This is a genomic window from Pseudomonas sp. LTGT-11-2Z, from assembly GCF_003691445.1.
Lineage (GTDB): Bacteria > Pseudomonadota > Gammaproteobacteria > Pseudomonadales > Pseudomonadaceae > Aquipseudomonas > Aquipseudomonas monteilii.
The window spans coordinates 4281230-5178952 of record NZ_CP033104.1 but is presented as its reverse complement, the minus strand read 5'-3'; the positions used below and the strand labels follow the sequence as shown (position 1 = coordinate 5178952).

The window sequence follows — 897723 nt, the reverse complement described above, 5'->3', positions numbered from 1 at the left end:
TTCTGGTGCTCGACGTCGACCTTGGCGTTGAGCTGGCGCATGGTTTCGTCATCCAGCTGCTCGGCCAGCGGCTTGAGCAGGCCGGCCAGTTGCGGGTTGGCGTCGAGCACCGCCTTGCGCACCACCGGGGCGGCGGTGTAGTCCGGGAAGTAGTGTTTGTCGTCTTTCAGCAGCTTGAGGTCGAAGGCGTTCAGGCGGCCATCGGTGGTATACACCAAGCCAGCGAACACCTGGTTGTTGCGCATGGCCGTGTAGACGAGGCCGCCGTCCATCTGGCGGATGTTGCGACGGTCCAGCGGCAGGCCGTACATCTCGCGCAGGCCGACCAGGCCGTCGGGGCGGTTGGCGAACTCGGTGTCCAGCGCCACCAGGTGGGTGCGCTGGCTTTCGTCATGCAGCACCTGGCTGAGGTCGCTGATGGTGTTCACCTGCGGGTAGGCTTCGGCCACTTGGCGGGGCAGGCCCAGTGCGTAGGTGTTGCTGAACTTCGACGGGGTCAGCCAGATCAGGTCCTTCTTGGCATCCAGTGCCTTTACCCTGGCGAAAGTGGCTTCGGCGTTGGGCATGCGCTCGTCGATGTGGTTATACGACACCAGCGACACGCCCGTGTATTCCCACATCAGGTCGAGCTGGCCGGTCTCCTGGGCCTGGCGTGCGATGTTGCTGCCAAGGCCGGTGGTGACACGCACGTCGAAGCCATTGGCACGCAGGTATTGCGCGGTGATTTCGGCGAGCACGGTCTGTTCGGTGAACACCCGCGCGCCGATGCGCACCAGCGGTTTTTCCGCTGCTTGGGCAAATCCTGCGAACAGCAGGGCCGCGCCCAGCAGCAAGGCGATTCTTTTCTTCATACGTTCCCTATCCTTATTGGGCCAGGCCACGTTCCAGCCAGCGCTTGCTGGAGAAACTCACCGCTGCGTCCAGCACCAGGGCCAGCAGCGCGGTGCACGCGGCGCCCAGCAGCAGCTGTGGCTGGTTGTTCAGGGCGATGCCGGGGAAGATCAGGCTGCCCAGGCTGTTGGCACCGATCAGGAAAGCCAGGGGCGCGGTGCCCACGTTCAACGCCAGGGCCACGCGAACACCGCCGACAATGATCGGCACGGCGTTGGGCAATTCCACTTGCCAGAGTTGCTGGCGCGGGGTCATGCCGATGCCGGTGGCGGCTTCCTTGAGCGAGGCGGGGACGTTTTTCAGGCCCTCGTAGGTGTTGCGCACGATGGGCAAGAGAGAGGCGAGGAACAGTGCGAAGATCGCAGGCCCGGCGCCGATGCCCAGAATACTCAGGGCGATGGCCAGAACGGCCAGGGGAGGGATGGTGTTGCCAACGTTGAAGAACTGCATGAAGCGCTCGGCTTTGTCGACCCGGTGCGGTCGACTGAGCGCAATGCCAGCGGGGATGCCCACGGCCAACGCCGCCGCCATCGAAGCCAGCACCAGTACCAGGTGCGCTTGCAGGTAGAACCCAAGATCGTCGCGATAACGCGTGATCGTGTCGATGCCGATCCAGTGGATCAGCAGGGCCAGGATGACGAGCACGATGGCGCATCCCAACAGCCCTTTTCCGTAGCGTTTTGCCACAGGCGGACTCCTTGTGTAGTCGGCGAGCACACTTCTTTTTTGCCGGCCAGGCCTGGCGGCGGATGGTGTGTTCGCGAGTAGCAGCTTGATACACGCCGAAGGCTGCGATCAGGCCATGAGCCGAACCCCGTCGGGCCCGAAAATGCTGATGAAACCGATCCCCAACCGAAGCGGGTTGCAGGGGAGTGGACGTCTCCGTGGGTGTAAAGGTTCCCATCTGAGGCGGCATTTGGCCAGCGTTAATCACTGGGGTTATGGAAATCTCGCGCGATAAATAAGTGCTTTTTCTACATCAAGGCGTTGAATTACCTGCCATCGCGACGTCCATCGCGTGGCTCAGGATCGGCATGGAAATTTTTTCACATAAGTGCCAGGCGATCGGTTTTCGTTGTTGTTGAGATCGAGCGCCGCCCGCGCGGCGCTCGATCTCGAAGTCGACAAACGGCTACCGAAAAGCACCTTGGATTTTCGTCCCCGCTCAACTTCAGGTATGATATCGCCCCTTTTTGAATCCCCCAGTCAGGCGATTTCCCATGACCAACCAGGCCGCCGAAGTCGCGAAGCGCCGCACTTTCGCAATCATTTCCCACCCCGACGCCGGTAAGACCACCATCACCGAGAAGCTGCTGCTGATGGGCAAGGCCATTGCTGTCGCCGGTACCGTGAAGTCGCGCAAGTCCGACCGCCACGCCACCTCCGACTGGATGGAAATGGAGAAGCAGCGCGGCATCTCCATCACCACCTCGGTGATGCAGTTCCCGTACCGGGAGCACATGATCAACTTGCTCGACACCCCCGGCCACGAAGACTTCTCGGAAGACACCTACCGCACCCTGACCGCAGTGGACTCGGCGCTGATGGTGCTCGACGGCGGTAAAGGGGTTGAGCCGCGTACCATCGCCCTGATGGACGTATGCCGCCTGCGCGATACGCCGATCGTCAGCTTCATCAACAAACTCGACCGTGACATCCGCGACCCGATCGAACTGTTGGACGAGATCGAAGCCGTACTGAAGATCAAGGCCGCGCCGATCACCTGGCCGATTGGTTGCTACCGCGACTTCAAAGGCGTGTACCACCTCACCGGCGACTACATCGTGGTGTACACCCCTGGCCACGGCCATGAGCGCACCGAAGCCAAGATCATCCAGAAGCTGGACTCGGACGAAGCCCGCGCACACCTGGGTGACCAGTACGACTCGTTTGTCGAGCAGTTGGAGCTGGTGCAGGGCGCCTGCCATGAGTTCAACCAGGAAGAGTTCATCAACGGGCAGCTGACCCCGGTGTTCTTCGGTACTGCACTGGGCAACTTCGGTGTGGATCACGTGCTCGACGCCGTGGTCGACTGGGCGCCGCGCCCGCTGGGCCGCGTTGCCCACGAGCGTACCGTCGAGCCTGTGGAAGAGAAGTTCACCGGATTCGTGTTCAAGATCCAGGCGAACATGGACCCGAAACACCGCGACCGTATCGCCTTCATGCGCATCTGCTCGGGCAAGTACGAGAAGGGCATGAAGATGCGCCACGTGCGCCTGAACAAGGACCTGCGTATCGGCGATGCGCTGACCTTCTTCTCCTCCGAGCGTGAACAGCTGGAAGAGGCCTTTGCCGGTGACATCATTGGCCTGCACAACCATGGCACCATCCAGATCGGTGACACCTTCACCGAAGGCGAAGCGCTGGGCTTCACCGGTATCCCGCACTTCGCCCCGGAGCTGTTCCGTCGCGTGCGCCTCAAGGACCCGCTGAAGTCCAAGCAGCTGCGCCAGGGCTTGCAGCAGCTGGCTGAAGAAGGTGCTACCCAGGTGTTCTTCCCGGAGCGCAGCAACGACATCATCCTCGGTGCGGTCGGTGTGCTGCAGTTCGACGTGGTCGCCAGCCGCCTGAAGGAAGAGTACAAGGTCGAGTGCGCCTACGAGCCGATCACCGTGTGGTCGGCCCGCTGGATCAGCTGCGACGACAAGAAGAAGCTTGAGGAATTCCAGACCAAGGCCATGGAAAACCTGGCCATCGACGGTGGCGGTCACCTGACCTACCTGGCGCCTACCCGGGTCAACCTGTCGCTGATGGAAGAGCGCTGGCCGGACATCAAATTCCGCGCTACCCGCGAGCATCACTGATAATTGAGCATGGGGCCGCCAAGCGGCCCCTTTTCAATTCCCGGCTTTGATACTGGTCCAGATCCGCGTGCGAATGCGGTCGATCTTCGCCGGCATCGCCTCCAGCGCATACAGCTTGCCCATCACATCCTCGCTTGGGTAAATCATCGTATTACCCTTCATCGCGGGGTCCACCAGCCCGTCCGCCTTCAGGTTGCCGTTGGCGTACTGCACATGGTTGCTGATGTTGGCCATCACGTCCGGCTGCAGCAGGTAGTTCATGTAGGCATACCCGGCTTTTTCATCCGGAGCATCTGCCGGCATGGCCACCATGTCGAACCACATGGGCGCGCCTTCCTTGGGGATCGAGTAGCCCACCTTCACCCCGTTCTTCGCTTCTTCGGCACGGTTCTTCGCCTGCAGCACATCCCCCGAGAAACCTACCACCACGCAAATGTCGCCGTTGGCCAGGTCGCCGGTGTACTTCGATGAGTGGAAGTAGCTGATGTACGGGCGTACCTGCATCAGCAGTGCCTTGGCCTTGTCGTAGTCCGCCGGGTTCTGGCTATGGTGTGGCAGGCCCAGGTAGTGCAAGGCAATTGGCAGCAGTTCAGGACCGTTGTCCAGCACGGCAACGCCACAGCTTTTCAGCTTGCTCATGTACTCGGGCTTGAAGATGAGGTCCCACGAATCAACCGGTGCATTGTCGCCGAGCACCGCCTTGACCTTGTCGATGTTGTAGCCGATGCCGGTACTGCCCCACAGGTACGGGAAGCCGTACTGGTTGCCCGGATCGTTTACCTCCAGTGCCTTGAGCAGCACCGGGTTGAGGTTTTGCCAGTTGGGCAACTGCGACTTGTCCAGGCGCTTCAGGGCCTTGCCCTGGATTTGCCGGGCCATGAAATGGTTGGAGGGGAACACCACGTCGTAGCCGGAGTTGCCGGTCATCAGCTTGCCATCGAGGGTTTCGTTGCTGTCGTACACGTCGTAGGTGGGCACGATGCCACTGGCCTGCTGGAAGTTTTTCAGCGTGTCGGGGGCGACGTAGCTGGACCAGTTGTAGATCTTTACCGTTTCGGCGGCGCCGGCCACGCTGGCGGCCAGCATCAGGGGAGCGAGAAGGAGCGTGCGCATGTCGGGGTTACCTTGCTTTGTCTGTTGTTATCGAAGGCAGGCGATCAGCGGATCAGAAGATAAGGACGTAGGTCTTGCGCACGGTATCCTGGATGTCCCAGGTGCCAGTGCTGTTGGCCGGTAGCATCAATGCGTCTCCGGCTTCTATGACCAAGGGTTCGCCACCGTCGGGGGTGAAGGTGCAGCGGCCCTTGATGAAGTGGCAGAACTCCTGTTGCACGATCTGCCGGCGCCAGCGCCCGGGGGTGCATTCCCAGATGCCGGTTTCCACGCCGTCGCTGCGCTCCACGCAGGTGACCGACGTCACGGCTACGGGTTCGCCAAGCGGTACCGCGACCGGGTTGCTGCTGTCGAGCACGGCGCTGTCAGTGTTCTTGAACTGGGTGATGCTCATGACCGGTGGATCCTGTGTATGGAAAAGGGAAGTCAGTGCATGAAGCCTTCCATGAAGTCCGCAAGCGAGCTGGCCAGGCGCCGCCTCCAGGGCGCGCTGGCGGGGTTGGCGAGGGTCCGGTCCTCGTGGACGAAGCTTTGGATGATGGCGTTGTAGCCCAGCCAGCGGCAGGGTTCGGGTGGCCAGCTGGCCAGGCTGGAAACCGGGCGGTTGTCGAGCACCCAGGGCTGCGCGGTCAGTTCGTTGTGCTGGTTGAGGATCAGCGCTGCAAGTGTGCGCCCGCCCAGGTTGGTGGCGCCGACTCCTTCGCCGCCGTAGCCGCCAGCCAGGGCGATGCCGCGCTGGCGGTCGCACAGCATGTGCGGGCGGAAGCGTCGGGCCATGCCCAGGTTGCCCCCCCAGGAGTGGGTGATGCGTACGTGTTTCAGTTGCGGGAAAAGCTCGCTGAACAGGTAACGACGCAGTTCGACTTCATGCGCGTCAAGGTTGAAGTTTTCGCGCAGTCGGCCGCCGAAGCGATAGCCTCCGCGGGCACCGAATACCAGGCGGTTGTCGGCGGTGCGCTGGCCATAGGTGACCTGGCGGCTGCTTTCGCTGAAGGCCTGGCCTTGGCTCAGGCCGATCTGCTCCCAGGTCGAGTCCGGCAGTGGTTCGGTAGCGACCAGCAGGCTCTGTACGGGCAACTGATGTTTGCCCAGTGGCGGAAGGCTGGCAGCGTAACCTTCCACGGCGGGCACTACCCACTGGCAGCGAATTCGTGCCAGCGGCGTGCGCACCTCGCCGGGCTGCCAATCGATGGCCGGCGTGTTTTCATAGATCGGCACGCCCATCGCCTCCACTGTTCGAGCCAAGCCGCGCACGAGTCTGGCCGGCTGGATGGTCGCGGTGTGCGGGCTGTAGATGGCGCCAAAGGCATTGCTGACCCGCAGTTGGGCGTCCAGTTGCTCGGGGCGCAGCCAGCGGTAGTCGTCTTCGGTCATGCCTTGGCGATACAGATCGTCCAGGTAGGCGCGCAGGCTGCGTTCCTGCTCCGGGTAGCGTGCGGCGCAGTACAGCACGCCGCCTTTGCGGTAGTCGCAGTCGATCCCTTCGCGTTGCAGCACACGCTGTACTTCATCGGGAATGCCGTGCAGCAGGTCGATGCTGGCGCGGCGCTGTTGTGGCGACAGAGTGGCCAGCAGGCGATCTTCGCCCAGCAGGTTGCCCATCAGCCAGCCGCCGTTGCGCCCGGAGGCGCCGAAACCGGCGATGTTGGCGTCGATCACCGCGACGTTGAGCTGCGGGGCCTGGCGCTTGAGGTAGTAGGCAGTCCACAGGCCGGTGTAGCCGGCACCGATGATGCACACGTCCGCAACCAGGTCTTCACGCAGGGCCGGGCGAGCGCACAGTGGCTCGTCGAGCTGGTCCATCCACAGGCTGAGCGTGCGCAGGGGTTGCATCGGCTTGGGCTCCACATCCGTCAAGGTCTGTGGGCGATCCTAGTGGGCTGTGCGAGCGGCTGTCTTACGTGCGTGCACGCAGGGAAATTTGCTTCAGGTACGCCTTGGGCGTGAGGCCGGTGTGTTCCCGGAAGCACTTGTAGAACGCTGACAGTGAGTTGAAGCCGGCGCTGAACGCCAACTCGTCAATCGTTGCCTCGACGCTGTCGTCGTCCAGGCTGGCCATCAGGTGTTGCAAGCGAGCCTGGTTGACGTAGCGGTAGAAGCTTTGCCCAAGCACCTGGTTGAGCAGGTAGGAAATCTGGTTGCGGCTGTAACCACTGGCGTCGGCGACCTGCTGCAGGTCCAGCTCCGGGTCCAGGTAGGGGTGCTGGCGCTGGAAGTAGTGTTCCAGGTCCTGGGCCATGGTCGACAGTTGCCGTGGTGACAACCCCAGGCGGCTGGTGGCAGGGCGCGGGCCGGTACTGGTGCGCCCGCTGCTGTTCTGGCGAACCAGCGTGGCGTATTCGTTGACCCGCCAGATCAGGCCGTCCTTGACGGTGATCGCCTCGCTGGACTGGAACGCCACCAGGCCATCGCCACCCTGGACCGTGACCTGGTACTGGATGAACGCGGTGCAGCCATCGACGCGGATGCGGTCACTGTGAACGATGTCTTCGCCGGCTTCATGGGGCAGGCAGGCGCGTACGTAGTCGCGCATCTCAACGTAGCCAAGCACCCGGTTCTGGAAAAAGTCGTGGTACTGGATGTCGGGGTGGTACAGCGCTATGACCCCGTCCAGGTCTCGATGCTTCCAGCACAGGTGGTAGCGCAGCACGGTGTCAGCGGTGAGCGGGGTCTGGGCGGAGTCGTCAGGGAGCGTCATTGCCAGATCATGCCTCGCCGGCGTAAAGGCCACAATATTGCAGAACACCTGATGCCGGAGCGCCACTCGCGCTTTTTGCACGATTCTTAAATCAAAGAATTCACTAACTATCTGATTTTTATATAAGTAATTTTTTGTAATGAATGGCACAGCCTCTGCAACGGTTACTGCGCGAATGGACTTCTCGCTAACAACATACATAGGCGCACATATCATGATCCCCTCTGCCGACTCCTCCGTTTTCGATACTCAAGGCCGCTCAGGTGTTTCCTGGGCGGCCATCTTCGCGGGTGCTGCTGCGGCGGCCGCTTTATCCTTGATATTGGTGGTGCTGGGTGCGGGCTTGGGCTTTGCCGCCACTTCACCTTGGGCCAACGAGGGCGCGAGCGCGAAAACGCTGGCGGTTTCCACCATCATCTGGCTGTTGCTGACGCAGATCATCGCTTCTGGCCTGGGCGGGTATATCGCCGGCAGGCTGCGTGTGAAGTGGGCCAACTTGCATGGCGATGAAGTGTACTTCCGCGACACCGCCCATGGGTTCCTGTCCTGGGCAGTCGCCACCTTGGTAGCTGCGATGCTGGTCCTGGGTACGGCGGGCAACCTGGTAGGTGCTGGAGCCAGCGCGGCGACGCAAGTGGTTGGCATGAGTGCTGCTGCCGGTGGCGCGGCGGCTGCCAATGCCGATAAGGATTCGATGGGGTATTTCGTCGACAGCCTGTTCCGTGGTGACGGCCCTGCGCCGGTGAGCGAGGACGCCGCCAATGGGGTAGCGGCGCGCATTCTGGCCAAGGGCCTGGCAGGTGACGGTGCACTTGCGCCTGAAGACCGCGCTTACTTGGCGCAGTTGGTGGCGCAACGCACCCGCCTGACCCAACCCGAAGCAGAGGCCCGCGTCGACCAGGTGATGGCCCAGGTTCAACAGCTCAAGCTGCAGGCCAAGCAAGCGGCTGAGGCTGGCGCGAAGGCTGCTGCATGGACCGCGCTGTGGACCTTTGTAGCACTGCTGTGTGGCGCCTTCTTCGCCAGCCTTGCAGCGCTTTATGGTGGTCGCCGTCGTGACCAGGTGCAGTGGCTGGAAGGCGAATACGTCGCCCATCGCACCATTCAACGTTAAGCAAGGAGAACCGACATGCGCTCGATACTGCTCTGGATGCTTGGGGTACCGATTCCGGTCATCATCCTGATCGCCCTTTTCATGCATTGACCGAAAGAGCCGCTTTGCGGCCCTCTCGCAGCATAAGGCTGCGAATGGGGCGCAAAGCGCCCCCGGTCATCTACAGAACTGCTCCGCATAATGGCAAGCCACCTGCCGCGTACTCACCTGCCGCAACGCCGGCACCTCCTTGGCACAGCGCTCGGTCGCATACGGGCACCGCTTGTGAAACGCACACCCATCCGGCGACCTGCCAGTTGAGGAGGTCATCAAAGGTATTTGATTTGATGGAGCGGACGCCATCAAGACCTTGGATACTCAGGAAAAATCGAACTGAGCCTGGCATTTCGATCCACGTCCCCGTTCTGAAGACCATGGGGACGGTGGGCGCTACGGAGCTTCCTGATAGCGGGGGAATAACACTCGAGTCTCTCTGATGCGATAACCCGGTGATATTGAACGACTGTGGTCGAAGCAGGGAGACTGCTCAGCATCCAGACAACCTAGGTTCTGCAGCAACTCGGCCATGCTATCTGGCATGACCGGCCACAACGCAAGTGCGCCATGACGCAGAGCTTCCAGGCAATCATGCAGGATATGACCCACGTGCACGAGATTCTCAGGCTGTTTAATCAACTTGTAGGGCTCGCTTAGGTTCACGTGCTGATCGATTGTCCGGAAGATAGCGAGCGCCAAGGCAATCATTTTGTCGTATTGGAATGCCTGGGCCTTGTCCCGAGAGGCTATGCTGAGTTCGTTTATTTTCTTGTAAAAATCGCTGGTAACGTCCGGCTTGTCGGGTACTACGCCATGAAAATAGCGATTGACCATTCCTATTATTCTGTTGAAGCAGTTTCCCACCGTGTTGGCTAGGTTTGCGTTGTAGCTCTCTATGAGGCGAGAATTCGAAAAATCGGAGTCGCTGGCGCCAACCGGGCCAGCGCTGGCGAGAAAAAAACGGATGCTGTCCACTCCCAGTTCGTCACAGTAACGTTGCAGGACTTTGATGTCGATGAAGTTACCCATGCTTTTCGACATTTTTTCGCCTTCGCGTATCCAGAAACCGTGAGCAAGGATGTTACGTGGCAGATCCAGCCACTGGTTACCCTCCACTTGTTTCAGGGCCAGCAACATGGCAGGCCAGATTACAGCATGGAACCAGAGGATATCTTTGCCGACCACCTGGAGCGCCGCTGGCCATAGGTGACGACGCTCCACGGTGTCAATTGCAGTAAGATAATTGAACAGAGCATCGACCCAGACGTAAACGACGTGTGAGTTATCGCCAGGAATATTGATACCCCAAGCTTCGTCGCTATGTCTTGAAATTGGAATGTCGCTCAACCCATCTTGAACCCTTGCGACGATTTCTGCAGTGCGACTAGCGGGATGGATTTTCAGTTCACCGGTATTGAATAACGCCAGCAATTGCTCCTGGTAGCGACTAAGGCGAAAAAAGTAGTTTTTCTCAGTGCGTTGAAGCAAAGGCTTTTTGTTGATGGGTGATTTGTATTCATACTGCTTGGCCTTGGCATCAGGCACATATTCTTCTTGGCCCGCATCATACCAGCCAATATATTCGCCTAGATAGACATCTCCAGTGGCCATCAGCTGTTCAATGCGTTTGTGTACATTTATCTTGTGTCGTGGTTCGCTAGTTCTGATGAAGTCATCGAAGCCGATGTTGAATACAGTGAATGTGTGGCGGAATGCATTAGCATTTTTTTGTGCCCAATCCTCCACAGGCACACCCCGGGCTTGCGCTGCGTCGATTACCTTCATCGAGTGTTCGTCCGTCCCGGTCAACAAGAATTTTTCCTGGTTTTCGAGTTGTGCCGTACGTGCGCCGATATCGGCGAGTAGCGTGGAGAATATGTGGCCAATGTGTGGTGCGTCATTGACGTAGTAGATGGGGGTCGTGAAATAGCGGGCTGATCTCATTGCCTACGTCCAAGTTAGGGGAAACACAACAAGGTAGCCGGTTAGGGAGGGGTGAGAAAATAAACGCGATGTTTAAAGTTGAGCGTAGGACTTTTCCTGCAAATAAACAGCAGATTTAATGCTTGCTCAGATGAATATAGACTGTTAACCGATCACGTGAAACGGCCTGCTAAATGAGCGGCGTTCTTGCCTTTTTATAAGGACGCGTGACTGGGCAGCGCAGCAATGTGCTGTTTTTTCGCATTGCGGGCTGCCCAATTTCTAACAGTTAAAGAAACTGCTCCGCATAATGGCAAGCCACCTGCCGCGTACTCACCTGCCGCAACGCCGGCACCTCCTTGGCACAGCGCTCGGTCGCATACGGGCACCGCTTGTGAAACGCACACCCATCCGGCGGGTTGAGCGGGTTGGGCAATTCCCCGGCAATGCGGATCTTCGGCTTCAGCGGGTCCGGGTGAATAGTGGGAGTTGCCGACAGCAACGCCTGGGTATACGGGTGCAACGGCTTCTCGTAGATATCCTCTTTCGGCCCCATTTCCGCCGGTCGCCCGAGGTACATCACCAGCACCTGATCGGCCACATGTCGCACCACCGCCAGGTTGTGCGAGATGAACACGTAGGCGGTGTTGAATTCCTTCTGCAAGTCCATGAACAGGTTCAGTACCTGCGCCTGGATCGACACGTCCAATGCCGAAGTCGGCTCGTCCGCTACCAGCACTTTTGGCTGCAGCATCATCGCCCGGGCCAGGGCGATACGCTGGCGCTGGCCACCCGAGAACATGTGCGGGTAGCGCTGGTAGTGCTCGGGGCGCAGGCCCACCTGCTCCATCATCTTCTGCACTTTGTCGCGCCGCTCGGCCTTGCTCAGTGACGTGTTGATCAGCAGGGGCTCGGCCAGCTGGTCGCCAATCTTCTGTCGGGGATTGAGCGAAGCGTAGGGGCTCTGGAACACCATCTGCACGTCGCGGCGCAGTTGCTTGCGCTCAGCCTTGCTGGCGCCTTTCACCTCGGTGCCGGCGATTTGCAGCGAGCCGGAGGAGGGCTCTTCGATCAGGGTCAGTGCGCGGGCCAGGGTCGATTTGCCACAGCCGGACTCGCCAACCACGGCCAGGGTCTTGCCGGCTTCCAGGTCGAACGACACACCATTCAGTGCACGGACCAACGCATGGCCTTTGAACAGCCCGCGGGAGACTTCGTAATGCCGGGTCAGCTCCCGGGCGGATAGAACGACGGTCATTACGCCACCTCCTGGTTCAGCGGGTAGAAGCAGCGCACCAGGCTGTACGCCTGGGGATCAAGGGGCGGCCGTTGGTGGCGGCAGTTGTCCTGCACATAGGGGCAGCGCGGCGACAACAGGCAGCCGACAGGGCGGTCGTAACGGCCGGGGACGATGCCGGGCAGGGTGGCCAAGCGTTCGGCGCCGATGCTGTGCTCGGGGATCGCTGCCAGCAAGGCTTCGCTGTAGGGGTGGGCAGGCACGTCGAACAACTCAGGCACCTGGCCTACTTCTACCGCCTGGCCGGCGTACATCACGCACACGCGCCTGGCCGTTTCGGCGACCACGGCGAGGTCGTGGGTGATCAGAATGAGCGCCATGTTGCGCTCCTTCTGCAGGTTGACCAGCAGCTCCATGATCTGCGCCTGGATGGTCACGTCCAGTGCGGTGGTCGGTTCGTCGGCGATCAGCAGCTTGGGCTCGCCGGCAATGGCCATGGCAATCGCCACACGCTGGCTCATGCCGCCGGACAGCTGGTGCGGGTAGGCATCCAGGCGGCTTTCCGCTGCCGGGATCTCGACTTTTTTCAGCAGCTCCAGGGCACGCTGGCGCGCGGCCTTGCCCTTCAGGCCCAGGTGCTGGCGCAGCACTTCCTCTATCTGGTAACCCACGGTGTAGCTGGGGTTGAGCGCGGTCATCGGGTCCTGGAAGACCATGGCGATGTCCTTGCCCACCACCTTGCGCCGCTGGCGGCCGCTGAGCTTGAGCATGTCGGTGCCATCGAAGGTGAGGGCGTCGGCGGTGATGCGCCCGGGGGCGTCGATCAGGCCCATCAAGGCCATCATGGTGACCGATTTGCCCGAGCCGGATTCGCCGACGATGGCCAGGATTTCGCCGGCTTCTACCGTCAGGTCCAGGCCGTCGACCACCGGTACCGCCGTGGCGTCGCCGAAGCGCACGTTCAGGTTGTTGATCTGCAACAGTGACATGGCGTTCTCCTCAGGCGGCGTTCTTGAGTTTCGGGTCCAGCGCATCGCGCAGGCCGTCGCCCATCAGGTTGATTGCCAGCACACTGAGCAGAATGGTCAGGCCAGGCAGGCTCACCACCCACCAGGCGCGCTCGATGTAGTCACGGGCCGAAGCCAGCATGGTGCCCCACTCCGGGGTTGGCGGCTGTACGCCGAGGCCGAGAAAACCCAGGGCAGCGGCGTCGAGGATCGCCGAGGAGAAGCTGAGGGTTGCCTGCACGATCAGCGGTGCCATGCAGTTGGGCAGCACGGTGACGAACATCAGCCGTGGTAGCCCGGCACCGGCCAGGCGTGCTGCGGTCACGTAGTCGCGGTTCAGCTCGCCCATCACGGCGGCACGGGTCAGGCGCACGTAGGAGGGCAGGGAAACGATGGCAATGGCAATGACGGTGTTGATCAGGCCTGGGCCGAGGATGGCAACGATGGCCACCGCCAGCAGCAGCGAGGGCAGGGCCAGCATCACGTCCATCAGACGCATGATCGATGGGCCGAGCAATTGCGGGAAAAAGCCGGCCAGCAGGCCCAGCAGGATGCCCGGGATCAGCGATATCACCACTGACGACAGGCCGATCAGCAGCGACAGCCGCGCGCCCTGGATCAAGCGTGAAAGCAGGTCGCGGCCCAGCTCGTCAGTGCCGAGGATGAATTGCCAGGTGCCGCCCTCCAGCCACACGGGCGGTGTCAGCAGGAAGTCGCGGTACTGTTCGCTGGGGTCATGCGGGGCGACCCACGGTGCAAACAGCGCACAGAACACCACCAGGCACATGAAGGCCAGGCCCATTACAGCGCCTTTGTTGCGCGCGAAGGCTTGCCAGAACTCTTTGTAGGGCGAGGGGTAGAGCAGGCTCTGGTCCACCGGGCTGGCCGGCGACACGGATTTGGGAATCGGGCTAGTCATGGCAAGGGCCTCAGCGCTGATGACGGATGCGTGGGTTGGCCAGGCCGTAGAGAATGTCCACGACGAAGTTGACCAGGATCACCAGGCAGGCGATCAACAGGATGCCGTTCTGGACCACGGGGTAGTCACGGGCGCCGATGGCTTCGATCAGCCATTTGCCGATGCCCGGCCAGGAAAAGATGGTTTCGGTCAGCACCGCACCGGCCAGCAATGTGCCGACCTGCAGGCCGAACACGGTCAGCACCGGGATCAAGGCATTGCGCAGGCCATGCACGAACACCACGCGTGCTGGCGACAGGCCTTTGGCGCGGGCGGTGCGGATGTAGTCTTCGCGCAGTACTTCGAGCATCGACGAGCGGGTCATGCGGGCGATGACCGCCAGCGGGATGGTGCCGAGCACGATGGCCGGCAATATCAGGTGCATCACCGCGTCCTTGAACGCGCCTTCCTCATCACTGAGCAGCGTGTCGATCAGCATGAAGCCGGTTTTGGGCTCGATGTCGTAGAGCAGGTCGATGCGCCCGGACACCGGGGTCCAGCCCAGGCTCACCGAGAAGAACATGATCAGGATCAGGCCCCACCAGAAGATCGGCATTGAGTAGCCGGCCAAGGAAATACCCATCACTCCATGGTCGAACAGCGAACCGCGCTTGAGCGCGGCGATCACCCCGGCCAGCAGGCCGACGATGCCGGCGAACAGCAGGGCGGCGAAGGCCAGTTCCAGGGTGGCCGGGAACAAGGTGAGAAACTCGCTCCACACGCTTTCGCGGGTACGCAGCGATTCACCCAGGTCACCTTGGGCGAGCTTGCCCACATAGTCCAGGTACTGGACCGGCAGTGGTTTGTTCAGGCCCAGGCGTTCCATGGCCTGGGCATGCATTTCGGGGTCGACCCTGCGCTCGCCCATCATGACTTCCACCGGGTCGCCGGGGATCAGGCGTATGAGCGCGAAGGTCAGCAAGGTGATGCCGAAAAAGGTCGGTATCAGCAGGCCCAGGCGCCGGGCAATAAAGCTCAACATTGTCGGGGTTACCTCTTCAGACCGTGCGGCCAGTAGCACGCCACGGCAGTGCCGCCGGTCCCCGTGTGGGTTGCCGGCGGTCGTAGTTGTTCTACTTCACCTTGGTGGTGGCGAAGTTATTTTTGGTCAGAGGGCTGATCACGTAGCCCTCCACGTTGTCACGCATGGCCACGAACACCTTGGGGTGGGCCATGCTGATCCAGGGTTGGTCGTCATCGTACACCTTCAATGCCTCGCTATAGAGCCTTGCACGTTCGTCGTCGTTGATCACTTCGCGGGCGCGGGTGATCAGCTCCTGGAATTTCGGGTTGCACCAGCGGGCGTAGTTTTCGCCGTTCTTCGCCGCTTCGCAGCTCAGCAGCGGGGTGAGGAAGTTGTCGGGGTCGCCGTTGTCGCCGGCCCAGCCGGTGGACACCAGGTCGGCTTCGCCATTTTTGGCGCGGCGCAGCATTTCGGCCCACTCCATCACGCGGATATCCAGCGTCAGGCCGATCTGCTTCAGGTCAGCCTGCAGCATTTCGGCGGAGAGCCGCGGGTTAGGATTGGTCATGCCGCCGCCGTTGCGGGTGAACAGCGTGATCACTGTACCCTGCGGAACGCCAGCTTCCTTGAGCAGCGCGCGCGCCTTGTCGAGGTCACGTGGCGGGTTCTGGTTGCGGGTGTTGTAACCGATCATGCTCGGTGGATAAGGGTTCACGCCGACCAGCGCATTGCCTTTGCCAAAAAGCTGGTCAACGTGGGCCTGGCGGTCGAAGGCCATGTCGATGGCTTTGCGCACGCGCACATCGCTGAGGTATTTGTGCTCGGTATTCATGGCGATGTAGCCGGTGACCAGCGCTTCGGTCTCGGCCACCTTGAGCCTGGGGGCGGCCTTGATCGCCGGTACGTCTTCCGGCTTGGGGTACAGCGCGATCTGGCACTCGTTGGCGCGCAACTTCTGCAGGCGCACGTTGCTGTCGGTCGCGATGGCGAACACCAGGGCATCGGCCGGCGGTTTGCCCCCGAAGTAGTCCGGGTTGGGCTTGAAGCGGACCTGGGCGTCCTTGTTGTAGCGCTGGAAGATGAACGGGCCGGTGCCGATCGGCTTGCTGTTCAGCTCGGCGGTTTTACCGGCCTTGAGCAATTGGTCGCCGTATTCGGCGGAATAGATCGACGTGAAGCCCATGGCCATGTCGCGCAGGAACGGTGCTTCGGCCCGGGTGAGGGTGATCACCACGGTGTGGTCGTCAGTCTTGTCCACCGACTTGAGCAGGCTCTTGAAGGCCATGCTTTCGAAATACGGGTAACCGACACTGGTCTTGTCATGCCAAGGGTGCGCAGGGTCGAGCTGACGGCGCAGGCTCCATAGCACATCGTCGGCGTTGAACGTGCGCGTGGGGGTGAAGTAGTCGGTGCTGTGGAATTTGACGCCCTGACGCAAATGGAAGGTGTAGGTCAGGCCGTCTGGGGAAATGTCCCAGCGTTCGGCCAGCGCTGGCTCGATGTCGGTGGTACCTGGCTTGAAGTCGACCAGGCGATTGAACAGCGTTTCGGCGGTGGCATCGAACGTGACGCCGGTGGTGTACTGCACAACGTCGAACCCTTCCGGGCTGGCCTCGGTACACACCACCAGCGGTTTGGCCGCTAGCTGCGTGGCGCTGCTCAGCACCAGCGCGGCCAGGGCAAGGCGTAACGGTATCGATTTGATGAAAGCGCTCTGCATGGGTCACGGACTCCCGGCTTGCATTGATTCCAGCGTAGCTGCCACGGCCCGCAGCGAAACGGGCCGTGGCGCCAGCGGTCAGAGAATGTTGAATGGAATGGTGGTCACCACCCGGAACTCGTCGAGGCTGCCGTCACCTTGTGCCTTGCTGGCGCGGTGCGCGGTATAGGTGGCGCGGATGCTGGTGTCTTTCAGCGGCCCGCTTTGCACCGCATAGCTGGTGCCGATGCCCCACTCGTAGTGGTTTTCGCCGTCCAGGCCATTCACGTCGTAGGCCGTGCCACGGTAATGGGTGCCGTCGATATCCCAGCCACGGGCGTTGTACAGGTTGAACTTCAGGCCCGGCACGCCGTACGGCGCCATGTTCAGCACGTAGGAGATCTTCAGCGATTTTTCGTTGGGGCCGTTGAAGTCCGACAGCAGCGAGTTGGCCAGGTAGATCCCGTTGGTCTCGTGCAGGTAGTCGAAGTACTCGTTGCCGTTGACCTGCTGCCAGGAGGCACCGAGGGTGTGGGCCTGGTGGGTCAGGTCGAGCGACAGGCTGTAGACGTCGTTGTCGATCTTGCCCATTTTCTGGCTGCCGGCGTCTACGGTCTTGTAGTAGTTCAGGCCGGTGCTCAGGCTGAGTACCGCGCTGTCGCCCAGCATGTGGTTGGCGCCGAAGTAGTACTGGTTCCAGAAGTCGTCGACCTTGGTGGCGTACAGGCTGGTGCTCAGGCTCTTGAACGGCTGGTAGTTGATGCCGGCGGTACTGGCGCGGTCGGTTTCTACGCCGGTGGCGCTGTATTCGCTGCGGAATTTGCTGAGGCTTTGCTCGGTACGCGGCGAGACGCGGTCGAAGGTGCCCGCGTCGAAGCTGAGGTTTTCGAACTCGGCGCTGTGCAGGAACGCACCCTGGAAACTCGACGGCAGGGCGCGGTTGCCGATGTAGGCGATCATCGGCGTGTCCACCGACTGACGGCCGAGGGTAAGGGTGGTGTTGGACACGCGCGCCTTGATATTGCCCAAGCCCAGCTTGCTCCACTGGCCGATGGGGTCGCCATCGCTGTGGGTGAGCGTGCGGTTGTTGGGGCCGGCGACGGCCTGGCGGCTCTGTTGCAGGGCGATGGCGTTATAGCCGGCGGCCTCGACGGCAAAGCCTACGGTGCCTTGGGTGAAGCCGGAGCTGTAGTTGAGGATGGTGCCCTGCAGCCAGTTTTCGCGGCTGTGGGTGGCGTGGCGGGTGCCGTCGCTTTTGTAGTAGCGCCACAGCGGGGCGCGGGCGGCGCGCTCGCGGGCGTACCAGTTGCGGGTGGTGCCGGACAGGCTCTGGCCGTCGATGAAGCCGCTGGCTTGTGCCTGCTCGCTGCTGGCTTTGAGGGTGAGTGGAATGTATTCCTGGCTTTGCGGGTCGGCCTGGGCCACGGTGGATAAGGCACTGATGGATAAAGCCAGTGCGGTCAAGGTGAATACTCTCAAGGTTGAAGCTCCCATTCTTTTCTAGTTATTGCCGGCCTTGTGGGCCGGATGGTTGTTGCGGTGTTGCCAGGGTTGCCGCGGGATCACCGGGCTAAATCGGGGGCGTTGTGTTGGCCGGTACTGGCTAACGCTTAATCAACACTCACACCGGAAAAATCATTGCGCCCAAACGGGCTGACCTTGAACTGGGAAACCTTGACGCTGAGCGGTTGGTTAACCGTGGAATGCGCAACCGGGGTAATCGGCACCTGTTGCTTCAACCGCTGCTGGGCCTGCTGGTACAGGGCGGTGCGCTGGGTGCGGTCGGTAACCTGCTTGGCTTGCTTGACCAGGCTGTCGTACTGCGGGTCGCACCACAGCGAGTAGTTGTTGCTGCCGATGGCATCGCAGCTGTAGAGGGTGCCCAGCCAGTTGTCCGGGTCGCCGTTGTCACCGGTCCAGCCGATCAGGGCGATGTCGTGCTCGCCGCTTTTCATGCGCTTGATGTACTCGCCCCATTCATAGCTGACGATGCGCACCTTGAAGCCGAGCTTGCTCCAGTCGGCCTGGAGCATTTCAGCCATCAGCTTGGCGTTAGGGTTGTACGGGCGCTGTACGGGCATGGCCCACAGGGTGACCTCGGTGCCAGGCTTGACCCCGGCCTGCTGGAGCAGCTGTTTGGCCTTTTCCGGGTCGTAGGGTGCGTCCTTGAGGCTTTCGTCATAGGACCACTGGGTGGGCGGCATGGCGTTGACCGCCTGTTGGCCGGAGTCCTGATACACCGCCTGGATGATGGCTGTCTTGTTCACCGCCATGTCCATCGCCTGGCGTACTTCCAGGCGGTCGAATGGCGGGTGCTGGGTGTTGTAGGCGATGTAGCCGAGGTTGAAGCCCGGCTGCTGCAGCACCTGCAGCTTGTTGTCGGCCTTGAGTGCCGGCAGGTCGGCCGGGCGTGGGTGCAGGGTGACCTGGCATTCGTTGCGGCGCAGCTTCTGGATACGCACAGAGGGGTCGATGTTGATCGAGAACACCAGGTTGTCGATCTTCACTTCATTCGGTGCCCAGTAATCCTTGTTGCCCTTGTAGCGGATCTGCGAATCCTTCTGGTAACGCTGGAACACGAACGGCCCGGTGCCGATGGGCTGCTGGTTGATGTCGCTGGGGCGACCGCTGGCCATCAGCTGGTTGGCGTATTCGGCAGAGAGGATGGAGGCGAAACTCATGGCCAGGTTCTGGATGAACGCGGCGTCGACTTCGTTGAGGGTGAACTTCACCGTGTGCTCGTCGAGTTTCTTCACCTTCGCGATGTTCTTGTCCAGGCCCATGCTGATGAAATAGGGAAATTCGGTGGGGTAGGCCTTGCGGAACGGATGGCCCTTGTCGAGCATGCGATTGAACGTGAACAGCACGTCGTCGGCGTTGAAGTCACGGCTCGGGGTAAAGGCCTTGTTGCTGTGGAACTTCACCCCTTCGCGCAGGTGGAAGGTGTACTGCAGGCCGTCGTCCGATACCTCCCAGTGCGTCGCCAGGGCAGGGTGTACGGCGGTGCCGCCGCGCTCGAACTCCACCAAGCGGTTGTAGATCGGTTCGGCGGCGTCGTTGTCGGTGGCGGTGGTGTACTGGGCGGTGTCGAAGCCGGCAGGGCTGCCTTCGGAGCAGAACACCAGGTTGTTGGCCAGCAGGGCCGGGGATTGGCTGAGCAGTCCGAGGGCTAGCAGGGTCGATAGGCAAGTAGCGTGGCGCATGGCGAGTCCTTTTTCATCTGTTTGCACCGCCTCGGGGTACGAATGACGGCAACAGTTCGCCTACCCCGCGGCGGGTAGCCGCAGGACGACATAAAGAGGTGATGGGGGAAGGCACCCGCTATTGCGCGGGTGCCGCAGTTACCCTATTTGTCCACGCTGACGCCATAGAAGGAGTTCAGCGCAAACGGGCTGATCTTGAAGTCCTTCACCTTGGCGCTCATGGGCTGGTACACGGTGGAGTGGGCGATCGGGGTGATCGGTACCTGCTCCTTGAGTATGTGCTGTGCTTTCTGGTACAGCTCGGTGCGCTTGGCCTGGTCGGAGGTGGCCTTGGCCTGCTTGATCAGGTCGTCGTAGGGCTTGAAGCACCATTTGGAGAAGTTGTTGCCTTCGACCGCATCGCAGCCGTAAAGGGTGCCCAGCCAGTTGTCCGGGTCGCCGTTGTCGCCGCTCCAGCCAATCAGCATCGCGCCCTGTTCGCCGCCTTTGGAGCGTTTGATGTACTCGCCCCATTCGTAGCTGACGATTTTTGCCTTGATGCCGATCTTGGACCAGTCCGATTGCAACATCTCGGCCATCAGCTTGGCATTGGGGTTGTACGGGCGTTGCACGGGCATGGCCCACAGGGTGATTTCGGTGCCTTCCTTGATGCCGGCTTCCTTGAGCAGTTGCTTGGCCTTTTCGGGGTCGTATGGCGCATCCTTGATGCTGTCGTCATACGACCACTGGGTCGGCGGCATGGCGTTGACGGCCAACTGGCCGGCGCCCTGATAGACCGATTCGATGATCTTCTTCTTGTCCACCGCCATGTCCAGCGCCTGGCGCACTTTCAGCTGGGCCATCGGGTTGGCCTCATTACTGCCCTTGATCTTGTCCATCACGTTGTAGGCGATGTAGCCGAGGTTGAAGCCGGCCTGCTGTGGCATTTGCAGGTTCTTGTCGGCCTTTAGCGGCTCGATGTCGGCCGGGCGGGGGAACAGGGTGACCTGGCACTCGTTCTTCTTCAGCTTCTGCATGCGCACCGAGGCGTCGGTGGTGATGGCGAAGATCAGGTTGTCGATCTTCACATCATCGGGCTGCCAATAGTCCTTGTTGCCCTTGAAGCGGACCTGCGCGTCTTTCTGATACTTGCTGAACACGAACGGGCCGGTACCGATCGGCTTCTGGTTGATGTCGGCCGCCTTGCCGTTTTTCAGCAACTGGTCAGCGTATTCGGCGGACTGGATGGAGGCGAAACTCATGGCCAGGTTCTGGATGAACGCGGCGTCGACTTCATTGAGGGTGAACTTCACCGTGTGCTCGTCGAGTTTCTCCACCTTGGCGATGTTCTTGTCCATGCCCATGTCGGTGAAGTACGGGAACTCGGTGGGGTAGGCCTTGCGGAACGGGTGGTCCTTGTCGAGCATGCGGTTGAAGGTGAACAGCACGTCGTCGGCGTTGAAGGGGCGGGAGGGCTTGAAGTAGTCGGTGGTGTGGAACTTGACGCCTTCACGCAGGTGGAAGGTGTAGGTCTTGCCGTCGTCGGACACTTCCCATTTGGTCGCCAGGCCCGGGATGACTGCTGTACCGCCGCGTTCGAACTGGGTCAGGCGGTTGAACACGGTCTCGGCCGAGGCGTCGAAGTCGGTCCCGGTGGTGTACTGCCCCGGGTCGAAACCGGCCGGGCTGCCTTCGGAGCAGAACACCAGGTTGGACGCGGCAAGCGCCGACGGTGCGCCGGTGAGCAAGCCTGCACCCAGCAGGAACGGAATGACTGCGTGTTTGAGCATGGTGGCCTCATTGTTGTCATTTTTCGGATGAGGTGGCCTCGTGAGCCGACCTGCGGATACTTATGCAGGGGATGTTCCCAATGCAACAGGTAGAAGGATAGTTGGCGCCAGAAAGGTGGTACGTTCGTACATGGATGTCGCATCGGTATAACTTTCGACGAAGTTAAACGTTTGCGCAGGCAAAATGATGGCATTTTGCAGGATGTTTCGAGGCGGGATTAAATGTAGGAAGCACCTTAGTGGTGCGTAGGAAATGTCTGAAATCGCAAAATTGAAGGTGGGCGCGGTCTTTGTGGGAGCGCCCCGGCAAGGCCGCTCCCACAGCGAGTTCGTAGCTTTACGGCATCTGCACTTCGATCAAGCCATCGGCATTCATGCTCACTTCACTGGTACCCGCCTCGATATCCGGCGCTGGCGCCGCCTCGTCCGCCCCCATGGCCTTCATTGCCATCGGTGCGCTACGCAGGTACGGGCGCGGGTAGCCGCTGCTGTTGAGGTTCAGGCTGACCACTTTGTAGCCCTTGCCGCCCAGCGCCTCGGTGGCCAGTTGCGCACGCGCCTTGAAGGCATCGACTGCGTCCTTGAGCAGTGCATCCTCGCTGGCCTTGCGTGTGGCCGGGGCAATGGAGAAGTCCATGCCGCCCATTTTCAGTTCTTGCAGCAGGTCGGCGGTAAGCTGGGACAGGGCCGGGAAGTTGGCGCTTTCCAGGCGCAGCTCGGCGCGCTCGCGCCAGCCGGTGATCTTCTGGCCCTTGCTGTCATAGACCGGGTAGCTGTTGCGGCTGCCCTGGCTGATCTTCACGTCCTTGACCTGGCGCGACTGCTGCACGGCCTTGTTCATGGTTTCGGTGATCTGCTTGGCGAGCTTGCCCGGGTCGGTGTTCTGCGCTTCGCTGTACAAGGTCACGACCATCAGGTCACGCGCCACTTCTTTGCTGACTTCGGCACGCAGCGATACCTGGTTGTAACGCGGTTCATCGGCAGCCAGCACCGGCAGGCTGGCGAGCAGGCCGCAAGACAGGACAAGGGCGGCGCCGCGACGAGGGATTTGCATGTGGTACTCCTTGGCAATAAAAGGCGTGGGGTCTGGTCATCCATTCCACGCATGGCCCATGTGACCGGCAACAGTGTAGTGGGTTCAAAAGTGCCATCATGAACCTGTGACAAAGTGTGGCGCTTTGCCGCATCGCTGCAGCGAGGCGCCCGGCTTCGGTATACTCCAGCCGATTTTTCTGGAGCACTCATCAGGAGAGCTCATGCTCGCCGCCGTACAACCGCTGTCTGCTACCCGCCAGAACCTCTGGCGCCTGACCGTCATTCGGGTCCTGGTCCTGGCTGCTCAAGCAGGCTCCGTGGGCGTTGCCTACTGGACCGAACTGCTGCCTTTACCTTGGCTGTCGCTGGCTGGCACCTTGGCCTTGTCCTCGCTGCTGTGCGCCTTCACGGCCCTGCGCCTGCGCCTGTCGCTGCCGGTCACCGAAATGGAATATGCCCTGCAGCTGGCCTGCGACCTGCTGATCCACAGTGCCTTGCTGTATTACTCCGGTGGCTCGACCAACCCGTTCGTGTCGTATTACCTGGTACCGCTGGCGATTGCTGCGGTGACCTTGCCGTGGCTGTATTCGCTGATTCTTTCGGGCATTGCCCTGACGGCCTACAGCCTGCTGCTGGTACAGTTCTACCCGCTCGAAGGCCTGCCGATGGCGCGGGACAAGATGCAGGTGTACGGCATGTGGCTCAGTATTGCCCTGGCCGCAGCGGTGATCACCTTCTTTGCTGCGCGCATGGCCGAAGAGCTGCGCCGCCAGGAGCAACTGCGTTCCGAGCGCAGGGAAGAAAGCCTGCGAGACGAGCAGCTACTGGCCGTGGCCACCCAGGCCGCTGGCGCCGCCCATGAACTGGGCACGCCGTTGGCGACCATGAGCGTGCTACTGAATGAAATGCGCCAAGACCACGCCGACCCGTTGCTGCAAGAAGACCTGCAGATCCTTCAGGACCAGGTAAAACTGTGTAAAGAGACTTTGCAGCAGCTGGTGCGCGCCGCCGAAGCCAACCGCCGCCTGGCGATCGTGGAGCAGGACGTGACTGCCTGGCTGGACGAGGCGCTGAACCGCTGGCACCTGATGCGCCCGGAAGCCAGTTACCGCTTCCAGCGCCTGCGCGACGGCAAAGTGCCGCGCCTGACGCCGCCACCGGACCTGACCCAGGCGTTGCTGAACCTGTTGAACAATGCCGCCGATGCCTGCCCCGATGACCTGGAAGTGCGCCTGGACTGGGATGCCCACGACATCGTCATCAGCATCCGCGACCACGGCCCGGGCGTGCCGCCGGCCATTGCCGAAGCCATCGGCAAACCCTTCATTACCACCAAGGGCAAAGGCTTCGGCCTTGGCCTGTTCTTGAGCAAGGCCAGCGTGACCCGTGCGGGCGGTTCGGTGAAACTCTATAGTCATGAACAGGGTGGCACCCTGACCGAACTGCGCCTGCCCTATGGCAAGCGAGGAGATGAATGATGAGCGAAGAAAACCAGGTCGAAAGCGAAGAGCTGCCGCACCTGCTGCTGGTGGACGACGATGCCACCTTCACCCGGGTCATGGCCCGGGCCATGAGCCGCCGCGGTTTCCGCGTGAGCACTGCCAGTTCTGCCGAGGAGGGCTTGATCCTGGCCCAGCAGGACCTGCCGGACTACGCCACGCTGGACCTGAAGATGGACGGCGACTCAGGCCTGGTGCTGCTGCCCAAGCTGCTGGAACTGGACCCGGAAATGCGCGTGGTGATCCTGACCGGGTACTCGAGCATTGCCACGGCGGTGGAGGCGGTGAAGCGGGGCGCCTGCAACTACCTGTGCAAACCGGCCGACGCCGATGACGTGCTGGCGGCGCTGCTGTCGGAGCACACCGACCTGGATACCCTGGTGCCAGAAAACCCGATGTCGGTCGACCGCCTGCAGTGGGAGCATATCCAGCGCGTATTGAATGAGCACGAGGGCAACATCTCGGCCACTGCACGGGCGCTGGGCATGCACCGGCGTACCTTGCAGCGCAAATTGCAGAAGCGGCCGGTTCGGCGCTGATTCTTGCAGGGCCTGTACCGGCCCTTTCGCGGGCAGGCCCGCTCCCACAGGTACCGCGCCGCCCATCACAGCAGCGCAGGACCTATGGGAGCGGGCGCCCGCGAAGAGGCCGGTACAGGCATTAGATAATCTAAAAGACAATTCCTTTTATCGCGCTCGATCCCCGCAAATCCCAGCCGTTGGCGTATCATTAGCCCCCTAACGGCAACCCCTCCAGGATCGCTTGCGCATGCTCGCCCTTCTTATCCAGACGCTGAACATCACGGCACCGGTTTTCGCCATGCTGTTCATGGGTGTACTGCTCAAACGCATCCATCTAATTGATGACAACTTCAACCGCGTCGCCTCGCAACTGGTGTTCAACGTCTGCATGCCGGCGCTGCTGTTCCTCGGCATCTACCACGCTGACCTGGCCTCAGCGATAAAACCGGGTGTCATCCTCTACTTCATCGTCGCCACTCTGGTCGGTTTCGCCATTGCCTGGGGCCTGGCCATCTGGCGCAGCCCGCTGGCAGAGCGAGGCATCTATACCCAGGGCGCGTTTCGCGGCAACAACGGCGTGATCGGCCTGGCCTTGGCCGCCAGCCTGTACGGTGACTATGGTATCTCCTTGGGGGCGGTGCTCGCCGGCCTGGTCATCCTCATGTACAACTCGCTGTCGGCAGTGGTACTGGCGGTGTACAGCCCGGACCTCAAGTCCGACCCGTGGAGCATCTGCAAGAGCATTTTCAGCAACCCGTTGATCATCAGCGTTTTGGTCGCCACGCCCATGGCCTACGGCCAGGTGCCGCTGCCCAACTGGCTGCTGACCTCGGGCGATTACCTGGCGCAGATGACCCTGCCGCTGGCGCTCATCTGCATTGGCGGCACACTGTCGCTGGCGGCGTTGCGCGACAGTGGCAGGCTGGCCATCGATGCCAGCCTGGTGAAGATGGTCTGGCTGCCACTGCTCGGTACCCTCGGTGCATGGTTGTGCGGTTTCCGGGGGGCGGAGCTGGGTATCCTGTTCCTGTACATCGGCAGCCCGACCGCAGCCGCCAGCTATGTGATGGCGCGAGCGGCCAATGGTAACCATGAGCTGGCAGCGTCGATCATCGTGATTACCACGCTAATGGCGGCGATCACCACCAATATTGGCATTTTCATCTTGCAGTGGGGCGGATGGATCTAGATCCTTGACTGCAAACAACACAAAAACACAGCCTCACTGAGCTAAAGGACACTTCATGCAAGACCAGAGCACGCCCGAGCGGTTACAGCGCGGGCTGAAGAATCGCCATATCCAGCTGATCGCGCTGGGCGGGGCCATCGGCACCGGTTTGTTCCTGGGCATCGCCCAGACCATCCAGCTGGCAGGCCCTTCCGTCCTGCTGGGCTATGCCATCGCCGGCCTGATGGCTTTCCTGATCATGCGCCAGTTGGGCGAAATGGTGGTGGAAGAGCCGGTCGCCGGCAGCTTCAGTCACTTCGCCCATCAGTACTGGAGCGAGTTCGCCGGCTTCGTGTCGGGCTGGAACTACTGGGTGGTGTACGTGCTGGTCGGCATGGCCGAGCTGACTGCGGTGGGCATCTACGTGCAGTACTGGTGGCCAGAGTTCCCGACCTGGGCCACGGCAGCGATCTTCTTCGTGGTGATCAACCTCATCAACCTGACCCAGGTAAAAGTCTACGGCGAGATGGAGTTCTGGTTCGCCCTGGTCAAGGTGGTCGCCATCGTCAGCATGATCGGCTTCGGCGCCTGGCTGTTGAGCAGCGGCCATGGCGGCCCGGATGCCAGCGTGGCCAACCTGTGGCAATACGGCGGCTTCTTCCCTAACGGTGTCACTGGCCTGGTGATGGCGCTGGCGGTGATCATGTTCTCGTTCGGTGGCCTGGAGCTGGTGGGTATCACCGCTGCCGAGGCTGACAACCCTCGCCAGAGCATTCCCAAGGCCACCAACCAGGTGGTTTACCGCATCCTGATCTTCTACATCGGTGCCCTGGCGGTGCTGCTGTCGCTGTACCCGTGGCAGAAGGTGGTGCAGGGCGGCAGCCCGTTCGTGATGATCTTCCATGAGCTGGACAGCGACCTGGTAGCGACCATCCTCAACATCGTGGTGCTGACGGCCGCGCTGTCGGTGTACAACAGCTGTGTGTATGCCAACAGCCGCATGCTGTTCGGCCTGGCCAGCCAGGGTGACGCGCCGCGTCAATTGCTGAAAGTGAGCCGCAGCGGTGTGCCGCTGACTGCATTGGGTGTTTCGGCCTTTGCGACCGGCCTGTGCGTGGTGATCAACTACCTGATGCCGGGTGAGGCCTTTGGCTTGCTGATGGCCTTGGCGGTGTCGGCATTGGTCATCAACTGGGCGAGCATCAGTATTACCCACCTGAAATTCCGCAAGGCCAAGCTGGCCGCTGGTATTACCCCGTTCTACAAGAGCTGGGGGCACCCGTTGACCAACTACCTGTGCCTGGCGTTCATCGTGCTGATTCTGGTGGTGATGTACCTGACGCCGCCGATCCGCATCTCGGTGATGCTGATCCCGGGGTGGATCATGGTGCTGTGGGTGGCCTTCAAGATGAAGAAGGCTCGCCAAGCCAAGTAATACAGTGCCGGCCTCTTGGCGGGTTCGCCCGCGAAGAGGCCGGTACAGGCAACTACTGATAGCTGTCGATCACTTCCTGTGCCGCCCTGAAGGCATCAATCGCCGCCGGCACTCCCGCATACACTGCGCAATGCAGCAACGCCTCGCGAATCTCTTCCACCGTACAGCCATTGTTCAATGCCCCGCGCACATGCCCCTTGAGCTCTTGCGGGCACTTGAGTGCCGTCAGCGTGGCCAGGGTAATCAGGCTGCGGGTCTTCAGTGGTAGCCCCTCGCGGGCCCATACGCTGCCCCAGGCATGTTCATTGACAAAGTCCTGTAGCGGCTGGGTAAAGTCGGTGGCATTGCCCAGTGCGCGGTCGACGAATGCATCGCCCATTACCTGGCGGCGAATCTGTTCGCCGGTCTTGTTGCTATCAGCCATGTTGTTTTCCTTAGTGTTGGCGGCGCCAGGCGCGCACGGTGGTGAACAGCAACACCATGGCGAGCACCGGCAGTACATAGAACAGCATCAAATGCTCAAGGCGACCAGCCAGCGGCATCCCCATGGTAAAGGCCGCTACGTGCAGGCCGTAAGCCAGGTACAGGCAAAGGAACACCAGGCCTTCGGCACGGGTGACGCGATAGCCGGAATAAAACACCGGCAGGCTCAGTGCCGCAACGCCAAGCATCACCGGCAGGTCGAAAGACAGCGCGTTGGGTGAGATCGACAGCGGCTCGGGCGTGACGAGTGCGGTCAGACCCAATACAGCCAGCAGGTTGAACAGGTTGCTGCCGATCACCGTACCCACGGCGATCTCCCGTTCGCCGCGCAGGGCGGCAATCAGCGCGGCGGCCAGTTCAGGCAGGGAGGTGCAGATGGCGACAACGGTAAGGCCAATGATGCGCTCGGACAGGCCCAGGTCGGTGGCAACCTCCACAGCGGCCTCCAGCAGCAGGTGGCCCGCCAGGCTCAGCAAGCCAAGGCCGGCCAGCACCTGCAGCAGCGTGCCGGACCAGAAGCGCCCTGCACCGGTTTTTGCGCTATCCGGGGCAGGGTAGGTACGGGCATAGTGGCGTGACTGGTGCCAGAGCATCGCCAGGTAACCGCCCAGACCCAGCAGCAACAGCCCTCCTTCAATCCGGCCCAGGTGGCCGTTGGCAGACAGCGCATAGACCAGGCCGCTGGCGATGATCATCAGCGGAATGTCCAGGCGCACCAGTTGGCGCGACACGCGCAGGGGAATGATCAGCGCGGCCAGGCCAAGAATGACCAGTACGTTGAAGATATTACTGCCGATTACGCTGCCCACCGCCACGTCCGGCGCGCCCTGGTAGGCAGCCTGCAGGCTTACGGTAAGTTGTGGCGCGGTACTGCCGAAGGCCACCAGGCTCAGGCCGATGATCAGCGGGCGTACATGCAGGCGCTGGGCCAGGCGCAGCGCGGCGCGCACCAGCAACTCGGCGCCGCCGACCAGCAACACCAGGGCGATGCCCAGTTGCAGGAGGCTGAAGGTGGGAAGGGTGGCCAGGTCGAAAATGGTCGGACTCCTGTCGCGTCAGTCGCTAAGCCCTTGTACTCGCACGCGCGCTGTTCCGCTACGGAGCATGCCGATTTTTTCTGCGGCGGCGCGTGACAGGTCGATCAGCCGGCCGCGGGTATGTGGACCACGGTCGTTGATGCGTACCACCACACTGCGCTGGTTGGCCATGTTGGTCACCAGCACGCGGGTGCCGAAAGACAGGCTGCGGTGGGCGGCGGTAAGGCCATGCTGGTTGAAGGGTTCGCCGCTGGCGGTGCGTTTGCCGTGGTGGCGTGAACCGTAATAGGAGGCGGTTCCGGTTTTGTCATAACCGCGTGGGTTGATGTCGTGGCTGGCGCAGCCGGCCAAGAAGGAGAAGAGGGCCAGGGTGCCGAGGGATTTTTTTAGCAAATCAAGTGCTCTCCTAGTGCGGCTATTCGCGGACAAGCCCTCTCCCACAGGTATGTCACCGCCTATGACAGCGGCGCTGTAACTGTGGGAGCGGGCTCGCCCGCGAACGAGGGCGAAGCCCTCGCCGATAATCAGGTCAGCCTTCGAGCTTGGCCTTGAGCAATTGGTTCACTTGCCCAGGGTTAGCCTTGCCCTTCGATGCCTTCATCGCCTGGCCGACAAAGAAGCCGAACATCTTGCCTCGCTTGGCTTCATCGGCCGCGCGGTACTGTTCAACCTGCTCGGCATTGGCTGCCAGCATCTCGTCGAGCATCTTGTCGATCGCACCGGTGTCGGTGACCTGCTTCAGGCCTTTGCTCTCGATGATGCTGTCGGCATCGCCTTCACCGGCGGCCATGGCCTCGAACACGGTCTTGGCAATTTTGCCGCTGATGGTGTTGTCGCGGATGCGCAGCAGCATGCCACCCAGTTGTGCAGCGCTGACGGGCGCCTGGTCGATTTCGACACCCAGCTTGTTCAGCAGGCTGCCCAGTTCGACCATGACCCAGTTGGCGGCCAGCTTGGCATCGCCACCGATCTTGACCACTTCTTCGAAGTAGTCAGCCTGTTCGCGGCTGGACGCCAGCACGTTGGCGTCGTAGGCCGACAGGCCGTACTGGCTCTGGAAGCGCTCGACCTTCTGCGGTGGCAGTTCCGGCAGGCCGGCGCGGACGGTTTCGAGGAAGCTGTCCTCGATGACCACCGGCAGCAGGTCCGGGTCGGGGAAGTAACGGTAGTCGTTGGCTTCCTCCTTGCTGCGCATGGAGCGGGTTTCGTCCTTGTTCGGGTCGTACAGGCGGGTTTCCTGCACCACCTTACCGCCGTCTTCGATCAGGTCGATCTGGCGCTGGATTTCGCTGTTGATCGCGCGCTCGATGAAGCGGAACGAGTTGACGTTCTTGATCTCGCAGCGGGTGCCGAATTCGGCCTGGCCTTTCGGGCGGATCGACACGTTGCAGTCGCAACGCAGCGAGCCTTCGGCCATGTTGCCGTCGCAGATGCCCAGGTAGCGCACCAGTGCGTGGATAGCCTTGACGTAGGCCACGGCTTCCTTGGCGCTGCGCATGTCCGGCTCGGAGACGATTTCCAGCAGCGGTGTGCCGGCGCGGTTCAGGTCAATGCCGGTGGAGCCGCTGAAGTCTTCGTGCAGGCTCTTGCCGGCGTCTTCTTCAAGGTGCGCGCGGGTGACCCCGATGCGCTTGATAGTGCCGTCCTCCAGGGCGATGTCCAGGTGGCCCTTGCCGACGATCGGCAGGTCCATCTGGCTGATCTGGTAACCCTTGGGCAGGTCTGGGTAAAAGTAGTTCTTGCGCGCGAACACGTTGCGCTTGCCGATTTCGGCATCGATGGCCAGGCCGAACATGCACGCCATGCGCACGGCTTCCTGGTTCAGCACCGGCAGTACGCCAGGCATCCCTAAGTCAACCAGGCTGGCCTGGGTGTTCGGCTCGGAGCCGAAGGTGGTGGCGCTGCCGGAGAAGATCTTCGACTGGGTGGCGAGCTGAGTGTGGATTTCCAGCCCGATCACAACTTCCCATTGCATGTGTGAATTCCTCAGAAGCCTTTGGGGGCGCGGGTGTGCCAGTCGGTCACTTGCTGGTAGCGGTGCGCGACGTTGAGCAGGCGACCTTCCTGGAAGTACGGCGCCAGCAACTGCACGCCGACCGGCAGGCCGTCGACGAAGCCGGCCGGCATCGACAGGCCCGGCAGGCCCGCCAGGTTGGCGGTGATGGTGTAGACGTCTTCCAGGTAGGCGGCGACCGGGTCGCTGCTCTTGGCGCCAAGCTTCCAGGCCGGGTTTGGCGTGGTCGGGCCGAGGATCAGGTCGACGTCGTTGAAGGCGGCCATGAAGTCGTTCTTGATCAGGCGGCGGATTTGCTGCGCCTTCACGTAGTAGGCGTCGTAGTAGCCGGCCGACAGGGCGTAGGTACCAACCATGATACGGCGCTGTACTTCAACGCCGAAGCCTTCGCCACGGGAGCGCTTGTACAGGTCGGTGAGGTCCTTCGGTGCTTCGCAGCGGTAGCCGAAGCGCACGCCGTCGAAGCGCGACAGGTTAGAGGAGGCTTCAGCCGGAGCGATCACGTAGTAGGCCGGGATGGCGTGCTGCATGTTCGGCAGGCTGATTTCCTTGACCACGGCGCCGAGCTTTTCCAGCTCCTTGACGCTGGCCTGGACCAGGTCGGCGATGCGTGGGTCGAGGCCGGCGCCGAAGTATTCCTTCGGCAGGCCGATGCGCAGGCCCTGCAGCGAGGCGTTGAGGTTGGCGCTGTAGTCCGGCACCGGCTCTTCGATGCTGGTGGAGTCCTTGGCGTCGAAACCGGCCATGCCTTGCAGCAGCAGGGCGCAGTCCTCGGCAGTGCGGGCCAGCGGGCCACCCTGGTCGAGGCTGGAGGCGTAGGCGATCATGCCCCAGCGCGAAACGCGACCGTACGTCGGCTTGAGACCGGTGAGGTTGGTCAGTGCTGCCGGCTGGCGGATCGAGCCGCCGGTGTCGGTGCCGGTGGTGGCCGGCAGCAGGCGTGCAGCCACGGCAGCGGCCGAACCACCCGACGAGCCGCCCGGAACGTGTTCGAGGTTCCACGGGTTCTTCACCGCGCCGTAGTGGCTGGATTCGTTGGCCGACCCCATGGCGAATTCGTCCATGTTGGTCTTGCCCAGGGTGACCATGCCGGCTTCGGCCAGCTTGGCGACCACGGTGGCGTCATACGGCGCCTTGAAGTTGTCGAGCATCTTCGAGCCGCAGCTGGTGCGCACGCCGTTGGTGCAGAACAGGTCCTTGTGGGCGATGGGGGCACCCAGCAGCGCGCCGGTTTCGCCAGCGGCGCGACGGGCGTCGGCGGCACGCGCCTGGCCCAGGGCCAGGTCTTCGGTGACGCTGATGAAGCTGTTGATCTGAGGGTCGAGCTGCTTGATGCGCGCCAGTAGGGCGCCGGTCAGCTCTTCGGAAGAAAACGACTTGTCGGCGAGTCCGCGGGCGATCTCGGCCAGGGTCAATTGATGCATGGCAGGCTCTATCCCTTACTCGATGACTTTGGGAACCAGGTACAGACCGCTTTCGGTCGATGGCGCGATTGCTTGGTAGGCATCACGCTGGTTGCTTTCGGTGACCTGGTCGGGGCGCAGGCGCTGGCTGGCCTCCAGGGGGTGGGCCAGGGGTTCGATGCCAGTGGTATCGACCGCTTGCATCTGGTCGACCAGCCCGAGAATGCTGTTCAGGGCGTCAGTAATGCGTGGCAGTTCGCCATCATTCAGGCCCAGGCGGGCCAGATGGGCGATCTTTTCCACGTCGCAGCGTTCAAGCGCCATGGGGATCTCCAGGGGAAACAAAGAACGGAATTTGGGTCCGCAGTGAGGAACATGTCAGCTTTCTGACGGTCTAACGGCCGCGAATTTCTGCTGGCGTGCTCGGAAAAACAGCCAATTTAACATATTGGCTCCTTGCCCAAAATCCCTGCCATTGTTAGAGTTTGCCGCACTTTTTTACCCACGCTTTCCCCAGGGTCACTTTCCCATGTTCAAGAAACTGCGTGGCATGTTTTCCAGCGATCTTTCCATCGACCTGGGTACTGCCAACACCCTTATTTACGTGCGTGAGCGCGGTATCGTCCTGAATGAGCCCTCGGTTGTTGCCATCCGTACCCATGGCAACCAGAAAAGCGTTGTCGCCGTCGGTACCGAAGCCAAACGCATGCTGGGCCGTACGCCTGGCAACATTGCTGCCATTCGTCCGATGAAGGACGGCGTCATCGCCGACTTCAGCGTGTGCGAAAAAATGTTGCAATATTTTATCAACAAGGTTCACGAGAACAGCTTCCTGCAGCCAAGCCCGCGTGTGCTGATCTGCGTGCCGTGCAAGTCGACCCAGGTAGAGCGCCGCGCCATTCGCGAGTCGGCCCTGGGTGCCGGTGCCCGTGAAGTGTTCCTGATCGAAGAACCCATGGCTGCCGCAATCGGTGCCGGCCTGCCAGTTGAAGAAGCCCGCGGCTCGATGGTCGTCGATATCGGTGGTGGTACCACTGAAATCGCCCTCATCTCGCTGAACGGCGTGGTTTATGCCGAATCCGTCCGCGTTGGCGGCGACCGCTTCGACGAAGCCATCGTCACCTACGTGCGCCGCAACTACGGCAGCCTGATCGGTGAGTCCACCGCCGAGCGCATCAAGCAGGAAATCGGTACCGCCTACCCGGGCGGCGAAGTGCGCGAAGTCGACGTGCGCGGCCGTAATCTGGCCGAGGGCGTACCGCGTGCCTTCACCCTGAACTCCAACGAAGTGCTCGAAGCGCTGCAGGAATCGCTGGCGACCATCGTCCAGGCGGTCAAGAGCGCCCTGGAGCAGTCGCCGCCCGAGCTGGCTTCGGATATCGCCGAACGTGGCCTGGTGCTGACCGGTGGTGGCGCGCTGCTGCGTGACCTCGACAAGCTGCTGGCCCAGGAAACCGGCCTGCCGGTGATCGTCGCCGAAGACCCGCTGACCTGTGTCGCCCGTGGTGGCGGTCGCGCTCTGGAGATGATGGACAAGCACGCGATGGACCTGCTCTCCAGCGAGTGATCCCACTTGCTGTTCGCGAGCGCCCGGTTTACAGGTAGTACGCACAGTGCTACCTGTATGTGCTGGGCTGGCGCCCATTCAGGGCGCCGTATCCGTCAACCCGCAACCAGGCTGGTGCGTTGTCCCATGTCCAATGACCTCCTGAGTCGTCCACGAGGAACGGCCCATTAAACCGCTTTTCTCCAAGGGCCCTTCGCTGGGCGTTCGCCTGCTCGTTCTGGTGGTGATGTCGGTCGCGTTGATGGTTGTCGACGCGCGCTTTGACGTGCTCAAACCCGTGCGCAGCCAGATGGGCGTGGTACTGATGGAGTCGTACTGGATCACCGACCTGCCGCAGCGTGCGTGGCAAGGTGTGGCCGGCCAGTTCGGCAGCCGCAACGAACTGATCGCCGAAAACGAAAAGCTCAAGACCGAGGCCCTGCTGCTGCAGGGGCGCCTGCAAAAGCTGGCGGCCCTGACCGAGCAGAACGTGCGCCTGCGCGAGTTGCTGAACTCTTCGGCGCTGGTCAACGAAAAGGTCGAAGTGGCCGAGCTGATCGGTGTCGACCCCAACCCGTTCACCCACCGCATCCTGATCAACAAGGGCGAGCGTGACGGCGTGTTCCTTGGCCAGCCGGTGCTTGATGCCCGGGGCCTGATGGGCCAGGTGGTCGAACTGATGCCCTACACCTCGCGGGTGCTGCTGCTGACCGACACTACCCACAGCATTCCGGTGCAGGTCAACCGCAACGGCCTGCGCGCCATTGCCAGCGGCACGGGCAACCCAGAGCGCCTGGAACTGCGCCATGTGGCCGATACCGCCGACATCAAGGAAGGCGACCTGCTGGTCAGCTCCGGCATGGGTCAGCGCTTCCCGGCAGGTTATCCGGTGGCCACGGTCAACGAAGTGATTCACGATTCCGGCCAGCCGTTCGCCATCGTGCGCGCCATCCCCACCGCCGCGCTCAATCGCAGCCGCTACATGCTGCTGGTGTTCAGTGACCGGCGTACCCCTGAACAGCGTGCTACCGATGCAGCTATCGCCCAGGAAGAAGCTGACCGCAAGGGCGCCTCGGCCCCTGGCCAGCCGGTAAGCCCGGGCGAGCAGGGCGTGCCAACCAGCACTGCGCCCGTTGTACCGGCCACGACGGCCGCCCCCGCCGCGCCGGCCGCTCAGCCAGCAGCTCCGGCGGCTGCCCCTGCCACGCCGGCTGCCGCGCCTGCCGCACCCGCTCACACCCGGAGGCAATGATGCCTGCATCGCGCCGCAACAACGGCTGGGTCATCTGGCTGACTTTTGCTATTGGCCTGCTGCTCAGCGTCTCGCCCATGCCGCAGTTCATGGAAGTGTTCCGGCCCATGTGGCTGGCCTTGCTGGTGTCGTTCTGGACCCTGGCCGTGCCGAACAAGGTCGGCATGACCACCGCGTTCGTGCTGGGCCTGGCCGAGGACGTGCTGTATGGAACCCTGCTGGGGCAGAACGCACTTATCCTGACCCTCATCACCTTCCTGGTGCTGTCGCTGCAACAGCGCTTGCGCATGTTCCCCATGTGGCAGCAGAGCCTGGTCATCCTGGTGATCTTCGGCATCGCCCAATTGATCCAGCTGTGGCTCAGCGCACTGACCGGCAATCGCCTGCCTACCTTGGCGCTGGTCTGGTCGGCGGTCATCAGTGCCTTGCTCTGGCCGTGGATCAGCTTTGCCCTGCGCGACCTGCGCCGACGCTTGCATATCAACTGACGGCGACGTCGACACTGACAGGGAGATGTCTGCATGAACCCGCTATACCTGGCCTCCGGCTCGCCCCGTCGTCGTGAACTGCTGACCCAGATCGGCGTGCCGTTCAGCGTTGTCAGTGCTCCCATCGATGAAACCCCGCTGCCCGACGAAAGCGCCCAGGCCTACGTCGAACGCCTGGCCCGGGCCAAGGCTGCCGCCGGCCTGGCCAGTGTCGAGGGCCCGGCTGTCGTGCTGGGCGCAGACACCGCCGTGGTGCTCGATGGTCGTATTCTCGGCAAGCCGGAAAGCCGCGAAGATGCCTTGGCCATGCTGGCCGACCTGTCAGGCCGCGAGCATCAGGTACTGACCGCCGTCGCCCTCACCGATGGCCAGCGTGTTCAAAGCTTGAGCGTCACCAGCCATGTGCGCTTCCGTGCGATCAGCGACGATGAAGCGCAGCGCTACTGGGCCAGCGGCGAACCAGCGGACAAGGCGGGTGGCTACGCCATCCAGGGCCTGGGCGCGGTGTTCGTCACTGGCCTGTCCGGCAGCTACTCGGCGGTGGTCGGCCTGCCCCTCAGCGAAACGGCCGATTTGCTTGGCCAGTTCGGCGTTGCCTGCTGGCAATCGCCGGCGCATACGCCAGAGGTAACAAACCTGCAGTAGCCAGCAATGCATACGCCATCCATCATTACAAAAGACCTTTGACGAGAGCCGGCCATGAGTGAAGAGATCCTGATCAACATCACCCCGATGGAGTCACGTGTGGCGGTGGTGGAAAACGGGGTACTGCAGGAGGTGCACGTCGAGCGCACCCAGCGCCGTGGCATTGTTGGCAATATCTACAAGGGCAAGGTGGTGCGCGTGCTGCCAGGCATGCAGGCGGCCTTCGTCGACATTGGCCTGGAGCGCGCAGCGTTCATCCATGCCTCGGAAATTTCCCAGCGCGAAGGCTCGGCGGTAGAGAACATCACCGCCCTGGTCCATGAAGGCCAGGCCTTGGTGGTGCAGGTGACCAAGGACCCGATCGGCACCAAGGGCGCGCGCCTGACCACCCAGTTGTCGATCCCTTCGCGCTACCTGGTGTACATGCCCCGCAGCAGCCATGTTGGCATATCGCTGAAGATTGAAGACGAAGCCGAGCGTGATCGCCTCAAGCAGGTGGTCAGCGGCTGCATGGAAAGTGAAAACATCAAGGATGCCGGTGGCTTTATCCTGCGCACCGCCGCCGAAGGCGCACGTGCTGAAGAAATCCTGCAGGATATCCGCTACCTGCGTCGCCTGTGGGAGCAGATTGGCACCCAGATCAAGACCTGCGGCGCGCCCACGGTCATCTACGAAGACCTGGGCCTGGCCCTGCGCACGCTGCGCGACCTGGTCAACCCGAAGATCGAGAAGATCCGTATCGACTCGCGGGAAACCTTCCAGAAAACCACGCAGTTCGTTGGCGAACTGATGCCGGAAATCGCCGACCGCCTCGAGCACTACCCGGGCGAGCGACCGATCTTCGACCTATACGGCGTTGAAGACGAGATCCAGCGTGCGCTGGAGCGCAAGGTGCCGCTCAAGTCGGGTGGCTATCTGGTGGTCGACCCGGCCGAAGCGATGACCACCATCGATGTGAACACCGGCGCGTTCGTCGGCCATCGCAACCTGGAAGAGACCATCTTCAAGACCAACCTGGAAGCCGCCACCGCCATCGCCCGGCAACTGCGTCTGCGCAATATCGGCGGCATCATCATCATCGACTTCATCGACATGGAAGATGAAGAGCACCAGCGCCAGGTGCTGCGCACCCTGGAAAAACAGCTGGAGCGCGATCACGCCAAGACCAACATCATCGGTATTACCGAGCTGGGCCTGGTGCAGATGACCCGCAAGCGCACCCGTGAAAGCCTGGAGCAGGTGCTGTGTGAGCCCTGCCTGGCCTGCCAGGGGCGCGGCAAACTGAAAACCCCCGAGACCATTTGTTACGAGATCTTCCGTGAGATCCTGCGTGAGGCCCGGGCCTATCAGGCTGAGGGCTACCGTGTACTGGCCAACCAGAAGGTGGTCGACCGCCTGCTGGATGAAGAGTCTGGCAACGTCGCTGAGCTGGAGGCTTTCATCGGTCGAACCATTCGCTTCCAGGTCGAGTCGATGTATTCGCAGGAACAATACGACGTGGTGCTGCTCTGAGGCTTTCCAGAACACGCCGCAGGATGGTCGGGCTGGCAAAACTGCCGCTACCAGCCATCATGGATAAACGACTTGGAGGGCCATGGCCATGGGACGTCTGACCCGCGTTCTTGTCGCCTTGACCCGCTGGGGGCTGGGCTTATGCGCCCTGTTGGCGGTGTTGGTGGCGCTGTATGTCAGCCTCGGTCGCGAACTGGTGCCGCTGGTGGCCGAGTACCGCGCCGATGTGGAAAGCAAGGCCGAGCAGGCGCTGGGCCTGCCGGTGCATGTCGGTGCCCTTGAGGGCCGGTGGAGCGGGCTGGCTCCGGTGCTGCGGGTGCGCGACCTGCAACTGGGCGAAGGCGCTACGGCGTTGCGCCTGGATGACGTGAAGGTGGTGCCTGATGTCTGGGCCAGCCTTACCGCCCGTGAAGTGCGCCTGGCGCGCATTCAGCTGGGCGGCCTGCAACTGATCTTGCGCGAGAACGAGCAGGGCGCCTGGAACCTCGAAGGCCTGCCGAAAAAAGACGACGCACCACTCGACCCCGCCGACCTGCTGCAGCGCCTGCGTCAATTGGGCCGCGTCGATGTGTTCGACAGCCTGGTCACCTTGCACCCCTGGCAGCGTGACCCGCTCACCCTCACCTATGTCAGCGCCGGCCTGCAGGCGGGTGCTTCACGGCAAGTGCTGGAGTTGCGCGCCACCTTGCCGGATGGCCAGCCTCTGTCGCTGAACCTGCAAAGCCGTGTGTCAGCCAAGGCCTGGCGTGATGGCCAGGTGGAGGCCTACCTGAGCCTACCGCAAAGTGACTGGGCGCGCTGGTTGCCACCACGCCTGCTCGGTGAGTGGCAAGCTGAAGCGTTGCGAGCGGGTGGCGAGTTCTGGGTCGATTGGCGCAAAGGGCAGTTGCAGCAGGCTGTGGTGCGGCTTAACGCGCCTGAACTGCGGGGTGCCTATACCGGCCGCAAGGCTGCCACGCTGAGCAACCTGGCCCTGGGCGCCTGGTTCCAGCGCCGGGATCAAGGCTTCGATGTGGTGGTCGACTCCCTGGCCATGGACATCGGCAAGGCCCGCTGGGAGTCGCACTTGCAGTTGCAGCAGCGCCCGGGCGAGAACGCAGCCGATGAAAACTGGCGGGTGCAGGCCGACCGGCTCGATCTCACGCCCTTGACCCCGTTGATCGATGCTTTGGCGCCGTTGCCTGAGAAGGTCATGGCCGTGGTCGATGGCCTGAAAGTAACCGGCGCGCTGCGCAATGTGCGGTTGGAGGCCCGGCCGAAAGCCGAGGGCGACAAACGCCTGCAGTTCGAGGCCAACCTGGAAAAGGTCGGTTTCGATGCCTATCACAATGCCCCGGCTGCCGGTAACGTCAGCGGCAGCATCAGCGGTGACCTGGGCCATGGTGAGCTGCGGTTGGATACGGAGGCGTTCATGCTGCATCTGTACCCGATCTTCGCCAAGCCCTGGCACTACCAGAAGGCCAATGCACGCCTGACCTGGGCCTTGGACAAAGACGGTTTCACCCTGATTGCGCCGTACCTCAAGGTGCTGGGCGAAGAGGGCAAGGTCGCCGGTGATTTCCTGATTCGCCTGTTGTTCGAGGAAGGCCGCGAGGACTACATGGACCTGCGCGTCGGCCTGACCGAAGGCGATGGCCGCTATACCGCCAAGTACTTGCCCGAGGTGCTCAGCCCGGCCCTCGACGAGTGGTTGCGCAGCGCGATCGTCAAGGGCACGGTGGATGAAGGCTACTTCCAGTACCAGGGCTCGCTGAATCATGGCGCGGCTCCCGAAGCACGCAGTATCAGCCTGTTCTTCAAGGTGCGCGATGCCGCCCTGGACTTCCAGCCTGGCTGGCCGCAGGTGCAGCACGTGGATGGCGATGTGTTCATCGAGGACAGCGGTGTGCGCATCAAGGCCCAACGCGGCGTGTTGCTCGACACCAAGGTCAGCGATGTGACGGTCGATATCCCGCATGTCGACGGTGATCAGCACAGCCACCTGTACCTGGATGGAGACTTCGACGGCACCCTGGGCGATGGGCTGAAAATTCTCAAGGAAGCGCCAATCGGTACCGGTGAGATTTTCGCCGGCTGGGAGGGTGAAGGGCCGCTGAAGGGCAAGGTCAAGCTCGATATCCCCTTGGCCCATGGGCCGCGACCGAAAGTACAGGTGGACTTCGCCACCAACGATGCGCGGCTGAAAGTCGCCCCGCCGAGCCTGGAGTTGAACCGCCTGAAGGGTGATTTCAGCTTTGATTTCGACAAAGGCCTGAGCGGCAAGGGCATCAGCCTGCAAGCCTTCGGCAAGCCGGTAACGGCGCAAATCACTGCTGAAGGCCAGGCCGGCCAGATGCAGACCCGCATTAATGCCAATGGCCAGGTGTCGCTCAAGGCGTTGACCGAATGGCTGCAGTTCAAGCAGGCCCTACCGGCCTCCGGCGACTTGCCTTACCAGCTACAGGTCAACCTGGGTAGCCGGGAAAACAGCCTGAGCGTCACTTCCAACCTCAAGGGCCTGGCAATCGACCTGCCGGCACCGTTCGGCAAAGCGGTGGCGGATACCCGCGACAGCCGTTTCAGCATGAACCTGCAGGGGGCGGAGCGTCGCTTCGATGCCGCCTACACCGACCTTGCCCGCTTTGCTTATGCCGCGCCGGCCGACGCACTGGCCCAGGGGCGCGGTGAGTTGTTGCTGGGCGCCGGTAACGCTCAAGTGCCGGCCGGTCAAGGCCTGCGGATACGTGGCCGCCTGGAGGCTTTGGACCTGGCACCTTGGCAAGAGCAGGCAGCGCGCCTGGCGGGCGACGACCCCGGTGGCAGCGCGCGGCAAAACCTGCAAAGCGTAGACCTGAGCATTGGCCAGTTGAAAGCCTTTGGCATGGACCTGAATCAGGCAGTGGTGAGGCTGGCACGAGGCGGTCAGGCTTGGGACCTGCGCCTTGACAGCAAGGAAGTGATAGGTAACGCACGCGTGCCGGATGCCAAAGGATCGCCCATGGTGGTGCGCATGCAAACCTTGCGTTTGCCGGCGGCCGACCCTGCCCAGGCGCAAGCTGAGGATGGCCCCGATCCGCTGGCCTCGTTCGACCCGCGCAAGGTCCCGGCGCTGGACCTGAGCATCGACAAGCTGTACCGCGGCGACGACTTGTTCGGCAGTGCCTCGATCAAGTTGCGACCCACCGCGCGTGGTGTTAGCGCCCGTGATATCGACCTCGACTTCAAAGGCCTGCGTATCGACGGCGGCGGTGGCTGGGAAGGCGAAACGGGTAAGACCAGCAGCTGGTACAAAGGGCGCCTGGACGGTAAGAACCTGGCCGATGTACTCAAGGCCTGGGGCTTTGCCCCGACCGTGACCAGCCGCGATTTCCGCCTGGATGTGGATGGCCGCTGGCCGGGTTCGCCGGCTGCGGTCGGGCTGGAGCGCTTCTCGGGCAGCATGGACGCGGCACTGCGTACCGGCCAGTTCGTCGAGGTTGAAGGCAGCGCCCAGGCGTTGCGGGTATTCGGCCTGCTCAACTTCAACTCCATTGGCCGACGCCTGCGTCTGGACTTCTCCGACCTGTTCGAGAAAGGCCTGGCCTATGACCGGGTCAAGGGCCTGCTGGTGGCCAGTGACGGGGTGTATGTGACCCGCGAGCCCATCAGCGTGACCGGCCCGTCGAGCAATTTCGAGCTGGATGGGACCCTGGACATGGTGCGCGACCGGATTGATGCCAATCTGCAGGTCAGCCTGCCGGTTACCAACAACCTGCCGCTGGCGGCACTGATTGTCGGCGCGCCGGCTGTAGGTGGCGCCTTGTTCCTGGTCGATCGGTTGATCGGTGACCGTGTTTCGCGCTTTGCCAGTGTGCACTACCGTGTCGAAGGACCGGTTAAAGAGCCTAGAATCACCTTTGTGAAACCTTTCGAGAAATCCCGCTAGGAGTGCCCATGAAGGCAGCGGTAATCCAGATGGTCAGCCAGGACGATGTGCTGGACAACCTGCAACGTGCCGGTGCCCTGTTGGAGCAGGCCGCGATGGGCGGCGCACGGCTGGCCGTGCTGCCAGAAAATTTCGCTGCCATGGGCCGTAAGGATGCCGCTGCCATCGGCCGTGCCGAAGCGTTGGGTGAAGGGCCGATCCTGCCATGGTTGAAACGCACCGCCCGTGACCTCAAGTTATGGATTGTTGCCGGTACCTTGCCCTTGCCACCGGTCGGCCAGCCCGAGGCCAAGGCCCATGCCTGCTCGCTGTTGATCGATGAACACGGCGAGGTCGCGGCACGTTATGACAAGCTGCACCTGTTTGACGTGGATGTTGCCGACAACCGTGGCCGTTACCGTGAGTCGGACGACTACGCCCATGGTGCTCAGGTGGTGGTGGCTGATACGCCGGTCGGGCGGCTGGGGTTGAGCGTGTGCTACGACTTGCGCTTCCCCGAGCTGTACAGCGCACTGCGTGCTGCCGGCGCGGAGCTGATCACTGCGCCGGCTGCCTTTACGGCAGTGACAGGCGCGGCCCATTGGGAGGTACTGGTACGCGCCCGAGCCATCGAGACCCAGTGCTACCTGCTGGCTGCGGCGCAGGGAGGCACCCACCCAGGCCCACGGGAAACCCATGGGCATGCGGCGATTGTCGACCCTTGGGGGCGCATCGTTGCAGAACAGGCGCAAGGCGAAGCGGTACTGCTTGCCGAGCGCGACATTGAAGAACAAGCGTCCATTCGGGCGCGCATGCCGGTGGTATCGCACCGGCGCTTTTTCTCGCAGGGCGCGTTGCGGCCTGCGCACACCGCGGAGTGACTATGAGCCAGATGTTATCCACCGTCAGTGAGCAGCTCCTGGCCCCAGGCGGCTTGACCCTGGACAGCCTGCAGAGCGTGCTGGGTGAGTTGGCTGGCCCCGGCATCGACGCCGCCGACCTGTATTTCCAGGGCCAGATCTCGGAAACCTGGGCGCTGGAAGATGGCATCGTCAAAGAGGGCAGTTTCAACCTCGACCAGGGCGTGGGCGTGCGTGCCCAGTCCGGTGAAAAGACCGGGTTCGCCTACAGCAATGCAATCAACCTCGAGGCGCTGACCTCGGCGGCGCGCGCCGCCCGTTCCATTTCCCGTGCCGGTCAAAACGGAACGGTGCAGGCCTTCCGCAGCCAGGACGTCACAGCCCTGTATGCGGCAGACAACCCGCTGGATGTACTGAGCCGTGCGGAAAAGGTCGAACTGCTCAAGCGTGTCGACGCCGCCACCCGTGCCCTGGACCCGCGAATTCAGCAGGTCAGTGTGAGCATGGCCGGGGTTTGGGAGCGTATCCTGATTGCGGCGGCCGATGGCAGCCTGGCTGCCGACGTGCGTCCGCTGGTGCGCTTCAACGTCAGCGTCATCGTCGAGCAGAACGGCCGGCGCGAACGCGGCGGGCAGGGTGGTGGTGGGCGTACCGACTACCGCTTCTTCACTGAAGAGCGCGTGATGGGCTATGCCCGTGAAGCGCTGCGTCAGGCCCTGGTGAACCTGGAAGCGATTCCGGCTCCGGCCGGTACCTTGCCGGTGGTGTTGGGTTCGGGGTGGTCGGGTGTGCTGTTGCACGAGGCTGTCGGCCATGGCCTGGAAGGTGACTTCAACCGCAAGGGCAGTTCGGCTTTCAGCGGCCGTATCGGCGAGAAAGTGGCATCGAGCCTGTGCACCATCGTTGACGATGGCACGCTTGAGGGCCGCCGTGGTTCGCTGAGCGTCGATGACGAAGGTACCCCGACCGAGTGCACCACGTTGATCGAGAACGGGGTGCTCAAGGGCTACATGCAGGACAAGCTGAACGCACGCCTGATGGGCATGGCGGTGACCGGTAACGGGCGCCGCGAATCCTACGCACACCTGCCGATGCCACGCATGACCAATACCTACATGCGGGCTGGCGAAAGCGATCCGCAAGAAATCATTGCATCGGTGAAAAAAGGGATCTACTGCGCCAATCTGGGCGGCGGCCAGGTGGACATCACCAGCGGCAAGTTCGTGTTCTCGACCAGTGAGGCCTACCTGATCGAAGACGGCAAGATTACTGCACCTGTGAAAGGCGCAACCCTGATCGGCAATGGTCCTGAGGCGATGAGCCGGGTGTCGATGGTCGGTAACGACCTGGCGCTGGACAGCGGAGTGGGCACATGCGGCAAGGACGGGCAGTCGGTGCCGGTGGGGGTAGGGCAGCCTACCTTGAAGCTGGATGCGATTACCGTGGGCGGTACCGGGGCGTGATGGCTTTTGGGGGCCGCAAAGCGGCCCCCAAGGGGTCAGCGCAACCCGCGCTGCAACTCGTCGAGGTCGCGGATGTACTTGAACACCTTGCGCGCAGCGGCAGGTGGCTTGTTCCGGGCCTTTTCGTGTTGAGCATGGCGCACCAGCGAACGCATTTGCTGGCGATCGGTTTCGGGGTACTCGTTGACGAAACGCTCGAGGTCTTCGTCGTTACCGTCGATCAGCCGGTCACGCCAGCGCTCCAGGTTGTGGAATCGCTCGTTGTACTGGCGAGTCGAGCTGTCCATCTGTTCGAGCAAGGCGTGGATGGCATCCAGGTCCTGTACGCGCATCAGCTTGCCGACGAACGACATGTGGCGCTTACGGGCGCCATGAGCGGTGTGCTTGCTGGCTTCAGCCAGTGCTTTGCGCAGCTCGTCGGTCAACGGCAGGCGTGCCAGGGTATCGGCCTTGAGCGTGGTCAGGCGCTCGCCAAGTTCGACCAGCGCATGCAGTTCGCGCTTGATCTGGGTTTTGCTTTTTTCGCCGTCGAAGGCGTCGTCGTTTGAATCAACCATGGTGGCAGTCCGCTAGAAATCGCCGCCATGATAACCAGTCGGGGGCCGCTTGTCCGGCCCGGTCGTAGAATGACCCTCGCCGAACGCAGAATTTGAGTGGAGAGAACCATGAGTGCAGTCCAGAGCGTAGGTCCGAAAGACCTGCCAGCATTGCAGGAGCAGGTCGAGGCAATCATCGCCGAGGCTCGCCGCCAAGGGGCCAGTGCCTGCGAAGTGGCCGTGTCGCTGGAGCAGGGCCTGTCCACCACGGTACGCCAGCGTGAGGTCGAGACCGTTGAGTTCAATCGCGACCAGGGCTTTGGCATTACCCTCTACGTTGGCCAGCGCAAAGGTTCGGCCAGCACTTCGGCCAGTGGCCCGGACGCGATCCGCGAAACCGTCGCTGCGGCGTTGGCCATTGCCAAGCATACTTCCGAGGACGAATGCTCGGGCCTTGCGGACGCCGCGTTGATGGCCCGGGACATCCCGGACCTGGACCTTTATCACGACTGGGACATTGAGCCCGAGAAGGCCATCGAGATGGCCCTGGCCTGCGAGGCTGCGGCGTTCGATGCCGACCCGCGCATCCTCAATGCCGATGGCACCACCCTCAATACCCACCAGGGCTGCCGCGTGTATGGCAACAGCCATGGCTTCATCGGGGGCTACGCTTCGACCCGGCACAGCCTGAGCTGCGTCATGATCGCCGAAGGCGACGGCCAGATGCAGCGCGACTATTGGTATGACGTAAACCGCCAAGGCAACCTGCTCGCCGATCCGCGCAGTATCGGTGTACGCGCTGCCCAGCGTGCCGCCAGCCGCCTGGGCGCGCGCCCGGTGCCCACTTGCGAGGTGCCGGTGCTGTTTTCCGCCGAGCTGGCCGGCGGCCTGTTCGGCAGCTTCCTCTCGGCCATTTCCGGCGGCAATCTTTACCGCAAATCGTCATTCCTTGAAGGGACCATTGGCCAGCGCCTGTTCCCCTCCTGGCTAACCCTCGACGAGCGCCCGCACATTCCGCGAGCGCTGGGCAGCGCCGCATTCGATGGTGACGGCCTGGCCACCTATGCCAAGCCGTTCGTCGACAAAGGCGAGCTGGTGTCGTACCTGCTGGGCACGTATTCCGGGCGCAAGCTGGGCTTGCCAAGTACTGCCAACGCCGGTGGCGTGCATAACCTGTACGTCAGCCATGGTGTCGAAGACCAGGCAGCACTGATCCGCCGCATGGGCCGTGGCCTGCTGGTCACCGAGCTGATGGGGCATGGCCTGAACATGGTGACCGGGGATTATTCCCGTGGTGCGGCAGGCTTCTGGGTTGAGAACGGCGAGATCCAGCACGCGGTGCAGGAAGTGACCATTGCCGGCAATATGAAGGACATGTTCCAGCAAATTGTCGCGATCGGGAGTGATCTCGAAACCCGTAGCAACATTCACACGGGTTCTGTACTGATTGAGCGAATGACTGTAGCGGGTAGCTGATTCGTTCCAGATACCTTGGCAATTCAGAAGACCCGGCCCTGCGCCGGGTTTTTTGTTTCATCACCTTTTTCTTGAAGTGATTCTGTTTATCACTTAATAATGAATATCATTATCCAGTAACCCGGCGATGATGTTCATGAAACCCGTCCTCCGCGAACTGCCCTACCTGGAAAACTGGCGCTGGCTCAGCCGGCGCATCCGCTGTGCGCTCGAACCCGACGAGCCACGCCTGATCGAGCATTACCTGGCCGAGGGCCGCTATCTGGTGTGCTGCACCGAAACCTCGCCATGGACGGTGGCACTGACCTCCTTGCGCCTGTTACTGGATACCGCCCGCGACCGCATGCTGCCCTGGCATTGGCGCTGCCTGTGCCTGGACCAGGCCTGGCGCCCCTTGCTGGACCTGCGCAATCTCGATCGCCAGGAACAGAACCAGCGCTGGCAGCCCTACGCCCTGCAGTTGGCCAATTGCCGCCTGCTGCCGTCGATTTCCCCCGATGAACTGATGCAAGGATTTGATGATGAGTGATACCCGTATCGAGCGTGACAGCATGGGCGAACTGCAGGTGCCGGCCAAGGCCCTGTACGGTGCCCAGACCCAGCGCGCGGTCGACAACTTCCCGGTCAGCGGCCAGCGCATGCCGGCCCAGTTCATTCGCGCGCTGTTGCTGGCCAAGGCGGCTGCCGCCAAGGCCAACGTCGAGCTGGAGCAATTGTCTGCCGCGCAGGGCAATGCCATCGTCAAGGCGGTCGAGCAACTGCTGGCCGAGGACTTCATCCAGCATTTCCCGGTAGATGTGTTCCAGACCGGCTCCGGCACCAGCTCGAACATGAACGCCAACGAGGTGATCGCCACCCTGGCCAGCCGTGTACTGGGTGATGCGGTGAACGCCAACGACCACGTCAACTGTGGCCAGAGCAGCAACGACATCATCCCGACCACCATTCACGTCAGTGCTGCACTGGCCCTGAACGAACAACTGCTTCCGGCCCTGAGCCACCTGGTGCAGGTGATCGAGACCAAGTCGGTGCAGGTGCATCAGTACGTGAAAACCGGCCGTACCCACTTGATGGACGCCATGCCGGTGCGCATGAGCCAGGTGCTGGATGGCTGGGCCGCGCAGATCAACGCTGCCAAGGCGCACATCGAAGCGACCCTGCCGAGCTTGCAGGCGCTGGCCCAAGGTGGCACTGCCGTGGGTACCGGCATCAACGCCCACCCACAGTTCGCGGCCGGTTTCGCCCGCCAGCTCAGCGGCCTGACCCAGGTCGAGTTCACCCCGGGCCAGAACCTGTTCGCCCTGATCGGCTCGCAAGACACTGCCGTGGCGCTGTCTGGCCAGCTCAAGACCACTGCCGTGGCGCTGATGAAGATCGCCAACGACCTGCGCTGGATGAACTCCGGCCCGCTCGCCGGCCTGGGCGAAATCGAGCTGCAAGGCCTGCAACCGGGCTCTTCGATCATGCCTGGCAAGGTCAACCCGGTGATTCCTGAGGCCACCGCCATGGTTGCTGCCCAGGTGATCGGCAACGACGCCACCATCGCTGTCGCTGGCCAGTCCGGCAACTTCGAGCTGAACGTGATGCTGCCGGTGATCGCCCGCAACCTGCTGGAAAGCATCGAGCTGATGGCCAACGTCAGCCGTCTGCTGGCCGACAAGGCCATCGCCACGTTCAAGGTCAACGAGGGCAAGCTCAAGGAAGCTCTGGCGCGCAACCCGATTCTGGTCACTGCGCTGAACCCGATTATCGGCTACCTCAAGGCCGCCGAAATCGCCAAGACCGCCTACAAGCAGGGGCGCCCGATCATCGACGTGGCGCTGGAACACACCGACCTGTCGCGCGACCAGCTGGAAGCACTGCTGGACCCGGAAAAACTCACCGCTGGCGGTATCTGACACTGCGTCACCGCTCAGGAGACAACCATGCAGCACTGGAAACGCACTACGGAAACCGCCAACCGCCTGTTCGAACAAGGCGAGTTGGTCGACGCCCGGGAACACTACCTGCAAGCCCTGGCGCTGGCGCAGGTGCTGTTCGAGCGCTGGCATGACGTCGACGAAGCGGTGGCTGCATTCGTCATCGCCCATCACAACCTGGCCGACCTGCACCTGCGCCTCAACCAGCCGCACGAGAGCGCCGACTACCTGTGTGCCGCTCACCAGCGGCTGTTGCAGGCCAGCCAGGAGGCGCGTTTACCCCAAGGGCTGCGTGACGCAGCCCTGGGTCACAGTGGACGCACCTACACCGAGCTGCTGAGTTTTATCGCCGAATACGGCCAGTACCCACGTACCGAGCGTCTGCTCAATCGCCACGGCCCCGGGGCCAGCGAGCTCGCTGCCCAGCCAGACGTGGCGCCCAGAACCCATGCCTACGGAATTCACTGACATGCCGCATACCTTGCCTGCTTTGCCCTACGCCTACGATGCGCTGGAGCCGCACATCGACGCGCAGACCATGGAAATTCACCACACCAAACACCATCAGACCTACGTCAACGGCCTTAATGCCGCCATCGAAGGCACCGAATGGGCCGAATGGCCCGTGGAGAAGCTGGTTGGTGCAGTCAAGCAGCTACCGGAAAGCCTGCGTGGCGCTGTGACCAACCATGGCGGGGGGCACGCCAACCATAGCCTGTTCTGGACGGTGATGTCGCCGCAAGGTGGTGGTGAGCCACACGGCCAGCTGGCGCAGGCCATCACTTCGCAACTGGGTGGTTTCGATGCCTTCAAGGAGGCGTTCACCAAGGCTGCGCTGACCCGCTTTGGCAGCGGCTGGGCCTGGCTCAGCGTAACGCCGCAGAAAACCCTCGTTGTCGAGAGCAGTGGCAACCAGGACAGCCCGCTGATGCTCGGCAACACGCCAATCCTCGGCCTGGACGTGTGGGAACATGCCTACTACCTGAAGTATCAGAACCGTCGTCCGGAATACATCGGTGCCTTCTACAACGTGATTGACTGGGCCGAAGTGGAACGCCGTTACCTCGAAGCCCTGAAGTGAGTCGGACCGGTATGCGCTCTGAGGTGATGTCTGTCAGCAGTGTGCGCCTGTTTCGGCTGGCGCTTGGGACTTTGCTTTTGCTGGCTGGCGCCGCGCTGCTGGTGGCGCGTGGCCTTGCCTGGCTGGACCTGGAACCGCGCATGTTGCGTGCGCTGGAAGGCGGCGCATTATGCGCCCTGGGGACGGCGCTGGGCGCGGTACCGGTACTGGTCATTCGCAACATGCCGATGGCACTGGCCGATACGCTGCTGGGCTTCGGCGCTGGCGTAATGCTGGCGGCCACCGCATTTTCCCTGATCATTCCAGGGTTGGACGCCGCTCAATCCATCGGTTTCAGCCCTTGGGGCGCGGGTGGCCTGATCAGCTTTGGCCTGATGTTCGGTGCGCTGTGCCTTTTTCTGGTTGACCTCAAGGTATCAGGTACCTCGCCGGAAGCACTGGTCGGCACCGGCAATCAGCCAGTGATTGCTGCGCGCATCTGGCTGTTTGTCATCGCGATCATCGCGCACAACATCCCCGAAGGCATGGCGATTGGCGTATCGGCCGGTGGTGGCATGGCCGACGCCGACAGCCTGGCCATGGGCATCGCCTTGCAGGATGTGCCTGAAGGGCTGGTCATTGCGCTGGTGCTGGCAGGGGCGGGCATGCCGCGCTTCAAAGCCTTCCTGATCGGTGCTGCTTCAGGGTTGGTCGAGCCGGTAGCTGCAGTGATCTGTGCCTGGTTGGTGAACATTGCCGAACTGCTGCTGCCGCTGGGCCTGGCCTGTGCAGCGGGGGCGATGCTACTGGTGGTTACCCAGGAAATCATCCCGGAATCACGCAGCAACGGTCATCATCGCTTGGCCAGCCTGGGGTTGTGCATCGGGTTCTGCCTGATGATGGTGATGGACACGGCGATGTCCTGATTCACGATCAGGCCTGCGCGGTCCCTGTAGGACCGCGCAGGTTTTTATTCGCCTTCGTCGAAGAAGTTGTTGATCAGCTCGACCAGCGCATCCATGGCGTCGTTGTCCTGCTCACCCTCGGTAAGCAGGTGAACCTGTGTGCCTTTGCCGGCCGCCAGCATCATCACCGCCATGATGCTCTTGCCATCCACCAGCTTGTCCGGTGCGCGGCCAACCCTTACCTGGCAGGGGAAGCGGCCGGCAACGCCGACGAACTTGGCTGCCGCCCGGGCATGCAGGCCCAGCTTGTTGATGATGGTGATTTCGCGGGCGGGCATCGTGGGGCGGATCCTTGGGCTTAGAGGTCGCGGTGGCGGACCTGGACGTTTTTCAGGGATTGCTGCAGCAACTGGCCAAGGCGTTCGGTGATGTAGACCGAGCGGTGGTGGCCGCCGGTGCAGCCGATAGCAATGGTGACGTAGGCGCGGTTGCTGGCGGCGAAGCGGGGTAGCCACTTGAGCAAGTAACTGGAAATGTCATTGAACATGTCCTCAACGTCTGGCTGTGCAGCCAGGTAGTCGGCGACCGGTTGATCAAGCCCTGAGTGCTCACGCAGTTCGGGCTTCCAGTAGGGATTGGGCAGGCAGCGTACATCGAACACCAGGTCGGCATCGACTGGCATGCCGCGCTTGAAACCGAACGACTCGACCAAAAAGGCTGTGCCGGGCTCGGGCTGGTTGAGCAAGCGCAGCTTGATCGAATCCCGTAGTTGGTACAGGTTGAGGCTGGTGGTGTCGATCTTCAGGTCTGCCAGGTCGGCAATTGGCCCCAGCAGCTCGCTCTCCACGCGGATCGCTTCTGCCAGCGAACGGTTGGCATTGGTCAGTGGATGGCGACGACGGGTTTCCGAGAAGCGCTTGAGCAGCATGTCTTCGTCGGCATCCAGGAACACCACGTCACACTGGATGTTCCGCGCACGGGCTTCTTCGAGTAGCTCGGGGAAGCGCGTGAGGTGGCTGGGCAGGTTGCGTGCATCGATCGACACGGCAACCTTGGGTTGCAGTAATTCCGTGTTGATCAGTGCATCCTCCGCCAGCTGCGGCAGCAGCCCGGCGGGCAGGTTGTCAATGCAGTAGAAACCGTTGTCTTCCAGGACATCGAGGGCGGTGCTCTTGCCGGAGCCGGACCGGCCGCTGACGATGATCAGGCGCATGTTCAGTGCTCGTTCTGTACGTCCAGGACAACCTGGAACAGGGCCTCACTGCTGGTGGCCGCACGCAGGCGATCACGGACCTCCTTGCGATCGAGCATGCTGGCGATCTGACGCAGCAGTTCCAGATGCGCATCGGTGGCGGCTTCGGGTACCAGCAGTACAAACAGCAGGTCCACGGGCGCGCCATCGATAGCGTCGTAATCAATAGGTGCTTCCAGGTGCAGCAGGGCGCTAACCGGCGCTGAGCAGCCTTCAAGGCGGCAGTGCGGAATGGCGATGCCATTGCCGAAACCGGTCGATCCGAGTTTTTCGCGGGCGACCAGCTTTTCGAAGACGTCTTGCATCTCCAGTTCTGGCACTTGGTCGGCGATAACGGTGGCGACCTTTTCCAGGGCGCGCTTCTTGCTGCCGCCCGGCACGTTCACGAGTGAACGGCCGGGGGTCAGGATGGTTTCAAGTCGGATCATGGATGAGGGGGATCAGCGGGCAGCTGCACCTTGCAGCAGGCTTTGCTGTTTTTCCTTGTGTTTTTTCAGTTGGCGGTCGAGCTTGTCGGCCAAGGCGTCGATCGCTGCATACATGTCTTCGTGTTCGGCGTTGGCTACCACTTCGCCGCCGGGAATCTGCAGGGTCGCCTCGACCTTCTGCTGCAGCTTCTCGACTTTCATGATGACCTGCACGTTGGTGATCTTGTCGAAGTGACTTTCCACGCGGGCGAGCTTTTCAAGCACGTAATCGCGCAGTGGCTGGGTGACTTCTACATGCTGTCCACTGATATTGACTTGCATACAGCTTCTCCTTTGTTGCCCGTGCATAAAGAGGCAGGTCTTGCACCTGCCCCACAAACGCTGTGGCACATCTCAGGGGCTACATCAGTCGCTTGCGTTCACTCGACGGTGCAATGCCGAGGGACTCGCGGTACTTGGCGACGGTGCGACGGGCTACCTGGATGCCTTGTGCCTCCAGTAAACCAGCGATCTTGCTGTCACTCAATGGCTTTTTCTGATTTTCCGCCGCAACCAGTTTTTTGATGATCGCGCGGATCGCCGTGGACGAGCATTCTCCGCCTTCGGAGGTGCTGACGTGGCTGGAGAAAAAGTATTTCAGTTCGTAGATGCCACGCGGTGTATGCATGTATTTCTGCGTGGTAACCCGCGAAATGGTCGACTCGTGCATGCCCACCGCTTCTGCAATGTCATGCAACACCAGCGGCTTCATGGCTTCGTCACCATGGTCGAGGAAACCGCGCTGGTGCTCGACGATCTGTGTGGCAACCTTCATCAGGGTTTCGTTGCGGCTTTGCAGGCTCTTGATGAACCAGCGCGCTTCCTGCAACTGGTTGCGCATGAAGGTGTTGTCGGCGCTGGTATCGGCACGGCGCACGAAACCGGCGTATTGCGGGTTGACGCGCAGGCGCGGGATAGCCTCCTGGTTCAGCTCCACCAGCCAGCGGTCGCTGTCTTTGCGCACGATGACGTCAGGCACCACGTACTCGGGCTCGCTGGACTCGATCTGCGAACCGGGGCGCGGGTTGAGGCTCTGTACCAGTTCGATCACCTGGCGCAGCTCGTCTTCCTTGATTTTCATGCGCCGCATGAGCTGGCTGTAATCGCGGCTGCCGAGCAGGTCGATGAAATCGGTGACCAGGCGCTTGGCTTCGGTCATCCAGGGAGTACTGGCGGGCAACTGGCGCAGTTGCAGCAGCAGGCATTCGCCCAGGTTGCGCGCGCCGACGCCGGCTGGCTCGAACTGCTGGATGCGGTGCAGCACCGCTTCGACCTCGTCCAGCTCGATATCCAGCTCCGGGTCGAAACCGGCGCAGATTTCCTCGAGGGTGTCTTCCAGGTAGCCCTGGCCATTGATGCTGTCGATCAGCGTGACGGCGATCAGGCGGTCGGTGTCGGACATCGGCGCCAGGTTCAGTTGCCACAGCAGGTGGCTCTGCAAGCTCTCGCCGGCTGAGGTGCGGGTGGTGAAGTCCCACTCGTCGTCATCGTTGCTTGGCAGGCTGCTGGCGCTGGTCTGGTAAATGTCTTCCCAGGCGGTATCGACCGGAAGCTCGTTGGGGATGCGCTCGCTCCACTCACCGTCTTCCAGGTTGTCGGCACTGACGGTGCTTTCCTGGAAACTGTTGTCCTGGACTTCGGCGGCCGGCTTGTTCTCGGCGTTGTCCGCCATCGGGTCGCTGTTGTCGAAGTCGTCGCCGTCTTCCTGACGTTCGAGCATCGGGTTCGACTCCAGCGCTTCCTGGATTTCCTGTTGGAGGTCCAGGGTGGAAAGCTGGAGCAGGCGGATGGCCTGTTGCAACTGCGGTGTCATCGTCAGTTGCTGGCCCATTTTTAGGACGAGCGATGGTTTCATGGCTGGGGCTTAATACCTTGTTCGCCGGCGCGCATGCGCCATCCACTACACGAGGGCGCCGGGGCGCCAGATCAAGCAAGTTTTATGCCTTAAATTGTAGCGTTTGCCTAGAGCACTGTAACAACTTTCACCCCGCTTTCAGGGCGATTTGCCAGTACTCCAGGCATGTGCCGGGGTCAGAGCCGGAACTCGTGACCCAGGTAAACCTCTTTGACCAGCTCGTTGGCCAGGATGGTCTCGGCATCGCCTTCGGCGATCAGGCGGCCATCGTTGACGATATAGGCGGTTTCGCAGATATCCAGGGTTTCGCGCACGTTGTGGTCGGTGATCAGTACACCAATGCCCTTGGCCTTGAGGTGGTGGATGATCTGCTTGATGTCGCCGACCGAAATCGGGTCGACGCCAGCGAACGGTTCGTCCAGCAGGATGAACTTGGGTGCGGTGGCCAGGGCGCGGGCAATCTCGACCCGGCGGCGTTCACCGCCGGACAGGCTCATGCCGAGGTTGTCGCGGATGTGGCTGATGTGGAACTCCTGTAGCAGGCTTTCCAGTTCTTTGCGACGCCCGTCGCGGTCGAGGTCCTTGCGGGTCTCGAGGATGGCCATGATGTTGTCGGCCACCGACAGCTTGCGGAAGATCGAGGCCTCCTGCGGCAGGTAGCCGATGCCGGCGCGGGCGCGGCCGTGCATGGGCTGGTGGCTGACATCGAGGTTATCGATAAGCACACGCCCCTGCTCGGCCTGGACTAGCCCGACAATCATGTAGAAGCAAGTGGTCTTGCCGGCGCCGTTGGGGCCAAGCAGGCCTACGATCTGGCCGCTGTCGATCGACAGGCTGACGTCACGTACCACCTGCCGCCCCTTGTAGCTCTTGGCCAGGTGCTGGGCTTTGAGGGTTGCCATTTACTCGGCCTTCTTCTTGGGCTGGATCACCATGTCGATACGCTGACGCGGTGTGGTCACGTTGCCACCGCGACCCGCAGTCGCCACCTGGGTCTGGGTGTTGTAGACGATTTTCTCGCCTTCGGTGGTGTTGCCCTCGTTCTCGACCTTGGCACGGTCGGTGAGGATCACCAGGTCCTTCTGCGACTGGTACTGGATGGTGACGCCCCAGCCTTTCATCTTGTCCGGCTTGGCCGCGCTCTGCTGCTGCTCGAAGTAGGCCAGGTTGCCCACCGAGGTCACCACGTCGATGTCGCCAGAGGCGGAACGGGTGATGGTCACGGTGTTGCCTTTGATCATCATCGAACCCTGGGTGATGATCACGTCGCCGGTGTAGGTGGCCACGCCTTGCTTGTCGTCCAGGTGGGCGTTGTCGGCCTGGATACGGATCGGCTGGTCACGGTCGTTCGGCAGGGCGAGGGCGCTCGCGCTTCCCAGTGCTGCGCTCAGGCTGAGCAAAAGGGGGAGGGTTTTAACGAGCCTCATACTGTCCTCTTACGTTAGAGAGCAAGTCCATCTTGCCTTCTTTCAAATACGCTTTCATTCCTTTGCCCGTAGTAGTGCCACCGGCGCCGTCGATTCTAACGGCTTGCTCGGTCTGCGCATATTGCTTCTGCGGGAACACGGTCATGCGTGAGCTGGTAATGATGGTTTCGCGCTGCTTTTCGTCGGTGCGGGCAACCCGTACCTTGTCGATCAGCTCGACCTCGGTACCGTCCGGGTTGACCTCGGCACGGGCGCTCTGCACATGCCACGGGTATTCGGTGCCGCGGTACATGTGCAGGTCCGGCGTGGTCAGCAGGGTGATTTCACTGGCCTTGAGGTGTTCGACCTTGTCGGCGGTCATCTCGTACTGCAGTTTGCCGTCGGGCAGAAACTGCACGCTGTGGGCGTTGATCGCATAGTAGTCGATAGCGCTTTCGTCGACCTGGGCCACCGGCTTGTCGAGGAAGCTTTCCGGGCTGACATTCCAGTAGCCGATCGCCACCAGCAGGGCAGCGATCACTGCGAGCAGCGCAGCATTGCGGGCTTTCTTGCTGAACATGGGCAGCCTTACAGGTAGTTGGCGTTGGCAGCGTCCAGGGTACCCTGGGCCTGCATGATCAGTTCGCAGAATTCACGGGCCGCTCCCTCGCCGCCGCGTGCCTGGGTCACGCCGTGGGCGTGCTGGCGAACGAACGGCGCGGCGTTGGCCACGGCCATGCCCAATGCTACCCGGCGAATGACCGGTAGGTCCGGCAGGTCGTCGCCCAGGTAGGCTACTTGATCATAGCTTAGGCCCAGTTCGGCGAGCAGGCCGTCAAGCACGACCAATTTGTCCTCGCGGCCCTGGTACAGGTGCGGGATGCCGAGGTTTCTGGCGCGGCGCTCGACCACCGGAGTCTTGCGGCCGCTGATGATCGCGGTGGTCACGCCCGCGTTCATGAGCATCTTGATGCCCTGGCCGTCGAGGGTGTTGAAGGTCTTGAATTCGCTGCCGTCTTCGAGAAAGTACAGGCGCCCGTCGGTGAGCACGCCGTCCACGTCGAACACTGCCAGCTTGATGTGCTTGCCGCGTTGCATGAGGTCCTGGTTCATTCCATCGCTCCTTACATTACGCCGGCGCGCAGCAGATCGTGCATGTTCAGGGCGCCGGTCGGGCGGTCTTCGCGATCCACCACCACCAGGGCGCCGATCTTGTGGTCTTCCATGATCTTCAGGGCTTCGGCGGCAAGCATTTCTGCACGTGCCGTCTTGCCATGCACGGTCATGACCTGATCGATCAGGGTGGTGTGCACGTCGATGTTGCGGTCCAGGCTGCGGCGCAGGTCGCCGTCGGTGAAGATCCCGGCCAGCTTGCCGTCAGCTTCGACAATCACGGTCATGCCCAAACCTTTGCGGGACATTTCAAGGAGCGCGTCCTTGAGCAGGGTGCCACGCGGCACCTGAGGCAGTTCGTCGCCGGCATGCATCACGTTCTCGACCTTGAGCAGCAGGCGTCGGCCCAGTGCGCCACCCGGGTGCGAGAAGGCAAAGTCCTCGGCGGTGAAGCCTCGGGCTTCGAGCAGGGCGATGGCCAGGCAGTCCCCCAGCACCAGCGACGCCGTGGTAGAGGAGGTGGGCGCCAGGTTCAGCGGGCAGGCCTCTTGCTCGACGCGGGCATCAAGGTTGACCTCGGCGGCCTGGGCCAGGGGCGAATCCGGGTTGCCGGTGAGGCTGATCAGCTTGATGCCCAGGCGCTTGATCAGGGGCAGCAAGGTGACGATCTCTGCGGTGCTGCCGGAATTCGACAGGGCAAGGATGACATCCTCGCGGGTGATCATGCCCATGTCGCCATGGCTGGCTTCGGCCGGGTGCACGAAAAATGCCGGGGTGCCGGTGCTGGCCAGGGTGGCGGCGATCTTGTTGCCGATGTGCCCGGACTTGCCCATGCCGACCACGACAACCCGGCCCTTGCAGGCCTGGATCAGTTCGCAGGCCTTGACGAAATTGTCGTCGATGCGCGCCAGCAGGGCCTCTACGGCCTCGAGTTCCAGGCGCAGGGTGCGTTGGGCGGATTGGATCAGCTCGCTGGATTGGCTCATGTCGAAAAAGCAATGCCTGATGAAAAGGCCGCGATTATACGCGCAATGACAAAAACCCTCACCCTTTCGATTGCTGTAGCGAATGTCATCAAAGCCTGTCTCAGGGCTGAACGACTCGTTGCCCGGCCTTGGGGCGGCGCTGTCAGCGGTGCTATAGTTCGCCGCTATTCGGCCTGCCAGGGGTGCGTGTGCCTTCCTGATGGAGGCCGGCGTCCATTAGGACGAGGCTGCACTAGCAAGGAGTCTAGATGAGTGTGGATAGCGCCTACGCGGTCGAGTTGAAGGGGCTTACCTTCAAACGCGGTTCGCGCAGCATTTTCAGCAACGTCGACATTCGCATCCCGCGCGGCAAGGTCACCGGCATCATGGGGCCATCGGGTTGCGGCAAGACCACGTTGCTCCGCCTGATGGGCGCGCAGCTGCGCCCCTCCAGCGGTGAGGTATGGGTTGCCGGGCAAAACCTGCCGACGCTGTCGCGCAGCGACCTGTTCGACGCCCGCAAGCAGATGGGTGTGCTGTTCCAGAGCGGCGCGCTGTTCACCGACCTCGATGTGTTCGAGAACGTCGCGTTCCCGCTGCGCGTGCACACCCAGCTGTCGGACGAGATGATCCGTGACATCGTGTTGATGAAGCTGCAGGCCGTGGGCCTGCGCGGTGCCATCGACCTGATGCCCGACGAACTGTCTGGCGGCATGAAGCGCCGTGTGGCGCTGGCCCGGGCCATTGCCCTGGACCCGCAGATCCTCATGTACGACGAGCCGTTCGTCGGCCAGGACCCGATCGCCATGGGCGTACTGGTGCGCCTGATCCGCCTGCTCAACGATGCGTTAGGCATCACCAGCATCGTCGTGTCCCACGACCTGGCAGAAACCGCCAGCATTGCCGACTACATCTATGTGGTGGGGGACGGCCAGGTGTTGGGCCAGGGCACGCCTGATGAGCTGATGGGGTCGGACAACCCACGGATTCGCCAGTTCATGAAGGGCGACCCGGACGGCCCGGTTCCCTTCCACTTTCCTGCGCCTGATTACCGCGCCGACCTGCTGGGGGCGCGTTGATGCGCAGAAGATCCTTACTCGAACGTGTCCGCCTGCTGGGTCGCTCGGCGATCGACGTGCTGGCGGTACTGGGGCGTTCCTGCCTGTTCCTGTTCCATGCATTGATCGGCCGCGGCGGCATCGGCGGCGGTTTCCAGTTGCTGACCAAGCAGCTGTACTCGGTAGGCGTGCTGTCGCTGGCGATCATCGTCGTGTCCGGGGTGTTCATCGGCATGGTGCTGGCGCTGCAGGGCTACAGCATCCTGACCAAATACGGTTCGGAGCAGGCGGTGGGGCAGATGGTCGCCCTGACCCTGCTGCGCGAGCTTGGTCCGGTGGTGACAGCGTTACTGTTCGCCGGCCGCGCAGGCTCCGCACTGACCGCTGAAATTGGCAACATGAAATCCACTGAGCAGCTGTCGAGCCTGGAAATGATCGGCGTTGACCCGCTCAAGTACATCGTCGCGCCACGCCTTTGGGCCGGTTTCATCTCGCTGCCGCTGCTGGCGCTGATCTTCAGCGTGGTCGGCATCTGGGGTGGCTCGTGGGTGGCTGTGGACTGGCTGGGCGTATACGAGGGCTCGTTCTGGGCCAACATGCAGAACAGTGTTTCCTTTACCGACGACGTGCTCAACGGGTTGATCAAGAGCCTGGTGTTCGCCTTCGTCACGACCTGGATCGCCGTATTCCAGGGGTACGACTGTGAGCCCACCTCAGAAGGGATCAGCCGTGCCACCACCAAGACCGTGGTCTATGCCTCGTTGGCAGTGCTGGGTCTGGACTTTATTCTGACCGCCTTGATGTTTGGAGATTTCTGATGCAAAACCGCACCCTGGAAATCGGTGTCGGCCTGTTCCTCCTGGCCGGGATCCTGGCGCTGCTGCTGCTGGCCCTGCGTGTCAGCGGGCTGTCAGCCAGCCCGAGCAGCGATACCTATAAAGTTTATGCCTACTTCGACAATATCGCCGGTTTGACGGTCAGAGCTAAAGTGACCATGGCCGGTGTGACGATCGGCAAGGTTACCGCCATCGATCTGGACCGTGATTCCTACACCGGTCGGGTGACGCTGCAGCTGGACAAGTCGGTGGACAACCTGCCGACCGACTCCACGGCCTCGATCCTGACCGCCGGCTTGCTTGGCGAGAAGTACATCGGCATCAGCGTGGGCGGCGAAGACCAGGTGCTCAAGGACGGCGCGACCATCCACGACACCCAGTCGGCACTGGTGCTGGAAGATCTGATTGGCAAGTTCCTGCTCAACTCCGTTGGCAAGGAACCGAAAGAAGCGCAACCGGCTAATTAAGGAGTTTCCATGATTTCGATCCTGCGACGTGGCCTGCTGGTCCTGCTGGCGGCCTTCCCTCTGATGGCCCTGGCCGCGCAGTCGCCGCACGACGTGGTGCAGAGCACCACCACCGAGCTGCTGAGTGAGCTCAAGGCCAACAAGGAGCAGTACAAGTCCAACCCGCAAGCTTTCTACGACACCCTTGACCGGATCCTCGCGCCGGTGGTCGATGCCGACGGTATTTCCAAAAGCATCATGACCGTCAAGTACTCGCGCAAAGCCACGCCCGAGCAGATGCAGCGCTTCCAGGAAAACTTCAAGCGCAGCCTGTTCCAGTTCTACGGTAACGCGCTACTGGAGTACAACAACCAGGGTATCGTCGTAGACCCGGCCAAAGCCGATGACGGCAAGCGCGCTTCCGTAGGTATGAAGGTCACCGGCAACAATGGCGCCGTATACCCGGTGCAGTACACCCTGGAAAACCTGGGTGGCGAATGGAAAGTGCGTAACGTCATCGTCAACGGCATCAACATCGGCAAGCTGTTCCGCGACCAGTTCGCCGATGCCATGCAGCGCAACGGCAACGACCTGGACAAGACCATCGATGGCTGGGCCGGTGAAGTGGCAAAGGCCAAGCAGGCTGCCGACAGCTCGCCAGAGAAGACCGTCAAATGAGTGAGGCCGCTGTAAGCATGGCCGAGCCGGGCGTACTGCGCCTGGCTGGCGTGCTGGATTACCGTAGCGGCCCGGTCCTGCGCAAGCAGGGCAAGGCACTGATCGCGGCTTGCCGCGAGGCGCAGCTGGTGCTGGATTGCTCGGCGGTGCAGCACTCCACCAGCGTAGGTCTGTCGCTGTTGCTGGCATTCATGCGCGATGCCCAAGCGGGTGGCAAGGGCTGCCAGGTGCGTAACATGCCCGACGACATGCGGGAAATTGCCGAGGTTTATGATCTCGATGAAGTGCTGGCAACCTGATGGCCCAGCGCGGATGATGGCCCCTCGGTCAGCGAAACCCTCGTTGGGCTTCGCAGGCGAGGGGCTTTTTTGTATGATGGCCGACCCGTGCGCATCGGGCGCCGATTGAGGTTGAGCATGCAGGCCGTAGAAGTTAAAAGCTTCCTTGAAGAGAAATTGCCGGGTTCCCGGGTCGAAGTTGAAGGCGAAGGCTGCAACTTCCAGTTGAACGTGATCAGCGACGAGTTGGCTGGCCTGAGCCCGGTCAAACGCCAGCAGGCGATCTATGCTCACCTGAATCCGTGGATTGCCAATGGCAGCATCCATGCGGTAACCATGAAATTTTTCAGCAGCGCAGCCTGGGCTGAGCGCACCTGAGCCAACTTGGCGGCGAGATTCCAATGGACAAACTGATTATTACTGGCGGCGCTCGCCTTGACGGCGAGATCCGCATTTCGGGCGCGAAGAACGCAGCCCTGCCAATTCTGGCGGCTACCCTGCTGGCTGACGGCCCGGTCACCGTGGGCAACCTGCCGCACCTGCACGACATCACCACCATGATCGAGCTGTTCGGCCGCATGGGCATTGAGCCTGTGATCGACGAGAAGCTGGCGGTGGAGATCGACCCACGCACCATCAAGACCCTGGTCGCGCCCTACGAACTGGTCAAGACCATGCGCGCCTCGATCTTGGTGCTGGGCCCGATGGTCGCCCGTTTCGGCGAAGCCGAAGTGGCCCTGCCTGGCGGTTGCGCCATTGGCTCACGCCCGGTCGACCTGCACATCCGTGGCCTCGAAGCCATGGGCGCGAAAATCGAAGTGGAAGGCGGCTACATCAAGGCCAAGGCGCCTGAGGGTGGCCTGCGCGGTGCGCACTTCTTCTTCGACACCGTCAGCGTGACCGGTACCGAAAACATCATGATGGCCGCTGCCCTGGCCAAAGGCCGCAGCGTGCTGCAGAACGCCGCGCGTGAGCCGGAAGTGGTCGACCTGGCCAACTTCATCAATGCCATGGGTGGCAACGTCCAGGGCGCTGGCACCGACACCATCACCATCGATGGCGTCGAGCGCCTGCACTCGGCCAACTACCGCGTGATGCCGGACCGCATCGAGACCGGTACCTACCTGGTCGCTGCTGCCGTGACTGGCGGCCGTGTCAAGGTCAAGGACACCGACCCGACCATCCTTGAAGCCGTACTGGAAAAACTCAAGGAAGCCGGCGCCGACATCAACACCGGCGAAGACTGGATCGAGCTGGACATGCACGGCAAGCGGCCGAAAGCCGTCAACCTGCGTACCGCTCCGTACCCGGCGTTCCCGACCGACATGCAGGCGCAGTTCATCTCGCTGAACGCCATTGCCGAAGGCACGGGCGCAGTGATCGAGACCATCTTCGAAAACCGTTTCATGCATGTTTACGAAATGCACCGCATGGGCGCTCAGATCCAGGTCGAAGGCAACACTGCCATCGTCACTGGCGTAAAAGCGCTGAAGGGTGCCCCGGTCATGGCCACCGACCTGCGTGCGTCCGCCAGCCTGGTGCTGTCGGCGCTGGTTGCCGAAGGCGATACCCTGATCGATCGCATCTACCACATCGACCGTGGTTACGAGTGCATCGAAGAGAAACTGCAGATGCTCGGCGCGAAAATCCGCCGCGTACCGGGCTAGTAGCCCGAAGGTGCATGGACGCACCCTTTGAATTGAATGCGGCCAGGTCGATGACCTGGCCGGCAGCAGCCGCTTAAGGACCGACGTTCCAATGTTGACCATCGCGCTTTCCAAAGGCCGTATTCTCGACGATACCCTGCCGTTGCTGGCCGAGGCCGGTATCGTGCCGACCGAGAACCCGGACAAGAGCCGCAAACTGATCATCCCCACCACGCAGGACGACGTGCGCCTGCTGATCGTGCGTGCTACCGACGTGCCGACCTATGTCGAGCATGGTGCCGCCGACCTGGGTGTGGCCGGCAAGGACGTGCTGATGGAGTACGGCGGCCAGGGCCTGTATGAGCCTCTGGACCTGCAGATTGCCCAGTGCAAGCTGATGACGGCTGGCGCGGTTGGCGCTCCTGAGCCCAAGGGCCGCCTGCGCGTGGCCACCAAGTTTGTCAACGTAGCCAAGCGTTACTACGCCGAACAGGGGCGTCAGGTCGACATCATCAAGCTGTACGGCTCGATGGAGCTGGCACCGCTGATCAACCTCGCCGACAAGATCATCGACGTGGTCGACACCGGCAACACCCTGCGTGCCAACGGCCTGGAACCCCAGGAACTGATCGCCACGATCAGCTCGCGCCTGGTGGTCAACAAGGCCTCCATGAAAATGCAGCACGCCCGTATCCAGAGCCTGATCGACACGCTTCGTCAAGCGGTCGAATCGCGACACCGCGGCTGACTCCTGCGCGCGGCCTTCGCTGTCGCGCCCGTCTATCCGCGTCATAGCCATTTTTCTCGGGTGCCCGCGCGGATGGACTGGTAGCCTAGGGCGCCTGAGCATTCGCTAATAATCGAGGCCCTCGCCATGACCGTGTCCACTGCAATTGCCCGTCTCAACGCCGCTGATCCGGATTTCGCCCGACATCTGGATCATCTGCTGAGCTGGGAAAGTGTGTCCGATGACGCGGTCAACCAGCGCGTGCTCGACATCATCAAGGCCGTGCGTGAGCGCGGTGATGCGGCGCTGGTGGAATTCACCCAGCGTTTCGATGGCGTAGATGCCAAGTCGATTGACGACCTGATCCTCAATCGTGAACGCCTGGAGCTGGCGCTGACCCGCATTACCCCGGCCCAGCGCGAAGCCCTGGAAACAGCCGCCAATCGCGTGCGCATGTACCACGAGCGGCAGAAGCAGGATTCCTGGCAGTACACCGAGGCCGACGGCACCGTGCTCGGTCAGAAAGTCACCCCACTGGACCGTGCTGGCCTGTATGTGCCAGGCGGCAAGGCGTCGTACCCGTCGTCGGTGCTGATGAACGCTATCCCGGCCAAGGTTGCCGGCGTGGCCGAAGTGGTCATGGTGGTACCGACCCCGCGTGGTGAGGTCAACGAGTTGGTGCTGGCGGCCGCTTGCATTGCCGGTGTCGACCGCGTGTTCACCGTCGGTGGAGCCCAGGCTGTTGCCGCGCTGGCCTACGGTACCGAAAGCGTGCCGCAGGTGGACAAGATCGTCGGCCCAGGCAACATCTACGTTGCCACTGCCAAGCGCCATGTGTTCGGCCAGGTGGGCATCGACATGATCGCCGGCCCGTCGGAAATCCTCGTGGTGTGCGACGGCCAGACCGATCCGGACTGGATTGCCATGGACCTGTTCTCCCAGGCCGAGCACGACGAAGACGCCCAGGCCATTCTGGTCAGCCCGGATGCCGCCTTCCTTGACCGCGTTGCCGCCAGCATCGACAAGCTGATGCCGACCATGGAGCGTGCCGAAATCATCGAGAAGTCGATCAACGGCCGTGGTGCGCTGATTCAGGTGCGTGACATGCAACAGGCAATGGACGTGGCCAACCGCATTGCGCCGGAACACCTGGAGCTGTCGGTGGCCGACCCGCAAGCCTGGTTGCCGCACATTCGCCACGCTGGCGCGATCTTCATGGGCCGCCACACCAGCGAAGCGCTGGGCGATTACTGTGCCGGTCCCAACCACGTTTTGCCGACCTCCGGTACCGCACGTTTCTCGTCGCCGCTGGGGGTGTATGACTTCCAGAAGCGTTCGTCGATCATTTTCTGCTCCGAGCAGGGTGCGTCCGAGCTGGGCCACACCGCGTCGATCCTGGCCCGTGGCGAGTCGCTGACCGCCCACGCCCGCAGCGCTGAATACCGTATCCTGACCCAAGAGAAGGGGAACTAACATGAGTCGATTCTGGAGCCCCTTCGTCAAGGACCTGGTGCCTTACGTGCCGGGCGAGCAGCCCAAGCTGGCCCGTCTGGTCAAGCTCAACACCAACGAAAACCCCTATGGCCCATCGCCCAAGGCGCTGGAGGCCATGCGCGGTGAGTTGAACGATAACCTGCGCCTTTACCCGGACCCGAACGGTGACCGCCTCAAGCAAGCGGTGGCCGACTACTACGGCGTCACCCCGGCGCAAGTGTTTGTCGGCAACGGCTCGGATGAGGTGTTGGCGCACATCTTCCACGGCCTGTTCCAGCACGATGCACCGCTGTTGTTCCCGGACATCAGCTACAGCTTCTACCCGGTCTACTGTGGCCTCTACGGTATTGCCTTCGAGCAGGTGGCGCTGGACGAGCAGTTCCAGATCCGCATCGAGGACTACAACAAACCCAACGCCGGCATCATCTTCCCCAACCCCAACGCGCCGACAGGTTGCCTGATGCCGCTGCAGGCGGTGGAGCAGTTGCTGCAGGCCAACCGTGACTCGGTGGTGGTGGTGGATGAGGCTTACATCGATTTCGGCGGCGAGACGGCCATCAGCCTGGTGGACCGCTACGACAACCTGCTGGTCACCCAGACGCTGTCGAAGTCGCGCTCGCTGGCTGGCCTGCGGGTTGGCCTGGCGGTGGGGCATCCGGACCTGATCGAGGCACTGGAGCGGATCAAGAACAGCTTCAACTCCTACCCGCTGGACCGAGCGGCGATCGTGGGCGCAGCGGTGGCGTTCGAAGACCGTGAGTACTTCGAAGAAACCTGCCGTAAAGTGATCGACAGCCGCGAAGCGTTGGTCGGGCAGTTGCAAGCCAAGGGCTTTGAAGTGCTGCCTTCGGCCGCCAACTTCATCTTCGCCCGCCACCCGCAACAGGATGCCGCCGAACTGGCTGCCCGACTGCGGGAGCAGGGCGTGATCGTGCGTCACTTCAAGCAGGCACGCATTGCCCAGTTCCTGCGCATTACCATTGGTACGCCAGAGATGAACCAGGCGTTGCTTGATGCGTTGAACTAAAGCATTGTCGGGCGCGCCTTTGTTAAGAGCGCGCCCGGCTTAATAACTGCTCTCTTCTATGACAAATGCTTTGCCAGCCGGACGGTTACGCACCGCCGCTGGTGTGCCATCGAGCACTAGCACATAGTCGTTCTCCTGCCCCATGCCTTCGGGGTCGGTCCATTGCCCGTCCTTGGCCGGTACTTGCGCAACCACATGCCCGTTCTTGAGTATTGTCAGGTAGCCGGGAGCATTGCTGTTCCAGCGTACCCGCCCTTTGGTTTCGTCGACCCGTACCTTGCGCACGCCGGTATCACCCAGCAAGGGTGTGCCATCCAGTAGCCATTCCGGCAGCAGTTTCAGGCCCATGTGACGTAACACGGTGGGGGCGACCGAGGTTTGCGCAGGCAGGCTGTACAGGTGGTTCGGCCCAGGGTTTTCCGCTGGAATGCTGGGTTGCGAAAGCTCCTGGTTCAACGGCTTGTTGCTGGCAATGAAGATGGTTTTTTCCTGCTCCGAAATACCGCCATGCGCTTTGCCCCAGTAATCCCGCCCATGGTCCGTGCTGACGATCACCAGCCAGTCTTCCTGCGGGTTCAGGCGCTGGCGCTCATCGACCTTGTCCAGCAAATGGCCGATCTGGCTGTCGAGCGTGCGCAACGACTGTTGATAGCGTTCGCCAAAGCCGCTGTCGTGGCCAGCCTGGTCTGCTTCATCCAGTTGAATGAAGGTAAAGTCGGCGGGTGTATTGTCCAGGATCTGCAGCGTTCGCTCGATGACGCGTGCATCTGATAAACCACTCTCTCGCACATCGGCGCCGTGGGCGTCTTCCAGCAGGTAGGCCGTGTTCAGCGGTGACCAGCCGACCACGCTGGACAGGTAGGCATTCGGCATGGCCAGTCGCAGCCGTTTGAACAGGCTGGGAAACGACGGGTCTACCCGCAATGACTCGGCATTGTTGCTGACGCCGTGCTTGTTGCTCCAGACACCCGTCAGCAACGTGACCCATCCCGGGCCGCTCAAGGTCGGTTGCTCGCTGGCCTTGCCGTTGATGCCACCCGTATAGGCCTTGCCGTAATACAGCCGCTGACTCAGGTTGGTGGCATCGCCCAGTTGCAGGTAGTGCTCTAGCTGTACACCGTCGAGGCCGATTAACAAGGCCTTGGGGCGGCTTGGGTGTCGGGTCGGTTCGCAACCCGGGAGTATGGCCAGAAGCAGCAATAGCAGCAGGCTAGTGAGTCGCATGTCAGGACGCCCTTGAAAGTACACCGCGAGCGTTGCAACAACGGGGTTTGTTCACAACTGGCAGAAATGTCAGGTGGTTTGCGGCGTAGGCCGGCCTCCAGTAAGCTTGTGCAAATTCATCGGATGATTGGTTGAGTGCAATGAATACAGAGCTGACCAAACGTTCCCTGGTTGAGCTTGCTGTGGATCGCATGCGTGAGCGCATCGTGCTTGGCGACTGGCAGGTCGGCCAGCGACTGCCTACCGAGCCGGAGTTGGCCCTGCAACTGGGCATCAGCCGCAATACCGTGCGCGAAGCCATGCGTGTACTGGCGTTCAGTGGCCTGGTGGAAATTCGCCAAGGTGACGGTAGTTACCTGCGCACAGCCCAGGACCCGCTGCTTGCGGTGCAGGCGATGTCTCGCTGCAGCGCGGAGCAGGCCCGGGAAACCCGTCACATCCTCGAAGCCGAAGCCATCGGCTTGGCGGCGCTGCGCCGTACCGATGCCGATCTGCAGGCGCTACGCGATGCGCTGGCCAGCAGCGCCGGGCACTTTCACGGGGATGTCGATGCTTATGTGGCCTGCGACCTGGTGTTCCACCAGCGGTTGGTCGATGCCGCCCACAACCCGGCGTTAAGCGAACTGTATCGCTACTTTTCCGGGGTGGTGGCTGCCGCGCTGCAACGCAACATGGCGACTGTTCCGCGCTGCCAGGCCACGTTCGACCTGCACGGCCAGATCCTCGAAGCCATCGAACAACGCGACGCGGAGCGGGCCAAGCGCCTGAGCCGCACCCTCATCGAATCCTGACACCGAGAAGGCCATGGCTGAATCCATCACCCGCAATACCCTGCCGAACGAGCGGGACCTCGATGAGCTGCTGATCGATGCCGAGGCTGACGACGAGCAGGTGCAGCAGCCTGTAGTGTTACGGCGGCCCTGGCTGTTGCTGCTGGGCCTGGTGCTGGTGGCCTTGAACCTGCGCCCGGCGTTGTCGAGCATGGCGCCGGTGCTGGGGCTGGTGTCTGAAGGGCTGGGGCTGAGTGCCTCGCAGGCCGGCTTGCTGACTACCTTGCCGGTGCTGTGCCTGGGGCTGTTCGCCCCGCTGGCACCCCTGCTGGCGCGGCGTTTTGGCAGTGAGCGGGTGATCCTCGGCATTCTTGTCACGTTGGCGCTCGGTATCGGGGTGCGAAGCGCATTCGGCCCCGTTGGCGTGTTCCTCGGCAGCCTGATGGCTGGGGCGAGCATTGGCATTATCGGCGTGCTGCTGCCGGGTATCGTCAAGCGCGACTTCCCGCAGCACGCTGGCACGCTGACCGGTGTGTACACCATGGCGTTGTGCCTGGGCGCCGCCATGGCGGCGGGGGCTACCGTACCGTTGGCCCAGCATTTCGGCGGTAGTTGGGCACTTGGGCTGGGCTTCTGGGTATTGCCGGCCTTGCTGGCGATGCTGGTGTGGCTGCCACAGGCCCGCCAGGGGCATGGCCTGCACAAGGTGGCTTATCGTGTACGGGGCCTGTGGCGCGATCCGCTGGCCTGGCAGGTGACCTTGTACATGGGCTTGCAGTCATCGCTGGCTTACATCGTGTTCGGTTGGTTGCCATCGATCCTGATAGGCCGTGGCCTGAGCCCGACCGAGGCTGGACTGGTGCTGTCGGGGTCGGTGATCGTGCAGCTGGTCAGCTCGCTGAGTGCGCCCTGGCTAGCCACCCGTGGCAAGGACCAACGCCTGGCGATCGTGCTGGTCATGTTGATTACCCTGGCGGGTCTGTTCGGTTGCCTGTATGCCCCGGTTTCGGGGCTGTGGGGATGGGCCGTGGTGCTGGGCCTGGGGCAGGGCGGTACTTTTGCATTGGCGCTGACCTTGATCGTGCTGCGTTCGAAAGACGCCCATGTGGCGGCGAACCTGTCGAGCATGGCGCAGGGCGTGGGTTACACCTTGGCGTCGATGGGGCCGTTTGCGGTGGGGCTGGTGCATGACCTTACCGGGGGCTGGGCCGCGCTGGGGTGGATTTTTGCGGTATTGGGTATTGGTGCCATCGTGTTCGGGCTGGGTGCCGGGCGGGCGTTGCATGTGCAGGTGACCAGCGAAAAAGTCTGAGACGGGTGATGGCAGTGCCGGCCTCTTCGCGGGTACTGGCATAAGCCATCGGGGCAGATTATCGTGCTGGTTTCGAGCCCAGGACGGACCTGCCCCATGAGCGACGCCAACCGCGACCTGATCACCCGCTTCTACCAGGCCTTCCAGCGTCTGGACGCCGAGGCCATGGTGGCCTGCTACAGCGACGATATTGTTTTCAGCGACCCGGTTTTCGGCACCCTGCGCGGCAAGGATGCAGGTGATATGTGGCGTATGCTCACCCGCCGCGCCAAGAACTTTACCCTGACGTTCGACAGCGTCCGCGCCGATGAGCGCAGTGGCGGCGCGCACTGGGTGGCCACCTACCTTTTCACCCAGACCGACCGGGTTGTGGTCAACGACATCCAGGCGCGTTTTGTCATTCGTGATGGGCTGATCTGCCAGCATGACGACACTTTCGACCTGTGGCGCTGGTCGCGGCAGGCCTTGGGTATGCCTGGCGTATTGCTGGGCTGGTCGCCGCTGGTGCAGAACAAGGTTCGCCTGCAGGCATTCAAGGGATTGCGCGCATTCCAGCAGGCCCAAGGTGAGTGAAACCGTCGAATCCGTTGTTGGCAAACCCTGGTATGTCTATCTGGTAAGGGCCGCCAACGGCTCGCTGTACTGCGGCATCAGCGATGACCCTCAGCGGCGTTTTGCGGCGCACCAGAAGGGGCAGGGCGCCCGCTACTTCAAGACCAGTCCGGCCCAGGCGCTGGTGTATGTGGAGCAATGGCCGGATAAAGGCGAGGCTTTGCGTCAGGAGCGGCTGGTAAAGCGGCTGCGCAAATCGGCAAAGGAGGCGCTGGTGGCCTCCTTTACCGGCTTTGAGGGGATTAGTCCTTGCGCCGCTTCAACTGATCCACCAGCGTTGTCGGCAGCCCCTTGATAATCAGGGTGCCTGCCGCCTCGTCATACTCCACTTTGTCGCCTAGCAAGTGTGCCTCGAAGCTGATCGACAGCCCCTCGGCACGCCCGGTGAAGCGGCGGAACTGGTTGAGGGTGCGCTTGTCCGCCGGGATTTCTGGCGACAGGCCATAGTCCTTGTTGCGGATGTGGTCGTAGAACGCTTTGGGCCGGTCTTCGTCGATCAGGCTGGACAGCTCTTCCAGCGTTACCGGCTCGCCCAGTTTGGTCTGGGTGGTGGCGTACTCGACCAGGGTCTGGGTCTTTTCGCGGGCGGACTCTTCCGGCATGTCTTCGCTCTCGACGAAGTCACTGAAGGCTTTGAGCAGGGTACGGGTTTCGCCTGGGCCATCTACACCTTCCTGGCAGCCGATGAAGTCGCGGAAGTAATCCGAAACTTTCTTGCCGTTCTTGCCCTTGATGAACGAGATGTACTGCTTGGAGTTCTGGTTGTTCTTCCACTCCGACAGGTTGATGCGTGCCGCCAGGTGCAACTGGCCAAGGTCGAGGTGGCGCGAAGGCATCACGTCGAGTTCGGCGTTCACCGCTACCCCTTCGCTGTGGTGCAGCAGGGCAATGGCCAGATATTCGGTCATGCCTTGCTGGTAATGGGCGAACAGGATATGGCCGCCAGTGGACAGGTTGGACTCTTCCATCAGCTTTTGCAGGTGTTCCACGGCAATGCGGCTGAAGGCGGTAAAGTCTTTTTCTTCGTCCAGGTACTGCTTCAGCCAGCCGCTCAACGGGTAGGCGCCCGACTCACCGTGGAAAAAGCCCCAGGCCTTGCCTTGTTTGGCGTTATAGCTGTCATTGAGGTCGGCCAGCAGGTTCTCGATGGCATCAGAGGCGGCCAGTTCGGAGTCGCGAGCATGCAGCACCGCGGGGCTGCCATCAGGCTTTTTGTCGATCAGGTGAACGATGCAATGACGGATTGGCATGGGATTCTCGGCGAGCTGCAAAAGTTGCCAAGTTTACCCTAGACACAAGGTGATGCAGTGGCCGTATGTTGGCAGATATGTCGGTTGTTCGTTTTTTGTTCAAATTTGTGCGTTTTAAGCTAAAACCCCCGAAAAACCTGCATTAAATCGAAGTGCGCAGCGGATATTTATCTGCTCCTGTGGTAGTTTTGCGCGGTCTTGTGCCCCTTGTGTGGCGCATTGCTGGCAGCGTGCTGTCGTCGTGTCGAACCAAACGCCGATTTACGTATCTACATACGCGATTGGCGCGGCCCTCCACTTTCAGGGGCTGGCCCGATAACGTCGTAGTTCGCTGCATAACCATCGAATTTGATAGGGAAGGAACACCACCATGGCATTGACCAAAGACCAACTGATTGCCGACATCGCCGAATCGATCGCCGCGCCAAAAGCCACCGCCAAGAACGCTCTGGAGCAACTGGGCCAGATCGTTGCCGACCAACTGGAAAACGGCGCTGAAATCACCCTGCCAGGCATCGGCAAGCTGAAAGTCTCCGAGCGTCCTGCCCGTACCGGCCGCAACCCTTCGACTGGCGCTGCCATCGAAATCGCTGCCAAGAAAGTCGTCAAGTTCGTTCCAGCCAAAGTGCTGACCGACGCCATCAACAAGTAATTGTTGAACTGTTGACGAAACCGCGCCCGGCTTGCCCGGGCGCGGTTTTTTCATGCCTGTGATTTACGCTGGGCGTGCCAGGCCTGGCGCGCGGCATCGTCAAGGAAGCTCCAGGCGACCATGCGGCTCTGTTTCTGCCCCTGGCCCATTTCGATGATGTGTACGGCCTTGGCGCCTGCCTTCTTCAGTGCGGTCTCGATGCCCGGCAAGTTACTGGCCTTGGACACCAGGCTGGTGAACCACAGCACCCGCTCGGCGTATTGCACGCTCTCGCTTACCAGTTGGGTAACAAAGCGGATTTCGCCGCCCTCGCACCACAGTTCATTGTTCTGGCCGCCGAAGTTGAGCACAGGCAGCTTGCGCTTGGGGTCTTGCTTGCCCAGGTTCTTCCACTTGCGCTGGCTGCCACGGGTGGCTTCTTCGCGCGAGGCATGGAAGGGCGGGTTGCACAGGGTCAGGTCGAAGCGTTCGTCATCCTGCAGCAGGCCGCTGAGGATGTGCGTGCGATTGGCCTGTTGGCGCAGGGTGATGGCTTTGCCCAGCCCATTGGCCTGTACGATGGCCTTGGCCGATGCCAGGGCCACGGGGTCGATGTCCGAGCCGAGGAAGCGCCAGCGGTAGTCGCTGTGGCCCAGCAACGGGTAGATGCAGTTGGCACCCACGCCGATGTCCAGCGCACGTACCTGGGCGCCCTTGGGGATCTCGCCGGCATTGTCGTCGGCCAGCAGATCGGCGGTCACGTGAATGTAGTCGGCGCGGCCGGGGATGGGCGGGCACAGGTAGTCGGCGGGGATATCCCAGTGCTGGATGCCGTACTGGGCCTTGAGCAGGGCACGGTTGAACACGCGCACGGCTTCAGGGTTGGCGAAGTCGATGCTCGGTTTGCCGTGGGGATTGGTGATGGTGAAGCGGGCAAGGTCCGGGTGGGCCTTGATCAGGCTAGGGAAGTCGTAGCGACCCTGATGGCGGTTGCGCGGGTGCAGGGTGGGTTTCTGGATCATGGTAGGGTCCTGAAAAGCATCGCGGGCAAGCCCGCTCCTACGTTGACCTGTAGGAGCGGGCTTGCCCGCGATGAATTTACCGAGGTTTACAGCGCAGCGATGCGCGCATGCTGCTCGGTGAAGTTGGCCAGGGCCTGTTCAGACTCGGCCAGCTTGGCACGTTCCTTTTCGATCACCGCAGGCGGAGCCTTGTCGACGAAGGCGGCGTTGGACAGCTTGCCACCCACGCGTGCCACTTCGCCTTGCAGGCGCTGGATTTCCTTGTTCAGGCGCGCCAGCTCGGCATCCTTGTCGATCAGGCCGGCCATTGGCACCAGCACTTGCAGGTCACCGACCAGGGCGGTGGCCGACAGCGGCGCTTCGTCGGCATCGCCCAGCACGGTGAACGACTCCACCTTGGCCAGCTTCTTCAGCAGCGCTTCGTTTTCCAGCAGGCGGCGTTGGTCGTCGGCGTTGGCGTTCTTCAGGAACAGCGGCAGCGGCTTGCCTGGGCCGATGTTCATTTCGGCGCGGATGTTGCGCAGGCCGACCATCAATTCCTTGAGCCACTCGATGTCACCTTCAGCGGCGGCGTCGATGCGTGCCTCATTGGCCACCGGCCACGGCTGCAGCATGATGGTCTTGCCTTCGATACCGGCCAGCGGCGCGATGCGCTGCCAGATTTCTTCGGTAATGAACGGCATGAACGGGTGCGCCAGGCGCAGCGCCACTTCCAGCACGCGCACCAGGGTGCGGCGGGTACCACGAGCGCGCTCGACCGGGGCGTTTTCATCCCACAGTACTGGCTTGGACAGCTCCAGGTACCAGTCGCAGTACTGGTTCCAGATGAACTCGTACAGCGCCTGGCTGGCCAGGTCGAAGCGGAACTGCTCCAGCTGGCGGGTCACTTCGGCTTCGGTGCGCTGCAACTGCGAGATGATCCAGCGGTCAGCCAGCGACAATTCGTAAGCTTCGCCGTTCTGGCCACAGTCCTCGCCCTTGTCCAGCACGTAGCGGGCGGCGTTCCAGATCTTGTTGCAGAAGTTGCGGTAGCCTTCGACGCGGCCCATGTCGAACTTGATGTCGCGGCCTGTGGAGGCCAGCGAGCAGAAGGTGAAGCGCAGGGCGTCGGTGCCGTAGCTGGCGATACCTTCAGGGAACTCGGCCTTGGTCTGCTTGGCGATTTTCTCGGCCAGCTTGGGCTGCATCATGCCGCTGGTGCGTTTTTCCAGCAGGGCGTCGAGGGTGATGCCGTCGACGATGTCCAGCGGGTCGAGCACGTTGCCCTTGGACTTGGACATCTTCTGGCCTTGGCCGTCACGTACCAGACCGTGTACGTAAACGGTCTTGAACGGTACCTGCGGGGTGCCGTCCTCGTTCTTGATCAGGTGCATGGTCAGCATGATCATGCGCGCAACCCAGAAGAAGATGATGTCGAAGCCGGTTACCAGCACATCGGTGGAGTGGAACTTCTTGAGGAACTCGGTCTGTTCCGGCCAGCCCAGGGTGGAGAAGGTCCACAAGCCGGAGCTGAACCAGGTGTCGAGCACGTCGTCGTCCTGGCGCAGGACCACGTCGGCGCCCAGGTTGTGCTTGGCGCGCACTTCTTCCTCGTTGCGGCCAACGTAGACCTGGCCGGCCTCGTCGTACCACGCCGGGATGCGGTGGCCCCACCACAGCTGGCGGCTGATGCACCAGTCCTGGATGTCACGCATCCAGGAGAAGTACATGTTCTCGTACTGCTTGGGCACGAACTGGATACGGCCATCTTCCACGGCGGCGATGGCAGGTTCTGCCAGCGGCTTGGTGGAGACGTACCACTGGTCGGTCAGCCACGGCTCGATCACGGTGCCCGAACGGTCGCCTTTCGGCACCTTCAGGGCGTGGTCGTCGATGCTCACCAGAAGGCCCTGGGCATCCAAGTCGGCAACGATCTGCTTGCGCGCGACGAAGCGGTCGAGGTTGGCGTATTGGGCCGGCAGTTGGGTATCAACCTGCTCGTTGACGCTGCCGTCGAGGTTGAAGGCCTGGGCGCTGGCAAGCACGAAGGCGTTCTTGTCGAAGATGTTCAGCAGCGGCAGGTTGTGGCGCTTGCCGACTTCGTAGTCGTTGAAGTCGTGAGCCGGGGTGATCTTCACGCAGCCGGTACCGAACGCGGGGTCGCAGTAGTCGTCGGCGATGATCGGGATGCGGCGACCAACCAGCGGCAGTTCGACGAACTTGCCGATCAGTGCCTGGTAGCGTTCGTCATTCGGGTTGACCGCAACGGCCGCGTCACCCAGCAGGGTTTCCGGACGGGTGGTGGCAACCACCAGGTAGTCGTTGCCTTCGGCGGTCTTGGCGCCGTCGGCCAGCGGGTAGCGCAGGTTCCACAGGTGGCCTTTCTCGTCGTGGTTTTCCACTTCGAGGTCAGAGATAGCCGTGTGCAGCTTGGTATCCCAGTTGACCAGGCGCTTGCCACGGTAGATAAGGCCGTCTTCATGCAGGCGCACGAACGCTTCTTTAACGGCTTCGGAGAGGCCGTCGTCCATGGTGAAGCGCTCGCGGCTCCAGTCTACCGAAGAGCCCAGGCGGCGGATCTGGCGGCTGATGTTGCCACCGGACTGGTCCTTCCATTCCCAGACCTTTTCCAGGAACTTCTCGCGGCCCAGGTCATGACGGTTCTGGCCTTTGGCTTCGAGCTGGCGCTCGACCAGCATCTGCGTGGCGATACCGGCGTGGTCGGTGCCTGGCTGCCACAGGGTGTCGCGGCCTTGCATGCGGCGGAAACGGATCAGGGCGTCCATGATCGCGTTGTTGAACCCATGGCCCATGTGCAGGCTGCCGGTCACGTTCGGCGGCGGGATCATGATGGTGTAGGACTCGCCTGCACCTTGTGGGGCGAAATAGTTCTCGGACTCCCAGGTGTTGTACCAGGAAGTTTCGATGGCGTGCGGCTGGTAGGTCTTATCCATGCGCGGCGGGACCCTGTGCATTTATTCGGGAAAGCCGGGAAGTATAACCAAGGTGGGGGCCGCAGGCGACAAGCTGCTGCTATCTGGCAGTGCGGCGGCGCCTGCTTCGCGGGCACCGCCGAAATTCAGGCTTACTCCGAACGCTTGATCAACCGCTCGATCCGCGCATCCAGCCGGCGCTTGATCTCGTTCTCGATGTGCGGGGTGAAGTCGTTGATCACGTCCTGCATGATCATCTGCGCCGCCGCACGCAGTTCGCTCTCCAGGTGCAGCAGGGTGTCCTGGCGGCGGGTTTGCGGGTCGTCCTCGGGTTCGGCAGCCACCGGTTCGGCAACCGGTGCAGGGTTGCCGGCAGGTTCGTCCAGCAGCAATGGAATCTGCTCCACCGTTTCGGTCAGCAGCGGCGGTTGCAGGTCGGCGTCGCCAAGCAGCTGGCGGATTGACTCGAGGTCATCGAGCAGATGGGCGGAGTCGGGCAAAGGGGAGGGCTTGTCCATCGTCGTCAAAGTCGCTGTAAGCGGTGGTCTTGCAGAGCATAGCCCTGTTCGCGGTAGAAACGGAATCGCTCTCGGGCCGATTGGCGGATGCCAGTCTCCTCGACCACGATTTCGGCCACCCGCTCGAACTGGCCGACAAAGCCCGGCACGCTGGCGCCCAGGTTGATCAGCAAGTCGCGGTGCTCGCCCGCGCTGTCTGCCAAGCCCAACGCCACGCCGGCATCGGCATGCACCTCGGCCAGGTCGTGGGGCACGAACGCCTCGCCCTTGAAGCGCCACAAGCGTTGGTCCAGCTCGCTGCGCTGTTCCGCGTCCTGGCAGTGCAGGTAGACCCGGTGGCCGAGGCGCCAGGCCTTTTCGCACAGCTTGCAGGCGAAATCCAGCCGCGCCGACAGCGAGTCGGTGGGCAAGATGTAGAAGTCGACTTTGCTCATGATGAGAATCGCCGGCCAGTGGCGCACAAGGCGCCACCGGCCTCACGGCGTCACGCGCCAGCGCGGTCCAGCAGGTACTGGGTCAGCAGGGGCACTGGGCGGCCGGTGGCGCCTTTGTCCTTGCCGCCACTGACCCAGGCGGTACCGGCGATGTCCATGTGCGCCCAGTTGTAGGCCTTGGCGAAGCGCGACAGGAAGCAACCCGCGGTGATGGTGCCGGCCTTCGGCCCGCCGATGTTGCCCATGTCGGCGAACGGGCTGTCCAGCTGCTCCTGGTATTCGTCGAACAGCGGCAGCTGCCAGGCACGGTCGTCGGCGCGCTTGCCGGCGTCGAGCAACTGGCCCACCAGGTCGTCGTTGTTGCCCATCAGGCCGGAGGTGTGGCTGCCCAGGGCGACGATGCAGGCGCCGGTCAGGGTGGCGATGTCGATCACCGCCTGCGGCTTGAAGCGCTCGGCGTAGGTCAGGGTGTCGCACAGCACCAGGCGGCCTTCGGCGTCGGTGTTGAGAATTTCCACGGTCTGGCCGCTCATGGTGGTGACGATGTCACCCGGGCGGGTGGCACCGCCGCTCGGCATGTTTTCGGCGCAGGCCAGCAGGCACACGAGGTTGATTGGCAGCTGCAGTTCCAGCACGGCACGCAGGGTTCCGAACACACTGGCGGCGCCGCACATGTCGTATTTCATTTCGTCCATGCCGGCGCCTGGCTTGAGGCTGATGCCGCCGGTGTCGAAGGTGATGCCTTTACCGACCAGCACGAATGGCTTGTCGGCCTTTTTGCCGCCCTGGTAATTCAGCACGATCAGGCGTGGAGGCTGGTCGCTGCCCTGGCCCACGGCATAGAACGCACCCATGCCCAGGTCCTTGATCTTCTTCTCGTCCAGCACCTCGACCTTCAGCGCCTTGTGCGCCTTGCCCAGGTCCTTGGCCTGCTCGGCCAGGAAGCTTGGGTGGCAGAGGTTAGGCGGCAGGTTGCCCAGGTCGCGGGTGAAAGCCATCCCGGTGGCGATGGCGCTGGCGTGTTTGACCGCACGCTCGACTTCCGCCTGGCCGGCCTTGTCGGCCAACAGGGTGACCTTTTTCAGGGCACGCGGCTCGGCCTTCTGGCTCTTGAAACGGTCGAAGACGTATTCGCCGTCGAGCAGGGTTTCGGCCAGCAGGCGGTATTTACCGTAATGGGCGTCGCGGTTGCTGACCGCCACATCGTCCAGGGCCAGCACTGCATCGGTGCCGTTCAGGCCCTTGAGTACGCCGGCCACGCTGGCAACCAGTTTGCGCCAGGCACGGTCGCCCAGGGCTTCATCCTTGCCACTGCCTACCAGCAGCACGCGCTCGGCCTTCAGGCCCGCAAGGTTCTGCAGCAGCAGGGTCTGGCCCGGCTTGCCGGCCAGGTCGCCGCGCTTGAGCACGGCGCTGATGGCACCCTCGCTGGCCAGGTCGACAGCCTTGGCCACAGCACCGAGCTTGCGGTTTTCACCTACCGGAATGACCAGTGTGGCGGTTTTTACGGATGCAGCAGCTACGCTTTTTACAACCAGTTCCATGTCAGGATCCCCGAATGATCGATACGAATGGCGCTGTGTGTGCCAGCGCTCTGGACGGGCCTGGCCGCTTAGTGGCGCGCCAGCGGAAAAGCTGCCAGTTTGAGCCTGCGGCAAGTGTGCTGACAACCCCGTTATGCGCGTTCATGCGCGGCCAAGTGACAGGGGCGGTCAATCACAGGATAATGCGCGCACTTTACATGGAGGTTCGCCTTTGGCGAACCGGCATTGGTCTTGGATGTACTAAGTCATTGTTTGGCGCCATTGCATGGCAGTCCGCCCTGACAACCCAGGAGTGTCTGGTTTGATCGTCTTTCGTTATCTGTCCCGCGAGGTCCTGGTGACCTTGAGCGCCGTCAGCGCTGTGCTGCTGGTGATCATCATGAGCGGGCGCTTCATCAAGTACCTGGCCCAGGCTGCCCAGGGCGTGCTCGACCCGGGCGTGCTGTTCCTGATCATGGGCTTCCGGTTGCCGGGTTTCCTGCAGTTGATCCTGCCGCTGGGGCTGTTCCTCGGTATTCTCCTGGCTTACGGGCGCCTGTACCTGGAAAGCGAGATGACCGTGTTGTCGGCCACCGGCATGAGCCAGCAGCGCCTGTTGGGCCTGACCATGGTGCCGGCCGCCCTGGTCGCCCTGCTGGTGGCCTGGCTAAGCCTGAGCCTTGCACCGCTGGGCGTGGCCCAGGTGCAGCAGATCATCGCCCAGCAAGACGCGCTGACCGAGTTCGACACCCTGGTGCCTGGCCGCTTCCAGACGTTGCGTGACGGCTCGCGGGTAACCTATACCGAGCAGCTGTCGGATGACCGCATCAACCTGGCCGGGGTGTTCATTTCCGAGAAGCGCTTCAACCAGGACAAAACCAAAGACCGCGCCCCGTCGGTGCTGGTCGCGGAAAAGGGCCACCAGGAAATCCAGGCCGACGGCAACCGCTATCTGGTGCTGGAAAACGGTTACCGCTACGACGGTAACCCGGGCCAGGCCGACTACCGCGCCATCAAGTACGACACCTATGGCGTGCTGCTGCCCAAGCCGGAAGTCAGCGAGGAAGTCACCGAACGTGAAGCCATCCCCACCTCCGAGTTGATCGGCAAGAAGGGCCTGCGTGAGCGTGCCGAGTTGCAATGGCGGTTGTCGCTGCCGATCCTGGTGTTCGTCGTCACCCTGCTGGCGGTGCCACTGTCCCGGGTCAACCCGCGTCAGGGCCGCTTCCTCAAGCTGCTGCCGGCAATTCTTCTGTACATGGCCTACCTGACAATGCTGATTTCCGTACGCGGTGCCCTCGAGAAGGGCAAACTTCCGATCGGCCTGGGCATGTGGTGGGTCCACGGTCTGTTCCTGCTGATCGGCCTGGGGCTGATGTACTGGGAGCCGCTGCGCCTCAAGCGCGCTGCCCGTCGTGCGGAGGTGGCCCATGGCTAAGCTCGACCGCTATATCGGCCAGAGCGTGCTGCTGGCCATCCTGGCTGTGCTGGGGATCATCCTCGGCCTGGCTTCGCTGTTCGCCTTCATTGATGAGATGAGCGACCTGAGTGATACCTATACGGTGATGGAGGCTGGCAACTTCGTCCTGCTCACCGCACCGCGGCGGCTGTACGAAATGCTGCCGATGGCGGCACTGATCGGCTGCCTGATCGGCCTGGGCAGCCTGGCCAGCAGCAGCGAGCTGACCATCATGCGTGCGGCCGGCGTTTCCATCGGCCGTATCGTCTGGGCGGTGATGAAGCCGATGCTGGTACTGATGCTGGTCGGCCTGCTGATCGGTGAATACGTGGCACCGGTGACCGAGAACAAGGCCCAGGCCGACCGCTCCCTGGCCCAGGGCGGTGGTGAGGCGCAAAGCTCCAAGCGCGGTATGTGGCACCGTCAGGGTGAAGAGTACGTGCACATCAACGCCGTGCAGCCTAACGGCCTGCTGCTGGGGGTGACCCGTTACCGCTTCGACAACGAGCGCAAGATCGTCACGTCGAGCTTCGCCCGCCGTGCCCAGTACCAGAACGACCACTGGCTGCTGGCCGACGTGCGCACCACCTATTTCCGTGGTGACCACACCGAAGTCGTCAGCGCGCCGCAAGAGCGCTGGGACGTTTCGCTCACGCCAGAACTGCTCAACACCGTGATCCTGGCGCCGGAATCGCTGTCGATTACCGGGCTGTGGGACTACATCCACTACCTGTCTGACCAGGGTTTGAACAATGCCCGCTACTGGCTGGCGTTCTGGACCAAGGTACTGCAGCCGATGGTGACTGCGGCACTGGTGCTGATGGCAATTTCCTTCATCTTCGGCCCGCTGCGCTCGGTAACCCTCGGGCAGCGCGTGTTCACCGGTGTGCTGGTGGGCTTCGTGTTCCGCATCGGCCAGGACCTGCTGGGGCCATCTAGCCAGGTGTTTGGCTTCCCGCCGCTGCTGGCGGTGGTGATTCCGGCGGGCATTTGTGCCTTGGCCGGTGTGTGGTTGTTGCGCCGGGCGGGTTGATGGCCTGAGCTGCACAAGAAAGCCGACCTTAAGGTCGGCTTTTTCATGGGTGTTAACTTGTGCTCATTTCTTCTGCTTCGGCACCCGCACCAGCTGGCTCTCTGAATAGATGTCATGCCAGCCCCGCTTGCGCTTGTCGATCAACACCCAGAAGAAACCCAACCCCAGGCACAGCCACGAGGCTATCGAGACCACAAAGCGCAACAGCGCCTGCCACAGGCTAATGGCCGAACCATCGGCGTTCTGCACTCGCACGCCCCATACCTGCATGCCCAGGGTCTGCCCGCCATGGGTCCAGAACTTGGCAAAGAAGCCGAAGAGGGCGAACAGCAGCACCGTCGACAGCAGCGGGTCGCCATCCAGTGCCCCAGCCTCGGTCAGCTCGCGCATGCGTGCTTCGCCGATGATCGCCATCTGAATCATCTTGTAAGCGCCAGCGGTCACGATCAGCAGGGCCGTGCACAGTAAAAAGTCATAGAACATCGCCGCCAGGCGCCGGCCCAGGCCGACCGGTGGAAAATCTCCCTGAGGGGTGAGCAGAGGCTTGGACATGCGGGACGGCTCCAGAAGACGAATCCGCTATTCTACGGGCAAAAAAAAGCCCCTGCACTTGGCAGGGGCTTTTCTCGAAGTCGGGTTCGGCTTAGCCGGCGACCTGAACTTTGTCAGCCTGCATGCCTTTCTGGCCCTGGACTGCTTCGAAGGTAACCTTCTGGCCTTCTTTCAGGCTCTTGAAGCCGTTGCCTTCGATAGCGCGGAAATGCACGAACAGATCCGGACCGCTTTCTGGGGTGATGAAGCCGTAACCTTTTTCGTCATTGAACCACTTGACGGTACCGTTCTGACGCTGGGACATTGTCTTAATTCCTATGAAACTTAAATTTTTATGACAGTTACTTTCGCACTTGTTTGTAAGCGAAAGATTACTGGGCTGGGTTGCAGGAAAGTAAGAGACGTCGAACGGGTTGTAGCAAATCTCGGCTACTGGCCCAGGTCACGAACTGTTGCGACCCATGCAAACACAGTGCAGTGACTCTACGCCAACTCCCGAGCGAAAAACAAGCCCTTGGTCGTATGGAAAATCAGCCGTTTGCCGATAACCGACCGATCTGACGGAAACGGCATGGCGCCTGGCCTGGCGCCATGTTCAAAAGTTATTGGGCAGGTTCGAAAACGAATATGTCGAACCTGCCCGTAACCTTCACAAAGCCGTTTCAACCACGGTAGTAACGTTGTGCTACGAAAGGCATTTTGCTGACTTTCAAGGCAACCTTCTTGCCCCGCACCACGGCAAACAGCGGGGTGTCGACTGCAGCATGTTCACTATCGATATAACCCATTGCTACTGGTGCACCGAGTGTCGGGCCAAAGCCGCCGCTGCAGACTTTGCCGACCGGTTTATCGTTTGCATTCACAATATCCGCACCCTCACGAACGGGCGTACGTTCTTGTGGTAGCAGCCCGACGCGCTTGCGTGCCACGCCATCGCGCTGCTGGGCATAGATGGCCTCGGCACCCGGGAACCCGGCGGCACGTGCGCCGTCGGCACGGCGCACCTTGGAAATCGCCCACAGCAGGCTGGCCTCGACCGGGGTGGTCTCGGTATTCATGTCGTGGCCATAGAGGCACAGGCCGGCTTCCAGGCGGAGCGAGTCGCGGGCGCCCAGGCCAATCGGCTGTACTTCCGGCTCGGCCAGCAGACGACGGGCCAGGGCTTCGGCGGCATGTGCCGGCACCGAGATTTCGTAGCCATCTTCGCCGGTGTAGCCCGAGCGGCTGACGAAGCAGTCTTCACCCAGCAGTTTCACCGGGCGGAACTGCATGAAGGTCATGCCGGCCACTTCCGGTGCCAGGCGCTCCAGCACCTTGACCGCAGCCGGGCCTTGCAGGGCCAGCAGGGCACGTTGCTCGAACAGCGGCTGCACATCGCAACGGTTGCCGATGTGTTTTTGCAGGTGGGCCAGGTCCTGGTCTTTGCAGGCGGCGTTGACCACCAGGAACAGCGTGTCGTCCCCCAGGTTGGCCACCATCAGGTCGTCGAGGATGCCGCCCTGCTCGTTGGTGAACATGGCATAGCGCTGCATGCCTGCCGGGAGGTCGATGATGTCCACGGGTACCAGGCTTTCCAGGGCCTTGGCGGCATCAGCGCCGCGCAGGATGATCTGGCCCATGTGCGAAACGTCGAACAGGCCGGCCTGCTCGCGGGTGTGCAAGTGTTCCTTGAGCACGCCCAGCGGGTACTGCACCGGCATGTCGTAGCCGGCGAACGGCACCATGCGGGCACCCAGTTCCAGGTGCAGGGCGTGCAGTGGGGTCTTGAGCAGTGTTTCGGACATCGGTGACTCCTTGGTGTTGTTGTCAGGTCAACATTCGATGATGTTGACGGCCAGGCCGCCACGGGCGGTCTCTTTGTATTTGCTTTTCATGTCGGCGCCGGTCTGGCGCATGGTGCGGATGACCTTGTCGAGCGACACGTAATGTTGCCCGTCGCCGCGTAAGGCCATGCGCGCCGCGTTGATTGCCTTCACCGAGCCCATGGCATTGCGCTCGATGCACGGCACCTGGACCAGCCCGCCGATCGGGTCGCAGGTCAGGCCCAGGTTATGTTCCATACCGATTTCTGCAGCGTTCTCCACCTGCTGCACGCTGCCACCCATCACCTCGCATAACGCGCCGGCAGCCATCGAGCAGGCCACGCCGACTTCGCCCTGGCAGCCCACTTCCGCGCCAGAGATGGAGGCGTTTTCCTTGTACAGGATGCCGATGGCCGCAGCGGTGAGCAGAAAACGCACCACCCCGTCCTCGCTGGCGCCCGGCACGAAGCGCATGTAGTAGTGCAACACTGCCGGGACGATACCTGCCGCCCCATTGGTGGGTGCGGTGACCACGCGCCCGCCGTAGGCGTTTTCTTCGTTCACGGCCAAGGCGTAGAGGTTGACCCAGTCGAGCACCGACAGGGCATCGCGCAGGCTGGCTTCGGGGTGGCGGCTCAGTTGGCGGTACAATGCGGGCGCCCGCCGCTTGACCTTGAGCCCGCCCGGCAATATGCCTTCATGCTGGCAGCCCGCTTCGACGCAATCCTGCATCACCTGCCAGATGCGCAGCAGCCCGGCGCGGGTTTCTGCCTCTGGGCGCCAGGCGGCCTCGTTGGCCAGCATCACTTGGCTTATCGACAGGTTTTGCGTGGTGCAATGGCCGAGCAGTTCCTTGGCGGTCTTGAACGGGTAGGGCAGCACGGTGCTGTCCTCGACGATGCGGTCGTGGCCGGCGGCGTCCTCGTCGACCACGAAACCGCCGCCCACCGAGTAATACTCGCGGCTGCGGATTTGCAGGCCGGCGTCGTCGAACGCGCGAAAGATCATGCCGTTGGGATGGTAGTCCAGCGGCTTGCGGATCATTGCCACATGCTGTTTTTCAATGAACGCAATGCTGTGCTCGCCCAGCAGGTTGATGTGGCCACTGTCGCGGATGGCCTGCAGGCGGGCGGGGATGCTTTCGGTGTCGATAATGTCCGGCTGTTCGCCTTCAAGGCCCAGCAGCACCGCCTTGTCACTGCCGTGGCCCTTGCCGGTGGCGCCCAGTGAGCCATACAACTCGGCTTTGACGCTGGCCGTGCGGGCGAGCAAGCCGTCACGGCGCAGCCCTTCGGCGAACCGCGCGGCGGCGCGCATCGGGCCGACCGTGTGCGAACTGGAGGGGCCGATGCCGATCTTGAACAGGTCGAAGACGCTCAAAGACATGGTGACCTCCTGCCAGGGTTTCAGGACGGACGGTGAACCCGCTCCCACAGAGGCCCACACCTCAACTCAGGGAGCGGGCCCGAAAGCTATCAGGCGTCCTGATAGCTCTCGATCGACGGGCAGGCGCACACCAGGTTGCGGTCGCCGAACACGTTGTCGACCCGGCCCACTGGCGGCCAGTACTTGGCTTCCACCAGGCTTGGCAGTGGGTAAACCGCCTGCTCGCGGCTGTAGCCGTGGGCCCATTCGCCAACCAGCTCGGCCGCGGTGTGCGGGGCGTTTTTCAGCGGGTTGTCGTCCTTGTCCAGGCTACCGTTTTCGACCGCACGGATTTCTTCGCGGATCTGGATCATCGCGTTGCAGAAGCGGTCCAGTTCTTCCTTGGACTCGCTTTCGGTCGGCTCGATCATCAGCGTGCCCGCCACCGGGAAGGACATGGTCGGGGCGTGGAAGCCAAAGTCGATCAGGCGCTTGGCCACGTCGTCGACGCTGATGCCGCTGGTGTCCTTCAGCGGGCGCAGGTCGAGGATGCACTCGTGGGCCACCAGTCCATTACCGCCGGTATACAGAACAGGATAGTGCTCTTCCAGGCGGCGGGCGATGTAGTTGGCGTTAAGGATTGCCATCTGCGAGGCACGCTTGAGGCCGGCACCGCCCATCATGCGGATGTACATCCAGGTGATCGGCAGGATGCTGGCGCTGCCGAACGGCGCGGCGCACACCGCGCCTTCGGTGTTTTCCAGCTGCGCGTGGCCAGGCAGGAACGGCGCCAGGTGCGACTTGACGCCAATCGGGCCAACGCCCGGGCCGCCACCGCCGTGCGGAATGCAGAAGGTCTTGTGCAGGTTCAGGTGGGACACGTCGCCGCCGAACTTGCCCGGGGCGCACAGGCCGACCATGGCGTTCATGTTGGCGCCGTCGATGTACACCTGGCCACCGTTTTCGTGGATGATCGCGCAGATTTCGCCGATCGCTTCCTCGAACACGCCGTGGGTCGACGGGTAGGTGATCATGATCGCGGCCAGGCGCTCGCGGTGCTCGATGGCTTTGGCGCGCAGGTCCTCTACGTCGACGTTGCCGCGGGCGTCACAAGCGGTAACCACCACGCGCATGCCGGCCATGTGGGCGGTCGCAGGGTTGGTGCCGTGGGCCGACGACGGGATCAGGCAGATGTCGCGGTGGCTTTCGCCACGGCTGCGGTGGTAGGCGCGGATGGCCAGCAGGCCTGCGTACTCGCCCTGGGAGCCTGCGTTGGGCTGCAGCGATACGGCGTCATAGCCAGTAGCGGCGCACAGCATGGCTTCCAGCTCGGTGGTCATCTGCAGGTAGCCCTGGCTCTGCTCGGCCGGGGCGAACGGGTGCAGGTTGCCGAACTCGGCCCACGTCACCGGGATCATCTCGCTGGCGGCGTTCAGTTTCATGGTGCACGAGCCCAGCGGAATCATGCTGCGGTCCAACGCCAGGTCCTTGTCGGCCAGGCGGCGCAGGTAGCGCATCAGCTCGGTTTCGCTGTGGTAGCGGTTGAACACCGGGTGTTCGAGGATCGCCGACTGGCGCAACAGGGCGGTAGGCAGCAGCGAACCGGTGCTGGCGGCCAGCGCGGCGAAGTCTGGTTGAGACTGGTCGCCAGCGAACAATTGCCACAGCGACTCGACGTCCGCCTGGCTGCTGGTTTCGTCCAGCGACAGGCCCAGGTGGGTGGCGTCGACCTGGCGCAGGTTGATGCCTTGGGCGCGGGCCTTGTCATGCAGGCTGGCGGTTGCAGTGCCGGTGGCCAGAGTCAGGGTGTCGAAGGCGCTGGCGCCCACTACCTGCACGCCCAACGCCTTCAGGCCGGCGGCCAGGATCGCGGTCAGGGCGTGGGTGCGCTCGGCAATGCGCTTGAGGCCGGCCGGGCCGTGGTACACGGCGAACATGCTGGCAATGTTGGCCAGCAGCACCTGGGCGGTGCAGATGTTGCTGGTGGCCTTTTCGCGGCGGATATGCTGCTCGCGTGTTTGCATGGCCAGGCGCAGGGCGGTCTTGCCGAAGCGGTCGATCGATACGCCGACCAAGCGGCCCGGCATGTCGCGCTTGAAGGCGTCACGGGTGGCGAAGTAAGCCGCGTGCGGGCCACCAAAGCCCAGTGGCACGCCGAAGCGCTGAGCGCTGCCGATGGCCACGTCGGCATCGAACTCGCCCGGCGGGGTCAGCAGGGTCAGGGCCAGCAGGTCGGCGGCCACGGCAACCAAGGCGTTGGCTGCGTGGAAGCGCTGTACCACGTCACGGTAGTCGAACACGTCACCGTTGCTGGCCGGGTATTGCAGCAGGGCGCCAAAGAAGGCGCTGACATCGCCCAGCTCGCGCTCATCGCCGATCACGACTTCGATACCCAACGGCTCGGCACGGGTGCGCAGCACGTCGAGGGTTTGCGGGTGGCAGTGTACGGAGGCGAAGAAGGCGTGGCTGGCCTTGTTCTTCGACAGGCGTTTGCAGAACGTCATGGCCTCGGCCGCCGCAGTGGCTTCGTCGAGCAGGGAGGCGTTGGCGATCGGCAGGCCGGTGAGGTCGCTGATCAGGGTCTGGAAGTTCAGCAGCGCTTCCAGGCGGCCTTGGGAAATTTCTGGCTGGTATGGGGTGTAAGCGGTGTACCAGGCCGGGTTTTCCAGCAGGTTGCGCAGGATCGGTGCCGGGGTGTGGGTGTTGTAGTAGCCCTGGCCGATGTAGCTCTTGAACAGTTGGTTCTTGCCGGCGATGGCCTTGAGCGCGGCCAGTGCATCGGCTTCGCTCTGGCCGTCGTGCGAACCGAGCACGCTGGTGCCCTTGATGCTGTCAGGGATGACCGCAGCGGTCATGGCTTCCAGCGAGTCGAAGCCTAGGGCGGCGAGCATGGCCTGCTCGTCAGCGGCGCGCGGGCCGATGTGGCGGGCGATGAATTCGTTGGCGGTGCCGAGGTTGATGGTCATGGCGGGGTTCCTCAGGCGTCGTCGTTGGCTTTGAGCAGGCGGTCGTAGGCGTCCTGGTCGAGCAGGGCGGTTACGGCGCTGGCGTCGGCAGGGATGAAGCGGAAGAACCAGCCTTCGCCCATCGGGTCTTCGTTGACCAGTTCCGGGCTGTCTTCGAGCTGGCCGTTGACCTCGACCACTTCACCGGTCAGGGGCATATAGACGCCGCTGGCGGCTTTTACCGACTCGACGGTGGACGCTTCGCTGCCTTTCTCGTACGGCTGCAACTCTGGCAGTTGCACGAAAACCACATCGCCAAGGGCGTTCTGGGCGTAGGCGGTGATGCCTACGGTGACGCTGCCATCGGCTTCGACGCGCAGCCATTCGTGATCTTCAGTGAAACGCAACTCGCTCATGGGGAATCCTCGGGAAGCAGGGCGTTGGGCGCGGTGGCTCCGCGCTCTTGGGGTTGCTTTCCCTTAGCAATAATGCGGCCAATCGAAAAAAATTCTTTAAAAACAATGCGTTATTGATTTTTGTTGGGTGGCTGCTTGTTTGTTTGGAACGAAAACGCTACAGAAGGTTGTGCATGAAAAAGGGTTTGGGGATCAAACCCTTGCGCAATAGCACTTGAACGGGTTTGTAATGATTTCATTACGGTGTGTCGAAATCGATACAATACCTTGATGCAGTTCAGTTGTTGGCAAGCCGGAATGGATCAAGCAAGTTCGATACTTGCAAAACTTTGCGCACTTTCTTCTTGCACCTATACCGTGTCGCCATATCAACTATTTGTGTCACCTGCGTGATAGTTTTCAAATGGCTGAACTAAGTATTTGCCCCCAACGATTTTCCCGCCTATAGCGCGTCACCAGAATGGCCACCTTTCATGTGAGCCGTCAGCCTGAAGCAATAACCATAAGTTGGTAATTCGGCTGTCGGCCAAGCATGTGCCTTGCTGCCTGGGCTCATGCAACTAGCACCGAATATCAGGAAGGGAAAGTGTCATGGGAATGACGAGGCGTAAATTTTTGGTTGGCGGCGGCGTCGTGGCTATCGCAGGCGGAGCAGGGGTTCTGACCCCTTTGTTGACCCGGGAGGGCCGCTTGATTCCCGGCAAACCGCGGTTTGGTTATGTCGCAGGCACCGAAGGGGCGCTTCCCAAGCAGGCAGACGTAGTGGTTGTTGGCGCTGGTATTCTGGGGCTCATGACCGCAATCAACCTTGTCGAGCGCGGCCTCTCGGTCGTTGTCGTTGAAAAAGGTGAAATTGCCGGCGAACAGTCTTGCAGGTTCTATGGCCAGGTCATGACCTACAAGATGCCAGATGCGACATTCCAGTTGCACCATCTTGCCAAGCAACGTTGGCGAGAGATGAATGCCAAAGTGGGGGCGGACACAAGTTACCGCACACAAGGCCGGGTCGAAGTACCTTTCGATGAAGAAGACCTGGAAGGCGTCAGAAAGTGGATCGATGTCAAAACGCGGGAAGTCGGCGCGGACATTCCTTTCAAGACGCGAATCATTCAAGGCAGTGAACTTGAACAGCGCCTGCGCGGTGCATCCTCGCGCTGGACGGTCGCAGGCTTCGAGGAAGACTCCGGTAGCCTGGATGCCGAGCGTGCATCGTTCGTCATGGCCGAGTATGCCAAGAAAGTGGGGGTTCGGATCTACACCCACTGCGCCGCCAGGGGCCTGGAAACCCATGCAGGTGCCATCTCCGACGTGGTCACGGAAAAGGGCGCCATCAGGGCGTCTCGCGTGATCGTGGCGGGCGGCGCATGGTCCCGGCTGTTCATGCAAAACCTGGGCGTCGATGTGCCTACCTTGCCCGCCTACCAGTCCCAGCAAATCATCAGCGCGGCGCCCCGTGCACCCGGGGGCAACGTTGCATTGCCGGGTAATATCTACTTCCGTGAGCAGGCTGACGGCACATACGCCACCTCGCCACGTGTCGTCGTTGCCCCGGTGGTCAAAGAGTCGTTCATGTATGGCTATAAGTACCTGCCACTGCTGGCCATCCCCGACTTCCCGGTGCACATCTCACTCAACAAGCAACTGATCGATTCGTTCATTCAGCCAACGCACTGGAAGCTGGACGAGGTTTCGCCTTTCGAGAAAAACCGGCTGATGACCGCAGCGCCGGACCTGCCGGAACTGAATGCTTCACTGGAAAAACTCAAGGTCGAGTTCCCTGCGTTCAGCGATGCGAAGCTGATCGATCAGTGGAGCGGTGCGATGGCCATCGCTCCCGACGAAAACCCCATCATTTCCCAGGTCAATGAGTACCCGGGGCTGGTCCTCAACACCGCAACCGGTTGGGGGATGACCGAAAGCCCGGTGTCGTCCGAACTGTCGGCGGACTTGCTGCTTGGAAAGGCGCCGGTGCTGGACCCCAAACCCTTCAGCCTGTATCGGTTCTAAGCACACCAGGCGCAATGGAATGACCCGTGCGCGCATCGTCGATGCGTGCACATTTTTGGCAATCATCAGGAGAACAGTATGAAAGTGGCTTTAACGACCGCAGCAATGGCCGTGGCACTCGCGGGTGCCGGGAGCGTTCATGCACAAGAAATCGTGCGCCATGGCGCAGGTAGTTTCCCTATCTCGTCGGCTGTAGAGGTGCCTGCCGGGAAGACGGTTGTCTACCTGAGTGGTTCTGTCCCGTCGGTTATTCACCCTGAAGCACCCAAGGGGTCGCTGGAAGCCTACGGTGATACCAAGGCACAAACCATCAATGTGCTTGGAAACATCCAGCAGCAGCTGAAAGCACTGGGCCTTGGTCTTGCCGATGTGGTGAAGATGCAGGTGTTCCTGGTGGGCGGCCCGGAGAACGGCGGGAAAATGGACTTCGACGGTTTCATGGCCGGCTATACCCAATTCTTCGGGCCAGCCGCCAAGCAGCCAGTCCTTCCTGCACGCTCGGCGTTCCAGATTGCCGGCCTGGCCGACCCTGCCTGGCGTGTCGAGATCGAAGTGACAGCGGTTCGTCCCTGAACCCAGGCATGCGCCAGTCCCGGGCTAGCCATGCCCGGGACTGGCCGGTGGGTTTAGCCAGTGATAAATGGCAATGCCAGGTACAGTTTGATCACGATCACGTTGATGATGTCGATGAAGAACGCACCCACCATCGGCACCACCAGGAAGGCGATGTGCGAGGCGCCGTAACGTTGGGTCACCGCTTGCATGTTGGCAATCGCCGTGGGAGTTGCACCCAGGCCGAAGCCACAGTGCCCCGCCGCCAACACGGCTGCATCATAGTTACGGCCCATTACCCGGAATGTCACGAAGATCGCAAACAGTGCCATAACCAATGTCTGCGCCGCCAGCAGTATGAAGAACGGCAAGGCCAGTGCTGCCAGGTCCCACAGTTTGAGTGACATCAAGGCAATCGCCAGGAACAGCGACAGACTGACGTTGCCCAGTACCGAGACTTCCCGTTCGAAGACATGATAAAAACCGAACGCCGAAAGGCCGTTGCGCAGCAATACGCCCACGAAGAGTACGCAAACGAATGTCGGTAGTTCGAATGCCGTACCTTTCAACAGGCTGTTAAGTAATGTGCCGGTCAGTAAGCTGACGGCAATAAGAGCCAAGGTTTCGATAAATGAAAACGATGTAATCAACCGCTCTTTGTTCGGCTGCTCAAAGCCCTTGGGTAACTGCGGCACTTCTTCTTCCACACCCGGTGTTTTGACACGCTTGATCAGCAACCGGGCAACCGGGCCACCAATCAAACCGCCCAACACCAGGCCGAACGTGGCAGAGGCCAGTGCAAGTTCCGAGGCCGAAGCCAACCCAAACTTTTCAGTGAAGGTGGCGCCCCAGGCAGCGCCAGTGCCGTGGCCACCAGACAAGGTGATCGAACCGGCCAGCAGGCCCATCAGTGGGTCGAGCCCCAATGCCGTTGCCAGCCCGATACCCATGGCGTTCTGAACCAGCAGCAAGCCCGTCACCACCAGCAGGAACACGGCAACCACGCGTCCGCCCTTCTTCAGGCTGGCAAAGTCTGCACTCAAACCGATGGTGGCGAAGAACGCCAGCATCAACGGTGCTTGCAACGAGGTATCAAACTGGACCTGTACATCGAAACTGCGCAATGCCAAGAGTGCCAGCGCAACGACCAAACCACCTGCCACGGGCTCCGGAATATTGTAAGCGCGCAGAAAGCCAATACGTGCGACCAGACCGCGCCCCAGTAGCAGTACCAAGGAGGCGGCTACAAGTGTCCCGTAAAAATCGAGTTCAAACATCAGGGTACTCTTCGCTCAGGGTGACATGCAAAATTACAATGTCACCATTCTACGGCGAGTACTCCAGTCAATTGCGGCTGAGCGGCTAGGAAAAATCTGAATCAACGGTAAGTTTTGACGACAAGTATCAGGCTTTTCCGGGTATTCCATATTTACGCAGTCGCTGGGCAATAGCGGTATGCGAAGTTTGCAAACGCCCGGCTAACTGCCGCGTCGACGGGTAGCTGGCATACAAGCGCTGCAACAGCTCACGCTCGAAGTCACCCACGGCCTGCTCCAGGCTGGCTACGTCGCCATCCAGCCCACGTGCCACCGAAGTACCGGCGATGTCCAGGTCGCCGATGTCCACCAGGTTGCCCTCACAGATAGCCGCTGCGCGGAAAATCACGTTCTGCAGTTGGCGTACATTGCCCGGCCAAGGGTTGGCCAGCAGTGCCGAATGGGTGGCTGGCGTCAATCGGCAGGGCGGGCGCTGAATTTGCGTGCAGGCTTGCTGCATGAAGAAGTGCGCCAGCATCAGGATATCCTGACCCCGGTCGCGCAGTGGCGGTACCTGCAGGTTGAGCACGTTCAAGCGGTAGAACAGGTCTTCGCGGAAGCTGCCGTCGGCAACCATGCGTTCCAGGTCGCGGTGGGTGGCGCTGATGATGCGCACATCCACCTTCACTTCGCGGTCACCGCCCACCCGGCGGAAGCTGCCGTCACTGAGAAAGCGCAGCAGTTTGGCCTGCAGGTATGGCGACATTTCGCCAATTTCATCGAGGAATACCGTGCCCTGGTTGGCCAGCTCCATCAGCCCGGGCTTGCCGCCCCGTTGCGCGCCGGTGAAGGCGCCAGGGGCGTAACCGAACAGCTCGCTCTCGGCCAGGCTCTCGGGCAGCGCGGCACAGTTCAGGGCCAGGAACGGCGCTGCGTGGCGGCTGCTGATGGCATGGCAGGCGCGGGCTACCAGTTCTTTGCCAGTGCCGGTTTCGCCATGCACCAGCAATGGCGCGTCAAGCGCCGCCACTCGCAGGGCGCGGGCCTTGAGGGTGCGGATGGCCGGTGACTCGCCGAGCAGGGCATCGAAACCTTCGGCATGGTCGTGGTGCAAGGCTGACAGGCGTTCGCCCATGCGTGAAGGTGGGTACAGCGTTAGCAGGCCGCCGGCATTGGTGATCGGCATCGCGTCCAGCAGCAGGCTTTGGCCGTTCAGCTGCATCTCGCGCATGGGCAGGTGGAAGTTGTTGTCCAGCAGGGCTTGCAGCAGCGCCGGGTCGCCAAACAGTTCGCCCACCGAGCGCCCGGCGGATTCGCGGCCACACAGTTCGATCAGCGCCGGGTTGGCCAGCAGCACCAGCCCTGCGCTGTCCACCGCCAGCACCGGGTCGCTCATGGCGGCCAGCAGGGCATCCAGTTGCAGGTGGCGGCGTTGGCCAGGGAGGATGTCCACCACGTCCACCGATTGCACGCCATGCACCTCGAAGAGCGCATCGTGCAGTTCTTCGAGCACGGCGGGGCTTAGGGTGGGGGCGTCGATGTAAACGTTCGGCGGGACCATCTCCACGGCGTCCAGGTTGAGGTTGCGGGCACCGAGCAGGGCAAGGACTTCCTGGGTGATGCCGACGCGGTCGATGAAGCTGACGTGGATGCGCATGAGGGAGGGTGAGGTGGTGGCCGGGGAGGGCAGTAGTATGCCTTAACATCGCCGGGGCCGCTGTGCGGCCCCGGTTCTTGACATCACTCCAGATGTTCAGGCTTGATCGGATCGCCCGATTTCACATCGAGCTTTTCGCGAATGTCGGCGAACATGTAGTCATAGAGCTTGTGCGGCGAACTCAGGGTCTCGAATTTCTTCGGCGGCGCCAGATACGACTGTGCTTTGCGGGTCAGTTGCATGAGAAAGCTGGGCAACACCTGATCCTTGGCGAGGAAGAACTTTTCTTCCACCGTTTTGCCTTCGATGCTGCCATGCATGTGGAACTGAATGCCTCTGCCTTCCTTGGGGTCAGACACTGCCTCGTACTCGATGTTCAGGTCGTAGCTGTGGTCTGCCGCGTTCAGCGCAGTGCGCTCGATGTGTACATGACCGGGGTGGTACTGGGCCATGGCTAACTCCTCTGGAAGGTTGAAAATGGCGGGCGCCGGGCGCCCGCCCACTGCAATCAACGGTAGCTGATCCCTGGCTTCGCGGTGGAGACCCGAGTGCCGGCAGTGCCTTTGACGATGTCCTCGATGTTCTCGAGCGAACTGATCACCGCCACTTTGCCGGTATTGCGGGCGAAGTCACTGGCAGCTTGCACCTTTGGCCCCATGGAGCCGGCAGCGAAGCCAAGCCGTTCGAGTTCGTCAGGGTGTGCCTGGGCGATGGCTTTTTGCGTAGGCTTGCCCCAGTCAATGTACGCCGCATCCACGTCAGTGGCGATTATCAATAGGTCGGCATCCAGTTGCTCGGCCAGCAAAGCCGAGCACAGGTCCTTGTCGATCACCGCCTCGATGCCCTTGAGCTTGCGGTTTTCATCGTACATGGTGGGGATGCCACCACCGCCTGCGCAAATCACGATGCTGCTCTTTTCCAGCAGCCACTTGATCGGGCGGATTTCGAAGATGCGCTTGGGTTTGGGGCTGGCCACCACGCGGCGGTACTTGTCGCCGTCGGCCTTCACCACCCAGCCCTTTTCCTTGGCCAGCCGTTCGGCTTCGTCCTTGCTGTAGACCGGGCCGATGAACTTGGTGGGGTCTTTGAAGGCGGGGTCATTGGCGTCCACTTCCACCTGGGTCAGCAGGGTGGCGAATGGCACTTCGAAGGCCAGCAGGTTGCCCAGTTCCTGCTCGATCATGTAGCCGATCATGCCCTCGGTTTCAGCGCCCAGCACGTCCAGCGGGTAGGCCTCGTCGGGTTTGTAGGACAGTGCCTGAAGTGATAGCAGGCCAACCTGCGGGCCGTTGCCGTGGGCAATGACCAGCTCGTTGCCAGGGTGGATCTTGGCGATCTGTTCGGTGGCGGTGCGGATATTGGCGCGCTGGTTCTCAGCGGTCATGGGCTCGCCGCGACGCAGCAGGGCGTTGCCGCCCAATGCAACAACGATACGCATGGGGAATGTCCTTTGCGGATGAGGTAGCGCCTCGATCCTGCAGGCGCTGGCAAGCCAGCCCCCACAGGAACGAGGTGGTTGTCAGAGGTCAGCCAGGGTCGACACCAGGATCGCCTTGATCGTGTGCATGCGGTTTTCCGCCTGCTCGAAGGCGATGCAGGCCGGCGACTCGAACACGTCGTCGGTCACTTCGATGCCGTTGGCCAGGTCCGGGTACTGTTCGGCGATCTGCTTGCCTACCTTGGTTTCGGAGTTGTGGAACGCCGGCAGGCAGTGCATGAACTTGGTCCGCGGGTTGCCAGTGGACTTCATCAGCTGCGCATTCACCTGATAAGGCTTGAGCTGCTTGATGCGCTCGCCCCACGCCTCGATCGGCTCGCCCATCGACACCCACACGTCGGTGTGCACGAAGTCCACACCCTTGACCGCAGCAACCGGGTCTTCGGTGAGGGTGATGCGGGCGCCACTTTCTTCAGCGTACTTCTTGCAACGCTCGACCAGGTCATCATGCGGCCACAGCGCCTTGGGTGCGGCGATGCGTACATCCATGCCAAGCTTGGCACCGATCAGCAGCAGTGAGTTGCCCATGTTGTTGCGGGCATCGCCCAGGTAGGCGTAGCTGATGTCATGCAGCGGCTTGTCGCTGTGCTCACGCATGGTCAGCACGTCGGCGATCATTTGCGTTGGGTGATATTCGTCAGTCAGGCCGTTGAACACCGGCACGCCGGCAAACTTGGCCAGCTCTTCGACGATTTCCTGCTTGAAGCCACGGTACTCGATGGCATCGTACATGCGCCCGAGCACGCGGGCGGTGTCTTTCATGCTCTCTTTGTGGCCAATCTGCGAGGAATTGGGGTCGATGTAGGTAACGTTGGCGCCCTGGTCATAAGCTGCCACTTCGAACGCGCAGCGGGTACGGGTGGAGGTTTTTTCGAAGATCAGGGCGATGTTGTTGCCCTTCAGGTGCTGCTGCTCGGTGCCGGTGTACTTGGCGCGCTTCAGGTCGCGGGACAGGTCCAGCAGGTAGCGCAACTCGCGCGTGGTGTGGTGTTCCAGGCTGAGTAGGTTGCGGTTGTGAATGTTGAACGCCATGACTTTTCTCCTTGGGTTTGGTGAACGCACCGGCCGCCGCTTTGTGAGGGCGGCCGGGGGTAATGGGCGTTAGTAATCGATAGGGTCGCGCACAATTGGGCAGGTCATGCAGTGGCCGCCGCCACGGCCCCGGCCCAGTTCGCCGGCGCTGATGGTGATGACCTCGATACCCGCCTTGCGCAGCAGGGTATTGGTGTAGGTGTTGCGGTCGTAGCCGATGACCACACCCGGCTCGATGGCCACCACGTTGTTGCCGTCATCCCACTGTTCGCGCTCGGCGGCGAAGCTGTTGCCGCCGGTCTCGACCACGCGCAGCTTGACCCCCAGTTGCTCGCCCACCACTTCGATGAACGACTTGTTGATGCGGCGAACGTCCATGCCGTACGGCTTGCCTTCGTCCGGGCGGATGATGAACGGCACGATCTCTTTCACCACTTCCGGGAAGACCGTGACCAGGTCGCGGTCGCAGAAGCTGAACACGGTGTCCAGGTGCATGGCGGCGCGGGACTTCGGCAGGCCGGCGACGATCACTTCCTTGACGGCGCCCTTGGCAAACAGGTTCTGTGCCAGCTGGCCGATGGCCTGGCGCGAGGTGCGCTCGCCCATGCCGATGAGCACGATACCTTTGCCGATCGGCATCACGTCACCGCCTTCGAGGGTGGCATTGCCGTGGTCTTTGTCAGGGTCGCCGTACCACACCTGGAAGTCGGCGCCGGTGAACTCCTTGTGGAACTTGTAGATGGCTGTGGTCAGCAGGGTTTCCTGACGTCGCGCCGGCCAGTACATCGGGTTCAGCGTCACGCCACCGTAGATCCAGCAGGTGGTGTCGCGGGTGAACTGGGTGTTGGGCAGTGGCGGCAGGATGAAGCTGGAATGGCCCAGGTAGTCGTTGTACATCTTGACCACGTCGGCGCCTTCACTCTGCGGCAGGTCCTGGCCGGCCACGCCGCCGATCAGGAATTCGGCCAGGTGGCGCGGTTCGAGACTTTCCAGCCAGCTGCGTACTTCGTTGGTCAGGCCCACACCGACGGTGTCGGGGGTGATCTTGCGGTCGAGGATCCACTTCAGCGCTTCTGGTTGTTGGACGATTTCGGTCAGCAGGTTGTGCATCTCCAGCACATCCACACCACGCTCACGCATCTTGGTGACGAAGTCGAAATGGTCACGCTTGGCCTGGTCGACCCAGATCACGTCGTCGAACAGCAGCTCGTCACAGTTGCTCGGCGTCAGGCGCTTGTGCGCCAGGCCCGGCGAGCAAACCATCACTTTGCGCAGTTTGCCGGCTTCGGAGTGGACACCGTACTTCTGTTTTTCAGCGGACATGGTTTCATTCCTCCAATTGAACGAAGACGTGGGTCAAAGGGTCAGGAAGCCGTCGTACAGGCCGAAGGCTGCCACCAGGGCGCCGATGACCACGGCTGCGAAGATCAGTTTTTCCACGTTGGTGAAGACAGGTTGGCCTACCTCACGCTTGGCCTTGGCGAACAGGATGGCGCCAGGTGCGTAGAGCAGGGCCGAGAGCAGCAGGTATTTCACGCCGCCGGCGTACAGCAGCCAGATGGCGTACAGCAGGGCGATACCGCCGATGATCAGGTCTTTCTTGCGTTCGGCCAGAGCTTGTTCGTAGGTTTCGCTGCGCAGTGCCAGCAAGAAGGCGTAGGCCGCCGACCACAGGTAAGGCACCAGGATCATCGAGGTGGCGAGGTAGATCAGCGACAGGTAGGTGCTGTTGGAGAACAGCGTGATCACCAGGAAGATCTGCACCATGGCGTTGGTCAGCCACAGGGCGTTGGCCGGCACCTGGTTGGCGTTTTCGCGGCGCAGGAACTCCGGCATGGTGTGGTCCTTGGCGGCGGCGAACATGATCTCGGCGCACAGCAGCACCCACGACAGCAGGGCCCCCAGCAGCGAGATGATCAGGCCGACGCTGATCAGCACCGCACCCCAGTGGCCGACCACATGTTCCAGCACGGCCGCCATCGACGGGTTCTGCAGCTTGGCCAGCTCTGGTTGGGTCATGATGCCCAGCGACAGCACGTTGACCAGCACCAGGAACAGCAACACGGTGACGAAGCCGATGACCGTGGCCTTGCCCACGTCAGAGCGTTTTTCCGCCCGGGACGAGAAGATGCTCGCACCCTCGATGCCGATGAACACCCACACGGTGACCAGCATCATGTTGCGCACTTGGTTCATCACGCTGCCAAGCTCTGGTGTGCCTACGGCCCAGATGTCGGCGCTGAAGATGTCGAGCCTGAAGGCGAACAGGCAGATCAGTGCGAACAGCACCAGCGGCACCACTTTGGCCACGGTGGTGACCAGGTTGATGAACGCTGCTTCCTTGATGCCGCGCAGCACCAGGAAGTGCACCGCCCACAACAGGATCGATGCGCCAATGATGGCGGCCGGCGTGTTGCCTTCACCGAAGATCGGGAAGAAGTACCCCAAGGTACTGAACAGCAACACGAAGTAGCCGACGTTGCCCAGCCAGGCGCTGATCCAGTAGCCCCAGGCGGAGGAAAAGCCCATGTAGTCGCCGAAACCGGCCTTGGCGTAGGCATACACCCCGCCATCCAGGTCAGGCTTGCGGTTGGCCAGGGTCTGGAACACGAAGGCCAGTGTCAGCATGCCGACGGCGGTGATGCCCCAGCCAATCAACACCGCACCAACGCCTGCGCTGGCGGCCATGTTTTGCGGCAGCGAGAAGATCCCGCCGCCAATCATCGAACCGACAACAAGTGCAACTAGCGCGCCGAGCTTTAGTTTTCCGGATGAATCAGACATTTAACAACTCCTGCCAGGAGAAAGTTGACATCAGCATAAATCTGACGCCTTTGCCGTACGCTGACTTGTGTCAGCTTATGGCTACGTGAAGGTGACTTCACGGGTGCTCCTGGAGAGTGCCGACAGCTTAAGCTGCAGGCATTGCGCGCTGGCACCTCCATGTCGTTCTAGAGCAAACGCTCTGTTCAGCCTGCGATGCTTGAAGCTAGCCGCTTTTGCTGCTTTCGCAAATTTTTCACAAGAATTTCGAGTTTTATCAGTTTCTTTTCTAGTCGCCGCGCAGCTGCTAATTTTTACAGGGTAGGTGCATAGACAAAGCAGTTATTAGTGCTATAGCTTCAATGCCAAGCTTCATTATAAGTAACAGCACTTATATGGCCCGCAACGCTGTTTCAAATGCGTGACAGTGCAGGAAAAAGGGAGGCTCATGAGCGAACCGGGACAGAAGCTGCGCCTGGGCGCGCTGATCGCGCTGGTGGTCGGCTCGATGATTGGTGGCGGGATCTTCTCGCTGCCGCAGAACATGGCGGCGCGTGCCGATGTAGGGGCGGTGTTGATTGGCTGGGGCATCACGGCTGTCGGTATGCTGGCGCTGGCCTTCGTGTTCCAGACCCTGGCCAACCGCAAACCGGAGCTCGATTCGGGGGTGTACGCCTACGCCAAGGCGGGCTTCGGTGAATACATGGGCTTCTCCTCGGCCTGGGGTTACTGGATCAGCGCCTGGCTGGGTAACGTCGGTTACTTCGTACTGCTGTTCAGCACCCTGGGCTTTTACTTTCCGGTGTTTGGCGAAGGCAACACGCCAATCGCCATCGGCTGTGCCTCGCTGCTGCTGTGGGCGGTGCATTTCCTGGTGCTGCGCGGCATCAAGGAGGCAGCGTTCATCAACCAGGTGACCACCGTGGCCAAGGTGGTGCCATTGCTGATGTTCGTGGTGATTGCTGCGTTTGCCTTCCGCGCCGATATCTTCACCCGGGATATCTGGGGCATGAGCAACCCGCAGTTCGGCAGCGTGCTGGAGCAGGTGCGCAACATGATGCTGGTGACCGTGTTCGTGTTCATCGGTATCGAGGGGGCCAGCGTGTATTCCGGGCGCGCCGAGCGCCGTTCGGACGTGGGTAAGGCTACGGTCATCGGTTTTCTCGGTGTGCTGGCGTTGCTGGTGCTGGTCAACGTGTTGTCGCTGGGGGTGATGACCCAGCCAGAACTGGCCGGGCTGCAGAACCCCTCACTGGCCTCGGTGCTGGAGCACATTGTTGGCCCTTGGGGCGCGTTGCTGATCAGCCTCGGGCTGGCGGTGTCATTGCTCGGTGCCTTGCTGTCCTGGGCGCTGCTGTGCGCCGAGATTCTGTACGCCACGGCGCGGGACAAGACCATGCCGCGCTTTCTGGCCAAGGAAAACGCCAACCATGTGCCGGCCAACGCCCTGTGGCTGACCAACTGCATGATCCAGGGCTTCCTGTTGATCACGCTGTTCTCGGCCGGTACGTACACCAGCCTGATCTATCTGGCTTCTTCGATGATACTGGTGCCCTACCTGTGGTCGGCGGCTTATGCCGTGCTGCTGGCGGGGCGTGGGGAAACCTACGCCGGGCAACCGGGCCTGCGCCGCAAGGACCTGCTGGTGGCGCTGGTTGCCCTGCTGTATGCCGTTTGGCTGCTGTACGCGGGGGGGCTGAAGTACCTGCTACTTTCTGCGCTGTTGTACGCACCCGGTGTGATCCTGTTCGCCAGGGCCAAGCATGAGCAGGGGCAGACCTTGTTCACCACCTGGGAAAAGCTGATTTTTGCTGCCGTGCTTGTGGGTGCTGCGCTGGCGGCCTACGCCTTGTATTCAGGGCTGCTGAGCTTGTGACGGGGCAGGGCAGGCATGCTCCGGGCGCGACCAGATCCACAGGTTGCCCAGGGTCATGCCGGCGATGGCCAGGAACACCGGCCAGCGGTGTTCGAGAAAGGTCAGCATCAGGCCAGCACACAGCAGCATGCTGACGGTCGCGCTTACCTTGGCCCGGCGCTGGATCACCTTGCCATTGCGCCAGTTGTAAAGGATTGGCCCGAACAACCGATGGTTTTCCAGCCAGGCTGAAAGGCGCGGAGAGCTGCGCGTGGCAGCCCAGGCGGCCAGCAGGATGAACTCGGTGGTCGGCAAGCCGGGAATCACGATGGCGACCAGGCCCACGCCCAGGCTCACGTAAGCCAGTATTCCATACAGCAGGCGGGCGAGTTTGGTGCGGGCGGGTCGGGTCATGGTCTCACTGCATAAAACGGTGCGGCCACCGGAAGGGTGGCCGGTTACGGCGTATCAAACCAGCGCGGCATCTGCAGCATAGGCGTGCTTGAGCAGCTCGGTGAAGCGTTCGAAGGCGGCAACTGCGCCGCGTTCGGCAGCGGCTTCCTCTTCGGCCGACAATGCCAGGCCATCGAGGATGCGGGTGAACTGCTTCCAGCCTTCGGCACGGCCACCGGCCGGTTCGCCCAGGTGGCGGGCACCGAAGCTGTCGGACAGTTCCAGGGCCACGGCACGCTTGATCAGAAACGCAGCGCCCAGTTTGGAGCCTTCGGAGACGAAGATCCAGCCCATTGCCTCACCCAGGCTCGGTTTGCCCAGGGCGCCTGGCACGGCTGCCGGTACTTCGGTGTCGAGGTCGGCGAGGTCCAGGCGGGCCTGATCGGCGCGGCAGCGCTCGGCCAGGTCGGGGACGATGGCGATCAGTTGCGGGTCGTTGTACAGGGCCTGCAATTCAGACTGGAACAGGTACTGGGCAACGACGAAGCGGGCAAAGCTTTCGCGGCTGTCGAAGGGCGCATGGGATTTGACCAGGGCATCCAGTTCGGCGTGCGGGGCGTTGGTGATCTGGTTCAGGCGCTGGGAGCGCAGGGCTGGGCGTTCGGTCATGGGGGCAGTCCTTGGAAAAAGGGGCGTCTAGATACAAGACGAAACAGCGGGGGCGGGACAGTAAAAAAACTGGGTTTTACTTGAGAGTTGCAGCGCCTGTGAGATTGAGCGCCGCGCGGGCGGCGCTCGATCTCACAGGCGCTGCAAAACTAAAGGCCTCAGATATCCCAAACCACATTGATACCGAAGTTGCGCCCCGGCATGGTCAGGCGGTCGATGTTGGCTGGCTGGGTCACAGCCGCTTCACCCTGGCCGTCGTAGCTGCGCACTGAATCCCACAGCCAGTATTTCTTGTCGGTCAGGTTGTACAGGCCGGCATTGATGGTGACGTCGTCGGTCACCTTGTAGTAGCCGGTCAGGTCCAGCACGCCGTAGCCCGGTGTACGGAACTTCGAGGTCGAGCCGTCAGGCGAATAGAAGGTGCTGTCGTCGACGCGGGTCTTGCGCTTGACCAGTGTCCAGCTCAGCAGGCCACCGTAGTTTTGCTGCTCGTAACCCAGGCCAAACACGCCTTTCAGTGGGTTTACGCTGTTCAGCGGTTCTCCGGTGTCATCGTTGCGGCCGTAGGTGTAGGCAATCGAGCCCTGGGTATACAGGCCTTGCGGCGCACCGAAGTGGTCGAGGTTCAGGCGGCCCTTGACCTCGGCACCCTTGATGGTGGCGTGCTTGATGTTGTTGGCCTGGAAGGTTTGTTCCAGGTTGGCGCTTTGCACGGCGTCTTCGTCGATGAAGTCGCGGTACTTGTTGTAGAACACCGCCACGTCGAAGTTGCCGGCGTCGAAGTTGCCGCGCAGGCCGGTTTCGTAGCTTTTGCTCTTCTCTGGTTCGAGGTCAGGGTTGCCTTCTACACGGTAGCCTTGCTCGATGTTTTCGAAGCGGCCGTACATGGCCTTGGCGGTCGGCGTGCGGAAGCCCTCGGCGTACTGGCCGTACCAGGTGTAGTTGTCGTTAAAGGCGTAGGTCAGGCCGAACTTGGGCGAGACGCGGTGCCATTTCTTGTCCGAGTCGTCCTGGGATGTTGGGGCTGTGCCGGTCGATGCCAGGCCACGCAGGAATTCTTCGGTGAACTTGGGCGCCATGCGCGTGTAGTCGTAGCGCGCGCCTGGCATGAAGGTCCAGTTGTTCCAGCGGATTTCGTCCTGCACGAACAGGCTGTAGGTGTTCACGGTCGGGTCCGGGAAGTCGCTGACCAGCGCCTGGCCGTCTGCCGGGCGGTCGGCGCCGATGGCGGTGCAACCGGATCCAATGGTCAGGCAGGTGCCGGTGCCACTGCGCGATCCGGTGACCTTCTCATGCTTGAGTGTAGTGCCGTAGGTCAGCAGGTGATCGGTGGCGCCGATGCTGAAGGCCTTGTCGAGCTGGGCATCGAACACCCACTGACGGTCCTTGTAGGTGGTGTCGCGGGTACGCAGAACCTGGCGGCCAGGCGGTGCGTAGACTTCCTCTGTGTGCTGGTCGGTCTTAGCGATCTGGTAGTTCAGGCTCCACTTCACTTGGTCGGCGACCACCGAGTCCAGGCCGAATTCGTGATTGATGCCGAAGCGCTCGCGGGTGATGGTGTCGTTGCCATTACGCGCCTTGTAGTAGCCCATGCCGCCAAAACCGGGAATGAACGGCCCGCCCACTGCGCTGAGGATGTTCTGGTCGCGGTCATCCTTGTAGCGCTCGTAGGTCACGCCCAGGCGTGCGTCGTCGGCGTAGTTCCAGCCCAGTTTGGCCAGCACGTTGGTGGTGCGTACATCCATCGGGTTGGCTTCGGTGCGCGACAGGCCGTCACCGCTTTGGCTGCCGTGGGTTTCGGTCTCGTGGCCGTTGCGCTGGCTCAGGTGCAGCAGGCCATCGAAGTCGCCCTCGCGGCCGGCGACGGTGGCAGAGGTCAGCCAGCTTTCGTCGGCCGAGCTGTAGCCGGTCTTCAGGCGGGCGCCTACGTCCTTGCCAGGCTTGACGATGTCGTCCGGGTCGAGGGTGAAGTAGCTTACCGCGCCGCCGATGGCGTTGCTGCCGTACAGCACCGAGGCCGGGTCACGCAGGATTTCCACGCGCTTGACGATTTCCGGGTCGACGTAGTTGCGCTGGGTCTGGGCGTAGGGGCCGTAGAAGAAGCTGTCGGGGATCGACACGCCGTCGACCTGGGTGAGGATGCGCTCGCCGTCGATACCGCGGATGTTGTAGCCGTTCAGGCCGCTGCGCTGGCCGGTACCGGCCACCGATACGCCCGGCTCGTAGCGCACCAGGTCCTGGATGTTGTTGACGTTCTGGCGGTCCAGTTGCTCGCGGGTCTGCACGCTGACGGTGCTCGGCACCTGGCTGACATCCTGGGCGCTACGGGTGGCGCTGACGGTCACTTGCTGCAGCGCGATCACATTGCCGCTCGCCTGGCGTTCGAGCACCACGTTGCCGTTGCTGATCTTGCGAAAGCTCAGGCCGGTACCCTGCAGCAGGCGCTTGAGAGCGGCCTCTGGCGGCAGCGAGCCCTGCACGCCCGGCGAAGCCACGCCGTCGGCCAGTTCGGCGCTGAAGCCGACCTGCCAGCCGGTGACCTGGCTGAAGGCGTTGATTGCCGACACCAGCGGCTGCTGGCCGATGCTGAAGCGATAGTCGCCCATGCGCGGGCTGCTGGCCTGGGCCGGTTCGGCGGCCAGCGCTGGCAGGCTGCAGGCACCGCTGGCGAGCAGAGCCAAGGTCAACAGGGACAGTTGCCCCGTACGACGGGGAAGGGTGGACGAGCGGGTAGGACCAGTGGACATCGGAAGCGCTCCCAGACGCGCGGGCTGTTATAGGTGATGGCTGTTCTCGTTTTCAAACAAGAATCAGTTGCATTGGCTATAACGAGACGGGTGGGGTAGCGCGATTGCGTAAAAATAATTTTCGGGTCAGTTCAGAATGACCAACGCCGGGTACTCATGCAGCTGTGCCGAGGTGATGTGGGCCAGCGCGCGCAGGGTTTCCAGCGGCTGGTCGAGGCGGTAGTTGCCGGTGACGGCCACGTCTTCCAGGTGAGCATTGCGGTTGATGATCCAGCCGGGGTAGTAGCGCCGTACTTCGGCCAGCACCTGGCTCAAGGGGCAGTTCTCGAACACCAGGCGGCCATCGACCCAGGCCAGGTCTTTTTGCATGTCGGCGCGTTGGCGCTGGCCAAAGCCCTGCGGGCCGACGCTGATGCTGTCGCCAGCACTCAGGCGGATGCGCTGGTCGCGTGCCCCCTGCAGGTCAACATCGCCGCGTTGCACCCGCACTTGAGCCTCGCCGTCCAGGTAGCGCACGGCAAAGTCGGTGTCGCGTACTTGGGCACGCAACGGCCCGGCTTCTACCTCCAGCGGCAGCAGCGCATCCTCGGGTACCTGGAAGTAGGCCTCGCCTTGCAGCAGGCGGGCGACCTGGCGGCCGTCGCGGCGGTCGCTGGCAAAGGCCGAATTGGTGTTGAGCAGTACTTTTGCGCCGTCTTCCAGCTGCAGGCGCTGGCGCTCGCCCACCACGGTCAGGTGGTCAGCCTGCAGGCGCATGGGCAGGTTACCGACGGTGAACAGCCCGACCAGCAGCACAGCCGCAGTGGCCAGGGGTTTCCAGTGGCTGCGCAGGCGCCCGCGCCATGAGCGGCGCTGCTGCTGGTGCATCTGCGCGGCTGCGTGGTGCAGTGGGGCACCGTTCCACAGCGCTTCTGCCTCGACATAGGCCTCGGCGTTTTCGGGAGCCGCGCTCAGCCAGGCTTCGAAAGCCTGGGTATCTGCGGCATCGGCACATTGCAGGCGCACCAGCCAGTCCAGCGCCTCGTCCATGGCACGAGCACGGGCGCTGGGCCCGGCGGGTGACGGGCGAGGGGCGGGGCTGTCGGTCACGGGAAATCCTTGAATGGTTTTTCGCGAATGATCAAGGCTAAGGTGGGGTGTGGCAAGGGCTTTGCGTAACCGCCGGGCAGCGGTCGGCTCACTTGAGGCGGTCGGCGACACCCATGCAGATCGCCATGATCAGTTTCAGCTCCTTCTGCACCGTGCTGGGCGACACATTCAGCTGTTCGGCGATTTCCAGGTAGGTGGCGCCATGCAGCCGGCTGAGGATGAAGATGCGCTGCTGGCGCTCGCTCAGCTGGTTGAGGCTGATGCTGAGTTGCTTGAGCAGTTGCTCGGCATGGGCGGCGTCCTCGCTGCTGGTGGCGGGGGCAGCCACACTGTGCAGGACCTCGTCGGGCACGTCGTCGACCAGCATCCGTGCCTGCACCCGGCGTGCGCGCAGATGGTCCAGTGCCAGGTTGCGCGCGGTCTGGAACACGAACGGCTCGATATGCTCGATGGGCCGCTCGCCCAAGGCGCGGGACACCCGCAGGTAGGTTTCCTGCAGCAGGTCTTCGGCCGTGCTGGGGTTAGCGACCATGCGTTGCAGGGTGCGCAGCAGGGTAAGGCGCTGGACGAGGAAGACGGAGTTGAACCGGGACTGACTCACGGGGGGACCTGGTCGACGAAAGGATAATGATAATGCTTATCATCTATGCCGAAGGTCAAGTGTGGAAGTGTTAGGAAAAGGTAAAGATTGTGAGTGGGTGGGCGTATGGCGGAGGATTTTCTGTGTCTTTGAGATCGAGCGCCGCGCGGGCGGCGCTCGATCTCGTAGGCGCCGAAGATGCCGTGTCCGGCTCAACGGGCCCGGCACAACGCCAGGCAGTTATCCAGCATCCGGTTGCTGAAGCCCCACTCATTGTCATACCAGGCCAGCACCTTGAGCATACGCCCGTTGGCCCGGGTATGGTTGGCATCGAAAATGGACGACAGCGGGTTGTGGTTGAAATCGCAGGAAACCAACGGCAAGGCGTTGTAGCCCAATACCCTGGAATGCTTGCTGGCTTCAAGGAACAGCTGATTGACCTGCTCGGCCGTGGCCTCGCGCTTGAGGTTGACGGTGAGGTCCACCAGCGACACGTTGATCACCGGTACCCGCACCGCCATGCCGGTCAGCTTGCCGGCCAGCTCCGGCAGTACCAGGCCCACGGCTTCGGCGGCGCCGGTCTTGCTCGGGATCATCGACTGGGTGGCCGAGCGCGCGCGGTACGGGTCGCTGTGGTACACGTCGGTCAGCACCTGGTCGTTGGTGTAGGCGTGAATCGTGGTCATCAGGCCTTGCTCGATGCCGAACTCGCGGTGCAGCACCTGGGCAATCGGCGCCAGGCAGTTGGTGGTGCAGGAGGCGTTGGAAATGACCTGGTGCGAAGCACGCAGGATGTCATGGTTGACCCCGTACACCACGGTGGCATCGGCACCCTTGGCCGGCGCCGAAACAATCACCTTGCCAGCCCCTGCGGCCAGGTGTGCAGCGGCCTTGGCACGGTCGGTGAACAGCCCGGTGCATTCGAACACCACGTCGATCGCCTCGGCCTTCCAGGGCAGTTCGGCCGGGTTGCGGATGGCACTGACCGCGATACGGTCACCATTGACCGTCAGGCTCTCGTGGTCGGCCTCGACGGTGGCGTCGAAGGTGCCGTGCACGCTGTCGTACTTGAGCAGGTGGGCATTCATGGCGCTGTCGCCCAGGTCGTTGATGGCGACGACCTGCAGGTCCTGGCGGTAGCCTTGGGTATACAGTGCGCGCAGGACGTTGCGCCCGATGCGGCCGAATCCATTGATGGCGATGCGTAGGGTCATGGCAGTACCTCTGGCAGTCCGAGTGAAACCTGTGGCAAAAAGGAGCTTCACTGAAACGGTTTTGTTGTTGGAATTACAAGATTATTCACTGGCAGATAGAAAACAAGCCTTTTTAGTGGCAGTATTTTGTTTAAACATACAACGAGTGGTCGGGCGATGGGCCTCCACCGATGCAGCGGGCTCCTTACCTTGAGCCTAGGCCGCAATCGTTTGGAGGGGAAATGCCTGGTAAACCGCCCTTACAATTAGCCTGGAGTCCAGTACATGCATCCGCGCATCCTTGAGGTCACCCAACGGCTGGTCGAACGCAGCCGTGCCACCCGCGAACGCTACCTGCAGCTGATTCGCGGTGCGGCCAGTGAAGGCCCCATGCGCGCCAGCCTGCAGTGCGCCAACTTCGCCCACGGCGTGGCCGGTTGCGGCAGCGAGGACAAACAGACCCTGCGCCTGATGAACGCGGCCAACGTGGCCATCGTCTCGGCCTACAACGACATGTTGTCTGCCCACCAGCCGTACCTGCACTTCCCCGAGCAAATCAAGCAGGCCCTGCGCGAGGTTGGCTCGGTCGGCCAGTTTGCCGGTGGCGTGCCGGCCATGTGCGACGGTGTGACCCAGGGCGAACCAGGCATGGAACTGGCCATCGCCAGCCGCGAAGTCATCGCCATGTCCACTGCGGTAGCGCTGTCGCACAACATGTTCGACGCGGCGCTCATGCTGGGCATCTGCGACAAGATCGTCCCCGGCCTGATGATGGGGGCGCTGCGCTTCGGCCATCTGCCGACCATCTTCGTCCCCGGCGGGCCGATGGTGTCCGGCATCTCCAACAAGCAGAAGGCCGACGTGCGTCAGCGCTATGCGGAAGGCAAGGCCAGCCGCGAAGAGCTGCTGGAGTCGGAGATGAACTCGTACCACAGCCCTGGCACCTGCACCTTCTACGGCACTGCCAACACCAACCAGTTGGTGATGGAAGTGATGGGCCTGCACCTGCCGGGTGCTTCGTTCGTCAACCCGTACACGCCGCTGCGCGATGCCCTTACCGCCGAGGCCGCGCAGCAGGTAACGCGCATGACCAAGGCCAGCGGCAGCTTCATGCCGCTGGGCGAAATCGTCGACGAGAAGGCGCTGGTCAACTCCATCGTCGCCCTGCACGCCACGGGCGGCTCGACCAACCACACCTTGCACATCCCGGCGATTGCCCAGGCGGCAGGTATCCAGCTGACCTGGCAGGACATGGCCGACCTCTCCGAAGTGGTGCCGACCCTGTCCCACGTCTACCCCAACGGCAAGGCCGACATCAACCACTTCCAGGCCGCCGGTGGCATGGCCTTCCTGATCCGCGAGCTGCTCGATGCAGGGCTGCTGCACGAGGACGTCAACACCGTGGCCGGCCATGGCCTGCGCCGCTACACCCAGGAACCGTTCCTCGACAACGGCAAGCTGGTTTGGCGCGAAGGGCCACAGCAGAGCCTGGACGAAACCATCCTGCGCCCGGTGGCGCGACCGTTTTCGGCCGAAGGCGGCTTGCGGGTGATGGAGGGCAACCTGGGCCGTGGCGTGATGAAGGTGTCTGCCGTGGCCCCCGAGCATCAGGTGGTCGAGGCCCCGGCACGAGTGTTCCACGATCAGCAGTCGTTGGCCGATGCGTTCAAGGCCGGCGAACTGGAGCGTGATTTTGTCGCTGTGGTGCGTTTCCAGGGGCCGCGTTGCAACGGCATGCCCGAGTTGCACAAGCTCACGCCATTCCTGGGAGTGTTGCAGGACCGTGGCTTCAAGGTGGCGCTGGTCACCGACGGGCGCATGTCCGGTGCCTCGGGCAAGATCCCGGCGGCGATTCACGTATGCCCCGAAGCCTATGATGGCGGCCCGCTGGCGCGGGTGCGCGATGGTGATATCGTGCGGGTCGACGGTGTCGAAGGCACGTTGCGGGTGATGGTATCGGCCGAAGAACTGGCCAGCCGCGACCTGCCGCCAGCGCCTCAGGGCAACGACCTGGGTTGCGGGCGTGAGCTGTTCGGCTTCATGCGCATGGCGTTCAGCCCGGCAGAGCAGGGCGCAAGCGCCTTCACCTCGGCCCTGGAGAACCTCAAATGAAGGAGCTGCTGGTTGGCGACATCGGCGGCACCAATGCCCGTTTTGCGTTGTGGCGTGACAACCAGCTGCATGAAGTGAAGGTATATGCCACGGCGGACTACACCAGCCCGGAGCAGGCCATCGAGGCTTACCTGCAAGGCCAAGGCATCGCCCGCGGCGGCCTGGCAGCGGTGTGCCTGGCAGTGGCCGGGCCGGTCGAAGGCGACGAATTTCGCTTCACCAACAACCATTGGCGCCTGAGCCGCGTGGCCTTCTGCAAGACCTTGCAGGTCGAGCGGCTGTTGCTGATCAACGATTTCACGGCCATGGCGCTGGGCATGACCCGCCTGCGCGAGGGCGAGTTCCGCGAAGTGTGCCCAGGCCAGGCTGACCCGTCGCGGCCGGCGCTGGTGATCGGGCCGGGCACAGGCTTGGGCGTGGGGTCGCTGCTGCGCCTTGGCGAACAGCACTGGCAGGCCTTGCCGGGGGAGGGTGGGCATGTCGACTTGCCGGTTGGCAATGCCCGTGAAGCGGCGATCCATCAGCAAATCCATGGCCAGATTGGCCATGTCAGCGCCGAAACTGTGCTCAGTGGTGGCGGCTTGGTGCGCCTGTATCAGGCAATTTGCGCGCTGGACGGCGAAACATCCCGGCACAAAACCCCCGCGCAGGTTACCGATGCCGCGCTGGGCGGTGAACCGCAGGCGCTGGCGGTGGTCGAGCAATTTTGCCGGTTCCTTGGGCGTGTGGCGGGTAACAATGTGCTGACGCTGGGCGCGCGGGGTGGGGTTTATATTGTTGGCGGTGTAATCCCGCGCTTTGCCGAGTTGTTTTTGCGTAGCGGGTTTGCGGCGAGTTTTGCTGACAAAGGCTGTATGAGCGGCTACTTCGCTGGCGTGCCGGTGTGGCTGGTGACGGCGGAGTTTTCCGGGTTGCTGGGGGCCGGGGTGGCCCTGCAGCAAGCGTTGGATCACAACTAGGTGAAATGGGGCCGCGCAGCAGCCCCAGAAGGCAACACCCGACAGCAGGCAAAAAGACCTGTAACCAACAAGAGGAAGGACCACCTTGAGCACTGCCGGCAAATCGATCCTGATGGTCGACGACGACCAGGAAATCCGCGAACTGCTGCAAACCTACCTGAGCCGCTCCGGTTTCCAGGTGCATGCCGAAGCCGACGGCGCAGGCTTTCGCCGGGCCCTGGAAAGCACTCCCTTCGACCTGGTCATCCTCGATGTCATGCTGCCCGACGAGGACGGCTTCAGCCTGTGTCGCTGGGTACGCCAGCACCCGCGCCAGGCGCGGGTACCGATCATCATGCTGACGGCCAGCTCCGATGAAACCGACCGGGTCATCGGCCTGGAGCTGGGTGCCGACGACTACTTGGGCAAACCCTTCAGCCCTCGCGAACTGCAAGCGCGAATCAAGGCCCTGCTGCGCCGCGCCGAATTCGGCACGGCGGCACCCGGCAATGCCGTGCTGGCCTTCGATGACTGGCGCCTGGACACGGTCAGCCACCGGCTGTTCCATCGCGACGGTGAAGAGGTGATTCTGTCGGGCGCCGACTTTGCCCTGCTCAAGCTGTTCCTCGACCACCCGCAGCAGATTCTCGACCGCGACACCATCGGTAATGCCACCCGTGGCCGCGAGCCCATGCCGCTGGACCGCATTGTCGACATGGCGGTCAGCCGCCTGCGTCAGCGCCTGCGCGATACTGAAAAACCACCCCGGCTGATCCGCACGGTGCGCGGCAGCGGCTACCTGCTGGCGACGCATGTCTGCAATGCGCCCTGAGCGGCGCTGGCGCTTGCTGCCGCGTTCGCTGCTGGGGCGCATGCTGCTGCTGACCCTGTTGGTGGTGCTGCTGGCCCAGGGCCTGTCGAGCATCATCTGGGTGGCCCAGCTGCGTGCCAGCCAGTTGCAGGGCCTGCGTGCCAGCGCCAGCAGCCTGGCCCACTCGATGAGCGCCAGTGTCAGTTACTTCCGCTCGCTGCCGGTGGCCTACCGGCCCATGGTGCTCGACCAGTTGCGCAGCATGGGGGGAACGCGCTTTTTCGTGTCACTCAATGCCAAACCACTGGATATGCCGGTGCTGCCCGTCACCCCGCGCAAGCAGGCGGTGATCGATGTGTTCCAGCAGGTGCTGCATGAGCGCCTGGGTACGCAGATGGACATTTCCGTGGAATTCGTTGGGCCCGATGACCTGCGCATCTTCAACAGCGGCCTGAAGCTCGACGAGCTGCCACGTTCCTGGGCGCATTACTCGTTGACCCTGGAACCGCTCAACCCGCCGGTGCTGGTAACGCAGATCCGCCTGGGCGAGGGCGAGTGGCTGTACATCGCCTCGCTGCTGCCCGAACCCTACACCAGCCTTGAGGCCGAACGCCTGCCTCGCCAGCAGATCGGCTTCATCGTGCTCACCACGGCCTTGCTGTTGCTGTTCATCGGCTTGCTGGTGCACTGGCAAAGCTGGCCGCTCAAGCGCCTGGCGCGGGCCGCGCGGGAGATGTCGCTGGGCGCCGATGTGGCGCCGGTGGCTGAAGGCGGTGGCAGCGAGGTGGTCGAGGTGGGCCGGGCGTTCAATAGCATGCGCGAGCGCATCAGCCGCTATCTGACAGAGCGCAGCCAGCTGTTCAGCGCCATTTCCCATGACCTGCGCACCCCGATTACGCGCCTGCGCCTGCGTGTCGAACTGCTGGAGGACGAACACTTGCAGGCCAAGTTCAGCCAGGACTTGGATGAACTGGAACTGCTGGTGAAAGGCGCCTTGCAGTGTGTGAAAGACACCGACATCCACGAAAACATCGAGCCGGTGGACCTCAACCAGGTGCTGGAAATCCTGGCCGAGCCCTACCTGCGCGATGGCCGTATCACGGTTGAAGGCCGCGCGCTGGAGCCTTACCCCGGCAAGCCGCTGGCGCTGCGCCGCTGCATCGGCAACCTGATCGACAATGCCATCAAGTACGGCGAGCGGGCACAGCTGCGCATCATCGACAGTGCCGAGGGGTTTGTGCTGCAGGTGGACGATCAGGGGCCGGGTGTGCCGCAGCAGCAGCTGGAGCAGGTGTTCGAGCCGCATTTCCGTCTGGCCGCGCAGCAGCAGGGTTATGGGTTGGGGCTGGGGATTGCCCGCAACATCGCCCACAGCCATGGGGGCGAGGTGAGCCTGCTGAACCTGAGGGAAGGTGGTTTGCGGGTGACCTTGTATCTGCCGCGTGGCATGGAGTGAGTCTGTGTGTGGCGTGTGCCGGCAATGTAACCAAACGATGACATTCACGCATCGCTTCGTTACCTGGCGAGGTGGGCATGCTGTTTAGACTTCAAGCAACGCAAGCGCTCGACTTGCACGGCATAACAACAAGAAAGGTGCTCCGATGAATTCCACGCTCCGGCTCGCTGCCGCAATCTCCCTGGCTTCTCTACTCCCGCTCAGTGCCCAGGCTGCCGAACCCAAAGGCAGCGTCGAAGTCGTGCATTGGTGGACTTCGGGTGGTGAAAAAGCTGCTGCCGATGTGCTCAAGGCCCAGGTCGAAAAAGACGGCTTTACGTGGAAAGATGGCGCCGTCGCAGGTGGTGGCGGTGCCACAGCCATGACCGTGCTCAAGAGCCGCGCCGTGGCCGGCAACCCACCAGGCGTGGCGCAGATCAAAGGGCCTGACATCCAGGACTGGGCGGCCACCGGCTTGCTCGATGGCGATGTACTCAAGGATGTGGCCAAGGCCGAACAGTGGGACACACTGCTCGACAAGAAAGTCGCCGACACCGTGAAGTACGACGGTGACTACGTCGCCGTACCGGTAAACATCCACCGAACCAACTGGCTGTGGATCAACCCGGAAGTCTTCAAGAAAGCCGGTATCGACAAGGCCCCCACCACACTCGACGAATTTTACGCCGCCGCCGACAAACTCAAGGCTGCCGGCTTCATCCCGCTCGCCCATGGCGGCCAGCCGTGGCAGGACAGCACCGTGTTCGAAAGCGTGGTGCTGTCGGTAATGGGCACCGAAGGCTACAAGAAGGCCATGGTCGATCTCGACAGCGTCGCGCTGACCGGGCCGCAAATGGTCAAGGCGCTGACCGAGCTGAAAAAGGTCGCCACCTACATGGACCCGGACGGTAAAGGCCAAGACTGGAACCTGGAAGCGGCCAAGGTCATCAACGGCAAGGCCGGCATGCAGATCATGGGCGACTGGGCCAAGAGTGAGTGGACCCTGGCGAAGAAAACCGCTGGCAAGGATTACCAGTGCGTGCCATTCCCCGGCACCGAAAAAGCCTTCCTCTACAACATCGACTCGCTGGTGGTGTTCAAGCAGAACAACCCTGGCACGGCTGCCGGCCAGCAGGACATTGCCCGCAAAGTGCTGGGTGAAGACTTCCAGAAGGTCTTCAGCACCAACAAAGGGTCGATCCCGGTGCGCAACGACATGCTGGCCGACATGGGCAAGTATGGCTTTGATGCCTGCGCGCAGGCGTCTGCCAAGGACTTCCTGGCGGATGCCAAAACCGGTGGCCTGCAGCCAAGCATGGCGCACAACATGGCCACCACGCTGGCCGTGCAGGGCGCGTTCTTCGATGTGGTGACCAACTACATCAACGACCCCAAGGCCGACCCGGCCGATGCGGCGAAGAAACTGGCGGCGGCGATCAAGGCAGCCCAGTAACCGCTATTCGCGGGCAAGCCCGCGAAGCGATGCAGAGCATCGCCATTACCTCGGGATCCGATCTATGACCACAACGACCGCCCAACTGCGGGCCTCACCCCTGGACGCGCTTCAGCGCTGGCTGCCCAAACTGGTGCTGGCGCCGAGCATGTTCATCGTCCTGGTGGGCTTCTACGGCTACATCCTCTGGACCTTCGTGCTGTCCTTCACCACTTCGACCTTCCTGCCCACCTACAAATGGGCCGGGCTGGCGCAATACGCCCGGCTGTTCGACAACGACCGCTGGTGGGTAGCCAGCAAGAACCTGCTGCTGTTCGGTGGCCTGTTCATCGCCATCAGCCTGGCCCTCGGTGTGTTGCTGGCAGTGCTGCTGGACCAGCGCATCCGCCGCGAAGGCTTCATCCGCACCATTTACCTCTACCCCATGGCGCTGTCGATGATCGTTACCGGCACCGCCTGGAAGTGGCTGCTCAACCCCGGCATGGGCCTGGACAAGCTGCTGCGCGACTGGGGCTGGGAGGGCTTTCGGCTGGACTGGCTGATCGACCCCGACCGGGTCGTGTACTGCCTGGTGATCGCGGCCGTGTGGCAGGCCTCGGGCTTCATCATGGCGATGTTCCTGGCCGGCCTGCGCGGTGTTGACCCTTCGATCATCCGCGCGGCGCAAATGGATGGCGCCAGCATGCCGCGCATCTACTGGACCGTGGTGCTGCCCAGCCTGCGCCCGGTGTTTTTCAGTGCGCTGATGATCCTTTCGCACATCGCCATCAAAAGCTTCGACCTGGTGGCGGCAATGACCGCTGGCGGCCCGGGTTACTCATCCGACCTGCCTGCGATGTTCATGTACGCGTTCACCTTCAGCCGCGGTCAGATGGGCATGGGCTCGGCCAGTGCCATTCTCATGCTCGGGGCGATCCTGGCGATCCTCGTGCCTTACCTGTACTCGGAGCTGCGGAGCAAACGCCATGCATAGCCCTGTCGAAAAGCCCGTGCTCAGCATGAGCCGTATCGCCATCCATGCGGTGCTGCTGCTGGCCGTGGCGCTGTACCTGGTGCCGCTGGTGGTGATGCTGCTGACCAGCTTCAAGACCCCGGAAGACATCAGCACCGGCAACTTGCTGAGTTGGCCGCAGGTGATGACCGGCATTGGCTGGGTCAAGGCCTGGGGCACGGTCAGCGGTTACTTCTGGAACTCGATCATGATCACTGTGCCCGCCGTGCTGATTTCCACGGCCATCGGCGCGCTGAACGGCTATGTGCTGTCGATGTGGCGCTTTCGCGGCTCGCAGCTGTTCTTCGGCCTGCTGCTGTTCGGCTGCTTCCTGCCGTTCCAGACCGTGCTGCTGCCCGCTTCGTTCACCCTCGGCAAGCTCGGCCTGGCCAGCACTACCGGCGGCCTGGTACTGGTACATGTGGTCTATGGCCTGGCCTTCACCACGCTGTTCTTCCGCAACTTCTACGTGAGCATTCCCGATGCGCTGGTCAAGGCAGCACGCCTGGACGGTGCCGGCTTCTTCACCATTTTCCGCCGCATCATCCTGCCGATGTCCACGCCCATCATCATGGTCTGCCTGATCTGGCAGTTCACCCAGATCTGGAATGACTTCCTGTTCGGTGTGGTGTTCTCCAGTGGCGACTCGCAACCGATCACCGTGGCCCTGAACAACCTGGTCAACACCAGCACCGGGGCCAAGGAATACAACGTCGACATGGCGGCGGCGATGATTGCCGGCCTGCCAACCCTGCTGGTCTATGTGGTGGCAGGCAAATATTTCGTGCGCGGGCTGACGGCCGGCGCGGTCAAGGGGTAAGCCATGGCAACGCTCGAACTTCGCAATGTGAACAAGACCTACGGCAGTGGCCTGCCGGATACCCTCAAGGACATCCAGCTGTCGATCAGGGATGGCGAGTTCCTGATCCTGGTCGGCCCCTCGGGCTGCGGCAAGTCAACCTTGATGAACTGCATTGCCGGCCTGGAGCAGATCACTGCCGGTGCGATTCTCATCGACGAGCAGGACGTCAGCGGCATGAGCCCCAAGGACCGCGACATCGCCATGGTGTTCCAGTCCTACGCGTTGTACCCGACCATGAGTGTGCGCGAGAACATCGAGTTTGGCCTGAAGATCCGCAAGCTGCCACAGACCGCCATCGACGAAGAGGTGGCGCGGGTGGCCAAGCTGCTGCAGATCGAGCACCTGCTGGCGCGCAAGCCGGCGCAGCTGTCCGGTGGCCAGCAGCAACGGGTAGCCATGGGGCGGGCGCTGGCGCGGCGGCCGAAGATTTACCTGTTCGACGAACCGCTGTCCAACCTCGATGCCAAGCTGCGGGTCGAGATGCGCACCGAAATGAAGCTGATGCACCAGCGTCTGAAAACCACCACCGTGTACGTCACCCATGACCAGATCGAGGCCATGACCCTGGGCGACAAGGTGGCGGTGATGAAGGATGGCATCATCCAGCAGTTCGGCACCCCCCAGCAGATCTACAACGACCCGGCCAACCAGTTTGTCGCCAGTTTCATCGGTTCGCCGCCGATGAACTTCATCCCGGTGCGCCTCACGCAGCAGGAGGGGCGCTTGTTGGCCGTGCTCGACAGCGGCCAGGCACGCTGCGAGCTGCTCTTGGGCGTCGCCGGTGACGAACTGGACGGCCGCGAGATCATCCTCGGCATCCGCCCCGAGCAGATTGCCTTGGGCACCGTCGAGGGCAACGGCCTGCCGGGCATTCGTGCCGAGGTGCAGGTAACCGAGCCCACCGGGCCGGACCTGCTCGTATTCGTCACCCTCAACCAGACCAAGGTGTGCTGCCGCCTGGCGCCCGATGTGGTGTGCCGGGTGGGGGACACCCTCAACCTGCAATTCGACCCGGCCAGGGTGCTGCTGTTCGATGCCGGCACGGGCGCGCGCCTGCACCCGGCCAGCCCAGGCGCAGCGGTAAAGGACAACGTGGCTCACTTCAAAGGCCGTTGACTCGTCTACACCATCAATAAGAAAAAAGAGGACGTAAAGGGATGGAACAGCGCAAACGCATCAGGACATTAGGCTCGCTGGCTTTGCTCGCCGCTGTCGGCAGCAGCGGCGCGCAGGCTGCCGAGGCCTTTTCCAGCGAATCGAAATGGATGACCGGCGACTGGGGCGGCACCCGCACCGAATTGCTGGAGAAGGGCTACGACTTCACCCTCGACTACGTCGGCGAGGTGGCTGGCAACCTGCACGGCGGCTACAACGACGACAAGACGGCCCGCTACAGCGACCAGTTTGCCCTTGGCGCACACCTGGACTTGCAAAAGATTCTTGGCTGGCACGATGCCGAGTTCAAGTTGGCGATCACCGAGCGCAGTGGTCGTAACCTGTCCAACGACCGCATCAGCGACCCGCGCGCTGGGCAGTTCAGTTCGGTGCAAGAGGTGTGGGGCCGTGGCCAGACCTGGCGCCTGACCCAGATGTGGATCAAGCAGAAGTACTTCGATGGCGCGCTGGATGTGAAATTCGGCCGCTTCGGCGAGGGCGAGGACTTCAACAGCTTCCCCTGCGACTTCCAGAACCTGGCGTTCTGCGGCTCGCAGGTGGGCAACTGGGTGGGCGGCATCTGGTACAACTGGCCGGTCAGCCAGTGGGCGCTGCGGGTGAAATACAACATCACCCCGGAATTTTTCGTGCAGGTCGGCGCCTTCGAGCAGAACCCCTCCAACCTGGAAACCGGCAACGGCTTCAAGCTCAGCGGCAGCGGAACCAAGGGCGCGATCCTCCCGGTAGAGGCGGTGTGGTCACCCAAGGTCAACGGTCTGCCGGGCGAGTACCGCCTGGGCTACTACTACAGCACGGCCAAGGCCGACGATGTGTTCGACGACGTCAACGGCAACCCGCAGGCGTTGAGCGGCGAGGCCTTCAAGTCGCATTCCAGCAAGCATGGCTGGTGGGTGGTGGCACAGCAGCAGGTCACTGCACAGGCGGGTGACGTCAACCGTGGCCTTAGCCTGTTCGCCAACTTCACCGTGCACGACAAGGCCACCAACGTGGTCGACAATTACCAGCAGGTGGGGCTGGTCTACAAGGGCGCCTTCGATGCCCGGCCCAAGGATGACATCGGCTTCGGCGTGGCGCGTATTCATGTGAATGACGACGTGAAGAAGCGTGCCGAACTGCTCAATGCCCAGAGCGGTATCAGCGATTACGACAACCCAGGCTTCGTGCCGCTGCAGCGCACCGAGTACAACGCCGAGCTCTATTACGGCTTTCACGTCACCAACTGGCTGACCGTGCGGCCCAACCTGCAGTACATCAAGAGCCCTGGCGGGGTGGACGAGGTGGACAATGCGCTGGTCGCAGGTTTGAAGATTCAGTCGTCATTCTGAGGGCAATTGTTGTAAATTTACGCCAATCCCTTTTCGGTTCCCGGCACCCACTGGCCTGCAGTGGGTGCCAGGGATAGGCCGAGACAGCGCTATCTCAAACAACAAGAGCTCTGAACCATGCCCGAACATCCGCTCCATCGCTTCTTTTCCTCGCAGCGGCCCAGGCCGACATTCGAGTGGGAGCGTTACCAGCAGCGCGATGTGCTGATCATCGATCACCCCCGTTGCCAGGCGGTATTCAGTCGCCAGGGCGCGCAACTGCTGCACTTTCAGCCAGCGGGTGAACGCCCTTGGCTGTGGTGCGCCGAGCAGTGGCCGCAGGTAGGGGCGATCCGTGGTGGCGTGCCGGTGTGCTGGCCGTGGTATGGCCGCCACCCCAGCGAAGACTTGTGGCCTGCCCATGGCTGGGCACGGCTGCTGGACTGGAAGCTGGTGGACAGCCGTGAGGACGAGGAGGGCGTAACCCTGAAGTGGCGGCTGGACCTGTGTGACTGGCAGGTAGACCTGCATGCCCGGCTGGGTAGCCGCATGGAACTGAGCCTGAGCACCGAGCATCAGGACAGCGAACCCTGCCAGTTGAGCCATGCGCTGCTGGCCTACTGGCGCATCAGTGACGTGTCCGAGATAGCGCTATCCGGGCTTGAGGACATCGAAGGTTACGACCGCTTGAACCGCCAGGCCTGCCGAGAAGATGGCGCGCTGAAGCTCAAGGGGGGCTGCCAGAAGGTCTACCCCGGCACACCGCGTGTGCAACTGCAGGACCCGGCCTGGCAGCGTGAGCTGTGCATCGATACGGGGGACAGCGACGACACCGTGGTCTGGCACCCGGGCAACCGCCCGTTGATGGGCGTGACCGGGCGTGAATGCCAGCGCTTCGTCTGTGTCGAGGCTGCCAGCGGCAGTGGCGAGGGCCTGAGCCTGGCGCCGGGGCAGCGTGCCCACCTGCGCCTGCAGGCACACCGGCTCAGTTGAGCTCGTCGTCCTCGATCGGGTAGCGGCTGGCGTTCAGGCTTTCCTTGATCTTGCGCAGGTGCGGCTGGAAGTCCACGCCGCGGCGCAAGGTCATGCCGGTGGCCAGCACATCGAGCACCGTCAGCTGAATGATCCGCGAAGTCATCGGCATGTAGATGTCGGTGTCTTCCGGCAGCGGAATGTGCAGGCTCAGGCTGCAGGCGTTGGCCAGTGGCGAGCCGGCGGCGGTCAGGCCCAGTACCGAGGCTCCGTTTTCACGGGCCAGGCGGGCCACTTCGACCAGTTCACGGGTGCGCCCGGTGTAGGAAATGATCACGAACAGGTCGCCGGTGTGCGCCACCGAGGCCAGCATGCGCTGCATCAGCACGTCAGCATGGGCCGACACGGCCAGGTTGAAGCGGAAGAACTTGTGCTGCGCATCCAGGGCTACCGGCGCCGAGGCGCCCAGGCCGAAGAAGTGGATCTGCCGGGCCTGGATCATCATGTCCACGGCGCGGCTGACCTGTTGCGGGTCCAGTTGCTGGCAGGCGCTGTCGAGCGAGGCGATGGCGCTGGCGAAGATCTTCTGGGTATAGGCGGCCGGGTCATCGTCGGCCTCTACTGCGCGGCTGACGTAGGCGGCGCCGCTGGCCAGGCTCTGTGCCAGCTGCAGCTTCAGTTCGGGGTAGCCGCTGACGCCGAACGAGCGGCAAAAGCGGTTGACGGTCGGTTCGCTGACCTTGGCTGCCTGGGCCAGCGCAGCAATGCTGAAACGGGTGGCTTGTTGCGGGTTGAGCAGGATGACTTCGGCGACTTTGCGTTCGGCCTTGTTCAGCTCGTCGAGGCGTCCCTGGATCTGCTCCAGGAGGTTTCGCACGCGGTCCATGGGTGTGTCCTTGGGTCGGGAAGACAGCCGGCTGTGGAAGCAGCAGGCTTTTTGCACGGTCGTCTATCGTACTGTCGGCGCGGTTGGCGTACCACTTGTCTGTAACACTTGCGTGTAATGTTGTGGTTTTTACTACATTATCCCTTGAAAACCGCATGTGAAAGCGGTATTCCTAGACCAACTTTAGGAAAGAACCAACATCATGGCTGCGATCAGTGTCGAACCTTGCACCTTTGCCCTGTTTGGCGCCCTCGGCGACCTGGCATTGCGCAAGCTGTTTCCTGCGCTTTACCAGCTTGACCGGGCCAACCTGTTGCACCCGGACACCCGCTTGTTGGCGTTGGCCCGCGAAGCCGGCAGCGCGCAGGAGCACCTGAACAGCATCGAGGCGCACCTGCGCCGGCATGTGCCCGAGGCGGATATCGAGCCAGCAGCGCTGGGGCGCTTTCTCGCCAGGCTGAATTACCAGCATCTGGATTTTCTTCAGCCCGAGGGCTACCAGGCCCTGGCCGAGCAATTGCCAGGCGAGCTGCCGCTGATCGCTTACTTCGCCACGGCGGCAGCGGTGTATGGGGCAATCTGTGAAAACCTCGACAAGGCCGGGCTGGCCCCGCGCACCCGTGTGGTGCTGGAAAAGCCTATCGGCCACGACCTGGAGTCGTCACGCCGGGTCAACGATGCCGTAGCACGGTTCTTCCCCGAAAGCCGGGTTTACCGTATCGATCACTACCTGGGCAAAGAGACGGTGCAAAACCTCATTGCCCTGCGCTTCGCCAACAGCCTGTTCGAAACCCAGTGGAACCAGAACTCCATCTCCCATGTGGAGATCACCGTTGCCGAAAAAGTCGGTATCGAAGGCCGCTGGGGCTATTTCGACAAGGCTGGCCAACTGCGTGACATGATCCAGAACCACCTGCTGCAGCTGCTGTGCCTAATCGCCATGGACCCGCCCAGCGAACTGTCGGCCGATGCCATTCGCGACGAAAAGGTAAAAGTGCTCAAGGCCCTGGCACCGATCACCGGCGACGGGCTAAGCACCCGTGTGGTGCGTGGCCAGTACATTGCCGGCTACAGCGAAGGCAAACCGGTGCCGGGCTACCTGGAGGAAGACAACGCCAATGCCCAGAGTGACACCGAAACGTTCGTCGCACTGCGTGCCGACATTCGCAACTGGCGCTGGTCGGGCGTGCCGTTTTACCTGCGTACCGGCAAGCGCATGCCGCAGAAACTGTCGCAGATCGTTATCCACTTCAAGGAAACGCCGCACTACATCTTCGCCCCGGAACAGCGTTTGCAGATCGGTAACAAGCTGATCATCCGCCTGCAACCGGACGAAGGCATTTCTTTACGGGTAATGACCAAGGAGCAGGGCCTGGACAAGGGCATGCAGCTGCGCAGCGGCCCGTTGCAGCTGAATTTTTCCGACACCTGGCGCAGCACGCGGATTCCGGATGCCTACGAGCGCTTGCTGCTGGAAGTGATGCGTGGCAACCAGAACCTGTTCGTGCGCAAGGACGAAATCGAATATGCCTGGAAATGGTGCGACCAGTTGATCGCCGGCTGGCGTAATGCGGGCGATGCGCCCAAGCCTTACGCGGCGGGCTCCTGGGGGCCGATGAGCTCGATTGCACTGATCACACGCGATGGGAGGGCGTGGTATGGGGATATCTGAACTGAAACTGCCAGCGGCTGTGAAGGTACACGCGCTGGCAGATGCCAAGGCGCTGGCCGCCACTCAAGCCCACGACGTGGCCGAGCGCCTGCGTGCGGCAATTGCTGCCAAGGGCCAGGCCTGCCTGGTGCTGTCCGGCGGCCGCAGCCCGGTGCCGTTTCTGGAGAAGCTGGCCAGCGAAAACCTGGACTGGTCCAAGGTCACCGTCAGCCTGGCCGATGAGCGCTGGGTGCCCGTGGAGCACGCCGACAGCAATGCTGGCCTGCTGGCCCGCCACCTGCTCAAGGGTGCAGCGGCCAAGGCCCGCTTTGTTGGCCTGTACCAGCAGGCGGAGAACCTCGAAGCCGCCGCGCTCAAGGCCGACCAGGCCTTGGCCGGGCTGCCACTTATCGATGTGTTGGTGCTGGGCATGGGCGACGATGGCCATACCGCCTCGCTGTTCCCGGCCAGCCCCAACCTGGAAGCAGGCCTGGACCTGTCCAGCCCGCGCCGCTGCCTGCCGTTGCTGGCACCGAGCGTGCCGCACCAGCGCCTGTCGATGACCCGCTCGCTGCTGGCCAGTGCCGCCTTTACTGCGCTGTCCGTGCAAGGCCAGGGCAAACTCGCTACCCTGCGCGCCGCGCTGGCTGGCAACGACCTCACTGAAATGCCGATTCGCGCTTTTCTTCACGACCCCCTGGACATCTACTGGTGCCCATGAGCCAAGGATCCATAGTCATGACCACCCTTGAACGCCCACAGCCCAAGCTCTCGATGGCCGATAAAGCCGCGCGGATCGATGCCATCTGCGAAAAGGCGCGCATCCTGCCGGTGATCACCATCGCCCGTGAGGAAGACATCCTGCCACTGGCTGATGCCCTGGCCGCTGGCGGCATCCGTACCCTGGAAGTGACCTTGCGTTCGCAGCATGGCCTGAAGGCCATCCAGGTGCTGCGCGAGCAGCGCGCGGAACTGTGCGTCGGCGCCGGTACAGTGCTTGATCGCAACATGTTCGCTGCTGTCGAAGCGGCGGGTGCGCAGTTCGTCGTTACCCCCGGCATAACCCAGGACATTCTGGAAGCCGGTGTGGACAGTGAAATTCCGTTGCTGCCAGGCATCAGCACACCGTCCGAAATCATGATGGGCTACGCCCTGGGTTACCGCCGCTTCAAGCTGTTCCCGGCGGAAATCAGCGGCGGTGTGGCAGCGATCAAGGCCTTTGGCGGGCCGTTCGGTGATATCCGCTTCTGCCCAACCGGTGGCGTCAACCCGGCCAACGTGCGCAACTACATGGCCTTGCCCAATGTGATGTGCGTGGGCGGGACCTGGATGCTCGACAGCAGCTGGATCAAGAACGGCGACTGGGCGCGGATCGAGGCGTGCAGTGCCGAGGCGATGGCGTTGCTGGACGCCAACTGAATTTGTTGTGTGCTTTACGGCTTATGGGGCGCTTGGTCGGCGCCCCTTTTTTTGCCTGTCATTCTTGTAGGGCCAGAACAGGCAACAAAAAAGCCCGCATCAAACGATGCGGGCTTCTTCATTCATCGCACCAGGGCTCAGGCCGCCTTGGCTTCCTGCTGGCTCAGCGAGCGGTTCAGCGCGCTGAACAGCGCCTTGAAGCTGGCGGTGGTGATGTTTTCATCGATACCCACACCATGCACCGGACGGCCACCGGCCACGCGCAATTCAATGTAGGCAGCAGCCTTGGCATTGGTGCCTGCGCCAATGGCATGCTCGTTGTAGTCCATGATCTCCACCGAGATCGGCAGGCCGGCTACCAGGGCTTCCAGGGCGCCGTTGCCCTTGCCGCGCCAGTGCAGGGTGGTTTCGCCTTCGCCGGCGACTTCCACTTCCACGGCGCTGTGGCCGTTTTCTTCCTGCAGGCGGTGGCTGACCAGCGCGTACGGCGCGTTGGCCTGGAGGTATTCCTTGTGCAGCAGGCTGTAGATCTGCTGGGCGGTCATTTCCAGGCCCAGGCGGTCGGTTTCACCCTGGACGACCTGGCTGAATTCGATCTGCATGCGGCGTGGCAGGCTGATGCCGTATTCCTGCTCGAGCAGGTAGGTGATGCCGCCTTTGCCCGACTGGCTGTTGACGCGGATGACCGCCTCGTAGCTGCGGCCGATGTCGGCCGGGTCGATCGGCAAGTAAGGCACTTCCCACAGCTCGCCTTCCTGCTGCTTGGCGAAACCTTTGCGGATGGCGTCCTGGTGCGAGCCGGAGAACGCGGTGTGGACCAGATCGCCCACATACGGGTGGCGTGGGTGCACCGGCAACTGGTTGCACTCTTCGACCACTTTGCGCACGCCGTCGATGTCGGAGAAGTCCAGCAACGGGTCGATGCCCTGGGTGTAGAGGTTCAGTGCCAAGGTCACCAGGTCGACGTTACCGGTACGCTCGCCGTTGCCGAACAGGCAGCCTTCGGCGCGGTCGGCACCCGCCATCAGACCCAGTTCGGTGGCGGCAATGCCGGTGCCGCGGTCGTTGTGGCAGTGCAGGCTGATGATCACGCTGTCGCGACGGCTGACGTTGCGGCAGAACCACTCGATCTGGTCGGCGTAGATGTTCGGGGTGGACACTTCCACGGTGGCCGGCAGGTTGAGGATGATCTTGTGCTCAGGCGTCGGGTTCCACACTTCGATGACTGCGTCACAGACTTCCTTGGCGAACTCCATTTCGGTGGCGCTGAAGGTTTCTGGCGAGTACTGGAAGGTCCACTGGGTTTCCGGCTGCTGGGCAGCGTACTTGACGAACAGCTTGGCCGCGTTCACCGCGATGTCCTTCACGCCTTGCTTGTCCTGGTTGAAGACGATGCGGCGGAACGACGGGCTGGTGGCGTTGTACAGGTGGACGATGGCTTTCTTGGCACCGCGCAGCGACTCGAAGGTACGGGCGATCAGGTCTTCACGGGCCTGGGTGAGCACCTGAATGGTGGTGTCGTCGGGGATGTGGCCTTCTTCGATCAGCATGCGCACGAAGTCGAAGTCGGTCTGCGAGGCGGACGGGAACGAGGCTTCGATTTCCTTCACACCCACCTGTACCAGGGTCTTCCAGAAGCGCAGTTTCTTCTCCGAATCCATCGGCTCGATCAGCGACTGGTTGCCATCACGCAGGTCGGAGCTGCACCAGATCGGCGCGGCAGTGATGGTCTTCGACGGCCAGGTGCGGTCAGGCAGGTCGATGGTCGGGAAAGCGCGGTACTTCTTCGAAGGGTCTTTGAGCATGGTCATGGAAGCAATCCTTTTGTGTGCGGCCGAGATCGGGCCTGCCGAGCGATAACGAGATGAAGAGGCGAGGCGACGCGATTCAACCTGGTAGTCGGGCGCTGACCAGGCAGAGGCTGCGATGTTGTCGGAGCAGGATGAGGGTGCTGAAGGTTTTCATGCCCTCAAACTTAACCAGTGGGGTGGGGGATGGCAAGCGTTCGAGGAAAATTGAGAGGAATGCTTAAAAAAAGATCTTGTGCGAGATTTTATAGCTGGAATTTGCTGGGTGATTATTGAATGTTGCGCGGTATTTTTCGATGGCGCAACACAGTGGAATTGATGTCGGCAGTGCTGGGCTCTTCGCGGTTTCAGGGCTGGAACGCCCCAATGAAAATCGCCGGATCCACCCGTGCATCATTCAGGCTGACGTTCCAGTGCATATGCGGCCCGGTCGCCCGCCCGGTGGAGCCCACCCGCCCGACCACCTCGCCACGGCGCAGTTGCTGCCCCACCTGCACATCGATCTTCGACATGTGGCAGAACATGCTGATGAAGCCCTGCCCATGGTCGACGAACACTGTGCGGCCATTGAAGAAGTAGTCCCCCACCAGAATCACCTTGCCATTGGCGGGGGTCTTGATTGGCGTGCCTGCCGGCACCGCGAAGTCCAGCCCGGCATGTGGGTTGCGTTCTTCGCCATTGAAGAAGCGGCGCACGCCAAACTTGCTCGACAGCGGGCCGTTGACCGGCTTGTCGAGGATCAGGTTGCTCGGCAGGCTCGGGCTGAAGCTGCGGTAGGCCTTGATCTGCTCGGCCAGTTCGCGGTCGATGCGCTTGAGGTCGGCGGGGTTCGGGTTGACCTGGCGGGTGTTCTTCAGGGTGATGCGCTGCTCGGGGTATTTTTTGCTCCCCACGCTGAAGGGCAGCGTGCGACCGCCCTGGTTCAGCGTGGCGGTGCCGGGCTTCTGGGTCAGCGGAATGCCGACGATGGCCAGCCAGGTATCCTGCTCTTTCACCACCAGCACCGGCTTGCCGTTGAAGCGGGCACTGGGCGCGCTGGCGGCGGGGCCCAGGTCGACCACTGCAACGCCGCCGGGCACCGGCTTGTTCAGCGTGCGGGTGATGTAGCTGGCCTGAGCGCCGCCGGCCAGCAGCAACAGGGAAAGGGCAAGCAAAGGCGCAAGCAGGCGGGGCATGTGTCAGTCCAGTAGTGAGAGGGTGACCGGGGTCAGGTGGTTGTCTTCGACCCGCACCAGCAGCTCGCCTTCGTTCAGGCGAGCGGTCAGGCGCTGGCCGTTGCGGGTCTGTTCGGCGCTGCGGATGGCCTGGCCTTGTTCATCCAGCAAAATGCTGTAGCCGCGGGCAAGGGTGGCCAGCGGGCTGACCACCTGCAGGGTTTGCAACTGAGCCTGGAAGCGTTGGCGGCGATCTTTGAGCACGTCGCGCATGGCCCGTGGCAGGCGCTCGGCCAGGCTGTCCAGGCGCTGGCTCAGCAGTTTCAGGTTACGCCCCGGATGCTGTGCGGCCAAGCGCGTATCCAGGCGTGCCAGGCGCTCGCGGCGCTGGTTGAGGCTGAGCATGAAGGCGCGGCGCAAGCGCATGTCCAGGTCGTCCAGGCGCTGGGCTTGCTGGCGCAAACGCTCGCCCGGGTGGCGCAGGCGCCGGGTCAGGGACTCCAGGCGCAGGCGGTCGTGGGTCAGGCGGTTCTGCATGCGCAGCAGCAGGCGCCGTTGCAGGCCATCCAGGCGTTGCTGCAGGCCACTGTTGTCGGGGGCCAGCAGTTCCGCGGCAGCAGACGGTGTGGGGGCGCGCACGTCAGCGACGAAGTCGCTGATCGACACATCGGTTTCATGGCCCACGGCGCTGACAATCGGCGTTACGCAGGCGGCGACCGCACGCGCCACGGCTTCTTCGTTGAAGCACCACAAGTCTTCCAGCGAGCCGCCCCCACGGGCCAGGATCAGCGCATCGAAACCGAGGCTGTCGGCGAGACGGATGGCACGCACGATCTGCGCGATGGCTTCGCGGCCCTGTACCGCTGTCGGGATCAGGTTCAGCTCTACCTGTGGAGCTCGGCGGCCGAACACGCTGATGATGTCGCGGATCACTGCACCGGTGGGTGATGTGATGATGCCGATGCGTTGGGGGTGGGCCGGTAGCGGCTTCTTGCGTTCGGCGCTGAACAGCCCCTCGGCACCGAGCTTCTCCTTCAGGGCTTCGAACGCCAGGCGCAGTGCGCCATCGCCGGCCGGCTCGACGGTGTCGAGAATCAGCTGGTAGTCGCCACGCCCCTCGAACAGCGAAACCTTGCCGCGCACACGAACGGCAAGGCCGTCTCGCAGTGCCTGGCGTACGCGGGTGGCATTCTGCCGGAACAACGCACAGCGCACCTGGGCGCCGCTGTCCTTGAGGGTGAAGTACATGTGGCCGGACGCCGGGCGGGCGAGGTTGGAAATCTCGCCTTCTACCCACACGCTGCGGAACACGTCTTCCAGCAGCACGCGGGCGCGGCCGTTGAGTTGGCTGACGGTAAGGACCTCACGGTCCAGGCCGAGTCGTTCGAAGGGGTCTTTGATCATGGCGGGCATCATCGCAGTTGAAAGCAGAGAGCTTCAAGCAATATGAGCCTCCATTTGCCAGATTGGCGCCACCTCAGCTCAGACCTGACATATTGTAGATTGGCTCAAATTGAGGCTCGGCGACGACTGAGTGAACTGGTTCGCAACTCATGTGCCTGCATTCCGATATCTGTTACATCCGTCGAGTTCGGAGTTGTAGTTTGCACCGATTGTTGCGTCGCAGACGGGATATCGGTGAGCGAGTTGTTTCCACTGCTTTGCAGGCTCTCCATTGACGCGTAAGGGGTCGCTTCAGCGCTATTGATAGGCTCCTGCGGGCGGGGTTGTATACGCTGGGTCAGTTCCCGTTGCAGGGTGTTAGCTCGCTCAGCTTGTGCAATTTGAAGTGCGGCTCCAGTCGTTTCTTGCTGCTGCGCAAGGCTCTCGAATACTGAAGTCAGGCTGGGTCGCCTGGAAGGGGTTGCTCGGCGTGTTTGGGTAATACGTTTCAAAGGCGCTAAATGTCCAGAAGGGTCGGTAAAGTTCACCGGGTCACCCGCACAGTAGGCATAGCTATTGATTCCACCTTTGCCGAAGGGGCTCAAGCTATCAGCCGAATGGAAACGCAGCAGGCGTGGGTTGTAGGTGCGATATCCACTGCCCAGTATGTAGCACCCAGATTGTTGGTCTTGGGGTTCTCCGTTGAATCCCAGCGAGCTTGTGAGGTGGCCTTCCGATTTGCGGTGCCCGTAAGGGCAGTACGGCTTTGCGCGTTGAAGTGCGCAGCACTTGATGCTTTGGTGTGGTTTGAACCCTTCCACGGTGAACGCCCTTCTTCGCTTCCAGATGTTATTCAAACCATCTAGCGGGGCAAACTCAACTGGCAGTTTTGACAGGTATGGTGGTGGCTTGGTTCAACGCTGCATTGCTGCCACGAACTGGCGCACCATCTGCCCTGCATCACGTCGGCAAGCCAGCGCTACGGTGCTCTCGCAGCCCCCCTCCAGCGCCACGAAACTGACCGAAGCCGGCGCAATTTCACGCATGCACGCTGGCAGTAACGCCACCCCGAAGCCCGCCTGAATCAGCTGCAATTGCGTAGTTTTGCGCGACAGCACCTGCGCCGCGCGCGGAAAGAAACCGGCCTCCATGCACAACGAAGCCGACAGGTAACTCAGCCCGCCACGGTCCCGGTGCGGGATGGAAATAAAACGTTCTTCCCTCAATTGCTCAAGTTGAACGTACTGCGCATTGGCCAACGGGTGCCCAGCCGCGACCGCCAGCAACAGCGGTTCGCTGAACAGTTCATGCAGCACCACGCCTTCGTGCTGGCGCAGCACTGGCAAGCGCAGCAGGCCAATGTCCAGCCGCCCGGCCGCAATATCTTCCAGCTGGGCCTCCGACGACTGCTGCGCGATCTCCAGCGAAACCCCCGGGTTTTCCCGCAGATAGTCCCCCAGGCGAGCCAGCAAGGGGCCGATCAGCGGCACGGTACTGGAGTGGTTCAGGCGCAGGCTGCCCTGCAACCCCTCGCCAATGTCGCGCGTTACGCGCTCTGCTTGCGCCAGGTCGGCCAGCAAGCGGCGTGCCCGTTCGAGAAAGGCCTGCCCGGCCAGCGTAAGGCGTGGCAGGCGTGCCGTGCGTTCGAACAGTGGCGTGCCCAGTTGCTGCTCCAGCTCCTTGATCTGCCGGCTCAGTGCCGACTGGGCGATGTACAGCCGTTCGGCGGCACCGCTGAAGCTGCCACACTCGGCAATTTCCACGAAGTAACGCAACTGGCGGATCGACGTCATGTCATGCCTTTTCAAGATAGCTATGGCGATAAAGGCATATTAGTCGGCATGGCTCATGGCTGGCTAACCTTGGCCTGACTTTTCAGGAACTGCTGCCATGCTTGCCCAACTGTCGTTTTCCGGCCTTGACTGGCTGCCCATCCTGTTCGGTGTCGGTGCCGCCTATATCGTTTTTGGCATCGCCGGTTTCGGCACGGCGCTGGTGGCCGGCCCTGTGCTGATCCACTTCATGCCGTTGTCACGCATCATCCCGCTGTTGGTGCTGCTGGACTTCGTTGCCGCGTTCGGCAACCTGCTGCCATCGCGCCGGGACGTGGTGCGCAGCGAGTTGTTGCGGCTGCTGCCGTTCATGGCGCTGGGCTGCACGCTGGGCGTGGTATTTCTTCTGCAACTGAAATCCGACCTTTTGCTGCTGCTGATGGGCTTGTTCGTCACGGCCTACGCGCTGTACGGGTTGGCGGTGAAGGTGCGGCCGGCCCGATTGTCCGGCGTGTGGGCGGTGCCGATGGGTACGGCAGGTGGTTTGTTCGGCGCGCTATTTGGCAGCGGCGGTTTCTTGTACGCCCTATATCTGAGCGCACGCCTGGAGGTAAAAGAGCAGGTACGTGCCACCCAGAGCGCGCTGATCAGTTGCAGCACGGTGGTGCGCCTGACGCTGTTCCTGCTCGCCGGTGTCTATGCCGACCAAAGCTTGCTGCTGCTTGCCGCCTGCTTGCTGCCGGTCATGTTCGTCGGCCTTTGGCTGGGGCGCAGGCTGACCCACCGGCTGTCCCGTGAGGCATTTGTACGCCTGGTCACCTGGTTGGTGCTGGCCAGCGGGCTGGCGTTGATCGGTCGCTACCTGAGCGGCTGAGCGGTAGAATTGCGTCATTACCGCAGTTTTTCAGGCTTTTCCCGTTCATGAACACCCAGAGCATCATCGTTCCCAAGCTGTCCACCGTCCCGGTGCATGAAGCCCGCGCCCGCGCCATCCTGCGCTGGCTGGTGCGCGAAAAGGTCGTCGAGGAGCAACTGACCACCTGTGGCCGTACCGGCAACCGCATGGGGCATGCCTTGGCTGCAGGCGCGCGCAAAGTGGCCCTGCACCCCGAAAAACTGCCCTTCGGCCAGCAGGTCAACGGCCTGGAAGTGATGCTCAAGCGCTGCATCTATACCCCGACCGATGGCTTCCTTGAAGAAGCCGGTTGCCCGGAATGCCGGCGCGAGGTGGGCGAGCCGCTGTTCGAAAGCCTGGAAGAGTGGATGCCGGGGGTAAGTGACAACTTCACCTGCCCGCTGTGCGGCTTCGAAGATGACATCAATGGCTTCATTTACCTGCAGCCATGTGCCTTTTCAAACCTGGGGTTCATCTTCAACAACTGGGGCGAGGCCGGGTTTACCCAGGCCTTTCTCGACAGCTTCGCCGACTGGCTCGACCAGCCGGTGGCCGTGGTGCAGGTAAAACTGCCACAAGGCTGACCGAAGGCCCTTATTTTGCATTGAGCGGCGCGCCGTGCATGAGTATAATGGCGCGCTTCCATTTTTCCCGCCCGGGAGCCCCCGCGATGCTGCGTATCAGCCAAGAAGCCCTGACCTTCGACGATATCCTCCTTGTACCTGGTTATTCCGAGGTACTGCCCAATGAAGTCAGTCTCAAGACCCGTTTGACCCGTGGCATCGAGCTGAACATTCCGCTGGTTTCCGCCGCCATGGATACCGTGACCGAAGCGCGCCTGGCCATTGCCATGGCCCAGGAAGGCGGTATCGGCATCATCCACAAGAACATGACCATCGAACAGCAGGCCGGCGAAGTACGCAAGGTCAAGAAGTTCGAGGCTGGCGTGGTCAAGGACCCGATCACCATCGACGCCGACGCCACCGTGCGCGACCTGTTCGACCTGACCCGCCTGAACAACATCTCCGGCGTACCGGTGCTGGCGAACGGTGACCTGGTTGGCATCGTCACTTCCCGTGACGTGCGCTTCGAAACCCGCCTGGACGCCAAGGTCCGCGACGTGATGACGCCAAAAGAGCGTCTGGTCACCGTCCGCGAAGGCGCCGACAAGAACGAAGTGCGCGAGCTGCTGCACAAGCACCGCCTGGAAAAGGTCCTGATCGTTGACGACAAGTTCAACCTCAAGGGCATGATGACCGTCAAGGACATCGAAAAAGCCAAGGCCTACCCGCTGGCCAGCAAGGACGACCAAGGTCGTCTGCGTGTTGGCGCTGCGGTCGGCACCGGCAAGGACACCGGCGAGCGCGTTGCCGCCTTGGTTGCCGCTGGCGTTGACGTGGTGGTTGTCGACACCGCCCACGGCCACTCCAAAGGCGTGATTGACCGCGTTCGCTGGGTGAAAGAAACCTACCCGCAAGTGCAGGTCATCGGCGGCAACATCGCCACCGGCGCTGCTGCCAAGGCCCTGGCCGAAGCGGGCGCTGACGCCGTCAAGGTCGGTATCGGCCCAGGCTCCATCTGCACCACCCGTATCGTTGCCGGTGTCGGCGTGCCGCAAATCAGCGCCATCGCCAACGTTGCCGCCGCACTGGAAGGCACTGGCGTGCCACTGATCGCCGACGGCGGTATCCGCTTCTCCGGTGACCTGTCCAAGGCCATCGTTGCCGGTGCTTCCTGCGTGATGATGGGTTCGATGTTCGCCGGTACCGAAGAGGCTCCGGGTGAAGTCGAGCTGTTCCAGGGCCGTTCTTACAAGGCCTACCGTGGCATGGGCTCGCTGGGTGCCATGGCACAGGCGCAAGGCTCGTCCGACCGTTACTTCCAGGACTCCTCGGCCGGCGCCGAGAAGCTGGTACCGGAAGGCATCGAAGGCCGCGTACCTTACAAAGGCGCCCTGGCCGCGATCATCCACCAGCTGATGGGCGGCCTGCGTTCGTCCATGGGCTACACCGGCAGCGCAACCATCGAAGAGATGCGCACCAAGCCGGAATTCGTGCGTATCACCGGTGCCGGCATGGCCGAGTCCCACGTGCATGACGTGCAGATCACCAAAGAAGCCCCTAACTACCGTGTAGGCTGAGGCTTCCAGCAATATAAGCATGCGGGGCTGTCACGACAGCCCCGCGTCGTTTCCGATTTCCACTGACGAGATTGAGTCATGGCCCTCGACATTCACGCTCACCGCATCCTGATCCTCGATTTCGGTTCCCAGTACACCCAGCTGATCGCCCGCCGCGTGCGCGAAATCGGCGTGTACTGCGAACTGCACCCGTTCGACATGGACGATGAAGCGATCCGCGAATTCAACCCGCGCGGCATCATCCTCGCCGGCGGCCCCGAATCGGTCCACGAAGCCAACAGCCCACGCGCTCCGCAGGCCGTGTTCGACCTGAACGTACCGGTGCTGGGCATCTGCTACGGCATGCAGACCATGGCCGAGCAGATGGGCGGCAAGGTAGAAGGTTCCGACCTGCGTGAATTCGGTTATGCCCGCGTAGACGTGGTCGGCAAGAGCCGCCTGCTCGACGGCATCGAAGACCACGTTGACGGCGACGGCGTACTGGGCCTGGACGTGTGGATGAGCCACGGCGACAAGGTTACCCAGATGCCGGGCAACTTCCACGTGCTGGCCAGCACCCCAAGCTGCCCGATCGCCGGCATGTTCGACGATTCCCGTGGCTATTACGGCGTGCAGTTCCACCCGGAAGTGACCCACACCAAGCAAGGCGGTCGCATCCTGTCCCGCTTCGTGCAGGACATCTGCGGCTGTGAAGCCCTGTGGACGCCTTCCAACATTGTTGAAGACGCCATCGCCCAGGTGCGTGAGCAAGTCGGTTCGGCCAACGTCCTGCTGGGCCTGTCCGGCGGCGTCGACAGCTCGGTGGTTGCCGCGCTGCTGCACCGGGCCATCGGCGACCAGCTGACCTGCGTATTCGTCGACAACGGCCTGCTGCGCCTGCACGAAGGCGACCAGGTGATGGCCATGTTCAAAGAGAACATGGGCGTCAAAGTGATCCGCGCCGATGCTGAAAAGCAGTTCCTCGATAACCTGGAAGGCGAAGCCGACCCGGAGAAGAAGCGCAAGATCATCGGCCGTACCTTCATCGACATCTTCGATGCCGAAGCCAGCAAGCTGGAAAACATCCAGTTCCTCGCTCAGGGCACCATCTACCCGGACGTGATCGAGTCGGCTGGCGCCAAGAGCGGCAAGGCCCACGTGATCAAGTCGCACCACAACGTGGGCGGCCTGCCGGAGGAAATGAACCTCAAGCTGGTCGAGCCGCTGCGTGAGCTGTTCAAGGACGAAGTGCGCAAGATCGGCCTGGAACTGGGCCTGCCGTACGACATGGTCTACCGCCACCCGTTCCCGGGCCCGGGCCTGGGCGTGCGCATTTTGGGTGAAGTGAAGAAGGAATACGCCGACATCCTGCGTCGCGCCGACCACATCTTCATCGAAGAGCTGCGCAAGGCCGACTGGTACCACAAGACCAGCCAGGCGTTCGTGGTGTTCCAGCCGGTCAAGTCGGTTGGCGTCGTTGGCGACGGCCGTCGCTACGCCTGGGTCGTGGCCCTGCGTGCCGTCGAGACCGTGGACTTCATGACCGCGCGCTGGGCACACCTGCCGTACGAACTGCTGGAAACCGTCAGCGGCCGTATCATCAACGAAATCGACGGTATCTCCCGCGTTACCTACGACGTGTCGAGCAAGCCGCCGGCGACTATCGAGTGGGAATGATCCCCGCGTGGTATGAAAGAACCGGCTTTTGCCGGTTTTTTCATGCCCGAACGAATGGTTTATTCTCTCGATTGAAAGAGCGCATTGTGTTGGTGCCAGCTCTCTGTCGGTAGCTGGGTATCGTCAAGCACGGAAGGCTAGAATGAAAGTCCTCACAGATGATGAGATTAGCGTTGCGTATGCTCACGTAGAAGCCGTAGACGAAGGGCGCGTAGGACCAGATAGAGCAAATTATCTTGCGTTAACGGACGCTGATTTTGAGCTTCTGTTGTACAGCCTCTATCGAGGACATACATCTGATTTGTCGTGGTACAGCAATGCTCGCTTGATGGTCACGGGCGCTGATCAAGGGCGGGATGTTTGGCTCACGAAGGATGAGAGGGCAGTTGGGCTTATTCAGTGCAAAAAGGTTAAGTCCGGTTTTACCCGGCCGGACACGCTCCGTGAGGTAATCAAGTTTCTTCTAAATGCTATACTTGAGCCCGCACTTATGCCGGAATCGGCCGGCTTTCGATTTATTCTTGCCCTTGCTTCAGATCCTGCCAGCACTCAATCGATTTTTTCGATGCGCCACAGACTTGGCTAACTGCCAATGAAACAAAGCTTTTAGGTCTGACTGCCGACGTCATTAAAAAGTATGAAGCATTCTCGATGCTGAAGATCGAGGCTGTCATGCCAGGCATCAGGGCTGCCCTGAAGAACCTGAAATATGAGCTTCTTAGACCAGTCGACCTCGATGCGTTACTGGAGTGTATCCCTGCTGTCCGTCAACGGTTTTTCAAAGTTCAACTTGTCGTGGCTGTGGAGGATGCCGAAGCCATGATTAAGGCTCGGTTCGCTGCAGTTGGCTTGGTCTCAAAGACCACACAAAAATTTACCAGAGCTGATGTTGAGGAAGACATAACACGGGGGTCGCGCGGTCTGGCCGACTGGCCTCAACTGATTTGGGGGCAGCATATAGAGCGACCAGAGTTTGACGATCTGATCCACCGGATCAATCGGCATCCTGCAGGCTCTACGCTAGTCGTCGGAGGAGCAGGGACTGGGAAGTCAGCACTTCTCGCTGAGCTGTATTGTGCCCTCAAGGCCCGCGGCGAGATTGTGCTAGCGATAAAGGCCGACATGCTTAGCCCTAATATTGTGAATTTCGCCGACCTCGCTCGCGATCTTGGTATGTCAGGTGATATCGAGCAGGAGCTTCTCTCGCTTGCGGTTGAAGCCCCGGTTGTGCTCATCATTGATCAGCTTGACGCTGTCAGTGAAGTGATGGACCAGAGTTCACAGCGCATGCAGGTCTTACTTCGTCTTGCGTCTCGGCTACAGGAGGTACAGAGTCAAGAGGGCAATAAACTTCCAATTCATGTTATCGTTTCTTCGCGACCATTTGAGGCGAAGTTCGACGCTCGATTTAAGTTGCTTGATGCGGATGAGTTACTACTTACTCTGCCTCCGTTCGAGCGGGTATCCACACTGCTAGGTGAGCTCGGTATCGACTCCACTGTCGTGCCGGATAGTCTCAAAGAGGCGCTGCGTACACCTTTTGCTCTCGGTATATACGTTGATCTTGCAAAATCTGGTTTGAATCCTGCGGATTTTACAGCAGCAAACTTACTTGATCGATGGCTCGACAAAAAACTACCTGTAGGGGCCGCGCGTGCTTCATGTCTGGCGTTCTTGCGCCAACTCGCAGCTGACATGACGCAGTATGAGAGCCTCTGGCGGCCGGCCGCTTACTATGACCCTGACTCCAGCGAGATGCTGCGTTGGGCCGAGTCGATTGGCATCGTCATCCGTGAAGACGCCAGTATCGGATTCAGTCATCAGTCATGGCTCGATGATTTCCAGGCTAAGACACTCCGAACCGCACAAGAGTTGGCTGATTACGCATGGAGTCGCCAAGAAGGGTTATTTGCGCGGGGAACAGTCTTGCGCGGCCTTGAGCACATGCGAAGGGTTGATATGACTTCCTATGAGGTGTCTATTCGCTTGTTGCTACCAAACCCCAAGACACGCAGACATTTGCGCCATCTTGTGGCCGATTTTTTGGCGAGTGCTGATGATCCGAGCGCAAGTGATATTGCTTGGGTCGATTGGATGGCGCGTAACGATCATGCACTTGCGAATCGGGCATTCAGGCAGCTAGCGATAAGATGGCCGTGCTGGAGGTCAGGTGTGCTGCCGCTTCTTCCTTTTCTTCTACAGGACGAAAAGCATCGCTGGAATGCGACCATGCTGCTCGTCCAAGAAGTTGCTGAAGACTCGAGCCAAGTTATGGATCTGGTCGACCGCTACTGGTCGGATGCTTCACATGACGGAGACGTGTTTAGTCTCTTTGAGCGTTCTGGTATTGCGACCGACCGTGCAATCGCCCATGTCCGTACGATACTCAATCGAACGACGTTGGCAGATTGGGCGATATCCCATTACGCCAAGACTTTGCATGAGAACGGCAATACCAGCGTTGCTTTGGATCTCATCTCATTTTGGGCTGAGTTGCAGTCTGCGGATCGGCACATTGGCATCAGGGTTTATGGTGTTGAAAAGATTGCGGCAGCCGCACCGCTCTATTGTGCCGAACGGCTCCTGCCTTGGTTTGTCGGGGTGGCATCGCGAGAAGTTAGTGGTGGACGGCCCGGGCATCGGTATCCGCAATCGATATCTGTTCCATACAATTGGAAATATGACTCTGGCGAGGGGCATTTGACGCAGCTTCTGCGAAGTGTGCTCGAAGAGTCAGCGGTTTCTGACCCGCAAGGTGCGCGCACCTTGCTTGCTACTGCTGTTGCTGTGGAAATTGACGAGGTCCAATCGCTAGGGAAGGTCTGAAGTAAGCAGCCGTTTTTAACGGCCTCGCTGTCTGAGGTTCAAAAAACACCGACTTAATCGAAAATCAGACCTTTCCTCCTGTCAGTTCACTGTTTTTTGCGGAATAGCACCTTTTCAGGGCTCATTGTCCACATCACAGGCGCACCTCGCCTGCATTCAACAGTCGTTTTCGCATCATCCACAGGTTCGATAAGGCAAACAGTGTGGTCTGCTGCGCGGTGTTTTTCACCAAGCCTCGGAAGCGGACTTTCGTATAACCAAACTGGCGCTTGATCACCCTGAATGGATGCTCAACCTTGGCCCGGACTTGAGCTTTCGCGTATTCGATTTTGCGGCGCATGCGACCGATCAGGCTCTTTTTTGCATGCTTCTTATAGCTGCTGGGGCGCGCTGCGATCGACCAGATCATCTGGCGATGTTGATGCTCCGCACGCTTCTCCACGCCGGTGTAACCGGCATCGCCAGAGACGTAAGTTTCCTCGCCATGCAGCAACTGATCGACCTGAGTCACGTCCGCCACATTCGCCGCCGTGCCCACCACGCTATGTACCAGACCGGATTCAACATCGACACCGATGTGCGATTTCATCCCGAAATAGTACTGATTTCCTTTCTTTGTCTGGTGCATTTCGGGGTCGCGTTTACCGTCCTTGTTCTTGGTCGAACTGGGCGCATGAATGATCGTCGCATCGACCACAGTTCCCTGACGCAGCAGCAAACCTCGGTCGCCCAAATAGCCGTTGATGACCTGCAAAATCCCACCGGCCAGCTCATGTTTTTCCAACAGCCGGCGGAAGTTGAGGATCGTGGTTTCATCCGGAATCCGATCCAAATGCAGCCCGGCAAACTGGCGCAGAATCGTGGTTTCGTAGAGGGACTCTTCCATCGCCGGATCGCTGTAGCCGAACCAGTTTTGCATCAGATGAACCCGCAGCATGGCCATCAACGGATACGCCGGACGACCGCCTTCACCCTTCGGATAATGCGGCTCGATCAACGCAATCAGGCCTTTCCAGGGCACGACCTGATCCATCTCAATCAGGAAACGCTCACGGCGGGTCTGCTTACGTTTGCCTGCGTACTCGGCATCAGCGAAAGACATTTGCTTCATCGGGGCTCAACCGTTCAGTTCGTGGGACAGCCGTATCTCACCAGATTTGGAAGTCTTTTTCAGAGTTTCCCTAGTGGCCGATACCCTGGCGGCGAACTCGGCTGTATTTGCTGAGTATGCGTTCTCGTTTCTCCTGGCCGATGAGCGGCGTCTTCATCTAGGTAGCGACACGTTCGACGATGAAAGTAGTGTCGGCCATGTGATCTGCGGATGGTCGTCAAGCACACTGATTGCCCAGATCACTCCCTACCTCTCTCTCGCTGATATTGAGCGGATGCGCGATTACATCGAGTCTTGGGAGCCTTGGGGGGGAGAATTACAGGAAGAGCGAGATCCTACCCAGCGAAGGCAATTGCTCCGTTGGTCTGATGAGCGGAGGTTGCGTTTACTTGCCGAACTACCTGTGCAAGTGCTGACGCCCCGTCGTCGTAGGCAAGTTGAGGAGTGGCAGGTTGAACAGCCCACGCTAAAAGCAAAGCGTGGCGGTCGGAGGATGGCGCAATTAGTTGGATCCCCCATGAGCCACGATCAGATGGCGAAAGCCAGTGACGATGCGATTATCAAAATGTTCGATGCAGTAAATGACCATACTGGCCGCCATGAGCACCCGAAACACTGGCTGAAGGGCGGCGTTACTGAGTTGTCTCGGGCTTTTGCCGCGTTTGCGAAGTCGTTTCCAGATCGTGTTCTTCGAATCATTCCGCGTTTACAACCGGGTCTACACGAGCAGGTTACGGGCGCCGCGATTAGGGAGTTGTCGGCGGTTGAGGCTGTTGACGCTCAGACACAAAAAGCTTTGATTTGGGATGCCCAATCCCGTGGCTTTTCGTCGACTAGCTTTCGCCACGATGTTGCCAGCGCCATGGAGGTACTCGCTAAACGCCTGAAAGGTCTTGAGGGTCGTGACATCGAGTTGCTCAAGGGCTGGCTGCAGCGCGACCCCAATGTGCTGGCAGCAGAAACAGTACGTAATGCCGAGTTAAACAGATCCAATCGTGAGCGGAATGAGAAACCAGATCAACGCCCTGAGGCCATGCTATTTGGCCGGGGCGGTGGGATGCATTTTCTCCCTCAGCGCAATTTCACGCTGCTGTCAGCGATCGCAGCGGGATATCTCCATCGTGACGGCGTGGATTGTGATGGTTGGCTCGAGGAGTTGGAACTACACGTTACTCATCCTGAAGATCCCGAGGTTTGGAGTGCGATCCTAATGTTCAGGTCGCATGAACTTTGGTGGGCAGACGCGGCAAGAGTGGGCGAACTGATTGAGGCGATCTGGCGGAGGTTTCCAGCGGCGTTTGAAGATGCAGCTGTAGTCCAGTCGTTGTGGCGCCTGCGCGTTCGCATGCATACGAGCCTAAAGCAGGAGATTGTCAACTTCTGGCTCAGTCATAGCGATCATAAGCTTAGGCAGATTGGTGGTGAGTTCTCTGCTGCTAGCGTAATTGTCGATAGCGCTGCTTCTTGTGGGATGGGCGAGATAGTCGAAGCGGTGATGGCCGGGGATGATATTTCTGCCAGGTCTGGCGTGCTATTTGCGGCTGCAGCGGGGTGGAGTGAACTTGATCTCGATATTCGGAGCCGCTCGCATGCCTACCTCATTTCTGTCGCTAGCATTGTCAGTGGGTTCGAGGCTCATGCTCTATCTACAGCTGTAGATCGTGGCGAGCGATTACCTCCCGATGAGATGACGCGAGCCCTGTTGGCTTCTGTTGCAGTAAATATTGATCTGCTTAGAGAATCGATGGGGCTGCTGTTTGTACGCTCGCTTCAGCACCTGTTGCTTTATCCAGGCTTTGAAATGCTGGTGCTTGAAATCGCAGAGGCTGCAACTGAGCTTGCACGTACATCGCCAGATAGGACCGTTGGAGGGTTGTACGACGGCGAATTTATAGGGCTTGTGATTGCACTTCAGCGTTCACCAATAGAGATCAAAACTCGTGCGATGACGGTCTACGAGCGCCTGCTTGACGCCGAGGTTCACGGCGCTGAGGACGCTGCAGCATTTGCGCTGCGCCGTTAAGGCCCAAGCCGTATCCGCTCAACCTGTCCGCTTCCTGGCCTCTCATAGCTTGGATGAGACGATATCCCTATCGGTCGCCCGATTCGATTATGGGCTGATGTTCTCCGGATTCCAGTGTTGATGCGGCAGTTTTTACTGGCGTTGCCCTAGGAAGGTGTTCCTAGCGATATCACCCTCAAGAGGAGTTTCCAGTATGGTATTTTTCATGGTTTCGAAATAGAATTTTCTTTGAATAGTGCGGTTCCAATGGTTCTTATGTGCCTATTGATAATAGAGTTGGAATGATCCCGCACCAATAGCCGGAAACACCCAAAAGCCCGCTTGAATGCGGGCTTTTGCATTTTTTAGCGCTACATCGAACCGAGCTGCAGGATCTCGTCTCCCGCTTCATCCTGCTCACCTGTCGGTTTCCAGCCCAGATGACGATAGAAGCCATATGAGCGTACGTTCGGGTCGCTGGAGCAAGCCAGGAAGGGGTGTTCGAACCCCAGTTCCCGCAGCTGATCGACAACCATCTGAAGCAAACGCTTGCCGGTTCCCTGGCCCTCGTATGCGGGTAGCAGGGCAAGTACGGTGACCTCGCCGCTGTCCTTGTCGGCGAAGCAGTAGCCGACTATCTCATCAGCATTGCAAGCCACGAACCCAGGGGAGCCCCCGTCGCGAATGCCGCTGCTCCAGGTGTCGACGGTGATGCCCAGGGCGCGCAGGTCCTCTTCCGTGAACGCGTTCTCCCTGGTCTGGGCCCGGATGGCTATACAGGTTGCGGCGTCTTCGGGTACTGCAGGGCGAAAGGTAATGGCTGCCATGATGTCGGCCTTGCTGAATAAAAAAACCATTGTGCGTGTACAGCGGTTTGCGAATCTGTAAACAAGCGTAAACACCAGGGACAGGGTGGCTTAGGCCATTGAAACAACACTTCACTTAATCTTTCCTATTTGCAGGTGTATCGTATTCGCCCTTCATCGCCAGCCGCTGCTGGCAGCTTGATTGCGCAGAACACGAGGTACCCGCACCGATGTCCTTCACCCGTCGACAAATGCTCAAGGGCCTGACTGGCCTGGTTGTGGTTGGCCTGGGCGCCGGTGGCGCGGCGCGTTACTGGCTGGGCAAGGTCGAAGACGAAAACGCCGGCCACGATTATGAGTTGATTGCAGCGCCGCTGGACGTCGAGCTGGTGCCGGGCTTCAAGACCGAGGCCTGGGCGTTCGGCCCGTCGGCGCCGGGTACCGAGCTTCGCGTGCGCCAGGGTACCTGGCTGCGGGTACGCTTCATCAACCACCTGCCGGTGGAAACCACCATTCACTGGCACGGCATTCGCCTGCCGCTGGAAATGGACGGTGTGCCCTACGTCTCGCAACTGCCGGTCAAGCCGGGCGAGTATTTTGACTACAAGTTCCGCGTGCCGGATGCCGGCAGCTACTGGTATCACCCGCATGTCAGCAGCTCCGAAGAGCTGGGGCGCGGTCTGGTCGGCCCGCTAATCGTCGAGGAGCGCGAGCCGACCGGTTTCCAGCATGAGCGCACCCTTAGCCTGAAGAACTGGCACGTGGACGAGCAGGGCGCCTGGCTACCTTTCAGCATCCCGCGCGAGGCCGCGCGCAACGGCACCGCCGGGCGCTTGATCACCATCAATGGTCAGCCCGACTCGGTGACCGAGCTGCCGGCCGGCCACGTGGTGCGGGTGCGCCTGCTGAACCTGGACAACACCTGGACCTACCGCCTCAACCTCAAGGGCAACTGCGAGGCAAAAATCTATGCCCTCGACGGCAACCCGGTGACCCCGCGCCCATTGGAAGACGAGTACTGGCTCGGCCCCGGCATGCGTATCTGCCTGGCCATCCGTATTCCCGAGGCGGGTGAGGAGATTTCCCTGCGAGACGGTTTCGTGCGCTTGGGCACCCTGCGTTCGGTGGCCAGTAACGACGTGCCGAGTGACTGGCCGCCAGCGCTGCCGCCCAACCCGATCGCCGAGCCGGACCTGGAGAATGCCGAAAAGCTCAACTTCAATTTCGAATGGGCGGCCAACGTCACTGTCACCCCTGACCCGGACAAACCCTCGAGCATGTGGCAGATCAACGGCCAGGCCTGGGACATCACCGACAAGACCTGCGCGGACCGCCCCATCGCCACGTTGCAGAAGGGCAAGAGCTACATCTTCGAGCTGAAGAACATGACCCAGTACCAGCACCCGATCCACTTGCACGGCATGAGCTTCAAGGTGATCGCCTCCAACCGCCACGACATCAAGGAGCCGTGGTTCACCGATACCTACCTGCTGGGCAAGAACGAGCGCGCCCAGGTGGCCCTGGTGGCGGATAACCCGGGCACCTGGATGTTCCACTGCCACGTCATCGACCACATGGAAACCGGCCTGATGGCCGCGATTGCGGTGGTTTGATGCGCCCGCAGATCATCGATCGCAGCCGCGATCAGGAATTCATGCGCCTGGCACTGACATTGGCTGCGCAAGGCGCAAGCATGGGGGAAGTGCCGGTGGGGGCAGTGCTGGTGCAGCATGGCCAGGTGATCGGCCAGGGCTTCAACCGGCCGATCATCGACAGCGACCCCAGTGCGCATGCCGAGATGGTGGCCATCCGCGCAGCGGCGAAGTCTGCCAGTAATTACCGGCTGCCCGGCAGCACCCTTTACGTGACCCTGGAACCGTGCAGCATGTGTGCGGGGCTGATCGTGCATTCGCGGGTGATGCGCGTGGTGTTTGGCGCCCTGGAGCCCAAGGCGGGGATCGTGCAGAGCCAAGGGCAGTTTTTCGGGCAGGGGTTCCTGAACCATCGGGTGATGGTGGAAGGCGGGGTGCTGGCGGAGGAGTGCGGGCAGATCCTCAGTGATTTCTTCAAGGCTCGCCGGGCCAAGGCTTAACCTGTACAGGCTTACATGGGCGGCGACTGATCTGCCGGCTTGTCCTTGTTCACCCCAGGCACATGCAGGTTGCCCTCGGCCACCTGGCCTTCGAGCTGCGGCTGGGTCACCCAGGTGAGAATGTCGTAGTAACGGCGGATGTTGGCCACGAAGTGCACCGGCTCGCCGCCACGGGCGTAGCCGTACTTGGTCTGGCGATACCACTGCTTCTGCGACAGGCGCGGCAGCATCTTCTTCACGTCCAGCCACTTGTTCGGGTTGAGCTTCTCGCGCTTGGCCAGGGTACGGGCGTCTTCCAGGTGGCCGCTGCCGACGTTGTAGGCAGCCAGTGCGAACCAGGTGCGGTCCGGCTCCTGAATGCTGTCGTCCAGCTCTTCCTTGATCTTCATGAAGTATTTGGCGCCACCCTGAATGCTCTGTTTCGGGTCCAGGCGGTTGGATACGCCCATGGCCTGGGCGGTGCGCTGGGTCAGCATCATCAAGCCGCGCACGCCGGTCTTGGAGGTGACCTCCGGCTGCCACATCGATTCCTGATAGCCGATAGCGGCCAGCAGGCGCCAGTCCACCTGCTCGACCTTGGCGTAGCTCTTGAAGTGCTTCTCGTACTTGGGCAGGCGTTGCTGCAGGTGCTGGGCGAAGGTGTAGGCGCCCACATAGCCCAACACGTCGACATGGCCGTAATAACGGTCTTTCAGGCGCTGCAGGGTGCCGTTCTTCTGCGCCTTGTCGAGAAATTCGTTGATCTCGTTGAGCAGGCTGTTGTCTTCGCCCGCGGCCACTGCCCAGCGCTGGTCGCGGGTGTCGCCCACATCGAAGGCCACGCGCACGTTGGGGAAATACACCTGGTTCATCGCCAGCTCGTTGGAGTCGACCAGGGTCAGGTCGATCTGGCCTTCGTCGACCATGCGCAACAGGTCGACCACCTCCACGGCATCTGACTCTTCATATTCCAGGCCAGGGTTCTGCTTTTTCAGCTCGGCCAGCAGGTCGGCATGGCTGCTGCCTTTGAGCACCATTATTTTATTGCCGACCAAGCCCTTGGCGTTGGTCGGGCGTGGGCGGCCGTTACGGTAGATGACCTGCGGGGTCACTTCCAGGTAAGGGTGCGAGAATTTTGCCTGGGCCGCGCGCCGCGTGCTACTGACCAGGCCGGCGGCTGCCAGGACCGGGCCGGAGGGTTTACCGAGGTCGTCAAACAGCTCATCGAGGTTGTCGGCTGTCTCGATCTCCAGCTTCACACCGAGATCGTCGGCGAAATGCTTGACCAGCTCGTACTCGAAGCCGGTTTCGCCGTTGCGGTCCTGGAAGTAGGTGGCCGGGCTGTTGCGGGTGATGACGCGCAGCACGCCATCCTCCTTCACGCGCTCGAGGGTGCTGGGTTTTTCAACGCAGGCACCGAGCAGCAGAAAGAGTCCGGTTGCGAGAAGCCATTTGGCGCAACGCTGGCGCAAAGCAGTGTGGGCGAACATAGGTTGCAGTATACGCAAAGGACCGGTTCAACCATATCTCGACAACGGTTAGCTTGTCTGGTAGCGGTTTATGTGATGTGGGGGCGTGGCGGTGGATTGTGTTTGGGCCACCAAGTGCCTGCCGTGAGAGGTGTGGCGCCTGGGAGATCGAGCGCCGCCCGCGCGGCGCTCGATCTCACAGGCCATAAACCTCTGGAGGCGAGCACCCGAAATATTGACCCGAAAGTCCGGTTCCACCGCCCGGCAGCCGTGGCGTAGAGCGGGTGCCGAAAGCCATCGAATTAGGCTAGAATGCACGGCCTCTAAGCACACCCCTTCCTGAGGCTGTCCCGACGATGTTGATCCTGCGCGGCGCTCCTGCCCTTTCTGCCTTTCGCCACGGTAAATTACTCGAGCAACTGAGCCAGAAAGTCCCCGCTGTTACTGGTTTGTATGCCGAATTTGCCCACTTCGCCGATGTTGATGGCGAACTGACCGCCGACCAGCAGCAGGTGCTGGGCCGTCTGCTCAAGTACGGCCCGAGTGTGCCGGTACAGGAGCCGACCGGTCGCCTGTTCCTGGTCGTGCCGCGCCTGGGCACCATTTCGCCGTGGGCCAGCAAGGCCAGCGACATCGCCCACAACTGCGGCCTGCAGTCGATCCAGCGCCTTGAGCGCGGCATCGCTTACTACGTGGCCGGCACCCTGAGCGATGCTGACGCTGCATTGATCGCCGCCGAGCTGCACGACCGCATGACCCAGCGCGTGCTGGGCCAGCTTGAGCAGGCGGCCGACATGTTCAGCCACGCCCAGCCCAAGCCGATGACCTCGGTCGACATCCTGGCCGGTGGCCGCGACGCCCTGGCCAAGGCCAACATCGACCTGGGCCTGGCCCTGGCCGAAGACGAGATCGACTACCTGGTCAACGCTTTCCAGGGCCTGAAGCGCAACCCGAACGACATCGAACTGATGATGTTCGCCCAGGCCAACTCCGAGCACTGCCGCCACAAGATCTTCAACGCCAGTTGGGACATCGACGGCCAGGCTCAGGAAAAAAGCCTGTTCGGCATGATCAAGAACACCTACCAGATGCACAACGAAGGCGTGCTGTCCGCCTACAAGGACAACGCTTCGGTCATCGTCGGTAACGTGGCCGGCCGCTTCTTCCCGAACCCTGAAACCCGCCAGTACGGTGCGGTGCAGGAGCCGGTGCACATCCTGATGAAGGTGGAAACCCACAACCACCCGACCGCCATCGCCCCGTTCTCTGGTGCCTCCACCGGCTCCGGTGGTGAAATCCGCGACGAAGGTGCTACCGGCCGTGGCGCCAAGCCCAAGGCTGGCCTCACCGGCTTCACCGTGTCCAACCTGCGCATCCCGGGCTTCGAGCAGCCATGGGAGCAGCCTTACGGTAAGCCTGAGCGCATCGTCGACGCCCTCGACATCATGATCGAAGGCCCTCTGGGTGGCGCGGCGTTCAACAACGAATTCGGTCGCCCGGCCCTGACCGGTTACTTCCGTACCTTCGAGCAGGCCATCAACACCCCGCACGGCGAAGAAGTGCGCGGTTACCACAAGCCGATCATGCTCGCCGGTGGTATGGGCAACATCCGTGAAGACCACGTGCAGAAGGGTGAGATCACCGTCGGCGCCAAGCTGATCGTGCTCGGCGGCCCGGCCATGCTGATCGGCCTGGGCGGCGGCGCCGCTTCGTCGGTGGCGACCGGTGCCAGCTCGGCAGACCTGGACTTCGCCTCGGTACAGCGCGAAAACCCTGAAATGGAGCGCCGTTGCCAGGAAGTCATCGACCGCTGCTGGCAGCTGGGCGACGCCAACCCGATCGCCTTCATCCACGACGTTGGCGCCGGCGGTATCTCCAACGCCTTCCCTGAGCTGGTCAACGACGGTGGCCGTGGTGGCCGCTTCGAACTGCGTAACGTGCCCAACGACGAGCCGGGCATGGCCCCGCACGAAATCTGGAGCAACGAATCGCAAGAGCGTTACGTGCTGGCCGTCAGCGCCGTCGATTTCGAGCGCTTCAAGGCCATCTGCGAGCGCGAGCGCTGCCCGTTCGCCGTAGTGGGTGAAGCGACTGAAGAGCAACACCTGACCGTCAGCGACAGCCACTTCGGCAACACCCCGGTGGACATGCCGCTGGACGTGCTGCTGGGCAAGCCCCCACGCATGCACCGTTCGGTTACCCGTGAAGCCGAGCTGGGCGATGACTTCGACCCGAGCAAGCTGGACCTCGACAACGCCGTCCAGCGTGTTCTTAGCCACCCGGCCGTGGCCAGCAAGAGCTTCCTGATCACCATCGGCGACCGCACCATCACCGGCCTGGTTGCCCGCGACCAGATGGTCGGCCCGTGGCAGGTACCGGTGGCCGACTGCGCCGTTACCGCCACCAGCTTCGACGTCTACACCGGTGAAGCCATGGCCATGGGCGAGCGTACTCCGCTGGCGCTGCTGGATGCCCCGGCGTCCGGCCGCATGGCCATCGGCGAAACCCTGACCAACCTGGCCGCTTCGCGCATCGAGAAGCTGTCCGACATCAAACTGTCGGCCAACTGGATGTCCGCCGCCGGCCACCCGGGTGAAGACGCCCGCCTGTACGACACCGTCAAGGCTGTCGGCATGGAGCTGTGCCCGGAGCTGGGTATCACCATTCCGGTCGGCAAAGACTCGATGTCGATGAAGACCAAATGGAGCGATGAGGGCGGCGAGAAGAGCGTTACTTCGCCAATGTCGCTGATCATCACCGGCTTCGCCCCGGTCACCGACATCCGTAAAACCCTGACCCCGCAACTGCGCATGGACAAGGGTGAGACCGACCTGATCCTGATCGACCTGGGCCGTGGCAAGAACCGTATGGGCGCCTCGATCCTGGCCCAGACCTACGGCAAGATCGCTGCCCAGGCACCGGACGTCGACGATGCTGAAGACCTCAAGGCCTTCTTCGCCGTGATCCAGGGCCTGAACGCCGACGGCCACCTGCTGGCCTACCACGACCGTTCCGACGGCGGCCTTGTCACCACCGTGCTGGAAATGGCCTTCGCCGGCCACTGCGGCCTCGACCTGCACCTCGACCCGCTGACCGACAGCAAGGGCGACGTGCCAGCCATCCTCTTCAACGAAGAGCTGGGCGCAGTCATCCAGGTTCGCCAGGATGCCACCCCGGACGTACTCGCACAGTTCAGCGCTGCTGGCCTGGGCGAAGGTTGCGTCGCGGTGATCGGCAAACCGGTCAACAACGGCGAAGTGTCCATCAGCCTGAACGGCGAAGTGCTGTTCGACGATGACCGCCGCATGCTGCAGCGCCAGTGGGCCGAAACCAGCTATCAGATCCAGCGGCTGCGCGACAACGCCGACTGCGCGGACCAGGAATTCGACCTGTTGCTCGAGGAAGATAACCCGGGCCTGTCGGTGAAGCTGGGCTTCGACGTCAACGACGACATCGCCGCACCGTACATCAAGAAGGGCGTGCGCCCGCAAGTGGCCATCCTGCGCGAGCAGGGTGTCAACGGCCAGGTCGAAATGGCTGCTGCCTTCGACCGTGCCGGCTTCGCCGCCATCGACGTGCACATGAGCGACATCCTCGCTGGCCGTGTCGACTTCGAAGCCTTCAAGGGCCTGGTCGCCTGCGGTGGCTTCTCGTACGGTGACGTACTGGGTGCCGGCGAAGGCTGGGCCAAGTCGGCGCTGTTCAACGCCCGTGCCCGTGACGCCTTCCAGGCCTTCTTCGAGCGTACCGACAGCTTCGCCCTGGGCGTGTGCAACGGTTGCCAGATGATGTCCAACCTGCACGAGCTGATCCCGGGCACCGAGTACTGGCCGCACTTCGTGCGTAACCGCTCGGAGCAGTTCGAAGCGCGTGTGGCCATGGTCGAAGTGCAGAAGTCCAACTCGATCTTCCTGCAGGGCATGGCCGGTTCGCGCATGCCGATCGCCATCGCCCACGGCGAAGGCCACGCCGAGTTCGCCAACGAAGCGGCACTGCTGGAAGCGGACGTTTCCGGTTGCGTGGCCCTGCGCTACGTCGACAACCACGGCAAGGTCACCGAAGCCTATCCAGCCAACCCGAACGGCTCGCCGCGTGGTATCACCGGCCTCACCAGCCGCGACGGCCGCGTGACCATCATGATGCCGCACCCGGAGCGTATGTTCCGCGCCGTGCAGAACTCGTGGCGCCCGGACGAGTGGCAGGAAGATGCCGCGCTGATGCGTATGTTCCGCAACGCACGGGTGTGGGTGAACTAAGGCGTGTACAAGCTCGCCTTCTTCGTCCCCGACAGCCATGTCGAAGTGGTCAAGGCCGCCGTGTTCGCCGCCGGTGGCGGGCGCATCGGTGACTATGACCACTGCGCCTGGCAAACCCTGGGCCAGGGCCAGTTTCGCCCGCTGGACGGCAGCCAGCCGTTCCTCGGGCAAGCCGGCCAGGTCGAGGTGGTGGAAGAGTGGAAGGTGGAGCTGGTGGTGGCTGACGACCTGATATCTCAGGTCGTCGCTGCGCTCAAGCAGAGCCACCCGTACGAGACGCCAGCCTATGAAGCTTGGCGGCTCGCCGAGTTCTAGACCGCATCAAGGCCATTCGCGGGCACGCCCGCGAATAGGCCCTACACGCCAGCCACAATGTCCTTGCCAGGCACCGGCCGCTTCAACCAGCCACAAGCCAGCAACCCCACCTCGAACAATACCCACATCGGCACCGCCAGCATCGTCTGCGAAAACACATCCGGCGGCGTCAATATCATCCCCACCACAAAGCACCCGACAATCACGTAGGGCCTGCTGCGCCGCAACGTGGCCACATCGGCCAACCCCACCCAGACCACGATGAACGTCGCCACCGGGATCTCGAACGCCAGCCCGAACGCCAGGAACAGCGCCAGGATAAAGTCCAGGTACTGGCTGATGTCGGTCATCATCGCCACGCCGTCCGGCGTCACGCTGGCAAAAAAGCCGAACATCATCGGGAACACCAGGAAGAACGCGAAGGCCATGCCGGCATAGAACAGCAGGATGCTCGACACCAGCAACGGCAGGGCAATGCGCCGTTCACGGCGGTACAGCCCCGGCGCCAGAAAGCCCCAAGCCTGGTGCAGCAGCAGCGGCATGGCCACGAACAGCGCACACATCGCGGTCAGTTTGAACGGTGTCAGAAACGGCGAGGTGACGCTGGTAGCGATCATGCTCGCGCCTTCTGGCAAAAAGCGCCGCAGTGGTTCGGAAATGAGCGTGTACAGCGTTTGCGCAAAGGGGAACAGGCCGGCGAACACCAGCGCCACCAACGCAAGGCAACGCACCAGGCGTTTGCGCAGGTCGCGCAGGTGTTCGGTCAACGGCATGCTGGCCGCCGGGTCCATGGCGATACTCATGAGGCGTTTTCCTTGGGCAGGGCGACCGTGGCTGCATCATTGGCCGGCTCCACGTTCAGGCTTATGCCTTGGCGGATTTCCTGCTCCAGGCGCTGTAATGGGGCGCTGTCGAGGTTCGGCATGTCGATTTCGCGTTCTACCTGCGTGCGCAAGGCGTGCATGGCCCGGCGCGCCTGACCCAGTCCGCGCCCCAGGGTACGCGCCGCCACCGGCAGGCGTTCCGGGCCCAGCACCAGCAACGCGACGATGCCGACCAACAGCAACTCGCTGAAGCCTACCTCGAACATCAGGCCTGACGATCCGCTTGAGGCTGCTGTGTGGCCTGGCCGTTCAGCGGCGCCTGCTGCTGTACCTGAGCCTGGCCAGTGGCATTGACATCGTTGTCACCGCCCATGGACTTGCGAAAACCCTGGATCGCCTCACCCACATCGCTGCCCAGGCCCTTGAGGCGCTTGGTGCCAAACAGCAGGAATACGATCAGCAGTACGATCACCAGTTGCCAGATTCCAATGCCACCCATTGCGACCACTCCTGTAAGGTCATGAAAAGGAAGGCTAATCCTGCCTCGTGTAGATGACGTACACATGACGGACGGGCATTGCCATCTACCTGCAACACACCGCGTGTTGACTGGCGTCTTTATTCTGCGAGCGAGGCACGCACGGATGGGTGGCAGGCAACAGCGGGGGGCGGCCCTGTTGATGGTGATGGTGGTGCTGGCAATGTTGGCGGCGGGTATGGCCTGGCTGGTGGAAGACGGCCGGCGTCAGGTGGATGAAGTGCGCCTGTTGCACCAGCGGGTGCAAGCGCGGGCCATGGAGCAGGCCGGCCTGGCGTACGCCGAGCAAGCCCTGCGCGACCCCGCCTGGCGGCTTAGCCCATTGTTCTGGCAGGCCCTGCGTGGGCAGCCGTTGAACTATGACTTTGGCGCTGGCCAGGCGCAGTTGCGGGTGCGCGACCAGCACACCTGCTTCAACGTCAATGCGCTGCTAGGTGCTGATGGCGAGCGAGCCGAGCGTCAGTTGCGCTATTTGCTAGGCGACGACATGGCGGCTGAGCGGCTGGTCGATGCGCTGGCCGACTGGCTCGACGCCGATAGCGATACCCGCCTGCAAGGCGCCGAAAGCGCCCAGTACCTGCGTCAGCAGCCACCACGCCTGGCGGCCAACCAGCCGATGCTCGACACCAGCGAGCTGAACCTGCTGCTGGAGCCGGACGCCAGTCGGCAGGGCCGCTATCCGATGTTGTGTGCCTTGCCGCAGGTTACCGGTTGGCGCCTGAACGCCAATGCGCTTGGGCTGGAGCATTTGCCGCTGCTGGAGGCGTTGTACGAAGGGCGCTATTCGCGCTCGTTGCTCAGCCGCATCATCAGCGGGCGGCCGGCGTCGGGGTATGTGGATGCAGGTGCCTTGCGTCAGGCGTTGGGGGCGGTGGATGACGAAACGTTCGAACGGCTGAGCGAAGGGTTGCTGCTCAACAGCGGGTATTTCCTGTTGCAGTTGTCGTTCGAGGAAGAGGGGCGGGCGATACGCAGCGAATTCCAGGTGGAGGCGTTGGGGGTGGTGCAATGGCATGCCCGGGTGCCGGCGCAGCAGGTGCGGGTGCGCAGCCGCGAGCCGATGGCTTGGTAGTGCTTGAGATTGCCGGGGCTGCTGTGCCGCGAAAGGGCCGCAAAGCGGCCCCCGTGCACAGGTCGATCAGGCAGTCCCGATCTCCCCGCCATCAATACGCTGAATCACCACCGTCGAAGCCCGCGGCCGTACCGTAGTCCCAGCCGGCGTAGCGTCGGTCGCCTTGTCGGTATATGGCCAGTTCCCCGGGTGCTGAATGTTCACGAACAGCGTCTTGTTGTCCGGCGTAAAGGTAATCCCGGTCACCTCACATTCATTCGGCCCAACGAAGAAGCGGCGCAGGTCCACCTGGTTCTGCGCGTTCACCGGCACCTGCTTGCCGCTGGCGTCTACCAGGTCGGTGGGGATCACTGCCAGCAGCTGGTCGTTGGTGTAATCAGTGAGGGTGCTTTCACCGTTGTCAGTCTCGAACCACAGCACGCCACGGCTATCGAAGCTCATGCCGTCGGGGCTGGCGAACTGGTTCAGTTCGGTCAGGCCGGAACGGTTGATATCGGCAGTACCGGCCGCGTTGGCGCCGAACACGAAGATGTCCCAGGTGAAGCTCAGCTGGTCGTCGCTGTCGTGCCAGCGAATGATGTGGCCATGGCGGTTCGGGCCGCGCGGGTTGGCTGCATCGACCTTTTCCGGGGTGCGCGCGCTGTTGTTGGTCAGGGTCAGGTAAACATCGCCGTTCAGCGGGTTGACCGTGGTCCATTCCGGGCGGTCCATCGGCGTTGCGCCCACGGCATCGCCGGCGCCACGGGTGTTGAGGATGATGCCTGGCAAGTCACCATACAGCGCACCCAGGGTGCTGCCGTTAGTGGTAGCGGTGTTCACATCCAGCAGCAGCCATACGCCGGTGCCGTCGGCATTGAAGCGGGCCACGTAGAGCTTGCCCTGGTCAAGGTACTTGGCACCGGTGGCCAGACGGTCGGCCGGGTTGGCGTCGGCGGCGTCCCACACGGCGGTGGACACCCACTTGTACAGGTACTCGTTGTTCGAGTCGTCACCCATGTACCACACCAGCGGCTTGCCGGCGACCGGCAGGCCTGGGGCGCAGCCCTCGTGGCGGAAGCGGCCCAGTGCGGTGCGCTTGGTGGCCAGGGTGCTGCTGTTGTACGGGTCGATTTCGACGATGTAGCCGTAGGTGCTGGCTTCGTTGCGGTAGTCGTCGGTGGCGCTGGCGCCTTTGACGGTGACGTCGAAACGGGCGAACTCGTCGGCCACCTCGGTGCTGTCACCGGCAGCGGTTTCCCACTTGTACTGGCCGCTGGAGGTGCCCACGCCAATGCGGCGCTGGTCTTCGGGGCGGGTACCCTTGTTGACGAAGATACCTGGCCAGTTCTCTTCACAGGTCAGGTAGGTGCCCCACGGGGTGTAGCCGTTGCCGCAGTTGTTGTTGGTGCCACGGCAATGGGTGCCGGCGGTGGAGTACTTGGTCTTGACGTGGTCGGTGCCACGCAGCGGGCCGGTGATTTCCATGCGCGAGGCGGTGGTGAAGCGGCGGTTCAGCGGGTCGTTGTCGACCACCTGCCAGCGTCCGCTGACTTTCTGCAGGCGCACCACGCCAGCCCCGTGGGCGTTGATTTCCTTGCGCACTTCTTCGACCGGGCGCTTGCCGTTCACGTCGGTGGTGGGGCCGGCCGGGTGCAGGGCGGCGGTGTCGATGTATTCGAAGTTGATCGCCAGCAAGCCGTCTTCCGAGCTGCCGTTGATGGGGAAGAAGTGCATGCCGTCATGGTGCATGCCCATGGCATTGGCCTGATCGGTCGAGGTGTTGCTGCCGTCGGACTTCCACGGGTTGCCATTGCTGTTAATTGGCGTACCCCAAGGCGCCAGCACATAGGCGCTGTAGCCGGCGGCCACCACGCAGGCGTCGGTGCGCGAGCCCGGGATGGACTGGAAGCCCAGCGCCAGTTTCGGGACCTCTGGTTCGGTAACAGGCGGCTCGGTCACCGGTGGCTCGGTGACCGGATCATCGTGATCGGAACCACCACCGTCGAAACAGCCTGTCAGGCCGGTACCGGCGATCATGGCGATGGCGGCGCCCAGGCTGCCGCGCATCACGCTGCGGCGGCTGAGGTAGGCGTCCATGACGTTGGCCATCGGCAGGTTGCCGCTTTGGTTCCGGTCCAGGTTGTCGCCGGTATCTCGACTCATCAGGGTGTCCTTATGTTGGCTGAGTTAGAGGAAACCGCGACTTTAGTGCGCAAATATGATGATTCATTGGCAGAAATGTTAACGGCGTTTTAAAACGGCCCGCTCTTAGAACATTCGCTGACAGATCAATTTGGAATGACTGTCGGAATTCTGCCATCAAACTGTAATGCCAACGCCGCAACATCCGGAGCCCTGAATGAACATGGATAAGGATGGCGGGTTCGATGGCAAGCAGCATGCACAGGCGCGAAGTGATCAGCTGGATGGGTGTCGGGGCCATGGCCCCGCTGCTCGGCGCCTGTTCTGCTTTCCCGGCACAACAGGGCGGTAACGCCCACCTCGACCTGCTGTACGTGGCCGATACCCTCGATGCCCGCCAACCCGGCCAGGCGGTGGTGCCGGCGACTCGCCTGGGGCCGGTCAGCCATCTGGGCCGCGCGCCTTGGATGACCGGCAGCAGCGCCAGCCTGGCCTACCCGCAACTGGCGCCGTTGCTCGATGCCAGCCAGGCGAGTGCAGCCCAGCTGGGCGGTTTTGCCGTGCTGGCGGCGCTGCTGGAACAGCTGCGGGGGGAGGCCGGTGCAGGTAACAGCCTGACCCTGGAAAACGGCCAGGGCTGGAATGGCAGTGGCCTGGCCTACCTGACTCAAGGCGAGAGCGGCGTTCAAGGCAGCCAGTTGCTGGGCAGTGAGGTGCGTGTCAGCAGCGATGAACGCGTGCTGTGGCCGCAGCGTAGCCATGGGCTGTATCGCCAGGCTAGCGCCATTACCTTGGGCGCCGGGCTGGCGGACGCGCAACGTCAGGCACTGGGGCTGGAGGCCTTGCACGTCTTCGAGCGCGGCGGTGCTCGCATTGCCGTGGTCGGCGTGACCGACCCTTACGCCCAGGACCAGAAAGCCTCCCTGAAACTGTGGTACCAATCATTACAACCCGTGTTCGAGCAAGCCCGGCGCGAAGCCGACCTGGTGGTGGCCATGGCCGACGTCGGCACAGGCCCTGGCTTGTGGCTGGCCGAGCGGGTGCCGCAAATCGACGTGTTGTTGTGCGCCCGTGGCCAGGACCTGTGGCCGGCGCCGGTCGAGGTCACCCAGGCCAGTGGCCGGCGCGTGCCGGTGTTGTTCGCCGGCTGTCGGGGCAGCGGCGCCTTCCGCCTGCGTTGTCAGCGAATGGCTGGCGCATGGCAATTCGATGGGCGTTTCTTCCCGGCGTTCGAACAGCAACTGTCACCCGCCGCGCAACTGCGGGTGGGGCAGCTGCAGGCTACCTTGCGCCAGCAACGCGCCGGCCATGCGGCCTGGCTAGACCAACCGCTGGCCCGTGCGCCACAGGCTTTGTGGCGCCGCGACACCCGTGGCGGCAGTTGGGACCGCTTGCTGCATCAAGCGTTGGCCGATGACAGCAGCATGCCCGTGCTGCTGCCGGGCCTGCGCTATGACTACCCGCTGCCCGCGGGTGCCCCCATTACCCGCGAACACCTGATCAGCCTGACCGGTGGCTACCCGGCCCCGGTGGTCGAAGCGCCGGCCCGGCAGGTGGAGCAAGTACTGGAGAACGCCGCAGAGCAACTGTTCGGCGACCCGCTACTGCTGGACAACAGCCAAGACCTGCCACGCTGGCAGAGCCAGGCCTGGGGGGTCAGCTACAGCCCGCAAGGCAAGCGCATCACCGGGCTGGAGTCGGTGCAGGGCCTGTGCCGCACTTTTGGCCTGCAGTTTCAAAGCCAGGCGGGCGAGCCCCTGTGGCAGCGGGTTGAAGCCTGGCTCGCCCGTCAGGCACCCGGCTGGCAACTAGTGCCGTTGCAATGGCCAGACGTGCGCTATGTGCAGGGGCACCCGGGCTGGCACCCACGGCAGTTGGCTTCGTGACGTTCGCTTCGCGCCTGCTCTCGGGCGCAGGCCTGACCTTGGCAGGCTGGCTGGCCGCCCAGTGCGTGCTGCAACTGAGCCGCCAGCCACAACCGGCGACAGCACCTGCGGTGGCTGTCGGTCCGTTGCCTGGGCTGATGGTCGGTCACTGGCAGGCGCCCATCGACGACGGTGCAATCGCCATTACCCGCCTGCCACTGCAATACCTCGGGGGCCTGAAGGCTGAGCCATTGGCCTCCAGCGTGGTGGTGCTGCGCTACGGCGAGCAAGTACGCACGCTGGCGCGTGGCCAACGCCTGGCGCCGGGGATCGTGCTGCAGGACATCGACAGTGATGGCCTGATTTTCAACAACCAGGGGCGGCGCGAACGCCTGCCCTGGCCGCCACGCCCCGCCGTGACCGGCTTCAAGCGGCAAGGATGAACGATGCCTGTTAGATACTGCGTGGCTGCTGCGTTGAGCCTGGTGCTGTCCTTGGCCTGCGCCGAAGAGCCGGTGTTCGATGACAACGGTACGCCAATGTACGAGGTGAACTTCGTCGACACCGAACTGGGCGAGTTCATCGACAGCGTGTCGCGTATCACCGGCACGACGTTCATCGTCGACCCCCGGGTAAAGGGTAAGGTCACTGTGCGCACCGTCGACCTGCACGACGCCGATGCCATCTACGACATCTTCCTCGCGCAGTTGCGCGCCCAAGGCTATGCCACTGTCGACCTGCCCAACGGCAGCGTGAAGATCGTCCCCGACCAGGCCGCGCGCCTGGAGCCGGTGCCGGTGGAGGCGGGCGGGCAGCAGGGTGAAGGCAGCGACAGCGTGGCCACCCGTGTATTCAATGTGCGCAACGCCGCCAACGAACAGGTGCTGGGTATCCTCAAACCCCTGATCGACCCGCGCGTTGGGGTGATCACCCCGTACCCGGCAGCGCACCAGTTGGTGGTCACCGACTGGCGCAGTAACCTCGACCGCATCGCCAGCCTGCTGCGCCAGCTCGACCGCCCGCAAGAGGCGCCTGGCAATGGCAGCACCCAGGTGATCTACCTGCGCCATGCCAATGCCGGTGAAGTGGTCAAGGTGTTACGCGGACTCAGCCAGGAAGGTGTGGTGCCGGCTGAAGAGGCGGGTGAAGGTGAGGGTAAGGACAGGCCCGCGGTGGCTACCAGTGGTGGCCCGGGCATTCGCCTTGAATACGAAGAAGGCACCAACGCTGTGGTCATGGTCGGCCCAGACAGCGAGCTGGCCGCCTACCGCGCCATCGTCGAGCAGCTGGACATTCGCCGTGCCCAAGTGGTGGTGGAAGCGATCATTGCCGAGGTGTCCGATAGCAGCGCCCAGGAGCTGGGCGTGCAATGGCTGTTTGCCGACGAAAAGTTCGGCGCCGGCATCGTCAACTTCGGCAGCAACGGGGTGAACATCGCCAACATCGCCGGGGCGGCTGCCAGTGGCGACAACGAGGCGCTTGGCGACCTGCTGTCCGCCACTACCGGCGCCACGGCGGGCATCGGCCATTTCGGCGGCGGGTTCAACTTCGCCATGTTGGTCAATGCGCTAAAGGGCAAGAGTGGTTTCAACCTGCTGTCCACACCTACTTTGCTGACCCTGGACAACGCCGAGGCCTCCATCCTGGTCGGCCAGGAGGTGCCCTTTGTCACCGGTTCGGTCACACAGAACAACGCCAATCCGTACCAGACCATCGAACGTAAAGAGGTCGGGGTGAAGCTGCGTATCAAGCCGCAGATCAACGTCGACAATAGCGTGCGCCTGGACATTGTCCAGGAGGTGTCATCGATCGCCGAGTCCAGCGCGGCCAGCGATGTGATCACCAACAAGCGCGAGATCAAGACCAAGGTCATGGTCGAGGACAACGGCCTGGTGATCCTCGGCGGCCTGATCAGCGACGAACTGAGCACCAGCAACCAGCGCGTGCCGCTGCTCGGTGACATCCCTTACCTGGGCCGGCTGTTCCGTTCCGACGCCACCAAGAACACCAAGCAGAACCTGATGGTGTTCATCCGCCCGCGCATCTTGCGGGACGGGCCAAGCCTGGCCGGGCTTAGCGAAGACAAGTACCGCACCTTGCAGCAGACCACGCCGCTGCAACTGCCGGACCTGGCCGAGGGCACCCCTTTGTTGCAGGTATTCCCCGCCAGCCGCGCGCGCCTGGAAGGCGGTGACTGGTGATGCTGCCTTACCGCCAGGCACGGCAAAGCGGGGTGGCCATGGCCCCGGCGGCCGAGGGCTGGCAGCTGTGGCTCCGGCGCGATGCCGACAGCGCCCAGTTGCAGGAGCTGCTGCGTGTACATGGCCAGCCCAGTGCGCTGGAATATCTGGAACCGGCCGTGTTCGACGAGCGCCTGGGCCAGTTGTATGAGGTGGGTGATGCCGCCACTGAAGCGCTGATCGAAGGCATTGGTGACCAGGTCGACCTGGACAGCCTGATGAGCGAGATGCCGCGTATCGAAGACCTGCTGGAAAGCGATGACGAAGCCCCGGTCATCCGTCTTATCAATGGCCTGTTTGGCCAGGCGCTGCGCCTGCGCGCCTCGGACATCCATATCGAAACCTTCGAGCAGAGCCTGGTGGTGCGCCTGCGGGTCGATGGGCACCTGCGTGAAGTGTTGCGCCCACCGCGAGCGCTGTCGGCCATGCTGGTGTCGCGGATCAAGGTCATGGCGCGCCTGGACATCGCCGAAAAGCGCCAGCCCCAGGACGGCCGTATCACCTTGCGTGCAGCAGGCCGTGAAGTGGATGTACGGGTTTCGACCTTGCCCGGCATTCATGGCGAGCGGGTGGTCATGCGCGTGCTCGACAAGCAGGCCAGCCTGCTGGCGCTGGATAACCTGGGCATGCCGCCCGCCGTGTTACAGGGCCTGCGCAGTTGCCTGGCGCGTCCCAACGGCATCGTGCTGTCCACTGGCCCGACCGGCTCGGGCAAGACCACCACCCTGTACGCCAGCCTCAATAGCCTCAACGATGGCAGCCGCAATATCCTCACGGTCGAGGACCCCGTCGAATACGCCATTGCCGGCATTGGCCAGACAGCCATCAACCCGCGTGCCGGGCTGACGTTTGCCAGTGGCCTGCGCGCCATCCTGCGCCAGGACCCGGACGTGATCATGCTCGGTGAAATCCGCGACCAGGAAACCGCGCAGATCGCGGTTCAGGCCAGCCTCACCGGCCATCTGGTGCTGTCCACCCTGCACACCAACAGCGCCGTGGGGGCGGTAACCCGTCTGCGCGACATGGGCATCGAGCCGTTCCTGATCGCCTCGTGCCTGCGTGGTGTGCTGGCCCAGCGCCTGGTACGGCGCTTGTGCCGTTGCGCCGTGTCGTACCCGCTGCAACCTGCCGAGCGTGAGCTGTGGCCAGAACTGGCGGCACTGGGCAGCAGCTACCACGCGGTGGGCTGCGAACAGTGCCAGGGCAGCGGTTATGTCGGGCGCCTGGGCCTGTACGAATTCATCGAGCTGGATGCCGGGTTGATTGGTCTGCTCTACGACGGCGCCAGTGAACTGGCCATGCAGGATTACCTGGCTGAGCGTCGCCAGAGCCTGGTGGCGATGGCCAGTGATTGCCTGGCCCGTGGCGAGACCAGCCTGGCCGAAGTGCTGCGTGTGGTGCAGGGTTAAGGCATGCCGACGTATCGCTACCAGGCCGTCGACCTCGCCGGCAAAGCGCACAAAGCCAGCCTGCAAGCCGACAGCGAGCGCCATGCACGCCAGTTGTTGCGCGAGCAGGGCCTGTTCGCCCGACAGTTGCAGCGCCAGGAAGCCGGAGCCCGGCAAGCCAGGCGCCAGCGTTTAAGCCGCGCCCAGCTCTGTGAACTGACCCGCCAGCTGGCGACCCTTATCGGGGCTGGCATCCCCTTGGTCGATGCGCTGGGTACCCTTGAACGCCAACTGCGCCAGCCCGCCCTGCACAGTGTGCTGGTGGCCCTGCGTGGATCGCTCGCCGAAGGCCTGGGCCTGGCCCGCAGCCTGGCGCGCCAGGGGGCGCCGTTCACGGGTTTGTATTGCGCACTGGTCGAGGCCGGCGAGCGTTCCGGGCGCCTGGCACAGGTGCTTACACGTTTGGCCGACCACCTGGAGCAGGTACAGCGCCAGCAGCACAAAGCCCGTACTGCGCTGATCTACCCCACCGTATTGATGGGTGTGTCACTTGCCGTGGTCGTCGGCCTGATGACCTTCGTCGTGCCCAAACTCACCGAACAATTCGCCCACGCGGGGCAAAGCCTGCCGCTGATCACCTCGCTGCTGATCGGCCTGAGCCAGGGGCTGGTACACGCCGGGCCGTGGTTGTTGGGGGTAGCGTTGATGCTTGGCGTGCTCGGCGGCTGGTTGCTGCGCAAGCCGCATTGGTGCCTGCGCCGCGACCAGTTGCTGCTGCGCCTGCCGCGCATCGGCAGCCTGCTGCAGGTGCTGGAAAGCGCCCGCCTGGCGCGCAGCCTGGCGATTCTCAGTGGCAGTGGCGTGGCCCTGCTCGAAGCCTTGCAAGTAGCCACCGAAACCGTCGGCAACCGGCGCATCCGGCTGGCTATGGAGCAGGTGCGCCAGCAAGTGCAGGGCGGCACCAGCCTGCACCGAGCGCTGGATGCCAGCCAGCAATTCCCGCCGCTACTGGTGAACATGGTCGGCAGCGGCGAGGCCAGCGGCACCCTGGCCGACATGCTCGAACGCGTGGCCGACGACCAGGAGCGCGGCTTTGCCCGCCAGGTGGATACCGCCATGGCGCTGTTCGAACCCCTGATGATCCTGGTGATGGGCGCCGTGGTGCTGTTCATCGTGCTGGCGGTGCTGCTGCCGATCATGCAACTCAACCAGGGCCTGCAACTGTGACGACAAGGAGTTTTGCCATGCTGCATCGACGCAACCGCCAGCGCGGTTTCACCCTCATGGAAATCATGGTGGTGATCTTCATCATCGGCCTGCTGATCGCTGTGGTCGCGCCCAGTGTGCTGGGCAACCAGGACAAGGCCATGAAACAGAAAGTGATGGCCGACCTGGCCACCCTGGAGCAGGCGCTGGACATGTACCGGTTGGATAACCTGCGTTTCCCCAGCAGCGAGCAGGGCCTGGCCGCTCTGGTGAAAAAGCCGAGCCAGGAACCACTGCCACGGGCCTGGCGCAGCGACGGTTATGTGCGCCGCCTGCCGGAAGACCCGTGGGGCACTCCGTACCAGTACCGCATGCCCGGTGAACATGGTCGGGTGGATGTTTACTCGCTGGGCGCGGACGGCCTGCCCGGGGGGGAAGGCCAGGATGCCGACCTGGGTAACTGGGAACTGTAAAGGTGCGCCGTCAGCGGGGCTTCAGCCTGATCGAATTGCTGGTGGTGCTGGCAATCGCCGGCCTGATGACGGGCCTGGCGGTGGCGGGGCTTGGCAGCGGTCAAGCCAATGTCGACCAGGCGTTGCAGCGCCTGGCGGCCGAAACCCGAGCGCAGGCCGCGTTGGCCCGACATACCGGGCAACTGCGCGGGCTGCGCTGGAATGGCCCGCGTCCGGAGTTTGTGCGGCGCGAGGGCAATGCCTGGGTCGTCGAAGCCGTTGCGGTGGGCGACTGGCCCAAGGGCCTGCACCCGGACTGGCCCGCCAGCCCGCAGCCGCGCCTGGTGTTCACGCCGCATGGCTGGGCACAGCCAGGCAGCGTGATCTGGCGCTGGGCCGATGGCAGCCAGCAATGGGCCTGGGGCCGCGATGGTCGCTTGCAGGTGGCGCCATGAAGCAACGTCAGCGTGGCTTCACCTTGCTGGAGGTGACCGTAGCCTTGGCGATCGCTGCTGTGCTGGCGGTGATCACCAGCCAGGTCCTGCGTCAGCGCCTGGCCGTGCAGGACAACCTTCAGCAGCATCGCCTTGGCCTGCTGTGCGCGCGTGAGCTGCAAACCCGCTTCGCTGTCGAGCAGTTCTGGCCTGCCGCCAATCAGGCTAACGGCGAGCTGAGCCAGGGCGGCCAGCCGTGCCATTGGCAATTGCAACTGCGCCGCACCGGCGTGCGCGACCTGCGCCGGGGCGAGCTGCAACTGTTCGCCGACCGTGACCAGCGCCTGCCGCTGGGCCAGTACACCGTGTTTCTGGAGCGCCCATGAAGCGCCGCCAGGCTGGCTTGACCCTGATCGAGCTGATGGTCGCCCTGGCCCTGACAGCCTTGCTCGGCATCATGCTCGCCGCTTTGGTCAACGGCTGGCTCAAGGTCCGCGAACGCCTTCAGGTCACCAGCCAGCAAACCTCGGTGCTGGACTTTTGCCTGGCCTTGGAGCGTCGCTTCGACAGCCCGGTGCTGCGCCGGGTCTATGACCAGCGCCTGCCCTTGGCCAGCCGCTGGCTGGACTGGCAACCGGCAAGCCACCAATTGCAATGGGTCGCCGCCACCGGCCTGCCAGAGGCCGAGGGCGGCTCGCGCCTGCAGCGCCAACGCTTGCGCTTTGAGGCCCGCGATCAACGCCTGCTGCTGGAAAGCTCGGCCGACTTGTACGCGGCCGCTGCCCCGCGCTGGATACAACGCGAGCACCTCGACCGGGTCAGCGTGATGAATGTCCTTTATTACCAGGGCGGCCGCTGGCTGACCTGGCCTTCTGACCAGCCCGCGCATCCCGGCCGTGGTGTGCGCCTGGAATTGCAGCGTGATGGAGCACCCTATGTCTGCACTTTCGCCCTCCCGTGGGGGCGCTCATGAAATTTGAATGGCGGCGACGAACGTCGGCTCAGCCGTGGTTGTTGCTGCGCCCCGGCGTTGTCTGGCACTGGGCACTGATCGACGGCGGCGTCGTGCAGCGCCAAGGGCAGGGTGAGCCACCGGCGAACCTGCAAGCCCGGGTTGCACTGATTCTGCCTGCCGAGGCGTGCAGCTGCTTCCGCGTACCGGCTCCACCGGGGCTCAAGCGTGAAGAGTGGTCGTTGCTGCTTGAGGACTGCTTGCTGCAACCGCCGGACGAAGTGGCCTGTGCCTGCCTGGCCCGAGAACCCGGGTACCTTCGTCTGCTGGTTGTGGCACGCCAGAAACTGGAGGGCTGGCGTGGGCAGTGTGCCGCATGGGGCCTGCAAGTGGAGCGTTGCTGGGCAGAGCTGCAGTTGCTACCTGCGGTAGAAGCAGGCACTGCCTGGCACTGGCAGCGCCCACCCGGCATGTCCTTGTACAAAGGGTTGGGCGAAGACGAACAGGAACACTGGCTGGCGTGGCCGGATGCACTGGAAGAAATGCCGCAGCAACCTTGGGCACACCTGCAAAAGGTGCCACTGAGTGGCGACTGGCCAAGTGCGCTGGCGCCCCTCGCTTCGCTGCCTGGCTTGTTCGAGCGTGGCCGCAAGGCACCTTCATTGCCTGCCGTTTCGCGTCCGCAGCAACGGCTGTTGGCTGCTTGCCTGGTACTGGCGGCTGTATGGAGCAGCCTGTGGTTGAGCCAGCAATGGCGCCAGGCGCAACTCTGGCGCGCCCAGGTCATTGCCGTGACAGGCGAACAGGCCAGCCCACAGCATGCCGCTCAGGCCCTCAAACGCCTGCGTGAAAGTGGGTTGCAACAGCAAGTGCGCACACGCCAGCTCGAAGACTTGCAGGCAACGTTGCAGGCGTGGCTGCGGGATCACCCCGGCTGGCGCCTGCAAGCCGTGCGCTTCGATGGCCAGCGCTGGCGCGTGCGGTTGGCGGGCGAGGGGGCCGCGCCACCTTGGCAAGACATGGCCAGCGCAGCGGGCGCCGCCGTGCAGGTGCTGAGTGGCGAAGTGATCTTCGACTTGGGAGCAGCCGTATGAGCCGCGACTGGATGCAACGTCATCGGTTGAAGTTCGCCTGGTTGTTGATTGCCGTGTTGCTGGCCTTCCTGGCCCTGCGCGGTGGCTTGGCGCAATGGCGCGAACTCAGTCAGTGGCAAGGGTTGGCTGAACAAGCCGCCAGTTTGCAGGGTGGCCCTGACTTGAGCATGGAGCGTTTGAAGCAGTCGGCCAAGGCGCGGCGGGTGGCGCTGGCCGAGGTTGATGAACAAGGCAAAACCTGGCACCTGCGCGGGCAGGTGGCCGATGAGCGGGCGCTGCAAGACTGGTTGCAGGCCCTGCGCACCGAAGGCGTACAGCCGCTGCAATGGGGGCTGGAGCAGGATGGCAAGGTGTTGCGCTTCGATCTGGTGGTGCAGCCATGAGCCGTAAAGCTGCGGCGTGGGTGCTGCTCGTGTTCGCCGTGACACTGCTGGTGGAGCCACCTGCTAGCTGGGTGGCGCGCGGGCTCGGCCTGCCAATGCAGGATGCCCGTGGCAGCCTGTGGCAAGGTCACGCACAACAGTTGGGGCCAGTCGGGCCATTGCGTTGGTCGGTGGCGCCTTGGCGCATGCAGGCCACTGCGCAGCTGGGGTTCCAAGGGCAAGCCTGGCAGCTGCGTGCCGAAGGCTGGCCTTGGCGTTGGCGGCTGGAAGCAGCGGCCATGGGGCCTCAGGCTACGGTGGCGGCTGATTACCGCCTGGCCGGGCAGTGGCAGGGCGCAGTGCAGCTGAGCGGGGTAGGGCGCCGGTGCCTGACCAGCGAAGGCCGCGTAACAGTGAGTGATCTGGCACTGAGCGAACCCTGGTCGCTGGGCCTGGGGCAGGGCTGGCTGGAAATGGACTGCCGCAGTGGCTGGCGCCTGCGTGGCAAACTGGCGCAGCAGGGGCAGCATCAGTTGGCCGTGGATGCTGACCTGCCAGGTCGTCGGGCGCAGCTGGTATTCGAGTTGCAACCGGAGGCTGCTTTGACGCCCTTGTTGCGGGGGGCGCAGTGGCTGGGGCCGCAGGCGTTGGCAGGTCAACGCGACTTGCGCTGGTAAACCTGTCGAAGCGGGTACTTGCTTGTAGGACTAAGGCCGAATCTCGATCAACGTCCCATCCCGCACCAGGTCCCACACTTCCTGCATGTCACGGTTACGCATGGCAATGCAGCCATCGGTCCAGTCCAGGGTATGGAAGTACCATTCCGGGTATTCGTCGTTGATCGGCGTGCCGTGGATCATGATCATGCTGCCGGCACTCACCCCTTCGCGGGTGGCACGGGCGGCGTCGCTGACGTTCGGGTAATTGATGTGCATGGCCAGGTTGAAGCGGTCGCTTTGCTTGCGCCAGTCCAGCCAGTACAGGCCTTCGGGGGTTTTTTTGTCGCCTTCTCGCTCTTTGGCGCCCTTGGGCTGCTTGCCCAGGGAAATGCGGTAGGTTTTCAGCGGCTCGCCACGGCTGATCAGCTGCAGGCGGCGCTCGGACTTGATCACCAGCACCTTGTCGATCAGCGGTTGCATGGCCTGCTGCGAAGGCGAAGGCGTTTGCGCTGCCGGTACGGGCTTGCGGATGATGGTCTCGGTGAAGGCCGCCTGGGACACCGAGGTAACGCAAAGGCAGAAAAGGGCAAGCAACCAACGCATGTAACGGTATCCCTGAAGGCTTTTCTATTTAGAGGTCGTGGTCGAGACGTTCATCGGCGGCAGGTACTCATGGCCAATGGGGTAGTGATGCCCGATGCGGTCGCGATAGTAGCATTCTAGTGTGCGTGTGACGGTGCGGAAAGCCAGCTCGCCCCACGGTACCTCATGTTCTTCGAACAAGCGCACCTCCAGGCTTTCGACACCCACATCAAAGGCAAGGTCCGCCAGCTCGGCGCGGAAGAACACGTGCACCTGGTTGATGTGCGGCAAATCGAACAGTTGGTACAGGCTCATCGACCCGACCCGGGCGCAGGCTTCCTCGACCGTTTCGCGACGGGCGGCCTGGTCGAGGGTTTCGCCGTTCTCCATGAAGCCGGCGGGCAAGGTCCAATAGCCCCGGCGGGGCTCGATGGCGCGCCGGCACAGCAGCACCTGGCTGCCCCAGGTTGGCAACACGCCAGCAACGATGTTGGGGTTCTGGTAGTGGATGGTCTGGCAAGACTCGCAGACATACCGCAGGCGGCTGTCGCCTTCGGGGATCTGCTGTATGACCGGCTGGCCGCACGCGCTGCAGAATTTCATGTGTAGGTCCTTTTGCTTGGGGCTATCTTGGCGCGCCGGCAAGGCCGCCGCAAGCGCAGGGGCTTGGGTGCTTCGCGGCTTTGGTGCATCATGCAAGGCAGGCCTTGGATACGAGTGTGCGCAATGCTGGACGAGCTACTTCGCCGAATGAGCAACCACCAACCCGCATCATTGGAAACCGACCGGCGGTTCCCTGAAGCGGCGGTTCTTTTGCCCATTACCCGCAGCGAAGCGCCCGAACTGGTCCTTACCTTGCGCGCCAAGGGCCTGTCCACACATGGTGGCGAAGTGGCCTTTCCCGGTGGCCGTCGCGACCCGGAAGACCCGGACCTGGTGTTCACCGCGCTCCGTGAAGCCGAAGAAGAAATCGGCCTGCCGCCGGGGCTGGTGGAAGTGATCGGCCCGCTCAGCCCGCTGATTTCGCTGCATGGCCTTAAAGTGACGCCATTCGTCGGGGTTATTCCCGACTTCGTCGAATACCGCGCCAACGACGCCGAAATCGCGGCAGTATTCACCGTGCCGCTGGAATTCTTCCGCCAGGACCCGCGCGACCATACCCACCGTATCGATTACCAGGGGCGCAGCTGGTATGTGCCCAGCTACCGTTATGGCGAATACAAGATCTGGGGGTTGTCGGCGATCATGATCGTGGAACTGGTCAACGTGTTGTTCGATGCCGGCATCAGCCTGCACCACCCCCCTGAGCGTTACATCGAAAACTGAGCGGGGCCAACCCCGCCGTCTGCGTTCCAGCCTGAGGAGCAAGCATGAAATACCGCCTGGGCGACCTGCGGGTCGAGAGCCACCCCACCAGTTGGGCCGCACCCAACGCCACACTGATTGGCAACGTGCGCCTGCAGGCCGATGCCAGCGTATGGTTTGGCGCGGTACTGCGCGGGGATAACGAGCTGATCGACATTGGCGAGGGCAGCAACGTGCAGGATGGCACGGTGATGCACACCGACATGGGCTCGCCGCTGACCTTGGGCAAGGGCGTGACCGTTGGCCACAACGCCATGCTGCATGGCTGCACGGTGGGCGACTACAGCCTGGTCGGTATCAATGCGGTGATTCTCAACGGCGCGCGCATCGGCAAGCACTGCATCATCGGCGCCAATGCATTGATCGCCGAGGGCAAGGAAATCCCTGATGGGTCGCTGGTAATGGGCTCGCCGGGCAAGGTGGTACGTGAATTGACCGAGCAGCAGAAGCGCATGCTCGAAGCCAGCGCCGCGCACTATGTGCATAATGCCCGGCGTTATGCGCAGGAACTGGTGGTTGATGATGAGTGATGTTGCAGAGCGGCCGGTAGCCTCGCCGTGCGTGAGCATTTGTGCGCTGGACGAGCAGGATATCTGCACCGGGTGTCAGCGTACCGTGGCGGAGATTGGCCGCTGGGGGCGGATGGACAATGACGAGCGGCGGGCGGTGTTGAAGCTCTGCCATGAACGGGCAGTAGCCGCCGGCCTCATCCTGTAGGTTGACGCATAACCTGTGGGCATGCCCGCTCCCACAGGTTATGTGGTGCGGTGCCTGCGGGTTTACCCGCGAAGAAGCCAGCGGTAATCTGTAGGGCTTGCCCACAGACGACTCGCCATGTTCTATCTGATTGCCTACATCAGCAGCGTAGTGCTGATCAACTACGCCTTCTCTAGCGCCCCGCACCTGGACATCATCTGGTCCGCCTGGGGCGGCCTGGTGTTCATCCTGCGTGACATGGTGCAGACCCGCTTCGGCCACGGCGCCTTGGTGGCCATGCTGGTGGCCCTGGTGCTGTCCTACGTCACCTCGGAGCCGGCCATCGCCTTGGCCAGCGCCACCGCGTTCTTCATTTCCGAGCTGATCGACTGGCTGGTGTTCAGCATCACCCGCCGGCCGCTGCGCGACCGCCTGTGGCTGAGCTCGGCCCTGAGCATTCCGGTGGATACCTTCATCTTCTTCGGCATGATCGGCGCCCTGACGCCGGTGATAGTCGGCACCGCCATGGCCTCGAAGTTTGCCGGTGTCACCGCCGTGTGGCTGGCCATGGCATTTCGCGCCCGACGGGCCGCCGTTGCGGGCTGATGGTGTAGAATAACGGTCCTTTTTCAGCGGGCCGTACCAAGCCTGGTGCGGCCCCGGATGCCTTCGAGGACCTGAAATGACCCGTATCGGAACCCCCTTGTCGCCCACCGCGACCCGTGTACTGCTGTGCGGCTGTGGCGAGCTGGGCAAGGAAGTGGTGATCGAACTGCAGCGCCTGGGCGTCGAGGTGATCGCCGTCGACCGCTACGCCAATGCCCCGGCCATGCAGGTGGCGCACCGCAGCCACGTGGTCAACATGCTCGATGGCGTGGCCCTGCGTGCTGTGATCGAAGCCGAAAAACCGCACTACATCGTTCCGGAAATCGAAGCCATCGCCACCGCCACCCTGGTCGAGCTGGAGAACGAAGGCTTCAACGTGGTGCCGACTGCCCGTGCCACCCAGCTCACCATGAACCGCGAAGGCATTCGTCGCCTCGCCGCCGAAGAGCTGGAGCTGCCAACGTCGCCCTACCACTTCGCCGACACCTATGAAGACTTCACCAAGGGCGTGGCCGATGTCGGCTACCCGTGCGTGGTCAAGCCAGTAATGAGTTCGTCGGGCAAGGGCCAGAGCCTGCTGCGCAGCGATGCCGACTTGCAGAAGGCGTGGGATTACGCCCAGGAAGGCGGCCGCGCTGGCAAGGGCCGGGTGATCGTCGAGGGCTTTATCGACTTCGAATACGAAATCACCCTGCTGACCGTGCGCCATGTGGGGGGTACCACCTTCCTGGAGCCGGTTGGTCATCGCCAGGAGAAGGGCGATTATCAGGAATCGTGGCAGCCGCAGGCCATGAGCCCGAAAGCGCTGGCCGAATCGCAACGCGTGGCCAAGGCGGTCACCGATGCCCTGGGCGGTCGTGGTCTGTTTGGCGTTGAGCTGTTCGTGAAGGGCGACCAGGTGTGGTTCAGCGAAGTCTCGCCACGCCCGCATGACACGGGTCTGGTCACCCTGATTTCCCAGGACCTGTCGCAGTTTGCGTTGCATGCCCGCGCCATTCTCGGCTTGCCGATTCCGGTGGTGCGCCAGTTTGGTCCGTCGGCCTCGGCGGTGATCCTGCCGGAAGGGCAGTCGCAGCAGACCAGCTTCGCCAACCTGGGCGCAGCGCTGAGCGAGCCGGATACCGCCATTCGCTTGTTCGGCAAGCCGGAAATCAACGGCACCCGCCGCATGGGCGTGTGCCTGGCGCGTGATGAGTCGGTAGAGCAGGCGCGGGCCAAGGCGACCCGTGCGTCGCAAGCGGTCAAGGTTGAGTTCTGATCCGATTGGGGCCGCAACGCGGCCCCATTTGTTTACAGTTCGGTATTGCGGGTCTCTTTCAGGCACAACACGGCAATCAGGCTGATCACCGCCGCCGCCGACACATACCCTCCCACCCAGCTCAACCCACCCATGCTCACCAGCTTCTGGGCAAAGAACGGTGCCGCCGAGGCCCCGACAATCCCGCCCAGGTTATACGCCGCCGAAGCGCCGGTATACCGCACGTGGGTCGGGAACAGTTCAGGCAGCAGTGCCCCCATTGGCGCAAAGGTCACGCCCATCAGGAACAGTTCGATGGCCAGGAACAGCGCTACGCCCGTGGTCGAACCCGAGGTCAGCAGCGGCTCCATGGTAAAGCCCGACGCTACCGCCAGCAGGCCACCGACGATCAGCACCGGTTTACGCCCGTAACGGTCACTGAGCCAGGCCGACAGCGGCGTGGCCAAGGCCATGAACACCACCGCGAAGCACAGCAGGCCAAGGAACGTCTCGCGGCTGTAGCCCAGTGTGGTCACGCCATAGCTCAGCGAGAACACTGTAGAGATGTAGAACAGCGCGTAGCACACCACCATGGCCGCAGCGCCCAGCAGGGTTGGCACCCAGTACTTGGAGAACAGGTCGACCACCGGCATTTTCACCCGCTCGTGACGGGCAACAGCCTTGGCGAAGACCGGGCTTTCTTCAAGCTTCAGGCGCACATAGAGCCCCACCAGCACCAGCGCGGCGCTGAGCAGGAACGGAATACGCCAGCCCCACTCACGGAACTGCTCGTCGCTGAGCAGCAGGGCCAGGGTCAGGAACAGGCCGTTGGCAGCCAAAAAGCCGATCGACGGCCCAAGTTGCGGGAACATGCCGAACCAGGCGCGCTTGCCTTCCGGGGCGTTCTCGGTGGCCAGCAGCGCTGCGCCACCCCATTCGCCGCCCAGGCCCAGGCCTTGGCCAAAGCGCAGCAGGCAGAGGATGATCGGTGCCCACACGCCAATGCTGTCATAGCCTGGCAGCACGCCAATGGCGGTGGTGGACACACCCATCAGCAGCAGCGAGGCGACCAAGGTTGATTTACGGCCGATGCGGTCGCCGAAATGGCCGAACAGCGCCGAGCCCAATGGGCGGGCAAGGAAGGCAATACCAAAGGTGAGGAACGCCGCCAGCATCTGCGCAGTGCCCGACCCCGACGGGAAGAATACCGGGCCGATCACCAGGGCAGCGGCGGTGGCGTAAACGTAAAAGTCGTAGAACTCGATGGCGGTGCCGATAAAGCTGGCTGTGGCCACCCGTGCCGGCGAGTTGACCGGCGCGGCAGGCGCTTCGGCATAGGTGCTGCTGGTTGTCATTAAGTAGGTCCCTAACAGTCTGGTCCGGCTCCATGGGCTTTGCCCGCGACGGTGTGCAATGCAAAAGGGCAGGCACAGATGCGCGGACGCCGGAGCGTTTTGTTGTTGTGTGCGCCCGACTGACGATAGCCCAAGGGGGATAGGGGCGGGGCGGGCTCTGTTCGGGGTGTTGAAGCAGGGCCGCAGGGCGTGTCAGTGGAGCGGACTGGCCGTGTAGCGCCGGGTGCGGGTAGCAGGCGGGACGGCGGGGCTGGGTAAGCGTGACCCGAGTATAGCTATCGGGTCACGGTCCACACCAGTACCTTGCTGGCACAATTGTCCTCTGTTTCGAGGATTTCCAGGCGATAGCGGCCGATCTTCAGGCAAACGGCGCTTTCCGGGATGCTCTCCAGCGCCTCGGTCACCAGCCCGTTGAGGGTTTTCGGCCCGCCGTCGCAAGGCAGGTGCCAGCCCAGGGTGCGGTTGATTTCGCGTAGCGAAGCGGTGCCATCGATGACGAACGTGCCATCGGGCTGCGGGTGTACATGGGGGTTGTCCAGGCTTTGCTCGTCCTCGAACTCGCCGACGATCTCTTCGAGGATGTCTTCCAGGGTGACAATGCCCAGCACCTCGCCGTACTCGTCCACCACCACGCCCAGCCGGCGCTGTTGCTTGTGAAAGTTCAGCAGCTGCATTTGCAGCGGCGTGCTTTCCGGCACGAAATAGGGTTCGTAGCAGGCGCTGTGCAGCGCCTCCAGGGTCAGCTCGGCCTTGGGCAGCAGGTGGCTGATCAGCTTGGTGTTTAGGATCGCTTCAACCTGGTTGATGTCATTGTGGTAAACCGGCAGGCGGGTATGGCGGCTGACGATCAGCTGCTCGATGATGCGCTCGATCGGCTCGTCGAGGTTGATGCCGTCCACTTCATTGCGCGGTACCAGGATGTCGTTGACGGTGATCTTGTCCAGCGATTGCAGGCCGTCGAGCAGCCCGTGGCGGGGTGTTTCGTGTTCTTCGTCTTCGTCGAAGTCATCGACTTCCTGCGGGTGCAGGGCCACTGCGGTTGGTTGCACGCGGAACGGGCGCAGCAGCAGTTTGGCGAAGCCGTCCAGCAGGCAGGCCAGCGGCTGCAGCAGGGCGAGGGGCGCTTTCAGCAGGCTGGCACCAAGGCTGATGAACGCCTGCGGGTTGCGCCGGGCCAGGCGCCGTGGCAGGTACTCGGCAAATACCAGCAAGGTGAAGGTAGCGGCCAACCCCGCCAGCCAGAAGCCGTGCTCGCCGCTATGACGCTGACCCAGCAGGCAGGCCAGGCCTAGTACCAGCAGCTTGCCAAGGCTGGCACACAGCACCAGGGCCTGGGCCGGCAGGGCGGGCGTGCCGTCTTCGTGGCTGCGCAACGAGCCATTGAGCTGCAGGCGGGCGGCATCCACGGCAGTGAACAGTGCTGACCACAACAGGGCCAGTGCGAGGGTGCCGAATAGCGGTGCGTACGGCAGGGTGTCCATGGGCGGCCGTCAGATATGCAGGATGAATTCGCGAACCAGCTTGCTGCCGAAGTAGGCCAGCATTAGCAGGCAGAAACCGGCCAGCGTCCAGCGGATAGCCTTGTGGCCGCGCCAGCCGAGGCGGGTGCGGCCCCACAGCAGTACGCTGAACACCACCCAGGCGACACAGGCCAGCAAGGTCTTGTGCACCAGGTGCTGGGCGAACAGGTTGTCGAGGAACAGCCAGCCAGAGATCAGCGACAGCGACAACAGGCACCAGCCGGCCCAGAGGAAGCCGAACAGCAGGCTTTCCATGGTTTGCAGGGGCGGGAAGTTGCGGATCAGCCCGGACGGGTGCTTGTTCTTCAGCTGGTGGTCCTGCAGCAGCAACAGCAGTGACTGGAATACTGCAATGGTGAACAACCCGTAGGCCAGGATCGACAGGAGGATGTGCGCGAGAATGCCGGGTTCTTCGTTGATCAGCGGCACCGTGCCGGGTGGCGCGAACTGCGCCAGCAGCGCGGTTATCGCACCCAGCGGGAACAGTAGCACCAACAGGTTTTCCACCGGTATGCGCAGGCAGGCCAGCAGGGTCAGGGCAATGACGGCTACGGCGATCAGGCTGGCGGCACTGAAGAAGTCCAGGCTCAGGCCCAGCGGGGTGATCAGCTGGAAGAACAGTGCACCGGCCTGGGCCAGCACCGCGAAGGCACCCAGCAGGCCAAGCAGGCGCTTGTCGGCCTTGCGGCCCTGGGCGAGGTGTGTGCCCTGGTAGATGGCCGCTGCTATATAGAGGCCGGCGGCGATCAGGTTGGGGATGAGGCTGGGTGAGGAGACCATAAGTCCTGGTTGGCGAGCCTTAAAGAGACGGAGTGTGGCATAGATTCCGCTGCTCTAGGAAGACTGGTAGGCCGTGTGGGAGCGGGCTTGCCCGCGAACAGGCCCTGGCAGCCACCGAATATCTCCCAGGCCTCCACCAAGGTGTGCGCCGCCGCCGCACTTCGCTATAATCGCCGCCTTGCTGTGCCCGGCGGGTGTGTATTTCCCCCAGGGCGCCTGACAAACCTCGGCTTTTACTGGGCCTGAAAGGATCACCATGTTCGAAAACCTGACCGACCGCCTGTCACAGACGCTGCGCCATGTCACCGGCAAGGCCAAGCTGACCGAAGACAACATCAAGGACACGCTGCGCGAAGTGCGCATGGCCCTGCTCGAGGCCGACGTTGCCCTGCCGGTGGTCAAGGATTTCGTCAACAGCGTCAAGGAACGTGCGGTCGGCACCGAAGTGTCGCGCAGCCTCACCCCGGGCCAGGCGTTCGTGAAAATCGTCCAGGCCGAGCTGGAAAGCCTGATGGGCGCGGCCAACGAAGACCTCGCGCTGAACGCCGCCCCGCCAGCCGTCGTGCTGATGGCCGGCCTGCAGGGCGCCGGTAAGACCACCACTGCCGGCAAGCTGGCGCGCTTCCTTAAAGAGCGCAAGAAAAAGAGCGTGATGGTGGTTTCTGCCGACGTTTACCGCCCGGCGGCGATCAAGCAGCTGGAAACCCTGGCCAACGACATCGGTGTCCCCTTCTTCCCGTCCGACATCAGCCAGAAGCCGGTGGCCATTGCCGAAGCGGCCATCCGCGAAGCCAAGCTGAAGTTCATCGACGTGGTCATCGTCGACACCGCCGGCCGTCTGCACATCGACGCCGACATGATGGACGAGATCAAGGCGCTGCACGCTGCGGTCAAGCCGATCGAGACCCTGTTCGTGGTCGATGCCATGACCGGCCAGGACGCCGCCAACACCGCCAAGGCGTTTGGCGAGGCGCTGCCACTGACCGGCGTGGTGCTGACCAAGGTCGACGGTGATGCCCGTGGCGGTGCTGCGCTGTCGGTGCGTGCCATTACCGGCAAGCCGATCAAGTTCATCGGTATGGGCGAGAAGACCGAGGCCCTCGAGCCGTTCCACCCCGACCGTGTTGCTTCGCGCATCCTCGGCATGGGCGACGTTCTCAGCCTGATCGAGCAGGCCGAGCAGACCATCGACAAGGCCAAGGCCGACAAGCTGGCCAAGAAGCTGAAGAAAGGCAAAGGCTTCGACCTCGAAGACTTCCGTGACCAGCTGCAACAAATGAAGAACATGGGCGGCCTGGGCGGCCTGATGGACAAGCTGCCGAGCATCGGTGGGGTCAACCTGTCGCAGATGGGCAACGCACAAGGCGCGGCCGAGAAGCAGTTCAAGCAGATGGAAGCGATCATCAACTCCATGACCCCGGCCGAGCGCCGCGACCCTGACCTGATCAGCGGTTCGCGCAAGCGCCGTATCGCCCTCGGTTCCGGTACCCAGGTGCAGGACATCGGCCGGCTGATCAAGCAGCACAAGCAGATGCAGAAGATGATGAAGAAATTCTCTGCCAAAGGCGGCATGGCCAAGATGATGCGCGGCCTGGGCGGCATGCTGCCTGGCGGCGGTATGCCGAAGCTGTAAACCTCTATTCCGGGCGCTTGCCTTTTGTCGGGCAGGCGCCCAGAACCCCCGCCTTGGCGGGGCAACGGCCGCGGATTTCGCGGCGCAACCGGCAAATCTGGACGGTGGGGCAGGGCCTTGCCGAAAAAGTCATTTGCAAATGTCCGTGTATTCCCCGAGAATATGCGGCCTTTTGGGCACCCGTGTGCCTATTTGGCATTCAGATTTGCAGTACAAACTGCAACACCGACTATAGGAACGATGTTCACATGGTAACCATTCGTCTGGCCCGTGGCGGCTCGAAAAAGCGCCCATTCTACCACCTGACCGTGACCAACTCGCGTAACGCCCGTGACGGCCGTTTCGTTGAGCGCGTTGGCTTCTTCAACCCGATCGCATCGGGCGCCGAAGTCAAGCTGTCGGTCAACCAAGAGCGCGTCACCTACTGGCTGAGCCAGGGCGCACAGCCGTCTGAGCGCGTTGCTCAGCTGCTGAAGGACGCTGCCAAGGCCGCTGCCTGAACAGTATGAACGCGACGCCAGAAAAGGCTGATGACCTCATCGTCGTCGGCAAGATTTTTTCGGTTCACGGCGTTCGCGGCGAGGTGAAGGTGTATTCCTTTACCGATCCGATTGAAAACCTGTTGGATTATCCACGCTGGACGCTTCGGCACGAAGGCAAGGTAAAGCAGGTCGAGCTGGTCAGCGGTCGTGGCTCCCAAAAGGGCCTGGTCGTGAAGCTTAAAGGCCTCGAGGATCGTGATGAAGCCCGTCTTCTGAGCGGTTATGAAATCTGCATTTCGCGGAGCCTTTTGCCCAACCTGGCTGCCGACGAGTACTACTGGTACCAGTTGGAAGGCCTGAAGGTCATCAACCAGGACGAACAACTGTTCGGCAAGGTCGATCACCTGTTGGAGACCGGTGCGAACGATGTAATGGTGGTCAAGCCCTGCGCAGGCAGCCTGGATGATCGCGAGCGTCTGTTGCCCTATACGGCGCAATGCGTGCTCAACATCGACCTGGAAGCAGGCGTGATGCGGGTTGAATGGGACGCGGACTTCTAAACGATGGGTAACCTTCGCGTAGACGTCATCACGTTGTTCCCCGAGATGTTCTCGGCCATCACGGAGTACGGCATTACCAGCCGCGCGGTGAAACAGGGGTTGCTTCAGGTGACTTGCTGGAACCCGCGGGACTACACCACAGATCGTCACCACACGGTAGATGATCGGCCGTTTGGCGGTGGTCCGGGCATGGTGATGAAAATCAAGCCTCTGGAAGACGCCCTGGTTAGCGCCAGGCAAGCGACCGGAGCAGCGGCGAAGGTGATCTACCTTTCGCCACAAGGCCGCAAGCTGACTCAGCAGGCGGTCAAAGGCCTGGCCGAACAGGAATCGTTGATCCTGATCGCCGGTCGTTATGAAGGCATCGACGAGCGCTTTATCGAGGCTCATGTCGATGAGGAGTGGTCGATTGGCGACTATGTGCTTTCCGGTGGCGAGCTGCCGGCCATGGTACTGATCGATGCGGTTACACGGCTGCTGCCCGGAGCTTTAGGGCATGTGGACTCGGCGGAAGAAGATTCCTTCACCGACGGTCTGCTGGATTGCCCGCACTACACCCGACCTGAGGTGTATGCGGATCAGCGTGTTCCCGACGTGTTGCTAAGTGGCAACCATGCACATATCCGGCGTTGGAGGATGAAGCAGTCCCTTGGTAGGACCTTCGAACGACGCGCCGATCTTCTGGAAAGTCGCTCGCTTTCTGGAGAAGAGAAGAAGCTGCTCGAGGAATACCTCCGCGAGCGGGACGATAGTTAAACGTATCGATGGTGGATCGCGTATCCATCTTAGGAGCACAGCATGACCAACAAGATCATCCAGCAGCTCGAAGCCGAGCAGATGAGCAAGGAAATCCCGACCTTCGCACCAGGCGACACCGTTGTCGTTCAGGTTAAAGTGAAGGAAGGTGAGCGTTCCCGTCTGCAGGCGTTCGAAGGCGTTGTTATCGCCAAGCGTAACCGCGGTCTGAACAGCGCCTTCACCGTGCGCAAGATCTCCAGCGGCGTTGGCGTAGAGCGTACCTTCCAGACCTACAGCCCGCAAATCGACAGCCTGGCCGTGAAACGTCGTGGTGACGTGCGTAAAGCCAAGCTGTACTACCTGCGCGACCTGTCCGGCAAAGCCGCTCGCATCAAGGAAAAACTGTCCTGAGGACAGTTTGCCCGGTGGCCGAGGCCGCCTAGCGAGAAAAAAGCAGCCTTCGGGCTGCTTTTTTGCGTTTTGAACCTTTCAAAGATGTGAATGCCATGACTACCCGAGACCAGGAAATCCAGCGCCGTACCGAGCTGTCGGTGACTCGCGTGACCAAGGCGGTGTTCCCAAACACCACCAACCACCACAACACCCTGTTCGGCGGCACCGCCCTGGCCTGGATGGACGAAGTGTCGTTCATCGCCGCCACGCGCTTCTGCCGCCTGCCGCTGGTGACCGTGTCCACCGATCGCATCGACTTCAAGCACCCGATTCCGGCGGGCTCGATCGTCGAACTGGTAGGCACGGTAATCAAGGTCGGCAATACCAGCTTGCAGGTGCAGGTGGACGTGTTTGTCGAGAACATGTACCTGGACGGCCGCGAACGGGCCATTCACGGTGTGTTCAGCTTTGTCGCCATTGACGAGGACAAGCGCCCGGTGCCGGTGCTCCCGGGCGCCTGAGTGTCAGGGCTCCGGGGCTGGCTCGATCAACGCCACCAGGGTCCATCCCGGTTGCGGCTGTAGCGGGTTGTCGGGGCTGGCTACATGTACCCAGCCATGCCCGTCGCGGGCGAACAGCAAGTGCGCACGCTTGCCATGCAGTGCCTGGTAGGCATCCCAGCCAAAGCCTTCGGTCAGGTTGGTGCTGTACAGTTCGGCGCCCTGATGCAGCCGGTTGGCCAGTTGCAGATAGGTCATTGGGCTGGCTCCCAGTAGATGCCCCCGATGCTCTTCGGCAGCTCGGTGCTTGTCGCTGCGTTGCTTCTCCAGGCCGCTGGCCAGCACGAACAGCCGGCCGTTACCGAAGTCATGGCGGAACCTTGCGCAGGCCAGGGCGTTGATTTCGCCAGCGGGAGACAGCCCCAGCAAGTGCCCGAGGCCGACCAGGTCCAGGTGTGCGTCGGCATGTTGCGAGGCGGGGTTGCCAAAGTAGGTCGGTAGCCCGTCCATGCGCGCGGCGCGAATGTTTTCCCAGCTGGAGTCTGTCAGCAAAACCCGACAGCCCAATTGCTGCAGGGCTTTGGCGATGGCCCGGGCCGGCTCGTTGGCACCGACCACCAGAAAACCACTGGGCGCCGGTTCGGCGACCTTGAGCAGGCGTGCCAGCGGCCTGGCCGTGGCGCTTTGCAGTACCACCGTGCCGATGATCACGGCGAAGGTCAGCGGCACCAGCAGCAAGGCGTCCGGGTGTCCGGCCTGATGCAGGCGGATGGCGAAAATCGCTGAAACGGCGGCGGCAACGATGCCGCGTGGCGCAATCCAGGCCAGCAGTGCCCGTTCCCGCCAACTGAGCGGTGAGCCCAGTGTGGCCAGCCACACGTTCAGTGGGCGTGCCAGCAGCTGGATCACCAGCAACAACGCCAGTACCGCCGGGCCGAGGCCCAGCAGGGCATGCAGGTCAAGGCGCGCAGCCAGCAGGATGAACAGGCCGGAAATCAGCAGTACGCTGAGGTTCTCCTTGAAGTGCAGGATCTGCCGCACATCCACCCCGCGCATGTTGGCCAGCCACATGCCCATCACGGTCACTGCCAATAGCCCGGACTCATGCACGATCTGGTTGGCGGCGATGAAAATACCCAGCACCGCCGCCAGTGATGCGAGGTTGTGCAGGTATTCCGGCAGCCATTGTTCGCGCATGATCTGCCCCAGCAGCCAACCCCCGGCCGCACCCAGGGCGCTACCGCAGAAAATGACCCCCGCGAAGGTAGTGAGGCTCTGGAACAGGCCATTGCCGTCTGCACTGGCGATGATGAAGCTGTACACCACCACGGCCAGCAGCGCACCGATCGGGTCGATCATGATCCCTTCCCAGCGCAGGATGTTGGCGATGGTCGACTTTGGCCGCACCACGCGCAGCATCGGCACGATCACAGTGGGGCCTGTCACAAGGGTCAAGGTGCCGAACAGAATCGCCAACGGCCAGTCGAACCCCAGCAGCCAGTGGGTCGCCAGGGCGATGACCAGCCAGGTGACCAGTGCGCCCACGGTGACCAGGCGATGCACCACGCTGCCGATTTCGCGCCACTGCGACAGGTGCAGGGTGAGGCTACCTTCGAACAGGATCAGCGCCACTGCCAGCGACACCAGCGGCATCAGTAGCGGGCCGAACAACGCCTCGGGGTCGAGCCAGCCCAGTGCCGGGCCGGCAATGATCCCGGTCAGCAGCAGAAACAGAATCGCCGGTAGCTTCAGGCGCCAGGCCAGCCACTGGCAGGCCAGTGCAGCGGCGCCGATGCCGCCGACGCTAAGTAGTATCTGCTCTTCGCTCATGTGGGCTCCCTATGCCTGCGCTGTTATGAAAGACTAAGCATCAATCCGCCGTTTGCCACCGAGTTTTCATGTCCGCCCTCGACCATCCCCTGATCGACCAGTTTCTTGATGCCCTGTGGCTCGAAAAAGGCCTGTCCGACAACACCCGCGTGTCCTACCGCAGCGACCTGGCCCTGTTCAACGGCTGGCTACAGGAACATTCGGTTTCCCTGCCGGATGCCGGCCGTGACCTGATCCTCGACCACTTGGCCTGGCGCCTCGACCAAGGCTACAAGCCACGCTCCACGGCGCGCTTCCTTTCCGGCCTGCGCGGCTTCTTCCGCTACCTGCTGCGGGAAAAACTGGTGGCCATCGACCCGACCCTGCAGGTCGAAATGCCGCAGCTGGGCAAGCCGCTGCCCAAGTCGCTCTCCGAAGCCGACGTCGAGGCCTTGCTGCAAGCCCCGGACCTGGGCGAAGCCATCGGTCAGCGCGACCGCGCCATGCTCGAAGTGCTGTATGCCTGCGGCCTGCGCGTCACCGAACTGGTCAGCCTGACCCTCGATCAGGTCAATCTGCGCCAAGGTGTACTGCGTGTGATGGGCAAGGGCAGCAAGGAGCGCCTGGTGCCGATGGGGGAAGAGGCGGTCGTGTGGCTGGAGCGCTATCAACGTGACGGTCGCGCTGAACTGCTCAATGGCCGCCCCAGCGACGTGCTGTTCCCCAGCCTGCGTGGCGAGCAGATGACCCGGCAGACCTTCTGGCACCGCATCAAGCACCATGCCCGGGTTGCCGGCATCGACAAGCCGCTGTCGCCGCATACCCTGCGCCACGCCTTCGCCACCCACCTGCTCAACCATGGCGCCGACCTGCGCGTGGTGCAGATGCTGCTTGGCCACAGCGACCTGTCCACCACGCAGATCTACACCCACGTCGCCAAGGCCCGTCTGCAGCAGTTGCACGCCCAGCACCACCCGCGTGGATGAATGTTTTTCATGTTCCGCCGACTGGTCCTTGCAAGGCCCTTCACCGGCGGTGTGATGTGGTAGGCTTGGGCGGTTTGCACCAAGGGCCGCACGGCCACCGCGTATTTTCCGCAGGTGGCGCCCTCCGGCCCCTGTCCGCCTTCAGGAGTTCCCATGCGCGTGACCCAGTTTTTCGCCGCCGCCGCGTTGGCGCTGGCCAGTACGTTTGCCGTAGCTGCGGCAACCGATAACAATGCCGGTGCCGAGCAGGCCATCCGTAAATCGTTGCAAAACCTTGAGCTGGAAGTGCCCGTGGAAAGCGTGGCCAGCAGCCCGCTCAACGGCCTCTATGAAGTGAAGCTGCAGGGCGGCCGTGTGCTGTACGCCAGCGCCGACGGCCAGTTCGTGATGCAGGGCTACCTGTTCCAGATCCAGGACGGCAAGCCGGTCAACCTCACCGAAAAAACCGAGCGCCAAGGCATCGCCAAGCTCATCAACGGCATTCCAGCCGCCGAGATGGTGGTTTATCCTGCCAAGGGTGAGACCAAGTCGCACATTACCGTATTCACCGACACCACCTGCCCGTACTGCCACAAGCTGCACGCCGAAGTGCCCGAGCTGAACCGCCGCGGTATCGAAGTGCGCTACGTCGCCTTCCCGCGTCAGGGCCTCGGCTCGCCGGGTGACCAGCAGTTGCAGGCGGTGTGGTGCTCCAGCGACCGCCGTGGGGCGATGGACAAGATGGTCGAAGGCGAAGAAATCAAGGCTGCCAAGTGCACCAACCCGGTCAGCAAGCAGTTCCAGCTGGGCCAGTCGATCGGCGTCAACGGCACGCCGGCCATCGTGCTTGAAAGCGGCCAGGTCATTCCGGGCTACCAGCCGGCACCGCAGGTCGCCAAGCTGGCACTGGCCAAGTAATCCAATTCAGTACGCCGTCGTCATGGGGTGACGGCATGTTTCACGGTCGGCAAACGTGCCGGCCGTTCAATGGGGAGTTCACAGTGAAACCGGTCAAAGTAGGCATCTGTGGGTTGGGGACCGTCGGTGGCGGAACCTTCAATGTACTTCAGCGCAACGCCGAGGAGATTGCCCGCCGTGCCGGGCGCGGTATTGAAGTGGCACAGATCGCCATGCGCTCGCAGAACCCGAACTGCCAGATTACCGGTACCCCCATTACCGCTGACGTGTTCGAAGTTGCGAGCAACCCGGAGATCGACATTGTCATCGAGCTGATCGGTGGCTACACCATCGCCCGCGACCTGGTACTCAAGGCCATTGAAAACGGCAAGCACGTGGTCACCGCCAACAAGGCGCTGATTGCCGTGCACGGCAACGAAATCTTCGCCAAGGCCCGCGAGAAGGGCGTCATCGTCGCCTTCGAGGCGGCCGTGGCTGGCGGCATCCCGGTGATCAAGGCCATCCGCGAGGGCCTGTCGGCCAACCGCATCAACTGGCTGGCCGGTATCATCAACGGCACCGGCAACTTCATCCTCACCGAAATGCGCGAGAAGGGCCGTGCCTTCCCGGACGTGCTGGCCGAAGCCCAGGCGCTGGGTTACGCCGAAGCCGACCCGACCTTCGACGTCGAGGGCATCGACGCTGCGCACAAACTGACCATCCTGGCGTCCATCGCCTTCGGCATCCCGCTGCAGTTCGACAAGGCCTACACCGAAGGCATCACCCAGCTGACCACTGCTGACGTGAACTATGCCGAGGCCCTGGGCTACCGCATCAAGCACCTGGGTGTGGCGCGTCGTACTGCCGAAGGCATCGAGCTGCGCGTACACCCCACGCTGATCCCGGCTGACCGCCTGATCGCCAACGTCAACGGCGTGATGAACGCCGTGATGGTCAACGGTGACGCCGCCGGTTCCACCCTGTACTACGGCGCGGGCGCCGGCATGGAGCCTACCGCTTCGTCGGTGGTCGGTGACCTGGTGGATGTGGTGCGTGCCATGACCTCCGACCCGGAAAACCGCGTGCCGCACCTGGCCTTCCAGCCAGACGCGCTGTCGGCCCACCCGATCCTGCCGATCGAAGCCTGTGAGAGCGCCTACTACCTGCGCATCCAGGCCAAGGATCACCCGGGCGTACTGGCCCAGGTGGCCAGCATCCTGTCGGAGCGTGGCATCAACATCGAGTCGATCATGCAGAAGGAAGCCGAGGAGCAGGACGGCCTGGTACCGATGATCCTGTTGACCCACGGCGTGGTCGAGCAGCGTATCAACGATGCCATCGTCGCACTGGAAGCCCTGCAGGACGTGGTCGGCAAGGTCGTGCGCATCCGCGTCGAACAGCTCAATTAATTTTGTTCTCGGGCCGCCGGCGCGGCCCGGGCCTTAGCATCGAAGGTTTGCACCCATGCGCTATATCAGTACCCGCGGCCAGGCACCGGCCCTGAATTTCGAAGACGTGTTGCTGGCTGGCCTGGCCAGTGACGGCGGCCTGTACGTACCCGAGAACCTGCCACGCTTCACCCAGGAAGAAATCGCCTCGTGGGCCGGCCTGCCGTATCACGAACTGGCCTTCCGTGTGATGCGTCCGTTCGTCGAAGGCAGCATCGCCGACGCCGATTTCAAGAAAATCCTTGAAGAAACCTACGGCGAGTTCGCCCACGCCGCAGTCGCCCCGCTGCGTCAGCTGAACAGCAACGAGTGGGTGCTGGAGCTGTTCCACGGCCCGACCCTGGCGTTCAAGGACTTCGCCCTACAACTGCTCGGCCGCCTGCTCGACCACGTACTGGCCAAGCGCAACGAGCGCGTGGTGATCATCGGCGCCACCAGCGGTGACACCGGTTCCGCCGCCATCGAAGGCTGCCGTCGTTGCGACAACGTCGACATCTTCATCCTGCACCCGCACCAGCGCGTGTCGGAAGTGCAGCGCCGCCAGATGACCACCATCTTCGGCGACAACATCCACAACATCGCCATCGAAGGCAACTTCGACGACTGCCAGGAAATGGTCAAGGCCAGCTTCGCTGACCAGTCGTTCCTCAAGGGCACCCGCCTGGTAGCGGTCAACTCGATCAACTGGGCGCGCATCATGGCCCAGATCGTCTACTACTTCCATGCAGCCCTGCAGTTGGGTGGCCCGGCGCGTTCGGTCGCGTTCTCGGTACCTACCGGCAACTTTGGCGACATCTTCGCCGGTTACCTGGCCCGCAACATGGGCCTGCCGGTCAGCCAGCTGATCGTCGCCACCAACCGCAACGACATCCTGCACCGCTTCATGAGCGGCAACCAGTATGTGAAGGAAACCCTGCACGCGACCCTGTCGCCGTCGATGGACATCATGGTTTCATCCAACTTCGAACGCCTGCTGTTCGACCTGCACGGCCGCAACGGTGGCGCCATCGCCGAACTGATGGCCAACTTCAAGCAGGGCGGTGGTTTCAGCGTCGAGCAAGACCGCTGGACCGAAGCGCGCAAGCTGTTCGACTCGCTGGCCGTCAGCGACGAGCAAACCTGCGAGACCATTGCCGACGTGTTCGCCGCCACGGGTGAAGTGCTCGACCCGCATACCGCAATCGGCGTCAAAGCCGCTCGCGAGTGCCGTCGCAGCCTGGACACGCCAATGGTGGTGCTGGGTACCGCACACCCGGTCAAGTTCCCGGACGCGGTGGAGAAGGCAGGTGTTGGCAAGGCGCTGGAGCTGCCAGCACACCTCAGCGACCTGTTCAGCCGTGAAGAGCGTTGCACGGTACTGGCCAATGACCTGAAGGCCGTTCAGGCGTTTGTCAGCCAGCACGGTAATCGCGGCAAACCGCTGTAATCGTGTTTCTTTCTGGGGCTGCAGCGCGGCCCCAGAAGCTCGGAACTTTCCGTCGATCGCTTCAGAAATCCCCTATTCAGGCACGCTAAGGCATAGCCTAGATTGGCCGGTCCTCTCACCAGGAGCGGCTCATGCACCACACCTACGTGTTGATTCACCAGGCTCGCCCGTCCCACCAGATCCTTTTGCATCAGGCCCTCAATGCCCAGGGCGTTTTCGACGTGCGCATCAGCGCAAACACCACTCACCTCAACGCCTGCCTCGGCGCTGAGCGTCGCCCTGATTTATTGATCCTTGACCACGCCATGCCAACCCAGGCTGGCCTCGCCTTGCTCGCCCAGCAGCACCGGGCGCGTGCGCTGTTGTTCGTTGGTCAGCCCATCCCCAGGCGCCATAACCTTGCCCAGGCAGCCAGAAGCCGAGGGCTGTGGGTGCTCGCCGAGCTGCCCTGGCCGCTGTCGATGCCGCGCCTGCAGCATGCCCTGCAAACACTGCAGGCCCGCCCGAGGCAGCGTATTCAAACTGTCATCTCAGCCCCGCATGCTCACTGAAGCGGGCGCGGTTTGACGAACTTTCTGCAGCGCCTGCTGGTCAGTTCCTTTAGATCCCACCACGCAGCGAGTGATCCGGATGGAAAGAATCTGCAGCCTGCTCAACGACGCCCTGACCCCCTATCAGACCCACCTCGGCATCACCGATGCCAATGGCAATCGTCAGCTGACCGTTCATGACCGCCTCGCCGGCATCATCCTGCGACGCACGGTCAGCGAGCGCCAGTTGCAGGAGCAACGCCTGTTGATCGATCTGGTGGATGGCCTGCACCGTGACCTGCAGATTGCCGAAGGGCGCTTACAGCCCTGTGTGATCGCGGCATTGCAGCAGCGTCAACAACCGCAGGGAACCTTTGCCTGAGTGGTTTATCAGATATTGTAGGGGCAGCCAGCCAGTGCTTTGCTCCGGCGCTGGCAAGGCTGTCACGGGAAGTCCCCAAGGACTTTCGCTTGGCCCCGGGCGTCTTCCCCAGCGTCCGGGGTTTCTTTTTTCAGGTGATCAAGGGGCTTCGAAGAAGCGCTTGCTGTCTTCCAGGTAGTCTTCCTGCAACGACGGGTCCAGCCAGTGCGCATACAAGCCAGGCAGCACGTCACGGCGCAAAGCAGGCAATAGCTGGTTGATATGCGCTACCACTTTGCGGCCTGACGGATTGTCAGAGCAGGCGACATGGAGAAACTGATAGCGCTCCACCCCCTGGACAGGATGAAACTGATAGTCGGCCAGTGAGCCGCCTTGCTGCTGAAGCAAGTAACGAACTTCATGCCAGTAGCCGAGCACCAAGCGTAGGCGCCCCAGTTTTTGCATTTGCAGCAGGTTAGCTGTGGCGTCGTTGCCATAGTGCCGGCTAAGCGCAGTATCAGGTAGCTGCTGCAGAATGGCGTCGATCTGCGTTCCATAGCTACGTTCGGCAACAATGCCCAGTTTCACCGGCGCATTGCTCAGCAGGCCATGCAGGTCCACTTCCTGGTTGTCGAGGTAGGGCGCTACCAGTGCCTGGTTTTCCTTGCGCAGCACCAGGCCACCACTGAGCACACCCAGCGTTGGCATGGAAAAAAGCGCATATTTGGCCCGTTCCGGGGTCCACAGCAGGGTCGGGTCGCAGGTGAATGTGTTTCGGTCTTGCAGCATCTGGATGCCGCGCGCACGGTTGACCCGCACGATGGTGTGGTCGTACTCGGGCATCTGCCTGGTCAGCAGCGGCAATAGCTGGTCGATCACCCCTTGGCCTTTTTCCGGGCCTTCGAAAATGGTGAAGGGTGGCAGGTCGCGCACCAGCCAGAAGATGCGCTCCTTGGCGCTGGCAGGTTGCATGAGCAATGCGGGCAGTAGCCCGCATAGCAGGATCAGGTGGCGTAGCCAGTAGGCAGCGCGCATCGGCAAGGGCAGCGGCAGGCGTCAGACCGCGCCGGCCTGGCGCAGTCCGGCAATGGCCGCTGCGTCATAGCCCAGGCGGGTGAGCAGTGCCTCGGTGTGTTCGCCCAGCGCCGGGCCGACCCACTCGGTGGAGCCAGGTGTATCCGACAGCTTGGGCACGATGCCCGGCATGCGGAACGGCTTGCCATCCGGCAACTTGGCCTGCAGGAACATCTCTCGCGCCAGGTATTGCGGGTCGTTGAACATGTCCTCGGCCGAGTAGATGCGGCTGGCAGGTACCTCTGCCGTGGTCAGCACCTGCATCAGTTGGTCCAGCGGCAGGCTGTTGGCCCAGCGGTCAATCACCCCGTAGAGCTCGTCACGGCGCAGGTCGCGCCCATCATTGGTGGCCAGGGTAGGGTCATCCGCCAGGTCGGTGCGGCCAATCGCCAGCATGAAACGTTTGAAGATGGCATCGCCGTTGGCGCCAATCTGCACATGCTTGCCGTCGGCGCTGGTATGGATGGAGGAGGGTGTGATGCCCGGCATGATGTTGCCGGTGCGCTCGCGGATAAACCCGAACACATCGAATTCCGGCACCATGCTTTCCATCATGGCGAAGATCGCTTCATACAGCGCCACGTCCACAACCTGGCCCAGGCCGCCATTGACCTCACGGTGGCGCAGCGCCATTAACGCGCCAATCACCCCCCACAGGGCAGCAATCGAGTCACCGATGGAAATGCCCGTGCGCACCGGCGGGCGGTCGTCGAAGCCGGTAATGTAGCGCAGGCCACCCATCGACTCGCCCACCGCGCCGAAGCCGGGCTGGTCTTTCATCGGCCCGGTCTGGCCAAAGCCCGACAGGCGTACCATGACCAGGCGCGGGTTAAGGGCATGCAGCATATCCCAGCCCAGGCCGAGCTTTTCGAGCACGCCCGGGCGGAAGTTTTCGATCAGAATGTCGGCTTCGGCCAGCAGCTTTTTCAGCACCTCGCGGCCTTCGGGGTGCTTGAGGTTAAGCGTGAGCGACTGCTTGTTGCGCGCCTGCACGAACCACCACAGCGAAGTGCCCTCATACAGCTTTCGCCACTTGCGCAGCGGGTCGCCCCCATCCGGAGACTCAACCTTGATCACTTCGGCACCGAATTCGGCGCAGATGCGCGAGGCGAACGGCCCGGCAATCAGCGTGCCGAGTTCCACAACTTTAAGGCCGGCGAGGGGTTTGCTGGGCGTCGACATGGGGCATCCGTGGCAGCTGGGCAGAGCCGTGGTTTTATCACACGTCGGTTTCGCCGGGTACTGCTGCGGCGCATGGACGGTGCGGATGGGTTAGACTGTGCCACTTTTCTTTTGCACGAAGCCCCACGACCATGGCCCAGCCGTCCACCACCTACAAGTTCGAATTGAATCTCACCGACCTTGATCGCAACGTCTACGAAAGCGTCAAGCAGACCATCGCTCGTCACCCGTCGGAAACCGAAGAGCGCATGGCAGTTCGTTTGTTGGCGTACGCGCTTTGGTACAACGAGAACTTGTCGTTTGGCCGTGGCCTGTCGGATGTCGATGAGCCGGCGCTTTGGGAAAAGAGCCTGGACGACCGCGTACTGCACTGGATCGAAGTCGGCCAACCCGATGCCGACCGCCTGACCTGGTGCTCGCGCCGTACCGAGCGCACCAGCCTGCTGGCCTACGGCAGCCTGCGCGTGTGGGAAGGTAAAGTGGTGAGCGCGGTCAAGAACCTGAAGAACCTGAGCATTGCCGCCGTGCCACAGGAAGTGCTGGAAACCCTGGCCACCGACATGCCGCGCAGCATCAAGTGGGACGTGATGATCAGCGAAGGCACGGTGTTCGTGACTGACGACCGTGGCCAGCATGAAGTGCAACTGCAGTGGCTGCTCGGTGAGCGTGGCTGAAGCAACCCATGCGTATCGAACCTCGCCCCCTGCCCCCGACCCTGCCATTCCTCGGTAACCTGCCTCCCTTGCTGACCCGCCTGTACGCCGCGCGTGGCGTGCAAAGCGAGGCCGAGCTGGACAAAAGCCTGGCGCGTCTGCTGCCGTATCAGCAGCTCAAGGGCATCGAGGCCGGTGTTGACCTGCTGGTCGAGGCCCTCGACCAGCGCCAGCGTATCCTGATTGTGGGTGACTTCGATGCCGATGGTGCCACCGCCAGCACTGTCGGGGTGCTGGGCTTGCGCCTGCTGGGCGCGGCCCATGTCGATTACCTGGTGCCCAACCGGTTCGAGTACGGCTACGGCCTGACCCCGGAAATCGTCGAGGTGGCGCTGCAGCGTCAGCCGCAATTGCTGATTACCGTGGACAACGGCATTTCCAGCGTCGAGGGTGTGGCCGCTGCCAAGGCTGCCGGGCTCAAGGTACTGGTAACCGACCACCACCTGCCGGGTCAGCAACTGCCTGACGCCGATGCCATCATCAACCCCAACCAGCCGGGCTGTACGTTCCCGAGCAAGGCGCTGGCCGGGGTCGGGGTGATCTTCTATGTGCTGATGGCCCTGCGCGCCCGCTTGCGCAGCCTGGGGCGCTACGAGACGCAACCGCAGCCGAACATCGGCGAACTGCTCGACCTGGTCGCGCTGGGCAGCGTCGCCGATGTGGTACCGCTGGATGCCAACAACCGCATCCTGGTGCATCAGGGCCTCGAGCGTATTCGTGCTGGCCGTGCCCGGCCAGGGCTGAAAGCCATTCTGGAAGTGGCCCGCCGTGACCACCGGCGCATCACCTCGACCGACCTGGGTTTCATCCTTGGCCCTCGGTTGAACGCTGCCGGTCGCCTGGACGACATGAGCCTGGGCATCGAGTGCCTGCTGTGCGAAGACGCGGCCCTGGCTCAGGACATGGCTCAGCAGCTGGACGACCTGAACCAGGACCGCAAGTCCATCGAGCAGGGCATGCAGCGCGAAGCCCTGGCCCAGCTCAAGGACCTGCCGGTCGAGTCCATGCCTTATGGCCTGTGCTTGTTCGATGCAGATTGGCACCAAGGCGTGATCGGTATTCTGGCTTCGCGCCTGAAAGAACGTTATCACCGGCCGACTATCGCGTTTGCCGATGCCGGCGAGGGCATGCTCAAAGGTTCGGCGCGCTCGGTGCCGGGGTTCCACATCCGCGACGCGCTGGATGCCGTAGCGGCCCGCCACCCCGAGCTGATCAGCAAGTTCGGTGGCCACGCCATGGCTGCGGGGCTGTCGTTGCCCGAGGGTAATTTCCCCGCATTTGCCGAAGCATTCGACGAAGAAGTGCGGCGCCAGTTGCGTGAGGAAGACCTCACCGGCCGGTTGCTGTCCGATGGCAGCCTGGCCGTGGAAGAGTTCCACCTCGACCTGGCCAAGGCCCTGCGCCATGCCGGGCCTTGGGGGCAGCACTTCCCCGAGCCGCTGTTCCATGGCGTGTTCCAGCTGGTGGAGCAGCGTGTGGTGGGCGAACGGCACCTGAAGGTGGTGCTCAAGAGCGAGTGCGGTTCGGTGCGGCTGGACGGTATTGCCTTCGGCATCGACCGCGAAGTGTGGCCGAACCCGACCGTGCGCTGGGTCGAGCTGGCCTACAAGCTGGATGTGAACGAGTTTCGTGGCAACGAAAGTGTGCAGTTGATGATTGCCCACATGGAGCCGCGCTGAGCGCACCGACAAATCCGAGGGAACCTACCCCCCACCCATTCTGGTCTAGTCTGAAGTTATGACCGGACCTGGGCCAGGGATGCGCAATTGAGTGTCCGGGCCGGATCACCATTGGAGTCCTTGGGAGGTGCCCTCATGAGCCTGCTGCTCGAGCCTTACACCCTGCGTCAGCTGACCCTGCCCAACCGCATCGCTGTGTCACCGATGTGCCAGTATTCCGCCGTCGATGGCCTGGCCAACGACTGGCACCTTGTTCATTTGGGCAGCCGCGCCGTAGGTGGTGCGGGCCTAGTTATCACTGAAGCCGTTGCGGTAACCGCCGATGGCCGCATCACCGCTGAAGACCTTGGCCTGTGGGACGACGCACAGATCGCCCCGCTGCAACGTATTACCCGCTTCATTACCGCACAGGGTGCCGTGCCTGGTATCCAGCTGGCCCACGCCGGGCGCAAGGCCAGTACCTATCGTCCATGGCTGGGCAAGCAGGGCAGCGTTAAGCTCGAAGACGGTGGCTGGCAGCCAGTAGGGCCATCGAAGATCGCGTTCGACCCACAACACACGCCGCCACATGAATTGAACCACGAAGAGATCCAGAATGTGATCGCTGCCTTCGTCGCCTCGACCGAGCGCGCCTTGAAGGCCGGTTTCAAGGTGGTCGAAATCCACGCCGCCCATGGCTACCTGTTGCATCAGTTCCTGTCCCCGTTGAGTAACCAGCGCCGCGACGAGTACGGCAGCTGCTTCGAGAACCGCATCCGCCTGACCCTGCAGGTGGTCGAGGCCGTGCGCAAGATCTGGCCGGCCGAATTGCCGCTGTTGGTGCGGGTATCGGCAACCGATTGGGTCGAAGACGGCTGGAACCCCGATGAAACCGTCGAACTGGCCCGCCGACTGCGCGGGTTGGGGGTTGACCTGATCGACGTATCTTCCGGCGGCACCTCGGTAAACGCCGAGATCCCCACCGGCCCCGGCTACCAGACCCGCTTCGCCGAACGCGTGCGCAAGGAATCGGAAATCGCCACCGGCACTGTGGGCATGATCACCGAACCGGCCCAGGCCGAGCACATTTTGCGCACCGGCCAGGCCGACATTATCTTCCTCGCCCGCGAACTGCTGCGCGACCCGTACTGGCCGCTGCATGCCGATGATGATCTGGGCGGTAACAAAGCTACCTGGCCCGCGCAGTACCAACGTGCGACCAGCCGGGCCAACCCGATTCACGAGTCGGACTTGCGCGACTGACTCAAGCTTTGCGCGGTCCCTGTAGGAGCGGCCTTGTGTCGCGAAAGGGCTGCGAAGCGGCCCCAGGTTTTCAGCTTCGCCGCTGAAATTGCCGGGGCCGCTTCGCGGCCCTTTCGCGACACAAGGCCGCTCCTACAACGATCGGGTATGCTCAGTGGGCTAGTGCTTGATCATCACATGCCGCACGCAGGTGTAATCCTCCAGCCCATACATCGACATATCCTTCCCATACCCCGAATGCTTCTGCCCGCCATGGGGCATTTCGCTCACCAGCATGAAGTGGGTGTTCACCCAGGTGCAGCCATACTGCAAGCGCGCCGCCAGGCGATGGGCGCGGCCGGTGTCGCGGGTCCATACCGATGAGGCCAGGCCGTAGTTGGAGTCGTTGGCCCATGCCAGCGCCTGCGCTTCGTCGGTGAAGCGCGTGACCGACACCACCGGGCCGAACACTTCGTTGCGCACGATCTCGTCATCCTGCTGGGCATCGGCCAGTACGGTCGGCTCGAAGAAGAAGCCCTCGCCATCGATCGCCTTGCCCCCCGTCACCAGGCGAATGTGCGGCTGGGCGATGGCGCGCTGTACCAGGCCGGCTACCTTGTCGCGGTGCTGGGCACTGATCAGTGGCCCCAGTTCGGTGTCCTCGGCATCTTGCAGGCCAGGTTTGAGGCTCGCGACGGCTTCACCCAGGCGCTCGACAAAGCGCTCGTAGATCCCGTCCTGCACATACAGGCGGCAGGCGGCGGTGCAGTCCTGGCCGGCGTTGTAGAAGCCGAAGGTGCGGATGCCATCGACGGCAGCATCGATGTCGGCATCGTCGAACACCAGCACCGGGGCCTTGCCGCCCAGTTCCATGTGCATCCGTTTCACGCTGTCGGCGGTGGCGCTGATGATGTGCGCGCCGGTAGGGATCGAGCCGGTCAGCGACACCATGCGCACCTTGGGGTGATTAACCAGCGGGTTGCCCACCGTCTGGCCGCGGCCGAACAGGATGTTCAGTACGCCCGGTGGCAGCAGGTCCTGAGACAGTTCACCCAAGCGCAGGGCGGTCAGTGGGGTCAATTCGGAAGGCTTGATCACCACGGTGTTGCCAGCGGCCAGAGCGGGGGCGATCTTCCAGGCCAGCATCATCAACGGGTAGTTCCACGGGGCAATCGAAGCCACCACGCCCAGCGGGTCGCGGCGGATCATCGAGGTGTGGCCTGGTAGGTACTCGCCGGCCGCCAAACCGCCCAGGCAGCGCGCGGCACCGGCAAAATAGCGGAACACGTCGGCAATGGCCGGGATTTCGTCATTCAACGCGGCACTCAGCGGCTTGCCGCAGTTCTGCGATTCCAGCCGGGCCAGTTCATCGCCATGGGCTTCGATGGCATCCGCCAGCGCCAGCAAGGCTTGCGAGCGGTCCTTGGGGCTGGTTTGCGACCAGCTGTCGAAGGCCTGGTCGGCGGCGCGCACGGCGCTGTCCACCTGGGCTTCGGTGGCTTCGTTGATCTGCGCCAGCGCAGTGCCCAGCGCTGGGTTCAGTACGGTCCAGGCCGGGCCTTCGCCAGCGACCAGCCGGCCATTGATCAGCATCTGCGTTTGCATCGGGAACTCCTCCAGGGTCATTTGCCACTGCCCGCGACGCTTTCGCCGCCACGGGTCAGGTAATAGGCGCCAAGGATCGGCAGCATGGTCACCAGCATCACCAGCATGGCGACCATGTTGGTCACCGGCACGTCGCGTGGGCGGCTGAGCTGGTTGAGCAACCAGATCGGCAGCGTGCGCTCGTGGCCGGCGGTGAAGGTGGTGACGATGATTTCATCGAACGACAGGGCAAAGGCCAGCATGCCACCGGCCAGCAGCGCCGAGCCGAGGTTGGGCAGGATGATGTAGCGGAAGGTTTGCCAGCCATCGGCGCCCAGGTCCATCGAGGCTTCGATCAGGCTTTGCGAGGTGCGCCGCAGGCGGGCGATCACGTTGTTGTAGACGATGACCACGCAGAACGTGGCGTGGCCGACCACAATGGTGAATACACCGGGCTCTATGCCCAGCGTCTTGAACGCCGAGAGCAGGGCGATACCGGTGATGATGCCGGGCAGGGCGATGGGCAGGATGAGCATCAGCGAAATGCTTTCCTTGCCGAAAAAGTTGCGCCGGTACAACGCCGCCGAGGCCAAGGTGCCGAGCACCAGGGCGATCAGCGTGGCCAGGCAGGCCACCTGCAGCGACAGCTTGATCGCCTCCAGCACATCGGGCCGGGCGAAGGCCACGGCGAACCACTTCAGGGTAAAGCCCTTGGGCGGGAAGCTGAATGCCGCGTCTTCGGTGTTGAACGCATACAGGAAGATGATCAGGATCGGAAAATGCAAAAACAGCAACCCGCCCCAGGCCGCCAGGCGCAACCCCGTTGACGCTTTTTCAGAGTGCATCGAAGGCCCCCAGGCGCTTGACGATGGACAGATACACCGCAATCAGCACGATCGGCACCAGGGTGAACGCGGCGGCCATCGGCATGTTGCCGATCGCCCCTTGCTGGGCATAGACCATGCTGCCGATGAAATAGCCGGGCGGGCCGACCAGTTGCGGCACGATGAAGTCGCCCAGGGTGAGCGAGAACGTGAAGATCGAGCCGGCCGCAATGCCCGGAATCGACAGCGGCAAGATCACCTGGACGAAGGTTTGCCCAGGCCGTGCGCCGAGGTCTGCCGAGGCTTGCAGCAGTGAAGGTGGCAGGCGCTCCAGCGAGGCCTGGATCGGCAGAATCATGAATGGCAGCCAGATGTACACGAACACCATGAAGCGCCCCAGGTGCGACGTCGACAGCGTGCTGCCACCCACACCCGGCACGGCCAGCACCGCTTGCAGCAGCCCGTCCAGGTGCAGCTGCTGGACAAACCACTGCGCCACGCCGCCCTTGGCCAGCAGTAGGGTCCAGGCATAGGTCTTGACGATGTAGCTGGCCCACATCGGCATCATCACCGCGATGTAGAAAAACGCCTTGGTCTTGCCGCTGGTGTAGCGCGCCATGTAGTAGGCGATGGGGAAGGCCAGCACCGCGCTGGCCAACGACACGGCCACGGCCATGCCCAGGGTGCGCAGGATGATGTCGAAGTTCGACGGGTTGAACAGCGCGGCGAAGTTGCCCAGGGTGAGGTCCGGGGTCACCGCCATGGTGAAGTCGTCAAAGGTATAGAAGCCCTGCCACAGCAGGTTCAGCAATGAGCCCAGGTAGATCGCGCCAAACCAGGTCAGCGGCGGTACCAACAGCAGCGCCAGGTACAGGTTGGGGCGCCGGTACAGCAGGTTGGACAGGCTACGCAGTGCACTCATGTCAGCGGGCCTCGGTTTCCTGCAGCACCGTCATGGCCTCGCGGGGCCAGTGCGCCAGTACCTGTTGCCCGGGCTGCCAGGCCTGGCCCTGTGCTTGCCAGCGGTCGTTGGCCTGGCTGACTGCCAGCAGCTGGCCGTTGTCCAGTTGCAACTCATAGCGAGTGGCGCTGCCTTGGTACTGGACATCGCGCAGTACGCCGTTGACCTGCACCTCATGGCTGGTCACCACAGGGTCGCCCAGGCGGATGTGCTCGGGGCGGATGGAGAAGGGTGCCGAGCTGCCGTTAAGCGCCATGGCCAGCTCGCCACGCACCACGTTGGAGGTGCCGACGAACTCGGCAACGAACGTGGTGGCAGGCTTCATGTACAGGTTGCGCGGTGTGTCGACCTGTTCGATGCGGCCGCGGTTGAACACTGCAACCCGGTCGGACATCGACAGCGCTTCGGTCTGGTCGTGGGTGACGAAGATGAAGGTGATGCCCAATTGGCGCTGCAGCTTTTTCAGCTCGCCCTGCATCTGCTCGCGCAACTTCAGGTCCAGCGCGCCCAGCGGCTCGTCCAGTAGCAGCACCCGCGGCCGGTTGACCAGTGCCCGAGCCAAAGCCACGCGCTGGCGCTGGCCGCCGGACAGCTGCGCCGGCTTGCGTGCGCCGTAACCGGCCAGGGCCACCATGGCCAGGGCCTCTTCGGCGCGGTTGTGGCGTTCGGCCTTGGCTACGCCTTTTACCTTCAGGCCATAGGCGATGTTGTCCAGCACGTTCATGTGCGGGAACAGGGCGTAGTCCTGGAACACGGTGTTGACGTCACGCTGGTAGGGCGGCACGCCAGCGGCCTCGACACCGTGGATACGGATCGAGCCGCTGGTGGGTTGTTCAAAGCCGGCGATCAGGCGCAGGCAGGTGGTCTTGCCCGAGCCGGAAGGGCCGAGCATGGAGAAGAACTCCCCATCAATGATGTCGATACTGACGTGGTCGACGGCCTTGACCTCGCCGAAGGTGCGGGAAACCTGGGTGAACTGGACGGCTAGGGGCATGCGTGGGCTCCGGACATCAATGTTTCTCCTGTACTGGCCTCTTCGCGGGCTTGCCCGCGAAGAGGCCAGTACAGGCATTCAGGCAACCTCAGCGACCACCCATGATCGCAATGTAATCCTGGGTCCAGCGGCTATAAGGCACGAACTTGCCCCCCTGGGCCTGCGGGGTTTTCCAGAAGGCGATCTTGTCGAAGTTGTCGAACCCGTTGGTCTTGCACCCCTCGGCGCCCAGCAGCTCGCTACCGGTACACGCTGCCGGTACCGCCGGCAACGAGCCGAACCAGGCCGCCACGTCACCCTGCACCTTCGGCTGCAGCGACCAGTCCATCCATTTGTAGGCGCAGTTGGGGTGCTTGGCCTCGCTGTGCAGCATGGTGGTGTCGGCCCAGCCGGTCGCACCTTCCTTGGGAATGGTCGAGGCCACTGGCTGGTTCTCGGCCTTCAGGCCATTGACCATGTAGCCCCAGGAGCTGGAGGCGACCACGCCTTCGTTCTTCACATCGCTCATCTGTACCGTGGCGTCATGCCAGTAACGGTGGATCAGCGGTTGCTGCTGGCGCAGCAGCTCCAGCACGGCCTTGTACTGTGCCTCGTTCAGCTCGTACGGGTCCTTGATGCCCAGCTCCGGCTTGGCCGATTTCAGGTACAGCGCCGCGTCGGCGATGTAGATCGGCCCGTCGTAGGCCTGCACGCGGCCTTTGTTCGGCTTGCCGTCGGGCAGGTTCTGCGGCTCGAACACCACGCCCCAGCTGGTGGGGGGCTGCTTGAAGGTATTGGTGTTGTACAGGAGCACGTTCGGCCCCCACTGGTACGGGGTGCCATAAACCTGCTTGTCGACCACGTACCAGCCACCGTTCTGCAAGCGAGGGTCGAGGTTTTTCCAGTTGGGGATCAGTGCGGTGTTGATCGGTTGCACGCGTTTGCCCACGATCAGCCGCAGCGAAGCATCGCCCGAGGCAGTGACCAGGTCGTAGCCGCCCTTGGTCATCAGGCTGACCATTTCGTCCGAGGTGGCGGCCGTTTTCACGCTGACCTTGCAGCCGGTTTCCTTCTCGAAACCGGTCACCCAGTCGTAGGCTTTGTCGCTTTCACCGCGCTCGATGTAGCCGGGCCAGGCGACGATATCCAGGCGCCCCTCGCCAGGCCCCAGGGCCTTGGGCGGTTCGGCAGCCTGCAGGCTGGCGCTGGCCAGCACGGCGCCCGTCATGGCGCCGAGCAATGCGGTCTTGTGCACTGACATGGTGTTCCCTCTTCTTGGAGATCTTGGTCGGGGCAGTCATCAAGCAAGCCGTGAAGCAATTGTTATAAGCGTAGTGCGGTTGCGCGAGGTATTGGCGATATCGAGTCTAGTTGGCTTTTTGCCAGCCAATGCAACATCCCGAAGCAAATCCACGATGGCGTGTACTGCGCCAAGCCTTACTCTGGCGATTGAATTTCCTTACGTGGAGACACGCGAATGAACACCCGGGGCTTGCTTGATCAACTCCTCAAATCCGGCCAGCAACTGCTCGAAAAGCAAGGGGGCGCCAGCAAGGCTGGCGGCGCTGCCGGTGGGCTTGGCGGGCTGTTGTCCGGAGCCGGTGGCGGCCTGTTGGGTGGCGGGGCACTGGGCCTGTTGCTGGGTAGCAAGAAGGCCCGCAAGTACGGCGGCAAAGCCCTGACCTACGGTGGCCTGGCCGCGCTGGGGGTGCTGGCCTATAAAGCCTACGGCAACTGGCAGGCCAACCAGCGGGTGGCCACAGCCGAACCGCAAACCGTCGACCGCCTGCCGCCCGCTCAGGCCGAGCAGCACAGCCAGGCCGTGTTGCGGGCGCTGGTGGCGGCCGCCAAGTCCGATGGCCACATCGACGAGCGCGAGCGGGCGCTGATCGAAGGTGAATTCACCCGCCTGGACAGCGACCGCGAACTGCAGCACTGGCTGCATGCCGAACTGAACAAACCGCTGGACCCGGCCGAAGTGGCCCGCGCTGCGCAAACGCCAGAGATGGCGGCCGAGATGTACCTGGCCAGCGTGTTGATGGTCGATCAGGAAAACTTCATGGAGCGTGCCTACCTGGATGAACTGGCCCGCCAACTGCGCCTGGACCCGGCGCTGCGCCAGGAGCTGGAGAGCCAGGCACGGATAGCCGCAGGCCAGTGATTGAGCGCACTGGGGCTGCAAAGCAGCCCCAGTGGCATGTCCATCAGTAGGGATGCCTGTTTACCCCTCATTTCACCCGCAAATCTGTAAGGCCTCTGGGCTATACTTCGGCGATTTTCCCGCTCGTTGTGAATTCCTGAGGGCTGAATGTGAAGAACTGGACCTTGCGCCAACGGATCCTGGCAAGTTTCGCCGTGATCATCGCCATCATGCTGCTGATGATCGTGGCCGCCTACTCGCGGTTGGTCGCCATCGAAACCGCCGAAGAGGCCGTGGGGACCGACAGCATTCCCGGGGTCTACTACAGCTCGATGATCCGCAGTGCCTGGGTCGACAGCTATGTCACCAGCCAGCAACTGGTGGGGCTGTCCAACCACCGCGAAATCACTTCGGCCGACATGGAGCTGTTCAAAAGCTTTGAAGACAGGCTCAAGCAACACATGGCCAGCTACCAGGCCACCATTCAAGAAAAAGACGACCAGACCCGCTTCGACGCCTTCGTTCAGCTCGAAGAGACCTACATGAAGCTGATAGGCCAGGTACTGGATGCTTATCGCCAGCACAATTACGACGAAGCCCAGCGACTGATTACCGATGTACTCACCCCTGCCTGGGTGGACGGGCGCAAGCACCTGAATGAAGTGATCGAGAACAACCGGGCTTCTGCCGACGCGGCCACCAACGAAATCGTCAGCGCCGTGAGCACGGCCAAAGGCAGCATGGTGGTTTCGCTGCTGCTGGCAATCGTCGCCGCTGGCATTTGCGGCCTGCTGCTGATGCGTGCCATCACCGCCCCCATGCAGCGCATCGTCCATGCCCTCGACAAGCTGCGCTCCGGCGACCTGAGCATGCGCCTGAGCCTGGACCGCAAAGACGAGTTCGGCGCCATCGAAAGCGGTTTCAACGAAATGGCCGAGGCACTGGCCAACCTGGTGGCCCAGGCCCAGCGCTCGTCGGTGCAGGTAACCACTTCGGTCACTGAAATCGCCGCTACATCCAAACAACAGCAGGCCACCGCTACCGAGACGGCCGCCACCACCACGGAAATTGGCGCTACCTCGCGGGAGATTGCCGCCACCTCGCGTGACCTGGTGCGCACCATGACCGAAGTCACCTCGGCTGCCGACCAGGCTTCCAGCCTTGCAGGCTCCGGCCAGCAGGGCCTGGCGCGCATGGAGGAGACCATGCACCAGGTGATGGGCGCTGCCGATCTGGTCAATGCCAAGCTCGGCATCCTCAATGAAAAGGCCAGCAACATCACCCAGATGGTGGTGACCATCGTCAAGGTCGCCGACCAGACCAACCTGCTGTCGCTCAACGCTGCCATCGAAGCGGAAAAAGCCGGCGAGTACGGCCGTGGCTTTGCCGTGGTGGCCACTGAAGTGCGCCGCCTGGCCGACCAGACCGCCGTGGCCACCTACGACATCGAGCAGATGGTGCGCGAGATCCAGTCGGCGGTATCGGCCGGGGTCATGGGCATGGACAAGTTCTCCGAAGAGGTGCGCCGCGGCATGTTCGAGGTGCAACAGGTGGGCGAGCAGCTCAGCCAGATCATTCACCAGGTGCAGGCTTTGGCGCCGCGTGTGCTGATGGTCAACGAAGGCATGCAGGCCCAGGCGACCGGTGCCGAGCAGATCAACCAGGCGCTGGCCCAGCTCAGCGATGCCAGCACCCAGACTGTCGAGTCGCTGCGCCAGGCCAGTTTTGCCATCGATGAGCTGAGCCAGGTGGCCGCCGGCCTGCGTGGCGGCGTGTCGCGCTTCAAAGTCTGACCGCGATGAACCACTTGCAACCGCACGCCGCACGGGCGGACAACGCCAAAGGGGCGCTGTACCTGCAGTTTCGTATCGGGGAACAGCGTTTTGCCCTGAGCGTGCACGAGGTCATCGAGGTGTTGCCGCGCCAGCCGCTCAAACCGATAGCCCAGGCGCCAGGCTGGGTCGCGGGCATCCTTTCCCATCGTGGGCAACTGGTACCGGTGATCGACCTTGCTGCGCTGAGTTTTGGCCAGCCAGCGGCACACCGCACCAGTACCCGTCTGGTGTTGGTGCATTATCGGGGTGGCCTGCAACTGGGGCTGATCCTGGAGCAGGCCACCGAGACGTTGCGCTGCCACCCCGACGAGTTCCAGCCCTATGGTGTGGACAGCGGCGAAGCCCCTTACCTGGGGCCTGTACGCCAGGATGACCAAGGCCTGCTGCAACGCATCGAGGTCAACGATCTGTTGCCAGATGCCGTGCACCAACTGCTGTACACGGTTGAGCCGACAGGGATGCCGACATGAACGAACGTTTCTTCCGTTTCTTGCGCGAGCGCATTGGCCTGGATGTCGAATCGGTGGGTGCGCCCATGGTCGAGCGCGCGCTGCGCCAGCGTTGCGTGGCCATGAACGCCATCGACCTGGATGATTACTGGCTGCGCCTGCAGCAGTCGGCCGATGAACAACAGGCGTTGATCGAAGCGGTGATCGTCCCGGAAACCTGGTTCTTCCGCTACCCGGAATCCTTCACAGCCCTGGCCAGCCTGGCACACAAACGCCTGGCCGAATTGGCCGGGGCACGGCCACTGCGCCTGCTCAGCCTGCCATGCTCGACAGGCGAGGAGCCCTATTCCCTGGCCATGGCCCTGCTCGACGCCGGCATCGCGCCGGGGGCGTTCCTGATCGACGGCATGGACATCAGCCCCAATTCGGTGGCCAAGGCCGGGCAGGCCGTATACGGGCGCAACGCCTTCCGGGGCAGCGACCTGGGCTTTCGCGAGCGCTACTTCGATGCCCTCGACGAAGGCCATCGCCTGCATGAGCGGGTGCAGCAGCAAGTGAGCCTGCAAGTGGGCAATGTGCTCGACCCCGCGTTGGCCACCCGCGATGGCCTGTACGACTTCGTGTTCTGTCGCAACCTGTTGATCTACTTTGACGTGGCGACCCAGCAGCGTGTATTCGAAGTGCTCAAGCGTCTGCTGCATCCCCAGGGCGTGTTGTTCATCGGCCCGGCCGAAGGCAGCTTGCTGGCGCGGATGGGGATGCGCCCGCTGGGCATTGCCCAATCGTTCGCCTACGTGCGCCAAGAAGGCAGTAGCACCCCACAGGCCGCGGTCCCGGCACAACCTGCACGGCGTACCGTGCTACCGCAGGCCCCGGTGGGTTATCCACCCCCCGTCGCGCCATTGCCGCGTCCCTTACGGGCAGTACCGGTGGTCGCAAGACCCGCGCCGGCACGCGAACCCAAACGCGAGGACGCAAACGAACTGCTGGCCAGTATCGCCCGGCTTGCCAATGCTGGCGCCAGCGAACAGGCGCGTGCCGAATGCCAGCGCTACCTGGGCCAGTACGCGCCGTCGGCACAGGTTTACTACTGGCTGGGGTTGCTCAGTGATACCGACGGCGATGCGCAACAGGCACTGACCCATTACCGCAAGGCGCTGTACCTTGAGCCGCAACACCCCGAGGCGCTGGTGCACCTGGCGGCCTTGCTGGCGGCCCAGGGCGACCAGGCCGGTGCCCGACGCCTGCAGGAGCGTGCAGCGCGGGTTGGCCGGGAGCCTGAACGATGAAAGGTGACACTGCGATGCAGCTACTCGCCGAAGACGACGCGCACATCGACGATTGCTGGAACCGTATTGGTGTGCACGGCGACAAGCAATGCCCACTGTTGGAGCGTCATGTTCACTGTCGCAATTGCGACGTGTATGCGGCAGCGGCCACACGCCTGCTTGACCGCTACGCACTGATGCAGGACCACCAGGTTGCGGCGGCGCAGCCGGTCGAGGAAAACACCGGCCGTTCCATGCTGTTGTTCCGCCTGGGCGAAGAGTGGTTGGCACTGGCCACCGCCAGCCTGGCCGAAATCGCCCCGTTGCAGGCTGTGCATTCGCTGCCGCACCAGCGCTCGCGGGTGTTGCAGGGGGTTGCCAATGTTCGCGGTGCCTTGGTGCCGTGCCTGTCACTGGCCGATTTGCTGGGCGTACAAGCCGGCACCGCCGAGCAACGTAGCGGCAGGGCGATGCCACGCATGCTGATTCTGGCTGCCGAAGGTGGCCCTGTGGTAATGGCCGTAGAGGAAATCGACGGTATTCACCGGCTCGACCCGCTGCTGCTGGGCAGTGGCCAGGATGCCACGCGCTTCACTGCCGCAGTGCTGCAGTGGCGCGGCCGTAGCGTGCGAGTGCTGGACGATCAACACTTACTGTCTGCCGTGCAGCGGAGCCTGTCATGACCCCAGAGCAAATGCGCGATGCATCGTTGCTCGAACTGTTCAGCCTGGAGGCCGAAGCGCAAACCCAGGTGCTCAGCGCCGGCCTGATGGCGCTGGAGCGCAACCCCACCCAGGCCGACCAGCTTGAGGCCTGCATGCGCGCCGCCCATTCGTTGAAGGGGGCTGCGCGTATCGTCGGGGTGGATGCCGGCGTGAGTGTCGCCCACGTCATGGAAGATTGCCTGGTGGCCGCCCAGGAGGGCCGCTTGCGGTTGAGCGCCGAGCACATCGACGCGCTGTTGCAGGGCACCGACTTGCTGATGCGCATCGCCACACCAGGCGATGCCGTGGCGCAGGCGACCTTGCCGGTATTTCTTGCGCAAATGGCCAGCTTGCTCGACCCAGGCGCTGCAACCGTGCCTGCGGTGCCGCTGGCGGCTCCCCTGCAAGCGGAACCGCAGGTGGCAACCTTGCCGTCTGAACCGCTGGTAGTGCCAGTGGACCTGGCTGAACCCGAGCCGGAGCCCGAGCCTGCCCTGCGGCGCAAACCCGGCAAGCGCGTTGGCGAAGGTGCCGAGCGGGTACTGCGGGTCACCGCCGACCGGCTTAACAGCCTGCTCGACCTGTCCAGCAAGTCGCTCGTGGAAACCCAGCGGCTCAAGCCGTACCTGGCCACCTTGCAGCGCCTCAAACGCATGCACGGTCAGGGCATGCAGGCGCTCGACGGCCTGCGCATGCAACTGGAGGACAGTGGCCAAAGCAACGAGGTGCTTGAAGCCCTGGCGCAAACCCAGCGGCTGCTGGTGGAAACCCAGCAAATCCTGCAGCAGCAGGCGGCTGACCTGGACGAGTTCGGTTGGCAGGCCAGCCAGCGTGCGCAGTTGCTCTACGACACCGCCCTGGCCTGCCGGATGCGCCCGTTCGCCGACGTGTTGACCGGGCAAAGCCGTATGGTGCGTGACCTTGGGCGCTCGCTGGGTAAACCGGTGCGACTGGTGGTGGACGGCGAGAAGACCCAGGTCGACCGCGATGTGCTGGAAAAGCTCGAAGCGCCCTTGACCCACCTGTTACGCAATGCCGTCGACCACGGTATCGAACTGCCAGAAAGGCGGCTGCTGGCGGGCAAGCCAAGCGAGGGTGTGATCCGCCTGCGTGCTTCGCACCAGGCCGGCATGCTCAGCCTGGAGTTGATCGACGATGGTGCCGGCATCGACCTGGAGCGCCTGCGCAGCAGCATCGTCGAGCGCGCCTTGTCACCTGCCGACACGGTGGCGCGAATGAGCGATGCGGAGCTGCTGACGTTCCTGTTCCTGCCCGGTTTCAGCTTGCGTGACAAGGTCACCGAAGTGTCCGGGCGCGGCGTGGGGCTGGATGCGGTGCAGCACATGGTTCGCGAACTGCGCGGCTCGATCGAGCTGACGCAGGTGGCGGGGCAGGGCTGTCGCTTCCATTTGCAGGTGCCGCTGACCCTGTCGGTGGTGCGTAGCCTGGTGGTCGAGGTGGGCGGTGAAGCCTACGCCTTCCCGATGGCCCATATCGAACGCACGCTGGAGGTGACCGCTGAACAGATCGTTCAGATCGAAGGCCGTCAGCACTTCTGGCACGAAGGCCGGCACATTGGCCTGGTGGCGGCCAGCCAGTTGCTCAACCGTCCAGCCGGGCAAAGTGACGAAGCCAGCCTGCGGGTGGTGGTAATCCGTGAGCGCGAGCAACTGTACGGCGTGGCCGTGGAGCGGCTGGTGGGCGAGCGTGTGTTGGTGGTGATGCCTCTCGATCCACGGTTGGGCAAGGTGCAGGACATTTCCTCCGGCGCCTTGCTGGATGATGGCTCGGTGGTACTGATCGTCGATGTCGAAGACTTGCTGCGCTCGGTGGAAAAACTGCTCAGCACCGGCAGCCTGGAGCGCATCGAGCGCGGCAGCAGTGGCGTTCGTGGTGTGACACGCAAGCGGGTGCTGGTAGTCGATGACTCGCTGACCGTGCGTGAACTGCAGCGCAAGCTGCTGGGCAACCGTGGCTATGACGTGGCGGTGGCGGTGGATGGCATGGACGGCTGGAACGCCCTGCGCGGCGAGGACTTCGACTTGCTGATCACCGACATCGACATGCCGCGCATGGACGGTATCGAACTGGTGACCCTGGTGCGCCGCGATCAGCGCCTGCAATCGCTGCCCGTGATGGTGGTGTCCTACAAAGACCGTGAGGAAGACCGACGGCGTGGCCTGGATGCCGGCGCTGACTACTATTTGGCAAAGGCCAGTTTCCACGACGATGCGTTGCTGGATGCTGTGGTGGAGCTGATCGGAGGTGCTCAGGGATGAAGATCGCCATCGTCAACGACATGCCCATGGCTGTCGAGGCGCTGCGTCGCGCGGTCGCCTTCGAGCCCGCGCACCAGGTGGTGTGGGTAGCCAGTAATGGCGCCGAAGCGGTGCAACGCTGCGCCGAGCAACTGCCGGACCTGATCCTCATGGACCTCATCATGCCGGTGATGGACGGCGTAGAGGCCACCCGGCGGATCATGGCCGAAACCCCGTGCGCCATCGTCATCGTTACGGTCGACCGCAAACAGAACGTGCATCGGGTGTTCGAGGCCATGGGCCATGGCGCCCTCGACGTGGTCGATACGCCGGCGCTGGGGGCTGGTGATGCCCGTGAAGCGGCCGCACCACTGCTGCGCAAAATTCTCAATATCGGCTGGCTGGTCGGCCAGCAGCGAGCCCCGGCAGCAAGGCCGGTGGCTACACCGCTGCGCGAGGCTTCCCAACGTCGCGGGCTGGTGGCGATCGGCTCGTCGGCGGGCGGCCCGGCGGCGCTTGAAGTATTGCTCAAGGGCTTGCCGGCTGCGTTTCCGGCGGCCATCGTGCTGGTCCAGCATGTGGACCAGGTGTTTGCCGCCGGCATGGCCGAATGGCTCAGCAGCGCAGCAGGCCTGCCGGTGCGCCTGGCCCGTGAAGGCGAACCGCCGCAGCCCGGGCAGGTGTTGCTGGCCGGTACCAACCACCACATTCGGCTGCTACAGAACGGCCAACTGGCCTACACTGCCGAACCTGTCAATGAAATCTACCGGCCCTCGATCGATGTGTTCTTCGAGAGCGTGGCGCGTTACTGGAATGGCGATGCGGTGGGTGTGCTGCTTACCGGCATGGGGCGCGACGGCGCCCAAGGCCTGAAACTGATGCGTCAGCAGGGTTTTCTGACCATTGCCCAGGACCAGGCCAGCAGTGCGGTGTACGGCATGCCCAAGGCCGCTGCGGCCATCGATGCCGCCGTGGAAATCCGCCCGCTGGAACGCATCGCCGGGCGCTTGATGGAATTTTTCGCAAAATGACGAAATGTATTGAATCACGCCGCCAGACCGGTCGTGATCGGGTGAACAGGTATGAATGATTTACCGATCGAAGGTTTCGCGACCGCCAACGAAAACTCGGCGATGGTGCTGCTGGTCGATGACCAGGCCATGATCGGCGAAGCGGTGCGGCGTGGCCTGGCCAATGAAGACAACATCGACTTCCACTTCTGCGCCGACCCGCACCAGGCGGTGGCCCAGGCCATGCGCATCAAGCCCACGGTCATCCTTCAGGACCTGATCATGCCTGGCCTGGACGGCTTGACCCTGGTGCGCGAATACCGTAACAACCCGGCGACCCAGGACATCCCAATCATCGTTCTGTCGACCAAGGAAGACCCGCTGGTCAAGAGTGCGGCCTTCGCCGCCGGTGCCAACGATTACCTGGTCAAGTTGCCCGACACCATTGAGCTGGTGGCGCGTATCCGCTACCACTCGCGCTCGTACCTCACCCTGCTGCAACGCGACGAGGCCTACCGCGCCCTGCGCGTCAGCCAGCAGCAGTTGCTCGATTCCAACCTGATGCTGCAGCGTCTGATGAACTCCGATGGCCTGACCGGGCTGTCCAACCGCCGCCACTTCGACGAGTACCTGGAGCTGGAATGGCGCCGGGCGATGCGTGAGCAGCAGCAGTTGTCGTTGCTGATGATCGACGTCGACTACTTCAAGGCCTATAACGACAACTTCGGTCACCTGGCCGGCGACGAGGCGTTACGCCAGGTCGCCGAAGCCATTCGGGCTTCGTGTTCGCGGCCCACCGACCTGCCGGCACGTTATGGCGGCGAGGAGTTTGCCCTGGTGCTGCCCAACACCTCGCATGGCGGGGCGCGCCTGGTGGCCGAGAAGCTGCGCCAGACCGTATTGGGGCTGGGCATCCCGCATACGGCGCCAGTGGCCGACTCGTACCTGACCGTGAGCATTGGCCTGGCCACCCAGACCCCGACCGTTGGCAGCCATAGCCGGCAGTTGATTTCTGCGGCGGACAAAGGCCTGTACTTGGCCAAGAATGGCGGCCGTAACCAGGTCGGCATCGCCTGACATGGGTTTTTTGTTGGTTTTTTCGCGGCTGTTGACTGCCCGGCGGGTCTGCCGCCGTGCGGCGGACTCGGTTATACTCGCGGGCTTTTCACCGAATTCGCACGAGTAGCCAGCCCATGGAAATCCAACCGATCCTGAACACCATCAAGGACCTCACCGAGCGTTCCCAGTCAATTCGGGGGTATCTTTGACTACGATCACAAGCATGACCGCCTGATCGAAGTCAACCGCGAGCTGGAAGACCCCAACGTCTGGAACAAGCCCGAGTACGCCCAGGCCCTGGGCCGTGAGCGTGCCATGCTGGCCCAGGTCGTCGAGACCCTGGACAAACTGTCCAACGGCCTGGGCGACTGCCAGGACCTGCTCGACATGGCCGTCGAGGAAAATGACGAAGGCGCCGTCAGCGACGTCGTGACCGAGCTGGAAGGCCTGGAAGAAAACCTGGCCCAGCTTGAGTTCCGTCGCATGTTCAGCGGCGAGATGGACATGAACAACGCCTACCTGGACATCCAGGCCGGGTCCGGTGGTACCGAAGCGCAGGACTGGGCCAACATCCTGCTGCGCATGTACCTGCGCTGGGCCGACAAGCGTGGTTTCGACGCCACCATCATCGAGCTGTCCGAAGGCGAAGTCGCCGGTATCAAAGGCGCGACCGTGCACATCAAGGGTGAATACGCCTTCGGCTGGCTGCGGACTGAAATCGGCGTACACCGTCTGGTGCGCAAGAGCCCGTTCGACTCCGGTGCCCGTCGTCACACCTCGTTCTCGGCAGTGTTCGTGTCGCCCGAAATCGATGACAAGGTCGAGATCGAGATCAATCCGTCCGACCTGCGCATCGACACCTACCGCTCCTCCGGTGCCGGTGGTCAGCACGTGAATACCACAGACTCGGCCGTACGTATCACCCACGTGCCGACCAACACCGTGGTGGCCTGCCAGAACGAACGTTCCCAGCACGCCAACAAGGACACCGCCATGAAAATGCTGCGGGCCAAGTTGTACGAGCTGGAAATGCAGAAGCGCAACGCCGCCTCGCAGGCGCTGGAAGACAGCAAGTCGGACATCGGCTGGGGCCACCAGATCCGCTCGTACGTGCTGGATGACTCGCGCATCAAGGACTTGCGTACCGGCGTCGAGCGCAGCGATTGCCAGAAGGTGCTGGACGGCGACCTCGACCAGTACCTGGAAGCGAGCCTCAAGCAAGGGCTGTAAGCCGCACACCACTGCCGCGATACCTGGCTACCCGCCGGTATCGCGTGCCCTGCCCGAAAAGGGCAACGAATACCTGATGGAAACAATGACGACATGAGCGACCTCAAGACCGAATCGCAAGACCTGCAACAGGAAGAAAACGCCCTGATCGCCCTGCGCAAGGAAAAACTTGCCGCCGAGCGTGCCAAGGGCAACGCCTTCCCCAACGACTTCCGTCGCGACAGCTACTGCAACGACCTGCAGAAGCAGTACGCGGACAAGACCAAGGAAGAGCTGGAAGCAGCCGCGATCCCGGTCAAGGTAGCCGGCCGTATCATGCTCAACCGTGGCTCGTTCATGGTGATCCAGGACATGACCGGTCGTATCCAGGTCTACGTCAACCGCAAGACCCTGCCAGAAGAAACCCTGGCCGCCGTCAAAACCTGGGACCTGGGCGACATCATCAGCGCCGAAGGCACCCTGGCCCGCTCCGGCAAGGGCGACCTGTACGTCGAAATGACCAACGTGCGCCTGCTGACCAAGTCGCTGCGCCCGCTGCCCGACAAGCACCACGGCCTCACCGACACCGAACAGCGCTACCGCCAGCGTTACGTCGACCTGATGGTCAACGAAGAAACCCGCCACACCTTCCGTGTGCGTTCGCAGGTGATTTCGCACATCCGCAAGTTCCTCATCGAGCGTGACTTCCTCGAAGTGGAAACCCCGATGCTGCAGACCATCCCGGGTGGTGCCGCCGCCAAGCCATTCGAAACCCACCACAACGCCCTGGACATGGCCATGTTCCTGCGTATCGCGCCGGAGCTGTACCTCAAGCGCCTGGTCGTGGGTGGCTTCGAGAAGGTGTTCGAGATCAACCGCAACTTCCGTAACGAAGGCGTTTCGACCCGTCACAACCCAGAATTCACCATGCTTGAGTTCTACCAGGCCTATGCCGACTACCGCGACAACATGGACCTCACCGAGGAACTGTTCCGTGAGCTGGCGCTGCTGGTGCTGGGCAGCACCGACGTGCCGTACGGCGACAAGGTGTTCCACTTCGGCGAACCGTTCGCCCGCCTGTCGGTGTTCGACTCGATCCTCAAGTACAACCCGGAGCTGACCGCTGCCGACCTGCAGGACGTCGACCGCGCCCGCGACATCGCCAAGAAGGCCGGTGCCAAGGTGCTGGGCCACGAAGGCCTGGGCAAGCTGCAGGTGATGATTTTCGAAGAGCTGGTCGAGCACAAGCTGGAGCAGCCGCACTTCATTACCGAGTACCCGTTCGAAGTGTCGCCGCTGGCCCGCCGTAACGACGACAACCCGGCGGTTACCGACCGCTTCGAGCTGTTCATCGGTGGCCGCGAAATCGCCAACGCCTACTCCGAGCTCAACGATGCCGAAGACCAGGCCGAGCGCTTCCTGGCCCAGGTGGCCGAGAAGGACGCCGGTGACGACGAAGCCATGCACTACGACGCCGACTTCGTGCGTGCCCTGGAGTACGGCATGCCGCCGACCGCCGGTGAAGGCATTGGCATCGACCGCCTGGTGATGCTGCTGACCAACTCGCCGTCGATCCGCGACGTGATCCTGTTCCCGCACATGCGTCCGCAGGCCTGAGTGATGTGAACGAGCCGCCTTTCGAGGCGGCTTTTTCTTGCCTGAAGCTTTATGTTGTCTGTACTGGCCCATGAGGTAACCCCTGTGACACCCGCCATGCCTGACCAGGGCGCCGCCGGCATCGCCACCGCCGTCGCCGAAAGCGTGCAATACCAAGGCCGCAAGACTGCCCGCCAAGGCAGCGAACAGCGCCGCCAGCTGATCCTCGACGCCGCCATGCGCATAGTCGTGCGCGATGGCGTGCGCGGTGTGCGCCACCGTGCCGTGGCCGCCGAGGCCGGTGTGCCGCTGTCGGCCACCACCTACTACTTCAAGGACATCGAAGACCTACTCACCGACACCTTTGCCCAGTACGTCGAGCGCAGCGCGGCCTACATGGCCAAGCTGTGGGCCAACACCGAGGTCGTGTTGCGCCAGTTGCTGGCCCAGGGCGACGGCAGCCCGCAGGCACGGGCGCGGCTGGCTGACGATGTGGCCCGCATGACGGCCGACTACGTACAGCGGCAACTGTTGACCCGGCGCGACTTCCTGATGGCCGAACAGGCCTTCCGCCAGGAGGCATTGCTGTGCCCACGCCTGGCCGAGCTGGTGCGCGCCCATGAGCAGATCCTGTTGCACGGGACCCGGCAATTGCTGCAAGTGGTGGGCTCGCGGCAACCGGAACAGGACGCCCAAATGTTGACGGCGATTATCGAGCAGATGGAATATCAGGGCCTGCTCAAGGATGCGAATGCGCAAGCCGATGGGCAGATGCTCGCTATGCTTACCCGATACCTGCAGCTGGTGCTGGCATCGGCCTGAGCCGAGACCGACTTTTCAAGGAGAACCTGATGAAAGCCTGGCGTGTGGTGCTGTTGACTTTGTCATTCCTGCTGCTGGGCGGTTGTCTGGTGACCTTCCATGAGCCGTTGCCGAGTAACCAGGCGGCGCCCAAGGCCCTGTTGGGCAAGTGGAGCAGCAAGGACGCCTGGGGCGAGCCGTTGAAGCTGACCATCAGCCGCAGCGGTGCAGATGCCTATAAGGCCGTTGCCACGGCCAAGGGCAAGAAGCCTGAGGAATATGTGTTTACCGTCTCCCGCCACGGCAACCGCTGGTACCTGTCGGCCGGCGTGCCCAAGCGCCTGGGTGGCAACTTCCTGATTGGCGGTTTCGATATCGTCGATGGCAAGGAACTGGTGGTGTACAACCTGGACGTCGAGCAGGTGCAGCAGGCGGTGGACAAGAAGGAACTGACCGGGCGTGGTACCGAGGTGCCGGAAGACAACGGCGACGGCGTGCTGATCGACAGCCCGGCTGCGCGGGTGCTGGCCTATCTGGATGACCCGGCCAACTCCGACCTGTTCGTTGAAGTGGCGCGGTTCCAGCGTTCCGGCAAGTAGTTAACTTTACCGGCCCTTTGTTTCAGTAAGGAGTCCCCGGTGGACGAATACCAGCAAACCATCCGCGCCTTGTCCGACCGCATCGTCGCAGCCCAGACCCCGATCCGGGTACTGGACGCGGTGAAGTGGGACGACAACATTCGCCAAGGCTTCCTCAAGGCCAAGGGCAAGGAGCCGCCGGCCGTCGACCGCGCTTATTACCAGTCGCGCCCGCTGGCGTTCGACTCCGGCGCGGTCAAGGCCGAGTTCCAGGCCATCGAGCGCGACATCATTCGCCAGCTTGGCCAGTTCAACCCGGTCGGGCAGATCATGAAGCGCATGTGCCGCGAATACCGCATGGTGGTGCGCATGCTCGAAGCGCGTGGCACCGAGGACTTCGGCCTCATCTCTCAGGAACTGTACGGCGCCGCCTCCGATGCCTTCCACGCCGGTGACCCGACCTTGGCCGACCTCGGCCTCATGCTCTCGGATTACCTGAACAACATCGATGTCCGTGGCGATCTCAAGGACGAACCGAAAAACCTCACCGCCAAGGAGGCCGTAGATATCCTCCAGCGCCGGCTGAACAAGGTGTTCGGTGAAGCCGAGGAGACCATTCGGGTATTCGAATCTGACGGGATCGTTGCCGATGCCGCCGCTGGCGCCGACTACATCAAGGTGCGCGCCGATGCCATGTTCAACAGCCGCGATGTGCGTGCCCTGGAAGTGCACGAAGGGCTGGTCCATGTGGGTACCACGCTCAACGGCCTGAACCAGCCGATCTGCACCTTCCTGGCCAAGGGCCCGCCCTCGTCGACGGTAACCCAGGAAGGCCTGGCGATACTCATGGAGGTCATCGCCTTTGCTTCCTACCCCAGCCGCCTGCGCAAGCTCACCAACCGCACCCGCGCCATCCACATGGTCGAGGAGGGCGCCGATTTCCTCCAGGTATTCAATTTCTTCCGCGAGCAAGGCTTCGAGATGGCGCAGAGCTACAGCAACGCCAGCCGGGTGTTCCGCGGCTCGGTGCCCAATGGCCTGCCATTCACCAAGGACTTGTCCTACCTCAAGGGCTTCATCATGGTTTACAACTACATTCAGTTGGCCGTGAAGAAGGGCAAGCTCGAACAGATCCAGTTGCTGTTCTGTGGCAAGACCACGCTGGAAGACATGCGTACCTTGCGCCAGTTGGTGGAGGAGGGGCTGGTCGAGCCGCCCAAGTACCTGCCCGAACAGTTCCGCGACCTTAACGCACTGTCGGCGTGGATGTGCTTCTCCAACTTCCTCAACCACCTGAGCCTGGACCGTATTGAAGCCGACTACGCGAACATTCTCTGAGTGCTGCCGCCTGCTGGCGCTTGGCCTGGTCCTGCTGGGCCTTGGCGGCTGCAGCAGCCTGCTGTTCTATCCCGAGCGTGGCCAGGCATTCACCCCCGAACGGGCCAGACTCGACTACCGCGATGTCACCCTTGTCACGTCGGACGGCCTGCGCCTGCACGGCTGGTGGTTGCCGGCCAAGGCGGGTGTCGAGGTGAAGGGCACGGTACTGCATTTGCACGGCAACGGCGGCAACCTGCCTGGGCACCTGGGGGGTAGCTATTGGCTGCCGGAGCAGGGCTACCAGGTGCTGATGATCGATTACCGTGGCTATGGCCTGTCGCAGGGCACGCCGACCCTGCCTGAGGTGTATGAAGACATCGCGGCGGCCATGGCCTGGCTGGACCAGGCACCCGAGGTCAAGGGCAAGCCTTTGGTGCTGCTGGGGCAAAGCCTTGGCGGCGCCATGGCAATCCACTACCTGGCGGCCCACCCCGACCAGCGCCAGCGCTTCAGCGCCCTGGTGTTCGATGGCGTACCGGCCAGTTACCGTGGGGTAGGGCGCTATGCCCTCAGCACGTCATGGATGACCTGGCCGTTGCAGGTGCCGCTGTCGTGGCTGGTGCCGGACGGCGACAGTGCAATTCGTTCGATCGAGCAGTTGAGCAGCCCGCCCAAGCTGTTCTTCCACAGTATCGACGACAACCTGGTGCCGATGGACAACGGCATCCGCCTGTACCAGCACGCACCGCCACCACGGGTACTGCAGCTGACCCGAGGCGGCCATGTGCAGACCTTCGCCGACCCTACCTGGCGCCAGGTGATGCTGCGTTTCCTTGACGACCCCAGCCATTTCAACGGCCTTCGGCGCCTGGCCGAAGTGCCCAATTACCCTGACGAGAAGAACAAGCAATGAGTGAAGAGCGCAACGCCATCCCGCTGATCCTGACCGGCGTCGGCAGCATCATCGTGACGGTGGGGGCCTTGTGGTACTACGGTTACCTGCATTTCGCCAAACCCGAGGATGCCCTGTTGTTGCAGGACTTCACCATGCTCAAGACCATCCCGGGCGAGGACTACAAGGTTTCGCTGGACCCGGCGCCGCAAGTGGCCCAGTGCGTCGATGGCGTGCTGGTGCTGTTCGACACCCAGCAGAAAGGCCTGACCGGCGTGCTGGTGGACAACCGCAAGCGTGCCGTGCGCTGCATGGGCGAGGAAACACCGCAGCAGGTGCAGTGAGGGAGCGAAGTGATTTCTGTGGCGCCTGGGAAATCGAGCGCCGCCCGCGATGTGCCGCGCGGGCGGCGCTCGGTCTCCCAATCACCACATCTCTAAAGGCACGAGACCAAACGCCCAAATAAAAACCCCGCCAGGAAGGCGGGGTCTTGGGTTAAGCCAACCGGTCTTACTGGCTGACCTGGCTCACCGAACGTGGCGCCACCGGCTGGTTGTCGTTGGAGATGGTCACCTCCACCCGACGGTTTTGCGCCCGGCCCGAATTGCTGCCGTTGTCCGCTACCGGGTACTCCTTGCCGTAACCCTGGGCGACGATGCGGGCAGGGTCTACGCCGGCACGCACCAGCGCCATGCGCACGGAACCCGCGCGGCGTTCGGACAGGCTCTGGTTGTAGTTGGCCGAACCGACGCTGTCGGTGTAGCCCTCGACAATCACCTTGCGCTCAGGGTTTTCCTGAAGGAACTGGGCCAGCTTGGTGATGTTCGGGTAGGCGTTGCTCTTGAGCTCGGCCTTGTTGAAGTCGAACAGCACGTCCCCGAAGGTGACCAGCGTACCGCGATCGGTCTGCTTGGCGTTGAGGCTGTCCTGCAGCTTGGCGATCTGTGCGTCGCGGGCGTCCAGCTTGGCCTGGGCGCGTTGCGCAGCGGCGTTTTTCAGCTCGCCTTCGGCGGTACGCAGGGCGATGGTCTGCTTGGCCACCTCGACACGCTGGTTGGTCAGGTAGGCGAGTTGGTCGACCTTCTTCTGGTCTTCCCGGTCCATGTAGGCCTTGTCGGCCTTGTTAAGCCAGTCCTGGGCGTCCTTGGTCTCCAGCGCCGCCACCTTGCTCGATTGCGGGTCGCTCTGCAACGAGGAGAAGTTGGTGCGGGCCGCCTCCAGGTTGGCGTTAGGGTCGTGCGAGCAGGCAGCAAGGCCGACGCTCAGGGCCAGCAGGGCGGGAATCATGACGTAATTGCGCATAGTGTTCATCCTTTGATCGTGTGCGAAGGCTAAGGTTGGCGGGGCAGGGCTCATTGAGCGCTGCGCAGGCCTTCCTCACGTACGTCCTGGACACCCTGGCGGGCGTCCTGCACGGCCTTCTGGGCCTTGGCCGCCTGGGCCTTGCGTTCGGCGAGGCGTGCGTCCCACTCGGCTTGCTGGGCCAGCAGTTTGGCTTCGTCATACTTTTTGTCGTGCATGGCGATTTCGGCCTGCTTGAACTTGTCCTGGGCCGCTTTCATCTCCACGGCGGCGAACTCGGTTCCGCCAGCGCTGACGGCGGCGTTCACGGCGGACTGGGTAACGGCATACTGCTCGGTAGGCGGGTTGCCAGCACAGCCGGCCAGGACCAGGCTACTGCCCAGGGCCAGCGCGGCCAGCTTGAACCCGCGCACGTGAGTGGATGACAGTTTGCTAGTGCGGGTTTTCATGGTGGTCAGCTCCATTGGATCACTCCTGATTACGACGATGTCCGTAGCAGTCCATCGCTCATTCCCTGACAACTCCGTGCGCTTCAGCTGAACGGTGCACAAGGGCAGGTGTGCAGGGTTTTAGCGTGATGGCTATTGGCTCCGACTCGATCGTTTTTCGAATGGTTCAGAAAAAAATGATCCGCACGAGCAATTATTTCTGACTGATTGGTCAGCGAGGATTTTCTTGAACTTTCGCGGGTGGGAGCGGTATTCCGGGCCTCAAGCAGGCCCGGAACGGTGGCGCGTGGGTTATTTGTCGCTGTCGGCAGCGGTGTTGCTTAGGCTGTGCAGGTGCTGGCGCGAGAGCGACAGAAAGCGTGGGGTAGGCCCTATATCTTCGTACAGCGGGTCGCCTTCTTCATCGGTGGCGATGACCTGACGGCCCTGCACATAGGGGAAGCTGGCCTCCACCTCTTCAAGGGCGGCGGCTACCAGTTCGCCGAGCAATTCCTCGGCGGTACGTTTGGGGTACATGTCGATCAGCGCGGCCAGACGCGCCTCTGACTCCAGGTCAAGGTGCAGGACATGGCCCGTGCGGCTGAGGGTGCCGGCGGCATTCTGTTCCCAGTGCTGGGCGAGTTCACGGATTTTCATGATGACCTCTGGTTACGCCTGCTAAGGCTGCATGGCATGGGAGTGTTATGCCTTCACTTTAGTTTGCTTTAGCCGATCACGGCTTGCCATTGCCTCCAGCCTGGGGGCACTCTTCGGGAGAGCTGTGTACAGGAGTGCGCCAGAGCCGCGCCAAAGAGAGGGCCAATGACCGATATCGATGTGCGTTTGCGTGAAGATGTCCATGTGTTGGGTGAGCTGCTCGGCGAAACCATTCGCCAGCAGCATGGCGATGCGTTCCTGCAGAAGATCGAGGACATCCGCTACAGTGCCAAGGCCGACCGGCGCGGCCCCGGCGAGCAACTGAGCTCGACCCTGGCAGACCTGGCCGAAGAAGACCTGCTGCCCGTGGCCAGGGCCTTCAACCAGTTCCTCAACCTGGCCAACATGGCCGAGCAGTACCAGTTGATCCGCCGTCGCGACGCCGACCAGCCCGAACCCTTCGAGGCCCGTGTGCTGCCCGAGTTGCTGGCGCGCCTGAAGCAGGCCGGGCTTGGTAACGATGCCCTGGCTCGGCAACTGGCCAAGCTCGACATCCAGCTGGTACTTACCGCACACCCCACCGAAGTGGCCCGCCGCACCCTGATTCAGAAGTACGACGCCATCGCCGGCCAGCTGGCTGCCCAGGACCACCGCGACCTGACCCCGGCCGAACGCCAGCAGGTACGCGAACGCCTGCGCCGGCTGATTGCCGAGGCCTGGCACACCGAAGAAATCCGCCGCACCCGCCCGACGCCGGTAGACGAAGCCAAGTGGGGCTTTGCAGTGATTGAGCATTCGCTCTGGCACGCCATCCCCAGCCACCTGCGCAAGGTCGACAAGGCGCTGCTGGAGGCCACCGGCCTGCGTCTGCCGCTTGAAGCCGCGCCAATCCGCTTTGCCTCGTGGATGGGCGGTGACCGTGACGGCAACCCCAACGTGACTGCCGCCGTCACCCGCGAAGTGTTGCTGCTGGCCCGCTGGATGGCCGCCGACCTGTTCCTGCGTGACATCGATGCACTGGCTGCGGAGCTGTCCATGCAGCAGGCCAATGAGGCCCTGCGCGAACGGGTTGGCGACACTGTCGAGCCCTACCGGGCCGTGCTCAAGCAGTTGCGCGACCGGCTACGGGCGACGCGTGCCTGGGCGCATTCGGCATTGACCAGCAGCCAAGCGGCCAGCGCCGACGTGCTGGTGGATAACCGCGACCTGATCGCACCGCTGGAGCTGTGCTACCAGTCGCTGCACGAATGCGGCATGGGCGTGATCGCCGAAGGCCCGCTGCTGGACTGCCTGCGCCGCGCCGTCACCTTTGGCCTGTTCCTGGGCCGCCTGGATGTGCGCCAGGACGCTGCCCGCCACCGCGACGCACTGACCGAGATTACCGACTACCTGGGCCTGGGGCGCTATGCCGACTGGGATGAAGAGCAGCGCATCGAATTCCTCCAGGCCGAGCTGAAGAACCGTCGGCCCCTGCTACCTGCGCATTTCAAGCCGCAAGCGGATACCGCCGAAGTGCTGGCCACCTGTCGCGAAGTGGCCGCCGCGCCGGCTGCCTCCCTGGGCTCCTACGTCATTTCCATGGCCGGTGCCGCTTCCGATGTGCTGGCGGTGCAACTGCTGCTCAAGGAAGCCGGCCTTACCCGCCCCATGCGCGTGGTACCGCTGTTCGAAACCCTGGCCGACTTGGACAACGCTGGCCCCGTGATGCAGCGACTGCTCGGCCTGCCAGGCTACCGCGCCGGGCTGCGAGGCCCGCAGGAAGTGATGATTGGCTACTCCGACTCAGCCAAGGATGCTGGCACTACGGCGGCGGCCTGGGCGCAGTACCGGGCCCAGGAAAACCTGGTGCGCATTTGTGCCGAACATCAGGTCGAACTGCTGCTGTTCCACGGCCGTGGCGGCACGGTAGGGCGCGGCGGTGGCCCCGCCCACGCGGCGATCCTGTCGCAACCGCCGGGATCGGTGGCGGGACGTTTCCGCACAACCGAACAGGGCGAGATGATCCGCTTCAAGTTCGGTTTGCCGGGCATTGCCGAGCAAAACCTCAACCTGTACCTGGCTGCCGTGCTCGAAGCCACGCTGTTGCCACCACCGCCCCCGCAGCTGGCCTGGCGTGAGGTGATGGACCAGCTGGCTGCCGATGGCGTCAAGGCCTACCGCAGCGTGGTGCGGGACAACCCCGATTTTGTCGAATACTTCCGTCAGTCGACACCGGAACAGGAGTTGGGGCGCCTGCCACTGGGCAGCCGCCCGGCCAAGCGCCGCGCTGGAGGCATCGAAAGCCTGCGGGCCATCCCGTGGATTTTCGGCTGGACCCAGACGCGCCTGATGCTGCCGGCCTGGCTGGGCTGGGAAACGGCCCTGAGCAACGCATTGGCCCGTGGCCAGGGCGAGCTGCTGGCGCAGATGCGCGAACAGTGGCCGTTCTTCCGCACCCGTATCGACATGCTGGAGATGGTGCTGGCCAAGGCCGATGCGCAAATTGCCGAGGCCTACGACGAACGTCTAGTGCAACCGCACTTGCTTCCTTTAGGTGCACACCTGCGCGACCTATTGTCGCAGTCTTGCCAGGTGGTACTGGGCCTGACCGGGCAGCCGGTGCTACTGGCGCACAGCCCCGAAACGCTGGAATTCATCAGCCTGCGCAACACCTACCTAGACCCGCTGCACCGCCTGCAGGCCGAGTTGCTGGCCCGCTCGCGCAGCCGCGAAGCCGCTCTGGACAGCCCGTTGGAGCAGGCCTTGCTGGTGACCGTGGCGGGTATTGCCGCCGGGCTGCGCAACACCGGCTGAGGGCGCGTGCAGGCTGCCCTGAATGTGTGCCGTGCAGACCCTGCATGGGTAAGGGGAGGGTGGTTGCGCCGGGCGCAACCACCTGCCAGGTCAGCCGCAAGTGGCGCATTCCTGCAACTTTGGGACGCTTGTCTGGCTGCCGGGCGCTGTGTATCTTGAGCAGCCTTCTGACCGATTTTGGGTCATACCCGATTTTCCGGACTTGGCCCTGGTTGCCGAATCCATTGAATTTCATAAAAAAATTTGAGGAGCACAAGATGCGCGTAATTCTGCTGGGAGCTCCCGGGGCCGGTAAAGGTACTCAGGCAAAGTTCATCACCGAAAAGTTCGGTATTCCACAGATCTCCACCGGCGACATGCTGCGTGCTGCTGTCAAGGCCGGCACCCCGCTGGGCCTGGAGCTGAAGAAAGTCATGGATGCCGGCCAGCTGGTCTCCGACGAGCTGATCATCAGCCTGGTCAAGGAGCGCATCGCTCAGCCTGATTGCGCCAACGGCTGCCTGTTCGACGGCTTCCCACGCACCATCCCGCAAGCCGAAGCCATGGTCGCTGCCGGTGTCGACATCGACGCCGTGGTCGAAATTGCCGTGGATGACGAAGAAATCGTAGGCCGTATGGCGGGCCGCCGCGTACACCTGGCCTCGGGCCGCACCTACCACATTCAGTACAACCCGCCGAAAGTGGAAGGCAAGGACGACGAGACTGGCGAAGACCTGATCCAGCGCGACGACGACAAGGAAGAAACCGTTCGCCATCGCCTGTCGGTCTACCACAGCCAGACCAAGCCGCTGGTGGACTTCTACCAGAAGCTGTCGGCCGCCAACGCCGGCAAGCCGAAGTATAGCCACATCGAAGGCGTCGGCTCGGTTGAAGCCATCACCGCCAAGGTCCTGGCAGCCCTGAGCTGATCCAGCGCCTGACGCCCATCGACAACGGCCCGCTAGCGGGCCGTTGTCGTTTATACTGCCGCTCTTTTCCCTGCTCCTGGATACCTGTTCGATGACCACCCTGCTGGCCCTGGATACCGCCACCGAAGCCTGTTCCGTTGCGCTGCTGCATGACGGCAAGGTAACCAGCCATTACGAGGTGATCCCACGTCAGCACGCGCAGAAGCTGCTGCCGATGATCAAGCAGCTGCTGGCCGAGTCGGGCGTTGCGCTGAATCAACTGGATGCCATCGCCTTTGGCCGCGGCCCGGGCGCCTTCACCGGCGTGCGCATTGCCATTGGTGTGGTCCAGGGCCTGGCCTTCGCGCTGGAGCGCCCAGTGCTGCCGGTGTCCAACCTGGCTGCGCTGGCCCAGGGTGCATTGCGCGAGCAGGGCGTGCAACAGGTGGCGGCTGCCATCGATGCGCGCATGGATGAAGTGTACTGGGGCTGCTATCAGGCCACGGCGGGCGAAATGCGCCTGGTTGGCCGCGAAGCGGTGTTGCCGCCCGAGCAGGTAGCGCTGCCGGCAGACAGCGAAGGCGAGTGGTTCGGGGCCGGCACCGGTTGGGGCTATGCCGAGCGCCTGGCGGTGCAGGTGGCTGCCAGCAATGCCAGTGCCTTGCCTAACGCTCTGGACGTGCTCAGCCTGGCCAGCTTCGCCTGGGCCCGTGGCGAAGCGATCGGCGCCGAGCAGGCGCAACCGGTTTACCTGCGCGATAATGTCGCTACGCCAAAGAAGCACTGAATGCTGTTCGTCGGTTATCGACGGTAACCCCCAAACCTTCTGCGCGATCTGTGGTCCAGTTATCACTTAAGCATTAGCGACGGGACACTGATGCTGCTAAATTGCCATCATTGGTCCTGAGTATTCATGCCATGCGTATCGACGGTTTCTCATCGCAGTCCTACCCGATCAAGCGCGCGCCGCGCAAGGCAGCGGTGCGTGACGAGGCCATCGATGACGCCGAGGTGATCGAAGAGAACACCGCGGCGCCTCAGGAAACCACCGCCCGTCGCCGCAGCGGTGGCTTGCCTGCCCGCCCGCAGGACATGATCTTCCCCCGCGCCCGTGACCGACGCACAGCCACCGCATTGGCCAGTTACCTGAATACTGCCGGTTTCACCGATTGGGACATGGAAGTACTGGGGCTCGACCTGTACATTTGATGGATGAGTCCATCACCACTGCCTTATTTTCTCGGTTGCCCGTCGTGGAGTGAAAACGCCTGGCGTGACTACCTGTACCCCGCCGACGCCAACAGCAATGAGATGCTTGGCCTCTACAGCCAGGTGTTCAACGCTGTCGAGGGCAACACCACCTTCTACGCACGCCCCGCCCCCGGCACCCTTGCCCGCTGGGCGCAGGTGATGCCTGAGCACTTTCGTTTCACTGCCAAGTTTCCCCGTGACATCAGCCACGAGGGTGACCTGCGTGATCAGCTTGAGCCTGCTTTCGATTTCACACGCCTGATGGCCCCGCTGGGGCAGCGCGTGTCGCCGTACTGGTTGCAGTTGCCGGCGCTGTTCGGCCCGGCACGGCTGGGCGAGCTTTGCCACTTCCTTGATGAAATCGGCGTGCCGGTGGCGGTGGAGGTGCGCAACCAGGCCTTTTTTGCCAAGGGTGACGAAGAGCGCCTGCTCAACCGCCTGCTGCACGAGCGCGGGGTGGAGCGCATCTGCCTCGACCCGCGTGCGTTGTTCAGTTGCACTTCACGCGATGCTGCCGTGCTGCACGCGCAGTCCAAGAAGCCCAAGGTGCCACCACGCCCTGCAGCCTTCAGCCAGCACCCGCAGGTGCGCTTCATTGGCCACCCGGAGCTGGAGGCTAATGAGGCCTTCCTTACCCCCTGGGTAGAAAAGGTCGCCGCCTGGATCGAAGAGGGCCGCAGCCCCTACATCTTCCTGCACACCTCGGACAATCGTCTGGCCGCAGCCCTGGCCCAGCGGTTCCATCAACGCCTGATGGCACGCCTGCCGGGCCTTGCTTCTTTGCCTGAATTGCCGCGCGCTCCCGAGGTCGAACAACTGGGGCTACTCTGACCTTTCCCTCACTGCCGGAGGTTGATTCATGGATGTGCAAACCCTGCGAGCCGAAGCCTTCAAGGCACTGCATGAACGTAATGGCGCGTTCGTCATCCCCAACCCGTGGGATGCCGGCTCCGCCAAGTTGTTGGCCAGCCTGGGCTTCGAGGCGCTGGCCACGACCAGTGCCGGCCTGGCCTTCAGCCTGGGCCGTCCGGATGCCGAAGGTGCCTTGAACCTGGAGGACACCCTGGACAATGCCGGGGAGATTGTCGATGCGACCCCCTTGCCAGTGGCTGCCGACCTGGAAAACGGCTTTGGCGACCTGCCCGAGGATTGCGCCAATACCATCTTGCGTGCCGCTGAAGCGGGCTTGGTGGGCGGCTCCATCGAGGATGCCAGTGGCCGCAGCGAATTGCCCATCTATGACGTGGGGCTTGCGGTGGAGCGCGTTCGCGCCGCCGTGCAGGCTGCCCGTAGCCTGCCGTTCCCGTTCACCCTGTGCGCCCGGGCAGAAAACCTGCTGCACGGGCGCATGGACCTGGACGACACCATCAAGCGCTTGCAGGCTTACGCCGAAGCCGGCGCCGATGTGCTTTACGCCCCGGGCCTGCGTACCGTCGAGGAAATTCGTGCTGTGGTGCAGGCTGTGGCGCCGCGCCCGGTGAACGTGTTGATGGGCATGGCGGGTGTGTCACTGAGCGTGAATCAGTTGCAGGACCTGGGTGTGCGCCGCATCAGTGTCGGCTCGTCGCTGGCTCGCGCCGCCTTGGGGGCGTTTCACCGGGCTGCGCTGGAAATTCGCGATGAGGGTACATTCGGCTATGGGGAGCAGGCACTGCCGTTCGCTCAGCTGAACGACCTGTTCCGACGCTGATGAAGCCTGTGCTGGCGCTGCTGGCCGGCCTGCTGTTGTTGGCTGGCCTGGCCTGGCATTACGGCTGGCGCCTGCCTGGCGCATGGAACCCCTGGGCGCCGCTGGATGTGCGTCAGCCGCCCAACCTGCTGACCCCTTACAAGCTGGCACGCCTGCGCGATGACCCGGCGCTGTGCCGCCAGGCGCTGGGAACCAGCCAGTTGCGTTACCGGGCGCAAGCCGACAGCCCGACTTCGGCCAACTGCCCGTTGCAGAATGCCTGGCGAATCGAAGGCGGCCAGGCGCGGCTCAGCAGCAGCTTCCTGGCCAGTTGCCCGCTGGCAGTGGCCTACGCGCTGTTCGAAGCACATGGCTTGCAGCCGGTGGCGCAGCGGGTGCTGGGGCAACCGGTGACGCAGGTCGACCACCTGGGCAGTTTCGCCTGCCGCAATGTCTACCACCGTAAACAGGGCCGCCTGAGCCAGCACGCAACGGCCAATGCACTGGATATCAGCGGTTTTCGCCTTCAGGACGGCCAGCGCATCGTGTTGGCGCGTGACTGGCAGGCAGGTGGGCAGAAGGCGGAATTCTTGCGCCAAGTGCAGCAGGCGGCCTGCGAGAGCTTCAGCACGGTACTGGGGCCGGGCTACAACGCCGCGCACCATAACCACTTTCATCTGGACATGGGGCGCTGGCAGGTCTGCCGTTAGCCTCAGGCGTGAACGCGCACGTTGTTCAGCACCACTGGACGCGCCCAGTGGATGTCGAACTCCAGGTCGTTCTGCTGCTTGGCCAAGGTTGCGTCATCAAACGGTTCGGGCGCCGGGTCCAGCAGGTCGGTTTCGAATTCGGCGATGGGCAGGAACAATGAGCGCGGGGTAGGGCCTGGGCCGGGTTCAGCAATCGGCTGGCCCTGGCTCATCACCACCGGGCGCATCCAGCTGTTGCTGATATCGAGCTGACGCTGCTGCTCGATCAGTTCCAGGGCACTGAATGGCTCGGGGGCAGGGGGCAGCAGCTTGGCTTCAAGCTCTGCCTTGGGCAGGAACAGCGGCTCGGGTGGTGCTACCTCGATGTCTTGCACCGGGCACGCGCGCTGGGCGTCGATCAGCGCCAGTGCGCGGGCGCCGCCGATGGGTTCGCCGCTGTCCTGGTCATACTGCACGAACGACTGGCTGACGCTGTCTACGGGCTCTTCCTGCTGCTCGGCCATGGCCCGGGCAAAGAAATCCTGCCACAGGTGGCTGACGCCCCCGAGTGCCTGGGTGTTGTGCTGACTGTAGTTGCCGACAGGCGACAAGTAGGTCAAGCCGATGGGAAGAGTATCTGACATGGCAGTCGCGCGCGTTGTGCTCTGGCAGAATAGCGGGATATTGCCTGTATCGGCCGTGGCTGCCGATTCATTAAGGCTTGGTTTGACTTTTTAGGTGTGGACGATGGAAGAGCAAGGCACGGGTATCAGGGTCGAGGCGATGTCGGCTGAGTATGCGGAGCAGGCCACGGTATGGGCCGAGCGCCTGGGTTTGCCGCTGCAGGACGATGCCGCTGGCTTCTCCGTGCAGGTCGGTGCCGAGGGTTTGCAGATTCAGCAACTGGGCCCGCAGGCACCGGGGCCGGTGCGGGTGGACTTTGTCGAAGGCCAGGCGGCGCACCGGCGCCAGTTTGGCGGTGGCAACGGGCAGATGATCGCCAAGGCCGTGGGCATTGCCCAAGGCGTGCGGCCGCAGGTGCTAGATGCCACGGCAGGCTTGGGCAAAGACGCGTTCGTGCTGGCCAGCCTGGGCTGCCAGATGACCCTGATCGAACGCCAGCCGCTGATTGCCGCGTTGCTGGAGGATGGCCTGGCGCGGGCGCGCTCGGATGACGAGGTGGGCCCGATTGTCGGGCGCATGCGCCTTTTGACCGGCAACGCCATCGAGCGCATGCGCAGTTGGGAAGGGGAGGCGCCGCAGGTGATCTACCTCGACCCGATGTTCCCGCACCGCGACAAGAGCGCCCTGGTGAAAAAGGAAATGCGCGTTTTCCGGCCCTTGGTGGGGGATGACCTGGACGCGCCGGCCCTGCTCGAAGCTGCCTTGGCGCTGGCCAGCCACCGGGTGGTGGTGAAGCGACCGCGCAAGGCGCCGATCATTGATGGGCCGAAGCCCAGCCATAGCCTGGAGGGCAAGTCGAGCCGGTACGACATTTATCCGAAGAAGGCTTTGAAACCGTGATTGAGTTAGTCCAAGTCAAAGTCCAAACCTAAATTTAAGGCCGTAGTAGCTGAATCATCCCGTAATAACATGAATCTGGCCAGTAGGCTGTCGAGTTCTTCCTCTATCAGTCTGGACTCTAGCGAGGCACGCCGACTCTGGGTCTGTGTGTCGGGGGCTTGGTTTGAGGAAGGGATAATAATTCCTCGTGAGCTTTGTATTTCTCTAAGATTTTCTTCCGTGTAGGTGTAACGGTCAGTAAGGGGGTTTTTTGTTAGCTGTAGATATTCTGTATACTCATCGTTGAATTTTCTACGGTTTTCTAAGACACCTCTTCCCCATGCGGATAAATTGGACACTTTGGTTTCAGCCAGCTTTCCTACACGTTTGTTTCGTTTTATAAGCGACTTGCCCAGCGCCTTATATTCGTTGGCTGAAAATGATGGGTCTGCAAGTTTCAATCGCGGAGCCAGCGCATCATATGAATATTGGCGCGTTATCCATTTTTTGAACGATCTGCCGCTTGGGTCGGTACGGTTAATGGGGTCATTACCGCAATAGGCATAGGCATTGAGCCCCCCTTTGCCAAACGGCGACAAACGGTCCGCACTGTGAAAACGCATCAATCCCGCATTGTACAGGCGATGGCCATTACCCAGCAGGTAACCGACGGCTGAAGGTAGCCGGGTTTGCCCGGTAAAGCGGGACAGTATCGGGTGAGCGGCGGGTAAGTTGTCATTGCCATAAGGACTGTAGGCAATGGTCCTTTGGCTTTCTGCATGGGTGGTCACTGTTGACGCTTGGGCATCGCTGGCCAAAAGCTGTGCTTGCGTGGTTTGGCTGGTCGTTTCGCACAGGTTCTGTTGTTTGGCGCTGACGACTGTGAAATGAGCACTGCCTGAGTGCACTGTCGAGAGTGTTCTGCCCTTGTAAAAGAGCTGGAGTGTTTGCGTGGACATGGTGGTGCGCTCATGTGGGTGGGGTACATGAGAGCCTGTCAGGAAAGTGCCTGGTCGGATACTGGTAAAAATGTCAGGTAGTACGCCGGTGGGGATGCGGTTACTGGCAGACGCGCTCCTGGAAAGTGACCGCGTATGCCAGAAGATGCTTTCAGGGTTGGTACGCTCGCAAGAACACCCCCACTACCTCGCGCACATGCGCTTCGGCCTCTTCCCCCTCCAACGGCCCCGCACAGCCCAGCAGCAAGCGATAATCCGGCGCGCCTTTCACCAGGCAGAAGAAGTGCTCTGCCGCTCGCAGCGGGTCGTCAATGCGCAGCAGCCCGCGTTCATCCGCCCCGCGCAGCAGCGCTTCCATCCCTGCTAGCAAACGCTTGGGCCCGGCCTCGTAGAAATACTCGCCAAAACTCGGGTCCAGGCTGCCCTGAGCCATGATCAGGCGGCTGAGCTTGACCGCTTCGTCACTGCTGATCAGCGCCTGGAAACCACGGGCAATGGTCAGCAGTACCTCTTCTACCGGTACACCTTCGGGGTACTCGAACAACAGGTCAGGCAGCTGGATCTGGCAGGTGGCCATGACCGCCGAGCAGAACAAGGTCTGCTTGTCGGTGAAGTGGCTGTACACGGTGAGCTTTGAAACACCTGCCGCCGCAGCGACCGCATCCATGCTGGTGTTGGCATAGCCAAGGCTAAGGAACAGCGCCTTGGCCGCTTGGAGAATCGCTTCGCGCTTGGCCAGGTCCTTTGGCCGACCTGGGCCGATGGGTGCGTCGTTGGGCATTGTGGTCTGCATCTGGTTGAAGTGTCGTTCATCTTAACGGGTCAGACGCCATCCGGCTAAAACCAACCCGCAAAACCTGCTGTTCGCCAGTAGACACTTGATCGACACTGGTGTCGTCACGCAGCCAACGGACATGTTGATTTTTTATAAAGTACTGATTTATAACGATTAATTTGTTGGCATGAATCGTGTTGATAGAGCCGGAAGGGCACCTTGCAAGGGTGCCGAGCCTATCGAACAGGAGTGCCATTTTGCCGCCGGCCATGCCGAATGCGTGTTCGTCGCCGCGCCGCCGAGGCCGGGCGCGAGCCGCGCAAGGTGCTGATCTTCAATATGCAGACGGCGATCGTCGACGAAACCGACGCCAGGGCCCAGTCCAAATGGCAAAGCTACGCCAGCTACGAAGGTGCCCTGGCGCTGATTTCCGGCTGGACCGGCATCGACTTCAGGGCCCACGAATCCTTCCGCGACGTGGTCGGACTGCTGGTTCCCGAGCTGCAGCAACGCGGCGCCTACAAGACCGAATAGCGCCCCGGCTTTCTGCGCGAGAAGCTGTTCGGCGACGGCCCACGGCTACCGGCCAGCCACCCGGCAGCCGGATATAGCCGTCTCTTAGCGTTGCTTGGCCCCCCCACCAATCTGCCACACATACGGCGGTTCAGTACCGTTCACATGCCAGTCGCCGACGATCCGCTCCTTGTAGATCACCGGGTTGTGCGACGCCGCGGTGCGGGCGTTGCGCCAGTGGCGGTCGAGCTGGCGGCTGGTGCTGGTGGTGGAGGCACCCAAGGCATTGAACAGGTCGCTGGTGGCGCGCAGTACCAGGTCGATGGCTGCCACCTGGGCCTGGGCCGACTCCAGTTCGGCAAGCACATTGGCCTGCTGTTCTGCGGCCGGGTCATGGGCAAAACGTGCCAGGTAAGCCTGTTGGCTGGCCTCGGCGGCGCGCAGGGTCGCGGCCTCGGCGGCATACACCTGGCCCGAGGCCTTGCCGATCACTTGCAATACCTGTGGGTCCTCACTGACTGCCGCGCCGTTGCCGTGGCTGAACACCCGGGTGCGCTTGCGGGTCTCGTGGCTGAAATCCCGCACGGCGGCACGCCCGGAACCGGTGATCACCGCCAGCAGCACCAGCTGGTAGAACGCGGTCTGGTATTTGAAGCGGGTGGCGAAGTCGATGATGTTCTCTTCCTCGACCACGGCATTTTCGAACACCGAGGTACCGCTGCCGGTGGTGCGCTGGCCGAAGCCATCCCAATCGTCGCTCTGGCGGATGCCGGGTTGGTGGGTGCGGATGGCTGCGATCACGTCGGCCCCGGTGTCGTCGCGGCGGGCGAACAGGTCGATCCAGTCGGAGAACAGGCTGCCGGTGCTGTAGTACTTGGTGCCGTTGACCACCCACTGTTCACCCTGACGTGAGACGCGGGTGATGACATCGCCAATTTTCACCGCGCCGATCTCGGTCCAGGCGCAGCCCACCAGGTCACCTGCAACGAAGCGCTTGAACCACACATTTTGTGGCGCGCTGGCATGGGCGTTGAGGCGGTCTTCGACGAAGGCGAAATGGCCGCGCAGGGCCTGAGGCACGTTGGAGTCGGCTTCGGCCAGTTCGATCAACAACTGGAACAGCTGCGGCAACGAAGCGCCGCCACCGCCGTGCTCGACCGGTACGCGCACGGCACCAAAGCCGGCCTCCTTCAGCCAGCGGATCGGTTCGTGGGGCAGGGCGCGGTTGCGTTCGCGTTCCACGCTGCTTTCGGCAATGCGCGTGAAGATGGGCCTGAAGCGGGCGGCCAGCGTGGCGTAGTCGGCGCCGTTGGCGGGGACGGTCAGGTGTTGTTCGAGGGCAGTCATCGGAATACTCCAGGTACATGAAAGAGGGGGTGTACCGTTGATTGCACAGGTCGTGCCGGTTGGTGGAACGCCCGTGATACGGGGTTTGCGGCGTATATGAGGGATTTCTGGCTGTGGCGGGGTGGGGCAACTTGTTGATTGGCTGTGGGCTGTGCAACAGCTGACGGGTGTTGAAAAACCGTCTGGATTTCTTTGTAACGCCAGCTTCCCGGCACCGATTGCCTGATTTAATATACTTGCCAGTATAAATATTCGATGTGCACCTCTGCGAAAGGATTCATCATGTTGCGCCATGCCTTGTCCATCGCTCTGCCCGCCGCTGCCGTGCTGTTACTGGCGGCGTGCGGTCAGGAAGCCACACCACCTGCAGCGCCGCGCCCGGCGCTGGTGGTGCAGCCGCAGCCGGCTGAAGCCGCTGCCGACAGTTACCCCGGTGAAGTGCGTGCGCGCTTCGAGCCGGAGCTGGCTTTCCGCATTGGCGGCAAGGTCAGCAAACGCCTGGTCGAGGAGGGGCAGCGGGTCAAGGCCGACCAGCCGCTGGCTGAACTGGACCCACAGGACGTGCGCCTGCAACTGGAAGCCAACCGCGCCCAACTGGCAGCCGCCGAGGCCAACCTGGCACTGGTGCGCGCCGAGCGCGACCGTTACCGGAAACTGCTGGACCGGCAGATGGTCAGCCATTCCCAGTTCGATAACGCTGAAAACCTCTACCGTGCCGGCCTCGCCCGCTTGAAGCAGGCCAAGGCCGAATTCGATGTGGCCGGCAACCAGGCCGAATATGCCGTGCTGCGTGCTCCACAGGCCGGGGTGATCGCCAAGCGCCAGGTTGAAGTGGGCCAGGTGGTCGCCGCCGGGCAGACCGTGTTCACCCTGGCCGCCGATGGTGAACGGGAAGTGGCTATCGGCTTGCCAGAGCAGCAGTTCGCCCGCTTCGCCGTGGGCGAGCCGGTGAGCGTGGAGCTGTGGTCGTACCCACGGGAGCGCTTCCAGGGCCGTATCCGCGAGTTGTCGCCGGCCGCCGACCCGCGTTCGCGCACCTTCGCGGCGCGCATCGCCTTTACTTCGGCCGCCGCACCGGCCGAGCTGGGTCAGAGCGCCCGGGTGTTCATTGCCCATGAGGGGCTGATCCCGCTGTCGGTACCGCTGTCGGCGGTTACCGCAGAAAACGGTCAGGCGTATGTATGGCGGGTCAACAAGGACAGCCATCTGGAGCGAGCAGTGGTGCGTCTGGGGGCGTATGGCAGCGACAGTGTGCCAGTGCTCGAAGGCCTTGCCCCGGGCGACTGGGTGGTCGCCGCTGGCGGTCATGTGCTGCGCGAGGGCCAGGAGGTTCGCCCTGTGGACCGCAGCAACCGTGTAGTGAACCTGACGGCCAAGGAGTAAGTCCCGATGGGTTTCAACCTTTCTGCCTGGGCGCTGCGCAATCGCCAGATCGTCCTGTTCCTGATGATCCTGCTGGCGGCCATTGGCGCCATGTCCTACACCAAGCTGGGCCAGAGCGAAGACCCGCCGTTCACCTTCAAGGCCATGGTCATCCGTACCTTGTGGCCCGGTGCCAGCGCCGAGGAAGTGTCGCGCCAGGTTACCGAGCGCATCGAGAAGAAGCTGATGGAAACCGGCGAGTACGAGAGGATCGTCTCGTTCTCACGCCCCGGCGAATCGCAGGTCACCTTCATGGCCCGCGACTCGCTGCATTCCAAGGACATCCCCGAGCTGTGGTACCAGATCCGCAAGAAGGTCGCGGACATCCGTCACACCTTGCCACCGGAAATCCAGGGCCCGTTCTTCAACGACGAGTTCGGCACCACCTTCGGTAATATCTATGCGCTGACCGGTGAGGGCTTCGACTACGCGTTGCTCAAGGATTACGCCGATCGCATCCAGATCCAGCTGCAGCGGGTCAAGGATGTGGGCAAGGTCGAGCTGGTCGGCCTGCAGGACGAGAAAATCTGGATCGAGCTCTCCAACCTCAAGCTGGCCACCCTTGGCGTGCCACTGCAGGCGGTGCAACAGGCCCTGCAGGAGCAGAACGCGGTGAGCACCGCCGGCTTCTTCGAAACACCCAGCGAGCGCCTGCAACTGCGGGTGAGCGGGCGCTTCGACAGCGTCGAACAGATTCGCCAGTTCCCCATCCGCGTGGGTGACCGTACCTTCCGCATCGGCGATGTCGCCGAGGTGCACCGTGGCTTCAACGACCCGCCCGCGCCGCGCATGCGCTTCATGGGTGAGGATGCCATTGGCCTGGCCGTGTCGATGAAGGACGGTGGCGACATTCTGGTGCTGGGCAAGGCCTTGGAAGGCGAATTCGAGCGCTTGGCGCGCAGCCTGCCGGCCGGCATGGAGCTGCGCAAGGTGTCGGACCAGCCAGCAGCGGTCAAGGCCGGCGTGGGTGAGTTCGTGCAGGTGCTGGTCGAGGCCCTGGTCATCGTGCTGCTGGTGAGCTTCTTCTCGCTGGGCCTGCGCACCGGCCTGGTGGTAGCGCTGGCCATCCCGCTGGTGCTGGCCATGACCTTCGCCGCCATGCATTACTTCGGCATCGGCCTGCACAAGATCTCCCTCGGCGCTTTGGTGCTGGCGCTGGGCTTGCTGGTGGACGACGCGATCATTGCGGTAGAGATGATGGCGATCAAGATGGAGCAGGGCTACGACCGCCTCAAGGCGGCCAGCTATGCCTGGAGCAGTACTGCCTTCCCGATGCTCACCGGCACCTTGATTACCGCAGCGGGCTTCTTGCCCATCGCCACGGCAGCCTCCAGCACCGGCGAATATACCCGCTCGATCTTCCAGGTGGTGACCATTGCGTTGCTGACTTCATGGGTGGCGGCGGTGGTGTTCGTGCCTTACCTGGGCGAGCGCCTGCTGCCAGATCTGGCCAAGTTGCATGCCGCACGCCACGGCAAGGACGGCCACGCGCCAGACCCTTACGCCACGCCGTTCTACCAGCGTGTACGGCGAGTGGTGGAGTGGTGTGTGCGGCGGCGCAAGACCGTGATTCTGCTGACCATCGCCGCTTTTGTCGGCAGCATCCTGCTGTTCCGTTTCGTGCCCCAGCAGTTCTTCCCGGCCTCCGGGCGCCCGGAGCTGATGGTTGACCTGAAGCTGGCTGAAGGTGCTTCGCTGGCCAATACCGCCGAGCGGGTCAAACAGTTGGAGGCGCTGCTCAAGCAGCAGGACGGTATCGACAACTACGTGGCCTATGTGGGCACTGGCTCGCCACGCTTCTACCTGCCGCTGGACCAGCAGCTGCCGGCCGCCAGCTTTGCCCAGTTCGTGGTGCTGGCCAAGTCGATGGAAGACCGCGAGCGCCTGCGTAGCTGGCTGATCAGCATCGTGGACCAGCAATTCCCCGACCTGCGCGCCCGCGTTACGCGCCTGGAAAACGGCCCGCCTGTGGGCTACCCGGTGCAGTTCCGGGTGACCGGCGAACACATCGAGAAGGCCCGCGCGCTGGCGCGTGAAGTGGCTGACAAGGTGCGGGAGAACCCGCATGTGGTCAACGTGCACCTGGACTGGGAAGAACCGAGCAAGGCGGTGTTCCTGGAAATTGACCAGGACCGCGCGCGTGCCCTGGGCGTGAGCACCTCGCACTTGTCCAGCTTCCTGCAAAGCTCGCTAACCGGTACTACGGTCAGCCAGTACCGCGAAGACAACGAGCTGATCGAGATTCTGCTGCGCGGCACCCAACAGGAACGCGGTGAACTGGGCAACCTCGGCAGCCTGGCATTGCCCACCGATAACGGCCAGAGCGTAGCGCTGTCGCAGGTAGCCACCCTGGAATACGGCTTCGAGGAGGGCATTATCTGGCACCGTAACCGCTTGCCGACCGTGACCGTGCGTGCCGATATCTACGACAAGGAGCAACCGGCCACGCTGGTGAAGCAGATCGAGCCTACCCTGCGTGACATCCGCGCCAAGCTGCCGGATGGCTACCTGCTGGAGGTCGGCGGCACGGTCGAGGACTCCGAGCGTGGTCAGAAGTCGGTCAACGCTGGCATGCCGCTGTTCGTGGTGGTGGTGCTGAGTTTGCTGATGATCCAGCTGCGCAGCTTCTCGCGCACGGTGATGGTGTTCCTCACCGCGCCGCTTGGGCTGATTGGCGTCACCCTGTTCCTGCTGGTGTTCCGCCAGCCGTTCGGCTTTGTCGCCATGCTCGGCACCATTGCCCTGGCGGGGATGATCATGCGCAACTCGGTGATTCTGGTGGACCAGATCGAGCAGGACATCGCGGCGGGCATGGAGCGCTGGCAGGCAATCATCGAAGCCACGGTGCGGCGCTTCCGCCCGATTGTGCTGACCGCGCTGGCGGCGGTGCTGGCGATGATTCCGTTGTCACGTAGCGTGTTCTACGGGCCGATGGCGGTGGCGATCATGGGCGGGTTGATCGTGGCTACGGTGTTGACCCTGTTGTTCCTGCCGGCGTTGTATGCGGCGTGGTTCAGGGTCAGGAAGGACTGAAGACCGCAGGGGGCTGCAAAGCAGCCCCCTAGGGGCATCAGAGGGCGCCGAAGACTTTTTTGGCCAGGCTGGTAGCCGCTTCAGCCGGGTTCTGGCGAATGCTTTGCTCCTGCTTGCCGATCATTTCGAACAGACCGTCCAGCGCCTTTTCGGTCACGTAGTTCTCGATGCTGGCGCTCTTGGCATCCACCACACCGAGCGCCACGGCCTGCCCGGCAAAGTTGTTGTACTGCTGGGCCAGGCCAACCTTGTCGGTAGCCTGCTTAACGATCGGCAGGAACTTGGCGCGGATCTGCTCACGGCTGCTCTTGTTCAGGTACTGGGTGGCCGAGTCGTCACCGCCGCTGAGGATGCCTTTGGCATCGGTCACGCTCATGTTCTTCACGGCATCCACCAGAATTGCCTGGGCCTGCGGCACGGCAGCTTCGGCAGCCTTGTTCATGCTGGTTTCCAGCGCTTCGACCTGTTCACCTTTGCCGAACATTTTCATTGCCTTGGCGGCTTTGCCCAGGTTGCCCGGCAATTCGATGCGCACTTCCGGGTTGTTGCTGAAGCCGCCTGGGGTGCTCAGTTGCTTGACGGCCAGCTGCGCGCCTTGGGTCAGGGCATCTTTCAGGCCGCCGGTGGCGTCTTTCTGGGTCAGGTCACCCAGCGACAGGGCCAGCGCACTGGCCGACAGCAGCAGGCCGGCGCACAGGGTGGTGAAACGCAGGGAGGTGCGGATCATGAAGCTTTCCTTCTGGAGAGGTAGTGTTGCGGATTTTCCCGGCTGGTGAGGGGTTGTCAATCGTTGGCTGCAGGTGTTCGCCGTTGGTCTTGCAGCGCCTGTGAGATCAAGCGCCGCCCGCGCGGCGCTCGATCTCACAGGCGCAACAACTGTCACGCCGGTCACATCAGGGGGGCGAAGTTTCCAGGCCATCGTCACGGTGCAGGGCCACTTGGCGGATCGACAGGCGTAGCTCCGCAGACAACACACGCTTGGCCACGCCCTCGGCCAGTTCGCCGAGTTTGTCGTGGTAACCCAGCTTGCCTTGAGCGTCGGCATGCAGCACGCCTTGCTCAAGCAGGGTCTGGATGAAGTGGCGGAACAGCGTTTTGTCGAAGAACTCCGGGGCATTCAGGCCATGCAGGATCGACAGGCGTTGGGCCATCATCACGCACAGGTCTTCCAGCGCCTCGGCGCTGAGGCTGTTCTGCCCGTTGTTGAGCAGCAGCGAAGTGGCCATGTAGAAGCGCTGCAGGGTCTGGGTGATGGTGCGGGCGAGCAGGGTCAGCAACACGAACTGCCGCGAGCTGGGCGCCGGGCGCACATACACCTCGCCGTCCATGCGCAGCAGGCCTTGCTCCACCAGCGCGGCCAGCCACTGGTCGATCACTTCCTCCAGTTGCTCTGGCGTCCAGCGCAAGAACAGTTCGGCCTGCAGGTACGGGTACAGCGCCTGTACATACTGGCCCAGCAATTCGCGGCTCATGCGCGAGCTGCTGAGGAAGAAGCTGGCCAGCAGCGCCGGCAGGGCGAAGATGTGCAGCACGTTGTTGCGGTAGTAGGTCATCAGGACCGCATTGCCTTCATCCAGGTACAGGATGCGGCCCAGGGCGTCCTTCTGTTCGGCCACCAGGTTCATGCTGCGTACATGTTCGATCAGCGCCTGGCCGTCGCCGTCGGGCAGGGTGGTATGGGGCGAGTAGGGCACTTGGCGCAGCAGCGCCAGGTACAGGTCCAGCACGCGGGTCAGGGCGCGTTCGTCCAGGGCCAGGCGGCTGGTGGACAGCAGCGCCAGGGCCACCAGGTTGACCGGGTTGATGGCAGCCGCCTCGTTCAGGTGACGGGCCACGGTTTCACCCAGGCGGGTGGTGGTAGCGTTGAGCCATTCCGGGCGGTACTGCGGGCCATGGTCTTGCTCACGCCAGCCGGGCTGTTGTTCGTCGAGGAAGCCGGCCAGGCGGATCGGCTCGCCGAAGTTGACGTAGACCTGGCCAAAGCGCTGCTTGAGCGCGCCAAACACCTTAAAGATGTCGAACACCGACTCCTTCTTCTTGCTGGCACCGCGCAGTTCGCCCAGGTAGGTACGGCCTTCGAGTACGCGCTCGTAGCCGATGTACACCGGCACGAACACGATCGGCGTGCGTGACGAGCGCAGGAAACTGCGCAGGGTGATGGCCAGCATCCCGGTACGTGGTTGCAGCATGCGCCCGGTACGCGAGCGGCCGCCTTCAACGAAGTACTCGACCGGGAAGCCCTTGGTGTACAGGGTGTGCAGGTACTCGTTGAACACGGCGGTGTACAACGGGTTGCCCTTGAACGTGCGGCGCATGAAGAACGCACCGCCACGGCGCAGCAGGTTGCCCACTACCGGCATGTTGAGGTTGATGCCCGCAGCCACGTGCGGCGGGGTGAGGCCGTTGCGGAACAGCAGGTACGAAAGCAGCAGGTAGTCGATGTGGCTGCGGTGGCACGGCACGTAGATCACTTCGTGGCCGGGGGCGATGCCCTGCACGTGCTCGATGTGGTTGACCTTGATGCCGTCGTAAATCTTGTTCCAGAACCAGCTCAGCACCACTTCAAGGAAGCGGATGGCGGTGTAGGTGTAGTCCGAGGCAATCTCGTTGCCATAGCGCAGTGCCTGGGCTTCGGCTTTGGCCAGCGGCAGGTTCTCGCGCTGTGCCTCGTCGACGATGGCCTGGCGCACTTGCGGGGCGTGCACCAGGCCTTTGACCAGGTTGCGCCGGTGCGAGATGTCCGGGCCGATGACCGCTGTCTTGAGGTTGCGAAAATGCACGCGCATCAGGCGTTGGGCCATGCGCACGGTGCGCTCGTGCCCTTTGTTGTGCTGCACCAGTTCGCGCAGGTGGATAGGCGCGGAGAACTGCACCCGGGTCTTGCGCCCCAGAATCAACACGGTCAGCAGCCGGCGCAGGCGCCCGGTAACCGCCCAGCTGTCGGCGAACAGCAGCTTCCACGGGCTGGATTCACTGGCCGGGGTCTGGCCCCAGAACACGCTGACGGGAATGATCTGCGCATCTTCCTCGGCATGCTGGGTGACGGCAGCGACCAGGCGCTCAAGCGTTGGTGGCGCGCCGCTTTTGTCCTGCCGGCCCAGCCAGTCCGGGTCGGGGGTCAGGTAGAAGAACCCGGCCGGCTCCTGCAGTGGGCCCACGGCTACCGGCAATACCGGGCGCGGCAGCCCCGCTTTGGTGCATTCGTGGTCGAGCACGGCCAGGTCGGTGAGCGCGGGCGACGGCAGTGCGTAGAACACCGGCCTGCTGCGGTCGAGGTTGAGGGACATGGACGACTGGTTGATGGTCTCGGAGCGCACCCACAGGTACAACAGGCGACGCAGGCCGCCGAAGATCAGGCGGTGCAGGGGGGAACGGGTCATGGGGTGTGTGCCCTGGGTGTGATGTTCAGGTGAGTATCCAGCTAATTAGTCTGCCGTATCGGCGTAAGTTCAGCAAAAATCGGCCAACTGCGGGGGCCGTCATCAATTTTTTTTGTTCTGTGTCATATACTCGGCCTGCCACTTGCAGGATATTTCGGCAAGCGGCGTTGGCACGGGGCAGGTGACCCTATGCCTGCACGGCGATCTTCACAATAAAAATCCGGAGTAGTTCAGATGTCGTCTCGTGAGACTGGGAACGTAAAGTGGTTCAACGATGCCAAGGGTTATGGCTTCATTCAGCGCGAAGGTGGTGCGGATGTATTCGTCCACTATCGGGCGATCCGCGGTGAGGGGCATCGTACCCTGGTCGAAGGGCAGCGCGTGGAATACGCCTGCGTGCAGGGCCAGAAAGGCCTGCAAGCCGAAGACGTAGTGGGCCTCTGAGCCTTTTGCGGTAGGCCTCAAGCTGCAAGTTGACCGTGTAACTTGCAGCCTGAAGCAACCTGTTTCAGCTGGTGCGCCAGGTGATTTCCTCTTCACCGTCGGCGCTGATGCGGACCCAGCGGTCGGCATCTTCTTCCCCGTCTTCCTCTACCCAGCCACCCGGCGCGCAGCGCACTTCCACACCCAGTGCGGCGAAGGCGGCGCGGGCGCAGGCGACATCATCAGCCCATGGCGTCTGGTCGCTTTCCAGGTACAGGCTGTTCCATTTCCCTACAGCCTTGGGTAACCAGGTGACCGGAATGTTACCGGCCTGGCATTTGAAGGTGTGGCCTTTCTGCTTCCATTCGCTGCACGGGCCGATTGCCTGGGCGAGCCACTCGGCAATCTGCTTGTGGTCGACGTCGGCGTCCTTCAGGTAGATCTCGATATCAGGTTGGCGCATAAGGGCTCCGGGTGTGCTCAGTCTTGGCGCACGAAATAGTCATAACGCATGGAAACCGTCACCTCGAACGGCTCGGCCTGGTCGATGACCAGCGCGCGTTTTTCGGCGCTGGCGCGCCAGCCGTGCGGGGTCATGGCCAGCAGGTCGGCGCGGGCCTTGGGTTCGGCCAGGCTCAGGCGGAACTCAAGGGTTTCGCTGTGGGCATGGGCCATGCCTTCGGGGACCAGGGCCAGGTGTTTGTCGTCGGCGTAAGGGCGTACTTCATCGTAGAGCACTTCGCGCAGCTCCATCAGGTGGCCGCTGGTAGGGCCGACCCGCATCAGGCCGCCGCCGGGGCTGAGCAGGCGCTTGGCCTCGGCCCAGTCCAGCGGGCTGAATACGCTGGCGATGAACTGGCAACTGGCGTCGGCCAAAGGCACGCGGGCCATGCTGGCAACCATCCAGGTGACTTCCGGTGCGCGACGGCAGGCACGCTTTACCGCCTCGCGGGAAATGTCCAGCGCGTAACCGTCGGCGGCCGGCAGGGCCTGGGCGATCTGTGCGGTGTAGTAACCCTCGCCGCAGCCGATGTCGAGCCAGGCGCCGGGCTGGCGCTCGGCGGCAAGCTCGGCCAGGCGGCTGGCCACCGGGGCATAGTGCCCGGCATCGAGGAAATCGCGACGGGCTTCGACCATGGCCTGGTTGTCACCCGGATCGCGGCTGTTCTTGTGCTGTACCGGCAGCAGGTTCAGGTATCCTTGGCGGGCGCGGTCGAAGCGGTGGCCGGCCGGGCACACCACACCGTTGTCGAGCCGGCTCAGCGGCGCCTGGCAAAGGGGGCAGGCGAGCATCAGGCGAGCAACCGTACCAGGGTCTGGTAGTAGATTTCGGTCAGCAGGTCGAGGTCGCTGGCCAGAATCCGCTCGTCCACCTGGTGGATGGTGGCGTTGACCGGGCCCAGCTCGACCACCTGCGTACCCATGGTGGCGATGAAGCGGCCATCGGAGGTGCCGCCGCTGGTGGACGGCTGGGTATCGCGGCCGGTGACGCCCTTGATGCTGGCCGCCACAGCGTCCAGCAGTTCGCCCGGTTCGGTGAGGAATGGCAGGCCAGACAGCGCCCAGTCGATCGACCAGTCCAGTTCATGCTTGTCGAGAATCGCCGAGACGCGCGCCTGCAGGCCTTCGACGGTGGACTCGGTAGAGAAGCGGAAGTTGAACAGTGCAGTCAGCTCGCCCGGGACCACGTTGGTGGCGCCGGTGCCGGAATTGAGGTTCGAGATCTGGAAGCTGGTCGGCGGGAAGAACGCGTTGCCTTCGTCCCAGTGCTCGGCTGCCAGTTCCGCCAGGGCCGGGGCGGCCAGGTGGATCGGATTGCGCGCCAGGTGCGGGTAGGCCACGTGGCCTTGCTTGCCGCGCACGGTCAGTTTGGCACCCAGCGAACCGCGACGACCGTTCTTGACCACGTCACCCAGCAGGGTGGTGCTTGAGGGTTCGCCGACGATGCACCAGTCCAGGCGTTCGTTGCGCGCTTTCAGGCGTTCGACCACCGCCTTGGTGCCGTGGTGAGCCGGGCCTTCCTCGTCGCTGGTGATCAGGAAGGCGACCTTGCCACGGTGGTTAGGGTAGTCGTGCACGAACCGCTCGCTGGCGATCACCATGGAGGCCAGGCTGCCCTTCATGTCGGCAGCGCCACGGCCGCAGAGCATGCCGTCGGCGTCGATCAGCGCTTCGAACGGTTCATGCTGCCATTGCTGCACCGGGCCGGTGGGCACCACGTCGGTGTGGCCGGCAAAGCACAGCACCGGGCCCTCCTGGGTGCCGTGGGTGGCCCAGAAATTGTCGACGTCTTCAATGCGCATCGGCTCCAGCTGGAAGCCCACGGCGCCCAGGCGGTTCATCATCTGCGCCTGGCAATCGGCGTCGACGGGGGTGACCGAGGGGCGACGGATCAGGTCGCAGGCCAGTTGAAGGGTAGGCGAGAGCTCGGCAGGGGCCGTCATGGGGGACTCCGGGGCAAGGCAAGGCGGGGAAATCTGAGGGGCGTTATCTTATATCAAACTGAGGGGGCGGTGGGGCCGCGTTGCGGCCCCACAAGTCTCAAGCCTGTTGCGGTTCTGCAGCCTTTTCTACCGGCTTGGGCAGCGAAGACAGCAAGGCCATCACCAACGCCGCTACATATGGCAACGACTGCACCAGCAACATCGCCACCCAGAAGCGCATGTCCGAACTCGGCAGCCCTTGCACCAGGTAGATGCCGAGCGCCGCGCCCCACAGCAGCAACATGATGAACAGCTCTTCGCGTGCTTCGGAAAGTGCCACCAGCAACCCATGGCTGTCGGCATTCTTCGGTGTGCGGAAGAACGGCATGCTGCTGGTGAAGAACCCGTACAGCACCGCCTTGGCGATGGTGTGCGACAGCGCCAGGCCGGCCAGCGCTGCGGCGAAGGCGTCTTTCAAGTTCACGCCTACTGCACGGCGATACAGGAAGATGATCTTGCCCACCTTGAAGAAGAACAGCGCCAGCGGCGGGATGGCGAAGATCATCAGCGGCGGGTCCACGCGGTGCGGGACGATGATCATCGCCGCCGACCACAGCAGCGCGCCGATGGTGAAGAAGATGTTCATGCCATCGGCGATCCATGGTAACCAGCCGGCCAGGAAGTGATAACGCTGGCCGCGGGTCAGCTCGCTGCCCTTGCCGCGCAGCAGGGCGCTGGCGTGGTGCTTGATGATCTGGATGGCGCCATAGGCCCAGCGGAAGCGCTGCTTCTTGAAGTCGATGAAGGTGTCGGGCATCAGGCCCTTGCCGTAGCTGTTGTGGGCGTAGGCCGCCGACAGGCCTTTTTCGAACACGCGCAGGCCCAGTTCGGCGTCTTCGCAAATGCACCATTCGGCCCAGCCCAGCTCTTCCAGCACCGTGCGCCGGGTCATGGTCATGGTGCCGTGCTGGATGATCGCGTCACGGTCGTTGCGGGTGACCATGCCAATGTGGAAAAAGCCCTTGTACTCGCTGTAGCACAGCTTCTTGAACGCGCTTTCGTGCTGGTCGCGGTAGTCTTGCGGCGACTGCACCACGGCAATTTTCGGGTCGGCGAAGTGCGGCACCATGTGCTTGAGCCAGTTGCGGTCGACGCAGTAGTCCGAGTCGATCACCGCGATCACTTCGGCGTCCTTGGCGGTGTGCGGGATCAGGTAGTTCAGCGCGCCACCCTTGAAACCGGCCAGGGGCGCGACGTGGAAGAACTTGAAACGCTCGCCGAGCTTCTCGCAGTGGGCCTTTAGCGGCTCCCACACGGCCGGGTCCTTGGTGTTGTTGTCGATCACCAGCACTTCGTAGTCGGGGTAGTCCAGTGCGGCCAGGGCGTCGAGGGTCTGCTTCACCATCTCGGGCGGCTCGTTGTAGCACGGCACATGCACCGACACCTTGGGCCGGTAAGCGCTGTCGGCCTCCACCGGCAGGAACTCGCGGCGGCGCTTGTGTATCCATACCGCCTCGGCCAGTTCGTGGGCTTCGGTCAGTAGCACGATGAACACGCCCAGCGCGCCAAGGGCCAGCAGCACGCCCACGGTCAGGCTGAACCAGGTGCTGTATTGCTGGCTGTAGTCGTAGGCGATCCACACCAGCACCGACCCGCACAGGAAGGTGATGAAGGTAAGGAAGGTGCGGCCGCGCTGGCGCAGGGCCGAGCCGTCGATGAACAGCACCATCAAGGCGATCATGGCCAGCACGACCGACGCCACGGCCAACGCACGCCACTGCGGGATCGCCACCACCGGGCCGTCGAAGTTAAACTTTTGCTGGCGCTCGGCGTTGTACACGCCCCAGTAGGCGCCTACCGAGCCTTCATCGCTGGCCTTCCACGGCTGGTCATAGGCTTCGATGACGAAGTAGTTGTAGCCACGGCGGTTGAGGGTGTTGACCAGCGTTCGCAGATAGATGGCCTGGTCGGCCTGGGTGGCATCGGCACCCCCGCGCATGCGGCCGTTGCTCGGCCAGCCGACCTCTGACAGCAGCAGGGGTTTACGCGGGAACTGGTGCCGCAGTTCACGGGCACGGTCGAGCACGAACTCGACCGAATCCTTCATTGGCACGAACTCCCAGTAGGGCAGGATGTGCGCAGCAATCAGGTCGACGTGCTTGGCAATTTCCGGGTTTTCCTTCCAGATGTGCCATTGCTCACTGGTGGTCACGGGCACCTTCACAGCTGCACGCACGCGGTCCAGGTACTTGATCAGGTTTTCCGGGGTAACCTCTTCACGGAATAGCGCCTCGTTGCCGACCACGACCCGCACGACACTGCGCGAGGTGTTAGCCAACTGGATGGCGGTGGCGATTTCGCGCTCGTTGCGCTCCAGGTCCGGGCTGATCCAGATGCCCAGCGTTACCCGCAGGCCGAATTCCTCGGCCAGGCGCGGGATGTCGGCCTGGGTGCCCTCCACGGTGTAGATGCGGATGCTGTCGGTCAGTTTGCTCAACTGCTCCAGGTCCTGGCGCATCTCGTCGTCACTGGGGTACTGGCCTTTTTGCGGGCTTTCACCCAGGCGGAACGGCGAATACGAAAAGCCAGAGATCTGCTCTGGCCAGGCGGGGGCGGAAACCGGGCGGTTGATCAGGGCCCAGAACCCGGTGAACAACGCGGCGATGGCCAGGACCACGACCAGGTTCAGGCCGAATTTACGTGAAGACATTGTCGTCCATTTGTGTCGAAGTGATAGGACATTAAAGCAGGGTTGGCAGTGTCTTTCCTAACGATGCAGGCCATGGGCCGGCTGGCATATAATGCGCGCCGGTTTTTTGGGGTATGAAGATGAGCACAGAAGATCCACGCTTCGCCGGCGTTGCCCGGTTATACGGCGACCAAGGGCTGCAGCGCCTGGGCCAGGCCCATGTGGCTGTGGTCGGGATTGGCGGGGTAGGCTCGTGGGTGGCTGAAGCGCTGGCCCGGAGCGGCGTAGGGGAAATCACCCTGTTCGACCTGGACGATGTGTGCGTCAGCAACACCAACCGCCAGGCCCATGCCCTGGAAGGCCAGGTAGGTCGGCCCAAGGTCGAGGTCATGGCCGAGCGCCTGCGGGCGATCAACCCGGCGTGCACGGTGCATGCGGTGGCTGACTTCGTTACCCGCGAGACCATGGTTGAGTACATTACCGAAAACCTCGACTGCGTGATCGACTGCATCGACAGCGTCATGGCCAAGGCGGCGCTGATTGCCTGGTGCCGTCGGCGCAAGATCGCCATCGTCACCACCGGTGGTGCCGGTGGGCAGATCGACCCCACGCAAATCCAGATTGCCGACCTGAACAAGACCTTCAACGACCCGCTGGCTTCGCGGGTGCGTTCCACCTTGCGTCGCGATTACAATTTCTCGCGCAATGTCAGCCGCAACTATGGCGTGCCATGCGTGTTCTCCAGCGAGCAGCTGCGCTACCCCAAGGGCGATGGCAGCGTTTGTCTGCAGAAGAGTTTCGTGGGTGAGGGGGTGCGGCTGGACTGCTCGGGTGGCTTTGGCGCGGTGATGATGGTGACCGCGACCTTTGGCATGGTGGCGGCGAGCAAGGCTATCGAAAAGTTGGTGGCAGGTGCGCGGCGGCCCTCGGAACGGGTCAAACCTGATTAAATTGCGTGGGCCTCTTCGCGGGTAAACCCGCGATGAAGCCCACGCCGATTTAGCGGTTGGACGCCAGCTCCGCCATCCGCTGCAACACCGCATGCAGCCCATTACTGCGCGATGGCGACAGCTGACGCTCCAGCCCCAGCTGTGTAAACCACTCACGCAGGTCCAGACCGGCCAATTCTTCACTGGCCAAGCCTTGAACCCTTACCAGCAACAAGGCCAGCAGCCCACGCAACAAGCGTGCATCGCTGGTGGCCTTGAACCGCCAAAGCCCTTCAACGTGCTCGGCCACCAGCCAAACCAGGCTTTCGCAGCCATGCACCCGGTTGGCGTCGGTCTTCTCGGTATCATCCAGCGGTTCCAGCCGCTCTCCCCACTGCATCAGCAGCCGCGCCCGCTGTTCCCAACCCTTGCCCTGTTCAAAAGCCTCCAGCGCCTGACGTGCTTGCTCCGGCATGCTCATCGCAGCAGCTCCAGGCCCTGATCCAGCGCAGTGAAGAAGCGCTGAAGGTCATCGCTGTCGTTGTACAAGCCCAACGAAACTCGAATTGCGCCTTCAAGGCCCAAGCCTTTCAGCAGTGGCATGGCGCAATGGTGCCCGGCTCGTACGGCAATGCCTTGCTCGGTGAGCAGGTGGGCGATATCGGCATTGTGCACCCCCTCGATGACGAAGCTGGCCAAGGCCGCCTGTGGCGCACCGAGCACCCGCACGCCTTCGCGGTCGGCCAGCCCACGGAGCAGGTGCTGGTGCAGGCTGGTTTCATGGGCTTCGAGCGCCTGGGCGTCGAGGCTGGCCAGGTAGTCCAGGGTTGCGCCCAGACCAATCACCCCGGCGATTGGCGGCGTACCCGCCTCGAACCCCAGCGGTGCCGGACGGAAGCTGGCGCTCTGGTACTCGGCCAGTTGCACCATCTCGCCCCCGAACTGCCAGTGGCGCAACAGTTCCAGCGCCTGAGGGCGGCCATACAGTACGCCAACTCCGTCCGGGCCATACAGCTTGTGGCTGGAGAACACATAGAAGTCGCAACCCAGGTGCTGCACATCATGGCGACCATGCACCACGCCCTGGGCGCCGTCGACCACGGTCAATGTGCCCTGGGCGCGGGCATGGGCCAGTAGCGCCGGCAGCGGCTGCCAGGTGCCCAGCACGTTGGACAGCTGGCTGACCGCCAGCACCCGGGTGCGGGGGCCGATCAGTTGCAGCGCCTGGTCCAGGTCGATGCGGCCGTGGGCATCCAGCGGCAGGACCACCAGGCGCAGGTTGCGCCGACGCGCCAGCTGTTGCCAGGGCAGCAGGTTGGCATGGTGCTCCAGCGCGCTGACGGCGATTTCGTCACCGGCTTCGAAGCGGTGTTCCAGGCCATAGGCCAGAAGGTTCAGCGCCGAGGTTGCGCCGTGGGTGAACACGATCTGCCGGGAGTCTGCGGCATTCAGCCAGGCGGCGACCTTGTCGCGGCTGGTCTCGAACGCCTGGGTTGCCATTGCGCCGGGCAAGTGCTGGGCACGGTGCACGTTGGCCGCGCCATGGCCGTAATAATGGCTCAGGGCGTCAAGCAGGGCTTGCGGCTTCTGGGTGGTGGCGGCACTGTCCAGGTAGGTCTGGTGCTGCCGTTGCAGGGCGGCGATGGCGGGGAAGTCGGCACGCCAGGGGGAGGGCTGGAACATGTTCACGGGGCCTGGAATGAAAATCGGGTCTGGCGCGGTGGCGCCAGACCCGATCTTAACACCTCAAACCCGGGAAGGTTCTCAGTTGTGGGCGTGCAGCGCTTCGTTCAGCTCGATGGCCGACTTGTGGGTCTTGCACTCCACGGCGCCGTTCAGCGAGTTGCGGCGGAACAGCAGGTCGGTCTGGCCAGCCAGGTCGCGGGCCTTGACCACTTTGACCAGCTCGTTGTTCTCGTCCAGCAGGTTCACCTTGGTGCCCGCAGTGATGTACAGGCCGGCTTCGACGGTGTTGCGGTCGCCCAGCGGAATGCCGATACCGGCGTTGGCGCCGATCAGGCAGCCTTCACCCACCTTGATGACGATGTTGCCGCCACCGGACAGGGTACCCATGGTCGAGCAGCCGCCGCCCAGGTCCGAGCCCTTGCCAACGAATACGCCAGCGGACACGCGGCCTTCGATCATGCCTGGGCCTTCGGTGCCAGCGTTAAAGTTGACGAAGCCTTCGTGCATGATGGTGGTGCCTTCGCCGATGTAGGCACCCAGGCGCACACGGGCGGTGTCGGCGATACGCACGCCGGCAGGGACCACGTAGTCGGTCATTTTCGGGAACTTGTCCACCGAGAACACTTCCAGCAGCTCGCCCTTCAGGCGCGCTTCCAGTTGCAGCTCGGCCAGTTCGGCCAGATCGACCGCGCCCTGGTTGGTCCAGGCCACGTTCGGCAGCAGCGGGAAGATACCGGCCAGGCTAACACCGTGCGGCTTGACCAGGCGGTGCGACAGCAGGTGCAGCTTCAGGTAGGCCTCTGGGGTGGAAGTCAGGGCAACGTCTTCGGCCAGCAAGGTGGCGACCAGCGGCTTGTGGCTCTCGGCCAGGCGGGTCAGCAGGGCGGCCTGGGCCGCGTCAACGCCTTTCAGGGCTTCGGCCAGTTGCGCGGCCTGGGCGTTGCTGAAAGCGATGGCCTGGTTGCCACTTTCATAGCCCAGCACTGGGGCTACAGCAGCGACCAGTTCGGCGCTCGGGTTGAGCAGGGGTTGTGCGTAGAACACTTCAAGCCAGGCGCCCTGGCGGTTCTGGGAGCCGACACCGAAGGCCAGGCTGAACAGGGTATTGGACATGTGATTACCTCGTGCGAAATAGGGTAGGGGCTCAGGCCAGGGCTGCGGCGTACAGGTCGGGCTTGAAACCGACCAGGGTGCGCGCGCCAAGGTCCAGCACCGGGCGTTTGATCATCGACGGCTGGGCCAGCATCAGCTCGACGGCCTTGGCCTGGTCGAGGTCGGCCTTGCTGGTGTCGTCCAGCTTGCGGAAGGTGGTGCCAGCACGGTTGAGGATGACTTCCCAGCCGTGTTCGTCGCACCAGCGGTTCAGGCTGTCACGGTCGATGCCTTGGGTCTTGTAGTCGTGGAATTCGTAGGCGATGGCCTTGTCTTCGAGCCAGGTACGCGCCTTTTTCATGGTGTCACAAGCTTTGATGCCGTAGAGCGTGTAGGTCATTGTGTGCATTGGGGTCACAGGTTGCCCCAATCTCTCCGTTTTCCGAATGTCAGTCGCGGGATTATGCGGGAACGATCCTGTGAGCGCCACGGGTGTGCTTGTCTTGAGCCGTGCAGTGTGTCGGAGATCGAGCGAGGTATCATCATGTTACATATTCCCCGGCCACCTGCGACTATCGTGCAGCGGCCCCAAATCGCCGCTCGCCGCTAACATATTGTTTCAATGGCGATGTTTCGCCCTGCTATCGTTTCTGGTTCACAAAGGAAGCTTTCCCGGATGCAGTCCGCCTACACCGTCCTGATCCTGCTGACGCTGGTCAGCCTGTCGAAGCTGGTTGGCCGCATGGTGCCGCTGCCCTTGCCGTTGGTGCAGATTGCCGCCGGTGCCTTGCTGGCCTGGCCGACATTGGGCTTGCATGTGGCCCTGGACCCCGAATTGTTCCTGTTCCTGTTCTTGCCGCCGCTGCTGTTCGCCGACGGCTGGCGCATTCCCAAGCGTGAGTTGTGGCGAATCCGTGGGCCGGTGGTGGCATTGGCCGTAGGGTTGGTGCTGTTCACCGTGGTCGGAGCCGGTTACTTCATTCACTGGTTGTTGCCGAGCATCCCGCTGCCGGTGGCCTTTGCCCTGGCGGCGGTACTGTCACCCACCGATGCTGTGGCAGTGTCGGCCATCACCCAGGACCGCCTGCCCACTCCGCTGATGCACATGTTGCAAGGCGAGGCGCTGATGAACGATGCGTCTGGCCTGGTGACCTTCAAGTTTGCTCTGGTGGCGGCAATCACCGGGGTGTTTTCGCTGGCTGATGCGAGCTTCACCTTTGTTCTGGTGGCGTTGGGCGGCCTGGCGGTGGGTGTCGCCTTGAGCTGGCTGATCGGCCGCCTGCGTGCATGGATGATCGCCCGCGGCTGGGATGACCCGGCCACCCACGTCGTGTTCATGTTGCTGCTGCCGTTCGCCGCCTATGTATTGGCAGAGCGCCTGGGTGTATCGGGCATCCTTTCGGCTGTGGCGGCCGGCATGATGCAAAGCTGGCTCGACCTGTTGCCACGGCAGACCAGCACGCGGCTGCTCAACCGCAGTGTGTGGTCACTGCTGGAGTTTGCTTTCAATGGGCTGATCTTCCTGCTGCTGGGCCTGCAATTGCCGGACATCATCAAGGCCGTGGTCAGCCACGAACCCACTGTTTGGCCAACCCTGGCCTACCGTTGCCTGGATGTAGTGGCGATCTTTGCTGCGCTGATCTTGCTGCGGTTTATCTGGGTACAGAGCATCTGGCGGTCGATCGGCGTGGTCCGCCGCTGGCGCGGCAAGCCCGCGCTGGTGCTGATGCCCACGGCGCGCTCCTGCTGGTTGCTGACGCTGGGTGGCGTTCGCGGTGCCGTTACCTTGGCCGGTGTGATGTCTATTCCGTTGTTGATTGGGGCAGGCAAGGCTTTCCCGGAACGTGATTTGCTGATCTTCATTGCCGCAGGGGTGATCCTTTTGTCGCTGATAAGCGCCTGTATCGCGCTGCCGTTCTTGTTGCGCGGGGTAACCAAAAGCGCGGACGAGCGCTTGCACCAAGAGGTGCAGGAGGCCTGGCGGCGTACGGCCGAGGCGGCGATCCACGCCCTGGAGGCTGAGGAGGTCATTGACAGCAATGCCCCGCAGGACGCCGCGCAGGCGACCCTGGCGACCGAGCTGAAGGCGCGGTTGATGGCGGAATACCGGGATGAGCTGGACAGCTATAACGACAGTGCCGAGGCCAAGGCACTGGCCGAACAGATGGACTTGCTGGAGCGGCGTTTGCGCTTGCGTGCGCTGCGGGCGCAGCGGCTGGAGCTGTATAACCTGCATCGCCAGCACGAGGTAGGGGATGAAGTGGTGCGGCAGGTGCTGGGGGAGCTGGATATGAGCGAGGCGAACCTGGGGCCGGTCAAGTAGGCCCTATCAAGGCCATTCGCGGGCACGCCCGCTCCCACAGGTCATGCGCTGCAGTTGAAATCAGTGCAGCATCTGTGGGAGCGGGCATGCCCGCGAATGGGGCTGTCAGCGATTCTGCAGGAAAGCGCGAATCCGTTCCGCCGCCTCGATGCATTCAGCCAGCGGTGCAACCAGCGCCATGCGCACGCGCCCGGCACCCGGATTCACGCTGTCTACTTCACGCGACAGGTACGACCCCGGCACCACCGTCACATGTTGGGCTTCGAACAGGTCACGGGTGAATTCGGCATCGTCACCCGGCACCTTGGCCCACAGGTAGAAGCTGCCGTCCGGGCGTTGCACGTCCAGCACCGGCTGCAGAATGTCCAGCACGGCATCGTACTTGGCGCGGTACTGGTCGCGGTTCTCGCGCACATGCGCCTCGTCCTGCCAGGCGGCAATGCTGGCCAGCTGGGTTTGCACCGGCATGGCGCAACCGTGGTAGGTGCGGTACAGCAGGAACGGCTTGATGATCTCGGCGTCGCCCGCCACGAAGCCCGAACGCAGGCCCGGCAGGTTGGAACGCTTGGACAGGCTGTGGAACACCACGCAACGTTTGAAATCATTGCGGCCCAGTTCGGCGCAGGCTGTCAGCAGGCCTGGAGGCGGCGCGTCTTCGTCGAAGTACAGCTCGCTGTAGCATTCGTCGGCAGCGATCACGAAGTCGTGCTCGTCAGCCAGGGCGATCAGCTTCTTCAGGGTATCCATCGGCACCAGCGCGCCAGTGGGGTTGCCTGGCGAGCACAGGAACAGGATCTGGCAACGTTGCCACACTTCGGCCGGCACCGCGTCGAAGTCGGGGTTGAAACCATTGCTTTCCAGGCACGGCAGGTAGTGCGGGGTGGCCCCGGCCAACAGCGCTGCGCCTTCGTAGATCTGGTAGAACGGGTTGGGGCTGACCACCAAGCCATCATCGGCGCGGTTGACCACAGCCTGGGTGAAGGCGAACAGCGCTTCGCGGGTACCGTTGACCGGCAGGATGTGGCGGTCGGCGTCCAGCCAGCCGGCGGGCACGCCAAAGCGCCGTTCGCACCATTGGCCAATCGCCTGACGCAGGGCCGGCAGGCCGATGGTGCTGGGGTATACCGCCAGCTTGTCAAGGTTGTCGGCCATGGCCTGGGCGACGAACGCCGGCGATTCGTGCTTCGGCTCACCGATCGACAGGGCGATGGCGCGTTTGTCCGCCGCAGGCTTCACGCTGCCCAGCAGGGCGCGGAGCTTTTCGAAGGGGTAGGGCTGAAGCTGGGTCAAGGCATGGTTCATCGGCGCAAAGTCTCGTCAATCGTCTAATCGTTAAAAGGTCACGCGGGTCGGGCTGGCGTCGCCTTGGCCGGCCTGCAGTTGCTGCACGATGGCTTCCTGCAGGCGGCTGCACAGCTGCGGGTCGGACAGCGGCTGGTTGTCGGCATCGGTGATGAAGAACACGTCTTCCACCCGTTCGCCGAGGGTGGCGATCTTGGCGTTTTGCAGCGACAGGTCGAACTCCAGGAAGATCCGCCCAAGCCGGGCCAGCAGCCCCGGGCGATCGGGCGCAGTGATTTCGAGGATGGTCACCGGGCGCTGGGCATCGTTGAGGATGGTCACCTGTGGCGGGAAGTCGAAGTGCTTGAGCTGGCGCGGTACCCGGCGCTGGATGATGGTCGGGTAGTCCTCGGGGTTGCGCAGCGCTTCGGTCAGGCCGTCGCGAATCTGTTTGACCCGCTGCGGGTTGTCGCCGATCGAGCCGCCGTCGTTATCCAGCACGATGTAGGTGTCGAGGGTGAACTGGCTGCTCGACGTGATGATCCGCGCGTCATGAATGTTCAGGTTCAGCTGCGACATGGCGGCCACCGTCACGGCGAAGAAATCGTGCTGGTCGGGGGCATAGATGAAGATCTGCGTGCCGCCTTCGAATTCGCGCTGGGTGGTTTCCTTGATCAGCACCAGCGGCCCGCCATCGGCGGGTTGCTGCAGAATCGCGTCACTGTGCCAGGCCACGTCGGCGGCGTTGTGCTTGAGGAAGTAGTCATCGCCCAGTTGCGACCACAGTTGCTCGACGTCGTCCGGGTCGGTGCCTTCGCGCACCAGGATGTCCAGCGCTGCGGATTGTGTCTGGCGAATTTGCTCTTCGCGGTCCAGCGGGTTTTCCAGGCCCCGGCGCAGGGCATGCTTGGTCTCGGTATACAGCTGACGCAGCAGACTGGCCCGCCAGGAGTTCCACAGGCTGGGGTTGGTGGCGTTGATGTCGGCCACGGTCAGCACATAGAGGTAGTCCAGGCGTGTCTCATCACCCACGTGCAGGGCAAAGTCGTTGATCACCTGTGGGTCGGACAGGTCCTTGCGCTGGGCGGTGGTCGACATCACCAGGTGGTTCTGCACCAGCCAGACGATCAGGCGGCTGTCCCAGGCCGGCAACTGGTGGCGCTCGCAGAACTTCTTCGCATCCACTGCGCCGAGGTCGGAGTGGTCGCCCTGGCGGCCTTTGCCGATGTCGTGGTACAGGCCAGCCAGGTAGATCAGCTCGGGTTTGGGCAGGCGGCCCATGAGCTTGCTGGCCAGCGGGAATTTCTCGGACACCGGCGTATATTGCAGCTTGCGCAGGTGCTTGATGAGGTTGAGGGTGTGCGCATCGACCGTATAGATATGGAACAGGTCATGCTGCATCTGCCCGACAATCAGCCCGAACTCCGGCAGGTAGCGGCCAAGGATGCCGTAGCGGTTCATCCGCCGCAGGTTGCGGTGGATGCCGATTTCGCACTTGAACAGCTCGATGAACAGGCTGGTGTTGCGGATGTCGGTGCGGAACGTGTCATCGATCAGGTGCCGGTGCTCGCGCAGCAGGCGCACGGTATCGGCACGCACGCCTTTGATTTCCGGGTGCTGGGCCATCAGCACGAAGATTTCCAGCATGGCGAACGGCGTGCGCTTGAACACGTTCGCGTTGGTGGCCTCGATATAGCCATCATGCAGGCGGAAACGCGCATTCAGCGGCTGGGTGGTGCCGCTGTCCTCGTCGGCGAGGATCACTTCCTCGAAATGCTGGATGATCAGGTCGCACAGCTGGCTGATGCTCATCACCACCCGGTAGTACTGCTGCATGAACTGCTCGATTGCCCGCTTGGGGTTTTCGTCGCTGTATCCCAGCAGTGCGGCCAGGCTGCGCTGATGATCGAACAGCAGCCGGTCCTCGGCGCGCCCGGCCAGCATGTGCAGGGCGTAGCGCACCTTCCACAGAAAGTCCTGGGAGGAGGCCAGCAGCTCGTTCTCGCTTTCCAGCAAAAAGCCTTCGCCAGCCAGTGCATGCAGGTTCAGGGTGCCGTACTGGCGGCGCGCCACCCACAGTACCGTCTGGATATCGCGCAGGCCGCCTGGTGAGCCCTTGACGTTGGGTTCGAGGTTGTACTCGGTGTCGTTGTACTTGTGGTGGCGGGCCTTGAGTTCGGCGCGCTTGGCCAGGAAAAATTCCTTGCTCGGCCACATGTGCGTGGTGCTGGTTACCTCCAGCATGCGTTGGCGCAGGGCCTCGGGGCCGGCAATGGTGCGGCTTTCCATCAGGTTGGTGATGACCGTCAGGTCGGCGCGGGCCTGCTCGGCACACTCGTCGACGGTGCGCACGCTCTGGCCCACTTCCAGGCCGATGTCCCACAGCAAGGTGAGAAAACGTTCGATGGCATCGCGGTACTGCTCGTGCTCGGCGGCGCCCAGCAAGATCAGCAGGTCGATGTCCGAATGCGGGTGCAGTTCACCGCGCCCGTAGCCGCCCACCGCAACCAGGGCGATGCCGCTGTGGTCGCCCCAGTCGAACTGGTTCCACGCCTGTTGCAGGATATTGTCCACGAGCCAGGCGCGGGCTTCGATCAGTGGGCGGATTTCGCCGCCCGCGCGAAAACGCTTGTCGAGCACCTCGCCGGCCAGGCGGATGGCTTTCTTGAAGGCGGCGATAGGGCTCGCCTTGAGGGCCAGTTCCGCCTGGAACTGACCGCGGTCGAACAGCTCGGGATCCACCTGGGGCATCGCGTCACGTTCCTGTCGTGGGGTGGCCTGTCGGAGTACGGTCAGGCCGAGGTGCGCGGGATGGTGTCGTCCTTGCGCAGGGTGAAGATCTCGTAGCCGGTCGCGGTCACCACCAGTGTGTGTTCCCATTGGGCCGAGAGCTTGCGGTCCTTGGTGATGGCGGTCCAGCCATCGCCCAGTACCTTGGTGTCGGCCTTGCCCTGGTTGATCATCGGCTCGATGGTGAAGGTCATGCCTTCTTTCAATTCCATACCGGTGCCCGCACGGCCGTAGTGCAGGATCTGCGGCTCTTCGTGGAACACCTTGCCGATGCCGTGGCCGCAAAACTCGCGCACCACCGAGAAGCCGTTCTTTTCCGCGTGCTTCTGGATCACTTCACCGATGTCGCCCAGGCGGCAGCCTGGCTTGACCAGCTCGATGGCCTTGTACATGCACTCCTGGGTCACCTTGGACAGGCGTTCGGCCCATACCGGTACGGTACCGACGTGGAACATGCGGCTGGTGTCGCCGTGGTAGCCGTCCTTGATCACGGTGACGTCGATGTTGAGCGTGTCACCGTCCTTGAGCGGCTTGTCGTTGGGGATGCCATGACAGACCACATGGTTGATCGAGGTGCAGATCGACTTCGGGTAGCCCTTGTAGTTGAGCGGTGCCGGGATGGCCTGCTGGACGTTGACGATATAGTCGTGGCACAGGCGGTCGAGCGCTTCGGTGGTGACACCGGGCTTGACGTGTTCTTCGATCATTTCCAGCACCTCGGCGGCCAGGCGGCCAGCGATGCGCATCTTTTCGATGTCTTCTGCGGTCTTGATGGTGACGGTCATTACAGGCTCTCTACGGCGCCGTATACGGCGCGAACAAACGGGAAAGGCCGGATTCTAGCAGAGCAAGGCGCCGATCGGTCGGGATAAAGGCGGCCAGGCTGCTGTCTATAGCTGGCATTCTGGCGCGAAAGCGCAGGTGCTGCAAAAGCCGCTGACGGACGCAACAGTATCCGGGTTCCGTTCGGCCGCGGTGTGTGGTATAAAATGCGCCGCTTTCGGGGACGACCCCGTCAGTACTTAAACCCACACACGTGTCGACACGATGACCTGGGTGCCCCGAGTTGCGAAATTCGCGGGTTGGTCATTGGGATACGTGGAGGCCCAACCCGACTTATCAAGGAACTATCATGTCCCAAGTCAACATGCGCGATATGCTGAAGGCCGGTGTGCACTTCGGCCACCAGACCCGTTACTGGAACCCGAAAATGGGCAAGTACATTTTCGGCGCGCGCAACAAGATCCACATCGTCAACCTGGAAAAAACCCTGCCAATGTTCAACGACGCTCTGTCGTTCGTTGAGCGCCTGGCCCAGGGCAAGAACAAGATCCTGTTCGTCGGCACCAAGCGTTCCGCCGGCAAGATCGTCGCCGAGCAAGCTGCTCGTTGCGGTTCGCCATACGTTGACCACCGTTGGTTGGGCGGCATGCTGACCAACTACAAGACCATCCGCGCTTCGATCAAGCGTCTGCGCGACCTGGAAACTCAGGCCGAAGACGGCACTTTCGCCAAGCTGACCAAGAAAGAAGCCCTGATGCGCTCCCGCGACCTGGAAAAACTGGATCGCAGCCTGGGCGGCATCAAGGATATGGGCGGTCTGCCAGACGCTCTGTTCGTTATCGACGTTGATCATGAGCGCATCGCGATCACCGAAGCCAACAAGCTGGGCATCCCGGTTATCGGCGTTGTCGATACCAACAGCAGCCCTGAAGGTGTTGACTACATCATCCCGGGTAACGATGACGCCATCCGCGCTATCGAGCTGTACATGACTTCGATGGCTGACGCAGTCATCCGCGGCCGCAACAACGTTGCCGGCGGCACCGAAGTTTACGCTGAAGAAGCGGCTGCACCTGCTGCTGAGTAATAGGCGCTAGCGTCTACTTGGCACGCAAAAAGGGGGCTCTGCCCCCTTTTTGCCACCTTGAAATCCTGCTGTCAGCATCGGCCCCGCATCATGGGCTCGCTGAAATGAAAACAGCGGATTAGCAGAATTGAACGCCCGTGACGAACGGGTGGAATGGTTGAAAAACTTTCCAAGAGGATTTTGAAATGGCAGCAATTACTGCAGCGCTGGTAAAAGAACTGCGCGAGCGTACCGGCGAAGGCATGATGGATTGCAAAAAGGCCCTGGAAAAGGCCGGCGGCGACATCGAGAAAGCCATTGACGACATGCGTGCCTCGGGCGCCATCAAGGCCGCCAAAAAGGCTGGCAACGTCGCTGCTGAAGGCGCTATCGCCGTCAAGACCGACGGTAAATCCGCCGTCCTGCTGGAAGTGAACTCGCAGACCGACTTCCTGGCCCTGCAAGACGACTTCAAGAACTTCGTAGCCGAAAGCCTCGAGCAAGCCTTCGCCGAGAAGCTGACCGACGCTGCTCCGCTGATCGCTTCGCGTGAAGCGGCTCGTGAAGCCCTGGTTGCCAAGTGCGGCGAGAACGTCAACATCCGTCGCCTGGTGCGCGTTGAGGGTGACGTTGTCGGTGCCTACCTGCACGGCAACAAGATCGGCGCTGCCGTTGTCCTGAAAGGTGGTGACGTCGAGCTGGCCAAGAACATCGCCATGCACGTTGCAGCTTCGAACCCAGAGTTCCTGGATTCGTCGGAAATCTCCGCCGAGGCCATCGAGCGCGAGAAGGGTGTCTTCCTGCAGCTGAACGCCGACAAGATCGCCGGCAAGCCGGAAAACATCGTTGAGAACATGATCAACGGCCGTATCACCAAGTTCAAAGCCGAAGCCTCGCTGAAAGAGCAAGCTTTCGTTATGAACCCGGAAGTCAAAGTTGGCGAACTGGCCAAGAAAGCCGGCGCTGAAATCGTTTCCTTCACCTACTTCAAAGTAGGCGAAGGCATCGAGAAGCCAGTCGACGACTTCGCTGCTGAAGTTGCCGCTCAGGTAGCTGCTGCCAAGCAGTAAGACAGCCCCGTCTGTCGCCCAAAAGAGGCTGCCCGCTCACGCGCGCAGCCTCTTTGTCAAAACGGCGAAGGGTTTATAAAACTCGCCGCCGCTGGCACCAAAACGGTGCCACGCTACAGTTAGCAGGCTGCAAACAGCCCGCACGAATTTTCTAAAAGTACGCCGCAGGAGAGACTCGCAATGGCTCAGCAGGTGAGTGGTCGCCAACCTCGCTATAAACGCATTTTGCTCAAACTTAGCGGCGAGGCCCTGATGGGCTCGGAAGACTTCGGGATCGACCCGAAAGTGCTGGATCGCATGGCCCTTGAAGTTGGCCAGCTGGTAGGGATCGGTGTCCAGGTCGGTCTGGTGATCGGTGGTGGCAACCTGTTCCGCGGCGCCGCGCTCAGCGCAGCCGGCATGGACCGCGTCACCGGTGACCACATGGGCATGCTGGCCACCGTGATGAACGGCCTGGCCATGCGCGATGCGCTGGAGCGCTCGAACATCCCGGCCCTGGTCATGTCGGCCATTTCCATGGTCGGTGTCACCGATCATTACGATCGTCGCAAAGCTATTCGCCACCTCAACTCCGGGGATGTGGTAATTTTCTCCGCCGGTACCGGCAACCCGTTCTTCACCACCGACTCCGCGGCCTGCCTGCGCGCCATCGAAATCGATGCCGACGTGGTGCTGAAGGCGACCAAGGTCGATGGTGTGTACACTGCCGATCCATTCAAGGACCCACACGCCGAGAAGTTCGATCACCTGACCTACGATGAGGTCCTGGATCGCAAGCTGGGTGTGATGGACTTGACCGCAATCTGCCTGTGCCGTGACCACAAGATGCCATTGCGGGTATTCAACATGAACAAGCCTGGCGCCCTGCTGAACATCGTGGTGGGTGGCGCTGAAGGTACTCTGATCGAGGAAGGCCAAGCATGATCAACGACATCAAGAAAGACGCGCAGGAGCGCATGGGCAAGTCCATCGAAGCCCTGGCTCGCAACCTCGCGGCAATCCGCACCGGTCGCGCGCACCCAAGCATCCTGGACAGCGTCAAGGTCACAGCCTGGGGTAGCGAGATGCCGCTGAACCAGGTGGCCGCGATCACCGTCGAAGACGCTCGCACCCTGAAGATTGTCGCGCACGACAAAAACCTCAGTGCTGCCATCGAAAAGGCCATCCTCACCTCCGACCTGGGCCTGAACCCGTCCAGCGCCGGTACCACCATTCGCGTGCCGATGCCGGCCCTGACCGAGGAAACCCGCAAGGGTTACACCAAGCAGGCCAGCGGTGTGGCCGAGGATGCCAAGGTCGCTGTGCGCAATGTGCGCCGCGATGCCCTGGGCGACCTGAAGAAGCTGACCAAGGACAAGGAAATCAGCGAAGACGAAGAACGTCGCGCGGCGGACGAGATCCAGAAGCTGACCGACAAGTTCATTGCTGAAGTCGATGCTGCGTACAAAGCCAAGGAAAAGGACCTGATGGCCGTCTAAGGTCGGGGTTTTTTAATGGAAAAGTCCAAGTTGGCGGCACCGTCCTCGGTGCCGCGTCATGTCGCGATCATCATGGATGGCAACAACCGCTGGGCGAAAAAGCGCCTGCTGCCCGGCGTTGCCGGGCACAAGGCGGGTGTCGACGCCGTTCGCGCGGTCATCGAAGTCTGTGCCAAGTCCGGGGTCGAGGTACTGACCCTGTTCGCCTTCTCCAGTGAAAACTGGCAGCGCCCGGCCGAAGAGGTTGGCGCGTTGATGGAACTGTTCTTCTCGGCCCTGCGCCGCGAGGCCAAGCGCCTCAACGAGAACAACATCAGCCTGCGCATCATCGGTGACCGTTCGCGTTTCCACCCTGAATTGCAGGCCGCCATGCGCGAAGCCGAGGCGCTGACCGCCGGCAACAATCGCTTCATCCTGCAGATCGCAGCCAACTATGGTGGCCAGTGGGATATCGCCCAGGCCGCCCAGCGGCTGGCGCGGGAAGTGCAAGCCGGTCACCTGCGCCCGGAAGATATCACCCCGGGTCTGCTGCAGACGTGCCTGGCAACCGGCGAGCTGCCGCTGCCGGACCTGTGCATCCGCACCGGTGGCGAGCACCGCATCAGCAATTTCCTGTTGTGGCAACTGGCCTACGCCGAGTTGTACTTCTCCGACCTGTACTGGCCGGACTTCAAACACGAGGCCATGCGCAATGCCCTGGCCGATTTCGCTTCGCGCCAGCGCCGCTTCGGTAAGACCAGCGAGCAGGTCGAGGCTGGAGCTCGTGCTTAATGCTTAAACAACGCATCATTACCGCGCTGATCCTGCTGCCGATCGCGCTGGGCGGTTTCTTCCTGCTCAACGGTGGGGACTTTGCCCTGTTCATCGGCTTCGTGGTGACCCTTGGCGCCTGGGAGTGGGCGCGCCTGGCCGGGCTCATGGCCCAGCCGCTGCGCATTGCCTATGCCTTGGTGGTCGCCGGGGCGCTGATGCTGCTGTACATCCTCCCGGAGCTGGCACCCTGGGTGTTGGGCGCTGCGGTGATATGGTGGGGCCTGGCCACCTGGCTGGTGCTTACCTATCCGCGCAGCAGCGAGCTGTGGGCCAGTGCCGCCTGTCGGTTGCTGATTGGCCTGCTGGTGTTGCTGCCAGCCTGGCAGGGGTTGGTACTGCTCAAACACTGGCCGCTGGGCAACTGGCTGATCCTCTCGGTCATGGTGCTGGTCTGGGCTGCCGACATCGGCGCGTACTTCTCTGGTCGGGCGTTTGGCAAGCGCAAGCTCGCCCCGCAGGTCAGCCCTGGCAAGAGCTGGGAAGGTGTATATGGCGGCCTGGCCGTCAGCCTGTTGATTACCCTGGGTGTCGGCATCAGCCGCGACTGGGGCTTTGGCCAGCTCTTGCTGGGCCTGCTGGGCGCCGCGTTGCTGGTGATGTCCTCGGTGGTCGGTGACCTGACCGAGAGCATGTTCAAGCGCCGCTCCGGCATCAAGGACAGCAGCAACCTGCTGCCTGGCCATGGTGGTGTGCTGGACCGCATCGACAGCCTGACCGCAGCGATCCCGATCTTCGCCGTGCTGCTATGGGCTGCCGAATGGGGTGTGATGTGAGTCGCCCGCAGCGTATTACCGTGCTTGGGGCCACTGGCTCCATCGGCCTGAGCACGCTGGATGTGGTTGCGCGGCACCCCGACCGCTACCAGGTGTTTGCCCTCAGCGGCTATTCGCGTATCGATGAATTGCTGGCCCTGTGCGTGCGCCATCGTCCGGCGTTTGCCGTGGTGCCAAGCGCCGAGGCGGCCCAGCGGCTGCGCGAAAGCCTGGCTGCGGTCGGTTGCGCTACCGAAGTGCTGGAGGGTGAGGCCGGGCTTTGTCAGGTGGCCTCGGCAGCGGAAGTGGACGCCGTAATGGCAGCCATTGTCGGTGCGGCCGGCCTGCGTCCTACCTTGGCGGCCGTCGAGGCGGGCAAGAAGGTGTTGCTGGCCAACAAGGAAGCCCTGGTGATGTCTGGCGCGCTGTTCATGGAGGCGGTACGGCGCAGTGGTGCCGTGCTGTTGCCAATCGACAGCGAGCACAACGCGATTTTCCAGTGCATGCCCGGCGATTATGCGCGCGGCCTGAGCGCGGTCGGCGTACGCCGGATCCTGCTCACGGCTTCCGGCGGCCCGTTCCGTGAAACGCCGGTCGAGGCACTGCTGGACGTGACCCCTGAGCAAGCCTGCGCGCACCCTAACTGGTCGATGGGGCGCAAGATTTCCGTCGACTCGGCCAGCATGATGAACAAGGGGCTTGAGCTGATCGAAGCCTGCTGGCTGTTCGATGCCGCGCCGGCCAAGGTCGAGGTGGTGGTTCACCCGCAGAGCGTGATCCACTCTCTGGTCGACTATGTGGATGGTTCGGTGCTGGCACAGCTGGGTAATCCGGACATGCGCACGCCGATCGCCAATGCCTTGGCGTGGCCCGAGCGGATCGACTCCGGGGTGGCACCGCTGGACCTGTTCGCCATCGCCCGTCTGGATTTTCAGGCGCCCGACGAACAGCGCTTCCCTTGCCTGCGCCTGGCGCGGCAGGCTGCCGAGGCCGGCAACAGTGCACCCGCTGTGCTCAACGCAGCCAACGAGGTGGCGGTCGAGGCATTTCTTGGGCGGCGTATCCGCTTCCCGGAGATCGCGGGTATGATCGAACAGGTGCTCGACCAAGAGCCCGTCGTGCCGCTGCCATCGCTGGATGCGGTGTTTGCCGCCGACCAGCGTGCCCGGGAGCTTTCCCGTGAGTGGCTGAGGCGTCACGGTCGCTGAAGCCGGCCTGCTGAACATCATTCGGAGATGGACATGACAGCGCTCTACATGATTATCGGCACCCTCGTGGCCTTGGGTGTGCTGGTCACCTTCCACGAATTCGGCCATTTCTGGGTGGCGCGTCGCTGCGGTGTCAAGGTGCTGCGCTTCTCGGTGGGCTTCGGCACGCCGCTGCTGCGCTGGCATGACCGCCACGGTACCGAGTTCGTGGTCGCGGCGATTCCGCTGGGTGGCTACGTCAAGATGCTCGACGAGCGCGAGGGCGATGTGCCGCCTGCGCTGGCCGGGCAGTCGTTCAACCGCAAGTCGGTTCGCCAGCGTATCGCGATCGTCGCGGCAGGCCCGATTGCCAACTTCCTGCTGGCCATCCTGTTCTTCTGGGTGCTGGCAATGCTGGGTACCCAGCAGGTCCGTCCGGTGATCGGTGCGGTCGACAGTGGCAGCCTGGCTGCGTCGGCTGGCCTGACCGCAGGTCAGGAAATCGTCTCCATTGACGGCAAGCCGACCAACGGTTGGTCAGCGGTCAATCTACAGCTGGTTCGCCGCCTGGGCGAGAGCGGCACTTTGCAGGTTGGCGTGCTCGACGAAGGCGCCACTGCCGAGCGCCAATTGCAGGTCAAACTGGACAGCTGGCTCAAGGGCGCCGACGAGCCGGACCCGATCCAGTCGCTTGGTCTGCGCCCTTGGCGCCCGGCGATCGTGCCCGTACTGGCCGAGATCGATCCGAAGGGGCCGGCTGCCGCTGCTGGCCTGAAAACCGGTGACAAACTGCTGGCAGTCGATGGCGTGGCCGTGACCGAATGGCAACAGGTTGTCGACAGCGTGCGTGCGCGCCCGGATGCAAAGGTCGTCGTGCGCGTTGAGCGTGATGGCGCGGCCCTGGACGTTCCGGTGACCCTGGCCCGCAAAGGCGAGGGCCAAGCAGTCGGTGGCTATCTGGGTGCCGGGGTAAAAGGTGGCGAATGGCCTGCCAGCATGCTCCGCGAAGTCAGCTACGGCCCGCTGGACGCGGTGGGTGAGGGCTTGTCGCGCACCTGGAACATGAGCGTCCTGACCCTTGAGTCGCTGAAGAAAATGCTGTTCGGAGAGCTCTCGGTAAAAAACTTGAGTGGACCGATAACCATTGCTAAAGTGGCGGGCGCTTCGGCCCAGTCCGGCGTGGGGGATTTCCTGAATTTCCTGGCCTACCTGAGCATAAGCCTGGGGGTTCTTAACCTGCTGCCCATCCCGGTACTGGATGGGGGGCATTTGCTGTTTTACCTGGTCGAGTGGGCGCGCGGTCGTCCGCTGTCGGATCGGGTGCAAGGTTGGGGGGTCCAGATCGGTATCAGTTTGGTCATAGGGGTGATGTTGCTCGCCCTGATCAACGATCTGGGTCGACTATAAAGCTTCGCTCAATTGCGAACCTGCCGTGTTGTCGCGGCGGGTTGTTTATTGCCAGTTGGAATAAAAGGACTTCATGAAACGTCTGCTGCTAACTGCGGTCATGTCCGCACTGATGATCGCTGAAGTTCACGCCGAGTCCTTCACCATCTCCGATATTCGCGTCAACGGCCTGCAGCGGGTTTCCGCCGGCAGTGTGTTCGGTGCCCTGCCGCTGAACGTCGGCGACCAGGCGGATGACCGCCGCCTGGTAGACTCGACCCGTTCCCTGTTCAAGACTGGGTTCTTCCAGGACATTCAGCTGAACCGCGATGGCAATGTGCTTATCATCAACGTGGTCGAGCGCCCGTCGGTGTCGAGCATCGAGATCGAAGGCAACAAGGCGATCAGCACCGAAGACCTGATGAAGGGCCTGAAGCAATCGGGCCTGGCCGAAGGCGAAATCTTCCAGCGTGCCACCCTCGAAGGCGTGCGTAACGAACTGCAGCGCCAGTACGTGGCCCAGGGCCGCTACTCGGCCGAGGTCGATGCCGAAGTGGTGCCGCAACCGCGCAACCGCGTCGCGCTGAAGATCAAGATCAACGAAGGCACCGTCGCTGCCATCCAGCACATCAACATCGTTGGCAACAACGTGTTCGACGATGAGACCCTGGGGCAGCTGTTCGAGCTGAAAACCACCAACTGGCTGTCGTTCTTCAAGAACGACGACAAGTACGCCCGCGAAAAACTGTCCGGCGACCTGGAGCGTCTGCGCTCCTACTACCTGGACCGCGGCTACATCAACATGGACATCGCCTCTACCCAGGTGTCCATCACGCCAGACAAGAAGCACGTCTACATCACCGTCAACATCAACGAAGGCGAGAAGTACACCGTTCGCGACGTGAAGCTGTCCGGTGACCTGAAAGTGCCGGAGGACCAGGTCAAGTCGCTGCTGCTGGTGCAGCCGGGCCAGGTGTTCTCGCGCAAGGTGATGACCACCACATCCGATCTGATCACCCGCCGCCTGGGTAACGAAGGCTATACCTTCGCCAACGTCAACGGCGTGCCACAGCCGAACGATCAGGACCACACGGTCGACATCATGTTCGTGGTCGACCCGGGCAAGCGTGCCTACGTCAACCGCATCAACTACCGCGGCAACACCAAGACCGAAGACGAAGTGCTGCGTCGCGAAATGCGCCAGATGGAAGGCGGCTGGGCCTCGACCTACCTGATCGACCAGTCCAAGACCCGTCTGGAACGCCTGGGCTTCTTCAAGGAAGTCAACGTAGAAACCCCGCCGGTGCCAGGCACCGACGACCAGGTCGACGTCAACTACAGCGTCGAAGAGCAGGCCTCCGGTTCGATCACCGCCAGCGTAGGTTTCGCCCAGAGCGCCGGCCTGATCCTCGGTGGTTCGATCAGCCAGAGCAACTTCCTCGGTACCGGTAACAAGGTGTCGATCGGCCTGACCCGTTCGGAATACCAGACCCGCTACAACTTCGGCTTCGTGGACCCCTACTTCACGGCCGACGGCGTCAGCCTGGGCTACAACGCCTTCTACCGCAGCACCGACTACGACGACCTCGATGTCGACGTGGCCAGCTATGCGGTTGACAGCTACGGTGCCGGCGTGAGCCTGGGTTATCCGATCAGCGAAACCTCGCGCCTGACCTATGGCCTGAGCGTGCAGCAGGACAAGATCAAGACCGGTAAGTACACCGTTGACGAGATCTTCGATTTCCTTGAGCAGGAAGGCGACAACTTCCTGAACTTCAAGGCTTCGATCGGCTGGTCCGAGTCGACCTTGAACAAAGGTGTGCTTGCTACCCGTGGTCACTCGCAAAGCCTTACCCTGGAATCCACGATTCCAGGCAGTGACCTGTCGTTCTTCAAGCTCGACTACCGTGGTCAGCTGTTCAAGCCGATCACCAATGACTACACCCTGCGCCTGCACACCGAGCTGGGCTATGGTGACGGTTACGGCAGCACCTCTGGCCTGCCGTTCTATGAGAACTACTTCGCGGGTGGCTTCAACTCCGTCCGTGGCTTCAAGGACAGCAGCCTTGGCCCACGCAGTACGCCTAGCCGCGGCGAGGCGGAAGGTGGCAAGCCGGGTACCATCCGCGATCCGGATCAGGATCCGTTGCCGTTCGGTGGTAACGTGCTGGTGCAAGGTGGTGTCGAGTTGCTGTTCCCGCTGCCGTTCGTCAAGGACCAGCGTTCGCTGCGCACTTCCGTGTTCTGGGACGTCGGTAACGTGTTCGATACCAATTGCGGCAACAAGCCTGATTGCGAGAAAGTCGGTTTCTCGGGCATGGCCAGCTCGGTTGGTCTTGGTGTGACCTGGATTACCGCACTGGGCCCGCTGAGCTTCAGCTTGGCAATGCCGGTGAAGAAGCCGGACGATGCCGATACCCAGGTGTTCCAATTCTCTCTGGGCCAGACCTTCTAAGGTCGGCCCTTGCTTAATGACAACGGTTTATCCAGGAGTGCATCGTGCGTAAATTGGCTCAACTGGCCGTAGTGGCCGCGGCGCTGGTCGCCACCCCGGCATTCGCCGAAATGAAGGTTGCTGTGCTGAACTATCAGATGGCCCTGCTGGAATCGGATGCTGCCAAGAAGTACGCAGTTGATGCCGAGAAGAAGTTCGGCCCGCAACTGACCAAGCTGAAAAGCCTGGAAAGCAGCGCCAAGGGCATCCAGGACCGCCTGATCAAGGGCGGCGACAAGATGCAGCAGCAGGAGCGTGAGCGCCTGGAGCTCGAGTTCAAGCAAAAGGCCCGTGACTTCCAGTTCCAGTCCAAGGAGCTGAACGAAGCCAAAGCCGTTGCTGACCGCGACATGCTCAAGCAACTGAAACCGAAGCTGGATGGTGCTGTCGAGGAAGTGATCAAGAAGGGCGGCTACGACCTGGTCCTCGAGCGTGGTGCGGTCATCGATGTCAAGCCTCAGTACGACATCACCCGCCAAGTCATCGAGCGCATGAACCAAGCCCGTTGATATGAGTGTGACCATGACGCTAGGCCAGCTGGCCGAGGCCCTCGGTGCCACCCTCAAGGGCCCCGAGGCGCTGCAGATTACCGGTCTGGCCACCTTGCAGGAGGCTGGCCCCGGTCAATTGAGCTTCCTCGCCAACCCGCAGTACCGCAAGTACCTGGATAACTGCCAGGCGGGTGCGGTATTGCTCAAGGCTGCGGATGCCGAAAATTTCGCCGGCAATGCCCTGATCGTGGCCGACCCGTACCAGGCGTATGCGCGTATTTCCCACTTGTTCGACCCCAAACCCAAGGCTGTGGCGGGAATCCATCCCAGCGCCGTGGTGGCTGAGGACGCACAGGTGGACGCCAGTGCCAGCATCGGGGCGTTCGCGGTTATCGAAAGCGGTGCGCGTATCGGGGCTGATGTCAGCATCGGCGCACATTGCTTCATCGGTGCGCGTTGCGTTGTAGGTGAAGGCGGCTGGCTGGCGCCGCGGGTGACGTTGTATCACGACGTCACCATCGGCAAGCGAGTGGTCATCCAGTCGGGTGCCGTGATCGGCGGCGAAGGCTTCGGCTTTGCCAATGAGAAAGGCATCTGGCGCAAGATTGCCCAGATCGGCGGCGTCACCATTGGTGATGACGTGGAAATCGGCGTCAATACCGCTGTCGACCGTGGTGCGCTGTCCGACACGCGGATCGGTGACGGGGTAAAGCTCGACAACCAGATCCAGATCGCCCACAACGTGCAGATCGGTGACCACACGGCCATGGCGGCTTGCGTGGGCATTTCCGGCAGTACGCGCATCGGCAAGCATTGCATGCTGGCCGGCGGCGTAGGCCTGGTAGGGCACATTGATATTTGCGATAACGTATTTGTTTCCGGGATGACAATGGTAACCCGTTCGATCACTGAACCCGGTTCCTATTCATCCGGCACAGCCATGCAGCCTTTGGCTGACTGGCGCAAAAGCGCTGCGCGTATCCGTCAGCTCGATGACATGGCCAAGCGTCTTCAGCAGCTGGAAAAACGCGTCGATACCGTGACCTCAGGTGGCCAGCCGACATCAGAAGGCTGATACCATTCCCTGAGCAAGAGTGAACAGTCGCTAGCTGGCTCCTCTTTGGATTGCAAAAGGAGCGTGTGGTCAGCACCTGCGCTCCCTATTCTTATTACAGGCTTCCCCCCCGAAATGATGGACATCAACGAGATTCGCGAATACCTGCCTCACCGTTACCCGTTCCTCTTGGTGGACCGAGTGACGGATCTGGACTTCGAGGCCCAGAGCATTCGTGCCTACAAGAATGTCAGCATCAACGAGCCGTTTTTCAATGGCCACTTCCCGGCGCACCCGATCATGCCGGGTGTCCTGATCATCGAAGCCATGGCCCAGGCGGCCGGCATCCTTGGCTTCAAGATGCTCGATGCCAAGCCGGCCGACGGCACCCTGTACTACTTCGTCGGCTCCGACAAGCTGCGTTTCCGCCAGCCGGTACTGCCGGGTGACCAGTTGGTGCTGGAAGCCAAGTTCCTCAGCCGCAAGAGCATGATCTGGAAATTCGAGTGCCGTGCCCTGGTCGACGGCAAGCCGGTTTGCTCGGCAGAGATCACCTGCGCGGAACGCTCCCTATGAATTCGATTGATCCTCGGGCCATTATCGACCCGTCGGCCAAACTGGCCGATGGCGTCGAGGTCGGCCCTTGGTCGATCGTTGGCCCCGATGTGGAAATCGGGGAGGGCACCGTTATCGGCCCGCATGTTGTGCTCAAAGGCCCGACCCGCATCGGCAAGCACAACCGTATCTTTCAGTTTTCCTCGATCGGTGAAGACACCCCGGACCTCAAGTACAAGGGTGAACCGACGCGCCTGGTAATTGGTGACCATAATGTGATCCGTGAAGGGGTGACCATTCACCGTGGTACCGTTCAGGACCGTGCTGAAACCACCGTGGGTGACCACAACCTGATCATGGCCTATGCCCACATTGGCCACGACAGCGTCATTGGCAATCACTGCATCCTGGTCAACAACACGGCCTTGGCCGGCCATGTGCATGTGGGTGACTGGGCGATCCTGTCCGGCTACACCCTGGTGCACCAGTACTGCCATATCGGTGCCCACGCGTTTTCCGGCATGGGGACGGCGATTGGCAAGGACGTTCCGGCCTTTGTTACCGTGTTTGGCAGCCCGGCCGAAGCCCGCAGCATGAACTTCGAGGGCATGCGCCGTCGCGGTTTCAGCGACGAGGTGATCCATGTGCTGCGCCGTTGCTACAAGATTGTCTACCGCCAGGGCCTGACCGTCGAAGACGCGCTCAAGGAGTTGGCGGAAATGGCCGCGCAACACCCTGAGGTCGAACTGTTCCGCCAGTCGATCGTGAACTCCGCCCGCGGCATCACCCGCTGACATGGCCCCGCTTTGCGTAGCCTTGGTCGCAGGTGAGGCCAGCGGCGACATTCTGGGTTCCGGCCTGATGCGTGCCCTGAAGGCGCGCCACCCGGATGTGCGTTTCATTGGCGTTGGCGGCCCGTTGATGGAAGCCGAAGGCCTGCAATCGTACTTCCCCATGGAGCGCCTGGCTGTCATGGGCCTGGTCGAGGTACTGGGGCGCCTGCGCGAGTTGCTCAAGCGCCGCAAGTTGCTGATCCAGACGCTGATCGACGAAAAGCCGGATGTATTCATCGGCATCGACGCCCCTGACTTCACCCTCAATATCGAGCTGAAACTGCGTCAGGCCGGGATCAAGACCGTGCATTACGTCAGCCCGTCGGTCTGGGCGTGGCGGCAGAAGCGCGTGCTGAAGATTCGCGAAGGCTGCGACCTGATGCTGACGCTGTTGCCGTTCGAGGCGCGGTTCTATGAAGAACAGGGCGTGCCGGTGCGTTTTGTCGGCCACCCGTTGGCCGATACCATACCGCTTGAAGCCGACCGCCCGGCCGCGCGCGCTGCGCTGGGCTTGGGCGAGGGGCCGGTAGTGGCACTGATGCCGGGTAGCCGGGGTGGGGAAGTTGGGCGACTGGGGGCATTGTTCCTTGATGCCGCAGAGCGCTTGTGCCAACAGGTGCCGGGCGTGCGCTTCGTGCTGCCCTGCGCAAATGCCGCGCGGCGTGCCCAGGTTGAGCAGATGCTCGAAGGGCGGCAACTGCCGCTGACGCTGCTTGATGGCCAGTCGCATCAGGCACTGGCGGCCTGTGACGCGGTACTGATCGCCTCCGGTACCGCCACCCTGGAAGCGTTGCTGTACAAGCGGCCTATGGTGGTGGCCTATCGCCTTGCGCCCTTGACCTACTGGATTCTCAAGCGCCTGGTGAAAAGCCCCTACGTTTCCTTGCCTAACCTGCTTGCCCAGCGCGAACTGGTGCCCGAGCTGCTGCAAGACGCTGCGACCAGCGAAGCCCTGGCCAATACCCTTGCGCCGCTGGTGCGTGATGGCAGCCGGCAGATAGAACGTTTCGACGAAATTCACCGCATCCTGCGCCGTGACGCCTCCAATCAGGCGGCCGAGGCGGTACTGGCCCTGCTCAAGGACCGCTGACATGCAAATTGGACTGGACTTCAACCTGGTCGAGGACCTGGTCGCCGGCGTTGACGAAGTGGGCCGTGGTCCACTGTGTGGCGCGGTGGTAACGGCGGCGGTGATCCTCGACCCTGCGCGCCCGATCCTTGGCCTGAACGATTCGAAGAAGCTCACTGAAGCCAAGCGCGAGGCGTTGTTCGACGAAATCCGGGAAAAAGCGCTGAGCTTCTGTATCGCCCGTGCCGAAGTCGAGGAAATCGACCGCCTGAACATCCTGCAGGCCACCATGCTGGCGATGCAGCGCGCCGTGGAAGGCCTGCACATTACACCGAAGCTGGCCCTGATCGATGGCAACCGCTGCCCGAAGCTGGCCGTACCGGCTTCGCCAGTGGTCAAGGGCGATAGCCAGGTGCCGGCTATCGCGGCGGCTTCGATCCTGGCCAAGGTGACCCGAGACCGGGAGATGAGTGCCTTCGAGCTGATTTACCCAGGGTACGGCATGGGTGGGCACAAGGGTTACCCCACGCCGGTGCACCTTGAGGCCCTGGCACGGTTGGGGCCTACGCCCATTCATCGGCGTTCCTTTGCCCCTGTGCGGGCGGCCTGGGAAGCACGCGAAGGCGTTACCGATTCCCTGATCTGACCTCTGGGGCCGCTTTGCGGCCCTTCGCGGGCAAGCCCGCGAAGGGCTGCGACGCAGCCCCAAATCCCATCCCCAATTAAGCTACAATCCCGCCCTTGTCGTTCAGCACTGCTACAGGATCTTCCATGTCGGTTCCCTTCGTTCACCTGCGCGTCCACTCCGAATTCTCGCTGGTCGACGGCCTGGTGCGGGTCAAACCGCTGGCCAAGGCGCTGGCGGGGATGAACATGCCGGCGGTGGCGATCACCGACCAGAGCAACATGTGCTCGCTGGTGAAGTTCTACAAGACCGCCATGGGCGCCGGCATCAAGCCGATCTGCGGCGCCGACCTGTGGCTGGCCGGTGCCGACCCGGAAGCGCCGCCGTCGCGCATCTGCTTCCTGGCCATGGACCCCAAGGGCTACCGCAACCTCACCGAGTTGATCTCGCGTGGCTGGACCGACGGCCAGCGCAATGGCCTGGTCATCCTGCAGCGCGAATGGATCGCCCCTGCCAGTGAAGGCCTGATTGCCCTGTCTGCGGGCAAGGAAGGCGACATCGGCATGGCCTTGCTGGCCGGCCGGGACGATGAAGCCCAGGCCCTGCTGCAAGACTGGATGGCCATGTTCCCCGATCGCTTCTACGTTGAAGTGCAGCGCACCAACCGCGCCCGTGACGAAGAGTACGTGCACGCTGCCGTAGCGCTCGCAGACAAGCTCGGCGCCCCGCTGGTGGCTACCAACGACGTGCGCTTCCTCAAGCAAGCCGACTTCGACGCCCACGAAACCCGTGTGTGCATTGGCGAAGGCTGGACCCTCGACGACCCGCGCCGTCCGCGTGGCTATAGCGATCAGCAGTACCTGAAGTCGGCCGAGGAAATGGCCGAGCTGTTCAGCGACCTGCCTGATGCCATCGCCAACACGGTCGAAATCGCCAAGCGCTGCAATATTCAGGTACAGCTGGGCAAGTACTTCCTGCCCGATTTCCCCACGCCCAATGGCATGGGTATCGACGATTACTTGCGGCATGTGGCCCACGAAGGCCTGGAAGAGCGCCTGGCGGTGCTGTGGCCGAAAGAGACCACGCCCAATTACGAAGAAAAGCGCCAAGTGTACCTGGACCGCCTGAAGTTCGAGCTGGACATCATCATCCAGATGGGCTTCCCCGGTTACTTCCTGATCGTTATGGACTTCATCAAGTGGGCCAAGAACAACGACGTGCCGGTAGGCCCGGGCCGTGGTTCGGGTGCTGGCTCGCTGGTGGCCTACGTACTCAAGATCACTGACCTCGACCCGCTGGCCTACGACCTGCTGTTCGAGCGCTTCCTCAACCCTGAACGTATTTCCATGCCCGACTTCGACGTCGACTTCTGCATGGACGGCCGTGACCGGGTGATCGACTACGTGGCCGAGGCTTACGGTCGCAACGCGGTGAGCCAGATCATCACCTTCGGTACCATGGCCGCCAAGGCGGTGGTGCGTGACGTGGCGCGGGTGCAGGGCAAGTCCTACGGCCTGGCCGACCGCCTGTCGAAGATGATCCCGTTCGAAGTGGGGATGACCCTGGAGAAGGCCTACGAGCAGGAAGAGATCCTGCGCGACTTCCTCAAAGGCGACGAAGACGCCCGCGAAATCTGGGACATGGCCCTGAAGCTGGAAGGTGTGACCCGGGGTACCGGCAAGCACGCCGGTGGTGTGGTTATCGCGCCGACCAAGCTCACCGATTTTTCGCCGATTGCCTGTGATGAAGAAGGCGGTGGCCTGGTAACCCAGTTCGACAAGGATGATGTCGAGGCTGCGGGCCTGGTGAAGTTCGACTTCCTCGGCCTGCGTACGCTCACCATCATCAAGTGGGCGATGGAGATCATCAACCGCGAGCAGGCCAAGAAGAACCTGCCGGATCTCAACATCGACTTCATCCCGCTGGACGACCGCAAGACGTACGAGCTGCTGCAAAAGGCCGAGACCACGGCGGTGTTCCAGCTCGAATCGCGCGGCATGAAGGAGCTGATCAAGAAGCTCAAGCCCGACTGCCTGGAAGACCTGATTGCACTGGTGGCACTGTTCCGTCCAGGCCCGCTGCAATCGGGCATGGTGGACGACTTCATCAACCGCAAGCACGGCCGCGCCGAGCTGGCTTACCCGCACTCCGACTACCAGTATGAAGGCCTCAAGCCGGTACTGGCACCGACCTACGGCATCATCCTGTATCAGGAACAGGTGATGCAGATTGCTCAGGTGATGGCAGGCTATACCCTGGGCGGCGCCGACATGCTGCGCCGGGCGATGGGTAAGAAAAAACCCGAGGAAATGGCCAAGCAGCGCGGTGGTTTCATCGAAGGCTGTGTGGCCAACAATATCGATGCGGACCTTGCCGGTAACATCTTTGACCTGGTAGAAAAGTTCGCAGGTTACGGGTTCAACAAATCCCACTCCGCGGCTTATGGCCTGGTGTCGTACCAGACCGCCTGGCTGAAAACCCACTACCCGGCGCCGTTCATGGCCGCGGTACTGTCGGCGGACATGCACAACACCGACAAGGTTGTGGTGCTGGTCGAGGAGGTGCGCAGCATGAAGCTGCGCCTCGACGCGCCGGATGTGAACTTCTCCGACTTCAAGTTCACCGTCAACAACGACGGCCGCATCGTCTATGGCCTGGGTGCCATCAAGGGCGTGGGTGAAGGCCCGGTCGAAGCAATTGTAGAAGCCCGTGCCCAAGGCGGCCCGTTCAAGGACCTGTTCGACTTCTGTGAACGTATCGACCTCAAGCGGGTCAACAAGCGTACCCTCGATGCGTTGATCCGAAGTGGCGCGCTGGACCGCCTGGGGCCGCATTTCCATGACGAGATCAAGGCCTATCACGCCAACATCGACATCAACCGTGCAACCTTGATCTCCGCGTTGGGTGAGGCCATCAAAGCTGCCGAGCAGGCAGCCCATACCGCTGACAGCGGCCATGTCGACCTGTTCGGCAGCATGTTCGGCGAGGCGGATGTCGATGTTTATGCCAACCACCGCAAGGTGCGTGAGCTCACCCTCAAGGAGCGCCTGAAGGGCGAGAAGGACACACTTGGCCTGTACCTCACCGGCCACCCGATTGATGAGTACGAGGCCGAAATCCGCCGCTTTGCTCGCCAGCGCATCGTCGACCTGAAGCCGTCGCGTGAAACCCAGACTATTGCCGGCATGATCATTGCCCTGCGGGTGATGAAGAACAAGAAGGGCGACAAGATGGGCTTTGTCACGCTGGATGACCGCTCTGGGCGCATCGAGGCATCGTTGTTCGCCGATGCGTTCATGGCGGCACAGTCCTTGCTGCAGAACGATGCCATGGTGGTGGTGGAGGGCGAGGTCAGCAACGACGACTTCTCCGGTGGCCTGCGCCTGCGGGTCAAGCAGGTGATGACCATGGAAGATGCGCGCACCAAGCTGGCCGAAAGCCTGCGGCTTAAGGTGGCGCACGACGCATTGAAGGGCGACCGCCTGAAGTGGCTGGGCGAGCTGATTACCCGCCATCGCGGTGCCTGCCCGATTACCCTGGAATACACCGGCAGCGATGCCAAGGCCATGCTGCAGTTCGGCGACCAGTGGGCAATCGACCCGGCCGACGGGCTGATTCAGGCGCTGCGTGACCAGTTCGGGCGTGAGAACGTCTTCCTGCAATATCGTTGAACCGAAAAAAAATTTAATCTCGACCTGAATGCGCCTGATCCCTTAAGGTAAGGCGCCAAACGGATCAACCGGCCGGCCGCCTGGCCGTAGACCCAAGACGGATGACTATGAACCCGAATTTTCTCGATTTCGAACAGCCGATTGCCGACCTGCAAGCCAAGATCGAAGGCCTGCGCCTGGTAGGCAACGACAACTCGCTGAACATCAGCGATGAAATTGCCCGTCTGCAAGACAAGAGCAGCACCCTGACCGAAAGCATCTTCGGCAACCTGACCAGCTGGCAGATCGCCCGTCTGGCCCGTCATCCGCGTCGTCCTTACACCCTGGACTACCTGGAACACATCTTCACCGAGTTCGAAGAGCTGCACGGTGACCGCCACTTCTCCGACGACGCCGCCATTGTGGGTGGTACCGCACGCCTGGACGGCAAGCCTGTCATGGTCATCGGCCACCAGAAGGGCCGCGAGGTGCGCGAGAAGGTGCGCCGCAACTTCGGCATGCCGCGCCCGGAAGGCTACCGCAAGGCTTGCCGCCTGATGGAAATGGCCGAGCGCTTCAAGATGCCGATCCTGACCTTCATCGACACTCCGGGTGCCTACCCGGGCATCGACGCCGAAGAGCGCAACCAGAGCGAGGCAATCGCCTGGAACCTGCGTGTGATGGCTCGCCTGAAAACCCCAATCATCGCGACCGTGATTGGCGAGGGTGGTTCTGGCGGTGCACTGGCCATCGGTGTGTGTGACCAGCTGAACATGCTGCAATATTCCACCTACTCGGTGATCTCGCCGGAAGGTTGTGCTTCGATCCTGTGGAAGACTGCCGACAAGGCGGCTGATGCAGCAGAGGCCATGGGCATCACTGCCGAGCGCCTGAAGAGCCTGAACATCGTCGACAAGGTGATCCAGGAACCGTTGGGCGGCGCCCACCGCGACCCGGCCAAAATGTCGGAAAGCATTCGCGCCGACCTGGTGCAGCAGCTGGACATGCTCAGCAAGTTCGACAACGACGCGCTGCTGGCCCGCCGTTACGAGCGCCTGATGAGCTACGGTCTCTGATAGCGAGATGAATGGCACCGGCTTCGCCGGTGTTCGCGGGCAAGCCCGCTCCCACAGGGACAGCGCTCTTCTGCACCGAGCGCGCAACTTGTGGGAGCGGGCTTGCCCGCGAATGCATTCTTGAATTGAGTGCCGGTTCGATGATCAACCTCACCCCTTGGCTCAACGCCTCAGCCTGGTACATCGCCTTTTCAGGCGGCCTCGATTCCACCGTCCTCCTGCACCTGCTGGCCGACTACGCTCGCAATCACACCTCACCCCCGCTGCGTGCGATCCACGTCCATCACGGTCTGCAGTCCGCCGCCGATGCCTGGCCGGCTCACTGCCAAGCCATCTGCAATCAGCTGGGCATTGAACTCCAGGTCATCTACGTGCAGGTCGCCCCCGGCGCCAGCCTCGAACAGGCCGCCCGCGACGCTCGCTATGCCGCGTTCAAGCAAGCCCTGAGCCCCGGCGACATCCTGTTCTCCGGCCAGCACCGTGACGACCAGGCCGAAACCCTGCTGTTTCGTCTGTTGCGCGGCGCCGGCCTGCGTGGCCTTGCTGCAATGCCGGTGCAGCGGGCGCTAGGGCAGGGCAGTCTGGTCAGGCCTTTGCTGGCGTGTTCTCGGCAGCAACTGCAGGCCTATGCCCGAATGAAAGGGCTGGCCTGGATCGAAGACCCGTCAAACGCCGACACACATTTCGCCCGCAACTTCCTGCGTGGCGAGGTGCTCCCGCATTTGCAGCAACGTTGGCCGCAAACCACCCAGAACCTCGCCCGCGCCGCAGAGCACCTGGGCGAAGCCCTGGGGCTGCTGGACGAGCTCGCCCAAGGTGACCTTGCGTGCGCAGAAAGGGGGGCGCCGAAGGCCTGGGCCGGGTTGGACTCGCTCGACCTGGCATCCCTGGTCGCGTTGTCGCCCGCCCGTCAGCGCAATGCCCTGCAGTATTGGCTGAGCCTTCGCACCCGTTTGCCAGACACCCGGCACTGGGCTGGCTGGGCGGACCTGCGTGAGGCTGCCGGGGATGCCCAGCCCGTCTGGCGGCTCGCCGACGGGCAACTGCTGCGCAGCCATGGGCGCATCTGGTGGCTGAGTGGTGACTGGCTACAGCTGCCCGTCGGCGAGCTGGCCTGGGTGAACCCCACCGGGCCGCTGGTGCTGCCAGGTAACGGCAGCGTGCGTCTTGCGGTCGCACAGCCGCTCGCAGACCTGCGCATCGCCTATCGCCAGGGCGGCGAAATGCTGGACGTCCCCGGCCGTGGGCGGCGCGACCTCAAGCGCCTGCTCAACGAGTTGCAGGTGCCGCATTTCCTGCGCCCACGCCTGCCGCTGCTGTATCAGGGCGAGTGTTTGCTGGCGGTGGCCAACCTGCCGGGGTTGGTGCAGGCGGATTGCCAGCTGCACTGGCAGTTACCGACGAACGCGCAAGGTTTGAGCTGAAGGGTACATTCGGGTAGACTACCCTCCCTTCTTGATACAGCTTCTGTGGGTTCCGCGAAAACACAGGAGTTGCCGATTACCAAGCAGTTTTTTGCTGGGCTGATTCTGGAAATGACGAGCGAGCTCCATGCCGGGGATACCCCTGGTCTGTACAGACGCGGCAGTTTTTCGAGATGCACTGTGATTGACGCAGGTGATCGGGGGCTTCGGCCTTCCTTCGCTTTCTCCGGCGGCGCTGGCCGCCTTAACGCAGACTTCTAGGGTTTTTCATGACGCGCTACATATTCGTCACGGGCGGTGTTGTTTCTTCATTGGGGAAAGGCATTGCCTCGGCTTCCCTGGCGGCCATCCTGGAAGCGCGGGGCCTGAAGGTCACCATGCTCAAGCTGGATCCGTACATCAACGTCGATCCGGGCACCATGAGCCCGTTCCAGCACGGTGAAGTGTTCGTCACCCACGATGGCGCCGAGACCGACCTCGACCTGGGCCACTACGAGCGGTTCATCCGCACCACCATGACCCAGAACAACAACTTCACCACCGGCCGCATCTACGAGCACGTGCTGCGTAAAGAGCGTCGTGGTGATTACCTGGGCGCGACCATCCAGGTCATCCCGCACATCACCGACGAGATCAAGCGTCGCATCATCAAGGGTGCCGGCGATGCCGACGTGGCCCTGGTGGAAATCGGCGGTACCGTGGGTGACATCGAGTCGCAGCCGTTCCTCGAGGCCATCCGCCAGCTGCGCGTCGAAGTGGGCTCCAAGCGCGCCATGCTGATGCACCTCACCCTGGTCCCGTACATCGCCACCGCGGGCGAAACCAAGACCAAGCCGACCCAGCACTCGGTCAAGGAGCTGCGCTCCATCGGCCTGCAGCCTGACGTGCTGATCTGCCGCTCCGACCACCCGGTCGATGCCTCGTCGCGTCGCAAGATCGCGCTGTTCACCAACGTTGAAGAGCGTGCGGTGATTTCGCTGGAAGACGTCGACACCATCTACAAGATCCCGGGCGTACTGCACGCACAGGGCCTGGACGACTTCGTCGTCGAGCGTTTCGGCCTGCAGTGCAGCGGCGCCGACCTGTCCGAGTGGGACAAGGTGGTCGATGCCAAGCTCAACCCTGAGCAAGAAGTGACCATCGCCATGGTCGGCAAGTACATGGAGCTGCTGGACGCGTATAAGTCGCTGATCGAAGCGATGAGCCACGCCGGCATCACCAACCGTACCAAGGTCAACCTGCGCTACATCGATTCGGAAGACATCGAGAACCAGGGCACCAGCCTGCTCGAAGGCGCCGATGCCATTCTGGTGCCGGGCGGTTTCGGCCTGCGCGGCGTGGAAGGCAAGATCACTGCGGTGCAATACGCCCGTGAAAACAAAGTGCCGTACCTGGGTATCTGCCTGGGGATGCAGGTGGCCGTGATCGAATTCGCCCGTAACGTCATGGGCTGGAAAGACGCCAACTCCACCGAGTTCGACCGCAACAGCGGCCACCCTGTGGTCGGCCTGATCACCGAGTGGGCCGATGCCACCGGTGCCGTCGAAACCCGCAACGAGGCTTCCGACCTGGGCGGCACCATGCGCCTCGGCGCACAGGACTGCCAGCTGGCTGCCGGTTCCAAGGTACACGACTGCTACGGCAAGGACGTGATCACCGAGCGTCACCGCCACCGCTACGAAGTGAACAACAACCTGCTGCCGCAACTGGTCGACGCTGGCCTGGTGGTTTCTGGCCGTTCCGAAGACGGCGCGCTGGTGGAAGTGGTCGAGTCCAAGGACCATCCATGGTTCGTCGCCTGCCAGTTCCACCCGGAGTTCACCTCCACCCCGCGTGACGGCCACCCGCTGTTCAGTGGTTTCGTCAAGGCAGCCCTGGCTCAGAAGAACAAGGCCTGATCAATGACCCAGAAGATCATCCGCGTCGGTAACATCGAGATCGCCAACGACAAGCCGTTCGTCCTGTTCGGCGGCATGAACGTCCTGGAGTCCCGTGACCTGGCAATGAAGGTCTGCGAGGAGTACGTGCGGGTTACCGAGAAGCTCGGTATCCCCTACGTGTTCAAGGCCAGCTTCGACAAGGCCAACCGTTCGTCGGTGACGTCGTACCGTGGCCCGGGCATGGAAGACGGGCTGAAGATCTTCGAAGAGATCAAGCGCACCTTCAATGTGCCGGTGATCACCGACGTGCACGAGCCTTACCAGGCCGAGCCGGTTGCCAAGGTATGCGACATCATCCAGCTGCCGGCCTTCCTGTCGCGGCAGACCGACCTGGTGGTGGCCATGGCCAAGACTGGCGCGGTGATCAACATCAAGAAGGCCCAGTTCCTCGCACCCCAGGAAATGAAACACATCCTGGCCAAGTGCGAAGAGGCGGGTAACGACCAGTTGATCCTCTGCGAGCGTGGGTCGAGCTTCGGCTACAACAACCTGGTGGTGGACATGCTCGGCTTCGGCATCATGAAGCAGTTCGAGTACCCGGTGTTCTTCGACGTGACCCACGCCCTGCAGATGCCGGGTGGCCGCGCCGACTCCGCTGGTGGCCGCCGCGCCCAGGTTACCGACCTGGCCAAGGCGGGCATGAGCCAGGGCCTGGCGGGCCTGTTCCTCGAAGCCCACCCGGACCCGGACAACGCCAAATGCGATGGTCCATGCGCCCTGCGCCTGGACAAACTGGAGCCATTCCTGGCCCAGCTCAAGCAACTGGACGACCTGGTGAAAAGTTTTCCGACGGTAGAAACCGCGTAAAGCTCATTTCTCGGGTAAAGTACCGCCCGATCCACCCCTGACCAATCGGTCAGGGGCTCCCTTCACCCGGCCTGCCCACTGCAAATCCGCCTGGTGAACGGCAAGAATTTCTTAAGCTAAGTTGTTTTCGTCAATTCTGGAGTGCTTACAACAATGGCAAAAATCGTCGACATCAAAGGTCGTGAAGTTCTCGATTCGCGTGGCAACCCCACCGTGGAAGCCGATGTACTGCTCGACAACGGCATCATCGGCAGCGCTTGCGCGCCGTCCGGTGCTTCCACCGGCTCGCGCGAAGCGCTGGAGCTGCGTGATGGCGACAAGAGCCGTTACCTGGGCAAGGGCGTGCTGAAGGCCGTCGCCAACATCAATGGCCCGATCCGTGACCTGCTGCTGGGCAAGGACCCGGCAGACCAGAAAGCCCTGGACCGCGCCATGATCGAACTGGACGGTACCGAGAACAAGGCCAAGCTGGGCGCCAACGCCATCCTGGCTGTTTCCCTGGCGGCCGCCAAGGCTGCTGCCCAGGACCAGGACCTGCCGCTGTACGCACACATCGCCAACCTGAACGGCACCCCGGGCCAGTACTCGATGCCGGTTCCGATGATGAACATCATCAACGGTGGCGAGCACGCCGACAACAACGTTGACATCCAGGAGTTCATGGTTCAGCCGGTAGGCGCCAAGACCTTCTCCGACGGCCTGCGCATGGGCACCGAAATCTTCCACCACCTCAAAGCCGTGCTGAAGGCCCGTGGCCTGAACACCGCCGTGGGTGACGAAGGTGGCTTCGCTCCTAACCTGGCTTCCAACGAAGACGCCCTGGGCGCCATCGCCGAAGCGGTCGAAAAAGCGGGTTACAAGCTGGGCACCGACGTGACCCTGGCCCTGGACTGCGCGGCTTCCGAATTCTACGAAGACGGCAAGTACAACCTGTCCGGCGAAGGCAAGTCGTTCGACGCTGAAGGCTTCGCCGAATACCTGAAAGGCCTGACCGAGCGCTTCCCGATCATCTCGATCGAAGACGGCCTGGACGAGTCCGACTGGGCTGGCTGGAAGATCCTCACCGACAAGATCGGTGAAAAGGTACAGCTGGTTGGCGACGACCTGTTCGTGACCAACACCAAGATCCTGAAGGAAGGCATCGAGAAGGGCATCGGTAACTCGATCCTGATCAAGTTCAACCAGATCGGCTCGCTGACCGAAACCCTGGAAGCCATCCAGATGGCCAAGGCTGCCGGCTACACCGCAGTGATCTCGCACCGCTCCGGTGAAACCGAAGACTCGACCATTGCCGACCTGGCCGTGGGTACCGCTGCTGGCCAGATCAAGACTGGTTCGCTGTGCCGTTCCGACCGCGTTTCCAAGTACAACCAGCTGCTGCGCATCGAAGAGCAACTGGGTGCCAAAGCGGTTTACCGTGGTCGTGCCGAGTTTCGCGGCTAAGCAAGAGATGGTAAAAAGACAGCAGCCGGAGTTGTAGGAACGTTCGTACTGATCTTTCCTTCATCCCAACGGGTTTCTGTCAACGAAGCCTGGCCTCGGCCAGGCTTCGTGCTATTCGAGGCCCCGAAGTAACAAGTACGCGGCAGCCTTTTTAACCTGGATAACGTGATGCGCAGTCCCTATTGGGTGTTCCTCGTTCTGCTCCTGCTGCTGGGTGGCCTGCAGTACCGCCTGTGGGTGGGTAATGGCAGCCTGGCGCAAGTGACCGAACTGAAGCAGCAGATTGACGAGCAGCATGCCGAGAACGAGCGCTTGCTTGAGCGCAACCGTGTGCTCGATGCCGAAGTGCTGGAGCTGAAAAAAGGCATGGAGACCGTTGAAGAACGGGCTCGCCACGAATTGGGAATGGTCAAAGAGGGCGAAACCCTCTTCCAGTTGCCACAGAAATGATCGATACCTTACCGGCCTTCTGGGCCGTGATTCCTGCTGCGGGCGTAGGTGCCCGCATGGCTGCCGACCGACCCAAGCAATACCTGGAGCTGGCTGGGCAGACCATTCTCGAGCACAGCCTCGACTGTTTTCTTGGCCACCCGGCGCTCAAAGGCGTGGTGGTCAGCATTGCTGAAGATGACCCGTACTGGCCGGCCCTGCGTTGCGCCAGCGACCCGCGCATCCAGCGCGCAGCGGGTGGGCGCGAGCGTGCCGATTCGGTGCTCAATGCCTTGCTGTTGCTGCATGCGCAAGACGCCTCGGACAGCGACTGGGTGCTGGTGCATGATGCTGCGCGGCCGAATTTGGCGCGCAGCGACCTGGACAAGCTGTTGTCGGAGCTGGCGGACGACCCGGTGGGTGGCCTGCTGGCGGTACCGGCGCGCGATACCCTCAAGCGTGCCGATGGCAGCGGCCGGGTAAGTGCTACCGTGGACCGTAGTACCATCTGGCAGGCCTACACACCCCAGATGTTCCGCCTTGGGGCACTGCACCGGGCGTTGGCCGAGTGCCTGGTGTCGGATGTGGTCGTGACGGATGAAGCCTCGGCCATCGAGTGGTCCGGCCAGGCGCCGCGGCTGGTGGAAGGGCGCAGTGACAACATCAAGGTCACTCGGCCGGAAGACTTGGAGTGGTTGCGCCAGCGTTGGGCAGGGCGTCGCTGAGTTTCATATTCCTGTACCGGCCTCTTCGCGGGTAAACCCGCGAAGAGGCCGGTACAGCCAGCACACCCGTTCAGCCTTGCCGATATTCCGGCAACCCCGCCAACCCTTCTTTCAGGTAATCCACCAACCGTCGCACCTTCGGTGACAGGTGCCGCTGTTGCGGATACAACGCCCACACTGCCGTATTCGGTGGCTGGTGCGCTTCCAGCAACGACACCAGAGCCCCCGTATTCAGGTGCTCCAGCACGTAGTAATCCGGCAACTGGCACAACCCGATCCCTTGCAACGCCGCATCCAGCACCGCCTGCCCACTGTTGCAGCGCCAGTTCCCTTGTACCCGCTGGCTGATCTCGCGCCCATCCTGCTGCAACGCCCACAAGTCCGAACTGCCTACCAGGCAATTGTGCCGCGCCAACTCTGACAGGCTGTGTGGTCGACCGTAACGTTCCAGATAAGCCGGCGAGGCACACAGGTACATGCGCCGGGGGGCGAGGCGGGCGGCCACCAACCGAGAATCGGCCAGCCGCCCCAAGCGGATGGCCAGGTCCATGCCTTCTTGCAGCAGGTCGAGGGTGTGGTTGCTCAACTCCACCTCCACGCGCAACTGCGGGTAAAGCGCCATGAATCGTGTCACGAGCGGCACGATGAAGCGCTCGCCGTACGCTACCGCGCACGTCATGCGCAGCAACCCCTTTGGCTCGCTGGCCAAGTCGCCCATGGCGCGCAGGGCTTCCTCGCGGCCATCCTGAAGGCGTTGGCAATGCTGCAGAAAGGTTTGCCCGGCCTCGCTCAAGGTCACCCGACGGGTACTGCGGTAGAGCAGGCGCGTTTGCAGTCGCTCCTCCAGCCGGGCGATCTGGCGACTGATGTGCGACGAGGAAACCCCCAGGCGTTCGGCAGCCGCTGTGAACTGGCCAGATTCGGCCACGGCGACGAATTCGTCGATACCTTCCCAGCGGCTGCTCATTGATTATCCCTGCATGGCAATAATGTTTTGTCTTTGCCTGGATTATTCATCAAAAGTCGGTGAATTACACTGCAAGCCTGAATCGACACTCTGTCTGGAGCCCTTTGATGATCAAGTCCCGTGCCGCCGTAGCCTTCGAAGCCAAGAAACCCCTGGAAATCGTCGAAGTCGACGTGGCCATGCCCAAGGCCGGTGAAGTGCTGCTGCGCGTGGTCGCCAGCGGTGTTTGCCACACCGACGCCTACACCCTGTCCGGTGCCGACCCGGAAGGCATCTTCCCGTCGATCCTCGGTCACGAAGGTGGCGCGATCGTTGAAGCGGTAGGCGAGGGCGTGACCTCGGTGGCCGTTGGCGATCATGTGATCCCGCTCTACACCCCGGAATGCGGCAAGTGCAAGTTCTGCCTCTCGGGCAAGACCAACCTGTGCCAGGCCATCCGTGCTACCCAAGGCAAGGGCCTGATGCCCGACGGCACCACGCGCTTTTCCTACAAAGGCCAGCAGCTGTTCCACTACATGGGGACCTCGACCTTCTCCGAGTACACCGTGCTGCCGGAAATTTCCGTGGCCAAGATCCAGAAAGAAGCACCACTGGAAAAGGTGTGCCTGCTGGGCTGCGGCGTCACCACCGGTATCGGCGCGGTGCTCAACACCGCCAAGGTTAAGCCGGGTGATACCGTGGCCATCTTTGGCCTGGGCGGCATCGGCCTTTCGGCGGTGATCGGTGCGGTCAAGGCCAAGGCCTCGCGCATCATCGCCATCGACATCAACCCGGCCAAGTTCGAGATCGCCCGCCAGCTGGGCGCCACCGACTGCATCAACCCAAAAGACTACGACCGCCCGATCCAGGAAGTGATCGTCGACCTCACCGACGGTGGTGTGGACTTCTCCTTCGAGTGCATCGGCAACGTGCAACTGATGCGTGCGGCGCTGGAGTGCTGCCACAAGGGCTGGGGCGAGTCGGTGATCATCGGCGTGGCCGGTGCCGGCCAGGAAATCGCCACCCGTCCGTTCCAGTTGGTGACCGGCCGGGTATGGCGCGGTTCGGCGTTCGGTGGCGTGCGTGGCCGCAGCGAGCTGCCAAGCTACGTGGAAATGTCCGAGAAGGGCGAGATCCCGCTGGATACCTTCATCACCCACACCATGGGCCTGGAGGATATCAACAAAGCCTTCGACCTGATGCATGAAGGCAAGAGCATCCGCAGCGTGATCCACTTCTGAGGTACGCCATGAGCCTGGATAACATCTCCTGCCAGAAAAGCTTCGGCGGTTGGCACAAACGTTACCGGCATCACTCCAAGGTGCTGGGCTGCGACATGGTATTTGCCGTGTACTTGCCGCCGCAGGCCGAACAGGGTGAGAAGCTGCCGGTGCTGTACTGGCTCAGCGGCCTCACCTGCACCGACGAAAACTTCATGCAGAAGGCCGGCGCCCAGCGCCTGGCCGCCGAGCTTGGGCTGATCATCGTCGCCCCCGATACCAGCCCGCGCGGCGAGCAGGTGCCGGGCGACCCGGACGGCGCCTGGGACTTCGGCCTGGGGGCGGGCTTCTACCTCAATGCCACCCAGCAGCCCTGGGCCAAGCACTACCACATGCACGACTATGTGGTGGAGGAGTTGCCCGCGCTGATCGAGGCGCACTTCCCGGCATCGGGAGAGCGCAGTATCAGTGGTCACTCCATGGGCGGGCATGGCGCGCTGGTTTGCGCCTTGCGCAACCGGGGGCGTTACCGTTCGGTGTCGGCATTCTCGCCGATCAGCAACCCGATGGATTGCCCGTGGGGCGAAAAGGCCTTCAGCCGTTACCTGGGTGATGACCGTGCGCGCTGGCGTGAGTGGGATGCCAGTGTGCTGTTGGCCGAAACGCCGGCCGGCGAGTGCCCGCCGTTGCTGGTGGATCAGGGCGACCGTGACGATTTTCTCGAAAAGCAGCTCAAGCCTGAAGCGCTGGAGCAGGCGGCACGCAAAGGGGGGCATGAACTGACCCTGCGCCTGCAGCCGGGTTATGACCACAGCTATTACTTCATTGCCAGCTTCATAGAGGAACACCTGCGCCATCATGCGGTGGCACTGGGGCGGGTGTAACAGCCCGGTCCAAAAGCCGCCAAACCCGCTGCAAAGCAGGTAGAATCACGCCCTGACTCATTCAGGGCGTTTTCTTATGCGTATTGGCCACGGCTACGATGTGCACCGTTTCTGCGACGGTGATTTCATTACCCTGGGCGGGGTGCGTATCCCCCACAAGTACGGCCTGCTGGCCCACTCCGACGGCGATGTGCTGCTGCACGCCCTGAGCGATGCCTTGCTGGGTGCTGCGGCACTGGGCGATATCGGCAAGCACTTCCCCGACACCGACCCACAGTTCAAGGGTGCCGACAGCCGCGTGCTGCTTTGCCATGTGGTCGACATCGTCAAGAGCAAGGGCTGGAAGGTCGGCAACGTCGACGCCACCATTGTGGCTCAGGCGCCGAAGATGGCCCCGCATATCGAGACCATGCGCCAGCTGATCGCCGAGGACCTGCAGGTCGAGCTCGACCAGGTCAACGTCAAGGCCACCACTACCGAAAAGCTGGGCTTCACCGGCCGCGAGGAGGGTATTGCCGTGCATTCGGTCGCCCTGCTGCTGCCAGCATGACCGAACTGGAACTGCTGGGCCCGCGCGCATCGGGCGAACCACTGGGCACCGCCGTCCTCAAGGCGGTTGCCGAAGACTTCCAGGTCGACGAAGTGCTCGATATCCCGCTCTCGGGCCAGGGCGAGCACCTGTGGCTGTGGGTCGAGAAGCGTGACCTGAACACCGAAGAGGCCGCTCGCCGCCTGGCGCGCGCCGCCGGTGTGCCGGTGCGCACCATCAGCTATGCCGGGCTCAAGGACCGTCAGGCCCTGACCCGTCAGTGGTTCAGCCTGCACCTGCCAGGCAAGGCCGACCCGGACCTGTCACGTGCCGAGGATGCCAGCCTGCGCGTGCTCAAGCAGGTGCGTCACCAGCGCAAGCTGCAGCGTGGCGCGCATTCGGCCAACGGCTTCACCCTGCGCCTGACGGCCCTGGCGGCGGATCACCAGGCGCTGGATGCGCGCCTGGAACAGCTGAAGCAGCACGGTGTACCCAACTATTTCGGTACCCAGCGCTTCGGTCACGGCGGTGGCAACGTCCATGACGCCCTCGACTGGGCTGCGCGCAAAGCCTTGCCCGAGCAGCGCAATGTGCGTTCGCGGCTGCTTTCGGCCGGGCGCAGCTACCTGTTCAATCAGGTGCTGGCTGCGCGTGTCGCTGAAGGTAGCTGGGCGCGGGCGCAGGTCGGCGACCTGCTGGCATTCACTGACAGCCGCAGCTTTTTCCCGGCGGGAGAGGCGGAATGTGCCGACCCGCGCCTGGCGATTCTCGATCTGCACCCGACCGGCCCGATGTGGGGTGAGGGCGCTTCGCCTGCTGACGGAGCCACTGCCCGCTTGGAAAACGCCGTCGGTGCAGACCAACCGGCACTTTGCCAGTGGTTGGCCCAGGCGGGCATGGATCACGAACGGCGCATTTTGCGGCTCCCTATTGGCGGCCTGACATGGCATTATCCCGAGCCTGATATCCTGCAACTGGAATTCGTCCTGCCGGCCGGATGCTTCGCCACCGTGGTGGTGCGTGAAGTCGTGGATCTGGTGTCGGCAGGGCAGACGGACAGCCCATGCGTATTCTGATTTCGAACGACGACGGTGTTACCGCGCCCGGCATCGCCGCGCTGCACGCTGCGCTGGCGGATTACGCCGAGTGCTCGGTGATCGCCCCGGAGCAAGACAAGAGCGGCGCCAGCAGTTCGCTGACGCTGGACCGGCCACTGCACCCGCAAACCCTGGCCAACGGTTTCATCAGCCTCAACGGCACGCCGACCGACTGTGTGCACCTGGGGCTCAATGGGCTGTTGCCGCACACGCCGGACATGGTCGTGTCGGGGATCAACCTCGGTGCCAACCTGGGCGATGACGTGCTGTATTCGGGCACGGTCGCCGCAGCGTTGGAAGGCCGCTTCCTGGGTGGCACGTCGCTGGCGTTTTCGCTGTTGTCGCGCCAGCCGGACAACCTGCCAACCGCGGCCCATATCGCCCGCCGCCTGGTCGAGGCCCAGTCGCGCCTGGCGCTGCCACCACGCACCGTGCTCAACGTAAACATTCCCAACCTGCCGCTGGAGCACATTCGTGGCATCCGGCTCACCCGCCTCGGTCACCGGGCGCGGGCGGCGGCACCGACCAAGGTGGTCAACCCGCGCGGTAAGGAAGGTTACTGGATCGCCGTGGCCGGCGATGCCGAGGACGGTGGCCCGGGTACCGATTTCCACGCGGTGATGCAGGGCTATGTATCGATCACCCCGTTGCAGCTCGACCGCACCTTCAATGATGCCTTCGAGCAGCTCGACGGTTGGCTGGAGGGCCTGCTCTGATGCGCGAGGACGATATGCTGCGCCGCGGCATCGGCATGACCTCCCAGCGTACCCGGGAGCGGCTGATCCAGCGTCTGTGCGAAGAGGGCGTTTCGAACACCAAGGTGCTCGACGTGATTCGTCGCACCCCGCGCCACCTGTTCGTCGACGAGGCACTGGCGCATCGTGCCTACGAAGACACCGCATTGCCCATCGGTCACAACCAGACCATCTCGCAACCGTTCATGGTTGCCCACATGAGTGAGCTGCTGCTCGAGGCCGGGCCGCTGGACAAGGTGCTGGAGATTGGTACCGGCTCAGGCTACCAGACGGCGATCCTGGCCCAGCTGGTGGAACGGGTGTTTTCGGTGGAGCGTATCAAGGTGCTGCAGGACCGGGCCAAAGAGCGCCTGGTGGAGCTGAACCTGCGCAACGTGGTATTCCGCTGGGGCGATGGCTGCGAAGGCTGGCCGGCGCTGGCACCGTACAACGGCATCATCGTCACGGCGGTGGCGCCAGAAGTGCCGCAGGCATTGCTTGATCAGCTTGCTCCCGGGGGGCGCATGGTGATCCCGGTTGGGGCGGCCGGCGAAGCGCAGCAACTGATGCTGATCGTGCGCGAGGAGCATGGATTCTCCCGGCGCGTGCTGGGGGCCGTGCGCTTCGTCCCGCTGCTCAATGGTCCGCTGGCCTGAGGCTTGCGGGTATGAGTCGCGCGGTATTTTTGCGCCAGCGGCGAATTCTTGCCGCTTCGTCCTGTCTATCTGGCGGTACGAAGCACTAGCTTGCACCGGGGTATTGCAACAGCCTTTTGCACCTGCCTGCCAATACTGGCCGGCTTGGTTATAATTGCAACAATATTGCATTTCTTGTCTTCATATCGTTTTTCGGCACCATGAGGGGAGCGCGGGTGGGTCACACAGTCATTCGGCAGCGCAAGGACGGGTCGGGTTTCAAGCTTCTGGTGATTGTACTGGCCATGGGCACGCTACTGGTGGGTTGTTCGAGCACCAGCAGCAACAGCAGCGCGCGGGTAGTCGACCGCAATAACACCGTGCCCAAGCGCCCGGCGGTGACGTCTGGGCAGTACGTCGTCAAGCCGGGTGACACGCTGTTCTCCATTGCCTTCCGCTATGGCTGGGACTACAAGGAGCTGGCCGCACGCAACGGCATCGCGGCGCCTTATACCATTCGCCCGGGGCAAGCGATTCGTTTCAGCAGCGGTTCCAGCAGCAGTACCACGGTGGTGTCCAGCCCCTCTTCATCGAGCCGCACCACGGTCACCCGCAGGCCCGTGGGCACTACTGCCGTGACACCTGGCAACACCAGCAAACCGGCAACGCCGGCAACCTCCACCAGTACGCCGGTTGCCACCACCGTGCCTGCGGCAGAGCGCGCGGTAGGCGGCTGGACTTGGCCTGCCAACGGCGTGCTGATTGGAAAATTCGCTTCAAACGGTAGTTTGAATAAAGGCATTGATATCGCCGGTGATTTGGGACAGCCTGTTTTTGCTGCGTCTGATGGTGCGGTGGTTTACGCCGGGAGTGGTTTAAGGGGCTACGGCGAGCTGATCATCATCAAGCACAGTGATACCTACGTCAGTGCCTACGGCCATAACCGCAGGCTGTTGGTTCGGGAGGGGCAGCAGGTCAAGGCAGGGCAGTCGATTGCTGAAATGGGGTCTACGGGCACAGATCGGGTGAAGCTGCATTTCGAGATTCGCCGCCAGGGCAAACCCGTCGATCCACTCCAGTTCCTGCCACGCCGTTGATCGTTGTACCCGGCCTGTTCCTGTGATGTAGAGGGGACAGGCTCAAGCGCTGCCAGGGATAAAGGTGCCGCTCGAGTCTGAGTTCGAACTCAGCAAAGGACTATAACAATGGCTCTCAGTAAAGAAGTGCCGGAGTTTGACATCGACGATGACGTCCTCCTGATGGAGACGGGTATCGTTTTGGAAACGGATGTGGTGTCAGACGAACCTGCTGTATCTTCGGTTCGGACGAGGGCCAAGTCGGGCTCTTCGCTTAAGCAACACAAGTACATCGATTACAGCCGGGCGCTCGATGCCACCCAGCTGTATCTCAACGAAATCGGCTTCTCGCCGCTGCTTTCGCCGGAAGAGGAAGTGCATTTTGCGCGTTTGTCGCAAAAGGGTGACCCTGCTGGCCGCAAGCGCATGATCGAAAGCAACCTACGCCTGGTTGTTAAAATTGCCCGTCGTTACGTGAACCGTGGCCTGTCGCTGCTCGACCTGATCGAGGAGGGCAACCTTGGGCTGATCCGTGCGGTCGAGAAGTTCGACCCGGAGCGTGGTTTCCGTTTCTCGACCTATGCGACCTGGTGGATTCGCCAGACCATCGAGCGGGCGATCATGAACCAGACCCGCACCATTCGTTTGCCGATCCACGTGGTCAAAGAGCTGAACGTATACCTGCGCGCGGCGCGCGAGCTGACCCAAAAGCTGGACCACGAACCCTCCCCGGAAGAAATCGCCACGTTGCTGGAGAAGCCCGTCGCCGAGGTCAAGCGCATGCTCGGCCTGAACGAACGGGTGTCTTCGGTGGATGTGTCGCTTGGCCCGGATTCGGACAAGACCCTGCTCGACACCCTGACCGACGACCGCCCGACAGACCCGTGCGAGCTGCTACAGGATGACGACCTGTCGCAGAGCATCGACCAGTGGCTGGGGGAGTTGACCGACAAGCAGCGGGAAGTGGTGGTACGTCGCTTTGGTCTGCGCGGGCATGAAAGCAGCACCCTGGAGGATGTTGGCCTGGAGATTGGCCTGACCCGGGAAAGGGTGCGGCAGATCCAGGTAGAAGGGCTCAAGCGCCTGCGTGAGATCCTGGAGAAGAACGGCCTGTCCAGCGAGTCGTTGTTCCAGTAGCGAAAGCCTGTAAATCAAAAGCGCCCCGATGACCTCGGGGCGTTTTTGTGTGTGGCGAAAACGGGTGTTCCATTTGAGTTTGATGGGCTGCAAAGCAGCCCCAAAATCTGCCAGCCACAGCAGATGTCGAATATGTACTGCGCTACCCCAGTAACATTGCATGTAAGCCTTTTCTTACTTGTTTTGTAAGCTATCTATGCAAGTCTCAGTACATCATTGTCGTTTTCAGCCCCGGTATTTTCCCAACTCATTGAAAATCATGCGTTATTTGGCTGTGTGGAAATGTGTCCCGTGTAATACCTTGTGAGGTTTCGCGCTTGCCCGCTCAGCTGAAGCCGCTAGTATTCGAACTGTGCACACGGACATGCACAGGCTTCCAGGGAGGAGGCCAAGGACATCGCAAGACGCGATTTCATCAGGATGATGTTTGGGACAAGCAGGGACTACGGAAAAAATGTGGGCGGGTCAAACCGCCCCTTTTTTTGCCTGCAGAAAAACAAAAAAGGCCCCGAGGGGCCTTTTTCGTGTCCGGGCGCTATCAGCGCTCCAGTTCTGCAATCTTGCCAGTCTTGCCGTCCCACTCTTCAGCGTCTGGGAGGGCGTCCTTACGCTCGGTGATGTTCGGCCAGACTTCCGCCAGTTCGGCGTTCAGCTCGATGAAGTTCTCCATCCCCGCAGGGATTTCGTCTTCCGAGAAGATGGCTTGTGCTGGGCACTCCGGTTCGCACAGGGCGCAGTCAATGCACTCGTCCGGGTGGATGACCAGGAAGTTCGGGCCTTCGTAGAAGCAGTCCACCGGACAGACTTCCACGCAGTCGGTGTATTTGCATTTGATGCAGTTGTCGGTGACGACGAAGGTCATTTCTAGTTCTCTCCTCAGGCGACGGCGGCGGCCCTTCCTCTCAGGGCCGCGCGGTTTACAGGTATGTGGCTGCAGGCCAGGCTAATAACCTGCAGCACCAGCAAACCGCGGCGGATTCTACCAGCTTGTAGTGGCTGCCGTTATAACAGGTTCTTTAGTTGATATAGCATTTCGATAGCTTGACGCGGGGTCATGTCGTCCAGCTGCAGCTTGCCCAGCTTCTCGATGGCCGGGTGTGGCAGGCTGGCGAACAGGTCGCTCTGGTGCGGCACTTGTGGCGTGTCCTTGGCTTTTGAGGCCGGGGCCGGCTCATGCGGCAGGCTGGTGGTCTCCAGGCGCCCCAGGTGTTCGCGGGCGCGCTGGATGACCGCCGTCGGCACGCCGGCCAGTTGCGCCACGGCCAGGCCGTAGCTTTGGCTGGCAGGGCCAGGCAGGACGTGGTGCAGGAACACGATACGCTCGTTGTGCTCGGTGGCATTGAGGTGCACGTTGGCCACCAGCGGCTCGCTCTCCGGCAGCACGGTGAGCTCGAAGTAGTGAGTGGCGAACAAGGTGTAGGCACGCAATTGCGCCAGGCGCTCGGCGGCGGCCCAGGCAAGCGACAGGCCGTCGAAGGTGCTGGTGCCACGGCCTACTTCATCCATCAGCACCAGGCTGCGGTCGGTGGCGTTGTGCAGAATGTTGGCGGTTTCGCTCATCTCTACCATGAAGGTCGAGCGCCCGCCAGCCAGGTCGTCACTGGAGCCGATGCGGGTGAAGATGCGGTCGACCAGTGACAGTTCGCAGCTGGCTGCCGGTACGAAGCTGCCGATGTGCGCCAGCAGCACGATCAGGGCCGTCTGGCGCATGTAGGTGGACTTACCGCCCATGTTCGGGCCGGTGATGATCAGCATGCGCGTGCTGTTGTCCAGGCCCAGGTCGTTGGCCACGAATGGCGTGGTCAGCACCTGTTCCACCACCGGGTGGCGGCCCTGCTCGATGCGCAGGCACGGCTCGTCGACGAAGCGCGGGCAGTTAAGGTCGAGGTTCAGCGCACGTTCGGCCAGGTTGCTGAGTACATCCAGTTCGGCCAGGGCGGCGGCGCTGTCCTGCAGCGGCGCCAGGTGGCTGATCAGGGTTTCCAGCAGGGCGTCGTAGAGCATTTTCTCGCGGGCAAGGGCGCGGCTTTTGGCCGACAGTGCCTTGTCCTCGAACGCTTTCAGCTCAGGGGTGATGAAGCGCTCGGCACCCTTGAGCGTCTGGCGGCGGATGTAGTCGCCCGGTGCCTGTTCGGCCTGCTTGGTCGGCAGCTCGATGAAGTAGCCATGCACGCGGTTGTAGCCGACCTTGAGGTTGGCCAGCCCGGTACGGGCCTTTTCCCGGGCTTCCAGGTCGATCAGGAACTGGCCGGCGTTTTCGCTGATGGCCAGCAGCTCGTCCAGCTCGCTGTCATAGCCGGCCTTGAGCACGCCGCCGTCGCGGATTACCGCCGGCGGGTTGTCGATGATTGCACGCTCCAGCAGGCTGGCCAGCTCCGGGTAGGTGCCGGTAATGGCTGCCAGGCGCGCCAGGTGCGGCGCCTCAAGCTCGGTCATGGCGTTTTGCAGCTCGGGCAACGCGCCCAAGGCATCGCGCAGGCGCGCCAGGTCACGAGGGCGGGCATTGCGCAGGCCGATACGGGCAAGGATGCGCTCGATATCGCCAATTTCCTTCAGCTGTGGCTGCAGCTTCTCGAAGCGGTAGTTGTCGAGCAGGCAACGGATCGAGTCCTGACGTGCTTGCAGTACTTTGAGGTCGCGCAACGGCCGGTTCAGCCAACGGCTCAGCAGGCGGCTGGCCATGGCGGTCTGGCAACGATCGACCACCGATTGCAGGGTGTTGTCACGCCCACCCGCCAGGTTGACGTCCAGCTCCAGGTTGCGCCGGCTGGCGCCATCGAGGATGACCGTGTCGTCCAGGCGCTCGTGGCGCAAGCTGCGCAGGTGCGGCAGGGCAGTGCGCTGGGTTTCCTTGGCGTAGGTCAGCAGGCAACCGGCGGCGCCAATGGCCAGGGTCAGCTTGTCGCAGCCGAAGCCTTTGAGGTCCTTGGTTGCGAACTGCTGGCACAGCGCCTTGCGCGCCGAATCACGGTCGAAGTCCCACGGGGCGCGGCGGCGGGCGCCCGGGCGCTTCTCGGCAGGCAGGTCGCGTGGCCAGTCGTCGGGGATCAATAGCTCGACCGGGTTCAGGCGCTCGAGTTCGGCCAGCAGGTTTTCCCAGCCCTTGATCTCCTGCACGCTGAAGTTGCCGCTGGTGATGTCCAGTACGGCCAGGCCGAACAGGCGTTCGTCACCGAGCAGCGCGGCAATCAGGTTGTCGCGGCGTTCGTCGAGCAGGGCTTCGTCGCTGACCGTGCCGGGAGTGATGATGCGCACCACCTGGCGTTCGACCGGGCCCTTGCTGGTGGCCGGGTCGCCGATCTGTTCGCAGATCACCACCGATTCGCCCAGCTTAACCAGCTTGGCCAGGTAGCCTTCCAGCGAATGGAACGGAATCCCGCACATGGGGATGGACTGGCCAGCCGACTGACCGCGCGCGGTCAGGGTGATGTCCAGCAGTTTCGCAGCCTTCTTGGCATCTTCGTAGAAGATCTCGTAGAAGTCGCCCATGCGGTAGAACATCAGCTGATCCGGGTGCTGGTTTTTCAGCTTCCAGTACTGCTGCATCATCGGGGTGTGTGCGGAAAGATCGGAGAGTGCTTTATTCATCAAAGACTTAGAGTGTAGGTCTCAACATTGTGGGGCAAATTGAGGCGTTCCGTGTTGCATGCGCGGCGCCGAGACCCACCTGAATTTTCAAGCCGCATAGGTTACCACGGCTGCCGCACCGGCAGAACCTGCAACGCCGGCCAGCGCAGACGTGGGGGTATGGCTTGTTGACATCATGGGGCTCCCATGGAAGATTGCGCCCTTTTGGCCGTGCCAAGTTAACCGTTATTGCAATCAGGTTGGTTAGTGCAGTGAGTGGAATTCGTTTTGATGTCGATGCGGTTTTTTGTATTTCCCTCGACACGCGGGATGACCGGCGCAAGCTGTTCAGTGAAACCATCGGGCGGCAGCTGGACAATGAAGTGGTCTTTCATGTCGTGGCGAAAAACAGTGACCCCAAGCGGGGTTGCTACGAATCGCACCAGCAGTTGGCACGCCACGCACTGGACAACGGGCTGGATCGAATCCTGATCTTCGAAGACGATGCCAAGGCTTATGATTTCAAGGCTTCGCGGGTGCGCTGGGTGAACCGCTTCATGCAGTCACGCTCTTTCCAGGCCCTGCATCTGGGCTATTCCATGGGGCGAACCTGGCTGACGTGGTTCCCGTTCATTGCCAGGGGGCGCGTGGTTGCACTGCACGCTTATGTACTGTCGCGCGAAGGCTGCCGGATCCTGGCAGAGACGCCCTACGATGGCACGCCCGTGGATGTGGTGGTCAAGCACAAGATTCGTCAGCACTGCGTGTTTCCGATGTTGTATCGCCAACATGCGGCAGCTGTGGCAGGTAGCGATCTGGAGCAGGTAGTGCGCAACGAGGATGAGTGGTGGGAGCGCAACTGGGCCAAGCACCGGCGTTCACCGATCAAGAACTTCTGGCGTACCGTACTGCGGCTGAACTTCTGACATGCCCCATTGGCTGAGGCGCATGATTTGCGGGCTGTACAGGCACAAACCGGTCGAGGTCGAACGCCTGTTCATTGGCGATATCGTCATTTCGCGGCAGGTCTGTCGCCGTTGTGGCTGCCCGCTTCGCGACCTGGCCGAATATCAGTGAAAGCCACTAACTGATAGGGTAGAGGGCAGCCTTCAAGGAGCCCTGTATGGACCTGATCACCACGCTTGCCACGCGTCTGGGTAAGCATCTGCGCCGCCTCAGCGCGCAGGTGACCACCGCCGAATCCTGCACCGGCGGCGGCATTGCCGAAGCCATCACCCGTGTACCCGGTAGCTCGGCCTGGTTCGAGGCCGGTTATGTCACTTATTCCAATGCCCAGAAAACTCGCCAGCTGGGGGTGCCAGAGGTGCTGTTCGGCCAGGTGGGCGCGGTTAGCCAGGAAGTGGTCGAAGCCATGGTCAGAGGTGCCCAGGCCGCCAGTGGCGCGCGCTTTGCCGTGGCGGTAAGCGGAGTGGCCGGGCCGGACGGTGGCTCGCCCGCCAAGCCGGTGGGAACCGTGTGGCTGGCCTGGGGCGATGGCAGCCGTGTCTTCAGCGAGCGCCGGCAGTTCGACGGTGACCGCGAGGCGGTGCGCCGACAGACGGTGATCGCCGCGTTAGACGGCTTGTTACAGCTTGGTGCCGAGTAAATCGACGACAGGGGTTTGCGTGAGCGCCGGCCTGTGGAATAATACTGGCTACTTATACAGGTATTCCGGCCGTCAGGGCCACGTCGAACACGTGAGGATTTCAATGGACGACAACAAGAAGCGCGCCTTGGCTGCGGCCCTGGGTCAGATCGAACGCCAATTCGGTAAAGGCGCAGTCATGCGCATGGGCGACCACGAGCGCCAGGCGATCCCGGCCATTTCCACCGGTTCGCTGGGCCTGGACATCGCACTGGGCATTGGCGGCCTGCCAAAAGGCCGTATCGTCGAGATCTACGGCCCGGAATCGTCGGGTAAAACCACGCTGACCCTGTCGGTCATCGCCGAAGCCCAGAAAAACGGCGCCACCTGCGCCTTCGTCGACGCCGAGCACGCCCTCGACCCTGAATACGCGGGCAAGCTGGGCGTCAACGTCGACGACCTGCTGGTTTCGCAGCCGGACACCGGCGAACAGGCCCTGGAAATCACCGACATGTTGGTGCGTTCCAACGCTGTTGACGTGATCATCGTTGACTCCGTGGCCGCCCTGGTGCCGAAGGCCGAGATCGAAGGCGAAATGGGTGACATGCACGTGGGCCTGCAGGCTCGCCTGATGTCCCAGGCGCTGCGCAAAATCACCGGTAACATCAAGAACGCCAACTGCCTGGTAATCTTCATCAACCAGATCCGTATGAAGATCGGCGTAATGTTCGGCAGCCCGGAAACCACCACCGGTGGTAACGCCCTGAAATTCTACGCCTCGGTGCGCCTGGACATCCGTCGTACGGGTGCGGTCAAGGAAGGCGACGAGGTGGTTGGCAGCGAAACCCGCGTCAAGATCGTCAAGAACAAGGTTTCGCCACCGTTCCGTCAGGCCGAGTTCCAGATCCTCTACGGCAAGGGTATCTACCGCAACGGCGAAATCATCGACCTGGGTGTTTCCCAAGGTCTGGTCGAGAAGTCCGGTGCCTGGTATGCCTACCAAGGCAACAAGATTGGTCAAGGTAAAGCCAACGCCGCCAAGTACCTGGCTGAGAACCCGGCGATTGGTGCCGAGATCGAGAAGCAGATTCGCGACAAGTTGCTGACTTCTGGCGCTGTCGCTGCTGCTGGCAAAGCTGCGGCTGTCGAAGCAGATGCCGATGACATGGCCGACGCTGACGCCGGTTATTGATTGCGCGGTAGATAGCTGAACATGTCCGCCGTACTCGACACCCCCGTCGCCATTCGGCGGACAGCCATGGACCTGCTCGCGCGACGTGAGCACGGTCGCGTCGAGCTGACGCGCAAGCTGCGTCAGCGCGGCGCTTCGGATGAGCTGATCGAGCCTGAGCTTGATCGGCTCGCCGAAGAAGGGCTGCTGAGTGAAGCCCGCTACCTTGAAAGCTTTATCCGCTACCGTTCCGGTTCTGGCTATGGCCCTGCGCGTATTCGCGAAGAGCTTGGGCAGCGTGGTTTGGCGCGTGCTGATATCGAGCAGGCGCTACGCGAGAGCGAGGTGGACTGGGCAGAGCGCATGCGTGATGTGTGGCAGCGCAAGTTCGCCGGGCAGCGCCCGCAAGACCCGCGCAGCCGTGCCCAGCAGACCCGGTTTCTCGCTTACCGGGGCTTCCCCATGGATTTGATCGGTCGCCTGCTCAGTGGGCGGGATCTGGATGATTACTGATCATTGCTGAAATGCCGGGGCCGCTCTGCGGCCCCAAAGCAGACGACACTTATGAACTGACCCTCAACGCCTCCCTAGCCCGTTGCGTGGTATGCATCGGCTGCGGCTTGGCCCAGTTTTCCGGCAGGTTGATGAAGTCTACCAGCTCGCGCAACCGGCCCTGATCCCGGCCATTGAAGGCGAACGACAAGCGGGTCAGGTGGCTGAAATTACCCACCTCATGCTCGGCGCCACTGTCTGGCTGCTGGTGATACTTGCCACTCAGGCGCAAGTCGGCATAACCCTCCTGGATGTCATACAGCGCTGCTTCGCTGAGCGGGTGGTGCATGCGGATTACGAACTGGCTCTTCAGCCAGCGGCTGGAATGGTAGTTGCTGTAGAACTGGTTGATTTCCTCCACCGCCTCGTCGGCACTGTGTACCAGGCGTACCAGCTTCAGATCGCTGGGCAGGATGTAGCGGTTTTCTTCCAGCTGGCTGCTGATGAAGTTCAGGCAGTCTCGCCAGAAGCTACCGCCAGGCGAGTCCAGCAGCACCACCGGTACCAATGGGCTTTTGCCGGTCTGGATCAGGGTCAGAACCTCCAGCGCTTCATCCAGGGTGCCGAAACCGCCAGGGCACAGCACCAGGGCATCAGCCTCTTTGACAAAAAACAGCTTGCGGATGAAGAAAAAGTGGAACGGTAACAGCTTGTCGGTACCGCCTACCGTGGGGTTGGCATGTTGTTCGAAGGGCAGGGTGATGTTGAAACCCAGGCTGTGCTCGCTGCCAGCGCCTTCGTGGGCTGCCGCCATGATGCCGCCACCCGCTCCGGTAATGACCATCAGATCGGAGCGTGCCAGGGAGGCGCCCAGCTCGCGGGCTAAGGCATACATCGGGTGCTCTAGCGGGGTACGTGCCGAACCGAACACGGTCACCTTGCGCCGACCTTTGTAGCGCTGCAGGGTGCGGAACGACTGGTCCAGTTCGCGCAGGGCTTGCAAGGTGATCTTGGCGCTCCAGCGGTCGCTGTCGTCATGGGCCATGCGCAGGATGGTCAGCATCATGTCGCGGTACAGCGGCAAGTTGGGGCTGTCGGGTGCTACCAGTTGCAGTTGTGCGTCGATGTTGCTCAGGTCGATGTTGTTGTCGCGGAAGTGGCTGAACAGCAGTTCATTCGATTGGTAAGGCATGCAACGTCTCCTTCTGCACCAATGCCTATGACCTCAATCTAGACCGTCGCGCCCGATCGTGCCGGGTTGTTTGGCAGCGCCGCCTGTCGGCATGCACCCAATGGCGGCACGGGTTTGGTTAACTGGTAAAGCGAAACGTGTCGATGCAGGAGGTGGCGGTATGCATCGCTTGATCATCGAAGTGGACGGGCAGCTCTACCGGCTGCTGGAGAGCGCGGCCCAGATGCATCACCTGAGCCTCGAGGTCGAGTGCCGCCGCAGGTTGGAGGGGCTGGAGTGCCAGTCGCGCTACCTGCAGGCGTTGTTGGCCGAAATGCGCGCCGATGCCGCTGAAGGGCGCTGGTGCGCCCGCGAGAAGGAGCAGGTGTAGCGTGATACGCGCCTGTTACTTCTTCTTGTTGCCGGCCACGCAGCTGGCACTGTCGAAGGCCTGATCCATGATGGGCTGGTTGGTCTTGTAGACAGTGAAACGGTAGACCATGACCGCACCCTTGGACATCAGGTTACGGAACCCGCTATTGCGGCAAACGCTGTCGCCCAGCTGGCTGCGTACCTGCTCGGGGTTGGCCTGCATGCGCTCGGCGTGGCTCTGGCGTACGCTCAGGTGGTTGACCAGCGCCTTGCCCTCTACGGTGTAACCCTGGTCGAGGATGTCCTCGTTGATGGCGCGCGGGGTACCGACGCTGCTTTCTTTGGCAACCTTCTGCAGCATCTTGTTAAGGTCGTAGTCCTGCTTGGATGCCGCCTGTGCTGCCAAAGGCAGGGCGAGCAACAGGCTCAGGGCGGGGGCGATAAGGCGCAGCATGAATCTCTCCTGGTTCGATGACTGGCGCTTTGACATGCGCGGGTCGACGGTGTTCCGTGAAATCGCGCAAGGCAAGATCCGGGCACGGTAAAGGCCCGATTATAAAGACCGCCTTGCAGCCTGCACAGCAATTGCCCCCTGTTCTGGTAAACTGGCGCCCTTGTGTTCTCCGAGTCATCCTTGTGCCCATTTCCAAATCGACCAGAGGCCTGCCGGCATGAGCCATGCGGTAGCGCGCCTGCGCGCCGAACGCCTGGCCCGCAGCAACAAGCCATTCATCGCCCGTGGTTCGCGTGCAGAGCGTTGCCCGGATTGCCGGGTGATTGCCACCCACTGCCTGTGTGCCTGGAAACCCCGTGTACAGGCTGACTCCGGCGTGTGCCTGCTGATGCACGACACCGAGCCGTTGAAGCCTACCAACACCGGCTGGCTGATTGCCGACCTGATCGAAGACACCTCCGCTTTTGGCTGGCTGCGCACCTCGGTCGACGAGCGTTTACTGGCCTTGCTCGACGACCCGCGCTGGCAGCCCTATATCGTCTTTCCGGGCGAGTTCGTGGCTGAGCAGCGGGTGGTCAGCGAGGTGGTGCGCGAGCCGGGCAAGCGCCCGTTGTTCATCCTGCTGGATGCCACCTGGACCGAGGCGCGCAAGATGTTCCGCAAAAGCCCGTACCTGGACCGCTTCCCGGTGTTGAGCCTGCAGGCCGAGCAGATGTCGCGTTACCGCCTGCGGCGTTCCAAGCGTGACGATCACTTCTGCACGGCAGAAGTGGCCGCCATGTGCCTGGACCTGGCCGGTGACAGCCAGGCCTCGCAGGCATTGGATGCCTACCTGGATGTGTTCAGCCTGCATTACCTGAGCGGCAAGCGGCGCCTGCCGCTGGACGAGCAGGACGACACCCATCAGCGTTTGCATACCTTCCTATAGTCCAAGGGGCACAACCCCTGCTTTGGTTCATAATGACGGAGCTGGCAGCCAGGGTTGGCGAGACGGCAGGGCGATCGGCTTGACCACCCTTGACCGTGCTCGGCATCCTTGGCGCCGATTCCCCGCCGGACGCTTCCCTTACCCTCGAGCGCCTGGCACAGAACAGGATCCTTAGATCGATGGCCACTTACGAAATCCTGATTGCCGATGACCACCCACTGTTCCGTGGCGCCCTGCGCCAGGCCGTTACCCTCGGCCTGGGCCCGGATGTACGCCTGGTCGAAGTCGCGAGCATTGCCGAACTGGAAACCCGTCTGAGCGAAAAAGCCGACTGGGACCTGGTGCTGCTGGACTTGAACATGCCGGGTGCTTACGGTTTTTCCGGGCTGGTGCTGTTGCGCGGGCAATACCCGCAGATTCCCGTGGTGATGGTATCGGCGCAGGAAGAGGCTGCCGTGGTGGTCAAGTCCCGCGAGTTTGGCGCCAGTGGCTTCATTCCCAAGTCCAGCACCCTGGAAGTCATCCAGGATGCCGTGCGCAAGGTGCTCGATGGCGAGGTCTGGTGGCCGCCGCAGGCGTTCGAAAAGGTGGATGTGTCGGCTGAGGCCAAAGCCGCCAGCGAAGGCCTGGCCAGCCTTACGCCGCAGCAATTCCGCGTACTGACCATGGTCTGTGAAGGCTTGTTGAACAAGCAGATCGCCTATGAGCTGAACGTGTCGGAAGCAACCATCAAGGCCCACGTGACCGCGATCTTCCGCAAGCTGGGCGTGCGCACCCGCACCCAGGCTGCGCTGCTGCTGCAACAACTTGAATCGGTTGCCAGCAACTGACTGCGCGTGGCTTCACGCTTTTTTGACCCGTGCCGGTCTAGTCTGCTGGCCTTTCTGTTGTGAAGTGACTCACATGACATCGCCATTCAAGGGCCAGACCGGCCTCAAACGCATCTTCAACGCCGCCGGCTACTCGCTGGACGGCCTGCGCGCCGCCTTCAAAGGGGAGGCCGCGTTCCGCCAACTGGTACTGCTCAACGTGCTGCTGATCCCGATCGCCTTCTGGTTGCCGGTCAGCCGTGCGGAACGGGCGATCATGATCGCGGTGTGCTTGTTGGGCTTGATCGTCGAGCTGTTCAACTCGGCAGTGGAAGCGGCCATCGACCGCATCTCGCTGGAGCGTCACCCCCTGTCGAAAAACGCCAAGGACATGGGCAGCGCCGCACAGCTGGTGGCGCTGACCATGGTCGCGCTGGTGTGGGGCGTTATCCTGCTTTAAGCGATTGGCGGCAGCACGATCTCATCACTGCGGGTAAAGCCCGCAGTGAAGCTGCGGCAAAGTTCCAGAAACTCACGCATGGCCGAGGTCTGGTACTTTTGTTTGTGCCAGATGAAGTAGAACTGGCGCATCAGGTCCAGCTCGGGGGTTTCTACCGCTACCAGGCTGCCTCGGCGGAAGGCATCCCGCAGCGCCAGGCGTGAAATGCAACCAATGCCCAGGCCCGACTCGACGGCGCGCTTGATGGCTTCGGTGTGTTCCAGCTCCAGGCGTATATTGAGGTTGGCGCGGTGATGGCGCATGGCCTGGTCGAAGGTCAGGCGCGTGCCTGAGCCTTGCTCGCGCAGTATCCACGCTTCTTGCGACAAGCTTTCGATATCGGCGCGGCCCAGCGTGGCCAGCGGATGCTGCGGCGCGCAGAACACCACCAGTTCGTCCTCTACCCAGGGCTGCACTTCCAGGTCCGGGTGGTTGCAGTCACCTTCGATTAGACCCAGATCAATTTCGTAGTGCGCCACCTGCTGCACGATATGCGCAGTGTTCTGTACATGCAGCTTCACCTGGCTTTCCGGGTGGGTCTGCATGAAGCTGCCGATCAGCAGGGTGGCCAGGTAGTTGCCGATGGTCAGCGTGGCGCCAACCGCCAGCGAACCGAAACCGGACTTGCCATTGAGCAGGTCTTCGATTTCCTTGGCCTGGTCGAGCAGGGCCACCGCCTGCGGTAGCAGCTGATGGCCCAAGGCGTTGAGGGCCAGTCGCTTGCCGGCACGGTCGAACAACTGGCAGCTCGATTGCCGCTCCAGTTCGGTAATTGAAGTGCTGGCGGCCGACTGCGACAACGCCAGCAGGCTAGCGGCCCGAGAGACGCTTTGATGCTGGGCGACGGCGACGAAGACCTGCAGTTGACGAAGTGTGAATCGCATATCGATATAACCGATAACACATATCTTGATAATCCAGTTAACAGATATTGTCGCTGCCCCTAAACTATCGCGCAACTGCGCGTTTTGCGCGCCGCGTTTTTCTTCAGGAGCCCCATCGATGAGCAACATGAACCACGAACGTGTCCTCAGTGTGCACCACTGGAACGACACCCTGTTCAGCTTCAAGTGCACCCGCGACCCGGGCCTGCGCTTCGAGAACGGTCAGTTCGTGATGATCGGCCTGCAGCAGGAAAGCGGCCGTCCGCTCATGCGTGCCTATTCCATCGCTTCGCCGAACTGGGAAGAGCACCTGGAGTTCTTCAGCATCAAGGTGCCGGACGGCCCGCTGACCTCGCAGCTGCAGCACCTGAAGGAAGGCGATGAGATCATCATCAGCAAGAAGCCTACCGGTACTCTGGTACTTGACGACCTGAACCCGGGCAAGCACCTGTACCTGCTGAGCACCGGCACTGGCCTGGCGCCGTTCATGAGCGTCATCCAGGACCCGGAAACCTACGAGCGCTTCGAAAAAGTGATCCTGGTGCATGGCGTGCGTTACGTGAACGAAGTGGCCTATCGCGAGTTCATCACCGAGCACCTGCCGCAGAACGAGTTCTTCGGTGAGTCGGTTCGCGACAAGCTGATCTACTACCCGACCGTGACCCGCGAGCCGTTCGAGAACCAGGGCCGTCTGACCGACCTGATGCGCAGCGGCAAGCTGTTCAGCGACATCGGCCTGCCACCGATCAACCCGCAGGATGACCGTGCGATGATCTGCGGCAGCCCAAGCATGCTCGACGAGACCAGCGAAGTGCTGGACAGCTTCGGCCTGAAGATCTCCCCGCGCATGCGCGAGCCGGGTGACTACCTGATCGAGCGTGCCTTCGTCGAGAAGTAAGGCGCAGGCTGGTACAAGAAGGCGACCCTTGGGTCGCCTTTCTTATGCCTGAACACCATCTATTCGACGCGCGTCTCGCCGCTGTACACCAGAATCTCCCTGCACCGCTTGCACAGGTACCGCCGCCCCTGGCGCACCAATTTGTGCCGCTGCGCCGTAAACGGGAAGTCACCCTGCGGGCACGGGCAACGGTAAATGTAGCGGGTGACCGCGCGCCGTTGCACTGCGTAGTTGTGGCACCGGTTGGGCGGCAGCTCGTACACCCCGCGCATGATCAGCTGCCACTCCTCGCCATGGGCCTGGATGCGGTCGCCGAACAGCTGGTGGGCCACCAGGTGTGCCACTTCATGGGCCACGGTCTGGCGCAGGAAGTCTTCCTGGTTTTCGCGGTAGAGCTGCAGGTTGAAACGCAGCAGGTTCTCGTGCAGGTGGGCAACCCCGGCTTTTTGCCCGCGCAGCTTGAAGCTGACTTCCGGGCGCGGGAAGGGGCGTTTGAAGAAGGTTTCGGCTTGCTGGTAACAGGTTTCGACGCGTTGTCTGAGCAGCTCGGGCATGGCGGGGTGGTTCTCCTGACCGGGCATTATGCCGCAACTGCAGCGGGGGTGCCGAGCCACCGGTCAGCGCACAGCCAGAGGCCGCCTTGCGGCGGCCCCTGGTTGATGCCCCTGTGTTGGTTGAATCTGTTCTAGTTGGTGTAGACGGGCCCCACGCCCAGTCCCCAGATAATCACCGTGGCGGCCATGATCGCCACCAGTACCACAAGGCCCACCGCCAGCACGGAGCTTGAGAACAGGAAGCCTTCGTCGGACGGTATGTTCATGAACGTCGGTAAGCCGACATACAGCAGGTACACCGTGTAGCAGATGGCGGCCGTGCCGATCAGCATGCCCAGCCACAAGTGCGGGTAAAGCGCTGCCAGGCCGCCGATGAACAAAGGGGTGGCGGTGTAGGTGGCAAAGGCGATGCACTGCGCCATCGACGGGTTGGCATCGTAGGTGCGGGCCATCCAGTGGATGAATGCGCCCATTACCGCCACCCCGGCGAGCATAGCCAGGTACGACATGATGCTCATCCAGATAGCACTTTCCATGGTCAGCATCACTGCTGGCCGGTCGCCAATCACCCAGCCGACCTGGGTGGTGCCGATGAACGCCGAAACGGCGGGAATCGCCGCCAGGATAAGGGTATGCGTCAGGTACATGTGGCTGATGGTTTCTTCTTCGCCACGGATTTCCCGCCATTCTTGGTCGGGATGGGTAAACAGCCCCACAACGTGATGAATCATGCCGGTCACTCCTCTTAATGTTGCCAAACGCCCCCCAGCTGGAGCGCAAGCGGCCCGAGGCCCGAACACCGAAGCAAGCGGTAATGTGGCCTTATGTCGCAGTATAGGAAGCTGTTGCCGGCATAAACCGTGCTTTTTAGAGCAAATTGCGCTGTCAGGCGTACTGTTGATTACATTGAAGTCTTTGTCGGAATGCCTACAGCGGCGCTGCGTTTGTGCGTAAAATAGCCGCCTTTTGTCACACCTCGCGGATTCAAGCGCTATGGGCACCCTCTCGGTCAACCAGAACAAACTGCAAAAACGCCTGCGTCGTCTCGCCGGCGAAGCCATCACCGACTACAACATGATCGAGGATGGTGACAAGGTCATGGTCTGCCTGTCTGGCGGCAAGGACAGCTACACCATGCTCGACGTTCTGTTGCACCTGCAGAAGGTGGCACCGATCAAGTTCGAGATCGTTGCGGTGAACATGGACCAGAAGCAGCCGGGCTTCCCCGAGCACGTGCTGCCGGCCTACCTCAAGGAGCTGGGCGTCGAGTACCACATCGTCGAGAAAGACACCTACTCGGTGGTCAAGGAACTGGTACCCGAGGGCAAGACCACGTGCTCGCTGTGCTCGCGCTTGCGCCGTGGCACCTTGTACACCTTCGCCGATGAAATCGGCGCGACCAAGATGGCCTTGGGGCACCACCGCGACGATATCGTCGAAACCTTCTTCCTCAACATGTTCTTCAACGGTGCGCTCAAGGGCATGCCGCCGAAGCTGCGCGCCGATGATGGCCGCAACGTGGTGATCCGTCCGCTGGCCTATTGCAGCGAGAAAGACATCCAGGCCTACTCGGACATGAAGGAATTCCCGATCATCCCGTGCAACCTGTGCGGCTCGCAGGAAAACCTGCAGCGCCAGGTGGTCAAGGACATGCTGGTGGAGTGGGAGCGCAAGCACCCGGGCCGTACCGAGAGCATTTTCCGCGCCCTGCAGAACGTGGCACCGTCGCAACTGGCCGACCGCAACCTGTTCGACTTCACCAGCCTGAAGATCGACGAAAACGCTACCCCGCGCTTCCTCGACGTGGTGAACATCTGAGCCTATGCGCGATTACCAGTGGCTGCATGAGTACTGCCTGAACCGCTTTGGCTCGGCCCAGGCGCTGGAGGCATTCCTGCCGCAGCCGCGCACGCCGGCGCAGCTGCGGGGCATCAGTGATGACCGCTACCTGTCGACCCTGGCCTTGCGTGTGTTCCGCGCCGGGCTCAAGCACAGCCTGGTGGATGCCAAATGGCCGGCGTTCGAGCAGGTGTTCTTCGGTTTCGTCCCGGAGAAGGTGGTGCTGATGGGCGCCGAGCACCTGGAGCGGCTGATGCAGGATGAGCGCATCATCCGTCACATGGGCAAGCTCAAGAGCGTGCCGCGCAATGCGCAGATGGTGCTCGACGTGGCGAAGGACAAGGGCAGTTTCGGCGCATTCATCGCCGATTGGCCGGTGACCGACATCGTGGGCTTGTGGAAGTACCTGGCCAAGCATGGCAACCAGTTGGGCGGGTTGTCGGCGCCACGCTTTTTGCGCATGGTTGGCAAGGATACGTTCATTCCCACCGATGACATGGCGGCGGCGCTGATTGCGCAGAAGGTGATCGACAAGCAACCGACCAGTCAACGCGACCTGGCGTTGGTACAGCAGGCGTTCAACCAGTGGCACGAAGAGAGCGGGCGGCCGCTGTGCCAGTTGTCGGTGATGCTGGCGCATACCGTCAACCATTGAGATTTTGGGGCCGCAGAGCGGCCCCAGATGTTAATTACCTTCGCCCGCCAGGCGCCGCTCATGCTGGAACTTCCAGCGCACATACAGCAGCCCTGCAATGAACAACCCCAGGCTCACCAGCACTTCAACCCAGCCGAACACCGCCCGCGCCGGGTCGAACGCCGCCAGCACGCCCTTGATGAAATAGATGTTCACCACGAAGCAGGTCCAGGCATGTGCCCGTGCGCTGCCTGTCAGCATGCCCGGCAGCAGCAACAGCAGCGGCACCAGTTCGATCGCCAGGATCACCTCGACCCGTGCCCCGTGCAGGTTGGCAAACCACAGGTTGTTGACCACCAGCAAAGCGATCAGGCCGAAGAAAAACGCCAGGCTCAACGCTCGGGTCAGGCGCAGGCGCGGTGCCAACCATTCCAGTGGTGGCAACACCTTGGGCTTTTTAGCCACGCGCGGCCTCCAGGGCCTTGGCGGTGGTCGCCAGGCGTTGGCCAAGGGCGCGGCACAGGGCGATCTCGTGTTGGTCGAGCTCGCGCTTGCCATCGGCACCGGCATGGTGGCTGGCGCCGTAAGGGGTGCCGCCGCCGCGGGTTTCCAGCAAGGCCGATTCACTGTAGGGCAGGCCCATCACCAGCATGCCGTGGTGCATCAACGGCAGCATCATCGACAGCAGGGTGGTTTCCTGGCCGCCGTGCAGGCTGGCGGTGGAGGTGAACACGCCGGCAGGCTTGCCCACCAGTTCGCCACCCAGCCACAGGCTGCTGGTGCCGTCCAGGAAGTACTTCAGCGGCGCTGCCATGTTGCCGAAACGGGTCGGGCTGCCCAGCACTAGGCCGGCGCAGTGGCGCAGGTCGTCCAGGGTGGCGTACAGCGCGCCACTGGCCGGAATATCCGGCGCGACGGCTTCGCATTCGGTGGAGATCGCAGGCACCGTGCGCAGGCGCGCCTCCATGCCGGCCAGTTCGATGCCGCGAGCGATATGCCGGGCCATTTCGCTGGTCGAACCATGGCGGCTGTAATACAGCACCAGAATGTACGGGGCGCTCACGGCAGGATCTCCAGCACTTTTTCCGGTGGGCGACCGACCACGGCCTTGTCACCGGCGACCAGGATCGGGCGTTCGATCAGCTTGGGGTGCTGGGTCATGGCGTCGATCAGTTGTGCATCGGTCAATGCCGGGTCAGCCAGGTTCAGGTCCTTGTACGCGTCTTCACCTGTTCGCAGCAGTTGGCGTGGTGTGACGCCCAGCTTGGCGAGCAGGGCCTTGAGGGTGGCGGCGTCGGGTGGGGTTTCCAGGTAGCGCACGATGGTTGGCGCCAGGCCGCGGGCTTCGAGCAGTTCCAGCGCGCCGCGGGATTTCGAGCAGCGCGGGTTATGATAGAGCGTGAGGTCGGTCATGTCGGGTCGCATCCAGCAGGGTGTGGCGGCTATTCTAACCGCAGCGACTGACCAATTTGCTTTAAAACTCGAGAAGGATTGACCCATGGCAAGGCGTCTGGCAGCAGTACTGGCCATCACCGCGAGCCTGTTGCTCGGTGGTTGCGGTGCCGATTATGGCGTGGACCAACACGGTAATACGGTTAAGGCCGAACAGATCGACGGGCACTGGCTGGTGCTCAACTACTGGGCTGAATGGTGCGGGCCGTGCCGTACCGAAATCCCGGAACTGAACGCGGCGGCCAAGCAGTGGGCGGCCGATGGCATCAAGGTGGTGGGGGTGAATTTCGATGGCTTGCAGGGCCAGGACCTGAAACAGGCCGCTGAAACCCTGGGCATCGGTTTTACCGTGCTGGCCCAGGACCCGGCCGAGCGCTACGACCTGCCACGCAGCGAGGCGCTGCCAGTGACCTACATCATCGATGACAAGGGCAAGGTGCGTGAGCAGCTGTTGGGCGAGCAGACCCTGGAAGGGTTGCAGGCCAAGATCAAGGCCCTGAAAGGCGCTTGATGCATTTGGGGCTGCTTTGCAGCCCCAGATGACTCTCAGCCTTCTTCAGGCCAGAACCGCAGCGGTTTACCCTGGGCTGGCCAGAAGCGCATCTGCTCCACCGGCGACACATCCCAGCGCTGCACCGTTTCCAGTGCCTGCAAGAAGCGCTTTTCCTGCTCCATCAACGCTGGCGCGCACAGCTTGCGGGTCTTGCCGACCTTGCCGAAGCTCAGGTGCTCACCGTCCAGCGTGTACGGCGCAAACCAGTGGTTGCAACCGCCATTGCCATAGGCGCGGCCGTCGCTGGCCAGGGTCAGGGTCAGGTGGCTGTAGTCGATCAGCGGGCGTTCGCCAATCCACTCCAGCACATAGCTGCGTTCCTGCTGCAGCTTCGAAGGTTCTGCGGCGCAGCCGAGCAGGCCGGTGGCAATCAGCACGCCGGTCAGCAGATTTTTCACTCGGCGTTCTCCTGGCAACGCGGGCACAGGTGTTTGTCGCCATGGCTGGCCCAGCCCAGTTCGGCAATGCGCGCGCTGGCAGCGGGCTGGCGGCCTTGTTTGCCCAGCTTGGCGTCCACGGCAAACTCGAAGTCCAGCACGGTATCGCAATTGTCGCACTCGACCTGCCAGGTGAGGATTTCCAGCTCGTTGAACACCGGGCCGCTGGCCACGGCAACCCACTGGCCGCGCGGGTTGATCAGGTGGCGCACGCTTTCCACGGTCAGGCGCATGGACAGGTCCTTGCTGCCTTTGAGGGTGACCAGCAGGGTGTCGCCTTTGTGCATCGAGCCGCCGTTGCCAGTGACCTGGTAGCGGCCCGGCACCAGTGCGCGGCACTCGATCAGGGTGTGTTGCGGGTTGAAAAGGGTGTAACGGAAATCGTGCTCGACCATGGGTCCTCCAGAAATGCCGCGTATCCTAGCATTAACCCATCACCAGATTCTGTGGATTGCCCGCCGCCCAGCGGTTGATGTTGTCCAGCGTGGTCGCTGCGATGGCATCCAGCGCCTCGCGGGTGAGGAAGGCCTGGTGAGCCGTGATGATCACGTTGGGGAAGGTCAGCAGGCGCGCCAGCACATCGTCCTGCAGGGGCAGGTCGGAGCGGTCCTCGAAGAACAGCTGGGCTTCTTCTTCGTAGACATCCAGGCCCAGGTAGCCGAGTTGGCCGCTTTTCAGCGCATCGATCAGTGCCGGGGTGTCGACCAGCGCGCCACGGCCCGTGTTTATGAGCATGGCACCGGGCTGCAGTTGGGCCAGGCTCTGTGCGTTGATCAAGTGGCGGGTGTGCTCGGTCAGCGGGCAGTGCAAGCTGATGATGCGGGCTTCGCGTAGCAACTCGGGCATGGTCAGGTAACGCGCACCGAGGGCCAGCAGTTCCGGGTTGGGGTAGGGGTCGTAGGCCAGCAGTTGGCAGCCGAAACCGGCCATGATGCGGGCAAAGGCCGCGCCGATCTGGCCAGTGCCGACCACACCGACGGTTTTGCCGTGCAGGTCGAAGCCGGTGAGCCCGTGCAGGGTGAAATCACCTTCGCGGGTACGGTTGTAGGCACGGTGCAGGCGCCGGTTGAGGGCCAGAATCAACGCCACTGCGTGCTCGGCCACGGCGTGTGGCGAGTAGGCCGGCACGCGAACCACCTCAAGGCCCAGCCGCTGGGCTTCGGCCAGGTCGACGTGGTTGTAGCCGGCCGAACGCAGGGCGATCAGGCGTGTGCCACCGGCGGCCAGGCGCTGCAGCACCGGGGCGTCGAGTTCGTCATTGATGAAGGCGCAGACGACTTCGTAGCCGCTGGCCAGGGCGGCGGTGTCTAGCGTCAGACGGGCAGGCTGGAAGTGCAGCTCCAGGGGGCTGCCACTGGCGGCCCGGGTGAAGCTCTCCTGATCGTAGTGCTGGCTGCTGAACAACAGGGCGCGCATGGTGGGGCTCCTCATTCAAAACTCGACCGTTTGTTCAAACGCTCAATTTGGCCTGGGCCGCCAGCCGGCTGATCGCACCGTCCAGCTCATCCAGCGCCTGCTGTGCCTGCGGATTTTCCTGTTTGAGCAATGTCTCGCTGCGCTGGCAGGCCGCGCGCAACTGCGGCACACCACAATAGCGCGAGGCGCCGTTCAGGCGGTGTACCTGCTCGATCAGGCCATTGCGGTCGTCTGCATCGCGGGCCGCACGAATGGCTTCGCGGTCTGCTTCCAGCGAGGCCAGCAGCATGCTCAGCATGTCGGCTGCCAGGTCCGCCTTGCCAGCCGCCAGGCGCAAGCCTTCTTCGGGGTCGAGTACCTTGAGCTCATCGCTGTTGGCCAACAGATCGGTTTGCGTCTGCCGCGGTGTGCCCAGGCTCAGCCCCGTCCATTTCATCACCACCTGGGCCAGTTGCCGTTCGCTGATAGGCTTGGTCAGGTAATCGTCCATGCCGCCGTGCAGCAATGCGCGTTTTTCATTGGCCATGGCGTGGGCGGTAAGGGCAACGATCGGCAACGGGTTGCCACTTTGGGTATTTTCCCAAAGCCGAATCTGCTCTGTGCAGGCGCGGCCATCCATGCCGGGCATCTGCACGTCCATCAGTATCAGGTCGAAGGGCTCGTCCTGTACGGCCTTTACCGCGGCATAACCGTTGTCTACGGCCAGCACTTCGGCGCCCAGGTCTTCAAGCAGGGTCTGCACCAATAGCAAGTTGGCGGCATTGTCGTCGACGCACAGGATTTTCGGCTGCCGCTGGCCGTTGATGCTGTTCGCTTCGCCCAGCGGGCGGCGTGGTTGCATCAGCTCCAGCAGCAGGCGGCGCAGTTTGCGGGTGCAGGTCGGCTTGGACAGCAACTGGCCATGACCATTGGGCAGGAACGGGTGGTAAAGGGCTTGCTCGGTGGTCGGGCACAGCACCACGCATTGGCAGTGGTAGCGCTCAAGCTGCTGGTGGTAGTGGCCCAGTTGCTCGGGCGACAGGGTGCCCAGGTTGGCCCCGAGCACGGCGAACTCGAACGGCTGGCCGGCCTGGCTGGCAGCTTGCACCGCTTGCAGCAGCTGGTCGTAGGAGGTGAACAGGCTGACACTGAGGCCGCAGTCTTCCAGTTGGTGTTCCAGCGCCTGACGGGCCAGCTCGTGGCCGTCGACGATGGCGGCGCGGCGGCCCAGCAGCGGCTGTAGCGCAAACGCCTCGACATCGTCGTGGGTTTTGGGCAGGTTGAGGCTGATCCAGAACTGCGACCCTTCGCCCGGGGTGCTGTCGACGCCGATTTCGCCGCCCATCTGCTCGATCAGGCGTTTGGAAATCACCAGCCCCAGGCCGCTGCCGCCAGGTTGGCGTGCCAGCGAGTTGTCGGCCTGGCTGAAGGCCTGGAACAGTGTACGTACATCCTGCGGCGACAGGCCGATACCGGTGTCCTGCACACTGATGCGCAGCTGTGCGCTGTCTTCGTGCTCGTCTTCGAGCATGGCACGTACGACGATGGTGCCTTCGCGGGTGAACTTGATGGCGTTGCTGACCAGGTTGGTCAGGATCTGCTTAAGCCGCAGCGGGTCGCCGATCAACGAAGCGGGCGTGTCGCGATAGATCAGGCTGAGCAATTCCAGCTGCTTGGCGTGGGCGGCCGGCGCCAGGATGGTCAGCGTGTCCTGAACCAGGTCACGCAGGTTGAACGGGATGCTGTCGAGCACCAGTTTGCCGGCCTCGATCTTGGAGAAATCGAGGATCTCGTTGATGATCCCGAGCAAATTGTCGGCGGATTTCTCGATGGTGCTCAGGTAGTCCAGCTGGCGCGGCGTCATTTCGCTTTTTTGCAGCAGGTGGGTAAACCCCAGAATGCCATTGAGCGGGGTGCGGATCTCGTGGCTCATGTTGGCCAAGAACTCCGACTTGATGCGGCTGGCCTCAAGCGCCTCCTTGCGCGCCATGTCCAGCTCGATGTTCTGGATCTCGATGGTTTCGAGGTTCTGGCGCACGTCTTCGGTGGCCTGGTCGATGCTGTGCTGCAGTTCTTCATGGGCATTTTGCAGGGTTTCGGCCATGCGGTTGATCCCGTGTGCCAGCTCGTCCAGCTCATGGCTGCCCATGGTTGGCAGGCGTTCTTCCAGGTGGCCGTCCTTGAGCTGGTTGACCGCGTGCTTGATGCGCTCGATGGGGCCGTTGATGGTGCGGCTCATGCGCAGCGCCAGCAGGCCGCTGAGGGCCAGGCAAGCGAGGATCAGCAACAGGCTGGTGAACAGGTTGCGATAACCGCGCAGCAGTGTGCCGTCGTGCGACAGCTCGATCTCGACCCATCCCAGCAGGCGCTCGGCCTCGGCCGGTACGGCATCGGTGGCCAGGTCACGGTGGTGGCCGAACACTGGCATCAGGTAGCGGGTGGCGTCGTTGCCGCTGCGTTGCAGCAGCTGGGTGCCCGTGCCGCCGCTGGGGGGCTGGTTGAGCATGCTCGGGCCGGCGTGGGCCAGGCGTGTGCGGTCCGGTGCCAGGAAGGCAACGGCCCGTACATCGGACTGCTCCAGGGTCTGCGCGGCGATACGCTCCAGTTGTGCTGGCGCGAGCCGGGCCATGGCGGGAGCGGCCAGTGGCGCCAGTTGTTCGGCAATCATCTTGCCACGCTGCAACAGCTGGGTGCGCAGGTCGTTCTGTTGCAGCCAGGTGAAGTAACTGCCCAGCACCAGGGCCATCAGGCCGGCCGGCAGCAGTGCCAGCAGCAGGACCCGGCTGCGGATTCCCAAGCGATCGAGCACACTCGCCTCCTGTGATGTGCCTGGATGCCATCAAGTGGTGACGGCCAAGCCGCGAAGTTACTCCGCCTGCGGCACCATTGCACCTCTTTAGTACGTACTTTGCGCCATTGCCGGTGCATTGGTCGCAGGGCGGTTGCCTGGCAGGCGGTGGATGCTCAATAATCTCGTAATTGAGAATGCATGGCAGTTGCCAATGAATCCTGTATCTATTCACAACTCCAATATCCTCGCCATCGAGGATGATCCGGTGCTCGGTGCCTACCTGCACGAAGAACTGCAACGCGGCGGCTTTCAGGTGACCTGGTGCCGCAATGGCCTGGAGGGCCTGGAGACGGCAGGGCGTCAGGTGTTCGATGTGGTGCTGATGGACATCCTGTTGCCCGGGCTCAATGGCCTTGACGCGTTGGCACAGTTGCGCAAGCGCAGCGCCACGCCAGTGATCCTGATGTCGGCGCTGGGCGCCGAGGCCGACCGTATCAGTGGTTTCCAGCGTGGGGCCGATGACTACCTGCCCAAACCGTTCAGCATGGCCGAGCTGCAGGTGCGCATCGAGGCCATCCTGCGTCGGGTGGCCCTTGAGCGGCGTCATCAGGCGCCGCATGAGCAGGCCGGCGGCGGTGAGCTGCAGTTCGACGAGGGGCTGTGCGATGTGCGGCTGGATGGCCGCCTGGCAGGCCTTACGCCCAGCGAGTTCCGCCTGCTCGACATCCTCAACCGTAACCTCGATGACGTTCTGAGCAAGCCATTCCTTTACCAGCAGGTATTGCAACGCGGCTATTCGCGGCATGACCGCAGCCTGGACATGCATGTCAGCCAGATCCGTCGCAAGCTCAAGGGCATCGGTTATGACGAGCGGCAGATCCGCACCGTGTGGGGCAAGGGCTACGTGCTCAGCGCCACCGAGGCGGAGTGAGCCATGCTCGACCGCCATTCGTTGTTCTGGAAGCTGGCCATCTTGCTGGTGGGCTTCTGCCTGCTGATGATTGGCCTCAGTTATACCTGGGGCCGGCACATGGAAATCCAGAACGCTTTCCTCTCTGAGCCGGCGCGGCAAACGCTGCGTGGCTATGCCACCGAGGCCGAGCAAGCCTGGCGTAGCGGTGGGCGGGCGGGGCTGGACCAGTGGGTGGCGGCGATGCACCAGCGTGAACGGGGCTGGGTGGGTGTGCTGGATATCAACCTGCGGCCCCTCGACAGTGCCACCCTCAACCCGCAGATCATGCAGCGGCTGACGCGCCTGCGCGGGGTCGATTGGCCTATGAGCCGTCGCAGCGTCGACCAGCCTTGGGTGCGTGTACCGTTCCCGTCGGCGCCGGAGCAGGGCATGCTGGTGATCGAACTGCCGCAGCGGTTCAATCCGGACCAGTACCGCTTGCTGTGGCGCATCGTCACCAACGGCATCATCCCCGGCCTGTTCACCTTGCTGCTGTGCGTGGGCCTGTACCGCATGTTGATCGTGCCCCTGAACCAGCTGCGCGAACAGGCCAATGCCTGGCGCGCCGACCAGCTGTCGGCACGCCTGGACTCGCGCACCATCGCCCGGCATGACGAGCTGGGCGAGCTGGCCCGCGCCTTCGACCAGATGGCCGAGCGGCTGCAGGGCACGGTGGCCATGCAGCAGCAGTTGTTGCGCGACTTGTCGCATGAAATGCGCACACCGTTGAGCCGGCTGCGGGTAGCTTGTGACGGTGAAACCGACTTGCAACGCCTGCGCGAGCGCCTGACCCGTGAAGTGGACGGCATGCAGCAACTGGTAGAAGACACCCTGCAATTGGCCTGGCAGGACGCCGAACGTGCGCCGATGAACCTGGAGCCGATCGAAGTCCACGCGTTGTGGGAGCTGCTGGCCGAAAATGCCAGCTACGAGAGCGGCTGGTCGCTTGAGCGCTTGCGCTGTGAAGTGCCGGCCGACTGCTGGGTACAGGGCAACCTCAACCACTTGGCCCAGGCACTGGAAAACATGTTGCGCAATGCCATTCGTCACTCGCCGGCCGAGGGTGTGGTGCGCCTGGGTGGGCAGCGCGAAGGCAGTAACTGGTGGTTGTGGCTGGAAGATGAAGGCGGCGGTGTAGCCGAAGAGGACCTGGAACGGATCTTCGCGCCGTTCTCGCGGCTGGACGGTTCGCGGCCGGGGGATGGTGGTTTTGGCTTGGGGCTGAGCATCGCCCGCAGTGCCATCCAGCGTCAGGGCGGCACTTTGTGGGCGCAGAATGGCAAGCGTGGGCTGCAACTGTGGATGCGCTTGCCGTTACATGCGGCGGTTTCGGCGCGGGCGCAGGCCGCCTTATAGCTTGTAGCTATATGCTCTACAGATTGCGTGATATGGCCGCGAAGGGTTTGCCGGTATGATAGGCGCCCCTGCCGTCCGGATTGTGAAATACACCATGACCTTGCAGTACCCAACCATCGCCGATTGCGTCGGCAATACGCCACTGGTTCGCCTGCAGCGCATTGCTGGCGAAACCAGCAACACCCTCCTGCTCAAGCTCGAAGGTAACAATCCTGCCGGCTCGGTGAAGGACCGCCCTGCGCTGTCGATGATCACCCGCGCCGAACTGCGTGGCCAGATCAAGCCCGGCGACACCTTGATCGAAGCCACCTCCGGCAACACCGGCATCGCCCTGGCGATGGCGGCGGCAATCAAGGGTTACAAGATGATCCTGATCATGCCCGACAATTCCACCGCCGAGCGTAAGGCCGCGATGACCGCCTACGGCGCCGAGCTGATTCTGGTGACCAAGGAAGAGGGCATGGAAGGTGCCCGCGACCTGGCCGAGAAGCTGCAGGCCGAAGGCCGCGGCCTGGTGCTCGACCAGTTCGCCAACGGCGACAACCCGATCGCCCACTACAACAGCACTGGCCCGGAAATCTGGCAGCAGACCCAAGGCACCATTACCCATTTCGTCAGTTCCATGGGCACCACCGGCACCATCATGGGCTGCTCGCAGTACCTCAAGGAGCTGAATCCGGCGGTGCAGATCATCGGCCTGCAGCCCATGGAAGGCTCGGCCATTCCAGGCATTCGCCGCTGGCCCGAGGAATACCTGCCGAAAATTTTCGACGCCACCCGCGTAGACCGCGTGGTCGACATGTCGCAGCAGGAAGCCGAAGACACCACCCGCCGCCTTGCCCGTGAAGAGGGCATTTTCTGCGGCGTGTCTTCCGGTGGTGCGGTCGCAGCCATGCTGCGCCTGTCCCGCGAGGTGGAAAATGCCGTGATGGTCGCGATCATCTGCGACCGCGGCGACCGTTACCTGTCCACCGGCCTGTTCGACCCAAGCTAAATGTCCAAGAAAAAAAGCAACAGCGGCCTGCGCTTCCAGCCGGCCGGCGGCAACCGTAGCCCCCAGGTGCCCGTGGGCAAGAAGCAGCGCCTGGATATCGAGCGCCTGGCCGGTGACGGCCGTGGCATTGCCTTCCTTGACGGGCGCACCTGGTTCGTCAGTGGCGCCCTGGCCGGTGAGGCCGTGGAGGCGCGCGTGCTCAATGCCCGTGGCAAAGTGGTCGAGGCCCGCCTGGAGCGCCTGCTACAGGCCAGCCCCGAGCGCCGCGAGGCGCCGTGCCGCTATTACGACCGCTGCGGAGGCTGCAACCTGCAGCACCTGCCGCACGAAGCGCAACTGGCGCTCAAGCAGCGCACGCTGGCCGAACAGCTGCAGCGAGTGGCTGGCGTGCAGCCCGAGGAATGGGCCGCACCGCTGAGCGGGCCGGAATTTGGCTACCGACGCCGTGCCCGCGTGGCCGTTCGCTGGGACGTCAAGGCGCGTCAGCTGGAGGTCGGCTTCCGTGCCGAAGCCAGCCAGGCCATCATCGCCATCGACGATTGCGCGGTACTGGTACAGCCTTTGCAGTCGATTCTGCGCCACTTGCCGACGGTGCTGCGTGCGTTGAGCAAACCCCAGGCGCTGGGCCACGTGGAGCTGTTCAGTGGTACCGCCGAGGCGGTGCTGGTGCGGCATGTTGCGCCGCTGCCGGCAGAAGACCTGGCGAAACTGCAGGCGTTTTGCGAGCAGGCCGATGCCCAGCTGTGGTTGCAGGGTGAAGGTGAGCCCGCGCCGGTGGACGCTACCGCACAACTGGGCTTTGCCTTGGCACCGTGGCAGCTGGAACTGGCCTGGCGCCCGGGCGACTTCGTCCAGGTGAATGCCCAGGTCAACACGGCGATGATCGAGCAAGCCCTGGCCTGGCTCGCACCGCAGGCCGACGAACGTGTGCTGGACTTGTTTTGCGGCTTGGGCAACTTCGCCCTGCCGCTGGCCCGCCAGGCGCGCGAAGTGGTGGCTGTGGAAGGTGTACAGGCCATGGTCGATCGGGCTGCGGCCAATGCCCGAAACAACAATGTGCATAACGCACGGTTTTTTCAGGCCGATTTATCGCAGCCTTTGGCAGGCACCGGATGGGCCGCCGAGGGCTTTTCTGCGGTACTCTTGGATCCACCGCGCGACGGTGCTTTCGAGGTGGTGCAAGGCATCGCACGCCTCCAGGCCAAACGGCTGGTCTACGTATCGTGCAACCCGGCCACGCTGGCGCGAGACGCCCAGGTGCTGGTCGGCCAGGGGTACCGGTTAAAAAGGGCCGGGATTCTCGACATGTTTCCTCAAACGGCGCATGTCGAGGCCATGGCGTTATTCGAAGCGGGCTAGCAGACTGGCCCCTTGGTGCGGCTTCCATGGAATGGCAGCCGCACGGTGATCGCCAGCGCATCCACGTGGTGCGCTGTATGGAAAGGTAAAACAAAGATGGTACAGGTGAGAGTGCACCAGCCGGTCAACACCGACGGCAGTATCAATCTCGAAGCATGGTTGGACCATGTGGTAAGCGTCGATTCGGCACTGGATCGCGCAGCGCTGAAAGAGGCCTGCGAGTTTGCCCATGAGGTCGAGAAAAAGGGCAACCCGGCCAAGCATTCCTGGGCGGACGGTACGTCCAGCTTTCAGGCGGGGCTGGAGATCGCCGAAATTCTCGCCGACCTCAAGCTCGACCAGGACTCCCTGGTGGCAGCGGTCATCTACCGCTCGGTGCGCGAAGGCAAGGTCACCCTGGCTGAAGTCAGCCAACGTTTTGGCCCGGTGGTGTCGAAGCTGATCGATGGCGTGCTGCGCATGGCCGCCATCAGTGCCAGCCTCAGCCCACGGCAGTCGCTGGTGCTGGGCTCGCAGGCGCAGGTCGAGAACCTGCGCAAGATGCTCGTGGCCATGGTCGACGACGTGCGTGTGGCCCTGATCAAGCTGGCCGAGCGCACCTGCGCGATCCGTGCGGTCAAGGCTGCTGACGACGAGAAACGCCTGCGTGTCGCGCGCGAGGTGTTCGACATCTATGCGCCGCTGGCGCACCGCCTGGGTATCGGCCACATCAAGTGGGAGCTGGAAGACCTGTCTTTCCGCTACCTCGAACCCGACCAGTACAAGCAGATCGCCAAACTGCTGCACGAGCGCCGACTGGACCGCGAGCGCTTCATCAGCGACGTGATGAACCAGTTGCAGAACGAGTTGCTGGCCACAGGCGTGAAGGCCGATATCAGCGGTCGGGCGAAACACATTTATTCGATCTGGCGCAAGATGCAGCGCAAAGGCCTGGAATTCAGCCAGATCTACGACGTGCGTGCGGTGCGCGTGCTGGTGCCGGAAATCCGCGACTGCTACACCGCGTTGGGCATTGTGCACACGCTGTGGCGGCACATTCCCAAAGAGTTCGACGACTACATCGCCAACCCCAAGGAGAACGGCTATCGCTCGCTGCACACGGCGGTGATCGGCCCCGAGGGCAAGGTGCTGGAAGTGCAGATCCGTACCCACGGCATGCACGAAGAAGCCGAGCTCGGCGTATGCGCCCACTGGCGCTACAAGGGCACCGACGTCAAGCCGAGCTCCAACCACTACGAAGAGAAGATCTCCTGGCTGCGCCAGGTGCTGGAGTGGCACGAAGAGCTGGGCGACATCGGTGGCCTGGCCGAGCAGCTGCGCGTCGACATCGAGCCGGACCGGGTTTACGTATTCACCCCGGACGGCCATGCCATCGACCTGCCCAAGGGTGCCACGCCGCTGGACTTCGCCTACCGCGTGCACACCGAGATTGGCCATAACTGCCGTGGCGCCAAGATCAACGGCCGTATCGTACCGCTGAACTACAGCCTGCAGACCGGCGAGCAGGTCGAGATCATCACCAGCAAGCACGGTAACCCCAGCCGCGACTGGTTGAACTCCAACCTGGGCTATGTCACCACCTCGCGGGCGCGGGCCAAGATCGTGCACTGGTTCAAGCTGCAGGCGCGCGACCAGAACGTCGCCGCTGGCAAGACTTTGCTCGAACGTGAACTCAGCCGCCTGGGCCTGCCGCAGGTCGACTTCGAGCGCCTGGCTGAGAAAACCAACGTCAAGACCGCCGAGGACATGTTCGCCTCGCTGGGGGCGGGCGACCTGCGCCTGGCCCATCTGGTCAATGCTGCCCAGCAGTTGCTGGAACCCGAGCGTATCGAGCAGATCGAGCTGGTGCCGCGCAAGCCTACCGGCCCGCGTACTGGCAAGCGTGGCGATATCCAGATCCAGGGGGTCGGCAACCTGCTGACGCAGATGGCCGGTTGCTGCCAGCCGCTGCCGGGCGATGCCATTGTCGGCTACATCACCCAGGGCCGTGGCGTGAGCATCCACCGCCAGGACTGCGCCTCGGTGCTGCAGCTGGCGGGCAAGGAGCCGGAGCGCATGATCCAGGTGAGCTGGGGGCCGATCCCGGTGCAGACCTACCCGGTTGACATCGTTATTCGTGCCTACGACCGCCCGGGCCTGCTGCGCGACGTTTCGCAGGTGCTGCTGAACGAGAAAATCAACGTGCTGGCGGTGAACACCCGCTCGAACAAGGAAGACAACACCGCGCTGATGTCGCTGACCATCGAGATTCCGGGCCTGGACGCGCTGGGGCGCCTGCTGGGGCGGATCTCGCAGTTGCCGAACATCATCGAGACGCGGCGTAATCGTACCCCTTGAGACTGCGGCGCCTGCTTCGAGGGTAAACCCGCTCCTACCCCTGTAGGAGTGGGCTTGGCCGCGAAGAGGGCGCCACCGAAGGACCTGCCTACATGACCTACACCCTCGAAGACCTGCTGCACCTCATGGCCCGCCTGCGCGACCCGCAGTACGGTTGCCCATGGGACCTCAAGCAGAACTACGCGAGCATCGTCCCGCACACGATTGAAGAAGCCTACGAGGTCGCCGACACCATCGAGCGCGGTGATTTCGAGCACCTGCAAGGTGAGCTGGGCGACTTGCTGTTCCAGGTGGTCTACTACAGCCAGCTGGCCCGGGAGGAGGGGCGTTTCGAGTTCGATGGCGTGGTCGACAGCATCACCCGCAAGCTGATTCGTCGCCATCCGCATGTATTCCCTACCGGCGAGCTTTATGCGCCGCTGGATACCCCCAGCCTGAGCGAGGCCCAGGTCAAGTCCCGTTGGGAGGAGATCAAGGCCGAGGAGCGGGCCGAGAAAAGCACGCCCGAGCAACTGTCGCTGCTCGATGACGTGCCGTCAGCCTTGCCGGCCCTGTCACGGGCAGCCAAACTGCAAAAGCGCGCCGCCACGGTCGGTTTCGACTGGCCGGCGGCATTGCCGGTGCTGGACAAGGTGCGCGAAGAACTGGACGAAGTGTTGCAGGCCATGGCCGACGGCGATGCCGATGCCCTCGAAGATGAAGTGGGCGACCTGCTGTTCGCCACCGTCAACCTGGCCCGCCACCTCAAGCATGACCCGGAAAACGCCCTGCGCCGCGCCAACCGCAAGTTCGAACGACGTTTCCGTTTTATCGAACAGGCATTGCGCGACAGTGGTCGTCCCATTGAAGATTGTAACCTTGATGAACTGGATGCCCTTTGGGGGGAAGCCAAGCGTCAGGAAAAGAACCTGCCCAGCTGCGGCTGAGCTGTTGCATAAGTGAGTGAACATTCATGAGCCTTTCCCTTCGCGACCAATTGCTCAAAGCCGGTCTGGTCAACCAGAAACAGGTCTCGCAGACCAACAAAGCTGAAAAGAAACAGAAGCGCATGGAGCACAAAGGCCAGGTCGAAGTCGACGACAGCCAGCAGCGCATGGCCAAGGAAGCCATGGCCGAAAAGGTCAAGCGTGACCAGGAGCTGAATCGCCAGCAGCAGGAAAAGGCCGAGCAGAAGGCCCGTGCTGCACAGATCAAGCAACTGATCGAAGCTACTCGCCTGCCCAAGCTGAGCACCGAGGATTACTACAACTTCGTCGATGACAAGAAGGTCAAGCGCATTGCCGTCAATGCCTTGATGCGTACCAAGCTGAGTAACGGCGCGTTGGCCGTGGTTTCTCATGCCGGTGGCTACGAGGTTATCCCTCGCGAAGCGGCGGTGAAGATCCAGGAGCGCGACCCTGGCCGTATCCTGCTGCTCAATACCCATGTCGAGGAAGCGGACGAAGATGACCCGTACGCCGCCTACAAGATCCCTGATGATCTGATGTGGTAAACACGAAAAACCCCGCCTTGGCGGGGTTTTTTATTTGAAGGCTGGGTCATTGCGTGGTGCGCTGGTTTTCCAGGTCTTCCAGCTCTACGCGGTATTGGTGCGCTTCGTGTTCGTTGTGGAACATCCCCACCAGTTGACCTTGTTGGTGCACATCCCAGATCCGCATGCCGGCGGCCAGGCTTTCGTGGGACATTTTCGATTCGTCGCGTTCGGTTACTTGGACAGTCATCGGTAAACTCCACTTCTTCAGTTGGCTGCGACAGTGTGTCGCACACCCTCTTTATAGAGTTTGTTAGCAGGCTAAGTAAATAAAACGGGCATGAAACAAGTTTCATGAAGGCCAGTGCCTTTGCACAAGAGCATAAAAAAGCCCCGCACTGGGCGGGGCTTGGGATGTTGCAGACAGTGCTGGATCAGTTGCCTTTCACCGGCTTGCCATCGACCGTGCCATCCTGCAGCACGATCACGTACTCCTTGCCATCGGTCTCTACCTGGCGCAGTTGCACCAGCAGGTAGTCCCAGTTCTTGGCGAACCACAGCTCGGTGATGCGCTTGCTCTGGCTTGGGTCGCGCACGCGCTCGACCTTTACCGCATCGACCTGGCCGGTCTTGGTGGTGACTTTTTCGGTGCCCAGCACGCGGAAGTCGTAGGTGTCGATCTCGTCACCATCAACCACCTGGTAGGTCATGCTTTTCTTGCCGGCGGCCACGTCATGCTGCAGGGCCAACTGGTAGGACGACTTGTCCAGCACGCCACGGTTCAGCGGTAGGCTGACGGCATCGCCACGGTCGCTGCCGGTGACTTTCTTGCCAGTCCAGTCGAAGTTCAGGTCGACCTTCTTGGCCTTGCCCAGGCCGCCGCGCTCGAAGTGGTACTTCTGCGGCAGCAGGGTGTCGTTTTCCATGCGCAGGGTGCTTTGCTCGGTCAGGCTGGCGATCATCATGGAGGCCTTGAAGTTAAGGTCCCAGGTACCATTGGCATTCTTGACCAGGCTGCGCTCGGCGGTGCCGCTCATGGGCAGCTGCTTCCAGTCGGCGGTGTAGCTGGCCGAGAAAGGCTTCAGATCAGCTGCCTGGAGGGGCAGGGCGAGCACGGCGAGAGCCAAAAGCAGGGCGCGACGCATAAATTCTCCTAGGATCGAATCAAGTGACCGCTGGCCGCCAGGGGCTGGCCATCCAGTAATGCGCCCTGTTCGCCAAGGCGCAAGCGCCCTTCAGCGAACCAGCGCACCGCCAGCGGGTAGATCAGGTGTTCCTGACGGTGTACCCGTTGGGCCAGGCTTTCGACGGTGTCGTCAGACGCCACCGGTACCACAGCCTGTACGACCAGTGGGCCGCCATCGAGTTCCTCAGTCACGAAGTGTACGCTGCAGCCGTGCTCGGCGTCGCCTGCCTCCAGTGCCCGCCGGTGGGTATGCAGGCCCTTGTACTTGGGCAGCAGCGACGGGTGGATGTTGAGCAGGCGGCCCTGGTAGTGGCGCACGAAGTCGCCACTGAGGATGCGCATGAAGCCGGCCAGCACCACCAGGTCCGGCGCAAAACCGTCGATGCGCGCAACCAGCGCGGCATCGAAGGCTTCACGGCCGTCGAACTGGGTGTGGTCGAGCACCACGCTGTCGATACCGGCCGCCGCGGCACGTTGCAGGCCGTAGGCATCGGCGCGGTTGGAAACCACCGCACGGATGCGCACCGGGCTGTCCTGGCCTTGGCAGCTGTCGATCAGGGCTTGCAGGTTGCTGCCGGAGCCCGACAGCAGTACCACTACATTGCAGGTCTTGCTCGGCATCAGTGTGCCTTGAGGTTCTGCAGCTCGACCTGGGCGGCGCCTTCGGCGGCTTCGGCGATGTGGCCGATGACCCACGGCTGCTCACCGGCGGCGCGCAGTTCGTTCAGGGCAGCTTCAACCTGGTCCTGGGCTACGCAGATGACCATGCCCACGCCGCAGTTCAGTACGCGGTGCATTTCGTGCTCGTCGACGTTGCCTTTTTCCTGCAGGAAGTCGAACACCGCCGGACGCTGCCAGCTGGCCACGTCAACCACGGCCTGGGCGTTTTTCGGCAGTACGCGCGGGATGTTATCCAGCAGGCCGCCACCGGTGATGTGGGCCATGGCCTTGACGGCGCCGGTGTTCTTGATCAGTTGCAGCAGCGGCTTGACGTAGATGCGGGTCGGCGCCATCAGCAGGTCGGTCAGCGGCTTGCCGTCCAGCTGGGTGTTTTCGATGTCGGTAGCGGACACTTCGAGGATTTTGCGGATCAGCGAGTAGCCGTTGGAATGCGGGCCCGAGGACGGCAGGGCGATCAGCGCGTCGCCAGTGGCAACCTTGGACCCGTCGATGATTTCGGCTTTTTCCACCACGCCGACGCAGAAGCCAGCCAGGTCGTAGTCTTCACCTTCGTACATGCCAGGCATTTCGGCGGTTTCACCACCGACCAGCGAGCAGCCGGCCAGTTCGCAACCGGCGCCAATGCCGGTGACCACGGTGGCGGCCACGTCAACGTTCAGCTTGCCGGTGGCGTAGTAGTCGAGGAAGAACAGCGGCTCGGCGCCGCATACCACCAGGTCGTTCACGCACATGGCGACCAGGTCCTGGCCGATGCTGTCGTGCTTGTTCAGGTTCAGCGCCAGGCGCAGCTTGGTGCCGACGCCGTCGGTGCCGGAGACCAGCACCGGCTGCTTGTAGCCGGCCGGGATCTCGCAGAGGGCGCCGAAGCCGCCCAGGCCACCCATGACTTCAGGGCGTGCGGTGCGTTTTGCCACGCCCTTGATGCGTTCGACCAGTGCTTCGCCGGCGTCGATGTCTACACCGGCGTCCTTGTAGCTCAGGGAGGGTTGCTTGCTCATTGATCCAGGCCTTTAGGAGGGAGGGATTCTTAAAAACGACCAAGACGGCCAAGGCCGGCGGGTAGGCGGCGGCTGCCTGAAACGTCAGTGGTCTGTGAAGGCGCGCGATTTTATCAGGGTTGCCGGGCAGCGGCCATCCTCAGGCCGACGGGCAGGGCGGTAAATTGTTGAAAAAGGGCTGAGGGTGGTTGATGCGGTTGCATGTGTATAAGCTGCAAGTAGCGAGCTTCATGCTCGACTGGACAGGAATCCTTCATGCGTTTGTTCAATATTCTGGCGGTCGGCGGCCTGGCCCTGATATCGGTTGCAGCCCAGGCTGAAAATGTCGCCGGCCTGTATCAGGTGCGCGAGCCTATGGCCGGGCAGGGCGCCGAAGCCCGTACTAGCGCCACTGCCAAAGCCCTCGACACCTTGGTGCTGCGCCTGACCGGCGACCCCAAGGCAGTGCAAAGCCCGGCACTTGCCGAGTTGCGCAAAGACCCGCAGCAAATCATCAACCAGGTTGGCAGCGAGGCCGGCCCACCCGAGTCGGTGGTGGTCGAGTTCGACCCCGGTAGCACCGAGCGGGCCTTGCGCAAGGCCGGCCTGGCGCTGTGGGGCAGCAATCGGCCTTCGATTCTCGGCTGGTGGCTGAATGACAGTGCCGAAGGCAGCAGTCTCGTCGGTGACGGCCAGGCCAGCGCCCAGCCCCTGCGCCGTGCCGCCCAACACCGTGGCCTGCCGTTGCGCTTGCCGCTGGCCGACTTGCAGGAGCAACTGGTAGCCAATGCCAAGCAGATCGAAGCCAGCGACCCGGCACCTTTGCGTGAGGCCGCCGAGCGTTATGGCGCCGATGCCTTGTTGGCGGTGCATGCACAGGAAGCAGACGGCAAATGGCAGGGCAAGTGGCAGCTGTGGCTGGGCGACCAGCGTGAACAAGGCACGGCCGAAGGGGGCGACCCGGCTGCCCTGGCTGACGCGGTCATGTTGGCGGTCAGCAGTCGCCTGGCGCCGCGTTATGTCACCCGTCCGGGTGCCAGCAGCCAGATGCAGGTACAGGTGCAGGGGGTGAACCTGCAGCGCTATGCCGAGCTTGCCCGTGTGCTCGAACCCTATGGCCCACGCCTGCAAATGGCTGAAGGCACCACTCTGACCTATGGTGTGACCGGCAACCGCGAACAGCTGCGCGCCCAACTCGGCCTGGCCAAGTTGCAGGAGTTGCCCGCAGAGCAGATGCCGGTAGCGCCCGCCACGCCAGCACCGGCAGCCGGTGAGCAACCTGCGCCGGCCCAACCTGCACCCAAGCCGTTCGACGGCCTGCGTTTTCGCTGGTAAGGGGAGCATACCGTGACCGACGTTCGTCGCTGGATCTGGCTGGGCGCTGCCCTGCTGGTCACTGTGCTGCTTTATAGCTTGCACAACATTCTTACCCCGTTTCTGGTCGGCATCCTGCTAGCCTACCTGGCCGACCCGTTGGTCGACCGCCTGGAGCGTCTGGGGCTGTCGCGTACCTGGGGCGTTGTGGTGGTGTTCACCCTGCTGTTGCTAGCCCTGCTGCTGGTGCTGGTGCCGATGCTTGCCAAGCAGCTGGTGCGCTTGTACGAGCTGGCGCCACAGATGCTCGACTGGCTTGAGCATGTTGCGTTGCCTTGGGTGCAGAGCCGCTTGGGCCTGGCTGACGGCTTCTGGAAATTCGACAAGATCAAAGCTGCCATCGCTGGCCACATGGGCCAGACCACCGACATCGTCGGCATGCTGCTGTCGCATGCCACGGCTTCGAGCCTGGCGCTGATGGCCTGGCTGGCCAACATGGTACTGATTCCGGTGGTGGGCTTTTACCTGCTGCGTGACTGGGACCTGATGATGGCCAAGCTGCGCAGCCTGCTGCCACGCCAGCGTGAGCCGCAGGTGGTCGGGTTGGCGGGCGAATGCCACGAAGTACTCGGGGCGTTCGTGCGTGGGCAACTGATGGTAATGCTGGCCTTGGGCGTCATTTATTCGGCCGGGTTGATGCTGGTCGGGCTGGAACTGGGCCTGCTCATCGGTATGCTCGCAGGGTTGGCCGCCATCGTGCCCTACATGGGCTTCATCATAGGTATCGGTGCGGCCTTGGTGGCAGGGTTGTTCCAGTTTGGGGGCGACCTGTATCCGATGCTGGGCATCGTCGCAGTGTTTATGGTCGGGCAGGCACTCGAAGGCATGGTGTTGACGCCGCTATTGGTAGGGGACCGGATTGGCCTGCACCCTGTGGCGGTGATCTTTGCCATCCTGGCCGGTGGCGAACTGTTCGGCTTTACCGGGGTGCTGCTGGCGCTGCCGGTGGCGGCCGTGATCATGGTGCTGCTGCGGCATGTGCATGACATGTACAAGGAATCGGACATGTATGCCGGGGATATCGACCCTCAGTTGTGATGTTGGGGCTGCGATGCAGCCCCAACTTAGCGCAACTTGTTGATTTTGCTTGTGCTATCTGTTGCCGTGATTGTGCGGCCCGACTTGCGGGTATAGACTTTGCAACATTGTTCACCAAAGGCCCCCTGCGGTCCTGCTGACCGCCCGCGAGCATGAAACCACCGATCCAGTTGCCCCTGGGTGTGCGCCTGCGCGATGACGCCACCTTCATCAACTACTATCCGGGCGCCAATGCTGCGGCATTGGGCTACGTCGAGCGGCTATGCGAAGCCGACGCCGGCTGGACCGAGAGCCTTATCTACCTGTGGGGCAAGCAGGGTGTTGGCCGTAGCCACCTGCTGCAGGCTGCCACCCACCGCTTCCAGCAACGCGGCGAACCTGCTGTCTATCTGCCATTGGCGCAACTGCTCGATCGCGGTGTAGAACTGCTTGACTACTTGGCCCAGTACGAACTGGTGTGCATCGACGACTTGCACGTGATTGCCGGCAAGGCGGACTGGGAAGAGGCCATGTTCCACTTGTTCAACCGCCTGCGTGACAGTGGCCGGCGCTTGCTGCTGGCCGCCTCGGCATCCCCGCGCGAATTGCCCATCAAGTTGCCGGACCTGAAGTCGCGGCTGACCCTGGCCTTGGTCTTCCAGATGCGTGGTTTGTCTGACGAAGACAAGCTGCGAGCCCTGCAACTGCGTGCTTCGCGCCGCGGCCTGCACCTCACCGACGAAGTCGGTCACTTCATCCTCACCCGCGGTGCGCGCAGCATGAGCGCGCTGTTCGACCTGCTGGAGCGCCTCGACCAGGCCTCGCTGCAGGCACAACGCAAGCTCACCATTCCGTTCCTCAAGGAAACCCTCGGCTGGTAACCCCCTGAAAACGCTGGGCCAGAGCGGCAAAACAAAAAAGTCACATCTTTTTCGATAAAATTTGCAAATGGCCATGATAGAGGGCATAGTTTCACCCTTCTAAAGGATTACAGACACGGTCGTGCCCATGCTAAAGCGCTTCGCACCCCTCGTGCCACTCGCACTCGTGACCCTGCTTTTTGGCTGCGCGGCCCAAGGCCCGGTTTCTCAGCCTCAGGATCACACCCCGGTCGCTGCACAATCGGTGATCAAGGCTAAAGCTTCGTCCTCGTCGGTGTTCGGCGAGCCGGAGGAGCTGGCCACTGAAGATGACCTGGAGGCCTTCTCCAGCAACAGCAAGCCATACCAGCTGCCCGTGCTGGCGGACAGTATTCTCGAGCGCGGCATGTCGTTGATCGGCACTCGCTACCGCTTCGGTGGTACCTCTGAAAAGTCCGGTTTCGACTGCAGCGGTTTCATCGGCTATCTGTTCCGCGAAGAGGCGGGCATGACCCTGCCACGCTCGACGCGCGAAATGATCAACGTCGATGCCCCGAAAGTGGCCCGCAACAAGCTCAAACCGGGTGATCTGCTGTTCTTCAGCACCAACGGTCGCGGCCGCGTCAGCCATGCCGGCATCTACCTGGGTGACAACCAGTTCATCCATTCCAGCAGCCGCCGCAGCGGTGGCGTACGCATCGACAGCCTCGGTGACCGCTACTGGAGCAAGACCTTCATCGAAGCCAAGCGTGCCTTGGCCATGGCGCCGACCAACATCGCGCGCAACTGATGGCAAAATGCTGTATTCTGCCACGGCGGCGATGCTTTGAGAAAAGCTCGCCGCCGTGCGTATTTACAGAAAGCGTCTAATCTAAATTCTCAACTCTTTTTGGCTGCGGCGCAGCAATCTCAGACAGGATGTTCTGGCCATGGTAAAGATGGCGCGCTTCGCATTTCTCTCCCTGGCAGCCTTGCTGGCTGCCTGCTCCAGCCGCGCTCCGGCGCCGGCCCCTGTGGTTCAGCCGCAGGTTTCCTACAGCCAGCCAAGCCCTTCGCCGATTGCCGATGACGTATTGATCCGTGCCATTGGCCTTGTGGGTACGCCTTACCGTTGGGGGGGCAATACGCCGGACTCCGGCTTCGACTGCAGTGGCCTGATCAAGTACGTCTACCGTGATGCTGCCGGCATCAGCCTGCCGCGTTCGACGCGGGAAATGATCGTCATGCGCGCACCCACGGTGGATGCCCAGTCGCTGCAGTCCGGTGACCTGGTGTTCTTTGCTACCAGTGGTGGCTCGCAGGTCAGCCATGCCGGTATCTATGTTGGCGAAGGGCGCTTTGTGCATGCGCCCTCGACAGGCGGAACGGTGCGCCTGGACTACCTTTCCAACAGCTATTGGGCCAAGGCGTACTTGCAGGCCAAGCGGGTGATTCCGCAAGGGCACCTGGCGCAAAACCCCTGAATACCAGGGTCGTTGCCATTGCTTCTGCTTTTAAGCGCGCGATACTTCAGGCGCCGCCGATTGCGACTTCAGGAGGCCTCACTCCGGCCTCCTGAAGTCGCGAAGATCAAGACCAAGATGTCCGCTGCGCCGGCGTTGGTTCAAGCCTGCTTGAGCAGCAACGCCACCCCCGGAAAATACTGCCCCAGCTCGTTGTGCAATTTGCGATAGGGGTACGGGAAGTACCAGGCAATCGCACAGGCGGTATGTTTCTGTAAATCGTCGACTAGGTCCTGCAGTTCCTCGGGGCTGGCGTGCTGGCCAGCCTTCCACGGGCTGATGAACAGCGCGCCGGCTCTCAACTGACTGGGGTAGGCCACCTGGCGCGCGACGGCAGCGGTCTGCTGCAACGCTTCGGCCATGTCCAGTCGGGCAATTTTTGGCCAGCGCTGGCTGACACTGAGGTACAGCGCTTCATCGGCACTGCTGATCGACAGGTCGCAGCGCCCTTCGTGTTCGCCTTCGTCGCGCTGCTTCTTGCCGGCAAACTGCTGCAGCGCCGTCAGTTCGGCCTGCCACGCGGCTGCGGCAAGCAGCCCGGTATTCGCGGCTGCGCCATGCCAATAAGGTGCTTCGGCATCGCCAGCAAATTGATTGAAGCGGTCGATGCAGTCGCCCCAGCGCTCCAGCACCGGGGCGAGAAACTCCAGGCGCGGGTTGTTGATGATCTGGCCTCGCATGCTGCGCTCTCCTGTTATCGTTGTAATCGCGTCCAGCTGAAAATGATGGCTATGTGATATCGCTGCGTTCAGTGTGGCACAACCCGGTGAATTGGCCATTACCCAGGCGGTGCCTGTTCGGCTGCAAAGCGGCCCGCTTCGATTGACGCTCCGGGTACAACCCTCTAACCTTCGCGCGTGTTTCAGGTGCCCTGCCAGCCCCGACTGGGCAGGGTGAAACTGGGAAGCCGGTGGGCGCCAGCATGGCGCGATTCCGGCGCTGCCCCCGCAACGGTAGGTGAGTCGCGGCCGCGCAGGGCCACTGGGTACAGGTACCCGGGAAGGCGCGCAGGCCCGGGCCAAAGCCCGCTCACAAGCCCGGAGACCGGCCTGTTACTGCCAACGGCATCACGGAGGGTGATGCGCGGTGCACCGTGGCGCCCTGCCATGGCCCCTGCGCGTACTCCGTTTGCCTGCCTATTACCTGTCAGCGTGCGTTGCCACGGTGCCAGCCAGCGGAGAACCCTGATGAGCGAATCCACCGAACGTGACGAACGCCACCTGGCGCGCATGCAGCGCAAGAAGGCGGTCATCGACGAACGTATCGCCAATTCCCCCAACGAATGCGGCCTGTTGCTGGTGCTGACCGGCAATGGCAAGGGCAAGAGCAGCTCGGCCTTCGGCATGCTCGCGCGCGCGCTGGGCCATGGCATGCAGTGCGGTGTTGTGCAGTTCATCAAGGGCCGCAACAGCACAGGGGAAGAGCTGTTCTTCCGCCGCTTTCCTGAGCAGGTGCGCTATCACGTGATGGGCGAGGGCTTCACCTGGGAAACCCAGGACCGCCAGCGTGACATCGCCGCCGCCGAAGCCGCCTGGGCGGTGTCGCGCCAGCTGCTGCAAGACCCAGATGTGCAGTTTGTGGTGCTGGATGAGCTGAACATCGCCCTCAAGCACGGCTACCTCGACCTGGACCAGGTGCTTTCAGACATCCAGGCCCGCCCGCCGATGCAGCATGTGATTGTCACGGGTCGTGCGGCCAAGCCTGAAATGATCGAACTGGCCGATACCGTGACCGAGATGGGTATGCTCAAGCACGCCTTCCAGGCGGGCATTCGCGCACAGAAGGGCGTTGAACTGTGAGTCAATCGCGCCATTGTCCCGCCGTGTTGATCGCGGCACCAGCCTCTGGCCAGGGCAAGACTACCGTCACCGCCGCGCTGGCCCGCTTGCACCGTAACCTCGGGCGCAAGGTGCGCGTGTTCAAGTGTGGCCCGGATTTCCTTGACCCGATGATCCTGGAGCGCGCCAGTGGCGCGCCGGTGTACCAACTGGACCTGTGGATGATCGGTGCCGAAGAAAGCCGTCGCCTGCTGTGGGACGCTGCGGGCGAGGCCGACCTGATCCTGATCGAAGGGGTGATGGGGCTGTTTGATGGCACCCCGTCCAGCGCCGACTTGGCGCGCCACTTCGGCGTGCCGGTGCTGGCGGTGATCGACGGCACGGCCATGGCCCAGACGTTCGGCGCATTGGCCCTGGGCCTGGCGCGCTACCAGGCCGACTTGCCGTTTGCCGGGGTGTTGGCCAACCGGGTGGGCAGCCTGCGCCACGCGCAACTGCTGGAAGGTAGCCTGACCCAGGGCTTGCGCTGGTATGGCGGCTTATCGCGCGAGCGCGGCATCGAATTGCCCAGCCGCCATCTCGGGCTGGTTCAGGCCAGCGAGCTGAACGACCTGGATGCCCGCCTGGATGCCGCCGCCGAGGCGCTTGGCGCCAGCTGCAACGCAGCCTTGCCACCGCCGGTGAGCTTTGCCGAGCCCGAAACGCAACCGTGTGCTGCTTCGCTGGCAGGGGTGCGCATTGGCGTGGCACGCGACGAAGCGTTTGCCTTTACCTACGGGGCCAACCTCGACCTGCTGCGCAACCTCGGGGCGCAGCTGGAATTCTTCTCGCCGCTGCACGACCGCGAACTACCGGCGGTGGATAGCCTGTACCTGCCGGGCGGCTACCCCGAGCTGCATCACCATGCCCTGGCCGCCAATGCGCCGATGTGCGAGGCAATCCGCGCCCATCATGCTCAGGGCAAACCCTTGCTGGCCGAGTGCGGCGGCATGCTGTACCTGCTCGATGCCTTGACCGACGTGGCAGGCGAGCGTGCCGAACTGCTGGGCCTGCTGCGGGGCGAGGCGACCATGCAGAAGCGCCTGGCGGCCCTGGCGCTGCAGGCGGTAGAGCTGCCGGAGGGCACCTTGCGTGGCCATACCTACCATCACTCGCTGACCAGCACCGAGCTGGAACCGATCGCCCGTGGCCTTAGCCCTAATGGCGGGCGTGGCAACGAAGCGGTGTATCGCTTGGGCCGGTTGACGGCCTCATACGTGCATTTCTACTTCCCCTCCAACCCGGATGCGGCGGCGGCGCTGTTGCGGCCATGAGCGAACATGCCTTCAGCGACGTCGAGCGCGCCGCGATCTACCGGGCCATTGGTGAGCGTCGCGACATGCGCCATTTTGCCGGTGGCCAGGTGGCGCCAGAGCTGCTTGCCCGTTTGCTGGCCGCCGCGCATCAGGCGCCCAGTGTCGGGCTGATGCAGCCGTGGCGCTTTATCCGCATTACCCGGCGTGATCTGCGTGGCCGCATCCAGGCCTTGGTGGAGGCGGAGCGGGTGCGCACCGCTGAGGCATTGGGCGAGCGTTCCGATGCCTTCATGAAGCTGAAGGTTGAAGGCATCAACGACTGCGCCGAGCTGCTGGTGGCGGCCTTGATGGATAACCGGGAACCGCACATCTTCGGCCGCCGCACGCTGCCGGAAATGGACCTGGCCTCGCTGGCCTGTGCCATCCAGAACCTGTGGCTGGCTGCGCGTGGCGAAGGGCTGGGCATGGGCTGGGTGTCGCTGTTCGAGCCGCAGGCTTTGGCCGCTTTGCTGGGCATGCCTGCAGGTGCCAAGCCGGTGGCGGTGCTGTGCCTGGGGCCGGTCACCGAGTTCTACCCGGTGCCGATGCTGGTGCAGGAAAACTGGGCCGAAGAGCGGCCCTTGAGCGAAATGCTTTACGAGAACCAATGGGGAGAGCGTCAATGAGCGTGGCCTTGCTGACCGTGGCCGGGGTAGCCCTGGACGCTTTGCTGGGCGAGCCGCAGCGGCGCCACCCGTTGGTGGCTTTTGGCAATATGGCCAGTAACCTTGAGCGCCGCCTGAATGCCGGCGGGCGCGGCTGGCGCAGCCATGGGGTGAGTGCGTGGTTTCTGGCGGTGGTGCCGCTGACCCTGGTGGCGCTGGTCCTGTCGTGGCTGCCTTACATCGGCTGGCTGGTGGATGTGCTGGCGCTTTACTGCGCCGTGGGGCTGCGTAGCCTGGGCGAGCATGTGCTGCCGGTGGCCAACGCGTTGCGCCAAGGCAACCTGGAAGAGGCGCGTCGGCGCGTCGGCTACCTGGTCAGCCGCGAAACCCGCGAACTGGACGAGCCGGCAGTGGCCCGGGCGGCCACCGAGTCGGTGCTGGAGAACGGCAGCGATGCGGTGTTCGCCGCGCTGTTCTGGTTTGTGGTAGCAGGCGCGCCGGGTGTGGTGCTGTATCGCCTGAGCAACACGCTGGATGCCATGTGGGGCTACCGTAATGAGCGCTTCGAACGTTTCGGCTGGTGCGCGGCGCGTATCGACGACGTGCTCAACTACCTTCCCGCAAGGCTGGTGGCGCTGACTTATGCGCTGCTGGGCAAGACCCGCCTGGCCCTGGCCTGCTGGCGCAAGCAGGGCCCCCTGTGGGACAGCCCTAACGCCGGCCCGGTGATGGCTGCAGGGGCCGGTGCACTGGGCGTGGAGCTCGGTGGCCCGGCGGTGTACCACGGCGAGCTTCATGAGCGGCCGCGCCTGGGCGAGGGGCCAGTGGCCGATGCCGATGCCATCGAGCGTGGTTGGGCCCTGGTGCAGCGGGGTGTGTGGTTGTGGCTGTTGTTGATCTGCCTGGGGGCTTACATCAATGCTTGAACACGGTGGCCGCCTGCTGCGCGCAGTGCAGCAGTACGGCATTCCTCGCGAGCAGTGGCTCGACCTGTCCAGCGGCATCGCGCCCTGGCCATTCCCGATCCCACCGATTCCTATGGATGCGTGGGCGCGTCTACCGGAGGTCGAGGACGGCCTGGAAGACGCTGCACGCGCGTACTACGGTGCCAGCCAGCTGCTGCCGGTAGCGGGCTCTCAGGCCGCAATCCAGGCTTTGCCGCTGCTGCGCGCCGCAGGCCGGACAGGGGTGCTGACGCCATGTTATGCCGAACACCCGTACGCCTGGCAGCGGGCGGGACATCAGTTGGTTGAGCTGGACGAGGCACAGGTTGACGCAGCGCTCGATAGCCTCGACGTGCTGGTGCTGGTCAACCCCAACAACCCGACCGGGCGGCGGGTCCCGCGTGAGAAGCTGTTGGCTTGGCATGCGCGCCTGGCTGCGCGCGGTGGCTGGCTGCTGGTCGATGAAGCGTTCATGGACAACACCCCGGCAGACAGCGTGGTGGACTGCGCGGGTCGCGAGGGCCTGATCGTGCTGCGTTCATTCGGTAAATTCTTCGGTTTGGCCGGAGTGCGGCTGGGCTTCGTCGCCGCTGAGCGCAGCCTGCTGTTGCGTCTGGCCGAGTTGCTTGGCCCTTGGACCGTCAACGGCCCGACCCGGGTGCTGGCCCAGGCCAGCTTGGCCGACGAAGCTGCGCAGCGTTTGCAGACTGAACGTTGCGCTGCTGCCAGCCAGCGCCTTGCCACCTTGTTGGCTGGCACAGGCCTGGCGCCAAGCGGCGGTTGTGACCTGTTCCAGTACGTGCGCAGCGAGCGTGCCGCGCCGTTGCATGACTTTCTCGCCCGTCGCGGCATTCTGGTGCGCCTGTTCGAACACCCTCCGGCCGTGCGCCTGGGGTTGCCCGAGAGTGCGGCCGATGAACAGCGCCTGGCCCAGGCGCTGACCGACTATCAAAAGGAATCGGCATGACCACCCTCATGGTGCAAGGCACCACCTCCGATGCCGGCAAGAGCACGCTGGTGACCGCATTGTGCCGCTGGTTGTTGCGCCAGGGCGTCGCTGTGGTGCCGTTCAAACCGCAGAACATGGCGCTGAACAGCGCGGTAACCGCCGACGGCGGCGAAATTGGCCGCGCCCAGGCGGTGCAGGCCCAGGCGTGCCGGCTGGCGCCGCATACCGACATGAACCCGGTACTGCTCAAGCCCAACAGCGACACCGGTGCCCAGGTGATCATTCATGGCCGTGCGGTCACCAGCATGAATGCGGTGGCCTACCACGACTACAAGGCCATCGCCATGCAGGCGGTGCTGGCTTCGCACCAGCGCCTGAGTGCCGCCTGGCCGGTGGTCATGGTCGAAGGCGCCGGGTCACCGGCAGAGATCAACCTGCGGGCCGGCGACATCGCCAACATGGGCTTTGCCGAAGCCGTCGATTGCCCGGTGATCCTGGTCGCCGACATCAACCGTGGTGGCGTGTTCGCGCACCTTGTCGGCACGCTGGAGCTGCTTTCGCCCAGTGAGCAGGCGCGGGTCAAGGGCTTTGTCATCAACCGCTTCCGTGGCGACATCGCCCTGTTGCAGCCGGGGCTGGACTGGCTGGAGCAACGCACCGGCAAGCCGGTGCTGGGCGTGTTGCCCTACGTCACCGATTTGCACCTGGAAGCCGAAGACGGCATCGATGTGCGCCAAGGCGCCAAAAGCGAGCGTGTGCTCAAGGTGATCGTGCCGGTACTGCCGCGCATCAGTAACCACACCGACTTCGACCCGCTGCGCCTGCACCCGCAGGTGGACCTGCAGTTCATTGGCCCGGGCCAGCCGATTCCGGCTGCCGACCTGATCATTCTGCCGGGCTCCAAGAGCGTGCGTGGCGACCTGGCGCAACTGCGCGAGCGCGGTTGGGACAAAGCCATCGAGCGGCACCTGCGCTACGGCGGCAAGCTGATCGGCATTTGTGGGGGCCTGCAGATGCTGGGCCGTGAAGTGCATGACCCGCTAGGCCTCGAGGGCCCTGCCGGGTCGAGCCCGGGGCTTGGTCTGCTGGATTACACCACGGTGCTTGAGGCCGAGAAGCAGTTGCGCAACGTTGCCGGGGTACTGAACCTTGAAGCGGCGCCGGTTGCCGGTTATGAGATTCACGCAGGCGTCACCACCGGCCCTGGTTTGGAACAGCCTGCCGTGCAACTGGCTGATGGTCGTTGTGATGGCGCGGTGAGCGATGATGGGCAGATCCTTGCCACCTACCTGCACGGCCTGTTCGAGGGCTGCCACTCGTGCGCCGCGCTGCTGCGCTGGGCCGGCCTGGAAGATGCCCAGACCATCGATTACGAAGCCCTGCGCGAGCGCGACATCGAGCGTCTGGCCGACCTGGTGGAAAAATACCTGGACACCACGCGCTTGCGCCAACTCTGTGGGGTGGCCTGACATGCGCAGCCTGATCCTCGGTGGCGCCCGCTCCGGCAAGAGCCGCCTCGCCGAACAGTTGGCCAGTGCCAGTGGCCTGCCGGTGACCTACATTGCCACCAGCCAGCCGCTGGACGGTGAAATGAACGAACGTGTGTTGCTGCACCGCCAACGCCGTCCGGACGACTGGGGGCTGATCGAAGAACCGCTGGCCCTGGCCGCTGTGCTGCGCGCCGAAGCGGCCGAAGGCCGTTGCCTGCTGGTGGACTGCCTGACCCTGTGGTTGACCAACCTGCTGATGCTTGAAGATGACCAGCGCCTGGCCGAGGAACGAGATGCCCTGCTGGTCTGCCTTGAGCAGTTGCCTGGCACCCTGATCCTGGTCAGTAACGAAACCGGCCTGGGCGTCGTGCCCATGGGCGAGCTGACCCGGCGTTATGTCGACCTGGCCGGCTGGCTTCACCAGGCCGTGGCCGAACGTTGTCAGCGCGTTGTGCTGACCGTGGCCGGCCTGCCCTTAATGCTTAAAGGACCTGCACTATGACACAAGCCTGGTGGCGTGATGCCTGCCAACCCCTCGATAACGCCGCCATGGACCAGGCCCGCGCCCGTCAGCAGCAACTGACCAAGCCTGCCGGTTCGCTTGGCCAGCTTGAAGGCCTGGCCATTCAGCTTGCCGGCCTGCAGGGGCGTGAAAGGCCGGTGCTGGATCAGGCCGCCATCACTGTTTTTGCCGGTGACCACGGTGTGGTCGAGGAGGGTATCTCAGCTTACCCGCAGGCGGTGACCGGGCAGATGCTGCGCAACTTCCTAGGGGGTGGTGCAGCGATCAGCGTGCTGGCGCGCGAGCTGCAGGCCAGCCTCGAAGTGGTCGACCTGGGCACCATCGACTCTGATCTGGCCTTGCCGGGCGTGCACCACTTGCGCCTTGGGGCCGGTACGGCCAACTTCGCTCGCCAGCCGGCAATGACCGAAGGCCAACTGCAAGCTGCTTTGCAGGCGGGCCGCGACAGCGCGCTGCGTGCTGCCGAACGGGGTGCGCAGCTGTTCATTGGTGGCGAGATGGGGATAGGCAACACCACAGCCGCCGCCGCCTTGGCCAGCGTCCTGCTGGGCTGCCCGCCTGCTGAACTGAGCGGCCCGGGCACGGGCCTGGACAGCGCGGGTGTGCGGCACAAGGCCGAAGTCATTGAGCACGCCCTTCGCTTGCACAAGTTGCAGGCTGCGGACCCGCTGCAAGCCTTGGGTTGCGTCGGTGGCTTTGAGATCGCTGCGTTGGCGGGCGCCTACATCGCTTGTGCGCAGGCGGGTATCGCCGTACTGGTCGACGGCTTCATCTGTAGCGTTGCCGCGCTGGCGGCGGTGCGCCTTAATCCGCAGTGCCGGGCGTGGTTGCTGTTCGCTCACCAAGGGGCGGAACCCGGGCACAAAGCATTGCTCGAGGCCTTGCAGGCCGAACCGCTACTGGCGCTGGGCCTTCGTTTGGGTGAGGGCAGTGGTGCTGCGCTCGCCGTGCCGCTGCTGCGCCTCGCCTGCGCGCTGCACGGGCAGATGGCGACGTTCGCCGAAGCTGCGGTGGCGGACCGCCCGGCATGATCCTCGACTTGTTGCGCCATGGCGAAACCGAACAGGGCGGCCTGCGCGGCAGCCTTGACGATGCGTTGACTGACAAGGGCTGGGCGCAGATGCGTGGTGCCGTGGCCGAGGCGGGGCCCTGGGAGGTGCTGGTCAGCTCGCCGCTGCAGCGCTGCGCCCGCTTTGCCGATGAACTGGGGGCGCAGTTGAATTTGCCGGTGCAACGAGAACCCGGCCTTCAGGAGCTGCATTTTGGCGACTGGGAGGGCCGAAGCGCTGCGCAGATCATGGAAGACCAGGCGGATGCTCTGGGTCAGTTCTGGGAGAACCCTTACGCATTTACGCCACCCAATGGCGAGCCAGTCGAGGCGTTTGCCGAACGTGTGCTGGCTGCTGTCGAGCGGCTAGGCCGTCAACATGCTGGCAAGCGCGTGCTGCTGGTAACCCATGGCGGTGTGATGCGGCTATTGCTGGCCCGAGCCCGTGGCGTGCCGAGGGCGCAGCTGCTGCAGGTTGAGGTGGGGCATGGTGCGCTGGTGCGGCTGGTACCGGGTGTCGATGGCCAGTGGGTCGAGGCGTGCTGAAATGTTGCCATTCTGGATTGCCTTGCAGTTTCTCAGCAGCCTGCCTGTAAGCCTGCCAGGCATGCCGGCACCACGTGAAATGGGGCGTTCGCTGCTGTTCTACCCGCTGGTCGGGTTGCTGTTCGGCTTACTGCTGTGGCTGGCCAGCCATCTGCTGCAAGGTACGCCAGCACCGCTGCATGCCGCTTTGCTTCTGACATTGTGGGTGTTGCTCAGTGGTGCCTTGCACCTGGATGGCCTGGCTGACAGTGCTGACGCCTGGCTGGGTGGTTTCGGCGACCGTGAACGCACCTTGCAGATCATGAAAGACCCGCGCAGCGGGCCGATTGCCGTGGTCACCCTGGTATTGGTGCTGTTGCTGAAGTTCTGCGCCTTGTGGGTGCTGGTGGAGCAGGGCATCGGAGCGCAATTGCTGCTGGCGCCCTTGATTGGTCGGGCGGCAATGTTGGGCCTGTTCCTGGGTACCCCCTACGTGCGCTCGGGTGGCTTGGGCCAAGCCCTGGCCGATCATCTGCCGCGCCGTGAAGCCTCTTGGGCTTTGCTGGGCAGTACGGTCATGTGCCTGGTCGCAGGTGGCTGGGGCGCGTGCTGGATACTGTTGCTGGCAGTCGCTGTGTTTGCAGGGTTGCGGCAACTGATGTGCCGGCGCCTTGGCGGGACCACCGGGGATACCGCTGGCGCGATGGTGGAGTTGCTTGAGCTTGCTGTGGTGCTGGGTTTGGCCATGGGGCTCTGAGCGATCGGTTGCTGTCACCTCGAAGGCGAAATTTCTTGCAACACCTATGACGCGGGTATATACACGTATCCATGCTGCCCAGTGAATGCATCTGTACCCATCTACGTCGCGCTGCCCGTGGGGTGAGCCGACATTACGACGAAGCGCTTGCCGGCTTTGGGGTCAATGTCGCCCAGTTTTCCCTTTTACGCCATCTGCAGCGGCTTGATCGCCCTAGCATCACGACCCTGGCCGAAGCGATGGGCCTGGAGCGCAGCACCTTGGGCCGCAACCTGCGGGTGCTTGAGGCCGAGGGGCTGTTGGCCCTGGTGGATGGCGATGACCAACGCAATCGCGTGGTGCTGCTGACCGAAGCGGGTAAGCAGCTATTGTGTGACGCTCATCCCGCCTGGGAGCAGGCTCAAACGGAGCTGGTGGAGCGACTGGGGGCAGGGCAGCGGGATGAGCTGGTGCGTTTGCTGGGCCAACTGGCCTGAATCGATACGACTATAAGCGGGTATATACCCGCAAAAACCTTGCGATGTGCTGGAGATAACGACAATGACTTCGGTGTGGCGAACCAGCGGTTGGGTATTGGTGGGGGCGGCGTTGATCCTGGCGCTTTCCTTGGGTGTGCGACATGGCTTTGGCCTGTTCCTGGCGCCGATGAGCGCCGATTTTGGCTGGGGGCGTGAGGTGTTCGCCTTTGCCATCGCCTTGCAGAACCTGATCTGGGGGCTGGCCCAACCCTTCGCCGGAGCCTTGGCCGACCGCCTGGGTGCCGCGCGGGTGGTGATCATCGGTGGCATTCTCTATGCCGTCGGTTTGATCCTGATGGGCATGGCCGATTCGGCCTTGTCGTTGTCGCTCAGTGCCGGCTTGCTGATCGGCATCGGCCTGTCCGGCACGTCGTTCTCGGTCATCCTTGGCGTGGTCGGGCGTGCTGTGCCTGCCGAGAAGCGCAGTATGGCGATGGGGATTGCCAGCGCTGCCGGTTCGTTTGGCCAGTTCGCCATGCTGCCCGGTACCTTGGGTCTGATCCAGTGGTTGGGGTGGTCGGCGGCGTTGCTGGTGTTGGGCCTGATGGTGGCGTTTATCGTGCCCTTCGTCGGCCTGCTGCGCGACCGCCCGCTGCCCAGCCATGGCGCCGAACAGACCCTGAGCCAGGCACTGCGCGAGGCGTGCTCGCATTCCGGCTTCTGGTTGCTGGCGCTGGGCTTTTTCGTCTGCGGCTTCCAGGTGGTGTTCATTGGTGTGCACCTGCCGGCCTATCTGGTAGACCAGCACCTGGCTGCAACCACCGGTACCACGGTGCTGGCGTTGGTCGGCCTGTTCAATATCGTAGGTACTTTCACTGCTGGCTGGCTGGGTGGTCGGATGTCCAAGCCGCGTCTGCTGACCGGGCTTTACTTGCTACGTGCGGTGGTAATCCTGCTGTTCCTGTGGGCGCCGGTGAGCGAGTTCAGTGCTTACCTGTTCGGTATCGCCATGGGCCTGCTGTGGCTGTCCACAGTGCCGTTGACCAATGGCACCGTGGCGACGGTGTTCGGGGTGCGCAACCTGTCCATGCTCGGCGGTATCGTCTTCCTGTTCCACCAGCTTGGGGCCTTCCTCGGTGGCTGGTTGGGTGGGGTGGTGTATGACCGCACTGGCAGCTACGACCTGGTCTGGCAGATTTCCATCCTGCTCAGCCTGCTGGCTGCCGCCCTTAATTGGCCGGTGCGCGAGCGTCCGGTTGCCCGCTTGCAGGCCCAGGCCGCATGAACCGCTACCTGGCCCGTGGGCTGCTGGCCCTTGCTGCTTTGGCGCTGTTGGCGCTGGTGTGGTGGGGCTGGCATCAGGGGGGGATGGCATTGATGCAACTGGGCATGGGTGTTTGTTAGGCGCTACCCTGCAAGCTCAAGGATCGTCATGCGGGAGAAACGAATCATGCGTGCACATTGGTTGATGGTGCCGGTGCTGGCCCTGCTAGCCAGCACATCGAGCTGGGCTGCCGATTGCCCGGCCGTGTTGCAGGGTAGCCTGCCGGAATTGCGTGGGAAGGGTCAGGTCGACCTGTGCCAGCGCTTCGCCGGTAAACCGCTGGTGGTGGTCAATACCGCCAGCTATTGCGGTTTTGCGCCGCAGTTCGAGGGGCTTGAGGCGACGTACAAGGAGTATCACGAGCAAGGCCTGGAAATGCTGGGTGTGCCGTCCAATGACTTCAAGCAGGAAGATGCCGACAGTGAGAAGACCGCCAAGGTTTGCTATGCCAACTACGGTGTCACCTTTACCATGACCAAGACGCAGCCGGTACGGGGTAAGGATGCGATACCACTGTTCGCTGAATTGGCCAGCCAGAGCAGTGCGCCGAAGTGGAATTTCTACAAATACGTGGTGGACCGTAAGGGTAAGGTGATTGGGAATTTCTCAAGCCTGACCAAACCGGATGACCCGGCGTTCAGGGCTGCTATCGAAAAGGCCATCGCTTCGCAGCAGTGAGGCGGTTTTCTGACTGTGTTTGATGCTGAGGACTGATAGCGAAAAGCGAAAAGCGAAAAGCGAAAAGCGAAAAGCAAAAAAGTGCTGGTTCTTATGTTGCGCAAAGTCCATTTGCTTTGGTGACGCTGAATCACCTTTTCGCCCTTACGGCGAGTCACTTTTTGTCAAACGCGACAAAAAGTAACCAAAAAACGCTGCGCTCCCATCATCCGGCCCCTACGCTGCGCTCCGGGGTTCCCTCACTCCGGCCTCGCTCCCGGGAGGCCTGCGTTCGGCCTCCTGAAGTCGCGAAGATCAAGAGCAAGAGCAAGAGCAAGAGCGGAAGATGCGTCCGCTGTTGTTACTTCACTTAGCATGCACCGTAATCGCCACCAGCCGCACCACCACCGGCCTCACCATCAACACACAGACAAACGCCACCGGCATTGCCAATTGATAGGCCTTCAGCACGTTGCTCAGGTACTCCGGGTTAACCCCGGCATTGGCCGCTGTGATCACGAAGCACATCAGCAGTGCCATGATCGACGACATGTAAAAGGCGAAAACGTAAGGCGTGGCGCTCGGGTGTAACTTGCGTCGGCTGCGCGACTGGGACAGGTTGCTCATGCGAACTCCTGAAAGGTGAGTGGAGGCGCAGGTTAGCAACGCATCCTCCTGCACCTGTAGACCCGCAGGATTGAGTTCTTTATAAAGAGATTCTTACGAATCCAAGGGCTCAAATGGACCTGCTCAACGCCATCCGCAGTTTCATCAAGGTTGTCGAAGCCGGCAGCATTGCCGCTGGCGCCCGCAATCTGGGCCTCAGCCCGGCAGCGGTCAGCCAGAACCTGGCTCGGCTAGAGGGCCACTTGCAGGTGCGACTGCTCAGCCGTACCACACGCAGCATGGCTGTGACCCCCGCTGGCGCCCAGTATTACGAGCGTGTGAAGCATATCGAGCGTGACCTTGCGCTGGCCGAACAGGCGGTCACCACCCCCGACAGCGAGCCCCAGGGGCGGTTATGTATTGCCTCGACTTCAGCGTTCGGTCGTCACGTGCTGGCGCCGCTGATACCTGCCTTCAGTGCCCGCTACCCATTGCTTTCGATAGAGTTGATAACGACTGATCGCCGGGTGAACCATGCCCGTGAAGACGTCGACGTGAGCCTGCGTATTGCCCCTCAGCTGGAAGACCAGCTAATGGCCCGGCACATTGCCCGTATCCCGTTCATCTGCTGCGCCTCACCCGGTTACCTGCAAAGCGCCGGCGTACCCGCCACGCCTGAGGCCCTGCGCGACCACCGCTGCCTGGTGTTTCGCTATCCGGTGGACGGGCGCTTTCTGCGTTGGGGCTTCATGCGCGACCGCCTGCGCTTCGAGGCGGAATTTGGCAGCGTATTGATCAGCGATGACATCGATACCCTGACCCAGATGGCCCTGCACGATGGTGGCATCACCCGCCTGGCCGAGTTCATCGTGCGGCCACACCTGGCTTCCGGCGCGCTGGTGCCCTTGTTCGAGTACAGCGACAGCGGGCAAGCCTACGCCCAGACCGAGCCGATGGATATCTACCTGTGCCTGGCCGACCGTTTTGCCATGACCACCAAGGTACGCGTGTTCATGGATTATCTGCGCGAGTGCCTGGGTGACAGTTGGCAGGTGCAGGCATGAAAAAACCGCCACGGGGGCGGTTTTTTGTGCGGCGGGTACGAATCAGAAGCGGTAGGTGAGCGAAGCACCGATACCGTGGGCGCTGTTCTCGTACTTGGCCTGGTAGCTGCCTTTGGTTGCGCTTACCTGATTGACCTTGGTGTCTTCTTCCCACAGGTAGGAATAGGCCACGTCGATGGTCATGTCGTCGTTCGGGCTCCAGCCGGCACCCAGGCTGAACACTTTGCGGTCGCCGGTCGGGATGCGTGGCGAGCGGTCGTGGTTGTTGGTCGGCGACTGGTCGACGGTGAAGCCGGTACGCAGTACCCACTCCTTGTTGACCTTGTACGACGCACCAATCGCGTGGGCCCAGGTGTCATGCCAGTTCTGTTCTTCGGTGATGGTCTGGAACGCCGAACCTGCCAGTGGGGCCGGCACATCGTTCTGCACGGTGATGTCTTTCAGGCGGCTCCAGCGGGTCCAGGTGCTACCTGCGTACAGGGTCCACTGGTCGTCCAGCTCATGGGTAACCGAAAGGTCGACAGACTCGGGCGTCTTGATCTTCAGGCTGGCGTCGAACTTGTTGCCGTTGAATGGCCCGATCAGCGGCGTGCTGACGCGGGTCTTGCCTTCGAGCTTGTAGTCGACCATCGAGTGGTAGGTAAGGCCGACGCGGGTGCGGTCGGTGGCTTGTACCAGGATACCGATGTTGTAGCCAACGGCGGTATCGTCGCCCTTGATCTTCACTTCGCCATCGTTACGGCCAGGCGTGAACGGGTTGATCAGGCTTGAGCCCAGCTCACCCTTGATGCGGTTGATGGTAGGGCCGAAGCCGATCGAGACCTTGTCGTTGAAGGCATAGCTAACAGTCGGCTGGAAGGTGACAACCTCGACGTGGCTCTTCTTGCCCCAGTAGCGTGCCGCGTCATCGCTGCCGTAGTCGGTTACCAGGCCGAACGGTACGTAGACGCCGAAACCGACGCTCCAGTGGTCGTCGATCGGCTTGACGTAGTAACCCATCGGTACGCCAACGAAAGGCACCATGTCACCATCGGTTTCCCCCCCGAGGTTGCTGCCCCGGCCCGAGATGTCGGACTTGGCGATGACGGCAGCGCCGCCCACGGTGAATTGTTCGCGTTTGAGGCGAGACATGCCTGCCGGGTTGCCAAACACGGTGCTGGCATCTTCGGCAGAAGAAGAACGTCCCGCGAAACCTGTCCCCATGCTGCTGATGCTCTGTTCGTTGAGCGCGAAGCCGCTGGCGAGCAGTTGGCTGGAAGCAAGAGCAACGGCTACGCCGAGGGAGGTTTTGAGCATTACTTTTTTCATTATTAGAAAACTCCTTGGGATCTCCGGGGCGAAAAGCTACCAACAAATCACGCGCTGCGCTATAGCCTCAATCGCAGGAGTTAGAGCGGTTTTGTAGGACAATCCGACCAAAATTCCATTTTTTCCGGTATTTTTGTAGGACGCGTCTCAAGATGCCTGTGGCAATCTCCGATCTATGCAGGTATGCCAGGCGTGAGTGAAGTCGCGCAGGCGACCTTGGGGGTTGAAAATCTGTCGCCAGATGCGCGCCAGTGCTAGTAAATCGTCGGCAGCTGGCAGCGGCGTGGCCTGTTCTTCGACGAGCATCCAGGCAATGGCGGTGGAGTAGCGCAGGTTGACGGTGAGCTCCAGGTGCGGCCCGCCAAGGAAGGCGTGCTGGCTGGCCAAGCCGCGGACCAGGCTGGCCAGGTCGGGATCACGGGCCAGGTAGTCGTCCCAGAGTGCCTGATGGCGGTGTTCGCCAATGCGGTAAAGGCCGTGCCCACGTCGGTCGTGCAACGCTGACCCGAGTGCCGATTGGCTGGCGGCGATGCCCAGCAACAAGGCCTCGGCGCTGGCGCAGTGACGGTCCAGATAGACCAGGGTGGGTCGGATCACATACTGACACAATTCATTCGCCGCGATACCCATGATGCCCTCGAGCAGATAAGGGCCGGACGGGCGCTGGAGCTTGGCAGCTGGTGAATGATCAGGCCCGCCGGAAGCGGTAAGGACCGCTCGAGTTGAAGTGTAGTGTGATAATCGTGGTGTAAAGAGCTGTTTTTAAATCGTTTGCTGCCTGACGTACCGGGCTATATGCCCTAAGGCAATTACGCCGGGAACGTTCAGGCAGACTGGCGATGGGGTGATTCAGCGCTTGAATACCGCAGTATTCGCGGCTCACGCGGTAAGCGATTGGCGAGTACGGGCGATGACTGCCTGCAGCGGCTCGCTACGGCTGTACTGTTCAGGGTACAGGCGCTCGGTGTGGCAGGCGACGCCGTGTTCGTCTACCAGGGTGAAGCTGAAGCTGCCCTTGCGTGGGGCAACGATAAGGCACTTCAACGGCGAGAAGGCCTGGGAGAGGGTGCCAATGGCAGCCTGAATTTGATGATGAGTATGCATATTGTTGGAGGTTCCTGCTTTAAACACGGGGGTTATGATCCGTGCATGATAGAAACGTTCCAGTGACGCCTTTATTAAGGGACGAACGAACCTGACTGGAACAGGGCAGCCAGAGAGAGCGCAATCAAAGGTGGGCGCTTGGGCTGACTGGTAGGTACTTCGGAAGGCAGGCAGCACGCCGGGGCCAAGGTTCTAGGCCGTCGGGGTGGAATCCTGATCAATCTGTCACGTGATTCGTGCTTGAGCAGCCTGAGGCTGGCGAGGGAATCATCGATTAGGCCGGTCCTGCTTTCAGCAGCGCCACTCTTGGGAGGAGGGGTTGCAAGGACGCTTGCGGCCAGAATTGACTTTCAGCTTGGTACTAACGAGGCGCACCTTACTGGAAATGCAGGTGTTTGGCAAGCACTACGTTCGTTCGGGTTAGCCGCGCAGTATGGCGCGTATTTGTATTGCTGTGAAGAGGGGGCAATTGGCCCGTATCCAGGTTGATGTGCCCATTTCGTGCACTCGAATGGCGGTTTATGGTGCACTTGTTCACATTCGGGGCAACGCTTGTAACAGCCCGGCAACACGCATCGATAGCTCCGCCAATGCCTTGACTGCGCGGTTAAGTCAATGAAAAAAAACACTATTTTTAGCTGGTGAAAAAATCGTCAGTTTGACACAAAGCCCCAATTTACGGGGCTTTGCGGGGTGTACTAGGGGGTTGTCCACCGAGTTATCCACAGGAACTGTGGATTGTCCCGAGCGCTTGCTCTAGGACGGGCGTGCTAGCAAAGGCGTGAACTGTCCGACAATCGACATGCCTCGACAGACCGCTTGGTCATCCCCTCGAAAACGTCAAGAAAAGATCATTTAAATTTTTTTCAATTCTCCGGAAATCGACAGGCTGCGGCGGAAAAAAAAGAGTAGAGTGGCGCGCCTTTCGAGTTGCCAAACCTGTTACTCATGAAGTTTCGTAGCAAACACCTCGCCAGCCCTGCGGCATCGACGCCTCCCCCCAAACGCTTTTCACTGAAAGTTGCCTTGTGGTTGCTCGACAGCCCGCGCCTGGGTGACAAGGCCCAGGTCAAGCACTTGGCTGGGCGCCTGTTGAAACAGCCGGCGCGCCAGGGCGTTGTGGTCGCACAAAGCCGCCTGGGGCAGATGCTGTGCCGTGATTGCGGCAATGCCCGTGACCGGCGGATTGGCCATGAACTGCTGCGTCAGGCCGCCCGCGCCGGTGATCGGCGGGCGCAACTGGAATATGCACGGTTGTGCCAGCACACCGAGCCTGAGCAGGCACGGTACTGGCTGGAGCTGGCGGCGGGGCAGGGGTCGCAGGAAGCGCGGCGGTTGCTGCGCCAGTGGTTCTCGGGCTGAGCACTCGGGCTGCAACAGGCAACACGCCCGCCGGGCTGATAAGCTGCGCATCAATCATCCAGGATCGTTCGGGGTAAGCATGACAGTGGATCTGGCCAGCATTCTGCTGGGCTTGGTGGCAGGCGCGTTACCCTGCCTGGGGTGGGTCATGCAGGTGCAGCGCCGCCAGGGCGCGCGACAAGGTGAGCAGGCGTTGCTTGAAGAACGCCTCAATGCCGCCCAGCTGGCCCAGGCTGGCCTGCAAGCGCAGTTGGAGGCCAGCCGCGATGAAGTCAGCGACCTCAGCGAAGCCAACACCGTCAAACAGACTCAGTTGGCCGCCCAGGGCCGTGAGCTGGAACTGCTGCAAGTCGACCGCGACAATGCCCGCGATGCCGCCCACGCCTGGAGCCTGGAGCGCGCCAGCCGGGAGGCTGAACTGCGCCGCCTGGAGGCCCAGACCGCACGCCTGGAGGCCGAGCTGCGCGAGCAGCAGGAAAGCCATCAGCAACGCCTCGAAGACCTGCAGGAAGCTCGCGATACCCTGCGCGCCCAGTTCGCCGACATGGCCACCAAGATCTTCGACGAGCGCGAGCAGCGCTTCGCCCAGACCAGCCAGCAGCATCTGGGCCAGTTGCTCGACCCGCTCAAGGAGCGTATTCATGCCTTCGAAAAGCGCGTGGAAGAAAGCTACCAGCAAGAGGCCCGCGAACGCTTTTCGCTAGGCAAGGAGCTGGAGCGCCTGCAGCAGCTCAACCTGCGCTTGTCGGACGAGGCCACCAACCTCACTCAGGCCTTGAAGGGCCAGAAAACCCAAGGCAACTGGGGTGAGCTGATTCTTGAGCGGGTGCTGGAGCATGCGGGCCTGGAAAAGGGCCGCGAGTACCAGACCCAGGTCAGCCTGAAAAGTGCCGACGGCGAGCGTTTCCAGCCCGATGTGCTGATCATGCTGCCCGGCGACAAGCAGGTGGTGGTGGACGCCAAAGTCAGCCTCACGGCGTACCAGCAGTTCGTCGCCGGCAACGACGAGGCCGCGCTCAAGCAGCACGTGCAGTCATTGCGCAGCCACGTCAAAGGCCTGTCGAGCAAGGATTACAATCGCCTCGAAGGCCTGCACAGCCTGGATTTCGTGCTGCTGTTCGTGCCTATCGAGGCGGCCTTCTCGGCAGCCTTGCAGGCTGAGCCCAACCTGTTCCAGGAAGCCTTCGACCGGCAGATCGTGATTGTCAGTCCCACCACCTTGCTGGCGACCCTGCGGGTGATCGACAGCCTGTGGAAACAGGAGCGTCAAGGCCAGAACGCCCGCGAAATTGCCGAGCGCGCCGGTTGGCTGTACGACAAGTTCGTGCTGTTCATCCAGGACCTGGACGAGCTGGGCAGCCGCCTGCAGCAGGTGGACAAGGCCTATGCCGCAGCCCGCAACAAATTGTGCGAAGGGCGCGGCAACCTGGTCAGCCGCAGCGAACAGCTGAAACTGCTGGGCGCCCGTGCCAGCAAGAGCCTGCCGGCAGACTTGCTGGAACGGGCGCTGTCCGACGAGGTGCCGGATGCAGCGGTTACTGAACCAGGCTCAGATGGCGGTTGAGCATGGCGCGCAGAGCCGCCGGCTTGACCGGCTTGGCCAGGTAGTCCAGGCCAGATGCATGCACCATGGCGATGGTTTCCTTGCTGCCGTCGGCACTGATCACCACCCCTGGCACCGGTTCACCCAGGCGCGCGCGTAGCCAGCCCATCAGCCCGATGCCGGTCTCGCCGTCATCCAGGTGGTAGTCCACCAATGCCAGGTGCGGGCGCATGCCCTTGGCCAGCAGGGCCTCACATTCGGCCTGGTTACGCGCGGTCCATACCTGGCAACCCCATCGGCTGAGCAGGCTGTTCATGCCGATCAGGATGCTGTCTTCGTTGTCCACGCACAGCACCTGCAGCCCGGCCAGCGGTTGGCCACCCTGTTCCACCGGGGCGCTCGGCGCCGGTGCGGGCTGGCGAGCAATCGGCACGCAGACCCGGAACACCGTGCCTTTGCCCGGCCATGAGCGTACTTCCAGCGGGTGCCCCAGCACCCGGCACAGGCCGTCGGCAATTGCCAGGCCCAGGCCCAGGCCTTTTTCGGCGCGGGTCTGGTGGCTGTCCAGGCGTTTGAACTCCTGGAAGATCACCTGCAGCTTGTCGTCGGCAATGCCCGGCCCCCGGTCCCACACTTCCAGCCACAGGCGTTCGCCCTGGCGGCGAGCACCCAGCAGGATCGGGCTCTTGCCATAACGCAGGGCATTGGTGAGGAAGTTCTGCAGTACCCGCCGCAGCAGCTTCATGTCGCTGTCCACCCGCAGGCGGCTGCCACGCAAGCGGAACTCCAGGCCTTTCTCGGCCGCCAGTACCTTGAATTCTGCCCCCAGGGTGTCGAACAGTTCGTTGAGGGCAAAGGGCTTGGCGTCTGGGGTGATCTTGCCGTTTTCCAGGCGCGAGATGTCCAGCAGGTCGCTGATCAGCTCTTCGGCCGAGCGCAGCGAGCTGTCCATGTGCTGCACCAGCTGCTGGGCCTCTTCGTTCATGCCCTCGGCTTGCTGTGACAAGGCGGCGGAGAACAGCCGGGCGGCGTTCAGCGGCTGCATCAAGTCATGGCTGACCGCAGCCAGGAAGCGGGTCTTGGACTGGCTCACTGCTTCGGCATGGCTCTTGGCTTCCGACAGTGCCTGATTGAGCTGCGACAGCTCTTGGGTGCGCTCTGCCACCCGTTGTTCCAGGCCTTCGTTGGCGTCGCGCAGGGCCTGCTCGGCCTCGCGGAACGGGGTGATGTCGGTGAAGCTCATGACGAAGCCGCCGCCTGGCATCGGGTTGCCGATCAGCTCGATCACCCGGCCATTGGGGAACAGCCGTTCGGAGGAGTGCGCACGGCCCTGGCGCATCCAGTGCAGGCGCCGCGCCACATGCACCTGCGCTTCGCCCGGGCCGCACAGACCGCGCTCGGCGTTGTAGCGGATGATGTCGGCAATGGGCCGGCCCACGCTGATCAGGCCGTCGGGGTAGTTGAACAGCTCCAGGTAGCGCCGGTTCCAGGCCACCAGGTGCAGGTTCTGGTCGACCACGCTGATGCCCTGGTTGATGTTCTCGATGGCGCCTTGCAGCAGGGCGCGGTTGAACTGCAGCACTTCGCTGGCTTCGTCGGCGATGCGCACCACATCTTCCAGCTGCATGTCGCGGCCTTCGATGGCGGCCTTGACCACGGCGCGGGTCGACGAGGTGCCCAGTACCCCGGCCAGTAGGCGTTCAGTGTGCTCGATCCAGTCGCCGTCGGCGTTCTGGTTGGGGTTGAAGCCCTTGCCCTGGCGGTAGGCGAAGCGGATGAAACTCTGACGTGCACGCTCTTCACCCACAAAGCGCGAGGCGAGGGTCAGCAGGTCGTCGATCTGTACCGCCAGCAGCGGCTTGCTGCTGGGCCGCGCGGTTTGCTGGCCAATGAAGCGGCCGGCCTGCCAGTGCTCGGACACCCGCGTGCGCGAAAGCACCGAGACCCAGGCAAACAGGGTGAAGTTGCCCGCCAGTGACAACACCACGCCCTGGGTCAGCGGGCTGATAGGCAGGCCCAGCGGGTTGCCGTGCAGCCACGCCAGCCCCGGGAACAGTTGCAGTGACCAGCCAAGGCTGTGCGCGGTGATCGGCAGCACCAGGGTGTAGAACCACAGGAAGATACCCGCGGCAAGGCCGGCGAACACGCCGCGCCGGTTGGCCTGCTTCCAGTACAGCGCGCCAAGCATGGCCGGGGTGAGCTGGGTCACGGCGGCGAAGGCGATCTGGCCGATGGTCGCAAGGCTCGCGGTGGACCCCAGCAAGCGGTAGCTGACGTAGGCCAGCAACAGGATCACCACGATGGTTACCCGGCGCACCGAGAGCATCCAGTGGCGGAACGCCTCGAACGGCCGCTCGGTGTTGTTGCGGCGCAGCAGCCAGGGCAGCAGCATGTCGTTGGACACCATGGTCGACAGTGCCACGGCTTCGACGATGACCATGCCGGTGGCCGCCGAAGCACCGCCAATGAACGCCAGCAGGGCCAGGCTCGGGTGCGCCTCGGCCAGCGGCAGGCTGATCACGAACGAGTCGGAAATCACCGTGCCTGGCAGCAACATCTGCCCGGCCAAGGCAATCGGCACCACGAACAGCGCGGCCAGTGCCAGGTACATCGGGAACACCCAGCGCGCCAGGCGCATGTCCTGGGGTTCGATGTTCTCTACCACGGTGACATGGAACTGCCGAGGTAGGCAGATGATCGCCATCATCGCCACGGCGGTTTGCACCACCATTGATGGCCAGTTGATGGTCTCCTGCCAATAGTCCTGCAAGTGGATCGACTGGCGAGCCTGGCTGAACAGGTCGTCGAAGCCGTCATACAGGTTGAAGACGATGAAGATGCCCACCGCGAGGAAGGCCAGCAGCTTAATGAGCGATTCGAAGGCAATTGCCAGCACCATGCCGCGGTGGTGTTCGGTCACATCCAGGCTGCGTGTACCGAACACAATGGCGAACAGTGCCAGCACCAGCGACACCACCAATGCGGTGTCCTGCACGCGGGTGCCGGTGGCATCGGCGTTGGCGCCGATCAGCAGGTTCACGCCCAGCACGATGCCTTTGAGCTGCAAGGCGATGTACGGCAGCACACCGACCAGGCAGATCAGCGCCACCACGACCGCGAGCGTCTGTGACTTGCCGTAGCGGGCGGCGATGAAGTCGGCGATCGAGGTGATGTTCTGCTGCTTGCTGATCAGCACCATCTTTTGCAGCACCCAGGGCGCGAAGATCAGCAGCAGCACCGGGCCGAGGTAGATCGGCAGGAACGCCCAGAGCTGTTCGGCGGCCTGGCCGACTGCACCGAAGAAGGTCCAGCTGGTGCAATACACGGCCAGCGACAGGCTGTACACCCAGGCACGCAGTTTCGGCGGCAACGGCGTGCTGCGGCGGTCGCCATAGAAGGCGATGGCGAACATGACGGCCATATAGGCCAGGGCGACCACGGCGATCAGCCCGCTGGACAACGACATGAAGACTCCGAAGCAAAAAAGATAACGCGGTCCCGATCAATCAGTCTGGCACGCAGGTGCCGCTTCGTCAGCGCAGACGATGGTTGTAGGCGTGAGCTTGCTCGCGATTGACCTGAAACAACACATCAATTTTTTCGGGTACCCAACCCGTAAAACACCCCCGCCAGTATCACCGACAATACCAACAGGTAGAAGATCGCCCCCGGCCACAGGTGGACCAGGGCAAACCCCACCATCACCGGCCCCAGTGCCGCCCCCAGGTTGGACAGGTTCTGTGCGCCGTAATACACCCCGCGCAAGTGCTCCGGCGCAATCAGGTCGATGAACATGTACTCGGCGGGGATCACGATGATTTCGCCCAGGGTGAACACCAGCATTGCCAGGCACCAGGCCAGCACCGAACCTGCCGATGCAAAGCCCAGCAGCCCGGCGATGAACAGGGCCATGCCGGCCAGCAACCAGGGCATCAGGCGCTGGCGGCTGATACGCCGGCCAATCAGGTACTGCAAGGCAATCACCGTTACGGCGTTGGTGGTCACCAGATAGCCCACCAGGCGCGCCGCTTCGGTCGGGCTGCTGGTGACGACCAGGTACTGCGACAGGTAGGCCGTGAACTGGCCAAACACCACCGCACTCAACACCCCGCCCAACGTGAAACACACCAGCCGGCGGTCACGCGCCAGCCCCAGCGCCACTTGGCCGAAACCGGCCGCAGGCTTGTCTGCACTTGCCTGCAGGCTGCGGTCGCCCAGGCGCCAGTAGGCCAGGCACATGGCCAGGCCAAGCAGGGCAGAGGCGATGAATGGCATGTGGTCGTTCAGTTCCAGCATGGCCACACCCAGTAAAGGGCCGGCGGCGTAACCAACGTTGCTCAGGGTGTACTTGATGGCGAACACTTCGGCCCGTTCCTCTACCGGCAGCAGGGCGCAGAAGCCGGCCTTGGCGGCGATGTCGACCACCGCAAGGGCCAGGTTGATCAGAACCAGGCACAGGAAAAACAACAACGCTGAACGGCTGGCGACCGCGCCGACAAAGGCCAGGGCGAACAACAGGGTGCTCGCGCTGACCAGGGTGTGGTTGCGCAAGGTGTCGACCAAGTGGCCGCCATACAGGCTCAGCAACGAGGCGATGATCAGCGCACCACCGATCAGCAAGCCGATCTGGCTGATCGGCAGCTGGAAGTTGTCGGCCAGGTACACCACCAGGTAGGGCAGGGTGAGGGCACGGGCGACGGTGAGGGTGAAGGTGGTCAACAGCAACAGGCGCACGGTGTGCGGGTAGCGTTTGATGGCGGCGAGCATTGCCACGTCCTTGTTGTTCTGGTTTTCCCGGCCACAAGCATAAGCCAGGCACAGTGTCTGGCGACAGGCGGAGGATTGACAGCCCGCCACCCGCGGGGGAATACTCTCGCAAAATTCATATATATGTTTAGATAACAAGACGAGAGCGAGACCCATGCACCCATTGACCGGTGATGCTCGACTACCCCGCTACCAACAATTGCGCGACCACATGGTCGAGCAAATTGCCAATAACCGCTGGCGCCCGGGCGAGGCGATCCCGACCGAAGCGGCCCTGGCCACCGAATTCGACATGTCGGTCGGCACCGTGCGCAAGGCCGTCGATGTGCTGGTCGCCGAAGGCGTGCTGGAACGCCAGCAGGGTCGCGGCACCTTCATCCGCCGCCCGCAGTTCCAGTCTTCGCTGTTCCGCTTCTTCCGTTTCGAGGCTGCCAATGGCGAGCGTGTGGTGCCAGAAAGCCGCATCCTTTCCATCGAGCCGCTCGCAGCGCCATCGGCGGTGGCCGAGGCCTTGGGCCTGGCGGTGGGGGCCGAAGTGATCCGTATCATTCGTACCCGTTTGCTGGGTGCTCAGCCCGTCTTGGCCGAAGAAATCTGGCTGCCGCGCCAGACCTTCCAGCCATTGCTGGACGTGGAGTTGAACAGCAAGGGGCCGCTGCTGTACCCGATCTATGAAGCACTGTGCGGCCAGGTGGTCGCCTACGCCGAAGAGACCCTGACCGCCGAAGCGGTCGACGCAGTGCATGGCCGCTTGCTGCAACTGCCGGCCGACAGCCCGGTGGTGGTGATCGAGCGTCTGGCCCGTGACTACGCCGGCAAGCCCCTGGAATGGCGCCGCTCGCGCGGCCATGCGCAGCACTTCCGCTACCGCATCGATATCCGCTAAGCCGGCCGCTTCACCCGTTTTACCTGTCTGCGCCGTGCTGCCACGGCGCAGTGGCTTCGCCTGCCCGTAACACACACGACCAAGAAGGATAACAATCATGTTCAGCTGGTATCGCCAGATCACCTCACGGGAACGCAAGACGTTCTGGGCCTGCTTCGGCGGTTGGTCGCTCGATGCGCTGGAAGTGCAGATGTTCGGCCTGGCCATCCCCGCGCTGATCGCTGCCTTCTCCCTGACCAAGGGCGATGCCGGCCTGATCAGCGGCCTGACCCTGGTGACCTCGGCGATCGGCGGCTGGCTGGGTGGCACCTTGTCCGACCGCTACGGCCGCGTGCGTACCTTGCAATGGATGATTCTCTGGTTCTCCTTCTTCACCTTCCTTTCGGCGTTCGTCACCGGCTTCTACCCGCTGCTGTTCGTCAAGGCCATGCAAGGCTTCGGCATTGGCGGTGAATGGGCGGCTGGCGCGGTGCTGATGGCCGAAACCATCAACCCGAAATACCGTGGCAAGGTCATGGGCACGGTGCAAAGCGCCTGGGCCGTGGGTTGGGGCCTGGCGGTGGCGCTGTTCACGCTGATCTACTCGCTGGTGCCGCAGGAATTCGCCTGGCGGGTGATGTTCTTCGTCGGCCTTTTGCCAGCGCTGCTGATCATCTGGGTACGCCGCAACGTGCCAGAGCCGGACAGCTTCCAGCGCCTGCAAAAAGAAAAGGCCATCCCCGCCAGCTTCCTGCAATCGATGGCTGGCATCTTCCGCCCGGAACTGCTGCGCGTGACCCTGCTCGGCGGTTTGCTCGGCCTGGGTGCCCACGGTGGCTACCACGCAGTCATGACCTGGCTGCCGACCTTCCTCAAGACCGAACGCAACCTCTCGGTGCTGAACTCGGGCGGCTATCTGGCGGTGATCATCCTGGCGTTCTGGTGCGGTTGCGTGGTCAGCGGCCTGTTGATCGACCGCATCGGTCGGCGCAAGAACATTTTGCTGTTCGCCCTGTGCTGTGTGCTGACCGTACAGGCTTATGTGTTCTTCCCGCTGACCAACACGCAAATGCTGTTCCTCGGCTTCCCCTTGGGCTTTTTCGCCGCCGGCATCCCGGCCAGCCTGGGCGCGTTCTTCAACGAACTGTACCCGGCCGATGTGCGCGGTGCCGGGGTGGGCTTCTGCTACAACTTCGGCCGTGTGTTATCAGCGGTGTTTCCGTTCCTGGTCGGCCACATGAGTGAGTCGATGTCGCTGGGCAGTGCCATCGGCATCGACGCCGGCATTGCCTATGGCGTGGCGGTGATCGCCGCCCTCTGCCTGCCGGAAACCCGTGGTCGCAACCTTGAATCTGCACCTGCGCCGGAAATGGCTGGCGCTGCCACCAAGTAACTTCACCTTGTTTGTATGAGAACCATGCCCGACGCTCCTGCTTTACACCTGACCGCCATCGACACCCACGCCCACGTATTCAGCCGCGGGCTGAACCTGGCCAGCGAGCGGCGTTACGCGCCCAGCTACGATGCGCCGCTGGGCGACTACCTAGGCCAACTGCTGGCCCATGGTTTCAGCCATGGCGTGCTGGTTCAGCCCAGTTTCCTGGGCACCGAAAACCGCTACCTGCTCAGCGCCCTGCAAACGGTGCCGGGGCAGTTGCGCGGGGTGGTGATGCTGGAGCAGGACGTCGAACGTGAGACGCTGGACGAGATGGCCCGGCTAGGCGTGAGGGGCGTGCGCCTGAACCTCATGGGCCAGGCGTTGCCCGACCTCACCGGTGCCCAGTGGCGGCCCTTGCTTGAACGCATTGGCGAGCAGGGCTGGCACCTGGAGCTGCATCGCCACGTGGCGGACATTCCGGCACTGGTGCGGGCGCTTGAGCCTTATGGGCTGGACATCGTGGTCGATCATTTCGGCCGGCCTGATGCCCGCCGTGGCCTGGGCCAACCGGGTTTTGCCGAGTTACTGACCCTGGGTGGGCGGGGCAAGGTATGGGTGAAGGTATCGGGTATTTATCGGTTGGAAGGCTCGCCGGAACAGAACCTCGCCTTCGCCCGGCAGGCGCTGTGTGCGCTGGAAGCGCATTACGGCGCCGAGCGGCTGATGTGGGGCAGTGACTGGCCACATACCCAGCATGAGTCGGCGGTGGGTTTCAGTACGGCTTTGGAACAGTTTGAGGCCTTGGGGTGTTCGGCGGAGTTGCGTCGGGCGCTGTTGGTGGATACAGCGCGAGCGTTGTTCGGCTTCGAATGATGGGCTGTTTCTGAGGCGACCTGGTCATTGTGGGCGTGAAGGTGCTTGCCAGTGCACGCAATTCCCATGCAGATTTGTGGCCTGACGCGCCCGGCGCGCCTCCAATTGAAAAGCCCTCAGGACCAAGGACGATGAGTCACTCCTCGCAATTCACCTTGCTCGGCAAGCGGCGCTTCCTGCCGTTTTTCATCACTCAGTCACTGGGTGCATTCAACGACAACCTGTTCAAGCAGTCGCTGATCCTGGCGATCCTGTTCAAGCTCAGCCTGGGCGACGGTGACCGTTCGATCTGGGTCAACCTGTGCGCCTTGCTGTTCATCCTGCCGTTCTTCCTGTTCTCGGCACTGGGTGGGCAGTTTGGTGAGAAATTCGCCAAGGACGCGTTGATCCGTGCGATCAAGCTGGCCGAGATCGTGATCATGGCGATCGGTGCGCTGGGCTTTATCACCAACCACCTGACGCTGATGCTGGTGGCCCTGTTTGGCATGGGCACTCACTCGGCGCTGTTCGGCCCGGTGAAGTACTCGATCCTGCCGCAGGCCCTGCGCGAAGAAGAGTTGGTCGGCGGCAACGGGCTGGTGGAAACCGGCACCTTTCTGGCCATTCTCGCCGGCACTATCGGCGCCGGGGTGATGATGTCGGCCGACAGCTACGCCACGGTGGTGGCGGGTGGCGTGGTCGGCACCGCAGTGCTCGGTTACCTGGCCAGCCGCTGGATCCCGCGGGCCGCTGCCGCTTCGCCGAGCATGCCGCTGGACTGGAACATCTTCAAGCAGTCGTGGGCGATCCTGCGCATGGGCCTGGGCCAGCCGCCGGCCGTGTCGCGCTCGATCGTCGGCAACTCGTGGTTCTGGTTCGTCGGGGCCATCTACCTTACGCAGATTCCGGCCTACGCCAAGGACTGGCTGCACGGTGACGGCACGGTGGTCACCCTGGTGCTGACACTGTTCTCGGTGGGCATTGCCCTGGGCTCGCTGCTGTGTGAGCGGCTGAGCGGGCGCAAAGTGGAAATCGGCCTGGTGCCGTTCGGCTCGTTCGGCCTGACCCTGTTCGGCCTGCTGTGGTGGTGGCATTCCGGCGATGTGCCGGCTGCAGCGGTCCCGCACGACTGGCTGACGCTGCTGGGCATGGGGCAGGCCTGGTGGATCCTGCTGTCGATCGTTGGCCTGGGCGTGTTCGGCGGCTTCTATATCGTGCCGCTGTATGCCTTGATCCAGGCCCGCACGGCCGAGGACCAGCGCGCGCGGGTGATCGCGGCCAACAACATCCTCAATGCATTGTTCATGGTGGTGTCGGCGGTGCTCACCATCATCCTGCTGGGCCTGGCGGGCTTCACTATCCCGCAGCTGTTCCTGGTGGTGTCGCTGCTCAACATCGCGGTCAACGCCTATATCTTCAGGATCGTGCCCGAGTTCACCATGCGTTTCCTGATCTGGCTGCTCAGCCATTCGATGTACCGCGTGCAGCATCGCGACCTGGAGCGCATTCCCGATGAGGGTGCGGCGTTGCTGGTGTGCAACCACGTGTCGTTCGTCGATGCGCTGCTGTTGGGCGGGGCGATCCGCCGGCCGATCCGCTTTGTCATGTACTACAAGATCTACAACCTGCCGGTGCTCAACTTCGTGTTCCGCACCGCTGGTGCCATCCCGATTGCCGGGCGTAACGAAGACCTGGCCACCTATGAACGGGCCTTCGCGCGCATTGCCGAGTACCTGGCCGACGGCGAGCTGGTGTGCATCTTCCCGGAAGGCAAGCTGACCGGCGATGGTGAGATCGATGTGTTCAAGGGCGGCGTCAACCGCATCCTGGAAGAAACGCCGGTGCCAGTGATTCCGCTGGCCTTGCAGGGGCTGTGGGGTAGCTTCTTCAGCCGCGACCCGGCCAAGGGCTTTTTCAAGCGCCTCTGGTCGCGGGTGACCATCGTGGCCGGCGCCGCCATCCCGGTGGAGGCAGCGCAGCCAGAAACCTTGCGCGAGCAGGTCAGCCGCTTGCGCGGCAACCTGCGTTAGCGGAGGAGGGTTAGCTGGCGCTGACTTTGAGGCCGACCAGGCCGCAGACGATCAGCGCCACGCTGACCAGCCGTACCAGGGCCATGGATTCGCCGAACAGGATGATGCCGGCGATCACCGTGCCGACGGCACCCACGCCGGTCCAGATGGCATAGGCGGTGCCAAGCGGCAGCTCTTTCATGGCCAGGCCCAGCAGGCCCAGGCTAATGACCATGGCGCCAACAGTAAGCACGGTGGGAATCGGCTTGCTGAAGCCGTCGGTGTATTTCAGGCCAACGGCCCAGCCGACCTCGAACAGGCCGGCGAAGAACAGGATGATCCAGGACATAGGTGTGTCTCCATCGTTTGAATGATGGGGCCGTCCCCGGAATGGTCACGCGGTGCGTCGTGAGGTCGTCCTCACAGTGGACGCCATGGTGCCCAACCGTTCCCCGCGAGGCAAGTTCCCGTTAAGCGTAAGTGCTAGCCGATCAGAATCGGTACACGCCCACTTTATGGATATGCACAACAAAGTTGCTACCGGCACCTTTGGCGGCCTTGCACTGGCTGTTGTTTGCTGTCCACACCCGACCACCCTTGGTTGACACTGTTATAGCCGCTTCAGGTGTAGAGCGCGGTACCAGAACTTCCCCGTCTTGCCTAAGGATTCGCCAAGGGCGGCTCGATCCGGAGTAAAGTCCCAACCGGCCATCATCGTTCAGACTCAGGACACGATCAGACTTGCTCCCGCCGTTGGTAAACTCTTTGATGATATAGATGTCGCCATCATCCTCTTGATAGCAACCGAACCATAATGTCACCGGCAGCACCTGCGCATCCATGATGCGTAACCAGCCACTGTCGTCGATGCGTATGGGGCGTCTTTTCCCATCCTCTTCCAGGTAAATATCGCCAGTGAAAGTTTTCGAGGTGTCTAACCTGGAATCATCCATTGCAATCTCCATGATTCAGTGCGGTTTATGCGGCAGGCAAGGGCGCCCGCCACTGCACACCGAACGTATCTGCACGGCAGAACGATACGCAGACAGAAGTTTTTCCTGGAATGCTCAAGTTGTCGGAAGGTCAGGTAACCTCCGTATGCCGAAAGGCCGGTGCGGGCAGAAACATGCCATTCAGGCCAGCACCGGCATTTCAAGACACATCAGACCCCTTGCGGAATTTCCTCCCCACCCAGCGCCTCGAACAGCACCGGCAGGAACTCGGCAAAGGTCATCATCATCAGCTGGAAGCTGGCATCGAACTGCTGCGCCGCCTCATCACCACCATCCTGCTCGGCCTGCTCCTGCAGCAGCTCTTCGAACTTCAGGCGCTTGATCACCATCTTGTCGTCCAGGATGAACGACAGCTTGTCCTGCCAGGCCAGGGCCAGCTGGGTCACCACTTTGCCGGTGCTCAGGTGCAGCTGGATCTCCTCGCCGGTCAGGTCCTGGCGTTTGCAGCGCACGATACCGCCGTCTTCGGCGGTGTCGCGCAGTTCGCACTCGTCCAGCACATAGAAGCCTTCGGCGGCCTGCTGCGACTTGACCCAGTCGGTCATGGTGGCAACCGGTGCAATTTTTACCGTTGCCGGGCGTACCGGCAGTGAGCCCATTACTTCACGCAGGGTCGACAGCAGGTCTTCGGCACGCTTGGCGCTGGCCGAGTTCACCAGGATGACGCCCTGGCGCGGGGCAATGGCAGCGAAGATCATCGAACGGCGGATGAACGCGCGCGGCAGGAAGGCCTGGATGATCTCGTCCTTGATCTGGTCGCGCTCCTTTTTATAGACCTTGCGCATCTGCTCGGTCTCGATCTCTTCGACCTTTTCCTTGACCGCGTCGTTGACCACGCTGCTCGGCAGGATGCGTTCTTCCTTGCGCGCGGCAATCAGCAGGTACTCGCCGCTGACATGCACCAGGGGAGCGTCTTCGCCTTTGCCGAACGGCGCGACGAAACCATAGGTGGTCAGCTCCTGGCTGGCGCAGGGGCGGGCCGGCTTGCTGGCCAGGGCGGCTTCCAGCGCTTCAGGCTCGAACGGGACTTCCTGGGTCAGGCGGTAGGTCAGCAGGTTCTTGAACCACATGAGGGGCAACTCTCCTTAATGCATAAGGCGGGCATTATTCTCCGTGTGGTGATCTGAGACCAGCCCTGTCATAGGGCCAGCAGCGGCTTCTGCCTCAAAGAAACACCCGGCAACGCTAGGTCTTTGAAAGGCATGAAGTTTTTTTTGGGAAAAGTTTAAAAAGTGCTTGCCAGGGTGCAGGGCCATCCGTAGAATGCGCGCCACACCGAGACGAAGGGTGATTAGCTCAGCCGGGAGAGCATCTGCCTTACAAGCAGAGGGTCGGCGGTTCGATCCCGTCATCACCCACCACTCGATGTATAGCGCAGCGGTAGTTCAGTCGGTTAGAATACCGGCCTGTCACGCCGGGGGTCGCGGGTTCGAGTCCCGTCCGCTGCGCCATTTTTCAGTAACAGATGGGTGCTTGGCACCGGTCTGAAGCCACAAGGCAAAAACCTTGGGCTGATCCCAGTTTCAATCGGGCGCGAGCCTGAACGATACGCAGCGGTAGTTCAGTCGGTTAGAATACCGGCCTGTCACGCCGGGGGTCGCGGGTTCGAGTCCCGTCCGCTGCGCCATTTTTCAGTAACAGATGGGTGCTTGGCACCGGTCTGAAGCCACAAGGCAAAAACCTTGGGCTGATCCCAGTTTCAATCGGGCGCGAGCCTGAACGATACGCAGCGGTAGTTCAGTCGGTTAGAATACCGGCCTGTCACGCCGGGGGTCGCGGGTTCGAGTCCCGTCCGCTGCGCCATATTCCACTTCCAGGGCCCACTGAACACCCGGAAGTAACAAAAAAAGCGACCTTAGGGTCGCTTTTTTTGTGCCTGAATTTCAGGTGTCAGTGTTCTTCTTCCCGCAACGTCAGCACCTCAAACCCTTCTTCAGTCACCGCTACCGTATGCTCCCACTGCGCCGAGAGGGTGTGATCACGCGTAATTACCGTCCAGCCATCCTTCAGCGCTCGGGTGCCACGCCCACCCTGATTGATCATCGGCTCGATGGTAAACACCATTCCCGGCTTTAGCTTCATGCCCATGCCACGCTGGCCGATGTGTAGCACTTCCGGCGCTTCATGCATCTGCTGGCCAATACCGTGCCCGCAATATTCGCGCACCACGCTGTAGCCCGCTGCTTCGGCATGGGCCTGGATGGCATGGCCGATATCGCCCAGCGTGGCCCCGGGGCGCACCTGTTCGATGCCTTTCCACAGCGCATCGTAGGTAGTGTCGACCAGGCGCCGGGCTTCATCGCTGATTTTCCCGATGCAGTACATCTTCGACGAGTCGGCGATGTAGCCGCCTTGCTCCAGGGTGATGTCGACGTTGACGATCGAGCCTTCCTTCAACACTTCATCGACCTTGGGTACGCCGTGGCACACCACATGGTCCACCGAGGTATTCAGCGAATAGGGGAAACCGTACTGGCCCTTGCTCGCCGGCCGGGCCTTGAGTGTGTCGACGATGAACGCCTCGGCGCGGTCGTTGATTTGCATCGTCGTGATGCCGGGGCGGATGAAGCTGTCGAGTTCGGCGAACACTTGGGCCAGCAGTTGGCCGGCGCGGCGCATCAGGTCGAGTTGGGCGGGGGTCTTGAGGATCACTTGGGACATGGGGGGAGGACGGTTGCTCATGCTGGAATGTGCCCCAGCATAGCGCCACGGGGTGTGAGGTTGCCACCGCATGGTGCGTAGCCTGTGACGGCCTCATCGCGGGCAAACCTGCTCCCACAGGGATGTAAATAGGCCTGAGGGCAGTGATATCCCTGTGGGAGCGGGCGTGCCCGCGAAAGGGCCGGTACAGCTGGCCTGTTAATTGCTGGCGTACTCCTCATCCAGGGCCATCAACGTCGACAGCCCACAAAACCTCACGACAAAGGCGCCGTGTTGCCCCTCGCTTGCATCAGCAAGCCGGGGGCAGCCGGCGCCTTTTTGCGTTTCCCACAGGAGCCCGCCCATGGCCAACAGCGCAGTACGCAGCGTTTGCCCCTATTGTGGCGTCGGCTGCGGCATCGTCATGAGCGTTGCCGACGGCAAGGTCAGCAAGGTCAGCGGCGACAAGCAACACCCCAGCAACTTCGGCCGCCTGTGCACCAAGGGCCTCACTGCGCACCTGCCGCTGACCGCCGCCGGGCGCATGGAAGACGCCTATGTACGGCAGCAGCGAAACCAGCAGCCGGCGCGCACCGGTATCGATCAGGCCATCGCCGAAACAGCCGCACGCCTGCGTGGCATCCTCGACCAGCACGGCCCCGATGCCGTCGCGCTGTATGTGTCCGGGCAGATGTCGCTGGAAGCCCAGTACCTGGCCAACAAACTGGCCAAGGGCTTTATCCGCACCCGCCACATCGAGTCCAACTCGCGCTTGTGCATGGCCAGCGCCGGCAGTGGCTACAAGCTGTCGCTTGGTGCCGATGGCCCACCCGGCAGCTACCAGGATTTCGAGCACGCCGACGTATTCCTGGTGATTGGCGCCAACATGGCCGACTGCCACCCGATCCTGTTCCTGCGTTTGCTCGACCGGATCAAGGCCGGTGCGAAGCTGATTGTGGTCGACCCACGGCGCAGCGCCACCGCCGACAAGGCCGACCTGTTCCTGCAGGTACGCCCCGGCAGTGACATGGCCTTGCTCAACGGCCTGCTGCATCTGCTACACCGTAACGGCCACACCAACCCTGGCTTCATCGCCCGCTTCACCGAAGGTTGGGACGAACTGCCAGCCTTCCTCGATGACTACAGCCCTGAGCGGGTGGCCGCCATCACCGGGTTGGCCGAGGCCGACATCATCAAGGCCGCCGAATGGATCGGCGGTGCCAGCAACTGGATGAGCTGCTGGACCATGGGCCTGAACCAGAGCATCCACGGCACCTGGCACACCAATGCGATCTGCAACCTGCACCTGGCCACTGGCGCCATCTGCCGCCCCGGCAGCGGGCCGTTCTCGCTGACCGGTCAGCCCAACGCCATGGGCGGCCGTGAGATGGGCTACATGGGGCCCGGCTTGCCAGGCCAGCGCTCGGCGCTGGTGGAAGCCGACCGTGCCTTTGTCGAACAGCAATGGCACCTGGCACCTGGCAGCCTGCGCTGCGAAGGCGGCGAGGGCACGGTGGCGCTGTTCGAACAGATGAAAGCCGGTGAAGTGAAGGCTTGCTGGATTATCTGCAGCAACCCGGTGGCCAGTGTCGCCAACCGCCAGCAAGTGATCGACGGCCTGCATCAGGCCGAGCTGGTGATTACTCAGGACGCTTTCCTCGACACCGAAACCAATCGCTACGCCGACATTCTGCTACCGGCCGCGCTGTGGGCCGAAGGCGAGGGCGTGATGATCAACAGCGAGCGCAACCTTACCCTGATGCCGCGCGCCGTCGAGCCGCCAGGGCAGAGCCTGCCGGACTGGCAGATCATTGCCCGCGTGGCTTGCGCCATGGGTTATGCCGACGCCTTCGATTACGCCGATGCCGAAGCGGTGTACGAGGAAATCCGTCGCTTCCATAACCCTGCCACCGGGTACGATCTGCGCGGCATCGGTTATGCCGAACTGCGTGGGCAACCGCGCCAGTGGCCTTGCGCGCCTGGCCGTGACAGCGACCGCAGCCCGTTGCGCTACCTGAATGACGGCAGCAGCCAGGTGCTGCTGCACGATGCCCAGGGCCAGCGCCCGGCGTTGGCATTCCCTACCGCCAGTGGCAAAGCCCGTTTCTTCGCCCGGCCTTGGTTGCCGGCACCGGAGTTGCCGAATGACGACTACCCCATGGTGCTGAATACCGGCCGTGTGCAGCACCAGTGGCACACCCTGACCAAGACCGGCAAGGTGCCGGCATTGAACAAGCTGGAGCCCGGCCCTTTCGTCGAAATTCACCCCGAAGATGCCGCCAGGCTGGGCGTTACCGAGAAAGACCAGGTGGCCATTCGTTCGCGCCGTGGCCAGGCCGTGCTACCCGCACGCATCAGCGACCGGGTCATGCCAGGCAACTGCTTCGCACCATTCCACTGGAACGATGTGGCCGGCGAGCAACTGGCAATCAATGCCGTCACCTGCGATGCGGTTGACCCGCTGTCGCTGCAACCCGCGTTCAAACACTGCGCCGTGGCCCTGGAGCGGGTCGCAGGCGAACGCATCGATACCCTTGAACTGAACACTGCCATTGCGGAGTCAGCCCGAATGCCAACTGCCACCCTGTCTCGTCTGCTTGGCCTGGACACCCTGCCAGCCCCGGTGTTGGCAGAAGAAGAGCGCCATTACCTGCAAGGCTTTCTGCTGGGCCTGGACCAAAGCCGTGCCGAAGGCGTACCCAGCCTGCCGGCCAATGCACCGCTGGCCGCCAGCCGTCGGCTGTTCGTCGACGGCTTGCTGGCCGGTCTGTTTGCCCAGCCTGCGGCATTGCCCGCTGCGGCGTTGCCGGCGCCACGGCATCAAGTGCTGTGGGCCTCGCAGACCGGTAACGGCGAACTGTTGGCCGAGCGCTGTGCCCAACGCTTGCGCGGTGCCGGTCTGGAGGTGCAGCTCAGTTGCATGGAGGCCGTCAGCCCGCGCCAGCTACAAGGCGCCGCCAGCGTGCTGCTGATTGCCAGCACCTTTGGCGATGGCGACGCGCCAGACAGCGCCGGGGCATTCTGGCAGGCATTGCAGGGCGAAGAGGGCACCCTCTGCGCCGAGCTCCCCTATGCCGTGCTGGCCTTGGGTGACTCAAGTTACGAGCAGTTCTGCGGTTTTGGCCGCAAACTCGACCAGCGCCTGGCTGAGCTGGGTGGGCGGCGCTTGTTGCAGCGGGTGGACTGCGAGCCCGACTTTGACGAAGCGTTCTGCGGCTGGCTCGAAGCGCTGCTGCCCTTGCTGGGCACTGCTGCCACACCACAACCGGTCAATGAGCCTGCGCCGGTCACGATCTATGGCAAGCAGCAACCCTGGGCCGCCGCCTTGGTGGAAAACCGCCTGCTCAATGGGCCCGGTGCAAGCAAGGAAACCCGGCAACTGGTGTTCGACCTGAGCGGCAGCGGCTTCAGCTATGCACCTGGTGATGCCCTGGGCGTATGGCCGCGCAATTGCCCGACGCTGGTCGATGAATTGCTGGCGCTGACGCAGCTCGATGGCCAGGCCATGGTCGAGTTGAAAGGCCAGCCTGCCATGCCACTGGCCGAAGCCCTGCAAGCGCATCTGGAGATTGCCAAGGTGACCCCGCAACAACTGCAGGCCTTTGCCGGCAGTGCCCCGGACCTGCAGCGCCTGTTACAGCCCGAGTGCAAAGCCGAGCTGCAGGACTGGCTGTGGGGCCGACAGCTGGTCGATGTGCTGCGTGCTTTCCCTCAAAAACTGCCGCTGGCCAGTTGGCTCGACCTGCTCAAACCGTTGCAGCCACGGCTTTACTCGATCAGCTCCAGCCCATTGGCGCATCCGGATCAGGTGCATCTGACCGTTTCCACCGTGCGCTATGGCGAGCGTAAAGGCGTGTGCTCCAGCTTTCTGGCCGACCGTGCCCAGGCGCTGAAAGTGGCCATCTTCCCACAGGTGTCGAAGCACTTCCGGCTGCCCGAGGATGACAGCGTGCCGGTGATCATGGTTGGCCCTGGGACTGGCATTGCACCGTTTCGTGCGTTTCTGGAAGAGCGAGAAGTGCGGGGCGCGAAAGGGGGCAACTGGCTGTTCTTTGGTGAGCAGTATGCGGCGACCGATTTCTATTATCAGGACCAGTTGCAGGCTTGGCAGGCAAGCGGCCATCTGCGGCTGGATACCGCGTTTTCCCGTGACCAGGCCGAGAAAATCTATGTGCAGCAGCGCATGCTCGAACAGGGCGCGCAGCTGTGGCAATGGTTGGAGGCGGGGGCGTACTTCTACGTGTGTGGTGATGCCCAGCGCATGGCCAAGGATGTAGATGCGGCGTTGCGTGAAATCATTGCCGAGCATGGTGGCGTGGATGCGGATACCTACATGGAGGCCTTGAGCAAGGCCAAGCGGTATCGGCGGGATGTTTACTGAAGTGCTCCAGGATGGGGAGCGTTGCACCTTGAATGTGCATTGCCTGTGGCGGCCGCTTCGCGAGTAAACCCACCCCACAGGTAAGGTGCAAGTCTGCAGACCTGTGGAGATCCCTGTGGCAGCAGGCTTGCCCGCGAAGAGGCCGGTACAGGTAACGCAATTGGCACACTCCCTGCTTTACCCAAGCTACAACAAAGCCCACTGATCAACGGCGATCAACCCGGGCCACCTACCGTGATGAATACAGGCAAAGGCGCCTGGAGCTTCGGCTCCAGGCGCTTTTTTTTTGATCGAGGATCGGCTTATGAAGGCAACAGCGAGCAGCGGGCAACGAGAGCGACTGGTCATCGTCGGCAATGGCATGGTCGGCCACCATTGCGTCGAGCAACTGGTCAGCCGCGGCGCCCACGAGCGCTTCGAACTGCATGTGTTCGGCGAAGAGCGCCAACGCGCCTACGACCGCGTACACCTGTCCGAATACTTCGGCGGCAGCTGTGCCGAAACCCTGGCCCTGTGCGAGCCCGATTTCTACACCGCCAACGGCGTGCACCTGCACCTTGGCGAATGCGTGCTGGAAATCGACCGCGAGCGCTGCGAAGTGGTTACCGCCGAAGGCCGGTACAGCTACGACCAACTGGTGCTGGCCACCGGTTCGTACCCCTTTGTACCGCCGATCGAAGGCTCCAGCGGCAACGCCCGCCTGGTCTACCGCACCCTCGACGACCTCGATGGCATCCGGGCCGCCGCCGCCAGTGCCCGTCGTGGCGTGGTGGTTGGTGGTGGCCTGCTTGGGCTGGAAGCCGCCAACGCGCTCAAATCGTTGGGCCTGGAAGCCCACGTGGTTGAGTTCGCCCCACGCTTGATGCCGGTGCAACTGGACGGCGAGGGCGGTGCCGCGCTCAAGGCACAGATCGAAGCGCTGGGCGTGGGCGTACACCTGTCCCGCGCCACCCAGTCGATCAGCGACGGTGAAGCCTATCGCTACCGCATGAACTTCGAGGGCGGTGAGCACCTGGAAACCGACCTGATCGTGTTCTCTGCCGGTATTCGTCCGCAGGATGCCCTGGGCCGTGCCAGTGGGCTGGACATCGCCGCGCGTGGCGGGGTAGTGATCGACAACCACTGCCGCAGCAGTGACCCACGTATCTTTGCCATCGGCGAGTGCGCATCGTGGAACGGCAGCGTGTTCGGCCTGGTCGCCCCGGGCTACAGCATGGCGCGCAACCTGGCCGCGTTGCTGATGGGCGAAGCGGCGGTCGCGTTCACCGGTGCCGACATGTCGACCAAGCTCAAACTGCTGGGCGTGGATGTCGGCTCGATCGGCGATGCCCACGGCGCCACGCCAGGGGCACGCAGCTACCGCTTCATCGACGAAGCCAACAGTGCCTACCGCCGGCTGGTGGTGGATGCCACCGGCAAGCACGTGCTGGGCGCGGTGTTGGTGGGTGACAACAGCTACTACGACACCCTGCTGCAATACGCCCAGAACGGCATCGCCCTGCCGGCCGACCCGGCCGCGCTGATTCTGCCGCAAGGCGGTGGCGCGCCGGCCTTGGGCGCCGATGCACTGCCGGACAGCGCGACCATTTGCTCCTGCCACAACGTCAGCAAGGGGGCGGTGTGCGCCGCCATCGACAGCGGTTGCAGCGACCTTGCCGCAGTCAAGGGGTGCACCAAGGCTGCCACGGGCTGCGGGGGGTGTGCAGCCTTGCTCAAACAGGTGTTCGAGCATGAACTGACGGCCCGTGGCGTCGCGGTGGACAAGAGCCTGTGCGAGCACTTTGCCTACACCCGGCAGGAGCTGTACGGGCTGGTGCGGGTGGAGGGCATCCGCACCTTCAGCGAACTGCTCGAACGCCATGGCAAGGGCCATGTGGGTTGCGACATCTGCAAGCCGGCAGTGGGCAACATCCTCGCTTCGTGCTGGAACCAGCCGATCATGGACCCGGCGCTGGTGCCACTGCAGGACACCAACGACACCTTCATGGCCAACATGCAGAAGAACGGCACCTACTCGGTAGTGCCACGTATCCCTGGCGGTGAAATCACCCCTGACAAGCTCATCGTCATCGGCCAGGTGGCCAAGAAGTACGACCTGTACACCAAGATCACCGGCGGCCAGCGCATCGACCTGTTCGGCGCCCAGCTGCACGAACTGCCGCTGATCTGGGGGGAGCTGATCGAGGCCGGCTTCGAAACCGGCCACGCCTATGGCAAGTCGACCCGCACGGTGAAGTCGTGCGTCGGCAGCACCTGGTGCCGCTACGGTGTGCAGGACAGTGTCGGCATGGCCCTGCGCCTGGAAGACCGCTACAAGGGGTTGCGCAGCCCGCACAAGCTCAAGTTCGCGGTATCGGGCTGCACCCGCGAATGCGCCGAGGCACAAAGCAAGGACATCGGCGTGATCGCCACCGACAAAGGCTGGAACCTGTACGTGTGCGGCAACGGCGGCATGCGCCCACGGCATGCCGAGCTGTTCGCCACCGACCTGGACGACGAAACCCTCGTACGGCTGATCGACCGCGTGCTGATGTTCTACATCCGCACGGCCGACAAGCTGCAGCGCACTTCGGTGTGGCGCGAGAACCTGGAGGGCGGGCTGGATTACCTGAAACAGGTGATCATCGATGACAGCCTGGGCCTGGCCGGCGAGCTTGAAGCGCAGATGCAGCATGTGGTGGACCAGTACGAATGCGAATGGGCCAACGCCCTCAACGACCCGGAAAAGCTCAAGCGCTTCCGCACCTTTGTCAACGACCAGCGCGCCGACCCGGACGTGCACTTCGTACGCGAACGCGAACAACGCCGGCCGGCTGCGCCGCTGCACCTGATCCCTACTGTCGAGGAGGCTGTCTGATGAACCTGTCCAATGTTGCTGTAAAAAACTGCGAGCACTGGCAGGCGGTGTGCCAGGCGCAAGACCTGGTGGCCGATTCCGGGGTAGTGGTATGGCTGGACGGGGCGCAGGTGGCGCTGTTCTACCTGCCGGGGCAGGCCCAGCCGCTATATGCGGTAGACAACCGCGACCCGCGTTCTGGCGCCAACATCATTGGCCGCGGGCTGGTGGGCAGTGTGCAGGGCGAACTGGTGGTGGCGGCGCCGTTGTACAAGCAGCATTTCAGCTTGCAGAGCGGGGTGTGCCTGGAGGATGCCGGGCAGCAGCTGCGGGTGTGGCCGGTGCGGTTGAAGGATGGGGCTGTGGAGTTGGCTGTAGCCTGATAATCATCTGCTGCCTGTTCGGGCCCTTTCGCGGGCGTGCCCGCGAAGAGGCCGGAACAGGCGGCTCAGATAACCAACCCCTGCGGCGTGCGCCCGGCAAACACATCCACCAGGCTGGCCACCACCATCTCGCCCATGCGCGTGCGCGTCTGCACCGTGGCGCTGGCCCGATGTGGCTGCAGCACCACATCTTCACGGCCGAACAACGCCTCGGGCGCGCGGGGCTCATCGGCAAACACATCCAGCGCCGCGCCAGCGATTTCACCGGCCTCCAGCGCTGCGATCAACGCGGGCTCATCCACCAGCTTGCCGCGCGCGATGTTGATCAGATACCCCTCGGCGCCCAACGCCTGCAGCACTTCACGATTGATTAGCGCCTCGCCCTTGTCGGCCGCCGCCGCGAGAATCAGTGCATCGCTGTCCCTGGCCAACTGCAGCAAATCTGCCTCGAACCCGTAAGGCACATCCAGCGCCTGCAGGTCGGTGTAGCGAATCGGGCAACCAAACGCCGCCGCCCGCTGCGCCACTGCGCGACCGACCCTGCCCATACCGACGATGCCCACACGCATGCCCGACACCTGCCGGGCCAGTGGCAACGGTGCCAGCGGCGTGGCACTGGTGGCCCAATGGCCGGCGCGTACGAAACGGTCACCGGTGCAGATACCCCGGCACAAGCCGATCAGCAGGCCGATGGCGAGGTCGGCGACGTCCTCGGTGAGGGCGCCGATGGTCGCCGTTACCTGGATGCCGCGATCTCGGGCATAGGCCAGGTCTATCGCGTCGGTGCCGACGCCATTGACCGCGATCACTTCGACGTTGGGCAAGCGCGCCATCAGTGCCTGGCTGATACCGGTGTGGCCACCGGTGATCACGCCGCGAATGTTGTTGGCATGCTGGCTGACATAGGCATCCTTGTCGGCCTGTTCGTAGTAACGGTGTACGGTGAACAGCTGTTCCAGGCGCTCACGGATTTGCGGGATGAGGATCGGGCTAAGTTGCAGGACTTCGGGTTTCATCGGTCACTCCATCAGGAACAAGGATCAGCCACGGCCAACGAACGGCATGTTGCTGGCCATCACGGTCATGTTCAGTACGTTGGCGTCCAGCGGTAGCGCGGCGATGTAGCGCACCGCGTCGGCTACATGGCGCACATCGAGCATCGGTTCGGCGGCGATTTCGCCATTGGCCTGGCGCACGCCACGGGTCATGCGCTCGGACAGCTCGGTCAGGGCATTGCCGATGTCCACCTGGCTGCACACGATGTTGTAAGGCCGGCCATCCAGCGCGAGGGCTTTGGTCAGGCCCAGCACCGCATGCTTGCTGGCCGTGTAGGGCGCGGTGAACGGGCGCGGGGTGTGTGCCGAGATCGAGCCGTTGTTGATGATCCGCCCGCCTTGCGGCTGCTGGCGGCGCATCAGGCCGAACGCTGCGCGGGCACAGAGAAACACGCCATCCACGTTGGTGGCGATGACGTTGCGCCAGTTCTCCAGCGGCAGCTCGTCGACCGGCACGGCGGGGGCGTTGATGCCGGCGTTGTTGAAGATGACGTCGAGGCGGCCATGCACCTCCTCGATGGTGGCGAACAGTTGCGCGACGCTCTGTTCGTCACGCACGTCAGTGGCTACGGCCAGGGCTTCACCGCCCGCTGCCTGTATTTGTTCGACCACCGCTTGCAGTGGCTCTATACGGCGCCCGGCAAGGACCAGGCTGAAGCCATCTTCCAGCAGGGCGAGGGCGACGGCGCGGCCGATGCCGCTGCCTGCGCCAGTGACCAGTGCAATTTTCTTATGTTGGCTCATGTGAATACTCCTGGGGTTTCAGGCCGCGTCAGCGGCTTGCCCGGCAGGGCGGGGGCCTACGCGCATGTGCAGTTCGCCGATGCCATCAATGCCGGCATGCAGGGTGTCACCCGGGTTTAAAGGGGCTACGCCGGGCGGGCTACCGGTCATGATCAGGTCACCTGGGCGCAACGGCAGCTGGCGGGACAGTCGGCTGATGACCTCGGCCACCGGCCAGGTCTGCTGGCTAAGGTGTGCGCGTTGGCGTTCCTGGCCGTTCACCTGTAGCCACAGCGAGGCTGGCAGGGGCCAAGGGAGTTCGCTGGCAGGCGCGATAGCGGTCATGGGGGCCGAGGCCTCGAAAACCTTGGCGCTTTCCCACGGCAGGCCTTCGGCCTTGGCCTTGCGCTGATGATCACGGCGGGTCAGGTCAAGCCCGGCAGCAAACCCGAATACATGTTCCATCGCCTCCTGCGGGGCGATATCCGCCCCCCCTTTGGCAATGGCCACCACGAGCTCGATCTCGTGGCAGAACTCCTCGGTCTGTGGGGGGAACGGCAGCTCACCTTGTGCCTCGACCACGTTGCTCGCCGGCTTCATGAAGAACACAGGCTCCTGCGGTGCTGGCCCGTAGGACTCCGGCCAGGGATAGTTGCGGCCCAGGCAGAACACGCGGCCAACCGGGAAACGCGTATCGCTGCCGCGAATGGACAGGCTGATGATGGCCGGCGGGTTGAACAGGTAACTCATGGGGTGAATCCTCCGTGCTGGAGTGGCCAGCGTAGCCAGTGCCTGGCTGGCAAAGTTGGACGAAAGCGGGGAAGGATTGGACTTTTCCGTGCTCATGCCGCTGTCTTCAGCTCGATGCGATACAGCTTGCCGAGCAGCAGCGAATACGACAGGGTGCCCATCAGGGCCACGCCACCGATGAACCAGAAGGCCATGGCAAACGAGCCACTGGCATGCACGACCGCACCAATCACGATCGGTGTGACGATGCCGCCGATGTTCGCTGCCAGGCTGGTGATGCCGCCGGTCAGGCCGATCAGTTGCTTGGGTGCCACTTCTGAAACCGCAGCCCACGATGACGAGGCGATACCCTGGGCAAAGAACGCCAAGGTGAGAATGGCGATGCACAACACGTTGGAGTCGGTGAAGTTCACCAGCACGATCGACATGCCCAGCATCGAGCCCACCACCAGCGGTAGCTTGCGTGCGAACGACAGCGAGTAACCCTTGCGGATAAGCAAGTCAGAGACGATGCCTGCCAGCAGGATGCCGACGGTGGCGCCAATGAACGGCATCACGGCAAAGATACCGACCTTGATCAAGGTGAGCTGGCGCTCTTCGATCAGGTAGGTGGGGAACCAGGTGAGGAAGAAGTACAGCGCCGAGGTACTAGCGAACTTGCCCAGGCAGATGGCCCATACCTGGCGGTAGCGGAACAGCTCGGCCACCTGGCGCCAGTCGAAGCGGGTACGCTCTTGGCTGCTTTTGACCAGGCCGCCGCCGCCCTCGATGTAGGCCAGTTCTTCTTTGCTGACCTTCTTGCAGTTCAACGGGTCACGGTAAAGGAACAGCCACACCACGCCGAACACGATGCCGACCAGGCCGGTGCTGTAGAACACGTGGCGCCAGTCGTAGGTGGTTGCCAGCCAGAGCAGGGCACCGGTGAACAGCGCAGTGCCGAGGTACTGGCCGCACACGTAGATGCTGCTGGCCATGCCGCGTTCGCGGGCAGGGAACCACACCGTCACCGCGCGGCTGTTGGCGGGAAAAGCCGGGGCTTCCATGGCCCCGACCGCAAGGCGCAGGCCGAACAGCGAGGAGAAGCCGCTGGCCAAGCCTTGGGCGACGGTAACCGCCGACCAACTGATCAGCGACACACCATAGGTCAGGCGCGAGCCAAAGCGGTCGGCGATGAAGCCGGCGGGCACCAGGGCCAGGGCGTAGGTCCAGGCGAAAGCGGAGAAAATCAGTCCCATCTCCACCTTGTCCAAGCCTAGGTCCTTGGCCATGAACGGGGCTGCGATCGAGATATTTACCCGGTCGACATAGTTGATGATGGTCGCCACCAGCAGCAGCGACAGCATGAACCAGCGGCGGCGGGTGGGCAGGCGCTGGGCGGGGGCCGCGTCCAGCGTGTACGACGACGCTGCGCGGGGGGTAGGCGTGCTCGACATGAGTCGACCTCGTTTGTTGTTGTTGGTTGAGGTTGGGCTGCAGTCCCTTTTCTAAAGTGGTCGTACAACGCTTTGAATGCAACGGCAGGGTTAGACCGTTTTTGCCATGGAAGGAGGGGGAAGCGTGCGGTGTCCAAAAGAATCCGGGCACAGGGTTTTGAGCTGGTTAATTGCTGTGTGTCGCGTTTTAAGCGGGTTGTGACGAAATGCGGTTGCGTCGTTTTTTGTAGTCACGTTTAAATGTGGACGTCGTACAACTGGTTGTTTGCTTAACGGAGTTTGCCCATGCCACCAAAGCGCGAGGTCCCCACCTACGTCATGCAGCAGCGCAGCGAGCTGATGGATTTCCACATTCGCGATCGACGTGGGCGCCCGGCCGAAACCGCGCCGCACCGTCATGAATATTTCCAGGTCCAGATCAACCTGGGGGGAGATACGGTGCAGCACATCGGCAGCGTGCAACGCCCGTTCAAGCGCAACACACTGGCCTTCATCCTGCCGCACCGGGTGCATGTGATCCCGCATCCTGCGGACAGTGATTTCGTGGTGATCAATTTTTCCCAGACCTTCCTGTTGCCACACCTGGATTGCGACCCGATGGATCTGGAAGAAGTCTCGATCCTGCAAGCCCCGGAGCTGTCACCGTTTCGCTTCCAGGAGCACCTGGATTTTTGCCTGGAAGACGCCGATTTCGCCGAGGTGTTGCAGCTGCTTGAGCGCATGCGTGCGCTGGATGCCAACCGCCGCTTTGGCAGCCGTGAGGTGCTCAAGGGCCTGCTGTTGCAACTGATTGGCCAGGTGTGCGGGCTGTATGCTGAACCCTTGCGTATTCTGGCGGATAGCAACGCAGCGCAACTGAGCCGTCGGGCCGCGTTGAATCGCATGAGCGAGTACCTGCGCCGCCACATTGACGACCCGGACCTGAACCTGCAGAAAGTGGCCGCTGCCACGTACCTGTCCCCGACTTACCTGACCCACTGGCTGCGCAAGGAAATTGGCAAGACGTTCAGCGAGTTGGTATTGGAGCGGCGCATGCACACCGCACGTAACTACCTGCTCAATGGCAGTCGGCCGGTGGGTGAAGTGGCGCGCTTGTGCGGGTTTGCCGATGAAGCTTATTTCTCTCGGCGCTTCCGCCAGATTCACGGTTTGCCGCCAGGGCAGTTCCGCCGCCAACAGCGCGACCCGGATACGCCGCAGGTGGCGATGCGTTAAGCTTGCGGCATGAACCTCGACACCCGCATCAAATACCGCCACCTGCTGTGCTTTCTGGAGATTGCCCGGCAGGGCAGCCTGGCCAGGGCTGCCGACGTGCTCGCCATCAGCCAGCCGGCCATTTCCAAAACCCTCAAGGAACTTGAAGACCTGCTGGAAACGCGCCTGTTTGCGCGCAGCCGACAGGGTGTCGAACTGACCCCCGCCGGCACGCGCTTCATGCGTTATGCCGGGCCCAGTGTGCAGGCCCTGCGCGATGGCGTCAGCAGCCTGCGTGGTGAGGCGCGGGCGCCGTCGCAGGTGCGCATTGGCGTGCTGTCGACGGTCGAGGGCCTGCTTATGCCCGAAGTGCTGTGCCGCCTGCACCAGCGCCATGAAGCGCTGGTGATCAGTGTGGTCACCGGGGTCAGCGCGCAGCTGCTTGGCCAACTGCGGCTGGGCGAGCTGGAACTGGTGGTCGGGCGCATGACCGACAGCCCGCAGATCCAGGGCCTGTCGTTCGAGCACCTGTACAGCGAGTCGATGAGCCTGGTGGTACGCCCGGGCCATCCGCTGCTGGCCGGCACACCCGTCGAGCGGGCCCAGGTGGGGCGTTATCCGCTGGTGTTGCCGCCAGCGGGGACCACCATCCGCCAGCATGCCGACAGCCTGTTCGTGCAATGCGGCATCCAGATGCCGGCACAGCGCCTGGAAACCCTATCGCTGGCGTTGAGCCGGCGCTACCTGCTGGGCAGCGATGGGCTGTGGGTCGCGCCACGCGATGCGGTGTTGCTCGACCTGCGCCGTGGCGAGCTGGTCGAGCTAGACCTGGGCGTGCGCGAACCGGGTGGCTCGGTGGGCATTTGTCGCAATGCCGCCTTGCCGCAGAGCCTGCCGGGGCAGTGGGTGTGCGAGGTGCTGCGTGAGGTGGCGGGGCAGTACCGCGACGGTAACTACCCCTGAGTGTCTTTTAACCCAATGCCAAGGCGAGCACTGCAGCAGCCACCTGATTTTGCGCTGTGATATTTACCTCGCCACAAACCAGCAGGCGTTTACTGGCGGGAACGAAGGCGATCGATGAATCGCCATCCATGTAAAAGCCAGGGTTCGGTGCGATAGCGCCAAACGAACCATGCCCCCAAGGCGAAACGAACGTGGTGTCGAGTGTGCCATCGGCCTGGTAGCGGACCGCCCGGTTATGGTTATAGAAGCTGCCTACCCCGACCAGGCGCCCTTCGTGCTCAATCATGTGGTGCCACATCCCGGCGTTGGCGTCGAAGCGTACAGGTGCCCCCTTGTTGAATGCTTGGTCGGGCGCTCCGTTGCTGGTCAACCGGATAATCTCTGGCTGCATGCTTTCATCCGCGAGCATATGCCCTCCGCATAGGGTGACAAGTGACGACACATTGCTGCAAGACAGGCCCCGATAGAGGGTGGCGTTTTCTGATTTGAAATGGCCACCTTCGCCAAAGGAAGTGTCCAGTTGGCCTCTACTGTCTATGGCGCTCAAGATCGAAAACAGGTCGTCGCCTTCGCCTCTCAAACTCAGCAATAGAATGCGATCGCTTCCATCAGCATGCTTTGTAGTGATAAGGCTGATTATGCCGGCACCGTACCCAGGTAATTGCGATTCAAGGTCTAGCACCCCCCCATTACCGAAACTCGGCTTCAGGGCGCCGTCAGCTGACAGGCAGACGAGGACGTTCTTGAATTCGGGCGTGTGGCAAGCAATGACGTAGCCATCAGAGAGTGTGGCGGCGAAGCGAAAATGCAGCCGCTCGGTGGTCAGTTGGTCGCTATCGACAAATCCAGTGCTGGCGAAATTCTTGTCTAGCTCTCCTGTGTTCTTGAATTTCCAGAGCCGTTCGGCGGCGTCGGACACTTCACCCAAGCAAAGCAGGTTGCCCTCGTGATCTTCCATAAGGCTGTAGGGAGTGAACGATTTGTCCTTGTCCACGAGCGATCCAAAGTCGACAGTGAAGCTGTCATCTCGCTTGCCGTCGCTATCCATCAGCCAGACGGCGCTGTTGAACACCTGGGTTTCTTTATTTGATTGAAGTGCGCACGCATAGTAGCGATCTTGTCGAACGTGGCTTTTCAGGATGTCAGTGCACACGCCAGTTGATTTAGTCTCCTGTTCCAGCAGGTAGGCGTAGCCGTCTTTACCGAAGCTCTGGTCTACAGGGGCACCACTAAGTGCTTTCAACGAGTTGCGCTCAGGCGTGGATTGTTGAAGAAGAGATGAAATGGTTGGTCGTGTCATTGGGGTTAACCTCTGGCTGGTCACGATCTGTGACTACCCGCACTATTGAAAGCGCAGGCCCTCATCCGATCTACTGGCATAAATGACAGGTCTCTTGCCCCCGGGAATGGAGGGCAGTGCGACAAAAAATTGCGACAAACCCCAGGCGGTTTCTGCGTCAAGCGTCAATACTGGCCAGTGGCTGCAGTGTCTTGCATGAATAACCCTTTAACTACTGAACTTCCTTACCAAAACCCGCTCCTATGCCGGTAGCCATTGGTCATGGCCGCCTGCTAAGCTCGCGGCTTTACCCTGATTGCCCTTATGGCGCATGAACAAGGAAATAGCATGAAACAGCATCGTTTGGCGGCTGCGGTTGCCCTGGTAGGCTTGGTACTGGCTGGCTGCGACCAACAAGCTAGCAGCCCCGAGCTGAAGACTCCGGCAGAGAAAGCCTCCTACGGTATCGGCCTGAACATGGGCAAGAGCCTGGCTCAGGAAGGCATGGAAGACCTTGATTCGAAAGCAGTTGCACTCGGTATCGAAGACGCCGTTGGCAAGAAAGAACAGCGCATCAAGGATGAAGAGCTGGTAGAAGCCTTCACCGCGCTGCAGAAGCGCGCCGAAGAGCGCCTGGCCAAGGCCAGCGAAGAAGCGGCCTCTGCTGGCAAGAAATTCCTCGAAGAAAACGCCAAGAAACCAGGCGTGGTCACTACCGCCTCGGGCCTGCAGTACGAAGTGGTCAAGAAGGCCGATGGCCCGCAGCCCAAGCCTACTGACGTGGTTACCGTCCACTACGAAGGCAAGCTGATCGATGGCAAGGTGTTCGACAGCTCCGTCGAGCGCGGCAGCCCGATCGACCTGCCAGTCAGCGGCGTGATCCCGGGTTGGGTCGAAGGCCTGCAACTGATGCACGTTGGCGAGAAGTACAAGCTGTTCATCCCGGCTGAACTGGCCTACGGTGCACAAAGCCCAAGCCCGCTGATCCCGGCCAACTCGGTACTGGTGTTCGATCTGGAACTGATCGCCATCAAGGACCCGGCCCAGCTGCAAGGCGCCGAGCCGGAAGCCGAGGCCCCGGCCGAAGCCCCTGCAGAAGCGCCCGCCAAGTAACACTGGCAGGTTCTTGCAAAACGCCCCGTCCTGACGGGGCGTTTTCGTTTACGACGATTGGACGAACCTGTAACTGCTGATACTGTCCGAGGAAATGCAGCTTGTTGCTGTAGGATGTTTCTGGCGCAAATCGTTTGCGGCCAGCTACCCACGTATTGAAACGGCTGTGTAAAAAACGCCCGATCTGACCGGGGCCCTTGCCTGGCAGGCACCCGGGGTCAGAAACGTGGCCCTGTTCACAAGGTTATCCACAATAAATGTGGATAACCTGCTCTGCGTGGAGGCTCCATGAGCGCACCTTGGAATTTCGCCCGTTTCCTGCCCTTGGCCGAGCGCTTGCTCAGCCGTGGCCGGTTGCCGGCCCTGCTGTTCGCCGTGGCTCGCAAAGGCCCGCGCATCGGCCAATTGCGTGAGGACGTGAAACTGCTTCAGTCGCTGTGCCTGGCATGGTGGCGCGGCGAATACCGTGCCATCAGCCCCAAGGCCCTGGTCACCATCGTGGCCGGCCTGCTGTATTTCGTCAGCCCTATCGATGCCATCCCCGACTGGCTGCTGGGCGTGGGCTTGCTCGATGACATTGCAGTGCTGGGCTGGGTACTGAAGACCGTGGCTGATGAACTGGCGCGCTTCCGGGCCTGGCGCGACAGCCAGGCACCCGAGCGGCTGCGTGTGGTCGAGCGCCTGCCCGCAAGCCCCGAAGCGCTGCGCCTGGAGCGCAATACGCAGTGAAAACCGCCTGAACTGCACCTCAACCGGACAGACCCCGGAGTTGGTAATATAATTGGCATAAGGGTTATGCCTACGGATTACATGCTGTAATCCTTTTTAAAGGGGTTTGTAATGGGTATTCAGGTCATCAGCCGGGACGGTCAGCCCGAGTACGCCGTGGTTCCCTGGGAGCAGTACCAGGCGCTGCTCAAGGCTGCAGGGCAGGCACCTGCCGAGGCAGTTGTCAGCGAACAGGCCGCCGCCGTTGCGCCGTTGCCGGCGTTCAGTGAAGTTGCACAGATTCGCCAGGCCAAGGGCATCGCCCCTGAGCAGCTGGCGCGCAATGTCGGGGTAAGCCCGGCCTACCTGGCCATGATCGAATCGGGCGAACGCCAGCCGGATGCAGCCATCCGCCGCGCCTTGGCCTGGCATCTGGGGGTCGCTGGCTGGAGCGAGCCGTCATGAGCCAGGTCAGGATCAGCCGTCAGCACTGGGACAACCTGCTGGGCGAGCTTGACCTGGCCCGCCGTCAACGTCACTTGCTGACCTACCGAGCGCTGATCGAGCGCTTGCAACTGCCCAGCCCGGCCATGCAGACGCTGACCGCCGCGCTGGAATACCTGGCGGTGCTGGATGCCCGTGCCGAGCAGCCGCTGCGCAGTTCGCTGGTGATCAGCCAAGGCGCCAGCCGCTTGCCGCGTACCGGTTTTTTTGAATGTGTCGAACGGCTAGGGCGGTTTGCCGGGCCGGTGGATGGCATGGAGGCGGCGTCGTGGCATGCTTCCGAGGTGGTTCGGGTGTTCGAGTACAGCTACCCCGAAACCGCCTGATTGATTGCCGGCGATAGGGCCAGAACAGGCAAAGAATGTCTGTGGATCAAACCACAAGGCCTGTCATCGGCATCAACCACCTCCAATACATCCAGGTGCTGATGCCGCCCAAACAGCGCCAGCAACTGCCCGATGGTGGCATTCAACCGCACTGTCGGCTGCTCGGCCTGCGGCATACTCGTCAGCACCGGTAGCTCGCGCACCCCCAAGTCCTGCGGCCGCCCCAGCAGGTACCCCTGCACCAGGTCCACCCCCATCTCCCTAAGCACCACCAGTTCCTCTGCCAGCTCGATCCCTTCGGCAATCACCTGCGCCTTCGAGGCCCGGGCAATCTGCAGGATCGAGCCAACGAACTCGCGCTTGAGCGGGTCGCGGTGGATGCCGTCGATGAAGTGCCGGTCGATCTTCACGTACTCAGGGCGCAGCTCCGACCACAGCCGCAGGCTGGAATAGCCCGCCCCCAGGTCGTCGATGGCAATCGAAAAGCCCATGTCGCGGTAGTGGTGCAGGGCATTGGACAAGAGCTGGAAGTCGTCGGTGGGGGTGTGCTCGGTCAGCTCGATCACTACCCTGCTGGGCGGCAGGCCGACCTGCTCCAGCAGTTTCAGGGTCAGGCCGGACGGGTAGTGTGGCTCCAGCAGCGATTCTGGCGAGATGTTGAGAAACAACTTGCCCTGCAATTGCTGCTCGCTGAAGCGACGGCAGGCGCTTTCCCGGCAGACGGCTTCCAGTTCGGTCAGGCGGCCAGCCTGGCGGGCGATGGTAAACAGGTTCAACGGCGCGTGCAGCGGGCTGTTGGACGGACCACGGCTCAGTGCTTCATGGCCGAACACCCGCTGTTCGCTCAGGCACATGATCGGCTGCAACAGGCTGTGAATACTGCGTTGAGCCAGGATGGCACTCAAGGCACTGAGCTGTTCGGCAACGGTCATGACGTATTCCTGAAAATGAAAGGGCCGGGCATCTGCATGCCCGGCCCCCATATTTCACGACAGTGCGATGACTGTTTGATGACAGGTCACATTATTCTGCCATCATCGTTGCAGCGCCTTACTTCTTGGCCACCTTGGTGCTTGCACTGAGGTAGTCGATCAGGATGCGACCGGTTTCCGACAGGTAGGCGTCGTCTTCCGGCTTGGTGTTTTCATCCTCGGTCGGCAGCGCGTCCTCGTCTTCTTTCTTCAGCTCTTTGAGCGGCTCTTCACCCTTGGCCTTGCGGCGGATGTTTTCCAGGGCCAGCTGTTTGGCCTCGATGTCATCGTGGCGCGCACGGCGCTCCTGCTCGTTGAGGCTGACGGTTTTTTCATTCATCAGCTTCTGGGTCAGGGCCAGGCGGTCGCGGATGTAGGTGAACTCGGCATCCTGGTCGCTACGCGCTTCATGCTGCGCCTTGAGCTGGGCCAGGAACGGCTTGAACGGGTCGGCAGCAGGCTTGACCACCGGGCGGATGGTGTCCCATGGCATAGCCTCGGGCAGGGCGCTCTCGCCGATTTCCTTGGTGTCGATGATCGACGGGTAGTCGATGTCCGGCAGCACGCCCTGGTGCTGGGTGCTCTGCCCGGAAACCCGGTAGAACTTGGCCAGGGTCAGCTTCAGCTCGCCATGGTTGAGCGGCTGGATGGTCTGCACGGTGCCTTTGCCGAAGGTCTGGCCGCCGATGATCAGCGCGCGGTGGTAGTCCTGCATGGCACCGGCGAAAATCTCCGAAGCCGAGGCCGACAGGCGGTTCACCAGCAACGCCAGCGGGCCTTTGTAGAAGGCGCCCGGGTTTTCGTCTTCCAGCACGTCGACGCGGCCGTCGCTGTTGCGCACCAGCACAGTCGGGCCTTTTTCGATGAACAGGCTGGTCAGCTCGGTGGCTTCCTGCAGCGAGCCGCCACCGTTGTTGCGCAGGTCGATGACCACGCCGTCGACTTTCTCTTTCTGCAGTTCGGTGAGCAGCTTTTTCACGTCACGCGTGGTGCTCTTGTACTCAGGGTCACCGGCGCGGTAGGCCTTGAAGTCCAGGTAGAAGGCCGGGATCTCGATGATGCCCAGCTTGTAGTCACGCCCGTCCTGCTTCAGCTTGAGCACCGACTTCTTGGCTGCCTGCTCTTCAAGCTTCACCGCTTCACGGGTGATCGACACGATCTTGCTGGTCTGGTCGCTAGGTGCATTGCTGGCTGGGATGATCTCCAGGCGCACCACCGAGCCTTTCGGGCCGCGGATCAGCTTGACCACTTCGTCCAGGCGCCAGCCGACCACGTCGACCATTTCCTTGTTGCCCTGGGCCACGCCGATGATCTTGTCGGCCGGGGCCACCTGCTTGGTCTTGGCTGCCGGGCCTGCCGGTACCAGGCGCACGATCTTGACCTGGTCGTTGTCGCTTTGCAGCACCGCACCGATGCCTTCGAGCGACAGGCTCATGTTGATGTCGAAGTTTTCGGCGTTGTCCGGCGACAGGTAGTTGGTGTGCGGGTCGTAGGACTGGGCGAAGGTGTTGATGTAGGCCTGGAAGATATCCTCGGCACGGGTCTGGTCCAGGCGCGCCAGCTGGTTCTTGTAGCGCTTGGTCAGGGTTTCCTGGATCTGCTTGGGTTCCTTGCCGGCGATCTTCTGGCGCAGCACTTCGTCTTTCACACGTTTGCGCCACAGGTCGTCGAGCTCGGCCTGGTCCTTCATCCACGGTGCGTCCTTGCGGTCGATCAGCAAGGTTTCCTTGGTGGTGAAGTCGATCTTGTCCACGCCTTTATTCAGCTCGGCCAGGGCGAAGTCCAGGCGTTGCTTGACGCGGTCGAGGTAGCGTTTGTAGATCGTGAAGCCCGGGTCCAGGTTACCGCTCTTGAGGAAATCGTCGAATTGCGTTTTCCACTTGTCGAACTCGGCAATGTCGGCGGCGGTGAAGTAGCTGCGCGCCGGGTCCAGCAGCTTGATGTAGCTGTCGTAGATGATGACCGAACGGGCATCGTCCAGCGGTGGCTTGCTGTAGTGGTGGCGCTTGAGCAATTCCACCACGTTGAGGCTGGCGACGATCTCGTCGCGGTCCGGCTGCAGGCTGTCCCATTTGTTGGCGGCCGCCGCATTGCCGCCGAGCGTGAGGCTGCCAAGGCCGATCATGACGGCGAGGGCGGTGCTTGGTAGGAAATGCTTCATGCTGATTCGACGTGGAGGCAATTGATCACGCATAGTAGGCCGTCTTTTCTGTTGCCGGTTCCATGGAGCCGGGCAAATACTGCAAAAAGCCTGAGGTAAGCAACCCCAGGCCCAGTCATGATTCAACTATGGAGGCACTGTGAAGGCATTGCAAGGCGTTGACGGACATGTGGAGTGGGTCGAGGCCGAACGCCCGGCCTGTGACGCGGGCCAAGTGCGCATTCGCGTGGCTGCTGCGGGCCTGAACCGCGCCGATCTGCTGCAGATGAAAGGTTTGTACCCGCCACCGCCAGGTGCCAGCCCGTACATGGGCCTGGAGTGTGCCGGGGTGGTTGAGGAAGTGGGCGCCGGTGCCGACTGGCGCGTGGGCGACCGTGTGTGCGCGCTGTTGGCCAGTGGCGCCATGGCCGAGGAAGTGGTGGTCGATGCGCGTCACGTGCTGCCCGTGCCCGAGGGCCTGAGCCTGCATGAAGCCGCGGCGTTGCCAGAGGTGTATGCCACCGCCTGGTTGAACATCTTCCAGCTCGGTGCCGTGAAGGCTGGCGAGAAAGTGCTGGTGCATGCCGGCGCCAGTGGCGTTGGCTCTGCCGCCATCCAGCTGTGCAAGGCGTTTGGCAGCCCGGTGTGGGTCAGTGTCGGTTCGCAGGACCGCCTGGCTTATTGCGAAGCGCTGGGCGCGACAGGGGGCGTGGTACGTAACGAAAACCTGGATGCACTGGAAGGCTTTGGCCCGTTCGACGTGATTCTCGACCCGGTGGGCGCGAGCTACGGTGAGCTCAACCTCAAGCTGCTGGCCCGCGACGGGCGCTGGGTGATCATCGGGCTGATGGGGGGGCGCAAGTTCGAGCTGGACCTGGCGCTGGTGCTGGGCAAGCGCCTGGAGATTACCGGCTCCACGCTGCGCAACCGCGATGACGGCTTCAAGGCCGAGTTGCTGCGCGAACTGCAACAGCAGGTGTGGCCGCTGTTTGCCGAAGGGCGCCTGTCGCCGCAACTGGTTGATACCTACCCGGTGGAGTTTGCCCAGGCGGCGTATGCGGAGCTTGAGAGCAACCAGGTCTCGGGCAAGTTGGTGATGGTCATAGATCCGAGCATGGCTTGATATTGCCGGGGCTGCAAAGCAGCCCCCATGGCCCTCAAGTCCAGCTCAGAATCGGCCAGAGATTGGTCTGGGCATGCTCCCGCAACACCGCATCCGGGTTCACCACATGCGGATGGTCCACCTTCAGCAGCAATGGCAAATCATTGCGTGAATCGGAATAGAAACTCGCCCCCTCGAGGTTCTCCTGTTCCTGATCCAGCCACTCCAGCAGCCGCGTAATCTTGCCTTCGCGATACGTCAGCACCCCATGGGTCTTGCCGGTATACACCCCGTTCACCGCCTCCAGCTCGATCGCCAGGTATTCGTCCACCCCCAGGCGAGCCGCAATCGGCCCGACCAGGTGCGTACCCGAAGCGGAAATGATCAGGATGCGGTCCCCGCGCTTGCGGTGTTCGGCAATGCAGCGGCAGGCGTCGCCATAGATGATCGGCTCGATCACCTCTTCAACCCACGGCTCAACCAGGTGCTCGACTTCTTCCAGGGTACGCCCGGCCATCGGCTCCAGGCTGAAGGCCATGTAGTCCTCCATCTGCAGGTGGCCCTTGCCGTAGGCTTCCATCAGTTCACGGTCGCGGCGCAGGAAGTCCTTGCCGTCGACCCAGCCCAGCCGGGCCATCTGCTCGCTCCACAGCGATGCGCAGTCGCCGTGGATCAGGGTTTCGTCCAGATCGAAAATTGCCAGTGCCATTGTGTTGAATCTCCTTAGGCCACTTCCCGCAGCGCCGTGGGGTCGATCGACAAGCTTACCCGTTTTCCATCTGCGTGCAGGTCGGCCGGCGAGCGGTTGAGCACGTCGACCACCAGCTCCACGTCGCGCACTTGCACGCGGTAGCGGATCACATTGCCCAGCAAGCTGTGGCTGCGTACCTGGGCGTCCAGTTCGCCGTGTATGCCCAGTGTGATTGACTCCGGGCGGATCGCCAGGCGGCTGGCCACCGGGCGTTGCAGCAGGCGGCTGGCGCTGTCGGCATCGAGCAGGTTGTAGTTGCCGATAAAACCGGCGGCAAACAGGTCCACCGGCGCGGTATAGAGGGTTTCGGCATCACCGCTCTGGACGATGCGCCCCTGGTTCATCAGGAAGATGCGGTCGGACATCGTCAGCGCTTCTTCCTGGTCGTGAGTGACGAAGATGGTGGTCAGCCCCAGCTCGCGCTGGATGGCCCGGATCTGCTCACGCAGGTGCTTGCGAATACGTGCATCCAGTGCCGACAGCGGCTCGTCGAGCAGCAGCAGGCGAGGGCGCGTGACCAACGAACGGGCTAGGGCCACGCGCTGGCATTGGCCGCCAGACAACTGGTGCGGGTAACGCCCGGCAAAGCTGCCCAGCTCCACCAGGTCCAGCGCCTCGCGCACCCGTACCTGGCTTTCGTCGGCCTTGACCTTTTGCATGCGCAGGCCAAAGGCCACGTTCTGCTCCACGGTCATGTTGGGGAACAGCGCATAGCTCTGGAACACCATGCCGATGCCGCGCTTTTGCGGGCTCACGGGCACGATGTCGTGGCCGTCGAGCAGGATCTGCCCGCTGTCCACCGGGGTCAGCCCGGCGATGCAGCGCAGCAAGGTGGACTTGCCGCAACCGGATGGGCCCAGCAGGGTGACGAACTCGCCGCGTTCGATGTGGCAGTCGATGTTCTCGAACACCGGGCTGCCGGCGTAGCTTTTTTGCAGTTTCTGTACGCTGACGAAGCTCATGTCAGGTCTTGTCCTTGTTCAGGCGGTTGGCGACCCAGGTCAGTACCAGCACAAAGGCGAAGTAGGAGATCACCAGCGCGCTGTTGAAATGGCCGCTGCTGTTGCGCATGTTGTTCAGGTACACCTGCAGGGTCTCGTAACGGGTGCCGACCAGCAGGTTGGCGAACACGAACTCGCCAAACAGGAACGAAAACGACAGCAGCAACGCCACCATCAGGCCCTTGCGCAGGTTCGGCAGCACCACCAGCAGCGCGGCCTGCCAGGTGCTGGCGCCCAGCAGTTGGGCAGCGTCCATCAGGTCGCGCAGGTTGATGGCTTGCAGGTTGTTGGTGATGGCCCGGTACATGAACGGCAGGGCGATGGTGAAGTAGCAGCCGATCAGGATCCACGGCGTGCCGACCATGGTCATCGGCCCGCTGCCGTACAGCTGCAGCAGCCCCACCGACGACACTACCGGTGGCACCGCGAAGGGCAGCAGGATGAGAATGTTCATCAGCGCGTCCAGCCTGGGAAAGTGGTAATGCACCACGAACAGCAGCGGCAGAATCAGCACCACCGACAGCAGCAGTGCGCCCACGCACACCAGCAACGACTGGCCGAAAGCGGCCAGGAAGCGTGGCTCGCTCCACAGCGCCGCATACCATTTCAGGGTCAGGCCGCTGGGCAGCAGGCTGGCAGACCAGCTGGTGGCCAGCGAGTAGAGCAGGGTGCCGGCCAGTGGCAGTAGCAGGATCAGGAACAGCAGGTAGACCACGGCGCGGTGGTACCAGCCGCCGGAACGGGCGTCAGCGCGCATGGTAGCTCCTCTTCAACAGCCATTGGTGTACCACCGTGACCAGCGTCATCAGCCCCACCAGCACCATGGCCAGGGCGCTGGCCAGGTTGGGGTCGAGGCTGATGTCACCGGCCACCAGGCCGGCGATACGGATCGGCAGTACGTTGAAATTGCCGGTGGTCAACGCGTACACGGTGGCATAGGCCCCCAGGGCGTTGGCCAGCAGGATGACGAAGGTGCCCAGCAGTGCCGGGGTGAGTACTGGCAGGCCGATGTGCCGCCAGTATTGCCAGTGGCTGGCGCCCAGCAGCGCGGCCGACTCGCGCCAGTCTTCACGCAGGGCGTCGAAGGCGGGGTACAGCAGCAACACACCCAGCGGGATCTGGAAGTAGGTGTACACCAGGATCAGCCCGCTTTTGGAATAGATGCTGAAGTCTTCCAGCAGGCCGACCTGCTTCAGCAGCAGGGTCAGTGCGCCATTGAAACCGAGCAGGATGATGAAGGCGAACGCCAGCGGCACCCCGGCAAAGTTGCTGGTCATGTTGGCGAAGGCGCTGACGAAGTCGCGCAGTTTCGAGTCCACCTGGCGCAGCGAGTAGGCGCCGAGGGTGGCGATGACGATGCCGAACAGGCTCGACCAGAAGCTGATCTCCAGGCTGCGTTGCAGGGCTTGCAGGTAGAACTTCGAGCTGAAGACCTTGCTGAAGTTTTCGACGCCCCAGCCGGCTTCCGATTGCACGCTGTTGATCGCCACCCAGACCAGCGGGGCGACCTGGAAGATGACGAAGAACACGGCGAACGGCAGCAGGCAGAGCAGGGCCAGATAGCGGCCACGGTTCACTTGAGCAACTCCCGGCACACCGTTTTGTCGTGCGCGGCACCCAGCAGTTCACAGATGGTCCCGCACAGCTCGGTCTGCAGCGGCTTGGCCGCCGAGTCCAGGCTGAAGGCGTCGCCAAAGACGAACAGCGGCACTTCGCGCTCTTCGGTCAGCAGCCCATTGTGCGAGCGGTCATTGTTCATGCCGTGGTCGGCGGTGACCAGCACCTGGTAACCCTCTTCCAGCCAGCCTGGCAGGTAGTCGGCCAGCAGGATGTCGGCACTGCGTGCGGCGTTGCGGTACTGGCTGCTGTCCAGGCCGTGGCGGTGGCCGACGTCGTCGATGCTCATCGGGTGCATCAACAGGAAGTTGGGGGCGTGGCGGCGGCGCAGGTACTCACCGTCGGCCAGCAGGTGCGAATCGGGGTAGCGGTCGTCCCAGTAGAACAACCCATGCTGGATCGGCAGTTTCGGCGCGTGGGTGTGGCGGTCGCGCTGCGGGTCGAAGGGTGAGCGGTTATACAGCTCGCTCATCCAGTGATAGGCCGCTGCTGCGGTGCCCAGGTTGGCCTCGCGGGCGTAGTGGAACACACTGCGCTGGTTGGACAGGCGGTTGACGTTGTTGTGCACGATGCCGCTTTCGATGGGGGGCACGCCGGTGAGGATGCACTCGTACAGCGGCCGCGACAGCGACGGCAGTTCGCATTCCACGCGGTACAGCGCGGCGCGGTCGGCCTCGACGTAGGCGTGCAAGTGGCCCATGGCATGGTGGGCGACCTGGTAGTTGAGACCGTCCAGCAGGACCAGGATGACGTTGTGTTGCATGGTGGCTCCAGTCATAAACCGCGTTGGCTTCTTCGCGGATTTACCCGCGAAGAAGCCGGATCAGGCACTACAAAAGCTGGCCTTTTACTCCATCTCGATGATCACTTGCTCCTGCCACATCTGCGGCAGTTTCTTCGAGGTGGCTTCCCAGGCTTCGGCATTCTTGATCGGCTGAGCCGCCTTGTACTGCTCGTTCGGCAGCAACTTGGCCTGCACATCCGCCGGCAGCGTCAGGTGCTCGGCACGGATCGGCCGGGCATGCCCCTTGGCCAGGTTGATCTGCCCGGCATCGCTGAAGATGTATTCACGCGTCAGCTTGGCTGCATTGGGGTGCTTGGCGTACTTGTTGATGATGGTGGTATAGCCGGAGATCACCGTACCGTCCGACGGGATCAGCACTTCGAAACGCTTGGGGTCGATCTGCTCGCGGTAGCTCAGGCCGTTGAAGTCCCACACCACGCCGACCTCGACCTCGCCTTTCTCGATGGTCTGGATGGTCGGGTTGGCCAGCGACAGGCGCTTCTGCTGGGCCAGTTTGGTGAACAGCTGCAGGCCCGGGGCCACGTTGGTTTCGTCGCCCTTGTAAGCAATGGCCGCAGCCAGTACACCGTTGGCGGCTTGTGCGGCGGTGCCGACGTCACCGATGGCCACCTTGTACTTGCCTTTTTCCAGGTCATGCCAGGAGGTTGGGCGTTCGCCTTCCTTCACCAGGTCCTTGTTGATGATGAACGCAATGGTGCCGGTATAGGCCAGCGCCCAGTGGCCGTCCTTGTCTTTGGCCCATTCCGGTACCTGGTCCCAGGTGCTGGGCTTGTACGGCTGGCTGACGCCCTTGGTCACGGCGATGGGGCCGAAGGCGGCACCCACGTCGCCGATGTCGGCGCTGGCGTTGTCCTTCTCGGCTTCGAACTTGGCGATTTCCTGCGCCGAGCTCATGTCGGTGTCGCTGTGCTTGAGGCCGTACTTGCTGGCCAGGTCTTCCCAGGTGCCTTTCCAGTTGGCCCAGGCATCGGGCATGCCCACGCTGTTGACGGTGCCTTCCTTGCGGGCGGCGTCTTCCAGGGCCTTGAGGTCCGCGGCCATGGCCGAGGTGCAGAACGCGATGGCCGAACCGAGCAGTGACGCCATGAACAACTTTTTCATCCGTAGCTCCTTGGGTGGGTGCCTTTTTACGATCGTTGTTATGAGTGAAGCCGTTGCCTGGAACCTTTGGTCTAGGTCAGCAAACCTTGAGCCAAGGTAGGCCGCTTGCGTGACAGTTTGATGTAGGGAAGGGCGCGCTCAGCGTGTCAAAGGCCCTTGGCTCTACAGCGTAGACCATGGTGACCCCCCGGTTTTGCTGGGCTGGCCCGATTCTGGCAACAGCACGGTTGCAGCGTTGTCACGGGATGTTCATCAGCCCTGCCTAGGCTTGCACTATTCTCCAAGTGCCCTGTTCTGGGGCTGGACTAGTCCAGATAGGTAACCTTTGATGCAGTCGATGCCACCGCGTGCGGTAACAGCCATCTGCCATGCCCTGCAGGAGCAGATTGAGCACGGCCTGCTGGCCCCGGGGGGCAAGCTGCCGGCCGAGCGCAAACTCAGTGAGGTGTTCGACACGACGCGGATCACCCTGCGTGAGGCACTGGCGCAGCTGGAGGCCCAAGGCCTGATCTACCGTGAAGAACGCCGCGGCTGGTTCGTTGCGCCCGAGCGGCTGACCTACGACCTGATCGAACGCAGTCACTTCCATGCCATGGTGCGCGACCAGGGGCGGGTGGCCAGTACCGAGCTGCTGTCGGCGCGCTTGCAGCCAGCCTCGGCGGCCATCTGTGCCCGCTTGCAGCTTCCGGCCTTGTCCAGTGTGGTGCGTATCTGCCGGTTACGGCGGATCGATGGGCGGGCGGTGCTGTATGCCGAGCATTACCTCAACCCCCGTTACTTTCCGGGGATTCTCGAACAGGACCTGGCGCAATCGCTTACCGAGATATATGGGCGAGTGTATGGCATCCGGTACGGGCAGGTGTGCTTCGAGATCCTGCCGACGGCGTTGCCGGTAGAGGCGGCGGGGGCGTTGAAGGTGTCGACGGGCAGCCCGGGGCTGCACATCACCCGCGTCAACAGCGACCAGCATGGGCATCTGATCGACTGTGACCTGGAGTATTGGCGGCATGATGCCATCCGCATTCGTGCCGTGGTGGGGTAGGCCCTAGCTGGAGGCGCCGGATTGCGCCATTCCACCACCACCCGCAGTCACCACCTGCACCGACAACCGTGGTGTCGCCAAGTCCAGCCCTGCCTCATCCAGCTGCCGCTTCAGCGCCAGGTTGAAGGCCCGCGACACTTCCCACTGCTTGATCGGCGCCGTCTTGAACCGCGCCCGCAAGATCGCCGACCCCGACTCGAAACTCTCCACCCCTTGCAGTTCCAGTGGCGACCAGATGTTGCGGCGCATCAGCGGGTCATTGCGCAGTTTTTGCCCCACTTCCCGAATCAGCGTGATCGCCTGGTCGATGTTCATGCTGTGCGGAATCGCCACGCGGAAAATCGCATAGCCAAACTCCCGCGAGTAGTTCTTGATGCTCTTGATCTCGCTGAACGGGATGGTATGCACGATGCCGTCAATGTCCCGCAGGCGCACGGTACGAATGGTCAGCCCCTCCACCGTGCCCAGGTGCCCGCCCACGTCCACGTAGTCGTCGATGGCCAGCGAGTCCTCGATGATGATGAACAGCCCGGTGATCAGGTCCGCCACCAGCGACTGTGCGCCAAAACCGATGGCCAGGCCGATCACACCGGCACCGGCCAGGAGCGGGGTGACGTTCATGCCCATGTTGGCCAGGGCGACGATCACCGCGATGATGAAGATGACCACGAACATCACGTTGCGGATCAACGGCATCATGGTTTGCGCACGGGCGTTGGCCAGGCCCCGGCGCGAGCGCACCAGGGCATGGTGCACGGCGGTGTCTGCAAGGATCCACACCAGCCAGGCGACGATCAGTGTGCCGGCAAGGCCCAGCAGGCGCAGGCTGATGTCGTGGCCGTCGCCCTCTGCGAAGCTGATCATCGACAGGCCCCACACGCGCAGGCCCAGCTCGATGAATACCAGCCAGATGAACAGGTGTACCAGCAGGTAGCCAAAGTTGCGCAGGCGCTCGGCATACACGGCCTGGCGCTTGTTGGCACGTTTGGGGTTGGCCGCATGGCGGCGTACCAGGCCGTTCAGCACCATGCACACCACCACCAGCACCGTGCACATCAGTGACTGGCGCAGGGCGGTGCTGGTGTCGCCCGCCGAGACGAAGGTGGCAAACAGCGAAATGGCCACCAGAATCAGTGCCGGAATGAACCAGAAGCTGCCGAGAATCTCGATGGTGTCGCTCAGGGTGCGCCGGGTCAGGCGCCGCGACAGCGGCTGGTTGCGGATCAGGTGGGCGATGGGGCGGCGAAAGCGCAGGATGAACAGCCCGGTGCACAGCGCAGCGATGACGTTGGCCAAGGTGGCCAAGGCATGGGCCAGGTGGGTACCCAGTGCAACCAGCATGCGCGGGTCGCTCATGGCCTCGCCAAACGCAGCGAAGCTGCCGATCAGCCACAACGGGCGGAACGCCTGGCGCCGCAGGATGTGCAGGGCGCGGTGGCGGTGCGGGCCGTCCAGCAGCGAGAAGGCGATGACGCAGATGGCCGAGAAGCAAGTGCCCACGACCAGCGCGTAGGCCAGCACCATGGCCAGCGATTTGCCCAGCGACGGCGGCAGCACGAAGCTCAGGTAAACGGTGAATACCAGCGCCACCAGCCATGGGCCAAGCTTGCGCAAGGCAAAGCGCACCAGGTCCCAGGTGCGAGGGTGCTGCGGCAGTTCTTCGCTCAGGCCAAAGCGCAGGCGTATCCGGTGGCCGACCCAGTTGAAGGCATAGGCCAGCACACTCCACACGGCAATGACGGCGGCAAAGCCGAACAGGATGGCTGGCCACTGGTGCACCGGCACCATCAGTTCGGTCAGTTCCGCCTGGGCCTGTTCGATTTCCGCCGCCCAGCGGTGGAACGGGCTGGCGTCGCCGCTGAACTGTTTTTCGAAGTCATGCAGGGCGCCGCCGATCAGCCCGAGTACGCCCTGTTCGACGCTGGGTTGCGACTGTCTGGTCGCGTCGCGCAGCTTTTTCAGGTCGGCCAGCAGCTTGGCCCGCTGTTGGTCGTTTTCGAGGTTCTTGATCACCTCGTCCAGCGACTTGCCCAGCGGCTCGGTGGCCTCCGGTTGCGCAGGCGCACTGCCACCCAGCAGGCCAGGCAGGCCCGCCGCCTGTACCGGGGTGATGAACAGCAACAGCAGCAGGAACAGGTAACGCAGGAGGGCAGGCACTGGCAAATCTACCTCAGGTCAAACGATTGACCGAGTGTAGAGGTTTATGACGGCAGTTTCTCAAGGATCTTCCAGCAGGTGAGGCCGAAGATACCCAAGGTGCCGATCCACATCATCAGTACACCGATATTGCGTTCGCGCATGCTGAAGCCGATGGTCAGCAGCATCAGGAACAGGAACACCGGCACGAACAGGGACAGAAACGGGGACATGGACAGCAATCCTTTTGCAGTGGGGCCATGTATCAAGCATAGCGCTTGGCAAGCGAGGCGGGATTGACCTTGAGCAGGTCCGGCCCTTTCGCGGATAAACCCGCGAAGAGGCCGGACCTGTCTAGATCAAGGCAACTCGCGGCTACGGTAGAAGGCAGTCAGCACCTTCACCAGGTGCGCCAGGTCATGGCTGCCGCACAGTTCACGAATCGAATGCATGGCAAAGGTCGGCAGCCCGATGTCCACCGTGCGCACACCCAGGTGGCTGGCGGTAATCGGCCCGATGGTCGAACCACAGCCCATGTCGCTGCGCACCACAAAGCTCTGCACTGGCACTTCCTCGGCCATGCACAGGTGGCGGAAGAACCCGGCGGTTTCGCTGTTGGTGGCGTAGCGCTGGTTGTTGTTCACCTTGATCACAGGCCCAGCGTTCAGCTTGGGCCCGTGGTTGCCGTCGTGCTTGTCGGCGTAGTTGGGGTGCACGCCGTGGGCGTTGTCCGCCGACACCATCAGCGAGCGCTGAATGGTGCGCACGTAGGCGTCGCCATCCGGCAGCAGGCGCTGCAGGGTCTGCTCCAGCATCGGGCCATCGGCGCCGCAGGCCGAGCAGCTGCCGACTTCTTCGTGGTCGTTGCACACCAGCACGCAGGTTTCATCACTGTCGGCGGCCAGCAAGGCTTGCAGGCCGGCGTAGCACGACAGCAGGTTGTCCAGGCGGGCGCCGGCGATGAAGTCGCCGTTCAGGCCGACCAGTGCAGCATCCTGGGTGTCGTAGAAGCTCAGCTCGTAATCCAGCACCACGTCGGCGATCAGCTCGTGCTCGCGGGCCAGTTGCTCGGTGAGCAGGGCGCGGAAGTCGATGCGCTCGTCTCCGGCCACCTGGGCGAGGATGGGCGGTAGCTCGTTCTGCGGGTTGATGGCCCAGCCTTCATTGGCGGTGCGGTTCAGGTGAATGGCCAGGTTGGGGATGATCGCGATCGGCAGCTTGAAGTCGATCAGCTGGCTTTCAACCTTGCCGTCACGGCGGTAGGTGACGCGCCCGGCCAGCGACAGGTCGCGGTCGAACCACGGCGCCAGCAGGGCACCGCCATACACCTCGACACCCAGTTGCAGGAAGCCCTGGCGCTGCAGCTCGGGCTGCGGTTTGACCCGCAGGCACGGGCTGTCGGTGTGGGCGCCGACCATGCGGATGCCGTTCAGCAGGGGGGCTTGCTTGCCCAGCTTGATGGCGATGATCGAGGAGTCGTTACGGGTGACGTAATAGCGGCCGCCAGGCACGGTGGCCCAGCTGTCACGCTCGTCCAGGCGCTGGTAGCCGGCCGCTTCCAGGCGCTGGGCCAGGCTGGCGGTGGCGTGGAAGGGCGTGGGGGAGGCCTTGAGGAAGTCGATAAGGCCAGAATTCAGTGCGTCGCGCATAGCTCACTCCAGACAGCAGTGGCGCGAGTTTAGCGTATTAAGTCGACAATTTGTGTCTGCCTCTTCGCGGCCAACCCCTAGTCAGAAGGGGGCAGGGCACTCGAACTTCAACCGCTCCCCGGACACTGGGTGGGTAAAGCTCAGCATGGATGCATGCAGGCACAGCCGCTCATGTGCCGCCAGTGCTTCGGGGTTGGCATACAGCCGGTCACCCAGCAGCGGATGCCCGATCGACAGCATGTGCACGCGCAACTGGTGCGAACGCCCGGTAATCGGCGTCAATTCCACCCGGCAGTAATCACCACAGCGCTCGACGATGCGCCAGAAAGTCAGCGCATGCTTGCCCTGCTCGTGGTCCACCACATGCCGTGGCTTGGTTGGCGGGTCGTAGCGCAGTGGCAGGTCGATGCTGCCGCTGTCCAGCGCCGGTTGGCCCCAGCACAACGCGGTGTAGGCCTTTTCGGTTTCGCGGTCGTGAAACTGGCGGGACAGCTCGCGGTGGCTGTCGGCATCGCGGGCCAGCAGGATGATGCCGGAGGTTTCCCAGTCCAGGCGGTGCACGATCAGTGCATCGGGGTAGCCGTTTTCCTGCAGGCGGGTGATCAGGCAGTCCTTGTTGTCTTCGGCGCGGCCGGGCACCGACAGCAGCAGGGTCGGTTTGTTGATGACCAGGATGGCGGCGTCTTCGTGCAGGATCTGGATGTTGGACAGCGGCATTGCTTGGTCTCTATTAAATCGGGAGAAAAAAGCGGGGCCGCTTTGCGGCCCATTCGCGGCACAAGGCCGCTCCTACAGGGGAACGCGATCCCTTGTAGGAGCGGCCTTGTGCCGCGAATGGGCTGCGAAGCAGCCCCGGCTTTCAGCCAGATCAGCGATCCGGCAGGGTGATGTTCAGCTCCAGAATCGAGCAGCTGCCCTGGTTTTCCAGCTCGATATGCACGTCATCGTTGCCGATGTTCACATACTTGCGGATGACTTCCAGCAGTTCTTTCTGCAGCGCCGGCAGGTAGTCCGGTTCGCTGCGTTGGCCGCGCTCATGCGCCACGATGATCTGTAGACGCTCTTTCGCTACCGACGCGCTGGTCTGTTTCTGTCTGCCACGAAAGAAGTCAAAAAGGTTCATGGTTTACTTGCCTCCAAACAGGCGCGCGAAGAATCCTTGCTTCGGCACTTCGATGAACCGCAGGGGCTTCTCTTTGCCCAGCAGACGGTCGACGGTGTCGCTGTAGGCCTGGCCGGCATCGCTCTGGTCGTCGAGGATGACCGGGATACCCTGGTTGGAAGCCTTCAGCACAGCCTGGGACTCGGGGATCACGCCCTTGAGCTTGATCGCCAGGATTTCTTCGACGTCGGCGATGCTCAGCATTTCGCCCTTTTCCACGCGCTCGGGGTGGTAGCGGGTGATCAGCAGGTGTTCCTTGATCGGCTCTTCGCCGTTTTCGGAGCGGCGCGACTTGCTCGACAGGATGCCCAGCATGCGGTCGGAGTCACGTACCGAGGACACTTCCGGGTTGGTGACCACGATGGCTTCGTCGGCGAAGTACATGGCCAGGTGCGCGCCTTTCTCGATACCAGCTGGCGAGTCGCAGATGACGAAGTCGAAGTCTTTCTTCAGCTCCATCAGCACCTTTTCAACGCCTTCCTGGGTCAGCGCGTCCTTGTCACGGGTCTGGCTGGCGGCCAGCACGTACAGGTTCTCGAGGCGCTTGTCCTTGATCAGGGCCTGTTGCAGGTTGGCTTCGCCGTTGACCACGTTGACGAAGTCGTACACCACGCGGCGCTCGCAGCCCATGATCAGGTCGAGGTTACGCAGGCCCACGTCGAAGTCGACGATGACGGTCTTGTGGCCACGCAGTGCGAGGCCGGTACCAATGGCGGCGCTGGTGGTGGTCTTGCCCACACCCCCCTTGCCGGAAGTAACCACGAGAATCTTGGCCAAGGTGTTTCACCCCTAAAATAGTCGGGACACGGGTCCCTGCAAATAACTGAAATAGCTTAAATAACGGCAACGGTAAAAAAGTTGCTCTAAAAATGCTGGCAAGTATCCGTTAAAGACGGGTGATGTTCAACACGTCACCAGACAGGCTGACTTGCACGCCTGTGCCCCACAGAGGGTCGCGGCGCAGGTCTTCGCAGACCTTGTACTGGCCGGCGATGGAGACCATTTCGGCGGTCATCTGCTGGCAGAAGATACGCGCCTTGGTGTTACCTTTGATGCCGGCCAGGGCGCGGCCGCGCATGGCGCCGTACACATGGATGTTGCCATCGGCCAGAAGTTCCGCACCCGGGCTGACCGAAGCGGTAACGATCAGATCGCCACCTTGGGCGTAGATCTGCTGGCCGCCGCGTACCGGCGAGGTAATGATGCGGGTCGGGCGCACTTCGGGTTCCGGTGCCGGTGGTGGTGCCGGCTCGGGCTTCCTGACAACCTCGGGCTCTGGCTCCAGTGGCCGCTCGCGGGCGCCGGAAGGCGGCAGTACCGGCAGGTCGATGGCGATGGCGGCGGCGATGTCCTCGATGCGGTTGGCGCGGATGGCCAGGGTACGCAAGCCGTGGTGGCGGCAGATCCGCATCAAGCCGGGCAGGTCGATTGCCCCTTCGTCGGCTGGCAGTTTGTCCAGCGCCAGCACCAGCGGCGTGTTGCTGAAGAAATTCGGTGCCTGGGCGACTTTGGCCGCCAGCTGGCGGTCGAGGGCTTCAAGGTCATTGCGCGCCAGTTCCAGTACGGTAATGGCGAGCATGCTGCCCTTGAGCTGGAACACGGAGGTGGTGTCGGGTGTGTGGTTTGGGCTCATGGTCTGCATAGACGGCTTGTTGCGAAAAAAGTGCCCTGACTTATAACGAGAACACCGGTTGCCCGCAACATGCACTGATCCGTTGTAGAATGCGCGGCCCTTGTCTTTCCGGATGCTTCAATGGAACGCCCGCGTTTTCGTCCCTATTACCTTCACCCTAAGTTCTGGGGCCTGTGGCTGGGCCTGGGCCTGCTGTGGCTGGTGGTCCAGTTGCCGTACCGGGTGCTGTTGAAAATCGGTGCCGGGTTGGGTGCCGTGATGTATCACTTTGCCGGTGAGCGTCGGCGCATTGCCGCACGCAACCTGGAGCTGTGTTTCCCGGAGCTGTCGGTCGACGAACGGCAGCGTTTGCTCAAGGCCAATTTTGCGTCCACCGGTATTGCCTTCTTCGAAATGGCCATGAGCTGGTGGTGGCCCAAGGCCAGGCTGGCGCGCCTGGCCCATGTCGAAGGGCTGGAGCATCTGCAGGCCGCCCAGCAGGCGGGGCAGGGCGCGATCCTGATGGCGGTGCACTTCACCACGCTGGAAATCGGCGCGGCGCTGCTGGGCCAGCAGCACACCATCGACGGTATGTACCGCGAACATGGCAATGCGCTGTTCGACTTCATCCAGCGCAGTGGGCGTGAGCGGCATAACCTCGACTCGCTGGCGGTGGAGCGCGAGGACGTGCGCGGCATGCTCAAGCTGCTGCGTTCGGGCCGCGCGATCTGGTACGCACCGGATCAGGACTACGGCGCCAAGCAAAGCATTTTCGTGCCGCTGTTCGGTATCCCGGCAGCGACGGTAACCGCCACTACCAAGTTTGCCCGGCTGGGCAAGGCACAGGTGATTCCGTTCACCCAGAAGCGCTTGGAGGATGGCAGCGGCTATCGGCTGGTGATCCACCCGCCGTTGGAAGACTTCCCTGGCGAGAGTGAAGAGGCTGATTGCCTGCGCATCAACCAGTGGGTTGAAAGTGTGTTGCGCGAGTGCCCTGAGCAATACTTGTGGGCGCACCGCCGGTTCAAGTCGCGGCCTGAGGGTGCGCCGCGGTTGTATGACAAGAAAAAGCGCTGAAAACAGCTGAACCAGGAAGGATGCCATGGCCCCACCTCCGGTAACCGGTCTTATCCTTTCTGGCGGTGGCGCCCGCGCTGCCTATCAGGTTGGCGTACTGGCCGGCATCGCCGAGTTGCTGCCTGCCGGTGCGCACAACCCCTTTCCGGTCATCGTCGGCACGTCTGCCGGGGCCATCAACGCGGTTACCCTGGCCAGCGGTGCCACTCACTTCAACGATGCGGTGCAACGGCTTACCACCTTCTGGCAGAACTTTCGCAGCCACCAGGTCATTCGCAGCGACTGGCCCGGCGTGGTGCGCCAGGCCAGTCGCTTCGTTAGCCACAACCTGCTAGGTATTGGTGGCCCGGCACCCGTGGCGCTGCTGGACAGCAGTCCATTGCGAGGCTTGCTGGAAGCACACCTGAACCTGGACGGCATTGGCCATTCCCTGGCCGCCGAGCAGTTGCGCGCCGTGGCAATCACTGCCTTTGGCTACGAGTCTGGTCAGGCGGTCACCTTCTACCAGGGCCGTGGCAGCATCGAGGCCTGGCTGCGCCATCGCCGCATCGGCCTACCCACGCAGCTGACCATCGACCACCTGCTGGCCAGCGCGGCAATTCCGCTGCTGTTTGCTCCGGTGCAACTGGGCGACGAGTTTTACGGCGACGGCGCAGTACGCCAGTCGGCGCCCATCAGCCCGGCCTTGCACCTGGGCGCCAGCCGGGTGCTGGTGGTCGGGGTCAGCGGCAACCCGCAGCGGCCGGCACCACCGTTGCCGACCCAGCGGGTGTTCAGCGGGCAGCAGCCGAGCCTGGCACAGATTGGCGGGCACATGCTCAACAGCACGTTCATTGACAGCCTGGAAGACGATATCGAACTGCTGCAGCGGCTCAACCACCTGAGCCGGCTGTTGCCGGCGCACCTGGACGCCCGTCGCCTGGGGCTGGCGCCGATCGACGTACTGGTGGTGGCGCCCAGCCAGCCGCTGGACGAGATTGCCGCGCGGCACCGGCGTGAGCTGCCGGCGGCGTTGCGCTTGTTCCTGCGTGGGCCGGGGGCGACGCGGACCAGCGGGGCGGGGGTGTTGAGCTATTTGCTGTTCGAGGCGAGCTATTGCAGTGAGCTGATCGAGCTGGGGCGGCGGGATGCTCTGGCCAAGAAGCGGGAGTTGTGTCAGTTCTTGGGGGTTTGATGTTGCCTGCACTGGCCCTTTCGCGGGTGAACCCGCGAAAGGGCCGGCACAGGTTTACTCGGCTATCTGCAACTTGCGCGCCTGGGTATACACATACCGCACCTTTTCATACTCGAACGGCGAGTTCAGCTGCCCATAGCGGAATTTGGTGGTATAGCGCTTGTCCACCACCTGCAAGGCAAAGATTTCCGGGTGGTCGGTGCTGGCTTCGGCCACATTCAGGTAGTTGATGGCCTGCTCGCCCGCATAGTCGACCACCAGCCCGGTGGTATCGCGCAGGTTCGATGGCCCCAGCACCGGCAGCATCAGGTACGGCCCGTCTGGCACACCATAGAACCCCAGGGTCTGGCCGAAGTCTTCGCTCTGGCGCGGCAGGCCCATGCTGGTCGCCGGGTCCCATAGCCCACCCACACCAATGATGGTGTTGAACATCAGCCGCGCCGTGATCTCCGCCGAACGCTTGGCTTTCAGCTGCAGTACGCTGTTGAACAGGTTCGGCACATCACCGATGTTGTTGAAGAAGTTGCTCACCCCGGTACGCACGAAGCGCGGGGTGACGTACTGGTAGCCACTCACCAGCGGCAGCAGCACCCATTGGTCCAGGCGGTAGTTGAAGTGGTAGATGCGCCGGTTGATCGACTCCAGCGGGTCGTACACGTTCAGCGCCTCCAGGGTAGAGCGCTCGAACTCGCGCTGGTCCAGCCCGGGGTTGAATTTCAACTCGCGCAGCGGGTCCAGAAAGCCGTCTGCTTCGGGCGCCAGCGGTGCGGCAGTCACCTGAGGGTCGGCTTCGACCACGCTGGCCCGTGGGGCGGTTTCGGCGGCCAGCGCGTGGCCGGCGGCAAGCAGGGCAGTGGCGAAGAGGAGTTTGTTAACCACGGAAGAACTCCAGCATGGCGTCACTGTTGACGCGGTAATTGAGGTTGCCGCAATGGCCGCCATGGGGATAAAGGGTCAGCCGGTCACCAAACACCTTGCGCAGGAAGCCGATATCGCCGGGGCCAAGGATGACGTCGTCAGCGTTGTGCATCACCGCAATCTTGTCGCTGCTGCGCAGGTAGTCTTCCAGGGCATACAGGCTCACCTGGTTGACCAGTTGCAGGATGCTGTTGCCGTCGGTGCGGGCGCGCCACATGGGGATCACCTGCTCGGTCATGTAGCAGTCGAAGTCGCACTGCAGGGCACGTTTGAAGAACGGCGTGAGGCTACTGCCCTCGGTGATCGGGAACTTCGGCGGAATGATCAGGCCACGGCGGTTGATCAGGTCGGAGGTAAAGGCAATGTCGGCCGCCGAGAAGCGGAACGAGGTGCCGATCAGCATGGCCATCTGTTCATTGGACAAGTGCTGGCGCGACTGCTGGAAGTCGTACAGCAGGGCGTCATTGAGGTCGATGTAGCCCTTGTCCTGGAAGTAGCGCGTGAGCTTTTGCAACATCAGCTCGTAGAAGGTGGTGCTGCGGTCGATGCCCTTGACCTGGGTTTGCACCAGCTTGTCCAGGTTGTTGATCGAGGTGTACAGGTTGACCGGCGGGTTCAACAGCAGCACGCGCTTGAAGTTGAAGCTGCGGCGGGTTTCGTCCAGGTGGCTGACGAAGGCCGCATCCAGCGCACCCAGGCTATAGCCGGTGAGGTAGAAGTCACTGACTGGCAGGCGTGGGTGTTGCGCGCGCACGGCTTGCATCACCCGGTACATGTCTTCGGCGTCGTCCTTGCTGACACCGGGGGTGGCAAAGCGCGAAGCGGCGCTCATGAAGTCGTAGCTGGTGGGCGACGACAATTGCACTACGTGGAAACCGGCCTGGTAGAACAGCTTTTTCAGGTATTCGTTGATGCTGCTGGTGTACGGTGCGCCGGTGCCCGCGATGATGAAGATCAGCGGCGCCTCGCGGTCCTGGCGGGCCAGGCGGTACTTGAGTTTTTTCACTGCCCAGAAGTTGTCGGGCAGGGTGAACTCGCGCTCCGGGCGCAGGTTGAGGCTGTAGTCGGACTGGTTGATTTCGTCGTCGCTGGGCAGGGTAGGGCGCTGGTCCGGCGGCGTGGTGGCGATGGTTGCCTCGAACGGGTTGGTCAAAGGGAAGCCGTAGCTGGCGGCGTCGATATCCCGCGCTGAAGCGGCCGCAGCCATGAGCAGGCTGCCGAGCAGGGCAGCGAGGCGCAAAGATCGAAGCATGTAGTCCCCCAAAAGAACGCAAGGTCGAGCGGTGTGCAGGCTAGGACCACATCAACGCGGGCAAAGTTGCCTGGCGCGGCGGCCTTTGGTGTGCCTGTTATCTGCAACATAGCTGCAGGATTGTGATTTTGCCTTACATCGGGGCATAAGCGATCATGGATGCTTTCGATTACCGCTATTGGAGAACGGGATGTCTCGTACGCTGCCGGCTGCGCTGCTTGTGCTGTTTCTGGGGCTGTGGCTTGCGGCCAGTTATGGCGTGCGTTACGGCTTGATGGAGGACGGGCAGTGGGTGGGGTTGTGCACGACACCCGCGGCGTACTGGCAGTGTGAGGTCCGGTCGTTGTTGGGGTTGGGCATTCACCATCAGGTGATGGCCTGGTCTGGGCTGGGCCTTGCGCTGTTGGCGCAGGTGGTGACCGGCCGCACCGGCGGGTGGCTGGCGGTGCTGGCCCTGGTCTTTGCGGTACCAGCGCTGGTGTTGTATACCGCCAGCATTGCGGTGTTTGCGCTGGTGCTGGCGGGGTTGCGGTTGGTTCGGTAATTGCGGTGGGGCTCAAAGGTGCATGCCTTGGGTACTGCGGTGGGGCGGAAATCGAGCGCCGCGTGGGCGGCGCTCGATCTGCGCGCCACCTCAACAATCAAGCCGGACGCAGCCGCAAGCTGCGCCACAAAGCCGCGGTCATTAGCACGCTCACCACCGCCCAACCCCAAGCCTGCTGGTTTTCCCAGCCTTCCACAAACAACTGTGGCGCCACGCCGGCCCCGACAATGAACGCCAGCAACGCCACCTCGGCACGCCGTGCCCGTACCGGCCACAGCACATAGACCAGCGCTGGCAACGCCAGCGCCGCACTGGGGAAGCTGCGGTAGCGCGGGTCGAACACCATCGCCAGCATGCTCACCGCTGCGGCGAAGCCCGCCGCCAGCAACAGCCAGCCTGCCCGTGCCTGTAGCCAGGCGAACAACCGCTCGCGCCAGCCGGCCCGCTGGGCCAAGGCCAACAGCGCGTGGGCCAGCACCAGCAGGTTCAGCCCGGCCAGCGCCACCGCCCATACCCACTCCCAGGCAAAGCGCGCATGGGTGCGCATCAGCTCACCCCACAATCCCAGGCATCCGGCGCCAAACGCCGCCAGCAATGGCAGCAGCAAGGCTGCCTGAACCGTTGCGGGGCGCCCGGCAAGTAACAGCATGGCCAGCATCAACAATGCACTGGCCAGCAACCACTGCGGCCAGTAATGCAGGTTGCTCACCGGCCCCTCCAGCACGCCCTTGTCCTGCCGGTCTGCATCGTAAAGCCCCCAGTAACCGCCGACGGCCCCCTCGTTGGCGCGCTTCCAGGGTTGGTCGAATGCTTCGATCAGGTTGTAGCGCCAGCCGTTGCTCTCAGCCATGGCCACAAAGCCGCGAATGAAACGCGCCTCGTTGACCCGGCTGGGCACTGCGGTCTCCCGCTGGCGCCCTTCGCTGGGCCAGCCGGTTTCGCCAATCAGGATGTCTTTGGGGGCGAAGCGCGTGCCGAACACCCTGCGCACATCGGCCACATGGGCCAAGGCTTCGTCGATACCGCGAGGGTCGTCTTCCCAGTAGGGCAAGAGGTGGATAGTCAAGAAGTCCACCTGCGGCGCTACCTGCGGGTGCTGCAGCCAGAATTCCCATACATCCGCGTAGGTCACCGGCACCTTCACCTGGCTCTTCACACGGGCGATCAGCGTGGCCAGGTGTGCGCCGGTCACCTCTTTGCGCAGCAAGGTTTCGTTGCCGACGATCACCGCGCTGACCACATCCGGGTTGGCGTTGGCGGTGGCAATCAGCAGGTCGATTTCCCTGTCGGTATCGGCCGGGTGGGCGTTAACCCAGGCACCCAGCATCACTTTCAGGCCATGCTTGCGCGCCAGCGCGGGGATTGCCTCAAGACCGGTCATGGAATAGGTACGGATGCACTGGAATCGCTCAGCCAGCAACGCAAGGTCGGCGTCCATCCGCGCCGGGCGCAGGCGAAACGGCTGGTCATAGGGCGACTGGTCCTTGTCGAACGGCGTGTAGGACGCGCACTGCAACTTGTGCGTCGGGCTGGCCGCATCCGGCAGGTGCGCCGGCTTGCCAAGCCCGTACCAGAGCCCTGCAAGCCCCAGCAGGGCCAACAGGCAGGCAAGCAGGTACAACGGCAACAGCAGGCGGGCAGAGCTGGGCATCGGGCGGTCCATCGTCAGGGGCAAAAGGGTAGATAGTAGCCCGGCGCCAAAGCTTTGGCATGCAAGGATCGCGCAGGCCGGCGTAAGCCGATGGCGCTAATGGCACAGTGCTGTCGCATATGAGGCGGCTACAGGTCGCAGCTGGATCAGGTCGCCCTGTGTTGCAGGCAGATGATGCAATCTCCTAGACCTGACGAGGGGATGCTTTGATGGCTGCTATGAAAAGAATGCGACGTTTCCTGGGTGTGGGCACCGCCCTGGTAATGGCCATGAGCGCTGCACAGGCAATGGCTAAAGAAGTAAGCATCGGTTACGTGGATGGGTGGGCCGACAGCGTGGCCACCACCAACGTGGCTGCAGAAGTGATCAAGCAGAAGCTCGGCTACGACGTGAAGTTGCAGGCCGTGGCCACGGGCATCATGTGGCAGGGTGTGGCAACCGGCAAGCTCGATGCCATGTTGTCGGCCTGGTTGCCCGTCACCCATGGCGAGTACTGGACCAAAAACAAGGACAACGTGGTCGACTACGGCCCCAACTTCAAGGATGCCAAGATCGGCCTGATCGTGCCCGAGTACGTCAAGGCGGTGAGCATTGCCGACCTCAAGACCGACAGCAGCTTCAAGCAGAAGATTGTCGGCATCGACGCCGGCTCCGGCGTAATGCTCAAGACCGACCAGGCCATTAAGGACTACGACCTGACTGGCTACAAGCTGCAGGCAAGCTCCGGTGCGGCCATGACCGCAGAGCTGGGCCGTGCCTATGCCAAGCAGCAGTCGATTGCGGTCACTGGCTGGGTACCGCACTGGATGTTCGCCAAGTGGAAGCTGAAGTTCCTCGAAGACCCGAAAGGCGTGTATGGCGCGGCGGAAACCGTGAACAGCATCGGCAGCAAGGAACTGGCGACCAAGGCGCCGGAAGTTGCGGAGTTCCTGAAGAAGTTCAACTGGCAGTCCAAAGACGAGATTGGCGAGGTGATGCTGGCGATTCAGGAAGGGGCCAAGCCTGAAGCAGCGGCCAAGGATTGGGTGGCCAAGCACCCTGATCGCGTGAAGGAGTGGACTGGCAAGTAAATGCGCTTGGCGTTGTACTTTCAGCGCCTGTGAGATCGAGCGCCGCCCGCGCGGCGCTCGATCTTGCAGGCGCTGAAAGAGCAACGGCAAGCACCTTTCAGCCCTCACCCATTCAGCTCTTTGTTTCAAATCCGGTAAAACACCGTTGCATCTAAGACTAAGGTCGTCTGGTTGCCGTCCAACAGCCGCATAAAGTAAGGGCGTGGGTTTCATCCCCTACCTGTGCTGCTAGGACAAAAACAATGAACGACAGCATTTACCTCTCGATACAAAACAGCCCCCGTTTCAAGGAGCTGGTCACCAAACGCGAACGGTTCGCCTGGATTCTCTCGGCGATCATGCTCGGCCTGTACTGCGCCTTCATCCTCCTGATTGCCTACGGTCCTCAAGTACTGGGCGCCAAGCTCAGCCCTGAGTCGTCGATTACCTGGGGCATTCCTCTGGGCGTCGGCCTGATCGTTTCGGCATTCGTCCTGACCGCCATCTACGTACGCCGCGCCAACGGCGAATTCGATGAGCTGAACAAGGCCATCCTGAAGGAGGCGCAACAATGATTCGCCACGCCAAAACCCTGGCCGTACTGGCCTGCGGAGCCTTCGCACCCGCCGTGTGGGCTGCCGATGCCCTGACCGGCGAGGTGCAGAAACAACCGCTGAACGTTTCCGCCATCGCCATGTTCGTGGCCTTCGTCGCCTTCACCCTCGGCATCACCTACTGGGCCTCTAAGCGCAACAAGTCAGCGTCGGACTACTACGCTGCCGGCGGCAAGATCACTGGCTTCCAGAACGGCCTGGCAATTGCCGGCGACTACATGTCGGCCGCCTCGTTCCTGGGTATTTCCGCGCTGGTGTTCACCTCTGGCTACGATGGCCTGATCTACTCCATCGGCTTCCTGGTCGGCTGGCCGATCATCCTCTTCCTGATTGCCGAACGCCTGCGCAACCTGGGCAAGTACACCTTCGCCGACGTGGCCTCGTACCGCCTCGGGCAGAAGGAAATCCGCACCCTGTCGGCGTCCGGTTCGCTGGTGGTGGTGGCGTTCTACCTGATCGCCCAGATGGTCGGTGCCGGCAAGCTGATCGAGCTGCTGTTCGGTCTGGACTACCATGTGGCGGTGATCCTGGTGGGTATCCTGATGTGCCTGTACGTGCTGTTCGGCGGCATGCTGGCCACCACCTGGGTACAGATCATCAAGGCCGTGTTGCTGCTGTCCGGTGCCAGCTTCATGGCGCTGATGGTAATGAAGCACGTGGGCTTCGACTTCAACACCCTGTTCTCCGAAGCCATTAAGGTACACGCCAAGGGCGAAGCGATCATGAGCCCGGGTGGCCTGGTCAAAGACCCGATCTCGGCGTTCTCGCTGGGCCTGGCGCTGATGTTCGGTACCGCAGGCCTGCCGCACATCCTGATGCGCTTCTTCACCGTCAGTGACGCCAAGGAAGCGCGCAAGAGCGTGCTGTACGCCACTGGCTTCATCGGCTACTTCTACATCCTCACCTTCATCATCGGCTTTGGCGCCATCCTGCTGGTCAGCACCAACCCGGACTTCAAGGACGCCGCTGGCGCCCTGCTGGGTGGTAACAACATGGCGGCGGTGCACCTGGCCAATGCCGTGGGTGGCAGCGTGTTCCTGGGCTTCATTTCGGCGGTCGCCTTCGCCACCATCCTTGCGGTGGTTGCCGGCCTGACCCTGGCCGGTGCCTCGGCGGTGTCCCACGACCTGTACGCCAGCGTATGGCGCAAGGGCAAGGCCAACGACAAGGACGAGATCCGCGTATCGAAGATCACCACCGTCGCCCTGGGCGTGCTGGCGATCGGCCTGGGTATCCTGTTCGAGAAGCAGAACATCGCCTTCATGGTGGGCCTGGCGTTCTCCATCGCGGCCAGCTGCAACTTCCCGGTGCTGCTGCTTTCGATGTACTGGAAAAAGCTGACCACCCGCGGCGCGATGATTGGTGGCTGGCTGGGCCTGGTAAGTGCGGTGACGCTGATGATCCTCGGCCCGACCATCTGGGTGCAGATCCTCGGCCACGAGAAAGCCATCTACCCGTACGAGTACCCGGCGCTGTTCTCGATGGCCATTGCCTTCGTCAGTATCTGGTTCTTCTCGGTTACTGACAAGTCCAAGGCTGCTGACGATGAGCGTGCGCTGTTCTACCCGCAGTTCGTGCGTTCGCAAACGGGCCTGGGTGCCAGTGGGGCGGTGTCTCACTAACGCTTGAACGCTGATACACAACGCCCCGCCAGTCGGGGCGTTGTCGTTTCTGGCTGATCGTCTTTCAAGCCGTTGGGAAATTTCCGAGGCCCGTTCGGAACTGTCCTAGTTAGCGGCGAGCTGCAAAGTTGAACAATCTCCTTGCTCACCGGAAAGGTCCGGTAGGCATTACTTTGCCAAGGAGATAACCCCCCGTGAAACGTTCGCTGCTTGCCCTGCCCCTGACCCTGCTGTTTGCCGGTGCTGCCTTTGCCGTTGACCCTATCGAGAAGCAAGTGCAAATCGTCGCGCAGGTGCCGACCGATGCCTTCTTCGTCGAGCCAGTCGGCGGCAACTGGATGAACGATCCGCAAGAAATGGCCTGGAACTCCTATCAGCAAAAACTCGACCCGATCCGTAAGGAACTGCAGGTCAAGAGCACCGTCGGCCCGATCACTGCCTACCTGGTATCGCCGGCAGTGATCGCCAGCGGTACCCACAACATCGGCCTGGACGTGACAGTGGGCGATACCGTCCTGAAGACAACGCCAGCTGAGGTCGTCAGCGCTGCGCAAGCGGCCTCGGGCGCCACCGTCGGTTTCAACGTCGCGGCCCAGGCGGCCCCCTCGACCGGGTATGAGCCAGGCAACTACCAGGGCTTGGTGAGCATGATCTTCGAAACCGCTGCGCCTTGATTCCACCCCCAGCGTTCATCACCGTTTCCTGCACCGGTCTTCGCTTCTAGCGAGGGGCGGGCAGGTCTTGCCTGCAAGCGATGCCCATGACCGATCACTCTTTCATCGCTGCCACACGCTGCCGGCTGACGCTGGCTGCCATCCTTGCTCTATGGTCCGTAACAGGACCAGCAGTGAGTGCTACCTTGGGTGCGGCCGAAGGATTGCCGAAGGAATTCGAGGCGCATTTCTTCGACGTGCCATTGGCCGTTCGGGTCGACTTGGATGGCCGCTACTTGGGCGACGCTATGGTAGTCCTCGACCGCGATCAGCGTGTGCAGCTACTTGAATTCACCGACACCCTCGAAAGCCGCGAGCCCGAAAGCCTGCGCCGCCGCTGGCGGGAGCGGCTGGCCAATCCTCGATACCTGGGGGATTGCCGGGGAGACTGCCCTGACGGCTTGCGTGCCGTGCATTACAGCCTGGTCAATTCGCAGTTGTCTTTGCTGACCGACCAGGCCGAAGTGTCCGGCACCGCTGAGCGCTATCACCGCCTGCCAGAGCAGGGCAGCCATGGCCTGCTGTTGCGCAACCAGCTCAACCTGCTCAATGACGGCCAGGCCACCAGTGGCCGCTATGCCTTGCAAGGGCAGGGCAGTGTCGGGCAATGGACCGCCTTGGCCGAAGGCCAACTCGACCGTGGCAGTGACAACCGGCAGGGCACCCGCTACCGGGTCGACCAGCTGTATGGTGAGCGCCTGGTAGAGGACCATTTTTACCGCTTGGGGTATTTCACCCCTGGCGCTCAAGGGTTGACCCGCCAGCCCAGGCTGATGGGAGCCAGCCCCGACACCACCGTGGGGGTGATGTTCGGCAGCAGCGACAGCTTGCTGATTGACGGCGCCGCGCCCAGTGCCACGCCGATCTATGTCACCCCCAACCGCCCGGCAATCGCCGAAATCTATCGAAACGGCGTGCTGATCAACAGCCAGCCCGTGCAGCCCGGTTTGCAGACACTCGACACCAAGGTGCTGCCGGGCGGCATTTACGAAGTCGAGGTCCGCCTGGTTGAAGATGGCCAGGAAAGCTCGCGCAGCCAGGCGTTCATCTACAAGCCAGGCAACTGGCGCAGCACCGATGCCCCTTGGCGCTATAACCTGTACCTCGGCCAGCAGACCAGCCAGTTCAGCAACTGGCAGCATGACAAAGACGACACCCTGGCCGCCGGTGTGCTGGCCAATTACCTGCTGCACCCACGCGCAGTCGTTGGGTTGTCTGCCCAGCGTATCGACGATGCCATGCAGTACGGAACTTCGCTGGACTGGGACGTGCGCGACCGCTTCAAAGTGTATGGCAATCTGTTCCAGGCCCAAGGCCATGGCAACGGCTACGACCTGCAACTGATCCACGCCTATGCGAGTGGTTCGCTGGTCGCCAGCCATAGCCGCAGCTGGCTGGTCCGGCCCGAGTGGGACCGACGCGACGGTCAGCCCACACAGCCGTTTCAGACGCGCCAGACGCAATCGTCCTTGTCACTTAGCCACCGGCTGGACCCACGTAACACCGCCAGCGTGCGCCTGTCCCACAGCAGTGGCGGTGACGCCGGTACCGGTGTCGACCTGGGCTGGTCCTACTTCGGCCATCTGCTCGGCTCCGACGCCAACTGGCGCCTTTCACTGTTCGACCGCCCCGGCAACAGCGCCACCGGCGATGCCCGCAGCCGTGGCGTCAACCTGAGTTTGAGCATGAGCCTGGGTGGCAGTGGGCGGCGTGTCTCGGCCAGTGTAGGCAGCCGCACATCACGCGATGGCGGCCGTGATCTCAACACGTCGCTTGGCTATCAGCAGGACGTCGAACTTGGGCCTCTGCGCAGCGTTGGCGCCACCCTCAGCGCCGATCGCTATGGCGCCGGGCTGGGGGGCGATACGCAGTTCGAGAGCCAAGTGCTGCATGGCGATGCCTATGTGCAGCGTTCCTCGTACAACGGTGACTTCAGCGGTGGCCTTAACCTGGAGAGCCTGGTGGCCATCGGTGCCGGCAAAGCTGCCGTCAGTGGCCAGTACCTGCCTCACCAGGCAGCACTGATCGTTGATGTAGACAGCGACATTGACGGCCTGAAGTTGCGTGCCGACGATGCACTGGGCGCCAAATTGCACCCTGGGCGCAACATCATCCCGGTGACGCCTTACAAGGCCGGGCATGTGCAATTCGATCTCGACGATGGCGATACCACGGCGGCGGTGATCCAGCCGTCGAGCATGGATTATCACCTTAACCGTGGGGGCATCGAATACCGCCAGCTGCGTGTGTTGCGCACGGTGACCGTACTGGGGCGTTTGCTCGATGCCCAAGGGCAGCCCCTGCGTGGCGCGCAGGTGGTCAACCACGCCAGCCGCAGTGTCAGCGAGGCCGATGGCTTTTTCGCCGTGGAAATGAGCCACACCACACCCACTCTGGATGTTCGCCTGCGCGGCCAGGCGCTGTGCCTGCTGCGCCTGGACCTGGCCACTTTGCCTCGTGAAGGCGACGTGCTGTTGGCCGGCGATCAGCGTTGCTTGCCTGAGTACGCGACGTCGGTGGGCATGGCGGGGGAGCCAGCCCAATGAATACCGGCAGCCGCTTTTCCGAAGGCGTTTTCAGAAACGTCCTACTGCTTTCGTCGTGGCCGCTAGCTGCGCTGAGCAATAACCTAACCCAATGGACCCAGGGAGCTTTGCAATGAGAGTGCCCCAGATACTGGCCATCGCACTGTTGGCCATGCCGCTGGCTGCAGCGGCCGCCCCCGAGCTGAATATAGGTGGCTTGTACGACTACCTTGACGGCAACAAAAGTACCCTGCTCAAGAAGGTGCGCAATGGCGGCGACAGCACGGCGTTCGTCAAGGTCAGTGTCGTCGAGCTGGTGTATGACGAAGCTGGTGTAGCGCGGGAGATCGACACCGAAGGCCTGCCGCTGGAGCAACGCGGCCTGGTCGCTAGCCCCGCCCGGCTGATCGTGCCGGCCAAGGGCATGCATGCGGTGCGCCTGCTGTATCGCGGCTCGCGGGCCGAGGAGCGCTATTTCCGCCTGCGCTTCATGCCCGTGCTGCCTGAGCTGGGTGACGGGTTTGCTGTGGACGAGCAGCAGGCACAACAGTACCGCGACAGCCTCAGGGCGGGGGTGAATTTGCTGGCCGGTTTTGGTTCGCTGCTGTTCGTCAGGCCTGCGCAGGCGCACTACCACACGCCGGTCCGGCGGGAGGGCGGGTTGTTGACCGTGGCCAACGAGGGCAATGCCACCGTGGTGCTTGACCATTTCCGTCAGTGCCGCGCGCCGCAGGAGGCGTGCGAGCCGGCCACCAAGCATCACTTGCTGCCGGGCCGTAGCCGCCAGTTCGAGGGGGATGTCGCGCGTATCCACCAGTTCGAGCTGCACGAAGGTGACCAGCGCACGGCCATGGTAATGGAGCGATGAAGGTGTTGATGAACCGACTGGCGCGTACCTGGCTGGGGGGCGCACTGTGGTTTGTCACGCCTGTCGTCATGGCACTCGACGTGACGATCACGGCGCAGTATCTGGGCGGGGGTACGGGGCGCTTCGACAACACCACCCCGCCAGGCGGGCTGTGCAGCAGTTGGGGCAATGCCTGCAGAAACCGTACTACGGTGACATTACCCATCACCTATGACAAGAAGACCACCAAGGGCGCTGTTGATCCACGCGATCATTTCTATGTCAGTTTGCCGGCCAGGCGCGAGGTTGATGTCTATCACGACATCACGGGAGAGTCGCGTCGCCTTACGTTCGAGTGGACTGCGCTTAGTCAACACGTGCAGACCAGCGGCTCTATTTATGATCACCCGCTTTATAATCGGATACTCAGTGGGGGGTGTCGTGAGCGTGGGTACGTTTCCCAAATGCGGCCTGCCAAAGTCAGCTATCTTTGGGACGTCGAGCAGCCGACTGCGCCTTCGCCTTGCTGGAGTTATAGTCGCACAGCCCCGGAAGGACGAGTGGAAGTCGCCTCGGTGCTGGAGACCAGCGTCGCCTATGAAATGACCACCACACCCCCTTTTCGCATGCCCAGTGGCACTTATCGCGGCAGCCTGACCTACAGCATCGGCCCAAGGGGGGACTTTGACTTTGGCAACGATGTCACTGCCCTGAGTGGCAGCAGCCTGACCGTAAATTTTGTGCTCGACGTGCAGCACGCCTTCCTCTTCGAGTTCCCGCCTGGCTCCGAGCGCGCGGTGCTTGAACCGCCAGGGGGCTGGCAAGCTTGGTTGGCCGGCGGCAAGCCACCGCAGCGGCTCAATCGCGACCTGCCATTCAGGGCCTGGTCGACAGGCCCGTTCAAGGTTTACAAGCTCTGCCAGTACGATGTGGGTCCCGAGTGCGGGATTCGCAACGAGCACAACGACCAGGTGCCGGTACTGGTCGCACTCACGCTCCCAGGGGGTATCCAGCACGCGGGGGGGCAGGTTGAACGCCTTGCCCTGCCAAGCGGCGCTCAGGCGGCGCTGCAGTTCGACGCTGTGACACCGACCCTCAACCGTCGCGGCCAGTTGCATTTCGACGTTGAACGTAGCCAGGTGCAAAACATGCTGAGGCATCCCGGCAGTACCTACACCGGACAGGTAACCGTCGTATTCGATGCTGAACTGTAGGCATCACCAACGAGAGAGGCACCATGCACACAGCCCTGGTGGTCGATGACCACCCCTTCATCCGTGCCACCGTCTGCATGCTGCTGCGCCAGCAGCGTGTGCAGGTGGTCGGCCAGGCAGACAACGGCATAGACGCCGTGCGCCTGGTGCGCGAGCTGGTGCCGGACCTGGTGATCCTCGACATCGCGATGCCAGGCCTGGACGGGTTGGAAGTGATCGCCCGTATCAAGGCCTGCGGCCTTTCGTGCAAGGTCGTGGTGCTGACCTCGCAACTGGCCGAGGCGTACTCGCTGCGTTGCCTGCAGGCCGGTGCCGCAGGTTATGTGGCCAAGACCGATGACCTGGACGAACTGGGCAAGGCCGTCGCTGCCGTGTTGTCGGGCTTCACTTATTACCCCGAAGTGGCCATGAGCTCCGTGTGCAGGCAGGACCTGCGCGCCAGTGAGGCCCAGTGCATCGCCAGCCTCACCGACCGCGAATTGACGGTGCTGCTGTACCTGGCCCGTGGCTATGGCAACAAGGCTATCGGTGAAGCCATGCTGTTGAGCAACAAGACCATCAGCACCTACAAAACGCGCCTGCTGGAAAAGCTCAGGCTCACTTCGGTCATTGACCTGGCGGATTTCGCACGCCGTAACCAACTGATCTGAACGTGCATTTGCGTGACCCTGAAGCCATGTCGTTGGCGTTGATCCATGTCGTTGCGTGTACTGGTGGTAGATGATGCGTTGATCAACCGCTTGTTGCTGTCACAACAGCTCGATCATATCGGGCATCAGGTTCAACTGGCCGAGGACGGCGCACAGGCGCTACGCCTGTGGCTCGGTGGTCATTTTGATGGGGTGATCACCGACTGCGGCATGCCTCGGCTTGACGGGTATGCCCTGGCGCGCGCCATCCGTGAGCACGAGCGGCGAAGTGGCCGGCCACAGTGCCGGGTTATCGGCATGACGGCTACGGTTACACCCGCAGTTCGGGCGCGTTGCCGCGCAGCCGGGATGGATGACTGCCTGCTGAAGCCGCTGAGCCTGAAGCGCCTGGTGCAAACGTTGGCCCCGATCAGCCCTGCAGTGCTCGACATTGAACATGTGCAGCGCCTTGTGGGTTACGACAAGGCAGCACTGCACGCGTTACTGGAAGCGTTGCGCACCAGCAACGTTCAAGACTTTCAGCAACTGAGCAAGTTACAGGAGAACGTTGAGGCCTTGGGCCAACTCGCCCATCGCATCAAAGGGGCTGCGCGCATCGCCCGCGCCAGGGAAGTGGTTTACCAATGCGAGCGCCTGGAACGCCAATGTAGCGACAAGACGCTCGCACCCGTCGACCTGAAAAGGGACGTGGAGGCACTTCGCCAAGCGATGCTGTACCTCGATCGCCAACTGGCCTCACACGCCCTGCGGTCAAATCATGCCGAGTAACAGGAGCACCAGCAGAATCACCAGTATCACGCCCACGATGCCCGAAGGGCCGTAGCCCCAGCTGCGCGAGTGTGGGAAGACCGGTAAGCCACCAATCAGCAGAAGGATCAGGATGATGATGAGAATCGTGGTCATGACGGAATCCTTGCATGGTTGAGGGTCAAGGGCCTCTGACGGCTGGCCTCTTGTAAGTAAAGACCGGCGCCGCGAGGGAAAGATTCCATTTGTGTGCAGCCAGGCAGGTGTAACTGACCATGCAGTCATGCCCACCCATTCACTACCCTGATGAACCCTGCCTGTCCGCCTGGTCTTGATTAGACTCGCTGCACAACCACTTGGAACAAGGCCAGCCACCATGCAAAAACGCATCATGATCACCGGCGCCGGGTCCGGCCTCGGCCGCGAGATCGCCCTGCGCTGGGCGCGTGAGGGCTGGCGCCTGGCGCTGGCCGATGTCAATGAGGCCAGCCTGCGCGAAACACTTGCGCTGGTCCGCGCCGCTGGCGGCGATGGCTTCGTTCAGCGCTGTGACGTGCGTGACTATAGCCAGCTGACAGCCCTGGCCCAGGCCTGCACCGAGCAGTTCGGCGGTATCGACGTGATCGTCAACAATGCCGGTGTTGCCTCGGGCGGGTTCTTTGCCGAACTGTCGCTGGAAGACTGGGACTGGCAGATCGCGGTCAACCTGATGGGCGTGGTCAAGGGCTGCAAGGCCTTTTTGCCGCTGCTGGAGCGCAGCAAGGGCCGCATCATCAACGTCGCCTCCATGGCTGCGTTGATGCAGGGCCCAGGCATGAGCAACTACAACGTGGCCAAGGCCGGCGTGCTGGCCCTGTCTGAAAGCCTGCTGGTGGAACTGCGCCAGCTGGAGGTGGCGGTGCATGTGGTGTGCCCCTCGTTCTTCCAGACCAATCTGCTGGACTCGTTCCGTGGCCCGAACCCGGCGATGAAAGCGCAGGTTGGCAAGTTGCTGGAAAGCTCGCCGATCAGCGCGGCGGACATTGCCGAGTACATCTACCAGCAAGTCGCTGCTGGCGACTTCCTCATCCTGCCTCACGAGGCAGGGCGACAGGCCTGGCAATTGAAGCGTCAGGCCCCGGAGCGGCTGTATGACGAGATGGCCGAAATGGCCGTAAAAATGCGGGTAAAAGCGCTGCCTCGATGAATCTACTGTAGGAGAAGTTACCCCGAGATGTAGGGTTCTTCTGAATAGCGGTGGAGCTATTGAGTAGCCGAATACTTACGCGTCAGGCTCCGTTTTTCCCTTTCGCTGGAGGAACGGAACATGCTGGTAATTGGGCGCGAAGTCGGCGAGATCATCGTGATCGGCGATGACATTCGGATAATGGTGGTAGATACCCGGGATGGGGTCGTGCGCTTTGGCGTCGATGCCCCGCGTGAGGTGCCGGTGCATCGGGCCGAGGTGTACAAGCGCATCAAAGCGGCGAAGCAGGGCAAGGCCTGACCCGCTATTCCAGTAGCTCACGGGGCACGTCATGCTTGGCCAGCAACTGGCACTGTTGGCTCTCAAGGTCGAACAGGATGAACGCCTGCCCCTTGGCCAATGCCTGGCGTACCCGCAGCACACGGGTTTCCAGTGGGGTATCGTCGCCATTGTCGGTGCCGTCGCGGGTGACGAAGTCTTCGATCAGGCGGGTCAGGGTTTCGGCTTGCAGTTGGTCGTAGGGGATCAGCATGGTAGGTGTTGTCTGAAGTAGGTGTGGGCATGCTACGCGAAACATTCGTTATTTTGGGGCCGCTTTGCGGCCCCAGGCCCCTCAGCCTTTATTGCCAACCAGGCTGTCCACCGCCGGCACCCGCGTGTCGCTCTCCATTTGCGCATCATGCTCCAACTGGTGGCTGAAGCGCTCGAGCGAAGCATTGGCTGGCTGCGAATCGCTGGCGAACACCGGTGGGCTCAACAGGTAAGCCGACAACAACCGGCTGAGTGCCGCCAGGCTGTCGATATGGGTACGCTCATAGCCATGGGTGGCATCACAACCGAATGCCACCAGCGCCGTACGAATATCGTGCCCCGCGGTCACCGCCGAATGTGCGTCGCTGAAGTAATAGCGGAAGAGGTCGCGCCGCACCGGCAGGTCATGGTCGCCGGCCAGTTTCAGCAGGTGCCGGGACAAGTGGTAGTCGTAAGGCCCCGACGAATCCTGCATGGCCACGCTCACCGCATGTTCGCTGGACGCTTGGCCGGGCGCTACCGGGGCAATGTCGATGCCGACGAACTCGCTGACATCCCAGGGCAGGGCGCCCGCCGCTCCCGAGCCGGTTTCTTCGGTGATGGTGAACAGTGGGTGGCAGTCGATCAGTGGTTGCTGACCGCTTTCAACCACGGCCTTCAGTGCCGCCAGCAGCGCGGCTACGCCGGCCTTGTCGTCCAGGTGGCGGGCGCTGATGTGACCGCTCTCGGTGAACTCGGGCAAGGGGTCGAAGGCCACGAAGTCACCAATGCTCACGCCCAGCGCCTCGCAATCGGCACGGGTGGCGCAATAGGCATCTAGGCGCACTTCCACATGGTCCCAGCTGACCGGCATCTGGTCGATGGCGGTGTTGAAGGCATGCCCGCTGGCCATCAGCGGCAGCACGCTGCCACGGTATACGCCAGTATCGGTGAATACGCTGACGCGGCTGCCTTCGGCGAAGCGGCTGGACCAGCAACCCACCGGTGCCAGGGCCAGGCGGCCATTGTCCTGCAGCTGGCGCACGCTGGCACCGATGGTGTCCAGGTGGGCGGATACGGCACGGTCGGGGGAGGTTTGCCGGCCTTTGAGGGTGGCGCGGATGGTACCGCGCCGGGTCAGCTCGAAGGGGATGCCCAGCTCGTCCAGGCGTTCGGCCACGTAGCGAACGATGGTGTCGGTGAAGCCGGTGGGGCTGGGGATGGCGAGCATCTCCAGCAGCACGCGTTTGAGGTAGTCGAGATCGGGTTCGGGATGTCGGTCGGACATGGTCGGGGACTCCTTTAATCCTGTGCTGGCCTCTTCGCGGGCTTGCCTGCGAAGAGGCCATCAGCAGTTACGCCAAAGGCCGGCTATGCGGAAACAGCAAGTCGATGAATCGCTCGGCCGTGGGCTGCGGTTCATGGTTGGCCAACCCGGCACGCTCGTTGGCCTCGATGATCACGTACTCCGGCTGCCCGGCATCGCGCACCATGAAGTCCAGCCCCACCACCGGTATCTCCAGTGCCCGCGCAGCGCGCACGGCAGCGTCGGCCAGTACCGGGTGCAGGCGTTCGGTCACGTCTTCCAGGGTGCCGCCGGTGTGCAGGTTGGCGGTGCGCCGCACAGCCAGGCGCTGGTCGGCGGGCAATACGTCGTCATAGCCAAGGCCTGCCGCCCGTAACGTGCGCTCGGTTTCATCGTCCAGCGGAATGCGGCTTTCACCAAAGGTCGCCGCCTGGCGACGGCGGCTCTGGGCATCGATCAACTGGCGGATGCTATGCCTGCCATCGCCCAGTACCTGAGCCGGGTGGCGGATGGCAGCGGCCACCACTTCGTAGCCGATCACCACGATGCGCAGGTCGAACCCGGCATGAAAGCTCTCCAGCAGCACGCGGCTGTCAAATTGACGGGCGTGCGCCACGGCGCGGGTGATGTCGTCGATGCAGGTCAGGTTTACCGCCACGCCCTGGCCTTGCTCACCATCCACCGGCTTGACCACCACTGCGCCATGCTCGTCGAGAAACGCCAGGTTGTCGTCGGCATTGCCCGCCAGCTGCTGCGCCGGCACCTGCAGCCCGGCGTTGTGCAGTGCGTGCCGGGTCAGGCGTTTGTCCTGGCACAGGGTCATGGTCACGGCGCTGGTCAGGTCACTGAGCGATTCGCGGCAGCGAATGCGCCGCCCGCCCAGGCTCAGGGTGAACAGGCCGCCAGCGGCGTCGTCTACCTGCACGTCGATACCCCGGCGCAGGGCCTCGTCAACGATGATGCGGGCGTAGGGGTTCAGCTCGGCTTCAGGGCCCGGGCCCAAAAACAGCTGCTGATTGATGCCGTTCTTGCGCTTGACCGCGAAGGTGGGCAGGTTGCGAAACCCCAGTTTCTGGTACAGGCGCTTGGCCTGGCGGTTGTCGTGCAGCACTGACAGGTCGAGGTAGGCCAAGCCCCGGCTCATGAAGTGCTCGATCAGGTGGCGCACCAGCACTTCACCCACGCCGGGGCGGGTGCATTGCGGGTCCACTGCCAGGCACCACAGGCTGCTGCCGTGCTCCGGGTCGTCGAAGGCCTTGGCGTGGTTCAGGCCCATGACGCTACCGATCACCGCGCCGTTGTCTTCGTCTTCGGCTAGCCAGAACACCGGGCCGCCCAGGTGCCGGGGGGTGAGCAGCGCGGCGTCCACCGGCAACATGCCGCGTGCTTGATACAGGGTGTTGATGGCCTGCCAGTCGGCCGGGTTCTGTGCCCTGCGTACGCGAAAGCCGCGGAACACCCGCTGCGCCGGACGGTAGTCGGTGAACCACAGGCGTAAGGTGTCGGACGGGTCGAGAAACAGCTGCTGCGGCGCCTGGGCCAGCAACTGCTGTGGCGCGGCCACGTACAGGGCGATATCGCGTTCGCCGGGGCGTTCGTCCAGCAGGTCATTCGCCAGGCTGACCGGGTTGGGGTAGGTGTGGCCGATCAGCAGTCGGCCCCAGCCACAATGCACGGCACGTGGCTGGTCGTGGGGCTGGCTGCCGTCGCCAGCCAGGCGTGCCTGCAGGCGCTCGTAGGACGGCGCCTGGCCGCGCAGCAGGCGCTGACCGTAAGCGATTTCATGGGCTTTCATCGGTCAGATTCCTTGTTCGCTCAGCCACAGGTTAAGCGCCGCCAGTTGCCACAGTTTGGAGCCGCGCAGCGGGGTAAGCTGGCCATGCGGGTTGCTGAGCAGGCGGTCGAGCATGGCCGGGTTGAACAGCCCTCGGTCCTGGCTGGGGTCGGTCAGCAGCTCGCGCACCCAACCCAGGGTGGCGCCTTCCAGGTGCTTCAGGCCCGGTACCGGGAAGTAGCCCTTCTTGCGGTCGATCACCTCATGCGGGATCACCCGTCGCGCTGCCTGCTTGAGCACCTGCTTGCCGCCGTCGGGCAATTTGAAGCGCGCCGGAATGCGCGCCGACAGTTCCACCAGGCGGTAGTCGAGGAACGGTGTGCGTGCCTCCAGGCCCCAGGCCATGGTCATGTTGTCCACGCGCTTGACCGGGTCGTCCACCAGCATCACCGTGCTGTCCAGGCGCAGCGCCTTGTCCACTGCATCCCGGGCACCGGGGCGGGCGAAGTGTTCGCGTACGAAGTCGCCGGCAGCGTCGGTTTCCAGTAGCCAGGGCGCCTGCACGGTGTCGCGGTACTCGGCGTGGCTGCGGTCGAAGAACGCGTCGCGATAGGCGGCATAGGCATCCTCGGCGCCGTCCACCTGCGGGTACCAGTGGTAGCCGGCGAACAGCTCGTCCGCGCCCTGGCCGCTTTGCACGCCCTTGCAATGCTTGGCCACTTCCCGTGACAGCAGGTAGAAGGCGATGCAGTCGTGGCTGACCATCGGCTCGCTCATGGCACGGAACGCGGCCGGCAGTTGGTCGATGATCTCGTGTTCGGCAATGCGCAGCTGGTGGTGGCGTGTGCCGTAGTGTTTGGCGATCAGGTCGGAATACTGGAACTCATCGCCACGTTCGCCGCCAGCGTCTTCAAAGCCGATGGAGAACGTCGACAGGTCGTCCACGCCCACTTCGCGTAGCAGGCCGACCAGCAGGCTGGAGTCGACCCCGCCGGACAGCAGTACACCCACGTCCACTGCAGCACGCTGACGGATGGCCACAGCGTCGCGTGTGGCGTCGAGCACGCGGGTGGTCCAGCCTTCCAGGTCCAGCTCGCGCTCGTCCGGGTTGGCGCCGTATTTCAGCTGCCACCAGGTCTGTCGTTCCACTTCGCCATGGCAGTCGATACGCATCCAAGTGCCGGGCTCCAGCTTCTGCACATTGGCCAGCAAAGTGCGCGGTGCCGGTACCACGGCGTGGAAGTTCAGGTAATGGTTGAGCGCCACCGGGTCGAGCACCGGGTCGATGTCGCCTCCCTTGAGCAGGGCCGGAAGGGTCGAGGCGAAACGCAGGCGCTCGCCGTTGCGTGACAGGTACAGAGGTTTGACGCCCAGGCGGTCGCGGGCCAGGAACAGGCGCTGGTTGTCGCGCTCCCAGATGGCCAGCGCGAACATGCCGTTAAGCTTGGGCAGCAACGCCGCGCCCCAGGCGTGGTAACCCTTCAGCAGCACCTCGGTATCGCCGTCGGACCAGAAGGTATAGCCCAGGTCCTGTAGCTCCTGGCGCAGTTCAGGGAAGTTGTAGATGGCACCGTTGAAGGCCAGTGACAGGCCCAGGGGGTTGTCGACCATCGGCTGCGCCGAACCGTCGGACAAGTCCATGATTTTCAGGCGCCGGTGGCCCAGGGCGATCGGGCCCTGGCTATGGAAGCCCCAGGCATCCGGGCCTCGTGGGGCCAGGTGATGGGTAATGCGCTCTACCGCAGCCAGGTCGGCTGGGCGAGGGGCTTGGTCGAGGGGGGTGAAACGTAACTCTCCTGCTAATCCGCACATGTAACGTAAACCCTTTGAGTTTCGGCACTCTTGGCGTTACTGGCTTTTAGCTCGTACCATTTTTGTACCACTTTCCAGCGATTTCAGCTTATCAAGCTCAGCCCAGTCATTCGGCGAGTTGATCCACTTCGCGTATGTCGAAAGCAGCACCTGTACGCTATGCCCGAGTTGCGCGGCGATGAATGCCGGGTTCATGCCGGCCATCAGGCACATGGTCGCGTATGTGTGGCGCGTGTCGTACATCCTGCGGCGCCTGATACCAAGCTTCCGCAGAGCTGCCAGCCAGTAACGTTTTTGACTCGTCTCGGAGCGTATGTACATCTCCGAGCGGTCACCCGTCCCACTGGGTGCGAACACGTAATCTGAACGCGCCTCGGTGAGCGGCCTGGCTTTTTCGAGCGCATGCAGGGCGCGATCGTTCAATAAAACTTTCCGTCCGCGCTTCGTTTTGGTGCGATCCTGGATCACTCCACGGATCTGAATGCGGCACACGTTGGCAGTCTTTCCACGCCTGTCGATCTCGCTCCAGCGCAGAGCCATCACCTCGCCAGGCCGCATACCGGTGTAGAAACAGAATTCGAAATACGCCGCGTAAATCGCCGTCAAACCGCTCGTCGTTTCGTACAGATGGGCAATGATCGAATCCGCTTCCTCTTTGGTGAAAGGGTCGACCTCACGCTTCGGCACTTTGGCGCCCGGGATAGACAGGGCCGGGTTTCGAACGATCAACTCGTCTGTCACTGCCTGCTGGAAGATCGACACCAGCAGGCCGACCACGCCCTTGCGGCGTACCGGGGAAGTCCACTTGATGTCGTTCATTATCTTGCGCAGGAGCACTGACGTGATGGTATCGATCGGCTTCTCGGCCAGGTACGGAACCCAATACACCTGCAGGGCAGAGCGATAGTTCTTCCGAGTACCCTCCACGATTTGCAAGCTGTTGAGCCAGTCCTGCGCGTAATCAAAGAAGATCGGGGTAGTTTGCTCCTGCACCACCACGCTGCGCGTATTGGGAAACAGCTCGGCGTACTTCTCTGCCGTCAGAGCGCCGAGCCTGTCCAGGCCCTTTACTTGAGCACGTAGAGCCGCTGCTGCTGCGATCCCTTTCGCGGTTTGAGGGAAGGGGAGCGTCTCGCAGCACCGCTTCTTGTTCCAGGTGAAGCGAATTCGGATTGAGCGCCCGACAAGCTCGACTCCGGCCGGCAGGTCCATAGGCTTTCGATCCATTCGTCATATCTCCTTTTGCTGTACATGATCCTGCCGTTGATCTTCATCCACACCCAGTTGGGGATGATGCCTTTCTCGCGCTTGCGTTGAAGCGCCTTCGCTGTACACCCCACCAACTCGCCCATCCGTTTTTCGGTGACCTTGTCGTGCACATGGTCTTCGGGCAGATTCTCTGCTGCTGCCATCGCTATTCCTCCTGGCGCGTCAGGTTGTGGTTGTCACGCTGATCTGTCACGGCAGCGATAAGTGCATCGCAGCGTTTCACGATTTCGTCCAGCGTCTGCTGGCGCTGGGGGCGATAATTGGCCATGTACTGGCGGTGCTGCTCGGCTTCCTCTGCCGCGCTGTCCCGCAGGTCTTCGAACAGGTTCAAGTCGCAGATCACCTTGCCGGCTAGCTCATCGCGGTAGGCGATTAAGTCGACTGGTCGGCGCAGATCTCGCCGCGCATTCACCGCCCGCAACACCGTGTTAACTGCTGAGCTGATCCGCGCCTTCTGAACCTCGGTGAGCTGCTCCGCTGGGGTGTCGGCATAGTTGCTATCCAGATGCAGCGCATCGCATGCCGCCTGGAAGTCAGACGTGTATAGGTGGCCCTCGGCGCTCTTGGCCCGCTGGCGCCAGTAGGCAGCCCGGTCATGCAGCGCTTCAAACTCGGCCAGCAGGGCGAGGACATTGGCCGGATTGGCGCCAGCGATGAAAGCCGCATTGGCGCGGCACTCTTCATCCGTTTTAACCCGGCAGTTGGCGAAGGCCTCCGCGATCATCCCGCTGTTCTCATGCGCCACGTAGGCGTACAGGAGGTGGCCGTGCTCATTGATGTATTCGCCTTCCGTGACCCACTGGCCAGGTGTGGCGCGTTGGGCTAGCGCCTTCAGCTTTGCTTTATCGATGGTCATGCCCGCTCTCCCATAGCCTGCTTCATCAGCGCGTACGTTTTCGGTGCGCGGCTACCCTTGCACCAGTCCAGGCCGACCTCATCAAGGAAGCACTGGCTGATTTCCTCCCAGTGGCTGGCCAGTCCTGCCCAATCCTTCCCGTGGCAGACCATCTCACCCATACGGGGCTTCCACTCAGGGATCAATTCAAGGAGCTTGATGCAGCGATTCAGGTCGTCTGGATCGAGCGGATAGTCGAAGTAGCCGTTCTTCGGCGTCAGTCCCAGCATGTGGTCGTGAATAGCTCGCGACGACATGCCTACCTCGCCGTCACGCTCCCACGCAGCGGCACGCTGCTCGACGGTCTTGTCAGCGCCCGGCATGGTGGTGTCGTAGCCAAGTGGACAGCCGGCCCTTTCCAAGGCGTCGACGCAAGCCTGCTCGAAAGTCCTCTGGCTGACCCGGCCTTGGATCAGGTCGTTCATTGTCGGCGTGATGGCGTCCAGCTGGCGCTGGTTCAGTTTGTGTTCGCGCAGCACAATGCTCATGCCCGACCTCCTGCCAATTCTGCCAGCTCAGCCACCAGCGCCTCAGTGCGCCCGTAGAACTTCCCGGTGTCCTCGTTCACGAACCGCTCGAGCACGGTGGCCACCGCTTGCTGGTTGGCCAGGCCGCGCAAATCGGCGTCGGGTATGGTCGCGTCGGTGGACGGCGCGTGCACGAAAGCCTCCTGACTGATCAGCAGGGTGCGCACCGGGCGAATGCCCTTGCACTTGCTCACCCAGTTCGTATCGGGCACGCACCAGGGCAGCATGTGAAGGCACCAGGCAGTTGCTGCGTTCGACTTCTGACTGCTGGTCCAGTACTCGCTAAGGCCAAACGCCTGGGCCGCGCCCCTGACTGTGTACGATCCGTCGTGACCCCATTCTGGAAGCTGTAAGAGATTGCAGCGCAGCACCTGCAGCTCCTCGATCGACGGGATGTGCCAGCCCCAGGTGCCCCGGATGTTCATGCCCAGCACCTTGCGGGCGATGGCGCTGCCCTCGGCTGCCATGGCCTGGGTGTTGGCCATCCCGTCGAAGCGCGATGTGGCGCCACGTATACGCGGGCGCGGGCCTTCTTCCTGCCACCAGTGGGCGGCTACTTCGAACTCCCGGCCTGCATCGATCACCGCGTGCTCGGCGCCGCCGAAGAAGATCCGGCCGGCGAAGAAGCCGCCAGCCAAGGGCTGCCCAACGGCAGGGAGGGCGGCGTGGTTGATTGTTCGACGCTTTTTCATGGCAGCCTCCGGAAGTGGTCGGCCAGCACCCGGCGCCCGTCCAGGCCGCACGCGGCAGACAGGTCAGCGATTTGGCCAAAGGTTGTTTCGCGCTGCTGCAGGGCATCCCACAGCAGCAAGAGCAGGCCGGCCTGGCTCATGACTGCTGCTCCAGCAACACCTGTTGTTGCAAGGCTTCCAGGCGCAGGGCGGTGTCGATCTCCTGATCCAGCTCTCCAGCAGAGAGCCAGCTGTCGCCGCGCACCACCAGCAGGTCTTCGTCGGGATCTTCGATACGCTCGCGGTCACGCAGCCACCGGTACCGGCGGGCATCAGCCACCAGCTTGACGTGCTCGTCGATGCTGAACGCTGGCGCTTCCTCGACGGCACCTTCAGCCACGCGGCGGGCGTGGATCTCTTCGCGGTCAACGATCACCCCGCGCGGGGCCTCAATCCCCAGGCGAACCTGGCAGCCGTTAACCTGGGCCACGCTGACCCGGATGTTGCCGCCGATGATGACGGCTTTGCCGATGTTTCGACTTAACATGAGCATCGGTGAATCTCCTTATTTAAGACGAGCGAGTACCCGCCGAATAACTTGGCTTTCGAGTGAAGTTGTGGTGTTACTTGGCGGAAGCTATGCCTTGAAAAGGCTGAACACTTCGCGCTTACTTTTTCCGACCATTCCGGCGATTGCTGAAACTTTCACTTGTGCGTCGGTGTGCCGCTTAATCTGATCAGCATCAAGCTCACCGAGGCGAGTATGTTTCATGACCTTCTCGCATTTGCTGAACTCACGGCGAACCCCCTGCATCGCATTATCCACCGCAATGAATGCTTGATCGCTTGGCGGAACAATCCGATAACCCTTGCCGCGCACGCTGACGATGTAGATTTGATGCTGAGTCAGCAGTGCCTCTTTGAACTGCTCGACACGATCCAGAATTACAAATTGGCAATTGACCATCTCTTTCGCGGTGCTGGGCTTCGGCAAGTTCAACGCCCACTCCAGCCAGGCGTGACTGATGAGCTGCCCGTCCTCGAATTTGTCAGCAAGGAATTGCTCGATGGCCTTGTCCAGGCTCCAGCTATTCGGCTTGAGCGGCACGACAGCCATCACAGCACCTCCACGGCGAACCGGCCGAACTTCGGGCGGTAGTCACCGACGCCACAGTACTGGCCGGCGTCTTCCAGGCACTTCAGCACCTGGTCACGGTCGATGGATTCCTGATCGTAGGCAATCTCACAGACCACGGCCCAGGAGCGGAAGAGGGGGCGATATCGCGTGATCCGAGCGGTGCCGACCTTCACGCTTCTCGCATCGTAAAACTGCTCGTCCCACAGGCCTTCGACAGTTCGCGGGCCTTCGTAGATGATCGGGCAGCGGGTGTCCATGATTTCGACAGAGCGCTTGAGCTGGGTACCCATCTTCGAGAGTTTACCGCCAGCGACAAGTGCGGATTCGATGTTGATGCCGGGCAAGAAGGGGCCGATGGATTCATCAAAGTAAAGTCCACCACGCCACTCGCTGCGGGCGATAAGTTCATGATCTTCATCAGACTTTTTGCGCTTAGAAGTCAGTTGCTTATGCGCTTTGGTCAATTTGTTCAATGGGTCAGCGAAAACGTCGGCGTGAACGAGAAGCGGACGGGTGCCTACGATTTTAACTTTCAGAGTTTGCATGTATATCTCCAATAGATAGCTGCGTGTGCCTTTTCGCCAGATGCGATGCACGGTGCTTTGCGTGTTGGAACTTTAAAACAACCTCGGTGAAGTTGCTTTGAAGTTGTCACTGGATTAAGCGCCAGTGACTTCGCTGCGGATTACCGCCCTAGCCATGCCCGGCCGTGGCTCGCCATGCCTTACCCGACCTCACCCCAAGTGCTTTCGCACCGCAATGGCCACTCAATGAATGACCATTACGCTGACCAGCAGCCCCTGCCGCGCTCTGCCCGACCGCGCCAAGCCTCGCCTCGCACTGCCTCGTGGTACTCGGTACCGGAAAGCACCCTCAATGAAGGTGCAGACCGCTACGTTGCAGCCCTTGCCCTGGCAAGCCATGCCGGACCGAACCTCGCCGTGCCTAACCTGGCCGAACCGGGCCATGCCCGTGGTAGCTATCGCCACCGGCCTACGCTCCCGAAGAAGCGCAGGCCGCTGATTACAGCCCTTGCCACGCCATGCCCAGCCGAACCGCACCATGGCTAGCCATGCCCTACCGCGTGATGCTATTTGCACTGATCTGAACTTCCGCAGAAGGGCAGACCGCTGTAAACAGCCCTTGCCGAACCCGGCCTGACCAACGCCATGCCTAGCCGAACGCTGCCGCGCCAAGCCTCATGATGCCTTCGCACCGGACAGCGCCCTCACGAAGGCGCTCGCCGCTGCTACGCCAGCGCAACCTGTTGTTCGATCCGACGCCCTGCGAGCCTGGTTTCGATCCTCTTCTCGCCGCCACTACGACGAACCCGAAGCATCTGGTCGTCGCCAATCACTGCATGGGTGGTCAGCAGGGCGATCATGGCCATGACAGAAGGGGCGATGATCTGGCGCCTGAACGCTTCGATCACCAGGCCACGCATGGTCCTGGCGCCGAGCTTGAGGCGGGCGTCTTCAATGCGCTTCTCAACTGTCTTAGGGCTTATGCCCATCAGGCGTGCAATTTCTTTTTGGGTCAGATCGCTTGCTGCATGCAGAGTCGCCTCAAGCTCGCGCGGCGCAAGCCCCATGCCGAGAAAACCGGTCCAGCCGCTGGCGGTGATGGTTTGAGTGGTCATACAGGTTGCTCCATGCGATGAGTCGATGGAGAAAAAAATACCAAAGGCAATTTATTGTGTAAATGCTTTTGGTAATATTTTTTTGGCGATGCGCAAAAAAACCGCTCGAGAGCGGTTTCGGTCTGGCCCTATTGACCTAGTCATCTGGAGCTTCCTCCACGCCAGGCTATCTGGCCTACGACAGGAAGCCCATCGGCAGCCTCACTGCTAAGCGTCTCATCTGGATACCTCTGCTTATCCAGATTGTCACACCTCAGCGCCCAGCCGCCGGAAATCATTTGGAAGACTCTGCGGATGCTGGTCTTACCATCGGGGCGCCTGATCAAAAAAATCTTTCCATCCTCAAGTATCTTCTTGGATGTGTCGATCATGACCACGTCTTCGCGAGCGATATGTGGAGCCATGCTGTCGTCTATAACGTACAAGATCCTGAGGTAGGGGTAATGCAGGCCCATGTCCCTCAGCCAGCCGCGGCGGAACAACATCCCCTCAGTAAGCCCCACATGCTCATCATTTACCCCAGGGACAAAGGAGTTATCGTCCAAAAGCTGAGGGATGAGCACGTACTGCTCGTGAGGAACAGCATCCAAAACCTTGGCGCTGCGAGACCAGGTTTCCTTAAAGGAGTCCGCAAAGGACTCAATCACGTCCGCAAGGCGAGGGCTGAAATCCCTCACGGATACCCCAAGAATCTTGGCGAAGGCTGCGGCGACTGAGGCGTTTAGTGGGTTCACGCCGTTCAGATAATGGCTAACAGAGCTTTGGTTAATACCCAAGCGGTGCGCAAGCTTCTCTTGAGTGAGCTTCAGCTCTTTTTTTTTGCCGTCGAAGATCGCCTTGAGTCTCCGGCATTCTTCCGCGCGATCTGAAGGTAAGGGCTTTTTCATAGTCCCATAATATTCCCGTTAGTAATGCCTATCAAATGCCAAAGGTATTGCAGGAAATAAATGCCAAAGGTACTATCCATGCAAAGTACTTTGTGGAGGTAGGCCACGACCATGGTTCCCCTGAAAGATTTCGCTAAGGGTCACGGGCAGCCGCATGCAGCATCCCTACTGGGAATGACGCAAGGTGCCCTGAGTAAGGCTATCCGCATTGGACGTACGGTCTACGTCACGCAGCAAGATGACGGTTCTTTTGCTGCCGTCGAATTTCGTTTGTTCCCTGCCCGGAATGATCGGAAGGCTGACTCCGGCCCGACCTTGGATGAAACGATACGCCATCTAGCCTTGGCCGTTCAGACGGGCAAACCCTCTGTAAATCCATCCAGTATTCAGCATGGGCAGAATTTTGGCCCTCCTGAGGCCCTCGTTTAATGGGTATCGTCCGAACACACACATTTGAGGTGCAAAAGGAAGGCCCCGAACAGCGCCTTTTCAGAGACTTCCAATGGTTGGCTTTTGCCTGCCCAATAAAAAGGAACACAGCATGAGCCAGCACGCCCCATCCCAGTTTTTGTTGTCCGGCTGATTTTTCGCCGGGCAACAAAAAACCCGCCGTAGGAAGCGGGTTTCTCACGCCACTCTGTAGGAGGAGTGGTTACTTCGTAACGTCTTTGAATAGGAGACGGCGCTATGGCGCACCCAGAAAATACCACCACGCCATCACCGGAGCAACTACCACTTTTGCGTCCGATGGATTTTGGCTCGCATGAGCTTGAGGGAGATGCGGTCTTCTCGATCAAAGCCCATGTTGGCTTGATGGAAGGCATCGGCCTAGCTGTAGGGCTCACCGAAGGCATTCACCAGCTCGCCCATCGCCTCGAACTGGCCGCAAACATGGGCGAAACGATTCGAACCAATGAACTCAGGGCCCTGGCCTTCCTGGCCGATGCCGCAAATACCCTGAACCGCAGTGCGCAGGTTGCACTGGAAAAGTGGGAGGTGCAGCCATGACTGCTTCCCCCCAAACGCTCGCCCACGAATTCCATACCCAGGATTTGCACGCAGTATTCGAGGCGGTTGGCGGTATTCCCGTGCATGAATCACTCGACGCCGCCACTGACCGACTAGAGGCGGTCGTGGACGGTCTGCGCGAGTTGATGCAAGAGCCATCGGTCACCCATCTCGCAACTCTGGTGTTCTATGCAGCTGAATCAGCGCTGGCGCTGGTTTACGCCGCGCATGCCGGAGTGGCGCCCGACCAGGACGCCGCGCCACAAAACACTGCATCTCCAGTTCGTGGCGCAGAGGTGCCCTCATGAGCCATCCCATGACCAAATTTTCCTCCCCCGCCAAGCTCGTAGAGGAGGGGCTTGAGCTGCTGGCGATCCTCGCCGAGGTGCTTGAGCACAACGGCGGCTTCAAGGACAGCGACCCAGGCGAACACTCAGCAATGATCGGCGAACGCGGCGAGGACGGCATCATCCGTTCCATGCGAGTAATCGCCTGGGCGGCTCACCGAGAGTTTTGTCAGATGGCTACGGACTTGGAGATCCCCCAATGAACCATATTGTCCCCGCGTGGAATCCAGATGGTTTGCATGGTGAGATCGTCCAGGACGTAACCCTCACCGCCGCCGAAATCGCACGCTTCAACGAAGCCCGCGAGTCATTCAAGTTGATCAAAGCCTTGTACTGGGCGCATGTCGTGCCCTCGCTTGGCGGATTCGGCAATCCTGTAACCGGGGAGCTTGAACGTCTGTTTGAGCGGGTCGTTTTCGACACCAGGAATTTCCTGTACCCGCACCGCAACGCTGCGGCCTTCCATGATGCAAAGGATGTGGGAGGTGATGCATGAATCTGGTCACCATCCACAACACTCAACTGCCCGTCGTTGAGTACCGCGGCCAGCGCGTCGTCACCCTGGCGATGATCGACCAGGTGCATGAGCGGCCAGAGGGTACTGCCCGCCGAAACTTCAACGAGCATCGGGACAAACTGATCGAGGGCGAGGATTACTTCGTACGAAATTCGTCCGAAGCTCGGCAGATGGGGTTTGTTGCCCCGAACGGCCTTTCGCTGCTCACCGAGCAGGGCTACCTGATGCTAGTCAAGTCGCTGACCGATGACCTGGCCTGGACCGTCCAGCGCCAGCTGGTCAGCAACTACTTCAAGCCGCAGGCATTCCCCGTGCCTCGCACCCGCGCAGAAGCAATGCGGTTGGCTGCTGACCTTGAGGAGCAAAACGAACTGCTGGCGCTGGAGAACCAGCAGCAAGCCAAGAAGATCGAGGCCTTGGAAAACTTGTTCATGCCCGGCGAGACGGTCCCGCAATTCGCTAAGCGGCTCAACGGCGTGAATTCCCAGCTGGTGCTGGCATTCCTGGCCGAATTGAAGTGGATCTACGACACCGAAACAAACCCCGACCACTCGCCGAAGTATCGCGTGTATGCCATGGCGCGAGACAAGCATCTGCTCACTGAGAAGCCCTACAAGGTCAGCGGCGAGGGCATGGCGGGATTCATCCGCTATGCCCCAGTGATGCTGGAGAAGGGCGCCCAGCGCCTTCACGACCTGTACATGGAAGGCCGCTTGCCCATGAAAAAGACCTGGGACGGCAAGTTCTTTTACACCAAGTTCAACCCGGAGAATTCCCTGTGAGCAAGAAACCGACCTACGAACAACTCATGGGGCAGATCGCCGAGGCCGCTGTTGGTTATCAGCGCGCCGAGACCAAGCGCAACGCCCTGCGCCGCGAACTGAACGGCCTGTACAAGACCTACTTCGCCGCCTACGGCCACCCATACCCGGGCGAGCCGCGCAAGCGCATTGACCCAGACGACGAGCGCTTCATGGGCGTCCTGAGCTTCACCGAAGCGGCCTTCCAGCGCTGGCTCGATTCGCGAGAGCTGACCACCAAGCTGAAACGCAAGCTGCGCGGTCTCGTTGAGCGCCTGGAGCGTGCCCAATGAGCAAGGTAATCAACAAGGCCTATTTCGAGAGCTTCTCCAATGCGGCTCTGGTGCTGCTGTCCTTCGAGGCTGTCATGGACGCAATCGAGGTGGTCAGCGATGGCGCCAAGATCCGCGAATACGACGAAACCTATGTCGGTCTGGTCGGTGCGAGCCTGGCACTGAGCGTGCTGTTCGAGCGCCAGACCGGCAATGACGCATCGGTAGTGTCAGGCGAGCACCTCGAGCAGGAGCGTAGGCATTTGCTGGAGGGTGGTGAGCCGCCAACCTTCAGCATTCCGATCGTCAACACTCTGCGCGAGCCACTGCGGCCCGAGGTTTTCGACCATCTGACCACTCTGCAGCTCGCCAGCGCGTCGTTCAACTATGCCGACAAGGTGTTCGAGACGATCAGCAACCACTCGCCCCAGGCGCTTGAGATGGCCGAGGCGCGCGTTTCTTCCCTGGATGCGGTGACAGCGCTGCGCTCGCTCGTTCTGCGCCTTTCCGGTGGTTCGCTGACCGACCTTGCGCAGCACGTCGCCAAGATCACCGGCGCTGGATCGGAGACTCTCCAATGACTACGCCCCCAAACCATTCCCAGGCGCTCCGGAATCGCGCTGGCGCAACGATCATCCCCATGGGCTGGCCTACCTACAGGGCAATGCAGGCGCAGCCCGAATCGGTCCGCTGGCAGTTCTACGAGTTCGCCAAGCAGCTGCGCGCCGAGTTGCAGGGCCACGGCTGCTTGTTCGCCGAGCCCTACGACGCCTTCGTGCGCCGCATCACAGAGGAGCTTGACCTGTGAGCACCATCCTGATGACCGCCTGCTGGCCGCTCGAAATGAGTGCCGCTCAGAAGTCAGTCCTGATCTCCTTGGCAGATAACGCCAATGACGATGGCGTTTGCTGGCCGTCCATCGCCAGGATCTGCGAGCGCACTTGCCTGAAGGAGCGGGCTGTGCGCAACGCGATCCGGTGGCTGGAAAGTGTCAGTTTGTTGGTGGCTAAAGAGCGGGCAGGGCGGTCGACCTACTACGTCGTAACCCCGGCATCTTATGCCCCCGGCATTAAATGCCCCCCTGCACCAGATGCCGGGGACCCCGGCACGACGTGCCCCTCACCACGGCACCAGATGCCGGACACCCCGGCACCAGATGCCCCCAGAACCGTAATAGAACCCAAAGGTGAACCATCAAGGAACCGTAAGAGGGGAAATGACGGTTTTACGGTCGAGCAAATGCTTGAGCTGGCACCGCCTGATCTGACCGAGCAAACCGCCCGTGACTACTTCCAGTTTCGGAAGAAGAAAGGCCCGCTCAATACGACGATCTGGAACACCGTGCTGAAGGAGCTGGAGTCGTGCCGCCAAGCTGGGATCAGCTCAGATAAGGCACTGGCTGAAGCCATGACCGCAGGCTGGCAGGGGTTCAAGACTGAATGGCTTGTGAATCGACTCAAACAGGACGCTTGGAGCGCTCCAGCTACCGGATCGCGCAGCGCAGTACTTGCCGTCCCCGCCCATCACCAGGAGATGTACCCTGATGACTACATCTAAATTCAGGCCGGCGCCAGCCGAGCGCGCTGCAGGCATTGCCAAATGCGAAGCGCCTGGTCACGGCCAGTACGAAGCGAAGCAGGTCGAGCAGTTTGATGGCGGGTGGAGGGAGACTGATTGCCCGCGCTGCCGTTGGGAGGCTCTGAACCTTCAATGCGAGGCCAGCGTGCGGGACGCAGCTTACGCCAGCAAGGAAGCGGACGAGCTCAACCGCGATCTGTTCGCCACCGGCATAACACCGCGCTTCCGCGGCTGCACGTTTGACAGCTTCATCACCAACGCCGAATCGGCCAAGGTCCGCGCCCAGTCTATTTGCCGACGCTACGCCGAGGAATTCGAAGGCCACTATCGGGCTGGGCGCGCACTGATGCTGCTGGGCGAGGTTGGGAACGGTAAAACGCATCTGGCCTGTGCCATCTTGCAGCACGTTGTTCGGGAGTATGGCGCCAAGGGCCTGATTGTCACTGCCGAGGCAATCATGCAGGCCGTGACGGACAGCTTCCGTAGCAACGCGGGGCCGTCGAAGTCCGACCTGCTGGCTGAGTTGGCTTATGTCGACCTGCTGGTGATCGACGAGGTAGGCATGCACACGCCCCGCCCGGGTAAGGACTTCATGCCCAGCCTTCTGCACGAAGTGATCGACCGGCGCTACCAGCTTGTGCGTCCGACGATCCTGATCAGCAACCAGGACCGTGAGCAGTTGCCGACCTACATCGGGCCACGGGCCATGGACCGCCTGCGCGAGAACGGCGGCCTGCTGGCGCCCTTCACCTGGTCGTCAGCGCGTGTAGGAGGGGCGGCATGATCAGCCAAGATTACGCGGCTTGCACAAAGGATGTGTCACGGTTGCACAGCCCTGAGTCAGAACATGCCCTGATCGGCGCAATGATCCACCAGCCAGCGCTCATTGACGACGTGAAGCTCGAGGTCAGTGATTTCTACCAGCCCGACTGTGCCGAGCTGTTCGAGCTACTGCTGGCGCTCAAGGCGAAGGGGCGGCAGATCGACGTGGTGACCCTGTCAGATGCCAGGCCGACCTTGGCAGACGGCCGTGGCACGCTGGCAGTGGCTGCTCACATCGCTCACAACACGCCGAGCGCGGCAAACTTCGCAGAGTACGCCCGGATCGTGAAGCAGCGGTCGGTGGCCCGCCGGGTGATCGCTGCTGCACACATCATGTCGGAGCGCCTGAGAGATGGCGACTCGCTGGACGAAGTGCTGGCGCAGGGGCAGCAGGCCTGGATTGCCCTTGAGGCGGAAGGGCTGGATGCCCGCAAGCGGTACCGCTTCGTGAGAGAGATCCTGCCCGAGGCAATCGACGGGATTGATCGCCGTTTCAATCGTGAGGTGGTGCTGGGCTTCGACACCGGCCTGCCATCGCTCGACAAGTTCATTCCCGGCATCTGCGCCGGGCACATGGTGGTTATTGCCGGCGCCCCAGGCAGCGGCAAAACCACCTTGGGCCTGGGCATCGCTGAGCGAGTGGCGCTGGTGGCCAAGTCCACGTCGCTGGTGTTCAGCCTTGAGATGACAGATGTGGAGCTGACAAACCGGTCGCTGGCCTCAGTGGGTAGCGTGCAGCTGAAGCACATCACCGAAGGTCATTCGATGGCTGACAACGATTGGCCAGGCCTGACGGCGGCTGTGAGCAAGCTCGATGGCGCGCCTCTGATCTTCTGCGATGACGCCTCATTGACGATGCGCGATATCCGGCAGATCTGCCGTACGGTCAAGCGCGAGCACGGCCTTGGCTCCGTCACGTTGGACTACATCGGCCTGGTCAACGGCGAGAGCAAGTCGGCCAGCCGGTATGAGCAGGTCACCGACATCAGCAAATCGATCAAGCGGCTGGCCAAGGAGCTGGGAGTGCCCGTGATGGTGCTGGCGCAGTTGAACCGGGGCCCAAGCAACCGCGCCAACAAGCGCCCCACGAAGAGCGACCTTCGCGACTCAGGCCAGATCGAAGCCGACGCCGACGTGGTGGTGCTGGTCCACCGAGACAGCGAGTCCGAAGAGGGGCAATCGGGCGTCACCGAGCTGATCGTGGACAAAAACCGCCACGGCGAGACCGGATTCTGCCGAGTACAGCATCAGGGCGCCTATCACAGGTTTGCCGAGCTGGTCGGGTATCAGCCGAGCAACGAAGAAGTCGAAATGGGCAGGACATTTGCCGGCCGCCACCGCACCAAAGGAGCTAAGCATGAATCTTTCTAACTTCTGGCCACGCGCTGGCGCTGGCAAACCCGCAACCCCGGTCGTGTCGGTGAGCGTGACCAAGCGTACTGACGCTGAGAAGCCCACCACTGCTGGAGGTCAGGAATCACGGACTTCTGCGCCTACTTCCACGTGGAAAAACGAGCAATTGCCCACCACCACTGTGGCACCAAGCAATGCCCCGCGCGGCCCTATTGAGCTGCCTGCCTCCCTGGCTGAATGCGAAGTGCTGGAAGAGGCCCTGGCCCGCGACGCCATCCGCCTGGAGTGCCAGATCGGCGTGGCCGAAGGCACGGCAAAGGCCGAGAAGCGGTATGCCGATCCAACCTGGCACCACCGCGCCAAGGCCGCGCTCAAGCATATCAACCGCGACCGCCAGCGGCTCACGCAGCACATGAAGGCCTTGCGCGTAGAGGCAAGGCGCAATTGCCCCGCCTGGCAGGCCCGCGACAAGGCCATCCTCCGCGAGCTGAACGCCCGGGTACCGAAAGAGGTGTTCGACGAGTGCGTTCGTGTGGTGGATGAAGAACTGGAGATGATTCGATGAGCAACTTTACTGCGGCATTGCCGCGCAAAAGCCTGACCGCCGTGGAGTGCAAGTTCCTCAAGGTGGGCAACCGCATGCTGCTGGAGCAGAACAACGGCCGCATCGCATCAGCGGCCCTGATGGACATCGTGGCTGACTGGCACGCCGCGCGCGCCAATGTGGGATTCGAGCAGTTCGCCAAAGGCTGGATCACCGAAGGCAACGCCAGGAACAAACACGCTGACAAGCTGCTGCGCGAGCTGTTCGGCCTGGACACCGACCCAACGCCCCGGAGGGCTGCATGAAGAAACGAACCTATGTGGACAAGGCGCTGGGCGATACCGAGTACATGCTGGAGCAGTGGGGCTGGTGGCGAATGTGCGAGATGGGCGTGCCCCGCTACGTGTCGCCGCTCTACGCGCTCATTCGCGACAACGTGCCCAGCGAGGGTGGTGCTCGGCAGCATGTCATCACTGACGACCTGGCGCTGATCATCGACGGCGCAGTGGCCAGGCTGACGAAGCGCAACCAGCAGATGGGTGATTTCGTGTGGGCCTACTACGGATCGAAGCATCCGGCCATGCGGGTTGGAAGGGAGGCGGGCATGTCCGAGCGCAAGGCGCGGGAGATTATCAAGGCAGGCGTTGCATGGATTGACTGCGCGCTCGAAGCAATTCGAGAGGCGGCGTAAAAATCGCTATGCGGGCGGATAAACACCTGCTTTCATAGCAGCGTGTCCAGCTTGCAACGTCACGCGACACAGATGAACCCCGGCCATTGTGTCGGGGTTTTTGCTTTTCAGTTCAGCCTGACCCATTCTCACTATCCACAATGGAGGTGTGAAATGGATCAATCTACTAAAGACGCAATCGAGAGCATTTCTAACCAGGTTATCAGCGCTACTCGCGACAGGCGGGTTACCCACTCCACGGTGGAGCTCGGCAAGAGCAATCATGAGGAAATCAAGCAGGGCGTGGCTCGAGTACTGAGCGAGGCTTTCCCTGATTCACAGATAAGCGTGAGTGTATTTGGCGCGGGAACCCTAAGGGTCTCTATTACGCACCCCCAATAGCCGATCTGTCGGTTTGTTTTATGCAAGGGCTCGCCATTTCGGCGGGCCTTTTTCGTTCCAGGAGCACACTGTGAAATACACCGGCCTTCAAACCGCCGACAACGTCCCGGGTATTTCCGGTATGCGTCTTGACTTCAAGACTGGCGCTATTGAAATCACCAGTGGCCGGCTTCCAGATGAGTCGCAGATGGTCACCGTCACCGCAGGCGAATGGGTTGAGAGTGACATACCGGCCAATGCCATCGAGCGCTATCGGTTCATCGGTGACCAGGTGATGGCTATCCCCGCCGAGCATCGTGATAGTGCCGAGTTCACGACCGAAGACATGTCGTTCGACCGCGACGGTTCGGACATCCGCACCACGCTGACCTACCAACGTCTTGAGACTGATCAGGAAGCCGCGGAGCGGGTTTCCCGCCAGGTCGGGTCTGGTGTGGTCATTAATGATGCCGGCATGACGATCACTCGCAACGGCAAGGTCATCGCCAGACTGGGCTGCCGAATGGACGGCGAGCAGCCATTTGCTTTCAAGGGTGATCAGTTGTTCATCAACGAGGCAAGCATGGACTCAGCAGCCATTACTACCGAGGTGACTGCTCGGGCCTCTGCTGATGAAGCGTTGCGCACCCACATCGGCGGCCTCCCTATAGCTCCCAGCGACGGCCAGGTGGCTGACTTGATACGCCAAGTAATCCGCAAAGAGCTTCAGCTTGGCGGCATGCTGCACCGCCGCTGAATTCATTCACAAGCTCCCCGCAACGGGAGGAATCGAGATGGCCCATATGCCGCCAGAGAAAGACCCATCCTTCTGGGTGCTGGTACTGACAGCCCTGAGAGAAAACGGCCTTGCGATGGGCCTGACGTTTGCCTTGACCTGGCTGCGTATTCAGTACGACGGCAAGGAAACCCGCCCAGTCCGGCAGCTCATTGAGGCAACGCTTGGCGCGTTGATCGTGATGGTGGTTGGCCTGACCGTGAAAGAGTTCGGCCTCAGCATTGCCTGGTCGTTCGCCACCGCTGGCTTCATTGGCGTGCTTGGCGTTGAGCAGGCCCGTCAGCTTGGCAAGCGCTGGGCCGAACGAGAGGCGGACAAGCTGTAGTCCGCTCCACAAATTCAATGTGCGCCGTTTCGTGGCGCGAGGTACGCCAATGATCACCCTGACCGGTGTCAACCGTAACGCCATTCACTTGGCTCCCGCCGCCATCGCCTCGGTAACAGAGGCGGGTGCCAGCAGCCAATGGCACGGGATCTGCGCCATCGTTCGCACGTTCGACGGCCAGGTGCTGGAGGTGCGTGAGCGCGCCGCCGATATCGCGCAGCAATGCAGCATGCGCAGGGCTGAATGATGCTTTGCGAGTTCCAGTGTTCCAGGTGTCGATGGGTGAAGACTGAGCCTGAGCCACTCCAAGTCAGCGACAACCGCTTCCTGTGCCAGGCCTGCGTCAAGAGTGAGCAGGCGCCGCCTCCTGCACCGCCTTCGATGCGTGATATTGCGATGCCGAGTGCTCATGGTGTTGGCGTGATGCTGGTGGCGCTGGTGTTCCTGATGGGCGTGGTGGTTGGAACGAAGATGGCAGGAGGTTGGTGATGGCTAGCGTTACCGCAACAATCGTTTGCCGCCAACGCTGGTGGCTGAAGTACTACCTGGCCGGCGTCCTGGTCATGACCCATATCACAGGCCGCGAGCCGGACCCTGGCCGTGTATTCCGATGGATAGAGCGCGGCATCAAGGTCGAGGTGCGCTGATGGCCAGGCTCAAGACACTGGGACCGCGCATCAAGGAAAGCGCAGGCTCGCGGGTCAAGGTGGTGAGCCCTGGCAGCTGGCGGAGTGGAATGACCAGCTCCCAGCGTGGCTACGACTACAAGTGGCAGAAGGCCCGAGAACAGTACCTGCGTGACAACCCGCTGTGCGCTTACTGCGCCCGGCAGGGGCGAACGGCAGCGGCCAGCGTCGTTGACCACATCGTGGCGCATCGAGGCGACAAGGATCTCTTCTGGAATCAGGCCAATTGGCAGCCGCTGTGCAAGCCCTGCCACGACTCGGTCAAGCAAGCCGAGGAGGCTGCTGGCCTGATGGGCTGACCGTCAGCGGAATGGCGCGCGGTCGCCCGAGGCACCTTCGAAGCACGTCAGTGGCGTGCTTCGAGGGTGGGGGGAGGTCAAAATATAGCGATTCTCACCTAGCTAGACCGCCACCGACCCCACGTACAGATTTTTTTCCCCCACAGGATTTTTGTTAAATGGCTTTAACATCCCGCAAGCGCGCTTTCATCGCAGCGCTGAGGGAAGGTGCGTCCAATCGAGACGCAGCTGTAGCTGCGGGTTATTCCGAGAAGACCGCGTCTGCGGCTGGGTCTCGGCTGGTGAAGGACAAGGATGTGGCGGCCGAGTTGGCCAAGCTCCGTGCCCTAGGTCTGATGCTGTCAGATGTTAAAGCAGATGTTAAAGCGCATGTTAAAGCCAAGCATGCAGCGGAGCCATCGACGCAGGCTGAGTCAGTGACCGAACCCGCCGGCGCGAAGGACGAGTGCGCCGAGCCGGAGCCTGCCGGCTTCGACCTCATGCAGGCGTTGCTGCACCGCGACCCGAAGGACTTCCTGCTGTCAGTGATGAACGACCTGGAGTCTGAGCCGAAGCTGCGTGTTGATGCAGCCAAGGCACTGATGCCCTTCGTGCATCCTCGTAAAGGGGAGAGCGGCAAGAAGGATCAGGCCCAGGCGAAAGCTGAACAGGCATCGACTGGCAAGTTTGGCGCCCGGCGCGGGCCGCTGAGGTCGGTGAAATGAAGGAATGGACAACTGCATGCCCGGACTGGGAGCGGCGCATCGTTGCGCGAAAAAGTCTGATTCCCTTCAAGCCGCTGTTTCCGACCGAGGCCGAGGAAGCCCTTGATGTGTTTGGTGCGCTCCGCATGGTGGATGCCACCGGCAGCCCGCTGATGTCGGAGACAGTGCGCGATTGGGTCAACCAGTTCGTGGCCGCCATCTTCGGGGCCTATGACCCGGATGAGGGCCGGCGCCTGATCAGCGAATTCATGCTGCTGATCAGCAAGAAAAACGGCAAGTCCACGATCGCCGCAGGCATCATGCTGACCGCGTTGATCTTGAACTGGCGCCCGTCGGGTGAGTTCATCATCCTGGCGCCGACCAAGGAGATCGCTGACAACTCCTACATCCCGATCCGCGACATGGTGCGGGCGGATGAGGAGCTGGACGCCTTGCTCAAGGTGCAGGATCACCTGCGCACCGTCACCCACCGGCAGACGAACGCCACGCTCAAGGTGGTAGCCGCTGACAGCGAGACGGTGTCAGGCAAGAAGGCCATCGGTGTGTTCGTCGATGAACTGTGGGTCTTCGGCAAGCGCGCCAACGCCGAGGCGATGCTTCGGGAAGCAACCGGTGGCCTGGCCTCTCGGCCTGAGGGATTCATCATCTGGGCAACGACCCAGTCCGATGCGCCGCCTGCCGGCGTGTTCCGGCAGAAACTGCTGTACGCCCGCAAGGTGCGCGACGGCGAGATCGTCGACAAGTCGTTCCTGCCGGTGCTGTACGAGTTCCCAAAAGCGATGCTCGACGCCGGAGCGCATCGGGATTTCTCCAACGCCTACATCACCAACCCCAACTTGGGGCTGTCTGTAGATGAGCCGTTCATTGAGCGGGGCTATGCCCAAGCCCAGATGGACGGGGAAGAGTCATTTCGCGGCTTCCTGGCCAAGCACCTCAACGTCGAGATCGGCCTGGCCCTGCTGTCTGATCGCTGGGCTGGCACTGATTACTGGGAGCAACAAGCCTCCGAGCTGTGCAAGACCCTGGATGATCTGATCGAGCGCTGTGAGGTGATCGACATCGGCATCGACGGTGGCGGGCTGGACGACCTGCTGGGGCTGGCTGCCATCGGGCGTGAAATAGGCACTCGGCGCTGGCTGACTTGGACTCACGCCTGGGCGCACCCCTCGGTGCTGGAGCGCCGAAAGTCAGAAGCACCGCGCATTCGGGACTTCGCCAAGGATGGGCACCTGACTCTGGTCAACCGGATCGGCGACGACATTGATGATGTGGCGCAGTTGGTCGCGAAGGTTGAGCAGGCAGGGCTATTGGACAAGGTAGGCCTCGACCCGGCCGGTGTCGGCGCCATTCTCGACGCCCTGGAGGCGGCCGGGATACCTCGCGACAAGATCGACGGCATATCGCAAGGCTGGCGCTTGGGCGGATCGATCAAGACTGCGGAGCGCAAGCTGGCAGAGGGCGCTCTGCTGCACGGCGGTCAGCCAATGATGGCGTGGTGCTGCGGCAATGCTCGTGTTGAGCCGCGAGGTAACTCGATCCTGATCACGAAGCAGGCCAGCGGCTCGGCGAAGATCGACCCGCTCATGGCGCTGTTCAACGCCGTGACGCTGATGGCGCTCAATCCAGAAGCGAAAAGCGGTATGGACAATTACCTCAATCACGGCTTCTTCGACCTCATAGGCTGACCATGGCATTCAAATGGTACAACCCCGCGACCTGGGGATTTTTCGGTTACACCGATCCGGCCACCGGAAACTACGTCGAGGCCGATCTGGAGGTTGGCGGCAGGCGGACGAAGGCGGGCGTGCGGATCACGACGAGGACTGCGTTGTCCATCAGCATGGTCTGGTCCTGCGTCAAGGTGCTTTCCGAGTCGCTGAGTGGCCTGCCGCTGAAACTGTACGAGGACAAGCAGGGCGGCCGGCAGATGATCAGCGGCAACGACCGCATGCTCAAGCTGCTGCGCAAGCCCAACCCGTACATGACGATGCTGAACTTTCTCAAGTTCGTGGTTGTGAACATGGCGCTGCGTGGCAACGCCTTCGCGCTGATCGAGCGCAATGGGCAGGGTGATGTGATCGGTCTGGTCCCGCTGGACGGCCGAACGGTCAAGATCGATACCGAAGACGATTTGCTTTACACGGTGACGCCCGCAGAGGGTGACCCGTTTCCGGTGTCGCCCGAGAACATGCTGCATTTCAAGCTATTTAGCCTGGATGGGATTGTTGGCCTTTCCCCGCTTGAGTACCAGGCTGAGACCATGGGATTGGCCAAAGCGGGCCAGCAGTGGTCGGCCCGGTTCATGCGCAAAGGCGGCTTTACCGGCGGCTATGTCATCTACGACGGCTTTCTGACCGAACAGCAGCAAGAACAGATCCTCAAGCGATTCCCGGATGTCCGTAAGGCTGACACTGACGACATCGGCAAGATGGCGATCCTGCAGGGCGGACCGAAGATTCACCCCGCCGGAATCTCTCAGAAGGATGCGCAGTTCATTGAATCCCAGCAGTTCCAGGAAGAAGCGCTGGCGGGCATCTACGGCGTGCCGCTCTGGCTAGCCAACCGCGCCGGCAAGACCTCAATCATGGGCTCCAACTTGGAGCAGCAATTGATCGGCTTCATCACCTTTGGCCTAAAGCCCTACATCGACACCATCGAGGACGAGCTCAACAGCAAGTTGTTTGGTGCGTCCGGGCGCTTCCTCGAGTTCGTCGTCGAGGGGCTAATGCGTGCCGATAGTGCTGGTCGATCCACCTACTACGGCGGTGCTCTCGGCGGCTCAGGCGGTTCCGGCTGGATGAGCATCAACGAGGTCCGCTTGAAGGAAAACCTGCCTCCCCTGGAAGGCGACGAATACAACCGGGTCACCCGATGGGAGATGCAAACCAATGGCGAACCTTGAAGTCCCGTTCGAACTCAAGGCCGTAGACGAAGCCGGCAACTTCGAAGGCTACGCCGCGGTGTTCAACAACGTCGACCTGGGCGACGACGTAATCATGCCCGGAGCCTTCACCCGGGTGAAGGCCACCCGAAACGGCAAATTGAAGCTGGCCCTGTACCACGACCTGACCCGTCTGGTGGGGGCCGCCGACTACACCCAGGACGACCACGGCCTGCTGCTGAAGGGCCAGGTGAACCTCAATGTCAGCTACGCCCGCGACGCCTATGAGCTCATGAAGGCCGACATCCTGGACAGCATGTCGATCGGCTTCAACACCATCAAGGCAGATTTCGAGGATCGCGCCGGTCGGCGCGTGCGCCTCATCAAGGAGGCCGAACTCTGGGAGGCGTCCTTCGTACCGTTCGGCATGAACCCGGAGGCCCAGGTTCTAAGCGTCAAGTCGGACATCAGGCTTTTCGAGAAGGCCCTGCGCGAACGCATGGGCCTCTCGCAGAAGGAAGCGGCGGCAGTCGCTTCGCTCGGCTACACCGCGCTACGCCGTGATGGCGGGAGCGAGGCCACGGCGATCGTGGATGAGCTGAAAGAAATTCCCAACTTGTTCACCCAATATTTCGGAGTGTCGCCATGAGCGAAGTGAAAGAACTGAAGGATTCCCTGGAGCTGCAACTGAAGGCCGGCTTCGATGGCTTGCAGAAAAAGTACGATGCAGCCATGGATGAAGTCCAGAAGGGCAACCAGGTCACCACTGATCTGAAAAAGCAGATCGAAGACCAGAAGGGCGAGCTGCAGAAAGTCATCGACCAGGTCGTGGACCTGGAGCAGAAGGGTGTCAAACTGCGAGGCCAGCCCGGCGAGGGTAAGAGCTTCATCGACCTCATCAAGGGCGACGAGAGTTACAAGTCGCTGAATCAGAAGAACGCCGCGCTGGCTCAACTCGAAGTCACCAAGTCTGACATGGCCAGCATGAAAGAAATGAAGGTGACCAGCGCCGGCATCGTTGCGCCAGTTTACGATCCAGTGATTCAACCCGGGATCCGCCAGGAGCTGCGCATCCGTGACCTGCTGACATCGATCCCGGTAACCGGCCAGCAGTACACCTACTTCCGCGAGAAACTGCACACCCGGGGCGCCGCACCGGTGGCCGAGGGCGGCCTGAAGCCGACCAGCAACGTCACCTTCGAGCCGGTCACCGATCGCGTGAAGAAACTTGCGGTGTGGATGCCAGTGACCGACGAGGCGCTGGATGACGTACCGCAGATGTTCGCTTACCTTCAGCAACTGCTCCGCTACGACCTCAAGTTGGAAGAGGAGGCGCAGATCCTCAAGGGTGACGGTACCGGTGAGAATCTGCCGGGTCTGATGACCCAGGCGACCACCTACGACACCGCCCTGAGCAAAGCCGGCGATACCGCTATCGACCTGGTTCGTCGCGCCATTTACCAGGTGCGCAAGCAGTCGCAAATGTCCGCCGACGGTACGGTGATGACCGAGCTGGACTGGATGAACATCGAGCTGCAAAAGGACGGCGAGAACCGCTACCTGTTCGCGAACCTGCAAGGCCTGGTCACCCCAATCCTCTGGGGGCGTCCGGTGATCACCTCCGACAGCATGGACGAGGGCGATGGCACCAACGGTGGTGAGTTCCTGGTGGCGAACTTCGCTCGCTCCACCACGCTGTTCGACCGCATGTCGTTCGTGTTCAAAATGGGCCTGATCAACGATCAGTTCATCAAGAACGAGCGGGCGCTGCTGGTCGAGGAGCGCCTGGGGCTCGGCGTTCGCCGTAAGGAAGCTCTAGTGAAAGGGCGCTTCCCGACCGCCTAACCCCACTGAAGGCCGGCATATTGCCGGCCTCTTCATTTCTGGAGGCAGCATGAAAATCAAGATTCTGTGGGGCTTCGTCGGCAACGGGGCGCTGTTGGGCGGAACTTCGAACAAGGTCAAGGCCGGTGAAACCTTCGATGAGGCTGATGACGAATACGCTCACGCCTTGATCGGCAAGGGGTTAGCCGAAGAAGTCGATAGCGACGGTAAGGCGAAGGCGGTGAGAACCAAGGAAACCAAGCCTACCGCGCCGAAAGAGAGCAAGTGATGATCGACCTGGCCACCGTGAAGATGCACCTGCGGGTCGACGGCGACGAGGAAGACGCTTTGATCAGCGGCTACATCGCAGCGGCCAAGGCCCATGTCGAGCAGCACTGCGACCGCAAGCTGGTAGGGACTGACCCAGTTGAGCCCGAGGAGATGGGATTGACCGGCGATGTCGAGCAGGCGGTCCTACTGCTGGTCGGCCACTGGTACGCCAACCGCGAGGCTGTTGCCGTGGGCACCATCGCCACCGCCATGCCTCTGGCAGTCGAAAGGTTGCTCTGGTACAGGAAGCGATTCTGATGAGAGCAGGACCCATGCGGCATCGCTTGAAGCTGGCCAAGCCCCACAGAGCGCAGAACGACACCGGCGGCTTTGATGATGGCTGGCTCGCTATGGGTGAGATCTGGGCTGAGGTGGCCATGCCAACTGGCCGCGTCTCTCCAGTTGCCGAGCAGTTGCAGGCAGTGATCAGTGCCGAGATCCGCACCCGGCCAAGGTCAGACATCGCCGCTGGCTGGCGGTTAACCGATAAGCGATCGGGCGTGACCTACAAGGTTGAGGCGCCGCTACTCAATAACGAACGGGACATGCTGCGGCTGCTGTGCTCCAGCGTTCCTAACCCGTGAGGTGAACCATGAAAATTCAAGCATTGGGGCCGCTGACCGGCGCCTCTGGCGAGCGTGAAAAGGGCGAGATCTTCGATCTGAAGAAAGAAGACGCTGAGGCCCTGATTGCCCGCGGCTATGCGGTAGAGATCAAGGAAACTTCCACTGCCACCGAAAAGCCGGCCAAGGCCGCACCGGCCAAGGAGTGATCCATGGCCAGGCGCTCCAGCCTTCGCGGCGACATCCGTCTACGTCGGACGCTGCGCAATATCCACAGGATGATGGATAACGAGCTGCAGCCGGCGATGGTCGAAGCGGCGAACCGCATTCTTGAAACGCAGCGGCAGTTGATCCCCAAGGACACCGGAGAGGCGGCTGCGGCGCTCAGGATTTACGTTTCGCCCAGCGGCCTGGATGCTCAGATCGGTATCCGCGGTAAGCGGGACAATCGGCGGTTCTACTACCTGCGCTTCATCGAGTACGGGACCAAGGGCTATCTCGGTGGCAAGCGCGCCGGGAACCGGAACCGTAAGGCCACCAACAAAAGCGACGGCACGCACTTCTTCGGCAAGTACCCAGCGATTCCGGCCAGGCCGGCTCACCCTTGGCTACGTCCGTCGATGCAAGTCAATCGGGAGTACGTGATGGCTGACATTGAGACCGCTGTCCGCCGCACGCTGCGCAAGGCAAGTCAGGGGGTGGGCAATGCCTGATCCATCGCTTGCTCTGCAGAAGGCGATCTTCGCCAGGCTCCAGGCCGAGGTCAGCTGTCCGATCTACGACGGTGCGCCGATGATTGCGGATATGCCGTATGTGTCCATCGATCGGGAGGTCTCGGCCAACAACAGCCCTATCTCGGGACGAAAGCGTCAGACGCGCCTTCTGTACCTGTCGGTATGGTCCGACGCTTCCGGCCAGGCCGAGGTCAAGCGCATCAATGGCGAGGTCATCGCCGCCCTAGACGAGCGCCGCCTGCCGCTGGAAGTTGGCCGGGCCGTCTCCGTCCGGGTTGAGCAGTCGGACGCCCAGCGCGACGCCGACGGCATCACTTACCAGGGCTCGATCACCGTCCGCGTGATCACCACTCACTGAATCACCCACTGGCCGCGCCGCGGCTTTTATCCAATGTGGCTTTGGAGGAATACCCATGCCTGCAGCAGAGAATTTGAACACAGCCGCCGGCTGCCGACTCTTCATCGGCGGGAAAACCGGCGCGGACACCGAGACCGACTACAAGGCCGACACCTACGTCGAAGTGGGCGAGATCGAGGACCTTGGCGAATTCGGCGACACCTTCAGCAGCGTGAACTTCACCTCGCTGAAAGACGGTCGCGTGCGAAAGTACAAGGGCACCGCTGACGCAGGAGACCTGACCGTCACTGTCGGCCTGGACAGTGGTGATGCTGGTCAGCGAGCAGTCAAGACCGCGCACAAGGACCGCAGCAAGGGCGACTACAACGTCAAGATCACCCTGAATGACGGTGACCCGACCGCAACCCCAGTTATCAACCCGACCACCTTCTACATGCGCGTCAAGGTGATGAACAACACCGTTGCACCAGGTGCCGCTGACAACGTGGTGCGCCGCAACATCACCATGGGCATCAACTCCGACGTGCTGGAAATTCCAGCCGCCGCCGCTGCCTGATAGGGGGCTCCTGTGAGCAAAACTCTACACGGGACCGTGACCGTCAAACTGGGCGACGAAGAGTTCACTCTCCTGCCCACCCTAAAGGCAGTTCGTGCTATCGAAGGCCGCTTCGGCGGCCTGCGCGGCGCATCCGCAGCCCTGCATGCAGTCGGCGTAGATGTGGTGGCTTTCATCATCGCCGCTGGCGCTGGTCTGGATGGGAAGGCTGCCGAAATGCTGCCCGAAAAGGTCTGGCAGGAAGGTGTGGCTGGGCTGACACCGCCAGTCACCAAGTATCTCGGCGCGCTCTACAATCCGCGAGGTAGTGACCCGGGAAACGACCAAGCCGGGACGGCGTAAGCGCTGTCGAGGACGGCACCTACGTCGACCGGCTATATGGGATCGCCACCGGGTGGCTGGGATGGGCGCCGGATGTGGCCTGGTCCACGCCGCTGCCCGAGCTGTTCCTGGCTATGGATGCCAGGATTGAGTGGGTTCAGATGACCAACCCCTTTGGCACAGGGAAGAAGCAGGGAGCGAAGGAGAAGCCAAGCGCTTCGAGCGTGGCCGACAAATTGCGGATGGCGCTGACTGGGAGAAGGGCGTGAGCAGGGTGTAGACTTGCTGTTTTGGAGTATGGAATTTCAACATGACCGTGCTTATGGTCCTTGCCTCAGTTGTGATTATATTTTTTGCTAGTGCGTTCTATTCGGCCTATTCGAAAGAATCAAGGACGTCAACTATCGCAAGAAAGGAGCTTCGTCTAGTAGTCGTCTCCGCTGTAGTGATATTGGTAGTCGGCTGGAGCTGGTTCCTTTTTTGGAGCAATAGTCCACAGCGCGAGATAGATGCTCAACGTAAGGATTGTGGCAATACGACGCTGGCTTTTGTTATGTCTCAGAATTTTGTTAAGCAGAGACTTAAGTCTCCGGCGACTGCGAAGTTTCCATACGTAAATGATCAAGGTATTGAGGTCGTCCCTGATGGTATGTGCGGGTTCTTAGTATCGGCATATGTTGATTCGCAGAATGGGTTTGGCGCCACGGTTCGAAGCCATTACAAGGCCTCCATTTCTTACGACAGAAAAACAGAGCTTTGGAGGATTGGCGACTTAACCATCCAATAGAATACCCACACTTCACAACCCGCTTCGGCGGGTTTTCTTTTTTCTGGAGATCAAAATGGCCGATCAGCAAGTCCAAGGCATGCTGGTTCAGATTGAAGCGACAACTGCCCAATTGCGACGTGAGTTGGCGAATGCCGATCAGTTGGTTTCCAGGACCAGCCAGGCAATTGATCGCAACCTGGCGACTGTTGACTCCGCGTTTGACCGAGTTGGCGCAGCAGCCCAGGGCGCCGGGACGCTTATGCGCGGAGCCTTCGCGGCTGTGGCTGGTGCCGGTCTGATCGGGGGCATCATCAAGCAGGTTGATGCCTATGGTCAGATGTCCGACCGGATGAAGGCGGCTACTGGAAGCGCTGCCGAATACCAGATGGTGCAAGAGCACCTGATGCAGACTGCGCAAGAAACCTACCGGCCTCTGGCTGAGGCGCAAGAACTGTATATCCGCACGGCGGATGTGATGCGCAGTTTGGGCTTCAACACCCAGCAGACCCTCGATATCACTGACAGCTTCAGTTTCCTGCTTGTAACCAACGCCGCGTCAGCGGACAAAGCAAGCTCGGCGCTGGACGCCTACTCAAAAGCATTGGCTACAGGGAAGGTAGATGCGGATGGGTGGATTTCTATCCAAACTGCGATGCCAACAATCGTGGACGCGATTGCCCGCGCGACCGGAAAGAGCACCGACGAGGTGCGCAAGCTGGGCAGCGAGGGCAAGCTCGCACTGGATGACATTAACATCGGTCTGCTGAAAGCCGTTGAGGTAAACCGCAAAGCAGCGGCGGACATGTCTACCAGTGTTCAAGATGCCTTGAACAACATCAGCAACGCCACCGGCACCTTCCTGGGTAAGCTGGAGGAGCAAACCGGCGCTGTCGCAGGGTTATCTAAGTTCTTGGTACTGCTGGCGGATAACGTTGACTTGGTGGCGGTAGCGATGGGAGGCGCAGGAGCAGCGGCTCTCACCACCTATGCTGCGAAAGCCTACGTCGCTGTGAAAGCGCAGTTGGTTCAGCGAGCCGCCACGGTTAGAAGTGCAGAGGCTGCAGTAGTCGCTGCTGACGCTCAAAGGCTTTTCGCTCAAGCGCAACTGCAGCAAGCTGAGGCTTCTGTGGCTGCCGCTACGGGCCTGCAGCGTTTGACCTTGGTCCAGACGCAGCTACTCCCAAGGCAGGCGGCGCTCACCGCCTCAACTGAGGCACTGGCCATTGCTCAGGCTAGTTTGGCTCAGACAACTATTCGCGGCGGTCTCCTTGCTGCACTGGGTGGCCCAGCAGGCCTTGCCGTGCTAGCGGGTACAGCCGCCGCCAGTTTCCTGCTCTTGCGGGATAACTCGGACTCCCTCGAAAAGAAGCTCGGCGACCTGAGTGATCCTCTCGATAAGCTGGTTGAACGCTTCAACAAGCTGAACAGCGCGACCCAGGCGGTAGCTCTGAGGGAACTGCAAGGCAAGATCGACGACCTGCAGAGCCAGCTGGGGCAGACGTCGGGCGCAATTGCCGACAAATTCGAGAACGACCTACGCGGTTTGGGTGCCGCTGGCGTTGATGGGTTCATTGCCGGGCTGGCGCCAATGCCCGAGGAGGCACGGAAAGCACTCGAGATAGTGCGAACAGCCGCTAATGACTTCTCGAAGGGCGCAGTGGTGGACTGGAAGGCCGTGGCCGATCAGGTGCGCGGAATTCCCGGCGTCACTGAGGCGATGGCCCAGGCCATCGAGACAGGCCAGGTCAAGGCATCTGAGCTCAGCGCCGCGCTTGCCAACCTGCGATCCAAATTTTCGGAACTGACCGGAGAGACTGACCGGAACACCGTTTCCACTCAGGAAAACAATGCCGCCAAGGCCGGCATGAGCACGGCCGGTCAGACCTACCTCGAAACGCTGCAAAAGCAGCTGGCCGGCCTGCAAGACAATGGCGATGCCACCAAGATCGTTAATCGCTATCTTGCTGAACACACCGACCTTACCGAAACCGACCGGCAGGCAATCTTATCGGCGGCGAGCGCGATCGAAGCGCAGAAGAAAGCCAACCAGGGCGCGAAGCAGGAAACCAAGGATGCTACATCGGCGCAGACCAAGCTCACCCAGCAGCTGAAAGAGGCGGAAACTGCCTACCAGCAGTTGAAGAAGGCTTTTGACCCAGTCGGCGCAGCATCCGATGAGTTTCAGAAGCAAACCAAGAATCTCGACCTGCTGCTGGCGCAGAAGAAGATCACGACCGGGGAGTACGGTAAGGCCCTCGGTGCGCTTGCCGAGCAATTCAATAATGCCGTGCAGGCCTCGACCGGCCTATCGCGGGCCATGAAGTACCAGGCCGATCTTGAGCGCCAGTTGGCGATTGCCCAGCAGCAGGGCGATGCCGCAGCGGCAGCGGTAGGCATGGGCGACAAGCGGGCTGGCCGCGCTCAGTCGCGCCTGGCCCTCGAGCAGGAAAACAACAGCAAGATTCTGGCGCTGCGAGACGAGCTGGCTACAGCCAGCACTGAGAAACAGCGCCAGGAGCTGGAGAAGCAGATTGCCTTGAGGCAAGAGTACGGGGCCAAGCTGGTACAGGTCCAAGAAGACACCTTCGTCAAGATCGACGCGGCTCAGTCTGACTGGACAAATGGCGCGTCAGCTGCCTTGGAAAACTACCTCGACAGTGCCGCCGATGTAGCCGGCCAGACGCAGGAGTTGTTCTCCAATGCCTTTGGCAACCTGGAGGATGGCATCACTCAGTTCGTGAAAACCGGCAAATTCCAGTTCAAGGACTTCGCCGACTCAGTGATTGAGGATCTGATTCGCATCCAGGTGCGCCAAGCGGCTGCTGGCTTCCTCAGCTCGGCGTTTGGTTTCCTTGGTGGCGGTACCCAGGCACTTGGGCAAGGCACAATGACCGGCTTCAGTGAAGTCATCCCGAATGCGAAAGGTGGTGTCTACGATTCGCCCAGCCTGTCGGCATACTCAGGTGGCGTCTATGACAGCCCGCAGATGTTCGCTTTTGCCAAGGGCGCTGGTGTCTTCGCTGAGGCCGGGCCAGAAGCGATTTTGCCCTTGCACCGCGGTCCTGATGGTTCACTCGGCGTAATGGCCGCTGGTGCAGGAGGTGGTGGTAGTGAATCCTCCTTCTCTTTCGGCGGCATCACGCAGAATTTCCACTTCCATGGTGGGGCCGGCGCATCCAAGGAAGACCTAGAGAAGGCGGCGTTCAAAGGGGCCAATGGCGGATACGAATTGATGCTGCGAGACTTCAAGACCAACGGCGCCGGGCGGCAGATGCTGCAGCGGCGGTAACTATGCTCGGCCCGCTTCGGCGGGCTTTCTATTTGGAGTGACCCAATGGCGGAGGAATGGCCGGAATCCCTGGAGCCCACCGAGGTTACCTGGGGGATCGTCTACAACAACCGGGCGTTCACCTCGTCGCTGTCGAATTCCCAGCAGATCGTGGCGCAGCCAGGCTCGTACTGGATGTGCACGCTGAACTTCGGCGTGCTCTACGAAGAGGATGAGCGTGAGCTGACATCGCTGCTGGGCCGCCTGCACGGCATGTTCGGCGCCGTGAATATTCCATCGATCACCCGCACCCGTGCCGATGACATCGGCGCCCCGGTCGTGGCCTCGGCCAATGCCCAGTCGACGTTCCTTCAGCTGCAGGGCATGACGGCGAGTCGACAGGTGTTCAGCCGCGGCGACCACATCACCATCAACGGTGAAATGTTCGAGGTGGTGGAGCGTGCCTCAACCGATGCCGCCGGGAAGGCTGTGGTTTATGTGAACAAACGTGTTCGCAGAACCATCGCCGCCGGCACCCCGGTTGAATACAAGAACCCCTACTGCGAGATGCGGCGCATGGATGACACCAATCAGTGGAGCATCCAGCCGGTTGTGTCGAGCGGTAGCTTCCAGTTTCGGGAGGCCTTCTGATGGCCGCAGGCGTTTTCCCCTTCAGCCAGACGGTTGTCGACATCATCGCGAAAGGCAACTTCATGGCGGTGTATGCCTGCCAGCTGGACTTCCCGGACGGCATGGTCTTTGCGCACACCGGTACCGGCGACCTGGTCATCGATGGCATCTCCTACCAGGGCGTTGGAAGCTTCGGTGAGGTCGGTCAGTCGCAGGAGAGCAGCAACTCAGGTTCGCCGATGTCGGTGGACCTGACCCTCAACGGCCTGGATACCCAGATCATTACCGAAACCTCGCTGAAGGGCTGCCGAGGGCGCGCTGGAAAACTCATGTTCGTGGTGTTCGCCGAGGACGGCACCTACGCTGCCGACATCCTGTTTAGCGGGCGCATGGACGCCGCCAAGTTCTCCTACGCCGGCAATGGTGAGGAGGGCAACAGCATCACGGTCCCGCTTATTGACCGGATGGCCGAATGGAACCGAACCGGCACTGAGCGATGGACAGATGAGAACCATCGTGCCCGCCGCCAGGATGACCGCTTCTTCTTCGCCATCGCACAGATTGCCGACTGGCCGATTTACTGGGGCGCCTCCAAGGATGCTCCGAAGTTCACATACGAGAAGTGACCATGCGAAAGCGCGATTGGACGACACAGCTTGCCCACACGATCAGGGCCGCCATAGAGCGGCCTTTTTCATGGGGCGAATTTGACTGCTGCTTGTTTGCCGCCGACTGCGCCGTGGCGGTGTGCGAGGTGGATCCTGCTGAAGCATACCGGGGCAACTACTCATCCGAGGCAGGCGCAAAGCGGTTGCTGAAGAAACTGCACGGATCCTTGGAGGCGGCATGGGATGCCTGCTTTGCCCGGGTTCAGCCTGGGTTGATCCAGCGCGGCGACATTGCGCTGTACGACGGCCCCAATGGCCGGGGCGTGGCGGTGTTCTGGGCGGATGAGTTCTGGTCGGTATCCCCCGACGGGGTGGGCCGCATCGAGTGTGAGCCGTTGACGGTGTGGAGAGTTGAATGAGTTCAGCAGTCAAGAAGGTTGCCCAGGTTGCCGTCGGCGCCGCGATCGGCTTCGTCCAGGGCGGGCCGTGGGGCGCCTTGGCGGGTGCTGCGCTGGCGTTCTACGTCTCGTCGCAGCAGGACAAGCTCGATACCGGCTCGCTGCGCACCAGTGAGCCTTCCAGCCAGACCCTGCGCTCGTCCAAGGCGGCTGCTCGGTACGTGCTGGGCCGGGTGAGCACTGGTGGCGTTCTAGCTTGGGGGCAGGAGCAGGCCGGCGACCAGACTGACGGCGAATGGTTGCACATGGTCTACGTGCTGTCGGAGGGGGAGATAGATGGCTTGGAAGACATCTTCCTGGGGGAGGAAGTCGTTCAGGCTTACGGCGAGCACGCCTCCTATGAACTGATCACCAACCCGACGCAGGTGAATGCCTTCCTTAAAGCCAACAGCCCGGACTGGCGCGACACCCAGATCGGTCGGGGCCTGTCTTTCGTCCGGCTGTCGTTCAAGTACAGCGCCGAAAAGTATCCCTCCGGCATTCCGGATGTGCGCTTCGTGCTTCGCGGGCGCCGGGATATCTACGATCCTCGGACCGGGACAGCTGGTTACAGCGAAAACACCGCACTTCACATCCTCTGGTTCCTGCGCAACCGGTGCGGCGTGCCGGACGATGAGATCGTGTTCGCGAGTTTTGCCAACAGTGCCAGCGTGTGCGATGAGATGCTGGCCAACGCAGACGGCAGCACCTCGGCGCGGTATCGTTCGGGCTGCGTCATCGGCGCCGACGAGTCGCGCACCCAGGTGATGCAGAAGCTCGAAGCCGCGTGTGGCGGCAAGCTGATCCGTGTTGGCGGCCGCTGGATGCTGCAGGTTGGCGCCTACTACGGCCCATACGACTTCGAGATCACTGAGGACATGGTTATCGGTACCGTCACCGGTAGCACCGAGCCGACCAACGACTCAGCGATCAACACCGTGCGCGGCACCTTCGTGGACCCGTCGCAGGCCTGGGCCGAGACCGACTACCCCGAGGTTTCGGTCAGCCAGTGGGTGGTGGACGACGGTGGCGAGGCGGCAGAAACCTTGTCGTTCTCCTACGTCAGCAATCCGTACCAGGCCCAGCGCCTGGCCAACATCGAACTGCGCCGGCGGCGCGCAGGCGGGACCTTGTCGATCCCCATGAACTTCATGGGCTACAACTGCCGCCCAGGCCGCTCGGTGAAGGTCAACCTGCCGTCGCTGAACATTGTCGGCGAGTTCATCGTCACCGACTGGTCGATGAGCCCCGACAGCGGCTGCAACGTTTCGGTTTCGCAGAATGAGCCGGCCATCTTCGACGACGCCGTGGGCCAGCCGTACAACCCGATTGGCTTCATCAGCATGCCAACCGGTGGCCTGGGCAGTCCGACCGGGCTCACCTGGTCGACCGAAGACAATGCTGAAGTGGTCCAGGGCACTCTGGCGTGGGTGGCACCGTACGGTGTAGTCACCGGTTATGCCGTTACCGTTCGGCAGGGCACTACAGCCGTGCTGGCGCAGCAGGTTCCTTCGACAGCGCTCAAGCTTCCTCTGTCGGGTCTTCCATCAGGCAGCTACACCATGAGCGTGGCCGCCTTGGGTCCGCTGACTCGTTCCGGCGAGGCCAGCATCAGCGTGAGCATCGATGGGCCGCCAATCCCAGAGTCGTGCGTGGTCCAGGCGACTATCGACACCATCACGCTGATCCCGGGCAATACACTGCACGGCCTGAATGGCGGCACCTATGAGTTTTTCTTCTCGACCAACCCACAGGCCACGCAGGGCGACTACCTGGGCCAAGGCCTTAGCTTCACCCATACCGGGCTGGCCTTTGCCACCAACTACGCCTACTTCGTGCGCTCGAAGAATGCCTACGGCGTCAGTGCCTTCCTAAAGGTGGTGGCTTCCACGTCGTCCGACATGAGCAACATGCTTGGCGCTCTTAAGGACAAGATCGAATCCGGGCAGCTCGCGCCTGTGCTGCGCCAGGAGATTTCGTTGATCTCCGGCCCGCCAACTCAGGCCGGATCGGTTGCCCAGCGCGTAGCTGCTGAGGCGACTGCCCGTGCCCAAGCCATCGCCGCCGAAACGCAAGCGCGAACCAAGGCCATAAGCGACGAGGCTGCGGCCCGTGCACAGGGCTTGCTGTCCGAAGCCCAGGCTCGCGGGGCGGCGATCACCAGTGAGGCGCAGGCCCGCCAGTCGGCGGACGATTCGCTAAGCCAGAAGATCGACACCGTCACGGCTTCGGCCGGTAACAATGCGGCGGCGATCCAAGCAGAGGCGACCGCCCGGGCCAATGCTGACTCGGCACTGGGCCAGCGCATTGATACTGTGGCGACCAGCACGGCCGCGAACACCGCAGCGATCGGCAACGAGGCTACGGCGCGGACCAACGCAGACACTGCACTGGCCGCACAGATTGCTACGCTGCGTGCCGAGTCTGGCGGGTTCGATTCCGCGCTCAACTATGGCTTTGCCTCGACTGTTGAGGGATGGACCGGTACGCGCTGTACGCTGGCCGTCGAGAACGGCCGGCTCATCGTTACCAATGACGGGACCGGTGCGGCGTATCTGGGCTCTCCGGTGGTGTCACTCAAAGGGCGTGATCATGACCGAATCCGTTGCCGTATCACACGGCGTGCGGGTTCGGGGTGGAATGGCCAGGTCACCTACGTTACCGCCAACCATGCTTCATCGACGTCCTACCGCAAAGTGATCCCGGATCCCGGCTTGGCGGTTGGCCAGACCGTGGTGCTTGAATGGGACATGTCGCAGCTCACCAATGGCGGCAGCGACTGGACGGATAGCACGGTCACCAGGTTCTACCTGTGGATCAGCTCCGGCACGACCGATGTGTTCGAGATCGACTGGATTGCCGTCGGCCAGATCGCACCGTCGGCGTCGGTTGCGTCAGTGGTGGACGAGCGCACTGCCCGGATCAGTGGTGATGAGGCGAACGCAGCGGCTGCTACCGCACTGCAGAGCAGCTTGACTACCACCAATCAGAACGTCACCGCTGCCCAGCAAGCCGCCCAGGACGCAGCCACGCTGGCGGGCGGTAAAGGCAAGGTGCTGGTGCAGGCGACTGCGCCGGCCGTGGCTGACCGCTTGGCGCAGAACCTCTGGATCGACACCACGAGCGATGCCAACACCCCAAAACGGTGGAATGGTACTGCCTGGGTGGCGGTGACAGACAAGGTGGCCACCGATGCTGCTGCCGCTGCGCAGTCGGCACTCTCGCAGTTGGCTGGCAAGGCGGACGCTTCGGCATTGCAGGCGCTCAGCACGACCGTCAGTAACCATGGCAACACGCTGTCGAGTCAAGGCAGCAGCATCACCGAGCTCAACAACAACCTGCAGACCACCAACGGCAACGTCGCCACGGCTCAACAGGCAGCCCAGGCTGCGGCCAGTCTGGCCGGGAGCAAGGGCAAAGTGCTGTATCAGTCGGCGGCGCCGGCGGTGGCCGATCGCCAGGCCGAGAACCTGTGGTTCGATACCACCGGCGCGGCGAATACGCCCAAGCGCTGGAACGGCAGCGCCTGGGTGGCCGTCACCGACAAGGTCGCGACCGATGCTGCGGCTGCAGCTGCTAGTGCCTTGGCACAGGTGGCGAACAAAGCGGATGCCTCGGCGCTGCAGGCCTTGGATTCCGAGGTTAAAAGCCAAGGCACCCTGCTAACCAGTCAGAGCACAGCGCTCACACAGCTCAAAGCTTCGATTGGGCAGCAGCCGGACAACCTGATCCTCCGAGGCAGTTTCGAGGATGGTCTGACTGATCCGTGGACGGCCAACCCGGTGATCACCAACATCTCCGCGCACCCGTCCGCAGGTAAGGGGATTTCGTTCTACGGCAATAGCTTCTGCGGTGTGGACTACAACATCGTTACCAAGGGAGGTGAGCAGTTCGACCTGGCGGCCGATATTTGGCCGAACTACATGACGGCAGGGCAGACAACTCGCTTACAAATGCAGTTCCGGGACAAGGCTGGGACGAGCCTTGGATACTTCACGGCGTTCTCGGTGCCGGCGGGGACCACAGGCTTCCAGACTTTCACTGGTCGTATCACAGCGCCGGCCGGGTCAGTCTCGGCCCGGTTCGTCACCCGCACCGAGCCAGCGGATAGCACCGGTCGTTCGCTGTGGTGCAACATCGTTGCTCGTCGAGTGACTGCTGCTGATTCCGCCAACGCGGATGCCGTAAGCACGCTGAGCAGCACGGTTACCCAGCAGGGCACGACGCTGACCAGCCAAGGGCAATCGCTGCTCAGCCTGACCAACCGCATGACCGATGCCGAGGGCGTGAATAGCGCCCAGGCAACGGCCATCAGCCAGATGGACACCACGGTCAAGCAGCAAGGCACCGCGATCACCGCGCAAGCCACCCGCCTGGACGGGCTGTATGTCCAGGTGAACCCGGAAATGGAGGGCGATAGCACCGGCTTGGCCGGCGCAACGGGTGGACTGGTTGGCGTATGGACTGAACAATCGGCGCGGATCGAGGATGGGATTGCCGTAGGGCGGCAGGTCGAAACAGTTCAGGCGCAGATGGGGCAGACCAATGCCTCGGTGCAGCAAGTCAGCGAGGTCGTGGCCGGCGTCGATGGTCGAGTGTCTGCTCTTTCGTCTTGGAAGACCGAGACGAACGCCAATGGCAAGAAGGTGGCCACCGGCATCGTCCAAGGAAGTGATGGATCGGTTGGTGAAATTCTGCTGTCGGCCGACCGCGTAGCGATCATAAATGGATTGAACGGGCCTGAGGCAAACCTGTTTGTCTTCCAAAATGGCCAACTTTTCCTGAACTCGGCGCTGATCAACCAAGCGTTCATCCAGAGCCTGGTCGTGGGCATGACGCTCCGGTCCCAAGCGGTTAACGCTCAGGGCCTGCCGCTGATCGAGATCAATTTGGCCTCTGGGTCATTTACGGTGCGCGGGCAGGATGCCAGTGGATCGACATTACTCAACAACGGCGGTTTGTACGTTTACGACGCCAATGGCATCGAGCGTGCGGCAGTGGGGAGGCTTACCTAATGGCTGATCTGCGCGGGCTCCGGACGAAGGATGTGGCCGGGGCTGTGACTTTCGATACAACCATCACCCCAGTCAGATCACTGAAAATGATGCAGGTCACAGGGAATACCGCCTTCGACCAATACATCTCGATCCCAGAGATACACGCCGCCTCGTTCGTGGTGGTTGATGCATTGTTTGATGCAGGGGAGAACACCTATAGCCCGCAGGCGTGGTACTCGCAAGGCCAGCTGCAACTCAGGCAGGCAGAAAACCGTGCATGGCAGGTAATGATCCTCTCGCAAGGAGGTGAGCCATTTGCCGCGCCGGGCAGCTACGGGATACGGGCGCTCAACAACAACGTCCGTACTCAGATCGACGCAATCAACCGAGTGCTTACGATCCGCTACAACGGAAATTTCAACATAGGGTTTCAAGGTCCAGGCAGCGGTTCGCAGATCCAGTGGGGTGATGTGAACTTCGCCGCACCCATAACCACAAACGAGCGGCCGCTAATTTTCCTCAATGCTGCCAACTACATGATGGTGGGCAACTTCTATGTCAAAGGCAGCCCAGGCAACTGGACGGGCTTTCGCATTAAGGCATGGAACAACAACCAGGCGCATGGTGATGTCGCGCTGTATCCAATGCAGATCAAGTGGTTCTGCGCGAGCTACCTAACACCCAATACACCCGCTGGGGACTACGGCGCCTCGGTCAAGGATGCCACCGGTGCCCGTACGTTCGTCACAACCGCCAACCTTTCACTACTGAACGGCCAGCCTGCCAGTAACAGCTTCGTCCAAACGGGTGACCCGATTTCAGGTGGCGCCTATTACCACCCTAGTCAGCAGATGCCGTGGACAGGCAGCTATGACGACTACGTGCTGGCGAACGCTTTGTTCTCCTGCACCAACATTCAGCAGACCGCCCAGCCTATCCGGACCAACTACGGAGGCTTCTTGCCGGGAAATCGGTCGATTCTGCAGATGTACTGCGACAACGCCTCTGGCATCAACCCGCTCACCGCGAATGGGCGAACACTATTTGCGTCCAGGCCCATGAAGCCTCTTTAAGGAACAGACATGGCAAAGCAAGTAATCAACCTCGGGTCTTCGCCAACAGGTGCCGGCGGGGACGATCGCCGTTCGGCTTGGGTGAAGGCCAAGGCCAACTTCACCGAGCTCTACAATTGGCTATCGAACTTGTCGCAAGGCGACGATGTAGCGACTGCGCTGCCTGCTTCTTTGCCGGTGGCCAAGGGTGGCACTGGCGGCACCACTCAGGCAGCTGCACGCACAGGCCTGGGTCTTGGCAGTTCGGCAACCCTAAACACCGGCGCCGCCCAGGGAAACGTGGCTGTTGTCGGGTTTCGCGGACTTGGCATCCAAGGACTTGCTAAAGCCTCATCCGTAAACGTTGTGCTCAGCGGATTCGATGCGTACGACAACACGGTTACCGCGTACTCGCCGTCGACCTACGGCAGCATGCTGACGATGGGCTATCCGTTCGGCGATTGGGCGGGGCAATTGTTCATCAGTTGCACGCCGCAGAGCAAAGCCTGGATTCGTGGCGGCTCACAAGCCAACGCCCCTTTTTACGAGATCTACACCACCGGCAACACCACCCGTGCCGCTGACGGCACATTGAAGGCGATCTGAACATGGCAAGAGCAGCAATCAACATCCTGGGTGACGGTTCGATCATGGACATTACTTCGCTCGGCAGAGGAGACATCTCTGTAGCGCATCCCAGCCCTGGTCAGTACCTGGTGACTGGCACGCTAGGAATGTGCCCTCCGCCAGAGGGCTGGGGGTATGTGATCAACCAAGCGGACTCAGGAGCATCTGTCGCTATCTCGTTCACAGATGGCGTCCTGTTGGTCAGCGTGGCCAAGGAAGGAGAGCCGGCCGACCTGGTTCACAGCATCACCTTGCACGTATCTGTGGAAGATCTGCCAGCCCCTCAGGTTCCCGATAGCCCTGCTCCAGAACCGGTAGACCCACTGGCGCTGGCTCAGGTGGAGGCAGCTCGGCTGCGAGCAATTGCCGACGCTGCCATTGCGCCGCTGCAGGATGCTGTCGATCTGGATGACGCCACGGTGGATGAAATGCGCCGCCTCACGGCTTGGAAGCGGTACCGCGTTGCCTTGAGCCGATTACCTGAGCAGGCCGGCTGGCCAACTGAGATCGATTGGCCTGCGCAACCGGCCTGACTTGCAGAACCACCCAAACCCAACCGCCGCCTGGCGGTATTTTTTTGCCTGGAGAAAACCCATGCCTTTCATCGTCATCGACCGTACCAACGCCTTGGGCCCGTTGCGCACCGTGGAGTACGCCACCGAAGCTGAGGCTGATGCAGCTGCACGCGAGCTTCTGAACGCCCAGCCTGGAAACGAAGTTCTCACCGCCCAGCTGGTCAAGCGCTACTCCGCTCAGGTGAGCGTGACCGTTCAGGAGGCCGAAGCACTGCCAGTAGAGGAGCCGGCCCAATGAGCACTCCCCGCGGCGTACGCAATTGCAACCCTGGGAACATCGACTTCAATCCGCGCAACGCTTGGCAGGGCCAGCTGGGGCTGGAGGAGGGCGTGGCTAAGCCGCGCTTCGCTCGATTCGACCAGGCCGAGAACGGTATCCGCGCCCTGGGCAAGCTGCTGCTGAACTACCGAGGCAAGGACGGCATGCCTGGTGTCGGCCGTCCCGGCATCGACACCCCGCTGGAGTTCATCAGCCGCTGGGCGCCCTCCAGCGAGAACAACACCCTGGCTTACGCGCAGGCCATTGCCAAGCGCCTCGGCGTTGGCGTGCGCGACTCTATCGACATCTCCAAGCCGCAGGTGCTGCGCGAAGCCGTGCTCGGCATCATCGTCCACGAGAACGGCGGCAACCCGTACAAGCCCGAGGTGATCGACGAAGGTGTGCAGAGGGCCCTGGCATGATGCCGTTACCGGTTGAGGGCGGTCGTCTGGCCGCCGCACTGCTGGGCTCAGTGTTGCTGTTAGGTGTGGGTGGTGCCGGCGGTGCGTGGCTGTCAGCCACCCATTACCGACCGCAGTTGGATCAGGCCAACAAGGAGGCGACGACTTGTGTAGCTGCCCGGGACAACTTGAGTGGGCTGGCGGCAGAGCAGGGCAAGGCACTGGGCGACCTGGCTCTTGCTGCAAATGAGCGCCAGGCTGGCGCTGAGAAGGCTGTGGGTGAGGCAAAGGCCAGCGCGGATGTTGACTACGCCGCAGCGAACCGACTGCAACAGGAGCGCACCGGTGGCGATCAGTGTTCGGCTGCGGTTTCCATCATCGATCAGGAGCTGGGCTTATGAGGTGGCGATTGCTGCTGGGCTGCCTGCTGTTGGCAGGGTGTGCTGGCAAGGTCGAGCCGCAGGTTCAGTACGTGCGCGTCGAGGTGCCGGTGCAGGTGCCGTGTCGCGCGCCAGAGGTCGCTGCGCCGCCATGGGCCGCTGCCGGCCTGCGCAAGAGTGATAGCTTGGAAGTGAAGGTCCGGGCGCTCCTAGCTGAGCGGAGGCAGAGGATCGGGTACGAGAAAGAACTGGGGGCGGCCGTAGCCGCTTGTCGATGAGGGGGCTTCCGCCCCCTCTGATCAAGGCCTGCTGACGGCCTTGACGGCGCTGCTCAGCTTCTGGCTCTCAAAAAGCTTTGCATACCCCGACTGCAAGCAGTCGTACTGGTACATTGTGCGAAGAAGCCATATTTTTTGGGCTATTCGGAATATCGTGTGTAAAGCATGAGGGTCAGCTATAATCTAAATCCGGATTATCGTGTGGATTGGAGATATGAATGAGCTGGCTCTTTTCGCAGGCGCTGGTGGAGGATTGCTTGCCAGCCACCTCCTTGGATTCAGAACGGTCTGTGCCGTCGAGCACAACGCACATGCACAGCGGGTACTCGTGCAGCGACAGAATGACAAGCTGCTCAACCCCTTCCCGATCTGGGATGACGTTCGAACCTTTGACGGGCGACCGTGGAAAGGAGTTGTTGACCTCGTATCTGGAGGATTTCCCTGTCAGGCCTTCAGCACAGCGGCTGCTGGACGCAACAACGCTGAAAACCTTTGGCCGGAGATGCGGAGAATCGTGGCAGATGTCGCTCCCCGGCTTGTCTTCGCCGAAAACGTCGCGGCAGAAGCAATCGAGATGGCGGCTCAAGACCTCCGAGCTATGGGTTACAAGGTCAAGGCAGTTCCCTTATCAGCGGCAGACGTGGGTGCTGACCACATTCGGGAGCGATACTGGCTACTTGCATACGCCGACGACAAAAGCGAACTATTGCGCCAGTTCAATGCAAAAATGGCCAGCTGCCCGAGAGTTCACTCGCGTGTTTGGTCGGCCAACCCCGGAAGCCCACGAATGGCTGATGGGATGGCCAATCGGATGGACAGATACCAGGCCTCTGGAAACGGACAAGTGGCTATCGTGGCTGCGCTCGCATTCATTCTGCTTGCAGAGCAGTTCGTCTAAGGAAGCTGCGTGACCGATATTCTTGATCTTCCGGACTGGAAAGTCCTGACCTCCCGCCTCGATGGCGGCACTTACACCATCGAGGCGGAGTACACCCAACCCCTCCAGGCCTGCACCAAATGCGGCGTAGTGGGGAAGCTGTATCGTCACGGCCCAAAGCTGGTTACCTACCGCGATAGCCCCATCAGGGGCGCTCATGTCCAGCTTGAAGCGAAGGTGCAGCGCTACAAGTGCCGCGAGTGCGGTGGAACGTCTCTCCAGCCACTGGAGGGCGTCGAGGTTGATCGGCGCATGACGAAGCGGTGCGTCGAGTACATCAAGACTCAGTGCCTGCGTGACACGTTCACCAGGCTGGCCGAGCACATCGGTTGCGACGAGAAGACGATCCGCAACATTGCGAACGACTACGTTCACTACATGAACACCCAGTTCAAGCCGTACCTGCCCAACTGGTTGGGCATCGACGAAACCAAGATCGCCGGGGATATGCGCTGCGTGCTGACAGACGTTGGCCGGAACGTGCCTATCGACATTCTTCCCCATCGAGACCAGGACACCCTGGCTCGCTGGCTCCACGGTTTCTCAGACCGCTCAACGCTATTGGGCGTGGCCACTGACATGTGGCGCCCATACCTGAACGTGGTGAACATGATGGCTCCTGGCGTGCCAGTGGTCATCGACAAGTTCCACGTTGTGCGGATGGCCAACTATGCCGTGGACAAGACCCGCATCCGGCGCGGTAAGGCCCAGGGCGTGAAGGTCAACAAGGAGTGGAAGCGCAGCAAGGTACTGCTCAACAAGAGCGGAGCCAACCTCACCGACAAACAAGCCTTCAACCTGGATATGTGGGTGGAAAACGACGCCGAGATTGGTCAGTCGTACCAGTTCAAGGAGGACTTCTACGCCCTGTACAACCTCCCCAAGGCCGAGGCAGTCCCAGCTATTGAGGCATGGGTCGCGCAGGTGAAGGCAAGCGATGTCGCGGCGGATTACAAAGACCTTCTGTCGGCCCTGAAGAATTGGCGGCAGCAGATCATCAACTACTTCGACAACCCTATCACCAACGGTTACACCGAGGCCCTGAACGGCATGACGAAGGTCATCAACCGAAACGGGCGTGGCTATACGTTCGAAATCATCCGGGCTCGCGTCCTGTTCTCCCGCAGCGCCCGAGCAGGGCAGACACCTGAATGGTTCTGCGCAAGCTGCGGAGGTCTTTTCTACGAAGATGAGCGAGCCGTTTGGATGCCAACCGAGGCTGGTGATGATCGAAAACACTGCCTCTGTGAAGAGTGCAATGAGCGATCAATTACACAGTCGATGGAGTGGGAAGACACCATCGACTGGGCTGAGGTTTACACACAGTTATCCGAATAGCCATTTTTTGCCATAGAGCATCATCCATAGCATGCTGGGTCACGTTGAGATTCAGGAGGGCAGCCTCCCTCATATCAATCACCGAGCCATGGGAGTGGTAGTGCCCTCGTGTAGCCATCTTCGAGATTGTCTCGTCAATAGCCCCCGGTATATGAGACATCATGCCTTTAGAAAGCAACTCACGCGCCAGCTTTTCGGTCTGCCCCCGCGTGGTCAAGGCTAGCTGATACTCAATGGGGTTGAACGACCCTGCTGGTGCATTAAGGATGAACTCCACCGGGACACCATTGTAAGACGGATCGATAGGGCCTAGCTCAGACTCTACCCCCATCATTATGGTGGATCCTGACAGAGCTATCACGGTGCCGTTACTTTTGGCGCGGCGTGGGATAATGACTCGCAGATCAGGAGCGGCCTGCTGGAGCAGGGAGCAAATTTTCTCTGTTGGGTCGGTGTAACCGCCGTTTGTCTCAAGCAGCAGGTCAATAGGCTTGCCCAAGGCACCGCGCAAAAGCTCCGCGAACAGGACATCATCACCCATGTCAATCTGGGCGCCCGACTGTTCACATTCGGTGAAGTAAACGATCAGCTCTCGGCCGGTATCCTCTTGAATGTCAGAGATCAACTGCTGACGAAGATACCGGTCCTTGTGCGTGACCCAGAAAAGCGGGGATTGAGACGGCAGCGTCTTAGAGCGGGGAAAGCAATCCGGCATGATGGCGAGCGTCCTGTTCGTCATGGGTTTTTTGGCTTTCACCAAGGGCAAATACCGTTAGGCCTGCGTTCATGCGCTCGCTTGCCTGACGAATGGCCTCATATGGATCGCGGCTTGCAGGGGCGGTTACCTCGTCTTTGACGATAACCTGGTCGGTCCGAGTACCGAAAAGATTTCGGGCTTGAGCCATCGCGCTTGACTCTTGGAAATATACGCTGCTCATGAGCTGCTCCATTGAAAGATCAGCGGTGTTCTTCGCTAATAGACTTATCCACAGGATTTGCACACCGTATGGACAAGGTGGCTCGCGATTATCGCTACGTCAAGCTCCAAGTCAAATCATATTTTGACTGGAAGGCGCCTGTGCCAGTGAAACCGATGAGCCCCCTCTAAAGAAGTCGACGAGCGGGGCAAAGAACCCTCGGCCCCCCTTATTCTGCTTTGCCGCTGACGGCGCGATCTGTCCGCGCTTGGCTGTAATTCTCGTACCACTTTTTGTACCAAAAGAGGTTTTTTATGGGGGAATCAGGGGGATTTATGGCCCCTGAAAGCCTTTAAAACCCCCTTTTCCAATACTCCTGCTAATCCGCACATAGGTCCTTACCGGTTTTTCCGTTGGGGAGGGGGTGCCCCGGATTAGGGCACCTTAAGGAACTGACCTATGTGCTTTTTGAGAGTTTTAGAACGATTTGTTATATGAGGTTCAGAGGGTAGGTGCTTGCCGTGAGCTTTGTGGTGTTGCGCAAATCGAGCGCCGCCCGCGCGGCGCTCGATCTCACAGGCGCAAAGAGTGTCAAGGCGAACACCCGCGAATCCGTTTATAGCCTTAAAGGGTCACAACCATGCGGCGTCCCAGTGGGGATAATCACCGATCTTCTTGGCCAGACCCGCCCTTAATGGATTACAAATCACATATCTTGCAATCTTGCGGACATCTTCTTCCTGGCGAAGGGCATGATCCTGATAGCCTGCCTGCCATACTTTTTCCCGTTTCATTCCTTGCTGATACAGCGCATGGCTGCTGCGTGATTTAAATCGTCGCATCAAACTACTCAGCGTCGAATCGTTGAGCTGAATTAGCCAATGAACATGGTCTGGCATCACCACCCAGGCTAGTGACTTACACGCCAACTCACGCTCTGCTTGACGGAGTTGCTGCACTACCGCTCTGGCTAGCCAAAAATTGCTGAATAGTTGTTTTCGATTATTCGTTACGGTGGTTAGCAGATACATGCTCCCGGGTGATGAAAAGCGACCTCGGCGCAAAATATGAGATCGAGCACGTTCCATGTGGTTTCCTCTTCCAACAGTAAGGGAAACATAGGTGGGTACGAGGAGCAGGGCTAGGCTGAAATCGTTACTGGGTGTGGGGTTAGCCGTGCGGCGCTTCGCGGCTGTTCGCTTTGACACTTTCTGCGCCTATGAGATCGAGCGCCGCCCGCGCGGCGCTTCGCGGGGCAAGCCCGCTCCCACATTTGTTGCAACGTGCCGAACCTGAAAGGCCATGGTTGTCAGCCTTGGTGGGCTGGCAGGATTTCTGAGCTGGCATTGCTACCGCCCCACTTGTCTCAAGCCATGCACCAAGGCTGACAACGCCTCCTCCACAGGCATGGCCACGTTGCAACAAATGTGGGAGCGGGCTTGCCCCGCGAAGCGCCGCGCGGGCGGCGCTCGATCTCACAGGCGCAGCAAATCCGTCGGCAAGCCCCCGATGCAATCACTTACCCCGAATCAGCTTACGCAACGCAAACCGGTTCGGATGACAAGCCTCCGCCACTGCCCGCGGCAACGGCAACGGTTCCCCGCATACCCAAGCCGCCACCAGCTCGCCACTTAGCGGCGCCGTGATCAACCCGCGCGACCCGTGCCCGCTGTTCACATACAACCCCTCCAGCCAAGGGCAGGCCAAATCCGGCACCTGACGCGCATCCCGGCTCAGCACCGCATAGGCCTGGGCAAACGCCTGCACATCAGCTACCGGCCCCACGATCGGCAGGTAATCCGGGCTGGTGCAACGGAAGGCTGCGCGCCCCTGCAACTGCTCAGGGGCCAACTCGGCTGTGCCCAAGCGCTGCGCCAGGTCGACGGAAATCTCGTCCAGCAGCGCCAGGTTGCCCTGGTGTTCGGCAACCGTTGGCGCCAGGTCTTCGCTGTGGAAGTCGAAGCTTGCGCCCAAGGTATGCTCGTTCCCGCGGGGTGGCGCTACATAGCCCTCTGCGCATACCACCGTGCTGAGCATGCGGCTGCTGGCAGTGGCCGGCAGCCGGGTAATCTGCCCGCGAATACGTTTGAGCGGCAACTGTGCGCAAGGCTCGAAACGCCGAACGTCGGCGGCACCGGCCAGGATAACCACAGGCGCACTGGCCAGCAGGCGTTCACCCGCCCAGGCTTGCCACTGGTCATCCACCTTGCGCAGCTCAAGCACTTCCTGATGTGTCATCAGCTGAATCCCCGGGTGCTGCAACTGCTGCTGGCACAGGGCAGGCGGGTGTACCCAACCGCCTTCGGGGTAGAACAGGCCGCCGGCAGGCAGGGCCACACCGGCAATGGCTTCGGCCTCGGTGCGCGCCAGGGTGTGTAGCAAGGCGTGGTCGAAAGCGGCAGCCAGTTTGCCCTGGCGTTCGGCCTCTTTGCTGTCGAAGGCCAGTTGCAGCACCCCGCAGGCATCCCAGTCCCGACCACGCTGCAAGCGCTCGAGTTGGCGACGGGTGTAGCCGAAGCCGGACAGGATCATTTGCGACAGCGCGGTGCCATGCGCAGACAGCTTGAGGTACAGCACCCCCTGCGGGTTGCCCGAGGCTTCCCGGGCCGGTGCATCGTGGCGTTCCAGCACGGTCACCTGCCAGCCACGCCGGGCCAGGCTGGCAGCGGTTGTGCTGCCAGCGAGCCCGGCTCCGATCACGAGCGCTTCACGCGGCCCAGAAATGCCCGGCGGGCGTGCATACCAAGGCGCATTGGGGCCGGGCCGGGGGCCGACGTAAGCGCCGCTCATCACTTCCCACTTCTTGCCGATGCCCGGCACCTTCTTCATGGCGAAGCCGGCTTCGACCAGGCTGCGGCGTACCCAACCCGTGGTGGTGAAGGTGCCCAGTACGGTGCCTGCGTGCGACAGCCGCGCCAGTTGCGCAAACAGCTCCGGGGTCCACATGTCAGGGTTCTTCGCCGGGGCGAAACCATCGAGGAACCACACATCGATCTGCGCATCGAGCTGCGGCAGCTGTTCCAGTACATCACCGACCAGCAGCGTGAGGGTGACCCTACCCTCGGCGAAGGTGAATTGCTGGAAGCCCTGGTGAACCGCCACGTATTGCGCCAGCAGCGGCTCGGTGTAGGCGGCAAGCTCCGGCCACAGGTGTACTGCGCGGGCCATGTCGGCCAGGCTGAGTGGGTATTTTTCGACGCTGACGAAGTGCAGGCGCGCGTTGCTGTGCGCGTGTTCATCAAACAGCTGCCAAGCGCAGAAAAAGTTCATGCCAGTGCCAAAGCCGGTTTCGCCGATCACCAGGCTGGCGTGCGGGGCCTGGTTGGCAAAACGCTCGGCCAGGCGGGTCTGGCCGAGGAACACATGCTTGGTTTCTTCGATGCCTTCGTTGACCGCGAAGTAGACGTCATCGTATTGCCGCGAGTGGGGACGGCCCTGGTCGTCCCAGTCGATCTGGGCGTGCTGGAGGAGGGTGGACATGGTTGGCTCGGTTGCAGCAGATGGGCGGGATTTTATGCCATCTGGTGATTTTGCGCAGGCACAGGCGGCCCACAAATCCGCTAGTCTTGCTTATCCATTGAAGGAGCCAGTGCATGTTTGAATCCGCCGAAATCGGCCACAGCATCGACAAGGAGGCTTACGACGCCGAGGTACCCGCTTTACGCGAGGCCCTGCTCGAAGCCCAGTACGAACTCAAGCAGCAGGCGCGTTTCCCGGTGATCGTGCTGATCAACGGCATCGAAGGTGCCGGCAAGGGTGAGACGGTAAAACTGCTCAACGAGTGGATGGACCCGCGCATGATCGATGTGCTCACCTTCGACCAGCAGACCGACGAAGAGCTGGCTCGCCCGCCAGCCTGGCGTTATTGGCGGGCCTTGCCCCCCAAAGGGCGGATGGGCGTGTTTTTCGGCAACTGGTACAGCCAGATGCTGCAGGGGCGGGTGCACGGGGTATTCAAGGATGCCGTGCTCGACCAGGCCATCATGGGCGCCGAGCGTCTGGAGCAGATGCTGTGCGATGAAGGTGCGCTGATCATCAAATTCTGGTTCCACCTGTCCAAGAAGCAGATGAAGGCGCGGTTGAAATCGCTCAAGGACGACCCGCTGCACAGCTGGAAGATCAGCCCGCTGGACTGGCAGCAGTCCGAAACCTACGACCGTTTTGTGCGCTTTGGCGAGCGCGTGCTGCGCCGCACCAGCCGCGACTATGCGCCGTGGCATATCATCGAGGGCGTCGACCCGAACTACCGTAGCCTGGCGGTAGGGCGCATCCTGCTGGAAAGCCTGCAAGCCGCGCTGGCCCACAACCCCAAGGGCAAGCACCAGGGCAACGTGGCCCCGCTGGGCCGTAGCATCGACGGCCGCAGCCTGTTAGGTGCCCTGGACATGACCCAGCGGCTGGACAAATCCGACTACCAGGAACAGCTCGTCACCGAACAGGCCCGCCTGGCCGGCCTGCTGCGCGACAAGCACATGCGCAGGCACGCGTTGGTGGCGGTGTTCGAAGGCAACGACGCTGCCGGCAAGGGCGGCGCCATCCGCCGGGTGGCGGCGGCGCTGGACCCGCGTCAGTACCGTATCGTGCCGATTGCCGCACCCACCGAAGAAGAACGCGCGCAGCCTTACCTGTGGCGATTCTGGCGGCATATCCCGGCACGCGGCAAGTTCACCATTTTCGACCGATCCTGGTATGGCCGGGTGCTGGTCGAGCGGGTGGAGGGCTTCTGCAGCCCGGCCGACTGGATGCGCGCCTACAGCGAGATCAACGACTTTGAAGAGCAGTTGGTGAATGCCGGCGTGGTGTTGGTCAAGTTCTGGCTGGCGATTGATCAGCAGACCCAGCTGGAACGGTTCGAGGAGCGTGAGCAGATTCCGTTCAAGCGTTACAAGATCACCGAGGACGACTGGCGCAACCGCGACAAGTGGGACGACTACGTCCAGGCCGTAGGCGACATGGTCGACCGCACCAGCAGCGAGATCGCGCCGTGGACGTTGGTAGAGGCCAACGACAAGCGCTGGGCGCGGGTTAAGGTGTTGCGCACCATCAACCAGGCGCTTGAGGCGGCGTTTGCCAAGGACAAAAAATAGCTGAAGTGCTCGGCTGCCTGTACCGGCCTCTTAGCGGGCAAGCCCGCGAAGAGGCCGGTACAGGTTATAGGTGGTTCAGCCTTTACCACCCGGTGCCAGCATGTTCTCCGGCCTTACCCACTGGTCGAACTGCTCATTGGTCAGGTACTTCAGCTCCAGCGCCGCCTCGCGCAAGGTCTTGCCCTCGCTATAAGCCTTCTTGGCAATCTCCGCCGACTTGTCATAGCCAATATGCGGGTTAAGCGCCGTCACCAGCATCAATCCGCGCTCCAGGTGCGCGGCCATCTGCCCGGCATCCGGCTCGATACCCGCCACGCAGTGCTCCTGGAAGTTGCGACAGCCATCCGCCAGCAACTCGATCGACTGTAACAGGTTATGGATGATCACCGGCTTGAACACGTTCAGCTGCAAGTGCCCTTGGCTGGCGGCAAAGCCGATGGCCGCGTCGTTGCCCAGCACCTGGCAGGCCAGCATCGACAACGCCTCGCACTGGGTAGGGTTGACTTTGCCCGGCATGATCGAGCTGCCGGGTTCGTTGGCTGGCAGGCGCACTTCGGCCAGCCCGGCGCGCGGGCCGGAGCCGAGCAGGCGCAGGTCGTTGGCAATTTTCATCAGGGCCACGGCCAGGGTTTTCAGGGCGCCCGCCAGGCTGGTCAGCGGTTCGTGGCCGGCGAGGGCGGCGAATTTGTTCGGCGCAGTGACGAACGGCAGGCCGGACTCCGCCGCCAGCTCGGCAGCGATGGCTTCGGCAAAACCATGCGGTGCATTAAGGCCGGTACCCACGGCGGTGCCGCCCTGGGCCAGCTCGCAGACTGCCGGCAGGGTGGCGCGGATGGCTCGCTGGGCGTAATCGAGCTGGGCAACGAAGGCCGAGACTTCCTGGCCGAAGGTGATTGGCGTGGCATCCATCATGTGCGTGCGGCCGGTCTTCACCAGCTTTTGGTGGCGCGCTGACAACTCTGCCAGGCCCGACGACAGGTCGGCGATGGCCGGCAGCAGTTTTTCATGCACTGCCTGGGCGGCAGCAATGTGCATGGCGGTGGGGAAGCAGTCGTTGGAGCTTTGCGAGCGGTTGACGTGGTCGTTGGGGTGTACCGGCGCCTTGCCGCCACGGCCCTTGCCGGCCAGTTCGTTGGCGCGCCCGGCAATCACTTCGTTGACGTTCATGTTGCTCTGGGTGCCGCTGCCGGTTTGCCAGACGACCAACGGAAACTGGTCGTCATGCTGGCCATCCAGCACTTCGTCGGCGGCCTGCTCGATCAGCCGGGCGATGTCGGCCGGCAGGTCGCCATTGCGGTCGTTGACGCGTGCAGCGGCCTTCTTGATCAGCGCCAGGGCGTGCAGCACCGCGAGGGGCATGCGTTCCTTGCCAATGGCGAAGTTGATCAGCGAACGCTGGGTTTGCGCACCCCAGTAGGCGTCCTCCGGAACTTCGACCGGGCCCAGGCTGTCTGTCTCGATACGGCTCATTCTGTACTCACTCCTGTGTAGTTCGAATTCGCAGTTTAGGCCCTGAATCGACAGAGCGGTTCCGTCGCTCGTCGTGCCACTTGAGCACATCGCCACCACGGCGCAGAATGCTCTACTCTGAGGTTCCCGCCTCCCTCTCTTTGAAGGAAATGCAATGACCCGTCTCCGTGTCCTTTGTGCCGCCGTTGCCCTGGTTTGCGCCAGCGGCCAGGTGCTCGCTGCCACCGCCAGCCATAACGCTGCTGCCGAGAAGTTCCTGACCCTGGCCAACGCCGACAAGCTGGGCACCCCGGTGTACATGCAAGTGCAGCAGATGTTCGCCCAGCGCTTCGCCCAGACCAAGGCCCCGGCCGCCAAGCAGCCGGTGCTGGAAAGCTACCAGGCCAAGGCCAACGCCGCACTGGACAACGCCATCGGCTGGAACAAGCTGAAGCCGAAGATGGTCGACCTGTACACCCAGACGTTCACCGAGCAGGAACTGAAAGACCTGGTCAAGTTCTACGAATCGCCGCTGGGCAAGAAAGTGCTGCGTGAAATGCCCAAGGTCACCCAGCAATCGGCCCAGCTGACCCAGCAAAGCCTGGAGCCAGCAGTACCGGTGGTGAACAAGCTGCTGGAAGACATGACCAAAGAGCTGGACCCGAACGCTGGCAAGGCCGCCGCGCCGGCGAAGAAGTGAGTACGCCGCAATGACCATGCAGCAGCGCATTGAACAGCAACTGGCGGCCCTGGCGCCGGAACACCTGCAAGTGCTCAACGAAAGCCACATGCACAGTCGTGGTCAGGAGACCCACTACAAGGCAGTGATCGTCAGCGAGCAGTTTGCCGGGTTGAACAGCGTCAAGCGCCACCAGAAGGTGTACGCCACCATGGGTGAGCTGATGGGCGAAATTCACGCCCTGGCCATCCACACCTACACCGCCGAAGAGTGGGCCAAGGTCGGCGTTGCACCGGCCTCGCCTGTGTGTGCGGGCGGCGGGCACTGAAACCTTTCTGTCGTTCTGGTAGAATTCGCAACGCGCCGCTTGTCGGCGCGTTTTTATTTGTCAACCCGGTCCGCCCCTTACGAGGGCAACCACCTGGAGAACCTGCTTCATGTCTCAAGCCATCGTCGTCGCGGCGCTGTACAAGTTCGTCACCCTGGAAGACTACGTCGAGCTGCGTGAGCCGCTGCTCAAGGCCATGCTCGACAACAACGTCAAAGGCACCCTGCTGCTGGCCCACGAGGGCATCAACGGCACCGTGTCGGCCACCCGCGAAGGCATCGATGGCCTGCTGGCCTGGCTGCGCAACGACCCGCGCCTGGTCGATGTCGACCACAAAGAGTCGTACTGCGACGAACAGCCGTTCTACCGCACCAAGGTCAAGCTCAAGAAAGAAATCGTCACCCTCGGCGTGCCAGGCGTAGACCCCAACCAGGCGGTCGGCACCTATGTCGAGCCCAAGGACTGGAACGCCCTGATCAGCGATCCGGAAGTGCTGCTGATCGACACCCGCAACGACTACGAAGTGGCCATTGGTACCTTCAAAGGTGCCATCGACCCCAAGACCGAGACCTTCCGCGAGTTCCCGGAGTACATCAAGGCCAACTTCGACCCGAGCAAGCACAAGAAGGTGGCCATGTTCTGCACCGGCGGCATCCGTTGCGAAAAAGCCTCCAGCTACATGCTCGGTGAAGGCTTCGAGGCGGTCTATCATCTTAAGGGCGGTATCCTAAAATACTTCGAGGAAGTGCCTCAGGAAGAAAGCCTGTGGGACGGCGACTGCTTCGTCTTCGACAACCGCGTCACGGTGCGCCATGACCTGAGCGAAGGCGAGTACGACCAGTGCCACGCCTGCCGCCACCCGATCAATGCAGAGGAGCGCGCGTCCGAGCACTATTCGCCAGGGGTCAGCTGCCCGCATTGCTGGGACACCTTGAGCGAAAAGACCCGGCGCAGTGCCATCGACCGGCAGAAGCAGATCGAGCTGGCCAAGGCTCGCAACCTGCCGCACCCGATCGGTTACAACTACAAAGCCGAGGCTTGATGCATGTCTGCACGCCTGATCTATGTGATGGACCCGATGTGCTCCTGGTGCTGGGGTTTCGCGCCAGTGGCGGCGGCCCTGATCGCCCAGGCGCGTGAGGCCGGTATCGCCACCCGTCTGGTGGTGGGCGGGCTGCGCACGGGTGGCAGTGCGCTGGACAGCTCTACCCGCAAGTACATCCTCGAACACTGGCAGGCGGTGGCCGACGCCACCGGCCAGCCGTTCCGCTTCGAGGGGGCCATGCCCGACGGCTTCGTCTACGACACCGAACCGGCCTGCCGCGCCCTGGTCACGGCCCGCGAGCTGGACGCCGAGCGCGTCTGGCCGCTGCTGGCGCTGATTCAGCGTTCGTTCTACGAGCAGGGCGTGGATGTGACCACCGCGCCGCAGTTGGTCGAGCTGGCCGAACAGGCGGGCTTCGACCGTGCCGTGTTCGCCGAAACCTTCGCCCGTGCCGATACCCGTGCGGCCACTGCGGCCGACTTCAGCTGGGCACAGGACCTGGGTATCGCCGGTTTCCCAACCTTGCTGGCCGAGCGCAACGGCCAACTGGCCCTGCTGACCAACGGCTACCAGCCGCTGGAGCGCCTGCAACCCTTGCTCGGCCGTTGGCTGCAGCAGGCCGCCTGTGCTTGATGTGCCTGGGTCACCCGACCCGGTACCGGGCAAGCCATACACTGCGGCCGATCGACTGAGTTGGGCGGAAATCCGCCGCCTTGCCCTGCACCACAAGCAAAACCTCTGGTCCGCCAACCTCATCGCTGTGCTGGCGGCGTGTTGCAGCGTGCCCATTCCGCTGCTGCTGCCGCTGCTGGTAGATGAAGTGCTGCTGGGCCATGGCGATGCCGCGCTGAAGTGGATGAACCACCTGCTGCCGTCCAGCTGGCAGGTGGCCGCTGGCTACATCGGCCTGATGCTGGCGCTCACCCTGTGCCTGCGCCTGGCGGCGCTGGCGTTCAACGTGATCCAGGCCAAGCTGTTTGCCGGCTTGGCCAAGGACATCGTCTACCGCCTGCGAATTCGCCTTATAGAGCGGCTCAAGCGCATTTCGCTGAAGGAATACGAAAGCCTGGGCAGCGGCACGGTAACCACTCACCTAGTCACCGACCTGGACACCCTCGACAAGTTCGTGGGCGAAACCCTCAGCCGTTTCCTGGTGGCCATGCTGACGTTGACCGGCACGGCGGCAATCCTGATCTGGATGCACTGGCAGCTGGCGTTGCTGATCTTGCTGTTCAACCCGCTGGTGATCTACTTCACCGTGCAGCTGGGCAAGCGCGTCAAACATCTGAAAAAGCTCGAAAACGACAGCACCGCGCGTTTTACCCAGGCGCTGGCGGAAACGCTCGATGCCATCCAGGAAATCCGTGCCGGCAACCGCCAGGGCTACTTCCTGGGCCGCCTTGGCCTGCGTGCCCGCGAAGTGCGCGACTACGCCGTTGATTCACAGTGGAAAAGCGATGCCAGTGGCCGTGCCAGCGGCCTGCTGTTCCAGTTCGGCATCGACATTTTCCGTGCAGCAGCCATGCTCACCGTGCTCTTCTCCGACCTGTCGATCGGCCAGATGCTGGCGGTGTTCAGCTACCTGTGGTTCATGATCGGCCCGGTGGAACAGCTGCTCAACCTGCAATACGCCTACTACGCCGCTGGCGGTGCGCTGAGCCGCCTCAACGAGCTGCTGGCACGTGCTGACGAGCCGCAGTACCCGGCCGCCTGCGACCCGTTCACCGGGCGCGACACGGTGGGCATCGAGGTGCGCGACTTGCGTTTTGCCTATGCCGACGAGCCAGTGCTGGATAACCTGGACCTGTCCATCGCCCCGGGTGAAAAGGTGGCGATTGTCGGTGCCAGTGGTGGCGGCAAAAGCACCTTGGTGCAACTGTTGCTGGGCCTCTATAGCGCCCAGGCCGGTACCATCCGCTTTGGCGGTGCCAGCCTGCAGGAAATCGGCCTGGAAACCCTGCGTGAAAACGTGGCGGTGGTGTTGCAGCACCCGTCACTGTTCAACGACACCGTGCGCGCCAACCTGAACATGGGCCGCGACTGCAGCGACGACGCCTGCTGGCAAGCGCTGCGCATCGCTCAGCTGGATGCCACCATTGCGGCCTTGCCGCAGGGCCTGGACAGTGTGGTGGGGCGTTCCGGCGTGCGCTTGTCCGGCGGCCAGCGTCAGCGCCTGGCCATCGCCCGCATGGTGTTGGCCGAGCCCAAGGTGGTGATTCTCGACGAGGCCACCTCGGCGCTGGACGCTGCCACCGAGTACAACCTGCATCAGGCATTGGCGCGCTTCCTCAGCGGCCGTACCACGCTGATCATCGCCCACCGCCTGTCGGCCGTGAAACAGGCCGACCGGGTGCTGGTATTCGATGGTGGGCATGTGGCCGAAGAGGGTGGCCACCAGCAGCTGATTGCCGAGGGTGGGTTATACGCCAAGCTTTATGGGCACCTGCAGCAAAGCTGACGTTCAAACTGTACAAATCCCCCGATTCCCTGTCATAAAAATCCCCTCCACAACGATGGCAGATGGCCTACGCTGTGCTTGTCTGGGTTGATTTGCGCCTTATCTGCTCTGTGACAGGGAATCCATGAAGGGACATCGCACTCTAGAAGCGCCAAAGTTGCTCGGCATCACCTGGCCCTTCATCGCCGTTGTGGTCTTCCAGGTAGCGTTGGGCAGCCTCAGCCTTTATACGCTGTCGGCCGTGCGCGCCTATGTCGCGGGCGAAAGCCTGTGGTCCAAGGCCCAGAAAGACGCCATTTACTACCTTAACCTGTACGCCGAAACCCGCGACGACAGCACCTATCAGCGCTATCGCCAAGCCATTACCGTGCCGCAGGGTGACCACCAGTTACGCGAGGTGCTCGACCAGCCCAACCCTGATCTGGATGCGGCGCGCCGGGCGGTGCTGAAGGGTGGCAACCACCCCGACGATGTCGAGCGGATCATCTGGTTCTACCGCAATTTCCGCAACATCAGCTATATGCAGACAGCCATCGACTACTGGGACATTGGCGACGATTACTTGGCCAAGCTCGATGTGCTGGCTGGCGAGATGCGCCAGAGCTTTGCCACTGGCCCGCTAGACGCCCAGGCAGTGAGTGCCTGGAAGGCCCGTATCGTCACCATCAACGAGGGTGTCACACCCGCCGCCAAGGCGTTCAGTGATGCGCTGGGTGAAGGCTCGCGCATGCTGTTGCGGGTGCTGCTGATCACCAACCTGCTGACGGCCATGTTCCTGATTACCATCGCCTGGCGCCGCTCCAGCAAGCTGCTGGCCCAACGGCAAGCCTTCGCCAGTGCCCTGCAGGAGGAAAAGGAGCGGGCACAGATCACCCTGCAGGCCATTGGTGATGCGGTGATCACCACCGATGTGGAGGGCAGTATCGGCTACATGAACCCGGCCGCCGAGCAACTGACCCATTGGCAGTCTGGTCAGGCTCAGGGCCTGCCGTTGTCAGCGCTGTTCAGCCTGGTAGACGAGCAGGCTGAAGAAGATGGCAGCAGCCTGGTCGAGCAGGTGCTTAGCGGTAGCCTCAAAGGCGGCGCGGAGCATGCCCGGCTGATTCAGCGCCTGGATGGCAGCACCGTGTCGATCAACCTGGTAGGCTCGCCCATCGTCAGCGATGGCCAGGTCAGCGGCATCGTACTGGTACTGCATGACATGACCCAGGAACGCCAGTACATCGCCAACCTGTCCTGGCAGGCCACCCACGATGCCCTGACCGGCCTGGCCAACCGCCGCGAGTTCGAGTACCGCCTGGAGCAGGCGCTCAATGACCTGGCGCGCCAGGGTGGGCGGCATTCGCTGATGTTCCTTGACCTCGACCAGTTCAAGCTGGTGAACGACACCTGCGGCCACGCCGCCGGTGACGAGCTGCTGCGGCACATCTGCGCCGTGCTGCAATCCGGCCTGCGTGAAGGCGATACCCTGGCGCGGCTGGGGGGGACGAATTTGGCGTACTGCTGGAAAACTGCCCGCCCGACCAGGCCGAGCGCATTGCCGAACAGTTACGCCAGATGGTGCAGAGCCTGCATTTCGTGTGGAAGGGGCGGCCGTTCGTCACCACGGTCAGTGTTGGCCTGGTGCATATGGCCCAGGCCCCCGGTACCCTCGAAACCTCGCTGCGCGCTGCCGACATGGCCTGCTACATGGCCAAGGAAAAGGGGCGCAATCGCGTGCAGGTGTACCACGCCGATGACAGCGAGCTGTCCATGCGCTTTGGTGAAATGGCGTGGATCCAGCGCTTGCATGTGGCCCTGGAAGAAAACCGCTTCTGCCTGTACGCCCAGGAAATTGCCCCGCTGAAAACGTTCGAAGGCCCTGGCCATATCGAAATCCTGCTGCGCCTGTACGACGAAAGTGGTCGTACCATTCTGCCCAGCAGCTTCATTCCGGCAGCCGAGCGCTATGGCCTGATGACCGCGCTGGACCGCTGGGTGGTGCGCAATGTGTTCCAGGTCATCCGCCAATGCCTGGACGAAGGGCGTGAAGGGCCGCTGTCGATCTGCGCGATCAACCTCTCAGGGTCGAGCATCGGCGATGACAAGTTTCTCGAGTACCTGCAGCGGCTGTTTGTCGAATACGCCATCCCGCCACGGATGATCTGTTTCGAAATCACCGAAACCAGCGCCATTGCAAACCTGGGTAGCGCCATCCGCTTCATCAACGAGTTGAAGGGGCTGGGCTGCCGCTTCTCGCTCGATGATTTTTGCGCTGGCATGTCTTCGTTCGCCTACCTCAAGCATTTGCCCGTGGATTTCCTGAAAATTGACGGCAGTTTCGTCAAGGACATGCTCGACGACCCGGTCAACCGAGCCATGGTCGAGGTCATCAACCATATCGGCCATGTCATGGGGAAACGCACCATCGCCGAGTTCGTCGAAACACCCTTGATCGAGCAGGCCCTACAGGAAATAGGCGTGGATTACGCCCAGGGTTACCTGATCGAACGCCCTCAGGTGTTCACCTGTGACAGTCTGCAGCGCCAACGGATCGCCGCCCGGCCTCTGTTGCAGCGCGCACCTGGCACGTTTCGCTAGCTAGAAATCACAAGGATCAAGGAGCTGAAAGTGATTGATGCATTCGTTCGTATCGGGCCTTTGATGGACCCCGCCAGCTACCCCCAGTGGGCCCAGCAACTGATTGAAGACTGTCGCGAAAGCAAGCGCCGGGTGGTCGAGCATGAGTTCTATGCGCGCCTGCGCGATGGCCAGCTCAAGCAGTCGACCATTCGCCAGTACCTGATCGGTGGCTGGCCGGTGGTGGAGCAGTTTTCACTGTACATGGCCCACAACCTGACCAAGACCCGTTATGGGCGGCACCAGGGCGAAGACATGGCGCGGCGCTGGTTGATGCGCAATATCCGGGTTGAGCTGAACCACGCCGACTACTGGGTGAACTGGTGTCAGGCGCATGGCGTACACCTGCATGAGTTGCAGGCCCAGGAAGTGCCGCCCGAGCTGAACGGGTTGAACGACTGGTGCTGGCGCGTGTGCGCTACCGAGAACCTGGCCATTTCCATGGCGGCGACCAACTACGCCATCGAAGGGGCTACCGGGGAGTGGTCGGCGGTGGTGTGCTCGACCGACACCTATGCACTGGGCTTCCCGGAGGACCAGCGCAAGCGGGCGATGAAGTGGCTGAAGATGCATGCCCAGTATGACGATGCGCACCCGTGGGAGGCGCTGGAGATCATCTGTACCCTGGCGGGCGAGAACCCGACGCTGGGGCTACGCACCGAGCTGCGCAGGGCGATTTGCAAGAGTTACGACTGCATGTTCCTGTTTTTGGAGCGGTGCATGCAGCTGGAAGGGCGCCAGCAGGGCCGCCTGCGGCCGGCGTTGGCAGCGGGCTGATCTGATCTGCTGTCCCGGCCTCTTCGCGGGTAAACCCGCGAAGAGGCCGGGACAGGTTTATTGGGCGTTGAACGCCTGCCCATTCACCCCGGTGCTGTCCGGCCCCATCAGGTACAGGTACACCGGCATGATCTCTTCGGGCAGCGGGTTGTTCTGCGGGTTCTCGCTGGGGTAGGCCTGGGCGCGCATCGCCGTGCGCGTGGCGCCCGGGTTGATGCTGTTGGAACGCACCGGTGCCACGCCTTCCAGCTCGTCAGCCAGGGTCTGCATCAGCCCCTCGGTGGCGAACTTCGACACGCCATAGGCGCCCCAGTAGGCCCGCCCCTTGCGCCCGACGCTGCTGCTGGTGAACACCACCGAGGCGTCTTGCGACAGTTTCAAAAGCGGCAGCAGGGTGCTGGTGAGCATGAAGGTGGCATCGACGTTGATGTGCATCACGCGCATGAAGTTGTCGCCCGACAACTGCTCCAGCGGCGTGCGTGGGCCAATGATCGAGGCATTGTTCAGCAGGCCGTCCAGGCGGCCAAACTGATCCTCGATCATCACCGCCAGCTCGTCGTACTGGTGGGGCAGGGCGGTTTCCAGATTGAACGGGATGACCACCGGTTGCGGATGCCCGGCGGCCTCGATCTGGTCGTAGACCTCGTTCAGGTTGGCCTCGGTCTTGCCCAGCAGCAGCACGGTGGCGCCCAGTGCGGCGTAGGCCTTGGCGGCAGCGGCACCGATGCCGCGGCCGGCACCGGTAACCAGGATGACCCGGCCTTGCAGCAGGTCGGGGCGGGCGGTGTAGTCGAACATGGTAGGTCCTTCGTGTTCGTTGGCGGGGGTCAGCAGCCGCACAGCGCGCTGTCGATCACTTTGCGCAGTTCCAGCGGGTGGTCCACCACCACGTCGGCACCCCAGTTGTTAGGGTTGTCCTCTGGATGAATATAGCCGTAACGCACCGCCGCCGTGCGGGTGCCGGCGTCGCGGCCAGACTCGATGTCGCGCAGGTCGTCACCGACGAACAGCACGCTGGCCGGGTCCAGGTCCAGGGTCTTGCAGGCCAGGATCAGCGGCTCGGGGTCGGGCTTGCTGTTTTTCACATGGTCCGGGCAGATCAGCAAGGCCGAACGCTCGGCCAGGCCCAGCTGCTGCATGATCGGCTCGGCGAAACGCACCGGCTTGTTGGTGACCACGCCCCACACCAAGTTGCCTTTCTCGATGTCGGCCAGCAACTCGGCCATGCCGTCGAACAGCTTGCTGTGCACCGCGCAGTCGCGCTGGTAGCGCTCCAGGAACTCCAGGCGCAGGGCCTCGAAGCCTTCGGCTTCCGGGTCCATGGCAAACGTGGCGGCTACCATGGCGCGGGCGCCGCCCGAAATCACGCCACGGATCAGGTTGTCGTCAACGGCCGGCAGGCCGCGCTCGGCGAGCATGGCCTGGCAAATGGCGATGAAGTCTGGCGCCGTGTCTAGCAAGGTGCCGTCCATGTCGAAGAGTACTGCTCGCAAACGCATGCTCATTCCTCGCGCAGGGTCTGGATCATGTAGTTGACGTCGACGTCGCTGTTGAGCTTGTAGTGCTTGGTCAGCGGGTTGTAGGTCAGGCCGATGATGTCTTTGACTTCGAGGCCGGCAGCGCGGCTCCATGCGCCCAGTTCGGATGGGCGGATGAACTTCTTGAAGTCGTGGGTGCCGCGCGGCAGCATCTTAAGGATGTACTCGGCGCCGACGATGGCCAGCAGGTAGGCCTTGGGGTTGCGGTTGATGGTGGAGAAGAACACCTGGCCACCCGGCTTGACCATGCGGTAGCAGGCGCGAATCACCGAAGACGGGTCGGGCACGTGCTCGAGCATTTCCAGGCAGGTCACCACGTCGAACTGTTCGGGCATTTCTTCGGCCAGGGCTTCGGCGGTAATCTGCCGGTATTCCACCTGCACGCCGGACTCCAGCTGGTGCAGTTGGGCCACGGCCAAGGGGGCTTCGCCCATGTCGATACCGGTCACCGTGGCACCACGCAGGGCCATGGCTTCGCTGAGGATGCCGCCGCCGCAGCCGACGTCCAGCACCTTCTTGCCGGCCAGGCTGGCGCGTTCGTCGATCCAGTTGACGCGCAGCGGGTTGATTTCGTGCAGCGGCTTGAACTCGCTTTCGCGGTCCCACCAGCGGTGGGCCAGCGCTTCGAACTTGGCGATTTCGGCGCGGTCGACGTTGCTCATTGAACAGTCCTCTGAAACTTCGCAAAATTGCGCCGGAGTATACCCGAGCGCTCGGCCCCGAGGGTCGCTATAATCGCCGGCTTTTGATATCCGAACGACGGGGAGAGGCGATGCGCGAGCGACTTTTGGCGGCGGAGAAGGTGACCGGGATCCGCTGGCAGGGCGGCGTCTTGCACCTGCTCGACCAGCGCCTGCTGCCCTCGGATGAACGCTGGCTGGCCTGCGACAATGTCGCGCAGGTGGCGGCGGCGATCCGTGACATGGCGGTGCGCGGGGCCTCGGCCATCGGCATTGCCGCCGCTTACGGCCTGGTGCTGGCCCTTGAAGAGCGGCTGGCCGAAGGTGGCGATTGGGAAATGGACCTTGAAGAGGACTTCCTCTGCCTCGCCGAGGCGCGTCCCACCGCAGCCAACCTGTTCTGGGCGCTGAACCGCATGCGCGAGCGCCTGCAGCGTCTGCGCCCGGATGAAGATGTGCTGGCAGCACTGGAGGCCGAAGCCGTGGCCATCCATGAAAGCGACCGTGAAGCCAACCTGACCATGGCCCAGCAAGGCATCGAGCTGATTCGTCGTCACCAGGGCAATGCCCAGACCCTGCTCACCTACGGCAATGCCGGTGCGCTGGCCAGCGGCGGCTTTGGTACCGCGTTGGGGGTGATCCGCGCCGGCTACCTCGAAGGCATGGTCGAGCGGGTGTATGCCGGCGAAACCCGCCCCTGGCTGCAAGGCTCGCGCCTGACCGCCTGGGAGCTGGCCAACGAAGGCATCCCGGTCACCCTGTGCGCCGACTCGGCGCTCGCCCACCTGATGAAGACCAAAGGCATCACCTGGGTGGTGGTGGGCGCGGATTGCATCGCTGCCAACGGCGACGTGGCCAGCAAGATCGGCACCTACCAGCTGGCGGTCAGCGCCATGCACCACGGTGTGCGCTTCATGGTGGTGGCGCCGAGCACCAGCATCGACCTGAACCTGGCCACTGGCGAGGATATTTCGCTGGAAGAGCGCGCGGCCGACGAACTGCTGGACATTGCCGGGACCCGGGTGGCGCCGGATGTGGAGGTGTTCAACCCGGTGTTCGACGTGACCCCGGCCGACCTGATCGACGTGATTGTGACCGAGCGAGGCATTGTCGAGCGCCCGGATACCGCCAAACTGGCGCAGTTGATGTGCCGCAAGCGGTTGCACTGAGGGCGTAGGGCGGCAGAGGATTCACGGCAAGCACACCCGTGCCACATCTCCCCACCGCCCCCGCCTTTGTGATAACATCCGGCAGTTTCCAGGACCGCCCATCACGGCGGCCTTCATTGCGCAGATCCATGGCACAACTCATTGATTTGTCGTAAGTCGTCGCACCCTTATGCGCTGCGGCGGCGAGCTTCGTTCGGCCCTTGATGGAGCTGCGAAGTTTCACCAGAAAAAGGAATCAGGCTTCTCATGGGCGAACTGGCCAAAGAAATCCTCCCGGTCAATATCGAAGACGAACTGAGACAGTCTTACCTCGACTACGCGATGAGCGTGATTGTCGGGCGAGCGCTGCCCGATGCGCGTGACGGCTTGAAGCCCGTGCATCGTCGCGTTCTCTATGCGATGAGCGAACTGGGCAACGACTGGAACAAGCCGTACAAGAAATCCGCCCGTGTGGTCGGTGACGTGATCGGTAAGTACCACCCGCACGGCGACACTGCGGTCTACGACACCATCGTGCGTATGGCCCAGCCGTTCTCGCTGCGCTATCTGCTGGTCGACGGCCAGGGCAACTTCGGTTCGGTGGACGGCGACAACGCCGCAGCCATGCGATACACCGAAGTGCGCATGACCAAGCTGGCCCACGAGCTGCTGGCCGACCTGCACAAAGAAACCGTCGACTGGGTGCCCAACTACGACGGCACCGAGCAGATCCCGGCGGTCATGCCGACCCGTATTCCCAACCTGCTGGTCAACGGTTCTAGCGGTATCGCCGTGGGCATGGCGACCAACATCCCGCCGCACAACCTCGGTGAAGTCATCGACGGCTGCCTGGCGCTGATCGACAACCCGGAAGTCACCATCGATGAGCTGATGCAGCACATCCCGGGCCCGGATTTCCCGACTGCGGGCATCATCAATGGTCGCCAAGGCATCATCGAGGCCTATCGTACCGGCCGTGGCCGCATCTACATGCGTGCCCGTTCCGAAATCGAAGACATCGACAAGGTCGGCGGCCGCCAGCAGATCGTCGTGACCGAGTTGCCGTACCAGCTGAACAAGGCGCGTCTGATCGAAAAGATCGCCGAGCTGGTAAAAGAGAAGAAGATCGAAGGCATCACCGAGCTGCGCGACGAGTCCGACAAGGACGGCATGCGCATCGTCATCGAGCTGCGTCGCGGCGAGGTGCCGGAGGTGGTGCTCAACAACCTCTATCAGCAAACCCAGCTGCAGAGTGTGTTCGGTATCAACGTGGTGGCCCTGGTCGACGGCCGTCCGCGCCTGCTCAACCTCAAGGACCTGCTCGAAGCGTTCGTCCGTCACCGCCGTGAAGTGGTGACCCGCCGTACCGTGTTCGAGCTGCGCAAGGCCCGCGAACGCGGCCACATCCTTGAAGGCCAGGCGGTCGCGCTGTCCAACATCGACCCGGTCATCGCCCTGATCAAGGCCTCGCCGACGCCGTCCGAAGCCAAGGAAGCCCTGGTTTCCACGCCGTGGGAATCCAGTGCCGTGCAGGTCATGGTCGAGCGCGCCGGCGCCGATTCCTGCCGCCCTGAAGACCTGCCAGAGCAATACGGCCTGCATGACGGCAAGTATTTCCTGTCGCCAGAGCAGGCTCAGGCCATTCTCGACCTGCGCCTGCACCGCCTGACCGGCCTGGAGCACGAGAAGCTGCTGGCCGAGTACCAGGAAATCCTCGAGCAGATCGGCGAGCTGATCCGCATCCTCAGCAGCGCCGAGCGCCTGATGGAAGTGATCCGCGAAGAGCTGGAAGCCATCCGTGCCGAATACGGCGATGCCCGACGTACCGAAATTCTCGATGCGCGCCACGACCTCAGCTACGGCGACATGATCCCGGAAGAAGAGCGTGTGGTCACCATCTCCCACGGCGGCTACGCCAAGACCCAGCCGCTGTCCGCCTACCAGGCCCAGCGCCGTGGCGGCAAAGGCAAGTCGGCTACCGGGGTGAAGGACGAGGACTACATCGAGCACCTGCTGGTTGCCAACAGCCACGCTACCTTGTTGCTGTTCTCCAGCAAGGGCAAGGTGTACTGGCTGAAAACCTACGACATCCCTGAAGCGTCCCGCGCTGCTCGCGGTCGCCCGCTGGTCAACCTGCTGCCGCTGGAGGAGGGTGAGCGCATCACTGCCATGCTGCAGATCGACCTTGAGGCCCTGCAGCAGAGCGCTGGCGCCGAAGAAGAGCTGGACGAGGCGGAAGATGCCGTGCTCGAAGGCGAAGTGGTCGAGGCCGAGGAAGTCGACGAAGAAGACGGCGATACCCCTGAGTGGGTGGCCGAGCCGACTGGCGCCTACATCTTCATGGCCACCGCTTCGGGGACCGTGAAGAAGACCCCGCTGGTGCAGTTCGCCCGTCCGCGCTCCAACGGCCTGATTGCCCTCAAGCTGAAAGAAGGTGACACCCTGATCGCTGCCGCCATTACTGACGGCGCCAAGGAAGTCATGATGTTCTCCGACGCCGGTAAGGTGATCCGCTTCGCTGAAAGCGTGGTGCGCGAAATGGGCCGTAACGCCCGTGGCGTACGCGGCATGAAGCTGGGCAAGGGGCAGCAGATCATTTCCATGTTGATCCCGGAATCGGGTGCGCAGATCCTGACTGCCTCCGAGCGTGGCTTCGGCAAACGCACCCCGCTGTCCAAGTTCCCGCGTCGCGGCCGCGGTGGTCAAGGTGTGATCGCCATGGGGACCAAAGGGCGCAACGGTCTGCTGATCGGCGCTATCCAGGTGCAGGAAGGCGAAGAGATCATGCTGATCTCCGACCAGGGTACGCTGGTGCGTACACGGGTGGGTGAGGTGTCCAGCTTGGGCCGTAACACCCAGGGCGTGACCTTGATCAAGCTGGCTACCGGCGAGACGCTGGTTGGCCTGGAGCGTATCCAGGAGCCTTCCGAGGACGAACTCGACGATGTGATCGAGACGGACGAAGAGGGTGTCGAGGCTGAGGCGCCAGACAACGAAGAAGCTGCTGGCGCCGAAGAGGCCCCGCAGGAGTAAGCAAGCGTAAACCCGAGCGGGGCGACCAAGGTCGCCCCGTTTGACTGTGTAGGCGCGGGCTTGCCTGTGATCCTGCATGGGTAGCGGTCACTGAATTACGAATTTGTACTATTTGGCAGAGCGAGAGTGGATGTGAGCAAACGAGCCTTTAACTTCTGCGCAGGCCCTGCCGCGCTTCCTGACGCTGTTTTGCAGCGCGCCCAGGCCGAAATGCTGGACTGGAACGGCAAGGGCTTGTCGGTGATGGAAATGAGCCATCGCAGCGACGACTACGTGGCCATCGCCGAAAAGGCCGAGCAGGACCTGCGTGACCTGCTGTCCGTCCCCTCCAACTACAAGGTGCTGTTCCTGCAGGGCGGCGCCAGCCAGCAGTTCGCTGAAATCCCGCTGAACCTGTTGCCGGAAAACGGCACTGCCGACTACATCGAAACCGGCATCTGGTCGAAAAAAGCCATCGAAGAAGCGCGCCGCTTCGGCAATGTCAACGTCGCCGCCAGCGCCAAGCCTTACGACTACCTGGCGATCCCGGGCCAGAACGAGTGGAGCCTGACCAAGAACGCCGCCTACGTGCACTATGCATCCAACGAGACCATCGGTGGCCTGCAGTTTGATTGGGTGCCAGAAACCGGTGACGTCCCGCTGGTGGTCGACATGTCGTCCGACATCCTCTCGCGCCCCATCGACGTGTCGCAGTACGGCCTGATCTACGCCGGTGCGCAGAAGAACATCGGGCCGAGTGGCCTGGTGGTGGTGATCGTGCGTGAAGACCTGCTGGGTCATGCCCGCAGCAGCTGCCCGACCATGCTCGACTACAAGGTTTCAGCTGACAACGGCTCGATGTACAACACCCCGGCCACATACTCCTGGTACCTCTCGGGCCTGGTCTTCGAGTGGCTGAAAGAGCAGGGTGGCGTCGACGCCATGGAGCAGCGCAACCGCGCCAAGAAAGAGCGTCTGTACGGCTTTATCGACAACAGCGACTTCTACACCAACCCGATCAGCCACAACGCCCGTTCGTGGATGAACGTGCCGTTCCGCCTGGCTGACGAGCGCCTGGACAAGGCCTTCCTCGCCGGTGCCGATGCCCGTGGCCTGCTCAACCTCAAGGGCCACCGCTCGGTGGGCGGCATGCGCGCTTCCATCTACAACGCCCTGGGCCTGGAAGCAGTGGAAGCGCTGGTGGGCTACATGGCTGAATTCGAGAAGGAGCACGGCTGATGTCCGAACAGGAACTCAAGGCGCTGCGCGTACGCATCGACAGCCTCGACGAGAAAATCCTCGAGCTGATCAGCGACCGCGCCCGTTGCGCCGAAGAAGTGGCCCGGGTCAAGACCGCCTCGCTGAAAGAAGGCGAGAAGCCGGTGTTCTACCGCCCTGAGCGTGAGGCAGCGGTGCTCAAGCGTGTGATGGAGCGCAACAAAGGCCCGCTGGGCAACGAAGAGATGGCGCGGCTGTTCCGCGAAATCATGTCCTCGTGCCTGGCCCTGGAAGAGCCGCTGAAAATCGCCTATCTCGGCCCTGAGGGTACTTTCACCCAGGCGGCGGCCATGAAGCACTTTGGTCACGCGGTGATCAGCCGCCCGATGGCAGCCATCGACGAAGTGTTCCGTGAAGTGGCGGCCGGTGCTGTCAATTTCGGCGTGGTGCCGGTGGAAAACTCCACCGAAGGCGCTGTCAGCCATACCCTGGACAGCTTCCTTGAGCACGACATGGTGATTTGCGGCGAGGTCGAGCTGCGTATCCACCACCACCTGCTGGTGGGCGAAAATACCAAGACCGACAGCATCACCCGTATCTACTCCCACGCTCAGTCGCTGGCCCAGTGCCGCAAGTGGCTGGACGCGCACTACCCGAACGTGGAGCGCGTCGCTGTATCGAGCAATGCCGAGGCCGCCAAGCGCGTCAAGGGTGAGTGGAATTCGGCGGCGATCGCCGGTGATATGGCGGCCAACCTGTATGGTCTGACTCGCCTGGCCGAGAAGATCGAAGACCGCCCGGACAACTCCACGCGCTTCCTGATGATCGGCAACCAGGAAGTGCCGCCGACCGGCGACGACAAGACTTCGATCATCGTTTCGATGAGCAACAAGCCCGGTGCCTTGCACGAGCTGCTGGTGCCGTTCCACCAGAACGGCATCGACCTGACCCGCATCGAGACCCGCCCGTCGCGCAGCGGCAAGTGGACCTACGTGTTCTTCATCGATTTCGTTGGCCACCACCGCGACCCGTTGATCAAAGCGGTGCTGGAGCAGATCAGCCAGGAGGCTGTGGCGCTGAAGGTGCTGGGCTCTTATCCGAAGGCGGTGCTTTGATTTGAAAGTGTTGGGGCTGCAACGCAGCCCCAATGGCCTTCACAGGCTGTCTAGATTTCTGAACAGGGTTCGCACCAGTGGTAAATGCAGCAAAAACCAAACCCGCACCCGTCATCAATCGCCTGGTCGTAGTCGGCCTCGGCCTGATCGGCGGCTCTTTCGCCAAGGGCCTGCGTGAAAGCGGCCTGTGCCGCGAAGTGGTCGGTGTAGACCTGGATGCCCCTTCGCGCAAGCAAGCTGTGGCCCTGGGCGTGGTCGATCGCTGCGAAGAAGACCTTGCAGTCGCCTGTGTCGGTGCCGATGTCATCATGCTGGCCGTACCGATCCTGGCCATGGAAAAAGTCCTGGCCCGCCTGGCTCGGCTTGACCTGGGCAATGCCATCATCACGGATGTCGGCAGCGCCAAGGGCAACGTCGTCCGTGAGGCGCGCGCTGTTTTTGTAAACGAGAGCGCCCAGCGTCTGCCGCGCTTCGTCCCCGGCCACCCCATCGCCGGTTCCGAGCAGAGCGGGGTAGAGGCCTCCAACGCTGCCCTGTTCCGCCGTCACAAGGTCATCCTCACGCCGCTGGCCGAAACCGATCCTGCCGCGCTAGCGCTGGTCGACCGCCTGTGGCGTGCGCTGGATGCCGATGTGGAGCACATGTCGGTCGAGCGCCATGATGAAGTGCTGGCAGCTACCAGTCACTTGCCGCACCTGCTGGCCTTTGGCTTGGTCGACTCGTTGGCCAAACGCAATGAAAACCTCGAGATCTTCCGGTACGCTGCGGGAGGTTTCCGCGATTTCACAAGAATCGCTGGCAGCGACCCGACCATGTGGCACGACATCTTCCTCGCCAACCGCGACGCTGTCCTGCGCACGCTAGATACATATCGCAGCGATCTCGACGCCTTGCGCGACGCGATCGCTGAAGGGGACGGGCACCAGCTGCTGGGTGTATTCACCCGCGCACGGGTTGCCCGCGAGCATTTCAGTAAAATCCTGGCCCGCCGGGCCTATGTGGACGCTATGAACGCCAACGATCTGATTTTCCTGGCCCAACCGGGTGGCCGCCTGAACGGGCGTATTCGTGTACCGGGCGACAAGTCGATTTCCCATCGCTCGATCATGCTCGGCTCGCTGGCCGAAGGCACCACCGAAGTCGAAGGCTTCCTCGAAGGTGAAGACGCGCTGGCGACCCTGCAGGCATTCCGTGACATGGGTGTGGTCATCGAGGGCCCCAACCACGGTCGCGTGACCATTCACGGCGTTGGCCTGCACGGCCTCAAGCCACCACCCGGGCCGCTGTATGTAGGTAACTCCGGTACCTCGATGCGCCTGCTGTCGGGCCTGCTGGCCGGCCAGCCGTTCGACGTCACCATGACAGGCGACGCTTCGCTGTCCAAGCGCCCGATGAACCGTGTGGCCAACCCGCTGCGCGAAATGGGCGCCGTGGTCGAGACAGGTCCGGAAGGCCGCCCACCGCTGACCATTCGCGGCGGTAGCAAGCTCAAGGCATTGACCTACACGCTGCCGATGGCCAGCGCCCAGGTCAAATCGTGCCTGTTGCTGGCCGGCCTGTACGCCGAAGGCAAGACCACCGTCACCGAGCCTGCGCCAACCCGTGACCACACTGAGCGCATGCTGCGCGGCTTTGGCTATGCGGTCGAGTCGAACGGCCCGGTTGCCTCGCTGCAGTCCGGTGGCAAACTCACCGCGACCCGCATCGAGGTGCCGGCCGACATTTCCTCGGCAGCGTTCTTCCTGGTGGCAGCTTCGATCGCTGAGGGCTCCGAGCTGGTGCTGGAGCACGTAGGCATCAACCCGACCCGTACCGGCGTGATCGACATCCTGCGCCTGATGGGCGGCGACATTACCCTGGAAAACCAGCGTGAAGTCGGCGGCGAGCCGGTGGCTGATTTGCGTGTGCGTGGTGCCAAGCTCAAGGGCATTGATATCCCGGAAGAACTGGTACCGCTGGCCATCGACGAGTTCCCGGTGCTGTTCGTGGCCGCCGCCTGCGCCGAAGGGCGTACCGTGCTGCGTGGCGCCGAAGAGCTGCGGGTGAAGGAATCCGACCGTATCCAGGTGATGGCTGACGGCCTGATCACCCTGGGCATCAAGTGTGAACCGACCCCGGACGGCATCATCATCGACGGTGGCCAGTTGGGCGGTGGCGAAGTGCATGGCCACGGTGACCACCGCATTGCCATGGCTTTCAGCGTGGCCTCGCTGCGCGCCAGCGCGCCCATCCGCATCCATGACTGCGCCAACGTCGCCACCTCGTTCCCCAACTTCCTGGCGCTGTGTGCCGAAGTGGGTATCCGCGTGGCGGAAGAGGGCAAGTCGTGAATTCGCTGGCGCCGGTTATCACCATCGACGGGCCTAGCGGCTCGGGCAAGGGCACGGTCGCCGGCCTGCTGGCTCGCGAGCTGGGCTGGAAGCTGCTGGATTCGGGTGCGCTTTACCGCTTGCTGGCGTTCAACGCCAGTAATCACGGTGTCGACCTCACCAACGAAGAGCTGCTGACCAAGCTTGCCGCCCATCTGGATGTGCAGTTCATCGCCGCCGAGCCCGGTAAGCTGCAACAGATCATCCTTGAGGGTGAAGACGTCAGTAACGTCATCCGTACCGAAACGGTAGGTGCGGGTGCCTCGATGGTGGCTTCGCTGCCGGCGGTGCGTGATGCCCTGCTGGTGCGTCAGCGTGAGTTCCGCGAGGCGCCGGGCCTGATCGCCGACGGTCGCGACATGGGCACCGTGGTGTTCCCCGACGCGCCGTTGAAGGTCTTCCTTACCGCCAGCGCGGAGGAGCGTGCACGTCGTCGCTACCTGCAGTTGAAGGGCAAGGGTGAAGATGTTAGTCTGTCGAGTCTGCTGGATGAGATTCGTGCGCGTGATGAACGCGACACCCAACGTGCAGTGGCCCCGCTGAAACCAGCGGTCGATGCCATTCAGTTGGACTCTACCGAGTTGTCCATCGAGCAGGTGTTGCAACGTATCAGGAGCGAGATCGCCCAGCGCGATCTCCTCTGATAGCCAGGAGAGCAGGCAGGGGCACCAGTCAACGTCCTGCCTGCTTTCCTTTACTTAAAACAGACCCACATTGTCTGGAATGTGGCGAGGGGCGTTTGTTTCGCCCGAATTTACAGGAATTAAAATGAGCGAAAGCTTTGCAGAACTCTTTGAAGAAAGCCTGAAAACCCTCAATCTTCAGCCGGGTGCGATCATCACCGGTATCGTTGTCGACATCGACGGCGACTGGGTTACCGTACACGCTGGCCTGAAGTCCGAGGGCGTCATCCCGCTCGAGCAGTTCTACAACGAAGCTGGCGAGCTGACCATCAAGGTCGGTGACGAAGTGCACGTTGCGCTGGACGCGGTCGAAGACGGCTTTGGCGAAACCAAACTGTCCCGTGAAAAAGCCAAGCGCGCCGAGTGCTGGATTGTTCTGGAAGCAGCTTTCGCCGCCGAAGAAGTGGTCAAGGGCGTTATCAACGGTAAGGTTAAGGGCGGCTTCACTGTCGACGTTAACGGCATCCGTGCGTTCCTGCCGGGCTCCCTGGTTGATGTCCGCCCAGTGCGCGACACCACCCACCTGGAAGGCAAAGAGCTGGAATTCAAGGTCATCAAGCTGGACCAGAAGCGCAACAACGTTGTCGTTTCCCGTCGCAGCGTGCTGGAAGCCGAGAACTCCGCCGAGCGCGAAGCCCTGCTGGAAACCCTGCAGGAAGGCCAGCAAGTCAAAGGTATCGTCAAGAACCTCACCGACTACGGCGCATTCGTGGACCTGGGCGGTATCGACGGCCTGCTGCACATCACCGACATGGCCTGGAAGCGCATCAAGCACCCATCGGAAATCGTTAACGTTGGCGACGAAGTCGACGTACGCGTTCTGAAGTTCGACCGCGAGCGCAACCGCGTTTCGCTGGGTCTGAAGCAAATGGGCGAAGATCCGTGGGTAGCTATCACTGCCCGTTACCCAGAAGGTACTCGCGTGCAAGCTCGCGTTACCAACCTGACCGACTACGGCTGCTTCGCTGAACTGGAAGAAGGCGTTGAAGGTCTGGTACACGTTTCCGAAATGGACTGGACCAACAAGAACATCCACCCGTCGAAAGTCGTTCAGGTTGGCGACGAAGTGGAAGTCATGGTTCTGGACATCGACGAAGAGCGTCGTCGTATCTCCCTGGGCATCAAGCAGTGCAAGTCCAACCCATGGGAAGACTTCTCCGGTCAGTTCAACAAGGGTGACAAGATCACCGGTACCATCAAGTCGATCACCGACTTCGGTATCTTCATCGGCCTGGACGGCGGCATCGACGGCCTGGTTCACCTGTCCGACATCTCCTGGAACGAAACCGGCGAAGAAGCCGTACGTCGTTTCAAGAAGGGCGACGAGCTGGAAACCGTCATCCTGTCGGTCGACCCAGAGCGCGAGCGCATCTCCCTGGGCATCAAGCAGCTGGAAGACGATCCGTTCTCCAACTTCGTTGCTGTCAATGACAAGGGCGCTATCGTCAAGGGCATCGTGAAAGAAGTTGACGCCAAAGGCGCCATCGTCACTCTGGCCGACGACATCGAAGCCACTCTGAAAGCTTCCGAAATCAGCCGTGACCGCGTTGAAGACGCGCGTAACGTTCTGAAGGAAGGCGAAGAGATCGAAGCCAAGATCATCAGCGTTGACCGCAAGTCGCGCGTTATCAGCCTGTCGATCAAATCGAAAGACGACGCTGAAGAGCGCGAAGCCATCCAGAGCCTGAAAAACGCTCCGGAAGCGGCTGCCGACACCACCATGGCTGCGCTGCTGCGCGAAGCAATGGCCAAGCAGAACTGAGTTCTGTTTGATCGGTAAAAAAGGGCGACCCTCGGGTCGCCCTTTTTTTTGGAGTTGGTTTTGTTTTGTGGTGTTCGCCGTTGGCTTTGCGGTGTTGCGCAAATCGAGCGCCGCCCGCGCGGCGCATCGCGAGCTGCGCTCGCTCCTACGTTTGTTTCTGGCCAGTAACGCCTGTGGCAGGTGCGCGCGACCGCCTTGTTTATACGTTGCGATATCGCGCCATGCGCCAAAGCGTCCGCGCGCGAATCCTCCAGGAATAATTGGCCCGAAACAAACGTAGGAGCGAGCGCAGCTCGCGATGCGCCGCGCGGGCGGCGCTCGATCTCCCAGGTGCAGCCACTCTACCGCCATACCCTCAAAGCCACACTGCATCCCAATGCGGGTAATCACCGACTTTGGTAACCAATCCCGCTCTGACCGGGTTGGCTACGATGTACCTTGCCGCCTTGAGAATATCTTCGTCTCGGCGCAAGGTGCGGTCGAAATATCCGGCCTGCCATATCGGTGACATCTTCACCCCGGCTTTGCGCAATGCATTGCTGGATTGGCACTTGAAGCGTTGCATCAGTTTGCTAAGCGTTGTGCCTTTCAGTTCGATCAACCAGTGCAAGTGGTCTGGCATCAGTACCCAGGCTAGCGAGCGACAGTGTTGCTGATGATCTGCATGGCGTAGGTTGTGGATAGCCAGGCGGGCATGGTGAAGGTTGTGGAACAGGGGCTGACGCAGGTGGGTCACAGTTGTCAGCATGTAAAGCCTGCCTGGCACTGAGCATCGTGCATGGCGAAGCCTGTGGCCGTGGGGTTTGGCCATTACGTTCATCCTTGAGTATGTGTGCCGGGGAGGCGTAGTCGCCGTGGATGGAGGCTGGCGTTAATAAGGGTTTCAGCGTGTAAATGGATGGCTTGGGATTTGCCGTGTTGCGGATATCGAGCGCCGCCCGCGCGGCGCATCGCGAGCTGCGCTCGCTCCTACGTTTGTTTCGGGCCAATTGTTCCTGGGGGATTTGCGCACGGACGCCTTGGCGCATGGCGCGATATCGCGCCGTATAAACAAGGCGGTCGCGCGCCACTGCCACAGGCGTTACTGGCCCGAAACAAACGTAGGAGCGAGCGCAGCTCGCGATGCGCCGCGCGGGCGGCGCTCGATTGTCGCGCCACCGCAAATCCATCGCCGGACGCCTACAAGCCCTCGGTGGCTAGACCATTCTTGTAAAACTTCAATCTTGAATTTTTTTATTAAGTCAAGAACCACCCTGTTCAAATCCTTCCCGGCGTGCTACAAACTGGTTGAGCAATGATCTAGCTGCTTGATAACGAAGGGAAAAATATGACGAAGTCGGAGCTGATCGAACGTATTGTCACCCATCAAGGGCTGCTCTCGTCCAAGGACGTGGAGCTGGCCATCAAGACCATGCTTGAGCAGATGTCACAATGCCTTGCTACCGGCGATCGCATCGAGATCCGCGGTTTTGGCAGCTTCTCGCTGCACTATCGTGCCCCCCGCGTGGGCCGTAACCCGAAGACCGGTCAGTCGGTCAGCCTCGAAGGCAAGTTCGTGCCGCACTTCAAGCCCGGCAAAGAGTTGCGCGATCGGGTCAATGAAGACGAGCATGATGAGGTTCATACCTGATCCCTCAAGGAGCAATCTGATGCGTAACCTCAAGCGCGCCCTGGCGGCGGTATTCGTGCTGCTGTTGGCGGCCGTGGTGCTGTTCTTCGTGCTGGAAAACCAGCAAACCGTGTCGTTGGTACTGTTCGGCTGGGCTGCTCCGGCAATGCCGGTTGCCGTGCTGGTGTTGGCCGCGTTGGTGATTGGCCTGGCAGTCGGGCCATTGTTGGGTGCCTACGGCGTGCAGCGCAGCAAGCGCAAGATCAGGGCGTCTGCCCGACAGGCGGCACTGAGCGGTAACTAGGGAAATTTCCTACGCTCGCTTAGGAAAGCGTCACCTATGCATGCTCTGGTCGTCGTGGAGTAATAGCGCACTTCATTTTCGGCCCAGGTGAGTGTGCGCAGCATGGACTATCCCAGCCTTTCCCATCACGGTGGTACCCGCAGCGTTACCGGGTCTTGTCACCAACTGCATCTCGCCCCATTCACCAGCCTGCTGGTCGACTGCGGCCTGGAGCAGGGCGCCGAGGCAGCGCAAGGCGCAGGCGCTGCGCCGCTCGGCTTTGACGTGCAGGGCATCGAGGCCCTGATCATCACGCATGTGCATCTGGATCACGTTGGCCGTATCCCTGCGCTGCTGGCCGCCGGTTACCGCGGCCCCATTCTGTGCAGTGAGCCTTCCGCACAGCTGCTACCACTGGTGCTGGAAGACGCCTACAAGCTGAGCGTCAGCAGTGATCCCGCGCAGGTGGCGCGGTACCTCGAATTCGTCTGCGACCTTATCGTGCCCCTGCCGTTCGAGCAGTGGCACACGCTGGTCGAGCGCCCAGGCCTTGGCTGTCGCATTCGCTTGCAGCGCGCGGGCCATCTGCTGGGCTCGGCGTATGTCGAGTGCGATATGCAGCATGGGCAGTCCAATAGCCGTTACGTGTTTTCTGGTGACCTGGGGGCGTGTGGCAATCCCTTGTTGCGCCCGCTACAGCCGCCAGAGCGCGCCGACGTGCTGGTGCTGGAAAGTACCTATGGTGACCGCTTGCATCCGCATGTCGGCGACCGCAGGCAGCGGCTGGAAGAGGCCATTGATCGTGCCCTGGCTGACAAGGGTACTCTCCTGATTCCGGCTTTCAGCCTGGGGCGCACCCAGGAGCTGCTGTACGAACTGGAAGACATCCTCTACCGCAAGGCTTTGGTGGGTAACGCTGGCCCAGGCACCGAGGGTGACCCGCTCGACTGGTCGCAGTTGCCCATTATCCTCGACTCGCCCCTGGCCCAGCGCATCACTGGCGTGTACAGGGAGCTGCACGACTACTGGAATGCCGAGGCCAGGGCTCGCCTTGCCGAAGGGCGCGATCCGCTCGGTTTCAGTCAGCTGATCAGCGTGGATACCCATGCCCGGCACCAGCAGGTGGTCAACTACCTCAAGAGCACCGGTCGCCCGGCGATTGTGATTGCCGGTAATGGCATGTGCTCGGGTGGGCGCATCGTCAATTATCTCAAGGCCATGTTGGGGGACCCTCGGCACGAGGTGATGTTTGTGGGCTATCAGGCCAAGGGCACGCCGGGGGCGGTGATTCAGGCTAGCGAGGGGGCGGAAGGATTCGTGCAGATTGATCTGGATGGGCGGATGTATGAGGTGCAAGCGAAAGTACTGACGTTATCAGGCTACGCCGGGCATGCGGACCAGGCAGCTCTGGTGCGATTTGCCCGAGGTAGTGCGCAGGCTGCCAAGCGGATTGTCTTGGTGCATGGTGAAACAGGTGCCAAGCAAGCGCTGTCCGCCGCCTTGGTGCGACATTTTGAGTCGCAGGCCTGCAACCCCGAAGTCGTCATTGCGTCATGAGCCCGCAAGGCAGCTAAGCGTTTGTCGAAAAAGGAGAACTTTTATGTTACACGTCACTCTATGGCTGGATGATGCTTAGAGTGTGAACCTTGGAGAGGTCACAGAATTGTCGCTACGCTGTAGTCGAGCGTGGCGACGGTGCTGCTCGAAAGCGCTGTTCAGGCATTCAGCAATGCATATTTCAGACCGACCCAAGGAAAGACATAGTAAATGCGCAACGATCAAGGGCGCTTGGCTGATGACAACGAGATTGACCTGATTGAGCTTGTGGAAGGCGTATGGCGACAGAAGCTGTGGGTAGCGGTGATCGCTGTACCGATCGTGCTTGTCGGGTTGGCTTATGCGTTGCTTGCACCGCGGGTTTACCAGGCAAGGTTATTCGTCGAGCCGCCTTCGCGTGATGAAATTGCCCAGCTCAATTACGGGCGGGGGGGAGATAGTGGGCTGTCAACATACTCGGTCAAGGATGTTTACGATGTGTATGTGAGGGAACTGAATTCTGAAACGGTACGCAGCAAATTCTACCGTACTGTCTATGAGCCGGCATTGACTGGAAACGAGCGGGTTGGCTCACGCGATGTGCTTTACGCCCAGTTCCTCAGCAAGTTGACCGTCGAGCAAGTCACTAAAGATGGCCCGAACCGCTATGTGATAGCGGCCAGCACCGAAGACCCGAACCAGGCAGCGCAATGGGTAGCGGCCTATGCTGAGATGGCGTCGGAGCTTGCCAAGGAAGAGGTATTGACAGGGCACCGCAGTGAGCTGGCGGTCAAGGCCGAGAATCTTCAGTGGGAAATTGATGCGGCTCAAGCGAGCGCCCGCAAATTGCGGGAAGATCAGTTGGTCCGTTTGAGAGAGGCGTTGAAGGTTGCCAAGTCCATTGGGCTGGAGAAGCCACCTATCATTTCTGGAAGCCTGTCGTCGGAAGTGTCGGCTGCCATGAGTGGTGCCTTGACCTACATGCGGGGAAGCAAGGCGATCGAAGCAGAAATCGAAACGTTGCAATCCCGGTCTTCGGATGACGCATTCATTGACGGTTTGCGAGCCAGGCAAGAGCGGCTGGCATTCTACCGAGGTTTGAAAGTAGACCCTCAAAGTGTTCAGGTTTTCACCCAAGATGGCGTCGTGGAGCTTCCTGACAAGCCTGTAAAACCCAAGCGGGCGCTGATCGTGACGGCGGCGCTGGTATTGGGTTTGGCCGTTGGTGTGCTGGTCGCAATCATGCGTGACCTGCTGCAGCGGCGCAGAAAGCCCGCAGCCCTCTCTCGTGTGATTGGCAACGAATGATTGGTTGGTTCTGATGGAAGGTAAGTCAGCGTTATGAATAACAATTATCTGGTTTCTATCGTAGTACCAACCCATAACCGGTCGAAATACGCCATATCCTGCATTGAAAGTCTGCTGGAAATTCCTTCTCAAGAGGTGCAGGTGGTTGTTCATGACACCAGCAATGATGCTTGCGACCTGGCCCGGTGGGCGCAGGCACAAGAGGATCATCGCCTTGTGTATGTTCACTGGCAGAGCCGCTTGTCGATGACCGAGAACCACGAGCGGGCCATCGCGCTGGCGACAGGCGAGTATGTGTGCCTGATCGGCGACGACGATACAGTTTCCAACCATATCATCGAGTTTGCCCGTTACGCCAAGGACCATTCAATCGCCATGCTCACGCCCAAAGTGCGTGCGGCTTATTACTGGCCGGACTTCCGTACCAAATTTTACGGAGCCGCTCATGCCGGGCGCATTTATCTCGAGCATTTTGAGACCACCTTGACCGAGTGGGATGTACGGGAGCGGCTCGATAACGCCCTCAGGCACGCCTGCCAAGGTACAGATGCAATGCCCAAGCTTTATCATGGTCTGGTCAGGAACGAACTGCTGGCCGGTCTGAGGCAGAAAAACGGCAAGGTATTTTTTGGTACCAGCCCGGACATGTCGGCGGCCGTCGCATTGTCGATCCAGCCAGGCCGTTACAGCTTGGTCGACTTCCCGTTCACCATGCCTGGCGGGGCAGGGGGGAGCAACAGCGGGCGAAGTGCGGAAGGCAAGCACAAAGGCAGCCTGAAGGATGACCCGCATCTGGCGCCGTTCAAGGGCTTGGTCTGGCCCGACTTCATTCCGCAATTCTTTAGTGTGGAGACTGTATGGGCACATGCAGCCTGGGAAACCCTGGAGAACGTTGGCAATGATGAAAAGGCCCGCTTCAATTTCGCCAGGCTGTATGCGCTTTGCCTGTTGCACCACCGTGATTACGCCCAGGTTATTCTGGGGGCGCGGCGTGCAGCGGCGCAGAGGCAGTTCAAGGGTGTGAGCCTGCTGCACGTTGGTGCCGCGTTCATTGCTGTGGCCGGTCAGTATGCCTGGGGCCGGGCCAAGCGCCTGATGAAGCCGGGTGCCAACTACGGCAGGGAGGTTGTGGCTACGGTGGAAAACGTACGCCTGGCCAAGCATGAACTGGACAATAACCTGGCTGCGAAGGTCGGTACTGCTCCCGTTTCCATAAAGCGCGGCTAAGGCTTAGCTCATGCCAGAAGTGTGTATGTGTCATGCAGCTACGTAACCTGACTACCCTGCTGTTTGCCAGCTTTTCCGGCAAGCTTGTCTATGCGATGGCCAGCCTGGCGGCATTGCCGCTGGCAACACGCTTGCTCGGCGCGGAAGCCATGGGCATGGTTGGCTTTTTTACGACGCTGCTGATGGTGCTGATGGTGGCTGAAGGCGGGCTCACCAGCAACATCATCCACCGGATGGCCCGCTCGGTTGCTGTCAGCCCGCAGAAGGCACGGCGCAACAGGGCGGCAGACCTGTCGATGGTGTCCAGCTACTTCGCAACATTCACATTAATCGGTGCCATCGCGTTTCTGGGCGTGGGCCTGGCTTCGGGCTTCATGGCAGAGCACTGGCTCAGTATCGAAGATGTTGGCAAGGCCGCTGCCCGGCAATCGTTGTGGTATATGGCGGGTTTCATCGCCCTCAACTTTCCGATCATGCTCCTGCAAGCGGTGCTGGCAGGCAAGGAAATGCAATTAGCGCTCAATGCCCTGTACGTTCCATATTCCTTGCTGCGTACGCTCGGGGTACTGCTACCGCTTTACCTGTTTCCTGGCATGCGTTCGATCGAGTTCTACTTCCTGCTCCAAGTCATTGTACAAGTCAGCTATTTGTTGGCCTTGTTGTGGGTAGTGCACGGTAAGACCGGGTTCCTGCCGTGGCTGTATCGCTTCAAGATGGGCTATCTGCGGCGCGGGTATGTCTATGGGAGGGGGGTCCTGCTGATTTCCATTACTTCGGTACTAACCACTCAGTACGACAAATTGTACCTCAGCGGCCGTATCACCCTGGAAGCCTTTGGCTACTACACCTTGGCAACCACGCTGGCTGGCGTTGCGTACATCTTCTCGACGGCGTTCAATTCAGTGCTGTTCCCGCGCATGGCCGCGTGCTTTTCAGCGAATGACGAACGCAGTGTCGAGCGCATCCACACCGCTTCGTTGTGCATCATGTCATCGGTGCTGGTGCTGTTATGCTGTGCTGTGGTCCTGTTCAAGCCTCTTGTCCTTGGCATTCTGTTTGCGCCTGACGTGGCAGCGGGCGTCTCCAGTGTGGTGGGCATACTGGTGGTCGGGACCTCCTTGCAGTCACTGCTGATTGTTCCGTTTGCCTTGCAGTTGGCGACCAAGTGGACAACGCTTGCGTTTCGCTTGAACGTGGTGGCTATTCCGTTGATGCTCCTCGGTCTTCCGCTTCTGGTCGAGCGTTGGGGCAGCAACGGGGCGGCGTGGATGTGGCTTTTGTATAACATTTACTCCGTATTATTGACTTTCTTCTTTGTTTGCAAGCGCCATCCTTATCTGACCAAGGGCGTATTTACCGGTCTGAAGGTGCTGGCGATGTCCATTACAGCCGGGGTTGTTTTCTTTGCCGCTGCCAACGCAGTGTGCGAGAGGTTGGTTAGCGACTATTACCGGCTAGGGGTGGTCGTGGTGGCTACTGTTGTGGCAGTACTCGCCAGCCTGGTGCTAAATCGAAAATCCTTGCTCGCATTCAGATAATGCTTGCAGCCTTCAGTGTCGAGGAACCAATGAAAATCATAATCCTGGGTGCCACTGGCATGTTGGGCAATGCTGTCTTCAGGGTGTTGAGCGCTCAAGCCGGCCTGAATGTCTGGGGCACCATCCGCAGCCCTTCCGCTGCACGTGTTTTCGAGCAGGGGCATCAGGCCAGGTTGATTGCTCACATGGATGTGCTGGACCAGGATTGCCTGGTCGAATTGTTCCGAAAGCACAAGCCGGACGTGGTTATCAACTGCGTTGGCCTAATCAAGCAGTTCGACACCGCCAACGACCCGCTGGCTGTGCTACCGATCAATGCCATGCTGCCTCACCGCCTTTCGCGTTTGTGCGAGGCTGTTGGCGCTCGTCTGGTGCATATCAGCACAGACTGCGTGTTCTCTGGCAGTCAGGGGGGCTATAAAGAGTCGGACCGTTCCGATGCCTACGATTTGTACGGCAAGTCGAAGTACATTGGCGAGGTCGTGGACTCGGCCAGCGCCATTACCTTGCGGACCTCGATTATCGGTCATGAGCTGAACAGTAAAGTATCACTGATAGATTGGTTCCTGGACCAGCAAGGCTCGGTCAAGGGGTTCAGGAAGGCGATATTTTCTGGTTTGCCAACCGTCGAGTTGGCCAGGGTCATTCGTGATTTCGTGTTGCCCAAGCCGGAACTCAGCGGCTTGTATCACGTCTCCGTCGAGCCGATTGACAAGTATTCGCTGTTGAAACTGGTGGCTTCGGCCTATGGCAAGGACATTGAAATTCTGGAGGACTCGGCCCTGGAAATTGACCGATCTCTGGACTCCAGCAAATTCCGCAGTGCGACTGGGTACCAACCTCCTGCGTGGGAGCGGTTGGTAGAAGTTATGCGTGATTTCAAATAATAGCGAACGGGGCGAGGTGCGTGATGTTCAAGAATAAAGTATTGATGATTACCGGCGGTACTGGTTCGTTTGGCAATACCGTGCTCAAGCGGTTCCTTGATACCGATGTGAAGGAAATCCGGATTTTCAGCCGGGACGAAAAAAAACAGGAAGACATGCGCATTGCTCTGGCCAATGACAAGGTCAAGTTCTACATTGGCGACGTACGTGATTACGCCAGCCTGATGCAGGCTATGGTAGGCGTGGACTACATTTTCCATGCGGCCGCACTGAAGCAGGTGCCTTCCTGCGAATTTTTCCCGATGGAGGCGGTGAAGACCAACGTCATCGGTACGGAGAATGTGATCAACGCGGCGGTCGCCAACCATGTAAAGCGCGTGGTTGTACTGAGTACCGACAAAGCCGTGTACCCGATCAACGCAATGGGTATTTCCAAAGCCATGGCCGAAAAGCTGGTGGTGGCCAAGTCTCGTATGATTCCTGCCGAAGGGCCGGTGATCTGTGCGACACGTTATGGCAACGTCATGGCCTCTCGCGGCTCGGTTATCCCGTTGTTCGTCAACCAGCTTAAGAGCGGTTCGCCGCTTAGTATCACCGACCCCAACATGACGCGCTTCCTGATGTCCCTGGAAGATTCGGTGGATCTTGTGCTGCACGCTTTCGAGCACTCCAAGCAGGGCGATATCTTCGTCCAGAAAGCGCCGGCGTCCACAGTGGGTGAGCTGGCTGATGCGCTGAAGCGCATCTTCAACAAGGACAATGCCATTCGCATCATCGGTACCCGCCATGGCGAGAAGCTTTACGAATCGTTGATCTCGCGCGAGGAAATGGCCAAATCCGAAGACATGGGGCGCTATTACCGGATTCCGGCGGACAACCGCGACCTGAACTACGAAAAGTATTCGTCGAATGGCGAACAGGAAGTGTCGGAGCTGGATGACTACACATCGCACAATACCCAGCGGCTGAGTGTAGACGAAATTATTTCTACATTGATGAAGCTTGACTACATCGTGGAAGAACTGAAGTCGGTGTAAAGTTGCGAGTGCGGCTGAATACAGGCTTGGTTGCCAGGGAAGAACGATGATTTATTACGTCGCTAGCACGCTTGCGTTTTTTGTATTGTGTTTCATGGGCTGGCTGGTGCGGGCGCCTCGGTATTTTCTGGTGCTGGCGTTGTTGCCAATGGCATTCCTGGCGATCTTGCGTGGTACTGTAGGCATGGACACAGCCACGTACATTCAAACGATCAATCAGCTGTTGGAAAGCGGCAGTTTTCTGGGGGTATTCGAACCGCTGTTCGAGGGCTTGGTGCTGACGCTTTCGATGTTCACTGACAGTGCAGCGCTTATCCTCGCCTTGATTGGCGTAATGATCACGTTACTGCTGGTGTGGGCGGGGATGCGCCACAACAGCAACCCCTACTTGTTCTGCCTACTGGTCGTACCGGTTTACTATTTTGACATGGTCATGAACGGCGTTCGCTATGGTCTGGCATTTTCGCTGGTTTACCTGGCAGGCAGTTTTCTGCTGCAACGGCGTTACGGAGTGTATTTTGCCCTGGTATTGGTTGCGGGCATGATTCAAGTTTCCAGTTTGATGCTGGGGTTGTTGTTGTTCATTCTGTATACCCGGCAATGGCGTTGGGTTATTTATGGTACGGTCTTCCTCGCCGTATTTGTCGGAGTGTTTTTCAACTATTTACTGGCCAAATTGACCAGTTATGCCGGCCTTCAGGTGGCTTCCGGCTTGTCCGGGCTGAGTACGGTACTGGTGTCGTGGCTGTTGCTCGCTATCTGGGCACTTGATGTCCAGGCCCGGCGCCATTCCGGCCTGGTGATCTTGCTGCTGGCGGGGCTGACTGTGGTCATGATCGGTGTATCCCAGTTCAGTTATGCTGGCATTCGGCTGCAGCAACTGGTCAACTTCCTGATCATCATGTGCCTGATTTTTCACACTGCCAGGTACGAGATTCAGTTGGCGCCTTTCACCAAAGTAGCCATTCTGCTGGTTGCGTTGATGGCATTTGCATTCAGGATGAAAAATTTTGCTGACACGGCGGGTATTGGATCGTCTCCGTTTGTGCCGTATCTGTTCTTTTGGGAGTGAAGATGTCAGGCGCTCAGCTACCTCAGGTCAGCGTTATTGTTCCTGTTTATAACATGGCGGACTACGTGGCGCGTTGTCTGCACAGTATCTGCGCAATCGATTGCCAACGGCTTGAGATCATCGTGATCGACGATGGCTCCAAGGATGATTCGCTGGCGATATGCCAGGCAAAACTGGCAGGACGTGATGATGTGAAAATCCTCACGCAGGCTAATGCAGGGCAGGGGGTGGCACGAAACTACGGGCTGCAGCATGCTACCGGCAAATATGTATTGTTTGTTGATTCGGATGATACTGTCGACCCCCGAATTATCAGCTGCACCTTGCCGCTGATGGAAGAAAGCAACTACGATTTCATAAATTTCGGCCTCGATTTTGTAAGTGAAGACGGCAGGGTCAGCCACAGTATCGTGCCTGGCCGGCATAAGGAGCTGAAAGGGCGTGCCATTTTCGAGCGGGCGATGATGGACGAGGAAATCCTGTCGAGCCCGGTCAACAAGTTATATTCCCGTGCATTCCTTGAGCGTCACAATGTGCGCTTCCCGGAAACACGGGGGTGTGAGGATATTTTCTTCTCTCGTGCACTGGCGTTGCATGCGTCGGCCACAGGGTTTGTCGCAGAAGTGCTGTACCATGCCCTGGTGCGGTATGGTAGTACGACACGAAGTGCCGGTGCGGGGTTGTTGATAGCTGCACTCGAGGTGCTGGCAATAGAAAAACGGTACTTGCAGGAGCAAGGCGTTTATCAAACGTACAGCGAGCTTTATCAGCGGCATTATGCTAAACAGATAGCCTACATTTTTTATGTGCTGGCTTATCGAGCAAAGAATCTTCAGGTTTACACTGATGCGGTCAGGCTGGCCAGACAAGAACCTGACTTTCAGCGTTTGGCGGCCAATGGTAAATGGGGGGATGTGGGACTGAAGTACAGAGTAGTCCTCATGGGGAGTCGCTTTCCATTTATGCTCAGGGCAATGGCAAGCGTATTGGCACTGCTCAATGTCAAGCCGTATTGAAGCGGTTTGGAAACAAAAGTTATGACTTGACTGGGCGGAATTATAATGAAAAGACCTAGGATCGCCGTACTTTTAGCTGCTTACAATGGTGTGCACTGGTTGCCGGAACAGGTGACGTCCATCCTCGAACAAGAGGATGTCGATGTGGCCTTGTTCATCAGTGTGGACAGCTCGGACGATGGCACCGAGGCATGGTGCGAGGCGCTTCAGGCCAGCAACCCTGCAGTGACAGTACTGCCGTTAGGCCTGCGCTTTGGTGGCGCTGGCAAAAACTTTTTCCGCTTGCTCCACGACGTGGAGCTGGCCTCGTTCGATGCGATTTCTCTGGCAGACCAGGATGATATCTGGTACCCGGACAAACTGGCGCGGGCTTATCAGTACATCGCCCAAGGTAACGATGCCTATTCGAGCAATGTCCTGGCATTTTGGCCTGACGGCCGTGAAATGTTGGTAGAAAAGCACCAACCCCAGGTGCAATACGATTTCCTGTTCGAAGCGGCCGGGCCGGGTTGTACCTATGTGCTTTCTCCGGTGCTTGCAAATCGGTTCAAAGCGTTTCTGTTGGATAAATGGCAGGAAATTCAGGATGTCACGTTGCATGATTGGCTGATCTACGCCTATGCAAGGTCACAACGCATGCAGTGGTTCATCGATCCGCAGCCGTCGATGCGTTATCGGCAGCATGCCAGTAACCAGGTGGGCGTGAACACGGGTGGCTCAGCCATGAAAGCTCGCCTGCGCAAAGTGCTTTCAGGTTGGTGGTTGCAACAGTCGGTGCATATTGCATCACTGGTTGGCCTGGATAAAACTGCATGTGTTGTGAGTTGGGCGGCACTTGATATCAAAAGCCTGCTGAGGCTGGCATTCAACGCCCGACAATACCGTCGACGTAATCGCGACAGGATTTATTTCGTTGGACTGTGCCTCATTCTTGTCCTGGCCCGGCTGGCAGGGCGAAAGCCTGCCTGAGCCCATTTTACTGAACATGGCAATTAATGTATGAAAGTTACCCGCCTTGAAATTCCGGATGTAATGCTTTTCGAGCCAAAGGTGTTTGGCGATGAGCGTGGTTTTTTTCTGGAAAGCTACAACCAGCAAGTGTTTGAGCAGGCTATCGGCAGGCCGGTTAATTTTGTGCAGGATAATCATTCCTGCTCCGCTAAAGGCGTACTGCGGGGGTTGCACTACCAGATAAAGCAGCCCCAGGGAAAACTGGTACGGGTTGTACAGGGTGAAGTTTTTGATGTGGCAGTAGATATGCGTCGGTCGTCGCCGACTTTTGGTCGATGGGTGGGCGAATACCTTTCTGCCGAAAACAAGCGGCAATTGTGGGTGCCTGCGGGTTTCGCCCATGGCTTTCTGGTGATGTCTGACGTTGCCGAGTTCTTGTACAAGACCACCGACTTCTATGCGCCCCAGTATGACCGTTGCCTGGCATGGAATGATGTGGAGCTGAATGTTCGTTGGCCCTTGGTCGGGCAACCGACGTTGTCTGCCAAGGATCAGCTGGGCTTGGCGTTCAGCAGCGCCGACTATTTTGACTGACAGGCCCTGACAGGCTGGCCAGCCATGGCGGCGAAGGCCCAAAAAGGAAGGATTGAACGATGACGATCTTGGTAACCGGCGGCAGTGGCTTTGTTGGCTGCGCGCTGCTGGAAAGGCTTGCCGCCAACCCAGGCAGGGGGCTTCGGGCGCTGGTCAGGCAACCGCCAGCCCGGCAGGTTGCAGGCGTCGATTACCGGCAGTTCACCGAACTATCGGCGGTAAGTTTTGACTCTGGCCATTTCGAGCAGGTAGACACTGTGATCCACCTGGCGTCACGCGTGCACGTGATGCACGAAACGGCAGCAGAACCACTGGCCGAATTCCGCCGGGTCAATGTGGAGGGTACCTTGGCCCTGGCCCGGGCTGCTGCCCAAGCGGGCGCGCGCCGATTCATCTTCGTTAGTTCGGTGAAGGTGAATGGCGAGAGCACTGATGGCCGGGCGCCCTATACAGCTGACGAAGTGCCTGCACCGCAGGACCCCTATGGCGTATCCAAACGCGAAGCCGAAGACGGCTTGCGCCAAGTGGCGGCTCAAACGGGGCTGGAAGTAGTGATCGTGCGCCCAGTGCTTGTCTATGGGCCTGGGGTGAAAGCCAACTTCCGCAGCATGATGCACTGGCTGAGCAAGGGCGTACCCTTGCCCTTCGGTGCCATTCACAACAAACGCAGCCTGGTGGCGCTGGATAACCTGGTTGACCTATTGGTGACCTGCATTGATCACCCTGCCGCTGCCAACCAGACCTTTCTGGCCAGTGATGGTCATGACCTTTCTACCACCGAGTTGCTGCAACACCTGGGCAAGGCTCTGGGCAAACCTGCCCGGCTGTTACCTGTGCCTGCAGCCTTGCTTAAAGGGGTGGCAACCCTGGCAGGCAAAGGTGCCTTGTCCCGGCGCCTATGCGGCTCGTTGCAGGTAGACAGCCGTAAGACACGTGAAGTGCTAGGCTGGAAACCTCCACTTGATATCGACCAGGCGCTACGGGCCACGGCAATCAACTTTTTGAAAGAGCAAGACAAATGACGGTATGGTGGCTCATTCCCCTGGTGGCAGGGGCATCCCTGCTTCTGACAGCGGCGTTACGGCGCTACGCCCTGAACAAACAGATCATCGATGTACCCAACGCACGCAGCTCGCACACTGTACCGACCCCACGGGGCGGTGGTGTGGCCATTGTGCTGAGTTTTCTGGTGTGCCTGCCTGTATTGGGCCTGAATGGAGTAGTGCCACTGCCGGCACTGGTGGGCATTGGTGGGGCTGGGGCATTGATTGCCGTGATCGGTTTCATGGACGACCACGGCCACATTGCCGCCCGTTGGCGGCTGCTCGGCCATTTCGCCGCAGCAACCTGGATGTTGTACTGGCTGGGCGGCCTGGCACCGTTGCAGATATTTGGCTTCACGCTGGACCTGCTGTGGCTTGGCTATGTCCTGGCGGCCTTCTACAGCGTATGGATGCTCAACCTTTATAACTTCATGGACGGCATCGACGGTATCGCCAGCGTGGAAGCGGTCACAGCCTGTCTGGGGATGGTGTTGCTGTCAGCACTTGCCGGTGCTCCCCAGTTGATGGTGCTGCCCCTGCTATTGGCAGCCGCCACGATCGGCTTCCTGTTCTGGAACTTCCCCCCTGCCAAGATCTTCATGGGCGACGCTGGCAGTGGCTTCCTCGGCATCGTGCTGGCGGCCCTTTCGCTGCAAGCTGCCTGGGTGTCGTCACAGCTGTTCTGGTGCTGGCTGATCCTTCTAGGGGTGTTCGTGGTAGACGCTACATTCACCTTGATCCGTCGACTGCTACGCGGTGACAAGGTATATGAAGCACACCGCAGCCACGCTTACCAGTTTGCGTCGCGCCACTATGGAAGGCATCTGCCGGTAACCCTGGCGGTGGCCGCGCTCAACCTGTTCTGGCTGCTGCCGGTGGCCTTGTGCGTGCTTTTGCTTGGCCTGGATGGCGTGTGGGGCGTGATCATCGCCTACCTGCCATTGGCATATCTGGCCGTACGTTGGCGCGCCGGTGAGCTTGAACACTAGCTAAAGTGATAGGACGAAGCGAGTAGACATGTCACTTTGGATTGCCCTAAGAGGTTTTATGGATAAGCTGCGCTCAAGACTGCTAGGACTGCCTCGACGCCACAAACGGCTGATTCAGGTAGCGACTGATGTGATTCTGGTCTGGTTCGCACTCTGGCTGGCGTTCGTCGTGCGCCTGGGCATTGATGATCTGGCCAACCCCGTCCTGGACCATACCTGGCTGTTCATCATAGCGCCGATCATTTCGATTCCGCTGTTCATCCGATTTGGTCTGTATCGGGCGGTGATGCGGTACTTCGGCAATGATGCGCTCATCGCCATCATCAAGGCCGTGACCCTTTCGGCGTTGATACTGGGCTTCATAATCTATTGGGCCGGCAATCATCAAAGTGTGGTGCCACGCTCCATCACCTTCAACTACTGGTGGCTCAGTCTCATCATGGTCGGCGGCCTGCGCCTTGCCATGCGCCAATACTTCCTGGGGGATTGGTTCGCCACTGCTGTGCAGCACGTGCCTTTCGCCAATCGCGACGATGGCCTTCCACGGGTTGCCATCTACGGTGCCGGCTCGGCCGGTAACCAGCTGGTTGCTGCCTTGCGCATGGGCAAAGCCATGCGCCCGGTCGCGTTCATCGATGACGATGGCAGCATCACCGACCGGGTAATTGCCGGCCTGCAGGTGTACCAGCCAGACCATTTGCAACGCATGATCGACGACACCGGCGCCGAAGAAATCCTGCTGGCGCTGCCCTCGGTCAGCCGCAGCCGCCGCCGCGAGATCCTCAACCTGCTCGAAGGCTATCCGCTGCATGTACGCAGTGTGCCTGGGTTCATGGATTTGGCCAGCGGCCGGGTCAAGGTGGACGACATCCAGGAAGTAGACATCGCCGACCTGCTTGGCCGCGATGCGGTGCCTGCCCAAAGTGACCTGCTGCAGCACTGCATCATCGACCAAACAGTGATGGTAACCGGCGCTGGCGGCTCGATCGGCTCCGAGCTGTGTCGCCAGATACTGGGCCAGACGCCGCGTACCCTGCTGCTGTTCGAACACAGTGAATTCAACCTGTACACCATCGCCAGCGAACTGGAGCAACGTATCCTTCGTGAGGGCCTGGCTGTGCAGTTGATCCCTATCCTCGGCTCGGTCCGCGACCAGGCCAAGATGCTGGACGTGATGCGTGCCTGGCAGGTAGACACCGTCTACCACGCCGCCGCCTACAAGCACGTGCCCATCGTCGAGCACAACATTGCCGAAGGCCTGTCGAACAATGTGTTCGGCACCCTGTACACCGCCCAGGCGGCATTGCAGGCTGGCGTTTCCAACTTCGTGTTGATCTCTACCGACAAGGCCGTGCGCCCCACCAATGTGATGGGCAGTACCAAGCGCTTGGCCGAAATGGTGCTGCAAGCCCTGAGCAAAGAGCTGGCGCCCGTGTTGATGGGCGATACCGGCAACGTGTCGCAGGTGAACAAAACCCGTTTCACCATGGTGCGTTTTGGCAACGTGCTGGGCTCGTCAGGCTCAGTGATCCCGCTGTTTCACAAGCAAATCAAACACGGCGGGCCACTGACCGTGACCCACCCGAAAATCACCCGCTACTTCATGACAATCCCCGAGGCCGCGCAGTTGGTGATCCAGGCCGGCTCCATGGGGCAGGGTGGTGACGTGTTTGTGCTGGACATGGGTGAGCCGGTGAAGATCGTGGAACTTGCGGAAAAAATGATTCACCTGTCCGGCTTCAGCATCCGCTCCGAGCGCAACCCTCTGGGCGACATCGCCATCAACTTCACCGGCCTGCGCCCTGGCGAAAAGTTGTATGAAGAGTTGCTGATCGGTGACAACGTAATTGCCACGCGCCACCCCATGATCATGAGCGCCAATGAAGACTACCTGACCTGGGATGTGCTCAAGCAGCGCCTGGAGGCACTGCGGGCTGCGACCGCCGAGGATGACTTTGCCACCGTGCGCCAATTGTTGCGCGACACCGTCAGCGGCTATACACCGGGCGGTGAAATCGTCGACTGGCTGTATCAGCGCCGGCGCCTTGAGCCTTGATCGCAGTCGGTCTATGAAACAGTTGTTGCCGACAGGTCAACATCTACAACAATTTCAAACCGTGCATGGTTTGATAGCGGTATCGGGAAGAACTGAACAATGACTATTCTGGTAACGGGTGGTGCGGGTTTCATTGGTGCGAATTTCGTGCTGGACTGGCTGGCCGGTAGCGACGAGCCCGTGGTCAACCTCGACAAGCTCACCTATGCAGGCAACCTGCAAACCCTCAGCAGCCTGCAGGGCGACAAGCGCCACATCTTCGTGCATGGCGATATCGGCGACTCCGAACTGGTAACCCGCTTGCTGAAGGAGCACCAGCCGCGCGCGATCGTCAACTTCGCCGCCGAGTCCCACGTCGACCGCTCGATCCATGGGCCCGAAGACTTCATCGAAACCAACATCGTCGGCACCTTCCGCCTGCTGGAAGCCGTACGTGCCTACTGGGGCGGCCTGGATGAACAGTCGCGCCAGGCGTTCCGTTTCCTGCATGTGTCCACCGATGAAGTGTACGGTTCGCTGGCTGCCGACGAACCGGCCTTCACCGAAACCCACCAGTACCAGCCCAACAGCCCGTACTCGGCCAGCAAAGCCGCCAGTGACCACTTGGTGCGTTCCTACCACCACACCTACGGCCTGCCGGTGCTGACCACCAACTGCTCGAACAACTACGGCCCGTATCACTTCCCGGAAAAGCTCATCCCGCTGATGATCGTCAACGCCCTGGCCGGCAAGCCACTGCCGGTGTACGGTGACGGCCAGCAAATTCGCGACTGGCTGTACGTCAAGGACCACTGCAGCGCCATCCGCCGTGTGCTGGAAGCCGGCACCACCGGTGAGGTGTACAACGTAGGCGGCTGGAACGAAAAGCCCAACCTGGAAATCGTCAACCGTGTGTGTGCCTTGCTGGACGAACTGCGCCCGCGCGCCGACGGCAAGCCTTACGCCGAACAGATCACCTACGTGACCGATCGCCCCGGGCATGACCGCCGTTATGCCATCGACGCCCGCAAGCTGGAACGCGAGCTGGGCTGGAAACCCGCTGAAACCTTCGAAACCGGTATTCGCAAAACCGTTGCCTGGTACCTCGACAACCAGGAATGGGTGCAAAACGTACAGTCTGGCAGCTACCGCGAGTGGGTTGAAAAGAACTACGCAGGGCGCTCGGCATGAAAATTCTGCTACTGGGCAAGGACGGCCAGGTAGGTTGGGAGCTGCAACGCAGCCTGGCCCCGTTGGGCCAGGTGCTGGCGCTGAACAGCCGCAGCCAGTCGCACTGCGGCGACCTGGCCAACCTGCCAGGTCTGGCCGAAACCGTGCGTACCTATGCCCCCGATGTGATCGTTAACGCCGCTGCCTACACCGCCGTCGACAAGGCAGAAAGCGAGCGCGAGCTAGCCTTCAAGGTAAACGCCGAGGCCGTGGGTGTGCTCGCCCGTGCTGCCGCCGACTGCGGCGCACTGCTGGTGCATTACTCCACCGACTACGTATTCCCGGGGCAGGGTGCCCAGGCCTGGCGCGAAGACGACACTGTCGGCCCGCTGAATACCTACGGCGCAAGCAAGCTGGCGGGCGAGCAAGCCATCCAGGCTGCCGCCTGCCAGCACCTGATCTTCCGTACCTGCTGGGTGTATGCCGCCCGCGGCAACAACTTTGCCAAGACCATGCTACGCCAGGCTGCCGAACGCGACAGCCTGGGTGTGATCGACGATCAGTTCGGCGCCCCCACTGGCGCCGAATTGATCGCCGACATTACCGCACACGCCATTACCGCCACCCGAGCCAATCCGGCTTTGGTTGGCCTGTATCACCTGGCGGCCGGTGGCGAGACCACCTGGTGCGGCTACGCCCGCTACGTGCTGGAACAGTCAGCAGCCCAAGGCGTGGCATTGAAAGCCCACGCCGAACAGGTCAACCCGTTGACCACGGATGCCTATCCGACCCCGGCCAAGCGACCGGCTAACTCGCGTCTCGATACCAACAAACTACAGAAGGCTTTTGCCCTGACTCTGCCAGACTGGCGCCAGGGAGTGGCCCGCATGCTCAAGGAAATTCACGAGAAATGACCACTATGAAGCGTAAAGGCATCATTCTGGCGGGCGGGTCGGGTACCCGCCTGCACCCAGCGACCCTGGCAATTTCCAAGCAGCTGCTACCGGTGTACGACAAACCGATGATCTACTACCCGCTGACCACGCTGATGCTGGCGGGCATTCAGGACATCCTGATCATCTCCACCCCGCAAGACACCCCCCGCTTCGAGCAACTGCTGGGCGACGGCCATCAGTGGGGCATCAACATCACCTACGCCGTGCAGGCCTCGCCAGACGGTTTGGCACAAGCCTTCCTGATTGGTGAAGACTTCATCGGCAACGACCTGTCGGCGCTGGTGTTGGGCGACAACATCTATTACGGCCACGACTTCCAGCAGTTGCTGCGCAATGCCATGGGCCGCGACGAAGGCGCCAGCGTATTTGCCTACCATGTGCATGACCCCGAGCGTTACGGCGTGGTTGAGTTCGATGACAAGGGCAAGGCGATCAGCCTGGAAGAAAAACCTGCCAAGCCGAAGTCCAGCTATGCCGTGACCGGGTTGTATTTCTACGACAAGGACGTGGTCGAGATTGCCAAAGGCATCAAGCCGTCTGCGCGGGGTGAACTGGAGATTACCGATCTGAACCGGGTGTACCTGGAGCAGAACCGGCTGTCGGTGGAGATCATGGGGCGCGGGTATGCCTGGCTGGATACCGGGACGCATGACTCGTTGCTGGAGGCTAGCGGGTACATCGCCACGATTGAGCGGCGGCAGGGGCTGAAGGTGGCTTGCCCGGAAGAGGTGGCGTACAGGCAGGGGTGGGTTGGGGCAGAGCAGCTGTTGAAGCTGGCTGAGCCGTTGGCCAAGAACGGGTATGGGCAGTATTTGAAGCGGTTGGTGGGGGATAGGGTTTATTGAGTGATCTGGCCTGTCCGTCGTCAACGGGGCGGGCCCAAGAATTCAATTCCGACTCAGAGTCGTGAGCGTTGGTAGCTATAGCGCGTTTTTCTACCCATGCAGCTTCAGCCTGTGAGTCGGATAGTTTCGCCGCTAACGCGTGCGTTCCTCATCGACAGCGAACCATGGGAGACCCCTCATTAGCTTGGCGGAACCTCTACCTAGCGAATTTGAACCATCAGGTCGTCCTTCAGGAATTATCCCTGTTGTCAGTGTGGGGGGGCCAAACACCTGCAAAATACTTGAATTAGCTATCAGCATATCGGCTACTGCCGGGTGAGCATGTCGTGGACTATCGGAGTGGACGAGGTGTAGCCGGCGGTGTGATACCACGAGGGACTTCAAAAAAACGTTGGGGGCACTAAAACGGTATCATTTGCGGTTTATTCATGGGCCTCATGTCAGGGAATTCAGAGATGCATGTCAAAAAAAATGTCCTATCGTCCCGATATCGACGGGCTGAGGGCTCTCGCAGTATTAGCCGTGGTGATTTTCCACTTTAACAAGCATTGGCTACCAGGCGGTTTTGTCGGTGTAGATATATTCTTTGTGATTTCAGGCTATCTGATTACAGGGATTATTGCAAAAGAAGTTTCAAAAAGGTGAGTTTTCCTTTGTAGAGTTCTATATGCGAAGGGTTTGACGAATTCTTCCAGCTGCATTCTTTCTGATATTTATTACTACATTGTTCGGTGCTGCCTTTATGGTGCCGGTGGATGCTCGAGACTTGGCGTCCTCGGCTATAGCATCCATTTTCTCAGTCGCGAATATCTATTTCTGGAAATACCTAGATGTAGGATATTTTGCTGCTTCCTCTGACTTGGTTCCACTACTGCATATGTGGTCGCTGGGGGTGGAAGAGCAGTTTTACCTGGTGTGGCCCGCTTTGTTAATTATTTTGTACAAGGTGGGAGGGCGCAAGGCGATAGTGTCCGCAGCAGTATTGATCGCCGCAGCCTCATTTTTGTACGGCGAAAGCAAGTTGTTTGCGGATCCGAAGTTCGCCTACTACATGCTCCCCTCGCGGGCGGGTGAGTTGCTGATCGGTGCCGTCACATATTTCATATGCCAGATGGTCACTTTCAGGGTTCAGCGGGCGTATGCGGAAATCATAGCTGCAGTGGGGTTGGCGATCGTTGTTTGGTCGCTATTGACGATTCGTGAAACGGATGGCTTCCCTGGTTTGATTTCGGCTGTACCTACAGTTGGCGTTGCATTACTTATCGCAGCAGGTAATTTCAGTTCCACGGCAGTAAATAGTCTTTTCTCATTGAGGCCCCTGGTTGCTATCGGTTTAATCTCTTTTTCCCTCTACCTTTGGCATTGGCCCGTGCTGGCGTTCTATCGATACGCGATGGGCGAGCCTGATCTGATGGGCGGGTTGATGTGCCGTTGTCATGACCTTGTTCTCGTATTTTGGGATTGAAAATCCATTCAGGCATTCGGGGGCGCCTGCTAAAGCCTATGCCCTTTCAGGGCTCTTGCTTGCAACTGGGGTGCTATCAATTGTTGCGATAAACTCGAATGGCTTGATTGAACTATTTTCTCCGGAAAACTACGCTGAGAGATTGGCGAAATTAAGTAATAACACGCGTTCTGCTTTTAGCTACAGCTATGTTTGTCAGGTAGGCGCAAAGCCAGAATTTATGAAATCTCAAAAATGCGTGGTTGGTGATCATCATAAAGTACCGCGTGCGATTTTGTTTGGTGACTCAAATGCGGCGCACTTTATGGGGTATTTCAAAGTGCTGTCTGAGCGCTATGGGTTCGCACTCAGGAATATAGAGCACTCATAAAGTCCGCCGTTTCCAGATGAGCGAAATATAAAGTACGCTCCGCCTGCATATAAAGATAGCTGCGTGAAATTTAATCAGATGGTTCGCGGGGAGCTTTCCAATTATGACACGGTTGTCTTGGGTGCGAGTTGGCATGCATACGTACGAGATCCGAGCTTCGAGTCAGATTTTCGGCAAACCCTGCGCCAGCTGACCGAAGCAGGAAAAACTGTGGTTATCGCACTGATAGCGCAGGCTTTATGGAATATAATCGTGAGTGCAGTAAAAAGTCGATCAAAATTCCCTTTATGTCGTGCGAGAAGCAAACGTCTTATGCAGATAAGGGCGACTATGCAGCAAATAAGTTGGTTGGTAAAATTGCTTTGGAATACCCGCGCACCAGCATATTTGGATTGCGTGATTTGATTTGTAGGAATGGCACCTGTTCGGCTTATCTAAATGGAAGTCCGTTTTATTATTATGAAGGACAACTCAGCATTATTGGCTCTGAAATGCTTGGTGCTGAAGCTCTGCGAACCAAAGTGCTGCCTTTAGGTTTGCTGGCGATCCTATCACGTTCAGGTGAACCGATTGCTAAAATTAGCAACGAATAAGGTGGTTGAGCGAGTGACCAGGGATTTAATTGCTGGTCTCTTGTGAGACGGATGAGGTGCAGTTCAGCGATTAAAGCATGGGCGGGTTTGAAGATGTCCGCCCATGCTTCTTCATCCGTCTATTTAGCTTCTTTAGGAAGCTCTACATTGAATCTACAGTGCACTTAGCTGACAGCTGTTCTTCGAGAACGTCTTTATAAAAAGCCATCACTTCCAGCGTCTTGTAAGTCTCTGGTGCAAGAAAGCGCGCATTTTGAGAGGCGTCGTACCACCGCACATCACGTCGTACACCGTCAACAACCAGGTAAAACGCGAAACTTCCGCTGTCGTGAATTCTGCCTTCTGTGACAAGAGAGCAATGCGCGAAAATTTCCCCATCGGCTTTAATCGCCGCTACAGTGAGTTTCGCACCTTTCGAAACAAATGGGGAATATGAACGAGCCTCCACGGCGGGTTCAGATACCGCTTCGTCCGAGTTTGCCGTTTTTTGTTTGATCTGAGACAAGGCCTCTTGATAGTAGCCCTCAGAATAATGGAAAGGGGAAACTCCCCAGCGATGGAATTCGTCTGCGGTCAACTGTGATGTAGAGAACTCCAGGAATTGATGCGCTGCCAACTCATGGCTTAGTACCTCGTACATCCACGCCAGTTCAGCGTTGGCTTTTTCGATGAAGGTCGATGCAACGGGGAAGGGGGATGTACTCGGCTTTTCAAATGCAGAAGACCAGAAAACCTTGTTGATCAATACGCGATCAAGCTTGTTCCGTTGTTTGAGGAGTGCGAAAAACTTTTGCATCCCCTCAAGCCAGAGTCGACGACGCTCCATTGAGCCTTGGGTAATAACTTTGAAGCCTTCAACCGATGGGGCCTCAAGTATTCCACTTTCAGTCAGCTCGTTTGAATGAGTTACAGTCTGTCCGGATGGCAGAACTATCAGATCAAAGCGCTCATCGATCAAGTCAATTAAGATGACGTCGGCGTTATCGAATTGGTTCTTGTCCGAGAGGATCTCTTTTGAGAAATCATATGCGACCATCCGGCGTCGAAAAGCCGATGGGATTTTCTCTAATGCTTCTGAGTTCTCGTAGGCTTCACTGCAGAGCGAAGCCATTGATGATCTCGCGTAGTACTCAAGCAAGTTGAAGTCGCGGCTTTCTTCAAGATTGAATATGTCTCTCGAAACGCAGCTGCCGTAGATAATTAAATTCTTGGTCACTGTTTTGTTTTAGCCTTTTGGATAGATGCACTTTTCTGGTACACCGATTGACGCGACTACAAATCCCATAAATCTCAGAAGCTCAACCGAACAGGCTACTTGGGTGCAGTACTGGTGCATTTCTGCGGAATCACAGGTGCTTGTAGGGGGCGACATATGGGATCCAATTCTTGTGCCTGAGCGTGTAGCTACATTGCATTATCGCGGGCAGGGAAAGCGAATGCAACGTAAGCAGGGCAGTTCTGAGGCATGCTTTGCACCTAGGACGGGGTGAGGACGCAAGGACGCTGGTCGGGCGTGGTCGCTAAGCTTTTGACTGTCGCGATCGTTGTGTGTGACCTCAGGGTAGGACACTCCACAGATGCAGAGAGTTCACTCTGATAGGGGGAAGTGCTAAAGCTCAGTTTTATGCAAGTGAAACAGGATCGGACATCGAGCGTCAGATGTGCGTGTCTGTGCGTTCGCGGGAATAATCATGTGTATGGCGGCAGGCGGATCGGAGGGGCAAGTCAGTTAAGGATTTTGTATTTATGATCTGTCATGCGTGCTGTGTATTTTGGAGAGATTTGTAAAATATCTTTGGCCATTTCTTTCTTGATGTTGTTGCGTGAAAATTGCTGAACAAAATCGAGTCGAGGCGTGTGCTGAAGTTGCAGTTGGTCGAAGGCCTTGACTGCTCCCTCCAAATCGCAAGGGCTGAATAATGCAGTGTTCTTGATTCGTTTTTTTGCGAATCGTCCGGCATATCCAGAAAGACCGCCCCAAATGGGTTTGTTCGTGGCAGCATATTCGAAAATTTTAGAGGGTAGTACGCGTCGAAAAGCCTTCAAGTTATTAAGGTGCAGAAAAAGCACATCCGCGTGACGATAGACGCGTAGCAGGTCTTCACGTTTCATGGGGGGCGAAATCGTGACGTTATCGACCTCTGCCTGTGTCAGAGCAAGCTTGAGTTCTTTTAAGGCACTACCTGCTCCGATTAAATGGAAGTCAACTTTCTCGGCAAGCCGCTTTGCAAGCTCAGGAAGGATCTGATGTAGTCCTTGTCCGCTGCCGATATTGCCTGCATAAACTACCTTAAGCCGCTTTGGTACGCTGCCATGAGTCGAAGGCTGAATGGCTGAATTCTGGTTGATGAATAAGTCATCAACGCCATTTGTATAGAGCGTGAATTTTCGCCCGGGGTAGCGGGTATTGAAGTAGGGCAGGAAGCCTGGCGATATCAAATTGACTCGCGTGGCGCGATTTATCGTCCAGCGTTCTATCGGTGAAAAAATTGAGGCGGCGAACTTGCCCCAGCGTGCGGGCAAAAGATCTCGTAAAGTGTCGACAAGGATGTCGCGAATATCCAGGTATAAACCGCAGCCTTTGCGTTGGGCGATAAATGCACCAAGCGATGCGGTCATAAGGCGTGACGACGTCGCAAAAACCAAGTCATATTGCTGATTGCGTGTGGCTTTTAGGGCGTTAAGTGCGAAGCTGACGAAGGCTCTGGCCTGGTCTCTGATTCCGCTTCGATGCGCGGGTATGTCAATGCGCCGAATTTTAAGCAGAGGGGAGCATTCCAGGCTTACAGCATTAGCTGTGTAGGAGTGATAACGATTCGGATGGGTTGTAATTACATCGATATCTACATGCTCACCCAGTTCGGCACGCAGTGCATTGACTAGTGCTTCTGCACGAAATGACCCCGCCGAAAGGTCTGGAGGGTAGTAAAAACTCAGCAGAAGGATTCGAGTCGTCATGGTCTAACACGCTCGATCGTGGGCGGCGACTTCAGAATGGTTTTGTAGAGATCTACCAAGCGGCTCTCCTGTTCCTCCCAGTTAAGGGTTATCGCGGTCGAACGCGCATTGGTGGCAAATGTGCTCCGCAATTTGAAATCTGTAACCAGTTGATTAAGTGCTTCGGCCAGTGACGATGAGTCATTGGCTGGAACCAACAAGCCGACATTGTTATTGCGCACAATTCGGCGTATTTCTGGAAAGTCGGTGGCAACAACAGGCAGTCCTGCGATCAGATACTCAAATAGCTTGTTCGAATCAGTGGTGTAATGATTGAGGCAAGTGTTCTCAATCGGCTGTACACCGATGTCTGCTGATGCAGTATAGTTTGGCAGCTGTGATAAAGAGACAGTGGGGATAAAATGCACACGCTCTTGAAGCCCTAGTTCATCACGGAGATGAGTTAGATCCAGCGTTAAGCGGCCACCGCCTATGAATACAAAATAGGCATTTGGCACATTCGCAGCCGTGCGGATTAGTTTTTCCAAGCCCCGTCCCTGCTGTAAGCCACCTTGATACAGGATAATCGGCCAAGGAGCTTTAAGTTTTAGCTCTTCCCTAATGCGATTCGAAGTCTCGCAGTGCGTGAGCCGAGGTCGATTTTGCAGGACGGTTGGCCTTGGAACACCATAGGCGCGAGCGAAATATTTGGCTCTCGCGTCTGTGGTCGTAATGCTTCCGTCTACACTGGGCATTAACTGCTTCTCTACAAAGCCAACCAGGCGGCGAAAGCTGCTATAGCCCTCACGGCTGGTACTTATTTCGTGGGCATCATAAACAAGCCGAGCTCGGCTGAAACGTGCTGCTAACCAGGCTGTAGGCAGAGTGTTCACGTCATGAGAATGAACGACATTTGCCCGATATCGAACCATTTGCCAGAGAAGGGCCATATGGGTCCAGGTTCTTGCAATGAGGCGAAGAATCTGGTGTTTTACAGAGAGCTTACCGATTGGGCCTTTATCTTTGCTGCTGGCAGAGATCTGGGTGGGCACAGAGCTACCCTTACGCAAGCGCCACAAGGGGCTGCGAGCAACCCGGAGTACCTGAATGCCTCCTTCAAGTTGCTCCTGTTGCCGTGTAACGCCAGGTGTGTGCAAAGCAAAGACTTTAACTTGATAGCCTGCACGCTGGAGGGTTTGAGCTTCCTTCAGTACTCGGGCATCATTTAGGAACTCGTTCCACACCACCATGGCTACGCGTTGCATGCGCTTTCCTCAATTACTGGTTGGTTAAGTTTTTCGGTCAACCCGGTAATTTGGGGAAGGAGCTCTGCTGCTGATATGTAGTTTTGGCGCACCAGCAACTGATCCAATTGGAAGCACAATGCAGAAATGCGCAGATGCGCCACGGTTAACTCCTGCATGTCTGTGCGATGCTCCTTAAGATCAGCCAACAATTCTACGAGCAAAGGTCCGAGCTTTTTTGACACCTGGAAGCTTGCGCCAACAGGTTCCAGGCTCCAATTACCCCAGTAACTGGCTGTCAGTATACCGTTATCGGAAATGAAAATCTGGTCCTTGCCGACCTGAGAATTGCACACGTGCAGAGGGAGTGTGCGTAGAAGGTATCGAGTGCTGTCGATGCATTGAATAAATTCTGTGAATGCTTTTTGGTGTGTGCTGATTTCTAGCGCTTCACCGAGATTAGCGAGCGCTGAGTCGCTCAGTCTATCCCACAGTAAAGGGCGCGACCGAGTGTATTTCTGTATCAAGGGTTGAGAAGGTATGCTTCTCATGAGCGCTTTGCTTAGTTCGACTTGGTGTATGCCGTACTCGACGGGAGGTATCTTGTTCAGATGCTCCGCACGGAAAATGTGGCAATGAAAGCCCTCTAGAATAGTTGCATGCACGAACGGCAGGCTTCGAAGGTTCCTGACCTGAGGCTCGGACAGCAGAGTTGCTTCGTTTATCGCTAATGTGCTTCGGGTAGTGTTGAATACTTTCAGAAGGTAGATATCTTCTGTTCCCTGTGCACACGTAGATCTCACCTCTAATGCAAAGATGTCGTGCACGCCGCTTTGGTGCCAATTTATACAGTGGTTCGTATAATTTTTATCACTGACATCCTTGAGTAGGGCGGGGACCCAGTTATTGATATTGTTATGGGTAAAAATGCTCCAAAACTTTGTGGCTTTGGATTTTATTTCGCCTGTTAATTTGTGTCCGTTGAAAAATAGTGCCGATATTTGCAGGCGCTGCTCTTTTAGTAAAATGATGTCTTGAATTAGCAGGGTCGCACGCTGCATGATCTGTCGCGTTAGCAGCACGCCGATAATTGCTGGGAGCAAGCTCGGCGGGGTGTCAGAGAGAAGGTCATACGCAAGGTAACAAAAGGCTGCAAGAAACCCCAAAGATCCCAGTGAGTTAATGAGTTCATGGGTCCCTTCATTTGAAGAGGTTGATGCGCCTTTCCGTAACGTCGACTTCGCTTTGGCCGCGATGCCCATGCAAAACCAAAATGAAATGACTGCTATTGTAAGTTCGAGATAAATGAAACCAAGTGCGCCTATAGTCAGCGCCAAAAAGACTACGGCGGCAAGGCTGCGCGTAAGTCGCAGATAGGCTTTGCGAGCTACATCATCTTGTCCATCGAATACGATTAATTTACTGCTATTGTTAACTAGTTTTTCACTTCCAAGGATTGTTAGTTTTTTGGTCAGTGATTCGGAAGCCAAATACAGTAGGTAAAATGCAACGGCTGCAATGCAGAGAGCTACGAACAAATCTTTCCGCTCGAACTCCTTGAAGTATTCAGGGAAATAGGAGGGGATTGAAGGGGAGCCTATGAGGATGATGGCTTTCAATGGCAGGTATGAGGCTGCCAATAAGCTGATCTGCGCCGCCAGTGTGAAGATTATGATGGTTAAAGTTAGCCCCGGAATGTTGCGAGTTATCTTGGATGCAACGGAATAAATCCATCGTCCTGAGGTTGGGTTTGTGTTTACAACTTCGCTCATGATAACTGGCCTTGTATCAGATGCATCTGAGTATTCCGGGGCATTACTTTAATTTACTGCCCAGGACAGTACAGCTTGGGTGGTCGCCTGATTCGGGTTAGCTTGCTTGAAGTTGGCGACGATCATCGCGGAGTTTGGCTTCTTGAAGTAGACTTGAATGATCGATTCTTCTTGGGTTTTAACAGTTGGCTTGTAGCCATTTTTTTCGAATTGTTGACTGAAATTTTGGTAGACGGTGTTCAGGTCTGCGGTGGTTTCGAAGTAATGGTATTGGCGGTCCTTGTCATCTTTGGTCGCCATATAGCTTTTGGTGCTTTTGACGTTGTTCAAAGAGATCTTGTTGCCTTCTTTGAGATTGATGTTGGCCACGTCAGGCGCATCACAAGCAGTCAGGAAGAGGGCAAGAATCGAGTACAGGGCAATCTTTTTCATGTTTAATCCGTAATTTTCAGTTGTGGTGAGCAGTAATGATGAATTGCGCTTCTGTAGCGTTCTTCATTTCAAATGCAACCATCGACGTGTCAATTTGTTGCATGAATCCAACGCCGCTGATGCCTTTCACAAGTTGATCATCGTTCCAGCCTGTGACGATCGTGCAGGGGCAGTTCGAAGCGATGGTGATTCGATAGCTGGACGCAGGGTGACGAATTTCTACGCCCTCTTCGGTCTTGGTTACCTGGGTGCCGTCGCCGCAGTGGAACAGGCTGAACATAGGCTTGTCTCTCAGCGTTGCATGGATCTCATCGCTGATCTCGAGCTGCAGGCGGTCGAGGTAACCGGTGATGCCACGTTTGATGAGTGTGTCTTCAAACGCGTCATGCGAGCCATTCAGGCTAAAGCCATTTTCACTGACTTCCCCGGACAACTGGGCGTGGCCAGGTTCGATGCTGTAAGGCACATCGCCGATAACCGGGTTGTTGTGCGAGTAGGCCCCCCTCAGGAAGTTCTGGACAGGTTTGAGATACTCGTGCGAGTAGAAGCTCGGGTCGATGAGCCACTCGATACCGTCCATGAACAACGTGAAGGACAAGTTGTCCTGGTGCTTGTGGGTTTTGCACAGCGACGTTGCAAACATGGTCAGCATGTATGCAGTTTGCGCGTGATTACCCTTGATGATGGCGTAGCCGGCCGTCGGCAGGATCGTTGCCGATGGTGTCGGATAGTTCTTGCTGTTGCGTACCGTTTCCGGGTCCGGGTTGGCGCGGCGGAAGGTGTCGCCCTGGGCTGGAGAGCGGTTGTCCGGGTAGCGCAGGAAGTCCGAGAACTTTAACAGTTCTTCGGCAACCGTCGGAATGGTCGTGACGTGCGAACTCTGCTGGGCCAGTTCACCGGCGAAAGCGATCAGGCGCTGTACACCCTGGTGATAGCCAATGGAGTTTTCAACGAACACGGCATAGCCGTTGTCGCGAACAATCAAGGTATCAAGCTGGTCGGTCAGGCGTGACAATGCCAGCGCTTGCCAACGCTCGGAGCACGGGAAGTCTGGCATGGCCAGGCTGGTCGCCAGCAAAGCCATATCCTGAAACCATGCATGGTTGTGGTAACGCGAGGCTTGGTGGGAGGCGTAGAACATCTCCGATGCCAGCAACTGGGCGTGCTTGAAGATGGCCGAACGCAGGCGCACCATGAAGCGCTGCTCAAACTGCTGCCGCACACCGATATCCCAGATCATCAGGAACGCCAGCAGCCGCTCGGCGGTACCGTGGTCATACCAGGCGAACTTGCGGTCTTCGTCGGCATTGAAGTAGCTGCGCTCCAGCCAGTTACTGATGAACTCCCGCGCCGGGAACAGCGGCGCTACGCTGCCTTCCTGCCGTGCGTGCAGCATCAGAATGATCGCGGGATGCAGCGAGTGCCACGAGAAGCGGTAGGTGCCAACAGCGTCCAGCTCATCGGGCAGCGTCTGTTGCCAGTCCCACGCCAGGCCGATGTTCCCGTAAAGCGGACAGACACCTTTCCGCAAATAGTCATTGGCCTGGGTCGGCACATCCTTGAAGCACTTCTCCATGTACGCATACAGGGAGTCGCAGAGCGCTTCGGAAAGCGGCTCCTTGGCAAAGTCTTCTGTCAGCCAACCAGTGGGTGCTTCGTTTTCATGCCAGCAGGTCAGGCGTTCGATCTCCAGAGAGGAGCCTTCTGCCTTGGGTTGCCCTTTGAAGTACAGCTTGATTTCTTCCAGCTCGCAGGCCGCTGGAGTTTCCCAGTTATTCTGAATACCGAACGCCAGGTCATTGTGGCCGATGGTGAAGTCAACCCACTGCCCACGTGCCGCATTGACGATCTTTACGTGGCGATAGCTACCCTCGAAGGTGTAACCAACCCCGATGTAGTTCAGTTTTTCCCAGTCCGAAAGGCGGAAGCGCAGATGCAGTCCGTTGCCATGGAAAGAACGTGGCAGCTTGAAGCGAACCTGATAGACGCTGGCATTACCGCTGAAGGTAAATACCGGGTTGTCGTTTTCCATTGCGGCACGCGCGTTGCCACTGAAGCCCTGAAGGGTCAGAGGCTCATCGGCTTCGCTGCCGTGGTTGCAGAACGACCTGTAGTCGAGAATGTCCCGGTCTGAGAGAAAGTCCAACGCCGGCTTGTCAACCATGGGTACCGGTGTGGCCTCGATTTCGTCTTCTTTGAAGAAGCGATCGCGGATTATCTTGAGCATGTCTTAGTAAATATTCTAAAAAGTGAAAAAAGCTCAGCCCCAATGGCGCTGAAAGCGCTCAAAAAAAGCTGTCGAAAGATGATCAATGATCCGCAGCGGCAGGCGTGCTGCCGCGCAGTCAGAGGTGCCAGCTGTTAATTTGGCTGCGCGGTCATCCTTATCGAATCAGCTCGATTTCACGGGTAATGATTGAATGCTTGGCGGTCTGTTTTTCAACACGCACACGCGCAGCAGCGGACATCTTGCTGAACAGTTCCGGTGACTCGATCACTCGCGCGATTCCGTCAGCCATTCCTTGGGCGTCATCGCCGGCAGCCAGAATCCCACACTCGTCATCGACAAACTCTGGGATCGCTGTAACAGCGTTTGTCACAGCGATCAGGCCGGAAGCCATCGCCTCGTCACGAGATACGCCTTGGGCGTCCATGCGTGTAGGGCAGAGGAACAGGCCGTACTGTTTGTGCAGTGCGGCAATTTCTTGATGCTTGAGGAAGCCGCGCTCAATTGTCACGTTGCTGTATTTGCGCAGCGGGGCGAGGGTTTCCTCGAACAGTACGCCATCACCGATCATGCGGAACTCAAGGTTCTTGAAGTACGGTTTCTCCGCCAGCAACTCAATCGCCCGAACACTCAGGTCGTTAGCGTATTTGGCCGATGCATAAGGGCGGATGGACAGTAGCTTCATGCGCTGTTCTTCCGGCTTTTGCTGGTACGAGAAGGTTTCCGTATCAATCGGGTTATGGATGATCTCGTAGCGGTCTTCCGGAATCCGGAAGCCCACGTCCTCCATCACTTCTTCGGCAAAGTACCGGGATACGAAGACGAGCTTCAGATTGGCTGGCATGTTGCTCAGCGTCTCGCGCCAGAACGCCATGCGTTTTTCGCTTTCGACTTTCGCCACCGCCAACTGGCTCTCATCCGAGTAGTTGTACTCGCGACGCCACCAAGGCTGTACTTCTGCACCGTGTACCCAAACCACTACTTTGACCATGTGCGTGAAGCGCTTGAGCACTTCCCACATTTCCGGGTCCAGGAAGTGCACCAGTACGCTCTTGTACTGACCACTCTCGAGCATCTTGTTCAGGGTGGACTGGCAACCGGTTACCACGTCTACGTTCTGGAACTCGTGATAGCTGACAGCCTCGTTCTTGCGCAGGCGGAAGATGTCCACATTCAGGTTTTGTTCCTTATAAGCCATCACTCGGCTGTGTACAAAGCCGTTGCGATACAGGTCAGCATAAGCCGGGTAGTGGTTGGTAACGACCAGGTGTTTCGAGCGGCCCAGCATCTCCGAAGGTTGCAGGTCGCGGTGGCCAAGCACCAGCGCCTTGATCTCGCTACTGCCAGCCGCGTAGGCCCGCAGACCAAAGCGCACGAAGGCGGCTTCTGGTGGTACTTCGGAGGTTTGGTTGCGGTTGGCATGCTGCATCACATGGCTGATCCGCTGCTTTTCAGCATCAAGGAACAGCACGACCAATTGCAGGTTCAGGCCGGGCGTGCAGTCGAGGTACAGCTTGAGCTGGCGGTCCTCGAGATTTAGTTGGTCCAGGCTGACCTCTTTGAGGGCATACACATATTCATGCTTACCGTCTGCCAGCGTGGAACTGACACGCCAGTTATCGACGTCGACCGACAGGTTCAGGAACTTGCTGTGCTTGGCACCGAACATCTCAGCCAGCTCGCGACCACTGATCTCCGGAGAGTCATGCTTGTCTTCCAAGGGAGCGATGGCCTGTGCGCGAGCCTGGAGCTGGTCAATGGTCATGCCAAGGTTCAGCTCCAGGTCGTCCACCTTGGCGCTGATAGCTTCGTGCTGTGCTGCCCCATTTTCGCAGTAGTTGAACGGGTCGATGGCCAAGCCTTGCTCGTGGGTGTATTGCAGCGATGGCAGGCTCTTCAACCAGCTGCGCAGCGGTTGGCCGGCAACGATCTCGGTGGCTACCAGCGAGCGGCGTGCGCTTAACGATTGAGCCGGGCGGTACGCCAATCCATTCGATTGCAATTGTGCATTTTGCCCATTGCAGGTGAAGTGGGCTGCTTTACCAATAACCTGCGCCTGGCTGTAGCGGGTAGCCAGCGCCAGGTCCAGCAGGTAATTAGGGCCGTAGTAGTCTCCTGGTACAAAGCCGGCAACCCAAGGTGTATTGCCGACCAGCTCGCCAAGGCTGGTTTTCTTCAACTGGGCAGGCTTGAGCACCAGAATGCGTGGGTCGTCACTCACGATGCTGCTCTGGTAAGCATCGGTGATGATGACCATGCGCACTTGGCTGTAGGTCTGACGGTTCAGGTGGGCACGCAGCATGTCGAACTGCTTACGATCTTGTGCTTCGCCAACGACCACGATTTCCGGCAGGCGCTGAGCCTTCACGGTGCCAGTGACTTTGCTGAGCACGTATTCCAGGCGCTGGGTGTAGGTGTGCTCTTGCATCACTTTACGCAGGGCGGCGAGCTTCAACTTGTCACTGTTGAGTGGGTCTTCGGCCAGCAGCTGCAGGCGGCGCAGCATTTCTTCGCCATTGTCGGTGGTGACGACCAGGTCACCGAACAACAGGCGTACACCTCGGGAGAAGTTGCTGACGGTGATGGTGTTGCAGCCCAGCAACTCGAACACTCGACGCGCGAACATCGATTGCGACTGCTTGATCGAGTTTAGGTTGATCGCGTAGCGATAGCCTTTGTAAGCCGTGTCGATTTTTTCGAAGGGCAGAGTGCCAACGATGTACGGCTGGTATTCCTCGGGGAACTGGTAGTTGGCGTCGTTCTTGCCGAAGTTGCGGTCGAAAATTTCCAGCGGACGGAACTTAGGCAGTTCGCATACGAAGTTGCCCAGGTCGCGGGTACGCTCAGGGTAGCGGGCGTAGTAGGCGCCGGCGAAGCAGAATGCGTCTTTGCGCTCGTACAGCTCGATCGGGTTGTGCAGCGCTGGCTGGCAAGCGAACGGCAGCAGGTAAACACGGTCGTGACCGAGCGCACCTTTATAGCGGTGAATGCAGTCGATGTCAGTGGTGAACACGTGGTCGAACTGCTTGGCGGTGGTCAGGAAGGTTTCGAAGTGAACCGGGTCTTCCTTGTTCCAGAATACGGTGGGTACCTTGTTCTGACGGCACCAGTTCAGGATGTCCTGCAGCTCTTGGCTGTTGTGGCCAACTTTGCTCCCCCACAGCTCATCCTTGCCACGCCAGGCAGACTCGATGAACAGCAGCTCAGGACGGAAACCTTCCAGCTCTGCTTTCCAGTTGGCAGGTGTGAGTTGCATCAGGTCACATTCGTAGCGGTAGGAGCCGAAGGTGAACTCATCCATTACACATGCCACTTTCAGGCGGCTTGCAGGTTGGTCGGCTTGGCGCAGCAGGATAGAGCGGCTCTGCTCGCTGGTCGGCAGGGCTTCAGGCAATTTCAGGTAGTTCTCATCCTGAATGACCGGCGCAGGAGGCAGCAGGGCCTTCATTGGTTCGTTGGCGATGCGCTTCTGTTCATTCTGCTGGCGTTGCTGGTTGGCCTTGCGGTACAGGCGCAGCAGGCGCACAGGCAGTCTGACCAGCCCGCCCAGCGAGTTGGCGCTGTTCTTGATCTGATAGCCCAACTGGTAGGTCATGCTGGTGCGGGTTTTGACCAGGCGTTGCTCTGCCAGATGGCGCTGCGTATTGGCTCGCTCCAGATTGGCATTGAGCTCGTCGATCTTGCGCTGCTGCGCGGCGCTACGCTCCAACAACTGATTGAGATTGGCTTTCAGTTGAGGGATCTGCTCTGTGCTGACTGTGCGGTACTTCAAGTTGGCCGCGCCCAGGCCTGCTTTCGAGGAGTTGAGCTCGTTCTCCAGTTGCATCCGCAGGCCTTGCCACTGCTCATTGGTGGCTGCCAGGCTCGCTTCAGCTGCCTGACGGCTGGCGGTTTCGAGCATCAATTGTTCGACCAGTGCGTCCTTGGCCTGATTCAGCGAGGCGATCGTTTCAGCTTGTTCAGCCTGCGCTTCTTGCGCCTGCTTATTGGCCAGGGTCAGTGCATGCACTTGCTCTTCAAAGCCATTGCGCAGTTCCACCAGTGTATTGATGGTGTTCGCCTGGGCGGCATGCTCGCGCTCGCCACGTGCTTGTATTTCGCTCATTTCCAGCAACTGACTTTCCAGTTCAGTCTGGCGGTTTTGCAGAGCAGTTACTGTTTCCGCCTGGGCTGCATAAGCCTGCTTCATCGCTTGGCGCTGATTACCCAGATCGGCTTCCAGTTCAGCTTGACGTGCTTTCAACAGGGCAATGGTTTCGGCCTGCGCAGCGTCGGCCCGCTGGGTTTGGGCCTGCAATTCGTTCATATACTCCAACTCGCTTTCAAGTTCGGCTTCCAGTTCCGCTTGGCGCTTGCGTAGCGTGGCGATGCATTCGTCTTTCTCGGCAATATCCTGGCTGCTCTCGGATTGCAGGATGCTCAATGCCTGTTTCTGATTCTCTAGCGCGGTCCCCATCGCCGTTTGGAGTTCGCGCAAGCTTGCAATGGTATTGATGTGATCCGTGTTGGCTTCGAGCGTCTTGTCTCTTGACTCGACAGCGGTGCCTAACAACGCATCCAGTTCTTCGACACGGGATTGCAGTGACGAAATGGTTTCCAGGCGGGCTGTATCGGCTAGCCCGGCTTGTTCGCGCAGTTCAGTCATTGCCTGTGCCTGGCCTTCCAGTTCAGCTTCCAAAGCTGCTTGGTGCGCGCGCAGGGCAGTGATTGTTTCTATATGGCCGGTGTTCGTCTGTTCAGCGTGAGTCTGCAGTTCAGCTCGACGTTCTAATTCGGCTTGCAGCTCTACTTGTTGTGCCTGCAGGGCTGCAATAGTGCTCTCATGTGCTGCATTCGACTCATCTGCTTTGGCCTGGGTACTGGCTAAAGCCTGCTGCTGGTTTTCGAGGGCAGCCTGCAGCGCGGCCTGCTGCGCGCGCAGAGCAGTGATGGTGTCTACATGGCCTGCATTGGTCTGTTCGGCCTGCGACTGCAGTTCATCTGCAGCTTGTCGCTGATTTTCCAGTTTGGCTTGCAAGGCAGCCTGCTGCGCTCGGAGCATCGTAATGGTTTCTATGTGACCATCGTTGAGCTGCTGAGCCTGGACAAGCTGTTCAGATAGCACTTCAAGCTGGCTTTCCAGCTCGTTACGCTGCTTTTGAAGGCTTGATACGGTTTCGTTCAGTGCCGCATTGTCAGCCTGGCCTTTGGCTTGAAGCTCGGTCACCTGCAGAAGCTGGCTTTCCAGTGCGTCGTGTTGAGCCTGCAATGCTTCAATCTTTGTCGACTCGTTGGCTGCCAGCGCTTCTGCGGCCGCCCGTTGCTGGTCTGTGGCCAACAATTGCTCTTCCAGAGAAAGCAGTGACTGCTGCAGCGAGTCCAGTTCTTGATCCCGTTGTCCCTGAGCTTCTTCAAGCACTGCGATCTGTTGTTGCAGCTGGGCATACTGTTCTGCAGTCGCGAGGCATTTTTCATTGGCCTCACCCAGTTGGGACTTGAGCGAATCCAGCTCTGCGTTCAGTTCCTGGATGCTACGGGCGCTGGCTTCGAGAGCTTCCTGGTTCGTTTGCTCTAGAGAGATGATATGCGCGTCGCGATCTTGAAGCTGGCGAGTCAGAGCCTCGACCTTCTGAGCTTCAGGCTTCAGCAGGGAGAGCTGTTCAGTGGCCAGACGATACTTTCTGTTGGCGTCGTCCAGGCGCTCCTTGATCTCCTCAAGTTCTTGCACCCGCTTTGCCTTGGCATCGAGAATTTCGCGGTTGGCCTGCTGCAACGTCGCAATATCCGTGTCACGCGTTTGCAGTTGCTTGGCGAGCGCTTCAGCTTTCTGCGCTTCAGGCCTCAGTTGAGCAATCTGCTCAGTGGCGCTGCGGTACTTCTTGTTTGCATCTGCCAGCCGGGCGCCTATCGACCCCAAATTCTCGCGCAAGGTGCGCTCAATAGACTCAAATGCCTTTTCGAGCTCGCGTACTCGATCAACAGTCAGCGAGTCGATGGTCCCCGGCTTATGCGCTTCGTTCTTGACGGCCACAATCCCCAGCCACTTGCCAAGCATCTTCACTTCGATGATCTGCAAATGCTCGGCCAGCAGCCGGAACGGTTCCATCAGGTAGAACGTGTGCTTGTGGTCAATGAAGTCATTGACCCCGAACGGTACGGTGATCACCAGCCGGCCACCCTGCTTGAGCAGGTCGTAGGCCTTTTCGACGAACAGCTCCGGGCGTACCAGGTGTTCGAGCACTTCGCTGATGACAACGGTGTCCGGTTCAACCTCGAGCGTATCCAGCGCGAGGAAGTCTGAATTGATATACGTGACGTTTTGCTGGATGTGGGCAGGCTCCGCAGACAGGTAACCCTTGGCCTCTTCGATGGCCTGCGGGCTGGTGTCCACACCGGTGACCTGGCAACCCTCACGTGCCAGCAGCAGGGGCACGATGCCCTGCGAGCAGCCCACATCCAGGATCCGGCGCCCTTTGACCTGGGCGCAGATCCAGTGGATGCGGGACTGCGTTTCGCGCATGAACTGATCCCCCAGCTTGCCGTAATAGGCTTCCATCACGCGATCATGAATATCGGCCAAAGGTGAAGGCAGCTCTGTGTTCACGGTAGGTTTCTCAAGCGTGGGGTTGTTCATGCGGTTGGGTCCATCAGGCCTGGGTAACGCCAGCGGCGTCGATCACAAAGGCCGCGTCGCGTACGTTGAAGGTGCTGCGGAATTCGCGGTGCTTCACCAGCAGCACGTGGATGTCGGCGCTGTCCTGGGCAAAGTCGAATTCCACGTGCTCGTGGCGCGCCAGGCGCTGCGGCAGGGCTTCGATGTTCGGCTCGACCAGTTGCAGGGTGGCTTCCAGCTCGTTACCCAGGCGCTCGGCGATGCTCAGGGCCGGGCTTTCGCGCAGGTCGTCGATGTCGGCTTTGAAGGCCAGGCCGTAGCAGGCGATTTTCACTTGCTGGGCCGACTTGCCCGGGTTTTTGATCAGGAAGTTGGCCAGGGCCATCTTGACCTTGTCGATCACCCACTCAGGTTTGCTGTCGTTGACCACTCGGGCAGTGCGGATCAAGCGAGCCTGCTCTGGGGTCTGGCTGACGATGAACCATGGGTCTACCGCGATGCAGTGGCCGCCAACACCCGGGCCAGGCTGCAGAATGTTGACGCGTGGGTGGTGGTTGGCCAGGCGAATCAGCTCCCACACGTCGATGTCCAACTTGTCGCAGATGATCGACAGCTCGTTGGCGAAGGCAATGTTTACGTCACGGAAGCTGTTTTCGGTCAGCTTGCACATTTCGGCAGTGCGGGCATTGGTGACGATGCACTCGCCTTCAACGAAGGTGCGGTACAGGCGTACGGCCGCTTCCGAGCACTTCTTGGTCATGCCGCCGATGATGCGGTCGTTTTCTACCAGCTCGCGCAGCACGTGGCCTGGCAGTACGCGCTCAGGGCAGTGGGCAATGCGGATGTCGGAGGCTTCGCCGTGGGTTTGCGGGAAGCTCAGGTCCGGGCGGGCTTGTGCCAGCCAGAAGGCCATCTGCTCGGTGGCGCCGACCGGGGAGGTGGACTCCAGGATGACCAGGTCGCCTTTTTTCAGCACGGGCGCGATGGCCTTGCTGGCGGACTCGATGTAGCTCAGGTCCGGCTGGTGGTCATCCATGAACGGGGTCGGCACGGCGATCAGGAAGGCGTCGGCAGCTTCTGGCACGGTGGAGGCGCGCAGGTAGCCTTCGGTTACGGCAGCGTGAACCACCATGTCCAGCTCAGGCTCGACGATGTGGATTTCGCCACGGTTGATAGTGTCGACCGCGTGCTGGTTCACATCGATACCGATCACGTGCTTTTTGCGGGCGGCGAAAACGGCGGCGGTTGGCAGGCCGATGTAGCCCAGGCCTACGACGGAAATCTTGTTGAAGCTCATGCTGCGTCCTTGGAGTTAGAGAATGCGGAAAGTGCGTCGAGGATTCGCGCGCACGCTTTTCCATCGCCGTAGGGGTTGTGGGCGAAGCTCATCTCGCGGTAGGTCGCATCGTCGGTGAGCAGTTTTGCCAGGTTCTCGGTGATCGATTCCACATCGGTACCCACCAGCTTGACGGTGCCGGCAGCCACGGCTTCCGGGCGCTCGGTGGTGTCACGCATGACCAGTACCGGCTTGCCCAGGGCAGGGGCTTCTTCCTGGATGCCGCCGGAGTCGGTGAGGATCAGGTACGAGCGGGTCATCAGGTACACGAACGGCAGGTAGTCCAGCGGTTCGATCAGGTGGATGTTGTTGACGTCGGCCAGCAGGCGGTTCACCGGTTCGCGCACGTTCGGGTTGAGATGCACCGGGTAGACGATATCCACGTCAGGGAATTGACGCGCGGTGTCTACCAGCGCCTGGCAGATACGCTCGAAGCCGCCACCAAAGTTTTCACGGCGGTGGCCAGTGACCAGCACCATGCGGCGTTCAGGGTTCAGGAAACTGAACTGGGCTTCGAACTGGTTTTTCAGGGCCGGGCTTTCCAGCTTGCGGACGACTTCCAGCAGCGCGTCGATCACCGTGTTGCCGGTGGTGTAGATGGTCGCGGCGTCAGTGCCTTCACGCAGCAGGTTGTCCTGCGAGGTGGAGGTTGGTGCGAAGTGCAGGGCGGCCAGGGCGCCGGTCAGGCGGCGGTTGCCTTCTTCCGGCCATGGCGAGTACAGGTTGCCGGTGCGCAGGCCTGCTTCCACGTGGGCGATCGGAATCTGCTGGTAGTAGGCGGCCAGGCTGGTGGCCAGCGTTGTAGCGGTGTCGCCGTGCACCAGCACCACGTCGGGCTTGAACTCGGTCAGCACAGGCTTCAGGCCCTGCAGAATGGCAATGGTCACGTCGGTCAGGTCCTGGCCTGGCTTCATGATGTTCAAGTCGTAGTCGGGCGTGATCTCGAACAGCTCCAGTACCTGGTCAAGCATCTGGCGGTGCTGGCCGGTTACGCAGACGCGCGACTCGAAACGGTCGTCCTGGGCAAGGTTGAGGGCCAGCGGTGCCATTTTGATGGCTTCTGGGCGGGTGCCAAATACGATGAGGGTCTTGAGGGACACGGCGACGGTCTTCTGTGTATTGAGTGAAGGCGGTTGGAACGACTGCTAAACGCGAGGATCCGGGTGTTGCTCAGGTCGGCCGAGGGGTGGGCCTAGCTGGCACGGCACGACAGAAATCGGGCAGGGCCAGTGGGGAGAGGTGAAAAAAAATTCATTCTGCTCGGATCCTTCAAGCGAAGCGGTTGTCCTATCGCCGCGAATTTATCATTTTGTCATCAATATGGCATCCCGTCTGGCACGTTTTTTTCCCCTGATCGAGCGAATTTTCCCATATAAATCTAAAAATTGGATCCGATTTTGGTTATATATATCGGATAAAACGATTGTTTGATGCTATACAGACATCATGCCAACGAAGTCGATATAACTATCGTATGCGACGAACGGGTGGGAGCCTTGTCCAGCAAGGCTTGTAGGAAAAACAACAACTTTTGGTCTGAATGAAAGCCAAGTTAAACGAGAATTTACCTAGCGGCGATTTGCCATCGCTTTTTTTTCATGAAGTTAACTCGAAGCATGGCTAAACGCCATCATTTTTGGGTGGTCTTAGTTGGTTTTTTTAATGTTTGATTCGGTAACGATTAACCAGGGCAAGTGCCTGTTTGCAAAATGGCAGAACCGCTAGGGTTGATTGCGCAGCCGAAGGAAAACGGCTGCTGGAAAATGACCAACCCAAGGAGTCTTTACTCATGCGTAATAACGTTCTGTCGTACCTGCTGCTGCCGCTGTTCGCCAGCCTGTCGTTCTCCCTTAGCGCGGCACCTGCCAGTGCCACGGCGGTGCCAGAGCCGGTGCCGGTTGTGGCCCAGATGCAGGCGCAAGAGGCGCCACGGCTGGACCTGAACAAGGCTGATGCACTGACCTTGCAGAAGGAGCTGAACGGCATCGGGAAGGCCAAGGCCGAGGCCATCGTGGCCTACCGTGAGGCCAACGGGCCGTTCGCTTCGGTGGATGAGCTGCTGGAGATAAAAGGGATCGGGAATGCGTTGCTGGAGCGCAATCGGGATAAGGTGATGGTGGAGTAAGGGGGCGGCAAGGGCTGCTTTGCAGCCCATCGAAGCTCAAGGCCGCTCCTGCAGTCACCGCGTTCATTGTTGAATGGGGGTGATTTATGTGGGGGCGGCTTTGTATGTTGAGGGGGTAAGGCTAATAGTAATAAAAATTCAATAAAACAATGGTTTAGCCATTGTTTTCGTAAGCGTCAAAAAACTGCCCGTCGTCATGGTTTTCAACCCGTTGCTTTATCCTTTTTATCGGTCGTGCGCATCCTTCGCATCCGCTTCGGCATTGCGCTCATGCACCTTGCGCAATTGTTCTTCGGTCAGGGGCAGTTTTTTTGCCGTGTCGCGCAGCATCATCAGCCCACCGACGATGGAGCCGAGGGCTATGATGAGGATCAGCCAGGCATACCAGGGCATTGTCGTTCTCCTTAAACGGGGGAGCATTGCTTGTACGAAATTTGAGCAGTAGCCCGTTCCATTGGTTCAATTATAGGAGCCAGCCGCCGCCGGGCCAATTCCGTGACCCGCGGGCCCCAAAGCCTGCGTCACTTCGTTTACAATGCGCGCCGTTTTCGACTTGCCAAGAGACCCTGCCCATGTCCGCCTGCCAGACGCCCCTGATCGTCGCCCTGGATTTCCCTACCCGTGAGGCCGCCCTGAAGCTGGCTGACCAGCTTGACCCTGCGCTGTGCCGGGTAAAGGTTGGCAAGGAGCTGTTCACCAGCAGCGCTTCGGGCATTGTCGAAACCCTGTGCGACAAGGGCTTCGAAGTGTTCCTGGACCTCAAGTTCCACGACATTCCCAACACCACCGCCATGGCGGTCAAGGCAGCCGCCGAGATGGGTGTATGGATGGTGAACGTGCATTGCTCCGGTGGCCTGCGCATGATGGCCGCCTGCCGTGAAGAACTGGCCAAGCGCAGCGGCCCACAGCCATTGCTGATTGGCGTGACCGTGCTGACCAGCATGGAGCGTGAAGACCTGGCCGGTATCGGCCTGGATATCGACCCGCAAGAGCAGGTGCTGCGCCTGGCGGCATTGGCGCAGAAGGCTGGCATGGACGGTTTGGTGTGCTCGGCGCTGGAGGCCCCGGCGCTGAAGGCTGCGCACCCGTCGTTGCAACTGGTGACCCCGGGTATTCGCCCAGCAGGCAGTGCGCAGGATGACCAGCGCCGTATCCTCACCCCGCGTCAGGCGCTGGATGCAGGGTCTGATTACCTGGTGATCGGCCGGCCGATCAGCCAAGCGGCAGACCCGGCGAAAGCGCTGGCTGCGGTGGTGGCGGAGATTCGTGGGTGAATAGCCTGCGTTAATGCAAAAGGCCAGCACGATCGTGCTGGCCTTTTGCATTTCTACCGACTCACAGTCCCGCAAGGAGCCCTGCGGGCTTGATGAGGGTTAAACCTTTAACACCAGCTTCCCGAAATTCTCCCCACTGAACAGCTTCAACAGTGTCTCGGGGAACGTCTCCAGCCCCTCCACCACATCCTCCTTGCTCTTCACCTGCCCACTGGCCAGCCACCCGGCAATCTCCAGCGCCGCCTTGCCGTAGTCCTTGCTGTAATCCATCACAACAAAGCCTTCCATGCGCGCACGGTTCACCAGCAGCGACAGGTAGTTGGCCGGGCCTTTGACGGCCTCTTTGTTGTTGTACTGGCTGATGGCGCCGCAAATCACGATACGGGCCTTGTAGTTGATGCGGGTCAGCACGGCATCGAGGATGTCGCCGCCCACGTTGTCGAAGTACACGTCCACACCTTTGGGGCATTCACGCTTCAGGCCGGCCAGCACGTCTTCGGCTTTGTAGTCGATCACCCCGTCGAAGCCCAGTTCGTCCTTCAGGTACTGGCATTTCTGGGCGCCGCCGGCAATACCGACCACACGGCAGCCTTTGACCTTGGCGATCTGCCCGACAATGCTGCCCACCGCACCGGCCGCGCCGGAAATGACCACGGTGTCGCCGGCCTTGGGCTGGCCGACGTCCAGCAGGGCGAAATAGGCAGTCATGCCGGTCATGCCCAGTGCCGACAGGTAGCGGGGCAGGGGCGCCAGGTTGGGGTCGATCTTGTGCAGGCCCTGGGGTTCGCCAGTGAAGTAGTCCTGCACGCCAAGGGCGCCGCTTACATGGTCGCCAGGCTTGAAGGCGGGGTGATTGGAGGCGACCACTTCACCCACGCCCAGTGCACGCATCACCTGGCCCAGGGCCACAGGCGGGATGTAAGACTTGCCTTCGTTCATCCAGCCGCGCATGGCCGGGTCCAGTGAGAGGTACAGGTTGCGCACCAGTACCTGGCCTTCGCCGGGTTGTTCGGTGGGTACGCTCTCGAAGGTGAAGTCATCGCGGCGCACGGCGCCGACCGGGCGTTTGGCGAGCAGAAAACGGCGGTTGGTCTGGGTCATGGCGGGTCCTTGTGGGCTGTGGAGGGAGTCAGGCGTTCAATCTACCTTGTTGATGTAGGTAGGTCCGTAACATCACTGACAAGCATGGTAGCCCAACCGTTGGTGTGATGATGCTGCCCGGCCCTGACGTGGCTGACTATGCTCTGCATCCCAGCCAACCCTCACAGGAGCACGCGATGAGCATGACCTTTTCTGGCCAGGTGGCCCTGGTTACCGGCGCCGCCGCCGGTATCGGCCGGGCAACTGCCCTGGCTTTCGCCCGCGAGGGCCTGAAAGTGGTGGTAGCCGACCTCGACCCGGTTGGCGGGGAAGCCACCGTGGCGCTGATCCACGCGGCGGGCGGCGACGGGCTGTTCATTGCCTGCGACGTTACCCGCGACGCCGAGGTGCGTCAGTTGCATGAGCGGCTGATTGCCGCTTACGGCCGGCTGGACTACGCCTACAACAATGCCGGCATCGAGATAGAGCAAAACCGCCTGGCCGAGGGTAGCGAGGCCGAGTTCGATGCCATCATGGGCGTGAACGTGAAGGGCGTGTGGTTGTGCATGAAATACCAGCTGCCCTTGTTGCTGGCCCAGGGCGGTGGGGTAATCGTCAATACCGCTTCGGTGGCGGGATTGGGGGCGGCGCCGAAGATGAGCATCTACAGTGCCAGCAAGCATGCGGTGATTGGCCTGACCAAGTCGGCGGCCATCGAGTACGCGAAGAAGGGCATCCGCGTGAACGCCGTTTGCCCGGCAGTGATCGACACCGACATGTTCCGCCGTGCCTACGAGGCTGACCCGCGCAAGGCCGAGTTCGCCGCCGCCATGCACCCGGTGGGACGGATCGGCAAGGTCGAGGAAATTGCCAGCGCCGTGTTGTACCTGTGCAGCGACGGCGCGGCGTTTACCACCGGGCATTGCCTGACAGTGGATGGTGGGGCGACGGCGATCTGAGCCGATCTGTGCCTGGCAGCGCCGTTGATTACCACGGCGAGGCCAGCAGCCTGGCTGCGTATCAATGTCGCTTACGGGCAGGATTCCCGCGTTCAGGCTTTCCTCTGGCATGCAGGGCGACCTCTGCCAAGCTGAAAACGACACGCTCATAGCTATTTGACACTATTCTGACGCCAGGCCCTTGTTCATCGGTTGGCAACGTTGCCACCCTTGGCCCTCGGGATAACCTTACACGCAGAAGGGGAGTCGGCGATGGGCGCGAGCAAGCACGGTGTGCTGGCCAACCTGGGCATGGCCCGCAAACTCGGCTTGGGCTTTGCCCTGGTGCTGGTACTTACCCTGGCAGTGGCGGCCATCGGCATTGCTGCCTTGCACAGCGTTGGCCAGCGCTTCGACAGTTTGCGCCAGTTGGCGCAGTTCAATACCGACCTGCTGCGCTTGCGCCAGCACGAGCAGGCGTTTGCCTTGCGCTCCGACATCCAGCAGGCCGAGGCTTTGCGCAACGGCCTCCAGGGCCTTGCCGAGCGCGCCCGTGGCTTGCCGTCGCTGGCGGCGGCGCAAAGCGACCTGACAGCCTACGGCCAGGCTTTCGAGGCCTTTGTGGAGGCCGTGCAGGCCAAGGAGCTGGCACTGGACATGGCCAGCTGGTCGGTGTCCAGCGTGGCCAATAACCTCGATGTGCTGCAGGCCGGCCTGGCCGATGACGGTGTCTACACCCTCAAACAGTCCCAGGGCCAGCAGGGCGGCGAGTTTCTGGAGCAGGCTGCGCAGGTGGCGCAGGTGTCACGGCTGATGTTGCAGGCCATGGACGAAGCGCGGGTACGCCTGGAAAAAAGCCGTAAGGGTGAAGATGGCGTAAGCCAGGAACGTATTGCCCAGACGGTGGAAGCCGCCAGCCTGGTAGGCCAGTTGCAGGGTACGGTCAGTGATGCCGGCTACCAGAGTGTATTGGGCGAGGTGGCAGGGCACATTGGCAGCTTCTCGGAAAAACTCAACGAATACACCGACCAGCTGGCCCGTGAGCAGGGGCTCAAAGCCCAGTTGCAAGCCAGCGCCGAGCAAGTCACCGGCCGGGTCGACCAGGCCTATCTGAGCCAGGAGCAGGTGCTGCAGGGCGAGCTGCAGCGCAATGCCATAGCTATTGGCCTGGCCACGGCATTGGCGCTGGTTGTCGGCTTGCTGGCAGCCTGGCTGATTACCCGTGCGGTCGTCGGCCCGCTAAAGCATGTGATCGCCCGCGCCCAGCGCATTGCCGCTGGCGAGTTGTCGTTCGACGTCCAGGTGCCACGTCGCGACGAAGTGGGGCAACTGATGCAGGCCATGCAGCAGATGGCGGCGGGCCTGTCGGGTATTGTCAGTGGCTTGCAGCAAGGTATCGAACAACTGGCGGGCAATGCCCAGGCGTTGTCGGCAGTGACCGAGCAGACCAACCGCGAGGTGGGCAGCCAGAAAGAGGAAACCGAACAGGTGGCCACCGCCATGCAGCAGATGACCGCCACCGTGCACGATGTGGCACGCAATGCCGAGGAAGCGGCGCAGGCGGCACAGGCTGCGGACGACAAGGTCGAGTCGGGGCAACAAGTGGTGCGCCAGAGCATGCAGCGCATCGAGCAGCTGGCGTCTGCGGCAGAAACGGCCAGTGCCGGTATCGACAGCCTCAGTGCCGAAATTCACACCATTGGCGATGTGCTGGAAGTGATCAAGAGCGTGGCCGAGCAGACCAACCTGCTGGCGCTCAATGCTGCCATCGAGGCCGCCCGTGCGGGTGAGCAGGGGCGTGGTTTTGCCGTGGTGGCCGATGAAGTGCGCGCGTTGGCGCGGCGTACCCGGCAGTCTACCGAGCAGATCGAGACACTGGTCGCCAGCCTGCGTGGCAACGCCCAGCAGTCGGTGGCGCAGATTCGCGGCAGTACCGAACTGGTGCGCCTGGCGGTGGCAGATGCGCTACAGACCGAGAGCGCGCTGGGCAGCATTGCATCGGCGGTTTCGTTGATTCAGCAGATGAACCAGCAGATCGCCGCAGCGGCCGAGCAGCAGAGTTCGGTGGCGGAAGAAATCAGCCGTAGCGTGACGCAGATTCGCGGCAGCGCGGATCAGGCGGCGTTGGCGATGCAGGACAATGCCAGGTCCAGTGTGGAGCTGGCGCAGTTGGGCACGGATTTGAAGGGGATGGTGGGGCATTTCAGGTTGTAGTGTTGGTCTTGGGATTTTTGTTGGTTCTGAAATCGAGCGCCGCCCGCGCGGCGCTCGATCTCAACCCTAACGCCAATCTACCGTCATACCCGACGCGGGTTGAGGATCATCAAGGTCACCACCCCCGCCACAATCCCCCAGAACGCCGAGCCAATCGAAAACAGTGTCAGCCCCGAAGCCGTGACCATAAAGGTGATCAACGCCGCCTCCCGCTCACGCGCCTCGCTCATGGCCACGGTCAGCCCGTTCATGATCGAACCAAACAGCGCCAAGGCGGCAATCGACAGCACCAGCTCCTTCGGCAGTGCCGCAAACAACGCCGCCAGGGTTGCGCCGAACACCCCGGCAATACCGTAGAAAATCCCGCACCACACTGCTGCGGTGTAGCGCTTGGCCGGGTCTTCATGGGCATGCGGCCCCGTGCAGATCGCCGCGCTGATCGCCGCCAGGTTGACCCCATGCGAACCGAAGGGTGCCAGTAGCAGCGAGGCAAAGCCGGTGGCCGAGATCAGTGGCGAGGCCGGCACCTGGTAGCCGTCGGCACGCAGCACAGCCACGCCGGGCATGTTTTGCGAGGTCATCGCTACCACGAACAGCGGAATGCCGATGCTGATGGTGGCTGCCAGCGAGAAGCTCGGCGTGGTCCATACCGGTTTGGCCACTTCCAGCTGGAAGCCGCTGAAGTCGAGCAGGCCCAGGGCCCCGGATAACGCAGTGCCCACCAGCAGCGCGGCCAGCACGCAGTAGCGCGGCGACAGGCGCTTGACCAGCAGGTAGCTGAAGAACATGCCCAGCACCAGCAACGTGCGGTGCTGCGCGGCAACGAAGATTTCGCTGCCGATCTTGAACAGAATACCCGCCAGCAGCGCCGAGGCCAGCGAAGCCGGGATGCGTTTGACCAGACGCTCGAAGCTGCCGGTCAGGCCGCAGATGAGCACCAGCACGGCGCAGGTGATGTAGGCGCCAATGGCCTCGCCATAGCTCACGCCGCCCAGGCTGGTAATCAGCAAGGCGGCACCGGGGGTGGACCAGGCGACGGTGATCGGTGTGCGGTAGCGCAGTGACAGGCCGATGCTGCACACCGCCATGCCAATTGAAAGCGCCCAGATCCAGGACGAAATCTGTGCAGTGGTGAGCCCGGCTGCCTGGCCGGCCTGGAACATCAGCACCAGCGAACTGGTATAGCCGGTGAGCATGGCGATAAAGCCGGCGACGACCGCCGACGGGGAGCTGTCTGCCAGGGGCCGCAGGCGTGCGGAGGTGGCATCGGTCATGAACAAAGTCCTTGTAAAGGTGTAAGCAGTTTTTTCAGACTACAGCGCGCAAGGTTGATCCTTGCCATACAGCGGCCATTGCTTTTAGCCGTACAGTCGCCAACTATTGGGCGCAAATGCGAAACTGCTTGGAAGGGGAGGGGCAATGTACAAGGTCTATGGCGACTACCAGTCGGGCAACTGCTACAAGGTCAAGCTAATGTTGAGCCTGCTGGGCCGGCCGTATGAATGGCACCCGGTGGATATCCTCAAGGGCGAGACCGAAACGCCCGAGTTTCTGGCGATGAACCCTAACGGCAAGGTGCCAGTGCTGGAACTGGAAGATGGCAGTTACTTGTGGGAGTCGAATGCCATTCTCAACTTCCTGGCCGATGGCAGCGAGTTTCTGCCCAGCGAGCCGCGTTTGCGTACCCAGGTGCTGCAGTGGCAGTTCTTCGAGCAGTACAGCCACGAGCCGTACATTGCCGTGGCTCGGTTTATCCAGTTCTACCTGGGGCTGCCGGATGAGCGCCTGGAGGAGTACCGCAAGCTGCACAAGGGTGGTTACAAGGCACTGAAGGTGATGGAGCGGCAGTTGCAGATGACGCCGTATCTGGTGGGTGAGCAGTATTCGATTGCCGATGTGGCGCTGTATGCCTATACCCATGTGGCGCATCAGGGCGGGTTCGATCTGGCCGATTACCCGGCAGTAAGGGCCTGGCTGGAACGCGTCAGCAGCCACCCGCGGCATGTGCCGATGGTGGGCTAAAAGCTGACACGCTCCCACAGAGCCTTGCAGCGCTTTTAGGCCGACGCAAAGCGCTCATCCAGATAAGCAATGATGGCCTTGGATTCATACATCCAGGTTACCTTGCCGCCTTCTTCGATGCGCAGGCACGGCACTTTCACCCGGCCGCCACCCTCTTGCAGGGCCTGACGGTGCACCGGGTCGTTCTTGGCATCGCGCAGTGCCACCGGCACGTTCAGCCGGTGCAGGGTGCGGCGGGTCTTGACGCAGAACGGGCAGGCGTGGAACTGGTACAGCGCCAGGCCCTTGGCCGCTTGCTCGATGCGGGCCTGGGCGGCGGCGTCGCGTTTGCGCTTGGCCGGGCGGCTGATCCAGTCGCCGAACACGATGAGCTGGCCGAGGCCAACCCGCAGGGCTTTGACGATCATGGGCAACTCCTGAAATGAAAAAGCCGACCCGGCAGGGTCGGCTTGGGGTCAGCAGCCAATCACTTGATCAGGCTGAGGAACTCGCTGCGGGTGGCGGCGTTCTCGCGGAACTCACCCAGCATCACCGAAGTGATCATGGTCGAGTTCTGCTTCTCGACACCGCGCATCATCATGCACATGTGCTTGGCTTCGACCACCACGGCCACACCGGCGGCACCGGTTACCTGCTGCACGGCCTCGGCGATCTGGCGGCTGAGGTTTTCCTGGATCTGAAGGCGGCGGGCGTACATGTCGACGATACGCGCAACCTTGGACAGGCCCAGTACCTTGCCCTTAGGCAGGTAGGCAACGTGTGCCTTGCCGATGAACGGCAGCATGTGGTGTTCGCACATCGAATACAGCTCGATGTCCCGGACCAGCACCATTTCGCTGTTGTCAGAGCTGAACAAAGCGTTGTTGGTGACTTCTTCCAGTGTTTGCTCATAACCGCGGCAAAGGTACTTCATCGCCTTTGCAGCCCGCTTGGGCGTGTCGAGCAGGCCCTCACGGGAGACGTCCTCGCCAATCTGGCTGAGGATCTCGGTGTAGTTCTGTTCCAGGGACATGGATCTACCTGTGGGAAAAAATCGCAAAAACGAAGGGTACGGCGGTGAGGGCGGCGCTGCAAGCGCGGCGTTACTCGTCGCGGCCTTCGAGCATGGTTCGCTTTAGCATCACATACACCGCGCCGGTACCGCCGTGGCGGGCGCTGCACGAGGCAAAACCGAGCACCTGCGGGTGCTGGCGCAGCCAGGTGTTGACGTGGCTCTTGATCATCGGACGCTTGCCGTCCAGGCGGGCAGCCTTGCCGTGGGTCACCCGCACGCAGCGCACTTCCAGCTTGGTGGCTTCGGCGATGAAGTCCCACAGGGTTTCGCGGGCCTTTTCCACGGTCATGCCGTGCAGGTCGAGGCTGCCTTCGAACGGAATTTGCCCCAGTTTCAGCTTGCGCAACTGGCCTTCCTGCACGCCGTCGCGGCGCCACATCAGCTCGTCTTCAGCGCCAACGTCGATAACGAACTGATCGGACATGCCGTCGATCACCAGGGCCTTGTCACTGCGCACTGTCGCTGCCTGGCGAAGGCCAGCCAGCTGCTGGCGGTCGGCTTTGGGCTTGCCGACTTCGGCACGGTCGTGGCGGATTTGCTTTACGCCGCGCACTTCGGCCTTGAACAGGGAAAAATCGTCGTCTTGCATGATGCCTCCACGTTGGCGGCGTAGTTTACGCGACTGTGGGGCGCAGGTGATACCAAGCCATCAATCATGCTTCTTCATCAGGTGTGGCGACAGGTTCAACTCCCGCCCGCGACGCAAGCGAATACGGCTACGCCGCCAAAACCGCACACCCAGCCACAGCAGCAGCAAGCCAGCCCCGGTGAGGATGCTGGACAGCGGCTTGTTGGCATTGAGTTCTTGCAGGGCAGGGTAATTGCCCAGCAGGCCGGCAACACCGGCCATGGCCAGCAGTACGCCCAAGGTCGCCAGCAGGGCCGACAGGCCGGCCGCCAGGCGGGCGCCCCAGTTACGCGGTTGGCGCGGGCGCAGGCGCTTGGCGTCGAAACTGCCTTTAAGCTTCATTCCGCTCTCCTCTGTGGATATCCGGAATTCGACCTGCTGCCGCCCATCGGGTTCCGCCCGGCTGCCGGGCGGTCGTGCCCAGCCCCTTAGATCAGGCTGGCGGTGGGGGCCACGCAAGCGAAGTTGTCGGCCATCACGGCCATTTCGCACTGGTGGATCTGTGCGGCCGGGATTACCCCGTCCTTGAAGGCCAGGTCGCGGGTTGCCGAGGCGTCTTCCACCAGGGTGCACCGGTAACCATAGTCCTTGGCGCGGCGCACGGTGGTGCTGACGCTGGAGTGGCTCATGAAACCGCAGACGATCAGGTCCAGGTGGCCGAGCTCCTGCAGGGTTTCGTGCAGTTTGGTGTTCTTGAACGCGTTAGGCATGCGCTTTTCGATGACGATTTCGCCTTCCTGGGGCTCCAGCCCCGGAATGAACTGGCCGGCCGGGCCCTGTGGGTCGAAGCGGCCACCGACAGTGCCCAGGTGGCGCACATGGATGATCGGACGGCCGCTTTTGCGCGCGGCGTCGAGCAACCTGGCGATGTTGGCCACGGCCTCGTCCATGCCCGACAGCTGCAGGGGACCACTGAGGTACTCCTTTTGCGCATCGATGATGATCAGGCTGGCGTGGCTCAGCTTGGCCGGCGGGTAGTCGCGGCCAGTGAGGCGGAACATCGTGGTTGGAACGGACATCAAGGGCTCCTTGGATAGGGCTTTTGTATACCTATTGTCCCCTGCCTTGGCGCCAATGGGAATGGTTGACAACGCAAGCGGCATGGTTACTGGCCTGTGGCTAGCCTTTGGGTAAGGCAAAGGAACAAATGTGCGGGTGGGGCTGTTAGACTTTTGTCCGGTCTGAAATAGGAGTACCCCGTGATCACATCCCGTCTGCGCACGCTGCGCGACTACATCCGCTGGGCGGTCAGCCGCTTCCACGAGCACGACCTGTTCTTCGGCCACGGTGCCGACAACGCCTGGGACGAGGCCCGCCTGCTGGTGCTGGGTGCGGTGCACCTGCCATGGGAGGTGGCCGACAGCTACCTGGACTGCATGCTCGAGGACGACGAGCGGGTACGCCTGCAGCACCTGCTCAAACGCCGCATTGAAGAGCGCGTGCCTGCCGCCTACCTGCTGGGCGAGGCCTGGTTCTGCGGCATGTCGTTCATCGTCGACGAACGGGTACTGGTACCGCGTTCACCCATTGGCGAACTGATCGAAAAACGCTTCGAACCGTGGCTGGCCAGCGAGCCTGCGCGCATTCTCGACCTGTGCACCGGCTCGGGCTGCATCGGCATCGTAGCTGCCGACGTGTTCCCCGAGGCCGAGGTGGTGCTGGCCGACCTGTCGTTCCAGGCGCTTGAGGTGGCCAACCAGAATATCGAACGCCACGGCCTCGACGGCCGCGTGTACACCGTGCAGGGTGATGGCTTTGGCGGCCTGCCGGGGCAGCGTTTCGACCTGATCCTGTCCAACCCGCCGTATGTCGATGCCGAAGACTTCGACGACATGCCGGCCGAGTACCACCACGAGCCCGAGCTGGGCCTGGCCTGCGGCAACGACGGCCTGGACCTGGTGCGGCGCATGCTGGCCGAAGCGGCAGACCATCTGACTGACAAGGGCTTGCTGATTGTCGAGGTGGGCAACAGCCAGGTGCATGTCGAGGCGCTGTACCCTGAGGTGGACTTTGCCTGGCTGGAGTTCGAGCGCGGCGGGCATGGGGTGTTCATGCTGACCGCTGAGCAGTGCCGCCAGCATCAGGAGCTGTTCAAAGCCCGGGTCTGAGCCATTTGGGGCCGCAAAGCGGCCCCAATCTCCATCGGCTCACGCGGTCTCAGCGGGTGGCGATCCAGATCAACAACCCCGCCTGAAACACCGCAAACGCCACCAGACAGGTAATGGTAAAGCGCAACCCGCCGTCTTCGCGCTGGTATTTGGCCACCCGCTCATCACGCTCGCGCAGTTGCCCTTCCTTTTCCTGCAACTGCTGGTCGGCCTGCTGCAGCAGGTTGGCGGCATCCAGAATCTCTACCCGCTGCAGCCGCTCGCTGCTCCAGGCGACCTTGAGCTGGCCCACGGTCATGTCCACGGTACGGCCCTTCAAATGCTGGCTGTCCTCGTACTCCACCTCGATACCCACCCCGCGCAAGCAGTGGTCACGGCGCAGGCGCGAGTCCTCGTTCAACGCATCCTTGCTCGGCAGCGCCATGCCCTCCACCCGATAGTGCGACCACTTGCGCTGCAGCCACTGCACGGCCTGGGCCAGCATGAAGCGGCCGATACCACGGTTCACCGGTTCAAGTTGCAGGCCATGTTCATTGCCGATACGTACCAGGCGCTCGGCATGGTCGACGCGGATGTCCAGGCGGTTCTGCTCTTTGTGTACTTTCTGCCCGGGCAGCTGGATTTCCATGCGCAACAGGCTGTGTGCCTTGTCGTGGCGCTCGGCATAGCCGAACTGTACAAAGCGCAGCGGCCGCGCGCCGGTGCTGCGGTCTGTGGGCAGGGCTGCCAGGCGCAGTAGCTGGAAATGTTCGGCGGCAAGGTCGGCCCAGGGCAGGGCGGCGCTTGGCTGGGGCTCTTCGGCCGGCTCTACGGCGGCGGGGGCGATTGTCATCAGGGCAAGTCCTCGGCTATGCCTGCTGTATCGGCAGGCTTGCCGAGGACCTGAGCCCGATTACTTTACGCGGAAGGCAAATGCTGGATGAACGTCACAATTCGCTCACCCAGCTCGTGTGCCAGCGGTAGTTCTGGGTTGAGGTAGCTGTCGCGCTGCTGGCTCATGCTTTTGGGGCTGATGCGCAGCATGTGATTCATGCCGTCGATCAGCACCAGCTGCGCATCCGGCTTGGCTGCCTTCAGCCGTTCGGCATCGGCCACATCCACCTGCACATCGTTGCGCCCTTGCACGATCAAGGCGGGCATGGGCAGGCGGGCAAAGGCGGCTGCCGGGTTTTGCTGAAACAGCGAAATCAGGTACGGCTGCACGCTGGGGCGGAACACCTGGCGCAGCGGCGCGGGCACTTCCAGGCTGGTCTGCCCGGCTTGCAGGCGATCGAGTAGGGCGCTGCCCCCGGCCAGTTGCGCTGGTGGCAGGCGACGGGCCAGCTGTTCGCGCAGGACTTCGGCCAGCGGTCGCCCACTGCCGGCCAGGGTGATCACCGCACTGGCACCTGCCTGCTCGGCGGCCAGGCTGGCGATCAGCGCGCCTTCGCTGTGGCCAACAAGGATCAGCTGGCCGAAGCGGGGGTCGGCTTTCAGCTTGTGGCTCCAGGCGACCACATCCGCTACGTAGCGCTCCACGCTGAGGTCGCGCTCGTCAGGCGTGGCCGGCTGGCTGGCGGCCACCCCGCGTTTGTCGTAGCGCACGCTGGCGATGTGCTCGTTGGCCAGCAGCAGGGCCAGGCGCTTGAGGTTGTCGACCCGGCCCGACGCCGGGTTGTTGCCATCGCGGTCGGTGGGGCCGGAGCCGGCGATGATCAGCACCACCGGCGGCGGCGTGGCCTGTTGCGGCAACAGCAGGCTACCGTGCAGCACGCCCTGGCCGGTGTCCAGGTCGATGGGGCGTTGCAGCACGGTGGGGGCGGCGGCCTGGGCCAGGCTGGTGCACAGTAGGAAGAGCAGGGCGACGAGGCGCGACATCATGCAGTACTACATGGGGAGATGCAGCTTTGACCTAATGTTCGTTGGAAGGTTCTCTGGCAGTGCAAGGCTGGCTCGGCCTCTTCGCAGCCCAGCCAGCGAAGAGGCCAGCACAGGCGAGCAAACCATCTGTATACTGCCGCTTTCGTTCACCTCAGGCAGAACTCGCGGAGCGTCCATGTCCGGCAATACCTACGGCAAGCTGTTCACTGTCACCACCGCTGGCGAAAGCCATGGCCCGGCGTTGGTCGCCATTGTCGATGGATGCCCTCCGGGCCTGGAGATTTCCCTGGCCGACCTGCAGCACGACCTCGACCGGCGCAAGCCCGGCACCAGCCGGCACACCACACAGCGTCAGGAAGCCGACGAGGTGGAAATCCTCTCTGGCGTGTTCGAAGGCCGTACCACGGGCTGCTCGATCGGCCTGCTGATTCGCAACACTGACCAGAAGTCCAAGGACTACTCGGCCATCAAGGACCTGTTCCGCCCGGCCCACGCCGACTACACCTACCATCACAAGTACGGCATCCGCGACTACCGTGGTGGTGGCCGCAGCTCGGCCCGTGAAACCGCCATGCGCGTGGCTGCCGGTGCCATTGCCAAGAAATACCTGGCCACCCAGGGCATTACCGTGCGTGGCTACATGAGCCAGCTGGGCCCGATCGAAATCCCGTTCAAGACCTGGGAATCGGTGGAGCAGAACGCTTTCTTCAGCCCCGACCCGGACAAGGTACCGGAGCTCGAGGCCTACATGGACCAGCTGCGCCGGGACCAGGATTCGGTGGGTGCCAAGATCACCGTGGTGGCCGAAGGCGTGATGCCGGGTCTGGGCGAACCGATCTTCGACCGTCTGGACGCAGAACTGGCCCACGCGCTGATGAGCATCAACGCGGTCAAGGGCGTGGAAATTGGTGCCGGCTTCGCCAGCGTTGCCCAGCGTGGTACCGAACACCGTGACGAGTTGACCCCGGAAGGCTTCCTCAGCAACAACGCCGGCGGCATCCTGGGTGGCATTTCCTCGGGCCAGCCGATCGTTGCTCACCTGGCGCTGAAACCGACCTCCAGCATCACCACCCCGGGCCGTTCGATCGACATCGACGGCAACCCGGTGGACGTCATCACCAAAGGCCGCCACGACCCGTGCGTGGGCATCCGCGCTACGCCGATCGCCGAGGCGATGATGGCCATCGCGCTGATGGACCACCTGCTGCGTCACCGTGCGCAGAATGCTGATGTAAAAGTGAATACCCCGGTGCTGGGCCAGCTCTGATTCACTTGTACCTGCCTCTTCGCGGGCACGCCCGCGAAGAGGCAGGTACATGTAACAACATGATTGGCTGAACCCATGTCCCCGATCCCCTACTGGCGCCTGTCCAGCTTCTATCTCTTCTACTTCGCTCTGTTAGGCTCCACCGCCCCCTTCCTGGCGCTGTACTTCGACCACCTGGGCTTCTCCCCGGCACGCATCGGCGAGCTGGTGGCCATCCCCATGCTGATGCGCTGCGTTGCCCCCAACCTGTGGGGCTGGCTGGGCGACCGCACCGGGCAGCGCCTGCTGATCGTGCGCTTGGGGGCGTTATGCACCCTGGCCACCTTCGCCCTGATCTTCTTCGGCAAAAGTTACGCGTGGCTGGCGCTGGTAATGGCCTTGCACGCGTTCTTCTGGCACGCGGTACTGCCCCAGTTCGAGGTCATTACCCTGGCCCACCTGCACGGGCAAACGTCCCGCTACAGCCAGGTGCGCCTGTGGGGCTCGATCGGCTTCATCCTGACCGTGGTCGGCCTGGGCCGCCTGTTCGAATGGCTGAGCCTGGACATCTACCCGGTGGCGTTGGTCACCATCATGGCCGGCATTGTCGCCGCGAGCCTGTGGGTACCCAATGCCCAGCCGGTGGAGCAAGGTGAGCGCAGCAGCGCCGGTGGCTTTTTGCGGCAGCTGCGTGCCCCCGGGGTGGTCGCGTTCTACGCTTGCGTGGCGCTGATGCAGCTCAGCCATGGGCCTTACTACACGTTTCTGACCCTTCACCTGGAGCACCTGGGCTACAGCCGTGGTGCCATCGGCTTGCTGTGGGCGCTGGGGGTGGTGGCCGAAGTGCTGATGTTCATGGTCATGAGCCGCCTGTTCGCCCGCTTCAGCGTGCAGCGGGTGTTGCTGGCCAGTTTCCTGCTGGCGGCCGTACGCTGGCTGTTGCTGGGCAACCTGGCAGGTGAGCCTGCCGTATTGATCTTTGCCCAGTTGCTGCATGCGGCCACTTTTGGCTGCTTCCATGCCGCCAGCATCGCCTTCGTGCAGGCCAGCTTCGGCGCCCGCCAACAAGGCCAGGGCCAGGCGCTGTATGCGGCACTGTCGGGTACCGGGGGCGCATTGGGGGCGTTGTATTCGGGCTACAGCTGGAAACTGCTGGGCCCCACCTTCACCTTTGGTATGGCCAGTGCCGCAGCCTTGGCCGCAGCCGTTATCATTGCCCTTTGTTCGCAACCGACCAGGACCCGCCCCTGATGAGCATTCTCAGTGTTTTCCACCCCTCCAGCCCGGAACTGCCGAACAAGGTGCTGACGCACCACGACGATATCGTCGCCACCCTGGCCGAGCAAGGCGTGCGTTTTGTGCACGCCGGGCATGGCTTGCGGGTGCGCCCTGGTACGGCCGAAGGCGAGGTGCTGGACGCATGCCGTGAGCATCTGGATCAGTTGATGACGGCGCATGGCAGCAAGGCATTCGTGCTGTTGAACCGCGACGGTGAAGACCCGGCGCAGGTCGATGTGCGCGATGAACATGTGCATGACGCCGAAGAGGTGTTTGCCGTAGTCAGCGGCCGTGCGCAGGTTGCCCTGCGTTTGGGCGACCAGGTGTATTCGGTGCTGTGCGAGAAGGGTGACCAGTTGGTGGTGCCGGCGGGGACGCGGCGCTGGGTGGAGCTGGGGGGTACGCCGTTTTGCCTGGCGCTACGGTTGTATGGCAGCGAGCAGGGTGCGCAGGCGCGGTTTACCGGGGATGTGACTGCGCGGGCGTTTCTGGGGATTGACGAGTTGTAGTTGCTTTGCGGGTCTCTTCGCGGGCTTGCCCGCGAAGAGACCCGGTCAGGCAACACAAACCTCAGCGGTAGGTCGGCAGGGCAAACCGCTGCTGGCTCTGCAACATCGAAATCACCGGCAATTCGCTAGCCTGTTCAGCCAGGTCACGGCGAATGGCACTGATCGCCCATGACAGCTGCTCGGCACTGTGCAGTTGCGCATAGGTCAGCACTCGGCGGGTAACCTTGCCATCGGCTGCGCGCAGGGTCAGCAGCACGCCGCCATCGGGACGGGCCTGGGTATTGACCTGGTAAGCAGAAAATACCGAGACGAACTTTTGCTGGATGAGGTCCATATCAACTCCTGGCTGTTGTGTGGCAGACATGAGTAGATATTTGCAGCGACCGTGCCAGATCTGAATTTCATGAAAAAACCAGTAAATACAGGGCGTTACGGAAGTTCTACGAAGGCGCCACCGTGCAGGTTGCATGGTCATGCATTTTGCACAGTGCATTCTGCACGAGTCAGGCATTGCCTATCGGCCCCATAGAAACTGAACCTTTGACCGCACTGGCGTGCCTGACAAACACTTGGGCAATCATTTATGCCAGGAGGTTCCGATGACCCGCCAGACCACCCCCGCCACCATGACCGACGACGAAACCGCCGCATTCGCCGAGCAGGTATTCGAACGTGCCCGCCAAGGCGATGCCGAAATGATCGAGCGCCTGCTCGCCAGCGGCCTGCCGGCCAACCTGCGCAACCATAAGGGCGATACCCTGCTGATGCTGGCCAGCTACCACGGCCACCACGAAGCAGTGCGCGTGCTGCTGGCCCACGGTGCCGACCCGTTGATTGCCAACGACAACGGCCAGCTGCCTATCGCCGGGGCCGCCTTCAAGGGGGACCTGGCGATGATCCGGTTGTTGCTTGAGCACGGCGTCCCTGTGGACGCCGCTGCGCAGGACGGGCGCACGGCTTTGATGCTTGCGGCCATGTTCAATCGCAGCGAGATCCTCGACTACCTGCTGGCCCAAGGCGCCGACCCGGCGCGCCAGGATGCCCGTGGCGCCACTGCGCTGATGGCGGCGCAAACCATGGGGGCCGTAGACGCCGCCGCCCGCCTGCAAACGCTGGCCGGCTAACCACCTGGGGGCATTTGCGGCTATCCTTGGCGACTTTTCACCCGTCGCAGGCCCCCTTTCATGAAAACTCAGTTGCTCGAATTCATCAGCCTCATTGGCGCTGGCTGCATGCGCGAGGCCGACATCGAGCGCATCGCCGACGAGGCCGCCCAGGCCTATGCTGACCCGGCTGCTTTCCTGGCCGCCAACCCCGATATCAACTACGACGACACGTTCCCGATTCCGCTGGGTGAATGGGTGGTGCTGGGCAGCCTGCCGGACACCGTGGTATTCCAGGCTGACAGCTACCAGGACCTGTTCCAGCAGATCAGCGACTCGTTCGACAACAGCGTGCCGTTCACCCTCAAGCCCAAGCAGCTGGCCCGTACCGAGCCACTGACCGCGCTCAACCGCATTCAGGTGCAGATGGGGGCGTTGAACAAAGAGGCTGGGGGTTATGTGCTGCTGAACTTCAGCCAGTTGCTGGATGACGAGCTGCAGATGGTGATGGTGGGGCAGAACGACCTGGCGCGGGTGCTGGAGTTGGGGGCAGAGGTGGGCATCAAGGTGGAGCCGGCTTTGGAAGCCCTGAAGGTCGCCGTCCACATTTGAGTTCGCCTATGGCCTCTTCGCAGGCGAGCCCGCGAAGAGGCCAGTACAGGCAACGTGAAACTTCAGCCCAACGCGGTATCCAGAAACATCATCACCGCAAACCCACCCATCAACCCCAGGGTCGCCGCCGTCTGGTGCCCGTTGCGGTGGGTTTCCGGGATCACTTCGTGGCTGACCACAAAGATCATCGCCCCCGCCGCCAGCCCCATGCTGATTGGATAGGCGAGGGCAAAGCCTGTGGAAATCCCCAGCCCGATCACCGCCCCCAGTGGCTCCATCAGCCCCGAACCTATAGCCACCAGCGCCGCCTTCAGGCTCGACAACCCGGTGGCACGCAGGGCGAGGGCCACGGCCAGCCCCTCAGGGATGTCCTGAATGGCAATAGCGCTGGTCAGCGGCAAGCCGATGCTCATGTCGCCATTGGCGAAGCTCACACCAATGGCCATGCCTTCAGGCAGGTTGTGCAGGGTGATCGCCAGCACGAACAGCCACACCCGGCTGATGCGCTCGGCTTCGGGGCCGCAGGGGCCGGTGCTTTCATGCTCGTGCGGGGTGAAGCGGTCCAGGCCCAGCATCAACAGCACGCCCAACCCCATGCCCAGCACCACGGTAAAGGCCGCAGCCGGGCCGTTGCCGGTAATTTCACGCGCGGCATCCAGGCCCGGCAGAATCAGCGAAAACGAACTGGCCGCCAGCATCATGCCGGCGGCAAAGCCCAGCATTACGTCCTGGGTGCGGGCGCTGACATCGCGCAGCACCACCGCCAGCACAGCGCCCAGCGCGGTAGCCCCAAAGCCGGACAACCCGCCCAACACGGCCAGGTGCAGGTTGTCGGCGTGGTCGCCGTTTACCGCGTTCCACACGCTGGCGCCCAGCAGCACGACCACCGCCAGCAGGCTAAGACCGAGGCCGGCGCTGAGCCAGGGGGTGTTCACGGCCTGCTGGCGCCAGGCGTTCAGCAGTGAGGGTGGGGTGGCGCTTTGCGTGTGGGCGGAGGGCATACGAACCTCGAATCAATGAATACAGGCAGTCTACTCAGAGACCTGCGCCAGCCGCCAAGGATTCGCTTCTATCGGCGCGATAGCTGACTATGCTGTGCAGCAAAGCCTTTTGACAGGAGTTTAAGCATGGGGTCTACATTCAACAGCCTGGTAGGGCTGATCATTCTGGCGCTGGATATCTGGGCCATCCTCAATGTGATCAAGAGTGGCAGCGAGGTGGGCATCAAAGTGTTGTGGATCTTGCTGATCGCTTTGCTGCCGGTGGTGGGGCTGGTTATTTGGGCCATCGCGGGGCCGCGGGGGAATGTGCGCATCTGAAAGGCCGGCACAGACAAAACCCGCAACACCCCAGTGACAAAATTTTCACATTGGTTTAAACAGAATCCGCACCCGCACAATGCTGCGTTGGCCTAGCGCCAGCGCCTCTTCGCAAACCGCAATCCTAGGACCTTCCCATTCATGGCTAACACGGACGCCTTGAAGCAACAGGGCGCGCGAACGTCGTTTTCGCCGACCCTGAAATCCCACCTGGCCTACACGCTGCTCAGTGGCCTGGTGATCATGCTGATGCTCAGCCTGGTGCGCCTGGCGCTGCTGGTCTACAACAGTGACATGGTCGGCGATACGCCGTATTCCACGGTAGCCGAAGGCTTCCTCAACGGCTTGCGCTTCGACCTGCGGGTGGTGGTGTACCTCAGCATCCCGCTGCTGCTGGCGATCCTCAGCCCCTGGGCCATGGCCCGGCGTGGCGTGTTCCGCTTCTGGCTGACCCTTACCTCCAGCGTGGTGATGTTCCTCGGCCTGATGGAGATGGACTTCTACCGCGAGTTCCACCAGCGCCTCAACGGCCTGGTGTTCCAGTACATCAAGGAAGACCCGAAAACCGTCATGAGCATGCTCTGGTACGGCTTCCCGGTGGTGCGCTACCTGCTGGCCTGGGCCTTCGGCACCTGGCTGTTGAGCCTGCTGTTCAAGGGTATTGACCGTGCCACCCGGGGTGAGGGCGTGCAGCGCGTTGCACCGTGGTACAACCGCCTGGCGGTGTTCATGGTGATTTTGCTGGTGGCCGTGGTCGCTGCCCGTGGCACCCTGCGCCAAGGGCCGCCGATGCGCTGGGGGGATGCCTTCACCACCGATTCCAACTTCGTCAACCAGCTGGGCCTGAACGGCACTCTGACCCTGATCGATGCCGCCAAGAGCCGCTTCGGCGAAGACCGCGCCAACATCTGGAAGCCGGTGCTGGAGCAGAACGTGGCCACGCAAAGCGTGCGCGAACAGCTGCTGACCGCCAACGATACCCTGGTCGATGCCGACGAGGCTGCCATCCGCCGTGACTTCGTGCCGCCGGCTGACCGCACCTTGCCGATCAAGAACGTGGTGGTGATCCTGATGGAGAGCTTTGCCGGCCACTCGGTGGGCGCGCTGGGCAGCCCCAACAACATCACCCCGTACTTCGACAAGCTGGCCAAAGAAGGCCTGCTGTTCGACCGCTTCTTCTCCAACGGCACCCATACCCACCAGGGCATGTTTGCCACCATGGCTTGCTTCCCCAACCTGCCAGGCTTCGAGTACCTGATGCAAACCCCGGAAGGCGGCCACAAGCTGTCTGGCCTGCCGGCCCTGCTTAGCGCCCGCGACTACGACGACGTGTACGTCTACAACGGCGACTTTGCCTGGGACAACCAGTCCGGGTTCTTCGGCAACCAGGGCATGACCACCTTCATCGGCCGTAACGACTTCGTCAACCCGGTGTTCTCCGACCCGACCTGGGGTGTGTCCGACCAGGACATGTTCGACCGCGGCAACGAGGAACTGGCCAAGCACGACGGCAAGAAGCCGATCTACGCGCTGCTGCAAACGCTGTCTAACCATACGCCTTACGCGCTGCCGAAAGACCTGCCCGTCGAGAAGGTCACCGGCCAGGGCCGCCTGGACGAGCACCTCACCGCCATGCGTTATTCGGATTGGGCGCTGGGCCAGTTCTTCGAGAAGGCGCGTAAAGAGCCTTACTTCAAGGAAACGCTGTTCGTCATTGTCGGCGACCACGGCTTTGGCAACCACCAGCAGGTCACCGAGCTGGACCTGGGCCGTTTCAACGTACCGTTGCTGCTGATTGCCCCGGGCATTCAGGAGAAGTTCGGTGCGGTGAATCACACCGTGGGTACCCAGGTCGATATCGTGCCGACCATCATGGGCCGCCTGGGTGGCCAGACCCGTCACCAGTGCTGGGGCCGCGACCTGCTCAACCTGCCTGAAGGCGACCAGGGTGTGGGCATGATCAAGCCGTCGGGCAGCGAGCAGATCGTTGGCCTGGTACAGGGCGACCGCATCCTGATCGAGTCCAAGGACATGAGCCCGCGCATGTACCGCTACCAGCTGGGCAGCGAGTTCAAGGCTGAGCTGATCGAAAGCCCGGACCAACCGGAAATGCTCAAGAAGCTCGAAGCGTACATTCAGACCGCGACCAAGAGCTTGCTGGATAACACCGCTGGCGTGGTGCACGGCACACCGAAGTAACGCTGCTACATGGGCCGCATTGCGGCCCATTCGCGGCTAAAGCCGCGAAGAGGCCAGCGCAGACTGAACATTCTCCCAGCCCCAAGGTCAGTTATTCAGGCATCACCCAACTGGTGTTCTTGAATTGAGAGGGCTCGTTCAATGAAAGCGTGGGAAGTCATCTTTGCCGATCAGAAAGGCGAACCGTCCACCATGACCCTGCGGGCCGAGCACTGTCCCAGCGAAGAGGACGCCGCGCGGGCCATCCGTTCGCACCTGTTCCCGGTGATGGACGAGCTGGACCTCAACGACTTCCAGGACCGCACCATTTCCCCCACCGCCCGCTGGCTGAAAGAACATAGCGGCGTGACTATCACCAGCATTCACGAAGCACCCTGATACACACGTTTGCGTGGCGCCTTTGCAGGCACTACGCTACTGGAAGGTGCCGCCTATTCTGCGGGTTGGCACCGCTTCAATTCGCGTCTTGCATCAGCTCGAACTGCCTGGCCAATGACTGCCGGCAGGTGCGTAGTGCACGGAAAGTCTATCCATAGCATTATTCAGGAGGACGATTCATGAGCAGCCAGAACGACGATATCAGCAGCAACGTCCTGCGCCAGATGAAAGCAGGCGGGTTCGACTTCACCCAGATCCACCCCATCGAGTTTTACGCCGTATTCCCCGACGAAGCAGGGGCCCGCCGCGCGGCCGGGCAGTTTCGTGGCGAATCGCTCAATGCCCAGGTGAAGGAGCTGGGCGACGGTGCCTGGCACCTGGAACTGAGCAAGGTCATGTATGCCACCTATGGCGGGATTGGCGACTTTGAAGAGGCCTTTGAACAGTTGGTGACACCTTATGGGGGAGAGGTGGAAGGGTGGGGCGTCAAGCATGAGCGGCCGATTGCCTAAGCGTGTTGTGTTGCCTTTTTCGCGGGTTCGCCCGCGAAGAAGCACACGCGGGCGTCAAGGTCTGCGCTTGGCCATGTGCCCCAGATAGGCCAGCAACGCATCCAGCTCCTGTTCACTCAACACACGCTCGTCAAACCCCGGCATCTTCGCTTGCGGCCATTGCCGCAGGCTTTGCGGGGCCCGAATCAGCTTGCGCAGGTATTCTGGCCGAAAATACTCGGTAGGGTTGTGCGGCACATTCAAATCCGGCCCCACCTGCGCATCCCCTGCACCGTTCAGTCGATGGCACGCCAGGCAATTCTGCTGGAACAATGCAAAACCCTGCAGCACCGGGCTGTCGGCCGGCAGCTTGGGGGCGGGCAGCAGCGCGGGAAAACGCTGCGCCACCGGCGCGAGCATGCGAATGGTGGAAATCTGGAACGGCCACTGCTCCGGGCGGATGCCACTGGCCTGCGGCGCAGTCCACACCAAGTAGAACGGCCCCGCACTCGGCTTGCCCTGGCCCAGTGCCGGCCACGGCTGGCCTGGGTCTTCCACCGCCAGCCAGGCCTGTGCCGGCCCCTGCTGCAACAGTGGCGCAGCGGGCATTTCAGCGGCAAAGCCATCCAGCGCCACGGCCTGCAGGTGATCACCGGCGCTCACGCCTTTTAGCAGCGTGGCCAACGGCACCGCCCGATAGTGCATGGGGCGTTTGTAGGAAACGTCTTGTTCGATGCTGATATCCCGAGCCTGCGGGTGGTCAAGCAGTTCGGTGCTGCTCCACTGGCGCGTATTGGCGCCCAGTTCAAGGTGCAGCTGCGCCGCCGACAGCGGCAGGCTCAGGAGCAACGCTAACAAGGCAAGGCAGTGGCGCATGGGCAATCTCCGACCATCAAGGCCAGCAGGTTACCTGTGTATTGCCCGGTGGCGCCATCGCCACTGTCAGCCGAACAAGCGTGTCAGGTTCGGCAAAATCAGCAGTAAAGTGGTGGCGAAGAGAATGAGCCCAGCTTGGCGAATTTTCGATTGTCTGAACATGGCGGACCGCCTTCTTTTTGTTATTCCTGAATACCCGTTGGCTTCCTTGTCGCACTTCGGGTCGATCGCAGCAACGACGCGTGGCGCCTGAACTGCCTGCCTCTTGAAAGTGGATATACAACCAACAGTAGGGTGTGTGGCATCCATGTTTGAGAACCCTTTCTTCTAACAGTGTTGGTCGATGATTTCTTTTTGCTATGAGGCCATGTGCCAGTCGGCTGGCATGCTCTGGCTAGACAGTGGCGCAAGTACCTGGCGGGCGCCGACGAAATGTGACCGTTCGTCAGTGCAACCTACTTGCTTGTACGTGTCTTTCGAGTCAGTCTCTACAGCAGATTCCCACCCATGTCGTTCAGGACTACCCCTATGTCGTTACGCGTCTGCATCCTTGAAACCGATGTCCTGCGACCGGAGTTGACCGCGCAGTACCAAGGCTACGGCAGGATGTTCGAGCAGCTCTTTTCGCGTCAGCCGATCGCCGCCGAATTCCGTGTGTACAACGTGATGAACGGCGATTATCCCGCCGACAGTGAAGTGTTCGATGCCTACCTGGTGACGGGTAGCAAGGCTGACTCGTTTGGTTCCGACCCGTGGATCCAGACCCTCAAGGCCTACCTGCTGAAATTGTACGAACGTGGCGAGAAGCTGCTGGGGGTGTGTTTTGGCCACCAGTTGCTGGCATTGACCCTGGGTGGCAAGGCCGAGCGGGCCGACAAGGGCTGGGGCGTGGGCATTCATCGCTACTCGCTGGCGGCCCATGCGCCGTGGATGGACCCGGAAGTGTCGGAGCTGACCTTGCTGATCAGCCACCAGGACCAGGTGACCGAATTGCCGGAAGGCGCCACGGTGATTGCTTCCAGCGACTTCTGCCCGAATGCGGCGTACCACATTCGTGACCAGGTGCTGTGCTTCCAGGGCCACCCGGAGTTCGTGCATGACTATTCCCGCGCATTGCTGGATGCGCGTCAGGAATTCCTGGGAGATGAGGTGTACCACAAGGCCGTGGCCAGCCTGGCCACCGAGCACCAGGGCGACCTGGTGGGGGAGTGGATGTTGCGCTTTATCCAGCAGCCGGTGAGCAAGCACGACGCGGCGTAAGAGGCTGGGGGCCTCAAACCGGCCCCCACAATCTCAAAGCCAGCCCGACTTCTTGAAGCTGGCATACAACCCCGCACACCCCAGCCCGATTACACCCAGCACCCCGAAATACCCATAGTGCCAAGCCAGTTCCGGCATGTTCTGGAAGTTCATCCCGTAAACCCCGGCAATGGCCGTGGGGAACGCCAAAATCGCCGCCCAGGCCGCGAACTTGCGCTGAACGATGCTTTGCCGTGACGACTCCAGCAGCATGCCGATCTCGATGGTCTGGCTGGCGATGTCGCGGATGCCGGCCAGGTCTTCCATTTGCCGCGTCACATGAATCTGCACATCACGGAAGTAGGGCCGCATGTTCTTGTCGATGAACGGGAAGCTCAGGCGCTGCAGCTCTTCACTCACTTCCACCATCGGCGCCACATAACGGCGCAGGCGCAGGATGTCGCGGCGCAGGCTGTGCAGGCGGCGGATGTCGTCCTCCTGCAGCGAGCCCCCCAGCACGCTTTGTTCCAGCTCTTCGATCTCGCCATGAATGGCTTCGCTGACCGGCTGGTAGTTTTCTGTCACGAAGTCGAGCAGGGCGTACAGTACGAAGTCTTCGCCATGCTCCAGCAGCAATGGCCGTGCCTCGCAGCGTTGGCGCACCATGGCGTAGGACTTGGAGTGGCCGTTGCGGCAGGTGATGATGTAGCCGTTGCCAGCGAAGATATGGGTTTCGATGAATTCCAGCTTGCCTTCGTGGCGCACCGGCGAATAGGTGACGATGAACAGCGCGTCACCGAAGGTTTCCAGCTTGGGCCGGCTGTGCTTTTCAAGGGCATCTTCAATGGCCAGTTCGTGCAGGTTGAACTGGCACTGCAGGTTGGCCAGCTCCTCGGCGTTGGGCTCTTCCAGGCCGATCCACACGAAATGCCCCGGCTTGCGCGCCCACTCGCTGCCTTCGTCGATGCTGATGTTGGTGACCTTTCTGCCGGCGCTGTACACCGCCGATGCCACGACACGACCCATGGTTGCCCGCTTATTCCGGTTGAACACGGTTACAGCTTGGGCCGTACCCGGCCCAAGAGCAACCCGCTTCAGGCCAGCTCGTGTTCCATGCGGTCGATGCACTGCTGCATCTGCCCGCGGCACTGCTCGATCAGCGCCGGGATGTCCTGCTGTGTCATGCCCGCCGTGACGATGGGTGGCAACGAGCGCACGATCACCGTGCGCTGGCGCCAGCTGTTCAGGCTCATGCGCCTGGCATAGCGGCTGACGCATACCGGCACGATCGGCACGCCGGCCTCGATGGCCATGTGAAACGCGCCCTTCTTGAAGGCCATCAGCTGCTCGCCGGCGTTACGCGTGCCTTCAGGGAAAATCCAGATGGAGGTGTCGTCCTGCAGCACCCGCGTGGTCTTTTGCAGCGCCTTGCGCGCCTGGTAGGCGTTCTTGCGGTCGACCAGCACGTTGCCGCCCAGCCAGAACAGCTGGCCGAACAGCGGGATCCAGCCCAGGCTTTTCTTGCCGATGGCCACGGTGCGTTGTGGTACCACCTGGCCCAATACGAACAGGTCGAAGTTGGACTGGTGGTTGGCGACGATCACGCAACCGGGTGGGTGGTCCCACAGTGGCCCGACCTCGGCCTTGACCTTGATGCGCATCAGCCAGGTGGCTGGCCGGCTGTACAGGTGGGCAAACACCCGGCTGTTGTCGGGGTTGAAGGGGCGGCACAGGCCAATGATCAGGCCCACGGCGCCAACGGCAAGAAAATGCAGCGCCAGCAGGAACATGCGCAACGAATAAAGCATGGTACGACTCACACCAGACAGTCGCCGGACAGTGTACGGGTGTGCACTGATTGCGGCAAACCTTGGTGTGAGCCTGTCCGGTCAACCCATGTGGTGCTGGTCCAGTTCGATCGCCTTGTCCAGCGCCTCCAGCAGCCCTTTGCGCACCTTCAGCTTGGTGTTCTTGTGCGCCAGCATGTTCAGCTTCTTCAGCTCCCGCGCCGCCGCCAGCGCTGCGTCCTGCAACTGTTCAGCCGGCACCACCTTGTCGAGGAAGCCGGCATCCACTGCCGCGACCGGGTCGAACACCTCGGCATTGATCACCGAACGATGGAAAGCCGAACGACGCAGGCGGTCGCGGGCCAATTCGATGCCGGCATGGTGCATGGTCATGCCGATCTGCACTTCGTTCAGGCACACCTTGTACGGCCCTTCGACGCCAATGCGGTAGTCGGCCGACAGCAGCAGGAAGGCGCCCTTGGCCACGGCATTGCCCGGGCAGGCGACCACTACCGGGAACGGGTGCGACAGCAGGCGGCGGGCGAGGGTGGAGCCCGCAGTGACCAGGCTGATGGCCGCTTGAGGGCCGCTGGTCATCACCTTGAGGTCGTAACCGCCCGACAGAATGCCTGGCTGCCCGGTAATGATCACCACGGCACGCTCTTCAGTAGCGCGGTCAAGCGCGGCATTGAAGGCGGTGATGACATCCGGCGAGATGGCGTTGACCTTGCCGTTGTTCAGGGTCAGGGTGGCGATGCCGTCTTCGGCGTGGTAGGTAATCAGCTCGCTCATGGCAGAGTCCTTTTGTTGGCGTGGCGACGACGTTACCCAGCGCCAGAGGCCAGGTAAAGCAGCAAGGCTGACTGGTCGGTCAGCGTTCACCGGGGCTCAAATGCAAATACATGAAAAAACTGAAAAAAATGCTTGCCAAAGGGGAGCGCTTTCACTAAATTAGCGCACCTCGACGGGCCGCACGGCTTGAAGAGAAACGGTGAAGTGTCCGAGTGGTCGAAGGAGCACGCCTGGAAAGTGTGTATACGAGAAATCGTATCAAGGGTTCAAATCCCTTCTTCACCGCCACATTCTGCGAAGAGCCCCCGAGCTGAAAAGTTCGGGGGCTTTTTGCATTCTGGGCCTTGTGCGACGAAAGGGCCGCAAAGCGGCCCTGGCAATCTAGAAGCTGACCGAGGCCGACAGCCGAGCCGTACGCGGTGCCCCCTGGAACAGGTAGTTGTCCCCCAGGTAATCCCCCGCATCGCGCCAGTAGCGTTTGTCGAATACGTTATCCACGGTCAGCCGCAGCACGGTGTCATACCCGGCAATACGCGTGCGGTAGCGGCTGCCAAGGTCGAATACGGTGTACCCGCCAACCTCCACATTCCCCGCCTGGCTTGCATACTTGCTGGCGCTGTACCGTGCCCCGCCCAGCAGCGCCAGCCCCGGCACCGGCAACGTGTATTCCGCGTGCAGCGCTGCCCGGAACCTGGGCACATTGATTGCCTGATGGCCTTCATAAGCATCGGTACCGCTGTTCTGCACCCGCGCCCGAATGGCTGCGGCACTGGCCTGCACTTGCAGGTTCCGGGTCACCCAGCCGCTGGCGCCCAGTTCCAGGCCGGTGTTTTTCTGCTGGCCCTGCTGCACATAGGTGAAGTAGCCCGTGTCGTCGGGGCGTGCGTACTGGTAGGCCTGGCGGATCTGGAACAGCGCGGCGCTGAGGCTAAGGCCTTGCCAGTCATGTTTGAGGCCCAGTTCCAGTTGGTGGGAGGTCGTGGGGGCAAGGATTTCGAATTTGTTCAGCGCAAACCACGGCGCTGTGCCGCCGGCCGACAGGCCCTTGGCATAGCTGGCGTATACCGTGGTGTTCGGCTGCGGCTTATAGATAAGCGCAGCATTGGGCAGCAACTCATACTGGCGGGTATGGCGCCCGGCAACCCCGTTCTCGTCCCAGGTCTTTTCATCCAGGCGCACTTCGCGGGCGCCCAGTACAGTTTGCCATTGCTCGTTGAAGCTGATGCGATCGCTGACGAACAGGCCATACTGGCGGCTGTCCAGGCGGCGTTCGCTGGCGCCAATGGGTTTGTCGGAAGGCGGTTGGGCTGGGGAGCCTGTGTCGATATTTCCGGGGTGTTCCAGAAGCTCGTTGTAGTAGGTGCGTTGATCCAGCGTCCGACGTTGAGCGCTGGTGCCCACGGTCAACTCATGGCTGTTACCGGCAACGTCAAACCGTCCGTTGACCATCGCCTGTGCTTCATCGACACGCCTGGTGTCGTCAGGGCTGCGGAAATCATAGATATCGTAGTCGCCTTCCGGGCTGAAATGAGACTGCCAGCCATCTTCGCTTCCCCAGGCAAACGAACTGTAGTCGTCGATCACCACCTTGCTGCGCGAGGCACTCAAGGTGCCGGTCCAGGCCTCGTTGAAGCGATACTCGAAGCGCCCGCCCAGGTTCAGCGAGTCGTTCTGCACCGGCTTGGCCCAGCTCTGGTACGCCAGACGGTCATCCGGATCGATGCCGTGGGGCACTTCTGTGCCGCCCAGTAATTGGTAACCCGGCACCGAGCGTTGTTCGCGGTGCTGGTATTCGGCATCCAGCTGCAGGGTGGCATCCGGGTTGATCTGCCAGTCGAACGCCAGCGAGGCGAAGTCGCGCTTGCCGTCGGCGTGGTCGACGTAGGAGCGGATGTCTTCATGGGCCAGGTTGGCGCGCAGGCCAAACTGCTTTTCGCTGCCGAACCAGCCGCCCAGGTCGGTGGCCAGGTAGCGTTCGCCTTGCTCGTTGGTCGATACCGTGACGCTGCGCACGTCTTCGGCTCGCTTGGTCACGTAGTTGATCAGGCCGCCCGGCTCAGAAACGCCGCTCTGCAGCCCTGACAGGCCCTTGAGCAATTCCACCTGCTGCTTGTTCTCCAGGGCCACGTTCTGCTCGCCGGCGATGGTCTGGCCATTGATGCGGTAGCTGCTGGCGGCATTCAGCTCGAAGCCGCGCACATTGAAGTTTTCGTAGTAGCCGATGGGGGCATAGCTTTCGCCAACCGAGGCGTCACTTTGCAGCACTTCGCTGAGCTTGCGCACCTGGCGGTCTTCCAGCAGTTGCTGGCTGAACACGCTGACCGAGGCGGGCGTATCGAGCAAGGGCGCGGGCTGAAAGCCACCCACCGCTGCCTGGCGTGCCTGGTAGCCATCGTTGGCATAGGTGTCGGACACCTGTAGCGGCGCCAGCACCACGCTGTCTTCGGCGAGCACATGGGGGCAATGCAGGGCCAGGCCCAGGCTGAGCAGGCTCAGGTGCAGGCGGGGGTGACGCGGTGGCATGCGGGGGCTCCGACCATGAAAAAGGCGGCATCTTAACAGCCGCCTTCTGCATAAAACGATCCGGGCCCCGCGATATTCAGTCCTGGTTGGCGGGCCGCTTGTGCTGCCGCCAACTGTCATCGATCTTTGACCAGGTTTTGCCGTCGGTTATCGCCATGAGCTTGCGCCCATCCTTGAAGGTGGCCAGGAAGGTGGCTTCTTCCTCCTTGCCACCTAGCCACAGCCCGGCCAGCAACCCTACCGGGCCCGCCACCAGAGCGCCGGCCACACCCCAGCCCAGGGCGCTGCTCAGGCTGCGGCTTGATTCCAGGCTGGCCAGCCTGAGGTCGCTGATGCGCGCGAGTGAAATCCGCTCGCCCGGGGAGGGGCTGCGCGGGGTCTTGAGTGTGAGCGATCCGTTGCGATACTCGCCTTCACCTTGCAAGAAATCGCCGGATTGCACCGTGAGTCTTGTCATAAAGTCGTCCTGTCAGGGAAAGGGCATTGACCAGCGCCTACTGAGCGCTGCCCGGGCAGGCAAGTCAACGGCAATACGACGGAGGGTAGTGCGGTGCGATGTCGCCCCTGTGTCAATCAAGCGGCCTTTCGATTGGCCAGCCCCCACGCCAGCAACGCCAGCCCGCCTATCACCAGGCCTGCTACCACAATGCCCATCCAGCCTTGGTGCTGGAACAACTGTGTGCCCAGCAGCGACCCCAGCGCCCCGCCAATGAAGTAGCAGGTGATGTACCCAGCATTCAGCCGTGTGCGTGCCTCGGGCCGCAGGGCAATCACTGCGTTCTGGTTGCTCACGTGCACCAGTTGCACTGCCAGGTCGAGCATCAACACACCCAGCAGCAAGGCCAGCAGCGACTGCTGGGCAAACCCCAGCGGCACCCATGACAGCAGCAATACGACCAGGCCCACAGTGGTACCCAGCGAGCCTTTGCCACGGTCTGCCAGCCGCCCGGCCCAGTTGGCCGACAGCGCACCCGCCGCACCGGCCAGACCGAACAGGCCGATCACGGCATCCGAATAGTGGTAGGGGCCTTGTGCGAGCAGAAACGCCAGCGGTGTCCAGAACAGTGCGAACAGGCTGAACGCCAGCAACCCAAGCAGCGAGCGCAGGCGCAGCACGGGCTCTTCGAAGAACAGGCGGAACACCGAAGCGATCAGCGCCGGGTACTTCAGCCCGGCATGGCTATGGTGCTGTGGCAAGCTGCGGTACAGCGCCAAGGCGGTAATCGCCATCAACACGGCGGCCAGCACATAGATGCTACGCCAGCCGCCCAGTTCGGCCATGAAGCCGGCTGCGGTGCGCGCCAGCAGGATGCCCAGCAGCAGGCCGCTCATCAGCGTGCCGACCGCACGGCCGCGCTGATGTGGCTCGCTCAGTGTCGCGGCCATTGGGACCAGGATCTGCGCCACCACCGAGAACAGCCCGGTCAGCGCCGTGCCCAGGATCAGCCAGGGCAGGCTCGGCGCACAGGCACTGATGACAAGGCCCAGCGTGGAAACAGCGGTCATTACGGTGATCAGCCGGCGCTGCTCGAACAGGTCACCCAGCGGCGCGAGCAACAACAGGCCGGCGCCATAACTGAGCTGTGCGGCAATGACGATGCTGCCAGCGCTGGCAGTGCTCAGGCCGAACTGCTCGGCGATGCTGTGCAGCAGTGGTTGGGCGTAGTAATTGCTGGCCACGGCCAGGCCGGTGGCGGTGGCCATCAGCAGGATCAGGGCGCGGCTTAGACTGGGGGCGTTCATGCGGTTCTCGTGGCGGGCAGTAGTAAGTGGGAGGATTATCAGGGAGTGTCTGGCATGACACCAATGTATAGTTTTCAACTTATCCATCTTGAAAGCAGATAGATGCATGAACCTCAAGCAGCTCGAATATGCCCTTGCCGTTGCCGACACGGGCAGCTTTACCCGCGCGGCCGAGCGCTGCCATGTGGTGCAGTCGGCGCTTAGCCATCAGGTGGCGCGGCTGGAGGCACAGTTGGGCGTCAGCCTGTTCGAGCGTAGTTCGCGACGGGTGCGCCTGACCCCTGCCGGCGAGGCTTTTGTGCTCAGCGCCCGGCCGGCGGTGGAAGCGGCCAGACGCATTGCCGATGACGTGGCGGCGGCTTGCGGGCAGGTGCGCGGGCGACTGGCGATTGGTGAAATCAGCTCGCTCACGGCGTTGGACCTGGTCGACCTGCTGGCACTGTTCCACGGTCGTTTCCCGGATGTGGATGTGCGTTGGATCACGGCCAAGAGCGAATTGCTGATCGTCGATGTGGTCGAGCGGCGCCTGGATGTGGGCTTTATTGGCCTGTGGCAGGGCGAGGTCGTGCAGGGCGTGGAGCATCGCTTGCTGGCCAGGGAGGAACTGGTGGCGTTGTTGCCGGTTGATCATCGACTTGCCGGCCGTACGCCGTTGGCGTTGGCCGACCTGGCGGACGAAGTGCTGGTGGACTTCCCCGAAGGCACCGGGGCACGGCGGCAGACGGATGAGGCGTTTCACGCCGCAGGGTTGCAGCGCCGGGTGCAGTTTGAGATCGGGCATGTGCGTCTGGTGGAAAAGTTTGTGCAGCGGGGCATGGCGGTGGGCCTTGTGCCGGAGCGGGTGGCCCAGGGTTTCGAAGGTGTGACGGTGGCGCGGTTGGTGGATGCGCCGGTGCGGCACTTGTATGCCGTGTGGTCCTCCAGCCCGACGCCCGCTGCCCGGGCTTTTCTTGAGGTGATGGAACAGCGGCTGGGGTCTGGGAGTTGATAAGCCTGTACCGGCCCTATCGCTGGCACAGGCAGCCCATCAACTCAAGCGGCAAACCCGCCATCAATCGTCAAGCTTGCTCCAGTGATGTACCCGGCTTCTGGGCCCGCGAGGTAAGCCACAAAGCTGGCAATCTCATCCGCCTCGCCATACCGCCCAATCGCCATCAGCGGGATCAGGCTCTCGGCAAACTCGCCACTGGCCGGGTTCATGTCGGTGTCCACCGGCCCTGGCTGCACGTTGTTCACGGTAATGCCTTGCGGCCCCAGGTCACGGGCCATGCCGCGGGTCAGGCCAACCAACGCCGACTTGCTCATGGCATAGGGTGCGCCACCGGCAAACGGCATGCGCTCGGCGTTGGTGCTGCCGATGTTGATGATGCGCCCGCCCTGGCCCATGTAGCGTGCGGCAGCCTGGCTGGCGACGAACACGCTGCGCACATTCACCGCCAGCATGCGGTCGAAGTCGGCCAGGTCGAATTCGGTGACCGGTGCTACTGCCAGTACGCCGGCGTTGTTGACCAGAATATCCAGCCGGCCGAAGGCCTTCACGGCGTCATCCACCGCCAGCTGCACGGCTGCTGCATCGGCACTGTCGGCCCGCAGGGCCAGGGCCTTGCCGCCGTTTTCGGTAATTTCCCGGGCCAGTGCTTCTGCCGGGCCGGCAGAGCTGACATAGGTGAAGGCTACGTGTGCGCCTTCGCGGGCCAGGCGCCGCACGATGGCCGCACCAATGCCACGGGAACCGCCCTGTACCAGGGCCACTTTGCCTTCGAGTGTAAGTTGCTTGGACATGCTGATCTCCTGCTGGAAGCCAGGCCGGAATGCCTTGGATGGGCGCAGTATCGGCGCTCGATTACCTGCTGATAAGATGGCAATCACTATCAGCAGAGTAAACCTTTGGTTGCCAATCATGGCCATGGAATCGTTCAACGCGTTGGAGTGCTTCATCCGCAGTGCCGAGGTCGGCAGCTTTGCCGAGGCTGCCAGGCGCCTGAGCATTACCCCGGCCGCTGTGGGCAAACATGTGGCTCAGCTGGAGGCGCGCCTGGGGGTGCGGTTGTTCCAGCGTAGTACCCGCAAGCTGACTTTGACCGAAGCGGGGCAGCGTTTTCTTGGTGAGGTCAGTGACAGCTTCCGCACTATCCAGTACGCCGTGGCCAACCTGGCCAGTGCCGAAGGTCAGCCGGCCGGCCTTTTGCGGGTAAGTATGGGGACGGTGTTCGGGCGCTTGTACGTGTTGCCGTTGCTGAGTGAGTTTTTGCGCCGCTACCCGGCCATTACCCCGGACTGGCATTTCGACAACCGCCAGGTCGACTTGATTGGCCAAGGGTTCGATGCAGCGATTGGCGGTGGTTTTGAACTGCCGCCGGGGGTGGTGGCGCGCAAGCTGACCCCTGCGCACCGGGTGTTGGTGGCGGCGCCGGTGTACCTTGAGCGGCATGCGCCGATTGCAGACCCAGAGGTGCTGCAACGCCACGACGGCATCCTGATCCGCTCACCGCAGACCGGGCGGGTGCGTTCGTGGCCGTTGACCAGCCGCTGGCAGGTGCAACAGCCGTTGCAGCTGCGTCAGGCGATGACCATGAGCGATTCGGATGCGGCGTGCGCGGTGGCCGAGCAGGGGCTGGGGATTGCCTTGGTGAGCCTGCCGTTTGCCGTGCCCTACCTGCAGGGCGGGCGGCTGCGTCGGGTGTTGCCGGACTGGTATGTGGACGACGGGCACATCAGCCTGTATTTCGCCGAGCACAAGCTGTTGCCGGGCAAGACCCGGGCGTTTATCGATTTTGTGGTGGAGAAGTTTGCCGAGCAGGGGTTGGCGGGGCGGTTTGATGCCTTGCAGACGTTGTAAAGGCCCTTTCAGGTAATATCAATGATGAACAGAACCTGTGCCCCAAGGCACACCTCGTCATCAATCTTTTTGCCCATCAGTTGCTGCCCCAGCGGCGAACGCGGGGTAATCACTGTTACCAACTCATCTCCTTCGCCAATCTTCAGCCCCGCCGCTTCAGGCCCAAGGAACAGCTGGCGTTGGCTACCTTCCTCATCCTCCAGTTTCACCAGGTTGCTCACCTGCACCCCGCGTGCGGGGTCATAGTCGCGCAGCAGTAATTGCTGGTAGATCAGCAGCGCCTGGCGAATCTGGGCACTGCGCCGGGCCTGGCCGGTGGCCAGGTATGAGGCTTCCAGGCCCAGGGTGTCGTACTTGTTCTCGGCGATGTTCTCTTCGGCGGTGGCAGCCTCGTAGGCGGTTTGCGCCGCACGGGTCAGCACGTCCAGATCATGCGTGAGGATGGCGACGATCTGCGCCAGCAGGTGGGGCTTGTCCATGGTCAGTAACAGAACTCCAGCACATTGGCCTGGCTTTTGTCGGTAGGGGCGGTGCGGTTCTGCTGCAGCCAGAACTGGCACTTGGGGCTGTTGAGGTTGCGCGGGTTGCCTTGGGCAGCTTCGGCGGCCTGTTGCTGTTCCTGCTTGTGCAGGATGTCCTTGTAGCGGTCGAACATCTCGGCCTGGGCATCCGCTGTCGGGGCTGCTGCCGGCGCCGGTGCTGGCGGGTAGACGCTAGGGGGCAGGGCCTGGGCCAACGGCTGCACTTGCTGCGGCCACACCAACAGGGCCAGCCAGGCGCTCGCCACGATGGCCACCGCGCCCAGCCAAAGGCCAAAGGCAACGCACAGGATCAACGGCAACGGCTTGAGGGTGATTTTCAGTTCACGCTGGCGGGGCATGGCAGCCTCCTGGCAAGGTCGGTCGGGGTGCATTGTCGCATGCACTTGGGCATTTTTCCGCGCAGGTGCTTTTGTCGGCGACAATTTATGCGCAGAATTCGTGGTTTTTGCACCGGTACGGGAGGGGCGCATGAAAGCCACCTGGGACATCTTCTGCAGTGTCGTCGACAACTACGGCGATATTGGCGTGACCTGGCGCCTGGCCCGGCAGCTGGTGGCTGAGCACGGCCTGGCGGTGCGCCTGTGGGTGGATGACCTGAACGCTTTCACGCCCATGTGCCCCGGCGCCGATGCCACTGCTACGCAACAGTGGCAGCAGGGTGTGGAAGTGCGCCAATGGCCGGCGGCCTGGTTGCCGGTGGAACCGGCTGATGTGGTGATCGGTGCATTCGCCTGCCAGTTGCCGTCGCCTTATGTGGAGGCCATGCGTGCCTGCGCCACGCCGCCGCTGTGGCTGAACCTGGAATACCTCAGTGCCGAGGACTGGGTGGAAGGCTGCCATGGCTTGCCGTCGCCGCAGCCTAACGGCCTGCGCAAGGTGTTTTTCTTCCCCGGCTTTACCGAGAAGACCGGTGGCCTGCTGCGCGAAGGCTCGCTGCTGGCGCGGCGTGACGCGTTTCAGCAGGGGGCAAGGCAGGCCTTCTTGCAGGGGCTTGGCGTAAACCCCGAAGCGGGGGCGTTGCTGGTTTCGCTGTTCGCCTACGAAAACCCGCAGCTGGGCAATTGGCTCGATGCCCTGGCCACAAGCGAGCAGCCTTGTCACCTGCTGGTGCCGCAGGGGCGCGTTGTCGCGGGGCTCAGCCAGTGGCTTGGCGAGCCGACGTTACCCGTGGGCAGCCTGCGCAAACGAGGGGCACTGACGGTGCAGGTGCTGCCTTTCGTCAGCCAGGACGACTACGACCGGCTGCTGTGGAGCTGTGATTTCAACGCGGTGCGCGGCGAAGACTCGTTCGTGCGTGCGCAGTGGGCCGGGCAACCGATGCTGTGGCACATCTACGTACAGGACGAGAATGCCCACTGGGAAAAGCTCGAAGCGTTTCTCGGGCATTATCGACGCGGCCTGTCAGAAGCAGCCGATGCCGCCCTGCTGGGCCTATGGCGTGCCTGGAACATGGATTTCGACATGGGCCAGGCCTGGCGGGCGGCCCGTCAGCATTGGCCAGAACTGCAGCAGCATGCCCGCCTTTGGGCTGGGCAACAGGCCGCTCAGCCGGACCTTGCCACAGCGCTAGTACACTTTTGCCGAAATTCGCTATGATACGCGGCCTCGATTTTTATAAATCCATCCAGATTCGGATACTTCGTAATGAAAACTGGTAAAGAACTGAAACCCGGTACCGTCCTGCGGATCGACAACGACCCGTGGCTGGTTCAAAAAGCTGAGTTCACCAAGTCGGGCCGTAACAGCGCGATCATGAAGACCAAGCTGAAGAACCTGCTGACCGGCTACAAGACCGAAACCGTATACGGTGCGGACGACAAGCTGGACGACGTGATCCTGGATCGCAAAGAAGCGACCCTGTCGTTCATCAGCGGTGACTCGTACACCTTCATGGACACCACCGACTACACCATGTACGAACTGAACGCCGAAGACATCGACGCCGTTCTGCCGTACATCGAAGAAGGCATGGAAGACATCTGCGAAGCCGTGTTCTTCGAAGGCCGCCTGGTATCGGTTGAACTGCCGACCACCATCAGCCGTCAGGTTGTCTACACCGAGAACGCTGCTCGCGGCGACACCTCGGGCAAGGTCATGAAGCCTGCCAAACTGAAGAACGGTACCGAGATCCAGGTTGCCGACTTCATCCAGATCGACGAGTGGATCGACATCGACACTCGCGACAACAGCTTCAAAGGCCGCTCCAAGAAGTAATTCTTCTTGTGAAACGCAAAAAACCCGGCCTCGGCCGGGTTTTTTTGTGCCTGTGATTTACACGGTCACGTGCAGGCGTACATCCACATTGCCGCGGGTAGCGTTGGAGTACGGGCACACCTTGTGCGCTTTTTCCACCAGCCCTTCGGCATCGGCCTGGGCCAGGCCCGGCAGGTTGATGTGCAGGTCGATGTCCAGGCCGAAACCGCCCGGGATCTGGCCGATGCCCACCTTGGCGGTGATCGAGGCATCGGCCGGCAGGGCTTTTTTCTCTTGCCCGGCTACAAATTTGAGGGCGCCGATGAAGCAGGCCGAGTAACCGGCGGCGAACATCTGCTCTGGGTTGGTGCCGTCACCGCCGGCGCCGCCCAGTTCCTTGGGGGTGCTCAGGCTGACGACCAGCTTGCCGTCGCTGGACTTGGATTTGCCGTCGCGCCCACCGGTGGAGGTAGCTTCTGCGATGTACAGCGGAGTGACCTTTTGCATCTTGAGCCTCGCTAATGTGCTGTGCGCTTCCTGTTCGGGGGAGGGCGCGGGTTGGTGTGGGATTTAATTTAGCGCGCAATTAGTTAGCGCGCAAGATAAATCGTCACCGCTCATCCGAACGGCCATTGCACAGCATAGCTTTCAGAGGTTTTTCTGCAGGTTCTCGCGCAGGTTCAGCAGGTCGGCCTGCAGTTGTTGCAGCTGCGCCAGGCTGTACCCACTGGCCTTGAGGATGCACTGAGGCACCTCTTTGGCCTGCTGCTGCAAGGCGCGGCCCTTGTCGGTCAGTTGCACCATTACTACCCGTTCGTCTTCGCGGCTGCGATTGCGTTGCAACAGGCCTTCGCTTTCAAGGCGCTTTAGCAGCGGGGTCAGCGAGCCCGGGTCGGTGAGCAGGTGCTGGCTGATCTCGCCCACGGTCAGGCCGTCGCGCTCCCACAGCACGAGCATGGCCAGGTACTGTGGGTAGGTCAGGCCCAAGGCTTGCAGCAGCGGTTTGTAGACCTTGGTCATCAGCAACGAGGTGGAGTGCAGGGCAAAGCAGACCTGGTTGTCCAGCAGCAGCTCGTCACAGGAGGCTTGGGTGTCGGCGTTCATGCAGGTCCTTGAAGGCAATAATGGGGAATTCTGGCTCGCTGATCATTAGTGCGCGCATTACTCGTGCAGTTCACTGCGCAAGGCCAGGTCCCAGGGTGGAACCGGGCTGAAGCGGCTCTTGAGGAATTCGAGCAGCAAACGGCTGCGAGAGTTCGTTTTGTGTTCCAGGCGTAGCGCGTAAATACCGCTGGTTTCGGCTTCGGGCAGGCCGCCATCGCAAAACAACGGGACCAGTTCGCCGCGCACAAGGTACTCGCTGATCAGCCAGGTGGGCAGGTGGGCAACACCCAAGCCGGCGAGGGCGCCGAACAGCAGGGTTTCGGCATTGTTGGCGGCCATGCGCATGCGCGCGGGGCGATACAGGCGGGTTTGCCCGGCTACGTTGAAGCGCCAGGCGAACGGCGGTGCCAGGCCGTCCCAGTCCAGGCCGTCGTGCCCGGGCAGTTCGCTGGGGCAGGTAGGGATGCCTCGGTTGGCCAGATAAGCCGGGCTGGCGCACGCGATGCGTACCATGTAGGCCAGCGGCGTAGCGACCAGGCGGGTGTCGGCCAGGGGGCCGGCGCGCAGTACCAAGTCGACCTCGCCCAGGTGGCTGCCATGCAGGTCGACGAAGCTGTCGATCAGGCGCAACTGCACGTCCAGGCCAGGGTAGGCCACCAGGAAGTCGGCGATGGCCGGGGCCAAGTGGCGGCGGCCGAACGCGGCGGGGGCATCGATGCGGATCAGCCCTTCTGGGGCGTTGCTCAGCGATACCGCCTCGGCCCGGGCCAGGCGCAGTTCCTCGATGATGCGCCTGGCCCGGTCGGCAAACGCATTGCCCGCAGGGGTGGCACGCACGGCGTGGGTGCTGCGGGTGAACAGGCGGCTGCCCACGGCGGTTTCCAGGTTGTCGATGCGCCGGGCCACGGCAGACGGGGTCAGCGGATGGCGGCGGGCGGCGGCCGAAAAACTGCCGGTCTCCAGCACATCGAGGAACAGGCTCAGTTGGTCGGTGAGGGCATCGGGGCTCATGGTTGCCTTGCTTTTGCGAAATGCGCACAGCCATTGTGCGCTGCTGTGCGTTTCCCTGCCAGCCCGCAATCGTTAGCATGCTCGCAATATCTGTATAGGCGGACGAGGCCCTGATGATCGAGTGGTTGTTGTATATCGTGCTGGGCGCTGCCCTGGGCACCATGGGGGGGCTGTTCGGCATTGGTGGCGGGCTGATCGCGATTCCGGCGCTGGGCGTGCTGTTCGGCCTGGACCAGCAACTGGCGCAGGGTACGGCGCTGGTGATGGTGGTGCCGAACGTGTTGCTGGCGCTGTGGCGGTACCACCAGCGCAACCGCATCGAACTGCGCCATGCCGTGCCGCTGTCGGCGTGCAGCTTCCTGTTTGCCTGGCTGGGGTCGATCTGGGCCGTGGGGCTGGATGCGCATTCCATGCGCCTGGGTTTTGTCGGCTTTCTGGTAGCGCTGGCGGTGTGGAACGTGGCCCGGATGTTCATGAAAGTGTCACCGCCGAGTGCCGAACTGCGCTATGCCTGGCCGTGGCTGGGCGTGCTGGGCAGTTTTGCCGGCACCATGGGCGGGTTGTTCGGGGTGGGTGGGGCTGTGGTGGCTACGCCAATCCTGACCAGTGTGTTTGGCACCACCCAGGTGGTGGCGCAGGGGTTGTCGCTGGCGTTGGCGGCGCCGAGCACCTTGGTGACGTTGGTTACGTATGGCGTGCACCATAGCGTTGACTGGGGCGTGGGGCTTCCACTGGCGGTGGGCGGTTTGCTCAGCATCAGCTGGGGGGTGAAATTGGCCCATGCGCTGCCCGAGAAGGTATTGCGGGCGATGTTCTGTGTGTTTTTGGTGGTGTGTGCGGTGATGCTCGGGTTTGAACTTTGAGATTGTGGGGCCGCAAAACGGCCCAAATTACTTGAACCCTTCAACGATGTAATCGGCCATGCAGTCGGTGATGGGTGACTGGGTCTGGGTGTTGCGCAACAGCATCACATTGGCCATGGGCAACTGCGGCAGCCCGTCCTGTTCGCCCAGGATGCGGATGTTTCCGCCAATCAGACTCTGCAATTGCGCCGTCACCGCCAAGCCTGCCGTGACAATGGCAAAGATCGCCGCCAGGCTGGGGCTGGTATAGGCAATGCGGTAGTCGATGCCCTGTGCTTCCAGTGCATTGCACGTCCAGGCTCGGCAGAAGCAGTCGGTATTGAACAGCGCCACAGGCATCGGCCGCTGCTCTTGCGGGCAAAAGCCTTCGGCGGCGGCCCACACCAGGCGTTCCTGGCGCAACAACTGGCCAACCTCGTTGCCCGGCTCGCGCGTGACGATGGTCAGGTCCAGGTCCTGGCGCAGCATCAGCTGTTTGGACGAGTCGCAATGCACTTCTACCTGTACCAGAGGGTAGGCCTGGGCAAAGCTCGACAGAATGGTCGGCAAAAAGCGCATGGCGTAGTCGTCTGGCGTGCCGATACGCACCAGCCCGACCATGTGCGGCATGCGCAAGGTATTGAACACCTCGCCATGCAGCTTGAGGATGCGCCGGGCATAGCCCAGCAACACCTGGCCTTCAGCGGTGAGCCTGACCTGGCGGCCGTCACGCTCGAACAGCTGGCGCTGCAGAATGTCTTCTTCCAGGCGTTTCATCTGCATGCTCACCGCCGACTGGGTGCGGTTGACCACTTCGCCAGCGCGCGTGAAACCGCCTTGCTCGGCGATGGCGACGAAGGTGCGCAGCACGTCCGCATCGAGGCTCTGGTACTGGGACATTGCATCAATCTCCGAGATGCATGGCATCAGAAACATTCGTTGGATTGATCTTAAGCCCGGCGCGAGACTGAGGCCATCCAATACGGAGGGCTTCACGATGAAAGGTCATGTCAGCAGCATCCAGCAACCTGCTTTCTCCCTGAACCATCTGTGGCATGCGGCCCTGCAGCGGCCGGTGCGCTGGCTGGAGTTGTACCGCCAGCGGCGAGAACTGGCCGCCCTCAGCGATGCTACCTTGCAGGACCTGGGGCTGAGCCGGGCGGATATCCAGCAAGAGGCCGAGCGGCCTTTCTGGGATGATCCGTTGAGAAAGTGAGTTTGGTCTGGGGGCTTGTCTTTAGCTTTTCAGCGCCTGTGAGATCGAGCGCCGCCCGCGCGGCGCTCGATCTCACAGGCGGCACAAACCCCAAGGCATGCGCCCCAGCCTCACCGCCGTACTTGCTTCAACGTCTCGGCAATCAAAAATGCCAGCTCCAGCGACTGATCGGCATTCATCCTTGGGTCGCAATGGGTGTGATAGCGGTCAGACAACGCATCTTCAGTGATCGGCCGGGCGCCGCCGATGCATTCGGTGACGTTCTGCCCGGTCATCTCGATATGGATGCCGCCAGCATGGCTGCCCTCGGCCTGGTGTACCTGGAAGAACTGCTTCACTTCATCCAGGATCTGCGCAAAGTCGCGGGTCTTGTAGCCGGTGCTGGCCTTGATGGTATTGCCGTGCATCGGGTCCGAGCTCCACAGCACCTTTCGCCCCTCGCGTTCGACGGTGCGGATCAGCCCCGGCAGGTGGTCGCCAACCTTGCTCGCCCCCATGCGCACGATCAGGTTCAGGCGCCCGGGGTCATTGGCCGGGTTGAGCGTGTCGATCAGGCGTATCAGCTCTTCAGGGTTCATGCTGGGGCCGACCTTGACCCCGATCGGGTTGTGCACCCCACGCAGGAACTCCACATGGGCACCGTCCAGTTGGCGGGTGCGGTCGCCGATCCACAGCATGTGCGCCGAGCAGTCGTAGTAGTCGCCGGTCAGGCTGTCCTGGCGCACGAAGGCTTCTTCATAGTTCAGCAGCAGTGCTTCGTGGGCAGTGAAGAAGCTGGTTTCACGCAGTTGCGGCGCGCTGTCCAGGCCACAGGCGCGCATGAACGCCAGGGTTTCGTCAATGCGGTTGGCCAGCTGGTGGTACTTGTCGGCCAGCGCCGAGTTGGCAATGAAGTCCAGGTTCCACTTGTGTACCTGGTGCAGGTCGGCAAAGCCGCCCTGGGCAAAGGCGCGCAGCAGGTTGAGGCTGGCGGTGGCCTGGTGGTAGGCCTGCAGCAGGCGATCCGGGTCGGGGATGCGGCTCTTGGCATCGAAACCGATGCCGTTGACGATGTCGCCACGGTAGGCGGGCAGGGTGATGTCGCCGATGGTTTCATCGCCCGAGGAGCGTGGCTTGGCAAACTGGCCGGCCATGCGGCCTACCTTGACCACCGGGCAGCCGGCGGCAAAGGTCATCACGATTGCCATTTGCAGCAGCACCTTGAAGGTGTCGCGGATTTTCGCCGCCGAGAACTCGGCGAAGCTCTCGGCGCAGTCGCCCCCCTGCAGCAAGAAGGCGCGCCCTTCGGTCACCTCGGCAAACTGGCGGCGCAGCTCGCGGGCCTCGCCCGCGAACACCAGCGGCGGGTAGCTGGCCAGGGTTTGTTCAACCTTCAGCAAGTGCGCGGCGTCGGGGTAGGTCGGTTGCTGCTGGATCGGCAGGGCGCGCCAGCTGTCAGGGCTCCACGGTTGGTTCATCTCGGGCTCGGTCTTGTCGGTTGTAGGCTATGGGCCATGGTAACAGTTGGCGCTGCGCTTGTTGCATCGAGGGTGTTGACGGACAATGCGCGTTTTTGCGCGGGCGGGTGGTAAGCATGACGGCGGAACGGGAAGAGCGGCTACTGGCACGGGTAGAGGACGCGTTTGGCGTCATCAGCGTGTACGAAGTAGACGACTACCGCTTTCTGGAATTCGGCGATGCCATCGAGCAAAGCTGTGTGTTCACGGCCGACCCGAGTTGGCTGGAGTACGACTACACACGCGCCATGCTGGTGGGGGCGCTGTGCCACGAGCAGCCCGAGAGTGCGCTTTTTCTTGGCCTGGGGGCCGGCACGCTGACCCAGGCCTGCATGAAGTTCCTGCCGCTGGAAGATATCGAAGCCATCGAACTGCGCCCGGACGTGCCACGCCTGGCCATGGAGTACCTGGGGCTGGATGACGACCCTCGGCTGTATGTGCGTATCGGCGATGCCCTGGAGTTGCTGCCCACGGCGGAGAAGGCCGACCTGCTGTTCGTCGACCTGTACACCGACCACGGGCCGGGCGTGGGGCACCTGGCGTGGAACTTCCTGGAGAACTGCCAGCAGCAGTTGAACCCGGGCGGTTGGCTGGTGATCAACCAGTGGGCCACCGATGACGGCAAGCCGCTGGGTGCGGCGTTGCTGCGTGGGTTGTACCACCGGCATTACTGGGAGCTGCCGGTGAAGGAAGGCAATGTGATCTTGCTGGTGCCGGCTGATCTGGAACAATCGCTGGACCTGGAAGGCTTGCGGGCGCGTGCCGAAGCGCTGGCACCGCGGTTGGGGTATAGCCTTGAGGGGTTGATCCGCGAGATTCGGCCGGCTACCTGAATGCCTGGCACGGTCAGTGTAGGAGCGGCCGCGTCAGCCTTGAAAGAATTATCGATTCAGCTTGATGCAATTGATGGCCCGACAATGGCCTTTCACCGCGAAAATATTCCTCACGTCCCCGCACGATTTCGGGTATAGTACGCGCCGGTCTTTTAGCGGACCTCAAAATCAGGTGGTGCAAATCCTCCGAGTCCAGCTTCGGCTGCACGTCCGCTAGGCGGACCTTCCCACGTTTTCTTTTTCAATCGTTTTCGCAAATCCCCGCCGCCAAAGCTGCCTGGGTGACCTGACGGTCTTTCAAGGCATGTGCAGCTTTGGAGCATGGGTCTTTGCGGATGCACCTAGAGGCAGACCCATGACCCAGGAAACCGGCGGCTTCGCCGCTCTCGATCTTAATCCGAATATTGTTGCTGCCGTTCTGGCGACCGGCTACGAAGAGCCGTCCGCCATTCAGCAACAATCGATCCCGATCATCCTCGCCGGTCACGACATGATCGGCCAGGCGCAGACGGGCACCGGCAAGACCGCTGCCTTCGCCCTGCCGATCCTCAACAAGATCGATGTGAGCAAGCGCGAACCGCAAGCCCTGATCCTGGCGCCAACCCGTGAGTTGGCGCTGCAAGTTGCTACCGCTTTCGAAACTTACGCCAAGCAGATGCCAGGCGTGAACGTGGTTGCCGTGTACGGTGGTGCCCCGATGGGCCCACAGCTGCGTGCAATCCGCAACGGCGCGCAAATCGTGGTGGCCACCCCGGGCCGCCTGTGCGACCACCTGCGTCGTGACGAAAAAGTCCTGTCGACCGTGCAGTACCTGGTACTGGACGAAGCCGACGAGATGCTGAAGCTGGGCTTCATGGACGACCTCGAAGTGATCTTCGACGCAATCCCGGCTACCCGTCAGACCGTGCTGTTCTCCGCAACCCTGCCTTCGTCGATCCGTTCGATCGCCGAGCGCCACCTGCGTGAGCCCAAGCACGTCAAGATCCAGAGCAAGACCCAGACCGTTACCGCGATCGAGCAGGCTCACCTGATGGTCCACGCCGACCAGAAGATCCCGGCTGTGCTGCGTCTGCTGGAAGTGGAAGAGTTCGACGCGCTGATCGCCTTCGTGCGCACCAAGCAAGCCACCCTGGACCTGGCCGCCGCGCTGGAAGCCAAAGGCTACAAGGCTGCCGCGCTGAACGGCGACATCGCCCAGAACCAGCGTGAGCGCGTGATCGACTCGCTCAAGGATGGCCGCCTGGACATCGTCGTCGCCACCGACGTCGCTGCACGTGGTTTGGACGTACCGCGCATCACTCACGTATTCAACGTTGACATGCCGTACGACCCGGAGTCCTACGTACACCGTATCGGCCGTACCGGCCGTGCTGGTCGCGATGGCCGTGCGCTGCTGCTGGTCACCCCGCGTGAGCGCCGCATGCTGCAGGTGATCGAACGTGTTACCGGTCAGAAGGTAGCCGAAGCCCGCCTGCCGAATGCCCAGGCCGTGCTGGATGCCCGCATCAAGAAGCTGACTTCGAGCCTGGCGCCGCTGGTAGCCGAAGCCGAAGCCACCCACGGCGACCTGTTCGACCGCCTGACCACCGACCTGGGTTGCAGTGCCCGTGCCCTGGCTTCGGCCCTGCTGCGCAAGGCCACCAATGGCCAGGCGCTGGACCTGGCGGCGGTAGAGCGTGAGCAGCCGCTGGTGCCTAGCTTTGCCCCGCGTGGCGAGCGTACCGAGCGTGGTGAGCGTGGCGAGCGCCCAGACCGTGGCGACCGTGAGCGCCGTGCGCCAATGCCGCTGGCCGAAGGCCGTGTGCGTTGCCGTACTGCCTTGGGTGCCCGTGACGGCATCGCTGCCAAGAACCTGCTGGGTGCGATCCTCAACGAAGGTGGCCTGGCCCGTGACGCCATCGGTCGCATCCAGGTGCGCGACAGCTTCAGCCTGGTCGAGCTGCCGGAAGATGGCCTGGAGAAGCTGCTGTCCAAGCTCAAGGACACCCGCGTGGCTGGTAAGCAGCTGAAGCTGCGTCGCTACCGCGAGGATTGATCCTGGCGCAATGAAAAAATCCCCGGCCTTGGCTGGGGATTTTTTTGCCTGTGGGATTTTGGGGCGCTAAGCGCTCCTGGCTATCGTCAGTCGAACCGATAAATGTCCATCCCCAAAGCCCCCAAGGTAAACCCTTGGTGCACCACCCCAAACCTGTCCCCAGCCCCAAGGGCAAAGAACAGCGGCAGCAAATGCTCATCACTGGGATGGTTGCGCACCGCATACGGCGCTTGCTGCCGGTAATCCAGCAGCGCCGCCTGGTCATCCGCCTGCAACCGCGCCACCACCCAGTCCCTGAACGCCAGTGCCCAGGGCTCGATCACATCCGGCCCGGCGTGCCAGTCCAGCTCGCCCAGGTTATGGGTAATACTGCCCGAGCCAATCAGCAGAATACCTTCACGGCGCAGCCCCGCCAGCGCCTGGCCCACTTTCAATTGCAGCACCGGCCCCATGCGGCTGGGCAGCGCTACCTGCACCACCGGAATGCTCGCATCCGGGTACATCAGCGACAGCGGCACCCAGGCGCCGTGGTCGAACGGCCGTTGCGCATACAGCCGGGCCGGCAGGCCGGCATTCGTGAGTCGTTCGCTTACCTTGGCAGCCAGCGCAGGCTCGCCCGGCGCGGGGTACTGCACGGCGTACAACGCCGGCGGGAAGCCGTAGAAGTCATGCCAGGTTTCGGGTTGCGCGCTGCTGGTCACCAGCAGTTCAGGGCTTTCCCAGTGCGCCGACACCACCACGATGGCCTTCGGCCTTGGCAGGCTGTTGGCCAGCCCGGCCAGGGCCGGCCCGCTGGCACCCGGGTGCAGGGCGAGCATGGGGGAACCATGGGAGATGAACAGGCTGGGCAGCATGGCGAGGTCCTGAGGGTTAAGATGCACTCATCTTCGATCAGAAACTGATCGATATCCATCGCAAGTTATACGCGTTTTCTATCGGTTTACTCGATAAACAAGGAGCAACCATGGAGCCAGCGTTCTGGCACAAACGGTGGGCCGACAACCAGATCGGTTTTCACCAGGGGCAGGTCAATCCGTACCTGCAAGCGCACTGGCCAGCACTGGGCCTGGCGCCAGGCAGCCGCGTGCTGGTGCCGCTGTGCGGCAAAAGCCTGGACCTGGCCTGGCTGGCGGGGCAGGGGTATTGCGTGTTAGGCGTGGAACTGTCGCGGCGGGCGGTGGAGGGCTTCTTCCGTGAGCATGGGCTTGAAGCCGAGGTGCGTCAGCAAGGCGCATTCGAGGTATGGCGCCAGGGTAACGTCGAACTGTGGTGTGGCGATTTCTTCGCGTTGCGCGCGCAGGACATTGGCGACTGCGTGGGGCTTTATGATCGGGCGGCGCTGATTGCGCTGCCGCTGCAGATGCGTGCGAAGTACATGGAGGCGTTGTCGGCGTTGTTGCCGGTGAGGTGTCAGGGGCTGTTGGTGACGCTGAATTATGACCAGGCGCTGCTGGATGGGCCGCCGTTTTCGGTGGGGGATGAAGAGGTGCGGCAGGGGTTGGTCGGGTGGCAGGTGGATGAGCTGGAAGTTGTAGAGCTTATTCAGGAAAGCCCGAAGTTTTCGCAGGCCGGGGCTTCCAGCCTGTTGGAGCGGGTGTATCGGGTCCGCCGGTGACGCACGCATGAAAAAGGGCGACCGAAGTCGCCCTTTTTGCATTGCCAAGTGGATCAACCGCGACGGCGCAGGGCCTCGATACGGTCTTCCAGCGGCGGGTGGCTCATCAGCAGCCCGGCCAGGCCGTGCTTCAGGCCGCCGTTGATGCCGAAGGCCTTCATGGTGTCAGGCATGTGCACCGGCAGGCCTTGCTCCACGCGCAGGCGCTGCAGGGCGCCGATCATCGCTGCGGTACCGGCCAGCTGCGCACCGGCCTCGTCGGCGCGGTATTCGCGGCGGCGCGAGAACCACATCACGATCATGCTGGCCAGGATGCCCAGGATCAGCTCGGCAACGATGGTTGCCACGTAGTAGGCAATGCCTTGGCCTTCTTCGTTCTTGAAAATGACCTTGTCGACGAAGTTGCCGATGATGCGTGCGAAGAACATCACGAAGGTGTTCACCACGCCCTGCACCAGCGCCAGGGTGACCATGTCGCCGTTGGCCACGTGGCCGATTTCGTGGGCCAACACCGCACGCACTTCATCGGGCGAGAAACGCTCCAGCAGGCCCTGGGACACGGCCACCAGCGCGTCGTTGCGGTTCCAGCCGGTGGCGAAGGCGTTGGCCTCGTACGCCGGGAAAATACCCACCTCGGGCATTTTGATGCCCGCTTCACGGGACAGCTCTTCGACCGTTTGCAGCAGCCACTGCTCGTGGCGGGTGCGCGGCTGGCTGATGATCTGGGTGCCGGTGCTCATCTTCGCCATCCACTTGGAGATGAACAGCGAGACCAAGGAGCCGGCAAAGCCGAACACGGCGCAGAACACCAGCAGGCTGCTGAGGTTCAGGTCGACCCCGTTGGCGGCCATGAACCCGTTGAAACCGAACAGGCTCAGGGTAATGCTTGCAACCAGCACCACCGCGAGGTTGGTGGCCACAAACAACAGAATGCGCATCATGGTTGTTACGTTCTCCTGACGGATGAATTGTCGCTTACTGCGGGGTATATAAGGGGCCTGCCGCGCCGATTCAATCGGGCGACTATTTCAAACTGTGTACGGCAGAGTATGGCAGAGGATGGCGCGGGGGCTGTGGGATAGAGCGTTGCAGGATGTAAGAAGCATTCCTGCAATGGGGCTTTTGGGGGCGTCAGATGTTCGCCACAACAGTTTCAGCGCCTATGAGATCGAGCGCCGCCCGCGCGGCGCTTCGCGGGGCAAGCCCGCTCCCACATTTGTTGCAACGTGGCCATGCCTGTGAAAGAGCCGTTGTCAGCCTTGGTGCAAGGCTTGAGACAAGAGGGCGGCAGCAGCGCCAACACAGAAATCCAGCCAGCCCACCAAGGCCGACAACCATGGCCGACAGGTTCGGCACGTTGCAACAAATGTGGGAGCGGGCTTGCCCCGCGAAGCGCCGCGCGGGCGGCGCTTGATCTCCGCGCCACCGCAAAAAAACCGTCGAACCCTACTGCGAATAACCCTTCAGGAAATTGCCGATCCGCCCAATCGCCGCTTCCAGGTCATCCACGCGCGGCAAGGTCACCACGCGGAAGTGGTCCGGCCACGGCCAGTTGAACGCCGTACCCTGCACGATCAGCAGCTTTTCCGACAGCAGCAGATCAAGCGCGAACTTCTCGTCGTTGAGAATCGGGCACACTTTCGGGTCGATACGCGGGAACGCATACAGCGCACCCATCGGCTTCACGCAGCTCACGCCCGGGATGTCGTTGAGCAGTTCATAGGTGCGGTTGCGCTGCTCCAGCAAACGGCCTGGCGGCAGCACCAGGTCGTTGATGCTCTGGTAACCGCCCAGCGCGGTCTGGATGGCATGCTGGGCCGGCACGTTGGCGCACAGGCGCATGTTGGCCAGCATGTCGATGCCTTCGATGTAGCTTTGTGCGTGGTGCTTGGGCCCGGAGATGATCAGCCAGCCGGAGCGGAAGCCCGCCACCCGGTACGACTTGGACAGGCCGTTGAAGGTCAGGCACAGCAGGTCTGGGGCCAGCGAGGCGGTGCTGATGTGCACGGCTTCGTCGTACAGGATCTTGTCGTAGATCTCGTCGGAGAACACCACCAGGTTGTGCTGGCGGGCCAGCTCCAGCATGCCCTGCAGCAGCGCTTTGGAGTACACCGCGCCGGTCGGGTTGTTCGGGTTGATGATCACCAGGGCCTTGGTGTTCGGGGTGATCTTGGCCTTGATGTCTTCAAGGTCGGGGAACCAGTCGGCCTGCTCGTCGCACAGGTAGTGCACCGGCTTGCCGCCGGCCAGGCTTACGGCGGCGGTCCACAGCGGGTAGTCGGGGGCCGGGATCAGCACTTCGTCGCCGTTGTTCAGCAGCGCCTGCATCGACATGACAATCAGCTCGGACACCCCGTTACCGAGGTAGATGTCCTCGATGGTGACGCCTTCGATTTCCTTTTGCTGGCAGTACTGCATCACCGCCTTGCGCGCGCTGAACAGGCCCTTGGAGTCGCTGTAGCCTTGCGCGGTGGGTAGGTTGCGGATGACATCCTGAAGGATTTCATCGGGCGCCTCGAAGCCAAACGGCGCTGGGTTGCCGATGTTCAGCTTGAGGATGCGGTGGCCTTCCTCTTCCAGGCGTTTGGCGTGCTTGAGCACTGGGCCGCGAATGTCGTAGCAGACATTGGCGAGCTTGTTCGATTTGCTGAACTGCATGATGGGATCCCGATATGAGAAAACACGCCACCCACGCCGAAAGGTTTGAAACGGCAGGAAGCGGGTGCCAGACTGAACGCCTGGCACACGAAGCCAACTAATATACGTGCCACCCGCGCCCCGGAAAAGACGGTGCGGGGTGAAATTCAGCCTGCCGAGGTTCCTGCATGAAAAAGATCGAAAAAACCCTGGATGAATGGCGCTCGATGCTTGACCCCGAGCAGTACCAGGTATGCCGCCTCAAGGGCACCGAGCGGCCGTTCAGCGGCAAGTACAACAGCGAGCGCCGCGATGGCATCTATCATTGCATCTGCTGCGGCCTGGCGTTGTTCGATGCGCAGACCAAGTTCGATTCCGGCTGCGGTTGGCCAAGCTTTTACGCGCCGATCGAGGACAGCGCGATGATCGAGATCCGTGACACATCCCACGGCATGATCCGCACCGAAGTTACCTGTGCCCGCTGCGACGCGCACCTGGGCCATGTGTTCCCCGACGGCCCGCCACCGACCGGCCTGCGCTACTGCATCAACTCGGTGTGCATCGACTTGCGCCCACGCGACTGACCGGAGCCCGACCATGGCTGGATCGATGCTGGACATCCCCTGCGTAACCCTGGGCGGCGAGCACAAGAAGCTTGGCGACTTCCCGGGCAAGGCGCTGCTGGTGGTCAATACCGCCAGCCAGTGCGGCTTTACCCCGCAGTACAAAGGCCTTGAGCAACTGTGGCAAGCCTACCGCGCGCGTGGCCTGGTGGTGCTGGGCTTTCCCTGCAACCAGTTCGGCAAGCAGGAACCAGGCGATGCACGGGAAATTGCGCAGTTTTGCGAGCGCAACTTCGGCGTAAGCTTTCCGCTGTTTCGCAAGATCGAGGTCAACGGCCCGGGCGCTCACGCGCTGTTCGTCGAGCTCAAACAACGCGCCCCGGGCATTCTGGGTAGCCAGAAGATCAAGTGGAATTTCACCAAGTTTCTGGTCGACCCGGCCAGCGGCCAGGTCACGCGTTACGCGCCCACCACCAAGCCGCAGGCCCTGGAAGCGGACATCGAGCGTTTGCTCAGCCGTTGAAGGGCACCCAGTGGTCGACCAGGGCCAGTAGCTCTTCGCGGCGGAACGGCTTGGCCAGGTAGTCGCTCATGCCCGCCGCCCGGCAGCGTTCGCGCTCTTCAGGCATGGCGTTGGCGGTGAGCGCAATGATAGGCAGGTGTGGCCAGCGACCGCTCTGGCGAATGCGCCGGCTGGCTTCATAGCCGTCCATGACCGGCATGTTGCAGTCCATCAGTACCAGGTCGAATTCATTCTGCTCCAGCAACTCCAGGGCCTCGGCGCCCTGGGTGGCCAGCTGCACCTGGCAGCCGAGCTTGGCCAGCATGCCTTTGGCCACGAGCTGGTTCACCGGGTTGTCTTCTACCAGCAAAATCCGCGCTCGCCCTTGCTCCAGGCTAATGGCCGGGGTGGCCAGTGGGTGCTCGGGCTCATGGCCTTGCAAGGTGCGGCGCAGCGTCTGGTACAGGGCATTACGTGCCAATGGCCGGGCCAGTTGATGCAAGGGTGCCAAGGCCAGCGACTGCTCGTTGGGCAGGAAGTTGCCGTAGGCGGTTACTAGCAGAATCGGCGTTTTCAGTGCCGGGCGCAGTTCGAACAGGTGGTCCACGTCGTCGGTGATCAGCAGGTCGATCGCTTTGGTGTCCAGCGTGGCGCTGCTGTCATGGCGCTGGTAGGCCAGGCCCCAGGCGGGCAGCAGGTTCTGCAGCAATTCATTAAGCCCGCTACCGGCCGCGCTTAGCGCGGCCACGCGGCCATGTAGCGGTGTCGGCGGGATGGCTTCGGTGTGCACCGGCAGTGGCAGCTCGGCCGTGAAGCAGCTGCCGAAGCCCGGCTCGGAGCGAATGTGCAGGTGGCCTTGCATGGCCTTGCACAGGTTGCGTGTCAGCGCCAGGCCCAGGCCGGTGCCACCGTACTGGCGGGTGATGCCGGCACCGGCCTGGGTGAACGGCTGGAAGATCCGCGCCTGGGCTTCTTCGGGGATGCCAATGCCGGTATCACGTACCTCCAGGCGCACGCCGCCGACGATCGTCACCAGGCGTATGTCGACACGGCCGAAGCGGGTGAACTTGAGCGCGTTGGACAGCAGGTTGCTGACGATCTGCCGTACCCGCGTGGGGTCGCCAAGCACGCTGCTGGGGAAGTCGCGGGCGATCAGGCAGGTCAGCTCCACACTTTGCGCGGTGTTCTGCGACAGCAGGTTGGCGGTGTCTTCCACCATCGAGCCCATGTCGAACGCAATGCGCTCCAGTTCCAGCTGGCCGGCATCGAACTTGGACAGGTCGAGGATATCGTTCAGCAGTTCCACCAGCACCTTGCCCGAGTCGTGGGCAATCGCCAGTTGCTGGCGTTGCTCGCTGGGCAACGGGTTGTCCAGCGCCAGGGCGATCATGCCGAGCATGCCATTGAGCGGGGTGCGGATTTCGTGGCTCATGTTGGCCAGGAAGGCGGCGCGCGCCTGGGCCATGTCCAGCGCGCGGCTGCGGGCCTGTTCCAGCTCCTGGTTGGACAGGCTCAGGCTGCTGTTGCTGGCTTTCAGCTCGTTGGTGCGTGCCGAGACGATGTCTTCCAGCTCGTTCAGGTACTGGGTCAGGCGGTTTTCCGCGGTGCGCCGTTGTTCGATCTCGGTGGCCATGCTGACGAACTGCTGGTTGGCGACCTTCACCAGCACGCCGATTTCGTCGTGTTCGTGCCCGTGTGGGCATTCAAGGCGGGTTTGCCGGGGTTTGCGCGGGTCGCTGCCGCTGAGTGCGCCGATCACTGTCACCAGTGGCTTGGTCAGCATCATGTAGAACAACGCCAGCAGGATGCCGGTCAGCACCAGGCTGCGGGCAAAGCCGTTGAACAGGGTGATGCCGGCGCGGTCGAGGAAGCGGCTGCCGAAGGCGTAGGTGTCGACGTCCAGGTACAGGGTGCCGAGGTATTCGTCGGGCATGTGGGTGAGGTACAGGCGTTCCTTGAACTGGCGTTGTTCGCCGAACAGAAAGTCGCTCAGTGGCCGGTAGCGGTCCTCCAGCCTGGGCCGCTCGACGTCGGCCAGTACCGTTTCGTTGTTGTCGATCAGCCGCGCGCGGACGACGGCGGGCGACTGCAGCAGGCCACGGGTCAGCTCCAGCGCCAGTTCCGCGTCGATGTTGTAGGCGATGCGCGAGGCCGGGTTATGGCTGATTTGCAGCAACGCGCGCACTTCGCGGTTGATGGACGCGTCTTCGCTGGCATAATCGATGCCGATCTGGATGAGACTGAGCAATGTTCCCAGGATGAAGCCGACCAGGACTGTCAACCGGGCTTGCTTGTATGACAGGCGATTGGTGAACTTGATATCCATGAGTCCCGAGCCGGTTTCACGTCCCTTGCGCTGCGCAAGCATAGCCGAATAGCCCCGGCAGCTGGCGGGCCTGTCACACATTCAGCTGGAAATCTCACCTGTCTTGTTAGGAGTCGTCATGGACGCTCGCTTGATTGCTTTCCTGGACCGCGCCGAATCGGTACTGGCGCGCCTCGAACCCTTGCTGCCGGCACAACGCCCGGATATTGACTGGGGCGTCACCCTGGCCGCCCGCTGGCAGCGCGATGGCCGCAGCGGCTACCTGCTGCCGCTGGACGTCAGCCTGGACATCCGCCTGACCGACCTGATCGGTGTCGACAAACAGCGCGACCAGCTGGGCCGCAACACCCACCAGTTCATCAATGGTCTGCCGGCCAACCACGCATTGCTGTGGGGCTCGCGTGGTACCGGCAAGTCGTCGCTGGTGCGTGCCTTGCTGGCCGAACATGCCGGCGCCGGCCTGCGCCTGATCGAAATCGAACGCGACCACCTGGCCGACCTGCCACGGGTGGTCGAGCAGCTGCAGAAGCTGCCGCAACGCTTCATCCTGTTCTGCGACGACCTGTCGTTCGAAGCGGGGGAGGGCGACTACCGGGTGCTTAAAAGCGTGCTTGACGGCTCGCTGGAACAGGCCCCGGACAACGTGCTGCTGTACGCCACCTCCAACCGTCGACACCTGGTGCCGGAGAAAGAGAGCGACAACGAGAACTGGAAGCGCGTGGATGGCGAGCTGCACCCCAGCGAAGCCGTGGAAGACAAGATAGCCCTGTCTGACCGCTTTGGCCTATGGCTGTCGTTCTACCCGTTTACCCAAGACCACTTCCTGAATGTGGTCGAGCACTGGATCGGCCAGCTGGCACGCTCTGCGGGCCTGGCCTGGCAGCGTACCGAAGAACTCGACATCCTCGCCGTGCGCTGGGCCACCGGCCGCGGTAACCGTAATGGCCGATGTGCCTATCAGTTCGCCCGCTACTGGGTCGGGCTGCAATTGCTGGAGCAAAAGTAATGATCGACCTCAATGCCAGTGGCGCAGGCCTCGACGGCTACAACCTGCTGGCGGCGCAAGTGCAGGCGCTGTTTGCCGACGAGCGTGACTTCATCGCCAATGCCGCGCAGTTTTCGGCGTTTCTGTATAACCAGGTGGACGACCTGAACTGGGCGGGGTTCTACCTCAACCGCAACGAAGAGCTGGTGCTGGGCCCGTTCCAGGGCCAGGTGGCGTGCGTGCGCATTCCGTTCAGCAAGGGCGTGTGCGGGGCGGCGGCGGCCACCCGGAAAACCCAGCGCGTGGAGGATGTGCATGCGTTCCCCGGGCACATTGCCTGTGACAGCGCGTCCAACAGCGAACTGGTGATCCCGTTGGTGAAGGAAGGCAGGTTGATCGGGGTGCTGGACCTGGACAGCCCGAAGGTTGGGCGGTTCAGTGAAGCGGATCAGGCGGGGCTGGAGCGGTTGGCGGCGATCTTTCTTGAGCTGACTGACTGCTGATTGTTGCTTTGCCTGTGCCGGCCTCTTCGCGGGGTTACCTGCGAAGAGGCCGGCACAGGTTAACGCATCAGTCGTATATCACCTTCTTCTTCCAGGTCTCTTCCTCATCGGTCTTGAGCCCGTCTGTCAGTGCGTTGTGCTCATCGTCCGCCGGTGCCATGCGGTCCAGCACCTGGGCGTTGGCCCGGGCCAGCAGCTTCTCCAGGTACGTCAACTGCTCTTCATACACCTTCGGCTCCGGCTGCTTGCGCAGGTATTGCACGCCGCGCTCGAACGCCAGGCGCGCCTGGCCCGGCTGGTTCTTTTGCAGGGCCTGCTGGCCAAGGTTGTTGAAGAACTCGATATGCAACAGCACGAGGATATGGCGGATTTCCTTGACCCAGTGCTTGGCCTCGGGTGCGGGCAAGAAGCCTTCCTGGGCGGCGCGGGTTACCTGGTTGTGCATCGCCTCCAGCAAGAAGCGCACGTCCTTGGCCTTGACCTCGGTGTGGATCGGGTTGGGCGGGTTGTTCACCGGTATCTTGTCGCCCAGGGCAATCAACCCCTCCAGCTCGGCGATGCGCGCCTTCAGCTCGGGATTGTGCTTGTCCACCGCCAGCTGGCGCTGGTTGAGGTTCAGCTCCAGGCGGGTCAGCAGCAATTTGAGGGCCGGGGTCATGAACTGCCCGGGGAAGGTCTCGGTGATTTCGCCACAGCGGCGCAGGCGGTCGGCCAGCTCGATCCTGGTCCGGACGCGTTCGATCTTGCCGTTCTCGACCACATTGTTGAGGTAGCCGATCACGATCAGCAACGCGATGCCCGCCACGATGAGCAGGGTGATCAGAAGTGGTGTCACCTTTAAAGCCTCATGAATAGGTTTGCATTATTGAGTGTAGGAGCGAGCTCGCTCGCGAGAGGCCCTTACAGGAATTCTCTTTTTCTATCGGCAAACGGTGCCATGACTGGATGCTGGCACATTAATGCTGGCTTGACGCCAGAAAATCAACGGCAAACCTTGGAGCACGGCCTGAAACAGGGTCTACGTTGACCGGAAGTCATTGATTTAAATAAATTTCTACAAAGGGGTTGACGCCTCCTCGAACCATCCCTAGAATGCGCGCCACTTGCAGCGTAAAGCACACAGCGAAACGCGGCAGGGAGTGAAAGCAGGCAGTAATGCCAGCAGCGTGTCCCCTTCGTCTAGTGGCCTAGGACACCGCCCTTTCACGGCGGTAACAGGGGTTCGAGTCCCCTAGGGGACGCCAAATTGCGGGAATAGCTCAGTTGGTAGAGCACGACCTTGCCAAGGTCGGGGTCGCGAGTTCGAGTCTCGTTTCCCGCTCCAGTTTCTCCGGCAACGCTTAACAGCGGGGCAGGAAAAGAAAATCCAGGGTGAATCGTGAGGTTCAAGTCTGGTGCACTGAAAAGTGCTGTGTGTCCCCTTCGTCTAGTGGCCTAGGACACCGCCCTTTCACGGCGGTAACAGGGGTTCGAGTCCCCTAGGGGACGCCAAATTGCGGGAATAGCTCAGTTGGTAGAGCACGACCTTGCCAAGGTCGGGGTCGCGAGTTCGAGTCTCGTTTCCCGCTCCAGTTTAAATGCTGTGGCGTCTATGCGGTGCAGTGGTGGTGAAGGTCTTCATGGCGCTTCACGCCGTTAGTGGTAAAGCTTCAAATTGCGGGAATAGCTCAGTTGGTAGAGCACGACCTTGCCAAGGTCGGGGTCGCGAGTTCGAGTCTCGTTTCCCGCTCCAGATAGTGATCTACAGACTTCTACTGACGTCTGTAAGTCGTTGAAAAGAGGGGCTTTGGCCCCTTTTTTCATTCCAGCGAGCGCCACGGAAATCCACCCACAGCTACCGTTTTTGAGTGACCAATTGAGGCACAAGAATACGGTTGGGACGGCTACCGGATAGTTGCTGGGGCTGAGCGGGAACCATGACGAGCATTAGGCCTAAGTCATAACTTAGGAGCCTCGAAATGGCACTCTCTGATCTGACAGTCCGGCAGGCAAGAACCACCGGCAAGCGCTACACCCTCTCCGATAACGACTGCCTGGGCCTGATGGTCTCTGCCGCAGGCGGCAAGTCGTGGATCTTCCGATACTACTGGCTGGGCAAGCAAAAGCGCATGTCCCTGGGTGGCTATCCCGCCCTCAGTCTGCGCGAGGCCCGCGCCGAGCGGGACAAGGCTCAGGTTCTGCTCGCCAAGGGCATTGATCCCCAAATCGAACGCGACCAGCGCCGGCACGCGGCCAAGCTGGCGGGCGAATACACCTTCAAGAACGTCTTCGATGCTTGGGTCGAGCATCGCCGCAAGGAACTCAAGGAAGGCCGTCAGAGCACGCTTTCGCAGATCCTGCGCATCTTCAACAAGGACGTGCTGCCTACCCTGGGGAAGATGTCGATCTACGACATTCGACGGCCCCAGCTCGTGGGCGTCGTGGCGGCGATCGAGAAACGCAAGGCGTTCACCACCGCCGAGAAGGTCCGCACCTGGTTCAACCAGATGTTCCGCTATGCCCTGGTCATCGCCGAAGGGCTGGAAGTCAATCCGGCCGCGGACCTGGACGTGGTGGCCGAGCCCAAGCCCCCGGTGGCCCACAACCCCTATCTGCACCTGCCCGAGCTGCCCGAGTTCCTTCAGAAGCTCCGGCGCTACAACCCCCGGGGCTGGCAGACCCAGCTTGGCGTCCGGCTGCTGTTCCTGACGGGGGTGCGCACGGGCGAGTTGCGCCTGGCCGAGCCTGAGCAATTCGACCTCGACCGCGGCTTGTGGATCATCCCGCCGCAGGTCGTCAAGCAACTCCAGGACGAAATGCGCAAGGCCGGCAAGCGGCCGCAGGACGTGCCGCCCTACATCGTGCCCCTGTCCCTGCAGGCCATCGAGATCGTGCGCTATCTCCTGGGCGTGATGCGTCCAGCGCAGAAGTACCTGCTGTCGCATCGCAGCGAACTCAAGAAGCGCATCAGCGAGAACACCCTCAACAAGGCCGTGCAGCTCATGGGCTACGAGGGGCGCCTGACCGGCCACGGCATCCGCGGCACCATCTCGACCGCGCTCAACGAGATCGGATACCCGAAGATTTGGGTGGACGCTCAGCTTTCGCACTCCGACCCCAACAAGGTGAGTTCGGCCTACAACCACGCCAAGTACGTGGAGCCTCGGCGTCGCATGATGCAGGACTGGGCAGACCGTCTTGACCTGCTCGAACAGGGTGAAGTCGAAGCCGCGAGCGCGCATCTGACCATCCGTATCGACGGGGTGCCGGCAATGGCGGAAGTGGAGGAAGTGGTGGGCGCGGTCTCCACGACTGCTGAGCCTGTTGTCCCCGGCGTGCCGCCCGTGGTGGCCACGCCTATCGTCGTGACCCCCAACAGCGGCGGAATCATGTTCCAGCGGCTGTCGCAGGTGCCGCCGCCTCCGGTGCATGCCCCGGAGCCGGAAGTCTCCGCGATCCAGCGCGAGCGCGAGGAAATGCTGGCCATCTACGAGTCGCCGAACAATCTGCCGGTCCCGCTGTTCGGCAAGCTGGCCGGGAAGTCCAAGGACCAGATCAACCGCGAGCTGAAGGCGGGCAAGCTGCTGTCGATCAGCCTGGGCAACCGGGGGCAGCGGGTTCCCGACTGGCAACTGGTGCCGCTCAAGCACAAGCTGGCCCAAGTGCTCATGAACCAATGCCCGCACGCCGATTCGTGGGACCTGTACCGCATGCTGACCCAGCCTCACCCCGACCTGGGTGATCGTGCGGCCATTGATGCGGTCACGCCAACGAACGTGCCCGCAATCATCCGGGTTCTCATGGGCGACTACCAGCACCATGCGGATGTGCCCGAGGCCGTTGCCCCGCGGCCCATCCCCGAGGACGTGCGGCAGAGCGTCCGCCGACTGGTGGACAGCGCAGCGGTGCTTGAAGGGGTCTAGTCCGGTCTAGTCCCATGCTGCAACCTATGGCCGGGATGAGACGGCTCCGGCCTATAGGAGTGCCTGCTACAGGGCGCCTGCCTCGGCGATCTGCAGCGCCCTGCGCTCGAAACGCTTGGCAGCAGAATCTGCTTGCGCGTGGGGCCGTTGGAGGTACGTCACGATCTCATAGGGGCCATCGGCGAGCGGTCGCATGCTTACCCCCCATTGATGGGCACGCTCGATGCGCGATTGCGCGCATACGCCGATGCCGTAGCCGGCTGAAACCCACAGCGCCATCATCTCGAATGAAGTTGCAGGCAGGATGTTCTCTTGGTCCACTGGCATCAGGGAGGCCAACCTCTCGTCCAGCAAGGGACAAGCCTCCGCCTGCCAGCGATAGATTGGATAGTCCTGAAGATCGGAGATGGTGAGCTTCGCCTGATCAACCAAACGGAACCGCGGTGGTATCGCGACGGCCATGCTTTCGCACCACAGCCTCCGGCTACTCGTCAGGTGATCCCCCGCACTGCTAAGAGATAGCCCCGCGTCGTAGCGGCCCTCATGCAGGCCCGTTACCAGCTCTTGATCCGAAACTTCACGCACGGCGATCGCGACACCCGGCTCGTGCGCTCGCTGCAGTGCAAGCAGCGCCGACAGCCGTGAAGACGGCACACCTGGCGCTATGGCGAGTGTGAAATTCGGGGACGGTCTGATGGCGTTGTGCATGGATGCCCCCAAGAGGCAACGGGATCGAAAAGAGCAGCCGACATCATACTCAAGAGATATCTTTAACGTGGTTAAAGATCAGTGATTCCATGACGCTTCTGCGAATGCAGAAGCGCACTATTCGGCCTGGACGGCCCGCCGGAGTAACCACCTATGAGTCCGCACCGGCGTTGGCGTTCGGGCAAGCGGTGCGAGCCGCTCGCCTGGCTCAGGGGATTGCTCAGGATGAGTTCGCGGGCTTGGCGGGGATCGCGCGCTCGCACATGGGCAAGATTGAGCGCGGCGAGCACATGCCGACACTCGCTCTCATTCTAAAAATTTCCCTGGCTCTCAAGATCAGCTCGGCCGAACTGATGACGGCCACGGAGCGCAACCTCTACCTTCAGGGCGATGCGTGACGCCGGATGTGGCGCAGGCGTCGTAGCTAATCGCTCTTTGGCGAACGCAAACGCTCGATGAAGCGCTCTACGGGTGCGGATAGTCCGCTACCGCCTTCGGGCCGAAGCAGGTAGGTGATGATGACGGCCGAATCGAGCGCCAACGGCCGGATCACCACGTCGGGACGTTGACACGCCGCGATTCGGGTCGCCGTTGCGAAGCCGATGCCGTAACCAGCTCCGACCAATGTGAGCATCATGTCCAGCGACGAGACATGCTCAACGATGGTGGACTCGCGCTCCAGGGGATGTAGCAGCCGGGTCAATTCGCGGCAGTAGCCCTCGCAAAGCTGCGGATCGCACATCACCAGCGGGTAACTCACGAGTTCACGTAGCGACACTTCCTTGTGGGCCAGCAACGGGTGCCGGATCGGCACGGTCACCACCAGCGGGTCCTGCCAGATGGGCTCCGTCACCAGTCCGTCGCCGACGTCCGCGGTGTGTGCGAAACCGATCGCGAAGTCGCCGGATCGCAGTCCCCGCAACTGTTCCGCCAGGGTGACCTCGGAGAGCCGTATTTCGATCTCCGGCTCCTCCTGGCGGCACAGGGCAAGAAGTGCAGACAGCCGCGGGTCGATGGCGCCATCGGAGATGGCGATGCGCACGCTGCCTCTTAGGCCTGCGGCGATCGCCCTGACGTTTTCTCGTGCCTGCTCCAGGTTGGTGAACAGCCTGCGAATGTCCTGAAGGAAGGTGGTGCCCGCTGGCGTCAACCGCGTTCCCCGCCGATCGCGGTCAAAGAGCAGCACCCCCAGTTCGTCTTCCAATTCCTTGATCGTGCGGGACAGCGGCGGCTGCTCGATGTGCAAGCGCTCCGCAGCACGGGTGAAATGCAGCTCTTCGGCGAGAGCCACGAAGCAGCGCAAATGACGAAGTTCCATGGGCACGTCCTTCAGCAATCCTGGTCATTGGGTTGGCCACGGCGCATTGCTGCCGAAGTGCGCTTAGAGGGGGCGACGTAGTGCTGGGTCCCTCTTCAGGGCGAGGAAAAAGGCCATCGGTGTATCTGAATAAGAATACATATGTTCATGTATTAACTCAAGTCAAGGGCGGTAGCAACTGTTTCGGAACGTGACGCCGAAGCCAACCCGCTCAATGCTTGAGCGGCTAAGGCAGTACTGACGCCAAAGTAGCGCGAGCCCACAGAGGGGCTCGCGAGATGTAGGACTGAAGGCGCTCTGCCTTCATGGAAAGGCCCAAATCAGGCCGGGTTGATTTCCAACGAGCCACGGTTGATCTGGTCGCGTTCCATCGACTCGAACAAGGCACCGAAGTTTCCTTCGCCGAAGCCCTCGCGGTAGTTGCCCTTGCGCTCGATGAACTCGAAGAACACCGGGCCAAGCAGCGGCTCGGAGAATATCTGCAGCAGCAGGCGGGGCTGGCCGCCTTCGGTCGTGCCGTCGAGCAGAATGCCGCGCGCCTGCAACTCGGGTACGGGCTGGCCATGGCCGGGCAGGCGCTTTTCCAAGTTTGCGTAATAGATGTCGTTGGGGGCGGTCAGCAGCGGGATACCGGCCATCTGCACGCGGTCGAGCGCATCGAGTAGGTTGTCGCACAGCAGGGCGATGTGCTGGATGCCCTCGCCGCTGAACTGCATCAAGAATTCCTCAATCTGGCCGCCGCCCTGGCGTGCTTCCTCGTTCAGCGGGATGCGGATCAGGCCGTCCGGCGCGCTCATCGCCTTGGAGGCTAGGCCGGTGTACTCGCCGTTGATGTCGAAGTAGCGGATCTCTTGGAAGTTGAAGAACTTCGTGTAGAAGTCGGCCCAGTACTCCGACTCGCACAAGCGCAATCCCATGGACGTGTTCCGCGCGTCTGTCCAGAACTGGCCAGAGGTTGTGGAGTGCCATGCGCTGACCGGCGACATGGACTATCTGCTGCGGGTGGTCGTCATGGACATGGCTCACTACTCCCGCTTCGTGCTCGACACGCTGCTCAAGCACCCCAGCGTGCAGGACTGCAAGACCAGCTTCGTGCTGGATCGCGTAAAGAGCACCACGGCCTTGCCCCTATGAGCATTCGGCCGGTTGGTGTGGCGGGGATGCAAATAGCGATTGACCTTCCAACGGTGGCAAGGAGCACACTTCAAACACCCCAACCCGAAAGGAGTTTTCCATGCAATTCCATCTCGAAGACATGACCTGCGGCGGCTGCGCCCGCACTGTGACGAAAACGATCCAAATGATCGACCCCAACGCCAAGATCGTCACGGACCCGCCGACCCGCCGTGTCGAGGTCCAGACCTCGGCCTCGCAAGAGCAGATCGCCGCGGCCCTGAGCGAAGCTGGCTTCCCGCCGCGCGCGCAGTAACACCGCATCGTGGCCGGCATGCACACAGGACGGCCGATGCGAGCACGTGCGCTGCGCCGTACCTGGCGCGGCGCTCAGTGCATCCCAAGGTAGGCCGACCTTGGCCACAGGGCCATCGCCACCATCATCAGGTTCTCGGTCAGGGACACGAAGCCCAGCGGCACGTTGCTGTCCCCGCCCACGCAGGCGCACTTGAGTTCCCGGCGATCGACATAGACCGCCTTGAAAACCGACACGGCCCCGACGGTCCCGATGAACAGCGCCAACGGAATCGACACCCACATCCCCACGCCCGCGACCATCTGGACGCCTGCGATGGCCTCCGCGAACGGGTAGAAATAGGCATACCGAACCCAGCGCTTGGCCAGCAGGTCGTCGCGAAGCCGTCCACGTCCTTGAGCTTCTGCAGCGCCAGGAGGCACATGGCAAAGGCCACGAACCACTCTGCCGCCTGAATGCTCTAGACTTGGCCGAAGGCCGCCCAGCTCGCCGCCAGCGCCATTGCGGCCGCCGTGGCGAACAGCGCGATCACAGGGGTCTAGGTCACGGCGTTCTTGTCCTTCACGGACATGCCGAAGAATTTGCGTAGGTCGTCGTAGCCGCCCACGCGCCGCCCGTTTATGAAGACCTGGGGCGTGGTCTCGATGCCATGCTCCTTCTTGAACGCATCCGTCTGCTCGCGGCTTGCCAAGTGTTTGTCCTCGACCTCGTAGCCCTTGCGGTTGAGCAGATCGAGCGACTTCAGCCCGTAGGGGCAGGTATGGCCGGGCATGACCATTCGGTAGAGCGTGGCTAGCTTGGGCGCAGACATGCAGGACTTCTCCTGTGGGACTTTCCATGGGCCGGCCGTCACGGATTTAAGGACGTTGATGACCTTTCCAGCCTAACCGACGACCGTGCAAAGGGAGTGTAGACACCTGGCTCGCGGGTTGGTCTGGCCCACGGGTTGGTTATCTGGCGGCAATGCCGTCAGTCCTCCATCTGCCAGAGCAACCCTGCCGCAGGCCGGTGCGCCTGAGGCAGCACGCAGGCTCCTAGTGGTTCTCCTTGGCATGGTTGATCGTGTACTTGGGGATCTCGACGGTCAGGTCTTCGGTCGCAACGATGGCCTGGCAGCTCAGCCGCGACTGCGCCTCCAGTCCCCAGGCCCGGTCGAGCAGATCGTCCTCGCATTCCTCGACTTCGTTTAGAGAATCGAACCCCTTGCGCACGATGCAGTGACAGGTCGTGCAGGCACAGCTCATGTCGCAGGCATGCTCGATCTCGATGCCGTTGTCCAGCAGGGCCTCGCAGATCGAAGTGCCTGCTGGCACGTTCAGTTCGGCTCCCTCAGGCGCCAGTTCAGGATGGGGCAAGACGGTGATTTTGGGCATATCTCTCCTGGCTGCTCAGTGCGCACACGGCTTTTTTCCTGCTGCGTTGGCTCGCGCGCGGCGCGGCACTGCGCCAGTGCGCGCTTCGGGCTTGTTGTCACTGATATCGGGCTGCTCCAGCGTGTGCAGGATCGGGCAGTCGGGCCGTTCGTCGCCGGCGCAACACCGGATCAGCGCCTTGAGCGTCGCGGCCATCTCCAGCATGCTCTCGATGCGCCGGTCCAACTCGTCGATGTGTTGCTGGGCCAGACGCTTTACATCAGCACTCTGGCGCGACTTGTCATTCCACAGTCCCAGCAAGTCCGTGATCTCGGCCACCGAGAAGCCGAGGTCGCGCGAACGCCGGATGAAATGCAACCGGTGAACGTCGTCCTGGGTATAGGCGCGGTAGCCCGAATCGGTGCGGTCAGCCGGAGGGATCAGACCGATTTGCTCGTAGTAGCGGATCATTTTGGCCGAGACCTTCGAGGCCTTGGATGCTTCACCGATGTTCATGGTGTTCCTCCTTTCTCAATGAGCGGTATCCGCCGCCAGCGGCGGCTGGAAGCGGCGCAGGCGCAGCGCGTTGCCGAGCACGAACACGCTGGACAGCGCCATCGCGCCAGCCGCGAAGATCGGCGACAACAGCACACCGTATGCGGGGTACAGGACGCCAGCGGCCACCGGGATCAGGGCCGTGTTGTAGCCAAACGCCCAGAACAGGTTCTGGCGGATGTTGCCGATGGTCGCCTTGGACAGCGCGATGGCGTTGGGCACGCCCTGCAGGTTGCCCGACATCAGCACTACGTCGGCCGACTCCACCGCCACGTCGGTGCCGGTGCCGATGGCCAGGCCCACGTCGGCCTCGGCCAGCGCCGGGGCGTCGTTGATGCCGTCGCCCACGTAGGCGATCTGGCCGTGGCTGGCTTTCAGCCGGCGCACGGCTTCGACCTTGCCCTCGGGCAGCACTTCGGCCACCACCTCGTCGATGCCCAGTTGCTTGGCGATGGCCTGCGCGGTACGCGCGTTGTCGCCGGTGATCATCGCCACCTTCAGGCCGAGCTGGTGCAACGCGGCAATGGCCGCGGGCGTGCTGGACTTGATCGGATCGGCCACCGCGATGATGGCGGCCAGCCGGCCGTCGATCGCGGCGTACAGCGGTGACTTGCCCTCGTTGCCCAGGCGCTCGGCCGTGCGAGCGAAGCTGCCCACGTCCAACCCCAGCTCACGCATGAAGCGATCGGCACCGACCTCGACACGCGCGCCGTCCACGGTGGCGCGCACGCCCATGCCCGTGACCGAATCGAAGTCTGTCATCGTCGGCAGCGCGATGCCACCTTCCACGGCCGACTCGACGATGGCGCGTGCGATCGGATGCTCCGAGCGCGATTCGACAGCGGCGACCTTCGCCAGCACCTGGTTGCGGTCAAAGCCGTCGGCAATCTCCAGGTCGGTCAGGACCGGGCGGCCCTCGGTCAGCGTGCCGGTCTTGTCCACGGCCACCACCTTGGCGTCCTTGAGCAGTTGCAGGGCTTCACCCTTGCGGAACAGCACGCCCATCTCGGCGCCCCGGCCCGTGCCGACCATGATGGAGGTCGGCGTCGCCAAACCCATGGCGCAAGGGCAGGCAATGATCAGCACCGCCACGGCATTGACCAGCGCGAAGGACAGCGCGGGCGACGGGCCGAACACCAGCCAGACCAGGAAGGTCAGCACCGCGGCCAGCATGACGGCGGGCACGAACCACAGCGTCACCTTGTCCACCACGGCCTGGATCGGCAGCTTGGAACCTTGCGCCTGCTCGACCATGCGGATGATCTGCGCCAGCATGGTCTGACCGCCCACGGCGGTGGCACGCAGCGTCAGCGCACCCTTCTGGTTGACGGTGCCGCCGACCACGGTGCTGCCTTCCGCCTTTTCGACGGGAATCGGCTCGCCGGTGATCATCGACTCGTCCACGAAGCTGCGGCCCTCGGTCACTTCACCATCGACCGGCACGCGCTCGCCGGGGCGCACTTCCACGATGTCGCCCTGCGCCACGTCGTTGATCGGGATGTCCACGATGCGGCCGTCGCGCAGCACGTGCGCCTCCTTGGCCTGCAGGCCGATCAGGCGCTTGATGGCCTCGGAGGTGCGGCCCTTGGCCCGTGCCTCAAGAAAGCGGCCCAGCAGGATCAGCGCCACGATGACGGCTGCCGCCTCGTAGTACACGTTCACCGTGCCGGCCGGCAGCAGACTGGGCGCGAACGTGGCGACCATCGAATAACCGAAGGCCGCGGCCGTGCCGACCGCGACCAGCGAGTTCATGTCGGGACCCAGGCGGAACAGCGCCGGGAAGCCCTTCTCATAGAAGCGCCAGCCCGGAATGGCGAGCACCAGCAGGGTCAGCACGAACTGCAGATACCAGCTCTGCTGGATGCCAATGGTGGAAGCCACCCACTCGTGCATGCCGGGAATCATGTGCGAGCCCATTTCGAGCACGAACACAGGCAGCGCCAGCACGGCGGCCAGGGTCAGGTCGCGCTTGAGTTCGGCGCGCTCGGCGTCCTTTTTCTCGGCAGCTTCCTCGTCGGCCTGCATGCCTGTATCGACCGGGCTGGCCTCGTAGCCGACCTTATCGACAGCAGCAATCAGATCCTGCACGGATGCTACGCCACGCACGGTAGCGCGCTCGGTCGCCAGATTGACCACAGCCTCAGTGACGCCCGGCACCGCCTTGAGCGCCTTCTCGACGCGGCCCACGCACGAAGCGCAGGTCATGCCTCCGATCGCCAGCTCGATGGTGCCCTGAGGCACGTCGTACCCTACCTTCTCGATCGCCTGGATCAGCGCCATGCGATCGACAGGACGGTTCAGGCGAATGTCCGCTCGCTCGGTGGCGAGATTGACAGACACGCTTGCCACGCCCTCGACCTTGGCAAGGGCGGCCTCGACTCGGCCGACACAGCTTGCGCAGGTCATGCCCTCGATGGGCAGGCTGATTGCCGCTGCTTGGGCGCCAGCACTACTCGTTGTTGCCATGCTCATGGTGTGCTTCCCATAGTTGAAATTCGACATGGAGGGAGCTTAGGGTTTACCATCGTGGGAAGGTCAAGCGCTTTTTCGGATGCTGTCAGGTTTCAGAAATGACCCGGTGCACGGGGAACGGAGGCCTTGCCTGCCAGGCTCGCACTGGTTCTTTGCTGCGCGCGCCTAAGCGGCCGCTGCCTTGTTAATTCTGAAGGGCGAAAACAGCCATTCGAGGTTAGGAAATATTTTAAAAATGAATACAAGTAAGCCATTCAGTACCCCACCGAAGGGTCCCAGCGCCGATTTGGAATCGCTGTCACAGAATGACGTGACCATCTTGGCTGAGACATTCCGCCTCCTGGGTGACCCGTCCCGGCTGAGAATCATGCTGTGCTGCATGAAAGGCTCTTCCTCGGTCGGGGACATCGCTGAAACCCTCGAACTCTCGCAGTCGCTGGTGAGCCACCACCTGCGGCTGCTGCGCGGTGCTCGCCTGGTCAAGGGCGTGCGCCAAGCCAAACAGATCTTCTATGAGGTGGCGGACAAGCACGTGAACCAGGTGCTGCTGGATATGGCCACCCACATCGCGGAAGACCACAACGACGAGTAACTGTTGGGCATAGCATGCCGTTGCGGCGTGGCCTACGTTCCATGGCGATATGCGCCCCACCGCCCGCAGCTGCGTTCGGTGAGGTGGTTTGGATGCCGCTTCCGATCAATCAGAAGTTGAGCGCGCGCTTGTCCACGGCCAGCGAGGCCTCTTTGAACGTCTCGGAGAGGGTCGGATGGGCAAAGCAGATGCGGGCGATGTCTTCGCTGCTGGCCTTGAACGCCATGGCGATCACGGCCTCGGCCACCAGTTCACTGGCCTGCGGGCCGACCACATGCACGCCGAGTATCTCATCAGTGGCAGGATCGGCGATCACCTTGACGAGGCCCGGCGTGTCGCCCAGCGCACGCGCGCGGCCATTGGCCATGAACGGGAAGGAACCGATTCGATAGGCGGTGCCCTGCTCTTTGAGCTGCTGCTCGGTGCGGCCTACCCAGGCAATCTCTGGGCTGGTGTAGATGACGTTGGGGATCGTATTGAAATCGACGTGACCGTGCTGGCCGGCAATGCGCTCGGCCACTGCGACACCTTCCTCTTCCGCCTTGTGCGCCAACATCGGGCCACGCACCACGTCACCGATGGCCCAGATGCCGGGCACACTGGTGCGGCATTCATCGTCCACCAGCACGGCGCCGCGCTCATCCAGTTGGAGTCCCACGGCGGCCGGATTCAGGCCTTCGGTGTTGGGCACACGGCCGATAGCCACGATCACTTTGTCTGCCTGCAAGGACTGCGTCTGGCCCTGGCTGTCGGTGTAGTGAATAGTCACGCCAGCCTCGGTTGCATTGACTTCGCGAACCTTCGCACCTAGTTCGATCTTCAGGCCTTGCTTGTCGAACGCCTTCTTCGCCTCCTTGGCGATGGCTTGGTCGACGATTGGCAGGAAGCTGGGCAAGCCTTCGAGGATCGTGACATCCGCCCCCAGGCGGCGCCAAACGGAGCCCAGCTCCAGGCCGATCACGCCGGCACCGATGACGGCCAACCGATCGGGCACGGCCGCGATGTCCAGCGCGCCGTCGTTGGAGAGCACGACCCGCTCATCGAACGGTAGGTTGGGGAGTGGCCGCACGTTGGAGCCTGTGGCAACGATGATCTGCTTGCCCACCAAGGTAACAGCCTCATCGGCGGCGACGCTCACCTCGAAGCCACCATCGACAGTCCTGGTGAAAGACGCCAGGCCGTTGAAAAACTGGACCTTGTTTTTGCGGAACAGATAAAGGATGCCTTCGTTGCTGGACTTCACGACCTGATTCTTACGTTCCAACATCGTGGTCACATCCATGCGCAGATCACCCGTGGAGATGCCGTGCGTGCCAAAGTGGTGCTTGGCTTGTTCAAAGTTCTCTGACGACTGCAGTAGCGCTTTCGAAGGGATACAACCGATGTTGTTGCAGGTGCCGCCAGGTGCTGGCTTTCCGTCCTTGTTCTTCCAGGCATCTACACAAGCGACCTTCATGCCTAATTGGGCAGCGCGAATGGCCGCGATGTATCCGCCTGGGCCGGCACCGATAACAATGACGTCGAAATGCATTTCCATGATTTACATCTCCAAAGTTTTTGAGGAAATAGTGAGCGCCTATGTCGCGCCTTTTGTCAGGTGGTCGCCAGATTACAGCTCGTTCCCTGACGATCACGTTGAACACTACGGCAGAACGAACCGGGCGCTCGCGGTATTGCCCCCACGTTCGACTTGGACGACGGCCTTCGTGCCCTTGGCTGCGGCGAAGGTCCCGCTGCCTTCGAGGCGGCTTCCGTCCGCGGCAGGCGTGAGTTGCACCTCCTGCTTTTGTGAGCCGGTCAACAGTGTGAGCTTGGCTTTGGTGTTGCTTACATTGACCTGCTTGCCGTGGTCGCGCAGGTAGAGTTGCGCTGCTGCGGGCTGAACGACCAACTCGTAGTCCACGTCCCGGACTTCGGTCACGACGCCACCATGCAGCGGCTTGTGGTCATGCGCGTGGTCATGGTCGCCTGCGGCGAAGGCGGTGACGGATGCCAGGGCGAGGGCGGTGCCGGCCGTGAGGGAACGAAATCGAACAGACATGAAAGCTCCTATAGGGTTACGGTGGTTGAAATCGGGTGACAGAAGGCGTTGCATCAGAATGCCTCCGCGTCGCGGTCGTCCAGCAGGCGTTCGGCAGGCTTGCGGCCGAACAGCCAGAACATGGCGGGTGTAAGGAAGGTGTCTAGCAGCGTGGAGCTGACCAGCCCCGAGAAGATCACCACCGCGACGGGGTGCAGGATCTCAGTACCGGGTCGGGACGCCTCGAACAGCAGCGGGGCCAGCGCGAAGGCCGTGACCAGCGCGGTCATCAGAACCGGGGAAAGCCGTTCGAGCGAGCCACGCACGATCATCTTCTGGTCGAAGTCCTCGCCCTCCATGCGCATGAGGTTGAGGTAGTGGCTCACCTTCAGGATGCCGTTGCGCACAGAAATACCCGCGAGCGTGATGAAGCCGACCAGGGCGGCCACGGACAACGGCTGGCCAGACAGCCACAGCCCCAACACGGCGCCGACCAGGGCCAATGGAATGTTCACCATGATGAGCGCTGATAGGACGACCGACTTGTAGCGCGTGTACAACACCACGAACATGAGCGTCAGGGAGACGATGGACAGCAGGCCCACCAGTCGCGAGGCTTCCTCTTGTGCCTGGAACTGGCCGCCCAGCGTGATGAAGTAGCCTTCGGGCAAGCGCACTTCTTGGACGACGCTGCGTATGTCGGCCACTACTTCGGACAGCGGCCGTCCCTGAGCGTTGGCCGACAAAACTATGCGTCGACGGCCATCGTCGCGGCTGACCTGGTTGGGGCCGTCGCTGTCTTCGATGGTGGCAAGGCGCGACAACGGGACCCGACCCATGGGCGTGTCGATGAGGATGCGGCTCAAGCCCTCAATCGACCGCGCCTGCTCGGGCAGGCGAACCACCAGCGCGAAGCGGCGGTTGCCCTCGATGACCTCGGTGATCTTTTCGCCTTCGACCAGGCTTTGCAGCGTGGACAGAATTTGCGGTGCGGCCACGCCGTAGCGTCCCGCCGCCGCATAATCCACGCGGATTTTGATCTGCGGCGCTAGGACCTGCTTTTCGATCTCCAGGTCAGCAAGCCCCGGAATTCCGGCCAGCTTGGCGCGCAGCAGATCCGCCTGCCCGCGCAGGACGTCCAGGTCCTCGCCGAACACCTTGATGGCGATCTGCGAGCGCACCCCCGACAACATGTGGTCGATGCGGTGCGAGATCGGCTGGCCAATGCCGATGGAGCCGGGCAAGTGAGCCAGACGCGAACGGATGTCGGCGGTGATCTCCTCCATGGAGCGCTTTAGCTCCGAGGCGGGCAGCAGGCCCACGTCCAGCTCGCTGACATGCACGCCTTCGGCATGCTCGTCCAGCTCGGCCCGTCCGCTGCGCCGGCCCACGTGCTGCACCTCTGGCACCTGCGCGACCAGCAGCTCGGCTTGCTGGGCAAGCGCCGAAGATTCGGCCAGCGTCACACCGGGATTCAGGCGCAGGCCCACCAGCAACGTTCCTTCATTGAACGGGGGCAGGAACGTGGTCGGGAAGAATGGCACCGCGGCGACAGCCAGTGTGACAGCCACAGCGGCCATGCCAAGGGCGGCACGCGGCCGCTGCAAGACCCGCTGCAGGCCGCCCTGATAGCGCGTCTTCAACCAGGCTAGAAGCCGAGTGTCGCCATGGTCCAGCGTCCTCATCTTGGGCAGCAGGTAGTACGAAAGCACCGGAGTGACCGTCACAGAGACCAGCAGCGAGGCCAGCGTGGAGACGATGAAGGCGATGCCCAGCGGCACGAACAAGCGCCCCTCCATCCCCGGCAGCGCGAACAGGGGCAGGAACACCAGCACAATGATCATCGTGGCGTAGAGAATCGCCGAGCGAACCTCCATCGAGGCCCTGGCAACGATGACCAGGGGCGTCAGCCGGTTCTCAGGGTGGCGGGTGCGGTCCTCCTTGAGCCGCCGCATGATGTTCTCCACATCGACCACAGCATCGTCCACGAGACCGCCGATGGCGATCGCCAGCCCACCGAGCGTCATGGTGTTGATTGATAGGCCGAAATAGTGGAACACCAGCCCGGTCACGAAGATCGAGGCAGGAATCGCGGTCAACGCGATCACCAGGGGGCGCAAAGTGCCCAGGAAGAAGAACAGGATCACCGCCACGAAGACCGATGCGCCGATGAGCTTGCCTTGCAGCGTGCTGATGGACGCCTCGATGAAGTTGGCTTGTCGGAAGGTCACCTGTGGCTCGGCCATGCCAGCCGGCAGTGAGCCCTTCATGTCCGCCAACGCTGACTCGATCGAGCGGGTCAGTGCAATCGTATCGGCCGTGGGCTGCTTTTGGATGCCCAGGATCACGGCTGGCAGGCCCTCGAAGCCCGCATCGCCGCGCTTGATGGCTGGCGCAAACTGAACATCGGCGACCTGGTGGAGCAGGATGGGTTGGCCCGCACGCACCGCGAGAGGCAGGTTACGCAGGTCGTCGAGTCGGGACGTGCGGCCCAGGTTGCGGATCAGGTACTCGCGGCCATTGATCTCCAGGAAGCCGCCGGAAGTGTTCGCGGAGAAGCCCTTGAGAGCCGCATCCAGATCGGACGCAGTCACGCCCAGCTCTGACATTCGCGTGGTGTTGGGCTGGACCTGGAACTGACGGACCTCGCCTCCGATCGGGATGACTTGGGCAACACCAGGTATGGCCATCAGCCGGGGGCGTAGCACCCAGTCCGCGTACTCGCGAGTGTCCATGGCCGACAGCGGCGGGGCTGCGTTCTTCTGCCCTGAGGGCTTGGCACCGATGGGGATTGCAATCTGCATGATCTCGCCCATCACTGAGCTGATTGGCCCCATAGTGGGCGTCACGCCCGGGGCTAGCCCTTCCTCCATGGACGTCAGGCGTTCGGAGACCATCTGGCGCGCCCGGAAGATGTCGGTCTTCCAGTCAAATGTCACGTAGATGAAGGAAAGCCCGGCGCTGGAGACCGAGCGCACGCTTTCGACGCTGGGCAGGCCGTTCATGGCCGTTTCGAGCGGGAACGTGATGAGTTGCTCGACTTCTTCGGCAGCCATGCCGCCAGCCTCCGTCATGAGAGTGACGGTCGGCTTGTTGAGATCGGGAAAGACATCTACCGGCGTGCGCGTCAGGGTGAACGCGCCATACGCCATCAGCACCAGCGCCCCGATGATGACCAGGAGCCGGTTTCGTAAGCTATTTTCGAGAAGCCACTTGAACATGGAATGGTGCCCCTCAACGAACTTGATTGATCAGGGACGCGCCCTCGACAACCACGCGGTCGCCGTCCGCCAGGCCCGAAGTGACAGCGATGGATGCACCATCCAAAGGAGTGATGTTCACGACACGCGGCTCGAAGCGCTCGGCCTGGTCTTTGACCCAGACGATGTTCTGGTTGGCAGGGTTCTTCATCAGCGCACCGGAAGGCACGCGGTAGCCAGGTACCGTCGTCGCCTCTTGCACGAAGACCACCACCGGCATACCGACCGCCAAGCGCGAGAGGCTTTCGCTGGTGCCCTTGAACAGCATGGGCAGGGCCTGCTCGCGCAGGCTGCTGGCGGCACCGACGAAGCTCAGCGGCACCTTCTGACCGCCTACTGCGAGTGCAGCACCGGCCAGGTTCTGTGCCATTGCCGGATCGTAGGCAAGCGCCTCGATGCGCAGTTGGGTCGGATCGACCACCTCAAACACCAGTTCGCGCGCATCCACGACCTGCCCGGCAACTGCGGGGCTGGATGCGATGACGCCGCTGACTGGGGCCTTCAGTACGTCCCTGCCGGCGAGGCCCCCGCTCAAGGCGCGGGCGCGTTCGGTCAGGCTGTTCACTTCGCTTTCGGCTGCTTCGATCTCCTTGCGGGGCACGGTCTCCGACAGCTCGCGCAGCCGGGCCAAGCGCTTCTGCGCGAGCGCTTGGCCCGCACGCAGCTCGGCAACCTGGGCCATCTGGCCTGAGCGCTCCAGCACACCGCTGGCCGGTTCGATGTAAGCCAGCACCTGGCCCTTGCGCACGGATTGGCCGATCTGCGGCAGACCATCCGGCCCGGGCACCAGCCGGCCCATTACCATTGCCTGGACCTTGCCGCCTGTCGTCGGGTCCATGATTACTTTGCCAGCCAGTTCATGGCTGCGGGCCAAGGGCTCCTGCTTGATCAGCTGGGTGCGTACACCGATCTGACGTTGCGACGGTTTCGGAAGAAACACGCTGCCATCAGGCTGGCGCTGGGGGCCATTGGAAGACGCAGCCGGCGCTTCGTCGCCGTGGTCATGGCCGTCGTGAGCGAACGCGGGAGCAGCCAGAGCCAATGCAGCCGCCATGGCCGTCGTCATTAGGAAACGGAAGTTGCGCTTCATGCTGCACCTCGCAGTGCACCGTTGGTGCGTGTACGTCTGCGCAGCGCCCACGCTAGGACACCGACGCCGAGGACTGCGGCACCGCCACCTAGTACGACCACACGGCCGGATGCGACGGCATGCTCGTGTTCGGCGTCTTCGCTATGAACATCGAGAACGCCCGTCAACAGGTCCGATTGGCCCTGCGCAGTAATAGTGGCCATGATTGAGGTCTCGCCATCGGATAGCGGCTCAGTCAGATCGGCCTCGAACTCTCCAACCCCGTGTGAGCTGACCTTTACCTGTTGACCACCCAGCTCGAGGGTCAGCTCGCCATCGGTCACCGGCCGGTTGTCGGCAGCATGGTCGAGGTAGAGTGTGAGACGCTGGCCGTTCAGCACACCCACCAGTTCGAAGTCATCGGAAACTGCGGCAAAGCGCGGAAGCGCGGCCGCTGCGGGGGCAGGAGCGGCTTCGCCATGGTCATGGCCGTCGCCGGCCCACGTTGCGCTACTGCCAAGCAGGAGGCTGGACAAGGCAGCTGCACGCCAGAAAGAGGATTGCGACATTTCTAAGGTTCCAGGATGGTTGAGCGCGCGCCGATCAGCGCGTGCCGGAGATGTCAGTGAAAGTCTCGGTCGGCTGCGGCAGCGTGCCTTGTGCCTGCAACAGGGACGAGATGGCCGCGGCATGCTCCACCTTGGCGAGCAGCGCCGCGCGCTCGGCCTCGGTGGCCTCCTGCTCGATGCGAAGGCGTGTCGGCATGTCCGTCTCGCCCATCGCGAACGACTTTTGGTAGAAGGTGCGCGTTTGTTGGGCTAGTCGCTGGCGCTCCGAAGCGGCCTGCATCTGGGTGCTGGTTGCCAGTTCGCGCGATTGGGCAGTTCGAATTTCCGAGAGTAGCCGGGTGCGCTGGGCCGCGAGTGCCGACTCAGCCTCCAGTGCCTGCGCATTGGCGCTGGACAATTGCTCGGTATGACGGCTACCCGTACCGAAGGGAATGCGCACACCCACCGTGATCGTCTGGTTGTAGCGTTCGCCGTAGCCGCCCCGATCCCGCGTGGTCGCCAGGGTCAGTTCGGGGTTGGCGTACTTCTGATGGGACACCAGTTCCGCAGAGCGGCGGGCCGCCAGCGCCTTGTGCTGCAGTTCCAGCAGCGCAGGGTGGTTACCCAACAACGCGCCGGACGGCTGTGCCGATGCCGGTTGAACTCGGACACCTGACTGCTCCGGCTGCGCGGAATCGGCCTGCGACGGGATACTCTCGATGCCGGTCAGTGCCAACAACGCCTCGCGCTGCGTGATTTCTTCGGCCTGAGCAATGGCCAGGGCACTACGAGCCGACGCCAAGGCGCCATCGGCCTGGTTTCTGTCGGCTTGCGCCAGGTCGCCCGCGCGAACTCGGCGAGCCACATCTTGCGCCAACTCGTCCGCGCTGCGGGTGCGATCCTGCGCCGCCACCAATTCGGCCTGGGCACGCTGCCATGCCCACCATGCCTGGCGAACCTGTCCGGCCGTGCGTAGCTTGGCGGCCAGCATCCGGCTGGATAGCGCGAGGCTTTCCGCGTCCGCCCAGCGTGCCGACGAGGCGCGCTCACCAGGCATCCAAAGGGGAATAGCCACCCCGACTTCATATTCGCGCTGTCCGTTGCGGTTGTTGAACCGATCAGTTTTGGTGGAGGCTTCCAGCGCCATCGGACCTGCCACCCAACTGCCGGCCGTCTCTTGGCGTGCTTGGGCGGCCTGCTGCCAGGCGCCTTCTCCAGCGGCTTCTGGCTGCCGCTGCCAAGCTGACTCCCACAATTGGGCGACCATGTGGCTGTCTGGTCTGGATGGGACGTGAGGGGCGGCTACTGGCTGGGCTAGCACGGTGCCGGCCCAAAGCGTGGATACCGCCCATATCCATCCCTTGCGTATGTCTTTGCGAAGCATTCAATTCTCCATCGGTGTTGCATCAGTACTTACCCCCGGCTGGGTGTTCTCTTTCCGAGCAAGTGCTTGTCGTTGAAAAGCCACTGTTCACTGGCTTAGATATGAACAATTGTATATCTATTCATATGAATGGGAAAGAAAACCTTACATCCTTTGAGCACCAATCGCCTTAGAGAGGGCGTCGGGCGCAAGACATCGAGAGGCGAGGTGGGGCTAATCCACTGCGCAAACAGCTATGCAGACTCCTTGAGCATATCCCCCGGGGGGGGATATGATTGCTGCATGAAAGAGATGCACAAGCACACCAGCCACCCAGATCTCGTGAAACGGCTCAAGCGCGCCGAGGGTCATCTGCGACACGTCATCGGGATGATCGAAGGAGAAGAAACCTGCCTGGACATCGCTCGCCAGCTCGCTGCGGTGGAGAGCGCCGTCACAGCGGCCAAGCGCGTCCTGATCCATGACCACATCGACCACTGCCTATCTCATGATGAGGACTCCGTTCTAGCCGAAATGAAGGCGCTAACCAGACTGCTCTGAGGTCTCTCGATGCTCTCCGTCCTAAAGAACCGCACCTACCGCCACCTGTTCACCGCGCAGGTGATCGCACTCGTCGGCACAGGCCTGATGACGGTAGCGCTCGGCCTACTTGCCTACGAGCTGGCCGGGGCCGATGCAGGTGCGGTGCTCGGGTCGGCGCTGGCTATCAAGATGCTGGCCTATGTGGGAGTCGCTCCAGTCGCACAGGCCTTCGCCGACCAGTTCCCGCGACGGTCATTGCTCGTAGCGCTGGACCTGGTACGAGCGGTTGTCGCGATCTGTTTGCCCTTTGTCACCGAGGTCTGGCAGATCTATCTGCTGATCTTTGTCCTGCAAGCGGCATCCGCCGGCTTCACGCCGACTTTCCAAGCCACTATCCCGGACATCCTTCCCGATGAAGAGGACTACACGAAGGCGCTGTCGCTGTCCCGGCTGGCCTATGACCTGGAAAGCCTGATTTCCCCGATGCTGGCTGCTGCGCTGCTGACCGTCATCAGCTTTCACAACCTGTTCGCGGGAACAGTGCTCGGTTTCCTCGTTTCAGCCGCGCTCGTGGTCAGCGTGCGGTTGCCCACAACTATTCCCGGACCGCGCCGCGGCATTTGGGATCGCACGACCCGCGGCACACGCATCTATCTCGCTACGCCACGCCTGCGGGGCCTGCTGGCGATCAGCTTGGCCGTCTCGGCGGCGGGCGCCATGGTGATCGTGAACACGGTGGTTCTCGTGAAGGCGCGCTTTGGCCTAGGCGAGGTCGAAGTGGCGTCGGCACTGGCGGCATTCGGAGGCGGTTCGATGGTGGCAGCCTTCGTTCTGCCATCCTTACTGGAAAAGGTGGCCGACCGAACCGCGATGCTCACCGGCGCTACCGTACTGGTCGTGGGCACGGGGATCGGCGCACTGCTGCCGAGCTATGCATTGTTGCTGCCGCTGTGGTTGATCATCGGCTTTGGCTACAGCGTGGCGCAAACGCCATCCGGCCGTCTTCTGCGCCGCTCGGCCCATGCCGAGGACCGTCCTGCGATCTTCGCGGCACACTTCGCGCTGTCGCACGCCTGTTGGCTCATCTGCTACCCACTTGCCGGCCGCTTCGGCGCGGTCATGGGCTTGCCATCGACCTTCATTGTCATGTCCCTGGTCGGCTTGGCCGGCGTGGCGCTGACGCTCTGGCTGTGGCCGGCCAGCGACCCTTCTGACGTGGCGCATGACCACCCCAGCTTGCCGCCGGATCACCCTCATTTACGCACACACGCAGACCAAGGCAGGCACCATCACCAGCTGATTCTGGATGACCTGCACCGTATCTGGCCGAAAGGATAGGCACATTTTCTCGTTGCGGCATCACAACGCATGGCTTCGGAGGCTGAGAAGGGTGAGCGAAAATATATCACATGAACACATATTCATGTGTTATATTTCGCCATAGTCAAACACTCAACCAGCAGAGGCGCCCATGTCCCAATCCAATGCACATGACCATGGTCACGACCATGATCACGACCACACCCCCACAGTGACGAGCGCCAACGAGCGCAAGGTTCTGGTTTCCTTCTTCCTGATCTTCGGCTTCATGCTCGTGGAAGCTGTCGGCGGCGTGCTGTCGGGCTCGCTAGCCCTACTTGCCGATGCTGGCCACATGCTGACCGACGCCGTGGCACTTGCCCTGGCTTACGCTGCCTTCCGATTCGGTCGCCGCGCAGCCGACAGCAAACGCACATTCGGTTACCTGCGCTTCGAGGTCATCGCCGGCTTCCTGAACGCCGTGACCCTGTTCGCGATCGTCGCATGGATCGCCTACGAGGCGTGGGAGCGGCTGCAGGCGCCGCCCGTCATCCTCGCCGGCCCGATGATGATCGTCGCCGTGCTCGGCTTACTGATCAACGTCCTCGTGCTGTGGATCATGACCCGCGGCGAAACCGATCACGTCAATGTGAAAGGTGCCATCCTCCACGTGATGGGTGACCTGCTCGGCTCTGTCGGCGCCATCGTTGCAGCGATCGTCATCTACTTCACCGGCTGGACTCCGATCGACCCCATCCTGTCGGTTCTAGTAGCGGCGTTGATTCTGCGCAGCGCCTGGAAGCTCCTGGCCAAGTCGATCCATATCCTGTTGGAGGGTGCGCCAGAGGACGCTTCGCCGGAAAAGGTGGAACAAGGCCTGATGAGCACTGTGCCCGGCCTGGCGGCTGTCAGCCATGTTCACGTGTGGCAACTCACTTCCGGTCGCACGATGGCCACGCTACACGTTCGACCCAACGTGGACGAGGAGGCGCGAGCTGTGGTCAAGCGCGTCGAGGCGGTGCTGCGAGAGCAGTTCAGCATCGAACACGCCACAGTCGGAATCGACTGGAACTCGGAGGCTGACGAGAACATCTGCAGCCTGCAACCCACGACAGGCCGTCAGGACCACAGCGGCCACGACCACAGTGAGCACAATCATGACCATGACCACTCCGCTCCCGGTCACAAGCATTGAGGCCGTGCTAGACGGTTCGCAGTTCACTTGAGGGTTTGAATCCATGACATCCCGCAAAACCACCAGCGCCGCTATTGTGCAATGTTCGACCTCTAACCACGGCACGACCACTGATGTCCTCGCACTATCGCAAAGTGACGTCGCTGTTCTGGCAGAGACCTTCCGCCTGCTGGGCGACCAATCGCGATTGAAAATCCTGTTGCAGTGCATGCGCGGATCGGTCGCAGTGGGCGACATTGCTGGCTCGCTAGACCTGTCGCAGTCCTTGGTCAGCCATCACCTGCGCCTGTTGCGCGGCGCGCGCCTCGTGCGCGGCGAGCGCCAAGCCAAGCACATCTTCTACGGCATTGCCGACCAGCACGTCAGCCAGGTACTCCAGGACATGGCGGTTCACATTTCGGAGGACAGACACGACGATTGACTGAACATGTGAGTGCGCGCCGGCCTACGCCTTCAAGGGGTAGGCTTTTTTTGGCTATTAATCTAGAGAGACACCGGCGCGCCTTGCTGAATGCCTAGAAGACCCCAAGCAAAAAGCACTCTAAAAATAAACACTTGAACATATCTTCATGTGTGTTATTATTTGTCTACGGGGTATCCGAAAGGCGTAAGGACCACGCCATTATTTTTAACGTCAAGGAGTATTGACCATGTCCAAGAAAATTCGCTTTGCTGTTCTGCTTTCCGCACTTTTTGCTGCTGGAGTAAACGCTCAACCGTTCGCCGCAGATATGACACGGCAACAGGTCCAGGAGGATCTGGCTGCTTGGAGGCAATCTGGGTTGGAAGCGTTGTCTCGCGGCGAAAGCGGCCCGGATACGTTCAGCCCTCAATACCAGGCTGCCTTTCAGCGCTACTTGCAATTGACCCAAGGTGATATGTATCAGGCGCCCTCAGCAGGAAAGACTCGTGCTGAAGTGATGGCTGATTTGGAACTGTGGAAAATCTCCGGCATGCACGCGTTCACCTCGCGCGGAATCACCACCGCTTCGCACACCCAAGCCTACCAACAAGCCTACGAGAGCTATCTCCAGCTCAAGCTGGTTGCGGCTTACAAGGCTCCGGTGGCATTGACTCGTGCTCAAGTAAAGAGTGATTTGGCAGATTGGCAGGTTGCGGGAATGGCTGGATTCTGGGCTGGTGAGCAGACGCCTGATACCTATAGTGATGCCTACCGCACCGCATTTGAAACCTACCAGATGCTGCGCAACAAAAAATGACTTAATGGCAGCTGCATAAAGCAGCGGTCGGATGGTTCAGCCAGAAAGAGATTCTTTCTTTTTTTTGAATAAACATACAAACAAGTGTTCATTTGTTTGCATAACATTCCGATCGCTGATTTGTGCGTCCTGCCACGGCGATTACTCAGAGAACCAGGAGATTGATATGTCTTTGGAAACATTGGACGGCACAGGAGCGCAGGACGAACAACTGGGCTTTCGGGTCGAAGGTATGGATTGCGCCAGTTGCGTCGGCAAGATTGAAACAGCGCTTGGTCGAATTGATGGCGTATCAAATGTACAGGTTAATTTTACAAATGAGACGCTGACGTTGACGCGCAGCACAAGTAGCCGAAATACTGCACGCGACATTGCCAAGAAAATCCGGTCCCTGGGCTTCGACGTGCAGGCACTGCCCGCGTCCGAAATGTCCGCAGCACCTGCACCGTGCCATGCGGCCCACGCGCATGACCACGCCGGCTGCGGCGGCCACCATGACCATGGGCATGCCCACGACCACGGGCACGATCATTCGCACGGCAAAGCGTGCGGTGATGACCATGGGCATGGCCATGCTCACGGCCATGCCCATGCCCATGACCACGGTCACGATCACGGGGCCTGCAGCGGGCATGACCATGCGCCGGCCTCTGCCTCCCGTGGAGCACCCAGCACGCCCCCCAACGTGTCCATGCGCGTCGAGGGCATGGACTGCGCCAGTTGCGTCGGCAAGATCGAAACGGCGCTCGCTCGCATGGATGGCGTGTCCGATGCCCGCATAAACTTCACCGCAGAAACGCTGGAATTGACGCTCGCGTCTGGCGGCCCCACGCAGCTCGGCCACATCGAGAAGACCATCAAGAGCCTGGGCTTCGGCGTCTCCGACGTGCGCCGCCATGATGGCTCAGCACCCGCGGCCCCAGCAGCAGCATCGACGGCGCGCCATCAGCGCTGGTGGCAGACGAAGAAAGGCAAGCACGTGCTGGGCCTGGGCGGCCTGATGGGCTCGGCCTACGCGATCGCGCAGTTCGTTCCTGGCTACGCTGAATGGATCTTCGCCGCTGCGGTGATCGCGGGCGTGCTGCCGTTCGCTCGCAAAGCCTTCGCGCTGGCTGTGTCAGGCTCGCCGTTCTCTATCGAAACGCTGATGGTCGTCGCCTCGCTGGGCGCGCTCGTGATAGGCGAGGCCGAGGAAGCTGCTGCCGTGGTGTTCCTGTTCGCGATCGGCGAGCTGCTGGAAAGCGTGGCCGCCGGCCGCGCGCGCGCCGGCATCAAGGCGCTGGCCTCCCTGGTGCCTAAGACGGCGGTACTGCTCGATGCCGCGGGCGGGCAGCGCGAAGTGCCCGCCGCTTCCCTGCGCGTGAGCGACCGCGTGCTGGTGCGCCCTGGTGACCGGGTGCCTGCGGACGGCAAGATCCTCCGCGGTGAAAGCAGCCTGGACGAGTCGCCTATCACCGGCGAGTCCGTACCGCGTCAAAAGGCTATCGGTGCCGACGTGTTCGCCGGCTCCATCAACGTCGATGGCGTGCTCGAAGTACAAGTCGAGAAGACGGCATCGGACAACACCATTTCTCGCATCATCCAACTGGTGGAGCAGGCGCAGTCCTCCAAGGCGCCCACGGCTCGCTTCATCGAAAAGTTCAGCCGCTACTACACCCCTGCCGTCATGGCCATCGCGGCGTTGATCGTGGTGGTTCCGCCACTTGCCATGGGTGGCGACTGGGGTACCTGGCTGTACCGCGGCCTCGCACTGCTGTTGATTGCCTGCCCATGTGCGCTGGTGCTCTCCACACCGGCGGCCATCGCCTCGGGCCTTGCGGTGGCCACGCGACGGGGCCTGCTGATCAAGGGTGGCAACGCGTTGGAAACCATCGGCCGCGTGCGCGCCATTGCCTTCGACAAGACTGGCACGCTGACCGAGGGCAAGCCGCGCATCACCGAGGTCCTGCCCTTCGGGCTGTTCAAGCATCAACAGGTCCTTGCGCTTGCCGCCGCTGTCGAGTCCGGCTCAAACCATCCCTTGGCGAAGGCCATTGTCGCCCATGCCAAGAGCCTGGACGTGGCGATTCCCCAGGCCACGGGCGCATCGGCCATTGCCGGCAAGGCGGTGCGCGCCACCGTGAACGGCAGTGCGCTCGCTGTCGGATCGCCCGCCCATGCGGAACAGACGGCCACGCTGACAGCCGCGCACCGCAGGGAAATCGACAAGCTGGAGGATGGCGGCAAGACCGTGGTGGTCCTGTTCGACGAAGCCAGCAAGAACGTTCTGGGCCTGCTGGCCCTGCGCGACGAGCCCCGCCGCGACGCGCGCGAAGGCGTGGCCCAGCTCAACGCCATGGGCGTGCGCTCGGTCATGCTGACCGGCGACAACCGCCGCACCGCGCAGGCGATCGCCGGCAAGCTGGGCATCGAGTGGGAGGCCGAGCTGCTGCCGCAGGACAAGCTGCGCTTGGTCAACGAGATGAAGCGTGATGCCAAGGTGGCGATGGTCGGCGACGGCATCAACGACGCGCCGGCCCTGGCGACCGCCGACGTGGGTATCGCCATGGGCGGCGGCACGGACGTGGCGCTGGAAACCGCCGATGCCGCGCTGCTCAAGAGCCGCGTCACGGACGTGGCCCACCTGGTGGCCCTGTCGCGGGCGACGATGGCCAACATTCACCAAAACGTCGTATTCGCCATTGGCCTCAAGGGCTTGTTCCTGGTCACCACCGTGTTGGGTATCACCGGCTTGTGGGTTGCCGTGCTGGCCGACACCGGCGCCACGGCCCTGGTCACGCTGAACGCACTGCGCCTGCTGCGCTTCAAGGGCGCGCCGGAGGCCAACCACGGCGACGACGCCGGGCGTCCCACCACCTTGTCCGTGCCGTCTGCCCGCTGAGGCAACAAGAGGGCTTGACCTTGCCGTCGTTGTAACGCCTAGCCTCCACACAAATGTCTGCAGAGCGCTTCGGAAGGGCCGGAGTCCTGCATCCAAGAAAGGGTCACTTCCATGCGTAAAAAAATCAGAATCATTGTGGTGGCAGGCGTCATCGCAGCCGTCGGGGGGATAGCGATCGCTGCCCGCGACGCCAAGGACGAGGGCAAGGCCGCGGCGCCCCCGGCGGGCGCGCCGATGGCGCCGCAGGTGCCCGTGGCCGAGGTCATTACCCGCACGGTCGCGCCATCGGCCGAGTACACCGGCTTCCTGGCCGCGCCCAAGACCGTCGAGCTGCGCTCGCGGGTCGGCGGCGCCGTCGATGCGGTGAGCGTTCCCGAAGGTAGCCTCGTGCGCAAGGGCCAACTGCTGTTCCAGATCGACCCGAGGCCGTTCCAGGTTGCGCTCGACACGGCCGTGGCGCAACTGCGTCAGGCCGAGGTGCTGGCCAGCCAGGCCCAGGCCGACTTTGACCGCGCCGAGCGCCTGGTGGCGACCGGCGCCGTCGCGCGCAAGACCTATGACGATGCCGCCTCCGCACGCAACGCGCGCCAGGCTCAGGTGCAGGCGGCTAAGGCCGCCGTTGCTGCGGCTCAGCTGGACCTGTCCTACGCCCGCGTCACTGCGCCCATCGCCGGGCGCGTCGACCGCGTGCTCGTGACCGAGGGCAACTTGGTCAGCGGTGGCGGCGCCGGCGCGGCCACGCTGCTGACCACGATCGTATCCATCGACCCGTTGCACGTGTACTTCGACATTGATGAGGCCACCTATCTCAACGTCGTCAGCCGCTCGCGGCCCGCTGCGGGCGCCGGTAGCAAGGCTTCGCTGCCCGTGCAGGTCGGGCTGACCACGGACAAGGGTTTCCCGCACAGGGGCGCGCTCGACTTCGTGGGCAACACCATTGACCGAAGCACCGGCACGATCCGCGCGCGCGCCGTTGTGCCCAACCCGGATGGGCGCATGGCACCCGGCATGTTCGCCCGGGCCAAGCTGTCCACCGGCGCGGCGCGCGAGGCCGTCCTGATCGACGATCAGGCCGTGGGCACCGACCAAGGGCGCAACTACGTGCTGGTCGTGGGCGAGAACAACCAGGCCCAGTACCGGCCCATCGAACTGGGGCCGGTGGTGGACGGGCTGCGCGTCATCAACGGCGGCCTGCAGGCCGGTGAGAAGATCATCATCAAGGGCCTCGTGCGCCCCGGCATGGCGGTCACGCCGCGCATGGTGCCCATGCAGGCGCCCGCGGCACCGGCCGCCGGCGCGACCGGCGCGACCAAGGCTGCGGCAAACGCTCCGGCTCCCGCTGCGGCGCCTGCCAAGGCCGGTGGCGCGGACCCCGCCAAGGCTGACGGCGCGGCCGGCTCGGCGGAGGCCCGCAAATGAATTTCCCCCGCTTCTTCATCAACCGGCCGATCTTCGCCATCGTCCTGTCGGTGCTGATGCTGATCGCGGGCGCGATCAGCTATTTCCAGCTCCCCCTGAGCGAGTACCCCCAGGTCACGCCGCCGACGGTGCAGGTCACCGCCAGCTATCCCGGCGCCAACCCGCAGGTGATCGCCGACACCGTGGCATCGCCGCTGGAGCAGGCGGTCAACGGCGTGGAAGGCATGATGTACATGCAGTCCCAGATGTCCACGGACGGGCGGATGGTGCTGACCATCTCGTTCGAGCAGCACATCGACCCCGACGTCGCGCAGATCCAGGTGCAGAACCGCGTCTCACGCGCGCTGCCCCGGTTGCCGCCCGAGGTCCAGCGCATCGGCGTGGTCACCGACAAGACCGCGCCCGATATTCTCATGGTGGTGCATATGCTCTCGCCGGGGGACCGCTACGACCCGCTGTACGTGTCCAACTACGCGATGCTCAACGTGCGCGACGAACTGGCGCGCCTGCCGGGCATCGCCAACGTGATCATCGGCGGTGAAGGCGAGTACGCAATGCGCGTCTGGCTCGACCCCGAGAAGGTCGCATCGCGGGGCATGACCGCCAGCGATGTGGTCGCCGCCATCCGCGAGCAGAACGTGCAGGTCGCAGCCGGCTCGATCGGCCAGCAGCCGAATGCGTCGGCCGCCTTCCAGGTCAGCGTCAATGCGCTGGGGCGCCTGACCACCGAAGAGCAGTTCGGCGACATCGTGATCAAGGCCGGCGCCAACGGCCAGGTGACCCGCCTGCGCGACGTCGCACGCCTGGAACTGGGCTCGGACAACTACACCATGCGCGGCCAGCTCGACGGCGAGAACGCGGTCGGCCTGCAAATCCTGATGACGCCCGGCTCCAATGCCCTGGACACGTCCAGCGCGGTGCGCGCGACGATGGAGCGGCTGCAGGCCAAGTTCCCCGAAGGCATCGAGTACAAGATCGCCTACGACCCCACAGTCTTCGTGCGCGCCTCGCTCCAGTCCGTCGCCGTCACGCTGCTGGAGGCCATCCTCCTGGTGGTGATCGTGGTGGTGCTGTTCCTGCAATCTTGGCGCGCGTCGATCATTCCACTGATCGCCGTGCCGGTCTCGCTGGTCGGCACGTTCGCGGTGATGCACATGTTCGGCTTCTCGCTGAACACGCTGTCGCTGTTTGGCCTCGTGCTCTCCATCGGCATCGTGGTGGATGACGCCATCGTGGTGGTGGAGAACGTGGAGCGCCACATGGCGCTGGGCGAATCGCCCAAGGATGCGGCGCGCAAGGCGATGGATGAAGTGACTGGCCCGATCCTGGCCATCACCTCGGTGCTGGCAGCGGTCTTCATCCCCTCGGCGTTCCTGTCGGGGCTGCAGGGCGAGTTCTATCGCCAGTTCGCGCTGACCATCGCGTTCTCGACCATCCTGTCGGCGATCAACTCGCTTACGCTGTCGCCAGCGCTGGCCGCCATCCTGCTCAAGCCGCACCACGGCGCGGCCAAGCCCGATCGTCTCACGCGCATCATCGACGGCGTGTTCGGCGGCTTCTTCCGCCGCTTCAACCGCTTCTTCGATCGCGCCTCGAATTCCTACGTCGGGGGCGTGCGCCGCGCGGTGCGCGGCAGCGCCATCGTGCTGCTGCTCTACGTCGGCTTCCTGGGCCTGACCTGGCTGGGCTTCCACAAGGTGCCTGCGGGCTTCGTGCCGGCCCAGGACAAGTACTATCTCGTGGGCATCGCCCAGCTTCCGACCGGCGCCTCGCTGGATCGCACCGAGGCGGTCGTCAAGGAGATGACCAAGATCGCACTGGCTGAGCCGGGCGTCGAGAGCGTGGTGGCCTTCCCGGGCCTGTCGGTCAATGGACCGGTGAACCAGCCGAACACCGCGCTGATGTTCGCCATGCTCAAGCCCTTCGATGAGCGCAAGGACCCGTCGCTGTCGGCCTTCGCCATCCAGGGCAAGCTCATGGGCAAGTTCAGCCAGATCCCGGACGGCTTCGTTGGCATCTTCCCGCCGCCGCCGGTGCCGGGCCTGGGTTCGATGGGCGGCTTCAAGCTGCAGATCGAGGACCGGGCGGGCCTGGGTCCCGAGGCGCTTGCGCAGGCACAGGGCCAGATCATGGGCAAGGCCATGCAGGCGCCCGAGCTGGCGAACATGCTCGCCAGCTTCCAGACCAATGCGCCGCAGTTGCAGGTGGACATCGACCGGGTGAAGGCCAAGTCGCAGGGCGTATCGCTGACCGAGGTGTTCGACACCCTGCAGGTCAACCTTGGCTCGCTCTACGTCAACGACTTCAACCGCTTCGGTCGCACCTACCGGGTCATGGCCCAGGCCGATGCGCAGTTCCGCATGCAGGCTGAGGACATAGGCATGCTCAAGGTGCGCAATGCAGCGGGCGACATGATCCCGCTGAGCGCGATCGCGACCATCGAGCGCAGTTCCGGCCCCGACCGGGTGATGCATTACAACGGCTTTCCCTCGGCCGACATCAGCGGCGGGCCAGCGCCGGGCTACTCGTCCGGCCAGGCCACCGCCGCGATTGAGAAGATCGTGAGCGAATCGCTGCCGGACGGTATGACCTACGAATGGACGGACCTGACTTTCCAGGAAAAACGGGTTGGCAACACGGCGATCTACATCTTCGCGCTGGCGGTGCTGCTCGCCTTCCTGTTCCTGGCGGCCCAGTACAACAGTTGGTCGCTGCCGTTCGCTGTGCTGCTGATTGCACCCATGGCGCTGCTCTCGGCGATCGCCGGCGTCTGGCTCTCTGGGGGCGACAACAACATCTTCACGCAGATCGGTTTCGTGGTGCTGGTCGGCCTGGCTGCCAAGAACGCGATCCTGATCGTGGAGTTCGCCCGCGCGAAGGAAAGCGAAGGGGCCGATCCGCTGGCAGCCGTGCTCGAAGCCGCGCGCTTGCGGCTGCGCCCGATCTTGATGACGTCGTTCGCCTTCATCGCTGGCGTGGTGCCGCTGGTGCTGGCCAGCGGTGCGGGCGCCGAGATGCGCCACGCCATGGGCATCGCGGTGTTCGCCGGCATGCTGGGCGTGACGGTATTCGGCCTGGTGCTGACGCCGGTGTTCTACGTTGTGGTGCGCAAGCTGGCGCTGCGCCGCGAAGCGCGCCATGCCCGTGGCGGCATGACCGACCAGCACGCATGACGGCCAGGAGGACATACGACATGAAAACATCTTTCGCATTCACACGACCCGCCAGGACGCTGGCGCCGCTCGCCCTCGCGGCGGCGCTGGCTGGCTGCTCCATGGCACCGAAGTATGACCGGCCCGCAGCGCCGATCGACACGGCCTATCCCTCGGGCGCGGCCTATGTGGAACTGGCGGCCGCGACGCCCGACGACGCGATCACGGCCGAGATCGGTTGGCGGGACTTCTTCCGCGACCCGCTGCTGCAGCAGTTGATCGGCATTTCGCTGGAGAACAACCGCGACATGCACAAAGCCGCGCTCAACGTGGAGGCGGCTCAGGCGCTGTACCGTATCCAGCGTGCCGAGATGCTGCCGAACCTGGGCGTTTCCGCCCGCGGCGCGTCAGAGCGCGTACCGGCCGACCTCAGTACCACGGGGCAAAGCGACGTGCTCCGGCGCTACGACGTGGCCGGGGTGACGGCCGCCTGGGAGCTGGACCTGTGGGGCCGCATCCGCAGCCTCAACGACCGGGCGCTGGCGTCCTACCTGGCCCTCGACGAGACCCGCATCGCCACGCAGATGAGCCTGGTGTCCGAGGTGGCCAGCGCCTACCTCACGCTGCGCGCCGACCAGGAACTGCTGCGCCTGACGAGCGACACCCTCGCCACACAGAAGCGCTCCTATGACCTGACCACCCAACTGGTGGAAGCGGGAAATTCCACGCAGCTCGACCTGCGCCGCGCGGAGATCGCGCTGCGCACCGCCGAGGCCAACCGCGCCGCCTACACGCGGCAGGCGGCCAAGGACCGCAACGCGCTGGTGCTGCTGCTGGGCCAGCCGCTGACGCCGGAGCTGTCCCGGCAGCTTGACGAGGCCGTGGCGCTGCCGGACGACATCGTGCCGACCGACCTGCCGAGCGGCCTGCCGTCCGAACTGCTCGCGCGTCGGCCGGACATCCGCGCCGCCGAGCAGATGCTGATCGGCGCCAACGCCAACATCGGCGCGGCGCGGGCCGCGTTCTTCCCGACGATTAGCCTCACGGGCTCGGCGGGCACGGCCAGCGCTTCGCTGGACGGCCTGTTCGATTCGGGCTCGCGGGCCTGGAGCTTCCTGCCGCAGATCACGCTGCCCATCTTCCGCGGCGGCGCGTTGCGAGCCAATCTGGACGTGGCACAGGTACAAAAGAGGATCGAAATCGCCAACTACGAGAAGTCTATCCAGGCGGCCTTTGCTGAGGTGGCTGACGGCTTGGCGGGCAAGCGCACGCTTGATGAGCAGATCCGCTCGGAGCAGCTCCTGGTAGCGGCTAGCCAGAAAGCCTACCAACTAGCCGAGCAACGCTTCCAGGAAGGCGTGGACGACAACCTCACCTTGCTCGATGCGCAACGCACACAGTACGGTGCGCAGCAGACCCTGGTGCGCACGCGCCTGACGCGGCTGAACAACCTCATCCACCTCTACAAGGCGCTGGGTGGCGGCTGGACTGAGCACACGGTGCAATCGGGCGCCACCGGGCAACCATCCGCCCGGTCGCCGGGATAAGGGCTATGCGCAACGGCGGCGTTCCCCATCGTTGCGCACGGAGAACCGGATGAGGATCGGTGAACTTGCGCGCTTGACGGGCACCCCCCCGGAGAACATTCGGTTCTACGAGCGGGAGGGCCTGTTGCAAGCCCCGGAGCGGTCACGCAACAACTATCGGCGCTATGGCCCGGCCCATGTCGAACGGCTTCACCTGATTCGCAACTACCGTGCCTCGGGAATCGGCCTGGATGACGTGCGCCGCCTACTGGGTTGGGCACATGAGGGGTTCCTGGAACCTGAGCTGCTAAGGCAGGCTGTCCAAGGCCATCTCGCCTGTGTTGAGGAACGCATGGAGCAACTGATCCAGGTGAAAGAGCACCTGCTCGCATTGGCCCTGCACGGTGCTGCTTCCGCCGGGGCTTCCGAGGATGGACCGGCTCGCGATGGTTCGTGAGCATCGCATGTCCATATAACTGAATATATATTCATGCGTGTAATATTTCCGGCCAGACAAACGAATAAGAAAGACGCCCATGACCGACCAGAGCATCACGCGCCGAAACATCGGCGTTCTCACCGCCGCGCAGGCGCTCGGCGGCGCCAGCGCGCCCATCGTGATGTCGCTGGGTGGGCTGGTCGGCCAGCAGCTTGCCAAGAATTCGGCCTGGATCACCTTGCCCGTGAGTCTGTTCGGCCTGGGTCTTGCCATCGGCACCTTGCCTGCCGCCTTCATCATGCGGCACCATGGCCGCCGCAACGGATACGTGGTGGGGGTCGGCTTCGGCGTGGCCTCGGGCCTGATCGCCGCGTTGGGCATCATGCTGGCCTCGTTCTGGATCTTCTGCGCCGGCACCTTCCTGGCGGGCTTCTACGGCGCGTATGTGCAGAGCTACCGCTTCGCAGCCGCCGACACCGCCGAGGACGCGCTTAAGGCCAAGGCCATTTCCTGGGTCATGGTGGGCGGTCTCGCGGGCGCCATCATCGGGCCGCAGTTGGTGATCTTCACGCGCGATGCGGTAGCGGGCACGCCCTACGTTGGCAGCTTCCTCAGCCAGGCGCTGCTGCCGCTGATCGCCTTGCCGATCCTGCTGATGCTGCGCACGCCGAGCCAGACCCAGGCCGAAGCAGTCGCCGATAGCGGTCGGACGGTGCTGCAGCTCTTGGCGATGCCGCGCTATCTGCTGGCCGTGGCTGCGGGCGTGGTGTCCTATGGGGTGATGGCGTTCGTGATGACGGCCGCGCCGGTGGCGATGGTCAACCACGGGCATTCGGTGGACAACGCCGCCCTAGGAATACAGTGGCACCTGCTGGCGATGTTCGGGCCGAGCTTCTTCACCGGGCGACTGATGGTGCGCTACGGCAAGGAGCGCGTGACCGCCGTCGGCATGGTGCTGCTCGCCGCCTCCGGGGTGGTGGCCCTGGGCGGGCTCGGCCTGTCCCACTTCTGGGGCTCGCTGGCGCTGTTGGGCATCGGCTGGAATTTGAGTTTCATCGGCGCCACGGCGATGGTCACCGACTGCCACACCCCGGCCGAGCGGGGCAAGGCGCAGGGCATGAACGACTTCTTCGTCTTCGCCGCCACGGCGGCCGTGGTGGAAAATCGCATGTCGCGCGCAACGAAGCACAGGCCGTCGGCAATTTTAAAGAATATTAACTGTTTTTAGTAGTGAGGTTTCCAATGTCAGATATTATTCCCGGATATTGCACACTTTGCCGTTCGCGGTGTGGGACGCTGAGTGAAGTAGCAAATGACCACCTGATCAAGGTACGGGCTAACCCTGAACACCCTAATGGTAAGGCCATGTGTATGAAGGGGAAAGCGGCACCTGAGCTGGTGGACAGCGCAAATAGAATTCTGTACCCGATGAAGAGAACTCATCCTAAAGGTGCAGAGGATCCGGGCTGGCAACGTATAAGTTGGGAAGAGGCTATGTCAACGATAGCCGGACAACTGGAAAAATTTAAACGAGAGGATGGAGCTGAATCTGTCGCTTTCGGCTTTACGAGCCCAAGCGGTACCCCCCTCAGTGATGCAATTGAATGGTTAGAGCGATTTGTTCGTATCTATGGCAGCCCAAATACCAGCTATGGAACTGAGATATGTAACTGGCATAAAGACGTTGCACATCGATGGACCTTTGGCTGCGGCATTCCTGTTGCTGATTATTCCCATGCCGATCTTATTCTTCTTTGGGGGCATAACCCCGCGAATACTTGGCTTGCCCAGGCTAGTGCGATTGGTACTGGTCGAAATAACGGCGCAAAACTGATTGTCGTGGATCCTCGCCCGACACCCTTAGCGAAAGAAGCAAATGCCTGGCTTGATGTCAATCCTGGAACTGACGGTGCATTAGCTTTGGGGTTAAGCCATCTCCTGGTAGAACGAAACCTGTTTAATCATGAGTTTGTTCGAAACTGGACTAATGGTCCTTTGTTGGTTCGAAATGATAATGGTTATTTTCTTCGGGAAAAAGATATTAACCCACTTGCCATCAGTAATCGCTATACAGTTTGGGACGAACACAACCAGCAAGTCACATTTATCGATTCCGAGACTCGAACTGAAGAAACGCTGATGCCTACAGCTGCACTTGAGGGCAATGTTGAAGTCGCAATAGCTGATGGTGCAAAAATTTCCTGCCAAACGGCGTTTTCATCTTTTAAAGATATGTTGGCTAATTATGACCCAGAAAACGTAAGCCGTATCACCGGGGTATCTGTTGCGTCAATTGAAGCCGCTGCGAGTTTGATTGCCGGGGCCAAGAAAATCGCCTACCACAGTTGGTCTGGAGTGGCTCAACACACTAATGCCACCCAAACAGAACGTGCGATTGCGACACTGTATGCTTTAACCGGTTGTTTCGATCAGGAAGGATGTAATCGAATCTATGCCAGCCACCCGGTAAATGTGGTTAATTCACCGACATTGATGCCTAAATCACAATGGGATAAAGCATTAGGCCTTGAAGAAAGGCCTATCGGGCCGCCTTCACAAGGTTGGGTTCATTCTCAGGATATCTGGCATTCAGTATTAGAAGGTACACCCTATAAAATTCGCGGGTTAATTGGCTTTGGTGCCAACATATTACTTTCACAAAGTGATACTTCTCTCGGACAACAGGCGCTTGAGGCGCTTGAGTTTTATGCCCATGTAGATTTGTTTGAAACGCCTACATCAAAGTATGCTGATATCCTTCTGCCAGTTAACACTGCCTGGGAGCGCGAAGGCCTAAGAACCGGGTTTGAAAGTAGTGCTGCTGCTCAGGACCACATTCAGTTGAGAAAAAAAATGGTCTCTCCGCGCGGTGAAAGCCGTTCCGACCTTGAGATTGTTTTCGATCTTGCATGCCGGTTAGGAATGAATGAAGCGTTCTTCGACGGCAATATTGAGGCAGCCTGGAATTATCAACTAGAACCATTAGGTTTGACTGTTGAGATGCTCAGAAATAAGCCAGAAGGTTACGATATCCCGCTTGAGCATAAAGTCAGAAAATATGCTTTCAGAGACCCAAATAGTGGATATCTGGCAGGTTTCAATACAGAAACAAAACGTGCAGAGTTTTACTCTGAGATCCTTCATCACTATGGTTACAATCCTTTACCTGAGTATGTACAGCCGCAAGAATACCAGCGCAACGATCCTGATTATCCATTAATGCTGACATCCGTTAAAAGCGGATTCTTCTGTCATAGCCAACATCGAAGCCTGACTAGCCTACGAAAAAAAGCACCTTATCCAACGGTAGACATTTCGGCAACTCTGGCTGACGAAGAAGGTATCAAGACGGGGGATTGGGTAGAAATTGAAACGAGAGCAGGTCTTGCTCGATTTAGAGCAAAAGTGGAAGCCAAACTCTCTCATGAAACTGTAATTGCTGAGTTTGGGTGGTGGCAGGCTTGTCCTGATTTTGGCAAACCTTCATACCCGGTTAAAGGTGAGTACAGTAGCAATTACAATAGTTTAATCAGCGGTGATAGCTATGATCCAGTCAGCGGTGCTTTACCTTTGCGTTCATTCCGCTGCCGCATTCGCCGCTTGAATGATTTTGAGCTGATAAGGCGCCCCTGGGAAGGTCGTAAAACATTCAAAGTCATTGAACTGAAAAAAGAAGCAGATAATGTTACGACAATTACCTTCCAATCGAACAGTGAAGGCTACTTACCTGATTATGAACCGGGCCAGCATATCACTGTTAGCTGTTGTCCGATGAGCGATTCTGAAGAGATCGTTACCCGGGCGTATTCGCTGACAGGCCCTGCGTTTGTTCATGACCGTAAAACCTATTCCATTTCTGTCCGTCATCAGAAAGCGACTGATGAGAAAGGTGAGTATGTTGAAGGAATAATGTCATCCTACATAAACACGCATTTGCAGATAGGCAAGGATGTTGAACTTACCCCTCCTGGGGGGAATTTCATTGTCCCGCTCAATGCCGTCCAGCCTGTCGTAATCTTTGCTGGCGGTATTGGAATTACTCCATTCATTTCCTATCTGGAGTCTATTAACCCCCAAGCGGAAGGTCCGGAGATCTGGCTTTTCTATGCTAATCAAAATAGTAGGCTACATGCGTTTAAGAAAAGAATTGCGGAGCTAAATGCGTCTATTGACAGGCTTAAAGTAATTAATATCTACAATCAGCCCCTCGACTGTGATATTCCAGGATTGGATTATGATAGAGCTGGTTACGTTGGTGCGGGAGATGTCGAGGCATATCTTATTGAGAATAATGCTCGTTATTACATGTGTGGTCCGCAGCCTATGATGGATGCGATATCGCGAGGGCTTCAGGAGAGAGGTGTACCTGCATTTGCTATTTTCTACGAGATATTTCGTTCTCCAGCAAAAATAAATAATGATCCCTCATTACGTCATAAAGTCATTTTTGCAAAATCAGGAAGAACAGAGATTTGGACCACGGATAAAGGTACTCTACTTAATTTTGGGGAAAAGCTTGGGATTCAAATGCCTAGTGGTTGTCGTGTTGGACAATGTGAAAGCTGTTCAACTAGGGTGATTGCAGGGAACGTACAGCATCTGAATGGTGTGGAGCCCTCTGATGAGGGGGCATGTTTGACATGTCAGTGCATTCCTGCCGGTGATATCACGATTGATGCTTGAGGTAAGTACTAGCTATTAGCATCCTTTACATCAGGCCATTTCAGTGGCCTGATTTTTTCTATGAATAACATTATGTTTTAAACAATTTTCAATTTTTTGTACGAATTCACCTCAATAGCCGATTTAATCAATTTTATCAGTGCGATCTTTCTAAGTTTTTATCATCCTCCCCCTTGACCTTCCAGTTACTACAAGCTTTAGCCTGTAAGAAATTATACCAATTGCATTAATTAATTGACCAACTTTATCCACTCTCTCCAACAGAGATTTTTGACTCGTTCAACATCCGCAATGAATGTATTCCAAGCGCGAGAGACCTGTTCCACTATTTCTTCGTAACCTCGAAATACGCGGTTTGATAAGCAACGTTGCCGTAACCATTGCCATACTTGCTCCATCGGGTTCAGCTCCGGAGAATAAGGTGGGAGTTTTAACAGACTGACATTGGTAAATGGGCTGGCCGTATCGATCGTATGCCAGCCCGCGCCATCCATTACAACAACGGCATGACGCCCAGGCTCTGTCGCTTCACTTATTAATTTCAGATGCTGCTTCATCACCTCTTTATTCACAAGAGGGCTGATAAGCGCCTGAGTATTACCATTGCTCGGACACACCGCCCCAAAGACATAGCCATAATCGAATTGCTGTTGCTTTACTACTCTTGGCCTGCTGCCCTTGGCTGCCCATATTCTGGACGTCTGATTTTGCTGACCGAATCGTGCTTCGTCTTGAAACCAGACGTCAACGCGATCCAGAGGAAGATGACCGGGAGTGTGAAGGATCGTTTCCAGCAGGAAATTTTTTAAAAGTGTCCTGGGTTTGTTGTGATTGTTTAGGGTGTTTAGAGCGACTGGTTATCCAACTGAAACCGAGCGCATCCATGATGCGGTATACGTTTCGCAACTGATAATCGATTTGGAAGGTGTCGCTAATGTATTGTCGTACATCCTGTGCAATCAAACGCCCCCCCTCCTTTTTAACCGCATTTTCTTTGATAAAATGTGCGATCTGTTCTCGCTGGGAGACGGAGAGCTGACAGGGTCTACCCGGACTAGGTTTGGATTGCAGACCTTCAAGTCCGTGCGCCAGATAGTTGGATACCCAGGTATTAACACTGCCTCTGGCAACCCCAAGGTAAGTTGCTATCTGGGTTCGTGTTTCCCCATTCTTGAAATGATACAAAGCTAGATAGCGGGTTCGCAGTTGCCCGTTGGAGGTTTGCTTTGCTAATTGTTTAAAGTCGTCGGCTGTATGCATATCAAAATCACTCGAATATGAATACCACTATTAGATCAAACTTTTAAGACAATTGGTATTACTACAGACGCCAACTTCGGACTGGCCGAAGAGTTTTGGTGAATGAAAGGATCGTTATGATGAAAATGAAAGTTGGGATATTGCTGATGGCAGTTGCAGTGACAGCCAATACAGAAGTGGTACTTGCAAATGATGATGCAAGCGAAACGCAAAAAAAAACTGCAAATGCGCCTGCAGGTCCACAGGTACCCGTGGCTGTTGCCGTATCACGGAATATTATACCTTCTGCTGAATTTACCGGTTCTTTAGCGGCTATTAAAACAGTGGAGCTACGCCCCAGGGTAGGAGGGGCAATCGAATCTGTTACGGTGCCGGAGGGAAGTCTGGTTCAGAAAGGACAGATGTTATTTCAAATCGATCCGCGGCCCTACCAGGTTGTGCTTGATAGTGCACAAGCGCAATTACGACAGGCAGAAGCTCAGGCGTTCCAGGCAAGCCGCAATTACGAGCGTATTAGCCGTCTGGTAAACGGAGGTGCTGTTTCGCGTAAAGACTATGATGATGCATCTTCTGAGAAAAATGCCCGCGTTGCACAGGTTCAGGTATCGAAGGCTGCAGTCGAAGCAGCAAAGCTGGATTTGTCATACTCGCGTGTGACTGCGCCAATTGATGGCCGTATCGATCGGATTTTAGTAACTGAAGGTAACTTGGTTAGCAGCAGCCAGGGGGGGGCCGCGACTCTATTGACAACAATCGTTTCGTCCGACCCTTTATATGTTTATTTTGATATTGATGAAGCGACATATCTCAATACTGTCAGTAAGGCTCGGCCTGATGTTGTCGGACGTAGCAACGAAAAATTACCCGTACATATAGGTCTGGCAAATGAGAAGGGGTATCCGCACGGGGGGGCGCTTGATTTTGTTGGCAACCAAATTGATCGTAATACCGGCACTGTTCGTGTCCGGGCTATTATCCCGAATGCTGATGGTCTTCTTACTCCTGGAGCATTTGCCAGAGTTCAGTTAGGCACTGGTAGTGAGCAAAAAGTAATTTTGGTAAACGATCAAGCCGTAGGCACAGATCAGGGCAATAAGTATGTCCTTGTTGTTGATGCCAATAATAAGGCGCAGTATCGCCCGATAGTGTTGGGGCCAATGGTCGATGGATTACGTGTTATCAGCGACGGTCTGAAGGCCGGGGAAAAAATTATCATAAAAGGGCTCGTACGACCGGGGATGGCCGTTACGCCAGACATCGTATCGATGCAAACGCTGTTGAGCGTACCTGAGAGGCAGCCTGAAGGTGCATCTAAAAAATCGAATGGCAAAAATGAGGGAGGTAGTAAATGAAATTTCCTCATTTCTTCATCCAGCGCCCCATATTTGCAATTGTCTTATCAGTTTTTATGCTGATAGCGGGTTCTTTAGCGTTTTTTCAACTTCCTCTCAGTGAATATCCGTCCGTAACACCGCCAACCGTTCAGGTAACGGCAAGCTACCCCGGAGCAAACCCCAATGTAATAGCAGATACTGTTGCCGCCCCGCTTGAGCAAGCCATCAATGGGGTTGAAGGCATGCTTTACATGAGTTCTCAAACTGCTTCTGACGGCCGAATGATTTTAACCATCTCTTTCAGACAGGGAACTGACCCCGATATTGCGCAAATTCAGGTTCAGAATCGGGTATCACGGGCTTTGCCTCGGCTACCAACGGAAGTCCAGCAAATAGGGGTTGTGACTGAAAAAACCTCGCCGGATATTCTTATGGTGGTGCATTTGTTCTCTCCTGATGAGCGTTATGATCCACTTTATGTTTCTAACTATGCAATGTTAAACGTACGTGATGAGCTTTCACGCTTACCAGGTGTCGCAAGCATAGCGCTGGGAGGTGAAGGGGAATATGCCATGCGAGTATGGTTAGATCCTAATAAAGTGGCTTCCAGAGGGTTAACATCAAGTGATGTCACTGCTGCGATTAAAGAACAAAACGTTCAGGTAGCGGCTGGCTCTGTCGGACAGCAACCTAATGCATCGTCATCATTCCAGGTCACTGTGAATGCCTTAGGGCGCCTAACTACTGAGGAACAGTTCGGCGATATAGTTATTAAAACCGGAGATGACGGACAAATTACGCGCTTGCGTGATGTGGCTCGTCTTGAACTCGGTTCAGATAACTACTCCATGAGGAGTTTACTAAATAATAAAAATGCAGTGGGTATGCAGATTGTTATGACCCCGGGCGCCAATGCACTTGAGGTGTCTGCATCGGTAAGGTCAACAATGGAACGCCTGAAAGTAAGGTTTCCGGAAGGTATTCAGTACAGTATCGCTTATGATCCGACCGTGTTTGTTAGTGCTTCCCTGAAATCTGTCACGACGACTTTATTAGAGGCCACAATATTAGTTGTGCTGGTCGTGATGCTATTTTTGCAAACATGGAGAGCATCAATCATCCCATTGATCGCAGTGCCTATTTCATTAGTGGGTACGTTTGCATTAATGGATGTATTTGGGTTCTCACTCAATACGCTATCTTTATTTGGTCTGGTTCTTTCAATTGGTATTGTTGTTGATGATGCAATCGTTGTGGTTGAGAACGTTGAGCGCCATATTGCAAAAGGACTCTCACCAAAAGACGCCGCAAGAAAAGCAATGGACGAGGTAACGGGGCCAATTCTGGCTATTACCTCAGTACTGGCAGCTGTGTTTATTCCATCAGCATTCCTCTCGGGGCTTCAGGGCGAATTCTATCGTCAATTTGCATTGACGATTGCTATCTCAACGATTTTATCGGCTATCAACTCCTTAACATTGTCTCCGGCATTAGCTTCCGTACTACTGAAACCACATCAAGGTATAGAGAAGCAAGATTTGTTGACTCGTGTAATGGATCGTTTTTTCGGATCTTTTTTCCGTCGTTTTAACCGTTTCTTTGATAGCCTGTCGAATTCCTATGTTGGGACGATTCGACGTATCGTTCGCGGAAGTACAATTGTACTCATTCTGTATGCTGGTTTTCTGGCACTGACCTTCCTGGGCTTCAAACAGGTTCCTGGTGGTTTTGTGCCTGCTCAGGATAAATATTGCTCTTTTGTCAAATACATAGAATCATCCTATGTATAAGGCCTGAGTTGCTACAATCGAGGTCCGATGGGCTCCCGTCTCTACGTCATTTGAGAACCGCGATGAATAACCGCTTCACACTCCCACAGGCGCCGCGGCGTTCGCTCGTCGATTCGACGATTGAGCTGATCCGCGGCCAGATCGAGGGAGGCGCCTGGAAGGTCGGCGAGCGCATCCCCAGGGAGCAGGAACTGGCCGAGATGCTGGAGGTTGGCCGCAACACGGTGCGGGAAGCCATTCGCGTGCTCTCGCACGGCCAGGTCCTGGAAGTCCGCCAGGGTGATGGCACCTACGTGCGAACCAATATCGATCCGGCCGAGGTCATGCGCCGTGTCGGGCGTTCCGGCTTGCGAGAGCACTTCGCGTTGCGCTGCATGCTGGAAACCGAGGCGGCCAGGTTGGCCGCGGTGCATCGGTCCAAGGCGGACGTTGGGCTGCTGCGCCGACTGTTGAAGGCCCGCGGCGAGCAGGAGCAACACGCATCGAGCGCGGCCTTTGCCGAGGCCGATACGGCTTTCCACTGCGCGATCGCCGGGATGTGCGGCAACGGCGCGCTGGCTGAGCTGTACCGCTACTTCGCGAACTCGGTCCGCATGAACACGCTGACTGCGCTGAAGGACAAGGAACTGCCCGAGCCGGGTCTCGCGACCCATGAGGCGATCGTGGATGCTATCGAGCGCCAGGATGGAGAAGCAGCTGCGGCGGCTGTGCGGAACGTGGTCGCTCCGCTGATTGCGGCACTTGAGAAATCGGGTTGATCCGAGCGCGACTCCCGCGCTGGCAATGCCGCTTTCCATCGAGCAGCCGGTCGCCGGCCCCGTTGATCGGAACGCGGGTTGTTTCCCGGAGAGCACGCGGTAGCCGGTCCTCATGGATAGGCCCTTGGTGCGCTACAGCGACCGGACGGTGCTGTTCATATCGAATCTTCGACGCGACCACCCGCCAGGACATACCGGGCCAGCGCCTCGGCATCGGCGTGGGTGGCCCGGGTGGACTGCGGTGTACCGAAAGCCTGGACGAGCTTTGGCAGCATGGCCTCCAACTGGGCTCGCTTATCCGAATCCGGTTCGACGTGGATGAGCGCGAGCAATGTGCCGCCAAGCGTCTCCTTGTGAGTCTTCAGCCAGACGCCGCGCTGAGCGCGATCGTCGAGAGTCTCTTCTGGCCCTCCCGCGACGTAGATAAGCACGAAGGGCTTTCCGCAGGCGACGAGTTCATCCATTTCCGCGCACCAGGCGCTGCTGTATCCGTTGTAGATGCTTGCGCCGTCGAAGCGGACGATGGGGAAATCGCTGGTGTCGTGAACTTTCGGTTGCTGGGACATGATCCTGGACTCTCGCTATTAACGTCCTAACATCCTACCTTTGTTGAGAATTACTTGCAACTGAAATGGGCATGGGCACACCGCCGTGCAGCGCCAAGTGACGGGCGAAATAAGGGCTTGACCTTCCAACAATGGGAGGCCCTACAGTGAACCCATCAACCTCATTCAAGGAGTTTTTTCATGAAGGTCAACAAGTTCAGCCTCTTGTTCATTGCGGGCGCCGTCGTGGTCGCCGCCGGCCTGATGGCCGTCCAGAAGAAGGTGGTCGTCCCGTCGGGTGAAGCGATGCAGGCCAGTGCGGGCGGAGGTCACCAAGGGCACGCGATGCCCTCCAGCGCCTCGGCCAATGACAGTCCTTCCACGACCGCGTATCGCGCCGTGAACGACCAGATGCACGCCGGGATGGGAGCGCAGTTCACTGGCAACGCCGACGTCGATTTCATGCGTGGCATGATCCCGCACCACCAGGGCGCGATCGACATGGCCAAGGTGGCGCTGCAGTACGGCAAGGACCCGGAGGTTCACAAGCTGGCCCAGGAGGTCATCACCGTGCAGGAAGGCGAGATCGCCATGATGAACAAGTGGCTGGGCGACAACGGCCAGCAGGCGGCGGCCGGCAGCTCGGGCGATGCCTCGACGGCCGCCTACCGTGCCGGCAACGACCGCATGCATGCGGACATGATGATCGACTTCAGCGGCGACGCCGATGTGGACTTCATGCGCGGCATGATCCCGCACCACCAGGGTGCGATCGACATGGCCAAGGTGGCGCTGCAGTACGGCAAGAACCCGGAGGTCCGCAAGTTGGCTCAGGAGGTCATCTCCGCGCAGGAAGGCGAGATCGCCATGATGAAGAGTTGGCTTGTCGCTCGGGGCAAGTGAAGGCACGACCATGAACCAAGCCAACACCCCGCGCATCCTCATCTATAGCACTCCAACTTGCCCGGACTGCCGGGCACTAAAGGAGTGGTTGTCCCAGCAGGGCATCGCGTTTGAAGAGCGCGACCTGACCGACCCGAAGATTTCCGCGGAGGCCAAGTCACGAACCGGCGTGCGCGTGGCCCCGATCACGATCGTCGGCGACGAGGTCTTCTATGGCACCTTCGCGAGCCAGAAGCCGAGGCTGATGAAGGCGCTCGGTCTTCAGTGAGCCGCTGAAGGAAGACCGTGGTCACGGGCGGAGTCGCCGGTGCGGACCCCGGTCGGACCCTGTAAGCGCTGTTGTGGACGCGTCTGCACGCAAAGCTCAAGACCGTGAGGCATTCTTCGCCGACGACGCTCGGCGCTTTCGCCTGCGGTCGTTGACATCACGAGAGGAATTTTTATGCGATCGACATCATCAGCCACCTCCCTGCACGTCGCCATTTCCGAGGGCATCACAGTCGCCAACGACCTGCCGTTCGTGCTGTTCGGCGGCATCAACGTCATCGAGGATCTCGATACGACCCTGGCTGCGGCTGAGCACTTCGCGGAGGTGACGCGCAAGCTGGGGATACCCTTCGTTTTCAAGGCGTCGTTCGACAAGGCCAATCGCTCGTCGATCCATTCTTTCCGAGGTGTCGGCCTGGAGGAAGGGCTGCGGGTCCTCGATGCGGTCAAGTCGCGGTTCGGATGCCCAGTCTTGACCGACGTGCATGAGGTTGAGCAGGCCATGCAGGTCGCTGCCGTTGCCGACGTACTGCAAGTTCCGGCCTTCCTGGCCCGGCAGACCGATCTGGTGGCCGCCATTGCCCGCACCGGTCGGGTAGTGAATGTCAAGAAGCCGCAGTTCCTCAGCCCGGGCCAGATCAGGCATGTCGTCCACAAACTGCACGAGGCTGGCAACCCGCGCGTCCTGCTGTGCGAGCGTGGCACGCAGTTCGGCTACGACAATCTCGTCGTGGACATGTTGGGCTTCCGCGAAATGAGCGTTGCCAGCAGTGGCCTGCCACTGGTGTTCGACGTAACCCATAGCCTGCAGCGGCGAGAAGCGGATGCGTTGGCTTCGGGTGGGCGTCGCCAACAGTTGCCCGAACTCGCGCGGGCCGGCATGGCGGTCGGCATTGGCGGTTTGTTCCTCGAAGCACACGCCGACCCGGCGCATGCACGTTGTGACGGACCCAGCGCTCTGCCACTGGACACGCTCGAACCGCTGCTGCGGCAGGTCAAGGCGGTGGACCAACTCGTCAAGTCGTTCGAGCCTCTTCGGATCGACTGAAGCTTGCCACCCGTTCAAACAGAACGTGTGGCACTTCCCCTCTTAGTCGGCTATTTGAGCGACAGATAAGGATTGTTCGGTGGAACGGCATCGAATATGTGCGATGGGTCTTCGAGCAAATAGCCATGCACCTGGCGCGTTTTGCGCGGTCCCATGACCTCGCACGTCCTGATGTTCAGACCCGATGGCTGTTTCCTGTGGAGTCCGAGTTTTTCAAAGCGCTTCTGCACCCACTGCCAGTCCTGCAGGGCCGCGTCCTTCGCAAGCGGCCCAATGGTTGGATGCTCTTGTGCGTAGCGCTGGAAAACACCAGGGCTGATCAGGTAAACCGTGTCGGACACGGTATGTACCAGGGCCTTGGCGTCATTGATGATGAGCTTGCGGGTCTGGACGGCCTGTTTCAGCCAGGCCATGAAATGCTCGCCCGATGGCCGCCCGGTAAATGAGGCGAAATCGTGCGGCGCAGGCGCGGCGGTCGGCGCCGAAGGACCTGGGGCCGATGCGGGAGGGTCGAGCGGCACCGCTGCATCGTCGGCACCCTCTGGCGGGGCTTCGACGGACTGCTCCGGCTCAGGCGTTGTCTCGAACATCGCCAGCATGCTTTCCAGTGGGTCGGCCGGATTGCGCTGCGTGCTGGGAGGTATGGCGTGACTTCCGCCCGACTGATCTGGACGGCTGCTTGCTGCGGGCTCCTTCTCCGTTGCCACCGCTGCTCCAGGTAGCAATGCAGCGTCGGGTGCGGACGGGCGCGGCCCGTCCTCGGCCTCGCCGGCGTTGTCCACGGTCACGGTTCCCGCAAATGGGCTGGGTCGCTCCGAGGGCTCCCAGATCAGCGCCGGGGCCAGGCGCAGGAGCGTGAAGGCATGGGACCAGCCACTCTCACTGGTAATAGTTGCGCGCCAGATGGCCTTGCCGGAGGCGGTGGGCTGCAACATGGCATGATCCTGTAGCACGTTGAACACGGCCGTGTTGTTCGCGGGGATGCCATCGACCCCCTGGGACAGCAGGTGCGCGCGCAGCTTGTCCGAGACTGTCTTGCTCACCAGCCACAGCGCGTCCTCGGTGAGCCAGCCATCGGAGGCCTCCGGCTGGTTCAGTTTCAGCTCTTCCTTGAGCAGGTAGCGCAGCCCGTTGACCAGCTTGCGTTGGAGCGAGTGCTTGGGCGCGGCCATGGCGCGCGCGGGATCGCCGCCCAGCTCCTGGGCGACGGAGGCGCGGTCGGCCTGCACGACAAGCTCGCCCAGAACCCCGGCGTGCTCGTACTGCCCAGCCAAGACGTAGAGCAGCGGCGCCCACAAGGATGGATAGCCACTGAGCCAGTCCAGCAGATCGCGATTGAGCAATTGCTGGTACAGCAAGCCTGTCGCGGCGCTATGAAGCCGGTACTCGCGGTCGTCGCGGTAGCGGAAGCGGTACGGTTGGCGCAGCGGGCCGTGCCATGGGTGCCAGGTGCTGCCGTCGGCCAGCTCGACGTGCAGATCGACGGCCACCTTGCCGATGTCATGGAGCAGTGCGGCATAGGCGACGGCCGCAGTCCAGGCTTCGGCCTGCGCCGCCTGGTCTTCGGGGCTGGCCCCGATGGGCAGCAGATGGGACTGCCGCAGCTTTAGGCTGTAGGCGACGATTTCGAGGCCATGGTCGAGCATGCCGCCCGGGTAGGCATGGTGATGCGCTTCGGAAGCCGGGAAGGCCTGGACCAGCTCGGCGTAGCGCTCCAGCGGCGCGCGGTACAGGGAGGCGAACTGCTTGCGCGAAAGCGAGGTGCGCTGCCAGATGTGTTCCAGCAGCTTCTGCCGGCGCGGGGTGGCGAGCAACGATGCGGCCGACTCCGGCCGCATCAACCCTTTCGGGAGGTCGGTGGCGGGTGCTGGCGACGGCGCGGCAGCGACCGGGGGCCGTTTTCGCTGGAACAGGGAGAGCATGTCGGTGTCCTGATGGCGGGCCGGGCGGGAGGCCTTTTGGCCTTTTCAAGGTAGGGCCTTTCCCCTTGCACCCCATTCCCTTGCCGTTTCGACCCTTTGGCCTTTAACCGTTTCGGTATAGCGGGGCCTGGGCTGCGGCTCCAGCGTCAATGCGGAACCCGCACGAATGGATTAGACGGCGACCTGGCGCTGGGCCCCGGCCTATGCTGCCGGGGCGCTACACCGCCAGGTAGGCTCCCACCCGGGCGACTAAGTTGACAAATGCGACAAAGGAGACTAGAGTGAATCCTGTCTCAAACCTACCTGGGAGCTGACCATGCCCACTGCGATCGAATTCATTGCCGACCGGCTGCCGCGAGTCACGGTGGAGGATGTGCGACGCTTCGCCGATACCGTCGAAATCCGGGATGCACCGGCGTTCGCGGCTGAGTTGCAGGCGTTCATCCACGAGCGCGTGGAGGCGGTGACGCTGCCCGCCAACCTGGAAGGTGAAACGGTGGCGCAGGCCTTGCAGCGCAAGGCGGCCGCGTTGCGCTCCGACACGCGCTGGACACCGGCTGAAACCGATGTCCAGCGAGGCCGCGCCTTGCTGCTGGAAGCCTTCAACCAGCCGGACAACCTGCCGCCTGCCGAGTTCGCCAAGCTGGCGGACAAGTCGCGCCAGCAAATCTACAAGGACATCCTCGCCCGTCGGCTGCTGGCGCTGAACGTGGGGCCGCGCGGCCAGAAGCTGCCCGACTGGCAGCTCGACCCGGTGAAGCAGCAGTTGACCCAAACCGTGCTCCAGGAGGTCGAGGGCATCGACCACTGGACGATCTACCGCGCGCTGTCCGAACCCCTCGAAGGCCTGGGTGGTCGCTCGCCCGTGGATGCGGTGACGCATGGCACGATCGATGACGTGGCCGAGGCCGTGTTCAACGTGCTGGGCGTCCAGGTGCATTGAAGCGAGACCGCCATGAGCCACGAGCTGCCTTCGTTCCTGATCGATGCCGGTGAACTGCTCCAGCATGTGAGCCGCGTCGTCTATCGGGGCAGCCCGCTGTACTATGGCCGCAGCAGCACGAATCGCTACGATGACCCAGCGGGGGCCTACGGCGTGCTCTACCTGGGGCGCGACCTGCCCACGGCGCTGATGGAGTCGGTGTTTCACAAGCACCAGTGGCTTGCGGACACGCAACGCTCGATCGCGCTGAAAGAAGTCCAAGCCCGGATGGTGCGCGCAGTAGGCGTGATGGACGACGTGTTTCTGGCCGATCTCACGGCGCAGGGCGTCATGGCGGGCTACTTCGGCCTGAACCTGGAGCAGTTGGCCAGCCGCGACTACACGCACACGCAGCGGGTGTCCGCCCAGGTGCATGCGATGCTCGGAGATGATGGCCAGGCGCTGTTCGACGGGGTGCTCTATCCGTCGCGCAACAACTATCCCGCCAAGAGCATCGCCCTGTTCGAGCGTGCGGGAGCGAAGGTTGGCGTCATCGAGGACATCGACCTGGTGGACCATGTGGACTGGCCGCGTTTCGTTGTTACCTACCGCATCGGCGTTGAACCCGACCCCGGCCCGGTGGGGCCGGATGACGAAGCGTCCTGAAGCAGCAAGAAAACACATTGAAGCCGCAAACCGAATGAAGTGGAGCAAACTGGAATAGGCATTCCTCAACAGCAGGAGACGACCATGAACACGACGACCCGCACCAGCACCGCAGAACGCCTCGGCCGCGCCTTTGGCCGCGGATGGCGTGCCTATGCGCGACGCGAACGGCGGGCGTCGAACTGGTTGGTGTCCAAGGGCATGCCGCGAGCTGGCGCTACCGCGCTCGTGTGGGTAGCCAAGCTGGCTGTACTGGGGGTGCTGCTCTACGTTGCGTTTTGGTTTGCACTCGTGATGCTGGGCGTTGCGGCGGCGGGATGGGCTGCTGCTGCAAATACTTCGGATGAGGACGAGTGGCCTTTCACCGACCTCACCGAGCTGCGCAAGACGCCGGGCTACGATCCCAACCTGTACAACGACACGTCGCACGAGTTGTACACCGACGACTGACCGGCCTCGCGCTATTTCAGTTTTCCTCCGGTGAGCGCCCCGGCACCCTTGCCGCCAGCTTGGCCGGCGCTCTTGCTGCCATCGGAAAGTCCCTGGATGACGTGCCCGGCCCGAATCCCAACCCAGGTAAGGCTCGCCAGCCAGAATCCCGGCAGAACCAGGAACATCGTGCCCATGACGAACATCAGGAGCATGTCGCCGAAGGCGTTGTTCAACCCTACCAGCGGGTCAAAGTTGGTGTGCGGCCGGTTCCAGCCAAAGCCCCAGCCATAAAGCGCGTCCAGAATCGTTGAATCGATCCAGCGTGCGAGCTGGAACCAGAAGTCCGTGAAGAACAGCGCGAACTGCACGACGCTGACGGTGACGACCGTCTTCAGGTCGTAGGTGCCCACAACCAGCACGAGCGGGATGCAGATGACCAGCGCCATCTTCAGTAAGGCGAGGATCATGGGCAGGGATTGGCGCACGACATCCATGGCAGGAAACGCGGCAGTCGCGCCGACTGCCATCCCCACGTCGCCCGTGGCGCGCGTCACGATGTTCGGCAGGGTCTTGTCGATCTGGCCGCCGTAGTCCGTATAGACGCTGCCCTGGTTCAGTTTCTGCTGCCGCGGTGACGCGATGGCGCGGATCACCGAATCGTCCACCTCGGCCCGGCTGAGGAACCCGGCCCAGCCCGCCAGGCGATTCAGCAGGGTCGGGTCCACTTGCCCCAGCAGCCGCGCGCGCAGGCCGTTGCTGCCGTCTGACCACCACTGCCTGCAGGTCGGGTAGCCGCCACCATTGGCAACCTGCGCGAGGCCTGCATCGCGGGTGTCGTCATAGGGCCATGCCTCGCGCGCCGTGCTGGAGCGGTAGCTGTCGTAGTAGCCACCCGTGTCCGTGAAAAAGCGCGAGCCGATCCAGGTTACGTCGTGCATCTGCTGCTCATCGAGATCCGGGCGCTGCATGAACAATTTGGCCCGCGCAGGCCCATAGCAATCCCGCGAGAAGTCCGCGACCTCCTGAGCCAGTACCGGGTCGTCAATGCGGGTCGCGTCGATCTCCATCCTCATCTGCCGCAGGTCCGTACCGCACGGGATCGCCGCTACCGAGGCGCTCGTGACGGCGCGCGAGAGCGCGTGCATGAAAGCCCACCAGACCGGCACCTTCGCCGACTGGTTGTTGATGGTGCTGAAGGACTGCGACCAGCCGGTTTCCGTGGGCTGCGGCACGCTGACCTGGCACTGCGCCGAGCGCGAGCTGTCGTACTGGATGGTGCTGAGGTCCACGTCGATGAACGGAATGCCCGCGAACATCACCACCACGATCGCGACGAACACCCGGTTCTCGATACGGGCGGCACTCAGAACGCCTTTGTTGCCCTCGTCAGCGCCTTCCGCGCGGGCCTTCAGCCACTCCTGCACGACGATGGCGACGAAAGGCAGCGCGAACACCCCGCTGGACACCAGCACGGCCCAGATACCGTTGTTGACGATCCAGGACACGAGGGTGAGGTAGTACTCCAGATAGTCGGTCGTGAAGAGCGTCATGGCCCCGATCTCCCCTCAAGCGGCCTGCATCAACAGGCTGGCTTCCAGCGCGACGATGGCGACGACGCCGGCGACCTCGGTACGGATCAGCCGGCGCCGCGCCTGCCCATCTGTCCCGCTTTGGTCTTCGCGGGCCAGCACCCGGCGGCGCATCCAGAACCATCCATAGGCCGTTGCCGCGTACACGCACAGCCGCCAGATGAAGAAATACCCTGCGGAGGCCGCCAGCCACCGTTCCCAGCCTGCAACGCTGCCGACCAGGTTGATGCCCGCGACGTTCGCCCCCACTGCGGCGGCAACGATAAGCACCAGCCACAGCAGCGTCTTCGCCGCGCGCCGGCTGAACAACCAGCGCAGCGGCCGCCAGGCCATGCGCGCCGGGCTCATGGCCGACTCCCCGGATTGCCCTTCTGGAGCTGGTCGAGACGGTCCGGCACAGGATCGCCCTCGTAGATGCCGCGCGAACCGGCCGCGCGCGCGCCGTGGCGCTGGATGATCGCCATGGGCGAGTTGTTCGCCAGTTCGCGCCGCAGCTCCAGTTCGGTCTTGAGGTTGCGAATCTCACGGTCGAGCGTGTCGCTCTCGTGGTTCACCGCCTCCACGGCAAGTTCGTTCGCCGCGACGTTGGGCTCCTTCTTGCCCGTGAGCAGCGTGCGCTGCAGCAGCAGCGCTTTCTCCAGCACGGATGCCAGCGCGACCTCGGACGCGAGGCGCTGCGACAGCAGGTGCTGGTCGGGCTCGTCGCGCAGCGCCTCGATCACGCCGCGCGTGATCGGCAGCGACGCACTGCCAGCTTCGCGCAGGTTCTCCGGCGTCGTGTTCTTGGCCTTGGTTACCAGGTCCTGGAGCGCCTGCAGCTTGGCGTCGTACTCCTCCTGGATCAGCGGCGTGAGCCCGACGCCCGGCGTCGTCTCGGTCTTGGTGCAGGTATCGCACGTGCGCTGCTCCTTCTCGCCGAGCACGCGCGTGGCCCACTCGACGGCAGCCTGCGGCGAGGTCCAGGTCTGGCACGAGAGACTGCTGCAACTGGCCGGCGCAATGGACGAGGTGTCGGTCACGCCGCGGCCGTTGACCAGGTTGTAGCCAGCGCGGGTGACATCGCCGACGACCTTGATCGCGGGCTGGCCGGAGCCGCCCGCGTTGCTGCCCCCGACCCACGGCACGCCGTCATTGCCGCGGCGCGTCTCGGCCTGCTCGATGGCCGAGACCGCATCCGTGCTCGACACGGCATCGCGCAGCGCCAGCCCTTCGGCCATCTGGCTCCAGCCGAGTTGGCCGCCCGCCGTTTCGGCCATCTTCTCGGCCATGGCACGGCACGTCAGCTTGCTGCGGTCGAAATCCAGCCGCGCCTGCAGCACGCCATTGGTGAGCAGGTTGTACAGACCGGGATCGGCCCGCTGGATGATCAGTGCGGGCAACGATGCCACCGCACTGGTGGCACTCTGGATCACCGACGACATGATTTGCTGGAAGCCGTTGGTAATGCCGTTAAGTTGGTTCTTCAACGTGGTCTGGATGCTCATGTCGCCGCAGATCAAGTTGCTGTTCCAACCCACGCCGACACCGATGGAGCGCATGCCGGCTGCACGTCCCATCGACACGGCGTTGCCGCCACCGATCGAGTACATGACGTCATCGCCGATGACGCTGCCGCTGGTCTGGTATCCCAGTTGACCCCAGGCCACGCCGCTGCCCAGCGCGAGCGCGCCGGCCAGTGCCAGGACGATCTCCGTGCGACGTACCCGGCGGGAGAACGGATTGAATGCAGGACGGAACTTCATGGCACCCCCTCAGAGGAAATCGACGCTGCCCAGGAACACCTGGCCCCGGCGCTCGCAGCAGGCATACGGCCGCCACAGCGCCCATGCGTAGTCGCCTTGCTGGGCCTGGGTAAGGAAGCCGCTGCGCGGGAAGACCGTGCAGGACGAGGACAGGACGGGCGTGAGTTCTTGCCACTTGCCGGTCGAGGCATCGCCCTCCATCAGCGCGCCGGCCGGCCAGTAGCCGTCACGGGAGTTGGCAAGCAACGGCTGATAGACGTGGATCTGCCCGCGGCGCGTGACCACATCGCCCGCACGCTGGGCCACCACTGCGCCGGCCTTGAAGTCGTCGGTCTGGTGCAGGAAGCCGCCACGGGGATACACGTTGCCCCAGAGATTCATCGTGGTACGGGCACCGACTTCGCGCCGGCCCGGAATCAGCGCTTCCGGGTAGGCCATCTCGGGCACGTTGTAGCGCCAGGCCAGCGTATCCAGGGTGCTGAGCAAGTACGGCATAAACGCCGTGCCCGCGCCCTCACAGAAGTAGCCTGACGAAGAGACGAACTGGTTGAACACCTCTGCGCCGGGGTGACCGATGACATCCGCGTTCTTGAATTTGGCGAGGCTGTTTTCGTGATCCTCGTTCGTCGTTCCGTCGCCGCCAGCTTGGGCGGACGGGTTGGGCGTGCTCATTGCCTGGACTTCGACCCAGGGGTTTTCTCCGGTATTCGAGTACGACGACACCACTGCATCGGGGATGTAGTGGCGCACCTTGATCGACGTGCGCACGGTGCAGCCCGTCCATGTGCAGTAGAGCCAGTAGCAGATGCCGACGACGCGGTATTCGAGGCAATCGGGCGATGCCACCGAGCCGATGATGGTCGCTGTATTGAGGGCGTAGCTGCCCGTGGCGCTGAGCAGCAGCAACGAAGCCACGCCAGCGCGCAGGCGGCGCATCAGGTCGAATGGTCGGGTCACGGCTGGGTCCTCCGGTGCTGCTCGATGCGCGCGACAGCGCGAGCCACATCCGGCTCGCCATAGACCACATAGCGCCTGTCCACCACCACGGCCGGGAGGCTGGTGATGCCGAGGCTCCATGCGTCGGTAACGCCTTGGTATGCGGAAGCGATGCGTCGCTGCAGATCGGCACCGCCGCCATTCAGCCGGCGCTTGACGATGGCCGTCGCCTGTTCGGGGTCGGTGGGCAGTCCCGCGGAAAGCTCCGCTTCAATCCTGTGGGCTTCGTCCAGCTCGATCAGCCGCTCGCCGCCCATGGTCTTGACCGGGTGGCGGCTGTCGGTGACGACCACCACGTCGGCGGCGAAGGTGGCCGGGCTGAAAACGGCCAGGGCTGCCGGCAGCGCCACGGCCCGGCCGAGGGTTCGCCAGCCCGGCGCGAACCTGGAAAGGGATGCTGTCATGTCGCGTGCCCTTGAAGTTGATCAGAGCAGTAGTCAAACGCGAAGCCGACGCGGCCCCAACAAACAATGCGCATCGCGCACTGCCCGCATACCTGCTTGTCTCGCGCCCATGAAAAAGCGGAGGCCGAAGCCTCCGCGTGGATCAGGGAGCCGATGCCGTCGCTACAGCAGGCCGGATTCCGCGAACGAGTACGGCGTGCCCTGGCCGACGATGAGGTGATCCAGCACCCTCACGTCGATCAGCGACAACGCGGCCCTCAGCGTTTGGGTCAACGCACGGTCCGCGCTCGACGGCTCCGTGCAGCCCGAAGGGTGTTGGTGAGAAAAAATGACCGCTGCCGCATTCAGTTCCAAGGCACGCTGCACGATCGGACGCGCATGCACCGAGGTCGAATGGATCGTGCCTCTGAACATCGGCTCGTAGGCCAGCACCTCGTGCATGCTGTTGAGGAACACGATGGCGAAGACTTCATTGGGCTCGGCGGCCAGTTTCAGGCGCAGGTAGTCCTTGACGGCGGCAGGCCTCTCCAGGGATGGCCCCTTCTTGAAGACCCGCTGCTCCAGCAGCGCGATGGCTTGCCGGATGATCCAGTCATCGGATTGGGACATGGGGGCAAAACGTGGCTCCACGCAGGAGTCGTTGGCGACGAGAGACATGGCGGACCTCCAGAAAGTGAGCGGAGGGCGCCACCCTGGGAGGGCAAGCCCTCCTGGGGATGGAAACAGCGGAACAAGGTGCATCCATCACCGCGCGGCGGTGATTGTTCGCGGCCAGGATGCGAAAGCGAACGGGTAGCGGTCAGCGCGGCGAGCCGCGCCGTAGCCTTCAAGACCGAGGGCTACCTGGGCATGTCGCCGACAACGTCGGCAGGCATTTCGGATGTGGGGGTGGCGGGCGAACCCGGCGCGTCGCTGGCCATTTCCCCGGCCGCCAGCAGGTCCATGGCCGAGAGCAAGGCATCGCCCTCGATCGGCCCCTGCAACAGGATGGCCTGGCCCGTCTGGCGATCGAGCAGTCGCAGCGACGGCGTGGCGGTCACGCCGCTCTTGGTGGCTTCCGCGGCCTGCGCGCGGATGGCCACGTTGGGGCGCTCGCTAGCCATGCACTGTTCGATGGCTGACGTTGTTTCGGGGTAACGCAAGCCATCGGGCAAGCCCTGGCCGTCGCTGCGCGTGTGGGCATAGACCCATTCGACCGCCTGCCAGAACGCCGCATGCCCGCCCGCTTCGGCGGCGCACTCGGCCAGACGTGCCTCGGCCGACGCGGCAGGCTCGTGCGCGGCCAGCGGCTGGTGATGCCATTGCAGCGCCACGTCGGTGTTGTTGCCGACCCAGCGCTTGAGCTGCGGGAAATACTCCCGGCAGAACGGGCATTCCAGGTCGGCATAGAGCGTCAGCGTGAAACGGCCTTCCGGGTTGCCCATCTGCCAGGGTGGCCCAGCGACCTGCGCCGTGCTGACCGGCGCGCGCGACGGCGCTGAGGATTCGCCGGGCGTCCGGGACACCAGCCAGATCAGCAGCAGCGCGACCAGCGCAGCAGCCAATACCCAGGGCCAGCGAGGCCGCCAGCGGCGACGGCGGAACGCCTGGACCTGCATCGGAATGGAAGGACGTTTCTGTTCCATGGCGTTCTCCGGTTTACGACAGTTCCAGGGCCGGCGACTCGATGCCGCGGGCCTGGTCGATCTTCTCGGCCACCTTGAAAGCCGCTTCCAGTTCGGTGCAGCCGTACTGCTGCATGAGCTGGTAGCGTTCGGCCTTCTCCTCGGGTTCTGTCTGCGCGAGGGCGAGGTACAGGGACGGCGGCACGGCGCGGAACAGCACTTCCATGCTCTTGGAGAGGATGACGCCTTCGGTGAATTTCCCCGCTTCCTTGCGCGCCGAAAGCATCAGCGCCTTCTGCGCGGGCGAGAGTTCGCGGAACCGCGCGATCTTCTCAACTTCATCGGGCGGCATGCTGAGACAGATCCACCACTCGATCATGTTGAGCATGGGCTCCGCGGCGCGCGGCAGGTCGTCGATGTTCTGCGTCGCGAGCCAGAACCAGGCCCCCAATTTCCTCCACATCTTTGTAATTTTCACGACGTAGGGCGCGAGCAGCGGGTTCTTCGTGATGATGTGGCCTTCGTCGGTGACGTTGATGATCGGGCGTCCCAGGTATTGGTCGCGCTCGGCGATGTTGTTCACCGTGCTGATCAGGCTGATGTAAGCGATGGAGAGCTGCGCGTTGTAGCCCTCGCGGGCGTATGTCGCGAGGTCAACCAAGGTGATGTCGGCTTCGGGCCACGGCGTGCCGTCGCGGTCGAACATTTCGCCGTCCGTGCCTTGACAGAACATGTCCATCGCATCCGCCATCTCCAGCAGCCGCACGCGGCGCATTTCGGGCAGCGTCGGGTCCTGGCCGCGGGCGCGCAACGCGTTGCGCACGTCGCGCGTAAGCACCGTGCGTTTGTCGGCCACGCAGTGCTCGGCGGCGTCGAGGATGCACTGACGGATCAGCGAGCGGTCAGCCCGCGTCATCCGGGCTTCCTCCTTGTCCTCTCCGCCCGTGATCATCAGCCGCGCCGTGATCTCCAGTTCGCCGAGCACGTCGCGCTGCTCGTCCGCCTCCATGGCCGAGGCATCTGGTGGCGGGTCTTCATCCAGCGCGTCGGCGTCGAGCGTCTGCACGTCGCTGGGCGTCTCGATCAGCCGACGCGCGTCTGCGAATGGCGCGAGGCTGATGCCCGAACCTGGGGCCAGCTTGACCCGGTTTACCGTCAGCCCGAGCATGCGTGCGAAGTCGCTGAACAGGCCGAAGCTGTTGCCAGCCTCCACGATGAACAGCCGCGGTCGGTAGATGGCCGTGACCTGATTCAAGAGGTTGTTGAGCGTGGCGCTCTTGCCGGAGCCGGTGGGGCCGAACAGGAACAGATGGGCGTTCATCTGCCGATCCAGGCGGCTGAGCGGGTCGAAGGTGATCGGCCCGCCACCGCGGTTGAACATCGTGATGCCCGGGTGCCCCGTACCTTGAGCGCGGCCCCACACCGGCGACAGGTTCGCCGCGTGCTGAGCGAACATCAGTTGGGTGTACCACTTGCGCCGATCCTGGCCGGGGTTGTAGCAGCATGGCAGCCACCGCAAGTAGCTGTTGAGCGGCGCCACCTCGTCGTCCTCGCGCACCGGCTGCAAGCCAGCATTGAGCATCACGTTCGCCAGGTCCAGGCCGCGCCGGTCCAGTTCCGCTTCGTCGCGTCCGCGCAGGTAGAATGCCAGCGTCCCCCGGTAGAGCTTGTGTGCGCTGCCGATGAGGGAGCGGGCTTCCTGCACGTCCTTCAACGTCTGCTCCGACGCCAGCGTCTCGCCCACGGCCTTCTTCGCCAGGTGGTTGAGATCCGCTTCCAGGACATCCTGCGGCGTGGCGACCATCGTGAGACACAGCAAGGTGTCTTCCGGCATCTGGTCGAACAGCGTGTTGATGGCATCCCCTTTGCGGGTCTCGCCGGTCAGGTGTCCGGTGCCGGGCGGCATGCGCAGCCGGTCGGTGATCAGCACGCGGTGCGGCATGCCGTCGAAATACCAGGTGCCGTGCTCCACGTCGGAGCGTGGCTGGCCGAAGAACAGCCGCTGGCTGAAATCCCGCCCGCTCGCCAGCTCGATTTCGCCGGCCTCGCTTTCTTCGGTGCTGTCGGGGTAGCGCGCCAGCGCGTAGAAGCGCTCCCGGTCCTCTGCACTCGGTCCAAGCATCGCCGGGCGCGGATTGAACCACCGCAGCAGCCAGTCGTGGACGTCGGCTGCGACCATGCGCCGTGCCTGGATGCCGGCGTTCGCCAGGCCGCCGCACAGGCGGTCGCAGACGATGTTCAGCATCTGCTCGGGCGTCTGGCCGCGGCGGCTTGCCTGCCCAGTTGCACGGCGATAGATCACCATGCGCACCCGCCGCGTCTGGCCGCGCCAGCGCAGCCGCGTGACCACCGTGTCCTCGAACAGGCCGCCGGGCTTGGCCACAGCGCGCAGGTGGTGGCCGAAGAAGCGCAAGTAGAACTCGGTGAACGCCGAGCCGCGCGCACGTGGCTGCACGTAATCGCGCAAGGTCTGCATGTACTGGTCGAAGCTCGGTTCGTCCTGGGCATAGAGCTGGAGCACCCACGGGTTCTCGTCCAGTTCATCGAAACTGTCCTGAAGCGCGTTTTCCAGGGCGTCGCGGGCATGCGCGAGCCAGCCGGGTTCCCGGCCTTCGGTGCCCAGCGGCACCAGTTCGTAGAACGCCGCCACCGATTGGCCATCCTCCAGGAGCATCGATTTCGACCCGGGCAAGAACTCCACCCAGGGCAGCAGTTCCACGAAGGACGGCGCAACGTCGTACAGCGCCTGCTCGTCGGCCACGGTCGCTGGCTTGCGGCCGTGGACTGCCGAACCGGGTTCGGGGATGCCGGCCTGGCGCAAGGCCTCGACGTGGCGCTGCCAGCTGTCCGGCTGCTCATCGCTAGCCGGGCTACTGGAGCCGGCGCCGGCCAGCTTCGGCCATGGGAGTTTCCACCGCATCAGTAGTCCTCCACGCGCTCGCCCGGCATCGCGTACTGGATGCGCTGGTAGAGCGGGAAGACGGTCGTGTAGCCGGGCACCGGCACGGGATCGGTGCCGGCCAGATGCGGGTACACGTACATCACGAGATCGGGATTGGGCAGGCGCTGGAACTGGCGGTGGACCTCATTGCGCGCGGTGCGCGTGTAGCGCATCTGCTCGACAGGTGCGGCCTGCACGTCGGCGTCGGTCAGGGGCCGACGCAGGCTCTGGCGCGCATCGAGCAGCTGGCGGCCGGCGTTCCGTCCGGCTGCGCCACCGCCGTCGCCGGCCTCCTGCTGCCAGATGTCCATCATCGTGCGGTCACCGTGGGTCAGCAGCTTTTCCTTGCTGGTGGCGCAGCCGCCGAGCACCGCGACGGCGAGGGCCAGCACCAGGCCCTTAATCGAGTTCGAGAGCATGGCTTTCTCCTGCGCGGTGATCGACCTTGCGGCCTTCGGGATCGAAGTCGATGGCGAGCGGTTTTTCGAGGTGGACGGCGACCTTGGCGCCGGGCTGCACATAGACGGCGGCGAACGCCTGGCCGTAGAGCTTGTTGACCCAGGCCGACATGTCCCGGACACCGCCCGCGAGAATCTGGCCGACCGCTTCCTGGCCGGTGATGCCCACGGTGCCGATGGAGCCGTCCGAGCCGACATAGGACATGCGGCCGCTGTCGCTCTCGATGAGCGAGGCCACGCCGGCACCGGCCGCGGTGATCAGGGCCTGCGAGCCGAGGTACTGCTGGGCGTTGCTGCGCCGCTCGCCGCTGACGCAGGGGATGCCGTGCGGGTCGCTGATCCAGCCCAAGCCGTCGCGTTGCTGGTTGTTCTGCTGGTTGCCCTCGCGGTCTTCGGGGATCGTGCGGATCGTGCCGTCGTTGAAGACGAACGTGATGCTGCGCACCTGGCCGCGCACGCACGAAAGCGTCCAGTCGCCCGATGCGGTGCCGCTGAACACGGCGCCGGCCACGTCGGGAATGTCGATGCCATTGGCGGTCAGGTTGTCCGGCCCGACCAGGACTTTGAACGGATAGGGATCGTTGACCGTGCCGTCGATCGGCACGCGGCCGATCAGCGCGGTCATGGCGACCGAACCCATGAGCGTGGAGTTGGTCGGCACGGTATAGACCGGCTTGGCACTCTTGACCCCAGAGGCGCGGGCGCCCGCGTTGGCCACGGTTTCCGCGGTGGTTTCGAGCGTGCTCTGCGCCGGGCCGAAGCTCGTGGGGAAGCTCATTCCGCCGCTCGCGCCACGACCGCCGTTGCGCCCCTCGGCGGGCTTTGCGTCGTCCGGCTCGACCCACCGCACGCCGCCCTCCATGCCGGCCTCGTCGCCGCCCTGCAGCCCCAGGCCCACGGGCAGGTCCGCATGGCCGCCGCCGCGCCCGCCGATGCTGTCCAGGCGCCGCTGCAGGTCGGCGAGCAGCCCTTCGGTCTGCTGGCGCGCGCTGGCCGCCTGCTCCTGGTCGCGGCGCAGGTTGGACCGCTCGGATTCGAGCGCCGAGTTGATGCGCTGGTCGATGGAGTTCTCGCGCTGGCGCAGTCGCTGGTTCTCTTCACGCTGCGACTTGTTGTCCGAGAGCGCGGTCTGAAGCTCGGTGCGCAACTGCTTCACTTGGGCAACGAGCGTCGCCACGGTGTCGCGCGGGGTGTCGCCTTCGATGCCCAGCGCCTTCATTTCCTCGGGCGTGAGCTGGGCGCCGTTGTCCGCCGCGGGTGGCGCCGTGCTGCCTCCACCCGAGAACAGCCGGATACCGACGAACAGCACCAGGATGGCGACAGGGATCATCAGCCACTTGAGCAGGCCGTTACTGCGCATGGCGGGCCTCCTTGGCGTTCTCGTCGCCGTCCGGCTGCGGCAGATGCACGGCAGGGTCGAAGCGGTGAATCGCCGGCAGCAGCGACTGCGCGAGGCCGCGGCCGCCCGTGACCAGGTAGAGGACGGTCGTGTCCTCGGGCGTGCCGCGCGGGCCCAGCGCCTCGTGCTGGAAGGTGGCGGTGAGGAAATCGCCTTGCAGCACGCGCGGGTCGAGCGCGACCCAGTCGGCGCCGGTGTTGGTAAGGCGCACGGCAGTCACCCATTGGTCTTCCAGGCGCCACGACGCGAGCGCGACCGCGCGCACCGGCAGCGTTGGCATCAGTGTGTCCAGGTCGAGGTCGCGGGGCAGGTTGACCCGCATGACGCCCGGAAGCGGCTCGACGGTGCGCAGCGGTGCGTAGAGGTTCTGCGCGGCGAAGCGCGTCAGCACGACAGGGACCGGAGTTTCGCGCCGCGCGGTCCGCGCACCTGCCTGGCCCTGGGCGCGTGCCGGGGCCTCGGCACTGTCGGCCTGCTCGCCATAGCGTCCCGGTGCGCTGTCACCCTCGACGATGCGCACCGGCTCCAGCTCGGCTTCCCCGTCCTTGGGCGGTTCGGCTGCGATGTCCAGCAGGATCAGCGCGCCCGTGTCGGCGTCCTGCAGTTGCAACCGCGTGGGCTCGATCGGCTCGCTGGCGCGCAGGTACACCGCGCCACCCGCACTCTGCACGCGCAGGCGTTCGCCCACGCCCGCGGGCACGCCCACGCGCACGTTCCGGTCGATGAACACGATGCGTTCCTGACCGACCTTCAGCGGCACTGCCAGTGGCATGCGTTCCCAACGCAGGATCTCCACCGCCTGGGCGACGGGTGCCGCGGCCACGGCCAGTAGCCCCAGCAGCGCGAGTACAGGATGCTTCATGGGGTGTTTCCTCCTTGAGGCGCTTGCGGAGACAGGCCACTCGACGCCGGGCGCGCCGGCTCCGGTGCACTGATGCGCTGGGGCGCGCCTTCGTAGCAGTCCAGCGCCAGGCCGAACGGGTTGCGGGCGGGATCGACGTCCACCCGCGTGACCTTGATCGGATAACGCACCAGGGCGCGCTTGACCTGCTCGGCGCCGTAGTACTCGTCCGCCGTGATGTCCAGCGTCACCACCCAGTCGCGATCGGACACGGTGCGCACGCGCGCCGTGGGGTCGTCGCCATAGCCGCGGCCGGGAATCTCGTAGATGCCGCGCACGCGCTGGCGTAGCTCGCCGGTGGAGCGGCGGTAGTCGTAGTCCGCGCGAAGGAAGGCCTGGCAGGACGGGGTGAGGTACGGCGAGAGCGTGTGGAGGTTGCGCGAGTAGTCTTCTTCGCCATTGGTCGGCCAGCGGTTCAGCGTCTGGAACACGTAGAACGTGAACGCATAGACCGATTCGGGCGGCACTTCCCACCACTTGCGGGTACTGCCAGAGCGCAGGTCGGGCGGGACGTGGATGGTCAGGTCGCGCGGCGCGCTCCACCAGCCGCCGCCCATGACCAGGGCGACAATGACCAGCGCGCCCGCGCCCAGGCGCAAGGTCTTGATGTGCGCCTGCAGGTGGGTGATCTCGTTCTTGAAGCGGCTCATCGTGCCCCCCTTGCAACGGACCTTCGGGTGGACCAGAAGCCGGAGCGCGAGATCAGCACGTGGCCGCCTACCCATCCCGCCATCAGTGGATGGCGCGTGGCGATGCGCCATTGCAGTTGCCGGTACAGCCAGGTGTCGGGGCGCCCGCGCTTGAGCCGGCGCAGGATGCCGCCGCCGATGAAGACGCCCAGGGCCACGCCCAGGACGACGAACGTCGGCGCGATGGCGATCGTGCGGAACACCCAGGACAGCGGCGCGCCGACCAGCAGGCCGGCGGCGCCGGACAGGCCGCAGCAGATCCACAGTTCGTCGGCGGTGAGGCCGCGCACGACAACAGGGTGGCGGTTGAGCCGATGCGGAAGGAACGTGACCGTCCCGTCCGCACGGACGTGCTGCTGCTCGGACATACCGGCCTCGCCTTACAGGATGCCGGTGGCTTCGGTGAGCAGCCAGATGCCGATCACGAGCAGCACGGCACCGATCGCGACGGTGAGGCCAAACTGGCCCCAGGTCTTGCGGCCGGTGTGGATTTCCGCGTAGGTGCCGTAGGCGTGGTAGCAGACGCCGATGAACATCGACGCCACGACCAGGAGGGCTACGAGCATGATGATGTCGTAGCCGTAGTTCCTGATCGTTTCCATGATGCCGTTGCCGGTGCCGCGGGTCGGGTTCTCCAACTGCGGCAGGCCTTGCGCGAACGACAGCGCGGGCAGCGCGGCGGCGCCCAGGGCCATGGCGGCGCGCTGGGCGAGACGGGAAGTGAGGATGCGGTTGTGCATGGTCGGGCCTTTCAGGTCAGGACAGAAGGAAGAAACTCAGGACGAGGTACATCGCGACGAAGCGGATGCAGACGCCGAGGAACTGGCGCTGGTTGAGGCGGCTCTCGGACCACCCCACGTAGGCCGTTCGGATGGCCCAGACGCCCCACACGAGCAGGACCGCGAACACGACGCCGACCAGGACGGTCGCCATTGCGGAAGGCGCGATGCCGCTGTTGGCTTGAAATGCCGAGACCTGGGCGCCGTTCATTGCTTGCCCCCCGCAGTCGTCGCCGGCAGCGGCTCGGCCGCCCGCTCGGTGCGGTAGTCGCCGGCCAGTTCGGAGGGGTCGCGCGGCTGAGCGCGCGATGGCGTCAGGTGAAACTGGATGCCGGCGCGAACGCGCGCCAGGTCAGCCAGCAGCCGCGGGTAGTCGAAGTGGTAGCGCTCGCCCGGCTGGATGGGGGCATGCGCGGCGCTGTCCGCGACGGTGCGCTCCAGCGCGTCGAGCTGGCGCAGTGCGGCGACCAGCTCCTGGCGCTGTGCCGGAGACTCGGCCAAGGCCATCTGGGACTGACCCAGCAGGAGGGCCGTCACGAGAAAAGTGGGCACGCCGCGATGCGCGGCGCGCAGCCAGATCGAAGCCACCATCGCGCCATTCCTGTGTGATCAGCAATGGGGTGATCGTGGAGATCAGGGCTGTTTTAGGCCGCAAACAATAGGAACTGGCGGACGACCGGATTGGGCATACCGCGAGCGAACCTACAAAAGCCCGGGTGGAGTTTCGATTATTGCGTTTTTCGAGTGTTTCGAATATGATCGGCTCTGCAACCGTTTTCGCTTAGGAGCTACCCATGACCACCGCCACTGCCCAATCCAAGATGACCCTTCCCGCCGCGGGAGAGGTTAAGGCAGCCGTCCAGGGTCAACGTGCCTTGGCGGCTTACCTCGCAACCCAGTTCGAGACGCAGCACATCCAGATCTTTGATGACCACAAACAGGCTCATCAGGTGGAACTGCCTACCTCGGCTTTACGCCTGCTGGTCGACATCCTGGCCGAGTTGGCCGATGGCAATGCAGTAAAGGTGGTGCCCGTCCATGCAGAGCTGACGACCCAAGAGGCGGCGGACTTGCTCAACGTGTCCCGTCCCCATTTCGTCAAGCTGCTAGAAGATGGGGTGTTGGCATTTCATCGCACCGGCAAGCACCGCAGGGTGAGGTTCGCCGATCTGATGCAGTACAAGGAAGCGCGCGAGCGCGCCAGTGAGCAGGCGATGGCCGAACTCGCTCAGCAGTCGCAAGAGTTGGGAATGGGATACGAATGAGGCATTCCCCATTCACCGCCGTCTACGACGCGTGCGTTCTATATCCCGCGCCACTGCGGGATTTCCTGATGTGGCTCGGCCTGTCTGGCCGCTTCCGGGCGCGGTGGAGCCAAGCCATTCATGAGGAGTGGAAACGCAATCTGTTGATCAACCGCCCCGATCTCACCCGGGTTCAGGTCGACAGGACGTCGGATCTCATGGACAGGGCCATTCCGGACGGCTTGGTGGAGGGCTACGAAGCGCTCGTGGCAGGCCTGACATTACCCGATCCGAACGATCGGCACGTCCTGGCTGCGGCGATTCGCTGCGGTGCGAGCGTGATTGTGACGTTCAACGAACGTGATTTCCCGAACGATCTGCTGGCTCCGTACGGCATCGAATCGCAGCACCCCGATGAGTTTGTGGACAACCTGCTGGATCTGGATGCGGCCGCCGTAGTGTCGGCTGCGCAGCGCCAGCGTGCCCAACTCAAGCATCCGCCGATCGATGTGGACCGCTATCTCGAAATCCTGCTGCGCCAAGGCCTTGTGCAAACGACCAAGGTGCTGGCGACCTATCGCACCATTCTCTGACCCGCCGAGAGCCACGGATGACCAAGAATCCTTCATCAGACGCCACTTTGCCGAAAGGCATCCATCGAAGCTGGAAGCTGCCGGATAAGTCGCTGGGTGACTTGTGGGATTCGATCGTGATGGACGAAGCCATCAAAAAACAGTTGCTGTCACAAGCGATCGTCAACTTCACGGTGCGCCCCAAGGTGGAGCGCACGGTACTCCCCCTGCACGGCGTGATCTTGTTGGTCGGCCCGCCGGGGACTGGGAAGACCTCCTTGGCACGGGGCTTGGCGCATCGTGTGGCCGAATCTTTTTCTTCTGCGAAGTTTCGATTGCTGGAAGTGGAGCCTCACACGCTGACGAGCTCTGCAATGGGAAAGACTCAACGCGCCGTGGCAGACCTGTTCTCGCAATCGATCGCAGAATCCGCAGCGGCGGGCCCGACGATCGTCCTTCTGGACGAGGTCGAAACGCTTGCGGCTGATCGAGCGAAGCTCAGCCTGGAAGCCAACCCGGTTGATGTGCACCGGGCCACCGACGCGGTGTTGGTGCAGTTGGACATGTTGGCCGAACGCAACCCGCATCTGCTGTTCGTGGCCACCAGCAACTTCCCACAGGCCGTCGACAGTGCCTTCCTATCTCGTTGCGACATGGTGATGGAGGTGCCACTGCCCGGCAAGGATGCCTGCAAGCAGATCCTAGTGGACTGCCTGAATGGCCTGGCAAAGACATTTCCGGGGATTGGCAAGCTTTCCTCGGCTCACCAGTTCGACGCGTGCGCTGGCGAGTGCGTCGGATTGGATGGTCGGGCCATTCGCAAGGTCGTAGCCAACGCCCTCGCGGCCGACCCGCAAGTGGCTATCGATCCGAACAAGCTTTCCGTAGAGCACTTGCGCAGTGCGATACGACAGGCAAAGCAAATGCGCCTTCAAGGAGGGAAGCAAAAATGACCACCGTTGTCAGCCGGACGTTTCGCAGCTCGCCGCACCGCGATGCGTTGCAGACATGGGATGCCATTGTCGAACTGCTCACTCAGGGCAAGGACGGCACGGCTCGCTCTGAACTCAGGGCCGTGACGGGCGTGGCCGCCAGCTTGATCGCCGACCAGGCACCCAAGAGCGCGCCCATCGTTGCGACATGCGATGGACCACGGACCAGGATCTACTGCCTCTTCGACGAAGACGCGATCTATGGTGATGATGCCAACGAAGAAGTCTTGGGGTTCGAGCCGTTGAAGGGAGACTGGGGAGTCTCGCTGCCGTGTCCGAAGGAGCAGCTCGGCTGGGTGCAAAGCGCGCTCAAAAAGCACAGTTCTCGCATCATTGCACGGGACTTGAGCCAAGGAATTGCCACGCAGGCGCAGGCCGATGCTGGGCAAGCGCTGTCGCTCGACCTCGGAGGTTTCCTCAAGTCATGAGCACCGTCGCCACCTACTCGTACACGCACTCGGTTACCTATGTGACCGACAACATCCTCAAGAGCTTGAAAGACATCATCCTGCTCAGTGGGCTGGACCCTGAGCACTTTGCGGATCGCTGGGAGAGCAATACCCGAGCCATCAAGACGTGGCTCGGGACCGGTGATCTGCGCAAGGTGATTCTGGAGATCTACAACCCGGCAACCGACAAGCTCGTGACCCGATGGGATATCGACATCGTGTATGGGTGGTCCGATGGCGACGGCAGCTTCTGGACAGATACCGAGCAGTTGAAGTACGCGATCAAGAAAGCTGGGCTGCTGCCATCGCAGGCCAAGTACAAGTTAATGCTCGATACAAAGCCAGGGCGACCTGATGTGGAGGGATGGAGCAAAGGAAGTTATCGCTCGACGGATGGAATGGTCAAGCAGAGCCTAGGCTCGACTGTCGAACACAGCGGCCTGGCGGGTCAGGCCGGATATTGGAGGCAACGCTGATGCTGTCGATCGATGAAGCTTTTCGCAAGTTCAAGTCGCGTCTGGAACTCAACGAACGCGAACAGAAGAATGCCTCGCAACGCCAGAACGAAGTGCGGGACTACCTGCAGACCAAGTTCGGCATTGCGCGCAGCTTCCTGACCGGTTCCTATGCTCGATACACGAAGACGAAGCCGCTCAAGGATATCGACATCTTCTTCGTGCTGAAGGACTCGGAGAAGCATTACCACGGCAAGGCCGCATCGGTAGTGCTGGATGATTTCCACTCTGCATTGGTGGAGAAATACGGTTCGGCGGCCGTGCGCAAACAGGCGCGCTCGATCAACGTGGATTTCGGTGTTCACATCGACGCGGAGGACAACACGGACTACCGGGTGGTCAGCGTGGATGCGGTGCCCGCATTCGATACCGGCGACCAGTATGAGATCCCCGATACGGCGTCCGGAAAGTGGATCAAGACGGACCCGGAGATCCATAAGGACAAGGCGACCGCAGCGCACCAAGCCTATGGCAATGAGTGGAAAGGTCTCGTGCGCATGGTGAAGTACTGGAACAACAATCCCAAGCACGGCGATCTGAAGCCGGTGAAGCCCTCGTTCCTGATCGAGGTAATGGCCCTTGAGTGTCTTTACGGCGGCTGGGGAGGATCGTTCGATCGCGAGATCCAGTCGTTCTTTGCCACGCTTGCCGATCGAGTTCATGACGAGTGGCCGGATCCCGCCGGACTTGGCCCGGCGATCAGCAACGATATGGATGCCGCGCGCAAGCAGCGCGCGCAGCAGCTGCTGTTCCAGGCGAGCCAAGACGCAAGCATCGCCATCGACCACGCGCGTCGTGGTCGCAATATCGAAGCGCTTCGCGCCTGGCGCGCACTGTTTGGCCCCAAGTTCCCACTGTCCTGATTCCATCGGCTTCCATACACGTCCCATCGAGGTACAGCATGTCCCAGTGGTCGCTTTCCCAGCTCCTGTCGTCCCTGCATGAGGACATCCAGCAGCGCTTGTCCGTAGTACGCAAGACCTTCGGTCACCCGGGTACGAAGGGGGATGCGAGCGAGAACGTCTGGATCGACATGCTGGATACCTATCTGCCCAAACGGTACCAGGCGGCCAAGGCGCATGTGGTGGACAGCCTGGGGAACTTCAGCCAGCAGATCGATGTGGTGGTGTTTGATCGGCAATATTCGCCTTTTATCTTCACCTACGAGAACGAGACGATCATTCCAGCCGAAAGCGTGTACGCCGTTTTCGAGGCCAAGCAGACGGCTGACGCGGGGCTTGTGGCCTATGCCCAGGAGAAGGTCGCCAGTGTGCGCAGGCTGCACCGCACGAGCCTGCCGATCCCGCACGCTGACGGGACCTACCCAGCGAAGCCGTTGATTCCGATTCTGGGTGGCTTGCTCACCTTCGAGAGCGAATGGAGTCCTGCATTGGGTCCATCCATGGACAAGGCGCTGAACGCAAACCTCACCGAGGGGCGTCTGGACATCGGATGCGTTGCCGCCCACGGGCACTTTTTCTATGACCAAGCCAGCGGCGCGTACAGCTACACCAACGAAAACAAGCCGGCGACCGCGTTTCTTTTCAAGCTGATCGCGCAGCTTCAGTTCAGTGGAACGGTCCCCATGATCGATGTGGAGGCTTACGGTCAGTGGTTGACCAAGTGAGGGGGCGCTGTGGCAAGCATACGTTCGGAGTACCACCGGTTCCTGGCGCACTTGGCGCAGCGGCACGTGCACGACGACGTGCGCCGGCTGGCGCACCTGGTGCTCGATCACCTGCAGCCACTGGCCGAGGTCGGTGCTGCACGCCGGGGGCGCTCCACGCGCTTGGCGCCGCTGACCATCGCGCATCTGGCGCAGATGCCTGTCGCCTACGACGGGGACGCGCGCGGCCCCGAAAACGGGCCGGCGCTCGGGCGACTGCACCAGCTCGAAGTCGGGCCGTTTCGAGGATTCATGCGGCAGGAGACGTTCGACCTCAGCCATGACATCACCTTGGTCTACGGTGCCAACGGCACCGGCAAGAGCAGCTTCTGCGAAGCCTTGGAAGTGGCGATGCTCGGTTCGATCAGCGAAGCGCAGGCCAAGCGGGTCGACCAGCGGACGTACTGCAACAACGCTCGCCTGCGCCGCCACGTCGCGCCAGTCCTGTCGTCTACGGCGGCGGGCGAAGCGCAGGCCGTCCAGCCCGACGAAGCTGAGTATCGCTTCTGCTTCATCGAGAAGAACCGCCTCGACGATTTCGCCCGAATCGCCGCGCGGACCCCGAGCGATCAGCGCCAGCTCATCGCCACCCTGTTCGGCGTGGACCAGTTCAGCGAGTTCGTGCGCGGCTTCAACCCCTCGCTCGATCAGGACCTGATGCTTGCCGGCGTGCAGGCGGCGCAGCTGGCGCAGCGTCGCCTGCGGTTGGCGAACTCCGAACAGACCATCGCCGCCTACCCGCAGAAGATCGCAGCGGTCGAGGGCCTGGAACAAGCTTTGGCGCAGCGCATGTCACCTGGCGCGACCTATCAAGCCTGCGTGGACTGGCTGCTGGGTACGCCGCAGCAGCAAGGACGGCTACCGTATGTCCAGGCTCAGCTGGACGCCAACCCGCCTGCCATTCACGAGGTGACCCAGGCCCGCCTGCAAGCGTTGCTGGCAGAGGCCTACCGCGTCCAGGGACTGTGGCAAGCGTCTTCCGCGCAACTCGCGGCCCGCGCGGGCGAGGTGTCGTACGCGAAGCTCTACGAGGCCGTGCAAGCGTTGGCGGACGGGGCGACCGCGTGTCCGGCATGTGGAACCGGACTGGCCGCTGTGGCACAGGACCCGTTCGCCAGGGCGCGAATGGGCCTGGAGCAGCTCGCGCAACTGGCCGTCCTGCAGCAGCAAGAGGCCGGGCATCGGACGCAGTTGAGCGAGGCGGTCCGAGCGCTGTGGGACGAAATGCGCCGCGTGGTGGCGGCGGCTGGGGTCGCTTGTCCTGCCGAATCGCAGGCCGCGGGCCTGCCACTGCTGCCTCCCACGTCGGCGGGCAATTGGCTCGGCGGCTGGGTGAATGGGGACCAGCGCGCCTGGCAAGCCCTCTTACGGATCGCACAGATCATCGAAGGCTTCGACGCGCAGGCGCGCGACGTGCATGCCCAGCGCGGCGCGATGGCCCAGGAGCGGGACCGCCTGCAACAGCATCAGCTGGAGATCGAACGGCTGCGGACCATGCGCACGACTGCGGATCAGGAGCTGGCGGCCGCCCGCCAAACCGTGGCCCAATTCGACGACGCGAACCGCGGCCTGATCCAGGCGGCCACGGACGAAATGCCGGTGGTGGTGCACCATCAGCGGGTCAAGGCCGCCTACGACGGCTTCCTACCCGAGATTCAGGCATACCTGACCGCTCTGCCGGGGGTTCTGCTACAGGGGCTGGGAGACCAAGCCCGCCATCTCTACAACGCATTCAACCGGGCCGATCCGCCCGGCGATCTGCTGCACGCGCTGTGGTTGCCCGTGGCCGAGAACGGCAAGATCGAGGTGGAGTTCGCCGGCGAGCCGGGCGTGCGCTACGACGCGTTGATCGTCTTCAGCGAAGGGCACATCAAATGCTTGGGTCTGGCGATTCTGCTTGCCAAGAACCTCGCGCAGGGCTGCCCCGTGGTCATCTTCGATGACGTCGTCAATGCGATAGACGACGACCATCGCGATGGCATCTGGCGTACCTTCTTCGAGGACGGTTTGCTCCACGGCAAGCAGGTTATCCTCACCTCGCACGCAGAGGAGTTCCTGCACCGCATCCAGCAGGAGTTGGGCGTGCGCCGCGCCGCGGCCATCAAGCGCTACAAGTTTCTCCCGCATCAGGGAGAGCACGAACTGCGGGTCGACAGCGACCCGCCAGCGAAGAACTATGTTCTTCTGGCCCAGCAGGCGTTGGCGGCTGACGAGAAACGCGAGGCACTGCGCCAGGCCCGGCCGGCGCTGGAGAGTCTGACGGACCGCCTGTGGACGTGGCTGGGTCGGCGGGCGGACGGCCGGATCGACATCAAGCTGAGCGGGCCCCGCGCGCCTTGGGAGCTGAACAATAAATGCACCAAGTTGCGGTCGGCCGTCGAGCGTATCGCGGCGCAACATGCGGGTGCGCCGGATGCCGTAGGGGCGTTGGTCAGGCTGCTCAATGTCAGCGGTACGAGTATTGAATGGGGTTACCTCAATAGCGGTGTGCACGACGCTCAGCGCGATCATGAGTTCGATCGGGCGACGGTAAGAACGGTCGTCGAGGCGGTTACGGCGTTGGATGCTGCTCTTGATACCCTGCAGAACCGATGAACGGCACACGGCTTTGCAGAGCAGTGCCGCCCGTGTCACCTCATAAGTACTTCTTGAAGCTGCCTGCGGTCAGGCTGACTGCCATCCCCAGCAACGCCGCGCTGGGCAGCAGGATGACCAGAGGATGCACCGCTATGGGCAGTGCGAGATAGGTGACCCAAGGCAGCACGGCCAACGGCATCAGGCTGGCCTTCGCGCGGTGGTAGATGAAGCCGGATTCGCGGCCCGCGCCGAACCGGCGCACATCCCGTCGCACCAGGCCGTCGATCAGGCCGACGAATGCTGCAGTGAGGATCAGCGGCAGCGTGAGTACCAGGACCAGCAGGCGCACCAGGAAGGTGAGCGTCGTGAAGGCCGCAGCGATCAGGTAGCTTTCGGCCCAGACATAGACTTGGCTGATGTAGTAGCGGAAGTTGCGGCTCTGCCCGTGGCTGGCCGCGCGGGCGCGCTCGGCGGTCTGGCTCATGCGCTCCAGCAACCCCGAGCGCACGAACACCCACTCGTACCCGGTATCCACCAGCTCGTGCGCCGTGCGCCCGGGCTCCTGCACCACCACGCTGCGCGTGAAGTGGTTGGACAGGTGCCCGAGTTCGTACTGCAGCATCTGCTGGGAGTGGCGCCAGCCCTGGTCCTTCCAGAACAGGTGCATGCCGACGCACTCCACCACGATCGAGAACAGCAGCGAGCCGATGAGCACCCCGAGCAGCCGGAACGGCAAGGTGATGGTGCCGACGATCAGCCCCTGGCGCTGGTTCTGCTCCCGCTGCGCGGTCGAGGCGGCATCCTTCATGGTGCGGCCTCGCCGGTGCTGTCGTCGGCGCCGGTGGCCACCGCGTCAGGCTCGGCTGGAGCGGCGTCATCCAGCAGGTCGTCGGGCAAGGCTGCATGCGGCAAGGCTGCGGAACTGGTGAACTCCCACCACTGCGTGGCCTCGCTGTAGCTCTGGCGCATATACCCGGCCAGTTGCTGCAAGTCCGTCGGCATCACTTCATCGGGGTCTGGCGCCGGAAGCGGCATGCGCACCTTCCAAAGCTGGCCGCCCTGCAGCAGCGCGAAGCATTGGCCCTTGGGCAGACCGACGACGTGTGACGGCTCGATCATCGGCACGCTGGCCATGCTGATGCGGTCCTGGGTGTTCGACGTGAAGTCCGTCGCGCCGCGGATGTCTGAGCTGTCCGTCGCGCCCGAGACGATGGTGGTCGTATAGACCTCGACCTTCGGCAACTGCCTCGTCAGCAGTTCCGCGGTGGCCGTCTCGCGCACGCGCAACATGAATAAATTGTTGAAATTCCCGATCACTTGGCCGGCCTTCGCGCGGTTGCCGATGCGGGCCTCGATGTCCGAAAGCGTTTGCGTGTAGGCGGTGACTTGCAGGCCCGCGCCACCGCCCTTGTTGATGAGCGGAATGAACTCGTCACCCATCAATTCATTGAACTCGTCCGCATGCACGTTGATCGGCACGCGCGCACCAGCCGATGCGCCCGGCAGGCCATCGTCGATTCCGTGCTTGTAGATGTGCCCAGCCACCGAGACGAGATCGCTGAACATCGAGTTGCCGACCGCTGCGGCGACCTCCGCATCGGACAGCGCGTCCAAGCCGACATAGACGACGGCGCGCTTCCTGATCACCTGCATCCAGTCGAAGATCGGGCGCGGGTCGGCCAGGTCGGAGTAGTTCGGCGCCAGGAGCTGGGCGATCTTGCCGCTCGTGAGCTTTTCCAGCAGCGGCAGCAGCGATGCAACGATCTTGTCGAAGTAGGTCTTGTCGTAGCGCACCGCCGAGCGCAGGCCATCGAGCACAGGGTCGTAGTTGCGCGCCTGGGAGAGGTATTGCTCCAGCGCCACCACACGCTTCTCGCGCCCGATCATGTTCCTTGGGATGTTCTTCTCGTTGAGCTTGGCCTCGATCTGGACGATCACCTCCCAGGCCTTGGGCTCCGTCTTGGCAAAGTAGTGCTGGGCGTACTCAATGAACAGCGCGTCGATGTTGATGACGTGGCGCTGGATCAGCATGTAGTCCGGGCGCTGCCCCAGTTCCACCAGGGCGCGGGCGATGATGTTCACGAAGCGCCATGCGAACTCGCGGAACGCCGCGCTGTTGCCTTCGCCGGAGAGCTGCCCCGCGATGCGTGTCGCCACTTCCGAGATCCGACCGAAGCGGCCCACGGCGTTGTAGCGGGCGCTGATTTCCGGCCAGCCCAAGTGGAAGATGTAGAACTCGCCTTCGCGGCCAGCGCGCTGGGCTTCGACGTACATCCGTTTCAAGAGATCGGCATCCCCCTTGGGGTCGATGACGATGACGACCTCATGCTCGCCGGCAGCATTCCTGCGACGGATGTCCTGCGTGACGAACAACTCGGCCAGGCGCGTCTTGCCCACCCGCGTGGTGCCCAGCACCAGCGAGTGCCCGACGCGCTCGCCCAGCGGCAGGCTGACGTCCACTTCGTCGGGCTCGATGCCGTGCAGCCTTGGCAGGCCGCCGACAGGCGGCAACGGGCGCACGGGGTTGAAAGGCGCGTCCCAGCCGGTGAGCTTCGGCAGGCGCGAGAGCGGCAATGGCGCGAACTCCAGCCGTTCCTCCAGGCGCCTGGTCAGCCGGTAGGCCGGCGTCGGCTCGACGTAGCGGCGGAACTCGGGCCGGTACGTCTGCATCAGCCGATGCGTGTGCTTCTGCTCCCAGAGAAAGCCGCGCCCCACGAATAGGCGCTGCTGGCTGACCGGCACGTCCTTGCTGGTCATCACGTAACGCGGCAGACGGCGGATGTTGCGCCGGTAGCGCAGGATGATGCGGGCATCGCGGTAGCGGATCGCGCCGTAGGCGCCGAACGCCAAGGCGCTGCCGATGCCCATGGCCGGGCTCAGCGCGAGCGACCATGGGGCCACCAGGCACAGAAACGCGGCGCCTGCACACGCCGCGACGGTGTATAGCTCCACCGCTGGGCGTAGCAGAACCTCGACCGGCTGTTTGCCCGACATGGCTTCATTGCTCGATGCCGGTGGCCGTGATCAGCGCCGGGTAGTGCCGCAGGCCCAGGCGATCGGCCAGGTCGTCGCCGGCCACGGGCGCGAGCGGCACGCCCGGCACCAGGGCGCGCAGCCGCGCCAGGCCCTGCGCGGTCTCGACGTTGACGACCAGGCCGACCGCGCCACGTTCGCGCAAAGCGGCGGCGCGGCGCTGCAACCAGGCCCGGGAAGCCTCGTCGTCGCCGATGACCACGAACGGCCGCAGGCCGGGCGCTTCGATCACCCGTCGCGCGACGGTGCCGGGCGTGAGCTTGGCGCTGCGCACCGGCAGCATCGCGGCTTCGTCCGCCCGTGTGGCAGGAACCTGGGGCGTCGGGATGGACGGCCGCGCCGGTGCGTTGGCGCGCGGCTGGAGATTCAGGGCTTCGTAGTACGGCAATGCCGACGTGCCGCCACGGTCCTCGACAACGATCAGTGGCTCGCCGGCACGCGAGGCCAGCGGCAGGCCTGACAGCAGCATGAGTAGGCCCGTGAACGCGAGATGGGCGGGATGGGGTTTCGTCATGGGGAGGTCTCCTGGCGCGCCGCGAGGACCGCGGCGGCTGGTCGCGTGCCCTGCACGCGGGCAAGGTGGCGCGACACGCTGCGCCGATAGCGGGCGGCGGGCTCGCCGCCTGCGGGGCGGTGGTAGCGGCCGATCGCCAGCAGCCAGTCCTCGCCGGGGGTGTGCTGCTCCTTCAGGATCTCGGCGGCAACGGCCAGGTTGCGATACGGATCCAGCAGGTCGCACGCGCCGGTAAAGCGGTGCTTGTGGTAGCCGAGGTTGATCTGGCCCAGGCCCGCATCAATGCGCGTGTGCGGCGTGGCGCGCATCGCCTGCTGCAGGCCAGCGCAGGCGTCGGCGCGCGTGGCGAAGCGGCGCGACTGGCCGGCGACGTTGAGGGACCACGGCCACGGCACCAGGCGCCCGTTGCGCCGGATGCCGCTCTCCTGCAAGGCCACGGCGTAGAGCACGGTCGAGGGGATGCCTGCGCGCTGGGCGGCAAGCTGGTAAGCCGGTGGCGGAACCTCCTGGGCCAGGGCGGCAACGGCATACAGGCCGGCAGTGAGCACCAGTGCGCGCAGGGGCATGGCTACGGCTGGCGCTGCCATTGGCCGTTCACTTCGCGCACGGCGGCGGGCAGATCGCCGGGCAGGCCCAGTGACAGCCAGCGGCCGCCGTCGTGGTTGAGCGTGATGCTGCCGGCGCGCACGCGCGCCGGGTCGATCTGCGCGCGCTTGGCCCAGTCGCGGATGCGCGCGTCATCCTGGCGGCTGCCCACCATGTACAGGTCGAACTCCGCGCCCGAGGATTGCAGGCGCTGCACGAGCTGTCCGCAGGCTGCGCAGCCGTCCTTGACGAACACCGCCATGCGGCCGCTGCCGCGCAAGGGACTGCTGGATGGGCCGGCGCCCGGCTTGTCGTCGGGCAGGTTCACGCGCTGCATCCCCGGATTCAGGCGCTGCCAGGCCTCGTCGTAGGCGCGCTGGTAGGCGAGCAGCTTCTCGACGCGGCGCGCTTCCACCTGCACCTGCAGTTCCGCATAGCGGCGCCGTTCTTCGTCCGTGCGAGCTTCGATGCCCAGGGCGGACAGCGGGTCCAGGTTGGGCGAGTAGATACCCAGCGGCCCATCCATCAGCTCGCGGTAGCGTGCCCATTCTTGTGGCTGCAAGCCCCATTCGGTTGCCACCCGGTCGTCCAGCACGCGGGCGGCCAGCGGGCGCTCCTGGCTCTGTGCGTTGCGCGCCGAGGTCGTTGCGGGCTGCTGCGCCCAGGCGGGCCATTGCGACGACGCCACCAGGACCGCGAAAAGGAGGATCGACGGCTTCATGGGGTGCTCCGGTCAGGGAATCGCCACGCGGCGGGTCTGGTTGCCGGCCTGGAACACTGCGGTGTTGCCCTCGATCGCCTGCAGGCGCCACGGGCCGACCGCATCCCCGGGCAGCAGCACCTGAAGTTGGGCGGGCGTGAAGTCCCCGATGCTCGGCGCGACGGACACGCTGCGCTGGCCGGCGCGCAGTTCGGCGCCGACGACGCGGAATGGCAGCGGCGGCAGCTCGGTCTTGGAGGCGGCGGACGTGCGCGATGCGCGCCGCTGGGCGGGTGCGGTGGCACGCGCGGCGGCTTGGCGCGCCTTGATCTGCTCGACCTCCGCGCGCAGCGCCTGGAGGTCGTCGGCCGCTGCGTAGCCACTGAGAGATTTCTCGACCTGGGCCGCGCGTGCTTCCAGAATCTGGCGGGTGTCTTTGAGGTCAGCGTCCGTCGCGACGGCCGGGCGCTGCTGGATGGCCTCGATCGTCTCGGCCAAGCCAGTTGCCTGCGCTTCCAGGCGTTGCAGGCGGGAATCCAGCCGCTCCTGGTCGGCCTGGTCGCTGAGGGCCTGGTAGCCCAGGGCCGCCAAGACGCTGAGGAAGATCAACCAGAGCCACATCAGGCTCTGCACCACCACGGCGGCGGTCGATCGCTGGGCAGGTTGCGGGGCGTTCATGGCTGGCCTCCCGAAACCATGGGTGCCAGCGGGAACGTCTGCACCGCCTCGGTGGCGGGTGGCTCGGATGGGGACTCGGCGACCGCGCGATCGCCGGGCCGCTCGAAGCAGATTTGCCGTGCGCGGTCATCCGCGTGCAGTTCCCAGGCCGGGCCAGCCAGCGTGAGCAGCGCATCGCGCAAGGTCATGGGGCCGAGGTGCAGGTGTACCGCCGGCAACGGCAGCGCGTACAGCTCGATCACGGCATGCGCGGTCTGGCACAGGCCATAGCCGCTGCGTTTGAGCACGTGCCGAAGCCCATCCCCGACCGTGGCGCGGGCATCCTCGGGCATGGACACGTCGATGGTCTGCAACAACAGGTCGCGCTGCGCCGCCATGGGTGCCAGTTCGACCAGTGTGTAGCGGGCGTAGCGCACGACCGGGATGTACTCGGAAGCCTCGGGTTCAGGCGCGGCCAAGACTTCCGCGATGGTGTCGGGCGCGACCGGCGCAGTCGTCGTCGCGCAGCCACCGGCCAGCACCGACCACAGCAGGCCGAGAAATCCCGCCAGAAGGCGGCGTTCGGGATAGTGAAACCACGGTGGAGAGGGGCACATAGCTCGGCGTCCTGAAACATCCAGCCCTCACCATCGCCGCTCAGGCCGCGAGCGGCAGCAAACAATGCGAACCAGGCAGCGTCCGATTTACCGGGAGCGGCAAAAAAAACGGCCCCGAAGGGCCGTAAGTGGAACGTGTCATGCGGCGACAAGCTGCCGGGCCAGTGCGACCTCGACGGAATCACCGTCCTGGTTCAGGACATCGAGCCCGGATTCGGGCACGTCGCCCGAGGTGGACTGCGAGACCATGATCTTCTTGGCCATCAGCTCCAGGCAGGTCATCTGCGAGGAACCGGCGTAGCCGAGGTAGATCACACGCACGGGCTGCTTCTGCCCGATGCGCCAGGAGCGGCGTGCCGCCTGCTGGAGCGAGTACACGTTGTAGCCCGACTGCATGAACACGATCGTCGGGAACTCCAACAGGTCCAGCCCCGTCTTGACCAACTCGGGGTTGGTGATGAGCACGTCGATGCCACGGTCCAGTTGCTCGGCGATCCAGTCTTCGCGGCGGCTGGCATCCACGCTCGCGCGCAGCACCGCCACCTTGAAGCCTTCCTGCTCCAGCAACACCTTCAGGCGCGACGTGGTGTCGCGCGTGCCGGTATAGACCGTGTAGGCCAGGACCTTGCGGCCCTGCGCCTTCTCCTCTTTGCAGATGTCGATCAGCTCACGCTCCTTGGGGCTGATCTCGAACTCGTTGAACTGAGCCGGGACAAACGCCAAGGTGTTGCGCGTGCGCGGATGCACCACGGTCTCCGACCGGAAGCAGCAATCCGGCCAGGCCAGCAGCACGTTGAGGACCACACCCAGCAAGGTCGTATCGCGTCGCGCCAGAGCCTGTTTCAGCTCCGCGGTCAGCCGACCCGCCAGATCGCGGTAGGCCGCGGCTTGCGCCGTGTCCATCGCGACTTCACGGAACTCCTCGTCATACGGCGGCAGGACGTTGCCACCGATGTCCTTGAGCTTGAGAAAGATCGTGAACGGCAGGATGCAGCGCAGCACGCCCTTGGGGCCAAACCCCGGGGCCTTGACCGTGCGCACCGATACCTTGGTGCCCTTGGCCGTCTTGTGCGCCGTGCCGGTGCTCTCGGAGTAGATGTCCTTCAACACCCCGTGATCGCGCATGAACGCCATCGCAGCCGAGGTCATGCTGCCGCTCGTGGTCGGGCGGTAGCCGTCTTCGATCATCCGCCCCGGAAGGGCTCGGAACAGCAGGTGGAACAGGTCGTCCCCGTAGCCGCCCATCAACGTGCCGGTCAGCAGCAAGGTCTTGCGAGCCTTCGCCGCCAGCACGCCCATGGCCTGGCCCTGGGCACTGCCCCCGTTCTTGTACTCATGTGCCTCATCGGCGATGAGCAGGTCGAACGTGCCTTGCGGCAGGTAGCGTTTGATGAACTCGGACGGCTGATAGCCGCCCTCGCCAAAGCCGAACTCCATGTTGGCCATCGCACGTTCCATGCGCGTGGCCTGACGGTCGGAAAACACCAGCTCGCCGTTGCCATCCATGAGGTTGATGAACTCATGGATGTTGTCGCCGAGCATCGACGCCAGGAACCCGTCACCGAACTTTTGCATCAGCTTCTGCGCGGTGACCTCTCCGATGGTCGGTATGCGCTTTAAGGCTTTGAGCACGGCCGAGGACTGGTCGCTGCCGGACAGACTGCGCGGGCGGATCAGTGTCCACAGGGGCGCGGCGCAGTGGCCGCACTTCCTGCGGCACTCCTCGGCTTGGAGCGCGATCGGGTTGACCGGCTCGCCGTCGAGGTCGGTGATGACCGTGCCGCAGTCCGGGCAGGCCGCCACGTCGCCGTGGCGGGTGCGCCGCGTGGTGAAGACAGGCTTCCAGTGAAAGCCCATCCGCATCCTGACGCGCCCCAGGACGAAGAACTCCTGGCCCGTGGGCTGCACGCCCAACTGCTCGCGCAGCTTGATGAGCTTGACGAGCGTATCCGGCCCGTTGAGTACCCACACCTTGGCACCGGCCACCGTCTCCTGGATCTCGCGCCGCCACTTGTAAACCAGGTGGGGCGGCGACAGCACCAGAGTGCGGCGATAGCCTTCGGCGTTGAGCACGGCGGCCGTGGCAATGCCGACGGTCGTCTTGCCGCAGCCCATCTCGCCATTGACGATCGCAGCACGTTCGCCACGGTCGATCAGCAGCTCGGCGGCGGCGTGGACGACTTCGGCCTGGGCTGGGAACAGCTTGCGCTTGAGGCTGGCGACCACCAGTTGCCGGTGCGCCTGCGGTTGGCCGGTATAGACCGGCGGATTAGCGCTGTTGAGGGCGTCGAGTAGTTCGTCGCCGAACTCGCCGACAAAATCCTGAAGGCTCAGGGTCAGAGGGGAAGATTCCGCGTCGAGCAGTTCGCCCTGTACGGGCGCGGATTCAGCGGCAGTGGTTTCGAGATCGAGGGACATGGTGATGCTCCAAAGAAAAATGGGGCATGCACCACCCCCAGCGGGGCAATGGCATGCCCCGTGGTGGGAAGAGAATCGACGCGTGGCTGAGGGTGGTTGAAGGTGCTGGCCTGGGCGGCCCGCAGGTGAACCGTGCTCAGTCTTCGGACGGAAGCACGATGACGGTTGCGCAGCGCTGCGAATCGGTGACGATGCGAATGGCGAGCCCCGGATGGATCACGTAGTGCGATTCCAGCGACGCGCCCGATTGAAGCGCGCTGCTGTTCGTCTGCCATTGCTGGATGTTGACGTCGCCCCAGTCGCCACGGGTGTGGCGCCTGAAGTACGGGATCGGGTCCAGGCGACCCGCGCGGACCAGGCGGTCTACACCTCTGCTGAAGATGAGCGCCCCGATGGGGAACGCCAGCCGCTGGCAGTAGGTTTCGATGCGATGCGATGCCATGGGCTCCTCCTTGATGAGTCATTGAGCCACGACACCCCTGCCGGAGTGAAGTGGCTCCGTCAGGTGGATGAGGATGACGATGTGGGGCCTCAGATCAGGTCCCGCTCTTCGGGAAGCTGGACCACCGTGGTCTGGTGGTCCTCGCTGGTCTTGACGATCAGCGCCAGGTCCGGCGTGATCCTGAACTGCGAGATCATTAGGTTGTCCTGTTGGATCGCCACGTCGTTGGCTTGGCGTGTGGCCTCATCGATCTCGCCCCAGTCCCCGCGCACATGGCGCTGGACATAGGCCAAGGGGTCGATCAGGCCTCGCCGGGCCAGCCAATGCACCTTCTCGCTCAACTTCAACGTACTCGGTGCGAACAACGGTTGCTTGTGCGGCGCAGGCCGCTTGAACGGATTGGGGATCATGGTGTTTCTCCTTCGAGTTGGTACAGCAGGACGGCAGCGCGTCCGGTGGATCAGCGAATGGTCAACACCTCGCCCCGTGTCGCGGAGCCAGGTGTCATGTCCCACGCGCGGATGACGGGAACGAACTTGTCGGTGAGGATGCGGGTCTCGGCGATGGAGCCGTCTTCGCGTTCGGTGAACTCCCGCTGGAGCGTCTTGTCCTTGTGGGTGTCACCTTTGACGACGAGCACGCGCCCGGTCTTGGAGCGCACAACCCCCGAGATCGCACCCGCGGCCAGAGCCAGGGCGAGATGCCAGCGGGACAAGGCCCGCGCCGGTGGACGCAGCGATTGCTGCGCAGCCCCCAGGTGCGTGTCCTGCGATGGCCACAAGCCTTGCAGCCTGCCAACCTCATCGGCGAACTGCTCGGGCTCCATCGTCACGCGGAAGAAATGCTCTGGCTCGGCCGGGCTGGCGGGGACGATGTACGGCAGGAACGGCCACTCGCTCGGCAGTTCCTCGGCTTCGACTTCGCCTTGCCCTACCTGCAACAGCAGATTGCGCACGGCCTTGACGCCATCGGGCACCTGCTCGCGCTGGCGCACCCGGCGTCCGAAGATCACCACCTGCTTGAACTGCGTCTCCACCGCTCGGTAGATGCGCAGGTCCGTGTAGTGGCGCGTCAGCCAGCCGACCAACTCCGCGTCGAGCACGTAGCCGGGGACGATGAAAACCAGCACGCCGCCGTATTGCAGCAGCGAGAGCGTGCGCTGGTAGAACAGCTTTTCAAGGCGGGCACGGCCCTGGCCCTGATAGCCGATGTTGCCGTTGACGTCCTTGGACAGGTCCCCATACGGCGGGTTGAGCCAGAGCAGCCCGAAGGACTGCTTGGAGACCATCGTGTCCATCAGGTCCGCGTGCAGGCAGTGATCGACCAGGCCGCGGGCATGGCGCGCCCGCTCCGCGTCGAACTCGACGGCGAACGCCTTTGCCTGCTCGCGCCCGAGGGCATGGGCGGCTTCGGCGATCGCCACGCCTTCGCCGGCGCAGGGATCGAGGATGCACATCGGCCCGTCGCTGGGCATCAGTGCGTTGAGCGCTCTTTCGAGCGTGGGTTCGTCGGTCGGGAAATATCCGTTCTTGACGAAATTGCGGGCGAGCCGCGGGAACATGAGGGCCATGGAAGTCTCCTGGTTGGCGGGGATGAAACACGGAAGTACGCCAAGGCGTGCCTCCGAGGGTGGGTCAAGCCGCTACCGCTTCCGGCGTCCAAATCTTGGCCGGATACGGATAGGCGGTGAGCGCGTCGCTGCGGATCAGGGAGCCGAGCGCCAGGGTCAGCGCCGGCACGTCGATGGCGAGCCGATGGCCTTCCAGCGGCCCGAGGGCGAACGGAAGGCGGGCCAGCATCTCGCGGGTTTGCAGCAGTTCCAGCACGGTCTCGCGCCAGTGATCGAGCAGCGGCAACGGGCAGGTGTCCCGCACCAGCATCCACAGGCGGTCAAGCCTGTGGGCGCTGTCGCGTGGCAGCAGTGCCAATGCGCTGGCGTTGGCCTTGTCGGGCTTGACGCAGCGCCGGTCGAACAGCCACACGTTGGACAGCGAGCCGAACAGCGTCCGCCGGTACGCGCGCGTGATGCGCTTTTCCAGGCGATCGACGTTGCCGATGAATACCGGGACGCTGCCGCCCTGGTCGGTGATGACGTGGAACTGGTCCAGTCCCTGCTCGTCGCGCCCGAGGGTCAGGCGAGCGAGGAACTGCTGGACGGCGGTGTCCCGCGCCCAGATGGACAGGAAGATCAGGTTGCCCTGGTCATCGCCGACGCAGGCGTCGGCCATCACGTCCGGGCATTCGTCGATGCGGTACAGCGTGGAAGAAGTGTTTGCGGGCATGGTGGTGTCCTCGGATGAACGGGAACAGCACCGCCCGCTGGGGCAAGTACTGCCCCAGGGGGTGGAAGAAAACCGCTCAGTCCGGCTCGAACTGCCGGGTGTGCGGGTTGAAGTGAAGCGGCTCGTCCGCCGAAGTGATCGGCGTGAAGCCTTCCAGGTAGATGTTGTTGAGGTACTGGTCGCGGTAGGTCAGTGCCTGCCGTGCCTGGTCCTCGGTGAGGCCGTTGTCGATGAAGTACGCCAGCATTTCCTCGTCGGAGGACACTTCGTCGTTGGACAAACTCCCTTCAACGAGTGCCAGCAACGAGGGCGGAAGCGTTGCCAGGATCGGGTCCATGTCGGTTCCTCCTGGCTCAGGCCATCGACGCCGCGGCGGATGCCGCGGATGCCGTGGGTGTGCGCCGCCGGGCGTGGTAGGCGCGAACGCCTGCACGCCAGTCGGCGGACTGCTCCGGTGCGAGGTCCAGATAGGACAGCGGGCACGTGTAGTAGTACGGGTGCATGGACTCGTCCAAGGACTTGTAGCCCCACTGGCCGCCGCTTCGTTCAAGCAGATCGCAGCGGATGTAGCGCAGGGACTGGCCCGGTGCGAGATCACGATGCACGCCTTCGACCTTGGCGGTCACTTCGGCGACGGACCACAGCACGTTGCCGCGCAGGGTGTGAGCGATGACCTTGACGCTGGCGCGCTCGGTCTCTTGCGGTGCGATCAGTTCCGCGATCAGTTCGGACCGCGATTGGTTTGAGAAATACCAGCCCATGAGAGGCCTCCTCGAAAAGTTGAGCTGAAGGCCTCCCCGTGGGGAAGAACCCCCAGCGGGTGATGGAATGCCGCATCTGCGGCGAAGGAACCTATGCGTCGCCCTCAATCCCAGTCGTCATCGTCTCGATCACAACCGGCCGGGCAGTAGCCGAACTCGATCCCGTGCGAGCAATAGCCATGCTCCGCATTCCAGTCCTGGGTTTCCTGCCGTTCGGCAGGTGTTGCGTAGTCCCATTCCTGGGCCGCGATTTCGAGAGCCTGAGCACGTTGCTCATCCGGCAAACGATTGGCCTGTGCGTCGATCGCCGAACTGAAGAGCGTCACGTAGTGGTCGTAGGACAAGCCGCAACCGCGCTGGGCGTGTGCGGCGGCCGCTTTGCAAAGGTCCCGCCACGCGGGTTCATCCAGCGTTGAACGCGGGGTATCGCAAGCGATGGTGGACATGATGGAGACCTCCAGAAAATGGCCAGGGCCTCCCCCGCATGGGAAAGGAACCCCGGCGGGTGGATGAAGAACACCGCGCATGCGGCGTCTGCGATCACGCAGGTTTTGGTTCGGCCTGGCGGCTCCACTCCTGCGTCTTGAAGTCCAGCGCGTAGCCCAGCTCGCCCAGGCGGGCGATCTGCGCGCGCAGGGTGCGGCGGTCGATGGTCGAATCCAGTTTCACGGACTCGCCCAGCGGCCACAGCAGGCCGAAGAGCGCGGCGTCACCGTCTTCGGTGCTGCCGGGGGCAGCGGCCGTAGCAGGCGGTGGCGCATCCACGCCGAAGGGCGTGGTATCGACCAGCGGGTCCGCGGACGCCTGCACGGGTGCGGGCTTGGCGGGCCTGGACGCTTTGGTGGGCTTGGCCGGCGTTGCCGCAGGCTGCGCCCCTTGCTCTTCATCGAGCGGATCGACGTCCTGGGTGGCGAAGCTGCGGGCTTCGTCGCGGCTGAGTTTGTCGATGCCGTTGAGCGTCATGCCGTCGAGGCTGGCACGGATCTCGAACCGCATGCCGCCGCCGACCGGATAGGACTTCGGGAAGATGTACCTGATGATGAATTCCCCGTCGTACTTGCCTTCGGGGTACTGCTCCAGCTCCGGGTCTTTGACCTCGAAAGTACCGAGGTGCGTCGCGAGGCGGCCAACCGTGAACGGGCCGTTCTTGCCGCGGATGGTACGCAGCGTGAGCTGGCCGGGGACGACGATGGGCGCAACAGATTTCTCGGAAGCCGATGGGGTTGCCATGATGGTTCTCCTGATGATGAATGACGGGCCGCCGACGGCACCCGGTGGATGAGAGGAAATGGCCTCGCCCGAGGTGGGCGAGGTCCGCGTGGCATCACGCCTTGAGCTGGCGCATGCCTTCGGCCAGCAGCCACAACGCCCGGTTCAGGCGCAGGTTCTGGTCGATGCCTTGCACCGGACGGGTGCGCTGATTGCGGCCGTTGGCCGTGCGTCCGTTCAGGCCCCCTTTGACTAGGTTCTCCTGGACGCGGTTGAAGACGGCCCACAGGTCGTTCTTGCGGTCGTCCCATCGCCGAGGGGCCAGCAGTTGGCTCTCGGTGACAGGCGTGGACTTGGCCGGATCGTCGTACTTGAGTGCGAGCGCAGAGTTCGCAAAGACCTCCGCTTCGCCCTCATCGAGGGTGATGGTGCGCATCGCATCGCGCGCGTTATGCACGCGCTCGAAACCTTCGAGGACTCCGTAGGCACCTTCGATCACCTGGCTGGCCACGTCGCCCTTGTGGGGAACGCGGATGTCTGCGGTGGTGTCACCGCAAACCAGGCCGTTGTGGCAGACGAACCGGAACATGCCGGCGAGCATCTGATAGCTGCTCGTGCCGTCATGGCTGTTGAGCAGGATGATCTCGTTCGCCTCGTCGCCGTTGATCTGGCTTGCATGGCGAAGTCGGATGAGGTGCTTCGTGTACTCGCGCCGGTCTTCGTTGCGCACGCGCGTCTGACACACCATGAAGGGCTCGAAGCCCTCCTGGCGCAGCTTGGTCAGCACGGTCGAGGTCGGTATGTAGGCATACCGATCGGACCGGCTCCCATGTGGAGCGTCGGCGAAGATCGACGGAACGACGGCACGAATGCGGTCGTCCGAGAGTGGGCGATCAGAGCGCAGGATCGGGGATTGCGGAGCAAAGCGGGATACCAGAGACATGGCTGATCTCCTTTGAGAAATTCGACAACCGCGTGGCCGTGAGACCACGCGGAACTCGGGGGATGAAATGCGCAAGCACGCGTCCTGGGGACGCGGCGTACGTGGGGAGGAAAAGCGACAAGGCCCCGTGAGAGGCCGTGCCGGATCAGAACGAAGCAGCCAATGCCGGCTCCTGCTCCTGGACTTGCGCCTCGGGCTCGCGCTCGGCGGGCTCGGTGGCCGTGTCGATGGCATCGTCGGCTTCGGACGCGGATGCGTCTTCGGCCGGCGGCGCCTCGGCTTGCGCCTGGCTCGTCGGATAGACCTGGGTGCCGTCGATCTTGATGAGACCGATGTGGACCAGCGTCGATTCCAGGCTGGCGGCCGGTTCCCCGGCGTGCTCACCCTTGGTGCGGATGTACGGATCGATCTTCATGTCGTTCAGACGGAAGGCGATCAGCACCTTGCGGTCACCCTCGACGGCCTGAACGCACCGGCGAACCAGGTGCTCGGCTTCCGGGGTGGCGACGATGGTGTCGAAGTACCGATACTCCGGTTCATCGACAGGCCCGGCCAGTGCCGCGACGGTGCAAGAGAGGAACGAGTCGCCAGCTTTTGGGGTGACGTCCTTCACACGATTGAGATAGCCGATGCCGCGGGTGATCAACTCGTGCTGCTCGATCGAAGCCAGTTCGGCCCGGTCGATCAGTTCGGCCTTGAGCAGTCGCGCCTTGAGGGACGCGGCGGCCTGACCCTTCTGCTCACCCTTGTCGCGGATGTACACATCGCCCCACAGGTCACCGAGGCGAAAGCGCACCAGCGGGCGCTGCTTGGGATCGTCAACGCCGATGTAGCGCTGAACGAGCTTCTTGGCCTCGGCACCCGAGACCTTGACGTCGAAGTAGCGGTAGCTGGGGTCCCGGGCGGGGCCGACCAGCGCGGCGATGGTGCATGCCAGGAAAGGCTGCGCACGGCGGCCGCCCCGGACGGGCACTTCACGGACACGCTGGATGTAGCCGATGCCCGAGGTGTGGAGGTCGAAATACGATTTCTCGTTGGACGTGGTGTTCATGGTGAATCTCCATTGGGATGAAGCGGAGACACACCGGCCCACGCATGCGGGGAAGGTGCGTGACCCCGCGGTGGGTTGATAAGGCGAAAGCATCCGCCACCAGAGGCTGGTGGCCGCTCGCGGAAGGATGCGGTGCGAGCTGGCTCGGTCACGCAGTGGGAACTGCGCCGCAACCTCGAAGACCGATGGTTGCCTGGCATGTCGCTGACGACGTCAGCAGGCATGGGGCCAGCATGGCGGGGCCTCGCGCGCGCGGCAGCAATCAATCGGCACCCGGGCGCTTCCCTTTGTCCGCGCCACCCGGCGCCTGTCACAGGCACTTGGCGCCGCGCAGGTGCTCGGGGGTATCGGCGCGCGGACGGCCGGGACGGCTCCAGGCGCCGCCACCGCGCGCGCCGATCAGCCGCCAGCCGGCGGCGCGCAGGCTGGCGCCACCTTCGTCGGGCATGGTGTAGGTGAGCAGGCGTATGTAGCCCAGCGCCCTTGCCGCCTGCCAGGCCGCGCCGTAGAGCTTGCTGCAGGCGCTGGGTGTGCCGTCGGTGCACAGCCGCGTGACTTCCAGCGTCCAGGTGCCGCGCGACCGGGCGGCCGACAATGGCCACGCCGTGGATCAGGTCGCTGTCGCTCAGCGTGACGGCCAGGGCGAACTTCGCGCCCTGGACCGGGCGGTGGTGGCGATGGTGCGACAGAACGAATGCATTGGCCGTGCGCAGCGACACCGGTAGGAGGTGCAGCCTCGGCGAGGTCGATGGCGTGTTCATGCGGTTGTCTCCGGTGGCATGCCGGCGTTGTGGCCGGCGGGGCGTGCCTCGGCGGCTGGAGACAAACGCGCACGCGCGGCGATGGCGGCGGTGCGAACAAAAGAAGGCCCCCGATGCGGGGGCTGCGAGGCGGTTGCCGCGTCAGGCGGGAGGCACCACTGCTAAGGACAGGTGCGTGGCGGTGGCGGAAAGCACGAGATCGTCCGCCGAGTGCTGGAGGCGCGTGAACAGGCCGTCCTTCGGGTCGAAATACTCCGCGAAGTCATCGCCGCCCAGCTCGCGGCCGGCGAGGTGCCACCAGTCATCGAACGGGTCGGTGTCCGGGTTGCATCCGACGGCGTAGGCGAGCAGTGCCTGGCGCCCATCCGGGCGACGCTCCCCACGCTCGGCGAGGAAGTACACGCCCTGATCCTTGACCAGGACAATGCGGCACTGATTGGGGACGTCTCAGAAAACGGAAAAAATCGTACGCTAAGCCGGTTGCAGCGGTCGTAGCGGCCTGAACTTGCCCGCGCCGATCTTGGCGCTGCTGCGCCAGAGGTAATCGCCGGTCAGGTTGATGTGCTCCCAGCCCAGCGGCGACAGGTACTGCAACAGGGCGTCATCGACAGTCTGGCCGTGACCGCGTAAGGCGTTTGAGGCCCGTTCCAGATAGACCGTGTTCCACAACACTATGGCCGCCGTCACCAGGTTGAGGCCGCTGGCCCGGTAGCGCTGCTGCTCGAAACTGCGGTCGCGGATTTCGCCCAGCCGGTTGAAGAACACGGCGCGGGCTAGCGCGTTGCGGGCTTCGCCCTTGTTCAGTCCGGCATGCACGCGGCGGCGCAGCTCGACGCTTTGCAGCCAGTCCAGGATGAACAGCGTTCGCTCGATGCGGCCCAGCTCGCGCAGCGCCACGGCCAGGCCGTTCTGGCGCGGGTAGCTGCCGAGTTTCCTGAGCATCAGCGAGGCCGTCACCGTGCCCTGCTTGATCGAGGTGGCCAGCCGCACCTTGGCGTTGATCGCCTTGCCGGACGCCTGGAACTGCTGCTGATGCTTGTGCTTGGCAGCGTTGAACAGCTTGCCCAGGATGCGGTCGTGCAGGTCGATGATTTCGTCGGTGACGGTGGCCATGCCCTCGATGGCGAGCGCACCAGGGTCGCGTAGCGGCGCTGTGCCTCGAACTTGGCCAGATCGGCGGGCGTCATCTGGCCGCCTTCGCGGGCGATCTTGAGCAGGCGGTTCTGGTGCACCGACCGCTCGATGCCGGAAGGCAGGTCGAGCGCCTGCCAGGCTTTGAGGCGCTCGATGTGTTCGAGTATGTGGCGCGAGTTCGGCTTGACGGGCGACTGGCGCAGCCAGGCCAGCCAGGTCGTCTTGCCGTTGTCGTGGCGCTTGAGCAGATCGTCGAGGCGGTGCCGGTGGGTGGCCGACAGGGGATCGGACAAGGCCGCGTAGATGCGGCGGTTGGCGCGGCTGTAGGCGTTCATCGAACACCTCCCTTTTCCTCATCCGGCGCAACAGGACAGTTGCTTCACGTCCTTGTTGAAGGTCTGCGCCGCGAGCTTCAGTCCCTCGACCATGGTCAGGTAGGGGAACAACTGGTCGGCCAGCTCCTGCACGGTCATCCGGTGGCGGATCGCCAGCGCGGCCGTCTGGATCAGTTCGCCCGCTTCCGGCGCGACCGCCTGTACGCCGATCAGCCGCCCTGAGCCAGCTTCCGCCACCAGCTTGATGAAGCCGCGCGTGTCGAAGTTGGCGAGCGCCCTCGGCACGTTGTCGAGCGTCAGCAGCCGGCTGTCGGTCTCGATGCCGTCGTGGTGCGCTTCCGCCTCGCTGTAGCCCACGGTCGCCACCTGCGGATCGGTGAACACCACCGCCGGCATCGCCGTCAGGTCCAGCGCCGCGTCGCCGCCGGTCATGTTGATCGCGGCGCGCGTGCCGGCCGCCGCCGCCACATAGACGAACTGCGGCTGGTCGGTGCAGTCGCCGGCAGCAAAGATGTGCGGTGCGCTCGTGCGCATGGCGCGGTCGATGACGATGGCTCCCTGCGCATTGACTTCGACGCCTGCCGCTTCAAGGTTCAGGCTGCGCGTGTTCGGCGCGCGACCGGTGGCGACCAGCAGCTTGTCGGCGCGCACTTCCCCCTGCCCGGTGGTGAGCACGAATTCCCCGCCCGCATAGGCAACGTGGCTCGCCTGGGTGTGGTCCAGCACCTCGATGCCCTCGGCGCGGAAGGCGTCTGTTACGGCTTCCCCGATGGCCGGGTCTTCTCGGAAGAACAGCGTGCTGCGCGCCAGGATCGTGACCTGGCTGCCCAGCCGGGCGAAGGCTTGCGCCAACTCGACCGCCACCACGGAGGAACCAATCACGGCCAGCCGCTCGGGGAGCGAGCTGCTTTCCAGCGCCTCGGTGGAGGTCCAGTGGGGTGTGTCCGCAAGGCCCGGGATTGGCGGAAGCGCCGGGCTCGCGCCGGTGGCAATCAGGCAGCGGTCGAAGTTCACCTCGTGCGTGCCGCCGTCAGCGGTCGCCACGGTCAGCGTGCGCGTGTCCCTGAACCGGGCCTCGCCGCGCAGCACGGTGATGGCCGGAGTGCTTGCCAGGATGCCTTCGTACTTGGCATGGCGCAGCTCCTCGACGCGGCCTTGTTGCTGGGCCAGCAGCCGCTCGCGCAGTACAGCGGGCGCTGCGGCCGGCAGGCCAGCATCGAACGGGCTTTCGCGGCGCAGGTGGACGATGTGCGCGGCGCGGATCATGATCTTGGACGGCACGCAGCCGACATTGACGCAGGTGCCGCCGATGGTGCCGCGCTCGATCAGCGTGACGCGGGCGCCTTGCTCCACGGCCTTCAAGGCAGCCGCCATCGCCGCGCCGCCGCTGCCTATCACAGCCACGTGCAGCGCTTGTTCACCGCCAACATGCTTCGTTTCGCCACCGAGCCAGCCCAGCGCCTTGTCTAGCAGGCCGGCAGGCTTGTTCGGCGTGTCGGTAAGCCGTGCGCGATAGCCGAGCGTGGCCACTGCGGCAACCAGCGGGGCCACGCTCACGCCTGCATCCGCCTCGATTTCGGCCTGCCGCTGCGGATAGGACACCGAGGCCGCGCGCACGCCGGGCACGTTCGTCAAAGCCTGCTGGACGTGCTCGGCGCACGACGTGCAGGTCATGCCTTCGATGTGGAGGGTGATCGCCTCGGCCATGATTACGCCCTCACTGCTTGACGCTGGACGGGTAACCCGCGTTTGCGGTGGCCTTGGTCAAGGCGTCGGCATTGGTCTTGGCCTCGTCGAAGGTGACGACGGCCTCCCGCTTCTCGAAGCTGACTTCGGCCTTCTCGACGCCGGCGACCTTGGACAGAGCCGTCTTGACCGTGATCGGGCACGCGGCGCAGGTCATGCCGGGCACCGACAGGGTGACGGTCTTGGTGGCAGCCCAGGCGGGCGCGCTTAGAGCGGCGGCCAGGGCGATGAGGGTGGTGAGGGTGGTGAGTTTCTTCATGGTGATCTCCTTTCAGTAGAACAGCGGCAGGACGTAGGGAAACGCGAGGGCAACCAGAACCAGGGCGGCCACGATCCAGAAGATCACCTTGTAGGCAGTCCGCACTTGGGGCACGGCGCAAACGTCGCCGGGCTTGCAGGCATGGGCTGGTCGGAAGATGCTGCGCCAGGCGAAGAACAGCGCGATGAGCGCTGCGCCGATGAAGATCGGCCGATACGGCTCCAGCACGGTCAGGTTGCCGATCCACGCGCCAGAGAAGCCGAGCGCGACCAGGACAAGGGGGCCGAGGCAGCAGGCCGAGGCGAGGACGGCCGCGACGCCGCCGGTCGCCAGTGCGCCGCAGCCGTTCTTGGGTTCCGACATAAGGTTCTCCTTCCGGGACTTCGCTTGATGCTGTAACGTTACTTCCGTAGTCAACTACGGAGTCAAGCGCCATGGAGAACGCTCAAGAGAATCTGACCATCGGGGCCTTCGCCAAGGCAGCCCGGGTCAACGTGGAGACGATCCGCTTCTATCAGCTCAAGGGCTTGCTACCCCAGCCGGAGCGGCCCTACGGTCGCATCCGCCGCTACGGGCAGGCGGACGTGGCGCGGGTGAAGTTCGTGAAGTCAGCCCAGCGCCTGGGATTCAGCCTGGATGAAGTCGGCCAGCTCCTGAAACTGGAGGACGGCACCCATTGCAGCGAGGCGGCCGAACTGGCTGCTCACCGGCTGGCCGATGTGCGCGCACGCATGGCGGACCTCACGCGGATGGAAGAGGCCCTGTCGACGCTAGTGAGAGAGTGCAACGCGCACCATGGCAATGTTTCCTGCCCGTTGATCGCAGCTTTGCATTGCTGCTAAAGGGCCCACTTCGGCTCTTAGCGTACGATTTTTTTCCGTTTTCTGAGACGACCCCTGATTGGCGATGGCTTCGGTCAGCACGGGGCGCAGGTCAGCGCCTTTGAATCGCAGTGACATGGATGAAATCTCCTGTGTGGAAGAATGAGAAAGGCCTCCATCCGATGGGATGAAGGGCCTGTAGTGCACGCGGCCGGAACGGCTGGAACGCCGTGGCGGATGCCTCGGGTCAGCCGCAGGACCGCCCGGTTTCGCTGCGGGGCGTCATGCCGGGACGGCCTGGCGCTTGCGGGCCGCTTTCGCGTCGAGGATGCTCACGTCGATCTGGCGCCAGCGCCCGTCGTCGATGAGCCTCTCCAGCACTTCGCCGAGCATGTCGAAATACACCTCGTCGTGCCGATCGACCAGTTCGACCGATTCACCGTTCTGACGGTGCAGTTCCACCACGTAGGTGTCTCCGCCGCGGTCGTAGAGGATCGTCACCCGGCCCTCGAACTTCGCGGTCGAGACCGTGAAGCTGATCGCCGGCGGGGTCTCGATGATCTTGGAGGGCGTGGGATCGACCCAGGTGAAGTCGCGGGCACCGGCATCCACCAGCATGTGGGTGATGCGCCGGAAGCGATCGGGGGCCGGCATCTCCTCCAACTGCTCGATGAGCTGGCCCAACTCCATGCACTGCGGCGTGGGAATGGGCAGCTTGGCCGGCGCCGAGCCGAGGATGTGCCTCGTGATGGTGTACGGCGTGCCGTCCGAAGTCTCCTCGGTGATGACCTCCGGCGTGTCCGCGCGCAGTCCGTCGAAGCGACGACGGGCATAGGGTTGGACATGCACCTTGGCGCCTTCGGCAGGAACCGTGGTCACCAGGCTGGGATCGAGCACCGCGAACTCGGAAGGCTTGAGCTTGACGACGATGGCATCGTCGGTCGCGGCGACCACCTTGCCGTCGAAGGGTTGGGGGTCGATGGCGAAGCCCAGCGTTGAGGACAGCGGCTGATCATCGAACACGCGGTACTTGAACGACCGCACGTTGCGGGGCACATGGCCTGCGACCAGCGAAGGCATCATGGATTTGATGAGGGAACGATCCATGGGGAAACTCCTTGAGGAAAAACAAGGGATTCCCCGCCCGCAAGGGAGAGGTCCCTTGTGGGTGGCGTGGATGGACGCGGTAGGTCCGTAGGAAGAAACGACCAGCACGGTTTCCCGCGCTTGCAGCCTCGAAGGTCTCGACTGCCTGGGCATGTGCCGGCAACGCCGACGAACATGGGGCAAGCATGGCCCTGGGGCGGTCTGCCTGCCCGCAGGAAACGGCACCGCACCACAACCGTTTTCCTGTGCTGCGGGCAAGAAAAAGCCCCTCGAAAGGGGCTGGAGGAATCAGGCTTGGTACACGAAGTAGTGCTCGCGCTGACGCGGAAAGAACACGTGTTTCCACGTGTCGCCGCTTGTGTTGCCACCGTCGAAGACGACCATTTCGTAGTCGTCCACGTCGGTGTCCACCAGGTCGGCGCTGGCGATATGGCGCATGTGCAGCGTGCCGCTCATGCGCTCGAATACCAGGATCTGGCCGATGGCATCTTCCTGGCTCATGGCGTTGACGCAGGCTCCGAGTTGGTGCTCGAAGTCGGATGCGGGTGTGATGAGGTCGGGGAACATGGGATCGCTCCTGTGAAAGTGCGCCGGCCCGGCTCTCTGGCGGGAGACCGGGCCGGCATGCGGTGAGGACAAGGAAGGCCGGGGATGTGTGTGGCAGCTATTCGCCGGCCAGCGATAGGCCCGGCAACACGGGTGCGTCGGCATCGAGGATGAGGATGCGCACGTCGGCCTGGCCGGCCAGTTCAAGGATCTGTGCCAGCTCGTCCGGCATGCCCTTGCTGCGGTGCTCCTGCCGAAGCTGCTCGGCGGCGATCCCCTCGACGTCCTGCAGGTGCTGGTCCGTCCAGGGCGTGGAGATCAGCTTGACGCCGATCGCCGGGCTGTAGGGAATCCGGAACGCGATGAACAAAAAGGCCTCCGGCGTCGCGAGGTCAGCCAGGTTGGCCAGGTACTGGCCGGTTTCGCGGCTGATGTGCGCGCTGCTGATTTCCCAGCACCGGCTGTAGTAGCCGGTCTCGAAGCTCAACCGCTGCACGACTTCCCGTGCGGCCTCGGCCGAATAGGTGTCGCCAATGTGGACGGGGCGGCCGTCGAAGTCGTCGCCGTGGATCGCGTACACCACGGCACCCACCATGCCTTCGCCGCTGCCCCCTTCAGCCGCGTCGCATTCGGCGATCAGTGCGGCGCCGACAGGTTCGGTGCCAGTCCTGACCACCGCGAAGTCGCTGGTGATGATGCAAGGAGAAGAAACCAGCGCCGCGTCGCAGAGGTGCTGCTGGCTCGGGTGGATGTTTCGCCAAACATGCGGGCTTCCGTCCTCGTAGCTGATGGACAGCGTGCGGACGATTTTCAGATTCCAGTAGCCGCGTAGAAAGGGATTGGGATTCTGGGACATGGGATTTCTCCAACAGAATAATGATGGAGCAAATCCCCGCCACCGGGAATTGACCCCGGTGGGTGGAAAGAAAGGAAACAGCGTCAGGTGACGCTGATCGTTGGCGTTTGGGCCAATCGCTCGGCGACGCGCCGGCGCAAATTCATGCGGAATGGCTCGTCGCTGACGCCCGCCAGCAGATTGATGGTCTCCAGCGCGATCAGGGCCGAAGCCTCTTCGATGTCGGCGGCCACAATGGTCTTGCGCAATTGGTCGCCGAGCTGGAGGGCCTGGGAGGAGGAGCTGATGAAGCGGACCTCGCGGCTCAGGTAGCAGCCGTTGCCGCCGAACTCGAACAGCCGCGGCTTGCTGCAGTACCAGCAGCCCTCGAACTGGATGGCGGTCAGGTGGTGCCCGTCATCGAACCGGGTGGCGATCAGAAACAATGCGTCGAGATCGGCGGTGTCCTCGAACGAATGACGGTCGATCAAGTTCCCCAGCTCTTCGTCCTCATCGGCACGGAAGTGCACGGCGAGCAGTTCGAGCAGCGGCGGGATCGACAGCCCTTCGTCGTCCGGCATCGGAATACCGAGTTGCGTGGCCAGGTCTTCCAGGCCATCGAGCACGTCCGGCCATTGCGGATTGGTGGTCTCGGCGATCTGGGCGATGTAGGCCTGCCCGTTGCCGGGGTGGCTCTCGTCCAGCGCGAAGGCGCCGAACAGCGCCTGGATGACGGGCGTCACACGGTCGAGCACGAGAACGCCGGTGGCTTCGTAGTAGTTGTTGGCCATGAAGGCTCCTTTCGATGAATGAACGGAGCCAGCCCTTGCGGACGATGGCATCCGCAGGGGAAACCGCCTGATGCCGGATGGCGCTGGGCGGGGAGAAAACGCGAGGGACATGGCCTCGAACGAGGCGCATGTCCCTCATGGGGTCCCGTGAACGCAGTGATGAAGGTGTGCCAGGGACCGGCTCACCAACCGCTGTAGTTCAGCAGCAGGTCGGCGATCACCTGGCGACGTTGCAGATCGAGACCATCGAAGTCCGACAGTCCTTGGAAGTGGCAGCGCTTGAGCATGGCACCGCCCTCGCGCGCGTTGTAGAAGCTGAACATGGCGGACAGGAACATGCGTTCCCCGCTGCTCAGGACGCCGAGTGCGTCGTTGGCACGCAGCATGTCGGGACGCAGATCCCACTTGCTCTTTGCCTGGTTCAGGCCTTCGCGCGTGCCGTCGCCAAACCATTGCGGGCCTGCGATCTCGACGCCGCGCTTCCAGACCTCGAAGAAGGCTTGGGGCGCGGCGGCGAAATGCTGCTCTTCCCGCATGATCTGATCGACGACTTCCTGGGGCAAAAGCTGGTTCATGACGTGGTTCCTCCAGTTGGATCAGGGTGTGGCGAGCTGGGACCAGCCGCCTCTTTCGAGGGCACGTTGAGCCGCGGCATAGCTGCGGAAGTACTGGCAGGATTCCCGCGAAACGGGACCTTCTGTATCGCGCGTGCCGATGTAGTGGCCGGCGGCGCTATGCAGGATTTCGAGCGGCAGGAACTTGCCGCAATGGATCAAGGCCAACTGGCCGAAAGAGGCTTGCTGGGACATGGACGGGCTCCTTGGAAAAAGCGGGGCCTCGTCCCTCACGGGATGGCAGCTCCCGCACGCGGTTGAGAAAAAAGCATCGGCGTCACGGGTGACGCGCGTCCGCAGACTCGATGCGATGGCGGACTGGCGGGTAGCGCGGAAAGAATCCGCGGCAGCCTGGAAACTCTGGCTGCTGGCATGGTGCTGACGAATCAGCGACACATGCGGGCAGCTTCATGCGCGAGGCGAGCCGCGTCAGCCGGAAATCGGCATTTGCAACAGCCCCGATTGGCGAACGCGGAAAAAAGAAAGCCCCGCAATAAGTGCGGGGCTGTCAGGAGGATGAGGCGAAACTGGGTCAGCGAGGCCTGTCGCCCAGTACATGCTGCTTCCACAGGGCGAATGCCTCGTCCGGTCCCAGCTCTGCGAGGATGACGATGGGCTGGCCCCGACGGGCACGCAGCGATGCGAAATACGCTGGCCGGTCGGCGATGGCGTTGAGCTTGATGCCCTTTAGGAACAGCAACTGGCGGGGGCGAACTTTGGTGGTAACGCAGGCATGATTGCGCTTGTTTGGGGCAAAAGGGCCAGCGAAGCGGGCGGACACGGCCAGAAAACCGCGACGAACTACTTGTACTTGCCAGGCGAGGCGAACGGGTGACATCAGCATATCGCTATGCGGTAAAGAAGACCGTCCTAAAGCTTGCAGGATCCCGGCATAGCTTCATCATCACCTCTCCGTGACGGCTCATTGGAACGAAAAAGGCCAGCATCGCCGTGATGGACTTTCATAATTGCCAGGTCAACTGGCTTGCGTGCTGTTTATTCACAGCAAGGCATTGCGACGTCGTTGCAGCAATCGCCGCCATCGCAACAGGGCGTTGCAGCAAAAGCGGCGGTGGGCGCTAGCATGAGGGCCAAGCCGCGGCCGCTCATGCTGGGGGCCGTTCTCTTCAGATTGGTGTCCTGCACCGTGTGCATTGCGAATTTCCGGATCGTCCCAATGTCACTGGGACTCCTTTGTGGCGGCCGGGTTCTCCACGCTCATGAACGACTGGGCCACCAGCGCGATCGCCCCGCCCACGATGGCCATGTCAGCGATGTTGAAGGCGGGCCAGTGCCAGCCGTGCAGGTGAAAGTCGATGTAGTCGATAACGTGCCCGCGCGTGGCGCGGTCGAACGCGTTGCCCAATGCGCCGCCCAGAATGAGGCTGTACGAAAGGCCTTCCGTTTTGCGCAGCGGCCGGGAGAGCAGCCATGCGAGCCATGCCGATATTGCGAACGCGATCGCCAGAAAAAACCACCGCTGCCAGCCGCCCGCGCCAGCAAGGAAGCTGAACGCCGCGCCGGGATTGAGAGCGTGAACTAGGTTGAAGAATGACGCCACCTCGTGCGACCAACCCAAGGGAGTTGTCGCGTCAATGTAGCTCTTAGCTGCCTGATCGCCGGCGAATATAACGATCGCGAGTGAGTACCACTGCGTCTTGCGAAGAGATGGTTCATCCATTGTTCATGCCGCCTTGAACTTCAGGAGGCGCAGCCCATTGACGACAACCAAAAGACTTGCCCCCATGTCAGCGAACACAGCCATCCACATGGTGGCATGCCCTGTGAACGTCAACGCAAGGAACACCGCCTTGATGCCAAGGGCCAGAACGATGTTCTGCGTGAGGATCGCCGCAGTGCTACGCGACAGCCGGATGAAGGCGGGGATCTTGCGCAGGTCGTCGTCCATCAGGGCGACGTCGGCTGTTTCGATCGCGGTGTCGGTGCCGGCCGCGCCCATGGCGAAGCCGATGTCGGCACGGGCGAGCGCGGGCGAATCGTTGATGCCGTCGCCCACCATGCCCACCTGGCCCTCGCCGCCGACCAGGCTTTCGATGGTCTTGAGCTTGTCTTCGGGCAGTTGGTCACCACGGGCTTCAGAGATTCCGACCTGGGCAGCGATGGCCGCGGCCGTGTGCTGGTTGTCCCCCGTCAGCATCAGCGTGCGCACACCCAGCGCCTGCAGGTCGGCCACCGCCTCACGGCTGGTTTCCTTCACGGTGTCGGCCACTGCAAAAATGCCGAGCACGGTCGCATCGTCCATCAGCAGGATCGCTGTCTTGCCTTGGCGCTCCAGGGTCTCCAGCCGAGCCTGGAGCGTCGCTTCGCTCAGGCCCAGCTCCTGGGCGAGCCTGTGGTTGCCCATGTGCAACATGCGCCCGGCGACGCGGCCGCGCACGCCGCGGCCAGGCAGCGCCGCGAAGTCGTCGACCTCGTGCAGCGCGATGCCGTCACGGTTCGCCTTGCGGGCGATGGCCTGAGACACAGGATGGTCCGAGCGTGCCGCGAGGCTTGCGGCCCAGGCGGCAACTTCCTGCGCCTCGCCGATCAGCGGCACGAAGTCGGTCTGCTCGGGCTTGCCATGTGTGAGTGTGCCGGTCTTGTCCAGGGCCAACGCCTTGAGCTTGCGCCCGCCCTCCAGGTAGACGCCACCCTTGATCAGGATGCCGCGTCGGGCGGCAGCGGCCAAGCCGCTGACGATGGTGACCGGCGTGGAGATGACCAGAGCGCAGGGGCAGGCGATCACCAGCAGTACCAGGGCCTTGTAGACCCAGTCAAACCATGCGCCGCCGAAGGCGAGCGGCGGCACGACGGCAACCAGCACGGACACCGCGAACACCGCCGGCGTGTAGACGCGGGCGAACTGGTCGACGAAGCGCTGCGTGGGCGCACGGCTGCCCTGCGCGGACTCCACGGCATGGATGATGCGCGCGAGCGTCGAGTCGCTGGCGCCTGCGGTCACCTTGTATTCGAAAGAGCCGGTCTCATTGATGGTTCCGGCGAAGACCTGGTCACCTTCGGCCTTCTCGACGGGCAGGCTCTCGCCGGTGATGGGCGCCTGGTTGATGGCCGATCGACCCGAGGTGATCAGGCCGTCCAGTGCGATGCGCTCGCCAGGACGCACGCGGACCACCGCGCCCTTTGCGACCTCCTTGGCCGGCAGCTCTGTCCATGAGCCATCGGCCTGCCGCACGGTCGCGGTCTCGGGCGCCAAGTCCATCAGCCCCCGAATGGCGTTGCGGGCGCGGTCCAGCGACTTCGCCTCGATCACTTCCGCCAACGCGAACAGGAACATGACCATGGCGGCCTCCGGCCAGTGGCCGATCGCCATGCCGCCGGTGACCGCGATGGCCATCAGGGCGTTCATGTTCAGGTTGAGGTTCTTCAGCGCGATCCAGCCCTTCTTGTAGGTGCTGAGGCCGCCGGTGAAGATCGAAACCAGTGCCAGCACGATCACGGCCCAATGATTGCCGTCGTTGACCCAGTACACGCCTTCGGCGGCCACCGCCGCAACGCCCGAAACCGCCATCGGCCACCAATTGGTCTTGTGCGCGGCCACCGGGGCATCGCGCGGCTCATCAGTCCTCTGGACCTCGGCTTCCATGCCCAGCGATTCGATGGCTTCGACTGCCGGCTTGATCGCGTCGGGTGTGTGCCGAACCGTGAGCGTGCGCTGCATCAGGTTGAAATCCATTCCCTGCACGCCCGGCATGCCTTGCAGCTTGCCGCGGATCAGACTTTCCTCGGTCGGACAGTCCATCTTCGCGATGCGAAGTACCGTGGTGGCTGTCTGCATGTCCTGCCGCGCAGCCTGCATTCCAATGGAAGCAAGCGCCTTCTCGATCGGCGCTGAGGTCGCCAGCGTGTGCTGGACTCCCAGCACACGCTGCATCAGATTGAAGTCGAGCGCGGTCACACCCGGCAGCTTGCCCAGCCGGTCGCGGATCAGCGCTTCTTCCGTCGGGCAATCCATGTTCTCGATCCGGTACGTCACCCGCTCGCCGATCGGCGGCGCGGAAACGGCAGCGGTTGGTTGCTGCTGCAGGGCCGAGGATGGGATCACAGCCGCGGCTTCGATCGGCCCCGTGTGGCCGAAGGTCTGCTCCTTGGCGCGCATGCCGATCGAGGCCAGGACCTGCTCCATCTGCGCGCGTGCCTGAGCGAGGTGTTTCACCGACAGGGTGCGCTCAGCGAGGTCGAAGTCGAGGTCCTGAATTCCCTCGACTGCCCCGAGGTGCGAGCGGATGAGTTTCTCCTCGCTCGGGCAGTCCATGTTCTCGATGCGGTAGGTGGTCGACACGGCGGCGTCTCGGACAGCCTGAGCCTTCATGCCCACCGAATTCAGCGCTTGCTCCAAGGCATCGGCCGAGACTTCGCGGTGCGAAATGGTCAACAAACGCTGCGGAAGATCGAACAGGAGCCGCTCGACACCGGGCATGCCCTCCAGCGTTCGCCGCACCAGTGCTTCCTCATTGCGGCAATCCATGTTGCTCACGTGGAAAACGGTGGTTTCAGTGCTGGCCTGCTCACTGGCGCACGCCGTCTGTTGGCCATTGCCGCCGGAGCAGGCGCATGGGCTGGAAGGTTCTTTGTTCATAGATCGCTCTTCATTGACAAGGTTTTCCCCGGATGCCATCATTAGAAAACCTCTAGTAGATATAGAGTCAAGTTTTTTATAGGAAGCAACCATGATGCGGATCGGTGAACTGGGCAAGAAGGCAGATTGCTTGGTGCAGACCGTGCGCTTTTACGAGTCAGAAGGCTTGCTGCCCGAGCCTGCACGTAGCGAGGGCAACTTCAGGCTCTATGACGAAGTCCATTTGCAGCGCTTGCTGTTCATCCGCCGCTGCCGGGCGAAGGACATGACGCTGGATGAGATCCGTCAACTGCTGAACTTACGGGATCGGCCAGAGTTGGGCTGCGGCGAGGTGAACGCGCTGGTCGACGCTCATATCGCGCAAGTGCGGACCAAGATGAAGGAATTGCGCGCCTTGGAGCGCGAGTTAATGGATCTGCGACGCTCCTGCGATAGCGCCCGAACCTCGCGCGAGTGCGGCATTCTCAACAGCTTGGCCGAGCCCGCCTGAAGCTCGAGCGTGTCATCGGTGCTGGAAGTGATCGGGTCCAGTTCTGAGAGCCACGTGCCGCGCTCCATCATGCGAAAGCGCGCGATTCTGACGTTTTGAGACGGCGTGCGACCGAGGGCGTGGCCCACAGGAGCCAGCGCGAGCCGGACGACCTGCGCGCCGCAATCTCCGCCACCTTACGGGTTCTCCAGGCCAGACCGAGCATCGCGGCGTGGCTGCGCAGGTGCAGGTGCAGGCCAAGGTAGCAGTGCGCCACGACGCGGCCCGACTCATGGGCACGCCACGCAACTCGCGATCGCTTCGCAAGAAGCCGCAAGGCCCGACTCGCGCAAGAATGCGACGTGGGCAAGATCGTATAGCCAGCAGCGCAAGCGTTTGCCGCTGCTGGCCGGCTCCGGAAGGGATAGACAAGCTGCGGGCCGTAGTCCATTGGAAAGTCCATCTTTCTTGAGTGTCACTCTTTGGCGCCCAGCGTGTGCTTTTGCGACCGGAAAGCGCTGAACAAGTGGCCCCCGGGCATCCAGAAATCGCCGTAGTTGACTTGGGCGTCTTCGTGCTCACGCTTGTGATGCCAGCGATGGGCTTCAGCCACCCCGATCAACAATCCCAACGGCCCGACCCGGTATCCCAGATTGGAGTGCTGGAAGGCCAGATGCACGACCAAGAAGCCGAGCCATGCGCCGACGGCCAACCACAGCTTGGAACGCCGCTACTGGCTCAACGGGGAGTGGAAAGGCCGCCCGCCCTCTAGCAAGGCGGCACAAGCGAGCGCGACGATCACTGTGAGTAGCTCCGTCGGAAAAGACGGCCGGCCGGTCGCGAGCTCGCCGAAGAGCACAACCGCAGTGGCGCCACGGATCAGTGGATAGCAGCCATACCGGATGACAGTCGCAATGAAGGGGGCGCATTGGTGCTCATCTGTTCTGTCCTAAAGCTCTGACTGGATTGGAAAACCTTCTAGCTACGGTAGAGTCAAGGGCGTCCGGGAAGACCCTGTGGCAAGTTCGTTGCATCTGCGCCTTGACTCTCCAGCCGCTACAGGCTTCAGCATCCATCGATTTGGAAGGAACAATGCATGGCTGAAAACCACAGAAATCACGAAAACGACGAGTTGGGCCGCCTAGATGCGAGCGATGCGAAGGACCGAAAGATTCTTCTGACTGTGTTGCTGATCAACCTGACGCAGTCCGCCGCCGGCATTGCCCTTGGCATCTGGGCTGGCTCTACGGCGCTGATGGGCGCCGGGTTGGACAACCTCGCCGATGCGTCGGTCTATGCGGTTAGCCTGTATGCCGTCGGTCGTGCGGCAACGGTCAAGGTGGGCGCGGCCCGCTTGTCGGGTTTCTTGCTAATCGGCCTGGCCGCGCTGCTGCTGTTGGAAGTCCTACGCCGCTTCGCTGGAGGGGAAGAGCCTGTCGGCCCAGCCATGATGGCCATGGCCGCGCTGAACGCGGCTTTGAACCTAGTGTGCCTCAGACTACTGCGCCGCCATCGCGGGGAAGATGTGAACTTCAAGGCGTCAGCGATCTTTACCAGCAACGACTCCATCGTCAATGGTGCGATTGTGCTGTCCGGGGTGCTGGTGATGGGGTTCGGGTCGAACATCCCGGATCTGGTGCTGGGCGTCATCGTGGCCGCAATCGCAGCGAATGGGGGGCGGGAAATCCTGCGCGAAGCATCGGAAACAGCTCGCCGTAAGGCGGGCACATAAGGCATGTTTTCGCCCAGTTCATCCCGAGGTTTACCTCTGCAAAAGAGGTAGTCCAGCCTTTGGGCTACGGCCTCGGCTGCAGCCGAGCGTACCATTGGCGATGGCCGCGCGATAGGCGGGCATGCCGTTCTCGACCTCCGTCTGCCGTACAGCAGCGGTGCGCAAGGTTGAGGGTGCATGTCGTCTCTCCTGTTCGTGTGGCCCAGGCCAATGGCCGGGCCGGGACGTTGATGGGCAGGAGAATGGCGCCGAAGGCCCAACGGCCTTCGGCTCGGGAGAAAAGAGGAACCACCCGTGGGCTGATTGGCAGGCCCGGTCGTCGCTAGAACCGTCTGCTCATCAAGCAATCACACCCGGCCCATGTCGTGGCTGGGGCCGGCATCGTCTGGCGCACATCCGCGCACAAAGGGAGCCCGTTTTTGCACCGGCGGGCACCGGCACCGATTACCGCTGACCACGAAGGGTCTCCCGGTGGCTCGTGCAGCCTGGCAAGCCACCGGGAGACCCTTCGCAGAGGGCGGAAGAAACGCAGATCAACAGAACGCGCGTGGTGCGGCTCGCAGAGAAGCTACCTTCAGGTCCCGCGGCCGGGGACGGCTGGGCGGGACGCGCACACGGATCAAGAAGGCGTTGCGCGCTGGGCGTCCCGCAGGGCATGCGGCGGAGTGCGGGACAGGGGCCACGCCGCCGAAGGCGGGCACGGCTCACGGGGAACGGGGGCGGTCAGGAGCCTTTGCGGCCGCTACGGCGCGGGCGCGAGGCGCCGCGCTTGGAGCTGCCGGATTCGACTGGCAGCGTGCCTTTGCAGTCCGGGTAGCGGCTGCACGACCAGAACGGGCCGCTCTTGCCGCTGCGCTGGCGCGTGGGTGCGCCGCACTGCGGGCATGCCGGCCCTTGGGGAACCTTGATGGACAGGGAGGCGCTGCCGTACTGCGCAATCAACTGCGAAATCCACGCGGCCTGCTTGCCGATGAACACGTCCAGGGTGAGCTGTCCGGCCTCGATCATGTCGAGCGCCTGTTCCCAGACGGCGGTGGTGCCAGGGTCGGCAATCGCCGCAGGCACGGCATCGATCAAAGTGAAAGCCGCATCCGAGGCGCGGATGGCGCGCCCCTTCTTCACGAGGTAGCCGCGAGCGATCAGGCCGCCGATGATGTTGGCCCGCGTCGCTTCGGTGCCGATGCCAACCGTATCCTTGAGCTTCTGCTTCAGGCGGGGATCGGACACCAGCTTGGCGACGCCTTTCATGGACTTGACCAACTCGCCTTGCGTGTACGGTTTGGGCGGCAGCGTCTTGAGTGCCTTGAGATCGACGTCGGCCACCTGGCATGCCAGGCCCTCATACAGTTTCGGCAGCGCGGGCAGCACCTGGGCGCGGACCGCAGTATCGCCCTCGCCATCACCGTCTTCGGCCTGCGGCTCGGCGAGCACCTGGCGCCAACCCGGGATGACAACCTGCTTGCCCGTGGCCGCCAGGTTCTGCCCCCCGCACGAAAACTTGGCCACAGTGCGGTCGAACTCGTGGTGAGGGAGGAACTGCGCCAGGTAATGCGACCGGATGAGCCTGTACACGGCCAGTTCCTTCTCGCTCATGGCGGAGAGCTTCGCCGGTTCGAGCGTCGGGATGATGCCGTGGTGCGCCGTGACCTTGCCATCGTTCCAGGCGCGCGAGCGCTGCGAGCGGTCGAGCTGGCCCATGATCGAGCGCAGCGAGGGATCGGTCTTGAGCAGGCTGTCGAGAACGGTGGGCACTTCGGCAAACATGCTCTCGGGCAGGTAGCCGGAGTCCGAGCGGGGGTACGTCGTGGCCTTGTGCGTCTCGTACAGGGCTTGGGCAATCTCCAAGGTTTCCTGCACGTCCAGCCCAAGCTGCTTGGAACACACTTCCTGCAAGGTGCCCAGGTCGAACGGCAGCGGCGGGCCTTCGCGGACACGCTCAGTCTCCACCGACACGACGTGGGCACTGCCCGCAGCGCGGATCTGCTGCATGGTCTGCTGTGCGACCGGCTGCCGCAGGCAGCGGCCTGCGTCGTCGGTGCACGCATCGGGTGGAACCCATTGCGCGGCGAAAGTCGAACCGCCTGCGAACAGGGACACGGCGATGGCCCAGTATGGTACGGACACGAAGCGCGCGATCTCGCGGTCGCGGTCCACAACGAGCTTGAGCGTCGGGGTCTGTACGCGGCCGACCGACAGCACGCCGTCGTAACCCGCCTGTCGCCCCAGCACCGTGAACAGCCGGCTCAGGTTCATGCCCACGAGCCAATCCGCACGGGAGCGCGCCAGCGCCGAGTGGTACATCGAAAGCGTCTCGGCCGAAGGCCGCAGCTTGCCCAGTGCCGCCCGAATGGACGCATCGTTGAGCGCCGACAGCCACAGGCGTTCGATGGGGCCGCGGTAGCCGCAAAGCTCCACGATCTCGCGGGCGATCAATTCGCCCTCGCGGTCGGCATCGGTGGCGATAACCAGGTGAGTCGCCTTCGCCAAGAGCGCCTTGACGACCTTGAATTGCGTGGCGGTCTTCGGTTTGACCTCGACCCGCCAGTGCTGGGGAATGATGGGCAACTGCTCAACGGACCATCGTTTGAGCTGCTCGTCGTAGGCCTCGGGCGGCGCCGCCTCCACGAGATGGCCGATGCACCAGGTGACCGTGACGCCGGAACCGTTGAGGCAGCCTTCACCGCGCTGCGTGGCGCCGAGAATCCGGCCAATGTCTTTGCCCTGGGAGGGCTTCTCGCACAAGAACAGCCGCATATCCGTCCATCCCGATTCCTGTTGTTCATGGAGTTGCTGGGATCGAGGATGCCGAGCGCAGCCCCTGGCAGCAGCAAACAAGCCGCATGCGGCAGCGACCGCTTTCACGCCGATGAAATGGCGAGTGCGGGGAAGGTGCGTGGCCGGAAGTGTGCGGGCCGAGAGCCGCGATTTCCGGGAGCGCGCGTGGAACTCGGTGGACGTTGGTGGAGCTATCCCCTGGGGATAATTCGCAGCGCATGGAGGGCGGCGAAGCACTGCGGCAGCCGCCCTCCATGCCCGATCACTTCCTGCGCTTGGTCTCTTTCGGCGCCGTCGATTCCTGGGTGGCCTGGGGCTTCGGCTCTGCCTCCTGTGGCTTCGGGCTGAGGGCCACAGACTCGATGCGGTACGGCAGGATGCCGACACTGCGCGCGTTGACCTGCCAAGTCTCACGCGGCTGATCTTCGTTGTCCGTCCAGGGGTCGCGCTCCATGCGGCCGACGACCAGCACCCGCATGCCCTTCTGGTAGAGCTGCTGCCAGCGGTCGGCGTCGTGGTGCCAGAGTTCCACCGGCGCCCAGAAGCCGCCGCGGTCCTCGAACTCGCCGCCCTTGGTGGGGACGGGGTTGTCGAAGTACACGTTCAGCCGGAGCAACCGGCGAGGATCGTCGTTGCCATTGGGGAATTCGCGGTACTCGGGAGGCGATCCGATGTTGCCCTCGCCGATGAATTGTGTGCTCATGTTGGAATCTCCGTGGTGGTTGAAATACCCGTGCCTCGTTGGGCTCGGGCGCGTGCTCGGATGGCAGGCGCAATCACCGATCGCGCACTGCGGCAGGAACGGACGCGAGCCGGCGCAGGTAGGTGTTGTCCGCCTGCGCGGCCTTGCTGGCGCATTCCTGTGCTTGCCTGCCCAGGGTGTGCAGCAGGCTGATCTGCATGTTCAGCATGACGCGCTGCAGTTCGATCTCGTGCAGGTCGTGCAGCAGGTTGACCGGCGTGCTGGGGCTCGCCATCAGCTCCTGCCACAACGCCACGCCCATGGCCGATCGATCGTGCTTGCGCCAGCGAAGAAAGGTCGTGCCTGCGCCAGTGGTCTGCTGGGCCAGCTCGACGGGAAGCAGGTGGAAGGGATGCCCGCACGCCTGTGGCAGCACCTGTCGCTGCGCCAGGGCAATCAACTCGTCGCGCATGGCGAAGCACTGGCTGGCCCAGGCCTCGAAGTCCCCTTTACCTTTAAAAGGCTTTAAAAGGCCTTTTAGAGAGGCCGCGTGTTCCAGCCGCATGAAGGCTGGCTGTTCCAGACCACGGAAGTAGCGAGGTTCGCGGTTCGGGTCGCTCATGCCTGTTCGTCCTCGCCGGTGCTGGCCTCGGCCGGATCGGCGGCAGTGCCTTCGTCGCTGGGAGGTGCGGCTGCGGCAGCGCTATCACTGCGCTGTTGCAGGCCGCGGCGCACGACGGGCGGCGCAAACTTCGAGCGGCGAGCGCCTTCGAGCACGTCCTGCGGCAAGTCGCCGAACTTCTCCAGCGCCGCCCGCGCTGCGGCGTTCTTGGCCGCGAAGTCGTCGCGGGTGCATCCCGAGTAGCGGTACTGCTGGGCCAGGCTGAACAGGCTGCGCAGCGTGTGAGCGCCTTCGTTGAGCCACCGCTCCAATGTCGAGCGATCGATCAGCGCGGTGTGATGGGCGAGGATCAGCTTGCGGGCGATGTCGTCATAGTCGGCCAGGAGATAGACCGCGGCAAAGCCGAGCTGCGCGTTCACGAACAAGGGGAGCTTCACCGGTTGCACGTTGAGGTTCTCGCCCAGGCTCAACGCCGCTGGCACGCCGGCCAATGCCTGGTCCACCTGCTCGCGCAGCGATTGCAACGTGGTCTTGGCCTGGTCGAGCTTTTCCTCGATGCGCAACATCCACCAGTCGCTGTACGGGTCATCCTGTTCCGAGCCGCGCTTCATCTTGTTCATCACGGCGATGTAGCCGTTCAGGCCGACGATGCCGGGTCGCCCCTCGGCGGCGGCGCGGCCATGCCAGATGCGCGATGCGTGGTGGGTGTGAAGCGTCAGCGACATCGCGCTGCGCAAAGAGCCGAGATTGAGTTGCAGAGGTTCGTTGGTTGCCATGGTGTCCGCTCGCTTGGGAAAAGGAGCGGTCAGGATCGGCATGCAGCGGAAGGCAGTCAGTCAACAAACCGAAATGAACTGGTCCCCGGTTGTCGTGGTGGTGGCGGCCCGCAATGCGAGCTATCCCCAGGGGATAGCTCCATCAAACGCCACAGAGCGCTGCTCGCGCAGATGGTGGGTGCGCTCAGGAACCGGACGCCACTGCAGCACCGTGGACAGAAGCACCCAGCCTGTGTCTTTCGGTGTTACGCCTTGCATCACATCTATCCCCAGGGGATAGCTCTACTGACGGCCACGGGCGTCTGCTTCACGCCCTTGTCGCTCGTCGCGCTCAGCTACTGCGCAGAAGGTCGCGCAGCCGGTCGATGTGCTGCCGGGCTACCTCGGGCGGAACTACATTGCGCGGTGGCTCAGGCGGTGCATCTCGTGCAGGGGCAGGTGGCGGTGCTGACCCAGCTTGCCTGGCCCATGCGTTGAACTCGCCACGGATGGCACGTTGGATGATGCCGAACAGGTAGCCTGCCGGGTTGCGGATGGTGCTGCCACGACAGCGATCCGCCCATTCGTCCAGCACGGCCTGGCGTAGCGGGGCATCGACCTGCTGCAATGCCACCATGGCGCCGGCCTGCTGTTCATCTTTCAAGCCGAGAAAGCGATCAGGCAGACGAACTCCCGGCATCGCGCGCGCCTGCCCACGCTCACGCGCGGTAGTACGTACTTCATTAATACGACTACTACGTACAGTACGGTCCTGTTTCGGATTCCGAAGAGCGCCGTCTGCTGCGTGTTTTGGCCCTGCTTCGGAATCCGAAGAGGGCCGATCAGAATTCCGAAGAAGGCTCGGCGCCCCTTCTTCGGAATCGTGAACCGTGTCCTCCTGTGGATAACTCTCCTGCGACCCAATGCCTTGGCTTGCGAGGCGTTCGGCAAGGACCTGCAGCCGCGAGGGCAGCATGCGGCCAGACAGCAGCGGGTCTTCGGCGATCTCATTGAGCGTGTGCAAGCCCACGACCTGAACGGCCCTGGCCGAATGGCCCAGGGCTTGGCTGACGAGCTGCAGGTAGTCCGGGTCGAGCTGCATCGCCTCGAACGGGGTCAGGGGCTCATCGTGCAGGACGTAGAGGTTGCCGAGGATGCGCCCGGTCTTGGGGTCGCGCCTGCGGCGCACGAGACTCAACCAGCGCGTCAGGCGCAACAGCGTCAGCGCCCGTGCCACGGTCTCGTGGGAGGCCTGTCCGGCGCAGGGCATTGACGCGAGCCACGGGCGAAGTTGCTCATACGTCGGAAACGCCGTGACGCCATCCTCGTTGAGCATCATCCGGAAGACTTGCCAGGCATTGCGTTCCAGCGGCGTCAGGCGTCGGTCGAGGAACAGCCGTCGCGGCACGCTCTCGTGCCGATTTCCACTGAACAGGAAACCGTCGCCGGTTGCAGACACAGGAGACGTCGCGGATGCGAAGGCGGGAGCCGGTGCTAGTGGGCGAGGTTTCGGTGCAAGGTCTTTCAGCGCGCTGTCGAACAGATCAGCGAGGGCGACCGGACCTTGGCGTGGTGCTCGTGGTGCAGCGTCGTCCACGGCCATGATTCAACCCAGTCCCTGATCGATCCAGTTCTTGATCGCAGCCCAGACCACCGACAGCGGCAGCTCCATGCCTTCGGCGAGGTCCATTGCCGCATCAAGAACCGAGGTCTCATCCTCCAGCTCGACGTTCCTGCTGCTGGTCACGACCTTCCAGCGCCGCCACAGCTCGGTGTCCTGCTCCTCGTCCAGAACCGGATGGCGCCCCTTGCGTTTGGGCAGGCCGAGAACTTCGCGCCGAAGTGCGACTTCCTGATGTGTCAGCCCGTAGAAGCGGCTCACCATTTCGGTACTGGCACCCAGGCGCAGCATGCGATCGACGGTGGCGATCTCCTTCTCCACGTCCTGCGCCTGTTTGAGCAATCGCCGGAGCACTTCCCGGTTCACCGAGACAGAGCACCAGGAGACGTTGGCATTGGCCAGCACGCTGATCAGCGCCGGATGCTTGAGCGCATCCAGCTCTTCCTCGCCGAACCCCATCGCCTTGCAGCGACGCAGTTGCCCGTTTCGTAGGTCGTAGAGTGCCTGCGCGATGACGGCCTGGTTGAGTGGGTTCGGTGCGGACATGCAGGCCTCCCTCGCTCAGATCCCAGAACCGACAGCGCCGGCTTCCAGATCCAGCAGGCGCCGGGCCAGCCGCAGCAGACGAAACAGCTTGACCAGCGCGGTGTCGCTCAATCGCCGGGCCCCGCCGTCACGACGTTGACCCTGGCCGTGCAACAGCGCTGGCAGGTCTGTGATGAGTTGCCCGCTGTCCAAGCCGACGCCGGCTGGCTGCTGACCGGCCAGGGAAACCAGTAGTGCGAGCACGGCGCGTGCGAGCGGCGACGAAGCCTGGGCTGGGGCACGACACGTGAACCCGATGCCATCAGAACGATCCTCGACACACGCGTCCAGGTCGGCCTCGCCCGCGATCTCGCGCGCGAACTGCGCGATGTGGATGCGCAGGCGGTCGGGTGTGTCGAGGCCAGGGTCGATATACCAGATGTCCGAGATGGGATAGAGGCCACCGGCCTGCACGGGAATCGACTGCAAGACGTTGGCCGAGAAGTCGGGCGGCAGCGCATCGCCCAACTGGTCGGCGACCATGCGCTGGATGGACTGGAGCCGCTCCGTCGTGGGTGCCGGAGAGATGATGTGCTCGTCAAGCAGACCGCCATTCGCTGCCGCAGGGCTGGCTGCGGATGCCTCGCTCGGGGCCCCATCGTCCCGGGGCCTTGTCGGCGCGTCGGCAGAGTGGCCCGCAGAAGGTGCAGTTGTAGTGGGGGGCGGTGCCGGTTCGATCGGCGGCCGTGCGATGGCCCCAGGCTCGGGCAATGCCGGCGGCGCCGATGGCGGGGTTGGGTCGCTGACCAGGGCGCGGTGGCGGCTCTCGGATTCGGTCAGGTCCAAGGCGAGCACGTCGTAGTCGATGCCCAGCAGCTCGGACATCTGACCGATCAACTCGTCCTGCACACGCGGCGGCGAGAACTCGTCGGGCTGGACATCAAATTGCGACAGCGCCTCCAGAAAGAAGCTGTCGAAGTCCAGCGGCAGGGAGCGGCCTTTGGCATAGTGCTCCCACGTGCGTTCGCTGGCTTTGCGCATGACCGACAGCCGCTCGACCTGGTGGCGGCCGAGGCCCCCGTATAGGACGGTCGGGATCGCGGGCAGCAGGTAGCGCACCGCGTCAGCCATGCGGCTGATGTGCGACTGCTGGACTGGGAAGCCGTCGGCGGCCAGGCGGCGGGCCAGCTCGGACTGGCTCAGGGTGGTGCCGCTTTCAGCCTCATAGAACTCGCGGGCTTTCTCGACGCCCAGGGCGCGCTCGATGAACGTGAGGCCGCCGCGTAGTTCGTTCTCGGCGAGGTGCCCGGTCAGGGCGACGATCTCTCCGCGCGCAGGCCACGGCCGGAACAGGCACGATATGCGGAAGAAGCGTTCGTCCTTGGTCTCCGCCCAGAGTTCACGCAGGATCGCCAGCCTGGTGTTGCCGCCGTTGCGGATGATGTAGTGCGCCTCGCCAGGACGGCGTGTGATCGCTGGCGCCGCGTCCAGGCCGCGCTCTCGGATGGAGGCCTTGATTTCATCGTAGGCCGAGTTGCGCTTTTTGCGGGGGTCGTGGTCGTAGGGCCGCAACTGGTCCAGCGTCACGACCATCGGCGTGTCGGCGATCGGGTCGCTCAAGGCCGTGGCCGATGGCCCACTGCGCTCGAACCCGGCGGCAAGCAGCTTGCCGGCCATGTCCTGGGAGGTCATCTCAGCCATGACCACATCCCTCGGCGTTGACGGCCCGGGCCATGCGGGCCTCGCGCTCGGCGCGGCGGATCTGTGCACGGGCGTTGAGATCCGCCCGGTAGTCGCTCGCTGTTGAGCTGGTGTAGATGGCGGCGCAGCCGGCCTTGGTGAACTTGAGGTGTCCGCCCCGTGTGCGCTTGACGTGCCAGCCTTCGCTCACCGCAAACTCAATCAGGGCGCGCAGCCGTTTGTGGCCGCGGGCCAGTTCATGTGCGTTCGCCATGTGACCTCCCGGTTTCAATGGAACGAGGAGGACGGCCGGACACGAGGGCAAATCTGTCTTGCCACTGTGGGAACAGTTCGCCGGCGAGCGCGCGCATGGTGTCGAGCGCGGCGGGCGCAACTCTGCCCGGCGGCTGGCGATGCTCGACGCGATGCACCGGCAGGCCGCGGGTTGCGGCGCGCGGATAGGCCTCGATGGCCGGCACGTCGGTGCCCAGCACGCATATGCCGGCATGGTCCTGGAACAGGTCGCGCAGCGCCTGCTGGATCATCCGTGCATTCGCGGACACGGGGTGGACGCGATTGATGAGCAGGTGCAGGGATGGCGGTTCGATGCCGAGGTGCCGGTATGGCGCGATGTCCTCCAGCAACTGCATGGTGCCGCGTCGCAGTTCGCGGGCAGCGAGAATTTCCGGGGTCACGGGCGACAGCGCCAGGTCAGAGGCGAGCACCGCCATCTCCAACAGCACCGAGCGTGCACCCTGGGTGTCGATCAGCACCAGGTCATAAAGCGGCGCCAGCGCCGGCAGCAGGTGCCGCAGTCTCAGGCGTCCGTCTGGCGCGTGCAGTAGCAACGTGTTCAGTTCACCCCGGTGATCGTTCGAGAGCACCAGGTCCAGGCCCGCGATGATGGTGCGGGACACCAACTGATCGAGGGCGCGTTCGTTGAACGCCAGCAACTCATAGATACCGCCGGCAGCGCGGTGTGCCAGCTCGTAATAGGACGACAAGGTCGGCTGCACGTCGAGATCGAGCAGCAGCACACGCAGCCCCGCGTCCGCGGCGAGGCCGCCGAGGTTGGCGGCCGTAGTCGTCTTGCCTACGCCGCCTTTCGTTGAAATTATGGATACGACCTGCATGGCGCTCTCCGTTTGGCGATGGGAAAATCGAGGGGGAGCGGGTCAGGTCCGGTTGTTGAGGCGTTCGGCGATCCACTGGTCGATCTCGACCGAATCCCAGCCCACGGCGCGCACGCCCAGGCGCAACGCCTGCGGAAACTGGCGCTTCTTCATCAGGTTGTAGATGTGGGCGCGTTTGAAGCCGGACTTCGCTTCAACTTCATCGAGCCGCAGGATGCGGCGCTCGTGCGGTGGCAGTACAGGTATTTGCGACATGGCGGTCACTCCTGAACGCTCAGTAGCGTTTGTTGGCGTGACCTCTATTCAATAGACATGGCTGCGGAAAAACATTGCAAATGCAATCTCCGCGACTGCACATACAAGATGGAAGAATTCACGCGGCTGCGCTACGGACATTCTTCCTGGCATTGGCGAACTTGCCGTTCAAGGTTCGCTCCGTGATGCCCATGGTGCCGCCATAGTGGGCGAGCAATGCGGTGACGATGGCCTCCTGCGTCTTGAAGCTGGAGTACGGCACGCCGGATGGGGATTGGCTCAGCATCAGCGTCAGCATGCCGCCGATGATGTTCAGGTATGTAGTTTCCGCCCGATCACTGATCACGCACTGCTTGGGAGCCAGCAGTACGGCGGACTGCTTTAGCAAGACTTCGTGTTGCTGTTGCAGTTCGCGCATCTCGCGTCGGCTATGGTCCAGCGCGGCCTGCAGAGCCAGCCGTTCCAGCAGGATTGCCTGTCCTGTCTCGATGGTGATGAAGGGATGCACCATGCGCTCGCCGCGACTGAACAGAAATCCCGGCCGATGCTCGGGATAGTGGGTGCGCATCCACCGCTTCAGATCGACATGGCGGACGGTCAGATCGAGTGAACTCACCAGATCTGGGTCATTAAGTGTGATCCCGTTCTTGCCGAAGGGTAGTTCGGCGTTGAGGATACCGTCGTAGATGCGTTCCGAGTACAGCCGACACTCGTTCCATCGCGGGCAGTCCAACATCTGCGGCAGACAACGCGGTGATGCGATCGATGCGACGATCACCGCTTCGTACCGCAACAACCCAGCCCACCGTATGGCAGCTTCGATGGGACGATAGAACACCTTTGATAGTGGTGGCTCCTTGTGCATGTTTTCGTCTCCTTTCGGAAGCGCTACATCACCGGCTCCTTCTTGCCCCACCAAGGGGCTGTTTTTTCGTTATGCCTGTGGCTGATGCCTGGGGCGATGCCCTGGAACATGGACGGAAGAGATCATGGCACCCGTCACAGGTGGTTCTCTCTTGCTCGATATGCAAGAATTGACCAGTTGCCGGTCCGTCGAGTAATAAGGAAGAAGCACGCTCGACAATTGCGCTCACGGTGCCAGCGTCATGGGGTGCGTCAAGCACATCAAGACCGATTCGATATGGTCTGATATCCCCACGGTTTCACAAGGCGCAGGGGATTGCATCCGCTGCTCCACGTCCAGAGGGACCTGGAGAAATCCGCGCATGTCATGCTTGTTTCGGCATCCTGATATATCGACATAGCATCTTGCGGCGAAGCATTTTGCTTGGTTCAATCCAACGCACTTTGCGTTCACGCGCCTGCGGTGTGGGCCAAACATGGTCACATCGCATCAGGATGCAGTGCAGTTCTATCGCCCGCTAGGCATCCTGCCTTCCCTTGAACTAGTCCGTGGTGCGAGAAGGCATCCGCCGCTCTTGATAGAAGCATCTTGCTGCCGCGATGACTTTGATGGGCGTGATGCGCGGAACATAGTCCAAGAACTCGACGGCGGTATGCCGCGAAGCCATGAATGACTTGCCCGCTGATTCTTATCCATTAATTCAATAATTGTTGTACTATCGAATCATGAACGAAGATCAAGCCGTTTCCGCCCTGAGCGCCTTGGCGCACACCCAGCGCCTGCGTGTGTTCCGCGCCCTGGTCGTCGCCGGCCCGGAAGGACTCACGCCCAGCGTGCTGGCCGACCAGCTCGACGTGGCCCGCAACACCTTGTCCTTCCATCTGAAGGAACTGGCCCACGCCGGCCTCGTCAGCATCGAGCAGCAAGGCCGCAACCTGATCTATCGCGCCGAATACGACCACATGAACGGCCTGATCGGCTACCTGACCGAGCATTGCTGCCAAGGCGGAGTGTGCGAGGTTTCCGAATCCACCCGCTGCGACTGCTGACGCCATGACCGACACGATCTACAACGCATTGTTCATTTGCACGGGTAATTCCGCCCGCTCCATCCTTGCCGAAGGCATGCTCAACGAGCTGGGCAAGGGCCGCTTCCACGCTTATTCGGCGGGCAGTCACCCCAAGGGCGAGGTTCATCCGCTGGCACTTGCCACGCTGGAGCGGCTGCACCTGCCGACGACCGGCTACCGCAGCAAGAGCTGGGACGAGTTCGTGGCACCGGGTGCGCCGGTGTTCGACTTCATCTTTACAGTTTGCGACAACGCTGCTGGGGAGGCTTGCCCGCTGTGGCCGGGCAAGCCGGTGTCGGCGCATTGGGGCGTCCCTGATCCGGCAGCCGTCGAGGGCACTGAGGAGCAACAGCGCAAAGCGTTCCTCGACGCCGCGATCACGCTGCGCCGACGCATTGAACTGTTCCTGTCGCTGCCGCTCCAGCGCCTGGACGCCATGTCGTTGCAGCGCGAGCTGCGCGACATCGGCCGCCAGTAAGGGCGGCGCGATGACTACAGAAACCGAAGCGGCCGGTCACGCGCCGGCCGCATCTGCCATGAGCAGCTTCGAGCGCTATCTGACCCTGTGGGTGCTGCTGTGCATCGTTGCCGGCATCGCGCTGGGCCAGTTCGCGCCGGGCGCGTTCCAGGCCATTGGCCAGCTGGAAGTCGCCCAGGTCAACCTGCCGGTGGGCTTGCTGATCTGGGTGATGATCGTGCCGATGCTGCTGAAGGTGGACTTCGGCGCACTCGGCCAGGTCAGGCGACACTGGCGCGGCATCGGCGTCACGCTGTTTGTGAACTGGGCGGTCAAGCCGTTTTCGATGGCGCTGCTGGCGTGGATCTTCATCCGCCATGTCTTCGCACAGTGGCTGCCGGCCGGGCAGCTGGACAGCTACATCGCCGGGCTGATCCTGCTGGCCGCCGCGCCCTGCACGGCGATGGTGTTCGTGTGGAGCCGGCTGACCGGCGGCGATCCGGTGTTCACGCTGTCGCAGGTGGCGCTGAACGACACCATCATGGTGTTCGCCTTCGCGCCCGTCGTCGGCCTCCTGCTGGGCCTGTCGTCGATCATCGTGCCATGGGCCACGCTACTGGTGTCGGTCGCGCTCTACATCGTCATTCCTGTCATCCTCGCGCAGCTCTGGCGCCGGGCGCTGCTGCGCCGGGGTCAGGTTGCGTTCGACCGGGCGCTGGAACGTATTGGCCCGCTGTCGATCGCCGCGCTGCTACTGACGCTGGTGCTACTGTTCGCCTTTCAGGGAGAGGCCATTATCCGGCAACCGCTGGTGATCGCCATGCTGGCGGTGCCGATCCTGATCCAGGTGTTCTTCAATTCCGGGCTGGCGTACTGGCTCAACCGCAAGGTAGGCGAGAAGCACAGCATCGCCGGCCCCTCGGCACTGATCGGCGCGAGCAACTTCTTCGAGCTGGCCGTGGCCGCCGCCATCAGTCTGTTCGGCTTCCACTCGGGCGCGGCGCTGGCCACCGTGGTTGGCGTGCTGATCGAGGTGCCGGTGATGCTGCTGGTGGTGCGCGTGGTCAACCGCTCGCGCGGCTGGTACGAGCGCCAAGCGTAATCATGGACAACACCATCCCGCGCTCTCGCGGCTGGCTGATTCCCTCGCTCGGACTGACGCAGATCGTCGCGTGGGGGTCGATGTTCTACGCCTACGGCGTCCTGATGCAGCCCATGCAGGACGAACTCGGCCTGTCCAAGCCCGCCATCGTCGGGGCTTATTCGGTGGCCTTGCTGATCTCGGGACTGCTTTCGACCGCGGCCGGCAGCATCATCGACCGCATCGGTGGACGTCTGCTGATGGGAAGCGGCGCCTTGCTGGCCGCCGTCATGCTCGCGTGCCTCTCGCGGGTACACAACGCGACGGAGCTTTACCTCGTGTGGGCCGGTATCGGCGTGGCCATGAGCGCGACCTTGTACCAGCCGGCCTTCGCGGTCATCACGCAGGTCCATGGCAGCAACTATCGCCGGGCGATCACGCACCTGACGTTGTTCGGCGGTTTCGCCAGCACGGTATTCTGGCCGCTGACGCAAACGCTGTTGCAACACGTCGGCTGGCGCGAGGTCTGGTTGATCTATGCGGCCGCGAACCTGCTGATCTGCCTGCCCATCCATGCCAGCCTGCCAAAGGGACGCGGCCCGGCACACGGCACACCCCCAGCGCGGACGGAAACCCGATCCCGCAATCTCACCGCGGTCATGCGCGAACCGGTGTTCTATCTCGTCACGGCGGCTGTGACGCTGAATGCACTGGTGTTCGCGGCGATGTCGCTGCACATGATCCCAGTCTTGCAGGCACATGGCATCTCTGCCGCAAATGCGGCCTGGGTCGGTGCGCTGATCGGGCCAATGCAGGTACTCGGCCGTGTGGTGCAAGCCACGGTCGGCAAGCGGGCCAGCACGCGCCAGGTCGGCATGGCGGCCATCAGTCTGCTGCCGCTGTCATTGCTCCTGCTCTTTGCTTCCGAGCAGTGGCTGCCGGTGTATGTCGTGTTTGCCGCGCTCTACGGCATCGGCAATGGCGTCATGACGATCGTACGAGGCGCCTTGCCCGCCGAGCTGTACGGTCGGGCCGCTTATGGCGCCATCAGCGGCGCGATGGCGACACCCGTGCAGATCGCAGTGGCCGCCGGCCCCTTCGTGGCCTCGCTGCTGTATTCCGCCGGCAACGGCTATCCCGGCACGCTGCTGGCCCTGACCGGCATCAGCGCGGCGGGCGCGATCCTGTTCGGCTATGTGATCAGGCATCTGCGCCAGCAATCCATGCTTCTCTCGAACGAAGGCACCTCGACATGAGCCACATCACGATCTACCACAATCCCGATTGCGGCACGTCACGCAACGTCCTCAGCCTGATTCGCAACAGCGGCGAGGAACCGGCTGTCATCGAATATCTGAAGACACCGCCCGACCGCGACATGCTGAAGGCGCTGATCGCCGCGATGGGCATCCCGGTACGCGCGGTGCTGCGCGAGAAAGGCACGCCGTATGCGGAACTCGGCCTGGGAGATCAGAAGTGGAGCGACGAGCAATTGATCGACTTCATGCTCCAACATCCGATCCTCATCAACCGACCTATCGTGGTCACGCCGCTGGGCACGCGCCTGTGCCGCCCGTCGGAAACAGTGCTCGACATCCTGCCGCAACCGCAGCGCGGCGCGTTCAACAAGGAAGACGGCGAGCCGGTAGTGGATGTGGAGGGCCGTCGTGTCTGAATCCCGTCTCGACCTGCCGAACATCGACGCCGCATTGCTCCAGCCGCCGGACATGGAACGGCTACTGGCACCCGAACGTTCCACCCATGCGCCACGCTTCCTGCTGCTCTACGGCTCGCTGCGCGAACGCTCGTTTAGCCGACTGGCCGCCGAAGAGGCAGCCCGCGTGCTGCGGGCGTTGGGCGGCGAGACGCGGCTGTTCAACCCGTCGGGCCTGCCGCTGGTGGATGACGCGACCGAGGATCATCCCAAGGTCAGGGAACTGCGCGAACTCGCGCAGTGGGCCGAGGGTATGGTGTGGAGTTCGCCGGAGCGCCATGGCGCGATGTCCGGCCTGATGAAAACGCAGATCGACTGGATTCCGCTGTCAGTCGGCGCGGTGCGTCCGACTCAGGGCAAGACGCTGGCAGTGATGCAGGTGTCGGGCGGCTCGCAATCTTTCAATGCTGTCAATCAGATGCGCGTGCTGGGCCGCTGGATGCGGATGCTGACCGTCCCCAACCAGTCCTCGGTCGCCAAGGCGTATCAAGAATTCGATGAAGCGGGACGCATGAAACCGTCGGCCTACTACGACCGCATTGTGGACGTGATGGAGGAACTGATGAAGTTCACGCTGCTCACGCGCGATGCGTCGCCGTATCTGGTGGACAGGTATAGCGAGCGCAAGGAAAGCGCCGAGGCGTTGACCAAGCGCATGCAGCAGGCGGTAATCTGATAACCCCTGATTCCATTCGCCTATCGCCGCACGACGGCCTTGGCCACTGGAGGCCCCATTGCATCGCGACAGCATCGTAGGGCGGTGCGACTGCGAAAAGAGCAGTCCTTGGACTTCAATGGAAGTCGTTGGATGAACTTTGTTGCCGAGGGCGAAAAACAAGGCTATAATTGAGTTCTTCACTGATCACCACAGTGAAGAAAGTGATTGGGAAACAGAGACTTAGCGCTCTAGTGCATGACTCGTTTCCCGCTCCAAACATGTAACGCAAAAAGGAACCTTCGGGTTCCTTTTTGCGTTTTTGTCGTTGTGCGGCCAAAAAAACAGGCCCGGGGCAGGTCCCCGGGCCGTCAGCTCAACGGTACTCGATGGTGAAGTTCAGCGCCCCCTTCGCTTCCCCTGCGGTGACCACCGGTGCGGTCTGGTAATAACGTGCACGCAGGTCAAAGCGCATGGTGCCTGGGGTGACAGCAGCCATGTCGAGGAACTCTTCCAGTTTCAAGGGGGTGTTGTCACTGCGCAGCACCTGGATGCCGACACCGCTGGCAGATGAGTCTGTAGTCAGGCTGAAAAGGCCGAGGTCACGATCGATCGGTACCGATCCGTCCACACCGTCCAGGCGCATGAACGCACGGGCAACGCTGCCTGCCGGGTCGTCCTCGCAGTCGCTGAGGGTGATGAAGAAATCGACCGGGTTGGTGGTGGTGTGCTCTCCGGTGAACACGGCGATGTCATGCTTGCCCAGTTGCACCGGGTCGGCACTGACCGCGTCGGCCTTGAGCGTACACTGGGCTTGCATGACCTGACCATTGATGGTCAGCCGAAGTGCGTCGCCCACATCACTGATGGTTGCCCTGGCGACTTCCTGGCTGAATGATTGCGGCCCCGGCGTAATGGTGCCGGTCTTGATCAGCGCGATGTACTTGAGGCGCTGGATGTTCGAGGTCAGGTTATTGGGGGTCATCCTCTCCTTATGTTCGGCCAGGAAGGGAAGGGCGCCGATTCCGTCGACCGCTTTGAAGTGGTTGTTCGCCGTGCCGTTCAGAAAACTGCCAAACTCCACATACAGGCCCACACCGGGGATGCTGGTCTGCAGCACCTTGCCGTCCACATTATGGCCGTCGACTGGCGGGAATGTGCCAGGGGCCAGGGGCAATGGCGTGGTGACGTTGGCGGTCAACGTCCTGAGGCCGTCGTTGTCGCAGATCAGTCGGGCACCATCTGTCCCTGTCATGATCTGTGCGCCCCATGAGGCGATCTTGCTACCGACAGGGGCATCCCTGGCCACCCATGCTGCGGCGCCGAGATTGTGGTTGAACAGCATCGGCCCGGGGGTCGATTCCCACTTGCATTCGTCTGCGGCCTGTACGGCGCCGGTCACCGATAACATGCCCAGGATGGCAGCGATGCTCAGGTTCGTGGAAAGTTTGCGGGGCATTCTGTGTTTCCTGTCATGGCGTTGTGCAGCGTAGGGTCTGCATGCGGTAACCCTGATCTTCCTGCATGGTCGAAGGGTCGATCGGCAGTTGGCATTGTTGCTGAGCCTGCTCACCCCAAGTGGCCAGCAGTGTCTGCGGATGTGCGTCGGTCGCCACCAGCGCCTGGCCGGCCTGGCCGACGATCGCCAGGTGTTCGCCTTGCGGGGTGCTGACCCGGGTGCCGAAAGGCAAAGGGCTGCCGTCGGGGTGTTGCAGGGTCAGGATCAGGCGGCTGACATGGCGCGCCTTGTACTCGGCCAAGACCACCGCGCCCCGACGGGGCACCACTTGGGTGGTGCCGTTTTCTATCTCCACGTCCGGTCCCAATTCGTCGGTCTGCAGCGCAATCTGGTTTATCCGGTAGGGGCGCATGTGCGGGGCTAGCAGGTAACCACTGTCACTGGTTTTTGCGCCAGGCGCGTTGTCCACACCCACCCCGGCAATATCGGGTACGTGAACCAGCGCATTGGTGTCGCCGAGGTAAGAGCCGAGCACGATACCGCCTGCGTGGGCAAGCACAGCCCCGCTGGCGTTGACCGATACGTTGCGGTAGTCGCTGCCCTCGGTATAGCCGGCACCAAGGTTGACCTTCGATGTCTGGTAGCCTGCCGAAATGGCCGCCGAGGTGCGCTGTTGTTCATCGTTGGCCAGCGATGCCTGGTAGCTCAACCGGTTGTCCTGCGAACCGCCATTGAGGCTGGCACGTTCACTGAAATGGCCGTTGCTTTCCTGTACGTCGAAGCTGGCAGTGCTGGATGCGCCCAGGTCCAGCGGAACAGTGACGCCCAGGCCGATGATCCGGTCGTTGCGCCCGTCGTTGTCCAGCGACTGCGACGCATACAGGTTGATGCTGACGCGGCGATATTGCGTATTGAACTGAAACTGGTACTGGCGCCGCTGCAGGCTGGTGTTCCAGTAATCATCCTGGGAAAAGGTCAGGCTCAGCGAGCTGCTGCCGAAGTTTTGGTAGATCGAACTTTCCAGGCGGCTGCGGCGGTTGCCCAGGTAGCTGCTCGAAGCATTGCGCTGCTGCACGGCCTCCTCGAACTCGCGATAGCCTTCGGTGGAGTAGCGGTAGCCGGCAAAGCGCAGGCTGGTGCCGGTCTGGAACGACTTGCCGTAACGCACGGAGTAACTTTGCCCTTGCACCTGGCCTTGGTCGCCCAGGTCTGTACGTGCCTGGGTAACATCGAGCGACACTGCGCCGAGGTCGGCGAAATCCCTGGCGGCTCCCAGGGTGGCGGCATTGTAGTATTCGCTGCCCAGCAAGCCACCGTACAGGGTGGTGCTCCAGGCGCCGCCGCGTGCCAGGGTGGCTTGCCATAGGGCTGGGTCGTCCAGGTCATCGGCGCCGTCGTAGCGGCCAGCGGCGATGTTGTAGCGCCAGACGCCTTCACGCAGCAGGTTGCTCAGCGTGGAGTATGGCTGGATGAAGCGGCGCACCTGGCCATCGGCTTCGGTCAGGACCACCTCCAGGTCGCCGCTGCTGCCGCCGACGCCCAGGTCATTGATCTCATAAGGGCCGGGCGCCACGTAGGTGGAGTAGATCGGGTAGCCGTTCTGCAGCACCTCCAGCTTGGCCCGCGTTTGCGCTACCCCACGGATTACCGGGGCGTAGCTCTGCATCACATCGGGCAGCATGTCCATATCGGTGGCCAGTTGCACGCCCTTGAACGGCACACTGCGAAACACATCGCCGTTGGTGAAGGTTTCGCCCACGGTTGCCGTGCCCCATTTACCCGGCAGGTCATGCTGGGCGTAGGTGTTGGTGTGGGTCCAGCTGCGTTCCTGCTGGCCGTCGTCGCGCCAGCTCTGGCTGCTGCGCAGGCGCCAGCCGGCAATGTTCAGCCCGCTGTTCAGGTACAGGTCCTGGCTGCTGCGCGTAGGTCCGGCATTGCCGCTGTAGTGTTGCGCCGAGGCCTGGTAGTTGACGAAGGCGGCGGTGATGCCGGCGTCCCAGCGCTCGGGTGCGACACTGCCGGCAACGTCACGGCGCAGGGCGATTTGAGGAATGGACAGCGCTAGTTGCAGCTTGCCGGGGTCCAGTTCGAATGCAGCGTCGGGTACCAGGCCCGGCAAGTTCGCGCATTGCTCGTCGCTGGGCAGTGGCGCCTCCAGTGCTTCTTCGCGCAGGCCGAGTTCGCGTAGCAGTGAAGGTGTCAGGCAGGGTTCCAGCCCCTTGCCGTCGTCACGCTCGCGAAAATCGATGGCATGGCGGCCAGCGGATGCCAGGTTGACCAGCACGTCGACCTGATAGCGGCCGGGGGCCAAAGTGGCTTGCGCGGCCAGCGAGCGCAGCGCCGAGGCACTGGCGTCGGTCGACTGCCCGGGCGCAATGTGCATGAAATTCGGGTTGAATTGCAGTGGTTGCTCATCGGCGAGTGCGGCGGGTATGGCAATGAACAACAATATGCTGCAATGGGTCGCTCGCCACTCAAGGGATGAGTGGATACTCGCTAATAACTGCTGGCGCAGGTAGAAAAATCGCATGGATGGGCACCTTTTTCGCGCCGCTTGTAAACAAGAGTGAGGGCAGTGGTCCATCTCTGGAAGTAACGCTCCGCCAGCGGCAAATTTGACGCGACGATACGGGAGGCACAGGAATCTAGATGTAGGAAAAGTCGTATTTAAGCATGGGAAAGCCTACAAAGATGCCTTGTGAAATCGTGACGGAGGCGGTCCGTTAGGGCCGCCTTCGGTTTGCACCCTGTTAGAGTCCAGGTGGTCGGAAGTCCGGTGGGAATACATTTTCGGTGTAACTGACCTTACCGTTCACAATGCGACGCCCCCACCCTTCTATCCCGGCTGCGGGCGTAAAATCAGTCGTAGTAGGTGAAGCGGGCGTGAAGATTGTCGTTGTTGGGCCTTCGGTGGTAACGATATTAGCCTCGAAGATTGTAGGTGCGGCGTTTTTGTCGGCTTTGTATATAGGGTTGCGTACGATTTCTCCTTCGTTTCTCAATGGAATTGAATCCAGGCTATCAAGTTCAGAGAACTTTGCTTTTCCGTTGCCGGTTGTAAACTTGCGGACGTAGTTATTGAATCGACGGCTCGGTAAATTAGAAGCGGGGCCGAAGATGGAGCGAGTCTGAGTTAAATTACCACCGTTTGAAATAGCACCAATCACATCATCCGTTTGCGTCCCCACACTACGTGTCACCACATTACTGGTCGTTTTAGCCGCCATAAAGCGGCTGGCCACAATAACTGTCAGGGTACTCACGGCACTGGCAATGCCCAGCCAGAACGCCCAGTTGTTGGCCGTCTCATCGTTGTTCGCCACAGCAACTGCCGATGCAGCCGTGGAAGCAACGTCAAGGGCAAGGCTGCCGACGCCGAGGGCAAATGCGAAGGTAAAGCCTACCGGCGGCAACATGATCAAACTGACCACTGCGAACACCACACCGAGGGCGACCCCCAGCCAGGATCGCCAGTCTTTCTTCGGCTTGGGTGCCGGCGTAGGTGGAATGTAAGGCAGCTCGACACTGTACCGTTCGCCCTTGTGGCCGCTTGGGTCGCGCCAGTTCGATGGGTTGCCGCCGCAGTAGCTGTAGGGGTTGATGCCTGCATCTTCCGGGCTCAGTTCATCGGGGCTGTGGAAGCGCATAAGCACCGGGTTGTAGGCCCGATAGCCGCGCCCCAGCAGATACCAGCCGAGCGCGCGCTCACGGGCTTCGCCATTGAAGCCGAGCATACCCTGCAGGTTGCTGTCGGCCAGGGTTTCGCCGTATGCGTTGTAGCGGGCTTGCGTCAGCGTACTGCCATCACTTTCGCCGATCACGCTGCCGGTATGGTCGCTCAGCAGCAGCCGTGTGTCGCTGCCGGCACCGGCTTGCTGCAGCCCCACCGGCCTGTCTGCGGCGTACAGGTACTGTGTCAGCAAACCGTTTTCCAGCGTGCTGCTCAGGCGGTAGTCCTGGTACCGGCGCTGCACTTCGCCGGCACTGCCCTGCGTAGCGCCGATCAGGTCGCCGTGGCCGTCGTAGCGGTAACTGTGCAACAGCTGCGCACCATCGCTACTGCGTACCTCCTGCAGGCGCCCGGCAAGGTCATAGACCAGGCGGTTGCCTTGCTCGTCGTTCAGCAGGTTACCGTCATCGTCATGGCTGAAGGCCTGTTTGGCGGGGTAATCCGGCTGCAGGGTGTGCGTGGCCTCGCGCAGCAGGAAGCCGTCGTAGCGGTAGGTGGCCTTGTCCATGCTGCCGTCGGCGAAGTCGGTGTAGCACTCGCTCAGGTTGTTCCGCGCGTCATAGATGAAGAACTGGCTGACGAACTGCCGGCCGTGGGCATTGCCTGGCAGCTCCGTACCCTCGAAGCGGTGATGCTCGAGGCGGTCCAGCACGTCGTAGTCGAAACTTTCATGCAGCACTACGCTGCCGTCGCGGCTCAGGGTACGGCTATACAGTTGGTCGTCCGAGCGCCACGCCAGAACCAGCGCGTGGGTGAGCGCGGAGCCATCGGCACGCGTCAGTGTCTGGGTGCGCGACGTCTCCCTGCCCAGATCATCGTAGTACTGCTCACACAGCACTCGCTGCCCGTTTGCAGTGTCTTCGGTTTCGGTCGTGTGCAGCCGGCCCGCGGTGTCATAGCCGAAGGTGGCCAGCAGGTTACCCTGGCGTGTTGTTTCCAGCCTGCCAAGCGCGTCATAGGTATGCGCAATGCTGTCCCCGTCGCTGGTGGTGGTGAGCAGTGGCCGGCCTTGCAGGGAGTGGCTGTAGCTGCATGTATGCTGTTCGCCTGTGATTGCGTCGGCCCAAAGCGCTTGCTTCAGGTGGCCTTGGTCGGTGTAGTGGTAGCTGCGCTTGCCTTGGGCGTTGGTGGCATCATTGATGGCCGCAGTCAGCGGGTGGTAGTCGAAGCTGGCTTCGTGGGGGGCATCGATGCTGGCTGGCGTGGCGATGCTGATGCTCTTGGGCTGTGCTGACAGGCTAGGCTGGTAGGTGTAGGTGAAGGTGCGCTTGCTCGCGGTGGAGCGGGTATGGGGCAGCACGGTATTGTCTACATAGGTATAGGTTTCATGCCTGGCGCCCATGGTCAGCGCCTTCAGCCGCGATACGCCGTCGAATTCCCGCGTGCACACAACCTGCGGGGTGAGGCTGTTGCGTGAACGGACTTGCAGCCGTTCAGTCAGCTCGCCGCTGCTGTGCAGGGCAAAATCACGCAGCATGGTAGATTTGTCCGGTTGTTCGGTCTGGCTGATGCGGCCCCACACGTCGAACTGGTAGCGCGTGTTGCGTCGTGCGGTGTGGATGGCATTGCCGGGTTTCTCGATGAAGCGCGCTTGGTCGGTGCATTGGCCAAGGCCATCATAGGTGAACACCTGTCGCCCCAGCGGCTTGCCATCCGCATCTACCCTGTAAACCAGGGCTGGTGAGCCGAAGCTGTTGGTTTCGGTGATTGTTTGCTGCTGGCGCTGGCCGGGGCGATCCGGGGTTTCGACCCATTCGGTGACGGTGTCACCGCTTTTCCCGAAGGGCGTTCGCTCGCGGTGCGTGGTCACACCGTCCGCCTGGGTGGTTTTGCACAGCTCGCCCCAGGCGTCGTACGCGAAGCTGGAGGTGAGTTCGATGACCTTTTCCGCTGCATGGGCGTCGGTCTGGTAGTAATCGTAAAGCGTCAGACTCTTTAGCTGGCCCAGCCCGTCATACTCGCTTTCGCTAACCAGCTTGCTGGTCCCTGCTGTCGCCGCGGTTTCCCGCTCTTCCCTTACAGGCCGGTTACAGCCGTCCAGGGTAACGGTCGACTTCACACCGGTGCTTTCGATGACCCACTGTGTCGCCATGCCGCCAACAGCGCTGACCAAGGCGTAACCATGCGCGGTTGTGGTCGCGTCAGGGGTTCCCGGTGCAACCGTTTCTTCAAGCAGCCTGTTCAGTGCGTCGTAGGTGAAGCGTACGGCGTTACCTGTGGCGTCCTGGCGGTAAGTCTGCTGCCCGGTCAGTGCCGAAGTAGCCTCACTGGTGCTCATCTGTGTTAAACCAGGCTCCGCGTCGTACCCGAATACGCGGGTATCGCGCCAGTGCTCAAGGCCCCAATCCTTATCCAGTACCTTACGGTAATGCCAGTTGGTGCGGGTGGTTCGGCTTTCCATGGCTTTGCGCAGCGGGTCCTTGAGTGCGGCGCCATAGCGTGTGGTGGTCTGGTAGTCGGGCCGGCCATGCAGGTACGCATTCCTGGGTTCGTTCAGGTAGCCGCGCTCGGTCAGTTGCAGCAGTTGTTCGGTTTCGTCGTGCTGGCCGGCACGCATTACCTGCAGGTGCCTTTCTTCACTTACGGCCAGCCACGGCGTTGTCTTGCCGTCCAACGGCGTGTATTCCTTGTAGCTTAGGCGCGTGCGCAAAACCGGAGCATCGCCTGGTAGTCCGGATAGCGGGTACACGGTTATACACTTCAGGTTACGCTTGAAGTTTTCCGGGTCGGCCGGGCAAATGCCGTCCTCACCTGCCTCGCCCTGTTCGGAGTAGTACTCGTAACGGGTGCGGATACCGGTAGGTTGCACTTCCTCGATCAGGTTGCCTACTTCATCGTATAGGGTAGTGACTTGCTCGAGACGTTGCTTGAAGGGGTCGCTGCGTAGTGTCCAGCGCTTGGTGATGACATGGGGCAGTTGGAAGTACGGCGGTTGGAGCTCGAACGGCGTATCGTCCGCTTCGTGATAACGGGTCAGGGTTTCTTCGATGTGGCCATCTTGTTCAAGTGTCTGACGCACCATGAGGTGGTGGCGGTTGTAGGTATGGGTGCGGGTGCGCACCGCTGCATTGCCGTCCCAGAAGGTCGCGGTCACGCTGTACTGATAGTCTGCCTGGGCGCGGTACAGGTTGTCTTCGCCGTCGTCCTGCCAGGTGATGCCGCTGTTGTAACCGACGAAATTGTGGTCAAGCCAGGTCTCACTGTCAGTGTCGAAGTGCTGGTAAGTGTAGGTTGTCTTCAGGTGTGGCTTGCCGGCACCCGCCGGGTAAACCCGGTGCTCGCTGACCCGGGGCAGGGTTGTGCGGTCTGCATTGGTTGGCAGCCGATGGCCGTCAACGTCGTAGTCGATATGTTCCTCCGCGCCGAAGGGTGTCCACAGCTTTTTTACGCAGGTCAGGTTGTTGACCTGGGCGTATTCAATACGCCAATTCGCCTGGTCTTCGCTTGGCAGGATGATCTTGTCCAGCACGCGGTTGAGCATTTGCAGCGTATAGCGGGCATGGTACCCGTCTGCCCCGGCGCCGGGGTGCAGGTCGATGGTTGCGCCACCTGTGGAGTAGGTGAGTTTCAGCAACTGCTGAACCTTGTTGTCGCTGTCACGCCATTCGAGGGTTTCCAGGTGGATCGGGTTGGCGGAATAACGCAGCAAAAGCGTATGCCCGATTGCCGTGTGGACTTCGGTTGGCAAGTACATAGGGTTATTGCTGCCGCCGTGTCGGGTCAGGATTTCCACCAGCCCCGATTTGTGCACAACGCGGTAACGGTCCTGGGGGGCTGTGGGGTGCTGGGTGTCATCATGGAAGTGGAAGGTGTCGAGTTTTTTTTCCCGAATGTCCGGCTGCGCACCGTCGCCGGTGACTTTGAATGTTTCCCCGCTGTGCAGGGTCAGCATGTGTGAGCCCGGCACATATTGCGTGAGGCCCAGGCTCCAGCCTTTGCCAAATCCAGAGTCCTGGTCATTCAATGGGCTGAACGCCAACTGCAACGGCAATTGTGGCCCGATGAGGTCATTGCCTGCCAACGTCGGCAGTTTGATCGCCAGGGTGTATTGGCCTGTGCGGGGGTCCACGCCGCTCTGCAGGAAACTTTGAAAGTTAGTGGCGTTGGAATGAATGACGGAAGCGCCGGCCATATCATTTACCCCCACTGCTTACGCTGGCCGAGGTCTTCACCTCTATGCAGTTGAGTTTGCCTTGAGGAATGATGCCTTTGGAATCGACCCGTTTGAACCCAATGCTGCGTGCCTGCGTGTCGCTACCGATGTTTGTGACATAACCGGTATAGTCAGTGATATTATCCAGCCCCATTTTTTCCAGCGACGAGAGGGGGCGGGTCGTTTCCAGTTCGATCCAGTTGCCGTCTTTGCTGCAATGGAGTTGGGAGGTTTGTTTGTCGGAGAGAATAATGCGGGCTGCAGCCGGCGCATAACGAATGCGGATTGAATGGGGCTGGAACAGCTTATCCTTCTCGTCGGTTTCATTGCCTTTGCATTTACCATTCGGATCCCGGGGGTAGAACCGGACGATGGTGTCACTGCCCGTCGCAGGCACATCGAATGAGCAGCTCAGCTCTGTATTGTTGTCAACGGTTTGATAAAGCGTCAGTACGCCTTGCGGCTCTTGGGCCGCTTGTGCGGCCAGCGGGATGCTGCTGCCGATAAACAACATAAATGCGATACACCGAGCGCGATGGCCAGTGCTGGTACGTGGCATGGATTTCAAAGTTGTCATGTGTCGGCCTCTGCAATCAGTGATTACGCAGGTTGATAACTGCCTGCGGAGTAGAGGAAGCCTAAGCGCTAATTCGTCAGTTACGCACCTAGCAGATTTATCAGGTCGCACGAAGTTGCCCGGCGGCAGGCGAGCAGCGCTGACCTGTCATTTCTGCCAGTAGGCAGCGGTTGGCTATCGCAGTAGAAATATCGCCATCAATGCCCGACCAGGAGCAGGCGAATGACCCTTAGCGATAGCAATGCGGATTCAACAAGAAAGGTTGATCCTTTTCCCGTGATTCCATTGAGAAACAATGACGGAGAAATCGACGTTAATGCCCTGCAAGGCCAGGACTTGGAAGTACTGATCAAGAAACCGGACCTGCAGCATGGGCAGGAAGTGTTCTTGATTTGGCGAGGTGTCGGCGTGGACGGTACGCCGTTCGACGAACTGGGCGCAGCTGCCGAAGTCCCGTCAGATTACGATCCCGCCGTTGGCCTTTCCTTGTCGGTCAAAAACGCGATGGTCGAGCCTTTCAAGGATGGCTGGGCCTTTTGTTCCTACAAAGTTGGCGACTTCTCCGAAGAGACCCCTGATTCCCTGCGCCTGCGCTGCTACCTCGGTGTGCGTGATACCCCCGTGCAGGGGGAAACGCTAGCGGTCGTACAAGGGCGCGAATCCCATGACCGGGTAATCAACTGGAATGAACTCGAAACCGAAGGCGTGTTGATGCAGGCTCCGCCGTACCAGGCCATGCAACCGGGTCACCGTGTCGAGTTGGTCATTCGCCGGTTCGACCAGGCGGATGTGGAGCAAACACCGGTAAGCGAGTTCCACGAGGTCACCGCACAGAACGTTGGTTTGCCACTGCTGTGGCCTGTAAGCAGATCCGAATTTACGCCCATTCGCGGTGGCCGGGCCGAGATGCATTACCAGGTTCCTCTTGATGGAAACCCACTCGACTCGCCGGTACAGGTGTTCGAGATCACCGAGGCCCCCAGCGCTACCCCGGTACTTGGGGCTCCAACGGTGGATGGCTATACAGGCGACCCGCTGGACCCGGACAAATATCCCCAGGGCGTGATGGTTCGTGTGCCTGCCCATCCCGACATGCAAGCGGGTGATTTTGTCTTGTTGCATTGGCGAGTAGCGCAGAGCGCGGACACCTTGTTACAGGTTGCACGGATGGATGCCAGCAGCCTGGAAGCCAAGGAAACGCTGTTCCTGATCGGCCCGCAGGCACTGCAAACCGGGAACAACAACGTGTTCTACCAGTATGGCCGTGACGGCCGGGCATTGACCTCCGATACCTTGACCGTGGCGGTTGAAGCGCCGCGCAACCTGATCGCCCCGATTATTGACCATGCCATTGCTGATGGCACGGACAAGCAGGTACTCAACGCGCGCAATGCCATCGACGGCGCTTACGTGAACGTTCCAGAGTTTGACCTGCGTTCAGGCGAATCCATCGAAGTGCATTGGTTGGGTCACCCCAATGGCGGGCAGCAGGTTGTCCGCGAGCCAGAGCCGGGCACGGAGCGGCGCTACAAGGTCGACCCTGGTGTAGTCGCAGCCAATATGCACCAGCCTGGGGATATCGAAGGCAGACGTTTCACGGTGCGCTACAAGATTGTCGACAGCGAGGGTGCCGTTGTTGACGAATCTTCGCCGGTCAACCTGCGTGTCGCGCCTCTGGCACCGAACCCCACCATGGCCTGCCCGCAGGCGGAAGCCAACGGCGACCTGAAACGGAGCAGATTGACAGCCAATGGTGCACAACTGTTGATCAGCGGCCTGGGGCTATGGTCATTCGCCGCGCCAGGGCAGTTGCTGACTATTCGTGTTGATGGCCTGGCTAGCGGCGTGTTGCGCAACAAGGTGGCTATCACTGTTACCGAGTTCGAAGACGCGCGAGTCCAGCAGTGGTTGTCCAGGGCTGTTTACGAGCAGATGACCGATAACCTGCAGTACACGGTATCTGCCGAAGTCAGCTATGACAAGGGCGACAGCTGGCATGCGCTGCCGACCCTGAAGTTGACACCTCGAAAAACTCAGTAGCCCGTGTCGGGCTGAACATTTGATATGTATCCAAGGAGTCACTGACCATGAATAAACATGTTTCCCCTAAAGCATTAAGCCTTGAAGACTATTTGAAAGAAATGGAAAAACAGCGCTGGACATTCGGGTGGGGTGCCATCCTGGTTTTCGATCGGCAAAAAACCAATGTCCTGCTTATGCAGGAGTACATTGACCGGCTTGGTACCGATCAGCAGTTCCCCGTGTTCGAAGATTCCGAAGAAGATGTTGGCGAAGGCGTCAAGCATGTGCTGATGGGTTTGACGCTGGATAGGCCCCGGCTGTCTTTCGAGAACGCCTCTATCCAACACGGCAGGGTCGCCGCGACCATGCGCATGGTAGGTGGTAAACAATTGCAACTCAAGGAGTCCGTCCTCGCGGGTGAGACGCATAAGGTAGTCACACGGTTGTCCACCTTGAATGCGATTGTAGGCCCCTCATTGATCTTCACGGCAGATCTGGCAACGTCACAGAGCAGTATCGGTGATGAAGGGGCTGTGGTGTTGAAACTTATACAACTGAATGAGAATGGCGAATTTATCTACCAGTACAAGTTTACCGGTGTGGAAACAGAGTTCGAGCGTATTAGGCTAGGTACCCACCTTGCTGAATTAATGAAAACATGGGGCGACGAACTGACCACGCTGCCACTCAGCGAGTTGAGGGAGAGCGAAGACTCGGTGCTGGAACCAGCGCGTTTTGGCATACGTACTCATGCAGAGCATAATTCCGCAAAACGTGGTGATCCAGCCTTTGGCGAAGGGGCTGTGGTACTGTTCATTGCTATGAAAGGCGATAAGAATGGTTCATACCCGCATGAAGATAAAGATATGCTGTATATGTTGCCTTCGTCGGCGGAAAAGTTTACCAGTAACCTGATCCTGGCTCAGGATCTCATTTACAATAAAGTGATATTCCCTGAGATCAATAAGGTGCCCTGGGTAGCGGATGCAAAATTTGAGGATCGCGAGATTCCAGGGTCACGTCATCGTGAGCTCGTCGCAACGGCGGGAGGGTGGTGGGCGCGCATTAACCATGAGGTACCATTGTTTAGATGTTTGACGCCTGCCTTCGGGTTCAATTATGCTGATGAGCCGGCAATGCGCTTTCGTGTAGAGCGCAATGGTGTCGTGTTTAAACTTAATCCGGATCCTGTGTTTGTCGATGGCGTAGTAGGTCACCGTGAACATACAGCTAATCCGTGGCCGGATCGTAAGTTCACGCTCAAAACGACTGTAGATGTTGAAGTTGTTTTCAGTTTCAAGGTTAAGGTTGAAGGTGAAAATTCTGTTATTGATTTTTCGGTTCAGAGTCAGCGTTCGAATACTGCCATAGAGCTGGTTTACGCCGACCCCAAAGTGACCCCTAATCAAATCCAATTCATCTACGACTACCTGAAATTCTACAGGCAAGGCTTGCAGGCTTATGCCACCTCGCTTGCGGCGTCGCTGGTGGATATCGGTGCGACCCTGGATGCATTTCGCCTGAACAACTTACTGTTCAAGGGCGGCAATGTGGTGACGCCCGTTAACTTGAACATGCCGACCGATTTGACCGTTCTTGGCCACTTGTCACCGCAACGTACCGATCTGGTTATTGAGCCGAGCGAGGTTGTAGTTGCCGGCGGTGGCAGCCTGACGTTCAAGGCATCAGGCGCAAGCGACATCAAGTGGTCAGTGGACAATGTTGATGGCGAAGAGGGCGAGAAAGGGGATATTGACCTTTCAGGTAAATACACGGCGCCTAGCGCCGATTCGCTGCGCGCATCGGGCTTCCGTCGGGTCATCGTCACTGCCACGGCCGGCGACAAGGTCAGCAAAGCAATGCTCAGCCTGGTTGAAAGTTCTGTATCAGTCTATCCCTCTGTGGTGGTCGTCTCGCTGGGTAGCAAGTACTCCTTGGTAGCCGGTGAAGTGGACAAGAAGGCCCTGACCTGGACCCTCAAGGACCAGAATCTGGGAGCAATTGAGGAAGACCCGGATAAAGACCCGACAATGCAGGACGGGCGCAAGTTTGTAGCAGCTAAAACGCTGCCAGCGCCTGGCGCAGGGGAACCTCTTAACTTCATTTCGTCTCGGCTCGCCGAGGTGGAAGTTTCAAGCGCAGATAATAGTAAGCGCACTATCGATGTGTTGGTTGTGGTGGACCAGAGCGGGAGCTATTGGCTGGAGGCGGAAGTTTCGGGTACTGGCGTACAACTCACATTCTACCGGACTACAAGAACCGTCCCCAAAGAAAAAGTGCCGGCTGCGGCCACGCATTGGCATAAATACAAAGGCGATGGAACGTTTGAGAACGGCCTGTATACACCCAAGGCGGGCAGCGCCGAGCAGTATGCAATCGTCACTGCGTTCTATGACGACGGCGATAGCGTGGACCGTTTCGCCTACATGATCATTCCCGTCCCATTCGTTTCCAGCCAGCGATTCGTACAGTTGCTGGGTACTGAGAAGGTGAACTGATATGGCCAGTCATTCCAAAGAAGTACTGCTCAAGTTATTGGAAAGCGCCACGATACGCAGTGGCTGGGGCGGTGTGCTCGCGCTCAATCAGGCGGTGCTGAACATGAAACTGCGCGAGCAGTTTCTCGAAGCGCTGGGAGAGCGCACGTTCATTGAGCCCCTCATACTGGAGGCTGAGCTCGACGAAGGCGCGCAACAGTCCGTTTCGTTTCAGGGGGTAGTATTCGGCGAGCCGCAAATCAGCTTTGTCAGAACCCTGCCGACCACAGCAGAAGTGACTGTGCGCTTCAATGTGATCGCAGGCGACTTTGCGCGTTCGGTCAAGCAAGTCGCTCGTCCGGGCCGAGTGGTCGAGAGTTTTTCCATCAGCGAAGGCATGGGCTACTGGGTGCAGGCGCAAGCAAGCCTTCGGCTGGAGCAAGGTTCGACCCATCCCTTTGCGTCAGTGGTGCTGGACCTGGGCGAAATGCAGGACGTGACCACGAACCTGGCATCGACCGATTATGCGAACACGGTGATCGGCCGTGAGCTACAGGAGGCTTTTGGCTATATTCCAGCCTACCGGCGTAGCTATGCCATGGTGCGTTTTGACTTGCGTGACTTCGCACCGCTGAGCCCGGAACGCATGATGCTGCGAACGCAGGCCGCGCCATGGGGCGCAGACGCTGGTAAAAACCGTGAGGGCGATGGGGCCCTTCTGGTATTCATGAAACTGGGTGTCGACGTACGCGCAGGCGGGCAACCCGATCCTGAATTCGAATTCCCCTACCTCATCCCTGAAGAAGCCGTCGGCTTGCCGGCTACGCTCATTCTCGACCCAACGATCGAAGCGCTTGGTGCAGGTGGGCCGCTCGACGTACTGCGCACGATCAAGGTGGGCATTGATCATGTTTTCTCAGGCAAGGACATCCACCACCCGCTTGATTGGGTTATTTTCGGGGATTGGCAACCAGGTGAAAACAGCCTTGCGGTCCATCCCGGGGTTGCGCGTATTCGGGCAGGGCAACCGCAGGCCTTCCAGCTGCAAGGTGCGCCCGGGGAGGTAGGCTGGCAGGCAAGCAACTTGTTCCGGCCAGCGGTGTCCGGAACATTCCAGGGCAGCACCTACACGGCCCGGGGCGCTGCCGACTTTGTTCAGGATCAGCAATTGGTGGTGGTCACCGCTCGCTGTCAGCACGAGGGCGTGGAGGTCACGCGACACGCATTGGTGCAGGAGGGGCAAGCGGTAAGCATCGCCCCACGTATGGCAAGCTGGGTTGGCGGTCAGAAGGCTATCGAGTTGCGTGCCGACAGCCTCGACGGCGGAGAGTTGCGGTGGGAGCTGCTAGGAATCGCTTCGGGCGTGCTGACTGACCTGGGGGGCGGGAAAGCGACATTCCAACCTGACAAGCCTGACGATGTCGCGTCGCTCATCCGTGTCCAGCATATTCAGGTAACTGACAAGTCAACTGGCGAGAGAGCCATATGCTCTGTGGTCATCATGGACTGGCCGGCTGACCTGGTAATCGAGCCTGGCCATGTCGGACAACTGCAGTCCGGCGTGCCGATCAACTTCAGTGTCAGTAACTCCAATCGTCCGATCAAATGGTCAATGCTCGGTGAGGGGAACATCGATCAGGATACAGGTACCTATATTCCGAACGAGGAATCGACAGTGCCCGTCTGCGTGATCATTGCCGATGACGATGACGAACGCGCCGGCTATGCCATGGTGGAGTTCGTCCCGACCCACGGTGCCGCAGTGCCGCACAAGCAAGGCTGGACCGATTTGGCCACGTTCGAGCTGGTAGTAATCGGCCATGACACCTGTTATGCCAATGGCTGGCAGCAGATTGAAGTTGAAGTGAGGGTGGAGGCACAAACTGTCGGTGGGCAAGACGCAATCGTTTCGGACGCTGAACTGGCCACGTTGCAACTGATGGTGATGGGTTCGGACAATACGCTCCCGTTTCTGCAGGCGCACGAAGGGGGGATCGGCAAAGAGTCAGGAATGGAATGGGCTGTCAGCCGCTCAAGGAACGATGTCGATCCCCCGTCGACAAGTGACACTGCGGTGGCGGCATCGGTGCCGGTGTTGGGCGATAATGAAAGACGCGTTCGCTTCTTTATCCACTCTCGACAAGCAACCACGTTGGAAATCTATGCTGGCATTCAGAATGCCGACAGCCATGCGTGGACGTATTCAAAAGAGAAGAAAGAAGGCAAGGTAAACGTGAAGGCCAGGCCGGCGCTGAACTTTGCCAGGGAACAGTACGGGTTTGAGCGTGTACGACTTGTGGGTGAAAGTGACGCGTCACCTATCGCCGGTGATGACTTTATCTATGTCGATAATACGATGGACTACTGGCGCCTGAAACATGTTGTGGCGGGTGGGGTTGCGCGCAAGTTTATCAGTGCCTACATACCGCCAGGTGCAAACAAGAGCCTGCTGCGCTGGGCGTCGGAGCAGGCGGACGATCACTATTGCAGTTATACCGGCCTGCAATTCATTCCGTTTAAGGCGCCGGAGTCCGAACATCAGAGGCTGTTGATGGATGGGCTGCTTTATCGAATGGCCAAGCAGCGCAGTCACGTGCTCCCTGAACTCAATAAGGCGCTAGGCGCCAGGGCTGGCGAACTAATGATCAGCTTGCGTCGTACTGACGCCATGAAGCACTGGGATGATATCGCGACCGGTGAGCCTTACTACAGCCACCTCAAAGAGCCCATCACGATCGAGCTGATTGATCAGCAGGGTCATCAGCATACGTTGCATTTCGATTTTGGCGTGCCCGAGGGCGAAGATAAAGAAGCGCAAACACGTGATTGCCTGATCCTTACGCTCTGATGATGTCGGCCCTCCCTTGCGGAGGGCACTTAATAAATTTATTCAAGTCTGGAGGCCACTATGGCTAGCCGTAATATACTGCACTCCAATGCATTCAATTTTCAGAGTTTTATCCAGCGTAGTGTAGATCCCCGCACCGGGCAATATACGCTGGGCATCGCGTTGCCGGCCTTGATCGGCAATGATCTGGCCGGCCCACAACTACCGTTGCGCCTGCGCTTCAGTCCCATGAATGATGAAGACTCCGGCTTCGGCAAAGGCTGGAACTTGTCCCTTACCCAGTATGTGCCCGGTACCCACATGCTGACATTGCACACCGGGGAAGTGTTCAAAGTGACCGGTAGCGGTGCGCAGCCGGACATTCGGGAAAAAAAACTCGACACCTTCCACTTCCATGATGACAACCAGCACCCCACAGCCCCCCAGGACCGTTACCGTGTTGTGCATAAGTCTGGCTTGGTAGAAGTGCTGACCAAACAAGCCGGTACTTCTCCGGTTTACCTGGTGACCGAGGTTTATTCGCGCTCTCGCCATAAAGTTTCGCTTGACTATGGCCCAAGCACAGGCTACCTGGAACGCATCAGCTACCGTGACAGAGATAACGTGCTTTGCAAGCTGCTGGCACTGACCTATGCAACGGGTGGGGTGACCATTGACGTGCACCCCGATGCTGACCCAGGCAAGCCAGCGCGTGCTCGTTATACGCTGGAAATGTCCAACCGCGAACTGCACAAGGTCACCCTGCCGACCGCGGACCTTGCCAACTGGCGCATTGCCTACGCCACGATAAAGGGCCTGACCTGCGTGACGAAACTGCATTCGCCATCCGGGGCGGTGGAAACCATCGCTTATGAAGACGATGGCCATGTATTACCTGTCAACGGCGAGCGTGTGGCCATACCGCGGGTCACTACCCATACGCTGGATCCAGGTGCCGGGCAAAAGCCTACCAAGACGACCTATACCTACCTTTATGTGGACCCAGAGACCCAGCAGTCCTTTGACCACAATTTTGTCGGTTACAACAGTGGCATCACTTGGAGCAATGACGGCGAAGACAACCTGTTCAGGGCTCAATCCAGCTACAAGTACGGTTCGACCGCGCACATCTGGAGCCTTGACCAAGACGGTAAAGAGGTTGAGTTGCGCACTGTAGAGCAGGTGTACAACCGATTTCACTTGATGGAGGCTGAAATCACCCGGCAGGCCGGGCACGTTCAGAGCGTGTTCACCGAGTACCATGGCGACGTAACCAAACCGTGGGGTGACCAACTGGGTAATTTCCAGTTGCCCAAGGTTTCTACCCGGAAATGGGAACTGCTTGATAAGCCGGGAAAATCCCGTAGCGAAGAGACCACAACCGTTTACAATCCCCTGGGTAACCTCATCGAAGAAATCCAGCCAAACGGGCAGCGTGTCGTCAATGAATACTACGCAGCCGAAGGTGAGGATGGCTGCCCGCCCGACCCGGAGCTGTTCGAGCGCTCGCTCAAGCACAGTACCGTGATTCCAGCTCCGCAGGGTGATGCTCCAGCCCCTGTGTTACGGACTGGCTACCGCTATCGGGCGCTCGCCACAGTGGGCGGCGAGGCTGAGACCTGGTTGGTGCAAGAGCAGATTTCACTGTGCGAGGTGATCGACGATGTAGAGCAGCCGCCTCTGCAGGTCACCCGCATCGAGCCCGTGGATGACGTGGCTGACTTGCTGCGCCATGGCCGCCCGTTGAAGCAAACCCTGGACATGAAGGGTTGCGTGACCACGCAAAGCTTCAGTTACGAGAAAGAGAAGGTCGACGTAAGAGAGGTGGTCGATAAAAAAGGGGGGGGCGGCGAGAAAGAGGTTGTCGTCAGGAAGGTGAAGGTCGACGAGCAGGAGCAAACTGTTCAGGAACCTGCGTTGGTGACTGAGCAAACGATCACCGGCTATGACCATGGCAACAGCGATGCTGACACCGGTTTGCCTCGGAATACGGTCAAGGTCATTACGAGCAAGCATTCGATCTTGACCGGCGAGCCTTTGCTCAACCGTGACGACAAAGATATCGAGATCGCCTATACCTATGACGCGCTGAACCGTACGACCAGTGAGACGGTATCGCCCAACCAGCCTGATTACACGGCCTCACGCTTCTACGAGTACTACCTGGTAGGCAGTGAGGGCCAGCAGGCGTCGCAGACCTCCACCGATGTCAAGGGCGTCAGTACCACTGCTTGGGTCGATGGCCTGAGTCGTGTGGTGAGCGAGCTGCGCCATGATGCCGATGCCGGCGATAGCGGCAACCGCAGGTCACTCCGGCTGCGCTATGAGGCGAGCTACGATGAGCTTGGCCAGTTGTTGGAACAAACCGATTATGACTGGCTGGCTGACCAGCAAATGCCGCTGAAAACCCGGTATCGCTACGACAATTGGGGCCAACGCTGCTGTGAAATCGGCCCGGACGGCGTGCGGCATTATGAGCAGACCGACCCGATTGGCACGTCTGAGTCGGGCAACTTGCCCATTCAGACGAGCTGGAGCGCGTCTGCGAATGGCAAGCTCACTCAAGGCAAGACAGTGACTTACCTGAATTTGTTCGAGCAACCGGACGTTGTGCAGCGTTTTGACCGCACTGATAAGGTGCTGAGTAAGCATCAGTACTTTTACGATGGCCTTGGGCGCACTGTTCGGGAGGTCGATGCGCGTAACGCCGAGACCAAAAACGTCTACGATGTGTTCGACCGCCTGGTCGATCAGACACTGGCTGATAGAAAAAGCGTTGTGCATCGTGACTACGCGCCACACAGCAGCGTCGATCTGCCGGTGAAGATAGCCGTGAATGGCGCGGTTCTGGGTGAGCAGACGTTCGATGGGCTGGACCGCATGACCGCGTCCATCACAGGCGGTCGCAAACGTGTGATGTTCTACGAGGCCGGTCAGACCAAACCGTGGAAGGTGCGTACGCCAGCTAACAGGGAAATTGAGTACGACTACACGCTGCAGCTGACCGATCAACCTGAGGTTCGCCGCGTGCTGCCCGCGCCAGGGCAGACCCAGAAGGCTGCGGTCGAAGAGTACAAGTACGACCGCAAGAACGCGCGCCTTACCTACTGTGGTGAGCCGGGCCAGGAGGTGGCCCGTGATTACTTCAGCACTGGCGAACTCAAGCTGGAGACCCGAACGGTAGGCAGCGAATCCTGGAGCATGACCTACGGTGCCAGCTTACAGGGCCGTGCACTGACGTATGAAGACGTGCTCGGGCAGACGCAACATTATAAGTACGATAAGGCGGGGCGCCTGGAGAAAACCTGGTTGGGCGGGTTAAGGACCACGTTCGATTATGACGATCTTGGAAATCTCAAGTCCTACAAGACCTGCGATGGCATCGAGGGAGAGGATGAGGATGAGGCGGCGTGCGAGCGCTGGCTGCTTACCGAGCTTGAGTATGATGACCTCGGCAGGGAGGAACTGCGCCGCTTCACCTTCCCGGGCAGTGTTCAGGAACTCACTCAGAAATACAGTGCGCTGGACCAGCTCACGCTGCGCACTCTGACCGAGAACGGTGAGCTGTTGCGTGAGGAAACGTACAGCTACGACCTGCGCGGTCGGCTTGAAGGCTACACCTGCAAAGGGCCTCAAGCACCGCAGGATCCCTGCGGCAAAACCATTCGCGAGCAGCAGTTCCTGTTTGACAGCATCGACAATATTACCTGGGTGTACACGGCGTTCGACGGTGCTGGGGGCAAGCAGGACAGTAACGAGGCCACCTATCTGTTCGAAAACGAAGCTGACCCTGCGCAGTTGACCGGTATAGAAAACACGCATGCAGACTATCTGCCATCGGTAACGCTGACATATGACCCGGACGGCAACATGACTACCGACGAGCAGGGCAGGACGTACGACTACGACCCATTGGGGCGACTGCAAAGCGTCAAACTGCTGGACGGTACGGTCGCAGGATACGGCTACGACTCATTGGACCGTCTGGCCAGCCAGGACAGTTGAAACGCTTGTGGGTGTGAAGAGGGCGCTTGCGGCCTCCTTCAAAACTGCTGATCAGGGCCGCCCAGCGGCCCTTTTTGTTTTCCGCGCTAAATTTGCGCTAACGAAAAAATGCTCCGAATCTTGCGAAACGGAGCATTTCCAGAAAAGCCAATGCAGCAGCGTCTATGGAATATCCACATTGAAGCCGATATCGGCATTGGCGAAGCCAGCGGTAACACTGGCAGACGTGGCCTTGTACGCGGCAGAGAAGAGCATATCGGTGGGCTTGGTGTCATGCAGCGGGTAAGGCCGGGACGGCACGGTGGGGCTTAATGGTGCGCCGAGGTCATCCTTGATTATCAATGCCAGGCCCGTGCTGCCACCGGGCGCCAGGGCGAACAGCGTACCGGCGGCACCTGCGCCGCCGTATTTGCCGGTGAAGGTTACGGTGGCGCTGGCGCCGGGTATGAGTATGCAGCCGGCACCTGGGGTGAGGCGCAAACCGAAAGCCCGATTGGCCGCCTCGTCATCGGCTTGCTTGAACTGGGCAGCATCGACGTTGCCCATGAAGATTCGACTGACGGCCTGACCCGTTGACGGGTCGATGATCTCGACCGCGCAGGTGCCAGAATCGACGTTGCCAAAGAAGTGAACCGAGCCGGTGGCGACCGTCGCGGCAAATGTGGTGGCGCTGGTCATGCCCAGTCCCAGTGCAAGAAGAATGTTTCTCATAAGTGCTCCATGATCGTTCAGTCATGCAGTACGGCGATGTGACTCATGCCGAATGCTTGCGGCAACAACACGAATCGGGCCCTATGCGGCCCGATCAGGTGTTGACTGTACAACCAGCATGGCTGGCATCATTCAGGGGCGAAGTGACAGTGGCGTTTGCACCACGGGGGTAGCCACGCCGTAATCATTGATGGTGGTATAGGTCAGCTGCAGCCCGCTGGCCGACCTGAGCTGTTTCAGATCGTAGGCCTGCTGTGCGAACGGCGTTGCCATGGCCTTGGCCTGGATGGCTTCGGTCTTGCCGGCTACAGTGACTTCCAGGCGGCCAAATGTGTAGTGAAACGGTGTCGGGTTATCCACCACCAATTGCACCCGCCCTGCGCTTTGGCGCACAGACCACTGCAGCTCGCCAGCACGCTCGGCGGGCCGCCCCTTGATTTCGCTGGGGCGGTAGAAGAGCTTGAGTCGGGTGCGCAGCGCAATGTTGAGCACGTTCGCTTGCTCGGGGTTCGCCTCCGGTATTTCCTGCACATTCAGGTAAAACAACGTTTCCCGGTCTTTGGGCAGCGTGTTTGGCAAGCGGCTGATCTGCACCATCTGTTCCTTACGCGGGTCCAGCCGGAACAGCCCGGGGGAGGTGGCCAGCGGCACCGGTGTATCGGTATCGTCCTTACTGGTGTTTATCCAGGTTTGCACGGCGTAGGGGCGCGGGCTGGGGTTGGCGATAACCACGGATGTGCTGCGCTTGTCGCTGTCGAAAACAATGCGCGTGGTACTGACGGTCAACGCTGCCTGTGCGGGTAACAAGGTAGCTGCCAGGCAGGCACCCAAGGCAAGGCGACGCAGGTGATTTTTCATCTGGCATTACCCTTGGAGAGGGGACAGGCTCATCGGGCGCAGGGTGTGCGCCCGAGGGGCGCCGTTCAAGGAATATCGACGACGAACTGCACGCTGGTGTTGGCTGGGCCAGCGGTCACTCCCGCGGCTGTCGACTTATAGGCAGCGCTGAAGAGCATGGTGGTTGGCTTGGTGGGGTCCAGTGGATAGTCCTTGGAAGTCGAGCCATTGGCGATCGGAGTGCCCGTGTCGTCCTTGAGGACCAGGGCCAGGTTCTGCGCGCCGCCAGCTTCGAGGGCATACAGCGCACCACTAGTGCCTGCACCGCCAAAGGCGCCGGTGAAGGTCAGGTTGGCTACGTCGTTAGGGCTGACAGTGCAGCCGCCGCCTGGCGTGATGCGCATGCCGAAGGAGCGGGCAGCAGCTTCAGAGCCTGCAGCCGTAAACTGCGAAGCGTCGACATTACCCATGAGGATACGGTTGCCGCTCTCCGGGTTGCCGGTGATCGGGTCAATGATCTCGATCGGGCAGGTACTTGAATCAATTCTGCCGTAGAAGTGGATTGCTCCAGTGCCGACTGTAGCGGCGAACGTGGTGGAACTGGTGATGCCCAAGGCAAGGGCAAGTAAGGCTTTTTTCATGTGAACTCCGGGTTGTTGTCAGGCTGCGGCTATACGTTTGCCAAATCATTCAGGGGTTTGGTTGGCGTGTGCATGCTAAAGCCGTGCCCTGGTAAAATATGTAGGAAAAGTCTGAGCATTTATCGTGATCAGCTTTCAAGACTGCAGGCCTCGCCAATAACAAACATCCCGGGATTAACGTGTTTGCGGTACTGCATTCACCCGCTGCTCGATTCAACAGGGCGTATTGATCTGGCCAGCTTTGAATGCACAGTAAGGAGCATGGCAGGCAGTAAAGGGGGTGTCTACTGGCAAAAATGTCAGTTGAACGCTCTGTGCATTTGACGCTTTATGTACAGCGTAACCAATCCTACATGCGGATTACGAAATGAGCATTGAGAATACCGAAAGTACTGCGAATCACGAAACCGCCGTGGTCGTCACGCTCTGGAGCAGGGTGGGGGATCTTAACAGTCTGTGGCATACTATCCCTCCCTCTGTTCAGTCAATGTACCTTGTCGAGCAATTGACCGACGGTGTATGGGAAACCAAATTGACCCGATTTGATAAGATCGAGTTGATTCGTACGGGTGTTCGTAGGAGCGAGGCTTACATATATCGACGCGATGAGACTCTGGTACGTGTGCTGACGAGCGCAGGCATTGAGGCGAAACAGATCGTGACGGTTAATGGTGTACAGCCGCTCACGGGTAAACTCAGGGTCTCCGTGGAACATGAAAAAAGTTGGCTTCGTTACAATGCGGCGACCGGCGGTGATCTCACACTCGAGTGGGCCGGGTCGGCCTCTTATGCCTTTTATGATCCTGGTTATACCGTAACCCCTCCGGGCTACGAAGCGTACTTCGAACAAGTCAAAAAACTCGCCATCGGTTTTTTTCCGCCCGTGAACAATGAGCTTCTTCAGCAACTGTATATCTACGTAACAGTATCTGAATCAACGGAATGGCCAGTGCACTTTTCGGTCAGCCGGCAACCTCTTGTCTATGCGGCTATTGTGCCCGCTTCGTACGAGGCCAGCGGCAATGAGGCGCAATCTAAGAGCTACGTGACCGCGCTGTTTCCTTCTTCCTATTTCCCGGAAGCGGCTGCTGGCCGCGAACCCGCGGAAGCGCAGTGGCTACAGCAACTGGTCGCGCCTCGCGGGCTGACCAGAGTGGTCGGTGGCGAAAGAGATGCAGGAGGTTGGATTACTCATTATGGAACCGGCACCCTTGCCGTTGAAGACGATCCCGCGCCGAGCGTGATTGCCAATGTCGATTCCCTCTCTCCTCTGGCACGGATTGTTTCGGCGGGCGCTACCAAGGAGCGGTTGGAGTTTGTCGGCACGCCTCTGAGCGGAGCCACCTGGACTTTGGCTGGCGAAGCCCGCGGGCGTCTCGAGAAAGAAGGCAACGATTACTTCTATGTGCCCCCCTTGGTGCTTGCACCGGCAGCGTCATTCAACACCTCCAGCGACATGGTGATTGCTGCCGCTTATCGAACCAGTATCGATGGGCTTCCGCTGGCCGTCGATGCAGTGCAGGCCGCTAACGCCTCACAGCGCGCCGCGGCAACGTTTGTGACCACGTTCGTGAAGCCCACCCACTTCATAAGGTTTTCCAGTGCTTCAGGTAATCTGCAACTGAACCTGTGCTGGATGACCAGAACCGGCGAGAAGCAGGTGCCGGCCAACATGGTCAAGTGGCATGTATTGGCGGGCAACGGTGCGGTATCCGCACAGGGCGTGTTCAGCCCAGCATCGCGTAGTCCGAGTGCCGTCACAATACTGATGGCGGAGGATTTGCAGGATATAACTGAGTGGCGCTTCGGCGTGATCATCGTCCCGCTACCGTTGTTCACGGTCCCTGACCTGCTGCGCTTGCAACAGGTCTGAACTGGGGCTCAGTGCTGGCGATCACCCTGATTAGCGCTGAGCAGCTGTTTTTCCTGGTTCCAGTCGAACGGCTCGTCATCCTGCTCGGCGGCAAACCGGCGCTCTTCGAGTTCCTGATAGAGGTCGAGTTCGTCATCGGGCATGAAGTGCAGACAATCGCCACCGAAGAACCACAGCAGGTCACGTGGCACCAGGTGGACGATCTGTGGATAACGTTGAATCACCTGGCAGAGCAGGTCCTGACCGAGGTACTGACTTTCCAATGGCGCTTGTGGCAACAGCGTGAGCAGTTCGTCAAAGCGTTCGAGAAACAGCGCGTGGTTTTCTTCCGGTACTTGCTCTGCTTCACCTAGGGCCACCAGGATGGTACGCAGGTGGTGCAGCAGGTGCAGGTGGTATTCCAGGTGGGCGTTGGCCATGGAAGGGTCCTCGGGGTAGCTGAAAACGGCCGCGGAGTATACGCCTGATTCGTCGCTGAGGGCAGCAAGGGGCGCCTGTCGGGTGACAGGCTGCGCCCTGGCGGCGGATCGATTGTCCAAAGGTGGCGGCCCTTGGTCAGTCCGCCACCGGGGAGCGGTTTTCAGCGAACCTTGCCTTCCTCAATGAGCAGAGCCTCCTTATCGAAGGCATCGACGTCAATTACCGCTCGCCGCGCTTTCTCGGCTGCGTGCAAGCGCTCACCTTGGCCAGCTTGCAGCACCCCGGCCGCTACGCCGGCGTCGATCTGCGACTGGCCAGGGGCTGGCTGCAGTTTGCCGTCCTTGATTGCCTGACGCAGCAGCGTGTGCAGTGGCGTCGTCTCGTCCAAGAGGTCGCTGGCGCGTTGCAGTGCCGCAACTGGATCACCGTCGGCCTGAGGCCGGTAGCAGCCCGCCAGTAATTCTTCGAGCGCCGGATCACCCTTGTGACGCCCAATCAACTCGGCCACCTCCGCGTCCAGTTCGTCGCTCGGCCCGGTATGTTGGCGCCCGAACGGGAACACCAACAGCCGTAGTGCGCAGCCGACGAAGCGGTTGGGGAAGTTGTCAAGCAGACGATCCAGAGCTTTTTCTGCCTGGCCCAGGCTTTCTTCCATGGCCCAGCGCAGCAGGGGTTGCATGTATTCGGGTGAACCAAGGTCGTGGTAACGCTTGAGCCCGGCGCTGGACAGGTACAGGTAGCTCAGGACATCACCCAGCCGGGCGCTCAGCCGTTCGCGCCGCTTGAGCGCGCCGCCCAGCAGCAGCATCGACAGGTCGGCGAGCAGGGCAAAGGCTGCGGCCTGGCGGTTCAAGGCGCGGAAGTAGCCCTGGCTCAAGGCATCGCCCGGCGCCCGCTCGAAATGACCCAGGCCAATGCCCAGGACAAAGGTGCTGGCCGCGTTGCTGACGGCGAACGAGATGTGCTTGAGCAGCAGATCATCGAACGTCCTCAGCCCCTGCTCACGGTCTTCGTGCCCAGCCGCGGCCATTTCCTTGAGGACGAACGGATGGCAGCGGATGGCGCCCTGGCCAAAGATCATCAGATTGCGCGAGAGAATGTTCGCGCCTTCGACGGTGATGAAGATCGGTGCACCCTGCCAGTTGCGGCCCAGATAGTTGTTCGGGCCCATGATGATGCCCTTGCCGCCGTGCACGTCCATGGCGTGCTGGATACATTCACGGCCGCGCTCGGTCAGGTGGTACTTGAGGATTGCCGACAGCACCGAAGGCTTTTCGCCCAGGTCCACGGCCTTGGCAGTCAGCAGGCGGGCACTGTCCATCAGCCAGGCGTTGCCGCCGATGCGTGCCAGCGATTCCTGGATGCCCTCGAAGGCCGCCAGCGGCACGTTGAACTGCTCGCGTATGTTCGCGTACTGGCCGGTCACCAGGCTGGTGTACTTGGCCGCGCCGGTGCCAACCGCAGGCAGGGAAATTGAGCGGCCCACCGACAGGCAGTTCATCAGCATCATCCAGCCTTTGCCGAGCATGGCCTGGCCGCCGATGAGGAAGTCCAGCGGTACGAACACGTCCTTGCCGCTGTTGGGGCCGTTCATGAAGGCGGCGCCCAACGGCAGGTGGCGTTTGCCGATCTCGACACCGGGCGTATCGGTGGGGATCAATGCCAGGCTGATGCCCAGCTCTTCCTCGTCACCCAACAGGTGGTCCGGGTCATGGGCCTTGAAGGCCAGGCCCAGCAAGGTCGCGACCGGGCCCAGGGTGATGTAGCGCTTTTCCCAGTTCAGGCGCAGGCCCAGCACTTCTTCGCCATTCCACTGGCCCTTGCAGATGATGCCGGTGTCGGGCATGGCGCCGGCGTCGGAGCCGGCCAGCGGGCCGGTCAGGGCGAAGCAGGGGATCTCGTCGCCGCGGGCCAGGCGTGGCAGGTAGTGGTTGCGTTGTTCATCGGTGCCGTAATGCAGCAGCAGTTCAGCCGGGCCCAAAGAGTTAGGCACCATTACGGTGGAAGCCAGGTCACCGCTGCGTGTGGCCAGTTTCATCGCCACCTGCGAGTGCGCGTAGGCAGAGAAGCCTTTGCCGCCGTATTCCTTGGGGATGATCAGCGCGAAGAAGCCATGCTGCTTGATGTGATCCCAGGCTTCGGGCGGCAGGTCCAGGTCTTGGCCGATCTGCCAGTCGCTGACCATCGCACACAGGTCTTCAGTGGGGCCGTCGATGAACGCTTGTTCTTCTTCGGTCAGCTTCGGTGCCGGGTAGGCCAGCAAGGTGCGCCAGTCGGGGCGGCCGCTGAACAGTTCGCCGTCCCACCACACCGTGCCGGCATCGATTGCTTCGCGCTCGGTTTGTGACATGGGCGGCAGGGTGCGTTGGAACCAGTTGAACACCGGGCCGGTGAACACCTTGCGGCGCCACTCCGGGAGCGCAACCAGGGCGACCTTCAAGGCCAGTACGATCCAGATCACAGCCAAAAGCCAGCCGGGCGCACTGCTGAAAATGCCCATCAGCAGCACATAGGCAGCCATGATGCCGAGAATCTGCAAGGGCGCCAGGCGCCGATGCGTGAGGTACGCCGCGCCAATCACCAGCACTACCAACCACAACAGCAACATAATCGGTCCTCCTTGGAACCAGGGGCTTAGCCGTCCCAGACAGCTTAGACGCAATGCTGTGAGCGGCATGTTCAGAACAGTGACAGGGTGTGGCAGCGGGAGTTTCAGTTCATTGTTCGCCTGTACCGGCCCTTTCGCGGGCATGCCCGCTAAAGGGCCGGTACAGGCGGCGAAGGTCTGGAGTAGACTGCACCACCACCGCATTTCATAAGGACGTTGCCATGCTGAAGATCTGGGGCCGCAAGAATTCGAGCAATGTGCGCAAGGCGCTGTGGATCGCCCACGAGCTGGGTCTGGACTTCGAATCCATCGACGCCGGCGGCGCCTTCGGCGTGGTCAACGAGCCGCACTACCGCGCCCGCAACCCCAACGGCCTGGTCCCCATGCTCGAAGACGGCGACCTGACCCTGTGGGAGTCCAACGCCATCGTCCGCTACCTGTGCGCCGAGTACGGCGCCGAGCAAGGCTGGTACCTGGAAGACCCGCGTCAGCGCGCCCTGGCCGACAAGTGGATGGACTGGACCACCTCATCCTTCGCCACACCGTTCCGCCCGTTGTTCTGGGGCCTGCTGCGCACCCCGGAAGACCAGCGCGACTGGGTGGCGATCAACGCCGCGCACAAGCAGTGCGCCCAGTTGCTGGCCATTGCCGATGAAACCCTGGCCAAACAGCCGTACCTGTCCGGTGACCAGATCGGCATGGGCGACATCCCACTGGGTAGTTTCATCTATGCCTGGTTCGAAATGCCCATAGAGCGCCCGGCCATGTACCACCTGGAAGCCTGGTATGAACGCCTGAAACAACGCCCGGCCTACCAGGCTGCGGTGATGACCGCGCTCACCTGACCCTGCTTCGATAGTCATTATCAATAGATGTGACTGTACTTGTGCGGCCTGGCCTTGCACCATTGGCCGCACTCACTGCGCCAGTGACTTTACCTGGCGTGTCCTGCACCTTTTTCCTCGGTAAGTGACCCGCTATGAGTTCCGCCCTGTCCATCCGACAGCTCACCAAGACCTACGGCAACGGCTTCCAGGCCCTCAAAGGCATCGACCTCGATGTTGCCGAAGGCGACTTCTTCGCCCTGCTCGGCCCTAACGGCGCCGGCAAATCCACCACCATCGGCATCCTGTCCACTTTGGTGAACAAAACCAGCGGCACGGTCAATGTGTTCGGCCATGACCTGGACCGCGAGCCCTCGGCGCTCAAGCGTTGCCTGGGCGTGGTGCCGCAGGAATTCAACTTCAACCAGTTCGAGAAAACCTTCGACATCGTCGTGACCCAGGCCGGCTACTACGGCATCCCGCCCAAGGTGGCCAAGGAACGCGCCGAGCAGTACCTGACCCAGCTGGGCCTGTGGGACAAGCGTGATGTGCAGTCGCGTTCGCTGTCGGGCGGCATGAAGCGCCGCTTGATGATTGCCCGCGCGCTGATCCACGAGCCGCGCCTGCTGATCCTCGACGAGCCGACTGCAGGTGTGGACATCGAACTGCGCCGCTCGATGTGGAGCTTCCTCACCGAGCTGAACCAGAAAGGCATCACCATCATCCTCACCACTCACTACCTGGAAGAGGCTGAGCAGCTGTGCCGTAACATCGGCATCATCGACCACGGCACCATCGTCGAGAACACCAGCATGCGCCAGTTGCTGGGCAAGCTGCATGTCGAAACCTTCGTGCTCGACCTCAAGCAGGACCTGGCCAGCGCGCCGGTGCTGCAAGGCTACCCGTGCCGGCTGCTGACCCCGCACACCCTTGAGGTGCAGGTGGAAAAGGACATTGGCATCACCGCACTGTTCGGCCAGCTGGCGCTGCAGAACATTGAGGTGCAAAGCCTGCGCAACAAAACCAACCGGCTTGAGGAGCTGTTCGTGTCCCTGGTGGAAAAAAACCTGTCGAAGGTGGCCGTATGAGTGTGGAACTGCGCACCAACTGGGTCGCCCTGAACACCATCGTCTACCGTGAAGTGCGGCGGTTCTTGCGCATCTGGCCGCAAACCTTGCTGCCGCCAGCCATCACCATGGTGCTGTACTTCGTCATCTTCGGTAACTTGATCGGCCGGCAGATCGGCGACATGGGCGGCTTTACCTACATGCAGTACATCGTGCCGGGGCTGATCATGATGTCGGTGATCACCAACTCCTACGGCAACGTGGTGTCGAGCTTCTTCGGCAGCAAGTTCCAGCGCTCGATCGAAGAACTGATGGTGTCGCCGGTATCGCCGCACACCATTCTCGTGGGTTATGTGCTGGGTGGCGTGCTGCGCGGGCTGGCGGTGGGGGTGATCGTGACCATCCTGTCGATGTTCTTCACCGACCTGCAGGTGCATCACCTGGGCGTGACCGTGGCTGTGGTGGTGCTGACGGCCACCATCTTCTCGCTGCTGGGCTTCGTCAATGCGGTGTTTGCGCGCAACTTCGACGATATTTCGATCATCCCCACCTTCGTGCTGACGCCGCTGACCTACCTGGGCGGGGTGTTCTACTCGATCAACCTGCTGCCGCCGTTCTGGCAGACCGTGTCGCTGGCCAACCCGGTGCTGCACATGGTCAACTCGTTCCGCTACGGCATTCTAGGGGTGTCGGATATCAGCATTGGTACGGCGATCACCTTCATGCTGGTCGCCACCGCAGTGCTCTATGGGGTGTGCGTTCGCTTGCTGGTCAGCGGCCGCGGCATGCGGGCCTGAGGCCTTGCACCGGCATTGGCGACGGCGCCATTGCCGGCCCACCCACCAGCGCCAGTACAGCATGGTGGCGAAGTAGCCGGCGATGCCCAGCACCACGCCGCACACCACCGAACCGAGCAGGAAGGGCTGCCACAGTGTCGACAGCTGGTCGGTGATCCATTGGAAAGTCAGCTCGTCGGGCAGGGTGCGCGGCGGCACCTGCATCAGCCAGGCGCCGGTCATGTAAGTAACGAAGAACACCGGCGGCATGGTCAGCGGGTTGGTCAGCCATACCAGGCTGACGGCGATCGGCAGGTTGCCGCGCACCGGAATGGCCAGCGCGGCGGCCAGCAGCATTTGCGCCGGCATCGGGATCAACGCTGCGAACAGGCCTACACCCATGGCCCGTGCCACCGAATGGCGGTTCAGGTGCCAAAGGTTCGGGTCGTGCAGCAGTTTGCCGAAAAAGCGTAAGGACTTGTGTTCCCGAATGCTGGTCGGGTCCGGCATGTAGCGTTTGAAAAGTCGGCGCGGCATGTAGGCTCCCGGAGCGTTTATCCGGGCAGTATGCCCTGATTCGGATTCAGCCTCGTTTAGAGTTTGTGACAATTGTTGAGCAAGGGTTGCCGGCAATTGGGCTATGCCTCAGAGGGTGATTTGCCTTCTGGAGCTCTACCTCATGCGCACAGGGATGTTTGCGCTCGCGCTCGGGCTGTTGTGCCTGGGCTTTCTCCCCGTACTGCCATCGGTCGGATGGTTGATCGCGCTGGCTGCCTGCGCTGTCGCCAGCCTGTTCACCCGCGTGTGGCCGTTGGGTTGTTTTCTGCTGGGTTTGTGTTGGGCTTGCGGGTCTGCTCAGCTGGCCCTTGATGATCGCCTGGCTGCCGGCCTGGATGGTCGCACCTTGTGGCTGGAAGGGCGGGTGGTCGGCTTGCCGGCCCGAACGGCACAAGGTGTGCGCTTCGAGCTGGACGCGGCACGCTCGCGGCGGGCCGAGCTGCCGCAGCGCCTGCAACTGAGCTGGTTCGGTGGGCCGCCTCTGCGGGCGGGCGAGCAGTGGCGGCTGGCCGTGACCTTGCAGCGCCCGGCCGGGCTGTTGAACCCGCATGGGCCGGACCGCGAAGCGCAACTGCTGGCGCGGCGGGTGGGTGCCACGGGCACGGTCAAGGCAGGGCAGCTGCTGGCGCCAGTAACCGGTGGTTGGCGCGATGCGCTGCGTCAGCGCTTGCTCGCAGTCGAGGCCAATGGCCGAACGGCGGCGTTGGTGGCGCTGGTGCTGGGCGATGGGGCGGGCCTGGCCCGGGAGGACTGGCAGACGTTGCAGGCCACTGGCACGGTGCACCTGCTGGTGATTTCTGGCCAGCACATCGGCCTGGTGGCCGGTTTGCTGTATGGCCTGGTCGCCGGGCTGGCGCGTTGGGGGCTGTGGCCTGTACGGCTGCCGTGGCTGCCTTGGGCGTGTGGCCTGGCCATGGCCGCTGCGCTGGCGTACGGTTGGCTGGCCGGTGCGGGCGTGCCAGTGCAGCGCGCCTGCCTGATGCTGGCCGTGGTGTTGCTCTGGCGTCTGCGTTTTCGCCACCTCGGTGCACTGTTGCCGCTGTTGCTGGCGCTGGTCGTGGTGTTGCTGGTCGAACCGCTGGCGGCATTGTTGCCTGGGTTCTGGCTGTCGTTTGCCGCCGTGGCCACGCTCATTTATTGCTTCAGTGCCCGTTTGGGCGGTTGGCGGCCCTGGCAGGCCTGGACGCGTGCGCAATGGGTAATTGCCATCGGTTTGCTACCGGTACTGTTGGCTACTGGCTTGCCGGTGAGCCTGAGTGCGCCGCTGGCGAACCTTGTAGCGGTGCCATGGGTCAGCCTGGCGGTGCTGCCGTTGGCGTTGCTGGGCGCGGTGCTGCTGCCGCTGGGCGGGGTAGGGGAGGCGCTGCTGCCGCTGGGCGGGGTAGGGGAGGCGCTGCTGTGGCTGGCGGGAGGCCTGCTGGATGGGCTGTTCCAGCTGCTGGCGCTGGTGGCACAGCAGCGCCCGGCATGGGTGCCGCCGGCCTTGCCACTGTGGGCCTGGCTGCTGGTGTGTCTGGGCGCGCTGTTGGTTTTGCTGCCCCGTGGTGTGCCGTTGCGTGGGTTGGGGGGGTGATGCTGCTGGCCCTCTGGGTGCCCAGGGAGCCGGTGCCGCTAGGGCAGGTCGAGGTCTGGCAACTGGACGTTGGCCAAGGGCTGGCGGTGCTGTTGCGTACCCGGCATCACAGCCTGCTGTACGACGCTGGGCCGGCCAGAGGCGAAACCGACCTGGGCGAGCGGGTGGTGCTGCCGACCTTGCGCAAGCTGGGGGTGGGCAGCCTTGACCTGATGGTGATCAGCCATGCGCATGCCGACCATGCGGGCGGTGCTGCGGCCATACAGCGTGGTCTGCCGGTCAGGCGGCTGATCGGCGGGGAAGCGCTGGAGGATGTGCCATTGCAGCCTTGCGTCGGTGATGAACGGTGGGAGTGGGATGGTGTGCGTTTTTCGCTATGGCGCTGGGCAGACGGGCAGAGCAGCAATGACCGCTCCTGTGTCTTGCTGGTAGAGGCGCAGGGCGAGCGCCTGTTGCTGGCGGGGGATATCGAAGCCGCTGCCGAACGGGCCTGGCTGGCAGACGCTGAAGCGCCGCGCATCGACTGGTTGCAGGCACCGCACCATGGCAGCCGCAGTTCGTCCACCGAGGCGTTCATCCGTGCTACCGCACCGCGGGGGGTATTGATTTCGAGAGGGCGTAACAACAGCTTCGGGCACCCGCATGTGCAGGTGGTGGAGCGTTACCGGCGGCATGGGCTGGCGGTGCATGACACGGCGGTGGACGGGGCATTGCGGTTGGTGTTGGGGCGGCAGGGGGAGGTTGAGGGCGTGCGCCGGCAGCGGCGGCTCTGGCGGGCTCAACTGGATTAGGGGGGCGGACACCTGTCAGCCCAAACCGCAACCCAACCCCAACCCCAATTCCCTGACCTCCGGCAGATGAGCCCTCGGCGCGCCTATGGTAGAGTGGCGGCCTTTTTCCGAAGGGGCGTTTACTGTGTGGGAATTGGTCAAGTCCGGTGGTTGGATGATGCTGCCGATCATTCTGAGTTCCATCGCTGCCATGGCTATCGTCGTCGAGCGCCTGTGGACCCTGCGCGCCAGTCGCGTCACCCCGCCGCACCTGCTGGGCCAGGTGTGGATGTGGATCAAGGACAAGCAACTGACCAGTGACAAGCTCAAGGCCCTGCGCGCCGATTCGCCGCTGGGCGAAATCCTTGCCGCAGGCCTGGCCAACTCGCGCCATGGCCGCGAAATCATGAAAGAGTGCATCGAGGAAGCCGCCTCGCGCGTCATCCACGAGCTGGAGCGCTACATCAGCACCCTCGGCACCATTGCCGCCATGGCCCCGCTGCTGGGCCTGCTGGGCACTGTGCTGGGCATGATCGACATCTTCAGTGCCTTCATGGGCTCGCAGATGACCGCCAACGCCGCCGTACTGGCCGGGGGGATCTCCAAGGCCCTGGTGACCACCGCAGCAGGCCTGATGGTCGGTATCCCGGCCGTATTCTTCCACCGTTTCCTGCTGCGCCGCATTGATGAGCTGGTGGTGGGCATGGAGCAGGAAGCGATCAAGCTGGTGGAAGTGATCCAGGGCGATCGCGAAGTGGAAGTGGCCGGAGGCAAGGCGTGAAGTTCCGGCGCAATCGCCAGCGGGAGAACGTCGACATCAACCTGGCGTCGCTGATCGACGTGGTGTTCGTCCTGCTGCTGTTCTTCGTGGTGACTACCACCTTCACCCGTGAGACCCAGCTGCGTGTCGAGCTGCCCGAGGCCGCCAGCGCCGAGCAGGCGCCTGCCGACCAGGGCAAGCTGGTGGAAATCACCATCAGCGCCGAAGGCGTGTATTCGGTGAACAACCACCTGCTGCCTAAAAGCGACCTGGCCACCTTGAGCGAAGCCATCGAGCGTGAGTCGGGCGGCGACAACAAGCTGCCGCTGGCCATCAGTGCCGACGGCAAGACGCCGCATCAGGCTGTGGTCACTGCAATGGATGCCGCCGGCAAGCTCGGTTTCAGCCAGTTGCGCATGACCACCGTCGAGGCGGCCCAGGGCACGCCTTGATGGCTTTCGCCGACCGTTTGCTCGCCGCCTGGTACAATGGGCACCCTGCGCTGGCCCTGCTGCGCCCGCTGGAGGCGCTGTACCGCCGCGTGGTCACACGTAAACGGGCGCGTTTTCTCAGCGGTGAAAGTGCCAGCTACCGGGCGCCGGTGCCGGTCATCGTGGTGGGCAACATCACCGTCGGTGGCACCGGCAAGACGCCGATGATTCTCTGGCTGATCGAACACTGCCGCCAGCAGGGGCTGAAGGTGGGTGTGGTCAGCCGGGGCTATGGCGCCAAGCCGCCGCAGTTGCCTTGGCGCGTGCAGGCCGATCAAGCTGCCGGGCAGGCCGGTGATGAGCCGCTGCTGATCGTGCAGCGCACTGGCGTGCCGCTGATGATCGACCCCGACCGCTCCCGTGCCGTGCAGGCGCTGTTGGCCAGTGAATCACTCGACCTGATCCTGTGTGACGATGGTATGCAGCACTACCGCCTGGCCCGCGACCTGGAACTGGTGCTGATCGATGCCGCCCGTGGCCTGGGCAACGGCCGCTGCCTGCCCGCCGGCCCGTTGCGTGAGCCGGCCGAGCGCCTGCAGGCTGCGGACGCGGTGCTGTTCAATGGCGCCAGCACAGACCGCACCGAAGGTTTTGGCTTCTGCCTGCAGCCGTCCGCACTGGTCAACCTGCGCAGCGGCGAGCACCGCGCGCTCGACCATTTCCCCGCAGGTCAGCGCCTGCACGCGGTGGCCGGTATCGGCAACCCGCAACGTTTCTTCAATACCCTGCTGGGGCTAAACTGGCAGCCGGTGCCGCACCCCTTCGCCGACCATTCGCAGTTCAGCGCCCAGAGCCTGGCGTTCAGCCCGCCGCTGCCGTTGGTCATGACCGAGAAGGATGCGGTGAAATGCCGGGCCTTCGCCGCTGACGACTGGTGGTACCTGGCCGTCGAGGCGCAGCCCACACCGGCGTTCAGCGCCTGGTTCGACAGCCAGCTGCAGCGCCTGCTGCGCAAGCCCTGAGCCCGTTTTCAATTTCCGGCCACCTGGCCTAAAGGAAGCCTCCAATGGACACCAAACTGCTCGATATCCTGGCCTGCCCGATCACCAAGGGCCCGCTCAAGCTCAGCGCCGACAAGACCGAGCTGATCAGCAAGGGCGCCGGCCTGGCCTACCCGATCCGCGACGGCATCCCGGTCATGCTGGAAAGCGAGGCGCGCACCCTGACCGACGACGAGCGTCTGGACAAATGAGCCTGGACTTCACGGTAGTGATTCCCGCCCGGCTGCGCTCCACGCGCCTGCCGGGCAAGCCGCTGCTGCCGATTGCCGGCAAGCCGATGGTGCAGCATGTGTGGGAGCAGGCGCGCAAAAGCGCCGCCAGCCGCGTGGTCATTGCCACCGACGACGCCAGCATCTTCGAAGTCTGCCAGGCCTTCGGTGCCGAAGTGCTGATGACCCGCGCCGACCACGAGTCGGGCACCGACCGCCTGGCCGAAGTGGCCGCTCAGTTGGGCCTGCCGGCTGACGCCATCGTGGTCAACGTGCAGGGCGACGAGCCGCTGATTCCGCCGGTCATCATCGACCAGGTGGCCGCCAACCTGGCGGCGCATCCGGAGGCTGGCATCGCCACCCTGGCCGAGCCGATCCATGAGCCGGAAACCGTGTTCAACCCCAACGCGGTCAAGGTGGTCAGTGACAAGAACGGCCTGGCCCTGACCTTCAGCCGCGCACCGCTGCCCTGGGCTCGCGATGCCTTTGCCAAGGACCGCAATGTGCTGGCGCAGGGCGTGCCGTATCGCCGCCATATTGGCATGTACGCCTACCGCGTCGGCTTCCTTCAGGACTTCGTTGGCTGGGGGCCATGCTGGCTCGAACAGACCGAAGCGCTGGAGCAGCTGCGTGCCCTGTGGCATGGCGTGCGCATTCATGTCGAGGACGCCATCGAGGCGCCCGCCGTGGGTGTGGATACCCCTGAAGATTTGGAGCGCGTACGGCGCTTGCTGGAGGCCTGATGCGCGTTTTGTTCGTGTGCCTGGGCAACATTTGCCGTTCGCCCACTGCAGAAGGCGTGCTGCGCCACCAATTGCAGGCCGCCGGGCTGGCCGACAAGGTGCAGGTGGCGTCTGCCGGCACGGGTGACTGGCATGTGGGCAAGGCGCCTGACAGCCGTACCAGCAAGGCGGCGCTGGCGCGTGGTTACGACCTTTCGCAGCAGCGTGCCCAGCAGGTCAAGGCGGCGCACTTCGCCGAATATGACCTGGTTCTGGCGATGGACGAGAGCAACCTGCGCGACCTGCGCGCCCTGCGTCCGCACAACGCAGTGGGCGAGCTTGACTTGTTCCTGCGCCGCTATGGTGCTGCGCTGGATGAAGTGCCAGACCCGTATTACGGCGGCGCAGACGGCTTCGAGCAGGTGCTGGACCTGGTCGAGTCGGCGTGCCAGGCGCTGGTGCTGGAAATCAAGGGGCGGCTATGACAGTGCAGTGGCAGGAGCAGGTATCGCTCAAGCCGTACAACACCTTCGGCATCGACGTGAAAGCCCGCTATTTCAGCCAGGCGCAGGATGACCAGCAGGTACGTCAGGCGTTGAGCCAGGCGCATCAGCAGGGCCTGCCGGTGCTGGTGATCGGCGGCGGCAGCAACCTGCTGCTGACCCGTGACATCGATGCGCTGGTGCTGCACATGGCCAGCCGTGGTCGCCGTGTGCTCAGCGACGATGGCGAACGTATCGTGGTCGAGGCAGAGGCGGGTGAGCCATGGCACCCGTTCGTGCAGTGGACGCTGGCGCAGGGCTATTGCGGGCTTGAAAACCTTAGCCTGATCCCTGGCACCGTGGGCGCCGCGCCGATGCAGAACGTGGGCGCCTATGGGGTAGAGATCAAGGACGTGTTTGCCGGCCTGACGGCGCTGGACCGCGAGACAGGTGAGCTGCGTGAGTTTGGTTTGGCGGACTGTGCTTTCGGTTATCGCGACAGCGTGTTCAAGCGCAACCCTGGCCGCTGGTTGATCTTGCGTGTGCGCTTCGCCTTGAGCCATAGCCTGCAGGCCCATCTCGATTACGGCCCGGTGCGCCAGCGCCTGACGGAGCAGGGCGCGACCGAGCCGACTGCCCAGGCGATCAGTGATGCCATTTGCAGCATTCGCCGCGAGAAGCTGCCAGACCCTGCGGAGTTGGGTAATGCCGGGAGCTTCTTCAAGAACCCGGTGGTGTCGGCCGCGCAGGTCGAGCGTATTCGTGCGCATTACCCTGGCGTGGTGGCTTATCCTCAGGCCGAAGGCCAGGTGAAGCTGGCGGCGGGCTGGTTGATCGAGCAGGCGGGCTGGAAGGGGCATCGCGAGGGGGATGCCGGTGTTCATCGCTTGCAGTCGCTGGTGCTGGTCAACTACGGCCAGGCGAGCGGGGCGCAGATGCATGCGCTGGCTCAACGCATCCAGGCCGATATCCTGGAGCGGTTCGGGGTTGAGCTGGAGATGGAGCCTAACCTTTATTGATGCATTGCCAGTGCCGGCCCTTTCGCGGCTAAAGCCGCTCCCACACTGATCGGTGGAAATGCCCCGATCAGTGTGGGAGCGGCTTTAGCCGCGAAGAGGCCAGCACAGGCAAAACACAAGGCCAAGAAAAAGCCCCGCCAGTTCGCACTGGCGGGGCTTTTTATTCAGCCTTGGCTATCAACCGTGATGAGGCTTGTGCTCATCGGCGGCTTCCAGGGCGGGCTCTTCGGAGGCAGCAGCAGCTTCCTGTGCAGCTTTGGCGGCAGCCTCGGCCTCACGCTTGCGGCGGCGCACTTCACGCGGGTCGTTCGGCGCACGGCCGTTGGCCAGCATGACAGTAGCAGGCTCTGCCGCTACCGGGGCTTCGACCGGTGCCGGCTCGACCGCCACAGGTGCAGGCTCGGCCACAACTTCTGGCTGGGCTTCAACAACCGCTGCAGGCTGCTCGACAACCGGAGCGGCTGCGACCACGGCCGGGGCCTGTTCGATTTCACCGGCTTCGACCACCTGGGCCTCCACTGGCGTCTCGGCAACCACAACCGGCTCGGCGGCAGGTGCTTCCTCAACGGCTGGCTGCGGGGCGACTTCGACCACTGGCGCGGCAGTGACTTCGGCCACGACCACCGGCTCGCTGACAGGCTGCTCGACCACTGGGGCCACGGCAACTTCCTCGGCCTTGGCGACCGCTTCGGCCTGCTCCACTTTTTCAGCCTGTTCAACCGGCTGGGTGGCTTTGCTGTTGTCGGTCTCTGCAACGACGGCAACTTCAGCGGTAGCACGCTCGGCCTGCTGGTTGGCCTGGGCCTCGGCGTCGGCACTGATGTTGCTGCTGGCGACAGCGGCAGTTACTGCCAGGCCAGCGGCCAGTTCGGCACCCAGCTCGGTGGCCTGGTGCTGTTGTGGCTGCTCTTCGCTGCTTTCTTCTTCGCCGTCGATCAGCTCGCCATTGGCGTTGCGCTGACGCTCGCGACGGTTGCTGCGACGACGCTGGCCACGGGAGCGGCGGCGCGGGCGCTCGCCATCGGTGCCTTCCTGCTCGTCTTGCAGCAGCTCTTCGTTCGGCAGTTGCTCTTCGGCCAGTTCGGCAGCCTGTTCAGCTGCTTCTTCGGCTACCCGTGGCTGACGTTCTTCGCGTGGTGGGCGTGGAGCACGCTCTTCGCGTGGGGCGCGTTCTTCACGCGGAGCACGTTCTTCGCGTGGGGCACGCTCTTCACGCGGAGCACGTTCTTCGCGTGGGGCACGCTCTTCACGCGGAGCACGTTCTTCACGTGGTGCGCGTTCTTCACGCGGGGCACGTTCTTCACGTGGCGCGCGCTCTTCACGGGCTACACGTTCTTCGCGTGGCTGACGCTCTTCACGTTCGGCTGGCGGGGTGGCATCCAGCGGCTCGCGCAGTTCGCGCACGCGCTCTTCGCCACGGTTGCTGCGGCGGTCTTCGCGCGGCTGGCGTGGTGCGCGTTCTTCACGCGGTGCACGCTCTTCGCGTGGGGCGCGTTCTTCACGTGGCGCACGCTCTTCGCGCGGCTGGCGTTCTTCGCGTGGCGCGCGCTCGGCACGCTCTTCACGCGGCTTGCGCTCTTCGTCGCGGCGGCCGTTGCGGTTGCGGCTTTGCTGGCGGCCGTTGCGGCGCTCTTCGTTGCGCGGGCTGCGTTCGGCAGCCGGTTTTTCGGCGGCGGTAGTAACGACCGGTGCGGCAGCAGGCTCGTCCTTGCCGGCGAACAGGCTGACCAGCGACTTCACCAGGCCCTTGAACAGGCTTGGCTCCGGTGCGCTCGGAGCAGGGGCGACCGGTGCGGCAGGCTGCTGCTCTTCAGCGGCGGCGGTTACTGGCGCATTGGCGCGGGCCGGAGCGGTCTTCACTGCGGCTTCCTGGCGTACCAGGGTGCGGGTGGCGGTCGGCTGCGGTGCTTCTTCGGCTTCGGCGGCGGCGATTTCGTAGCTGGACTGGTTGTTCAGCACTTCCGGGTTGTCGTCGCGCAGGCGCTGGACTTCGAAGTGCGGGGTTTCCAGGTGGTCGTTCGGCAGGATGATGATGCGCGCACGGGTGCGCAGTTCGATCTTGGTGATCGAGTTGCGCTTCTCGTTGAGCAGGAACGCGGCTACCGGGATCGGAACCTGAGCACGGACTTCGGCGGTGCGGTCCTTCAGGGCTTCTTCTTCGATCAGGCGCAGGATGGCCAGCGACAGCGACTCGACGTCACGGATGATGCCGGTGCCGGAGCAGCGCGGGCAGACGATGCCGCTGCTTTCGCCCAGCGACGGGCGCAGGCGCTGACGGGACATTTCCAGCAGGCCGAAGCGCGAAATGCGGCCAACCTGTACGCGGGCGCGGTCGGCTTCCAGGCATTCGCGAACGCGCTCTTCCACGGCGCGCTGGTTCTTCGCCGGGGTCATGTCGATGAAGTCGATGACGATCAGGCCGCCGATGTCACGCAGGCGCAGCTGGCGGGCGATTTCTTCGGCCGCTTCCAGGTTGGTCTGCAGGGCGGTTTCTTCGATGTCGCTGCCTTTGGTGGCGCGCGCCGAGTTGATGTCGATGGACACCAGGGCTTCGGTCGGGTCGATCACGATCGAGCCACCGGACGGCAGGTCGACTACGCGCTGGAAGGCGGTTTCGATCTGGCTTTCGATCTGGAAGCGGTTGAACAGCGGCACGCTGTCTTCGTACAGCTTCACTTTGCTGGCGTACTGCGGCATCACCTGGCGGATGAAGGTCAGGGCTTCTTCCTGGGCGTCGATGCTGTCGATCAGCACTTCACCGATGTCCTGGCGCAGGTAGTCGCGGATGGCGCGGATGATGACGTTGCTTTCCTGGTAGATCAGGAACGGCGCGGCGCGGTCCAGGGACGCTTCCTTGATGGCGGTCCACAGTTGCAGCAGGTAGTCGAGGTCCCACTGCATCTCTTCGCTGCTGCGGCCGAGGCCGGCAGTGCGTACGATCAGGCCCATGTCGCCCGGCACGGTCAGGCCGTTCAGGGCTTCGCGCAGTTCGTTACGCTCTTCGCCTTCGATGCGGCGGGAGATGCCACCGGCACGCGGGTTGTTGGGCATCAGTACCAGGTAGCGGCCGGCCAGGCTGATGAAGGTGGTGAGGGCGGCGCCTTTGTTGCCGCGCTCTTCCTTCTCGACCTGGACGATGACTTCCTGGCCTTCGCTGAGCACTTCCTTGATGTTGACGCGGCCTTCGGGGGCCTTCTTGAAGTATTCGCGGGAGATTTCTTTCAGCGGCAGGAAGCCGTGACGTTCGGAACCGAAGTCGACGAAGGCGGCTTCGAGGCTGGGTTCGATGCGGGTGATCTTGCCTTTGTAGATGTTGGCCTTTTTCTGCTCGCGCGCACCGGACTCGATGTCCAGGTCGTAGAGACGTTGGCCGTCCACCAGGGCTACACGCAACTCTTCGGGTTGAGTCGCGTTAATCAGCATTCTTTTCATGTTGTACCGTCGGTTTCCGGGCTGCCGGAAACGGCGTTCGGCACACACGACGTCTCATGGTCGGTGCCAAGGTGCGCAAAGGGTGGCCGGGCCACCCCCGTGTCGAGCGACGTTCGGCACCAGCCGGTTGCCCAGCCTGCCGTTGTCGCGACGACGCGTCCTGTTTGCTGCGGTGCCAACAAGGCCCCGGTGGCTTCGAATAGGAATCCGAATCAACCAAGCGGGCCTTGTGCACTCAGTCAGGAGGAGGAATCAACCGTCAGCCGTGGACGCCCGGGGGCATCTGTTCAGGACCTTATCCGCTCGCCAGCCGTCAGTAGGCTGGTGGCCGGACGCGGTGCTACACGGTCCGAGGGCTGTGCATCTCCACCCTGCACGTATCCCTGATAATTCGGGTGCTGCCGCGCGCTGAATCCGCAACGGGTTGCATTTTTCGCCACTGCAGGTACTGCACTGGCGCCATTCATGTCCAAGGCAGGTATTTCCGAAGCATTCGCCGTGCGTTGCGTGGAAGCGACGGGGCGGGCAGAGGTGCAGCGAAAAGAATCGGGTAAGCAGGTGAAACACCGCACTTGTCGTTTTTTTTCGGTCTTCTCTACACGGCGCTGGTGGCGATTCCAGGCAATTCGGTAAACTGGCGAAAACCCCGTAGGACGGCCTCGCGTCCTGGAGAATTGCGTTGGTCAGGGCCGGCAAAGAGCCTGGTGCCGCTGGCCTGCCGCTTTTGGCGGCGTTCGCGACTATAGCAGCAATGATTAAGTGCTTCAATTCCATAAAAAATTGTTATGATCCCGCCATGACGACCAATACCCCTCCGACTTCCGGCGTTCAGCTGATCGAAGTCGCGCCGGAGCTTGCCGGCCAACGCATCGACAATTTCCTCATCACGGCCCTCAAGGGCGTGCCCAAAACCTTGGTCTACCGCATCCTGCGCAAGGGTGAAGTGCGGGTGAACAAGGGGCGGGTCAAGCCGGAGTACAAGATCCAGGCTGGCGACATCGTGCGGGTGCCACCCGTCCGCCTGCCGGAGCGCGACGAGCCGGCGCCGGTGGCCCAGGGCCTGCTGCAGCGCCTGGAGGCCGCCATTGTCTACGAAGACAAGGCGCTGATCGTGATGAACAAACCGGCTGGTATTGCCGTGCATGGCGGCAGCGGCCTGAGCTTTGGCGTGATCGAAGCGCTGCGCCAACTGCGGCCGGACGCCAAGGAACTGGAGCTGGTGCATCGCCTGGACCGCGACACCTCCGGCCTGCTGATGATCGCCAAGAAGCGCAGCATGCTGCGCCACCTGCATGCCGCGCTGCGCGGCGACGGTGTCGACAAGCGTTACATGGCGCTGGTGCGCGGCCACTGGCCCACCTCGAAGAAGCAGGTCAATGCGCCCTTGCTCAAGAGCAACCTGCGCTCCGGCGAGCGCATGGTCGAAGTGAACGAGGAGGGCAAGGAAGCGCTGACCCTGTTCCGCGTGCTGCGCCGCTTTGGCGAGTTCGCCACCATTGTCGAGGCGCGTCCGATCACTGGGCGTACCCACCAGATCCGCGTGCACACCTTGCATGCCGGGCACATGATTGCCGGCGACAGCAAGTACGGTGACGAAGACTTCAGTCGCGAAATCCGCGAGCTGGGTGGCAAGCGCCTGTTCCTGCACGCCTACGCGCTGACCGTGCCACTGCCGGACGGTGGTGAGCTCAAGCTTGAAGCGCCCGTGGATGAAGTGTGGGCGAAAACCGTTGAGCGTCTGAGTGCGTCCTGATCTATGAAAAAAGGCTATGAGCTACTGATCTTCGACTGGGACGGCACACTGGCCGATTCCATCGGGCGCATCGTCGAGGCCATGAACGCCGCTGCCGATCGTGCCGGTGAGGCGCAAAGCAGTGACGAGGCGGTCAAGGGCATCATCGGCCTGGCCCTGGGCGAGGCCATTCATACCTTGTACCCGCACCTGGCACCTGCGCAGGTCGAAACCTTCCGTCAGCACTATGCCGATATCTACATGGCGCTAGACCAGCAGCCTTCGCCGTTGTTCGACGGCGTTGTCGAGTCGCTGGACGCCTTCCGTGCCGAGGGTTACCGCCTGGCGGTGGCTACCGGCAAGGCGCGTCGCGGCCTGGATCGGGTGCTCAAGGCCAATGGTTGGGAGGCGTTCTTCGATATCACCCGCGCCGCCGACGAAACCCGTGGCAAGCCGCATCCTTTGATGCTTGAGGAAATCCTCGGCCATTGCGGCGTCGAACCCGGGCGTGCGCTGATGGTCGGAGATTCGGCGTTCGACCTGCAGATGGCTAGCAATGCCGGTATGCATTCGGTGGCGGTGGGCTATGGTGCCATGTCGCTGCAGGCGCTGGCCGAATTCGGCCCGCAGGTGTGCATCAACCACTTTTCCCAGCTGCGCGAGTGGCTGGCTGGTTCCGCAATTCCACTTCCAAGGTAGGTAAGCATGGCAGATGAATGGAAAGCCCCCGAGGCCGAGCCCGAGGAGCGTGAAGAGCGCAAAAGCTGGAAGCTGCTGGAGAAGACCCTGCTGGCCAGCGTGCAGGAGCAGCGTCGGTCGCGGCGCTGGGGCATCTTCTTCAAGCTGCTGACCTTCGTCTACCTGTTCGGCATCCTGGCGTTGTTCACACCGCTCATGGACATGGACAAGGCCGCGTCGCGCAGTGCCAGCCATACCGCGCTGGTCGAGGTGCGCGGGGTGATTGCCGATCAGGAGGCCGCCAGCGCCGACAATATCGTCAAGAGCCTGCGCGAGGCGTTCAAGGACAGCAAGACCAAGGCTGTGGTGATGCGCATCAACAGCCCGGGTGGCAGCCCGGTGCAGGCGGGTTATGTGTATGACGAAATCCACCGTTTGCGGGCCGAATACCCGGCCATCAAACTGTATGCGGTCATTGCGGACCTTGGTGCTTCCGGTGCCTATTACATCGCCAGTGCGGCGGACGAAATCTATGCCGATAAAGCCAGCCTGGTCGGTTCCATTGGTGTGACGGCGGCCGGCTATGGTTTTGTCGGCACCATGGAGAAGCTCGGCGTGGAGCGGCGTTCTTACACGTCGGGTGAGCACAAGGCGTTTCTCGACCCGTTCTCACCGGAAAAGCCTGATGAAACCCGGTTCTGGCAGGGTGTGCTGGACACCACGCACAACCAGTTCATTGCCATGGTCAAGCAGGGCCGTGGCGAGCGCCTGAAGGACAAAGAGCATCCAGAGTTGTTCAGTGGCCTGATCTGGTCGGGTGAACAGGCCAAGGCGCTGGGGTTGGTGGACGGGCTGGGCAGTGCCAGTTATGTGGCGCGTGAGGTCGTTGGTGAGAAAGAGTTGGTGGACTTCACCGTTCAGGAGTCGCCGTTCGACCGCTTCTCCAAGCGTGTAGGGGCTAGCGTGGCCGAGCACCTGGCGATGTGGATGGGGTTCCAGGGGCCACAGTTGCGCTGAAGGTTCGTTGCGCGGTCTGCGGCGCCTGATTAATCGAGCGCCGCCCGCGCGGCGCTCGATCTGTCGGGCGCAACAAATCTCCAGGCGGGCTAAGGGATAACCACGCCTTCCTTGGTCAGCATGTCCACCAGCCGAATCAACGGCAGCCCGATCAGGCTGGTTGCATCGCACCCATGCGTGCTCTGGAACAGGCTCACCCCCAATCCCTCAGCCTTGAAGCTTCCTGCGCAATCCAGTGGCTGTTCCGCCGTCACATAGCGCTCCACCCGCTCCCTGCTCAATTCGCGCAGCGTCACCGTAAACGGCACGCAGTCCACCTGGCAGTGCCCGGTCGCAGTATTGAGCAATGCCAGTCCGGTCAGAAAACTCACCTGCTGCCCGCTGCACTCCAGCAGTTGCTCGCAGGCCCGCTCGAACGTGTGGGGTTTGCCCAGCACCTGTTCGCCCAATACTGCAACCTGGTCCGAGCCGATGATCAGGTGTTCGGGGTGGCTTCCCGCCAAGGCTTCGGCCTTTTGCCTGGCCAGCCGGCGCACCAGGTCCACGGCGGGTTCATCAGCCAGGCGCTGCTCGTCTATATCGGGGCTTGCCCAGGTGAAGGGCAGGCGCAGGCGTGCGAGCAGTTCGCGGCGATAGGCAGAGCTGGAAGCCAGTAGCAAAGGAAGCATGGTAGACTCCTGAATCAGTTGAACAAATTCTATCACGCACGATGCCGCCTAATTTCCTTTGACAGGGGCGGGGGGCATCCCTATTATGCTGCGCCTATGTTGAATGACCCGATTCCACCTCACGTTGACCCGCGCAAATTAGCCGATCGTGGCGTAACCCTTAACGGTTCGCTGCAACTCGCTGATTTGGAAAGACTCTGCGACCCGCTTTCCGACAATGTCGGTACGGTGCAGGCGAAGTTCGATTTTGAACGAGATGAACAGCACGTCGTGGTTATCCACAGCGAACTGGACGTCGAAGTCAAGATGGTTTGCCAGCGTTGTCTTGAGCTGGTCACCCTGCCGATTCACAGCGAATGTACTTACGCCGTGGTGAAGGAGGGTGCGAATACCCAGTCGTTGCCGAAAGGCTATGACGTGCTGGAACTGGGCGAAGATCCTTTGGATCTGCAGGCATTGATCGAGGAGGAGCTTCTGCTCGCCTTGCCAATCGTGCCTGCTCATCATCCGGAAGAATGCCAGCAGCCGGCGGGCGCAGACGAGCCCGAATCGAGCAAGGACGAGGTATCGCGGTCCAACCCGTTCAGTGTTTTGGCGCAGTTAAAGCGTGACCCAAACGTTTAGGAGTTAATCAATTATGGCTGTTCAGCAGAACAAAAAATCCCGCTCTGCCCGTGACATGCGCCGTTCGCACGACGCCCTGTCGGAAAACGCGCTGTCGGTAGAGAAAACCACCGGTGAAGTTCACCTGCGCCACCACGTTTCGCCAGAAGGCGTATACCGTGGTCGCAAAGTGGTCGACAAGGGCGCTGACGAGTAATCCTTGTCCGCTCAGATCATCGCGATCGACGCAATGGGCGGGGACTTCGGTCCCCGCAGCATTGTCCAGGCTAGCATTGCCTGCCTTTCTGCTACTCCCTCGCTGCACCTGACCCTCGTCGGTCAACCCTCACTCCTGGAAGATCTTGTCAGCGGCCTTGCGGCTGCGGATCGCGCGCGTCTGCAGATTGTCGCCGCCAGTGAGGTGGTCGGCATGGATGAGCGGCCCTCCCAGGCATTGCGGGGCAAGCCGGATTCGTCGATGCGCATCGCCCTGGAACTGGTGCGTGACGGCAAGGCCCAGGCCTGCGTCAGTGCCGGCAATACCGGCGCGCTGATGGCGCTGTCCCGTTTCGTGCTCAAGACCTTGCCGGGTATCGACCGGCCCGCCATGGTGGCCGCAATTCCGACTCAGGCGGGTTACTGCCAGTTGCTCGACCTGGGTGCCAATGTCGATTGCAGTGCCGAAAACCTCTACCAGTTTGCCGTGATGGGCTCGGTGGCTGCTCAGGCCCTGGGTGTGCATCGTCCACGGGTGGCGCTGCTGAACATCGGCACCGAGGACATCAAGGGCAATCAGCAGGTCAAGCTGGCTGCCAGCCTGTTGCAGAATGCCCGTGGGCTTAACTACGTGGGTTTTGTCGAAGGTGACGGGCTGTATCGTGGTGAGGCCGATGTGGTGGTGTGCGATGGGTTCGTCGGCAATATCCTGCTCAAGTCCAGCGAGGGGCTGGCGACGATGATCGCTGCGCGCATCGAGCAGTTGTTCAAGGGCGGCGTGTTGTCGCGGGCGGCCGGGGCGGTGGCCATGCCGCTGCTCAAGCGTCTGCAGGCCGACCTGGCGCCGGCGCGGCACAATGGTGCCAGTTTTCTGGGGTTGCAGGGCATTGTCATCAAGAGTCATGGCTCGGCGGGCGTGCAGGGCTTCCAGAGCGCCATCCAGCGGGCGTTGATCGAGATACAGGAAAACCTGCCGCAGCGCTTGCATGGGCGCCTTGAAGACCTGTTGCCTTAGGCATTTTGCCCATGAAGTGCTTAAATGTGACCGCTTGGTCTGTGTATCCATCCAAGTTTTCAGATTCCGCGCCTGGCCCAGGGCCTGGCGCACCCTATCCGACGACAAGATCATAAGGGCTTGTTCAATGTCTGCATCTCTCGCATTCGTCTTTCCCGGTCAAGGTTCCCAGTCGCTGGGCATGCTCGCCGAGCTCGGCGCCGAGAAGCCAGTGATCATCGAAACCTTCAAGGAAGCGTCCGAAGCACTGGGTTACGACCTGTGGAAGCTGGTCCAGGAAGGCCCTGAAGAGCAACTCAACCAGACCGACAAGACCCAGCCGGCCATCCTCACCGCGTCCATCGCGCTGTGGCGCCTGTGGCTGGAAGAGGGCGGCGCGCAGCCAGCCTTCGTTTCTGGCCACAGCCTGGGCGAATACAGCGCCCTGGTCGCTGCGGGCAGCATCACCCTGAAAGACGCTGTTCGCCTGGTCGAGCGCCGCGGTCAGCTGATGCAGGAGGCCGTACCGGCGGGTCATGGTGCCATGGCTGCCATTCTCGGCCTGGACGACGCTGTGGTCGTTGAAATCTGCGCCGAAGCCGCTGAAGACCAAGTGGTCAGCGCCGTCAACTTCAACTCGCCAGGCCAGGTGGTCATCGCTGGCAATAAAGCTGCCGTGGATCGCGCCATGGAGCTGTGCAAGGCCAAGGGCGCCAAACGCGCCCTGCCGTTGGCGGTCAGCGTGCCGTCGCACTGCGCCCTGATGAAACCGGCGGCCGAGCGCTTTGCCGAGTCGGTCAACGCCATCGAGTGGAAGGCCCCGCAAATTCCAGTGGTGCAGAACGTCACCGCTGCTGTTGCCGCCGACCTCGATGCACTCAAGCACGACCTGCTGGCGCAGCTGTACCAGCCTGTGCGTTGGGTGGAGTGTGTGCAGACCCTGGCCGCCAACGGTGCGGTCAACCTGGTCGAGTGTGGCCCGGGCAAGGTCCTGGCTGGCCTGAACAAGCGTTGCGCCGATGGCGTGACCACTTACAACCTCAACACCCCTGATGCCGTTGCCGCCACCCGCGCGGCACTGGCCTGATTTGGAGAAGCTTGCATGAGCCTGCAAGGTAAAGTTGCACTGGTCACCGGCGCCAGCCGTGGCATTGGCCAGGCCATCGCCCTCGAGCTGGGCCGCCAGGGCGCGACCGTGATCGGCACCGCCACTTCGGCGTCCGGCGCCGAGCGCATCGCTGCCACCCTGAAAGAGCACGGCATCACCGGTACCGGCATGGAGCTGAACGTGACCAGCGCCGAGTCCGTTGAAGCGGTACTGGCCGCCATCGGCGAGCAGTTCGGCGCACCGGCCATTTTGGTCAACAACGCCGGCATCACCCGCGACAACCTGATGCTGCGCATGAAAGACGACGAGTGGTTCGACGTGATCGACACCAACCTGAACAGCCTCTACCGTCTGTCCAAGGGCGTGCTGCGTGGCATGACCAAGGCACGTTGGGGCCGTATCATCAGCATCGGCTCGGTCGTGGGTGCCATGGGTAACGCCGGTCAGGCCAACTATGCGGCCGCCAAGGCTGGCCTGGAAGGCTTCAGCCGCGCCCTGGCGCGTGAAGTGGGCTCGCGTGGCATCACCGTCAACTCGGTGACCCCGGGCTTCATTGACACCGACATGACCCGCGAGCTGCCAGAAGCGCAGCGCGAAGCCCTGCAGACCCAGATTCCGCTGGGCCGCCTGGGCCAGGCTGACGAAATCGCCAAGGTGGTTTCGTTCCTGGCATCCGACGGCGCTGGCTATGTGACCGGCGCTACCGTGCCGGTCAACGGCGGGATGTACATGTAACACTGCAACTCAATGTGACGGATTTCGTAAAAAAAGAGTCATACTGCGAGCCTAAAATCCGTTATAAAGCTGCAACCAGATTCCAGGCAGCGGGTGGGGTGGCTAGCTTGAAGGTGCGTTTCGCTTGAAAAGCGAACGTCTTTCTATAAAATTAGCCACCGGCCAGCTGCCTGACATATATCCATTAGGAGTAAACCTAGGTATGAGCAACATCGAAGAACGCGTCAAGAAAATCGTCGCCGAGCAACTGGGCGTCAAGGAAGAAGAAGTGACTCTCGAGAAGTCCTTCGTTGATGACCTGGGTGCCGATTCGCTTGACACCGTTGAGCTGGTGATGGCTCTGGAAGAGGAATTCGAGACCGAAATCCCTGACGAAGAAGCCGAGAAGATCACTACCGTTCAAGCTGCTGTAGACTACGTCAAAGCCCACCAGGCCTAAGACGCTTTAGTCGACGCTTCTTGTCGGGGAAAACCGCACTGCCTTCGCTGGCGTGCGGTTTTTTCTTTGCGAGCGCCCCGCATTTTCAAGGCTGCTTCGTTCACCGCGCACCAAGAGCCTGTTGCCATTCCATTCCTGCGCTTGAATGCAATGCCAAGAGACTCTGTTATTAGAAAAGGAGAGTACTGTGTCGCGTAGACGCGTCGTGGTCACCGGTATGGGTATGCTGTCGCCACTGGGTACCGATGTACCGAGCACCTGGCAGGGCATTCTGGCTGGCCGCAGTGGCATTGGTCCGATCGAACACACGGACCTGTCTGCCTACTCCACCCGTTTTGGCGGCTCGGTGAAAGGCTTCGAAGTCGAGCAATACCTGTCGGCCAAAGAGGCCCGCAAGCTCGACCTGTTCATCCAGTACGGGCTGGCGGCCGGTTTCCAGGCGGTGCGTAATGCCGGCCTGGAGGTCACCGACGCCAATCGCGAGCGTATTGGCGTGGCCATGGGCTCGGGTATCGGTGGTCTGACCAACATCGAAGAAACCAGCCGCACCCTGCACGACTCGGGGCCGCGCCGCATTTCGCCGTTCTTCGTGCCGGGCTCGATCATCAACATGATCTCCGGGTTCCTGTCGATCCACCTGGGTCTGCAAGGGCCGAACTACGCCATTGCCACCGCCTGCACCACCGGCACCCATTGCATCGGCATGGCCGCACGCAATATCGCCTATGGTGAGGCCGATGTGATGATCGCCGGTGGCGCCGAAATGGCCGCCTGCGGCCTGGGCATGGGCGGTTTCGGTGCTTCGCGCGCGCTGTCCACCCGCAACGACGAGCCAAGCCGGGCCAGCCGCCCGTGGGATAAGGGCCGTGACGGCTTCGTGTTGTCTGACGGTGCCGGTGCCTTGGTGCTCGAAGAACTGGAGCACGCCCAGGCGCGTGGTGCGACCATCTATGCCGAGCTGGTTGGCTTTGGCATGAGCGGCGACGCCTACCACATGACTTCGCCGCCCGACACTGGCGAAGGTGCTGCCCGTTGCATGGCCAACGCCCTGCGCGATGCCGGCATCAAGCCGGAAGAGGTCAGCTACATCAACGCCCACGGCACTTCGACCCCTGCGGGCGACGTGGCCGAAGTGGCTGCGATCAAGCGCGTGTTCGGTGAGCATGCCTACAAGCTGGCTGTCAGCTCGACCAAGTCGATGACCGGTCACCTGCTGGGTGCTGCCGGCGCGGTGGAGGCGATCTTCAGCGTACTGGCCATCAACAGCCAGATGGCACCGCCCACCATCAACCTGGACGAGCCGGACGAAGGTTGTGACCTTGACTTCGTGCCGCACCAGGCGCGCAGCATGCCGATCGACGTGGTGTTGTCCAACTCGTTCGGCTTTGGCGGCACCAACGGCTCGCTGGTGTTCCGCCGGTTCGCCGGTTGATGCACGGCTGGATCGATGGCCAGCCGGCGGCTGCACTCAACCTGCAGAACCGTGGCCTGGCCTACGGCGATGGCCTGTTCGAGACCATTGCCGTGCGCGGCGGTCGCCCCAGCTTGCTGGACGGCCACCTCGCACGCCTGGCGCTGGGCTGCCAGCGCCTGGCGATCAACGCCGACCTGGCGCTGGTGCGCGACGAACTGCTTCGCTATGCCAACCAGCTCGGTGAAGGCGTAGCCAAACTTATCCTCACCCGTGGCGACAGTCAGCGTGGCTATGCCCCGTTAGCCGATGCCGCGCCACGGCGCATCCTGCAGGGCAGTCCGTTGCCCGGCTATCCTCTTGAGCATGCCGAGCAAGGCGTGCGGTTGTTCCCTTGCCAGACCCGGCTTGGGGAACAACCGCTGCTGGCCGGGCTCAAACACCTCAACCGCCTGGAGCAGGTGCTGGCCCGTGCCGAATGGCAGGACAGCGAACACGCCGAAGGCCTGATGCGTGACGGGCAGGGCAGGGTAATCGAAGGGGTATACAGCAATCTGTTCCTGGTGCGCGATGGCGTGCTGCTTACCGCCGACCTCAACCGCTGTGGTGTGGCTGGGGTGATGCGTGCGGCGTTGCTGGAGCAGGCCGTAGTGCTGGGTATCCCGGTGCAGGTCTGTGACCTGCCGTTCGAGGCGCTGGAGCACGCAGATGAAGTATTTGTTTGCAATAGCGTTTACGGCATCTGGCCCGTGCGTGGCGTAGCCGCGCTAAACTGGTCGCCGGGCCCGCTCACCCGTAAACTGCAGGCCGTTGCCCGTACGTTACTGGAAACCTGAATTCGTGAGACGTAAATTCCTGCTGCTGCTGGAAATGGGCTTGATCCTTGCCGGCCTGGCGCTTGGCTGGTCGGCCTGGAAGGTCAACGCCGTCCTGGAGCAGCCCTTGCACATCACGCAGGAGCGCCTGCTCGATGTGCCCAATGGCACCACCCCCAACCGCATGTTCTATCGCATGCAGAGCGAAGGGTTGCTCGACGACGCCGTCTGGCTGCGCTTGTACTGGCGCTTCAACATGGCTGGCACCCCTCTGCACACCGGCGAGTACCGCCTTACCCCGGGCATGACCGTCGAGCAGCTGTTCGATGCCTGGCGACGTGCTGATGTGGTGCAGTACAACCTCACGCTGGTCGAAGGCTGGACCTTCCGCCAGGTACGCTCGGCCGTGGCCAAGCATGAAAAGATCAAGCACACCCTGGACGGCCTGTCGGACTCCGAGGTGATGGACAAGCTCGGCCATACCGGCGTGTTCCCGGAAGGGCGCTTCTTCCCGGACACGTACCGCTTCGTGCGTGGCATGAGCGATGTCGAGTTGCTGCAACAGGCCTACATGCGTTTGGACGAAGTGCTGGCCAAGGAATGGGCCGAGCGCACCACCGACCTGCCATACCGCGACCCGTACCAGGCGCTGATCATGGCTTCGCTGGTGGAAAAGGAAACCGGTATCCCCCAGGAACGTGGGCAGATAGCCGGCGTGTTCGTGCGGCGCCTGCGCCTGGGCATGATGCTGCAGACCGACCCGACGGTGATCTACGGCATGGGTGAGCGTTACAACGGCAAGATTACCCGCGCCGACCTGCGCGAACCGACGCCCTACAACACCTATACCATCACAGGGTTGCCGCCGACCCCGATTGCCATGGTCGGTCGCGAAGCGATTCATGCGGCGCTCAACCCGTCGAGCGGCACTAGCCTCTACTTCGTCGCCCGTGGCGACGGTAGCCACGTGTTCTCCGACGACCTCGATGACCACAACTCGGCGGTACGCGAGTTCCAGCTCAAGCGCCGTGCAGACTACCGCTCCAGCCCCGCCCCGCAGCAAGAGGCACAACCGGCTGCTGAAGACGCCCAGCCCGAGGTGCCTGCGGCGGATGAGCCGGCTACGCAGCCGGCACCCGATGAGCCACCTGTGCAGGACGCCCCTGCCGGTGGCGCGCAAGCGGCCGAACGGCCGACGCCTGACGAACAACATTAAGGACTGCCTGTGAGCGGCTTGTTTATTACGCTGGAAGGCCCCGAAGGCGCGGGCAAGAGCACCAATCGTGACTACCTGGCCGCGCGCTTGCGCGAGCAGGGCCTGGATGTGGTATTGACCCGGGAGCCTGGCGGTACGCCGCTGGCCGAAAAAGTGCGCGAACTGTTGCTGGCTCCCAGCGATGAAACCATGGCAGCCGACACTGAGCTGCTGCTGGTATTCGCTGCGCGCGCCCAGCACCTGGCACAGGTCATTCGTCCGGCATTGGCTCGCGGGGCCGTCGTGTTGTGTGACCGCTTCACGGACGCCACCTATGCCTATCAAGGGGGTGGCCGTGGTTTGTCTGTCGAGCGTATCGCTGCCCTGGAGCAATTTGTACAGGGCGACTTGCGCCCAGATCTGACCCTGGTGTTCGACCTGCCGGTCGAAGTTGGCCTTGCCCGCGCCGCCGCTCGCGGTCGCCTGGACCGTTTCGAGCAGGAAGGCCAGGCCTTCTTCGAAGCCGTTCGCCAGGCGTATCTGCAGCGGGCCCAGCGCGAGCCGCAGCGCTACAGCCTGCTGGACGCCGCGCAATCCCTTGAGGCGGTGCAGCGGGCCATTGACGTGCTGCTGCCCGGCATCGTGGAGCGTTGCCGTGGCTGAGGCCTACCCTTGGCAGCAGGCCCTCTGGCAGCAGCTGGCTGGCCGAAGCCAGCACGCCCATGCCTATCTGTTGCACGGGCCACAGGGTATCGGCAAGCGGGCCTTGGCAGAGCGCCTGATGGCCCGTTTGCTGTGTCAGCAGCCTCAAGGGCTGGACGCCTGCGGTGGGTGCAAGTCTTGCCTGCTGCTCAAGGCGGGTAGCCACCCGGACAACTTCGTCCTCGAACCTGAAGAGGCCGATAAGCCGATCAAGGTCGACCAGGTGCGCGAACTGGTAGCCTTCGTGGTGCAGACGGCCCAGCTGGGCGGGCGCAAGGTCGTCTTGATCGAGCCGGTGGAGGCGATGAACGTAAATGCCTCCAACGCACTGCTCAAAAGCCTTGAAGAGCCCTCTGGCGATACCGTGTTGCTGTTGGTCACACACCAGCCTAGCCGCCTGCTGCCCACCATCAAGAGCCGCTGCCAGCAGGTCGCCTGCCCGCAGCCCAGCTTGGCCCAGAGCCAGGCTTGGCTGGCCGAAGCGTTGCCCGACAGTGACCAGGCCGAACGTGACGAGCTGCTGACGTTGGCGGCCGGTTCGCCATTGATGGCAGTCAGCCTGCAGGCGCAAGGCGTGCGTGAGCAGCGTGCGCTGGTTACCGATGGGGTGAAGAAGCTGCTCAAACAGCAGCAATCGCCCAGTCAGTTGGCCGATGCCTGGAACGGTGTACCGTTGTTGTTGCTGTTCGACTGGTTTTGCGATTGGTCGCACCTGATCCTGCGCTACCAGTTGACCCAGGACGAGGAAGGTTTAGGCTTGGCCGATATGCGCAAGGTGGTGCAATACCTGGCGCAGAAGAGCCGCCAGGCCAAGGTGCTGGAGGTGCAGGCTTGGATCCTGGAGCAGCGCCAGAAGGTGCTGGGCAAGGCCAACCTCAACCGTGCCCTGTTGCTAGAGTCGCTGCTGGCTCACTGGTTGCAATTGCCGGGCGCCCGCTGATTTCCCATTTTTCATGTGTGCTGTTATCCCATGCTCGTAGATTCCCATTGCCACCTCGACCGTCTTGACCTGAGCGCCCATCAGGGCTCCCTCGATGCTGCCTTGCAGGCGGCGCGTGAGCGTGGGGTGGGGCACTTCCTCTGTATCGGTGTCAGTGCCGAGAACGCCGGCGCGGTGAAAGCCCTGAGCGAGCAGTACGCCGATGTTGATTGCTCGGTAGGTGTACACCCGCTGGACCTGGCGCCGGGTGAAACCCCAGCGCTGGAGTGGCTGCTGCGCGAGCTGGCCCACCCGCATGTGGTAGCGATTGGCGAAACCGGGTTGGATTATCACTATGAGCCCGAAGCTGCCGAACTGCAGCAGGCTTCGTTCCGCCTGCACCTGGAAGCCTCGCGGCAGACTGGCAAGCCGGTGATCGTGCACACCCGGGCGGCACGCGCCGATACCCTGGCGTTGTTGCGCGAGGCCAACCTGCCGCAGGCCGGCGTGCTGCATTGCTTTACCGAAGACTGGGACATGGCCAGGGCGGCGCTGGATTTGGGGTATTACATTTCCCTGTCTGGCATCGTGACGTTCCGCAATGCCGAAGCCCTGCGCGAAGTGGCGCGGCAGGTGCCGGTCGATCGGCTGCTGGTGGAAACCGATTCGCCGTACCTGGCGCCGATTCCGCACCGGGGCAAGCCGAATTTGCCACAGTATGTGCGCGAGGTGGCGGAGTATGTGGCCTCGTTGCGGGGGGCCAGTTATGAGCAACTGGCGGAGCAGACCACGGCGAACTTCAAGCGGTTGTTCCCCTTGGCGCGAGTGCGCTGATCGCTCGAACTGTATCCCCTGGCCAGTCCACCCTGCGAGGCGCGCAAAAAAAACCCGGGTTCTGGGGGGGGAATCCGGGTTAAGACCATTAGGAGTAAAACAAAGGTACGCGGTCCCTGAGCACCTTTATCGGCGCGCCACTTGGGGGGGATGCGCCGCGCCAACACTTCAAGTATTGGTCAGGTTTGGCGCCGTGCCAGTGCATATTGGTCGTTTTTTAAACAGATTTGGAATACACCGAGGTGCCATTCCTCCCGCAGCGCATGGCCATATGCATCGTGAAACACAGACATGCTTGGATGATCCGTGCAATTTCCCGCAAGTTAGGCATAATAAACCGCTTCGATTGTCATCCAGTCCTTCCCATGCAGAAAGAACCTCGTAAGGTCCGTGAGTTTCGCCGTCGCGAACAGGAAATCCTCGACACCGCGCTCAAGCTGTTTCTCGAACAGGGTGAAGACAGCGTCACCGTCGAGATGATCGCCGACGCCGTGGGCATCGGCAAAGGCACGATCTACAAGCACTTCAAGTCCAAGGCGGAGATCTACCTGCGCCTGATGCTCGACTATGAGCGTGACCTGAACGCACTGTTGCACTCGGCCGACGTCGACCGCGACAAGGAAGCCCTGTCGCGTGCCTACTTCGAGTTCCGCATGCGCGACCCGCAACGTTACCGGCTGTTCGACCGCCTGGAAGAAAAGGTGGTCAAGGGCAATCAGGTGCCGGAAATGGTCGAGCAACTGCACAGCATTCGGGCCTCCAACTTCGACCGCCTGACCCAGCTGATCAAAGGCCGCATCAGCGAAGGCAAGCTTGAAGACGTGCCGCCCTATTTCCACTATTGCGCCGCCTGGGCACTGGTGCATGGCGCCGTGGCGCTGTACCACTCGCCGTTCTGGAGCAATGTGCTGGAGGACCAGGAGGGCTTCTTCCAGTTCCTGATGGACATTGGCGTGCGCATGGGTAACAAGCGCAAGCGCGATCCGGAACCTTCGAACTGAAGCGCAGCTTCCTTCGCTGCTGATACCCGGTATGAAGCGGGGGCTTGCAAAAACCTGATTTATGAGTCAGGTTTTGCCAGCCCTCATCATCCATGCCGGAGTCATTCATGATTGTCGATCGTCAAGGCAGGCGTTTTCGCAACCTGCGCGTCAGCCTGACGGCTGCCTGCAATTACGCCTGCACCTACTGCGTACCAGACGGCAAGCGTCTGGTGGCGGCGCAGGACGAATTGTCGGCGGATGCCCTGGCCCGTGGCGTGGCCTACCTGATCGAAGCGGCCGGTATCGAGCGGCTGCGCATCACGGGCGGTGAGCCGTTGGTCAGCCCACGCCTGGATGCCTTTCTGGCCGCTGTCGCCGAACTAAGCCTCGATGATATTTCGTTGACCACCAATGGCCAGTTGTTGGCGCGCAAGTTGCCCCAGTTGCAGGCAGCTGGCATCCGCCGCCTGAATGTTTCGCTCGACACCCTTGACCCTCAAGCCTTCCGCCGCATTGCGCGGGGTGGCGACCTGGCCAATGTGCTGACAGGTATGGAGCAGGCGAGTGCGATGGGGATGCGCATCAAGGTGAACATGGTGCCGATGCGTGGGCAGAACCTCGACCAGGTATTGCCCCTGCTGGATTACTGCCTTGAACGCGGCTTTGAGCTTCGCTTCATAGAGCTCATGCGCATGGGCCACCTGGCGCGTGACCGCAATACGTTCCTGCAACAGTTCGTCGGCCTGGACACACTGCTCACGCTGATTGGCAGCAGGCACACCTATGCCCAGGTCGATGCGCCAGTGGACGCCACGGCTTTGCGCTATCAAATACCTGGGCGTGGGCACTTTGGCGTCATTGCCAACGAAAGCCTGCCGTTCTGCCGCACCTGCTCGCGTTTGCGTTTGTCCTCTACAGGCTGGTTGCATGGCTGCCTTTCGTCCAGCAATCGCCACTTCGTCGGCGATCTGCTGGATAAGCCACGCCATCAAGCATTGCCGGCCCTGCAGCGCTTGCTGGTCAAGGCCTTGGCTGACAAGCAAGAGCAAGCGTTTGCCGGGGATGTGATGGTGATGAAAGTGATCGGCGGCTGAAGCTGGCGCAAAAGCTGCATCCGCCGGCTATTCGCCGGTTTTTCGTCACCGGCCACTGGAGGAAAGATGCGTAGCCTGGTCTTGCTGCTGGCGCTGATGGCGCTGGGCGGTTGCATGAATGTCAGCGATATGGGCGAGGGCGTTCGTTATCACATGAGCGATGCCGGTCTGCTCGACCACAACGATACCCGTCGCACCCTGTCGATCCGTCTGCAGCCCGATTCGTTCATCTTCATTGGCCAGGGCGCGTTCGTGCCACCGGGCAAGGGGCCGGTGCCACGGCAGAACGTGGTGGCCGAGCAGGCCTTCAAGAGCTTCGTCGAGTATTTCCCGCTGGTGCGCCGTGCCCAGGGGCCGCTGGGCCTGGAAGAAGCCGTTGCCCAGGCACGTTCGGTAGGTGCGGACTACGTGTTGTACACCCGCTTCGCCCGTACCGACGACCGCATCGGCAATGGCGACGAATGGTATGACGAACAGGCGGTCGACCGCTTGGGTTGGGACAGTGGCGTGGTGCAGATGATGCTGATCGAAACCAATACCCGCTACCTGATCGATACCGCACGCATCAAGAGCCGTGGCGGTTTGTTGACGTTCCACGACAATACCCCCGAGGATTTGCTTGGCGCACCGATGCGCGAGTACGCTCGTAGCCTTCTGGGCATGAGCGAATGAGGCAGGCGTGATGAGCGATTCCGGCAAGGCCAATGATCTTCTGGCGCAGATCCCCAAGGCCAAGGGGTTGCCGCCGGTGCATCTGTGGAACCCGGACTTCTGCGGCGACATCGACATGCGGATCGCTCGCGACGGCACCTGGTACTACCTGGGTACGCCGATCGGGCGCAAACCGATGGTGCGGCTGTTCTCCACCATCATCCGCCGCGATGGCGATGACTACTTCCTGGTGACTCCGGTAGAAAAGGTTGGCATCCGCGTGGATGACGCGCCGTTCGTGGCGGTGGCGCTGGAGGTGCTGGGGGAGGGCGAACAGCAGGTGCTGCGCTTTACCAGCAATGTCGAGGATCAGGTGGATGCCGGCCCGGACAGCCCGCTGCGCGTGGTGATCGACCCGGTGACGCAAGAGCCGTCGCCCTATGTGCTGATGCGTAGCAACCTTGAGGCGCTGATTCATCGCAACGTGTTCTACCAGCTGGTGGAACTGGCGGTGCCGCGTGTGATCGACGGTGACGAGTGGCTTGGGGTGTGGAGCCAAGGGGCGTTTTACCCGATCGGGCGGAGTAGCTGAAGGCGCTCGATCTGCCAGGCGCTGACATCCTTCCGGTGAGCCACGAAAAAGCCCCCGGTTGCTTGCGCAACCGGGGGCTTTTCAGTGTTTGGCTCCGCGACCTGGACTCGAACCAGGGACCCAATGATTAACAGTCATTTGCTCTACCGACTGAGCTATCGCGGAATCTGCGCGTATCTTACTGATTGCCAAGAGGATGTCAAGCTACCCCTTGGCAAAACAATGAGTTACAGCACTTCTACGATGGCTTTGGTGACCACGTGGATGTTGCTCTGGTTCAGCGCGGCCACTGCGATGCGGCCGGTGTCCAGGGCGTAGATGCCAAAGTCGTTCTTCAGGCGGGCAACCTGTTCAACGGTCAGGCCCGAGTAGGAGAACATGCCAACCTGACGGCCAACGAAGCTGAAGTCGCGGTTGGCGCCATATTCGGCCAGCAGCGAAACCATCTGCTTGCGCATGCCGTGGATGCGCTCGCGCATTTCGGCCAGTTCGGTTTCCCACATCTGGCGCAGTTCGGCACTGTTCAGTACGGTGGCCACGATGGTGGCGCCGTGGGTTGGCGGGTTGGAGTAGGTGGTGCGGATCACGCGCTTGACCTGCGACAGCACGCGGGTGCTCTCGTCCTTGGATGCGGTGACGATCGACAGCGCTCCCACGCGCTCGCCGTACAGCGAGAACGACTTGGAGAACGAGCTGGAAACGAAGAACTCCAGGCCCGACTCGGCGAACAGACGCACGGCGAAGGCGTCTTCGGCGATGCCGTCACCAAAGCCCTGGTAGGCCATGTCGAGGAACGGTACATGGCCTTTGGCCTTGACCACTTCCAGGACGTTTTTCCAGTCATCCAGGCTCAGGTCGACGCCGGTCGGGTTGTGGCAGCAGGCGTGCAGCACCACGATCGAGCCGGACGGCAGGTTGTTCAGGTCTTCGAGCATGCCGGCGCGATTGACGTCGTGGGTCGGCGCGTCGTAGTAGCGGTAATTCTGCACCGGGAAGCCGGCCGATTCGAACAGGGCGCGGTGGTTTTCCCAGCTTGGGTCGCTGATGGCAACCACGGCGTTTGGCGAGATACGCTTGAGGAAGTCGGCGCCAATCTTCAGTGCGCCGGTACCGCCGACGGCCTGCACGGTAACCACGCGGCCAGCGGCCAGCAGTGGCGACTCGGCGCCGAAGATCAGTTTTTGCACGGCCTGGTCGTAGGTGGCGATACCGTCGATCGGCAGGTAGCCGCGCGAGGCGTGCTGGGCGGCACGCTGGGTCTCGGCTTCGATCACGGCGCGCAGCAGCGGAATGCGGCCTTCCTCATTGCAGTACACGCCAACGCCCAGGTTGACCTTGTCGGTACGTGGGTCGGCGTTGAATGCTTCGTTGAGGCCCAGAATAGGGTCGCGGGGTGCCAGCTCGACAGCGGAAAACAGGCTCATTGTTACCTTGGCTCTGATTGGAGAGTGATAGGACGTACACGCTCCAGCCGAATGCACTGAAGCGGTGCACAAACGGGGAGTCAGTATAGTGATACCGACCGGTCACTGCGACACTCTGGCACAGCTTTTCCGGCTATTTGCGCAAATATTTTTCGACCATTGGTCGAATTGCCGGGTCCACCGTTACACGCGCTCACAGCTACGCCTTGAAAGCGCCCCCGGGCGGGCGCATTTGGGTATAGACTACTGGCTAAATTTACAGTTGCTGCAGCACCGCGAGGTCCGTCATGTCCGAGTTCCAGCTCGTCACCCGTTTCCAGCCGGCCGGCGACCAGCCCGAGGCCATTCGCCAGATGGTCGAAGGCATCGAGGCGGGGCTGTCGCACCAGACGTTGCTCGGGGTGACCGGGTCGGGCAAGACCTTCAGCATTGCCAATGTCATCCAGCAGGTGCAGCGCCCGACCCTGGTGCTGGCGCCTAACAAGACCCTGGCCGCGCAGCTGTACGGCGAATTCAAGGCGTTTTTCCCCAACAATGCGGTGGAGTATTTCGTTTCCTACTACGACTACTACCAGCCTGAAGCCTACGTGCCGTCTTCGGACACCTTCATCGAGAAGGACGCCTCGATCAACGACCATATCGAGCAGATGCGCCTGTCGGCGACCAAGGCACTGCTGGAGCGGCGCGATGCGATCATCGTGACCACCGTTTCGTGCATCTATGGTTTGGGTAGCCCCGAGTCCTACCTGAAAATGGTCCTGCACGTAGACCGTGGTGACAAGCTTGACCAGCGTGCGCTGCTGCGCCGGCTAGCTGATCTGCAATACACCCGCAACGAAATGGACTTTGCCCGTGCCACGTTCCGCGTGCGTGGTGATGTGATCGACATTTTCCCGGCCGAATCGGACCTTGAGGCCATCCGTATCGAGCTGTTCGATGACGAGGTGGAAAATATCGCCGCCTTCGACCCGCTCACCGGCGAGGTCTTCCGCAAGTTGCCGCGTTTTACCTTCTACCCCAAAAGCCACTACGTCACGCCGCGGGAAACCCTGCTGGAGGCGGTGGAGGGTATCAAGGAAGAGTTGAAGGAACGCCTGGAGTACCTGCAAAAGGCCAACAAGCTGGTGGAGGCGCAGCGTCTGGAACAACGTACCCGCTTCGACCTGGAGATGATTCTGGAGCTGGGCTACTGCAACGGCATCGAGAACTACTCGCGCTACCTGTCTGGCCGCCCGGCCGGCGCACCGCCGCCCACCTTGTACGACTACCTGCCGCCGGATGCGCTACTGGTGATCGATGAATCCCACGTCAGTGTTCCGCAGGTCGGCGCCATGTACAAAGGCGACCGCTCGCGCAAGGAAACCCTGGTCGAGTACGGCTTTCGCATGCCCTCGGCGCTGGATAACCGCCCCATGCGTTTCGATGAATGGGAGAATGTCAGCCCGCAAACCATCTTTGTGTCCGCTACCCCTGGCCCCTACGAGGCTGAGCACGCCGGGCGCGTGGTGGAGCAGGTGGTGCGCCCGACCGGCCTCGTCGACCCGCAGGTCGAGGTGCGCCCGGCACTGACTCAGGTGGATGACCTGTTGTCGGAGATCCGCAAGCGTGTGGCCCTGGGCGAGCGGGTGCTGGCCACCACGCTGACCAAGCGCATGGCCGAAGACCTGACCGACTACCTGGCCGACCATGACGTGCGGGTGCGCTACCTGCACTCGGACATCGATACCGTGGAGCGGGTGGAAATCATCCGCGACCTGCGGCTGGGTACTTTCGATGTGCTGGTCGGTATCAACCTGCTGCGTGAGGGCCTGGACATGCCGGAGGTGTCGCTGGTGGCGATCCTCGATGCCGACAAGGAAGGGTTCCTGCGTTCCGAGCGGTCGCTGATCCAGACCATCGGGCGTGCTGCGCGTAACCTCAATGGCCGGGCGATCCTGTACGCCGACACTGTCACCGGTTCGATGCAGCGGGCGATTGACGAAACCGAGCGCCGCCGCGAGAAGCAGATCGCGTTCAACGAAGCCAACGGCATCGTGCCCAAGGGCGTGGTCAAGGACATCACCGACATCATGGAAGGTGCCACCGTCCCTGGCGCGCGCAGCAAGAAACGCAAGGGCATGGCCAAGGCGGCGGAGGAGAGCGCCCGTTACGAAGCCGAACTGCGTACGCCGGGCGAGATCACCAAGCGTATCAAACAACTGGAAGAGAAGATGATGCAGTTTGCCCGCGATCTGGAATTCGAGGCGGCGGCGCAGTTGCGCGACGAGATCACTCAACTGCGGGAGCGGTTGATTACCAGCTGAAGCCTGTCGCCGGCCATGCGGGAGCGGGCGTGCCCGCTCCCGCATGGGGCGCATTTAATCTGAAATAGCCTCAGTGGGCTTCCCCGGCTTTCAAGCCTTCCGGCAACTTCCGGGTCAGCAACACCGCCACCATACTCACCGCCAACCCAATCCCAACGAAGTGGAACGCATCGTTGTACGCCATGATCAACGCCTGCTGGTGAGTAATCTCGCTCAACTTCCCCAGCGCCGCATTGTCATTCCCCAGCCTTTCGGCCAGCTGCGCCAGCCGCTCCGCCACCTGCGGGTTGCTCGGCACCACCGCCTCCCGCAGGTAATCGAAGTACACCTTGGTCCGCGCATCCAGCAGGGTGGCCAGCAAGGCAATGCCAATCGCTCCACCCAGATTACGCAGGATATTGAACAGGCTCGAAGCCGACCCGGCATCCTGCGGCTGGATGTAGGCTGTGGCGATCAACGAAATGGTCACCATGATCATCGGTTGGCCCAAGGCGCGGATGATCTGGATCTGGTTGAACTGCGGCCCGGCAAAATCCGGGTTGAGCACCCCCGAGCCGAAACTGGCCGCACCGAACAGGCAGAACCCCAACGCACACAGCACCTTGGGCGAAACCACTTTCATCAGTTGCGGTACCAGCGGAATCAGGAACAGCTGCGGAATCCCCATCCACATGATCACCTCGCCGATCTGCAAGGCGTTGTAACCCTGCACCTGCGCCAGGTACAGCGGCAACAGGTAGATCGACCCGTACAGCCCCACGCCCATGCCCAGGCTGGCAATGCTCGACAAGCCAAAATTACGGTTGCCCAGGATGCGCAGGTTGATCAGCGGGTTTGGCCTGGAAAACTGCAGGATGACGAAGGTGATCAGGCTGACCAGGGCGATGCTGCCCAGGCCCACGATGAGGTGCGATTCCAGCCAGTCCTTGCGGTGGCCTTCCTCCAGGAACACCTGTAGGCAACCCAGCCCCAGGCCCAGGGTGACGATGCCGGCGTAATCGGTGCTTTTCAGCAGTTCCCAGTGCGCTTCCTTCTTTTCCAGCCCGTACAGCAGGCCGGCGATCATCACCAGCCCCGGCGGGATGTTGATGTAGAAGATGTACTCCCAGCCCCAGTTTTCGGTCAGCCAGCCGCCCAGAGTGGGGCCGATGGACGGGGCGAAGGTGGCCGTCATGGCAAACATGGCCATGCCTTTGGCGCGGTGGTGCTCAGGCAGTTTGATCAGGGTAAGGGTGAAGGCCAACGGGATCAGTGCGCCACCGGTAAAGCCTTGCAGGGCCCGGAACAGGATCATGCTCTCCAGGTTCCAGGCCATCGAGCACAGCAGCGACGACAGCAGGAAGCCTGCAGATACCCACACCGCCAGGCGCCGCGCCGACAGCAGCTGCACCAGCCAGGCGGTTAGCGGGATCATGATGATTTCCGCTACCAGGTACGAAGTGGAAATCCATGAACCTTCTTCCAGCGTGGCCGACAGTGCGCCCTGGATGTCTTTGAGCGACGAGTTGGTGATCTGGATGTCCAGCACCGCCATAAAGGCGCCGAGCATCACGCTCATCACTGCGATCCAGTCGCGTCGGGTTGGCTCGGCTGTAGGCCTGAGCAGTTGATCACCGGCCATCGTGGCCTTCGTTTTCGCTGCGCAGGTCGACGGTGGCGGTTACCGACATGCCGGGGCGGATGCGCCCGTGCAGCGGGTTGTCGGCGCGGAAGGTGAGTTTTACCGGGATGCGCTGCACCACCTTGGTGAAGTTGCCGGTGGCGTTGTCGGGCGGCAGCAGGCTGAATTGCGCGCCCGACGCGGCGAACAGGCTGTCGACCCGGCCTTCGATGGGCGTGTCGGGGTAGCTGTCGAACAGCAGTTCAGCGCGCTGGCCGGGCTGCATGTGGCCAATCTGCGTTTCCTTGAAGTTGGCCTGCACCCAGATGTCTTCATCGGGCACGATCGACAGCAGGTAGGCGCCGGCCTGCACCACCTGGCCATTGCGCGCATTGCGCTGGCCAATGGTGCCGCTGATCGGTGCGCGGATCTCGCAGCGGGTCAGGTTCAGCTCAGCCTGGGCCAGGTCGGCGCGGGCATTGGCGATTTGCGCATCGAGGCGCTTGAGGTCGGCGTTCAGCGCGTTGACTTGCTGGCGCTGGCTTTGCAGGTCGGCGCGGGCCTTGTCGACCTGAGAACCGGCGACGTGGCTGTCTGCCGACAGGGTGGTGACCCGTTCTTCGGATACAAAGCCAGGCTTGCGCAGCTTCTCGGCGCGGCTCAGGTCTAGCCGTGAACGGTCGAAAGTGGCTTGGTTGGCCGCCACCTGGGCCTGGCCGGCAGCAATCAGGCTGCCTTGCTGGGTCAGGCGGCTTTGCGCCTGTGCGTACTCGGCTTCGCGGGTGGCGAGGGCGGCATTGGCGCGCTCAACCGCCAGCTCGAAGTCGGCGGCTTCCAGGCGCACCAGCAGGTCGCCTTTGTTGACGTGCTGGTTGTCCTCGACCGGCACCGTGTCGATGCGGGCGCCCAGCTGGCTGGAAATGCGCGTGATTTCGCCCTGTACATAGGCGTTGTCGGTGCTCTCGTAGAAGCGGCCTTTGAAGTACCAGTGGGCCAGGAAGGCGAGGGCGATGAGGGTCACGAGGGTGAAAAAGACCAGCAGGCGACGTTTGAGTTGGGCGGGCATGGGGGACTATCGTTCCAGAATTGTAAATAAATTTAACAGCGGCACAGGGCCTGTCGACAAGTGACGTTCGCGCCATTGCTGGAGCCCGGTGCCTGCCTCCTGCTAACATCCCGCCTTTGTTTCATCTTTCGTTCGAGACCTTCCATGACCACCGTACGCACGCGTATCGCGCCATCGCCTACCGGCGACCCCCATGTCGGCACTGCCTACATCGCCCTGTTCAACTACTGCTTTGCCAAGCAGCACGGCGGTGAGTTCATCCTGCGCATCGAAGACACCGACCAGCTGCGCTCCACGCGCGAGTCGGAACAGCAGATCTTCGACGCCCTGCGCTGGCTCGGCATCGAATGGAACGAAGGCCCGGACGTCGGCGGCCCGCACGGTCCGTACCGGCAGAGCGAGCGTGGCGAGATCTACGCCAAGTACGCCAAGGAACTGGTCGACGCCGGCCACGCCTTCTACTGCTTCTGCACCGCTGAAGAGCTGGACCAGATGCGTGCCGAGCAGCAAGCCCGCGGCGAAACCCCGCGCTACGATGGTCGCGCATTGCTGCTGAGCGCCGAGGAAGTGCAGCGCCGCCTGGCCGCTGGCGAGCCACATGTGATCCGCATGAAGGTGCCGAGCGAAGGCATGTGCGTGGTCCCGGACATGCTGCGCGGCGATGTCGAAATCCCGTGGGACCGCATGGACATGCAGGTGCTGATGAAGAACGACGGCCTGCCGACGTACTTCCTGGCCAACGTGGTCGACGACCACCTGATGGGCATCACCCACGTACTGCGTGGCGAAGAGTGGCTGCCGTCGGCGCCCAAGCTGATCAAGCTGTATGAGTACTTCGGCTGGGAACAGCCAAAGCTGTGCTACATGCCGCTGCTGCGTAACCCGGACAAATCCAAGCTGTCCAAGCGCAAGAACCCGACCTCGGTCACCTTCTACGAGCGCATGGGCTTCATGCCCGAGGCGATGCTCAACTACCTGGGCCGCATGGGCTGGTCGATGCCGGACGAGCGCGAGAAGTTCTCGCTGGCCGAAATGGTCGAGCACTTCGACCTGTCGCGTATTTCGCTGGGCGGGCCGATTTTCGACATCGAGAAGCTGTCGTGGCTCAACGGCCAGTGGCTGCGCGAGCTGCCGGTCGAGGAATTCGCGGCACGCCTGCAGAAGTGGGCATTCAACAGCGACTACATGATGAAGATCGCCCCGCACGTGCAGGGTCGTGTGGAAACCTTCAGCCAGGTTGCCCCGCTGGGCGGGTTCTTCTTCGAAGGCGCGCTGAAGCTGGATGCCAAGCTGTTCGAAAGCAAGAAGCTGTCGGCCGACCAGGTGCGTCAGGTGATCCAGCTGATCCTGTGGAAGCTCGAAAGCCTGCGCCAGTGGGAAAAAGAGCGCATCACCGGCTGCATCCAGGCCGTGGTCGAGGCGCTGGAACTGAAGCTGCGTGACGCCATGCCGCTGATGTTCGCCGCCATCACTGGCCAGGCCAGTTCGGTTTCGGTACTGGACGCCATGGAAATCCTTGGCCCGGACCTGACCCGTTACCGCCTGCGTCAGGCCCTGGACTTGCTGGGTGGCGTGTCGAAGAAAGAAAACAAGGAGTGGGAAAAGCTGTTGGCCTCGATTGCCTGACGGCGTTTCCCAGCCTGTAGCTGAAACCTGTGGGAGCGGGTTCACCCGCGAATACGATGGCGCTTGCACTGCCGCATTCGCGGGTAAACCTGCTCCCACAGGGTTCGATGCTGAGGTTTTGGTAGGGCAGGGCGGTAAGTGATTGTTATCTGTGAAAATTTTTTTGATTATTTTAAAAAATTAGTTTGACAGCCCTGCAATCCGAACTTAATATGCGCCCCGTCCACAGCGATGAACGAAAACGAAACGCGAGCCGCCCAGCCAGCGATTCTGTTCAGAGCGACATTGTGGGGCTATAGCTCAGCTGGGAGAGCGCCTGCATGGCATGCAGGAGGTCAGCGGTTCGATCCCGCTTAGCTCCACCAAATTCCGCTTGGCAGCCAAGGCTGTCGAGCAAGACCGGGTCCAGCAACCGGGTCTTGAAGGTAAGAAGGTTCGTCCCCTTCGTCTAGTGGCCTAGGACACCGCCCTTTCACGGCGGTAACAGGGGTTCGAGTCCCCTAGGGGACGCCAGTTTTGCACAAGCGATGTTTCACGATGTCGCTGGGCCGAGAGGCTAGAAATCCGGGGCTATAGCTCAGCTGGGAGAGCGCCTGCATGGCATGCAGGAGGTCAGCGGTTCGATCCCGCTTAGCTCCACCAATTTTGCCGCGGTTCGCGTAAGCGGATCGGCACGAAGGTTACGTCCCCTTCGTCTAGTGGCCTAGGACACCGCCCTTTCACGGCGGTAACAGGGGTTCGAGTCCCCTAGGGGACGCCAGTTTTGCACAAGCGATGTTTCACGATGTCGCTGGGCCGAGAGGCTAGAAATCCGGGGCTATAGCTCAGCTGGGAGAGCGCCTGCATGGCATGCAGGAGGTCAGCGGTTCGATCCCGCTTAGCTCCACCAATTTTGCCGCGGTTCGCGTAAGCGGATCGGCACGAAGGTTACGTCCCCTTCGTCTAGTGGCCTAGGACACCGCCCTTTCACGGCGGTAACAGGGGTTCGAGTCCCCTAGGGGACGCCATTTTGCCCGCGTTTTGCGGGACCTTTAAGGCTCATTCGATTATTGAATGGGCCTTTTGTTTTTCTCCCTCCCGAAAAATTCGCAACCGACAGGCGGCGAGAAATTCTGCTTGCCAAAAAATATGATGAGAATAATATTTCAATCATCATATTTTGTCCGGCGAATGTTCAGATGAGCGACAAGAAGAGCAAAACCCGCGAACGCATCCTGGAAGCCGCACGCAGTGCGCTGATCCAGCATGGCCCCGCCGAGCCCAGCGTGAGCCAGGTGATGGGGGCTGCCGGGCTGACGGTGGGTGGGTTCTATGCCCATTTCGACAGCAAGGACGAGCTGATGCTCGAAGCGTTCCGCCAGCTGTTGGGTGAGCGTCGCGCCTTGCTCGCCCAGATCGACCCCAGCCTCGATGGGGCAGGGCGGCGGGCGCTGGCCAGTGCCTTCTATCTGTCGCGCAAGCACCGCGATGCTGAGGTGCATGCCTGCCCGTTGCCCAACTCGCTGGGCGAGATGCAGCGCCTGCCGGAAGTCTTCCGTGAGGTATTGGCCGAACACATCGAGCTGATGACCGCTGCCATGGTCGATCGCCCCGAGGATGCCGACAAAGCCCTGGCCGATCTGGCGTTGATGGTCGGTGGCCTGGCCCTGGCCCGCGCTCTGGGTACCAGCGAGTTGTCAGACCGCATTCTGCGCGCCGCCAAATCGGCGGTGCTTTAACCCTGGAGCATGGCAATGACTACCCTGAGCTGGATTCGTGGTGTCAATGGCACCCTGGGCCGTCTGGCCCCCGAGCATGTCGCGGGCAAGATGCGCCGTGCCTTCATGACGCCACGCAACTTGCCGCCGCGGGATTGGGAGCTGCCCGTGCTGGCCAGTGCCGAGCGCATTACCCTGCGCTTCGGCTTGTCGGCCCTGCGCTGGGGTAATGGGCCGACCGTGCTGCTGATGCACGGCTGGGAAGGGCGCCCGACCCAGTTTGCCGCTTTGATCGAAACCTTGGTCCGGGCCGGGCACACGGTGGTGTCACTGGAGGGGCCGGGGCATGGGCGTTCGCCTGGCGAGCAGGCCAATGTGGTGCTGTTTGCCCGGGCCCTGCTGGAGGCCGCCGCCGAGCTGCCGCCGCTGCGTGCGGTCATTGGCCATTCCATGGGCGGTGCCAGTGTGCTGCTGGCCTTGCAGATGGGGCTGCGTACAGAGGCTGCTGTCAGCATTGCAGCCCCGGCACGGCTGTTGGGTGTGTTGCGTGGTTTTGCTCATCGCCTGGGGCTGCCAGCACGGGCGCGGGCGGCGTTCATTCGGCAGATTGAGCGGGATGTGGGGATGCAGATAGCCCGGCTGGATGTGACGGGTTATCAGCTGGAGTTGCCGGGGCTGGTGGTGCATGCCGCTGATGACGCCTTGGTGGCCGCCGATGAGGCTCGGGTTATCCATAAAGCGTGGTTCGACAGCCGGCTGATGCTGCTGGAGGCGGGTGGGCATCAGCGTGTACTGTCCGACCCGCGGCTGGGTGAGGCAGTGCTCGAATTGCTCGCCCGCGCTGCTGCACCGGCGCGTCAAAGCGCCTGACTGGCAGCAGGGCTGGACATTCCTTCACCTGTCACGGCTAAATTCACTTTTTCCGCCAAGGAAGCGAACATGAGCTGGGACCTGGCAACACCCTTCGTCATCGACCTGCGCGTGGGCAGCGAGGATATTGATGGCCTCGGCCACGCCAACAACGCGGTGTACGTCACCTGGCTGGAGCGCTGCGCCTGGCGCCACTCCCAGCGCCTGGGCCTGGACCTGGCCGAATACCGTCGGCTAGACCGCGCCATGGCGGTAGTGCGTCACGAAATCGACTACCTGGCCGCCGCCTACGAGGACGATGAACTGCAACTGGCCACCTGGATCATCGATTGGGACCAGCGCCTGCGCATGACCCGCCGTTTCCAGCTCAAGCGCCCGCGTGACGGCGTGACTCTGCTGCGTGCGCAAACCACCTTCGCTTGCATCGAGCTGTCCAGCGGTAAGCCCAAACGCATGCCAGCAGAATTCCTCGACGGTTACGGCCCGGCGCTGATCGGCGCCTGAAACTCCGGCAATTTTTGTTAGACTGCCGGCTTTTTCCGCCGAGACCCCGACATGCAAATTGCCCTGGCCCCCATGGAGGGGCTGGTCGACAACATCCTGCGCGACGTACTGACCCGCGTGGGCGGCATCGACTGGTGCGTCACCGAGTTCATTCGTGTTTGCGACCGCCTGCTGCCGCCTTCTTCGTTCGACAAGCTGGCGCCCGAGCTGCGCCAGGGCGCGCGCACGGCTGCAGGGGTGCCCATGCGTGTGCAGTTGCTGGGTTCGGACCCGGTATGTCTGGCGGAAAACGCTGCGCTGGCCTGCGAACTGGGCGCGCCGGTGATCGATCTGAACTTTGGCTGCCCGGCCAAGACCGTGAACAAGTCGCGTGGTGGTGCCGTGCTGCTCAAGGAGCCGGAACTGCTACACGCCATCGTGCGCGAAGTGCGCCGTGCCGTGCCGGCCGATATCCCGGTGACGTCGAAGATGCGCCTGGGCTTCGACAGCCCTGATGGTGCGCTGGAGTGTGCCACGGCGCTGGCCGAAGGCGGCTCGGCGCACCTGGTGGTGCATGCACGGACCAAGGTCGAAGGCTACAAACCGCCAGCGCACTGGGAGTGGGTGGCGCGGGTGCAGGATGTGGTGAAGGTGCCGGTGTTCGCCAATGGCGAGATCTGGACTGTCGACGACTGGCGGCGTTGCCGTGAGGTCAGTGGGGCTGAAGACATCATGCTGGGCCGTGGGCTGGTGTCGCGACCCGACCTGGGTCTGCAGATTGCTGCGGCGCGTGACGGGCGCGATTATCAGCCGATGAGCTGGGATGACCTGCTGCCGCTGCTACGCGAGTTCTGGCGCCAGGCTCAGCACAAGCTGTCGCCGCGCTATGCGCCGGGGCGGATGAAGCAGTGGTTGGCGATGCTGACTCGCAGTTATCCCGAGGCGGTGGTGCTGTTTGCCGAGCTGCGGCGGGAGGATGATTGCGCGCGGATCAGCCGGTTGCTGGGGGTTGAGGCTGCTTTCTTCGAGGCTTGCGTTGCCTGATCCGGCCCTTTCGCGGGTTTACCCGCGCGAAGAGGCCATTAGATCCAGTGCAAGAATCAGATTTTTTCTACATGCCCCTTGAAAGCATTTCCACCGGCCATATCTCTTGAGTACGCGATGCCGAAGTCGGGTCGCGTAATGACTTACTTGCTGATTCTCAGGAGTTTATGACCATGACTACCGCTTTCTCTCTCGCACCCCTGTTCCGCCATTCCGTAGGTTTCGACCGTTTCAACGACCTGTTCGAGTCTGCGGCACGTAACGAGGCCGGTAGCAGCTACCCGCCCTACAACGTGGAAAAGCATGGCGACGACCACTATCGCATCGTAGTTGCCGCAGCCGGTTTCCAGGAGCAGGACCTCGACCTGCAAGTCGAAAAAGGCGTCCTGACCGTGACCGGTGGCAAGCGCGACGATGGCGCCGCTGAAGTGACCTACCTGCACCAAGGTATCGCGCAACGCGCCTTCAAGCTGTCGTTCCGCCTGGCCGACCATATCGAAGTGAAGGCCGCCGGCCTGGCCAATGGCCTGCTCAGCATCGACCTGCTGCGCATCGTGCCTGAAGAAGCCAAGGCCAAGCGCATCCCGATCAATGGCGACAAGCCAGCGCTGAACTGATCGCGCTGCAGTGAAGAAGGGCACCCTCGGGTGCCCTTCTTGCGTTCGCAGGCCGGTTCAGTAACCCGCCGGCGCCTCCAGCAGCATCTGCCGAAACTCCGGCAACGGCAATGGCCGGCTGTGCAGGTATCCCTGGTACAAGTGGCAGCCCAGCCGTTCGAGGAACTCCAGTTGTTCGGTCAGTTCTACCCCCTCGGCAATCACGGCCAGGTCCAGGCTGCGGGCCATGGCGACGATGGCCCGCACGATTTCCGCGTCGTTGGGGTCGACCGGCGCGTCGCGCACGAAGGTCTGGTCGATCTTCAGCGCATCCACCGGCAGGCGCTTGAGGTAGGTGAGTGAGGAATAACCGGTGCCAAAGTCATCCATGGCAAAGCTCACCCCGAAGCGCTTGAGTTCGCGCATCTTGCTGATGGTGTCTTCCAGGTTCTGGATCACGATGCCTTCGGTGATTTCCAGCTTGAGCATGTGCCGAGGCAGGCGATAGTCGTCCAGGCTGCGCAGCACGCGCCCGACAAAGTCGTTCTGGCGGAACTGTCGCGGGCTGATGTTCACGCACAGGCTGAAATCATTCGCGTCGATCAGCCCGTCGGTCAGCATGCGTGCGCAAGCATCGCACGCTTCATCGAGGATCCAGCTGCCAACTTCCAGAATCAGGCCGCTTTCCTCCAGCACCTGGATGAACTGCCCTGGTGGTTGCTGACCCAGTTGCGGGTGGTGCCAGCGCAGCAGCACTTCAGCCCCGACGATGCGGTTGTCGCGGGCATCCACCTGGGGCTGGAAGTGCAGCGCCAGTTCGCCACGGGCCAAGGCCAGGCGCAGGTCGTTTTCCATGCGCAAGCGCTCGCTGGCGGCCTTCTGCATGGTGGTGTGGAACAGCTGGGTGGTGTTACGCCCGGAGTCCTTGGCCCGGTACAGGGCAATGTCGGCACGCTTGAGCAAATCGGCCGGGGTAGCGCCGTGGTCAGGGATCAGCGCTACGCCGATACTGGGCGTTACCTGCAGCCGTTGGCCATCTAGCGACATCGGCTCGGCCAGCAGTTCGCGCAGGGTGTCGGCCAGTTCGCGCACTTTTTCCTCTACCAGTTCGCGGCTGCCTTCCAGGCCGCTGAGCAGTACCACGAACTCGTCGCCCCCTAGCCGCGCCACGGTGTCCTCCAGGCGCACGCTGGCCTCCAGGCGGGCGGTGATGATCTTCAGCACCGTGTCGCCCACCGGATGGCCCAGCGAGTCGTTGATGTGCTTGAAGTGGTCGAGGTCGAGGAACAGCAGGGCGCCGCGCAGGTTGTGGCGCTTGAGCAGGGCGATCTGCTGGCTCAGGCGGTCCATCAGCAGGGCGCGGTTGGGCAGGTTGGTCAGCGGGTCGTGGTAGGCCAGGTGGCGAATCTGCGCCTGGGCATTTTTCAGCTGGCTGACGTCACGGGCGGTCAGCAGCAGGCAGTCCACCTCGTTGAGGGTGATCGGCTCGACCGAGACTTCCACGGTGAGGATATCGCCACGCTTGTTGCGCCCGAGCATCTCCCGGTGATGCACGCGGCCGCGTTCGCGTAACTCGGCCAGCAGCGCGCTGCGCTGCTTGTCGTCCGCCCAGATGCCGATCTCGTACACCGTGTGGCCGACCACCTCGGCCGCGCTGTAGCCCGTAAGGCGGCAGAAGCCATCGTTGATTTCCAGGTAGCGGCCGCTATGGCGTTCCGTGATGGTGATGGCGTCGGGGCTGGAGTGGAAGGCCTTGGCGAACTTCTCCTCGCTGGACTTCAGTGCGGCTTCGGCGCGTTGCTGCTGGGTAATGTCGCGCAGGGTGGTAACGCTGCACGGCTGGTCATCGACGGTGATCAGGCGGCTGGAAATCACGCACGTCAGGGGGGCGCCATTGCGGTGGTTGACCACCACGGCGACGTTGCTCAAGGCCTGTTCGCGGATCACCCGCTCGATACGTTGCGCACGCTCGATGGACTCGGCCCACAGGCCGATTTCCTCCGCGGTGCGACCAAGCACCTGCTCGCTGCCCCAGCCGAAGGTCTGGGTGAACGCCGGGTTGATCTCGATGAACTGACCGGTGTCCTGGCGAGTGACGCAGATCGGGTCGGGGCTGACCTGGAACAGGCTGGCGAACTTCTCTTCCGAGGCGCTCAGGCGCTGTTCGCGCTCCACCTGGTCGGTGATGTCGAGCAGGGTGCCGGCCATGCGCAGCGGGTTGCCTTGTTCGTCGCGGTACAGGCGTGCGCGGCTTTCGATATAGCGCGAAATGCCGTTTTCCAGCTGCACCCGGTAGGTGATCTGATAGTTGCCGGCGGGCCCTTCGCGCAGGCTACGGTAGGCCTGGCGCATCGAGTTGCGCTCCTGCTCCGGTACCCCTTCGAAAAAGGCATCGAACGACTCATGAAAGGGGATGGGCGGTAGGCCGTGCAACTGCGCGGCGCGGGCAGAGCCGTAGAGCATGCCGCTGGGGATGTGCCAGTCCCAGGTGCCCAGCTGCGCCGAATCCAGGGCCAGGTCCAGGCGCTCCTGGCTGTCCTTCAGGGCCTGCTCGGCGCGCTTGCGCTCGGTGGTGTCGACAAAGGTACTGATCAGAAAGGTCACGCCTTCCAGTTCGATGCCCTGGGTGCAGAGGATGCCGTCATGCACCTTGCCGCTGGTGGCGCGGAACTGCACCTCCATGATCAACGGGCCGCCGTTGGCACGGGTCGACTCTATCACCTGGTGGCGTTGTTCGGGGTTGACCCACAGGCCCAGCTCCAGGCTGGTCTTGCCGATCACCTGGCTGCCAGGCCAGCCGAACATGTCTTCGAAGTGCTGATTGACCTCGAAAATCATGCCGTCGTGGCGGCGGGTGAGCAAAATGGCGTTGGGGCTGAGGTGGAACAGGGTGGCAAAGCGCTTTTCCGAATTGATCAGGGCGGTTTCCCGCTCGCGCTGGCGGGTGATTTCGCGGATTACCCCGATCATCTGCGGCCGGCCATGCGGGTCGTGGGTCAGGCTGCCGTTGATCTCCAGCCAGTGCAGGCTGCCGTCCGGCCAACGGATGCGATGACGCATGGCCTGTTCCACCGGCTCGCCGTTGAACACCGCCTGGAACACCTGTCGCGTGCGGGCGCGGTCTTCTTCGGGCAGCAGGTCGAGGTAGTCGACATCAGCAGGCAGCGGGCGCTGCGGGTCGAAGCCGAACAGGGCCTGGGTGCCCCGTGACCAGCTGACACGGCCGCTTTCAATATCCGACAGCCATGCCCCCAACCGGGCGCCGTTCAGCGCGGCCAGCAGTTGTGGGGCGTTCTGCCAAGCCTGTTCGGACTCCTGGGGGTCGGCCGCAGGAATACGCGGTAGGCGCAAAAAGCGGTTTGCTGATTTGGGCATCGGTACCAGACCTTTGGCGTATGACGCGTCCTTGGATATGGAAATACCTGGCTGACGGCCGGTCAGGCGGGCCCCGCGTGGCTGTCGAGCAGGGCCATGAATGCCCTGGCCGCGTTCGATAGCGTACGCTCCGTGTGCAAAATGTAGCCTAGCTGGCGCGACAGCTGTATGCCGGGCAAAGCGATGGGTGCAACCTGTTCGTCGAGCATGGTGCGCGGCAGCACGCTCCAGGCCAGGCCGATCGACACCATCATCTTGATGGTTTCCAGGTAGTTGGTGCTCATGGCGATGTTCGGCATGAGGCCTTGGCTTTCGAACAGGCGCTGGACGATGTGGTGGGTAAAGGTGTTGCCGCCGGGGAACACCGCCGGGTGACGGGCCACATCGGCCAGGCCGACCGCATTGTTGGCCAGCGGGTGCTCAGGGGCGGCGACAAAATCCAGGGCGTCGTCCCACACGGGCACCGCCTTGACCAGGTGATGCGGCTCGGGCGCCAGGGTGATCACGGCTATTTCGGCGCGGCCATGCAGAATCTCGTCGTAGGCCTGTTCTGAATCGAGAAACTGAATATCCAGCGCCACGGCCGGGTACTGGCGGGTGAACGCCCGTAATAGCGGGGGCAGGCGGTGCAGGCCGATGTGGTGGCTGGTGGCCAGGGTGAGGCGACCGCTCACTTCCCCCGACAAATTGGTCAGCGCACGTCGGGTATCATCGAGGACGTTGAGGATCTGGTAGGCCCGGGGCAGCAGGGCGCGTCCGGCCTCGGTCAGGGTCACCTCGCGGCCCAGGCGGTCGAACAGGCGCACATCCAGCTGCTGCTCCAGCCCGGCGATGCGCTTGCTGATGGCGGGTTGGGTCAGGAACAGGCGTTCAGCCGCCCCGGAGAAGCTGCCGGTTTCGGCAATGGCGATGAAGGCGCTGAGGTTGGCCAGGTCCAAGGGTCGCATTCCTCTTGGTTATCCAAAGGATAAAAATTATGAATTTGAGTTATTCAATCTAACCCCATAGCATCGTCCGTACAAGCCAAGGGGTCTTTGGCATAGAAAGACGCTGATGAGGAACAGTCTGATGGCTGGCAAAACGCTCTACGACAAACTCTGGGAAGCCCATGAGGTCAAGCGCCGTGATGACGGCTCGTCCTTGATCTACATCGACCGCCACATCATTCACGAAGTGACGTCGCCCCAGGCCTTCGAAGGCCTGCGCCTGGCCAATCGCAAACCGTGGCGTATCGACGCCAACATCGCCACGCCCGACCACAACGTGCCGACCACGCCAGAGCGCAAGGGCGGTATCGAGGCCATCGTCGACCAGGTGTCGCGCCTGCAGGTGCAGACCCTCGACGAAAACTGTGATGAATACGGCATCGTCGAATTCAAGATGAACGACGAGCGCCAGGGCATCGTTCACGTCATCAGCCCGGAGCAGGGTGCCACCTTGCCCGGCATGACCGTGGTCTGCGGTGACTCGCACACCTCCACCCACGGCGCCTTCGGTGCCTTGGCCCATGGCATCGGCACCTCCGAGGTCGAGCACGTGCTCGCCACACAGTGCCTGGTCGCCAAGAAGATGAAGAACATGCTGGTGCGCGTGGAAGGCCAGTTGCCGGCCGGCGTAACCGCCAAGGACATCGTGCTGGCCGTGATCGGCAAGATCGGCACCGCCGGTGGCAACGGCCACGCCATGGAGTTCGCGGGCAGCGCCATTCGCGCGTTGTCGATGGAAGGCCGCATGACCATCTGCAACATGTCCATCGAAGCCGGTGCCCGTGTGGGCCTGGTAGCGACCGACGCCACCACCGTTGCCTATGTCGAAGGCCGCCCTTACGCGCCGAAGGGCGAGCAATGGAAGCAGGCAGTCGAATCGTGGAAAGACCTGGTGTCGGATGACGACGCCGTGTTCGACACCGTGGTCGAGCTGGATGCCAGCCAGATCAAGCCGCAAGTCAGCTGGGGCACCTCGCCCGAGATGGTGTTGGCCGTAGACCAGCGCGTACCGGACCCGGCCGCCGAAGCCGACCTGGTCAAGCGTGGTTCGATCGAGCGCGCCTTGAAGTACATGGGGCTGACCGCCAACCAGGCGATCACCGACATCCAGCTGGACCGCGTGTTCATTGGCTCGTGCACCAACTCGCGTATCGAAGACCTGCGTGCCGCGGCGGAGATCGCCAAGGGCCGCAAGGTGGCCGCGACCGTCAAGCAAGCCATCGTCGTGCCGGGCTCGGGCCTGGTCAAGGCACAGGCCGAGCGTGAAGGCCTGGACAAGATCTTCCTCGAAGCCGGTTTCGAATGGCGTGAGCCAGGCTGCTCGATGTGCCTGGCGATGAACCCGGACCGCCTGGAGAGCGGCGAGCATTGCGCGTCCACCTCCAACCGCAACTTCGAAGGCCGTCAGGGCGCCGGTGGCCGTACCCACCTGGTCAGCCCGGCCATGGCCGCCGCTGCTGCGGTAGCCGGCCACTTCATCGATGTCCGCGAGTTGATCCAAGGGAGCGCAGCATGAAAGCCTTTACCCAGCACACTGGCCTCGTCGCGCCGTTGGACCGTGCCAACGTCGACACCGACCAGATCATCCCCAAGCAGTTTTTGAAGTCGATCAAGCGCACCGGCTTTGGCCCTAACCTGTTCGACGAATGGCGTTACCTGGACGTGGGCCAGCCCTACCAGGACAACAGCAAGCGCCCGGTGAACCAGGAGTTCGTGCTCAACCACGAACGCTACCAGGGTGCCAGCGTGCTGCTGGCGCGGGAGAACTTCGGTTGCGGCTCCAGCCGTGAGCACGCCCCTTGGGCGCTGGACGAGTACGGTTTCCGCAGCATCATCGCGCCGAGCTTTGCCGACATCTTCTTCAATAACAGCTTCAAGAACGGCCTGCTGCCGATCATCCTCAGCGATGAAGAAGTGGACGAGTTGTTCAAGCAGGTCGAAGCCAACCCGGGCTACCAGCTGACCATCGACCTGCAAGCGCAGGCGGTGACCCGCCCGGACGGCAAGGTGCTGCACTTCGAGATCGATGCGTTCCGCAAGCACTGCCTGCTCAACGGCCTGGACGACATCGGCCTGACCCTGCAGGACAGCGATGCGATCAAGGCCTTCGAAAGCAAGCACCGCGCCGGGCAGCCTTGGTTGTTCCGGGATGCCTGATTGATATAGCCGGCACAGGCAACAAAAATCTAAAGGATCGAGACATGACTAGCACCCAACATACCGACGTGGTCCAGCGCCAGTTCGGCGAACAGGCCAGCGCCTACCTCAGCAGCACCGTGCACGCTCAGGGCAGTGAATTCGCCCTGCTGCAGGCCGAGCTGGCGGGGCAGGGCAATGCCCGCGTGCTGGACCTGGGCTGTGGTGCCGGTCATGTCAGTTTCCACGTTGCCCCGCTGGTGAGCGAAGTGGTCGCCTACGACCTGTCGCAATCCATGCTCGACGTGGTCGCCAGTGCCGCCGCCGAGCGCGGCCTGGCCAATATCACCACCGAGCGCGGTGTCGCCGAACGTCTGCCGTTCACCGATGCCTCGTTCGAATTCGTCTTCAGCCGCTACTCGGCCCACCACTGGAGCGACCTGGGCCTGGCCCTGCGCGAAGTGCGCCGGGTGCTCAAGCCGGGTGGCGTGGCGGCGTTCATCGACGTGATGTCGCCGGGCAGCCCGCTGCTCGACACCTACCTGCAAACGGTCGAGGTGCTGCGTGACACCAGCCATGTGCGCGACTACTCCGCCGCCGAATGGCAGCGTCAGGTCAGCGAGGCTGGCCTGCATGTGCGCAGTCACACCCGCCAGCCCTTGCGCCTGGCGTTCGGCAGCTGGGTGGAGCGCATGCGCACCCCCGAGCCAATGCGCGTGGCCATCCGCCAATTGCAGCAAGCCATGGGCGAAGAAGTACGGCAGTATTACCAGATCGAGGCCGATGGCTCGTTCAGCACCGATGTGCTGGTGCTGTGGGCCGAGCGTTAAGCACTTTTCGGTGCGGCCCGTTTGGCCGCACCGCGTGAATGGATAGAGGAAAGCATGAGCAAGCAGATTCTGATTCTCCCAGGTGACGGTATCGGCCCGGAAATCATGGCCGAAGCGGTCAAGGTGCTGGAGCTGGCCAACGACAAGTTCCAGCTCGGCTTCAGCCTGGAGCACGACGTGATCGGTGGCGCCGCCATCGACAAGCACGGCGTGCCGCTGGCCGACGAAACCCTGGAGCGTGCGCGCAAGGCTGATGCCGTGCTGCTGGGCGCCGTGGGCGGGCCGAAGTGGGACAAGATCGAGCGCGACATCCGCCCCGAGCGCGGCTTGCTGAAAATCCGTTCGCAGCTGGGCCTGTTCGCCAACCTGCGCCCGGCCATCCTCTACCCGCAACTGGCCGATGCCTCGTCGTTGAAGCCGGAAATCGTCTCGGGCCTGGACATCCTCATCGTCCGTGAGCTGACCGGCGGCATCTACTTCGGTGCCCCGCGTGGCCAGCGCGAGCTGGAGGGTGGCGAGCGCCAGGCCTACGACACCCTGCCGTACAGCGAAAGCGAAGTGCGCCGCATTGCCCGTGTCGGCTTCGACATGGCCCGCGTGCGTGGCAAGAAGCTGTGCTCGGTAGACAAAGCCAACGTACTGGCTTCCAGCCAGCTGTGGCGTGAAGTGGTCGAAGACGTGGCCAAGGACTACCCGGATGTGGAACTGAGCCACATGTACGTCGACAACGCCGCCATGCAACTGGTGCGTGCGCCCAAGCAGTTCGATGTGATGGTGACCGACAACATGTTCGGTGACATTCTGTCGGATGAAGCTTCCATGCTCACCGGTTCCATCGGCATGCTGCCTTCGGCGTCGCTGGATGCCGACAACAAGGGCATGTACGAGCCGTGCCACGGCTCGGCACCGGACATCGCAGGCCAGGGCATTGCCAACCCGCTGGCGACCATCCTGTCTGTGTCGATGATGCTGCGTTACAGCTTCAATCAGTCGGCTGCCGCCGAAGCGATCGAGAAGGCCGTGAGCCTGGTGCTGGACCAAGGCCTGCGTACCGGCGACATCTATTCGGAAGGTTGCCGCAAAGTTGGTACGCAGGAAATGGGCGACGCAGTAGTCGCAGCGCTGCGGAATCTGTAATCTCTCTGGCCCGCCACCCTAAATTCCCGGTGGCGGCCCACTTTTAGCAAAGGTGTAGTTGCGATGAAACGTGTAGGTCTGATCGGTTGGCGCGGTATGGTCGGTTCCGTGCTCATGCAGCGGATGCTGGAGGAGCAGGACTTCGACCTTATCGAGCCGGTGTTCTTCACTACCTCCAATGTTGGCGGCCAGGGCCCGAACGTGGGCAAGGATACAGCGCCGCTCAAGGACGCTTATTCGATTGAAGAACTCAAGACCCTCGACGTGATCCTGACCTGCCAGGGCGGCGACTACACCAACGAGGTCTTCCCTAAGCTGCGTGAAGCCGGCTGGCAGGGTTACTGGATCGACGCCGCTTCGTCCCTGCGCATGCAGGATGACGCGGTCATCATCCTCGACCCGGTCAACCGCAAGGTCATCGACCAGCAGCTGGACGCCGGTACCAAGAACTACATCGGCGGCAACTGCACCGTCAGCCTGATGCTGATGGGCCTGGGCGGCCTGTTCGAAGCCGGCCTGGTGGAATGGATGAGCGCCATGACCTACCAGGCAGCCTCGGGTGCCGGCGCGCAGAACATGCGCGAGCTGATCAAGCAGATGGGTGCCACCCACGCCGCCGTGGCCGATGACCTGGCTAACCCGGCCAGCGCCATCCTCGATATCGACCGCAAGGTTGCCGAGACCATGCGCGGTGATGCATTCCCGACCGAGAACTTCGGTGTGCCACTGGCTGGCAGCCTGATCCCGTGGATCGACAAGGAACTGCCGAACGGCCAGAGCCGCGAAGAGTGGAAGGCCCAGGCTGAAACCAACAAGATCCTCGGCCGCTTCAAGAGCCCGATCCCGGTCGACGGCATCTGCGTGCGCATCGGCGCCATGCGCTGCCACAGCCAGGCGCTGACCATCAAGCTGAACAAGGACGTGCCGCTGGCCGATATCGAAGGCATGATCAGCCAGCACAACCCTTGGGTGAAGCTGGTGCCGAATCAGCGTGAAATCAGCATGCAGGAACTGACCCCGACCAAGGTCACCGGCACTCTGAACATTCCGGTTGGCCGCCTGCGCAAGCTGAACATGGGTTCGCAGTACCTGGGTGCGTTCACCGTGGGTGACCAGCTGCTATGGGGCGCGGCAGAACCGCTGCGCCGCATGCTGCGGATTCTGCTGGAGCGTTGATCGTTCTGCTGTAATTAAAAACCCGCGCTGGCGACAGCGCGGGTTTTTTTTATGCCTGGGTGAGGTTTGCAGCGCCAGGCAGCCCTTACGCAACCCATGGCGGACGCTTACCCGGCGAAAATACGGCCATCACAGACAAACCTCTACAATCCGAGTAAAGTGCCGCCCCCGCCGTTCTCAGCAAAAAGGATCCTTTCATGACACACCCTTTGGATATCGCCGTCGTCGGCGCCACCGGCAGCGTCGGTGAAGCCTTGGTGCAGATCCTCGAAGAGCTGGACTTCCCGGTCGCTACCTTGCACCTGCTGGCCAGCATGGAATCGGCGGGCAGCAGCGTGATGTTCGCCGGCAAGAAGCTCAAGGTGCGCGAGGTGGACAGCTTCGACTTCGCCCAGGTCAAGCTGGCTTTCTTCGCCACAGGTGCCGCAGTCAGCCGCAGCTTTGCCGGCAAGGCACTGCAAGCAGGTTGCACCGTCATTGACCTGTCCGGTGGCCTGGACGACGCCCTGGCCCTGGTCCCTGAAGCCAACGCCGAACGCCTGGCTGGCCTGGCGCTGCCGGCACGCATTGTCAGTCCGTGCTCGGCCGCCGTTGCCGTGGCCGTCGCGCTGGCACCGCTCAAGGGCCTGCTGGACATCGAGCGGGTGCAGGTAATGGCATCGCTGGCGGTGTCTGCACAAGGCCGTGAGGCCGTCAGCGAGCTGGCCCGTCAAACGGCAGAGCTGCTCAATGCCCGGCCGCTGGAACCGCGCTTCTTCGATCGCCAGGTGGCTTTCAACCTGCTGGCCCAGGTTGGCGCGGCCGACGAGCAGGGCCACACGGCGCTGGAACGCCGGCTGGTCAACGAGTTGCGTGTGCTGCTGGGCATGCCTGAGCTGAAGATTTCCGTGAGCTGCGTTCAAGTCCCGGTGTTTTTCGGCGATAGCTTCAGTGTGGCGGTGCAGAGCCGTCGCCCGGTCGACCTTGAAGCGGTCAACCAGGCCCTGGAAGCAGCCGACAGCGTAGAGCGGGTGGAGCGTGATGATTATCCGACCCCGGTTGGTGACGCAGTAGGCCAAGACGTGGTCTATGTTGGTCGTGTACGTCACGGTGTTGATGAAGACCAGCAGCTCAATCTCTGGCTGACCACCGACAATGTGCGCAAAGGCGCCGCGCTCAATGCCGTGCAAGTGGCGCAATTGTTGATTAAACACATGCCGTAAAAGATACTGGCGAGCACTTTTGTCCTGCTCCGCATGCAGGTTTCGGGACGATTCATACAAGGGAAGAGGTCATGCTTCGAATTCGCAAACTGGTTCTGGCCATGGCTGCAGCATCGGCGCTGTCGTCTGGCATGGCGAATGCGCTGGGCCTGGGGGAGCTGACCCTGAAGTCGGCACAGAATCAGCCGCTGGACGCCGAGATCGAATTGCTCGATGTGCGCGACCTCAAAGCCGCCGAAGTGGCGCCTAGCCTGGCGCCACCGGAAGAGTTCAGCAAGGCCGGGGTGGCGTTTCCGACCTACCTCGAAGACCTGACCTTCACACCGGTGATCAACCCCAACGGTAAAAGCGTGCTGCGGGTTACCTCCAGCCAGCCGCTGCCAGGGCCGGTGGTCAAGTTCCTGGTTCAGGTGATGTGGCCGCAAGGCCGCCTGCTGCGCGACTACAGCGTGCTGCTTGACCAGGCCAAGGCCCAGGGCGACAAGCCGGCTGCAGGCAATGTGACACCGGCCACAACCGGCGCCAGCAGCTACACCACCCAGCGCCGCGACACTTTGTGGCAGATTGCCGCGCGCAACACGCAAGGTGGCTCGATCCAGCAGACCATGATCGCAATCCAGGCGCTGAACCCGGATGCCTTCATCGGTAACAACATCAACCAGCTGAAGGTGGGCCAGGTACTGCGCCTGCCCGACCAGCAGCAGATCCAGAGCATTCCGCAGGGCGAGGCCAACAGCGAAGTGGCCGAGCAGTATGCCGCCTGGCGTGAAGGCCGGCGCCTGGGCCCGCGTGCCCGCCAGCTCGACGCTACCCGCCGCGGTGCCGCCGAGGCTGCGCCGGCGCGCATCGCCCAGGGCGACAACTTGCGCCTGGTCAGCCCGGGCAATCAGGCCGGCCAGGCCAAGGCGTTGAATGACAAGCTGGCGGTGGCCCAGGAAAGCCTGGATACCAGCCGCCGCGACAACGAAGAACTGAAAAGCCGCATGTCCGACCTGCAGAGCCAGCTGGACAAGCTGCAGCGTCTGATCGAGCTGAAGAATGACCAGTTGGCCCGCCTTCAAGCCCAGGGTGCGGCAGCGCCGGCGACGGCTGCCGCCGCCGCCAAACCGGTTGAGCCGGCGGCAACTGCCCAGCCGGCGGCCAAGCCCGCACCGGCTGCCGTCGATACAGCGCCCAAGCCGGTGCCGGCAGCCAAGCCTGCGCCTGTCGGGCAGCCGAATAGCGCGCTCGACCAGATTCTGGGCAACCCATGGCTGATCGGGATAATTGCCGGTTCCAGCCTGCTGGTGCTGGCACTGCTGCTGTGGCTGCTGGCGCGTAAGCGTAAAGCCCAGCAAGAAGCTGAAAAGCACCTGCGCATGGCGCGGGCGCTGGAGGAAGAGCAGGGCACAGGCTTTGACACCGATACCCAGAGCCTCGATGGCGTCGAAGTTTCGGAGCCGAGCGTTACCCTGTCGCCAGCCGTGGTCGCCGCTTCAGCCGCCGCTGCCGTTGCTGCGGAAAAAGTGGCTGAGCCTTCTGCCGAGTCGGCGCCGGAAGCTGAACCGCAAGCCGACCCGCATGCCGCGCTGCTGGCGGAAGTTGACCAATGCCTGGCCGAAGGCCGCCTGAATCGCGCCACCGACCTGCTGGAGCCCGCCGTGGCTGCCGCGCCAGAACGTGACGACCTGCGCCTGAAGCTGATGGGCGTGTACGCCCGCCAGGGTGACCAGAGCGCGTTCGCCGAGCAGGAGCGCAAGCTGCCGGGCAGCGAGCAGAACATTGCCGAAGTCGCCGGCTTGAAAGAACGTTACCCCGCCATGCTCGGCCTGGCTGCAGCCGGCCTGGGCGCGGCGGCACTGGCTGCCGAGATGGATGAGCAGTACGTGCAGGAGCTGCTGCACGATGAGGCCGAGTCGCCAGTGGTTGCCGACGTGGTGCCTGAGGAAGTGCCTGAATTCGAGCCGCAAGTGGAGGCTGAGCCAGAGGTCGTCGCGCAAGCGGAGCCTGAAGCCGTGTTCGAGCCAGAAACCGAGCTGGATGCCTTCGATGATGTGCCGACCCTTGATGTATCGGGCCTGGAAGCGCATGGCCTCGATGAGCAGGATCTGGACAGTGCCTTCGACTTGAGCCTGGGTGAAGACCTGCCCGAAGAAGACCCGCTGGCCGCGCCGCTGCTGGACGAGGCTATGCAGCAGGAGCCTGTACCTGACGAGTTGGTCATTGCCGAGCCTGTGCTGGATGAGCCTGCATTTGAAGAGGCTCAGCCGGAAGAACCGCCGTTTGCCGTGGATGCCGAACTGCAAGCCGACGCTGATGCCGATTTCCAGGCCATGCTGGACCAGGCCGAGCCGCAGCCAGCCGTGGACCTGTCTGACTTCGACCTTGATGTCAGTGAGCCGGTTGCCCCGGCCGCTCCAGATGCCGTTGAAGAGGCCCCGGTGGATGTTGCCGCCGAACTGGCCGCCTTCGATAGCGAGCCGGCATTCGAACCAGTCTCCGACTTTGACCTGCCATCGGACTTTGATCTGTCGTTGTCGCTGGAAGATGATTCGCCGGCGGCCAAGAGCTTTGCCTCGGAGCTGGACGACGTCAATGCCGAGTTGGACAAGCTGTCGCAGAGCCTGGAATCGCCTTCGCTGGAACCGCATTTCACTGCAGAAGACGCAGTTGCGCAGCCGGATCCCGAGCCGCCACTGGACGACCTGGACTTCGACTTCTTCTCCGGCAGTGACGAAGTGGCCACCAAACTCGACCTGGCCCGCGCCTACATCGACATGGGCGACAGCCAGGGTGCGCGCGACATCCTTGATGAAGTGGTCAAGGACGGCGACGACGGTCAGCGCCAGGAAGCCGAGGACATGCTCTCTCGCCTGGTTTGATATCGTCCTCAAATGAAGTGCATGTCAACGGCAGCCCTACACGGCTGCCGTTGTCGTTATAATCCCCGCCATTTCGTACACCCCACAGGTTTCAAGCGCTTGGACATCATCGACACCGCCGCCACCGAATCCGCGGCCGAAGGCTATTCCCGTATCGCCCTGGGCGTGGAGTACAAGGGCGCCCGCTACCGCGGCTGGCAGCGCCAGGCCAGCGGCGTGCCAAGTGTCCAGCAGGCCTTGGAGCAAGCACTGTCCAAAGTCGCGAACGAGCCGATTTCGGTGATTTGCGCCGGGCGTACCGACGCCGGTGTCCACGGCTGCGGGCAGATCGTGCACTTCGACACCCGCGCTGTGCGCGACGAGCGCGCCTGGACCATGGGCACCAACTTCAACCTGCCGCACGACATTAGTGTGGTCTGGTCGCGGTCGATGCCGGTCGATTTCCATGCACGCTTCAAGGCCTGTGCCCGGCGTTATCGCTACGTTATCTACAACGACCCGATCCGCCCGGCGCACCTGGCCGAGGAAGTCACCTGGAACCACCGCCCGCTGGATGTCGAGCGCATGGCCGAGGCTGCGCAGTTCCTGCTCGGCACCCACGACTTCAGCGCCTTCCGCGCCAGCCAGTGCCAGGCCAAGTCGCCGGTCAAGCACATCTACCACCTGCGCGTTACCCGCCATGGCCAGATGATCGTGCTGGACGTGCGCGCCACCGCGTTCCTGCACCACATGGTGCGCAATATTGCCGGTGTGTTGATGGCCATCGGTGCCGGCGAGCGCCCCGTCACCTGGGCGCGTGAAGTGCTGGAAGGGCGCGACCGCCGTGAAGCCGGGGTCACGGCCCATCCATACGGGCTGTACCTGGTGCAGGTGGAGTACCCCGAGGAATATGCACTGCCCCAGCGTTACATCGGCCCACACTTTTTGACCGGTTATGAGGCGTTGGCAGACTGACGGGCGAAAAGTCATTTGCTAACATCCGGCCTTTCACCGCAATAACCAAGGTTCGCTGTTCATGAGCAATGTTCGCAGCAAGATCTGTGGGATCACCCGTATCGAAGACGCACTGGCCGCTGCCGAAGCGGGTGCCGATGCCATCGGTTTCGTCTTCTATGCCAAGAGCCCTCGCGCCGTGGACGTGCGCCAGGCGCGTGCGATCATTGCCGAACTGCCACCGTTCGTGACCACGGTCGGGCTGTTCGTCAACGCCTCGCGTTGCGAGCTGAACGAGATCCTCGAAGTGGTTCCGCTGGACCTGCTACAGTTCCACGGCGACGAAACGCCACAGGACTGCGAAGGCTACCACCGCCCCTGGATCAAGGCCCTGCGTGTACGCCCGGGTGACGACCTGGAGGCGGCCTGCAAGCTGTACGCGGGCGCGCGCGGTATTTTGCTGGATACCTACGTGGCGGGTGTGCCGGGGGGAACCGGAGAGGCGTTCGACTGGTCTCTGGTGCCGGAGCGCCTGAGCAAACCGATCATCCTGGCGGGCGGGCTGTCGGCCGATAACGTCGGCCAGGCCATTGCCCAGGTGCGGCCTTACGCGGTGGATGTCAGCGGTGGCGTCGAGCAGGCCAAGGGCATCAAGGATGCCGCGAAGATCGAGGCGTTCATGCGGGCCGTGAAACAGGCGTGATGGCAGATGTGACGGCTGGCTGCGCGCCATCGTCCATAGCTTTCGCAGCCCTGCTGGGCAGCTGCCTGCACAGGCGGCAGAACAACACATTAGCGGTGGAGCGGTGCGCTGGAAGCCCCGGCGGCCGGTCCACCATCGTTTGATAAAAGATTTTGAGCTCAAGGGCAGGGCAGGGCCGGCGACACCGGCCCCCGCCTGCCAATACTGGAGAAAGAAAGCATGAGCAACTGGTTAGTCGACAAACTGATCCCTTCGATCATGCGTTCCGAGGTGAAGAAGAGCTCGGTGCCTGAAGGCCTGTGGCACAAGTGCCCGGCTTGCGAGGCCGTGCTGTATCGTCCGGAGCTGGAAAAGACCCTGGATGTTTGCCCCAAGTGCAACCACCACATGCGCATCGGCGCACGTGCGCGCATCGACATCTTCCTCGACGCCGAAGGCCGTGCTGAACTGGGTGCCGACCTGGAGCCGGTCGACCGCCTGAAGTTCCGCGACGGCAAGAAGTACAAAGACCGCCTGGCCGGCGCCCAGAAGCAGACCGGCGAAAAAGACGCCCTGATCTCCATGAGCGGCACCCTGATGGGCATGCCGATCGTGGTCAGCGCTTTCGAGTTCTCGTTCATGGGCGGTTCCATGGGTGCCATCGTCGGCGAACGCTTCGTGCGCGCGGCCAACTACGCCCTGGAAAACCGCTGCCCGATGGTCTGCTTCTCCGCTTCGGGCGGTGCACGTATGCAGGAAGCGCTGATTTCGCTGATGCAGATGGCCAAGACCTCGGCCGTGCTGGCGCGCCTGCGCGAAGAAGGCATCCCGTTCATCTCGGTACTGACCGACCCGGTGTACGGGGGTGTTTCCGCCAGCCTGGCGATGCTCGGCGACGTGATCGTCGGTGAGCCAAAAGCCCTGATCGGCTTCGCCGGCCCACGCGTGATCGAGCAGACCGTACGCGAGAAGCTGCCAGAAGGCTTCCAGCGCAGCGAGTTCCTGCTGGAGCACGGTGCCATCGACCTGATCATCTCCCGTGGCGAACTGCGCCCGCGTCTGGCCCGCCTGCTGGCGCAGATGACCGGCCAGGAAACCCCGGAGCAAGCGCGTGAGGCGGCAGCCGTCGCGTGATGAAACAACGATCCCTGGGCGAGTGGCTCGCCTACCTCGAGCAGTTGCACCCCTCGGCCATCGACATGGGCCTGGAGCGGTCGCAGAAGGTGCTTGCCCGGCTGGCGCTGGGCAAGCTGGCGCCACGCGTGGTGACGGTAACCGGCACCAACGGCAAGGGCTCCACCTGCGCCTTCGTGGCCTCGCTGCTGCGCGCCCAGGGGCTCAAGGTCGGCGTGTACAGCTCGCCGCACCTGTTGCGTTACAACGAGCGGGTGCTGATCGATGGCCAAGAGGCCAGCGATGAGCGCCTGTGCGACGCCTTCGCCGCCGTCGAGGCGGCGCGGGGCGACATTTCCCTGACCTACTTCGAGATGGGCACGCTGGCTGCGTTCTGGTTGTTCTACCAGTCGCAACTGGATGCCGTGGTACTGGAAGTGGGCCTTGGTGGCCGTCTGGACACCGTGAACGTGGTGGATGCTGACCTGGCCCTGGTGACCAGTATAGGTGTCGACCATGTCGATTACCTGGGTGATACCCGCGAGCGGGTGGCCTTCGAGAAGGCGGGTATCTTCCGTCAGGGCAAGCCGGCTTTGTGCGGCGACCTGGACCCGCCGCAGCCGCTGCTGGACAAGGCCGCCGAACTGGCTGCGCCCCTTTTTCTGCGCGGCCGTGACTTCGACCTGGTAACCGCCGATGGCAGCTGGAGCTGGCGGGGTACGGGGACGGATGGTGCGCAGGTAGAACTGCGTGATCTGCCTTTGCTTGATCTGCCCATGGAAAATGCCACGCTGGCCTTGCAGGCGTACCTGCTGATGGGCTTGCCCTGGGACGCTGCGCAGGTGCGCCAGGCGTTGCTGGCTACCCGTATCACCGGTCGCCTGGACCGTCGCCTGCTGAACTGGCAGGGCAAGCCGGTGGAGCTGATGCTGGATGTGGGCCATAACCCGCATGCAGCCGAGTACCTGGCCCGGCGCCTGGCCGCCCGGCCGCTCAAAGGGCGCCGCCTGGCGGTGTTCGGCCTGCTCGCCGACAAGGACCTGGACGGCGTCGTCGCGCCCTTGCAGGGCCTGGTAGACGACTGGGCCGTGGCGCCGCTGGATACCCCGCGTAGCCGCCCGGCTGCAGAACTGGCCACGGCCTTGACGAACCTCGGCGCTGCGGTGAAGTCTTATGCCAGCGTCGACGCGGCCCTTGAGGGACAATGCGCGCAGGCGACGGCGGATGACCAGATCCTGCTGTTCGGTTCGTTTTTCTGTGTCGCCCAGGCGCTGGAATGGCTGCAGCGGCACACCCAGGAGGGTGAAGTAGATGGCAGTGCTGGATAAAGGGATTAAACAGCGCATGGTGGGTGCGCTGGTGCTGGTGGCGTTGGCGGTGATTTTCCTGCCCATGCTGTTCAGCCGCGAGGACGAGATGCGCCAGGTGCATGTCGAAGCCCCGCAGGCGCCGGCGATGCCCAGCCTGCCCGAGGTGAAGGTGGAGCCGGTTGCCGTGCCGGAGCCGCAGGCCATCCCGGAAGAGCCTCAGCAACCACCTGTGGTGGTTGATGAGTCCACGACACCCGCGAGCACGCCCAGCCAGCCGATCACGCCATCGCCGCAGATCCAGGCGCAGGTTCAGCCGGCCAAGCCGCAGGCGCCAGCGCCCAAGGTCGAGCCAAAACCTGTGGCTGCGCCTGCGCCAACCGTGGCTGTGGCAAAACCGGCTGCACCCTCGAAGGTCGATGTCAATGGCCTGCCGGTCAGCTGGTCGATCCAGTTGGCCAGCCTGTCCAACCGCGCTGGCGCTGAAAAGTTGCAGCAAACCCTGCGCAGCCAGGGCTACAACGCCTATATCCGCTCGGCAGGTGGGATGAACCGGGTATACGTGGGGCCGTTGATCGAGCGGGCCGAAGCCGAGCGCACGCGTGATGCCATCAACCGCCAGAACAGCCTCAAGGGTTTTGTGGTGCGCTTCCAGCCTGAGCGCAGCTGAACAAGGTATTCGCGGGCTTGCCCGCGAATGGCTTAACACGAATCCCCCCGACATTCCGCTTACTCCCAGCCCGCTGCTCTGGTAAAATGCGCCGCCTCAAACGTCTGCAGGCAGCACCGTGGCATTTACCTTGGTTGATTGGGCGATCATCGCGATCATCGCCGTCTCCACACTGATCAGTCTCAAGCGCGGCTTCGTCAAGGAAGCCTTGTCCTTGCTCATCTGGATCATTGCCGGTGCGGTTGCCTGGATGTTCGGCGGTTCGCTCTCGGTGTATCTTGAAAGCTATATCCAGACGCCATCGATGCGCGTCATCGCGGGCTGCGCCATTCTTTTCGTCGCCACCTTGCTGGTGGGGGCCATGGTCAACTTCCTGGTCGGCGAGCTGATCCGTGTAACCGGGCTGTCCGGCACCGATCGTTTCCTGGGCATGGCCTTCGGTGCCGCGCGCGGGGCCTTGCTGGTAGTGGTGGCCATAGGCCTGATCAGCCTGGGGCCGGTTCAACAAGACACCTGGTGGCAGGAATCACGCCTGATACCACAATTTCTCTTGGTCGCCGACTGGTCGAAAAACCTGATCCTGGGTTTCACCGGCCAGTGGACGCCCAGTGGGCTGATCAGCGCTCCGGCTGATCTTCCGTTCAAGGAACAGTTGCTCGGGCCGTCCAAGCCCTGAGCGCTATTCACTCAAGTTTCGTCAAAGTAGGGGTTGCGTCGCATGTGTGGCATCGTCGGTATCGTCGGTAAGTCGAACGTCAATCAGGCGCTGTATGACGCGCTTACGGTCCTCCAGCACCGCGGCCAGGACGCTGCCGGTATCGTGACCAGCCATGACGGCCGGTTGTTCCTGCGCAAGGATAATGGCCTGGTGCGCGATGTGTTCCAGCAGCGCCACATGCAGCGCCTGGTGGGCAGCATCGGCATTGGCCACGTGCGCTACCCGACAGCGGGCAGCTCGACCTCGGCCGAGGCCCAGCCGTTCTACGTCAACTCGCCGTACGGCATCACCCTGGCACACAACGGCAACCTGACCAACGTCGAGCAGCTGGCCAAGGAGATCTACGAGTCCGATCTGCGCCACGTCAACACCAACTCCGACTCGGAAGTGCTGCTGAACGTCTTCGCCCATGAGCTGGCGGTACGCGGCAAGCTGCAGCCGACCGAAGAAGACGTGTTCGCTGCGGTTTCCCACGTGCACAGCCGCTGTGTCGGCGGTTACGCCGTAGTGGCGATGATCACCGGCTACGGTATCGTCGGTTTCCGCGACCCCCATGGCATCCGCCCGGTGGTATTCGGCCAGCGTCACACTGACGAAGGCGTGGAATACATGATTGCCTCGGAAAGCGTGGCCCTGGACGTGCTCGGCTTCACCCTGATCCGCGACCTGGCACCGGGCGAAGCGGTATACATCACCGAAGGCGGCCAGCTGTTCACCAAGCAGTGCGCCGAAGCGCCGACCCTGCAGCCGTGCATCTTTGAACACGTCTACCTGGCCCGCCCGGATTCGATCATCGACGGTATCTCGGTGTACAAGGCCCGTCTGCGCATGGGTGAAAAGCTGGCCGACAAGATCATGCGTGAGCGCCCTGAGCACGATATCGACGTGGTCATCCCGATTCCGGACACCAGCCGTACCGCCGCGCTAGAGCTGGCCAACCGTCTGGGCGTCAAGTTCCGCGAAGGCTTCGTCAAGAACCGTTACATCGGCCGTACCTTCATCATGCCCGGCCAGGCTGCGCGCAAGAAGTCGGTTCGCCAGAAGCTCAACGCCATCGAGCTGGAGTTCCGCGGCAAGAACGTGATGCTGGTGGACGACTCGATCGTGCGCGGCACCACGTGCAAGCAGATCATCCAGATGGCCCGCGAAGCCGGTGCCAAGAATGTCTACTTCTGCTCTGCAGCCCCTGCAGTGCGCTACCCCAACGTCTACGGCATCGACATGCCGAGTGTTCACGAGCTGATCGCCCACAACCGTACCACCGAACAGGTGGCCGAGTTGATTGGCGCCGACTGGCTGGTCTATCAGGACCTGCCTGACCTGATCGATTCGGTCGGTGGCGGCAAGATCAAGATCGATCACTTCGATTGCGCGGTATTCAACGGTGAGTATGTCACCGGCGATATCGACGCGGCCTACCTCGACCGCATCGAGCAGGCCCGTAATGACCTGGCCAAGGTCAAGAACCAGGCCGTCAGCGCGATCATCGACCTCTACAACAACTGATTCAGGGAGCGACGGCATGACGGATCAATGGGATGCCGGGCGACTGGACAGCGACCTCGAGGGTGTCGGTTTCGACACCCTGGCGGTGCGCGCCGGTCAACACCGCACACCCGAGGGCGAGCACAGCGAAGCGCTGTTCCTGACCTCCAGCTACGTGTTCCGTACGGCGGCCGATGCTGCTGCGCGCTTTGCCGGTGAAACGCCGGGTAACGTTTACTCGCGCTACACCAACCCGTCGGTACGTGCCTTCGAGGAGCGCCTGGCGGCGATGGAAGGTGCCGAGCAGGCCGTGGGTACGTCCACCGGCATGGCGGCGATCCTGGCCGTGGTGATGTCGCTGTGCAGCGCCGGTGACCATGTGCTGGTGTCGCAGAGCGTATTCGGCTCGACCATCAGCCTGTTCGAGAAGTACTTCAAGCGCTTTGGCGTTCAGGTGGACTACGTGCCACTGGTCGACCTTGCTGGCTGGGAAAAGGCCATCAAGGCCAATACCAGGTTGCTGATCGTCGAATCGCCGTCCAACCCGCTGGCCGAGCTGGTCGATATCACTGCGCTCAGCGAAATCGCCCATGCCCACGGTGCCATGCTGGTGGTGGACAACTGCTTCAGCACCCCCGCGCTGCAGCAGCCGCTGAAGCTGGGTGCCGACATCGTGTTCCACTCGGCCACCAAGTTCATCGACGGCCAGGGCCGTTGCATGGGGGGCGTGGTTGCCGGCCGTGCCGAGCAGATGAAGGAAGTGGTGGGCTTCCTGCGGACCGCAGGCCCGACCCTCAGCCCATTCAACGCCTGGATCTTCACCAAAGGCCTGGAAACGCTGCGCCTGCGTATGCGTGCGCACTGTGAAAGCGCCCAGGCCCTGGCCGAATGGCTGGAGCAGCAGGATGGCGTGGAGAAGGTGCATTACGCCGGCCTGCCTAGCCACCCGCAGCACGCACTGGCCAAGCGTCAGATGAGCGGCTTTGGTGCGGTGGTCAGCTTCGAGGTCAAGGGCGGCAAAGAGGGCGCCTGGCGCTTCATCGATGCGACCCGGGTGATTTCCATCACCACCAACCTGGGGGACAGCAAGACCACCATCGCCCATCCGGCCACCACCTCCCACGGCCGCCTGTCGCCGCAGGAGCGTGAAGCTGCAGGCATCCGCGACAGCCTGATCCGCGTTGCCGTGGGCCTGGAAGACGTGGCCGACCTGCAGGCAGACCTGGCGCGCGGGCTGGCGGCGCTGTGATCGAAATCGGCGGCAGTGTGCCAGGCCACAACGGCCGGGTAGCCCTGGTAACCGGTGCCGCGCGCGGCATCGGCCTGGGCATTGCCGCCTGGCTGATCTGCGAAGGTTGGCAGGTGGTACTCAGCGACCTTGACCGCCAGCGCGGTGCAAAGGTGGCCAAGGCCCTGGGTGACAACGCCTGGTTCATCACCATGGACGTTGCCGACGAGGCTCAGGTCAGTGCCGGGGTGTCCGAGGTGTTGGGGCAGTTTGGTCGGCTGGACGCGTTGGTGTGCAATGCGGCGATTGCCAATCCGCACAACCAGACGCTGGAAAGCCTGAGCCTGGCGCAGTGGAATCGGGTACTGGCGGTCAACCTCAACGGGCCGATGCTGCTGGCCAAGCATTGCGCGCCGTACTTGCGTGCGCACAATGGGGCGATCGTCAACCTCACCTCTACCCGGGCGCGGCAGTCCGAGCCCGATACCGAGGCCTACGCCGCGAGCAAGGGTGGCCTGGTGGCCTTGACCCATGCCTTGGCCATCAGCCTGGGCCCGGAGATTCGCGTCAATGCGGTGAGCCCGGGCTGGATCGATGCCCGTGACCCGTCGCAGCGCCGTGCCGAACCGCTGACCGAAGCCGACCATGCCCAGCACCCGACGGGCAGGGTAGGGACGGTAGAAGATGTGGCGGCAATGGTTGCCTGGCTGCTGTCACGCCAGGCGGCGTTCGTGACTGGCCAGGAGTTTGTGGTCGATGGCGGTATGACTCGCAAGATGATCTACACCTGAGACCGGTGTTATAGGAACGGGGACCGAAAGGTCCCTTTTCTGTTTTTACCTTTTTTGAAAAAAATTCAATGGGGCTATTGACTTAGCTTCGCCATCTGCGTAAATTTCGCGGCCTCAGCGAAGCAAACGCAACAAGCAACATCGCGAGGGTGATTAGCTCAGCCGGGAGAGCATCTGCCTTACAAGCAGAGGGTCGGCGGTTCGATCCCGTCATCACCCACCACTTCCTGAGATGTTCCTGACGCTTCAGGTTTCGCAAGAAGCCGAAAGCCAGAGAGGAACGCACTGCGCAGCGGTAGTTCAGTCGGTTAGAATACCGGCCTGTCACGCCGGGGGTCGCGGGTTCGAGTCCCGTCCGCTGCGCCATTTTTCAGTAACAGATGGGTGCTTGGCACCGGTCTGAAGCCACAAGGCAAAAACCTTGGGCTGATCCCAGTTTCAATCGGGCGCGAGCCTGAACGATACGCAGCGGTAGTTCAGTCGGTTAGAATACCGGCCTGTCACGCCGGGGGTCGCGGGTTCGAGTCCCGTCCGCTGCGCCATCTTCGCTTCAAGGTCCCTAGAACACCTTGAAGCAACACAAGAGAAGCGATCATGTTATCGCTTTTTTTGTGCCTGCCCTGAGGCCAATGCGCCGGAAGGGTAGACCCAGGTTTCAATCGGGCGCAAGCCTGAATGATACGCAGCGGTAGTTCAGTCGGTTAGAATACCGGCCTGTCACGCCGGGGGTCGCGGGTTCGAGTCCCGTCCGCTGCGCCATCTTCGCCTCAAGGCCCCTTGAACGCCTTGCAGCACAAAAAAGCGACCTTCGGGTCGCTTTTTTCGTTTCTGCGGGCAAGAATTCCCGGCCTTTACCCACATTTACACCAACCTGACAGGTTCTTCACCGACCAGTGGTTCCTGTGCCTGCCTGCTGTGTTGCACAATAGGCACCTTCTCGACATACCCGGAATTCGCAATGACCAGATCTTCCGTCTTTGGTGCGCTCGGGCTGGCCCTGGTGCTGGCGGGCGTGACCGGTTGTTCCTCGAAAAAGGCCGCCATCTACGAGCACGAGAACTTCGACGACTCGGGCACTTTCTCGCGCAGCTTCCCTGTGAGCGATGCCGGCTCTTGCGAGGCCGCGCGGCGTGCCTTGCTTAGCCAGGGGTATATCATCACCAGCAGTGGCGCCAACCAGGTGGTGGGTAACAAGAGCTTCCAGCAGAACAGTGAGAACCACCTGCAAATCAGTTTCAACGTTACCTGTGCACCGGATGTGAGCGACGAGCAGCGTTCGACCATGTTCGCCAACGCCCTGCAGGACCGTTATGCGCTCAAAAAATCCAACACCTCTGCCAGCCTGGGGGTGGGCGTGCTGGGTTCGGTGTCGATGCCGATTGGCTCCAGTGACGACTCAATGGTCAAAGTGGCCAGCGAGACGGTGACGGCAGCGCAGTTCTATGACCGCTATTTCGCGCTGGTGGAGAGTTACCTGCCCAAGCCGAAGAAAGTGAGCAAGGCCAAGGCCGAAGCGCCCAAGGTTGAAAAGCCGGCGGTTGACCTGGGGTTGCCGGAGCAGGCAGCGGCTAACCCTGTGGCCCCGACACCCGCACCGGCGGCTGAAGTTGCGCCCGCACCTGCGGCCGTTGCCCCGGCCAATGAGGCGGTGGCAGCACCCGTGGTGAATGACAGCCAGGGCTCGCAGCCGGTGGCACCGCCGGTGGAGGCTGCGCCGATTCAGGTGCAGCAGGATGCACAGCCTGCCGAGGCTGCGTCACCTTCCCTTTGAATGGTCGCCTGTACCGGCCCTTTCGCAGGTACAGGCCGTGCACATCCCCTGTTACAGACGCACCGCGATAACTTCCTGAACACCTGCTACGTTTACCACTCATAAGCTTGTCATGATTCCTTCATCCAACCTGCTTAGGTTGAAGGTGACACCGACGAATACAAAATGAGTAAAGAGGACGCAGGGCTATGGATGAATATCAGGAAGAACTACTCGAAACCCAGGCTTACGAACTGGACACCCCGGAACCGGCTGACGACGCCACCGAGCTTTAGCCCGCCCGCCGCTGGCTGCGGCGGAACTCCCCCGGTGTTAGGCCCGTCCAGCGCTTGAACGCGCGCTGGAAGGCCTCTGCCGATGCAAACCCCAACAGATAGGCAATCTCGCCAAAGGCCAGCTCCGTATCGCGGATGTAGGTCTCGGCCAGGTCGCGCCGTGTTTCATTGAGCAAGTCGCGAAAGCGTGTGCCTTCCTCGGCCAGCTTGCGGCGCAGTGTCCAGGTTGGCAACTGCAGGTGCAGCGCCACTTCTTCCAGGTCGGGTTCGCGGCCGCCATTGAGCAGTGGTCCCAGCAGATGGGTGATGCGCTCACCCAGGCTGCGCACCCGCGTGCGCTGCTGCATCTCTGCCTCACACAGCTGCAGCAGGTGCTGCCAGGTGCTCGGGCAATGCCTGGGGTTGGCCAGTTGCAGGGTGGCGCGGCTCAGGCGCAGGCGGTTGCCGTCGGCGGCGAACTGCACGGGTGTGCTGCAAAGTGGTTGGTAGCGCGCGGCATACGCGGGTGCGGCAAATTCGATGTCCAGGCGTTCGGCCTGCACCGGGGTGCCTGCAAGGTCGGCTAGCTGGGCTAGCCAACCCGCGAGCAGCGAGTCGACCACAAAGCGGTTGTAGGCGTTATAGGGGCTGATGGAGTAGAAGCGCAGCCAGGCGCCTTGGGCGTCTTCGTGAAAGCTGGAGTGGCCACGGTAGTTGGCCGCGTAAAGCGGTTCGAAATGCAGCAGGGTGCGCGCTGCCTCGCCCAGGGTAGGGGCCTGGGCGGCTGTGACCCCGGCCAGGCCGGCATGAGCCAGGCGGCTCAGGCGCCCCATGTGCAGGCCCAGGGCGGGTTCGCCGCACAGTTCGATGGCGGCGTGGCCAAGGTGCATGTAGCGGGGGATCGACAAGCGCGCGCCGGCTTCAGCCAGGCGCGGCCCATCCAGGCCATAGCGCAGCAGCAGCGGTTCGGGGGCGTGGCCAAGCTCGCGCAGGGCCTCGCTCAGCGGTTGAACAAAGCCAACCGACAGGTCACCCAGGCGCACGCGGGGGCGGGCCATGGTGTTACAGCCACAGGTTCAGCAGGCGGGCACCTGGGCTTGGGGTGCCCACCAGCAACTCACCCGCCTGGTGGGCGAAGCCTTGGCCATCACTGCCTTGCTCCCAGAACTGCCCACGCATGAACACGCTCATGCTGCTGACACTGGCCCCGGCCGCCTCGGTCAGGCGTTGCCAGGCGGTCTGTTCGCTGACTTCGCCACGCTTCAAGGGCAGACCGGCGGCGGCGTGCTGGTGGCGGTTGCCACGCCATGGCGCTTCCCAGCTGCTCTTGCCGCTGAGAAACGCCGGGTTGGCGACCAGTTGTACCGCTTGTTGCGCCAATTGCCGATGGTTTTCCGGGTACCAGCTGTCACTGCCTATCAGCACCCCCAGCCGCCCGGCAGGTGTTTGCACGACCTGCAACGGGTGCTTGCGCCCATTGTGCACATAGCGGCGCATTTCGCTGTCAGGGAACTGCTGGTGTTGTGGCTCGCTCAGTAGCGAGCCGTCGCCAGCAAACACCATGCTGCTATTGAACAGCGGGCCACTACCGGCGTGCAGCACGCCCTGTTTCACGTAAGGTGCAGGCAGCACGATGGAGCCGGCCACCAGGGTAACGCCGAATTCCTTGGCCAGGCCGCCGAACAACTGCTGATAGTCTGCGGCCATTTGCTCAGCCTTCATGCGCAGGTGCGCATCGGCGCGCCAGTCATCGCCGTCGGCGCCGAGCATGGCCAGGCCATAGCGTAGCGGGTTGCTCAGCTCCAGCCATTGCAGGGCCTCGCGGCTCTGGGTCACCTGATACAGTTCGTTTTTCTCACCGCGCGCCCACAGCCAGGTGCCGATGTGCTCCGGCAGCACCACTACCGTGCGCGGGTTTATCAGTCCTTGTGCGCGGGCCTGTTCGAGGTAAGCGGCGAGCTTGCGGTGCAGGCGCTGCAGGTTCTGGTAGTCACCGGGGTACAGCAGCGGCTCGACGCCCAGCAGGTTGCCGTGTTCGCCTGGCACGCCATGGTTCAGTGCCAGCTCGATGCGCAGGTCGGACAGGTAATGGCCTTCCGGGCGCTGTTGGGTCCAGAAGCCATAACCACAGAGGGCGGCGAGGAAGACCAGCGCCAGGGCGCCAGCAAGCAGTTTTCGCATGAAGCAGGGCTGCGCCTTGGTTACGAGGGTTCCTTAGGGTAGTCCCGCTGTATGCCAGGATCAATAACTTGTCAGTTTCGATCATTGAGCCAATTCAAACGGCTGTTTAATGTCGCTGACAGACAAACGACAGGCCCCGCTGACCGGTGAGGTGCCTGCATACCGTGATCACGCCACCAGGGGACCTTTCCATGGCCGCCGACCGCTACCCGCACCTGCTTGCCCCGCTGGACCTGGGCTTCACCACCTTGCGCAACCGCACCCTGATGGGCTCGATGCACACCGGCCTCGAAGAGCGCCCCGGCGGTTTCGAGCGAATGGCTGCGTACTTTGCCGAGCGCGCCCGTGGTGGCGTTGGCCTGATGGTAACGGGCGGCATCGCGCCCAACGATGAAGGCGGGGTGTATTCCGGTGCGGCCAAGCTCAGCACCGAGGAGGAGGCCGACAAGCACCGTATCGTCACCGAAGCGGTACATGCCGCAGGTGGCAAGATCTGCCTGCAGATCCTGCATGCCGGGCGCTATGCCTACAGCCCGCGGCAAGTGGCACCCAGTGCGATCCAGGCGCCGATCAACCCGTTCAAGCCCAAAGAGCTGGACGAGGCGGGCATCGAGAAGCAGATCGCCGACTTCGTCAACTGCGCGGTACTGGCCCAGCGTGCCGGTTACGACGGTGTCGAAATCATGGGTTCAGAAGGCTACTTCATCAACCAGTTCCTCGCGGCCCATACCAACCACCGTACCGACCGTTGGGGCGGTAGTTATGAAAACCGTATGCGCCTGGCGGTGGACATCGTCAGCCGGGTGCGTGGTGCGGTAGGGCCGAACTTCATCATCATCTTCCGCCTTTCGATGCTCGACCTGGTGGAAGGTGGCAGCACCTGGGACGAGATCGAACTATTGGCCAAGGCCATCGAGCAGGCTGGCGCGACCCTGATCAACACCGGCATCGGCTGGCACGAAGCGCGTATCCCGACCATCGCCACCAAGGTGCCGCGTGCAGCCTTCAGCAAGGTCACCGCCAAGCTGCGTGGTGCGGTGAGCATTCCGCTGATCACCACCAACCGTATCAATACCCCGGAGGTGGCCGAGGCCGTATTGGCCGAGGGCGATGCCGACATGGTCTCGATGGCCCGGCCATTCCTCGCCGACCCGGATTTCGTCAACAAGGCGGCAGCCGGGCGTGCCGACGAGATCAACACCTGCATCGGTTGCAACCAGGCCTGCCTGGACCACACCTTTGGTGGCAAGCTGACCAGCTGCCTGGTCAACCCCCGTGCCTGCCACGAAACCGAGCTCAATTACCTGCCTGTACGGGCCGTGAAGCGCATTGCCGTGGTGGGGGCCGGCCCGGCGGGTCTGGCAGCGGCCACCGTGGCAGCTGAGCGTGGCCATTCGGTCACCCTGTTCGACGCTGCCAGCGAGATTGGCGGGCAGTTCAACGTCGCCAAGCGGGTGCCAGGCAAGGAGGAGTTCCATGAAACCCTGCGCTACTTCCGCAACAAGGTGAAAAGCACAGGCGTGGACCTGCGCCTGAATACCCGTGTCGATGTGCAGGCATTGGTGGACGGTGGCTACGACGACATCATCCTGGCCACCGGTATTGCCCCACGCACCCCGGCCATTCCCGGTGTCGAACATGCCAAGGTGCTCAGCTATCTCGACGTACTGCTTGAGCGCAAGCCGGTGGGCCAATCGGTTGCGGTGATTGGCGCGGGTGGCATCGGCTTCGATGTGTCCGAGTACCTGGTGCATCAGGGGGTGGCCACCAGCCAGGACCGTGAGGCGTTCTGGAGGGAATGGGGTATCGATACCCACCTGGAAGCACGCGGTGGTGTGGCCGGGGTCAAGGCCGAGCCGCATGCCCCGGCGCGGCAGGTGTACCTGTTGCAGCGCAAGAAGTCCAAGGTGGGTGATGGCCTGGGCAAGACTACCGGCTGGATTCACCGCACCGGGCTGAAGAACAAGCGGGTGCAGATGCTCAATAGCGTTGAGTACCTGGGTATCGACGATGCCGGCCTGCACATTCGTGTGGCGGATGGCGAGCCGCAGGTGTTGCCGGTGGATAACGTGGTGATCTGCGCCGGACAGGATCCGCTGCGTGAATTGCAGGACGGGTTGGTGGCGGCAGGGCAGTCGGTGCACCTGATTGGCGGCGCCGATGTGGCCGCCGAGCTGGATGCCAAGCGGGCGATCAACCAAGGCTCAAGGTTGGCGGCTGAGCTCTGAAAATCTCCGGGGCCGCACAGCGGCCCCGGGGTTTCACTGGTAAACTCGCAACATGTTCTTCGACCTCCCCCAAGCCCCTCTGCAACCCCTGAACCTCCCTTGGCTGCAACAAGCCCAGGTCAAAGCCGCCATCCTGCGCCTGGACCTGATCGACCCACTGATCAGCGGTAACAAGTGGTTCAAGCTGCGCCATCACCTGCAGCAAGCCAGAACCAGCAAAGCCCCGGGCCTTATCAGCCTAGGTGGCAACCATTCCAACCATCTGCATGCCCTGGCCGCCGCCGGCAAGCGCTTCGGCTTCGCCACCGCCGGCCTGCTAAGGGGTCACGCCCAGGACACACCCACTGTGCGTGACGTGAAGGCATTGGGCATGGAACTGCACTGGTTGGGCTATGGTGGCTACCGCGCGCGCAACGAACCAGACTTCTGGACCCCGTGGCAGGCACGCTACCCCGGCTGGCACTGCATCCCCGAAGGTGGCGGCGGGCTGGCCGGCGCACAAGGTTGTGCCCTGATCATGGAGCAGGCGCGCTCACAAATCACGGTACTGGGCTGGTCGGATTATGACGCCTGGTGGCTGGCTGCTGGCACCGGTACCACGTTGGCCGGCCTGGTGCTGGCGGAGGCGGGCGCACATGCCGTGCATGGCGCGTTGGCCGTACCCCGGGACCACGGTGTACCCGAGACGGTGGCAGCCTTGGCTGGCGGCCACGGCTACCAGCTTCACGATGCCTGCCGTGGCGGCTTCGGCAAGTTCGACGATGACCTGCTGGCCTTTATCGCCGAGTGCGAGCAACACAGCGGCGTACCGTTCGAAGCCCTGTACACCGGCAAGGCCCTGCTGGCCTTGCGTGAGCAGGCGGGTGCCGGGCTGTTCGCGCCCGGCACCCGCCTGATCGTCGTGCACACCGGTGGCCTGCAGGGCCGGCGCGGTTACTTGTAAGGCAGCATGCGCAGCAGCGTGTTGTCGCGCTGCACATAGTGGTGGTAGAGCCCGGCCAGCGCGTGCAGGCCGATCAGCCAGTAACCCCAGCTGCCAACCCGTTCATGCCAGCCCTTGATGAATTTGGCCTGGTCCGGGTCCGGGCCGATCAGGTGGGGCAGCTCCAGGCCGAAGAACGGTACCGGTTTGTCGGCGGCGCTGAGGATCAGCCAGCCGGCCAGCGGCAGGCCGATCATCAGCAAGTACAGCGCCAGGTGCATCAGGTGCGCAAGGCCGGTTTGCCAAGCCTGCGGCTTGGGCACGATCGGCGGGGTTGGGCGGCTCAGGCGCACGGCCAGGCGCAGCCAGACCAGCACGAACACACTGAGCCCGAGCATGAAGTGCAGGTCTTTCATCAGGTTGCGTTCAACGCTGTCTTTAGGGAACAGGCCGCGCAGTTCGATAAGGGCGTAGACAGCGGCCAGCAGCACCAGCATCAGCCAATGCAGGGCGATGGACAGGCGCGCGTAGTGGGTCGTGGGGGTGGATGAAACCATGATCGGTCCTCGTCATCAGGTCGGAATGGCGCTCTTTTTGGCGCTCAGGTATTACTTTAATGGCTACCGGGAACGAATCTTTGCGCTAGGTCTGTGAAAATTGTGTTGCCTGTGTCGGCCCTTTCGCGGGCGACTTCATGCTTCGGGGGAAAATGGCCAACTATCAGCCACCAGAAACACCCGCTCCCTTTCCTGCCAGGCGCCATCAGCATCAGGCTCCAACCTCACCAGCAACTGCGCCGGTGCCTGGCGCTCCAACACATGCAACCAGGCCGCAAACTGCTCCACCGCCCAGCATTCACCTGCCTCCACCCGCGCCGGTGCCAGCCAGGCATGCCGCTGCAATGGCTGCCAATGCTCACCCTCAGCCATGACCCAGTCCCGCCTCCGTATCCAGCGCCCACGCAAGTGCTGCGGGTTGGCGCCCGTCGGTGGCTCGGCATGCCCCGGCCATGGGTAGAACAGATAACCCCCCAGCCATACATGGGCCTGCACCTGCCCAACCCCCAACCCGGTCAACAGCTCGCGGCTGTGGGCCCCGTTCGACATGGGCAACTGATGCCCCGCCAAGTGCGCAAGCTTGCTCCCCAGCCGGTCATGGCACCCAGGCCCCAACCAGGCATGCGGGTCGTGCCCGGCGCCTTCCGGCCCCAGGTACAGCTTGATCGCCAGTTCCAGGTGGTGCACGCCGTCACGGTCGCGCAACACCATATCCAGTTCGCCCAGCGTGCGTCCGGCATCTCGGATCGGCAGGTTTGCTGCCAACAGCTCGATGCCCGGCGCCTGGCCCAGGGCGAATTGCCACAGACGTTCGTAGTAATGCCCCAGCCGCCGGCTGCCCAGCTTCGCCAGCCAGTCTTGCAATGGCCGGTCATCTTCATCCAGCGCCCGCAACCACTGCTCAAGGTGCTGCGGCTGCTGCGCCCACAGGCTACCCGCCAGCGGGTGGCGCTGGGGGCAGGGCGGGGCGCTGAGCAGGGGCGGCGACAGTAGGGCCCAGGCCAAGTCGCGTACCGCAGGGCGGCGCAGGTGCCGGGGCAGGTCATGTAGATGCATGAAAGGCGTCATGCAGCGAGCATAGCCGGTTTGCCGCTACCCGGTGGTTTCGCCCATAATCGGCCCATCGTCACCCGCCGCAGAGCCTCGCAGGAGCCCCATGGAGCAATTTCGCAATATCGGTATCATCGGTCGCCTTGGCAGCTCGCAGGTGCTCGACACCATTCGCCGACTGAAAAAATTCCTCCTCGAGCGCCACCTGCACGTGATCCTCGAGGACACCATCGCCGAAGTGCTGCCCGGCCATGGCCTGCAAACCTCCACCCGCAAGCTGCTGGGCGAAGTCTGCGACCTGGTCATCGTGGTCGGCGGCGACGGCAGCCTGCTGGGCGCTGCCCGCGCCCTGGCCCGTCACAACATTCCGGTGCTGGGCATCAACCGTGGCAACCTGGGTTTCCTCACCGACATCCGCCCCGACGAACTGGAAGAAAAAGTCGCCGAGGTGCTCGACGGCCACTACCTGGTGGAAAACCGCTTTCTGCTGCAGGCCGAAGTGCGCCGCCACCATGAAGCCATCGGCCAGGGCGATGCGCTGAACGACGTGGTGCTGCACCCGGGCAAGTCCACGCGCATGATCGAGTTCGAGATCTACATCGACGGCCAGTTTGTCTGCAGTCAGAAGGCCGACGGCCTGATCGTCGCCACCCCCACCGGCTCCACCGCCTATGCGCTCTCGGCCGGCGGCCCGATCATGCACCCCAAGCTGGACGCCATCGTCATCGTGCCGATGTATCCGCACACCCTGTCGGGCCGGCCGATCGTGGTCGATGGCAACAGCGAGCTGAAGATCGTGGTGTCAAAGGATCTGCAGATCTACCCACAAGTGTCCTGTGACGGCCAGAACCACTTCACCTGCGCCCCAGGCGACACCATCACGGTCAGCAAGAAGCCGCAGAAGCTGCGCCTGATCCACCCGCTGGACCACAACTACTACGAGGTCTGCCGCACCAAGCTCGGTTGGGGCAGCCGCCTGGGGAGCAGGGACGACTGATGTTCGATCCGGCGCGAAGTTTCGACATCATCGGTGACGTGCACGGTTGTGCGCTGACCCTTGAACGCCTGCTCGACGCCCTCGGTTACAAGCGCGTGGCCGGCGTATGGCGCCACCCGCGGCGCATGGCGCTGTTCCTGGGCGATATCGTCGACCGCGGGCCACGCATCCGCGAGGCGCTGCATATCGTCCACGACATGGTCGAGGCCGGCCAGGCGTTGTGCATCATGGGCAACCACGAGTACAACGCCCTGGGTTGGGTTACCCCGGCGCTGCCCGGCAGTGGCAAGGCCTACGTGCGCGAGCACACGCCACGCCACGCCCGGCTGATCGACGAAACCCTGACCCAGTTCGCTCACCACCCCGGCGACTGGCACGACTTCGTCAACTGGTTCTACGAGCTGCCACTGTTCGTCGATGCCGGGCGCTTCCGCCTGGTGCATGCCTGCTGGGACCCGCGACTGATCGAGCCGTTGCGCCAGCAGTACCCCGACGGGCGCATCGATGAACACTTCATCCAGGCTTCGGCGGTGAGCAACAGCTTTGCTGCTACCGTGTGCAACCGCCTGTTGCGCGGCACCGACATGCGCCTGCCGGACGGCCTGACCCTGACGGGCGGTGATGGCCTGACACGCGCCTTCTTCCGCACCAAGTTCTGGGAAGAAGACCCGCAAACCTATGGTGACATCGTGTTCCAGCCCGATGCCCTGCCCGAAGAGGTGGCCAGCACCCCGCTCAGCCACAGCCAGAAGAACGCCTTGTTGCGCTACGACGAAGACGAGCCTCTGCTGTTCGTCGGCCATTACTGGCGTAGCGGCCGCCCGGCGCCGATCCGCGCCAACCTGGCCTGCCTGGACTACAGCGCCGTGCTCTACGGCAAGCTGGTCGCCTACCGGCTGGATGATGAAACCCGCATCGACCCGCACAAGTTCGTCTGGGTCGACGTCGACCGCCCACAGGCCAACCAATGAACATTATCGAAGTGATGCGCCTGCCGCTGTCGGTCGACCTCAGCGGCTTCGTCCACCTATTGCAGCGCCTGCAGGTGCCGCATCGGGTGAGCGAGGAGGGCGATGCCCAGGTGCTCTGGGCCCCCGACACCCTCGCCGAAGACGTGCTGCAACTCTACCAGCGCTACCCTGACGGCAACGCAGACATCCAGGCAACCGACGAACCTGAGGGCGCGGGCTTGTCGGGGCGCCGAACCGCCGCGAATAGCCCCACACAACCCTCCCTGGTAGAACAAGCCAAAGCCTGCAAGGTGACCACCCTCATCCTGCTGCTGTGCTTCATCGTCGCCGGCCTTACCAGCCTGGGGGACAACTTCACCACCATCAGCTGGTTCACCTTCCTCGACTTCCGCGTCCAGGGCGATTACCTGTACTTCAGCCCGCTTGCGCAAACCCTGGACGCAGGCCAATGGTGGCGGCTGGTCTCGCCCATGCTGCTGCACTTCGGTGTGCTGCACCTGGCCATGAACAGCCTGTGGTACTGGGAGCTGGGCAAACGCATCGAATTGCGCCAAGGCCCCTGGATGCTGCTGGGCCTGACCCTGCTGTTCAGCCTGGTGTCCAACCTGGCCCAGCACTACACCAGCGGGCCGAGCCTGTTCGGCGGCCTGTCCGGCGTGCTGTATGGCCTGCTCGGGCACGTGTGGCTGTTCCAGTGGCTGGCGCCCAACCGTTACTTCAACCTGCCCAGGGGCGTGCTGGTGATGATGCTGATCTGGCTGGTGGTATGCCTCACCGGCGTGGTCGGCACCCTGGGCCTTGGCCAGATCGCCAACGCTGCCCACGTGGGCGGGCTGCTCATCGGATGCCTGACCGGGCTCTTGGGCGGGGCGCTGGCCCGGCGTAAACTGTCGGCTTGAATCAGGAGACACTATGTCCACTTTCGCGCAAATGATCGAAAACATTACCCCGGAAATCTACGAGAGCCTGAAACTGGCCGTGGAAATCGGCAAATGGTCGGATGGCCGCAAGCTCACCGCCGAGCAGAAAGAGCTGTCGCTGCAGGCCGTTATCGCCTGGGAGATCAAGAACCTGCCTGAAGACCAGCGCACCGGCTACATGGGCCCGCAGGAGTGTGCGTCGAAGTCCGCGCCGATCCCCAACATTCTGTTCAAGTCGGACTCGGTACATTGATCGAACTCGCTCGTGGCTCGTTGAGCAAAATGGCGGTAAGCCTGCAGGCACCCGTGGTGCAGTACCGCTTGCGCCTTGATGACACGCAGGTCCCGGTCAACCCGCTGATCGGCCAGCGCCTGCGCCTGGAATACCTCGGCGCCATTCATTGCAGCCATTGCGGCAAGCGCACCAAGACCAGCTTCAGCCAAGGTTACTGCTACCCGTGCATGACCAGGCTGGCCCAGTGCGACGTGTGCATCATGGCCCCGGAAAAATGCCACTACGACGCCGGCACCTGCCGTGAGCCTTCGTGGGGCGAACAGTTCTGCATGACCGACCATGTGGTCTACCTGGCCAACTCGTCGGGGATCAAGGTCGGCATCACCCGCGCCACCCAGCTGCCTACCCGTTGGCTCGACCAGGGCGCCAGCCAGGCCCTGCCGATCATGCGCGTGGCCACCCGCCAGCAGTCCGGCCTGGTCGAAGACGTGCTGCGCAGCCAGGTGCCGGACCGCACCAACTGGCGTGCGCTGCTCAAGGGCGATGCCGAAGTGCTCGACCTGCCGGCCATTTGTGAGCAGATTTTCGATGCCTGTGCCGACGGTTTGAGCGCGCTGCAAGCGCGTTTCGGCTTGCAGGCGATTCAGCCGCTGCCCGACGCCGAAGTGATACAGATGAATTACCCGGTCGAGGCCTACCCGAAAAAGATCGTCAGCTTCAACCTCGACAAAGACCCGGTGGCCGAAGGCACGCTACTGGGTATCAAGGGCCAGTACCTGATCTTCGATACCGGTGTGATCAATATTCGCAAGTACACGGCCTACCAGCTGGCCGTGCTCCAGTAAAAGGACCTCTACATGCGTACCGAACAACCGCAAGTGATCTACCTCAAGGATTACCAGGCGCCCGAGTACCTGATCGACGAGACGCACCTGACCTTCGAGCTGTTCGAGGACCACACCCTGGTTCACGCGCAACTGGTGATGCGCCGCAACCCGGCGCGCGGTGCCGGGCTGCCGCCACTGGTGCTCGATGGCCAGCAACTGGAGTTGCTGCGCGCTTCGCTGGATGACCAGGAACTGCACGCGGCTGACTATCAGCTGGACGTCGACAGCCTGACCGTGCACCCCAAGGCCGAGCGCTTTACCCTCGACACCAGCGTGAAGATCCACCCCGAAAGCAACACTGCGCTGGAGGGCCTGTACAAGTCGGGCAAGATGTTCTGCACCCAGTGCGAGGCCGAGGGCTTCCGCAAGATCACCTACTACCTCGACCGCCCGGACGTCATGAGCACCTTCACCACCACGGTGATCGCCGAGCAGCATCGTTACCCGGTGCTGTTGTCCAACGGTAATCCGATCGGCAGCGGGCCGGCAGAAGATGGCCGCCACTGGGCGACCTGGGAAGACCCGTTCATGAAGCCGGCCTACCTGTTCGCGCTGGTGGCCGGTGACCTGTGGTGCGTCGAGGACACCTTTACCCGCCAGTCTGGCCGGGATGTGACCCTGCGTATCTACGTCGAGCCCGAGAATATCGACAAGTGCGACCACGCCATGGTCAGCCTGAAGAAGTCCATGCGCTGGGACGAAGAAGTCTATGGCCGTGAGTACGACCTGGACATCTTCATGATTGTTGCGGTCAACGACTTCAACATGGGCGCCATGGAAAACAAGGGCCTGAACATTTTCAACTCCAGCTGTGTGCTGGCCCGTGCCGAAACCGCCACCGACGCCGCGCACCAGCGTGTCGAAGGCGTGGTTGCCCACGAGTACTTCCACAACTGGTCGGGCAACCGCGTCACCTGCCGTGACTGGTTCCAGCTGTCGTTGAAGGAAGGCTTCACGGTGTTCCGCGATGCCGAGTTCAGTGCCGACATGAACTCGCGTACGGTCAAGCGTATCGAAGACGTCGCCTACCTGCGTACCCACCAGTTCGCCGAAGACGCCGGCCCCATGGCCCACCCGGTGCGCCCGGATAGCTTCATCGAAATCTCCAACTTCTACACCCTGACCGTGTACGAGAAGGGCGCCGAAGTGGTGCGCATGGTCCGCACCCTGCTGGGCGCCGAAGGCTTCCGCAAGGGCAGCGACCTGTACTTCGAACGCCATGATGGCCAGGCGGTGACCACCGACGACTTCATCAAGGCCATGGAAGACGCCAACGGTGTCGACTTCACCCAGTTCAAGCGCTGGTACAACCAGGCCGGCACCCCGCGCCTGGAGGTCAGCGAAGCCTATGATGCTGCCGCGCAGACCTACAGCCTGACCTTCCGCCAGAGCTGCCCGCAAACGCCGGACAAGGCCGAAAAACTGCCGTTCGTGATCCCGGTGGAACTGGGCCTGCTGGACGCCGAAGGCAATGACCTGCCGCTGCGCCTTGTTGGTGAAGCGGCTGCTGGCGGTACCAGCCGTGTGCTGTCGGTGATTGAGGCTGAGCAAACCTTCACCTTCCAGGGCATTCCGGCCAAGCCGCTGCCCTCGCTGCTGCGTGGCTTTAGCGCCCCGGTGAAGCTGAGCTTTCCGTACGACCGCGACCAGCTGATGTTCCTGATGCAGCACGACAGCGACGGCTTCAACCGCTGGGAAGCGGGGCAGCAATTGTCGGTGCAAGTGTTGCAGGAGCTGATTGGCCAGCACCAGCGCGGCGAGGCGCTCAAACTCGACCAGCGCCTGATCACCGCCCTGGGTACCGTGCTGGGTAACGAAGCGCTGGACCCGGCCATGGTGGCCGAAATGCTTTCGCTGCCGGGTGAGGCCTACCTCACCGAGATCAGCCAGGTGGCCGACGTAGATGCCATCCACGCCGCTCGCGAGTTCGCCCGCCAGCAGATCGCCGAACAGCTGTTCGACGCCCTGTGGGCGCGTTACCAGGCCAACCGTGAAGTGTCGCGCAGCACCGCCTATGTGGCCTCTGCCGAGCACTTCGCCCGCCGTAGCCTGCAGAACATCGCCCTGTCGTACCTGATGCAGAGCGGCAAGCCGCAAGTGCTGGAAGCGACCCTGGAGCAGTTTGACCAGTGCGACAACATGACCGAGCGCCTGACGGCGCTGGCGGTGCTGGTCAACTCGCCGTTCGAGGCTGAACGCGCCAAAGCGCTGGACACCTTTGCCGAGCACTTCAAGGACAATCCGCTGGTCATGGACCAGTGGTTCAGCGTGCAGGCGGCCAGCGCGCTGCCGGGCGGGCTGGCGCGGGTCAAGGCGCTGATGCAGCACCCGGCGTTCACCCTGAAGAACCCGAACAAGGTCCGTGCGCTGGTGGGGGCTTTTGCCGGGCAGAACCTGGTCAACTTCCACGCGGCGGATGGTTCGGGCTATCGCTTCCTGGCGGACCTGGTGATCGAGCTGAATGCGCTGAACCCGCAGATTGCCTCGCGCCAGCTGGCGCCGCTGACCCGCTGGCGCAAGTATGATGACGCGCGTCAGGCCCTGATGAAGGGTGAGCTGGAGCGGATTCTGGCCTCGGGTGAGCTGTCCAGTGATGTGTATGAAGTGGTGAGCAAGAGCCTCGCTTAAGTTTGGTAGAAACTGGGGCCGCTCAGCGGCCCCGGCTTTTTCAGACCGACAACAAAACATAACACCCCGCCCGTTGTAATCCCGCAAACATCCCCGCTACGATCCCCTCGAGCTATTGCAGGCCTCTAGACAAGGCTTTTCGCAGGGCCTGCAGTGCATTGACCCACCAAGAAGAACACAACAGGGGGCAGTCATGAGGGAACAGCTACAGGCGCCAGCCAGGCGCGGTGCTTGGCCATGGGCAGCCAGCGCAGTGCTGGCACTGGCATTGGGGGTGTGGGCCGACAGCGCCCAGGCCGCCGCCGCCGACGAATACTCCACTGAATCCGCCAAGGCCAGCCAAAGCCTGTTGATCGGCGCCACCCATGCCGGCAAACGCCTGGTGGTGGTGGGCGATCGGGGTCACATCCTGTTCTCCGACGATCAGGGCAGCACCTGGACTCAGGCTCGCGTGCCCACCCGGCAACTGCTCACCGCCGTGTTCTTCCTCGACGACAAGCGCGGCTGGGCCGTCGGCCACGATTCGCAAATCCTCGCCAGCAACGACGGCGGCGCTACCTGGACCAAGCAGTTCGAAGACCTTGCCCGCGAAGCGCCCCTGCTCGATATCGCCTTCCTCGACGCCCGGCACGGCTTTGCCGTGGGGGCCTACGGCGCCTTGTTGGAAACCACCGACGGCGGCCAGCACTGGCAGGACGTGGCCGAGCGCTTGGACAACCCCGACCAGCTTCACCTGAACGGCATGACCCGAGTGCGTGACGCCGGCCTGTTCATCGTGGGCGAGCAGGGCGGCATGTTCCGCTCCGCCGACAACGGCCAGACCTGGGCCAAGGTCGAAGGCCCCTACGAAGGCTCGCTGTTCGGCGTGATCGGCACCGCCCAGCCGCACACCCTGCTGGCCTACGGCCTGCGCGGCAACCTGTTCCGTTCCACCGATTTTGGTGACAACTGGCAGCCGATCGAACTCAAGGCAGCGCGCGGCAACCTCGAATTCGGCCTGGCAAGCGCTACGCTTCTCGATGATGGCACCTTGGTGCTGGTCGGCAACGGCGGCAGCGTACTGCGCAGTACCGATGGCGGCCAGACCTTCAGCGTGTACAACCGTGCCGACCGTATCGCCCTGGCCGGCGTCAGCGGCCTGGCCAACGGTGGCCTGCTGCTGGTAGGGCAGGGTGGTGTACACCTGGCGGATGCCCAAGGGGCCGAGGGGGCAAGCCGATGACCAGCAGGGAGAGCATTACCATGCACCCGCACCACCAGGACAAGGCCACGCTGCTCGAACGCCTGATCTTCAACAACCGCCCCGTGGTCATTGCCCTGTGTGTGCTGGTGAGCATTTTCCTGTTCTGGCAGGCCACGCAGATTCGCCCCTCCACCAGCTTCGAGAAGATGATCCCGCTGCAACACCCGTTCATCGAGCAGATGATGGAACACCGCAACGACCTGGCCAACCTCGGCAACACCGTGCGCATCTCGGTCGAGGCAGTGAACGGCGACATCTTCGACAAGGACTACATGGAGACCCTGCGCCAGATCCATGACGAGGTGTTCTACATCCCGGGTGTCGACCGTGCCGGGCTCAAATCGCTGTGGAGCCCCAGCGTGCGCTGGAGTGAGGTCACCGAAGAGGGCTTTTCCGGTGGCGAGGTAATCCCCAACACCTACAACGGTTCGCAGGACAGCCTCGACACCCTGCGCGACAACGTGCTCAAGTCGGGCCAGGTAGGGCGGCTGGTGGGCAACAACTTCAAGTCCAGCATCGTCGATGTGCCGCTGCTGGAGAGCTACCCCGACCCGCAAGACCCGGGCAAGCAGGTGAAGCTGGACTACCAGCAGTTCTCGCACCTGCTGGAAGAAAAGATCCGTGACAAGTTCCAGGCCCAGAACCCCAACGTGAAGGTACACATCGTCGGTTTCGCCAAGAAGGTTGGCGACCTGATCGACGGCCTGGTGATGGTGGCAATGTTCTTCGGTGTTGCTCTGGCGATCACCTGGGTGCTGTTGTACTGGTTCACCTGGTGCATCCGCAGCACCATCGCCGTGCTCATCACTACTCTGGTGGCAGTGGTCTGGCAGCTGGGGCTGATGCATGCGGTGGGCTTTGGCCTGGACCCGTACTCGATGCTGGTGCCGTTCCTGATCTTCGCCATCGGGATTTCCCACGGGGTGCAGAAGATCAATGGCATCGCCTTGCAGTCGAGTGACGCGGATAACGCCCTTACGGCGGCGCGTCGCACCTTCCGCCAGCTGTTCCTGCCGGGGATGATCGCCATCCTCGCCGACGCCGTAGGCTTCATCACCCTGCTGATCATCGACATTGGCGTGATCCGCGAGCTGGCCATCGGCGCCTCCATCGGCGTGGCGGTGATCGTGTTCACCAACCTGATCCTGCTGCCGGTGGCCATTTCCTACGTTGGCATCAGCAAGAAGGCCATCGAGCGCAGCAAGAAGGACGCCACCCGCGAACACCCGTTCTGGCGCCTGCTGTCGAACTTTGCTAGTGCCAAGGTGGCGCCGGTGTCGGTGGTGCTGGCGCTGGTCGCCTTTGCCGGTGGCCTGTGGTACAGCCAGAACCTGAAAATCGGCGACCTCGACCAGGGCGCGCCAGAGCTGCGCCCCGATTCGCGCTACAACCAGGACAACAGCTTCATCATCAGCAACTACTCCACCAGCTCCGACGTGCTGGTGATCATGGTCAAGACCCCACCGGAGCAGTGCTCAATCCACTCGACCATGGCACCGATCGACGAGCTGATGTGGACCATGCAGAACACCCCGGGCGTGCAGTCGGCGATTTCCCTGGTGACCGTGTCCAAGCAGGTGATCAAGGGCATGAACGAGGGCAGCCTGAAATGGGAGACCCTGTCGCGTAACCCGGACATCCTCAACAACTCCATTGCCCGTGCCGATGGCCTGTACAACGGCGACTGCTCGCTGGCGCCGGTGCTGGTGTTCCTCAACGATCACAAGGCCGAGACCCTGGAGCGGGTCACCGCTGTGGCCAAGGCGTTTGCCGACAGCCACAACAAGGAAGGCCTGCAGTTCCTGCTGGCGGCGGGTAACGCCGGGATCGAGGCGGCGACCAACGAAGTGATCAAGTCGGCCGAGCTGACCATCCTGATTCTGGTGTACATCTGCGTGGCGGTGATGTGCCTGATCACCTTCCGCTCGTTCGCCGCCACCCTGTGCATCGTGCTGCCACTGGTGCTGACCTCGGTGCTGGGCAACGCGCTGATGGCCTACATGGGCATCGGGGTGAAGGTGGCGACCTTGCCGGTGGTGGCGCTGGGCGTGGGCATTGGCGTGGACTACGGCATCTACATCTACAGCCGCCTGGAAAGCTTCTTGCGGGCCGGGCTGCCGTTGCAGGAGGCCTATTACCAGACCCTGCGTTCGACCGGTAAAGCCGTGTTGTTCACCGGCTTGTGCCTGGCCATTGGCGTGTGCACCTGGATCTTCTCGGCGATCAAGTTCCAGGCCGACATGGGGCTGATGCTGACCTTCATGTTGTTGTGGAACATGTTTGGTGCGTTGTGGTTGCTGCCGGCGCTGGCGCGGTTCCTGATCAAGCCGGAGAAGATGGTGGGCAAGGAGGGTGGGTCGATTTTCGCCCATTGAATAGTTGGGGGCCGCTTGGCGGCCCCAAGCTATAATGCCGGTTCATTTCAAATTGGTACCCCCATGTCCCCCCTCGCCACCGCCCTGCAAACCTGCGACATGCTCCTGATCGACGGCCTGCACGCCTTCGACTTCACCGCTGATGAGTCCGGCCTCACCGTCGAATGTATGGATGGTCGCCAACTGCGCCGCTGGTCCTTCACTCCCGAGCAAGTCGCCGCCGCCATCGCCACGGGTGATGAATGGCAACTCAACGATGCCGATGGCGAGCATCGTCTAGTCTGTATGAGTGCCTTTCGTGCCCCGGACGACGACCAAGATGAACCGGATCTGGACGAGCCTGCTGACCGCTAGCCTGATGAGCCTGACACTCCATGCCCACGCCGCTACCTTGCTGGTGGGCAGCTACACCGATGGCGCCAGCCAGGGCATCTACCGTTATCAGTTCGACGACAAGGCCGGCCATATCGACCCCACACCCCTGCAAGTGGTGAAAAGCGTCAGCCCTTCGTGGCTGGTGCTGTCGGCTGACCAGCGCCAGCTGTTCGCGGTAAATGAAACCCCGCAGGGGCATGCCAGCAGTTTCAGCATTAGCACCAAAGGCGAAATCAAACCACTTAACCAAGTGGCCAGCCAGGGCGACGAGCCAACCCACGCCAGCCTCAGCCGCGACCAGCGCTTCCTGTTCGTGGCCAATTACGCGGTCAACCCCGACCCCGGGGGCAGCCTGGTGGTGATCCCGGTGGCCAAGGACGGCAAGCTCAAGCCCGTGGTGCAACAGGCCTGGCACAAGCCGAGCGGGGTCAACCCCGAGCGACAGGCCGGTGCCCATGTGCATTCGCTGGTGCTGTCGCCGGACGGCCGGCACCTGTACGCCAGCGACCTGGGTGCCGACAAGGTGTTCATCTACCGCTACGACGGCGCCAGCGCGGACCACCCGCTGACCCCGGCGATACCCGCGTCGGTGGCGTTGCCGCCGGGCAGTGGGCCGCGTCACCTGCTGTTTGACGCCAAGGGCCTGCACGCCTATCTCACCCTGGAAATGAGTGCCGAGGTGGTGGTGTTCGATGTGCAGGATGGCAACCTGGTGGAACGCCAGCGCCTGCCACTGACCGAACGCCACGAGGCAGCAGCGAAGGCGGCGGGTGCTTTGCACTTGTCGGCAGACGGGCGCTTCTTATACGTGAGCAACCGTGGCACGGCCAACGAGGTCGTTGCGTTCAGCGTGGGCAAGCAGGACGGCCAGCTGGCCTTCCTGCAGCGGCGCTCGGTGGAGGGCGATCACCCGCGTGAGTTTGCCCTGGACCCGAGTGACAACTTCCTGCTGGTGGCCAACCAGAAGAGCAACCAGATCGTGGTCATACGCCGCGATCCGCGCAGCGGCAAGCTGCTGGAGACTGTGCAGACACTGAAACAGGCAGCCCCATCGGACCTGAAGTTCATCGAGTGATATCGATCGGCGTGATAATCGATACTGCCGCAATGAATTTTTGCGTTCGGTCTTGGCGGCGTAAGTTTGACCCAAGGCCCAAACGGGCCACCGTCAAACCACCGCCGTCGAGGTCAGCCCAGATGAACTTCAATCTCTTCCCGGTCATTGCCGCATCCGCCATTTCCGCTTCGGTCGTACTGCCGACCCATGCCCATGCCGACATCAGCGGCAAGGCTGCTGCCACCCACAGCTACACCGAGCAGTACCTGCGCCAGAGCGCGAACTTCCATGCGGCCCTTAGCGGCAAGCAGCATCACTGAGTCAAGCCTGACTCGATCCGATCACTTGGCCATTATCGATTTGAAGAGTTCCGAAGCCAACCACCCCTCCAGCCAGCTCCGCACCCGCGGATAAGCCGCCTCGGCGAACCACAGTGGTTCGACCCCGGCAAACTGGCGCATCAGGGGCAGTAACGCAGCATCGGCAAGGCTCGGGTGATCAGCCAGCAGGTAAGGCCGGCCTTCAAGCAGGCCTTCGAGCTCCGCCAGCCAGGCCTCGCCCTGCTGGCGGTAATGCTCGCGGGAATACTCCGGGTAACGCTCGGCATACTTGTACAGGTTCACCTGCGCCTTGAACGTGCTGTCGTTACGCGCAATCAGCCCGTCAGCCACCTGCGCCGCCGCAGGGTCTGCCTGCAAGCGCCAGTCCTGCGGGTCGTTTTGCGCCAGCGCACAGCGCATGATGTCCAGGCTCTCTTCCAGCACCCCGGCACCGGTATCCAGCACCGGCACCGTGCCCTTGGGCGACAAGGCCAGCAGCTCTGCCGGCTTGTTCTTCATCGCCACCTCGCAGATGTCTACCTCACAGCCGGCATAGCGCAGGGCCAGGCGCGCACGCATGGCCCACGGGCAGCGGCGGAACGAGTAGAGGATCACCCGCACACCTCCACGTCGCTCAGGCCATTGCCTTGGCGCCGCACCTGGATCTGTACCGGAATGCGCTCGTGCATTTCCTGCACATGGGAGATCACTGCCACCTTGCGGCCTTGGGCCTGCAGGCCGTCGAGCGCATCCATCGCCAGTTGCAGCGACTCGGGGTCCAGGCTGCCGAAGCCTTCGTCGATGAACAACGACTCGATGCGCAGGGTGCTGGAGGCCATCGATGCCAGGCCCAAGGCCAGGGCCAGCGACACCAGGAAGGTTTCCCCGCCCGACAGCGAATGCACCGAGCGCAGCTCATCGCCCATCTCGGTGTCCAGCACCAGCAGGCCGAGGGCGCTGCCGCCACGCTTGAGGCGGTAACGGCGGGCCAGTTGACGCAGTTGGGCGTTGGCGTGGTGCAGCAGCAAGTCGAGGTTGTAGCCTTGGGCGATCTTGCGGAACACATCGCCCGAGGCCGAACCGATCAACGCGTTCAGGCGGGCCCAGCGTTGCCACTGCTGGTGAGCCTGTTCGATTTCGGCCGCCAGTGCCTGATGGGCCTGCTGGCGACGTTGGTCGTCAGCCTGCTGGGCGCGCAGTTCGGCGCACTGCTGTTCGTGGTTGGCCAGGCGTTCGCGCAGCTCGGTCAGGGCTTGCTCCAGAGCTTCGGCCGAAGTGTCCACGGTCATCTGCGCGGCGTGCTGTTGCAGGCGTTGCTCACGTTCCTGCAGCAGTACGCGGCCTTGTTCGATGGCCTTTTCCGCGCCTTGCAGGCGTTGGCGCAACTCATGGACGTACGCGTCATCCATGGCCAGCAGGCGATCCAGCCCCTCATCATCCAGCTCCGGGTGCTCGCTGCGCCACTGGCTGATCTGGCCCTGTAGCTGCTGGCACTCGGTGTCCAGTGCCTGTTGCTGCTGGATGTTGGCTTTGAGTTCGCTGGCCAGCTGCACGCCCTGGGTGCGCAGCGCTTGCAGGCGTTGGGCGGTGTCGGCGTCGAGGGCGCGGGCCTGTTCCAGCGTGGTGTCCATGTGCTGCTGCCAGGCTTCGGCACTGGTGTGCTCGCCAAGCAGTTCGCCGAGGGCGGCCTTGGCCAGCTGGCGTTGCTCGTCGAGGGCGGCCAGCTTCTGCTGCAACTGCTGCTGGCCTTGTATACGTGCCTGTTGCTGGTCGCGCAGCTTGTCCAGTTGGGCCTGACGGGCTTGCTGTTCCTCCAGTTCGTCCTTGCGTTGTTCCAGGTGTTGCAGGCGCTGGGCGATCTGCTGGTCCAGGGCAAGGAAGGCATTGGCCGGGTCGTCGTTCAAGGCCTTGACGGCTTCTTCGGGCAATACGCCGGCCAGGTCGTCGAGGCCTTGCTGCAGTTGCTGCTCGTCGTTGGCCAGGGCCTGGTGCTGTTGCTCCAGGTGGCGCTGGGCTTGCTGTTGCGCTTCGTGGGCGGCCTGCAGTTGCTGATTGAGGCGGGCTGCATCTTTTTGCAGGGCGAGCAGGGCGCTCTGACGCTTCTCGTCCCGGCCGATTTCTTCGTCCAGGCGTCGCAACTGGCTGTCGAGCCAGGTGCTGCGGGCCTTGTCGTCTTGCGGGGCGAGGGCAGGCCACAGGCTATGTGCCTGCACTTCGGCCACCTGGGCGTGCAGTTGTTCGCCCAGGTGCAGTTGTTGCTGCTGATAGTCTTTGAGCTGGGCGTTGACCACACCCAACTGGGTGCGCAGCTCCACCAGTTTGCTGTTGAGGGTTTCCACCTGCTTCTGCGCGGCGTCTACCTCAGCCTGGTCGTGACGTCCCAGGCTTTGCAGCAGCGCTTCGGGTTGATGAAACGGGTGCTCGGCGCTGCCGCATACCGGGCAGGGTTCGCCATCGCGCAATTGGCCGCGCAATTCTTCAACGCTGGTATTGCGCGCCAGACGCTGGCGCTCCAGCAGCTGACGGGTGAGGTCAAGTGCCTGTTCGGCGGTTTCCAGCTCGGCCTTGGCGGCGGTGCCTTCGGTAATCAGTTGCTGGCGCTGCTGCATGGCTTGCTGTTGCCGCTCGCGCACGGCATCCAGCTGCTGGCGCAGCTCCATTTCGCGGCCATGCAGGCGCGACAGTTGTTCAATGGCGCGTTGCTGCTTGCGGTTGTCCTGCAGCATGCCGCCCAGCAGGTCGATCTGTTCCGCCAGGGCGTGCGGTTCGGCCTTGGCTTCGCGGAACAGCAGGTCGTAGGTGTCGCGTTCGGCCTGCAAGTGCGCATTGGCCTGGCTTGCCAGGGCTTGCAGGCCAGGCAGTTCCTCACGGCCCTTGGCCAGACGGCCGCCAATCAGCATCACCTGCTTCAGTTGCGGCAGGTAGGCATGCCAGGCATCGGCCAGGCCCGCCAAGTGCTGGCTGTCGGCGAGCGCGGTGTCGATCTGGGCCAGTTGCTGCACGCTGCGTTGCTGGTTGTGCTCCAACTGCTGCAACTGTTGCTGGCCGTCGGCGACGTGCTGTGCGGCCTGTTCGCTGCTGCTGCGCTGCGCGGCCAGCTCCTGGTCCAGGCGGGCCAGGTTGTCCTGTGCGGCAAAGGCCTGGCGCAGGCGCGGGGCGTTTTCACCGTGCCGTGCCTGGTTGTCGGCCAGCGCTTGGCGGGCATTGTCCAGTGCCTGTTCAAGTTCACGGGTACGCAGTTGCAACTCAGTTTGTTGCTGTTGCTGTTCAGCGATCGTCGCTGCGACTGGCGCCAGTTGAGCGGTCAGCGTTTGCTGGCGATGGAACTGGTGACGCTGCGGCGCCAAACGCTCCAGGCGAACGAGGTCCAGGCGAGGTTCGGCCAGTTGCTGCCAGTCCTGCTCGGCGGCCTGCAGCGCGGTGCCGGCTTCGGCGTACTGGGCCTGCAGCTGGCGTTGTTCATTCAGCCAGTTGCGTTGCTGTTCCAGTTGGCGCTCGTCGGCCTGGTCGGCCTTGAACTGCTGCTGGGCTTGCGCCAAGCGCTGGTCTAGCTCGGCGCGTGCTTCGGCGGCCATTGGCAGCAGGTGGCTGGCGCGGTCCTTCAGGGCGTTGTGGGCTTCACCGGCTTCACGGGCCTTGCTAAAGGCGCGTTGGCCCAAGCGGGTGTAGATGGCGGTGTTGGTGAGCTTTTCCAGCAGTTCGCTGCGCTCTCTGTCGTCAGCCTTGAGGAAGGCGCCAAACTCGCTCTGGGCCAGCATCACGGCGCGGGTGAACTGCTCGAAGTTCAGGCCGAGGCGGGCTTCGATCAGTTGCTTGTACTCGTTCTTGGCGCTTGCCAGCACTTGCTCGCTGTCCAGGTCATAGAAACTCTGGCGGCTAAGCTGAAGTTTGCCGTTGGCTTTGTCGCGGGCGCGGTTGGCTTCCCAGCGGGCGCGGTAGCGGCGGCCATCGATGCCGACGAAATCGACCTCGGCAAAGCCACTGCCGGTGCCACGGCGCAGCAGGTTGCGCGGGTCAGACGTGGGAATTTCGCCCTCAGCGTCCGGCACCTTGGCCTCGCGGCCGATGTCATTGAGCCGTGGCACGGTGCCGAACAGCGCCAGGCACAGGGCATCGAGCAGGGTGCTTTTGCCGGCCCCGGTCGGCCCGGTGATGGCGAACAGGCCGGCACTGGCCAAGGGTTCTGCGGTGAAATCGATGTCTATCGGGCCGGCTAGCGATGCCAGGTTTTTCAGGCGGATGGCGAGAATCTTCATGGCTGCTCTTCTTCCTGCTGCACGTCCTGCAACAGCAGGGCAAAGTCGGCCAGGGCCTGTTCGTCGGCGGGGTTGCCGTAGGCCTGTTCCCAGGCTCGGCTGAACAGGTCTTGCGGGGTCATTTGGGCCAGTTCGACAAAGGCCAGGTCATCGTCTTCGGCGTTGGTGCGGCCGGCGTATTCGGCGCTGATGCGGATCAGCCGCACGGCTTTGCCTTCCAGGGCGGTTTCGATCTGCTGGCGCAAGTCGGGTTGCGGCTCGTCCAGTACCACCCGCACCTCCAGCCAGGGCTGACGGTTGGGGTCTTCGAGCAGGTCGACTACCGGCAAGTCAGCGAGTTGCTGCAGCAGTTCGCCCAACGGTGCCGGGCCAACCCGTTGCAGGGCCACGGCGCGCGGTACCGGGCGCGGCTCGACGCTGACCAGGCCGCTGCCGTCCAGCTCCACTTCCAGCACCTGGTGCGGGTAGTTGATTTCAGCGAACGACAGCGGGATCGGCGAGCCGCTGTAGCGGATACGTTCTTCGCGGTTGACCTTCTGCGGCTTGTGCAGGTGGCCCAAGGCAACGTAGCTGATGGCCTTGTCGAACAGCTTGGCCGGCAGCGCCTCGGCGTTGCCGATGATCAGGCTGCGCTCGGAGTCCTCCGACACCGCGCCACCGGCCATGTGCGCATGGCTGATGGCAATCAGCGCCTGGTCTTTCTTGCGCTTTTTTTGCGCGGCGGCGATCAGTTGCTGGTGTACCTGAGTAATGCCTTGCAGGTAGTCGTCACCCAGGTGCGGGCCAGTCACTTCGGCCGGGCGCAGGAAGGGCAGGGCCAGGCACCAGGCGGCGACCTTGCCACGGCCATTGGTCAGTGGAATCAACAGGCGCTCGGCATCCAGCTGGCCTTCGTCCAGCCAATGCACACGGCCCAGCGCATGGGTACGCAGGCGGCGCATCAACGCGGCGGGCAACTCGATGCGCGAGCCCGAGTCGTGGTTGCCGGCGATCATCACGATATCCAGCTTGGGCTGTTGCTCGTGGGCCTGGACGATGAAGTCGTAGAGGCGTTCCTGGGCTTTGACTGGCGGGTTGACCGTGTCGAAGATATCGCCGGCGATCAGCAGCGCATCGGGCTGGCGCAGGCGAAGTTGGCCGAGCAACCAGTCGAGGAAGCAGGCGTGTTCGAAGTCGCGTTCCTGGCCGTGCAGGCTTTGGCCCAGGTGCCAGTCGGAGGTATGAAACAGACGCATGGATGACCTGTTGGTGTCGAGTCGGGCAAGCGGGGAAAGGGCGGTATGGTAACCCAAGCGCGGGGCTGCTGTGGGAACGGGCTTACCCGCGAAGAGGCCGGCTCAGGCAGCCCATTACTTGGGATAAAGCGGCGGCAACCCGCCATTCTCCCCGGCCGGCAACAACACTTGCTCGGCCGGAGGGATGGTGCCGATTGCCCGCCACAATTCCTCACCCTGCCAATACTGGCCACTCTCGCTGTACAGCGCCCCGTTCAACCCGTCCAGCGCATCCGACAACGGCACGAAGCGCGCCGCCATTTCGGCCAATGTCTCCGGCTGCTGCCGGGCCCAGGCGTCCAGCGCCTGACGCGTGGCCTGGGGGTCGTTGGCCTGGCAGGCGCGCTTGAGGTCGTCCAGCAGTGTGCGTGGGCTTGGCCCGTTCTGCGCGGCGCGCAGCACCGCCGGTTGTGAGCGGGCGCGCCACCACAGGGCGAAGCCCAGCACGGTGGTGAGGGCGAACACCAAGGTGGCCAGCTGCCAGGGCCACAGCAGGGTGCTGGCGCTGCTGTTGTCACCTACCGGGGTGTCGGCGCTCAATGCCGGGTTGTCCTGCACGTTCAGGGTGCGCGCTGGCAGGCTGGTGTGCTCCAGGTGGTCTTCGCGGGTGTTCCACCAGGCCACTTCCAGCGCCGGCAGGGCCAGCGTGCCGGCGTGGGTGGGCACCAAGGCTTCGCGCTCTTCGCGGTTGGCGGTCATGCCACGGTCGCTGATTTCGTTGCGTAGCAGCGGCTGGTCGGGGTAGCGGCGCAAACCGGTGATTTCGGTGGCCGGCAGTGGCGGCAGCTGGGTGCTGGACAAACCTTCGGCACGCAAGGTGATGTTGCGGGTCAGCGAGTCGCCAATCTGTACCTGCTGGTTGCCGGGGTCGGGGTTCCAGTGCTCTTCCAGCGTCAGGCTGCGCGCCGGCAACCAAGGTACGCCGGCGGGCCAGGCGGCCGGAATGGGGCGCACGGTCAGGCGCAGCGGCAGTGAACTCACCTGCACCTGGTGGCCGGCGCGGGCCGTGGCATTGGCCTGCGCGCTTTCGTCGCTGCTGGCAGCGGCCGTGGCGGTGAAGGTCAACGGCGGGATGTCGAGGGTGCCGCTTTGCTGGGCATACACGGCATAGCGGGTTTCGATCACGCCGTGGCGTACGCCGTTGATTTCCTTTTCATAGGTGCGCGATTCGCCTAGCGGCTCGACCTTGGCGTTATCCAGTTGCAACGGGCTCAGGCTGCTGTCGTCGTACAGCGCTACCGAGTGGTAGATGCGTAGGGTCAGCATGGCCTGGGCCTGGACATAGACGTCGGTGCTGTCGAGGGTTGCCTCGATGAATACCTGAGAGGCGCTGTCGGGCCGGCTGGCATCAGCCTGCAGCACTTGCAGCTCGATGGCCTGGCTGTGCGACTGGCCCAGTTGCAGCTCAGGAATGCGCAGGCTGCCGCTGCGCCGTGGCAGCAGGGTAATGATCCAGCGGGTGCTGGCGCGGGTTTCGCCATCGAGGGTGTGCAGGCTGTTCAGCTGGCGCGTGCCGCGTACCTCGAAGTCACCTTCCAGGGCGCGCAGGTCGGGTTTGCCGAACTGGGTCACGTCCTGGCTTTCCAGGGTCAGTTCCAGGCTTTCGCCAGCTTCCAGGCGGGTACGGTCGACGCTGGCTTGCAGCAGCGGTTCGGCCTGGGCCAGCACGGCCCACAGCAGGGTGAGAAGCAAGACGCCGAAGCGACTCATCGTGGGGTTTCCTGATGCAATTGCTGTTCATACCAGAATTTGCGCCGCAGCAGCTCCGCCGGGTTGTCGGGGATCTCCCGCAGCCATTGTTCCAGGGCCTGGCGTTGCTCGGCATCGAGATTTGTCGATACCGGGCGCTGGGGCGGCTGGATCACGCTGTCGTCACTGCCCGCCTGGTTACCGGGCGTGGCCTGGCTGTTGTTGCTGCCTTCGCCGGGTTGTTCGGCGCTGGCTTGTTCGTTGTTGCCGGGCGTGCCCTGGGCCGGGCTGCTGGCCGAGCTGCTGTTGCCCTCGGTTTCGCTGCCAGGTGTGCCTTGGGCGTCGCTGCTGGCCGGTTGTTCCTCGGCTTTGGCCTCGCGCTGTTGCAACAGTTGTTGCACCAGCGCCTGGTTGTCCAGCGCCGCTTGCAGGTCGGGCTGGCGCTCCAGGGCTTGCTCGTAGGCGTCCAGGGCGGCCTCCAGTTCACCGCTGCGGGCCAGGGCATTGCCTCGATTGTAGTGGGCAGCTGCCGTGTCGCCCTGGGAAAACGCTTCGGCGGCACCGGCATAGTCGCCGGCCTGGTACAGCGCCATGCCGCGCCACTGTGGGTCCTGGAAGTGACGCGCGGCGCTGGCCGGGCGGTTTTGTTCCAGCAGGCGCTGGCCTTGCTGGTCGGGGCGCAGCCACAGGTCGTTGAACTCGAAGGCCTGGCTGGGCTGCGGCAAGGCCAGCAGCAGCGGCAGGCAGAACAGCCAGCCCCGCCGGCCGGCGCAGGCGGCCAGCAGCAACAGCGGGATCAGCAGCCAGTAGCCTTGGTCTGCCCAGCTGTCCAGTTGCAGGGTCTGGCCGTCATTGCGCGCGGTACGCGGGTTGTCGAACAGGCCCAGGCCGCGCAGGTCGAGGTCGTCGATGCGGGCATGCCGGTAGCGCCCGCCGGTACCGCTGATGAAACCCTTGAGACTGGCGCTTTCCAGACGTGGCAAGAGGATGCCACCTTGGTTGTCTTTCAGGAATTCGCCGTTGGCTTGGCGCACCGGGGCACCTTCGCGGCTGCCGATGCCCAGCATCAACAGGCTGGGGCCTTGGCGGCCGAGGGCCTGGCTGATGCCCTGGCGCTCCGGCGCACTGAGCGACGAGCCGATCAGCAGCAGACGGCCTTGGCCCAAACCACTCTGGGCGAGCAGCGCCAGGCCCTTTTGCACGGCCAGGTCGGCGCGTTGGCCCGCTTGCGGCATGATCGACGGGTCGATGGCCTCCAGCAGGTTGCGGGTGGTGGCCAGGTCATCGGACAGCGGCACCAGCGTGTGTGCCGAACCGGCATACACCACCAGCGCCGTCTGGCTGTCGCGCCGGTGTTCGAGCAGGTCGAGGATTTTGCGCCGAGCCTGCTCCAGGCGGTTGGGCGGGCTGTCTTCGGCAAGCATCTGCGGGGTCAGCTCCAGCAGGATCACCAGCGGGTCGGCCGGGCGTTGGCGGTTTTCTTCGACGCGTTGCCAGCTGGGCCCGAGCAGGGCCAGGATCACCAGCGCCCAGGCCAGGCCCAGCGCCACCCATGGCAGTTTGCTGGTGCTGCCGCTACCTCCGCCCAGCAAGACGCCATGGAACGCCGGCGGCAGAATCATCTGCCAGCGCCCGGCGCGTTTGCGCCGGTGCCACAGCTTGTACAACAGCCAGCCGAGCAGGGGCACGGCCAGCAGCCAGAGCGGCCGTAGCCATTGGGGCCACAGGTCGATCATCGCCGCCTCCTTAAACGCAGGCGCTTCAGGCGCTGGCGCCATTCCGGGTGCGGTTGCAGAAAGCGCGGCTTGCGCAGCAGGCGTTGCAGCAGGTTGTCGGGCCATTGCACGGCCACCACCAGCAGCACGCTAAGCAGTAGCGCCAGCGCCAGGGGCCAGGCGTAAAGGGCCTGGGCCGTGCGTGCCTGGGTCGGTTGCTGGGCCACCGGTTCCAGCTGGTCGAGGGTGTCGCCGATGGCGACCAGTTCGGCGCCGTCATGGGCGCGGAAGTAGGCGCCGTGAGTGATGTCGGCAATCTCCTTGAGCGCGGCTTCGTCCAGGTCCAGGCTCGGGTTGAGGCCCAGCAGGCCAGGGGTGCCACTGGCTTCGGGATTGGCGCCAATGCCGATGGTGTAGATGCGCACGCCTTCCTGGGCCGCCAGGCGGGCTGCGGTCAGTGGGTGGATCTGCCCACCGTTGTTGGCGCCGTCGGTGATCAGCACCAGCACCCGGCTTTGTGCCGGGCGCTGGCGCAGGCGTTTGACCGCCAGGCCAATGGCGTCGCCGATGGCGGTGTTTTTACCAGCGATGCCGATTTGTGCTTCGTCGAGGAAGGTGCGCACGGTGCGCCGGTCGAAGGTGAGCGGCGCCTGCAGGTAGGCCTGGCTGCCGAACAGGATCAGGCCCACGCGGTCACCTTCGCGGTCCTGCAGAAAGTCGCCCATCAGCGCCTTGACCAGGTCGAGGCGGCTGATGTCTTCGTTCTTCCACTGCATGTCGGGGAAGTCCATCGACCCGGACACGTCAACCGCCACCAGCAGGTCGCGGCCGCTGGCGGCCACCGGCACCGGATCGCCCAGCCACTGCGGGCGGGCAGCCGCGCACAGCAGCAACAGCCAGATGACCACGAACGGTGCCTGCTGGCGCCAGGTCGGCAGGTTGAGCCGCGCGCGGCGCCCGGCCAGGCCTTCCAGTTCGTTGAGGAAGCCCACCTTGAGCACCGGCTCGCCGCTGTCGGCTGCAGGCAGCAGCAGGCGTGCCAGCCATGGCAGCGGTAACAGGGCGAAGACCCACGGCCAGGCCAGTTCAAACATGCTTGCGGATCCAGGTTTCCACGGCCTGGCTGAGCCCGGCGATGGCTTTGTCGTCGAGCTTGCACTCGGGTTTGTAGGCGCCTTCGACCAGCACCATCCAGCGGGTCAGGCCGGCGGCCGGGCAGCGGTTGTCGAGAAACGCCAGCCATTGGCGGCCGTTGAGGGTGTGGCTGTTGGCACCGGGATAGTGGTTGCGGCACAGGCGCTTGAGCAGGGCGTTGATCTGTTGCAGCCAGGCGCCGGCCGGTGCGCCATCGTAGGGGCGTGGCAGGAGGGCCAGCTCGGCCAGGGCGGCCACGCGCACCGGGTCGAGCGGTTGCTCGGCACGCACGATGCGGCGTTTGCCCGGGCGCCAGCGGCGCAGCCGCCACAGGCCCCAGCCCAGCAGCGGCAGTAGCGCCAGCAACAGCCACCAACCCGGTGCCGGTGGCCATAAACCGATGGGTGCCGGGTCGATCAGCGGGTGCAACTGGTCGAGAGGGTTCATGACGCGCTCCGTGGCCGCTGAGCGTTCAGGTACTCGCGCAGTTGCTCGATCATTTCGCTTTGCGTGCTCAGTGGCATCAGGACCACGCGCAGCTTCTGTGCCATCAGTTCCCAGCGCTCGATGCGGGCTTCGGCCTGCTGGCGGTAGGCCTGGCGGAGGTTGGCATCGAGGGTGTCGAGCTCCAGCTGGGCGCTGCGCTGGGCGAAGCGCAGCAGGCCTGCGGCCGGCAGGGCATGGTCGAGTGGATCGGACACCGGTAGCAACAGCAGGTCGCAATGGCGAGAAAGCATGGCCAGGTGCTGTTCCACCTGGGCGCTAAGCGAGCGTTCATCGCAAATCACGATGGCCAGGCTGCCGGGGCGCAGCACTTCGCGGGCGCGGCGCAGGGCCAGGCCTAGGCTGTCGGCCCCGGGCGTGGCTTCGGTGTGCAGTGCCTGGTTGACCTTGGCCAGGCGGTTGAGCAGTTGCAGCAGGCTTTGCTTGCTGCGCCGAGGTTTGATTTCGTGGTGTTCGTTGTCGCCGAACACCAAACCACCAATGCGGTCGTTGTGGCCGAGCGCGGCCCAACCGAACAGGGCAGCGGCCTGGGCTGCCAACACCGACTTGAACATCAGCCCCGAGCCGAAAAACAGCCGCTGGCTTTGCTCGACGAGGATGAAGATCGGCCGCTCGCGCTCTTCGTGGAACAGCTTGGTGTGCGGCTCCTGGGTGCGCGCGGTCACCCGCCAGTCGATATTGCGCACATCGTCGCCGGCCTGGTACACGCGCACCTGGTCGAAGTCCACCCCGCGCCCGCGCAGCTTGGAATGGTGCAGGCCCACCAGCGGGCTGCGCTGGCCGGGCTTGGAAAACAGCTGGATTTCGCGCACGCGGTGACGCATGTCGATCAGCTCGGCAAGGCCGATGCGGATGCCGGGCTCGGCCAGCTGCGCGGTGGGCATGGGCTCAGGCAACGGCGACGACGTCGAGGATGCGCTGGACCACGCGGTCCTGATCGATCCCCGCCGCCTCGGCCTCGAACGAGAGGATGATGCGGTGGCGCAGCACGTCGAACAGCACCGCCTGGATGTCTTCAGGGCTGACGAAGTCGCGCCCGGCCAGCCAGGCGTGGGCACGCGCGCAGCGGTCCAGCGAGATGGAACCGCGCGGGCTGGCGCCGTAGGCGATCCAGTCGGCCAGCTCGGCGTCGAACTTGGCCGGGGTGCGGGTGGCCATGACCAGTTGCACCAGGTATTCCTCCACCGCGTCGGCCATGTACAGGCCAAGGATTTCCTTGCGCGCGGCGAAGATGGCCTGCTGGCTGACCCGGCGCTCGGGCTTGGTCTCGCCGCCCAGGGCTTCGCCACGGGCTTGCGCCAGGATGCGCCGCTCCACCGCCGCGTCGGGGAAGCCGATTTTTACATGCATCAGGAACCGGTCGAGCTGGGCTTCGGGCAGCGGGTAGGTGCCTTCCTGCTCGATGGGGTTCTGCGTGGCCATGACCAGGAACAGCGGCGACAGGTCGTAGGTGCTGCGGCCCACGCTGACCTGGCGCTCGGCCATGGCTTCGAGCAGTGCCGATTGCACCTTGGCCGGGGCGCGGTTGATTTCGTCGGCCAGCACCAGGTTGTGGAAGATCGGCCCCTGCTGGAATACGAAGCTGCCGGTTTCCGGGCGATAGATTTCGGTGCCGGTGATGTCGGCCGGGAGCAGGTCGGGGGTGAACTGGATGCGATGGAACTGCGCTTCGATGCCTTCGGCAAGTTCTTTGATGGCCTTGGTTTTGGCCAGGCCCGGTGCGCCTTCCACCAGCATGTGGCCGTCGGCCAGCAGCACGATCAACAGCCGCTCGACCAGTTTCTCCTGGCCTAGGATCTGGGAAGAAAGAAAGGTGCGCAGCGCGATCAGCGCTTCACGGTGTTCCATCGGCGACGGTTCCTGGTGTGGGGCCTGAGGCGGCTGACGGTAGCGGCCCTGGCAAGGGCTGATACTTTAATCTATCCGGGGGGGCGGCGACCAATGGCGGCGGGTAAATTTATCGTTACGGGGCTCGCCGGTACAGAAATGTCCCAGGTAAGGCTGGCCATTGTCTGATGGTCGGTGAAGGCGTGCTGGCGCCTGCTTGTGCTTTTCAGGCAAGCAGAAGGCACGATGATGAAAATGAGCAGCGGTAGCACGCCAATCCCCACACCTGCCACCCTGCGTGTTGGCGTGTTTTTCGATGGCACCGGTAACAACCTGCACAATGCCATGGCCGTGGATGAACCGCGCGGCAGCTATGGCAATGCCCTGAGCAATGTGGCCCTGTTGCATGCCCTGTATCCGGCGGGTGAGGCTGATGCCGATGGCACCCTGGTGTTTCTGAAACGCTACGTGGAAGGCGTGGGTACCCTGGCAGGTGAGGCGGACCATACCTATGCCGCGGCCACCGGTCGTGGGCGCACGGGGGTTGAGGCGAGGGTCGCCGAGGCTTTGCAGGGGATGGCCGAACAACTGCGTGGCTGGTGCCGGGCGCATCCGCAGGCAGCCGTGGCGCGGGTCGAGTTCGACCTGTTCGGTTTCAGCCGCGGGGCGGCGGCGGCACGGCATCTGGCCAATCTGCTACAGGATGGCGCGGGTGGGTTGTTGCCGATAGCGTGCGACACTTCCATCAACTTTATCGGCCTGTTCGACACCGTGGCAGCGATCATCGCGCCGTTGCAGGGCGACTTCGATCCCGCCGATAGCCGCCAGGGCGGCCTGCGCCTTGGCCTCAGGGCAGGCATTGCCCGGCAGGTGGTGCAACTGGTGGCGGGGGATGAGCAGCGGCATAACTTTCCGCTGGTGGGCAGTGGTCACGACATTGTGTTGCCGGGGGTGCATTCGAATATCGGGGGCGGTTACCCGGAAACCATGCTGGAGCAGGTGCTGCTGTGCAAGCCGCAGTCCCAGCGTGTACCGGTGGGCATGCGTGCCGAGCAAAGCCGTGCGCACGCCACGGTAAGCGCCTTGTTGGCGTCGGCGTATCCCGACAGCCGCGAGCCCAGGCCGCAGGTCGTGAGCTGGGAGGCGCCCCTTGCCGGTGGCCGGCCAGATGAAGCGCAAAAGCAGGTGTATGCGGCGTTGTACCGTGAACGGGAAGTGGCGGGGCAGTTGTCCCGGGTGTACTTGAGCGTGATGCGAGCGCTGGCGGTGCGGGCTGGCGTGCCATTTGCGCCGTTGGGCGAGCAGCCTGAGCACAGGCTGCCGGAGGATTTGCTGGAGATCAGCCGCAAGTTGCATGCGTTTGCCTTGGGAGAAACGGACCAGCCGGGGTTGAGCGAGGCTGAACAGCGGCTGCTGTGCGAGAAGTATGTGCATGCCTCGGCGAACTGGAATGCGCTGAAGGGCTTGCGCAACAGCGTGCTGGATGTGTTGTTCGTCAATCGGCCGGCCGCAGGCGGGCGCGTGGTACATGCCAACCCGGCATCCTGAACGACCCAAATGACAGGCCCAGGCCGCACCTACACGGCGCGCGCCAGTCGTTCTGCGTTGCGGGCCCTGGCCAGGTACGCCTCTTGCGCCAGGGTCAGCAGCACCGTCAGCACCATGAACACGACCGATGCAACGAAAATCCCGTTTGGCAGGCGCTGGTCGAGCATCCAGCCGAACGCCACCGGCCCGATGGCGCCACCAATGTTGAACCCGGTCGACACCAGCCCGAACGTTTTGCCTTCGGCGCCTTTCGGTGCAGCCGCCTTGACCAGCATGTCCCGCGACTGGGCGATGATCCCGGTCAGCAGGCCGATGGCACCCAGTACTACCACCAGTGCCCAGCCCTGCAGCAGCCCCAGGGCCACCAGCGCGGTCAGCGCGGCCGCCGCCGCGAAAGCCAGTGCAGCCACCAGGCCATGGCGCCGGGTACGGTCGGCCAAGGCACCACCGCACAGCACGCCCGCTGCGCTGCACAGCAGGAAGGCGGTGAGCGCGGTGTTGGCCCAGGCCAGGGTCAGACCTTGGCCTTGTACGAGTGCGGCGACGGAAAACTTTTCAATGGCGCTGGTGCTCAGGTTGAGCAGGATGAACAACACCGTCAGCACGCCGATCATGGGTGTGAACAAACGCACGCGGCTTGTCGCTGCGACCGGGCCAGCGCCCGTTTGGTTGCCAGGCCCTGCGACCCGGTACACGCCACTGCCTGGTATCGAGATCAGCAGCAATGCCGCTACCCCGACTACCGCGCCCGCCGTCAGGGCTGCCCGCGTGCCGAACACAGCGGCGATACCGAGGAACACGGCCGGCGTGACCGCCGAGCCAAGGAACCCGGCAAAGGTATGAATCGAGAACGACCGCCCCAGGCGTGCGGGCTCGATGCCGTTGGCCAGCAGTGCGTAGTCGGCCGGGTGGTACACACCATTGGCCAGGCCAGCCATGGCCATCGCCACCAGCAATACCGCATACCCCGGGCTGGCCGCCAGCAGCAGGAAACTGAGGCTGCCCAGCAACAGCCCGGCCTTGAGCACTTTACGCGCCCCATAGTGGTCGACGGCGTAACCCAGCGGGGCCTGCACCAGGGCGCAGACGATGTTGAATACTGCCAAGGCAACGCCGAGCTCGACGAAGCCCACCCCCAGCAGGCCGGGAAGCACGGGCAATAACGCCGGGATCAGCATGATGTGCACATGGCTGACGAAGTGCACGGCAGCCACTTGGGTAAGCAACTTGGGGCCAGCTTGGGGCATGTCGATACCTGTTGTACGGCGTGCGCCGCTGGCGCACGGCAAGGTGAAGGGAAGCCCGCTCAGCGGGAGTTGCCGCTGAAAGCGGGGAGGCGGCCGTTCAGGGCAGCATGGGCCAGCAGGCCAATGACCAGGCCCCAGAAGGCCCCGCCAATGCCGAACAGGCTGATGTTGGCAGCTGCCGCCAGAAAGGTGATCAATGCCGCCTCGCGGGCACGGGCATCGGCCATTGCGCTGGCCAGGCTGGCACTGATGGTGCCCAGTAAGGCAAGGCCGGCCAGGGTGGTGATGAACGTGCCTGGGAGCGCCATGAACACACTCGCCAGGGTAACCCCGAACACCCCCACGAGGATGTAGCAGACACCGGCGGCGATCCCTGCCACCCAGCGTTTGTCTGGGTCTTCATGGGCTTCCTTGCCGGTGCAGATGGCTGCGGTAATGGCGGCGATGTTGAAGGCATGCGAACCGAACGGCGCCATCAGCAATGACCCCAGGCCCGTGACCGCGACGATCGGGTTGGCGCTGGTCGTGAAGCCATCGTTGCGCAGTACCAGCATGCCAGGCATGTACTGGCCGGTGAGGGTGATCAGGAACAATGGCAGGGCCACGCTGAGGGCAGCGTTGAGGGAGAAGGTGGGCGCGGTGAATACCGGAGAGGCGAATTCCAGCTTGAACGTGGTCAGGCCCACTTGCCCTTGCAGCAGTAAGTAGCCAAGGCCCAGTAGCAGAATGCCGACCACGGCGTAGCGGGCGGTAAAATGCTTGAATGCCACGTAGGCCGCAATCAGCAGCCCGGCGAGGGCCGGGTCCACCGACAGGCTGGCAAAGGCACCCATACCGAACTGCAACAGGATGCCGGCCAGAAGCCCGGCTGCAACACCGCCAGGGACGACCCGCACCAGGCGCTCGAAGCACCCGGTAATCCCCAGCACCACGAAGCCGACGGCCGACAGCAGGTAGGCGCCGATGGCTTCACTGTAGGACACGTTGGCCAGGGCGGTGACCAGGAACGCAGCGGCTGGCGTGGACCAGGCCGTGATCACCGGCGCGCGGCTGTACCAGGACAGCGCCAGGCCGCTGAGGCCGACGCCTATCGACACGGCCCAGACCCACGACGACGTTAGCTCGGGGCTCAGCCCGGCAACCTTGGCCGCCTGGAACACCAGGATGAAGGTGCCACCGTAGTTGACGATGACCGAAACGATCCCTGCCACAACGGGGTGAAGGATGTCTGCCAGCCGAAATGGGGTTGAAGAGCTTTGTACAGGCGCGTCCATGGTTGCCTCTGGTAAAGATCAGGTAGAGCAGCGCAAGGCTGCTTCTATAGAAATGCGCTGCCCGCCAGCGACAGGCTGACGGGCAGGTTTCAGGGTCAGCTGGCCAGCGCTACCAGCAGGTTTTTCAGGTAAGCGCTGCCTTGCGCATCCAGCTGCTGCAGGGGCAGGCGCGGGGCGCCGACATCCTGGCCGAGCAGTTTCAAACCGGCCTTGATGGTGGTGGGCAGGCCTCTGCGGGTGATGTACTCCAGCAGCTCGTACTGGCGGTAGAACAGCGTGCGGGCTTCGGCCAGCTGGCCTTGCTGCACGGCGTCCCACAGCGCCAGGTTCAGTGCCGGGATCAGGTTGGGGGCGGCGGTACACCAGCCGGTGGCGCCGGCCACCAGGGCTTCCAGGGTCAGCGGGTTGCAACCGTTATAGAACGCCACTTGGCCATCGGTAGCGGTGAACAGGCGGTGCATGCGCTGAATGTCACCGGTGCTTTCCTTGACCATGGTCACATTGGGCACCTCGTCGAGGATGCGCAGGATCAGCTCCACCGACAGGTCGGTGCCACTGGTGCCCGGGTTGTTGTAAAGCATGATCGGGATGTCGATGGCGGCGCCGACCGCCTTGTAGTGGGCGACCACTTCGGCTTCGGTGAGCTTCCAGTACGAGATGGGCAGCACCATCACTGCCGTGGCGCCGCAGGCCTGTGCCAGGCGGGCACGCTGCACGGTGCGGGCAGTGGTCAGGTCAGAGACGCTGACCACGCTGGGCACACGCCCGGCGATGCGTGCCTGGCTGAAGCGCACCACGGTTTCCCATTCGCTGTCGGACAGGTAGGCCCCTTCGCCGGTGCTGCCCAGTGGTGCGATGGCGTGCACGCCGCCTGCAATCAGGCTGTCGATGGACGTGCCCAACGCATCCAGGTCGAGCGTGCCGTCTGCCGTGAAGGGAGTGATGGTGTAGCCGATAACGCCGCGAATTACAGGTGTAGACATGACCAGGCACCTTTGCCGTTGTTGAGTAAAGAGTACAGCTTCGATCAGCCCAGGCAGTCGCCATGGGCACGCAAGGCACGGCGTGCGTAGTAGCTGAACGCGGCGCCATGACGTTTGGGGGTGGAGATCCAGTCGTGGGCCTCTTTGCCCAACGCTTCGGGGATGGGGCGTATGTCACCGGCGCCCATGGCCAGCAGTTGCATCTTTGCCGCGCGCTCGAACAGCAGGGCGAGCACGCAGGCTTCTTCAATCGAGCCACCGGCAATCAGCAGGCCGTGGTGGGAAAGCAGGATGGCGCGTTTGTCGCCAATCGCCGTCGCGATGATTTCGCCTTCTTCGTTGCCCACCGGCACGCCGGGCCATTCCTTGAGGAAGGCGCAGTCGTCGAACAGTGGGCACAGGTCCATGTGCGAGATGGCCAGCGGCACTTCCAGCATTGACAGCGCGGCGCTGTGCAGCGGGTGGGTGTGGATGATGCAGTTGACGTCGGGGCGGGCGCGGTACAGCCAGCTGTGGAAGCGGTTGGCCGGGTTGGCCATGCCGCGGCCTTGCAGCACGGTGAGGTCCTCGTCCACCACCAGCAGGTTGGAGGCGGCGATTTCGTCGAAGCCCAGGCCCAGTTGTTGGGTGTAGTAGGTGCCGGGCTCCTGCGCGCGGGCGGTGATCTGCCCGGCCAGGCCGGAATCGTGGCCGCCGTCAAACAGGATGCGGCAGGTGAGGGCGAGCTTTTGCCGGGCGGTGTAGGTGTTGTCGGCCAGCGCGGTCAGCATTTGCTGCTGGGCGAGTTTGACCAGTTGGTCCTTGGGAGCCTGCATGGTGGTCGTCATGGGCGGTACCTGCATGGGAAAGGGCGATGGATTGCTGATGGACAGGTTGCTGTCATCAGGACACAGCGCGATATTAATGACACAAGGTGTCATATGCAAGCGATGTGTCATGCCCTGGGTTCTTTACAGGATCTGAAAGTGGCGCGGTGACTGTGGGAGCGGGCATGCCCGCGAATCAGGCGATGCGGCAGATGGCACGGGCTTCGCCCGTGTTCGCGGGCGCGCCCGCTCCCACAGTGGTCGTGCCCAGCATTCAAGGGTTACTCGAGAAAGTCGCTCGCACAGGGTGGCGGTGCCAACGCCCTTGATGCATCACGGCATCAGGTGCCTACGCTTGGTTGGTCCAGTCCGGTTATCACTTCCTTTGGCATGTATTGCCGGAAAGCACCAGAAATTGCTGTGATCAGTTGCGCATCCCTGACCGGGTCCAACCCTGGAAAACGCTTACCGTTGTAGTCGCCCTCATGGGTAAGCACGGCTTCTACACTGGCGTCATTGGCCTGGTACACCTGCCTGATCGCCTGGGCTTCGAGGTCCTTGGTTTCTTTGCCATGCAGGGCGTGATGCAGGGCCAGCGCCACACCCAACGCAAGCCCGGGGGTCTGAATACCATGCTTGTGGGCCAGCTCGATGCTGCTGAAAATGCGTTCGTTGCGCTGAAGCTTGCGCAACGGGTCGCGCCCCACCCGGGCACAAGGGTCTTTGAACGAGGTTTTGCAGCGCTCCAGGAAGGTATCGGCAAAACGGCTGACCACTTCCGCCATCTGTGGGTACTCCGCCACCAGCGCGGGGCCGACTTCCTGGTGAATCAGGCGCTCGGCCAGTTCGCTCACCTGTGCATCGCCCATACCTTGGCCTACCGAGTCATGGCCCAGCAGGCTGGCGTACCAGGCAACGATGGCATGCGGGCCATTCCACAAGCGGTTCTTGATGACCTGGATCTGGGTGATGTCAGGCACCGTCTTCACCTGGCGCAGGCGTTCGAGCAGGTCGCTGCCATGCTCTACATACAGCGGCATGTCGGGTTCGCTGTTGAACAGGATCAGGTGCAACTGGCTCATCGCACTGCTGGGCTGGGCAAAGGGCCTGAAGCGCCCGATCAGTCGTTCGTATTCAGGCACTGGCGTCGATGCCTTTGTGGCGACTACCGGCTCGTCTTCCAGGCTGTTCTGGAACATCTGCGACTTGATGCGCAGTTGCCGTACCAGTGCGTCGTTGCTGAGCTTGGAGACGATGCGGCTGACCACCGTTTCGGCGAAGTGGGTCTTTTCCAGCACTTGCTCGCCGATTGCTGGCGGGCACAGCAATGCCAGCTCCGCTTGCACATGGCGGCGCACAAACGCAGCGCCGCCCACCTTGTTCAGCACGATCAGCAACGTCAGCTCACGGCCACGGCGTTCGAAGCGCTTCAATAGGCCTTTGGCAATCACCTGCGCCTGGTTGCGGATGGCCTGCTCGGGCAGGCTGAGGCCGACAATTTCGGCAGCGGTGTACATGTGGACCAGTGCATCATCATCGTCCATGTCGATCATGCGCACATTGTCGATGGTCTGGTCGAACGAAGTGGCCCCGTAGCGCACACTGTAACGGCCGAAGGCATTGACGCTTTCACGCAGCATGCGCGAGCGGGTCGCGGCAATGATCTCACAAGGCCGGGTGTAGCCATCCCAATGGGAAAAGACCTGCGTCAGGTAGCCACCCCCGATGGCGCCGAAACCATGAATGCCCACGCGGAACTGGTTCATGGAGGCCGGGAAGGTTTCGTTCAATTCGGGCATGCCCAGGTCGGGAACGCACTCGCTCAAATCGGCCAGGAACTCGGTCATGCTGCGGTAGGCCTTGAGCGCGCCTGCCTTGATCTCGGGGGCTGGCGGTTTGATATCTTCGATAAGGATCGCCTGCCCCTGAGCGCGCATTGCCGAGAGCATGCCGTTCTCCGAGTCCTCGACCATGAAGCATTGGCCCGGCTCGCAATTGAGCGCGCGGGCGGCTTTCAGGAAAATCTCGGGGTGGGGTTTACCCTGGCTGACTTCATCGCCGCACACGGTGATATCGAAGTACTTCAGCACATTGGCGTTGATCAGGTATTCCTCGGCGATGGCACGGCGGCTGGACGTGGCTACCGCCATGGTCAGGCCCGACTTGCGCAGGCGCTCCAGCACTTCCAGCAGGCCGGCCTTGATCGGTACGCCGTGATTGCGTACGTACTCCAGCTCAAGTTCATCCGCGCGTTTGCGGATTTCAGCATAAGGGAAGTCTTCACCGTTGTGCGCCTTGGCGAGGGCTTCGGCTTTTTTTGCGCTCAGGCCCAGTGAGCCGATCAGTGTGTGCTCGCCCAGCGCCTTGCCGAAGATTTCCAGTGAGGCTTGCTTGAGCGTTCTGAAGCGCAAGCGCTCGGTGTCGAAGAGGGTGCCATCCATGTCGAAGATGGCGCTATGAATCTGTTTGCCTTGAAATAAAAGCATTGAGTGTTGCCCCTGTAAGTGCGTCAGACATCCCGCCTGTAGCAAGCGAGAACGGCGTTGTGCGCTGCAGCGTTGGCAGTCAGGTCGGGGGCAGGCGTTTGGCAGGTGCACGCTCGGGCGTGACACAGAGGTAAGGCGGGGCAGAGCGGGGCGTGCAGAGCAGTGTTGCGAGTTTGGATGCGAGGCGGATGACGCGTTTGCCTTTGAGGTCACGCCCACTGGCTGCAGTCCGGTTTGCAGGCAGTGGGCGCAAGTAGCGATGGATACGTGTGATTCCTGGCATGAGGTGCTTTGCTTCCTTTTTCGTTGCGGGTGATCCTTTTTCAGCCTTGCACGTATGCGCGCCGCCATGCAAGGCTTGGGCTTCCGTTACCAGGTGAACCGCAATGACCCAAGCTACCGATCAGGCCTTTTACGACCGCGCCGATGCACACATCGACCTGGCCAACCAGCAGATCGAAAAATTCGAAGACCTGGGCAAGGTCAGCGCCTCGCTCACCTTCGGCGCGACCCGTTTCAGTGCCTGGATGAGCGCCCGCAGCTTCAAGAGCGGCGCGGAGCTGGCAGCCGCCCGGGAAGAGATTCTGAAGTACTTCTGCGAGCAGTACCGGATGATGCTCGAAGACAACCTGGACGAGCACATCGAGCACTTTGACCGCTTTGTGCTGGGCAAAGGCGACTGACACGCGTGCGGCTAGCGGGCCTTCTTTTCGAGAATCCGCGCCCCGCTACCTTCCTTGGCCAGCACATCCTCGGGGTTGCGCAACGGGCAATCCTCCAGCGACAGGCAACCGCAACCAATGCAGTTGTCCAGGCTGTCGCGCAGGGCCTCCAGCGTGCGGATGCGGGCGTTCAGGTCTTCGCGCCAGGCCGTGGACATCTCGCCCCATTGCGCCGCCGTGAGCTTGCTGTTGGGTGCATAACGGCTGAAGGCCTGTTTGATTTCCTCCAGCGCAATACCGGTGCGCTGCGCCACCTTGATGATCGCCAGCGTACGCAGCACCAGCGCGGGAAAGCGGCGCTGATTGCCGGCGGTGCGGACACTGGCGATCAGCCCCTTGGACTCGTAGAAGTGCAGCGCAGACACCGCCACGCCGCTGCGCCTGGACACTTCGCCTACCGTGAGCATCCGCGTGTTGTCCGCTGCCATGCCTGTTGACCTCAAGTTAAGTTGAGCTCTTATAGTCCTGCCCGATCTTCCCCGCAACCGCTTTCCTGATTGATCGGAGCACTGCATGAACAAAAGGACGTTACTGGCCTGTGCCGGCGTTGTGGCAGGTGTGCTGGCGGGCGCCTATGCGCTGGTGGGCAACAGCTCGATGCAACCCTCTGCTGCCGCATGGCCGGCAACCAAGGTGGCGCTGGCCACGGCCGAGCAGGTGCAGGTGGCGCGGCAGAACTTTGCCTCGGGGGAGCTGGAGGCGGTCAACCAGGTGCAGGTGGCGGCCGAGGTGGCGGGGCGCATTACCCGTATTGCTTTCGAGTCTGGGCAGACCGTCACGGCCGGGCAGGTGTTGGTGCAGCTCAATGACGCCCCGGAGCAGGCCCAGCGCGTGCAGTTGCGGGCCAAACTGCGCAACGCCGAGGTGGTGTTGCAGCGCAGCCGCAAACTGTTAGCTATGCGTGCTGTATCGCAAGAACTGTTCGATAACGCCGCCACTGCCGTGGATGTGGCCAGTGGCGAGTTGCAGCACGTCGAGGCGTTGATCGCGCAGAAGGCCATCCGTGCACCGTTCGCCGGCAAGCTGGGTATTCGCCGGGTACATCAGGGCCAATACCTGGGCGCTGGCGAGACCATCGTCAGCCTGGCAGATACCCGCCAGTTACACGTCAACTTCTCCCTGGGCGAGCAGGCCGCGCCCGACGTGCAGGTGGGGCAGGTGCTGGCACTGGGTGTGGATGCCGTGCGCGGCCAAGGCCTCCAGGCCCAGGTGGTGGCAGTCGACCCGGTTGTCAGCAAGGCGCGCCTGGTGCAGGTGCAGGCCGCCTTGGCGAACCCGAACGGGCAATTGCAGCCGGGCATGTACGCCAGCGTACGTCTGGACGCGGCGCAGCCATCGACCGTGCTGGCCGTACCGGAAACCGCAATTACCTACACCGCCTATGGGCAGACGGTATTCGTCGCCACCCGGGACGCGGAGCATGGCACCCGTGTGAAACGGGTGCAGGTCACCACCGGTGAGCGCTGGCAGGGGCGGGTGGAAGTGACCTCTGGCCTTGCGCCGGGTGATCAGGTGGTGGTCTCTGGCCAGCTGAAACTGAACGATGGCATGTCTGTCGAGCCGGTGACCCAGGACAGCCTGCAGGCCAGCCAGGGAGGGCGGCAATCGTGAAGTTCACCGACGTCTTCGTGCGCCGCCCGGTGTTGGCGCTGGTGGTCAGCAGCCTGATCATCCTGCTGGGGCTGTTTGCCATGGGCAAACTGCCGATCCGCCAGTACCCGTTGCTGGAAAGCTCGACCATCACCATCAGCACCGAGTATCCCGGGGCCTCTGCCGAGCTGATGCAAGGCTTCGTGACCCAACCGATTACCCAGGCGGTGTCTTCGGTGGAGGGCATCGACTACCTGTCCTCGTCATCGCAGCAGGGGCGCAGCCTGATTACCCTGCGCATGGTGCTGAACCGCGACTCGACCCAGGCGCTGGCCGAGACCATGGCCAAGGTCAATCAGGTGCGCTATCGCCTGCCGGAAAAAGCCTACGACCCGGTGGTGGAGCTGTCGGCAGGTGACTCCACTGCCGTGGCCTACGTAGGCTTTGCCAGTGATACCTTGTCGATACCCGAGCTGAGCGATTACCTGTCGCGGGTGGTGGAACCGCAGTTCTCCGGCATCGACGGCGTGGCCAAGGTGCAGTCGTTCGGCGGGCAACGCCTGGCGATGCGCCTGTGGCTGGACAGCGAGCGAATGGCCGGGCGCGGGGTGACGGCAGCCGATGTGGCGCAGGCAGTGCGTGCCAACAACTACCAGGCGACGCCCGGCCAGGTGCGCGGCCAGTACGTGCTGGCCGATATCCAGGTGGACACCGACCTCACCCGGGTCGAGGACTTTCGCGAACTGATCATCCGTAACGCGGGCACCGACCTGGTACGCCTGCGCGATGTCGGCACCGTCGAGCTGAGTGCGGCGGCCACCCAGACCAGTGCCACCATGGATGGCAAACCGGCCGTGCACCTGGGCTTGTTCCCCACGCCAACCGGCAACCCGCTGGTGATTGTCGAGGGCATTCGCCAGCTGCTGCCGCAGATTCAGCAGACCCTGCCACCGGGCGTGCATGTGGCGTTGGCCTACGAGACCGCACGCTTCATCGACGCCTCGATCCACGAGGTGCTGCGCACCCTGATAGAAGCGATGCTGATCGTGGTGCTGGTGATCTGGCTGTGCCTGGGTTCGCTGCGCAGTGTGTTGATTGCGGTGGTGGCCATCCCGTTGTCGATGCTCGGGGCTGCGGGCCTGATGCTGTTGTTCGGTTTCAGCCTCAACTTGCTGACCTTGCTGGCGATGGTATTGGCCATCGGCCTGGTGGTGGACGATGCCATCGTGGTGGTGGAGAACGTGCACCGCCATATCGAGGAGGGCAAGTCGCCGGTCGCCGCAGCCTTGGCCGGGGCACGGGAAATTGCCGGGCCGGTGATTGCCATGACCCTCACGCTGGCGGCGGTGTATGCACCAATCGGGCTGATGGGCGGGCTGACCGGCACGCTGTTCCGCGAGTTCGCCTTGACCCTGGCGGGGGCGGTGATCGTGTCTGGCGTGGTGGCGCTTACTTTGTCGCCGGTGATGAGCTCGCTGCTGCTGCAACCCGGTCAGCAGCACGGCGCAATGGCCAACCTGGCGGACCGGTTGTTCGGGGCGCTGACCGGGGCTTACGGGCGGGTGCTGGCTTACACCCTGTCTCATCGCTGGATCAGTGGCGGCGTGGGACTGCTGGTGTGCCTGAGCCTGCCCTGGCTGTACCTGCTGCCACAGCGCGAACTGGCACCCCCCGAGGACCAGGCGGCGGTGCTCACGGCTATCAAATCGCCGCAGCATGCCAGCCTGGACTATGCGGAACGCTTTGCGCAGAAGCTCGACCAGGTGATGAAGTCCATTGCCGAAACCACCGACACCTGGATCATCAACGGCACCGACGGCCCGGCCGCCAGTTTCGGCGGCATCAACCTCAGTGCCTGGCAGGCCCGCGAGCGCTCTGCTGCACAGGTGCAGGCGCAGCTTCAACAGGCGGTAGCGGACATCGAAGGCAGCAGCATTTTCGCCTTCCAGGTGGCCTCGCTACCGGGTTCCAGCGGAGGCTTGCCGGTGCAGATGGTGCTGCGCAGTGCCCATGACTACCCCGAGCTGTACCAGACCATGGAAGCCCTCAAGCAGCGTGCCCGCGACAGTGGTTTGTTCGCCGTGGTGGACAGTGACCTGGACTACAACAACCCGGTGGTGAAGGTGCGCATCGACCGGGCCAAGGCAGCCAGCCTGGGCATCAGCATGCAGGCCATCGGCGAGTCGCTGGGTGTGCTGGTGGGCGAGCAGTACCTCAACCGTTTCGCCCTGTTCGGACGCTCCTACGACGTGATTCCGCAGAGCATTCAGGACCAGCGCCTGACGCCTGCGGCGTTGAACCGCCAATATGTGCGCGCCGAGGACGACAGCCTGGTGCCGCTGGCCACGGTGGTGCACCTGGATATCGAGGTTGCGCCTAATCGCTTGCTGCAATTCGATCAGCAAAATGCCAGCACCTTGCAGGCGATACCGGCGCCGGGTGTGTCGATGGGCAATGCCGTGGCATTTCTTGAGCAGCTGGCCAGTGAGTTGCCGCCTGGCTTCAGCCACGACTGGCAATCGGAATCACGGCAGTACGTGCAGGAGGGCTTTGCCCTGATGTGGGCGTTTCTTGCCGCATTGGTGGTGATCTACCTGGTGCTGGCGGCGCAGTACGAAAGCCTGGTGGATCCGCTGATCATTCTGGTGACCGTGCCGCTGTCGATCTGCGGTGCGCTGCTGCCGCTGGCGCTAGGCTGGGCCACGTTGAACATCTACACGCAGATCGGACTGGTGACGTTGATTGGCCTGATCAGCAAGCACGGCATCCTGATGGTGGAGTTCGCCAACGAGATCCAGGTGCGCGACAACCTTGATCGGGCGACGGCTATCGTCCGTGCTGCGCAGATACGTTTGCGGCCTGTGCTGATGACCACGGCGGCGATGACCTTTGGCGTGCTGCCGTTGCTGTTCGCCAGTGGTGCCGGGGCCAACAGCCGCTTCGGGCTTGGGGTGGTGATTGTGTGCGGGATGTTGGTGGGCACCTTGTTCACGTTGTTCGTGCTGCCGACGGTGTATGGGTGGCTGGCGCGTGATCATCGGGTGGTGTCGGTGCGCAGCAAGCAATTGATCGAGGCCGAGCAGCAATTGCGGCCCCTCTAGGAGCGGCCTTGAATGCCTGGGATCAGACAGGCGAGCGATCCCGGCGCATCTGGGTGACCAGGGTAAAGCGGTCATCCGGATGCACCGTCTCGGAAACCGCCATCAAATCGCCGTTTTCCTCGCGATAATGGCGAATGATCTTCAACCCCGGTGAACCTGCCTCGGCCTTCAGCGCCCGGGCCATTTCTGCTGTCAGCAACACCGCCCGCACTTGCTGGTCGACCACCGCGATCGCCCGGCCATAGTGCTGTTCGATCAACCCGGCAATCAGTTGGTCGGGGTGCTCGCGGGCCAGTTCGATGACATCGGCGTAGTCCCGCTGCGCATACACGTCGGTCCAGCACAGGGGCGCCGCACTGTGCAGGCGGTCGATGCGGATGCTGGACACGCAGAAGTAATGCTCCCCCGGTACCAACCCTAACCGTGCCGCCTCGCTCAGGTCGGCGACGAAGTGCCTCACATCCTGGATTTCTCGCTGCTGGGTTTCGGCCAGGTGTGCAAGGTCGGCCACGCTGGCCAGCGACTGTGAATAGCCACCGAGCGGGCTGCTGGCCTCCACCCGGGTGCCCACGCGTTTGCGCCGCGAAACCAGCCCTTGTTCGAGCAGTTGGTCGATGGCCGCACGCACCGTGTGCCGGCTTACGCCGTACAGGTCGCACAGCTCGAACTCGGTCGGCAGCAGGCTGCCCACCGGATAGCGGCCGCTGGCGATGCCTTGCATCAAGTCCTTTGCCACGATGGCGTAGCGCGTCGGGTTCATACGGTTGGTCTGTCGGGCACAGTGTGTGGAGGCACAGTGTACCAGCCCCCTCACGCGGCCCGCTGGGCGCGCAGCATGGAGAACACCGCCGAAGCTGAGCCGGGCTCGCGCTTGTCCAGCCCGGCCACCGCCAGCACCGACAACGCCACCATGATGAACGGCTGGCCAATGCCACGCACCACCGTGGACGGGATGATCACGTTGTCGGCACTGTCGGCGCTCAGGCTCGCCCCCAGCGGGTAAAGGGAGGATTAGTGAGTCTAGATCGCGTGTTTGGCATTAATTAAGAAACATAATTCTGGGTGTTCAGGGCTTTTCTTATTTTTCTTATTGTTCGACGTAATTGATACGGCGCTCGATTTCGAAGGCGCTGCATATCTTACGGCAAGCACCTGGTGACCCATTGCCATGCGTGCGTCTCAATCACTCCCTATGGGCAAGCTCATGCGCAGCAACGGAAATGGCCGGCCTTCGCCATCCAGGGGGGACGGCCTGTCTGGATGAAACCGTAATGCTGGTAGAAGCCCACAGCCTGCGGGTATTGCTCGTTGACGTCGACACTCATTGAATGGCGCGATTGGCGGCCGAAGTCCAGCAGCGCGCGGCCAATGCTTTGCCCATGAAGCGTTGCGCGAACGGCGCGCAGCCAGATGTCGAGCAGCTGCGGGTAGTCGGTCGCGATGCCTTGGCGAATGATCATGAGGTCATCCTGAATGTATTGATGGCGGGTGGGCACGCCGGGGATTGGCGGCCATGCAAGGGTCGGCATCATGAATGACTGCTTCGCGAATCAACGCCTGGGCGGTGCACGGCAGGGGAAGCCGGAAGGGAAGAGTGGAAAGGGTACCCGGATTGGGTTGTCTGGGGCAACGCAGCCTGATTCGGGCTTTGGAAAGTAGGTTGCCAGCACTGGCGATACAAGTCTGCACCTTTGACTGGGTCAGGATTACTGTCAATGCTGCAATTGACCCGCAAAACAAGCATGGCCCCGGGAGCGCCAATGAACCGAAACGAACTGCGCAAAGCCGATATCAACCTGATGGTGGTGTTCGAAGCCCTGATGCAGGAGCGCAACCTCACCCGTGCGGCAGAAAAACTGTTCATCGCCCAGCCCACGGTCAGCGCCGCGCTGGCCAGGTTACGGGCGATGTTCAACGACCCGTTGCTGATCCGTGTGGGCAACCGCATGGAACCGTCGGTCAGGGCCGAAGAGGTGATCAAGTACCTCACCCCGGCGCTGGATGCGATGTCCATCGCCCTCAGCCTGTCCCATGACTTTGACCCGGCGACCAGCAACATGACGTTCCGAATCGGTTTGTCCGATGACGTGGAGTCGGGCTTGCTGCCGCCACTGCTGCGGGCCCTGCGGGTGGAGGCGCCGAACGTGGTGGTGGTTGTGCAGCATGTGGATTACTGGCGCATACCGGATTTGCTGGCAGCAGGCGATGTGACGGTTGGCATCAGCCAGACCAGAGGGCTGCCAGCCAATGCCAAGCGCAAGGTGCTGCGCACCCTGCAGGGCAGGGTGGTGCGGGCCGACAAGTCAGCCTGCAAAGATCCTGCTGTTTCGCCACCCTCAGGCCCGCGGCGGCTCCACCACCTGCAGGCCATCCCCCGGCTGCACCAGGCAGCTGGGCAGTACACCGATCAGGTTTGTATCGCCGGTGGCTCAGGGCGCTCACAAAACTCACGCCAGACGTATAGCGTCAACTCGGCGCCGTCAGTTTGCGGTTGCACGCTATCGGTCCAGCCGAATGCCTGCAGCGCCCGGTATCGCTCGTCCGCCCAGAACAGCGCTTCGACCCAAGGATAAACAGGGCCTCAGAACGCCCCTTGCAACGTCACCATGAAGTTACGCGGTTCGCCATAGAAGTTGCCCCAGCCCGGCGCGCCGATGGTGGCGTAGTACTTCTTGTCGAACAGGTTGTTGCCGTTGAGGGCGACGGTCCAGTTCTGGTCAAGCCGGTACTGCACGCGGCCGTTCCACACGGTGTAGCCAGGCTGCTCGACGCGGGTCTTGCCGGTGGTACGGAAGTTCTCGCTCTGGCTGTTGAAACCGGTACCCAAGGTCCAGCGCTCCAAGGCGCCGCCCAGTTGGTAGTCACCCCACACCTTGAGCATGTGCCGCGGGATGAAGCTGGAGGTGAAGGTCAGCTCGGTGGGGTCGGTGTCCTCGATGGTCTTCAGGTACTTGGTCTGGGTGTAGGTGTAGCCTGCCAACAATTGCAGGCGCTCGATGGGCGAGCCGCTGATCTCGGCTTCGAAGCCCTGCGCACGCACCTTGCCGCTGTCGGTGTAGCAATAGCCGTCGCCTGACGGACAGGTCTCGATGTAGTCGCTTTCTGCGCGGTGATTCTCGACGGTGCGGAACAGGTTGAACGAAGTATTCAGGGCACCCTCAAGCAGCTCGCCCTTGATGCCAATCTCGTAGTTGGCACCGGTCTTGGGCTGGAGTGACTGCCGCTCGGCGTCCACTTTGTCGCTTTGCGGCTGGAAGATGTCGGCGTAGCTGGCGTAGGCGGTCCACTGGTTGTTCAGGTCGTACAGCACGGCGGCGAACGGCGTGACCTGGCCGTTTTCTTCGCTGCGGTTATTCACCCAGTAATCATAGTACTGGGTATAGGAGTCGCTCTTGTTGCGGTACCAGCTGACCCGTGCACCCAGCACCAGGGTCAGCGGCTCTGCCAGCTTCAGGCGCAGGTTGGCGTAAGTGCCGTATTGCGTGGTGGTGGAGTCGGTTGGCACGCTGCCACCGCGGGTCGGGTTGACCAGGTAATCGGCTTTGGACGGGTGTGGGAAATGTGCAGACGGGTCGAATGGGTTCTGCTTGCCGTCCAGCAGCATCAGCGCGAAGTAGTCATGGGTTTTCTGCCGGCTGGCGTTGGCACCGATGATCAGTTCGTGCTGCAGGCCGAACGCCTCGAATTTGCCATCGACATAGGTATCGAAGCCATAGTCGTCCTGGTCGTAGTCGAAACGACCGGCTCGCACGCTCATGCTGCCGGTGCTGGCGCCGACCGGTACCGTGCCTTCGGAGTAGGCGTATTCGATGTTCTGGTTGTTGTGGGTGTAGATCGAGGCAAAGTTCAGCGTCCAGTCATCGTTGAAGTGGTGCTTGAGGTCGGCAAAGCCGGTAATGCGCTGGCTTTGCAGGTCGTTCCAGCTGACCCCCAGGCAGGTGGAACGCGACAGCTTCAGGTCACTGCCATCGGCGTAGCGTGGCACACCGGCATAGCACGGTGTGGCATCGACATCCTCATAGGCCAGGCCAAAGCCCAGCGTAGTGTCGGGGCTGACATCCCAGTCGATGGCGCCGTACAGAATCTGGTCCTGGCGCTTGGCAATGTCATAGAAGTACTGACGGTCCTGCAGCGCCGCCACGGCCCGGCCACGCACCGTGCCGGATTCGTTGAGCGGGCCGCCCACATCGACCTGGCCGCGGTAGTTGTCCCAGCTACCGGCAGACAGGGTGACGGTGGTAGCGGCTTTTTCCTGGCCGCGTTTGCGCACGAAGTTGACGCCACCGGCGGAGGAACCGGAGCCCTTCATCATGCCAGCCGCACCCTTGAGAATTTCGACGCGGTCATAGAAGGCCATGTCGCTGGAAAAGCTGTTGGCCTGCACGTAGTTGCCACCCACATCCAGCGGCACGCCGTCGTACTGGTACTGGCCGTCCAGGTTGAAACCGCGGGAATAGAAATACTTGCCGCCCATGGGCGAGTCGTACACGGTGATGCCCGGGGTCTTGTCCAGCACCTGTTCCAGGGTGTTGAGGTTCTGGTCGTCGAGCATCTTGCGGGTCATGACGGTGACCGACTGCGGGGTTTCCTTCAGCGTGTGCACACCCTTGCCGATGGTCACGGCGCGGGCGGTGTAAGACTGAGTGCCTTCGCTGGTCGCATCCAGCCGATTGGCATCGATGTTCAGTGGCCCCAACTCCATTGCCGAGCCGTTGTCTGACGGCACCAACACGTAACCGCCATTGCCCTGGCGCTGTGCCTGAAAACCACTGTTGCCCAGTAGGCGCACCAACCCTTCTTCAATGCTGTAGCTGCCCTCCAGGCCTGCGCTGTTCAGGTTGCGGGTTTGTTCGGTGTCGAACGAAATGGTGACGCCCGCCTGCACGCCAAACTGGGTGATGGCGTTGCCCAGTGGGCCTGCTGCAACATGGTAGGCGGTCTGACTCTGGGCCATTGCCTGGGCAGGCATCAGCAGCAAGGCTGGCGCGCTGGCCAGGGACATGCCGAACAGCACCAGGCGCACGGCCTGGCTCAGCGTGGTAGGGGTGGGGTGCAGGTGAGGCATTGGGTGATCCTTCCGAGTTATGGCAGAAAGTCGCTGTCGTCGCGGCTTGTGTCAGGGACGGACGAGAATCAAAATCAGCAAGATTTGAGCGAAAGTTTTTTCACCAGCCGTTCAGGCGGGTTCCACATTCACCCAGTAGCGGCTGAGGTAGCGCACCTTTACAGGCAGGGTTTTCGGCAGGTTGGCCAGCGCAATATCGGTATCGTCGATACGGAATGCGCCGGAAATGCTCATGGCCTGGATTGATGAGGCGCAGCGCAGCACGCCCGGCCGATAGCGGCCCAGTTCTTCGATGAAGTCGCCCAGGCGCCAGTCGTTCACGCTCAGCATGCCCTGTAGCCAGGCCGTGGAGTCGGCGTGCAGGGCATGGGCAAGGGTGAAGTCTTGCTGGTCAAAGCGCGTTTGCTGCCCGGCCTGCACGTTCAGCACCCGGTCAGGATGGCGCTGCGGGCGTACATCGACGCTGGCCTGCAACACGCCTACGCGTGTCTGTTGTGCCAGTTTGCGAACGCTGAACTCGGTACTGCGGGCCAGCACGCTGCCGTCGTCGGTGTGCACGATGAACGGGCGCTGCTGAATGTCGCTGGCCGGGCGCACGAGGATCTCCCCCTGGTACAGCTGGATTGCCCGCACTTTCCTGTCAAAGCGCACATCCAGCGCGGTACCCACGTTCAGTTCCAGCTGCGAGCCATCCGGCAGCTCTACAGCGCGCCGCTCGCCGGTACCGGTACGTTGTTGCGCCATCAAGGCGCGATAGGGCACCTGCTCGGCTGCCAGCCAGCCGCCGCCGCCCATGGCCAGCAGCAGGCTCAGCACTTTCAGCACATCGCGCCGCTGCGTCTGCGCCGCGCCCAGGCTGGACAGCGCCGCGTGTGGCGGCACCATGGCCCATTGTTGCTGAAGCTTTTCAACGCGCGCCCAGGCAGCGGCATGCTGAGGGCTGGCCTGCAGCCACTGGCGCCAGGCGTGGGTGCGGGCTTCATTGCTGTCGCCATCGTTGAGCTGCACGTACCAGGTGGCAGCGGCTTCCAGGGTTTTGACGTCCATACCGTTCAGCCTTCGACTGCCAGCAGGCAGCGGGTCATGGCCTTGATCAGGTGATTCTTCACCGTGGTGACTGACACGCCGAAGCGCTCGGCCGCAGCACCGTAGGTCAGGCCTTCCAGTTGCACGGCGAGAAAGATGGCACGGGTCTTGGGACCGAGTTCGTCAAGCAGGCTGTCCACGGCCATCAGCATTTCGATGATCGACAGGCGAACCTCTGGTGATACCTCCAGCGGCTCCGGTCGCAGGGCCAGGGCTTGCAGGTAGGCTTTTTCGATGGCGCGGCGGCGAACTTTGTCGATCAGCAGGGAGCGGGCGATGGCGCTGAGGTAGCTGCGCGGTTCGCGAATGGGTAGCTGGCTGCGGGCCGTCATGACCCGCAGGAACGTATCGTGCGCCAGGTCGGAGGCATCGGCTGCGTTTCCCAGGCGGGCGCGCAGCCAGCCTTTCAGCCAGCTGTTGTTTTCGTTGTATAGCTGGTGAAGGGCCTGGTGATCGAGCGTCGACATGGCGTCAAATTCGCAATATGAATAGGAATTGATCGCATTGTCGCGATGAGCCAAGGTGATTGCAAGGAGGGTTTGTCCTGGGGCTGCGATGCAGCCCCAAGCACTGAGATTAGAACCCCGCCTCCAGGCCCAGCAGGTCCTGCACGGTCTGCCGCCGGCGAATCATGCGCAGCGCCCCTTCCTCGATCAGGAACTCCGGCAGCAACGGCCGGCTGTTGTAGTTCGACGACATCGACGCCCCATAGGCCCCGGCATCGTGAATCACCAGCAAATCGCCCACCTGCGCCTGGGGCAGGTCCTGTGGGGTCAGTTCCTGGTCATCCTGGGTGAACACATCCCCCGACTCGCACAGCGGCCCGGCCACCACGGTCGGCTGGCGCGGGCGGTCCACTGGCTGGCCGTTGGCATCGAGCAGGGTCATGCCGTGGTACGCACCGTACATCGCCGGGCGCATCAGGTCGTTGAAGCCGGCGTCGATCATCACGAAGGTATTGCGCCCCACTTGCTTCACAGCGCGCACTTCGGCCACCAGGTAGCCTGACTCCGCCACCAGGAAGCGCCCAGGCTCGATCTCCATGCGCACCGGGTGGCCGAGCATCGCTTCGATTTCCTTGCGTGCCACCGCCCAGGTCTGGGCGTAGCGCTGCAGGTCGACCGGCTTGTCGGTGCTGCGGTACGGGGTGGAGAGCCCGCCGCCGATGGAAAACGCTTCGATGTTCACGCCCAGGCGGCCAATCAGCTCGATCATCGAGCGAGCCACCTGCTCCAGGTGCTGGTAGTCCACACCGGAACCAATGTGCATGTGCACGCCCACCAGGTGCAGGCCATGGGCCTTGATGCAAGCCAGTGCCTCCTCCAGCTCTCCGTGCCAGATGCCGTGCTTGCTGTTCTCGCCGCCGGTGTTTGTCTTGCGGCTGTGGCCATGGCCAAAGCCCGGGTTGATGCGGATCCACACGCGGTGGCCGGGCGAGCGTTCACCCAGCTGGCGCAGCATGTCGATGGAGCCCGCGTTCACTTCGATCTTCGAGGCCACCACGCGCTCCAGGGTCGGCCGGTCCAGCGCGTCGCAGGTCAGCACCACGCCGGCAGGGTCGCCGTCCACGCGGGCACCCGCTGCGAAGGCCCGTTCCATCTCACCCAGCGATACGGCATCCAGCACCAGGCCATGGGCGCGCATCAGGCGCAGCACATGCAGGTTAGGGTTGGCTTTCTGGGCGAAGCGTACGGTGTCGAACACCTTCAACTGCTCGACACGTTCGGCGATGGTGCTGGCGTCGTACGCCCACAGCGGCGAGCCGTGCTGGCGGACAGCTTCGGCCAGGAGGGAGAAAGGTGCGGTCATGGTGGCGCTACTCATATAAGGATGACCACGAGGATGAGCCAAACCAGGAATTCAGAAAAATAGCTATTTTTCTGCCGGTCATTCATATCTGATATACCCATTGCTGACTTTGCCGGGTACTGCTGTGAAACTCTCTGTCCGCCATATCGAAGTGTTCCGCGCCATCATGGCCGCTGGCAGTGTGACCGGGGCGGCGCGCCTGCTGTTTACCTCGCAGCCCACTGTCAGCCGCGAGCTGGCGCGGCTGGAGCAGTTAACCGGGCTGAACCTGTTCGAGCGCGAGGGTGGGCGCCTGGTGGCGACCGCCCAGGCGTTGCTGTTGATCGAAGAGGTCGAGCGCGCCTACGTCGGGCTGGAGCGGATTGACCGTTTTGCTCAGGCCATTCGCAATTTCGAGCAGGGGAGGCTGGCCATCACTTGCCTGCCGCTGTTCTCCCAGACGTTGCTGCCCAAGGCTTGCCAGCGTTTCCACCAACAGCATCGAGGCGTAAGCGTGAGTATCCTGGCGCAGGAATCGCCATTGCTGGAAGAGTCTCTGGTGGCCCAGCAGCACGACCTTGGCCTGACCGAGGTCGAGCAGATTCCGCGCGGTGCCTATGGCGAGCTGCTGTTCAGCGCCAACATGGTGTGCGTGCTGCCCGCGCATCACTCGCTACAGGCAAAAGCCGAGCTGGAACTTGCCGACTTTCATGAGGTGGACTTCATCAACCTGGCCAGCCTGGACACTTACCGCCAGCGCCTGGACCAGCACTTTCGCGCGGCGGGGGTAAACCGCCGCACGGTGATCGAGACCACCAGTGCCGCCTCGGTGTGTGCCATGGTCAGGCAAGGGTTGGGGGTGGCGATCATCAACCCGTTGAGCGGGCTGGAGGCGGCGCAGGGCGGGTTGCCGATCCGCAGGTTGCGGGTGTCGGTGCCGTACCAGGTGATGCTGATACGGCCAGACCATAGGCCGGCATCGGCGGCGGTGGAGCCGTTTTGCGAGGCGCTGCGGGTGCAGGCGCAAGAGATGCAGGCAGCGTTGCAGTAAAGGCGGGCTCACAACTCGCAGACGAAGGTCCCGGTCCCGGCCAGGATGTTCTCCAGGGTTTCTTTCACTTCGTCCAGGTCACTCAGGTCGCTGGTCAGGTTGATCTCCAGCACCTCATCCCCCTTCAGCGCATCGCGGTCGCCGGCTGCCACTTCAATCAGCAGGCGCTTGGCGCTCAGGGTCACTTTCAGCCCGTCCAGCGTCGATGGCTCGTCATCCAGGGTCAGGTCGACGGTGTCTTCGTCCGGGTAGCGGGTAAGCAGAAACATCTGGCCCTTGTCGCTGTGGCAGCACAGGGTCGCCATGTTGTCTTCCTCGTCATCGCAAGGGGTGGCGAAGAGCAGGGCGGTGTTGATTTGCATGAGCGGGCTCGGATCAAAGTGAATGGAAGGGAATTCTGACAGTCTTGCGTACAGGCATAAACGTAAAGTTACCGCCCCTTGACCGAAATTGTCGCAGCGCTGCAAGCGTTGATGACCGATCAGTCGTTAAGCTTCGGCGAGCCCTGGGCGTGCCCGCGCACGTTCAACGTCTGGTTTTACCGTCCGCCTTGCTACGGGTTGGCTATCGTTGATCCGTACACGGCGCACGCAGCGACGCTTCAACTATTACAAAGCCCAAGCGGAGTACCACAGATGGCGTTCTTCACCGCAGCCAGCAAAGCCGACTTTCAGCATCAACTGCAAGCGGCCCTGGCGCAGCACATCAGCGAACAGTCCCTGCCACAAGTGGCGCTGTTCGCCGAGCAGTTCTTCGGCATCATCTCTCTGGACGAACTCACTCAGCGCAGGCTTTCCGACCTGGCCGGCTGCACCCTGTCAGCCTGGCGCATCATCGAACGTTTCGACCCCGAATACCCGCAAGTGCGGGTGTACAACCCTGATTACGAGCGCAACGGCTGGCAATCGACCCATACTGTGGTCGAGGTGCTGCACCACGACCTGCCGTTTTTGGTCGACTCGGTGCGCACCGAGCTCAACCGCCGTGGCTATAGCATTCACACCCTGCAAACCACCGTGCTCAGCGTGCGCCGTGGCGCCAAGGGTGAGTTGTTGGAGCTGCTGCCCAAGGGTACCCAGGGCGAGGGCGTGCGCCACGAGTCGCTGATGTACCTGGAGATCGACCGCTGCGCCAATGCCGCAGAGCTGACCGTGCTGGCCCGCGAAATCGAGCAGGTGCTGGCCGAGGTGCGGGTGGCAGTCGCCGATTTCGAGCCGATGAAGGCCAAGCTGCGTGACGTGGTGGCCGAGGTGGAACAGACCGCCTTCGGCCCGGCGCAACACGAAAAGGGCGAGGTCAAGGCCTTCCTCGAGTGGCTGCTGGACAACCACTTCACCTTCCTGGGCTATGAAGAATTCACCGTCAAGGGCGACGCCGATGGCGGCCAGATGGTTTACGACGAGCAGTCGTTCCTCGGCCTGCCGCGCCGCCTGCGCGTGGGCCTGACGGCCGAAGAGCTGCGCATCGAAGACTACGCCGTGGCCTACCTCAACGAACCGCTGCTGCTGTCGTTCGCCAAGGCCGCGCTGCCCAGCCGCGTGCACCGCCCGGCCTACCCGGACTACGTGTCGATCCGCCAGCTGGACGCCGATGGCAAGGTTATCAAGGAACACCGCTTCATGGGCCTGTACACCTCGTCGGTGTATGGCGAAAGCGTGCATGCCATCCCTTACATCCGCGTCAAGGTAGCCGAAGTCGAGCGCCGCTCGGGCTTCGACCCCAAGGCCCACCTCGGCAAGGAACTGGCCCAGGTGCTGGAGGTGCTGCCGCGCGACGACCTGTTCCAAACGCCGATCGACGAGCTGTTCACCACCGTCATGGCGATCGTGCAGATCCAGGAGCGCAACAAGATCCGCGTGTTCCTGCGCAAGGACCCGTACGGCCGCTTCTGCTACTGCCTGGCGTACGTGCCGCGGGAGATCTACTCCACCGAAGTGCGACAGAAAATCCAGCAAGTACTGATGGAGCGCCTGAAGGCCAGCGACTGCGAGTTCTGGACCTTCTTCTCCGAATCGGTGCTGGCCCGTGTGCAACTGATTCTGCGGGTAGACCCGAAAAACCGCATCGACATCGACCCGCAGCAGCTGGAGCGCGAAGTCATCCAGGCCTGCCGCTCGTGGCATGACGATTATTCGACGCTGGTAGTGGAGAACTTCGGCGAAGCCCAAGGCACCAACATCCTCGCCGATTTCCCCAAGGGCTTCCCGGCCGGCTACCGCGAACGCTTTGCCGCGCACTCGGCCGTTGTCGACCTGCAGCATGTGCTGAACCTGTCGGAAAGCAAGCCGCTGGCCATGAGCTTCTACCAGCCGCTGACCCAGGTGGGTGAGCGCATCCTGCACTGCAAGCTGTACCACGCCGACACCCCGCTGGCGCTGTCCGACGTGCTGCCGATCCTGGAAAACCTCGGCTTGCGCGTGCTGGGCGAATTCCCGTATCGCCTGCGCCATGCCAGTGGCCGCGAGTACTGGATTCACGATTTTGCCTTTACCTACAGCGAAGGCCTGAGCCTGGATATCCAGCAGCTCAACGACACCCTGCAGGACGCCTTCATCCACATCGTGCGTGGCGATGCCGAGAACGATGCCTTCAACCGTCTGGTACTCACCGCTGGCCTGCCTTGGCGTGACGTGGCGCTGCTGCGCGCTTACGCCCGTTACCTGAAGCAGATCCGCCTGGGCTTCGACCTGGGTTACATCGCCAGCACCCTGAACAACCACACCGACATCGCCCGCGAGCTGACCCGGTTGTTCAAGACCCGCTTCTACCTGGCGCGCAAGCTGACCCAGGACGACCTCGACGACAAGCAGCAGCGCCTGGAACAAGCCATCCTGACCGCGCTCGACGACGTGCAGGTGCTCAACGAAGACCGCATCCTGCGGCGCTACCTGGATCTGATCAAGGCCACCCTGCGCACCAACTTCTATCAGCCGGATGCCAACGGCCAGAACAAGTCGTACTTCAGCTTCAAGTTCAACCCCAAGCTGATCCCCGAACTGCCCAAGCCGGTGCCCAAGTTCGAAATCTTCGTTTATTCGCCTCGGGTCGAGGGCGTGCACCTGCGCTTTGGCAACGTCGCCCGTGGCGGCCTGCGCTGGTCTGACCGTGAAGAAGACTTCCGCACCGAAGTGCTGGGCCTGGTCAAAGCCCAGCAGGTGAAGAACTCGGTCATCGTGCCGGTCGGCGCCAAGGGCGGTTTCCTGCCGCGCCGCCTGCCACTGGGCGGTAGCCGGGACGAGATCGCCGCCGAAGGCGTGGCGTGCTACCGCATCTTCATTTCCGGCCTGCTCGACATCACCGACAACCTCAAGGACGGTGGCGTGGTGCCGCCGGCCAACGTGGTGCGCCACGACGATGATGACCCGTACCTGGTGGTGGCGGCCGACAAAGGCACCGCCACCTTCTCCGACATCGCCAACGGCATTGCGATCGATTATGGCTTCTGGCTGGGCGATGCCTTTGCCTCGGGCGGTTCGGCCGGTTATGACCACAAGAAGATGGGCATTACCGCACGCGGCGCCTGGGTGGGTGTGCAGCGCCACTTCCGCGAGCGTGGCATCAACGTGCAGGAAGACCCGATCACCGTCATCGGCGTGGGTGACATGGCCGGCGACGTGTTCGGCAACGGTCTGCTGATGTCCGACAAGCTGCAACTGGTGGCGGCGTTCAACCACCTGCACATCTTCATCGACCCCAACCCCGAGCCTGCGTCCAGCTTTGCCGAGCGCAAGCGCCTGTTCGACCTGCCGCGTTCGGCCTGGAGCGACTACGACACCAGCATCATGTCTGAAGGCGGCGGTATCTTCCCGCGCAGTGCCAAAAGCATCACCATCAGCCCGCAGATGAAAGAGCGCTTTGCCATCGAGGCCGACCGCCTGACCCCGACCGAGCTGCTGAACGCGTTGCTCAAGGCACCGGTCGACCTGCTGTGGAACGGCGGTATCGGTACCTACGTGAAGGCCAGCAGCGAAAGCCACGCTGATGTCGGCGACAAGGCCAACGATGCGCTGCGGGTCAACGGCAATGAGCTGCGCTGCAAGGTGGTGGGCGAGGGCGGCAACCTGGGTATGACCCAGCTTGGCCGGGTGGAGTTTGGCCTGAACGGCGGCGCCACCAACACCGACTTCATCGACAACGCCGGCGGCGTTGACTGCTCCGACCACGAGGTCAACATCAAGATCCTGCTCAACGAAGTGGTGCAGGGTGGCGACATGACCGAGAAGCAGCGTAACCAGCTGCTGGGCAGCATGACCGACGAAGTCGGCAACCTGGTGCTGGGCAACAACTACAAGCAGACCCAGGCGCTGTCGCTGGCGGCCCGCCGCGCCCGCGAGCGGATTGCCGAGTACAAGCGCCTGATGGCCGACCTGGAAGGCCGTGGCAAGCTGGACCGCGCCATCGAGTTCCTGCCGTCGGAAGAGCAGTTGGCTGAACGCCTGGCTGCCGGCCAGGGGCTGACCCGCGCCGAGCTGTCGGTGCTGATCTCGTACAGCAAGATCGACCTCAAGGAGCAACTGCTCAAGTCGCTGGTGCCGGATGACGACTACCTGACCCGCGACATGGAAACCGCCTTCCCGCCGTCGCTGGTCAGCAAGTTCGCCGAGGCCATGCGCCGCCACCGCCTGAAGCGCGAAATCGTCAGCACCCAGATCGCCAACGACCTGGTCAACAACATGGGCATCACCTTCGTCCAGCGCCTGAAGGAGTCGACCGGCATGAGCCCGGCCAACGTGGCCGGGGCCTATGTGATCGTGCGCGACATCTTCCACCTGCCGCATTGGTTCCGCCAGATCGAGGCCCTGGACTACCAGGTGCCGGCAGAAATCCAGCTCACCCTGATGGACGAGCTGATGCGTCTGGGCCGCCGTGCCACCCGCTGGTTCCTGCGTAGCCGCCGTAACGAGCAGGACGCCGGGCGCGACACCGCGCACTTCGGGCCGAAGATCGCGCAGCTGGGGCTCAAGCTGGACGAGCTGCTGGAAGGCCCGACCCGCGAACGCTGGATGGTGCGTTACCAGGGCTTTGTCGACGCCGGTGTGCCGGAGTTGCTGGCGCGCATGGTGGCCGGTACCAGCCACTTGTACACCCTGCTGCCGATCATCGAAGCCGCCGACGTCACCGGCCATGAGCCGGCGCAGGTGGCCAAGGCGTTCTTTGCGGTGGGCAGCGCGCTGGACCTGACCTGGTACTTGCAGGAAATCAGCAACCTGCCGGTGGAAAACAACTGGCAGGCCTTGGCCCGCGAAGCGTTCCGCGATGACATTGACCTGCAGCAACGGGCAATCACCATCTCGGTACTGCAGATGGCCGATGCACCGGAAGACATGGACGCCCGCGTGGCGCTGTGGGCCGAGCAGCACCGGGTGATGGTGGAGCGCTGGCGCGCCATGCTGGACGACCTGCGCAATGCCCAGGGCACCGACTATGCGATGTACGCGGTGGCCAACCGCGAGCTGGTCGACTTGGCCATGAGCGGGCAGGCGGCGGTGGTGCCGTCCTGAGCTTGAGCTGAAATGAAAAACCCGGCAGACATGCCGGGTTTTTTTATCCCTGTGCTGGCCTCTTCGCGGGCATGCCCGCGAAAGGGCCAGAACAGGCTTACTTGAACCTGCGCTCTACGCCTTTCTCCACCAGAATCTTCGCCGAAATCTCTTCCACCGAAAAATGCGTGGAATTGATGTTGGGAATGTTCTCCCGGCGGAACAGGTTCTCCACCTCGCGCACTTCGAACTCGCACTGGGCAAAGCTGGAATAGCGGCTGTTGGGCTTGCGCTCGTGGCGGATGGCGGTGAGGCGATCGGGGTCGATGGTCAGGCCGAACAGCTTGTTGTGGTGCTTTTTCAGCACCGCCGGCAGCTGCAGGCGCTCCATGTCGTCCTCGGTCAGCGGGTAGTTGGCGGCGCGGATGCCGAACTGCATGGCCATGTACAGGCAGGTAGGGGTCTTGCCGCAACGCGACACGCCAACCAGAATCAGGTCGGCCTTGTCGTAGTAGTGGGTACGCGCGCCGTCGTCGTTGTCCAGGGCGAAGTTCACCGCCTCGATGCGTTCCATGTAGTTGGAGTTACCGCCAATCGAGTGCGATTTACCCACGGAATACGACGAATGGGCGGTCAATTCCTGCTCGAGCGGGGATAAAAACGATGAAAAGATGTCGATCATGAAGCCATTCGACGTCGCCAGGATCTCACGGATGTCCTGATTGACGATGGTGTCGAAGATGATCGGGCGCACCCCGTCACGCTCGGCGGCGGCGTTGATTTGCTGGACCATGGTCCGTGCTTTGTCCGGCGAGTCGATGTACGGGCGGGTAAATTTGTTGAACGGAATGCTCTCGAATTGCGCGAGCAAACTCTGGCCCAGGGTTTCGGCAGTGATACCGGTGCCGTCGGAGATGAAGAACGCGGTTCGTTTCATTTGCGATCTGGGCCTTAAGCTGATGACGTTTCTTGGATATGATAAGTTCGGTTTGCCGAATGCGGCTGTCGGCATTCTCACTTATTTTCCAGGTACAGGCCACAAACGCCCGGCCAAGTCACAGAAGACAGGCGGGCGCCTTTTGAGCTTTTCCAACACAGTTAGTGGAGAGATCACCTTGGTAGAGTACGTAGTTTCCCTCGATAAGCTCGGCGTCCATGATGTGGAGCATGTGGGGGGCAAGAACGCATCCCTGGGCGAGATGATCAGCAACCTTGCAGGTGCTGGTGTATCGGTGCCGGGCGGCTTTGCCACTACGGCGCAGGCGTACCGCGATTTTCTCGAACAGAGTGGTCTCAACGACCGGATCCATGCCGCGCTCGACGCGCTGGACGTGGATGACATCAATGCCCTGACCAAAACCGGCGCGCAGATTCGCCAGTGGGTCATGGAAGCCGAGTTCCCGGCACGTCTGGATTCGGAAATCCGAACCGCCTTCGCCGCGATGGCTGCCGGCAACGACAACATGGCGGTTGCCGTGCGCTCCTCGGCCACTGCCGAAGACCTGCCGGACGCCTCGTTCGCAGGCCAGCAGGAAACCTTCCTCAACATCCGTGGCGTCGACAACGTGATCCGCGCGGCCAAGGAAGTGTTCGCCTCGCTGTTCAACGACCGCGCCATCGCCTACCGCGTGCACCAGGGCTTCGACCACAAGCTGGTGGCCCTGTCTGCTGGCGTGCAGCGCATGGTCCGCTCCGAAACCGGCACCGCCGGCGTCATGTTCACCCTCGACACCGAGTCGGGCTTCCGCGACGTGGTGTTCATCACGGGCGCCTACGGGCTGGGTGAAACCGTGGTGCAGGGTGCGGTCAACCCTGACGAATTCTACGTGCACAAGAACACCCTGCAGGCCGGCCGCCCGGCCATCCTGCGCCGCAACCTGGGCAGCAAGGCCATCAAGATGGTCTACGGCGAAGAAGCCAAGGCCGGCCGTTCGGTCAAGACCGTGGAAGTGGACCGCGCCGAGCGCGCACGCTTCTGCCTGACCGATGCCGAGGTCAGCGAGCTGGCCAAACAGGCCATGATCATCGAGCAGCACTACCAGCGCCCGATGGACATCGAGTGGGCCAAGGACGGTGACGACGGCAAGCTGTACATTGTCCAGGCGCGCCCTGAGACCGTGAAAAGCCGTTCCAGCGCCAACGTCATGGAACGCTACCTGCTGAAAGAAAAAGGCACCGTACTGGTCGAAGGCCGTGCCATCGGCCAGCGCATCGGCGCCGGCAAAGTGCGCGTGATCAACGACGTTTCGGAAATGGACAAGGTCCAGCCGGGCGACGTACTGGTTTCCGACATGACCGACCCGGACTGGGAACCGGTGATGAAGCGCGCCAGCGCCATCGTCACCAACCGTGGCGGCCGAACCTGCCACGCGGCGATCATTGCCCGCGAGCTGGGCATTCCGGCCGTGGTCGGTTGCGGCAACGCCACCCAGGTGCTCAAAGACGGCCAGGGCGTGACCGTGTCCTGCGCCGAAGGCGATACCGGCTTCATCTTCGAAGGCGAGCTGGGCTTTGACGTCAAGCAGAACTCCGTCGACGCCATGCCGGAGCTGCCGTTCAAGATCATGATGAACGTCGGTAACCCGGACCGCGCCTTCGACTTCGCCCAGTTGCCCAACGCCGGTGTCGGCCTGGCGCGCCTGGAGTTCATCATCAACCGCATGATCGGTGTGCACCCCAAGGCACTGCTGAACTATGCCGGCCTGCCTGCCGACCTGAAAGACAGCGTCGACAAGCGCATTGCCGGTTACAACGACCCGGTCGGCTTCTACGTCGAGAAACTGGTCGAAGGCATCAGCACCCTGGCGGCGGCCTTCTACCCGAAAAAGGTCATCGTGCGCCTGTCGGACTTCAAGTCCAACGAGTACGCCAACCTGATCGGCGGCAAGCTGTACGAGCCGGAAGAAGAAAACCCGATGTTGGGCTTCCGTGGCGCTTCGCGTTACATCAGCGAATCGTTCCGTGACTGCTTCGAGCTCGAGTGCCGTGCCCTCAAGCGCGTGCGCAACGAGATGGGCCTGACCAACGTCGAGATCATGGTGCCGTTCGTACGCACCTTGGGCGAAGCCAGCCAAGTGGTCGACCTGCTCGCCGAAAACGGGCTGGCCCGTGGCGACAACGGCCTGCGCGTGATCATGATGTGCGAGCTGCCGTCCAACGCCATCCTGGCCGAAGAGTTCCTGGAGTACTTCGACGGCTTCTCGATCGGCTCCAACGACCTGACCCAGCTGACCCTGGGCCTGGACCGCGACTCGGGCATCATCGCCCACCTGTTCGACGAGCGTAACCCTGCCGTCAAGAAGCTGCTGGCCAACGCCATTGCCGCGTGCAACAAGGCCGGCAAGTACATCGGCATCTGCGGCCAGGGCCCATCGGACCACCCGGACCTGGCCAAATGGCTGATGGAGCAAGGCATCGAAAGCGTGTCGCTGAACCCGGACTCGGTACTCGAAACCTGGTTCTTCCTGGCCGAAGGCCAAGGCGCGGCCTGATGCAGTAAAACGCGGGGGGACGTCTGGCGTACCCCCGCCTGGTTTTTTCCAGGGCGAGTTCCAGCAATGGATCCCGCCCTTTTTTGTGCACCAAGCAACCTTATGCAAAGCAGCAGCACTCTATTCCCCGTGGCCCTGCTCAGTGCCGAGCGCCGCGGCGACCTCAGCGAAGACGTGTACCGGATCAAGGCTGGCAACGGCCCGGACCCTAGCGTCGAGCTGGCCATCACCCGCCTGGGGTTGGCCGACCATGGCCGTGCCCAGGGCGTGCCGGTCATTCTTCTGCACGGCAGTTTTTCCAACCGGCGTTTCTGGTATTCGCCCAAAGGTATTGGCCTGGGCGCCTACCTCGCCCGTGCCGGTTTCGATGTGTGGATCCCGGAAATGCGCGGTCACGGCCTGTCACCACGCAACCATGCCTGGCAGCACAACAGCGTTGCGGCCTATGCCCGTGATGACCTGCCACTGATTGCCGCGTTCGTGCGCGAGCAGTCGGGCCAGGCGCCGCACTGGGTTGGCCATTCCTTGGGCGGCACCACTCTGGTGGCGGCGCTTGGAGGTGGTTTCCTGGGTGCCGAACAGGTGGCCAGCGTGGCGCTGTTCGGCACCCAGATCAGCCGTGTCTACTGGCCGTTGAAGGTGCCACCGCTGGTGTGGGGTGCGAAGCTGGTGCTCAAGCGCTGGGGGCAGATATCCGGGCCACGCTTCAAACGTGGGCCGGAAGACGAGCCGATTGGCCTGGCGCTGGAAAGCATGCGCTGGCATGGCCTGTTCGGACGCTTTGGCGACAAGCAGAACGACTGGTGGGCAGGGCTGGCAGAGGTGGATGTGCCCCTGCTGGCAGTGGCCGGCGCGGGGGACTTCCAGGACCCGGTGTGGGCCTGCCGCAAGCTGTTCGAGCAGTTGGGGGGCGAGCGCAAGCAGTTCTTGCGGCTGGGGCGTGAGGAAGGTTTTGAGGCCTTTGGGCATGTCGACATGCTGGTGAGCAAGGCTGCGCAGGCGCAGGTATGGCCGTTGGTGGAGCGCTGGTTGCGTGATCCATTGCTGCCGGTGCATGCGTCCACGGTGGCTCAGGAACCTTTGCCAGTCAGTTGATCTTGCATCGCCTGGGTCGGCCTCTTCGTGGGCGTGCCCGCGAAAGGGCCGGTACAGGATGAATACAAATGACTGCCCGGTCCCGGATGACTGCAATGGCCTCCAAGGTGTAGCCTTGGCCGATACCCGCTTTCGTTGTGACTGACAGGAGCTTCCCATGCAGCATTACGTAACGCCCGACCTGTGTGACGCCTACCCCGACCTGGTACACGTGCTGGAACCCATGTTCAGCAATTTTGGCGGCCGCGATTCGTTCGGTGGCCAGATCGTCACCATCAAGTGCTTCGAGGACAACTCGCTGGTGAAGGAGCAGGTCGAACTCGACGGCAAGGGCAAGGTCCTGGTGGTCGATGGTGGTGGTTCGCTGCGCCGTGCGCTGCTGGGCGATATGCTTGCGGAAAAAGCCGCCAAAAACGGTTGGGAAGGCCTGGTGATCTATGGCTGCGTGCGTGACGTCGATGTGCTGATCCAGACCGACGTCGGGGTGCAGGCCCTGGCCAGCCACCCGATGAAAACCGACAAGCGTGGTATCGGTGACCTCAATGTGGTGGTGACCTTCGCCGGCGTTACCTTCCGCCCGGGCGAGTACGTGTATGCCGACAACAATGGCGTACTCGTTTCGCCAAGCCCGCTGAAAATGCCGGAGTGATGCGCCCCACGCGCTGATGGAGCTTTGATGTTCGAGGAAGACAACGCGCAGTGGGGGCTGGTGCATGCCCTGGTGCTCGATGGTAAAGGCGGCGCGCGCTCGATTGCCCGTACCGAACTGGACAGCTTGCAACTGCAACCAGAGCAGAGCCTGTGGCTGCATTGGGACCGCAGCCATCCGCAAACCCGTACCTGGCTACTGCATGACAGTGGCCTGAGCGAGTTCGCCTGCGAGCTGCTGCTGGAAGAAAACACCCGGCCGCGCCTGCTGCCCATGGCGGACGAACAGCTGCTGCTGTTCCTGCGCGGGGTCAACCTCAACCCGGGTGCCGAGCCTGAAGACATGGTTTCGGTACGTATTTTCGCCGAGGCACAGCGGGTTATCTCGTTGCGCCTCAGGCCGTTGCGTGCCAGTGACGAAATTCTCCAGCAACTGGAACAGGGCAGGGGGCCGAAATCGGCCTCCGAACTGTTGCTGTTGATGGGCGAACTGCTGACTGAAAAGGTTCAGGGCTTGGTGAGTGATCTGGCCGAATTGGTCGACCTGGAAGAAGAAAAGGTCGAAACCGACGAGCGGTACACCCCTGAGCATGGCAGCCTGCAGCAGATCCGCCGTCGTGCCGCCGGCCTGCGCCGCTTTCTTGCCCCGCAACGGGAAATCTACGCCCAGTTGTCGCGCAGCAAATGGAGCTGGTTCGCCAATGCCGACGCCGATTACTGGAACGAGCTCAATAACAGCCTGATTCGCTACCTCGAAGAACTGGAGCTGACCCGCGAGCGCGCTGCGCTGGTGCTGGAAAGCGAAGACCGGCGGCGCAGCGAGCGGATGAATCGCACCATGTACCGTTTTGGCATCATCACCTGCATCTTTTTGCCCATGAGCTTCATCACCGGACTGCTGGGCATCAATGTCGGCGGTATTCCGGGGGCGGATAACCCGTTGGGCTTTCTGTTCGCGTGCATCGTCGTGCTGGGGCTGGCGGTGGGGCAGTGGTGGCTGTTCCGGCGGTTGCGATGGGTTTAGGTGTGCATTTTGAAACATTCGTACCAATGGGTTGTGTGACCCATTGCCCGGCCATCTCGTCTCTTGCTGACACTGCGCGAGGTGCCCATGCACGATCCGTTTGAAGAATCCCTGCGCGACCTGCTCAAGGCGTCACCCTCCGGCAATGACCGGGACGACCGGGACGACGCCGCTTGCCTGGGTCGCGTACTGAAAACCGCCAACCGCCAGGTTGGCGCGGGTGATCTGTTCAGCCTGCTTGGCCGCTGGAGCCAGGCGCTGCTCATCGCCGTCAATAATGGCTCGGCGCATGTCGCGCCGGTGCGTCGACACTCTTCCCGCAACGCTGCCACCGGCAGCAAAGCAGATAAGGCCGATTGAATATGGAACTCGATCTCTGGACCCAGAGCCTGGTCACCGCAATGACTGCCCTTTGGACCAAGGTAGCGAACTTCATCCCCAACCTGTTCGGCGCGCTGGTCGTGGTGCTGCTGGGTTTCGTGGTGGCCAAGCTGCTCGACACACTGCTGTCCAAGCTGCTGGCCAAGTTTGGCCTGGACCGCCTGATGGCCGGCACCGGCCTCACCAAGATGCTTGGCCGGGTCGGCATTCAGGTGCCGATCTCGACCCTGATCGGCAAGATCGTCTACTGGTTCGTGTTGCTCATCTTCCTGGTCTCGGCCGCCGAGTCGCTGGGCCTGGAGCGGGTGTCGGCCACCCTTGACATGCTTGCCCTGTACCTGCCCAAGGTGTTCGGCGCGGCCTTGGTGCTGCTGGCCGGCGTGCTGCTGGCACAGGTTGCCAATGGCCTGGTGCGTGGCGCTGCCGAAGGCATCGGCCTGGAATACTCGGCAGGGCTTGGGCGCATTACCCAGGGCCTGGTGATCATCATCAGCATCTCGGTGGCCATCAGCCAGCTGGAGGTGAAAACCGACCTGCTGAACCACGTTATCGTCATCGGGCTGATTACCGTTGGTCTGGCCGTTGCCTTGGCTATGGGCCTTGGCAGCCGCGAAATCGCCGGGCAGATCCTGGCCGGCATTTACGTGCGCGAGCTGTATCAGGTCGGCCAGCAGGTGCGGATTGGAGAGGTTGAAGGGCACATCGAGGAAATCGGCACGGTCAAGACAACGCTGCTGACCGATGATGGCGAACTGGTGTCGCTGTCCAACCGCGAGTTGCTCGAGCAGCGTGTCAATAGCCGCTAACCGCACAAAAGCTGTTAATGTATGCCGCCGCGAAATTCGACCCACGGGGTCGCGCGGCGACATTGACCTGACTGTCGGCCAGATCCGTTTTGAATAAAGTTCATTCGCCGCCCATGCGTTATGACCCCCGCGAGCTCACCGACGAAGAGTTGGTGGCGCGTTCGCATGAGGAGCTGTACCACGTTACCCGCGCCTATGAAGAGCTCATGCGGCGCTACCAACGGACCCTGTTCAACGTCTGTGCGCGTTATCTGGGGAACGACCGGGACGCGGACGATGTCTGTCAGGAAGTGATGCTGAAAGTGCTGTACGGCCTGAAGAACTTCGAAGGTAAATCCAAGTTCAAGACCTGGCTCTACAGCATCACCTACAACGAGTGCATTACCCAGTACCGCAAGGAGCGCCGTAAACGCCGGTTGATGGATGCCTTGAGTCTGGACCCTGTCGAAGAGGCGTCCGAAGACAAGGCCCCGAAGCCGGAAGAAAAAGGCGGGCTGGACAAATGGCTGGTGCATGTGAACCCGATTGACCGCGAAATTCTGGTGCTTCGTTTTGTCGCAGAGCTGGAATTTCAGGAAATTGCCGACATCATGCACATGGGCCTGAGCGCGACAAAAATGCGCTACAAGCGCGCGCTAGACAAGCTTCGGGAGAAATTTGCCGGCCTCGATGAAACTTAGTGGCGTGCAAATATCTCTAACGAATCGGCGAGTTCTGCTAGACTTGCCGTCGAGTTGTCCCCCGTGTTTGTGGTGGGACGGCTTAACTATCACCAGATGGGGATTTAACGGATGAAATTGAAAAACACCTTGGGCTTGGCCATTGGTTCGCTCGTAGCCGCCACTTCGATTGGCGCTATGGCACAAGGTCAAGGCGCCGTCGAGACCGAAGTTTTCTACAAGAAAGAATTCTTCGACAGCCAGCGCGACTTCAAGAACGACGGCAACCTGTTCGGCGGCTCGATCGGTTACTTCCTGACCGACGACGTTGAACTGCGTCTGGGCTACGACGAAGTACACAACGCTCGTGGCGAAGACGGCAAGAACATCAAGGGCTCGAACACCGCCCTGGACGCCGTTTACCACTTCAACAACCCGTACGACGCTATCCGTCCGTACGTTTCCGCTGGTTTCTCGCACCAGTCGCTGGGCCAGACCGGCCGTGGCGGTCGTGACCACTCCACCTTCGCCAACGTTGGCGCTGGCGCCAAGTGGTACATCACCGACATGTTCTACGCCCGTGCCGGCGTAGAAGCTCAGTACAACATCGACCAGGGCGACACCGAGTGGGCTCCAAGCGTTGGTGTTGGCCTGAACTTCGGCGGTAGCCCGAAGCAAGCCGCAGCCGCTCCGGCTCCAGTTGCTGAAGTCTGCTCCGACTCCGACAACGACGGCGTTTGCGACAACGTCGACAAGTGCCCAGACACCCCGGCCAACGTTACCGTTGACGCCGACGGCTGCCCGGCTGTTGCCGAAGTCGTTCGTGTTGAGCTGGACGTCAAGTTCGACTTCGACAAGTCGGTCGTCAAGCCAAACAGCTACGGCGACATCAAAAACCTGGCTGACTTCATGAAGCAGTACCCACAAACCACCACCGTGGTTGAAGGTCACACTGACTCCGTGGGTCCAGACGCTTACAACCAGAAGCTGTCCGAGCGTCGTGCCAACGCTGTCAAGCAAGTGCTGACCCAGCAGTACGGCGTAGAATCCAGCCGTGTTGACTCGGTAGGCTACGGCGAAACCCGTCCGGTTGCTGACAACGCCACCGAAGAAGGCCGTGCTATCAACCGTCGCGTTGAAGCTCAGGTAGAAGCTCAGTCCAAGTAATTGGCCTGATGTTTCATGAAAAACCCGGCCTCGGCCGGGTTTTTCTTTGCTCGGATTTTACCCGGCGACTGCCAACAGTCTCTGAACCTGTCGTTCGTCAACCACCTCGCCAATCACCAGAATCGCCGGGCTACGCAAACCAAATCCCTGCGCATCTTTGACCATCCCCCGCACATCGCTCCTGCACTCTCGCTGTTGCGGCAATGAGGCATTCTCGATCATCGCCACTGGCATTCCGGGTGCCATGCCACCCTCCAGCAACCCCTGGCGAATCTGCTCCAGTCGCGCGACCCCCATGTACACCACCAACGTCGTTCCACCCTGGGCCAATGCCTCCCAGTTCAGCTCGCTGTCGTCCTGCGTATGCGCCGTTACCAGCGTTACCCCTCGGCTCACCCCGCGTGAGGTCAGCGAAATCCCGCATTGCGTGGCGCCTGCCAGACCGGCCGTGATGCCGTTGACCAACTCCACCTCAATACCATGCCCCTGTAGCCACAGTGCCTCTTCGCCGCCACGGCCGAAAATGCACGGATCTCCACCCTTGAGCCGTACCACGCAACGTCCTTGCCGAGCATGGCGCAGCATCAGGCGCTGGATGAACGCTTGTGGCGTGGAGCGGCACCCGCCGCGCTTGCCCACGGCAATCACCCGGGCCTGCGGGCAATGCTGCAGCACCGCCGGGTTGACCAGGTCGTCGATCATTACCACTGCCGCTTGCTGCAAGGCACGCACGGCCTTGAGGGTGAGCAGTTCAGGGTCGCCAGGGCCGGCGCCTACCAGCCAGACTTTTGCATTCATCGGGTATTCCTCGTTGGCAGGGTGCGCTCAGCCTTTGAGCAGGCCAAGCAGCAGGATCAGGTTGAGTAGCAACGACAGCAGGGCTAGGGTGCGCCATACCTTCAACGGCTCGCGTTCCAACAAGGGGCGCGGCCTGTCAGGCAGCTCTTGACGGTCGCCACGCTCAAGCAGCAACAACCAGTGTTCGGCCGTTTCGAAGCGCTGCGCCGGGTCGGCCGCCACCGCCTGCTGCAGGTTGTGCTGCAGCCATTCCGGCAAGTCGGGGCGGTAGCGTGCAGCGTTGACCGGCTGGCCGAAGCGCGGGCGCTGAAAGGCTTCCACCTCGCCATACGGGTAGTGCCCGGTCAGCAGGTGATACAGCGTCACGCCCACGGCATACAGGTCCTGGCGCGGGCTGGGTGGTTGGCCGTCGAACGCTTCCGGGGCGATGTACGACGGCGTGCCGGGCACGTCGTGCGGCGAGTCTTCGGAAAGGCCGGGGCAATAGGCCAGACCGAAATCCAGCAGGCGCAGTTGGCCATCGCTGCCCAGGTGCAGGTTGTCTGGCTTGATGTCGCGGTGCAGCAGGTTGCGCCGGTGCAACACGCCAACCGCCTGCAGCAGTTGCCGGGCCATTTCGAGCCACTGCGGCAGGGGCAGCGGACCATGCTCGGCCAGCAACGTCGCAAGGTTTTGACCGGAGTATTCGCGCATTACGTAGTACAAGTGTTGCCGATGGCTGGCTGCATGCAGCTCGGGGAAGTGCCGGCCCGCAACGCGTCGCAGAAACCACTCTTCGAGCAACAGCGCCTGTGCAGCACCGGATGCTTGCTCGCGTTCGGCAGGTAAGGTCTTGAGCAGCCAAGGCTGGCCCTGGCTGTCGCGCACCCGGTACAGCAGTGACTGGCGGCTTTGTGAAAGCAGGCGTTCGGCCCGCCAGTCATCAATCAGTTGCCCTTCGCGCAGCGCGCCGGGCACCGGCCACTGCTGCAATTGCGCCAGGGTATCGCCCAGGTTGGCGGTGCCCAGCTGTTCGACGTGTACCAGCAAGGCACTGGCATTGTCTTGGCTGCCATTGAGATGCGCGCTGGCAACCAGTGTGTCGACGGCCAGTTGCAGGTTGGTTTGTTCGCGCAGCACGGCCTGGATGTGTTGGTCGCCCAGGCTGGCCCAGACCCCGTCGCTGAGCAGCAGGAAGCACTCACCCGGTTGCAGTTCGCCTTCGAGGTAATCCACCAGCAGGTGTTGGTCCAGGCCCAGTGCGCGCTTCAGCACATGCTGCATGCCCGGTTGATCCCATACATGGTCTTCGCTCAGGCATTGCAAGTGCCCGGCGTGCCAGCGATACACGCGACAATCACCGACATGGGCCAGCGTGAAGCGCCGGCCCCGTAGCACCAGTGCGCTAAGGGTGGTCAACAATGGCTGGCCGCTGCCTTGGGCGCGCAACCAGCGGTTCTGAGCCAGCAACAGGCGGTCCAGGGCCTGGGCCACGCTCCAGGTGGCGGGGGTGGCGTAGTAGTCCAGCGCCAGTGCCTGCAAACTGGCGCGTGCTGCCAGGCCGCCATCGGCGCATTGGCTGACGCCGTCAGCGAGGGCGAACAGGTAGCCCTTGCTGGCGGCCAGCTCTGGCGCCGGGGTGACCAGGCGCAGGGCATCCTGGTTTTCCTCGCGTGGCCCGGTAGCGCTGGCTTGGGCGAACTTCAGTTGCAGGCTCATGGGTGCCCCTCAGACCCGTGCAGCGGTCACGGCTGCCGAGCCCCAGGTGGTGCGCCAGCGTTGTTTCACGCCATGCAGGCCGAACCAGGCCAGCAGGCCAAGGCTGGCGAACAGCCACAACCCCAGCTGGTAGTCACCGGTGTGCTGCTTGATGGTGCCAAGCCCGGCTGCCAGCAGGAAACCACCGATACCGCCGGCCATGCCGATCAGCCCGGTCATCACGCCGATCTCCTGGCGGAAGCGCTGTGGTACCAACTGGAATACCGCACCATTACCGGCGCCCAGGCCAAGCATGGCGCTTACGAACAGCGCCAGTGCGGCGGCTGCGGACGGCAGGTTGAAACCGACTGCCGCGATGCAGATGGCTGCAACGCTGTACATGCCCAACAGGGTGCGGATACCCCCGAAGCGGTCGGCCAGGGCGCCGCCGAGCGGGCGCATCAGGCTGCCGGCAAATACGCAGGCGGCGGTGTAGTAGCCGGCTGTGACCGGGCTCAGGCTGTACTGGTCGCTGAAGTAGCCGGGCAGGGCGCTGGCCAGGCCGATGAAGCCGCCAAAGGTGACGCTGTAGAAAAACATGAACCACCAGCTGTCGCGGTCGCCGAGGGCCTTGAGGTAGTCGGCCATCGCTTTTGGCTTGGGGCGTTGTGGCGCATTGCGCGCCAGCAGGGCGAACACCACCAGCGCCAGCGACAACGGAATCAGCGCGAAACCGAACACATTGTTCCAGCCAAAGCCGGCAGCCAGCGCCGGGGCCAGCAGGGCGGCGAACACCGTGCCGGAGTTGCCGGCACCGGCGATGCCCATGGCCTTGCCCTGATGCTGCGGCGGGTACCACTGTGAAGCCAGCGGCAACGATACGGCAAACGACGCACCGGCAAAGCCGAGGAACACGCCCAGCAGCAGGGCCTGTTCGTAGCTGTGCACACCCAGGTGCCAGGCGCACGCCAAGGCGACGATGACGATCACTTGGCCGATCAGCCCGGCTGTTTTGGGTGACAGGCGGTCAACCAGCACGCCCATGGCGAAGCGCAGGATCGCCCCGGCCAGGATCGGCGTGGCCACCATCAGGCCCCGTTGTTGTGCGCTCAGTTGCAAGTCGGCGGCAATCTGCACCGCCAGCGGGCCCAGCAGGTACCAGACCATGAAGCTGAGGTCGAAGTACAGGAACGCGGCGAACAGCGTGGGCACATGCCCGGATTTCCAGAAGCTGGTACTCATCGAACACCTCACTTGGCAATGCAACGGAACGAAAAAGACGCCGCCACCCGCTCCACGGTCGTGGAGGGGAGAGCGACGTCTTTGTCGGGATTTAAGTGGGGCAACCGCCGTTGGCTACCGGTGATGTTTGTTCAGCAAGAGATGGGCCAACTTGGCCCGTACGGGAGCGTTGTCAGCCCAGCATTTCGTGCATGGCAATGATCTGCTCGGCCACCTGGATCAGCTTCTGCTGTCGGCTCATGGCCTGTCGGCGCATCAGGGTGTAGGCCTGTTCTTCGTTGCAGTCCTTCATCTTCATCAGCAAACCCTTGGCCTGCTCGATGCGCTTGCGTTCGGCCAACTGCTGGTCGCGTGCCAGCAGCTGCGCCTTCAGCGCCTGGTCACTTTCAAAGCGGGCCATGGCCACATCCAGAATCGGCTGCAGCCGCGCAGCATGGATGCCTTCGACGATGTAGGCACTAACGCCTGCCTGGATCGCCTGGCGCATCACGCCAGGGTCGTGCTCGTCGGTGAACAGCACGATGGGGCGCGGCTGGTCGCGGCTGACCAGCACCACCTGTTCCATCACGTCGCGGTCCGGTGAGTCGGTATCGATCAGCACCACATCCGGGCGCACCGTTTCGACGCAGGCGGGCAGGTCGATGGTCAGGCCTGGGGCTTCGGTAACCTCGAAGCCGGCCTCGATCAACGCCGCCTTGAGGCGGCCGAGTTTGTTCTGGGTGTCGTCGATCAGCAGAATGCGCAACATGGTTGTCCCCCTCACGCGCCGACGCGGGCATCGGGCAGGTCGCCCAGGGCATGCAGGCTGAAGCTGCGGGCATAGCCATAAGGATCGCTGCCGTCCCAGCGGGTGCCATCGATCAGCAGGCTGTTGCGCATCGGCTGTTCGGGGCACGCGACGCCCAGGCTTTGCGCCGCCTCGCTGTACAGCGCCAACTGCTGAACCTGCCGAGCCACACCGAGGTAGTCGGGGTCTTCGCGTAACAGGCCCCAGCGGCGGAACTGGGTCATGAACCACATGCCGTCGGACAGGTAAGGCAGGTTGGCCCGGCCTTGGTCGAACAGGCGCAGGGCGTGCGGGTCTTGCCAGTGGTTGCCCAGGCCATCCTGATAGAGGCCGAGCAGACGTGGCTCGATGCTGTCCAGCGGGGTATCCAGGTACGTGTTGCCGCTAAGCAGTTGCGCAGTGCTGCGACGGTTTTCGGGGCTTTGCTCGATGAACCGGCTGGCGGCGAGGATCGCTTTGATGAGCGCGCGGGCGCTGTTGGGGTATTGTTCGGCGAAGGCGCGAGAACACGCCAGCACCTTTTCCGGATGGTCTGGCCATATCGACTGGCTGGTGGCCAGCGTAAAGCCTTGGCCCTTGGCCACAGCATCGGCGGCCCAAGGTTCGCCCACGCAGAAACCGTCGATGCGCCCCGCCTGGATATGCGCGGCCATCTGGGCCGGCGGCACCACTACGCTGTCCACGTCGCGCAGCGGGTGGATGCCCTGGCTGGCCAGCCAGTAATACAGCCACATGGCGTGGGTGCCGGTGGGGAAGGTCTGGGCGAAGGTCAGGCGTGCGCCATGCTGGTGCACCAGGCGCGCCAATGCTTCAGGGTTGGTCACGCCTTTGCGCTGCAGGGCCGGGGAGAGGTTGATGGCCTGCGCGTTCTGGTTCAGCCCCATGAGCACGGCCATGTCACTGGCCGGTACGCCACCGATGCCCAGGTGCACGGCATAGACCAGGCCATACAGGCAGTGCGCGGCATCCAGCTCGCCGCTGACCAGCTTGTCGCGCAGCCCGGCCCAGGAGCCTTGGCGCTTGAGGTTGAGGGTAAGGCCGTATTGCTGGGCGAAGCCCTGGGTGGCGGCGACCACCACCGAGGCGCAGTCGGTCAGGGCCATATAGCCGATGTTCAGGCTGGGCTTTTCCGGCGTGTCACTGCCATTGACCCAGGCCAGGGGCGTTGCTCGGGGTACGGTGTTCACAAGGTTCCTCGCCTGTACTGATAAGGCTGTGGACCAAACCGGTGCAACCGATGTGCCAAGGGTTGCCGGGGCGCGTAGCCGCCCCACGATTTGCTGTCCTGCCAGCCCTAGGCTGGCTATAATCGCCCCCTCACTCACCCCGAGCCTTGCCCGCCCATGTATACCCTGGCCCGCCAGCTGCTGTTCAAGCTTTCCCCGGAAACTTCCCACGACCTGTCCCTGGACCTGATCGGTGCCGGTGGCCGTCTTGGCCTCAATGGCATGCTGTGCAAGCAGCCGGCGGCATTGCCGGTTTCGGTCATGGGCTTGAACTTCGCCAACCCGGTGGGCCTGGCCGCAGGCCTGGACAAGAACGGCGCGGCCATCGACGGCTTTGCCCAGCTGGGCTTCGGCTTCGTCGAAATCGGCACCGTCACCCCGCGTCCGCAACCGGGCAACCCCAAGCCAAGGTTGTTCCGCCTGCCGGAGGCGACGGCCATCATCAACCGCATGGGCTTCAACAACCTGGGCGTCGATCACTTGCTCGGCCGCGTGCGTGCCTCGCGTTACAACGGCGTGCTGGGCATCAACATCGGCAAGAACTTCGACACCCCAGTCGAGCGCGCCGTGGATGACTACCTGATCTGCCTGGACAAGGTGTACACCGCCGCCAGCTACATCACCGTCAACGTCAGCTCGCCGAATACCCCGGGCCTGCGCAGCCTGCAGTTCGGCGATTCGCTCAAGCAGTTGCTCGATGCCCTGGCCGAACGCCGCGAGCAACTGGCTGCTACCCATGGCAAGCGTGTACCGCTGGCCATCAAGATCGCCCCGGACATGAGTGACGAAGAAACTGCGCTGGTGGCTGCCGCGCTGATGGAGTCGGGTATGGATGCGGTGATCGCCACCAACACCACGCTGGGCCGTGAAGGTGTCGAGGGGCTGCCGTATGGCGGCGAGGCGGGTGGCCTGTCGGGCGCGCCGGTGCTGGAAAAGAGCACCCACATTGTCAAGGTGCTGGCAGGCGAGCTGGGCGGCAAGTTGCCGATCATTGCCGCGGGTGGCATTACCGAAGGTCGTCACGCTGCCGAGAAGATCGCTGCCGGTGCGAGCCTGGTACAGATCTACTCGGGCTTCATCTACAAGGGGCCAGCGTTGATCCGTGAAGCGGTCGATGCCATTGCGGCATTACCGCGCGGTTAAACGGCAGGCATAAAAAAGGGCCCCGTCAAGGGGCCCCTGGGCCGCAGCCCGCCGCCCGGATAGGGCGCGCATGGTGACTCGAATTCAGTGTCCTCGTTCAGCCAACGGCGTGATTTTCGTTGAGTCTATGGATGCCAGCGGTGCCAGTCATTCCGTCCCAGTTATCACCGCGACCTTCGCGCCAGCCGTTGATCCAGGCTTGGCGAACAGAAGGAAGATTGAAGGGGCAAAGTTCGCGGGATTTGCCGGTGACCCCGTATTGGTAGCCACGTGAATATGCTCTTTCCAACGGATCACGCTTAAGTCTTCTCATAGGGTGTTGCCCTCACTTGTTGACTGTAATGTCCCGTCGGCCTCTCCGAGGCCGGGCAGAGTCTTTCTGCCGGTTTGCGCCCGCTGCCGGCGTGGCGGGCTGAAGGTGCCGCCTCGTTGCGAAGCGGCCTGAGACCAGTTCTATCGAATGCGAGTCACGGTGTGAATGATCGATTTGTCATAAGCACGTAACCTTTCCTAGGGTGAGGGGATAAGTAAATAAATGCGACTCAACCTTGTTTGGCGTTGAGCCCGCTGTGATCGGGGTTTGCTGAACATTGACGTCATTTCGCCAGCGTTGCTTGCGGATGACAGAAATAATTTGAAATGCGACGAAGGGTCACATCGCCCCGGTTATCGCCAGAATTTTTCATACTGCCTGATGATCTAAGCTGTCTTGGCCACCGGGCCGAGTGCAGATCGGTCAGGTGGCCTGGCCCTTCGCGGCACGTTCATGTGCCAGGAAGGGCCACCCGCACGCCTGCTGGAAAGGCCTGCGGGCAAACATCGCGGGGTGATGCGTTGCCTCGTCAGTCAATAGCCCAAGGCTCTGGAATACTCATGTCGGACCGTTTCGAACTCTACCTCACCTGCCCCAAAGGCCTTGAAGGCCTGCTTGCCGAAGAAGCCAAAGGCCTTGGCCTGGACGAAGTGCGTGAGCACACCTCGGCCATTCGCGGCGTCGCCGACATGGAAACCGCCTACCGCCTGTGTGTCTGGTCACGCCTGGCCAACCGGGTGTTGTTGGTGCTCAAGCGCTTCTCCATGAAGAACGCCGACGACCTTTACGATGGCGTGCACGCGGTCGACTGGGCCGACCACCTGGCAGCCGATGGCACCCTGGCGGTGGAGTTCAGTGGCCATGGCTCGGGCATCGACAACACTCACTTTGGTGCGCTGAAGGTCAAGGACGCAATTGTCGACAAGTTGCGCAACCGCGAAGGCCTGCGCCCGTCGGTGGAAAAGATCGACCCCGACGTGCGTGTACACCTGCGCCTGGACCGTGGCGAGGCCATTCTCTCCCTCGACCTATCCGGCCACAGCCTGCACCAGCGTGGCTATCGCCTGCAGCAAGGTGCTGCGCCGCTGAAGGAAAACCTGGCGGCTGCGGTGTTGATCCGTTCTGGCTGGCCGCGCATTGCCGCTGAAGGGGGCGCGTTGGCCGACCCGATGTGCGGTGTGGGTACCTTCCTGGTCGAGGCCGCGATGATCGCCGCCGACATCGCGCCCAACCTCAAGCGTGAGCGCTGGGGCTTCAGTGCCTGGCTCGGCCATGTGCCAGCGCTGTGGCGCAAGGTGCATGACGAAGCGCAGGCGCGTGCACAGGCTGGCCTGGCCAAGCCTCCGCTGTGGATCCGTGGCTACGAGGCCGACCCGCGGCTGATCCAGCCGGGCCGCAACAACGTCGAGCGTGCCGGCCTGGGCGACTGGGTGAAAATCTACCAGGGCGAAGTCAGCACCTTCGAGCCGCGCCCGGACCAGAACCAGAAAGGCCTGGTCATCAGCAACCCGCCCTACGGCGAGCGTCTGGGTGATGAAGCCAGCCTGCTGTACCTCTACCAGAACCTCGGCGAGCGCCTGCGCCAGGCCTGCATGGGCTGGGAGGCAGCGGTGTTCACCGGCGCGCCGCAGCTGGGCAAGCGCATGGGCATTCGCAGCCACAAGCAGTACGCGTTCTGGAACGGCGCCTTGCCGTGCAAGCTGCTGCTGTTCAAGGTGCAGCCTGACCAGTTCGTCACCGGCGAGCGTCGCGAAGCACAACCTGAGGGCGCGCAAACCCGCCAGCAACCCGCCGTTGCCAGCGAACCGGCACGCCTTTCGGAAGGTGCGCAGATGTTTGCCAACCGTTTGCAGAAAAACCTCAAACAACTGGGCAAGTGGGCCCGTCGCGAACAGGTCGACTGCTACCGCCTGTACGATGCCGACATGCCCGAGTACGCGTTGGCTGTTGACCTGTACCATGACTGGGTACACGTGCAGGAGTATGCCGCGCCACGCTCGATCGACCCGGAAAAGGCCCAGGCGCGCCTGCTCGATGCGTTGGCAGCCATCCCGCAGGCGCTGGGCATTTCGCCGCAGCGCGTAGTGCTCAAGCGCCGCGAGCGCCAGAGCGGCACCCGCCAGTACGAACGCCAGGCGACCGAGGGCCGTTTCCAGGAGGTGAACGAAGGTGGCGTCAAGCTGCTGGTCAACCTCACCGACTACCTCGACACCGGGCTGTTCCTCGACCATCGCCCGATGCGCATGCGCATCCAGCGCGAGGCTGCCGACAAGCGCTTCCTCAACCTGTTCTGCTACACCGCCACTGCCACCGTGCATGCGGCCAAGGGCGGTGCGCGCAGCACCACCAGCGTCGACCTGTCGAAAACCTACCTGGACTGGGCGCGGCGCAACCTGGCGCTTAATGGCTTCTCTGAGCGCAACCGCCTGGAGCAGGGTGATGTGATGGCCTGGCTGGAGGGTAACCGCGACAGCTACGACCTGATTTTCATCGACCCGCCCACCTTCTCCAACTCCAAGCGCATGGAAGGCGTGTTCGACGTGCAGCGTGACCACGTTCAACTGCTAGACCTGGCCATGGCCCGCCTGGCGCCGGGCGGCGTGTTGTATTTCTCCAACAACTTCCGCAAGTTCCAGCTGGACGAGCACCTGATGGCGCGTTATGCGGTGGAGGAAATCACTGCCCAGACCCTGGACCCGGACTTCGCCCGTAACAACCGGATTCACCGGGCCTGGCGTCTGCAGCTGCGCTGAGCCGACGAGGTACATTGCGTGGCTAATGGCCAATGGCTATAAATGTGGGCAGGGCAAGATAACCCGCAGGACGCTGACGTGACGAGAAGGGTGTATGTCAAAGTGTGGCGTGCGTGCGCGGTTATCTGGCCTGTGCACAGAGACCGTGTCCGCGTGGGCGGTGGCGCTGGTGGCTTTGGTGGCGGGCGGTCTGTTGACGGCCGCCTTGGCGCTGGCCGCACAGGCGTTTTACAAGCAGCAGCTGCGCCAGCGCTTTGAGTTGCTGGCCAGCGAACGTTACAGCCGTATTGCCGAGCGTTTTGATGAACAACAGCAGCGCCTGGATGGCCTGCGGCGGTTCATCAGCTTTTCCAACGAAGTGACACCACGCGAATTTGACGGTTACGCCCGGCCGTTGCTGCAGCGTACCTTGGCCTACGCCTGGGCGCCGCGTGTCGAAGCCGCGCAGCGCGCCGAGTTCGAGCAGCATGCCCGCGAGCATTCCGGCCCGGGCTATGTGATCCGTGACCAGGATGCGCAAGGCCAGTGGCACCCCGCGCCGCTGCGCGACCATTACTTCCCTGTGTTGTATACCCAATCCGGTGAAATGCCCGGGCTGCCCTATGGACTCGATCTTGCCGGCCAGGGTGAGCTCCAGGCTGCCCTGGTGCGGGCGCTCGGATCTGGCAGCATGGCGGTGTCCGAGCCCTTGGCCATGTACGATATTCCTTCGTACGCGCGCGGCTTGGTGCTGGTAGCCCCCGTGTTTTCCGATGCCAACCCGCATGGCGCTGCAGTGGGCTATGTGGTGGCTTTGTTGAGCATGCGCGAGATGGTCAGCGATGGGCGCCCTGTGGCAGCGGATGACAACCTGGTGGTGCGTATCGTCGACCCGTCCGGGTTGCAAGGGCCGCAAGTGCTGTACGACTCGCAGAACCAGGTTGCCCCCTTGTCGCTGAGCAGCAACCCGCTGCTGCACCTGGCAGACCACCACTTCCAGCTGAGCATCCTGCCGAGCCAGGCCTTCGTGCGGGCCAATCGCACATCGGCGGTACTGGCGGTCGGCTTGCTGGGCGGGTTGTTGAGCCTGCTGCTCAGTGCCTTGCTCTACAGCCTGTTCAGCCAGCGCCAGCGTGCCCTGGCCCTGGTCGAGCAGCGTACCGCCGAGTTGCGGGTCAGCGAACAGTCCTTGCGAGGTACCCATAATCAGTTGCGCAGTGTATTGGAGGCCGCGACCCAGGTGGCCATTATTGCCACCAACCTCAAGGGCGAAGTCAGCACGTTCAACACGGGGGCCGAGCGTATGCTGGGTTATTCGGCCAATCAGGCCATCGGCCATTTGCGCCTGGAGGACCTGGTGCTGCCGGACGAATTGAGCCTGCGTGCGCATGCGCTCAGCCAGCGTTTTGGCCGGCACATCGCCGGTGGCCAGGCGCTGTTTGCAGAAACCGTTTACGAGCGAGGCGCCGAGCCGGTTGAGTGGACCTTGCTACGCGCCGATGGCAGCCAGTTGGTGGCCAACATGCTGGTCACGGCCATGCTTGACGAACAGGGCCTGTGGGTTGGTTACCTGGCCATCTGCATCGATGTCACCGAGCGGCGTCGGGTACACGAGGCACTGGCGGCGCGCGACCGGCTGCTGGAAAAGCTCAGTGCCGAGGTGCCGGGCGGTATTTATCAGTATCGCCTGGATGCCGATGGGCATTCGTGTTTTCCCTACGCCAGCAAAGGCCTTTACGACATCTACGAAGTGGACCTGCAGCAGTTGCGCGAAGATGCCTCGGTGGTGTTCGAGCGTATCCACCCCGATGACCTGGAGCGCGTACGCCGTTCGGTACGTTACTCTGCCGAGCACCAGGCACCCTGGCGCGAGGAATACCGGGTGTGCCTGCCACGTGCTGGCCTGCGCTGGGTGCGTGGCGAAGCGACGCCGGAGGTGGGAGAACAGGGCTGTACCTTGTGGCATGGCTACCTGACGGACATCTCGGACCTCAAGGGTGTGGAGGAAGAGTTGCGGGCGCTGTCGGTGACCGATTCACTGACCGGCATTCATAACCGCCGCTACTTCCAGGAACGGCTCAAGGTCGAACTGGAGCGGGCTCAGCGTGATGGCTTGGCGCTGGCCGTGATCATGCTCGATATCGATCACTTCAAGCACATCAACGACCGCTTTGGCCATGCCGTCGGCGACCGGGTGCTGCGCAGCCTGTGCCAGCGTATCGGCCAGCGCTTGCGGCGTACCGATGTGTTCTGCCGGTTGGGTGGAGAGGAATTCATGGTGCTGTGCCCAGGCAGTGATGCCGAGCAAGCGCGGCTGCTGGCGCTGGAGTTGTGGCATGGGCTACGCAATGTGCCGGTGGACGGCGTGGGCAAGGTGACGGCCAGTTTTGGTGTGGCGGGATGGCGGCCGGGGGAGGGCGCCGATGCCCTTTTGTTGCGGGCGGATGCGGGGGTGTATGCAGCCAAGCAGGCGGGGCGGGACAGGGTGGAAGGCGAGTCAGCCTGAACGTTTTTGGCTGCCCGTACCGGCCCTTTCGCGGCTATAGCCGCGAAAGGGCCGGTACGGGCTAACCAATCAGTTGGCTGCAGTGCTGCCCGCCAGCTTCGGTTGGCGATACAGGTCCAGCAGCACCTGGTCGAGCACCTGCGAAGCCCCCCATGGTTTCGGGTCGTTGAGGATTGCCGCCACTGCCCAGGTGTGGCCGTTGCTGTCACGGCTGAAACCGGCAATCGCCCGCACAGTATTCAGCGTGCCGGTCTTGATGTGCCCTTCGCCGGTCATGGCTGTGCGCTTGAGGCGTTTGCGCATGGTGCCGTCCATGCCCACCAGCGGCATCGAGCTCATGAACTCGGCGGCGTAGGGGCTCTTCCAGGCGGCCTGCAGCATCTCGGCCATTTCCCGGGTGCTGACCCGTTCGGCACGCGACAGCCCTGAGCCGTTTTCCATCACCAGGTGCGGCGCGGTAATGCCTTTCTTCGCCAGCCACTGGCGGACCACGCGTTGCGCGGCACGGGCGTCGTCGCCGTCGGCATCGGTGCGGAACTGCGCGCCAAGGCTCAGGAACAGCTGCTGGGCCATGGTGTTGTTGCTGTACTTGTTGATGTCGCGGATCACTTCCACCAGGTCTGGCGAGAAGGCGCGGGCCAGCAGGCGTGCACCTTTGGGCACGTTCTCGATGCGGTCACCGCCCTGGATGTTGCCACCCAGCTCGTTCCAGATCGCGCGCACGGCACCGGCGGCGTAGGTCGGGTGGTCGAGCAGCGACAGGTAGGTCTGCGAGTTGCAGCCGTCACCCAGCTGGCCGCTGACGGTGACGCTGATGCCATCGGCTTGAGGTACCGGGTTGTAGCGCACATCACCCGTGCACTGCTTGGACGCCACGGCCTTGACCTGGTTGTCGATGCGAATGCTGGCAATAGGGGGTTCGACCGCGATGGTAACCTTGCCACCATCGTTGCGGGCCACGAAGCGCAGGGCCTTGAGGTTGACCAGCAGCGAGTCGGGTTTGACCAGGAACGGCTTGTTTTCATCGCCGCCGTCATCGTTGAACTGCGGCAGGTTGGGCTGCACGAAGTGGCTGCGGTCCAGCACCAGGTCACCGGTGATGGTGCGCACGCCATTGGCGCGCAGGTCACGCATCAGCAACCAGAGCTTTTCCATGTTCAGCTTCGGGTCGCCGCCACCTTTGAGGTACAGGTTGCCGTTGAGCACGCCATTGCTCAGGGTGCCGTCGGTGTAGAACTCGGTTTTCCACTGGAAGGTCGGGCCAAGCAGCTCGAGGGCGGCATAGGTGGTAACCAGTTTCATGGTCGAGGCCGGGTTTACCGAAACATCGGCATTGAACACGGTCGGGGTACCGGGCCCGTCCAGCGGCAACATTACCAGCGACAGCGCTGTGTCCTGCAGCTTGTTGGCTTTGAGCGCCTGCTGCACTTTGGCGGGCAGGGTGGTATTGACGGCGGCGGCATGGCTGGGCAATGCGAGTGGCAACAGCAGGCCGGCAAGAACGAGGGGGCGAAGCGTTTTGATCATAATGAATAAATACCCTGCAGCGAGGGGAAAGGGCATAGGGGCTGTAAGAGATGATGGCCCCAGGACGAAAGAATACGCATTATGCCCCAAGCGCAGCGACGATGCGCCACGTTCGACGGAAAAGCATGGCGGATAAAAAGCATCGGCAATAAAAAAGGCCACCCATGTGGGTGGCCTTTTCAGCGATCAGACAGGCAAGTATCACTCAGCCTTGTTGATCGGCTTTTCCGGGTACCAGGCGTCCAGCAGTGGGCTGACTTCGATTTTGGTCAGTTCGCTACGGCCTTTGAGCCAGGCTTCCACGGCGGCGCGTTGTTCTTCGCTGACCGAACCGCGCTTGACCGAGCACACGAGGCCGAAATCGTCACCGCCTACATAGTCCAGGCCGTTGGCGTCCATGGCTTCTTCCAGGAACGCATCGAGGAAAGCATCGATTGCCTGGTCATCCAGATCTTCCTTGAATTCCAGGTTCAGCTCGAAGCCCAATTCCTGAAACTCGTCGACACACAGCTTCTTGCGCAGACGACGGGAGCGGTTTGTGGCCATGAAACAATCCTCTTAGGTAATAACGCCGCGCAGTCTACCAGTTAACACGGCTGGCTGCCTGCCTGCGTATCGGTGCTTGGAGGCAATTCTTTGGCCAGCGCCAGCTCCACCCGTCGCATGTGCCGCGCCAATGCCTGACGCCGCAGGCGCAACTGGGCAGTAGGCAAGCCACCAGACTCCAGTGCTTCGCAGGCGGCCATCAGGTCGGGCGCTTCAAGCATGCGCGCCGCGCTGAGCACTTTGTGGGCCTGTTCGGCAATGGCATCGGCGTCGTGCTCTGGGTGCAGCGCCATCAAGGTGGAAAGATCGGCCTGCAGGCTCTGCTGCAGAGTCTGCAGAAAACGCCGGCGGTCGGCGGGGTCATGCCCGACTACTGCAGCCAGGCCATCCAGGTGATACAGGGGGCGTCGGCGCTTGCGCTGCCGGCGCGGGTTGATGCCGGCCAGGCGCTGGCTGAGGGTGCTCAGGCTGATGGGCTTGAGCAGACAGTCGTCCATGCCGGCGCTCAGGCACTTGCGGCGTACTTCTGGCTGAGCGTTGGCGGTATAGCCAAGAATGGTGCAGCGTGGCCGGTTGCCATGGCGCTCTTCGGTGCGCACGGCTGTCGCCAGCTGGTAGCCGTTCATGTGCGGCATGTTGCAGTCGAGTACCAGCACATCGAAGTTGCCCGCCCGCCAGGTGGCCAGCCCTTCACGGCCATCGCGGGCGCTGGCGTGCTCCAGGCCCAGGTAGGCAAGCTGCTGCGCCATCAGTTGCAGGTTGGCCGGATGGTCGTCGATCACCAGCACGTTCAGCCGCGGGTCGGGCACATCAAGCTTTTCGATCAGCGGTGCCGGCTGCACTTGCGCATCAACCTGTTGCAGCGGCATTTTCAGGCACACTTGGGTGCCGACCCCTTCGAGGCTTTTGAGGGTCAGGTCGCCACCCATCATTTCGCACAGGTTGCGGCAGATGGTCAGGCCCAACCCGGTACCTGCGCGCGCACCCTGGCTATGCGGGTTGGCCTGGACGAACGGGGTGAACAGGCGTTGCAGGTCGTCGGCGTGGATGCCGATGCCACTGTCACGCACTTCCAGTTGCAGTATGGCGGGCGTGCTGGTGCCGTTGTCCTGCAGGTCGGCGCTGATACGCACCTGGCCATGCTCGGTGAACTTGATGGCGTTGCTGACCAGGTTGGACAGCACCTGTTTGAAGCGCAGGGGGTCGAGCAAGGCATGGCAGCGCGCGGCCGGCGTGATCATCACCTCAAGTGCCAGGCCTTTCTGTCGCGCCTGGCCCTCGAAGATACGCCCCACCGACTCCACCAATGCGGCCAGGTCTACGGCCTCCGGCGCCAGGGTCAGGTGCCCGGACTCGATGCGCACGATATCGAGGATATCGCCGATCAGGCCCAGCAGGTCTTTGGCCGAATGGTGGGCAAGCTCCAGTGCGCCACGGTCCAGCCGACCTTGGTCGGCGCGCTTCACCGCCAGTTCGAGCATGCCGATCACGGCATTCATCGGCGTGCGTATTTCGTGGCTGATGGTGGCCAGGAACGTGCTTTTGGCGCGGTTGGCATCGTCGGCCTGTTGTTTGGCCTGGCGCAGCTCCAGCACCAGTTGGCGGCGATCGCTGATGTCGATCCAGCCGCCGATGATGCCCTGGATTTCTCCCAGTGAGTCGCGGTACGGCAGTATCCAGTGATAAATGGTCAGCTCGCGTCCCTTGATCCGCAGGGGGCGGTCCATGATCAACGGCGAGCCGGCGGCCATGACTTTCAGGTAGTCGGCCTGGATTTGACGGGTTTGCTCGGGATTGGCGAACAGGCTGTCTTCGAGTTGCTTGCCAATGACCTCATCGGACCGGGCCTGCACGGCTTCCAGGTAGCTGTAGTTGCAGCTTTTCAGGCAGCCCTCGCGGTCACGCACATACATGGGGTGGGGGGTGCCGTTGAGCAGTGCGCGCATGAATGCCAGTTGGTCGTTCAGGGCGCGTTCGGCGCGGTGGCGCTGACGAATCTGCAGGCGCAGGCGAGCGTTCCAGAGCAAGGCCAGCAGCAGAAGCACGGCAGTGCCCAGCACCACCTGCAGGGCGAGACGGCTGTAACCCTTGGCGTTGCTGTCTTCGTGTCGGCTAAAGCCGCGCCAGCGGTTGTTGATAACCCCCAGCTCCTCCGGTGAGATGCTGAGCAGTGCCTTGTCGAGGATCGACAGCAGGGCCGGTGAAGGGGCCGTGGTGGCCATGGCGAAGTTGGCGGGTTCGCTGCCCACCGACGAGCGGATCACCAGTTCCGGGTTGCTGGCCAAGGCGTGGTTGGCATCGATCAGGGTGGTAATCACTGCATCGACGGCACCACTGTTGAGCAACGCCATGGAGTAGAACGCGCTTTCGGTCTCGACCCAGCCGATCTGCGGATAGTACCGGGACAGCATGGCATCCATGGCGCTGTAGCGGGTAATGGCGATGCGATGCCCTTTCAGTTGTTCCAGCGAGCCCAGCGCCTTGTTGTCCTTGTGGCTGACCAGTACGTAGGCGCTTTCCAGGTAGGGGCGGCTGATTAGCAGGTCGTCCCCCGCCGCCCTGGCGCTGGCCAATGCGGCGATGACATCGGCCCGGCCATCCTTGAGGCGGGCAATCATGTCGGCAATGCCACTGGCACGTTGTACTTCGAAGCGTAAGCCTGTGCGCAGGCGGATGAGCTCCAGCAGGTCGGCAGTGATGCCGCGAAAATGCCCCGAATCATCGAAATAGGAGAGGGGGGCAGCCGTGTCATCAATCGCTACGCGCATCACCGGATGCTGCTGCAGCCACTGTTGCTCGGCCTCGCTCAATTGCAGTTGGCGGTCGCTCAGCAGTTGGTCGCTGCCAGCGCTCCAGCGCTTGAAGATGCTGGTGCGCATGGCCGGCGTCTGGCTGTCGAGGACAATGTTCACGAGCTCCAGCAGCAGTGTGTCTTGCTGGCGTAAGGCAAAACCGAAGCCGATGGCCTTGTGCTGGCCGAAGTTGGCCATGCGCAGGCGTGGCAGGTGGCCGCGATTGAGCTGGTAGTGCGTGGAGATGGTGTCGCCGATGAACACGTCGGCCTGGCCGAATGCCACGGCATTCAGTGCCTGGCTGGAAGAGCCGAAGGCCAGCAGCTCGGCCTTGGGGTAGGCGCTGTGTACTTCCTGTTCGGGCAGGTAGTGGTAGAGCATGCCCAGGCGCATGCTGGTCAGGTCCGTGTCCATCGCCCGGTTTTCATCTTCGCGCGTTACCAGTACCGGTTGGTCGATGGCATAGGGCTGTGACAACACCAGACCGTCGTTGGCCGCTTCGTAGCCATTGGCGCTGCCGAGTAAATCGATATCACCCTGCCTGAGCGCCTCCACCGCCGCTTGCCGGCTGGGAAAGCGTAGCACCCGCACGGGTAACTGCAGGGCCTTGCCGATCAGGCTTGCATACTCGGCGGTCAGGCCTTGGTAGGCGCGGCCGCCACTGGTGATGTCGAACGGTGGGTAGTCGGGCGCCGATGTTCCCAGTACCAGTTCCTGACGGCCTTCGAGCCATAACCGTTGTTCGGGCGTGAACAGGAGCTGGGCCGGACCGGCCGATGACCGTGCCAGCAACGTGTAGGACGACGCTTCGCGAGTGGTAGCCTGTGTCGCGCCGCTTGATAGCAGCAGGGCGAGCAGCAGGCGGGCGATAGTGCGGGCCATGGCTACCTTCAGACAAGCGCGTTGCGCTTGGCCATCTCGATCAGATCCACCAGCGTGTTGACCTGAAGCTTGTGCATGAGGCGCTTTTTGTAGGTGCTGACGGTTTTGCTGCTGAGGAACATGCCTTTGGCAATTTCCTTGTTGCTGCGGCCTTGGGCGAAGAGTTGCAGTACCATCAGCTCGCGGTCATTCACCTGGCGGAAAAGTTGCAAGTCGGTGCCGGTAGTCGGGTTGTTATTGATTGCTTGGCTGGGGAAGTAGTTATATCCAGCCAGGACCGCCTTGATCGCACTGAGCAGTTCACTCAGGTCTTCTTGCTTGCACACGTAACCCGCAGCACCTGAGTGCATGCAGCGCACGGCAAACAATGCCGGGGACTGTGCAGTCAATACCAGAACCTTCAAGGGCAGGGCCATCGACTGAAAGCGGGAAAGGACCTCCAGGCCGTCTAGCTTGGGGATGCTGATGTCGAGGATGACCAGGTCGGGGTTGCTCTCCCGGATCATCTGCATGGCATCCACGCCGTTGTCCGACTCGCCGGCAATCTTGTAGTTCTGGTTTTCCAGCAGCATACGGACGGCCAGGCGAATGACCGGATGGTCGTCAACAATAAATATGGAGTGCATGTTCAACTTCCCTGCGGTCGTTTAGGGTGACAGGTGGCACCTTATCGCAGTTGGAAGTCGCCGGGCATGCGAGGATGGGCTGTTAGCCTTATATGGGAAATGGCTTACAAGATAAAACAAAACTGGCTACGAAATGGGCATGTTTAACTCGATGTCAAAGCGCATTTGGTAACTTTTCATTGATTTTTATCCGTGTTGTTTAATTTGTCGTCAGTATATGTAGGAAGTTTCCTACAATGATCGGTGCAGCCGAGGTAGGCTGCACCGAAAGCACAACTCACGTAGGGCTGGAGCGCCCGGTCATTTCGCTGGCCATTTCGCTGGCGTAGCTGTCGGTCATGCCAGCGATGAAGTCGATCATGCGCAGGAAGGCACTGTGCAACGAGGCATGCGGGTCTGGGGCATTGTTGCCGATCAGGTCCAGCACCCGGCGGCTTTTGAACGATGGCGTGCGCCCACCATGCTGTTCAAGGGCTGCACCGCAGAAGGTGTTCAGCAGAATCTCCAGGGTGGTGTACGCACCGATTTCGTGCAGGGTCTTGCGCTTGTCCTGGAAAATCTTGTTGCGCGCCATGTCCTTGGCGTGCAGCACGCAGCGCTTGGCCGGGCCATGCATGTGTTCGACCAGGTCGCCCGCCAGTTGCCCGGCCAGCAAGGTGTGCTGCTGCTCGACGAAGGCGTGGGCGGCAGCGTTGGTCAGGTGCTCGATGGCCTTGCCACGCAGAATGGCCAGCTTACGCCGGCGCGAGTCGCGTGGGCCTAGCTGGCGGTAGGTTTCCGGCAGGTCATCACCGACCAGGTCGAGCAGCAACGCTTCGACTTCGGCGTATTGCAGCAGCTCCATTTCCAGGCCGTCTTCGAGGTCGATCAGTGCATAGCAGATGTCGTCGGCAGCCTCCATCAGGTACACCAGCGGGTGGCGTGCCCAACGTTGGTCTTCCAGTTGTGGCAACCCCAGTTTGCGGGCGATCTGTTCGAGCAGGTGCAGCTCGCTCTTGGTAATTACACAACCACTTCTTATATTGATTGCGGGGTACACATAAATAGGTATTTTCCGGCAGATTTTTCTTTGGATTCAGTTTCTTAGGGTTTGATGCTTCAGTGGGTAAGATTTTGCCAAATGCTTTTTCTGTCCATGTGGTCAGGATTTGATTGGCAAGGTATAGATGTTCGAGAGCATTTGATGACTTGTAATTTTAATGGCCTTAAGCTATGAGTGCATTGTGGGGGGGGCTGCGGGCTAAGCCTGCTAGAACTCCGTTGCTAGGATGCTTTTTGAGTAGCTCATCGGTAGTATCTAAATGCCTATTGCACATAATCTTTCAAAGATATTTACTCAGACACTTGAGCAAGCTGTAGATGGTGTTGTTGTTATTGATACTGAGAACAATGTTGTTCTTTTTAATCGTGCGGCGGAAACTCTGTGGGGTTATAGCAGGGATGAAGTGCTAGGGCGTAATGTGAAGATGCTCGTTCCTTTAGGGATGCAATCTGATCACGATGATTACATAAATGAAAATCGTCGGACGGGTGTCAATAAAATTGTTGGCAGTACGCGAGAAGTCCCGATTCATAGAAAGGATGGCTCTCAGCGTTGGGGAGCTATGTCGATCTCTCGCGTCGAAAGTGAAGGTCTGGTTGTTTATACTGCTTTTGTGAAAGATGTTACTGATAGGCGTAAAGAGCGTCAACGCACCAAGCTACTATCAATGGTTGCGAATGAGACGGACAATGCAATTGTTATTACCGATCATGAATGGAAGATTGTCTTTGTAAATAAAGGGTTTGAGCGTATTTTTGGTTATTCATCTGACGAGGTTGATGGCTTAAGGCCTGCTGCTCTGATAGTACCGCATTTGAGTGAGGCGAGAATTGAGGAGGTCCACTCTAGGTTGAAGGCCGGGTTGTCTTTTAAAGTTGAGGAGTTGACGCGTCTTAAAAGTGATGAGCGTATATGGTCGAATATTGCAATTAGTCCTATCTTGAGTGCTGGTGGCGAGCTTGTTAATACTGTCACTGTGCTTGCTGATGTGACGGGGTCAAAGATACACGAGGTTATTCAAAGTACTATACTGGATGCCATGGTGCGGGAGAATCCTCTAGAGGAGGTAATGGATCTGGTATGTAGGGAAATTGAATTGGTTGAGCCTGATATAAAGATAGCTGTTATACAGGTTGATGAGGATGGGGTCATGCATCCGCTGGCGGCCCCGAGTCTGCCGGTTGAGTATGCAAGGCTGTTAGAGGGGATGCAGGTAAAGAATTGTGTCGGTTCTTCCAGCAAGGCTGCTTACTATGGTGAGTCTATTGTTACGGAAGATATTGAGCAAGATCCAATATGGGATGGCTTGTCAGAAGACTTTTTGAGGTTGGGGATTAAAAGCTCTTGGTCTACGCCTATCAAGAATACAAAGGGAAGTGTTGTCGGTGTACTTGTTTTTTATTACTCGGTGCGTAGGGTTCCTTCAAGCCTTCATGAAATGATGATGGAGGTTGCTTCGCCGCTTTGTGCTCTTGCGATAGAGCGTGAAGAAGATAGAGAGAACATACGGCAGTTAGCGTTTTATGATAGCCTTACCGAGCTTCCCAATCGCAGTCTATTGCATGCTAAAGCCGACCATGCTTTGGTTGATGCGAGGAGATCAAAAAGCTCAATGTCGGTCTTGTTTATTGATTTGGATCGATTTAAGCAAGTTAATGATTCACTTGGGCATCCGGCTGGTGATGAGTTGCTTAGGGCCGTTGCTGAAAGATTACTATTTAATCGCCGGGCGTCTGATATTGTAGGGCGGCTGTCTGGAGATGAATTCGTTGTGGCTCTACCAAACTGTGGTAGTGAACATGTCACTGAGATTGTTGAGGAAATAAGAAAGTCTATATCAAGGCCGATTAATATTGGTGGGGTTATTTTGTCTCCATCCGCCAGTATAGGGGTTAGTGTGTATCCTCAAGATGGTCATGATATGGGTACTTTGATACATCGTGCTGATATGGCTATGTACCAAGCGAAAGGAAGTGGGAGAGGCAGGTTTAGTTTCTTTAGTCCTGAGCTGAATCAATTGGCTCTAGAAAGGCAGGAGTTGGAAAGTGCATTGCGTTTGGCAATAGATGGTGGCGAGCTTAGGTTGCACTATCAGCCGCAAGTTAATGTAGATGATGGGACGCTCTATGGTGTTGAAGCTTTGGCTAGGTGGCGGCACTCAAAGTTTGGAGAAGTTTCTCCTTCGAGATTTATTCCTCTTGCTGAAGAGTGTGGGCTGATAGGGGATTTAGGTGCTTGGGCTGTAAGGGAGGCCTGTCGTCAGCTTGCAAGTTGGAGGCGGAAAGGGCTGAAAATACCTGCCGTTTCTGTGAATTTGTCGCCAAGTAATTTTCATAACTTAGATCTTGGTGGGATGATATTGAGGACTCTAGGGCAGCATGATTTAAAGGTCGGCGATTTGACATTGGAGCTTACGGAGAGTGTTTTGCTTGATACAAATCCTAATACTATGAAGGTGTTGGGTGATGTCAACTCAAAAGGGATTAAGTTGGCGATGGATGATTTTGGTACGGGCTACTCTAGTTTAAGCTATCTTAGGAAGCTTCCGATTCAAGAGCTAAAGCTAGATAAGAGCTTTGTTCTTGATTTGGAGAAAGATGAGATAAGTAGGGCACTTAGTGAGGCTGTGCTTAGGATAGGTGATAGTTTACATTTAAAGGTCGTCGCTGAAGGCGTTGAAGAGGCGGGGCAATATAAGGTTCTCAAGGAGCAGGGTTATCATGTTGCTCAAGGTTACTTTCTTTCAAAGCCGCTTGCTCCTAGAGAATTAGAAGAGTGGGTTTCCAATCTCTATAAATAATTTAATTTTTCGAGTGGGTGATGGTATGTTTTTCAAGGTTAGGGATTTAAAAGAAAAGCTTGCGGAAGTTAGTGAGAAGCTTTTTTCGTTGGAGCAGGTTAGGAAAAGTCTTGACGATGAGATGTTAGTGCTTCGATTAGATTCTCAAGGTGTTATTATGGAGGGTAATGATAATTTTTTACGTGAAATGATTTATTCGGTTGAAAAATTGGTTGGGAGGCCAATTTTTGACTTGGTTCCAGCTTTTGCTCGGAGTACAGATCATTTTAATCGTATGAAGAATGCGGTTCAGTCTGGGAGTCATTGGGTTGGTGCTCTTCAAGCTTGTAGGGGGAATGGGGAGGAGGCATGGTTGCGTGTGATTATTCAGCCAATTAGAAGTTCAATGGGGGTGCTTTCTCATCTCTCAGTGTATGCCACTGACCTTACTCGAACTATTGCAGAGTCCTGTGAACATGAGAATTTGATTGGGGCTTTGCAGCGTTCAACTGCAGTTATTGAATTTGATCTTGATGGGATAGTTTTAACTGCAAATGATAGATTTTTAAGTGCAATGGGTTACAGCTTGGAGCAAATAAAAGGAAAGCACCACAGGATTTTCTGTGAGTCTGCAGAGTCTTCCTCTCAAGGGTATGAGGATTTTTGGGAGAGACTTCGAAGGGGGGAGTTTGTGGCGGATCGCTTAAAACGTATAGATAGTTATGGTCGGGTTGTGTGGCTGGAGGCCTCGTATAATCCAGTTTCGGACTCTTATAAAAGATTGTATAAAGTGGTTAAGTTTGCAACTGTCATTACTGAGCAAGTTAACCGCGAGCAGGCAGTGTCTGAGGCGGCCGATATAGCTTATGGTACTTCGAGGAATACTGATGAAAGTGCACGGCGTGGTAGTGGAGTGGTTCAGGATACAGTGAGGGTAATGCAGGAGCTGGCTGCTCAAATGGAAGCGGCTGTAGAGGGTATTCGTGCACTGGATCAGCAGTCCCAACTGGTTGGTGGGATTGTAAAAAGTATTGGGGGAATTGCTGATCAGACTAATTTGCTTGCACTCAATGCGGCGATTGAAGCGGCAAGGGCTGGTGAACAAGGGCGGGGGTTTGCTGTAGTTGCTGATGAGGTAAGACAGCTTGCATCCAGAACTACGAAGGCGACGAAGGAAGTTGTCGAAGTGGTTTCTAAAAACCAAAAAATGGCGGAGGAGGCTCTTCGAATCATAGAGCAGGGTAAAATGCATGCAGTGCAAGGTCTTGAGCTTTCCGCTGAGGCAGGAAATGTTATATGTGAAATTCAGGAGGGGGCTCAAAAAGTGGTTGAGGCGGTAGGACGTTTTGCTAATAGGTTGGGTAACTGATTGGTCTTGTGAGTTTGTGTTTTGCTGATATCAATGGCTAATGATTTTTTTGTGTGTTGTTCCTTCGCCCGGAGGTGCTATGGACAGAATGAGTTGGGATAAGTTGTTGAATACTAGTCGATTAGGTGGACGCCCCCCGAAGTCGGAACTTGGTCGTTCACCCTTCCACTCAGACCATGATAAAGTCATTTTCTCCGGTGCGTTCAGACGCCTTGCAAGAAAAACTCAGGTACATCCTCTGGCGACCAATGACCATGTACATAATCGCCTTACCCATAGTTTAGAGGTGGCTTGCGTAGGTAGGACGCTCGGGGTCCGAGTTGGGCAGGAGCTTTTGAAGGAAAAACTAATTTCTGATTTCTATTCAGCTTCGGACATTGGCGATATCGTACAGACTGCATGTCTTGCTCACGATATTGGCAACCCGCCGTTTGGACACACTGGTGAAGAGGCCATACGTCATTGGTTCACTAATGATGTAGGTGCGAAGATGATTGAGCACTTGCCTTTCAATGAAGCTACTGACTTCCGTAGATTTGAAGGGAACGCCCAAGGGTTCCGGGTGTTAACAACCTCAGAGTATCATCCGTATGATGGGGGGATGCGTCTAACTTATGCATCTTTGGGTGCTTTTATAAAGTATCCATGGATGGCACGTGATGCAGTTAATCAGTTGCGACCTATTAAAAATAAATATGGTGTTTACTGCTCGGAACTTGGTTTTTTCGATGAGGTGGCGGATGCGACGGGGTTGTTAAAGCTTGGTGATGGCTGGCGTTGCCGCCATCCATTAGCTAACTTGATGGAGATTTCAGATGACTTTTGCTACGCCATCCTTGATCTGGAGGATGGTGTGGAGATGGGTATCCTCGAATGGGATAAGGTTTTTGATATTTTGTGCCTCGTTCTCGGTGAGCAACAACGGGACCAGTTGGCAAAAGAAACTCAAGGCATGAAGGCTGGACGTAGGTTATCGATGGCTCGCGGTAAGGTTATCTCTGCATTCGTAGATGCAGGGGTGGCTGCTTTTATGGGTAATTATGATGAAATTATGTCTGGGAAGGCTCTTGGAATTTTTGAGCTGTGTAGTAGTAATGTGCGTGATTGCGTAAGTTCTGCCAAGATTCTTGCACGCGAGGAGATTTTCCAACATCCGCGTAAAGTTGAACTTGAAATAGGGGCTTACAGCACGATATCAACGCTGTTGCAAGTTAGCTGTTTGGCTGCTCTGAGTTTTGCTAGGAATGGCGGAGTCGCTGATTCAAAGACCAAGCGAGTAGTCGATTTAATGGGGCTTGACTTGGTTGCTATAAACGCTTGCGAAAATGTTTCAAAGGATTACTCCGCGATTATGCAGGTTCTGGACTACGTGAGTGGCATGACTGATAACTACGCCATGCATTTGGCTCGACAGTTTAGTGGTATGGGCGGTGAGCGAATTTAGGTGGATTGGCTCTCGCCAATGGTGGTATGCTCAAGTTCAGCAAAGCCCTCCTTATTCTTTTTTTGATCATCAAGTTTAGCTTTCATGCCAAAATAGTTGCACTTATAACTTTTTGGCTGTTGATTTTCAAAAAATGTCATTTTTGGCTGTTTACTATAGCCACAGTTCGCTCTGGTAGCTGCCGAACTTGTGCTTCTTGTAACCCATGGCGTCGGCGTGGCGCGCGCTCCAAGGGTACTTGAGGTAGGTGCCGAGGGTGGCATACGTCAGCCGGGTGCCGCCGTCGAACTGGTGGTACTCCAGTTGGGTAAGCACACGAAAGCCCTGTGCATTGCCTTCGAAGTTGAGAAAGTCGGCCCGCTCGTCGTCGTTCATGTCGTCCAGCCAGCCACGCCCGGCGGCTTGCTGGAACCAGTGGCGAATGGCGTCTTCGCCGGAGTGGCCGAATGGCGGGTTGCCTATGTCGTGGGCCAGGCAGGCCGACTGTACGATCATTCCCAGGTCACTGGGGGCGCACCAGTCCGGCAGGCTGTCGCGCAGGGTTTCGCCGACGCGCATGCCCAGCGAGCGACCGACACAGCTGACTTCCAACGAATGGGTCAGGCGCGTGTGGATATGGTCGTTGCTGGAAACCGGGTGTACCTGGGTCTTGCGCCCAAGGCGACGGAAAGCGCCGGAGAAGATGATGCGGTCGTGGTCTTTGTGGAAGGGGCTGCGCCCGAGTTCATCGGCGCTATAGAGGGCTTTGCCCAGGCGTTCGCGGGTGAGCAGGGTGTGCCAGTCCAAGGCGCGGTCTCCTGTGGATCGAAGGCTTTAGCTTCCCGTGTCGTGTTCATCTGCGCAAGGGGCAGGGTGGAACCGCCCCTGGATGGGGCGGGTCATTCAAGGCTCAGGGGCGGCGGTTGCCTTGCAGGTACAGGCGCACCAGTGGCAACAGGCTGGTCCCCAGGCGCACCAGGCGCGCCAGGTTGCCGCTGCGCACGCCTTTGCCGGTGAGGAAGCCCAGCGCCACCACGGCACCAATCCCCCACAAGGGCGCATGTTTGATCCCCAGGCCATCGTGCAGCGAGCTGCCCATGCCGCGCACACGGCGCAGCGGTTCCATCAGTTGCCCCGACTCGTGACGGATTTCCTGGCGGTGCATTTCCATGCGCAGGCGCAGCAGTGCCTTGCGCAGTTCGCGCGGGTTACGCGTGTTTGGCAGTTCTGGCAGGCTCATGGCAACAGGCGCTCCCGGTCCTTGGCAAGTTCTTCGAGGGTGGCGCCGAACGGCGATGACTCGTCAAACACCGCCGCCTTCAGGCGTAGCCCGCAGTACAGCGCGGCCATGCCATAGAACACGCACAGGCCGATGATACCGGCCAGGCGATAGCTGTCCCACAGCAGCACCAGCAAAAGCCCAGACAGCGCCGTCAGCAGCAGCAGCGCAAATACCAGCGCCAGGCCGGCGAACAGCAGCAGGCTCAAGGTGCGTCCCTTTTGCTCCTGCAATTCGATGCCGAACAGTTCGATGTGGCTGTGCAGCAGGCCCAGCGCGGCGGCGCCCAGGCGCCTGCCCGAGGCGCTGGCGCCGTTGGCGTCATTCTCCATGGGAACCCCTTAGCGCCGGTTGGCCAGCAGGCCGATCAACAGGCCGACGCCGGCGGCGATGCCGATCGCCTGCCACGGGTTTTCCTGCACATACTGCTCGGCGCTGCCCAGCGCGGCCTGGCCGCGTTCACGCACCGAGTCCTGGGTCAGTTGCAGGGTTTCGCGGGCCTGGGCCAGGCGGTCGTGAATCTGTTCACGCAATTCGTCGGCCTGGTCGCCGGCCAGGTTGGCGGTGTCGGCCAGTAGTTTCTCGGTGTCACGCACCAAGGCCTGGAAGTCAGCCATCAATATCTCTTGTGCAGTCTTTGGCGATTTGCTGGCCATGGGTGTCTCCCTGTCGATTGAGTGTTGGTAATTCGAGTAATAGCACGCGTGGAAGGTTCAAGTGCCAGTGCTGGTATGGGCCTTGCTAAGTGTTTGCCACGTTGCGGGGCGCCGCCGTCACGGCTTGCGCCGATTCAGGGCGCGCATGCAGCGAATACCGATAAACCTTAACCCAATCCACGACAAACCCAAGAAAAAACCACGCAGGCTCCGCCCGGTTCGCCAAAACAGGGCAGGGGGCTGGCACCGAATCGGTGCAGGGATGCAGGTTCTTGAACTGTCCTGGTGCCTTTTTCAGCAGGTCTGCCTATTTCATGGAAAACATGCACAGCGCGATGGACTCCCTTGTCCACGGTTCCAATACCCTGTTCATTCTGATGGGCGCCATTCTGGTGCTGGCCATGCATGCCGGCTTCGCGTTCCTCGAAGTGGGCACTGTACGCCACAAGAACCAGGTCAACGCCTTGTCGAAGATCCTCAGCGATTTTGCCATCTCGGCGCTGGTGTACTTCTTTATAGGCTACTGGATCGCCTATGGCGTCAACTTCTTCCAGCCAGCGGCGACGCTGGCTGCCGATCATGGCTATGCGCTGGTCAAGTGCTTCTTCCTGCTGACGTTCGCGGCGGCGATACCGGCGATCATCTCCGGCGGCATTGCCGAGCGGGCGCGCTTTGTGCCGCAGCTGTGCGCCACGGCGTTGATCGTGGCGTTCATCTACCCTTTTTTCGAAGGTGTGGTGTGGAACGGTAACCTTGGCGTGCAGGCTTGGCTGCAGGCACGCTTCGGCGCGCCGTTCCATGACTTTGCGGGGTCCGTTGTGGTGCATGCCATGGGCGGTTGGCTGGCGCTGGCGGCGGTGCTGTTGCTGGGCGCGCGCCGCGGGCGCTACCGCGATGGCCGGCTGGTGGCGTTTGCGCCGTCGAGCATTCCCTTCCTGGCGCTGGGTTCGTGGATCCTGATCATCGGCTGGTTCGGCTTCAATGTCATGAGCGCCCAGACGTTGCAGGGCGTCAGCGGCCTGGTGGCGATCAATTCATTGATGGCCATGGTCGGCGGCACCCTGTCGGCCCTGCTGGCCGGGCGCAACGACCCGGGCTTCCTGCACAACGGGCCGTTGGCCGGCCTGGTGGCAATCTGCGCCGGCTCCGACCTGATGCACCCGATCGGTGCGCTGGCCACAGGCCTGGTGGCGGGCGCTCTGTTCGTCTGGACCTTCACCGCAGCGCAAAACCGCTGGAAGATCGACGACGTGCTGGGTGTGTGGCCGTTGCACGGGCTGTGCGGCGTCTGGGGGGGAATCGCTTGCGGCGTATTCGGTCAGACAGCCCTGGGTGGGATGGGCGGTGTCAGCCTGGCCAGCCAGTTGTTGGGCAGCCTGATGGGTGTGGTTGTGGCCTTGGCCGGTGGCTTTGCCGTGTACGGGGCAATCCGCGCGTTGCATGGCCTACGCTTGAGCCATGAGCAGGAGTTCCAGGGCGCGGACCTGTCACTGCACCGCATTGGCGCCACCAGCCAGGATTGAGCCAGGTCAGGTGCACGGATGGCGGGACGGACCTAGAATAGGTTTTTCCCAGCCATACCGGAATGTACCCCATGCTGCCTGAATGCCAACTGTTCGGCACCCTCGGCTGCCACCTGTGCGAAGTGGCCGAGGCCGTGCTGATGCCCTTCGTCGATCGTGGTCTGTTGGTTGAGCTGGTCGACATCGCCGAGAACGAGGCCCTGTTCGAGCGTTATGGCCTGATCATTCCGGTACTGCGACGCTGCGACAACGGCGGCGAGTTGCACTGGCCGTTCGATGCCGAGCAGGTGGTGGCGTTCCTCGCGCAGTGATGGCTCCAGGGGAGCTGCGTCCCTGCTCCAAGGTGATGACGGTGAGCTGATGATCCGGTGCCTATATTCAGTCACCGGGAGCCTCGCCATGTTGATCACCCCACATTTCACGCTTGATGAAATGACCGTTTCCCAGCTTGCCGCCAGGGACGGCTTTGATAACACGCCACCGCCGCAAGCCCGTGCCAACCTGCAGTTTCTGTGTGGAGCGCTCGAGCAGGTGCGCGCGCTGTTCGATGCGCCCATCATCATCAGCAGCGGCTACCGCAGCGAGAAGGTCAACCAGCTGATCGGCGGCTCCCGGAATAGCCAGCACGTTCAGGGCCTGGCGGCAGATTTCACGGTGATTGAAGTCAGCCCGCGCGATACCGTGCGCAGAATCAGTAACAGCACCATCGCTTTCGACCAGTTGATCCTCGAATTCGATCGCTGGGTGCACCTGTCCGTGACGTGCGACACGCCCCGGCGCCAGGTGCTGACCCTGCGCAAAGGCGGCGGCTATCTGCCGGGGCTGCAATGAACCGCATTGACGGCAGCAAGGGGATGTTCGTATGCTGTATATAAATACAGTGTCGAGGTAAACCCATGCTCAACGTCGAGCAACTCAAGTACAGCGTCAACCGCATGCCCGTGGAGCGGGTGGCCGATGCCGTGCTGGAACTGCGCCTCGAAGGCCTGGTCACCGATGACCATACCCCGTTCGGTAAGGTCCACTTCAATACCTGTTTCGCCGAGATCGAGGCTCTGTTCCAGCGTGCCGGTTACCACCGGGGGCTGGATGTAGTGGGTTACCAAGGGTTGCTGTATGCCCTCTACGACCCAGGCCGCTGGGAGCCGGTACAGGTGCTGCGCTGGCTGAAGGAGCGCAGCGAGGCCATAGGCCAGGCTGGTTGAGGGCGCGGGCTTGGGGGATAATGCGCGGCCGTGAACGTTTCGAGCCCTGCCATGACCACGCCTTTCGACCCCGCCCGCCAGCAAGCCAGCACGGTGTGCCTGCCCCCCGGTAACTGGGCGACGGTGCTCGATTGCCTGTGTGACCATTTCAAGGCTATCGATCGCGCCCAGTGGCTCGACCGTTTTGCCCGTGGCCGGGTGCTGGATGCCGAGGGGCGGGCGGTTTCTGCCGAATTGCCTTACAAGCGCGGTATGCGTTTGCACTATTTCCGTGAAGTGCCGAACGAGCGACCCATCCCGGTGCAGGAAACGGTCCTGCATGTGGACGAGCACCTGGTGGTGGCCGACAAGCCGCATTTCCTGCCGGTGACGCCAACCGGTGAATACGTCGAGCAGACCTTGCTGCGCCGCCTGATCCGTCGTCTGGATAACCCACACCTGGTGCCGCTGCACCGTATCGACCGTCACACCGCCGGGCTTGTGCTGTTTTCTGCCAACCCGCACAGCCGCAGTGCCTACCAGCGCCTGTTCCCCGAGCGGCGTATCGACAAGCGCTACCAGGCCATTGCCGCAGCCATGCCGCAGCATGAGTATCCGCTGGTACACAAAAGCCGGCTGGTGCATGGCGAGCCGTTTTTCCGCATGCATGAGGTAGAAGGGGAGGCCAACAGCGAGACCCTGGCCGAGGTGTTGGAGAAGAACGGTGAGCTGTGGCGCTATGGGTTGTCGCCGGTAACCGGCAAGACCCACCAATTACGTGTGCACATGGCGGCGTTGGGGGCGGGAATCAGCAACGACCCGTTCTATCCGCAGTTGCTGAACGAAGAAGATGACTATCAGCGGCCTCTGAAACTGCTGGCGCAGAGCCTGCGCTTCAAGGACCCGTTGAGCGGGGAGGAGCGGTATTTCGAGAGCCGGTTGCGGCTGGACTGGTAACGCAGGTAATCAGGCTTATGCGGTTTTTGTGGGAGCGGGCATGCCCGCTCCCACAGGGATAGCGTGTGCCTGGAGCCTGCGCTATGCCTGTGGGTGCTGCGCGATGCCTTAGCGGTTGAAACGCTCCACCAGCGAGTACTGGCTCCCCGCCGTGCTGGTCAACTCTTCGCTGAGCAGTGCCGAGTGCAAGGCCTGTTCGGCGGTCTGGTCGGCCAGTTCGGCAATGGTGCTGATGTTGCGGCTGATTTCGTCGGCCACTGCCGTCTGCTCTTCGGTCGCTGCAGCAATCTGGGTCGCCATGTCGGTGATGTTGGCGACCGCTTCACTGATCCCCACCAGCGCCTCGTCAGCCTGCATCACCCGGTCGACGCCTTCCTGCGCTTGGCGGTGGCCGGTTTCCATGGTCAGTACGGCGTTGCTGGCAGTTTGCTGCAGTTTGGCAATCAGTCCATGGATCTGACCGGTGGACTCTGCAGTGCGCTGAGCCAGTTGGCGCACTTCATCAGCCACCACGGCAAAACCACGGCCCATTTCCCCGGCGCGCGCCGCTTCGATCGCTGCGTTAAGGGCCAGCAGGTTGGTCTGGTCGGCGATGCCCTTGATCACGTCGACCACTCCGCCAATTTCGTCGCTGTCCTTGGCCAGCTGCGTCACCGTCTGGCCGGTTTCACCCACCGCTGCCGACAGGCGCTCGATGGCATCGCGGGTTTCCCCGGCAATCTGCCGCCCCTGGCTGGTCAGACGGTTGGCTTCCTGGGTGGCGTCGGCGGTGCGCTGCACATGATTGGCCACTTCCTGCGTGGTGGCGGCCATCTGGTTGACTGCAGCGGCGACCTGCTCGGTTTCTACCCGCTGACGCTCAAGCCCCGAGGAGCTCTTGTGCGCCAGGGCGTCGGACTGGCGCGCCTGGTCGCTGAGGTGTTCGGCACTGTCCTGCAGGCGGGTCAGGCAGGTTTTCAGGCGGGCGTCCTGGCTGAGCATGGCCATTTCCAGGCGCGCCTGCACGCCTCGGCTGTCGGTAAACATCTGTGCGATCAGCGGGTCGGAGGTGGTTTGTTCGGCCAGGCGCAGCAAGCGCTTCAGGCCGCGCTGCTGCCAGCCAAGGCCAAGCAGGCCCAACGGTACGGAAAGCCCGGCGGCCAGGGCGAAGCCCCAGGAGTGGCCAAGCCAGTTGCCGATCAGGAAGCCTACCTGGCTGATCAGGATGAACGGCAGCCAGTCCTGCAACACCGGCAGCCACTTGTCGCGGCGCGGTACTGGCGGCTTGCCCTGGTTGATGCGCTGGTACAGTGCCTCGGCGCGACGGATCTGCTCGGCGGTGGGCTTGACCCGCACGGACTCGAAGCCCACGACCTGGTTGTTGTCGTAGATCGGCGTGACATAGGCGTTGACCCAGTAGTGGTCGCCAGACTTGCAGCGGTTTTTGACAATGCCCATCCAGGGTTGGCCCTGCTTGAGCGTTTGCCACATATGGGCGAACACGGCGGGCGGCACGTCGGGGTGACGCACCAGGTTGTGCGGCGCACCGGTCAGCTCTTCGCGGGTGAACCCACTGATTTCGATGAAGGCATCGTTGCAGTAGGTGATCACACCCTTGGCATTGGTGGTGGAGATCAACCGCTGCTGGGCAGGGAAAGTCCGTTCTCTCTGGGTAATCGGCTGGTTGTTACGCATGGGTCGATAGTCCGCAAGGCTTTCGACAGGTATCGGCAAGGGACTGGTTTTATTGAATGATTATTTAATGTGAAAGATTCCAGGCATGCCAACCCTGCCTGGGGCCGCTGTGCGGTGGCCCCAGGCTTTGCTGATTTAGCCGGCAATCAGCTGTCGCAACACATAATGCAAAATCCCCCCAGCCTTGAAATACTCCACCTCATTCAGGGTATCGATACGGCACAGCACCTCGATCTGCGTCTGCTGCCCATCCTCGCGGGTGATGCGCAAGGGTAGGCTCATGCCCGGGCGGATCTGCGCGCCATTCAAGCCCAGCACATCGATTCGCTCCTTGCCGGTCAGCCCCAGTTGCTTGCGGTCGTTACCGGCCTTGAACTGCAGCGGCAGCACGCCCATACCCACCAGGTTGGAGCGGTGAATACGCTCGAA

Annotated in this window: 836 protein-coding genes, 21 tRNA genes, 17 pseudogenes and 1 riboswitch (2 of these 875 only partly in view); of the genes and pseudogenes, 509 read left to right on the top strand and 365 right to left on the bottom strand. The window is 62.1% G+C overall.

The genetic code is table 11. The features are described 5' to 3' along the window. Both D8767_RS24455 and D8767_RS24450 read right to left on the bottom strand, forming a co-directional pair. Positions 1–851, bottom strand: the 5' portion of a protein-coding gene (locus tag D8767_RS24455) for a glycine betaine ABC transporter substrate-binding protein (RefSeq protein WP_016713181.1). 64 nt of this gene lie to the left of the window's left edge; the window shows 851 of its 915 coding nt (coding positions 1–851); the start codon lies at positions 849–851; its stop codon lies beyond the left edge, outside the window. Between the two features lie 13 nt (positions 852–864). Then, complete coding sequence (locus D8767_RS24450) at positions 865–1578, bottom strand: ABC transporter permease (RefSeq protein WP_016713180.1); 714 nt, start codon at positions 1576–1578, stop codon at positions 865–867. A gap of 533 nt (positions 1579–2111) precedes the next feature. On the opposite strand from D8767_RS24450, the gene D8767_RS24445 reads away from it, so the two are divergent. Continuing rightward, a complete protein-coding gene (locus D8767_RS24445) occupies positions 2112–3695 on the top strand; it encodes a peptide chain release factor 3 (protein ID WP_016713179.1) in 1584 nt (527 codons plus the stop codon). Between the two features lie 33 nt (positions 3696–3728). On the opposite strand, the gene D8767_RS24440 is transcribed toward D8767_RS24445, so the two are convergent. The 4 genes from D8767_RS24440 to D8767_RS24425 form a co-directional block, all read right to left on the bottom strand. Further along, positions 3729–4808, bottom strand: coding sequence for a polyamine ABC transporter substrate-binding protein (locus D8767_RS24440; RefSeq protein ID WP_016713178.1), 1080 nt, complete (start codon positions 4806–4808; stop codon positions 3729–3731). 52 nt (positions 4809–4860) lie between these two features. Then, a complete protein-coding gene (locus D8767_RS24435) occupies positions 4861–5202 on the bottom strand; it encodes a cupin domain-containing protein (RefSeq protein ID WP_016713177.1) in 342 nt (113 codons plus the stop codon). A gap of 32 nt (positions 5203–5234) precedes the next feature. Then, a complete protein-coding gene (locus D8767_RS24430) occupies positions 5235–6641 on the bottom strand; it encodes an FAD-binding oxidoreductase (protein ID WP_028698935.1) in 1407 nt (468 codons plus the stop codon). Positions 6642–6705: 64 nt separating this feature from the next. Continuing rightward, positions 6706–7506, bottom strand: coding sequence for a nuclear transport factor 2 family protein (locus D8767_RS24425; RefSeq protein WP_016713175.1), 801 nt, complete (start codon positions 7504–7506; stop codon positions 6706–6708). A gap of 214 nt (positions 7507–7720) precedes the next feature. Here D8767_RS24425 and D8767_RS24420 point away from each other — a divergent pair, with 214 nt between their 5' ends. Continuing rightward, positions 7721–8620: a hypothetical protein gene (locus D8767_RS24420; protein WP_016713174.1), complete on the top strand. Its 900-nt coding sequence runs from the start codon at positions 7721–7723 to the stop codon at positions 8618–8620. Positions 8621–8776: 156 nt separating this feature from the next. On the opposite strand, the gene D8767_RS24415 is transcribed toward D8767_RS24420, so the two are convergent. From D8767_RS24415 to D8767_RS24365, 11 genes are all read right to left on the bottom strand, one after another. Then, entirely contained in the window at positions 8777–8965 is a 189-nt protein-coding gene (locus tag D8767_RS24415) for an oligopeptide/dipeptide ABC transporter ATP-binding protein (protein ID WP_315424305.1), read from the bottom strand. 84 nt (positions 8966–9049) lie between these two features. Continuing rightward, entirely contained in the window at positions 9050–10600 is a 1551-nt protein-coding gene (gene metG / locus D8767_RS24410; protein ID WP_016713173.1) for a methionine--tRNA ligase, read from the bottom strand. A gap of 268 nt (positions 10601–10868) precedes the next feature. Then, positions 10869–11837 (bottom strand): peptide ABC transporter ATP-binding protein, encoded by a 969-nt coding sequence (locus D8767_RS24405; protein WP_063977272.1) that lies wholly within the window; start codon positions 11835–11837, stop codon positions 10869–10871. Then, positions 11837–12805: an ABC transporter ATP-binding protein gene (locus tag D8767_RS24400; protein WP_016713171.1), complete on the bottom strand. Its 969-nt coding sequence runs from the start codon at positions 12803–12805 to the stop codon at positions 11837–11839. Before D8767_RS24400 ends, D8767_RS24405 begins: the two co-directional genes overlap by 1 nt. Before the next feature lie 10 nt (positions 12806–12815). After that, positions 12816–13742, bottom strand: a complete 927-nt coding sequence (locus D8767_RS24395; protein ID WP_016713170.1) for an ABC transporter permease subunit — start codon at positions 13740–13742, stop codon at positions 12816–12818. A 10-nt stretch (positions 13743–13752) separates the two neighbouring features. Beyond that, complete coding sequence (locus tag D8767_RS24390) at positions 13753–14763, bottom strand: ABC transporter permease subunit (RefSeq protein WP_012316108.1); 1011 nt, start codon at positions 14761–14763, stop codon at positions 13753–13755. 91 nt (positions 14764–14854) lie between these two features. Then, complete coding sequence (locus D8767_RS24385; protein ID WP_016713169.1) at positions 14855–16465, bottom strand: ABC transporter substrate-binding protein; 1611 nt, start codon at positions 16463–16465, stop codon at positions 14855–14857. 78 nt (positions 16466–16543) lie between these two features. Then, positions 16544–17923 (bottom strand): OprD family porin, encoded by a 1380-nt coding sequence (locus D8767_RS24380; protein ID WP_016713168.1) that lies wholly within the window; start codon positions 17921–17923, stop codon positions 16544–16546. Positions 17924–18054: 131 nt separating this feature from the next. Further along, positions 18055–19647, bottom strand: coding sequence for an ABC transporter substrate-binding protein (locus tag D8767_RS24375; protein WP_016713167.1), 1593 nt, complete (start codon positions 19645–19647; stop codon positions 18055–18057). A 143-nt stretch (positions 19648–19790) separates the two neighbouring features. Continuing rightward, positions 19791–21416 (bottom strand): ABC transporter substrate-binding protein, encoded by a 1626-nt coding sequence (locus tag D8767_RS24370; RefSeq protein ID WP_016713166.1) that lies wholly within the window; start codon positions 21414–21416, stop codon positions 19791–19793. 337 nt (positions 21417–21753) lie between these two features. After that, complete coding sequence (locus D8767_RS24365) at positions 21754–22470, bottom strand: SIMPL domain-containing protein (RefSeq protein WP_016713165.1); 717 nt, start codon at positions 22468–22470, stop codon at positions 21754–21756. A gap of 202 nt (positions 22471–22672) precedes the next feature. Between D8767_RS24365 and D8767_RS24360 the strand changes: the two genes are divergently transcribed. From D8767_RS24360 to D8767_RS24345, 4 genes are all read left to right on the top strand, one after another. Next, positions 22673–23929 carry an ATP-binding protein gene (locus tag D8767_RS24360; protein ID WP_016713164.1) on the top strand — a complete coding sequence of 419 codons (1257 nt, stop codon included), beginning with the start codon at positions 22673–22675 and terminating at the stop codon, positions 23927–23929. Beyond that, complete coding sequence (locus tag D8767_RS24355) at positions 23929–24489, top strand: response regulator transcription factor (RefSeq protein ID WP_003255244.1); 561 nt, start codon at positions 23929–23931, stop codon at positions 24487–24489. The genes D8767_RS24360 and D8767_RS24355 overlap by 1 nt, the downstream gene beginning before the upstream one ends. A gap of 229 nt (positions 24490–24718) precedes the next feature. After that, positions 24719–25660 carry an AEC family transporter gene (locus tag D8767_RS24350; RefSeq protein ID WP_016713163.1) on the top strand — a complete coding sequence of 314 codons (942 nt, stop codon included), beginning with the start codon at positions 24719–24721 and terminating at the stop codon, positions 25658–25660. A 55-nt stretch (positions 25661–25715) separates the two neighbouring features. Beyond that, positions 25716–27074: an amino acid permease gene (locus D8767_RS24345; RefSeq protein WP_016713162.1), complete on the top strand. Its 1359-nt coding sequence runs from the start codon at positions 25716–25718 to the stop codon at positions 27072–27074. A gap of 52 nt (positions 27075–27126) precedes the next feature. On the opposite strand, the gene D8767_RS24340 is transcribed toward D8767_RS24345, so the two are convergent. From D8767_RS24340 to gatC, 6 genes are all read right to left on the bottom strand, one after another. After that, positions 27127–27498, bottom strand: coding sequence for a carboxymuconolactone decarboxylase family protein (locus D8767_RS24340; RefSeq protein WP_016713161.1), 372 nt, complete (start codon positions 27496–27498; stop codon positions 27127–27129). A gap of 10 nt (positions 27499–27508) precedes the next feature. Then, positions 27509–28552: a calcium/sodium antiporter gene (locus tag D8767_RS24335; RefSeq protein ID WP_028698943.1), complete on the bottom strand. Its 1044-nt coding sequence runs from the start codon at positions 28550–28552 to the stop codon at positions 27509–27511. A gap of 60 nt (positions 28553–28612) precedes the next feature. Beyond that, positions 28613–28987 carry a septal ring lytic transglycosylase RlpA family protein gene (locus tag D8767_RS24330; RefSeq protein ID WP_122048446.1) on the bottom strand — a complete coding sequence of 125 codons (375 nt, stop codon included), beginning with the start codon at positions 28985–28987 and terminating at the stop codon, positions 28613–28615. 136 nt (positions 28988–29123) lie between these two features. After that, positions 29124–30569 carry an Asp-tRNA(Asn)/Glu-tRNA(Gln) amidotransferase subunit GatB gene (gatB, locus tag D8767_RS24325; protein WP_016713158.1) on the bottom strand — a complete coding sequence of 482 codons (1446 nt, stop codon included), beginning with the start codon at positions 30567–30569 and terminating at the stop codon, positions 29124–29126. 11 nt (positions 30570–30580) lie between these two features. Further along, the gene (gene gatA, locus D8767_RS24320; RefSeq protein WP_016713157.1) at positions 30581–32032 is read right to left on the bottom strand and encodes an Asp-tRNA(Asn)/Glu-tRNA(Gln) amidotransferase subunit GatA; all 1452 of its coding nucleotides are present in this window, start codon (positions 32030–32032) and stop codon (positions 30581–30583) included. A 15-nt stretch (positions 32033–32047) separates the two neighbouring features. Further along, positions 32048–32335, bottom strand: a complete 288-nt coding sequence (gene gatC / locus D8767_RS24315; RefSeq protein ID WP_003255165.1) for an Asp-tRNA(Asn)/Glu-tRNA(Gln) amidotransferase subunit GatC — start codon at positions 32333–32335, stop codon at positions 32048–32050. A 205-nt stretch (positions 32336–32540) separates the two neighbouring features. Here gatC and mreB point away from each other — a divergent pair, with 205 nt between their 5' ends. The 8 genes from mreB (at position 32541) to tldD (ending at position 43660) form a co-directional block, all read left to right on the top strand. Continuing rightward, on the top strand, positions 32541–33578 hold the full coding sequence (mreB, locus tag D8767_RS24310) for a rod shape-determining protein MreB (RefSeq protein WP_003255163.1): 1038 nt from the start codon (positions 32541–32543) through the stop codon (positions 33576–33578). 226 nt (positions 33579–33804) lie between these two features. After that, complete coding sequence (gene mreC / locus D8767_RS24305) at positions 33805–34809, top strand: rod shape-determining protein MreC (RefSeq protein ID WP_028698944.1); 1005 nt, start codon at positions 33805–33807, stop codon at positions 34807–34809. Continuing rightward, positions 34809–35297, top strand: a complete 489-nt coding sequence (mreD, locus tag D8767_RS24300; RefSeq protein ID WP_016713154.1) for a rod shape-determining protein MreD — start codon at positions 34809–34811, stop codon at positions 35295–35297. Before mreC ends, mreD begins: the two co-directional genes overlap by 1 nt. A gap of 33 nt (positions 35298–35330) precedes the next feature. Beyond that, positions 35331–35942: a nucleoside triphosphate pyrophosphatase gene (locus D8767_RS24295; RefSeq protein ID WP_016713153.1), complete on the top strand. Its 612-nt coding sequence runs from the start codon at positions 35331–35333 to the stop codon at positions 35940–35942. A 54-nt stretch (positions 35943–35996) separates the two neighbouring features. Then, a complete protein-coding gene (gene rng, locus D8767_RS24290) occupies positions 35997–37454 on the top strand; it encodes a ribonuclease G (RefSeq protein ID WP_016713152.1) in 1458 nt (485 codons plus the stop codon). Positions 37455–37536: 82 nt separating this feature from the next. Continuing rightward, complete coding sequence (locus tag D8767_RS24285) at positions 37537–41358, top strand: YhdP family protein (protein ID WP_016713151.1); 3822 nt, start codon at positions 37537–37539, stop codon at positions 41356–41358. Positions 41359–41366: 8 nt separating this feature from the next. Beyond that, on the top strand, positions 41367–42218 hold the full coding sequence (locus D8767_RS24280) for a carbon-nitrogen hydrolase family protein (RefSeq protein ID WP_016713150.1): 852 nt from the start codon (positions 41367–41369) through the stop codon (positions 42216–42218). 2 nt (positions 42219–42220) lie between these two features. After that, on the top strand, positions 42221–43660 hold the full coding sequence (gene tldD / locus D8767_RS24275) for a metalloprotease TldD (RefSeq protein WP_016713149.1): 1440 nt from the start codon (positions 42221–42223) through the stop codon (positions 43658–43660). Positions 43661–43695: 35 nt separating this feature from the next. On the opposite strand, the gene yjgA is transcribed toward tldD, so the two are convergent. Then, entirely contained in the window at positions 43696–44217 is a 522-nt protein-coding gene (gene yjgA / locus D8767_RS24270) for a ribosome biogenesis factor YjgA (protein ID WP_016713148.1), read from the bottom strand. A 108-nt stretch (positions 44218–44325) separates the two neighbouring features. On the opposite strand from yjgA, the gene pmbA reads away from it, so the two are divergent. The 6 genes from pmbA (at position 44326) to D8767_RS24240 (ending at position 49577) form a co-directional block, all read left to right on the top strand. Further along, positions 44326–45672, top strand: a complete 1347-nt coding sequence (gene pmbA, locus D8767_RS24265) for a metalloprotease PmbA (protein ID WP_019099450.1) — start codon at positions 44326–44328, stop codon at positions 45670–45672. A gap of 127 nt (positions 45673–45799) precedes the next feature. Next, entirely contained in the window at positions 45800–46201 is a 402-nt protein-coding gene (locus D8767_RS24260) for a hypothetical protein (protein WP_016713146.1), read from the top strand. Then, complete coding sequence (locus tag D8767_RS24255) at positions 46194–47570, top strand: lyase family protein (protein ID WP_028698946.1); 1377 nt, start codon at positions 46194–46196, stop codon at positions 47568–47570. Before D8767_RS24260 ends, D8767_RS24255 begins: the two co-directional genes overlap by 8 nt. A gap of 27 nt (positions 47571–47597) precedes the next feature. Continuing rightward, positions 47598–48059, top strand: a complete 462-nt coding sequence (locus tag D8767_RS24250) for a hypothetical protein (protein ID WP_016713144.1) — start codon at positions 47598–47600, stop codon at positions 48057–48059. Position 48060: 1 nt separating this feature from the next. Then, positions 48061–48672 carry a superoxide dismutase gene (locus tag D8767_RS24245; protein ID WP_016713143.1) on the top strand — a complete coding sequence of 204 codons (612 nt, stop codon included), beginning with the start codon at positions 48061–48063 and terminating at the stop codon, positions 48670–48672. Positions 48673–48683: 11 nt separating this feature from the next. Further along, positions 48684–49577 carry a ZIP family metal transporter gene (locus D8767_RS24240; RefSeq protein ID WP_016713142.1) on the top strand — a complete coding sequence of 298 codons (894 nt, stop codon included), beginning with the start codon at positions 48684–48686 and terminating at the stop codon, positions 49575–49577. Between the two features lie 44 nt (positions 49578–49621). Here D8767_RS24240 and D8767_RS24235 read toward each other — a convergent pair whose 3' ends face one another. The 10 genes from D8767_RS24235 to D8767_RS24190 form a co-directional block, all read right to left on the bottom strand. Next, positions 49622–49894 carry an HPr family phosphocarrier protein gene (locus D8767_RS24235; protein WP_016713141.1) on the bottom strand — a complete coding sequence of 91 codons (273 nt, stop codon included), beginning with the start codon at positions 49892–49894 and terminating at the stop codon, positions 49622–49624. A 20-nt stretch (positions 49895–49914) separates the two neighbouring features. Continuing rightward, positions 49915–50769 (bottom strand): RNase adapter RapZ, encoded by an 855-nt coding sequence (gene rapZ, locus D8767_RS24230; RefSeq protein WP_016713140.1) that lies wholly within the window; start codon positions 50767–50769, stop codon positions 49915–49917. Between the two features lie 2 nt (positions 50770–50771). Further along, on the bottom strand, positions 50772–51236 hold the full coding sequence (ptsN, locus tag D8767_RS24225; protein ID WP_016713139.1) for a PTS IIA-like nitrogen regulatory protein PtsN: 465 nt from the start codon (positions 51234–51236) through the stop codon (positions 50772–50774). Positions 51237–51248: 12 nt separating this feature from the next. Further along, positions 51249–51557 (bottom strand): ribosome hibernation-promoting factor, HPF/YfiA family, encoded by a 309-nt coding sequence (gene hpf / locus D8767_RS24220; RefSeq protein WP_003255135.1) that lies wholly within the window; start codon positions 51555–51557, stop codon positions 51249–51251. 79 nt (positions 51558–51636) lie between these two features. Further along, positions 51637–53130: an RNA polymerase factor sigma-54 gene (locus D8767_RS24215; RefSeq protein ID WP_028698947.1), complete on the bottom strand. Its 1494-nt coding sequence runs from the start codon at positions 53128–53130 to the stop codon at positions 51637–51639. A gap of 176 nt (positions 53131–53306) precedes the next feature. Then, entirely contained in the window at positions 53307–54032 is a 726-nt protein-coding gene (gene lptB / locus D8767_RS24210) for an LPS export ABC transporter ATP-binding protein (RefSeq protein ID WP_010952146.1), read from the bottom strand. Further along, positions 54033–54557: a lipopolysaccharide transport periplasmic protein LptA gene (gene lptA, locus D8767_RS24205; protein WP_012270658.1), complete on the bottom strand. Its 525-nt coding sequence runs from the start codon at positions 54555–54557 to the stop codon at positions 54033–54035. It abuts the gene before it with no gap. Then, on the bottom strand, positions 54544–55116 hold the full coding sequence (gene lptC / locus D8767_RS24200; RefSeq protein ID WP_016713137.1) for an LPS export ABC transporter periplasmic protein LptC: 573 nt from the start codon (positions 55114–55116) through the stop codon (positions 54544–54546). Before lptC ends, lptA begins: the two co-directional genes overlap by 14 nt. An 8-nt stretch (positions 55117–55124) precedes the next feature. Beyond that, positions 55125–55649 (bottom strand): HAD family hydrolase, encoded by a 525-nt coding sequence (locus D8767_RS24195; protein ID WP_016713136.1) that lies wholly within the window; start codon positions 55647–55649, stop codon positions 55125–55127. An 11-nt stretch (positions 55650–55660) separates the two neighbouring features. After that, a complete protein-coding gene (locus tag D8767_RS24190) occupies positions 55661–56635 on the bottom strand; it encodes an SIS domain-containing protein (protein ID WP_016713135.1) in 975 nt (324 codons plus the stop codon). A 248-nt stretch (positions 56636–56883) separates the two neighbouring features. Here D8767_RS24190 and D8767_RS24185 point away from each other — a divergent pair, with 248 nt between their 5' ends. The 10 genes from D8767_RS24185 (at position 56884) to hisC (ending at position 64804) form a co-directional block, all read left to right on the top strand. Then, on the top strand, positions 56884–57693 hold the full coding sequence (locus D8767_RS24185) for an ATP-binding cassette domain-containing protein (RefSeq protein WP_016713134.1): 810 nt from the start codon (positions 56884–56886) through the stop codon (positions 57691–57693). Next, a complete protein-coding gene (mlaE, locus tag D8767_RS24180) occupies positions 57693–58490 on the top strand; it encodes a lipid asymmetry maintenance ABC transporter permease subunit MlaE (protein WP_016713133.1) in 798 nt (265 codons plus the stop codon). The genes D8767_RS24185 and mlaE overlap by 1 nt, the downstream gene beginning before the upstream one ends. Then, positions 58490–58975, top strand: coding sequence for an outer membrane lipid asymmetry maintenance protein MlaD (gene mlaD, locus D8767_RS24175; RefSeq protein WP_016485045.1), 486 nt, complete (start codon positions 58490–58492; stop codon positions 58973–58975). The genes mlaE and mlaD overlap by 1 nt, the downstream gene beginning before the upstream one ends. A 9-nt stretch (positions 58976–58984) precedes the next feature. Further along, positions 58985–59632 (top strand): phospholipid-binding protein MlaC, encoded by a 648-nt coding sequence (locus D8767_RS24170; protein WP_016713132.1) that lies wholly within the window; start codon positions 58985–58987, stop codon positions 59630–59632. Next, complete coding sequence (locus D8767_RS24165) at positions 59629–59931, top strand: lipid asymmetry maintenance protein MlaB (protein ID WP_016713131.1); 303 nt, start codon at positions 59629–59631, stop codon at positions 59929–59931. The genes D8767_RS24170 and D8767_RS24165 overlap by 4 nt, the downstream gene beginning before the upstream one ends. 117 nt (positions 59932–60048) lie before the next feature. Further along, on the top strand, positions 60049–60288 hold the full coding sequence (locus tag D8767_RS24160; RefSeq protein WP_003255121.1) for a BolA family protein: 240 nt from the start codon (positions 60049–60051) through the stop codon (positions 60286–60288). 23 nt (positions 60289–60311) lie between these two features. Next, positions 60312–61577 carry a UDP-N-acetylglucosamine 1-carboxyvinyltransferase gene (gene murA / locus D8767_RS24155; protein WP_016713130.1) on the top strand — a complete coding sequence of 422 codons (1266 nt, stop codon included), beginning with the start codon at positions 60312–60314 and terminating at the stop codon, positions 61575–61577. A 91-nt stretch (positions 61578–61668) separates the two neighbouring features. Beyond that, positions 61669–62304 carry an ATP phosphoribosyltransferase gene (gene hisG, locus D8767_RS24150; RefSeq protein ID WP_016713129.1) on the top strand — a complete coding sequence of 212 codons (636 nt, stop codon included), beginning with the start codon at positions 61669–61671 and terminating at the stop codon, positions 62302–62304. Between the two features lie 126 nt (positions 62305–62430). Then, positions 62431–63756 (top strand): histidinol dehydrogenase, encoded by a 1326-nt coding sequence (gene hisD / locus D8767_RS24145; protein WP_016713128.1) that lies wholly within the window; start codon positions 62431–62433, stop codon positions 63754–63756. A gap of 1 nt (position 63757) precedes the next feature. Beyond that, on the top strand, positions 63758–64804 hold the full coding sequence (gene hisC / locus D8767_RS24140; protein ID WP_016713127.1) for a histidinol-phosphate transaminase: 1047 nt from the start codon (positions 63758–63760) through the stop codon (positions 64802–64804). Positions 64805–64843: 39 nt separating this feature from the next. Here hisC and D8767_RS24135 read toward each other — a convergent pair whose 3' ends face one another. Then, positions 64844–66028 (bottom strand): alkaline phosphatase family protein, encoded by a 1185-nt coding sequence (locus tag D8767_RS24135; RefSeq protein ID WP_016713126.1) that lies wholly within the window; start codon positions 66026–66028, stop codon positions 64844–64846. A 140-nt stretch (positions 66029–66168) separates the two neighbouring features. Between D8767_RS24135 and D8767_RS24130 the strand changes: the two genes are divergently transcribed. From D8767_RS24130 to D8767_RS24115, 4 genes are all read left to right on the top strand, one after another. Continuing rightward, a complete protein-coding gene (locus D8767_RS24130; RefSeq protein WP_016713125.1) occupies positions 66169–66819 on the top strand; it encodes a FadR/GntR family transcriptional regulator in 651 nt (216 codons plus the stop codon). 13 nt (positions 66820–66832) lie between these two features. Next, a complete protein-coding gene (locus D8767_RS24125; protein ID WP_016713124.1) occupies positions 66833–68110 on the top strand; it encodes an MFS transporter in 1278 nt (425 codons plus the stop codon). 96 nt (positions 68111–68206) lie between these two features. Further along, entirely contained in the window at positions 68207–68683 is a 477-nt protein-coding gene (locus tag D8767_RS24120; RefSeq protein ID WP_016713123.1) for a nuclear transport factor 2 family protein, read from the top strand. Then, positions 68676–69017, top strand: coding sequence for a GIY-YIG nuclease family protein (locus D8767_RS24115; protein ID WP_080578098.1), 342 nt, complete (start codon positions 68676–68678; stop codon positions 69015–69017). The genes D8767_RS24120 and D8767_RS24115 overlap by 8 nt, the downstream gene beginning before the upstream one ends. Here D8767_RS24115 and yejK read toward each other — a convergent pair. Beyond that, positions 68965–69972 carry a nucleoid-associated protein YejK gene (gene yejK, locus D8767_RS24110; protein WP_016713122.1) on the bottom strand — a complete coding sequence of 336 codons (1008 nt, stop codon included), beginning with the start codon at positions 69970–69972 and terminating at the stop codon, positions 68965–68967. The genes D8767_RS24115 and yejK overlap by 53 nt on opposite strands. A gap of 370 nt (positions 69973–70342) precedes the next feature. Here yejK and D8767_RS24105 point away from each other — a divergent pair, with 370 nt between their 5' ends. Further along, positions 70343–70624: an HU family DNA-binding protein gene (locus D8767_RS24105; protein WP_003255106.1), complete on the top strand. Its 282-nt coding sequence runs from the start codon at positions 70343–70345 to the stop codon at positions 70622–70624. Between the two features lie 50 nt (positions 70625–70674). Here D8767_RS24105 and rlmF read toward each other — a convergent pair whose 3' ends face one another. The 5 genes from rlmF to D8767_RS24080 form a co-directional block, all read right to left on the bottom strand. After that, positions 70675–71625, bottom strand: coding sequence for a 23S rRNA (adenine(1618)-N(6))-methyltransferase RlmF (rlmF, locus tag D8767_RS24100; RefSeq protein ID WP_016713121.1), 951 nt, complete (start codon positions 71623–71625; stop codon positions 70675–70677). Between the two features lie 86 nt (positions 71626–71711). Next, positions 71712–74558 (bottom strand): valine--tRNA ligase, encoded by a 2847-nt coding sequence (locus D8767_RS24095; protein WP_016713120.1) that lies wholly within the window; start codon positions 74556–74558, stop codon positions 71712–71714. A 131-nt stretch (positions 74559–74689) separates the two neighbouring features. Further along, entirely contained in the window at positions 74690–75055 is a 366-nt protein-coding gene (locus D8767_RS24090; RefSeq protein ID WP_016713119.1) for a hypothetical protein, read from the bottom strand. A 5-nt stretch (positions 75056–75060) separates the two neighbouring features. After that, complete coding sequence (locus tag D8767_RS24085; protein WP_029380264.1) at positions 75061–75489, bottom strand: DNA polymerase III subunit chi; 429 nt, start codon at positions 75487–75489, stop codon at positions 75061–75063. Between the two features lie 50 nt (positions 75490–75539). Continuing rightward, positions 75540–77033, bottom strand: coding sequence for a leucyl aminopeptidase (locus D8767_RS24080; RefSeq protein ID WP_016713117.1), 1494 nt, complete (start codon positions 77031–77033; stop codon positions 75540–75542). A gap of 301 nt (positions 77034–77334) precedes the next feature. Between D8767_RS24080 and lptF the strand changes: the two genes are divergently transcribed. Beyond that, the gene (gene lptF / locus D8767_RS24070; protein WP_016713115.1) at positions 77335–78450 is read left to right on the top strand and encodes an LPS export ABC transporter permease LptF; all 1116 of its coding nucleotides are present in this window, start codon (positions 77335–77337) and stop codon (positions 78448–78450) included. Beyond that, complete coding sequence (lptG, locus tag D8767_RS24065; protein WP_016713114.1) at positions 78443–79504, top strand: LPS export ABC transporter permease LptG; 1062 nt, start codon at positions 78443–78445, stop codon at positions 79502–79504. The genes lptF and lptG overlap by 8 nt, the downstream gene beginning before the upstream one ends. Positions 79505–79567: 63 nt before the next feature. Here lptG and D8767_RS24060 read toward each other — a convergent pair whose 3' ends face one another. The 6 genes from D8767_RS24060 to gcvH all read right to left on the bottom strand — a co-directional run bounded on the left by D8767_RS24060 (position 79568) and on the right by gcvH (position 86584). Then, positions 79568–80056 carry an RDD family protein gene (locus D8767_RS24060; protein ID WP_009687037.1) on the bottom strand — a complete coding sequence of 163 codons (489 nt, stop codon included), beginning with the start codon at positions 80054–80056 and terminating at the stop codon, positions 79568–79570. Positions 80057–80147: 91 nt separating this feature from the next. Further along, the gene (locus tag D8767_RS24055; protein ID WP_016713113.1) at positions 80148–80360 is read right to left on the bottom strand and encodes a cold-shock protein; all 213 of its coding nucleotides are present in this window, start codon (positions 80358–80360) and stop codon (positions 80148–80150) included. Between the two features lie 358 nt (positions 80361–80718). Continuing rightward, entirely contained in the window at positions 80719–81840 is a 1122-nt protein-coding gene (gcvT, locus tag D8767_RS24050) for a glycine cleavage system aminomethyltransferase GcvT (RefSeq protein WP_016713112.1), read from the bottom strand. Positions 81841–81867: 27 nt separating this feature from the next. Beyond that, entirely contained in the window at positions 81868–83244 is a 1377-nt protein-coding gene (locus tag D8767_RS24045; protein WP_016713111.1) for an L-serine ammonia-lyase, read from the bottom strand. 89 nt (positions 83245–83333) lie between these two features. After that, positions 83334–86189, bottom strand: a complete 2856-nt coding sequence (gcvP, locus tag D8767_RS24040; protein WP_016713110.1) for an aminomethyl-transferring glycine dehydrogenase — start codon at positions 86187–86189, stop codon at positions 83334–83336. 11 nt (positions 86190–86200) lie between these two features. After that, on the bottom strand, positions 86201–86584 hold the full coding sequence (gcvH, locus tag D8767_RS24035) for a glycine cleavage system protein GcvH (RefSeq protein ID WP_016713109.1): 384 nt from the start codon (positions 86582–86584) through the stop codon (positions 86201–86203). Positions 86585–87199: 615 nt separating this feature from the next. Here gcvH and D8767_RS24030 point away from each other — a divergent pair. Together D8767_RS24030 and D8767_RS24025 are read left to right on the top strand one after the other, a co-directional pair. Continuing rightward, positions 87200–88591, top strand: a complete 1392-nt coding sequence (locus tag D8767_RS24030) for an FAD-binding oxidoreductase (protein ID WP_196765143.1) — start codon at positions 87200–87202, stop codon at positions 88589–88591. A 78-nt stretch (positions 88592–88669) separates the two neighbouring features. Continuing rightward, positions 88670–89164, top strand: coding sequence for a RidA family protein (locus D8767_RS24025; protein WP_028698952.1), 495 nt, complete (start codon positions 88670–88672; stop codon positions 89162–89164). A gap of 53 nt (positions 89165–89217) precedes the next feature. On the opposite strand, the gene gltS is transcribed toward D8767_RS24025, so the two are convergent. The 7 genes from gltS to arcD (D8767_RS23990) form a co-directional block, all read right to left on the bottom strand. Continuing rightward, on the bottom strand, positions 89218–90420 hold the full coding sequence (gene gltS / locus D8767_RS24020; protein ID WP_016713106.1) for a sodium/glutamate symporter: 1203 nt from the start codon (positions 90418–90420) through the stop codon (positions 89218–89220). Between the two features lie 127 nt (positions 90421–90547). Next, positions 90548–92056, bottom strand: a complete 1509-nt coding sequence (locus D8767_RS24015; RefSeq protein WP_016713105.1) for a sigma-54-dependent transcriptional regulator — start codon at positions 92054–92056, stop codon at positions 90548–90550. A gap of 83 nt (positions 92057–92139) precedes the next feature. Then, entirely contained in the window at positions 92140–92508 is a 369-nt protein-coding gene (locus D8767_RS24010; protein ID WP_016713104.1) for a DUF5064 family protein, read from the bottom strand. 56 nt (positions 92509–92564) lie between these two features. Beyond that, entirely contained in the window at positions 92565–93494 is a 930-nt protein-coding gene (arcC, locus tag D8767_RS24005; RefSeq protein WP_016713103.1) for a carbamate kinase, read from the bottom strand. A gap of 81 nt (positions 93495–93575) precedes the next feature. After that, the gene (locus D8767_RS24000) at positions 93576–94586 is read right to left on the bottom strand and encodes an ornithine carbamoyltransferase (protein WP_016713102.1); all 1011 of its coding nucleotides are present in this window, start codon (positions 94584–94586) and stop codon (positions 93576–93578) included. 69 nt (positions 94587–94655) lie between these two features. Next, positions 94656–95909, bottom strand: a complete 1254-nt coding sequence (gene arcA, locus D8767_RS23995) for an arginine deiminase (RefSeq protein ID WP_016713101.1) — start codon at positions 95907–95909, stop codon at positions 94656–94658. Positions 95910–95942: 33 nt separating this feature from the next. Further along, complete coding sequence (gene arcD, locus D8767_RS23990) at positions 95943–97370, bottom strand: arginine-ornithine antiporter (protein WP_016713100.1); 1428 nt, start codon at positions 97368–97370, stop codon at positions 95943–95945. 427 nt (positions 97371–97797) lie between these two features. Between arcD (D8767_RS23990) and arcD (D8767_RS23985) the strand changes: the two genes are divergently transcribed. Further along, complete coding sequence (gene arcD / locus D8767_RS23985) at positions 97798–99225, top strand: arginine-ornithine antiporter (protein WP_016713099.1); 1428 nt, start codon at positions 97798–97800, stop codon at positions 99223–99225. Here arcD (D8767_RS23985) and D8767_RS23980 read toward each other — a convergent pair. From D8767_RS23980 to gap, 6 genes are all read right to left on the bottom strand, one after another. Further along, the gene (locus D8767_RS23980; protein WP_016713098.1) at positions 99205–99618 is read right to left on the bottom strand and encodes a YbaN family protein; all 414 of its coding nucleotides are present in this window, start codon (positions 99616–99618) and stop codon (positions 99205–99207) included. The two genes, arcD (D8767_RS23985) and D8767_RS23980, sit on opposite strands and share 21 nt — an antisense overlap. 54 nt (positions 99619–99672) lie before the next feature. Beyond that, positions 99673–100266, bottom strand: a complete 594-nt coding sequence (locus D8767_RS23975; protein ID WP_016713097.1) for a biliverdin-producing heme oxygenase — start codon at positions 100264–100266, stop codon at positions 99673–99675. A gap of 158 nt (positions 100267–100424) precedes the next feature. Further along, positions 100425–103013 (bottom strand): TonB-dependent receptor, encoded by a 2589-nt coding sequence (locus D8767_RS23970; RefSeq protein ID WP_016713096.1) that lies wholly within the window; start codon positions 103011–103013, stop codon positions 100425–100427. 126 nt (positions 103014–103139) lie between these two features. Then, the gene (locus D8767_RS23965) at positions 103140–104102 is read right to left on the bottom strand and encodes a FecR domain-containing protein (protein ID WP_016713095.1); all 963 of its coding nucleotides are present in this window, start codon (positions 104100–104102) and stop codon (positions 103140–103142) included. Positions 104103–104190: 88 nt separating this feature from the next. Next, entirely contained in the window at positions 104191–104703 is a 513-nt protein-coding gene (locus tag D8767_RS23960) for an RNA polymerase sigma factor (RefSeq protein ID WP_016713094.1), read from the bottom strand. A gap of 191 nt (positions 104704–104894) precedes the next feature. Then, the gene (gene gap / locus D8767_RS23955) at positions 104895–105896 is read right to left on the bottom strand and encodes a type I glyceraldehyde-3-phosphate dehydrogenase (RefSeq protein WP_016713093.1); all 1002 of its coding nucleotides are present in this window, start codon (positions 105894–105896) and stop codon (positions 104895–104897) included. A gap of 264 nt (positions 105897–106160) precedes the next feature. On the opposite strand from gap, the gene edd reads away from it, so the two are divergent. The 10 genes from edd (at position 106161) to D8767_RS23905 (ending at position 117950) form a co-directional block, all read left to right on the top strand. Then, positions 106161–107987 carry a phosphogluconate dehydratase gene (gene edd / locus D8767_RS23950; RefSeq protein ID WP_016713092.1) on the top strand — a complete coding sequence of 609 codons (1827 nt, stop codon included), beginning with the start codon at positions 106161–106163 and terminating at the stop codon, positions 107985–107987. Next, on the top strand, positions 107984–108946 hold the full coding sequence (locus tag D8767_RS23945; protein WP_016713091.1) for a glucokinase: 963 nt from the start codon (positions 107984–107986) through the stop codon (positions 108944–108946). Before edd ends, D8767_RS23945 begins: the two co-directional genes overlap by 4 nt. Before the next feature lie 85 nt (positions 108947–109031). Further along, the gene (gltR, locus tag D8767_RS23940; RefSeq protein WP_016713090.1) at positions 109032–109757 is read left to right on the top strand and encodes a two-component system response regulator GltR; all 726 of its coding nucleotides are present in this window, start codon (positions 109032–109034) and stop codon (positions 109755–109757) included. Next, positions 109738–111192 carry an ATP-binding protein gene (locus D8767_RS23935; RefSeq protein WP_016713089.1) on the top strand — a complete coding sequence of 485 codons (1455 nt, stop codon included), beginning with the start codon at positions 109738–109740 and terminating at the stop codon, positions 111190–111192. The genes gltR and D8767_RS23935 overlap by 20 nt, the downstream gene beginning before the upstream one ends. A 145-nt stretch (positions 111193–111337) precedes the next feature. Then, positions 111338–112624 carry an ABC transporter substrate-binding protein gene (locus tag D8767_RS23930; RefSeq protein WP_016713088.1) on the top strand — a complete coding sequence of 429 codons (1287 nt, stop codon included), beginning with the start codon at positions 111338–111340 and terminating at the stop codon, positions 112622–112624. 64 nt (positions 112625–112688) lie between these two features. Then, the gene (locus D8767_RS23925; protein WP_016713087.1) at positions 112689–113597 is read left to right on the top strand and encodes a carbohydrate ABC transporter permease; all 909 of its coding nucleotides are present in this window, start codon (positions 112689–112691) and stop codon (positions 113595–113597) included. Continuing rightward, entirely contained in the window at positions 113590–114435 is an 846-nt protein-coding gene (locus D8767_RS23920) for a carbohydrate ABC transporter permease (protein ID WP_016713086.1), read from the top strand. Before D8767_RS23925 ends, D8767_RS23920 begins: the two co-directional genes overlap by 8 nt. Before the next feature lie 3 nt (positions 114436–114438). Then, a complete protein-coding gene (locus D8767_RS23915) occupies positions 114439–115593 on the top strand; it encodes an ABC transporter ATP-binding protein (protein ID WP_016713085.1) in 1155 nt (384 codons plus the stop codon). A gap of 41 nt (positions 115594–115634) precedes the next feature. Then, positions 115635–116978 (top strand): carbohydrate porin, encoded by a 1344-nt coding sequence (locus D8767_RS23910; protein WP_028698960.1) that lies wholly within the window; start codon positions 115635–115637, stop codon positions 116976–116978. Positions 116979–117095: 117 nt separating this feature from the next. Further along, on the top strand, positions 117096–117950 hold the full coding sequence (locus D8767_RS23905; protein WP_016713084.1) for a D-hexose-6-phosphate mutarotase: 855 nt from the start codon (positions 117096–117098) through the stop codon (positions 117948–117950). Here the strand turns inward: D8767_RS23905 and hexR are convergent. Next, positions 117943–118806, bottom strand: coding sequence for a DNA-binding transcriptional regulator HexR (gene hexR / locus D8767_RS23900; protein ID WP_169774905.1), 864 nt, complete (start codon positions 118804–118806; stop codon positions 117943–117945). The two genes, D8767_RS23905 and hexR, sit on opposite strands and share 8 nt — an antisense overlap. Positions 118807–119017: 211 nt before the next feature. Here hexR and zwf point away from each other — a divergent pair, with 211 nt between their 5' ends. The 3 genes from zwf to D8767_RS23885 are packed head-to-tail and all read left to right on the top strand — an operon-like array spanning position 119018 to position 121885. Next, positions 119018–120487, top strand: coding sequence for a glucose-6-phosphate dehydrogenase (gene zwf, locus D8767_RS23895; protein WP_016713083.1), 1470 nt, complete (start codon positions 119018–119020; stop codon positions 120485–120487). Next, positions 120474–121187, top strand: coding sequence for a 6-phosphogluconolactonase (gene pgl, locus D8767_RS23890; RefSeq protein WP_016713082.1), 714 nt, complete (start codon positions 120474–120476; stop codon positions 121185–121187). Before zwf ends, pgl begins: the two co-directional genes overlap by 14 nt. Positions 121188–121204: 17 nt before the next feature. Beyond that, positions 121205–121885: a bifunctional 4-hydroxy-2-oxoglutarate aldolase/2-dehydro-3-deoxy-phosphogluconate aldolase gene (locus D8767_RS23885; RefSeq protein ID WP_016713081.1), complete on the top strand. Its 681-nt coding sequence runs from the start codon at positions 121205–121207 to the stop codon at positions 121883–121885. A 137-nt stretch (positions 121886–122022) separates the two neighbouring features. Here the strand turns inward: D8767_RS23885 and leuA are convergent, their stop codons facing one another. From leuA to D8767_RS23860, 5 genes are all read right to left on the bottom strand, one after another. Next, a complete protein-coding gene (gene leuA, locus D8767_RS23880) occupies positions 122023–123696 on the bottom strand; it encodes a 2-isopropylmalate synthase (protein WP_016713080.1) in 1674 nt (557 codons plus the stop codon). A 344-nt stretch (positions 123697–124040) separates the two neighbouring features. Further along, positions 124041–124868, bottom strand: a complete 828-nt coding sequence (locus D8767_RS23875; RefSeq protein ID WP_016713079.1) for a M23 family metallopeptidase — start codon at positions 124866–124868, stop codon at positions 124041–124043. Positions 124869–124871: 3 nt separating this feature from the next. After that, a complete protein-coding gene (gene xseA, locus D8767_RS23870; protein WP_028698962.1) occupies positions 124872–126251 on the bottom strand; it encodes an exodeoxyribonuclease VII large subunit in 1380 nt (459 codons plus the stop codon). Positions 126252–126355: 104 nt separating this feature from the next. Next, positions 126356–127051: an RHS repeat-associated core domain-containing protein gene (locus D8767_RS29785; RefSeq protein WP_371058801.1), complete on the bottom strand. Its 696-nt coding sequence runs from the start codon at positions 127049–127051 to the stop codon at positions 126356–126358. A gap of 93 nt (positions 127052–127144) precedes the next feature. After that, positions 127145–128023, bottom strand: coding sequence for a LysR family transcriptional regulator (locus D8767_RS23860; protein WP_016713077.1), 879 nt, complete (start codon positions 128021–128023; stop codon positions 127145–127147). Positions 128024–128120: 97 nt separating this feature from the next. On the opposite strand from D8767_RS23860, the gene D8767_RS23855 reads away from it, so the two are divergent. The 6 genes from D8767_RS23855 (at position 128121) to D8767_RS23835 (ending at position 135519) form a co-directional block, all read left to right on the top strand. Continuing rightward, the gene (locus D8767_RS23855) at positions 128121–128876 is read left to right on the top strand and encodes a sulfite exporter TauE/SafE family protein (RefSeq protein ID WP_016713076.1); all 756 of its coding nucleotides are present in this window, start codon (positions 128121–128123) and stop codon (positions 128874–128876) included. Between the two features lie 47 nt (positions 128877–128923). Beyond that, positions 128924–129481 (top strand): hypothetical protein, encoded by a 558-nt coding sequence (locus D8767_RS23850; RefSeq protein ID WP_028698964.1) that lies wholly within the window; start codon positions 128924–128926, stop codon positions 129479–129481. 86 nt (positions 129482–129567) lie between these two features. Continuing rightward, the gene (gene guaB, locus D8767_RS23845) at positions 129568–131037 is read left to right on the top strand and encodes an IMP dehydrogenase (protein WP_016713074.1); all 1470 of its coding nucleotides are present in this window, start codon (positions 129568–129570) and stop codon (positions 131035–131037) included. A gap of 78 nt (positions 131038–131115) precedes the next feature. Continuing rightward, positions 131116–132693: a glutamine-hydrolyzing GMP synthase gene (gene guaA, locus D8767_RS23840; protein ID WP_016713073.1), complete on the top strand. Its 1578-nt coding sequence runs from the start codon at positions 131116–131118 to the stop codon at positions 132691–132693. Positions 132694–132835: 142 nt separating this feature from the next. Then, on the top strand, positions 132836–133279 hold the full coding sequence (locus tag D8767_RS29390; RefSeq protein WP_231115630.1) for a hypothetical protein: 444 nt from the start codon (positions 132836–132838) through the stop codon (positions 133277–133279). A gap of 65 nt (positions 133280–133344) precedes the next feature. Next, on the top strand, positions 133345–135519 hold the full coding sequence (locus D8767_RS23835) for an ATP-binding protein (RefSeq protein WP_256658599.1): 2175 nt from the start codon (positions 133345–133347) through the stop codon (positions 135517–135519). A gap of 133 nt (positions 135520–135652) precedes the next feature. Here D8767_RS23835 and D8767_RS23830 read toward each other — a convergent pair whose 3' ends face one another. Continuing rightward, a complete protein-coding gene (locus D8767_RS23830) occupies positions 135653–136630 on the bottom strand; it encodes an IS5 family transposase (protein ID WP_033902000.1) in 978 nt (325 codons plus the stop codon). Positions 136631–136703: 73 nt separating this feature from the next. On the opposite strand from D8767_RS23830, the gene D8767_RS23825 reads away from it, so the two are divergent. Beyond that, a complete protein-coding gene (locus D8767_RS23825; RefSeq protein WP_177412728.1) occupies positions 136704–138653 on the top strand; it encodes a hypothetical protein in 1950 nt (649 codons plus the stop codon). 350 nt (positions 138654–139003) lie between these two features. Here D8767_RS23825 and D8767_RS23820 read toward each other — a convergent pair whose 3' ends face one another. Further along, the gene (locus D8767_RS23820) at positions 139004–139459 is read right to left on the bottom strand and encodes a GNAT family N-acetyltransferase (RefSeq protein WP_029380258.1); all 456 of its coding nucleotides are present in this window, start codon (positions 139457–139459) and stop codon (positions 139004–139006) included. A gap of 209 nt (positions 139460–139668) precedes the next feature. Between D8767_RS23820 and D8767_RS23815 the strand changes: the two genes are divergently transcribed. Together D8767_RS23815 and tadA are read left to right on the top strand one after the other, a co-directional pair. Beyond that, positions 139669–141051 (top strand): multicopper oxidase family protein, encoded by a 1383-nt coding sequence (locus D8767_RS23815; protein WP_016713032.1) that lies wholly within the window; start codon positions 139669–139671, stop codon positions 141049–141051. After that, on the top strand, positions 141051–141530 hold the full coding sequence (gene tadA, locus D8767_RS23810) for a tRNA adenosine(34) deaminase TadA (protein WP_016713031.1): 480 nt from the start codon (positions 141051–141053) through the stop codon (positions 141528–141530). The genes D8767_RS23815 and tadA overlap by 1 nt, the downstream gene beginning before the upstream one ends. Positions 141531–141541: 11 nt before the next feature. Here tadA and mltF read toward each other — a convergent pair whose 3' ends face one another. Then, positions 141542–142999: a membrane-bound lytic murein transglycosylase MltF gene (mltF, locus tag D8767_RS23805; RefSeq protein WP_016713030.1), complete on the bottom strand. Its 1458-nt coding sequence runs from the start codon at positions 142997–142999 to the stop codon at positions 141542–141544. 335 nt (positions 143000–143334) lie between these two features. Between mltF and purL the strand changes: the two genes are divergently transcribed. Both purL and D8767_RS23795 read left to right on the top strand, forming a co-directional pair. Then, positions 143335–147234 (top strand): phosphoribosylformylglycinamidine synthase, encoded by a 3900-nt coding sequence (gene purL / locus D8767_RS23800; RefSeq protein WP_016713029.1) that lies wholly within the window; start codon positions 143335–143337, stop codon positions 147232–147234. 3 nt (positions 147235–147237) lie between these two features. Next, positions 147238–147549: an NIF3 1 gene (locus D8767_RS23795; protein ID WP_016713028.1), complete on the top strand. Its 312-nt coding sequence runs from the start codon at positions 147238–147240 to the stop codon at positions 147547–147549. A gap of 41 nt (positions 147550–147590) precedes the next feature. Here D8767_RS23795 and tatC read toward each other — a convergent pair whose 3' ends face one another. Genes tatC through tatA form a run of 3 tightly spaced genes read right to left on the bottom strand, consistent with a single transcriptional unit; the run spans position 147591 to position 148872 of the window. Beyond that, a complete protein-coding gene (gene tatC / locus D8767_RS23790) occupies positions 147591–148352 on the bottom strand; it encodes a twin-arginine translocase subunit TatC (RefSeq protein WP_016713027.1) in 762 nt (253 codons plus the stop codon). Further along, positions 148349–148639 (bottom strand): Sec-independent protein translocase protein TatB, encoded by a 291-nt coding sequence (tatB, locus tag D8767_RS23785; RefSeq protein ID WP_016713026.1) that lies wholly within the window; start codon positions 148637–148639, stop codon positions 148349–148351. The genes tatC and tatB overlap by 4 nt, the downstream gene beginning before the upstream one ends. Then, entirely contained in the window at positions 148639–148872 is a 234-nt protein-coding gene (tatA, locus tag D8767_RS23780; protein ID WP_016713025.1) for a twin-arginine translocase TatA/TatE family subunit, read from the bottom strand. Before tatA ends, tatB begins: the two co-directional genes overlap by 1 nt. 145 nt (positions 148873–149017) lie before the next feature. On the opposite strand from tatA, the gene gspK reads away from it, so the two are divergent. Further along, entirely contained in the window at positions 149018–149983 is a 966-nt protein-coding gene (gene gspK, locus D8767_RS23775; protein ID WP_016713024.1) for a type II secretion system minor pseudopilin GspK, read from the top strand. Positions 149984–150049: 66 nt separating this feature from the next. Here gspK and D8767_RS23770 read toward each other — a convergent pair whose 3' ends face one another. Beyond that, positions 150050–152125: a PhoX family phosphatase gene (locus tag D8767_RS23770; RefSeq protein WP_016713023.1), complete on the bottom strand. Its 2076-nt coding sequence runs from the start codon at positions 152123–152125 to the stop codon at positions 150050–150052. Between the two features lie 224 nt (positions 152126–152349). Here D8767_RS23770 and D8767_RS23765 point away from each other — a divergent pair, with 224 nt between their 5' ends. Genes D8767_RS23765 through D8767_RS23710 form a run of 12 tightly spaced genes read left to right on the top strand, consistent with a single transcriptional unit; the run spans position 152350 to position 162774 of the window. Further along, the gene (locus D8767_RS23765) at positions 152350–153990 is read left to right on the top strand and encodes a hypothetical protein (RefSeq protein ID WP_028698968.1); all 1641 of its coding nucleotides are present in this window, start codon (positions 152350–152352) and stop codon (positions 153988–153990) included. Then, positions 153987–154412 (top strand): pilus assembly protein PilZ, encoded by a 426-nt coding sequence (locus tag D8767_RS23760; RefSeq protein WP_016713021.1) that lies wholly within the window; start codon positions 153987–153989, stop codon positions 154410–154412. The genes D8767_RS23765 and D8767_RS23760 overlap by 4 nt, the downstream gene beginning before the upstream one ends. Before the next feature lie 3 nt (positions 154413–154415). After that, positions 154416–156170, top strand: coding sequence for a type II secretion system secretin GspD (gene gspD, locus D8767_RS23755; RefSeq protein WP_174442267.1), 1755 nt, complete (start codon positions 154416–154418; stop codon positions 156168–156170). Further along, entirely contained in the window at positions 156170–157618 is a 1449-nt protein-coding gene (locus tag D8767_RS23750) for a GspE/PulE family protein (RefSeq protein WP_016713019.1), read from the top strand. The genes gspD and D8767_RS23750 overlap by 1 nt, the downstream gene beginning before the upstream one ends. 3 nt (positions 157619–157621) lie before the next feature. Then, positions 157622–158824 (top strand): type II secretion system inner membrane protein GspF, encoded by a 1203-nt coding sequence (gspF, locus tag D8767_RS23745; RefSeq protein ID WP_016713018.1) that lies wholly within the window; start codon positions 157622–157624, stop codon positions 158822–158824. A gap of 17 nt (positions 158825–158841) precedes the next feature. Next, positions 158842–159276 (top strand): type II secretion system major pseudopilin GspG, encoded by a 435-nt coding sequence (gspG, locus tag D8767_RS23740; RefSeq protein WP_016713017.1) that lies wholly within the window; start codon positions 158842–158844, stop codon positions 159274–159276. 2 nt (positions 159277–159278) lie between these two features. Then, the gene (gene gspH, locus D8767_RS23735; protein WP_016713016.1) at positions 159279–159710 is read left to right on the top strand and encodes a type II secretion system minor pseudopilin GspH; all 432 of its coding nucleotides are present in this window, start codon (positions 159279–159281) and stop codon (positions 159708–159710) included. Beyond that, entirely contained in the window at positions 159707–160075 is a 369-nt protein-coding gene (locus D8767_RS23730; protein WP_016713015.1) for a type II secretion system protein GspI, read from the top strand. The genes gspH and D8767_RS23730 overlap by 4 nt, the downstream gene beginning before the upstream one ends. Next, positions 160072–160662: a prepilin-type N-terminal cleavage/methylation domain-containing protein gene (locus D8767_RS23725; protein WP_016713014.1), complete on the top strand. Its 591-nt coding sequence runs from the start codon at positions 160072–160074 to the stop codon at positions 160660–160662. The genes D8767_RS23730 and D8767_RS23725 overlap by 4 nt, the downstream gene beginning before the upstream one ends. Then, positions 160659–161735, top strand: coding sequence for a type II secretion system protein GspL (gene gspL / locus D8767_RS23720; RefSeq protein ID WP_028698970.1), 1077 nt, complete (start codon positions 160659–160661; stop codon positions 161733–161735). The genes D8767_RS23725 and gspL overlap by 4 nt, the downstream gene beginning before the upstream one ends. Further along, positions 161732–162118: a type II secretion system protein GspM gene (gspM, locus tag D8767_RS23715; protein ID WP_016713012.1), complete on the top strand. Its 387-nt coding sequence runs from the start codon at positions 161732–161734 to the stop codon at positions 162116–162118. The genes gspL and gspM overlap by 4 nt, the downstream gene beginning before the upstream one ends. Then, complete coding sequence (locus D8767_RS23710; RefSeq protein WP_028698971.1) at positions 162115–162774, top strand: general secretion pathway protein GspN; 660 nt, start codon at positions 162115–162117, stop codon at positions 162772–162774. Before gspM ends, D8767_RS23710 begins: the two co-directional genes overlap by 4 nt. A 30-nt stretch (positions 162775–162804) precedes the next feature. Here D8767_RS23710 and D8767_RS23705 read toward each other — a convergent pair whose 3' ends face one another. Further along, on the bottom strand, positions 162805–163359 hold the full coding sequence (locus tag D8767_RS23705) for a murein L,D-transpeptidase family protein (protein WP_016713010.1): 555 nt from the start codon (positions 163357–163359) through the stop codon (positions 162805–162807). 24 nt (positions 163360–163383) lie between these two features. Beyond that, the gene (locus D8767_RS23700) at positions 163384–163941 is read right to left on the bottom strand and encodes an NUDIX hydrolase (RefSeq protein WP_016713009.1); all 558 of its coding nucleotides are present in this window, start codon (positions 163939–163941) and stop codon (positions 163384–163386) included. Positions 163942–164064: 123 nt separating this feature from the next. Here D8767_RS23700 and D8767_RS23695 point away from each other — a divergent pair, with 123 nt between their 5' ends. From D8767_RS23695 to purT, 5 genes are all read left to right on the top strand, one after another. After that, complete coding sequence (locus tag D8767_RS23695) at positions 164065–164664, top strand: CoA pyrophosphatase (protein ID WP_016713008.1); 600 nt, start codon at positions 164065–164067, stop codon at positions 164662–164664. Between the two features lie 44 nt (positions 164665–164708). Continuing rightward, entirely contained in the window at positions 164709–165233 is a 525-nt protein-coding gene (locus tag D8767_RS23690; RefSeq protein ID WP_016713007.1) for a gamma carbonic anhydrase family protein, read from the top strand. Next, complete coding sequence (locus D8767_RS23685; protein ID WP_016713006.1) at positions 165223–165420, top strand: DUF1289 domain-containing protein; 198 nt, start codon at positions 165223–165225, stop codon at positions 165418–165420. The genes D8767_RS23690 and D8767_RS23685 overlap by 11 nt, the downstream gene beginning before the upstream one ends. A 117-nt stretch (positions 165421–165537) precedes the next feature. Next, a complete protein-coding gene (locus tag D8767_RS23680) occupies positions 165538–166005 on the top strand; it encodes a VUT family protein (protein ID WP_019098707.1) in 468 nt (155 codons plus the stop codon). Between the two features lie 76 nt (positions 166006–166081). Then, on the top strand, positions 166082–167263 hold the full coding sequence (purT, locus tag D8767_RS23675) for a formate-dependent phosphoribosylglycinamide formyltransferase (protein ID WP_016713004.1): 1182 nt from the start codon (positions 166082–166084) through the stop codon (positions 167261–167263). A gap of 32 nt (positions 167264–167295) precedes the next feature. Here the strand turns inward: purT and D8767_RS23670 are convergent, their stop codons facing one another. From D8767_RS23670 to D8767_RS23660, 3 genes are all read right to left on the bottom strand, one after another. Then, on the bottom strand, positions 167296–168597 hold the full coding sequence (locus tag D8767_RS23670) for an MFS transporter (RefSeq protein ID WP_016713003.1): 1302 nt from the start codon (positions 168595–168597) through the stop codon (positions 167296–167298). Between the two features lie 275 nt (positions 168598–168872). Further along, entirely contained in the window at positions 168873–170078 is a 1206-nt protein-coding gene (locus D8767_RS23665; protein ID WP_016713002.1) for a transporter associated domain-containing protein, read from the bottom strand. Between the two features lie 9 nt (positions 170079–170087). After that, positions 170088–170897: an inner membrane protein YpjD gene (locus tag D8767_RS23660; RefSeq protein ID WP_016713001.1), complete on the bottom strand. Its 810-nt coding sequence runs from the start codon at positions 170895–170897 to the stop codon at positions 170088–170090. A gap of 256 nt (positions 170898–171153) precedes the next feature. Here D8767_RS23660 and ffh point away from each other — a divergent pair, with 256 nt between their 5' ends. The 6 genes from ffh to D8767_RS23630 all read left to right on the top strand — a co-directional run bounded on the left by ffh (position 171154) and on the right by D8767_RS23630 (position 175224). Further along, a complete protein-coding gene (gene ffh, locus D8767_RS23655; RefSeq protein WP_016713000.1) occupies positions 171154–172530 on the top strand; it encodes a signal recognition particle protein in 1377 nt (458 codons plus the stop codon). A 248-nt stretch (positions 172531–172778) separates the two neighbouring features. Further along, the gene (gene rpsP / locus D8767_RS23650; RefSeq protein WP_008094480.1) at positions 172779–173030 is read left to right on the top strand and encodes a 30S ribosomal protein S16; all 252 of its coding nucleotides are present in this window, start codon (positions 172779–172781) and stop codon (positions 173028–173030) included. A gap of 5 nt (positions 173031–173035) precedes the next feature. Further along, on the top strand, positions 173036–173572 hold the full coding sequence (rimM, locus tag D8767_RS23645) for a ribosome maturation factor RimM (RefSeq protein WP_016712999.1): 537 nt from the start codon (positions 173036–173038) through the stop codon (positions 173570–173572). 3 nt (positions 173573–173575) lie between these two features. Continuing rightward, positions 173576–174328, top strand: coding sequence for a tRNA (guanosine(37)-N1)-methyltransferase TrmD (trmD, locus tag D8767_RS23640; protein WP_003252146.1), 753 nt, complete (start codon positions 173576–173578; stop codon positions 174326–174328). A 42-nt stretch (positions 174329–174370) separates the two neighbouring features. Further along, positions 174371–174721, top strand: a complete 351-nt coding sequence (gene rplS / locus D8767_RS23635) for a 50S ribosomal protein L19 (protein WP_003252148.1) — start codon at positions 174371–174373, stop codon at positions 174719–174721. Between the two features lie 95 nt (positions 174722–174816). After that, complete coding sequence (locus D8767_RS23630; RefSeq protein WP_010952562.1) at positions 174817–175224, top strand: acyl-CoA thioesterase; 408 nt, start codon at positions 174817–174819, stop codon at positions 175222–175224. A gap of 3 nt (positions 175225–175227) precedes the next feature. Here the strand turns inward: D8767_RS23630 and D8767_RS23625 are convergent, their stop codons facing one another. Further along, positions 175228–177033, bottom strand: coding sequence for a sodium:proton antiporter (locus tag D8767_RS23625; RefSeq protein WP_016712998.1), 1806 nt, complete (start codon positions 177031–177033; stop codon positions 175228–175230). Positions 177034–177101: 68 nt separating this feature from the next. On the opposite strand from D8767_RS23625, the gene xerD reads away from it, so the two are divergent. The 6 genes from xerD to D8767_RS23595 all read left to right on the top strand — a co-directional run bounded on the left by xerD (position 177102) and on the right by D8767_RS23595 (position 182660). Further along, positions 177102–177998 carry a site-specific tyrosine recombinase XerD gene (gene xerD / locus D8767_RS23620; RefSeq protein WP_016712997.1) on the top strand — a complete coding sequence of 299 codons (897 nt, stop codon included), beginning with the start codon at positions 177102–177104 and terminating at the stop codon, positions 177996–177998. A gap of 153 nt (positions 177999–178151) precedes the next feature. Continuing rightward, a complete protein-coding gene (locus D8767_RS23615) occupies positions 178152–178895 on the top strand; it encodes a thioredoxin fold domain-containing protein (RefSeq protein WP_016712996.1) in 744 nt (247 codons plus the stop codon). Positions 178896–178978: 83 nt separating this feature from the next. After that, entirely contained in the window at positions 178979–180283 is a 1305-nt protein-coding gene (locus D8767_RS23610; protein WP_016712995.1) for a homoserine dehydrogenase, read from the top strand. 55 nt (positions 180284–180338) lie between these two features. Continuing rightward, a complete protein-coding gene (gene thrC / locus D8767_RS23605) occupies positions 180339–181748 on the top strand; it encodes a threonine synthase (RefSeq protein ID WP_016712994.1) in 1410 nt (469 codons plus the stop codon). A 131-nt stretch (positions 181749–181879) separates the two neighbouring features. Beyond that, on the top strand, positions 181880–182299 hold the full coding sequence (locus D8767_RS23600) for a response regulator (protein ID WP_016712993.1): 420 nt from the start codon (positions 181880–181882) through the stop codon (positions 182297–182299). A gap of 79 nt (positions 182300–182378) precedes the next feature. Beyond that, a complete protein-coding gene (locus tag D8767_RS23595; protein ID WP_016712992.1) occupies positions 182379–182660 on the top strand; it encodes a DUF3509 domain-containing protein in 282 nt (93 codons plus the stop codon). A gap of 138 nt (positions 182661–182798) precedes the next feature. Here the strand turns inward: D8767_RS23595 and D8767_RS23590 are convergent, their stop codons facing one another. Together D8767_RS23590 and D8767_RS23585 are read right to left on the bottom strand one after the other, a co-directional pair. Continuing rightward, on the bottom strand, positions 182799–183674 hold the full coding sequence (locus tag D8767_RS23590; RefSeq protein WP_016712991.1) for a TIGR02285 family protein: 876 nt from the start codon (positions 183672–183674) through the stop codon (positions 182799–182801). A gap of 21 nt (positions 183675–183695) precedes the next feature. Continuing rightward, positions 183696–184895: a CaiB/BaiF CoA-transferase family protein gene (locus tag D8767_RS23585; RefSeq protein ID WP_016712990.1), complete on the bottom strand. Its 1200-nt coding sequence runs from the start codon at positions 184893–184895 to the stop codon at positions 183696–183698. Between the two features lie 131 nt (positions 184896–185026). Between D8767_RS23585 and D8767_RS23580 the strand changes: the two genes are divergently transcribed. The 3 genes from D8767_RS23580 (at position 185027) to D8767_RS23570 (ending at position 188529) form a co-directional block, all read left to right on the top strand. Next, positions 185027–185569: a YaeQ family protein gene (locus D8767_RS23580; RefSeq protein WP_003252169.1), complete on the top strand. Its 543-nt coding sequence runs from the start codon at positions 185027–185029 to the stop codon at positions 185567–185569. An 8-nt stretch (positions 185570–185577) separates the two neighbouring features. After that, complete coding sequence (recJ, locus tag D8767_RS23575; protein WP_016712989.1) at positions 185578–187287, top strand: single-stranded-DNA-specific exonuclease RecJ; 1710 nt, start codon at positions 185578–185580, stop codon at positions 187285–187287. Positions 187288–187422: 135 nt separating this feature from the next. Then, positions 187423–188529, top strand: a complete 1107-nt coding sequence (locus tag D8767_RS23570) for an NADH:flavin oxidoreductase/NADH oxidase (protein WP_121757551.1) — start codon at positions 187423–187425, stop codon at positions 188527–188529. Positions 188530–188688: 159 nt separating this feature from the next. Here D8767_RS23570 and D8767_RS23565 read toward each other — a convergent pair whose 3' ends face one another. The 5 genes from D8767_RS23565 to ydcS form a co-directional block, all read right to left on the bottom strand. Further along, positions 188689–190113, bottom strand: a complete 1425-nt coding sequence (locus D8767_RS23565) for a gamma-aminobutyraldehyde dehydrogenase (protein WP_016712987.1) — start codon at positions 190111–190113, stop codon at positions 188689–188691. A 17-nt stretch (positions 190114–190130) separates the two neighbouring features. Continuing rightward, positions 190131–190937, bottom strand: coding sequence for an ABC transporter permease (locus D8767_RS23560; RefSeq protein WP_016712986.1), 807 nt, complete (start codon positions 190935–190937; stop codon positions 190131–190133). Beyond that, positions 190927–191838 (bottom strand): ABC transporter permease, encoded by a 912-nt coding sequence (locus tag D8767_RS23555; protein ID WP_016712985.1) that lies wholly within the window; start codon positions 191836–191838, stop codon positions 190927–190929. Before D8767_RS23555 ends, D8767_RS23560 begins: the two co-directional genes overlap by 11 nt. 1 nt (position 191839) lies before the next feature. After that, positions 191840–192871, bottom strand: a complete 1032-nt coding sequence (locus D8767_RS23550) for an ABC transporter ATP-binding protein (RefSeq protein ID WP_016712984.1) — start codon at positions 192869–192871, stop codon at positions 191840–191842. A gap of 88 nt (positions 192872–192959) precedes the next feature. Further along, a complete protein-coding gene (ydcS, locus tag D8767_RS23545) occupies positions 192960–194111 on the bottom strand; it encodes a putative ABC transporter substrate-binding protein YdcS (RefSeq protein WP_016712983.1) in 1152 nt (383 codons plus the stop codon). Positions 194112–194327: 216 nt separating this feature from the next. Here ydcS and D8767_RS23540 point away from each other — a divergent pair, with 216 nt between their 5' ends. The 15 genes from D8767_RS23540 to D8767_RS23470 all read left to right on the top strand — a co-directional run bounded on the left by D8767_RS23540 (position 194328) and on the right by D8767_RS23470 (position 210313). Next, positions 194328–195011: a tellurite resistance TerB family protein gene (locus D8767_RS23540; protein ID WP_016712982.1), complete on the top strand. Its 684-nt coding sequence runs from the start codon at positions 194328–194330 to the stop codon at positions 195009–195011. Between the two features lie 149 nt (positions 195012–195160). Beyond that, entirely contained in the window at positions 195161–196783 is a 1623-nt protein-coding gene (locus D8767_RS23535) for a methyl-accepting chemotaxis protein (RefSeq protein WP_016712981.1), read from the top strand. A 5-nt stretch (positions 196784–196788) separates the two neighbouring features. Then, positions 196789–197295, top strand: a complete 507-nt coding sequence (locus D8767_RS23530; protein WP_016712980.1) for a chemotaxis protein CheW — start codon at positions 196789–196791, stop codon at positions 197293–197295. Further along, a complete protein-coding gene (locus tag D8767_RS23525; RefSeq protein ID WP_016712979.1) occupies positions 197292–198563 on the top strand; it encodes a protein-glutamate O-methyltransferase CheR in 1272 nt (423 codons plus the stop codon). Before D8767_RS23530 ends, D8767_RS23525 begins: the two co-directional genes overlap by 4 nt. Beyond that, the gene (locus D8767_RS23520) at positions 198560–199225 is read left to right on the top strand and encodes a chemotaxis protein CheW (RefSeq protein WP_016712978.1); all 666 of its coding nucleotides are present in this window, start codon (positions 198560–198562) and stop codon (positions 199223–199225) included. Before D8767_RS23525 ends, D8767_RS23520 begins: the two co-directional genes overlap by 4 nt. Continuing rightward, positions 199222–201525: a hybrid sensor histidine kinase/response regulator gene (locus D8767_RS23515; RefSeq protein WP_016712977.1), complete on the top strand. Its 2304-nt coding sequence runs from the start codon at positions 199222–199224 to the stop codon at positions 201523–201525. Before D8767_RS23520 ends, D8767_RS23515 begins: the two co-directional genes overlap by 4 nt. Then, entirely contained in the window at positions 201522–202535 is a 1014-nt protein-coding gene (gene wspF / locus D8767_RS23510; RefSeq protein WP_016712976.1) for a Wsp signal transduction system protein-glutamate methylesterase WspF, read from the top strand. Before D8767_RS23515 ends, wspF begins: the two co-directional genes overlap by 4 nt. A gap of 51 nt (positions 202536–202586) precedes the next feature. Continuing rightward, positions 202587–203591 carry a Wsp signal transduction system regulator diguanylate cyclase WspR gene (gene wspR, locus D8767_RS23505; RefSeq protein WP_016712975.1) on the top strand — a complete coding sequence of 335 codons (1005 nt, stop codon included), beginning with the start codon at positions 202587–202589 and terminating at the stop codon, positions 203589–203591. Positions 203592–203707: 116 nt separating this feature from the next. Beyond that, a protein-coding gene (gene prfB / locus D8767_RS23500; protein WP_097083287.1) for a peptide chain release factor 2 occupies positions 203708–204803 on the top strand; the annotation gives its coding sequence in 2 pieces (ribosomal slippage) (positions 203708–203779 and positions 203781–204803; 1095 coding nt in all). Positions 204804–204896: 93 nt separating this feature from the next. Beyond that, positions 204897–206399: a lysine--tRNA ligase gene (lysS, locus tag D8767_RS23495; protein WP_016712972.1), complete on the top strand. Its 1503-nt coding sequence runs from the start codon at positions 204897–204899 to the stop codon at positions 206397–206399. Between the two features lie 96 nt (positions 206400–206495). Continuing rightward, positions 206496–207200, top strand: coding sequence for a TetR/AcrR family transcriptional regulator (locus D8767_RS23490; RefSeq protein ID WP_016712971.1), 705 nt, complete (start codon positions 206496–206498; stop codon positions 207198–207200). 29 nt (positions 207201–207229) lie between these two features. After that, a complete protein-coding gene (locus D8767_RS23485) occupies positions 207230–207778 on the top strand; it encodes a hypothetical protein (protein ID WP_016712970.1) in 549 nt (182 codons plus the stop codon). 39 nt (positions 207779–207817) lie between these two features. After that, positions 207818–209095: a flavohemoglobin expression-modulating QEGLA motif protein gene (locus D8767_RS23480; RefSeq protein ID WP_016712969.1), complete on the top strand. Its 1278-nt coding sequence runs from the start codon at positions 207818–207820 to the stop codon at positions 209093–209095. Next, positions 209067–209990 (top strand): alpha/beta hydrolase, encoded by a 924-nt coding sequence (locus tag D8767_RS23475; protein ID WP_016712968.1) that lies wholly within the window; start codon positions 209067–209069, stop codon positions 209988–209990. The genes D8767_RS23480 and D8767_RS23475 overlap by 29 nt, the downstream gene beginning before the upstream one ends. Further along, the gene (locus tag D8767_RS23470; protein ID WP_003252219.1) at positions 209987–210313 is read left to right on the top strand and encodes a hypothetical protein; all 327 of its coding nucleotides are present in this window, start codon (positions 209987–209989) and stop codon (positions 210311–210313) included. Before D8767_RS23475 ends, D8767_RS23470 begins: the two co-directional genes overlap by 4 nt. A gap of 166 nt (positions 210314–210479) precedes the next feature. Here the strand turns inward: D8767_RS23470 and D8767_RS23465 are convergent, their stop codons facing one another. The 3 genes from D8767_RS23465 to D8767_RS23455 all read right to left on the bottom strand — a co-directional run bounded on the left by D8767_RS23465 (position 210480) and on the right by D8767_RS23455 (position 212356). Further along, the gene (locus D8767_RS23465; RefSeq protein ID WP_016712967.1) at positions 210480–211271 is read right to left on the bottom strand and encodes an OmpA family protein; all 792 of its coding nucleotides are present in this window, start codon (positions 211269–211271) and stop codon (positions 210480–210482) included. Between the two features lie 50 nt (positions 211272–211321). Then, positions 211322–211735 carry a DUF4398 domain-containing protein gene (locus D8767_RS23460; protein ID WP_016712966.1) on the bottom strand — a complete coding sequence of 138 codons (414 nt, stop codon included), beginning with the start codon at positions 211733–211735 and terminating at the stop codon, positions 211322–211324. Positions 211736–212011: 276 nt separating this feature from the next. Then, a complete protein-coding gene (locus tag D8767_RS23455) occupies positions 212012–212356 on the bottom strand; it encodes a hypothetical protein (protein WP_016712965.1) in 345 nt (114 codons plus the stop codon). Between the two features lie 165 nt (positions 212357–212521). Here D8767_RS23455 and ppc point away from each other — a divergent pair, with 165 nt between their 5' ends. The 7 genes from ppc to D8767_RS23420 all read left to right on the top strand — a co-directional run bounded on the left by ppc (position 212522) and on the right by D8767_RS23420 (position 219666). Next, a complete protein-coding gene (gene ppc, locus D8767_RS23450; protein ID WP_016712964.1) occupies positions 212522–215149 on the top strand; it encodes a phosphoenolpyruvate carboxylase in 2628 nt (875 codons plus the stop codon). Between the two features lie 257 nt (positions 215150–215406). Continuing rightward, positions 215407–216057 carry an adenylate kinase gene (gene adk / locus D8767_RS23445; RefSeq protein WP_016712963.1) on the top strand — a complete coding sequence of 217 codons (651 nt, stop codon included), beginning with the start codon at positions 215407–215409 and terminating at the stop codon, positions 216055–216057. Between the two features lie 91 nt (positions 216058–216148). Next, entirely contained in the window at positions 216149–216823 is a 675-nt protein-coding gene (gene tsaB / locus D8767_RS23440) for a tRNA (adenosine(37)-N6)-threonylcarbamoyltransferase complex dimerization subunit type 1 TsaB (protein WP_016712962.1), read from the top strand. Positions 216824–216954: 131 nt separating this feature from the next. Continuing rightward, a complete protein-coding gene (locus D8767_RS23435) occupies positions 216955–217245 on the top strand; it encodes a hypothetical protein (RefSeq protein ID WP_016712961.1) in 291 nt (96 codons plus the stop codon). 3 nt (positions 217246–217248) lie between these two features. After that, positions 217249–218118, top strand: a complete 870-nt coding sequence (locus tag D8767_RS23430) for a DUF72 domain-containing protein (protein WP_016712960.1) — start codon at positions 217249–217251, stop codon at positions 218116–218118. Between the two features lie 28 nt (positions 218119–218146). Beyond that, on the top strand, positions 218147–218977 hold the full coding sequence (locus D8767_RS23425; protein WP_016712959.1) for an oxaloacetate decarboxylase: 831 nt from the start codon (positions 218147–218149) through the stop codon (positions 218975–218977). Then, positions 218977–219666, top strand: coding sequence for an extensin family protein (locus tag D8767_RS23420; RefSeq protein WP_016712958.1), 690 nt, complete (start codon positions 218977–218979; stop codon positions 219664–219666). The genes D8767_RS23425 and D8767_RS23420 overlap by 1 nt, the downstream gene beginning before the upstream one ends. Before the next feature lie 2 nt (positions 219667–219668). On the opposite strand, the gene D8767_RS23415 is transcribed toward D8767_RS23420, so the two are convergent. Beyond that, positions 219669–220289: a hypothetical protein gene (locus D8767_RS23415; protein ID WP_016712957.1), complete on the bottom strand. Its 621-nt coding sequence runs from the start codon at positions 220287–220289 to the stop codon at positions 219669–219671. A gap of 103 nt (positions 220290–220392) precedes the next feature. Between D8767_RS23415 and D8767_RS23410 the strand changes: the two genes are divergently transcribed. Next, positions 220393–221169 (top strand): class I SAM-dependent methyltransferase, encoded by a 777-nt coding sequence (locus tag D8767_RS23410; RefSeq protein WP_016712956.1) that lies wholly within the window; start codon positions 220393–220395, stop codon positions 221167–221169. A 5-nt stretch (positions 221170–221174) separates the two neighbouring features. Here D8767_RS23410 and D8767_RS23405 read toward each other — a convergent pair whose 3' ends face one another. Further along, positions 221175–222107, bottom strand: coding sequence for an RHS repeat-associated core domain-containing protein (locus tag D8767_RS23405; protein ID WP_085985033.1), 933 nt, complete (start codon positions 222105–222107; stop codon positions 221175–221177). Between the two features lie 151 nt (positions 222108–222258). After that, positions 222259–222900 carry a TetR/AcrR family transcriptional regulator gene (locus tag D8767_RS23400; protein ID WP_016712955.1) on the bottom strand — a complete coding sequence of 214 codons (642 nt, stop codon included), beginning with the start codon at positions 222898–222900 and terminating at the stop codon, positions 222259–222261. 264 nt (positions 222901–223164) lie between these two features. On the opposite strand from D8767_RS23400, the pseudogene D8767_RS23395 reads away from it, so the two are divergent. Continuing rightward, positions 223165–223509: pseudogene (locus D8767_RS23395) on the top strand (5,10-methylene tetrahydromethanopterin reductase); the annotation flags it as partial. Here the strand turns inward: D8767_RS23395 and D8767_RS23390 are convergent. Continuing rightward, on the bottom strand, positions 223501–224742 hold the full coding sequence (locus D8767_RS23390) for an acyl-CoA dehydrogenase family protein (protein ID WP_016712953.1): 1242 nt from the start codon (positions 224740–224742) through the stop codon (positions 223501–223503). The pseudogene D8767_RS23395 and the gene D8767_RS23390 sit on opposite strands and share 9 nt — an antisense overlap. 282 nt (positions 224743–225024) lie before the next feature. Here D8767_RS23390 and D8767_RS23385 point away from each other — a divergent pair, with 282 nt between their 5' ends. Further along, entirely contained in the window at positions 225025–226125 is a 1101-nt protein-coding gene (locus D8767_RS23385; protein WP_016712952.1) for an efflux RND transporter periplasmic adaptor subunit, read from the top strand. Between the two features lie 6 nt (positions 226126–226131). Next, the gene (locus tag D8767_RS23380) at positions 226132–229197 is read left to right on the top strand and encodes an efflux RND transporter permease subunit (RefSeq protein ID WP_016712951.1); all 3066 of its coding nucleotides are present in this window, start codon (positions 226132–226134) and stop codon (positions 229195–229197) included. Between the two features lie 37 nt (positions 229198–229234). Here D8767_RS23380 and D8767_RS23375 read toward each other — a convergent pair whose 3' ends face one another. Both D8767_RS23375 and plsB read right to left on the bottom strand, forming a co-directional pair. Continuing rightward, positions 229235–229924, bottom strand: coding sequence for a DUF4197 domain-containing protein (locus tag D8767_RS23375; RefSeq protein ID WP_016712950.1), 690 nt, complete (start codon positions 229922–229924; stop codon positions 229235–229237). A 166-nt stretch (positions 229925–230090) separates the two neighbouring features. Beyond that, on the bottom strand, positions 230091–232577 hold the full coding sequence (gene plsB, locus D8767_RS23370; protein WP_016712949.1) for a glycerol-3-phosphate 1-O-acyltransferase PlsB: 2487 nt from the start codon (positions 232575–232577) through the stop codon (positions 230091–230093). 234 nt (positions 232578–232811) lie between these two features. On the opposite strand from plsB, the gene D8767_RS23365 reads away from it, so the two are divergent. Then, positions 232812–233021, top strand: coding sequence for a cold-shock protein (locus D8767_RS23365; protein WP_003252255.1), 210 nt, complete (start codon positions 232812–232814; stop codon positions 233019–233021). Positions 233022–233085: 64 nt separating this feature from the next. On the opposite strand, the gene D8767_RS23360 is transcribed toward D8767_RS23365, so the two are convergent. From D8767_RS23360 to D8767_RS23345, 4 genes are all read right to left on the bottom strand, one after another. Continuing rightward, on the bottom strand, positions 233086–233463 hold the full coding sequence (locus tag D8767_RS23360; RefSeq protein ID WP_016712948.1) for a hypothetical protein: 378 nt from the start codon (positions 233461–233463) through the stop codon (positions 233086–233088). Between the two features lie 17 nt (positions 233464–233480). Further along, on the bottom strand, positions 233481–234293 hold the full coding sequence (locus D8767_RS23355) for a putative RNA methyltransferase (RefSeq protein ID WP_016712947.1): 813 nt from the start codon (positions 234291–234293) through the stop codon (positions 233481–233483). Further along, a complete protein-coding gene (gene dapE / locus D8767_RS23350) occupies positions 234293–235444 on the bottom strand; it encodes a succinyl-diaminopimelate desuccinylase (protein ID WP_016712946.1) in 1152 nt (383 codons plus the stop codon). The genes D8767_RS23355 and dapE overlap by 1 nt, the downstream gene beginning before the upstream one ends. 97 nt (positions 235445–235541) lie before the next feature. Further along, positions 235542–238133, bottom strand: coding sequence for a glycosyltransferase (locus D8767_RS23345; protein ID WP_016712945.1), 2592 nt, complete (start codon positions 238131–238133; stop codon positions 235542–235544). Positions 238134–238252: 119 nt separating this feature from the next. Between D8767_RS23345 and tcdA the strand changes: the two genes are divergently transcribed. After that, positions 238253–239062 (top strand): tRNA cyclic N6-threonylcarbamoyladenosine(37) synthase TcdA, encoded by an 810-nt coding sequence (gene tcdA, locus D8767_RS23340; protein ID WP_161751460.1) that lies wholly within the window; start codon positions 238253–238255, stop codon positions 239060–239062. Positions 239063–239111: 49 nt separating this feature from the next. Here tcdA and D8767_RS23335 read toward each other — a convergent pair whose 3' ends face one another. The 4 genes from D8767_RS23335 to D8767_RS23320 form a co-directional block, all read right to left on the bottom strand. Continuing rightward, entirely contained in the window at positions 239112–239522 is a 411-nt protein-coding gene (locus D8767_RS23335) for a SufE family protein (RefSeq protein WP_016712943.1), read from the bottom strand. Then, positions 239519–240724, bottom strand: a complete 1206-nt coding sequence (locus D8767_RS23330) for a cysteine desulfurase (protein ID WP_016712942.1) — start codon at positions 240722–240724, stop codon at positions 239519–239521. The genes D8767_RS23335 and D8767_RS23330 overlap by 4 nt, the downstream gene beginning before the upstream one ends. 81 nt (positions 240725–240805) lie before the next feature. Beyond that, the gene (dapD, locus tag D8767_RS23325; protein WP_016712941.1) at positions 240806–241840 is read right to left on the bottom strand and encodes a 2,3,4,5-tetrahydropyridine-2,6-dicarboxylate N-succinyltransferase; all 1035 of its coding nucleotides are present in this window, start codon (positions 241838–241840) and stop codon (positions 240806–240808) included. Between the two features lie 31 nt (positions 241841–241871). Next, positions 241872–242219 (bottom strand): ArsC family reductase, encoded by a 348-nt coding sequence (locus tag D8767_RS23320; RefSeq protein WP_028699979.1) that lies wholly within the window; start codon positions 242217–242219, stop codon positions 241872–241874. Positions 242220–242495: 276 nt separating this feature from the next. Between D8767_RS23320 and D8767_RS23315 the strand changes: the two genes are divergently transcribed. Then, on the top strand, positions 242496–244142 hold the full coding sequence (locus D8767_RS23315) for a Na+/H+ antiporter (RefSeq protein ID WP_016712939.1): 1647 nt from the start codon (positions 242496–242498) through the stop codon (positions 244140–244142). 105 nt (positions 244143–244247) lie between these two features. On the opposite strand, the gene dapC is transcribed toward D8767_RS23315, so the two are convergent. The 3 genes from dapC to map (D8767_RS23300) are packed head-to-tail and all read right to left on the bottom strand — an operon-like array spanning position 244248 to position 248998. Next, entirely contained in the window at positions 244248–245444 is a 1197-nt protein-coding gene (gene dapC / locus D8767_RS23310; RefSeq protein ID WP_016712938.1) for a succinyldiaminopimelate transaminase, read from the bottom strand. A gap of 30 nt (positions 245445–245474) precedes the next feature. Continuing rightward, positions 245475–248174, bottom strand: a complete 2700-nt coding sequence (locus tag D8767_RS23305) for a [protein-PII] uridylyltransferase (protein WP_122048445.1) — start codon at positions 248172–248174, stop codon at positions 245475–245477. A gap of 41 nt (positions 248175–248215) precedes the next feature. Continuing rightward, on the bottom strand, positions 248216–248998 hold the full coding sequence (gene map / locus D8767_RS23300; protein WP_016712936.1) for a type I methionyl aminopeptidase: 783 nt from the start codon (positions 248996–248998) through the stop codon (positions 248216–248218). Between the two features lie 347 nt (positions 248999–249345). Between map (D8767_RS23300) and rpsB the strand changes: the two genes are divergently transcribed. The 23 genes from rpsB (at position 249346) to ispD (ending at position 275363) form a co-directional block, all read left to right on the top strand. Continuing rightward, a complete protein-coding gene (gene rpsB, locus D8767_RS23295) occupies positions 249346–250083 on the top strand; it encodes a 30S ribosomal protein S2 (protein WP_003252287.1) in 738 nt (245 codons plus the stop codon). Positions 250084–250268: 185 nt separating this feature from the next. Continuing rightward, positions 250269–251132 carry a translation elongation factor Ts gene (gene tsf, locus D8767_RS23290; protein WP_016712935.1) on the top strand — a complete coding sequence of 288 codons (864 nt, stop codon included), beginning with the start codon at positions 250269–250271 and terminating at the stop codon, positions 251130–251132. A 180-nt stretch (positions 251133–251312) separates the two neighbouring features. Continuing rightward, the gene (gene pyrH / locus D8767_RS23285; protein ID WP_003252294.1) at positions 251313–252056 is read left to right on the top strand and encodes a UMP kinase; all 744 of its coding nucleotides are present in this window, start codon (positions 251313–251315) and stop codon (positions 252054–252056) included. Beyond that, complete coding sequence (frr, locus tag D8767_RS23280; protein WP_016712934.1) at positions 252053–252610, top strand: ribosome recycling factor; 558 nt, start codon at positions 252053–252055, stop codon at positions 252608–252610. The genes pyrH and frr overlap by 4 nt, the downstream gene beginning before the upstream one ends. 15 nt (positions 252611–252625) lie before the next feature. Next, positions 252626–253381: a polyprenyl diphosphate synthase gene (gene uppS / locus D8767_RS23275; RefSeq protein WP_016712933.1), complete on the top strand. Its 756-nt coding sequence runs from the start codon at positions 252626–252628 to the stop codon at positions 253379–253381. Further along, on the top strand, positions 253381–254196 hold the full coding sequence (locus tag D8767_RS23270) for a phosphatidate cytidylyltransferase (RefSeq protein WP_016712932.1): 816 nt from the start codon (positions 253381–253383) through the stop codon (positions 254194–254196). Before uppS ends, D8767_RS23270 begins: the two co-directional genes overlap by 1 nt. Further along, complete coding sequence (gene ispC / locus D8767_RS23265) at positions 254193–255383, top strand: 1-deoxy-D-xylulose-5-phosphate reductoisomerase (RefSeq protein ID WP_028699980.1); 1191 nt, start codon at positions 254193–254195, stop codon at positions 255381–255383. The genes D8767_RS23270 and ispC overlap by 4 nt, the downstream gene beginning before the upstream one ends. Before the next feature lie 33 nt (positions 255384–255416). Further along, positions 255417–256769 (top strand): RIP metalloprotease RseP, encoded by a 1353-nt coding sequence (gene rseP / locus D8767_RS23260; RefSeq protein ID WP_016712930.1) that lies wholly within the window; start codon positions 255417–255419, stop codon positions 256767–256769. 73 nt (positions 256770–256842) lie between these two features. Continuing rightward, entirely contained in the window at positions 256843–259203 is a 2361-nt protein-coding gene (bamA, locus tag D8767_RS23255; protein ID WP_122048444.1) for an outer membrane protein assembly factor BamA, read from the top strand. Between the two features lie 44 nt (positions 259204–259247). Beyond that, positions 259248–259751 (top strand): OmpH family outer membrane protein, encoded by a 504-nt coding sequence (locus tag D8767_RS23250; protein WP_003252311.1) that lies wholly within the window; start codon positions 259248–259250, stop codon positions 259749–259751. A gap of 1 nt (position 259752) precedes the next feature. Continuing rightward, a complete protein-coding gene (lpxD, locus tag D8767_RS23245) occupies positions 259753–260808 on the top strand; it encodes a UDP-3-O-(3-hydroxymyristoyl)glucosamine N-acyltransferase (RefSeq protein WP_016712928.1) in 1056 nt (351 codons plus the stop codon). Positions 260809–260922: 114 nt separating this feature from the next. Further along, a complete protein-coding gene (gene fabZ, locus D8767_RS23240; protein ID WP_003252314.1) occupies positions 260923–261363 on the top strand; it encodes a 3-hydroxyacyl-ACP dehydratase FabZ in 441 nt (146 codons plus the stop codon). Next, positions 261360–262136 (top strand): acyl-ACP--UDP-N-acetylglucosamine O-acyltransferase, encoded by a 777-nt coding sequence (lpxA, locus tag D8767_RS23235; protein WP_016712927.1) that lies wholly within the window; start codon positions 261360–261362, stop codon positions 262134–262136. The genes fabZ and lpxA overlap by 4 nt, the downstream gene beginning before the upstream one ends. A 1-nt stretch (position 262137) precedes the next feature. Next, positions 262138–263265: a lipid-A-disaccharide synthase gene (gene lpxB, locus D8767_RS23230; protein WP_016712926.1), complete on the top strand. Its 1128-nt coding sequence runs from the start codon at positions 262138–262140 to the stop codon at positions 263263–263265. A gap of 1 nt (position 263266) precedes the next feature. Continuing rightward, positions 263267–263890 (top strand): ribonuclease HII, encoded by a 624-nt coding sequence (gene rnhB / locus D8767_RS23225; RefSeq protein ID WP_016712925.1) that lies wholly within the window; start codon positions 263267–263269, stop codon positions 263888–263890. A 125-nt stretch (positions 263891–264015) separates the two neighbouring features. Further along, complete coding sequence (dnaE, locus tag D8767_RS23220; protein WP_016712924.1) at positions 264016–267540, top strand: DNA polymerase III subunit alpha; 3525 nt, start codon at positions 264016–264018, stop codon at positions 267538–267540. A gap of 107 nt (positions 267541–267647) precedes the next feature. Beyond that, positions 267648–268595, top strand: coding sequence for an acetyl-CoA carboxylase carboxyltransferase subunit alpha (locus D8767_RS23215; RefSeq protein ID WP_028698702.1), 948 nt, complete (start codon positions 267648–267650; stop codon positions 268593–268595). 140 nt (positions 268596–268735) lie between these two features. Next, on the top strand, positions 268736–270019 hold the full coding sequence (gene tilS, locus D8767_RS23210) for a tRNA lysidine(34) synthetase TilS (RefSeq protein ID WP_016712922.1): 1284 nt from the start codon (positions 268736–268738) through the stop codon (positions 270017–270019). A 269-nt stretch (positions 270020–270288) separates the two neighbouring features. Further along, positions 270289–271917, top strand: coding sequence for a CTP synthase (locus D8767_RS23205; protein WP_016712921.1), 1629 nt, complete (start codon positions 270289–270291; stop codon positions 271915–271917). Between the two features lie 3 nt (positions 271918–271920). Then, on the top strand, positions 271921–272766 hold the full coding sequence (kdsA, locus tag D8767_RS23200; protein ID WP_016712920.1) for a 3-deoxy-8-phosphooctulonate synthase: 846 nt from the start codon (positions 271921–271923) through the stop codon (positions 272764–272766). Between the two features lie 153 nt (positions 272767–272919). Next, entirely contained in the window at positions 272920–274209 is a 1290-nt protein-coding gene (eno, locus tag D8767_RS23195) for a phosphopyruvate hydratase (RefSeq protein ID WP_016712919.1), read from the top strand. Between the two features lie 168 nt (positions 274210–274377). Then, the gene (gene ftsB / locus D8767_RS23190) at positions 274378–274659 is read left to right on the top strand and encodes a cell division protein FtsB (protein WP_016712918.1); all 282 of its coding nucleotides are present in this window, start codon (positions 274378–274380) and stop codon (positions 274657–274659) included. Beyond that, positions 274656–275363: a 2-C-methyl-D-erythritol 4-phosphate cytidylyltransferase gene (gene ispD, locus D8767_RS23185; RefSeq protein WP_016712917.1), complete on the top strand. Its 708-nt coding sequence runs from the start codon at positions 274656–274658 to the stop codon at positions 275361–275363. The genes ftsB and ispD overlap by 4 nt, the downstream gene beginning before the upstream one ends. 70 nt (positions 275364–275433) lie before the next feature. Here ispD and D8767_RS23180 read toward each other — a convergent pair whose 3' ends face one another. Further along, positions 275434–276330, bottom strand: a complete 897-nt coding sequence (locus D8767_RS23180; RefSeq protein ID WP_016712916.1) for a LysR substrate-binding domain-containing protein — start codon at positions 276328–276330, stop codon at positions 275434–275436. Between the two features lie 107 nt (positions 276331–276437). Here D8767_RS23180 and D8767_RS23175 point away from each other — a divergent pair, with 107 nt between their 5' ends. From D8767_RS23175 to rpoS, 8 genes are all read left to right on the top strand, one after another. After that, positions 276438–277550, top strand: coding sequence for an S-(hydroxymethyl)glutathione dehydrogenase/class III alcohol dehydrogenase (locus D8767_RS23175; RefSeq protein WP_016712915.1), 1113 nt, complete (start codon positions 276438–276440; stop codon positions 277548–277550). Between the two features lie 8 nt (positions 277551–277558). After that, the gene (gene fghA / locus D8767_RS23170) at positions 277559–278413 is read left to right on the top strand and encodes an S-formylglutathione hydrolase (RefSeq protein WP_016712914.1); all 855 of its coding nucleotides are present in this window, start codon (positions 277559–277561) and stop codon (positions 278411–278413) included. A 76-nt stretch (positions 278414–278489) separates the two neighbouring features. Next, complete coding sequence (gene ispF, locus D8767_RS23165) at positions 278490–278963, top strand: 2-C-methyl-D-erythritol 2,4-cyclodiphosphate synthase (protein WP_016712913.1); 474 nt, start codon at positions 278490–278492, stop codon at positions 278961–278963. Beyond that, the gene (gene truD, locus D8767_RS23160) at positions 278960–280018 is read left to right on the top strand and encodes a tRNA pseudouridine(13) synthase TruD (protein ID WP_016712912.1); all 1059 of its coding nucleotides are present in this window, start codon (positions 278960–278962) and stop codon (positions 280016–280018) included. The genes ispF and truD overlap by 4 nt, the downstream gene beginning before the upstream one ends. After that, positions 280006–280755 (top strand): 5'/3'-nucleotidase SurE, encoded by a 750-nt coding sequence (gene surE / locus D8767_RS23155; protein ID WP_016712911.1) that lies wholly within the window; start codon positions 280006–280008, stop codon positions 280753–280755. The genes truD and surE overlap by 13 nt, the downstream gene beginning before the upstream one ends. A 35-nt stretch (positions 280756–280790) precedes the next feature. Continuing rightward, positions 280791–281429 (top strand): protein-L-isoaspartate(D-aspartate) O-methyltransferase, encoded by a 639-nt coding sequence (locus D8767_RS23150; protein WP_161751472.1) that lies wholly within the window; start codon positions 280791–280793, stop codon positions 281427–281429. 215 nt (positions 281430–281644) lie between these two features. Beyond that, positions 281645–282505, top strand: a complete 861-nt coding sequence (locus D8767_RS23145; RefSeq protein WP_016712909.1) for a peptidoglycan DD-metalloendopeptidase family protein — start codon at positions 281645–281647, stop codon at positions 282503–282505. A gap of 108 nt (positions 282506–282613) precedes the next feature. Then, positions 282614–283621 (top strand): RNA polymerase sigma factor RpoS, encoded by a 1008-nt coding sequence (gene rpoS / locus D8767_RS23140; RefSeq protein ID WP_003252351.1) that lies wholly within the window; start codon positions 282614–282616, stop codon positions 283619–283621. Between the two features lie 538 nt (positions 283622–284159). On the opposite strand, the gene fdxA is transcribed toward rpoS, so the two are convergent. Beyond that, on the bottom strand, positions 284160–284483 hold the full coding sequence (fdxA, locus tag D8767_RS23135) for a ferredoxin FdxA (protein WP_016712908.1): 324 nt from the start codon (positions 284481–284483) through the stop codon (positions 284160–284162). Positions 284484–284623: 140 nt separating this feature from the next. Further along, positions 284624–287209 (bottom strand): DNA mismatch repair protein MutS, encoded by a 2586-nt coding sequence (gene mutS, locus D8767_RS23130; RefSeq protein WP_080693993.1) that lies wholly within the window; start codon positions 287207–287209, stop codon positions 284624–284626. Positions 287210–287460: 251 nt separating this feature from the next. Here mutS and D8767_RS23125 point away from each other — a divergent pair, with 251 nt between their 5' ends. The 5 genes from D8767_RS23125 to recX all read left to right on the top strand — a co-directional run bounded on the left by D8767_RS23125 (position 287461) and on the right by recX (position 290457). Beyond that, on the top strand, positions 287461–288114 hold the full coding sequence (locus D8767_RS23125; RefSeq protein WP_016715432.1) for a hypothetical protein: 654 nt from the start codon (positions 287461–287463) through the stop codon (positions 288112–288114). Between the two features lies 1 nt (position 288115). Continuing rightward, positions 288116–288265 carry a hypothetical protein gene (locus D8767_RS28870; protein WP_154670320.1) on the top strand — a complete coding sequence of 50 codons (150 nt, stop codon included), beginning with the start codon at positions 288116–288118 and terminating at the stop codon, positions 288263–288265. 46 nt (positions 288266–288311) lie between these two features. Next, positions 288312–288794, top strand: coding sequence for a CinA family protein (locus tag D8767_RS23120; protein ID WP_016715434.1), 483 nt, complete (start codon positions 288312–288314; stop codon positions 288792–288794). Positions 288795–288897: 103 nt separating this feature from the next. Beyond that, positions 288898–289965 carry a recombinase RecA gene (gene recA / locus D8767_RS23115; protein ID WP_016715435.1) on the top strand — a complete coding sequence of 356 codons (1068 nt, stop codon included), beginning with the start codon at positions 288898–288900 and terminating at the stop codon, positions 289963–289965. Positions 289966–289986: 21 nt separating this feature from the next. Then, on the top strand, positions 289987–290457 hold the full coding sequence (gene recX, locus D8767_RS23110) for a recombination regulator RecX (RefSeq protein WP_016715436.1): 471 nt from the start codon (positions 289987–289989) through the stop codon (positions 290455–290457). Positions 290458–290506: 49 nt separating this feature from the next. On the opposite strand, the gene D8767_RS23105 is transcribed toward recX, so the two are convergent. Next, positions 290507–291628 (bottom strand): LOG family protein, encoded by a 1122-nt coding sequence (locus D8767_RS23105; RefSeq protein ID WP_016715437.1) that lies wholly within the window; start codon positions 291626–291628, stop codon positions 290507–290509. Between the two features lie 160 nt (positions 291629–291788). Here D8767_RS23105 and D8767_RS23100 point away from each other — a divergent pair, with 160 nt between their 5' ends. Then, positions 291789–291998 (top strand): hypothetical protein, encoded by a 210-nt coding sequence (locus D8767_RS23100; RefSeq protein ID WP_016715438.1) that lies wholly within the window; start codon positions 291789–291791, stop codon positions 291996–291998. A 15-nt stretch (positions 291999–292013) separates the two neighbouring features. Here the strand turns inward: D8767_RS23100 and D8767_RS23095 are convergent, their stop codons facing one another. Continuing rightward, positions 292014–292433: a quorum-sensing-regulated virulence factor family protein gene (locus tag D8767_RS23095; RefSeq protein ID WP_016715439.1), complete on the bottom strand. Its 420-nt coding sequence runs from the start codon at positions 292431–292433 to the stop codon at positions 292014–292016. Between the two features lie 217 nt (positions 292434–292650). Here D8767_RS23095 and D8767_RS23090 point away from each other — a divergent pair, with 217 nt between their 5' ends. The 3 genes from D8767_RS23090 to D8767_RS23080 all read left to right on the top strand — a co-directional run bounded on the left by D8767_RS23090 (position 292651) and on the right by D8767_RS23080 (position 294630). Further along, positions 292651–293361, top strand: coding sequence for a tRNA-uridine aminocarboxypropyltransferase (locus tag D8767_RS23090; protein ID WP_016715441.1), 711 nt, complete (start codon positions 292651–292653; stop codon positions 293359–293361). A 179-nt stretch (positions 293362–293540) separates the two neighbouring features. Then, positions 293541–294191, top strand: coding sequence for a response regulator transcription factor ErdR (gene erdR, locus D8767_RS23085; RefSeq protein ID WP_016715442.1), 651 nt, complete (start codon positions 293541–293543; stop codon positions 294189–294191). A gap of 73 nt (positions 294192–294264) precedes the next feature. Then, complete coding sequence (locus tag D8767_RS23080; protein WP_010952700.1) at positions 294265–294630, top strand: diacylglycerol kinase; 366 nt, start codon at positions 294265–294267, stop codon at positions 294628–294630. On the opposite strand, the gene finR is transcribed toward D8767_RS23080, so the two are convergent. Continuing rightward, a complete protein-coding gene (finR, locus tag D8767_RS23075) occupies positions 294627–295553 on the bottom strand; it encodes a LysR family transcriptional regulator FinR (RefSeq protein ID WP_016715443.1) in 927 nt (308 codons plus the stop codon). The genes D8767_RS23080 and finR overlap by 4 nt on opposite strands. A 118-nt stretch (positions 295554–295671) precedes the next feature. Here finR and fpr point away from each other — a divergent pair, with 118 nt between their 5' ends. Further along, complete coding sequence (gene fpr, locus D8767_RS23070) at positions 295672–296451, top strand: ferredoxin-NADP reductase (RefSeq protein ID WP_004375483.1); 780 nt, start codon at positions 295672–295674, stop codon at positions 296449–296451. Between the two features lie 59 nt (positions 296452–296510). Here the strand turns inward: fpr and D8767_RS23065 are convergent, their stop codons facing one another. Both D8767_RS23065 and D8767_RS23060 read right to left on the bottom strand, forming a co-directional pair. Then, a complete protein-coding gene (locus D8767_RS23065) occupies positions 296511–297005 on the bottom strand; it encodes a SprT family zinc-dependent metalloprotease (protein ID WP_016715444.1) in 495 nt (164 codons plus the stop codon). 131 nt (positions 297006–297136) lie between these two features. Further along, a complete protein-coding gene (locus D8767_RS23060) occupies positions 297137–297736 on the bottom strand; it encodes a Yip1 family protein (protein WP_003252385.1) in 600 nt (199 codons plus the stop codon). A 262-nt stretch (positions 297737–297998) separates the two neighbouring features. Between D8767_RS23060 and ttcA the strand changes: the two genes are divergently transcribed. Then, positions 297999–298823, top strand: a complete 825-nt coding sequence (gene ttcA / locus D8767_RS23055; RefSeq protein ID WP_016715445.1) for a tRNA 2-thiocytidine(32) synthetase TtcA — start codon at positions 297999–298001, stop codon at positions 298821–298823. 4 nt (positions 298824–298827) lie between these two features. Further along, positions 298828–299499, top strand: a complete 672-nt coding sequence (locus D8767_RS23050; RefSeq protein ID WP_016715446.1) for a DNA-3-methyladenine glycosylase I — start codon at positions 298828–298830, stop codon at positions 299497–299499. Between the two features lie 30 nt (positions 299500–299529). Here the strand turns inward: D8767_RS23050 and D8767_RS23045 are convergent, their stop codons facing one another. From D8767_RS23045 to arsC (D8767_RS23035), 3 genes are read right to left on the bottom strand one after another with little or no spacing between them, the layout of a single operon-like run. Beyond that, entirely contained in the window at positions 299530–299943 is a 414-nt protein-coding gene (locus D8767_RS23045; RefSeq protein WP_016715447.1) for a DUF2069 domain-containing protein, read from the bottom strand. Beyond that, positions 299936–300541 carry an NAD(P)H:quinone oxidoreductase gene (gene wrbA / locus D8767_RS23040; protein WP_016501124.1) on the bottom strand — a complete coding sequence of 202 codons (606 nt, stop codon included), beginning with the start codon at positions 300539–300541 and terminating at the stop codon, positions 299936–299938. Before wrbA ends, D8767_RS23045 begins: the two co-directional genes overlap by 8 nt. After that, the gene (gene arsC, locus D8767_RS23035) at positions 300538–300891 is read right to left on the bottom strand and encodes an arsenate reductase (glutaredoxin) (protein WP_016715448.1); all 354 of its coding nucleotides are present in this window, start codon (positions 300889–300891) and stop codon (positions 300538–300540) included. The genes wrbA and arsC (D8767_RS23035) overlap by 4 nt, the downstream gene beginning before the upstream one ends. 85 nt (positions 300892–300976) lie before the next feature. On the opposite strand from arsC (D8767_RS23035), the gene D8767_RS23030 reads away from it, so the two are divergent. Next, positions 300977–301441 carry a TlpA disulfide reductase family protein gene (locus D8767_RS23030; RefSeq protein ID WP_016715449.1) on the top strand — a complete coding sequence of 155 codons (465 nt, stop codon included), beginning with the start codon at positions 300977–300979 and terminating at the stop codon, positions 301439–301441. A 35-nt stretch (positions 301442–301476) separates the two neighbouring features. Here the strand turns inward: D8767_RS23030 and D8767_RS23025 are convergent, their stop codons facing one another. Genes D8767_RS23025 through D8767_RS23010 form a run of 4 tightly spaced genes read right to left on the bottom strand, consistent with a single transcriptional unit; the run spans position 301477 to position 306124 of the window. Then, positions 301477–301881, bottom strand: coding sequence for an META domain-containing protein (locus D8767_RS23025; RefSeq protein ID WP_016715450.1), 405 nt, complete (start codon positions 301879–301881; stop codon positions 301477–301479). Then, entirely contained in the window at positions 301878–302315 is a 438-nt protein-coding gene (locus D8767_RS23020; RefSeq protein WP_122048443.1) for a hypothetical protein, read from the bottom strand. Before D8767_RS23020 ends, D8767_RS23025 begins: the two co-directional genes overlap by 4 nt. 31 nt (positions 302316–302346) lie before the next feature. Then, complete coding sequence (locus D8767_RS23015) at positions 302347–303336, bottom strand: 2-hydroxyacid dehydrogenase (RefSeq protein ID WP_016715452.1); 990 nt, start codon at positions 303334–303336, stop codon at positions 302347–302349. Between the two features lie 34 nt (positions 303337–303370). Then, positions 303371–306124 (bottom strand): response regulator, encoded by a 2754-nt coding sequence (locus tag D8767_RS23010; RefSeq protein WP_122048442.1) that lies wholly within the window; start codon positions 306122–306124, stop codon positions 303371–303373. 193 nt (positions 306125–306317) lie between these two features. Here D8767_RS23010 and D8767_RS23005 point away from each other — a divergent pair, with 193 nt between their 5' ends. The 7 genes from D8767_RS23005 to D8767_RS22970 all read left to right on the top strand — a co-directional run bounded on the left by D8767_RS23005 (position 306318) and on the right by D8767_RS22970 (position 314596). After that, positions 306318–307037, top strand: coding sequence for a response regulator transcription factor (locus D8767_RS23005; protein ID WP_016715454.1), 720 nt, complete (start codon positions 306318–306320; stop codon positions 307035–307037). Positions 307038–307040: 3 nt separating this feature from the next. Then, on the top strand, positions 307041–308414 hold the full coding sequence (locus D8767_RS23000; protein WP_016715455.1) for a cell wall metabolism sensor histidine kinase WalK: 1374 nt from the start codon (positions 307041–307043) through the stop codon (positions 308412–308414). Positions 308415–308508: 94 nt separating this feature from the next. Continuing rightward, complete coding sequence (gene cysM / locus D8767_RS22995; RefSeq protein ID WP_122048441.1) at positions 308509–309408, top strand: cysteine synthase CysM; 900 nt, start codon at positions 308509–308511, stop codon at positions 309406–309408. Continuing rightward, complete coding sequence (rlmD, locus tag D8767_RS22990) at positions 309409–310767, top strand: 23S rRNA (uracil(1939)-C(5))-methyltransferase RlmD (RefSeq protein WP_016715457.1); 1359 nt, start codon at positions 309409–309411, stop codon at positions 310765–310767. 96 nt (positions 310768–310863) lie between these two features. After that, the gene (relA, locus tag D8767_RS22980; protein WP_016715458.1) at positions 310864–313104 is read left to right on the top strand and encodes a GTP diphosphokinase; all 2241 of its coding nucleotides are present in this window, start codon (positions 310864–310866) and stop codon (positions 313102–313104) included. A gap of 92 nt (positions 313105–313196) precedes the next feature. Beyond that, complete coding sequence (mazG, locus tag D8767_RS22975) at positions 313197–314030, top strand: nucleoside triphosphate pyrophosphohydrolase (RefSeq protein ID WP_016715459.1); 834 nt, start codon at positions 313197–313199, stop codon at positions 314028–314030. A gap of 26 nt (positions 314031–314056) precedes the next feature. After that, positions 314057–314596: a DUF2058 domain-containing protein gene (locus D8767_RS22970; RefSeq protein WP_016715460.1), complete on the top strand. Its 540-nt coding sequence runs from the start codon at positions 314057–314059 to the stop codon at positions 314594–314596. Positions 314597–314642: 46 nt separating this feature from the next. Here the strand turns inward: D8767_RS22970 and D8767_RS22965 are convergent, their stop codons facing one another. The 4 genes from D8767_RS22965 to purM form a co-directional block, all read right to left on the bottom strand. Beyond that, entirely contained in the window at positions 314643–314825 is a 183-nt protein-coding gene (locus D8767_RS22965) for a hypothetical protein (protein ID WP_016715461.1), read from the bottom strand. A gap of 184 nt (positions 314826–315009) precedes the next feature. Then, positions 315010–315720, bottom strand: coding sequence for a DUF3108 domain-containing protein (locus tag D8767_RS22960; protein WP_016715462.1), 711 nt, complete (start codon positions 315718–315720; stop codon positions 315010–315012). A gap of 8 nt (positions 315721–315728) precedes the next feature. Next, positions 315729–316382 carry a phosphoribosylglycinamide formyltransferase gene (gene purN / locus D8767_RS22955; protein WP_016715463.1) on the bottom strand — a complete coding sequence of 218 codons (654 nt, stop codon included), beginning with the start codon at positions 316380–316382 and terminating at the stop codon, positions 315729–315731. Continuing rightward, complete coding sequence (gene purM / locus D8767_RS22950; RefSeq protein ID WP_003252437.1) at positions 316382–317440, bottom strand: phosphoribosylformylglycinamidine cyclo-ligase; 1059 nt, start codon at positions 317438–317440, stop codon at positions 316382–316384. The genes purN and purM overlap by 1 nt, the downstream gene beginning before the upstream one ends. 255 nt (positions 317441–317695) lie before the next feature. Here purM and D8767_RS22945 point away from each other — a divergent pair, with 255 nt between their 5' ends. The 5 genes from D8767_RS22945 to D8767_RS22925 all read left to right on the top strand — a co-directional run bounded on the left by D8767_RS22945 (position 317696) and on the right by D8767_RS22925 (position 322133). Further along, entirely contained in the window at positions 317696–318754 is a 1059-nt protein-coding gene (locus D8767_RS22945) for a DUF2066 domain-containing protein (protein WP_028698696.1), read from the top strand. A gap of 12 nt (positions 318755–318766) precedes the next feature. Continuing rightward, on the top strand, positions 318767–319831 hold the full coding sequence (locus D8767_RS22940; protein WP_122048440.1) for an AI-2E family transporter: 1065 nt from the start codon (positions 318767–318769) through the stop codon (positions 319829–319831). 152 nt (positions 319832–319983) lie between these two features. Continuing rightward, positions 319984–320691: a DnaA regulatory inactivator Hda gene (hda, locus tag D8767_RS22935; protein ID WP_003252443.1), complete on the top strand. Its 708-nt coding sequence runs from the start codon at positions 319984–319986 to the stop codon at positions 320689–320691. 127 nt (positions 320692–320818) lie between these two features. Continuing rightward, positions 320819–321460: a C40 family peptidase gene (locus D8767_RS22930; RefSeq protein WP_016715466.1), complete on the top strand. Its 642-nt coding sequence runs from the start codon at positions 320819–320821 to the stop codon at positions 321458–321460. Between the two features lie 139 nt (positions 321461–321599). After that, positions 321600–322133, top strand: coding sequence for a C40 family peptidase (locus D8767_RS22925; protein ID WP_016715467.1), 534 nt, complete (start codon positions 321600–321602; stop codon positions 322131–322133). Between the two features lie 140 nt (positions 322134–322273). Here the strand turns inward: D8767_RS22925 and D8767_RS22920 are convergent, their stop codons facing one another. Then, on the bottom strand, positions 322274–322852 hold the full coding sequence (locus tag D8767_RS22920; RefSeq protein ID WP_016715468.1) for a hypothetical protein: 579 nt from the start codon (positions 322850–322852) through the stop codon (positions 322274–322276). 167 nt (positions 322853–323019) lie between these two features. Beyond that, a riboswitch (cobalamin riboswitch) is annotated at positions 323020–323240 on the top strand. A 119-nt stretch (positions 323241–323359) separates the two neighbouring features. On the opposite strand from D8767_RS22920, the gene cobO reads away from it, so the two are divergent. The 14 genes from cobO (at position 323360) to D8767_RS22855 (ending at position 334585) form a co-directional block, all read left to right on the top strand. Continuing rightward, entirely contained in the window at positions 323360–323971 is a 612-nt protein-coding gene (gene cobO, locus D8767_RS22915) for a cob(I)yrinic acid a,c-diamide adenosyltransferase (RefSeq protein ID WP_016715469.1), read from the top strand. Next, positions 323968–325263, top strand: a complete 1296-nt coding sequence (locus tag D8767_RS22910; protein WP_016715470.1) for a cobyrinate a,c-diamide synthase — start codon at positions 323968–323970, stop codon at positions 325261–325263. Before cobO ends, D8767_RS22910 begins: the two co-directional genes overlap by 4 nt. Continuing rightward, positions 325260–325910, top strand: coding sequence for a 5,6-dimethylbenzimidazole synthase (bluB, locus tag D8767_RS22905; protein ID WP_016715471.1), 651 nt, complete (start codon positions 325260–325262; stop codon positions 325908–325910). The genes D8767_RS22910 and bluB overlap by 4 nt, the downstream gene beginning before the upstream one ends. Further along, positions 325907–326815: an adenosylcobinamide-phosphate synthase CbiB gene (gene cbiB / locus D8767_RS22900; protein ID WP_016715472.1), complete on the top strand. Its 909-nt coding sequence runs from the start codon at positions 325907–325909 to the stop codon at positions 326813–326815. The genes bluB and cbiB overlap by 4 nt, the downstream gene beginning before the upstream one ends. Further along, positions 326808–327800 carry a threonine-phosphate decarboxylase CobD gene (gene cobD / locus D8767_RS22895; protein WP_016715473.1) on the top strand — a complete coding sequence of 331 codons (993 nt, stop codon included), beginning with the start codon at positions 326808–326810 and terminating at the stop codon, positions 327798–327800. Before cbiB ends, cobD begins: the two co-directional genes overlap by 8 nt. Continuing rightward, positions 327797–329251 carry a cobyric acid synthase gene (locus tag D8767_RS22890; protein WP_016715474.1) on the top strand — a complete coding sequence of 485 codons (1455 nt, stop codon included), beginning with the start codon at positions 327797–327799 and terminating at the stop codon, positions 329249–329251. Before cobD ends, D8767_RS22890 begins: the two co-directional genes overlap by 4 nt. 1 nt (position 329252) lies before the next feature. Beyond that, on the top strand, positions 329253–329774 hold the full coding sequence (gene cobU, locus D8767_RS22885; protein WP_016715475.1) for a bifunctional adenosylcobinamide kinase/adenosylcobinamide-phosphate guanylyltransferase: 522 nt from the start codon (positions 329253–329255) through the stop codon (positions 329772–329774). Next, positions 329771–330826: a nicotinate-nucleotide--dimethylbenzimidazole phosphoribosyltransferase gene (gene cobT, locus D8767_RS22880; RefSeq protein WP_016715476.1), complete on the top strand. Its 1056-nt coding sequence runs from the start codon at positions 329771–329773 to the stop codon at positions 330824–330826. Before cobU ends, cobT begins: the two co-directional genes overlap by 4 nt. After that, complete coding sequence (locus D8767_RS22875) at positions 330823–331389, top strand: histidine phosphatase family protein (protein ID WP_016715477.1); 567 nt, start codon at positions 330823–330825, stop codon at positions 331387–331389. Before cobT ends, D8767_RS22875 begins: the two co-directional genes overlap by 4 nt. Position 331390: 1 nt before the next feature. After that, entirely contained in the window at positions 331391–332125 is a 735-nt protein-coding gene (locus tag D8767_RS22870) for an adenosylcobinamide-GDP ribazoletransferase (protein WP_016715478.1), read from the top strand. A 71-nt stretch (positions 332126–332196) separates the two neighbouring features. Next, positions 332197–332601, top strand: coding sequence for a MarR family winged helix-turn-helix transcriptional regulator (locus D8767_RS22865; protein WP_016715479.1), 405 nt, complete (start codon positions 332197–332199; stop codon positions 332599–332601). A gap of 64 nt (positions 332602–332665) precedes the next feature. Then, positions 332666–333868, top strand: coding sequence for an MFS transporter (locus tag D8767_RS22860; RefSeq protein ID WP_016715480.1), 1203 nt, complete (start codon positions 332666–332668; stop codon positions 333866–333868). Continuing rightward, entirely contained in the window at positions 333865–333987 is a 123-nt protein-coding gene (locus D8767_RS29385) for a hypothetical protein (RefSeq protein ID WP_016715481.1), read from the top strand. Before D8767_RS22860 ends, D8767_RS29385 begins: the two co-directional genes overlap by 4 nt. Positions 333988–334033: 46 nt before the next feature. Further along, positions 334034–334585, top strand: a complete 552-nt coding sequence (locus D8767_RS22855) for a glutathione peroxidase (RefSeq protein ID WP_019099289.1) — start codon at positions 334034–334036, stop codon at positions 334583–334585. A gap of 345 nt (positions 334586–334930) precedes the next feature. On the opposite strand, the gene D8767_RS22850 is transcribed toward D8767_RS22855, so the two are convergent. Then, a complete protein-coding gene (locus D8767_RS22850) occupies positions 334931–335191 on the bottom strand; it encodes a DUF2798 domain-containing protein (protein WP_016715483.1) in 261 nt (86 codons plus the stop codon). A 113-nt stretch (positions 335192–335304) separates the two neighbouring features. On the opposite strand from D8767_RS22850, the gene D8767_RS22845 reads away from it, so the two are divergent. Next, positions 335305–336234 carry a LysR family transcriptional regulator gene (locus tag D8767_RS22845; protein WP_016715484.1) on the top strand — a complete coding sequence of 310 codons (930 nt, stop codon included), beginning with the start codon at positions 335305–335307 and terminating at the stop codon, positions 336232–336234. Positions 336235–336276: 42 nt separating this feature from the next. Here D8767_RS22845 and D8767_RS22840 read toward each other — a convergent pair whose 3' ends face one another. From D8767_RS22840 to D8767_RS22830, 3 genes are all read right to left on the bottom strand, one after another. Continuing rightward, entirely contained in the window at positions 336277–337542 is a 1266-nt protein-coding gene (locus D8767_RS22840) for an OmpP1/FadL family transporter (RefSeq protein ID WP_016715485.1), read from the bottom strand. A 147-nt stretch (positions 337543–337689) separates the two neighbouring features. Continuing rightward, positions 337690–338172, bottom strand: a complete 483-nt coding sequence (locus tag D8767_RS22835) for a hypothetical protein (protein ID WP_016715486.1) — start codon at positions 338170–338172, stop codon at positions 337690–337692. Between the two features lie 249 nt (positions 338173–338421). Beyond that, positions 338422–338646, bottom strand: coding sequence for a hypothetical protein (locus D8767_RS22830; protein WP_016715487.1), 225 nt, complete (start codon positions 338644–338646; stop codon positions 338422–338424). 948 nt (positions 338647–339594) lie between these two features. On the opposite strand from D8767_RS22830, the gene D8767_RS22825 reads away from it, so the two are divergent. Further along, positions 339595–340008, top strand: a complete 414-nt coding sequence (locus D8767_RS22825; RefSeq protein ID WP_033724203.1) for a tetratricopeptide repeat protein — start codon at positions 339595–339597, stop codon at positions 340006–340008. A 193-nt stretch (positions 340009–340201) separates the two neighbouring features. Further along, the gene (gene rmuC, locus D8767_RS22820; protein ID WP_161751474.1) at positions 340202–341572 is read left to right on the top strand and encodes a DNA recombination protein RmuC; all 1371 of its coding nucleotides are present in this window, start codon (positions 340202–340204) and stop codon (positions 341570–341572) included. On the opposite strand, the gene D8767_RS22815 is transcribed toward rmuC, so the two are convergent. Together D8767_RS22815 and D8767_RS22810 are read right to left on the bottom strand one after the other, a co-directional pair. Then, complete coding sequence (locus tag D8767_RS22815) at positions 341544–345017, bottom strand: hybrid sensor histidine kinase/response regulator (protein ID WP_016715490.1); 3474 nt, start codon at positions 345015–345017, stop codon at positions 341544–341546. The two genes, rmuC and D8767_RS22815, sit on opposite strands and share 29 nt — an antisense overlap. A gap of 125 nt (positions 345018–345142) precedes the next feature. Next, positions 345143–346318, bottom strand: a complete 1176-nt coding sequence (locus D8767_RS22810) for an MFS transporter (protein ID WP_016715491.1) — start codon at positions 346316–346318, stop codon at positions 345143–345145. Positions 346319–346472: 154 nt separating this feature from the next. On the opposite strand from D8767_RS22810, the gene D8767_RS22805 reads away from it, so the two are divergent. The 4 genes from D8767_RS22805 (at position 346473) to D8767_RS22790 (ending at position 351443) form a co-directional block, all read left to right on the top strand. After that, the gene (locus tag D8767_RS22805) at positions 346473–347204 is read left to right on the top strand and encodes a GntR family transcriptional regulator (protein ID WP_028698690.1); all 732 of its coding nucleotides are present in this window, start codon (positions 346473–346475) and stop codon (positions 347202–347204) included. A 97-nt stretch (positions 347205–347301) separates the two neighbouring features. Beyond that, positions 347302–348576, top strand: coding sequence for an MFS transporter (locus tag D8767_RS22800; protein ID WP_016715493.1), 1275 nt, complete (start codon positions 347302–347304; stop codon positions 348574–348576). Positions 348577–348600: 24 nt separating this feature from the next. Beyond that, positions 348601–349434, top strand: a complete 834-nt coding sequence (locus D8767_RS22795; RefSeq protein WP_016715494.1) for an amidohydrolase — start codon at positions 348601–348603, stop codon at positions 349432–349434. Between the two features lie 131 nt (positions 349435–349565). Continuing rightward, positions 349566–351443, top strand: coding sequence for a 1-acyl-sn-glycerol-3-phosphate acyltransferase (locus tag D8767_RS22790; protein WP_016715495.1), 1878 nt, complete (start codon positions 349566–349568; stop codon positions 351441–351443). A 10-nt stretch (positions 351444–351453) separates the two neighbouring features. On the opposite strand, the gene sugE is transcribed toward D8767_RS22790, so the two are convergent. The 3 genes from sugE to rdgC form a co-directional block, all read right to left on the bottom strand. Beyond that, positions 351454–351771, bottom strand: coding sequence for a quaternary ammonium compound efflux SMR transporter SugE (sugE, locus tag D8767_RS22785; RefSeq protein WP_012270979.1), 318 nt, complete (start codon positions 351769–351771; stop codon positions 351454–351456). Between the two features lie 142 nt (positions 351772–351913). Further along, positions 351914–352375, bottom strand: coding sequence for a hypothetical protein (locus D8767_RS22780; RefSeq protein ID WP_016715496.1), 462 nt, complete (start codon positions 352373–352375; stop codon positions 351914–351916). 209 nt (positions 352376–352584) lie between these two features. Beyond that, positions 352585–353505, bottom strand: a complete 921-nt coding sequence (gene rdgC, locus D8767_RS22775; protein WP_016715497.1) for a recombination-associated protein RdgC — start codon at positions 353503–353505, stop codon at positions 352585–352587. A gap of 215 nt (positions 353506–353720) precedes the next feature. On the opposite strand from rdgC, the gene D8767_RS22770 reads away from it, so the two are divergent. The 4 genes from D8767_RS22770 to D8767_RS22755 all read left to right on the top strand — a co-directional run bounded on the left by D8767_RS22770 (position 353721) and on the right by D8767_RS22755 (position 354238). Further along, a tRNA-Val gene (locus tag D8767_RS22770) sits at positions 353721–353796 on the top strand. Positions 353797–353809: 13 nt separating this feature from the next. Further along, positions 353810–353886 (top strand) — tRNA-Asp (locus tag D8767_RS22765). A gap of 99 nt (positions 353887–353985) precedes the next feature. Continuing rightward, positions 353986–354062: transfer RNA gene (locus D8767_RS22760), tRNA-Asp, on the top strand. A 99-nt stretch (positions 354063–354161) separates the two neighbouring features. After that, positions 354162–354238, top strand: a tRNA-Asp gene (locus D8767_RS22755). A gap of 87 nt (positions 354239–354325) precedes the next feature. On the opposite strand, the gene map (D8767_RS22750) is transcribed toward D8767_RS22755, so the two are convergent. Beyond that, on the bottom strand, positions 354326–355168 hold the full coding sequence (map, locus tag D8767_RS22750; RefSeq protein WP_016715498.1) for a type I methionyl aminopeptidase: 843 nt from the start codon (positions 355166–355168) through the stop codon (positions 354326–354328). Between the two features lie 271 nt (positions 355169–355439). Here map (D8767_RS22750) and D8767_RS22740 point away from each other — a divergent pair, with 271 nt between their 5' ends. From D8767_RS22740 to nirD, 3 genes are all read left to right on the top strand, one after another. Further along, positions 355440–359456, top strand: a complete 4017-nt coding sequence (locus tag D8767_RS22740; RefSeq protein ID WP_016715500.1) for a bifunctional nitrate reductase/sulfite reductase flavoprotein subunit alpha — start codon at positions 355440–355442, stop codon at positions 359454–359456. 304 nt (positions 359457–359760) lie between these two features. Then, entirely contained in the window at positions 359761–362313 is a 2553-nt protein-coding gene (gene nirB / locus D8767_RS22735) for a nitrite reductase large subunit NirB (protein WP_016715501.1), read from the top strand. Further along, entirely contained in the window at positions 362313–362675 is a 363-nt protein-coding gene (gene nirD / locus D8767_RS22730; RefSeq protein WP_016715502.1) for a nitrite reductase small subunit NirD, read from the top strand. Before nirB ends, nirD begins: the two co-directional genes overlap by 1 nt. A 65-nt stretch (positions 362676–362740) precedes the next feature. On the opposite strand, the gene D8767_RS22725 is transcribed toward nirD, so the two are convergent. From D8767_RS22725 to D8767_RS22710, 4 genes are all read right to left on the bottom strand, one after another. After that, positions 362741–363691 carry a 2-hydroxyacid dehydrogenase gene (locus D8767_RS22725; protein ID WP_016715503.1) on the bottom strand — a complete coding sequence of 317 codons (951 nt, stop codon included), beginning with the start codon at positions 363689–363691 and terminating at the stop codon, positions 362741–362743. 24 nt (positions 363692–363715) lie between these two features. Then, positions 363716–364474: an SDR family oxidoreductase gene (locus D8767_RS22720; protein ID WP_016715504.1), complete on the bottom strand. Its 759-nt coding sequence runs from the start codon at positions 364472–364474 to the stop codon at positions 363716–363718. Positions 364475–364492: 18 nt separating this feature from the next. Next, positions 364493–365203: a fumarylacetoacetate hydrolase family protein gene (locus tag D8767_RS22715; protein ID WP_016715505.1), complete on the bottom strand. Its 711-nt coding sequence runs from the start codon at positions 365201–365203 to the stop codon at positions 364493–364495. Between the two features lie 92 nt (positions 365204–365295). Continuing rightward, on the bottom strand, positions 365296–366636 hold the full coding sequence (locus D8767_RS22710) for an MFS transporter (RefSeq protein ID WP_016715506.1): 1341 nt from the start codon (positions 366634–366636) through the stop codon (positions 365296–365298). Positions 366637–366921: 285 nt separating this feature from the next. Between D8767_RS22710 and D8767_RS22705 the strand changes: the two genes are divergently transcribed. Both D8767_RS22705 and pcaQ read left to right on the top strand, forming a co-directional pair. Beyond that, on the top strand, positions 366922–367851 hold the full coding sequence (locus tag D8767_RS22705; protein WP_016715507.1) for an AraC family transcriptional regulator: 930 nt from the start codon (positions 366922–366924) through the stop codon (positions 367849–367851). A gap of 9 nt (positions 367852–367860) precedes the next feature. Next, positions 367861–368793 carry a pca operon transcription factor PcaQ gene (gene pcaQ, locus D8767_RS22700; protein ID WP_016715508.1) on the top strand — a complete coding sequence of 311 codons (933 nt, stop codon included), beginning with the start codon at positions 367861–367863 and terminating at the stop codon, positions 368791–368793. 7 nt (positions 368794–368800) lie between these two features. Here pcaQ and D8767_RS22695 read toward each other — a convergent pair whose 3' ends face one another. Further along, positions 368801–370093 (bottom strand): delta-60 repeat domain-containing protein, encoded by a 1293-nt coding sequence (locus D8767_RS22695; RefSeq protein ID WP_063977381.1) that lies wholly within the window; start codon positions 370091–370093, stop codon positions 368801–368803. A 327-nt stretch (positions 370094–370420) separates the two neighbouring features. Between D8767_RS22695 and D8767_RS22690 the strand changes: the two genes are divergently transcribed. The 4 genes from D8767_RS22690 to D8767_RS22675 all read left to right on the top strand — a co-directional run bounded on the left by D8767_RS22690 (position 370421) and on the right by D8767_RS22675 (position 372723). Further along, complete coding sequence (locus D8767_RS22690) at positions 370421–371185, top strand: FKBP-type peptidyl-prolyl cis-trans isomerase (protein ID WP_016715510.1); 765 nt, start codon at positions 370421–370423, stop codon at positions 371183–371185. A 288-nt stretch (positions 371186–371473) separates the two neighbouring features. Further along, a complete protein-coding gene (locus tag D8767_RS22685) occupies positions 371474–371914 on the top strand; it encodes a YkvA family protein (protein WP_016715511.1) in 441 nt (146 codons plus the stop codon). 111 nt (positions 371915–372025) lie between these two features. Then, complete coding sequence (locus D8767_RS22680; protein ID WP_016715512.1) at positions 372026–372358, top strand: helix-turn-helix transcriptional regulator; 333 nt, start codon at positions 372026–372028, stop codon at positions 372356–372358. Continuing rightward, entirely contained in the window at positions 372355–372723 is a 369-nt protein-coding gene (locus D8767_RS22675; protein ID WP_016501064.1) for a hypothetical protein, read from the top strand. Before D8767_RS22680 ends, D8767_RS22675 begins: the two co-directional genes overlap by 4 nt. On the opposite strand, the gene D8767_RS22670 is transcribed toward D8767_RS22675, so the two are convergent. After that, positions 372705–373655, bottom strand: coding sequence for an EAL domain-containing protein (locus D8767_RS22670; RefSeq protein ID WP_016715513.1), 951 nt, complete (start codon positions 373653–373655; stop codon positions 372705–372707). The two genes, D8767_RS22675 and D8767_RS22670, sit on opposite strands and share 19 nt — an antisense overlap. A 118-nt stretch (positions 373656–373773) precedes the next feature. Beyond that, positions 373774–375855, bottom strand: a complete 2082-nt coding sequence (locus tag D8767_RS22665; protein ID WP_016715514.1) for a carboxy terminal-processing peptidase — start codon at positions 375853–375855, stop codon at positions 373774–373776. Between the two features lie 139 nt (positions 375856–375994). Between D8767_RS22665 and D8767_RS22660 the strand changes: the two genes are divergently transcribed. Continuing rightward, complete coding sequence (locus tag D8767_RS22660; RefSeq protein WP_016715515.1) at positions 375995–376957, top strand: NAD(P)H-quinone oxidoreductase; 963 nt, start codon at positions 375995–375997, stop codon at positions 376955–376957. A gap of 34 nt (positions 376958–376991) precedes the next feature. Here the strand turns inward: D8767_RS22660 and D8767_RS22655 are convergent, their stop codons facing one another. The 6 genes from D8767_RS22655 to D8767_RS22630 form a co-directional block, all read right to left on the bottom strand. Continuing rightward, positions 376992–377645 carry an HAD family phosphatase gene (locus tag D8767_RS22655; protein WP_016715516.1) on the bottom strand — a complete coding sequence of 218 codons (654 nt, stop codon included), beginning with the start codon at positions 377643–377645 and terminating at the stop codon, positions 376992–376994. A gap of 14 nt (positions 377646–377659) precedes the next feature. Continuing rightward, complete coding sequence (locus D8767_RS22650; protein WP_016715517.1) at positions 377660–378649, bottom strand: ABC transporter ATP-binding protein; 990 nt, start codon at positions 378647–378649, stop codon at positions 377660–377662. 1 nt (position 378650) lies between these two features. Next, positions 378651–379445 (bottom strand): ABC transporter permease, encoded by a 795-nt coding sequence (locus D8767_RS22645; protein ID WP_016715518.1) that lies wholly within the window; start codon positions 379443–379445, stop codon positions 378651–378653. After that, positions 379435–380265 (bottom strand): ABC transporter permease subunit, encoded by an 831-nt coding sequence (locus D8767_RS22640; protein WP_016715519.1) that lies wholly within the window; start codon positions 380263–380265, stop codon positions 379435–379437. The genes D8767_RS22645 and D8767_RS22640 overlap by 11 nt, the downstream gene beginning before the upstream one ends. Then, positions 380262–381068, bottom strand: coding sequence for an alkaline phosphatase family protein (locus tag D8767_RS22635; RefSeq protein ID WP_016715520.1), 807 nt, complete (start codon positions 381066–381068; stop codon positions 380262–380264). The genes D8767_RS22640 and D8767_RS22635 overlap by 4 nt, the downstream gene beginning before the upstream one ends. Before the next feature lie 84 nt (positions 381069–381152). Further along, the gene (locus D8767_RS22630; RefSeq protein WP_016715521.1) at positions 381153–382211 is read right to left on the bottom strand and encodes an ABC transporter substrate-binding protein; all 1059 of its coding nucleotides are present in this window, start codon (positions 382209–382211) and stop codon (positions 381153–381155) included. 328 nt (positions 382212–382539) lie between these two features. On the opposite strand from D8767_RS22630, the gene D8767_RS22625 reads away from it, so the two are divergent. Continuing rightward, positions 382540–383253 (top strand): UTRA domain-containing protein, encoded by a 714-nt coding sequence (locus D8767_RS22625; protein WP_016715522.1) that lies wholly within the window; start codon positions 382540–382542, stop codon positions 383251–383253. Between the two features lie 3 nt (positions 383254–383256). On the opposite strand, the gene D8767_RS22620 is transcribed toward D8767_RS22625, so the two are convergent. From D8767_RS22620 to minC, 7 genes are all read right to left on the bottom strand, one after another. Then, complete coding sequence (locus tag D8767_RS22620; RefSeq protein ID WP_025754902.1) at positions 383257–385410, bottom strand: mechanosensitive ion channel family protein; 2154 nt, start codon at positions 385408–385410, stop codon at positions 383257–383259. Positions 385411–385454: 44 nt separating this feature from the next. Further along, a complete protein-coding gene (locus D8767_RS28865; protein WP_016715524.1) occupies positions 385455–385622 on the bottom strand; it encodes a hypothetical protein in 168 nt (55 codons plus the stop codon). A gap of 126 nt (positions 385623–385748) precedes the next feature. Further along, a complete protein-coding gene (locus tag D8767_RS22615; RefSeq protein WP_016715525.1) occupies positions 385749–387038 on the bottom strand; it encodes a M18 family aminopeptidase in 1290 nt (429 codons plus the stop codon). An 81-nt stretch (positions 387039–387119) separates the two neighbouring features. Next, on the bottom strand, positions 387120–387755 hold the full coding sequence (locus D8767_RS22610; protein WP_011532730.1) for an RluA family pseudouridine synthase: 636 nt from the start codon (positions 387753–387755) through the stop codon (positions 387120–387122). Positions 387756–387906: 151 nt separating this feature from the next. After that, positions 387907–388161, bottom strand: a complete 255-nt coding sequence (gene minE / locus D8767_RS22605; protein ID WP_003252572.1) for a cell division topological specificity factor MinE — start codon at positions 388159–388161, stop codon at positions 387907–387909. A 3-nt stretch (positions 388162–388164) separates the two neighbouring features. Then, entirely contained in the window at positions 388165–388977 is an 813-nt protein-coding gene (gene minD, locus D8767_RS22600; protein WP_016715526.1) for a septum site-determining protein MinD, read from the bottom strand. 109 nt (positions 388978–389086) lie between these two features. After that, a complete protein-coding gene (gene minC / locus D8767_RS22595) occupies positions 389087–389842 on the bottom strand; it encodes a septum site-determining protein MinC (protein ID WP_016715527.1) in 756 nt (251 codons plus the stop codon). Between the two features lie 111 nt (positions 389843–389953). Here minC and D8767_RS22590 point away from each other — a divergent pair, with 111 nt between their 5' ends. Further along, on the top strand, positions 389954–390889 hold the full coding sequence (locus D8767_RS22590; RefSeq protein ID WP_063977380.1) for a lipid A biosynthesis lauroyl acyltransferase: 936 nt from the start codon (positions 389954–389956) through the stop codon (positions 390887–390889). Between the two features lie 25 nt (positions 390890–390914). Then, positions 390915–392063: a patatin-like phospholipase family protein gene (locus D8767_RS22585; RefSeq protein WP_016715529.1), complete on the top strand. Its 1149-nt coding sequence runs from the start codon at positions 390915–390917 to the stop codon at positions 392061–392063. Positions 392064–392117: 54 nt separating this feature from the next. On the opposite strand, the gene D8767_RS22580 is transcribed toward D8767_RS22585, so the two are convergent. Next, the gene (locus D8767_RS22580) at positions 392118–392942 is read right to left on the bottom strand and encodes a VacJ family lipoprotein (RefSeq protein WP_016715530.1); all 825 of its coding nucleotides are present in this window, start codon (positions 392940–392942) and stop codon (positions 392118–392120) included. Then, entirely contained in the window at positions 392935–394233 is a 1299-nt protein-coding gene (locus tag D8767_RS22575) for a serine protein kinase PrkA (protein ID WP_016715531.1), read from the bottom strand. The genes D8767_RS22580 and D8767_RS22575 overlap by 8 nt, the downstream gene beginning before the upstream one ends. 190 nt (positions 394234–394423) lie before the next feature. On the opposite strand from D8767_RS22575, the gene D8767_RS22570 reads away from it, so the two are divergent. Further along, on the top strand, positions 394424–394777 hold the full coding sequence (locus D8767_RS22570) for a hypothetical protein (protein ID WP_016715532.1): 354 nt from the start codon (positions 394424–394426) through the stop codon (positions 394775–394777). Between the two features lie 97 nt (positions 394778–394874). On the opposite strand, the gene D8767_RS22565 is transcribed toward D8767_RS22570, so the two are convergent. After that, positions 394875–396440: a beta-1,6-glucan synthase gene (locus tag D8767_RS22565; RefSeq protein ID WP_016715533.1), complete on the bottom strand. Its 1566-nt coding sequence runs from the start codon at positions 396438–396440 to the stop codon at positions 394875–394877. Between the two features lie 197 nt (positions 396441–396637). On the opposite strand from D8767_RS22565, the gene D8767_RS22560 reads away from it, so the two are divergent. From D8767_RS22560 to D8767_RS22520, 9 genes are all read left to right on the top strand, one after another. Then, positions 396638–397498 (top strand): glycine betaine ABC transporter substrate-binding protein, encoded by an 861-nt coding sequence (locus D8767_RS22560; RefSeq protein ID WP_016715534.1) that lies wholly within the window; start codon positions 396638–396640, stop codon positions 397496–397498. 242 nt (positions 397499–397740) lie between these two features. Then, on the top strand, positions 397741–398052 hold the full coding sequence (locus D8767_RS22555) for a DUF485 domain-containing protein (protein ID WP_016715535.1): 312 nt from the start codon (positions 397741–397743) through the stop codon (positions 398050–398052). Continuing rightward, positions 398049–399713: a cation acetate symporter gene (locus tag D8767_RS22550; protein ID WP_016715536.1), complete on the top strand. Its 1665-nt coding sequence runs from the start codon at positions 398049–398051 to the stop codon at positions 399711–399713. Before D8767_RS22555 ends, D8767_RS22550 begins: the two co-directional genes overlap by 4 nt. Positions 399714–399907: 194 nt before the next feature. Further along, positions 399908–400387 (top strand): CS1 type fimbrial major subunit, encoded by a 480-nt coding sequence (locus D8767_RS22545; RefSeq protein ID WP_016715537.1) that lies wholly within the window; start codon positions 399908–399910, stop codon positions 400385–400387. An 86-nt stretch (positions 400388–400473) separates the two neighbouring features. After that, complete coding sequence (locus D8767_RS22540; protein WP_028698682.1) at positions 400474–402972, top strand: CS1-pili formation C-terminal domain-containing protein; 2499 nt, start codon at positions 400474–400476, stop codon at positions 402970–402972. A 112-nt stretch (positions 402973–403084) separates the two neighbouring features. Continuing rightward, on the top strand, positions 403085–403819 hold the full coding sequence (locus tag D8767_RS22535) for a hypothetical protein (RefSeq protein WP_016715539.1): 735 nt from the start codon (positions 403085–403087) through the stop codon (positions 403817–403819). Continuing rightward, a complete protein-coding gene (locus tag D8767_RS28990) occupies positions 403816–405012 on the top strand; it encodes a hypothetical protein (protein WP_169739393.1) in 1197 nt (398 codons plus the stop codon). The genes D8767_RS22535 and D8767_RS28990 overlap by 4 nt, the downstream gene beginning before the upstream one ends. A 23-nt stretch (positions 405013–405035) precedes the next feature. Beyond that, positions 405036–405662 carry a response regulator transcription factor gene (locus D8767_RS22525; protein ID WP_016715541.1) on the top strand — a complete coding sequence of 209 codons (627 nt, stop codon included), beginning with the start codon at positions 405036–405038 and terminating at the stop codon, positions 405660–405662. Positions 405663–405707: 45 nt separating this feature from the next. Further along, positions 405708–406430, top strand: coding sequence for a response regulator (locus D8767_RS22520; protein WP_016715542.1), 723 nt, complete (start codon positions 405708–405710; stop codon positions 406428–406430). Here the strand turns inward: D8767_RS22520 and D8767_RS22515 are convergent. Further along, positions 406413–406565, bottom strand: a complete 153-nt coding sequence (locus D8767_RS22515; RefSeq protein WP_016715543.1) for a DUF3309 family protein — start codon at positions 406563–406565, stop codon at positions 406413–406415. The genes D8767_RS22520 and D8767_RS22515 overlap by 18 nt on opposite strands. Positions 406566–406785: 220 nt before the next feature. On the opposite strand from D8767_RS22515, the gene D8767_RS22510 reads away from it, so the two are divergent. After that, positions 406786–407595 carry an SDR family oxidoreductase gene (locus tag D8767_RS22510; protein WP_016715544.1) on the top strand — a complete coding sequence of 270 codons (810 nt, stop codon included), beginning with the start codon at positions 406786–406788 and terminating at the stop codon, positions 407593–407595. 120 nt (positions 407596–407715) lie between these two features. Then, positions 407716–407895 carry a carbon storage regulator CsrA gene (gene csrA, locus D8767_RS22505; protein WP_016715545.1) on the top strand — a complete coding sequence of 60 codons (180 nt, stop codon included), beginning with the start codon at positions 407716–407718 and terminating at the stop codon, positions 407893–407895. Positions 407896–407899: 4 nt separating this feature from the next. Here csrA and D8767_RS22500 read toward each other — a convergent pair whose 3' ends face one another. The 12 genes from D8767_RS22500 to D8767_RS22450 all read right to left on the bottom strand — a co-directional run bounded on the left by D8767_RS22500 (position 407900) and on the right by D8767_RS22450 (position 418042). Continuing rightward, complete coding sequence (locus D8767_RS22500) at positions 407900–408127, bottom strand: YheU family protein (protein WP_004575803.1); 228 nt, start codon at positions 408125–408127, stop codon at positions 407900–407902. An 81-nt stretch (positions 408128–408208) separates the two neighbouring features. Continuing rightward, the gene (locus D8767_RS22495) at positions 408209–409393 is read right to left on the bottom strand and encodes an osmoprotectant NAGGN system M42 family peptidase (protein ID WP_016715546.1); all 1185 of its coding nucleotides are present in this window, start codon (positions 409391–409393) and stop codon (positions 408209–408211) included. Positions 409394–409460: 67 nt separating this feature from the next. Next, positions 409461–411206: an N-acetylglutaminylglutamine synthetase gene (ngg, locus tag D8767_RS22490; protein ID WP_016715547.1), complete on the bottom strand. Its 1746-nt coding sequence runs from the start codon at positions 411204–411206 to the stop codon at positions 409461–409463. A 3-nt stretch (positions 411207–411209) separates the two neighbouring features. Beyond that, positions 411210–412997: an N-acetylglutaminylglutamine amidotransferase gene (locus tag D8767_RS22485; RefSeq protein ID WP_016715548.1), complete on the bottom strand. Its 1788-nt coding sequence runs from the start codon at positions 412995–412997 to the stop codon at positions 411210–411212. Positions 412998–413033: 36 nt separating this feature from the next. Next, the gene (locus D8767_RS22480; RefSeq protein ID WP_122048439.1) at positions 413034–414224 is read right to left on the bottom strand and encodes a site-specific integrase; all 1191 of its coding nucleotides are present in this window, start codon (positions 414222–414224) and stop codon (positions 413034–413036) included. Between the two features lie 187 nt (positions 414225–414411). Next, complete coding sequence (locus tag D8767_RS22475; RefSeq protein WP_122048438.1) at positions 414412–415122, bottom strand: ead/Ea22-like family protein; 711 nt, start codon at positions 415120–415122, stop codon at positions 414412–414414. Beyond that, positions 415119–415649 (bottom strand): hypothetical protein, encoded by a 531-nt coding sequence (locus D8767_RS22470; RefSeq protein ID WP_122048437.1) that lies wholly within the window; start codon positions 415647–415649, stop codon positions 415119–415121. Before D8767_RS22470 ends, D8767_RS22475 begins: the two co-directional genes overlap by 4 nt. Beyond that, the gene (locus tag D8767_RS22465; RefSeq protein WP_122048436.1) at positions 415646–416380 is read right to left on the bottom strand and encodes a hypothetical protein; all 735 of its coding nucleotides are present in this window, start codon (positions 416378–416380) and stop codon (positions 415646–415648) included. The genes D8767_RS22470 and D8767_RS22465 overlap by 4 nt, the downstream gene beginning before the upstream one ends. Beyond that, positions 416377–416520, bottom strand: a complete 144-nt coding sequence (locus tag D8767_RS28860) for a hypothetical protein (RefSeq protein ID WP_163002513.1) — start codon at positions 416518–416520, stop codon at positions 416377–416379. The genes D8767_RS22465 and D8767_RS28860 overlap by 4 nt, the downstream gene beginning before the upstream one ends. Continuing rightward, positions 416517–416912: a carbon storage regulator gene (locus D8767_RS22460; RefSeq protein WP_122048435.1), complete on the bottom strand. Its 396-nt coding sequence runs from the start codon at positions 416910–416912 to the stop codon at positions 416517–416519. The genes D8767_RS28860 and D8767_RS22460 overlap by 4 nt, the downstream gene beginning before the upstream one ends. A gap of 84 nt (positions 416913–416996) precedes the next feature. Next, positions 416997–417476 (bottom strand): hypothetical protein, encoded by a 480-nt coding sequence (locus tag D8767_RS22455; RefSeq protein WP_122048434.1) that lies wholly within the window; start codon positions 417474–417476, stop codon positions 416997–416999. Continuing rightward, a complete protein-coding gene (locus D8767_RS22450) occupies positions 417476–418042 on the bottom strand; it encodes a hypothetical protein (RefSeq protein WP_122048433.1) in 567 nt (188 codons plus the stop codon). The genes D8767_RS22455 and D8767_RS22450 overlap by 1 nt, the downstream gene beginning before the upstream one ends. Positions 418043–418267: 225 nt before the next feature. Between D8767_RS22450 and D8767_RS22445 the strand changes: the two genes are divergently transcribed. Then, on the top strand, positions 418268–418567 hold the full coding sequence (locus tag D8767_RS22445; RefSeq protein ID WP_122048432.1) for a hypothetical protein: 300 nt from the start codon (positions 418268–418270) through the stop codon (positions 418565–418567). Positions 418568–418746: 179 nt separating this feature from the next. Here the strand turns inward: D8767_RS22445 and D8767_RS22440 are convergent, their stop codons facing one another. Both D8767_RS22440 and D8767_RS22435 read right to left on the bottom strand, forming a co-directional pair. Continuing rightward, the gene (locus D8767_RS22440) at positions 418747–419136 is read right to left on the bottom strand and encodes a response regulator transcription factor (protein WP_122048431.1); all 390 of its coding nucleotides are present in this window, start codon (positions 419134–419136) and stop codon (positions 418747–418749) included. A 140-nt stretch (positions 419137–419276) separates the two neighbouring features. Beyond that, positions 419277–420023: a LexA family transcriptional regulator gene (locus tag D8767_RS22435; protein WP_015271451.1), complete on the bottom strand. Its 747-nt coding sequence runs from the start codon at positions 420021–420023 to the stop codon at positions 419277–419279. A 111-nt stretch (positions 420024–420134) separates the two neighbouring features. Here D8767_RS22435 and D8767_RS29495 point away from each other — a divergent pair, with 111 nt between their 5' ends. The 49 genes from D8767_RS29495 (at position 420135) to D8767_RS22195 (ending at position 455248) form a co-directional block, all read left to right on the top strand. Beyond that, positions 420135–420452: a Cro/CI family transcriptional regulator gene (locus D8767_RS29495; RefSeq protein WP_016715558.1), complete on the top strand. Its 318-nt coding sequence runs from the start codon at positions 420135–420137 to the stop codon at positions 420450–420452. Positions 420453–420710: 258 nt separating this feature from the next. Beyond that, the gene (locus D8767_RS22425; RefSeq protein ID WP_033724208.1) at positions 420711–421031 is read left to right on the top strand and encodes a hypothetical protein; all 321 of its coding nucleotides are present in this window, start codon (positions 420711–420713) and stop codon (positions 421029–421031) included. After that, on the top strand, positions 421028–421339 hold the full coding sequence (locus tag D8767_RS22420) for a hypothetical protein (protein WP_016715560.1): 312 nt from the start codon (positions 421028–421030) through the stop codon (positions 421337–421339). Before D8767_RS22425 ends, D8767_RS22420 begins: the two co-directional genes overlap by 4 nt. Positions 421340–421347: 8 nt before the next feature. Next, positions 421348–421581, top strand: a complete 234-nt coding sequence (locus D8767_RS22415; protein WP_016715561.1) for a hypothetical protein — start codon at positions 421348–421350, stop codon at positions 421579–421581. After that, complete coding sequence (locus D8767_RS22410; RefSeq protein ID WP_016715562.1) at positions 421578–421874, top strand: hypothetical protein; 297 nt, start codon at positions 421578–421580, stop codon at positions 421872–421874. Before D8767_RS22415 ends, D8767_RS22410 begins: the two co-directional genes overlap by 4 nt. Further along, positions 421871–422677 carry an ORF6N domain-containing protein gene (locus D8767_RS29375; protein ID WP_016715563.1) on the top strand — a complete coding sequence of 269 codons (807 nt, stop codon included), beginning with the start codon at positions 421871–421873 and terminating at the stop codon, positions 422675–422677. The genes D8767_RS22410 and D8767_RS29375 overlap by 4 nt, the downstream gene beginning before the upstream one ends. Continuing rightward, complete coding sequence (locus D8767_RS22400; protein WP_016715564.1) at positions 422674–422988, top strand: hypothetical protein; 315 nt, start codon at positions 422674–422676, stop codon at positions 422986–422988. The genes D8767_RS29375 and D8767_RS22400 overlap by 4 nt, the downstream gene beginning before the upstream one ends. Beyond that, a complete protein-coding gene (locus tag D8767_RS22395; RefSeq protein WP_016715565.1) occupies positions 422985–423548 on the top strand; it encodes a hypothetical protein in 564 nt (187 codons plus the stop codon). Before D8767_RS22400 ends, D8767_RS22395 begins: the two co-directional genes overlap by 4 nt. A 59-nt stretch (positions 423549–423607) precedes the next feature. Next, complete coding sequence (locus tag D8767_RS28855) at positions 423608–423775, top strand: hypothetical protein (protein ID WP_016715566.1); 168 nt, start codon at positions 423608–423610, stop codon at positions 423773–423775. After that, positions 423772–424524, top strand: a complete 753-nt coding sequence (locus D8767_RS22390; RefSeq protein WP_016715567.1) for a helix-turn-helix domain-containing protein — start codon at positions 423772–423774, stop codon at positions 424522–424524. The genes D8767_RS28855 and D8767_RS22390 overlap by 4 nt, the downstream gene beginning before the upstream one ends. Continuing rightward, positions 424511–425329, top strand: a complete 819-nt coding sequence (locus tag D8767_RS22385; RefSeq protein WP_016715568.1) for an ATP-binding protein — start codon at positions 424511–424513, stop codon at positions 425327–425329. Before D8767_RS22390 ends, D8767_RS22385 begins: the two co-directional genes overlap by 14 nt. Beyond that, positions 425326–426738, top strand: a complete 1413-nt coding sequence (locus D8767_RS22380) for a DnaB-like helicase C-terminal domain-containing protein (RefSeq protein ID WP_122048430.1) — start codon at positions 425326–425328, stop codon at positions 426736–426738. Before D8767_RS22385 ends, D8767_RS22380 begins: the two co-directional genes overlap by 4 nt. Further along, the gene (locus D8767_RS22375; RefSeq protein ID WP_122048429.1) at positions 426725–427285 is read left to right on the top strand and encodes a hypothetical protein; all 561 of its coding nucleotides are present in this window, start codon (positions 426725–426727) and stop codon (positions 427283–427285) included. The genes D8767_RS22380 and D8767_RS22375 overlap by 14 nt, the downstream gene beginning before the upstream one ends. Then, positions 427282–427569 (top strand): hypothetical protein, encoded by a 288-nt coding sequence (locus D8767_RS22370; protein WP_122048428.1) that lies wholly within the window; start codon positions 427282–427284, stop codon positions 427567–427569. Before D8767_RS22375 ends, D8767_RS22370 begins: the two co-directional genes overlap by 4 nt. Beyond that, positions 427566–427955 carry an antiterminator Q family protein gene (locus D8767_RS22365; RefSeq protein WP_122048427.1) on the top strand — a complete coding sequence of 130 codons (390 nt, stop codon included), beginning with the start codon at positions 427566–427568 and terminating at the stop codon, positions 427953–427955. The genes D8767_RS22370 and D8767_RS22365 overlap by 4 nt, the downstream gene beginning before the upstream one ends. Before the next feature lie 451 nt (positions 427956–428406). Next, positions 428407–429072 (top strand): hypothetical protein, encoded by a 666-nt coding sequence (locus D8767_RS22355; RefSeq protein ID WP_122048425.1) that lies wholly within the window; start codon positions 428407–428409, stop codon positions 429070–429072. 37 nt (positions 429073–429109) lie between these two features. Beyond that, positions 429110–429436: a phage holin family protein gene (locus D8767_RS22350; protein WP_121757707.1), complete on the top strand. Its 327-nt coding sequence runs from the start codon at positions 429110–429112 to the stop codon at positions 429434–429436. A 49-nt stretch (positions 429437–429485) separates the two neighbouring features. Further along, positions 429486–429683, top strand: coding sequence for a hypothetical protein (locus D8767_RS22345; protein WP_121757706.1), 198 nt, complete (start codon positions 429486–429488; stop codon positions 429681–429683). A 35-nt stretch (positions 429684–429718) separates the two neighbouring features. Beyond that, entirely contained in the window at positions 429719–429925 is a 207-nt protein-coding gene (locus D8767_RS22340; RefSeq protein WP_063977543.1) for a hypothetical protein, read from the top strand. Continuing rightward, complete coding sequence (locus tag D8767_RS28850) at positions 429925–430083, top strand: hypothetical protein (RefSeq protein ID WP_163002512.1); 159 nt, start codon at positions 429925–429927, stop codon at positions 430081–430083. Before D8767_RS22340 ends, D8767_RS28850 begins: the two co-directional genes overlap by 1 nt. Then, on the top strand, positions 430083–430421 hold the full coding sequence (locus D8767_RS22335) for an HNH endonuclease (protein WP_122048424.1): 339 nt from the start codon (positions 430083–430085) through the stop codon (positions 430419–430421). The genes D8767_RS28850 and D8767_RS22335 overlap by 1 nt, the downstream gene beginning before the upstream one ends. A 158-nt stretch (positions 430422–430579) precedes the next feature. Continuing rightward, a complete protein-coding gene (locus tag D8767_RS22330) occupies positions 430580–431125 on the top strand; it encodes a terminase small subunit (RefSeq protein WP_122048423.1) in 546 nt (181 codons plus the stop codon). After that, a complete protein-coding gene (locus D8767_RS22325; RefSeq protein WP_122048422.1) occupies positions 431122–432810 on the top strand; it encodes a terminase large subunit in 1689 nt (562 codons plus the stop codon). Before D8767_RS22330 ends, D8767_RS22325 begins: the two co-directional genes overlap by 4 nt. Before the next feature lie 2 nt (positions 432811–432812). Beyond that, positions 432813–434027 carry a phage portal protein gene (locus D8767_RS22320; RefSeq protein ID WP_122048421.1) on the top strand — a complete coding sequence of 405 codons (1215 nt, stop codon included), beginning with the start codon at positions 432813–432815 and terminating at the stop codon, positions 434025–434027. After that, positions 434014–434655, top strand: a complete 642-nt coding sequence (locus tag D8767_RS22315; RefSeq protein ID WP_015271426.1) for an HK97 family phage prohead protease — start codon at positions 434014–434016, stop codon at positions 434653–434655. The genes D8767_RS22320 and D8767_RS22315 overlap by 14 nt, the downstream gene beginning before the upstream one ends. After that, positions 434652–435851 (top strand): phage major capsid protein, encoded by a 1200-nt coding sequence (locus tag D8767_RS22310; protein WP_015271425.1) that lies wholly within the window; start codon positions 434652–434654, stop codon positions 435849–435851. Before D8767_RS22315 ends, D8767_RS22310 begins: the two co-directional genes overlap by 4 nt. A 49-nt stretch (positions 435852–435900) precedes the next feature. Then, on the top strand, positions 435901–436119 hold the full coding sequence (locus D8767_RS22305; protein ID WP_122048420.1) for a hypothetical protein: 219 nt from the start codon (positions 435901–435903) through the stop codon (positions 436117–436119). Beyond that, a complete protein-coding gene (locus D8767_RS22300; protein ID WP_015271423.1) occupies positions 436119–436418 on the top strand; it encodes a head-tail connector protein in 300 nt (99 codons plus the stop codon). The genes D8767_RS22305 and D8767_RS22300 overlap by 1 nt, the downstream gene beginning before the upstream one ends. Further along, entirely contained in the window at positions 436418–436744 is a 327-nt protein-coding gene (locus D8767_RS22295; RefSeq protein ID WP_016715892.1) for a head-tail adaptor protein, read from the top strand. Before D8767_RS22300 ends, D8767_RS22295 begins: the two co-directional genes overlap by 1 nt. A gap of 8 nt (positions 436745–436752) precedes the next feature. Next, entirely contained in the window at positions 436753–436932 is a 180-nt protein-coding gene (locus D8767_RS22290) for a hypothetical protein (RefSeq protein WP_122048419.1), read from the top strand. 3 nt (positions 436933–436935) lie between these two features. After that, a complete protein-coding gene (locus D8767_RS22285) occupies positions 436936–437436 on the top strand; it encodes an HK97 gp10 family phage protein (RefSeq protein WP_122048418.1) in 501 nt (166 codons plus the stop codon). Further along, a complete protein-coding gene (locus D8767_RS22280; protein WP_122048417.1) occupies positions 437429–437815 on the top strand; it encodes a DUF3168 domain-containing protein in 387 nt (128 codons plus the stop codon). Before D8767_RS22285 ends, D8767_RS22280 begins: the two co-directional genes overlap by 8 nt. A gap of 55 nt (positions 437816–437870) precedes the next feature. Then, positions 437871–438371 (top strand): hypothetical protein, encoded by a 501-nt coding sequence (locus tag D8767_RS22275; RefSeq protein WP_122048416.1) that lies wholly within the window; start codon positions 437871–437873, stop codon positions 438369–438371. Positions 438372–438383: 12 nt separating this feature from the next. Next, positions 438384–438713 carry a hypothetical protein gene (locus D8767_RS22270; protein ID WP_122048415.1) on the top strand — a complete coding sequence of 110 codons (330 nt, stop codon included), beginning with the start codon at positions 438384–438386 and terminating at the stop codon, positions 438711–438713. A 289-nt stretch (positions 438714–439002) separates the two neighbouring features. Next, positions 439003–439479 (top strand): hypothetical protein, encoded by a 477-nt coding sequence (locus D8767_RS22265; protein WP_122048414.1) that lies wholly within the window; start codon positions 439003–439005, stop codon positions 439477–439479. Positions 439480–439534: 55 nt separating this feature from the next. Further along, positions 439535–442750, top strand: coding sequence for a phage tail tape measure protein (locus tag D8767_RS22260; protein WP_122048413.1), 3216 nt, complete (start codon positions 439535–439537; stop codon positions 442748–442750). 45 nt (positions 442751–442795) lie between these two features. Next, a complete protein-coding gene (locus D8767_RS22255) occupies positions 442796–443380 on the top strand; it encodes a hypothetical protein (protein ID WP_016715915.1) in 585 nt (194 codons plus the stop codon). After that, positions 443380–443985: a hypothetical protein gene (locus tag D8767_RS22250; protein WP_016715916.1), complete on the top strand. Its 606-nt coding sequence runs from the start codon at positions 443380–443382 to the stop codon at positions 443983–443985. The genes D8767_RS22255 and D8767_RS22250 overlap by 1 nt, the downstream gene beginning before the upstream one ends. Before the next feature lie 2 nt (positions 443986–443987). Further along, complete coding sequence (locus D8767_RS22245; RefSeq protein ID WP_016715887.1) at positions 443988–444386, top strand: hypothetical protein; 399 nt, start codon at positions 443988–443990, stop codon at positions 444384–444386. After that, positions 444383–449419 (top strand): DUF1983 domain-containing protein, encoded by a 5037-nt coding sequence (locus D8767_RS22240; protein WP_122048412.1) that lies wholly within the window; start codon positions 444383–444385, stop codon positions 449417–449419. Before D8767_RS22245 ends, D8767_RS22240 begins: the two co-directional genes overlap by 4 nt. Then, positions 449419–450474, top strand: coding sequence for a hypothetical protein (locus tag D8767_RS22235; RefSeq protein WP_122048411.1), 1056 nt, complete (start codon positions 449419–449421; stop codon positions 450472–450474). Before D8767_RS22240 ends, D8767_RS22235 begins: the two co-directional genes overlap by 1 nt. Before the next feature lie 9 nt (positions 450475–450483). Beyond that, positions 450484–451059, top strand: a complete 576-nt coding sequence (locus D8767_RS22230) for a hypothetical protein (RefSeq protein WP_028699393.1) — start codon at positions 450484–450486, stop codon at positions 451057–451059. 2 nt (positions 451060–451061) lie between these two features. Next, complete coding sequence (locus D8767_RS22225) at positions 451062–451613, top strand: tail fiber assembly protein (protein ID WP_122048410.1); 552 nt, start codon at positions 451062–451064, stop codon at positions 451611–451613. A gap of 61 nt (positions 451614–451674) precedes the next feature. After that, complete coding sequence (locus D8767_RS22220) at positions 451675–451893, top strand: hypothetical protein (protein ID WP_122048409.1); 219 nt, start codon at positions 451675–451677, stop codon at positions 451891–451893. Continuing rightward, positions 451890–452336: a structural protein P5 gene (locus tag D8767_RS22215; RefSeq protein WP_122048408.1), complete on the top strand. Its 447-nt coding sequence runs from the start codon at positions 451890–451892 to the stop codon at positions 452334–452336. The genes D8767_RS22220 and D8767_RS22215 overlap by 4 nt, the downstream gene beginning before the upstream one ends. After that, positions 452333–452716, top strand: coding sequence for a hypothetical protein (locus D8767_RS22210; RefSeq protein WP_016715002.1), 384 nt, complete (start codon positions 452333–452335; stop codon positions 452714–452716). Before D8767_RS22215 ends, D8767_RS22210 begins: the two co-directional genes overlap by 4 nt. Next, positions 452713–452973 carry a hypothetical protein gene (locus D8767_RS22205; RefSeq protein ID WP_122048407.1) on the top strand — a complete coding sequence of 87 codons (261 nt, stop codon included), beginning with the start codon at positions 452713–452715 and terminating at the stop codon, positions 452971–452973. The genes D8767_RS22210 and D8767_RS22205 overlap by 4 nt, the downstream gene beginning before the upstream one ends. A 214-nt stretch (positions 452974–453187) precedes the next feature. Beyond that, positions 453188–453871, top strand: a complete 684-nt coding sequence (locus D8767_RS22200; RefSeq protein WP_121757577.1) for a DNA cytosine methyltransferase — start codon at positions 453188–453190, stop codon at positions 453869–453871. Between the two features lie 9 nt (positions 453872–453880). After that, positions 453881–455248, top strand: a complete 1368-nt coding sequence (locus D8767_RS22195) for an ISL3 family transposase (RefSeq protein WP_121757576.1) — start codon at positions 453881–453883, stop codon at positions 455246–455248. Here the strand turns inward: D8767_RS22195 and D8767_RS22190 are convergent. From D8767_RS22190 to mnmC, 4 genes are all read right to left on the bottom strand, one after another. Then, entirely contained in the window at positions 455181–455963 is a 783-nt protein-coding gene (locus tag D8767_RS22190; protein ID WP_256658598.1) for a hypothetical protein, read from the bottom strand. The genes D8767_RS22195 and D8767_RS22190 overlap by 68 nt on opposite strands. After that, entirely contained in the window at positions 455938–456186 is a 249-nt protein-coding gene (locus tag D8767_RS22185) for a hypothetical protein (protein WP_016715004.1), read from the bottom strand. The genes D8767_RS22190 and D8767_RS22185 overlap by 26 nt, the downstream gene beginning before the upstream one ends. A 611-nt stretch (positions 456187–456797) precedes the next feature. After that, positions 456798–457253, bottom strand: a complete 456-nt coding sequence (locus D8767_RS22180) for a transposase (RefSeq protein WP_081259035.1) — start codon at positions 457251–457253, stop codon at positions 456798–456800. A gap of 427 nt (positions 457254–457680) precedes the next feature. Continuing rightward, positions 457681–459645 (bottom strand): bifunctional tRNA (5-methylaminomethyl-2-thiouridine)(34)-methyltransferase MnmD/FAD-dependent 5-carboxymethylaminomethyl-2-thiouridine(34) oxidoreductase MnmC, encoded by a 1965-nt coding sequence (mnmC, locus tag D8767_RS22175; protein WP_016715007.1) that lies wholly within the window; start codon positions 459643–459645, stop codon positions 457681–457683. A 113-nt stretch (positions 459646–459758) separates the two neighbouring features. Here mnmC and pap point away from each other — a divergent pair, with 113 nt between their 5' ends. Further along, positions 459759–461252 carry a polyphosphate:AMP phosphotransferase gene (pap, locus tag D8767_RS22170; RefSeq protein ID WP_016715008.1) on the top strand — a complete coding sequence of 498 codons (1494 nt, stop codon included), beginning with the start codon at positions 459759–459761 and terminating at the stop codon, positions 461250–461252. A gap of 75 nt (positions 461253–461327) precedes the next feature. On the opposite strand, the gene D8767_RS22165 is transcribed toward pap, so the two are convergent. After that, positions 461328–462722, bottom strand: coding sequence for a class II fumarate hydratase (locus D8767_RS22165; protein ID WP_016715009.1), 1395 nt, complete (start codon positions 462720–462722; stop codon positions 461328–461330). Between the two features lie 154 nt (positions 462723–462876). Between D8767_RS22165 and D8767_RS22160 the strand changes: the two genes are divergently transcribed. The 8 genes and pseudogenes from D8767_RS22160 to D8767_RS22130 all read left to right on the top strand — a co-directional run bounded on the left by D8767_RS22160 (position 462877) and on the right by D8767_RS22130 (position 470607). Next, entirely contained in the window at positions 462877–463401 is a 525-nt protein-coding gene (locus tag D8767_RS22160; RefSeq protein WP_003252642.1) for a DUF2059 domain-containing protein, read from the top strand. Positions 463402–463411: 10 nt separating this feature from the next. Continuing rightward, positions 463412–463708 carry a BolA family transcriptional regulator gene (locus tag D8767_RS22155; RefSeq protein WP_016715010.1) on the top strand — a complete coding sequence of 99 codons (297 nt, stop codon included), beginning with the start codon at positions 463412–463414 and terminating at the stop codon, positions 463706–463708. Positions 463709–463817: 109 nt separating this feature from the next. After that, on the top strand, positions 463818–464750 hold the full coding sequence (locus D8767_RS22150; protein ID WP_016715011.1) for a rhodanese-related sulfurtransferase: 933 nt from the start codon (positions 463818–463820) through the stop codon (positions 464748–464750). 3 nt (positions 464751–464753) lie between these two features. After that, complete coding sequence (locus D8767_RS22145; protein WP_016715012.1) at positions 464754–465386, top strand: DsbA family protein; 633 nt, start codon at positions 464754–464756, stop codon at positions 465384–465386. Beyond that, positions 465379–467211 carry an ABC transporter ATP-binding protein gene (locus tag D8767_RS22140; protein ID WP_016715013.1) on the top strand — a complete coding sequence of 611 codons (1833 nt, stop codon included), beginning with the start codon at positions 465379–465381 and terminating at the stop codon, positions 467209–467211. Before D8767_RS22145 ends, D8767_RS22140 begins: the two co-directional genes overlap by 8 nt. Before the next feature lie 124 nt (positions 467212–467335). Next, a pseudogene (locus D8767_RS29780) lies at positions 467336–468876 on the top strand (diguanylate cyclase domain-containing protein); the annotation flags it as partial. A gap of 87 nt (positions 468877–468963) precedes the next feature. Beyond that, positions 468964–469791, top strand: coding sequence for an EAL domain-containing protein (locus tag D8767_RS29775; protein ID WP_371059019.1), 828 nt, complete (start codon positions 468964–468966; stop codon positions 469789–469791). 30 nt (positions 469792–469821) lie between these two features. After that, a complete protein-coding gene (locus D8767_RS22130; RefSeq protein WP_016715014.1) occupies positions 469822–470607 on the top strand; it encodes a TenA family transcriptional regulator in 786 nt (261 codons plus the stop codon). A 57-nt stretch (positions 470608–470664) separates the two neighbouring features. Here the strand turns inward: D8767_RS22130 and D8767_RS22125 are convergent, their stop codons facing one another. Genes D8767_RS22125 through ubiG form a run of 3 tightly spaced genes read right to left on the bottom strand, consistent with a single transcriptional unit; the run spans position 470665 to position 472807 of the window. Beyond that, entirely contained in the window at positions 470665–471405 is a 741-nt protein-coding gene (locus D8767_RS22125; RefSeq protein WP_020371284.1) for a YciK family oxidoreductase, read from the bottom strand. A gap of 29 nt (positions 471406–471434) precedes the next feature. Further along, the gene (mupP, locus tag D8767_RS22120; protein ID WP_016715016.1) at positions 471435–472106 is read right to left on the bottom strand and encodes an N-acetylmuramic acid 6-phosphate phosphatase MupP; all 672 of its coding nucleotides are present in this window, start codon (positions 472104–472106) and stop codon (positions 471435–471437) included. A 2-nt stretch (positions 472107–472108) separates the two neighbouring features. Further along, on the bottom strand, positions 472109–472807 hold the full coding sequence (gene ubiG / locus D8767_RS22115) for a bifunctional 2-polyprenyl-6-hydroxyphenol methylase/3-demethylubiquinol 3-O-methyltransferase UbiG (RefSeq protein WP_016715017.1): 699 nt from the start codon (positions 472805–472807) through the stop codon (positions 472109–472111). Positions 472808–472917: 110 nt separating this feature from the next. Between ubiG and mtnA the strand changes: the two genes are divergently transcribed. From mtnA to rpsA, 7 genes are all read left to right on the top strand, one after another. Continuing rightward, positions 472918–473994, top strand: coding sequence for an S-methyl-5-thioribose-1-phosphate isomerase (gene mtnA / locus D8767_RS22110; RefSeq protein ID WP_016715018.1), 1077 nt, complete (start codon positions 472918–472920; stop codon positions 473992–473994). A 246-nt stretch (positions 473995–474240) separates the two neighbouring features. Further along, entirely contained in the window at positions 474241–477006 is a 2766-nt protein-coding gene (gyrA, locus tag D8767_RS22105; protein ID WP_121757556.1) for a DNA gyrase subunit A, read from the top strand. A gap of 132 nt (positions 477007–477138) precedes the next feature. After that, positions 477139–478224, top strand: coding sequence for a 3-phosphoserine/phosphohydroxythreonine transaminase (gene serC / locus D8767_RS22100; RefSeq protein WP_028698676.1), 1086 nt, complete (start codon positions 477139–477141; stop codon positions 478222–478224). Next, a complete protein-coding gene (gene pheA, locus D8767_RS22095; RefSeq protein ID WP_016715021.1) occupies positions 478224–479318 on the top strand; it encodes a prephenate dehydratase in 1095 nt (364 codons plus the stop codon). The genes serC and pheA overlap by 1 nt, the downstream gene beginning before the upstream one ends. Before the next feature lie 77 nt (positions 479319–479395). Then, complete coding sequence (locus tag D8767_RS22090) at positions 479396–481648, top strand: bifunctional prephenate dehydrogenase/3-phosphoshikimate 1-carboxyvinyltransferase (RefSeq protein ID WP_016715022.1); 2253 nt, start codon at positions 479396–479398, stop codon at positions 481646–481648. Then, entirely contained in the window at positions 481645–482331 is a 687-nt protein-coding gene (gene cmk / locus D8767_RS22085; RefSeq protein ID WP_016715023.1) for a (d)CMP kinase, read from the top strand. Before D8767_RS22090 ends, cmk begins: the two co-directional genes overlap by 4 nt. A gap of 124 nt (positions 482332–482455) precedes the next feature. Beyond that, the gene (gene rpsA / locus D8767_RS22080) at positions 482456–484132 is read left to right on the top strand and encodes a 30S ribosomal protein S1 (RefSeq protein ID WP_003252673.1); all 1677 of its coding nucleotides are present in this window, start codon (positions 482456–482458) and stop codon (positions 484130–484132) included. A 355-nt stretch (positions 484133–484487) separates the two neighbouring features. Here the strand turns inward: rpsA and D8767_RS22075 are convergent, their stop codons facing one another. Continuing rightward, the gene (locus D8767_RS22075) at positions 484488–484943 is read right to left on the bottom strand and encodes a transposase (RefSeq protein ID WP_016715024.1); all 456 of its coding nucleotides are present in this window, start codon (positions 484941–484943) and stop codon (positions 484488–484490) included. A 516-nt stretch (positions 484944–485459) separates the two neighbouring features. Between D8767_RS22075 and ihfB the strand changes: the two genes are divergently transcribed. From ihfB to D8767_RS29350, 23 genes and pseudogenes are all read left to right on the top strand, one after another. Next, on the top strand, positions 485460–485762 hold the full coding sequence (ihfB, locus tag D8767_RS22070) for an integration host factor subunit beta (protein ID WP_016715025.1): 303 nt from the start codon (positions 485460–485462) through the stop codon (positions 485760–485762). A 19-nt stretch (positions 485763–485781) separates the two neighbouring features. Continuing rightward, complete coding sequence (locus tag D8767_RS22065) at positions 485782–486045, top strand: lipopolysaccharide assembly protein LapA domain-containing protein (protein WP_016715026.1); 264 nt, start codon at positions 485782–485784, stop codon at positions 486043–486045. Between the two features lie 102 nt (positions 486046–486147). Further along, positions 486148–487581 (top strand): MBL fold metallo-hydrolase, encoded by a 1434-nt coding sequence (locus D8767_RS22060; RefSeq protein WP_016715027.1) that lies wholly within the window; start codon positions 486148–486150, stop codon positions 487579–487581. Between the two features lie 210 nt (positions 487582–487791). Further along, complete coding sequence (locus D8767_RS22055) at positions 487792–488868, top strand: LPS O-antigen chain length determinant protein WzzB (RefSeq protein WP_028698674.1); 1077 nt, start codon at positions 487792–487794, stop codon at positions 488866–488868. Between the two features lie 33 nt (positions 488869–488901). Next, on the top strand, positions 488902–490095 hold the full coding sequence (locus tag D8767_RS22050; protein WP_016715029.1) for a glycosyltransferase family 2 protein: 1194 nt from the start codon (positions 488902–488904) through the stop codon (positions 490093–490095). 32 nt (positions 490096–490127) lie between these two features. After that, positions 490128–491633, top strand: coding sequence for a hypothetical protein (locus D8767_RS22045; protein WP_016715030.1), 1506 nt, complete (start codon positions 490128–490130; stop codon positions 491631–491633). 29 nt (positions 491634–491662) lie between these two features. Beyond that, complete coding sequence (locus D8767_RS22040) at positions 491663–492520, top strand: SDR family oxidoreductase (RefSeq protein ID WP_029380330.1); 858 nt, start codon at positions 491663–491665, stop codon at positions 492518–492520. A gap of 23 nt (positions 492521–492543) precedes the next feature. After that, on the top strand, positions 492544–493557 hold the full coding sequence (locus D8767_RS22035; RefSeq protein WP_016715032.1) for a polysaccharide biosynthesis protein: 1014 nt from the start codon (positions 492544–492546) through the stop codon (positions 493555–493557). Positions 493558–493603: 46 nt separating this feature from the next. After that, positions 493604–494629, top strand: coding sequence for an EpsG family protein (locus D8767_RS22030; RefSeq protein ID WP_016715033.1), 1026 nt, complete (start codon positions 493604–493606; stop codon positions 494627–494629). Positions 494630–494631: 2 nt separating this feature from the next. Further along, on the top strand, positions 494632–495645 hold the full coding sequence (locus D8767_RS22025) for a glycosyltransferase (RefSeq protein ID WP_016715034.1): 1014 nt from the start codon (positions 494632–494634) through the stop codon (positions 495643–495645). Positions 495646–495690: 45 nt separating this feature from the next. Next, the gene (locus D8767_RS22020) at positions 495691–496614 is read left to right on the top strand and encodes a glycosyltransferase (RefSeq protein WP_080578128.1); all 924 of its coding nucleotides are present in this window, start codon (positions 495691–495693) and stop codon (positions 496612–496614) included. A 30-nt stretch (positions 496615–496644) separates the two neighbouring features. Beyond that, positions 496645–497190 (top strand): dTDP-4-dehydrorhamnose 3,5-epimerase, encoded by a 546-nt coding sequence (gene rfbC, locus D8767_RS22015; protein ID WP_016715036.1) that lies wholly within the window; start codon positions 496645–496647, stop codon positions 497188–497190. Positions 497191–497249: 59 nt separating this feature from the next. Beyond that, on the top strand, positions 497250–498212 hold the full coding sequence (locus tag D8767_RS22010) for an SDR family oxidoreductase (RefSeq protein WP_016715037.1): 963 nt from the start codon (positions 497250–497252) through the stop codon (positions 498210–498212). Continuing rightward, on the top strand, positions 498209–499222 hold the full coding sequence (locus tag D8767_RS22005; protein ID WP_016715038.1) for a glycosyltransferase family 4 protein: 1014 nt from the start codon (positions 498209–498211) through the stop codon (positions 499220–499222). Before D8767_RS22010 ends, D8767_RS22005 begins: the two co-directional genes overlap by 4 nt. 58 nt (positions 499223–499280) lie before the next feature. Next, entirely contained in the window at positions 499281–501278 is a 1998-nt protein-coding gene (locus D8767_RS22000) for a nucleoside-diphosphate sugar epimerase/dehydratase (protein WP_016715039.1), read from the top strand. 99 nt (positions 501279–501377) lie between these two features. Then, on the top strand, positions 501378–502448 hold the full coding sequence (rfbB, locus tag D8767_RS21995; protein WP_025754738.1) for a dTDP-glucose 4,6-dehydratase: 1071 nt from the start codon (positions 501378–501380) through the stop codon (positions 502446–502448). Further along, the gene (gene rfbD, locus D8767_RS21990; RefSeq protein ID WP_029380331.1) at positions 502445–503341 is read left to right on the top strand and encodes a dTDP-4-dehydrorhamnose reductase; all 897 of its coding nucleotides are present in this window, start codon (positions 502445–502447) and stop codon (positions 503339–503341) included. Before rfbB ends, rfbD begins: the two co-directional genes overlap by 4 nt. A gap of 5 nt (positions 503342–503346) precedes the next feature. Then, the gene (gene rfbA / locus D8767_RS21985) at positions 503347–504228 is read left to right on the top strand and encodes a glucose-1-phosphate thymidylyltransferase RfbA (protein WP_016715041.1); all 882 of its coding nucleotides are present in this window, start codon (positions 503347–503349) and stop codon (positions 504226–504228) included. Between the two features lie 459 nt (positions 504229–504687). After that, positions 504688–504873 (top strand): acyltransferase, encoded by a 186-nt coding sequence (locus tag D8767_RS29370; RefSeq protein WP_225850523.1) that lies wholly within the window; start codon positions 504688–504690, stop codon positions 504871–504873. Between the two features lie 97 nt (positions 504874–504970). Next, on the top strand, positions 504971–505693 hold the full coding sequence (locus tag D8767_RS29365; RefSeq protein ID WP_016715042.1) for an acyltransferase: 723 nt from the start codon (positions 504971–504973) through the stop codon (positions 505691–505693). After that, positions 505665–506063: a hypothetical protein gene (locus D8767_RS29360; protein WP_231115684.1), complete on the top strand. Its 399-nt coding sequence runs from the start codon at positions 505665–505667 to the stop codon at positions 506061–506063. Before D8767_RS29365 ends, D8767_RS29360 begins: the two co-directional genes overlap by 29 nt. Positions 506064–506141: 78 nt before the next feature. Continuing rightward, positions 506142–506222: pseudogene (locus D8767_RS29355) on the top strand (hypothetical protein); the annotation flags it as partial. An 80-nt stretch (positions 506223–506302) separates the two neighbouring features. After that, a complete protein-coding gene (locus D8767_RS29350; RefSeq protein WP_231115686.1) occupies positions 506303–506656 on the top strand; it encodes a hypothetical protein in 354 nt (117 codons plus the stop codon). Positions 506657–506798: 142 nt separating this feature from the next. On the opposite strand, the gene D8767_RS21975 is transcribed toward D8767_RS29350, so the two are convergent. From D8767_RS21975 to wecB, 9 genes are all read right to left on the bottom strand, one after another. After that, a complete protein-coding gene (locus D8767_RS21975) occupies positions 506799–507872 on the bottom strand; it encodes a DUF6270 domain-containing protein (RefSeq protein WP_016715043.1) in 1074 nt (357 codons plus the stop codon). Positions 507873–508381: 509 nt separating this feature from the next. Then, on the bottom strand, positions 508382–509614 hold the full coding sequence (locus tag D8767_RS21970) for a glycosyltransferase family 4 protein (RefSeq protein WP_029380332.1): 1233 nt from the start codon (positions 509612–509614) through the stop codon (positions 508382–508384). Continuing rightward, positions 509611–510858 carry a glycosyltransferase family 4 protein gene (locus D8767_RS21965; protein WP_080578129.1) on the bottom strand — a complete coding sequence of 416 codons (1248 nt, stop codon included), beginning with the start codon at positions 510856–510858 and terminating at the stop codon, positions 509611–509613. Before D8767_RS21965 ends, D8767_RS21970 begins: the two co-directional genes overlap by 4 nt. Then, on the bottom strand, positions 510846–512609 hold the full coding sequence (locus D8767_RS21960; protein WP_063977419.1) for a hypothetical protein: 1764 nt from the start codon (positions 512607–512609) through the stop codon (positions 510846–510848). Before D8767_RS21960 ends, D8767_RS21965 begins: the two co-directional genes overlap by 13 nt. Positions 512610–512657: 48 nt before the next feature. Beyond that, entirely contained in the window at positions 512658–513041 is a 384-nt protein-coding gene (locus tag D8767_RS21955; protein WP_016715048.1) for a hypothetical protein, read from the bottom strand. Between the two features lie 16 nt (positions 513042–513057). Continuing rightward, positions 513058–515268, bottom strand: a complete 2211-nt coding sequence (locus tag D8767_RS21950) for a heparinase II/III family protein (RefSeq protein ID WP_016715049.1) — start codon at positions 515266–515268, stop codon at positions 513058–513060. 157 nt (positions 515269–515425) lie between these two features. Continuing rightward, the gene (locus D8767_RS21945) at positions 515426–521881 is read right to left on the bottom strand and encodes a glycosyltransferase (RefSeq protein ID WP_016715050.1); all 6456 of its coding nucleotides are present in this window, start codon (positions 521879–521881) and stop codon (positions 515426–515428) included. A gap of 13 nt (positions 521882–521894) precedes the next feature. Further along, entirely contained in the window at positions 521895–523157 is a 1263-nt protein-coding gene (wecC, locus tag D8767_RS21940; RefSeq protein WP_016715051.1) for a UDP-N-acetyl-D-mannosamine dehydrogenase, read from the bottom strand. After that, complete coding sequence (gene wecB, locus D8767_RS21935) at positions 523154–524296, bottom strand: non-hydrolyzing UDP-N-acetylglucosamine 2-epimerase (protein ID WP_016715052.1); 1143 nt, start codon at positions 524294–524296, stop codon at positions 523154–523156. Before wecB ends, wecC begins: the two co-directional genes overlap by 4 nt. 689 nt (positions 524297–524985) lie before the next feature. On the opposite strand from wecB, the gene D8767_RS21930 reads away from it, so the two are divergent. Next, positions 524986–525321, top strand: a complete 336-nt coding sequence (locus D8767_RS21930) for a ComEA family DNA-binding protein (protein ID WP_016715053.1) — start codon at positions 524986–524988, stop codon at positions 525319–525321. 225 nt (positions 525322–525546) lie between these two features. Here D8767_RS21930 and D8767_RS21925 read toward each other — a convergent pair whose 3' ends face one another. Continuing rightward, the gene (locus D8767_RS21925; RefSeq protein ID WP_016715054.1) at positions 525547–525714 is read right to left on the bottom strand and encodes a DUF2897 family protein; all 168 of its coding nucleotides are present in this window, start codon (positions 525712–525714) and stop codon (positions 525547–525549) included. Positions 525715–525893: 179 nt separating this feature from the next. On the opposite strand from D8767_RS21925, the gene pyrF reads away from it, so the two are divergent. Further along, the gene (gene pyrF / locus D8767_RS21920; RefSeq protein ID WP_016715055.1) at positions 525894–526595 is read left to right on the top strand and encodes an orotidine-5'-phosphate decarboxylase; all 702 of its coding nucleotides are present in this window, start codon (positions 525894–525896) and stop codon (positions 526593–526595) included. Between the two features lie 99 nt (positions 526596–526694). Here pyrF and D8767_RS21915 read toward each other — a convergent pair whose 3' ends face one another. Beyond that, positions 526695–527696, bottom strand: coding sequence for an NADP-dependent oxidoreductase (locus tag D8767_RS21915; RefSeq protein WP_016715056.1), 1002 nt, complete (start codon positions 527694–527696; stop codon positions 526695–526697). 176 nt (positions 527697–527872) lie between these two features. Between D8767_RS21915 and D8767_RS21910 the strand changes: the two genes are divergently transcribed. From D8767_RS21910 to D8767_RS29765, 3 genes and pseudogenes are all read left to right on the top strand, one after another. Continuing rightward, a complete protein-coding gene (locus tag D8767_RS21910; protein ID WP_016715057.1) occupies positions 527873–528634 on the top strand; it encodes an SDR family oxidoreductase in 762 nt (253 codons plus the stop codon). A 252-nt stretch (positions 528635–528886) separates the two neighbouring features. After that, a pseudogene (locus D8767_RS29770) lies at positions 528887–529918 on the top strand (methyl-accepting chemotaxis protein); the annotation flags it as partial. A gap of 27 nt (positions 529919–529945) precedes the next feature. After that, positions 529946–530827: a methyl-accepting chemotaxis protein gene (locus D8767_RS29765; protein ID WP_371059047.1), complete on the top strand. Its 882-nt coding sequence runs from the start codon at positions 529946–529948 to the stop codon at positions 530825–530827. 83 nt (positions 530828–530910) lie between these two features. Here the strand turns inward: D8767_RS29765 and D8767_RS21900 are convergent, their stop codons facing one another. Further along, positions 530911–532101, bottom strand: coding sequence for a benzoate/H(+) symporter BenE family transporter (locus D8767_RS21900; protein WP_016715059.1), 1191 nt, complete (start codon positions 532099–532101; stop codon positions 530911–530913). Positions 532102–532246: 145 nt separating this feature from the next. On the opposite strand from D8767_RS21900, the gene D8767_RS21895 reads away from it, so the two are divergent. After that, positions 532247–532849, top strand: a complete 603-nt coding sequence (locus D8767_RS21895; protein WP_016715060.1) for a glutathione S-transferase family protein — start codon at positions 532247–532249, stop codon at positions 532847–532849. 35 nt (positions 532850–532884) lie between these two features. Here the strand turns inward: D8767_RS21895 and D8767_RS21890 are convergent, their stop codons facing one another. The 5 genes from D8767_RS21890 to D8767_RS21870 form a co-directional block, all read right to left on the bottom strand. Beyond that, the gene (locus D8767_RS21890) at positions 532885–533256 is read right to left on the bottom strand and encodes a glutaredoxin domain-containing protein (RefSeq protein WP_016715061.1); all 372 of its coding nucleotides are present in this window, start codon (positions 533254–533256) and stop codon (positions 532885–532887) included. A 59-nt stretch (positions 533257–533315) separates the two neighbouring features. Next, on the bottom strand, positions 533316–533861 hold the full coding sequence (folE, locus tag D8767_RS21885; RefSeq protein WP_012271077.1) for a GTP cyclohydrolase I FolE: 546 nt from the start codon (positions 533859–533861) through the stop codon (positions 533316–533318). 70 nt (positions 533862–533931) lie between these two features. Further along, entirely contained in the window at positions 533932–534492 is a 561-nt protein-coding gene (locus D8767_RS21880) for a Smr/MutS family protein (RefSeq protein ID WP_016715062.1), read from the bottom strand. 60 nt (positions 534493–534552) lie between these two features. Then, positions 534553–534873: a hypothetical protein gene (locus D8767_RS21875; protein WP_016715063.1), complete on the bottom strand. Its 321-nt coding sequence runs from the start codon at positions 534871–534873 to the stop codon at positions 534553–534555. 86 nt (positions 534874–534959) lie between these two features. Continuing rightward, positions 534960–535550 carry a cysteine hydrolase family protein gene (locus tag D8767_RS21870; protein WP_016715064.1) on the bottom strand — a complete coding sequence of 197 codons (591 nt, stop codon included), beginning with the start codon at positions 535548–535550 and terminating at the stop codon, positions 534960–534962. A gap of 180 nt (positions 535551–535730) precedes the next feature. Here D8767_RS21870 and prmB point away from each other — a divergent pair, with 180 nt between their 5' ends. After that, positions 535731–536639 carry a 50S ribosomal protein L3 N(5)-glutamine methyltransferase gene (gene prmB, locus D8767_RS21865; protein ID WP_016715065.1) on the top strand — a complete coding sequence of 303 codons (909 nt, stop codon included), beginning with the start codon at positions 535731–535733 and terminating at the stop codon, positions 536637–536639. 49 nt (positions 536640–536688) lie between these two features. On the opposite strand, the gene D8767_RS21860 is transcribed toward prmB, so the two are convergent. Together D8767_RS21860 and D8767_RS21855 are read right to left on the bottom strand one after the other, a co-directional pair. Then, positions 536689–537471 carry a hypothetical protein gene (locus D8767_RS21860; RefSeq protein WP_016715066.1) on the bottom strand — a complete coding sequence of 261 codons (783 nt, stop codon included), beginning with the start codon at positions 537469–537471 and terminating at the stop codon, positions 536689–536691. A gap of 65 nt (positions 537472–537536) precedes the next feature. After that, positions 537537–538499 carry an alpha/beta hydrolase gene (locus D8767_RS21855; RefSeq protein WP_016715067.1) on the bottom strand — a complete coding sequence of 321 codons (963 nt, stop codon included), beginning with the start codon at positions 538497–538499 and terminating at the stop codon, positions 537537–537539. Positions 538500–538674: 175 nt separating this feature from the next. On the opposite strand from D8767_RS21855, the gene aroC reads away from it, so the two are divergent. From aroC to D8767_RS21840, 3 genes are all read left to right on the top strand, one after another. Continuing rightward, entirely contained in the window at positions 538675–539766 is a 1092-nt protein-coding gene (gene aroC, locus D8767_RS21850; protein WP_016715068.1) for a chorismate synthase, read from the top strand. 75 nt (positions 539767–539841) lie between these two features. Next, positions 539842–540996 carry an MFS transporter gene (locus D8767_RS21845; RefSeq protein WP_016715069.1) on the top strand — a complete coding sequence of 385 codons (1155 nt, stop codon included), beginning with the start codon at positions 539842–539844 and terminating at the stop codon, positions 540994–540996. Then, complete coding sequence (locus D8767_RS21840; protein ID WP_016715070.1) at positions 540996–541532, top strand: oxidase; 537 nt, start codon at positions 540996–540998, stop codon at positions 541530–541532. The genes D8767_RS21845 and D8767_RS21840 overlap by 1 nt, the downstream gene beginning before the upstream one ends. A 61-nt stretch (positions 541533–541593) precedes the next feature. Here the strand turns inward: D8767_RS21840 and D8767_RS21835 are convergent, their stop codons facing one another. Beyond that, on the bottom strand, positions 541594–541866 hold the full coding sequence (locus D8767_RS21835) for a DUF3509 domain-containing protein (protein WP_016715071.1): 273 nt from the start codon (positions 541864–541866) through the stop codon (positions 541594–541596). A 265-nt stretch (positions 541867–542131) separates the two neighbouring features. Here D8767_RS21835 and D8767_RS21825 point away from each other — a divergent pair, with 265 nt between their 5' ends. Both D8767_RS21825 and D8767_RS21820 read left to right on the top strand, forming a co-directional pair. Further along, a complete protein-coding gene (locus D8767_RS21825; protein ID WP_016715072.1) occupies positions 542132–542656 on the top strand; it encodes an ankyrin repeat domain-containing protein in 525 nt (174 codons plus the stop codon). A 60-nt stretch (positions 542657–542716) separates the two neighbouring features. Continuing rightward, the gene (locus tag D8767_RS21820; protein WP_016715073.1) at positions 542717–543247 is read left to right on the top strand and encodes a hypothetical protein; all 531 of its coding nucleotides are present in this window, start codon (positions 542717–542719) and stop codon (positions 543245–543247) included. Positions 543248–543309: 62 nt separating this feature from the next. Here D8767_RS21820 and D8767_RS21815 read toward each other — a convergent pair whose 3' ends face one another. Further along, a complete protein-coding gene (locus D8767_RS21815) occupies positions 543310–544248 on the bottom strand; it encodes a ZIP family metal transporter (RefSeq protein WP_016715074.1) in 939 nt (312 codons plus the stop codon). Positions 544249–544374: 126 nt separating this feature from the next. Between D8767_RS21815 and D8767_RS21810 the strand changes: the two genes are divergently transcribed. The 4 genes from D8767_RS21810 to D8767_RS21795 all read left to right on the top strand — a co-directional run bounded on the left by D8767_RS21810 (position 544375) and on the right by D8767_RS21795 (position 547655). Continuing rightward, a complete protein-coding gene (locus D8767_RS21810; protein WP_012271091.1) occupies positions 544375–544566 on the top strand; it encodes a PLDc N-terminal domain-containing protein in 192 nt (63 codons plus the stop codon). Between the two features lie 141 nt (positions 544567–544707). Next, complete coding sequence (locus tag D8767_RS21805; RefSeq protein WP_016715075.1) at positions 544708–546765, top strand: LTA synthase family protein; 2058 nt, start codon at positions 544708–544710, stop codon at positions 546763–546765. A 141-nt stretch (positions 546766–546906) separates the two neighbouring features. Further along, positions 546907–547143, top strand: a complete 237-nt coding sequence (locus tag D8767_RS21800) for a hypothetical protein (protein WP_016715076.1) — start codon at positions 546907–546909, stop codon at positions 547141–547143. 179 nt (positions 547144–547322) lie between these two features. Then, a complete protein-coding gene (locus D8767_RS21795) occupies positions 547323–547655 on the top strand; it encodes a ribonuclease E inhibitor RraB (protein WP_016715077.1) in 333 nt (110 codons plus the stop codon). Positions 547656–547709: 54 nt separating this feature from the next. On the opposite strand, the gene D8767_RS21790 is transcribed toward D8767_RS21795, so the two are convergent. Further along, on the bottom strand, positions 547710–548510 hold the full coding sequence (locus D8767_RS21790) for a cytochrome c (RefSeq protein ID WP_016715078.1): 801 nt from the start codon (positions 548508–548510) through the stop codon (positions 547710–547712). Positions 548511–549038: 528 nt separating this feature from the next. Here D8767_RS21790 and D8767_RS21785 point away from each other — a divergent pair. Further along, a complete protein-coding gene (locus D8767_RS21785; protein ID WP_019096934.1) occupies positions 549039–549770 on the top strand; it encodes an amidotransferase in 732 nt (243 codons plus the stop codon). Between the two features lie 33 nt (positions 549771–549803). On the opposite strand, the gene D8767_RS21780 is transcribed toward D8767_RS21785, so the two are convergent. The 3 genes from D8767_RS21780 to D8767_RS21770 form a co-directional block, all read right to left on the bottom strand. Further along, positions 549804–550775: a magnesium and cobalt transport protein CorA gene (locus tag D8767_RS21780; RefSeq protein ID WP_016715080.1), complete on the bottom strand. Its 972-nt coding sequence runs from the start codon at positions 550773–550775 to the stop codon at positions 549804–549806. A 68-nt stretch (positions 550776–550843) separates the two neighbouring features. Next, positions 550844–551557: a 1-acyl-sn-glycerol-3-phosphate acyltransferase gene (locus D8767_RS21775; protein ID WP_016715081.1), complete on the bottom strand. Its 714-nt coding sequence runs from the start codon at positions 551555–551557 to the stop codon at positions 550844–550846. 81 nt (positions 551558–551638) lie between these two features. Next, complete coding sequence (locus D8767_RS21770) at positions 551639–552328, bottom strand: crotonase/enoyl-CoA hydratase family protein (RefSeq protein WP_016715082.1); 690 nt, start codon at positions 552326–552328, stop codon at positions 551639–551641. A gap of 198 nt (positions 552329–552526) precedes the next feature. Between D8767_RS21770 and D8767_RS21765 the strand changes: the two genes are divergently transcribed. Further along, positions 552527–552616: transfer RNA gene (locus D8767_RS21765), tRNA-Ser, on the top strand. A gap of 93 nt (positions 552617–552709) precedes the next feature. On the opposite strand, the gene D8767_RS21760 is transcribed toward D8767_RS21765, so the two are convergent. The 3 genes from D8767_RS21760 to D8767_RS21750 form a co-directional block, all read right to left on the bottom strand. After that, positions 552710–554851 carry a TonB-dependent siderophore receptor gene (locus D8767_RS21760; RefSeq protein ID WP_028698657.1) on the bottom strand — a complete coding sequence of 714 codons (2142 nt, stop codon included), beginning with the start codon at positions 554849–554851 and terminating at the stop codon, positions 552710–552712. Between the two features lie 76 nt (positions 554852–554927). Further along, positions 554928–555308 carry a hypothetical protein gene (locus D8767_RS21755; protein WP_016715084.1) on the bottom strand — a complete coding sequence of 127 codons (381 nt, stop codon included), beginning with the start codon at positions 555306–555308 and terminating at the stop codon, positions 554928–554930. Between the two features lie 116 nt (positions 555309–555424). Then, complete coding sequence (locus D8767_RS21750) at positions 555425–556594, bottom strand: MFS transporter (protein WP_016715085.1); 1170 nt, start codon at positions 556592–556594, stop codon at positions 555425–555427. Positions 556595–556700: 106 nt separating this feature from the next. Here D8767_RS21750 and D8767_RS21745 point away from each other — a divergent pair, with 106 nt between their 5' ends. Next, positions 556701–557582, top strand: coding sequence for a LysR family transcriptional regulator (locus D8767_RS21745; RefSeq protein WP_016715086.1), 882 nt, complete (start codon positions 556701–556703; stop codon positions 557580–557582). Positions 557583–557626: 44 nt separating this feature from the next. Here the strand turns inward: D8767_RS21745 and D8767_RS21740 are convergent, their stop codons facing one another. Further along, on the bottom strand, positions 557627–558376 hold the full coding sequence (locus tag D8767_RS21740; RefSeq protein WP_016715087.1) for a 3-oxoacyl-ACP reductase family protein: 750 nt from the start codon (positions 558374–558376) through the stop codon (positions 557627–557629). 118 nt (positions 558377–558494) lie between these two features. Between D8767_RS21740 and D8767_RS21735 the strand changes: the two genes are divergently transcribed. Beyond that, complete coding sequence (locus D8767_RS21735; RefSeq protein WP_060709797.1) at positions 558495–559433, top strand: LysR family transcriptional regulator; 939 nt, start codon at positions 558495–558497, stop codon at positions 559431–559433. 8 nt (positions 559434–559441) lie between these two features. Here D8767_RS21735 and D8767_RS21730 read toward each other — a convergent pair whose 3' ends face one another. Together D8767_RS21730 and D8767_RS21725 are read right to left on the bottom strand one after the other, a co-directional pair. Beyond that, positions 559442–559912 carry a GreA/GreB family elongation factor gene (locus D8767_RS21730; RefSeq protein ID WP_016715089.1) on the bottom strand — a complete coding sequence of 157 codons (471 nt, stop codon included), beginning with the start codon at positions 559910–559912 and terminating at the stop codon, positions 559442–559444. Between the two features lie 2 nt (positions 559913–559914). Continuing rightward, positions 559915–560313: a hypothetical protein gene (locus D8767_RS21725; protein WP_016715090.1), complete on the bottom strand. Its 399-nt coding sequence runs from the start codon at positions 560311–560313 to the stop codon at positions 559915–559917. A gap of 130 nt (positions 560314–560443) precedes the next feature. Here D8767_RS21725 and earP point away from each other — a divergent pair, with 130 nt between their 5' ends. Then, a complete protein-coding gene (gene earP / locus D8767_RS21720) occupies positions 560444–561571 on the top strand; it encodes an elongation factor P maturation arginine rhamnosyltransferase EarP (protein ID WP_016715091.1) in 1128 nt (375 codons plus the stop codon). A 48-nt stretch (positions 561572–561619) separates the two neighbouring features. Then, positions 561620–562189 carry an elongation factor P gene (gene efp, locus D8767_RS21715; protein ID WP_012271109.1) on the top strand — a complete coding sequence of 190 codons (570 nt, stop codon included), beginning with the start codon at positions 561620–561622 and terminating at the stop codon, positions 562187–562189. A 57-nt stretch (positions 562190–562246) separates the two neighbouring features. Here the strand turns inward: efp and D8767_RS21710 are convergent, their stop codons facing one another. The 3 genes from D8767_RS21710 to D8767_RS21700 all read right to left on the bottom strand — a co-directional run bounded on the left by D8767_RS21710 (position 562247) and on the right by D8767_RS21700 (position 564283). Then, the gene (locus tag D8767_RS21710; RefSeq protein ID WP_012271110.1) at positions 562247–562675 is read right to left on the bottom strand and encodes an organic hydroperoxide resistance protein; all 429 of its coding nucleotides are present in this window, start codon (positions 562673–562675) and stop codon (positions 562247–562249) included. 141 nt (positions 562676–562816) lie between these two features. Then, complete coding sequence (locus D8767_RS21705; protein ID WP_016715092.1) at positions 562817–563272, bottom strand: MarR family winged helix-turn-helix transcriptional regulator; 456 nt, start codon at positions 563270–563272, stop codon at positions 562817–562819. A gap of 57 nt (positions 563273–563329) precedes the next feature. Next, on the bottom strand, positions 563330–564283 hold the full coding sequence (locus D8767_RS21700) for a LysR family transcriptional regulator (RefSeq protein WP_016715093.1): 954 nt from the start codon (positions 564281–564283) through the stop codon (positions 563330–563332). A 113-nt stretch (positions 564284–564396) separates the two neighbouring features. Here D8767_RS21700 and D8767_RS21695 point away from each other — a divergent pair, with 113 nt between their 5' ends. Continuing rightward, positions 564397–565146 (top strand): sulfite exporter TauE/SafE family protein, encoded by a 750-nt coding sequence (locus D8767_RS21695; RefSeq protein ID WP_025754763.1) that lies wholly within the window; start codon positions 564397–564399, stop codon positions 565144–565146. A 27-nt stretch (positions 565147–565173) separates the two neighbouring features. Here the strand turns inward: D8767_RS21695 and D8767_RS21690 are convergent, their stop codons facing one another. Next, the gene (locus tag D8767_RS21690) at positions 565174–566025 is read right to left on the bottom strand and encodes a LysR substrate-binding domain-containing protein (RefSeq protein ID WP_025754764.1); all 852 of its coding nucleotides are present in this window, start codon (positions 566023–566025) and stop codon (positions 565174–565176) included. 97 nt (positions 566026–566122) lie between these two features. Here D8767_RS21690 and D8767_RS21685 point away from each other — a divergent pair, with 97 nt between their 5' ends. After that, a complete protein-coding gene (locus tag D8767_RS21685) occupies positions 566123–566341 on the top strand; it encodes a DUF1127 domain-containing protein (RefSeq protein ID WP_016715095.1) in 219 nt (72 codons plus the stop codon). Between the two features lie 110 nt (positions 566342–566451). On the opposite strand, the gene D8767_RS21680 is transcribed toward D8767_RS21685, so the two are convergent. Beyond that, positions 566452–567798 carry a class II 3-deoxy-7-phosphoheptulonate synthase gene (locus D8767_RS21680; protein WP_016715096.1) on the bottom strand — a complete coding sequence of 449 codons (1347 nt, stop codon included), beginning with the start codon at positions 567796–567798 and terminating at the stop codon, positions 566452–566454. A gap of 116 nt (positions 567799–567914) precedes the next feature. Here D8767_RS21680 and D8767_RS21675 point away from each other — a divergent pair, with 116 nt between their 5' ends. Next, the gene (locus D8767_RS21675; RefSeq protein ID WP_016715097.1) at positions 567915–568670 is read left to right on the top strand and encodes a spermidine synthase; all 756 of its coding nucleotides are present in this window, start codon (positions 567915–567917) and stop codon (positions 568668–568670) included. Positions 568671–568991: 321 nt separating this feature from the next. After that, positions 568992–570705, top strand: a pseudogene (locus D8767_RS21670) (DEAD/DEAH box helicase). A gap of 86 nt (positions 570706–570791) precedes the next feature. On the opposite strand, the gene D8767_RS21665 reads toward D8767_RS21670, so the two are convergent. Further along, positions 570792–571559 (bottom strand): class III extradiol ring-cleavage dioxygenase, encoded by a 768-nt coding sequence (locus D8767_RS21665; protein ID WP_122048406.1) that lies wholly within the window; start codon positions 571557–571559, stop codon positions 570792–570794. A 110-nt stretch (positions 571560–571669) separates the two neighbouring features. Between D8767_RS21665 and D8767_RS21660 the strand changes: the two genes are divergently transcribed. Beyond that, positions 571670–572320 carry a thiopurine S-methyltransferase gene (locus D8767_RS21660; RefSeq protein WP_016715100.1) on the top strand — a complete coding sequence of 217 codons (651 nt, stop codon included), beginning with the start codon at positions 571670–571672 and terminating at the stop codon, positions 572318–572320. A gap of 53 nt (positions 572321–572373) precedes the next feature. On the opposite strand, the gene htpX is transcribed toward D8767_RS21660, so the two are convergent. Together htpX and D8767_RS21650 are read right to left on the bottom strand one after the other, a co-directional pair. After that, positions 572374–573261 (bottom strand): protease HtpX, encoded by an 888-nt coding sequence (gene htpX / locus D8767_RS21655; RefSeq protein WP_016715101.1) that lies wholly within the window; start codon positions 573259–573261, stop codon positions 572374–572376. A 505-nt stretch (positions 573262–573766) separates the two neighbouring features. Beyond that, positions 573767–574978 (bottom strand): pyridoxal phosphate-dependent aminotransferase, encoded by a 1212-nt coding sequence (locus tag D8767_RS21650; protein ID WP_016715102.1) that lies wholly within the window; start codon positions 574976–574978, stop codon positions 573767–573769. A 167-nt stretch (positions 574979–575145) separates the two neighbouring features. Between D8767_RS21650 and msrB the strand changes: the two genes are divergently transcribed. Continuing rightward, complete coding sequence (gene msrB / locus D8767_RS21645; RefSeq protein ID WP_016715103.1) at positions 575146–575541, top strand: peptide-methionine (R)-S-oxide reductase MsrB; 396 nt, start codon at positions 575146–575148, stop codon at positions 575539–575541. Between the two features lie 13 nt (positions 575542–575554). Then, positions 575555–576043: a glutathione peroxidase gene (locus tag D8767_RS21640; protein WP_016715104.1), complete on the top strand. Its 489-nt coding sequence runs from the start codon at positions 575555–575557 to the stop codon at positions 576041–576043. On the opposite strand, the gene D8767_RS21635 is transcribed toward D8767_RS21640, so the two are convergent. Next, the gene (locus tag D8767_RS21635; protein WP_016715105.1) at positions 576033–578390 is read right to left on the bottom strand and encodes a response regulator; all 2358 of its coding nucleotides are present in this window, start codon (positions 578388–578390) and stop codon (positions 576033–576035) included. The two genes, D8767_RS21640 and D8767_RS21635, sit on opposite strands and share 11 nt — an antisense overlap. Before the next feature lie 76 nt (positions 578391–578466). Between D8767_RS21635 and D8767_RS21630 the strand changes: the two genes are divergently transcribed. Beyond that, positions 578467–579354, top strand: coding sequence for an ATP-binding protein (locus tag D8767_RS21630; RefSeq protein WP_016715106.1), 888 nt, complete (start codon positions 578467–578469; stop codon positions 579352–579354). After that, positions 579354–579836: a GAF domain-containing protein gene (locus D8767_RS21625; protein ID WP_016715107.1), complete on the top strand. Its 483-nt coding sequence runs from the start codon at positions 579354–579356 to the stop codon at positions 579834–579836. The genes D8767_RS21630 and D8767_RS21625 overlap by 1 nt, the downstream gene beginning before the upstream one ends. A gap of 67 nt (positions 579837–579903) precedes the next feature. Here D8767_RS21625 and D8767_RS21620 read toward each other — a convergent pair whose 3' ends face one another. Next, positions 579904–580671 (bottom strand): hypothetical protein, encoded by a 768-nt coding sequence (locus D8767_RS21620; RefSeq protein WP_016715108.1) that lies wholly within the window; start codon positions 580669–580671, stop codon positions 579904–579906. A 333-nt stretch (positions 580672–581004) separates the two neighbouring features. Between D8767_RS21620 and D8767_RS21615 the strand changes: the two genes are divergently transcribed. The 6 genes from D8767_RS21615 to D8767_RS21590 all read left to right on the top strand — a co-directional run bounded on the left by D8767_RS21615 (position 581005) and on the right by D8767_RS21590 (position 583738). Next, a tRNA-Glu gene (locus D8767_RS21615) sits at positions 581005–581080 on the top strand. 4 nt (positions 581081–581084) lie between these two features. Further along, positions 581085–581160, top strand: a tRNA-Gly gene (locus D8767_RS21610). Between the two features lie 91 nt (positions 581161–581251). Then, positions 581252–581327: transfer RNA gene (locus tag D8767_RS21605), tRNA-Glu, on the top strand. Between the two features lie 4 nt (positions 581328–581331). Then, positions 581332–581407 (top strand) — tRNA-Gly (locus D8767_RS21600). 85 nt (positions 581408–581492) lie between these two features. Continuing rightward, a tRNA-Gly gene (locus tag D8767_RS21595) sits at positions 581493–581568 on the top strand. Positions 581569–581794: 226 nt separating this feature from the next. Further along, complete coding sequence (locus tag D8767_RS21590) at positions 581795–583738, top strand: integrase arm-type DNA-binding domain-containing protein (RefSeq protein ID WP_012614046.1); 1944 nt, start codon at positions 581795–581797, stop codon at positions 583736–583738. A 66-nt stretch (positions 583739–583804) separates the two neighbouring features. Here D8767_RS21590 and D8767_RS21585 read toward each other — a convergent pair whose 3' ends face one another. Beyond that, complete coding sequence (locus D8767_RS21585; protein ID WP_012614047.1) at positions 583805–584446, bottom strand: LysR substrate-binding domain-containing protein; 642 nt, start codon at positions 584444–584446, stop codon at positions 583805–583807. Positions 584447–584550: 104 nt separating this feature from the next. On the opposite strand from D8767_RS21585, the gene D8767_RS21580 reads away from it, so the two are divergent. Continuing rightward, the gene (locus D8767_RS21580) at positions 584551–584844 is read left to right on the top strand and encodes a helix-turn-helix domain-containing protein (protein WP_024082527.1); all 294 of its coding nucleotides are present in this window, start codon (positions 584551–584553) and stop codon (positions 584842–584844) included. A gap of 26 nt (positions 584845–584870) precedes the next feature. Here D8767_RS21580 and D8767_RS21575 read toward each other — a convergent pair whose 3' ends face one another. Further along, positions 584871–585764 (bottom strand): LysR family transcriptional regulator, encoded by an 894-nt coding sequence (locus tag D8767_RS21575; protein WP_012614048.1) that lies wholly within the window; start codon positions 585762–585764, stop codon positions 584871–584873. Positions 585765–586084: 320 nt separating this feature from the next. After that, positions 586085–586654, bottom strand: a pseudogene (locus D8767_RS21570) (4-hydroxyphenylpyruvate dioxygenase family protein); the annotation flags it as partial. A gap of 25 nt (positions 586655–586679) precedes the next feature. On the opposite strand from D8767_RS21570, the gene D8767_RS21565 reads away from it, so the two are divergent. Together D8767_RS21565 and D8767_RS21560 are read left to right on the top strand one after the other, a co-directional pair. Beyond that, complete coding sequence (locus tag D8767_RS21565) at positions 586680–586898, top strand: Lrp/AsnC ligand binding domain-containing protein (protein WP_017511446.1); 219 nt, start codon at positions 586680–586682, stop codon at positions 586896–586898. A 100-nt stretch (positions 586899–586998) separates the two neighbouring features. Continuing rightward, on the top strand, positions 586999–587193 hold the full coding sequence (locus D8767_RS21560; protein WP_012614049.1) for a heavy-metal-associated domain-containing protein: 195 nt from the start codon (positions 586999–587001) through the stop codon (positions 587191–587193). Positions 587194–587267: 74 nt separating this feature from the next. Here the strand turns inward: D8767_RS21560 and D8767_RS29490 are convergent. The 4 genes and pseudogenes from D8767_RS29490 to D8767_RS21540 all read right to left on the bottom strand — a co-directional run bounded on the left by D8767_RS29490 (position 587268) and on the right by D8767_RS21540 (position 591572). After that, positions 587268–588004 (bottom strand): annotated as a pseudogene (locus D8767_RS29490) (MauE/DoxX family redox-associated membrane protein). A 223-nt stretch (positions 588005–588227) separates the two neighbouring features. Further along, on the bottom strand, positions 588228–588566 hold the full coding sequence (fdx, locus tag D8767_RS21550; RefSeq protein WP_012614051.1) for an ISC system 2Fe-2S type ferredoxin: 339 nt from the start codon (positions 588564–588566) through the stop codon (positions 588228–588230). Positions 588567–588581: 15 nt separating this feature from the next. After that, on the bottom strand, positions 588582–589061 hold the full coding sequence (cueR, locus tag D8767_RS21545; RefSeq protein WP_012614052.1) for a Cu(I)-responsive transcriptional regulator: 480 nt from the start codon (positions 589059–589061) through the stop codon (positions 588582–588584). 15 nt (positions 589062–589076) lie between these two features. Further along, positions 589077–591572 (bottom strand): heavy metal translocating P-type ATPase, encoded by a 2496-nt coding sequence (locus D8767_RS21540; RefSeq protein ID WP_017511447.1) that lies wholly within the window; start codon positions 591570–591572, stop codon positions 589077–589079. 235 nt (positions 591573–591807) lie between these two features. Here D8767_RS21540 and D8767_RS21535 point away from each other — a divergent pair, with 235 nt between their 5' ends. After that, the gene (locus tag D8767_RS21535; RefSeq protein WP_015912826.1) at positions 591808–592164 is read left to right on the top strand and encodes a metalloregulator ArsR/SmtB family transcription factor; all 357 of its coding nucleotides are present in this window, start codon (positions 591808–591810) and stop codon (positions 592162–592164) included. 109 nt (positions 592165–592273) lie between these two features. On the opposite strand, the gene lpdA is transcribed toward D8767_RS21535, so the two are convergent. From lpdA to D8767_RS21505, 6 genes are all read right to left on the bottom strand, one after another. After that, positions 592274–593701 carry a dihydrolipoyl dehydrogenase gene (gene lpdA, locus D8767_RS21530; RefSeq protein ID WP_015912827.1) on the bottom strand — a complete coding sequence of 476 codons (1428 nt, stop codon included), beginning with the start codon at positions 593699–593701 and terminating at the stop codon, positions 592274–592276. Positions 593702–593806: 105 nt separating this feature from the next. Next, positions 593807–594205: a hypothetical protein gene (locus D8767_RS21525; protein ID WP_015912828.1), complete on the bottom strand. Its 399-nt coding sequence runs from the start codon at positions 594203–594205 to the stop codon at positions 593807–593809. A gap of 53 nt (positions 594206–594258) precedes the next feature. Next, the gene (locus D8767_RS21520) at positions 594259–597405 is read right to left on the bottom strand and encodes an efflux RND transporter permease subunit (RefSeq protein WP_012614056.1); all 3147 of its coding nucleotides are present in this window, start codon (positions 597403–597405) and stop codon (positions 594259–594261) included. A gap of 13 nt (positions 597406–597418) precedes the next feature. After that, on the bottom strand, positions 597419–598534 hold the full coding sequence (locus D8767_RS21515) for an efflux RND transporter periplasmic adaptor subunit (RefSeq protein ID WP_003821159.1): 1116 nt from the start codon (positions 598532–598534) through the stop codon (positions 597419–597421). Then, a complete protein-coding gene (locus tag D8767_RS21510; protein WP_015912829.1) occupies positions 598531–599082 on the bottom strand; it encodes a hypothetical protein in 552 nt (183 codons plus the stop codon). Before D8767_RS21510 ends, D8767_RS21515 begins: the two co-directional genes overlap by 4 nt. 34 nt (positions 599083–599116) lie before the next feature. Further along, positions 599117–600328, bottom strand: coding sequence for a TolC family protein (locus D8767_RS21505; RefSeq protein ID WP_223656232.1), 1212 nt, complete (start codon positions 600326–600328; stop codon positions 599117–599119). 399 nt (positions 600329–600727) lie between these two features. Here D8767_RS21505 and D8767_RS21500 point away from each other — a divergent pair, with 399 nt between their 5' ends. The 12 genes from D8767_RS21500 (at position 600728) to D8767_RS21445 (ending at position 618781) form a co-directional block, all read left to right on the top strand. Continuing rightward, positions 600728–600985, top strand: coding sequence for a metal-sensing transcriptional repressor (locus D8767_RS21500; RefSeq protein ID WP_003821156.1), 258 nt, complete (start codon positions 600728–600730; stop codon positions 600983–600985). A 9-nt stretch (positions 600986–600994) separates the two neighbouring features. Next, positions 600995–602305, top strand: coding sequence for an MFS transporter (locus D8767_RS21495; protein WP_003821155.1), 1311 nt, complete (start codon positions 600995–600997; stop codon positions 602303–602305). A gap of 133 nt (positions 602306–602438) precedes the next feature. Continuing rightward, positions 602439–603461, top strand: a complete 1023-nt coding sequence (locus tag D8767_RS21490) for a cation diffusion facilitator family transporter (RefSeq protein ID WP_003821153.1) — start codon at positions 602439–602441, stop codon at positions 603459–603461. Positions 603462–603504: 43 nt separating this feature from the next. Then, positions 603505–603882 carry a helix-turn-helix transcriptional regulator gene (locus D8767_RS21485; protein WP_003821152.1) on the top strand — a complete coding sequence of 126 codons (378 nt, stop codon included), beginning with the start codon at positions 603505–603507 and terminating at the stop codon, positions 603880–603882. 229 nt (positions 603883–604111) lie between these two features. Further along, positions 604112–604681: a DUF4148 domain-containing protein gene (locus D8767_RS21480; protein WP_034018378.1), complete on the top strand. Its 570-nt coding sequence runs from the start codon at positions 604112–604114 to the stop codon at positions 604679–604681. Positions 604682–604847: 166 nt separating this feature from the next. Further along, positions 604848–607562 (top strand): heavy metal translocating P-type ATPase, encoded by a 2715-nt coding sequence (locus tag D8767_RS21475; RefSeq protein ID WP_012614060.1) that lies wholly within the window; start codon positions 604848–604850, stop codon positions 607560–607562. 111 nt (positions 607563–607673) lie between these two features. Beyond that, the gene (locus D8767_RS21470) at positions 607674–608981 is read left to right on the top strand and encodes an efflux RND transporter periplasmic adaptor subunit (RefSeq protein ID WP_003821145.1); all 1308 of its coding nucleotides are present in this window, start codon (positions 607674–607676) and stop codon (positions 608979–608981) included. Further along, entirely contained in the window at positions 608978–612154 is a 3177-nt protein-coding gene (locus D8767_RS21465; protein WP_012614062.1) for an efflux RND transporter permease subunit, read from the top strand. The genes D8767_RS21470 and D8767_RS21465 overlap by 4 nt, the downstream gene beginning before the upstream one ends. A 20-nt stretch (positions 612155–612174) precedes the next feature. Then, positions 612175–613680, top strand: coding sequence for an efflux transporter outer membrane subunit (locus tag D8767_RS21460; protein ID WP_003821143.1), 1506 nt, complete (start codon positions 612175–612177; stop codon positions 613678–613680). A gap of 49 nt (positions 613681–613729) precedes the next feature. Then, a complete protein-coding gene (locus D8767_RS21455; protein WP_015912830.1) occupies positions 613730–614116 on the top strand; it encodes a MerR family transcriptional regulator in 387 nt (128 codons plus the stop codon). Between the two features lie 79 nt (positions 614117–614195). Further along, a complete protein-coding gene (locus D8767_RS21450; RefSeq protein WP_049285238.1) occupies positions 614196–615326 on the top strand; it encodes an MFS transporter in 1131 nt (376 codons plus the stop codon). Positions 615327–615340: 14 nt separating this feature from the next. Beyond that, a complete protein-coding gene (locus D8767_RS21445; RefSeq protein ID WP_073661981.1) occupies positions 615341–618781 on the top strand; it encodes a molybdopterin-dependent oxidoreductase in 3441 nt (1146 codons plus the stop codon). Between the two features lie 230 nt (positions 618782–619011). Here the strand turns inward: D8767_RS21445 and D8767_RS21440 are convergent. Next, a protein-coding gene (locus tag D8767_RS21440) for an IS630 family transposase (RefSeq protein WP_161789755.1) occupies positions 619012–620041 on the bottom strand; the annotation gives its coding sequence in 2 pieces (ribosomal slippage) (positions 619012–619588 and positions 619587–620041; 1032 coding nt in all). A 119-nt stretch (positions 620042–620160) separates the two neighbouring features. Here D8767_RS21440 and D8767_RS21435 point away from each other — a divergent pair. The 3 genes and pseudogenes from D8767_RS21435 (at position 620161) to D8767_RS21425 (ending at position 623923) form a co-directional block, all read left to right on the top strand. Next, on the top strand, positions 620161–621393 hold the full coding sequence (locus D8767_RS21435) for an efflux RND transporter periplasmic adaptor subunit (RefSeq protein ID WP_073661980.1): 1233 nt from the start codon (positions 620161–620163) through the stop codon (positions 621391–621393). After that, positions 621390–623123 (top strand): annotated as a pseudogene (locus tag D8767_RS21430) (efflux RND transporter permease subunit); the annotation flags it as partial. The gene D8767_RS21435 and the pseudogene D8767_RS21430, both read left to right, overlap by 4 nt. A gap of 104 nt (positions 623124–623227) precedes the next feature. Next, positions 623228–623923, top strand: coding sequence for a FadR/GntR family transcriptional regulator (locus D8767_RS21425; RefSeq protein WP_003821135.1), 696 nt, complete (start codon positions 623228–623230; stop codon positions 623921–623923). 155 nt (positions 623924–624078) lie between these two features. Here the strand turns inward: D8767_RS21425 and D8767_RS21420 are convergent, their stop codons facing one another. Beyond that, complete coding sequence (locus tag D8767_RS21420) at positions 624079–624489, bottom strand: hypothetical protein (protein ID WP_012614065.1); 411 nt, start codon at positions 624487–624489, stop codon at positions 624079–624081. A 180-nt stretch (positions 624490–624669) separates the two neighbouring features. On the opposite strand from D8767_RS21420, the gene D8767_RS21415 reads away from it, so the two are divergent. The 3 genes from D8767_RS21415 to kdsA (D8767_RS21405) all read left to right on the top strand — a co-directional run bounded on the left by D8767_RS21415 (position 624670) and on the right by kdsA (D8767_RS21405) (position 626686). Beyond that, entirely contained in the window at positions 624670–625371 is a 702-nt protein-coding gene (locus tag D8767_RS21415) for a DUF305 domain-containing protein (protein ID WP_003821133.1), read from the top strand. Between the two features lie 10 nt (positions 625372–625381). Further along, positions 625382–625639, top strand: a complete 258-nt coding sequence (locus tag D8767_RS21410; RefSeq protein ID WP_003821132.1) for a glutaredoxin family protein — start codon at positions 625382–625384, stop codon at positions 625637–625639. Between the two features lie 174 nt (positions 625640–625813). After that, the gene (kdsA, locus tag D8767_RS21405; RefSeq protein WP_003821131.1) at positions 625814–626686 is read left to right on the top strand and encodes a 3-deoxy-8-phosphooctulonate synthase; all 873 of its coding nucleotides are present in this window, start codon (positions 625814–625816) and stop codon (positions 626684–626686) included. A 50-nt stretch (positions 626687–626736) separates the two neighbouring features. Here the strand turns inward: kdsA (D8767_RS21405) and mobH are convergent, their stop codons facing one another. Continuing rightward, positions 626737–628608 (bottom strand): MobH family relaxase, encoded by a 1872-nt coding sequence (gene mobH / locus D8767_RS21400; RefSeq protein ID WP_003821130.1) that lies wholly within the window; start codon positions 628606–628608, stop codon positions 626737–626739. Positions 628609–628924: 316 nt separating this feature from the next. On the opposite strand from mobH, the gene D8767_RS21390 reads away from it, so the two are divergent. From D8767_RS21390 to D8767_RS21380, 3 genes are all read left to right on the top strand, one after another. Continuing rightward, positions 628925–629551: an integrase gene (locus D8767_RS21390; protein ID WP_003821129.1), complete on the top strand. Its 627-nt coding sequence runs from the start codon at positions 628925–628927 to the stop codon at positions 629549–629551. A 12-nt stretch (positions 629552–629563) separates the two neighbouring features. Continuing rightward, positions 629564–630196: an RES family NAD+ phosphorylase gene (locus tag D8767_RS21385; RefSeq protein WP_012614066.1), complete on the top strand. Its 633-nt coding sequence runs from the start codon at positions 629564–629566 to the stop codon at positions 630194–630196. Positions 630197–630280: 84 nt separating this feature from the next. Continuing rightward, positions 630281–630646 carry a DUF3742 family protein gene (locus tag D8767_RS21380; protein WP_003821127.1) on the top strand — a complete coding sequence of 122 codons (366 nt, stop codon included), beginning with the start codon at positions 630281–630283 and terminating at the stop codon, positions 630644–630646. Between the two features lie 11 nt (positions 630647–630657). Here D8767_RS21380 and D8767_RS21375 read toward each other — a convergent pair whose 3' ends face one another. The 16 genes from D8767_RS21375 to D8767_RS21300 all read right to left on the bottom strand — a co-directional run bounded on the left by D8767_RS21375 (position 630658) and on the right by D8767_RS21300 (position 644721). Further along, positions 630658–632178 carry a conjugal transfer protein TraG N-terminal domain-containing protein gene (locus D8767_RS21375; protein WP_122048405.1) on the bottom strand — a complete coding sequence of 507 codons (1521 nt, stop codon included), beginning with the start codon at positions 632176–632178 and terminating at the stop codon, positions 630658–630660. Between the two features lie 15 nt (positions 632179–632193). After that, positions 632194–632565, bottom strand: coding sequence for a hypothetical protein (locus D8767_RS21370; RefSeq protein WP_003821125.1), 372 nt, complete (start codon positions 632563–632565; stop codon positions 632194–632196). Then, entirely contained in the window at positions 632562–633959 is a 1398-nt protein-coding gene (locus tag D8767_RS21365; protein WP_122048404.1) for an integrating conjugative element protein, read from the bottom strand. The genes D8767_RS21370 and D8767_RS21365 overlap by 4 nt, the downstream gene beginning before the upstream one ends. 9 nt (positions 633960–633968) lie before the next feature. After that, on the bottom strand, positions 633969–634916 hold the full coding sequence (locus D8767_RS21360; RefSeq protein WP_012614067.1) for a TIGR03756 family integrating conjugative element protein: 948 nt from the start codon (positions 634914–634916) through the stop codon (positions 633969–633971). Then, a complete protein-coding gene (locus D8767_RS21355; RefSeq protein WP_003821119.1) occupies positions 634913–635359 on the bottom strand; it encodes a TIGR03757 family integrating conjugative element protein in 447 nt (148 codons plus the stop codon). The genes D8767_RS21360 and D8767_RS21355 overlap by 4 nt, the downstream gene beginning before the upstream one ends. Positions 635360–635521: 162 nt before the next feature. After that, positions 635522–636016, bottom strand: a complete 495-nt coding sequence (locus tag D8767_RS21350) for a JAB domain-containing protein (protein ID WP_003821118.1) — start codon at positions 636014–636016, stop codon at positions 635522–635524. Between the two features lie 182 nt (positions 636017–636198). After that, the gene (locus D8767_RS21345; RefSeq protein ID WP_012614069.1) at positions 636199–636984 is read right to left on the bottom strand and encodes a thioredoxin domain-containing protein; all 786 of its coding nucleotides are present in this window, start codon (positions 636982–636984) and stop codon (positions 636199–636201) included. Between the two features lie 13 nt (positions 636985–636997). After that, positions 636998–639883 (bottom strand): conjugative transfer ATPase, encoded by a 2886-nt coding sequence (locus tag D8767_RS21340; protein WP_012614070.1) that lies wholly within the window; start codon positions 639881–639883, stop codon positions 636998–637000. Further along, a complete protein-coding gene (locus tag D8767_RS21335) occupies positions 639883–640323 on the bottom strand; it encodes a TIGR03751 family conjugal transfer lipoprotein (protein WP_003149753.1) in 441 nt (146 codons plus the stop codon). Before D8767_RS21335 ends, D8767_RS21340 begins: the two co-directional genes overlap by 1 nt. Beyond that, positions 640304–641722, bottom strand: a complete 1419-nt coding sequence (locus D8767_RS21330) for a TIGR03752 family integrating conjugative element protein (RefSeq protein ID WP_004350605.1) — start codon at positions 641720–641722, stop codon at positions 640304–640306. Before D8767_RS21330 ends, D8767_RS21335 begins: the two co-directional genes overlap by 20 nt. Then, positions 641712–642623, bottom strand: coding sequence for a TIGR03749 family integrating conjugative element protein (locus D8767_RS21325; RefSeq protein WP_004350604.1), 912 nt, complete (start codon positions 642621–642623; stop codon positions 641712–641714). The genes D8767_RS21330 and D8767_RS21325 overlap by 11 nt, the downstream gene beginning before the upstream one ends. Continuing rightward, a complete protein-coding gene (locus D8767_RS21320; protein ID WP_012614071.1) occupies positions 642620–643312 on the bottom strand; it encodes a PFL_4703 family integrating conjugative element protein in 693 nt (230 codons plus the stop codon). The genes D8767_RS21325 and D8767_RS21320 overlap by 4 nt, the downstream gene beginning before the upstream one ends. After that, positions 643309–643719 carry a TIGR03750 family conjugal transfer protein gene (locus D8767_RS21315; RefSeq protein WP_003821108.1) on the bottom strand — a complete coding sequence of 137 codons (411 nt, stop codon included), beginning with the start codon at positions 643717–643719 and terminating at the stop codon, positions 643309–643311. The genes D8767_RS21320 and D8767_RS21315 overlap by 4 nt, the downstream gene beginning before the upstream one ends. A gap of 12 nt (positions 643720–643731) precedes the next feature. Then, positions 643732–644091 (bottom strand): TIGR03745 family integrating conjugative element membrane protein, encoded by a 360-nt coding sequence (locus D8767_RS21310; protein WP_003153634.1) that lies wholly within the window; start codon positions 644089–644091, stop codon positions 643732–643734. Positions 644092–644107: 16 nt separating this feature from the next. Then, a complete protein-coding gene (locus D8767_RS21305) occupies positions 644108–644341 on the bottom strand; it encodes a TIGR03758 family integrating conjugative element protein (RefSeq protein WP_003050225.1) in 234 nt (77 codons plus the stop codon). Next, a complete protein-coding gene (locus tag D8767_RS21300) occupies positions 644338–644721 on the bottom strand; it encodes an RAQPRD family integrative conjugative element protein (RefSeq protein WP_003090167.1) in 384 nt (127 codons plus the stop codon). The genes D8767_RS21305 and D8767_RS21300 overlap by 4 nt, the downstream gene beginning before the upstream one ends. A 203-nt stretch (positions 644722–644924) precedes the next feature. On the opposite strand from D8767_RS21300, the gene D8767_RS21295 reads away from it, so the two are divergent. From D8767_RS21295 to D8767_RS21260, 8 genes are read left to right on the top strand one after another with little or no spacing between them, the layout of a single operon-like run. Further along, positions 644925–645395 carry a helix-turn-helix domain-containing protein gene (locus D8767_RS21295; protein WP_003050245.1) on the top strand — a complete coding sequence of 157 codons (471 nt, stop codon included), beginning with the start codon at positions 644925–644927 and terminating at the stop codon, positions 645393–645395. After that, positions 645392–645967: a PIN domain-containing protein gene (locus D8767_RS21290; protein ID WP_003153636.1), complete on the top strand. Its 576-nt coding sequence runs from the start codon at positions 645392–645394 to the stop codon at positions 645965–645967. Before D8767_RS21295 ends, D8767_RS21290 begins: the two co-directional genes overlap by 4 nt. Positions 645968–645984: 17 nt before the next feature. After that, positions 645985–646899: an AAA family ATPase gene (locus D8767_RS21285; protein WP_003050256.1), complete on the top strand. Its 915-nt coding sequence runs from the start codon at positions 645985–645987 to the stop codon at positions 646897–646899. Beyond that, positions 646896–647366, top strand: a complete 471-nt coding sequence (cap8, locus tag D8767_RS21280) for a type III CBASS phage resistance system CD-NTase-associated protein Cap8 (protein WP_003153638.1) — start codon at positions 646896–646898, stop codon at positions 647364–647366. Before D8767_RS21285 ends, cap8 begins: the two co-directional genes overlap by 4 nt. Further along, on the top strand, positions 647363–647863 hold the full coding sequence (cap7, locus tag D8767_RS21275; RefSeq protein WP_003090159.1) for a type III CBASS phage resistance system CD-NTase-associated protein Cap7: 501 nt from the start codon (positions 647363–647365) through the stop codon (positions 647861–647863). Before cap8 ends, cap7 begins: the two co-directional genes overlap by 4 nt. Beyond that, positions 647863–648765 (top strand): CBASS oligonucleotide cyclase, encoded by a 903-nt coding sequence (locus D8767_RS21270; protein ID WP_003153640.1) that lies wholly within the window; start codon positions 647863–647865, stop codon positions 648763–648765. The genes cap7 and D8767_RS21270 overlap by 1 nt, the downstream gene beginning before the upstream one ends. Positions 648766–648803: 38 nt before the next feature. After that, a complete protein-coding gene (nucC, locus tag D8767_RS21265; RefSeq protein WP_122048403.1) occupies positions 648804–649529 on the top strand; it encodes a CBASS effector endonuclease NucC in 726 nt (241 codons plus the stop codon). Positions 649530–649538: 9 nt separating this feature from the next. Next, the gene (locus D8767_RS21260; protein ID WP_122048402.1) at positions 649539–652163 is read left to right on the top strand and encodes an AAA family ATPase; all 2625 of its coding nucleotides are present in this window, start codon (positions 649539–649541) and stop codon (positions 652161–652163) included. Between the two features lie 40 nt (positions 652164–652203). Here D8767_RS21260 and D8767_RS21255 read toward each other — a convergent pair whose 3' ends face one another. The 24 genes and pseudogenes from D8767_RS21255 to merT all read right to left on the bottom strand — a co-directional run bounded on the left by D8767_RS21255 (position 652204) and on the right by merT (position 671955). Then, positions 652204–652953: a TIGR03747 family integrating conjugative element membrane protein gene (locus tag D8767_RS21255; RefSeq protein WP_003153644.1), complete on the bottom strand. Its 750-nt coding sequence runs from the start codon at positions 652951–652953 to the stop codon at positions 652204–652206. Beyond that, the gene (gene traD / locus D8767_RS21250) at positions 652950–655139 is read right to left on the bottom strand and encodes a type IV conjugative transfer system coupling protein TraD (RefSeq protein ID WP_004350569.1); all 2190 of its coding nucleotides are present in this window, start codon (positions 655137–655139) and stop codon (positions 652950–652952) included. Before traD ends, D8767_RS21255 begins: the two co-directional genes overlap by 4 nt. Positions 655140–655143: 4 nt before the next feature. Beyond that, positions 655144–655692 carry an integrating conjugative element protein gene (locus D8767_RS21245; RefSeq protein ID WP_003109779.1) on the bottom strand — a complete coding sequence of 183 codons (549 nt, stop codon included), beginning with the start codon at positions 655690–655692 and terminating at the stop codon, positions 655144–655146. After that, positions 655689–656279, bottom strand: coding sequence for a transglycosylase SLT domain-containing protein (locus D8767_RS21240; protein WP_003109780.1), 591 nt, complete (start codon positions 656277–656279; stop codon positions 655689–655691). Before D8767_RS21240 ends, D8767_RS21245 begins: the two co-directional genes overlap by 4 nt. Continuing rightward, positions 656261–656998, bottom strand: coding sequence for a TIGR03759 family integrating conjugative element protein (locus D8767_RS21235; RefSeq protein WP_003098886.1), 738 nt, complete (start codon positions 656996–656998; stop codon positions 656261–656263). The genes D8767_RS21240 and D8767_RS21235 overlap by 19 nt, the downstream gene beginning before the upstream one ends. Positions 656999–657010: 12 nt before the next feature. Further along, positions 657011–657655, bottom strand: coding sequence for a hypothetical protein (locus tag D8767_RS21230; protein ID WP_003098888.1), 645 nt, complete (start codon positions 657653–657655; stop codon positions 657011–657013). After that, positions 657652–658251, bottom strand: coding sequence for a PilL N-terminal domain-containing protein (locus D8767_RS21225; protein WP_003098890.1), 600 nt, complete (start codon positions 658249–658251; stop codon positions 657652–657654). Before D8767_RS21225 ends, D8767_RS21230 begins: the two co-directional genes overlap by 4 nt. A 138-nt stretch (positions 658252–658389) precedes the next feature. Further along, the gene (locus tag D8767_RS21220; protein WP_004350563.1) at positions 658390–660669 is read right to left on the bottom strand and encodes a helicase-related protein; all 2280 of its coding nucleotides are present in this window, start codon (positions 660667–660669) and stop codon (positions 658390–658392) included. A gap of 136 nt (positions 660670–660805) precedes the next feature. Further along, positions 660806–661111, bottom strand: a complete 306-nt coding sequence (locus tag D8767_RS21215) for a hypothetical protein (protein ID WP_003116817.1) — start codon at positions 661109–661111, stop codon at positions 660806–660808. An 89-nt stretch (positions 661112–661200) separates the two neighbouring features. Then, positions 661201–661521: a hypothetical protein gene (locus D8767_RS21210; protein WP_003116818.1), complete on the bottom strand. Its 321-nt coding sequence runs from the start codon at positions 661519–661521 to the stop codon at positions 661201–661203. Positions 661522–661571: 50 nt separating this feature from the next. Further along, positions 661572–662705 carry a DUF6094 domain-containing protein gene (locus tag D8767_RS21205; RefSeq protein ID WP_223224654.1) on the bottom strand — a complete coding sequence of 378 codons (1134 nt, stop codon included), beginning with the start codon at positions 662703–662705 and terminating at the stop codon, positions 661572–661574. 40 nt (positions 662706–662745) lie between these two features. Further along, the gene (locus D8767_RS21200) at positions 662746–663393 is read right to left on the bottom strand and encodes a hypothetical protein (protein WP_003116820.1); all 648 of its coding nucleotides are present in this window, start codon (positions 663391–663393) and stop codon (positions 662746–662748) included. Between the two features lie 76 nt (positions 663394–663469). Beyond that, a complete protein-coding gene (locus D8767_RS21195; RefSeq protein WP_003090124.1) occupies positions 663470–663730 on the bottom strand; it encodes a hypothetical protein in 261 nt (86 codons plus the stop codon). Positions 663731–663746: 16 nt separating this feature from the next. Beyond that, entirely contained in the window at positions 663747–664154 is a 408-nt protein-coding gene (locus D8767_RS21190; protein WP_003116821.1) for a hypothetical protein, read from the bottom strand. Positions 664155–664258: 104 nt separating this feature from the next. After that, entirely contained in the window at positions 664259–664600 is a 342-nt protein-coding gene (locus tag D8767_RS21185; RefSeq protein WP_003116822.1) for a hypothetical protein, read from the bottom strand. Positions 664601–664694: 94 nt separating this feature from the next. Further along, positions 664695–665384 (bottom strand): DUF3275 family protein, encoded by a 690-nt coding sequence (locus D8767_RS21180; protein ID WP_003116823.1) that lies wholly within the window; start codon positions 665382–665384, stop codon positions 664695–664697. A gap of 94 nt (positions 665385–665478) precedes the next feature. Beyond that, a complete protein-coding gene (locus D8767_RS21175) occupies positions 665479–666306 on the bottom strand; it encodes a DUF932 domain-containing protein (RefSeq protein ID WP_003116824.1) in 828 nt (275 codons plus the stop codon). A 145-nt stretch (positions 666307–666451) separates the two neighbouring features. Further along, positions 666452–667357 carry a DUF3577 domain-containing protein gene (locus D8767_RS21170; RefSeq protein WP_003116825.1) on the bottom strand — a complete coding sequence of 302 codons (906 nt, stop codon included), beginning with the start codon at positions 667355–667357 and terminating at the stop codon, positions 666452–666454. Between the two features lie 310 nt (positions 667358–667667). Beyond that, positions 667668–668118 (bottom strand): annotated as a pseudogene (locus D8767_RS29760) (XF1762 family protein). Positions 668119–668259: 141 nt separating this feature from the next. Then, positions 668260–668544: a DUF3085 domain-containing protein gene (locus D8767_RS21160; protein ID WP_031629745.1), complete on the bottom strand. Its 285-nt coding sequence runs from the start codon at positions 668542–668544 to the stop codon at positions 668260–668262. Between the two features lie 45 nt (positions 668545–668589). Next, positions 668590–669596, bottom strand: a pseudogene (locus D8767_RS21155) (Tn3 family transposase); the annotation flags it as partial. A 9-nt stretch (positions 669597–669605) separates the two neighbouring features. Then, positions 669606–671294 (bottom strand): mercury(II) reductase, encoded by a 1689-nt coding sequence (merA, locus tag D8767_RS21150; protein WP_003098932.1) that lies wholly within the window; start codon positions 671292–671294, stop codon positions 669606–669608. A 10-nt stretch (positions 671295–671304) separates the two neighbouring features. Beyond that, positions 671305–671592, bottom strand: a complete 288-nt coding sequence (gene merP / locus D8767_RS21145; RefSeq protein WP_003116826.1) for a mercury resistance system periplasmic binding protein MerP — start codon at positions 671590–671592, stop codon at positions 671305–671307. 12 nt (positions 671593–671604) lie between these two features. Beyond that, a complete protein-coding gene (gene merT / locus D8767_RS21140; RefSeq protein ID WP_003116827.1) occupies positions 671605–671955 on the bottom strand; it encodes a mercuric ion transporter MerT in 351 nt (116 codons plus the stop codon). 71 nt (positions 671956–672026) lie between these two features. Here merT and merR point away from each other — a divergent pair, with 71 nt between their 5' ends. Next, a complete protein-coding gene (gene merR / locus D8767_RS21135; RefSeq protein ID WP_003098939.1) occupies positions 672027–672434 on the top strand; it encodes an Hg(II)-responsive transcriptional regulator in 408 nt (135 codons plus the stop codon). Between the two features lie 261 nt (positions 672435–672695). On the opposite strand, the gene D8767_RS21125 is transcribed toward merR, so the two are convergent. The 9 genes from D8767_RS21125 to D8767_RS21080 all read right to left on the bottom strand — a co-directional run bounded on the left by D8767_RS21125 (position 672696) and on the right by D8767_RS21080 (position 680903). Next, positions 672696–673520 (bottom strand): hypothetical protein, encoded by an 825-nt coding sequence (locus D8767_RS21125; RefSeq protein WP_003098941.1) that lies wholly within the window; start codon positions 673518–673520, stop codon positions 672696–672698. A gap of 288 nt (positions 673521–673808) precedes the next feature. Further along, the gene (locus tag D8767_RS21120) at positions 673809–674087 is read right to left on the bottom strand and encodes a hypothetical protein (protein ID WP_003116828.1); all 279 of its coding nucleotides are present in this window, start codon (positions 674085–674087) and stop codon (positions 673809–673811) included. Positions 674088–674184: 97 nt separating this feature from the next. Beyond that, the gene (locus D8767_RS21115; protein ID WP_003116829.1) at positions 674185–674922 is read right to left on the bottom strand and encodes a hypothetical protein; all 738 of its coding nucleotides are present in this window, start codon (positions 674920–674922) and stop codon (positions 674185–674187) included. A gap of 83 nt (positions 674923–675005) precedes the next feature. After that, positions 675006–675692 (bottom strand): hypothetical protein, encoded by a 687-nt coding sequence (locus D8767_RS21110; protein WP_003116830.1) that lies wholly within the window; start codon positions 675690–675692, stop codon positions 675006–675008. Positions 675693–675874: 182 nt separating this feature from the next. After that, a complete protein-coding gene (locus D8767_RS21105; protein WP_003116832.1) occupies positions 675875–676267 on the bottom strand; it encodes a hypothetical protein in 393 nt (130 codons plus the stop codon). Between the two features lie 21 nt (positions 676268–676288). Then, positions 676289–676501 carry a hypothetical protein gene (locus D8767_RS21100; RefSeq protein WP_003116833.1) on the bottom strand — a complete coding sequence of 71 codons (213 nt, stop codon included), beginning with the start codon at positions 676499–676501 and terminating at the stop codon, positions 676289–676291. A gap of 337 nt (positions 676502–676838) precedes the next feature. Then, entirely contained in the window at positions 676839–677150 is a 312-nt protein-coding gene (locus D8767_RS21090; RefSeq protein WP_003108988.1) for a hypothetical protein, read from the bottom strand. Between the two features lie 336 nt (positions 677151–677486). After that, positions 677487–677987: a signal peptidase II gene (gene lspA, locus D8767_RS21085; protein WP_003098955.1), complete on the bottom strand. Its 501-nt coding sequence runs from the start codon at positions 677985–677987 to the stop codon at positions 677487–677489. Between the two features lie 3 nt (positions 677988–677990). Then, positions 677991–680903, bottom strand: coding sequence for a heavy metal translocating P-type ATPase (locus D8767_RS21080; protein WP_003098961.1), 2913 nt, complete (start codon positions 680901–680903; stop codon positions 677991–677993). A 91-nt stretch (positions 680904–680994) separates the two neighbouring features. On the opposite strand from D8767_RS21080, the gene cadR reads away from it, so the two are divergent. Next, positions 680995–681393, top strand: a complete 399-nt coding sequence (cadR, locus tag D8767_RS21075; protein ID WP_003098965.1) for a Cd(II)/Pb(II)-responsive transcriptional regulator — start codon at positions 680995–680997, stop codon at positions 681391–681393. A 67-nt stretch (positions 681394–681460) separates the two neighbouring features. Here cadR and D8767_RS29755 read toward each other — a convergent pair whose 3' ends face one another. Both D8767_RS29755 and D8767_RS29040 read right to left on the bottom strand, forming a co-directional pair. Next, a complete protein-coding gene (locus tag D8767_RS29755) occupies positions 681461–681823 on the bottom strand; it encodes a DUF3703 domain-containing protein (RefSeq protein ID WP_196495817.1) in 363 nt (120 codons plus the stop codon). A gap of 24 nt (positions 681824–681847) precedes the next feature. Continuing rightward, the gene (locus tag D8767_RS29040; RefSeq protein ID WP_023657334.1) at positions 681848–682051 is read right to left on the bottom strand and encodes a hypothetical protein; all 204 of its coding nucleotides are present in this window, start codon (positions 682049–682051) and stop codon (positions 681848–681850) included. A gap of 417 nt (positions 682052–682468) precedes the next feature. On the opposite strand from D8767_RS29040, the gene D8767_RS21065 reads away from it, so the two are divergent. Continuing rightward, on the top strand, positions 682469–683104 hold the full coding sequence (locus D8767_RS21065; RefSeq protein WP_003098972.1) for a cation transporter: 636 nt from the start codon (positions 682469–682471) through the stop codon (positions 683102–683104). Between the two features lie 723 nt (positions 683105–683827). Here D8767_RS21065 and D8767_RS21060 read toward each other — a convergent pair. The 11 genes from D8767_RS21060 to D8767_RS21010 all read right to left on the bottom strand — a co-directional run bounded on the left by D8767_RS21060 (position 683828) and on the right by D8767_RS21010 (position 694017). Continuing rightward, positions 683828–685858, bottom strand: a complete 2031-nt coding sequence (locus D8767_RS21060) for a DNA topoisomerase III (protein WP_003116834.1) — start codon at positions 685856–685858, stop codon at positions 683828–683830. A gap of 283 nt (positions 685859–686141) precedes the next feature. Continuing rightward, complete coding sequence (locus D8767_RS21055) at positions 686142–686582, bottom strand: single-stranded DNA-binding protein (RefSeq protein WP_003098976.1); 441 nt, start codon at positions 686580–686582, stop codon at positions 686142–686144. Positions 686583–686655: 73 nt separating this feature from the next. After that, positions 686656–687183, bottom strand: coding sequence for a DUF3158 family protein (locus D8767_RS21050; RefSeq protein ID WP_049323458.1), 528 nt, complete (start codon positions 687181–687183; stop codon positions 686656–686658). Continuing rightward, entirely contained in the window at positions 687180–687959 is a 780-nt protein-coding gene (locus D8767_RS21045; RefSeq protein ID WP_011871436.1) for a PFL_4669 family integrating conjugative element protein, read from the bottom strand. Before D8767_RS21045 ends, D8767_RS21050 begins: the two co-directional genes overlap by 4 nt. A gap of 331 nt (positions 687960–688290) precedes the next feature. Continuing rightward, a complete protein-coding gene (locus D8767_RS21040; protein ID WP_011871435.1) occupies positions 688291–689541 on the bottom strand; it encodes an STY4528 family pathogenicity island replication protein in 1251 nt (416 codons plus the stop codon). 3 nt (positions 689542–689544) lie between these two features. Beyond that, positions 689545–690105, bottom strand: coding sequence for a DUF2857 domain-containing protein (locus tag D8767_RS21035; RefSeq protein WP_009876573.1), 561 nt, complete (start codon positions 690103–690105; stop codon positions 689545–689547). Between the two features lie 15 nt (positions 690106–690120). Continuing rightward, complete coding sequence (locus D8767_RS21030) at positions 690121–691785, bottom strand: ParB family protein (RefSeq protein ID WP_009876572.1); 1665 nt, start codon at positions 691783–691785, stop codon at positions 690121–690123. After that, the gene (locus D8767_RS21025) at positions 691778–692038 is read right to left on the bottom strand and encodes a hypothetical protein (protein ID WP_009876571.1); all 261 of its coding nucleotides are present in this window, start codon (positions 692036–692038) and stop codon (positions 691778–691780) included. Before D8767_RS21025 ends, D8767_RS21030 begins: the two co-directional genes overlap by 8 nt. After that, on the bottom strand, positions 692022–692897 hold the full coding sequence (locus tag D8767_RS21020) for a ParA family protein (protein WP_011871433.1): 876 nt from the start codon (positions 692895–692897) through the stop codon (positions 692022–692024). The genes D8767_RS21025 and D8767_RS21020 overlap by 17 nt, the downstream gene beginning before the upstream one ends. Before the next feature lie 42 nt (positions 692898–692939). After that, a complete protein-coding gene (locus D8767_RS21015) occupies positions 692940–693152 on the bottom strand; it encodes an AlpA family transcriptional regulator (protein WP_009876569.1) in 213 nt (70 codons plus the stop codon). A gap of 118 nt (positions 693153–693270) precedes the next feature. Continuing rightward, positions 693271–694017, bottom strand: coding sequence for a hypothetical protein (locus tag D8767_RS21010; RefSeq protein WP_011871432.1), 747 nt, complete (start codon positions 694015–694017; stop codon positions 693271–693273). Positions 694018–694742: 725 nt separating this feature from the next. On the opposite strand from D8767_RS21010, the gene D8767_RS21005 reads away from it, so the two are divergent. Genes D8767_RS21005 through arsH form a run of 6 tightly spaced genes read left to right on the top strand, consistent with a single transcriptional unit; the run spans position 694743 to position 699015 of the window. Then, positions 694743–695066, top strand: coding sequence for a helix-turn-helix transcriptional regulator (locus tag D8767_RS21005; RefSeq protein WP_009876567.1), 324 nt, complete (start codon positions 694743–694745; stop codon positions 695064–695066). Positions 695067–695070: 4 nt separating this feature from the next. Continuing rightward, positions 695071–695565: an arsenate reductase ArsC gene (locus D8767_RS21000; protein WP_009876566.1), complete on the top strand. Its 495-nt coding sequence runs from the start codon at positions 695071–695073 to the stop codon at positions 695563–695565. A gap of 10 nt (positions 695566–695575) precedes the next feature. After that, positions 695576–696646, top strand: coding sequence for an ACR3 family arsenite efflux transporter (gene arsB, locus D8767_RS20995; protein WP_011871431.1), 1071 nt, complete (start codon positions 695576–695578; stop codon positions 696644–696646). Between the two features lie 2 nt (positions 696647–696648). Continuing rightward, complete coding sequence (locus D8767_RS20990; RefSeq protein WP_009876564.1) at positions 696649–697881, top strand: MFS transporter; 1233 nt, start codon at positions 696649–696651, stop codon at positions 697879–697881. Continuing rightward, a complete protein-coding gene (gene arsC, locus D8767_RS20985; protein WP_009876563.1) occupies positions 697878–698300 on the top strand; it encodes an arsenate reductase (glutaredoxin) in 423 nt (140 codons plus the stop codon). Before D8767_RS20990 ends, arsC (D8767_RS20985) begins: the two co-directional genes overlap by 4 nt. Beyond that, positions 698293–699015 (top strand): arsenical resistance protein ArsH, encoded by a 723-nt coding sequence (gene arsH / locus D8767_RS20980; RefSeq protein ID WP_011871430.1) that lies wholly within the window; start codon positions 698293–698295, stop codon positions 699013–699015. The genes arsC (D8767_RS20985) and arsH overlap by 8 nt, the downstream gene beginning before the upstream one ends. 355 nt (positions 699016–699370) lie before the next feature. Here the strand turns inward: arsH and D8767_RS20975 are convergent, their stop codons facing one another. From D8767_RS20975 to D8767_RS20960, 4 genes are all read right to left on the bottom strand, one after another. Next, positions 699371–700453, bottom strand: coding sequence for a fimbrial protein (locus D8767_RS20975; RefSeq protein WP_016715109.1), 1083 nt, complete (start codon positions 700451–700453; stop codon positions 699371–699373). Between the two features lie 13 nt (positions 700454–700466). Continuing rightward, complete coding sequence (locus tag D8767_RS20970; RefSeq protein WP_028698646.1) at positions 700467–702983, bottom strand: fimbria/pilus outer membrane usher protein; 2517 nt, start codon at positions 702981–702983, stop codon at positions 700467–700469. Between the two features lie 220 nt (positions 702984–703203). Continuing rightward, positions 703204–708252, bottom strand: a complete 5049-nt coding sequence (locus D8767_RS20965; RefSeq protein WP_162998260.1) for an RHS repeat-associated core domain-containing protein — start codon at positions 708250–708252, stop codon at positions 703204–703206. Positions 708253–708316: 64 nt separating this feature from the next. Next, the gene (locus D8767_RS20960) at positions 708317–708913 is read right to left on the bottom strand and encodes a hypothetical protein (RefSeq protein WP_141745087.1); all 597 of its coding nucleotides are present in this window, start codon (positions 708911–708913) and stop codon (positions 708317–708319) included. A gap of 276 nt (positions 708914–709189) precedes the next feature. Here D8767_RS20960 and D8767_RS20955 point away from each other — a divergent pair, with 276 nt between their 5' ends. From D8767_RS20955 to D8767_RS20940, 4 genes are read left to right on the top strand one after another with little or no spacing between them, the layout of a single operon-like run. Next, complete coding sequence (locus D8767_RS20955) at positions 709190–710953, top strand: hypothetical protein (protein WP_154670335.1); 1764 nt, start codon at positions 709190–709192, stop codon at positions 710951–710953. A 47-nt stretch (positions 710954–711000) separates the two neighbouring features. Beyond that, a complete protein-coding gene (locus D8767_RS20950; RefSeq protein WP_121757562.1) occupies positions 711001–713433 on the top strand; it encodes a hypothetical protein in 2433 nt (810 codons plus the stop codon). A 1-nt stretch (position 713434) separates the two neighbouring features. Next, positions 713435–716260 carry a hypothetical protein gene (locus tag D8767_RS20945; RefSeq protein WP_016715115.1) on the top strand — a complete coding sequence of 942 codons (2826 nt, stop codon included), beginning with the start codon at positions 713435–713437 and terminating at the stop codon, positions 716258–716260. Between the two features lie 60 nt (positions 716261–716320). Further along, on the top strand, positions 716321–720244 hold the full coding sequence (locus D8767_RS20940) for an RHS repeat domain-containing protein (protein WP_016715116.1): 3924 nt from the start codon (positions 716321–716323) through the stop codon (positions 720242–720244). A 162-nt stretch (positions 720245–720406) separates the two neighbouring features. Here D8767_RS20940 and D8767_RS20935 read toward each other — a convergent pair whose 3' ends face one another. The 3 genes from D8767_RS20935 to D8767_RS20925 all read right to left on the bottom strand — a co-directional run bounded on the left by D8767_RS20935 (position 720407) and on the right by D8767_RS20925 (position 722433). Beyond that, entirely contained in the window at positions 720407–720955 is a 549-nt protein-coding gene (locus D8767_RS20935) for a fimbrial protein (protein WP_016715117.1), read from the bottom strand. Between the two features lie 132 nt (positions 720956–721087). Beyond that, positions 721088–721813 carry a molecular chaperone gene (locus D8767_RS20930; protein WP_016715118.1) on the bottom strand — a complete coding sequence of 242 codons (726 nt, stop codon included), beginning with the start codon at positions 721811–721813 and terminating at the stop codon, positions 721088–721090. 65 nt (positions 721814–721878) lie between these two features. After that, positions 721879–722433: a fimbrial protein gene (locus tag D8767_RS20925; RefSeq protein WP_016715119.1), complete on the bottom strand. Its 555-nt coding sequence runs from the start codon at positions 722431–722433 to the stop codon at positions 721879–721881. Between the two features lie 367 nt (positions 722434–722800). Between D8767_RS20925 and D8767_RS20920 the strand changes: the two genes are divergently transcribed. After that, positions 722801–724306 (top strand): hypothetical protein, encoded by a 1506-nt coding sequence (locus tag D8767_RS20920; RefSeq protein ID WP_016715120.1) that lies wholly within the window; start codon positions 722801–722803, stop codon positions 724304–724306. An 8-nt stretch (positions 724307–724314) separates the two neighbouring features. On the opposite strand, the gene D8767_RS20915 is transcribed toward D8767_RS20920, so the two are convergent. Further along, the gene (locus tag D8767_RS20915; RefSeq protein ID WP_016715121.1) at positions 724315–724725 is read right to left on the bottom strand and encodes a PA2817 family protein; all 411 of its coding nucleotides are present in this window, start codon (positions 724723–724725) and stop codon (positions 724315–724317) included. Positions 724726–724886: 161 nt separating this feature from the next. Beyond that, positions 724887–727334, bottom strand: coding sequence for an acyl-CoA dehydrogenase (locus D8767_RS20910; RefSeq protein WP_016715122.1), 2448 nt, complete (start codon positions 727332–727334; stop codon positions 724887–724889). A 221-nt stretch (positions 727335–727555) separates the two neighbouring features. Here D8767_RS20910 and D8767_RS20905 point away from each other — a divergent pair, with 221 nt between their 5' ends. The 3 genes from D8767_RS20905 to D8767_RS20895 all read left to right on the top strand — a co-directional run bounded on the left by D8767_RS20905 (position 727556) and on the right by D8767_RS20895 (position 730022). Beyond that, on the top strand, positions 727556–728179 hold the full coding sequence (locus D8767_RS20905; protein WP_016715123.1) for a glutathione S-transferase: 624 nt from the start codon (positions 727556–727558) through the stop codon (positions 728177–728179). 134 nt (positions 728180–728313) lie between these two features. Beyond that, on the top strand, positions 728314–729246 hold the full coding sequence (locus D8767_RS20900; RefSeq protein WP_016715124.1) for an ABC transporter ATP-binding protein: 933 nt from the start codon (positions 728314–728316) through the stop codon (positions 729244–729246). Further along, positions 729243–730022 carry an ABC transporter permease gene (locus D8767_RS20895; protein ID WP_016715125.1) on the top strand — a complete coding sequence of 260 codons (780 nt, stop codon included), beginning with the start codon at positions 729243–729245 and terminating at the stop codon, positions 730020–730022. The genes D8767_RS20900 and D8767_RS20895 overlap by 4 nt, the downstream gene beginning before the upstream one ends. A gap of 9 nt (positions 730023–730031) precedes the next feature. Here D8767_RS20895 and D8767_RS20890 read toward each other — a convergent pair. Continuing rightward, positions 730032–730538 (bottom strand): annotated as a pseudogene (locus tag D8767_RS20890) (DUF2062 domain-containing protein); the annotation flags it as partial. A 142-nt stretch (positions 730539–730680) separates the two neighbouring features. Here D8767_RS20890 and D8767_RS20885 point away from each other — a divergent pair. The 8 genes and pseudogenes from D8767_RS20885 to murB all read left to right on the top strand — a co-directional run bounded on the left by D8767_RS20885 (position 730681) and on the right by murB (position 737586). Continuing rightward, positions 730681–732923 (top strand): annotated as a pseudogene (locus D8767_RS20885) (DNA internalization-related competence protein ComEC/Rec2). A gap of 124 nt (positions 732924–733047) precedes the next feature. After that, a complete protein-coding gene (locus tag D8767_RS20880) occupies positions 733048–733683 on the top strand; it encodes a MotA/TolQ/ExbB proton channel family protein (protein WP_016391244.1) in 636 nt (211 codons plus the stop codon). Beyond that, on the top strand, positions 733680–734114 hold the full coding sequence (locus tag D8767_RS20875) for a biopolymer transporter ExbD (RefSeq protein ID WP_012271149.1): 435 nt from the start codon (positions 733680–733682) through the stop codon (positions 734112–734114). Before D8767_RS20880 ends, D8767_RS20875 begins: the two co-directional genes overlap by 4 nt. Beyond that, complete coding sequence (gene lpxK, locus D8767_RS20870; RefSeq protein ID WP_016715128.1) at positions 734114–735115, top strand: tetraacyldisaccharide 4'-kinase; 1002 nt, start codon at positions 734114–734116, stop codon at positions 735113–735115. Before D8767_RS20875 ends, lpxK begins: the two co-directional genes overlap by 1 nt. 44 nt (positions 735116–735159) lie before the next feature. Next, positions 735160–735345 (top strand): Trm112 family protein, encoded by a 186-nt coding sequence (locus tag D8767_RS20865; RefSeq protein ID WP_003247142.1) that lies wholly within the window; start codon positions 735160–735162, stop codon positions 735343–735345. Further along, a complete protein-coding gene (gene kdsB / locus D8767_RS20860; protein ID WP_016715129.1) occupies positions 735342–736106 on the top strand; it encodes a 3-deoxy-manno-octulosonate cytidylyltransferase in 765 nt (254 codons plus the stop codon). The genes D8767_RS20865 and kdsB overlap by 4 nt, the downstream gene beginning before the upstream one ends. Next, positions 736106–736570, top strand: a complete 465-nt coding sequence (locus tag D8767_RS20855; protein ID WP_016715130.1) for a low molecular weight protein-tyrosine-phosphatase — start codon at positions 736106–736108, stop codon at positions 736568–736570. The genes kdsB and D8767_RS20855 overlap by 1 nt, the downstream gene beginning before the upstream one ends. Next, entirely contained in the window at positions 736567–737586 is a 1020-nt protein-coding gene (gene murB / locus D8767_RS20850; protein WP_016715131.1) for a UDP-N-acetylmuramate dehydrogenase, read from the top strand. The genes D8767_RS20855 and murB overlap by 4 nt, the downstream gene beginning before the upstream one ends. Positions 737587–737763: 177 nt before the next feature. Here murB and rne read toward each other — a convergent pair whose 3' ends face one another. Next, entirely contained in the window at positions 737764–741018 is a 3255-nt protein-coding gene (rne, locus tag D8767_RS20845) for a ribonuclease E (protein ID WP_028699300.1), read from the bottom strand. Between the two features lie 796 nt (positions 741019–741814). Between rne and rluC the strand changes: the two genes are divergently transcribed. The 3 genes from rluC to D8767_RS20825 are packed head-to-tail and all read left to right on the top strand — an operon-like array spanning position 741815 to position 744445. Further along, on the top strand, positions 741815–742771 hold the full coding sequence (rluC, locus tag D8767_RS20835; RefSeq protein WP_025754829.1) for a 23S rRNA pseudouridine(955/2504/2580) synthase RluC: 957 nt from the start codon (positions 741815–741817) through the stop codon (positions 742769–742771). Between the two features lie 3 nt (positions 742772–742774). After that, positions 742775–743449 carry an HAD family hydrolase gene (locus tag D8767_RS20830; RefSeq protein WP_016715134.1) on the top strand — a complete coding sequence of 225 codons (675 nt, stop codon included), beginning with the start codon at positions 742775–742777 and terminating at the stop codon, positions 743447–743449. A 6-nt stretch (positions 743450–743455) separates the two neighbouring features. Beyond that, a complete protein-coding gene (locus D8767_RS20825) occupies positions 743456–744445 on the top strand; it encodes a S49 family peptidase (RefSeq protein WP_122048401.1) in 990 nt (329 codons plus the stop codon). 89 nt (positions 744446–744534) lie between these two features. Here D8767_RS20825 and D8767_RS20820 read toward each other — a convergent pair whose 3' ends face one another. Continuing rightward, a complete protein-coding gene (locus D8767_RS20820; protein ID WP_016715136.1) occupies positions 744535–745113 on the bottom strand; it encodes a nucleoside triphosphate pyrophosphatase in 579 nt (192 codons plus the stop codon). 96 nt (positions 745114–745209) lie between these two features. Between D8767_RS20820 and D8767_RS20815 the strand changes: the two genes are divergently transcribed. The 16 genes from D8767_RS20815 to D8767_RS20740 all read left to right on the top strand — a co-directional run bounded on the left by D8767_RS20815 (position 745210) and on the right by D8767_RS20740 (position 758404). Continuing rightward, on the top strand, positions 745210–745737 hold the full coding sequence (locus D8767_RS20815) for a YceD family protein (protein WP_012313431.1): 528 nt from the start codon (positions 745210–745212) through the stop codon (positions 745735–745737). Between the two features lie 13 nt (positions 745738–745750). Further along, positions 745751–745933 carry a 50S ribosomal protein L32 gene (gene rpmF, locus D8767_RS20810; protein ID WP_003247154.1) on the top strand — a complete coding sequence of 61 codons (183 nt, stop codon included), beginning with the start codon at positions 745751–745753 and terminating at the stop codon, positions 745931–745933. A 3-nt stretch (positions 745934–745936) separates the two neighbouring features. Beyond that, positions 745937–746947, top strand: a complete 1011-nt coding sequence (gene plsX / locus D8767_RS20805; protein WP_016715138.1) for a phosphate acyltransferase PlsX — start codon at positions 745937–745939, stop codon at positions 746945–746947. Positions 746948–747074: 127 nt separating this feature from the next. Further along, positions 747075–748013 carry an ACP S-malonyltransferase gene (fabD, locus tag D8767_RS20800; RefSeq protein ID WP_016715139.1) on the top strand — a complete coding sequence of 313 codons (939 nt, stop codon included), beginning with the start codon at positions 747075–747077 and terminating at the stop codon, positions 748011–748013. Positions 748014–748028: 15 nt separating this feature from the next. Further along, on the top strand, positions 748029–748769 hold the full coding sequence (gene fabG / locus D8767_RS20795; protein ID WP_016715140.1) for a 3-oxoacyl-ACP reductase FabG: 741 nt from the start codon (positions 748029–748031) through the stop codon (positions 748767–748769). Between the two features lie 202 nt (positions 748770–748971). Continuing rightward, positions 748972–749208, top strand: coding sequence for an acyl carrier protein (gene acpP, locus D8767_RS20790; RefSeq protein WP_016715141.1), 237 nt, complete (start codon positions 748972–748974; stop codon positions 749206–749208). Between the two features lie 187 nt (positions 749209–749395). Then, positions 749396–750640: a beta-ketoacyl-ACP synthase II gene (fabF, locus tag D8767_RS20785; protein ID WP_016715142.1), complete on the top strand. Its 1245-nt coding sequence runs from the start codon at positions 749396–749398 to the stop codon at positions 750638–750640. Further along, a complete protein-coding gene (gene pabC / locus D8767_RS20780; RefSeq protein ID WP_016715143.1) occupies positions 750640–751455 on the top strand; it encodes an aminodeoxychorismate lyase in 816 nt (271 codons plus the stop codon). The genes fabF and pabC overlap by 1 nt, the downstream gene beginning before the upstream one ends. Before the next feature lie 4 nt (positions 751456–751459). Next, on the top strand, positions 751460–752650 hold the full coding sequence (gene mltG, locus D8767_RS20775; protein ID WP_016715144.1) for an endolytic transglycosylase MltG: 1191 nt from the start codon (positions 751460–751462) through the stop codon (positions 752648–752650). Positions 752651–752659: 9 nt separating this feature from the next. Then, on the top strand, positions 752660–753292 hold the full coding sequence (gene tmk / locus D8767_RS20770) for a dTMP kinase (RefSeq protein WP_016715145.1): 633 nt from the start codon (positions 752660–752662) through the stop codon (positions 753290–753292). Next, on the top strand, positions 753285–754271 hold the full coding sequence (locus tag D8767_RS20765) for a DNA polymerase III subunit delta' (protein WP_016715146.1): 987 nt from the start codon (positions 753285–753287) through the stop codon (positions 754269–754271). The genes tmk and D8767_RS20765 overlap by 8 nt, the downstream gene beginning before the upstream one ends. Positions 754272–754301: 30 nt before the next feature. Further along, entirely contained in the window at positions 754302–755084 is a 783-nt protein-coding gene (locus tag D8767_RS20760; RefSeq protein WP_016715147.1) for a TatD family hydrolase, read from the top strand. A gap of 365 nt (positions 755085–755449) precedes the next feature. Next, positions 755450–756085, top strand: a complete 636-nt coding sequence (locus D8767_RS20755; protein ID WP_003260720.1) for a TetR/AcrR family transcriptional regulator — start codon at positions 755450–755452, stop codon at positions 756083–756085. A gap of 107 nt (positions 756086–756192) precedes the next feature. Beyond that, on the top strand, positions 756193–757161 hold the full coding sequence (locus D8767_RS20750; RefSeq protein WP_028699296.1) for a GTP 3',8-cyclase MoaA: 969 nt from the start codon (positions 756193–756195) through the stop codon (positions 757159–757161). Between the two features lie 66 nt (positions 757162–757227). Further along, a complete protein-coding gene (locus D8767_RS20745; protein WP_016715149.1) occupies positions 757228–757833 on the top strand; it encodes a DUF4823 domain-containing protein in 606 nt (201 codons plus the stop codon). Positions 757834–757843: 10 nt separating this feature from the next. Further along, positions 757844–758404 (top strand): DUF1285 domain-containing protein, encoded by a 561-nt coding sequence (locus D8767_RS20740; protein WP_016715150.1) that lies wholly within the window; start codon positions 757844–757846, stop codon positions 758402–758404. Positions 758405–758493: 89 nt separating this feature from the next. Here the strand turns inward: D8767_RS20740 and D8767_RS20735 are convergent. Together D8767_RS20735 and D8767_RS20730 are read right to left on the bottom strand one after the other, a co-directional pair. Beyond that, positions 758494–758569, bottom strand: a tRNA-Asn gene (locus D8767_RS20735). Between the two features lie 62 nt (positions 758570–758631). Continuing rightward, positions 758632–759828 carry an amino acid aminotransferase gene (locus tag D8767_RS20730; RefSeq protein ID WP_016715151.1) on the bottom strand — a complete coding sequence of 399 codons (1197 nt, stop codon included), beginning with the start codon at positions 759826–759828 and terminating at the stop codon, positions 758632–758634. A gap of 287 nt (positions 759829–760115) precedes the next feature. Here D8767_RS20730 and uvrB point away from each other — a divergent pair, with 287 nt between their 5' ends. Then, complete coding sequence (gene uvrB / locus D8767_RS20725) at positions 760116–762131, top strand: excinuclease ABC subunit UvrB (protein ID WP_016715152.1); 2016 nt, start codon at positions 760116–760118, stop codon at positions 762129–762131. A gap of 70 nt (positions 762132–762201) precedes the next feature. Here the strand turns inward: uvrB and D8767_RS20720 are convergent, their stop codons facing one another. Both D8767_RS20720 and D8767_RS20715 read right to left on the bottom strand, forming a co-directional pair. Next, complete coding sequence (locus D8767_RS20720) at positions 762202–763692, bottom strand: MDR family MFS transporter (RefSeq protein ID WP_174244696.1); 1491 nt, start codon at positions 763690–763692, stop codon at positions 762202–762204. Between the two features lie 49 nt (positions 763693–763741). After that, complete coding sequence (locus tag D8767_RS20715) at positions 763742–764797, bottom strand: HlyD family secretion protein (protein WP_016715154.1); 1056 nt, start codon at positions 764795–764797, stop codon at positions 763742–763744. A 144-nt stretch (positions 764798–764941) separates the two neighbouring features. Here D8767_RS20715 and gltX point away from each other — a divergent pair, with 144 nt between their 5' ends. The 12 genes from gltX (at position 764942) to D8767_RS20655 (ending at position 771134) form a co-directional block, all read left to right on the top strand. Continuing rightward, the gene (gltX, locus tag D8767_RS20710) at positions 764942–766423 is read left to right on the top strand and encodes a glutamate--tRNA ligase (protein WP_016715155.1); all 1482 of its coding nucleotides are present in this window, start codon (positions 764942–764944) and stop codon (positions 766421–766423) included. Between the two features lie 289 nt (positions 766424–766712). Next, positions 766713–766788, top strand: a tRNA-Ala gene (locus tag D8767_RS20705). A gap of 72 nt (positions 766789–766860) precedes the next feature. Then, positions 766861–766936, top strand: a tRNA-Glu gene (locus tag D8767_RS20700). A gap of 53 nt (positions 766937–766989) precedes the next feature. Continuing rightward, positions 766990–767065, top strand: a tRNA-Ala gene (locus tag D8767_RS20695). 42 nt (positions 767066–767107) lie between these two features. Next, positions 767108–767183: transfer RNA gene (locus tag D8767_RS20690), tRNA-Glu, on the top strand. A gap of 53 nt (positions 767184–767236) precedes the next feature. Further along, positions 767237–767312 (top strand) — tRNA-Ala (locus D8767_RS20685). A gap of 42 nt (positions 767313–767354) precedes the next feature. After that, positions 767355–767430, top strand: a tRNA-Glu gene (locus D8767_RS20680). Between the two features lie 171 nt (positions 767431–767601). Beyond that, positions 767602–768141: a TetR/AcrR family transcriptional regulator gene (locus D8767_RS20675; RefSeq protein ID WP_016715158.1), complete on the top strand. Its 540-nt coding sequence runs from the start codon at positions 767602–767604 to the stop codon at positions 768139–768141. Positions 768142–768156: 15 nt separating this feature from the next. Further along, positions 768157–768990 (top strand): alpha/beta hydrolase, encoded by an 834-nt coding sequence (locus tag D8767_RS20670; protein ID WP_016715159.1) that lies wholly within the window; start codon positions 768157–768159, stop codon positions 768988–768990. Positions 768991–769059: 69 nt separating this feature from the next. Then, positions 769060–769494 carry a thioesterase family protein gene (locus D8767_RS20665; protein ID WP_015269427.1) on the top strand — a complete coding sequence of 145 codons (435 nt, stop codon included), beginning with the start codon at positions 769060–769062 and terminating at the stop codon, positions 769492–769494. Between the two features lie 51 nt (positions 769495–769545). Beyond that, positions 769546–770517, top strand: coding sequence for a tRNA-dihydrouridine synthase (locus D8767_RS20660; RefSeq protein ID WP_016715160.1), 972 nt, complete (start codon positions 769546–769548; stop codon positions 770515–770517). A gap of 173 nt (positions 770518–770690) precedes the next feature. Beyond that, a complete protein-coding gene (locus D8767_RS20655) occupies positions 770691–771134 on the top strand; it encodes an Hsp20 family protein (protein WP_016715161.1) in 444 nt (147 codons plus the stop codon). A gap of 57 nt (positions 771135–771191) precedes the next feature. On the opposite strand, the gene D8767_RS20650 is transcribed toward D8767_RS20655, so the two are convergent. Together D8767_RS20650 and D8767_RS20645 are read right to left on the bottom strand one after the other, a co-directional pair. Next, positions 771192–774488: a PAS domain S-box protein gene (locus tag D8767_RS20650; protein ID WP_122048400.1), complete on the bottom strand. Its 3297-nt coding sequence runs from the start codon at positions 774486–774488 to the stop codon at positions 771192–771194. 62 nt (positions 774489–774550) lie between these two features. Continuing rightward, positions 774551–775426, bottom strand: coding sequence for a LysR family transcriptional regulator (locus tag D8767_RS20645; RefSeq protein WP_016715163.1), 876 nt, complete (start codon positions 775424–775426; stop codon positions 774551–774553). 130 nt (positions 775427–775556) lie between these two features. Between D8767_RS20645 and leuC the strand changes: the two genes are divergently transcribed. The 21 genes from leuC (at position 775557) to D8767_RS20540 (ending at position 795514) form a co-directional block, all read left to right on the top strand. Then, positions 775557–776990, top strand: a complete 1434-nt coding sequence (leuC, locus tag D8767_RS20640; RefSeq protein WP_016715164.1) for a 3-isopropylmalate dehydratase large subunit — start codon at positions 775557–775559, stop codon at positions 776988–776990. Beyond that, complete coding sequence (gene leuD, locus D8767_RS20635) at positions 776987–777631, top strand: 3-isopropylmalate dehydratase small subunit (RefSeq protein WP_016715165.1); 645 nt, start codon at positions 776987–776989, stop codon at positions 777629–777631. The genes leuC and leuD overlap by 4 nt, the downstream gene beginning before the upstream one ends. A gap of 44 nt (positions 777632–777675) precedes the next feature. Then, a complete protein-coding gene (locus tag D8767_RS20630) occupies positions 777676–778440 on the top strand; it encodes a class I SAM-dependent methyltransferase (RefSeq protein ID WP_016715166.1) in 765 nt (254 codons plus the stop codon). A 54-nt stretch (positions 778441–778494) separates the two neighbouring features. Then, positions 778495–779577 carry a 3-isopropylmalate dehydrogenase gene (gene leuB / locus D8767_RS20625; RefSeq protein ID WP_016715167.1) on the top strand — a complete coding sequence of 361 codons (1083 nt, stop codon included), beginning with the start codon at positions 778495–778497 and terminating at the stop codon, positions 779575–779577. A 63-nt stretch (positions 779578–779640) separates the two neighbouring features. After that, positions 779641–780753 (top strand): aspartate-semialdehyde dehydrogenase, encoded by a 1113-nt coding sequence (asd, locus tag D8767_RS20620; RefSeq protein WP_016715168.1) that lies wholly within the window; start codon positions 779641–779643, stop codon positions 780751–780753. 197 nt (positions 780754–780950) lie between these two features. Continuing rightward, on the top strand, positions 780951–781955 hold the full coding sequence (locus tag D8767_RS20615; RefSeq protein WP_016715169.1) for an aspartate-semialdehyde dehydrogenase: 1005 nt from the start codon (positions 780951–780953) through the stop codon (positions 781953–781955). Between the two features lie 71 nt (positions 781956–782026). After that, complete coding sequence (locus D8767_RS20610) at positions 782027–784816, top strand: FimV/HubP family polar landmark protein (RefSeq protein ID WP_063977197.1); 2790 nt, start codon at positions 782027–782029, stop codon at positions 784814–784816. Between the two features lie 99 nt (positions 784817–784915). Next, the gene (gene truA / locus D8767_RS20605; RefSeq protein ID WP_029380336.1) at positions 784916–785770 is read left to right on the top strand and encodes a tRNA pseudouridine(38-40) synthase TruA; all 855 of its coding nucleotides are present in this window, start codon (positions 784916–784918) and stop codon (positions 785768–785770) included. Positions 785771–785831: 61 nt separating this feature from the next. Continuing rightward, positions 785832–786452, top strand: coding sequence for a phosphoribosylanthranilate isomerase (locus tag D8767_RS20600; protein WP_016715173.1), 621 nt, complete (start codon positions 785832–785834; stop codon positions 786450–786452). A gap of 219 nt (positions 786453–786671) precedes the next feature. Next, complete coding sequence (gene accD / locus D8767_RS20595; RefSeq protein ID WP_016715174.1) at positions 786672–787565, top strand: acetyl-CoA carboxylase, carboxyltransferase subunit beta; 894 nt, start codon at positions 786672–786674, stop codon at positions 787563–787565. After that, positions 787565–788872 carry a bifunctional tetrahydrofolate synthase/dihydrofolate synthase gene (gene folC, locus D8767_RS20590; protein ID WP_025754982.1) on the top strand — a complete coding sequence of 436 codons (1308 nt, stop codon included), beginning with the start codon at positions 787565–787567 and terminating at the stop codon, positions 788870–788872. Before accD ends, folC begins: the two co-directional genes overlap by 1 nt. Then, entirely contained in the window at positions 788856–789521 is a 666-nt protein-coding gene (locus D8767_RS20585) for an SPOR domain-containing protein (RefSeq protein ID WP_016715905.1), read from the top strand. Before folC ends, D8767_RS20585 begins: the two co-directional genes overlap by 17 nt. A gap of 118 nt (positions 789522–789639) precedes the next feature. Beyond that, positions 789640–790197: a CvpA family protein gene (locus D8767_RS20580; RefSeq protein WP_016715904.1), complete on the top strand. Its 558-nt coding sequence runs from the start codon at positions 789640–789642 to the stop codon at positions 790195–790197. Positions 790198–790239: 42 nt separating this feature from the next. After that, positions 790240–791745 (top strand): amidophosphoribosyltransferase, encoded by a 1506-nt coding sequence (gene purF / locus D8767_RS20575; RefSeq protein WP_016715903.1) that lies wholly within the window; start codon positions 790240–790242, stop codon positions 791743–791745. 16 nt (positions 791746–791761) lie between these two features. Beyond that, positions 791762–792973, top strand: a complete 1212-nt coding sequence (locus D8767_RS20570) for an O-succinylhomoserine sulfhydrylase (protein ID WP_016715902.1) — start codon at positions 791762–791764, stop codon at positions 792971–792973. Beyond that, positions 792970–793743 (top strand): SDR family oxidoreductase, encoded by a 774-nt coding sequence (locus D8767_RS20565; RefSeq protein WP_016715901.1) that lies wholly within the window; start codon positions 792970–792972, stop codon positions 793741–793743. The genes D8767_RS20570 and D8767_RS20565 overlap by 4 nt, the downstream gene beginning before the upstream one ends. Before the next feature lie 147 nt (positions 793744–793890). Then, positions 793891–793966, top strand: a tRNA-Val gene (locus tag D8767_RS20560). Between the two features lie 66 nt (positions 793967–794032). Continuing rightward, positions 794033–794109 (top strand) — tRNA-Asp (locus tag D8767_RS20555). A 99-nt stretch (positions 794110–794208) separates the two neighbouring features. Next, positions 794209–794285, top strand: a tRNA-Asp gene (locus D8767_RS20550). A 140-nt stretch (positions 794286–794425) separates the two neighbouring features. Beyond that, positions 794426–794502 (top strand) — tRNA-Asp (locus D8767_RS20545). 199 nt (positions 794503–794701) lie between these two features. Continuing rightward, positions 794702–795514: a DUF2242 domain-containing protein gene (locus tag D8767_RS20540; RefSeq protein WP_016714800.1), complete on the top strand. Its 813-nt coding sequence runs from the start codon at positions 794702–794704 to the stop codon at positions 795512–795514. A gap of 271 nt (positions 795515–795785) precedes the next feature. On the opposite strand, the gene D8767_RS20535 is transcribed toward D8767_RS20540, so the two are convergent. Beyond that, positions 795786–796826, bottom strand: coding sequence for an AraC family transcriptional regulator (locus D8767_RS20535; RefSeq protein ID WP_016714802.1), 1041 nt, complete (start codon positions 796824–796826; stop codon positions 795786–795788). Positions 796827–796830: 4 nt separating this feature from the next. Then, a complete protein-coding gene (locus tag D8767_RS20530) occupies positions 796831–797949 on the bottom strand; it encodes a carbon-nitrogen hydrolase family protein (RefSeq protein WP_016714803.1) in 1119 nt (372 codons plus the stop codon). A 191-nt stretch (positions 797950–798140) separates the two neighbouring features. On the opposite strand from D8767_RS20530, the gene D8767_RS20525 reads away from it, so the two are divergent. Continuing rightward, positions 798141–800177: an NADPH-dependent 2,4-dienoyl-CoA reductase gene (locus tag D8767_RS20525; protein ID WP_016714804.1), complete on the top strand. Its 2037-nt coding sequence runs from the start codon at positions 798141–798143 to the stop codon at positions 800175–800177. A 52-nt stretch (positions 800178–800229) separates the two neighbouring features. After that, positions 800230–801120, top strand: a complete 891-nt coding sequence (locus D8767_RS20520) for a 1-aminocyclopropane-1-carboxylate deaminase/D-cysteine desulfhydrase (RefSeq protein ID WP_016714805.1) — start codon at positions 800230–800232, stop codon at positions 801118–801120. On the opposite strand, the gene D8767_RS20515 is transcribed toward D8767_RS20520, so the two are convergent. Together D8767_RS20515 and D8767_RS20510 are read right to left on the bottom strand one after the other, a co-directional pair. Next, the gene (locus tag D8767_RS20515; RefSeq protein WP_016714806.1) at positions 801111–801656 is read right to left on the bottom strand and encodes a cytochrome b; all 546 of its coding nucleotides are present in this window, start codon (positions 801654–801656) and stop codon (positions 801111–801113) included. The genes D8767_RS20520 and D8767_RS20515 overlap by 10 nt on opposite strands. A 135-nt stretch (positions 801657–801791) precedes the next feature. Further along, on the bottom strand, positions 801792–802724 hold the full coding sequence (locus D8767_RS20510; RefSeq protein WP_028699289.1) for a DUF1853 family protein: 933 nt from the start codon (positions 802722–802724) through the stop codon (positions 801792–801794). 88 nt (positions 802725–802812) lie between these two features. Between D8767_RS20510 and D8767_RS20505 the strand changes: the two genes are divergently transcribed. The 11 genes from D8767_RS20505 (at position 802813) to D8767_RS20455 (ending at position 814714) form a co-directional block, all read left to right on the top strand. After that, entirely contained in the window at positions 802813–803703 is an 891-nt protein-coding gene (locus D8767_RS20505) for an NAD(+) kinase (protein WP_008090067.1), read from the top strand. After that, positions 803703–804674 carry a metallophosphoesterase gene (locus tag D8767_RS20500; RefSeq protein ID WP_016714807.1) on the top strand — a complete coding sequence of 324 codons (972 nt, stop codon included), beginning with the start codon at positions 803703–803705 and terminating at the stop codon, positions 804672–804674. Before D8767_RS20505 ends, D8767_RS20500 begins: the two co-directional genes overlap by 1 nt. Further along, positions 804671–805573: a rhomboid family intramembrane serine protease gene (locus tag D8767_RS20495; protein WP_016714808.1), complete on the top strand. Its 903-nt coding sequence runs from the start codon at positions 804671–804673 to the stop codon at positions 805571–805573. The genes D8767_RS20500 and D8767_RS20495 overlap by 4 nt, the downstream gene beginning before the upstream one ends. A 13-nt stretch (positions 805574–805586) precedes the next feature. Next, positions 805587–805847 carry a YeaC family protein gene (locus D8767_RS20490; protein ID WP_016714809.1) on the top strand — a complete coding sequence of 87 codons (261 nt, stop codon included), beginning with the start codon at positions 805587–805589 and terminating at the stop codon, positions 805845–805847. Further along, positions 805844–806674, top strand: a complete 831-nt coding sequence (locus tag D8767_RS20485; RefSeq protein ID WP_016714810.1) for a DUF2797 domain-containing protein — start codon at positions 805844–805846, stop codon at positions 806672–806674. Before D8767_RS20490 ends, D8767_RS20485 begins: the two co-directional genes overlap by 4 nt. 12 nt (positions 806675–806686) lie before the next feature. Further along, entirely contained in the window at positions 806687–809344 is a 2658-nt protein-coding gene (gene pepN, locus D8767_RS20480) for an aminopeptidase N (protein WP_016714811.1), read from the top strand. Positions 809345–809537: 193 nt separating this feature from the next. Further along, a complete protein-coding gene (locus tag D8767_RS20475; RefSeq protein ID WP_016714812.1) occupies positions 809538–810566 on the top strand; it encodes a YCF48-related protein in 1029 nt (342 codons plus the stop codon). Between the two features lie 20 nt (positions 810567–810586). Beyond that, the gene (locus tag D8767_RS20470) at positions 810587–812962 is read left to right on the top strand and encodes an RND family transporter (RefSeq protein WP_033724164.1); all 2376 of its coding nucleotides are present in this window, start codon (positions 810587–810589) and stop codon (positions 812960–812962) included. A gap of 63 nt (positions 812963–813025) precedes the next feature. Continuing rightward, on the top strand, positions 813026–813316 hold the full coding sequence (locus tag D8767_RS20465) for a DUF5629 family protein (RefSeq protein ID WP_016714876.1): 291 nt from the start codon (positions 813026–813028) through the stop codon (positions 813314–813316). Next, the gene (locus D8767_RS20460; RefSeq protein ID WP_028699285.1) at positions 813282–814412 is read left to right on the top strand and encodes a lactonase family protein; all 1131 of its coding nucleotides are present in this window, start codon (positions 813282–813284) and stop codon (positions 814410–814412) included. Before D8767_RS20465 ends, D8767_RS20460 begins: the two co-directional genes overlap by 35 nt. 122 nt (positions 814413–814534) lie before the next feature. Then, positions 814535–814714 carry a hypothetical protein gene (locus tag D8767_RS20455; RefSeq protein ID WP_016714815.1) on the top strand — a complete coding sequence of 60 codons (180 nt, stop codon included), beginning with the start codon at positions 814535–814537 and terminating at the stop codon, positions 814712–814714. 21 nt (positions 814715–814735) lie between these two features. Here D8767_RS20455 and D8767_RS20450 read toward each other — a convergent pair whose 3' ends face one another. From D8767_RS20450 to D8767_RS20410, 9 genes are all read right to left on the bottom strand, one after another. Then, positions 814736–815329, bottom strand: a complete 594-nt coding sequence (locus D8767_RS20450; protein WP_121757565.1) for a glutathione S-transferase — start codon at positions 815327–815329, stop codon at positions 814736–814738. Then, a complete protein-coding gene (locus D8767_RS20445) occupies positions 815326–818970 on the bottom strand; it encodes an AAA family ATPase (RefSeq protein ID WP_016714817.1) in 3645 nt (1214 codons plus the stop codon). The genes D8767_RS20450 and D8767_RS20445 overlap by 4 nt, the downstream gene beginning before the upstream one ends. Then, positions 818967–820205 carry an exonuclease SbcCD subunit D C-terminal domain-containing protein gene (locus tag D8767_RS20440; RefSeq protein ID WP_016714818.1) on the bottom strand — a complete coding sequence of 413 codons (1239 nt, stop codon included), beginning with the start codon at positions 820203–820205 and terminating at the stop codon, positions 818967–818969. The genes D8767_RS20445 and D8767_RS20440 overlap by 4 nt, the downstream gene beginning before the upstream one ends. Positions 820206–820319: 114 nt before the next feature. Continuing rightward, entirely contained in the window at positions 820320–821954 is a 1635-nt protein-coding gene (locus D8767_RS20435) for a BatD family protein (protein WP_016714819.1), read from the bottom strand. Beyond that, positions 821951–823669, bottom strand: a complete 1719-nt coding sequence (locus D8767_RS20430) for a tetratricopeptide repeat protein (protein WP_016714820.1) — start codon at positions 823667–823669, stop codon at positions 821951–821953. Before D8767_RS20430 ends, D8767_RS20435 begins: the two co-directional genes overlap by 4 nt. Continuing rightward, positions 823666–824742, bottom strand: a complete 1077-nt coding sequence (locus D8767_RS20425) for a VWA domain-containing protein (RefSeq protein ID WP_016714821.1) — start codon at positions 824740–824742, stop codon at positions 823666–823668. The genes D8767_RS20430 and D8767_RS20425 overlap by 4 nt, the downstream gene beginning before the upstream one ends. Beyond that, the gene (locus tag D8767_RS20420) at positions 824735–825229 is read right to left on the bottom strand and encodes a DUF4381 domain-containing protein (protein ID WP_016714822.1); all 495 of its coding nucleotides are present in this window, start codon (positions 825227–825229) and stop codon (positions 824735–824737) included. The genes D8767_RS20425 and D8767_RS20420 overlap by 8 nt, the downstream gene beginning before the upstream one ends. Next, a complete protein-coding gene (locus D8767_RS20415) occupies positions 825226–826170 on the bottom strand; it encodes a DUF58 domain-containing protein (protein ID WP_016714823.1) in 945 nt (314 codons plus the stop codon). The genes D8767_RS20420 and D8767_RS20415 overlap by 4 nt, the downstream gene beginning before the upstream one ends. 4 nt (positions 826171–826174) lie before the next feature. Then, entirely contained in the window at positions 826175–827134 is a 960-nt protein-coding gene (locus D8767_RS20410) for a MoxR family ATPase (protein WP_016714824.1), read from the bottom strand. A gap of 225 nt (positions 827135–827359) precedes the next feature. On the opposite strand from D8767_RS20410, the gene D8767_RS20405 reads away from it, so the two are divergent. Continuing rightward, positions 827360–828661, top strand: coding sequence for a DUF2235 domain-containing protein (locus D8767_RS20405; RefSeq protein ID WP_016714825.1), 1302 nt, complete (start codon positions 827360–827362; stop codon positions 828659–828661). Between the two features lie 29 nt (positions 828662–828690). On the opposite strand, the gene D8767_RS20400 is transcribed toward D8767_RS20405, so the two are convergent. The 5 genes from D8767_RS20400 to mtlD all read right to left on the bottom strand — a co-directional run bounded on the left by D8767_RS20400 (position 828691) and on the right by mtlD (position 835457). Further along, the gene (locus tag D8767_RS20400) at positions 828691–829908 is read right to left on the bottom strand and encodes an MFS transporter (protein WP_122048399.1); all 1218 of its coding nucleotides are present in this window, start codon (positions 829906–829908) and stop codon (positions 828691–828693) included. A 59-nt stretch (positions 829909–829967) separates the two neighbouring features. Then, positions 829968–831182, bottom strand: a complete 1215-nt coding sequence (locus D8767_RS20395; protein WP_122048398.1) for a benzoate/H(+) symporter BenE family transporter — start codon at positions 831180–831182, stop codon at positions 829968–829970. 95 nt (positions 831183–831277) lie between these two features. Further along, positions 831278–832165 carry a dihydrodipicolinate synthase family protein gene (locus D8767_RS20390; protein ID WP_016714828.1) on the bottom strand — a complete coding sequence of 296 codons (888 nt, stop codon included), beginning with the start codon at positions 832163–832165 and terminating at the stop codon, positions 831278–831280. A 44-nt stretch (positions 832166–832209) separates the two neighbouring features. Next, positions 832210–832992 (bottom strand): aldolase, encoded by a 783-nt coding sequence (locus D8767_RS20385; RefSeq protein ID WP_016714829.1) that lies wholly within the window; start codon positions 832990–832992, stop codon positions 832210–832212. Between the two features lie 320 nt (positions 832993–833312). Then, a complete protein-coding gene (gene mtlD / locus D8767_RS20380) occupies positions 833313–835457 on the bottom strand; it encodes a bifunctional mannitol-1-phosphate dehydrogenase/phosphatase (protein WP_016714830.1) in 2145 nt (714 codons plus the stop codon). Between the two features lie 386 nt (positions 835458–835843). Here mtlD and D8767_RS20375 point away from each other — a divergent pair, with 386 nt between their 5' ends. Next, positions 835844–836140: a DUF3144 domain-containing protein gene (locus D8767_RS20375; protein ID WP_016714831.1), complete on the top strand. Its 297-nt coding sequence runs from the start codon at positions 835844–835846 to the stop codon at positions 836138–836140. A gap of 11 nt (positions 836141–836151) precedes the next feature. Here the strand turns inward: D8767_RS20375 and soxR are convergent, their stop codons facing one another. After that, positions 836152–836607, bottom strand: coding sequence for a redox-sensitive transcriptional activator SoxR (soxR, locus tag D8767_RS20370; protein WP_016714832.1), 456 nt, complete (start codon positions 836605–836607; stop codon positions 836152–836154). Positions 836608–836692: 85 nt separating this feature from the next. Here soxR and D8767_RS20365 point away from each other — a divergent pair, with 85 nt between their 5' ends. Next, a complete protein-coding gene (locus D8767_RS20365) occupies positions 836693–837790 on the top strand; it encodes an efflux RND transporter periplasmic adaptor subunit (protein ID WP_016714833.1) in 1098 nt (365 codons plus the stop codon). Continuing rightward, entirely contained in the window at positions 837787–840870 is a 3084-nt protein-coding gene (locus tag D8767_RS20360; protein ID WP_016714834.1) for a MexW/MexI family multidrug efflux RND transporter permease subunit, read from the top strand. The genes D8767_RS20365 and D8767_RS20360 overlap by 4 nt, the downstream gene beginning before the upstream one ends. A 22-nt stretch (positions 840871–840892) precedes the next feature. Here D8767_RS20360 and D8767_RS20355 read toward each other — a convergent pair whose 3' ends face one another. The 3 genes and pseudogenes from D8767_RS20355 to D8767_RS20350 form a co-directional block, all read right to left on the bottom strand. Further along, positions 840893–841630 carry a GntR family transcriptional regulator gene (locus D8767_RS20355; RefSeq protein ID WP_016714835.1) on the bottom strand — a complete coding sequence of 246 codons (738 nt, stop codon included), beginning with the start codon at positions 841628–841630 and terminating at the stop codon, positions 840893–840895. A 68-nt stretch (positions 841631–841698) separates the two neighbouring features. Beyond that, positions 841699–841866: pseudogene (locus D8767_RS28845) on the bottom strand (EmrB/QacA family drug resistance transporter); the annotation flags it as partial. Positions 841867–842049: 183 nt separating this feature from the next. After that, positions 842050–842330 (bottom strand): annotated as a pseudogene (locus tag D8767_RS20350) (GNAT family N-acetyltransferase). Positions 842331–842630: 300 nt separating this feature from the next. Between D8767_RS20350 and D8767_RS20345 the strand changes: the two are divergent. Beyond that, positions 842631–843443: a LysR family transcriptional regulator gene (locus D8767_RS20345; RefSeq protein WP_016714837.1), complete on the top strand. Its 813-nt coding sequence runs from the start codon at positions 842631–842633 to the stop codon at positions 843441–843443. A gap of 8 nt (positions 843444–843451) precedes the next feature. Here D8767_RS20345 and D8767_RS20335 read toward each other — a convergent pair whose 3' ends face one another. From D8767_RS20335 to lysA, 4 genes are all read right to left on the bottom strand, one after another. After that, on the bottom strand, positions 843452–845935 hold the full coding sequence (locus tag D8767_RS20335; protein ID WP_016714838.1) for a TonB-dependent receptor: 2484 nt from the start codon (positions 845933–845935) through the stop codon (positions 843452–843454). Between the two features lie 111 nt (positions 845936–846046). After that, complete coding sequence (locus D8767_RS20330) at positions 846047–846982, bottom strand: FecR domain-containing protein (protein ID WP_016714839.1); 936 nt, start codon at positions 846980–846982, stop codon at positions 846047–846049. A gap of 5 nt (positions 846983–846987) precedes the next feature. Beyond that, a complete protein-coding gene (locus D8767_RS20325) occupies positions 846988–847488 on the bottom strand; it encodes a sigma-70 family RNA polymerase sigma factor (protein WP_016714840.1) in 501 nt (166 codons plus the stop codon). A 109-nt stretch (positions 847489–847597) separates the two neighbouring features. Next, on the bottom strand, positions 847598–848830 hold the full coding sequence (gene lysA / locus D8767_RS20320; RefSeq protein ID WP_016714841.1) for a diaminopimelate decarboxylase: 1233 nt from the start codon (positions 848828–848830) through the stop codon (positions 847598–847600). A gap of 124 nt (positions 848831–848954) precedes the next feature. Between lysA and D8767_RS20315 the strand changes: the two genes are divergently transcribed. Continuing rightward, positions 848955–849860: a LysR family transcriptional regulator gene (locus tag D8767_RS20315; RefSeq protein ID WP_020371282.1), complete on the top strand. Its 906-nt coding sequence runs from the start codon at positions 848955–848957 to the stop codon at positions 849858–849860. Between the two features lie 8 nt (positions 849861–849868). Here the strand turns inward: D8767_RS20315 and D8767_RS20310 are convergent, their stop codons facing one another. Further along, positions 849869–850222, bottom strand: coding sequence for a hypothetical protein (locus D8767_RS20310; protein ID WP_009684028.1), 354 nt, complete (start codon positions 850220–850222; stop codon positions 849869–849871). A gap of 273 nt (positions 850223–850495) precedes the next feature. On the opposite strand from D8767_RS20310, the gene D8767_RS20305 reads away from it, so the two are divergent. Next, on the top strand, positions 850496–855361 hold the full coding sequence (locus D8767_RS20305) for an NAD-glutamate dehydrogenase (RefSeq protein WP_016714843.1): 4866 nt from the start codon (positions 850496–850498) through the stop codon (positions 855359–855361). A gap of 97 nt (positions 855362–855458) precedes the next feature. On the opposite strand, the gene D8767_RS20300 is transcribed toward D8767_RS20305, so the two are convergent. Further along, on the bottom strand, positions 855459–856277 hold the full coding sequence (locus tag D8767_RS20300) for a pyruvate, water dikinase regulatory protein (protein ID WP_016714844.1): 819 nt from the start codon (positions 856275–856277) through the stop codon (positions 855459–855461). A gap of 178 nt (positions 856278–856455) precedes the next feature. Here D8767_RS20300 and ppsA point away from each other — a divergent pair, with 178 nt between their 5' ends. From ppsA to D8767_RS20260, 8 genes are all read left to right on the top strand, one after another. Further along, positions 856456–858831, top strand: coding sequence for a phosphoenolpyruvate synthase (ppsA, locus tag D8767_RS20295; protein ID WP_016714845.1), 2376 nt, complete (start codon positions 856456–856458; stop codon positions 858829–858831). Positions 858832–858933: 102 nt separating this feature from the next. Next, the gene (locus tag D8767_RS20290) at positions 858934–859926 is read left to right on the top strand and encodes an alpha/beta fold hydrolase (protein WP_028699270.1); all 993 of its coding nucleotides are present in this window, start codon (positions 858934–858936) and stop codon (positions 859924–859926) included. Positions 859927–860083: 157 nt separating this feature from the next. Then, positions 860084–860575: a ribonuclease E activity regulator RraA gene (gene rraA, locus D8767_RS20285; RefSeq protein ID WP_016714847.1), complete on the top strand. Its 492-nt coding sequence runs from the start codon at positions 860084–860086 to the stop codon at positions 860573–860575. A 27-nt stretch (positions 860576–860602) separates the two neighbouring features. Further along, entirely contained in the window at positions 860603–861598 is a 996-nt protein-coding gene (locus tag D8767_RS20280) for a zinc transporter ZntB (RefSeq protein ID WP_016714848.1), read from the top strand. 87 nt (positions 861599–861685) lie between these two features. Beyond that, the gene (locus D8767_RS20275) at positions 861686–861958 is read left to right on the top strand and encodes a hypothetical protein (RefSeq protein ID WP_014591816.1); all 273 of its coding nucleotides are present in this window, start codon (positions 861686–861688) and stop codon (positions 861956–861958) included. Positions 861959–861960: 2 nt separating this feature from the next. Then, positions 861961–862785 (top strand): mechanosensitive ion channel domain-containing protein, encoded by an 825-nt coding sequence (locus D8767_RS20270; RefSeq protein WP_004376138.1) that lies wholly within the window; start codon positions 861961–861963, stop codon positions 862783–862785. 113 nt (positions 862786–862898) lie between these two features. Beyond that, the gene (sigX, locus tag D8767_RS20265; RefSeq protein ID WP_003248665.1) at positions 862899–863465 is read left to right on the top strand and encodes an RNA polymerase sigma factor SigX; all 567 of its coding nucleotides are present in this window, start codon (positions 862899–862901) and stop codon (positions 863463–863465) included. 111 nt (positions 863466–863576) lie between these two features. Further along, a complete protein-coding gene (locus D8767_RS20260) occupies positions 863577–864611 on the top strand; it encodes an OmpA family protein (RefSeq protein WP_016714850.1) in 1035 nt (344 codons plus the stop codon). A 57-nt stretch (positions 864612–864668) separates the two neighbouring features. On the opposite strand, the gene cobA is transcribed toward D8767_RS20260, so the two are convergent. The 5 genes from cobA to D8767_RS20235 form a co-directional block, all read right to left on the bottom strand. Next, positions 864669–865409, bottom strand: coding sequence for a uroporphyrinogen-III C-methyltransferase (cobA, locus tag D8767_RS20255; RefSeq protein ID WP_016714851.1), 741 nt, complete (start codon positions 865407–865409; stop codon positions 864669–864671). A gap of 27 nt (positions 865410–865436) precedes the next feature. Beyond that, entirely contained in the window at positions 865437–867107 is a 1671-nt protein-coding gene (locus D8767_RS20250; RefSeq protein WP_016714852.1) for a bifunctional protein-serine/threonine kinase/phosphatase, read from the bottom strand. A 9-nt stretch (positions 867108–867116) separates the two neighbouring features. Further along, positions 867117–868328, bottom strand: a complete 1212-nt coding sequence (locus D8767_RS20245) for a NarK/NasA family nitrate transporter (protein WP_016714853.1) — start codon at positions 868326–868328, stop codon at positions 867117–867119. 172 nt (positions 868329–868500) lie between these two features. Beyond that, positions 868501–869076, bottom strand: a complete 576-nt coding sequence (locus D8767_RS20240) for an ANTAR domain-containing response regulator (RefSeq protein WP_016714854.1) — start codon at positions 869074–869076, stop codon at positions 868501–868503. 11 nt (positions 869077–869087) lie between these two features. After that, complete coding sequence (locus D8767_RS20235) at positions 869088–870302, bottom strand: CmpA/NrtA family ABC transporter substrate-binding protein (RefSeq protein ID WP_028699269.1); 1215 nt, start codon at positions 870300–870302, stop codon at positions 869088–869090. A gap of 156 nt (positions 870303–870458) precedes the next feature. Here D8767_RS20235 and D8767_RS20230 point away from each other — a divergent pair, with 156 nt between their 5' ends. Continuing rightward, positions 870459–871484 carry a quinone-dependent dihydroorotate dehydrogenase gene (locus D8767_RS20230; RefSeq protein WP_016714856.1) on the top strand — a complete coding sequence of 342 codons (1026 nt, stop codon included), beginning with the start codon at positions 870459–870461 and terminating at the stop codon, positions 871482–871484. Positions 871485–871581: 97 nt separating this feature from the next. Here the strand turns inward: D8767_RS20230 and rmf are convergent, their stop codons facing one another. Continuing rightward, positions 871582–871797: a ribosome modulation factor gene (rmf, locus tag D8767_RS20225; RefSeq protein WP_003248687.1), complete on the bottom strand. Its 216-nt coding sequence runs from the start codon at positions 871795–871797 to the stop codon at positions 871582–871584. A gap of 560 nt (positions 871798–872357) precedes the next feature. On the opposite strand from rmf, the gene rlmKL reads away from it, so the two are divergent. Together rlmKL and D8767_RS20215 are read left to right on the top strand one after the other, a co-directional pair. Then, positions 872358–874550 (top strand): bifunctional 23S rRNA (guanine(2069)-N(7))-methyltransferase RlmK/23S rRNA (guanine(2445)-N(2))-methyltransferase RlmL, encoded by a 2193-nt coding sequence (gene rlmKL / locus D8767_RS20220; RefSeq protein WP_027609585.1) that lies wholly within the window; start codon positions 872358–872360, stop codon positions 874548–874550. A 94-nt stretch (positions 874551–874644) separates the two neighbouring features. Beyond that, a complete protein-coding gene (locus tag D8767_RS20215; protein WP_016714858.1) occupies positions 874645–877035 on the top strand; it encodes a diguanylate cyclase in 2391 nt (796 codons plus the stop codon). Positions 877036–877104: 69 nt separating this feature from the next. On the opposite strand, the gene dacB is transcribed toward D8767_RS20215, so the two are convergent. From dacB to D8767_RS20190, 5 genes and pseudogenes are all read right to left on the bottom strand, one after another. Further along, positions 877105–878562: a D-alanyl-D-alanine carboxypeptidase/D-alanyl-D-alanine-endopeptidase gene (gene dacB / locus D8767_RS20210; RefSeq protein WP_016714859.1), complete on the bottom strand. Its 1458-nt coding sequence runs from the start codon at positions 878560–878562 to the stop codon at positions 877105–877107. 201 nt (positions 878563–878763) lie between these two features. Continuing rightward, positions 878764–879108, bottom strand: coding sequence for a YggL family protein (locus tag D8767_RS20205; RefSeq protein WP_003248695.1), 345 nt, complete (start codon positions 879106–879108; stop codon positions 878764–878766). Positions 879109–879149: 41 nt separating this feature from the next. Further along, positions 879150–882782 carry an ATP-binding protein gene (locus D8767_RS20200; RefSeq protein WP_016714860.1) on the bottom strand — a complete coding sequence of 1211 codons (3633 nt, stop codon included), beginning with the start codon at positions 882780–882782 and terminating at the stop codon, positions 879150–879152. An 8-nt stretch (positions 882783–882790) separates the two neighbouring features. Then, complete coding sequence (locus D8767_RS20195; RefSeq protein WP_016714861.1) at positions 882791–883408, bottom strand: response regulator transcription factor; 618 nt, start codon at positions 883406–883408, stop codon at positions 882791–882793. 277 nt (positions 883409–883685) lie between these two features. Continuing rightward, positions 883686–884420, bottom strand: a pseudogene (locus tag D8767_RS20190) (deoxyguanosinetriphosphate triphosphohydrolase); the annotation flags it as partial. A 289-nt stretch (positions 884421–884709) separates the two neighbouring features. On the opposite strand from D8767_RS20190, the gene D8767_RS20185 reads away from it, so the two are divergent. The 4 genes and pseudogenes from D8767_RS20185 (at position 884710) to D8767_RS20175 (ending at position 890042) form a co-directional block, all read left to right on the top strand. Beyond that, positions 884710–887250 (top strand): EAL domain-containing protein, encoded by a 2541-nt coding sequence (locus D8767_RS20185; RefSeq protein WP_122048397.1) that lies wholly within the window; start codon positions 884710–884712, stop codon positions 887248–887250. A 25-nt stretch (positions 887251–887275) separates the two neighbouring features. Beyond that, positions 887276–888058 (top strand): annotated as a pseudogene (locus D8767_RS29750) (PAS domain-containing protein); the annotation flags it as partial. A gap of 12 nt (positions 888059–888070) precedes the next feature. Further along, complete coding sequence (locus D8767_RS29745) at positions 888071–888598, top strand: methyl-accepting chemotaxis protein (protein ID WP_370738927.1); 528 nt, start codon at positions 888071–888073, stop codon at positions 888596–888598. A 79-nt stretch (positions 888599–888677) separates the two neighbouring features. Beyond that, positions 888678–890042: a deoxyguanosinetriphosphate triphosphohydrolase gene (locus D8767_RS20175; protein ID WP_029380322.1), complete on the top strand. Its 1365-nt coding sequence runs from the start codon at positions 888678–888680 to the stop codon at positions 890040–890042. Between the two features lie 162 nt (positions 890043–890204). Here D8767_RS20175 and dgt read toward each other — a convergent pair. The 4 genes and pseudogenes from dgt to D8767_RS20155 form a co-directional block, all read right to left on the bottom strand. Beyond that, positions 890205–890828: pseudogene (gene dgt, locus D8767_RS20170) on the bottom strand (dGTP triphosphohydrolase); the annotation flags it as partial. A gap of 103 nt (positions 890829–890931) precedes the next feature. Continuing rightward, on the bottom strand, positions 890932–891261 hold the full coding sequence (locus D8767_RS20165; protein WP_016714867.1) for a hypothetical protein: 330 nt from the start codon (positions 891259–891261) through the stop codon (positions 890932–890934). Continuing rightward, positions 891258–891632, bottom strand: coding sequence for a phage holin family protein (locus D8767_RS20160; RefSeq protein WP_016714868.1), 375 nt, complete (start codon positions 891630–891632; stop codon positions 891258–891260). The genes D8767_RS20165 and D8767_RS20160 overlap by 4 nt, the downstream gene beginning before the upstream one ends. Before the next feature lie 9 nt (positions 891633–891641). Next, positions 891642–891956 carry a YqjD family protein gene (locus tag D8767_RS20155; protein WP_016714869.1) on the bottom strand — a complete coding sequence of 105 codons (315 nt, stop codon included), beginning with the start codon at positions 891954–891956 and terminating at the stop codon, positions 891642–891644. Positions 891957–892270: 314 nt separating this feature from the next. Between D8767_RS20155 and D8767_RS20150 the strand changes: the two genes are divergently transcribed. The 5 genes from D8767_RS20150 (at position 892271) to D8767_RS20130 (ending at position 895620) form a co-directional block, all read left to right on the top strand. Continuing rightward, positions 892271–893479, top strand: coding sequence for an ammonium transporter (locus D8767_RS20150; RefSeq protein WP_016714870.1), 1209 nt, complete (start codon positions 892271–892273; stop codon positions 893477–893479). 71 nt (positions 893480–893550) lie between these two features. Next, positions 893551–893790, top strand: coding sequence for a glutaredoxin family protein (locus D8767_RS20145; protein ID WP_016714871.1), 240 nt, complete (start codon positions 893551–893553; stop codon positions 893788–893790). 88 nt (positions 893791–893878) lie between these two features. Beyond that, positions 893879–894310, top strand: coding sequence for a D-Ala-D-Ala carboxypeptidase family metallohydrolase (locus tag D8767_RS20140; RefSeq protein WP_016714872.1), 432 nt, complete (start codon positions 893879–893881; stop codon positions 894308–894310). 65 nt (positions 894311–894375) lie between these two features. Continuing rightward, positions 894376–894684 (top strand): hypothetical protein, encoded by a 309-nt coding sequence (locus tag D8767_RS20135; protein WP_016714873.1) that lies wholly within the window; start codon positions 894376–894378, stop codon positions 894682–894684. A 51-nt stretch (positions 894685–894735) separates the two neighbouring features. Continuing rightward, a complete protein-coding gene (locus D8767_RS20130) occupies positions 894736–895620 on the top strand; it encodes a pseudouridine synthase (protein WP_016714874.1) in 885 nt (294 codons plus the stop codon). Between the two features lie 108 nt (positions 895621–895728). Here the strand turns inward: D8767_RS20130 and D8767_RS20125 are convergent, their stop codons facing one another. Then, complete coding sequence (locus tag D8767_RS20125; protein WP_016714875.1) at positions 895729–897294, bottom strand: PAS domain-containing methyl-accepting chemotaxis protein; 1566 nt, start codon at positions 897292–897294, stop codon at positions 895729–895731. A gap of 135 nt (positions 897295–897429) precedes the next feature. Continuing rightward, positions 897430–897723 carry the final stretch of an aconitate hydratase AcnA gene (gene acnA, locus D8767_RS20120; RefSeq protein WP_060709819.1) on the bottom strand. 2448 nt of this gene lie beyond the right edge of the window, so only the last 294 of its 2742 coding nucleotides appear in the window; its start codon lies off the right edge, out of view — the gene reads right to left on this strand; the stop codon is at positions 897430–897432.

What these genes read in the sequence shown, in the direction of transcription:
- D8767_RS24445 (WP_016713179.1), top strand. Translation starts at nt 2,112, where the DNA reads ATGACCAACCAGGCCGCCGAAGTCGCGAAGCGCCGCACTTTCGCAATC.
- D8767_RS24440 (WP_016713178.1), bottom strand. Translation starts at nt 4,808, where the DNA reads ATGCGCACGCTCCTTCTCGCTCCCCTGATGCTGGCCGCCAGCGTGGCC.
- D8767_RS24435 (WP_016713177.1), bottom strand. Translation starts at nt 5,202, where the DNA reads ATGAGCATCACCCAGTTCAAGAACACTGACAGCGCCGTGCTCGACAGC.
- D8767_RS24430 (WP_028698935.1), bottom strand. Translation starts at nt 6,641, where the DNA reads ATGCAACCCCTGCGCACGCTCAGCCTGTGGATGGACCAGCTCGACGAG.
- D8767_RS24425 (WP_016713175.1), bottom strand. Translation starts at nt 7,506, where the DNA reads ATGACGCTCCCTGACGACTCCGCCCAGACCCCGCTCACCGCTGACACC.
- D8767_RS24420 (WP_016713174.1), top strand. Translation starts at nt 7,721, where the DNA reads ATGATCCCCTCTGCCGACTCCTCCGTTTTCGATACTCAAGGCCGCTCA.
- metG (WP_016713173.1), bottom strand. Translation starts at nt 10,600, where the DNA reads ATGAGATCAGCCCGCTATTTCACGACCCCCATCTACTACGTCAATGAC.
- D8767_RS24405 (WP_063977272.1), bottom strand. Translation starts at nt 11,837, where the DNA reads ATGACCGTCGTTCTATCCGCCCGGGAGCTGACCCGGCATTACGAAGTC.
- D8767_RS24400 (WP_016713171.1), bottom strand. Translation starts at nt 12,805, where the DNA reads ATGTCACTGTTGCAGATCAACAACCTGAACGTGCGCTTCGGCGACGCC.
- D8767_RS24395 (WP_016713170.1), bottom strand. Translation starts at nt 13,742, where the DNA reads ATGACTAGCCCGATTCCCAAATCCGTGTCGCCGGCCAGCCCGGTGGAC.
- D8767_RS24390 (WP_012316108.1), bottom strand. Translation starts at nt 14,763, where the DNA reads ATGTTGAGCTTTATTGCCCGGCGCCTGGGCCTGCTGATACCGACCTTT.
- D8767_RS24385 (WP_016713169.1), bottom strand. Translation starts at nt 16,465, where the DNA reads ATGCAGAGCGCTTTCATCAAATCGATACCGTTACGCCTTGCCCTGGCC.
- D8767_RS24375 (WP_016713167.1), bottom strand. Translation starts at nt 19,647, where the DNA reads ATGCGCCACGCTACTTGCCTATCGACCCTGCTAGCCCTCGGACTGCTC.
- D8767_RS24370 (WP_016713166.1), bottom strand. Translation starts at nt 21,416, where the DNA reads ATGCTCAAACACGCAGTCATTCCGTTCCTGCTGGGTGCAGGCTTGCTC.
- D8767_RS24365 (WP_016713165.1), bottom strand. Translation starts at nt 22,470, where the DNA reads ATGCAAATCCCTCGTCGCGGCGCCGCCCTTGTCCTGTCTTGCGGCCTG.
- D8767_RS24360 (WP_016713164.1), top strand. Translation starts at nt 22,673, where the DNA reads ATGCTCGCCGCCGTACAACCGCTGTCTGCTACCCGCCAGAACCTCTGG.
- D8767_RS24355 (WP_003255244.1), top strand. Translation starts at nt 23,929, where the DNA reads ATGAGCGAAGAAAACCAGGTCGAAAGCGAAGAGCTGCCGCACCTGCTG.
- D8767_RS24350 (WP_016713163.1), top strand. Translation starts at nt 24,719, where the DNA reads ATGCTCGCCCTTCTTATCCAGACGCTGAACATCACGGCACCGGTTTTC.
- D8767_RS24345 (WP_016713162.1), top strand. Translation starts at nt 25,716, where the DNA reads ATGCAAGACCAGAGCACGCCCGAGCGGTTACAGCGCGGGCTGAAGAAT.
- D8767_RS24340 (WP_016713161.1), bottom strand. Translation starts at nt 27,498, where the DNA reads ATGGCTGATAGCAACAAGACCGGCGAACAGATTCGCCGCCAGGTAATG.
- gatB (WP_016713158.1), bottom strand. Translation starts at nt 30,569, where the DNA reads ATGCAATGGGAAGTTGTGATCGGGCTGGAAATCCACACTCAGCTCGCC.
- gatA (WP_016713157.1), bottom strand. Translation starts at nt 32,032, where the DNA reads ATGCATCAATTGACCCTGGCCGAGATCGCCCGCGGACTCGCCGACAAG.
- gatC (WP_003255165.1), bottom strand. Translation starts at nt 32,335, where the DNA reads ATGGCGCTTGAACGCTGCGACGTGGAAAAGATCGCCCATCTGGCCCGC.
- mreB (WP_003255163.1), top strand. Translation starts at nt 32,541, where the DNA reads ATGTTCAAGAAACTGCGTGGCATGTTTTCCAGCGATCTTTCCATCGAC.
- mreC (WP_028698944.1), top strand. Translation starts at nt 33,805, where the DNA reads ATGTCGGTCGCGTTGATGGTTGTCGACGCGCGCTTTGACGTGCTCAAA.
- mreD (WP_016713154.1), top strand. Translation starts at nt 34,809, where the DNA reads ATGCCTGCATCGCGCCGCAACAACGGCTGGGTCATCTGGCTGACTTTT.
- D8767_RS24295 (WP_016713153.1), top strand. Translation starts at nt 35,331, where the DNA reads ATGAACCCGCTATACCTGGCCTCCGGCTCGCCCCGTCGTCGTGAACTG.
- rng (WP_016713152.1), top strand. Translation starts at nt 35,997, where the DNA reads ATGAGTGAAGAGATCCTGATCAACATCACCCCGATGGAGTCACGTGTG.
- D8767_RS24285 (WP_016713151.1), top strand. Translation starts at nt 37,537, where the DNA reads ATGGCCATGGGACGTCTGACCCGCGTTCTTGTCGCCTTGACCCGCTGG.
- D8767_RS24280 (WP_016713150.1), top strand. Translation starts at nt 41,367, where the DNA reads ATGAAGGCAGCGGTAATCCAGATGGTCAGCCAGGACGATGTGCTGGAC.
- tldD (WP_016713149.1), top strand. Translation starts at nt 42,221, where the DNA reads ATGAGCCAGATGTTATCCACCGTCAGTGAGCAGCTCCTGGCCCCAGGC.
- yjgA (WP_016713148.1), bottom strand. Translation starts at nt 44,217, where the DNA reads ATGGTTGATTCAAACGACGACGCCTTCGACGGCGAAAAAAGCAAAACC.
- pmbA (WP_019099450.1), top strand. Translation starts at nt 44,326, where the DNA reads ATGAGTGCAGTCCAGAGCGTAGGTCCGAAAGACCTGCCAGCATTGCAG.
- D8767_RS24260 (WP_016713146.1), top strand. Translation starts at nt 45,800, where the DNA reads ATGATGTTCATGAAACCCGTCCTCCGCGAACTGCCCTACCTGGAAAAC.
- D8767_RS24255 (WP_028698946.1), top strand. Translation starts at nt 46,194, where the DNA reads ATGAGTGATACCCGTATCGAGCGTGACAGCATGGGCGAACTGCAGGTG.
- D8767_RS24250 (WP_016713144.1), top strand. Translation starts at nt 47,598, where the DNA reads ATGCAGCACTGGAAACGCACTACGGAAACCGCCAACCGCCTGTTCGAA.
- D8767_RS24245 (WP_016713143.1), top strand. Translation starts at nt 48,061, where the DNA reads ATGCCGCATACCTTGCCTGCTTTGCCCTACGCCTACGATGCGCTGGAG.
- D8767_RS24240 (WP_016713142.1), top strand. Translation starts at nt 48,684, where the DNA reads ATGCGCTCTGAGGTGATGTCTGTCAGCAGTGTGCGCCTGTTTCGGCTG.
- D8767_RS24235 (WP_016713141.1), bottom strand. Translation starts at nt 49,894, where the DNA reads ATGCCCGCCCGCGAAATCACCATCATCAACAAGCTGGGCCTGCATGCC.
- rapZ (WP_016713140.1), bottom strand. Translation starts at nt 50,769, where the DNA reads ATGCGCCTGATCATCGTCAGCGGCCGGTCCGGCTCCGGCAAGAGCACC.
- ptsN (WP_016713139.1), bottom strand. Translation starts at nt 51,236, where the DNA reads ATGATCCGACTTGAAACCATCCTGACCCCCGGCCGTTCACTCGTGAAC.
- hpf (WP_003255135.1), bottom strand. Translation starts at nt 51,557, where the DNA reads ATGCAAGTCAATATCAGTGGACAGCATGTAGAAGTCACCCAGCCACTG.
- D8767_RS24215 (WP_028698947.1), bottom strand. Translation starts at nt 53,130, where the DNA reads ATGAAACCATCGCTCGTCCTAAAAATGGGCCAGCAACTGACGATGACA.
- lptB (WP_010952146.1), bottom strand. Translation starts at nt 54,032, where the DNA reads ATGGCAACCCTCAAAGCCCAGCACCTGGCCAAGAGCTACAAGGGGCGG.
- lptA (WP_012270658.1), bottom strand. Translation starts at nt 54,557, where the DNA reads ATGAGGCTCGTTAAAACCCTCCCCCTTTTGCTCAGCCTGAGCGCAGCA.
- lptC (WP_016713137.1), bottom strand. Translation starts at nt 55,116, where the DNA reads ATGTTCAGCAAGAAAGCCCGCAATGCTGCGCTGCTCGCAGTGATCGCT.
- D8767_RS24195 (WP_016713136.1), bottom strand. Translation starts at nt 55,649, where the DNA reads ATGAACCAGGACCTCATGCAACGCGGCAAGCACATCAAGCTGGCAGTG.
- D8767_RS24190 (WP_016713135.1), bottom strand. Translation starts at nt 56,635, where the DNA reads ATGAGCCAATCCAGCGAGCTGATCCAATCCGCCCAACGCACCCTGCGC.
- D8767_RS24185 (WP_016713134.1), top strand. Translation starts at nt 56,884, where the DNA reads ATGAGTGTGGATAGCGCCTACGCGGTCGAGTTGAAGGGGCTTACCTTC.
- mlaE (WP_016713133.1), top strand. Translation starts at nt 57,693, where the DNA reads ATGCGCAGAAGATCCTTACTCGAACGTGTCCGCCTGCTGGGTCGCTCG.
- mlaD (WP_016485045.1), top strand. Translation starts at nt 58,490, where the DNA reads ATGCAAAACCGCACCCTGGAAATCGGTGTCGGCCTGTTCCTCCTGGCC.
- D8767_RS24170 (WP_016713132.1), top strand. Translation starts at nt 58,985, where the DNA reads ATGATTTCGATCCTGCGACGTGGCCTGCTGGTCCTGCTGGCGGCCTTC.
- D8767_RS24165 (WP_016713131.1), top strand. Translation starts at nt 59,629, where the DNA reads ATGAGTGAGGCCGCTGTAAGCATGGCCGAGCCGGGCGTACTGCGCCTG.
- D8767_RS24160 (WP_003255121.1), top strand. Translation starts at nt 60,049, where the DNA reads ATGCAGGCCGTAGAAGTTAAAAGCTTCCTTGAAGAGAAATTGCCGGGT.
- murA (WP_016713130.1), top strand. Translation starts at nt 60,312, where the DNA reads ATGGACAAACTGATTATTACTGGCGGCGCTCGCCTTGACGGCGAGATC.
- hisG (WP_016713129.1), top strand. Translation starts at nt 61,669, where the DNA reads ATGTTGACCATCGCGCTTTCCAAAGGCCGTATTCTCGACGATACCCTG.
- hisD (WP_016713128.1), top strand. Translation starts at nt 62,431, where the DNA reads ATGACCGTGTCCACTGCAATTGCCCGTCTCAACGCCGCTGATCCGGAT.
- hisC (WP_016713127.1), top strand. Translation starts at nt 63,758, where the DNA reads ATGAGTCGATTCTGGAGCCCCTTCGTCAAGGACCTGGTGCCTTACGTG.
- D8767_RS24135 (WP_016713126.1), bottom strand. Translation starts at nt 66,028, where the DNA reads ATGCGACTCACTAGCCTGCTGCTATTGCTGCTTCTGGCCATACTCCCG.
- D8767_RS24130 (WP_016713125.1), top strand. Translation starts at nt 66,169, where the DNA reads ATGAATACAGAGCTGACCAAACGTTCCCTGGTTGAGCTTGCTGTGGAT.
- D8767_RS24125 (WP_016713124.1), top strand. Translation starts at nt 66,833, where the DNA reads ATGGCTGAATCCATCACCCGCAATACCCTGCCGAACGAGCGGGACCTC.
- D8767_RS24120 (WP_016713123.1), top strand. Translation starts at nt 68,207, where the DNA reads ATGAGCGACGCCAACCGCGACCTGATCACCCGCTTCTACCAGGCCTTC.
- yejK (WP_016713122.1), bottom strand. Translation starts at nt 69,972, where the DNA reads ATGCCAATCCGTCATTGCATCGTTCACCTGATCGACAAAAAGCCTGAT.
- D8767_RS24105 (WP_003255106.1), top strand. Translation starts at nt 70,343, where the DNA reads ATGGCATTGACCAAAGACCAACTGATTGCCGACATCGCCGAATCGATC.
- rlmF (WP_016713121.1), bottom strand. Translation starts at nt 71,625, where the DNA reads ATGATCCAGAAACCCACCCTGCACCCGCGCAACCGCCATCAGGGTCGC.
- D8767_RS24095 (WP_016713120.1), bottom strand. Translation starts at nt 74,558, where the DNA reads ATGGATAAGACCTACCAGCCGCACGCCATCGAAACTTCCTGGTACAAC.
- D8767_RS24090 (WP_016713119.1), bottom strand. Translation starts at nt 75,055, where the DNA reads ATGGACAAGCCCTCCCCTTTGCCCGACTCCGCCCATCTGCTCGATGAC.
- D8767_RS24085 (WP_029380264.1), bottom strand. Translation starts at nt 75,489, where the DNA reads ATGAGCAAAGTCGACTTCTACATCTTGCCCACCGACTCGCTGTCGGCG.
- D8767_RS24080 (WP_016713117.1), bottom strand. Translation starts at nt 77,033, where the DNA reads ATGGAACTGGTTGTAAAAAGCGTAGCTGCTGCATCCGTAAAAACCGCC.
- lptG (WP_016713114.1), top strand. Translation starts at nt 78,443, where the DNA reads ATGGCTAAGCTCGACCGCTATATCGGCCAGAGCGTGCTGCTGGCCATC.
- D8767_RS24060 (WP_009687037.1), bottom strand. Translation starts at nt 80,056, where the DNA reads ATGTCCAAGCCTCTGCTCACCCCTCAGGGAGATTTTCCACCGGTCGGC.
- D8767_RS24055 (WP_016713113.1), bottom strand. Translation starts at nt 80,360, where the DNA reads ATGTCCCAGCGTCAGAACGGTACCGTCAAGTGGTTCAATGACGAAAAA.
- gcvT (WP_016713112.1), bottom strand. Translation starts at nt 81,840, where the DNA reads ATGTCCGAAACACTGCTCAAGACCCCACTGCACGCCCTGCACCTGGAA.
- D8767_RS24045 (WP_016713111.1), bottom strand. Translation starts at nt 83,244, where the DNA reads ATGTCTTTGAGCGTCTTCGACCTGTTCAAGATCGGCATCGGCCCCTCC.
- gcvP (WP_016713110.1), bottom strand. Translation starts at nt 86,189, where the DNA reads ATGACCATCAACCTCGGCACCGCCAACGAATTCATCGCCCGCCACATC.
- gcvH (WP_016713109.1), bottom strand. Translation starts at nt 86,584, where the DNA reads ATGAGCGAGTTGCGTTTCACTGAAGATCACGAATGGCTGCGCGTCGAA.
- D8767_RS24025 (WP_028698952.1), top strand. Translation starts at nt 88,670, where the DNA reads ATGAAAGTGGCTTTAACGACCGCAGCAATGGCCGTGGCACTCGCGGGT.
- gltS (WP_016713106.1), bottom strand. Translation starts at nt 90,420, where the DNA reads ATGTTTGAACTCGATTTTTACGGGACACTTGTAGCCGCCTCCTTGGTA.
- D8767_RS24015 (WP_016713105.1), bottom strand. Translation starts at nt 92,056, where the DNA reads ATGCGCATCCACGTCAGCTTCATCGACCGCGTCGGCATCACCCAGGAA.
- D8767_RS24010 (WP_016713104.1), bottom strand. Translation starts at nt 92,508, where the DNA reads ATGGCCCAGTACCACCCCGGTCATGTACACATCGAGCGCACTGCGCTG.
- arcC (WP_016713103.1), bottom strand. Translation starts at nt 93,494, where the DNA reads ATGCGTATCGTTGTTGCATTGGGCGGCAACGCCCTGCTGCGTCGCGGC.
- D8767_RS24000 (WP_016713102.1), bottom strand. Translation starts at nt 94,586, where the DNA reads ATGGCGTTCAACATTCACAACCGCAACCTACTCAGCCTGGAACACCAC.
- arcA (WP_016713101.1), bottom strand. Translation starts at nt 95,909, where the DNA reads ATGTCCGCTGAAAAACAGAAGTACGGTGTCCACTCCGAAGCCGGCAAA.
- arcD (WP_016713100.1), bottom strand. Translation starts at nt 97,370, where the DNA reads ATGTCTGATTCATCCGGAAAACTAAAGCTCGGCGCGCTAGTTGCACTT.
- arcD (WP_016713099.1), top strand. Translation starts at nt 97,798, where the DNA reads ATGAGCGAACCGGGACAGAAGCTGCGCCTGGGCGCGCTGATCGCGCTG.
- D8767_RS23980 (WP_016713098.1), bottom strand. Translation starts at nt 99,618, where the DNA reads ATGACCCGACCCGCCCGCACCAAACTCGCCCGCCTGCTGTATGGAATA.
- D8767_RS23975 (WP_016713097.1), bottom strand. Translation starts at nt 100,266, where the DNA reads ATGACCGAACGCCCAGCCCTGCGCTCCCAGCGCCTGAACCAGATCACC.
- D8767_RS23970 (WP_016713096.1), bottom strand. Translation starts at nt 103,013, where the DNA reads ATGTCCACTGGTCCTACCCGCTCGTCCACCCTTCCCCGTCGTACGGGG.
- gap (WP_016713093.1), bottom strand. Translation starts at nt 105,896, where the DNA reads ATGACCCTACGCATCGCCATCAATGGATTCGGCCGCATCGGGCGCAAC.
- edd (WP_016713092.1), top strand. Translation starts at nt 106,161, where the DNA reads ATGCATCCGCGCATCCTTGAGGTCACCCAACGGCTGGTCGAACGCAGC.
- D8767_RS23945 (WP_016713091.1), top strand. Translation starts at nt 107,984, where the DNA reads ATGAAGGAGCTGCTGGTTGGCGACATCGGCGGCACCAATGCCCGTTTT.
- D8767_RS23935 (WP_016713089.1), top strand. Translation starts at nt 109,738, where the DNA reads ATGTCTGCAATGCGCCCTGAGCGGCGCTGGCGCTTGCTGCCGCGTTCG.
- D8767_RS23930 (WP_016713088.1), top strand. Translation starts at nt 111,338, where the DNA reads ATGAATTCCACGCTCCGGCTCGCTGCCGCAATCTCCCTGGCTTCTCTA.
- D8767_RS23925 (WP_016713087.1), top strand. Translation starts at nt 112,689, where the DNA reads ATGACCACAACGACCGCCCAACTGCGGGCCTCACCCCTGGACGCGCTT.
- D8767_RS23920 (WP_016713086.1), top strand. Translation starts at nt 113,590, where the DNA reads ATGCATAGCCCTGTCGAAAAGCCCGTGCTCAGCATGAGCCGTATCGCC.
- D8767_RS23915 (WP_016713085.1), top strand. Translation starts at nt 114,439, where the DNA reads ATGGCAACGCTCGAACTTCGCAATGTGAACAAGACCTACGGCAGTGGC.
- D8767_RS23910 (WP_028698960.1), top strand. Translation starts at nt 115,635, where the DNA reads ATGGAACAGCGCAAACGCATCAGGACATTAGGCTCGCTGGCTTTGCTC.
- D8767_RS23905 (WP_016713084.1), top strand. Translation starts at nt 117,096, where the DNA reads ATGCCCGAACATCCGCTCCATCGCTTCTTTTCCTCGCAGCGGCCCAGG.
- zwf (WP_016713083.1), top strand. Translation starts at nt 119,018, where the DNA reads ATGGCTGCGATCAGTGTCGAACCTTGCACCTTTGCCCTGTTTGGCGCC.
- pgl (WP_016713082.1), top strand. Translation starts at nt 120,474, where the DNA reads ATGGGGATATCTGAACTGAAACTGCCAGCGGCTGTGAAGGTACACGCG.
- D8767_RS23885 (WP_016713081.1), top strand. Translation starts at nt 121,205, where the DNA reads ATGACCACCCTTGAACGCCCACAGCCCAAGCTCTCGATGGCCGATAAA.
- leuA (WP_016713080.1), bottom strand. Translation starts at nt 123,696, where the DNA reads ATGACCATGCTCAAAGACCCTTCGAAGAAGTACCGCGCTTTCCCGACC.
- D8767_RS23875 (WP_016713079.1), bottom strand. Translation starts at nt 124,868, where the DNA reads ATGCCCCGCCTGCTTGCGCCTTTGCTTGCCCTTTCCCTGTTGCTGCTG.
- xseA (WP_028698962.1), bottom strand. Translation starts at nt 126,251, where the DNA reads ATGATCAAAGACCCCTTCGAACGACTCGGCCTGGACCGTGAGGTCCTT.
- D8767_RS23860 (WP_016713077.1), bottom strand. Translation starts at nt 128,023, where the DNA reads ATGACGTCGATCCGCCAGTTGCGTTACTTCGTGGAAATTGCCGAGTGT.
- D8767_RS23855 (WP_016713076.1), top strand. Translation starts at nt 128,121, where the DNA reads ATGCTTGCCCAACTGTCGTTTTCCGGCCTTGACTGGCTGCCCATCCTG.
- D8767_RS23850 (WP_028698964.1), top strand. Translation starts at nt 128,924, where the DNA reads ATGAACACCCAGAGCATCATCGTTCCCAAGCTGTCCACCGTCCCGGTG.
- guaB (WP_016713074.1), top strand. Translation starts at nt 129,568, where the DNA reads ATGCTGCGTATCAGCCAAGAAGCCCTGACCTTCGACGATATCCTCCTT.
- guaA (WP_016713073.1), top strand. Translation starts at nt 131,116, where the DNA reads ATGGCCCTCGACATTCACGCTCACCGCATCCTGATCCTCGATTTCGGT.
- D8767_RS29390 (WP_231115630.1), top strand. Translation starts at nt 132,836, where the DNA reads ATGAAAGTCCTCACAGATGATGAGATTAGCGTTGCGTATGCTCACGTA.
- D8767_RS23835 (WP_256658599.1), top strand. Translation starts at nt 133,345, where the DNA reads ATGCTGAAGATCGAGGCTGTCATGCCAGGCATCAGGGCTGCCCTGAAG.
- D8767_RS23830 (WP_033902000.1), bottom strand. Translation starts at nt 136,630, where the DNA reads ATGAAGCAAATGTCTTTCGCTGATGCCGAGTACGCAGGCAAACGTAAG.
- D8767_RS23820 (WP_029380258.1), bottom strand. Translation starts at nt 139,459, where the DNA reads ATGGCAGCCATTACCTTTCGCCCTGCAGTACCCGAAGACGCCGCAACC.
- D8767_RS23815 (WP_016713032.1), top strand. Translation starts at nt 139,669, where the DNA reads ATGTCCTTCACCCGTCGACAAATGCTCAAGGGCCTGACTGGCCTGGTT.
- tadA (WP_016713031.1), top strand. Translation starts at nt 141,051, where the DNA reads ATGCGCCCGCAGATCATCGATCGCAGCCGCGATCAGGAATTCATGCGC.
- mltF (WP_016713030.1), bottom strand. Translation starts at nt 142,999, where the DNA reads ATGTTCGCCCACACTGCTTTGCGCCAGCGTTGCGCCAAATGGCTTCTC.
- purL (WP_016713029.1), top strand. Translation starts at nt 143,335, where the DNA reads ATGTTGATCCTGCGCGGCGCTCCTGCCCTTTCTGCCTTTCGCCACGGT.
- tatC (WP_016713027.1), bottom strand. Translation starts at nt 148,352, where the DNA reads ATGAGTATCGCCATGGACCCGGCGGCCAGCATGCCGTTGACCGAACAC.
- tatB (WP_016713026.1), bottom strand. Translation starts at nt 148,639, where the DNA reads ATGTTCGAGGTAGGCTTCAGCGAGTTGCTGTTGGTCGGCATCGTCGCG.
- tatA (WP_016713025.1), bottom strand. Translation starts at nt 148,872, where the DNA reads ATGGGTGGCATTGGAATCTGGCAACTGGTGATCGTACTGCTGATCGTA.
- gspK (WP_016713024.1), top strand. Translation starts at nt 149,018, where the DNA reads ATGGGTGGCAGGCAACAGCGGGGGGCGGCCCTGTTGATGGTGATGGTG.
- D8767_RS23770 (WP_016713023.1), bottom strand. Translation starts at nt 152,125, where the DNA reads ATGAGTCGAGATACCGGCGACAACCTGGACCGGAACCAAAGCGGCAAC.
- D8767_RS23765 (WP_028698968.1), top strand. Translation starts at nt 152,350, where the DNA reads ATGGCAAGCAGCATGCACAGGCGCGAAGTGATCAGCTGGATGGGTGTC.
- gspD (WP_174442267.1), top strand. Translation starts at nt 154,416, where the DNA reads ATGCCTGTTAGATACTGCGTGGCTGCTGCGTTGAGCCTGGTGCTGTCC.
- D8767_RS23750 (WP_016713019.1), top strand. Translation starts at nt 156,170, where the DNA reads ATGCTGCCTTACCGCCAGGCACGGCAAAGCGGGGTGGCCATGGCCCCG.
- gspF (WP_016713018.1), top strand. Translation starts at nt 157,622, where the DNA reads ATGCCGACGTATCGCTACCAGGCCGTCGACCTCGCCGGCAAAGCGCAC.
- gspG (WP_016713017.1), top strand. Translation starts at nt 158,842, where the DNA reads ATGCTGCATCGACGCAACCGCCAGCGCGGTTTCACCCTCATGGAAATC.
- D8767_RS23730 (WP_016713015.1), top strand. Translation starts at nt 159,707, where the DNA reads ATGAAGCAACGTCAGCGTGGCTTCACCTTGCTGGAGGTGACCGTAGCC.
- D8767_RS23725 (WP_016713014.1), top strand. Translation starts at nt 160,072, where the DNA reads ATGAAGCGCCGCCAGGCTGGCTTGACCCTGATCGAGCTGATGGTCGCC.
- gspL (WP_028698970.1), top strand. Translation starts at nt 160,659, where the DNA reads ATGAAATTTGAATGGCGGCGACGAACGTCGGCTCAGCCGTGGTTGTTG.
- gspM (WP_016713012.1), top strand. Translation starts at nt 161,732, where the DNA reads ATGAGCCGCGACTGGATGCAACGTCATCGGTTGAAGTTCGCCTGGTTG.
- D8767_RS23710 (WP_028698971.1), top strand. Translation starts at nt 162,115, where the DNA reads ATGAGCCGTAAAGCTGCGGCGTGGGTGCTGCTCGTGTTCGCCGTGACA.
- D8767_RS23705 (WP_016713010.1), bottom strand. Translation starts at nt 163,359, where the DNA reads ATGCGTTGGTTGCTTGCCCTTTTCTGCCTTTGCGTTACCTCGGTGTCC.
- D8767_RS23700 (WP_016713009.1), bottom strand. Translation starts at nt 163,941, where the DNA reads ATGAAATTCTGCAGCGCGTGCGGCCAGCCGGTCATACAGCAGATCCCC.
- D8767_RS23695 (WP_016713008.1), top strand. Translation starts at nt 164,065, where the DNA reads ATGCTGGACGAGCTACTTCGCCGAATGAGCAACCACCAACCCGCATCA.
- D8767_RS23690 (WP_016713007.1), top strand. Translation starts at nt 164,709, where the DNA reads ATGAAATACCGCCTGGGCGACCTGCGGGTCGAGAGCCACCCCACCAGT.
- D8767_RS23685 (WP_016713006.1), top strand. Translation starts at nt 165,223, where the DNA reads ATGATGAGTGATGTTGCAGAGCGGCCGGTAGCCTCGCCGTGCGTGAGC.
- D8767_RS23680 (WP_019098707.1), top strand. Translation starts at nt 165,538, where the DNA reads ATGTTCTATCTGATTGCCTACATCAGCAGCGTAGTGCTGATCAACTAC.
- purT (WP_016713004.1), top strand. Translation starts at nt 166,082, where the DNA reads ATGACCCGTATCGGAACCCCCTTGTCGCCCACCGCGACCCGTGTACTG.
- D8767_RS23670 (WP_016713003.1), bottom strand. Translation starts at nt 168,597, where the DNA reads ATGACAACCAGCAGCACCTATGCCGAAGCGCCTGCCGCGCCGGTCAAC.
- D8767_RS23665 (WP_016713002.1), bottom strand. Translation starts at nt 170,078, where the DNA reads ATGGACACCCTGCCGTACGCACCGCTATTCGGCACCCTCGCACTGGCC.
- D8767_RS23660 (WP_016713001.1), bottom strand. Translation starts at nt 170,897, where the DNA reads ATGGTCTCCTCACCCAGCCTCATCCCCAACCTGATCGCCGCCGGCCTC.
- ffh (WP_016713000.1), top strand. Translation starts at nt 171,154, where the DNA reads ATGTTCGAAAACCTGACCGACCGCCTGTCACAGACGCTGCGCCATGTC.
- rpsP (WP_008094480.1), top strand. Translation starts at nt 172,779, where the DNA reads ATGGTAACCATTCGTCTGGCCCGTGGCGGCTCGAAAAAGCGCCCATTC.
- rimM (WP_016712999.1), top strand. Translation starts at nt 173,036, where the DNA reads ATGAACGCGACGCCAGAAAAGGCTGATGACCTCATCGTCGTCGGCAAG.
- trmD (WP_003252146.1), top strand. Translation starts at nt 173,576, where the DNA reads ATGGGTAACCTTCGCGTAGACGTCATCACGTTGTTCCCCGAGATGTTC.
- rplS (WP_003252148.1), top strand. Translation starts at nt 174,371, where the DNA reads ATGACCAACAAGATCATCCAGCAGCTCGAAGCCGAGCAGATGAGCAAG.
- D8767_RS23630 (WP_010952562.1), top strand. Translation starts at nt 174,817, where the DNA reads ATGACTACCCGAGACCAGGAAATCCAGCGCCGTACCGAGCTGTCGGTG.
- D8767_RS23625 (WP_016712998.1), bottom strand. Translation starts at nt 177,033, where the DNA reads ATGAGCGAAGAGCAGATACTACTTAGCGTCGGCGGCATCGGCGCCGCT.
- xerD (WP_016712997.1), top strand. Translation starts at nt 177,102, where the DNA reads ATGTCCGCCCTCGACCATCCCCTGATCGACCAGTTTCTTGATGCCCTG.
- D8767_RS23615 (WP_016712996.1), top strand. Translation starts at nt 178,152, where the DNA reads ATGCGCGTGACCCAGTTTTTCGCCGCCGCCGCGTTGGCGCTGGCCAGT.
- thrC (WP_016712994.1), top strand. Translation starts at nt 180,339, where the DNA reads ATGCGCTATATCAGTACCCGCGGCCAGGCACCGGCCCTGAATTTCGAA.
- D8767_RS23600 (WP_016712993.1), top strand. Translation starts at nt 181,880, where the DNA reads ATGCACCACACCTACGTGTTGATTCACCAGGCTCGCCCGTCCCACCAG.
- D8767_RS23595 (WP_016712992.1), top strand. Translation starts at nt 182,379, where the DNA reads ATGGAAAGAATCTGCAGCCTGCTCAACGACGCCCTGACCCCCTATCAG.
- D8767_RS23590 (WP_016712991.1), bottom strand. Translation starts at nt 183,674, where the DNA reads ATGCGCGCTGCCTACTGGCTACGCCACCTGATCCTGCTATGCGGGCTA.
- D8767_RS23585 (WP_016712990.1), bottom strand. Translation starts at nt 184,895, where the DNA reads ATGTCGACGCCCAGCAAACCCCTCGCCGGCCTTAAAGTTGTGGAACTC.
- D8767_RS23580 (WP_003252169.1), top strand. Translation starts at nt 185,027, where the DNA reads ATGGCCCAGCCGTCCACCACCTACAAGTTCGAATTGAATCTCACCGAC.
- recJ (WP_016712989.1), top strand. Translation starts at nt 185,578, where the DNA reads ATGCGTATCGAACCTCGCCCCCTGCCCCCGACCCTGCCATTCCTCGGT.
- D8767_RS23570 (WP_121757551.1), top strand. Translation starts at nt 187,423, where the DNA reads ATGAGCCTGCTGCTCGAGCCTTACACCCTGCGTCAGCTGACCCTGCCC.
- D8767_RS23565 (WP_016712987.1), bottom strand. Translation starts at nt 190,113, where the DNA reads ATGCAAACGCAGATGCTGATCAATGGCCGGCTGGTCGCTGGCGAAGGC.
- D8767_RS23560 (WP_016712986.1), bottom strand. Translation starts at nt 190,937, where the DNA reads ATGCACTCTGAAAAAGCGTCAACGGGGTTGCGCCTGGCGGCCTGGGGC.
- D8767_RS23555 (WP_016712985.1), bottom strand. Translation starts at nt 191,838, where the DNA reads ATGAGTGCACTGCGTAGCCTGTCCAACCTGCTGTACCGGCGCCCCAAC.
- D8767_RS23550 (WP_016712984.1), bottom strand. Translation starts at nt 192,871, where the DNA reads ATGCCCCTAGCCGTCCAGTTCACCCAGGTTTCCCGCACCTTCGGCGAG.
- ydcS (WP_016712983.1), bottom strand. Translation starts at nt 194,111, where the DNA reads ATGTCAGTGCACAAGACCGCATTGCTCGGCGCCATGACGGGCGCCGTG.
- D8767_RS23540 (WP_016712982.1), top strand. Translation starts at nt 194,328, where the DNA reads ATGAACACCCGGGGCTTGCTTGATCAACTCCTCAAATCCGGCCAGCAA.
- D8767_RS23530 (WP_016712980.1), top strand. Translation starts at nt 196,789, where the DNA reads ATGAACCACTTGCAACCGCACGCCGCACGGGCGGACAACGCCAAAGGG.
- D8767_RS23525 (WP_016712979.1), top strand. Translation starts at nt 197,292, where the DNA reads ATGAACGAACGTTTCTTCCGTTTCTTGCGCGAGCGCATTGGCCTGGAT.
- D8767_RS23520 (WP_016712978.1), top strand. Translation starts at nt 198,560, where the DNA reads ATGAAAGGTGACACTGCGATGCAGCTACTCGCCGAAGACGACGCGCAC.
- D8767_RS23515 (WP_016712977.1), top strand. Translation starts at nt 199,222, where the DNA reads ATGACCCCAGAGCAAATGCGCGATGCATCGTTGCTCGAACTGTTCAGC.
- wspF (WP_016712976.1), top strand. Translation starts at nt 201,522, where the DNA reads ATGAAGATCGCCATCGTCAACGACATGCCCATGGCTGTCGAGGCGCTG.
- wspR (WP_016712975.1), top strand. Translation starts at nt 202,587, where the DNA reads ATGAATGATTTACCGATCGAAGGTTTCGCGACCGCCAACGAAAACTCG.
- lysS (WP_016712972.1), top strand. Translation starts at nt 204,897, where the DNA reads ATGAGCGACCTCAAGACCGAATCGCAAGACCTGCAACAGGAAGAAAAC.
- D8767_RS23490 (WP_016712971.1), top strand. Translation starts at nt 206,496, where the DNA reads ATGCCTGACCAGGGCGCCGCCGGCATCGCCACCGCCGTCGCCGAAAGC.
- D8767_RS23485 (WP_016712970.1), top strand. Translation starts at nt 207,230, where the DNA reads ATGAAAGCCTGGCGTGTGGTGCTGTTGACTTTGTCATTCCTGCTGCTG.
- D8767_RS23470 (WP_003252219.1), top strand. Translation starts at nt 209,987, where the DNA reads ATGAGTGAAGAGCGCAACGCCATCCCGCTGATCCTGACCGGCGTCGGC.
- D8767_RS23465 (WP_016712967.1), bottom strand. Translation starts at nt 211,271, where the DNA reads ATGCGCAATTACGTCATGATTCCCGCCCTGCTGGCCCTGAGCGTCGGC.
- D8767_RS23460 (WP_016712966.1), bottom strand. Translation starts at nt 211,735, where the DNA reads ATGGAGCTGACCACCATGAAAACCCGCACTAGCAAACTGTCATCCACT.
- D8767_RS23455 (WP_016712965.1), bottom strand. Translation starts at nt 212,356, where the DNA reads ATGAAAATCCGTGAACTCGCCCAGCACTGGGAACAGAATGCCGCCGGC.
- ppc (WP_016712964.1), top strand. Translation starts at nt 212,522, where the DNA reads ATGACCGATATCGATGTGCGTTTGCGTGAAGATGTCCATGTGTTGGGT.
- adk (WP_016712963.1), top strand. Translation starts at nt 215,407, where the DNA reads ATGCGCGTAATTCTGCTGGGAGCTCCCGGGGCCGGTAAAGGTACTCAG.
- tsaB (WP_016712962.1), top strand. Translation starts at nt 216,149, where the DNA reads ATGACCACCCTGCTGGCCCTGGATACCGCCACCGAAGCCTGTTCCGTT.
- D8767_RS23435 (WP_016712961.1), top strand. Translation starts at nt 216,955, where the DNA reads ATGCGTATCGACGGTTTCTCATCGCAGTCCTACCCGATCAAGCGCGCG.
- D8767_RS23430 (WP_016712960.1), top strand. Translation starts at nt 217,249, where the DNA reads ATGAGTCCATCACCACTGCCTTATTTTCTCGGTTGCCCGTCGTGGAGT.
- D8767_RS23425 (WP_016712959.1), top strand. Translation starts at nt 218,147, where the DNA reads ATGGATGTGCAAACCCTGCGAGCCGAAGCCTTCAAGGCACTGCATGAA.
- D8767_RS23420 (WP_016712958.1), top strand. Translation starts at nt 218,977, where the DNA reads ATGAAGCCTGTGCTGGCGCTGCTGGCCGGCCTGCTGTTGTTGGCTGGC.
- D8767_RS23415 (WP_016712957.1), bottom strand. Translation starts at nt 220,289, where the DNA reads ATGTCAGATACTCTTCCCATCGGCTTGACCTACTTGTCGCCTGTCGGC.
- D8767_RS23410 (WP_016712956.1), top strand. Translation starts at nt 220,393, where the DNA reads ATGGAAGAGCAAGGCACGGGTATCAGGGTCGAGGCGATGTCGGCTGAG.
- D8767_RS23405 (WP_085985033.1), bottom strand. Translation starts at nt 222,107, where the DNA reads ATGTCCACGCAAACACTCCAGCTCTTTTACAAGGGCAGAACACTCTCG.
- D8767_RS23400 (WP_016712955.1), bottom strand. Translation starts at nt 222,900, where the DNA reads ATGCAGACCACAATGCCCAACGACGCACCCATCGGCCCAGGTCGGCCA.
- D8767_RS23390 (WP_016712953.1), bottom strand. Translation starts at nt 224,742, where the DNA reads ATGACTGCCCTCGAACAACACCTGACCGTCCCCGCCAACGGCGCCGAC.
- D8767_RS23385 (WP_016712952.1), top strand. Translation starts at nt 225,025, where the DNA reads ATGTTGCGCCATGCCTTGTCCATCGCTCTGCCCGCCGCTGCCGTGCTG.
- D8767_RS23380 (WP_016712951.1), top strand. Translation starts at nt 226,132, where the DNA reads ATGGGTTTCAACCTTTCTGCCTGGGCGCTGCGCAATCGCCAGATCGTC.
- D8767_RS23375 (WP_016712950.1), bottom strand. Translation starts at nt 229,924, where the DNA reads ATGATCCGCACCTCCCTGCGTTTCACCACCCTGTGCGCCGGCCTGCTG.
- plsB (WP_016712949.1), bottom strand. Translation starts at nt 232,577, where the DNA reads ATGACCCGTTCCCCCCTGCACCGCCTGATCTTCGGCGGCCTGCGTCGC.
- D8767_RS23365 (WP_003252255.1), top strand. Translation starts at nt 232,812, where the DNA reads ATGTCGTCTCGTGAGACTGGGAACGTAAAGTGGTTCAACGATGCCAAG.
- D8767_RS23360 (WP_016712948.1), bottom strand. Translation starts at nt 233,463, where the DNA reads ATGCGCCAACCTGATATCGAGATCTACCTGAAGGACGCCGACGTCGAC.
- D8767_RS23355 (WP_016712947.1), bottom strand. Translation starts at nt 234,293, where the DNA reads ATGCTCGCCTGCCCCCTTTGCCAGGCGCCGCTGAGCCGGCTCGACAAC.
- dapE (WP_016712946.1), bottom strand. Translation starts at nt 235,444, where the DNA reads ATGACGGCCCCTGCCGAGCTCTCGCCTACCCTTCAACTGGCCTGCGAC.
- D8767_RS23345 (WP_016712945.1), bottom strand. Translation starts at nt 238,133, where the DNA reads ATGTCTTCACGTAAATTCGGCCTGAACCTGGTCGTGGTCCTGGCCATC.
- tcdA (WP_161751460.1), top strand. Translation starts at nt 238,253, where the DNA reads ATGAGCACAGAAGATCCACGCTTCGCCGGCGTTGCCCGGTTATACGGC.
- D8767_RS23335 (WP_016712943.1), bottom strand. Translation starts at nt 239,522, where the DNA reads ATGAGCATGCCGGAGCAAGCACGTCAGGCGCTGGAGGCTTTTGAACAG.
- D8767_RS23330 (WP_016712942.1), bottom strand. Translation starts at nt 240,724, where the DNA reads ATGTTCCAGCCCTCCCCCTGGCGTGCCGACTTCCCCGCCATCGCCGCC.
- dapD (WP_016712941.1), bottom strand. Translation starts at nt 241,840, where the DNA reads ATGTCCAATACCCTGTTCAGCCTGGCCTTCGGTGTCGGCTCCCAGAAC.
- D8767_RS23320 (WP_028699979.1), bottom strand. Translation starts at nt 242,219, where the DNA reads ATGACCTACACGCTCTACGGCATCAAAGCTTGTGACACCATGAAAAAG.
- D8767_RS23315 (WP_016712939.1), top strand. Translation starts at nt 242,496, where the DNA reads ATGCAGTCCGCCTACACCGTCCTGATCCTGCTGACGCTGGTCAGCCTG.
- dapC (WP_016712938.1), bottom strand. Translation starts at nt 245,444, where the DNA reads ATGAACCATGCCTTGACCCAGCTTCAGCCCTACCCCTTCGAAAAGCTC.
- D8767_RS23305 (WP_122048445.1), bottom strand. Translation starts at nt 248,174, where the DNA reads ATGCCCCAGGTGGATCCCGAGCTGTTCGACCGCGGTCAGTTCCAGGCG.
- map (WP_016712936.1), bottom strand. Translation starts at nt 248,998, where the DNA reads ATGACCGTCACCATCAAGACCGCAGAAGACATCGAAAAGATGCGCATC.
- rpsB (WP_003252287.1), top strand. Translation starts at nt 249,346, where the DNA reads ATGTCCCAAGTCAACATGCGCGATATGCTGAAGGCCGGTGTGCACTTC.
- tsf (WP_016712935.1), top strand. Translation starts at nt 250,269, where the DNA reads ATGGCAGCAATTACTGCAGCGCTGGTAAAAGAACTGCGCGAGCGTACC.
- pyrH (WP_003252294.1), top strand. Translation starts at nt 251,313, where the DNA reads ATGGCTCAGCAGGTGAGTGGTCGCCAACCTCGCTATAAACGCATTTTG.
- frr (WP_016712934.1), top strand. Translation starts at nt 252,053, where the DNA reads ATGATCAACGACATCAAGAAAGACGCGCAGGAGCGCATGGGCAAGTCC.
- uppS (WP_016712933.1), top strand. Translation starts at nt 252,626, where the DNA reads ATGGAAAAGTCCAAGTTGGCGGCACCGTCCTCGGTGCCGCGTCATGTC.
- D8767_RS23270 (WP_016712932.1), top strand. Translation starts at nt 253,381, where the DNA reads ATGCTTAAACAACGCATCATTACCGCGCTGATCCTGCTGCCGATCGCG.
- rseP (WP_016712930.1), top strand. Translation starts at nt 255,417, where the DNA reads ATGACAGCGCTCTACATGATTATCGGCACCCTCGTGGCCTTGGGTGTG.
- bamA (WP_122048444.1), top strand. Translation starts at nt 256,843, where the DNA reads ATGAAACGTCTGCTGCTAACTGCGGTCATGTCCGCACTGATGATCGCT.
- lpxD (WP_016712928.1), top strand. Translation starts at nt 259,753, where the DNA reads ATGAGTGTGACCATGACGCTAGGCCAGCTGGCCGAGGCCCTCGGTGCC.
- fabZ (WP_003252314.1), top strand. Translation starts at nt 260,923, where the DNA reads ATGATGGACATCAACGAGATTCGCGAATACCTGCCTCACCGTTACCCG.
- lpxA (WP_016712927.1), top strand. Translation starts at nt 261,360, where the DNA reads ATGAATTCGATTGATCCTCGGGCCATTATCGACCCGTCGGCCAAACTG.
- lpxB (WP_016712926.1), top strand. Translation starts at nt 262,138, where the DNA reads ATGGCCCCGCTTTGCGTAGCCTTGGTCGCAGGTGAGGCCAGCGGCGAC.
- rnhB (WP_016712925.1), top strand. Translation starts at nt 263,267, where the DNA reads ATGCAAATTGGACTGGACTTCAACCTGGTCGAGGACCTGGTCGCCGGC.
- dnaE (WP_016712924.1), top strand. Translation starts at nt 264,016, where the DNA reads ATGTCGGTTCCCTTCGTTCACCTGCGCGTCCACTCCGAATTCTCGCTG.
- D8767_RS23215 (WP_028698702.1), top strand. Translation starts at nt 267,648, where the DNA reads ATGAACCCGAATTTTCTCGATTTCGAACAGCCGATTGCCGACCTGCAA.
- tilS (WP_016712922.1), top strand. Translation starts at nt 268,736, where the DNA reads ATGATCAACCTCACCCCTTGGCTCAACGCCTCAGCCTGGTACATCGCC.
- D8767_RS23205 (WP_016712921.1), top strand. Translation starts at nt 270,289, where the DNA reads ATGACGCGCTACATATTCGTCACGGGCGGTGTTGTTTCTTCATTGGGG.
- kdsA (WP_016712920.1), top strand. Translation starts at nt 271,921, where the DNA reads ATGACCCAGAAGATCATCCGCGTCGGTAACATCGAGATCGCCAACGAC.
- eno (WP_016712919.1), top strand. Translation starts at nt 272,920, where the DNA reads ATGGCAAAAATCGTCGACATCAAAGGTCGTGAAGTTCTCGATTCGCGT.
- ftsB (WP_016712918.1), top strand. Translation starts at nt 274,378, where the DNA reads ATGCGCAGTCCCTATTGGGTGTTCCTCGTTCTGCTCCTGCTGCTGGGT.
- ispD (WP_016712917.1), top strand. Translation starts at nt 274,656, where the DNA reads ATGATCGATACCTTACCGGCCTTCTGGGCCGTGATTCCTGCTGCGGGC.
- D8767_RS23180 (WP_016712916.1), bottom strand. Translation starts at nt 276,330, where the DNA reads ATGAGCAGCCGCTGGGAAGGTATCGACGAATTCGTCGCCGTGGCCGAA.
- D8767_RS23175 (WP_016712915.1), top strand. Translation starts at nt 276,438, where the DNA reads ATGATCAAGTCCCGTGCCGCCGTAGCCTTCGAAGCCAAGAAACCCCTG.
- fghA (WP_016712914.1), top strand. Translation starts at nt 277,559, where the DNA reads ATGAGCCTGGATAACATCTCCTGCCAGAAAAGCTTCGGCGGTTGGCAC.
- ispF (WP_016712913.1), top strand. Translation starts at nt 278,490, where the DNA reads ATGCGTATTGGCCACGGCTACGATGTGCACCGTTTCTGCGACGGTGAT.
- truD (WP_016712912.1), top strand. Translation starts at nt 278,960, where the DNA reads ATGACCGAACTGGAACTGCTGGGCCCGCGCGCATCGGGCGAACCACTG.
- surE (WP_016712911.1), top strand. Translation starts at nt 280,006, where the DNA reads ATGCGTATTCTGATTTCGAACGACGACGGTGTTACCGCGCCCGGCATC.
- D8767_RS23150 (WP_161751472.1), top strand. Translation starts at nt 280,791, where the DNA reads ATGACCTCCCAGCGTACCCGGGAGCGGCTGATCCAGCGTCTGTGCGAA.
- rpoS (WP_003252351.1), top strand. Translation starts at nt 282,614, where the DNA reads ATGGCTCTCAGTAAAGAAGTGCCGGAGTTTGACATCGACGATGACGTC.
- fdxA (WP_016712908.1), bottom strand. Translation starts at nt 284,483, where the DNA reads ATGACCTTCGTCGTCACCGACAACTGCATCAAATGCAAATACACCGAC.
- mutS (WP_080693993.1), bottom strand. Translation starts at nt 287,209, where the DNA reads ATGAATAAAGCACTCTCCGATCTTTCCGCACACACCCCGATGATGCAG.
- D8767_RS28870 (WP_154670320.1), top strand. Translation starts at nt 288,116, where the DNA reads ATGCCCCATTGGCTGAGGCGCATGATTTGCGGGCTGTACAGGCACAAA.
- D8767_RS23120 (WP_016715434.1), top strand. Translation starts at nt 288,312, where the DNA reads ATGGACCTGATCACCACGCTTGCCACGCGTCTGGGTAAGCATCTGCGC.
- recA (WP_016715435.1), top strand. Translation starts at nt 288,898, where the DNA reads ATGGACGACAACAAGAAGCGCGCCTTGGCTGCGGCCCTGGGTCAGATC.
- recX (WP_016715436.1), top strand. Translation starts at nt 289,987, where the DNA reads ATGTCCGCCGTACTCGACACCCCCGTCGCCATTCGGCGGACAGCCATG.
- D8767_RS23105 (WP_016715437.1), bottom strand. Translation starts at nt 291,628, where the DNA reads ATGCCTTACCAATCGAATGAACTGCTGTTCAGCCACTTCCGCGACAAC.
- D8767_RS23100 (WP_016715438.1), top strand. Translation starts at nt 291,789, where the DNA reads ATGCATCGCTTGATCATCGAAGTGGACGGGCAGCTCTACCGGCTGCTG.
- D8767_RS23095 (WP_016715439.1), bottom strand. Translation starts at nt 292,433, where the DNA reads ATGCTGCGCCTTATCGCCCCCGCCCTGAGCCTGTTGCTCGCCCTGCCT.
- D8767_RS23090 (WP_016715441.1), top strand. Translation starts at nt 292,651, where the DNA reads ATGAGCCATGCGGTAGCGCGCCTGCGCGCCGAACGCCTGGCCCGCAGC.
- erdR (WP_016715442.1), top strand. Translation starts at nt 293,541, where the DNA reads ATGGCCACTTACGAAATCCTGATTGCCGATGACCACCCACTGTTCCGT.
- D8767_RS23080 (WP_010952700.1), top strand. Translation starts at nt 294,265, where the DNA reads ATGACATCGCCATTCAAGGGCCAGACCGGCCTCAAACGCATCTTCAAC.
- finR (WP_016715443.1), bottom strand. Translation starts at nt 295,553, where the DNA reads ATGCGATTCACACTTCGTCAACTGCAGGTCTTCGTCGCCGTCGCCCAG.
- fpr (WP_004375483.1), top strand. Translation starts at nt 295,672, where the DNA reads ATGAGCAACATGAACCACGAACGTGTCCTCAGTGTGCACCACTGGAAC.
- D8767_RS23065 (WP_016715444.1), bottom strand. Translation starts at nt 297,005, where the DNA reads ATGCCCGAGCTGCTCAGACAACGCGTCGAAACCTGTTACCAGCAAGCC.
- D8767_RS23060 (WP_003252385.1), bottom strand. Translation starts at nt 297,736, where the DNA reads ATGATTCATCACGTTGTGGGGCTGTTTACCCATCCCGACCAAGAATGG.
- ttcA (WP_016715445.1), top strand. Translation starts at nt 297,999, where the DNA reads ATGGGCACCCTCTCGGTCAACCAGAACAAACTGCAAAAACGCCTGCGT.
- D8767_RS23050 (WP_016715446.1), top strand. Translation starts at nt 298,828, where the DNA reads ATGCGCGATTACCAGTGGCTGCATGAGTACTGCCTGAACCGCTTTGGC.
- arsC (WP_016715448.1), bottom strand. Translation starts at nt 300,891, where the DNA reads ATGACCGACCTCACGCTCTATCATAACCCGCGCTGCTCGAAATCCCGC.
- D8767_RS23030 (WP_016715449.1), top strand. Translation starts at nt 300,977, where the DNA reads ATGGCAAGGCGTCTGGCAGCAGTACTGGCCATCACCGCGAGCCTGTTG.
- D8767_RS23020 (WP_122048443.1), bottom strand. Translation starts at nt 302,315, where the DNA reads ATGGTCGAGCACGATTTCCGTTACACCCTTTTCAACCCGCAACACACC.
- D8767_RS23015 (WP_016715452.1), bottom strand. Translation starts at nt 303,336, where the DNA reads ATGCGCGCCCTGTTGTTCAGCAGCCAGCACTACGATCAGGAGAGCTTC.
- D8767_RS23005 (WP_016715454.1), top strand. Translation starts at nt 306,318, where the DNA reads ATGAATCCTGTATCTATTCACAACTCCAATATCCTCGCCATCGAGGAT.
- D8767_RS23000 (WP_016715455.1), top strand. Translation starts at nt 307,041, where the DNA reads ATGCTCGACCGCCATTCGTTGTTCTGGAAGCTGGCCATCTTGCTGGTG.
- cysM (WP_122048441.1), top strand. Translation starts at nt 308,509, where the DNA reads ATGACCTTGCAGTACCCAACCATCGCCGATTGCGTCGGCAATACGCCA.
- rlmD (WP_016715457.1), top strand. Translation starts at nt 309,409, where the DNA reads ATGTCCAAGAAAAAAAGCAACAGCGGCCTGCGCTTCCAGCCGGCCGGC.
- relA (WP_016715458.1), top strand. Translation starts at nt 310,864, where the DNA reads ATGGTACAGGTGAGAGTGCACCAGCCGGTCAACACCGACGGCAGTATC.
- mazG (WP_016715459.1), top strand. Translation starts at nt 313,197, where the DNA reads ATGACCTACACCCTCGAAGACCTGCTGCACCTCATGGCCCGCCTGCGC.
- D8767_RS22970 (WP_016715460.1), top strand. Translation starts at nt 314,057, where the DNA reads ATGAGCCTTTCCCTTCGCGACCAATTGCTCAAAGCCGGTCTGGTCAAC.
- D8767_RS22965 (WP_016715461.1), bottom strand. Translation starts at nt 314,825, where the DNA reads ATGACTGTCCAAGTAACCGAACGCGACGAATCGAAAATGTCCCACGAA.
- D8767_RS22960 (WP_016715462.1), bottom strand. Translation starts at nt 315,720, where the DNA reads ATGCGTCGCGCCCTGCTTTTGGCTCTCGCCGTGCTCGCCCTGCCCCTC.
- purN (WP_016715463.1), bottom strand. Translation starts at nt 316,382, where the DNA reads ATGCCGAGCAAGACCTGCAATGTAGTGGTACTGCTGTCGGGCTCCGGC.
- purM (WP_003252437.1), bottom strand. Translation starts at nt 317,440, where the DNA reads ATGAGCAAGCAACCCTCCCTGAGCTACAAGGACGCCGGTGTAGACATC.
- D8767_RS22945 (WP_028698696.1), top strand. Translation starts at nt 317,696, where the DNA reads ATGCGTTTGTTCAATATTCTGGCGGTCGGCGGCCTGGCCCTGATATCG.
- hda (WP_003252443.1), top strand. Translation starts at nt 319,984, where the DNA reads ATGAAACCACCGATCCAGTTGCCCCTGGGTGTGCGCCTGCGCGATGAC.
- D8767_RS22930 (WP_016715466.1), top strand. Translation starts at nt 320,819, where the DNA reads ATGCTAAAGCGCTTCGCACCCCTCGTGCCACTCGCACTCGTGACCCTG.
- D8767_RS22925 (WP_016715467.1), top strand. Translation starts at nt 321,600, where the DNA reads ATGGTAAAGATGGCGCGCTTCGCATTTCTCTCCCTGGCAGCCTTGCTG.
- D8767_RS22920 (WP_016715468.1), bottom strand. Translation starts at nt 322,852, where the DNA reads ATGCGAGGCCAGATCATCAACAACCCGCGCCTGGAGTTTCTCGCCCCG.
- cobO (WP_016715469.1), top strand. Translation starts at nt 323,360, where the DNA reads ATGAGCGAATCCACCGAACGTGACGAACGCCACCTGGCGCGCATGCAG.
- bluB (WP_016715471.1), top strand. Translation starts at nt 325,260, where the DNA reads ATGAGCGAACATGCCTTCAGCGACGTCGAGCGCGCCGCGATCTACCGG.
- cbiB (WP_016715472.1), top strand. Translation starts at nt 325,907, where the DNA reads ATGAGCGTGGCCTTGCTGACCGTGGCCGGGGTAGCCCTGGACGCTTTG.
- cobD (WP_016715473.1), top strand. Translation starts at nt 326,808, where the DNA reads ATGCTTGAACACGGTGGCCGCCTGCTGCGCGCAGTGCAGCAGTACGGC.
- D8767_RS22890 (WP_016715474.1), top strand. Translation starts at nt 327,797, where the DNA reads ATGACCACCCTCATGGTGCAAGGCACCACCTCCGATGCCGGCAAGAGC.
- cobU (WP_016715475.1), top strand. Translation starts at nt 329,253, where the DNA reads ATGCGCAGCCTGATCCTCGGTGGCGCCCGCTCCGGCAAGAGCCGCCTC.
- cobT (WP_016715476.1), top strand. Translation starts at nt 329,771, where the DNA reads ATGACACAAGCCTGGTGGCGTGATGCCTGCCAACCCCTCGATAACGCC.
- D8767_RS22875 (WP_016715477.1), top strand. Translation starts at nt 330,823, where the DNA reads ATGATCCTCGACTTGTTGCGCCATGGCGAAACCGAACAGGGCGGCCTG.
- D8767_RS22870 (WP_016715478.1), top strand. Translation starts at nt 331,391, where the DNA reads ATGTTGCCATTCTGGATTGCCTTGCAGTTTCTCAGCAGCCTGCCTGTA.
- D8767_RS22865 (WP_016715479.1), top strand. Translation starts at nt 332,197, where the DNA reads ATGCTGCCCAGTGAATGCATCTGTACCCATCTACGTCGCGCTGCCCGT.
- D8767_RS22860 (WP_016715480.1), top strand. Translation starts at nt 332,666, where the DNA reads ATGACTTCGGTGTGGCGAACCAGCGGTTGGGTATTGGTGGGGGCGGCG.
- D8767_RS29385 (WP_016715481.1), top strand. Translation starts at nt 333,865, where the DNA reads ATGAACCGCTACCTGGCCCGTGGGCTGCTGGCCCTTGCTGCTTTGGCG.
- D8767_RS22855 (WP_019099289.1), top strand. Translation starts at nt 334,034, where the DNA reads ATGCGTGCACATTGGTTGATGGTGCCGGTGCTGGCCCTGCTAGCCAGC.
- D8767_RS22850 (WP_016715483.1), bottom strand. Translation starts at nt 335,191, where the DNA reads ATGAGCAACCTGTCCCAGTCGCGCAGCCGACGCAAGTTACACCCGAGC.
- D8767_RS22845 (WP_016715484.1), top strand. Translation starts at nt 335,305, where the DNA reads ATGGACCTGCTCAACGCCATCCGCAGTTTCATCAAGGTTGTCGAAGCC.
- D8767_RS22840 (WP_016715485.1), bottom strand. Translation starts at nt 337,542, where the DNA reads ATGAAAAAAGTAATGCTCAAAACCTCCCTCGGCGTAGCCGTTGCTCTT.
- D8767_RS22835 (WP_016715486.1), bottom strand. Translation starts at nt 338,172, where the DNA reads ATGGGTATCGCGGCGAATGAATTGTGTCAGTATGTGATCCGACCCACC.
- D8767_RS22830 (WP_016715487.1), bottom strand. Translation starts at nt 338,646, where the DNA reads ATGCATACTCATCATCAAATTCAGGCTGCCATTGGCACCCTCTCCCAG.
- D8767_RS22825 (WP_033724203.1), top strand. Translation starts at nt 339,595, where the DNA reads ATGAAGTTTCGTAGCAAACACCTCGCCAGCCCTGCGGCATCGACGCCT.
- D8767_RS22815 (WP_016715490.1), bottom strand. Translation starts at nt 345,017, where the DNA reads ATGTCGTTGTCCAGCGGGCTGATCGCCGTGGTCGCCCTGGCCTATATG.
- D8767_RS22810 (WP_016715491.1), bottom strand. Translation starts at nt 346,318, where the DNA reads ATGCTCGCCGCCATCAAACGCTACCCGCACACCGTGCGCCTGTTGCTG.
- D8767_RS22805 (WP_028698690.1), top strand. Translation starts at nt 346,473, where the DNA reads ATGCACCCATTGACCGGTGATGCTCGACTACCCCGCTACCAACAATTG.
- D8767_RS22800 (WP_016715493.1), top strand. Translation starts at nt 347,302, where the DNA reads ATGTTCAGCTGGTATCGCCAGATCACCTCACGGGAACGCAAGACGTTC.
- D8767_RS22795 (WP_016715494.1), top strand. Translation starts at nt 348,601, where the DNA reads ATGCCCGACGCTCCTGCTTTACACCTGACCGCCATCGACACCCACGCC.
- D8767_RS22790 (WP_016715495.1), top strand. Translation starts at nt 349,566, where the DNA reads ATGAGTCACTCCTCGCAATTCACCTTGCTCGGCAAGCGGCGCTTCCTG.
- sugE (WP_012270979.1), bottom strand. Translation starts at nt 351,771, where the DNA reads ATGTCCTGGATCATCCTGTTCTTCGCCGGCCTGTTCGAGGTCGGCTGG.
- D8767_RS22780 (WP_016715496.1), bottom strand. Translation starts at nt 352,375, where the DNA reads ATGGATGATTCCAGGTTAGACACCTCGAAAACTTTCACTGGCGATATT.
- rdgC (WP_016715497.1), bottom strand. Translation starts at nt 353,505, where the DNA reads ATGTGGTTCAAGAACCTGCTGACCTACCGCCTGACCCAGGAAGTCCCG.
- map (WP_016715498.1), bottom strand. Translation starts at nt 355,168, where the DNA reads ATGCGGTGGCAACCTCACACCCCGTGGCGCTATGCTGGGGCACATTCC.
- D8767_RS22740 (WP_016715500.1), top strand. Translation starts at nt 355,440, where the DNA reads ATGGCCAACAGCGCAGTACGCAGCGTTTGCCCCTATTGTGGCGTCGGC.
- nirB (WP_016715501.1), top strand. Translation starts at nt 359,761, where the DNA reads ATGAAGGCAACAGCGAGCAGCGGGCAACGAGAGCGACTGGTCATCGTC.
- nirD (WP_016715502.1), top strand. Translation starts at nt 362,313, where the DNA reads ATGAACCTGTCCAATGTTGCTGTAAAAAACTGCGAGCACTGGCAGGCG.
- D8767_RS22725 (WP_016715503.1), bottom strand. Translation starts at nt 363,691, where the DNA reads ATGAAACCCGAAGTCCTGCAACTTAGCCCGATCCTCATCCCGCAAATC.
- D8767_RS22720 (WP_016715504.1), bottom strand. Translation starts at nt 364,474, where the DNA reads ATGAGCCAACATAAGAAAATTGCACTGGTCACTGGCGCAGGCAGCGGC.
- D8767_RS22715 (WP_016715505.1), bottom strand. Translation starts at nt 365,203, where the DNA reads ATGAGTTACCTGTTCAACCCGCCGGCCATCATCAGCCTGTCCATTCGC.
- D8767_RS22710 (WP_016715506.1), bottom strand. Translation starts at nt 366,636, where the DNA reads ATGTCGAGCACGCCTACCCCCCGCGCAGCGTCGTCGTACACGCTGGAC.
- D8767_RS22705 (WP_016715507.1), top strand. Translation starts at nt 366,922, where the DNA reads ATGCCACCAAAGCGCGAGGTCCCCACCTACGTCATGCAGCAGCGCAGC.
- pcaQ (WP_016715508.1), top strand. Translation starts at nt 367,861, where the DNA reads ATGAACCTCGACACCCGCATCAAATACCGCCACCTGCTGTGCTTTCTG.
- D8767_RS22695 (WP_063977381.1), bottom strand. Translation starts at nt 370,093, where the DNA reads ATGACACGACCAACCATTTCATCTCTTCTTCAACAATCCACGCCTGAG.
- D8767_RS22690 (WP_016715510.1), top strand. Translation starts at nt 370,421, where the DNA reads ATGAAACAGCATCGTTTGGCGGCTGCGGTTGCCCTGGTAGGCTTGGTA.
- D8767_RS22685 (WP_016715511.1), top strand. Translation starts at nt 371,474, where the DNA reads ATGAGCGCACCTTGGAATTTCGCCCGTTTCCTGCCCTTGGCCGAGCGC.
- D8767_RS22680 (WP_016715512.1), top strand. Translation starts at nt 372,026, where the DNA reads ATGGGTATTCAGGTCATCAGCCGGGACGGTCAGCCCGAGTACGCCGTG.
- D8767_RS22675 (WP_016501064.1), top strand. Translation starts at nt 372,355, where the DNA reads ATGAGCCAGGTCAGGATCAGCCGTCAGCACTGGGACAACCTGCTGGGC.
- D8767_RS22670 (WP_016715513.1), bottom strand. Translation starts at nt 373,655, where the DNA reads ATGACCGTTGCCGAACAGCTCAGTGCCTTGAGTGCCATCCTGGCTCAA.
- D8767_RS22665 (WP_016715514.1), bottom strand. Translation starts at nt 375,855, where the DNA reads ATGAAGCATTTCCTACCAAGCACCGCCCTCGCCGTCATGATCGGCCTT.
- D8767_RS22655 (WP_016715516.1), bottom strand. Translation starts at nt 377,645, where the DNA reads ATGGCACTGGCAATTTTCGATCTGGACGAAACCCTGATCCACGGCGAC.
- D8767_RS22650 (WP_016715517.1), bottom strand. Translation starts at nt 378,649, where the DNA reads ATGAGCTTCGTCAGCGTACAGAAACTGCAAAAAAGCTACGCCGGCAGC.
- D8767_RS22645 (WP_016715518.1), bottom strand. Translation starts at nt 379,445, where the DNA reads ATGCGCGCTGACGCCCGTTCCGGCGGCTGGTACCACCGCGCCGTGGTC.
- D8767_RS22635 (WP_016715520.1), bottom strand. Translation starts at nt 381,068, where the DNA reads ATGCAACACAACGTCATCCTGGTCCTGCTGGACGGTCTCAACTACCAG.
- D8767_RS22630 (WP_016715521.1), bottom strand. Translation starts at nt 382,211, where the DNA reads ATGAAAAAGTTGTTCATGGCGTCACTGCTCGGTTCGGCCATCGCGTTC.
- D8767_RS22625 (WP_016715522.1), top strand. Translation starts at nt 382,540, where the DNA reads ATGCAGTCGATGCCACCGCGTGCGGTAACAGCCATCTGCCATGCCCTG.
- D8767_RS28865 (WP_016715524.1), bottom strand. Translation starts at nt 385,622, where the DNA reads ATGTCCCCGTTTCTGTCCCTGTTCGTGCCGGTGTTCCTGTTCCTGATG.
- D8767_RS22615 (WP_016715525.1), bottom strand. Translation starts at nt 387,038, where the DNA reads ATGCGCGACGCACTGAATTCTGGCCTTATCGACTTCCTCAAGGCCTCC.
- D8767_RS22610 (WP_011532730.1), bottom strand. Translation starts at nt 387,755, where the DNA reads ATGCCGCTGTCCAACATCCAGATCCTGCACGAAGACGCCGCCATCCTG.
- minE (WP_003252572.1), bottom strand. Translation starts at nt 388,161, where the DNA reads ATGAACCTTTTTGACTTCTTTCGTGGCAGACAGAAACAGACCAGCGCG.
- minC (WP_016715527.1), bottom strand. Translation starts at nt 389,842, where the DNA reads ATGCAGACCATGAGCCCAAACCACACACCCGACACCACCTCCGTGTTC.
- D8767_RS22590 (WP_063977380.1), top strand. Translation starts at nt 389,954, where the DNA reads ATGGAACGCCCGCGTTTTCGTCCCTATTACCTTCACCCTAAGTTCTGG.
- D8767_RS22585 (WP_016715529.1), top strand. Translation starts at nt 390,915, where the DNA reads ATGGCCCCACCTCCGGTAACCGGTCTTATCCTTTCTGGCGGTGGCGCC.
- D8767_RS22575 (WP_016715531.1), bottom strand. Translation starts at nt 394,233, where the DNA reads ATGCTTCGATCTTTGCGCCTCGCTGCCCTGCTCGGCAGCCTGCTCATG.
- D8767_RS22570 (WP_016715532.1), top strand. Translation starts at nt 394,424, where the DNA reads ATGTCTCGTACGCTGCCGGCTGCGCTGCTTGTGCTGTTTCTGGGGCTG.
- D8767_RS22565 (WP_016715533.1), bottom strand. Translation starts at nt 396,440, where the DNA reads ATGGACCGCCCGATGCCCAGCTCTGCCCGCCTGCTGTTGCCGTTGTAC.
- D8767_RS22560 (WP_016715534.1), top strand. Translation starts at nt 396,638, where the DNA reads ATGGCTGCTATGAAAAGAATGCGACGTTTCCTGGGTGTGGGCACCGCC.
- D8767_RS22555 (WP_016715535.1), top strand. Translation starts at nt 397,741, where the DNA reads ATGAACGACAGCATTTACCTCTCGATACAAAACAGCCCCCGTTTCAAG.
- D8767_RS22550 (WP_016715536.1), top strand. Translation starts at nt 398,049, where the DNA reads ATGATTCGCCACGCCAAAACCCTGGCCGTACTGGCCTGCGGAGCCTTC.
- D8767_RS22540 (WP_028698682.1), top strand. Translation starts at nt 400,474, where the DNA reads ATGACCGATCACTCTTTCATCGCTGCCACACGCTGCCGGCTGACGCTG.
- D8767_RS22535 (WP_016715539.1), top strand. Translation starts at nt 403,085, where the DNA reads ATGAGAGTGCCCCAGATACTGGCCATCGCACTGTTGGCCATGCCGCTG.
- D8767_RS28990 (WP_169739393.1), top strand. Translation starts at nt 403,816, where the DNA reads ATGAAGGTGTTGATGAACCGACTGGCGCGTACCTGGCTGGGGGGCGCA.
- D8767_RS22525 (WP_016715541.1), top strand. Translation starts at nt 405,036, where the DNA reads ATGCACACAGCCCTGGTGGTCGATGACCACCCCTTCATCCGTGCCACC.
- D8767_RS22520 (WP_016715542.1), top strand. Translation starts at nt 405,708, where the DNA reads ATGTCGTTGCGTGTACTGGTGGTAGATGATGCGTTGATCAACCGCTTG.
- D8767_RS22515 (WP_016715543.1), bottom strand. Translation starts at nt 406,565, where the DNA reads ATGACCACGATTCTCATCATCATCCTGATCCTTCTGCTGATTGGTGGC.
- D8767_RS22510 (WP_016715544.1), top strand. Translation starts at nt 406,786, where the DNA reads ATGCAAAAACGCATCATGATCACCGGCGCCGGGTCCGGCCTCGGCCGC.
- csrA (WP_016715545.1), top strand. Translation starts at nt 407,716, where the DNA reads ATGCTGGTAATTGGGCGCGAAGTCGGCGAGATCATCGTGATCGGCGAT.
- D8767_RS22500 (WP_004575803.1), bottom strand. Translation starts at nt 408,127, where the DNA reads ATGCTGATCCCCTACGACCAACTGCAAGCCGAAACCCTGACCCGCCTG.
- D8767_RS22495 (WP_016715546.1), bottom strand. Translation starts at nt 409,393, where the DNA reads ATGTCCGACCGACATCCCGAACCCGATCTCGACTACCTCAAACGCGTG.
- ngg (WP_016715547.1), bottom strand. Translation starts at nt 411,206, where the DNA reads ATGAAAGCCCATGAAATCGCTTACGGTCAGCGCCTGCTGCGCGGCCAG.
- D8767_RS22485 (WP_016715548.1), bottom strand. Translation starts at nt 412,997, where the DNA reads ATGTGCGGATTAGCAGGAGAGTTACGTTTCACCCCCCTCGACCAAGCC.
- D8767_RS22480 (WP_122048439.1), bottom strand. Translation starts at nt 414,224, where the DNA reads ATGGATCGAAAGCCTATGGACCTGCCGGCCGGAGTCGAGCTTGTCGGG.
- D8767_RS22475 (WP_122048438.1), bottom strand. Translation starts at nt 415,122, where the DNA reads ATGACCATCGATAAAGCAAAGCTGAAGGCGCTAGCCCAACGCGCCACA.
- D8767_RS22470 (WP_122048437.1), bottom strand. Translation starts at nt 415,649, where the DNA reads ATGAGCATTGTGCTGCGCGAACACAAACTGAACCAGCGCCAGCTGGAC.
- D8767_RS22465 (WP_122048436.1), bottom strand. Translation starts at nt 416,380, where the DNA reads ATGAAAAAGCGTCGAACAATCAACCACGCCGCCCTCCCTGCCGTTGGG.
- D8767_RS28860 (WP_163002513.1), bottom strand. Translation starts at nt 416,520, where the DNA reads ATGAGCCAGGCCGGCCTGCTCTTGCTGCTGTGGGATGCCCTGCAGCAG.
- D8767_RS22460 (WP_122048435.1), bottom strand. Translation starts at nt 416,912, where the DNA reads ATGCTCATGTTAAGTCGAAACATCGGCAAAGCCGTCATCATCGGCGGC.
- D8767_RS22455 (WP_122048434.1), bottom strand. Translation starts at nt 417,476, where the DNA reads ATGGCTGTCGTGCCGCTCAAGCCGAATAGCTGGAGCCTGGACAAGGCC.
- D8767_RS22450 (WP_122048433.1), bottom strand. Translation starts at nt 418,042, where the DNA reads ATGCAAACTCTGAAAGTTAAAATCGTAGGCACCCGTCCGCTTCTCGTT.
- D8767_RS22445 (WP_122048432.1), top strand. Translation starts at nt 418,268, where the DNA reads ATGAATGACCATTACGCTGACCAGCAGCCCCTGCCGCGCTCTGCCCGA.
- D8767_RS22440 (WP_122048431.1), bottom strand. Translation starts at nt 419,136, where the DNA reads ATGACCACTCAAACCATCACCGCCAGCGGCTGGACCGGTTTTCTCGGC.
- D8767_RS22435 (WP_015271451.1), bottom strand. Translation starts at nt 420,023, where the DNA reads ATGAAAAAGCCCTTACCTTCAGATCGCGCGGAAGAATGCCGGAGACTC.
- D8767_RS29495 (WP_016715558.1), top strand. Translation starts at nt 420,135, where the DNA reads ATGGTTCCCCTGAAAGATTTCGCTAAGGGTCACGGGCAGCCGCATGCA.
- D8767_RS22425 (WP_033724208.1), top strand. Translation starts at nt 420,711, where the DNA reads ATGGCGCACCCAGAAAATACCACCACGCCATCACCGGAGCAACTACCA.
- D8767_RS22420 (WP_016715560.1), top strand. Translation starts at nt 421,028, where the DNA reads ATGACTGCTTCCCCCCAAACGCTCGCCCACGAATTCCATACCCAGGAT.
- D8767_RS22415 (WP_016715561.1), top strand. Translation starts at nt 421,348, where the DNA reads ATGACCAAATTTTCCTCCCCCGCCAAGCTCGTAGAGGAGGGGCTTGAG.
- D8767_RS22410 (WP_016715562.1), top strand. Translation starts at nt 421,578, where the DNA reads ATGAACCATATTGTCCCCGCGTGGAATCCAGATGGTTTGCATGGTGAG.
- D8767_RS29375 (WP_016715563.1), top strand. Translation starts at nt 421,871, where the DNA reads ATGAATCTGGTCACCATCCACAACACTCAACTGCCCGTCGTTGAGTAC.
- D8767_RS22395 (WP_016715565.1), top strand. Translation starts at nt 422,985, where the DNA reads ATGAGCAAGGTAATCAACAAGGCCTATTTCGAGAGCTTCTCCAATGCG.
- D8767_RS28855 (WP_016715566.1), top strand. Translation starts at nt 423,608, where the DNA reads ATGGGCTGGCCTACCTACAGGGCAATGCAGGCGCAGCCCGAATCGGTC.
- D8767_RS22385 (WP_016715568.1), top strand. Translation starts at nt 424,511, where the DNA reads ATGACTACATCTAAATTCAGGCCGGCGCCAGCCGAGCGCGCTGCAGGC.
- D8767_RS22380 (WP_122048430.1), top strand. Translation starts at nt 425,326, where the DNA reads ATGATCAGCCAAGATTACGCGGCTTGCACAAAGGATGTGTCACGGTTG.
- D8767_RS22375 (WP_122048429.1), top strand. Translation starts at nt 426,725, where the DNA reads ATGAATCTTTCTAACTTCTGGCCACGCGCTGGCGCTGGCAAACCCGCA.
- D8767_RS22370 (WP_122048428.1), top strand. Translation starts at nt 427,282, where the DNA reads ATGAGCAACTTTACTGCGGCATTGCCGCGCAAAAGCCTGACCGCCGTG.
- D8767_RS22365 (WP_122048427.1), top strand. Translation starts at nt 427,566, where the DNA reads ATGAAGAAACGAACCTATGTGGACAAGGCGCTGGGCGATACCGAGTAC.
- D8767_RS22350 (WP_121757707.1), top strand. Translation starts at nt 429,110, where the DNA reads ATGGCCCATATGCCGCCAGAGAAAGACCCATCCTTCTGGGTGCTGGTA.
- D8767_RS22345 (WP_121757706.1), top strand. Translation starts at nt 429,486, where the DNA reads ATGATCACCCTGACCGGTGTCAACCGTAACGCCATTCACTTGGCTCCC.
- D8767_RS28850 (WP_163002512.1), top strand. Translation starts at nt 429,925, where the DNA reads ATGGCTAGCGTTACCGCAACAATCGTTTGCCGCCAACGCTGGTGGCTG.
- D8767_RS22335 (WP_122048424.1), top strand. Translation starts at nt 430,083, where the DNA reads ATGGCCAGGCTCAAGACACTGGGACCGCGCATCAAGGAAAGCGCAGGC.
- D8767_RS22330 (WP_122048423.1), top strand. Translation starts at nt 430,580, where the DNA reads ATGGCTTTAACATCCCGCAAGCGCGCTTTCATCGCAGCGCTGAGGGAA.
- D8767_RS22325 (WP_122048422.1), top strand. Translation starts at nt 431,122, where the DNA reads ATGAAGGAATGGACAACTGCATGCCCGGACTGGGAGCGGCGCATCGTT.
- D8767_RS22320 (WP_122048421.1), top strand. Translation starts at nt 432,813, where the DNA reads ATGGCATTCAAATGGTACAACCCCGCGACCTGGGGATTTTTCGGTTAC.
- D8767_RS22315 (WP_015271426.1), top strand. Translation starts at nt 434,014, where the DNA reads ATGGCGAACCTTGAAGTCCCGTTCGAACTCAAGGCCGTAGACGAAGCC.
- D8767_RS22310 (WP_015271425.1), top strand. Translation starts at nt 434,652, where the DNA reads ATGAGCGAAGTGAAAGAACTGAAGGATTCCCTGGAGCTGCAACTGAAG.
- D8767_RS22305 (WP_122048420.1), top strand. Translation starts at nt 435,901, where the DNA reads ATGAAAATCAAGATTCTGTGGGGCTTCGTCGGCAACGGGGCGCTGTTG.
- D8767_RS22300 (WP_015271423.1), top strand. Translation starts at nt 436,119, where the DNA reads ATGATCGACCTGGCCACCGTGAAGATGCACCTGCGGGTCGACGGCGAC.
- D8767_RS22295 (WP_016715892.1), top strand. Translation starts at nt 436,418, where the DNA reads ATGAGAGCAGGACCCATGCGGCATCGCTTGAAGCTGGCCAAGCCCCAC.
- D8767_RS22290 (WP_122048419.1), top strand. Translation starts at nt 436,753, where the DNA reads ATGAAAATTCAAGCATTGGGGCCGCTGACCGGCGCCTCTGGCGAGCGT.
- D8767_RS22285 (WP_122048418.1), top strand. Translation starts at nt 436,936, where the DNA reads ATGGCCAGGCGCTCCAGCCTTCGCGGCGACATCCGTCTACGTCGGACG.
- D8767_RS22280 (WP_122048417.1), top strand. Translation starts at nt 437,429, where the DNA reads ATGCCTGATCCATCGCTTGCTCTGCAGAAGGCGATCTTCGCCAGGCTC.
- D8767_RS22275 (WP_122048416.1), top strand. Translation starts at nt 437,871, where the DNA reads ATGCCTGCAGCAGAGAATTTGAACACAGCCGCCGGCTGCCGACTCTTC.
- D8767_RS22265 (WP_122048414.1), top strand. Translation starts at nt 439,003, where the DNA reads ATGACCGTGCTTATGGTCCTTGCCTCAGTTGTGATTATATTTTTTGCT.
- D8767_RS22260 (WP_122048413.1), top strand. Translation starts at nt 439,535, where the DNA reads ATGGCCGATCAGCAAGTCCAAGGCATGCTGGTTCAGATTGAAGCGACA.
- D8767_RS22255 (WP_016715915.1), top strand. Translation starts at nt 442,796, where the DNA reads ATGGCGGAGGAATGGCCGGAATCCCTGGAGCCCACCGAGGTTACCTGG.
- D8767_RS22250 (WP_016715916.1), top strand. Translation starts at nt 443,380, where the DNA reads ATGGCCGCAGGCGTTTTCCCCTTCAGCCAGACGGTTGTCGACATCATC.
- D8767_RS22245 (WP_016715887.1), top strand. Translation starts at nt 443,988, where the DNA reads ATGCGAAAGCGCGATTGGACGACACAGCTTGCCCACACGATCAGGGCC.
- D8767_RS22240 (WP_122048412.1), top strand. Translation starts at nt 444,383, where the DNA reads ATGAGTTCAGCAGTCAAGAAGGTTGCCCAGGTTGCCGTCGGCGCCGCG.
- D8767_RS22235 (WP_122048411.1), top strand. Translation starts at nt 449,419, where the DNA reads ATGGCTGATCTGCGCGGGCTCCGGACGAAGGATGTGGCCGGGGCTGTG.
- D8767_RS22230 (WP_028699393.1), top strand. Translation starts at nt 450,484, where the DNA reads ATGGCAAAGCAAGTAATCAACCTCGGGTCTTCGCCAACAGGTGCCGGC.
- D8767_RS22225 (WP_122048410.1), top strand. Translation starts at nt 451,062, where the DNA reads ATGGCAAGAGCAGCAATCAACATCCTGGGTGACGGTTCGATCATGGAC.
- D8767_RS22220 (WP_122048409.1), top strand. Translation starts at nt 451,675, where the DNA reads ATGCCTTTCATCGTCATCGACCGTACCAACGCCTTGGGCCCGTTGCGC.
- D8767_RS22215 (WP_122048408.1), top strand. Translation starts at nt 451,890, where the DNA reads ATGAGCACTCCCCGCGGCGTACGCAATTGCAACCCTGGGAACATCGAC.
- D8767_RS22210 (WP_016715002.1), top strand. Translation starts at nt 452,333, where the DNA reads ATGATGCCGTTACCGGTTGAGGGCGGTCGTCTGGCCGCCGCACTGCTG.
- D8767_RS22205 (WP_122048407.1), top strand. Translation starts at nt 452,713, where the DNA reads ATGAGGTGGCGATTGCTGCTGGGCTGCCTGCTGTTGGCAGGGTGTGCT.
- D8767_RS22200 (WP_121757577.1), top strand. Translation starts at nt 453,188, where the DNA reads ATGAATGAGCTGGCTCTTTTCGCAGGCGCTGGTGGAGGATTGCTTGCC.
- D8767_RS22190 (WP_256658598.1), bottom strand. Translation starts at nt 455,963, where the DNA reads ATGCCGGATTGCTTTCCCCGCTCTAAGACGCTGCCGTCTCAATCCCCG.
- D8767_RS22185 (WP_016715004.1), bottom strand. Translation starts at nt 456,186, where the DNA reads ATGAGCAGCGTATATTTCCAAGAGTCAAGCGCGATGGCTCAAGCCCGA.
- D8767_RS22180 (WP_081259035.1), bottom strand. Translation starts at nt 457,253, where the DNA reads ATGGAACGTGCTCGATCTCATATTTTGCGCCGAGGTCGCTTTTCATCA.
- mnmC (WP_016715007.1), bottom strand. Translation starts at nt 459,645, where the DNA reads ATGTCCACCCTCCTCCAGCACGCCCAGATCGACTGGGACGACCAGGGC.
- pap (WP_016715008.1), top strand. Translation starts at nt 459,759, where the DNA reads ATGTTTGAATCCGCCGAAATCGGCCACAGCATCGACAAGGAGGCTTAC.
- D8767_RS22165 (WP_016715009.1), bottom strand. Translation starts at nt 462,722, where the DNA reads ATGAGCCGTATCGAGACAGACAGCCTGGGCCCGGTCGAAGTTCCGGAG.
- D8767_RS22160 (WP_003252642.1), top strand. Translation starts at nt 462,877, where the DNA reads ATGACCCGTCTCCGTGTCCTTTGTGCCGCCGTTGCCCTGGTTTGCGCC.
- D8767_RS22155 (WP_016715010.1), top strand. Translation starts at nt 463,412, where the DNA reads ATGACCATGCAGCAGCGCATTGAACAGCAACTGGCGGCCCTGGCGCCG.
- D8767_RS22150 (WP_016715011.1), top strand. Translation starts at nt 463,818, where the DNA reads ATGTCTCAAGCCATCGTCGTCGCGGCGCTGTACAAGTTCGTCACCCTG.
- D8767_RS22145 (WP_016715012.1), top strand. Translation starts at nt 464,754, where the DNA reads ATGTCTGCACGCCTGATCTATGTGATGGACCCGATGTGCTCCTGGTGC.
- D8767_RS29775 (WP_371059019.1), top strand. Translation starts at nt 468,964, where the DNA reads ATGCGCTTTGGTGAAATGGCGTGGATCCAGCGCTTGCATGTGGCCCTG.
- D8767_RS22125 (WP_020371284.1), bottom strand. Translation starts at nt 471,405, where the DNA reads ATGTTCGACTACACCGCCCGCCCCGACCTGCTGCAAGGCCGGGTCATC.
- mupP (WP_016715016.1), bottom strand. Translation starts at nt 472,106, where the DNA reads ATGCGTTTGCGAGCAGTACTCTTCGACATGGACGGCACCTTGCTAGAC.
- ubiG (WP_016715017.1), bottom strand. Translation starts at nt 472,807, where the DNA reads ATGAGCAACGTCGACCGCGCCGAAATCGCCAAGTTCGAAGCGCTGGCC.
- mtnA (WP_016715018.1), top strand. Translation starts at nt 472,918, where the DNA reads ATGCGCGAGCGACTTTTGGCGGCGGAGAAGGTGACCGGGATCCGCTGG.
- gyrA (WP_121757556.1), top strand. Translation starts at nt 474,241, where the DNA reads ATGGGCGAACTGGCCAAAGAAATCCTCCCGGTCAATATCGAAGACGAA.
- pheA (WP_016715021.1), top strand. Translation starts at nt 478,224, where the DNA reads ATGTCCGAACAGGAACTCAAGGCGCTGCGCGTACGCATCGACAGCCTC.
- rpsA (WP_003252673.1), top strand. Translation starts at nt 482,456, where the DNA reads ATGAGCGAAAGCTTTGCAGAACTCTTTGAAGAAAGCCTGAAAACCCTC.
- D8767_RS22075 (WP_016715024.1), bottom strand. Translation starts at nt 484,943, where the DNA reads ATGGCCAAACCCCACGGCCACAGGCTTCGCCATGCACGATGCTCAGTG.
- ihfB (WP_016715025.1), top strand. Translation starts at nt 485,460, where the DNA reads ATGACGAAGTCGGAGCTGATCGAACGTATTGTCACCCATCAAGGGCTG.
- D8767_RS22065 (WP_016715026.1), top strand. Translation starts at nt 485,782, where the DNA reads ATGCGTAACCTCAAGCGCGCCCTGGCGGCGGTATTCGTGCTGCTGTTG.
- D8767_RS22060 (WP_016715027.1), top strand. Translation starts at nt 486,148, where the DNA reads ATGGACTATCCCAGCCTTTCCCATCACGGTGGTACCCGCAGCGTTACC.
- D8767_RS22055 (WP_028698674.1), top strand. Translation starts at nt 487,792, where the DNA reads ATGCGCAACGATCAAGGGCGCTTGGCTGATGACAACGAGATTGACCTG.
- D8767_RS22050 (WP_016715029.1), top strand. Translation starts at nt 488,902, where the DNA reads ATGAATAACAATTATCTGGTTTCTATCGTAGTACCAACCCATAACCGG.
- D8767_RS22045 (WP_016715030.1), top strand. Translation starts at nt 490,128, where the DNA reads ATGCAGCTACGTAACCTGACTACCCTGCTGTTTGCCAGCTTTTCCGGC.
- D8767_RS22040 (WP_029380330.1), top strand. Translation starts at nt 491,663, where the DNA reads ATGAAAATCATAATCCTGGGTGCCACTGGCATGTTGGGCAATGCTGTC.
- D8767_RS22035 (WP_016715032.1), top strand. Translation starts at nt 492,544, where the DNA reads ATGTTCAAGAATAAAGTATTGATGATTACCGGCGGTACTGGTTCGTTT.
- D8767_RS22030 (WP_016715033.1), top strand. Translation starts at nt 493,604, where the DNA reads ATGATTTATTACGTCGCTAGCACGCTTGCGTTTTTTGTATTGTGTTTC.
- D8767_RS22025 (WP_016715034.1), top strand. Translation starts at nt 494,632, where the DNA reads ATGTCAGGCGCTCAGCTACCTCAGGTCAGCGTTATTGTTCCTGTTTAT.
- D8767_RS22020 (WP_080578128.1), top strand. Translation starts at nt 495,691, where the DNA reads ATGAAAAGACCTAGGATCGCCGTACTTTTAGCTGCTTACAATGGTGTG.
- rfbC (WP_016715036.1), top strand. Translation starts at nt 496,645, where the DNA reads ATGAAAGTTACCCGCCTTGAAATTCCGGATGTAATGCTTTTCGAGCCA.
- D8767_RS22010 (WP_016715037.1), top strand. Translation starts at nt 497,250, where the DNA reads ATGACGATCTTGGTAACCGGCGGCAGTGGCTTTGTTGGCTGCGCGCTG.
- D8767_RS22005 (WP_016715038.1), top strand. Translation starts at nt 498,209, where the DNA reads ATGACGGTATGGTGGCTCATTCCCCTGGTGGCAGGGGCATCCCTGCTT.
- D8767_RS22000 (WP_016715039.1), top strand. Translation starts at nt 499,281, where the DNA reads ATGGATAAGCTGCGCTCAAGACTGCTAGGACTGCCTCGACGCCACAAA.
- rfbB (WP_025754738.1), top strand. Translation starts at nt 501,378, where the DNA reads ATGACTATTCTGGTAACGGGTGGTGCGGGTTTCATTGGTGCGAATTTC.
- rfbD (WP_029380331.1), top strand. Translation starts at nt 502,445, where the DNA reads ATGAAAATTCTGCTACTGGGCAAGGACGGCCAGGTAGGTTGGGAGCTG.
- rfbA (WP_016715041.1), top strand. Translation starts at nt 503,347, where the DNA reads ATGAAGCGTAAAGGCATCATTCTGGCGGGCGGGTCGGGTACCCGCCTG.
- D8767_RS29370 (WP_225850523.1), top strand. Translation starts at nt 504,688, where the DNA reads ATGTCAAAAAAAATGTCCTATCGTCCCGATATCGACGGGCTGAGGGCT.
- D8767_RS29365 (WP_016715042.1), top strand. Translation starts at nt 504,971, where the DNA reads ATGGTGCCGGTGGATGCTCGAGACTTGGCGTCCTCGGCTATAGCATCC.
- D8767_RS29360 (WP_231115684.1), top strand. Translation starts at nt 505,665, where the DNA reads ATGACCTTGTTCTCGTATTTTGGGATTGAAAATCCATTCAGGCATTCG.
- D8767_RS29350 (WP_231115686.1), top strand. Translation starts at nt 506,303, where the DNA reads ATGGAATATAATCGTGAGTGCAGTAAAAAGTCGATCAAAATTCCCTTT.
- D8767_RS21970 (WP_029380332.1), bottom strand. Translation starts at nt 509,614, where the DNA reads ATGACGACTCGAATCCTTCTGCTGAGTTTTTACTACCCTCCAGACCTT.
- D8767_RS21965 (WP_080578129.1), bottom strand. Translation starts at nt 510,858, where the DNA reads ATGCAACGCGTAGCCATGGTGGTGTGGAACGAGTTCCTAAATGATGCC.
- D8767_RS21960 (WP_063977419.1), bottom strand. Translation starts at nt 512,609, where the DNA reads ATGAGCGAAGTTGTAAACACAAACCCAACCTCAGGACGATGGATTTAT.
- D8767_RS21955 (WP_016715048.1), bottom strand. Translation starts at nt 513,041, where the DNA reads ATGAAAAAGATTGCCCTGTACTCGATTCTTGCCCTCTTCCTGACTGCT.
- D8767_RS21950 (WP_016715049.1), bottom strand. Translation starts at nt 515,268, where the DNA reads ATGCTCAAGATAATCCGCGATCGCTTCTTCAAAGAAGACGAAATCGAG.
- D8767_RS21945 (WP_016715050.1), bottom strand. Translation starts at nt 521,881, where the DNA reads ATGAACAACCCCACGCTTGAGAAACCTACCGTGAACACAGAGCTGCCT.
- wecC (WP_016715051.1), bottom strand. Translation starts at nt 523,157, where the DNA reads ATGAGCTTCAACAAGATTTCCGTCGTAGGCCTGGGCTACATCGGCCTG.
- D8767_RS21930 (WP_016715053.1), top strand. Translation starts at nt 524,986, where the DNA reads ATGCGTAATAACGTTCTGTCGTACCTGCTGCTGCCGCTGTTCGCCAGC.
- D8767_RS21925 (WP_016715054.1), bottom strand. Translation starts at nt 525,714, where the DNA reads ATGCCCTGGTATGCCTGGCTGATCCTCATCATAGCCCTCGGCTCCATC.
- pyrF (WP_016715055.1), top strand. Translation starts at nt 525,894, where the DNA reads ATGTCCGCCTGCCAGACGCCCCTGATCGTCGCCCTGGATTTCCCTACC.
- D8767_RS21915 (WP_016715056.1), bottom strand. Translation starts at nt 527,696, where the DNA reads ATGACCCAGACCAACCGCCGTTTTCTGCTCGCCAAACGCCCGGTCGGC.
- D8767_RS21910 (WP_016715057.1), top strand. Translation starts at nt 527,873, where the DNA reads ATGAGCATGACCTTTTCTGGCCAGGTGGCCCTGGTTACCGGCGCCGCC.
- D8767_RS29765 (WP_371059047.1), top strand. Translation starts at nt 529,946, where the DNA reads ATGCAGGCCATGCAGCAGATGGCGGCGGGCCTGTCGGGTATTGTCAGT.
- D8767_RS21900 (WP_016715059.1), bottom strand. Translation starts at nt 532,101, where the DNA reads ATGACCGATGCCACCTCCGCACGCCTGCGGCCCCTGGCAGACAGCTCC.
- D8767_RS21895 (WP_016715060.1), top strand. Translation starts at nt 532,247, where the DNA reads ATGTACAAGGTCTATGGCGACTACCAGTCGGGCAACTGCTACAAGGTC.
- D8767_RS21890 (WP_016715061.1), bottom strand. Translation starts at nt 533,256, where the DNA reads ATGATCGTCAAAGCCCTGCGGGTTGGCCTCGGCCAGCTCATCGTGTTC.
- folE (WP_012271077.1), bottom strand. Translation starts at nt 533,861, where the DNA reads ATGTCCCTGGAACAGAACTACACCGAGATCCTCAGCCAGATTGGCGAG.
- D8767_RS21880 (WP_016715062.1), bottom strand. Translation starts at nt 534,492, where the DNA reads ATGCAAGACGACGATTTTTCCCTGTTCAAGGCCGAAGTGCGCGGCGTA.
- D8767_RS21875 (WP_016715063.1), bottom strand. Translation starts at nt 534,873, where the DNA reads ATGAAGCTTAAAGGCAGTTTCGACGCCAAGCGCCTGCGCCCGCGCCAA.
- D8767_RS21870 (WP_016715064.1), bottom strand. Translation starts at nt 535,550, where the DNA reads ATGTCCGTTCCAACCACGATGTTCCGCCTCACTGGCCGCGACTACCCG.
- D8767_RS21860 (WP_016715066.1), bottom strand. Translation starts at nt 537,471, where the DNA reads ATGACAATCGCCCCCGCCGCCGTAGAGCCGGCCGAAGAGCCCCAGCCA.
- D8767_RS21855 (WP_016715067.1), bottom strand. Translation starts at nt 538,499, where the DNA reads ATGATGTCGCGCCTCGTCGCCCTGCTCTTCCTACTGTGCACCAGCCTG.
- aroC (WP_016715068.1), top strand. Translation starts at nt 538,675, where the DNA reads ATGTCCGGCAATACCTACGGCAAGCTGTTCACTGTCACCACCGCTGGC.
- D8767_RS21845 (WP_016715069.1), top strand. Translation starts at nt 539,842, where the DNA reads ATGTCCCCGATCCCCTACTGGCGCCTGTCCAGCTTCTATCTCTTCTAC.
- D8767_RS21840 (WP_016715070.1), top strand. Translation starts at nt 540,996, where the DNA reads ATGAGCATTCTCAGTGTTTTCCACCCCTCCAGCCCGGAACTGCCGAAC.
- D8767_RS21835 (WP_016715071.1), bottom strand. Translation starts at nt 541,866, where the DNA reads ATGGACCTCATCCAGCAAAAGTTCGTCTCGGTATTTTCTGCTTACCAG.
- D8767_RS21825 (WP_016715072.1), top strand. Translation starts at nt 542,132, where the DNA reads ATGACCCGCCAGACCACCCCCGCCACCATGACCGACGACGAAACCGCC.
- D8767_RS21820 (WP_016715073.1), top strand. Translation starts at nt 542,717, where the DNA reads ATGAAAACTCAGTTGCTCGAATTCATCAGCCTCATTGGCGCTGGCTGC.
- D8767_RS21815 (WP_016715074.1), bottom strand. Translation starts at nt 544,248, where the DNA reads ATGCCCTCCGCCCACACGCAAAGCGCCACCCCACCCTCACTGCTGAAC.
- D8767_RS21810 (WP_012271091.1), top strand. Translation starts at nt 544,375, where the DNA reads ATGGGGTCTACATTCAACAGCCTGGTAGGGCTGATCATTCTGGCGCTG.
- D8767_RS21805 (WP_016715075.1), top strand. Translation starts at nt 544,708, where the DNA reads ATGGCTAACACGGACGCCTTGAAGCAACAGGGCGCGCGAACGTCGTTT.
- D8767_RS21800 (WP_016715076.1), top strand. Translation starts at nt 546,907, where the DNA reads ATGAAAGCGTGGGAAGTCATCTTTGCCGATCAGAAAGGCGAACCGTCC.
- D8767_RS21795 (WP_016715077.1), top strand. Translation starts at nt 547,323, where the DNA reads ATGAGCAGCCAGAACGACGATATCAGCAGCAACGTCCTGCGCCAGATG.
- D8767_RS21790 (WP_016715078.1), bottom strand. Translation starts at nt 548,510, where the DNA reads ATGCGCCACTGCCTTGCCTTGTTAGCGTTGCTCCTGAGCCTGCCGCTG.
- D8767_RS21785 (WP_019096934.1), top strand. Translation starts at nt 549,039, where the DNA reads ATGTCGTTACGCGTCTGCATCCTTGAAACCGATGTCCTGCGACCGGAG.
- D8767_RS21780 (WP_016715080.1), bottom strand. Translation starts at nt 550,775, where the DNA reads ATGGGTCGTGTCGTGGCATCGGCGGTGTACAGCGCCGGCAGAAAGGTC.
- D8767_RS21775 (WP_016715081.1), bottom strand. Translation starts at nt 551,557, where the DNA reads ATGCTTTATTCGTTGCGCATGTTCCTGCTGGCGCTGCATTTTCTTGCC.
- D8767_RS21770 (WP_016715082.1), bottom strand. Translation starts at nt 552,328, where the DNA reads ATGAGCGAGCTGATTACCTACCACGCCGAAGACGGCATCGCCACCCTG.
- D8767_RS21760 (WP_028698657.1), bottom strand. Translation starts at nt 554,851, where the DNA reads ATGCCACCGCGTCACCCCCGCCTGCACCTGAGCCTGCTCAGCCTGGGC.
- D8767_RS21755 (WP_016715084.1), bottom strand. Translation starts at nt 555,308, where the DNA reads ATGACAAGACTCACGGTGCAATCCGGCGATTTCTTGCAAGGTGAAGGC.
- D8767_RS21750 (WP_016715085.1), bottom strand. Translation starts at nt 556,594, where the DNA reads ATGAACGCCCCCAGTCTAAGCCGCGCCCTGATCCTGCTGATGGCCACC.
- D8767_RS21745 (WP_016715086.1), top strand. Translation starts at nt 556,701, where the DNA reads ATGAACCTCAAGCAGCTCGAATATGCCCTTGCCGTTGCCGACACGGGC.
- D8767_RS21740 (WP_016715087.1), bottom strand. Translation starts at nt 558,376, where the DNA reads ATGTCCAAGCAACTTACACTCGAAGGCAAAGTGGCCCTGGTACAGGGC.
- D8767_RS21735 (WP_060709797.1), top strand. Translation starts at nt 558,495, where the DNA reads ATGGCCATGGAATCGTTCAACGCGTTGGAGTGCTTCATCCGCAGTGCC.
- D8767_RS21730 (WP_016715089.1), bottom strand. Translation starts at nt 559,912, where the DNA reads ATGGACAAGCCCCACCTGCTGGCGCAGATCGTCGCCATCCTCACGCAT.
- D8767_RS21725 (WP_016715090.1), bottom strand. Translation starts at nt 560,313, where the DNA reads ATGCCCCGCCAGCGTGAACTGAAAATCACCCTCAAGCCGTTGCCGTTG.
- earP (WP_016715091.1), top strand. Translation starts at nt 560,444, where the DNA reads ATGAAAGCCACCTGGGACATCTTCTGCAGTGTCGTCGACAACTACGGC.
- efp (WP_012271109.1), top strand. Translation starts at nt 561,620, where the DNA reads ATGAAAACTGGTAAAGAACTGAAACCCGGTACCGTCCTGCGGATCGAC.
- D8767_RS21710 (WP_012271110.1), bottom strand. Translation starts at nt 562,675, where the DNA reads ATGCAAAAGGTCACTCCGCTGTACATCGCAGAAGCTACCTCCACCGGT.
- D8767_RS21705 (WP_016715092.1), bottom strand. Translation starts at nt 563,272, where the DNA reads ATGAACGCCGACACCCAAGCCTCCTGTGACGAGCTGCTGCTGGACAAC.
- D8767_RS21700 (WP_016715093.1), bottom strand. Translation starts at nt 564,283, where the DNA reads ATGAGCCCCGATGCCCTCACCGACCAACTGAGCCTGTTCCTCGATGTG.
- D8767_RS21695 (WP_025754763.1), top strand. Translation starts at nt 564,397, where the DNA reads ATGATCGAGTGGTTGTTGTATATCGTGCTGGGCGCTGCCCTGGGCACC.
- D8767_RS21690 (WP_025754764.1), bottom strand. Translation starts at nt 566,025, where the DNA reads ATGTCCCAGTACCAGAGCCTCGATGCGGACGTGCTGCGCACCTTCGTC.
- D8767_RS21685 (WP_016715095.1), top strand. Translation starts at nt 566,123, where the DNA reads ATGAAAGGTCATGTCAGCAGCATCCAGCAACCTGCTTTCTCCCTGAAC.
- D8767_RS21680 (WP_016715096.1), bottom strand. Translation starts at nt 567,798, where the DNA reads ATGAACCAACCGTGGAGCCCTGACAGCTGGCGCGCCCTGCCGATCCAG.
- D8767_RS21675 (WP_016715097.1), top strand. Translation starts at nt 567,915, where the DNA reads ATGACGGCGGAACGGGAAGAGCGGCTACTGGCACGGGTAGAGGACGCG.
- D8767_RS21665 (WP_122048406.1), bottom strand. Translation starts at nt 571,559, where the DNA reads ATGCTGCCCAGCCTGTTCATCTCCCATGGTTCCCCCATGCTCGCCCTG.
- D8767_RS21660 (WP_016715100.1), top strand. Translation starts at nt 571,670, where the DNA reads ATGGAGCCAGCGTTCTGGCACAAACGGTGGGCCGACAACCAGATCGGT.
- htpX (WP_016715101.1), bottom strand. Translation starts at nt 573,261, where the DNA reads ATGATGCGCATTCTGTTGTTTGTGGCCACCAACCTCGCGGTGGTGCTG.
- D8767_RS21650 (WP_016715102.1), bottom strand. Translation starts at nt 574,978, where the DNA reads ATGCAGTTCAGCAAATCGAACAAGCTCGCCAATGTCTGCTACGACATT.
- msrB (WP_016715103.1), top strand. Translation starts at nt 575,146, where the DNA reads ATGAAAAAGATCGAAAAAACCCTGGATGAATGGCGCTCGATGCTTGAC.
- D8767_RS21640 (WP_016715104.1), top strand. Translation starts at nt 575,555, where the DNA reads ATGGCTGGATCGATGCTGGACATCCCCTGCGTAACCCTGGGCGGCGAG.
- D8767_RS21635 (WP_016715105.1), bottom strand. Translation starts at nt 578,390, where the DNA reads ATGCTTGCGCAGCGCAAGGGACGTGAAACCGGCTCGGGACTCATGGAT.
- D8767_RS21630 (WP_016715106.1), top strand. Translation starts at nt 578,467, where the DNA reads ATGGACGCTCGCTTGATTGCTTTCCTGGACCGCGCCGAATCGGTACTG.
- D8767_RS21625 (WP_016715107.1), top strand. Translation starts at nt 579,354, where the DNA reads ATGATCGACCTCAATGCCAGTGGCGCAGGCCTCGACGGCTACAACCTG.
- D8767_RS21590 (WP_012614046.1), top strand. Translation starts at nt 581,795, where the DNA reads ATGGCACTCTCTGATCTGACAGTCCGGCAGGCAAGAACCACCGGCAAG.
- D8767_RS21585 (WP_012614047.1), bottom strand. Translation starts at nt 584,446, where the DNA reads ATGCACAACGCCATCAGACCGTCCCCGAATTTCACACTCGCCATAGCG.
- D8767_RS21580 (WP_024082527.1), top strand. Translation starts at nt 584,551, where the DNA reads ATGCAGAAGCGCACTATTCGGCCTGGACGGCCCGCCGGAGTAACCACC.
- D8767_RS21575 (WP_012614048.1), bottom strand. Translation starts at nt 585,764, where the DNA reads ATGGAACTTCGTCATTTGCGCTGCTTCGTGGCTCTCGCCGAAGAGCTG.
- D8767_RS21565 (WP_017511446.1), top strand. Translation starts at nt 586,680, where the DNA reads ATGGACGTGTTCCGCGCGTCTGTCCAGAACTGGCCAGAGGTTGTGGAG.
- D8767_RS21560 (WP_012614049.1), top strand. Translation starts at nt 586,999, where the DNA reads ATGCAATTCCATCTCGAAGACATGACCTGCGGCGGCTGCGCCCGCACT.
- fdx (WP_012614051.1), bottom strand. Translation starts at nt 588,566, where the DNA reads ATGCCCAAAATCACCGTCTTGCCCCATCCTGAACTGGCGCCTGAGGGA.
- cueR (WP_012614052.1), bottom strand. Translation starts at nt 589,061, where the DNA reads ATGAACATCGGTGAAGCATCCAAGGCCTCGAAGGTCTCGGCCAAAATG.
- D8767_RS21540 (WP_017511447.1), bottom strand. Translation starts at nt 591,572, where the DNA reads ATGAGCATGGCAACAACGAGTAGTGCTGGCGCCCAAGCAGCGGCAATC.
- D8767_RS21535 (WP_015912826.1), top strand. Translation starts at nt 591,808, where the DNA reads ATGAATACAAGTAAGCCATTCAGTACCCCACCGAAGGGTCCCAGCGCC.
- lpdA (WP_015912827.1), bottom strand. Translation starts at nt 593,701, where the DNA reads ATGGAAATGCATTTCGACGTCATTGTTATCGGTGCCGGCCCAGGCGGA.
- D8767_RS21525 (WP_015912828.1), bottom strand. Translation starts at nt 594,205, where the DNA reads ATGTCTGTTCGATTTCGTTCCCTCACGGCCGGCACCGCCCTCGCCCTG.
- D8767_RS21520 (WP_012614056.1), bottom strand. Translation starts at nt 597,405, where the DNA reads ATGTTCAAGTGGCTTCTCGAAAATAGCTTACGAAACCGGCTCCTGGTC.
- D8767_RS21515 (WP_003821159.1), bottom strand. Translation starts at nt 598,534, where the DNA reads ATGAAGCGCAACTTCCGTTTCCTAATGACGACGGCCATGGCGGCTGCA.
- D8767_RS21510 (WP_015912829.1), bottom strand. Translation starts at nt 599,082, where the DNA reads ATGTCGCAATCCTCTTTCTGGCGTGCAGCTGCCTTGTCCAGCCTCCTG.
- D8767_RS21505 (WP_223656232.1), bottom strand. Translation starts at nt 600,328, where the DNA reads ATGGTCGCCCAATTGTGGGAGTCAGCTTGGCAGCGGCAGCCAGAAGCC.
- D8767_RS21500 (WP_003821156.1), top strand. Translation starts at nt 600,728, where the DNA reads ATGAAAGAGATGCACAAGCACACCAGCCACCCAGATCTCGTGAAACGG.
- D8767_RS21495 (WP_003821155.1), top strand. Translation starts at nt 600,995, where the DNA reads ATGCTCTCCGTCCTAAAGAACCGCACCTACCGCCACCTGTTCACCGCG.
- D8767_RS21490 (WP_003821153.1), top strand. Translation starts at nt 602,439, where the DNA reads ATGTCCCAATCCAATGCACATGACCATGGTCACGACCATGATCACGAC.
- D8767_RS21485 (WP_003821152.1), top strand. Translation starts at nt 603,505, where the DNA reads ATGACATCCCGCAAAACCACCAGCGCCGCTATTGTGCAATGTTCGACC.
- D8767_RS21480 (WP_034018378.1), top strand. Translation starts at nt 604,112, where the DNA reads ATGTCCAAGAAAATTCGCTTTGCTGTTCTGCTTTCCGCACTTTTTGCT.
- D8767_RS21475 (WP_012614060.1), top strand. Translation starts at nt 604,848, where the DNA reads ATGTCTTTGGAAACATTGGACGGCACAGGAGCGCAGGACGAACAACTG.
- D8767_RS21470 (WP_003821145.1), top strand. Translation starts at nt 607,674, where the DNA reads ATGCGTAAAAAAATCAGAATCATTGTGGTGGCAGGCGTCATCGCAGCC.
- D8767_RS21465 (WP_012614062.1), top strand. Translation starts at nt 608,978, where the DNA reads ATGAATTTCCCCCGCTTCTTCATCAACCGGCCGATCTTCGCCATCGTC.
- D8767_RS21460 (WP_003821143.1), top strand. Translation starts at nt 612,175, where the DNA reads ATGAAAACATCTTTCGCATTCACACGACCCGCCAGGACGCTGGCGCCG.
- D8767_RS21455 (WP_015912830.1), top strand. Translation starts at nt 613,730, where the DNA reads ATGAGGATCGGTGAACTTGCGCGCTTGACGGGCACCCCCCCGGAGAAC.
- D8767_RS21450 (WP_049285238.1), top strand. Translation starts at nt 614,196, where the DNA reads ATGACCGACCAGAGCATCACGCGCCGAAACATCGGCGTTCTCACCGCC.
- D8767_RS21445 (WP_073661981.1), top strand. Translation starts at nt 615,341, where the DNA reads ATGTCAGATATTATTCCCGGATATTGCACACTTTGCCGTTCGCGGTGT.
- D8767_RS21435 (WP_073661980.1), top strand. Translation starts at nt 620,161, where the DNA reads ATGAAAATGAAAGTTGGGATATTGCTGATGGCAGTTGCAGTGACAGCC.
- D8767_RS21425 (WP_003821135.1), top strand. Translation starts at nt 623,228, where the DNA reads ATGAATAACCGCTTCACACTCCCACAGGCGCCGCGGCGTTCGCTCGTC.
- D8767_RS21420 (WP_012614065.1), bottom strand. Translation starts at nt 624,489, where the DNA reads ATGTCCCAGCAACCGAAAGTTCACGACACCAGCGATTTCCCCATCGTC.
- D8767_RS21415 (WP_003821133.1), top strand. Translation starts at nt 624,670, where the DNA reads ATGAAGGTCAACAAGTTCAGCCTCTTGTTCATTGCGGGCGCCGTCGTG.
- D8767_RS21410 (WP_003821132.1), top strand. Translation starts at nt 625,382, where the DNA reads ATGAACCAAGCCAACACCCCGCGCATCCTCATCTATAGCACTCCAACT.
- kdsA (WP_003821131.1), top strand. Translation starts at nt 625,814, where the DNA reads ATGCGATCGACATCATCAGCCACCTCCCTGCACGTCGCCATTTCCGAG.
- mobH (WP_003821130.1), bottom strand. Translation starts at nt 628,608, where the DNA reads ATGCTCTCCCTGTTCCAGCGAAAACGGCCCCCGGTCGCTGCCGCGCCG.
- D8767_RS21390 (WP_003821129.1), top strand. Translation starts at nt 628,925, where the DNA reads ATGCCCACTGCGATCGAATTCATTGCCGACCGGCTGCCGCGAGTCACG.
- D8767_RS21385 (WP_012614066.1), top strand. Translation starts at nt 629,564, where the DNA reads ATGAGCCACGAGCTGCCTTCGTTCCTGATCGATGCCGGTGAACTGCTC.
- D8767_RS21380 (WP_003821127.1), top strand. Translation starts at nt 630,281, where the DNA reads ATGAACACGACGACCCGCACCAGCACCGCAGAACGCCTCGGCCGCGCC.
- D8767_RS21375 (WP_122048405.1), bottom strand. Translation starts at nt 632,178, where the DNA reads ATGACGCTCTTCACGACCGACTATCTGGAGTACTACCTCACCCTCGTG.
- D8767_RS21370 (WP_003821125.1), bottom strand. Translation starts at nt 632,565, where the DNA reads ATGAGCCCGGCGCGCATGGCCTGGCGGCCGCTGCGCTGGTTGTTCAGC.
- D8767_RS21365 (WP_122048404.1), bottom strand. Translation starts at nt 633,959, where the DNA reads ATGAAGTTCCGTCCTGCATTCAATCCGTTCTCCCGCCGGGTACGTCGC.
- D8767_RS21355 (WP_003821119.1), bottom strand. Translation starts at nt 635,359, where the DNA reads ATGACAGCATCCCTTTCCAGGTTCGCGCCGGGCTGGCGAACCCTCGGC.
- D8767_RS21350 (WP_003821118.1), bottom strand. Translation starts at nt 636,016, where the DNA reads ATGTCTCTCGTCGCCAACGACTCCTGCGTGGAGCCACGTTTTGCCCCC.
- D8767_RS21345 (WP_012614069.1), bottom strand. Translation starts at nt 636,984, where the DNA reads ATGGAACAGAAACGTCCTTCCATTCCGATGCAGGTCCAGGCGTTCCGC.
- D8767_RS21340 (WP_012614070.1), bottom strand. Translation starts at nt 639,883, where the DNA reads ATGCGGTGGAAACTCCCATGGCCGAAGCTGGCCGGCGCCGGCTCCAGT.
- D8767_RS21335 (WP_003149753.1), bottom strand. Translation starts at nt 640,323, where the DNA reads ATGCTCTCGAACTCGATTAAGGGCCTGGTGCTGGCCCTCGCCGTCGCG.
- D8767_RS21330 (WP_004350605.1), bottom strand. Translation starts at nt 641,722, where the DNA reads ATGCGCAGTAACGGCCTGCTCAAGTGGCTGATGATCCCTGTCGCCATC.
- D8767_RS21325 (WP_004350604.1), bottom strand. Translation starts at nt 642,623, where the DNA reads ATGAAGCATCCTGTACTCGCGCTGCTGGGGCTACTGGCCGTGGCCGCG.
- D8767_RS21320 (WP_012614071.1), bottom strand. Translation starts at nt 643,312, where the DNA reads ATGAGCCGCTTCAAGAACGAGATCACCCACCTGCAGGCGCACATCAAG.
- D8767_RS21315 (WP_003821108.1), bottom strand. Translation starts at nt 643,719, where the DNA reads ATGTCCGAGCAGCAGCACGTCCGTGCGGACGGGACGGTCACGTTCCTT.
- D8767_RS21310 (WP_003153634.1), bottom strand. Translation starts at nt 644,091, where the DNA reads ATGCACAACCGCATCCTCACTTCCCGTCTCGCCCAGCGCGCCGCCATG.
- D8767_RS21305 (WP_003050225.1), bottom strand. Translation starts at nt 644,341, where the DNA reads ATGAACGGCGCCCAGGTCTCGGCATTTCAAGCCAACAGCGGCATCGCG.
- D8767_RS21300 (WP_003090167.1), bottom strand. Translation starts at nt 644,721, where the DNA reads ATGGTGGCTTCGATCTGGCTGCGCGCCGCGCATCGCGGCGTGCCCACT.
- D8767_RS21295 (WP_003050245.1), top strand. Translation starts at nt 644,925, where the DNA reads ATGACCACCGCCACTGCCCAATCCAAGATGACCCTTCCCGCCGCGGGA.
- D8767_RS21290 (WP_003153636.1), top strand. Translation starts at nt 645,392, where the DNA reads ATGAGGCATTCCCCATTCACCGCCGTCTACGACGCGTGCGTTCTATAT.
- D8767_RS21285 (WP_003050256.1), top strand. Translation starts at nt 645,985, where the DNA reads ATGACCAAGAATCCTTCATCAGACGCCACTTTGCCGAAAGGCATCCAT.
- cap8 (WP_003153638.1), top strand. Translation starts at nt 646,896, where the DNA reads ATGACCACCGTTGTCAGCCGGACGTTTCGCAGCTCGCCGCACCGCGAT.
- cap7 (WP_003090159.1), top strand. Translation starts at nt 647,363, where the DNA reads ATGAGCACCGTCGCCACCTACTCGTACACGCACTCGGTTACCTATGTG.
- D8767_RS21270 (WP_003153640.1), top strand. Translation starts at nt 647,863, where the DNA reads ATGCTGTCGATCGATGAAGCTTTTCGCAAGTTCAAGTCGCGTCTGGAA.
- nucC (WP_122048403.1), top strand. Translation starts at nt 648,804, where the DNA reads ATGTCCCAGTGGTCGCTTTCCCAGCTCCTGTCGTCCCTGCATGAGGAC.
- D8767_RS21255 (WP_003153644.1), bottom strand. Translation starts at nt 652,953, where the DNA reads ATGAAGGATGCCGCCTCGACCGCGCAGCGGGAGCAGAACCAGCGCCAG.
- traD (WP_004350569.1), bottom strand. Translation starts at nt 655,139, where the DNA reads ATGTCGGGCAAACAGCCGGTCGAGGTTCTGCTACGCCCAGCGGTGGAG.
- D8767_RS21245 (WP_003109779.1), bottom strand. Translation starts at nt 655,692, where the DNA reads ATGACGAAACCCCATCCCGCCCATCTCGCGTTCACGGGCCTACTCATG.
- D8767_RS21240 (WP_003109780.1), bottom strand. Translation starts at nt 656,279, where the DNA reads ATGGCAGCGCCAGCCGTAGCCATGCCCCTGCGCGCACTGGTGCTCACT.
- D8767_RS21235 (WP_003098886.1), bottom strand. Translation starts at nt 656,998, where the DNA reads ATGAAGCCGTCGATCCTCCTTTTCGCGGTCCTGGTGGCGTCGTCGCAA.
- D8767_RS21230 (WP_003098888.1), bottom strand. Translation starts at nt 657,655, where the DNA reads ATGAACGCCCCGCAACCTGCCCAGCGATCGACCGCCGCCGTGGTGGTG.
- D8767_RS21225 (WP_003098890.1), bottom strand. Translation starts at nt 658,251, where the DNA reads ATGTGCCCCTCTCCACCGTGGTTTCACTATCCCGAACGCCGCCTTCTG.
- D8767_RS21220 (WP_004350563.1), bottom strand. Translation starts at nt 660,669, where the DNA reads ATGTCCCTCGATCTCGAAACCACTGCCGCTGAATCCGCGCCCGTACAG.
- D8767_RS21215 (WP_003116817.1), bottom strand. Translation starts at nt 661,111, where the DNA reads ATGGCATCGCATCGCATCGAAACCTACTGCCAGCGGCTGGCGTTCCCC.
- D8767_RS21210 (WP_003116818.1), bottom strand. Translation starts at nt 661,521, where the DNA reads ATGATCCCCAATCCGTTCAAGCGGCCTGCGCCGCACAAGCAACCGTTG.
- D8767_RS21200 (WP_003116820.1), bottom strand. Translation starts at nt 663,393, where the DNA reads ATGCCCGCAAACACTTCTTCCACGCTGTACCGCATCGACGAATGCCCG.
- D8767_RS21195 (WP_003090124.1), bottom strand. Translation starts at nt 663,730, where the DNA reads ATGGACCCGATCCTGGCAACGCTTCCGCCCTCGTTGCTGGCACTCGTT.
- D8767_RS21190 (WP_003116821.1), bottom strand. Translation starts at nt 664,154, where the DNA reads ATGGGCTGGTATTTCTCAAACCAATCGCGGTCCGAACTGATCGCGGAA.
- D8767_RS21185 (WP_003116822.1), bottom strand. Translation starts at nt 664,600, where the DNA reads ATGTCCACCATCGCTTGCGATACCCCGCGTTCAACGCTGGATGAACCC.
- D8767_RS21180 (WP_003116823.1), bottom strand. Translation starts at nt 665,384, where the DNA reads ATGGCAACCCCATCGGCTTCCGAGAAATCTGTTGCGCCCATCGTCGTC.
- D8767_RS21175 (WP_003116824.1), bottom strand. Translation starts at nt 666,306, where the DNA reads ATGTCTCTGGTATCCCGCTTTGCTCCGCAATCCCCGATCCTGCGCTCT.
- D8767_RS21170 (WP_003116825.1), bottom strand. Translation starts at nt 667,357, where the DNA reads ATGAACACCACGTCCAACGAGAAATCGTATTTCGACCTCCACACCTCG.
- merA (WP_003098932.1), bottom strand. Translation starts at nt 671,294, where the DNA reads ATGGCCGAGGCGATCACCCTCCACATCGAAGGCATGACCTGCACGTCG.
- merP (WP_003116826.1), bottom strand. Translation starts at nt 671,592, where the DNA reads ATGAAGAAACTCACCACCCTCACCACCCTCATCGCCCTGGCCGCCGCT.
- merT (WP_003116827.1), bottom strand. Translation starts at nt 671,955, where the DNA reads ATGTCGGAACCCAAGAACGGCTGCGGCGCACTGGCGACCGGCGGCGTC.
- merR (WP_003098939.1), top strand. Translation starts at nt 672,027, where the DNA reads ATGGAGAACGCTCAAGAGAATCTGACCATCGGGGCCTTCGCCAAGGCA.
- D8767_RS21125 (WP_003098941.1), bottom strand. Translation starts at nt 673,520, where the DNA reads ATGGATCGTTCCCTCATCAAATCCATGATGCCTTCGCTGGTCGCAGGC.
- D8767_RS21120 (WP_003116828.1), bottom strand. Translation starts at nt 674,087, where the DNA reads ATGTTCCCCGACCTCATCACACCCGCATCCGACTTCGAGCACCAACTC.
- D8767_RS21115 (WP_003116829.1), bottom strand. Translation starts at nt 674,922, where the DNA reads ATGTCCCAGAATCCCAATCCCTTTCTACGCGGCTACTGGAATCTGAAA.
- D8767_RS21110 (WP_003116830.1), bottom strand. Translation starts at nt 675,692, where the DNA reads ATGGCCAACAACTACTACGAAGCCACCGGCGTTCTCGTGCTCGACCGT.
- D8767_RS21105 (WP_003116832.1), bottom strand. Translation starts at nt 676,267, where the DNA reads ATGAACCAGCTTTTGCCCCAGGAAGTCGTCGATCAGATCATGCGGGAA.
- D8767_RS21100 (WP_003116833.1), bottom strand. Translation starts at nt 676,501, where the DNA reads ATGTCCCAGCAAGCCTCTTTCGGCCAGTTGGCCTTGATCCATTGCGGC.
- D8767_RS21090 (WP_003108988.1), bottom strand. Translation starts at nt 677,150, where the DNA reads ATGCTGATGTCACCCGTTCGCCTCGCCTGGCAAGTACAAGTAGTTCGT.
- lspA (WP_003098955.1), bottom strand. Translation starts at nt 677,987, where the DNA reads ATGGATGAACCATCTCTTCGCAAGACGCAGTGGTACTCACTCGCGATC.
- D8767_RS21080 (WP_003098961.1), bottom strand. Translation starts at nt 680,903, where the DNA reads ATGAACAAAGAACCTTCCAGCCCATGCGCCTGCTCCGGCGGCAATGGC.
- cadR (WP_003098965.1), top strand. Translation starts at nt 680,995, where the DNA reads ATGATGCGGATCGGTGAACTGGGCAAGAAGGCAGATTGCTTGGTGCAG.
- D8767_RS29755 (WP_196495817.1), bottom strand. Translation starts at nt 681,823, where the DNA reads ATGGACTACGGCCCGCAGCTTGTCTATCCCTTCCGGAGCCGGCCAGCA.
- D8767_RS21065 (WP_003098972.1), top strand. Translation starts at nt 682,469, where the DNA reads ATGGCTGAAAACCACAGAAATCACGAAAACGACGAGTTGGGCCGCCTA.
- D8767_RS21060 (WP_003116834.1), bottom strand. Translation starts at nt 685,858, where the DNA reads ATGCGGCTGTTCTTGTGCGAGAAGCCCTCCCAGGGCAAAGACATTGGC.
- D8767_RS21055 (WP_003098976.1), bottom strand. Translation starts at nt 686,582, where the DNA reads ATGAGCACACAATTCATCGGCGAGGGCAACATCGGATCGCCTCCCGAG.
- D8767_RS21050 (WP_049323458.1), bottom strand. Translation starts at nt 687,183, where the DNA reads ATGAGCGACCCGAACCGCGAACCTCGCTACTTCCGTGGTCTGGAACAG.
- D8767_RS21045 (WP_011871436.1), bottom strand. Translation starts at nt 687,959, where the DNA reads ATGGCAACCAACGAACCTCTGCAACTCAATCTCGGCTCTTTGCGCAGC.
- D8767_RS21040 (WP_011871435.1), bottom strand. Translation starts at nt 689,541, where the DNA reads ATGGCCGTGGACGACGCTGCACCACGAGCACCACGCCAAGGTCCGGTC.
- D8767_RS21035 (WP_009876573.1), bottom strand. Translation starts at nt 690,105, where the DNA reads ATGTCCGCACCGAACCCACTCAACCAGGCCGTCATCGCGCAGGCACTC.
- D8767_RS21030 (WP_009876572.1), bottom strand. Translation starts at nt 691,785, where the DNA reads ATGGCTGAGATGACCTCCCAGGACATGGCCGGCAAGCTGCTTGCCGCC.
- D8767_RS21025 (WP_009876571.1), bottom strand. Translation starts at nt 692,038, where the DNA reads ATGGCGAACGCACATGAACTGGCCCGCGGCCACAAACGGCTGCGCGCC.
- D8767_RS21020 (WP_011871433.1), bottom strand. Translation starts at nt 692,897, where the DNA reads ATGCAGGTCGTATCCATAATTTCAACGAAAGGCGGCGTAGGCAAGACG.
- D8767_RS21015 (WP_009876569.1), bottom strand. Translation starts at nt 693,152, where the DNA reads ATGTCGCAAATACCTGTACTGCCACCGCACGAGCGCCGCATCCTGCGG.
- D8767_RS21010 (WP_011871432.1), bottom strand. Translation starts at nt 694,017, where the DNA reads ATGCACAAGGAGCCACCACTATCAAAGGTGTTCTATCGTCCCATCGAA.
- D8767_RS21005 (WP_009876567.1), top strand. Translation starts at nt 694,743, where the DNA reads ATGAACGAAGATCAAGCCGTTTCCGCCCTGAGCGCCTTGGCGCACACC.
- D8767_RS21000 (WP_009876566.1), top strand. Translation starts at nt 695,071, where the DNA reads ATGACCGACACGATCTACAACGCATTGTTCATTTGCACGGGTAATTCC.
- arsB (WP_011871431.1), top strand. Translation starts at nt 695,576, where the DNA reads ATGACTACAGAAACCGAAGCGGCCGGTCACGCGCCGGCCGCATCTGCC.
- D8767_RS20990 (WP_009876564.1), top strand. Translation starts at nt 696,649, where the DNA reads ATGGACAACACCATCCCGCGCTCTCGCGGCTGGCTGATTCCCTCGCTC.
- arsC (WP_009876563.1), top strand. Translation starts at nt 697,878, where the DNA reads ATGAGCCACATCACGATCTACCACAATCCCGATTGCGGCACGTCACGC.
- D8767_RS20975 (WP_016715109.1), bottom strand. Translation starts at nt 700,453, where the DNA reads ATGCCCCGCAAACTTTCCACGAACCTGAGCATCGCTGCCATCCTGGGC.
- D8767_RS20970 (WP_028698646.1), bottom strand. Translation starts at nt 702,983, where the DNA reads ATGCGATTTTTCTACCTGCGCCAGCAGTTATTAGCGAGTATCCACTCA.
- D8767_RS20960 (WP_141745087.1), bottom strand. Translation starts at nt 708,913, where the DNA reads ATGACAACTTTGAAATCCATGCCACGTACCAGCACTGGCCATCGCGCT.
- D8767_RS20950 (WP_121757562.1), top strand. Translation starts at nt 711,001, where the DNA reads ATGAATAAACATGTTTCCCCTAAAGCATTAAGCCTTGAAGACTATTTG.
- D8767_RS20945 (WP_016715115.1), top strand. Translation starts at nt 713,435, where the DNA reads ATGGCCAGTCATTCCAAAGAAGTACTGCTCAAGTTATTGGAAAGCGCC.
- D8767_RS20940 (WP_016715116.1), top strand. Translation starts at nt 716,321, where the DNA reads ATGGCTAGCCGTAATATACTGCACTCCAATGCATTCAATTTTCAGAGT.
- D8767_RS20935 (WP_016715117.1), bottom strand. Translation starts at nt 720,955, where the DNA reads ATGAGAAACATTCTTCTTGCACTGGGACTGGGCATGACCAGCGCCACC.
- D8767_RS20930 (WP_016715118.1), bottom strand. Translation starts at nt 721,813, where the DNA reads ATGAAAAATCACCTGCGTCGCCTTGCCTTGGGTGCCTGCCTGGCAGCT.
- D8767_RS20925 (WP_016715119.1), bottom strand. Translation starts at nt 722,433, where the DNA reads ATGAAAAAAGCCTTACTTGCCCTTGCCTTGGGCATCACCAGTTCCACC.
- D8767_RS20920 (WP_016715120.1), top strand. Translation starts at nt 722,801, where the DNA reads ATGAGCATTGAGAATACCGAAAGTACTGCGAATCACGAAACCGCCGTG.
- D8767_RS20915 (WP_016715121.1), bottom strand. Translation starts at nt 724,725, where the DNA reads ATGGCCAACGCCCACCTGGAATACCACCTGCACCTGCTGCACCACCTG.
- D8767_RS20910 (WP_016715122.1), bottom strand. Translation starts at nt 727,334, where the DNA reads ATGTTGCTGTTGTGGTTGGTAGTGCTGGTGATTGGCGCGGCGTACCTC.
- D8767_RS20905 (WP_016715123.1), top strand. Translation starts at nt 727,556, where the DNA reads ATGCTGAAGATCTGGGGCCGCAAGAATTCGAGCAATGTGCGCAAGGCG.
- D8767_RS20900 (WP_016715124.1), top strand. Translation starts at nt 728,314, where the DNA reads ATGAGTTCCGCCCTGTCCATCCGACAGCTCACCAAGACCTACGGCAAC.
- D8767_RS20895 (WP_016715125.1), top strand. Translation starts at nt 729,243, where the DNA reads ATGAGTGTGGAACTGCGCACCAACTGGGTCGCCCTGAACACCATCGTC.
- lpxK (WP_016715128.1), top strand. Translation starts at nt 734,114, where the DNA reads ATGGCTTTCGCCGACCGTTTGCTCGCCGCCTGGTACAATGGGCACCCT.
- D8767_RS20865 (WP_003247142.1), top strand. Translation starts at nt 735,160, where the DNA reads ATGGACACCAAACTGCTCGATATCCTGGCCTGCCCGATCACCAAGGGC.
- kdsB (WP_016715129.1), top strand. Translation starts at nt 735,342, where the DNA reads ATGAGCCTGGACTTCACGGTAGTGATTCCCGCCCGGCTGCGCTCCACG.
- D8767_RS20855 (WP_016715130.1), top strand. Translation starts at nt 736,106, where the DNA reads ATGCGCGTTTTGTTCGTGTGCCTGGGCAACATTTGCCGTTCGCCCACT.
- murB (WP_016715131.1), top strand. Translation starts at nt 736,567, where the DNA reads ATGACAGTGCAGTGGCAGGAGCAGGTATCGCTCAAGCCGTACAACACC.
- rne (WP_028699300.1), bottom strand. Translation starts at nt 741,018, where the DNA reads ATGAAAAGAATGCTGATTAACGCGACTCAACCCGAAGAGTTGCGTGTA.
- rluC (WP_025754829.1), top strand. Translation starts at nt 741,815, where the DNA reads ATGACGACCAATACCCCTCCGACTTCCGGCGTTCAGCTGATCGAAGTC.
- D8767_RS20830 (WP_016715134.1), top strand. Translation starts at nt 742,775, where the DNA reads ATGAAAAAAGGCTATGAGCTACTGATCTTCGACTGGGACGGCACACTG.
- D8767_RS20825 (WP_122048401.1), top strand. Translation starts at nt 743,456, where the DNA reads ATGGCAGATGAATGGAAAGCCCCCGAGGCCGAGCCCGAGGAGCGTGAA.
- D8767_RS20820 (WP_016715136.1), bottom strand. Translation starts at nt 745,113, where the DNA reads ATGCTTCCTTTGCTACTGGCTTCCAGCTCTGCCTATCGCCGCGAACTG.
- D8767_RS20815 (WP_012313431.1), top strand. Translation starts at nt 745,210, where the DNA reads ATGTTGAATGACCCGATTCCACCTCACGTTGACCCGCGCAAATTAGCC.
- rpmF (WP_003247154.1), top strand. Translation starts at nt 745,751, where the DNA reads ATGGCTGTTCAGCAGAACAAAAAATCCCGCTCTGCCCGTGACATGCGC.
- fabD (WP_016715139.1), top strand. Translation starts at nt 747,075, where the DNA reads ATGTCTGCATCTCTCGCATTCGTCTTTCCCGGTCAAGGTTCCCAGTCG.
- fabG (WP_016715140.1), top strand. Translation starts at nt 748,029, where the DNA reads ATGAGCCTGCAAGGTAAAGTTGCACTGGTCACCGGCGCCAGCCGTGGC.
- acpP (WP_016715141.1), top strand. Translation starts at nt 748,972, where the DNA reads ATGAGCAACATCGAAGAACGCGTCAAGAAAATCGTCGCCGAGCAACTG.
- pabC (WP_016715143.1), top strand. Translation starts at nt 750,640, where the DNA reads ATGCACGGCTGGATCGATGGCCAGCCGGCGGCTGCACTCAACCTGCAG.
- D8767_RS20760 (WP_016715147.1), top strand. Translation starts at nt 754,302, where the DNA reads ATGCTCGTAGATTCCCATTGCCACCTCGACCGTCTTGACCTGAGCGCC.
- D8767_RS20755 (WP_003260720.1), top strand. Translation starts at nt 755,450, where the DNA reads ATGCAGAAAGAACCTCGTAAGGTCCGTGAGTTTCGCCGTCGCGAACAG.
- D8767_RS20750 (WP_028699296.1), top strand. Translation starts at nt 756,193, where the DNA reads ATGATTGTCGATCGTCAAGGCAGGCGTTTTCGCAACCTGCGCGTCAGC.
- D8767_RS20745 (WP_016715149.1), top strand. Translation starts at nt 757,228, where the DNA reads ATGCGTAGCCTGGTCTTGCTGCTGGCGCTGATGGCGCTGGGCGGTTGC.
- D8767_RS20740 (WP_016715150.1), top strand. Translation starts at nt 757,844, where the DNA reads ATGAGCGATTCCGGCAAGGCCAATGATCTTCTGGCGCAGATCCCCAAG.
- D8767_RS20730 (WP_016715151.1), bottom strand. Translation starts at nt 759,828, where the DNA reads ATGAGCCTGTTTTCCGCTGTCGAGCTGGCACCCCGCGACCCTATTCTG.
- uvrB (WP_016715152.1), top strand. Translation starts at nt 760,116, where the DNA reads ATGTCCGAGTTCCAGCTCGTCACCCGTTTCCAGCCGGCCGGCGACCAG.
- D8767_RS20715 (WP_016715154.1), bottom strand. Translation starts at nt 764,797, where the DNA reads ATGCCCGCCCAACTCAAACGTCGCCTGCTGGTCTTTTTCACCCTCGTG.
- gltX (WP_016715155.1), top strand. Translation starts at nt 764,942, where the DNA reads ATGACCACCGTACGCACGCGTATCGCGCCATCGCCTACCGGCGACCCC.
- D8767_RS20675 (WP_016715158.1), top strand. Translation starts at nt 767,602, where the DNA reads ATGAGCGACAAGAAGAGCAAAACCCGCGAACGCATCCTGGAAGCCGCA.
- D8767_RS20670 (WP_016715159.1), top strand. Translation starts at nt 768,157, where the DNA reads ATGACTACCCTGAGCTGGATTCGTGGTGTCAATGGCACCCTGGGCCGT.
- D8767_RS20665 (WP_015269427.1), top strand. Translation starts at nt 769,060, where the DNA reads ATGAGCTGGGACCTGGCAACACCCTTCGTCATCGACCTGCGCGTGGGC.
- D8767_RS20660 (WP_016715160.1), top strand. Translation starts at nt 769,546, where the DNA reads ATGCAAATTGCCCTGGCCCCCATGGAGGGGCTGGTCGACAACATCCTG.
- D8767_RS20655 (WP_016715161.1), top strand. Translation starts at nt 770,691, where the DNA reads ATGACTACCGCTTTCTCTCTCGCACCCCTGTTCCGCCATTCCGTAGGT.
- D8767_RS20650 (WP_122048400.1), bottom strand. Translation starts at nt 774,488, where the DNA reads ATGCCCAAATCAGCAAACCGCTTTTTGCGCCTACCGCGTATTCCTGCG.
- leuC (WP_016715164.1), top strand. Translation starts at nt 775,557, where the DNA reads ATGGCTGGCAAAACGCTCTACGACAAACTCTGGGAAGCCCATGAGGTC.
- leuD (WP_016715165.1), top strand. Translation starts at nt 776,987, where the DNA reads ATGAAAGCCTTTACCCAGCACACTGGCCTCGTCGCGCCGTTGGACCGT.
- D8767_RS20630 (WP_016715166.1), top strand. Translation starts at nt 777,676, where the DNA reads ATGACTAGCACCCAACATACCGACGTGGTCCAGCGCCAGTTCGGCGAA.
- leuB (WP_016715167.1), top strand. Translation starts at nt 778,495, where the DNA reads ATGAGCAAGCAGATTCTGATTCTCCCAGGTGACGGTATCGGCCCGGAA.
- asd (WP_016715168.1), top strand. Translation starts at nt 779,641, where the DNA reads ATGAAACGTGTAGGTCTGATCGGTTGGCGCGGTATGGTCGGTTCCGTG.
- D8767_RS20615 (WP_016715169.1), top strand. Translation starts at nt 780,951, where the DNA reads ATGACACACCCTTTGGATATCGCCGTCGTCGGCGCCACCGGCAGCGTC.
- D8767_RS20610 (WP_063977197.1), top strand. Translation starts at nt 782,027, where the DNA reads ATGCTTCGAATTCGCAAACTGGTTCTGGCCATGGCTGCAGCATCGGCG.
- D8767_RS20600 (WP_016715173.1), top strand. Translation starts at nt 785,832, where the DNA reads ATGAGCAATGTTCGCAGCAAGATCTGTGGGATCACCCGTATCGAAGAC.
- accD (WP_016715174.1), top strand. Translation starts at nt 786,672, where the DNA reads ATGAGCAACTGGTTAGTCGACAAACTGATCCCTTCGATCATGCGTTCC.
- folC (WP_025754982.1), top strand. Translation starts at nt 787,565, where the DNA reads ATGAAACAACGATCCCTGGGCGAGTGGCTCGCCTACCTCGAGCAGTTG.
- D8767_RS20585 (WP_016715905.1), top strand. Translation starts at nt 788,856, where the DNA reads ATGGCAGTGCTGGATAAAGGGATTAAACAGCGCATGGTGGGTGCGCTG.
- purF (WP_016715903.1), top strand. Translation starts at nt 790,240, where the DNA reads ATGTGTGGCATCGTCGGTATCGTCGGTAAGTCGAACGTCAATCAGGCG.
- D8767_RS20570 (WP_016715902.1), top strand. Translation starts at nt 791,762, where the DNA reads ATGACGGATCAATGGGATGCCGGGCGACTGGACAGCGACCTCGAGGGT.
- D8767_RS20540 (WP_016714800.1), top strand. Translation starts at nt 794,702, where the DNA reads ATGACCAGATCTTCCGTCTTTGGTGCGCTCGGGCTGGCCCTGGTGCTG.
- D8767_RS20535 (WP_016714802.1), bottom strand. Translation starts at nt 796,826, where the DNA reads ATGGCCCGCCCCCGCGTGCGCCTGGGTGACCTGTCGGTTGGCTTTGTT.
- D8767_RS20530 (WP_016714803.1), bottom strand. Translation starts at nt 797,949, where the DNA reads ATGCGAAAACTGCTTGCTGGCGCCCTGGCGCTGGTCTTCCTCGCCGCC.
- D8767_RS20525 (WP_016714804.1), top strand. Translation starts at nt 798,141, where the DNA reads ATGGCCGCCGACCGCTACCCGCACCTGCTTGCCCCGCTGGACCTGGGC.
- D8767_RS20520 (WP_016714805.1), top strand. Translation starts at nt 800,230, where the DNA reads ATGTTCTTCGACCTCCCCCAAGCCCCTCTGCAACCCCTGAACCTCCCT.
- D8767_RS20515 (WP_016714806.1), bottom strand. Translation starts at nt 801,656, where the DNA reads ATGGTTTCATCCACCCCCACGACCCACTACGCGCGCCTGTCCATCGCC.
- D8767_RS20510 (WP_028699289.1), bottom strand. Translation starts at nt 802,724, where the DNA reads ATGACGCCTTTCATGCATCTACATGACCTGCCCCGGCACCTGCGCCGC.
- D8767_RS20505 (WP_008090067.1), top strand. Translation starts at nt 802,813, where the DNA reads ATGGAGCAATTTCGCAATATCGGTATCATCGGTCGCCTTGGCAGCTCG.
- D8767_RS20500 (WP_016714807.1), top strand. Translation starts at nt 803,703, where the DNA reads ATGTTCGATCCGGCGCGAAGTTTCGACATCATCGGTGACGTGCACGGT.
- D8767_RS20495 (WP_016714808.1), top strand. Translation starts at nt 804,671, where the DNA reads ATGAACATTATCGAAGTGATGCGCCTGCCGCTGTCGGTCGACCTCAGC.
- D8767_RS20490 (WP_016714809.1), top strand. Translation starts at nt 805,587, where the DNA reads ATGTCCACTTTCGCGCAAATGATCGAAAACATTACCCCGGAAATCTAC.
- pepN (WP_016714811.1), top strand. Translation starts at nt 806,687, where the DNA reads ATGCGTACCGAACAACCGCAAGTGATCTACCTCAAGGATTACCAGGCG.
- D8767_RS20475 (WP_016714812.1), top strand. Translation starts at nt 809,538, where the DNA reads ATGAGGGAACAGCTACAGGCGCCAGCCAGGCGCGGTGCTTGGCCATGG.
- D8767_RS20470 (WP_033724164.1), top strand. Translation starts at nt 810,587, where the DNA reads ATGCACCCGCACCACCAGGACAAGGCCACGCTGCTCGAACGCCTGATC.
- D8767_RS20465 (WP_016714876.1), top strand. Translation starts at nt 813,026, where the DNA reads ATGTCCCCCCTCGCCACCGCCCTGCAAACCTGCGACATGCTCCTGATC.
- D8767_RS20460 (WP_028699285.1), top strand. Translation starts at nt 813,282, where the DNA reads ATGAACCGGATCTGGACGAGCCTGCTGACCGCTAGCCTGATGAGCCTG.
- D8767_RS20455 (WP_016714815.1), top strand. Translation starts at nt 814,535, where the DNA reads ATGAACTTCAATCTCTTCCCGGTCATTGCCGCATCCGCCATTTCCGCT.
- D8767_RS20445 (WP_016714817.1), bottom strand. Translation starts at nt 818,970, where the DNA reads ATGAAGATTCTCGCCATCCGCCTGAAAAACCTGGCATCGCTAGCCGGC.
- D8767_RS20440 (WP_016714818.1), bottom strand. Translation starts at nt 820,205, where the DNA reads ATGCGTCTGTTTCATACCTCCGACTGGCACCTGGGCCAAAGCCTGCAC.
- D8767_RS20435 (WP_016714819.1), bottom strand. Translation starts at nt 821,954, where the DNA reads ATGAGTCGCTTCGGCGTCTTGCTTCTCACCCTGCTGTGGGCCGTGCTG.
- D8767_RS20430 (WP_016714820.1), bottom strand. Translation starts at nt 823,669, where the DNA reads ATGATCGACCTGTGGCCCCAATGGCTACGGCCGCTCTGGCTGCTGGCC.
- D8767_RS20425 (WP_016714821.1), bottom strand. Translation starts at nt 824,742, where the DNA reads ATGTTTGAACTGGCCTGGCCGTGGGTCTTCGCCCTGTTACCGCTGCCA.
- D8767_RS20420 (WP_016714822.1), bottom strand. Translation starts at nt 825,229, where the DNA reads ATGAACCCTCTCGACCAGTTGCACCCGCTGATCGACCCGGCACCCATC.
- D8767_RS20415 (WP_016714823.1), bottom strand. Translation starts at nt 826,170, where the DNA reads ATGCCCACCGCGCAGCTGGCCGAGCCCGGCATCCGCATCGGCCTTGCC.
- D8767_RS20410 (WP_016714824.1), bottom strand. Translation starts at nt 827,134, where the DNA reads ATGGAACACCGTGAAGCGCTGATCGCGCTGCGCACCTTTCTTTCTTCC.
- D8767_RS20405 (WP_016714825.1), top strand. Translation starts at nt 827,360, where the DNA reads ATGATGAAAATGAGCAGCGGTAGCACGCCAATCCCCACACCTGCCACC.
- D8767_RS20400 (WP_122048399.1), bottom strand. Translation starts at nt 829,908, where the DNA reads ATGCCCCAAGCTGGCCCCAAGTTGCTTACCCAAGTGGCTGCCGTGCAC.
- D8767_RS20395 (WP_122048398.1), bottom strand. Translation starts at nt 831,182, where the DNA reads ATGGACGCGCCTGTACAAAGCTCTTCAACCCCATTTCGGCTGGCAGAC.
- D8767_RS20390 (WP_016714828.1), bottom strand. Translation starts at nt 832,165, where the DNA reads ATGTCTACACCTGTAATTCGCGGCGTTATCGGCTACACCATCACTCCC.
- D8767_RS20385 (WP_016714829.1), bottom strand. Translation starts at nt 832,992, where the DNA reads ATGACGACCACCATGCAGGCTCCCAAGGACCAACTGGTCAAACTCGCC.
- mtlD (WP_016714830.1), bottom strand. Translation starts at nt 835,457, where the DNA reads ATGCTTTTATTTCAAGGCAAACAGATTCATAGCGCCATCTTCGACATG.
- D8767_RS20375 (WP_016714831.1), top strand. Translation starts at nt 835,844, where the DNA reads ATGACCCAAGCTACCGATCAGGCCTTTTACGACCGCGCCGATGCACAC.
- soxR (WP_016714832.1), bottom strand. Translation starts at nt 836,607, where the DNA reads ATGGCAGCGGACAACACGCGGATGCTCACGGTAGGCGAAGTGTCCAGG.
- D8767_RS20365 (WP_016714833.1), top strand. Translation starts at nt 836,693, where the DNA reads ATGAACAAAAGGACGTTACTGGCCTGTGCCGGCGTTGTGGCAGGTGTG.
- D8767_RS20355 (WP_016714835.1), bottom strand. Translation starts at nt 841,630, where the DNA reads ATGAACCCGACGCGCTACGCCATCGTGGCAAAGGACTTGATGCAAGGC.
- D8767_RS20345 (WP_016714837.1), top strand. Translation starts at nt 842,631, where the DNA reads ATGAACCGAAACGAACTGCGCAAAGCCGATATCAACCTGATGGTGGTG.
- D8767_RS20335 (WP_016714838.1), bottom strand. Translation starts at nt 845,935, where the DNA reads ATGCCTCACCTGCACCCCACCCCTACCACGCTGAGCCAGGCCGTGCGC.
- D8767_RS20330 (WP_016714839.1), bottom strand. Translation starts at nt 846,982, where the DNA reads ATGGACGTCAAAACCCTGGAAGCCGCTGCCACCTGGTACGTGCAGCTC.
- D8767_RS20325 (WP_016714840.1), bottom strand. Translation starts at nt 847,488, where the DNA reads ATGTCGACGCTCGATCACCAGGCCCTTCACCAGCTATACAACGAAAAC.
- lysA (WP_016714841.1), bottom strand. Translation starts at nt 848,830, where the DNA reads ATGACCGCACCTTTCTCCCTCCTGGCCGAAGCTGTCCGCCAGCACGGC.
- D8767_RS20310 (WP_009684028.1), bottom strand. Translation starts at nt 850,222, where the DNA reads ATGCAAATCAACACCGCCCTGCTCTTCGCCACCCCTTGCGATGACGAG.
- D8767_RS20305 (WP_016714843.1), top strand. Translation starts at nt 850,496, where the DNA reads ATGGCGTTCTTCACCGCAGCCAGCAAAGCCGACTTTCAGCATCAACTG.
- D8767_RS20300 (WP_016714844.1), bottom strand. Translation starts at nt 856,277, where the DNA reads ATGAAACGAACCGCGTTCTTCATCTCCGACGGCACCGGTATCACTGCC.
- D8767_RS20290 (WP_028699270.1), top strand. Translation starts at nt 858,934, where the DNA reads ATGCAAAGCAGCAGCACTCTATTCCCCGTGGCCCTGCTCAGTGCCGAG.
- rraA (WP_016714847.1), top strand. Translation starts at nt 860,084, where the DNA reads ATGCAGCATTACGTAACGCCCGACCTGTGTGACGCCTACCCCGACCTG.
- D8767_RS20280 (WP_016714848.1), top strand. Translation starts at nt 860,603, where the DNA reads ATGTTCGAGGAAGACAACGCGCAGTGGGGGCTGGTGCATGCCCTGGTG.
- D8767_RS20275 (WP_014591816.1), top strand. Translation starts at nt 861,686, where the DNA reads ATGCACGATCCGTTTGAAGAATCCCTGCGCGACCTGCTCAAGGCGTCA.
- D8767_RS20270 (WP_004376138.1), top strand. Translation starts at nt 861,961, where the DNA reads ATGGAACTCGATCTCTGGACCCAGAGCCTGGTCACCGCAATGACTGCC.
- sigX (WP_003248665.1), top strand. Translation starts at nt 862,899, where the DNA reads ATGCGTTATGACCCCCGCGAGCTCACCGACGAAGAGTTGGTGGCGCGT.
- D8767_RS20260 (WP_016714850.1), top strand. Translation starts at nt 863,577, where the DNA reads ATGAAATTGAAAAACACCTTGGGCTTGGCCATTGGTTCGCTCGTAGCC.
- cobA (WP_016714851.1), bottom strand. Translation starts at nt 865,409, where the DNA reads ATGAATGCAAAAGTCTGGCTGGTAGGCGCCGGCCCTGGCGACCCTGAA.
- D8767_RS20250 (WP_016714852.1), bottom strand. Translation starts at nt 867,107, where the DNA reads ATGAGCCTGCAACTGAAGTTCGCCCAAGCCAGCGCTACCGGGCCACGC.
- D8767_RS20245 (WP_016714853.1), bottom strand. Translation starts at nt 868,328, where the DNA reads ATGAGTACCAGCTTCTGGAAATCCGGGCATGTGCCCACGCTGTTCGCC.
- D8767_RS20240 (WP_016714854.1), bottom strand. Translation starts at nt 869,076, where the DNA reads ATGTTGCGCATTCTGCTGATCGACGACACCCAGAACAAACTCGGCCGC.
- D8767_RS20230 (WP_016714856.1), top strand. Translation starts at nt 870,459, where the DNA reads ATGTATACCCTGGCCCGCCAGCTGCTGTTCAAGCTTTCCCCGGAAACT.
- rmf (WP_003248687.1), bottom strand. Translation starts at nt 871,797, where the DNA reads ATGAGAAGACTTAAGCGTGATCCGTTGGAAAGAGCATATTCACGTGGC.
- rlmKL (WP_027609585.1), top strand. Translation starts at nt 872,358, where the DNA reads ATGTCGGACCGTTTCGAACTCTACCTCACCTGCCCCAAAGGCCTTGAA.
- D8767_RS20215 (WP_016714858.1), top strand. Translation starts at nt 874,645, where the DNA reads ATGTCAAAGTGTGGCGTGCGTGCGCGGTTATCTGGCCTGTGCACAGAG.
- dacB (WP_016714859.1), bottom strand. Translation starts at nt 878,562, where the DNA reads ATGATCAAAACGCTTCGCCCCCTCGTTCTTGCCGGCCTGCTGTTGCCA.
- D8767_RS20205 (WP_003248695.1), bottom strand. Translation starts at nt 879,108, where the DNA reads ATGGCCACAAACCGCTCCCGTCGTCTGCGCAAGAAGCTGTGTGTCGAC.
- D8767_RS20200 (WP_016714860.1), bottom strand. Translation starts at nt 882,782, where the DNA reads ATGGCCCGCACTATCGCCCGCCTGCTGCTCGCCCTGCTGCTATCAAGC.
- D8767_RS20195 (WP_016714861.1), bottom strand. Translation starts at nt 883,408, where the DNA reads ATGCACTCCATATTTATTGTTGACGACCATCCGGTCATTCGCCTGGCC.
- D8767_RS20185 (WP_122048397.1), top strand. Translation starts at nt 884,710, where the DNA reads ATGCCTATTGCACATAATCTTTCAAAGATATTTACTCAGACACTTGAG.
- D8767_RS20175 (WP_029380322.1), top strand. Translation starts at nt 888,678, where the DNA reads ATGGACAGAATGAGTTGGGATAAGTTGTTGAATACTAGTCGATTAGGT.
- D8767_RS20165 (WP_016714867.1), bottom strand. Translation starts at nt 891,261, where the DNA reads ATGAGCCTGCCAGAACTGCCAAACACGCGTAACCCGCGCGAACTGCGC.
- D8767_RS20160 (WP_016714868.1), bottom strand. Translation starts at nt 891,632, where the DNA reads ATGGAGAATGACGCCAACGGCGCCAGCGCCTCGGGCAGGCGCCTGGGC.
- D8767_RS20155 (WP_016714869.1), bottom strand. Translation starts at nt 891,956, where the DNA reads ATGGCCAGCAAATCGCCAAAGACTGCACAAGAGATATTGATGGCTGAC.
- D8767_RS20150 (WP_016714870.1), top strand. Translation starts at nt 892,271, where the DNA reads ATGGAAAACATGCACAGCGCGATGGACTCCCTTGTCCACGGTTCCAAT.
- D8767_RS20145 (WP_016714871.1), top strand. Translation starts at nt 893,551, where the DNA reads ATGCTGCCTGAATGCCAACTGTTCGGCACCCTCGGCTGCCACCTGTGC.
- D8767_RS20140 (WP_016714872.1), top strand. Translation starts at nt 893,879, where the DNA reads ATGTTGATCACCCCACATTTCACGCTTGATGAAATGACCGTTTCCCAG.
- D8767_RS20135 (WP_016714873.1), top strand. Translation starts at nt 894,376, where the DNA reads ATGCTCAACGTCGAGCAACTCAAGTACAGCGTCAACCGCATGCCCGTG.
- D8767_RS20130 (WP_016714874.1), top strand. Translation starts at nt 894,736, where the DNA reads ATGACCACGCCTTTCGACCCCGCCCGCCAGCAAGCCAGCACGGTGTGC.
- D8767_RS20125 (WP_016714875.1), bottom strand. Translation starts at nt 897,294, where the DNA reads ATGCGTAACAACCAGCCGATTACCCAGAGAGAACGGACTTTCCCTGCC.